This window comes from Streptomyces sp. CA-294286, assembly GCF_050947155.1.
In the GTDB taxonomy this organism is placed as follows: Bacteria; Actinomycetota; Actinomycetes; order Streptomycetales; family Streptomycetaceae; genus Streptomyces.
The window spans coordinates 5,547,672-6,299,662 of sequence record NZ_CP192005.1; the positions used below are offsets into that span (position 1 = coordinate 5,547,672).

General features: G+C 71.5%; 653 protein-coding genes, 1 tRNA gene, 3 rRNA genes, 16 pseudogenes, 2 riboswitches and 1 other annotated feature (1 of these 676 only partly in view). Of the genes and pseudogenes, 326 read left to right on the forward strand and 347 right to left on the reverse strand.

Annotated features, from left to right (window positions below; all coding sequences use genetic code 11):
• The 13 genes from ACQPZG_RS29215 to ACQPZG_RS29275 form a co-directional block, all read left to right on the forward strand.
• Window positions 1–5,159: the end of an amino acid adenylation domain-containing protein gene (locus tag ACQPZG_RS29215; protein ID WP_433548670.1), read on the forward strand. The gene continues 6,853 nt to the left of window position 1, outside the view; the window shows 5,159 of its 12,012 coding nt (coding positions 6,854–12,012); the start codon falls outside the window, past its left edge; its stop codon occupies window positions 5,157–5,159.
• A 6-nt stretch (window positions 5,160–5,165) separates the two neighbouring features.
• Window positions 5,166–6,479 (forward strand): hypothetical protein, encoded by a 1,314-nt coding sequence (locus tag ACQPZG_RS29220; protein WP_433548671.1) that lies wholly within the window; start codon window positions 5,166–5,168, stop codon window positions 6,477–6,479.
• A 49-nt stretch (window positions 6,480–6,528) separates the two neighbouring features.
• On the forward strand, window positions 6,529–7,311 hold the full coding sequence (locus ACQPZG_RS29225) for an alpha/beta fold hydrolase (RefSeq protein ID WP_433548672.1): 783 nt from the start codon (window positions 6,529–6,531) through the stop codon (window positions 7,309–7,311).
• Window positions 7,312–7,430: 119 nt separating this feature from the next.
• Window positions 7,431–8,219: an alpha/beta hydrolase gene (locus ACQPZG_RS29230; RefSeq protein ID WP_433548673.1), complete on the forward strand. Its 789-nt coding sequence runs from the start codon at window positions 7,431–7,433 to the stop codon at window positions 8,217–8,219.
• Complete coding sequence (locus ACQPZG_RS29235; protein ID WP_433548674.1) at window positions 8,216–9,493, forward strand: cation:proton antiporter; 1,278 nt, start codon at window positions 8,216–8,218, stop codon at window positions 9,491–9,493. The genes ACQPZG_RS29230 and ACQPZG_RS29235 overlap by 4 nt, the downstream gene beginning before the upstream one ends.
• A 233-nt stretch (window positions 9,494–9,726) precedes the next feature.
• Window positions 9,727–10,740 carry a quinone oxidoreductase family protein gene (locus tag ACQPZG_RS29240; RefSeq protein ID WP_433548675.1) on the forward strand — a complete coding sequence of 338 codons (1,014 nt, stop codon included), beginning with the start codon at window positions 9,727–9,729 and terminating at the stop codon, window positions 10,738–10,740.
• Between the two features lie 210 nt (window positions 10,741–10,950).
• The gene (locus ACQPZG_RS29245; RefSeq protein WP_433548676.1) at window positions 10,951–11,817 is read left to right on the forward strand and encodes a HipA family kinase; all 867 of its coding nucleotides are present in this window, start codon (window positions 10,951–10,953) and stop codon (window positions 11,815–11,817) included.
• Between the two features lie 89 nt (window positions 11,818–11,906).
• Window positions 11,907–12,260, forward strand: coding sequence for a DUF3037 domain-containing protein (locus ACQPZG_RS29250; RefSeq protein WP_433549595.1), 354 nt, complete (start codon window positions 11,907–11,909; stop codon window positions 12,258–12,260).
• A 143-nt stretch (window positions 12,261–12,403) separates the two neighbouring features.
• Complete coding sequence (fabG, locus tag ACQPZG_RS29255) at window positions 12,404–13,165, forward strand: 3-oxoacyl-ACP reductase FabG (protein ID WP_433548677.1); 762 nt, start codon at window positions 12,404–12,406, stop codon at window positions 13,163–13,165.
• Window positions 13,166–13,215: 50 nt separating this feature from the next.
• Window positions 13,216–13,992, forward strand: a complete 777-nt coding sequence (locus tag ACQPZG_RS29260; protein WP_433548678.1) for an SDR family oxidoreductase — start codon at window positions 13,216–13,218, stop codon at window positions 13,990–13,992.
• 152 nt (window positions 13,993–14,144) lie between these two features.
• Window positions 14,145–15,731 carry an ABC transporter substrate-binding protein gene (locus tag ACQPZG_RS29265; RefSeq protein ID WP_433548679.1) on the forward strand — a complete coding sequence of 529 codons (1,587 nt, stop codon included), beginning with the start codon at window positions 14,145–14,147 and terminating at the stop codon, window positions 15,729–15,731.
• 103 nt (window positions 15,732–15,834) lie between these two features.
• A complete protein-coding gene (locus ACQPZG_RS29270; RefSeq protein ID WP_433548680.1) occupies window positions 15,835–16,518 on the forward strand; it encodes a uracil-DNA glycosylase in 684 nt (227 codons plus the stop codon).
• 90 nt (window positions 16,519–16,608) lie between these two features.
• On the forward strand, window positions 16,609–17,070 hold the full coding sequence (locus tag ACQPZG_RS29275; protein WP_433548681.1) for a hypothetical protein: 462 nt from the start codon (window positions 16,609–16,611) through the stop codon (window positions 17,068–17,070).
• Window positions 17,071–17,317: 247 nt separating this feature from the next.
• On the opposite strand, the gene ACQPZG_RS29280 is transcribed toward ACQPZG_RS29275, so the two are convergent.
• Together ACQPZG_RS29280 and ACQPZG_RS29285 are read right to left on the reverse strand one after the other, a co-directional pair.
• Window positions 17,318–17,926 (reverse strand): hypothetical protein, encoded by a 609-nt coding sequence (locus tag ACQPZG_RS29280; RefSeq protein ID WP_433548682.1) that lies wholly within the window; start codon window positions 17,924–17,926, stop codon window positions 17,318–17,320.
• A gap of 133 nt (window positions 17,927–18,059) precedes the next feature.
• A complete protein-coding gene (locus ACQPZG_RS29285; RefSeq protein ID WP_433548683.1) occupies window positions 18,060–18,698 on the reverse strand; it encodes a TetR/AcrR family transcriptional regulator in 639 nt (212 codons plus the stop codon).
• A 78-nt stretch (window positions 18,699–18,776) separates the two neighbouring features.
• Here ACQPZG_RS29285 and ACQPZG_RS29290 point away from each other — a divergent pair, with 78 nt between their 5' ends.
• Together ACQPZG_RS29290 and ACQPZG_RS29295 are read left to right on the forward strand one after the other, a co-directional pair.
• Window positions 18,777–20,009, forward strand: a complete 1,233-nt coding sequence (locus ACQPZG_RS29290) for an FAD-dependent monooxygenase (protein WP_433548684.1) — start codon at window positions 18,777–18,779, stop codon at window positions 20,007–20,009.
• Entirely contained in the window at window positions 20,006–20,911 is a 906-nt protein-coding gene (locus ACQPZG_RS29295; protein WP_433548685.1) for a Gfo/Idh/MocA family protein, read from the forward strand. The genes ACQPZG_RS29290 and ACQPZG_RS29295 overlap by 4 nt, the downstream gene beginning before the upstream one ends.
• On the opposite strand, the gene lnt (ACQPZG_RS29300) is transcribed toward ACQPZG_RS29295, so the two are convergent.
• The 4 genes from lnt (ACQPZG_RS29300) to ACQPZG_RS29315 form a co-directional block, all read right to left on the reverse strand.
• Window positions 20,835–22,448 (reverse strand): apolipoprotein N-acyltransferase, encoded by a 1,614-nt coding sequence (lnt, locus tag ACQPZG_RS29300; RefSeq protein ID WP_433548686.1) that lies wholly within the window; start codon window positions 22,446–22,448, stop codon window positions 20,835–20,837. The genes ACQPZG_RS29295 and lnt (ACQPZG_RS29300) overlap by 77 nt on opposite strands.
• 167 nt (window positions 22,449–22,615) lie before the next feature.
• The gene (locus ACQPZG_RS29305; protein WP_433548687.1) at window positions 22,616–23,125 is read right to left on the reverse strand and encodes a nuclear transport factor 2 family protein; all 510 of its coding nucleotides are present in this window, start codon (window positions 23,123–23,125) and stop codon (window positions 22,616–22,618) included.
• Window positions 23,126–23,314: 189 nt separating this feature from the next.
• Complete coding sequence (locus tag ACQPZG_RS29310) at window positions 23,315–24,193, reverse strand: undecaprenyl-diphosphate phosphatase (protein ID WP_433548688.1); 879 nt, start codon at window positions 24,191–24,193, stop codon at window positions 23,315–23,317.
• A gap of 260 nt (window positions 24,194–24,453) precedes the next feature.
• Window positions 24,454–25,272, reverse strand: coding sequence for a TVP38/TMEM64 family protein (locus ACQPZG_RS29315; protein ID WP_433548689.1), 819 nt, complete (start codon window positions 25,270–25,272; stop codon window positions 24,454–24,456).
• Window positions 25,273–25,321: 49 nt separating this feature from the next.
• Here ACQPZG_RS29315 and ACQPZG_RS29320 point away from each other — a divergent pair, with 49 nt between their 5' ends.
• The 3 genes from ACQPZG_RS29320 to tuf all read left to right on the forward strand — a co-directional run bounded on the left by ACQPZG_RS29320 (window position 25,322) and on the right by tuf (window position 27,706).
• A complete protein-coding gene (locus ACQPZG_RS29320; protein ID WP_433548690.1) occupies window positions 25,322–26,038 on the forward strand; it encodes a DNA alkylation repair protein in 717 nt (238 codons plus the stop codon).
• Between the two features lie 191 nt (window positions 26,039–26,229).
• Window positions 26,230–26,403, forward strand: a complete 174-nt coding sequence (locus ACQPZG_RS29325) for a hypothetical protein (RefSeq protein WP_433548691.1) — start codon at window positions 26,230–26,232, stop codon at window positions 26,401–26,403.
• Window positions 26,404–26,533: 130 nt separating this feature from the next.
• Complete coding sequence (tuf, locus tag ACQPZG_RS29330; RefSeq protein ID WP_433548692.1) at window positions 26,534–27,706, forward strand: elongation factor Tu; 1,173 nt, start codon at window positions 26,534–26,536, stop codon at window positions 27,704–27,706.
• A gap of 60 nt (window positions 27,707–27,766) precedes the next feature.
• On the opposite strand, the gene ppk2 is transcribed toward tuf, so the two are convergent.
• Window positions 27,767–28,768, reverse strand: a complete 1,002-nt coding sequence (gene ppk2 / locus ACQPZG_RS29335; RefSeq protein ID WP_433548693.1) for a polyphosphate kinase 2 — start codon at window positions 28,766–28,768, stop codon at window positions 27,767–27,769.
• A 599-nt stretch (window positions 28,769–29,367) separates the two neighbouring features.
• Between ppk2 and ACQPZG_RS29340 the strand changes: the two genes are divergently transcribed.
• On the forward strand, window positions 29,368–30,954 hold the full coding sequence (locus tag ACQPZG_RS29340; RefSeq protein ID WP_433548694.1) for a S8 family peptidase: 1,587 nt from the start codon (window positions 29,368–29,370) through the stop codon (window positions 30,952–30,954).
• Window positions 30,955–31,211: 257 nt separating this feature from the next.
• Window positions 31,212–32,045, forward strand: coding sequence for a mechanosensitive ion channel family protein (locus tag ACQPZG_RS29345; RefSeq protein ID WP_433548695.1), 834 nt, complete (start codon window positions 31,212–31,214; stop codon window positions 32,043–32,045).
• 71 nt (window positions 32,046–32,116) lie between these two features.
• Here the strand turns inward: ACQPZG_RS29345 and ACQPZG_RS29350 are convergent, their stop codons facing one another.
• The gene (locus ACQPZG_RS29350) at window positions 32,117–32,431 is read right to left on the reverse strand and encodes a DUF6401 family natural product biosynthesis protein (protein ID WP_433548696.1); all 315 of its coding nucleotides are present in this window, start codon (window positions 32,429–32,431) and stop codon (window positions 32,117–32,119) included.
• Window positions 32,432–32,605: 174 nt separating this feature from the next.
• Here ACQPZG_RS29350 and ACQPZG_RS29355 point away from each other — a divergent pair, with 174 nt between their 5' ends.
• The 3 genes from ACQPZG_RS29355 to ACQPZG_RS29365 all read left to right on the forward strand — a co-directional run bounded on the left by ACQPZG_RS29355 (window position 32,606) and on the right by ACQPZG_RS29365 (window position 35,733).
• The gene (locus tag ACQPZG_RS29355) at window positions 32,606–33,739 is read left to right on the forward strand and encodes an AI-2E family transporter (RefSeq protein ID WP_433548697.1); all 1,134 of its coding nucleotides are present in this window, start codon (window positions 32,606–32,608) and stop codon (window positions 33,737–33,739) included.
• A gap of 217 nt (window positions 33,740–33,956) precedes the next feature.
• Complete coding sequence (locus ACQPZG_RS29360) at window positions 33,957–34,850, forward strand: patatin-like phospholipase family protein (RefSeq protein ID WP_433548698.1); 894 nt, start codon at window positions 33,957–33,959, stop codon at window positions 34,848–34,850.
• 34 nt (window positions 34,851–34,884) lie between these two features.
• The gene (locus ACQPZG_RS29365) at window positions 34,885–35,733 is read left to right on the forward strand and encodes a spermidine synthase (protein ID WP_433548699.1); all 849 of its coding nucleotides are present in this window, start codon (window positions 34,885–34,887) and stop codon (window positions 35,731–35,733) included.
• 96 nt (window positions 35,734–35,829) lie between these two features.
• Here ACQPZG_RS29365 and ACQPZG_RS29370 read toward each other — a convergent pair whose 3' ends face one another.
• A complete protein-coding gene (locus ACQPZG_RS29370) occupies window positions 35,830–36,969 on the reverse strand; it encodes a hypothetical protein (protein WP_433548700.1) in 1,140 nt (379 codons plus the stop codon).
• Window positions 36,970–37,101: 132 nt separating this feature from the next.
• On the opposite strand from ACQPZG_RS29370, the gene ACQPZG_RS29375 reads away from it, so the two are divergent.
• The 5 genes from ACQPZG_RS29375 to ACQPZG_RS29395 all read left to right on the forward strand — a co-directional run bounded on the left by ACQPZG_RS29375 (window position 37,102) and on the right by ACQPZG_RS29395 (window position 41,356).
• The gene (locus ACQPZG_RS29375) at window positions 37,102–37,539 is read left to right on the forward strand and encodes a DUF4442 domain-containing protein (protein WP_433549596.1); all 438 of its coding nucleotides are present in this window, start codon (window positions 37,102–37,104) and stop codon (window positions 37,537–37,539) included.
• A gap of 268 nt (window positions 37,540–37,807) precedes the next feature.
• Window positions 37,808–38,362, forward strand: a complete 555-nt coding sequence (locus tag ACQPZG_RS29380) for a gamma carbonic anhydrase family protein (RefSeq protein ID WP_433548701.1) — start codon at window positions 37,808–37,810, stop codon at window positions 38,360–38,362.
• A gap of 581 nt (window positions 38,363–38,943) precedes the next feature.
• Complete coding sequence (locus ACQPZG_RS29385; RefSeq protein ID WP_433548702.1) at window positions 38,944–39,705, forward strand: acyltransferase; 762 nt, start codon at window positions 38,944–38,946, stop codon at window positions 39,703–39,705.
• A 95-nt stretch (window positions 39,706–39,800) separates the two neighbouring features.
• Window positions 39,801–40,373, forward strand: a complete 573-nt coding sequence (locus ACQPZG_RS29390) for a helix-turn-helix domain-containing protein (RefSeq protein WP_433548703.1) — start codon at window positions 39,801–39,803, stop codon at window positions 40,371–40,373.
• A 239-nt stretch (window positions 40,374–40,612) separates the two neighbouring features.
• Window positions 40,613–41,356 carry a hypothetical protein gene (locus ACQPZG_RS29395; protein WP_433548704.1) on the forward strand — a complete coding sequence of 248 codons (744 nt, stop codon included), beginning with the start codon at window positions 40,613–40,615 and terminating at the stop codon, window positions 41,354–41,356.
• 60 nt (window positions 41,357–41,416) lie between these two features.
• Here the strand turns inward: ACQPZG_RS29395 and ACQPZG_RS29400 are convergent, their stop codons facing one another.
• On the reverse strand, window positions 41,417–41,824 hold the full coding sequence (locus ACQPZG_RS29400; RefSeq protein WP_433548705.1) for a CoA-binding protein: 408 nt from the start codon (window positions 41,822–41,824) through the stop codon (window positions 41,417–41,419).
• 82 nt (window positions 41,825–41,906) lie between these two features.
• Between ACQPZG_RS29400 and ACQPZG_RS29405 the strand changes: the two genes are divergently transcribed.
• The 3 genes from ACQPZG_RS29405 to ACQPZG_RS29415 all read left to right on the forward strand — a co-directional run bounded on the left by ACQPZG_RS29405 (window position 41,907) and on the right by ACQPZG_RS29415 (window position 46,799).
• Entirely contained in the window at window positions 41,907–42,533 is a 627-nt protein-coding gene (locus tag ACQPZG_RS29405) for a YigZ family protein (protein ID WP_433548706.1), read from the forward strand.
• A 97-nt stretch (window positions 42,534–42,630) separates the two neighbouring features.
• Window positions 42,631–43,797: an exonuclease SbcCD subunit D gene (locus ACQPZG_RS29410; RefSeq protein ID WP_433548707.1), complete on the forward strand. Its 1,167-nt coding sequence runs from the start codon at window positions 42,631–42,633 to the stop codon at window positions 43,795–43,797.
• Window positions 43,794–46,799 (forward strand): AAA family ATPase, encoded by a 3,006-nt coding sequence (locus ACQPZG_RS29415; RefSeq protein ID WP_433548708.1) that lies wholly within the window; start codon window positions 43,794–43,796, stop codon window positions 46,797–46,799. Before ACQPZG_RS29410 ends, ACQPZG_RS29415 begins: the two co-directional genes overlap by 4 nt.
• Before the next feature lie 423 nt (window positions 46,800–47,222).
• On the opposite strand, the gene ACQPZG_RS29420 is transcribed toward ACQPZG_RS29415, so the two are convergent.
• Entirely contained in the window at window positions 47,223–47,669 is a 447-nt protein-coding gene (locus ACQPZG_RS29420; RefSeq protein WP_433548709.1) for an Lrp/AsnC family transcriptional regulator, read from the reverse strand.
• A gap of 93 nt (window positions 47,670–47,762) precedes the next feature.
• Between ACQPZG_RS29420 and ACQPZG_RS29425 the strand changes: the two genes are divergently transcribed.
• On the forward strand, window positions 47,763–48,260 hold the full coding sequence (locus tag ACQPZG_RS29425) for a rhodanese-like domain-containing protein (RefSeq protein WP_433548710.1): 498 nt from the start codon (window positions 47,763–47,765) through the stop codon (window positions 48,258–48,260).
• 85 nt (window positions 48,261–48,345) lie between these two features.
• Window positions 48,346–49,203 carry an SDR family oxidoreductase gene (locus ACQPZG_RS29430; RefSeq protein ID WP_433548711.1) on the forward strand — a complete coding sequence of 286 codons (858 nt, stop codon included), beginning with the start codon at window positions 48,346–48,348 and terminating at the stop codon, window positions 49,201–49,203.
• 87 nt (window positions 49,204–49,290) lie between these two features.
• Here the strand turns inward: ACQPZG_RS29430 and ACQPZG_RS29435 are convergent, their stop codons facing one another.
• Both ACQPZG_RS29435 and ACQPZG_RS29440 read right to left on the reverse strand, forming a co-directional pair.
• Window positions 49,291–50,973: a DUF885 domain-containing protein gene (locus tag ACQPZG_RS29435; protein ID WP_433548712.1), complete on the reverse strand. Its 1,683-nt coding sequence runs from the start codon at window positions 50,971–50,973 to the stop codon at window positions 49,291–49,293.
• A gap of 142 nt (window positions 50,974–51,115) precedes the next feature.
• Window positions 51,116–51,598, reverse strand: coding sequence for an Lrp/AsnC family transcriptional regulator (locus ACQPZG_RS29440; RefSeq protein WP_433548713.1), 483 nt, complete (start codon window positions 51,596–51,598; stop codon window positions 51,116–51,118).
• Between the two features lie 60 nt (window positions 51,599–51,658).
• Between ACQPZG_RS29440 and ACQPZG_RS29445 the strand changes: the two genes are divergently transcribed.
• Window positions 51,659–53,071 carry a trans-sulfuration enzyme family protein gene (locus tag ACQPZG_RS29445; protein WP_433548714.1) on the forward strand — a complete coding sequence of 471 codons (1,413 nt, stop codon included), beginning with the start codon at window positions 51,659–51,661 and terminating at the stop codon, window positions 53,069–53,071.
• Here ACQPZG_RS29445 and ACQPZG_RS29450 read toward each other — a convergent pair.
• The 4 genes from ACQPZG_RS29450 to ACQPZG_RS29465 form a co-directional block, all read right to left on the reverse strand.
• Window positions 52,953–54,422 (reverse strand): GNAT family N-acetyltransferase, encoded by a 1,470-nt coding sequence (locus ACQPZG_RS29450; protein ID WP_433548715.1) that lies wholly within the window; start codon window positions 54,420–54,422, stop codon window positions 52,953–52,955. The genes ACQPZG_RS29445 and ACQPZG_RS29450 overlap by 119 nt on opposite strands.
• Window positions 54,423–54,621: 199 nt before the next feature.
• The gene (locus ACQPZG_RS29455; RefSeq protein WP_433548716.1) at window positions 54,622–54,969 is read right to left on the reverse strand and encodes a winged helix-turn-helix domain-containing protein; all 348 of its coding nucleotides are present in this window, start codon (window positions 54,967–54,969) and stop codon (window positions 54,622–54,624) included.
• A complete protein-coding gene (locus ACQPZG_RS29460; protein ID WP_433548717.1) occupies window positions 54,966–55,385 on the reverse strand; it encodes a hypothetical protein in 420 nt (139 codons plus the stop codon). The genes ACQPZG_RS29455 and ACQPZG_RS29460 overlap by 4 nt, the downstream gene beginning before the upstream one ends.
• Before the next feature lie 124 nt (window positions 55,386–55,509).
• Window positions 55,510–56,340 carry an alpha/beta fold hydrolase gene (locus tag ACQPZG_RS29465; RefSeq protein ID WP_433548718.1) on the reverse strand — a complete coding sequence of 277 codons (831 nt, stop codon included), beginning with the start codon at window positions 56,338–56,340 and terminating at the stop codon, window positions 55,510–55,512.
• 137 nt (window positions 56,341–56,477) lie between these two features.
• Between ACQPZG_RS29465 and ACQPZG_RS29470 the strand changes: the two genes are divergently transcribed.
• Window positions 56,478–57,380 (forward strand): RNA polymerase sigma-70 factor, encoded by a 903-nt coding sequence (locus ACQPZG_RS29470; RefSeq protein WP_433548719.1) that lies wholly within the window; start codon window positions 56,478–56,480, stop codon window positions 57,378–57,380.
• Window positions 57,381–57,579: 199 nt separating this feature from the next.
• A complete protein-coding gene (locus ACQPZG_RS29475) occupies window positions 57,580–58,326 on the forward strand; it encodes a GntR family transcriptional regulator (protein ID WP_433548720.1) in 747 nt (248 codons plus the stop codon).
• A gap of 187 nt (window positions 58,327–58,513) precedes the next feature.
• On the opposite strand, the gene ACQPZG_RS29480 is transcribed toward ACQPZG_RS29475, so the two are convergent.
• The 12 genes from ACQPZG_RS29480 to bioB form a co-directional block, all read right to left on the reverse strand.
• Window positions 58,514–59,701, reverse strand: coding sequence for an ROK family protein (locus tag ACQPZG_RS29480; RefSeq protein ID WP_433548721.1), 1,188 nt, complete (start codon window positions 59,699–59,701; stop codon window positions 58,514–58,516).
• A gap of 172 nt (window positions 59,702–59,873) precedes the next feature.
• On the reverse strand, window positions 59,874–60,413 hold the full coding sequence (gene mug, locus ACQPZG_RS29485; protein ID WP_433548722.1) for a G/U mismatch-specific DNA glycosylase: 540 nt from the start codon (window positions 60,411–60,413) through the stop codon (window positions 59,874–59,876).
• A gap of 58 nt (window positions 60,414–60,471) precedes the next feature.
• Complete coding sequence (purB, locus tag ACQPZG_RS29490; RefSeq protein ID WP_433548723.1) at window positions 60,472–61,905, reverse strand: adenylosuccinate lyase; 1,434 nt, start codon at window positions 61,903–61,905, stop codon at window positions 60,472–60,474.
• Between the two features lie 105 nt (window positions 61,906–62,010).
• Complete coding sequence (locus ACQPZG_RS29495) at window positions 62,011–62,814, reverse strand: SGNH/GDSL hydrolase family protein (RefSeq protein WP_433548724.1); 804 nt, start codon at window positions 62,812–62,814, stop codon at window positions 62,011–62,013.
• Window positions 62,815–62,931: 117 nt separating this feature from the next.
• The gene (locus tag ACQPZG_RS29500) at window positions 62,932–63,951 is read right to left on the reverse strand and encodes a hemolysin family protein (protein WP_433548725.1); all 1,020 of its coding nucleotides are present in this window, start codon (window positions 63,949–63,951) and stop codon (window positions 62,932–62,934) included.
• A complete protein-coding gene (locus ACQPZG_RS29505) occupies window positions 63,948–65,309 on the reverse strand; it encodes a hemolysin family protein (protein WP_433548726.1) in 1,362 nt (453 codons plus the stop codon). Before ACQPZG_RS29505 ends, ACQPZG_RS29500 begins: the two co-directional genes overlap by 4 nt.
• A 193-nt stretch (window positions 65,310–65,502) precedes the next feature.
• On the reverse strand, window positions 65,503–65,937 hold the full coding sequence (locus ACQPZG_RS29510) for a GNAT family N-acetyltransferase (protein ID WP_433548727.1): 435 nt from the start codon (window positions 65,935–65,937) through the stop codon (window positions 65,503–65,505).
• 218 nt (window positions 65,938–66,155) lie between these two features.
• The gene (locus ACQPZG_RS29515; protein WP_433548728.1) at window positions 66,156–66,920 is read right to left on the reverse strand and encodes an ABC transporter ATP-binding protein; all 765 of its coding nucleotides are present in this window, start codon (window positions 66,918–66,920) and stop codon (window positions 66,156–66,158) included.
• Between the two features lie 132 nt (window positions 66,921–67,052).
• On the reverse strand, window positions 67,053–67,703 hold the full coding sequence (locus tag ACQPZG_RS29520; protein WP_433548729.1) for a class I SAM-dependent methyltransferase: 651 nt from the start codon (window positions 67,701–67,703) through the stop codon (window positions 67,053–67,055).
• A gap of 224 nt (window positions 67,704–67,927) precedes the next feature.
• A complete protein-coding gene (bioD, locus tag ACQPZG_RS29525; protein WP_433548730.1) occupies window positions 67,928–68,647 on the reverse strand; it encodes a dethiobiotin synthase in 720 nt (239 codons plus the stop codon).
• A 195-nt stretch (window positions 68,648–68,842) separates the two neighbouring features.
• Window positions 68,843–70,141, reverse strand: coding sequence for an adenosylmethionine--8-amino-7-oxononanoate transaminase (locus ACQPZG_RS29530; protein WP_433548731.1), 1,299 nt, complete (start codon window positions 70,139–70,141; stop codon window positions 68,843–68,845).
• Window positions 70,134–71,318 (reverse strand): biotin synthase BioB, encoded by a 1,185-nt coding sequence (bioB, locus tag ACQPZG_RS29535; RefSeq protein ID WP_433548732.1) that lies wholly within the window; start codon window positions 71,316–71,318, stop codon window positions 70,134–70,136. Before bioB ends, ACQPZG_RS29530 begins: the two co-directional genes overlap by 8 nt.
• 168 nt (window positions 71,319–71,486) lie before the next feature.
• Between bioB and ACQPZG_RS29540 the strand changes: the two genes are divergently transcribed.
• On the forward strand, window positions 71,487–72,644 hold the full coding sequence (locus ACQPZG_RS29540; protein WP_433548733.1) for an 8-amino-7-oxononanoate synthase: 1,158 nt from the start codon (window positions 71,487–71,489) through the stop codon (window positions 72,642–72,644).
• A 24-nt stretch (window positions 72,645–72,668) separates the two neighbouring features.
• Here ACQPZG_RS29540 and ACQPZG_RS29545 read toward each other — a convergent pair whose 3' ends face one another.
• Together ACQPZG_RS29545 and ACQPZG_RS29550 are read right to left on the reverse strand one after the other, a co-directional pair.
• Window positions 72,669–72,893: a DUF397 domain-containing protein gene (locus ACQPZG_RS29545; protein WP_433548734.1), complete on the reverse strand. Its 225-nt coding sequence runs from the start codon at window positions 72,891–72,893 to the stop codon at window positions 72,669–72,671.
• 138 nt (window positions 72,894–73,031) lie between these two features.
• A complete protein-coding gene (locus ACQPZG_RS29550) occupies window positions 73,032–73,880 on the reverse strand; it encodes a helix-turn-helix domain-containing protein (protein WP_433548735.1) in 849 nt (282 codons plus the stop codon).
• 257 nt (window positions 73,881–74,137) lie between these two features.
• Between ACQPZG_RS29550 and ACQPZG_RS29555 the strand changes: the two genes are divergently transcribed.
• Window positions 74,138–74,569, forward strand: coding sequence for an ATP-binding protein (locus ACQPZG_RS29555; RefSeq protein WP_433548736.1), 432 nt, complete (start codon window positions 74,138–74,140; stop codon window positions 74,567–74,569).
• Between the two features lie 147 nt (window positions 74,570–74,716).
• On the opposite strand, the gene ACQPZG_RS29560 is transcribed toward ACQPZG_RS29555, so the two are convergent.
• The 3 genes from ACQPZG_RS29560 to ACQPZG_RS29570 form a co-directional block, all read right to left on the reverse strand.
• Window positions 74,717–75,196 (reverse strand): C40 family peptidase, encoded by a 480-nt coding sequence (locus tag ACQPZG_RS29560; RefSeq protein WP_433548737.1) that lies wholly within the window; start codon window positions 75,194–75,196, stop codon window positions 74,717–74,719.
• 347 nt (window positions 75,197–75,543) lie between these two features.
• Window positions 75,544–75,849, reverse strand: coding sequence for a hypothetical protein (locus tag ACQPZG_RS29565; protein ID WP_433548738.1), 306 nt, complete (start codon window positions 75,847–75,849; stop codon window positions 75,544–75,546).
• Window positions 75,850–75,857: 8 nt separating this feature from the next.
• Window positions 75,858–76,490: an ATP-dependent Clp protease proteolytic subunit gene (locus ACQPZG_RS29570; RefSeq protein WP_433548739.1), complete on the reverse strand. Its 633-nt coding sequence runs from the start codon at window positions 76,488–76,490 to the stop codon at window positions 75,858–75,860.
• A 101-nt stretch (window positions 76,491–76,591) separates the two neighbouring features.
• Between ACQPZG_RS29570 and ACQPZG_RS29575 the strand changes: the two genes are divergently transcribed.
• From ACQPZG_RS29575 to ACQPZG_RS29605, 7 genes are all read left to right on the forward strand, one after another.
• Window positions 76,592–76,897 carry a type II toxin-antitoxin system Phd/YefM family antitoxin gene (locus ACQPZG_RS29575; protein ID WP_433548740.1) on the forward strand — a complete coding sequence of 102 codons (306 nt, stop codon included), beginning with the start codon at window positions 76,592–76,594 and terminating at the stop codon, window positions 76,895–76,897.
• Window positions 76,898–77,114: 217 nt separating this feature from the next.
• Window positions 77,115–77,417, forward strand: coding sequence for an urease subunit gamma (locus tag ACQPZG_RS29580; protein WP_433548741.1), 303 nt, complete (start codon window positions 77,115–77,117; stop codon window positions 77,415–77,417).
• A gap of 32 nt (window positions 77,418–77,449) precedes the next feature.
• Window positions 77,450–77,761: an urease subunit beta gene (locus ACQPZG_RS29585; protein ID WP_433549597.1), complete on the forward strand. Its 312-nt coding sequence runs from the start codon at window positions 77,450–77,452 to the stop codon at window positions 77,759–77,761.
• Window positions 77,754–79,508, forward strand: coding sequence for an urease subunit alpha (locus ACQPZG_RS29590; RefSeq protein WP_433548742.1), 1,755 nt, complete (start codon window positions 77,754–77,756; stop codon window positions 79,506–79,508). Before ACQPZG_RS29585 ends, ACQPZG_RS29590 begins: the two co-directional genes overlap by 8 nt.
• Before the next feature lie 703 nt (window positions 79,509–80,211).
• A complete protein-coding gene (locus ACQPZG_RS29595) occupies window positions 80,212–80,853 on the forward strand; it encodes an urease accessory protein UreF (RefSeq protein WP_433548743.1) in 642 nt (213 codons plus the stop codon).
• 92 nt (window positions 80,854–80,945) lie between these two features.
• Complete coding sequence (gene ureG / locus ACQPZG_RS29600; protein WP_433548744.1) at window positions 80,946–81,674, forward strand: urease accessory protein UreG; 729 nt, start codon at window positions 80,946–80,948, stop codon at window positions 81,672–81,674.
• Entirely contained in the window at window positions 81,671–82,453 is a 783-nt protein-coding gene (locus tag ACQPZG_RS29605) for an urease accessory protein UreD (protein WP_433548745.1), read from the forward strand. The genes ureG (ACQPZG_RS29600) and ACQPZG_RS29605 overlap by 4 nt, the downstream gene beginning before the upstream one ends.
• A gap of 8 nt (window positions 82,454–82,461) precedes the next feature.
• Here ACQPZG_RS29605 and ACQPZG_RS29610 read toward each other — a convergent pair whose 3' ends face one another.
• The 4 genes from ACQPZG_RS29610 to ACQPZG_RS29625 form a co-directional block, all read right to left on the reverse strand.
• Window positions 82,462–82,746, reverse strand: a complete 285-nt coding sequence (locus ACQPZG_RS29610; RefSeq protein WP_433548746.1) for a DUF4190 domain-containing protein — start codon at window positions 82,744–82,746, stop codon at window positions 82,462–82,464.
• A 738-nt stretch (window positions 82,747–83,484) separates the two neighbouring features.
• Window positions 83,485–84,195: a lysophospholipid acyltransferase family protein gene (locus tag ACQPZG_RS29615; protein ID WP_433548747.1), complete on the reverse strand. Its 711-nt coding sequence runs from the start codon at window positions 84,193–84,195 to the stop codon at window positions 83,485–83,487.
• A 103-nt stretch (window positions 84,196–84,298) separates the two neighbouring features.
• Complete coding sequence (locus tag ACQPZG_RS29620; protein ID WP_433548748.1) at window positions 84,299–84,532, reverse strand: hypothetical protein; 234 nt, start codon at window positions 84,530–84,532, stop codon at window positions 84,299–84,301.
• Window positions 84,533–84,804: 272 nt separating this feature from the next.
• Window positions 84,805–85,824, reverse strand: coding sequence for a YdcF family protein (locus ACQPZG_RS29625; RefSeq protein ID WP_433548749.1), 1,020 nt, complete (start codon window positions 85,822–85,824; stop codon window positions 84,805–84,807).
• A 201-nt stretch (window positions 85,825–86,025) separates the two neighbouring features.
• On the opposite strand from ACQPZG_RS29625, the gene ACQPZG_RS29630 reads away from it, so the two are divergent.
• Window positions 86,026–86,496: an SSI family serine proteinase inhibitor gene (locus tag ACQPZG_RS29630; RefSeq protein WP_433548750.1), complete on the forward strand. Its 471-nt coding sequence runs from the start codon at window positions 86,026–86,028 to the stop codon at window positions 86,494–86,496.
• Window positions 86,497–86,555: 59 nt separating this feature from the next.
• On the opposite strand, the gene ACQPZG_RS29635 is transcribed toward ACQPZG_RS29630, so the two are convergent.
• The 5 genes from ACQPZG_RS29635 to ACQPZG_RS29655 all read right to left on the reverse strand — a co-directional run bounded on the left by ACQPZG_RS29635 (window position 86,556) and on the right by ACQPZG_RS29655 (window position 91,087).
• Window positions 86,556–86,717, reverse strand: a complete 162-nt coding sequence (locus tag ACQPZG_RS29635; RefSeq protein WP_433548751.1) for a hypothetical protein — start codon at window positions 86,715–86,717, stop codon at window positions 86,556–86,558.
• 113 nt (window positions 86,718–86,830) lie between these two features.
• Window positions 86,831–87,793: a cytochrome c oxidase assembly protein gene (locus ACQPZG_RS29640; protein WP_433548752.1), complete on the reverse strand. Its 963-nt coding sequence runs from the start codon at window positions 87,791–87,793 to the stop codon at window positions 86,831–86,833.
• Between the two features lie 100 nt (window positions 87,794–87,893).
• Entirely contained in the window at window positions 87,894–88,919 is a 1,026-nt protein-coding gene (locus ACQPZG_RS29645) for a 6-phosphofructokinase (protein ID WP_433548753.1), read from the reverse strand.
• Window positions 88,920–89,093: 174 nt separating this feature from the next.
• Window positions 89,094–89,822, reverse strand: a complete 729-nt coding sequence (locus ACQPZG_RS29650; RefSeq protein ID WP_433548754.1) for a type 1 glutamine amidotransferase — start codon at window positions 89,820–89,822, stop codon at window positions 89,094–89,096.
• Window positions 89,823–89,848: 26 nt separating this feature from the next.
• Window positions 89,849–91,087: a MurT ligase domain-containing protein gene (locus tag ACQPZG_RS29655; RefSeq protein ID WP_433548755.1), complete on the reverse strand. Its 1,239-nt coding sequence runs from the start codon at window positions 91,085–91,087 to the stop codon at window positions 89,849–89,851.
• 251 nt (window positions 91,088–91,338) lie between these two features.
• Here ACQPZG_RS29655 and def point away from each other — a divergent pair, with 251 nt between their 5' ends.
• Window positions 91,339–91,884 carry a peptide deformylase gene (gene def / locus ACQPZG_RS29660; RefSeq protein ID WP_433548756.1) on the forward strand — a complete coding sequence of 182 codons (546 nt, stop codon included), beginning with the start codon at window positions 91,339–91,341 and terminating at the stop codon, window positions 91,882–91,884.
• A 135-nt stretch (window positions 91,885–92,019) separates the two neighbouring features.
• Here def and ACQPZG_RS29665 read toward each other — a convergent pair whose 3' ends face one another.
• A complete protein-coding gene (locus ACQPZG_RS29665; protein ID WP_433548757.1) occupies window positions 92,020–92,691 on the reverse strand; it encodes a TetR family transcriptional regulator in 672 nt (223 codons plus the stop codon).
• Window positions 92,692–92,834: 143 nt separating this feature from the next.
• Between ACQPZG_RS29665 and ACQPZG_RS29670 the strand changes: the two genes are divergently transcribed.
• Window positions 92,835–94,064 carry an acyl-CoA dehydrogenase family protein gene (locus tag ACQPZG_RS29670; protein WP_433548758.1) on the forward strand — a complete coding sequence of 410 codons (1,230 nt, stop codon included), beginning with the start codon at window positions 92,835–92,837 and terminating at the stop codon, window positions 94,062–94,064.
• Between the two features lie 225 nt (window positions 94,065–94,289).
• Here the strand turns inward: ACQPZG_RS29670 and ACQPZG_RS29675 are convergent, their stop codons facing one another.
• The 4 genes from ACQPZG_RS29675 to ACQPZG_RS29690 form a co-directional block, all read right to left on the reverse strand.
• Window positions 94,290–94,778, reverse strand: a complete 489-nt coding sequence (locus tag ACQPZG_RS29675) for a glutathione peroxidase (RefSeq protein ID WP_433548759.1) — start codon at window positions 94,776–94,778, stop codon at window positions 94,290–94,292.
• A 552-nt stretch (window positions 94,779–95,330) separates the two neighbouring features.
• The gene (locus ACQPZG_RS29680; protein ID WP_433548760.1) at window positions 95,331–95,780 is read right to left on the reverse strand and encodes a VOC family protein; all 450 of its coding nucleotides are present in this window, start codon (window positions 95,778–95,780) and stop codon (window positions 95,331–95,333) included.
• Window positions 95,781–95,927: 147 nt separating this feature from the next.
• Complete coding sequence (locus tag ACQPZG_RS29685; protein WP_433548761.1) at window positions 95,928–96,335, reverse strand: DUF2809 domain-containing protein; 408 nt, start codon at window positions 96,333–96,335, stop codon at window positions 95,928–95,930.
• Window positions 96,332–96,625, reverse strand: a complete 294-nt coding sequence (locus ACQPZG_RS29690; protein ID WP_185033438.1) for a hypothetical protein — start codon at window positions 96,623–96,625, stop codon at window positions 96,332–96,334. Before ACQPZG_RS29690 ends, ACQPZG_RS29685 begins: the two co-directional genes overlap by 4 nt.
• Window positions 96,626–97,056: 431 nt before the next feature.
• Between ACQPZG_RS29690 and ACQPZG_RS29695 the strand changes: the two genes are divergently transcribed.
• Window positions 97,057–97,440: an MmpS family transport accessory protein gene (locus ACQPZG_RS29695; protein ID WP_433548762.1), complete on the forward strand. Its 384-nt coding sequence runs from the start codon at window positions 97,057–97,059 to the stop codon at window positions 97,438–97,440.
• Window positions 97,441–97,734: 294 nt separating this feature from the next.
• Here ACQPZG_RS29695 and ACQPZG_RS29700 read toward each other — a convergent pair whose 3' ends face one another.
• Both ACQPZG_RS29700 and ACQPZG_RS29705 read right to left on the reverse strand, forming a co-directional pair.
• Window positions 97,735–98,625, reverse strand: coding sequence for an acyl-CoA thioesterase (locus ACQPZG_RS29700; RefSeq protein WP_433548763.1), 891 nt, complete (start codon window positions 98,623–98,625; stop codon window positions 97,735–97,737).
• Window positions 98,626–98,662: 37 nt separating this feature from the next.
• A complete protein-coding gene (locus tag ACQPZG_RS29705; RefSeq protein ID WP_433548764.1) occupies window positions 98,663–101,176 on the reverse strand; it encodes a DEAD/DEAH box helicase in 2,514 nt (837 codons plus the stop codon).
• Between the two features lie 160 nt (window positions 101,177–101,336).
• On the opposite strand from ACQPZG_RS29705, the gene ACQPZG_RS29710 reads away from it, so the two are divergent.
• A complete protein-coding gene (locus ACQPZG_RS29710) occupies window positions 101,337–102,128 on the forward strand; it encodes a metal-dependent hydrolase (protein ID WP_433548765.1) in 792 nt (263 codons plus the stop codon).
• A gap of 156 nt (window positions 102,129–102,284) precedes the next feature.
• The gene (gene pip / locus ACQPZG_RS29715; RefSeq protein ID WP_433548766.1) at window positions 102,285–103,325 is read left to right on the forward strand and encodes a prolyl aminopeptidase; all 1,041 of its coding nucleotides are present in this window, start codon (window positions 102,285–102,287) and stop codon (window positions 103,323–103,325) included.
• A gap of 185 nt (window positions 103,326–103,510) precedes the next feature.
• On the opposite strand, the gene ACQPZG_RS29720 is transcribed toward pip, so the two are convergent.
• The 5 genes from ACQPZG_RS29720 to ACQPZG_RS29740 form a co-directional block, all read right to left on the reverse strand.
• Window positions 103,511–105,331, reverse strand: coding sequence for an ABC transporter ATP-binding protein (locus ACQPZG_RS29720; protein WP_433548767.1), 1,821 nt, complete (start codon window positions 105,329–105,331; stop codon window positions 103,511–103,513).
• Window positions 105,328–107,175 (reverse strand): ABC transporter transmembrane domain-containing protein, encoded by a 1,848-nt coding sequence (locus ACQPZG_RS29725; RefSeq protein WP_433548768.1) that lies wholly within the window; start codon window positions 107,173–107,175, stop codon window positions 105,328–105,330. The genes ACQPZG_RS29720 and ACQPZG_RS29725 overlap by 4 nt, the downstream gene beginning before the upstream one ends.
• Before the next feature lie 772 nt (window positions 107,176–107,947).
• Entirely contained in the window at window positions 107,948–109,378 is a 1,431-nt protein-coding gene (locus ACQPZG_RS29730) for a Gfo/Idh/MocA family protein (RefSeq protein WP_433548769.1), read from the reverse strand.
• Window positions 109,379–109,503: 125 nt separating this feature from the next.
• Window positions 109,504–112,425 (reverse strand): FAD-binding and (Fe-S)-binding domain-containing protein, encoded by a 2,922-nt coding sequence (locus tag ACQPZG_RS29735; RefSeq protein WP_433548770.1) that lies wholly within the window; start codon window positions 112,423–112,425, stop codon window positions 109,504–109,506.
• 31 nt (window positions 112,426–112,456) lie between these two features.
• Window positions 112,457–112,933, reverse strand: a complete 477-nt coding sequence (locus ACQPZG_RS29740; RefSeq protein ID WP_433548771.1) for a MarR family winged helix-turn-helix transcriptional regulator — start codon at window positions 112,931–112,933, stop codon at window positions 112,457–112,459.
• A 96-nt stretch (window positions 112,934–113,029) separates the two neighbouring features.
• Here ACQPZG_RS29740 and ACQPZG_RS29745 point away from each other — a divergent pair, with 96 nt between their 5' ends.
• Together ACQPZG_RS29745 and mltG are read left to right on the forward strand one after the other, a co-directional pair.
• Window positions 113,030–114,895: an ABC transporter ATP-binding protein gene (locus ACQPZG_RS29745; protein WP_433548772.1), complete on the forward strand. Its 1,866-nt coding sequence runs from the start codon at window positions 113,030–113,032 to the stop codon at window positions 114,893–114,895.
• Between the two features lie 418 nt (window positions 114,896–115,313).
• Window positions 115,314–116,117 carry an endolytic transglycosylase MltG gene (mltG, locus tag ACQPZG_RS29750; protein WP_433548773.1) on the forward strand — a complete coding sequence of 268 codons (804 nt, stop codon included), beginning with the start codon at window positions 115,314–115,316 and terminating at the stop codon, window positions 116,115–116,117.
• 325 nt (window positions 116,118–116,442) lie between these two features.
• Here mltG and ACQPZG_RS29755 read toward each other — a convergent pair whose 3' ends face one another.
• Window positions 116,443–117,606 (reverse strand): FAD-dependent oxidoreductase, encoded by a 1,164-nt coding sequence (locus ACQPZG_RS29755; RefSeq protein ID WP_433548774.1) that lies wholly within the window; start codon window positions 117,604–117,606, stop codon window positions 116,443–116,445.
• A gap of 68 nt (window positions 117,607–117,674) precedes the next feature.
• Between ACQPZG_RS29755 and ACQPZG_RS29760 the strand changes: the two genes are divergently transcribed.
• Window positions 117,675–118,097, forward strand: a complete 423-nt coding sequence (locus tag ACQPZG_RS29760) for a secondary thiamine-phosphate synthase enzyme YjbQ (RefSeq protein ID WP_433548775.1) — start codon at window positions 117,675–117,677, stop codon at window positions 118,095–118,097.
• A 59-nt stretch (window positions 118,098–118,156) separates the two neighbouring features.
• On the opposite strand, the gene ACQPZG_RS29765 is transcribed toward ACQPZG_RS29760, so the two are convergent.
• The gene (locus ACQPZG_RS29765) at window positions 118,157–118,570 is read right to left on the reverse strand and encodes a hypothetical protein (protein WP_433548776.1); all 414 of its coding nucleotides are present in this window, start codon (window positions 118,568–118,570) and stop codon (window positions 118,157–118,159) included.
• A gap of 721 nt (window positions 118,571–119,291) precedes the next feature.
• On the opposite strand from ACQPZG_RS29765, the gene ACQPZG_RS29770 reads away from it, so the two are divergent.
• Window positions 119,292–120,656, forward strand: coding sequence for an FAD-dependent oxidoreductase (locus ACQPZG_RS29770; protein ID WP_433548777.1), 1,365 nt, complete (start codon window positions 119,292–119,294; stop codon window positions 120,654–120,656).
• A 326-nt stretch (window positions 120,657–120,982) separates the two neighbouring features.
• Here the strand turns inward: ACQPZG_RS29770 and ACQPZG_RS29775 are convergent, their stop codons facing one another.
• The 4 genes from ACQPZG_RS29775 to ACQPZG_RS29790 form a co-directional block, all read right to left on the reverse strand.
• Window positions 120,983–122,050, reverse strand: coding sequence for a YncE family protein (locus ACQPZG_RS29775; RefSeq protein WP_433548778.1), 1,068 nt, complete (start codon window positions 122,048–122,050; stop codon window positions 120,983–120,985).
• Window positions 122,051–122,192: 142 nt separating this feature from the next.
• A complete protein-coding gene (locus ACQPZG_RS29780; protein WP_433548779.1) occupies window positions 122,193–123,305 on the reverse strand; it encodes an alpha/beta hydrolase family protein in 1,113 nt (370 codons plus the stop codon).
• A 174-nt stretch (window positions 123,306–123,479) separates the two neighbouring features.
• Window positions 123,480–124,163, reverse strand: coding sequence for an HAD family hydrolase (locus ACQPZG_RS29785; protein WP_433548780.1), 684 nt, complete (start codon window positions 124,161–124,163; stop codon window positions 123,480–123,482).
• 18 nt (window positions 124,164–124,181) lie between these two features.
• Window positions 124,182–124,661: an Lrp/AsnC family transcriptional regulator gene (locus ACQPZG_RS29790; protein ID WP_433548781.1), complete on the reverse strand. Its 480-nt coding sequence runs from the start codon at window positions 124,659–124,661 to the stop codon at window positions 124,182–124,184.
• Between the two features lie 282 nt (window positions 124,662–124,943).
• Here ACQPZG_RS29790 and ACQPZG_RS29795 point away from each other — a divergent pair, with 282 nt between their 5' ends.
• Window positions 124,944–126,413 carry an FUSC family protein gene (locus ACQPZG_RS29795; protein ID WP_433549598.1) on the forward strand — a complete coding sequence of 490 codons (1,470 nt, stop codon included), beginning with the start codon at window positions 124,944–124,946 and terminating at the stop codon, window positions 126,411–126,413.
• Window positions 126,414–126,515: 102 nt separating this feature from the next.
• Here ACQPZG_RS29795 and ACQPZG_RS29800 read toward each other — a convergent pair whose 3' ends face one another.
• Window positions 126,516–128,870, reverse strand: a complete 2,355-nt coding sequence (locus ACQPZG_RS29800) for a phosphoketolase family protein (RefSeq protein WP_433548782.1) — start codon at window positions 128,868–128,870, stop codon at window positions 126,516–126,518.
• Window positions 128,871–129,731: 861 nt separating this feature from the next.
• Between ACQPZG_RS29800 and ACQPZG_RS29805 the strand changes: the two genes are divergently transcribed.
• The gene (locus ACQPZG_RS29805) at window positions 129,732–130,826 is read left to right on the forward strand and encodes a lactonase family protein (RefSeq protein ID WP_433548783.1); all 1,095 of its coding nucleotides are present in this window, start codon (window positions 129,732–129,734) and stop codon (window positions 130,824–130,826) included.
• A 95-nt stretch (window positions 130,827–130,921) separates the two neighbouring features.
• On the opposite strand, the gene ACQPZG_RS29810 is transcribed toward ACQPZG_RS29805, so the two are convergent.
• A complete protein-coding gene (locus ACQPZG_RS29810) occupies window positions 130,922–131,848 on the reverse strand; it encodes a sirohydrochlorin chelatase (protein ID WP_433548784.1) in 927 nt (308 codons plus the stop codon).
• A 95-nt stretch (window positions 131,849–131,943) separates the two neighbouring features.
• Entirely contained in the window at window positions 131,944–132,933 is a 990-nt protein-coding gene (locus tag ACQPZG_RS29815; protein WP_433548785.1) for an N-acetylglucosamine kinase, read from the reverse strand.
• Window positions 132,934–133,059: 126 nt separating this feature from the next.
• Here ACQPZG_RS29815 and ACQPZG_RS29820 point away from each other — a divergent pair, with 126 nt between their 5' ends.
• Entirely contained in the window at window positions 133,060–133,737 is a 678-nt protein-coding gene (locus tag ACQPZG_RS29820; RefSeq protein ID WP_433548786.1) for a uracil-DNA glycosylase, read from the forward strand.
• Window positions 133,738–133,929: 192 nt separating this feature from the next.
• On the opposite strand, the gene ACQPZG_RS29825 is transcribed toward ACQPZG_RS29820, so the two are convergent.
• Window positions 133,930–135,021, reverse strand: coding sequence for a WD40/YVTN/BNR-like repeat-containing protein (locus ACQPZG_RS29825; protein ID WP_433548787.1), 1,092 nt, complete (start codon window positions 135,019–135,021; stop codon window positions 133,930–133,932).
• Window positions 135,022–135,380: 359 nt separating this feature from the next.
• Here ACQPZG_RS29825 and ACQPZG_RS29830 point away from each other — a divergent pair, with 359 nt between their 5' ends.
• On the forward strand, window positions 135,381–136,280 hold the full coding sequence (locus ACQPZG_RS29830) for a bile acid:sodium symporter family protein (RefSeq protein WP_433548788.1): 900 nt from the start codon (window positions 135,381–135,383) through the stop codon (window positions 136,278–136,280).
• Window positions 136,277–138,193 carry a neutral/alkaline non-lysosomal ceramidase N-terminal domain-containing protein gene (locus tag ACQPZG_RS29835; protein ID WP_433548789.1) on the forward strand — a complete coding sequence of 639 codons (1,917 nt, stop codon included), beginning with the start codon at window positions 136,277–136,279 and terminating at the stop codon, window positions 138,191–138,193. The genes ACQPZG_RS29830 and ACQPZG_RS29835 overlap by 4 nt, the downstream gene beginning before the upstream one ends.
• 66 nt (window positions 138,194–138,259) lie before the next feature.
• Here ACQPZG_RS29835 and ACQPZG_RS29840 read toward each other — a convergent pair whose 3' ends face one another.
• The 6 genes from ACQPZG_RS29840 to ACQPZG_RS29865 form a co-directional block, all read right to left on the reverse strand.
• On the reverse strand, window positions 138,260–139,609 hold the full coding sequence (locus ACQPZG_RS29840; protein ID WP_433548790.1) for an FAD-dependent oxidoreductase: 1,350 nt from the start codon (window positions 139,607–139,609) through the stop codon (window positions 138,260–138,262).
• 381 nt (window positions 139,610–139,990) lie between these two features.
• Window positions 139,991–140,662 (reverse strand): TetR/AcrR family transcriptional regulator, encoded by a 672-nt coding sequence (locus tag ACQPZG_RS29845; RefSeq protein ID WP_433548791.1) that lies wholly within the window; start codon window positions 140,660–140,662, stop codon window positions 139,991–139,993.
• A 206-nt stretch (window positions 140,663–140,868) separates the two neighbouring features.
• Window positions 140,869–141,564 (reverse strand): HAD family hydrolase, encoded by a 696-nt coding sequence (locus tag ACQPZG_RS29850; protein WP_433548792.1) that lies wholly within the window; start codon window positions 141,562–141,564, stop codon window positions 140,869–140,871.
• Window positions 141,565–141,572: 8 nt separating this feature from the next.
• Window positions 141,573–142,238: a phosphatase PAP2 family protein gene (locus ACQPZG_RS29855; protein WP_433548793.1), complete on the reverse strand. Its 666-nt coding sequence runs from the start codon at window positions 142,236–142,238 to the stop codon at window positions 141,573–141,575.
• A 90-nt stretch (window positions 142,239–142,328) separates the two neighbouring features.
• Complete coding sequence (locus tag ACQPZG_RS29860) at window positions 142,329–143,264, reverse strand: M56 family metallopeptidase (protein WP_433548794.1); 936 nt, start codon at window positions 143,262–143,264, stop codon at window positions 142,329–142,331.
• A gap of 84 nt (window positions 143,265–143,348) precedes the next feature.
• On the reverse strand, window positions 143,349–143,948 hold the full coding sequence (locus ACQPZG_RS29865; protein ID WP_433548795.1) for a DUF5134 domain-containing protein: 600 nt from the start codon (window positions 143,946–143,948) through the stop codon (window positions 143,349–143,351).
• A gap of 199 nt (window positions 143,949–144,147) precedes the next feature.
• Here ACQPZG_RS29865 and ACQPZG_RS29870 point away from each other — a divergent pair, with 199 nt between their 5' ends.
• Window positions 144,148–144,696 carry a GNAT family N-acetyltransferase gene (locus ACQPZG_RS29870; RefSeq protein ID WP_433548796.1) on the forward strand — a complete coding sequence of 183 codons (549 nt, stop codon included), beginning with the start codon at window positions 144,148–144,150 and terminating at the stop codon, window positions 144,694–144,696.
• A gap of 57 nt (window positions 144,697–144,753) precedes the next feature.
• Here ACQPZG_RS29870 and ACQPZG_RS29875 read toward each other — a convergent pair whose 3' ends face one another.
• Window positions 144,754–145,437: a glycerophosphodiester phosphodiesterase gene (locus ACQPZG_RS29875; protein ID WP_433548797.1), complete on the reverse strand. Its 684-nt coding sequence runs from the start codon at window positions 145,435–145,437 to the stop codon at window positions 144,754–144,756.
• Window positions 145,438–145,482: 45 nt separating this feature from the next.
• On the reverse strand, window positions 145,483–145,608 hold the full coding sequence (locus ACQPZG_RS29880; protein ID WP_433548798.1) for a hypothetical protein: 126 nt from the start codon (window positions 145,606–145,608) through the stop codon (window positions 145,483–145,485).
• Between the two features lie 370 nt (window positions 145,609–145,978).
• Between ACQPZG_RS29880 and ACQPZG_RS29885 the strand changes: the two genes are divergently transcribed.
• From ACQPZG_RS29885 to ACQPZG_RS29900, 4 genes are all read left to right on the forward strand, one after another.
• A complete protein-coding gene (locus tag ACQPZG_RS29885) occupies window positions 145,979–147,376 on the forward strand; it encodes a DUF6421 family protein (protein ID WP_433548799.1) in 1,398 nt (465 codons plus the stop codon).
• On the forward strand, window positions 147,373–148,164 hold the full coding sequence (locus ACQPZG_RS29890; protein ID WP_433548800.1) for an SDR family NAD(P)-dependent oxidoreductase: 792 nt from the start codon (window positions 147,373–147,375) through the stop codon (window positions 148,162–148,164). Before ACQPZG_RS29885 ends, ACQPZG_RS29890 begins: the two co-directional genes overlap by 4 nt.
• 65 nt (window positions 148,165–148,229) lie before the next feature.
• The gene (locus ACQPZG_RS29895; protein ID WP_433549599.1) at window positions 148,230–149,318 is read left to right on the forward strand and encodes a threonine aldolase family protein; all 1,089 of its coding nucleotides are present in this window, start codon (window positions 148,230–148,232) and stop codon (window positions 149,316–149,318) included.
• Window positions 149,319–149,403: 85 nt separating this feature from the next.
• Complete coding sequence (locus ACQPZG_RS29900; protein ID WP_433548801.1) at window positions 149,404–149,997, forward strand: transglutaminase domain-containing protein; 594 nt, start codon at window positions 149,404–149,406, stop codon at window positions 149,995–149,997.
• 43 nt (window positions 149,998–150,040) lie between these two features.
• Here the strand turns inward: ACQPZG_RS29900 and ACQPZG_RS29905 are convergent, their stop codons facing one another.
• Window positions 150,041–150,763 carry a lysophospholipid acyltransferase family protein gene (locus tag ACQPZG_RS29905; RefSeq protein WP_433548802.1) on the reverse strand — a complete coding sequence of 241 codons (723 nt, stop codon included), beginning with the start codon at window positions 150,761–150,763 and terminating at the stop codon, window positions 150,041–150,043.
• Between the two features lie 272 nt (window positions 150,764–151,035).
• Here ACQPZG_RS29905 and ACQPZG_RS29910 point away from each other — a divergent pair, with 272 nt between their 5' ends.
• From ACQPZG_RS29910 to ACQPZG_RS29935, 6 genes are all read left to right on the forward strand, one after another.
• Window positions 151,036–151,401 carry a TlpA family protein disulfide reductase gene (locus tag ACQPZG_RS29910; protein ID WP_433548803.1) on the forward strand — a complete coding sequence of 122 codons (366 nt, stop codon included), beginning with the start codon at window positions 151,036–151,038 and terminating at the stop codon, window positions 151,399–151,401.
• A 210-nt stretch (window positions 151,402–151,611) separates the two neighbouring features.
• Window positions 151,612–152,166, forward strand: a complete 555-nt coding sequence (locus tag ACQPZG_RS29915; RefSeq protein WP_433548804.1) for a flavin reductase family protein — start codon at window positions 151,612–151,614, stop codon at window positions 152,164–152,166.
• 211 nt (window positions 152,167–152,377) lie between these two features.
• Entirely contained in the window at window positions 152,378–153,163 is a 786-nt protein-coding gene (locus tag ACQPZG_RS29920) for an electron transfer flavoprotein subunit beta/FixA family protein (protein WP_433548805.1), read from the forward strand.
• A gap of 89 nt (window positions 153,164–153,252) precedes the next feature.
• Window positions 153,253–154,215 (forward strand): electron transfer flavoprotein subunit alpha/FixB family protein, encoded by a 963-nt coding sequence (locus ACQPZG_RS29925; RefSeq protein ID WP_433548806.1) that lies wholly within the window; start codon window positions 153,253–153,255, stop codon window positions 154,213–154,215.
• 163 nt (window positions 154,216–154,378) lie between these two features.
• Entirely contained in the window at window positions 154,379–155,674 is a 1,296-nt protein-coding gene (locus ACQPZG_RS29930) for a DUF6986 family protein (RefSeq protein ID WP_433548807.1), read from the forward strand.
• 80 nt (window positions 155,675–155,754) lie between these two features.
• Window positions 155,755–157,770 carry a serine/threonine-protein kinase gene (locus tag ACQPZG_RS29935; RefSeq protein ID WP_433548808.1) on the forward strand — a complete coding sequence of 672 codons (2,016 nt, stop codon included), beginning with the start codon at window positions 155,755–155,757 and terminating at the stop codon, window positions 157,768–157,770.
• Window positions 157,771–157,793: 23 nt separating this feature from the next.
• On the opposite strand, the gene ACQPZG_RS29940 is transcribed toward ACQPZG_RS29935, so the two are convergent.
• Window positions 157,794–158,795: a LacI family DNA-binding transcriptional regulator gene (locus ACQPZG_RS29940; protein WP_433549600.1), complete on the reverse strand. Its 1,002-nt coding sequence runs from the start codon at window positions 158,793–158,795 to the stop codon at window positions 157,794–157,796.
• A 266-nt stretch (window positions 158,796–159,061) separates the two neighbouring features.
• Between ACQPZG_RS29940 and ACQPZG_RS29945 the strand changes: the two genes are divergently transcribed.
• On the forward strand, window positions 159,062–160,030 hold the full coding sequence (locus ACQPZG_RS29945; RefSeq protein WP_433548809.1) for an ROK family protein: 969 nt from the start codon (window positions 159,062–159,064) through the stop codon (window positions 160,028–160,030).
• Between the two features lie 28 nt (window positions 160,031–160,058).
• Here the strand turns inward: ACQPZG_RS29945 and ACQPZG_RS29950 are convergent.
• Window positions 160,059–161,339: pseudogene (locus ACQPZG_RS29950) on the reverse strand (glycoside hydrolase family 27 protein); the annotation flags it as partial.
• Window positions 161,340–161,491: 152 nt separating this feature from the next.
• Between ACQPZG_RS29950 and ACQPZG_RS29955 the strand changes: the two are divergent.
• Both ACQPZG_RS29955 and ACQPZG_RS29960 read left to right on the forward strand, forming a co-directional pair.
• Window positions 161,492–162,049: a cupin domain-containing protein gene (locus ACQPZG_RS29955; protein WP_433548810.1), complete on the forward strand. Its 558-nt coding sequence runs from the start codon at window positions 161,492–161,494 to the stop codon at window positions 162,047–162,049.
• Complete coding sequence (locus ACQPZG_RS29960; RefSeq protein ID WP_433548811.1) at window positions 162,042–162,815, forward strand: SDR family NAD(P)-dependent oxidoreductase; 774 nt, start codon at window positions 162,042–162,044, stop codon at window positions 162,813–162,815. The genes ACQPZG_RS29955 and ACQPZG_RS29960 overlap by 8 nt, the downstream gene beginning before the upstream one ends.
• An 18-nt stretch (window positions 162,816–162,833) precedes the next feature.
• Here the strand turns inward: ACQPZG_RS29960 and ACQPZG_RS29965 are convergent, their stop codons facing one another.
• Window positions 162,834–163,019 (reverse strand): hypothetical protein, encoded by a 186-nt coding sequence (locus ACQPZG_RS29965; protein WP_433548812.1) that lies wholly within the window; start codon window positions 163,017–163,019, stop codon window positions 162,834–162,836.
• Between the two features lie 262 nt (window positions 163,020–163,281).
• On the opposite strand from ACQPZG_RS29965, the gene ACQPZG_RS29970 reads away from it, so the two are divergent.
• On the forward strand, window positions 163,282–164,322 hold the full coding sequence (locus tag ACQPZG_RS29970; protein ID WP_433548813.1) for an NUDIX hydrolase: 1,041 nt from the start codon (window positions 163,282–163,284) through the stop codon (window positions 164,320–164,322).
• A 29-nt stretch (window positions 164,323–164,351) separates the two neighbouring features.
• Here the strand turns inward: ACQPZG_RS29970 and ACQPZG_RS29975 are convergent, their stop codons facing one another.
• Together ACQPZG_RS29975 and ACQPZG_RS29980 are read right to left on the reverse strand one after the other, a co-directional pair.
• Window positions 164,352–165,062 (reverse strand): MBL fold metallo-hydrolase, encoded by a 711-nt coding sequence (locus ACQPZG_RS29975; RefSeq protein ID WP_433548814.1) that lies wholly within the window; start codon window positions 165,060–165,062, stop codon window positions 164,352–164,354.
• Window positions 165,063–165,151: 89 nt separating this feature from the next.
• Complete coding sequence (locus ACQPZG_RS29980) at window positions 165,152–166,519, reverse strand: dipeptidase (RefSeq protein WP_433548815.1); 1,368 nt, start codon at window positions 166,517–166,519, stop codon at window positions 165,152–165,154.
• Window positions 166,520–166,705: 186 nt separating this feature from the next.
• Between ACQPZG_RS29980 and ACQPZG_RS29985 the strand changes: the two genes are divergently transcribed.
• Complete coding sequence (locus ACQPZG_RS29985; RefSeq protein ID WP_433548816.1) at window positions 166,706–168,004, forward strand: geranylgeranyl reductase family protein; 1,299 nt, start codon at window positions 166,706–166,708, stop codon at window positions 168,002–168,004.
• Window positions 168,005–168,110: 106 nt separating this feature from the next.
• Here the strand turns inward: ACQPZG_RS29985 and ACQPZG_RS29990 are convergent, their stop codons facing one another.
• The 3 genes from ACQPZG_RS29990 to ACQPZG_RS30000 form a co-directional block, all read right to left on the reverse strand.
• Window positions 168,111–168,404: a DUF6332 family protein gene (locus ACQPZG_RS29990; protein ID WP_433548817.1), complete on the reverse strand. Its 294-nt coding sequence runs from the start codon at window positions 168,402–168,404 to the stop codon at window positions 168,111–168,113.
• A 321-nt stretch (window positions 168,405–168,725) separates the two neighbouring features.
• The gene (locus ACQPZG_RS29995) at window positions 168,726–169,475 is read right to left on the reverse strand and encodes a maleylpyruvate isomerase family mycothiol-dependent enzyme (protein ID WP_433548818.1); all 750 of its coding nucleotides are present in this window, start codon (window positions 169,473–169,475) and stop codon (window positions 168,726–168,728) included.
• A 59-nt stretch (window positions 169,476–169,534) separates the two neighbouring features.
• Entirely contained in the window at window positions 169,535–170,887 is a 1,353-nt protein-coding gene (locus ACQPZG_RS30000) for an MFS transporter (protein ID WP_433548819.1), read from the reverse strand.
• 66 nt (window positions 170,888–170,953) lie between these two features.
• Here ACQPZG_RS30000 and ACQPZG_RS30005 point away from each other — a divergent pair, with 66 nt between their 5' ends.
• Both ACQPZG_RS30005 and ACQPZG_RS30010 read left to right on the forward strand, forming a co-directional pair.
• Complete coding sequence (locus ACQPZG_RS30005; protein WP_433548820.1) at window positions 170,954–172,183, forward strand: ROK family protein; 1,230 nt, start codon at window positions 170,954–170,956, stop codon at window positions 172,181–172,183.
• A 167-nt stretch (window positions 172,184–172,350) separates the two neighbouring features.
• The gene (locus ACQPZG_RS30010) at window positions 172,351–172,971 is read left to right on the forward strand and encodes a hypothetical protein (RefSeq protein ID WP_433548821.1); all 621 of its coding nucleotides are present in this window, start codon (window positions 172,351–172,353) and stop codon (window positions 172,969–172,971) included.
• A gap of 63 nt (window positions 172,972–173,034) precedes the next feature.
• On the opposite strand, the gene ACQPZG_RS30015 is transcribed toward ACQPZG_RS30010, so the two are convergent.
• Window positions 173,035–173,511 carry an ATP-binding protein gene (locus ACQPZG_RS30015; RefSeq protein ID WP_433548822.1) on the reverse strand — a complete coding sequence of 159 codons (477 nt, stop codon included), beginning with the start codon at window positions 173,509–173,511 and terminating at the stop codon, window positions 173,035–173,037.
• 159 nt (window positions 173,512–173,670) lie between these two features.
• A complete protein-coding gene (locus tag ACQPZG_RS30020; RefSeq protein ID WP_433548823.1) occupies window positions 173,671–173,952 on the reverse strand; it encodes a hypothetical protein in 282 nt (93 codons plus the stop codon).
• 311 nt (window positions 173,953–174,263) lie between these two features.
• Between ACQPZG_RS30020 and ACQPZG_RS30025 the strand changes: the two genes are divergently transcribed.
• Window positions 174,264–175,469 carry a PLP-dependent cysteine synthase family protein gene (locus tag ACQPZG_RS30025; protein WP_433548824.1) on the forward strand — a complete coding sequence of 402 codons (1,206 nt, stop codon included), beginning with the start codon at window positions 174,264–174,266 and terminating at the stop codon, window positions 175,467–175,469.
• Window positions 175,470–175,659: 190 nt separating this feature from the next.
• Here the strand turns inward: ACQPZG_RS30025 and ACQPZG_RS30030 are convergent, their stop codons facing one another.
• Both ACQPZG_RS30030 and ACQPZG_RS30035 read right to left on the reverse strand, forming a co-directional pair.
• Window positions 175,660–176,136 (reverse strand): SRPBCC family protein, encoded by a 477-nt coding sequence (locus ACQPZG_RS30030; RefSeq protein ID WP_433548825.1) that lies wholly within the window; start codon window positions 176,134–176,136, stop codon window positions 175,660–175,662.
• A 58-nt stretch (window positions 176,137–176,194) separates the two neighbouring features.
• Window positions 176,195–177,025: a DeoR/GlpR family DNA-binding transcription regulator gene (locus ACQPZG_RS30035; RefSeq protein WP_433548826.1), complete on the reverse strand. Its 831-nt coding sequence runs from the start codon at window positions 177,023–177,025 to the stop codon at window positions 176,195–176,197.
• Between the two features lie 512 nt (window positions 177,026–177,537).
• On the opposite strand from ACQPZG_RS30035, the gene ACQPZG_RS30040 reads away from it, so the two are divergent.
• The gene (locus ACQPZG_RS30040; protein ID WP_433549601.1) at window positions 177,538–179,787 is read left to right on the forward strand and encodes a hypothetical protein; all 2,250 of its coding nucleotides are present in this window, start codon (window positions 177,538–177,540) and stop codon (window positions 179,785–179,787) included.
• A 15-nt stretch (window positions 179,788–179,802) separates the two neighbouring features.
• Here ACQPZG_RS30040 and ACQPZG_RS30045 read toward each other — a convergent pair whose 3' ends face one another.
• From ACQPZG_RS30045 to ACQPZG_RS30055, 3 genes are all read right to left on the reverse strand, one after another.
• On the reverse strand, window positions 179,803–182,220 hold the full coding sequence (locus ACQPZG_RS30045) for a right-handed parallel beta-helix repeat-containing protein (protein WP_433548827.1): 2,418 nt from the start codon (window positions 182,218–182,220) through the stop codon (window positions 179,803–179,805).
• 466 nt (window positions 182,221–182,686) lie between these two features.
• Window positions 182,687–183,523 (reverse strand): MOSC domain-containing protein, encoded by an 837-nt coding sequence (locus ACQPZG_RS30050; RefSeq protein WP_433548828.1) that lies wholly within the window; start codon window positions 183,521–183,523, stop codon window positions 182,687–182,689.
• Between the two features lie 102 nt (window positions 183,524–183,625).
• Window positions 183,626–184,153, reverse strand: coding sequence for a DUF6643 family protein (locus ACQPZG_RS30055; protein ID WP_433548829.1), 528 nt, complete (start codon window positions 184,151–184,153; stop codon window positions 183,626–183,628).
• 161 nt (window positions 184,154–184,314) lie between these two features.
• Between ACQPZG_RS30055 and ACQPZG_RS30060 the strand changes: the two genes are divergently transcribed.
• Window positions 184,315–185,667, forward strand: a complete 1,353-nt coding sequence (locus tag ACQPZG_RS30060) for a TerD family protein (RefSeq protein ID WP_433548830.1) — start codon at window positions 184,315–184,317, stop codon at window positions 185,665–185,667.
• 48 nt (window positions 185,668–185,715) lie between these two features.
• Here the strand turns inward: ACQPZG_RS30060 and ACQPZG_RS30065 are convergent, their stop codons facing one another.
• A complete protein-coding gene (locus ACQPZG_RS30065; RefSeq protein WP_433548831.1) occupies window positions 185,716–186,906 on the reverse strand; it encodes a glycosyltransferase in 1,191 nt (396 codons plus the stop codon).
• Between the two features lie 101 nt (window positions 186,907–187,007).
• Here ACQPZG_RS30065 and ACQPZG_RS30070 point away from each other — a divergent pair, with 101 nt between their 5' ends.
• The 4 genes from ACQPZG_RS30070 to ACQPZG_RS30085 all read left to right on the forward strand — a co-directional run bounded on the left by ACQPZG_RS30070 (window position 187,008) and on the right by ACQPZG_RS30085 (window position 190,624).
• The gene (locus ACQPZG_RS30070) at window positions 187,008–187,835 is read left to right on the forward strand and encodes a glutamate racemase (protein WP_433548832.1); all 828 of its coding nucleotides are present in this window, start codon (window positions 187,008–187,010) and stop codon (window positions 187,833–187,835) included.
• Entirely contained in the window at window positions 187,813–188,385 is a 573-nt protein-coding gene (locus ACQPZG_RS30075; RefSeq protein ID WP_433548833.1) for a hypothetical protein, read from the forward strand. The genes ACQPZG_RS30070 and ACQPZG_RS30075 overlap by 23 nt, the downstream gene beginning before the upstream one ends.
• An 85-nt stretch (window positions 188,386–188,470) precedes the next feature.
• Window positions 188,471–190,093, forward strand: a complete 1,623-nt coding sequence (lnt, locus tag ACQPZG_RS30080; protein WP_433548834.1) for an apolipoprotein N-acyltransferase — start codon at window positions 188,471–188,473, stop codon at window positions 190,091–190,093.
• 9 nt (window positions 190,094–190,102) lie between these two features.
• Window positions 190,103–190,624, forward strand: coding sequence for an NUDIX hydrolase (locus ACQPZG_RS30085; RefSeq protein ID WP_433548835.1), 522 nt, complete (start codon window positions 190,103–190,105; stop codon window positions 190,622–190,624).
• 96 nt (window positions 190,625–190,720) lie between these two features.
• Here the strand turns inward: ACQPZG_RS30085 and ACQPZG_RS30090 are convergent, their stop codons facing one another.
• From ACQPZG_RS30090 to dhaK, 3 genes are all read right to left on the reverse strand, one after another.
• A complete protein-coding gene (locus tag ACQPZG_RS30090) occupies window positions 190,721–191,152 on the reverse strand; it encodes a PTS-dependent dihydroxyacetone kinase phosphotransferase subunit DhaM (protein WP_433548836.1) in 432 nt (143 codons plus the stop codon).
• Window positions 191,149–191,742, reverse strand: coding sequence for a dihydroxyacetone kinase subunit DhaL (gene dhaL, locus ACQPZG_RS30095; protein ID WP_433549602.1), 594 nt, complete (start codon window positions 191,740–191,742; stop codon window positions 191,149–191,151). The genes ACQPZG_RS30090 and dhaL overlap by 4 nt, the downstream gene beginning before the upstream one ends.
• 109 nt (window positions 191,743–191,851) lie before the next feature.
• Window positions 191,852–192,844, reverse strand: coding sequence for a dihydroxyacetone kinase subunit DhaK (dhaK, locus tag ACQPZG_RS30100; RefSeq protein ID WP_433548837.1), 993 nt, complete (start codon window positions 192,842–192,844; stop codon window positions 191,852–191,854).
• Between the two features lie 403 nt (window positions 192,845–193,247).
• Between dhaK and kdpF the strand changes: the two genes are divergently transcribed.
• The 4 genes from kdpF to kdpC are packed head-to-tail and all read left to right on the forward strand — an operon-like array spanning window position 193,248 to window position 197,870.
• On the forward strand, window positions 193,248–193,337 hold the full coding sequence (gene kdpF / locus ACQPZG_RS30105; protein WP_433548838.1) for a K(+)-transporting ATPase subunit F: 90 nt from the start codon (window positions 193,248–193,250) through the stop codon (window positions 193,335–193,337).
• Window positions 193,338–193,344: 7 nt separating this feature from the next.
• Window positions 193,345–195,051 carry a potassium-transporting ATPase subunit KdpA gene (kdpA, locus tag ACQPZG_RS30110; protein WP_433548839.1) on the forward strand — a complete coding sequence of 569 codons (1,707 nt, stop codon included), beginning with the start codon at window positions 193,345–193,347 and terminating at the stop codon, window positions 195,049–195,051.
• Window positions 195,048–197,174 (forward strand): potassium-transporting ATPase subunit KdpB, encoded by a 2,127-nt coding sequence (gene kdpB / locus ACQPZG_RS30115; RefSeq protein ID WP_433548840.1) that lies wholly within the window; start codon window positions 195,048–195,050, stop codon window positions 197,172–197,174. The genes kdpA and kdpB overlap by 4 nt, the downstream gene beginning before the upstream one ends.
• A gap of 6 nt (window positions 197,175–197,180) precedes the next feature.
• Window positions 197,181–197,870 carry a K(+)-transporting ATPase subunit C gene (gene kdpC, locus ACQPZG_RS30120; protein ID WP_433548841.1) on the forward strand — a complete coding sequence of 230 codons (690 nt, stop codon included), beginning with the start codon at window positions 197,181–197,183 and terminating at the stop codon, window positions 197,868–197,870.
• Window positions 197,871–197,966: 96 nt separating this feature from the next.
• On the opposite strand, the gene ACQPZG_RS30125 is transcribed toward kdpC, so the two are convergent.
• Window positions 197,967–198,512 (reverse strand): cysteine hydrolase family protein, encoded by a 546-nt coding sequence (locus ACQPZG_RS30125; RefSeq protein ID WP_433548842.1) that lies wholly within the window; start codon window positions 198,510–198,512, stop codon window positions 197,967–197,969.
• 287 nt (window positions 198,513–198,799) lie between these two features.
• Between ACQPZG_RS30125 and ACQPZG_RS30130 the strand changes: the two genes are divergently transcribed.
• Window positions 198,800–200,116: a phytase gene (locus tag ACQPZG_RS30130; protein WP_433549603.1), complete on the forward strand. Its 1,317-nt coding sequence runs from the start codon at window positions 198,800–198,802 to the stop codon at window positions 200,114–200,116.
• An 18-nt stretch (window positions 200,117–200,134) separates the two neighbouring features.
• On the opposite strand, the gene ACQPZG_RS30135 is transcribed toward ACQPZG_RS30130, so the two are convergent.
• The 6 genes from ACQPZG_RS30135 to ACQPZG_RS30160 form a co-directional block, all read right to left on the reverse strand.
• Window positions 200,135–200,926, reverse strand: coding sequence for an SAM-dependent methyltransferase (locus ACQPZG_RS30135; RefSeq protein WP_433548843.1), 792 nt, complete (start codon window positions 200,924–200,926; stop codon window positions 200,135–200,137).
• Window positions 200,927–201,091: 165 nt separating this feature from the next.
• Window positions 201,092–202,075: a methylmalonyl Co-A mutase-associated GTPase MeaB gene (gene meaB, locus ACQPZG_RS30140; protein WP_433548844.1), complete on the reverse strand. Its 984-nt coding sequence runs from the start codon at window positions 202,073–202,075 to the stop codon at window positions 201,092–201,094.
• Window positions 202,076–202,081: 6 nt separating this feature from the next.
• Window positions 202,082–204,316: a methylmalonyl-CoA mutase gene (gene scpA, locus ACQPZG_RS30145; protein ID WP_433548845.1), complete on the reverse strand. Its 2,235-nt coding sequence runs from the start codon at window positions 204,314–204,316 to the stop codon at window positions 202,082–202,084.
• The gene (mutA, locus tag ACQPZG_RS30150) at window positions 204,316–206,205 is read right to left on the reverse strand and encodes a methylmalonyl-CoA mutase small subunit (protein WP_433548846.1); all 1,890 of its coding nucleotides are present in this window, start codon (window positions 206,203–206,205) and stop codon (window positions 204,316–204,318) included. The genes scpA and mutA overlap by 1 nt, the downstream gene beginning before the upstream one ends.
• Before the next feature lie 212 nt (window positions 206,206–206,417).
• The gene (locus ACQPZG_RS30155; protein WP_433548847.1) at window positions 206,418–206,846 is read right to left on the reverse strand and encodes a VOC family protein; all 429 of its coding nucleotides are present in this window, start codon (window positions 206,844–206,846) and stop codon (window positions 206,418–206,420) included.
• Between the two features lie 95 nt (window positions 206,847–206,941).
• Window positions 206,942–207,595, reverse strand: coding sequence for a maleylpyruvate isomerase family mycothiol-dependent enzyme (locus ACQPZG_RS30160; protein WP_433548848.1), 654 nt, complete (start codon window positions 207,593–207,595; stop codon window positions 206,942–206,944).
• Window positions 207,596–207,667: 72 nt separating this feature from the next.
• Between ACQPZG_RS30160 and ACQPZG_RS30165 the strand changes: the two genes are divergently transcribed.
• Window positions 207,668–208,804: a LysR family transcriptional regulator gene (locus ACQPZG_RS30165; RefSeq protein WP_433548849.1), complete on the forward strand. Its 1,137-nt coding sequence runs from the start codon at window positions 207,668–207,670 to the stop codon at window positions 208,802–208,804.
• An 88-nt stretch (window positions 208,805–208,892) separates the two neighbouring features.
• Here the strand turns inward: ACQPZG_RS30165 and ACQPZG_RS30170 are convergent, their stop codons facing one another.
• The 3 genes from ACQPZG_RS30170 to ACQPZG_RS30180 all read right to left on the reverse strand — a co-directional run bounded on the left by ACQPZG_RS30170 (window position 208,893) and on the right by ACQPZG_RS30180 (window position 211,910).
• Entirely contained in the window at window positions 208,893–209,969 is a 1,077-nt protein-coding gene (locus tag ACQPZG_RS30170) for an enoyl-CoA hydratase/isomerase family protein (protein ID WP_433548850.1), read from the reverse strand.
• A gap of 4 nt (window positions 209,970–209,973) precedes the next feature.
• A complete protein-coding gene (locus ACQPZG_RS30175; RefSeq protein ID WP_433548851.1) occupies window positions 209,974–210,114 on the reverse strand; it encodes a hypothetical protein in 141 nt (46 codons plus the stop codon).
• A gap of 200 nt (window positions 210,115–210,314) precedes the next feature.
• Window positions 210,315–211,910, reverse strand: coding sequence for an MFS transporter (locus ACQPZG_RS30180; RefSeq protein WP_433548852.1), 1,596 nt, complete (start codon window positions 211,908–211,910; stop codon window positions 210,315–210,317).
• Between the two features lie 150 nt (window positions 211,911–212,060).
• On the opposite strand from ACQPZG_RS30180, the gene ACQPZG_RS30185 reads away from it, so the two are divergent.
• Window positions 212,061–212,552, forward strand: coding sequence for an N-acetyltransferase family protein (locus ACQPZG_RS30185; RefSeq protein WP_433548853.1), 492 nt, complete (start codon window positions 212,061–212,063; stop codon window positions 212,550–212,552).
• A gap of 91 nt (window positions 212,553–212,643) precedes the next feature.
• Here ACQPZG_RS30185 and ACQPZG_RS30190 read toward each other — a convergent pair whose 3' ends face one another.
• A complete protein-coding gene (locus ACQPZG_RS30190; protein WP_433548854.1) occupies window positions 212,644–212,850 on the reverse strand; it encodes a hypothetical protein in 207 nt (68 codons plus the stop codon).
• Between the two features lie 101 nt (window positions 212,851–212,951).
• A complete protein-coding gene (locus tag ACQPZG_RS30195; protein ID WP_433548855.1) occupies window positions 212,952–213,443 on the reverse strand; it encodes a hypothetical protein in 492 nt (163 codons plus the stop codon).
• Between the two features lie 171 nt (window positions 213,444–213,614).
• A riboswitch (cobalamin riboswitch) is annotated at window positions 213,615–213,843 on the forward strand.
• A 215-nt stretch (window positions 213,844–214,058) separates the two neighbouring features.
• Between ACQPZG_RS30195 and metE the strand changes: the two genes are divergently transcribed.
• On the forward strand, window positions 214,059–216,386 hold the full coding sequence (gene metE / locus ACQPZG_RS30200) for a 5-methyltetrahydropteroyltriglutamate--homocysteine S-methyltransferase (RefSeq protein WP_433549604.1): 2,328 nt from the start codon (window positions 214,059–214,061) through the stop codon (window positions 216,384–216,386).
• Window positions 216,387–216,597: 211 nt separating this feature from the next.
• Here the strand turns inward: metE and ACQPZG_RS30205 are convergent, their stop codons facing one another.
• The 3 genes from ACQPZG_RS30205 to ACQPZG_RS30215 all read right to left on the reverse strand — a co-directional run bounded on the left by ACQPZG_RS30205 (window position 216,598) and on the right by ACQPZG_RS30215 (window position 221,913).
• Window positions 216,598–217,494, reverse strand: coding sequence for a C40 family peptidase (locus tag ACQPZG_RS30205; protein ID WP_433548856.1), 897 nt, complete (start codon window positions 217,492–217,494; stop codon window positions 216,598–216,600).
• A 256-nt stretch (window positions 217,495–217,750) separates the two neighbouring features.
• The gene (locus ACQPZG_RS30210; RefSeq protein WP_433548857.1) at window positions 217,751–221,512 is read right to left on the reverse strand and encodes a helix-turn-helix domain-containing protein; all 3,762 of its coding nucleotides are present in this window, start codon (window positions 221,510–221,512) and stop codon (window positions 217,751–217,753) included.
• A gap of 107 nt (window positions 221,513–221,619) precedes the next feature.
• Window positions 221,620–221,913, reverse strand: a complete 294-nt coding sequence (locus ACQPZG_RS30215; RefSeq protein WP_433548858.1) for a hypothetical protein — start codon at window positions 221,911–221,913, stop codon at window positions 221,620–221,622.
• 123 nt (window positions 221,914–222,036) lie between these two features.
• Between ACQPZG_RS30215 and ACQPZG_RS30220 the strand changes: the two genes are divergently transcribed.
• A complete protein-coding gene (locus ACQPZG_RS30220) occupies window positions 222,037–222,228 on the forward strand; it encodes a hypothetical protein (RefSeq protein WP_433548859.1) in 192 nt (63 codons plus the stop codon).
• Window positions 222,229–222,530: 302 nt separating this feature from the next.
• Here ACQPZG_RS30220 and ACQPZG_RS30225 read toward each other — a convergent pair whose 3' ends face one another.
• A complete protein-coding gene (locus tag ACQPZG_RS30225; protein ID WP_433548860.1) occupies window positions 222,531–222,950 on the reverse strand; it encodes a CBS domain-containing protein in 420 nt (139 codons plus the stop codon).
• 582 nt (window positions 222,951–223,532) lie between these two features.
• On the opposite strand from ACQPZG_RS30225, the gene ACQPZG_RS30230 reads away from it, so the two are divergent.
• Entirely contained in the window at window positions 223,533–224,672 is a 1,140-nt protein-coding gene (locus ACQPZG_RS30230) for a MerR family transcriptional regulator (RefSeq protein WP_433548861.1), read from the forward strand.
• Between the two features lie 187 nt (window positions 224,673–224,859).
• Here the strand turns inward: ACQPZG_RS30230 and ACQPZG_RS30235 are convergent, their stop codons facing one another.
• Together ACQPZG_RS30235 and ACQPZG_RS30240 are read right to left on the reverse strand one after the other, a co-directional pair.
• Window positions 224,860–225,858 (reverse strand): iron-containing redox enzyme family protein, encoded by a 999-nt coding sequence (locus ACQPZG_RS30235; RefSeq protein ID WP_433549605.1) that lies wholly within the window; start codon window positions 225,856–225,858, stop codon window positions 224,860–224,862.
• A gap of 5 nt (window positions 225,859–225,863) precedes the next feature.
• Window positions 225,864–227,504 carry an FAD-dependent oxidoreductase gene (locus tag ACQPZG_RS30240; protein ID WP_433548862.1) on the reverse strand — a complete coding sequence of 547 codons (1,641 nt, stop codon included), beginning with the start codon at window positions 227,502–227,504 and terminating at the stop codon, window positions 225,864–225,866.
• A 113-nt stretch (window positions 227,505–227,617) separates the two neighbouring features.
• Between ACQPZG_RS30240 and ACQPZG_RS30245 the strand changes: the two genes are divergently transcribed.
• From ACQPZG_RS30245 to ACQPZG_RS30260, 4 genes are all read left to right on the forward strand, one after another.
• The gene (locus ACQPZG_RS30245) at window positions 227,618–228,283 is read left to right on the forward strand and encodes a HemK2/MTQ2 family protein methyltransferase (RefSeq protein ID WP_433548863.1); all 666 of its coding nucleotides are present in this window, start codon (window positions 227,618–227,620) and stop codon (window positions 228,281–228,283) included.
• A gap of 103 nt (window positions 228,284–228,386) precedes the next feature.
• On the forward strand, window positions 228,387–228,632 hold the full coding sequence (locus ACQPZG_RS30250) for a CDGSH iron-sulfur domain-containing protein (RefSeq protein ID WP_433549606.1): 246 nt from the start codon (window positions 228,387–228,389) through the stop codon (window positions 228,630–228,632).
• A 95-nt stretch (window positions 228,633–228,727) separates the two neighbouring features.
• Complete coding sequence (locus ACQPZG_RS30255) at window positions 228,728–229,594, forward strand: DUF72 domain-containing protein (RefSeq protein WP_433548864.1); 867 nt, start codon at window positions 228,728–228,730, stop codon at window positions 229,592–229,594.
• Between the two features lie 87 nt (window positions 229,595–229,681).
• A complete protein-coding gene (locus ACQPZG_RS30260; protein ID WP_433548865.1) occupies window positions 229,682–230,857 on the forward strand; it encodes an acyl-CoA dehydrogenase family protein in 1,176 nt (391 codons plus the stop codon).
• Window positions 230,858–230,902: 45 nt separating this feature from the next.
• On the opposite strand, the pseudogene ACQPZG_RS30265 reads toward ACQPZG_RS30260, so the two are convergent.
• Window positions 230,903–231,858, reverse strand: a pseudogene (locus ACQPZG_RS30265) (helix-turn-helix domain-containing protein).
• A 142-nt stretch (window positions 231,859–232,000) separates the two neighbouring features.
• On the opposite strand from ACQPZG_RS30265, the gene ACQPZG_RS30270 reads away from it, so the two are divergent.
• From ACQPZG_RS30270 to ACQPZG_RS30280, 3 genes are all read left to right on the forward strand, one after another.
• Window positions 232,001–232,411: a hypothetical protein gene (locus ACQPZG_RS30270; RefSeq protein WP_433548866.1), complete on the forward strand. Its 411-nt coding sequence runs from the start codon at window positions 232,001–232,003 to the stop codon at window positions 232,409–232,411.
• 734 nt (window positions 232,412–233,145) lie between these two features.
• On the forward strand, window positions 233,146–235,047 hold the full coding sequence (locus tag ACQPZG_RS30275) for a rhamnogalacturonan lyase (RefSeq protein ID WP_433548867.1): 1,902 nt from the start codon (window positions 233,146–233,148) through the stop codon (window positions 235,045–235,047).
• Window positions 235,048–235,574: 527 nt separating this feature from the next.
• Entirely contained in the window at window positions 235,575–237,857 is a 2,283-nt protein-coding gene (locus tag ACQPZG_RS30280; protein ID WP_433548868.1) for a tetratricopeptide repeat protein, read from the forward strand.
• 61 nt (window positions 237,858–237,918) lie between these two features.
• Here ACQPZG_RS30280 and ACQPZG_RS30285 read toward each other — a convergent pair whose 3' ends face one another.
• Window positions 237,919–239,040 carry a CopD family protein gene (locus ACQPZG_RS30285; RefSeq protein ID WP_433548869.1) on the reverse strand — a complete coding sequence of 374 codons (1,122 nt, stop codon included), beginning with the start codon at window positions 239,038–239,040 and terminating at the stop codon, window positions 237,919–237,921.
• A 142-nt stretch (window positions 239,041–239,182) separates the two neighbouring features.
• Between ACQPZG_RS30285 and ACQPZG_RS30290 the strand changes: the two genes are divergently transcribed.
• Window positions 239,183–240,757: a phytoene desaturase family protein gene (locus ACQPZG_RS30290; protein ID WP_433548870.1), complete on the forward strand. Its 1,575-nt coding sequence runs from the start codon at window positions 239,183–239,185 to the stop codon at window positions 240,755–240,757.
• Window positions 240,758–240,904: 147 nt separating this feature from the next.
• Here the strand turns inward: ACQPZG_RS30290 and ACQPZG_RS30295 are convergent, their stop codons facing one another.
• Window positions 240,905–242,758, reverse strand: a complete 1,854-nt coding sequence (locus tag ACQPZG_RS30295) for a serine hydrolase (RefSeq protein WP_433548871.1) — start codon at window positions 242,756–242,758, stop codon at window positions 240,905–240,907.
• 132 nt (window positions 242,759–242,890) lie between these two features.
• Here ACQPZG_RS30295 and ACQPZG_RS30300 point away from each other — a divergent pair, with 132 nt between their 5' ends.
• Window positions 242,891–244,003 carry a nitronate monooxygenase gene (locus ACQPZG_RS30300; RefSeq protein ID WP_433548872.1) on the forward strand — a complete coding sequence of 371 codons (1,113 nt, stop codon included), beginning with the start codon at window positions 242,891–242,893 and terminating at the stop codon, window positions 244,001–244,003.
• The gene (locus tag ACQPZG_RS30305) at window positions 244,000–245,547 is read left to right on the forward strand and encodes an acyl-CoA synthetase (RefSeq protein WP_433548873.1); all 1,548 of its coding nucleotides are present in this window, start codon (window positions 244,000–244,002) and stop codon (window positions 245,545–245,547) included. The genes ACQPZG_RS30300 and ACQPZG_RS30305 overlap by 4 nt, the downstream gene beginning before the upstream one ends.
• Before the next feature lie 258 nt (window positions 245,548–245,805).
• Here ACQPZG_RS30305 and ACQPZG_RS30310 read toward each other — a convergent pair whose 3' ends face one another.
• From ACQPZG_RS30310 to paaK, 4 genes are all read right to left on the reverse strand, one after another.
• On the reverse strand, window positions 245,806–245,979 hold the full coding sequence (locus ACQPZG_RS30310) for a CsbD family protein (protein ID WP_185033632.1): 174 nt from the start codon (window positions 245,977–245,979) through the stop codon (window positions 245,806–245,808).
• Window positions 245,980–246,073: 94 nt separating this feature from the next.
• Window positions 246,074–248,407: a terpene synthase family protein gene (locus ACQPZG_RS30315; protein WP_433548874.1), complete on the reverse strand. Its 2,334-nt coding sequence runs from the start codon at window positions 248,405–248,407 to the stop codon at window positions 246,074–246,076.
• A 177-nt stretch (window positions 248,408–248,584) separates the two neighbouring features.
• Complete coding sequence (locus ACQPZG_RS30320) at window positions 248,585–250,975, reverse strand: penicillin acylase family protein (protein WP_433548875.1); 2,391 nt, start codon at window positions 250,973–250,975, stop codon at window positions 248,585–248,587.
• 120 nt (window positions 250,976–251,095) lie between these two features.
• Window positions 251,096–252,382, reverse strand: coding sequence for a phenylacetate--CoA ligase PaaK (gene paaK, locus ACQPZG_RS30325; protein ID WP_433548876.1), 1,287 nt, complete (start codon window positions 252,380–252,382; stop codon window positions 251,096–251,098).
• Between the two features lie 241 nt (window positions 252,383–252,623).
• Between paaK and ACQPZG_RS30330 the strand changes: the two genes are divergently transcribed.
• The 3 genes from ACQPZG_RS30330 to ACQPZG_RS30340 all read left to right on the forward strand — a co-directional run bounded on the left by ACQPZG_RS30330 (window position 252,624) and on the right by ACQPZG_RS30340 (window position 255,219).
• Window positions 252,624–253,085: a hypothetical protein gene (locus ACQPZG_RS30330; RefSeq protein WP_433548877.1), complete on the forward strand. Its 462-nt coding sequence runs from the start codon at window positions 252,624–252,626 to the stop codon at window positions 253,083–253,085.
• Window positions 253,086–253,319: 234 nt separating this feature from the next.
• Entirely contained in the window at window positions 253,320–254,711 is a 1,392-nt protein-coding gene (locus ACQPZG_RS30335) for an alpha/beta fold hydrolase (RefSeq protein WP_433548878.1), read from the forward strand.
• Window positions 254,712–254,841: 130 nt separating this feature from the next.
• Entirely contained in the window at window positions 254,842–255,219 is a 378-nt protein-coding gene (locus ACQPZG_RS30340) for a DoxX family protein (RefSeq protein WP_433548879.1), read from the forward strand.
• Between the two features lie 42 nt (window positions 255,220–255,261).
• On the opposite strand, the gene ACQPZG_RS30345 is transcribed toward ACQPZG_RS30340, so the two are convergent.
• Window positions 255,262–255,468, reverse strand: coding sequence for a DUF4236 domain-containing protein (locus ACQPZG_RS30345; protein WP_433548880.1), 207 nt, complete (start codon window positions 255,466–255,468; stop codon window positions 255,262–255,264).
• A 101-nt stretch (window positions 255,469–255,569) separates the two neighbouring features.
• On the opposite strand from ACQPZG_RS30345, the gene ACQPZG_RS30350 reads away from it, so the two are divergent.
• Window positions 255,570–256,553: a ketopantoate reductase family protein gene (locus ACQPZG_RS30350; RefSeq protein ID WP_433548881.1), complete on the forward strand. Its 984-nt coding sequence runs from the start codon at window positions 255,570–255,572 to the stop codon at window positions 256,551–256,553.
• Here the strand turns inward: ACQPZG_RS30350 and ACQPZG_RS30355 are convergent.
• Window positions 256,504–257,031 carry a DUF4232 domain-containing protein gene (locus tag ACQPZG_RS30355; protein ID WP_433548882.1) on the reverse strand — a complete coding sequence of 176 codons (528 nt, stop codon included), beginning with the start codon at window positions 257,029–257,031 and terminating at the stop codon, window positions 256,504–256,506. The two genes, ACQPZG_RS30350 and ACQPZG_RS30355, sit on opposite strands and share 50 nt — an antisense overlap.
• A 4-nt stretch (window positions 257,032–257,035) precedes the next feature.
• Window positions 257,036–258,559 carry an ATP-dependent DNA ligase gene (locus tag ACQPZG_RS30360; protein WP_433548883.1) on the reverse strand — a complete coding sequence of 508 codons (1,524 nt, stop codon included), beginning with the start codon at window positions 258,557–258,559 and terminating at the stop codon, window positions 257,036–257,038.
• A gap of 95 nt (window positions 258,560–258,654) precedes the next feature.
• Between ACQPZG_RS30360 and ACQPZG_RS30365 the strand changes: the two genes are divergently transcribed.
• Window positions 258,655–259,080, forward strand: coding sequence for an SRPBCC family protein (locus ACQPZG_RS30365; RefSeq protein ID WP_433548884.1), 426 nt, complete (start codon window positions 258,655–258,657; stop codon window positions 259,078–259,080).
• 100 nt (window positions 259,081–259,180) lie between these two features.
• Here the strand turns inward: ACQPZG_RS30365 and ACQPZG_RS30370 are convergent, their stop codons facing one another.
• Complete coding sequence (locus ACQPZG_RS30370; protein WP_433548885.1) at window positions 259,181–260,797, reverse strand: acyl-CoA synthetase; 1,617 nt, start codon at window positions 260,795–260,797, stop codon at window positions 259,181–259,183.
• 219 nt (window positions 260,798–261,016) lie between these two features.
• Between ACQPZG_RS30370 and ACQPZG_RS30375 the strand changes: the two genes are divergently transcribed.
• The 7 genes from ACQPZG_RS30375 (at window position 261,017) to ACQPZG_RS30405 (ending at window position 266,770) form a co-directional block, all read left to right on the forward strand.
• Window positions 261,017–261,829, forward strand: coding sequence for a crotonase/enoyl-CoA hydratase family protein (locus ACQPZG_RS30375; RefSeq protein ID WP_433548886.1), 813 nt, complete (start codon window positions 261,017–261,019; stop codon window positions 261,827–261,829).
• Between the two features lie 150 nt (window positions 261,830–261,979).
• Window positions 261,980–262,957 carry a Zn-ribbon domain-containing OB-fold protein gene (locus ACQPZG_RS30380; RefSeq protein ID WP_433549607.1) on the forward strand — a complete coding sequence of 326 codons (978 nt, stop codon included), beginning with the start codon at window positions 261,980–261,982 and terminating at the stop codon, window positions 262,955–262,957.
• A gap of 1 nt (window position 262,958) precedes the next feature.
• A complete protein-coding gene (locus ACQPZG_RS30385; protein WP_433548887.1) occupies window positions 262,959–264,041 on the forward strand; it encodes a thiolase domain-containing protein in 1,083 nt (360 codons plus the stop codon).
• Window positions 264,034–265,218, forward strand: a complete 1,185-nt coding sequence (locus ACQPZG_RS30390) for a thiolase domain-containing protein (RefSeq protein ID WP_433548888.1) — start codon at window positions 264,034–264,036, stop codon at window positions 265,216–265,218. The genes ACQPZG_RS30385 and ACQPZG_RS30390 overlap by 8 nt, the downstream gene beginning before the upstream one ends.
• A gap of 93 nt (window positions 265,219–265,311) precedes the next feature.
• Window positions 265,312–265,548, forward strand: coding sequence for a DUF397 domain-containing protein (locus ACQPZG_RS30395; RefSeq protein WP_433548889.1), 237 nt, complete (start codon window positions 265,312–265,314; stop codon window positions 265,546–265,548).
• A 58-nt stretch (window positions 265,549–265,606) separates the two neighbouring features.
• Complete coding sequence (locus ACQPZG_RS30400; protein ID WP_433548890.1) at window positions 265,607–266,125, forward strand: mycothiol transferase; 519 nt, start codon at window positions 265,607–265,609, stop codon at window positions 266,123–266,125.
• 147 nt (window positions 266,126–266,272) lie between these two features.
• Complete coding sequence (locus ACQPZG_RS30405; protein ID WP_433548891.1) at window positions 266,273–266,770, forward strand: hypothetical protein; 498 nt, start codon at window positions 266,273–266,275, stop codon at window positions 266,768–266,770.
• On the opposite strand, the gene ACQPZG_RS30410 is transcribed toward ACQPZG_RS30405, so the two are convergent.
• The 3 genes from ACQPZG_RS30410 to ACQPZG_RS30420 form a co-directional block, all read right to left on the reverse strand.
• Window positions 266,767–268,692: an N-acetylmuramoyl-L-alanine amidase gene (locus ACQPZG_RS30410; RefSeq protein WP_433548892.1), complete on the reverse strand. Its 1,926-nt coding sequence runs from the start codon at window positions 268,690–268,692 to the stop codon at window positions 266,767–266,769. The two genes, ACQPZG_RS30405 and ACQPZG_RS30410, sit on opposite strands and share 4 nt — an antisense overlap.
• A gap of 261 nt (window positions 268,693–268,953) precedes the next feature.
• Entirely contained in the window at window positions 268,954–269,217 is a 264-nt protein-coding gene (locus ACQPZG_RS30415; RefSeq protein WP_433548893.1) for a GlsB/YeaQ/YmgE family stress response membrane protein, read from the reverse strand.
• A 291-nt stretch (window positions 269,218–269,508) separates the two neighbouring features.
• A complete protein-coding gene (locus tag ACQPZG_RS30420) occupies window positions 269,509–270,624 on the reverse strand; it encodes an aminoglycoside phosphotransferase family protein (RefSeq protein WP_433548894.1) in 1,116 nt (371 codons plus the stop codon).
• Between the two features lie 234 nt (window positions 270,625–270,858).
• Between ACQPZG_RS30420 and ACQPZG_RS30425 the strand changes: the two genes are divergently transcribed.
• Window positions 270,859–272,346, forward strand: coding sequence for a DNA-binding protein NsdB (locus ACQPZG_RS30425; RefSeq protein ID WP_433548895.1), 1,488 nt, complete (start codon window positions 270,859–270,861; stop codon window positions 272,344–272,346).
• Between the two features lie 63 nt (window positions 272,347–272,409).
• On the opposite strand, the gene ACQPZG_RS30430 is transcribed toward ACQPZG_RS30425, so the two are convergent.
• Together ACQPZG_RS30430 and ACQPZG_RS30435 are read right to left on the reverse strand one after the other, a co-directional pair.
• Window positions 272,410–273,834 (reverse strand): PP2C family protein-serine/threonine phosphatase, encoded by a 1,425-nt coding sequence (locus ACQPZG_RS30430; protein ID WP_433548896.1) that lies wholly within the window; start codon window positions 273,832–273,834, stop codon window positions 272,410–272,412.
• An 82-nt stretch (window positions 273,835–273,916) separates the two neighbouring features.
• Window positions 273,917–275,248: a glycosyltransferase 87 family protein gene (locus ACQPZG_RS30435; protein ID WP_433548897.1), complete on the reverse strand. Its 1,332-nt coding sequence runs from the start codon at window positions 275,246–275,248 to the stop codon at window positions 273,917–273,919.
• 130 nt (window positions 275,249–275,378) lie between these two features.
• On the opposite strand from ACQPZG_RS30435, the gene ACQPZG_RS30440 reads away from it, so the two are divergent.
• Window positions 275,379–275,543, forward strand: a complete 165-nt coding sequence (locus ACQPZG_RS30440; protein ID WP_433548898.1) for a hypothetical protein — start codon at window positions 275,379–275,381, stop codon at window positions 275,541–275,543.
• Window positions 275,544–275,627: 84 nt separating this feature from the next.
• Here ACQPZG_RS30440 and ACQPZG_RS30445 read toward each other — a convergent pair whose 3' ends face one another.
• Window positions 275,628–276,701: a glutamate--cysteine ligase gene (locus tag ACQPZG_RS30445; protein ID WP_433548899.1), complete on the reverse strand. Its 1,074-nt coding sequence runs from the start codon at window positions 276,699–276,701 to the stop codon at window positions 275,628–275,630.
• A 137-nt stretch (window positions 276,702–276,838) separates the two neighbouring features.
• Between ACQPZG_RS30445 and ACQPZG_RS30450 the strand changes: the two genes are divergently transcribed.
• Both ACQPZG_RS30450 and ACQPZG_RS30455 read left to right on the forward strand, forming a co-directional pair.
• Entirely contained in the window at window positions 276,839–277,702 is an 864-nt protein-coding gene (locus ACQPZG_RS30450) for a PTS sugar transporter subunit IIA (protein WP_433548900.1), read from the forward strand.
• A gap of 30 nt (window positions 277,703–277,732) precedes the next feature.
• The gene (locus ACQPZG_RS30455; protein ID WP_433548901.1) at window positions 277,733–279,298 is read left to right on the forward strand and encodes a PTS ascorbate transporter subunit IIC; all 1,566 of its coding nucleotides are present in this window, start codon (window positions 277,733–277,735) and stop codon (window positions 279,296–279,298) included.
• Window positions 279,299–279,306: 8 nt separating this feature from the next.
• Here the strand turns inward: ACQPZG_RS30455 and ACQPZG_RS30460 are convergent, their stop codons facing one another.
• Both ACQPZG_RS30460 and ACQPZG_RS30465 read right to left on the reverse strand, forming a co-directional pair.
• Complete coding sequence (locus ACQPZG_RS30460) at window positions 279,307–280,173, reverse strand: carbohydrate-binding protein (RefSeq protein WP_433548902.1); 867 nt, start codon at window positions 280,171–280,173, stop codon at window positions 279,307–279,309.
• A 79-nt stretch (window positions 280,174–280,252) separates the two neighbouring features.
• Window positions 280,253–281,137 carry an AraC family transcriptional regulator gene (locus ACQPZG_RS30465; RefSeq protein WP_433549608.1) on the reverse strand — a complete coding sequence of 295 codons (885 nt, stop codon included), beginning with the start codon at window positions 281,135–281,137 and terminating at the stop codon, window positions 280,253–280,255.
• A gap of 235 nt (window positions 281,138–281,372) precedes the next feature.
• On the opposite strand from ACQPZG_RS30465, the gene ACQPZG_RS30470 reads away from it, so the two are divergent.
• From ACQPZG_RS30470 to ACQPZG_RS30480, 3 genes are all read left to right on the forward strand, one after another.
• Window positions 281,373–282,020: a (2Fe-2S)-binding protein gene (locus ACQPZG_RS30470; protein WP_433548903.1), complete on the forward strand. Its 648-nt coding sequence runs from the start codon at window positions 281,373–281,375 to the stop codon at window positions 282,018–282,020.
• The gene (locus ACQPZG_RS30475; RefSeq protein ID WP_433548904.1) at window positions 282,017–283,000 is read left to right on the forward strand and encodes an FAD binding domain-containing protein; all 984 of its coding nucleotides are present in this window, start codon (window positions 282,017–282,019) and stop codon (window positions 282,998–283,000) included. Before ACQPZG_RS30470 ends, ACQPZG_RS30475 begins: the two co-directional genes overlap by 4 nt.
• Window positions 283,001–283,375: 375 nt before the next feature.
• A complete protein-coding gene (locus tag ACQPZG_RS30480) occupies window positions 283,376–285,523 on the forward strand; it encodes a xanthine dehydrogenase family protein molybdopterin-binding subunit (RefSeq protein ID WP_433548905.1) in 2,148 nt (715 codons plus the stop codon).
• Window positions 285,524–285,557: 34 nt separating this feature from the next.
• Here the strand turns inward: ACQPZG_RS30480 and ACQPZG_RS30485 are convergent, their stop codons facing one another.
• On the reverse strand, window positions 285,558–286,520 hold the full coding sequence (locus ACQPZG_RS30485; RefSeq protein WP_433548906.1) for a YihY/virulence factor BrkB family protein: 963 nt from the start codon (window positions 286,518–286,520) through the stop codon (window positions 285,558–285,560).
• 173 nt (window positions 286,521–286,693) lie between these two features.
• Window positions 286,694–287,074, reverse strand: coding sequence for a hypothetical protein (locus tag ACQPZG_RS30490; RefSeq protein ID WP_433549609.1), 381 nt, complete (start codon window positions 287,072–287,074; stop codon window positions 286,694–286,696).
• A gap of 261 nt (window positions 287,075–287,335) precedes the next feature.
• On the opposite strand from ACQPZG_RS30490, the gene ACQPZG_RS30495 reads away from it, so the two are divergent.
• On the forward strand, window positions 287,336–288,124 hold the full coding sequence (locus ACQPZG_RS30495; RefSeq protein ID WP_433548907.1) for a GNAT family N-acetyltransferase: 789 nt from the start codon (window positions 287,336–287,338) through the stop codon (window positions 288,122–288,124).
• A 248-nt stretch (window positions 288,125–288,372) separates the two neighbouring features.
• Window positions 288,373–289,608 carry a cytochrome P450 gene (locus ACQPZG_RS30500; protein WP_433548908.1) on the forward strand — a complete coding sequence of 412 codons (1,236 nt, stop codon included), beginning with the start codon at window positions 288,373–288,375 and terminating at the stop codon, window positions 289,606–289,608.
• A gap of 46 nt (window positions 289,609–289,654) precedes the next feature.
• Here ACQPZG_RS30500 and ACQPZG_RS30505 read toward each other — a convergent pair whose 3' ends face one another.
• On the reverse strand, window positions 289,655–290,221 hold the full coding sequence (locus ACQPZG_RS30505) for a uridine kinase family protein (protein ID WP_433548909.1): 567 nt from the start codon (window positions 290,219–290,221) through the stop codon (window positions 289,655–289,657).
• A 324-nt stretch (window positions 290,222–290,545) separates the two neighbouring features.
• On the opposite strand from ACQPZG_RS30505, the gene ACQPZG_RS30510 reads away from it, so the two are divergent.
• From ACQPZG_RS30510 to ACQPZG_RS30580, 15 genes are all read left to right on the forward strand, one after another.
• On the forward strand, window positions 290,546–291,235 hold the full coding sequence (locus ACQPZG_RS30510; RefSeq protein WP_433549610.1) for a dienelactone hydrolase family protein: 690 nt from the start codon (window positions 290,546–290,548) through the stop codon (window positions 291,233–291,235).
• Window positions 291,236–291,403: 168 nt separating this feature from the next.
• Window positions 291,404–292,372 (forward strand): D-2-hydroxyacid dehydrogenase family protein, encoded by a 969-nt coding sequence (locus ACQPZG_RS30515; protein ID WP_433548910.1) that lies wholly within the window; start codon window positions 291,404–291,406, stop codon window positions 292,370–292,372.
• A gap of 543 nt (window positions 292,373–292,915) precedes the next feature.
• Entirely contained in the window at window positions 292,916–293,404 is a 489-nt protein-coding gene (locus tag ACQPZG_RS30520; protein ID WP_433548911.1) for a hypothetical protein, read from the forward strand.
• Window positions 293,405–294,766: 1,362 nt separating this feature from the next.
• A 16S ribosomal RNA gene (locus ACQPZG_RS30525) occupies window positions 294,767–296,294 on the forward strand.
• Between the two features lie 296 nt (window positions 296,295–296,590).
• Window positions 296,591–299,716, forward strand: a 23S ribosomal RNA gene (locus ACQPZG_RS30530).
• Between the two features lie 81 nt (window positions 299,717–299,797).
• Window positions 299,798–299,914 (forward strand): 5S ribosomal RNA (gene rrf / locus ACQPZG_RS30535).
• Together the 16S, 23S and 5S rRNA genes form the textbook arrangement of a ribosomal RNA operon.
• A 133-nt stretch (window positions 299,915–300,047) precedes the next feature.
• A complete protein-coding gene (gene panD, locus ACQPZG_RS30540) occupies window positions 300,048–300,506 on the forward strand; it encodes an aspartate 1-decarboxylase (RefSeq protein WP_433549611.1) in 459 nt (152 codons plus the stop codon).
• Window positions 300,507–301,230: 724 nt separating this feature from the next.
• Complete coding sequence (locus ACQPZG_RS30545; RefSeq protein WP_433548912.1) at window positions 301,231–302,412, forward strand: Cmx/CmrA family chloramphenicol efflux MFS transporter; 1,182 nt, start codon at window positions 301,231–301,233, stop codon at window positions 302,410–302,412.
• A gap of 85 nt (window positions 302,413–302,497) precedes the next feature.
• On the forward strand, window positions 302,498–303,880 hold the full coding sequence (locus ACQPZG_RS30550; RefSeq protein WP_433548913.1) for a transglycosylase family protein: 1,383 nt from the start codon (window positions 302,498–302,500) through the stop codon (window positions 303,878–303,880).
• 362 nt (window positions 303,881–304,242) lie between these two features.
• Entirely contained in the window at window positions 304,243–304,977 is a 735-nt protein-coding gene (locus tag ACQPZG_RS30555; protein WP_433548914.1) for an IucA/IucC family C-terminal-domain containing protein, read from the forward strand.
• 10 nt (window positions 304,978–304,987) lie between these two features.
• A complete protein-coding gene (gene glgA / locus ACQPZG_RS30560) occupies window positions 304,988–306,172 on the forward strand; it encodes a glycogen synthase (protein WP_433548915.1) in 1,185 nt (394 codons plus the stop codon).
• 28 nt (window positions 306,173–306,200) lie between these two features.
• Window positions 306,201–307,418: a glucose-1-phosphate adenylyltransferase gene (gene glgC, locus ACQPZG_RS30565; RefSeq protein ID WP_433548916.1), complete on the forward strand. Its 1,218-nt coding sequence runs from the start codon at window positions 306,201–306,203 to the stop codon at window positions 307,416–307,418.
• Window positions 307,419–307,547: 129 nt separating this feature from the next.
• Window positions 307,548–309,065, forward strand: coding sequence for an SDR family NAD(P)-dependent oxidoreductase (locus ACQPZG_RS30570; protein ID WP_433548917.1), 1,518 nt, complete (start codon window positions 307,548–307,550; stop codon window positions 309,063–309,065).
• Window positions 309,066–309,407: 342 nt separating this feature from the next.
• Window positions 309,408–309,602: a hypothetical protein gene (locus ACQPZG_RS30575; RefSeq protein ID WP_433548918.1), complete on the forward strand. Its 195-nt coding sequence runs from the start codon at window positions 309,408–309,410 to the stop codon at window positions 309,600–309,602.
• A gap of 217 nt (window positions 309,603–309,819) precedes the next feature.
• The gene (locus ACQPZG_RS30580) at window positions 309,820–311,862 is read left to right on the forward strand and encodes a prolyl oligopeptidase family serine peptidase (RefSeq protein ID WP_433548919.1); all 2,043 of its coding nucleotides are present in this window, start codon (window positions 309,820–309,822) and stop codon (window positions 311,860–311,862) included.
• 111 nt (window positions 311,863–311,973) lie between these two features.
• On the opposite strand, the gene ACQPZG_RS30585 is transcribed toward ACQPZG_RS30580, so the two are convergent.
• Entirely contained in the window at window positions 311,974–313,374 is a 1,401-nt protein-coding gene (locus ACQPZG_RS30585) for an amidase (protein WP_433548920.1), read from the reverse strand.
• A 183-nt stretch (window positions 313,375–313,557) separates the two neighbouring features.
• On the opposite strand from ACQPZG_RS30585, the gene ACQPZG_RS30590 reads away from it, so the two are divergent.
• From ACQPZG_RS30590 to ACQPZG_RS30620, 7 genes are all read left to right on the forward strand, one after another.
• On the forward strand, window positions 313,558–313,737 hold the full coding sequence (locus ACQPZG_RS30590) for a hypothetical protein (RefSeq protein WP_433548921.1): 180 nt from the start codon (window positions 313,558–313,560) through the stop codon (window positions 313,735–313,737).
• A gap of 223 nt (window positions 313,738–313,960) precedes the next feature.
• On the forward strand, window positions 313,961–316,036 hold the full coding sequence (locus tag ACQPZG_RS30595) for a SpoIIE family protein phosphatase (RefSeq protein WP_433549612.1): 2,076 nt from the start codon (window positions 313,961–313,963) through the stop codon (window positions 316,034–316,036).
• Between the two features lie 326 nt (window positions 316,037–316,362).
• On the forward strand, window positions 316,363–317,154 hold the full coding sequence (locus ACQPZG_RS30600) for a LytR/AlgR family response regulator transcription factor (RefSeq protein ID WP_433548922.1): 792 nt from the start codon (window positions 316,363–316,365) through the stop codon (window positions 317,152–317,154).
• A gap of 151 nt (window positions 317,155–317,305) precedes the next feature.
• Window positions 317,306–317,593 carry a hypothetical protein gene (locus tag ACQPZG_RS30605; RefSeq protein WP_433548923.1) on the forward strand — a complete coding sequence of 96 codons (288 nt, stop codon included), beginning with the start codon at window positions 317,306–317,308 and terminating at the stop codon, window positions 317,591–317,593.
• Window positions 317,594–317,700: 107 nt separating this feature from the next.
• Window positions 317,701–318,108 carry a hypothetical protein gene (locus ACQPZG_RS30610; protein ID WP_433548924.1) on the forward strand — a complete coding sequence of 136 codons (408 nt, stop codon included), beginning with the start codon at window positions 317,701–317,703 and terminating at the stop codon, window positions 318,106–318,108.
• 9 nt (window positions 318,109–318,117) lie between these two features.
• Complete coding sequence (locus tag ACQPZG_RS30615) at window positions 318,118–319,866, forward strand: cation acetate symporter (protein WP_433548925.1); 1,749 nt, start codon at window positions 318,118–318,120, stop codon at window positions 319,864–319,866.
• A gap of 5 nt (window positions 319,867–319,871) precedes the next feature.
• Complete coding sequence (locus ACQPZG_RS30620; protein ID WP_433549613.1) at window positions 319,872–321,074, forward strand: sensor histidine kinase; 1,203 nt, start codon at window positions 319,872–319,874, stop codon at window positions 321,072–321,074.
• Between the two features lie 42 nt (window positions 321,075–321,116).
• Here ACQPZG_RS30620 and ACQPZG_RS30625 read toward each other — a convergent pair whose 3' ends face one another.
• Both ACQPZG_RS30625 and ACQPZG_RS30630 read right to left on the reverse strand, forming a co-directional pair.
• Window positions 321,117–321,593 carry a hypothetical protein gene (locus ACQPZG_RS30625; protein ID WP_433549614.1) on the reverse strand — a complete coding sequence of 159 codons (477 nt, stop codon included), beginning with the start codon at window positions 321,591–321,593 and terminating at the stop codon, window positions 321,117–321,119.
• 270 nt (window positions 321,594–321,863) lie between these two features.
• Entirely contained in the window at window positions 321,864–322,427 is a 564-nt protein-coding gene (locus tag ACQPZG_RS30630) for a sigma-70 family RNA polymerase sigma factor (RefSeq protein ID WP_433548926.1), read from the reverse strand.
• A gap of 428 nt (window positions 322,428–322,855) precedes the next feature.
• Between ACQPZG_RS30630 and ACQPZG_RS30635 the strand changes: the two genes are divergently transcribed.
• The gene (locus tag ACQPZG_RS30635) at window positions 322,856–324,082 is read left to right on the forward strand and encodes a CapA family protein (protein WP_433548927.1); all 1,227 of its coding nucleotides are present in this window, start codon (window positions 322,856–322,858) and stop codon (window positions 324,080–324,082) included.
• 88 nt (window positions 324,083–324,170) lie between these two features.
• Here the strand turns inward: ACQPZG_RS30635 and ACQPZG_RS30640 are convergent, their stop codons facing one another.
• Window positions 324,171–324,641 (reverse strand): universal stress protein, encoded by a 471-nt coding sequence (locus ACQPZG_RS30640; protein ID WP_433548928.1) that lies wholly within the window; start codon window positions 324,639–324,641, stop codon window positions 324,171–324,173.
• Window positions 324,642–324,782: 141 nt separating this feature from the next.
• Between ACQPZG_RS30640 and lysX the strand changes: the two genes are divergently transcribed.
• Both lysX and ACQPZG_RS30650 read left to right on the forward strand, forming a co-directional pair.
• Entirely contained in the window at window positions 324,783–328,082 is a 3,300-nt protein-coding gene (gene lysX / locus ACQPZG_RS30645) for a bifunctional lysylphosphatidylglycerol synthetase/lysine--tRNA ligase LysX (RefSeq protein ID WP_433548929.1), read from the forward strand.
• A 101-nt stretch (window positions 328,083–328,183) separates the two neighbouring features.
• Entirely contained in the window at window positions 328,184–329,029 is an 846-nt protein-coding gene (locus ACQPZG_RS30650; protein WP_433548930.1) for a polysaccharide deacetylase family protein, read from the forward strand.
• 15 nt (window positions 329,030–329,044) lie between these two features.
• On the opposite strand, the gene ACQPZG_RS30655 is transcribed toward ACQPZG_RS30650, so the two are convergent.
• Window positions 329,045–329,713, reverse strand: a complete 669-nt coding sequence (locus ACQPZG_RS30655) for a class F sortase (protein WP_433548931.1) — start codon at window positions 329,711–329,713, stop codon at window positions 329,045–329,047.
• A gap of 377 nt (window positions 329,714–330,090) precedes the next feature.
• On the opposite strand from ACQPZG_RS30655, the gene ACQPZG_RS30660 reads away from it, so the two are divergent.
• Entirely contained in the window at window positions 330,091–330,570 is a 480-nt protein-coding gene (locus ACQPZG_RS30660) for a hypothetical protein (protein ID WP_433548932.1), read from the forward strand.
• An 83-nt stretch (window positions 330,571–330,653) separates the two neighbouring features.
• On the opposite strand, the gene ACQPZG_RS30665 is transcribed toward ACQPZG_RS30660, so the two are convergent.
• Entirely contained in the window at window positions 330,654–331,286 is a 633-nt protein-coding gene (locus ACQPZG_RS30665) for a hypothetical protein (RefSeq protein ID WP_433548933.1), read from the reverse strand.
• A gap of 315 nt (window positions 331,287–331,601) precedes the next feature.
• Between ACQPZG_RS30665 and ACQPZG_RS30670 the strand changes: the two genes are divergently transcribed.
• Window positions 331,602–333,143 carry an FAD-dependent monooxygenase gene (locus ACQPZG_RS30670; RefSeq protein WP_433548934.1) on the forward strand — a complete coding sequence of 514 codons (1,542 nt, stop codon included), beginning with the start codon at window positions 331,602–331,604 and terminating at the stop codon, window positions 333,141–333,143.
• Between the two features lie 95 nt (window positions 333,144–333,238).
• Here the strand turns inward: ACQPZG_RS30670 and ACQPZG_RS30675 are convergent, their stop codons facing one another.
• Both ACQPZG_RS30675 and ACQPZG_RS30680 read right to left on the reverse strand, forming a co-directional pair.
• On the reverse strand, window positions 333,239–334,003 hold the full coding sequence (locus tag ACQPZG_RS30675) for a DUF4239 domain-containing protein (RefSeq protein ID WP_433548935.1): 765 nt from the start codon (window positions 334,001–334,003) through the stop codon (window positions 333,239–333,241).
• A 25-nt stretch (window positions 334,004–334,028) separates the two neighbouring features.
• The gene (locus tag ACQPZG_RS30680; protein ID WP_433548936.1) at window positions 334,029–334,274 is read right to left on the reverse strand and encodes a hypothetical protein; all 246 of its coding nucleotides are present in this window, start codon (window positions 334,272–334,274) and stop codon (window positions 334,029–334,031) included.
• A gap of 232 nt (window positions 334,275–334,506) precedes the next feature.
• Here ACQPZG_RS30680 and ACQPZG_RS30685 point away from each other — a divergent pair, with 232 nt between their 5' ends.
• The 4 genes from ACQPZG_RS30685 to ACQPZG_RS30700 all read left to right on the forward strand — a co-directional run bounded on the left by ACQPZG_RS30685 (window position 334,507) and on the right by ACQPZG_RS30700 (window position 339,421).
• Window positions 334,507–334,725 (forward strand): hypothetical protein, encoded by a 219-nt coding sequence (locus ACQPZG_RS30685; RefSeq protein ID WP_433548937.1) that lies wholly within the window; start codon window positions 334,507–334,509, stop codon window positions 334,723–334,725.
• Window positions 334,726–334,925: 200 nt separating this feature from the next.
• Complete coding sequence (locus tag ACQPZG_RS30690; RefSeq protein WP_433548938.1) at window positions 334,926–335,927, forward strand: SCO0930 family lipoprotein; 1,002 nt, start codon at window positions 334,926–334,928, stop codon at window positions 335,925–335,927.
• Between the two features lie 267 nt (window positions 335,928–336,194).
• Complete coding sequence (locus ACQPZG_RS30695; protein ID WP_433548939.1) at window positions 336,195–337,007, forward strand: SAM-dependent methyltransferase; 813 nt, start codon at window positions 336,195–336,197, stop codon at window positions 337,005–337,007.
• 272 nt (window positions 337,008–337,279) lie between these two features.
• A complete protein-coding gene (locus ACQPZG_RS30700; RefSeq protein WP_433548940.1) occupies window positions 337,280–339,421 on the forward strand; it encodes a putative bifunctional diguanylate cyclase/phosphodiesterase in 2,142 nt (713 codons plus the stop codon).
• A gap of 171 nt (window positions 339,422–339,592) precedes the next feature.
• Here ACQPZG_RS30700 and ACQPZG_RS30705 read toward each other — a convergent pair whose 3' ends face one another.
• On the reverse strand, window positions 339,593–340,483 hold the full coding sequence (locus ACQPZG_RS30705) for a LysR family transcriptional regulator (RefSeq protein ID WP_433548941.1): 891 nt from the start codon (window positions 340,481–340,483) through the stop codon (window positions 339,593–339,595).
• A gap of 97 nt (window positions 340,484–340,580) precedes the next feature.
• Here ACQPZG_RS30705 and ACQPZG_RS30710 point away from each other — a divergent pair, with 97 nt between their 5' ends.
• From ACQPZG_RS30710 to ACQPZG_RS30720, 3 genes are read left to right on the forward strand one after another with little or no spacing between them, the layout of a single operon-like run.
• Entirely contained in the window at window positions 340,581–341,312 is a 732-nt protein-coding gene (locus ACQPZG_RS30710) for a succinate dehydrogenase cytochrome b subunit (RefSeq protein ID WP_433548942.1), read from the forward strand.
• A gap of 1 nt (window position 341,313) precedes the next feature.
• Window positions 341,314–343,263 carry a fumarate reductase/succinate dehydrogenase flavoprotein subunit gene (locus tag ACQPZG_RS30715; protein ID WP_433548943.1) on the forward strand — a complete coding sequence of 650 codons (1,950 nt, stop codon included), beginning with the start codon at window positions 341,314–341,316 and terminating at the stop codon, window positions 343,261–343,263.
• On the forward strand, window positions 343,260–344,045 hold the full coding sequence (locus tag ACQPZG_RS30720; protein ID WP_433548944.1) for a succinate dehydrogenase/fumarate reductase iron-sulfur subunit: 786 nt from the start codon (window positions 343,260–343,262) through the stop codon (window positions 344,043–344,045). The genes ACQPZG_RS30715 and ACQPZG_RS30720 overlap by 4 nt, the downstream gene beginning before the upstream one ends.
• A gap of 51 nt (window positions 344,046–344,096) precedes the next feature.
• On the opposite strand, the gene ACQPZG_RS30725 is transcribed toward ACQPZG_RS30720, so the two are convergent.
• Window positions 344,097–346,466 (reverse strand): ATP-binding cassette domain-containing protein, encoded by a 2,370-nt coding sequence (locus ACQPZG_RS30725; protein ID WP_433548945.1) that lies wholly within the window; start codon window positions 346,464–346,466, stop codon window positions 344,097–344,099.
• A 75-nt stretch (window positions 346,467–346,541) separates the two neighbouring features.
• Window positions 346,542–347,633, reverse strand: a complete 1,092-nt coding sequence (locus tag ACQPZG_RS30730; protein ID WP_433548946.1) for an MsnO8 family LLM class oxidoreductase — start codon at window positions 347,631–347,633, stop codon at window positions 346,542–346,544.
• Window positions 347,634–347,740: 107 nt separating this feature from the next.
• On the opposite strand from ACQPZG_RS30730, the gene ACQPZG_RS30735 reads away from it, so the two are divergent.
• Together ACQPZG_RS30735 and ACQPZG_RS30740 are read left to right on the forward strand one after the other, a co-directional pair.
• Window positions 347,741–348,250: an LNS2 domain-containing protein gene (locus ACQPZG_RS30735; RefSeq protein WP_433548947.1), complete on the forward strand. Its 510-nt coding sequence runs from the start codon at window positions 347,741–347,743 to the stop codon at window positions 348,248–348,250.
• A gap of 122 nt (window positions 348,251–348,372) precedes the next feature.
• A complete protein-coding gene (locus ACQPZG_RS30740) occupies window positions 348,373–349,665 on the forward strand; it encodes an extracellular solute-binding protein (RefSeq protein ID WP_433548948.1) in 1,293 nt (430 codons plus the stop codon).
• A 75-nt stretch (window positions 349,666–349,740) separates the two neighbouring features.
• Here the strand turns inward: ACQPZG_RS30740 and egtD are convergent, their stop codons facing one another.
• The 4 genes from egtD to egtA are packed head-to-tail and all read right to left on the reverse strand — an operon-like array spanning window position 349,741 to window position 354,315.
• A complete protein-coding gene (gene egtD, locus ACQPZG_RS30745; RefSeq protein ID WP_433548949.1) occupies window positions 349,741–350,703 on the reverse strand; it encodes an L-histidine N(alpha)-methyltransferase in 963 nt (320 codons plus the stop codon).
• Window positions 350,700–351,455 (reverse strand): ergothioneine biosynthesis protein EgtC, encoded by a 756-nt coding sequence (gene egtC, locus ACQPZG_RS30750; RefSeq protein ID WP_433548950.1) that lies wholly within the window; start codon window positions 351,453–351,455, stop codon window positions 350,700–350,702. Before egtC ends, egtD begins: the two co-directional genes overlap by 4 nt.
• Window positions 351,455–352,801 (reverse strand): ergothioneine biosynthesis protein EgtB, encoded by a 1,347-nt coding sequence (gene egtB / locus ACQPZG_RS30755; RefSeq protein WP_433548951.1) that lies wholly within the window; start codon window positions 352,799–352,801, stop codon window positions 351,455–351,457. The genes egtC and egtB overlap by 1 nt, the downstream gene beginning before the upstream one ends.
• Window positions 352,798–354,315, reverse strand: a complete 1,518-nt coding sequence (egtA, locus tag ACQPZG_RS30760) for an ergothioneine biosynthesis glutamate--cysteine ligase EgtA (protein ID WP_433548952.1) — start codon at window positions 354,313–354,315, stop codon at window positions 352,798–352,800. Before egtA ends, egtB begins: the two co-directional genes overlap by 4 nt.
• A 261-nt stretch (window positions 354,316–354,576) precedes the next feature.
• Between egtA and ACQPZG_RS30765 the strand changes: the two genes are divergently transcribed.
• A complete protein-coding gene (locus ACQPZG_RS30765) occupies window positions 354,577–355,425 on the forward strand; it encodes a TIGR02452 family protein (protein ID WP_433548953.1) in 849 nt (282 codons plus the stop codon).
• Window positions 355,426–355,482: 57 nt separating this feature from the next.
• Here the strand turns inward: ACQPZG_RS30765 and ACQPZG_RS30770 are convergent, their stop codons facing one another.
• On the reverse strand, window positions 355,483–355,812 hold the full coding sequence (locus ACQPZG_RS30770; RefSeq protein WP_433548954.1) for a beta/gamma crystallin domain-containing protein: 330 nt from the start codon (window positions 355,810–355,812) through the stop codon (window positions 355,483–355,485).
• 353 nt (window positions 355,813–356,165) lie between these two features.
• Here ACQPZG_RS30770 and ACQPZG_RS30775 point away from each other — a divergent pair, with 353 nt between their 5' ends.
• The 7 genes from ACQPZG_RS30775 to ACQPZG_RS30805 all read left to right on the forward strand — a co-directional run bounded on the left by ACQPZG_RS30775 (window position 356,166) and on the right by ACQPZG_RS30805 (window position 362,471).
• Window positions 356,166–357,038, forward strand: coding sequence for a helix-turn-helix domain-containing protein (locus tag ACQPZG_RS30775; protein WP_433548955.1), 873 nt, complete (start codon window positions 356,166–356,168; stop codon window positions 357,036–357,038).
• Between the two features lie 128 nt (window positions 357,039–357,166).
• A complete protein-coding gene (locus tag ACQPZG_RS30780; protein ID WP_433548956.1) occupies window positions 357,167–357,712 on the forward strand; it encodes a hypothetical protein in 546 nt (181 codons plus the stop codon).
• Window positions 357,713–358,304: 592 nt separating this feature from the next.
• Entirely contained in the window at window positions 358,305–359,189 is an 885-nt protein-coding gene (locus tag ACQPZG_RS30785) for an alpha/beta fold hydrolase (protein WP_433548957.1), read from the forward strand.
• A 137-nt stretch (window positions 359,190–359,326) separates the two neighbouring features.
• Window positions 359,327–359,530: a hypothetical protein gene (locus ACQPZG_RS30790; RefSeq protein WP_433548958.1), complete on the forward strand. Its 204-nt coding sequence runs from the start codon at window positions 359,327–359,329 to the stop codon at window positions 359,528–359,530.
• Window positions 359,531–359,859: 329 nt separating this feature from the next.
• The gene (locus ACQPZG_RS30795; RefSeq protein ID WP_433548959.1) at window positions 359,860–360,270 is read left to right on the forward strand and encodes a DUF6153 family protein; all 411 of its coding nucleotides are present in this window, start codon (window positions 359,860–359,862) and stop codon (window positions 360,268–360,270) included.
• 116 nt (window positions 360,271–360,386) lie between these two features.
• Window positions 360,387–361,013 carry a DUF305 domain-containing protein gene (locus ACQPZG_RS30800; RefSeq protein ID WP_433548960.1) on the forward strand — a complete coding sequence of 209 codons (627 nt, stop codon included), beginning with the start codon at window positions 360,387–360,389 and terminating at the stop codon, window positions 361,011–361,013.
• Between the two features lie 402 nt (window positions 361,014–361,415).
• Window positions 361,416–362,471 (forward strand): glycosyl hydrolase family 18 protein, encoded by a 1,056-nt coding sequence (locus tag ACQPZG_RS30805; RefSeq protein WP_433548961.1) that lies wholly within the window; start codon window positions 361,416–361,418, stop codon window positions 362,469–362,471.
• Between the two features lie 150 nt (window positions 362,472–362,621).
• On the opposite strand, the gene ACQPZG_RS30810 is transcribed toward ACQPZG_RS30805, so the two are convergent.
• A complete protein-coding gene (locus ACQPZG_RS30810; protein WP_433548962.1) occupies window positions 362,622–363,317 on the reverse strand; it encodes an alpha/beta fold hydrolase in 696 nt (231 codons plus the stop codon).
• Window positions 363,318–363,508: 191 nt separating this feature from the next.
• The gene (locus ACQPZG_RS30815; protein ID WP_433548963.1) at window positions 363,509–364,759 is read right to left on the reverse strand and encodes an MFS transporter; all 1,251 of its coding nucleotides are present in this window, start codon (window positions 364,757–364,759) and stop codon (window positions 363,509–363,511) included.
• A gap of 197 nt (window positions 364,760–364,956) precedes the next feature.
• On the opposite strand from ACQPZG_RS30815, the gene ACQPZG_RS30820 reads away from it, so the two are divergent.
• Both ACQPZG_RS30820 and ACQPZG_RS30825 read left to right on the forward strand, forming a co-directional pair.
• Window positions 364,957–365,979, forward strand: coding sequence for a LacI family DNA-binding transcriptional regulator (locus ACQPZG_RS30820; protein WP_433548964.1), 1,023 nt, complete (start codon window positions 364,957–364,959; stop codon window positions 365,977–365,979).
• Between the two features lie 154 nt (window positions 365,980–366,133).
• Window positions 366,134–367,330, forward strand: coding sequence for a thiolase family protein (locus tag ACQPZG_RS30825; protein ID WP_433548965.1), 1,197 nt, complete (start codon window positions 366,134–366,136; stop codon window positions 367,328–367,330).
• A gap of 272 nt (window positions 367,331–367,602) precedes the next feature.
• Here the strand turns inward: ACQPZG_RS30825 and trxA are convergent, their stop codons facing one another.
• The gene (trxA, locus tag ACQPZG_RS30830; RefSeq protein WP_433548966.1) at window positions 367,603–367,995 is read right to left on the reverse strand and encodes a thioredoxin; all 393 of its coding nucleotides are present in this window, start codon (window positions 367,993–367,995) and stop codon (window positions 367,603–367,605) included.
• Between the two features lie 126 nt (window positions 367,996–368,121).
• Between trxA and ACQPZG_RS30835 the strand changes: the two genes are divergently transcribed.
• The 6 genes from ACQPZG_RS30835 (at window position 368,122) to ACQPZG_RS30860 (ending at window position 376,104) form a co-directional block, all read left to right on the forward strand.
• A complete protein-coding gene (locus ACQPZG_RS30835) occupies window positions 368,122–369,576 on the forward strand; it encodes a dihydrolipoyl dehydrogenase family protein (protein WP_433548967.1) in 1,455 nt (484 codons plus the stop codon).
• Between the two features lie 369 nt (window positions 369,577–369,945).
• On the forward strand, window positions 369,946–370,974 hold the full coding sequence (tdh, locus tag ACQPZG_RS30840) for an L-threonine 3-dehydrogenase (protein ID WP_433548968.1): 1,029 nt from the start codon (window positions 369,946–369,948) through the stop codon (window positions 370,972–370,974).
• A gap of 33 nt (window positions 370,975–371,007) precedes the next feature.
• The gene (locus ACQPZG_RS30845) at window positions 371,008–372,201 is read left to right on the forward strand and encodes a glycine C-acetyltransferase (protein WP_433548969.1); all 1,194 of its coding nucleotides are present in this window, start codon (window positions 371,008–371,010) and stop codon (window positions 372,199–372,201) included.
• Window positions 372,198–373,112, forward strand: a complete 915-nt coding sequence (locus ACQPZG_RS30850) for a LysR family transcriptional regulator (protein ID WP_433548970.1) — start codon at window positions 372,198–372,200, stop codon at window positions 373,110–373,112. The genes ACQPZG_RS30845 and ACQPZG_RS30850 overlap by 4 nt, the downstream gene beginning before the upstream one ends.
• Before the next feature lie 164 nt (window positions 373,113–373,276).
• The gene (locus ACQPZG_RS30855) at window positions 373,277–375,166 is read left to right on the forward strand and encodes an ABC transporter ATP-binding protein (RefSeq protein WP_433548971.1); all 1,890 of its coding nucleotides are present in this window, start codon (window positions 373,277–373,279) and stop codon (window positions 375,164–375,166) included.
• Between the two features lie 71 nt (window positions 375,167–375,237).
• Complete coding sequence (locus ACQPZG_RS30860; protein ID WP_433548972.1) at window positions 375,238–376,104, forward strand: winged helix-turn-helix transcriptional regulator; 867 nt, start codon at window positions 375,238–375,240, stop codon at window positions 376,102–376,104.
• 6 nt (window positions 376,105–376,110) lie between these two features.
• On the opposite strand, the gene ACQPZG_RS30865 is transcribed toward ACQPZG_RS30860, so the two are convergent.
• On the reverse strand, window positions 376,111–376,560 hold the full coding sequence (locus ACQPZG_RS30865; protein WP_433548973.1) for a nucleoside deaminase: 450 nt from the start codon (window positions 376,558–376,560) through the stop codon (window positions 376,111–376,113).
• 159 nt (window positions 376,561–376,719) lie between these two features.
• Here ACQPZG_RS30865 and ACQPZG_RS30870 point away from each other — a divergent pair, with 159 nt between their 5' ends.
• Window positions 376,720–377,898 (forward strand): methyltransferase, encoded by a 1,179-nt coding sequence (locus ACQPZG_RS30870; protein WP_433548974.1) that lies wholly within the window; start codon window positions 376,720–376,722, stop codon window positions 377,896–377,898.
• A gap of 21 nt (window positions 377,899–377,919) precedes the next feature.
• Here the strand turns inward: ACQPZG_RS30870 and ACQPZG_RS30875 are convergent, their stop codons facing one another.
• Window positions 377,920–378,303, reverse strand: coding sequence for a tetratricopeptide repeat protein (locus ACQPZG_RS30875; protein ID WP_433548975.1), 384 nt, complete (start codon window positions 378,301–378,303; stop codon window positions 377,920–377,922).
• 143 nt (window positions 378,304–378,446) lie between these two features.
• Between ACQPZG_RS30875 and ACQPZG_RS30880 the strand changes: the two genes are divergently transcribed.
• The 6 genes from ACQPZG_RS30880 to ACQPZG_RS30905 all read left to right on the forward strand — a co-directional run bounded on the left by ACQPZG_RS30880 (window position 378,447) and on the right by ACQPZG_RS30905 (window position 385,277).
• Entirely contained in the window at window positions 378,447–379,412 is a 966-nt protein-coding gene (locus ACQPZG_RS30880) for a pirin family protein (RefSeq protein ID WP_433548976.1), read from the forward strand.
• A 108-nt stretch (window positions 379,413–379,520) separates the two neighbouring features.
• Window positions 379,521–380,852, forward strand: coding sequence for an ATP-grasp domain-containing protein (locus tag ACQPZG_RS30885; RefSeq protein WP_433548977.1), 1,332 nt, complete (start codon window positions 379,521–379,523; stop codon window positions 380,850–380,852).
• Between the two features lie 47 nt (window positions 380,853–380,899).
• The gene (locus ACQPZG_RS30890) at window positions 380,900–382,933 is read left to right on the forward strand and encodes a CocE/NonD family hydrolase (RefSeq protein WP_433548978.1); all 2,034 of its coding nucleotides are present in this window, start codon (window positions 380,900–380,902) and stop codon (window positions 382,931–382,933) included.
• A gap of 66 nt (window positions 382,934–382,999) precedes the next feature.
• A complete protein-coding gene (locus tag ACQPZG_RS30895; protein ID WP_433548979.1) occupies window positions 383,000–383,671 on the forward strand; it encodes an ABC transporter permease in 672 nt (223 codons plus the stop codon).
• Window positions 383,668–384,342 carry an ABC transporter permease gene (locus ACQPZG_RS30900; protein WP_433548980.1) on the forward strand — a complete coding sequence of 225 codons (675 nt, stop codon included), beginning with the start codon at window positions 383,668–383,670 and terminating at the stop codon, window positions 384,340–384,342. The genes ACQPZG_RS30895 and ACQPZG_RS30900 overlap by 4 nt, the downstream gene beginning before the upstream one ends.
• Window positions 384,339–385,277, forward strand: coding sequence for an ABC transporter substrate-binding protein (locus tag ACQPZG_RS30905; RefSeq protein ID WP_433548981.1), 939 nt, complete (start codon window positions 384,339–384,341; stop codon window positions 385,275–385,277). Before ACQPZG_RS30900 ends, ACQPZG_RS30905 begins: the two co-directional genes overlap by 4 nt.
• On the opposite strand, the gene ACQPZG_RS30910 is transcribed toward ACQPZG_RS30905, so the two are convergent.
• Window positions 385,250–386,167 carry an ion transporter gene (locus tag ACQPZG_RS30910; RefSeq protein ID WP_433548982.1) on the reverse strand — a complete coding sequence of 306 codons (918 nt, stop codon included), beginning with the start codon at window positions 386,165–386,167 and terminating at the stop codon, window positions 385,250–385,252. The two genes, ACQPZG_RS30905 and ACQPZG_RS30910, sit on opposite strands and share 28 nt — an antisense overlap.
• A gap of 157 nt (window positions 386,168–386,324) precedes the next feature.
• Complete coding sequence (locus ACQPZG_RS30915) at window positions 386,325–387,488, reverse strand: ABC transporter ATP-binding protein (RefSeq protein WP_433548983.1); 1,164 nt, start codon at window positions 387,486–387,488, stop codon at window positions 386,325–386,327.
• A 165-nt stretch (window positions 387,489–387,653) separates the two neighbouring features.
• On the opposite strand from ACQPZG_RS30915, the gene ACQPZG_RS30920 reads away from it, so the two are divergent.
• The 10 genes from ACQPZG_RS30920 to ACQPZG_RS30965 all read left to right on the forward strand — a co-directional run bounded on the left by ACQPZG_RS30920 (window position 387,654) and on the right by ACQPZG_RS30965 (window position 398,617).
• Entirely contained in the window at window positions 387,654–388,952 is a 1,299-nt protein-coding gene (locus ACQPZG_RS30920; RefSeq protein WP_433548984.1) for an alpha/beta fold hydrolase, read from the forward strand.
• 78 nt (window positions 388,953–389,030) lie between these two features.
• Window positions 389,031–389,777, forward strand: a complete 747-nt coding sequence (locus tag ACQPZG_RS30925) for a PIG-L deacetylase family protein (RefSeq protein WP_433548985.1) — start codon at window positions 389,031–389,033, stop codon at window positions 389,775–389,777.
• 221 nt (window positions 389,778–389,998) lie between these two features.
• Window positions 389,999–390,967, forward strand: coding sequence for an NADPH:quinone oxidoreductase family protein (locus ACQPZG_RS30930; RefSeq protein WP_433548986.1), 969 nt, complete (start codon window positions 389,999–390,001; stop codon window positions 390,965–390,967).
• A complete protein-coding gene (locus ACQPZG_RS30935) occupies window positions 390,964–392,145 on the forward strand; it encodes an acyl-CoA dehydrogenase family protein (RefSeq protein ID WP_433548987.1) in 1,182 nt (393 codons plus the stop codon). Before ACQPZG_RS30930 ends, ACQPZG_RS30935 begins: the two co-directional genes overlap by 4 nt.
• On the forward strand, window positions 392,142–393,266 hold the full coding sequence (locus ACQPZG_RS30940; RefSeq protein ID WP_433548988.1) for an acyl-CoA dehydrogenase family protein: 1,125 nt from the start codon (window positions 392,142–392,144) through the stop codon (window positions 393,264–393,266). The genes ACQPZG_RS30935 and ACQPZG_RS30940 overlap by 4 nt, the downstream gene beginning before the upstream one ends.
• 134 nt (window positions 393,267–393,400) lie before the next feature.
• Window positions 393,401–395,002, forward strand: a complete 1,602-nt coding sequence (locus tag ACQPZG_RS30945; RefSeq protein ID WP_433548989.1) for an ABC transporter substrate-binding protein — start codon at window positions 393,401–393,403, stop codon at window positions 395,000–395,002.
• A gap of 29 nt (window positions 395,003–395,031) precedes the next feature.
• Window positions 395,032–395,997 carry an ABC transporter permease gene (locus ACQPZG_RS30950; RefSeq protein ID WP_433549615.1) on the forward strand — a complete coding sequence of 322 codons (966 nt, stop codon included), beginning with the start codon at window positions 395,032–395,034 and terminating at the stop codon, window positions 395,995–395,997.
• On the forward strand, window positions 395,990–396,928 hold the full coding sequence (locus tag ACQPZG_RS30955) for an ABC transporter permease (RefSeq protein WP_433548990.1): 939 nt from the start codon (window positions 395,990–395,992) through the stop codon (window positions 396,926–396,928). The genes ACQPZG_RS30950 and ACQPZG_RS30955 overlap by 8 nt, the downstream gene beginning before the upstream one ends.
• Window positions 396,929–396,933: 5 nt before the next feature.
• Window positions 396,934–397,941, forward strand: a complete 1,008-nt coding sequence (locus ACQPZG_RS30960; protein WP_433549616.1) for an ABC transporter ATP-binding protein — start codon at window positions 396,934–396,936, stop codon at window positions 397,939–397,941.
• Complete coding sequence (locus tag ACQPZG_RS30965) at window positions 397,934–398,617, forward strand: ABC transporter ATP-binding protein (protein WP_433548991.1); 684 nt, start codon at window positions 397,934–397,936, stop codon at window positions 398,615–398,617. Before ACQPZG_RS30960 ends, ACQPZG_RS30965 begins: the two co-directional genes overlap by 8 nt.
• 45 nt (window positions 398,618–398,662) lie before the next feature.
• Here the strand turns inward: ACQPZG_RS30965 and ACQPZG_RS30970 are convergent, their stop codons facing one another.
• Window positions 398,663–398,998 carry a hypothetical protein gene (locus ACQPZG_RS30970; protein ID WP_433548992.1) on the reverse strand — a complete coding sequence of 112 codons (336 nt, stop codon included), beginning with the start codon at window positions 398,996–398,998 and terminating at the stop codon, window positions 398,663–398,665.
• 184 nt (window positions 398,999–399,182) lie between these two features.
• Here ACQPZG_RS30970 and ACQPZG_RS30975 point away from each other — a divergent pair, with 184 nt between their 5' ends.
• On the forward strand, window positions 399,183–400,067 hold the full coding sequence (locus tag ACQPZG_RS30975) for a phosphatidylinositol-specific phospholipase C/glycerophosphodiester phosphodiesterase family protein (protein WP_433548993.1): 885 nt from the start codon (window positions 399,183–399,185) through the stop codon (window positions 400,065–400,067).
• 59 nt (window positions 400,068–400,126) lie between these two features.
• Here ACQPZG_RS30975 and ACQPZG_RS30980 read toward each other — a convergent pair whose 3' ends face one another.
• Together ACQPZG_RS30980 and pgm are read right to left on the reverse strand one after the other, a co-directional pair.
• Window positions 400,127–400,531, reverse strand: a complete 405-nt coding sequence (locus ACQPZG_RS30980; RefSeq protein WP_433548994.1) for a DUF779 domain-containing protein — start codon at window positions 400,529–400,531, stop codon at window positions 400,127–400,129.
• 132 nt (window positions 400,532–400,663) lie between these two features.
• Complete coding sequence (gene pgm / locus ACQPZG_RS30985; protein WP_433548995.1) at window positions 400,664–402,313, reverse strand: phosphoglucomutase (alpha-D-glucose-1,6-bisphosphate-dependent); 1,650 nt, start codon at window positions 402,311–402,313, stop codon at window positions 400,664–400,666.
• Between the two features lie 217 nt (window positions 402,314–402,530).
• Here pgm and ACQPZG_RS30990 point away from each other — a divergent pair, with 217 nt between their 5' ends.
• The 3 genes from ACQPZG_RS30990 to cobM all read left to right on the forward strand — a co-directional run bounded on the left by ACQPZG_RS30990 (window position 402,531) and on the right by cobM (window position 404,879).
• Complete coding sequence (locus ACQPZG_RS30990; RefSeq protein ID WP_373312619.1) at window positions 402,531–402,608, forward strand: 50S ribosomal protein bL37; 78 nt, start codon at window positions 402,531–402,533, stop codon at window positions 402,606–402,608.
• Between the two features lie 244 nt (window positions 402,609–402,852).
• Entirely contained in the window at window positions 402,853–404,133 is a 1,281-nt protein-coding gene (gene cbiE / locus ACQPZG_RS30995) for a precorrin-6y C5,15-methyltransferase (decarboxylating) subunit CbiE (RefSeq protein ID WP_433548996.1), read from the forward strand.
• On the forward strand, window positions 404,130–404,879 hold the full coding sequence (gene cobM, locus ACQPZG_RS31000) for a precorrin-4 C(11)-methyltransferase (protein WP_433548997.1): 750 nt from the start codon (window positions 404,130–404,132) through the stop codon (window positions 404,877–404,879). Before cbiE ends, cobM begins: the two co-directional genes overlap by 4 nt.
• Before the next feature lie 28 nt (window positions 404,880–404,907).
• Here cobM and ACQPZG_RS31005 read toward each other — a convergent pair whose 3' ends face one another.
• Window positions 404,908–406,059: a cobalt-precorrin-5B (C(1))-methyltransferase gene (locus ACQPZG_RS31005; protein WP_433548998.1), complete on the reverse strand. Its 1,152-nt coding sequence runs from the start codon at window positions 406,057–406,059 to the stop codon at window positions 404,908–404,910.
• An 11-nt stretch (window positions 406,060–406,070) separates the two neighbouring features.
• On the opposite strand from ACQPZG_RS31005, the gene ACQPZG_RS31010 reads away from it, so the two are divergent.
• Window positions 406,071–406,838, forward strand: a complete 768-nt coding sequence (locus tag ACQPZG_RS31010; RefSeq protein ID WP_433548999.1) for a cobalt-precorrin-6A reductase — start codon at window positions 406,071–406,073, stop codon at window positions 406,836–406,838.
• Here ACQPZG_RS31010 and ACQPZG_RS31015 read toward each other — a convergent pair.
• The 3 genes from ACQPZG_RS31015 to cobG all read right to left on the reverse strand — a co-directional run bounded on the left by ACQPZG_RS31015 (window position 406,835) and on the right by cobG (window position 410,421).
• Window positions 406,835–408,361 carry a precorrin-2 C(20)-methyltransferase gene (locus tag ACQPZG_RS31015; RefSeq protein WP_433549000.1) on the reverse strand — a complete coding sequence of 509 codons (1,527 nt, stop codon included), beginning with the start codon at window positions 408,359–408,361 and terminating at the stop codon, window positions 406,835–406,837. The genes ACQPZG_RS31010 and ACQPZG_RS31015 overlap by 4 nt on opposite strands.
• A complete protein-coding gene (locus ACQPZG_RS31020) occupies window positions 408,358–408,984 on the reverse strand; it encodes a precorrin-8X methylmutase (protein ID WP_433549001.1) in 627 nt (208 codons plus the stop codon). The genes ACQPZG_RS31015 and ACQPZG_RS31020 overlap by 4 nt, the downstream gene beginning before the upstream one ends.
• Before the next feature lie 81 nt (window positions 408,985–409,065).
• Complete coding sequence (gene cobG, locus ACQPZG_RS31025) at window positions 409,066–410,421, reverse strand: precorrin-3B synthase (protein ID WP_433549002.1); 1,356 nt, start codon at window positions 410,419–410,421, stop codon at window positions 409,066–409,068.
• Between the two features lie 114 nt (window positions 410,422–410,535).
• Window positions 410,536–410,610, forward strand: a riboswitch (cobalamin riboswitch).
• Between the two features lie 91 nt (window positions 410,611–410,701).
• Here cobG and cobN point away from each other — a divergent pair.
• A complete protein-coding gene (gene cobN / locus ACQPZG_RS31030) occupies window positions 410,702–414,301 on the forward strand; it encodes a cobaltochelatase subunit CobN (RefSeq protein ID WP_433549003.1) in 3,600 nt (1,199 codons plus the stop codon).
• 107 nt (window positions 414,302–414,408) lie between these two features.
• On the opposite strand, the gene ACQPZG_RS31035 is transcribed toward cobN, so the two are convergent.
• The gene (locus ACQPZG_RS31035) at window positions 414,409–415,647 is read right to left on the reverse strand and encodes a cation:proton antiporter (protein WP_433549004.1); all 1,239 of its coding nucleotides are present in this window, start codon (window positions 415,645–415,647) and stop codon (window positions 414,409–414,411) included.
• Window positions 415,648–415,920: 273 nt separating this feature from the next.
• Here ACQPZG_RS31035 and ACQPZG_RS31040 point away from each other — a divergent pair, with 273 nt between their 5' ends.
• On the forward strand, window positions 415,921–417,912 hold the full coding sequence (locus ACQPZG_RS31040) for an NAD-binding protein (protein ID WP_433549005.1): 1,992 nt from the start codon (window positions 415,921–415,923) through the stop codon (window positions 417,910–417,912).
• Window positions 417,913–418,031: 119 nt separating this feature from the next.
• On the opposite strand, the gene ACQPZG_RS31045 is transcribed toward ACQPZG_RS31040, so the two are convergent.
• From ACQPZG_RS31045 to ACQPZG_RS31060, 4 genes are all read right to left on the reverse strand, one after another.
• Entirely contained in the window at window positions 418,032–418,886 is an 855-nt protein-coding gene (locus tag ACQPZG_RS31045; protein WP_433549006.1) for an alpha/beta fold hydrolase, read from the reverse strand.
• Window positions 418,887–418,894: 8 nt separating this feature from the next.
• On the reverse strand, window positions 418,895–423,934 hold the full coding sequence (locus ACQPZG_RS31050; protein WP_433549007.1) for a DNA repair ATPase: 5,040 nt from the start codon (window positions 423,932–423,934) through the stop codon (window positions 418,895–418,897).
• A gap of 124 nt (window positions 423,935–424,058) precedes the next feature.
• The gene (locus ACQPZG_RS31055) at window positions 424,059–426,170 is read right to left on the reverse strand and encodes a flotillin family protein (protein ID WP_433549008.1); all 2,112 of its coding nucleotides are present in this window, start codon (window positions 426,168–426,170) and stop codon (window positions 424,059–424,061) included.
• A gap of 66 nt (window positions 426,171–426,236) precedes the next feature.
• The gene (locus tag ACQPZG_RS31060; protein ID WP_433549009.1) at window positions 426,237–426,842 is read right to left on the reverse strand and encodes a hypothetical protein; all 606 of its coding nucleotides are present in this window, start codon (window positions 426,840–426,842) and stop codon (window positions 426,237–426,239) included.
• A 181-nt stretch (window positions 426,843–427,023) separates the two neighbouring features.
• Between ACQPZG_RS31060 and ACQPZG_RS31065 the strand changes: the two genes are divergently transcribed.
• From ACQPZG_RS31065 to ACQPZG_RS31080, 4 genes are all read left to right on the forward strand, one after another.
• Entirely contained in the window at window positions 427,024–428,088 is a 1,065-nt protein-coding gene (locus ACQPZG_RS31065; protein ID WP_433549010.1) for a PucR family transcriptional regulator, read from the forward strand.
• A gap of 222 nt (window positions 428,089–428,310) precedes the next feature.
• Window positions 428,311–429,438: an amidinotransferase gene (locus tag ACQPZG_RS31070; RefSeq protein WP_433549011.1), complete on the forward strand. Its 1,128-nt coding sequence runs from the start codon at window positions 428,311–428,313 to the stop codon at window positions 429,436–429,438.
• Between the two features lie 517 nt (window positions 429,439–429,955).
• Complete coding sequence (locus tag ACQPZG_RS31075) at window positions 429,956–430,438, forward strand: nucleoside deaminase (RefSeq protein WP_433549617.1); 483 nt, start codon at window positions 429,956–429,958, stop codon at window positions 430,436–430,438.
• A gap of 278 nt (window positions 430,439–430,716) precedes the next feature.
• The gene (locus ACQPZG_RS31080) at window positions 430,717–431,412 is read left to right on the forward strand and encodes a phosphatase PAP2 family protein (RefSeq protein WP_433549618.1); all 696 of its coding nucleotides are present in this window, start codon (window positions 430,717–430,719) and stop codon (window positions 431,410–431,412) included.
• 2 nt (window positions 431,413–431,414) lie between these two features.
• Here ACQPZG_RS31080 and ACQPZG_RS31085 read toward each other — a convergent pair whose 3' ends face one another.
• The 22 genes from ACQPZG_RS31085 to ACQPZG_RS31190 form a co-directional block, all read right to left on the reverse strand.
• The gene (locus ACQPZG_RS31085) at window positions 431,415–432,779 is read right to left on the reverse strand and encodes a glutamate-1-semialdehyde 2,1-aminomutase (RefSeq protein WP_433549012.1); all 1,365 of its coding nucleotides are present in this window, start codon (window positions 432,777–432,779) and stop codon (window positions 431,415–431,417) included.
• Between the two features lie 6 nt (window positions 432,780–432,785).
• Entirely contained in the window at window positions 432,786–433,349 is a 564-nt protein-coding gene (rfbC, locus tag ACQPZG_RS31090; RefSeq protein WP_433549013.1) for a dTDP-4-dehydrorhamnose 3,5-epimerase, read from the reverse strand.
• A complete protein-coding gene (locus ACQPZG_RS31095) occupies window positions 433,346–434,593 on the reverse strand; it encodes a polysaccharide pyruvyl transferase family protein (protein WP_433549014.1) in 1,248 nt (415 codons plus the stop codon). The genes rfbC and ACQPZG_RS31095 overlap by 4 nt, the downstream gene beginning before the upstream one ends.
• Complete coding sequence (locus tag ACQPZG_RS31100) at window positions 434,590–435,546, reverse strand: glycosyltransferase family 2 protein (RefSeq protein WP_433549015.1); 957 nt, start codon at window positions 435,544–435,546, stop codon at window positions 434,590–434,592. The genes ACQPZG_RS31095 and ACQPZG_RS31100 overlap by 4 nt, the downstream gene beginning before the upstream one ends.
• Window positions 435,543–436,847, reverse strand: coding sequence for a hypothetical protein (locus tag ACQPZG_RS31105; protein WP_433549619.1), 1,305 nt, complete (start codon window positions 436,845–436,847; stop codon window positions 435,543–435,545). The genes ACQPZG_RS31100 and ACQPZG_RS31105 overlap by 4 nt, the downstream gene beginning before the upstream one ends.
• Window positions 436,848–436,852: 5 nt before the next feature.
• Window positions 436,853–438,127 carry a DUF4910 domain-containing protein gene (locus ACQPZG_RS31110; RefSeq protein ID WP_433549016.1) on the reverse strand — a complete coding sequence of 425 codons (1,275 nt, stop codon included), beginning with the start codon at window positions 438,125–438,127 and terminating at the stop codon, window positions 436,853–436,855.
• Window positions 438,124–439,149: an NAD-dependent epimerase/dehydratase family protein gene (locus tag ACQPZG_RS31115; protein ID WP_433549017.1), complete on the reverse strand. Its 1,026-nt coding sequence runs from the start codon at window positions 439,147–439,149 to the stop codon at window positions 438,124–438,126. Before ACQPZG_RS31115 ends, ACQPZG_RS31110 begins: the two co-directional genes overlap by 4 nt.
• Before the next feature lie 3 nt (window positions 439,150–439,152).
• The gene (locus ACQPZG_RS31120; RefSeq protein ID WP_433549018.1) at window positions 439,153–439,800 is read right to left on the reverse strand and encodes a PIG-L deacetylase family protein; all 648 of its coding nucleotides are present in this window, start codon (window positions 439,798–439,800) and stop codon (window positions 439,153–439,155) included.
• Window positions 439,797–440,591: a glucose-1-phosphate cytidylyltransferase gene (locus ACQPZG_RS31125; protein ID WP_433549019.1), complete on the reverse strand. Its 795-nt coding sequence runs from the start codon at window positions 440,589–440,591 to the stop codon at window positions 439,797–439,799. The genes ACQPZG_RS31120 and ACQPZG_RS31125 overlap by 4 nt, the downstream gene beginning before the upstream one ends.
• Window positions 440,592–440,604: 13 nt before the next feature.
• Window positions 440,605–441,837, reverse strand: coding sequence for a class I SAM-dependent methyltransferase (locus tag ACQPZG_RS31130; RefSeq protein ID WP_433549020.1), 1,233 nt, complete (start codon window positions 441,835–441,837; stop codon window positions 440,605–440,607).
• Complete coding sequence (locus ACQPZG_RS31135; protein WP_433549620.1) at window positions 441,834–443,105, reverse strand: glycosyltransferase; 1,272 nt, start codon at window positions 443,103–443,105, stop codon at window positions 441,834–441,836. The genes ACQPZG_RS31130 and ACQPZG_RS31135 overlap by 4 nt, the downstream gene beginning before the upstream one ends.
• 8 nt (window positions 443,106–443,113) lie before the next feature.
• Entirely contained in the window at window positions 443,114–444,409 is a 1,296-nt protein-coding gene (locus tag ACQPZG_RS31140; RefSeq protein WP_433549021.1) for an O-antigen ligase domain-containing protein, read from the reverse strand.
• Between the two features lies 1 nt (window position 444,410).
• Entirely contained in the window at window positions 444,411–445,943 is a 1,533-nt protein-coding gene (locus tag ACQPZG_RS31145) for a right-handed parallel beta-helix repeat-containing protein (protein WP_433549022.1), read from the reverse strand.
• Window positions 445,944–445,952: 9 nt separating this feature from the next.
• On the reverse strand, window positions 445,953–447,941 hold the full coding sequence (locus tag ACQPZG_RS31150; protein WP_433549023.1) for an alginate lyase family protein: 1,989 nt from the start codon (window positions 447,939–447,941) through the stop codon (window positions 445,953–445,955).
• Window positions 447,938–450,121, reverse strand: a complete 2,184-nt coding sequence (locus ACQPZG_RS31155; RefSeq protein WP_433549024.1) for a bi-domain-containing oxidoreductase — start codon at window positions 450,119–450,121, stop codon at window positions 447,938–447,940. Before ACQPZG_RS31155 ends, ACQPZG_RS31150 begins: the two co-directional genes overlap by 4 nt.
• A complete protein-coding gene (asnB, locus tag ACQPZG_RS31160) occupies window positions 450,118–452,073 on the reverse strand; it encodes an asparagine synthase (glutamine-hydrolyzing) (RefSeq protein WP_433549025.1) in 1,956 nt (651 codons plus the stop codon). The genes ACQPZG_RS31155 and asnB overlap by 4 nt, the downstream gene beginning before the upstream one ends.
• Before the next feature lie 2 nt (window positions 452,074–452,075).
• Window positions 452,076–453,578, reverse strand: coding sequence for a Wzz/FepE/Etk N-terminal domain-containing protein (locus tag ACQPZG_RS31165; protein WP_433549026.1), 1,503 nt, complete (start codon window positions 453,576–453,578; stop codon window positions 452,076–452,078).
• Between the two features lie 23 nt (window positions 453,579–453,601).
• Window positions 453,602–454,987, reverse strand: coding sequence for a Wzz/FepE/Etk N-terminal domain-containing protein (locus ACQPZG_RS31170; protein WP_433549027.1), 1,386 nt, complete (start codon window positions 454,985–454,987; stop codon window positions 453,602–453,604).
• Window positions 454,984–456,279, reverse strand: a complete 1,296-nt coding sequence (locus ACQPZG_RS31175) for a glycosyltransferase family 4 protein (RefSeq protein WP_433549028.1) — start codon at window positions 456,277–456,279, stop codon at window positions 454,984–454,986. The genes ACQPZG_RS31170 and ACQPZG_RS31175 overlap by 4 nt, the downstream gene beginning before the upstream one ends.
• Window positions 456,269–457,585, reverse strand: coding sequence for a nucleotide sugar dehydrogenase (locus ACQPZG_RS31180; protein WP_433549029.1), 1,317 nt, complete (start codon window positions 457,583–457,585; stop codon window positions 456,269–456,271). The genes ACQPZG_RS31175 and ACQPZG_RS31180 overlap by 11 nt, the downstream gene beginning before the upstream one ends.
• Before the next feature lie 52 nt (window positions 457,586–457,637).
• Window positions 457,638–459,116, reverse strand: coding sequence for a sugar transferase (locus ACQPZG_RS31185; protein WP_433549030.1), 1,479 nt, complete (start codon window positions 459,114–459,116; stop codon window positions 457,638–457,640).
• A gap of 541 nt (window positions 459,117–459,657) precedes the next feature.
• Complete coding sequence (locus tag ACQPZG_RS31190) at window positions 459,658–460,428, reverse strand: class I SAM-dependent methyltransferase (RefSeq protein ID WP_433549031.1); 771 nt, start codon at window positions 460,426–460,428, stop codon at window positions 459,658–459,660.
• 815 nt (window positions 460,429–461,243) lie between these two features.
• Between ACQPZG_RS31190 and ACQPZG_RS31195 the strand changes: the two genes are divergently transcribed.
• From ACQPZG_RS31195 to ACQPZG_RS31205, 3 genes are all read left to right on the forward strand, one after another.
• Complete coding sequence (locus tag ACQPZG_RS31195) at window positions 461,244–462,653, forward strand: family 2B encapsulin nanocompartment shell protein (RefSeq protein WP_433549032.1); 1,410 nt, start codon at window positions 461,244–461,246, stop codon at window positions 462,651–462,653.
• Between the two features lie 62 nt (window positions 462,654–462,715).
• Window positions 462,716–464,065, forward strand: coding sequence for a family 2 encapsulin nanocompartment cargo protein terpene cyclase (locus tag ACQPZG_RS31200; RefSeq protein ID WP_433549033.1), 1,350 nt, complete (start codon window positions 462,716–462,718; stop codon window positions 464,063–464,065).
• A gap of 61 nt (window positions 464,066–464,126) precedes the next feature.
• Window positions 464,127–464,990, forward strand: a complete 864-nt coding sequence (locus ACQPZG_RS31205; protein WP_433549034.1) for a geranyl diphosphate 2-C-methyltransferase — start codon at window positions 464,127–464,129, stop codon at window positions 464,988–464,990.
• A gap of 219 nt (window positions 464,991–465,209) precedes the next feature.
• Here the strand turns inward: ACQPZG_RS31205 and ACQPZG_RS31210 are convergent, their stop codons facing one another.
• The 3 genes from ACQPZG_RS31210 to ACQPZG_RS31220 form a co-directional block, all read right to left on the reverse strand.
• Entirely contained in the window at window positions 465,210–466,391 is a 1,182-nt protein-coding gene (locus tag ACQPZG_RS31210) for an amidohydrolase (RefSeq protein WP_433549621.1), read from the reverse strand.
• An 87-nt stretch (window positions 466,392–466,478) separates the two neighbouring features.
• A complete protein-coding gene (locus ACQPZG_RS31215; RefSeq protein WP_433549035.1) occupies window positions 466,479–467,957 on the reverse strand; it encodes an aminotransferase class I/II-fold pyridoxal phosphate-dependent enzyme in 1,479 nt (492 codons plus the stop codon).
• Window positions 467,958–468,469: 512 nt separating this feature from the next.
• Complete coding sequence (locus ACQPZG_RS31220) at window positions 468,470–469,801, reverse strand: cytochrome P450 (RefSeq protein ID WP_433549036.1); 1,332 nt, start codon at window positions 469,799–469,801, stop codon at window positions 468,470–468,472.
• 495 nt (window positions 469,802–470,296) lie between these two features.
• Here ACQPZG_RS31220 and ACQPZG_RS31225 point away from each other — a divergent pair, with 495 nt between their 5' ends.
• The 3 genes from ACQPZG_RS31225 to ACQPZG_RS31235 all read left to right on the forward strand — a co-directional run bounded on the left by ACQPZG_RS31225 (window position 470,297) and on the right by ACQPZG_RS31235 (window position 472,779).
• Window positions 470,297–470,923 (forward strand): hypothetical protein, encoded by a 627-nt coding sequence (locus ACQPZG_RS31225; protein WP_433549037.1) that lies wholly within the window; start codon window positions 470,297–470,299, stop codon window positions 470,921–470,923.
• A gap of 91 nt (window positions 470,924–471,014) precedes the next feature.
• The gene (locus ACQPZG_RS31230; protein ID WP_433549038.1) at window positions 471,015–472,466 is read left to right on the forward strand and encodes a PepSY-associated TM helix domain-containing protein; all 1,452 of its coding nucleotides are present in this window, start codon (window positions 471,015–471,017) and stop codon (window positions 472,464–472,466) included.
• Window positions 472,467–472,536: 70 nt separating this feature from the next.
• The gene (locus ACQPZG_RS31235; RefSeq protein ID WP_433549039.1) at window positions 472,537–472,779 is read left to right on the forward strand and encodes a hypothetical protein; all 243 of its coding nucleotides are present in this window, start codon (window positions 472,537–472,539) and stop codon (window positions 472,777–472,779) included.
• 178 nt (window positions 472,780–472,957) lie between these two features.
• Here ACQPZG_RS31235 and ACQPZG_RS31240 read toward each other — a convergent pair.
• The 13 genes and pseudogenes from ACQPZG_RS31240 to ACQPZG_RS31300 form a co-directional block, all read right to left on the reverse strand.
• Window positions 472,958–473,140: pseudogene (locus ACQPZG_RS31240) on the reverse strand (hypothetical protein); the annotation flags it as partial.
• A gap of 778 nt (window positions 473,141–473,918) precedes the next feature.
• Window positions 473,919–474,110, reverse strand: a complete 192-nt coding sequence (locus ACQPZG_RS31245; RefSeq protein WP_433549040.1) for a hypothetical protein — start codon at window positions 474,108–474,110, stop codon at window positions 473,919–473,921.
• Window positions 474,111–474,127: 17 nt separating this feature from the next.
• Window positions 474,128–474,646, reverse strand: coding sequence for a hypothetical protein (locus ACQPZG_RS31250; protein ID WP_433549041.1), 519 nt, complete (start codon window positions 474,644–474,646; stop codon window positions 474,128–474,130).
• 906 nt (window positions 474,647–475,552) lie between these two features.
• Entirely contained in the window at window positions 475,553–476,167 is a 615-nt protein-coding gene (locus ACQPZG_RS31255) for a hypothetical protein (protein ID WP_433549042.1), read from the reverse strand.
• A 74-nt stretch (window positions 476,168–476,241) separates the two neighbouring features.
• Window positions 476,242–478,272, reverse strand: coding sequence for a hypothetical protein (locus tag ACQPZG_RS31260; RefSeq protein WP_433549043.1), 2,031 nt, complete (start codon window positions 478,270–478,272; stop codon window positions 476,242–476,244).
• A gap of 303 nt (window positions 478,273–478,575) precedes the next feature.
• The gene (locus tag ACQPZG_RS31265; RefSeq protein ID WP_433549044.1) at window positions 478,576–479,424 is read right to left on the reverse strand and encodes a hypothetical protein; all 849 of its coding nucleotides are present in this window, start codon (window positions 479,422–479,424) and stop codon (window positions 478,576–478,578) included.
• Window positions 479,425–479,529: 105 nt separating this feature from the next.
• A complete protein-coding gene (locus ACQPZG_RS31270) occupies window positions 479,530–480,141 on the reverse strand; it encodes a Crp/Fnr family transcriptional regulator (protein ID WP_433549622.1) in 612 nt (203 codons plus the stop codon).
• An 88-nt stretch (window positions 480,142–480,229) separates the two neighbouring features.
• Complete coding sequence (locus ACQPZG_RS31275; protein ID WP_433549045.1) at window positions 480,230–480,673, reverse strand: Pycsar system effector family protein; 444 nt, start codon at window positions 480,671–480,673, stop codon at window positions 480,230–480,232.
• Window positions 480,674–480,939: 266 nt separating this feature from the next.
• Window positions 480,940–481,866 (reverse strand): urease accessory protein UreD, encoded by a 927-nt coding sequence (locus tag ACQPZG_RS31280; protein ID WP_433549046.1) that lies wholly within the window; start codon window positions 481,864–481,866, stop codon window positions 480,940–480,942.
• Window positions 481,863–482,564: an urease accessory protein UreG gene (ureG, locus tag ACQPZG_RS31285; protein ID WP_433549047.1), complete on the reverse strand. Its 702-nt coding sequence runs from the start codon at window positions 482,562–482,564 to the stop codon at window positions 481,863–481,865. Before ureG (ACQPZG_RS31285) ends, ACQPZG_RS31280 begins: the two co-directional genes overlap by 4 nt.
• 42 nt (window positions 482,565–482,606) lie before the next feature.
• Window positions 482,607–483,281: an urease accessory protein UreF gene (locus ACQPZG_RS31290; protein ID WP_433549048.1), complete on the reverse strand. Its 675-nt coding sequence runs from the start codon at window positions 483,279–483,281 to the stop codon at window positions 482,607–482,609.
• Between the two features lie 52 nt (window positions 483,282–483,333).
• The gene (locus ACQPZG_RS31295; RefSeq protein ID WP_433549623.1) at window positions 483,334–485,307 is read right to left on the reverse strand and encodes an urease subunit alpha; all 1,974 of its coding nucleotides are present in this window, start codon (window positions 485,305–485,307) and stop codon (window positions 483,334–483,336) included.
• 5 nt (window positions 485,308–485,312) lie between these two features.
• Window positions 485,313–486,026, reverse strand: a complete 714-nt coding sequence (locus tag ACQPZG_RS31300) for an urease subunit gamma (RefSeq protein WP_433549049.1) — start codon at window positions 486,024–486,026, stop codon at window positions 485,313–485,315.
• 1,050 nt (window positions 486,027–487,076) lie between these two features.
• Between ACQPZG_RS31300 and ACQPZG_RS31305 the strand changes: the two genes are divergently transcribed.
• A complete protein-coding gene (locus ACQPZG_RS31305; RefSeq protein ID WP_433549050.1) occupies window positions 487,077–487,223 on the forward strand; it encodes a hypothetical protein in 147 nt (48 codons plus the stop codon).
• A 74-nt stretch (window positions 487,224–487,297) separates the two neighbouring features.
• Here the strand turns inward: ACQPZG_RS31305 and ACQPZG_RS31310 are convergent.
• Window positions 487,298–488,514, reverse strand: a pseudogene (locus tag ACQPZG_RS31310) (IS110 family transposase).
• Window positions 488,515–489,213: 699 nt separating this feature from the next.
• Here ACQPZG_RS31310 and ACQPZG_RS31315 point away from each other — a divergent pair.
• From ACQPZG_RS31315 to ACQPZG_RS31330, 4 genes and pseudogenes are all read left to right on the forward strand, one after another.
• A protein-coding gene (locus ACQPZG_RS31315; protein WP_433549051.1) for an IS3 family transposase occupies window positions 489,214–490,436 on the forward strand; the annotation gives its coding sequence in 2 pieces (ribosomal slippage) (window positions 489,214–489,493 and window positions 489,493–490,436; 1,224 coding nt in all).
• Window positions 489,492–489,620 (forward strand) — a sequence feature (AL1L pseudoknot). (Overlaps the previous gene by 129 nt.)
• Window positions 490,437–490,675: 239 nt before the next feature.
• Window positions 490,676–491,158: an HNH endonuclease gene (locus tag ACQPZG_RS31320; RefSeq protein ID WP_433549052.1), complete on the forward strand. Its 483-nt coding sequence runs from the start codon at window positions 490,676–490,678 to the stop codon at window positions 491,156–491,158.
• 1,289 nt (window positions 491,159–492,447) lie between these two features.
• Window positions 492,448–494,074 (forward strand): annotated as a pseudogene (locus ACQPZG_RS31325) (ISAzo13 family transposase).
• A gap of 143 nt (window positions 494,075–494,217) precedes the next feature.
• Window positions 494,218–495,672, forward strand: a complete 1,455-nt coding sequence (locus ACQPZG_RS31330; protein WP_433549053.1) for an NF041680 family putative transposase — start codon at window positions 494,218–494,220, stop codon at window positions 495,670–495,672.
• Between the two features lie 26 nt (window positions 495,673–495,698).
• Here the strand turns inward: ACQPZG_RS31330 and ACQPZG_RS31335 are convergent.
• Both ACQPZG_RS31335 and ACQPZG_RS31340 read right to left on the reverse strand, forming a co-directional pair.
• A pseudogene (locus tag ACQPZG_RS31335) lies at window positions 495,699–497,384 on the reverse strand (ISAzo13 family transposase).
• Window positions 497,385–497,491: 107 nt separating this feature from the next.
• Complete coding sequence (locus ACQPZG_RS31340) at window positions 497,492–498,847, reverse strand: condensation domain-containing protein (RefSeq protein WP_433549054.1); 1,356 nt, start codon at window positions 498,845–498,847, stop codon at window positions 497,492–497,494.
• A 161-nt stretch (window positions 498,848–499,008) separates the two neighbouring features.
• On the opposite strand from ACQPZG_RS31340, the gene ACQPZG_RS31345 reads away from it, so the two are divergent.
• The 14 genes and pseudogenes from ACQPZG_RS31345 to ACQPZG_RS31410 all read left to right on the forward strand — a co-directional run bounded on the left by ACQPZG_RS31345 (window position 499,009) and on the right by ACQPZG_RS31410 (window position 523,807).
• Window positions 499,009–499,905, forward strand: a complete 897-nt coding sequence (locus ACQPZG_RS31345) for a TIGR03621 family F420-dependent LLM class oxidoreductase (protein ID WP_433549055.1) — start codon at window positions 499,009–499,011, stop codon at window positions 499,903–499,905.
• Between the two features lie 131 nt (window positions 499,906–500,036).
• Window positions 500,037–501,677, forward strand: a complete 1,641-nt coding sequence (locus ACQPZG_RS31350) for a condensation domain-containing protein (RefSeq protein ID WP_433549056.1) — start codon at window positions 500,037–500,039, stop codon at window positions 501,675–501,677.
• A 4-nt stretch (window positions 501,678–501,681) separates the two neighbouring features.
• Entirely contained in the window at window positions 501,682–501,840 is a 159-nt protein-coding gene (locus ACQPZG_RS31355; protein WP_433549057.1) for a hypothetical protein, read from the forward strand.
• Between the two features lie 14 nt (window positions 501,841–501,854).
• Window positions 501,855–502,799, forward strand: coding sequence for a phytanoyl-CoA dioxygenase family protein (locus tag ACQPZG_RS31360; RefSeq protein WP_433549058.1), 945 nt, complete (start codon window positions 501,855–501,857; stop codon window positions 502,797–502,799).
• 86 nt (window positions 502,800–502,885) lie between these two features.
• Complete coding sequence (locus ACQPZG_RS31365; RefSeq protein ID WP_433549059.1) at window positions 502,886–504,520, forward strand: ABC transporter family substrate-binding protein; 1,635 nt, start codon at window positions 502,886–502,888, stop codon at window positions 504,518–504,520.
• Between the two features lie 118 nt (window positions 504,521–504,638).
• Window positions 504,639–506,480 carry an ABC transporter ATP-binding protein gene (locus tag ACQPZG_RS31370; protein ID WP_433549624.1) on the forward strand — a complete coding sequence of 614 codons (1,842 nt, stop codon included), beginning with the start codon at window positions 504,639–504,641 and terminating at the stop codon, window positions 506,478–506,480.
• On the forward strand, window positions 506,477–508,276 hold the full coding sequence (locus tag ACQPZG_RS31375; protein WP_433549060.1) for an ABC transporter ATP-binding protein: 1,800 nt from the start codon (window positions 506,477–506,479) through the stop codon (window positions 508,274–508,276). Before ACQPZG_RS31370 ends, ACQPZG_RS31375 begins: the two co-directional genes overlap by 4 nt.
• Window positions 508,263–509,060, forward strand: coding sequence for a thioesterase II family protein (locus tag ACQPZG_RS31380; RefSeq protein WP_433549061.1), 798 nt, complete (start codon window positions 508,263–508,265; stop codon window positions 509,058–509,060). The genes ACQPZG_RS31375 and ACQPZG_RS31380 overlap by 14 nt, the downstream gene beginning before the upstream one ends.
• A gap of 4 nt (window positions 509,061–509,064) precedes the next feature.
• Entirely contained in the window at window positions 509,065–510,783 is a 1,719-nt protein-coding gene (locus ACQPZG_RS31385) for a condensation domain-containing protein (protein WP_433549062.1), read from the forward strand.
• Complete coding sequence (locus ACQPZG_RS31390; RefSeq protein ID WP_433549063.1) at window positions 510,780–513,008, forward strand: penicillin acylase family protein; 2,229 nt, start codon at window positions 510,780–510,782, stop codon at window positions 513,006–513,008. The genes ACQPZG_RS31385 and ACQPZG_RS31390 overlap by 4 nt, the downstream gene beginning before the upstream one ends.
• Entirely contained in the window at window positions 513,005–514,552 is a 1,548-nt protein-coding gene (locus ACQPZG_RS31395; RefSeq protein ID WP_433549064.1) for an amino acid adenylation domain-containing protein, read from the forward strand. The genes ACQPZG_RS31390 and ACQPZG_RS31395 overlap by 4 nt, the downstream gene beginning before the upstream one ends.
• 2 nt (window positions 514,553–514,554) lie before the next feature.
• Window positions 514,555–518,919 (forward strand): annotated as a pseudogene (locus ACQPZG_RS31400) (amino acid adenylation domain-containing protein); the annotation flags it as partial.
• A 69-nt stretch (window positions 518,920–518,988) separates the two neighbouring features.
• A pseudogene (locus ACQPZG_RS31405) lies at window positions 518,989–523,613 on the forward strand (amino acid adenylation domain-containing protein); the annotation flags it as partial.
• Window positions 523,589–523,807, forward strand: coding sequence for an MbtH family protein (locus ACQPZG_RS31410; protein ID WP_433549065.1), 219 nt, complete (start codon window positions 523,589–523,591; stop codon window positions 523,805–523,807). The pseudogene ACQPZG_RS31405 and the gene ACQPZG_RS31410, both read left to right, overlap by 25 nt.
• Window positions 523,808–523,828: 21 nt before the next feature.
• Here ACQPZG_RS31410 and ACQPZG_RS31415 read toward each other — a convergent pair whose 3' ends face one another.
• Window positions 523,829–524,458: a maleylpyruvate isomerase N-terminal domain-containing protein gene (locus ACQPZG_RS31415; protein WP_433549066.1), complete on the reverse strand. Its 630-nt coding sequence runs from the start codon at window positions 524,456–524,458 to the stop codon at window positions 523,829–523,831.
• A 44-nt stretch (window positions 524,459–524,502) separates the two neighbouring features.
• A complete protein-coding gene (locus ACQPZG_RS31420; protein ID WP_433549067.1) occupies window positions 524,503–525,330 on the reverse strand; it encodes an AfsR/SARP family transcriptional regulator in 828 nt (275 codons plus the stop codon).
• 306 nt (window positions 525,331–525,636) lie between these two features.
• On the opposite strand from ACQPZG_RS31420, the gene ACQPZG_RS31425 reads away from it, so the two are divergent.
• From ACQPZG_RS31425 to ACQPZG_RS31485, 13 genes are all read left to right on the forward strand, one after another.
• Window positions 525,637–527,265: a PhpK family radical SAM P-methyltransferase gene (locus ACQPZG_RS31425; protein ID WP_433549068.1), complete on the forward strand. Its 1,629-nt coding sequence runs from the start codon at window positions 525,637–525,639 to the stop codon at window positions 527,263–527,265.
• A gap of 48 nt (window positions 527,266–527,313) precedes the next feature.
• Entirely contained in the window at window positions 527,314–529,182 is a 1,869-nt protein-coding gene (locus ACQPZG_RS31430; RefSeq protein WP_433549069.1) for a non-ribosomal peptide synthetase, read from the forward strand.
• Window positions 529,183–529,193: 11 nt separating this feature from the next.
• Window positions 529,194–532,625: an AMP-binding protein gene (locus ACQPZG_RS31435; protein ID WP_433549070.1), complete on the forward strand. Its 3,432-nt coding sequence runs from the start codon at window positions 529,194–529,196 to the stop codon at window positions 532,623–532,625.
• 4 nt (window positions 532,626–532,629) lie between these two features.
• Window positions 532,630–534,351, forward strand: a complete 1,722-nt coding sequence (locus ACQPZG_RS31440; RefSeq protein ID WP_433549071.1) for a non-ribosomal peptide synthetase — start codon at window positions 532,630–532,632, stop codon at window positions 534,349–534,351.
• A complete protein-coding gene (locus ACQPZG_RS31445; RefSeq protein ID WP_433549072.1) occupies window positions 534,348–537,464 on the forward strand; it encodes a type I polyketide synthase in 3,117 nt (1,038 codons plus the stop codon). Before ACQPZG_RS31440 ends, ACQPZG_RS31445 begins: the two co-directional genes overlap by 4 nt.
• Window positions 537,461–538,738: a MupA/Atu3671 family FMN-dependent luciferase-like monooxygenase gene (locus ACQPZG_RS31450; RefSeq protein WP_433549073.1), complete on the forward strand. Its 1,278-nt coding sequence runs from the start codon at window positions 537,461–537,463 to the stop codon at window positions 538,736–538,738. The genes ACQPZG_RS31445 and ACQPZG_RS31450 overlap by 4 nt, the downstream gene beginning before the upstream one ends.
• Window positions 538,735–539,463 (forward strand): thioesterase II family protein, encoded by a 729-nt coding sequence (locus tag ACQPZG_RS31455; RefSeq protein WP_433549074.1) that lies wholly within the window; start codon window positions 538,735–538,737, stop codon window positions 539,461–539,463. The genes ACQPZG_RS31450 and ACQPZG_RS31455 overlap by 4 nt, the downstream gene beginning before the upstream one ends.
• Complete coding sequence (locus ACQPZG_RS31460) at window positions 539,457–540,398, forward strand: aminotransferase class IV (RefSeq protein ID WP_433549075.1); 942 nt, start codon at window positions 539,457–539,459, stop codon at window positions 540,396–540,398. The genes ACQPZG_RS31455 and ACQPZG_RS31460 overlap by 7 nt, the downstream gene beginning before the upstream one ends.
• On the forward strand, window positions 540,395–541,129 hold the full coding sequence (locus ACQPZG_RS31465) for a HisA/HisF-related TIM barrel protein (protein WP_433549076.1): 735 nt from the start codon (window positions 540,395–540,397) through the stop codon (window positions 541,127–541,129). Before ACQPZG_RS31460 ends, ACQPZG_RS31465 begins: the two co-directional genes overlap by 4 nt.
• Before the next feature lie 129 nt (window positions 541,130–541,258).
• Entirely contained in the window at window positions 541,259–542,065 is an 807-nt protein-coding gene (locus ACQPZG_RS31470; RefSeq protein ID WP_433549077.1) for a thioesterase II family protein, read from the forward strand.
• A complete protein-coding gene (locus ACQPZG_RS31475) occupies window positions 542,062–543,855 on the forward strand; it encodes a non-ribosomal peptide synthetase (protein ID WP_433549078.1) in 1,794 nt (597 codons plus the stop codon). Before ACQPZG_RS31470 ends, ACQPZG_RS31475 begins: the two co-directional genes overlap by 4 nt.
• Window positions 543,852–545,093 carry a cytochrome P450 gene (locus tag ACQPZG_RS31480; protein ID WP_433549079.1) on the forward strand — a complete coding sequence of 414 codons (1,242 nt, stop codon included), beginning with the start codon at window positions 543,852–543,854 and terminating at the stop codon, window positions 545,091–545,093. The genes ACQPZG_RS31475 and ACQPZG_RS31480 overlap by 4 nt, the downstream gene beginning before the upstream one ends.
• An 80-nt stretch (window positions 545,094–545,173) precedes the next feature.
• Entirely contained in the window at window positions 545,174–545,629 is a 456-nt protein-coding gene (locus ACQPZG_RS31485; protein ID WP_433549080.1) for a flavin reductase family protein, read from the forward strand.
• A 37-nt stretch (window positions 545,630–545,666) separates the two neighbouring features.
• Here the strand turns inward: ACQPZG_RS31485 and ACQPZG_RS31490 are convergent, their stop codons facing one another.
• Complete coding sequence (locus ACQPZG_RS31490; RefSeq protein WP_433549081.1) at window positions 545,667–546,077, reverse strand: helix-turn-helix domain-containing protein; 411 nt, start codon at window positions 546,075–546,077, stop codon at window positions 545,667–545,669.
• 156 nt (window positions 546,078–546,233) lie between these two features.
• On the opposite strand from ACQPZG_RS31490, the gene ACQPZG_RS31495 reads away from it, so the two are divergent.
• From ACQPZG_RS31495 to ACQPZG_RS31505, 3 genes are all read left to right on the forward strand, one after another.
• Entirely contained in the window at window positions 546,234–547,688 is a 1,455-nt protein-coding gene (locus ACQPZG_RS31495) for an NF041680 family putative transposase (protein WP_433549053.1), read from the forward strand.
• 281 nt (window positions 547,689–547,969) lie between these two features.
• On the forward strand, window positions 547,970–548,245 hold the full coding sequence (locus ACQPZG_RS31500; RefSeq protein ID WP_433549082.1) for a transposase: 276 nt from the start codon (window positions 547,970–547,972) through the stop codon (window positions 548,243–548,245).
• The gene (locus ACQPZG_RS31505; RefSeq protein WP_433549083.1) at window positions 548,226–548,765 is read left to right on the forward strand and encodes a transposase; all 540 of its coding nucleotides are present in this window, start codon (window positions 548,226–548,228) and stop codon (window positions 548,763–548,765) included. Before ACQPZG_RS31500 ends, ACQPZG_RS31505 begins: the two co-directional genes overlap by 20 nt.
• Here ACQPZG_RS31505 and ACQPZG_RS31510 read toward each other — a convergent pair.
• Complete coding sequence (locus ACQPZG_RS31510) at window positions 548,713–549,240, reverse strand: hypothetical protein (protein WP_433549084.1); 528 nt, start codon at window positions 549,238–549,240, stop codon at window positions 548,713–548,715. The genes ACQPZG_RS31505 and ACQPZG_RS31510 overlap by 53 nt on opposite strands.
• Before the next feature lie 115 nt (window positions 549,241–549,355).
• Window positions 549,356–549,717: pseudogene (locus tag ACQPZG_RS31515) on the reverse strand (transposase); the annotation flags it as partial.
• 403 nt (window positions 549,718–550,120) lie between these two features.
• Between ACQPZG_RS31515 and ACQPZG_RS31520 the strand changes: the two are divergent.
• The 3 genes from ACQPZG_RS31520 to ACQPZG_RS31530 all read left to right on the forward strand — a co-directional run bounded on the left by ACQPZG_RS31520 (window position 550,121) and on the right by ACQPZG_RS31530 (window position 552,353).
• Complete coding sequence (locus ACQPZG_RS31520) at window positions 550,121–550,378, forward strand: hypothetical protein (RefSeq protein WP_433549085.1); 258 nt, start codon at window positions 550,121–550,123, stop codon at window positions 550,376–550,378.
• Window positions 550,379–551,047: 669 nt separating this feature from the next.
• Complete coding sequence (locus ACQPZG_RS31525) at window positions 551,048–551,344, forward strand: hypothetical protein (RefSeq protein ID WP_433549086.1); 297 nt, start codon at window positions 551,048–551,050, stop codon at window positions 551,342–551,344.
• 220 nt (window positions 551,345–551,564) lie between these two features.
• Window positions 551,565–552,353, forward strand: a complete 789-nt coding sequence (locus tag ACQPZG_RS31530) for an SAM-dependent methyltransferase (RefSeq protein ID WP_433549625.1) — start codon at window positions 551,565–551,567, stop codon at window positions 552,351–552,353.
• Here ACQPZG_RS31530 and ACQPZG_RS31535 read toward each other — a convergent pair.
• The 7 genes from ACQPZG_RS31535 to ACQPZG_RS31565 form a co-directional block, all read right to left on the reverse strand.
• Window positions 552,350–553,303 (reverse strand): helix-turn-helix domain-containing protein, encoded by a 954-nt coding sequence (locus ACQPZG_RS31535; protein ID WP_433549087.1) that lies wholly within the window; start codon window positions 553,301–553,303, stop codon window positions 552,350–552,352. The two genes, ACQPZG_RS31530 and ACQPZG_RS31535, sit on opposite strands and share 4 nt — an antisense overlap.
• An 87-nt stretch (window positions 553,304–553,390) precedes the next feature.
• On the reverse strand, window positions 553,391–553,627 hold the full coding sequence (locus tag ACQPZG_RS31540; protein ID WP_433549088.1) for a DUF397 domain-containing protein: 237 nt from the start codon (window positions 553,625–553,627) through the stop codon (window positions 553,391–553,393).
• A 400-nt stretch (window positions 553,628–554,027) separates the two neighbouring features.
• Window positions 554,028–555,383 (reverse strand): DUF2399 domain-containing protein, encoded by a 1,356-nt coding sequence (locus ACQPZG_RS31545; RefSeq protein WP_433549089.1) that lies wholly within the window; start codon window positions 555,381–555,383, stop codon window positions 554,028–554,030.
• 2 nt (window positions 555,384–555,385) lie between these two features.
• Window positions 555,386–558,496 carry a hypothetical protein gene (locus tag ACQPZG_RS31550; RefSeq protein WP_433549090.1) on the reverse strand — a complete coding sequence of 1,037 codons (3,111 nt, stop codon included), beginning with the start codon at window positions 558,494–558,496 and terminating at the stop codon, window positions 555,386–555,388.
• Window positions 558,493–559,146, reverse strand: a complete 654-nt coding sequence (locus ACQPZG_RS31555; RefSeq protein WP_433549091.1) for a hypothetical protein — start codon at window positions 559,144–559,146, stop codon at window positions 558,493–558,495. The genes ACQPZG_RS31550 and ACQPZG_RS31555 overlap by 4 nt, the downstream gene beginning before the upstream one ends.
• On the reverse strand, window positions 559,139–559,729 hold the full coding sequence (locus ACQPZG_RS31560; RefSeq protein WP_433549092.1) for a hypothetical protein: 591 nt from the start codon (window positions 559,727–559,729) through the stop codon (window positions 559,139–559,141). The genes ACQPZG_RS31555 and ACQPZG_RS31560 overlap by 8 nt, the downstream gene beginning before the upstream one ends.
• Entirely contained in the window at window positions 559,716–561,020 is a 1,305-nt protein-coding gene (locus ACQPZG_RS31565; protein ID WP_433549093.1) for a hypothetical protein, read from the reverse strand. Before ACQPZG_RS31565 ends, ACQPZG_RS31560 begins: the two co-directional genes overlap by 14 nt.
• A 493-nt stretch (window positions 561,021–561,513) precedes the next feature.
• On the opposite strand from ACQPZG_RS31565, the gene ACQPZG_RS31570 reads away from it, so the two are divergent.
• Complete coding sequence (locus ACQPZG_RS31570) at window positions 561,514–562,395, forward strand: DUF5655 domain-containing protein (RefSeq protein ID WP_433549094.1); 882 nt, start codon at window positions 561,514–561,516, stop codon at window positions 562,393–562,395.
• 201 nt (window positions 562,396–562,596) lie between these two features.
• Here the strand turns inward: ACQPZG_RS31570 and ACQPZG_RS31575 are convergent, their stop codons facing one another.
• The 52 genes and pseudogenes from ACQPZG_RS31575 to ACQPZG_RS31830 all read right to left on the reverse strand — a co-directional run bounded on the left by ACQPZG_RS31575 (window position 562,597) and on the right by ACQPZG_RS31830 (window position 605,279).
• Window positions 562,597–563,352: a DUF317 domain-containing protein gene (locus ACQPZG_RS31575; protein WP_433549095.1), complete on the reverse strand. Its 756-nt coding sequence runs from the start codon at window positions 563,350–563,352 to the stop codon at window positions 562,597–562,599.
• A gap of 130 nt (window positions 563,353–563,482) precedes the next feature.
• On the reverse strand, window positions 563,483–564,895 hold the full coding sequence (locus ACQPZG_RS31580) for a DUF317 domain-containing protein (protein ID WP_433549096.1): 1,413 nt from the start codon (window positions 564,893–564,895) through the stop codon (window positions 563,483–563,485).
• 26 nt (window positions 564,896–564,921) lie between these two features.
• The gene (locus ACQPZG_RS31585) at window positions 564,922–566,019 is read right to left on the reverse strand and encodes a DnaB-like helicase N-terminal domain-containing protein (protein WP_433549097.1); all 1,098 of its coding nucleotides are present in this window, start codon (window positions 566,017–566,019) and stop codon (window positions 564,922–564,924) included.
• On the reverse strand, window positions 566,016–567,284 hold the full coding sequence (locus ACQPZG_RS31590; protein ID WP_433549098.1) for a DNA cytosine methyltransferase: 1,269 nt from the start codon (window positions 567,282–567,284) through the stop codon (window positions 566,016–566,018). Before ACQPZG_RS31590 ends, ACQPZG_RS31585 begins: the two co-directional genes overlap by 4 nt.
• A complete protein-coding gene (locus ACQPZG_RS31595; RefSeq protein ID WP_433549099.1) occupies window positions 567,281–568,150 on the reverse strand; it encodes a hypothetical protein in 870 nt (289 codons plus the stop codon). Before ACQPZG_RS31595 ends, ACQPZG_RS31590 begins: the two co-directional genes overlap by 4 nt.
• A 324-nt stretch (window positions 568,151–568,474) precedes the next feature.
• Window positions 568,475–569,113, reverse strand: coding sequence for a hypothetical protein (locus ACQPZG_RS31600; RefSeq protein ID WP_433549100.1), 639 nt, complete (start codon window positions 569,111–569,113; stop codon window positions 568,475–568,477).
• 60 nt (window positions 569,114–569,173) lie between these two features.
• Window positions 569,174–569,908 carry a DUF317 domain-containing protein gene (locus ACQPZG_RS31605; protein WP_433549101.1) on the reverse strand — a complete coding sequence of 245 codons (735 nt, stop codon included), beginning with the start codon at window positions 569,906–569,908 and terminating at the stop codon, window positions 569,174–569,176.
• A gap of 23 nt (window positions 569,909–569,931) precedes the next feature.
• Window positions 569,932–570,312, reverse strand: a complete 381-nt coding sequence (locus tag ACQPZG_RS31610; RefSeq protein WP_433549102.1) for a hypothetical protein — start codon at window positions 570,310–570,312, stop codon at window positions 569,932–569,934.
• 316 nt (window positions 570,313–570,628) lie between these two features.
• Window positions 570,629–571,177 carry a DUF317 domain-containing protein gene (locus ACQPZG_RS31615; protein ID WP_433549103.1) on the reverse strand — a complete coding sequence of 183 codons (549 nt, stop codon included), beginning with the start codon at window positions 571,175–571,177 and terminating at the stop codon, window positions 570,629–570,631.
• A gap of 176 nt (window positions 571,178–571,353) precedes the next feature.
• Entirely contained in the window at window positions 571,354–571,686 is a 333-nt protein-coding gene (locus tag ACQPZG_RS31620; protein WP_433549104.1) for a hypothetical protein, read from the reverse strand.
• Window positions 571,687–571,865: 179 nt separating this feature from the next.
• On the reverse strand, window positions 571,866–572,327 hold the full coding sequence (locus ACQPZG_RS31625) for an XF1762 family protein (protein WP_433549105.1): 462 nt from the start codon (window positions 572,325–572,327) through the stop codon (window positions 571,866–571,868).
• Window positions 572,324–574,111, reverse strand: coding sequence for a type IV secretory system conjugative DNA transfer family protein (locus ACQPZG_RS31630; RefSeq protein WP_433549106.1), 1,788 nt, complete (start codon window positions 574,109–574,111; stop codon window positions 572,324–572,326). Before ACQPZG_RS31630 ends, ACQPZG_RS31625 begins: the two co-directional genes overlap by 4 nt.
• Before the next feature lie 156 nt (window positions 574,112–574,267).
• Window positions 574,268–574,642, reverse strand: coding sequence for a hypothetical protein (locus tag ACQPZG_RS31635; RefSeq protein ID WP_433549107.1), 375 nt, complete (start codon window positions 574,640–574,642; stop codon window positions 574,268–574,270).
• 84 nt (window positions 574,643–574,726) lie between these two features.
• A complete protein-coding gene (locus ACQPZG_RS31640) occupies window positions 574,727–575,326 on the reverse strand; it encodes a DUF317 domain-containing protein (RefSeq protein ID WP_433549626.1) in 600 nt (199 codons plus the stop codon).
• Window positions 575,327–575,332: 6 nt separating this feature from the next.
• Window positions 575,333–575,581: a hypothetical protein gene (locus ACQPZG_RS31645; RefSeq protein WP_433549108.1), complete on the reverse strand. Its 249-nt coding sequence runs from the start codon at window positions 575,579–575,581 to the stop codon at window positions 575,333–575,335.
• Window positions 575,578–576,387, reverse strand: coding sequence for a DUF317 domain-containing protein (locus ACQPZG_RS31650; RefSeq protein ID WP_433549109.1), 810 nt, complete (start codon window positions 576,385–576,387; stop codon window positions 575,578–575,580). The genes ACQPZG_RS31645 and ACQPZG_RS31650 overlap by 4 nt, the downstream gene beginning before the upstream one ends.
• Window positions 576,384–576,605 (reverse strand): hypothetical protein, encoded by a 222-nt coding sequence (locus ACQPZG_RS31655; protein ID WP_433549110.1) that lies wholly within the window; start codon window positions 576,603–576,605, stop codon window positions 576,384–576,386. The genes ACQPZG_RS31650 and ACQPZG_RS31655 overlap by 4 nt, the downstream gene beginning before the upstream one ends.
• Window positions 576,606–576,662: 57 nt before the next feature.
• Window positions 576,663–577,400, reverse strand: coding sequence for a hypothetical protein (locus ACQPZG_RS31660; RefSeq protein WP_433549111.1), 738 nt, complete (start codon window positions 577,398–577,400; stop codon window positions 576,663–576,665).
• A gap of 21 nt (window positions 577,401–577,421) precedes the next feature.
• Complete coding sequence (locus tag ACQPZG_RS31665) at window positions 577,422–578,681, reverse strand: MFS transporter (RefSeq protein WP_433549112.1); 1,260 nt, start codon at window positions 578,679–578,681, stop codon at window positions 577,422–577,424.
• A gap of 158 nt (window positions 578,682–578,839) precedes the next feature.
• Complete coding sequence (locus ACQPZG_RS31670; protein WP_433549113.1) at window positions 578,840–579,340, reverse strand: hypothetical protein; 501 nt, start codon at window positions 579,338–579,340, stop codon at window positions 578,840–578,842.
• Between the two features lie 189 nt (window positions 579,341–579,529).
• The gene (locus ACQPZG_RS31675; RefSeq protein WP_433549114.1) at window positions 579,530–580,414 is read right to left on the reverse strand and encodes a relaxase/mobilization nuclease; all 885 of its coding nucleotides are present in this window, start codon (window positions 580,412–580,414) and stop codon (window positions 579,530–579,532) included.
• The gene (locus ACQPZG_RS31680) at window positions 580,411–580,836 is read right to left on the reverse strand and encodes a hypothetical protein (RefSeq protein ID WP_433549115.1); all 426 of its coding nucleotides are present in this window, start codon (window positions 580,834–580,836) and stop codon (window positions 580,411–580,413) included. The genes ACQPZG_RS31675 and ACQPZG_RS31680 overlap by 4 nt, the downstream gene beginning before the upstream one ends.
• 108 nt (window positions 580,837–580,944) lie before the next feature.
• On the reverse strand, window positions 580,945–581,442 hold the full coding sequence (locus ACQPZG_RS31685; protein ID WP_433549116.1) for a hypothetical protein: 498 nt from the start codon (window positions 581,440–581,442) through the stop codon (window positions 580,945–580,947).
• Window positions 581,443–581,476: 34 nt separating this feature from the next.
• The gene (locus tag ACQPZG_RS31690) at window positions 581,477–583,273 is read right to left on the reverse strand and encodes a hypothetical protein (RefSeq protein WP_433549117.1); all 1,797 of its coding nucleotides are present in this window, start codon (window positions 583,271–583,273) and stop codon (window positions 581,477–581,479) included.
• Entirely contained in the window at window positions 583,270–584,412 is a 1,143-nt protein-coding gene (locus ACQPZG_RS31695) for an AAA family ATPase (RefSeq protein WP_433549627.1), read from the reverse strand. The genes ACQPZG_RS31690 and ACQPZG_RS31695 overlap by 4 nt, the downstream gene beginning before the upstream one ends.
• Before the next feature lie 193 nt (window positions 584,413–584,605).
• Window positions 584,606–584,827, reverse strand: coding sequence for a hypothetical protein (locus ACQPZG_RS31700; protein ID WP_433549118.1), 222 nt, complete (start codon window positions 584,825–584,827; stop codon window positions 584,606–584,608).
• Window positions 584,828–584,933: 106 nt separating this feature from the next.
• Window positions 584,934–586,064: a hypothetical protein gene (locus tag ACQPZG_RS31705; protein WP_433549119.1), complete on the reverse strand. Its 1,131-nt coding sequence runs from the start codon at window positions 586,062–586,064 to the stop codon at window positions 584,934–584,936.
• A 433-nt stretch (window positions 586,065–586,497) separates the two neighbouring features.
• On the reverse strand, window positions 586,498–586,968 hold the full coding sequence (locus ACQPZG_RS31710) for a hypothetical protein (protein ID WP_433549120.1): 471 nt from the start codon (window positions 586,966–586,968) through the stop codon (window positions 586,498–586,500).
• A 51-nt stretch (window positions 586,969–587,019) separates the two neighbouring features.
• Window positions 587,020–587,847, reverse strand: coding sequence for a DUF317 domain-containing protein (locus ACQPZG_RS31715; protein ID WP_433549121.1), 828 nt, complete (start codon window positions 587,845–587,847; stop codon window positions 587,020–587,022).
• Window positions 587,848–587,870: 23 nt separating this feature from the next.
• Window positions 587,871–588,392 carry a hypothetical protein gene (locus ACQPZG_RS31720; RefSeq protein WP_433549122.1) on the reverse strand — a complete coding sequence of 174 codons (522 nt, stop codon included), beginning with the start codon at window positions 588,390–588,392 and terminating at the stop codon, window positions 587,871–587,873.
• Window positions 588,389–589,132, reverse strand: coding sequence for a glycosyltransferase (locus ACQPZG_RS31725; RefSeq protein ID WP_433549123.1), 744 nt, complete (start codon window positions 589,130–589,132; stop codon window positions 588,389–588,391). The genes ACQPZG_RS31720 and ACQPZG_RS31725 overlap by 4 nt, the downstream gene beginning before the upstream one ends.
• A 299-nt stretch (window positions 589,133–589,431) precedes the next feature.
• Window positions 589,432–589,965 (reverse strand): hypothetical protein, encoded by a 534-nt coding sequence (locus tag ACQPZG_RS31730; RefSeq protein WP_433549124.1) that lies wholly within the window; start codon window positions 589,963–589,965, stop codon window positions 589,432–589,434.
• The gene (locus tag ACQPZG_RS31735) at window positions 589,962–590,471 is read right to left on the reverse strand and encodes a hypothetical protein (protein ID WP_433549125.1); all 510 of its coding nucleotides are present in this window, start codon (window positions 590,469–590,471) and stop codon (window positions 589,962–589,964) included. Before ACQPZG_RS31735 ends, ACQPZG_RS31730 begins: the two co-directional genes overlap by 4 nt.
• Complete coding sequence (locus ACQPZG_RS31740; protein WP_433549126.1) at window positions 590,468–591,187, reverse strand: hypothetical protein; 720 nt, start codon at window positions 591,185–591,187, stop codon at window positions 590,468–590,470. Before ACQPZG_RS31740 ends, ACQPZG_RS31735 begins: the two co-directional genes overlap by 4 nt.
• Window positions 591,085–592,095, reverse strand: a complete 1,011-nt coding sequence (locus ACQPZG_RS31745; protein WP_433549127.1) for a hypothetical protein — start codon at window positions 592,093–592,095, stop codon at window positions 591,085–591,087. Before ACQPZG_RS31745 ends, ACQPZG_RS31740 begins: the two co-directional genes overlap by 103 nt.
• 68 nt (window positions 592,096–592,163) lie before the next feature.
• Window positions 592,164–592,613, reverse strand: a complete 450-nt coding sequence (locus ACQPZG_RS31750) for a hypothetical protein (protein WP_433549128.1) — start codon at window positions 592,611–592,613, stop codon at window positions 592,164–592,166.
• Window positions 592,610–593,374, reverse strand: coding sequence for a DUF317 domain-containing protein (locus tag ACQPZG_RS31755; RefSeq protein WP_433549129.1), 765 nt, complete (start codon window positions 593,372–593,374; stop codon window positions 592,610–592,612). The genes ACQPZG_RS31750 and ACQPZG_RS31755 overlap by 4 nt, the downstream gene beginning before the upstream one ends.
• A gap of 53 nt (window positions 593,375–593,427) precedes the next feature.
• A complete protein-coding gene (locus ACQPZG_RS31760) occupies window positions 593,428–593,943 on the reverse strand; it encodes a hypothetical protein (RefSeq protein ID WP_433549130.1) in 516 nt (171 codons plus the stop codon).
• A 67-nt stretch (window positions 593,944–594,010) separates the two neighbouring features.
• Window positions 594,011–594,565, reverse strand: coding sequence for a hypothetical protein (locus ACQPZG_RS31765; protein ID WP_433549131.1), 555 nt, complete (start codon window positions 594,563–594,565; stop codon window positions 594,011–594,013).
• Window positions 594,562–595,026: a hypothetical protein gene (locus ACQPZG_RS31770; protein WP_433549132.1), complete on the reverse strand. Its 465-nt coding sequence runs from the start codon at window positions 595,024–595,026 to the stop codon at window positions 594,562–594,564. Before ACQPZG_RS31770 ends, ACQPZG_RS31765 begins: the two co-directional genes overlap by 4 nt.
• 225 nt (window positions 595,027–595,251) lie before the next feature.
• Window positions 595,252–596,025, reverse strand: coding sequence for a hypothetical protein (locus ACQPZG_RS31775; protein ID WP_433549133.1), 774 nt, complete (start codon window positions 596,023–596,025; stop codon window positions 595,252–595,254).
• 26 nt (window positions 596,026–596,051) lie between these two features.
• A complete protein-coding gene (locus ACQPZG_RS31780; RefSeq protein ID WP_433549134.1) occupies window positions 596,052–596,555 on the reverse strand; it encodes a hypothetical protein in 504 nt (167 codons plus the stop codon).
• A complete protein-coding gene (locus ACQPZG_RS31785; protein ID WP_433549135.1) occupies window positions 596,552–596,953 on the reverse strand; it encodes a hypothetical protein in 402 nt (133 codons plus the stop codon). Before ACQPZG_RS31785 ends, ACQPZG_RS31780 begins: the two co-directional genes overlap by 4 nt.
• 297 nt (window positions 596,954–597,250) lie before the next feature.
• Window positions 597,251–597,421: pseudogene (locus ACQPZG_RS31790) on the reverse strand (ParB N-terminal domain-containing protein); the annotation flags it as partial.
• A gap of 58 nt (window positions 597,422–597,479) precedes the next feature.
• Window positions 597,480–598,985: an ATP-binding protein gene (locus ACQPZG_RS31795; RefSeq protein ID WP_433549136.1), complete on the reverse strand. Its 1,506-nt coding sequence runs from the start codon at window positions 598,983–598,985 to the stop codon at window positions 597,480–597,482.
• The gene (locus ACQPZG_RS31800; protein ID WP_433549137.1) at window positions 598,982–599,449 is read right to left on the reverse strand and encodes a DUF6238 family protein; all 468 of its coding nucleotides are present in this window, start codon (window positions 599,447–599,449) and stop codon (window positions 598,982–598,984) included. Before ACQPZG_RS31800 ends, ACQPZG_RS31795 begins: the two co-directional genes overlap by 4 nt.
• Window positions 599,450–599,507: 58 nt before the next feature.
• The gene (locus ACQPZG_RS31805; protein WP_433549138.1) at window positions 599,508–600,101 is read right to left on the reverse strand and encodes a hypothetical protein; all 594 of its coding nucleotides are present in this window, start codon (window positions 600,099–600,101) and stop codon (window positions 599,508–599,510) included.
• Window positions 600,098–601,564: an SCO6880 family protein gene (locus ACQPZG_RS31810; protein WP_433549139.1), complete on the reverse strand. Its 1,467-nt coding sequence runs from the start codon at window positions 601,562–601,564 to the stop codon at window positions 600,098–600,100. The genes ACQPZG_RS31805 and ACQPZG_RS31810 overlap by 4 nt, the downstream gene beginning before the upstream one ends.
• A gap of 108 nt (window positions 601,565–601,672) precedes the next feature.
• A complete protein-coding gene (locus tag ACQPZG_RS31815; RefSeq protein ID WP_433549140.1) occupies window positions 601,673–602,986 on the reverse strand; it encodes an SCO6881 family protein in 1,314 nt (437 codons plus the stop codon).
• 29 nt (window positions 602,987–603,015) lie between these two features.
• The gene (locus ACQPZG_RS31820; RefSeq protein WP_433549141.1) at window positions 603,016–603,702 is read right to left on the reverse strand and encodes a hypothetical protein; all 687 of its coding nucleotides are present in this window, start codon (window positions 603,700–603,702) and stop codon (window positions 603,016–603,018) included.
• Between the two features lie 2 nt (window positions 603,703–603,704).
• On the reverse strand, window positions 603,705–604,043 hold the full coding sequence (locus ACQPZG_RS31825) for a DUF6112 family protein (RefSeq protein WP_433549142.1): 339 nt from the start codon (window positions 604,041–604,043) through the stop codon (window positions 603,705–603,707).
• A 90-nt stretch (window positions 604,044–604,133) separates the two neighbouring features.
• Window positions 604,134–605,279: pseudogene (locus ACQPZG_RS31830) on the reverse strand (C40 family peptidase).
• A gap of 452 nt (window positions 605,280–605,731) precedes the next feature.
• Between ACQPZG_RS31830 and ACQPZG_RS31835 the strand changes: the two are divergent.
• The 20 genes and pseudogenes from ACQPZG_RS31835 to ACQPZG_RS31930 all read left to right on the forward strand — a co-directional run bounded on the left by ACQPZG_RS31835 (window position 605,732) and on the right by ACQPZG_RS31930 (window position 620,797).
• Window positions 605,732–606,487 carry a DNA-methyltransferase gene (locus tag ACQPZG_RS31835; protein WP_433549143.1) on the forward strand — a complete coding sequence of 252 codons (756 nt, stop codon included), beginning with the start codon at window positions 605,732–605,734 and terminating at the stop codon, window positions 606,485–606,487.
• A 75-nt stretch (window positions 606,488–606,562) separates the two neighbouring features.
• Window positions 606,563–607,195 carry a DUF4913 domain-containing protein gene (locus ACQPZG_RS31840; RefSeq protein ID WP_433549144.1) on the forward strand — a complete coding sequence of 211 codons (633 nt, stop codon included), beginning with the start codon at window positions 606,563–606,565 and terminating at the stop codon, window positions 607,193–607,195.
• Entirely contained in the window at window positions 607,192–607,671 is a 480-nt protein-coding gene (locus ACQPZG_RS31845; RefSeq protein ID WP_433549145.1) for a type II toxin-antitoxin system RelE family toxin, read from the forward strand. The genes ACQPZG_RS31840 and ACQPZG_RS31845 overlap by 4 nt, the downstream gene beginning before the upstream one ends.
• 193 nt (window positions 607,672–607,864) lie before the next feature.
• Window positions 607,865–608,089 (forward strand): annotated as a pseudogene (locus ACQPZG_RS31850) (GNAT family N-acetyltransferase); the annotation flags it as partial.
• A 79-nt stretch (window positions 608,090–608,168) separates the two neighbouring features.
• The gene (locus ACQPZG_RS31855; protein WP_433549642.1) at window positions 608,169–608,951 is read left to right on the forward strand and encodes a hypothetical protein; all 783 of its coding nucleotides are present in this window, start codon (window positions 608,169–608,171) and stop codon (window positions 608,949–608,951) included.
• A gap of 22 nt (window positions 608,952–608,973) precedes the next feature.
• Window positions 608,974–609,690 carry a hypothetical protein gene (locus ACQPZG_RS31860; protein ID WP_433549146.1) on the forward strand — a complete coding sequence of 239 codons (717 nt, stop codon included), beginning with the start codon at window positions 608,974–608,976 and terminating at the stop codon, window positions 609,688–609,690.
• Window positions 609,691–609,890: 200 nt separating this feature from the next.
• Window positions 609,891–610,385, forward strand: coding sequence for a hypothetical protein (locus ACQPZG_RS31865; RefSeq protein ID WP_433549147.1), 495 nt, complete (start codon window positions 609,891–609,893; stop codon window positions 610,383–610,385).
• A gap of 36 nt (window positions 610,386–610,421) precedes the next feature.
• The gene (locus ACQPZG_RS31870; protein ID WP_433549148.1) at window positions 610,422–611,225 is read left to right on the forward strand and encodes a hypothetical protein; all 804 of its coding nucleotides are present in this window, start codon (window positions 610,422–610,424) and stop codon (window positions 611,223–611,225) included.
• A 28-nt stretch (window positions 611,226–611,253) separates the two neighbouring features.
• Window positions 611,254–612,114, forward strand: coding sequence for a winged helix-turn-helix transcriptional regulator (locus ACQPZG_RS31875; RefSeq protein ID WP_433549149.1), 861 nt, complete (start codon window positions 611,254–611,256; stop codon window positions 612,112–612,114).
• Window positions 612,111–612,767, forward strand: coding sequence for a hypothetical protein (locus tag ACQPZG_RS31880; protein WP_433549150.1), 657 nt, complete (start codon window positions 612,111–612,113; stop codon window positions 612,765–612,767). The genes ACQPZG_RS31875 and ACQPZG_RS31880 overlap by 4 nt, the downstream gene beginning before the upstream one ends.
• Window positions 612,767–613,198: a hypothetical protein gene (locus tag ACQPZG_RS31885; protein WP_433549151.1), complete on the forward strand. Its 432-nt coding sequence runs from the start codon at window positions 612,767–612,769 to the stop codon at window positions 613,196–613,198. Before ACQPZG_RS31880 ends, ACQPZG_RS31885 begins: the two co-directional genes overlap by 1 nt.
• A gap of 65 nt (window positions 613,199–613,263) precedes the next feature.
• Window positions 613,264–614,541 carry an MFS transporter gene (locus tag ACQPZG_RS31890; protein ID WP_433549152.1) on the forward strand — a complete coding sequence of 426 codons (1,278 nt, stop codon included), beginning with the start codon at window positions 613,264–613,266 and terminating at the stop codon, window positions 614,539–614,541.
• Window positions 614,538–614,963, forward strand: coding sequence for a hypothetical protein (locus ACQPZG_RS31895; protein ID WP_433549153.1), 426 nt, complete (start codon window positions 614,538–614,540; stop codon window positions 614,961–614,963). The genes ACQPZG_RS31890 and ACQPZG_RS31895 overlap by 4 nt, the downstream gene beginning before the upstream one ends.
• Window positions 614,964–615,039: 76 nt before the next feature.
• On the forward strand, window positions 615,040–616,305 hold the full coding sequence (locus ACQPZG_RS31900) for an ATP-grasp domain-containing protein (protein WP_433549154.1): 1,266 nt from the start codon (window positions 615,040–615,042) through the stop codon (window positions 616,303–616,305).
• Complete coding sequence (locus ACQPZG_RS31905; RefSeq protein ID WP_433549155.1) at window positions 616,295–617,230, forward strand: DUF317 domain-containing protein; 936 nt, start codon at window positions 616,295–616,297, stop codon at window positions 617,228–617,230. Before ACQPZG_RS31900 ends, ACQPZG_RS31905 begins: the two co-directional genes overlap by 11 nt.
• Before the next feature lie 28 nt (window positions 617,231–617,258).
• Window positions 617,259–617,747 (forward strand): hypothetical protein, encoded by a 489-nt coding sequence (locus ACQPZG_RS31910; protein WP_433549156.1) that lies wholly within the window; start codon window positions 617,259–617,261, stop codon window positions 617,745–617,747.
• A gap of 26 nt (window positions 617,748–617,773) precedes the next feature.
• The gene (locus tag ACQPZG_RS31915; protein WP_433549157.1) at window positions 617,774–618,304 is read left to right on the forward strand and encodes a hypothetical protein; all 531 of its coding nucleotides are present in this window, start codon (window positions 617,774–617,776) and stop codon (window positions 618,302–618,304) included.
• 62 nt (window positions 618,305–618,366) lie between these two features.
• Window positions 618,367–619,371 carry a SpaA isopeptide-forming pilin-related protein gene (locus ACQPZG_RS31920; protein WP_433549158.1) on the forward strand — a complete coding sequence of 335 codons (1,005 nt, stop codon included), beginning with the start codon at window positions 618,367–618,369 and terminating at the stop codon, window positions 619,369–619,371.
• Between the two features lie 369 nt (window positions 619,372–619,740).
• Window positions 619,741–620,028 (forward strand): hypothetical protein, encoded by a 288-nt coding sequence (locus ACQPZG_RS31925; RefSeq protein ID WP_433549159.1) that lies wholly within the window; start codon window positions 619,741–619,743, stop codon window positions 620,026–620,028.
• Window positions 620,029–620,116: 88 nt separating this feature from the next.
• Window positions 620,117–620,797 (forward strand): DUF317 domain-containing protein, encoded by a 681-nt coding sequence (locus tag ACQPZG_RS31930; RefSeq protein ID WP_433549160.1) that lies wholly within the window; start codon window positions 620,117–620,119, stop codon window positions 620,795–620,797.
• A gap of 433 nt (window positions 620,798–621,230) precedes the next feature.
• Here the strand turns inward: ACQPZG_RS31930 and ACQPZG_RS31935 are convergent, their stop codons facing one another.
• The 9 genes and pseudogenes from ACQPZG_RS31935 to ACQPZG_RS31975 form a co-directional block, all read right to left on the reverse strand.
• Window positions 621,231–621,548 carry a hypothetical protein gene (locus tag ACQPZG_RS31935; protein ID WP_433549161.1) on the reverse strand — a complete coding sequence of 106 codons (318 nt, stop codon included), beginning with the start codon at window positions 621,546–621,548 and terminating at the stop codon, window positions 621,231–621,233.
• Between the two features lie 243 nt (window positions 621,549–621,791).
• Window positions 621,792–623,513 carry a relaxase/mobilization nuclease domain-containing protein gene (locus ACQPZG_RS31940; protein WP_433549162.1) on the reverse strand — a complete coding sequence of 574 codons (1,722 nt, stop codon included), beginning with the start codon at window positions 623,511–623,513 and terminating at the stop codon, window positions 621,792–621,794.
• 15 nt (window positions 623,514–623,528) lie between these two features.
• A complete protein-coding gene (locus ACQPZG_RS31945) occupies window positions 623,529–624,158 on the reverse strand; it encodes a MobC family plasmid mobilization relaxosome protein (RefSeq protein ID WP_433549163.1) in 630 nt (209 codons plus the stop codon).
• Complete coding sequence (locus ACQPZG_RS31950) at window positions 624,155–624,397, reverse strand: hypothetical protein (protein WP_433549164.1); 243 nt, start codon at window positions 624,395–624,397, stop codon at window positions 624,155–624,157. Before ACQPZG_RS31950 ends, ACQPZG_RS31945 begins: the two co-directional genes overlap by 4 nt.
• Before the next feature lie 1,584 nt (window positions 624,398–625,981).
• Window positions 625,982–626,296: pseudogene (locus ACQPZG_RS31955) on the reverse strand (DUF2637 domain-containing protein); the annotation flags it as partial.
• 110 nt (window positions 626,297–626,406) lie between these two features.
• Window positions 626,407–626,997: a WhiB family transcriptional regulator gene (locus ACQPZG_RS31960; protein WP_433549165.1), complete on the reverse strand. Its 591-nt coding sequence runs from the start codon at window positions 626,995–626,997 to the stop codon at window positions 626,407–626,409.
• 138 nt (window positions 626,998–627,135) lie between these two features.
• Window positions 627,136–627,867, reverse strand: coding sequence for an ATP-binding protein (locus ACQPZG_RS31965; protein WP_433549166.1), 732 nt, complete (start codon window positions 627,865–627,867; stop codon window positions 627,136–627,138).
• On the reverse strand, window positions 627,867–628,904 hold the full coding sequence (locus ACQPZG_RS31970; RefSeq protein WP_433549167.1) for a hypothetical protein: 1,038 nt from the start codon (window positions 628,902–628,904) through the stop codon (window positions 627,867–627,869). The genes ACQPZG_RS31965 and ACQPZG_RS31970 overlap by 1 nt, the downstream gene beginning before the upstream one ends.
• On the reverse strand, window positions 628,904–629,155 hold the full coding sequence (locus ACQPZG_RS31975; protein WP_433549168.1) for a transcriptional regulator: 252 nt from the start codon (window positions 629,153–629,155) through the stop codon (window positions 628,904–628,906). The genes ACQPZG_RS31970 and ACQPZG_RS31975 overlap by 1 nt, the downstream gene beginning before the upstream one ends.
• A gap of 911 nt (window positions 629,156–630,066) precedes the next feature.
• Between ACQPZG_RS31975 and ACQPZG_RS31980 the strand changes: the two genes are divergently transcribed.
• From ACQPZG_RS31980 to ACQPZG_RS32005, 6 genes are all read left to right on the forward strand, one after another.
• Window positions 630,067–630,507 carry a helix-turn-helix domain-containing protein gene (locus tag ACQPZG_RS31980; protein WP_433549169.1) on the forward strand — a complete coding sequence of 147 codons (441 nt, stop codon included), beginning with the start codon at window positions 630,067–630,069 and terminating at the stop codon, window positions 630,505–630,507.
• 234 nt (window positions 630,508–630,741) lie between these two features.
• Window positions 630,742–631,065 carry a secondary metabolite protein gene (locus ACQPZG_RS31985; protein ID WP_433549170.1) on the forward strand — a complete coding sequence of 108 codons (324 nt, stop codon included), beginning with the start codon at window positions 630,742–630,744 and terminating at the stop codon, window positions 631,063–631,065.
• Window positions 631,062–632,255: an MAB_1171c family putative transporter gene (locus ACQPZG_RS31990; protein WP_433549171.1), complete on the forward strand. Its 1,194-nt coding sequence runs from the start codon at window positions 631,062–631,064 to the stop codon at window positions 632,253–632,255. The genes ACQPZG_RS31985 and ACQPZG_RS31990 overlap by 4 nt, the downstream gene beginning before the upstream one ends.
• Window positions 632,256–632,324: 69 nt before the next feature.
• Window positions 632,325–633,263, forward strand: coding sequence for a hypothetical protein (locus ACQPZG_RS31995; protein WP_433549172.1), 939 nt, complete (start codon window positions 632,325–632,327; stop codon window positions 633,261–633,263).
• Between the two features lie 222 nt (window positions 633,264–633,485).
• The gene (locus ACQPZG_RS32000) at window positions 633,486–634,013 is read left to right on the forward strand and encodes a GNAT family N-acetyltransferase (protein WP_433549628.1); all 528 of its coding nucleotides are present in this window, start codon (window positions 633,486–633,488) and stop codon (window positions 634,011–634,013) included.
• A gap of 423 nt (window positions 634,014–634,436) precedes the next feature.
• Entirely contained in the window at window positions 634,437–634,829 is a 393-nt protein-coding gene (locus ACQPZG_RS32005) for a hypothetical protein (protein WP_433549173.1), read from the forward strand.
• Between the two features lie 631 nt (window positions 634,830–635,460).
• On the opposite strand, the gene ACQPZG_RS32010 is transcribed toward ACQPZG_RS32005, so the two are convergent.
• From ACQPZG_RS32010 to ACQPZG_RS32035, 6 genes and pseudogenes are all read right to left on the reverse strand, one after another.
• On the reverse strand, window positions 635,461–636,066 hold the full coding sequence (locus ACQPZG_RS32010) for an NUDIX hydrolase (RefSeq protein WP_433549174.1): 606 nt from the start codon (window positions 636,064–636,066) through the stop codon (window positions 635,461–635,463).
• The gene (locus ACQPZG_RS32015; RefSeq protein ID WP_433549175.1) at window positions 636,063–636,914 is read right to left on the reverse strand and encodes a class I SAM-dependent methyltransferase; all 852 of its coding nucleotides are present in this window, start codon (window positions 636,912–636,914) and stop codon (window positions 636,063–636,065) included. The genes ACQPZG_RS32010 and ACQPZG_RS32015 overlap by 4 nt, the downstream gene beginning before the upstream one ends.
• A gap of 243 nt (window positions 636,915–637,157) precedes the next feature.
• Complete coding sequence (locus tag ACQPZG_RS32020) at window positions 637,158–637,697, reverse strand: NUDIX domain-containing protein (RefSeq protein WP_433549176.1); 540 nt, start codon at window positions 637,695–637,697, stop codon at window positions 637,158–637,160.
• 191 nt (window positions 637,698–637,888) lie between these two features.
• Entirely contained in the window at window positions 637,889–639,709 is a 1,821-nt protein-coding gene (locus ACQPZG_RS32025; protein ID WP_433549629.1) for an ATP-binding cassette domain-containing protein, read from the reverse strand.
• A gap of 266 nt (window positions 639,710–639,975) precedes the next feature.
• Window positions 639,976–640,251 (reverse strand): annotated as a pseudogene (locus ACQPZG_RS32030) (ABC transporter ATP-binding protein); the annotation flags it as partial.
• Between the two features lie 475 nt (window positions 640,252–640,726).
• Complete coding sequence (locus tag ACQPZG_RS32035) at window positions 640,727–641,968, reverse strand: phosphotransferase enzyme family protein (RefSeq protein WP_433549177.1); 1,242 nt, start codon at window positions 641,966–641,968, stop codon at window positions 640,727–640,729.
• A 359-nt stretch (window positions 641,969–642,327) separates the two neighbouring features.
• Between ACQPZG_RS32035 and ACQPZG_RS32040 the strand changes: the two are divergent.
• A pseudogene (locus ACQPZG_RS32040) lies at window positions 642,328–642,716 on the forward strand (hypothetical protein).
• A gap of 77 nt (window positions 642,717–642,793) precedes the next feature.
• Here ACQPZG_RS32040 and ACQPZG_RS32045 read toward each other — a convergent pair.
• The 21 genes from ACQPZG_RS32045 to ACQPZG_RS32145 all read right to left on the reverse strand — a co-directional run bounded on the left by ACQPZG_RS32045 (window position 642,794) and on the right by ACQPZG_RS32145 (window position 658,834).
• On the reverse strand, window positions 642,794–643,798 hold the full coding sequence (locus tag ACQPZG_RS32045; protein ID WP_433549178.1) for an alpha/beta fold hydrolase: 1,005 nt from the start codon (window positions 643,796–643,798) through the stop codon (window positions 642,794–642,796).
• 41 nt (window positions 643,799–643,839) lie between these two features.
• Window positions 643,840–644,784, reverse strand: coding sequence for a beta-ketoacyl synthase N-terminal-like domain-containing protein (locus ACQPZG_RS32050; protein ID WP_433549179.1), 945 nt, complete (start codon window positions 644,782–644,784; stop codon window positions 643,840–643,842).
• A gap of 20 nt (window positions 644,785–644,804) precedes the next feature.
• Entirely contained in the window at window positions 644,805–645,941 is a 1,137-nt protein-coding gene (locus ACQPZG_RS32055) for a beta-ketoacyl synthase N-terminal-like domain-containing protein (RefSeq protein WP_433549180.1), read from the reverse strand.
• A complete protein-coding gene (locus ACQPZG_RS32060; RefSeq protein WP_433549181.1) occupies window positions 645,938–647,710 on the reverse strand; it encodes an AMP-binding protein in 1,773 nt (590 codons plus the stop codon). Before ACQPZG_RS32060 ends, ACQPZG_RS32055 begins: the two co-directional genes overlap by 4 nt.
• Before the next feature lie 162 nt (window positions 647,711–647,872).
• Window positions 647,873–648,649, reverse strand: coding sequence for a nucleoside 2-deoxyribosyltransferase (locus ACQPZG_RS32065; protein ID WP_433549182.1), 777 nt, complete (start codon window positions 648,647–648,649; stop codon window positions 647,873–647,875).
• A gap of 94 nt (window positions 648,650–648,743) precedes the next feature.
• Window positions 648,744–649,448, reverse strand: coding sequence for a uracil-DNA glycosylase family protein (locus ACQPZG_RS32070; protein ID WP_433549183.1), 705 nt, complete (start codon window positions 649,446–649,448; stop codon window positions 648,744–648,746).
• A 97-nt stretch (window positions 649,449–649,545) separates the two neighbouring features.
• The gene (locus tag ACQPZG_RS32075) at window positions 649,546–650,793 is read right to left on the reverse strand and encodes a methyltransferase domain-containing protein (protein WP_433549184.1); all 1,248 of its coding nucleotides are present in this window, start codon (window positions 650,791–650,793) and stop codon (window positions 649,546–649,548) included.
• Between the two features lie 169 nt (window positions 650,794–650,962).
• The gene (locus tag ACQPZG_RS32080; protein ID WP_433549185.1) at window positions 650,963–651,526 is read right to left on the reverse strand and encodes an NUDIX domain-containing protein; all 564 of its coding nucleotides are present in this window, start codon (window positions 651,524–651,526) and stop codon (window positions 650,963–650,965) included.
• Window positions 651,527–651,759: 233 nt separating this feature from the next.
• Window positions 651,760–652,380 carry a hypothetical protein gene (locus ACQPZG_RS32085; RefSeq protein ID WP_433549186.1) on the reverse strand — a complete coding sequence of 207 codons (621 nt, stop codon included), beginning with the start codon at window positions 652,378–652,380 and terminating at the stop codon, window positions 651,760–651,762.
• Window positions 652,381–652,431: 51 nt separating this feature from the next.
• A complete protein-coding gene (locus ACQPZG_RS32090) occupies window positions 652,432–652,893 on the reverse strand; it encodes a DUF6082 family protein (RefSeq protein WP_433549187.1) in 462 nt (153 codons plus the stop codon).
• Complete coding sequence (locus tag ACQPZG_RS32095; protein ID WP_433549630.1) at window positions 652,890–653,777, reverse strand: phosphotransferase family protein; 888 nt, start codon at window positions 653,775–653,777, stop codon at window positions 652,890–652,892. Before ACQPZG_RS32095 ends, ACQPZG_RS32090 begins: the two co-directional genes overlap by 4 nt.
• A gap of 5 nt (window positions 653,778–653,782) precedes the next feature.
• On the reverse strand, window positions 653,783–654,331 hold the full coding sequence (locus ACQPZG_RS32100) for a hypothetical protein (RefSeq protein ID WP_433549188.1): 549 nt from the start codon (window positions 654,329–654,331) through the stop codon (window positions 653,783–653,785).
• Window positions 654,325–654,816 (reverse strand): GntR family transcriptional regulator, encoded by a 492-nt coding sequence (locus tag ACQPZG_RS32105; protein WP_433549189.1) that lies wholly within the window; start codon window positions 654,814–654,816, stop codon window positions 654,325–654,327. Before ACQPZG_RS32105 ends, ACQPZG_RS32100 begins: the two co-directional genes overlap by 7 nt.
• A 110-nt stretch (window positions 654,817–654,926) precedes the next feature.
• Window positions 654,927–655,439, reverse strand: coding sequence for a hypothetical protein (locus ACQPZG_RS32110; protein WP_433549190.1), 513 nt, complete (start codon window positions 655,437–655,439; stop codon window positions 654,927–654,929).
• On the reverse strand, window positions 655,439–655,975 hold the full coding sequence (locus ACQPZG_RS32115; RefSeq protein ID WP_433549191.1) for a GntR family transcriptional regulator: 537 nt from the start codon (window positions 655,973–655,975) through the stop codon (window positions 655,439–655,441). The genes ACQPZG_RS32110 and ACQPZG_RS32115 overlap by 1 nt, the downstream gene beginning before the upstream one ends.
• Window positions 655,972–656,817 carry an SAM-dependent methyltransferase gene (locus ACQPZG_RS32120; protein WP_433549192.1) on the reverse strand — a complete coding sequence of 282 codons (846 nt, stop codon included), beginning with the start codon at window positions 656,815–656,817 and terminating at the stop codon, window positions 655,972–655,974. Before ACQPZG_RS32120 ends, ACQPZG_RS32115 begins: the two co-directional genes overlap by 4 nt.
• Window positions 656,814–657,017 (reverse strand): DUF5999 family protein, encoded by a 204-nt coding sequence (locus ACQPZG_RS32125; protein ID WP_433549193.1) that lies wholly within the window; start codon window positions 657,015–657,017, stop codon window positions 656,814–656,816. The genes ACQPZG_RS32120 and ACQPZG_RS32125 overlap by 4 nt, the downstream gene beginning before the upstream one ends.
• Before the next feature lie 41 nt (window positions 657,018–657,058).
• Window positions 657,059–657,490, reverse strand: a complete 432-nt coding sequence (locus tag ACQPZG_RS32130; protein ID WP_433549194.1) for a hypothetical protein — start codon at window positions 657,488–657,490, stop codon at window positions 657,059–657,061.
• Window positions 657,487–658,071: a GntR family transcriptional regulator gene (locus ACQPZG_RS32135; RefSeq protein ID WP_433549195.1), complete on the reverse strand. Its 585-nt coding sequence runs from the start codon at window positions 658,069–658,071 to the stop codon at window positions 657,487–657,489. Before ACQPZG_RS32135 ends, ACQPZG_RS32130 begins: the two co-directional genes overlap by 4 nt.
• Window positions 658,068–658,235, reverse strand: coding sequence for a hypothetical protein (locus tag ACQPZG_RS32140; protein WP_433549196.1), 168 nt, complete (start codon window positions 658,233–658,235; stop codon window positions 658,068–658,070). The genes ACQPZG_RS32135 and ACQPZG_RS32140 overlap by 4 nt, the downstream gene beginning before the upstream one ends.
• Window positions 658,232–658,834, reverse strand: coding sequence for a hypothetical protein (locus tag ACQPZG_RS32145; RefSeq protein WP_433549197.1), 603 nt, complete (start codon window positions 658,832–658,834; stop codon window positions 658,232–658,234). Before ACQPZG_RS32145 ends, ACQPZG_RS32140 begins: the two co-directional genes overlap by 4 nt.
• A gap of 312 nt (window positions 658,835–659,146) precedes the next feature.
• Between ACQPZG_RS32145 and ACQPZG_RS32150 the strand changes: the two genes are divergently transcribed.
• The 6 genes from ACQPZG_RS32150 (at window position 659,147) to ACQPZG_RS32175 (ending at window position 666,228) form a co-directional block, all read left to right on the forward strand.
• Window positions 659,147–660,487: a hypothetical protein gene (locus ACQPZG_RS32150; RefSeq protein ID WP_433549198.1), complete on the forward strand. Its 1,341-nt coding sequence runs from the start codon at window positions 659,147–659,149 to the stop codon at window positions 660,485–660,487.
• Window positions 660,488–660,520: 33 nt separating this feature from the next.
• The gene (locus ACQPZG_RS32155; protein ID WP_433549199.1) at window positions 660,521–661,072 is read left to right on the forward strand and encodes a GNAT family N-acetyltransferase; all 552 of its coding nucleotides are present in this window, start codon (window positions 660,521–660,523) and stop codon (window positions 661,070–661,072) included.
• Between the two features lie 603 nt (window positions 661,073–661,675).
• Window positions 661,676–662,992: a hypothetical protein gene (locus ACQPZG_RS32160; protein WP_433549200.1), complete on the forward strand. Its 1,317-nt coding sequence runs from the start codon at window positions 661,676–661,678 to the stop codon at window positions 662,990–662,992.
• Window positions 662,993–663,024: 32 nt separating this feature from the next.
• The gene (locus ACQPZG_RS32165; protein WP_433549201.1) at window positions 663,025–663,924 is read left to right on the forward strand and encodes a phosphotransferase family protein; all 900 of its coding nucleotides are present in this window, start codon (window positions 663,025–663,027) and stop codon (window positions 663,922–663,924) included.
• Between the two features lie 733 nt (window positions 663,925–664,657).
• Window positions 664,658–664,855, forward strand: a complete 198-nt coding sequence (locus ACQPZG_RS32170) for a helix-turn-helix transcriptional regulator (RefSeq protein WP_433549202.1) — start codon at window positions 664,658–664,660, stop codon at window positions 664,853–664,855.
• Complete coding sequence (locus ACQPZG_RS32175) at window positions 664,846–666,228, forward strand: tyrosine-type recombinase/integrase (protein WP_433549203.1); 1,383 nt, start codon at window positions 664,846–664,848, stop codon at window positions 666,226–666,228. Before ACQPZG_RS32170 ends, ACQPZG_RS32175 begins: the two co-directional genes overlap by 10 nt.
• Before the next feature lie 169 nt (window positions 666,229–666,397).
• Here ACQPZG_RS32175 and exaC read toward each other — a convergent pair whose 3' ends face one another.
• From exaC to ACQPZG_RS32195, 4 genes are all read right to left on the reverse strand, one after another.
• Window positions 666,398–667,921 (reverse strand): acetaldehyde dehydrogenase ExaC, encoded by a 1,524-nt coding sequence (exaC, locus tag ACQPZG_RS32180; protein ID WP_433549204.1) that lies wholly within the window; start codon window positions 667,919–667,921, stop codon window positions 666,398–666,400.
• Between the two features lie 56 nt (window positions 667,922–667,977).
• On the reverse strand, window positions 667,978–669,276 hold the full coding sequence (locus ACQPZG_RS32185; RefSeq protein ID WP_433549205.1) for a GAF domain-containing protein: 1,299 nt from the start codon (window positions 669,274–669,276) through the stop codon (window positions 667,978–667,980).
• Window positions 669,277–669,410: 134 nt separating this feature from the next.
• On the reverse strand, window positions 669,411–669,668 hold the full coding sequence (locus ACQPZG_RS32190; protein WP_433549206.1) for a hypothetical protein: 258 nt from the start codon (window positions 669,666–669,668) through the stop codon (window positions 669,411–669,413).
• 10 nt (window positions 669,669–669,678) lie between these two features.
• Complete coding sequence (locus ACQPZG_RS32195; protein WP_433549207.1) at window positions 669,679–669,897, reverse strand: hypothetical protein; 219 nt, start codon at window positions 669,895–669,897, stop codon at window positions 669,679–669,681.
• 240 nt (window positions 669,898–670,137) lie between these two features.
• Between ACQPZG_RS32195 and ACQPZG_RS32200 the strand changes: the two genes are divergently transcribed.
• The 4 genes from ACQPZG_RS32200 (at window position 670,138) to ACQPZG_RS32215 (ending at window position 672,760) form a co-directional block, all read left to right on the forward strand.
• Window positions 670,138–670,563: a hypothetical protein gene (locus tag ACQPZG_RS32200; RefSeq protein ID WP_433549208.1), complete on the forward strand. Its 426-nt coding sequence runs from the start codon at window positions 670,138–670,140 to the stop codon at window positions 670,561–670,563.
• A gap of 177 nt (window positions 670,564–670,740) precedes the next feature.
• Window positions 670,741–671,871, forward strand: a complete 1,131-nt coding sequence (locus ACQPZG_RS32205) for a fatty acid desaturase family protein (RefSeq protein WP_433549209.1) — start codon at window positions 670,741–670,743, stop codon at window positions 671,869–671,871.
• Between the two features lie 82 nt (window positions 671,872–671,953).
• Window positions 671,954–672,136, forward strand: a complete 183-nt coding sequence (locus ACQPZG_RS32210; RefSeq protein WP_433549210.1) for a hypothetical protein — start codon at window positions 671,954–671,956, stop codon at window positions 672,134–672,136.
• Between the two features lie 81 nt (window positions 672,137–672,217).
• Window positions 672,218–672,760, forward strand: coding sequence for an MOSC domain-containing protein (locus ACQPZG_RS32215; protein WP_433549211.1), 543 nt, complete (start codon window positions 672,218–672,220; stop codon window positions 672,758–672,760).
• 328 nt (window positions 672,761–673,088) lie between these two features.
• Here ACQPZG_RS32215 and ACQPZG_RS32220 read toward each other — a convergent pair whose 3' ends face one another.
• Window positions 673,089–673,397, reverse strand: a complete 309-nt coding sequence (locus ACQPZG_RS32220) for a hypothetical protein (protein WP_433549631.1) — start codon at window positions 673,395–673,397, stop codon at window positions 673,089–673,091.
• A gap of 139 nt (window positions 673,398–673,536) precedes the next feature.
• On the opposite strand from ACQPZG_RS32220, the gene ACQPZG_RS32225 reads away from it, so the two are divergent.
• Window positions 673,537–674,424, forward strand: a complete 888-nt coding sequence (locus tag ACQPZG_RS32225) for an oxygenase MpaB family protein (RefSeq protein WP_433549212.1) — start codon at window positions 673,537–673,539, stop codon at window positions 674,422–674,424.
• A 35-nt stretch (window positions 674,425–674,459) separates the two neighbouring features.
• Here ACQPZG_RS32225 and ACQPZG_RS32230 read toward each other — a convergent pair whose 3' ends face one another.
• A complete protein-coding gene (locus ACQPZG_RS32230; RefSeq protein ID WP_433549213.1) occupies window positions 674,460–675,059 on the reverse strand; it encodes a class I SAM-dependent methyltransferase in 600 nt (199 codons plus the stop codon).
• Between the two features lie 246 nt (window positions 675,060–675,305).
• On the opposite strand from ACQPZG_RS32230, the gene ACQPZG_RS32235 reads away from it, so the two are divergent.
• From ACQPZG_RS32235 to ACQPZG_RS32245, 3 genes are all read left to right on the forward strand, one after another.
• Window positions 675,306–675,701 (forward strand): roadblock/LC7 domain-containing protein, encoded by a 396-nt coding sequence (locus tag ACQPZG_RS32235; RefSeq protein ID WP_433549214.1) that lies wholly within the window; start codon window positions 675,306–675,308, stop codon window positions 675,699–675,701.
• Between the two features lie 112 nt (window positions 675,702–675,813).
• Entirely contained in the window at window positions 675,814–676,788 is a 975-nt protein-coding gene (locus tag ACQPZG_RS32240; protein ID WP_433549215.1) for a DUF6397 family protein, read from the forward strand.
• A gap of 15 nt (window positions 676,789–676,803) precedes the next feature.
• Complete coding sequence (locus tag ACQPZG_RS32245) at window positions 676,804–677,019, forward strand: hypothetical protein (RefSeq protein ID WP_433549216.1); 216 nt, start codon at window positions 676,804–676,806, stop codon at window positions 677,017–677,019.
• Here ACQPZG_RS32245 and ACQPZG_RS32250 read toward each other — a convergent pair.
• The 4 genes from ACQPZG_RS32250 to ACQPZG_RS32265 form a co-directional block, all read right to left on the reverse strand.
• Window positions 677,001–677,423, reverse strand: coding sequence for a YchJ family protein (locus ACQPZG_RS32250; protein WP_433549217.1), 423 nt, complete (start codon window positions 677,421–677,423; stop codon window positions 677,001–677,003). The two genes, ACQPZG_RS32245 and ACQPZG_RS32250, sit on opposite strands and share 19 nt — an antisense overlap.
• 108 nt (window positions 677,424–677,531) lie before the next feature.
• Window positions 677,532–677,906: an RNA-binding S4 domain-containing protein gene (locus ACQPZG_RS32255; protein ID WP_433549218.1), complete on the reverse strand. Its 375-nt coding sequence runs from the start codon at window positions 677,904–677,906 to the stop codon at window positions 677,532–677,534.
• A gap of 87 nt (window positions 677,907–677,993) precedes the next feature.
• Window positions 677,994–678,707 carry a DUF2470 domain-containing protein gene (locus ACQPZG_RS32260; protein ID WP_433549219.1) on the reverse strand — a complete coding sequence of 238 codons (714 nt, stop codon included), beginning with the start codon at window positions 678,705–678,707 and terminating at the stop codon, window positions 677,994–677,996.
• Window positions 678,708–678,807: 100 nt separating this feature from the next.
• Window positions 678,808–679,428, reverse strand: coding sequence for an L-threonylcarbamoyladenylate synthase (locus ACQPZG_RS32265; protein ID WP_433549220.1), 621 nt, complete (start codon window positions 679,426–679,428; stop codon window positions 678,808–678,810).
• Between the two features lie 390 nt (window positions 679,429–679,818).
• Between ACQPZG_RS32265 and ACQPZG_RS32270 the strand changes: the two genes are divergently transcribed.
• The 3 genes from ACQPZG_RS32270 to ACQPZG_RS32280 all read left to right on the forward strand — a co-directional run bounded on the left by ACQPZG_RS32270 (window position 679,819) and on the right by ACQPZG_RS32280 (window position 681,656).
• Window positions 679,819–680,361 (forward strand): FABP family protein, encoded by a 543-nt coding sequence (locus ACQPZG_RS32270; RefSeq protein ID WP_433549221.1) that lies wholly within the window; start codon window positions 679,819–679,821, stop codon window positions 680,359–680,361.
• A 199-nt stretch (window positions 680,362–680,560) separates the two neighbouring features.
• Window positions 680,561–680,896 carry a hypothetical protein gene (locus ACQPZG_RS32275; RefSeq protein WP_433549222.1) on the forward strand — a complete coding sequence of 112 codons (336 nt, stop codon included), beginning with the start codon at window positions 680,561–680,563 and terminating at the stop codon, window positions 680,894–680,896.
• A 181-nt stretch (window positions 680,897–681,077) separates the two neighbouring features.
• Window positions 681,078–681,656, forward strand: a complete 579-nt coding sequence (locus ACQPZG_RS32280) for a Type-2Aa cytolytic delta-endotoxin (protein WP_433549223.1) — start codon at window positions 681,078–681,080, stop codon at window positions 681,654–681,656.
• A 201-nt stretch (window positions 681,657–681,857) separates the two neighbouring features.
• Here the strand turns inward: ACQPZG_RS32280 and ACQPZG_RS32285 are convergent, their stop codons facing one another.
• The 6 genes from ACQPZG_RS32285 to ACQPZG_RS32310 all read right to left on the reverse strand — a co-directional run bounded on the left by ACQPZG_RS32285 (window position 681,858) and on the right by ACQPZG_RS32310 (window position 691,971).
• Window positions 681,858–682,946 (reverse strand): serine hydrolase domain-containing protein, encoded by a 1,089-nt coding sequence (locus ACQPZG_RS32285; protein WP_433549224.1) that lies wholly within the window; start codon window positions 682,944–682,946, stop codon window positions 681,858–681,860.
• 48 nt (window positions 682,947–682,994) lie between these two features.
• A complete protein-coding gene (locus ACQPZG_RS32290; protein ID WP_433549225.1) occupies window positions 682,995–685,769 on the reverse strand; it encodes an AAA family ATPase in 2,775 nt (924 codons plus the stop codon).
• Window positions 685,770–685,910: 141 nt separating this feature from the next.
• The gene (gene bdeA, locus ACQPZG_RS32295) at window positions 685,911–686,843 is read right to left on the reverse strand and encodes a bis(hydroxyethyl) terephthalate hydrolase (RefSeq protein ID WP_433549226.1); all 933 of its coding nucleotides are present in this window, start codon (window positions 686,841–686,843) and stop codon (window positions 685,911–685,913) included.
• Window positions 686,844–687,124: 281 nt separating this feature from the next.
• Window positions 687,125–688,783, reverse strand: coding sequence for a glycoside hydrolase family 6 protein (locus tag ACQPZG_RS32300; protein ID WP_433549632.1), 1,659 nt, complete (start codon window positions 688,781–688,783; stop codon window positions 687,125–687,127).
• Window positions 688,784–689,189: 406 nt separating this feature from the next.
• Entirely contained in the window at window positions 689,190–690,398 is a 1,209-nt protein-coding gene (locus ACQPZG_RS32305; protein WP_433549227.1) for a cytochrome P450, read from the reverse strand.
• A gap of 379 nt (window positions 690,399–690,777) precedes the next feature.
• A complete protein-coding gene (locus ACQPZG_RS32310) occupies window positions 690,778–691,971 on the reverse strand; it encodes a PucR family transcriptional regulator (protein WP_433549228.1) in 1,194 nt (397 codons plus the stop codon).
• A 174-nt stretch (window positions 691,972–692,145) separates the two neighbouring features.
• Between ACQPZG_RS32310 and ACQPZG_RS32315 the strand changes: the two genes are divergently transcribed.
• From ACQPZG_RS32315 to ACQPZG_RS32325, 3 genes are all read left to right on the forward strand, one after another.
• Window positions 692,146–693,702: a GMC family oxidoreductase gene (locus tag ACQPZG_RS32315; RefSeq protein WP_433549229.1), complete on the forward strand. Its 1,557-nt coding sequence runs from the start codon at window positions 692,146–692,148 to the stop codon at window positions 693,700–693,702.
• Entirely contained in the window at window positions 693,699–695,411 is a 1,713-nt protein-coding gene (locus tag ACQPZG_RS32320) for an aldehyde dehydrogenase family protein (RefSeq protein ID WP_433549230.1), read from the forward strand. Before ACQPZG_RS32315 ends, ACQPZG_RS32320 begins: the two co-directional genes overlap by 4 nt.
• Before the next feature lie 632 nt (window positions 695,412–696,043).
• Complete coding sequence (locus ACQPZG_RS32325; RefSeq protein WP_433549231.1) at window positions 696,044–697,528, forward strand: helix-turn-helix transcriptional regulator; 1,485 nt, start codon at window positions 696,044–696,046, stop codon at window positions 697,526–697,528.
• Window positions 697,529–697,542: 14 nt separating this feature from the next.
• Here the strand turns inward: ACQPZG_RS32325 and ACQPZG_RS32330 are convergent, their stop codons facing one another.
• Genes ACQPZG_RS32330 through ACQPZG_RS32380 form a run of 11 tightly spaced genes read right to left on the reverse strand, consistent with a single transcriptional unit; the run spans window position 697,543 to window position 709,659 of the window.
• Window positions 697,543–699,084 carry an MmgE/PrpD family protein gene (locus ACQPZG_RS32330; RefSeq protein WP_433549232.1) on the reverse strand — a complete coding sequence of 514 codons (1,542 nt, stop codon included), beginning with the start codon at window positions 699,082–699,084 and terminating at the stop codon, window positions 697,543–697,545.
• Window positions 699,081–699,665 (reverse strand): flavin reductase family protein, encoded by a 585-nt coding sequence (locus ACQPZG_RS32335; RefSeq protein WP_433549233.1) that lies wholly within the window; start codon window positions 699,663–699,665, stop codon window positions 699,081–699,083. The genes ACQPZG_RS32330 and ACQPZG_RS32335 overlap by 4 nt, the downstream gene beginning before the upstream one ends.
• 3 nt (window positions 699,666–699,668) lie before the next feature.
• Window positions 699,669–700,613, reverse strand: a complete 945-nt coding sequence (locus ACQPZG_RS32340) for a diacylglycerol/lipid kinase family protein (protein WP_433549234.1) — start codon at window positions 700,611–700,613, stop codon at window positions 699,669–699,671.
• Window positions 700,614–700,666: 53 nt separating this feature from the next.
• On the reverse strand, window positions 700,667–702,040 hold the full coding sequence (locus ACQPZG_RS32345) for a cytochrome P450 (protein WP_433549235.1): 1,374 nt from the start codon (window positions 702,038–702,040) through the stop codon (window positions 700,667–700,669).
• Window positions 702,037–703,401 carry an NAD(P)/FAD-dependent oxidoreductase gene (locus tag ACQPZG_RS32350; RefSeq protein WP_433549236.1) on the reverse strand — a complete coding sequence of 455 codons (1,365 nt, stop codon included), beginning with the start codon at window positions 703,399–703,401 and terminating at the stop codon, window positions 702,037–702,039. Before ACQPZG_RS32350 ends, ACQPZG_RS32345 begins: the two co-directional genes overlap by 4 nt.
• Entirely contained in the window at window positions 703,398–704,561 is a 1,164-nt protein-coding gene (locus ACQPZG_RS32355) for a flavin-containing monooxygenase (RefSeq protein WP_433549237.1), read from the reverse strand. Before ACQPZG_RS32355 ends, ACQPZG_RS32350 begins: the two co-directional genes overlap by 4 nt.
• Window positions 704,562–704,579: 18 nt before the next feature.
• Window positions 704,580–705,056 carry a hypothetical protein gene (locus ACQPZG_RS32360; RefSeq protein ID WP_433549238.1) on the reverse strand — a complete coding sequence of 159 codons (477 nt, stop codon included), beginning with the start codon at window positions 705,054–705,056 and terminating at the stop codon, window positions 704,580–704,582.
• Window positions 705,057–705,575, reverse strand: coding sequence for a type II toxin-antitoxin system RatA family toxin (locus ACQPZG_RS32365; protein ID WP_433549239.1), 519 nt, complete (start codon window positions 705,573–705,575; stop codon window positions 705,057–705,059).
• Window positions 705,568–706,899: an aspartate aminotransferase family protein gene (locus ACQPZG_RS32370; RefSeq protein ID WP_433549240.1), complete on the reverse strand. Its 1,332-nt coding sequence runs from the start codon at window positions 706,897–706,899 to the stop codon at window positions 705,568–705,570. The genes ACQPZG_RS32365 and ACQPZG_RS32370 overlap by 8 nt, the downstream gene beginning before the upstream one ends.
• Before the next feature lie 8 nt (window positions 706,900–706,907).
• Complete coding sequence (locus ACQPZG_RS32375; RefSeq protein ID WP_433549241.1) at window positions 706,908–708,044, reverse strand: acyl-CoA dehydrogenase; 1,137 nt, start codon at window positions 708,042–708,044, stop codon at window positions 706,908–706,910.
• Entirely contained in the window at window positions 708,031–709,659 is a 1,629-nt protein-coding gene (locus tag ACQPZG_RS32380; protein WP_433549242.1) for an aldehyde dehydrogenase family protein, read from the reverse strand. The genes ACQPZG_RS32375 and ACQPZG_RS32380 overlap by 14 nt, the downstream gene beginning before the upstream one ends.
• A 191-nt stretch (window positions 709,660–709,850) precedes the next feature.
• On the opposite strand from ACQPZG_RS32380, the gene ACQPZG_RS32385 reads away from it, so the two are divergent.
• The 4 genes from ACQPZG_RS32385 to ACQPZG_RS32400 all read left to right on the forward strand — a co-directional run bounded on the left by ACQPZG_RS32385 (window position 709,851) and on the right by ACQPZG_RS32400 (window position 713,026).
• On the forward strand, window positions 709,851–710,855 hold the full coding sequence (locus tag ACQPZG_RS32385) for a bifunctional lysylphosphatidylglycerol flippase/synthetase MprF (protein ID WP_433549243.1): 1,005 nt from the start codon (window positions 709,851–709,853) through the stop codon (window positions 710,853–710,855).
• 13 nt (window positions 710,856–710,868) lie between these two features.
• Window positions 710,869–710,953: transfer RNA gene (locus tag ACQPZG_RS32390), tRNA-Phe, on the forward strand.
• Window positions 710,954–710,986: 33 nt separating this feature from the next.
• Window positions 710,987–711,478: an SRPBCC family protein gene (locus ACQPZG_RS32395; RefSeq protein WP_433549244.1), complete on the forward strand. Its 492-nt coding sequence runs from the start codon at window positions 710,987–710,989 to the stop codon at window positions 711,476–711,478.
• Between the two features lie 51 nt (window positions 711,479–711,529).
• Window positions 711,530–713,026, forward strand: a complete 1,497-nt coding sequence (locus tag ACQPZG_RS32400) for a hypothetical protein (protein ID WP_433549245.1) — start codon at window positions 711,530–711,532, stop codon at window positions 713,024–713,026.
• Window positions 713,027–713,084: 58 nt separating this feature from the next.
• Here the strand turns inward: ACQPZG_RS32400 and ACQPZG_RS32405 are convergent, their stop codons facing one another.
• Genes ACQPZG_RS32405 through ACQPZG_RS32415 form a run of 3 tightly spaced genes read right to left on the reverse strand, consistent with a single transcriptional unit; the run spans window position 713,085 to window position 716,418 of the window.
• Entirely contained in the window at window positions 713,085–714,014 is a 930-nt protein-coding gene (locus ACQPZG_RS32405; protein ID WP_433549246.1) for an alpha/beta hydrolase fold domain-containing protein, read from the reverse strand.
• Window positions 714,011–714,874 (reverse strand): SDR family NAD(P)-dependent oxidoreductase, encoded by an 864-nt coding sequence (locus ACQPZG_RS32410; protein ID WP_433549247.1) that lies wholly within the window; start codon window positions 714,872–714,874, stop codon window positions 714,011–714,013. Before ACQPZG_RS32410 ends, ACQPZG_RS32405 begins: the two co-directional genes overlap by 4 nt.
• Window positions 714,871–716,418, reverse strand: a complete 1,548-nt coding sequence (locus ACQPZG_RS32415) for a flavin-containing monooxygenase (protein WP_433549248.1) — start codon at window positions 716,416–716,418, stop codon at window positions 714,871–714,873. Before ACQPZG_RS32415 ends, ACQPZG_RS32410 begins: the two co-directional genes overlap by 4 nt.
• 170 nt (window positions 716,419–716,588) lie before the next feature.
• Here ACQPZG_RS32415 and ACQPZG_RS32420 point away from each other — a divergent pair, with 170 nt between their 5' ends.
• Complete coding sequence (locus ACQPZG_RS32420) at window positions 716,589–718,127, forward strand: flavin-containing monooxygenase (protein ID WP_433549249.1); 1,539 nt, start codon at window positions 716,589–716,591, stop codon at window positions 718,125–718,127.
• A gap of 135 nt (window positions 718,128–718,262) precedes the next feature.
• A complete protein-coding gene (locus ACQPZG_RS32425) occupies window positions 718,263–719,714 on the forward strand; it encodes an MFS transporter (protein WP_433549250.1) in 1,452 nt (483 codons plus the stop codon).
• A 102-nt stretch (window positions 719,715–719,816) separates the two neighbouring features.
• Here the strand turns inward: ACQPZG_RS32425 and ACQPZG_RS32430 are convergent, their stop codons facing one another.
• Window positions 719,817–720,413, reverse strand: a complete 597-nt coding sequence (locus tag ACQPZG_RS32430) for a TetR/AcrR family transcriptional regulator (RefSeq protein WP_433549251.1) — start codon at window positions 720,411–720,413, stop codon at window positions 719,817–719,819.
• 430 nt (window positions 720,414–720,843) lie between these two features.
• Between ACQPZG_RS32430 and ACQPZG_RS32435 the strand changes: the two genes are divergently transcribed.
• Both ACQPZG_RS32435 and ACQPZG_RS32440 read left to right on the forward strand, forming a co-directional pair.
• Window positions 720,844–721,581 (forward strand): AfsR/SARP family transcriptional regulator, encoded by a 738-nt coding sequence (locus ACQPZG_RS32435; RefSeq protein ID WP_433549252.1) that lies wholly within the window; start codon window positions 720,844–720,846, stop codon window positions 721,579–721,581.
• 839 nt (window positions 721,582–722,420) lie between these two features.
• Entirely contained in the window at window positions 722,421–723,095 is a 675-nt protein-coding gene (locus ACQPZG_RS32440) for an SGNH/GDSL hydrolase family protein (protein ID WP_433549253.1), read from the forward strand.
• A gap of 340 nt (window positions 723,096–723,435) precedes the next feature.
• Here the strand turns inward: ACQPZG_RS32440 and ACQPZG_RS32445 are convergent, their stop codons facing one another.
• Window positions 723,436–723,609, reverse strand: a complete 174-nt coding sequence (locus ACQPZG_RS32445; RefSeq protein ID WP_433549254.1) for a hypothetical protein — start codon at window positions 723,607–723,609, stop codon at window positions 723,436–723,438.
• Between the two features lie 947 nt (window positions 723,610–724,556).
• Complete coding sequence (locus ACQPZG_RS32450) at window positions 724,557–725,090, reverse strand: EF-hand domain-containing protein (protein WP_433549255.1); 534 nt, start codon at window positions 725,088–725,090, stop codon at window positions 724,557–724,559.
• Window positions 725,091–725,610: 520 nt separating this feature from the next.
• Here ACQPZG_RS32450 and ACQPZG_RS32455 point away from each other — a divergent pair.
• The 4 genes from ACQPZG_RS32455 to ACQPZG_RS32470 all read left to right on the forward strand — a co-directional run bounded on the left by ACQPZG_RS32455 (window position 725,611) and on the right by ACQPZG_RS32470 (window position 729,907).
• Window positions 725,611–726,366, forward strand: coding sequence for a (5-formylfuran-3-yl)methyl phosphate synthase (locus ACQPZG_RS32455; protein WP_433549256.1), 756 nt, complete (start codon window positions 725,611–725,613; stop codon window positions 726,364–726,366).
• An 8-nt stretch (window positions 726,367–726,374) separates the two neighbouring features.
• On the forward strand, window positions 726,375–727,829 hold the full coding sequence (locus ACQPZG_RS32460; RefSeq protein ID WP_433549257.1) for an aldehyde dehydrogenase family protein: 1,455 nt from the start codon (window positions 726,375–726,377) through the stop codon (window positions 727,827–727,829).
• Window positions 727,826–728,926, forward strand: coding sequence for an NAD(P)-dependent alcohol dehydrogenase (locus ACQPZG_RS32465; RefSeq protein ID WP_433549258.1), 1,101 nt, complete (start codon window positions 727,826–727,828; stop codon window positions 728,924–728,926). The genes ACQPZG_RS32460 and ACQPZG_RS32465 overlap by 4 nt, the downstream gene beginning before the upstream one ends.
• A 72-nt stretch (window positions 728,927–728,998) precedes the next feature.
• Window positions 728,999–729,907 (forward strand): class I SAM-dependent methyltransferase, encoded by a 909-nt coding sequence (locus ACQPZG_RS32470; protein ID WP_433549259.1) that lies wholly within the window; start codon window positions 728,999–729,001, stop codon window positions 729,905–729,907.
• A 506-nt stretch (window positions 729,908–730,413) separates the two neighbouring features.
• On the opposite strand, the gene ACQPZG_RS32475 is transcribed toward ACQPZG_RS32470, so the two are convergent.
• Window positions 730,414–730,824, reverse strand: a complete 411-nt coding sequence (locus ACQPZG_RS32475) for a RidA family protein (RefSeq protein ID WP_433549260.1) — start codon at window positions 730,822–730,824, stop codon at window positions 730,414–730,416.
• 77 nt (window positions 730,825–730,901) lie between these two features.
• Here ACQPZG_RS32475 and ACQPZG_RS32480 point away from each other — a divergent pair, with 77 nt between their 5' ends.
• From ACQPZG_RS32480 to ACQPZG_RS32495, 4 genes are all read left to right on the forward strand, one after another.
• Window positions 730,902–731,276 carry a winged helix-turn-helix transcriptional regulator gene (locus tag ACQPZG_RS32480; protein WP_433549261.1) on the forward strand — a complete coding sequence of 125 codons (375 nt, stop codon included), beginning with the start codon at window positions 730,902–730,904 and terminating at the stop codon, window positions 731,274–731,276.
• 378 nt (window positions 731,277–731,654) lie between these two features.
• A protein-coding gene (locus tag ACQPZG_RS32485; protein ID WP_433546531.1) for an IS3 family transposase occupies window positions 731,655–732,892 on the forward strand; the annotation gives its coding sequence in 2 pieces (ribosomal slippage) (window positions 731,655–731,978 and window positions 731,981–732,892; 1,236 coding nt in all).
• Window positions 732,893–732,957: 65 nt separating this feature from the next.
• On the forward strand, window positions 732,958–733,482 hold the full coding sequence (locus ACQPZG_RS32490; protein WP_433549633.1) for a VOC family protein: 525 nt from the start codon (window positions 732,958–732,960) through the stop codon (window positions 733,480–733,482).
• A 492-nt stretch (window positions 733,483–733,974) separates the two neighbouring features.
• The gene (locus ACQPZG_RS32495) at window positions 733,975–734,178 is read left to right on the forward strand and encodes a hypothetical protein (RefSeq protein ID WP_433549262.1); all 204 of its coding nucleotides are present in this window, start codon (window positions 733,975–733,977) and stop codon (window positions 734,176–734,178) included.
• A gap of 907 nt (window positions 734,179–735,085) precedes the next feature.
• Here ACQPZG_RS32495 and ACQPZG_RS32500 read toward each other — a convergent pair.
• Complete coding sequence (locus ACQPZG_RS32500; protein ID WP_433549263.1) at window positions 735,086–735,925, reverse strand: PRC and DUF2382 domain-containing protein; 840 nt, start codon at window positions 735,923–735,925, stop codon at window positions 735,086–735,088.
• Window positions 735,926–736,388: 463 nt separating this feature from the next.
• On the opposite strand from ACQPZG_RS32500, the gene ACQPZG_RS32505 reads away from it, so the two are divergent.
• The 3 genes from ACQPZG_RS32505 to ACQPZG_RS32515 all read left to right on the forward strand — a co-directional run bounded on the left by ACQPZG_RS32505 (window position 736,389) and on the right by ACQPZG_RS32515 (window position 740,567).
• A complete protein-coding gene (locus ACQPZG_RS32505) occupies window positions 736,389–737,153 on the forward strand; it encodes an SDR family oxidoreductase (protein ID WP_433549264.1) in 765 nt (254 codons plus the stop codon).
• A 920-nt stretch (window positions 737,154–738,073) separates the two neighbouring features.
• Window positions 738,074–739,264: a MobF family relaxase gene (gene mobF, locus ACQPZG_RS32510; protein WP_433549265.1), complete on the forward strand. Its 1,191-nt coding sequence runs from the start codon at window positions 738,074–738,076 to the stop codon at window positions 739,262–739,264.
• A gap of 451 nt (window positions 739,265–739,715) precedes the next feature.
• Window positions 739,716–740,567 carry an NAD(P)H-binding protein gene (locus ACQPZG_RS32515; RefSeq protein ID WP_433549266.1) on the forward strand — a complete coding sequence of 284 codons (852 nt, stop codon included), beginning with the start codon at window positions 739,716–739,718 and terminating at the stop codon, window positions 740,565–740,567.
• Window positions 740,568–740,855: 288 nt separating this feature from the next.
• Here the strand turns inward: ACQPZG_RS32515 and ACQPZG_RS32520 are convergent, their stop codons facing one another.
• Entirely contained in the window at window positions 740,856–741,140 is a 285-nt protein-coding gene (locus ACQPZG_RS32520) for a hypothetical protein (RefSeq protein WP_433549267.1), read from the reverse strand.
• A 395-nt stretch (window positions 741,141–741,535) separates the two neighbouring features.
• Here ACQPZG_RS32520 and ACQPZG_RS32525 point away from each other — a divergent pair, with 395 nt between their 5' ends.
• From ACQPZG_RS32525 to ACQPZG_RS32555, 7 genes and pseudogenes are all read left to right on the forward strand, one after another.
• Entirely contained in the window at window positions 741,536–741,661 is a 126-nt protein-coding gene (locus ACQPZG_RS32525) for a hypothetical protein (protein ID WP_433549268.1), read from the forward strand.
• A gap of 446 nt (window positions 741,662–742,107) precedes the next feature.
• Window positions 742,108–742,872, forward strand: a complete 765-nt coding sequence (locus ACQPZG_RS32530) for a hypothetical protein (RefSeq protein WP_433549269.1) — start codon at window positions 742,108–742,110, stop codon at window positions 742,870–742,872.
• A 7-nt stretch (window positions 742,873–742,879) separates the two neighbouring features.
• On the forward strand, window positions 742,880–743,272 hold the full coding sequence (locus ACQPZG_RS32535) for a hypothetical protein (protein ID WP_433549270.1): 393 nt from the start codon (window positions 742,880–742,882) through the stop codon (window positions 743,270–743,272).
• Between the two features lie 538 nt (window positions 743,273–743,810).
• A complete protein-coding gene (locus tag ACQPZG_RS32540; protein ID WP_433549271.1) occupies window positions 743,811–744,569 on the forward strand; it encodes a DUF1963 domain-containing protein in 759 nt (252 codons plus the stop codon).
• 64 nt (window positions 744,570–744,633) lie between these two features.
• Window positions 744,634–744,818, forward strand: a pseudogene (locus ACQPZG_RS32545) (hypothetical protein); the annotation flags it as partial.
• A gap of 612 nt (window positions 744,819–745,430) precedes the next feature.
• Window positions 745,431–745,778 carry a hypothetical protein gene (locus ACQPZG_RS32550; RefSeq protein WP_433549272.1) on the forward strand — a complete coding sequence of 116 codons (348 nt, stop codon included), beginning with the start codon at window positions 745,431–745,433 and terminating at the stop codon, window positions 745,776–745,778.
• Between the two features lie 88 nt (window positions 745,779–745,866).
• Window positions 745,867–746,253 carry a hypothetical protein gene (locus ACQPZG_RS32555; protein ID WP_433549273.1) on the forward strand — a complete coding sequence of 129 codons (387 nt, stop codon included), beginning with the start codon at window positions 745,867–745,869 and terminating at the stop codon, window positions 746,251–746,253.
• A gap of 855 nt (window positions 746,254–747,108) precedes the next feature.
• On the opposite strand, the gene ACQPZG_RS32560 is transcribed toward ACQPZG_RS32555, so the two are convergent.
• Window positions 747,109–747,798, reverse strand: coding sequence for an excalibur calcium-binding domain-containing protein (locus ACQPZG_RS32560; protein ID WP_433549274.1), 690 nt, complete (start codon window positions 747,796–747,798; stop codon window positions 747,109–747,111).
• Window positions 747,799–748,146: 348 nt separating this feature from the next.
• Window positions 748,147–750,702, reverse strand: a complete 2,556-nt coding sequence (locus ACQPZG_RS32565; RefSeq protein ID WP_433549275.1) for a Helicase associated domain protein — start codon at window positions 750,700–750,702, stop codon at window positions 748,147–748,149.
• A 286-nt stretch (window positions 750,703–750,988) separates the two neighbouring features.
• On the opposite strand from ACQPZG_RS32565, the gene ACQPZG_RS32570 reads away from it, so the two are divergent.
• Both ACQPZG_RS32570 and ACQPZG_RS32575 read left to right on the forward strand, forming a co-directional pair.
• Entirely contained in the window at window positions 750,989–751,183 is a 195-nt protein-coding gene (locus ACQPZG_RS32570) for a double zinc ribbon domain-containing protein (RefSeq protein ID WP_433543654.1), read from the forward strand.
• A gap of 110 nt (window positions 751,184–751,293) precedes the next feature.
• Window positions 751,294–751,587, forward strand: coding sequence for a hypothetical protein (locus tag ACQPZG_RS32575; protein ID WP_433543653.1), 294 nt, complete (start codon window positions 751,294–751,296; stop codon window positions 751,585–751,587).
• The last annotated feature ends 404 nt before the right edge of the window (window positions 751,588–751,991 follow it).

A 751,991-nucleotide genomic window follows, 5' to 3' on the forward strand; every position in this document is an offset into this window, starting at 1 on the left:
GCGGCGCCACCGGCGGGCTCGCCGAACCGGGCGAACTGGAACGGTCCGACTACTGGATCCGCCAGACCCGCCGCGCGGTCCGCTACAGCGACGCCGTCCGCACCCTCCACCAGCAGGGCGCGAACATCTTCCTGGAGCTGGGCCCGCACCCCGTGCTCTCCGGCATGGGCGCCGCCTGCCTGGCCGACGAGGACCGGCTCACCTGGCTGCCGTCGCTCACCGCGGGCAAGGACGGGACCCCAGGCGGGAACGGCGCCCCGGTCATGCTGCACAGCCTCGCCGAACTGCACGTACGGGAAGTGCCGGTCGACTGGCGCGGCTACTTCGCGCCGTTCGGCGGCGAACGCGTCGCCCTGCCGACCTACGCCTTCCAGCGGGAACGCTTCTGGTTCGAGCCGCCCGCGTCCCGGCAGATCGGCGCGGGCCTCAACGACACCCAGCACGTGCTCCTCGGCGGCGGCATGGACGTCGCGGGCACCGACCTCTCGGTGTTCACCACCCTGGTGGCGGCGGACGAACCGGTCTGGGTGCAGGAGCACCGGGTCATGGACGCCGTACTCATGCCCGGCACCGCGTTCTTCGAGGCGATGAGCGCCGCGGGCAACACCGGCGAGGGCGACTGGGACCTCGCCGACGTCGTCATCGCCGCACCCCTGGTGTTCGCCCCGGACCTGCCGGTCCGGATGCAGGTCACCGTGGGCCCGCGCGTCGGCGACGCCCGCCCGGTCCAGGTCTACAGCTCGCCCGAGGGCGAGGACGGCGCCTGGCAGCTGCACGCCGAGGGCCGCCTGGTGCCCGCGCAGGACGAGAAGGGCGACGGCGTCACGCTGCCGCCCCGGAGCGCCGAGCCTCTCGACGCCTCCGCCCTCTACCGCGACCTGGCCGCGCTGGGATACGGCTACGGCCCGACCTTCCAGGGCATCAAGGACGCCTGGCACGTGGATGGCGACGTGTGGGCCAGGACGACCCTGCCGGAGAGCGCGGTGCCGACCGCGGGCCACTACGGCCTGCACCCGGCCCTGCTGGACTCGGCCATGCACGCACTGCTGCTGACCCAGCGGCTGCAGAACGCGACGGGCGAGGACCTGTTCGTCCCGTTCGAGGTCGAGCGGCTGACGCTGCGCGAGAGGGGTCTGTCCGAAATATGGGTCCACGTCGCCGAGTTCGAGCTCGGCGAGGGCGAGTTCTGGGCCTCGCTCGACATCTACGACCCCGCGGGGGAGCACGTCGGCCGACTGCACCGGCTGCACGCGCGGCGGGTGGACCGGGCGGTGCTGCGCCGCCTCGCCGCGGCCGGCGTGGAACGCTTCCAGTTCTCCGTCGACTGGCGGCAGACCGACACCGCCGACGTCGAACTGGGCGGCTCCTGGGGCATGCTCTGCCCGGCGGGCGACGTGCCGTGGGCACGCGAGGTGAAGACCACTTTGGGCCGGGCGGGCATACAGGTGCTCAAGGTCACGGACCTGGAGGACGCCGAGGACCTGGACGGCCTGATCTGCCTGTGGGACTCCGGGGCGGACGTGCCCTCCCAGGCCCACGAGCTCACCGCGAAGGCGCTGGCCCAGCTCCAGGAAGCAATCCGGACCGAGTTCAGGCCGCCCCTGGTGTGGGTCACCCGCAACGCGGTGGGCACCGGTGCCGACGACCCGGTCTCCGGACTCGGCGCCGGGCCCTTGTGGGGACTGATGCGCACCGCCCGCAGCGAACACCCCGAACTGGCGCTGCGCATGATCGACCTGGCCGGGGACGAGGCGGACCGGGGAGCACTCCCTGCGGCGCTGATGCTGGAGGCCGAACCCGAGTGCGCCCTGCGCCACGGCGAGGTGCTCGTACCGCAGTTGCGGCGGGTGGGCTCCGGCGGCGATCTGGAAATACCGGCCGACGGCAACTGGCAGCTGGAGATCGCCGCCAAGGGCCGCCTGGACGAGCCGCTGAAGGTGAGGACCGTGCCGCGCACGGCCGTGGCGGCCGGTGAGATCCGCGCCGAGGTCAGGGCAACCGGGGTGAACTTCCTCGATGTGCTCAACGCCCTCGGCATGGTGGAGATCCCCGCCTTCGGCCTCGAATTCGCCGGTGTCGTCACCGAGACCGGGGCCGACGTCACCCACCTCAGGGCGGGAGACCCCGTGTTCGGTCTGGCCCGCGGCTCCTTCGCGTCCGAAGTCGTCATGGACGCCCGCCAAGTGGTGCGGATGCCGGACAGCCTCGCCTTCGACGAGGCCGCGACCATCCCCATGACGTTCCTCACGGCCTGGTACGGACTGCACGAACTGGGCGCCCTGCAACCGGGCGAACGGGTCCTGGTCCACGCCGCCGCCGGTGGCGTGGGCATGGCCGCCGTACAACTGGCACGCCTCCACGGCGCCGAGGTCTACGGCACCGCCAGCGAGCCCAAGTGGCCCGCGCTGAGGGAATCGGGCCTCGCCGACGAGCGCATCGCCTCCTCCCGCGACCTCGGCTTCGTCGAGAAGTTCGGCCCGGACCTGCCCGACGGTCGCTTCGACGTCGTACTGAACTCACTGGCCACGGAGTTCATCGACGCCGGCCTCGCCATGCTGGGCAGCGGCGGGCGGTTCCTGGAGATGGGCAAGATCGACCTGCGGGAACAGTCCTGGATCGAGGAGAACCACCCCGGTGTGGCCTACACGGTCTACAACCTGCCCGAGGCGGGCCCCGAGCTCATCCACAAGATGCTCACCTCCCTCGCCGCCCTGTTCGCCGACGGCAGCCTCAAGCCGCTGCCGCTGCGCACCTTCCCGATGACGCACACGTCCGAGGCCCTGCGCTTCATGGCCCAGGCACGGCACGTGGGCAAGGTCGTGCTGATCCCCTCGGCGCAGCGGAAGTTCCTCGGCGGGGACGGGGCGGTACTGGTCTCCGGCGGCCTCGGCGACCTGGGCGGACGCGTGGCCAAGTGGCTGGCGCACACCCACGGCGCCCGCGACCTGGTGCTGACCTCGCGCCGCGGCCAGGACGCCCCCGGAGCACAGAACCTCGTGGACGAACTGGCCGAACTCGGCGCTGCGGCCACCGTGGTGGCCTGCGACTCCGCGGACTTCGACAGCGTCAAGTCGGTCATGGCCCTCTTCGGGGACGACCGGCCGCTGCGCGGCGTCGTCCACGCGGCCGGAGCCCTGGACGACGGCGCCCTGACGGCCCTGACGCGGGAGCGGTTCGACGGGGTCCTCCTGCCCAAGCTGGACGGCGCCTGGCACCTGCACCAACTGACCCAGGACACGGAGCTGGACTTCTTCCTGATGTTCTCCTCCATCGCGAGCGTCATGGGCGCACCGGGACAGGGCAACTACGCGGCCGCCAACTCCTTCCTCGACGCGCTCGCCCACCTGCGGCGCGCCAAGGGGCTGCCGGCCACCTCGGTGGCCTTCGGCCCCTGGGAGGGCGAGGGCATGGCGGCCGGCCTCAGCGAGATCGACCGCGTCCGCTTCTCCCAGCTGGGCCTGGACCGGCTCGCACCCGACGAAGGCATGGAACTGCTGGAGCTGGCGGCCGGGAGCGGCCGCGCGCTGACCATGTCCGCCGCACTGGATTTGGGCCGCGTGCAGCGCTACTTCGAGGAGCGGGGCGGCATACCGCCGCTGATGCGTACGTTGCTCAGCAACCACGGGGGCGGATCCTCCCGGGGCGGCGGCGGCAGCGGTACCGACCTGCGCAAGCTGCTGGCCGAGGCCGCGCCCGAGGAGTACGCGGCCGTGGTGCTGGGCGTGGTCAGGGAGCAGGTGGCGAAGACCCTCGGGTTCGCCTCTCCTGACGACGTCGACGTCAACCTGGCACTCCAGGACATCGGCATCGACTCGCTGACCGCGGTCCTCATGCGCAACCAGCTGGCCGACCTGACGGGCCTCGCACTGCCTGCCAAGATCGCCTTCGACCACCCGAACCTGAAGGCGCTCGGCGGGTTCCTGCTGGAGAAACTGCTCGAAGCGGGGCTCGACACCCCGGCCGACCCGGCCCCGGCCCCCGCACCGCGGGCCGGTGATCCGGGCCCGGACCTGACGACGGCCGCGAAGGGCTGCCTCGACCCCGACCTCCGCTTCGACAACGCCGAAGGGCCGCTGTCGAGCCCGGAGTCGGTCTTCCTCACCGGCGCGACCGGCTTCGTCGGCGCCTTCCTCCTGCACGAGCAGCTGAAGCGGGGGGTCGCCTCCTACTGCCTGGTGCGTGCGGAGAACCAGGGAGCGGCGATGCGGCGTCTCGTGGACGCGCTGAACGGCTACGGCCTCTGGCAGGAGGAGTACGCGCCGCTGCTCAACCCCGTGGTGGGCGACCTGTCGCGTCCCCTGTTCGGACTCGAAGAGGAGGCCTTCGACGAACTCGCCGACGAGGTCGACGCCGTCTGCCACGCCGGCGCCATGGTGGACTGGATGCGGCCGCTGGACGACTACGTCGGCCCCAACGTGATCGGCACGCACGAAGCCCTGCGGCTGGCCTCACGGGGGCGCGGCAAGGCGTTCCACTTCGTCTCGACCTTCGCCACGCTGCCCAAGTACCTCGGGTACGAGGTCACCGAGGACGACCGGGAGTACGGCTACCTGACCTCCAAGTGGCAGGCGGAGCAGATGGTGGCCGCGGCGCGCTGGCGCGGAGCCAGGGCCTCGGTGTACCGGCTGCCGTTCGTCGCGGCCTCGGCCCGCACCGGGCATTTCAGGCTCGACCGTGGCGACTTCCTGCACAACCTGATCGTCGGCGGCCTCTCCCTGGGCAGCTTCCCCTCGCTCAAGGCCGACCTCACGGCCGTGCTCCCGGTCGACTACCTGAGCGGGACCATCGCCGCGGCGATGACCGAGGACCTGCGGCGCCTCGGGAAGGACTACGACTTCGTCCACGCGGAGGCACCGGCCTTCGACAGGTTCTTCGAGATGATCGGCAGCGCCGGGGGTGGGGCGGAGATCGTGCCGTTCGACGTGTGGCGGGAGCGGGCCCTGGCCGCCGCGGCCGCGGATCCGACGGGCCCGCTGGCCCGGATCGCGGCCCTGGTGGACGGCCTCACGGAAGAGGGCCTGGCGGGCATGTTCGCCGCGCTCCCCGTCGGCGGAGCCGTCTTCGGCGGCGACGACTACCCCTCCCCGCCGGTCGACGAGACATTCGTAGCGCACTACGTGGACCGCATCAACGCGGCGTTCCGAGGAGAAGGAGAGTAGACGGCCATGACCGACGCGACAGCCGAGACAGAGACCCCGGTAACGGGCACCTACCAGAAGACCGGCACCTTCCTCCACACCTCCGCGGCCGCCCACGCCGGGCAACTGGCCCCCGTCCTCGACAAGTACACGGTGGACAAGGGAGAGGTGGAGTCCCGGCTGCCACCGGCGCGGGCACTCAACCCGAGCTGCTTCCATCCCGAGGTGACCCCCACCGAGGTCGTCCGGATGAACCTGGACGAGGACCTCGCCGACAACCTGGCACGCCAGCTGCGGTGCCAGGCGATCATCCAGGAGAGCTTCGCCGCGGCCTCGATCGGCAGCTACTTCCCCGTCTCCACCATGTTCGAGAACTGCGTCCTGTTCGTGCCTTCGGCCAAACGCTTCTACGACCTCAACCAGGACAAGGTGCGGGAGCACTTCCCCGAGGTCGAGACCGCGGTGGTCAACGCGTTCATCGTGCCCGCCAACAAGAAGCCGTACGGCACCCACGCGGCCAGCAGCATCGGGCTCCAGGTGCCGTCCCTGGTCAAGAAGCGGCTGGGATTCCCCACCGAGTACCGCAGCTTCCACACCGCGCTCACCCCGACGCCGCTCGACCGGCAGCCCTTCGTGATCTTCGAGGAGGCCGAGGTCGAGGCGCCGAACCTGCAGTTCGTGTACGAGAAGATGCTGGAGTACGGCCTGGAGGGCGAGGAGAAGGACGCCGTCGACAAGGCGCTGTTCCTCTTCCTGGAGGGGAGCCTCTCGGAGATCGACCTGCCCTCGGTGCGCGACTTCCTGATGGCGAAGTACTGGGAGAAGCGTTACGCGGACACGCCGTCCCCCGGCTACTACTGCGACAGCAGGGTGGGCGACGCGCTGGTCTTCGACAACTACCGCGTCCACGCGGACGGCACGCTGCCGATGACGCCGAAGGACCGGCTCACCATCGACCTGCGCTGCTTCAACCGGGTGCACTACCCGCGCGGCATGTCCAGCGGGCTCGACTTCATCGTCGACCCGGACGAGCGCGCCTACCAGATCAAGCGCAAATGGGCGTCGATCGAGTTCCTGCTCGCCACTCTCGGCTACGAGAGCACGGACGAGTTCCTGAAGCTCGTGTTCGGCTCCAAGGTCCGCGCGGACTCCATCGATCCGTTCGGCCTCATGACCGACCTCCAGTACGGGATCTACAACAAGTCCGAGTACCACCTCCTGGACCAGAACCTCGACGACCACTACGCGCGCGTGGAGCGCCTGTACGAACGCATCGTGCAGGACGGGGAGTACGTGCTCCCCGACCGGGCCAGAAAGTGCCTCGACGCCCTGTCCCACTAGCCGGACCAGAACCGCACCGCCGCACCGCCGCACCGGAAGGGTTCGCTCCATGCGTCAGGCCGACGCCCTGCCCCCGCTCGTGCGGGAGTTCTGCGAGGTCACCAGACTCCCGCACGATCCGTTCGCCAAGGCATTCCTCAACCGGTGCCGCTCACGCACGATCAAGGTGAACGGGAGGTTCTACAAGTACTTCCAGAGCGGCAGCGGTCCGACCGTGCTCCTGGTGCACGGTCTGCACGCCAATCTGGGAAGCATGGTGGCTCTTGCGGAGGAGCTGCTGGGGCAGGGCTACCGGGTGGTGCTCTTCGACGTGACGGCGCACGGCGAGGCCCTCGGCGCGACGGCCGATCCAGTCGAGATACGCGCGCTGATGCGCGGCATGTACGACCGGATCACCGGTCTCCACGCGGTGGTCGGCCATTCCCTGGGCGCGCTGTGGGCGCTCTCGGCATGGCACGAAGGACTGAGGGCCAAGGCGCTGATCACGATTGCCTCGCCGTCCAGCATGCTGTTCATCGCCGAGAAGTTCGCGGAACTCAACAACCTGACGGCCAGTCAGTCGAACGAGTTGCAAGGTCAGTTGCAGGGCTGCTTCGGCGCGGACCTGTGGACGGCGTTTTCCCCGCTGGAGGCCGTCCGGGCCATCGACGTGCCGGGGCTGGTCATCCACGGGAGCGCCGACGAGTACGTCCCGCCCGGACACGCAGCGGAGCTGCACGCCGGCTGGACGCGGGCGAGGCTCGAACTGATCGAAGGGGCCGAGCACTTCGAGATCATGGAGACGCCGCAGGTACGGAGCATCGTCTCCGCGTTCCTGCGCGAAGTGGGATGAACCAGAAGCAGCCCTGCGCGAGTTCACGTCGTGCAGCCCCCTGCGAGTCAACGAAGCAGTCGGACCCATCCGGCCGCGGCCGACCGGCCGGCCGGCGCACCGAGGAGCGAGAAGGTCACATGGACACGACGGAAAAGCTGCGGCGGATGGCGTTCACGCCGATGCGCACCCCCCTTCCCCGCGGGACCAAGGAGATCCTCGACCGGGCATCGGCAGAGACCGAGGCCGTCGACGGCGACAAGGTGGTCCACTACGTCTGGAGCGGCGGAGAGCGCAAGGCCCTGCTGGTGCACGGCTGGGCGGGCAACGCCGGACACGTCGCCGTACTGGCGGAAGCGCTCGTCGCGCAGGGCTTCACCGTGGTCGCCCTCGACCTGCCGGGGCACGGCGAGTCGGAGGGCAAGGAGTCCTCGGTCATCCACTTCGCCAGGGCGATCGAGGCCGCGAACGTACGGTACGGCCCCTTCCATGCCGTCGCCGCGCACTCGATGGGCGCCCCGGCGGTGACCTACGGGATGTCCCGCGGGCTGGCCCCGCAGAAGGTCGTGTTCTTCAACCCGATCAGCAGCTACACGACTTTGTGGCGGCGCTCCGGGGAGCTGCTTCAGGCGTCGCCCGAGGCGATCGCCCTGGTCCGCGCGCGTGCGGAGGACTGGCTGGGAGTGGTGTTCGACGACATCGAGCCGCTCGTCGCGGCACCGGGCTTCGCGGGCGGTCTGCTGGTCGTCCATGACGCCCACGACCCCGAATCACCGCTGCCGGACAGCCGGGCCCTCGTGGACGCCTGGCCGGAGGCCGAACTCGTCGAGGTCGAGAACCTGGGCCACACCCGGGTCCTGCGCGACGAAGGCATCGTCCGGCGGGTGGTGGCCTTCATGACGGAAGCGGAAGACGCGTCAGGGCGGTGACCGACTCGTTCTCAGCCGGGCCGGCCGGCCATGTGCTCGTCGCACTCGTCGCCATGCTGGTGGTCGCTCACCTGGGGCGGTGGCTCGCCCGCCGCCTCGGGCAGCCGTCCGTCGTCGGAGAGATCGCCGTCGGGATGCTGCTCGGACCCGCCGTGCTCGGCTGGCTCTGGCCGCACGCCCAGCGGGTCCTGCTGCCGGACCCCGTCCTCGAACCGCTGCGGGTCATCGGGCACGCGGGGCTGGTCCTCTTCCTGGTCGGTGTCGCCCACGAACTGAGGCTCGACTCGGCACGGTTGCGGGACCGGGCGGTCGGCCGGACGATCGTGGGCACCCTGGTGCCCTCTCTCGCGGCGGGCGCGGCCTTCGCGGGATGCCTCGTCTGGTACGACAGGCCCGCACTGCGCGGCGACGGGCCCACCCTCGCCTTCGTACTGCTCCTGACGGTCGCGATGGCGGTCACGGCCGTCCCCGTGCTCGCCAGGATCCTCGCCGACCGGGGCCTGACGACCACGCGTGCGGGCGGCCTCGCGCTGACCTCGGCGGTGATCGTCGACGCCTTCGCCTGGCTGGTGCTCGCTGTGGTCGTCGCCCTCTCCAGGGGCGGTACGGGAGGCATCGCGACCGCGGCGGGCGTTCTGGTGCTCGGCCTGGCGGCGACCGTGCTCGTCCGCAGGCTGCTGCGGCTGGGACCCGCCGACCGGTTCTGCGCGCGCCACCCCTGGGTGGCCGCCGTGCTGCTGGGCGGCTGCGCTCTTGGCTCGGCGTCGGCGGCGGAGACCTGGGGGCTCACGGCGCTCTTCGGCGCGTTCGTGGTGGGGCTGGCGGTCCCGACCGGCCCGGTGCACTGGAAGGTGCCGGTCCACCGGGTGACGGCGCTGGGCCTCTGGCTGGTGCCGGTCTTCTTCGTCACCACCGGGCTCCAGATCTGGACCGGATCGGTCGGCATACCGTGGCTCGTGGCGCTCGCGGCGACGGTCCTCGCCACGCTCGCGAAGATCGGCGGAGGCTACGTCTTCTCGCGCCGCGGCGGGGAGGACCGCGCCGAGGCGCTGCGGCTGGGCGTACTGCTCAACACCAGGGGACTCACCGAGATCGTTCTCCTCCAGGTCGGGTACAGCGCGGGGGTGCTCACTCCCGCGCTGTACCTCGCCCTGCTGGTGATGGCGCTGGCTACCACCGCCATGACCGGCCCGTTGCTGACGCTGGTCGACCGCTCCGCGTCCCGGGCCGACGCTCCTCCCGTACGGGCCAAGGAGCCTGCACCGGAGTGCTGAACGGCACCCGCCCGGCCGGGACGGCCCGCATGCCCCCGTGCGACGGCTTGCACGCGAAGGACAGCGGACGCACGGGCGGAACGTGCGTGCCGATGGGGAGGCCCGCCGCGTGCACGATGCCGCCGAGCGCGGAAACGCCGCCCGCTGGGCGGGGCAGGCGGGCTGGTCCGGTTGCCGGGAATCAGATCGCCATCCACGGGGTTGGTGGGGGGACGAGCCGTTGTGGGAGGGGCATGATGCGAGCAATTCAGGTGTACGAAGTGGGCGGTCCCGAGGTGCTGCAGGTGGCCGAGGTGGACCAGCCGCGGCCGGGGCCGGGCGAGGCGCTCGTGGAGGTCGCCGCATCCGGGGTCAACTTCCTCGACGTCTACCACCGCGAAGGCCGGTACAGCCTCCCGCTGCCCTTCACCCCGGGCGCTGAGGGCGCCGGCACGGTCGTCGAAGTGGGACCCGGCGTCGCTGACGTCGCAGTCGGGGACCGGGTCGGGTGGGTGGAGATTCCCGGCACGTATGCCGAGCGGGCCGTCGTGGACACCTCCCGGCTGGTGCCGCTGCCCGACGACATCGACTTCGAGACAGCCGCCGCCGTGCTCCTCCAAGGCATGACCGCGCACTATCTCGTCAAGGACGCCTACCCGGTTCAGGAGGGCGACACGGTGCTCGTGCATGCGGCTGCCGGCGGCATGGGGCTGCTTTTGACCCAGCTCATCACTCATCTCGGCGGCAGGGTGATCGGCACGACGTCGACCACGGCGAAGGCCGAGCTGGCCAAGCGTGCCGGGGCCGCCGAGGTGATTCTTTCCTCCGCAGTCCACGAGCTCGCAGCCGAGGTGCGGCGGCTCAACGGCGGTCAGGGACTGCCGGTTGTCTTCGACGGCGTCGGCGCGCACACCTTCGATGCGAGCCTCGCCAGCCTGCGAACCCGCGGCCATCTCGTGCTCTTCGGCGCGGCAAGTGGTGCCGTGCCGCCGTTTGATCCGATTCGGCTCGCCCACGGTGGTTCTCTGACCCTGATCCGGCCCAGCCTCGGGGACTTCATCGCCGATCGGTCCGAGCTGCTCCGACGGGCCGCCGATGTGTTCGAGTGGGTGCGCTCCAAGGCGCTTGAGGTCACCGTGACGGGCCGCTACGCATTGTCCGAGGCCGCCCAGGCCCACAGCGATCTGGAGGCTCGGCGTACCACCGGCAAGCTGCTCGTCGTACTCGACGCGGCCGCTGTCGCACGCCGCGAGGAGACGCAGAGCTGATCGCGGGTGACGAGGTCGGGGGTCTTGGAGACTGAGATGTCGAGGGCATGGCCGGCCGTCATCATCAAGATCCCCGACGGTGGCCCAGGGCCGTCGACGCACTCCGCAGGATCGGGGGGCACCGCCCGCGGGGAGCGGGGCGATGGGGAACTCGGGCACACTTTCACATCACGTGGAGGGAGGGGGTGCGGGCCCGTATAGCCTGGCGAAATGCTGACCGAAGTCATCGCGACCCGCTACGTCACGCCCCTGCGTGAGGGCGGCTCGCTCCCGGGAATCGTCGAGGCCGACGATCTCGGTACGTACGTCATGAAATTCACCGGCGCCGGGCAGGGGCGCAAGACGCTCGTCGCCGAGGTGATCTGCGGCGAACTGGGCCGGCGGCTCGGGCTGAGGGTGCCGCGGCTGGTGGCGATGGACCTGGACCCGGTCATCGGGCTGGGCGAGCCCGACCAGGAGGTGCAGGAGCTGCTCAAGGCGAGCGGCGGGCTGAATCTCGGGATGGACTTCCTGCCGGGGTCGATCGGCTTCGACCCGCTCGCCTACGAAGTGGGCCCGGCCGAGGCGGGGCAGGTGGTCTGGTTCGACGCGCTGATCAACAACGTCGACCGGTCCTGGCGCAACCCCAACATGATGGTCTGGCACGGCGACCTGTGGCTCATCGACCACGGCGCCACCATGATCTGGCAGCACAACTGGCCCACCGCGCAGGCCGCCGCGGCCAAGCCGTACAACGCCTCCGACCACGTCCTCGCCCGCTTCGGGCCGGACATCGGCGCCGCCGCGCGCGAGCTGGCTCCACGGGTCACCGCGGACCTGCTCACCGAGGTCGCCGCGCAGGTGCCCGACGTCTGGCTGACCGACGAGCCCGGCTTCGACAGCCCCGACGAGCTGCGCCGCGCGTACGTGCAGGCGCTGCTGCCGCGCGCCGCCACCATCCACGAGCGCATCACGCTCGAAGCGCCCACCAAGGACCGCCCCTCGCAGGCGCCGGGCTGGCTCACCGACCACGTCAGGCCGTGGCCGCACCCGACGAAGAAGGACCAGCAGATGCAGCAGGACGGCGGCGCGAAGTGAGCGGGCGGACGCAGGGCGCCGGGACCCAGGGCGCGGGCACGCCGCAGCGGGGCGGGGACAAGCCGCAGCGGCACGTCTTCGAGTACGCGCTGGTGCGCGTGGTGCCCCGGGTCGAACGCGGCGAGATGTTCAACGCGGGCGTGATGGTCTACTGCCGGGCCAAGTCGTTCGCGGCGGCCCTCACGCACCTCGACGAGGGCAAGCTCCTCACCCTCGATCCCGGAGCCGACGTGGCCGGCGTACGGGCCGCGCTGCACGCCGTGGAGGGCCTGTGCGGGGGCGGCGAGGGTGCCGGGCAGGCGGCGGGCGACGATCCGGGGCGGCGGTTCCGTTGGCTCAGCGCGCCTCGTTCCGCCGTCGTGCAGCCCGGCCCCGTGCACACCGGGTTGACGGCCGATCCGCACGCGGAACTGGAGCGGCTGCTCGACGTGCTGGTGCGCTGAGGGGCTCCGTGGGGAGTGTGACCTTCGTCCGGGTGGGGAACGGCCGTTGACACCGGGTGCCGCGGCTTCTAGCGTCACGACTGCTGAGGTACTAAGCGGTTGCTCAGCGATGGAGCAGTTCCCGAGGACGAGGAGAACCCGCAATGTCCACCACTGAGCAGCGCGTAGCGATCGTGACCGGAGGGGCGCGCGGCATCGGTGCCGCCACCGCAGTGCGGCTGGCGGCCGAGGGTCGTGCCGTCGCCGTGCTCGACCTCGACGAGGCGGCCTGCAAGGACGTCGTCGAGAAGATCACCGCGGCGGGCGGCAAGGCGCTCGCCGTCGGCTGCGACGTGTCGAACGAGGCCCAGGTCACCGCCGCCGTGGACCGCGTCGCCACCGAACTGGGCGCGCCCACGATCCTCGTCAACAACGCGGGCGTGCTGCGTGACAACCTGCTGTTCAAGATGAGCGAGTCGGACTGGGACACCGTCATGGGCGTACATCTCAAGGGTGCCTTCCTGATGTCCCGCGCCTGCCAGAAGCACATGGTGGACGCCAAGTTCGGCCGGATCGTCAACCTGTCCTCCTCCTCCGCGCTCGGCAACCGGGGGCAGGCCAACTACGCCGCCGCCAAGGCGGGTCTGCAGGGCTTCACCAAGACCCTCGCCAAGGAACTCGGCAAGTTCGGCGTCACCGCCAACTCCGTCGCCCCCGGCTTCATCGTCACCGAGATGACCGCGCAGACGGCCGCACGGGTCGGCATGGACTTCGAGGACTTCCAGGCGGCCGCGGCCACCCAGATCCCCGTACAGCGCGTCGGCAGGCCCGAGGACATCGCCAACGCCATCGCCTTCTTCACCGGCGAGGACGCGGGCTTCGTCTCCGGCCAGGTCATGTACGTCGCCGGCGGCCCGCTCAACTGACGTCCGCGGCAAAGGAGTACAGGTACCGGCGAACTGGGGAACGGGAACACATGACGGAAGCAGTGCAGGACAGCGGGGTACGGGACAGCGGCAGGGTCGCACTGGTCACCGGCGCGAGCCGGGGCATCGGCTACGGCATCGCGGAGGCGTTCGTCGCGCGCGGCGACCGGGTGTGCATCACCGGCCGCAACGAGGACGCCCTCAAGGAGGCGGTGGACAGGCTCGGCGCGGACCGGGTGATCGGCGTCGCGGGCAAGGCGCACGACGAGAGCCACCAGGGCGCCGCCGTCGAGCGGACGATGGAGGCGTTCGGCAGGGTCGACTTCCTCGTCAACAACGCCGGCACCAACCCGGTGTTCGGGCCCATGGCCGACATGGACCTGAACGTCGCCCGCAAGGTCTTCGAGACGAACGTGATCTCGGCGCTCGGCTTCGCCCAGCGCACCTGGAAGGCGTGGCAGGGCGAGAACGGCGGCGCGATCGTCAACATCGCCTCGGTGGCGGCCGTTTCGGCCTCACCCTTCATCGGCGCCTACGGCATGAGCAAGGCCGCCATGGTCAACCTCACGCTCCAGCTGGCGCACGAGTTCGCGCCCCGGGTGCGGGTGAACGCCATCGCCCCCGCGGTGGTGAAGACCAAGTTCGCCCAGGCGCTGTACGAGGGCCGGGAGGCGGAGGCGGCGGCGGCGTACCCGCTGGGCCGGCTCGGCGTCCCGTCGGACATCGGCGGAGCGGCGGCGTTCCTCACCTCCGCGCAGTCGGACTGGGTCACCGGGCAGACGCTCGTCGTCGACGGAGGCATCTTCCTCAACGCCGGAGTCGCCTGACGGGGCTGCCGTCGGCGGTCGGCGGACCTGCCGCCGACCGCTGACGGAATCGGGCATTCCGATATCCGAACGGCCTGTTGGGGCACTGTAGTTGCGCCGACAGGCCGTTGCGGTATGGTCTGCCGACCCATGGCTGATCGAGGAGCGTGCACGTGTTTGACCGGACCAGGAGCCTGCGGGCGTCCGCAGCCCTCACGTCCATAGCCCTGCTGGCTGGATGCGGGGTACTCACCGAGGACAGTGCGAAGGCGGGGAGCATGATCACCGTCGGCACGACCAGCAAGCCCAGCACGCTCGATCCCGCCGGGGCCTGGGACGGGTCGTGGGAGCTGTACCGCAACGTCTTCCAGACCCTGCTGAGCTACCCGACGGGAAGCTCGGCGCCCGCCCCCGACGCGGCCAGGACGTGCAACTTCGCCGACAAGACCCACCGCGTCTTCGAGTGCGAGCTCAAGCCGGGGCTGGCCTTCTCCGACGGCGCGAAGCTGGACGCCGCCGCGGTCAAGCACTCGATCGAGCGGATCGTCAGGATCAAGGCACAGGGCGGTCCGGGCGAGCTGCTCTCCAGCCTGGGGAAGATCGAGACACAGGGCAGCGACAAGGTCGCCTTCCACCTCAACAAGCCCGACGCGACGTTCCCGTTCGTGCTGGCCACGCCCGGCATGTCGCTGGTCAGCCCGAAGGCGTACCCGGCCGACAGGCTGCGCGACGACAACGCGCTGACCGGGTCGGGCCCGTACACCCTCCAGGCATACCGGCCCAAGGGAGCCGACGCCGCCGCGGAGCTGGTGCGCAACGAGACGTACAACGGCTTCGCCGACCGGCGGAACAACGCCGTCACCATCCGCTACTTCGACGACTCCGCGAAGATGGTCAAGGCGCTGGAGAACAAGGAGATCGACGCGACGTTCCGCGGACTGACCGCCGAGCAGATCGTCGACCTGGAGGAGAAGTCGACCGGGCCGGTGAAGGTGATCGAGACACCCGGCTCGGAGATCCACTACCTGGTCTTCAACCCGAGGGACCCGAACTCCGCCAAGCCGGCCGTCCGCAAGGCGATCGCGCACCTCGTGGACCGGCCCGCCCTCGTCGAGAAGGTCTTCAAGGGCACCGCCGAGCCGCTGTACTCGATGGTGCCGCGAGGCATCGCCGGGCACACCACCGACTTCTTCGACAGGTACGGGGAGCCCGACGCGAAGGCGGCCAGGAAGGTCCTGCGCGAGGCGGGCATCACCGCCCCGGTGAAGATGACCTTCTGGTACACCACCGACCGGTACGGTTCGTCCACCGCGCTGGAGTTCGCCGAGCTGAAGCGCCAGCTGGAGGCGTCCGGGCTGTTCTCCATCACCCTCGAAGGTCTTCCCTGGGAGCAGTTCCAGGTCGGCGTGCAGAAGGGCGCCTACCCGGTCTTCGGGCGAGGCTGGGCGCCGGACTACCCCGACGCGGACAGCTTCGTGGCGCCCTTCGTCGGGGAGCGCAACGCGATCTCCACGCCGTACAAGGTGCCCGAGATCACCAACGACCTGCTCCCCAAGTCGCGTGTCGAGGTCGACCGGAAGCGGTCCACGCCGTTCTTCGTGCGGGCCCAGAAGATCCTCATGGAGGACGTCCGGCTGCTGCCGCTGTGGCAGGGCAAGATGTACGTCGCCGCCTCCCAGGAGATCGGCGGCACGGAGCGCGCGCTGGACCCGCAGACCGTGATGCAGGTGTGGGAGCTCTACCGCAAGACCAGCTGGTAGCCGGGCACGCCGGGGGCCGGGCGGCCGGCGGGGCGGGCGTTGTCAGTGGTGGCCGGTAGGTTCTCGGAACAGAGAAGAGACCGTGACACCGGAGGTTGTTGACGTGACCGATGCCCACATGCTGCCCGAGTCCTGGCGCGGCGTCCTCGGCGAGGAACTCCAGAAGCCCTACTTCGAGGAGCTGGTGGAGTTCGTCGAGGACGAGCGGGCGAAGGGTCCGGTCTACCCGCCGCGCGAGCAGGTCTTCGCCGCGCTCGACGCCACGCCCTACGACAAGGTGAAGGTCCTGGTCCTCGGCCAGGACCCGTACCACGGCGAGGGACAGGGCCACGGACTGTGCTTCTCGGTGCGGCCGGGCGTCAGGACGCCCCCGTCCCTGCGCAACATCTACAAGGAGATGCACGAGGAGCTCGGCACCCCGGTCCCGGACAACGGCTACCTGATGCCCTGGGCCGAGCAGGGCGTGCTGCTGCTCAACGCGGTGCTCACCGTCCGCAAGGGCGAGGCCAACTCGCACAAGGGCAAGGGGTGGGAGAAGTTCACCGACGCGGTGATCCGCGCGGTCGCCGACCGTCCGGACCCGGCGGTCTTCGTGCTGTGGGGCAACTACGCCCAGAAGAAGCTGCCGCTGATCGACACGGACCGGCACGCGGTGGTGAAGGGGGCGCACCCCTCGCCGCTGTCGGCGAAGAAGTGGTTCGGCTCCCGTCCCTTCACCCAGATCAACGAGGCCGTCGCCGCCCAGGGCCACGAGGCGATCGACTGGACCATACCGAACCTGGGCTGAGCCTGAGCCGGATCGCCGCCGCGGGCGGCTAGCTTCTCCGGTACGCCGTGCAGGGCGTACCGGAGAAGCAGCGGGCAGCGGAGGCCGACGATGGAGCAGCAGGAGGCGTCCCAGGACGCCGTGACGACACGGATCGGGCAGACGGCGATCCTGCTCCACGCCGGCGACCGGCAGGAGGCGCGCAGCAGGTTCGGCGCCCTCTGGGAGGAGATCGGCGCCACCGGTGACGCCCGCCACCGCTGCCTGCTCGCCCACTACATGGCGGACGCGCAGGACGACCCGCGGGACGAACTGCTCTGGGACCTGCGGGCCCTGGCAGCCGCCGACGACGCGGCGGGCCCCCTGGGCACCGGTTCGACGCCGCTGCGCGGCTTCTATCCGTCGCTGCACCTCAACCTCGCGACGGCCTACGCGAAGCTCGGCCGCCGGGAGGCGGCCCGCAGCCATCTGCGCCGGGCGAAGGCCCTGTGTGACGCCCTCGTCGACGACGGTTACGGCCAGGGTGTCCGCGGGGCGATCGGACGGCTGGACGCGCGGCTGGCGGGGGACTGACCCGCGCCCCCCGCCGTGGCCCGCGACGTGCCGGGCCCATGAGCTTCCGGTGCCCTCGGCCTTTCGTGCCCCCGCCGTGTGGCCCGCGACGTGTCGGACCCACAAGAGCCTCCGGTGCCCTTGGCCCTTCGTGCCCCCGCCGGCGGCCGTGCGTCGACCCCAGTGTCTCGGCCCCGCGTGCCCCGCACCTCCGTGCCCCGTACCTCCGTGCCCCGTACTTCCGTGCGTTCGCGGCCTCTCCCGCCCGTCACCCCCCGTACGTCTCCCGGCAGATCCGTGCCTCGGGGCTGTTCGTCCTCCAGCCGCCGTAGCCGGTGCCGAGGGCGCAGACGTCGGCACCCGTGACGGGGACCTTCGGCAGCTCCGGTGCCGGGTTCGCCTTCCGCTTGCGCTTCGCCGTGCCGCGGCCGGGCTCGTCGCGGGACGTGGGCGCGGCTTCCCGGCCGGACGTGCGCCCGGACGCGCGCCCTGAGTCGCGCCCGGACTTGTCTCCCGGCCCGGTCCGGTCGGCGGTGGCCCCGCGGGCGGGCGGTTCGGCGCGCTTCGGCCCGGGGCGGCCGACGGGCCCGTGCGCCGCCTCCTGGTCCGCCTGCCGTGCGGCGGGCCGCCGGGGCTCGGGCAGCTGCTCCGTCGGCAGCATGGCCGCCTCCAGTACTTCGCGTACCGGGGCCTCCACGAGCCGCTCGGGCTGCCCGCCCTGGCCTGCGGGCTGCGGCGGGCGTGGCGCCGACGGCTGCGAGGCGGGGGGCTGCGGCGGGGCGGTGGGGGAACCGTCCGGCCCCGCCCCGGCGGCCATGCAGCCCGACGCGGCGGTCACGGCCATCCCCACCAGAAGCGTCGCTGCGGCTCTCGTCACGGTTCTTGTTCGATGCACGCGCGCAACTCTGCTGATCACGGACCCGGTTGGGGAAGCCGGAAGCCCGATATTGGCCCGCACGAGTGACGAATCGGTCGCCGCGCACGTGTGGAGCATCCCGCGCGGCAGCCGTTCACGTGCCGAGCATCCCGCGCAACAGCTCCGCGAACCCCGTGCGGAGTTCTTCCTCGGTGGGCACCGCCGAGTGGTAGGAGCCCGCCGCGCACGAGAACATCAGCCCTTCGACCCACGCGATCAGTGACAGCGCGTGCCGTTGCGGTTCGGCCGATCCGGCCGCCGTCATCATCGCCTCCAGCGGCTCGCGGAACCGGACCTTCCCCGCCGTGTCGTAGAACTCCCGCAACTCCGGCCGCCGGGTGGCTTCCAGGGCCAGTTCGTAGCGGGCCACGAGCAGGTCGCGGTGCCCGCTCAGGTGCCGGTGCAGCACGGCTGCCAGCATCCCGGGCAGGTCCGCGGTGCTCGCGCCGGGGCCGCCGGGCAGGGCGTTGAGGCCGAGCACGCGTGCCTCCAGCACGGCTAGGCGCTGCGTCGCGGTCTCCAGGAGTGCCTGCCGGGTGCGTGCGTGGTTGGACGTGGAGCCCTGGGGCAGCCCGGCGGCCTCGTCGACCGCACGGTGGGTGAGGCCGCGCATCCCCCGCTCGACCAGGAGTCCCAAAGCGGCGTCGGCGATCAGGTCCGCGCGCGGGGAAGCGCCGGCGGAGAGGGCGCCCGGAAGCGAGGAGGGGGCGGTGCGCGAGGTGCGAGCGGTCATGGGGCCAATCTACCGCCCTCACTACGGGTGTAGTAGCGTCTGGATCGTCACTACGGATGTAGTCGCCCAGGAGGAGTCATGTCCCCACAGCCCCACGGCCGCGTGCTGGTCGTCGGCAGCGGAATCGGCGGCCTCACCGCCGCGCTCGCCCTGCATCAACGCGGTCTGCGAGTCACCGTCCTGGAGCGGGCCGCCTCCCTTGAGCCGGTCGGCGCCGGCATCGTCCTGGCCCCCAACGCACTGCGCGCACTCGACGTCGTCGGCCTCGGCGACACCGTCCGCCGCCTCGCCGCCTGGCAGGGCCCCGGCGGCGTACGCACACCGGGCGGTCGGTGGCTCGCCCGTACGGACAGCTCGGCGGCCGTCCGGCGGTTCGGCGACCCACTGGCCCTCGTCCACCGGGCCACCCTCGTCGAGGCCCTCGCCGCCCGGCTGCCCGACCGCACGATCCGTACCGGCGCCCCCGCCCAGCTCGTCGACTGGGGAGCGGTGGACGGCAGGCCCGCGGTCGTCCGCACGCCCGACGGCGACCTGGAGGCAGACCTCGTCGTCGGGGCCGACGGCGTCCGGTCCGGCGTGCGCGGCACCCTCTTCCCCGAACACCCCGGCGTCACCTACGCGGGGTTCACCGCCTGGCGCGTCGTCGTGCCCGCCCCCGCGGAGCCCTTCGCGCCGCACGAGACCTGGGGCCGCGGTCAGATCTGGGGCACCCAGCCGCTCAAGGACGGCCGGATCTACGCGTACGCCGCGGCCACCGCCCCCGCCGGGGAACGCAGCCCCGACGGCGAGAAGGCCGAACTGCTGCGCCGGTACGCCCACTGGCACCGTCCCGTCCCGCAGATCCTCGACGCCGCCACCGACGCGACGCTGCTGCGCGGCGACGTGCACCACATGAGCACCCCCCTCCCCGCCCACCACCGGGGCCGCACCGTCCTGATCGGCGACGCCGCGCACGCGATGTGCCCGGCCCTGGGGCAGGGCGGCAACCAGGCCGTCGAGGACGGCATCGTCCTGGCCCACCACGTGGGGCCGGCCCGCGATCTCGGCGCGGCCCTCGCCGCGTACACCGCCGACCGGTTGCCCCGCACCACGGGCATCGTCCGCACCTCCGCCCGGGTCGCCCGGCTGACGATGCTCAGCGGCACGCCCGCGGCCGGCCTGCGGGACGGCATGACGGCCCTCGCCCGCTTCGCCCCCGGCCTGGCGCTGCGCACCTTCGACGGGATCGCCGACTGGCGTCCGCCGCAGCGCACGTATGCTGCCCCCACACCCGTTCACCAGGCACGACGACAGGAAGAGGGACACCCGTGAAGGTCGGCGTCATCGGGCTCGGAGACATCGCGCAGAAGGCGTACCTGCCGGTCTTCGCCACCCTGCCGGACACGGAACTGCACCTCCAGACCCGCACCGCCGCGACCCTGGCCCGGGTCGCCGAGGCGCACCGGGTCCCCGCCGAGCGCACGCACACCGACCTCGAAGGGCTCCTCGCCCAGAGGCCGGACGCCGCGTTCGTGCACGCGTCGACCAGCGCCCACCCGGAGATCGTCACCCGGCTCCTGGAAGCGGGCGTCCCCACGTACGTCGACAAGCCCCTCGCGTACGAACTCCACGAATCCGTACGCCTGGTGGAGCTCGCCGAGGAGCGCGGCGTCAGCCTCGCCGTCGGCTTCAACCGGCGCCTCGCCCCCGGCTACGCACAGTGCGCCGAGCACCCGCGCGACCTGATCCTCATGCAGAAGAACCGGGTGGGCCTGCCCGAGGACCCGCGCACCTTCGTCCTCGACGACTTCATCCACGTCGTGGACACCCTGCGCTTCCTGGCCCCCGGCGAGATCGACCACGTCGACGTGCGGACCCGGTCGGCCGAGGGCCTCCTGCACCACGTCGTCCTCCAGCTCTCCGGCGAGGGCTTCACCGCCATCGGCACCATGAACCGGATGAGCGGCTCCACCGAGGAGATCCTCGAAGTCTCCGGCCGGGACACCAAGCGGCAGGTCCTCAACCTCGCCGACATCGTCGACCACAAGGGCCAGCCGAGCGTCCGCCGCCGCGGCGACTGGGTGCCGGTCGCCCGCCAGCGCGGCATCGAGCAGGCCGTCACCGGCTTCCTCGACGCCGTGCGCGCCGGGAAGCCGCTCAGCGCCCGGGACGCGCTGGCGACCCACGCACTGTGCGAGCGGATCGTACGGGCGGCCGTGGAGCAGGCTTCCTGAGGCTGCGCACCCCCTCCGCGGCGAGCAGCAGCGCCAGCGCGCACATGGCGAGGGTGACGGCCCAGTTGCCGTACCTCGCGTACGGGGTGAGGCCGTGCGCGAGCGGTACGTCGTACACGGCGGCCGCACTGCGGTCCGTGCCCAGCGGCTCGCCCACTGGGGCGCCGCCCGGCCCGTACACCGTGCTGACCCCGGTCAGCGTGGCGTGCACCATCGGCCGCCCGGTCTCCGCGGCCCGCAGCGCCGCCAGCGAGGCGTGCTGCCGCGGGGCCCAGCTCCCCTGGAACGTGGACGTCGCGGACTGGGCGACCAGCAGCTGTGCGCCGTCCCGCGCCAGCCGCCGGCTCATGTCGGGAAACGCGGACTCGAAACAGACGAGCGGACCCAGCCGCAGCCCGTTCGCCAGCGGCATCACCACCTGGTGCGTGCCGCGCAGCCGGTCCTCGCCCGCCGCCCTGCCCACGGAGGTCGCCCAGCCGAGCACGGCGCGGGCCGGGACGTACTCGCCGAACGGGACGAGCCGCATCTTGTCGTAGCGCGCCTCCGTCGGCCCCCGAGGCCCCACCAGGATCGAGGACTTGTGGATCCCGGGCCGGTCGGAGCGCCGCGCGTCGACGTTGACGAGGACGTCCGCGCCGACCAGCCGGGACAGCGCGGCGAGCCGTTCCGCCACGTCGGGGCGGGCCGTCAGGTCCTCGCCGACGCTGCTCTCGCCCCACACGACCAGGTCGACGCGCTGGCCGGCGAGGGTGCGGGTCAGCTCCTCGCCGCGTGCCAGCCGCCGCCCGGCGGAGCCGGCCCCGTCGAACACCCCCGGCTGCACGACCGCGACCCGGGCCGTGTGGACCTGCGCCGGCCGCGGGGCCCAGAGCCAGCATGCGCCGACGAGCAGCACACAGGCCACCAGTGCGGATACGGCGGCGGTACGGGCGTACGGCAGCGTCAGCAGCACCACGAGAAGGACGTTGACGGCCACCACCAGCAGACTGACCAGCCAGACTCCGCCCAACGAGGCGAGCCGCAACCCGGCGGTGACCTCCCACTGCGACGAGCCGAGCAGCCCCCACGGGCCGCCCAGTCCCTCCCAGGAACGGGCGAGTTCCACCATCAGCCAGCCGGAGGGCAGCAGCACGACCGCGGCGAGGGCGCGGGGCACGGTCGGCCCGCCGCCCAGCATCAGCCGTACCAACCACCCCCACGGCAGCCACAACAGCCCCACCAGAGCCGCCAGCAACAGGGTGAACACATGCAGACTCGGCAGCAGCCAGTGGTGCACGGCGAGGACGAACCCGGCCCCGCCCAGCCAGCCGTCCAGCGCGGCCCGCCGCCCGGTCGGAGCGGACCGGGCCAGCAGCATCCACGGCACCAGGGCGACGTACGCGAACCACCACAGCCCCGGGGCGGGGAAGGCCGGCGCGGGCAGCATCCCGGCCCCGACGGCCGCCGCGCCACGCCCACCGCGCGAGGCGAGGACGCGCTTCACGGCGGCGGACGGACCCTGTCCCGGGCCGCGGCCGGGCGTCCAGCGCTTCGCCATCCCGCGCCTCCTCACCAGCGCCCACGTGATGCCCCCAGTGTGGGGGAGGGGCGCCACCGGGGACAGTGGGCCTCGGACGACGCGCGGGCCGCGCCCGGCGGGCGCCGGACGACGCGCGCCGGGGCCGGGGGGCTGCCGGACGCAGCGAGGACCGGGGCCCGGGGACGTCAGACGATGCCCGCCCCGGTGCGCCGCCACTTCTCGTGGACGGTGACCCGGTGCACGCGCCAGGAGCCGAAGCTGTCGTCGTCGGCGGAACGCAGCAGGCGGAAGGTGTAGCGCCCGCCGGTGACGAAGTTCGGCGCGAACGAGCCGGCGGGCTCTTCGCCCGTACGGTCGTCCGGCGTGCGTTCCAGCCGCATCGGATTGAGGTAGTCCGCCTGGAGTTCCGCGCCGTCCCCGCTGTTCCCGTCGAGTTCCTCCAGGCGGAGGCGGCGGTTGACGATCAGGTGCTGACGCACGGGAAACAGCATCAGCATCTCGGCGAGCCACCCGCAGACCTCGCGGGCCGGTCCCTCGATGCCGCCCGCCGAACGGTAGTCGGCGCGTCCGTCCGGTGTGAACAGGGCTTCGTAGGCGGGCCAGTCGCCGTCGTCGACGGCTACCGCGTAGGCGGTGACCACCGCGTCGACGGCCAGCCGGTCCATTACGGTCGCGAGTTCCACACGCTGTGTCATCGGGTCAGTCTCCGGCAGAGGGGGCGTGGGGCCAAGGGGCCCCGCGCGACGCCCGCACCGCGCGTCCCCGTCCAGGACAGCCGCACCGCGCGCCCCCGTCCAGGACAGCCGCACCGCGCGCCCCCGTCCAGGACAGCCGTACCGCCCGGCGGCGCGACACAAACGTCCGGCCCCCGCCCCCGGGACGCCTCAGCCCGCCGACTCCCCGGCGTGCGGACTCAGCACACCGGTGCCGACCAGTACGAACAACAGGACGCCCAAGGCCACCCGGTAGTAGACGAACGGCATGAAGCTCCGGGTGGAGATGAACCGCATGAACCACGCGATCACCGCGTACCCCACCACGAAAGCGATCACCGTCGCGAAGACCGTCGGGCCCCACGACACGTGTCCACCGACGTCCTTCAGCTCGTACACCCCCGAGGCCAGCACCGCCGGGATCGCCAGCAGGAACGAGTACCGCGCCGCCGACTCCCGCGTGTAGCCCATCAGGAGGCCGCCGCTGATGGTCGCGCCGGAGCGGGACACGCCCGGGATCAGGGCCAGTGCCTGGCAGCAGCCGTAGATCAGACCGTCCTTGATCCCGAGGTCCTTCAGCGTCTTGCGGTGGTTCCCGGCCTGGTGCCGCCCGCTGCCCGCGTTCGCCTCCGCCCGCGCGGCCAGCCGGTCCGCGAAGCCGAGTACCAGGCCCATCACGATCAACGTGGTCGCGATCAGCCGCAGATCGCGGAACGGGCCCTCGATCTGGTCCTTGAGGGTGACGCCGAGGACCCCGATCGGGATCGAGCCGACGATCACCAGCCAGCCCATCTGCGCATCGTGGTCCCCGCGCATCGACTTGTCCCGCAGCGAACGGAACCAGGCTCCGAGGATCGTCGCGATGTCCTTGCGGAAGTAGATGAGGACGGCCGTCTCGGTGCCGATCTGGGTGATGGCGGTGAACGCCGCCCCGGGGTCCTGCCAGCCCGCGAAAGCGGCCGTCAGACGCAGATGGGCGCTCGACGAGATGGGCAGGAATTCGGTCAGGCCCTGGACCAGCCCGAGGATGAATGATTCGAACCAGCTCATGAGGGTGGCGCCGTCCCGGATCGAGGCGCAGCGGTGCGGGAGAGCACTGCGCGGGGGGTGGGGTGAGTGCGCAGCGTACCCAGTGAAGGTGGCCGATCGGTGATCAGCGGGCAACAGGCGTGGCCCGGTGTCGCACCCGCGAGTTCACCCGGCGCGGGGCGTCCCGGTCCGAGCGCCGCGCACGTGCCGGCCCCCGCCCGGCCCCGGCCCGGCGTGCGCCCGCCGGGTGCCGCGGGGTCCGCACGGCGCGGACCGCGCGCTCAGCCCTTCGGGAGCGGGAGTACGGGAACCTTCCCGGCCGCCGCGGTCGGAGCCCCGTTGCCCTGCACGTCCTCGGAACTCGCCACGAGCACTCCCGTCCCCGCCGATCGGCCGATCGAGTGACGCTTGCGCCACGCCACCACCGCACCCGCGATGCTCGACACCACGATGAATCCCGCCGAGATCAAGAACGCGGGCGACCGCGGCGACGCGGCCTCGCTGCCCGCTATGACGTACGCCAGGGTGTTCGGAATCGACCCGAGCCCGGTCGCCGTGAGGAACGAGAAGTACCGCATCCGCGAGACCGCCGCGCAGTAGTTGGCGGCGGCGAACGGCACTCCGGGGAACAGCCGAATCGCCAGCATCGAACGGAAACCGTGCCGGCTGAGCACCCCGTCCGCCGCGAGCAGCACCCTCCCCCGCAGCATCGGGCGCAGCGCGTCCTGCCCGAGCAGGCGGCCCAGACCGAACGAGATCCCCGCCCCCAGCACCGTTCCGCCGATGGACGCGGTGAGGCCCAGGGCGGTGCCGAAGAGAGCGCCCGCCGCCAGGTTGAGGATCGGGCGCGGCACGAACGCGACCGTGCACAGCCCGTACGCCACCCCGAACAGCACCGCCGCCATGGCTCCGCCCAGCTGTGGCGGCCACCCGTCGGCCAGCATCTTCTGCGGCTCGTACAGCAGGACCGCGGTGGCCGCCGACGCCAGCACGACCGCGAGCAGGAAGAGCCGCGCCCAGGGCGACATCAGCGCCTTGGCGAGGCGAACCGAGCGCGGTCGGTCCGTGCGGGCCGGGGCCCGGGGGGCTTGGTCGAACATCCGGGGAGACTAACTGACATACGGGTGTGATCGCCGTAATGTGCACCGCATGAACCGCTTGTCCCGTACGGCTGACAGCGGTCCGCCGAGCGCGCTGGCGGACACCGTCCTGGCACGGCTGACCAGCGTGTACCCGACGGCGGCGGACCCCGTACAGGCCGGTCGGGCAGCCGCGTACATGCGAAACATCACTCCCTTCCTCGGTATCCGCACTCCCGAACGCCGCGCGCTCTCCCGGGTGGTGCTCGCCGGCACTCCGCAACCCCAGGAGGCGGACTGCACGGCGATCGCGTTGCGGTGCTGGCAACTGGAGGGCCGCGAGTACCAGTACTTCGCCGTCGACCACCTGCGACGGCACGTCGGACGGCTGTCCTCCGGCTTCCTGCCCGTGGTCCGTCGGCTGATCGTCACCCTCCCCTGGTGGGACACCGTCGACCTGCTCGCCGTACACGTCGTCGGCCCGCTCGTCGCCGCGGACCCGGAACTCGGCTCCGTCATGGACGAGTGGATCGACGACGAGGACGTGTGGCTCATCAGGGCCGCCCTGCTGCACCAGCTCCGCCGCAAGGACGACACCGACACCGGACGGCTCTTCGCCCACTGCCTGCGCCGGGCCTCCCACCCGGACTTCTTCGTCCGCAAGGCCATCGGCTGGTGCCTGCGCGAGTACGGCAAGACGGACCCGGCGGCGGTACGGGCCTTCGTCGCGGCGCACCGCGAGGAACTGTCGCCGCTGTCCGCGCGGGAGGCCCTGAAGAACCTCTGACCGGCGGTGCGGGGACTGCCGTGGGCGCGGGCGCGTCGGCCGGGGGACGCGTGGGGTGTGCGGGTGTGCCGGCGGGGGCGCGTCGGGGCGGGGGTGCCGACGGGGGCATGTCGGCGGTGCGGGGCGTCGCCGTTTCCCGCCGCCGGGAAAACCGTTCGACCCGAACGACCCGATCGGCGATGATCGGTCCCATGTTCCGGTACGCCTTCCTCGCAGCAACGCCCGCAGTCGCGGGCGCTGTTCGGGCTGCCGGTTCCCCGCTCGCCGCACTCGGCTCCGGCGCAGCAGTCCTCGCCGCACTCGGCTCCGGCGCAGCCGTCCTGGCCGCATCCGGCCCCGACGCCTTCGGCGGCGCCCGAAGCTGACCCTCCCCGGACACTCCGGCGGACCCCGCAGGGGGAGGGTCGGTCGGATCCAGGGGTCCCCGTCTCCCGCCGCACGGCCGCTCGGCCCGGCACCGAGACCTCAGCTTCGTGTCACCCCGAAGGAAGAGTCATGCCCAAGACGGCATACGTCCGCACCAAGCCCCACCTCAACATCGGCACCATGGGTCACGTCGACCACGGCAAGACCACCCTGACCGCCGCCATCACCAAGGTCCTCGCCGAGCGCGGGACCGGCACCTTCGTCCCGTTCGACCGGATCGACCGGGCGCCGGAGGAGGCGCTGCGCGGCATCACCATCAACATCGCGCACGTCGAGTACGAGACGGACACCCGCCACTACGCCCACGTCGACATGCCCGGCCACGCCGACTACATCAAGAACATGGTCACCGGCGCCGCCCAGCTCGACGGCGCGATCCTCGTCGTCTCCGCGCTCGACGGCATCATGCCGCAGACCGCGGAGCACGTCCTGCTCGCCCGTCAGGTCGGCGTCGACCACGTCGTCGTCGCCCTCAACAAGGCGGACGCGGGCGACGACGAGCTCACCGACCTGGTCGAGCTGGAGGTGCGCGAACTCCTCACCTCCCACGGCTACGGCGGCGACTGCGTACCGGTCGTGCGGGTGTCGGGGCTCAAGGCACTGGAGGGCGACCCGCGCTGGGCCGGGTCCATCGAGGCGCTGCTCGACGCCGTCGACACGTACGTGCCGATGCCGGAGCGCTACGTCGACGCACCGTTCCTGCTCCCGGTGGAGAACGTCCTCACCATCACCGGGCGCGGCACCGTCGTGACCGGGGCCGTCGAGCGCGGCACCGTCGCGGTCGGCGACCGGGTGGAGGTGCTCGGCGCCGACGTCGAGACGGTGGTCACCGGGCTGGAGACCTTCGGCAAGCCGATGGACAGTGCGCAGGCGGGCGACAACGTCGCGCTGCTGCTGCGCGGGGTGCCCCGTGACGGGGTACGTCGCGGGCACGTCGTGGCGGCCCCCGGAAGCACCACGCCCGCGCGGCACTTCACCGCCCAGGTGTACGTCCTGTCGGCGAAGGACGGCGGCCGGTCGACGCCGGTGGCCTCCGGCTACCGGCCGCAGTTCTACCTCCGTACCGCGGACGTGGTCGGCGACGTGGACCTCGGCGAGGCCGCCGTCGCGCGGCCCGGCGAGACCGTCACCATGACGGTCACGCTCGGGCGTGAGGTTCCGCTGGAGCCGGGCCTCGGCTTCGCGATCCGCGAGGGCGGGCGGACGGTCGGCGCGGGCACGGTGACCGAGGTCCTCGGCTGAGGGACCGGGCCGACGGTCCGGGATCGGCCCGGTCCAGGCAGCTCGGTCCGGTCCGGGCCGTCACTCCTCCTCGGGGTGCCGGCCCGGCCCGTCGCCCTCGCCCAGCAGCGGGGTGGGGGAGAGGTCGGTGGGTTCCTCGCCGCTCTCCAGCAGGGTGTCGGCGGAGCCGATGACGAGCGGGTCCGCCTTCCCGACCGCGCTCCCGTCCTTGGCCGTGTAGTCGCAGCGCAGCAACAGGTGGCGCATCGCCTCCAGGCGTCCGCGCCGCTTGTCGTTGCTCTTGACCACGGTCCACGGCGCGTGCGGGGTGTCCGTCGCGCGGAACATCTCGACCTTCGCCTCGGTGTACGCGTCCCACAGGTCGAGCGACGCCAGGTCGGTGGGGGAGAGCTTCCACTGCCGTACCGGGTCGACCTGGCGGATGGCGAACCGGGTGCGCTGCTCGCTGCGCGAGACCGAGAACCAGAACTTGACCAGGACGATCCCGTCGTCCGTGAGCATCTGCTCGAACGCCGGGGCCTGTTCGTAGAAGTGCCGGTACTGGGCCGGGGTGCAGAAGCCCATGACCCGCTCCACGCCCGCCCGGTTGTACCAGGACCGGTCGAAGAAGACGATCTCCCCGGCCGAGGGGAGGTGCGTGATGTACCGCTGGAAGTACCACTGGCCGCTCTCGCGCTCGGTGGGTTTGTCGAGCGCCACGACGCGGGCCCCGCGCGGATTGAGGCGTTCGGTGAAGCGCTTGATGGTGCCGCCCTTGCCCGCCGCGTCCCGGCCCTCGCACACCACGACGACGCGCTGACCGGTCTCCTTCACCCACTTCTGGAGCTTGAGCAGCTCGATCTGGAGGATCCGCTTCTGACGTTCGTACGCGGTACGGCCGAGTTTCTTGTCGTACGGGTAGTTCTCGCGCCAGGTGCCCAGGGGGCGGCCGTCGCCGTCCAGGAGGATGGGCTGCTCGGGGCGCTCTTCGTCCACCAGCAGGCCGTCGAGCAGCTCCGCCTCGGCGGCGGTGGTGTCGTTCCGGCTCTGGAGGGGCGTCGCCGGTTTCGGGTCGTGGGCCACGGGGGCTTCCTTGCGTCGTCGGGGCGCGTGGTCGGCGGAGGGGGCCGGGCCGAGCCCGGGGCGGGCCGGGCCGAGCGGGACGGACGTGCGGGGCGGGAAGGGGAGAGGCCGGTGGTCCGAAGGCAGTGCTCGGTTCCATCCTGGCCGGAACCGCTCAGATCGGCATGCGGCCCCGTGGGCGGCCGGGGTCGCCACGGGAGCCGGGCAGCACGAGGGCGGGGGCCGGCAGGGCGACGCAGACGGCGGGCACGGCCACGACACACCTCGGTTCGGTTCGGAGCGGACCCCTCGGGAACGCGGGAACGTCCTCCGCGTGCCCGCCGACCGGCCGTGCATGCCCGCCGCGCCGACGCCGCCGCCGGAGGATGCGCCCGCGCGGGACGGGTGACGGCATATGACGACACGTCATGTCAATTCTGTGGCCGACGTGTTACGGGAGTGCAGGACCTCTTGTGGGGTTCAGGAGGATGGGCCAATCTTTCGGTGTCGGTCGGTCGGCGGCAAGCCGGACTTCACCGCACGTTGGCTTGTCATGCCCCTGCCGCACATTCCCCCACTGATGCACCCCACGGTGCACACCCATGAGGAGGACCCCTCCGATGTCGATGCGTCCTGCATCCGCCCGCAGCACGTCCCGAAGACTCGCCGTGGCCGGCGCCACCGCGGTCGCCGCCCTCGCGCTCGGCGCCGTCTCCGTCCTGCCCGCCGCCGCGGCCCCCACCGCCGCCGAAGGGCTGATCGAGAACGCGGGAGCGGCCGACGCCGTCCCGGGCAGCTACATCGTCACCCTCAAGGAGTCCGCCGTCGACGCGGAGTCCGCGCAGGGCCAGGCGCTGGCCAAACGGTACGGAGCGAAGATCAAGGACACCTACGAGCGGGCCCTCAACGGCTACGCGGTCGAACTGTCCGAGGCGCAGGCCAAGAAGTTCGCCGCCGACCCCTCGGTCGCCTCGGTCGCCCAGAACCGCGTGTTCACGATCGACGCCACCCAGCCCAACCCGCCGTCCTGGGGCCTGGACCGCATCGACCAGCGGGCGCTGCCGCTCGACCGGAGCTACACCTACCCCGACTCCGCGGGCGAGGGCGTGACCGCGTACGTCATCGACACCGGCGTGCGCATCTCCCACAGTGACTTCGGCGGGCGCGCGAGCTACGGCTACGACGCGATCGACAACGACAACACCGCGCAGGACGGCAACGGCCACGGCACGCACGTCGCGGGCACCGTCGGCGGCAACGCCTACGGCGTCGCCAAGAAGGCGAGGATCGTCGGCGTACGCGTACTGAACAACCAGGGCTCCGGCACCACCGCCCAGGTCGTCGCGGGCATCGACTGGGTGACGAAGAACGCCGTCAAGCCGGCCGTCGCCAACATGAGCCTCGGCGGCGGCGTGGACAGCGCGCTGGACACCGCCGTACGCAACTCCATAGCCAGCGGCATCACCTACGCCGTCGCGGCGGGCAACAGCGGTGCCAACGCCCAGAACTACTCCCCGGCGCGCGTCGCCGAAGCGATCACCGTCGGCTCCACCACCAACACCGACGCCCGCTCCAGCTTCTCCAACTACGGCAGCGTCCTGGACCTCTTCGCCCCGGGCTCCTCCATCACCTCGTCGTGGCACACCGGCGACACCGCCACCAACACGATCTCCGGCACGTCGATGGCCGCCCCGCACGCGGCGGGAGCCGCAGCGCTCTACCTGGCGGGCAACAGGTCGGCCACCCCGGCCCAGGTCTCCTCGGCACTCTCGGCCGCGGCCACCCCGAACGTGGTCACCAACCCGGGCACCGGCTCCCCGAACAAGCTCCTGAACGTGGGCAGCTCGACCACGCCGCCCCCCGGCAAGCGCTTCGAGAACGCCACCGACGTGGCCATCCGCGACAACGCCACCGTCGAGTCCCCGATCACCGTCACCGGCGTCGCGGGCAACGCCCCGTCCGCCCTGAGCGTCCCGGTCGACATCAAGCACACCTACATCGGCGACCTCAAGGTCGACCTCGTCGCCCCCGACGGCAGCGTCTACACCCTGAAGGGGTACGGCACGGGAGGCAGCAGCGACAACATCAACCAGACGTACACCGTGAACGCCTCCTCGGAGGTCGCCAATGGCACCTGGAAGCTGCGGGTGAGCGACAACGCGGCCCAGGACGTCGGCAGGATCGACCTCTGGGCGCTCCAGTTCTGACCCCGGGCGCTCCGGCTCCGACGCCGGGGACGGCCGGTACGCACGAGCACGACCGGGCCTGACAGGACACCGGCCCCGCACCGCACAGGGGCCTGTCACCTTCCTGTCACCCACAGAGGGCGGACGCCGCACGGCGTCCGCCCTCACCCCGTTTCCTCACCCGTTCGGCGGGCCCGGGAGCGGTGCCGGAAGGCGCCCGGAGCACGGCGCTGATAGGCACGACGCAGAGACGTGACGCGTCGACGAAAGGTCTGATCGTGCTCTCACCCCAGATCCTGCCCACTCCCCAGATACGACTCCCCGCGGACAGCGTGCTCGCGGTCGAGTTCCAGCAGGGCATCACCGATGCCTGGTCCAAGGTGGCCCAGTTCGTCCCGAAGCTCGCCGCGTTCCTGGTGATCCTCGTGGTCGGCTGGATCATCTCGAAGATGATCGCCAAGGTGCTCGACCGGGTCCTGCGCAAGGTCGGCTTCGAACGGCTCAGCGAACGGGCGGGTTCCGCCCGCGTCTTCAACGACTCCCAGTACGACGCGACCTCACTGGTCTGCAAGGTCGTGTACTACGCCCTGCTGCTGGTCACCCTCCAGCTCGCGTTCGGCGTGTTCGGACCCAACCCGGTCAGCGGCATGATCGACGGCATCGTGGCCTGGCTGCCGCGGGCGCTGGTCGCCCTGGTCCTGGTCGTGGTCGCCATGGCGATCGCCAACGCCGTGCGCGGCGTGGTCTCCGGCGTGCTGTCGGCCGCCTCGTACGGGCCGATGGTGGCCCGGATCGTCTGGGCGGTCATCGTCGCCCTCGGCGTGATCGCGGCACTCGGCCAGGTCGGCATCGCCACCACCGTCACCCAGCCGGTGCTCATCGCCACGCTGGCCGCGGTCGCGGGCATCCTCGTCGTCGGCGTCGGCGGCGCCATGATCCAGCCGATGCGCGGGCGCATCGAACGCTGGATGGACACGGCCGAGGCGGAGACCGGCCGGATGCGGGCCCAGCAGCCCGCCGCCGGCACGCCCGACAACGCCTACCAGTCGGGCCGCGAGGACGCGCTGCGCAACCAGCCCGTCACGGACACCGAACGGGTCGACCCCATGTGACGCCGTCCGAAGCGTGACGTACGCACCCCGCACGACCCCGGCCCGGTCCCGCACTCTCGTGCGCGGCCGGGTCAGGTGCGTGGGGCGACCAGGCGGTGGCGCCGTACGAGATAGCTCAGCGCGGTCAGCCGGCACACGGCGTAGTCGTACGCGACCGGCTCGTGCCACCCGGTCTCCGTCAGCGCGTCCACGAACCCCAGCGCGTAGTCGGCGAGCGCGGCCCGGTCGGGCGCGGGGGGCTCCAGGCCGGCACTGTGCGCGCCGAGCCGCTCGCGGATCTCGGCCACATGCTGGTCGACCGCGGCGGCGAAACCGGGCTCGAAGGCGAATTCGGCGAAGCGCCGCTCGAAGTCGGCGCAGACCTTGGTCAGGACACAGGACGTCACCCCGCGAGCGTACGGGAGGAAAGGGTGGGAAAACGGGCCGCTGGACGTGACGTCGGTCGCGAAAATCCGGAACCCGGGTAGCACGACACCGCCGCCGCGGTGGGCAGGAGAGGCTGTACGCCGGAAAGGGACCCACTCCTGCCGGTGCTCACCGCCCAGGTCCCACCGAGCAGAATGGCCCCCATGTTGAGCTCCGAGAAAACCGCCGCCGTGCTCCGGCGCACGGCACGCGTATCCGTCGATCTGCTTCTGGTGCTCGCGATGACCACCGTCGCCCTGTGGCTGGTGGGGAAGATGTGGTCGGTGGTCTGGCCGCTGGCCGTGGGCCTCCTCCTCACCACGCTCACCTGGCCCGCCACCAGGTTCCTGCGCAGGCACGGATGGCGGCCCGCGCCGGCCGCGTCCCTGGTGACGGTGCTCTTCCTGGTCCTCTTCGCCGGCATCGTGGCACTGATCGCGGTGCCGGTGGCCTCCCAGTCCGGTGAGCTGACCAAGGGGGTGGTCGCGGGCATCCAACAGCTGCGCGAGTGGGCGGCGGGACCTCCGCTCAACATCGACGACGCCCAGATCACCCACGGCCTCGACGCCGCCGTCGACCGCGTGCAGAACAGCGCGGGCAGCGTGGTGACCGCCTTCGGGACGGGCGTGAGCGCGGTGGCCAACGGCGTGGTCACCGCCGTGCTGGCGCTCTTCCTGATGTTCTTCTTCCTCAAGGACGGCACGCGCTTCCTGCCGTGGCTCACCCGCCAGCTCCCCGGCCGCCTCGCCACCGACGTGCCGGCCGTGGCCACGCGCTGCTGGCAGACGCTGGGCACCTTCGTCCGCTCCCAGGCGCTCGTCGGACTCATCGACGCCGTGTTCATCGGCATCGGCCTGTGGATCCTGGGCGTTCCGCTGGTGCTGCCGCTGGCGGTACTCACCTTCGTGTCCGCGTTCGTGCCGATCGTGGGCGCCTTCTTTGCCGGGTTCGTCGCCGTGCTCATCGCCCTGGTGTCGAACGGTCTGACGGACGCGCTGATCGTCCTGGCGATCATCGTGGTGGTGCAGCAACTGGAGGGCAACGTCTTCCAGCCCATGATCCAGAGCCGTGGGCTGGGCCTGCACGCGACGGTGGTGCTGCTGGTGGTGGTGCTGGGCGGAAACCTGGCCGGTGTGGTCGGCAGCCTCCTCGCCGTACCGGTGGCCGCGCTGACCGCGGTGATCTGGAACTACCTGCGCGCCCAGCTCGAAGAACCGGCGGAGCAGGAGGAGCCGGTCGACGGGCCGGCCGCCGACGAACCGTCCGGCGGGGCCACCGCTACGGCGTAGGCCGGGCCCGAGCCGTCCGGCCCCGGGAGCGCGTGCGGAACCGTACCGCTGCACGAAGGGAAGGCCGACCGGAAACCGCTGCCCGGGGAGGGGCGAGCGGAGGAAGAGCTTCCGCACCGTACGGGAAGCCCGGCGGCGGACCCCCCCTCCTGCCGGGCGCGACGCGAGGAGGCCCCCGGGGGCGTGGGGCCTCCTTTCGTGCGCGAGACTTCGGCCCATGGCAGACACGGCAGACACCACGGGCCGGCCGCCGGGCGCGGACACCGCACTGGTCCTCGGAGCGGGCGGGCTCACCGGCGTCGGCTGGGAGATCGGCATGCTGCACGGCCTCGCCGAGTCCGGCGTGGACCTGAGCACGGCGGACCTCGTCGTCGGAAGCTCGGCGGGGGCGATGGTCGGCGCCCAACTGCTGTCCGGGCGCATGTCGCTCGGCGAGCTGTACGCGCGACAGCTCGCGGCCCCACCGGGCGGCGGGGCCGCCGGAGGCATCACCCCCGGGCTCTTCATCCGGTACGCGCGGGCGGTGCTCGGCTCGCACAGCCCCGAGGAGTACGGGCGCAGGCTCGGCCGGATCGCCCTCGACGCCCTGGAGAAGGGCCGGACCCCGACGCCGGAGGAACGGCGCGAGGTGATCGCGGAGAGACTGCTGTCGGACGAGTGGCCCGCGCGGCCCCTGCGCGTCACCGCCGTCGACGCGCTCACCGGGGCGCTGCGCGCCTTCGACCGGGCGAGCGGGGTGCCGGTGGTGGACGCCGTCGCCGCGAGCTGCGCCGTACCCGGCCACTGGCCGCCGGTCACCCTCGCGGGACGGGCCTGGATCGACGGCGGGGTCCACTCGGCCGCCAACGCCCACCTCGCCACCGGATACCACCGCGTCGTCGTCCTCGCGCCCAGCACGCTCGGCAACAAGGTCGTCGTCTCCCCGGCCGCGCAGGCCGCAGAACTGTCCGCGAACGGGGCGAGGACCTGCGTCGTCATGCCGTCAGCCGCGGCGCGGAAGGCGTTCGGCCGCAACTCGCTCGACCCGGCCGCCCGCGCGTCGGCGGCCCGTGCGGGACGGGAGCAGGCCGCCGCCGAGGCCCGGTCGGTGGCGGCGGTGTGGCAGCCGTGAGAGGGGACGGCGCGCCGCGGGGGACACTGGGCGGATGAACGAATCCGTGCCCGTCGTCCGGGACGTCGACGGCGGAACTGCCAGACTCATGCCCGACGTCGACCGGGCACGTGCCTGGCTCCTCACGGTCGACGGCGCGCCCCAGTCGTACGTCGACCTGGACGAGCCCGCGTACCTGGAGTTCGAGTACGCGCGCAGGCTCGCCCACGTCGTCGACTGCGCGGCGGAGGACGGCGCCCCGCTCGACGTGGTGCACCTGGGCGGCGGCGGACTCTCGCTGCCCCGGTACGTCGCCGCCACCCGCCCCGGCTCCCGGCAGGACGTGGTGGAGTCCGACCGGGGGCTGCTCGCGCTGGTGACCGAGCATCTGCCGCTGCCCGCGGGCGGCGCCGGGATCTCCGTGTACGGGCAGGACGGGCGGGCCTGGCTGGAGGAGGCGGGCGACGCCTGCGCCGACGTGCTGATCGCGGACGTCTTCGGCGGATCGAGGGTGCCCGCGGCCTTCACCTCGGTCGGATACGCCCGGGAGGCGGCGCGGGTGGTGCGGCCGGGCGGGATCTACGCGGCGAACCTCGCGGACGGCGCGCCCTTCGATTTCCTGCGCTCCCAACTCGCCACGTTCGGTGGCGAGTTCGCCGAACTCGCGCTGATCGCGGAGCCCGGGGTGCTGCGCGGAAGACGGTTCGGGAACGCGGTCCTGGTCGCCTCGCAGGAACCCATCGACACCGGCGCGCTCGCCCGGCGTACCGCGGCGGACGCCTTCCCCGCCCGTGTCGAACACGGGGCGTCGCTCGGCCGCTTCGTCAACGGCGCGACAGCGGTGTCCGACGCGGACGCGGTGGCGTCACCGGTGCCGCCCGAGGGGGCCTTCGGCGTGGGGTGAGCCCGGGACGCCGACAGGGAACCGACGGAACGGGGGCCCTCCGCGCGATCGCGGCGGACCCCCATCGGTCGGCGGAAGCCCCCCCGGGTGAGGCGGCTATTCGGCGGCCAGACGGACGGTGCTGAGGATCTTCTTGACCGTCGCGTCGGGCACCTCGTCCGGGACGCCCTTGGCGCTGTGCAGGATCCACGTCCGGAAGTCGCCCTTGGCGTTCTTGAAGCTGAAGGCGTACGCCTTGCCGTCAGTGACGCACTTGGAGGTCTTCTTCACGCCGATCGCGGTCGCCAGCGAAAGGCTGCCCTCAAGACCCGAGGCCGTGGTGTAGGGCTCGCCCTTGCCTACCTTGACCTTGTCCCTGGCCTCCTGCGCGTACCCGCCGAACACCCAGTTGCCCGCCTGGCCCTGGGCCACCTCGGCGGTGTTCTTGGCGCCCGTGATGGTGCCGGTGGTGCCCGACTGGGACAGGGTGGTGTCCTCCTGCTTCCCGTCCTTGTCGCCGTCGTCGGTGCACCACTTGTCCTTGAGCTCCGCGACCGAGGACATGATGGCGAGCGTCTTGCCCGCCTTGTCCTCGAAGCCCATCATCGTGCCCGACGAGCCCACCTTCCACTCCGGCGGAACCTCGAACACGGAGCCGTGCTTGGGGTTGACGACGACCTTCCAGCCCGGAACGGTCGGCTTGACGTCGCCGCCCGCGCGCGGGTTGGCCACGCTGCCGCCGGGAGCGGGCGCCGCCGGGTCGGAGGCGCCCGCACCCGGCTGCTGCGAGGCGGCGGCGGTGGGCGACTGCGACGGGCTCCTGCCGTCGGCCCGGTCCTGCGTATCGTCCTTGTCCCCGAGGACGAAGATGCCGGTGGCGGCGAGGGCCGCCACCACCACGACGCCCGCCACCACGGCGGTGATCATGTTCTTCTTCTTGTCGTCCGGCGGGCCTTTGGGCCCGCCCGGACCGACGGGGCCGGGCTGCATGGGGACCGTGTAGTGGTCCGCGTACGGGTTGGACCCGGACGGCGGCGTCGGCACGGAGCCCGGCGCGGGGTATCCGTAACCGGGTGCCGGAGCGGGCTGCTGGTAACTGCCGGGCATCGCCGGCGGCTGACCCGGCGGAGGGGTCGGCTGCGGGCCACCGGCCGGCGGCTGACCGGGCGGTGGCGGTGTCTGGTACCCCGGCTGCTGGTACGGATTCTGGTCCTGCGGGTTCTGCTCGCCCCCGGGCGGCTGCTGTCCTGGCCACATGGCGAGTAACCATAGAGGGGAGGGGGCGGCAGGGCCACCGCCGCCCCCGGCGCAGAGCGGGGGGGACCTCGGGGAGGGATGGCCAAGAACTGCTACTCATGGGTAACATCCCGGTCCATGAGCGCAGATCAGATGTCCGTCGGCGAGATGCTCGCCGCCACGGTTCCCATGGCCGCCACACTGGGCCTGGAGTTCCTGGAGACCACCCCCGAGCGGGCGGTCGTCCGGCTGCCGGACCAGCCCGCCTACCACAACCACGTCGGCGGACCCCACGCCGGAGCGATGTTCACCCTTGCCGAGTCGGCGAGCGGCGCGATCGTGATCGCCGCTTTCGGCGATCAGCTGACGCGCGCCGTGCCGCTCGCCGTCAAGGCCGAGATCGGCTACAAGAAGCTCGCCATGGGCGTCGTCACGGCGACCGCGACCCTCGGCCGCCCGATCGCCGACGTCGTCGCCGAACTCGACGCGGGCGAGCGCCCGGAGTTCCCCGTCGAGATCGCGATCACCCGCGAGGACGGCGCGGTGACCGGCGACATGACCGTCGTCTGGACACTGCGGCCCAACAAGTAGGCGGACAGCGGGACTTCAGGTACGGGGCCGGTGGCCCGCCTCGGCGGAGGCGGGGCACCGGCCCCGTACCGTGTGCGGCCCCGGCCCGCCGGCGTGAGCGGGCCTGCCGCACTCGACCCCGAGGGCGGATCCGACCGCACTGCGCCCCCGGGGACGCCGCCGTCGCGGTCCTGACCAGCGGGATAGGCTGCCCGGCGCGCCGCCGGGCCGGGCGGCCTGCCCGGCGTGCCCCGGGGCGACGGCACGAGTACGTACGAGGGAGTACGCAATGACAGGAACAGCAGACCGGTCGGACCGCCATCTGGTCATGGGTGTCGGCGGCAAGCAGCCCCGCCTCGCGTCCGGGGTCTTCGTCGCCCCCACCTCTGTCGTGGTCGGCGAAGTCACCATGGCCGAGGGGGCAAGCCTCTGGTACCACGCGGTGCTCCGCGCCGACTGCGGCCCGATCGTGCTCGGTGCCGACACCAACATCCAGGACAACTGCACCGTCCACGTCGACCCCGGCTTCCCCGTCACCGTCGGCGAGCGGGTGTCCGTCGGCCACAACGCCGTCCTGCACGGCTGCACCGTCGAGGACGACGTCCTGATCGGCATGGGGGCGACGGTCCTCAACGGGGCCCACATCGGCGCCGGTTCGCTGGTGGCGGCCCAGGCGCTGGTCCCGCAGGGCATGCGGGTCCCGCCGGGCTCGCTGGTGGCCGGGGTGCCGGCGAAGGTGCGGCGGGAACTCACCGAGGAGGAGCGCGAGGGCATCAAGGTCAACGCGCTCATGTACCGCGACCTGGCACAGCAGCACGCACAGGCGGTACGGGAGCACGACTGAGGCGCTGGCCGAGCCCACGCGGAGGAACGGGGCCGGGTGCGCCGCACGGATTCCGTAGGCCCGCCACCGGGACTGCTGCGTCCGGCCGCGCCGCGGGTCCGAAGGGGCGTAAGGGGGACGGCTTCGTCATGGTGCGGATCGTGCACGGTATGCCTACTTGCGTCCTATCACTCCTCGACAGGAGAGCAAATGCGCACCATAGTCGGACGTGCGGTGGCGGCTTCGGCCTTGGCTGTCATCGCGATCGCGCCCCTCGCCGGGACGGCTTCGGCGAGTACGGTGCAGCAGAAGGCCTCATCGACGGCAGTGGCGGGCCATTGCCCGACCGACCACGGCCCCCGGTCCTGCCCGGACCGCCCGTGGCACCACCACGGGCACCTCGACCCCGGCCCGGACCTTCACCTCTGACCCGCGTGCCACCCCAGGTATCCCACCCGGGGTGCGGCACGACCGGAGCCGGCGGAGGGCCGTAGGGCGCACCGTCCCAGTGCGCCGTACGGCCCTCCGCCCGTGCCGTTCCGGTGGGGCAGATCACAGGGCTTCCCCGTGATCCGAACCGTCCCGACGACTACCGTGTGCGCGTGCCGAAGAACAGAAACACGTTCTCCTTCCCTGCCTCGCTCGCCGCCCTCACGGCCTGGCGGCGCCGGGCGACGACCCGCGCCGTGCACGACGGCTGGCGGCTGATCCAGCAGGCCGGAGCGGTGAGCGCGCAACGCCCGGGGAGACTGCGGTTCGGGTCGATCGGGCACGGCACCAAGCTCGCCTTCCCCCAGGGCACCGTCTTCGGCGAACCGTGGATCCACCTCGGCGACTACTGCATCATCGGCGAGAACGTGACCCTCACCGCCGGCATGATGCCCGACCTCGACCTCGGCCCCGACCCGATCCTCACCCTCGGCAACGGCGTCGTCCTCGGCCGCGGCAGTCACGTCATCGCCGACACCGCCGTCACCATCGGCGACGACTGCTACTTCGGTCCCTACGTGTACGTCACGACCACCAACCACAGTTACGACGACCCCGACCAGCCCGTCGGCAAGCAGTGGCCGCGCATGGAGCCCGTGGAGATCGGTCCGGGCTGCTGGGTCGGCACCAACGCGGTGATCCTGCCGGGCGCCCGGCTCGGCCGCAACGTCGTCGTCGCGGCGGGCGCGGTCGTACGGGGCGACGTGCCCGACCACGCGGTGGTCGCGGGCGCCCCGGCCCGGATCGTACGCCGCTGGGAGGGGGAGGACGGCTGGCAGCCACCGCTGCGCACGCCCGCCCCGGTGCCGATACCCGCGGACATCACTCCGGAACAACTCGTCGCGCTGGCGGAGTTGGACAAGGAAGCGTCCTGAGCGAGCCGATCCCGCTCGCACGGCCCCAGTAAACTGAACTCTCCGTTCACCATGCTGGACGGACTGGGCCACCTCGCACAGCGGACGGACGGAACGTGTCGGACCTCGACCAGCTCACCCAGTCGCTCGCCCGCAACCTCAAGAGGTGGCGGTCGGAGCGAGGCTTCACGCTCGACGCCCTGGCCGCCCGCGCGGGCGTCAGCCGGGGCATGATCATCCAGGTCGAGCAGGCCCGCACCAACCCCAGTGTCGGCACCACGGTGAAGCTCGCCGACGCCCTCGGCATCAGCATCGCCACACTCCTGGACCACGAACAGGGCGCCCGCGTACGCCTGGTGACGCCCCCACACAACGTGACGATGTGGTCCACCCCCGCGGGCAGCCGCGCCACGCTCCTCGTCGGCACCCAGAGCCGCGGACCCCTCGAACTGTGGTCCTGGCTGCTCATGCCCAACGACGCCTCCACCTCGGACCCGCACCCCACGGGCACCACGGAACTCCTCCACGTCACGGCGGGCGAGCTCACCCTGGTCGTCGACGGCACCTCCTATCCGATGCCCGCCGGGACCTCGGCGACCTTCGAGGCCGACGTCCCGCACGCCTACCGCAACGACGGCCCGCAACCGATGGAGATGACGGTCGCCACGGCCATCCCTCCCGCGAGGTGACCGGCGCCGACGGCCGACTGCCGTGCCTTCTCCGCGTGGTGACCGTCGCCGCCTGCCGGCTGTCGCCACCTTTCGCGTGGCGACGGCGGCCCCCGCCGACTGTCCCACCGCCCACCGCCCACCGCCGAGACTGTCCCACCGCCGCCCGCGTGGTGACCTCCGCCGCTCCGAAAGGTGACCCGGGCGCTCCCCATCCCTACGATGGCCGTCAGTGGTCGCGAAATGTGAACGGGGGACCCGTGGACGAGAACACCCACCCGGTGCAGCCGGGAGCGCCGGCGCTCCCGGCACAGGTGCAGGGCCGTGCCCTGACACCGGCTCAGGCCCAGGCGCTGGCACAGGCCCAGGGCGGGCCGCCGTGGGGCCCGCTGGACGACCATCTGCTCTACACCTGCGGTGTCGTCCACGACCTCACCCAGGGCCGCCTCCACCACCGGCCGCCGCTGCCCACCACCGCCCGCCTGAACCCCGGCGAGCTGTCCCTCGCTTCCGGCCCGGCCGCCCGCTCCACCTGGCGGGCGCTGGGCGACGGCTCGTACAACCGGTCCAGCACCATGGCCATGGGGTCCACCGGCTTCGTTGTCGGCGCCCTCGCCGTCAACGCCATGGGCAACGCCTCCCGCAGGAACCAGGCGATGGCCGCCGCCCAGCCCCGCTGGGTGGGGGAGGGGCAGGGCGAGGTCACCGTCACCGACCAGCGCGCGATCTTCTCGCACCCGCAGTCCTGGCTCGACCTCCCCTGGAACGGCCTGGCGACGATGGACCTGGCCGGCCCCGACACCATCGAGTGCGCCTTCCACGACATCAACGGCAAGGGCTACACCACGGTCCGCCTGCACAGCCTCTGGGCGTCCCTGATCTTCGTCCTCGCCGCCCACGCGGCCTTCCCCGCCCACCCCCGGCTGCTTACGCACGGCTGGCTGCCGCCGGGCTTCGAGGCACGCGCGGCAGCGTACGGAAGGCCCTGCCCGTCCGTACGCTGACGGCCGGGTCCTCACGCCGACGGCCCGGTCCCGTGTCATGACGGCCGAGGCCGCCGCCGCTCAGCCCAGCCGGGGGATCTCGATCGCCGGGCAGCGGTCCATCACCATCTCCAGGCCCGCCTCCCGCGTTCGTGCGTACGCCGCGGAGTCGATCACTCCGAGCTGGAACCAGACCGCCTTCGCGCCGACGGCGACGGCCTCGTCGGCGACCTGGCCCGCGAGGTCGCTGTTCACGAAGACGTCCACGACGTCCACCGGGAAGGGGATCTCCCCCAGAGAGGCGTACCCCCGCTCGCCGTGGACCGTCTCCGCCTTCGGGTGGACGGGAACGATCCGCTTGCCGAAGCGCTGGAGGACGGCCGCGACGCCGTACGCCGCCCGCGCCTGATTGGCGGAGAGGCCGACCACCGCCCAGGTGTCGCCGCTCTCGGTGAGGATCTTGCGAACGGTCGCGTGGTCGCCGTACATGCGGTGCCTCCCATAGGTGCGTGTCCTGGGGAGAACGTACCGGTGGGGAAAGGGATTCCCCCTTCCGCATAGGGTGGGTGGAATGGCAGAGCAGTACCGGACCGTCGCCCAGGCGGGCGTGCACGAGGCCGAGATCAACAGATCCCGTTTCCTCTGCGCCCTCGCGCCCGCCGCGACCGAGCAGCAGGCGCAGGACTTCGTCGCCCGCGTCCGCAAGGAACACCCGACCGCCTCCCACCACTGCTACGCGTACGTCGTCGGGGCAGACGCCGGAATCCAGAGGGCCAGTGACGACGGCGAACCCGGCGGCACCGCGGGAGCGCCGATGCTCCAGATGCTGATGCGCCGCGAGATGCGCTATGTGGTCGCCGTCGTGACCCGCTACTACGGCGGCGTCAAGCTCGGCGCGGGCGGCCTGATCAGAGCGTACGGAGGTGTGGTCGGCGAGGCCCTCGACGAACTGGGGACGATCACCCGGCAGCGGTTCCGGCTGGCGACCGTCACCGTGGACCACCAGCGGGCGGGAAAGCTGGAGAACGACCTTCGGGCTACGGGGCGGTCGGTGCGCGAGGTGTCGTACGGGGAGGCCGTGACCATCGGGATCGGGCTGCCCGACGCCGACGTGGCCGCGTTCCGCGGCTGGCTCGCGGATGCGACGGCGGGGACGGCCGCGTTCGAGCTCGGCGGAGAAGCGTACGGCGACGCCTGAGGAACCGCGTCGCGCAGGGGTGCGCGGGACCTGCGGGGGGAGCGGATTCCACCGTTGCCGCCCTGGTTGTCGGACCCTGCCTTTACTCTCGTGAACCATGAGGCTTCTGCACACGTCCGACTGGCACCTGGGCCGGTCCTTCCACCGCGTGGGACTGCTCGACGCCCAGGCCGCGTACCTCGACCACCTGGTGGCGACGGTCCGCGCGCACGAGGTGGACGCCGTGCTGGTCGCCGGAGACGTGTACGACCGGGCGGTTCCGCCGCTCGCCGCCGTGGAGCTCTTCGACCGGGCCCTGCACCGGCTCGCCGCGGAGCAGGTGCCCACGGTGATGATCTCGGGCAACCACGACTCGGCCCGTCGGCTGGGCGTCGGCGCGGGCCTCATCGAGCGCGCAGGGATCCACCTGCGCACCGACCCGGCGGGCTGCGCCACCCCCGTCGTGCTGTCCGACGCGCACGGCGAGGTCGCCTTCTACGGCCTGCCCTACCTGGAGCCCGCACTCGTACGGGACCTGCTCGGCGCGACCAGGGCGCGGCACGAACAGGTACTTGCCGCCGCCATGGACCAGGTCCGCGCCGACCTCGCCGCCCGGCCCGACGGCACCCGCTCCGTCGTCCTCGCGCACGCCTTCGTCGCCGGTGGCGAGCCCAGCGACAGCGAGCGCGACATCACGGTGGGAGGCGTCGCCGCCGTCCCCGCCGGGGTCTTCGCCGGCGTCGACTACGTCGCCCTCGGCCATCTGCACGGCGCGCAGACCGTCACCGAACGGGTCCGCTACTCCGGCTCGCCCCTCGCGTACTCCTTCTCCGAGGCCACCCACCGCAAGACGATGTGGCTGATCGACCTCGGTCCGGCCGGGGAGATCGCCGCCGAACGCCTCGACTGCCCCGTTCCCCGCCCGCTCGCCCGGCTCCGCGGCACGCTGGAGGAACTGCTCGACGACCCCGCGCTGGCCAGGCACGAGGATTCCTGGGTGGAGGCGACGCTCACCGACCCGGTGCGGCCCGACGACCCGATGGCGAGGCTCTGCGCGCGCTTCCCGCACACGGTCAGCCTGGTCTTCGCGCCCGAACGCACCCCCGAGAGCGAGCACCTCTCGTACGCCCAGCGACTCAAGGGGCGCGACGACCGGCAGATCGCGGAGGACTTCGTGGCGCACGTACGCGGCGGCAGCGGACCCGACGGCCGGGAACGGGCCGTGCTGCGGGGCGCGTTCGACGACGTGCGCGTCGACCAGGACGTGCGCGAGGTGGCCCGATGAGACTGCACTCCCTGCTCCTCACCGCCTTCGGGCCCTTCGGCGCGACCCAGAAGGTCGACTTCGACGCACTGTCCTCCGGCGGTCTGTTCCTGCTGCACGGGCCGACCGGTGCGGGCAAGACCTCCGTCCTGGACGCCGTCTGCTTCGCCCTGTACGGCTCGGTCCCGGGTGCCCGCGAGGGACGTGGTCTCACCCTGCGCAGCGACCACGCCCCGCCCGGGGTGCTCACGGAGGTCGTCCTCGAACTGACCGTCGGGGGAAGGCGGTTGGCGGTCACCCGGCGTCCCGCGCAGCTCCGTCCCAAGAAGGGCCGCCGCACCGGGTTCGTCACCGAGAAGGCGCAGAGCTGGCTCAGCGAGTACGACGCGCAGACGGGCCAGTGGCAGGCGCTGAGCCGCTCCCACCAGGAGATCGGCGAGGAGATCACCCAGCTCGTCGGGATGAACCGGGAACAGTTCTGCCAGGTCGTGCTGCTTCCGCAGGGGGACTTCGCCCGCTTCCTGCGCGCGGACGCCGAAGCCCGCGGCAAGCTCCTCGGCAAACTCTTCGACACCCGCCGCTTCGCCGCCGTGGAGGAGCGCCTGGCCGACCTGCGGCGCACCGCCGAACAGCAGGTAAAGGCGGGCGACGACAAGCTGCTCGCGCTCGCCGAACGGACCGCGGAGGCGGCCGGACCGGCCGCCTGTGACTGGCCACGCCCCGAGGAGCGGCCCGGCGACCCCGGACTGGCCGCCTCCGTGCTGACCTGGGCGGCCGTCGCCCGCAGCGGCGCGGCCGAGCGCCGCGACATCGCCGCCTGGGCGGTCGCCGCCGCCGAAAGCAGGCAGGCCGCCGCCCGCCGCGCCCTGGAGGAGCAACGCGAACTGGACCGGCTTCAGGAGCGGTACGCCGACACCCGCCGACGCGCCGACGCCCTGGACGCCCGCCGGGAGGAGTACGAACGGTGGCGCGCCCGGCAGGAGCGGGCCCGCGCCGCCGACCGGGTCGCCCCCGCACTGGCCGTGCGGCAGGCCGCCGACCGGGAGCACCGCGCCGCGACACGGGCGTACGAAGACTTCCGCGCCCAGCTGCCGCCCGCCCTCACGGACGCCGGAGCCGACCAGCTGGCCGAGCGGGAACGACGCATCCGGCAGGAACTGGGCGGCCTCGACGCCGCCCGCCGGGCCGAGCGCCGCAGCGCCGACATCGCCGCCGAACGCGCCGCCCTGGACCGCGAGGCCCGCGCCGACGACGAGCTGCGTCAGGACGCCGACGACTGGCTCGCCGAGTGGGACTCCGTACGGCAACAGCACCAGGAGCGCATCGAGGCCGCACAGGAGGCGGCCACCCGTGCCGGTCACCTGGAGTCGCAGCTGGAGCCGGCCCGCGCCCGGCTCGACGCGGCCCGCCGCCGCGACGGCCTCGCCGAGCAGGTCGACCTGGCGGCGCAGGAAGTGCAGAGGGCCAGGACAGCGGCGGGCGACGCCCGCGAACGCTGGCTCGACCTGCGCGAACGCCGGCTGAGCGGAATCGCCGCCGAACTGGCCGCCCAACTGGCCGACGGCGAGGCGTGCAAGGTCTGCGGCGCCACCGAACACCCCGCGCCCGCCCGTGCCGGAACCGGCCACGTCGACCGCACCGCCGAACAGGAGGCCGAGGCAGGGTACGGCCGAGCCGACGAGTCCAGGACCCGGGCGGAGAGCGCCCTGTCCCGGCTGAGGGAGAGCTTCGCCGCCGCACAGGCCGCAGCCGGCGACGCGAGCGTCACCGAACTCGCCGCACACGCCCACGAGGTGCAGCGCGACCATGCGACGGCGCACACACGGGCGGGTGACATGCACGCCGCGCGAGAAGCACTCGACCGGGCGGAGGGGGAGTACACCCGTCGGCTCGAAGCCCGCGAACAGGCAGAACGCCGCGGCGCCGCACGGACCTCGCACCGTGAGGCCCTCGACCGGGAGCTGGCCGCCCTCGCCCAGGAGCTGATGCGGGTGCGCGGCGAGGCGGGCAGCGTGGAGGAGCGCTTCGTACTGCTGCGCCACCGGGCCGAACTGCTCGCCGGGGCCGCGGAGACGGTACGGGCCTACGAGGCGACGGCGCAGCGGCTCAAGGAGGCCGACGGCGCACTCGCGGACGCCGCGTTCAAGGCCGGCTTCGCCACCCCCCAGGACGCCGCGGACGCCCTCCTGGACGACGTACGGCAGCGCGAGCTCCAGCACCGCATCGACGCCTGGCAGTCCGAACGGGCGGCCGTCGCCGAACGACTGAGGGAGACCGACGCCGCCGGAGCCGCCGACCGGCCGGCCGCCGACCCGCAGGAGGCGCGGGCCGCACTCGACGCCGCCGAACGCGCCCAGCGCGACGCCACCTCCGCGTACGACTCGGCCCGCGAACGCTGCGCGGCCCTGGCCCGCTTGGCCCGTCAGGCCGAGGCGGAGGCGCGCCGACTCGGCCCGCTGCGCGAGGAGTACGAACGGGTGGCCCGCCTCGCCGGACTCACCGCCGGTACCTCCGCCGACAACGAACGCAAGATGCGCCTGGAGTCCTACGTCCTCGCGGCCCGCCTCGAACAGGTCGCCGCTGCCGCGACGGCCCGTCTGCACCGCATGTCGGACGGCCGCTACACCCTCGTCCACTCCGACGAACGGACGGCCGGCAGCGGCACCCGCAGGGCCGGCCTCGGACTGCACGTCGTCGACTCCTGGACCGGACGCGAGCGCGACACCGCCACCCTGTCCGGAGGCGAGACCTTCTTCGCCTCGCTGGCGCTCGCGTTGGGCCTCGCGGACGTGGTCACCGACGAGGCGGGCGGGGTGCGCCTGGACACGCTCTTCATCGACGAAGGGTTCGGCAGCCTCGACGAGGCGACCCTGGACGAGGTCATCGACGTCCTGGACGCCCTGCGCGAACGCAACCGCAGCGTCGGCATCGTGAGCCACGTGGCCGACCTGCGGCAACGCATCGGCACCCGGCTGGAGGTCGTCAAGCAGCGCCACGGTTCGGCGGTGCGTCACCACCTTTGACGAAGGGGTGCCACCCTTTCGCCGGAAGCCGGAAGCCGGAAGCCGGAAGCCGGAAGCCGGAAGCCGGAAGCCGGAAGCCGGAAGCCGGAAGCCGTGGGGGCGCTCGGCTCGCTCGGTGCGCCCGGGGCCGCCGGTCGCGCCGGAGCGGGTGCCGCGGCGGTCGCCGGCCGTGCGCCCTCCTCCCGCGGCCCTTGCCGCGGCCGGGCGCGTTCCTGCGGCCCGGCAGCCAACGGCGGCTGCCGGCCTTCGCGCGAGGTGGACTGCTGCTCCCTCACGGGTGGGGCTCCGTCCGTCCGGGGAGCTCGGGCGATGCTGCCCGCGCGCTCATGTGCCCCGGGCCCGGCGCCCCGACCCGCACGCGTCCGTCGAAGCGGCGAACCGACGACCGGACGCGGTTCCCCGGCGATCAGGGATGGCCTGCCGTCAGGGGCTTATCGCGCGGCGCGGCAGCGGCGAGGAGTAGACGACGCTCGTCGTCACCGAACCGAGCGCGCCGATCCGGCCCGACACCTCTTCCAGGTGCTGCATGGAGCGCGCCGCGACCTTCAGCACGAAGCAGTCGTCGCCCGTGACGTGATGTGCCTCCAGCACTTCGGTGGTCGCGTCCAGGAGATCGTGGAACGGCTTGTAGTTGCCGTGCGGATAGCGGAGCCGGACGAACGCCAGGATCGGCATCCCGAGCCGCTCGGGCTCGACCACGGCCGCATACCCGGAGATCACGCCCGCCTCCTCCAGGCGGCGCACCCGCTCGGTCACGGCGCTCGGCGACATCGAGACGGTCCGCGCCAACTCGGCGAAACTGGCACGCCCTTCCCGTTGCAGCGCTTCGAGAATGCGCCAGTCCGTGGCGTCAGGCGAATATCCGGTCATGCGCACAGACAACAGGGGAATCCACGGCAGATCAAGAGATGCCCCGTGGCAATCCACTTCAGCCCTGGGCTCACCGCCCATAGATTCTCAGCCATGACCGACACCACGGCACACCGCACGGCTTCCGCTTCCCACCCCGTTCTCCGTGTCCCACCGGCGTCCCCCGCTGCCGCCGCCGCGTACTTCGGGGCGAGCCTCGCCTTCCACGCCGACGTCTCCGACGTCGCCGCCGCACTCGCCACGGGCGACGACCCCGGCTTCGTGCTCATCGACTCCCGGTCCACGGAGTCCTGGGACCAGGGGCACATCCCCGGCGCCCTCCACCTCCCCACCGCCTTGATCTCCGAGCAGGCCGGACGTCTGCTCGACAAGGACGTCCCCGTCGTCACCTACTGCTGGGGGCCCGGCTGCAACGGCGCCACCCGCGCGGCCCTCGCCCTCGCGCAACGCGGCCACCAGGTGAAGGAGATGCTCGGCGGCATCGAGTACTGGATCCGCGAGGGCTTCGAGGTCGAGACGCGGCGGGGCCGCGAGCAGCGCGCGGCGGACCCGCTGACGGCACCGGTCGGCGCGGACGACTGCGGCTGCTGAGACCCCGCCGGGACCGGTGCACGCCTCGCGCACCGGAGCGAAATTCCCCTGCGCGGGAGCGCCGCGCCTGCCAGGATGGCGCACCATGCCCAGATTTCCGCACCCCGCCCCCGAGAACCTGCGCCGCGATGCGCGGCCCCTCCTCGGCCGTACCGCACTGGTCACCGGCGCGAGCCGCCGCGACGGCATCGGATACGCGGTGGCCCGCCGCCTCGCCGCGTACGGTGCCGGTGTCTACCTCCACCACCACGTCCCGCACGACGCCGCCCAGCCGTGGGGCGCGGACCCGGAGGGCCCCGAAGGAGTGGCCGCGGGCGTCCGGGAAGCACGCACCGACCCGGCAGCCGTCGTCGCGCACGGCCCCGGCGACCTGACCGACCCGACGGCCCCCGCCGAACTCGTCGCCACCGCGATCGCAGCACTGGGGACCGGCCGCCTCGACATCCTCGTCGCCAACCACGCCCTGAGCGGTCACGACGGGGCCCTGGACCGCATCGACGTGGCGATGCTCGACGCCCACTGGGCGACCGACACCCGCTCGGTGATCCTTCTGGTCCAGGCGTACGCACGCCTGCGGGCCGCCCTTCCGGCTCGTCCGCCGGGCGGCCGGGTCCTGATGCTGACCTCGGGTCAGGACCTCGCGGGCGGCATGCCGGGGGAGATGGCGTACGCCCTGGCCAAGGGCGCCCTCGCCTCCGCGACCCGCACCCTGGCCACCTCCCTGGCCGACCTCGCGGTGACCGTCAACACCGTCAACCCGGGGCCGGTGGACACCGGTTACCTCGACGGCGAGGCGCACGACGCCGTCGCCGCGAGGTTCCCGTCCGGACGATGGGGAATGCCCGACGACCCGGCCCGGTTGCTCACCTGGCTCGCCACGGACGAGGCGCGGTGGGTGACGGGACAGGTCATCGACTCGGAAGGCGGCTTCCGCCGGGGCTGACGGCGGCGCGAGCCGCCGAGCAGGAGCAGGAGCCGGGCCCCGGCCGAAGCGCGTTCGGGCCGGGAACCCGGCGTCCCCTCGGTGCGATCAGAGCCGCGACAACTCGTCCACCAGGTCGTCCAGACCCAACGACCCCTGCGACAGCGCCGCCATGTGCCACGCCTTCAGGTCGAAGGACTCGCCGTGCGCCCTGCGCGCGTTGTCCCGGCCCAGCAGCCAGGCGCGTTCACCGAGCTTGTAGCCGATGGCCTGGCCCGGAATGGAGAGATAGCGGGTGATCTCGCTCTCCACGAAGTCCGCCGGACGCCCGCTGTACATGCCGAAGAACTCCTGGGCCAGCTCCACCGTCCACCGCTCGCCCGGATGGAACGGCGAATCCGCCGGGATCTCCAGCCCCAGGTGCATGCCGATGTCGACGATGACGCGCGTGGACCGCATCATCTGCGCGTCCAGGTAGCCGAGCCTGCGCTCGGCGTCCGGGAGGAAGCCCAGCTCGTCCATCAGGCGCTCGGCGTACAGCGCCCAGCCCTCGCAGTTGGCGCTGACCTGGCCCACCGACGCCTGGTAGCGGGAGAGCTGGTCGGCCACGTGCGTCCACTGGGCGAGCTGGAGGTGATGGCCGGGAACGCCCTCGTGGTACCAGGTCGTCACCAGGTCGTACACCGGAAAGCGGGTCTCGCCCATGGTGGGCAGCCAGGTGATGCCGGGACGGGAGAAGTCCTCGGAGGGCGCCGTGTAGTACGGGGCTGCCGCGCCGCCGGGCGGAGCGATGCGGGACTCCACCTTGCGCACCCTCTCGGCGAGTTCGAAGTGGGTGCCGTCCAGGGCGTCGACCGCCTCGTCCATCACGGACTGCAGCCAGTCGCGGACCTCTTCGACGCCCTCGATGTGGGTGCCGTGCTCATCGAGCCAGGCGAGGGCCTCCCACGGGGTGGCGGCGCCCGGCAGCACCTTCTGTGCCTCCTCCTTCATCTCGGCGAGCAGCCGGCGGTACTCGGACCAGCCGTAGGCGTACGCCTCGTCCAGGTCCAGGTCGGTGCCGTTGTAGGCGCGCGACCACAGCGCGTACCGCTCCCGGCCCACGGCGTCCGGCGCTCCCTCGACCGCGGGGGCGTACACGTCGCGCATCCAGTCGCGCAGCGCGGCGACCGCCGCGGTCGCCGCTCGGCCCGCCGCGTCCAGTTCCTCGCGCAGGGCCTCGGGGCCCGGGGCCACCAGCTCCTCGAACCAGCCCACCCCGTCACCCGCCCATTCGGTGAGCTGTTCGACGAAGGTCGCGGTCGGCCGGGGGCTCGCCGACAGGCCCTTCGCGAGGCCGAGTTCGAGCGACGCGCGGTAGCCCTCGAACGCCGAAGGGACGGCGCGCAGCCGCTCCGCCAGATCCGCCCAGTCCGCCTCGGTCTCGGTCGGGGACAGCGCGAAGACCTCGCGGACGCTGTGCGCGGGTCCGCTGAGGTTGCTCACGGTCCGCAGGTCCTCCTGCGCGGCGTGCACCGCGAGTTCCGCGGTCAGCCGCTCGCGCAGCAGCCGCCCGCACCGCCGTTCGGCGTCGCTGTCGGCGCCGGGCCGCTTCTCCGCTTCGGCCAGCGCGTCCAGTGTGCGGCGGGCCAGGTCGGCGACGGCCTGCCGGCCCTCGGGGGAGTAGTCGGGCAGCGCACGGGCGCTCTGCTTCACCCCCAAATAGGTTCCGAGGACGGGATCGAGGGCGATCAGGTCGTCGACGTACGCGTCGGCGACCTGGCGGGGCAAGGGCTTGCTGTTGTCTGACATGCGGACATCCTCGTACGGGAGGGGCCTTCGCGTCACTGGCGTTCTCGGGCGGAACCCTGATCGCGCGGCGCGGGCACGGCGGCACGGCGGCGGAGATCCGGTGCCGGACGGGCGGACGTCCGGGTCTGTTCAGCTTCCCCGTTCAGCTTCCCGGCCCCGGGGGTAGCAGCGGCCCGCAGTCCCACTGCTGGAAGATCAACCGGGTCTCCACCCGGGCGACCTCCCGCTGCGAGGTGAACTCGTCCAGTACGAGGCGCTGGAGGTCGGCGGTGTCCGCCACCGCCACCTGCACCAGGTAGTCGTCCGGGCCGGTGAGGTGGAACAGGGCCCGCGACTCCGGCAGCGCCCGGATCCGCTCCACGAACGGGCCGATCAGCTCACGCCGGTGCGGCCTCACCTGTACGGACAGCAGCGCTTCGAGCCCGCGCCCGAGCTTCGCCGGGTCCAGCCTCAACTGGTGTCCGAGGATCACCCCGGAGCGGCGCAGCCTGCCCACCCGGTCCAGGCAGGTGGAGGGCGCGATGCCGACCTCGGCGGCGAGCTCCCGGTACGTCGTCCGGGCGTCGTTCTGCAACAGCCGCAGAATGTGCAGGTCGACCGTGTCCAGCACGACAGAATCAGCCATCCGTCGAACGTAGCACGGGAGCCCTCCAGCTCACCCCGATGGATGTTCAGACTGCGCACTATGAGAGACGCTTCCGCGCCCACACCCCGGGCCCCCCGCTCGCAGGCCGCACCCCAGGCCCGCGCCCCGCAGTCCTCGCCCCGCACCCAGCACTCCGCGAGTACCGTCCCGCACGCCCTCGCCACCCGGGCCGTGCACGCCGGCCGTGAGGACCTCGCCGCACTGGGCGTGCACGCGGTGCCGCTCGACCTGTCGACCACGTACCCCTCGTACGACAGCCGGGCCGAGGCCGCCCGCATCGACGAGTTCGCCACCACCGGCGCCCGGCCGGACGGCCCGCCGGTGTACGCACGCCTCGACAATCCGACCACCGCCCGCTTCGAGGACGCCCTCGCCCGGCTCGAAGGAACCGAGAGCGCGGTCGCCTTCGCGAGCGGAATGGCGGCGCTGACCGCCGTTCTGCTCGTACGGTCCTCCCAGGGCCTGCGGCACGTGGTGGCGGTCCGGCCGCTGTACGGATGCAGCGACCACCTGCTGACGGGCGGGCTGCTGGGCACCGAGGTGACCTGGGTGGACCGCGGAGACCCGGCCGCCGTCGCCGAGGCGATACGCCCCGACACCGGCCTCGTCATGGTCGAGACGCCGGCCAATCCCACCCTCGCCGAGATCGACATCGCGGCCGTTGCGGAAGCCTGCGGACCTGTGCCGCTGCTCGTCGACAGCACCTTCGCCACGCCTGTGCTCCAGCGGCCCGCGGAGGACGGGGCGCGGCTGGTGCTGCACAGCGCGACCAAGTACCTGGGCGGTCACGGCGACGTGCTCGGCGGCGTCGTGGCCTGCGACGAGGAGTTCGCGGGACAGCTGCGCCAGGTGCGGTTCGCGACCGGTGGCGTACTGCATCCGCTGGCCGGATACCTGCTGCTGCGGGGCCTTTCCACGCTGCCGGTACGGATGCGGGCGGCTTCGGCCACCGCGGCCGAACTCGTCCGCCGCCTCGCGGCCGACCCGCGCGTGTCCCGTGTGCACTACCCCCGACTCGGCGGGGCGATGATCGCCTTCGAGGTGTACGGCGACCCGCACGCGGTGATCGCCGGCGTCCGGCTGATCACCCCGGCGGTCAGTCTCGGCAGCGTGGACACCCTCATCCAGCACCCGGCCTCCATCAGCCATCGGATCGTGGCCGAGGGGGACCGGCGGTCGGCGGGCGTCAGCGACCGGCTGCTGCGCATGTCGGTCGGCCTGGAGGACGTCGAGGACCTGTGGCGGGACCTGTGCGAGGCGCTCGCGGCGGCCGGAGAGGCCGCGGCCGCAGGTGTGGCCGCCGCGAACACGTCCGCAGGTGCGGCGGCCGCCGTCAGTTCCGGCCGGACCGGTGCTGACCGTGCGCCGTCGTCTGCTGTTCGTGCGGAAGCGACGGCCGTTCGTGCGGAAGCGACGGCACCTGCGCCCGTACCGGTGCCGGCTGCGCACTGAGTCGGGCCGTGACGACGAGCGTCCCCTCCTCCACCTGGTAGTCGAGGGGCAGCCCGAGCCCGCGCATCGCGGCGACCATCCCCGTGTTGGACGCCTGGGTGACGGCGTACACGCTGGCGCAGTCCGCCTCGACGGCCAGCGCCATCAGCCGGGACAACAGCTCGGAGCCGATGCCGCGCCGCTGCCAGTCGTCCTCCACGATCAGCGCCACTTCCGTCTCGTCGCCGTCCCACAACAGGTGGCCGAGGGCGACGAGACGGCCGGAGGCGGTCTGCACGGCGAGGGTGCGCCCATAGCGGGGGCTGAGAAGGTGCTTCAGGTAGCGGTCCGCGTCGCCGACCGGGCCGTGGTAGCGGAGGTTGAGGGTCCGCTCGGAGCAGCGCTCGTGCATGGCGAGCGCCGCCTCGATGTCGTCGGGGCCGGCCCGGCGGATCGTGATCGCGTTGCCCTCGGGCAGCGTCAGCACGTCCTGGCTGCGGGGGAGCCGGGGGCCGAGCCGGGCGTCCAGCTCCACGAGAGCCCGCGCCCGCGCGAACTCGGTCGGCGTGAACGGGAGATGGGGGCGGTCCACGGTGATCGCCCCGCCGGACGGGTCGCGCAGCCGCATCACCGTCCCCTCCAGAACGCCTTCCACGGGTGCGTCCTGCCCGGTCGGCCGTCCGGTGAGGGTGGTCGCGGGCAGTGAGTGGATGGTGCAGCGGCCGAGCAACTGCCGGAGCGCGAGCGGGAGTTCCGCCGCGTCGAGGGCGGTGCGGGTGGCCAGTCCGAGCACCCTGGTCGGCGTGTCCACCAGGTCGTGCGCGTCGGCCCGTTCCAGCCAGGTGTCCCGGGCGCCGACGTTCGCGATCTCCCGCGAGAGGTCCCGTGCCTGGAGGGCGGCGGGTGCACGGAGCAGGAACTCGTCCACCGTGCCGTCGCCCAGCGGGTGCGTCTGGAGGGTCAGGATGTCGACACGCAGTCCGGCGAGGACGGTGCACAGCGCGGCCAGCGACCCCGGCTCGTCCTTGACGGTCGTGCGCATCCGCCACAGCGAGGTCTCCCGGAGGTCGTCGTCCGCCAGGTCCGTGGCGGACGCCCCGGTATCCGCAGTGGAAGGCGGCGGGGGAGGCGCGTGGCTGTGCCTGCGTGCCCACCAGGTGTGGAAGCCGGCGGTGGCGGCCAGGGCCACCGCCGACACGACGAGCAGCACAGGTCCCTCCGGGCCGTGCACGATCATGTTCGCTACCGAGTCGGCGACCGCCACCGCCGTGAACAGGGCGGCGAGTTCGACGAGGTCGCGGCGCCAGTGGTGCCGGTGGTGGCGGGGGCGAGACGGCTTCTTCGCGGTGGCGAGGTCATTCGTGTGGGTCATGACCTCACTGTGGCTGACCGGTGTTGCGCGATCACGAACGGTTTGTGACTGACGGGTTAAGCGTGCTTCCGGTCGATTCGCTGCGATTTCCCGTACGCAGCAACTGTTGCCGGCCGTTGCCGACCGTCGTCAGCCGCTGGCGTCCCTTGCTTCCGACTGTTTGCGGGGTGCAGTGCGCGAGGCGGGCAGCGGGCCGGGTTCAGGTGCCCGCGATGGCCCGCAGGGCGTCCAGATGGCGTCGGTAGACGGCCCGGCCCTCCGGGGTGAGGGCCAGCCAGGTCCGGGGCCGGCGCTCGATGCGCCCCTTCTGCACGGAAACCCACCCCGCGTCCTCCAACGCGGCCACCTGTTTGGACAACACCGAGTCGGACACCTCCACCAGGTCCCGCACGAAACTGAACTCGGCCTTCTCCAGAGGAGCGAGTGCCGCCACGACCGACAGCCGCACCGGAGAGTTCAACAGAGGGGCAAGTGCGTGCCGGGGGTGCGAGCCGGGTGAGTCCACGGCCTTGAGGCCCTTGCCCGCCCCGGGTTCCCTGCCGGTCATGCCAGCCTCCGTATCTCGAACCAGGCCGCGACCGCGAAGGGAAGGGCGCAGGCCAGCGTCGCCACCACCGCGAAGGAAGGGCTGCCACGGAAGACCGTAGTGCCCAGGCCGGCGGTGAGGCCGAAGGCGGCTCCCCAGCTCCCGACCACCGCCCCGTGCAGAACCCCGAAACCCCGGCGGAGCGTGCGCTGACGCGCCATGTAGACGCTCAGTGCGGCGATGACCACGGTGTTGACCCCGACGGCCGAGGCCGTACCGACGAGGCCCTGCCCCAGGACGAGTGCCGGGGCCATCACGAGCTGGGCGGCGCCGTACAGCAGCAGAAACCGCACGTACCAGTTGCTGCCGCGCCAGGACGCGCTTTCGAGCTTCTCGGCCCGCCGCAACGCCGTTACGGCGTTGGCGTGTTCACTCATGTCTCCCCCTCGGAGCCTGCGGACAACTTCCCTCATTGCCAGCTTGGCATTTACTTTCCAACTCGGCAAGTAACTCGTCAGGGTGACATCGGCGCCGTCGGCAGCTCCACTCCGGGTGCCCGCGTCAGCGACCGGTGCTCAGAACGACCCGGGCCACCAGTGCCGGATCGTCGTTCATCGGAACGTGCCCGCAGCCCGGCAGCCGGACCAGTCGGGCGCCCGGTATGACGCCCTTCGCCCTGACCCCCTGCCTGCGCGGCAGCAGCCGGTCCCGGGTCCCCCAGGCGACCGTCACGGGAATGTCGGTGATGTCGTCCCGGTACTGGACGGTCAGCCCGGCGCGCAGCGTCGGCTCGAATCCGGCGGCCTCCCGCAGGGCGAGGGTCTCGGCGACGACGGCCTCGGGCGAACGCCGCCCCGGTTTCGCGTAGATCGCGCTGGTCAACGCGGACCGCCCCGCCCCGCTCCGGGCCAGCCGGTCGACCAGCGGAAGCGGCATTCCCTTCGCCACCGCCCGCAGTCCGCGCAAGGTCGCGTAGGCGTAACGGCGTTCGGGCTGCGTCCAGAACCCGGCGGGCGAGAGCGCCGTCACGGACCGCGCCAGCTTCTCGCGCCCCATTCCCAGGGCGAACAGCCCGCCCAGCGAGTTCCCCGCCACGTGCGGCCGCTCGACGTCCAGTGCCTCGCACAGCGCGCCCAGGACGGGCACCATCGCGTCCATGGCGTACGACATGCCGTCGGGGAGGGCGGGCGAGGCCCCGAAACCGGGCAGGTCGACGGCGATCACGTCGCGCTCGGCCGAAAGCGCCGACAGCACGGGCTCCCAGGCCTGCCAGTGGTGGCCTATGCCGTGCAGCAGGAGCAGCGGCTCGCCGCGCCCCGTCCGCTCGTACACGGCGGAGACGGTGCGCGGCCCGCGTGGGGACGGGACGGTGAACTCGACGGTCGCGGTCATGAAGCTGCTCCTTGAGGTCGTCAACGGTCGGTCATGACTACCCGCCGGTAGCGCAGTGTTCAAGGGCGCGGACAGGAGTACGCGCGCGGGGCCCGCCGGGGGTGGACATCGTGCGGGCCGTGGGCTGGGATGGGCCGGTGAACGCCGACACCGCAGAAACCCGCGACGACCGGGCCGCCGTCTTCGAGGAGCATCGTTCCGTGCTCACCGGGGTCGCCTACCGCATGCTGGGCCGGGTCGCCGACGCGGAGGACGTCGTGCAGGAGGCCTGGCTGCGCTGGTCCGCAGAGGGCCGCGAGGACGTCCGGACGCCGCGCGCCTTCCTCGTGACGATCACCACCCGGCTCGCCATCGACCGGCTGCGGCACGTGCAGTCGCGCCGCGAGGCGTACGTCGGGCCCTGGCTGCCCGAACCGTACGGGACGGACTTCGGCGCCGGCGCCCCCGACACCGCCGAGCGCGCGGTGCTCGCGGACTCGGTCTCGCTCGCCGTCCTGGTCGTACTCGAATCGCTGTCGCCGCTGGAGCGCGCGGTGTTCGTCCTGCGGGAGGCGTTCGGCTTCCCGTACGGGGAGATCGCCGCGGTCCTCGACAGGACGGAGCCGGCCGTCCGCCAGCTCGCCGGGCGGGCGCGCAGGCACGTGGAGGAGCGCAAGCCGCGTTACGAGGTGGACCCGGCGCAGCAGCGCGACCTCACCGAACGGTTTCTCGCCGCGGCCGCCGGCGGGGACCTCGCCGAACTGCTCTCCCTGCTGGCCCCCGGAGTCCGTCTGGTCGGCGACGGTGGTGGCAAGGTGCGGCTGGCGCTGCGGGTCGTGGAGGGTGCGGACAAGGTGGCGCGCTTCCTGCTGGGCGTGGCGAAGAAGGCCGTCCCGGGCACGGAACTGCGCCTCACCGAGCTCAACGGCGGGCCGGCCCTGCTGACCCTGGTGGACGGAAAGCCGGACAGTGCCTTCCAGCTGGACGTCGCCGACGGCCGCATTCAGTGCATCTACATCATGCGCAACCCGGACAAACTCACTGGAATCTCCCGCCCGTAACCGCAAAGCGGCCCCGCAACTGCCGCGAACCGCCCCGCATTCGACCCCGAATGCGGGGCGTTCTGCTGTCTCGTGACGGATTGGTCTTGACCAACCAGATGCGCCGTCCTATGGTCGCAGGGTTAGTGAAGGAACCTTTAATAAACAAGGGCGCGGAACACGGGATGCCGCGGGCCACGCGGCGATGCGGAGGATCAGGGTGGGGACCACGCAGCTCGAAACGGTGCCGGAGCCGAAGTACTGGCACCTCAAGACCGTGCTCAGCCAGGCACTCGACTCCGATTTCTCGGTGGGCGAGGTCCTGCCCAACGAGCGCGACCTGGCCGCCCGTTTCGGCGTCGCCCGCGCCACGCTCCGTCAGGCGCTGGAACAGCTGGAGCTGGAAGGCCGCCTCCAGCGCCGCCGCGGCGTGGGCACCACGGTCGCCCCGCCCCGGGTCGACGTCTCCACCGCGCAGTACGCCTGGCCCGGCACGCCCGGCGACACCTGGCAGCCGGTCGACTGCACCAGCGCCGTCGCTCCGGTCGCGGTGGCCCGCATGCTCGGCACCGACCCCCGGGACGAGCCGTACACGGTACGGCGCATCCGCACGACGCACGGCCAGCCGGTCGCCGCCGAGCTGCTGTACGTACCGGCCGCCTCGGTGCCCGAACTCCCGGCCGCGGCGGCCCCGTCCGGCCCCGCACGCGCCCGCGTCGTGCTGCGCGAACTCCAGCGGCTGGGCCTGGAGGGGCAGGACCGCGCCGTCGAGCTGGGCTCCGCGCGCGCGGACGACGCCAGGGAACTCGACCGGCTGCCCGGCGCACCCGTCCTGGTCGTCACCACCCGCTACTTCGCGGCGGGCCGCACCGCCGCGGTCTCCGTGGCCACGTACCGGGCGGACACCTGCCGCCTGACCTTCGGCGACTCCGGCGACCTCGAAATCACCCACCCCACCCCCGCCTGACCCCCGGGCAGCCCCCGCCTCCTCGGGCGGCGGGGCGGCCCTCCGGGGCGCCTCCCGGCACGCGCGAAACCGAGTGCTGCGGGGAGGACGGGCAAGGGCGCGGCCTCCCACCGGACGTGCCCCCCACCGCACCGCCACCGCGGGACGGCTCCTCGCGCCCTCGCCCCACGCCGAGCCACGCCGCCCCTCAGCGCCGCGCCGTCACCGTGGTCTCCACCGCGAACATCTGCTCCTCCACGTGGTCCAGCGCCAGCCTCAGCGCCCCCGTCGCCACCGAAGCCTCGCCCAGCAGCGACAGCGCCACCCGCGGCGGCCGCAGGCAGTACCGCTCCAACTCGCCCCGCAGCGGCTCCAGCACGCCGTCGATCCCGGCCGCCCACCCGCCGATCACCACCAGCTCCGGGTCGAGCGCGAGCACCAGCGCCGCCACGTCGTGCACCAGCCGCTGGAGGAATCTCTCGACCGCGGCCTGCGCCTGTGCGTCGCCCCGCTTGGCCTCCGCGAACACCACGGCCACCGCCTGCTCGTCCAGCGGGTGCAGCGGTTCGCCCGTGGTGGACAGCAGCTTCTCGGGCCTGGCCTCGCGGCCCAGCAGGTGCAGCGCACCGATCTCGCCCGCCGCACCGCCGTACCCCCGGTGCAGTCGCCCGCCGATCAGCGAACCGGCTCCGGGGCTCAGCCCCGCCAGTACGAACACCAGGTCGTCGGTGTCCTGACCCACGCCCTTCCAGTGCTCGGCCACGGCCGCCGCGTTGGCGTCGTTCTCGACCAGTACCGGGCACCGGAACGACCGGCGCAGACGCTCGCCCAGTGGCAGCCCCGTCCAGCCGGGCAGCGCCGTACAGAGCCGTACCGTCCCGCCGGCCTCCACGATGCCGGGCGTGCCGACGCCGACCGCCCGCAGCGAACTGCGCGGCACACCGGTCCTGCGCAGCACGTCGGCGACCACCTGGCGCACCCGCTCCAACCGGTCGTCCGCACCCAGGCTCTCGTCGACCTCCCGTGACCCGGCCCCGACGATGCGGCCGTCGAGCCCGGACAGGAGCGCCGCGATCCGATGCGGACTGATCTCGATGCCGAGCAGGTGCCCCGCCTCGGCCCGGAACCGGAACCGACGCGCGGGCCGCCCCTGCCGCTTGGCGCCGCCTTCTTCGGCCGCGCTCTCGACGACCACCAGACCGGTCTCGATGAGCCCCTCGACCACGCCTTCGACGGTGGGCCGGGACAGCCCCGTGACCCGGGTGAGGTCGGTCAGCGTGGGGGAGTCCTTCGTGTCCGACGAGAAGGAGGGGCCCGCCCCGCGCAGCGCGTGCAGGACCACCGCGGAGTTGATCCGCCGCAACAGAGAGGGGTCCCCGCCGGTCAGTCGCCCCAACGTGTCCTCCCAGCTCGTACGCGTGTCTGCGGATCGTACTCGGTGCCGACACGCCGGAGCGAGCCGCGCCGGAACGCGGCCCGCTTCCGCCCGCTCGGTGCGAGCGACCCGACGAGCGTCCCCGGGCGCCCCGGTCGGTCCACCGCCGTGCGCGCGGTGCGCACCGAAGGCGTCACGGCAGCTCGACGGCGGACCGCAGGCGCCCGTACTCCTCCGCCATCGTCTCCAGCGTCCAGTGCGCGTTGAGGCCGCTCGGGCTCGGCAGCGCCCAGATCCGGGTGTCGCCGATCCGCCGCTCCTGCGGGCCGATCCGTGCCTTCTTCTCGCCGAAGGCCGCGCGGTAGGCCGTCACACCGGCCACCGCGAGCCACTGCGGGCGCAGCCGTTCGACCCTGGCGGTCAACTGCCGCCCGCCCTCCTCGTACTCCGCCGCGGTGAGTTCGTCGGCACGGGCGCTGGCCCGGGTCACCACATTGGTGATGCCGAGCCCGTACGACAGCAGTTCGTCCTGCTCCTCCGGCCGCAACTGCCGGGGGGTGAAGCCCGAGCGGTGCAGCACGGGCCAGAAGCGGTTGCCGGGCCGGGCGAAGTGGAGGCCCTTGGCAGCGGACATCAGACCCGGGTTGATGCCGCAGAACAGGACGCGCAGACCGCCCGCGACCACGTCGGGGACGACGCGGTCACGGGCGGCCAGAAGTTCCTCGGGAGTCATCCGAAAACCGTACCTCCACGGCTGTTCGCACGGCCCGCCGCACTCCTCGTCGCAGGACTCAGAGGATGGAGCCCGGGGTGTAACCCGCCGCTTCGGGGTGCTGCTTGGCGATCTCCTCGACGCGGGCGACGAGCGCGGCCACCTGCCGACCGGCCGCACCTGTGAACGACAGCTTGTCCGCCATCAGCGCGTCGAGCTGCGCGCGGTCCAGCGGCATCCGGTCGTCGGCGGCGAGCCTGTCGAGGAGTTCGTTGCGCTCGGCGCCCTGCTCGCGCATGGCGAGCGCGGAGGCGACGGCGTGCTCCTTGATGACCTCGTGCGCGGCCTCCCGGCCGACGCCCGCCCGTACGGCCGCCATCAGGACCTTCGTCGTGGCGAGGAACGGAAGGTAGCGGTCCAGCTCGCGGGCGACGACGGCCGGGAACGCGCCGAACTCGTCGAGGACGGTCAGGAAGGTCTCCAGCAGGCCGTCGAAGGCGAAGAAGGCGTCCGGGAGGGCCACCCGGCGGACCACGGAGCAGGACACGTCGCCCTCGTTCCACTGGTCGCCCGCCAGCTCGCCGGTCATCGACGCGTAGCCGCGCAGGATGACCATCAGGCCGTTCACGCGCTCGCAGGAACGGGTGTTCATCTTGTGCGGCATCGCCGAGGAGCCGACCTGGCCGGGCTTGAACCCCTCGGTGACCAGCTCGTGGCCCGCCATCAGGCGGATCGTCTTCGCGACGGAGGAGGGAGCGCCCGCGAGCTGCACGAGCGCGGTCACCACCTCGTAGTCGAGGGAGCGGGGATAGACCTGGCCGACCGAGGTGAAGGCGTGCGCGAAGCCCAGGTGGCCCGCGACGCGCTCCTCCAGCTCCGCCAGCTTCCCGGCGTCACCGCCGAGCAGGTCCAGCATGTCCTGCGCGGTGCCGACCGGGCCCTTGACGCCGCGCAGCGGGTAGCGGCCGAGCAGCTCCTCCAGGCGGCCGTACGCGACGAGCAGTTCGTCGGCGGCGGTCGCGAAGCGCTTGCCGAGCGTGGTGGCCTGCGCGGCCACGTTGTGCGACCGGCCCGCCATGACCAGCTCGGCGTACTCGGCCGACAGCTTGCCCAGGCGCGCGAGGACCGAGACGGTGCGGTCCCGCATCAGCTCCAGGGAGAGCCGGATCTGAAGCTGCTCGACGTTCTCGGTGAGGTCGCGGGACGTCATGCCCTTGTGGACCTGCTCGTGCCCGGCGAGGGCGTTGAACTCCTCGATCCGCGCCTTCACGTCGTGGCGGGTGACCTTCTCGCGCTCGGCGATGGAGGCCAGGTCGACCTGGTCGAGGACGCGCTCGTAGTCGGCGAGGGCGGCTTCCGGCACCTCGATCCCGAGGTCCTTCTGCGCACGCAGCACGGCCAGCCACAGCCGGCGCTCCAGCTTGACCTTCTGCTCGGGGGACCACAGGTCGGCGAGCTCCGCGGAGGCGTAGCGGCCGGCCAGGACATTGGGGATGCGGGGCTTGGCAGTCACGTGAACGGATTCTACTGGCGGTTCGTGCAGGCCAGAGCCGCGGGGCGGTTCGTACGTTGCTACGAGGCGGTGGCTCCGGACGCCGCGCGGGAGTGCCCTCCCGTGCTACGTGACCGGGCCGTCCCGCGTGACCTCGCGCATGCTCTCGTACGGAAGCAGCTCGGGCCGCTTCGCCGGGCGGCCGTCGCCGGAGGAACGTCCCGTGAGCCGGCGCCCGATCCACGGCACCAGGTGCTCGCGTGCGAACCGTACGTCGTTCACCCGGCGCGCCACCCACCTCGGCGGCAACGCGGCGGGCAGCGGGGACAGCCAGTCGTCCTCCGCCTCCAGTCCGAGCGCCTGCCAGACGGCCTCGGCCACCCTGCGGTGCCCCTCGGCGGTCAGGTGCAGCCGGTCCACGTCCCACATCCGCCGGTCGCTCAGCGCGGCCGCCCCGTACAGGTCCACGACCACCGCGTCGTGCTTTGCCGCAAGCTCGTCGACGATCGTGAACAGCTCCTCCATGCGGGGCCGGAACCGTTCCATGACGGGACCGCTGCGCCCCGGGCTGCGCATGAGCACCAGCTGCTTGCAGGACGGGGCGATGTGTTCGACCGCCTCGGTGAGCTTCGCGCGTACGTGGCCCATGTCGACCTTGGGACGCAGCGTGTCGTTGAGGCCGCCCACCAGGGTCACCACGTCCGCCCGCATCGCGGCGGCGAGCGGCGCCTGCTCGTCGGCGATCTGAGCGATGAGCTTGCCGCGCACAGCGAGGTTCGCGTACCGGAAGCCGGGTGTGCGCGCGGCCATCCGGGCGGCGAGCAGGTCGGCCCAGCCGCGGTAGGAGCCGTCGGGCAGGAGGTCGGACATTCCCTCGGTGAAGGAGTCGCCGACCGCGACAAGACTGGTGTAGGTGGCATTCATCTCCATGGCGGAGCGATCGTACCCGGTCGCCGCGGGACGTACCCGGCCGGGAAACGACGACTGCCGGGCCGCTCCCCTTCGAGAGCGACCCGGCAGTGCGCGCGCCGGCGGCGGACTGCGGCATCAGACCTGCTGCGGCGGACCCACCAGCTCCCGCAGCACGTCCTCCATGGTCACCAGCCCGGCGGGCCGGCCGGCCGCGTCCGCGACCGCCGCCAGGTGCGTACGGCTGCGGCGCATCGCGGTCAGCACGTCGTCCAGCGGGGTCTCCGCGCGGACCCGGGCGATCGGCCGCATGGCCGACACCGGGAACGGCAGATCCCGCGGCGTCGCGTCCAGGGCGTCCTTCACGTGCAGGTAGCCCAGGATGCGACGGGTGGAGTCCAGGACGGGGAAGCGGGAGAACCCGGACTCGGCGGCGAGCTGTTCCAGCTCCTCCGGAGTGGTGCCGACCGCCGCGTACACGACCCGCTCGACCGGCATCACCACGTCCCCGACCGGGCGGCGGCCCAGCTCCAGGGCGTCCCGGAGCCGCTCGGCCGCCCGGTCGTCGATGAGGCCGGCGTCCCCCGCGTCCTTCACCAGGCGGGCCAGCTCGTCGTCGGAGAAGGTCGCCGACACCTCGTCCTTGGTCTCCACCTTCAGCAGCTTCAGCAGCAGGTTGGCGAAGGAGTTGATCGCGAAGATCACCGGACGCAGCGCCCGCGCCAGGGCCACCAGCGGCGGGCCGAGCAGCAGCGCGGTCCTGGTCGGCTCGGCCAGGGCGATGTTCTTCGGCACCATCTCGCCCAGCAGCATGTGCAGGTACGTCGCCAGCGCCAGCGCGATGACGAAGGAGATCGGGTGCGTCAGCGCGTCCGGCACGCCCACCGCGTGGAACAGCGGCTCCAGCAGGTGCGCGATGGCCGGCTCGGCGACCACGCCGAGCACCAGGGTGCACAGGGTGATGCCCAACTGGGCGGCGGCCAGCAGTGCCGAGACGTGCTCCAGGCCCCAGATGACGCTGCGCGCCCTGCGGTTCCCGGCCTCGGCCTCGGGCTCGATCTGACTGCGCCGCACCGAGATCAGCGCGAATTCCGCACCGACGAAGAAGGCGTTGACGACCAGGGTGAGCAGGCCGATGAGGAGTTGTACGGCGATCATCGTCGGGCCTCCGCATCGTGGGACAGCACCGCTGCGGCGGCCGCGCTCCCGGACCGCGGGGGCGCGTGCATGAGCACCCGCGCCGCCCGTCGTCCGCTCGCGTCCACCACGTCCAGCTTCCAGCCCGACAGCTCCACGCAGTCACCCACCTCGGGGATCCGGCCCAGCTCGGTGGCGATCAGCCCGGCCAGGGTCTCGTACGGGCCGTCGGCGACCCGCAGCCCGATCCGCTCCAGCTGGTCGGTACGGGCGGCGCCGTCCGCCGACCACAGGTCGCGGCCGTCGGTGTCCTCGCCGGACCGGGCGAGGTCGGGGGTCTCGTGCGGGTCGTGCTCGTCGCGCACCTCGCCGACGACCTCCTCGACGATGTCCTCCAGCGTGACGACGCCGGCCGTGCCGCCGTACTCGTCGATGACGACCGCCATGGTGCGCTTGCCGGACAGGCGGTCCAGCAGCCGGTCCACGGTGAGCGTCTCGGGGACGAGCAGCGGTTCGCGGATCAGTTCGGTCACCGGATGCCGGGGCCTGCGAGCGGCCGGCACGGCCAGTACGTCCTTGATGTGCACCAGGCCGACGACCGAGTCCAGGCTGCCCCGGTACACGGGGAAGCGGGACAGGCCGGTCGCCCGGGTGGCGTTCGCGACGTCCTCGGCGGTTGCCTGCACGTCCAGCGCGGTGACCTGCACGCGCGGCGTCATCACGTTCTCCGCGGTCAGCTCGGCCAGGTTGAGGGTGCGGACGAACAGCTCCGCCGTGTCGGCCTCCAGCGCCCCCGCCTTCGCGGAGTGGCGGGCCAGTGCGACCAGCTCCTGCGGGCTGCGGGCGGAGGCCAGTTCCTCGGTCGGCTCCATGCCGAAGCGCCGCAGGATGCGGTTGGCCGTGTTGTTGAGGTGACTGATCAGAGGCTTGAACGCGGCGGTGAAGAGGCGCTGCGGGGTCGCGACGACCTTGGCGACGGCCAGCGGTGAGGAGATCGCCCAGTTCTTGGGGACCAGCTCGCCGACGACCATCAGGACGACGGTCGACAGCGCTGTGCCGAGCACCAGGGCCACCGAGGAGGCCACGGCGGAGGGCAGACCGACCGCCTCGACCGGGCCCTTGAGCAGCTTGGCGATCGACGGCTCGGAGAGCATGCCGACGAGGAGGTTGGTGACGGTGATGCCGAGCTGGGCGCCCGACAACTGGAAGGTGAGGCCGCGGACGGCTTTCAGGGCGCTGTCCGCGCCCCGCTCGCCCCGCTCGACCGCTCGTTCCAGCTCGCCGCGCTCGATGGTCGTGAGCGAGAACTCCGCCGCGACGAAGGCGCCGCACATCAAGGAGAGCAGCAGCGCCACCAGGAGCAGAAGCACTTCGATCATCGGTTCACCTCCGTCCCTCGGTCGGGAAGGGGCAGAAGGATCGCGCGATGTCGGCTACTGGGAGGCTCGCCCATGGGCGGACGCTCACACCTTTCAAGAGAGGGTCGGAAAATCCTGGAAGTACCAGAATGAAGCACTCATGGTAAAGGGTCGGCAAAGCCGTTCGATCCGGGCGGGTCAGGCGCCCGGCGGATCACTGTCCGAGCGGCTTGACCCAGCGACTCCACTGCGGCTCCGGCGCGTACCCCGCCGACCGCCAGGCGGGGTGCGCGAGGCTGTTTCCGTCCAGCACCATGGCGTCCCCGCGCCGCCCGCCCAGCCGGACGAACCGGTCCTCGGCGGCGGCCAGCAGCGCGCCGGAGACGCCCTGCCGCCGGTGGTCGGGGTGCACCGCGAGCCGGTAGAGCGAGCACCGCCAGCCGTCGAACCCGGCGATCACCGTGCCGACCAGCTCTCCGCCGCGCTCCGCCAGGATGAGGGCCCCGGGATCGCGGGCGACCAGCCGCTCGACGCCGTCGCGGTCGTCGCTGATGCTGGTGCCCTCGGCCGCCGTCTTCCAGAAGGCGAGAACGGTGTCGAGGTCGGCGGGGGTCGCGCTTCTGAGCTGCGTGTTCGCAAGATCGTCCATCAGTGCATCCCACCATCGCCCCACGGCGGTGTCGAGAGGCTTCCGCGATGTGGTCGGCTGCCCCGCAGCCCCTTTCTCACCCGGCTGAACTCCTCCGTGCGGGGTCGAGGACGCTGAGGCCGGAGAAGCCGTGTCGAGGACGCGAGGCCGGAGAAGCCGTACCGACCCCGGTGCACCGGGCACTGCGCACGGCTCTCGCCGGAACCGTGAGCGGACCCTCAGTTCCTGCGGAGCCGGGGGACGCCGTCGAAGCGCTTCATCCTCTCCAGCACCGCATCCGCGGTCGGATCCGGCATGTCGTCCACGATCCGTCCGTCGCCCAGGAAGAGCACCAGGTCCGCGTGGGCGGCGGCACCCGGGTCGTGGCTCACCATCACCACCGTCTGGCCGAGGGAGTCGACCGCCTCGCGCAGGAACGACAGCACCTCCGCGCCCGCCCGGGAGTCGAGGTTCCCGGTCGGCTCGTCCGCGAAGATCAGCTCGGGCCGGGAGGCCAACGCCCGCGCGCACGCCACCCGTTGCTGCTGTCCGCCGGACAGCTGGGCGGGCCGGTGCTTCAGCCGGTCACGCAGACCCAGCGTGTCGATGACCCGTTCCAGCCACTCCGGGTCGGGCTTGCGGCCGGCGATGTCCATCGGCAGCGTGATGTTCTCCGCGGCCGACAGCGTCGGCAGCAGATTGAAGGACTGGAACATGAAGCCGATCCGGTCCCGCCGCAACTGCGTCAGCTCGCGCTCCCGCAGCCCGGTGATCTCGGTGTCGCCCAGCCACACCTGTCCCGCGGAGACGGTGTCGAGTCCGGCCAGGCAGTGCATCAGGGTCGACTTCCCCGACCCGGACGGGCCCATCACCGCGGTGAACCGGCCGCGCGCGATGTCGACGTCCACGGCGTCCAGAGCGAGCACGGTGGTCTCACCGCTGCCGTAGGCCTTGGTGAGACCGCGGGCGCGGGCGGCGACGGCTTGGGCGACGGCTGCGGACACGGCGGCCTCCTGGTGGGACGAACCCAACTCCCTTGTGGGACAGGAGATTAGGTCCCACCCGCTACGGCGGACATCCCCCGGAAGGCCGGTCCGACCGGGTCCCTGTAAGGGGCACGGGAACCGCCCTCGCCGTCACGGCCGCCCGGTCACGCTCCCGGGCCGCTGCGCCACTCCCAGCACGCACGCCGATGTCGGCAGCCGCAGCCCCTTCTCGGGTACGGTCACCCGCCGGAACGACCCGATCGTGAATCCGGCCTTCCGTATCTCGTCCACCGGATCCCGCGAGGTGTGACAGTTGCCGAACAGCAGCGGCCACACCGTACGGTCGAGACCCCGCTGGAGGGCCGCCATGGAGCGCCGCTCGTCCCGTCCGTGTTCGAAGAACCGCAGCTCACCGCCGGGACGCAGGACCCGCCTCGCCTCCGCGAGCGCCCGCTCCACGTTCCGCACGCTGCACAGCACCAGCGAGAACACCACCGCGTCGTACGCCTCGCTCTTCACCGGCAGCGCCTCCGCCGCCCCCGGCACCACGTCCACCGGGACCCCGGCCCGGACGGCGGCACGCAGCGCCGACTCCCGCAGCAGACGTTCCGGTTCGATGGCGACGACCTCGGAGACGGCCGACGGATAGTGAGCGAAGTTCAGGCCGTTGCCCGCGCCGACCTCCAGTACCCGGCCGGACAGCCCCGTCAGCAGGTCCTTCCGGTGCGCGGCGACCCCGCCGTGCAGGTCCGCCGACACGCTGAGCCGGGCGTAGGCACGGGCGAACAACGGGTGACTCACGGCGTCGCGCGCCCTGCCACCCCGGCGCGCACGGGGACGCAGACGCTGCAGGGAACGCAGGGGCGGGCGGGAACGCGGGCCGGGGCCCGGAAGCGGACCGGAACGTGATGCCATCGCGAAACTCCTCCGTGAAACGGACGGGTACCGCGATTGTGCCCCCGGAGCGGATGGATCCGCCGCCCCCGAAGAGGGGGAATCGGGCGCGTTCCGCCCGGCTCCGGCGGTCAGCGCCAGGACGCGGCGAACGCCTGTGCGTCCCACGCCCCTCCCAGTTCCGGCGCGAGCCACTCGGCCGCCCGTGCCTGGAACCGCACGGGCGCCAGACGGCCCGCGCCCTCCGGCACGGCGCCCAGCAGTGGAGCCCCGGCCATCTCGGCCAGCTCGTCCACGTTGCACCGCTCGGCCAGGCCGGGTTCGCGCGGCCAGCTGCCGATGACCACGCCGAGCGTGCGCAACTCCCTCGCCCGCAGGGCCTCTCCGGTCAACTGCACGCAGTTGAGGGTGCCGAGGGCGGGAGCGGCCACGACGAGTACGGGAGCGTCGAGCAGGCGGGCGGCGTCCGCGAGGGTGCCGCCCTCGTCGTCCAGCCGTACGAGCAGGCCGCCCGCGCCCTCGACGAGCACGAGGTCGTACTCGGTCGCCAGCTCGGCGGCGGCGTCGGCGACGCCACGGGGGGTGACGGGAGCGAGTCCGGCGCGGCGTGCCGCGGTGGCGGGGGCCAGCGGCTCGGGGAAGCGGGCCAGCTCGACGGCGGCGACGCCGGGCCCGGCGAGGCGGACGGCGACCTGCGCGTCGCCGTCCTCACCCGGGGCGACACCGGTCTGCGCGGGCTTCAGCACACAGACGCGCCGGCCGTGGGCGCGGGCGAGGGAGGCGAGGGCCGCGGTGACGACGGTCTTGCCGATGTCGGTGTTGGTGCCGGTGACGAACAGGGGGGAGTGCATGAATCTCCTGAATGCGGGTGCGGGTGCGGGTGCGGGTGCGCCGGATGTGCGGACGCAGGTGCGCGGGGTGCGAGTGTGCGGGCGGCTGCGGGCGCCGGGGGCGGCGGTCCTGGAGCGGGGCGTGTCGGCGGGAGGGCGGCGCTCCGTGCGGGGCCGCCCCAGCCGCCTCACGGCTTCCCCGGGCCTTGCCGTCCCTCAGCTTCCCGCTGCCCTCGCCGCTGCCCCGACCGCCGTGCAGATCCGGCCCAGGTCCTCGTCACCCGTGACGTACGGCGGCATCGTGTAGATGAGGTCCCTGAACGGCCGCACCCATACGCCCGCCCGCACCGCTGCCTTTGTCGCCGCAGCCATGTCCACCTGCCGGTCCAGCTGGACGACGCCGATGCCACCCAGCACGCGCACCTCCCGGACGCCGGGAAGCTCCGCGACCGGAGCCAGCCCGTCCCGCAGGCCGGCCTCCAGCCGCTTGACCTCGCCCGCCCAGTCCTGGCCGAGGAGCAGGTCGATGGACGCACAGGCGACGGCCGCGGCGAGGGGGTTGCCCATGAAGGTCGGTCCGTGCGCCAGCACGGGGACCTCGCCCCGCGAGATGCCGTCCGCCACCCTCGCCGTGCACAGCGTCGCCGCCATCGACAGATAGCCGCCGGTGAGCGCCTTCCCGAGGCACATCACGTCCGGCGACACCCCAGCCAGGTCCGCCGCGAAGAGCGTTCCCGTACGGCCGAAACCGGTCGCGATCTCGTCGAAGACGAGCAGCACGTCGTGCGCGTCGCACGCCTCGCGCAGCACCCGCAGGTACTCCGGCGAGTGGAACCGCATGCCGCCCGCACCCTGCACCACCGGCTCCACGATCACCGCGGCGAGTTCGTCCGCGTGCCGCGCGACGGCGGCCCGCAGCTGCTCCGCGTACGCCTCCTCGTACTCGGCGGGCGGTGCGCCCACGAAGACCTGCCGCGGCAGGGCGCCCTGCCACAGGCCGTGCATGCCGCCCTCGGGGTCGCACACCGACATCGGCTGCCAGGTGTCCCCGTGGTAGCCGCCCCGCCAGGTCATCATCCGCTGCTTGGCCGGGCGGCCGACCGAGCGCCAGTACTGGAGGCACATCTTCACGGCGACCTCGACGGACACCGACCCGGAGTCGCACAGGAAGACGTGCCGCAGCGGCTCGGGGGTGATCTCCACCAGCTTCGCGGCCAGTCGTACGGCGGGCTCGTGGGTGAGCCCGCCGAACATCACGTGGCTCACCTTCTCCAACTGGCCGCGCGCCGCCTCGTTGAGGACGGGATGGTTGTATCCGTGCACCGCCGACCACCACGACGACATGCCGTCGATCAGCTCGTGCTGCCCGTGGACGGGCTGGGCGAGCCGCAGCCGCACGCCGGACGCGGACTCCACGATCAGCGGCTCGTCGCGCCCCGGCATGGGCCCGTACGGATGCCAGACGTGCTCCCGGTCCAGACGCAGCAGCTCGGCGGGGGAGAGGCCCTCAGGCATTGGGCGCCAGTTCCGTCCCGGCGCCCCGCCGCCGAACGGTCACCAGGTCCTGCCGGGCCCCGGGCACCGCCGGGACCTCGGAGGCTTCGTCGGCCGCCGACGCGTCGTCGTGACACCCGCCCCCGGCCGCGCCCTCGGACCCGCAGCCGCCCCCGGACCCGCACACGCCCGCGCTCCGGTGCTCCGGCAGCGTCGTCGTGTCCGCCCCCTCCACCTCGAAACCGGCGTCCGCGATCATCTCCAGGTCCGCCTGGCCGGCCTGGCCCTCACTGGTCAGGTAGTCGCCCAGGAAGATGGAATTGGCCAGGTGCAGCGCGAGCGGCTGCATCGTCCTCAGGTGCACCTCGCGACCGCCCGCGAGCCGGACCTCCACGTCCGGACAGACGAACCGCACCATCGCCAGGATGCGCAGCGCCTTCTGCGGAGTGAGGTGCCACTCCTTGGCCAGCGGCGTCCCCTCGAACGGGATGAGGAAGTTGACCGGAACCGAGTCCGGATCGAGGGCGCGCAGCGCGAAGACCACGTCCACCAGGTCCTCGTCCGACTCGCCCATGCCCGCGATCAGCCCCGAGCACGCGGACAGACCGGCCGCCTGCGCCTGCTGTACCGTTTCGACCCGGTCCGCGTAGGTGTGGGTGGTCGTGATGCCCCCGTATGTCGCCTCGGACGTGTTGAGGTTGTGGTTGTACGCATCGGCCCCCGCGGCCTTCAGCCGCTCTGCCTGACCATCCGTCAGGAGGCCGAGGCAGGCGCATACTTCGACGCCCTCGTTGCCTTCCTTGATCGCTTCGATGGTTTTCGTGACCCGGTCCACGTCCTTGTCCGTGGGGCCGCGCCCGCTCGCCACCAGACAGACCCGCTTCGCCCCGCCCGCGACGCCCGCCGCCGCGGCCTTCGACGCCTCGTCGGCCTTGAGCCACGTGTACTTGAGGATCCCGGCCTTCGAGCCGAGCCGCTGCGAGCAGTACGAGCAGTCCTCCGGGCACAGTCCGGACTTCAGATTGACGAGATAGTTGAGCTTCACCCGCCGGCCGAACCACTGGCGGCGCACCTTGCCGGCCGCGGCCACCACGTCGAGCAGTTCGTCGTCGGTCGTCGCCAGAACGGCGAGCGCTTCTTCGCGGGTCGGCAGCTCGCGCCGCAGCCCCTTCTCCACCAGTGTGTTCAGCAGGTCCATGCGCATGATCCTGGCGCACGGGACCGCCCTCGGCCAAGGAGGATTCGCACAACGGCGCGGGTTCGAGGTGTGGGTATTGCCACACCGTGACGCGTGTTCCGTCCGGCTAGTGTCTGTGGGCTGCCTACAAAACCCTGCGCTCCCTCCCCACGTCGAAGGGCTCCCGCCATGCTCCAGCGCTCCGCTTCCGCGCACCCCTTCGAGTGGATCGAGGAGGAGGCCGCACGACGGGCCCGCGCCGGTCTCGTACGGACCCTGCGCCCCCGCGCGGCCGACAGCCCGCTGCTCGACCTCGCGAGCAACGACTACCTCGGTCTGACCCGTCGCCCGGAGGTCACCGCCGCGGCCGCCGACGCCGCCCGCAGGTGGGGGGCCGGCGCCACCGGCTCCCGCCTCGTCTCCGGCACCACCGAGCTGCACACCCGGCTGGAGCGTGAACTCGCGGAGTTCACCGGCTTCGAGTCCGCGCTGGTCCTGTCCTCCGGGTACGCGGCGAACCTGGCCGCTCTCACGGCGCTGACCGCCCGCGGCTCCCTGATCGTCTCCGACGCGGGCAACCACGCCTCGATCGTGGACGGTTGCCGTCTCTCCCGCGCCGAGACCGCCGTCACTCCGCACGCCGACCCCGCTGCCGTACGGAAGTCGCTCGACGGGCATCAAGGGCGTGCGCTCGTCGTCTCCGACTCCGTCTTCTCGGTGGACGGCGACGCGGCACCCCTGAAAGAACTGGCAGCAGCAGCACGGGAGTTCGGTGCGGCGCTCGTCGTCGACGACGCCCACGGACTCGGTGTCCTCGGCGCCGGAGGCCGGGGCGCCCTGCATGCGGCCGGACTCGCGGGCGCGCCGGACGTGGTCGCCACCGTCACTCTGTCCAAATCGTTGGGCAGCCAGGGCGGTGCGGTCCTCGGCCCGGCACACGTCATCGACCACCTGGTCAACGCGGCCCGTACGTTCATCTTCGACACCGGTCTCGCCCCGGCCGCCGTCGGCGCCGCCCTCGCGAGCCTGCGGCTGCTGCGCGGCGAACCGGCCCTGGCCGACCGGGTGCGCGAGGTATCGGCCACCCTGCACCGACGGTTGACCGACGCGCACCTTGCCGCGGTGCGACCGGACGCGGCGGTCGTCTCCGTGCAGGCGCCCTCCGCCGAAGCGGCCCTGCGCTGGGCGGCGGACTGCCGTACCGAGGGGCTCGCGGTCGGCTGCTTCCGTCCGCCGTCCGTGCCGGACGGCATCTCCCGGCTGCGGCTGACCGCCCGAGCCGACCTCACCGATGCGCAGATCGAAGGTGCGGTGGACGCCATTGTCCGTACCGCACCTTCGAACTGACGCCTCGTCATTCGACGTGCCGGCTCATACCGCCTGCTCGCGCAGGGCGCCGAGGAAGCGCGACCACGCGTCGGGGGAGAAGAGGAGAGCGGGACGGCTCACGTGCTTCGAGTCGCGGACGGCCAGCAGGCCGCCGCGGGCCGACGCCGTCTCCACGCAGTTGTTCATGCCTGTGCTGCGGCTGCTGCGGCGCCACGCTGCGCCGGGCGGGAGAAGGCCGGAAGGTACGTTCGCGAGGTGTGGGGACATGGTGCCTCCCTGCGCGTCGTCACCGATAGGGGGTGGCGGTCTGCGGCCCACGGTCCGTTGGTCGTGGGCCGGTGGAACTGGTCGTGGGCCGGTGGAACCAGGCATCCCGGGACCGTGCCCGGTGGGCCCGTGCCGGCGTCAGCGGAGGCCGGCGATCAGGACCTGGGATTCCTCGTGCGACATCGCCTGTTCCTGGATCCGCTGGAACGCGACGGTGTATTCCGTGAGGTCTTCCTTCCGTTCCAGATAGAGGCTACTCGCCAAATGGTCGATAACAACCACATCCAGATCAGCGATGTTCGGAAAGGAGAAAATAACGAAAGCGCCGGTCAACCCAGCATGCGCACCCGCCGCAAAAGGCAGCACCTGTAACCGGACATGGGGCAGTTCCGTCATCTCCAACAGATGGCGCAACTGCTCCTTCATGACCCGTTCGCCACACACCGTCCTTCGCAGCACGGCCTCGTCGATCACCGCGCTCAGGGCCAGGGGAGAGTCTTCCCGCAGCACCTTCTGCCGCGCCAGGCGCACCTCCACCAAGGTGTCCAGCTTCTCCTCCGGCATGTCCGACAGCGTCGCCCGGGTCACCGCCCGCGCGTAGTGCGGGGTCTGCAACAGCCCCGGCACCACCGAGGTCTCCAGCGTGCGCGCCGCACACGCCCGGGACTCCAGACTGATGAAGTCCCGGTACTGGGGCGGCAGCAGCCCCCGGTAGGCGTGCCACCACTGCGTGCCCGACTCGCCCGAGTCCTCGGCCAACGCCTCCAGCAGCGAGCGATGTTGCGGATCGCGCACGTCGTAGGCGGCGAGCAGCAGCGCCACGTCGGACGGCTTGACCCCGCTGCGTCCCGTCTCGATCCGGCTCACCTTCGACTGGTGCCAGCCGACGAGGCGCGCCGCCTGCGGGCTGGTGAGACCGGCCCGGTCGCGCAGTCTGCGCAGTTCCTCTCCCAGCTTGCGGCGTCGTACCGCGGGACCGTGCCGCATTCCCGACTCCTTTCGGCGCGGCGTCCGCCCCCGCCGGGGCCAGTGTGCCGGTCGAATCCGGTCTCGCGTAGCAGAGTTCATCACTTTGAGTGACAGATATATGTATGTCTGGGGGTGCGGCCGCGGCGGCTGCACCATGAGTGACACTCTGGCGCGGAATGACGGCGGAACCAGGCGGAATAAGGAGTCCGGGGCCGCCCCGCACGTACCGCGTACGAGTCCGAGTCCAGCCCCGGCGGGAAAGGGACAACGTCGCCATGGCAGACCATCAGGAAGTATCCGTCACCCTGCCGAGCGATCCCGTCTCGGTCTCCACGGCCAGGAAGTTCGTGGCCGAAGCGCTCGTGGGCTGGGGACTTCCGGCCGGGTCCGACACTGCGGACGCCATCCGCCTGATGGTCTCGGAACTCGCGACCAACGCCGTGCAGCACACCTTCGGGCAGTCACCCACCTTCACGGTGGACGTCCACCTGGAGCGGGACGAGCGGCTGCGCATCGGCGTCACCGACAGTCACCCGCGTTGGCCCCAGCGCCTGCCCGCCGCGGTGCAGCAGGACAACGGCCGCGGCATGGTGATCGTCCGTTCGCTGGCCGCGGAGTGCGGCGGCCGACTCTCGGTCACTTCCACGCCGGAGGGCGGCAAGACGGTGTGGGTCGCCCTCCCGTGGAACGCCCCCGTCCAGAGATGACGGACCACCGAGTCGACCGCGCGGAGGACCTTGCGGTGCGCCCGGCGCGGCGGTGGGCCCGGGGCGGCGGCAGGGCGCGGCCGGCGGCGACGCGTCGCAGCCGGAACCCGACGCGCCGCCCGAGCGGTCAGGTTGATCAGCCGGCGTTCATCGCACCCGGCCGTACCACACGCTCTTCGACCAGATCCGCTCCAGTCGCACCACGGCGCCCTGCTTCGGCGAGTGCCAGATCTTGTTCCCGCCCGCGTAGATGCCCACGTGGTAGACGCTGCTGCCACGGTGGAAGAAGACCAGGTCACCGCGCTGCAGTTGGGAGGAGCGGATGTGCCGGGTCTTGTTGTACTGCGCCTGCGCGGAACGCGGCAGGCTCTTGCCGACCTTCTTGTACGAGTAGAGGGTCAGCCCCGAGCAGTCGAAACGGTAGGGGCCGGCGGCCCCACGCTTGTACGGCGCGCCCCGCTTGGACGCCGCGACGTTCAGCGCCTTCGCCGCCTGCGTCGCCGCATCGGCCTCAGAGACGGCACCCGGTACCAGCATGCTGCCGCCCACGACGGCGAGCGTGAGGGCCGATGCCGTACCGGCCCTGGCGATCAGCGACGGAACACGGCGGTTTACGTGCGCAGTCATGCGCAACCCTTCGTCGACCAGACGTCCCGGCAGCGTCTGTGCGGCGCTCGCCGGGACCGCCCCGCCACGACGGCGGGGGCTTGTCGTTCACGGATCCTTGCCCGGACGACGACTGGTTTCCGAGCGGAAAGCGAAGTTTGTGAGGCTCCTCACCTCTGATCCGTTCGGGTGGACAAGGGCCGTTGCGATCTTCCGTGTCGCGCGCTGACGACGCCCGTACCTGCACCGGAGCATGTCATTCCGCATGTGTTCCCGTCGCGGTGCGCAACTCGATCAGTACGGATGACGGAGACCCGAATGGTCCGAACGGGGGAGGCGCTGCCGGGCCGGAGCGCGCCTCCGGGTGATCAACCCGGCTGCTCCGGGGACACGGCGAGACGCCCCGCGCGCCGCTCCCCGTCCAGTACGCGCAACGCCCGCGACAGCGTCGTCGGACACATCCCGGTTTCACCCCGGTCGTACATCAGCGTCAGCGCGTCGCGCAGTGCGGTCGCCCGGCCGACGAGCGCCTGTGCGGCACGCAGAGCCCCGTAGGTGTCCGTCGCGCGGGACGGGTTGATCCGTCCCAGGAGATCGACGGCCGCCAGATAACCGTCCACCAGATCGCACTCGGCGCGGGTCAGGGCGGGCAACGGCGGCAGTTCCGGCAGCATGCGGCCGCTCACCGCGCGGGGGAGGACGGGGTGCCGCGGCGGGTGGCGACGATCCGGTCCACCAGCCCGTATCGCAGTGCTTCCCCGGCGTCGAGCACCTTCGTACGGTCGAAGTCCGCCTCGACCTGCTCGACAGACCGACCGGTGTGCCGGGTCAGCATCCCGGCCGTCATCGAGCGCAACCGTACGAGCTCCCGCGCGTGGATCTCCAGGTCCGAGGGCTGACCCTGGGCCGGCTCGTCCAGGGCGGGCTGGCTGAGCGCGATCCGTGCGCCGGGCAGTGCGAACCGCTTGCCGGGGGTGCCGCAGGCCAGCAGCACGGCAGCGGCGTCGAGGGCCTGTCCGAGGCAGAACGTCTCCACGTCGCAGGTCACGAACTGGAGGGTGTCGTAGATCGCGGCCATCGCCGTGTACGAGCCGCCGGGGGAGTTGATGTAGAGCGAGATGGCGCGGTCCGGGGCGTCGTGTTCGAGGTACATGAACTGCGCCGCGATGTCGTTGGCGGCGGCGTCGTCGACGGGCGTCCCCAGGAAGACGATCCGCTCGCCGAGCATCTTCGAGTACGGATCGAGTGTGCGGGTCCCGGTGCTGGTGCGCTCGTGGAACTGGGGCAGGACGTAACGGGCGGACGGCTGGATCATGGCGCGCTCCCTTGTGTGCGGCACGGCGACGTCGCATGTGCGGCGCGGACCGCTCTCTCCGTAAAAAATGTACAGGACGTACGTTCAGTACGATGGGGAGCATGACCTATGAGATTCCGGTGACGCAAGCCCGCGCTGAGCTCGCCGACCTGATCAACCGCGTCGTGTACGGCGGGGAGCGCGTGGTCGTGACGCGTCACGGGAAGCCGCTCGTCGCCCTGGTCTCCGCCGCTGACCTGGAGCGTCTGGAGGGCGGACCGGAAACGGCCGAGGACGAGGTGATCAGCTCCGTCTCGTCGATCGGGTCCTGGACGTCCGCTCCGGGCGAACGCGGCCGGTACGGATTCGCCGCCGAGTACCGCGGGGAACACGGGGCCGAGCCCGGGGACGACCGGCCCGGAAGCTGAGCGCCCGGGAGGTCCTTCCGGGGCCGCGAGGTGAGTTAACGCAGCCGAAACTCCGCGCAACTAGCCTCGCCATGAGGGCGCCTGACGGAAGGCCCTGGCGTGATCCCTGTCGTGTCTTTGCATCCGCTTTGCTACGTGGGTGATACACCTATGTCCGTCGTGGTGGCCGCGGCAGCCGGGCCGGGTGGCCCGGCGCGAGGACTGTGAGGTGTGACCCGTGCAGCTGACCCCGCACGAGCAGGAACGACTGCTCATCCATGTGGCCGCCGACGTGGCCGAGAAGCGCAGGGCACGCGGGGTGAGGCTCAATCACCCCGAGGCCGTCGCCCTCATCACCGCGCACATCCTCGAAGGCGCCCGGGACGGCAACACCGTCGCCCAGCTCATGTCGTCCGGCCGCAAGGTGCTGCACCGCGACGACGTCCTGGAAGGCATCCCGGAGATGATCCACGACGTGCAGGTCGAGGCCACCTTCCCCGACGGCACCAAGCTCGTCACCGTCCACGAACCCATCCAGTGAGCGCCGCACCGCAGGCCGGGGCCCGCACCGCGGTGGTCCCCGGCGAAATCCTCTACGCCGACGCGCCCGTCCTCCTCAACGAGGGCCGCCCCGTCACCCGCCTCACCGTGCTCAACGCCGCCGACCGGCCCGTCCAGGTCGGCTCCCACTACCACTTCGCCGAGGCCAACCCGGGCCTCGACTTCGACCGCGCCGCCGCCCGCGGCCTGCGGCTGAACATCGCCGCCGGAACCGCCGTGCGCTTCGAGCCCGGTGTCCCCGTCGACGTCGAACTCGTCCCCCTCGCAGGCCGACGCGTGGTCACCGGCCTGCGCGGCGAGACCGGAGGCCCCCTCGATGCCTGAGTCCCCCCGTACGGAAGCCGCGTCGCACCCCGGTATCTCCCGCGCCGTGTACGCCGACCTCTTCGGCCCCACCACCGGCGACCGCATCCGCCTCGCCGACACCGACCTGCTCGTCGAGATCGAGGAGGACCGCTCCGGTGGACCCGGCCGCGCGGGCGACGAGGCGGTGTTCGGCGGCGGCAAGGTCATCCGCGAGTCCATGGGCCAGGCCCGCACCACCCGCGCCGAAGGCGCGCCGGACACCGTCATCACCGGCGTCGTCATCCTCGACCACTGGGGCGTCGTCAAGGCCGACCTCGGCATCCGCGACGGCCGCCTCACCGGCATCGGCAAGGCCGGCAACCCCGACACCATGGACGGCGTCCACCCCGACCTCGTCATCGGCCCCGAAACCGAGATCATCGCGGGCAACGGCCGCATCGTCACGGCGGGCGCCATCGACGCCCACGTCCACTTCATCTCGCCGACCGTCGTCGAGGCGGCCCTCGCCTCCGGCGTCACCACGCTCGTCGGCGGCGGCACCGGCCCCGCCGAGGGATCGAAAGCGACCACGGTCACGCCCGGCGGCTGGCACCTCGCCCGGATGTTCGCCGCTCTGGAGCACTACCCCGTCAACATCGGGCTGCTCGGCAAGGGCAACACCATGTCCCGCGAGGCCATGCACGCCCAACTCCGCGGCGGAGCACTCGGATTCAAGATCCACGAGGACTGGGGCGCCACCCCCGCCGTCATCGACGCCTGTCTCGGCGTGTGCGAGGAGACCGGCGCCCAACTCGCCATCCACACCGACACCTTGAACGAGGCCGGGTTCGTCGGCGACACCCTCGCCGCCATCGCGGGCCGCACCATTCACGCGTACCACACCGAGGGAGCGGGCGGCGGGCACGCACCCGACATCATCACGGTGGTCTCCGAGCCGTACGTGCTGCCCAGCTCCACCAACCCCACCCGCCCGCACACCCTCAACACGCTCGACGAACACCTCGACATGCTGATGGTCTGCCACCACCTCAACCCGGCGGTGCCGGAGGACCTGGCGTTCGCCGAATCGCGCATCAGGCCCTCCACCATCGCGGCCGAGGACATCCTGCACGATCTCGGGGCCATCTCGATCATCTCCTCGGACTCCCAGGCGATGGGACGGGTCGGCGAAGTGATCCTGCGCACCTGGCAGACCGCGCACGTGATGAAGAAGCGCCGCGGCTCCCTGCCGGGCGACGGCCGTGCCGACAACCACCGGGCGCGTCGTTACGTCGCCAAGTACACGATCAACCCGGCCGTCGCGCAGGGCCTGGACCGCGACATCGGTTCGGTCGAGAGCGGCAAGCTCGCCGACCTGGTCCTCTGGGAACCCGCCTTCTTCGGGGTGAAGCCGCTGCTCGTCCTCAAGGGCGGCCAGATCGCGTACGCGCAGATGGGCGACGCGAACGCGTCCATTCCCACGCCCCAGCCCGTGCTGCCCCGCCCGATGTTCGGCGCGATCGGCCGCGCCCCGGCTGCGAATTCCCTCAACTTCGTCGCCGAGGCCGCCATCGAGGACCACCTCGCCGAACGCCTCGCCCTGGGCAAGGAGTTCGTCCCGATCACGAGCACCCGTGGCGTGACCAAGGCCGACATGCGGGAGAACGACGCGATGCCACGGGTCGAGGTGGACGCCGACACCTTCACCGTGACCATCGACGGCGACCCGGTCGACCCGGCCCCGGCGGCGGAACTGCCCATGGCCCAGCGCTACTTCCTCTTCTGAGGGAGTGCGGGGGGCGATGGACGACGTCACTGGGAGCATGCGGAGCGCAGAGGGGAGAACGGGCATGGCGGACACCGTGGCCGCGACGGGGGCGGCAGGGTCGGTGGGCTCTGCGGGGCCGGTGGGCCTTACGGGAGCTGTGGGGGGCACGCACCTCGCGGACTCGTGGGACACCGCAGTCCCCGCAGGGGCGGCCGATCCGGAGGCAGTGCGGCCCGCCGCCGAGGTGGCTCCCGGCCTGCTGCCCGGACCGGAGCCCTCCCGGCCCTCGTCCGGGCGGCCACCGTCCGGACGCCCGGCTCCGGGCCGTCCGGGTGGCACGGCCGTTGCCTTCGCGGAGGCGTCGAGGGGAGTCCGAGGCAGTGTCGAAGGCGATACGCGTGCGGGGCGGACGGCGGACGCACCGGCACCGCGAGCGGAAAGCCCCGATACACCGCGGCGTGACCCCGCCGCTCCCGGGCCGCTGCCCGCCGCCTCGGTGCCGCCCGGCCCCACCGGCCCGTCGGTGGGTTCTTGTTCCGCCTCGGACCCCGGCCCCACCGGCCCGTCGGTCGATTCCTGTTCCGCTTCGGTCCCTGGCCCCACCGGCCCGTCCGTCGGTTCCTGTTCCACCTCAGCCACCGACCTCACCGACCCGCCTGCCGCTCCCGACCGAGCCGTACACCCCTCCCGGGGCCTCCCTGGTGCCCGTGCAGCTCTTCTCGTGCTCGCCGACGGGCGGTTCCCGGCCGGTGGACATGCGCACTCCGGCGGCGCCGAGGCTGCCGTCAAGGCCGGGCGCATCCGCGACCACCACGATCTCGCCGCGTTCTGCCGCGGTCGGCTGCACACGAGCGGCCTCACTGCCGCGGGTCTCGCCGCCGGGGCCGCCCACGGGCTCGACGCGCTGGAGCTGGACGAGGCGGCCGACGCGCGTACCCCCTCGCCCGCGCTGCGCGCCACCGCACGCAAGCTCGGCCGCCAGATGATGCGGGCCACCCGCGCCATCTGGCCGTCGCCCGAGCTGGACGCACTCGCCGCAGCCCGGCCCCGCGGCGCGCACCAGCCCGTCGTGCTCGGGCTCGCCGCACGTTCGGCCGGGCTCGGTGCCGAGGACGCGGCGCACTGTGCCGCGTACGAGAGCGTCAGCGGCCCGGCCACCGCCGTCGTACGGCTGCTCGGTCTCGATCCGTACCTGGCGACGGCCGTCCTGGCGCGGCTCACGCCCGAGCTGGACCAGGTCGCGCGGCGTGCGGCCGAAGCGGCGTGTGGCGGCGTCGACAGCCTGCCTGCCGCCTCCGCGCCGCTGCTCGACATCACGGCGGAAGCGCACGCGACCTGGCCCGTACGCCTCTTTGCCTCGTGACGCCGTCCCGTCCCTTCATGAACTCTTCGTCGTCCCAACCACCTTGTCACTTCGCCTCACCCACGAGTACCAAAGACCCGGGAGCCCTCCGCATGCACCTCGACCACGACCACTCGCACGCCACCGCTGTCAGCGCCGACGCCGCCCGCCCCGACGGCACCCGGCGCGCCCTGCGCATCGGGCTCGGTGGGCCGGTCGGCTCCGGCAAGACCGCGACCGTCGCCGCCCTCTGCCGCGAGCTGCGCGACACTCTCTCCCTCGCCGTCGTCACCAACGACATCTACACCCGCGAGGACGCCGAATTCCTGCTCCGCGAAGCGGTGTTGCCGCCCGAGCGGATCCAGGCCGTCGAGACGGGCGCCTGCCCGCACACCGCCATCCGCGACGACATCTCGGCGAACCTCGAAGCGGTGGAGGAACTGGAGGACACGGTCGGCCCGCTCGACCTGATCCTCGTCGAATCCGGTGGCGACAACCTCACCGCCACCTTCTCCAAGGGCCTCGTCGACGCACAGGTCTTCGTCATCGACGTGGCGGGCGGTGACGACATCCCGCGCAAGGGCGGCCCCGGTGTCACCACCGCCGATCTCCTCGTGGTCAACAAGACGGACCTGGCGTCGTACGTCGGTTCAGATCTCGACCGGATGGCCCGCGACGCGAAGGAGCAGCGGGGTGAACTCCCCGTCCTGTTCACCTCGTTGACCTCGGAGACGGGCGTCGCACCGGTGGCGGACTGGGTGCGCGCACAGCTCGCCGAGTGGGCCGGGGCCGGTACCGGCACGGTCGCCGGTACCGGTCCCGAGCGCACCGCCGCGGCATGAGCGTCCGCGCCACCGCCCGGATCGTCGCGGCCCCCGGTGGCCGACTGCCCGTCCTGGAGAGCGACGGGCCGCTCGCCCTGCGCCGCACCCGCGCCTCCGGCGGTGGACCCGACCACAGTCGGGTCACCGTCGTCGGCGCGATGAGTGCACCGCTGGGCGGCGACCGCCTCGCGATCGAGGCGGAGGTCCAGGACGGCGCCCGGCTGACCGTCGACGCGGCGGCAGCCACCGTCGCCCTGCCAGGACGCACTGCGGAACCCGCGTCGTACGACGTCCGTTTGACGGTGGGTCAGCACGCGGCGCTGCACTGGCTGCCGGAACAGCTCATCTCCGCCCGGGGCAGCGACCTGCGCATGCGGACGCATGTGGAACTCGCCCCGTCCGCGTGTCTGGTGCTCCGCGAGGAGCAGGTGCTCGGCCGTCACCGGGAGCCCACCGGCACCCTCGTCACCCGCCTGACCGTCCGCCGGAGCGGGCGCCTGCTGTTCGACCAGGAGTTGTCGTACGGACCCGGCGCACCCGGCGGCTGGGACGGCGGCGCGGTACTCGGCGGCCACCGCGCTGTGGGTCAGCTCCTCCTCGTGCAGGAGGGGTGGGAAAACGCACCACCGCGGCCCCGCCTGTTCGGCGAGACCGCGGTGCTCACCCCGCTCGCGGGCCCCGGCGTACTCGTCACGGCGGTGGCGCCGGACGCGCGGGAACTGCGCAGAGTGCTGGACGACGCGCTGGCCCTCGTACGGGAAGAGTCGCGGGGCCGCGTCGCCGTACCGGCCGTATGAGGCGCCGGTCAGCCGCCCACGTACCAGGTGAAGCCGCCGGTGGAGGCGACGAGCGTCATCAGGAGAGCGAAGACGATCAGGTCGGCGACGCCCAGGCCGATGGCGGCCTTCGACATGCCGGAGCCCCGCGTCTGCCGGTAGGCGACGATACCGAAGATGATCGCCAGCGGCCCGAGGACGATCTGGAGGAAGAAGAGTCCCAGGATGCCGCAGACGAGGCCGGCGACTGCGAGGCCGTTCGTCCCCGACCGGGCGGGGCTGTGCGTGCGACTGCTCGATCCGAAGCTGGACATCTCTGAACTCCCTGCTCGCTAGCGGCTGTTGAGGATTTCCTGGTATCCCGGAGAGTCGGATTCATGCGCCCCGGTCACGTACTGCACCGCTCATCGGGACTTCGTGCCCGGTTATGGGTTCGGTAAAGAAACATCAGTACGGTCTGGCCCTCGCGCCCCTCCTGACGAAAGGATTCCGTCGAGCCCCCGACGCAGGGGCTCCGGCAACTCACAGGGAGAGGTCCTGCTTGCGACGCACCGCAGTGCTCGGGGCGACCGGCAGCTTGCTCGCGGGCACCCTGACAGCGAGCGCGATGCCGGCGCCCACCGCGGCGGCCGACGACACCGCAGGCAGACGGAGGTGTGCCCCGGCAAGGGCCTGCCGCCGGTCCTGATCACCCAGGCGGCCACCTGGGACGCGGCGACGCCGTGCGCGGGCGCGATGGAACCCCACAAGCGGCTCGGGGCTCGCGCCTGATCACCGAGCGTGTTGCCGACTCGCACGGCAGCCCCCCACCTGGGCGACCCGTGCCACGACGACCCGGGTCCACGCCTACCTGATGAACGCCGATCTGGACGGCGCCACGTGACGTGTGCGCCGCACCGCAACAGGGAACAGCCGACCCGGCGACCGACGCCGGAGCGACTTCCGCAGAAGCCGGGGCCGCCCGGCGCCATGAACGAAGGGCCGACCGGTGCTCTCCCACCGGTCGGCCCTTCCCGCACGCCCCCGCACGCCCCGCGTGCCGATGCGGGGGCTCAGTGTCGCAGTCGCGGAAACTTGCGCCCCTCCGTTGCCTGTTCGGCCTTCACGTCGGCCGCGTACCGGTCGACGTACTCCTGCCCGGACAGCGCGAGGATCGCGGACATGATCTCGTCGGTGACCGCCCGCAGCGCTGCCTTCTCCTGCTCCATCCCCGCGAACCGGGAGAAGTCCAGGGGTTCGCCGAACCGGATGGTGACCCGCTTGATCTTGGGGACCTTCCGTCCGGGCGGCTGGATCTCGAAGGTCCCCACCATCGCGCACGGCACCACCGGCACCCCCGCCGTGATCGCCATCACGGCGACGCCGACCTTCCCCTTGTACAGCCGCCCGTCGTGCGACCGGGTTCCCTCCGGATAGATCCCGAGCAACTCGTCCTTCGCGAGGACTCCGAGCCCCTCACGGACAGCCGCCTTCCCGGCCTCCTTGCCCGACCGGTCCACCGGGATCTGCCCCGCACTGCGGAAGAACGCCGCCGTCAGCCGCCCCTTGAGCCCCGGCCCGGTGAAGTACTCCGCCTTCGCCAGGAACGTGATCCGCCGCTTCAGCACCGCGGGCATCAGGAAGTGGTCGGAGAACGACAGGTGGTTCCCCGCGACGATCGCCGCCCCGTCCTCGGGCACGTACGCCAGCCCTTCGATCCGCGGGCGAAAGAGCAACTTCAGCAACGGCCCGAGAACGACGTACTTGAGCACGTGATAGAACACCCGGTGGCTCCCTAATTTAACCCCGCGCGGCTAGGCCTTTGCTGGTCAGAGGCTGTTTCGGGGGCGATTGGTGTGTGTGCAGGAATCGCCCCGTGCAACTGTCTCAGGTCGTACCCATGTGACTTTCCCCGCAGCCCGCGCGAAAACCCACGAAGGCCGACGACGCGGCACGGGGTCCCGGATGGGCCCGCTCGAAGGCGCTCGCGAAGCGGATGAGCTGCGGCTCGCTCCAGGCCGTGCCCGCGAAGGTGACGCCCGCCGGGAACCCGTGCACACAACCCGTCGGCACGCTGATCGCCGGGTGGCCCGCGCAGCCCACGGCGATCGCGCGGCCCATGACGGCGGGGTCGCTGTTGCGCAGGTCCGCCTTCCAGCCGGGCCCCCAACCGGCATCAGGAGGGTGTTCAGCAGGTCCTTCGCGAGCGCCGCGTCGACACCCTCGTCCTTGGGGGACCCGGCTTACGGTGGCCACCGCCTCCTTGCGTGAGATGCACCAGGCACGCGACTCCGGAGCAGGGCTTGCCCGCGCGGGGAGCGGGATGCCTGACGTCCGGCACCGACGCCACGCTCCGGTGTGTGCGCGCGTGGGCGCGCTGCCCGCCGGGTCCGTCAGGCGAGCCCGGACAGCGAGCCCAGCAGGACGAGCAGCGCGCACACGGAGAAGTTGACCGCCTTGTGCTCCATGAAGATCGCGGCGAACTCGCGGATCACGGCGCTCGGCCAGAAGTAGCGGGCCGTCGGGGAGCCGATCACCTGGCCGTTGACGCCCGTCTTGCGGGCCATCAGCGCGGCTCGGAACGCGTGGTAGTTGTTCGTGACGATCGCGCAGCGGTAGCCCGGCACGCGCTCGCTCATGAGCGCGCCGCTGAAGGTGAGGTTCTCCTCGGTGGTCCGCGACGCGTTCTCGGTCAGGATCCGGTCCGCGGGCACGCCCGTGTCGATCAGGTACTCGGCCATCGCCACGGCCTCCGGGCGGTCCTCGTCGGGGCCCTGGCCCCCGGAGGTGACGATCATCGGCTTCCCGCCGGCGGCGATCTGTGCCTCGTACAGCTCACGGCCCTTGTGCAGCCGGCCGGCCAGCAGCGGCGGCACCTTGTTGCGGATCAGGCCCGCGCCGAGGACCACCACGAAGTCGAGACCGCCGCGCGGCCTGAACCGGCCGTACAGCGCCGCATAGAGGAGGAAGCAGGTGAAGAGGAACGAGACGTAGCCGACGAGCAGGACCGCGACCACGGTGACCGTGCCGAGCGCCCGCGAGCCCGTCTGCAACGTCGTCGCGACCATCACCGCGAGGCCGATGATGCCCAGCCCCGCCAGCAGCGACAGCAGGTTGGCCGGACTTCTGCCCTCCTTGCGGACCATCTGCAGACCGTTGCGGATCAGGAAGAAGGCGAGGGTGAAGGGGGCCAGGGCCGCCGCGACGAAGACGGCGACGGCGAGACCTCCGACGAGGGTGCGGCCCGTCTGGTTCGCCGTCGCCGTCAGCCGGGCCGCGGTCACGAGCAGCCCCAGGACCGTGAAGAACAGGGCAAGGACCAGGAAGACACCGTTCCGCAGGCGTCTTCGGTCCCGCAGCATGCTGACGACGAGGGCCAGAAAGCAGAGACCGGCCGGCACAAAAACGATCATGCGGGTACGTTACGTCACTTCCGGGCGGCGCCGCCGGGCTTCGGACAGGGCCGAACGGACCAGTCGAACCACCCCGGACGGACGAGCGCGCGGATCCGTACGGCGCGGCTGGTTGCCGGACGCGACGGCGCCGGATGCCCTGACCTCACCCCGACCGCGCCGTACGGCCCGTACGCACCTTCCGTCCCGGAGGACCCTCCCATGCGACTCCCGCTCCGCCGTGCCGCCGTCGCGGCGACCGTCCTGCTCGCCCTCGCCCCCGCGGGTGCGGCGACGGCCGAAAGCCACCCCGGCCCCACGGACACGACGCCGGCCGCCGGTCACCCCGCCGCGACGGGCACGACCGCAACCGTCGGCCATCCCGTCCTGCGGCACGGGCTGCTGCTCACCGTCTCCGGCACCGAGGACTCCTCGATCCGGGTCGTGGGTCTCACGTGCCGGCCGAAGCCCGGCGGCGGCCACCCCGGCGCCCCGGACGCCTGCGACGCCCTCGTCCGGGCGCGCGGCGACTTCGACGCGCTGACCGGTAACCGGCACGCCTGCACCAAGCAGTACGACCCGGTGACGGCGACCGCCCACGGCACCTGGCGGGGCCGCACGATCCACTGGAAGAAGACGTACGGCAACGCGTGCATGCTCGACGTGGGAACCGGAGCGGTCTTCCGCTTCTGACCCCGCCCGCAGTCCCCGACGGCGGGGCACGCGATGCGTGACGTGCGGCCCGCGGCCGGTCAGCGGCCGCCCGACGTGCTCGCCGCACCCGCCGTCGCGAGCAACAGCACCACCCAGCCGAACCACAGCCAGCCACTGCTGCCCAACGCCGCCGTGTACGCCGTGACGAGCACCAGCATCCCGACGGTCAGCACCCCCATCGACTTCGGTGAACCGGGCATCCGCGCCACCTCCTTCGCGTGGAGGAACATCGTCACCCGGCGGGCCGCCCCACCGCTACCTGTGTGCGGTCCCGGTCCCCGCGGGCGTGCGGCCCCGTTCCGGCACGCCTGTCCTACGCACCGCTGCGCGCACGCAGCGAGGCCAGGTACGCGTTGTAGTCCTCCAGCTCCTTGTCGCCGTCCCGGTCCGCCGCCCGGTCCGAGCGGCGGGCCACCCGCTGCTCCGACCGGTACCACTGGAAGACGAGTGCGATCAGCACCAGGACGGACGGGATCTCGCTGAACGCCCAGGCGATGCCGCCCGCCGCGTTCTGGTCGGCGAGCGCGTCGATGCCCAGCGAGGCGGGCGGGTTCTTGTACGCCTCGACCATCGGCTGCGACGCCATCATCAGCGCGATGCCGAAGAAGGCGTGGAAGGGCATCCCCGCGAACAGCTCCAGCATCCGCATCACGTAACCCGGACGGTGCGGCCCCGGGTCGACGCCCATGATCGGCCAGAAGAAGACCAGACCGACGGCGAGGAAGTGCACCATCATCGTGATGTGCCCGACCTTGCTGCCCATGAGGAAGTCGAACAGCGGCGTGAAGTAGAAGCCGTACAGGCTCGCGATGAACAGCGGAATCGTGAACGCCGGATGCGTGACGATCTTGATGTACCGGCTGTGCAGCAGGGCGAGGAGCAGCTCGCGCGGCCCCTTGCGGCCCTTGCGGCCGCGTCCCGAGACCGGCAGCGCGCGCAGGGTGAGCGTCACCGGCGCGCCGAGCAGGATCAGGATCGGCGACAGCATGGAGACGATCATGTGCTGCACCATGTGCACGCTGAACATGACCATGCCGTAGTCATTGAGCTTGGTGCACATCACGAGGAGCACCGTCAGCACACCGACGACGAAGAAGACCGTGCGCCCGACCGGCCAGGAGTCGCCGCGCCGCCGCAGCCGCACGACACCCCACCCGTACAGGGCGAGAGCGGCCAGACACGCGATCAGGAAAAAGGGGTCGGGGGAAAGCTCCAGACCCCGTCCCAGCGTGAACGGCGGCAGGTCCATGTTCATGCCGTGCCCGCTGTGATCCATCCAGTGACTCCTGTTTCGTGCCGGTTGTCCGGTCCAGAGTAGAACTGCCCCCGGTCGACGATGCGACCGGGGGCAGTTCGTCAGTTCCGCAGCCGGAACCTCACAGGACGCACTCCGCTTCCTCGTAGCGCTGGGCGGGAACCGTCTTCAGTTCGGCGACCGCGTCGGCGAGGGGCACCATCACGATGTCCGTGCCGCGCAGCGCCGTCAGCATGCCGAACCGGCCGCGGTGCGCCGCTTCCACCGCGTGCCATCCGAAGCGGGTCGCGAGCACGCGGTCGTACGCGGTCGGGGTGCCGCCGCGCTGCACGTGGCCCAGGATCACCGGGCGGGCCTCCTTGCCCAGGCGCTCCTCCAGCTCGATGGCGAGCTGGTTGGCGACGCCCGCGAAGCGCTCGTGCCCGTACTGGTCCTTCTTGCCGACGTTGAACTCCATCGACCCCTCGCGCGGCTTGGCGCCCTCCGCCACGACGACGATGGCGAACTTCTTGCCGGCCGAGAAACGCTTGCCGACCAGCTCGGTGAGTTCACCGATGTCGAAGGGCCGCTCGGGCACCACGATGGCGTGCGCGCCCGCCGCCATCCCCGAGTGGAGCGCGATCCAGCCGGTGTGCCGGCCCATGACCTCGACGATCAGGACGCGCTGGTGCGACTCCGCGGTCGTCTTGAGGCGGTCGAGGGCCTCGGTGGCGACGCCCACCGCGGTGTCGAAACCGAAGGTGACGTCGGTCGACGCGATGTCGTTGTCGATGGTCTTCGGCACGCCGACGATGGGCAGACCCGCCTCGGACAGGAGGTGGGCCGCCTTCAGGGTGCCTTCGCCGCCGATCGGGATGATCGCGTCGAGGCCGAGGTCGGCGACGTGGCCGCGGGCCGTCTCGACGCCGCCGCGCAGGTGCGCGGGCTGGACGCGGGAAGATCCGAGGATGGTGCCGCCGCGGGCCAGGATGCCGCTGACGTCGTCCAGGTCGAGAGGGCGGTAGTCGCACTCCAGGAGGCCCCGCCAGCCGTCGTGGAAGCCGATGACCTCGTCGCCGTGGTCGACGACGGCACGGTGGACGACGGAGCGGATGACGGCGTTCAGGCCGGGGCAGTCGCCGCCGGAGGTGAGGACACCAATACGCATGGCGCGAAGACCTTTGCAACGTGGGCCGGAGGACCGGACCACGTCGTCCGGTGGGATCCCCGTCACCCTACAAGCGCGGAGTGACGGGGCCGAACCGGGCGTCCAACGGGTGGACGTTCCACGTGAAACAGCGCCGGGGCCGCGAAGCCGTGCGACGCGTGGGGTGAGGAGGCGTCAGGCGGGCTGCGTGGCGCTCGCGATGCGCTCGGAACGCAGCGCCTCGTACCACCGGTCGTCGGTCGGCGGCAGCGCGTTCACGTCGAGGGCCAACTTCAGCAGGAGGTCCGCGATCTGCGGGTTGCGGGCCAGGACCGGCCCGTGCATGTACGTACCGAAGACGGTGTCGTTGTACGCGCCCTCCGTGCCGTCGCCGGTGCCGTTGCCCTTGCCGAGGCGGACCCGGGCGAACGGGCGGGCGGTGGGGCCGAGGTGGGTGATGCCCTGGTGGTTCTCGAAGCCGGTGAGCTGCGGGAGGTTCAGCGGGGCGTCGATGTCGCCGAGGACGTCGCCGACGCAGCGCTCGCCCTCGCCGCGGGTGGAGATCACGTCGAGCAGGCCCAGGCCCTGCTCGCGCTGGCCGAGGTCGTTGATGAACTCGTGGCCCAGGATCTGGTACCCGGCGCAGACGGAGAAGACGATCGCACCGTTGGACACGGCCCGGCTCAACCCGCCGTCCTTGCGCAGCCGTTCGGCCGCCAGCCGCTGCGGGCGGTCCTCACCGCCGCCGATCAGGTAGATGTCGCCCGACGTGGGGACGGGCTGGTCGCTGCGTACGTCGACACGCTGCACGTCGAGGCCGCGCTGGCGGGCCCGCCGCTCGACGACGAGGGCGTTGCCCTGGTCGCCGTACGTGCTGAGGAGGTCCGGGTAGATCCAGACCAGCCGCAGACTGCTGTCGTTCATTCGAGTCATGGTCCCTGCGGTTTCTGTCAGTTGCCGACGCGGCGGCGGAGGTCCTGGAACGCGGTGTAGTTGGCGATCGTCTCGATCAGTCCGGGCGGCGCGAGCTGCACGGCCTCGTCGAGGTTCTCGCAGACCCGGAACTCCAGGTTCGCGACTTCGAGCCGTACGGCCAGGTCCAGCTTGCGGTCGCCGAGGACGAAGATCGGGTGACCGGCGAGCCGGGTGTAGTCGACGTCCCACAGCCAGGAGGTGTCGGTGCCGTCGGCGCCACGGGCGTTGACGGCCAGGATCACCGGCGTCGGCGGCGGGTTGATCAGCGAGAACGTCTCCAGCCAGCCGGCCGGGTTCTTCGCCAGTAGCAGTCGCAGCTCACGGTTCTGGAACTGGACGACGTCGTAGCGTCCGGCCACCGCCTGCACCTGGTACATCCGCTCCAGCGCGACCTGCGGCGGCACGCCGAAGGTGGCCGCGACGGCCGCCGAGGTGGCCGCGTTGGCCTTGTTGGCGCGGCCCGGCAGCTGGAGGTGGATGGGCCACGCGGAGCCGTGCGGATCCAGTACGTGGTCCCCGGAGAGCACCCAGCTCGGCGTCGGCCGCCGGAAGCCGCAGTCGCCGCAGAACCAGTCGTCCCCCGGACGCTGCATCACACCGCCGCAGGAGGGGCACGACCAGGCGTCGTCCTTCCACTCCTGACCGGCCGCCACCCAGACCACGTTGGGCGACGAGGACGCCGCCCACACGATCAGCGGGTCGTCGGCGTTCGCGATGACGACGGCCTTCGAACCGGCCAGCCCCTCGCGCCACTTCTCGGCCAGCATCCGTGTCTCGGCGGCCCGGTCGAGCTGGTCGCGGGAGAGGTTGAGGAGCGCGATCGCCTTCGGGGTCACGTCGCGGGCCACGCCCGCCAGGTACTTCTCGTCGACCTCGATCACGCCGTACTTCGCGTCCGAACCGCCCGCCAGCGCGGACGTGATGCCCGCCGGCATGTTGGCGCCGAGCGCGTTGGAGACGACCGGACCGCTGGCCCGCAGGGCCTCCGCGATCAGCCGGGTCGTCGTCGTCTTGCCGTTGGTCGCCGAGACAAGCACCACGTCCAGATGCTGTGCGAGCCGTCCCAGCAGGTCCGGGTCGAGCTTGAGCGCGACCTTTCCGCCGATCACCGAACCGCTTCCGCGTCCCGCGGCACGGGACACCGCCGCCGCGGCCTTGCCTGCCGTCACGGCCAGCTTGGCCCGCGGCGACAACGGCTCCGTGTTGCCTGCCATCGTCACTTGTCCTCCTTGCATCCGGCGCCGCACTTGCCCCAGGTCCACCGGTCAACAGTCCGGGCTCAGCCTATCGAGATCCCGCCGGGTGCCCGAACCGCGGCACCCGTGGGGAAGGGGCGCGGACCAGGGTCGACGGTACGGGACGCGCTGCGAAAAGCGTGCAGGCGTCGGCTTCCGCCGGGATGACGCCGCCGGTCGCGGCCCGGCGGCGGACCGGCTGCGGCGTGCGGGAACGTAGGCTTGCGGCCATGCGACACCGTCCCATTCCCGGCAGCTCCGGCACCGTACGCGCGATGACTCTCCTCGGCGAGACGGTCCTGCACGCCCCGTGCGCGCCCGTCACCGAGTACGGGCCCGAGCTCGCGGGCCTCGTCGAGGACATGTTCGCGACGATGTACGCCGCCGAGGGCGTCGGTCTCGCCGCCAACCAGGTCGGCGAGAGCGTACGGGTCTTCGTCTACGACTGCCCCGACGACGAGGACGTCCGCCACCTCGGGCACGTCGTCAACCCGCGTCTGGTCGAGGCCGACGGCCCGACCGTCCGGGGACCCGAGGGCTGTCTGTCGCTGCCCGGTCTGGAAGCCGGTACGCCGCGCTTCGACCACGCGGTCGTGGAGGGCTTCACGGTGACGGGCGAGCAGGTCACCGTCTCCGGCACCGGCTTCTTCGCCCGCTGCCTCCAGCACGAGTGCGACCACCTCGACGGGCTGGTCTACACCGACCGGCTCACCGGCTGGCGCAAGGCGAAGTCCCGGCGGGACGCGCGCCGCGCGCCCTGGGGGCGCACTTCCTGACGCTGCCCGAGGCGCCGGACGCCAGGCGCCCCGGCGCGCGAAGGCGCGGGCGGGGCGTGTCCGGCGAGCGGGGGCCGCGCGTACGGGGCGGAGTGTGCGTACGGGCTCCGACACCCGCGCGCCGGGCCCGACCCGCTAGAACCCCGGGCCGCCCGGACGGTCGCCCGCTGCGGCGAGCCGGCCCCACAGCAGGTCGGCGAGACTGCCCACCAACTCGGCGCGGGAGCAAGGGCGTTCCCCCAGCCACCAGTCACCGGCCGCGTGCATCATGCCGACGATGCCGTGTCCCCAGACGCGGGCCAACTGCTCGGAGTTCGGGCCGAGATCGACGCGCTCGGCGATCACCTCGGCCAGTTCCTCGCCCATCCTGCGCAGCAGTGGCGCGGAGTGCCGGCCGACATCGAAACCCTGCTCGGACTGCGCGGCGGCGGGAGTGGCGGCTGCCGCGGCGTCGTCCGCCGGGTGCATCAGGAAGCGGTAGACCTGGGGGCGCGCCTCGATCGCCGCGAGATAGGTGTCCAAGGTGCGCTCCACGCGTTCGCGACGTCCGGCGGGGGCGTCCAGAGCCGCGCGCAGGGCGGCCAGGAGGGCGTCGGTGTGACGCTTGGCCAGAGCGCGGTAGAGGCCGCCCTTGTCGCCGAAGTGCCGGTAGAGGATCGGCTTGGTGATGCCCGCCTCGGCCGCGATGGCGTTCATGGACGCCTGCGGGCCGTCCCGCAGGACCACGCGGTCCGCGGCTTCGAGCAGTTCGCGGCGTCGCGCCTCGGCCGACGACCGTTGCGTGGTGGCCTGCTGTGTGGTCTCCATCGTGTGCTCTCCCCGCCCAGACGATTGCGTTCCGTGACCCCCGCGCAACGTAACACTGCCCGTCGGCTCGGACTGTTGACAGGGGCTACTCGTGGGTAACACACTCTGGTTACCGCAAGTAACGTGCAGGCGCTGGAGGGGATATGGCCGAGTTCACACTCGATCTCAACGACGACCAGAAGCAGGTTCGCGACTGGATCCACGGGTTCGCCGCGGATGTGATGCGCCCGGCCGCCGCGGAGTGGGACGAGCGTGAGGAGACGCCCTGGCCGGTGATCCAGGAGGCGGCCAAGATCGGCATCTACTCGCTCGACTTCTACGCCCAGCAGTACTTCGACCCTACGGGGCTGGGCATCCCCATGGCTATGGAAGAGCTGTTCTGGGGCGATGCGGGTATCGGCCTGTCGATCGTGGGAACCGGGCTGGCGGCGGTGGGAGTCCTCGCGAACGGCACCGAGGAACAGATCGGCACCTGGATACCCCAGATGTACGGCGACGCCGACGACGTGAAGGTCGCCGCCTTCTGCTCCTCCGAACCGGACGCCGGATCGGACGTCGCGTCCATGCGCACGCGCGCCGTGTACGACGAGGCCAAGGACGAGTGGGTCCTCGACGGCACGAAGACGTGGGCGACCAACGGCGGCATCGCCAACGTGCACGTGGTCGTCGCCTGCGTGGACCCCGCGCTGGGATCCAAGGGCCACGCCTCCTTCATCGTGCCGCCGAACACCCCCGGTCTGTCCCAGGGCCAGAAGTTCAAGAAGCACGGCATACGCGCCTCGCACACCGCCGAAGTCGTCCTGGAAAACGCACGGATCCCGGGCAGTTGCCTGCTCGGCGGCAAGGAGAAGCTCGACGAGCGCCTCGCCCGCGCCCGGGAACGGGCCGCGAAGAGCGGCGGCGAGCGAGTGAAGAACGCGGCGATGGCCACCTTCGAGGCGTCCCGTCCGGCGGTCGGCGCGATGGCCGTCGGCACCGCACGGGCCGCGTACGAGGTCGCTCTCGACTACGCGAGGACCCGCGAGCAGTTCGGCCGCCCGATCATCGACAACCAGGGCATCGCCTTCCAGCTCGCCGACATGCGCACCCAGATCGACGCGGCCCGGCTGCTGGTGTGGCGCGCGTCCTGGATGGCGGTCTCCGGCAAGCCGTTCACGGCGGCGGAGGGCTCCATGTCGAAGCTGTACGCCAGTGAGGTCTCGAAGAAGGTGACGGCTCAGGCGATCCAGATCCTCGGCGGCAACGGCTACACCCGCGAGTACCCGGTGGAGCGGATGCACAGGGACGCAGCCATCTACACGATCTTCGAGGGGACGAGCGAGATCCAGCGCCTGGTGATCGCCCGGACGCTGTCCGGCATGCCGATCCGCTAGGACCCGCGGCGGACGGCCAGCGAGCGGCGGACGCGCGGCGGCGCTCCCGGCTCGGCAGGCCGGTCGTGGAGGCGTGGATCGGGACTCCGCACCTCCACGACCGCACGGCCCGTCCTGGGGCCGCCCTCCGCGCCGCCCGTGGCGACGACGGCCGCAGCGCTGTCACGGAACGCCACGCTCGCCGACCGGGCGCCCGCGACCGTCGTGGCGGCGACCCGCCTGACCTCAGGCGGGCAGGTGGGCATCCACGGCCGCGACGAGCGCGGAGTCGTTCGGCTCGGTACGCGGGCGGAAGCGGGCCACGACGTCGCCGGTCGGAGAGATGAGGAACTTCTCGAAGTTCCACTGGACGTCCCCGGCCTTGCCGTCGGCGTCCGAGACCTTCGTCAGTTCCGTGTAGAGCGGGTGCCGGTGCTCGCCGTTGACCTCGATCTTTTCGAGCAGCGGAAAGGACACGCCGTAGCTCGCCGAGCAGAAGGTGGCGATCTCCTCCGCGCTTCCCGGCTCCTGGCCCGCGAACTGGTTGCACGGCACACCCAGGACCGTGAAGCCGCGGTCCGCGTACGACTTCTGGAGCTCCTCCAGGCCCGCGTACTGCGGCGTCAGGCCGCACTTCGAGGCGACGTTGACCACCAGGACGGCCTTGCCCTTGTGGGCGGCCAGGCTCGTGGGGGCGCCGTCCAGGGTGTTCAGCGGGATGTCGTACAGGCTCATCTGCCGTCTCCTCGTCAGTAGCTCTGCGCTTGTTCGGTCCGAAGGTCGCAGGCTAACCGCTGGCGCCGACAACCGGGCTGCCGAGCTGCCGGACGATGTGGGTGGCTCCACGCAGGGCGCGACGGTGCGTCCATGCCTGATTCGACCCGCAGGCACGCCCCCGCACGGTGCCGTGGCGCGGCCCCGCGCAGGGCGATCCCGGCCTCGTCCACCGGTTCGGTCCGTACCACTCACGGGCGCTGCTCGGTCTGGCCCAGCTGCTGAGCGCGCTTCCGTCCCCGGACACGGCACGGCCGACGGAGACCGCGCTGAAACCACTGCCGACAGGGCGGAAGGTTGCGGCGGGGGCGGCGGTCGAAGCGTCGACACGATGCGGGGACGGGTCCGCACGGGCCGAACCGGCAGCCAGGCAGTCCGGGTCACCCGCCGGGGGCCGCGCGAGGGTGGGGGAGGCGTGGGAGGCGGTGCGGCAGCGGGCGGGGGAGGGGGACTGCCAGTGCCTGCCGTCGTGTCGACGAGTTGCGTTCCGATGGGCACGGGGCGTCGCGGGTGCTAGCTCGGCTGCGGCACCGGATCCTTGCCGAACACCCACGGCGCCAGGACGACGAGCCAGCCGTCCGGGTCGGCGAACAGCACCGCACCCCGCTCCGGCCAGTACGCGTTGGCCGCCGCCACGGGCCGGTGCCCGCGCTCGCGCAGCCGGGCCGCCGCCGTCTCGACGGCCTCGGGCCCGCGCAGGTACAGCACGAGCAGGTTCTCCGGGTGCGGCTCGGGTATGCGCGGCGGGTTGCCGTGCTGGGTGATCTCCATGTGCACAGGCGTGCCCGGCAGGCCGAACACCACGCCGTCGTACCCCTTGTGTCCGTCCGCCCCGCGCCAGGCGGCCAGCACCGGCAGCGCCAAGTCGTCCCGGTAGAAGGCCAGTACGTCGTCGTAGCGTGCGGTGGGCCGCGCGAAGCGCACGGCGCCCACGTCGAGGTGGGCGGGCCAGGAAGTGATCATGCGGGGCAGTGTAAGCAGGACGCGGGAACCCCGCAGTCGGAAAGCCGGAGGCGAGGACCTCGTCGTGCGGCGGAGTGTGCCGGGACTGCCTCGCCCGCCGCCCGTCGGTCCGCACTGCCCGCCGGGCACGCGCCCCGCAACCAGGCCCTACCGCCCGGTCGGAACGCGCCCGGCCGGAGCGCGCCCGGCGGCCCGGCCGTACGCGCGGTGCACTCCGTACGCGCAGACCGCGCCCACGACGTACCAGAAGAGGTCCGGCGCGTGGAAGGTCGAGCCGAACACCAGCCGCAGCAGGCCGTTCCGAGCGCTCAACTCTTCGGGCAGTGGCGACAGTTGCGCGAACTCCATGGCCCAGCTCAGCCCCAGGGCGACCGCTGCCGCGGCCATGGGGCGCACCCGGGGCCGTGCGGCGACGACGAGTGCGTACAGCAGCACCGTGTACAGCGCGACCCCCGCGTACTTGGCGAACGCCCCTTCCTCCGTGGCCCGGATGCCGAGTGCGGCGGCGATCGTGAGCGTCGCCGCCGCCGACGCGTGGAGCCGTGCCCGCGTCACTCCGCGGTCTCGGACTCGTCGATCAGGTACGACGACTCGTCGAACAGTTCGAGGAGGACGACGACGAAGGCCTCGCGCACCACCACGTACTCCAGCACGATTCCCGGCGCTACGTAGGCCTTGCGGTACGTCTCGTTGGGGCCGATCTGCGCCGTGGCCAGTTTGTGGAACGGGTCCCGGGACAGCACCCGCACCGCATGGTCCACGGTCGCCCGCCGGTCCGCGGTCAGGCTGTCGTGGACGGCCTTCGCCTCGACCGTGTACTTGACCTGGGAACGCCGCCCGGTCATCCCTCGTCGCCCGGCTTCCCGAACAGCCCCGGGTGGCAGAGGGCTTCCGGTTCCGGCGCGGTCGCCACTTGGGTAGTCATCGTCATGGCCCCTTCTTCGTACGGTGTGCCCCAGCGGTGCTCAACGGGTCCGTCCAGTAAACGCGCAGGAACCGGGGCGTGCACGAGCGGTTGTCCGGCGGGTGGAGGTCCTGCGGCGGAGACGGGCCGGTTTTCTGCCGAGTTGCGGGGATGTGATACCGGGCCGGGAGCGGTGGTCGTCCCGAAATGACCATGGTCGGCGGATCGGCGGGTCGGCGGGTCGGCGGGTCGGCGGGTCGGCGGTGCGGGCAGGTCGTGGTGGTGGTCGGGGTTCGACGTGAGGGCGCTGTTAGCATCGGCCGCCGAACGACTGTCGGCCGTGCCGGTCGGCTCGTGCTGGAAGGAAGCCGCGTGAACGAGCTGTGGAAGGACCCCGGCGTGCTGGGGGGTGCGGTGAGTGGAGCCAGGGCCTTCACGGTTCCCGCCGTCGAATCGGTCGCTCCGGTCTTCCTGGTGGAGTACGAGGTCGACGGAACGGGTGTGAGCGAAATCTCGTACGCGCTCGGTGACGCCGACGCGGCTGAGAAGGCAGTGGATCGACCCCGGTTGCCCTGGCGAGTGACGGTACGCATGAGCGGCTTCGAGGCCGTGCCGGCGCTGACCGTGGTGCTCGGCGAGGGCGGGGGTCAGGTCGAGAGCGTCGTCCGTGTGGACGGGAGAGAGGCGATGCGCTGTACGGCAGCGGGCGCCTCGGTGACGTCGGTGTGCATCGTGGAGCCCGGCGCGCTGGACTGAGCCCATCCCGATCGGTTTCCGGAGGGTGGCCAGGCCTTCGTGGCTGGCTCGGGGCCGTCACCACGTTCGAGTACGACGGTCGCGGCCGGCAGATCTCCTCGACCGACCCCGACGGCGGCAAGACCACGCTGACGTACGACAACGCGGACAACGTCGTCGCCTCGACCGACCCGCGTGGCAACACGCTGGCGACGACCTTCGGGCCGTGCCCGAGCGTCCTGACCGGGGCGCCCGCGTGAGTGGCTGTCGACGTGGTATGCCGAGGCAACGGCTCCGCCCGTACATTCCTGACGACTATCCGTGCGCCTCAGGGCGTGTTTCGTACTGACGGAACAGCCCCTCCTGCACCACCGACACCAGCAGTCGTCCCTCACGGTCGTAGATCCGGCCGCGTGCCAGGCCCCGCCCGCCGGTCGCGATCGGAGACTCCTGGTCGTAGAGGAACCACTCGTCCGCCCGGAAGGGCCGGTGGAACCACATCGCGTGGTCCAGCGACGCGATGTCGAAGTTCCAGGAGCCCCACAGCGGCTCCACCGGCAGTCGCACCGCGTCCAGCAGCGTCATGTCACTGGCGTAGGCGAGCGCGCAGGTGTGCACGAGCTGGTCGTCGCCGAGCGGGCCGACCGCGCGCATCCACACCGCGCTGCGCGGCTCCGCGCCCTCGATCTGTTCCCGCGTCCAGCGCAGCCCGTCCACGTACCGGATGTCGAAGGGCTGCCGGCGTGCCATCCGCTCCAGCTCCTCCGGCAGCGTGCCCAGGTGCTCGCGGATCTCCTCGGCGACCGTCGGCAGCGACTCCGGGTGGGGAACCTCCCGGCGCGGCGGCAGCTGGTGCTCGATGCCGCCCTCCTCCGGCTTGTGGAAGGAGGCCGTCAGGTTGAAGATCGTGCGGCCCTGCTGCACGGCGGTGACCCGCCGGGTGGTGAAGGAACGCCCGTCGCGCACCCGTTCCACCTGATAGACGATCGGGACGCCGGGTCGGCCCGGCCGCAGGAAGTAGGCGTGCAGCGAGTGCACGGGACGGTCGCCGTCCGTCGTGCGCCCCGCCGCGACCAGCGCCTGTCCCGCGACCTGACCGCCGAAGACCCGCTGAAGGTGCTCCTGCGGGCTGACGCCGCGGAAGATGTTGACCTCGATCTGCTCCAGGTCGAGCAGATCGACGAGTCTCTCGGCCGGATTCGTCATCGGTTTTCGTCCTCTTCCGTGAGTGTGCGGGGCGGGGCTAGAGCTGACCGACGGACGTGACGCGGACGACCGCCCGCGCCTCCTCGTCCGAGGCCGCGAGGTCGACCTCGGCGCTGATGCCCCAGTCGTGGTCGTCGTTCGGGTCGTCGAAGATCTGCCGCACCCGCCACAGGCCGTGCGGCGCGTCCTCCTCGATGAGGAGCAGCTTGGGGCCGCGCGCGTCCGGTCCGGTGCCGAGGTCGTCGTGCTCGTCCCAGTAGGCGTCCATGGCCTCGCCCCACTTGTCCTCGTCCCAGCCGGCCTCGGCGTCCAGCTCGCCGAGGGCGCGGACGTTGTCCAGGGCGGCCAGCTCGACCCGGCGGAACATGGCGTTGCGCACCAGCACCCGGAAGGCCCTCGCGTTGGCCGTCACCGGCTTGACCTGGTCGGCCTTCTCCTGCGCCTGCTCCGCCGTCTCCACCTCGGGGTTCGCCAGCTGCTCCCACTCGTCGAGGAGCGAGGAGTCCACCTGGCGGACCAGCTCGCCGAGCCAGGCGATCAGGTCTTCGAGGTCCTCCGACTTGAGGTCGTCGGGGATCGTGTGCTCCAGCGCCTTGTACGCGCCCGCCAGGTACCGCAGCACGATGCCCTCGGTGCGCGCCAGCTCGTAGTGCGAGGTGAACTCCGCGAAGGTCATGGCCCGCTCGTACATGTCCCGCACGACCGACTTCGGCGACACCGGGTGGTCGCCGACCCACGGATGGCTCTTGCGGTACACGTTGTACGCGTGCCACAGCAGTTCCTCCAGCGGCTTGGGGTACGACACCTCCTGGAGCCGCTCCATGCGCTCCTCGTACTCCATGCCGTCGGCCTTCATCTGTCCGATGGCCTCGCCGCGCGCCTTGTTCTGCTGCGCGCCCAGGATCTGCCGCGGGTCGTCCAGCGTCGACTCCACGACGGACACCATGTCCAGCGCGTACGACGGCGACTCGGGGTCCAGCAGGTCGAAGGCGGCCAGGGCGAACGTCGACAGCGGCTGGTTCAGCGCGAAGTCCTGCTGCAGGTCGACCGTCAGCCGTACGACCCGGCCCTCGGCGTCGGGGGTGTCCAGTTGCTCGACCACACCGCCGTCGAGCAGCGAACGGTAGATGGCGATGGCGCGGCGGATGTGCCGCAGTTGCGCCTTGCGCGGCTCGTGGTTGTCCTCCAGCAGACGGCGCATCGCCTCGAAGGCGTTTCCGGGACGCGCGATCACGGACAGCAGCATGGTGTGCGTGACCCTGAAACGGCTGGTCAGCGGCTCGGGGTCGGACCCGATCAGCTTGTCGAAGGTGGACTCGGACCAGGCGACGAAGCCCTCCGGGGCCTTCTTCCTGACCACCTTGCGGCGCTTCTTGGGGTCGTCGCCCGCCTTGGCGAGCGCCTTCTCGTTCTCCACGACGTGCTCGGGGGCCTGTGCCACCACGAAACCGGCCGTGTCGAAACCGGCCCGCCCGGCACGGCCCGCGATCTGGTGGAACTCCCGGGCGCGCAGGGTCCGCACCCGCGTCCCGTCGTACTTCGTCAGCGCCGTGAACAGCACCGTGCGGATCGGCACGTTCACGCCGACGCCCAGGGTGTCCGTACCGCAGATGACCTTCAGCAGACCGGCCTGCGCCAGCTTCTCCACCAGCCGCCGGTACTTCGGCAGCATGCCCGCGTGGTGGACGCCGATGCCGTGCCGGACGTACCGGGAGAGGTTCTGGCCGAACTTCGTGGTGAAGCGGAAGTTGCCGATCAGCTCGGCGATCTTCTCCTTCTCCTCCTTGGAGCACATGTTGATGCTCATCAGCGACTGCGCCCGCTCCACGGCCGCCGCCTGCGTGAAGTGCACGATGTAGACCGGCGACTGCTTCGTCTCCAGCAGCTCCGTCAGGGTTTCCGTGATGGGCGTCAGCCGGTACTCGTACGAGAGCGGAACCGGGCGCGTCGCGGACCGCACGACCGCCGTGGGTCGGCCCGTCCTGCGCGTCAGGTCCTTCTCGAACATCGAGACGTCGCCGAGCGTCGCCGACATCAGGACGAACTGTGCCTGCGGCAGCTCCAGGATCGGGATCTGCCACGCCCAGCCGCGGTCCGCCTCCGCGTAGAAGTGGAACTCGTCCATCACGACCTGGCCGATGTCCGCGTGCTTGCCGTCGCGCAGCGCGATCGAGGCGAGGACCTCGGCGGTGCAGGCGATGACCGGGGCGTCGGAGTTCACGGACGCGTCGCCGGTGAGCATGCCGACGTTCTCGTGCCCGAAGAGCTTGGCCAGCTCGAAGAACTTCTCCGACACCAGCGCCTTGATCGGAGCGGTGTAGAAGGTGACCTTGTCCTGGGCCAGCGCCGTGAAATGCGCACCCGCCGCGACCAGGCTCTTTCCGGACCCGGTCGGCGTGGACAAGATCACGTTCGCGCCGGTGACCACCTCCATCAGCGCTTCTTCCTGCGCCGGATACAGGGCGATGCCCCGGTCCTCGGCCCAGGACTGAAAGGCCTCGAAGAGGGCGTCGGGGTCGGCGTTCGGCGGGAGCTGATCAATAAGGGTCACGCCCCCCATCTTGCCTGGCCCACCCCCGGATCGGGGAACCGGAGGGCACAGTGAAGATCATCCTGGATAGGGTGACGGGTCAGCCCATCGGCGGTCCGCTCACCACTCGGCCGCGCCACGGAAGAGATGGGGGCACCACAGCATTGGGGCGGGTACAACCATGATGGGACCGGCGCACTCTCTCTCGGGGGCAGCGGCCTGGCTGGGGGTGGGCGCCGCAGCCGCCGCCTGGGGCTACTCCATGCCCTGGCCGGTGCTCGTCGTCGGCGCGCTGATCTGCGCGGGCGCGGCACTCGCCCCCGATCTCGACCACAAGTCGGCGACCATCTCGCGCGCCTTCGGGCCGGTCTCGCGGCTGCTCTGCGAGATCGTCGACAAACTCTCGTACGCCGTCTACCAGGCGACCCGCTCGGCCGGCGACCCCCGCCGTACGGGCGGCCACCGCACCCTCACGCACACCTGGGTGTGGGCGGTCCTGGTGGGCGCCGGTTGCTCGGCCGCGGCGATATGGGGCGGCCGCTGGGCGGTGCTCGCCATCCTCTTCGTGCACCTGGTGCTGGCGGTGGAGGGGCTGCTGTGGCGGGCGGCCCGCGTCTCCAGCGATGTCCTGGTGTGGCTGCTGGGCGCGACCAGCGCCTGGATTCTCGCCGGGGTGCTCGACCAGCCGGGCAACGGGTCGAACTGGCTCTTCACGGAACCGGGCCAGGAGTACCTGTGGCTCGGGCTGCCGATCGTGCTGGGCGCGCTCGTGCACGACATCGGGGACGCGCTGACCATCTCCGGCTGTCCGATCCTGTGGCCCATCCCGATCGGGCGGAAGCGCTGGTATCCGATCGGGCCGCCGAAGTTCATGCGGTTCCGGGCCGGGAGCTGGGTGGAGATGAAGGTGCTGATGCCGGTGTTCATGCTGGCCGGAGGAGTGGGCGGAGCGGTGGCCCTGGGCTTCATCTGAAGACCGCGCCGAGGCGGGGCCGGGGCCTTGCGCACGGCTCGACGGGGGAGCGGCGCGGGTGTCCGGCCGGGCGAGGCCGGGCGAGGTCTACGGTGGGCCGGTCCCGGTGACCCTTTCCGGCCCGCCGTTCCGCGTGCTCCCAGGAGGTTCAGACCCATGCCCGCTCCGTACCCGACGCTTCCGCCGTACGACGAAGGTCTTCTCGACGTGGGCGACGGCAACCGCATCCACTGGGAGGTCTCCGGACATCCGGACGGCAAGCCCGCGGTCGTCGTGCACGGGGGACCGGGCTCAGGGAGTTCGCCCGGCAGCCGCAAGTTCTTCGACCCCGACCGCTACCGTCTCGTCCTGTTCGACCAGCGCGGTTGCGGTCGCAGCGTCCCGCACGTCGCGGACCCGACGACGCACCTGGAGCACAACACCACCGGTCACCTGGTCGCCGACCTGGAGAAGCTGCGCCGACACCTCGGTGTGGAAAGCTGGTTGATGTTCGGCGGGTCCTGGGGCTCGACGCTGATCCTCGCGTATGCGGAGAAGTACCCGCAGCGGGTGAGCGAGATCGTCCTGGCCGGGGTCACGACGACGCGTCGCTCCGAGACCGACTGGCTGTACGGCGGAGCGGGGCGCTTCTTCCCCGAGGCGTACGAGAGGTTCCGTTCCGGAGTGCCGGAGGAGGAACGGGAGGACCTCGTGGCGGCCTACGCGCGGCGGGCCTCCAGCGCCGACCCGGCGGTACGGGACAAGGCCGTCGCCGACTGGTGCGCGTGGGAGGACGCGGTGCTGTCGCCGGAGACGTACGGGGCGGCGAACCCGTACCGGAGCCGCCCCTCGGCCGGCCGGATTTCGCTCGTGCGGATCGCCTCGCACTTCTTCGCGCACGGGGCGTGGCTGGAGGAGGGCGCGCTGTTGCGGGACGCGCACCGGCTGGCGGGGATTCCCGGGGTCCTGTTGCAGGGGCGCGACGACATGGCGGGACCGCCGCACACCGCCTGGGAGCTGGCGAGGGCGTGGCCGGGTGCGGAACTGCGGATCTTCGAGGGGACGGGGCACCGGGGGAGCGGGGAGATGGGCGAGGCGATCGCCGCGGCGATCGAAGGCTTTGCCGGAGCCGGAGCCGGAGCCGGAGCCGGAGCCGGAGCCGGAGCCGGAGCGGGGCTGGGGCGGGAGGGTGAGGGCGGCCCGGCGGCCGGCGGGTGAGGGACGCCGGGCGGGAGCGGTGCCGGGTGACGGTGGGGCGGGCCGAGGACCGCTCCTGGCCTTCGGGCAGGGCTCGTCCGGCGCCCCGTCCTGCCCGGACATCCGGCCGGGCAGGACGGGCGCGCCGACCGGGACGAGGGGCGCCCTCGGCCCGGCGTGTCTCGGCAGCCCCCGCCCAGCTCCGGCTATCCGTGCCAGGACCGCCACAGCGCCGCATAGGCGCCGTCCGCGGCCACCAGTTCCTCGTGGCTGCCCAGTTCCGCGATGCGTCCCTCCTCCACCACGGCGATGACGTCCGCGTCGTGCGCCGTGTGCAGCCGATGTGCGATGGCGATGACCGTGCGACCGTCCAGGACACGGGCGAGCGAGCGTTCCAGATGCCGGGCCGCCCGCGGGTCGAGCAGGGAGGTCGCCTCGTCGAGGACCAGCGTGTGCGGGTCCGCCAGGACCAGGCGGGCCAGTGCCACCTGCTGTGCCTGGGCCGGGGTCAGGGCGAGCGAGCCGGAACCGACCTCCGTGTCGAGGCCGTCGTCCAGGGCCCGCGCCCAGCCGTCCGCGTCGACCGCGCCCAGCGCCGCCCAGAGCTCGGCGTCGTCGGCTTCCGTGCGGGCGAGTCGCAGGTTGTCCCGGAGCGAACCCACGAAGACGTGGTGCTCCTGATTGACCAGAGCGACATGCGAGCGGACCCGTTCGGCGGGCATACGCGACAACTCGGCTTTTCCCAAAGTGAGTTCGCCCGTGCGCGGAGCGTAGATCCCTGCCATCAGGCGGCCCAGCGTCGACTTCCCCGCGCCGGAGGGACCCACCAGGGCCACCCGGGTACCGGGCGCCACGTCCAGCGACACCTGGTGCAGGACGTCGACGCCCTCCCGGTATCCGAAGTGCACGTCCTTTGACCGGAGTCGGCGTCCGTCGGGGGTGACCGTCCCGTCCCCGGCATCCGGCTCGATCTCCCGTACGCCCACCAGACGGGCCAACGACACCTGCGCGACCTGGAGTTCGTCGTACCAGCGCAGGATCAGGTTCACCGGGTCGACCAGCATCTGGGCGAGCAGAGCGCCGGTCGTCAACTGGCCCACGCTCAGCCAGCCCTGGAGCACGAAGACGCCGCCGATGACGACCGAGGCCCCGAGGATGGTGATGTGGGTGATGCTGACGACGGGGAAGAGCACGGTGCGCAGCCACAGCGTGTAGTTCTCCCACGCCGTCCACTCCTTGACCCGCCGGTCGGACAGCGCCACCCGCCGGGCGCCCAGCCGGTGCGCCTCGATGGTGCGGCCCGCGTCGACCGTCTCGGCGAGCATCGCCGCGACCGCCGCGTACCCGGCCGACTCCGAGCGGTACGCGGACGCCGCCCGCCGGAAGTACCAGCGGCAGCCGATGACGAGCACGGGGAGGGCCACCAGGACCGCGAGGGCGAGCGGGGGTGCGATCGCGGTCAGGCCGGCGAGCAGCAGCGCCGCCCACACCACGCCGATCGCGAGCTGCGGCACCGCCTCGCGCATCGCGTTGGCGAGGCGGTCGATGTCCGTGGTGATGCGAGAGAGCAGGTCGCCGGTGCCGGCCCGCTCCAGCACGCCCGGGGGCAGGCCCACCGAGCGGACCAGGAAGTCCTCGCGGAGGTCGGCGAGCATTTCCTCGCCGAGCATCGCGCCGCGCAGCCGGGTCTGCCCCACGAAGAGGGCCTGGACGAGGAGGGCGGCGGCGAACAGCCCCGCGGTGAGGCCGAGTCGCACGTCCTCCGTGCCCGCCGTCAGGTCCTCGATCACGCCGCCCAGCAGGTACGGCCCGACCATCGAGGCGACCACCGCGAGGGTGTTCAGGGTGATGAGCGCGACGAACGCCCGGCGGTGGCGGCGCAGCAGTCCGCCCACGTACGACCGTACGGTGGCCGTGCTGCCCACGGGCAGGGTGGTGGCCGACTCGGGGGCCGCCGGGTCGTACGCGGGGGGCGGCACCCCGATGCGGGGGGCCCGGGGTGCGCCCTTGGTGGCGGTGCCGCTCATGCCGTTTCCTCGATTTCCTCGCGTACCTGCAACTCACGTACCTCCGCCGCCTGTTCTTCTCCGGCGGTCTCCTCGTCCGTCTCGCGGGTGACGACCGCCCGGTAGCGCGGCTCGGTGTGCAGCAGTTCCCGGTGCGTGCCGACCGCCACCACCTCGCCCTCGTGGACGAGCACGACCCGGTCCGCCTGGTCGAGCAGCAGCGGGGAGGAGGCCAGGACCACGGTCGTACGACCGGACCTGAGCCGTTTGACACCCGCTGCCACCCGGGCTTCGGTGTGCGAGTCGACGGCCGACGTCGGCTCGTCCAGTACCAGTACCTCGGGATCGGTGACCAAGGACCGCGCCAGCGCCAGGCGTTGACGCTGACCGCCGGAGAGCGACCGTCCGCGCTCGGTGATCCTGGTGTGCATCGGGTCGCCGTCCGGGTCGACCGACGCCTGGGCGAGCGCGGCCAGCACGTCGGTGCACTGCGCGGCGGCCAGGGCGTCCTCGGCGGACACCTGCCCGGACGCCGGTACGTCGAGCAGCTCGCTCAGCGTTCCCGACAGCAGTACCGGGTCCTTGTCCTGAACGAGGACCGAGGCGCGGGCGGCCTCCAGGGGGAGATCGTCGAGAGCCACGCCGCCCAGCAGGACGGAGGCGGGCTTCGGCCCGGCGCCGGTTCCCGCGCCCTCCTCGCGGTCCTCCTCCGCCGCGTGCCCGCCGAGACGGTCCGCCAGCCGCCCCGCCACGTCCGGGTCGCCGCACACCACGGCCGTGAACCGGCCCGCGGGGGCCAGCAGTCCCGTCACCGGGTCGTACAGGTCGCCCGTCGGAGCCTGCGACGCGCCGAGTCCGTCGCCCGGCGCGATGCGGCGCAGGCCCAGGACACGGGCGGCGCGCTTCGCGGACGGCTTGGAGAAGGAGTACGCCATGGCGATCTCCTCGAAGTGCCGCAGCGGGTACATCAGCAGGGTCACCGCGCTGTACACGGTGACCAGCTCGCCGACGGACACCGTGCCCGCGCGGGCGAGCGTCGCCCCGTACCAGACCACGCCCACCAGGAGCAGGCCCGGCAGCAGCACCTGGACAGCCGCGATCAGGGCCCACATGCGGGCACTGCGGACGGCCGCCTTCCGCACTTCCTGCGACGCCTCGCGGTAGCGGCTCAGGAAGAGTTCCTCGCCGCCGATGCCGCGCAGCACGCGCAGGCCCGCGACGGTGTCGGACGCCAGCTCCGTCGCCCTGCCCGCCTTCTCGCGCTGGACGTCGGCGCGTCCGGTCGCCTTCGGCAGCAGCGGCAGTACGGCGAGGGCCAGGGCGGGCACGCCGATCGCGACGACGACGCCGAGCTCGGGCTGGTAGACCACCAGGCCGACGCAGACGATCACCAGTGCCGCCACGGCCGCCGCGAACCGCGACAGCGCCTCGACGAACCAGCCGATCTTCTCCACGTCTCCCGTCGACACCGCGACCACCTCGCCGGCCGCCACCCGGCGGGTCAGCGCCGAGCCCAGCTCGGCCGTCCGCCGGGCGAGCAGTTGCTGGACGCGGGCGGCGGCGGTGATCCAGTTGGTGACGGCGGTGCGGTGCAGCATGGTGTCACCGAGGGTGACGGCCACGCCGAACACGGCCAGTACGGCGGCGGCCAGCGCGAGCCGGCCGCCGGAACGGTCCACCACCGCCTGAACGGCCAGGCCCACGCCCAGCGGCAGCCCGGCCACGCCGATCTGGTGCAGCAGCCCCCAGCTCAGGGACTTGAGCTGACCGCCGAGCTGATTGCGGCCCAGCCAGTACAGGAAACGGCCCCCGGAGCGGACATCGGGTTCGCCGGGGTCTTTGTACGGAAGATCGTGGATGTGCATAAGGCCCTACGGCTCGGTGTCGGTTCGGGAGTCGGGGTGAGTCGATGGCGCAAACCGTGCAAGGTTCGCGCCCCGGCCCCCGCCGGGGCAATCGATTTATGCCCCCGAGTGTCCGGATCGCGCCCGTCCCGCCTGCGGCACGTCGCCGCGCCCCGGCGTGGGCCGCGGCCCGCGCTGCGCTTCTCCCGCACGGGCCGACGACGAGTGATGAGCAGGTCGGAGCGCCGGTGCTCGCCGCGGGAGCGCTCCTCGGCGCGGGCCGGGCCGCCGCGGAACGTCAGTCGGTACAGGGGGAGTGGGGGCCGGTTCCGGCGGTCATGGACGCCGAGAGGCTCCGCAGCAACCTTCTCCACGAGGCGTGCACGGACGTCATCGGCGTGAAAGCGACGCTCACCGTCCACGCCGCAGCGGGCCGCGCCAAGCCGCCGATCCTCCGACCGTGCGGCACCTTTCCCGACCGTAGGGGCGGGCGGCTGGTTCCAGACCCTTCTCACAGTACGTGAACGGCGGTCGCGTCGTCACCGGCGGCCGGCCCCGGCCGCGGAGGACCAACCGAGCAACTCCACCGCGTGCACGCCCGGTTCGGGTGAGCGGCTCGGCACGGGCGGCGGCCACCGGCTGTCCGTCACCGCGTACGGGCGGTGCGGGGGCGCCGGTGGGGGGCCGGCGGCGCTGCCGACGCGGCAGCCCTCCTCCGCGGCCGTGCGCCGGGCCGCGGAGGAGGGCGGGGTCGGAGCCGCGCAGGGCCGGTCCGCTCGGCCACGCGCATCCGTCAGGCGGTCGGCTTCTTCGAGTCGACTCCCGGCCGGGCCTTCTTCCACTCGCCCCGGGTGAAATCGGGGATCGGCTGCGGTGCGCCCTTCGCCCGTATCGACAGATGGCTCAGCGGCACCGGGGCCGTCCAGGTCGCGGCGTCGTACACGTCGAAGTCGGGCACCAGGCCCAGTTGCATGCACTGCATCAGCCGGAAGAGCATGAGGTAGTCCATCCCGCCGTGGCCGCCGGGCGGGTTGGCGTGTTCCTTCCACAGCCAGTGGTCCCACTCGGCGTACTTTCCGAAGTCGTCCCACCTGTGGTCGGTGTTGCCGGGCTCCAGGTAGATGCGCGGCGGGTAGTCCTCGAAGACGCCGAGGGTGCCGCCGAGGCTGTTGATCCTGCTGTACGGGTGCGGGGTCGACACGTCGTGTTCGAGACGGATGACGCGGCCCTTGGCGGTCTGCACGAGGCTGATCGTACGGTCGCTCCCGACGTAGGACTCCTTCCAGCTCGCATCGCCCGGCGGCATGTGCTTCGCGCGGTACTCGGCGAGGCCCAGTGCGGGGGAGCCGAGGCTGACGACGCTCACCGCGCGGTCGCCCCGGTTGACGTCCATGTAGTTGCCGACCGGACCGAAGCCGTGGTTGGGGTACAGGTCGCCGCGCAGCCGGGTGTGCCACAGGCGGCGCCACGGCCCCTCGTAGTAGTCGGGGTCGAACATCAGGTCGCGCAGGTCGTGGTTGTACGCGCCCGCGCCGTGCAGCAGGTCGCCGAACAGGCCCGCGTGCGCCATCCGCAGGACGCGCATCTCGTTCTTGCCGTAGCAGCAGTTCTCCAGCTGCATGCAGTGGCGTCTGGTGCGTTCCGAGACGTTGACCAGGTCCCAGATCTCGTCCATCCGCATGGCCAACGGGCACTCCACGCCGACGTGCTTGCCGTTCAGCATGGCGGCCCTGCACATCGCGTGGTGGACGTCCCACGGGGTGGCGACGTACACGAAGTCGATGTCGCCGCGTGCGCACAGCCGGCGGTAGTCGTCCTCGTCCTTGGCGTAGATCGCGGGAGCCGCCTGACCGGCCTTGACGACCTTGGCGGCGGCCTTCTCCGCCTTCGCCCGTACCGGATCGCAGACGGCGACGACCTTGACGCCGGGGAGGGCCAGGAAGAGGTCGATCATGGCGTCGCCCCGGTTGCCCAGGCCGATCATGCCGACGCGGACGGTGGAGCGGCGCTCGAAGGGAACGCCCGCCATGGTCCTGCCCTGGCGGGCGGGCCACGCCTCGGCCTCCGCGGCGGCGTTCCCGGCGGCGGCCGCGGGCCACGCCGCGCCCAGCGCGCCTCCGAGTCCGAGCCCGGCGCCCGCCGCGCCGGCGGCTCGCAGGGCGGAGCGGCGGGAGACGCCGTCGGGGGTTTCCTCCGTGCCGGGTGTCGCCTTGTCGTCGTACATCGAACCTCCGTGAAGGGTGATCGGGGTACCGGAAGATCACCCTTCACGGAGGTACTGCTGTGGCGCAAGAGGGCCTTGGGCACAGCGAGTGGGGCACTGCGGGTGCGGAGTGCGCACGCGAGCGCTCACGGCCTGGTCGCCCGTTCCAGTTCCAGCAGCACCGAGCGGTAGGAGCGGCCCGTGGCGTGGTCCATGCCGACCTCGCACATCCGGTTCGCCGACAGATGCAGGTCGTACTCGCGCCGGGTCACCTCGGCGGCCTCGCGCGCCGTCGCGGACTCCGTCAGCTCCTTGTGCAGCATCCCGCGGTCCCCGGCGAACGCGCAGCACCGCACGTCGTCCGGCACGTCGACCTCCTCCGCGCACGCCTCGGCGACCGTACGCAGGTGGTCGGCATCGCCCAGGTGCTCCATGGAGCAGGTGGGGTGCAGGACGGCGGACCCGGCCCGCCGCAGGACGACCAGGTCCGCCAGCAGTTCGTCCGCCGCCCACACGATCGAGTCGACGACGGTCAGCTCCGCGTGCAGTCGCCGGTTGTCGTCGGTGAGATACGGCACCACCTCGCGCGCGATGCCCAAGGTGCACGACGACGCGTCGACGACCAGCGGCAGGCTGCCACCGGCGGTCCAGGCCCAGGCGGCCTCGACGATGCGGTTCGCCATGACCGTGTTCCCCGCCTCGTACCCCTTGGAGTGCCAGGGAGTGGCGCAACAGGTTCCGGTCACGTCGTCCGGGATCCACACCGGCTTCCCGGCGCGTGCGCCGAGGGTGACGACGGCCTCCGGGAGGGTCGGGCCGCGGTCCTGGTCCGGGCCGCCGAAGATCCGGTTGACGCAGGCCGGGTAGTAGACGGCGGCGGCGCCCGAGCGCGAGGTGGGCGGCAGCCGCCGTGCCGCGCCCGGCATCTCGGGCAGCCACTCCGGTACGAGGTCGGGCCGCACCGCTTTGCGGGCGAGTCCCGTCAGGGAGGCCGTCAACCGGGTCCCGATGCTGTCGGCCGCTGCCACCGCGAGTCGGGCCGACACCTCCACCGCCGCGAAGTTGCGGGCTGCCAGGGCCGCGACGCGTTCCTCCCGGGGGGAGTGCCTGCGATGGCGGAGGTCCCTCATCAGCGCCCCGGTGTCGATGCCGACCGGGCACGCGATCTTGCAGGTGGAGTCGCCCGCGCAGGTGTCGACGGCGTCGTACCCGTACGCGGCGAGGAGGTTCTCACCGACCAGCGAGCCCGCCGGCTGCCGCATCATCTCCCGGCGCAGCACAATGCGTTGGCGGGGCGTCGTGGTCAGGTCGCCGCTGGGGCAGGTCGGTTCGCAGAACCCGCACTCGATGCACGGATCCGCCTCCGCCTCCACGCGCGGAATGGTCTTCAGGCCGTGCAGATGCGCCTCGGGGTCCCGGTTGAGGACCACGCGCGGGGCGAGCACGCCGTCCGGGTCGATCAACTGCTTCGTCCGCCACATCAGGTCGGTCGCCCGCGGGCCCCACTCCAGCTCCAGGAACGGCGTGATGTTGCGGCCGGTCGCGTGCTCGGCCTTGAGCGAGCCGTCGAAGCGGTCGACGGTCATCCGGCAGAAGTCGTCCATGAACGCGGCGTACCGGCGGACGTCGGCCGGCTCGGCAGCGTCGAAGGCCAGCAGGAAGTGCAGATTGCCGTGTGCGGCGTGCCCGGCGACGGCGGCGTCGAACCCGTGCGCCTCCTGGAGTTCGAGCAGCGCCTCGCAGGCCTCGGCCAGCCGGGACGGGGGCACCGCGAAGTCCTCGGTGATCAGCGTCGTGCCGGGCGGGCGGGTTCCGCCGACGGCGGTGACGAACGCCTTGCGGGCCTTCCAGTACCGGCCGATCGTCCTCGCGTCGCGGGTGAACTCGTTCGTGACGGAGGCGACCGGCTGGACCAGTTCCAGTTCTTTGAGGGTCTCGGCCGCCGCGCGCTCGAATGCCTCCTGTTCCGCCTCGTCGAAGGCCCGGAACTCCACCAGCAGCGCCGTCGTCTCCCGGGGCAGCTCCGCCCAGTCCTGCGGCACGCCCTCGACGCTGACCGAGGCGCGCAGGGTGTTGCCGTCCATCAGCTCCACGGCGCGCGCGCCCGCCTCGTTGAACAGCGGCACCGCCGCCGCGGCGGCGGACAGGGACGGGAAGAACAGCAGGGCGCTGGACAGGCGGCGATCGAGCGGGAGGGTGTCGAAGACGACCTCCGAGATGAAGCCGAAGGTGCCCTGGGAGCCGACCATCAGGCCGCGCAGGATCTCCACCGGCGTCGCACCGTCGAGGAAGGCGTCCAGGCGGTAGCCGTTGGTGTTCTTGATCGTGTACTTGTGCCGGATGCGGGCCACGAGGGCGGGATCCGCCTCGATCTCCGCCTTGAGCGCCAGCAGGCCCTCGCAGAGCGCGGGCTCGGCGTGCCGGAGCTCCTCGTCGGCGCGCGGGTCCGCGGTGTCGACGACGGTTCCGGTCGGCAGGACGAAGGTGAGGGAGGCGAGGGTGCGGTAACTGTTGCGGGCGGTGCCCGCCACCATCCCGGAGGCGTTGTTGGCGACGACGCCGCCGACCGTGCAGGCGATGGCGCTCGCCGGGTCGGGGCCCAGCACCCGGGCGTAGGGGGCGAGAGCGGCGTTGGCCCGTACGACGGTGGTGCCGGGCCGGATGCGGGCGCGGGCCCCGCCGTCCAGTACCTGGACGCCGGACCAGTGGCGGCGTACGTCCACCAGGATGTCCTCGCCCTGCGCCTGCCCGTTCAGTGACGTGCCGGCGGCCCGGAACACCACCTCGCGGCCCCTGCCGTGCGCGTACGAGAGGACGGCGGAGACGTCGTCGATGTCCTCGGCCACCACCACGACCTGCGGCACGAACCGGTACGGGCTGGCGTCGGACGCGTACCGCACGAGGTCCGAAATCCTCCACAGCACCTTCTCCGCACCCAGCAGCGCGGACAGCTCGCGGCGCAGCGGCCCCGGCGTGCCCTCGGCCAGGGCGGCGGGAACCCGGTCGGGCGCGGGCTCCTGCGGAGCGAGCGGGGCCAGGGCCCGGGGCCTCGGTTCCAGAAGCGGCATGACGGCGTTCCTCCCACGGGCTCGGTCCCGCTCAGCAGGGGTGGGGGCCCCCGTCGACCAGGGTGGACAGCAGCCCGCCCAGCACCTGGCGGTCCGCGGCGGACAATGGAGCCAGGATGTCCTCTGCGGCGTCGCGGCGCGCGTTGCGCAACGCGCGCAGAGTGGTGCGGCCGTCGTCGGTGAGTTCGATGCGCATGACCCGGCGGTTCGCCGGATCGGGCACCCGGCGGACCCGACCCTGCTCCTCCAGGGCGTCGACCAGGGTGGTGACCGCGCGGGGGACGACCTCCAGGCCGTGCGCCAGGTCGGCCATCCGGGGGGCGGGCCCGGGACGCAGGGACAGGCGGGCGAGGACCCGCAGCAGCCGGGCCTGGCCGGGGGTGATGCCGATCGGCTCCATCTGGCGCTTCTGGCTGCGGTGCAGGCGGCGGGTGAGCCGCAGCAGCTGCTCGGCCAGGACTCCGTCGGCGGTGTCGGCCTCTGCGCGGGAATCCGAAGGGTTGCTCATGCCGGGAACAATAACAGGACCTTGTGCATTGTGAGTAGAGGTAACAATGAACTAAGCTCTGGAAGCCTTGCTTCCCTCACCTCTCCGAAGGAGCCCATGCACCCCGACCGACACACGGATCAATGGACGCCCCCGGCGCTGGAGCCGGGGAAGAAACAGCCGCCCGCGGAGGTCCGCCGCATCCTGCGCCTGTTCCATCCCTACCGGGCCCGCCTCGCCCTGGTCGGACTGCTCGTCGGCGCCTCCTCGCTCGTCGGCGTCGCCTCGCCCTTCCTGCTGCGCGAGATCCTCGACGTGGCCATCCCGCAGGGCCGTACGGGTCTGCTGACGCTGCTCGCGCTCGGCATGATCGCCACCGCGGTCGTCACCAGCGTCTTCGGTGTCCTGCAGACCCTCATCTCCACCACGGTCGGCCAGCGCGTCATGCACGACCTGCGCACCGCCGTCTACACCCAGCTCCAGCGGATGCCGCTCGCCTTCTTCACCCGCACGCGCACCGGGGAGGTCCAGTCGCGGATAGCCAACGACATCGGCGGCATGCAGGCCACCGTCACCTCCACCGCGACGTCCCTGGTCTCCAACCTGACCGCCGTCGTCGCCACGATCGTCGCCATGCTCGCCCTCGACTGGCGGCTCACGGTGGTCTCGCTGCTGCTGCTGCCGGTCTTCGTGTGGATCAGCCGCCGGGTCGGCAACGAGCGCAAGAAGATCACCACACAGAGGCAGCGGCAGATGGCCGCCATGTCCGCCACCGTCACCGAATCCCTCTCGGTCAGCGGCATTCTGCTGGGACGCACCATGGGCCGTTCCGCCTCGCTCACCAAGAACTTCGCCGAGGAGTCCGAGCGCCTCGTCGACCTCGAAGTGCGGTCCAACATGGCGGGCCGCTGGCGGATGTCGACGATCGGCATCGTCATGGCCGCCATGCCCGCCGTGATCTACTGGGCGGCCGGGCTGACCATGAACGCCGGGGCCGCCGCGGTCTCCCTCGGTACGCTCGTCGCCTTCGTCTCCCTCCAGCAGGGCCTGCTGCGCCCCGCCGTGAGCCTGCTGTCCACGGGCGTCCAGATGCAGACCTCGCTCGCCCTCTTCCAGCGGATCTTCGAATACCTCGACCTCACCGTCGACATCGACGAACCCGACGAGCCGGTGCGCCTCACCGCGCCCAAGGGCGAAGTCCGCTTCGAAGGCGTGGACTTCACCTACGAGGGAACGGAAGGCCAGACCGACCGGGGCACCCACGAAGGGGCTGACGAGCCGGGCGCCCCCACCCTCTCCGGCATCGACCTCACCGTCCCCGCGGGCACCAGCCTCGCCGTCGTCGGCGCGACCGGCTCCGGCAAGAGCACGCTGAGCTACCTGGTTCCCCGGCTGTACGACGTCACGGGCGGCCGCGTCACCCTCGACGGCGTCGACGTCCGCGACCTGGACTTCGACTCCCTCGCCCGCACGGTCGGCGTGGTCTCCCAGGAGACGTACCTCTTCCACGCCTCCGTCGCCGACAACCTGCGCTTCGCCAAGCCCGACGCCACCGACGACGAGCTGCGCGCGGCGGCCGGGGCCGCTCAGATCCACGACCACATCGCCTCGCTGCCCGACGGCTACGACACCCTCGTCGGCGAACGCGGATACCGTTTCTCCGGTGGCGAGAAGCAGCGCCTCGCCCTCGCCCGCACCATCCTGCGCGACCCTCCCGTCCTCATCCTGGACGAGGCCACCAGCGCGCTGGACACCCGGACCGAGCACGCCGTGCAGCAGGCCATCGACAGCCTCGCGGCCGGACGTACGACGATCACCATCGCCCACCGCCTCTCCACGGTCCGTGACGCCGACCAGATCGTGGTGCTGGACGCCGGCCGCATAGCCGAACGCGGCACGCACGCCGAACTGCTCGCTCTGAACGGCCGGTACGCCGCGCTCGTACGCCGGGACTCCGAATTGGCGCCGACGGCCGCGTCCTGAGCGTTCCGGGACCTCCGCACGCGGCAGCGCCGCCCCTCCCCTGGGACGGGGGAGGAACGGCGCCGCACAGAGACCTCGGTCAGACCAGCCAGCCCAGGAAGTGGAAGGCGCCGGCGAGAAGGTCGGTGATGAGGTTCATGATCTTGGGTTCTCCTTGTGCCTGGTGCATCAACGTGCACATGGGGGACCACGCGCACGTTCGGGACCGCGCATCCGAGGTCTGCAGCCCGTCGCTTGCGCACCTCAAGTCTCAGGTGTCCCAGGCGAGTTGAGCAACGAAATCCGGTGCGATCACGCGTTCCAGCGAACACCCGATCCCCTGTTCGTCTGTTCGCTGGGCTGGGTCCGCGACTTTTGCGGTACGGGCAACCGCCCCGCGGTCCGGGAAACCGCACGCCCGGACGGTTAGCGTTTCCGCATGGTCGAGCCCTCGCAGTCATCGCCCGCGCGGAAGCGCCGCATCCGTCGCCTGCTCCTGGTGTGCACCCTCCTCGTCCTCACTCTGCTCGGGGCGGCAGTGGCGTTCCTGCTGCTGTGGCAGAAGGAGAAGACCCCCCAGCCCAAGTCCCTCACCATTCCCGAGGGGCGGCGTGCCTCCCAGGTGTACGACGCGATCGACCAGGCCGTCGGCGCGGCCCCCGGCACGGCGATGAAGGCCGCCGCCACGACGGAGCTGGCCCTGCCCGCCGCCTCCGAGGGCAACCCCGAGGGCTTCCTCTTTCCGGCGACGTACCCGGTGAAGGACACCACGACGGCGTCGAGCCTGCTCGCCTACATGGTCAGGACCGCGAACGAGCGTTTCGGCACCGGCCCCGCCGTCCACCGTGACGTGGTCGTCGCGAGCATCGTCCAGGCGGAGGCCGACACCGCGGCCGACATGGGCAAGGTCGCCCGGGTCATCGAGAACCGGCTGGCCCGGGGGATGCCCCTCCAGATGGACTCCACCCTCAACTACGCGCTGAACCGCAGCACCCTGGACACCACGCACGAGGACACCCGTCTGGACAGCCCGTACAACACGTACGCGCGCAAGGGCCTCCCACCCACTCCCATCGGCAACCCGGGCCTGGAGGCGATGCGGGCGGTGCGGAATCCGACGCCGGGCAACTGGCTGTATTTCGTCACGGTGAAGCCGGGGGACACCAGGTTCACGGACGACTACGAGGTCCAGAAGCAGAACGTCAAGGAATTCAACGCGAACCGGCGGAGCGCGGGCGGATAGCCGAAGGGGCCCGCCGGGGCGTGGGGTCCGGTGGATCCGCCGGGTCCGTGGAGCCCGTCGCGCCGCGCGGTCCGGGTCCGTGAACCCTTCGCGCCGCGCGGTCCGGGTCCGTGAACCCTTCGCGCCGCGCGGTCCGGGTTCGTGGAGCCCGCCGCGCCGCCCGGTGCGGGTCCGTTGGTCCGTGGGGCGTGGGTCGTGGGGCGTGAGGGCCTGCTTCCGGCCCGCCACCCGAGGAGAGGGTCGGGCGACGGCAACCGACCGTGCCCAAGGCGGGCGGGCCGTTCCGGAGCCGGCCGTACCGCAGGCGGCGGACCGTTCCGGCGCGTCAGGCAGGGACCGCCGCTGTCGTCTGAGCCCCCGTAGCCCCCGTACCTGCCACCGCGACCTCGGCACCCGTGCCACGTTTCCTCTCCAGCACCCGCAGCACCTCCCGTACCGCGGTTCTCCCCGCCCGGTTGGCGCCGATCGTGCTGGCGGACGGGCCGTACCCCACCAGGTGGACGCGGGCGTCCCGCGTCACCCGCGTCCCGTCCAGCCGGATCCCGCCGCCGGGCTCCCGCAGCCGCAACGGCGCCAGGTGCTCGATCGCCGGCCGGAAGCCGGTCGCCCAGAGGATCACGTCCGCGGGCACCGGGGGCCGCCCGTCGTTCCAGGCCACCCCGTCCGGCGTCACCCGGTCGAACATCGGCAGCCTGTCGAGCACGCCGTTCTCCCGTGCCTCCCGGATCGCGTCGTTCACCGGCAGAGCGGTCACCGACACCACGCTCTCCGGCGGCAGCCCGCGCCGCACCCGCTCCTCCACCCGGGCGACGGCGGCGCGCCCCCACTCCTCGGTGAACTCGCCCTCACGGAAGACCGGCGGACGCCGTGTCACCCAGGTCGTCTCCGCCGCGACCCGGGCGATCTCCATCAGATGCTGGGTGCCCGAGGCCCCACCGCCCACCACCACCACACGCCGACCTGTGAACTCCTCCGGTCCCGGGTAGTTCGCGGTGTGCAGTTGCCGTCCCCGGAAGGTCTCCTGCCCGGAGTAGCGGGGCCAGAACGGCCGGTTCCAGGTGCCGGTCGCGCTGATCAGCGCCCGCGCGTTCCACACCCCCTCCGACGTCTCGATCCGCAGCCGGCCTCCCTCGCCCTCCCGTACGGCGGACACCTCCACCGGCCGGTGCACCCGCAGGCCGAAAGCGTCCTCGTAGGCGGTGAAGTACTCCCCGATGACCTCGGAGGAGGGCCGGTCGGCGTCGGCGCCCGTCAGTTCCATGCCGGGCAGGGCGTGCATGCCGTGCACTTTTCCGTACGTCAGCGAGGGCCACCTGAACTGCCAGGCGCCGCCCGGCCGCGGGGCCTGGTCGAGTACGACGAAGTCCCGGTCCGGTACCAGCCCCGACCTGCGCAGATGGTAGGCGGCGGAGAGCCCGGCCTGTCCTGCGCCGATGACGACGACGTCCACGTCCGTGCCGGGCTGCTTCCCCGCCCCGTTGTTGTTCATGGTTCTACCAACAGGGGGCGGTCCCTGGATCTTCCCGGCGCGGTCCTGCGGTGCGCGAACATGGACATATGGCCGACACCTTCAGCACCCACGTCCTGAACGTCACGACCGGTTCGCGGGAGACCGTCACCGACCTCACCTCAGCCTGCGAGGACTTCCTCGCCGAAGCGGCCCAAGGCCGCGACGGCCTCCTGAACATCTTCGTCCCGCACGCCACCGCGGGCGTCGCCGTCCTCGAAACCGGCGCGGGCAGCGACGACGACCTCCTCGCCGCCCTCCACACCCTGCTGCCCTCCGACGACCGCTGGCAGCACCGCCACGGCACCCCCGGCCACGGCCGCGACCACGTCCTGCCCGCCCTCGTCCCCCCACACGCGACCTTGCCCGTCATCGGCGGCCGTCTGGAACTGGGCACCTGGCAGTCCGTCTGCCTGGTTGACACCAACGTCGACAACCCGGACCGGAAGGTCCGGTTGACCTTCCTCGGCTGAAGCACCGGAGGGGCCGGGCGAGCCGCTCCGGCCGGAGCGGGCGCGCCGGTCCCGGGACCTCACATGCGCAGGAGCTGTTCCGTGGCCTCCTGGTACTGGCGCAGGGCTCGCCGCAGGTCCTCCGTGGGGACGGTGTCCTCGGCGGGGGTTCCGGTCTTCTCGTTCTGCCAGACCGCGCGCAGCGCGCGGCGCTGCTCCGCGAGGATCTCCGTCACCCGGGAGACGGCCTCGTCGTGGACGCGGTCGGCCTCCGACACGGCCTTGCCCGGTTCCGCGATGAAGAGGTTCAGGGCCTGCTGGAGCCGCGCGGTGAGGTCGTCCCGGTCGCCCTGCGGGAGCAGAACGGGAGTCTGGCCGCCTTCTGCGCGGGGAGGGGTGCCGGCTCGGGCGGCGGGGGTCTGCGGGGCGCGCTGCCGCACGGCGCCAGGGGGACCGGACGGGGGCTGCTGGGCGCGCTGCTGGTCGTAATGCATCAGATGTCGCCTTCCGTGGGTGGTGCGTGTCCGTCGGTGCGGGTCCGCGCCGTCCGGTGACGGAAAGGGCGAGCGGCGAGGGGGAAAGCCCGCCTCGCCGTCGGCCCCTCCGTGCGCGGAGGGATCCTTCGCAGGGTCTTCGTTTCCACGGGGCACGGGCGAAGCGGGGAAGCGGAATGTCCGCCCGGTCCCTGGGGCCGTGCTGCTGACGCCGTGCCGCCAGTCAATGCCCGGCGTCTCCCGTTGTCAACGACCCCTGTCGGCGCGAGGGGCTGCCGGTACGGGAACGCATCCCCGGGGGCCGGAAGTTGGCCGGTTCGGCACCTGTCCCCGCCGTGCCCACCGGCCGCACGCCCGCCCGTACCGCACCTGCCGGTCGGCGGCACGCCCGCCAGTGCCGCACCCGTCGTCGACTCCGAGTCGCAGAGGAGTGAAGTGGGCGGGGCGGTCCATGCGGATGTGACCGGGGAACGCGTCGTGGTGGCGATCGTGCGGGCCGGGCCGGCCTGTGGACCGGCCGCCGACCGGACATGGCTACGGGAGACGGCGCGGCGGGAGCCGGTACGGAGTCCGCGGAACGGAACGAGAACCCAAAGCAGTCCTGACGACTCCCATAAGGCAGCCTTATGACGTCATAGAGCGGACCCGGCTACTGACTTAGGTGTGCCTTAGTTTACGCTTCGGGTTGATTCGCTTGCCGCCCCTCGAAGGGAAACTGAACATGCCTCGCCCCCTGCGGGTAGCAATTGTCGGCGCCGGTCCGGCCGGTATCTATGCTGCCGACGCGCTGCTGAAATCCGCGGTGGCGGCCGAGCCCGGCGTCTCCATCGACCTCTTCGAGCGGATGCCCGCCCCCTTCGGCCTGATCCGTTACGGAGTCGCCCCCGACCACCCGCGGATCAAGGGCATCATCACCGCCCTCCACCAGGTGCTCGACAAGCCGCAGGTCCGCCTCTTCGGCAACGTCGACTACCCGACGGACATCAGCCTCGACGACCTCCGCACCTTCTACGACGCCGTCGTCTTCTCCACCGGCGCGACCGCCGACCGGGCGCTCGACATCCCCGGCATCGACCTCGACGGCTCCTACGGTGCGGCCGACTTCGTCTCCTGGTACGACGGCCACCCCGACGTGCCGCGCACCTGGCCGCTGGACGCGGAGAAGGTCGCCGTCCTCGGCGTCGGCAACGTCGCCCTCGACGTGGCCCGCATCCTCGCCAAGACGGCGGAGGAACTGCTGCCGACCGAGATCCCGCCGAACGTCCACGAGGGCCTGAAGGCGAACAAGGCCCTGGAGGTGCACGTCTTCGGGCGTCGCGGCCCCGCGCAGGCCAAGTTCAGCCCGATGGAGCTGCGCGAGCTCGACCACTCGCCCAACATCGAGGTCATCGTCGACCCCGAGGACATCGACTACGACGAGGGCTCGATCGCCACCCGGCGCGGCAACAAGCAGGCCGACATGGTCGCCAAGACCCTGGAGAACTGGGCGATCCGCGACGTCGGCGACCGCCCGCACAAGCTGTTCCTGCACTTCTTCGAGAACCCGACCGAGATCCTCGGCGACGACGGCAAGGTCGTCGGGCTGCGCACCGAGCGCACCGCCCTCGACGGCACCGGCAACGTCAAGGGCACCGGCGAGTTCAAGGACTGGGGCCTCGGCGCCGTTTACCGCGCGGTGGGCTACCTCTCCGACGAGCTGCCCAAGCTTCCCTGGGACGTCGCGTCGGGCACCGTTCCCGACGAGGGCGGCCGGGTCATCGAGGAGACCGGCGAGCACCTCCGGTCGACCTACGTCACGGGCTGGATCCGGCGCGGTCCGGTCGGCCTCATCGGTCACACCAAGGGTGATGCCAACGAGACCGTCGCCAACCTGCTCGACGACTTCCAGAACGGCCGTCTGCACGCGCCCGACTCGCCGGCCCCGGAGAGCGTCGAAGCCTTCCTCGGCGAGCGGAACGTCCGCTTCACCACCTGGGACGGCTGGTACAAGCTGGACGCCGCGGAGAAGGCGCTCGGCGAACCGCAGGGCCGCGCCCGCGTGAAGCTCGTCGAGCGCGAGGACATGCTGCGGGAGAGCGGCGCCTGATCCTGGTCAGGGCCGCCCGGCCCCCGGCGGCATCGCCTGTCCTCGGCCGGGCGGTCCTGGCACGGACGGCGGCCGGACCACGGACGGGCGGCCGATCGCCTTGAGTCCACCCCGTCCGGCCGACGCCCGGCCGGATGCGGTGAGCTGCGAAAGGGGGCCCGACGCGAAAGCGTCGGGCCCCCTTTCGGCTGCCCGCACCCGGTCCCGCAGGCGCGCCGGTGACAGTGCTGACGTGGTGTCATGAAGGCGGCACGAAATGCCGGTTCGGGACCCGGGCGGGGAGGCTGGGGTCCCGAACCGGCCTTTCGTGCCGGGCTGCGCCGCCGTCAGCGGCCGATGCGGATGCGGTGCGCCTGGTCCTGGCGCTCCGGGCCGACGGCCGACTTGTCCATGACGAACGCGGTGCCGCGCACGAACGTGACGTGGTTCGGGTTGGCGCCGGTGGTCAGCGTCTCGACGACAGCACCCTTGCGCGGGTCGACGACCGTGACGTTGCCGGCCGTCCGGTTGGCGACCAGTACCTTGCCCGAGCGCCGGTCGGCGGCAACGGACAGGGCGCCCGCGCCGGTCGGGACGGTCTTCGTGACGGCGCCCTTGCGCAGGTCGACGACGGAGAGCGTGCCCGCCGCCTGGTCCGCGGTGTACGCGGTGCGGCCGTCGGCGGACAGCGCGACCGAGATCGGGCCGTCACCGGTGGGGATGAGGCGCGGCTCCTTCGCGTACGGGGAGACCTCGACGATCCGGTCGCCGCCCAGGTCGGCGGCGTACACGGTGCCGGTGCGCTCGTTGAGTGCGAGCCCGGTGGGCTGGGTGCCCGCGACGGTCACGCGCTTCTTCTCCTTGTAGGTACGGGTGTCGAAGGCGACCACGGAGCCGTCGCCGAAGCCGCTCGCCCAGGCCAGGTTGCGTCGTTCGTCGACAACGATCTCGCGGGCGTGTGCGACGCCCGGCAGGGTCGCCAGGTGCTTGCCGTCGCGCTGGCTGTAGACGGCCACGGTGTCGTTGCGGGTGTTCGTCGTCCAGACCGTGTTGTGCTCGTCGTCCACGGCGATGCCGTAGACCGCCTCGACGGCGCCTGTGACGGCATCGGTCACCGGCGGGGTGTACGCCGCCTTCACCTGGAGCGTGCCCGGGTCGACCTTCAGCAGCGACGACTTGGTGACCGGCGGCCGGCCCACGGCGGCCGTCGCCCACAGGACGCGGTTGCGCTCCGAATACGCGGACTGGTAGAGCCCCGCGGTGAGTTGCGCGGAGGTGACCGTGGAAGGAGAGGCGGCACGTGGGCCGGAGTGCGGCTGCGCCGACGCGGTCCCGGTGAGGGTCAGGGCGCTGCCTGCGGCGACGGCGACGGCGGTGGCCGCCGTGCGGCGGATGCGGCGGGTGAGTGTGGGCATGCCGGTTGGGCCTCCTGGACGGAAGTGCCTCCTGGGAGAGGCGGACAGGAATCAACTTAGCTTAGGCTTGCCTAACCTCGCGACGATGGGGGTGTGTCACCGGTCACACCATGGCCAACGTCGGTGCGCAGGCGTCGACTTGTCACGGCGAGTGGAAACGCACCTCCGGGAAGCGGGCGGAGGGCCCGTCCAGCAGTGCGGTGTGCCGTCCGCGCAGGTGGGCGTCGGCGAACGCCGCGACGTACGCGCGGGTCAGCGCGTCCGCACGGTCGCCGTCGAGGTCCTGGAGGCCGAGGCCGAGCTGCTTGGCGAGCGGCGCGACGTCGGTGAAAGAGAGGTGCTGGACCCCGTCGACGCTCAACCACCGCTTCCAGCCCGTGAGTTCGGGCCACGTCTCGTCCCAGCTGGGATTCGGGGCGCCGGGTGTGCGGTTCGGGCGTCCGAGCATCAGGTACGGCCGGTCCAGCGGGACGTCGTTGGGGTAGTGGAAGTCGCCGTCCATGTTCAGGCCGGCGCGGACGCGGGGGTCGCGCACCATGGCCGGGACCGTACTGAAACCGCCCGCCGAATGCCCGGCCATGGCGATCCGGGAGCCGTCGACGCGTACACCGGTACGCAACTCGCACCGTGTGGCGGTCAGTTCGTCCAGCACGAAGGTGACGTCCGCGGCGCGCACCGCCCCGACCTTCGGGAAGTCCCGGTCCGCCTCGCGGTCCGTGGTCCGCCCGTCCGGGAAGGTGGTGCCGTGGGCCTCGTAGTTGTGTCCCACCGCGGCGACCGCGAACCCGCGGCTCGCCAGCTCCTCGGCCAGGCCCGACAGGGTGGCGCGCGGCATGCCGAAACCGGGCGACAGGACCACGAGGGGGAGCCCCGCACGGGGGCGGACCGGCCTCGCGCCCTCGATGGCGTGGGTGCGCACACCGCTCAGCACGTCCAGTGGCAGGTCGTACCCGCTGGAGGCGAGGTACAAGGTGGACTCGGCGGCCGTCATGTACGGGGCGGTGGGACCCGAGGGGCGGCGTGCCGGATACCACAGCGAGACCATCAACTCGCGTTTCCCGGTGGGCACCCAGGGGTCCGTGCGGCTGGTGTCCCTCAGGTGGAGCACGGTCAGGCCGATCGGATGCCCGCCGGTGGGCCTCGGCAACGCCAGGGGCGGGGAGCCGAGTTGCTGCGCCGTCGCGGTGCCGGCGGTGAGCCCGGAAACGGAGGCCGCGGTGACCGCGGCGCCGGTCAGAAAGGTGCGTCGTCTCATGGCGGGCACGTTACGGGGTACGGACCTCGCGTGCCGTCGGTCCGGGGATGTACATCGAAGGGCCGTCCGCACCCGCGCGACGACGTCCAGGAGTTGAGGCGTGCGCGGACCACATCTGCTACAGGTCGCAGGAGTTGTCCCGTTGCTCGGCGCCCGCGCCCCTCACGCACGTCTTCATGCGGTCAGCCAGGCGTACGTTCCGTCCGCCGTGAACTCGGCCTGCCCGCCCCGGAACAGCAACTCCGCCGTGCCGAACTCCGGGTCGTCCTCGCTGCCCCGTACGTACGGAATCGCCACGCAGCGCATCCCTGCCGCGGAGGCCGCCGCCACCCCCGGTGCCGCGTCCTCGAAGACCACGCAGTGTCCGGGCTCCACCGCGAGAGCCGCAGCGGCGGCGAGGAAGACGTCGGGGGCCGGCTTGCCCCGCGGAACCTCCTCGGCCGAGACGACGACCCGGCCGAGGTGCGCGTCGAGTCCCGTTCCCGACAGCACCGCCTCGATCGCCTCCCGCGACGAGCCGGACGCCACCGCCATCGGTACGCCGTCGGCGTGCAACCTTTCCACCAGCTTGCGCATCTCGGGGAAGACCTCGGTGGAGGCACGTGCCGACTCCAGATACAGCCTGTTGTTCTCGGCGAGCAACTCGTCGACGCCTGCGGCGATCCCGTACTTCCCCCGCAGGACCTCCAACGTCTCGCGGGTCCCGATCCCGATGAAGCGGGTGTGCTCCTCCCAGCCGAAGTCCGGCACACCGTGCCGTGCGAGGAGCCTGCGCCCCGCCGCGTAGTAGTTCGGCTCGCTGTCCACCAGAGTGCCGTCGAGATCGAAGACGACCGCAAGGGGCCGCAGAGTGCTCATGCCTCCAGCATGGGCCACTCACCGGGCGCGCGCGGCCCTTCCCACGGCCTCCACCAACGGCAGCATCCGGTGCGGCACCCGCTCCCGCAGCGCCACCTCCGTCCGCGTCCTGACGACCCCCGGCACCTGGATCAGCCGCTGGATCACGTCCTCCAGATGCATCGCGTCCCGCGCCACCACCCGTGTCAACATGTCTCCGCCACCGGTGATCGAGAACGCCTCCACGATCTCCGGCACCCGCGCCAGCGCTTCGCCGACCTCGTCCAGATGCCCCTGCGTCACCTCCACGTGGACGAATGCCAGCACCGGGTGCCCGAGCGCGGCGGGCGAGAGGGCGGGGCCCGTGCCGGTGATCACGCCGTCCCGCTCCAGCCGGTCCAGCCTGGCCTGGAGCGTGCCGCGTGCCACGCCCAGGAGCCTGGCGTACTCGCGGACGCTGGTACGCGGCTGCTCGATCAGCAGCCGCAGAATGCGGGTGTCGAGCTCATCCACGGGCATGTGCCACCTCCATGGTCCGTTGGCTCTCTTCTGGCCCACCAGTACCGCGTCGCACTGGTCCATTGGCACAGTGTTCACAGGTCGAGTTGAGCCAGTGTCCCACTTGATGCTTACCTCTCTCCACTGAGGGCGCCGCACAGCGGCCGGACCGGCGACGACGCCGCTCCGGACCAGCGGCGCCTTTTCCATGTGCTCTGCACGGGCACACCACGGGCGAAGTCGACACGAGGGGGCGGGGCTGCCGCTGTGAAGAAGATCTTCCACGCACCGGATCCGGGCCTGATGCGCCTGCGCAGCGGGCTCCGGGCCGTTCTGGGCATCGGGCTGGCGGTGACGCTCTCCGGCCTGGTCGGTCACTCACTGGCCGCGGCGATCACGGCCGGGCTGGCCGCACTGCTGGCCCTCTTCACGGTCGCCGACTCCACCGTCCGCAAGCAGGCGGTCACCACCGTGCTGCTGCCCGTCGTCGGATTCCCGGTCCTGGCGCTGGCGACGACGCTGCACGAGTACTCGTGGCTGCGTGACGGGGCGTTCCTCGCCGTGGTGTGCGCGGGGGTCTACGCCAGGCGCTGGGGTCCGCGCGGACACGCCCTGGGAATCTTCGCGTTCATGTCCTTCTTCATGACGCAGTTCCTGCACGCCGTCCCCGCACAACTGCCGGAGCTGTACGCGGCCGTCCTCCTGGCCCTGGCCGCCTCCTCCACGGTGCGGTTCGGCTTCTGGTGCTACGAGAGGCGCGTGCCGCCGCCCGTCGTGCCCGTCGCCGAGCCCACCCGCGGCCTGGCCCGGGTCACCACCCGGCAGGCGATCCAGGCGACCGTGGCCTCCGCCTTAGCCCTCGGAGCGGGGCAGTTCCTGTCCGAGGAGCGCTGGTACTGGGCCGTCGGCACCGTCTGGTGGATCTTCGTGAACACCACCTCGCGCGGGGAGACCCTCGTCCGCGGCTTCCGCCGGGTCGCCGGCACGCTCACCGGCATCGCCGTCGGCCTGGTCGTGGCGGTGGAACTGGACGGGGCGCCGGTGCCCACCGCCGCCCTGGTGGCGGTCTGCGTCTTCGGGATCTTCTACACGGCCGCCGTCTCGTACACCTGGATGATGCTCGCGGTGACCCTGATGGCCGGCCTGCTCTACGGGCTGCTCGGCGTCCTGGACCACGACCTCCTGGTCCTGCGCCTCGCGGAGACGGGGGTCGGCGCCCTCGGGGTGGTGCTGGCGGTGCTGATCGTGCTGCCCGTCTCCACCCATGCGACGACCCACGCCTGGGTCCACCGTGCCGTGCAGTGCGTGCACACCTGCACCGCCGACGCCGCGGCCCGGCTCGCGGGGGACCCCGACGCGGACCCCGCCCGGAGCGTGGCCGAACTCGAACTCCTGCTGGGACGCGTCCGGCTCTCGCTCGCCCCACTCGTCCACCCCCTGAGCCCGCTGCGCGGCAGGAAGGACCGGGCACGCCAGGTGCTGGCCCTGCTGGACGACTGCGTCCGGGACGTACGGGCGCTCGCCAGGATCGCCGCGGACGCGGAGGCGTCCCACGACGCCCGCCTCACCGCCGCCTGCTGGCGGGTGGAACGCGCGGTGGAAGCCCTGACGACGCCGGGACGCGCGTACGAGAAGGACGAGGTGGTCACCGGCGAGGAGCACGCCGCCGAGGTGACGGCCCTCGTCCACGTCCACGCGATCGTGCGCGCACTGGAACAGCTGGCCGCACCCCTGAGCGCGCGCCCGGAATCCTCCTCGGCCGGAAGCTGCTGAGGCGGCGCACGTCGGGCGCCCGCACCCCGGACGCGCCGAGCCCCGCGGGCGTCCGGACCCGGGTGCGCCGGGCCATGTGAAGGGCCCGGCGCCGCCCCGGGGTCAGCCCGTCCAGGTCCAGTCGGCGACCTCCGGCAGGTCCACCCCGTGCGCCCGGACCCAGGAGTGGTGGCGGGTGCGCATGTCCGCCATGGTCTGTCGCAGGGCGGCCGCGCGCACGGAGAGTCCCGGCACGCGGTCGATGACGTCCATGACGAGCCGGTAGCGGTCGAGGTCGTTGCGCACGACCATGTCGAAGGGCGTCGTCGTGCTGCCCGACTCCTTGTACCCGCGGACGTGCAGGTGCGGGTGGCCGGTCCGCCGGTAGGCCAGGCGGTGCACCAGCCACGGGTAGCCGTGGTAGGCGAAGATCACCGGCTTGTCGGTGGTGAACAGGGCGTCGTACTCGGAGTCCGGCATCCCGTGCGGGTGCTCCTCGTGCGGCAGCAGCCGCGTCATGTCGACCACGTTGACGACCCGGACGGTGAGCGGGGGCAGGTGGCGGCGCAGCAGCTGGGCCGCCGCCAGGACCTCCAGGGTGGGCACGTCGCCCGCGCACGCGAGGACGACGTCCGGCTCGTCGGCCGGGCCCTGCGTACCGGCCCACTCCCAGATGCCCGCACCGCGCGCACAGTGGGAGCGGGCCTCGTCGAGCGAGAGCCAGTCGAAGCCGGGCTGCTTGCCCGCGACGACGACGTTGACGTGGTCCCGGCTGCGCAGGACGTGGTCGGCGACGGACAGCAGGGTGTTGGTGTCCGGCGGGAGGTAGACGCGGACCGCCTCGGGGCTCTTGTTGAGGACGTGGTCCACGAAGCCGGGGTCCTGGTGGCTGAAACCGTTGTGGTCCTGCCGCCACACGTGCGACGTGAGGAGGTAGTTGAGGGACGGCACGGGGGCCCGCCAGGGCAGCGCGCGGGAGGTCTTCAGCCATTTGATGTGCTGGTTGACCATGGAGTCGACGATGTGCACGAACGCCTCGTAGCAGGAGAACAGGCCGTGCCTGCCGGTGAGGTGGTAGCCCTCCAGCCAGCCCTGGCAGGTGTGCTCGGAGAGGATCTCCATCACCCGGCCGTTCCTGGAGAGGTACTCGTCGGTCGGCAGGACCCCCGCCTGCCATGCCTTTCCGGTGGCGTCGAAGAGTGCGCCGAGCCGGTTGGAGTCGGTCTCGTCGGGGCCCACCACCCGGAAGTTCCTGGACCCGTCGGTGTCGCGCATGATCCGGGCGAGCAGCCCGCCGAGGACCCGGGTCGGTTCGTGCACGGACGCGCCCGGTTTGTCCACGGGGACGGCGAACTCCTCCAGCGGCGGCATCGGCAGGTCGCGGGTGAGGAGGCCGCCGTTGGCGTGCGGGGTCGCGCCCAGGCGGCGGGCGCCCTCCGGCACACAGGACAGGACCTGGGCGCTGGGACGGCCGTCCGCGTCGAAGAGTTCCTCGGGACGGTACGAGCGCAGCCACGCCTCCAACTGCCGCAGGTGCTCCGGGTTCTCGCGTACGGAGGACAGCGGTACCTGGTGGGAGCGCCAGGTGTTCTCCACGGGTTCGCCGTCGACGGTCGCGGGGCCGGTCCAGCCCTTGGGCGTACGGAGCACGATCATCGGCCACCGGGGGCGGTTCGGCGCGCCCCCGGGCGTACGGGCCGCCCGCTGGACGGCGGTGATGCGCTCCAGCGCCTGGTCCATGGCCGTGGCCATCTCGCGGTGGACGGTGGCCGGGTCGTCGCCCGAGACGTACAGCGGGTCGTGTCCGTAGCCCTTGAGCAGGGCGTCGAGTTCGGCTTCGGGGATGCGGGCGAGGACGGTCGGGTTGGCGATCTTGTAGCCGTTGAGGTGGAGGATCGGGAGGACGGCACCGTCGTGCACGGGGTCGAGGAACTTGTTGGAGTGCCAGGACGCGGCGAGCGGGCCGGTCTCGGCCTCGCCGTCCCCGATCACGCAGGCGACCAGCAGGTCCGGGTTGTCGAGGGCGGCCCCGTAGGCGTGCGAGAGGGAGTAACCGAGCTCACCGCCCTCGTGGATCGAACCGGGCGTCTCGGGTGCCACGTGGCTGGGCACCCCGCCGGGGAAGGAGAACTGCCGGAACAGCTTCGCCATGCCTTCCGCGTCCCGCGTGATGGTGGGGTAGGTCTCGCTGTAGGTGCCCTCCAGCCAGGAGTTGGCGAGGACGGCGGGGCCGCCGTGCCCGGGACCCCAGATGCACAGGGCGTCCTGCCCCCGGGCTTTGATGACGCGGTTGAGGTGCGTGTGGACGAGGTTGAGGCCGGGGGAGGTGCCCCAGTGGCCGAGCAGGCGGGGCTTGATGTGCTCGGGGCGCAGCGGTTCCGTGAGAAGGGGGTTGTCCAGGAGGTAGATCTGACCGACGGCCAGGTAGTTGGCGGCCCGCCAGTGGGCGTTCAGGTCGGCGAATGCGTTGCGTGCCACGTGTGCTTCTCCGTATCGGTGCAGAGGGGTGCGTGGGCGTGCCTGCGTGAGGAGGAAGGGGCGCGGGGCGGCTCAGGGGCGGGGGCGGCGGCTCCGTGGCCGGCGGCGCGGGGCGGGACGCCGCGGTGGACGGGGCAGGGCCGCGGCCCGACCGGTCTCCCGCGGCGGTTGCGCCCGACCAGGAGGCGCGTGGCGCGGGCGGCGTCCGGCGGCGCGGACCGGACCGGACTTCGCGCCACCTCGTCGCGTACGGGCACGGCGGCGGCCTCCGGGCGGACGGACGCCGAGGCCGCCGACTGCCCCGCCCGCTCGCGGCGGCCGTCGGAAGGCGCCCGGGAGCGCCCCGGGGCTCGCTGGGCCGGGCAGCGCGAGTCGTGGACGGCAGTCACTTCTCCACCGTGCACCAGGGTCTCGCGGAGTGCGAGCTTCCGGGATCCGGCGGTTCCTGTGCGCGCGGGAGCCGGCCACGCGTGAAATGAAGGGCCTCTCGTCCGCGTGATTCTCCGCTGCCGGGGGAAGCGAGCAGCATGCGCAAGGATCTTCAGCGAGCCGCCGGACCGGAACCCGGCACCGGCACCCCCGCTGTCGCTGCTCCTGCGGCCACGGCGTCCGGAACAACCGGAGCGGACACGGGATCTTGAACGGACGCGACGCCGCCCGGCGGACCGACGTACGACGACACCCGGCTCACGCCGCTGTGCACGCCGCACGAGGACGCGCCGCCGCACCGCGCACGGGGCGAGGACACGGCGACGGCGGGACGGATCCGGAACTCCCGGACGGTTGGTCTAGACCGCCCTGCTACGGTCGCCGGGCACGGACAGGCAGGACAGGCACGGACAGGTGGAAGGGGACTGCACCATGACCGGTGACACGGCATCGGAGAGCGGTGGCGGGCAGGGGCTGCACGGCGAGCCGCAGCGGGACGGGACGAGGGCCTTCATCGGCTCGTTCACCTCGGCCGGCGGACGCGGCATCACGACCGCGGCCGTCGATCCGGGGACCGGTGCGCTCACCGTGCTCGGCGCGACCGACGCCGTCGCCGACCCCTCGTACCTGGCGCTCGCACCCGGCGGGCAGCTCCTCTACGCAGTCAGCGAGACGGAGGAGGGCGCGGTCGCCGCGTTCGACACGTCGGACGCGGTGCCGCGGCTGCTGGGGGAACCGGTGCAGGTCGGCGGCGCCTCGCCCACCCACCTGGCGCTCGCAGGAGGGCACGCGGTCGCCGCCAACTACGGCTCCGGCAGCGTCTCCGTCCTGCCGCTGCACCCGGGGGACGGCACCCCGCAGACGCTGTCCTGCGTGCTGGAACACCGGGGCAGCGGGCCCGACAAGGACCGGCAAGAGACCCCGCACGCCCATCAGGTGCAGCCCGACCCCTCCGGTCGCTGGGTGGTCAGCGTCGACCTCGGGAGCGACTCGGTCCGGATCTGCACGCTCATCGGCACCGGGGCCCTGAGCGTCCACGAGGAGACGGCCCTGAGGCCCGGCAGCGGCCCCCGCCACCTCGCCTTCCACCCGCGCGGCTCGCACGCGTACGTGGTGAACGAGCTGGCGCCGACCCTCACCGTCTGCGGCTGGGACGCCGTCACAGGGGCCCTCACGCCGCTCGACGAGGTGGCCCTGCTCCCGGACGGCGTCCAGGGCGCCAGCTACGCCTCGGAGGCCGTCGTCGCCCCCGACGGACGCTTCCTGTGGGTCGCCAACCGCGGCCACGACAGCATCTCGGTGTTCGCGCTCTCCCCGGACGGGGCGAGCGCCGTGCTGCGCACCACCGTGCCGTGCGGCGGGCACTGGCCGCGCGACCTCGTGCTGGACCCGGCGGGCCGTCGCCTGTACGCGGCCAATGAGCGCTCCGGCGACGTCAGCTGGCTCGACGTGGACCCGGAGACCGGGGTGCCGCGCCTCGCGGGCTCGGTAGCGGCACCGGCGGCGTCCTGCGTGGTCTTCGGCTGAGCTGTACGTACACGCAGGCGTGCCGTACGCGTGAGGACCCGCACTCCGGTGATCCGGCGGGACGGGCCCTCACGCGCAGACGCGCTCCGCAGCGGTCAGTGGACCGGGGCGCCCTGCGCCTGCGCCGGCGTGAGGCCCAGCGCCGTCGCGTACTGCGACAGAACGAGCTTGCCGATCGCCGGGTACGCGCCGAGCGGCTCGGCGAACGCGCAGCCCGCCTCCTTCGCCGCGGTCTCCAGCAGGTCGGAGGCGACCTCCGGGCCGATCAGATACGGCGCGAGCGCCAGGTTCGCCGAACCCGAACCGCGCAGCTGCTCCGCGATCGAGGCGATCGAACCCTCCTCGTCGAGAGCGGCGGCCATCACCGGGACGGCGAGGCGTGCGGCCAGCAGCATGCCGGTGATCCCGGCCGCCTGGACGGCTTCCTCGCCGCCGACGGTGGCCAGCACGATGCCGTCGGCCGCCGTGGTGACCGTGAACAGCCGGGCACGGTCCGCGCGCGACAGACCGGCCTCCGAGAGACGCACGTGCAGCGCTTCGGCGAGCAGCGGGTGCGGGCCCAGGACGTCGGTCAGTTCGGCGGCGGCGTGGCTGTCCACCAGTGCCTGCCGTATCCGGCGCATCGTGGAGGCCTCGGGCCCGGCCAGCAACGGCACGACGACGGCGACCGGACCCGCCGGGGCCGCCACCTCGCGGCCGGCGGCCACGGCCAGCTCGTAACGTGCGGTGCGCTCGGCGGCGGTGCGCGCGAGCACGGCGTCCAGCGTCAGGTACTCGCCCTCGCTGTCACCGTCGAGGTAGCCGATGCGGGCGTCGAGGCCGGGCAGCTCGGAGCGGGCGATGCTGAGGAGTTCTTCCGCCAGGTTGCGCGTGACGGTGGTCGGCTCGCCGGGAACGGCGAGAACAAGTGCGGGCGCACCCTCGGGAGCGGCCACGGGCTCCGGACGGCGATGGCGTCCGGGCTGGCGGGGTCGTGGCATTCGTACAGGCAGGCCGGAAGCGGGCCCAGTGGGGGAGCTCATGGCGCCGCATGCTACTGGCTTTGCAGGTCCGGCTGTTCGGGGAGGGTGTATTCGAGAGGTATCTGTCCTGTTTTATCCGGTGAATGCCCTTCAAATCAACGGGCTTGACAATCCGATACGTGCAACATGTGTGAATCGTCGGGAAAGGGCAGGGTGTCCGACGCGAGCGCGGCGGCGATCGACAGGGCCCCGGCCAGCGGGTCCCCTGCGGCGGGCACCAGCCGGGCGTGCGGCACCTGCCCGGCCATCTCCGCGCGAAGCGGGCCGAGCAGCGGTTCGCCCAGCTTCAGCAGTCCGCCGGTGAGGGCGACCCGGGCCTCCGGGCCGTCCGGCGGCGGACACGCCGCGCGCGCCGTCCCGGCGATGTGCCGGGCGGCCTCGCGCAGGATGCCGTCCGCCACCGGGTCCCTCTGGGCGCACACGGCCACCTCGGGTGCGAACGAGGCGAGCACCGCAGGGCGGTCGGACCGCGGATAGAGCAGCCCCGGCAGCCCCGCAGCGGGCCCGAACACCGCCTCCAGCCTTTCCAGCAGCGCGGACGAACCCCCGGGCCGGCCGTCGTGGGCGCGCAACGCCGCCTCCAGGCCCGCCCTGCCGATCCACGCACCGCCGCCGCAGTCCCCGAGGAGATGACCCCAGCCGTCCGCCCGCCGCCACACCCGCAGATCCGTGCCCAACGCGATCAGCCCGGTGCCCCCGGCGACCACCGCCCCCGCCCGCGGCCCGAGCGCCCCCGCGTACGCGGTGACCGCGTCGGCGGCCAGCGCCAGGCGCCGTACCCCCAGGCCATCGGCCAGTGCCTGCGGCAACCCGGCCCGCAGGCCGCCGCCCAGTGTGGCCATCCCCGCGGCGCCCACGCACACGGCGACCGGAGCGCCACCCCCGACCCGGCCCGTCAGCTCGGCGGCGGCCGGCAGCAGCTGCTCCAGCAGATGCCCGGCGTCGATGCCCTCGGGACCGGTGCGCACCGGCAAGGCGGAGACCACCGGGGAAGTCACCGGCGTGCCGCTCGCGGCGCGGGCGAGACCGAAGCGGACTCCGGAACCGCCGGAGTCCACGCCCAGTACGTACTGCTCCAACGGCATGAAGGGCTCCGGAGACGAGAAGAACGGAAGGCGAACGGGCCTGTGCCCGGGGACGGCGGCAGATTACCGCCCCCTCCCGGGGGAGGGGGCGGGGCCGACCGGACTACGCCAGTAGAGTGACGCTCCGTGGCAGCGAAACCATTGAACGAAGTCGTAGAGCCCGGCTGGGCGCAAGCACTGGAGCCCGTGGCGGAACGGGTCGCCGCGATGGGCGACTTCCTCCGTGCGGAGGTTGCGGCCGGCCGCACCTATCTCCCCTCCGGGGCGAACGTGCTGCGTGCCTTCCAACAGCCATTCGAGGACGTACGGGTCCTGATCGTGGGTCAGGACCCCTACCCGACACCGGGGATGGCGATCGGGCTCAGCTTCGCGGTGGCTCCCGAGGTGCGCCCGCTGCCGGGCAGTCTGCAGAACATCTTCCGGGAGCTGCGGACCGACCTCGGCCTGCCCGAGCCCTCCAACGGCGACCTCACCCCGTGGACGCGGCAGGGCGTCCTGCTCCTCAACAGGGCGCTCACCACCGCCCCGCGCAAGCCCGCCGCCCACCGGGGAAAGGGCTGGGAGGAAGTGACCGAGCAGGCCATCCGGGCGCTGGTCGCGCGCCGCAAGCCGCTCGTGGCCGTGCTGTGGGGGAGGGACGCGCGCAACCTGCGGCCCGTCCTCGGCGACGTACCGGCGGTCGAATCCGCGCATCCCTCGCCCATGTCGGCAGACCGCGGCTTCTTCGGCTCGCGTCCGTTCAGCCGGACCAACGAGCTGCTGGCCCGGCAGGGCGTCCAGCCCGTGGACTGGCGACTGCCGTAGCGCACACGGGGGCCGGGCCGGGCGTCCGCCCGGCCCGGCCCCCGGTGCGTGGTCCGCTGTGGTTCGTCGGGCATGGGCCCGCTGTGCTTCGTCCGCGCGGCAGGAACCACGAAAACCGCGCGGCAGGAAGACCACGCGGACACGTCCGGCTCCTTCCTCGGCGGACCACCGCGCGTCCGTCCCCCGCCGCCCTCAGCCGATCACTGCCGCCCGCACGCACAGCACGTCCGGCAGGTGCGAGGCGAGCTGCTGCCAGCTGTCGCCGTCGTCGGCGCTGGCGAACACCTCGCCGTTGCGGTTGCCGAAGTACACCCCCGCCGCAGGCCCGGCGTCGTCCGTGCACATCCCGTCGCGCAGCACCGTCCCGTAGTGCTCCTCCTGCGGGAGTCCTGCCGTCAGCGGCTCCCAGCTCTTGCCCGCGTCCGAGGTCCGGTAGACCCGGCACCTGCGGTCGGCGGGCACCCGGTCGGAATCCGCCGTGATGGGGAAGACGTAGGCGGTGTCCCCCCGGTGCGGGTGCGCCGCCACCGCGAATCCGAACGTGGACGGCAACCCCGCGCCGATGTCCGTCCAGTTCGCACCGGCGTCGTCGCTGCGGAAGACCCCCCAGTGGTTCTGCAGGTACAGCCGGTCGGGGTCGGCGGAGTCCTGCGCGATCTTGTGCACGCACTGGCCGAACTCCGGGTTCGGGTCCGGCAGGAAGACCGCGGAGACGCCCTTGTTGGACGGCGCCCAGCTCGCTCCGCCGTCCTTCGTGCGGAACACCCCGGCCGTCGACACCGCCACCGTCACCGCCTCCGCGTCACGCGGATCCGTGACGACGGTGTGCACGGCCTCGCCGCCCCCGCCCGGCTCCCACCGCGAGCGCGTCGGGTGCTCCCACAGCGGCCGTACGAGCGTGAAGGTCTCCCCCCGGTCCTCGGAACGGTACAGCGCGGCGGGCTCCGTCCCCGCGTACACCACGCCCGGCGCGGCCGGTCCCGCCGGATGGAGCTGCCACACCCGTTCCAGTGAAGCCCCGGTGTCCTTGGGGAACTTCACGGACGGTTTCTCCGGCTCGGTCCAGGTCGCGCCCAGATCGTCGGAGTGGAAAACCGACGGACCCCAGTGCGCGCTGTCCCCGCCCACCAGCAGCCGGGGCGAGGGTGCGCTCCGGTCGATCCCCACCGCGTACACGGCCTGCGCGTTGAAGTGCGGGCCGTCGAACTCCCACTCCCCGCCGCCGCGCCTGCGGCCGAGGAAGAGTCCCTTGCGTGTGCCTACAGCGAGCAGTACGTCGGACATGGCCGACACCTCCCAGACCTCGTTGTCTCCAGGTATCGGCCAGTCTGCACCCCGCCACTGACAATGGCCCTGAGATGAGCCGTTCGCCCAGGTCAGGCCGGTAAGCCGGGATCGCTCCGGCGGCCCAGTGCCTCGGTGGGGCGCGGTCCGGCCGAAGCGATCCCGGCCGAATTCCTTGACAGGCCCCACCCCCTTGGAAAGCATCCAGTCGGCACGACGATCACCGGCCGCCCGGCCGGGCCCGCCCGACGAGGAGAGTCACCATGACATTCCCCACCACGGAACAGGCCACCGCCGCATCGCTCCAGCCCGGCTTGTCCGGCTGACGGGCGGGTGGACGGGCCGGACGGACAACCCCCGTGGGAATAGCCGCAGTTCTGCTCCCCTTCGCCCTCGGCGTCATCATGTTCGGCCTCGGACTCGGCCTCGTCCCGGCGGACTTCCGCCGGGTGCTGTCCCATCCGAAGGTCACCGTCGTCGCCCTGTCCTGCCAGGTCGTGCTCCTGCCGGTGATCTGCTTCGGCCTGGTGCTCGCCTTCGGGCTGCCGCCCGTCCTGGCCGTCGGCATGATGCTGCTCGTCGCCTCCCCGGGCGGCACCACGGCCAACCTCTTCAGCCACCTCTACGGCGGGGACGTCGCCCTCAACGTGACGCTCACCGCCGTCAATTCGATGATCTCCGTCGTGACCCTCCCCGTGGTGTTCAACCTCTCCGCGGCCTACTTCTTCACCTCGGGCTCGGAGAACGCGGAGCTCGGCCTCCAGTTCACCAAGACGCTCCAGGTGTTCGCGATCGTGCTGGTCCCGGTGCTCGTCGGCATGTACGTGCGCTCCCGCGCACCGCAGTTCGCGCTGCGCACGGACCGGACGGTGCGGATCTTCTCGGTGGTCGTGCTGGCGCTGATCATCGTCGGGGCCCTCATCCAGGAACGCGAGAACCTCGCCGAGTACCTCGGCGCCACCGGCCCGGTCTCGGTCGCACTCCTCGTCGTCAGCCTCGGCGTCGGTTACTGGGTCCCCCGCCTCCTGAAGGTCGACCGGCGTCAGGCGATCGCCTGCTGCATGGAGGTCGGCCTGCACAACACCACCCTGGCCATCACCATCGCCCTGAGCATCGTCGGCAGCACCGAGATGGCCGTTCCCGGGGCGACGTACGGGGTCCTGATGAACTTCGCCGCCGCAGCTGCGGGCTGGCTGCTGCGCCGCGGCCACGCGCGTACCGCCAGCCCCGCCGCCCCCACCGGGAGCGAGGCCCCGTGACCGAGCTGGCCGGCCGGGGCATCGCCGACATCACCGGGGAGGCCGCCGAGTGCGGCATGCTCGGCTACGGCAAGGCCGAGCAGCAGACCACCGGCATCCACACCCGCCTGCACGCCCGCGCCTTCGCCTTCGCGGAGGGCACCGCGCGGGACGACCGCCGCGTGCTGCTGGTGGTCTGCGACCTGCCGCTGATCTCCGGCGGTCTCGTCGAGGAGGTCCTGCGCCGCCTCCCCGACGGCTGGACCGAGTCCAACGTCATGATCACCGCGACGCACACCCACTGCGGCCCCGGCGGCTACTTCCACCACGCGCTCTACAACAGCAACACCGGCGGCTTCCGTCCCCGGACGTACGCAGCCATCGTCGACGGCATCACCGAGGCCGCCCTCGCCGCCCTCGCCGACCTGGCCCCGGCCGAACTCGACCTCGCCCACGGCGAACTGCACGGCGTCAGCGCCAACCGCTCCCGCCGCGCCTTCGACCGCAACCCCGAACGGGACCGCGCGCACTTCCCCGGGGCGGTCGACCCGCTCACCACCCTGCTGAGCATCCGCCGGGACGGCCGGCTGACCGGCGCCGTGCACTGGTTCCCCGTGCACAACACCAGCATGACCCACACCAACACCCTCATCAGCAGCGACAACAAGGGGTATGCCGCCTACACCTGGGAACGCCTGGAGGGCGGCGCCGACTACCTGGCACCCGAACCCCTCCCCCTCGTCACCGCGTTCGCGCAGACCAACGCCGGTGACATGTCCCCGAACCTCAACCTGCGCCCCGGCAGCGGCCCCACCGAGAACGAGTACGAGAACACCCGCCTCGCCGGGGCCCGCCAGCAGCAGTCGGCCACCGCACTCCTCGCCGCGGCCACGCCGCTCACCGGCCCCCTCGACCACCGCGTCACCCACCTGTGCCTGTCCCGCGCCGAAGTGGGCCCCGAGTTCACCGGCGACGGCCGCGCCCACCGCACCGGCGCGCCCGTCGGCGGCGCCGCCGCCCTCGCCGGAGCCTGGGCCGACGGCAAGGGCTTCCGAGGCTTCCGCGAAGGCCGCAACCCCGTCTGGGACGCCCTCTCCCAGCGCGTGGTCTACGCCCTCTCGCCCGCCCTGCGCGACGCCCACGCCCCCAAGGCGCTCGTCCTTCCCGCAGGCCCGCTCAACGTCCTGCGCCCCATGGTCCAGGAACGCGTGCCCGTCCAGCTCCTGCGCATCGGCCGCCTCCACCTCCTGGGCATCCCCGGCGAGGTCACCGTCGTCGCCGGGCTCCGACTGCGCCGTACCGTCGCGGAAATCGTCGGCGCGGACCTCGACGACGTACTCGTCGCGAGCTACAGCAACGGCTACTTCCACTACGTCACCACGCCCGAGGAGTACGACGCCCAGGAGTACGAGGGCGGCAGCACCCTCTTCGGCCGGTGGCAGCTGGCCGCCCTCCGCCAGACCGCCGCCGAACTCGCCACCGCCCTGCGCGACGGCTGCCCCGTCCGCCGCGGCGTCCCCGAACCACTGCCGGCCGTGCGCCCGCGGCGGCACCCCGCGCCCGCCGACGCCCCGCATCCGGGCCGGGCCTTCGGCGACGTGCTCTCCTTCGCCCGCATCGGCGACACGGTCACCGCCGCCTTCGTCGCCGCCCACCCGAACAACGACCTGAGGCGGGGAGGCACCCATCTCTCCGTCGAGCGTCTCGGGGCCGGCGCCACCGGGACCGGCGGAACCTGGACCCGCGTCGCAGACGACAACGACTGGTCCACCACCTTCCGCTGGACCCGCACCGGCCGCACCACCTCCACCGCCACCGTGACGTGGACCCTCGCGAAGGACACCGCGCCAGGTGTCCACCGGCTCCGCTACCACGGCCGCAGCACGGCCACCGGCCCCTTCACGGGGACGACCGAGCCCTTCGACGTACCGTGAGGAGTGCCGGGCCCCCGCTGCCCCGCCCCGTGCGGCACTCGGCCCGCGCACGCCCGACGGCAGGGCTCAGGCCCGCCCGCCGCCCGCCGCGTCCAGCAGCCCCGCCCAGTCCGCGATCTTCACCGACCGGCGTCCCAGCGAAGCGCCGAGAGCCGTCTCCGCCGCCTCGATCGCCAGCCAGCCCGGCCACTGGACGGGCCGCAGCCCCGACCGCCGCAGCACGTCCAGGGGTTCGCCCGTCACCTCCCGCCGCGCCAGCGCACCGGCGTCCGCCAGCAGCGAGGCCACCGTCTCCTTCGCGCACGGCCGGTTCGTGCCGATCACCCCGGTCGGCCCGCGCTTGATCCACCCGGCGACGTACTCCCCGGACGAGGGGTGTCCGTCCCGCAGCACCCGCCCGCCCGCGTGCGGCACCGTGCCGCGCGCCGGGTCGAACGGCAGTCCGGGTACGGGGGTCCCTCGGTAGCCGACCGAGCGCAGCACCAACTGCGCCTCGATGTCCTCGTACACGCCCGTCCCGCGCACCCCGCCCGCCCCGTCCGGCACCGTCCGTTCGAACCGTACGGCCGCCACCCGCCCCGCCTCGGCGAGCAGCTCCACCGGGCGCAGGTGGAAGCGCAGCCGAATCACCCGGCCCCCTGCGGACGACGGCGCCGAGGCCCAGCCGCGCACCACCTCCACGTTGCGGCGCAGGGCCGTCGGCAGCGCCGACGGGTCCTCGTACGCCGGATCCAGCGCCAGTTCGGCGGGCTCGACCGAGACCCGGGCGTCCGGCAGGGAGCCCAGTTCCCGCAGCTCCTTGGTGGTGAACCTGGCCTGCGAGGGGCCGCGCCGCCCCACCATGTGCACCTCGCGCAGCGTGGACCCCGACAACAGGTCCAGCGCGCCCTGCGGGACGTCCGTGGGCAGCAGCTCGGCGGCCCCGCGCGCCAGGATCCGCGCCACGTCGACCGCCACGTTGCCGACGCCGATCACCACCGCGGAGCGCACCCCCAGCGCGAAGCCGTCGGGCGCCGCGTCGGGGTGGGCGCTGTACCAGGACACGAACTCGGTGGCGGAGAAGCTGCCCGGCAGGTCCTCGCCGGGGATGCCGAGTCTGCGGTCGGCCGCCGCGCCGGTGCAGTAGACCACCGCGTGGTAGAGCTCCAGGAGGCGCCGGGCGGGCAGTTCCGGAGTCCCCGCCTCCACATTGCCCACGAAGGAGACCCGTTCGTGCTCCAGCACCGTGCGCAGCGTGCCCTGGAGGGACTTGATCTTCTCGTGGTCCGGCGCGACGCCGTACCGGACCAGTCCGTACGGACAGGGCAGCCGGTCCAGGACGTCCACGCGGACATCGGGCACGGCGGTCTGCTGGACGAGGGCCTGGGCCGTGTAGACCCCGCTGGGGCCCGACCCGACGACTGCGACGCGGAACACGGCTCAGCTCCCTCCCACGGGGTCCCTCCAGCATGGCACCGGACGGCGGGCAGCGGCAGGGGGCCGTGCGCACACAGGCGCACGAAGGAGCCCGGAGAGCGGAAGCGGACAGCACGCGAGAGCGCCGGGACCGGAGCCGCCCGGTCCCGGGCATCCGCGCCATGCGGCGGATCTCGGCCGACTGCTGGGCGACCCGCCGCGGCCCGCTCCTCGCTCGTCACCTCGTCACCGTCGGCCAGTGCGTCGCCCACCGCGGTCAGCGCCTCTCGTGGCGCCTGATCAGCATCTCCGCGGAGGTGAGGTCGGCGGAGCGGGACCCGACGGCCGGGGCCGCGCTGCGCGCCCCGTCGGGGGAGAGGGCCTCGGCCCTCCTGCCGCCGATCAACACGCGGCCGGGCCGGTGGCCGGCCCTCCGCGCGCTCCCGTGCCGCCGGGCGGACCCTCGTCCGGCGGCACGCCCATGTCCCAGTCCAGGCCGTACCGCTGGAACAGCTCCGCCCGCAGCCGTACGAGCGGCATCGGCGCCCCCGGCAGCAACAGGGCGAAGACCGCGCCCATCAACAGCGCACGCAGCAGGCGGTAATCGGCCTCCGGGTCCTGCGCCGAGTCGCCGGCGCCGTACTGCTCCACCGCCCCCCGCAGCACCTGCGCCAGCAACTGCTGCTCCGGGCACTGCACGAAACCCTCGGCCTGGAGGATGCCCGCCATGTGCGTGCGCATCAGCACCGGCCGCTCGTGCGCCAGCCCGAGCACCGCGTCCACCGCCCTGGCGAGCAACTCCCGCCCCTGCGGCGGGGCGGGCTGCGGCGCCCGCTCCAGCGCTTCGCGGATGGTGCGGTGCATCAGCCGGTGCACGGCGGACTGGAGCAGCTGCCGCTTGCCGGGGAAGTAGTACGAGACCAGCCCGCGTGCCGTCCCGGCCCGGTCCGCGATGTGGCCCAGTGTCGTCGCCTCGTAACCGCGCTCGCCCACCAGGTCCACCGTCGCCTGGAGGATCCGCTCGCGCGAACGCCGACGCAATTCCTCATTGACCGACGGGCTGCGCGGGGACATCCTGTAACTCCTGCGTTGACTGGCTCTGAGCCAATATACTCAGCGCGCGTTCCGCACCCCCCTTTGCGAAGGGGGCGAGGGGACGGCTGTCCGCCTTGGGCGACGCGGGGGATCGTCCAAGGCGGACAGCGGGTGAAGGCCCCCGGAAGGTTTCCTTCCGGGGGCCTTCGTACGTGGCGGGACGGTACCCGGCGGGCGGCCGCACGTCAGCCGAGAAGGCCGAGCACCGGCAGCAGCCCGTCCGGGCGGTCCGCCGCCGCAAGCGCGTCGACGAAGTGGACCGCACACCCCAGCGCCGCCGCCCCGCCGTCGGCGTGCCGGTCGTCGCCCACCATCAGGGTGTGCGCGGGCTCCCGGCCCAGCGCCTCGCACGCCGTGCGGAACAGCCGGGGGTCCGGCTTCTGGACGCCGTGCTCGTACGACAGGACGTAGGCGTCGACGTACGGGTCCAGGCCGTGCTCCCGCAGCACCGGCCGCAGGTCCCAGCCGATGTTGCTGACCACGGCGACCCCGACACCCCGCGCGCGCAGTTCCCGCAGCACCTCCACGGCGTCCGGGTACGGCTGCCAGGCGGCCGGGGACATGTGGCGCTCGTACAGCGCGTCGTGCAGGGCGTCGTCCGGGAGGCCCACCTGCCGCGAGAGGCCCGTGTACGCGGCCCGGTGTCGCTCCGCACTCACGTCGCGGGTCGCCCACAGCCCGGCCAGTGCCGGCGGGACCCGCAGCGGCGGGGCGCCGCCGGGCAGCGCGCCCGCGCTCTCCAGGAGGGTCGCGTACCGGTCCAGCTCCTGCGCGGGGACGGACGGGAGGCGGTCGCCGAGCACCGCACCCACCCAGGCGCGCGTGGACTCGATGCGCAGCAGCGTGCCGGAGAAGTCGAACAGCACCGCTTCGGTCGTCATGGCGTCGATCATGCCCGCGGTGCCGCCCGGTACGCGTGCAGAGCCGCCGCGAACAGCACCAGGGCAGCCCCCAGCAGCCAGCCCGCGAGTACGTCGCTGAACCAGTGCACGCCCAGGAACACCCGGGTGAAGCCGACGCCCGCCACCGACACCACCCCCGCGGCCCGTAGCCAGGCACGGGCCGCACGCCCCGCCCCGTGCAGCCGCAGGAGCCACAGGAGCAGACCGAAAGTGACCGCCGCTGTCATCGCGTGACCGGAGGGGAAGGCGGCGTAATGAGCGGAATCGACCGGATCCGGCCACTGCGGACGCTCGCGCCCGACCACGAACTTGAGGAGCTGCTGGACGCACGCGGCCACCAGGCCCGTCACCGCCAGGCACAGGGCGAGCGCCCGTTCGCCACGCCGCAGCAACCAGACGAAGACCACCGCCAGCACCGCTCGCATCGCCCACGGGTCCCACACCCAGTCGGAGAGGATCCGGTTGACGCGGGTCGCTTCCGGAGAGTCCACCGCGACGCCGTGCAGGCCGTCGGCGATCCGGCCGTCGAGAGCCAGCAGCGGACCCCAGCCGAGGACCACCAGGGCGAGCAGCACGGCGGACAGAGCGGCGAGAAGGGCGCCCGCGAGGAGCACCGGCGAGCGGGCGGGCGGCAGGGGTCCGGGAGAGGGCATGGGGTGATCCTTGCCGACCCGCGGCCGGTCAAGCCCCTCGAACGCGCCCGGCCCGGCCGGCGAGGGCCGGGTCCTGCTGCCCGATGGCCGCTATCCGAGAGCGCTGAGACCCGGCACGAAGGCCACCACCAGCGGAACGGCGGGCACCAGCGCCCAGGCCGCGGTGAGCCGCAGCCGCCGGGCCGGGCTCAGCCTGGGCACGGGGGCCAGCAGCCGGTTCACCCGCTGCGGCAGGCCGTTGTCCGGTGTGGCGCACGGTCCGAACACCCCCCGGTCCTCGTTCAGTTCGACCAGCGCCAGCGCCGTCGTCAACCGGCCGAAACGCTTGGACGCCATGTCGTCGGCGGCCAGTTCGACCAGCCGGTGCATCTCGTCGCGGAAGACGGCGAACACCGGGATCTGCGGGAAACCGCCCGCCAGCGCGCCCGCACAGTGCAGCAGCCAGTCGTGCCGGGCCCGTGCGTGGCCCTGCTCGTGCGCCACCACTGCGTCCAGCTGACGCCCCTTGAGCCTGCGCAGTGCCGCCGTGGTGATGACCAGCCTCGGCTTCGTGCCGGGCAGCCACCGGACGTCGGGCCGCTCGCCCTCCAGGACCACCAGACGGTCCCCGCCCGGACCCTCCCCGGGCAGGGCGGGCGCACGCACCAGGAGTTCCGCACGGTGCTGCCTGCGCCGCACGTGCGCCCGGTGGATCTCACGGGTCAGCATCGCGCCCGTCCACACACCGCAGCCCGCCAGCACGACCGCGAGGACGGCCGACCACGGGCCGTAGGCGCCCAGCGCGTACGCCTCGACGACTCCGTGCGGCGCCGACGCGAAGACGTGCCCCCGTACCAGCTGCCAGGCGGCCGCCGCGCTGAACGTCATCGCGAGCGCGAAGCACAGGAGCACCGCGACCACCACGCACTGCCACATCCACAGCGCGACCACGGGTTCCCGCTCCCGCCAGTCGGTGGACGCGAGCAGGCGTGGAGCCGTGACGGCGGTCACCAGACCGAGCAGCAGCAGCGCCAGGGAGACCATCATGGGCCCAGCCTATGAGGAGCCCGCTGCCCAGGGGTATGTCCCCGGCCCGCTAAGTGACGTACGACTCATCCGGTGCGTCGCCCCTCATAGGGACAGCAGCATGGTGAGCATCGCCAGGGCCATGGACAGTCGGCAGGCGAGCGCCAGTTCGGGGCGGGCGCCCCAGTACAGGACCCCGGCGGACGGGGCCGGTCCGCTGTTCGTCGCGCCCGCCACCGTCGCCACCGGGACGAGCCGTGCGCCCACCCGCAGCACGTACACCGCGTAGTACGTCAGCAGAGCCCCGGTGAGCAGCGGTACCCCGCCCGCCGACACGGCGCCGTGCCCCGCGTGGCCCGCGGAGCCGGCCGGGCCCGGCGCCATGGCCACCGCCATGTAGACCATGGCCACCGAACCGATCAGATGGTGCGCGTGAGGAGCGTTGCGCAGCCCGCCCCGCGTCCACCACAGGGCCCGCAGCGCCGCGCCGCCGAACACCGCGGCGTACACCGCCCAGCTCCAGGCGGGCGGCGCGAACACGGCGGCGGGCACCGCCATCGCCGCCATCCCGAGCCCCATCAGCGCCTCGCCGCGGGCCGTTCCGCGCTCCTGCGCGGGTCCGCTGCGCATCCACAGCAGGCAGTACGCACTCGTCACCCCGCACAGTGCCACCAGCAGCCAGCCGGACATCGCCGGTCCGTGCACGGCGTACCTCCCCGTTCACTTCCACCACGACGTGTCGACAGGTCGAGGAGTCGATGCCCGCGATGGCCGGGGCGCACGCACGCGCAACGGCACACGGGGGGAGCACGGGGCCGCGCTAGGGTCGGACGGACACACCGGCCGCCGCGCGCGGCCGACCGCAGCGCCGCAGCACAGGCACAGTCAGAGGGGCACCTCCGCCATGGACACCACTTCGCGCCCGGCCGCCGGGAAACTCGTCTTCCGTGACGCCGTGGAGGCCGATGTCGCCGCACTCGTCGCGCTCATCGAGTCGGCCTACCGCGGGGACAGCAGCCGTACGGGGTGGACCACTGAGGCCGACCTCCTCGAAGGCCGGCGCACCGACCCCGAGAGCGTCCGCACCGTCGTCGAGGACCCGCGCAGCCGGCTGCTCACCGTCGCGCGCGACGGTGAGCTCATCGCCTGCTGCCAGCTCGAACACCGAGGACAAGCCGCCTACTTCGGGATGTTCGCCGTACGGCCCGGCCTCCAGGGCGGTGGCGTCGGCAAAGCCGTCATCGCGGAGGCCGAACGTCTCGCCGTGCGGAGCTGGGGCGTGCGGGAGATGCACATGACGGTGATCTCGGTGCGCGAGGACCTCATCGCTTGGTACGAGCGCCGCGGTTACCGCCGTACGGGAAGGATGACGCCCTTCCCGTACGGGGACGAGCGTTTCGGCGTTCCGCAGCGCGACGACCTCGCGTTCGAGCTGCTCCTCAAGGAACTCTGAGACGCCCCACGGTTCCGGGGCACCGGCCGGGAGACCCCCGGCCCCGAGGGCGGGGGCTCAGGCCATGAAGCGGCCGGTGCGGCGGATCTCCGGGAAGTCCGTGGTCACTCCGTCCAGCTCCAACGCGTGTGCGAGGCGCAGCTCGTCCGGGGTGTTCACCACCCAGCCGATCACCGCCAGCTTCTCGGTGCGGGCCCGGCGGACGGTCTCCAGGGTGAGCCGCTGAATGTCCAGGACGACGGCGCCCGCCCCTGCCGCCAGCGCCCGGTCGATCACCTCGGGCCCGTAGAACTCGGCGACCAGCCCGGTCCGCACCCCGGGCACCAGTGACGAGATGTGCGTGAGTGCCTCGTCGTGGAACGACAGGACCTCGACGCGCTCCACCAGGGCGCGCCGGTGCATCACCTCGGCCAGGGTCCGGGCGGCGGCCACGTCCTTGATCTCCGCCTGGAGCGGCGCGGAGACGGCGTCCAGGACCTCCTCGAAGAGGGGGACGCGCTGGCCGCCGCCCGCGTCGAGGGCGCGCAGCTCGGCGAGGGTGAGCCCGGCGATCGCACCGTGCCCGTCCGTGGTCCGGTCGACGTCGGCGTCGTGCATGACGACGAGCGCGCCGTCCTTGCTCAGATGCAGATCGAGTTCGATGACGTCCATGCCCGCCTGCTGGGCACGGACGAAGGAGCTGAGGGTGTTCTCGGGCTCGACACCCATGACTCCGCGATGACCGATGGTGAGGAACTGCACGGCGATCTCGCTTCCGTCGACGGCGGCTGGCGGCTCACAGCGAGATTAGCGGCCCGCCTCCGCAACGGAACCCGTGCGGCGGACGGAACCGGAGTCGTGGAACTGGGTGCCCGCGATTCCCAGGATGAGACCGGTGGCGAGGGCGGCGAACAGGACGGCACGCATGCTCAACGGGAACAGCTCCAGGCGAAGGGGGGAGGGGCGGGCGTACGCGCAACAGCGTGCGACCGTCCTACCCCCGGCCGACGCCGGGACAGCTCTCCCTCACTCGTCCGTGGGCGCGGGCCCGACCGGGATTGACGCCTCGCGACCGGAGCCGCGCGGGAGAAGAGGCGAGCGCGCCGTGGGGCGGGAAGCAGCAGGACAGTTGTGTCGCGCGGTGACGGACGCCGCAGTCATCGCCGCGTCCCCGATGTCACGCAGGAAGACTTCCGGTGATCTGGGGGGTGGCGCAGGATAATTTGTCCCAGGCCCTCTTGTGCGGAAGAACCATGCGCGGATACGGTTTCTTGACGCGAGGTTCTCCCGTGAAGGAAGTGACATGACGCAAAATCTGATGCAGGACATTGCTGGTGGAGGCATAGCGGAGGCCTCGCGGGTGATCGACCACCCGGCCTGGAGCGTGCTCAAGGGTGCGGTCGAGGAGATCCGGCCCTGGCAGTCCGCCGACGGATCCATCGACTTCGACGCCGAGGGCGCCCCGGCCCGGCCCGCCGCCGAGGCCGTGCTCGGCCGCGTGACCGACGCCGTCGAGGAGCTGTCGCCGCTGCTGCCGCACGACGCCGCCTACCACCGGGCCCTCGTCGCCGACCTGCGCGCATGGGCGGACGGCGGCTTCGCCGTCCCCGACTTCCTGGACTCGCTGCTCGCCTTCCAGCCCGCCCGGTCGCGTGCCGACGGCCGCCAGCACCTCGTGGTCTTCCCGATGTACACGCAGAACGGCAACCCGGACCGCAACCTCGAAGCCGTCGTGCTGCGCATGGTGTGGCCGGAGTGGCTGGCGGAGCTGGAACGCACCCGCTACGACAACCCGCTCTTCTGCGGCATCACGTTCGAGGACTTCACCGCGGGCTACGACACCAACTCGGCCGTGCTCTTCCCCGAGACGATCGCCGTGCGCGAAGCGCCGGAACGTTTCACCTGGGGCGGCATCTTCTGCGACCGCGAGGCGGCCCGTTTCCGCAGGGTGACCGAGGAGGCCGTGCGCGTCCTGGGTCTCGAACTGCCCGACGACATCCGCGAGATGGTCGCCGACCAGGACCGCTGCCAGCAGGCGTTCGTCCTGTGGGACATGGTGCACGACCGCACGCACAGCCACGGCGACCTGCCCTTCGACCCGTTCATGATCAAGCAGCGGCAGCCGTTCTGGATGTACGGGCTCGAAGAGCTGCGCTGCGACCTCACCGCCTTCAAGGAGGCCGTGAAGCTGGAGGCCGACGGCGTCTCCCAGGGCCGTGACGTGCAGTACGCGGTGCTCTTCGACCGGATGTTCCGCTTCCCGGTCACCGGCGAGCGCGTCCGCAACTACGACGGACTCGGCGGCCAGCTCCTCTTCGCGTACCTGCACAAGCACGACGTGCTGCGCTGGACCGACAACACCCTCAAGATCGACTGGGAGCGGGCCCCGCAGGTCACCAACCAGCTCTGCGGCGAGATCGAGGAGCTGTACCGGGCGGGCATCGACCGCCCGAAGCTGGTGCACTGGTTCGCCGCGTACGACCTGGTCTCCACCTACCTGGCACCGCACCCGGGATCGCGCTGGGCCAAGGGTCCGGACGCGCTGGACCTGTCGCTGCCGCCGCGGAAACTGGTCGACGACGTGCTTCCTGACGAGTTTCCGCTGAGCATGTTCTATGAGGCGCTTTCCAAGAAGCTCAAGTCCGTGATCGCCTCCACCAAGGGGATTCGCGCGGCGAGCGCCGAGCGGGTGGCCGCATGAGCCCCCGCGCCGAGGAGGCGACTGTCATGACCCCGATCGACACCCCCGAGGGCGCCCTGGACGGAGCCGTCATCGCGGTCGCCGGAGCGGCCGGACCGGCCGGGCGCGCCACGCTGCTGCGGCTCGCGGAGGCCGGTGCCACCGTCGTCGGCGCGGACGCCGACGTGGCACGGCTCGCGGAGGCCGTGGACGCCGCGCGGTACGCGCACGGCGGTGCCACGGTCATCGGCGAGACCGTCGACCTGCTCGACCTCGACGCCACCCGCGCATGGGCGGCGAAGACGGAGAAGGAGTTCGGCCGGATCGACGGGATGGTGCACCTCGTCGGCGGCTGGCGCGGTTCCGCCACCTTCGCGGAGACCGACCTCGCCGACTGGGACCTCCTGGAGAAGCTGCTGATCCGCACCGTGCAGCACACCTCGCTCGCCTTCCAGGACGGACTCCAGCGCAGCGACCGCGGCCGCTATCTGCTGATCAGCGCGGCCGGCGCGTCGAAGCCGACTGCGGGCAACGCCGCCTACGCCGCTTCCAAGGCCGCCGCCGAGGCGTGGACGCTCGCCCTGGCCGACGCCTTCCGCAAGGCGGGGGGCGAGGACGGGCCGCACAGTGCGGCTGCCATCCTGGTGATCAAGGCACTGGTGCACGACGCGATGCGCGCCGAGCGCCCGAATGCGAAGTTCGCGGGTTTCACCGACGTCAAGGATCTGGCCGAGGCCGTCGCCGGCGTCTGGATGCGGCCCGCCGCCGAAGTGAATGGACAGCGCCTGTGGCTGACCCCCAAGCCGTGACCGTGACGGACACGGACGCCGTGACCACGACGACCACCACGGTGACGACCACGACCACCACCTCCGTGACCGGCCCGGCGAACCCGCCCAGGACCGACGCCCGCCGCCACCACGACCCCTCGGTACGGGGCTTCGCCAGCGACAACTACGCGGGCGCGCACCCCGAGGTGCTGGCGGCCCTCGCCCTCGCCAACGGCGGCCACCAGGTCGCGTACGGCGAGGACGACTACACCGCGCACCTCCAGCAGGTGGTGCGCGGCCACTTCGGCCCGTCGGCGGAGGCGTTCCCGGTCTTCAACGGCACCGGCGCCAACGTGGTGTGCCTCCAGGCGCTCACCGACCGCTGGGGCGCGGTGATCGCCGCCGAGAGCGCGCACATCAACGTCGACGAGGGCGGCGCCCCGGAGCGGATGGGCGGGCTCAAGCTGCTGACCGTCGCCACCCCGGACGGCAAGCTCACCCCCGAACTCATCGACCGGCAGGCCTGGGGCTTCGACGACGAACACCGTGCCATGCCCCAGGTCGTCTCGATCACCCAGAACACCGAGCTCGGCACCGTCTACACGCCGGACGAGATACGGGCGATCTGTGACCACGCGCACCAGCACGGCATGAAGGTCCACCTCGACGGGGCGCGGATCGCCAACGCCGCCGCCTCCCTGGACGTGCCCATGCGCGCCTTCACCAACGCCGTCGGCGTCGACATGCTGTCGTACGGCGGTACCAAGAACGGCATGCTGTTCGGCGAGGCCGTGATCGTCCTGAACCCGGACGCCGTGCGGCCGACGGCGATGAAGCGGCTGCGCAAGTCCTCGATGCAGCTCGCCTCGAAGATGCGCTTCGTGTCGGTACAGCTGGAGGCGCTGCTCGCCAAGGACCTGTGGCTGCGCAACGCCCGGCACGCCAACGCGATGGCCCAGCGGCTCGCCGCGGGCGTGCGCGGCGTCGACGGCGTGGAGATCCTCCACGAGGTGCAGGCGAACGCGGTCTTCGCCCGGCTGCCGCACGAGGTGAGCGAGCGGCTGCAGAAGCGCTTCCGCTTCTACTTCTGGGACGAGGCCGCCGGCGACGTGCGCTGGATGTGCGCCTACGACACGACGGAGCAGGACGTGGACGCGTTCGTCCAGGCGCTGAAGGAGGAGGCGGGGCGCTGAGCAACCCGCCCCAGGCAATGCATAGGTATGCGACCGACCGAAAACATATTGACTCCGGTCGGTCGCATTCCTATGCTCCTGCGCCATGGAACTGCTCCAGGAAGTCGCCGACCTGTCCGCCTACTTGGCGGCCGACGAGGCCATCGACCACCGCCACCCCCTCGTGCGCGGCACCGCCGCACGCCTCGCCGGGCAGGTCGCGGATTCGCCTGCGTACGCCCATGCGGCCTTCGAGTACGTGCGGGACGAGATCCCGCACTCCGCCGACTCCGGGGACCCGCGCGTCACCTGGCGCGCCTCGGACGTCCTGGCGAAGCGCACCGGGATCTGTCACGCCAAGGCGCACGCGCTCGCCGCGCTGCTGCGTGCCGAGGACATCCCCGCCGCGCTGTGCTACCAGCGGCTGGAGTACGACGGGGCGGGCGGCTGTTGTCTGCACGCCCTGGTCGCCGTGCGGCTCGGCGGCGCCTGGCACCGGCAGGACTGCCGCGGAAACAAGGAGGGCGTCGACGCGCGGTTCTCGCTCGACGGGGAGCGCCTGGCGTTCGTACCGGACGAGGGGCGCGGCGAGCGGGACCATCCGACCCTGTACGCCGCACCCCTTCCCGGTGTGCTCCGCGTCCTGCGAAAGGCCCCGGACCGCTCGCGGCTCTGGGAGGCGCTGCCCGACGCGCTCTGAGGTCCGGCGGCGGGGACCGGAGCTCCTCGACCGGCCCGGGGGATCAGCTCGCCTCGCGCACCTGTGCCGGGGTCGGCGCGCTGCCGCCCAGGTGGGCCGGGACCCACCAGGTGTCCTTCTCGTCCTTCGGGCGCACCGGATAGGCGCGCTGCGCGGCCTCCAGCAGCTCCTGGACGCGCTCGCGCAGCCGCCGGGTGATGGCGCCCGCGTACTCCTCCGGGGGCGCTTCCACGGGCTTGCCCACACGGATGGTGACCGGGATGTGGTTGCGGCCGAAGTTGCGCGGCCTGCCCTTTGTCCAGATGCGCTGGGTGCCCCAGACGGCCATCGGGATCAGCGGCACCCCGGCCTCCTGCGCCAGGCGGGCGGCGCCGGACTTGAAGCTCTTCAGCGTGAAGGACTCGGAGATCGTCGCCTCCGGGAAGACGCCGATGATCTCACCCGAGCGCAGCGAGTCCAGTGCGTGCTTGTACGCGTTCTCACCCTGCTTGCGGTCCACCGGGATGTGCTTCATGCCGCGCATCAGCGGGCCCGAGACCTTGTGCCGGAAGACCGACTCCTTCGCCATGAAGCGCACCAGGCGCTTCTGCGGCAGTGCGGCGAGACCGTTGAACACGAAGTCGAGGTAGCTGATGTGGTTGCTGACCAGCACTGCCCCGCCCGAGCGGGGGATGTTCTCAGAACCCTGGGTGTCGATCTTCAGGTCGAGCGCCTTGAACAGGGTGCGCGCGGCGCCGACGACCGGCCGATAGACGAGTTCTGCCATGACGGGGACCCTTCTCTGACCGGGGAGGGCTCGCCCGGTACGAAAGTTACGCTGCCGTAGGTTTTCGGCGTTGGGCAGATCGTGCCCCATGAGCGGCCCAGTAGCCAGTCCCCTGGTACCCAATCTGCGAGATTCTCATCACGTCCCGCGCGCCCCGGCGCGTGCCCTGACCTGCTGCGAGCTGTTCGAACGCGGGACGGCGACCGGGAATGGCGGCGCGGGGGCCGCACGCTGCACACTGTGACAAGACGTGAGTAAGGGGAGGGTGAAATATGCCGGAACGGGATGCCGTCGAGCGGCTCGGCAGCGCCGAGCTGGGCGTCGAACCGGGGGAGCGGGCGACCCTCGTCCAGTTCTCCAGCGCGTTCTGCCAGCCCTGCCGGGCCACCCGCAGGATCCTCGCCGACGTGGCCGCGATGGTCGACGGCGTCACCCACGTCGAGATCGACGCGGAGGAACGGCTCGCCCTCGTACGGGAACTGGACGTCCGGCAGACCCCCACCGTCCTCGTCCTCGACCGGCACGGCCGGATCGTGCGCCGCGCGGTGGGACAGCCACGCCGGGCGGACGTCATCGCGGCGCTCGGCCGGGCGGTCGACCAGGCACCCCGCACCCCTCCCCCGAAGGCGCACGGGTGACGCGACGTGATCAATCTCCCAGCCTGCGCCGCCTCCCGCACTTGACGGTGCACGCCCCCGATCGTCAGGGTGACGTCATGCCCCCGGATCCCCTTCTGTACGGGCGGGCCCACGTCGACCTGGCCCGCAACGCGAGTGCGCGCTGTCCCGGTGTCTGAGCAGCAACGGACGCGACGACCGCACCCCCCGCACCCGCCGAAGGACAACTCCGTGACGCCCCAGTCCGCCCCCGCGCCCGACGTCGCCGCCCCGCGGCCGGCGAGGCCCGGCCCCCAGGCGGGACCCGAGCTGCTCCGCTCGGTCTTCCGGCAGCACGCCGCGGGGGTCGCCGTGATCACCGCCGCGGGCCGCGATCTGCGCCCCGTCGGATTCACCGCCACCTCTCTCAGTTCCGTCGCCGCACAACCCCCGCTGATCTCCTTCGGGGTGGGCACCGGATCCTCCAGCTGGCCCGTGCTCTCCGAGGCCGAGCACATCGGCGTACACGTGCTCGGAGAGGATCAGGAGGCGCTCGCCGCGACGTTCGCGCGCAGCGGCGCCGATCGGTTCGGCGCGCCCACCCGGTGGCGGACGGGGCCCGAGGGGGTGCCCGTCCTCGACGGGGTGCTCGCGTGGCTGGTGTGCCGGGTGGTGGCCCGGGTGCCCGCGGGAGATCATCGCCTCGTGCTCGCCGAGGCCGTCGCGGGAAACCCCTCGGCGGATCCTTCGGGGCGGGGGCGGCCCCTGCTCTACCACCAGGGGCGCTTCAACGCCCTGCGCGACTGAGAGTTCCCGGAAACAGGCGTGTGTCGGCGATTGCACAGCGTCGGCAAGGTCACAGTTCGAAGCGCTTGCCTACGGGGAACGCTCTGGATGTACTGACGAGTAATATTCGAGTCGGAGCGCAACCCGCCCCGACCGGAAACCGCCCCTTCAGGCGCCTATGCTGCCTGCAACGAGGCAGCCGACAAATAGACGATGCAGTAGGAGAGCCGGCGTGAGCTTGAGGATCGTTGTCTGTGTGAAGTACGTGCCCGACGCCACCGGCGACCGGCACTTCGCCGATGACCTGACGGTCGACCGCGACGATGTCGACGGTCTGCTGTCGGAGCTCGACGAGTACGCGGTCGAGCAGGCGCTCCAGATCGCCGACGAGGCCGACGACGCGGAGATCACCGTGGTGACGGTGGGCCCCGAGGACGCCAAGGACGCGCTGCGCAAGGCGCTGTCCATGGGTGCCGACAAGGCCGTCCACGTCGAGGACGACGACGTCCACGGCAGTGACGTCATGGCGACCTCGCTGGTGCTCGCCAAGGCCGTCGAGAAGACCGGTTACGACCTGGTCATCACCGGCATGGCGTCCACCGACGGCGTCATGGGCGTCCTCCCGGCGATCCTGGCCGAGCGCCTGGGCGTTCCGCAGGTCACCCTGCTCTCCGAGGTCAAGGTCGAGGACGGTGTCGTCAAGGGCCGCCGCGACGGCGACGCCGCGAGCGAGCAGCTGGAGGCCTCCCTGCCGGCGCTGGTCTCGGTGACGGACCAGTCGGGCGAGGCCCGCTACCCGTCGTTCAAGGGCATCATGGCCGCCAAGAAGAAGCCGGTGGAGTCCCTGGACCTCGGCGACCTGGACCTGGACGCCGAAGAGGTCGGCCTCGAAGGCTCCTGGACCGCCGTCGACTCCGCGGACAAGCGTCCCGAGCGCACCGCGGGCACGATCGTCAAGGACGAGGGCGAGGGCGGCAAGCAGCTGGCCGAGTTCCTCGCGGGCCAGAAGTTCATCTAGCGGCCGGGGTCCGGGGCCACGCCCCGGACCGGCACATCTGAGCGCCCGTCCCCTTCCCCGTTTCTTCGCACTCGCAGGAGAGCATTCCCATGGCTGAAGTTCTCGTCTACGTCGACCACGTGGACGGTGCCGTCCGCAAGCCCACCCTGGAGCTGCTGACGCTCGCCCGCCGCATCGGCGAGCCCGTCGCGGTCTTCCTCGGGGCCGGTGGCGCCGCCGCCGCCGCCGTGCTCGGCGAGCACGGCGCGACCCGCGTCCTGACCGCCGAGGCCGCCGAGTTCGGCGACTACCTCGTCGTCCCGAAGGTCGACGCCCTGCAGGCCGCGTACGACGCCGTCTCCCCGGCCGCCGTGCTGGTCCCGTCCTCCGCCGAGGGCAAGGAGATCGCGGCCCGTCTCGCGGTCCGCATCGGCTCGGGCATCATCACCGACGCCGTCGACCTGGAGGCAGGCGACGAGGGTCCGGTGGCCACGCAGGCCGCGTTCGCCGCCTCGTACACCACCAAGTCCCGCGTCTCCAAGGGCGTTCCGGTCATCACCGTGAAGCCGAACTCGGCCCCGGTCGAGGCCGCCCCGGCCGCCGGCGCCGTGGAGGCCCTGTCGGTCACCTTCTCCGACGCCGCCAAGGGCACCAAGGTCGTCTCGCGCACCCCGCGCGAGTCCACCGGCCGTCCCGAGCTGACCGAGGCCGCGATCGTGGTCTCCGGCGGCCGTGGCGTCAACGGCGCCGAGAACTTCGCGGTCATCGAGAAGCTCGCCGACTCGCTCGGTGCCGCGGTCGGCGCCTCCCGCGCCGCCGTCGACGCCGGCTGGTACCCGCACTCCAGCCAGGTCGGCCAGACCGGCAAGTCGGTCTCCCCGCAGCTGTACATCGCCTCGGGCATCTCCGGCGCGATCCAGCACCGGGCCGGCATGCAGACCTCGAAGACGATCGTCGCCGTCAACAAGGACGCCGAGGCTCCGATCTTCGACCTGGTCGACTACGGCGTGGTCGGCGACCTCTTCGAGGTCGTCCCGCAGCTCACCGCGGAGGTCGAGTCGCGCAAGGGCTGACCTGCACTTCTCGTACGACTCGGGGCCGCACGGTGTTCTCACCGGGCGGCCCCGAGCCGTCTCCGCGGCCGGTGAAGGGGAACCATTGACGTGGATCACGGTGGGCCATTAACTTCACTATGCGGATTGTTGATTCCGTGAAGCGGAAAACTGGAGGGTTGAGATGGGTCAGCAGGAGAAGGTGGCGACGAGCCTCACCGGCGCGGTCAGCGAGGGGATCAGCGCCTCCCTCGCACCGGTCGACGCGGAGCTGGCCCGCCGCTACCCCGGAGACCCCGGCACCCGGCAGCCCGTCCACACCGTCTACGTACCCGGCAACCTCTACGAGGCGGGCACCCTCCGCTCCTGGGGCGACCAGGCGCTCGCGATGCTCGACGAGCACGCCCCGGACGCCGCCTCGTTCGCCGCCGTGCTCGGCCTGGACGCCTCCCTCGCGGACGCCGTGTACGACAGGGTGCGGGCCAAGCTGGAGCGCGAGCCGATCGAGGACCTGCGCATCGACTTCGAGGACGGCTACGGCGGCACGCCCGCCGACGAGGACGGCGACGTCGCCCGAACGGCCCGGCTGGTGGCCGAGGCGTACGCGAACGGCACGGCCGCCCCGTACACGGGCATCCGCATGAAGTGCTTCGAGGCCGCCGTGCGCGACCGGGGCATCCGCACCCTCGACGTCTTCCTGAGCGAACTGATGGCGGCCGGCGGACTCCCCGACGGCCTGGTCCTCACCCTCCCCAAGGTGACCTACCCCGAGCAGGTCACCGCCATGGTGCGGCTCGTCGAGGCGTTCGAGAAGGCGCACGGACTGGACGCGGGCCGGATCGGGTTCGAGATCCAGATCGAGACCAGCCAGTCCATCCTGGGCGCCGACGGCACCGCCACCGTCGCCCGCATGATCGACGCAGCCGAGGGCCGCGCCACCGGACTGCACTACGGCACCTTCGACTACAGCGCCTGCGTCGGCGTCAGCGCCGCCTACCAGGCCAGCGACCACCCGGCCGCGGACCACGCCAAGGCGGTCATGCAGGTCGCCGCGGCGGGCACCGGGGTCCGGGTCTCCGACGGCTCCACGAACGTCCTGCCGGTCGGCTCCACCGAGAAGGTCCACGACGCCTGGCGTCTGCACTTCGGCCTCACCCGCCGCGCCCTGGCCCGCGCGTACTACCAGGGCTGGGACATGCACCCCGGTCACCTGCCGACGCGTTACGCGGCCGTCTTCGCCTTCTACCGCGAGGGCTTCGAGCAGGCCGCCGCCCGCCTCGCCGCGTACGCCAACCAGCTCGGCGGCGACATCGCCGACGAGCCCGCCACCGCCAAGGCGCTCGCCGGCTACCTGCTGCGCGGCATCGACTGCGGCGCCCTCGACACCGCCGAGGTCGCCCGCCTCACCGGCCTCACCCGCGCCGACCTGGACTCCTTCGCCTCCCCGCGCCGCGGAGACCTCACGGCAACGGCTTCGTAACCCCGCCCCGCCCCGCGCCCGGCCGTCACCGCTGCCCCGTACTCTGTTCGCAACCACATTGGGCGTAACGGATCGGGGCAGTGGTGGCTACGGGGGAGAACGAGCGGCTGGCCGGCCGCTACCGCGTGATCGAGCAGCTCGGCCGCGGCGGCATGGGCGTCGTCTGGCGGGCCGTCGACGAGGTGCTCGGCCGCGAGGTCGCCGTCAAGGAACTGCGCGCGTACAACGACGCCTCCGCCCCCGAACTGGCCGATCTGCGGGTACGGATGCAGCGCGAGGCCAGGGCCGCCGCCCGGGTCCGCCACCCCGGAGTCGTCGCCGTCCACGACGTCGCCGACCACGAGGGCCGCCCCGTCATCGTGATGGAGCTCGTCGACGGCCCGTCCCTGGACGCCGTGCTGACCGAGAAGGGCCTCCTGGATCCGCACGAGGCCGCAGCCCTGGGAGCCAGGGTGCTGGAGGCGCTCGGCGCCGCCCACCGCGTCGGCGTCCTGCACCGCGACGTGAAGCCGGGCAACATCCTGCTCGACGAGAGCGGCCGGATCGTCCTCACCGACTTCGGCATCGCCGCCATGGACGACCCGGGCGACGGCTCCACCACCCACCTCACCCGCAGCGGCGAACTGGTCGGCTCCCTCGACTACCTGGCACCCGAGCGCGCCCAGGGCCAGGAGCCGGGCCCCGCGTCCGACGTCTGGGCGCTCGGCGCCACGCTGTACACGGCCGTCGAGGGCGGCTCGCCCTTCCGCCGTACCTCGACCTGGTCGACGCTGACCGCCATCGTCGTCGACCCGCTCCCGGAGCCCGTGCGCTCCGGGCCGCTCGGTCCCGTACTGCAACGGCTCATGAGCAAGGACCCCGCCCAGCGGCCCGACGCCGTCGAGGCGGCGCGACTGCTGACCGCGATCGCCGGGGCGGGCCCGGCCGGGCCCGCCCCGCGCTCCGCGCACGAAGCGACCGGCCCGCACGCGCAACAGCCCCCGTCGCAGGGCGCCTTCGGCCCCGCCGTGCCCCCGGCCGCCGCGACCGGAACGCCCGCCCCGGCTCCGTACCTCCCACCGGCACCGGGCTTCGGACCGCCCGCCCCGCCCCCTCCCGGCGACTACGGCCCGGGGCAGGGCCGCCACGGCACGGGAGCGCACCCGGCCGCGCACCCCTCGTTCGCGACCGGGCCGAGGCACCTCACGGAGGACCCGGGCCACCTCACCGGGCCGACGCCCTCCGCCGGACCACAGGACCGGGCGGCCCACGCGACCGCCGCCGTCGCCACATCCGGAGGCGGTGGTCGGCGCGGGCGGGCGGCCCCCGCCGGCAGGGCCTCCGGCGCCCGGCGCAAGGCACTCGTGGCGTCGGGCGTCGCCGCGGTGCTGGTGACCGGTGCGGGAGTGACGTACGCCCTGGGCGACCGGGGCAGCGCACAGCAGACGGCGGGCAGCCCCGCGGCGAAGAGCTCACAGGCGGCCGACACGCCGCACGCGGACGGCCTGCCCGCCATCGAATCGCTGCCGACCGACGCCGCACAGAAGACCGCCGCGCCCACGTCCACCGGGAAGGACAAGGGCAGGGAGGCAGGCCGGAAGACGCCCACGCCCACCCCGGGCGGCACGAAGCCCGGCTCTCCGTCCAGCGGCACCGACGACGCGGGCAGCGGGGGCGGCACGGGCGCCAGGACGGCCGACAACGGCTCAGCGGGCGCCGACCCCGCAGGAGGGGCGGCCGGGTCGCCCGGCAAAGGAACGGCGGCGGGCGGCAGCGCGGGAGGCGCCGCCGCGACCGGGGGCGGCAACCCGCCCCCGCAGCCGCCCCCCGCGGCGCCGGTCTGCCAGGGCATCGGGGCCGGGAAGTACAACTGCGAGGTCTGGCGGACCTCCGACTCGATCCGCGCGAACGGCGAGCGGGCGGGCACCCTCAACGCCGGCACCAACTACTTCTACTGCCAGGCCGACCTCGGCCGCCGCGTCACCTACGGCAACTGGACGAACGTCTGGTGGGCCAGGACCGACGACGACAACGGCAACACGGGGGTGTACGTCAGCGTCGTCTACCTCAAGGGCGGCGACAACGACCGGCCGTTGCCCGGCCTGCCCACCTGCTGAGCCGCCCGGCACGGTCACCACGCTCACCCGTGGCCGGGCCCCGGCGGGATCTCGCCCGAGCCGCGCGGCACCAGGCGCGTCTCCAGCACCTCCTGCACCGGGGCTCCCCCCGCCCCGTCCAGCCGACGGAACAGCAGGTCGGCGGCCGTGCGGCCGAGCAGCGCCGCGTCCTGCGCGACAACCGTGACCCCGGGGTGCAGCAGATCGGCCAGTTCGAAGTCGTCGAACCCGACCAGGGCGACGGGGTGTTCGCGCCCCGCCAGCACCCGCACGACCGTGACCGTCACCCGGTTGTTGCCGGTGAAGATCGCGGTCACCGCCTCGTCCGCCGGGCCCGCCAGCATCGCCTCGGCGGCGGCCCTCACCCGCTCCGGTGCGGTGCTGCCGAGCGCCACCCACTCCTCGGCGACCGGAAGTCCGGCGTCCGCCATCGCGGCGTGGTAGCCGCGCAGCCGCTCGGTGGCGGTGTGGATGCGGGGCTGGTCGCCGATGAAACCGATCCGGCGGTGCCCGTGCGCGAGGAGGTGCGCCACGCCCGCGCGCGCCCCGCCGAAGCTGTCGGACCGTACGACGTCGGCCTCGATGCGTCCCGCCGGACGGTCCACGAACACGGTCGCGACCCCCGCCGCCATCTCGGGCTCCAGGTAGCGGTGGTCGTCGCCGGCCGGGATCACGATCAGCCCGTCCACCCGGCGGGCGCACAGGGCCAGCACCAACTCCTGTTCGCGGTCCGGGTCCTCGGCACTGGAGCCGTTGATGAGGAGGGCGCCGTGGGCACGGGCGACCTCCTCGACGGCCCGGTTCAGCGGCCCGTAGAACGGGTCGGCGAGGTCTTCGAGGACGAGGCCGATACTGGCGGTGCGGCCCTTGCGGAGCACCCGGGCGCTGTCGTTGCGGCGGAAACCCAGCGCGTCGATGGCCTCCCTGACACGCCGTTCGGTGTCCGGGGTGACACCCGACTCGGCGTTGACGACCCGGGAGACCGTCTTGAGGCCCACGCCCGCGCGGGCGGCGACGTCCTTCATGGTGGGCCGGTTCCCGTAGCGGCTCTGCGGTGGCACGGGGCGCCGGGACCCCCCTGCGGCGGAAGGGGGAGGAGCGGTGGTGTCGGCCACGGTGCGCTGTCCTTCGGTCGTCGGCGTGGGGGCGGGCCGCGGGGCGTCGCGGACGTCGCGTCGGCTCACGGCACAGAGCATAGGGCTCCCGCGCCTGGACAACGTTGTCAGGTATAGGGAGACTGGCGTGGCCCCGGATCTTCCCCGTTCCTCTTCTTCCCTGGAGTTGTACGCCGATGCACACCGAGTTCACCGACCTCGTCGCCGCGCTCGACATCGGCGGTACCAAGATCGCGGGTGCGCTGGTGGACGACACCGGCCGGATCCGCCTCAGGGCGCAGCGGCCGACGCCCGCGCAGGAGGACGGAGAGCGCGTGATGGCCGCGGTGGACGCGGTGCTCGCCGAACTGACGGCTTCTCCGCTGTGGTCCGAGGTGTCCGCCGTCGGCATCGGCAGTGCCGGCCCCGTCGACGCCGCCGCGGGTACGGTCAGCCCGGTCAACGTCCCCGGCTGGCGCGGCTTCCCGCTGGTCGCGCGGGTCCGGACGGCCGTCGGCGACCTTCCGGTGCGGCTGGTCGGCGACGGTGTCGCGATGACCGCCGCCGAGCACTGGAAGGGCGCCGCCCAGGGACACGACAACGCGCTCTGCCTGGTCGTCTCCACCGGCGTCGGCGGCGGGCTAATCCTGAACGGCCTTCCCCACCCCGGCCCCACCGGCAACGCGGGCCACATCGGGCACATCAGCGTCGACCTGGAGGGCGACCTCTGCCCGTGCGGCTCACGCGGCTGCGTCGAGCGCATCGCCAGCGGCCCCAACATCGCCCGGCGCGCCGCCGAGCAGGGCTGGCGCCCCGGCCCCGACGGCGACACCTCGGCCGCCGCCGTGGCCGCCGCGGCCCGCGCGGGCGATCCCGTCGCGCTCGCGTCGTTCGCCCGCGCGGCGCAGGCCCTGGCCGCCGGAATCGCCGCCACCGCCACTCTCGTCGAGGTGGACATCGCGGTGGTCGGCGGAGGGGTGGCGGGTGCGGGCGACGTCCTCTTCGAGCCGCTGCGGGCCGCGCTCGCGCAGTACGCCGCCCTGTCCTTCGTACGAGGGCTGAAGGCCGTGCCCGCCCGCATGGGCACCGATGCCGGTCTGGTGGGTGCGGCGGCCGCCGCACTGCTCGAAGGACGCGCGCGCGACGGCGGCAGCGGGCCGCGGTGAGCGCGCCGGGACGCGCTGCCTACCGGCCGTCGGCTCCCACCCGCAGCAGCGTCGTGCCGTGCGCGGGCACCGTCGCGGAGAGCGTGCCGGCGGACCGGACCTCCGTCTTGCGCCACAGGTCGCGCACCCGGTAGCCGGGGGCGTCGGGCAGACCGACGGCGGTGGCGGCGGTCGTGATGCGCTGCGGCTTGTCGCTCTCGTTGAACAGGGCCACGGCACGGCTGCCGTCCGCCAGTTCCTTGGCGACGACCCAGCGACCGCCCTCCGAGGAGACCACCGTGCCCTGCTTGCCGAGCGGGTCCTGGTCGACGGCGACGACCTCCCGGTTGGCGAGGATGTCGAAGGTCGCCCGGCCGGCCTTGCGCAGGTCGGTGCTGATGAACAGCGGGGCCGCCATGATCGACCACATGGAGAAGTGCGTGCGGTACTCCGTGTCGGTCATGCCGCCGTTGCCCACCTCCAGCAGGTCCGGGTCGTTCCAGCCGCCGGGACCCGCGTGCTCCGCCAGCCGCAGGTTCTCCTTCATGATCCCCAGCATGATCGGCCACTTGTCCTTGATGTCCCGGGTGGTGCGCCACATGTGGCCGACGTCCCGGCCCCACTCCCACGGCCGGTAGGAGCCCCATTCGCAGAGGCTGTAGAGGATGGGACGGCCGGTCCGGGCGGACGCGGCCTTCAGCGCGTCGCGCATGGTGGTGTACCGGAGCATGTGGTCGACGCCCTCGTTGTTGCAGTTGTCGTACTTGAGGAAGTCGACGCCCCACTCGGCGAACTGCTGCGCGTCGCTGTACTCGTGGTTCAGCGCGCCGGGCATGCCGACGCTGTCGCAGGTACGGGTGCCCGCGCTGCTGTAGAGGCCGAACTTCAGCCCCTTGGAGTGGACGTAGTCGGCGACCGCCTTGATCCCGTGGGGGAAGCGGACGGGGTCCGGCACCAGCTTGCCCGCGGCGTCGCGCTGCGGCTTCGCCCAGCAGTCGTCGAGATTGACGTACTCGTAGCCGGCCTCCTTGAGCCCCTTCGAGACGAAGAGGTCGGCGATGCCCTTGATCATGGCCTCGTTGAACTCGGCGCGGCAGTGGGTGGAGTTCCAGTTGTTGAAACCCATGGGCGGCGTGAGGGCCAGCGCTCCGGGGTGGGAGCCCGGGGCGGCGGCGGACGGATCCGCCCCCGAGGACGCCTCCGCGGCGGAGGACGGCGCCGGGACGCTCACCGCCCACAGCAGTCCGGCGGCGAGGGCCGCGGCCACCCCCGGGCGGGGCGCACGACGCGAGTGGCGGGGCGGGACCGGGCGACCGGACGAGGGATGCATGGAGAGTTCCTCCGTAGCGGCGGATGAACGCGACCGGCTCAGGAGAACACGGACGCCGCGGCGGTGCCCGCAGGCGGCCGGGCGTGTTCAGCCGCATCGACCGGACGGGCGGTCAGGGGTGGCGGGCGCCGAGCCCGGGTACGTTGAGCCCGGTGACCGTCGACGACGCACCCCTCACCGAAGCCCGTCTCCTCGCCCAGCGCCTCGGGCTGCAACCCCTGCCCGTGGAGGGAGGATTGTTCCGGCAGACCTGGGCGGGGCCGGCCGACGGAGCGGGGCGGCCCTCCGGCACGGCGATACTCGTCCTGCTCACCTCGGCCCCCGGAGACTTCTCGGCGCTGCACCGGCTGCCCGTCGACGAGATGTGGCACTTCTACCGCGGGGATCCGCTGGAGTTGCTGCTCCTGGCCCCCGACGGCACCGACCGGCTCGTACCGCTCGGAGATTTCACCCGGGGCGGCCCCGTGCAGTACCTCGTACGAGCGGGAACGTGGATGGGGGCGCGCGTGGCGCACGGCGGCGCGTGGTCGTTGTTCGGTACGACGATGGCTCCCGGCTTCCTGCCCGCGGACTACGAGGGCGGGGACGCGGAACGACTCGGCGCCCGCTATCCGCAACAGGCCGCCCGCATCCGGGAACTGTGCCGCGACGGAGCACCGCTCAGCATGATCCACGGCAAGAAGGGCAACGAGAGTGACGGAAATGCGTGAGGCGAACCCGCGGGACCTGACCGGGCGCGTCGCCCTGGTGACCGGCGCCAGCGGCCGGGTCGGCCGGGGAATCGCCGAGAGGTTCGCCGCCGCCGGGGCCGACGTCGTCGTCCACTACCGGCAGGACGAGAAGTCGGCCATGGCGCTCGTGGCGCGGATCGTGGACGCCGGCGGGCGCGCCCTGTCCGTACAGGCGGACCTGACGCGCGAGTCCGAGTGCCGACGGCTCGTCGAGACGGCGGCGGACTGGCGGGGCGGTCTGGACGTGCTGGTCAACAACGCGGGTATCCAGCCCACCCGCGACCTGGCGGACATGACCGCCGACCACTGGCGGGAGATGTACGACGCCAACACCACCAGCGCCCTCTGCTGCACCCGCGCCGCCGCGCCGCTCCTGGCCGCGAGGGGCGGCGGCAGCGTCGTCCACGTGGCCTCGATCGAGGCCGGCCAGGCCGCGCCCGGTCATGCGCACTACTGCGCGTCCAAGGCCGCACTGGTGATGTTCGCCCGCTCCGCCGCCCTCGAATACGGCCGGGACGGCATCCGCGTCAACAGCGTCTCGCCGGGCCTGATCGACCACCCCGGGCTCGCCGAACAATGGCCCGAGGGGGTGCGTCGCTGGGGCGAGGCCGCTCCGTTGCAGCGGCTCGGCACCCCCGAGGACGTCGGCAACGCGTGCGTCTTCCTCGCCTCCGACGCCGCCGCCTGGATCTCCGGTACGGACCTCGTGGTGGACGGCGGGATCAGCGCGCGGCCCACCTGGTGACCCGGCGGCGGTGCGCCGTCAGAGGGCGGCGGCCTCCGCGGGCGCCGCCGCCTGCGCCACGACCACCAGGAACGCGTCCGCGTCCAGGTCCATCACCACTTCGGCCGGGCAGCCCTCGGTGCGCCGCGCGTGGGCGTACTCCTCGGCGGGCCAGCTGCCCCGCGGGCCACCGGCCGGAAAACGACGCAAAACCGTGCGGTTCATGCCGCACCCCTCTCATCCGTGCTCCTGCTGTACCTCTGTGCGCCCAACGAGACTCCGTGACGACGGGTCACGGCCGCAGCCGTCCCGGGGCGCCCCCGTTATCTGCATCGACGCCGTGCGACGGGCACGGCGTTGCTCGCGGCGGGACACAGCACTGCCACGGTTGTGTACGCGGGCCGTCGCAGGCACCATGCCGCCGGGCCGGTTGTTCGTGGCAGGGTGTTGCGGGCAGTCCACTGGGGGCAACGGCAGAGGGGGAACCGTGATCGTTTGGGTCAACGGCGCGTTCGGGGCGGGCAAGACGACTACCGCGCGCGAGCTGATCGATCTGATCCCGAACAGCACCTTCTACGACCCGGAGCTGACCGGAGCCGCGCTCGAACACCTGCTGCCGCCCAAACGCCTCGCCGAGGTGGGCGACTTCCAGGACCTCCCCATGTGGCGGCGCATGGTCGTGGACACGGCGGCCGCCCTGCTCGCGGAGGTGGGCGGGGTGCTCGTGGTGCCCATGACGCTGCTCAGGCAGGAGTACCGGGACGAGATCTTCGGCGGGCTCGCGTCGCGCCGCATCCCCGTGCGGCACGTCCTGCTCCACGTGGAGGAAACGATCCTGCGGGAGCGGATCGCGGCCCGTGCGGAGCCCGGATTGAGCGCGGCGGACGCCGAGGTGCGGGTGCGGCAGTGGGCGTACGACCACATCGAGCCCTACCTGGCCGCGCTGGAGTGGATCGTCCCCGACGCGCACGTCGTCGACACCAGCCGGATCACGCCGTACGAAGCCGCCGCGGCCGTCGCCGAGGCGGTACGGTCCGGGGCGGCCGGGCCCTGCGACATCGTGCAGACGCCGCCGCCGACCGCCGAGACCCTCGCCGCGGGCGTGCTGCTCTTCGACGAGGAGGACAGGGTGCTGCTCGTCGACCCGACGTACAAGCCCGGCTGGGAGTTCCCCGGTGGGGTGGTCGAGCGGGGGGAGGCACCCGCGCGCGCGGGGGTGCGGGAGGTCGCCGAGGAGACCGGGATACGTCTGGAACGGGTGCCCCGGCTCCTGGTCGTCGACTGGGAACCGCCCCACCCACCCGGATTCGGCGGGCTGCGGCTGCTGTTCGACGGCGGACGTCTGGACGGGGACTCGGTGGAGCGGGTGCTGCTGCCGGGGCCGGAACTGCGGGAGTGGCGGTTCGTGCGCGAGGAGGAAGCGGCCGGGCTGCTGCCGCCGGAGAGGTACCAGCGGCTCCGGTGGGCGCTGCGCGCCAGGGAACGGGGGACGGTGCTCAACCTGGAGGCGGGAGTGCCGGTCGGCTGAGCGGGCGGGTGGTCCGGTGCACAGGGGCGCTACCCGGCGGACGAGGCCTGCTCCGCCGCCGTGAGCAGCCGTGTCGCGGCGTCCCGCGTGAGCGGGTCGCCGTGCCCGAAGCAGGCGACGGACGGGGCGAGCGAGGCCAGCCGGCGCATGGTGGCCAGCGCCTGCGGGCGGTCCACGTTGAAGACGCCGAGCATCACCTCGCCGACGGCGGCGATGCAGTCCCCGGTGAACAGGACGCCGTGGTGCGGGAGATGGACGCCGATCGAGCCGTCCGTGTGGCCCGGGGCGTGCACGACGCGCGCCCCGCCGCCGAAACCGAGGAGGTCGCCGTCCTCCAGCTCACGGTCCACCCGGGTGGGCGGGGCGGGCGGAACCGTCAGCCCGTGCTGGTACAGCGGCACCTCCCAGTCCAGCAGGTCGGGCTCCGGGGTGGGCGCGTCGCCCCGTACCACCGGCGCGTCCAGGCGGTGCGCGAGCACCTGGGCTCCGTAGCGGGCGGCCAACTCCTCGGCGGCGCCCACGTGGTCGCGATGGCAGTGGGTGAGGACGATGCGGCGCAGGTCCCGAGGATCGTGGCCCAGGCTCCGGACCGCCCGCTCGATGTCAGCGGCGGCATCCCGGTGCCCCGCGTCGATCAGGGTCAACTCCGTTCCCGCTGCGCCCTCTTCCCGCCACAGGTAGGCCTGGCCGATGGGGAAACGCAGCATGTGGAGGTGCGGCAGTATCTCTACGAGGTCCATGCGGCGAACGTACGAGACGCCGTACGCCCGCCGCAGGAATCTACGCTCAGCGCTTAGTTCGCCCAGCGCTGATCAGGGGCCCAGCGGCGTCAGACCGCCTTGGACGCCGCGTAGTTGCGGAGGAACAGGGCCTCGGCGACCGACAGGCGCTGCAACTCCTCGGGCGACACGCTCTCGTTCACCGCGTGGATCTGCGCCTCCGGCTCACTCAGCCCGATGAGGAGGATCTCCGCCCTCGGGTAGAGCGAGGCGAGCGTGTTGCACAGCGGGATGGAGCCGCCCATGCCGGAGACCTGCATCTCCTCCCCGGGGTAGGCGACGCGCATGGCGTCGGCCATCGAGGTGTACGCCGGACTGCTGGTGTCCGCCTTGAACGGCTGGCCCTGGCCGACCTGCTCGACGCTGACCCGGGCACCCCACGGGGCGTGCGCGTGCAGGTGCGCGGTCAGCAGCTTCGTCGCCTCGGCCGCGTCCTGGCCCGGGGGCACCCGCAGGCTGATCTGCGCGCGGGCACGCGCCTGGAGGGACGGCGTGGCGCCGACGACCGGCGGGCAGTCGATGCCGACCACGGTGACGGCCGGGCGCGCCCAGATCCGGTCGGCCACGGTGCCGTCCCCGATCAGACCGACGCCGTCGCGCACCCTCGCGTCGCCGCGGAACTCCTCCTCCGGGTACTGGAGGCCGTCCCAGGTCCCGTCCGCGGTGAGACCGTCGACGGTCGTCGAGCCGTCCGCGTCCCGCAGCGACGCCAGCAGGTGGATCATCGCGGCGAGCGCGTCGGGAGCGGCGCCGCCGAACTGCCCCGAGTGCAGGTTGCCTTCGAGGGTGTCCAGGGTGACCCGCAGCATCGTCATGCCGCGCAGGGTGGCCGTCACGGTCGGCAGGCCGACGCGGAAGTTGCCGGTGTCGCCGATCACGACGGTGTCGGCGGCGAGCAGGTCCGGGTGGGCCTCCGCGTACCGCTCCAGGCCGCCGGTGCCCTGCTCCTCGGACCCCTCGGCGACGACCTTCACGGAGACCGGGACGCCGCCGTTCTCCTTCAGCGCGCGCAGCGCCAGCAGGTGCATGAGGAAGCCGCCCTTGCAGTCGGCGGCCCCGCGCCCGTACCAGCGGCCGTCGCGCTCGGTCAGCTCGAACGGCGGTGAGAGCCACTCGTCCACACCGAGCGGCGGCTGTACGTCGTAGTGCGCATACAGCAGTACGGTCGGCGCGCCCTCGGGTCCGGGCAGGAAGCCGTACACCGACTGCGTCCCGTCGGGGGTGTCGAGCAGGGCGACGTCCTCGAAGCCCTCGGCGCGCAGCGCGTCGGCGCACCAGTTCGCCGCGGCCTCGCACTCGCTCCTGGGAAACTGGGCGGGGTCCGCCACCGACTGGAAGGCGACCAGCTCGGCGAGCTCCGTCCGGGCACGGGGCATCAGCGCGGCGACGGTCGTAGCGATCGGATGGGGGGCGGTCATGGGCGCGGCTCCTCGTGGGTGCGACGGTGAAACGGCTGGGTGACGCGGGGTGCGGTGCGGTGCAGCCGCATCGGTGACGCGGGTTCCGACCGTGCTTCCGGGACGTTTGTGCGTACGGGGAAGACGTGACCGATCCTCCCACAGGGGAGCCCGCGTCCGCCGCGCCGTAGGATGCCGCAGGAAAGCATGGGGCACGGGTCGGATCAGGAGCAGAAGCACATCGTGAGCAGCGAGAACGCAGACGCCACAGCAGACGCCGGACACGAGTGGGGCGAGGACGGCGGGCCCGTGTGGGACGTCGTGGTGGTCGGGGCAGGGCCTGCCGGGGCCTCCGCGGCGTACGCGGCGGCGAGCGCGGGGCGGCGCGTACTCCTGCTGGAGAAGGCGGAACTGCCCCGGTACAAGACGTGCGGCGGAGGCATCATCGGCCCGGCGCGCGACAGTCTGCCGCCCGGGTTCGTCCTGCCGCTGCGGGACCGGATCCACGCGGTGACCTTCTCGCTCGACGGGAAGCTGACGCGTACCAGGAAGTCCCGGAAGATGCTGTTCGGCCTGGTCAACCGGGCCGAGTTCGACCAGGCGCTGGTGGACACCGCGACGAAGGCGGGCGCCGTCCTGCGCACCGGCGCCACGGTCGCCCGCGTCGAACAGCACGGCGCGGCGGTCCCCGACCGGCGGACCGCGGCGGTGGTCCTCTCGGACGGGGAGACCGTGCTCGCGCGGGCCGTCGTCGGCGCCGACGGCAGCGCCAGCCGGATAGGGACGCACGTCGGCGTGGAGCTCGACCAGGTCGACCTCGGCCTGGAGGCCGAGATCCCCGTGCCCGCGACGGTCGCCGAGGACTGGGCCGGCCGGGTGCACCTCGACTGGGGCCCTCTTCCCGGGAGTTACGGCTGGGTCTTTCCCAAGGGCGACACGCTGACCGTCGGCGTGATCGCGAGCAAGGGCGAAGGGGCCGCCACCAAGCAGTACCTGACGGACTACATCGCGCGTCTCGGCCTCTCCGGCTTCGAGCCCTCGATCTCCTCCGGGCACCTGACCCGCTGCCGCGCCGCGGGGTCGCCGCTGTCGCGGGGCCGGGTGCTGGTGTGCGGGGACGCGGCGGGCCTGCTGGAGCCGTGGACCCGCGAGGGGATCTCCTTCGCGCTGCGGTCGGGACGGCTGGCGGGGGAGTGGGCGGTACGGATCGCCGAGGCGCAGGACGCGGTCGACGCCCGGCGGCAGGCCCTCAACTACGCCTTCGCGGTCAAGGCCGGGCTGGGCGTCGAGATGGGCGTCGGCAAGCGCCTGCTCGCCCAGTTCGCACGTCACCCGGCGGTGATGCACACCGCGCTCACCGGGTTCCGGCCGGCCTGGAGGGCGTTCGCCCGGGTGACCAGCGGAGCGACCACCCTGGCCGAGCTGGTGCGGATGCATCCGGTGGCGCACCGGATGCTGAGCGCGACGCACAAGCCGGACGCGGTGCCCGAGCCCGACGCGAAGTAGCACCGCCGCGCACGACGTTCGCCGCGGACGGCCCGTCGGACCGTCCCGGTCCGGCGGGCCGACGCGCGCGGTCGGTCCCGTCCGGGCACGCGGACCCGTTCTCCTCCTACGCGTCGGCGCGGGTGCGGCCCGGGTGGCCCGGCCGGGTGCCGGGCGCACCCCGGTAACGCCGCAGGACGTGCACGAGGCGCATCAGGAAGACCGCGGCGGCCAGCGTGCCCGCCGCGATGTGGAGGATCCTCGCCACGGCGGGGGAGAGGTCGAGGAAGTAGTCGGGGGTCAGCAGCGCGCAGAGCGTGACCACGGCCAGTACGGCGGCACTGACCAGCGCGTATCCGATCTCGATGGTCATGGCGTCGCGCTGTGCCTGTGTCCGGCGTGGCCGGGCTCCCGTCTCCATGAGGGGAAGTGTGACAAGCCGTGCGGCCGGTGGGAAGGGGCCCTGTCCCGGCCGGCCCTACGGCGCGTGGCCCGGCGGGCTTCTGTCGCGGCGGTGTCTGGTGTGCGGTGCGTGGCGTAGCGGCCTCGTGCTGCGGCGGTGCCCGGTCTGCGGTGGTGGCTGGGTGGCTTTCTGCCGCGGCGGTGCCCGGCGTGCGGTGGTGGCTGGGCGGCCCTCCGTCGCGGCGGTGCCCGGTGTGCGGCCCTGTCCGTGTCCGCTTCCGTACGCGAGGACGCCGCCGCGCCCGGTGTCCGGGGTGTGCCGCGCGCGGGACGGCGGACCTCAGATGCCCGACAACTTCCGCCAGACGGCCGCGAGCCGGGGGTCCCCCGACAGCTCGGCCGACTCCGCGGGAAGCCGGTTCCACAGCACCGCGTAGAGCAGCCCCGCGGGCCCGCTCAGCTCGGTGTCGGCCGGACCGTCGTCGCCGCGTACGGTACGCGGCGGCGCGTCCTTCGTCAGGTGCACCGTCCACACGGCATCCGTGCCCGCGGGCGCGTCCGAAGCCCTGATCCGGAGCGTGCGCGGCGAGTCGGTCCTGACCCGGCTCGTGTCGCGCGCGTGGCACCCCGCCAGGAGCTCGTCGATTCCGTCGAGCGCGAACGCGCACTCCACGGGACCGGGCTGACGTCCGGCCGCCGACTCGGCGTCGAGCCGATGCACGGCAGTCTCGTGCGCCTGCCGACGGGCCCAGAAGGCGCGCGGCGACGGAGCGGGCAGGAACGTCCAGCACGCCAGGTCGTCCGGGGCGGCGCGCAGCGCCGCGACCAGAGCCGCGTGCCCCTCCCGGTACCAGTCGAGCAGCGGAGCCCCGTCGAGATCGGGCTCGGCGTCGCCGGGGCGGCGCTCCCGGTGTTCCTCCGTGACGAAGGCCGTCGCCCAGCGGTGCACCGTGCCCAGATGCCGCACCAGGTCGCGCACCCGCCAGCCGGGACAGGTGGGGACGGCGGCGTCGGTGCCCGCGCTCTCGGCGGCCGTGGCCAGCAACTCACCCTCGACGGCAAGGCAGTTGATGTGGGTCTCGATTGCCATGGGGCGATCATGACATGTCCGCGCGGTGATGCCGCTGCCGGTTTACGGGCGTGCGCCGTTCAGTGCGCGCGGGCATGCCCCGGACGGGTGCGACCGGCCGCCAGGCCCAGGACCGCGGCCGTGGCGGCCAGCACCGCCACCGTCGTCAGCGCGAGGCGCAGCGAGAACCACTCCGCCAGGAAACCGATGGCGGGCGGGCCGAGGAGCATGCCGCTGTAGCCGAGGGTCGACGCGGTGGCGACTCCGCCCGGTCCCGCCAGCTCGCCCGCCCGCACGATCGCGACGGGGAAGATGTTCGCCAGGCCGAGACCCGTCACGGCGAAACCGAGCAGAGCGAGCCACAGCGTCGGCGCGAGGGAGCCCAGGAGCATGCCGACGGCGGCGGTCGCCCCGCCCGCGACCAGCGTCCTGGTCTGCCCGAGCCGCTCCAGCAGGGTGGTGCCGGTCAGCCGTCCGACGGTCATGGCGAGCGCGAAGAGCGCGTAGCCGGCCGCCGCCGCGCCCGGGTGTGCGCCGAGGTCCTGCTGGAGGTGCAGCGGGCCCCAGTCGGCGAGCGCGCCCTCCCCGTACGCCGTGCACAGGGCGATCACGCCGAAGAGCACGACGGTGCGCCGCGTGGCGGGTGAGGCACGCGGCCTTTCGCGGCGTGCGGCGGCACCGCTGGGCGAGGCGCCGGCCGCCGAGCCCGCGGAGGTTGCCTCCGTACGGGAGGACGGGCCCGTCTCCGTACGGTCGCGGGGCCGCGACGCCGGGGGGCTGCCCGCCGGCGCGGTGGACCGTACCGGGGTGAGTTGCCGGGACTCCCGCAGCAGCATCGGCCCGGCCACCGCCGTGAGCAGCAGGCCCAGTACGGTCAGGGCCGTCAGGTGGACGAGCGGGGAGAGGCCGCCCGCGACGAGCCCGCCCAGCCCCGCGCCGACCATGCCGCCCAGGCTGAACGCCGCGTGGAAGCTCGGCATGACCGGGCGGCGCAGTGCCGCGACCAGGTCGACGGCCGCGCTGTTCATCGCCACGTTGATGGCGCCGTACGTCGCCCCGAACACCAGCAGGACGAGACCGAGCGCGAGCGGCGAGTGCGTCAGCGGCGGCAGCGCGATGCTCAGCGAGAGCAGCGCGCCGCAGACGACCGTGACCCGGGGGCTGCCGAAGCGCTCGCACAGCCGTGCGGTCAGGGTCATGGTGATCACCGCGCCCGCCGACACACCGAGCAGCGCGAGTCCCAGAGCGGAGGCCGAGGACTCGGTCTGCGCCTTGATGGCCGGGATGCGTACCACCCACCCGGCGAAGACGAAGCCGTCGAGGGCGAAGAAGAGGGTCAGAGCGAGGCGGAGGCGGGACAGGGAGGGCGCTGCGGCGGTGGTTCCGCCCGGTCCCCCCGATGCGGCCGTCCGGACTTTGTTTAGGTTCGGCACAAAGTCAGCGTAGGGGAAGCCCCCGAACGGGGCAAGGCACCCGGACGGCATGGCAGACTCCACGTCATGAACGGCAAGGGGACACGGGTGACCAGCACCAGAACGAAGCTGGAAAGGGGCCGGGGAGCGCTCGGGCCCGCGCTGGAACTCGTGCACACCGGCCGCGCGCCCACGCGCGCCGTGCTCACCGCCGAACTCGGCGTCACCCGCGCCACGGCAGGCGCGGTCGCCGCCGAACTCGAAGCGCTGGGACTCATCAGGGTCGACTCGCGGCCCGTGGCCGTCGGTTCGCAGGGCCGCCCCTCGCACCGGCTCACCGTCGACGACGCGGGCCCCGTGGTGCTCGCCGCCCAGGTGCACTCCGACGGGTTCCGCGCCGCCCTGGTCGGTCTGGGCGGGCGGATCGTCGCCACCGCGCCGGGCTGCGAGGTCGTCGACCCGGACCCCGCACAGGTCATCGGCGCGGTGGTCGACACGGGCGCCGCACTGCTGCGGCAGAGCGGTCGCCGGTGCGCGGGGGCCGGGCTCGCCGTGCCGTCCGCCGTCGCCGAACCCGAGGGCACCGCGCTCAATCCCCTCCACGTCGCCTGGCCCGCCGGCTCCCGGGTACGGGAGATCTTCGCCGAACGGGTCGCCGCTGCCGGGATCGAGGGGCCCGCGTTCACCGGCAACGACGTCAACCTCGCCGCACTGGCCGAACACCGGCACGGCGCGGGGCGGGGTGCCCTGCACCTGCTGTGCGTGGCGACCGGACACCGCGGGGTGGGCGGAGCGCTGGTGCTCGACGGGCGTCTGCACAGCGGGAGTTCGGGCCTGGCGCTGGAGGTGGGACACCTCACGGTCAACCCCGAGGGGCGGCCGTGCTTCTGCGGAAGCAGGGGATGTCTCGACGTGGAGACCGACCCGCTCGCCTTCCTGGCCGAGGCGGGGCGGACGCCCGGCCCCGAGACCTCGCTGCTCCACCAGGCGAAGGAACTGCTCCGGGAGGAGTACGGCGACCCGGCCGTGCGAGGCGCGGCCAGGGCGCTCGTGGACCGGCTGGGACTGGGGCTCGCGGGGCTGGTGAACATCCTCAACCCGGACCGGATCATTCTGGGCGGGCTGCACCAGGCCCTGCTGGCCGCCGAGCCCGACCGGCTGCGCGCGGTGGTGGCGGACCGCAGTCTGTGGGGACGCAGCGGGGGAGTGCCGATCCTGCCGTGCACGCTGGAGTACAACTCGCTGGTGGGGGCGGCGGAGGTGGCGTGGCAACCGGTACTGGACGATCCGCTGCGGGGGCTGGCGGCGGGAGCGTAGCCGGAACGGCCCGGCGTGTGCCGCGGACCGGGCGGGTGCTCGCCGTCATCGGCGACGCCGGCGGCCCGTGGGCGACCGGCTCCCGGACGGGCCGCCGTGCGCGCGGACAGGACGGGGGCGGGGGAGAGGCCACCGGGGCGGGCGGAACGGCTTGCTACCGTCCGGGGATGACCCTTACCCCCGATGACGTACGCCGGTCCGTCGGCCTCGCCTCCGCCGTTCTGCGGGAGGCCGCGGACGCCGACTGGACAGTCAGGGCAGGGGCGCTCGACTGGGACTGCTGGGAGACCGCCGAGCACCTCGTCGACGATCTCTTCTCGTACGCCGCCCAGCTCGCTTCCGGACGCACCGACACCGACGTACCGCTCCGGTACACGCGGCAGTCTCCCGGCTCGCCCTCCAATGCCGTCCGCGTCGAACGGGAGGCGGGTGTGGCGGGCCTGCTCGTGGTGCTCGAATCAGCGGGCGGACTGCTGTACGCGGTGGCCGCCGCCGCGGAACCGCAGGTGCGGGCGCACCACGTCTTCGGAGTGTCCGACCCCGAGGGATTCGTCGCGATGGGCGTCGTCGAAACCCTCGTGCACACACACGACCTGGCGACCGGGCTCGGCATCGGCGAGGCATGGGAGCCGCCCGCCGAGCTGTGCGCCGGTGTGCTCGGACGTCTCTTCCCCGACGTCCCCGACGGCCTGCCGCCCTGGCCCGCTCTGCTGTGGGCCACCGGCCGCGGCGACCTCCCCGGGGTGCCCCGGCGCGACACGTGGCGCTGGTACGGCGAACCTCGCTGAGACTTCGGCCGGGCGGCCCGGCACGGCCGGCCCGCCCGGCGGAGTGCCGGGCGCGGGCCCGGTTCAGCCCACGGGGGCAGACCGGACCTGCGCGGTGCGTTTCTTGCGTTCGTGCCCCGTGAGCGGGGCCGACTTCAGGGTGACCGAGGGGGTGGGCAGGGCGAACCAGACGGTCTTCCCCGCATCCCCCAGTGGGTGCACGCCCCAGCTTTCGCTGACCGCCTCGATCAGGGACAGACCGCGTCCGCCGGTGTCGAAGGGCTCGGCATCGCACACTGTGGGAAGCCGCGGGTCGTGGTCACGGACGGACACCGTGAGCCGGTCGAAGAGCAACTCGATCTCCACGGTGCACGTCTTGTCCGGTTGCGCGTGCTGGTGCACGTTGGTCAGCAGCTCGGTCACGCCGAGTGCCGCCGGGTCGATCAAAGGGTCCAGATGCCAATAGCGCAACTGCGCTGAAACGATTCTGCGGACTTGGCCGATCCGCGACGGCAGGGCTTGGAGCTCCACCGTGCAGTGCCTGCTGGGCTTGCTGATCACGGCTGCGACTCCCCGATTGAGGTCGGAAGGCGGTCGGAGACGATCTGATTCTCCGGGTGCGTGTCGAACGGGGCCGGATCTCAGCGTCACCGTCCGTGCACCCTTGGTGAGGTATCGCAAGGGTGGCCCAGCGGGTACCGCCTCGCAACTCGCGTCGCTTCAGCCATGCGTGCCACGCAGGGTTTCGAGGAGGCCGTCGCCGGGTTCCGGGACGGTCAGCGAATAGCGGGTGCCGTTCAGCCTGGCCACCAGGCGGCCGTCCCCGGCGAACCAGGGCCTGCCCGTCGTGACCGCGTCCAGCGGCGCGCTGTCGATGAGTGCGCCGTCGCTCCTCAGCAGGCTGAGCGTGCCGTCGCGCACGACGACCTGACCTGCCCTGGTGAGCGAGCGCGTCCAGCGCTCTATCCGTACGCCCAGCACGCTGAAATCGGGCTCCGGCATTGCCTGTTCGCCCCCTTCCGGTCGAGTTTCGCTCACTGACCCCCGGTTCGTACCCCCGTGTACTGCTCGGCAGTCTGCCCCCGGCCGGGCGTGTGCACCAGAGGGAGGGCGCGCGGAAAGGCGCACTCCGTTTTTTGCGCCCCCGGCACCCCGGGGCCGGTGGCACAAGGGAGTGCTATGGCTGCCCAAAGTGAACGTTTGTGCAGGTAGGAGGGATAAAATGGCGAATGCGAGAATCGCTGTGCCGGGTGCACGTGCCGCAGGCGCAGTCCCCGGACACCCGCATGCGAGCAGGACGAGGAGTGGCGCGGATGAGCACCAGCGAACCGGCGGGTCCCGCGGACCCCACGGGTCCCGACGACCCCGCAGGTCTCGTACCTCCGGCCGGAGTTGCGGGCCCCGGAGGCCGCCCGGCCGTCGCCGCCCCCACCGGCGACGTCGACCGAAGCGACCCCGTGTACCGGGCCTGGCTCAAAGAGGCCGTGCGCAAGGTGCAGGCCGACGCGAACCGTTCCGCCGACACCCACCTGCTGCGCTTCCCGCTGCCCGAGCAGTGGGGCATCGACCTGTACCTCAAGGACGAGTCGACGCACCCCACGGGCAGCCTCAAGCACCGGCTCGCCCGCTCGCTGTTCCTGTACGGGCTGTGCAACGGATGGATCCGGCCGGGCCGCCCCGTCATCGAGGCGTCCAGCGGTTCCACCGCCGTCTCCGAGGCGTACTTCGCGAAGCTGGTCGGGGTGCCGTTCATCGCGGTGATGCCGCGCACGACGAGCGCGGAGAAGATCCGCCTCATCGAGTTCCACGGCGGCCGGTGCCACTTCGTGGACGACTCGCGCAAGATGTACGAGGAGTCCGCCGCGCTCGCGGCCGAGACCGGCGGACACTACATGGACCAGTTCACCTACGCCGAGCGGGCCACCGACTGGCGCGGCAACAACAACATCGCCGAGTCGATCTACCAGCAGCTCAGGCTGGAGCGCTACCCCGAGCCGAGCTGGATCGTCGCCACCGCGGGCACCGGCGGCACCTCCGCCACCATCGCGCGCTACGTGCACTACATGCAGTACGACACCTACATCTGCGTCCCCGACCCGGAGAACTCCTGCTTCTTCGACGGCTGGACGAACGGCGACCCGCTCGCCGGCAGCGACTGCGGCTCCCGCATCGAGGGCATCGGGCGCCCCCGCATGGAGCCGTCGTTCGTGACGGGCGCGGTCGACCGGATGATGAAGGTTCCCGACGCGGCGAGCGTGGCCGCCGTACGGGCGCTGGAACAGGTGCTCGGCCGCAAGGCGGGCGGCTCCACGGGCACCGGCCTGTGGAGCGCGCTGAAGATCGTCGCGGAGATGGTGGAGCAGGGCCGCACGGGCAGCGTGGTCACTTTGATCTGCGACCCCGGCGACCGCTACCTGGACAAGTACTACTCGGACGACTGGCTGGCGGAACAGGGTCTGGACATCGCCCCGTACGCGGCGGCCCTGGAGAAGTTCCTGGCGACCGGCGTCTGGCCGTAGTCCCCAAGAGTCCGCCCGCGCGGAGCACGCGTACGGGCAGGTCGGCCGGTCGGCGCCTCGGGCGGCCCGGTCGGCCTTCTGCCCCGTACGGGTGAATCCGGTCGGCCTCTTGCCGTGTACGGGGGAGCCCGATCGGCCTTTGCCGTGTACGGCCGGACCAGGCCGGCCTCTTGCCGTGTACGGGGAGGGCTCAGTCCGCCTTCGTCGCCGCCAGCCGTGCGTCCAGGGCACGCATCGCCGCGCGGAACGAACGGCCCACCCCGGGCCGCGCCGCCCGCAGCGCCACCCGCAGGGGCGCGGGTCCGTCCACCGCCATCGTCCAAGCCACCCGGGTGGCCGCGCCCGCGGGCCGGATCCGCCAGTCCTCCACCATGGCCGTGACGCCCGGCGCGTTGGTCAGGTCGATCCGGTACGCGTACCGGATCGACGGTTCGGCGGCCAGCACCGTCTCCATGAACCTGATGCCTCCCCGGAGGTGCACCTCACGGCCGCGCGTCGTGGGCCCGGCGAAGGTCACCGCCGAGAACCAGCGGGGCCACTGGGCGGTCTCCTGGGCCAGCGCCCGGTACACGTCCTGGGGCGGCACGCGGACGTCGGCGGCGAACACCAGGCGAACAGGCGCGGACTCGACGAAGCCGAGTCCCACATCACTCAGTCGGCGAACCATGTGGAGCGAACCTCCCGCGTCGGCAAACGAGCCACGCGCAAAGGTAGTTGACGAACTGTCAGTTGTCTTCGGAGTCCGTGGGTTCCCCGGCCACCACGAACCCCGGCAGGTGTTCCGCCATCTCCTCGCGCGCCGCGTCCGACAACCCCTTGTCCGTGACGAGGACGTCCACCCGGTCCAGGGCCGCGAACGAACTCAGGCCCACCGTGCCCCACTTGGTGTGGTCCGCGACCACCACCACCCGACGGGCCGAGTCGACGAGCCGCCGGTTGGTCTCGGCCTCCGCGAGATTCGGCGTGGACAGCCCCGCCTCCACCGATATGCCGTGCACCCCGAGGAACAGCACGTCGAAGTGGAGCGAGCCGATCGCCCGGTCCGCGACCGGCCCCACCAGGGAGTCCGAGGGGGTGCGCACCCCGCCGGTCAGCACCACCGTCGCCGCCCCCGTGTTGTCGCCGCCCAGCTGGCGGGCCGCGTGAAAGACGTCCGCCACCCGTACCGAGTTGGTCACCACCGTCAGGTCCGGCACGTCCAGCAGGTGCCGGGCCAGGGCGTACGTGGTGGTCCCGCCGGACAGGGCGACGGCGCTGCCCGGTACGGCCATCGCGGCGGCGGTCCGCGCGATGTCCTCCTTCGCGGACAGCTCCAGCGCCGACTTCGCCTCGAAACCGGGCTCGTGGGCGCTCGCCTCGACGACCGGCACCGCCCCGCCGTGCACCTTCTCGACGACGCCCTGACGGGCGAGGGCGTCGAGGTCGCGGCGCACCGTCATGTCGGACACGTTCAGCCGCCGGGTCAGCTCGTTGACCCGCACCCCGCCGCGCCGCCTGACCTCGTCGAGGATGAGGGCGCGCCGTTGTTCCGCGAGCAGGTTCTGATTCTCGGTCACTGCGGGCCCCGGTCCTTTCCACGTCGCCGTAAGGGCTGCTCATCCTCGCACGGGGTGCAACGCCCCTCCACGGTCGGTGCGGTACGTCACGCGAGAGACGGGCGGGACGCGGCGTACGGGAGCGACTTGCGAAGAACGTGCGGCGGGGTGGGCAGGGACGGCCGCGTCCGGGATCCTGGAGTTCCGCACAAGGTCTGCGTGAAAGCAGCAGCTTGCAGTCGGCCTCAGCCCGTCGTACGTCCGCGAGGTCGGCCTCAGCCCGTCGTACGTCCGCGAGAGCGAGCCCCGAAGTGCCCCCTGCACCCGCCGTCCCGGACGACCCCGCTCCGGAAGCCGCCGCTCCGGTAGTCCGTGCCCCGGAAGTTACCGCGCCGGTCCGTGTTCCGGGACTTCCCGCCCCGGAAGCCCGCGCTGCGGAGGTCCTCCTTCCGGACGGTGCCGCCTCCGGCCCCCCGCCTCCGCTCGAACTCGAACTCCTCGTCCACGGCGTGGGCGGCGCCACCCCCGAGGAGATGCTCGGCGACCCCCGCACCGTGCGCGTCAGCGGCGACGGCACGGCCGCGGTGTTCCGCCGCACCGAGGACGCCGACGCCGAGGACCGGCCCGCCGACTACCGGGACAAGCCGATCCCCGAGGCCTATGTCTGGTGCAACCTCACCTCGGGAAACGGCATCCGCGCCCTCTGGCTCCTGCTGCTGCCCTTCATGGTCGTCAACCTCGCGCACTGGATGCGCCCCGCCGCCGAGGGGCGCCCCCGCACCCTCCGCCTCTACGGCGTCCTGGTCCGCCTCGTCGCCCTCAGCCTGACCTTCCTCCTCGTGGGGGCCGCCTGCGAGGTCGCCCTCGACCTGACCGCATGGCAGTGCGGCGGCTCCACCACCTGCTCCGGCAAGAAGTCCTGGCTGGGCTTCCTGTCTGCCGCGCACGGCGGCTGGTGGAGCCAGCCCGGCCGGCGGATCGCTCTGGCCGCCCTGGTCCCCGCCGCCCTCACCGGACTGCTCTGGTACCTCTCGCACCGCACCTGGAGCGCCTACGAGTCCCAGCAGCCGCTGCCCGCCGCCCTCGACGACACCGAGGACGCGGCATCCGGCCCGGCTCTCGGCCGCCCCGGCTTCTGGTACGGACGCAGGCTGGTCGCCCGGCTGCGCGCCGCGCACACCGCGGCCGGCTTCCTCACCGTCGCCGCCGCCCTCGCCGTCACCACCGCCCACTACGACAGGTCGGCCGCCCACACCGTGCTGGACGTACTCGGCTGGACCCTCCAGGGCGTCCTCGCCACCGGCGGGATCGTCGTCGTGTGGGTGGTGTGCCGACGCGGCCGCACGGAGTCGCGCTTCGACACGGCGCTGGACCGCGCACTGGTCACCCTGCTGCCGGCCACCGCGCTCGGCGCCCTGCTGCTGTCCGTGCTGTACGCGGGCTGGTCCCGGCCGGGCTGGACGTCGGCGGGCCGCCTCGGCGGCGCCGACCGGGCCTTCGGGCTGCTCACGCTCGGCCAGCTCGTACTGGTCCTGACGCTCGGCGCGGTGGCGTTCCTCCTGCACCGCGGGGCACCCGTCGCACGCAGTGCCGTGCGCGGACTCGGCGGCCCCGCCGTCGCCATGCTGGCCTGTGCGCTCGGCGGCGTCATGACCGGCGGCGTCGCCCAGCGCGTCGCCGACTGGCTCGACGGCTCCGCCACCCCGGGCATGAGCACACGCCCCGCCGAAGGGGTGGCCGGCCCGCCCGTCCTGCTGACCTGGCAGGCGTCCGTCATCCCGCCGCTGCTGTGCGTCCTGCTCCTGCTGGCGCTGCGCTACGGAGTGCGCACCTGGCGCACCCGCGGCTCCCTCACCGCGCGCGTCGAGGCCGACTACCCCGGCGAGACCCCGGACCCGGTGCGCACCCGGCGCATCGCCCTGGCCCGCGCCGCTGCCTCCCTCACCGACTTCGCCCCGCGCATGCTGGCCGTCCTGTCCGGCGCGACGCTGGCCCTGGGCGGGGTCGCACTGCTCGGCGCGCATCTCTACGACGAGGTGCCGGGCCGCGCCGCCCAGGGCACCCCCACCTCGGTGGAGGCCCTCGCGCACACCTCGCAGGCCCTCGGCTCGTGGCTCGTCGGCTTCGGATTCCTGCTGTTCGTCACCTGGGGCCGACGCGCCTACCGGGACCCCAAGGCCCGCCGCACCATCGGCATCCTGTGGGACGTCGGCACGTTCTGGCCGCGCGCCGCCCACCCCTTCGCCCCGCCGTGCTACGCCGAGCGGGCGGTGCCGGACCTGACCTGGCGGATGGCCACCTGGACCGAACGCACCGGGGGCCGCCTCGTCATCTCCGGCCACTCGCAGGGCAGCGTCCTGTCCGCCGCCGCGCTCTGGCAACTGCCGCGGCGCACCCGCCGACGGGTCGCGCTGCTGACGTACGGCGCACCGCTGGAGCGCCTGTACGGCCGCTGGTTCCCCGCGTACTTCGGCCCCCACTGCCTGCGCCACCTGCACGACGAGGTCGCCTGCTGGCGCAATCTGTGGCGGCACACCGACCCGATAGGAGGCCCCGTCCGCGTCGAACCCGACGCAGGACGACAGCCGGTGGACCATGACGCCCTGCTGGACCCGCTCGCGCACGGCCGCACCCGCGCCCACCCGCTGCCCGCACCGATCCTGGGGCACTCCGACTACCAGGCCGACCCCGTCTTCGCCGTCGAACGCGACAGGCTCCTGGACCGGCTGCCGGAGCCCGCGCTGCCCCGCCAGGACAGGAAGGGAAGAAGCGCGGACGGGTGACGGGTGCGGGGCACCTCAGTGCACGGGGAGTTCCGGCAGATCGTCCGGATAGAGCAGCGTCAGGTCGTCCGTGGACACCTCGGTGAACTGGGCGACCCGGCCCGCGTGCCGCTCCACCATCGACTCGAACGTCTGCCTCGCGGTACGACCGTTGCCGAACGCGGGCCCCTTGGGAAGCGCGGTGAAGTACTTGAGCAGCGCTTCGGGGGTGCCCGTGCCCAGCCGGTACTCGTGGTCGTCCGCCTGCTGCTCCACGATCCGCAGCAGTTCGTCCGGCTCGTAGTCGGAGAAAGTGATGGTCCGTGAGAAGCGGGACGCCACACCGGGGTTGACCGACAGGAAGCGCTCCATCTCCACCGTGTAGCCCGCGACGATCACCACGACCGCCTCCCGGTGGTCCTCCATCAGCTTCACCAGGGTGTCGATGGCCTCCTTGCCGAAGTCCCGGCCGGAGTCCTCGGGGGAGAGCGCGTACGCCTCGTCGATGAACAGCACCCCGCCGCGCGCCCTGTCGAACGCCTCCTGGGTGCGGATCGCCGTCGACCCGATGTGCTCGCCGACCAGATCGACCCGGGACACCTCCACGAGATGGCCGCGTTCCAGCACGCCGAGGGAGGCGAGGATCTCCCCGTACAGCCGGGCGACCGTCGTCTTGCCGGTGCCGGGGGAGCCGGTGAAGACCAGATGGCGGCGGACCGAGGCCGCCTTGAGGCCGGCCTCCTGGCGACGCCGGCCGATCTCGATCATGTCGGTGAGGGCGCGCACCTCCCGCTTGACGCTCTCCAGGCCCACCAGCGCGTCGAGTTCGCCCAGCACGTCCTGCGAGGAGCGCGCCGGATCCGCGACGGCCGCGACCTCAGGGGCGGCACCTGCCGTCGGCCGCTGGACGGGAAGGGACGAGAGCAGGCCGGGGGACCGGGTGGCCGTCAGCACCGCCGGCGGCGGCTCCGCGGCCGAGGCCCTCACCGCGCTCTCGTCGCTGACGCAGTCCTCCACCACCGGGCCGTCCTCGGGGAACTCGTAGCCGCCGCGCGCGCACCGCTCGGTGCGGCAGCGCGTCAGCGTCGTACGGCAGCCGTCCATCACGTGGAAGCCGTAGCCGGTGCTGCCGCTCACCCGGCAGTTGTGGAAGGTGCCGCGGCCCTCGGCGGACACGTAGAAGCCGGACTCGGCGGGGGAGGTGACCGTGCAGCGCTCGATGCGCGGGTCCGCCCCCTTGGTGACGATCACACCGGTCTGCACCTCGTCGATGGTGCAGCCGGACAGGGTGCCGCCGCTGCCGTGGTCGCGGAACCACGCACCGGTGGACGCCTCCTTGATGCGGCAGTCGTCCAGCTGGGCCACCGCCCCGTCGCTCACCGAGACGGCGGTGTTGCGCACCTGCGTGAGATCGCTGTCGACGAGGTCGGCGCGCGAGCCCCGGTCGAGGACGAAGATCGCGTCCGGCACGTCGTGCACCCGGCACGACTCCAGGACGACACTCGCCCCGTCGCTCACCCACACCGCCGGGTAGTCGCCCGTGCTGTCGTGGATCTCGCAGCCGCTCGCGTCCACGCGCGTGCCCGGGTCCCACACCGACAGGCCGTTGCGCCCGAAGCGGCGCACCGTCGAGCGGGACAGCGTGAGCACCGCACGTCCGCGCAGGTCGAGCGCGTTCTCCGGGATGTCGTGGATGTCGCAGTCCGACAGCGTCAGCACCGCGTCCGTGTCGAGGGTCACGCCGTCGCCCGAAGTGCGGTGCACCACACACTCCTTGAGGTGCCCGGCACCGCGGGCGGTGACCTGCACACCGGTCCCCTTCACCTCGTACACCTCGCAGCCGACGGCCTCGACGCCGCTGCCCTCGCCGGTCACCGACAGGCCCGAGCCGGACGTGTGGTGGATCCGGCACCGTTCCAGGCGCGGATGCGCGCCGCCGCTCACCGAGACGCCGCTCTGCCCCGCCGCGAGGACCTCGCAGTCCTCGAAGAGACCGCCCGCCCCGTCCAGCACGCCGATGCCGACGCCCCCCGGATTGTCGATGGTGCACCGCCGCACGGTCGGTCTGGCCGCCCCGCGCACCTCGATGCCGACGGCGGACCTCGTCACGATCCGCAGGCCCGCCAGCTCCGGGGTGCCGTCCTCGATCAGCAGGGCGGGAGCGGCGGAGTCCTGCCCCTCCAGGGACAGTTCCTGCACGACGGCGGAGGCGCGCACGGTCAGCGCCACACCGTCCACCGGCGCGATCCGCACGGAACCCGCGGAGCCCTCCGGCCCGCGCAGCGTCACCGCGCGCCGGACGACGAGGTTCTCCCGGTACGTACCGGGAGCGATGGTGAGGACGTCGCCGTCCCCCGCGGCCTCCAGGGCGGCGGCGAGGGAGTCGTACTCACCCGTGCGGCGCCGCCACCTGGCCGTGCCGGAGTGCGTCACCTGGACCGTGCCCTGTGCCATGGCGTTGCCGTGCCCCCACCTCGTGCGTCCCGCATGTCGCGTCGATCTCGCTGCACCACCGTAGCGCGCGGGGGGAGCGGGAGTTGACCGGTCCCGGCAGCGCCGTCCGGCGGAATCCCGTGCACCGGACGCGGCACGGGACACGACGTCAGCCGGCCGCGCCCGTGCGTCCCACTCGCGCCGGGCCCGCATGCGCCCGCGTCCGGTCCAGGGGCGCCTACCGCTGCGGAGTGAGAGGACGTACGACCGGCCGCCGGGGCGCGTGCGCGAGGGCCGCCACCGGGACGGTCGCGCCGAAGCCGGTCGGCGCAGTCTCGGCACGGGCCGCCGCGGCGTCCACGGGCCGGCTGTCGATCCGCGTGCGCACGGTGGACCGACGACCGCGGCCCCGCGGACCGTCGTCGTGCGCCGGTGTGCGGACAGTTCCCGGGGGATGCGCGCGTTCGGCGGATGCGGGAGCAGGACGCTATGCGCTCTCGACCCGCACCGGGTCACCGATCCGCACCACCCCGGTGCCCTCGGGCAGGAGGTTCTGGCCGAAGACCAACCGGCTGCCGAACCTGCGGTGCCGGGCCAGCGAGCGCAGCGGCTCCTTGCCGCGCTCGGCGGTCCGCTGGTCCGTGGTGGTCACCACACAGCGTCCGCACGGCTTCGCGACCCGGAAGGACACCTCGCCGACGGTGATCCGCCGCCAGCCGTCCTCGGCCCACGGGGCGGTGCCGTCGAGCACCACGTTCGGCCGGAACCGGTTCATCGGGAGAGGGCCCTCTTCGGGCAGGTCGCCCTGCGCGATCAGGGAGTTGAGGGCGTCCAGCGACGCCAGGGTGGTGACCAGGAGGGGATAGCCGTCGGCGAAGGAGACGGTCTCGCCCGCCTTCGCGAAGTCCGGGTCCACGGGGCGGCGGCGTGCCGGATCGTCCATGTGCACCAGCCGGGTCTCGGCGCCCAGGTACGCGCTCCACCACGCGTCGGCGGCCGAACCCGCGGGAACCGCCTCGTACTTGTCCCCGAACAGCGTCACCGGGACGGTCCGTACGGGGTCGGGGACCGCCACCTCCAGCGGGTCGCGGCCCGGAGCGGACACCCGGACGGCCCCGCCGGGCAGCGGCTCGGAGGAGGCCAGTGCCAGGCGTGCGCACTCGCGCTGGGTGAGTGCCTTCCCCGTCTCGTCCGTCAGCAGCCATCTGCGGTCTCCCGCCGGGCCCCAGGGCTCGACCGTCATCTCGCGCGGCGCGCAACCTCCCGTTGCCTTCACCGGATAGACGTGCAGCGCGTGCACCGACGCGGGAACAGAGTGTGTCATGCCTCCATCCTGCCAGTGGGCCCGGACGTCCGTCCGGGCCCACTGCCGTGCCGTGGTGCGGCGCTGTCGCGTGCCCCGGCGCCGCTGCCTCGCCCCGTGGCCCTAGTAGCCGCCACCGCCCTGCTGGTACTGCCGGTTGTACGGGTCCTCGTACTGCTGCGCGGCGGGCCCTGGGCGCGGAGCCACGGGGCGCATCGCCTCGTACCCGGCGGGCTGGGCCTGCCGCTGCGGCTGCGGACGCTGCATCTGCGGGGCCTGAGGTCCCGGGTAGCCGCGCGGCTGGCCGGTCTGCTGCGGGATGTACGGCGCGGGCGCCTGTTGCAGCTGCGGCATCGGGGCCTGCTGGAGGTGCGGCGCCTGCTGGTACTGCTGCACCGGTGCGGGCTGCGGTGCGGCGGCCTGGGGGTAGCCGTACGCCGGCTGCGGGTGGGAAGGTGCGGCCGGCAGCGCGGGAAGCGCGGACGGCAGGGCCGGCAGGTAGCTGTTGCCGGCGTCGTACATGGCGGGTACCCGGATCGGTGCGATCTGAGGGGTGCCCCGCTCTGCGACGAGGGAGTCGTAGATCGGGGTGTCCGCGAAGGACGGGGCGGAATAGTAGCCGCCGCCATAGGTGGAGCGGGGGGAGGTCATGGCACATAAGTTAAGCCCAAGATGTTCTGGTTGGGGAGCCCGGTAAGAGTGTTGTTTTGCGCGTTGTGTGCGGCCCTGGGTCACTAATCAGAGCTAACTTGGGAAAATCGGTCGTCTTGTAACGTTCGGATCGTGTAAGGAACGGTCCATTTCGACTCGTGATGGGGGCGAGCACGTTCATGCTCAAGGGAACCAATGTGCCGGTACCGGCGCAGTCCGTACGTGTCGAAGTCGGCCGCGGGTCCGGCCCCGGAGTGCCGGAGGTCGACGCCTCCGCGCTGCTGCTCACCGGCGGGCGGGTGCGCTCCGACGCCGACTTCGTGTTCTACAACCAGCCCGCACACGCCTCGGGCGCCGTGCGGTACGAGGGAAAGCAGGCCGGCGCGGGCGGGGTGGTCACGGACACCCTCTCGGTGGACCTCGGGCGCGTGGAGCCCGCCGTGGAGACCGTGGTGCTGGCCGCCTCGGCGGACGGCGGCGACTTCGGGCGGGTGCCCGGCCTGTACGTACGCGTGCTGAACGCCGCGAACGGCACGGAGATCGCCCGCTTCGACAGCCAGGACGCCACCGTCGAGACCGCGTTCGTCCTCGGTGAGCTGTACCGGCGGCAGGGCGCCTGGAAGTTCCGTGCGGTGGGCCAGGGGTACAGCAGCGGTCTGGCGGGACTGGCGACGGACTTCGGGATCACCGTCGACGAACCCCAGCAGGCGGCACAGGCCCCCGCGGCCCCACCCGCACCCGCGACCCCACCGGCCCCGGCGTACGTCCGGCCGGCCCCGGCCCCGTCAACTCCCGTCCCTCCGGCGGCGCCCGCGATGCCCTCCGCGCCGTCCCCCTCGCGCGCCACGCCCCCTCCCGCGCCGTCCGCCTCCCCCGTACGGCTCTCCAAGGTCACCCTCACCAAGGCCTCGCCGACCGTCTCCCTGGCCAAGCAGGGCGGCACCGGCGGCGCGATGCGCGTCAACCTCAACTGGGAGTCCCGCAAGCAGTTCAAGGGCTGGGGCAGCAAGCTCGGCCGGGCGATGGCCGTGCACGCCGACCTCGACCTCGACCTGTGCGCGCTGTACGAACTCACCGACGGACGCAAGGGCGTGGTGCAGGCCCTGGGGAATGCCTTCGGCGCGCTCCACCAGCCGCCGTACATCCTGCTGGACGGCGACGACCGCACCGGCGCCGTCTCCACCGGTGAGAACCTCACCATCAACCTGGACCACAAGGACCGGCTGCGGCGCGTCCTGATCTTCGTGACGATCTACGAGGGCGCGCGCTCCTTCGCCGACCTGCACGCCACGGTGACGCTCACCCCGCAGAACGGGGCGCCCATCGACTTCTCCCTCGACGAGTGCACCGTCCCTTCCACGGTCGCCGCGCTCGCGCTGATCAGCTACGAGAACGGAGAGCTGACGGTCCGCCGGGAGGCCCAGTACCTGGTGCCGCAGCGCGGCGTCAGCCCGCAGCGCACCGTCGACCAGACGTACGGCTGGGGCATGGACTGGACGCCCGGCCGCAAGTGACGGTTCCGCCTTCCCGGACGGGCGGCAGAACCTCCGCCCGTCCGGGATTCAGCGGTCCGGTGCGGCCTCCGGGCGGGAGTACGTGCGCCCCTTCCAGGCCGCGCCCCGGCCCCGGTAGTGCTGCACGGCCGAGTCCACCGTCATCAGCGCGTACAGCAGCGCCGTGAAGGGCAGCAGCGGGGCCAGCGCCGCCGTCTGCCGGTAGTAGCCCAGCACGGGCAGGTACGTGCCCGTCATCACCGCCCAGGCGGCCAGCCCCGCCCAGCCCGCCGCCGCGTCCCCGCCGGACACTCCGGCGACCACGGCGTACGGCGGCACCAGGTAGACCAGCACCAGGCCCACGACCGTCCCCAGGAGCAGCAGCGGATTGTGCCGGAGCTGGGCGTACGCGCTGCGCGACACCATCCGCCACAGATCCCCGAGCCCGGGGTACGGGCGCACACTGTCGACCCGTTCCGCGAGGCCCAGCCAGATCCGTCCGCCCGCCCGCCGCACGGCCCGCGCCAGCGCCACGTCGTCGATCACCGCGCCCCGGATCGACTCGGGCACGCGTGCGCGGAGCGCCATCTCCGTACGCAGCAGCACGCACCCGCCGGCCGCCGCCGCGGTCCGCGCCCCCGCGCGGTTCACCCACCGGAACGGATACAGCTGCGCGAAGAAGTACACGAAGGCCGGGACGACGAGCCGCTCCCAGGTGCTCGTGACGCGCAGCCTGGCCATCTGCGACACCATGTCGAACCCGCCGCCGGAGCCGTCGCCCCGCGCGGACGCCACCAGTTCCCGGAGGCTGTCGGGCTCGTGCGCGATGTCGGCGTCGGTGAGCAGCAGGTACGCGGGGCTGCCCGCACGGGCCACCTCCACCCCGTACCGCACCGCCCACAGCTTTCCCGTCCAGCCGGGTGCGGGGTCGCCGGGCGAGACCACCGCGAGCGGCAGCCCGCCGTACTTCACCGACAGCTCCCGCGCCAGCTTCCCCGTGCCGTCGCTGCTCCCGTCGTCCACCAGGATCACCTCGGCCTCGCCGGGGTAGTCCTGGGCCAGCAACGACGGCAGGCTCATGGGCAGCACGGCGGCCTCGTCGCGCGCGGGCACGATCACGGCGACGTACGGCCAGCGCCCCGCGGGCGGCGCGGTGCGCGGCGGCAGGCGCTGATCGGTGCGCCAGAAGAAGCCGTGGCCCACCAGCAGCCACAGCCAGACGGTCAGCGATCCCACAGCGGTCCACGCGACGACGCTCACCCGTCGAAGTCTGCCGCAGGGGCCGTCGCTGCGGGAGGACGCCGGGGCGCACGGCCCGGTCGACGGCCCGGGTGTTCGAGGCCTTCGACTAAGGTGACCGAGTGAAGATCGCGCTCATGGACTCCGGAATCGGCCTGCTCGCGGCGGCGGCCGCCGTGCACCGGCTGCGGCCCGACGCGGACCTGGTCGTCGCCTCCGACCCCGACGGAATGCCCTGGGGTCCGCGTACCCCCGAGGACATCACGGAGCACGCGCTCGCCGTCGCCAGGGCCGCGGCGGCGCACCGCCCCGACGCGCTGATCATCGGCTGCAACACCGCCACCGTGCACGCCCTGGACGCGATCCGCACCGAACTGGAGCCCGGTATTCCGGTCATCGGCACCGTCCCCGCGGTCAAGCCGGCCGCCGCGGCCGGCGGGCCCTTCGCGATCTGGGCGACCCCCGCCACCACGGGCAGCCCCTACCAGCGCGGCCTGATCCGTGACTTCGCCGCCGGCGTCGACGTCACCGAGGTGCCCTGCCCCGGACTCGCGGACGCCCTGGAGAGCGCCGACGAGGCGGCGATCGACGCGGCGGTGGCCGCGGCAGCCGCCCTCACCCCGCCCGGGGCGAGGACCGTCGTCCTGGGGTGCACCCACTACGAACTGGTCGCCGAACGCATCCGCGCCGCCCTCCGGCAGCCCGCCGACCCCCACCCGCCGACCCTCCTGGGCTCGGCGGAGGCAGTCGCCGCACAAGCACTTCGACGGGCCGGCGCCGCTCCCGCCCCGGCCGCCGACCCCGTCGCCCACCTCACGGTTCTGCTGAGCGGGCGCCGCTCGGCGACCCTCACCGCCCCGGCCCTCGCCTATGCCGAGGGCCGGCTGCTCGCTGCCATGCGCCCGGAACCTGAGTACGCTGCTGTGCATGAGGGACTTCCCCGGCGCTGACGACCGTCACGACGAGTCCGCCGCCGCGCCTCCCACCACCCGCTGGACCGGCCGCGCCACAAACCGTGCGCAGTGGCTGCTCTCGGCCGCCGGGGCGGGCGTCCTGGCGCTCGGCATCGAACTCGCCGTCGGCTCCTCCTGGGTCTCCGGCATCGTCCCGCTGGTGATGGCCGTCGTCGGCTGTCTGCTCGTCGGCATGATGGTGATCTTCGGGACGCTCGCCTTCGTGCACGTCCGCGTCACGGTCGACGACCAGGCGCTGGAGGTGCGCTGCGGCCACATGGGGCTGCCGCGCCGCCGCATCCCGCTCTCGCACGTGAGGAGCGTCGAGTTCGCGCCCCGCGTCACCCCGCGCCACTGGGGCGGCTGGGGCTACCGCTGGCGGCCCGAACAGGGCACGGCGGTGGTCGTGCGGCGCGGCGAAGGCGTGGTGCTGCGACTCGGCGACGGACGCACCTTCACCGTCACGGTCGACGACGCCGCCGGAGCGGTACGCGCGATCCGCGACCGGATCCTCCCCGACCCGGCGGCCGGGCGGCCGGAGGGATGAGCCGACGGGCCCTCTCCGGCCGGGCCCCCGGCCCGGGCCGGGCCGCCCTGCTCCGCTGCGGCGGGGCCGCCGTAGACTCCGCCGGGTGAGCGCCACCATCACCCCCACGGACCAGCCGGTACCGGCCCCCGACCCCTCCCGCAAGGGGCTGCCGCGGCTGCTTGCCGTGCTGCTGCGGCCCGCCGCTGCCGCCGCCTCGGGACTGCTGCTCTACGCGAGCTTCCCGCCCCGCCTCCTGTGGTGGCTGGCGCTGCCCGGGTTCGCACTGCTCGGCTGGTGCCTGCGCGGGCGCCGGCTGCGCGCGGGCTTCGGTCTCGGGCTGCTGTCCGGACTCGGCTTCCTGCTGCCGCTGCTGTCGTGGACGGGCGAGGAGGTCGGGCCCGTGCCATGGCTCGCGCTCACCCTCGTCGAGGCGCTCTTCCTCGCCTTCGTCGGCATGGGCATCGCCGCGACGTCCAGGCTCCCCGCCTGGCCGGTGTGGGCGGCGGCCCTGTGGATCGCGGGGGAGGGGCTGCGCGCCCGCGTCCCGTTCGAGGGCTTCTCCTGGGGGAAGATCGCGTTCGGGCAGGCCGACGGCGTCTTCCTGCCGCTCGCCGCACTCGGCGGGACGCCCCTGCTGAGCTTCGCGGTCGCCCTGTGCGGCTTCGGCCTGTACGAGGGCGTGCGGCAGTTCCGCACGTACCGTGCCCACCGCACCGTCCGCCGGGCGGGCGTCGCCGCAGCGGCCCTGGCGGTCCTCGTCCCGCTCGTCGCCTCCCTCGCCGCCCGCCCCCTCCTCGACGACTCCGCCGAGGACGGCACGGCCACCGCCGCCCTCATCCAGGGCAACGTGCCGCGTCTGGGCCTCGACTTCAACGACCAGCGGCGTGCGGTCCTCGACAACCACGCCCGCCGCACCGAGCAGCTCGCCGACGAGGTGAAGTCCGGGAAGAAGCCCGCACCCGACTTCGTCGTGTGGCCGGAGAACTCCTCCGACCTCGACCCGTACCGCAACCACGACGCCCGCGACGTCATCGACCGGGCCGTGCGGAGGATCGGCGTCCCCGTCGCCGTCGGCGCCGTCCTCACCCCCGAGACCGGCCCGCTGCGCAACACCCTCATCCAGTGGGACCCCGAGCGCGGCCCCGTCGACACCTACGACAAGCGGCACATCCAGCCCTTCGGCGAGTACATGCCGATGCGCGACTTCGCCCGCCTCTTCAGCTCCGACGTGGACCGGGTCCGGCGCGACTTCGGCCCCGGGACGAAGGTCGGCGTCTTCGACATGGCGGGCACCAGGGTCGGCCTGGTCACCTGCTACGAGGCCGCCTTCGACGACGCCGTACGGGACACCGTGCTGCACGGCGGTCAGCTCATCGCCGTACCCAGCAACAACGCCACCTTCGGCCGCAGCGAGATGACGTACCAGCAGCTCGCCATGAGCCGGGTGCGTGCCGCCGAGCACGGCCGGGCCGTCCTGGTGCCCGTCACCAGTGGGGTCAGCGCGGTCATCCGGCCCGACGGCGAGGTCGTCCAGCAGACGAAGCTGTTCACCCCCGACGCGCTCGTCGCGGAGGTTCCGCTGAGGTCCTCGCTGACCCCGGCCACCCGCATGGGCATCGCACCGGAGATCGGGCTCGGGCTGCTCGGCGCGGCCTCCCTGGCCTGGGCGGCGGCCCTCGCGCTGCGTGCCCGGCGCGGCGAACAGCGCCGTCCGGCAGTCCCTTAGGCTCTCGTCATGGCAACTCCCGACTTCATCAAGAACCTCCGCCTCACCGCAGGTCACCAACTGCTCTACCTCCCCGGTGTGACGGCCGTCGTCTTCGACGACGAGGGCCGGGTGCTGCTCGGCCGCCGTTCCGACAACGGCGAGTGGTCGGTCGTCGGCGGCATACCCGAGCCCGGCGAGCAGCCCGCACAGGCGGCGGTGCGCGAGGTGTTCGAGGAGACGGCCGTGGAGTGCCAGGTCGAGCGGATCGTCCTGGTCCAGACGCTCCGTCCGGTGCAGTACGAGAACGGCGACATCTGCCAGTTCATGGACGTCACCGTGGCCTGCCGCGCGACCGGCGGCGAAGCCCGCGTGAACGACGAGGAGTCCCTCGAAGTCGGCTGGTTCCCGGTCGACGCACTGCCGGAGATGCGGGAGTTCTCCACCTTCCGGATCATGCAGGCCCTCGCGAACGAACCGGCCTGGTTCGCCCCGGCCGAGGACGCGACGCCCGGCGCGGCAGGCGTGGGAGTCACCCCGCAGGGTCACTGAAGCCGGCGCCGGAGCACCGTGGGTCCGGGCGCGACCGGTCTGTCCGCGGTGCGCCCGGACCGTCGTGCGCCCGGCGTCGTCCGTCTTCCGGGGCGCTCAGACCTTGCGGTAGGCGTACGCCTCGGAGGCCGCCGCGGCGACGTCGGGCAGCGGTGCGCCCGCCGACGCGGTGACGACGGCGGCGACCGCGCCCTCGACGAACGGCGCGTCCAGCAGCCGTGTACCCGGGGGGAGTTGCTCCTCGTCGGCGAGCAGCGCCTTCACGGTCAGCACCGCACTGCCCAGGTCGGCCAGGACGGCCACCCCCGCCCCCCGGTCCACCGACCGGGCGGCCTCGACGACGAGGTCCGCGCTCGTGCCGAGGCCGCCGTCCGAGTCGCCGCCCGCCGCGGCCACCGGGGCGGTCCGGTCGCCGCCCGCGAGCCCCTGGGCGAGCGCTGCCACGGAAGCGGCCACCGCCGCACTGTGCGACACCAGCACGATCCCCACCGGCCCCGCCCCGGGCCGCGCCCCGCCGCCCGCGCTCATGCGGCGACCGCCTCGGCGAGCGTACGGAGCAGGAGCGCCGACGAGGTGGCACCCGGGTCCTGGTGCCCGACGCTGCGCTCGCCGAGATAGCTGGCCCGCCCCTTGCGCGCCTGGAGCGGCACGGTCGCCAGCGCGCCGCTCTCGGCGGCCTCCCGGGCCGCGGCGAAGGCCACCCGCGGTTCCTCCCCGCTCGCGGCGGCGAGCGCGTCCACCCCCGGCAGCAGCGCGTCCAGCATCGTCTTGTCCCCGGCCGCCGCACCGCCGAGCTGCGCCACCGCGTCGACCCCGACCCGCAGCGCCTGCGCGAACTCGGCGACCGACACCCGCGCCGCGTCCCCCAAGGTCTTGCCCGTACGGCGCAGCAGCATCCCGTACAACGGACCCGAGGCGCCGCCGACGGTGGAGATCAACTGCCTGGACGCCAGCGCCAGGACACCCCCCGGAGTGTCAGGCGGCTCCTTCTCCAGCGCGGCGGCGACCGCCGCGAAGCCGCGCCGCAAATTGCTGCCGTGGTCGGCGTCCCCGATGGGGGAGTCCAACTCGGTCAGCCGGTCGGCTTCGGCCTCCACGGCGGCGGCCGTGCCGGCCATCCACCGTCGGAAGAACTCCGCGTCCAATGTCAATCGACTCTCCCCGCACTCGTGTTGTCCGCCTCCTGCACCAACGGCGGAACCGCCACCGGCAGCCGCGCCGGACACCTCAACGCCCCCAGCGCAGCGCCGCGGTCTCCACCGGCGCGTCCCACCACCGCAGCAGCTCCTCGTCGACCTGACAGAGCGTCACCGAGCAGCCCGCCATGTCGAGGGACGTGACGTAGTTGCCGACCAGCGTACGAGCCACCGGCACGCCAACCTCCGAAAGGACGCGCTGTACCTCCGCGTTGAACCCGTACAGCTCCAGCAGCGGCGTCGCGCCCATCCCGTTCACCAGCGCCAGTACGGGCCCGGTCGGCCGCAGGTCCTCCAGCACCACGTCCACCGCGTAGTCGGCGATCTCCCGCGCGGTCATCATCGCCCGCCGCTCCCGGCCCGGCTCGCCGTGGATGCCGACACCCAACTCCAGCTCTCCCGGGGGAAGGTCGAAGGTGGGGCTGCCCTTCGACGGCGTCGCGCACGCACTCAGTGCCACCCCGAAGCTCCGCGTCGCCCCGTTCACCCGCCGTGCCACCTCGGCCACCCGCTCCAGCGGGGCGCCCTCCTCGGCCGCCGCACCCGCGATCTTCTCCACGAACAGGGTCGCCCCGGTGCCGCGCCGGCCGGCCGTGAACAGACTGTCCGTCACCGCGACGTCGTCGTTGACCAGGACCTTGTCGACCCTGATCCCCTCCTCCTCGGCGAGTTCGGCGGCCATGTCGAAGTTGAGGACGTCCCCGGTGTAGTTCTTGACGACGAACAGCACGCCCTGCCCGGAGTCCACGGCAGCGGCGGCACGCACCATCTGATCCGGCACGGGGGAGGTGAACACTTCTCCGGGACACGCCGCCGACAGCATCCCGTGCCCCACGAAGCCCGCGTGCAGGGGTTCGTGCCCACTCCCGCCGCCGGAGACCAGCCCCACCTTCCCGGCAACCGGCGCGTCCCGCCGCACCACCACCCGGTTCTCCACGTCGACGGTCAACTCCGGGTGCGCCGCGGCCATCCCGCGCAGTGCGTCGGCGACGACGGTCTCGGGGACGTTGATGAGCATCCTCATGGGTACCTCCGGCAGGGAATGACGGGCGGGACGTCGGCCTTCGTGCGCTGCGACCGCGCCCCAGTATCCAAGAGGAACCGTTCTGGTGTGCGTGTCCCGGGGTTCCCGTCCCCCGGCCCCCGGGCCGGGGAAGCGCAGCCCGAGGCCGCGGGCGCCCCGTACGAGACCCGTCAAGAGCGCGCCCGCGCACGTCAGAGGGGCGTCAACGGGAGCCGCGGGGCCGCCGGAACGCGCTTACCTCGACCCGGGACGTACGGCAGCCGCCGTTCGTCCGCGGTCGTGAGACCGCCCCCCGTCCGTCACTGCACACACAGGAGTCCACGATGGCCGACCTGGCCTTCGTCGCCACCACGATCGCGGTCTTCGCGCTGGTGGCTCTCATCGCCAAGGGGGTGACGAAGCTGTGAGCGCCGAGAACGTCGTCGGCCTCGTCGTGGCCGTCGCCCTGGTGGGATATCTGATCCTCGCCCTCGTGTACCCGGAGAGGTTCTGAGCCCGACATGTCTCCCGTCCTCGCCGGAGTGCTCCAGTTCCTGGCACTCCTGGCCGCCCTGGCCCTGGCGTACCGCCCCCTCGGCGATCACATGGCCCGCGTCTACTGCTCGTCCCGGCACCTGCGTGTCGAGAAGTGGATCTACCGGCTGGTGGGCGCCGACCCGTCGGCGGAGATGCGCTGGCCCGCCTACCTGCGCGGCGTCCTCGCCTTCTCCCTGGCCGGCGTGGTGTGCCTCTACCTGCTCCAGCGGGTGCAGGGGGTGCTGCCCGGCTCGCCGGGCTTCGCCCCGATCGACCCGGACCAGGCATTCAACACCGCCGCGTCGTTCGTCACGAACACCAACTGGCAGTCGTACGCGGGCGAACAGGCCATGAGCCGGCTCGTGCAGACCTGCGGACTCGCGGTGCAGAACTTCGTGTCCGCAGCCGTGGGCATGGCCGTCGCGGTCGCCCTGGTACGCGGCTTCGCCGCCCGCCCGGGGGCACGCGGTCCCGCCCGTGGCGGCAAGGCCCCCTCGCGCACCGGCCACCTCGGAAACTTCTGGACCGACCTGGTGCGCGGCGTCGTCCGCATCCTGATCCCGGTCTCGGTCCTCGGCGCGCTCGTCCTGGTCGCCTGCGGAGCCCTCCAGAACTTCTCCGGCCTCCACGAGGTCGGCCAGTTCGGCGGCGGCACCCAGCAGTGGAGCGGCGGCGCCGTGGCCTCCCAGGAGGCCATCAAGGAACTGGGCACCAACGGCGGCGGCTACTACAACGCCAACTCCGCCCACCCCTACGAGAACCCCAACGGCCTGTCCAACCTCTTCGAGGTCTTCCTGATCCTCCTCATCCCCTTCGCGCTGACCCGCACCTTCGGCAGGATGACCGGCTCGGCCCGGCAGGGCTACGCGATCCTCGCCGCCATGGCGACGATCTGGATCGTCTTCACCGCCCTGATGATGTGGGCCGAATTCGCCCACCACGGCCCGGCGTTCGAAGCGGCCGGCGGTGCGACGGAGGGGAAGGAGACCCGCTTCGGGATCGCCGGATCGGCGATCTTCTCGGTGGCCACCACGCTCACCTCCACCGGGGCCGTGAACTCCTTCCACTCCTCCTTCACCGGACTCGGCGGCGGCCTCGACCTGCTGGGCATGCAGCTCGGCGAGGTGGCCCCCGGCGGCGTCGGTTCCGGCCTGTACGGCATGCTGGTCATGGCGATGGTGGCGGTGTTCCTCGCCGGGCTGATGGTCGGCCGGACCCCCGAGTACCTGGGCAAGAAGATCGGCAGCCGGCAGATCAAGTTCGCCGCCTGCTACTTCCTGATCACTCCGGCCCTGGTGCTCGGCTTCACGGCCGCGGCCGTGGCGCTGCCGACGCCCGGCGACTCGACGCTGAACCCGGGCCCGCACGGGTTCTCCGAGATCCTCTACGCCTACACCTCGGGCGCCAACAACAACGGCAGCGCGTTCGGCGGGCTGGACGCGGACACCCCATGGTTCAACACCACCCTCGGCATCGCGATGCTGCTGGGCCGCTTCCTGCCGATGGTGTTCGTCCTCGCCCTGGCCGGTTCCCTCGCCGGGCAGGACCCCGTACCGGAGACGGCGGGCACGCTCCGTACGCACAAGCCGCTGTTCACCGGCCTGCTGGTCGGCACCGTCATGATCGTCACCGGTCTCACCTACTTCCCCGCGCTCGCGCTGGGACCGCTCGCCGAAGGGCTCGCCTCATGAGCACTCCCACCGTGACCTCCGCACGCAGTCAGGCCGAGACTCCGCACTCCGACGCATCCGTCGGCCACCGGCCCGGCGGCGGTACGGGCCGGGCCGGCGGGGGCCTGTTCGACCCCCGGCAGCTCCTCGCGTCGTTCCCCGACGCGCTGCGCAAGCTCGACCCCAGAGTGATGGTCAAGTCGCCGGTGATGTTCGTCGTCGAGATCGGGTCCGTGCTGACCACGGTGCTCGCCGTCCTGAACCCCGGTGACGGGTTCGGCTGGGCGATCGCCGCCTGGCTGTGGCTGACGACGCTCTTCGCCAACCTGGCCGAGGCCGTCGCCGAGGGCCGCGGCAAGGCGCAGGCCGCCACCCTGCGCAGGACCAGGACGGACACGGTCGCCCGCCGGATCATCGGCCCGAACGAGGAACGGGTCGCGGGTACGGCACTGCGCGTCGGCGACCTCGTGGTGTGCGAGGCGGGCGACGTGATACCCGGCGACGGCGACGTGGTGGACGGCGTCGCCTCGGTCGACGAATCGGCGATCACGGGCGAATCGGCGCCGGTGATACGGGAGGCGGGCGGCGACCGGAGCGCGGTCACCGGCGGCACGCAGGTGCTCTCCGACCGCATCGTCGTCAAGATCACGGCAGAGCCGGGCGCCACCTTCATCGACCGGATGATCAACCTGGTCGAGGGCGCCGCCCGGCAGCGGACGCCCAACGAGATCGCGCTGAACATCCTCCTGGCCTCCCTCACCGTCGTCTTCCTGCTGGCCGTCGTCACCCTCCAGCCGTTCGCGACGTACGCGGGCGCCCCCCAGTCGATGGTGGTGCTGGTCGCCCTGCTCGTCTGCCTGATCCCCACCACCATCGGCGCGCTGCTCTCCGCGATAGGCATCGCGGGCATGGACCGCCTCGTCCAGCGCAATGTGCTGGCCGTGTCCGGCCGCGCGGTGGAGGCCGCGGGCGACGTGTCGACGCTGCTGCTCGACAAGACCGGCACGATCACGCTGGGCAACCGGCAGGCGGTGGAGCTCCTCCCGGTCCGAGGGGTGACGGAGAGCGAACTGGCCGACGCCGCCCAGCTGTCGTCGCTCGCCGACGAGACCCCCGAAGGCCGCTCCGTCGTCGTGCTCGCGAAGGAGAGGTACGGGCTGCGCGCACGCCACCGGGGCGAGCTGACGCACGCCGAGTGGGTGGCGTTCACCGCGCAGACCCGGATGTCGGGCGTGGACACGGCCGACGGGCACAAGGTGCGCAAGGGCGCGACCGGATCCGTTCTCGCCTGGGTGCACGAGCGGGGCGGCAGTGTTCCCGAGGACGCCCGGACGCTCACCGACCGGATCTCCGCAGCCGGCGGCACCCCGCTGCTGGTCGCCGTGGAGGACCGGGGCACAGCCCGCGTCCTCGGCGTCATCCACCTCAAGGACGTCGTCAAGGAGGGCATGCGCGAGCGGTTCGAGGAACTGCGCAGGATGGGCATCAGAACGGTCATGATCACGGGAGACAACCCGCTGACCGCGAAGGCCATCGCCGACGAGGCGGGCGTGGACGACTTCCTGGCCGAGGCCACGCCCGAGGACAAGATGGCGCTGATCCGAAGGGAACAGGCCGACGGCACACTCGTCGCGATGACCGGCGACGGCACGAACGACGCGCCCGCCCTCGCCCAGGCGGACGTCGGCGTCGCCATGAACACCGGCACCTCCGCCGCCAAGGAGGCCGGGAACATGGTCGACCTCGACTCCGACCCCACCAAGCTGATCGAGATCGTCGGCATCGGCAAGCAACTCCTCATCACCCGAGGGGCGCTGACCACCTTCTCGATCGCCAACGACGTCGCGAAGTACTTCGCGATCATCCCCGCCATGTTCACGGTGGCCCACCCCGGACTCGACACGCTCAACATCATGGGCCTGCACTCCCCGCAGTCGGCGATCCTGGCCGCGGTGATCTTCAACGCGCTGGTCATCGTCGCGCTGGTCCCGCTCGCCCTCAGGGGTGTCCGCTACCGGCCGATGAGCGCGGACCGGATGCTGCGGCGCAACCTCGGGATCTACGGGCTCGGCGGGCTGATCGCCCCCTTCCTCGGCATCAAGGCCATCGACCTCCTGCTGTCCCTCGTCCCCGGAAACGGCTGATACCGAATGACCCACTCCCACCACGTCGCCGCGCGCACCGCCCGGCAGTTCGGCGCCGGACTCCGCGCCCTGATCGCCCTGACCGTCCTGTGCGGCGTGCTCTACCCGCTCACCGTCACCGGCATCGCCCAGCTCGCCTTCCCCGGCCGGGCCAACGGCTCGCAGCTCAAGGACGACAGCGGCAGGGTCGTCGGCTCCGAGCTGATCGGCCAGCGCTTCGACCTGCCCAGGAAGAACCCGGACGACCCCGGGGAGACACCGGTCCCGGACCTGCGGTGGTTCCAGCCCCGCCCCTCGGCGGGCCTCACGGCGCACGGCGCCGGCCCCCGGTCCGCGCTGCTCGTGTCCGGCGCGACCCATCTGTCCGGGGACAACGAGGTCCTGCTGCGGGCCGTCCGGGACGCCAGGGCCGCGGTGATCGAGGACAACACGGCCGCCGGACACCGGCCCGCGCCCGCCGACGTACCCGCCGAAGCCGTCACCTCCTCGGGCTCCGGACTCGATCCGCACATCCCTCCCGGGTACGCCGCCCTCCAGATCCGCCGGGTCGCGGAGCGCAACCACCTCGCCGTCGACGAGGTCCGCGCACTGGTCGAAGCGCACACCGACGGCCGCATCCTCGGCTTCGTGGGCGAGCCCCGGGTGAACGTGCTCCGGCTCAACGTCGCCCTCAAGGCACTCCTCGGCACCCGCTGACGCGCTCCTCGGCACGCCCGGGGGCCGCACCCGGCCGAGGCGGCGCCGGGCGGGACCTCCGCCCGGTGCCGCACGTCCCGCGTGCGGGCCGGCGCCTCAGGAGTCCCCGAAGTCGATCTCCGCCGACGCGACGACCCCGGCGCCCATGTTGCGCTCCATCATCCGCAGCGCCGCGTCCGCGAGGTCCTCGTGGATATGGGCGACGGCGTCACGCGGAACGGTGACCCGCAGATGCCGGATGTGGGCGTCCAGCGCCGAGTACAGGACGCACTGCTCGGTCACCTGTCCGCACAGGACCACGTGGTCGATGCCCTGCTGGGAGAGCAGGTAGCCGAGCGGTGTCTCGTAGAAGATCGAATGCCGGGCCTTGACGACGAACAGGGACGACTTGTCGGGCGCGAGTGGGCGCACGAGCGAGGCATGCGGCCCTTCGAGAGCGGTCTGGAGGATCTCGCCGTGGTGCGAGCGCCACTCGCCGAAGTTGTCGTTGGCGTAGATGACGGGGATCTCGTGACCGCGGGCGCGGTCGATGAGCTCCACGACGCAGGGGAGGGTCTTCTCCACGGAGGGGAGCAGGAGGTGGGCGTCCTCGTGCGTGTAGGTGTTGATCATGTCGATAACGATGAGAGCGGTCTTTCCCATGTATTCCACCTTGCCGTTCCGTCGGACTGCTTGCCTGTTCACGCCCCCTCGGCCTGCCGCCGCTGCGGGCCGCCGCCTGGTTCCGGTGCCCGTTTCCGGCCGGTCGAACACCGGAACGCAATGTTCATGCCGGGTCCATGAGAGGGGCCGTATATCCGGCGGTAACTCTTCACGGCCGGCGCGCAGTGTGCTCCCGTCACAGTTCCCCGCGTCCAGAAGGAGCCCTTACGGTGATCACACCCCGCGCCGAGCAGCCGGCCGCACCGCCCGCCGGACCCCGCCGCCGTGTGCGCACGGGGGCCCTCGCCCTCGCCACCGCACTGGCCGCGCTCGCCACCGCGGCCCCCGCGCAGGCCGGATCTCCGCGACCGTCGTCGCCCGCCCCGCAGACGCTTCCCGCGGTGACACCGCGCGCCGAGACGCCTCCGCTCCACGACGACGAGGCGGGCGGCAACGCCGACGCCGACGACCCGGCCATCTGGCGCAACGCCGCCGATCCGGGCCGCAGCCTGGTCGTGGCCACCGCCAAGGAGGGCGGACTGCGGGTGTACGACCTGGACGCCCGCCAGGTCCAGTCCGTCGCCGCACCGGCGGGCCCGGCCCCCGGCGACGCGCCGGGCCGCTTCAACAACGTCGACCTCGTGCACGGCCTGCGGCTGCCCTCCGGACCCGCCGACCTCGCCGTCACCAGCGACCGCGGCAACGACCGGCTGCGCTTCTACCGCATCGACGGCAGCGCGCAGGCCCGCCGGGCGGGCGCCCCGCTCACGGACGTCACGGACCCCGCCGCGCCGCCCGTCTTCTCCGCCTCGCAGCAGGAGATCAACGACCAGCGCACCGCGTACGGCCTCGCCACCTGGACCGACCGCACCACCAAGCGCTCGTACGCCCTGGTCAGCCGTCGCGAGACGACCCGCGTCGCGCTCCTCGAACTCCTCCCCGCGGCGAACGGCACCGTCGGCTACCGCAAGGTCCGCACCCTGGACCTGCCCTCCGCCTTCCGGCTGCCCAACGGCAGGACCTGGACCCCGTGCGGCGAACCCGGCGAGCTGCCCCAGGTGGAGGGCATGGTCGTCGACCCCGCCGACGGCACCCTGTACGCGGGCCAGGAGGACGTCGGCATCTGGCGGCTGCGCGCCGACCTCACCTCGAAGCCCGAACTCATCGACCGGGTGCGGGAGTACGGGGTGCCCGGCACCTACGACGAGGAGACCGAGGAGTGCGTGCCCGGCGCCGACCCGGGCCACGGCGGCAGCCGCCTCACCGCCGACGTCGAAGGTCTCGCCCTGATCACCGAGGCCGACGGCGACGGCTACCTCCTCGCCTCCAGCCAGGGCGACGACACCTTCGCCGCGTACGACCGCGAGAAGAGCGACGACAACGAGTACGAGGGCGGTTTCCGCGTCACGGCGGCCTCCGCCACCCTCGACGGCTCCGAGGAGTGCGACGGCGCGGCGGCGCTGAACGCCCCGCTGGGCCCGAAGTACCCGCGGGGCCTGCTCGTCGTCCAGGACGGCGACGACACCCCGCAGGCCGGCGGACGTGAGGCCACCGGGTTCAAGTTCGTCGACCTGGGCCGGGTGCTCGACGCGCTGGACGACTGAGCCCGCCGTGTCCGGGGGCTACGGTTTGCGCCCCACGCCCCCGAACATCGCCACCTCGGCGGGCAGTCCGTTCTCCGGCCCGCCCGCCGCGCGCCAGCGCGAGCACGACACCACGCCCGGCGGCAGGAGCTCCAGCCCGTCGAAGTAGCGGGCCACCTGCTGCGGGGTGCGCTGCGTGAGCCTCGGGGTGCCGTTCTCGTTCCAGAAGGCGACGGCGGCGTCCACGTCCGGCATGGCCGGGCTGGTGATGGTGTGCGAGAGGACGAGGTGACTGCCGGAGGGCAGCGCGTCCATGAGGCGCCGGACGATGCCGTAGGACTCCTCCTCGTCCTCGATGAAGATGACCACGCCGAGGAGCATCAGGGCCACGGGCCGGGACAGGTCGAGGGTCTTCGCGGCGTGCCCGAGGACGGCGTCGACGTCGCGCAGGTCCGCGTCCGCGTAGGCGGTGCGGCCCTCGGGGGTGCTGGTGAGCAGGGCCTGGGCGTGGGTCAGCACGATGGGGTCGTTGTCGACGTAGGCGACGCGGACGTCCGGGGCGATGCGCTGGGCGACCTCGTGGGTGTTGCCCGCGCTGGGGAGCCCGGTGCCGACGTCCAGGAACTGGCGTATGCCGCAGTCCGCGGTGAGATGGCGCACCGAACGGCCGAGGAACTCCCGGTCGGCCCGCGCGTAGTCGCCGATGCCGGGGTGCAGCCGCCGGATCTGATCGCCGGCGGCGCGGTCGACGGGATAGTTGTCCTTGCCGCCCAGCCAGTAGTTCCAGATACGCGCCGTGTGCGCGCGGGTGGTGTCGATCCTGGTGTGCACGGGGCTCCTGTCGCGGGTGCGGGCTCACGGCGGACGCGGGGCCCGGGGCGGGGCGTTCCGCGGGGCCGCCGCCCGCTTCCCCGTGCTCGCGGGCAGCGGGGGAGTCCCCGCTGCCCGGGGGGCCGACGCCCGCGGTGAGCGCCCCGGCCCCGCGAGGGGAAAGCGCTACCCCTCGAACGCCCCCAGGATTCGTTCAGCGGCCATCGTCGCCGTCAACCCCCCCTCCCGCAAGGCCCGTTCGACATCCGGGGTGATCCTCCGCACCTCGGGGTGCGAGTACAGCCTCCCCAGCAGCTCGTCGCGGACCATCGCCCACGCCCAGTCCACCTGCTGCCCCGCCCGCTTGGCGGCCAGCCTGCCGGAGGTGTCCAGCAGCGTGCGGTGCTGCTCCAGCCGGTCCCACACCGCGTCCAGTCCCGCGGACTCGCGCGCACTGCAGCTCAGAACGGGAGGGGTCCACGCCGAGTCGACCGGGTGCATCAGCCGCAACGCCCCCGAGAGCTCCCGGGCCGCCGACCGCGCGTCCCGCTCGTGCGGTCCGTCGGCCTTGTTGACGGCGACGACGTCCGCCAGTTCGAGAACCCCCTTCTTGATCCCCTGCAACTGGTCCCCGGTGCGGGCCAGCGTCAGCAGCAGGAAGGAGTCCACCATCGCGGCGACGGCCGTCTCCGACTGCCCCACGCCCACCGTCTCCACCAGCACCACGTCGTACCCGGCGGCCTCCACCACGACCATCGCCTCGCGCGTCGCCCGCGCCACCCCGCCCAGCGTCCCCGCCGACGGCGACGGCCGGACGAAAGCGGCGGGATCGACCGCCAGCCGCTCCATCCGGGTCTTGTCGCCGAGGATGGAGCCTCCCGTCCTGCTCGACGACGGGTCGACCGCGAGCACCGCGACCCGGCGCCCGAGCCCCGTCAGCATCGTCCCGAACGCGTCGATGAACGTCGACTTGCCGACACCGGGAACCCCGCTGATGCCGATCCGGCGCGCGGACCCCGAGTGCGGCAGCAGCTCCGTCAGCAGCTTCTGGGCCAGCGCGCGATGGTCGGCCCGGGACGACTCGACGAGGGTGATCGCGCGGGCCACGAACGCCCGCTTCCCGTCGAGCACGCCCTTGACGTACGCCTCGATGTCGATCCTCGGCGGCATCCGGCCTCAGCCCTCGCCCGTGACGGCCGGCGGTACGGGCAGTTCGTGCCCGAGGTCCGCCGCCAGCCGTTCCACCAGGTCGTACGCCGCGTCCGGGATCACCGTGCCCGGCGGGAAGACGGCCGTCGCGCCCGCCTCGTGCAGCGCCGGAACGTCCTGCGGCGGGATGACGCCGCCGACGACGATCATCACGTCCTCGCGGCCCTCCGCCGCCAGCTCCTCCCGGAGCGCCGGTACGAGCGTGAGGTGCCCCGCGGCCAGCGAGGAGACGCCGACGATGTGCACGTCCGCCTCGACGGCCTGCCGCGCCACCTCCGCCGGGGTCTGGAACAGCGGACCGACGTCCACGTCGAAACCCAGGTCGGCGAAGGCGGTGGCGATCACCTTCTGGCCGCGGTCGTGCCCGTCCTGGCCCATCTTGGCGACCAGGATGCGCGGACGCCGTCCCTCCGCCTCCTCGAACGCGTCGACCAGCGTGCGGGTGCGCTCCACGGAAGGGGACTCTCCTGCCTCGTTGCGGTACACACCGGCGATCGTACGGATCTGGCCCGCGTGCCGCCCGTACACCTTCTCCAGCGCGTCCGAGATCTCGCCGACGGTCGCCTTCGCACGGGCCGCGTGCACGGCGAGCGCCAGCAGGTTGTCGTCGAGGGAACGGGACGAACCGCGCTCGGCGGACGCCGTCAGCGCCCGCAGCGCGTCCTGACAGGCCGCCTCGTCGCGTTCCTCGCGCAGCCGCTTCAGCTTCGCGAGCTGCTGCGTGCGGACCGACGAGTTGTCGACCTTCAGGACGTCGATCTGCTCGTCCGTCTCCACCCGGTACTTGTTGACGCCGACGACGGGCTGGCGGCCGGAGTCGATCCGGGCCTGGGTGCGCGCCGCCGCCTCCTCGATGCGCAGCTTCGGGATGCCCGCGTCGATGGCCTTCGCCATGCCGCCGGCCGCCTCGACCTCCTCGATGTGCTGCCAGGCGCGCCGCGCCAGGTCGTACGTCAGCTTCTCGACGTACGCGCTGCCGCCCCACGGGTCGATGACCCGGCCGGTGCCCGACTCCTGCTGGAGGAGGAGCTGCGTGTTGCGGGCGATGCGCGCGGAGAAGTCGGTGGGCAGCGCGAGTGCCTCGTCGAGGGCGTTGGTGTGCAGCGACTGGGTGTGGCCCTGTGTGGCGGCCATCGCCTCGATGCAGGTGCGCGGCACGTTGTTGAAGACGTCCTGCGCGGTCAGCGACCAGCCCGAGGTCTGCGAATGGGTGCGCAGGGAGAGCGACTTGGGGTTCCGTGGATCGAACTGCTTCACCAGCTTCGCCCACAGCAGACGGGCCGCCCGCAGCTTGGCGACCTCCATGAAGAAGTTCATGCCGATCGCCCAGAAGAACGACAGTCGGGGCGCGAACGCGTCGACGTCCAGGCCGACTTCGAGACCTGCACGCAGGTATTCCACACCGTCGGCGAGGGTGTACGCCAGCTCCAGGTCGGCCGTCGCGCCCGCTTCCTGGATGTGGTAGCCCGAGATCGAGATGGAGTTGTAGCGCGGCATCTTCTGCGAGGTGTACGCGAAGATGTCCGAGATGATCCGCATCGAGGGCTTCGGCGGATAGATGTAGGTGTTGCGGACCATGAACTCCTTGAGGATGTCGTTCTGGATGGTCCCCGCCAGCTTCTCCGGCGGCACCCCCTGCTCCTCGGCCGCCACGATGTAGAGCGCCAGCACCGGGAGCACCGCGCCGTTCATCGTCATCGACACCGACATCCGGTCCAGCGGGATGCCGTCGAAGAGCTGCCGCATGTCGAGGATCGAGTCGATGGCCACACCCGCCATGCCGACGTCGCCCGTCACCCGCGGATGGTCGCTGTCGTACCCCCGGTGGGTGGGCAGGTCGAAGGCGACCGAGAGGCCCTTCTGTCCGGCGGCCAGGTTGCGCCGGTAGAAGGCGTTGGACTCCTCGGCCGTGGAGAAGCCCGCGTACTGGCGGATCGTCCACGGCTGGTTGACGTACATGGTGGGGTACGGGCCGCGCAGATACGGGGCCACACCCGGGTAGGTGTGCAGGAAGTCCAGGCCCTCGGTGTCCTTGCCGGTGTACAGCGGCTTCACCGGGATGCCCTCGGGGGTGTCCCACACCAGGTCCTCGGCGCTGCGTCCGGTCGACTCCTTGACGGCCGCGCGCCACTGCTCCTCGGAGGCGGCCGGGGCGGGGTCCGCCGCGAGGGGGATCTGCGAGAAGTCAGGGATGCTGCCCATTACTTCACTTCCATACGGTCGAGGACGGCGGTGAGCGTGGCCACCGCGTCCGAGCCCGCGAAGACGAACTCGTCGACGCCGGCACTCCGGTACGTCTCTTCGGCTTCCCCCGGGCGACCCGCCAGGAACACCGTCCGCGCCCCCGCGCCCTTGAGCGCGGCGGCGACGTCGGCCGCCTGCTCGGCGTACAGGGCGTCACTGGAACAGATGCAGGCGACCCGCGCACCGCTCGCGGCGAACGCCGCCGCCGCGGACGAGGCGTCGACCGTCACCGGGTCGTGCACCGGTTCGACGCCGCCCGCCTGGAAGAGGTTCGCGGCGAAGGTCGCCCGGCCGGTGTGCGCGGCCGCCGGTCCCAGGGCGGCGAGGAACACGCGGGGCCGGGCCCCGGTCGCCGCCAGGTGCGCGTCCGAGCGGGCGCGCAGGGCCTCGAAGTCCTCGTCCCTGCGGACCCGGGGGAGCCCGCCGGAAGGCGCCGCGGGCGCCGGGTCACGGTCCACGGCGCGTTCGGCGAGCAGCGGGAACTCGCTGACGCCGGTGATGGGCTCGCGGCGTGTGGCGAGCGCCTTCCTGCGCTTCTCCCACGCCGCGGCGATGCGCTCGCCGACCAGTCCGGACGCCAGCGCGTCGGCCTGGCCGCCCGCCTGCTCGATCTCCTGGAACCACGCCCAGGCCGCCGCCGCCAGCTCGTCCGTGAGCTGCTCGACGTACCAGGAGCCGCCCGCCGGGTCGACCACGCGCGACAGGTGCGACTCCTCGACCAGGATGGTGGAGGTGTTGCGGGCGATACGGCGCGCGAACGCGTCCGGCAGCCCGAGGGCCTGGTCGAACGGCAGGACCGTGACGGCGTCCGCGCCGCCCACTCCGGCCGCCATGCAGGCGATCGTCGTGCGCAGCATGTTCACCCACGGATCGCGGCGCGTCATCATCACCGACGACGTCACCGCGTGCTGCCGCTGTCCGGCGGCTCCGGTCGCCCCGCACACCTCGGCGACACGGGCCCACAACCGGCGGGCCGCACGCAGCTTGGCGATGGTGAGGAACTGGTCGGCGGTGGCCGCGTACCGGAATTCGAGCTGCCCGCAGGCCGCGTCGACGTCCAGGCCCGAGGAGGTGAGGTCGCGCAGATACGCGACGCCGGTGGCCACCGAGCAGCCCAGTTCCTGGGCCGCCGAGGCACCCGCCTCGTGGTACGGCAGCGCGTCCACCACCAGAGCACGCACGTGCGGGAATTGACGGGCGGTCAGTTCGGCGAGCGTCACCGCGGACTGTGCGAGCGAGGGGTCGTGCACACCGGTACGGGCGGCATGGCCCAGCGGATCGGCGCCCAGATTGCCGCGCGCTTCCCCGGGTTGCACGCCGCGCGCCTCGTACAGTCGGAGCAACTCCCGTGCGGCGGAATCGAATGAGGGTCCCGCGTCGAGCGCGACGGAGGCGAGGTCGAGGTAGACCCCGTCGAGGGCCTGCTCCAGGCCGGACACGGGCAGTCCGGCGGCGCCCACCGCCAGCCACAGCGAGGAGACGCCGTTCTCCAGGTCGGCCAGCACGGCCTCGTTGGCGCGCGCGGGATCGGGGCGTTCGTGCCGCTGCCGTACGTCCCAGCCGCCCGCGGCCGTCGCACCGGCAGCGGACGATCCCCGGGTGAAGGGGGCGAAACCGGGCAGCCCGGGTCCGCCGTGCGCGGTACGGGCGGGGGTGTCGGCGGTGTAGAGCGGGCGCGTCGTCAGCCCGTCGTCGAGGGAGGTGGAGAGGGCGTCTTCCGCCGCAGCTCCCGTGACGTCTTTACCCGATTTGCGCAGCACGCCTTCCACCAGGCGCTGCCACTGCTCATGGGTCGCATCAGGGAACTCGGCGGCCAGGGAGAGCCCGTCGTCAGGCAGGACCGTCATGCTCAGATGCTAGGGCAGTCCGCCAAAGGTGCAGCAGGGGTAACCGCTGTGACCTTGACCTCTCCTGACCAGGCTTGATCCGTTCACCCGAATGCCCTACTGACGAGTACGGAAGACGGTTGTCCGGCAGGGACGGAAGCGGTCGTCCGCACGGGGCGAGTGCGCCCGCGCGCACGTCGGCGAACCGCCCGCACGCCGTACTCGTGCCGTGTTCACGCCATGCGGAGTTCGCCCTGCGTCTGCTCCTCGCCGCGTCCCGTCGGCGAGGAAACCAGGGTGAAGGGGTGCCCCGCGGGGTCGGAATAGCGGCGCACGTCCCGGCTCAGCCCCGAATAGTTGGGGGTCTCCAGCGGTCGCGCGCCCAGGCCGATGACCTCGCGCTCCGCCTCGTCCATGTCGTCCGGCGCCACCAGGATCCGCAGGTGGGCCTGTTGTGAGTCGTCCGGACGCGGCCAGCTCGGCGGCGCGTAGCCGTGGTCGCGCCGGATCGCCAGATGGACGCCCTCGTGGCCGACGATCTCCACGAAGTCCATGTCCTCGCCCCTGCGGGTCTCCGCGTCGAGGAGTCTGGCGTAGAACTCGGCCAGCTCGTCCGCCTCCGCGCAGTCCAGTACCAGCACCGTTCGCTTCGTCACTGCCATGATTCCGTCCGCCTCCGCCGCATCGCCGTTCCGTACGCGTGTGTACGGCGCGTACCCCGGGCGGGCGCGGAAACGCCGCCTCGCGGCACGGGTGTTCAGCCGATCGCGCCGTCGGCGACGAACCGTCCGCTCGCCGTCCCGCCCAGCCGGCCCGGCGGCACCTTCCGCCCGAACAGCACCACCACCAGGTCCTGGGCCGACCCGGTCACGGTGCTGCCGCTGCCGTACTCCCAGTCCAGGTCGTCCGCCTGCAGCCGTACGCCGTCCAGCTTCGCGCCGAAGAACCTCGTGCCCAGGGGGCTCGCCGTCCCCAGCACGATGCGCAGCCGCTCCTCGGGCACCCGGCGGTCCACCAGGCCGAGCGCGATGCCGATGTCCAGCCCGTGCACCACGTCGTGGCCGAGAGCCGCCGGCCAGCCGCCGACCGGCGGCTTCCACGGGTGGTGGGCGTTGTCCCGCAGCGCCGCCGCGAGGGCCCGCTTCGACATCGAGGCGGCCTCCCTGCGGGCCACCCGGTCGGTCATCCGGTCCATGCTGCCCCGCGCCCGGACCAGCTCCGCCAGCACCTTGGGCAGGGGGTGACGGAACCCGAAGGACATATGCGCCGCGACCTCCCGCACCCGCCACCCCGCGCACAGCGTCGGCTCGTCCCACCGCTCTGCGGGCAAGGCGTCCAGCAGGTCCGCCAGTTCCCGCCGCTCCTCCGCGATCGCTTCCCTGACCTGCACGGTATCTCTCGTGTTCCCCATGGACACAAGGGTGTTGGGATGCGGTCCCGGAAGTCCAGGAAGGGTTTCTGCTGCGCACTAGCATCAGCGGTTATGGAACTGCGTCAGCTGCGGTACTTCGTCACCGTCGCGGAAGAGGAGAACTTCACCCGCGCCGCCGCCCGCCTGCATCTCGCCCAGCCCGGCGTCAGCGCACAAGTGCGCCAGCTGGAAAAGGAGTTGGGACAGCGACTGCTGGACCGTACGGGTCGGCGCATCAGCCTCACCGAAGCGGGCGAGGCGATCCTCCCGCACGCCCGCGCGACGCTCGCCGCGGCGGACGCCGTACGCGATACGGCGGACGGGCTCACCGGGCTCCTGCGCGGCCGGGTCAGGCTCGGGACGCTGCTCGGGGCCCCGGCCGACGAGTTCGGCGTGGCCGGGGTGCTCGCCGACTTCCACGACGCGCACCCAGGAGTCGAGTTCGCCCTCACCGAGGACACCTCCGCCCGGCTGCTGGCCGCCCTGCGGCGGGGCGAGCTCGACATGGCCCTGGTGGGCCCGCCCGAGGAACATCCCCCGCCCGGCCTCAGCTTCCAGACCCTGCTCGACGAACCCCTGGTGGCCGTCGCCCCCGCGGACGACCCGCTGACCGCTTGTGCGGACGGACGGGGACCCGGGACGGAGCCGGGACCGCGCGACGGTGTGGAGGACGGCGCGGGGGCGGGGGAGGGCGACCCGGAGTCCGGGGCGGGCCCGGGTTCCGCAGTGGCGCCCAGCAGCTCCGACGGCTCCGTCGGTCCCGGCATCCCACTCAGCGCGCTCCGGGGGCGCGCCCTGATCAGCCTGCCGGCCGGTACCGGGGCGCGCGGGGCCCTGGAGCGCGGCTGTGCGGCAGCGGGATTCCGGCCGACGGTCGCCTTCGAGGCATCCGTTCCCTCGGTGCTCCTGCAACTCGCCGCACGCGGCCTGGGGGTTGCCGTACTGCCGTACGGAACGGCGACCGGGGCCGGGCCTGGCCTTCGTACGCTCGTGCTCGCCGACCCCTGCCCGCGCGCCCGCATCGTCCTCGCCCAACGGGCGGCGGGACCGGCGGGTTCGGCGGCCCGTGCGTTCCTGCACGTCCTGGCCACCGTGCTGCCCGAGCGACTCGGACAAAGGGCCCCCGGTCAGCCGCCCGCGAGTGCGCGGACGGTCTTCGGCTCGTCCCCGTCGTCCCCGCGCGCCCCAGGAGCCCCCGCCGACGCGTAGCGTGCACCCGCCGCACCCGCCTGATGAGACCGGAAGGGCCGTGCCGTGTGCGGGAGGTGAACACGTGGGGCCAGTCACGCGGGGGCAGTCACACTCGCGGTGCGTCGCCGAACGTCAGCTCCCGCCCCGCCCCGCGCGACGCGAAGTGCCGGGCCACCGTCGTTCTGGACACCTCGCCCAGCGTCGCGGGCGACCAGTGCGGATCGCGGTCCTTGTCGACGATCTGCGCACGCACCCCCTCCACCAGGTCCGGCCCGCGCAGCGCCGTGCACGACACCCGGTACTCCTGCGCCAGCACCTGCTCCAGCGAGCCGAGTCCACGGGCCCGACGGACGGCCTCCAGGGTCACCTTGACCGAGGTCGGCGACTTGGCGAGGAGCGTCTCGGCGGCCTCCTTCGCCGCCCGCACCCCGGTGTCCGTGAGTCGGCCGACGATCTCCTCCGCCGTGTCCGCCGCGAAACAGTGGTCGATCCACTCACGCGCTCCGTCCAGCAGACCGTCCTGCGGGGCGTCGGCGGCCCGCAGGCGCACCGCCTCCCGCGCGGGTGCGACCGCCAGGTCGCCCACCAGGCCCGCCAGGCGGTCCGACGGTACGAAATGGTCGGCGAGGCCGCACAGCAGGGCGTCGGCGGCACCGACGGCCGTGCCGGTCAGCGCCAGGTACGTGCCCAGCTCCCCGGGGGCCCGGGCCAGCAGATGCGTACCGCCGACGTCCGGAACGAAACCGATGCCCGTCTCCGGCATGGCGACGCGGGAACGCTCGGTGACGACGCGCACGCCGCCGTGCGCGCTCACGCCGACGCCGCCGCCCATCACGATCCCGTCCATCAGGGCGACGTACGGCTTGGGGAAGCGTGCGATGCGCGCGTTCAGCCGGTACTCGTCCCACCAGAACGCCTCCGTCGCCCGTCCGTCACCGTCCCGCGCGTCGTCGTGAATGGCCCGGATGTCTCCCCCCGCACAGAGCCCCCGCTCACCCGCGCCCGAGAGCACCACGGTCTCGACGGCGGGGTCCGACTCCCAGGCGGCGAGCGCGGCGTCCAGGGCGCGGACCATGGGGTGGGTGAGTGCGTTGAGGGCACGGGGGCGGTTGAGGACGAGGTGCCCCGCGCGGCCCTCGACGTGTACGAGCACGGGGGCGTCTGCGGGGTGTACGTGCTGCATGCGCTCAGCCTTTCGGAGACGGATCGGTCCGGTGGCCCGGTGCGGACGGCGCAGCGGGGGCGGGCGGGCCGAGCTGGACGTGGCGGGGCAGGGTCGCCTCGGCGGCTGCCTCGCGCAGGCTTTCGCTCGCCTTCTCGATCCACATGATCGAGAAGGCTAGTCGACGCCCGAACCGGTCCCGACGGGACGGCCGAACCGGTCCCGACGGGATGGCCGAACCGGTCCCGACGGGATGGCCGAACCGGTCCGGTGGACCCGCCGGACCGGACCCGGACCGGACCCGGACCGGACCCCGACCCCGACCCGCCGGACCGGCCGACCGTCGTAGGGTCGTGCGTGCGCTGCTCAGTGCGCGTTCTCCGTGGGGCGCAGGTCGCGCGGGATCCACGCCCACGTCACCGCCGTCGCGCCCAGGGTCAGCACCGCACCGGCCAGGAAGGCCGGGGTGATGGCCGTCGTGTAGGCGGCCGAGACCGCGTCCAGCAGGGTCCGGCCGGCCTCGCCGCCGAGGGAGTGTGCGACGTGTGCGGCCTCGCCGACCGAGTCCCGTACCGAGGCCGCCGTGCCGCCGTCCAGGTCGAGGGCCGGGAGCCCGGCGCGGTAGAGCGCGGTGGCCAGGCTGCCCAGGATGGCGACGCCGAGCGCCGCGCCCAGCTCGTAGCAGGTCTCCTCGACGGCCGCCGCACCGCCGACGTCGTCGGCCGGCGTGGCGGCCATGAGCGTCACCGAGGCGACGGTGGTCGCGATGCCGACGCCCATGCCGAGGACGGCCAGGGCGACTGCGACCGCCGGGTAGCCGATGTCCGTGAACCGCTGGACGGTCCACGGCATGGCGAGGCCCGCGGTCATGACGAGCAGGCCGATTCCCAGGACGTGCCGGATCGGGAACCGCTGCATCAGGGCCGGGGTCACCATGGACGTGAGGACCAGGCCGAGCGAGGCGGGCAGCAGGCGCACGCCGGCTTCGAGCGGGGTGTAGTCCTGGCCGTACTGGAGCCACTGGGTGACGAGGAAGAGCACCGCGCCCATGCCGACCATGCCGAGGAAGATCGCGGTGGCGGCGACGGAGAAGGCCCGGTTGGCGAAGAGCCTGACCTGCAACAGGGGATTCTCCAGACGGAGCTGGCGGCGCACGAAGACCGTGAGGGCGAGCGCGGCCAGCGCGAGGAGCGCCCACGGCAGGGGGTCCGCGAAGCCGCTCTTGCCGAGCTGCTTGATGCCGCCCGCGAGGGCGAGCATGCCGACGATCGACTGGCCGACGCCCCACCAGTCCCACCGGCCGCTGCGCGGCGCGTACGACTCGGGCAGGAACCGGGCGCCCAGGGCGATCACCAGGGCGGCCACGGGAATGTTCAGCAGGAACGCCGAGTGCCAGCCGAAGTCCTCCACCAGCAGCCCGCCGACGACCGGGCCGAGCGCCATGCCGCCACCGAAGACGGCCGCCCACACGGCGAACGCGAAGGCCCGCTCGCGGGCGTCGGTGAAGACGTGACGCAGGATCGACAGCGTGGACGGCATGATCGCCGCACCGCCGACTCCGAGCAGCGCACGGGCCGCGATCACGTGCCACGCCTCGGTGGAGAGCACCGCGAGCAGCGAGGCCAGCGCGAAGAGGACGAAACCGGTCAGCAGCATCCTCTTACGGCCCAGCCGGTCGCCCAGCGCTCCCGCCGTGACCAGCAGCCCGGACAGGGCCAGCGCGTACACGTCGATGATCCACAGCTGCTCGACGGAACCAGGTTGGAGGTCGGAGACCAGGGACGGGAACGCGACGTTGAGGATCGTGGTGTCCATCGCGATCAGCAGCAGGCTGCCCGAGAGGATCGCCAGCACGACCCACCGTCGCGGATCGAGACCGGAGCCGAGCCGCCCGGGATCCGGCCGGGATTCCGCGTGCGGGGCGGTGGACCCGGCGTCGGGCCGGGCGGCGGGGGAGGACATGGCGCTTCCATTCGAGACAGAGGTGACGTTGTTGAGACGCTACTGTCTCACAGTGCCTGTCGGTGTCTCAAGGTCGTTTCCCGATGACCGCACGACGGGCGAAGAAAAAACGCCTGGCGGCAGGCGGGTGCCGGACCGCACCATGTCCTGATGCTGATCAGAGAAGCCACCGCCGACGACTGGGCCGCGATCTGGCCCTTCTTCCACAAGATCACCGCGGCCGGGGACACCTTCACCTTCCCCACCGACCTCGACCGGGACGCGGGGCGCGGCTGGTGGATGCTCAACGCGCCGAACCGCACGGTCGTCGCCGTCGACGAAGCGACCGGCACGGTCCTCGGCACCGCCAAGATGAACAACAACCAGCACGGGAACGGCGCCCACGTCGCCAGCGCCAGCTACATGGTCGACCCCCGGCACGGCGGCCGCGGCGTCGGCCGTGCCCTCGTCGAACACACCCTCGACTGGGCGCGCGACAAGAAATTCCGCGCGATGCAGTTCAACGCCGTCGCCGCGACCAACACCCATGCCGTACGCCTCTACGAACGCCTCGGGTTCCGCATCGTCGGCACCGTTCCGGAGGCCTTCCACCACCCGGTACAGGGGTACGTCGCACTGCACGTCATGCACCGACCGCTGTGAGCGGCCCGGCGGCCGTGCCGCGGCTCGCGCGGTGAGGCGAGCGGGAGGGCCGGGCGGGCCGTGACGGCGCGTCCGGCCCTCCCGCCGTGGCTCAGCTCCCGCGGTGACCGTCGTCGGGGCCGGGCCGGTGCGTCTCCCGGTCACCGCCGCGGGAGCGGGTCACGGCGCGCTCCCGCCGGTCGGAGTCCGGGGCGGGGCGGGCGGCCTCGCGCGGCTTCCCGCGCGGGACCGGCTCCGCGGAGCGGGCGGCTTCGGCGCGGATCATCGCGTTCAGGGCGAGGAAGGGGTCGATGGGCATGGTGGGAACATCCTTCGCGGTACGGAAAGGCCCTGCGCGCACCGGGGCGGGCAGGCGGACGCGGTGCACCGGCGGACACGGGCGCGCCGGTACGGGGCCCTTCAGCAGCGCAGGACCGCGCAGCGCACGACGTACGGGGCGGGGCCCCGGGCCGGTGCGGTACCGGCGGGCGCCCCGGTCCGCGGGAGGTGCACCGGGCGGACCCCGACGACGACGGCGGGCGGACGGTGCCGCGGCCAGGACGGAACCACCGTGGGACGACGAGCACTGCCCGCCTGCGGCCGGAGTTCGGTGTCGACGGACCCGTCCGGCACCGCTTCGCCCTCACCGGCCGCACCGGGAAGCCCGGCGGCCCCGTGGAGCCCGGCCGTCCCGGGGAACCCCGCCGCCCCGGAGGAACCCGCGGATCCGAGTGCTCCGACCTGCTCCGACACGCCGGACGAGGACGACCCGCTCACGGCCTCCGCGTCGGCGGAACCGCCCGCGCCGCCCCCCGACGGCAGCGCGAGCACGGCGGCGCACGCCAGCAGCGCGACGAGCGCACGCCACGGGCTCGTCCTTCGACGGAGTCGGGGGCGGAGTGCGGCGGACATGGGGCACAGGTGCCCCGGCCGGGCGGCGGTGCGGCCCGACGGGAGGACAATTCGCCCGGTCGGGGTAGGCCGGATGGCGGAGGGCGGGCCTACCGTCGGTAGCGCGGGGAGGAACTGCCGTACGCCGACGAGCGGTTGTCCACCAAGGGGGTGAACCGCACGCACGAGGGGTTAGGGTGGCGTCGCAGCTGGTTCGCTCCGTCCGCCAGGCGGAAGCGTCGCAAGAGGGAACCCGGTGGAAATCCGGGACTGCCCCGCAGCGGTGAGTGGGAACGAAAGCCGTCATACGCACTGGGCCAGTACGAAGGGGCCCGGGAAGCGGCGGCCGGTAGGTGTCCGGGAGGCAACAGGCCCCGGCGTGCCCGCGAGTCCGAAGACCTGCCACTGCCCGTGCGCCCATCCGTGCGTACGGCGATCTCGGCGGCCTCGTGGGAGGGCCGGTGGGAAGCAGGCGGACGTTCGCGCGCACACCAGTCGTACGCGCTGCTCCGTGGCCTCCGCGCCTGCTCCGGCCTCCTCGCACGCGTCGCCCGGGATCACCCGCGACTCGCGAAGGAGAGTTCCGTGGCAGACCCCGACGCCACCCCCACCCCCACCCCCACCCCCACCCCCACCGTGCCGCAGCCCCTCCGGGCCACCCTGCACGGCTACCCCAGGCAAGGCCCCCGACGTGAACTCAAGAAGGCCACCGAGGCCTACTGGGCGGGCCGCTCCGGCGCCGACGAACTGCGGGCCGTCGCCGCGAACCTGCGCCGGGACGTCTGGCGGGAGCTGGCGGCAGCCGGAATCGACGAAGTCCCGGTCGGCGACTTCTCGTTGTACGACCACGTGCTGGACACCGCCGTCACGCTCGGGGCGATCCCCGGGCGGCACCGCCGCGCCTGCGCCGACGACCCGCTCGACGGGTACTTCGCCATGGCCCGCGGCACCGCGGAGGCCGCCCCGCTCGAAATGACCAAGTGGTTCGACACCAACTACCACTACCTGGTGCCCGAGTTGGGCCCCGGTTCGGTCTTCGCCGCCGACTCGTCCCGGCTGGTCGAAGAGGTGCGCGAAGCCCTCTCGCTCGGCGTCGGCGAGGTCCGGCCCGTGCTCGTCGGGCCGGTCACCTTCCTGCTGCTCGCCAAACCCGCCCCGGGCATCGACAACGGCTTCGATCCGCTGACCCTCGTCGACCGGCTGCTGCCCGTGTACGCCGAGATCCTCGCCGATCTCCGCGCCGCCGGGGCGAGCTGGGTGCAGCTCGACGAGCCCGCCCTCGTACAGGACCAGCCGCCGGCCGTGCTGAACGCCGTCGCCCGCGTCTACCGCGACCTCGGCGCTCTCGCCGACCGGCCGCGGCTGCTCGTCGCCTCGTACTTCGACCGGCTCGGCGACGCGCTGCCCGTCCTCGCGCAGAGCCCCGTCGAAGGGCTGGCGCTGGACTTCACCGGACCCGCGGCGGCCAACCTCGACGCACTGGCCGCCGTCGGCGGACTGCCCGGCAAACGGCTCGTCGCCGGCGTCGTCGACGGACGCAACGTGTGGATCAACGACCTCTCCCGGTCGCTCGCCACCCTGGCCACCCTCCTGGGCCTCGCCGACCGGGTCGACGTCGCCCCTTCGTGCTCGCTGCTGCACGTGCCGCTCGACGCGGGAGACGAGCAGGACCTCGCGCCGGAGGTCTCCGGGTGGCTCGCGTTCGCCCGGCAGAAGACCGACGAGGTCGTCGCCCTGGCCCGCGCCCTGCGCGAGGGGACCGACACCATCGAAGCGCGGCTCGACGCCAACCGGGCGGCGTTGCGCGCCCGCACCGCCTCCGCCCTCGCCCGTGACCCCGCGGTCCGCGCCCGGACCGCCGCCGTGACCGCGGCCGACGCGCACCGTGACCTGCCGTACGCCGCACGCGCGCCTCTCCAGCAGGCCGCGCTGGGACTGCCGAAGCTGCCGACGACCACCATCGGCTCCTTCCCGCAGACCGACGAACTGCGCTCCGCACGCGCCGCGCTGCGGACGGGAAGGATCGACGCCGAGACGTACGACGCCCGGATCGCCGCCGAGATCCGCGAGGTGATCTCCTTCCAGGAGAAGGCGGGCCTCGACGTCCTGGTGCATGGCGAGCCCGAACGCAACGACATGGTCCAGTACTTCGCCGAACGCCTCGACGGCTACCTCGCCACCCGGCACGGCTGGGTCCAGTCGTACGGCACCCGTTACGTCCGGCCCCCGATCCTGGCCGGGGACGTCTCCCGGCCCGCGCCGATGACCGTGCCGTGGACCTCGTACGCCCAGTCCCTCACCGACAGGCCGGTCAAGGGCATGCTGACCGGCCCCGTCACCATGCTGGCCTGGTCCTTCGTACGGGACGACCAGCCGCGGGGAGAGACCGCCCGGCAGGTCGCACTCGCGCTGCGGGACGAGGTGGCGGACCTGGAGGCGGCGGGGAGCTCGGTCATCCAGGTGGACGAGCCCGCACTGCGCGAGACCTTGCCGTTGCGGGCGGTGGACCGTGCGGCCTACCTCGCGTGGGCCACCGACTCGTTCCGGCTGGCCACCAGTGGCGTGCGGGCGTCCACACAGATCCACACGCACATGTGCTACGCGGAGTTCGGCGAGATCATCGCCGCCATCGACGACCTGGACGCCGACGTGATCAGCCTGGAGGCGGCCCGCTCGCACATGCGGATCGCCGAGGAGCTGGCCGAGGTCGGTTATCCGCGCGAAGTGGGACCGGGGGTGTACGACATCCACTCGCCCCGGGTTCCGGCGGAGCGGGAGGTGTCCGACCTGGTGGACCGCGCGCTGCGGGCCGTGCCGGCCCATCGGCTGTGGATCAATCCGGACTGCGGCCTGAAGACCCGCGGCTGGGAGGAGGTGCGTCCGGCGCTGGAGCGCATGACGGCGGCGGCGCGACGGGTGCGTCAGGAGCTGTCCCGGCCCTCATCCGACGGACCCGGCGCGTGAGGTGACGGCTCGTCGCCGGTAATCCGGTGGCCCGGTGCTTCGGACACCCGGTGCTTCGGAGACCCGGTGTCCCGGTGACGTGCCGGTCGAGTGGGCCGGACATGCGCCGGCCCGCTCGGGGCCGCCTCGGCAAGGAGGGCGACCCCGAGCGGGGGCGGGACGGGGGTGGCGTGCGGTGCGGCGGAAGCGCACCGACGGATCCGCGGCGGACCTACGGGCAGGTCGGCACGCCCTCCAGCCAGGCCGGACCCTTGATGTAGATGTTCGTGATCCACGACCTGTGGTCCGGGAGGTAGGACCAGGCGTCGTTGGTGATGCCCTCGGCCGTCACCCGCTGGGCGCGCTTCTGGCACTGGATGCGGACCGCCGTCGGTCCGGCGAACCTGTGCACCCTGGCGCTCGTCGTCGACGCCTCGGAGTGCGTCCACACGCCGGTGCCCCACGTGCTGTGGTCCTTGCCCTGCCCCGGATCCGCGTCGATGCGCACCGCCCCGAAGTAGTCGCCGCCCAGCCGGACGTCGCTGACCATGATCCTGGTGCCCGACTCCTTGGCCTCGACCATCTTCCCGTTGCCGAGGTAGATCGCGATGTGGTGGATCTTGCGCGCGTTGCCCCACACCACCAGGTCCCCGGGAACGAGCGGGGCCAGGCCCTGCGCGGCGGTGAAGCGCGCGCTCACCCGGCTGGAGTGGTACTGGCTGTGCGCGTTGCCGTTGAGGACGTCCCGGCCGGTGGCCTGGGCGTAGGCCCACCGCACGAAGCCCGAGCAGTCGAATCCCTTGCGGTACGGATCCTGGGAGCTGTCGGGGTCGGTCGGGTCGACCTGGCCGTAGGTGGGCCCCGGCTGCGGCCCGTGCCCGCCGCCCCACGTGTACCAGACGCCGAGCTGCGTGCATGCGGCCCGGACCGCCTTCTGAGCCGTGGCGGAGGCGCCGGGCGCCAGGACGTCGCAGGCGGCAGCGGCGGCGCCGGCCACCCGTGCGGCCCGGGTGCCGGTCGCGTCCGCGGTGGCGGATGCCAGCGGTCCGGCGGCGGACAGGGCCAGGATCCCGGCGGTGGCGACGGCGGCGCTCGATGCCCGGCGCCGGAGACGGCTGGTGTGCTGCATGAGTGGGTTCCCCGTTCGATTGCGGAAGAGTGCGGTAGCGGCGTGGACGAGGGCGAGCCGACGGCGTGTGCGCCGGGCGTCGGTGGAGCGTCCTGCCGATCCGAGCCTGGAGCGGGCGTGCGGCGGGTGTCGAGACCCCGGCTGTCTCCCGCGCGACGGGAAACGGGAAACGCCCGGGGGAAACAGCCAGGCGACGCCCGCCGCCGCGTACCGCGGCCGGCCCGTCGTCCGATGGCCGTCCCCGCCGACGCCGCCGTCAGGGCGCCGGACAGCCCACCAGCGCGCACACCGCCGCCTCCCGCCGTCGCTCGTCGGTGTCCCAGAGCCGGACGGTGCCGTCGTTGCTGCTGCTCGCGAGGGTGCCCGTACGCCGGTCGAAGGCGAGGCCCCAGACCGCCCCGCCGTGCCCGCCCAGCGTCGCCGACGGCAACCCCCGCGCGGCGTCCCACAGGCGCACGCTCCCGTCGCTGCCGCTACTGGCGAGGACGCGCCGGCCGCCGGGGGCGAAGACCACCGCGCGCACCGCGCCGTTGTGGCCCGAGAGCGCCGCCGTCAGGGTGCGGGCGGCGGTGTCCCAGAGGCGTACCGTCCCGTCGTTGCCGCCGCTCGCCAGCGTCCGCCCGTCCCCGGCGAACGCGACCGCCCGCACCGAGCCCGTGTGCCCGTGCAGCGCGCCCAGCGGCCGCCACCCGGGGACGCTCCAGAGCCGTACCGTCAGATCGTCGCCGCCGCACGCCACGGTGGACCCGTCCGGACTGAAGGCGAGCGCGTTGGCGAAGTCCCGGTGGCCGGTGAGGGTGGCGGCCGGACGCAACGTGCGGGCGTCCCACACCCGTACCGTGCGGTCGGTGCTCGCCGACGCGATCCACCGGCCGTCGGGCGACCAGGCGACCCCCAGCACCGAACCCCCGTGCCCCGGGAGTTCCCTGACGGCCAGGCGCGTGCGGGTGTCCCACACCCGCACCGTCCGGTCCGCGCCGGCCGAGGCGAGCCGCCGCCCGTCCGGCGACCAGGCGATGCCGAAGACCGATCCGCGGTGGCCCCGGAGCACCCCTGCGGCGCGGTGCGTCCGCGCGTCCCACAGCCGCACCGTGCGGTCCGCGCTCGCGGACGCCAGCCACCGTCCGTCCGGCGAGAAGGCGGGCTGCCACGACTCGGCGAACGGACGCGCCGTCATCGTGGAGCGCCCCAGGTCCCAGCGGACCACCGTCCGGTCGAAGCCCGCCGTCGCCAGCACCGCGCCGTCCGGGCCGCCTCCGACGGCGACGCCCAGCACGTAGTCCGTATGCCCCGCGAGCGTGGTGACGGTGCGGTGGCTCGCCACGTCCCACAGCCGTGCCGTGCCCTCGCCCCCCGTGCTGACGACGGTCGATCCGTCCGGGAGGTAGGCGACGGCGTTGACGTCGTCGCTGTGCCCGGTGAGGAGGGCCGGCTCCGCGCGCTGCCCGCCCCGGCGGGCGTCCCACAGCCGTACGGTCCGGTCCGCGCCGCCGGAGGCCACCTGGCGTCCGTCGGGCGACCAGGCGACGCCGAGGACCCCGTCGGTGTGCCCGCGCAGCACCTCGGCCGTCGCCGCGGCCGACCCCTCCGTCACGTCCCACAGCCGCACCGTCCGGTCCGCTCCGGCCGAGGCGATCCGCTTCCCGTCGGGCGCGTACGCGACCGCCATCACCGCGTCGGCGTGCCCCGTCAGAGCCGTCCGCTCCGCCCGGCCCGCCACGTCCCACACCCGCACCGTGCGGTCCGCGCCGCCCGTCGCCATGCTCCGGCCGTCCGGCGCGAACGCCACCGACCGCACCGGCCCCCCGTGCCCGGTCAGCACCACCGCGTCCTGGTGGTCGCGCACCCGCCACAGGCGTACGGTGCCGTCCGCGCCCGCCGACGCGAGGCGCTGCCCGTCCGGGCTGAACGCCACCCCCAGGACCTGCCCGCCGTGCCCGGTCAGCGTGGCCAGCACCTGCCGGTGCCCCGCGCCGCCCCACAGCCGCACCGCGCCGTCGTTGCCCGCCGAGGCCAGCGTCGTACCGTCCGGACTGAACGCCACGGTGTTCACCGGCCCGGTGTGCTCGGTCAGCCGGCCCGCGAAGTACTGCGCCTGGGTGCTGAGCAGCGCCCCGCGCGCCTCCACGGTGGGGGCCGTGCGGTACGCCGCCAGGGCCAGCCGCATCGACGCCTCCGGCCGTCCCGCGGCGAGCGCCCCCGCCCGTACCGCCATCGCCTGGGACTGTGCCGTGCGGCGCTCCTGGTACGCGCGGCCCCGTTGCTGGAACGCCAGGGCCCCCGCCCCGACAGCCAGCACCAGCAGCCCGGCGAGCGTGGCGAGCAGGCCGCGCCTGGCGCGCACCCGACGCCGCTCGGTGCGCGCCCGGGACCGCTCCTCGGCCCGCGCCGCCTCGATGAACTCCACCTCGACGGGCCCGAGTTCGACTCTGCTGTCCCGCTGGTCCACCCATGCGGCGGCGGTGCGCAGCCGGGAACCGCGGTGCAGCAGCGCCGGGTCGCGGTCCGCCCGTACCCACTCGGCGGCCGACGCGGTGAGCTGTTGGCGGAGCAGCAGCCCGGCCCGGTCGGCGTCGATCCACTCGCGCAGCCGGGGCCAGGCCCGCAGCAGCGCCTCGTGGGTGATCTCCACGGCGTCCCGGTCGACCGTCAGCAGCCGGGCCCGGACGAAGGCGTCCAGCGCCTCCGACGCGCCGCGCCGGTCGGGAAGCCGGCCGAGCAGCTCCTCGCGGGCGGCCCGCCGCCGGGACTCGGTGGCGTCCTCGCCGAGGTGGACCAGGCGGACCAGTATCCGCCGGGCCATGTCGCGCTCGGCCGGGAGCAGCCGGGTGAACACGTCCTCGGCGGTGCGGGCGACCGCTCCGTGGATGCCGCCCGTCGCCCCGTACCCGGCGACCGTGAGGGTGTTGCCGGTGCGCTGCTGCCAGGTGACCAGCAGGGCGTGTGCCAGGAGCGGCAGCGCTCCGGGGGAGCCGGCGGCGGAGGGCCCCGGGCCGAGGTCGCGCAGCAGGATCTCGGCGAGGCCGGGTTCCAGGGACAGCCCGGCCCGTTCGGCGGGACGGACGACCGCCTGACGCACCTCCGCCTCGCCCATCGGGCCCAGGGCGAACAGCCCGTGCGTGAACACGGCTGCCAGCGACGGCAGTTCGAGGCAGCGGCCGGTGAAGTCGGCCCGTACGCCGAGCACCACCACGGCGGGCCCGCCGGGTGCGGCGAGGGCGCACAGGGCGGCGACGTAGGCGCGCCGCTCGGCCGGGTCCGCGCACAGCGTGAAGACCTCCTCGAACTGATCGACGAGGAGCACCAGTCGGCGGTCGCCCGGCGGAGCGCCCGCCGGATCCTCCGGCCGCCGCCCTACCGTCGCCGCCCACAGGCCCGGATCCGCCGCCACGTCCCCGGGGGTGTGCCGGGGCTGGGTGCCGAGCGCCTCGGCCAGACAGCGCAGGAGTTCCTTCAGCGGGCGCGCCGTCGGCGTGCACAGGGCGGCAGGCCAGTCGCGCGAGCCCGCGACGTTCAGTGCCCCGCGCCGCAGCGCGGGCAGCAGTCCGGCCCTGAGCAGGGACGACTTCCCGGCACCGGACGGCGCCACCAGGACGAGCGGCCCCGCGTCCGCGCGTTCCGCGAGGCGGCGCAGGAGGTCCGCGGTGGCACGCTCCCGGCCGAAGAACCACCTTTCGTCCTCGGGCCCGAAACTCGCCAGCCCCCGGTAGGGGCCGCCCCCTTCGGGCGACGGCAGCGGAGGCGGCCGGCGCGACGCGGGCACTTCCGGCACCAGCCGCCGCAGGGCGCCGCCCGCCTCCAGCACCTCGTCGCAGCGGCGCGCCACGTCCGGCGTCGGCGGCTTTCCACCGTTCTCGATCTTGCTCAGGTAGCCCTTGCTGTAGTGGATGGCTCGGGCGAGTGCGGTGAGGGACATGGCGCGCTCGTTCCGCAGCCGCCTCAACTCGGCCCCGAACGCGCAGGATCGGCTTGTTCCGTCGGATTCCCCGAGGGGTCGTGCGTCCGGTGCCCCGTTCATGCCCGGCACCGTACCGCCCGGACAGGGGCATTCCCGGCGGGGCCGGACACGTTCACCTGAACTCGCGAACGGTGTTGAGAGGTCGTCCGTGGAGTCCAGGTCCAGGTTTACAGGTCGTCCGTGGAGTCCAGGTCCAGTTCGTCGGCGTACTCCTCGCCCACCTCGTCCCCGGCGCGCTGTTCCGGCTCCGGCTCCTCCTCGGCGAGCAGCTGGTCCAGGGACTCGCCGCGCCGGGCCTCCTGGGCCGTCGTGCCGAAGTACTCGGCCGGCGACCAGTGGTCGGGCGGGACGATGCCGGAGTCGAGCGGGTCGTAGTCGAGGTGATCGCTGATCAACGTGTCCTGCGCGTCGAGGACGCCGTCGTCCTCGGGCAGGTCGCTGTCCTCGCGCGTGTCGCTCATGACCACACGCTGCCGCATCCGCGCGGGGAACGCATCCCGGGCCGAAGGTGCGGTACCCGGACGCGGGCACAAGAATCGAGACAGGACCAGAACGTGCCCCACGAGGACGAAGCGAGGAGACGCATGAGCGAGCAGGGACCCGACCCGTCCGTAGTGACCCCCGACAGCCGCCTGCACAGCGGCGGCAGCGACGACGCGACCCCCGAGGACCTGGTTCTCGCCTCCGGCCGCGACCTCACACCGGAGAACCTGGAGTGGGCGCGCAAACGGCTGGAGCAGGAAGGGCGGGCGGCGATCGAGTCGCAGCTGCCCTGACCCCGTCGGCCGCCCGCGCTTCCGTGCGGAGCGGCACGCACACGTGCCGCTCCGCACGGCGCGCCACGCACAGGTGCCCCGCCCGGTTGTCGATCCGGGCGGGGCACCTGTGCGGCGGGTACGGGTGCGGACGTGCGCGCCCGACCGGTCGGGCGCAAGGCGGGACGTGGCCGCCGCCTCGCGAGCGGCGGTCACGGCCGGCGCGGCACGGGCGGTGCGGGGCGTCGGTTCCGCCGCGCGAGCGGCGGTGCGCCGTTCCCGTGGCGAGGGGCGCGTTCCCTCGCACGGGGAGGAGCGACGGGTCAGCGACCCGCGTACACCGCGCTGACGAAGGCCACGAGCTGGTCCGAGGGCAGCGCGCGGGCCAGATCCGCCTCGGTCACCATGCCGACCGGCTCGCCGCCGTCCAGCACCAGCAGCCGACGGATGCGGGCGTCGCTCATCACGCGTACGGCCTCGTCGGAATCCGCGGACACGTCGACCGACACCGGGTCGCCCTCCGCCAGTTCCCCCGCCGTCGTCCTCGCCGGGTCGTGCCCCGCGGCGACGCACTTCACGATGATGTCGCGGTCCGTGACGATGCCGGTCAGCGAGCCGTCGTCGCCCCGCACCGGCAGGGCGCCGATGTGGTGCTCACGCATCAGCTGGGCGGCCCGGTCGAGGGTCTCGGACGCGGGGATCGAACGGACGTCGGGGGTCATCAGGTCACGGACGGTGCTCATGCGGTCCTCCGGAGTCGACGGATGCGGGCCGGGGTGCCGGCCGATTGCGACGGGTGCAGCCACCGTCATGCTGTCGGCGGTCCGCTCCGACGGCGACCGCAAGCCGTCGTACGGGTGAGGGCCGGGGGGCCCGCGCGGAAACGTTTGTGCCCGGGGAGGGGCCGGCTCGCGGACGGGCCTGCTCGCGCGAGCCGTCGGCCGACGGCGGCGGGGTCCGGGCCGCTGCGGCACGAGCACCGGCCTTCCCCGGGCCTGCGGGACGGGCAGCGGGGGGAGCGCCCGTCCCGCGGTCGGAGGGAAGCGAGTCCGAGGCGCCCGGCCCGGGGGGAGCCGAGAATGGACCGGGCGTCCGGTTCCGGAACGGCGTCACGGGCGGCCGATCATCCGTCCGTGACGCCACCTGCACCAGGTGAGGTTCCGTGGCCGGGGCCCGGTCCCTCCGTGCGCGCCCGCGTCCCCGCCACACGCCGGTGGTGGAGGAGGGCGGGCTCGTACACCTGTCGCCGTTCCTGCGTGGACCACCTTCGTGGCAGTTGGGCAAACCCGGCAACCCGCGTCGTTCGTGCGTCGTATCGTCGGCGCATGAACGGCAATCCGACGGGCCCCCGGGGCACGGACGAGGACGGACGGCACCGGGGGAGCGGTCTCGCGAGCGGAGTGCGCAACCGGCGGCCGGACGGTGCGCAGCAGCCGCCCGGACGGTACCCGGTCGCCGCCGACGCGGGAACGGCGGGACTCACCACCGGGGCCGTCGCCCGGCGGCTGGGCGTCGCCCCCACCACCCTGCGCTCCTGGGACCGCCGCTACGGCATCGGCCCGGCCGTCCGCGACGACGGCAGACACCGGCGCTGGACCGCCGACGACGTGGCACTCCTGGAACGCATGTGCGCCCTGACCGCCCGCGGGGTCCCCCCGGCCGACGCGGCCCGCCTGGCCAGAAACCCCGGCCGAGACCCGAACCCCGGTGCGCCGACGCCCGTGCGACCCGCGCCGACGGCGCACCCCGCGGTCCGGCAGCCCGGGACGCGGGCACTCCCCGTACCCGGCCCGCGCACCGCCCCGGACGCGGGGATCCCGGCCCGCACGGTGCGGGGGCTCCGCAACGCGGCCGTGCGCCTGGACTCGCCCACCCTCGACCAACTCCTCGCGGACGCGGTGCACACCCACGGCCTCGTCGGCAGCTGGCACGAGGCGATGGCGCCCGCCCTGCGTGCCATCGGCCGTACCTGGGCGAACTCCGGGGACGCGGCCGGCGAACGGTACGTGGAGGCCGAGCACCTGCTCTCCTGGCACATCTCCACCGCCCTGCGCCGGAGCGGCCCCGCCAAGGACCCCGGCGACGACGAGCGGCCCGTCCTGCTGGCCTGCCTGCCGGGCGAGATGCACACCCTCGCCCTGGAGTCGCTGACCGCCGCCCTCTCGGAACGGGGCGTGCCGACCCGGATGTTCGGCGCCGCCGTCCCGCTGGGCGCACTGTCCGAAGCAGTCCGGCGGACCGGACCGCGTGCCGTCGTGCTGTGGTCGCAGACCCGGCCCACGGCCGACCGCTCGGTCATCGGTCTCGTCCGCTCCACCGCACAGGGCATCCGCGGCGCCCGCACCCAGCCGATGGTGCTGGCCGCCGGCCCGGGGTGGGCCCGCACCGCCCCGTCCGAAGGAGTGCACAGGCCGCGCGACCTGGCGGCGGCGATCCGCCTCGTCGAAGCGGCGCCGTACGCCTGAGCCCCGGCACCCGGACACACGCCCCCGCACCTGCCGCCCCGGCGGTGCGCGCCCGCACGCGCCCCGAGTCGACACCCCCTCCGGGGCCCCGCTCACATGTCTGCGCCTTCACGCGCCCCGCTCCCGCGCGGACCCGCTCCCACGCCGCGGTCGACACCCCTCCGGGGCCCCGCTCGCATGCCTTCGCCTACGCGTCCCCGAGCCCCGCCCCTCGCAGGGAACTGCGACCCGCGTCCCAGGCCGCCAGCACCTCGCGTTCCCAGCGGTCCTCCAACAGCCCGATCGCCCGGATACCGAACGCCACGTCCCCCGCAAGCCCCGGCTCCCGCGCCAGGAGGTCACCGATCACGTCGTGGCGCATCACCTGCTCGTGCACGGCGTCCGCCTCGACGTGCTCGGTGTAGAAGCGCGTGCACCGCTCTCCGGCGTCGAACCGCTCCAGTGCCCGCGCCATCCGCCGGGCACCCGGCGGCGAGGTGATCTCCAGGGCGGCGAAGAACCCCACGGCCGCGCCGCGCAGGGCCCGGTGCAGACCGCACAGCGACATCAGGTTCACCGGGGCGAGCGTGGCCGCGGGCACCACGTCGAGGTAGTGGCCGTACCGGGTGTCCAGGCCCGCGCCCGCCATCAGGTCGGCGAACAGCTTGGCGTGCACCCGATCGCCACGGCCGGCCCCGAACTCGTCGTACTCGACCGCCACCAGGGACGCCTTCGCCTGCCCCTGAAGACGGGGGATCACCCACGCCTGCGGGTCCGACTCCTTCAACTGGTAGAGCGAGCGGTGCACCAGCACCTCCCGCAACTGCTCCCACGTCCCGTCGGCCGCCAGCCGGTGCGAGATGCCGTGCCCCTCCACCGGCTCGACCAGCAGTGCGTCCAGCTCGGCCGTCACGTCGTCGGACCCGGTGTCGGCCTCGCGCAGCGCCCCGAGGAACGCCTCCTCCAGCGCGCCGCGCAGGCGCAGCAGCTCCGGGTCCCACTCCAGCGCGTCGGCGACACCGGCGAAGCCCCGGTAGTGGAGTTCGTACGCGGTGTACAGAGCCAGTTGGAGGTCCTCACCGAAGGGGTCCGTCCGGGCGGCTTCCTTGAGCAGCGGCCCGACCGGAACCGGGCCGCCGCGCAGCAGCGACCGTACGCCCTCAGACAACTCGCCCCGCGCCTCGGGCAGTTCGGGCCGGTGGATCATGTCCGTCACTGCGCCGAATCCTCCGCTTCCGTTCCGCATCCTGCCTCGTCGAACTTCTGCACGCACTCCAGCGGATGCACGGCCGGCCCCTGGAGGACCTCCCCGCCCACCCCGAACCGGGAGCCGTGGCACGGGCACTCCCAGGTGCGTTCCGCGTCGTTGAACCCGACCAGGCAGCCCAGGTGCGTGCACCGTGCGGACACCGCGTGCAACGCGCCCGTGTCGTCGCGGTGCACGGCAACGTGCCGCATCCCGTCGCGCACCACCGCGCCGCCGCCGGGCGGAATGTCCCGCACCCCGCTGTGACTCGCCAGCCGGTCGCCGACGAAGTGACCGGCGGCGGCCCCCGCCGTACGCAGCAGGGCGGGAGCCTCGCGCACCGGGGCCAGCCGCACCGGGTCGTACAGCTCCGCCCACTCCAGGGCCTCGTCGCTCTCCCCGTCGTCTGCGTCCCCGGCGGCCTGCGCGGCGATCCGAGCGGCCAGCAGCCGTCCCGCCATCACCCCCGCGCTCATGCCCCAGCCGTTGAAGCCGGCCGCCACCCAGCTGTGCCGGGCCCCCGGCCGCAGCCTGCCGACGAAGGGCACGCCGTCCGTCGGCTCGTTGTCCTGGGCGGCCCAGCGGTGGGTGAACCGCACCTCGGGGAAGCGCTCGGACGTCCACCGCTCCAGCCGCGCGTACCGCTCCTCGACGTCGCCCTCGCCGGGCGTGAACTTCTCCCCGGTGACGATCAGGAGCCTGCGCGCGCCGTCGTACGGGGCCGTGCGCACCGAACGGGTGGAGCCCTCCGGAGTCAGGAACATGCCGCGCGGGTCGTCCTCGGCCGGAATCGTCCCGGCCACCACCAGCTCCCGGTGCGGCTTCAGCCGGGTGAAGAGCAACGACCGGTCGAAGACGGGATAGTGCGTGGCCACCACCACCTCACGCGCCCGCACCTCCCGGTCCGCCTTTCCCGGCCCGCCGCCCGCCACGGTCAGCCGGCACGGCTCGCCCTCGTGCAGCCCGGTCACCCGGGCGCCCTCGGCGATCCGCCCGCCGCGCCGCCGAAGGTCGGCGACCAGCGCCAGCAGGTACTTGCGCGGATGGAACTGCGCCTGGTCCTCCACCCGCACCGCCCCGGTCACCGGGAACGGCAGCCCGGTCTCCGTCACGTACGTCGCGAGCAGCCCCGCGTCCCGGGCGGCCTCCGCCTCGGCGACCACGGCGCGCGCCTGCTCGCCGGTCTCGCTGTAGGTGTACGCCGGGACGCGCTCGAAGTCGCAGTCGATGTCCAGCTCCTGGCACACCGACTCCACCCGGTCCACCGCGTCCTGCTGCGAGCGCGCGTAGAGCCGCGCGGCGTCCGCGCCCCGGGTGCTCCGGATCCGCTGGTAGGCGAGCCCGTGCAGGGCCGAGAGCTTCGCGGTGGTGTGCCCGGTCACCCCGGCGGCGATCCGGTCGGCCTCCAGCAGGAGCACCGAACGTCCGGCCCGTGCCAGCTCCCAGGCCGTGCACACCCCCGCGATGCCGCCGCCGACCACGGCGACGTCCACGACGGTGTCCGCCTCCAGGTCCGCATGCGGGGGGCCGGGATGCTCGGCGGGCTGTACGCCATCCGGGTACTCCATCCAGTACGACCCCCACGGGGCCGTGGAACCACTCGTCATCCGCTGCTCCTTGCCGTGTGCCTGCCGCTTGCCAAGCGTGTGACCGGGACTTTTGAGCGAGATCCCGGTACGGGGGCCGTTTTGCCCCGGGCTCTGCGAGGTACCCGCGTCGCATGCGCCTACACGGATCACGCCTCCTGAGACCACCCGGTGTGTACGCCCCGCAGGAGGACACCCGCCTACTGGCGCGTGCCGTCCGCGACGAGCCTCGCACCCCCGGCGCCGTCGTGCTCGACGTCTGCACCGGCACGGGGGCACTCGCCCTGACCGCAGCCGCACACGGTGCCGCGCACGTCACCGCCGTCGACCTGTCGCGCAGAGCCGTCCTCGCAGCCCGGTGGAACGCCCGGCTGCGAGGACTCCCCGTCCGGGCCGTGCGCGGCTCCCTGCTCTCCGCGGTCCCCGGCCGCACCTTCGACCTGATCCTGTCCAACCCGCCGTACGTGCCGACCCCGGGCCCGCTGCCCTCCGGCGGCGCCGAGCGTGCCTGGCGGGCCGGTGAGGACGGCCGGGCCGTCCTCGACGAACTGTGCGAGGGGGCGCCCGCGGCCCTGCGCCCCGGCGGAGTGCTGCTCGTGGTGCACTCGGCGCTCTGCGGCACCGAGCGCACCGTCGAGATGCTGCGCGGGAGCGGCCTGAGCACCCGTGTCGTCGACCGGGAGATAGTCCCGTACGGACCCGTCATGCGGCGGCACGCCCGCTGGCTGGAGGAACGAGGTCTGGTCGAACCGGGCGTACAGAAGGAAGAACTGGTGGTGATCCGTGCCGAACGCGCATGAACCCGACGCACCCTCCGGCTTCGAACCGGCCGAAACCCCGCCCGGCGCCGCCCGAGCTCCCGCACCCGACGGGCACGCGCCCGACGGGCAGACGCCCGACGCGATCGACGGGCACACGCCCGGATCCGCCCCCACCGGCCGGGACGTCCGGCGCGTGACCATCGACCCGCAGGGGCCCCTGCTCGTGGAGGGCCCCGTCGAAGTCGCCCTGCCCGACGGCGGGACGGCCCGCTCCGACCGCTTCGTGGTCGCCGTGTGCACCTGCCGCCGCAGCCGCAGGTACCCCTGGTGCGACACCAGTCACCGCCGCAGGACCCGGGAGAAGCCGTCCCGGGACACCACGGACTGACGAGACCGGCACACGACGGTCCGACGAGAAGGGAAGGACGAGACATCAACGACGCGAGTACCAGCCGCAGCCACCCGGGCGACCCCCGCATCCGCGTGGGAACCTGCTCCTGGACCGATCCCGCCCTGGTCTCCAGCGGCTGGTACCCGCCCGGCGCGCGAGGGGCCGAAGGACGCCTGCGGCACTACGCCACCCGCTTCCCCGTCGTCGAGGCCGACAGCACCTTCTACGCGCTGCCCTCCGAGCGGGTCACCAAGCTGTGGGCGCAGCGCACCCCCGACGGCTTCCTCTTCGACGTCAAGGCCCACGCCCTGCTGACCGGTCACAGCGCCGCCACCTCCGCACTCCCTCCCCACCTGCGGTACGCGGCCGACGGCAGGAACCGCATACGCCCCCGCGACCTGACGCCCGACCTGCTCGACGAGGTGTGGCGGCTCTTCCACGAGGGGGTGGCCCCGCTGCGCGAGACCGGCCGCCTGGGCAGCGTGCTGTTCCAGTTCTCGCCCTGGTTCCGTCCGGAGGCCCGATCGCTGGCCTACCTGGCGGAGTGCGGGCGGCGCGCCGAGGTGCCGATCAGCGTCGAGTTCCGCCATCCCGGCTGGCTCGCTCCGGGGCGGCTTCCGGAAACCCTCGCCTTCCTGCGCGAACACGGCATGCCGCTGGTCGCCGTCGACACCGCGCAGGACCTCCCCCGGTCGATGCCCCCGGTCGCCGAGGCGACCTCCGAGGACCTGGCGGTCGTACGGTTCCACGGCCGCAGCCCGCAGTGGGGGACCGGCAGCAAGGAGGACAGCTACCGCCACCGGTACACACGCGAGGAGTTGCTGCCCTGGGTGCCGCGCATCCGCGCCCTGGCCGCACGAGCCGCGCGGGTCCACGTCCTGTTCAACAACTGCTGCGCGGAGGCCTCCGTGCTGGCGGCCGGGACGATGGCCGGACTTCTCGACGAGGAGGGGGCCTGACTCCGCGGCCCTTCCCCCTTCCTGCAACACGTTCTACTGTGTGCGCCGCCTCGGCGAAGTGCCGTACGCGAGACGCCAGGAGGGCCCGTGCACCTCGAATACACGCCCGAACAGGAGCAGTTGCGCACCGAACTGCGCGCCTACTTCACCCGCCTCGTCCCCGCCGACGCCGTGCGGCACGCCGTAGCGACCGAACGGAAACGCTTCTACCGCGAGACGATCCGTCGCCTCGGGGCCGACGGCTGGCTCGGCGTCGGCTGGCCGGAGGAGTACGGCGGCCGTGGACTGACGCCCATGGAGCAGTACCTCTTCTTCGACGAGGCGGCCCAGGCCGGGGTACCCCTGCCGCTGATGGCGCTGAACACCGTGGGTCCCACCCTCATGCGGTACGGCACCGAGGAGCAGAAGGCGTACTTCCTGCCGCGGATCCTGTCCGGCGAGATCGACTTCGCCATCGGCTACAGCGAACCCGACGCGGGCACCGACCTCGCCTCCCTGAAGACGCGGGCGGTCCGCGACGGCGACTCCTACGTCGTCAACGGTCAGAAGATCTGGACCACCAACGGCGACACCGCCGACTGGGTCTGGCTCGCCGTCCGCACCGACCCCCAGGCCCCGCCCCACAAGGGCATCACCATGCTTCTCGTCCCCACCACCGACCCGGGCTACTCCTGCACCCTCATCAACACGCTCGCCTCGCACGACACGACCGCGAGTCACTACGAGAACGTCCGCGTCCCCGTCTCCCACCGCGTCGGCGAGGAGAACGGGGGCTGGCGGCTCATCACCAACCAGCTCAACCACGAACGCGTCACCCTCGCCGCCCACGGCACGACCGCGGTCCGCGCCCTGCACGACGTGCAGCGCTGGGCCATGGACACCGAGCTCGCCGACGGCCGCCGTGTCATCGACCTGGGCTGGGTACGAGGCCGCCTCGCCCGCACGCACATCGCGCTCGACGCGATGAAGCTCCTCAACTGGCAGATGGTGCACGCCGTCCACGACGGCACCCTCACCCCGCAGGACGCCTCCGCCGTCAAGGTCTACGGCTCCGAGGCCCGCCGTGACGCCTACGCCTGGCTCATGGAGGTCCTCGGCGCCGCCGGGCCCCTCAAGGAGGGCTCGGCGGGCACCGTCCTGAACGGCGAACTGGAACGCGGCTACCGCTCGGCCGTCATCTTCACCTTCGGCGGCGGCAACAACGAGATCCAGCGCGAGATCATCTCCTGGATCGGCCTGGGGATGCCGCGCGTGCGGCGGTAGCGCGACACCGTGCCGCAGTCCCTCCCGCCGTCCTCGCCCCGCGGACTACGAGGCGTTCCCCCGCGAGGCCGCGCGGAGGACCGAGGCGCCCGTGGGGGTCAGGGTGTGCAGCACCGACGTGGCGTGCCGGCTGCTGGTGATGAGCCCGGCGTCACGCAGCGCCGTGGCGTGCCGACTGGCGGAGGCCGCCGAGACCCCCGCCGCCCGTGCGATCTCTCCCGTCGTCGCCCCGTCGGCTGCCGCCCACAGGGCGGTCGCCCGGGTCCTCCCCAGCAGCGTGGTCAGCGGCGCCATCGGGTCCTCGGCGAGGCGGGGGCCCGTAGGCGGGGCGTCGGCGCCCCGGAGCACCGGGTAGCACAGGACGGGGGGCAGCTGCGGATCGGCCAGGCTGTTGGGGGTGCGCCAGCAGAAGTACGTGGGGACGAGCGTCAGACCGCGCCCGCCCAGCCGCAGGTCACGGTGGGACGCCGGGTAGTCGACGTGCAGGACGGGCCGTTCCCAGCGCATCGGGGGCCCCGCGCCGCCGAGCAGGCCGTCGACGCCGTCGTGGACGAATCCGCGGCAGCGCGCGGCCCGTTCGGCGTCGAAACGGGACCGGATCCCCTCGACGTACGGGGCGATGCCGACGTCGTGGTAGGCCCGCAGCACCCGTACGAGTTCCCTGCGTTCGTCCGGTTCGCTTCCCGCGACACCCGCCGGGGCGAGGTCGCGAGGATCTCGTCGAGGCCCGCGTCGAGGCCCTCGACGCCCGCCCCCGGGGTGAGGAAGTCCGGGAAGTAGGAGGCGCGGGGGAAGAGCGGCAGGAGAACGGTCCGCAGGGCCCGGTCGAGCCCCTTCTCCCGCAGCCGGATGCGGACGCTTCTGTGCCAGTCGGCGTACGCCCAGCGACCGGCCCGGGTCTGGAAGCGGTGCAGGCTGGTGGCGATCTCCCAGAGCGGATTCGGCGCGGCGGCGACCCTGACCGCCCCCAGGTCGGCGTCCTGGAAGTGGATGCGGAGCATCTTGTTCCCCCCTGTGGACTCGGTTTTTACGGTGAGCCGGAACATCATGGCCGAGGGCGCCGGAGACCCGTCATGGTTGGCCGACAGCGCAGTTCGGTGGGCGTGTCCGCGCCATCGGGAACCATGACGCAGGAGGATCGGCATGCGAACTCACAGTGGTCGTAAGGCAGTTGCGGTCGGAGCCGGAGCGATGCTCTTCGTGGGGATGCTGGGCACGGTCGGCGCCGCGCCGGCCGTCGCCTCTCCGCAGCAGACCCACGCCGCACCGGCGGCGGAACAGGCGCAGGCGAAGGCCGTGTACAGCCGTAAGGTGTGGAAGTCGGTGAACCACCGGGTCTCGGCGCACGGAGACTCCACACTGATAGGCAAGCTCTACGCGAACACCTACTACACGGTGAGCTGCTGGAGGATCGGCGAGTCGGTGACGGCCGAGGGCACCACCAACAACGTGTGGATCCACGCGAGGAACAGCAACGGGCGCTGGGGCTACGCCAGCGCCATCTACTTCTCGGGCAACAAGTACGCGGACCTGCCCCTGTCCGCCCGGTGTTAGCCCCGCGCCCCGGCTGCTCGGGGGGATACCGCCGGTGAGGAAGGGGACGAAGTACCGTGCGGCGCACGGTACTTCGTCCCCTTCGCCGTGCGGGTAGTCCTGTGCGAGGCGTCCGTCCACCGCCTGGTTTCTGGGCGTCACCCTGCTGTCGAACAGGGCACCGAACGGGTTTCCCAGGCCACCGGGCACGGCGCGCCGGGATTCGTCGTCGTGAAGTCACCGGCCGGCCAGGCGGTCACCGGCACCGCCGCAGCACGGCGGGCGCACAGGGGTGGTGAGGGGGCCCGGGGCCGCGCCGCGTCTGTCCGCCACGGTCGCGCGAGCGGATCCGAGAAGCCCGGAACGCGTGCATCGTGCGGGCGCTCACGAAGGTCGGGACCGTGCCGCCTCGACCGCTTCTTGCGTACGCGCGCAAGCTGACGGTGGGTCAGAAGCACTGTCTGCCGCGGGGAAAATCCGTATCCGCGTGCCCGTCGGTCCGTCGAACGGAAACGTTCCGAGAGCGTGCGGTGAGCTGCATCGCGCAGTTTCACCGGCTCACGGGTACGTGTCGATCGGTGGACCGGAAAAAGTCACGGATTCGAACACCACCCCACATCAAAGTGCGACAGACTCCTTGACCGGCCGTCGGCGGCTTCCTACGCTCGCAGCCCGTGGGAGCGTTCCCACACCTGCCGCGCCCCTCACGTCCGCGGGCAACCGCGTTCGCGCGCCCCCCTCAACCGGAGGTCATCGTGACCGACGCACACCGGAACCACCGCAGAACTCCCTCCCTCCGCCACGCACAAAGACGGCCGAGGAGCAGACTGACGCTCGGGGTCGCCGCCGCCGCGCTGGCCCTCTCCGTGGTCGCCGTACTGCCGCAGACCGCGCAGGCTGCCACCGCACGGCAGGTGGAGCGCCTCGACCGCGGGCTGACCAGCACCCACACCGGCAGCGGGAACCTGGTGTCCTGGCGCTGGCTCGCCACCGACCCGGACCACGTGGCGTTCAACGTCTACCGGGGCGCCGCCAAGCTCAACTCCTCGCCGCTCACCGCGTCGACGAACTACTTCGACGCGGGCGCCGCGAACTCGGCCGACTACACGGTTCGCGCGGTGGTGGGCGGTGTCGAGCAGCCCGCCTCCGAGCGGGCGTTGCAGTTCCGCTCCGGACACCTGGACGTGCCGCTCTCCCCGCCGGCCGGGGGCACCACCCCGGACGGGGTCGCGTACACCTACGAGGCCAACGACGCGTCCGTGGGCGACCTCGACGGCGACGGCAGGCTCGACCTGGTCCTGAAGTGGCAGCCGACCAACGCCAAGGACAACTCGCAGTCGGGCCACACCGGCAATACGATCGTCGACGGCATACGCCTCGACGGCACCCGGCTCTGGCGCGTCGACCTGGGCCGCAACATCCGCTCGGGCGCGCACTACACCCAGTTCCAGGTCTACGACTACGACGGCGACGGCCGCGCCGAGGTCGCCATGAAGACGGCCGACGGGACCCGGGACGGCACGGGGGCGGTGATCGGCAACCCCTCGGCCGATCACCGGAACGCCGGCGGATACGTCCTGTCCGGGCCCGAGTTCCTGACCATGTTCCACGGACAGACCGGCCGGGCGATGGGCACGGTGGACTATGTGCCCGCCCGCGGCACGGTCTCCTCCTGGGGCGACTCCTACGGCAATCGCGTCGACCGCTTCCTCGCGGGCACCGCCTATCTGGACGGCGCCCGCCCGTCGCTGATCATGGCCCGCGGCTACTACACCCGTACCGTCGTCGCCGCCTGGGACTGGCGCGACGGCCGGTTCACCCGCCGCTGGACCTTCGACACCAACTCCTCCACCAACGCGGGCAAGGGCTACGACGGCCAGGGCAACCACAGCCTGTCGATCGCGGACGTCGACGGCGACGGCCGGGACGAGATCGTCTACGGAGCGATGACCGTCGACGACAACGGCGCCGGGCTGTGGACGAACAGGCTGGGCCACGGCGACGCCGGCCACGTCGGCGACCTCGCCCCCTCCCGGCCGGGCCTGGAGTACTTCAAGGTCTCCGAGGACAAGAGCAAGCCCGGCTCGTGGCTGGCCGACGCGCGCACCGGCCGGCTCCTGTGGCAGACCGCCGCCGGCGCCGACAACGGCCGCGGCGTCGCCGGTGACATCCACGCGGGCAGCCCCGGTGCGGAGGCCTGGTCCGCCTCCGACTCGACCCTCCGCTCGGCCACCGGCACCGCCCTGGGCCGGAAACCCTCCAGCGCCAACTTCCTCTCCTGGTGGGACGGCGACCCCGTCCGCGAACTCCTCGACGGCACCCGCATCGACAAGTACGGCACCTCCGGCGACACCCGCCTCCTCACCGCCTCCGGCGTCTCCTCCCACAACGGCACCAAGGCCACCCCCGCCCTCTCCGGCGACATCCTCGGCGACTGGCGCGAGGAAGTGATCTGGCGTACGGCGGACAACCGCGCCCTGCGCATCTACTCGACGCCCCACCGGACGGACACCCGCATCACCACCCTGCTCCACGACACCCAGTACCGCACCGCACTCGCCTGGCAGAACACCGCCTACAACCAGCCGCCGCACCCCAGCTTCTTCCTGGGCGCCGGCATGCCCACCCCGCCCCGCCCCGCCGTGCGCACCCCCTGACCACCGCGCCCCGAGCCCACCGCACCGAACCGCTGCCCCGCCCCGCCGCACCGGGACACCCCGGCGGCGCGCGGGGCGGCGGCGTGCCGGACGCCGGACGGGCAGGACGCCGGACGCCGGACGGGCAGGACCGTCCGGTCCGCGCCCGCCCCCGGCACGCCACGGGGACGCCGTCGGCGTGATCGGCATGTCCGCGAGTCGTACGTCCGCGAGCCGTATGTCCGCGCGTCGTACGTCCGTGACCTCCGCGCCTGCCGGGAACCCCGCCCCCGGCCTCTTCGGGTCCGCCTCCGTCGCCCGGCAGGTGCACGGCGACCCGCCGACGCGGATCGCCGGCGTCCGGGTGCTCCACCCCTGCGCGGCGTTCCCGCCCGGCTCCGCCGACAGCCCCCAGCCGGTGGCCCCCGGGCGGCGGTTGCCCGCCGCGGGCCTGGCAGCGGCCCCGCCCCGTACACACTCCACCGCATGGCGGCCATACTGGACGGGCCGGGGAGGGCGCAGCGGAGCGACGGGGGCGACAGTACGAGATGGCGGACACCAGGCTGATCCAGGGCCGGTACCGGCTGCTCGATCTGATCGGGCGCGGGGGCATGGGCGAGGTGTGGCGCGCCCAGGACGAGTCGCTGGGACGGCACGTCGCGGTCAAGTGCCTCAAGCCGGTGGGGGCCCAGCCCGACCAGGCGATCTCCGGAGTGCTGCGCGAACGCTTCCGGCGCGAGGCGAGGGTCGCCGCCGCCCTCCAGCACCGCGGCGTCACCGTCGTGCACGACTTCGGCGAGTACGAGGGCGTGCTGTACCTGGTGATGGAACTGCTGGAGGGCCGCAACCTCAGCCAGCTCCTGGAGGACAACAAACAGCACCCGCTGCCCGTCCACGACGTCGTCGACATCGCCGAACAGGTCGCCTGGGCCCTCGCGTACACCCACGAACAGGGCATCGTCCACCGAGACCTGAAGCCCGCGAACATCATGCGGCTCGCCGACGGCACCGTGAAGATCTGCGACTTCGGCATCGCGCGACTGGGCCACGACATCGGCTACACCTCCCGTCTCACCGGCACCGGCATCGCCATGGGCACCCCGCACTACATGTCGCCCGAGCAGATCAGCGGCGTCGGCGTCGACCACCGCAGCGACCTCTACTCGCTGGGCTGCGTACTGTACGAAATCGCCACCGGCGTCCCGCCGTTCGACCTGGACGACGCATGGGCGGTACTCGTCGGCCACCGCGACACCACTCCCGAACCGCCCCGCACCCACCGGGCGGAACTCCCCGAGTTCTTCGACCGGATAGTGCTCGACCTGCTCGCCAAGACCCCCGACGGACGGCCCGCCGACGCCAAGGACCTCGGACGCCGCCTGACCGACGGACGCCTGACCCCGGCCGGGGCCTTCGCCCTGCCCGGTCACTCCTCGACCGCCCTCGCCCCGGCCCCGGGCCCCCGCCGCCCCGGCAGACGGCCCGAGCAGTTGCCGTCCCGGGCGCCCGCGCTCCCGTCCTGGACCCGCGGCATGACCACCGGTCACAAGGCGGGCGGCACCGGCACGCTCGCCCCCGCGCACGGCGACCCCGTCGCAGGGCTCACCGGCGAGTGGACCAGGGGCGGCGGGCTGCGCGCCCCCGCGTCCGGCGTGGTTCCGGTACGGACGCAACGGCCGACGCCGCGGCCCGAGGTCCTCGACGTCCTCGACAGCCGGCACAACGCGGGCCTCAGCCTGGGCCGCCTCGGCCGCTGGGAGGAGGCGGGCGAGGTGCACCGCGCGGTCGCCGTCGAACGCGAGCACGCACTGGGCCCCGACCACCCCGACACCCTCGCCAGCCACTACGAGGTCGGATTCACCCTCAGCCGCACCGGCCGGGCCGCGGACGCGCTGCGCGAGTTCACCCGGGTCGCGGAGGGGCGGGCGCGCACCATGGGCGCCGAACACCCCGAGACGCTCGCCGCCCGGCAGGAGACCGCCTACGTGCTGGGTCAGCTCGGCCGGCACTTCGAGGCCCACCAGGTGTACTCCTCGGTGCTCGCCGCCCGCGAACGCACCATGGGCGCCGAACACGTCGACACCCTGCGCTGCCGGCACAACCTCGCCTTCAACCTCAGCAGACTCGGCCGCCTGGAGGACTCCTACCGGATGGCCCGGGACGTGGCGGCGGCCCGCGCCCGCGTCCTGGGCGCCGCGCACCCCGACACCCTCGTCACCCGCTACGAAGTCGCCTACGCCCTCGGCCAGCTGGGACGCTGGACCGAAGCTCTCCAGACCTACCGGGAGGTCGCGCAGGCCCGCGCCCAGGCGCTCGGCGCGGACCACCCCGACACCCTCTCCGCCCGCTACGAGGTCGGCATCTGCCTCGGCCGGCTCGGGCGCAGCGCCGACGCGCTGGAGCTGTACCGCGACCTGATCGAGGACCGTACGCGGACCGCCGGGCCGACGGACGCGGAAACGCTGCGCGCCCGGCACGGGCTCGGCGTCAACCTCGGACGGCTCGCGCGCTGGGAGGAGGCCCTCGCGGAGGCGCGGGACGTGTGCGCCATCCGGGAGAGGGTCCTGGGCCCCGGCCACCCCGACACTCTCGTCTCGCGCCGCGAGGTCGCCGTCGGGCTCGGCTGGCTGGGCCGCTGGGCGGACGCGCTCGCGGTCTACCGGCAGGTCGCCCAGGAGCGCGAACGGGTGCTCGGCGCCGACCACCCCGACGCCCTCGCGAGCCGCAACGACGAGGCCCAGTGCCTGGAGCAGCTCGGGCGGGGTGCGGAGGCGGCGGAGATCTACGGACGGGTGGCGGCGCTGCGCGGGGAGCGGGGCGCAGGGAGGTGACGGGTGCCCGTGGGGGCGGGCGGGCAGGTGCCACGGGGCGTCCCGGCCCGGCGGACCGCTCCTACCAGGTCGGCGTCGGCACCACCGTCAGCAGCGCAGAGACCGCCACCACCCCCACCAGCATCACCATCTCCGCCCGTGCGGGCCGCTCCACCGCGTCCTCCGCGATCCGCGCCCGACGCCCCCGCCGGCCACCACGCCTGCGGTGCAGCCGGGACCTCGCCACCAGCGCCAGCACGCTCACCACCGCCACCAGCACCAGCTTCACGATCAGGGTCCGCCCGTACGCGGTCGTGAAGACGTCCTCCAGCGGCAGCCTGCGCAGAGTGCTGAACGTCCCGGTCACCGCCAGCGCCACGTACAGGAACACCGCCATCCGCGCGTACCGGGCCAGCAGGACCCGCCCGGCCCCCGGCTCCCCGTCCTGCTGCCCGCGCCACAGGTGCAGCGCCCGCAACGCGTAGACCAGCCCGCCCGTCCACAGGGCCGAGGCGGTCAGGTGAATCGTCGTCAGGACCACCCCGACCTCCGGAGTGTCCAGCTCGGGATGGGCCCGCACCGCCTCGGAGAGGATCACCGCGGCGAGCGGCAGCACCGCCCAGGCCGGCCGCTTGAGCCACGCGCACGCGGCGGCCGCGAGGAACGCGTTGGCCTGGAGCAGGAGCATGCCCCCGGGATCCGTGGCGTACGTCTCGGTGAAACTCAGGCGGTTCAGGTCGGCCATCTGGACGATCTGGCCGAAGGCGGCCGCCGCCCCGGCCAGTGACAGCGCGACCCCCCACCCGGGTGGCCGGGCCCGCGGAGTTCCCGGCACCGTGCGCGCCAGCCGGTGTCCGACGATCTCGCCGAGGTGGAGGAAGAGCGCGGCCAGGAACACCGAACGCAGCAGCGTCGTGATCCCGGCCCCGGGTATGTGCAGCTCGCCCGTGTCGCGGGAGACGATGCCCATGCCGAGCAGGGCCACCACGACGAGCACGGCCACGGCGGCAGCCGGAGTCGTGTACGTCTTCGCCCGCAGCCACCGGCCGGCGCCCCCGCCGGGCCCCCGCCCGCCCGTCTGCTGGCTGCCGGTCCTCCGCTCGCTGGGCTCCCGGACGAAGTGCTGGTCGGGGAGTCCGTCGAACGGTGCGTCGGGACGCCCGTCGACGGGCACGGGGTGCGTGGAAGGCTCCGGATAGGTCACCCGACGATTTTCCCCATGGGGACGAGAGGGCACAAAGCGGCCCCCCTGTTCCTGTCCGTACTCGTCCCGGCTGTCCACGGCCGTCATCCGCCCCTCCCCGTTCCCCCTGTCGCGCCCAGGACCCACAGCGTAGGGTCCCGCCATGCCCGCACCCCGCATGTCCGAAGACGCACCGGCGGCCCCCGCGCGTTCCGCGTACGACGCGGTCGTCGTCGGCGGCGGCCACAACGGACTGGTCGCCGCCGCCTACCTCGCCCGCGCCGGCCGTTCGGTGCTCCTCCTGGAACGGCTCGCCACCACCGGGGGAGCGGCGGTGTCCACCCGCCCCTTCGCCGGGACCGACGCCCGGCTCTCCCGCTACTCGTACCTCGTGTCGCTGCTGCCCCGGAGCATCGTGCGGGACCTGGGGCTCTCCTTCGCCGTACGGAAGCGGACCGTTTCCTCGTACACCCCGCGCAGGAGCGGCGGCGGCCTGCTCGTCGGTGGCCCCGGCACCCGTGCGTCCTTCGCCGAACTCACCGGAGGACAGAAGGAGTTCCGTGCCTGGGAGGACTTCTACGGGCGGTTGCGCACGGTCGCCCAGCGGGTCTTCCCGACCTTCACCGAGCCCCTCCCCGCCCGCGACGACCTCCGTCACCGCATCCAGGACGACACGGCCTGGCGGATGCTCTTCGAAGAGCCGATCGGCACCGCGATCGAGGCGACCTTCGACCACGACCTCGTACGCGGCGTCGTCCTCACCGACGCCCTGATCGGCACCTTCGCCGACGCCCACGACGCGTCGCTGGCCCAGAACCGGTGCTTCCTCTACCACGTCGTCGGCGGCGGCACCGGCGACTGGGACGTGCCCGTCGGCGGCATGGGCGCCCTCACCGACGCCCTCGCGGCCGCCGCCCGCTCGGCGGGCGCGGACATCGTCACCGGCTGCGAGGCGACCCGGATCGAGACGGACGGGGCACGCGCCGAGGTCTCGTACCGTACGGAGGCCGGCGAGGGACGCGCCGCAGCCTCGCACGTCCTGGTCAACGCCTCACCGCGGGACCTCGCCCGCCTGCTCGGCCGGGAGCAGACCGGGCCCGCCCCCGAGGGCTCCCAGTTCAAGGTCAACATGCTGTTGCGCCGCCTGCCGCGCCTGCGCGACACGGCCGTGGACCCGCGCGAGGCGTTCGCCGGGACCTTCCACGTGGCCGAGGGCTACGACGAGCTGGCGGCCGCGTACCGGGAGGCGGCGGCGGGGCGGCTGCCGGGCGCCCCGCCCTCGGAGATCTACTGCCACTCGCTGACCGACCCCTCCGTCCTCGGCCCGGACCTGGTCGCGAGCGGCCACCAGACCCTCACACTCTTCGGCCTGCACACCCCCGCCCGCCTCTTCACCGCCGACAACGAAGCCACCCGGTCCCAGCTGCTGCGCACCACCCTCGAACAGCTCGACGCCCACCTCGCCGAGCCGCTCGCCGACTGCCTGGCCGTCGACGCGGACGGCGCCCCCTGCATCGAGGCGAGAACACCGCTGGACCTGGAAAGGGAACTGCGGCTCCCCGGTGGGCACATCTTCCACGGCGACCTGTCGTTCCCGTACCTGACGGAGAAGAGCGGGCGCTGGGGCGTGGAGACGGAGCACGCCAACGTGCTGCTGTGCGGGGCGGGCGCCGTCCGCGGCGGCGGCGTCAGCGGGATCGCCGGACACAACGCGGCGATGGCGGTCCTGGGGCGCTGAACGACGCGTCCCGGGACGGCGCGACCGACCGATCCGGGGCGGTGCGACCGGCCGGCCCGGGGCCGTGCGACCGGCCGGTCCGGGGCGGTGCGACCGGCCGGCCCGGGGGCGGTGCGACCGGTTCGTCCCGGGCGTGTGCGGGGGCGCTCAGTCCGCCGACGCGGTCCATCCGGTCGCCTCGATCCGGGCCGCGTCACGCGGCCGGGCCTCGTCGAACAAGGTCCGGTCGCCGTCCGTCACGCGCAGTCCGTCGACGTACACCCCGCGCCCCACGTAGCGTGCGTCGGTCGCGTAGCGCCACCGCACGGCGACGTTCTTCCCCTCGTACGGGCCGAGATCGGCGCCCGCCCGGTGCCACCGGCGGCCCGACCATCCGGTGACCGTCCCGTCGGGGTGCGGCTCGGGCCGCCCGCCCCGGCGCACGGTCGTGAACGGCACCGGCCGCCACGTCGCCCCGCCGTCCGCCGACGCCTCCAGGGCGAGGGTGTCGGCGGACGGTTCGACGTCCCACCACAGCTCGCAGCGCAGCAGCCCCCGACCGGAGGTGAACGGCAGCACGGGCAGGGTGAGCGTCGCGGTGGCGGCCGAGGCCGTGCCCGAGAACCACGCGGTACGCCCGTGCGCGGGCCGCACCGCGACCGCCCGCGCCATGGCGTTCGCCGTCGCCACACGCGGCGCGGAGCCGGAGCGCCAACTGCGTACCGGATGGACCGAGTTGCCCAGGACGATCAGGAACGAGTCCGTCGTCGGGTCGATGACCAAGCTGGTGCCGGTGAAACCGGTGTGGCCCGCGGTGCGCGGGGTGGCCATCGCGCCCATGTACCAGTGCTGGTAGAGCTCGAAGCCCAGCCCGTGCTCGTCACCGGGGAATTCGGCGTTGAAGTCGGTGAACATCAGTTCCACCGACTCCTCGCGCAGGATGCGGGCCTGCCCGTACACCCCTCCGTTGAGCAGTGTCCTGGCGAGTACGGCCAGGTCCCAGGCGGTGGAGAAGACGCCCGCGTGCCCGGCCACCCCGTCGAAGCCGTACGCGTTCTCGTCGTGCACCTCGCCCCAGACCAGACCGCGGTCGAGGCCCGACCAGGGCTTGCGGGCGTCCTCGGTGGCCGCGATCTTCGGCTTCCATGCGGCGGGCGGGTTGAAACGGGTGCGGCGCATCCCGAGCGGAGCGGTGATCTCCTCGCGGAGCAGCGTGTCCAGGGTGCGCCCGGTGATCCTCTCCAGTACCAGCTGGAGCGAGATCAGATTCAGGTCGGAGTACAGGTACGCCGTGCCGGGCGGGTTCGCCGGGGTCTCGTTCCACAGCATCTCCAGCTTGCCCGCGCGGGTCGGCTGCGAGTACAGCGGAATCCACGCCCGGAAGCCCGAGGTGTGCGTCAGCAGCTGCCGGACGGTGATGCCGCCCTTTCCCGCCCTGCCGAACTCCGGGAGGTACGAGGCGACGCCGGCCTCCAGGTCCAGTGCGCCCCGCTCGATCTGCTGCACCGCCAGCATCGACGTGAACAGCTTCGAGACCGACGCCAGGTCGAAGACCGTGTCCCGGGCCATCGGAATCTGCTGCTCCGGCGGGAACTCCACCGCCGTGTCGCTCTTCTCGTCGTACGCGGCGTACCGCACGGCGGACCCGATCGGTTCGTGCAGCGCGACCGTGCCGCCGCGCCCGGCCAGCAGCACCGCCCCCGCGTACCAGGGGTGCTTGGGGGAGGGACCCAGGAAACTCCGGGCGTCCTCGACGAGACGGTCCAGGTGGGCCGGCAGGAGTCCGGCGCGCGCAGCCGAGCCGTACCGCAGTGTCGGCCGGCGCCGGGCGCCTCGTACCCCTTCGGCCCCCGTCGCCCCGGCGGCGGGGATCGGACCCAGCATCAGTGCTCCTCCCAGCGCCGCGGCGCCGCCCGCGAAGTGCCGACGGGTGACGCCCCGGCGGCACCCGCCCTCGTTGCCGCCGTCCCGGTCACCGACGGGCCTGTCACCGGTGCCTCTGTGCGCGGAGTCCTCAGTCATGCCCACCAGCAGGCCAAAGCCGGACCCGGGTGTCAACCGTCCCGCCCGCCCCGCCGTGCGGAGCGCGCAGATTCTGACGAGGCATCAGGAATTCCCTTCCCCTCTCCACCGCCCTGCGGCATCCTGCCGCCCATGAAGACGGAGCTGAGCCAGAGACTCGGAGTCGAACACGCCCTCTTCGGCTTCACGCCGTTCCCGGCCGTGGCCGCCGCCCTCACCCGGGCGGGTGGATTCGGCGTCCTCGGCGCGGTGCGCTACACGGCACCCGACGACCTCGCCCGCGATCTCGACTGGATGGACGCCCACACCGACGGCAAACCGTACGGCCTGGACGTGGTCATGCCCGCCAAGAAGGTGGAGGGGGTCACCGAGGCCGAGGTGGAGGCGATGATCCCGGACGGCCACCGGCGGTACGTGCAGGAAATCCTCGGACAATACGGCGTGCCGGAACTCGCCGAGGGCGAGGCGTCCGGGTGGCGCATCACCGGCTGGATGGAACAGGTCGCCCGCGACCAGCTCGACGTCGCCTTCGACCACCCCGTCAAGCTCCTCGCCAACGCCCTCGGCCCGCCGCCCGCCGACGTGGTCGCCCGCGCCCACCGGCACGGCATCCCCGTCGCCGCCCTGGCCGGCAGCGCCACCCACGCACGGCGGCACGCGCAGGCGGGCATCGACATCGTCGTCGCCCAGGGGTACGAGGCGGGTGGCCACACCGGGGAGATCGCCACCATGGTCCTGGTGCCCGAAGTCGTCGACGCGGTGGGGGAGTTGCCGGTGATCGCCGCAGGGGGCATCGGCAGCGGCGAGCAGATCGCCGCCGCGCTCGCCCTCGGCGCCCAGGGAGCCTGGCTCGGCTCGATCTGGCTCACCACCCGGGAGGCCGATCTCCACTCCCGCGCACTCACCGCCAAACTCCTCGCCGCGGGATCCGGCGACACCGTTCGTTCCCGGGCCCTCACCGGCAAGCCCGCACGTCAGCTCCGCACCGAGTGGACCGAGGCATGGGACGACCCCCAGGGCCCCGGCGCCCTCCCGATGCCGCTCCAGGGCCTGTTGGTCGCCGAGGCCAACTCCCGCATCCAGAAGTACGAGGTCGAGCCGCTGCTCGGTACCCCGGTCGGCCAGATCGTCGGCCGCATGACGACCGAACGCAGCGTCCAGAGCGTCTTCGACGACCTCACCTCGGGCTTCGAGCGAGCCGTCACCCGCCTCCAGAGGATCGCCGGAAGGAGCGGGGGAGCATGACCGCGCAGCCACCGCCGAACGGGTTCTGGGCACAAGCCGCCGCCGATCCCCACCGCTCGATCCTGGTCGCTCCCGGGGGCGAGAGCTGGACGGCCGGCCAACTGCACGCAGCCGCCAACCAGTTGGTACACGGACTGCGCGCGGCGGGACTGGCGAGAGGCGACGCCTTCGCCGTCGTTCTCCCCAACGGCGTCGAGTTCCTCACCGCCTACCTCGCCGCCGTACAGGCCGGTCTCTACCTGGTCCCGGTCAACCACCACCTCACGGCCCCCGAGATCGCATGGATCGTCTCCGACTCCGCAGCCAAGGTCCTCATCGCCCACGAACGCTTCGAGGGCCCTTCGGCCGCCGCCGCGGACGAGTCGGGCCTGCCCGTCTCCCGCCGCCATGCCGTCGGTACGATCCCCGGGTTCCGCCCCTACCGCCAACTCCTCGACGGTCAGCCGGATTCGGTGCCCGCCGACCGGACCCTCGGCTGGGTCATGAACTACACCTCCGGAACGACGGGCCGCCCGCGCGGCATCCGCCGCCCGCTCCCCGGAAAGCCCCCCGAGGAGTCCCACCTCGGCGGCTTCCTCGGCATCTTTGGCATCCGGCCCTTCGACGGGAACGTCCACCTGGTCTGCTCACCGCTCTACCACACCGCCGTGCTCCAGTTCGCGGGCGCGGCCCTGCACCTCGGGCATCCGCTCGTCCTCATGGACAAGTGGGAGCCCGAGGAGATGCTCCGCCTGGTCGACACCCATCGCTGCACCCACACCCACATGGTCCCCACCCAGTTCCACCGGCTCCTCGCGCTTCCCGAGGAGGTCAAGCGGGCCTACGACGTGACCTCCCTGCGGCATGCCGTGCACGGGGCCGCTCCCTGCCCCGAACACGTCAAATGGGCCATGATCGACTGGTGGGGGACGTGCGTCGAGGAGTACTACGCGGCGAGCGAGGGCGGTGGCGCGTTCGCCACCGCGGAGGACTGGCTGAAGAAGCCCGGCACCGTCGGCAGGGCCTGGCCCATCAGTGAACTGGCCATATTCGACGACGACGGACAACGTCTCCCACCCGGCACGCTCGGCACCGTCTACCTGAAGATGAGCACGGGCGGCTTCCGTTACCACAAGGACGACGCGAAGACCGAGAAGAACCGCATCGGCGACTTCTTCACCGTCGGCGACCTCGGACACCTCGACGAGGACGGCTACCTGTTCCTCCGCGACCGCAGGATCGACATGATCATCTCGGGCGGAGTGAACATCTACCCCGCCGAGATCGAGGCCGTCCTCCTCACCCACCCCTCCGTCGCCGACGCGGCTGCCTTCGGCATCCCGCACGAGGACTGGGGCGAGGAGGTCAAGGCGGTCGTGGAACCGGCCGAGGGCCACGAGCCGTCACCGGGACTCGCGGCGGACATCTTGGCCGTCTGCGAGGACCGGCTGGCCGCCTACAAACGGCCCAGGACACTCGACTTCGTCGCCGCCATGCCGCGTGACCCCAACGGCAAGCTGTACAAACGGCGACTGCGGGAGCCGTACTGGCAGGAACGCCCCTGAGCCCCGGCACCCGGCAGGGGCTCCGGCACGGAATCCGGCCCCGGCACGGACGGACACCCGGGCGCGGAGGGGCACCCGCAGGCCCCGCGGACGAAGAGGCCCCGTGGACGAAGAGGCCCCGCGCGCGAAGAAGGTACCCGCACACGAAGAAGCCGCGGCCCGACGGGGTAAAGGGGTACCACCCGTCGGGCCACGGCCCTCGTGCTGCCGCGTTGCGCTGGACGCGGCGTTCTTCGGTGAAGGGGGAAAGCCCGGGGGTCAGCGCTTGAAGGCGTCCTTGGCCTTCTCCACCGACTGCCGACCGTCGCCCTTGGCGCGCTGCGCCCGGCCCTCGGCCTCCAGCCGCTCGTTCCCGACGGCACGGCCCGCGGTTTCCTTCGCGGCGCCCTTGACCTGGTCGGACTTGGCCTTCGACTTCTTCTCGGCGGTCATGGTTCGCTCTCCCTTGCTCTGTCGAGGCGTTTCCTTGACAGAAGATCGCCTGCCCCGGCATCCGGAGGGAAAACCGTCCGAACCGAGAATCCTGCTAGCCAACGACCCCCGTCGTGACCGGCCCCGCGGTGGACCACAGCTCCGCGATCCGCGCCGCCGACGTCCCGAACTCCGAGGCGCCGATTCCCCGCGGCCCGTAGCCCGGTTCGTCCGACCGGGGCGCAGGCACCCCTTCCGCTTCCGGCGGCGCGTGGTGCTTCTTCAGATCCGCCTCCTTGTACCGCACGCACCCCTCGTGCCAGACGAGGATGCCCGCCATCCAGTTCTTCAGCTCCTCCGCGTACTGCGTCAGTACCTCCCTGGCCTGGTCGTCCAGTGCGAACTCGTCGGCCAGCTCGGCGAGTTCACCGTCCACCACGTGCCGGAACTCCGCCATCCGCGCCTTCATCAGATCGACGACCACGTCCCGCGCCTGCGCCACGGTGCACTGGAGGAAGTGCTGCACCACCAGCACCCCGTTGTGCATCTCCCCCTCGTACTCGATCTCCTTCTGGTACGAGAAGACGTCGTTGAGCAGGCACGCGTAGTCCATCGCGGAGCGCTCCATGGACAGGAACGGCCGCGACCGGTAGATCTTCTCCGGCAGCGTGTTGCCGTGCGAGAGCCGGGACAGGCTCATCGTCAGGTCCGACCCGAAGGTGAACCTCCGCATCTCGAAGTAGTCGACCGGATCCGGCACCCGGTTCTGTGCCTGGTTCGCCAGCTCCCACAGCCAGCTCGCCGTCATGTCCTCGACCGCCTTGCGGAACGCCTGGCGCGCCGGCACCGCCATCGGCCCCGCGGTCCGCGCCCAGATGTCGGCGAGGCCCCGCTCCAGCGGAGTCACCGGTTCCGGCACCGGCTCGCCGTCGACGGGCATGAACAGGGAGAGCCGGTCGTTGGCCGCCTTCGCCCCGGCCAGGTCCAGGGTCCGCCCGTAGAGCACGGGGAAGAGGTCGTCGCCGTACGTCCCCCAGGCCAGCCAGGCCGAGCTGATGTCCAGTTCCGGAAGGGTGGCGTCCGGGTGGATGCCCGCCGCGCACAGGGGAAGGTCGTAGTCCCGGATCTTCCCCTCGTCCCAGACGTGCGAGCCGGGAACGCCGGGCACCTCCTCCAGGAACCCCATCGCGCGCCCCCACTCCACGACGTTCCGCCGGGAGGCGTCCAGATGCGGGCTGAGCGTCGTCGTGTACGGCATGCCCAGGTCGGGGATCTCCAGCGGCCCGACCTTCTCGAACCGGTGCACCGCCACGTTCTTCGCCCGCGCCGGGACGCCGACCGCCAGGGACGACAGCAGCTGGGAGGCCGCCGTGCCCAGCCCGTTCGGGCCGCCCGGCGTGTACGCCGCGGGGTCGTGCGCGAGCCGACCGGCGACGACCTGTCCCGCCGCGCCGTCGTCCGCCCCGTTCATGTACCGGCTCGACCGCATGTGCCACTCGTGACCGCCCGCCTGCCAGTCCTGGAGACCCTTCACGTACGCCAGTACGTCGAGCCGTTCCTGGGCGCCGATCCCGAACTCGGCGAACAGCGGCTCCAGTTCCGTGAGGACCGTCGTCTCGAACTGCTGGAGGCGCGAGGTCAGCAGGTCGTTGACGGTGTCCGCCGCCTCCTGCGTCGGGCAGCCGAGGAAGGTCTCCATCACCAGGACGCCGTTGGACAGTTCGCCCTCGTCGAGGATCTCTCGTTCGTAACTGAACAGGTCGTTGCGCAGGTGCACGCCGTCGGAGAAGGCGTCCCGCAGCACGCACAGCGGACGTGACGCGGCGACGGCGTCGGGGACCTCGGCGTTCGCCACGTACTCCACGAGACCCGCCGACCAGGGGGCACCACCCACCTTGCGCCGCATCTCGATGTACTCGATGGGGTTGGAGACCCGCCCCTCGCTGATGTTCATCAGCTCCCACATCGACTCTTCGAGCAGATGCTCGGTGGCGACCGCGAACCGCCGCCGCCACGCCTCGGACATGGATGGGCAGGTGCGGCTCCACAGGTCGGCGAGCCCGGCCTCGACCGCGTTCGTCGGCTCGGGCGTCGTCGCGCCCGCCTCCACCGGCATGAACGCCGGCAACCGGTCCAGGTACTCCTTGGCGCCCTTCATGTCGGGGCTGCGCTTGAACAGCTCCACGAAGTGGTCGTCGAAGAAGAACACCCAGACGTACCAGTCGGTGACCAGCGCCAACTGCTCGGCCGTGCAGTCGGGATGGGTGTACGCGCACAGCAGCGCGTAGTCGTGGCTGTCGAAGTCGTGCTCGTCCCAGATGTCCGAGCCCTCGATCATGACCATCTCGCGCGCCCAGGCCTTGGAGTGCGTCCGCGCGTGCTCCAGATGCGGATTCAGCCGGGCCGGGTACGGCATGTAGAACTCGGGCAGCCTGAAAGGTTGGGGCATGGTTCCGGGGTTCGCCTTCCCTGTGCGACAGCGGGTGTGACCGCATGGATCCGCTTCACGCTAGACAGGGCGCGCCCCGATGTGACCCCGGCCCCGGGCGATCACCACCGAAGTGGTGAATTGGCGCCCGGAGCCGCTTAACGATCTTGTTAGTGGTGCAGGGGAGGCGGAATCCGGTCAGCGCCGTTCCCGTGCCCACACCACCTTCAGCTTCGGCGAGGTCAGGATGTCCCCTTCGCAGAACCGCGAGGTCACCCACTTCTCGCCGGAATACAGCTCGGTCTGGTCGCTGAAGTACGGCGAGTTCGGATTCGAGGACTGGCCGTACGTCAGCAGGGTCCTGGCCACCGGACAGCGGGAGCCGTTCCAGCCCACCGCCTGGAGGTAGCTGCTGCCCGTGGTCACGTCGTCGTAGCCGCCGCCCGCCGCGTTCCACACCGGCTCGATCTTGTTCCAGACGCCGAGGGACTCGCTGCCGCCGTGGAGCGGGACGCGCCGGCCGTTGCGTACCACGAACTGGCTCTCGCCCAGCGGCGCGTCCAGGGCGATGCCGGCCGCGGTCAGCTCCGCCACGGCGGCGGCCAGCGACGAGGCGACGCCCGGATCGCCGGTGTCGAGGGCGCGCGGGGTGCGCACCGGATCGGCCGGGTCGAAGGCGACCCTCCACCGCCGGTCCGCCGGAACGGCCACGACCAGTTTCCGCCAGAACCGGTCGAAGAGCAGCGCGCCCCGGCTTCCGGTGTCCATCCTCCGGTCCCAGGTGCGCAACACGGCGCATGCCTCGGCGAGGTGGGGCCCCGAGCAGACCTTCAGCAGGTCCGGGAGCACCAGGTCGGCTGCGGGGACGCGGTTCGCGAACTGCTGCTTCTGCAGGTCGGCCACCGTCAGCCGTCCCCTCTCCGCCATCGCCGCGACGTCCTCGACTCCGCCGCGTGTACGCAGCGAGCGCGGTGTGCCGACGTTGCCGAAGACCCGCTCGTACCCGGTGAGCGGCCGGTCCGCGTTGGCCAGCCAGGCGCTGTCGTTGGAGTTCACCGCGTACGGGGCATCGGTCAGCGTGGGCATCTTCGACGGGCCGAAGATCCCCGCTTCCACCGCGTCCTTGTCACGGCCGGGCGCGCAGTCGCCCCGTGAACCGTCCAGGACCGCCATCCCCGACGCGGGATAGGTGATCCTGCCCAGTGGGGTCGAGCAGCGCTGCGCCAGGTCGTCGGTGATCCGGGGGAGCACCTGCGACTGGGTGAACAGCGAGCCGCCCGAGGAGTCGGAGGCGATCGTGTTCACCCACGGCAGCCCCTGGGTGCGGCGCAACGCGTCCCGTATCCCGGCGACGTCGCGCGCCTTGCTGAAACCGAGCGCGGTGTCGGCCGCCCGCATGTTCGTCGCGTTCGGGTCGTTGAGCGCGTACGCAGCCGTGGCCGTCCAGGGGAGCGGCAGCTGCGCGCCGAGCCCCGTGACGACCGGCCCGTACCGGCTCCACCACTGGGTACGGGTGACCGCCCGGCCGCCCTTGACGGGCACCGTCACCGTCCGCTTCGTCATGCGTTCCCGGGCGCCGTCGACGAGGTAGACCGTGGGGTCCGACGGATCGAGGGTCAGCTGGTGCAGGTTCATGGGGACGCCGGTGGCGACGGTATGACTCCAGGCGACGTGCGGGGTGTGGCCGATGGAGACGGTCGCCGAGCCGAGGAGCGAGCCGCCCGACACGTTGAGTTCGCCGGGGATGGTCTGCTGGGACTGCCAGAAACGGCGGCCGCCGGTCCACGGGTAGTGCGGGTTGCCGAGCAGCAGGCCGCGCCGGTTCGCCGTCGTACTCCCGCTGAAGGCGACGGCGTTGGAACCCATGGTCGCGTCCGAGGTGTCGAAGAGCTCCCTGGCCGCCTCGCCGGGATCGGCCGTGCCCCGGGCGGTGCCCGAGGTCCGCGCCGGTACTTTCGCGGGGGGCCGGGCGCCGGTGATGCCGTCCACGGCGCGCCCCTGTCCGCCGAGGACCGACAGGGCGTAGTTCCGGGTGTGGACGTCGTCGAGGCTCACCGGTCGCACCCACGGGGCGCCCTTGCAGGCCGGGTCGGTCACCTCGTTCTGCTTCAGCCAGGCGTTGTAACCGGCCGTCCAGCCGCGCATCAGCTCCCTGACCTGCCTGCTCGGCCCGGCGGGGGCGGGCCCGGCCACCACCTTCGCGACGGTGCCGCTGTCCCGCACGCCCTGGAAGTAGAGGTCGCTGGCCAGGTTGGTGGAGGCCGACGACAGGGAGCCGTCCGGTGCCCCCTCGGCGCCGAAGTGGCGGGAGCGTTCGGCGCGCACGGTCGCGAAGCCCTCGGCCAGGGTGCACACCTGGTCGTTCGCCTGCGCCCAGCCGGTGCCGAAGCCCAGGTTGGCGTAGTCCTTGGCCAGGATGTGCGGGATGCCGTACTCGGTGTACCGGACGAGCGCGGAGAGGCCGCCGCCGGAGGGGCGGGCGGCCTGCCCGCCGGGAACGGCGGAGGCGGCGGGCGCGAGCGTCCCGGCGGCGGTGAGCAGGACGACGGTGGTGACGGCGAGCGATCTCGTCCGGGGGCGGAGGGACAACGTGCCTCCCAACAGGGCGTCACAACAGCACAGTTGTGAGCGTGGGCCGACGTTAACACCGGCCACTCAGTCATCCCCGTCGGGTACCTGTCAATATCCCCGGGCGGAAGGCGGCCCCGCTCAGCCGGCCCGCCGGTCCACGATCCGTCGGAACTTGCCCACCGACCGCTCCAGCGTCTCCGGATCCACCACCTCCACCCCGACCGACACCCCGATGCCGTCCTTGACCGCCGCCGCGACGTCCCGGGCGGCGGCCCGGCGCTGCTCCGCACCGGTTCCGGCGCGCGCCTCGGCCCGTACCGTCAGCGTGTCCCTCCGGCCCTCGCGGGTCAGCAGCAGCTGGAAGTGCGGGGCCAGCGCCGGTGTGCGCAGCACGATCTCCTCGATCTGCGTGGGGAAGAGGTTCACCCCGCGCAGGATGACCAGGTCGTCGCTGCGTCCGGTCACGCGCTCCATCCTGCGAAAGGCGCGCGCCGTGCCGGGCAGCAGCCGCGTCAGGTCCCGCGTCCGGTAGCGGATCACCGGCATCGCCTCCTTGGTGAGCGAGGTGAGGACCAGCTCGCCCTCCTCGCCCTCCGGCAGCACCTCGCCGGTCAGCGGGTCGACGACCTCCGGGAAGAAGTGGTCCTCCCAGATGTGCAGCCCGTCCTTGGTCTCCACGCATTCCTGCGCCACCCCGGGGCCGATCACCTCCGACAGGCCGTACATGTCGACGGCGTCGATCGCGAAGCGCTCCTCGATCTCGCGTCGCATCTCCTGCGTCCACGGCTCCGCACCGAAGATCCCCACCGTGAGGGAGGTGGAGCGCGGGTCGACGCCCTGCCGCTCGAACTCGTCCAGCAGGGTCAGCATGTACGTCGGGGTGACCATGATGATCTCGGGCCGGAAGTCCTGGATCAACTGGACCTGGCGTACGGTCATCCCGCCGGACGCCGGGACGACCGTGCAGCCGAGCCGCTCCGCGCCGTAGTGCGCGCCGAGCCCGCCGGTGAACAGGCCGTACCCGTAGGCCACATGGACCACGTGGCCCGGACGGCCGCCGGCCGCGCGGATCGAGCGGGCCACCACGTCGGCCCACGTCGACAGGTCGTTCTCCGTATAGCCGACGACGGTCGGGCGGCCCGTGGTGCCGCTGGAGGCGTGGATGCGGCGGATGTCCTCCCGCGGCACCGCGAACATCCCGAACGGGTAGTTCTCCCGCAGGTCGGCCTTGGTGGTGAACGGAAAGCGGGCGAGGTCGGCGAGCGTGCGGCAGTCGTCGGGGGACAGGCCCGCCGTGTCGAAGGCCGCCCGGTAGAACGGCACGTTCGCGTACGCGTGCCGCAGGGTGCTCCGCAGCCGCTCCAGTTGAAGCACCTGGAGTTCCTCGCGGCCGAGCCGTTCCGCCGCGTCGAGCAGGGCCGTCATGGGTCACTCTCCCGTCCGTCACGCACGTCCACAAGTGGCGACCGACCATTCGGTAGCCACCCGACCCGGTCAGTAACGCAGCCCCGAACGGGTCCTGACAAGAGGCCGAGGACCCGCGAGTCGTGGTCTCGCGGGTGTGCCCACCGCCCCACCAAGGCGAAACACCGCAAAATGCGCAGTACCGGTCGATCACGGCAGGGTTGACCGCAGAAGCACCGGAGCGAAAGCGAGGACGTCAGAGATGCAGCGTCGAGTCCGCAGGACAGCCCTGGTCGTGATGCTCGCGGTGACCGCCCCGGCGGCACTGGCCGCCTGCGGCGGGAACGGGAGCCCGGCCCCCGCCGCCACCACGACGGTCACCGCCCCCGCGCCGACCGTCACCGTGACCGCCACCCCCACCGCGCCCGCACCCCCGCCCACCCCGTCCGCGCCCGCCGCCCGGCCCACGACGGCCCCGCAGGGCACCGAAAGGCCCACCGTCGAACTCACGGGGGACCCGACCGCGGCGAGCAAGGAACTCGACCGGCTGAAGAAGACCGGCTGGTGGAACCCGAACAAGATCGAATACGCGGACGACCCGGTGACCGCGCTCCAGCAGTTCGACAGATGGCTGAGCAAGGGGTACATCGCCCCGGGCGGTGCCTGGACTCCGACGGGCGTCGCGGCGGTGCGGGCCGCGAACGAGAGCGGCGAGGAGCTGTAGACCCGCACGACGCGCCGCCGTGCCTCCGCGTGCGGGGCGGCGCTCGGCGGGCCGGGACCGGCTGGCGACGTCGGGTCCCGGGCGTCCTCGGCCCGGCGGCGTGTGCTCGCGGCGTCGCGGGCTCCGCTTTCGGAGGCGGCACGGCGTCGCCGCTCACCCGCGGGCGCCCGCCGGGGAAGCACGGCCCGTCGGATGTGCAACGCACGCGTGCGCACACAGCGTTCACCTGTTTGGATGAACCCCATGCCGATCTTCGCCGCCCCCGACGGAACGCGACGTGCCTACCGTTCGGTGGGGGAGGGGGAACCACTGATCTGCCTCGCCGCCAGTACCAGGGGCGGCGGTGCGGACCTCGGGGAACTGGAGGGCCTCTCCGCCCACCGGCGGCTCGTCCTCCTCGATCCGCGCGGCACCGACGACCCCGAGGCACCCGCCGACCCGGCGGCCTGTGACTGCCGTCGGCGGGTCGCCGACGTCGAGTCGCTCCGCGTCCACCTCGGCCTGGAGCGCGTCGACGTCCTCGCCCGTGCGACGGAAGTCGAACTCGCCCTCCGGTACGCCGCCGTCCACCCGCGGCGGATCCGCAGCCTCACGCTGATCGTCGCCACCGGGGGGAAGGCGGACGTCCGGGACGTGAGTACGCGAACTGACGCGGTGTCGCGTCTCCTCGCAGGCCACACGGCCCCGGGCACCGACTGCGCCGGGACCGCACCGCGCGAGGTGCGCGACGCACTCGCCTCGCTCGACGCCCCCGCCCTCGTCCTCGCCGACGAGCCCGACGAGCCCGACGACGCGTCGGCCGGAGCGGCCGGGATCGCCGCCCTCCTCCCACGCGGCGAGGCAGCCGTCCGGGCGGGCGGCGGCCACCTCCGCCCGCTCGACGACCCCGGCGGCTTCACCCGTACGGTCGCGGTCTTCCTCGACCCCCAGGTGCACGGCGTGCGCCTGCCGGACGGCACCCGGCTCGCCTACCGCACCTGGGGCGACCCCGCCGCCCCACCCGTGGTCCTCCTGCACGGACGCGGAGGCAGCAGCACCGACTGGGCGCACATCGCCGAAAGCCTGGCCGCCTCCCGCCGGGTGTACGCACCGGACCTCCGGGGGCACGGCCTGAGCGACTGGCGCGGGGAATACGGATACGCCCGACTCGCCCGGGACGTCCTTGAGTTCCTCGACGCCATCGGCCTCCAACGGGTCGAGCTGATCGGCCACTCGATGGGCGGAGGAGCCGCCTACCTGGCCGCCCAGGCGCAACCCGGCAGGGTGGCGAGGCTCGTCCTGGAGGACCCGCCGCCGCCCTTTCCGCTACGTCCGCCGCGCCTTCCGCAGGAGCGTCCGGCCCCGGAGGAACTGCGCACCCTCGGCTTCGACTGGGACCTCATCCCGCCGACCGACGAGGACCTCAACCGTCCCGACCCGGCGTGGGCCGCACGGTTGGGCGCGATCACCGCCCCGACCCTGGTCCTGTCGGGCGGCCCGGCGAGTTTCGTGTCGGAGGAGAACCTGCGACTGCTGGCCGAGCTGGTCCCCGCCGGCCGCCTGGTGACGATCCCCGTGGGACACCTCATCCATCAGGACGCCCCCGACAGGTTCCTGGCGGAGCTGAGGGCCTTCGGCATCCCGTGACCCGCAAGCCCGAACACATGACTCCCGCGTGCGCACCACCCACTCCCGCCCCGCAGTACGCGGGCCACGCACGCGCGCGGCTGACCGCAGCCTGCACCGCACGACCCAACCACCGCCCCGGAGGCCCCAGTTGACCCCTGACGACGATCGTTCCGCCCGCCTGCTCGTCGGCCTGCTCGCCGGAGCCGGAGCCGCCCACGTCGCGGTTCCCCGGCTTTTCGACGGCATGGTCCCGGAGTTCCTGCCCGGCCGGCAGCGCACCTGGACGCACGCCAGTGGCGTGGTCGAGCTGTTGCTCGCCGCCGCCGTCGCCGTACCGCAGACCCGGAAGGCGGGCGGGCTCGCCGCCGCCGGGTACTTCGCGGCGATCCTTCCCGCGCACCTCAAGATGGCGCACGACTGGCGGGAGAAGCCCGCCGCTCTGCGTGCCGGCGCCTACGCACGGATCCCGCTCCAGGTCCCGCTGGTGCTGTGGGCGGTGAAGGTGGCACGGAACGCGGCCCGCTGAATCCCGGCCGCGGGCCGGCCCCTCACCGTGGCCGGACCCGGCTCAGTGGCCGCGTCGCCGCTTCGTCGTCGTCCTCCGCCAGCCGAACGGCCCCGGAAGGTCCATCGACGTGGTGCGGCGGCCGGTGCTGCTGCGGGTGTGACGGGGTCCGTTGCCGTTGCCTCCCGTGGTGATCGACCACGACCGTCGATTGATGTTCAGCCGTACGCCCGGCAGGATCCGGAAGCTCTTGCGGAAAGTGAGCGGCATCGTCTGCGTCCTGACTCCGTGAGGCGGATTCCGATGCCGTTCGGGTTTCCGATGCACGGGGGGTGTATGCGCCTCCCGGCCGAGAGAAGGGCTCAACCCGCATGAGAATCCTGGTGGTCGGCGCCGGAGCGACCGGCGGTTACTTCGGCGCGCGTCTCGCCCTGGCCGGGCGGGACGTCACTTTCCTGGTACGGCCGCGGCGGGCCGAGGTGCTGCGGCGCAGGGGCCTGCGGATCACCGGGCTCGGTACGGAGGAGGTGCTGGACCCGCGGTGGGTCACGGCCGACCGGCTCGACGGCGCCTACGACCTCGTGCTGCTGACCGTGAAGGCCACCGCGCTGGGCCCCGCGCTCGACGACCTCGCGCCGGCCGTCGGCCGGGACACCGTGATCGTGCCCGTCCTCAACGGGCTCGCGCACCTCGACGTGCTCACCGGGCGCTTCGGAGCGGGGCGAGTGTTCGGCGGGGTCGCCAAGGTCCTCACGACGCTCGACGACGAGGGCGACATCGTCCGGCTGGCCCCGCCGGCTACGCTGATCCTCGGGGAGACCGACGGGGGTTCCACGCCCCGCGCCGACCGTATCGGCGCCCTGCTCGACGGGGTGCCGGGCATGGAAACCGAGGTGTCGGCGGACGTGCTCGGGGCGATGTGGGCCAAGTGGGCGCTCATCGTGACGGTCAGCTCCGTGAACCTGCTCGGGCACGGCACCGTCGGCGAGGTCGTCGCCGAGCCGGGCGGGGAGCGGCTCGGGCCGGCCGTACTGGCCGAGGCCGCGGCGGTCGCCGACGCGTCCGGTCATCCGCTCCCGGCGGAACAGCGGGCCGCCACCGCGGCGCTCGTCACCGAGGACGGCTCACCGCTCACCACCTCGCTGTACCGGGACGTGCTGGCGGGTGTGCACTCCGAGGCCGAGCACCTCTTCGGGGACCTGACGGCCAGGGCGCGCACGCTGGGTGCGAGCACCCCGCTGCTCGACCTCGCGACCCTGCGACTGCGCGTGGCGGAGGGCCAGGTGAGGCGACGTCAGAACGCGCTCAGCGCGCCGCGGGCTGCCACAGGGAGGTCACCGGGTCGTACACCCTGATGCCGGCGGGCAGGCCGAGCGTCGACGCCGTGATCTGCCGGCCGCGGTGCGCCGGATCCGCGGCCACCACGATGTCACGGACCACCCGCACGTCGGCCGGGCTCGGCGGGGCGAGGACGGTGCGGACCGTGGCGTGCGCGGACGCCTTGGCGCCGACGGTGTACGGCGCGCTGCCGACCGGCGGGAGGGGGCGGGCCGCCCCGTCGAGGTTGCCGAAGGTGACCGTCGGGATGCGGTCCACGGTGCAGGGGCGTGCACCGTTGTTGGTGAAGCGCAGGGCGAGGACGTCGGGGGTCGGCGCGGCAGTGACCTTGAGGGTCAGGTCCTTCTCCTTGCAAGCGGGGGCCGGGCCGGGGCCAGGAACGGGGGCGGCGGCGTGACGGGTCCCGGCGGCGGCGTTCGTGGCCGCCGCGGTCGAGGCGGTGAGCAGGAGGGCGGCGACGGAGGCCGCGGCGCAGAGGCGTCGGTTCGTGTGCATGCCGTCAATCGTCCGCCCGTACCGGACCTGACGCCAGTACGTCGGCGACCGTGTCCGCGTCCGACGCGCGCTTGTCCTCCCGGTAGCGCACCACCCGCGCGAAGCGCAGCGTGACCCCCTCCGGGTAGCGGGTGGAGCGCTGCACGCCGTCGAAGGCGATCTCCACGACCAGCTCCGGCCGCACGTGCACCACGTACCCCTCCTCGGACACCTGCAGCGCACTCAGCCGCTCCGTCTGCCACGCCAGCATCGCGTCGGTGAGCCCCTTGAACGTCTTGCCGAGCATGGCGAAGGAGCCGTCGGGGCGGCGCGCCCCCAGATGCAGGTTCGACAGCTTGCCGGTCCGCCGCCCGTGCCCCCATTCGGCGGCGAGAACCACCAGGTCCAGGGTGTGCACCGGCTTCACCTTCAGCCAGGAGGCGCCGCGCCGCCCGGTCTGGTAGGGGGCGTCCAGCGCCTTCAGTACGACACCCTCGTGGCCACGCTCCAGGGTCCGCGCCAGGAACCCCGCCTCGTCGCCCTCCTCGGCGCGGCGCACGCACAGCGAGCCGGGCGCCAGCCGCTCCAGCCGTGCCCGCCGCTCCCGGTAGGGCAGGTCGAGGGTCACCTCGCCGTCGGCGGCCAGTACGTCGAAGAACACCGGCGACAGCGGCAGTGCCTCCCGGGCCGCCGCCACGTCGAGCCGGGACCCGACCCGGCCCGCCACGTCCTGGAACGGCAGCGGCCGTCCGTCCCCGCCGAAGGCGATCACCTCGCCGTCCAGGACGAACCGGTCGCCGTTCAACTCCTTCGCCGTGTCGACGAGTTCGGGGATGCGGTCGGTGACGTCCTCCAGGGTGCGGGTGAAGACCCGTACCTCGTCCCCATGCCGGTGCACCTGCACGCGGATGCCGTCCAGCTTCTCCTCGACCGCGCACGGGACCAGTTTGGCGAGTGCTTCGTCGAGGGTCTTGCCGGGGCTCGCCAGCATCGGCGGCACCGCCCGCCCCACCTGGAGCGTGAACCCCGCGAGCGCCTCGGGCCCCCCGGCCAGCAGTGCCTGCCCGACCGTGGTCAGCGAACCGCCGAGCATCACCGCCCGCCGCACCTGGGCGGGGTCGGCCCCCGCCGCTGCGGCCAGTCCCTCCGCGGCGAGCGCGTCCAGTGCTCCCTGCCGTACCTCGCCGGTGAGCAGCCCGGTCAGGAAACGCTGCTCCTGCTCGGTCGCGCCGGCCATCAGCTCCCGTACCAGCCGGGCCCGCTCGCTCTGCGCCCCGCGCCCGGCCACCGCCGCGAACGCGGTGAGCGCGGCGTCGACGTCGGCCACGGTGAGGGTCGGCTCCGCGGCCGGAGCGACGGGCTCGCGCAGCAGGTTCCAGCCGATGCCGATCCGGCCCTGCGGGAGGCGTCCGGAGAGGTACGGGACGACGATCGGGACGTCCTCGGGGGCGGCTGCCCGGAAGAGCTCCGCGAGCAGGGCCGTCTTCTTCGAGCGGGCGGAGGTCGCGGCGACGTCCCGCGACACCCGGGCCAGGGTCTCCAGCAGCATGCGTTCCATCCTGCAACGCATGCCCCGTCCCGGCATGTCCTGACAAGGCCGTGTCCCGGTTCCGTACGGCGGCCCGCGCTTCGTACAGTCACCCCGTGGCCCTCTTCCGCATCGCAGCCCGCACGCCCCTCGCCCCCGCCGAGGCCTGGCGCCGACTCACCGACTGGGAGCGGCACGCCGCCCAGGTGCCCCTCACCCGTATCACCGTCACCACCCCGCCGCCGACCGGGCGCGGCACCGTTTTCGTGGCCCGCACCCGGCTGGGACGGTTCGGCTTCGACGACCCGATGGAAGTGGTCGACTGGCAGCCGCCGCACCACTGCCGACTGGAGAAGCACGGGCGGGTGGTCACGGGGTGGGCGGAGATCGACGTCCGGGAGGCGCCCGGCGGCGGTGCGTACGTCGGGTGGACCGAGGACCTGCGGGTCCGGGGACTGCCGCGGTTCTGCGACCCGCTGCTCGGGCGGGCGGGCAGGGCCGTGTTCCGCAGGGCGATGCGGGCCCTGCTGAAGGACCGGTGAGGGCCGGGGCGGGCCGACTGCCCGCCGGGAAGGAGTCTCGGCGGGCCCCGGAGACCTCCGGACGGGTGGTACCGCGGCCCTCCACCACGAGCGCTGCCGGTCAGGGCCGCTCGGCGGCCGCCGCACTCGCCCAGCGGTAGTCCGCCTTGCCGCTCGGCGAACGCCGGATCCGGTCCGTCAGCACCAGCTGCCGGGGAATCTTGTATCCGGCGAGCCGGGCCCGGCAGTGCTCCTGGAGCTCGGCCAGATCCGGTGCGGCGCCGCCCTCGCGGGCCTGCACCACGGCGGCCACCCGGTTGCCCCACCGCGCGTCGGGCACCCCGGTCACCAGCACGTCGTACACCCGCGGATGCGACTTCAGCGCCTGTTCCACCTCCTCCGGGTAGACCTTCTCGCCGCCCGTGTTGATGCACTGCGAGCCGCGTCCCAGGACGGTGACGATGCCCTGTTCGTCGACGGTCGCCATGTCGCCGAGCAGCACCCAGCGCTCGCCGTCCCGCTGGAAGAAGGTCTCCGCGGTCTTCGCCGGGTCGTTGTAGTAGCCGAGGGGTACGTGACCGCGCTGGGCGAGGCGGCCGGTCCGGCCCGCCGCCACCGGTGCGCACGTCGCCGGATCGACGACCTCGGTGCGCTCGTTGACCTCCAGCCGGAAGCCCTTCTCGGCGCCCGAGTCGTCGGTCGCGCGCCCGTTGGAACCCGACTCCGAGGAACCGAAGTTGTTCAGCAGCAGCACGTGCGGCACCAGCTCCTGGAACTGGTCGCGCACCGTCTCCGACAACATCGCTCCGGACGAGGAGACGCTGAGCAGCGAGGACAGGTCGGTGCCCTTCATCGGACCGTGCAGCGCGTCGACCAGGGGCCGCAGCATCGCGTCGCCGACCAGGGACACGCTGGAGACCCGCTCACGCTCGATCGTCCGCAGCACTTCCTCGGGCACGTACTTGCGGTGGATCACCACCCGCTGACCGTAGTGGAAAGCGATGAACGAGGTCAGCGTCGACGTGCCGTGCATCAACGGGGGAGCGGGGAAGAAGGAGAGCCCGGCCCCGCCCGCCGCGACCCGCTCGGCCAGCTCCTCGGGCCGCCCCACCGGAGTGCCCGTCGGATCACCGCCGAACAGGCCCGCGAAGAACAGATCCTCCTGCCGCCACATCACGCCCTTCGGCAAGCCGGTCGTGCCTCCGGTGTAGATGATGAACAGGTCGTCGCCGGAGCGTGCGGGAAAGCCCCGCGCCGCGGACGCGCACGCCTCGGCGTCCACGAACTCCACGCAGCGCAGCGCCGGGGCGTCCGGCGGCGGCGTGCCCACCCGCAGCAGGTGCCGCAGCTTTCCGGCGCGCGGTCGCGCCGTGGCCACCCGCCCGGTGAACTCGGCGTCGAAGACGAGCGCCGCCAGGTCCGCGTCCCGGAAGAGGTAGGCCAACTCCTCTTCCACATAGCGGTAGTTGACGTTGACCGGCACGACGCGCGCCTTCAGGCAGGCCAGTACGGTCTGGAGGTACTCGACGCCGTTGTAGAGGTGCAGGCCCACGTGCTCGCCCGGCTTCAGTCCCGCGTCCGTCAGGTGGTGGGCGATGCGGTTGGCGGCCCCGTCCAGTTCCGCGTAGCCGAGCCGGCGGACGGCGCCCGTGCCGGGGCGGTCGACGTAGGTGAGCGCCTCGCGGTCCGGGACCACGTCGACGACCGACTCGAACAGGTCGGCAAGGTTGAACTCCACCGTTCCTCCTGAACCCCGTATGGCTGAACCCGGTTCGGACGCAGCCGAGTTGGCGCTGCGGTGGTCGATGTGCCGTCATCACAGCAAAGGCCGCGCCAAGTGGGAAGGGTGTTCGCCAGAAAATCTGATGGCCTGTCAGAAAGCCCTTGAAGTGCCCGGAGGACTCCTGCACCCTGTTCCACGTCCGGCGGCAGTTCCGGCGACGGGAGGACGACGGTCATGTCCGGTACGGAACACCTCACCGTGCGGCGCGAGGGCGCCACTGCGGTACTGATCCTGAACAGGCCCGGGGCGAAGAACGCGCTGACGCTGCCGATGCTGGTCGGCCTCTACGACGGCTGGCTGGACGCCGACGCGGACGAAGCGGTCCGCTCGATCGTACTGACCGGCGCGGGCGGCTGCTTCTGCGCGGGCATGGACCTCAAGGCACTGGCCGGTACGCGGAGCATGGGCGGGGATGCGGACGACGAGTACCGCGCGCGCCTGCGGGCCGACCCCGACCTGCACTGGAAGGCCATGCTCCGCCACCACAGGCCCCGCAAACCGGTGATCGCGGCCGTCGAGGGGCACTGTGTGGCGGGCGGCACGGAGATCCTCCAGGGCACCGACATCAGGGTGGCGGGGGCGTCCGCCACGTTCGGTCTCTTCGAGGTGCGGCGCGGACTGTTCCCCATCGGCGGGTCCACCGTGCGCCTGCCGAGGCAGATCGCGCGGACGCACGCCCTGGAGATGCTGCTGACGGGGCGGGAGTACGGGGCCGAGGAGGCGTACGCCATCGGGCTGATCGGACACGTCGTGCCGGACGGCACCGCCCTGGAGGAAGCCCTCTCCCTCGCCGAACGGATCAACTCCTGCGGCCCGTTGGCCGTGGAGGCGGTGAAGGCGTCGGTCTACGAGACGGCGGACATGGGGGAGGAGGAGGGACTGGCGGCGGAGCTGAAACGGGGGTGGCCGGTCTTCGCGACCCAGGACGCGGCGGAGGGGGCGCGGGCGTTCGCGGAGAAGCGCAGGGCGGTGTACCGGCGGAAGTAGGCCGGGCGGGCAGCCGACCGCCCCGCCGCGTCGCCCCGCCGCCCCACCTCATCCGACCGCAACCGAAACGGAGACCCCGTGCCCACCCCGTCCGGCCCCGCGCCCACCGCGTCCACCCCGTCCGACCCCGTGCCGACCCCGTCCGACCCTGTGCCGACCCCGCCCACCGCGTCCGGCCCCGCGCCCACACCCGCCCTCCGTGCCGCCTTCACCCTCGAATTTCCCTTCACCCGCTCCCTCGGACCCGTCCAGTCCGCGTTCCTCTCCGGGCTCGCCCACCGCACCGTCCTCGGCGTCCGGACCACCGCGGGCCGGGTGCTCGTGCCGCCCACCGAGTACGACCCCGTCACCGCCGAGGAGATCGGCGACCTCGTCGAAGTCGCACCCACCGGCACGGTCACCACCTGGGCGTGGAACCCGCAGCCGCGCCCCCACCAGCCCCTCGCCACCCCCTTCGCCTGGGTCCTCGTCCGACTCGACGGCGCCGACACTGCCCTCCTGCACGTCCTCGACGCCCCGGCCCCCGACCGGGTCCGCACCGGGATGCGGGTGCGCGTCCGCTGGGCGCGGGAACGTACCGGCGCCCTCACCGACATCGCCTGCTTCGAACCGTACGAGAGCACGGACACCCACCGCCCCACGCCGCACACCGGACGGTTCGCGGACATGACCACCCTCCTCACCGCCCCCGCCCGCCTCGACTACACCTACGCCCCGGGCCGTGCCCAGACCGACCACCTCGTCGCCCTCGCCGGCCGCCGGACCGTCGCCGAGCGCTGCCCCTCCTGCCGCAAGGTGTACGTCCCGCCCCGCGGCGCCTGCCCCACCTGCGGCGTCGCCACCGCCGAACGGGTCGAGGTCGGCCCCCGCGGCACCGTCACCACCTTCTGCCTCGTCAACATCAAGGCGAAGAACCTCGACATCGAAGTGCCGTACGTCTACGCCCACATCGCGCTGGACGGCGCCGACCTCCCGCTGCACGGCCGGATCGCGGGCATCCCCCACGACCGGGTCCGCATGGGCCTGCGCGTCGAACCCGTATGGACGGAGCACGCCCGCCACCCCGACCACTACCGGCCCACCGGAGAGCCCGACGCCCCCTACGACGCGTACAAGGAGCTGATCTGACATGCCGCCGCCCGGAGCGGCCCGCCCGCGGCCGGCCCGCGACGTAGCGATCGTCGCGTTCGCCCAGACCGCCCACCGCCGCCGCACCGACGACCTCTCCGAGGTCGAGATGCTGATGCCCGTCCTGCACCGGGTTCTGGCCGACACCGGGCTGCGGACCAGCGACATCGGTTTCACGTGCTCAGGCTCCAGCGACTACCTCGCGGGGCGCGCGTTCTCCTTCACCATGGCCCTGGACGGCGTCGGCGCCTGGCCGCCGATCGCGGAGTCCCATGTGGAGACGGACGCGGCCTGGGCGCTGTACGAGGCGTGGGTGAAGATCCTCACCGGGGAGGCGGACACCGCGCTCGTGTACGGCTACGGCAAGTCCTCGCCCGGTGAGCTCCGCGACGTGCTGACCCGTCAGCTCGACCCCTACTACCTCGCCCCGCTTTGGCCGGACTCCGTCGCCCTGGCCGCACTCCAGGCGCAGGCGCTGATCGACGCCGGCGACACGGACGAACGCGCGCTCGCCGAGGTCGCCGTCCGCAGCCGCCGCGACGCCGCGGCCAACCCGTACGCGCAGCTGCGCGGTGACGTCCCGCACGGTGACCCCCTCGTGCACCCCCTCCGCGTCGGCGACTGCCCGCCCGTCGGCGACGGGGCCGCCGCCGTGATCCTCGCGGCGGGGAGCAGGGCCCGCGAGCTGTGCGCCCGCCCCGCCTGGATCCGCGGCATGGACCACCGCATCGAGGCGCACGGCCTGGGCGTACGCGACCTCACCGACGCACCCTCCGCGCGGCTGGCGGCCGAGCGTGCCGGGGCCTACGAACACCCCCTGGACACGGCGGAGTTGCACGCGCCCTTCACCTCCCAGGAGGTCGTGCTGCGCAAGGCGCTGCGGCTGGGCGACGGGGTACGGATCAACCCGTCCGGCGGCCCGCTCGCCGCCAACCCCGTCATGGCCGCCGGGCTGATCCGGCTCGGCGAGGCGGCGGCCCGCATCCACCGGGGCGATTCCGACCGGGCACTCGCCCACGCCACGTCGGGTCCGTGCCTGCAACAGAACCTCGTGGCCGTCCTGGAGGGGGAGACCCGTGCGTGAGCGCCGCAGCACCGGCAAGGAGCCCGTCGCGGTCGTCGGGATCGGGCAGACCCAGCACGTCTCCGCCCGCCACGACGTGTCGATCGCGGGCCTGGTCCGCGAGGCGGCCGTACGCGCTCTCGATGAGGCCCAGCTGACCTGGCAGGACATCGACGCCGTCGTCATCGGCAAGGCCCCCGACTTCTTCGAGGGCGTGATGATGCCGGAGCTCTACCTCGCGGACGCGCTCGGCGCCGTCGGCAAGCCCATGCTCCGCGTCCACACCGCCGGCTCCGTCGGCGGATCGACCGCGCTCGTCGCCGCCGACCTCGTCGCCGCCCGGGTCCACACCACGGTCCTCGCCCTCGCCTTCGAGAAGCAGTCCGAGTCCAACGCCATGTGGGGCCTCTCCCTGCCCGTCCCCTTCCAGCAGCCCCTGCTGGCCGGCGCGGGAGGCTTCTTCGCCCCGCACATCCGCGCGTACATGCGCCGCACCGGCGCCCCCGACACCGTCGGCGCCCTCGTCGCGTACAAGGACCGCCGCAACGCGCTCAGGAACCCCTGCGCACACCTGAGGGACCCCGGCCTCACCCTGGAGAAGGTGCGAGCCGCCCCCATGCTCTGGGACCCGATCCGCTACTCCGAGACCTGCCCCTCCTCCGACGGCGCGTGCGCCATGGTCCTCACCGGCCGCGCCGGCGCCGCCCGCTCCCCGCACCCGCCGGCCTGGGTGCACGGCGGCGCGATGCGCAGCGAGCCCACCCTCTTCGCGGGCAAGGACTTCGTCTCCCCGCAGGCCGGAAAGGACTGTGCGGCCGACGTCTACCACCAGGCCCGGATCACCGACCCGCGCCGTCAGATCGACGTGGCCGAGATCTACGTCCCGTTCTCCTGGTACGAACCCATGTGGCTGGAGAACCTGGGCTTCGCCGCGGAGGGCGAGGGGTGGAAACTCACCGAGTCCGGCGTCACCGAGCTCGACGGCGACCTCCCCGTCAACCCCTCCGGCGGCGTCCTGTCCGCCAACCCCATCGGCGCCTCCGGGATGATCCGCTTCGCCGAGGCGGCCCTCCAGGTGCGCGGCCGGGCAGGAGAACACCAGGTGGACGGGGCACGCACCGCGCTCGGACACGCGTACGGGGGCGGGTCCCAGTTCTTCGCCATGTGGGTCGTGGGCGCGGAGGAACCCGAGGGCTGACGCACCGCGTCGGGCCGACGACAGGGCCTGTCCGTGGACCGGTGCGCTCGCTACTGTGGCCCGGGGACGACGACGAACCGGGAGGAGCGCGACGTGGCGACGAGCACACAGCACGGGCCGGTGGGCGGGACCAAGCCGGAACTCGACCTGAGCGGGGCCGACTGGCAGCCGGGCGGCAGGGGGGCCGACGACGTGCAGATCGCCTTCGTGGAGGGGTTCATCGCGATGCGCAGCGCGTCGAGCCCCGGCACTCCGTCGTTGATCTTCAACCCGGCGGAATGGCGGGCATTTGTGCTCAATGCGCGCAACGGTGCATTCGACCTGACCTGATCGGGTATGCGTGGGAGTCCGAACCGGACGAAGAACCGCATACCGTACGGAGGTCCCCATGCGTACCCGTGACGTGCTCGCCGAAGGATTCGGAAGGGTCCGTGAAGCGGTCCACGAGGCCGTCGACGGGCTGACGGCGGAGGAACTCTCCCGGCAGCCGTGGCCCGGCGCCAACACCGCCGGGTGGCTCGTCTGGCACCTCACCCGCGTGCAGGACGACCACGTGGCGGAGGTCGCCGGACGCACGCAGGTGTGGACGGGGGAGGGCTGGGCCGACCGGTTCGGCCTGCCCCTGGAAACCGATGACATCGGGTACGGGCACACGGCCGAGCAGATGGCCGCCGTACGCGTGAAGGCGGCCGCCGACCTGCTCGGCTACTACGACGCCGTGCACGCCCGCACCCTCGACTTCGTGGCGTCGACCGGCGACGACGACCTCGAACGGGTCGTCGACAAGGCGTGGAACCCGCCGGTGACGCTCGGCGTACGGCTGGTCAGTGTCCTCGCCGACGACCTCCAGCACGCGGGCCAGGCCGCATACGTACGCGGAGTGCTGCGGAGCGGCGCCCCGGACTGAGCCGGCATCCGGCCGTGCCCCGGGCCGGGCGAGGGCGGGCCGTCGTGCACGGGCGGGGACGGCGGCGCGTGGCGGCCGCCTCCGGCCGCCCGCGCCGTCGCGCCCTCCGCTTTCCGGCGGCCCGCCCCGGCCACGTACCATGTCGGCATGTCCTTCCTCCGCCGCCGCCCCTCCGCCACGCCCGCGGGCCCGGAATTCGACGTTCTCGCCATGGACCCGGGCGACTGGCCGGGCAACCTCGGTGCCGGGCTGCTGCCCGCCCCCGACGGCAGCTGCCAGGGCGTCTTCCTCCGGTACGACCTGTTCGGCGGCCGCGGTCCCGCGATGATCATCGGAAACCTCCCCGAGGGCTCCCCGGCCCGCGAACTCACCGAGGGCCAGGTTCCCTTCGAGGTCGCGCAACTGCTCCTGGCGCTGGAGAACGACGAGGAGGTGCAGGTCGTCTCCACCGAGGAGGACCCGGTCATGCAGGGGGACAACCTGCTGATCGTGTGCCGCCTCAAGCTCTCCGAGAGCCGGATCTCCTGCGTGCAGTTCGACCGCAGCGACAACGTCCTGGTCACGATCGCCAGTTGGGACCGCCCGATCACCGGCGACCTGTACACGCTGCTCAAGCCGCTGCCCGCGGAGATGTTCCAGGGCTAGGACGCCGCCCCGCCGGACACGGTGACGTCGGACGCCTTCACGTACCCGATCCGGTGACCGTACTGGATCGCGTAGTAGACGTCCTCGCCGCGGACCACCCGGCCCGGCTTCCCGTACTCCGAGGCGTGGAAGTACTCGCCCGGCGTGCGCTTCCCGACCACGTACCGCTGTCCGGCCCCGATCCGGTACGGCAGCGGCACCACCGGCTGGAGCGGAACGCCGGCCGGGTACGCGGACGCCTCCGGGTAGGCCCTGCCGTACACCGGGACCTCCGCCAGGCCCTCGCGCGGAGTGAGGAACGGGGCCTTCGTGGGAACGGCGGTCGGCCGGCCGGCAGGGTTGCGGAACCAGGCCTTCTGCCCCAGGTACCAGATGGCCGTCCAGTCGCCGTTCCGTTCCGCCACCGCGAAGCTCTGGCCCGTCGAGGCCCGCGCTCCCGTGTCGTTGACCCCGATCGTCGAAGCGCCGCCGCCCGGACGCAGGCCGATGTCCTGGACCAGCGGGGAGGCGGCGTCCGGCGCGGTGTGCAGACGGACCGCGCCCGACCCGTGCCCGGGACACGGTTCGGCCGGCTTCTTCCCGCAGCCCGTGTACGGCGGGCGGTGCGTCCGGTAGTCCGGGTGGACGGTGACGACGGCGCTGCCGGGTCCCGCCGTGGGGACGAAGGGCCTGCCCAGCAGCTCGAAGTAGTGCGCCCAGTCCCAGTACGGGCCGGGGTCGGTGTGCATGCCCCGGACCGCCTGCGGGGTCGCGCCGGGGACGTTGTCGTGGCCGACGACGTGCAGCCGGTCCAGGGGGATGCCGTACTTCGCGGCCAGGTGGCGCACCAGACGGGCCGACGACCGGTACATCGCCTCCGTGTACCAGGCGTCGGGGTCGGTGAGGAAACCCTCGTGCTCCAGCCCGACCGACTTCGCGTTGAGGTACCAGTTGCCCGCGTGCCAGGCCACGTCCTTCAGCGGTACGTGCTGGGCGATGTGCCCGTCGGCGGAGCGCAGCGTGTACTGCCAGGACACGTAGTCCGGCTTCTGGACGAGCCGGACGGCGGTCTTCCAGGACCCCTCCGTGTTGTGCACGACGATGTAGTCGATGCCGCCCTCCCGGTCGCGGTCGCCCAGGTCGTGGTTGCCGTAGTCGCCCTTCTCGGGGTCCCCGAACTGCTCGTACGGGGCGGGGATCCACTCGCAGGACACGGACGCGGGGCACTCGACGGGCCCCGCGCGCTCGCCGGTCCTCGTTCCGGCGAGCGTACCCGCTCGTACGGCGGCAGCGGGACCGCCGGGGCCGGTGGCGACAGCGGGGGCGTGGTGGGCAGGAACGGCGTCCGGTCGCGCCGGGAGCACCACCTGCTCGCCGCTGTCGGTGATGCGGCGCTGACCAGCCCGGATCACCGCGTACACCTCGTCCGCGTACGCCCGCGCCGCCGCCGGGTCGTCGGCGCCGGAGAAGCGGGCCACCGCCCCGTACCAGTGCGCCGGAACCGGGCTCGGCGGACGGCCCAGCTCCCGCTGTGCGGCCGCCAGCAGGGCGGCCCCGCCCCGCACGTTGGCCGCGGGATCGCTGCGCAGCCGTTCCGCGGGCAGACCAGTGAGCGCGGACGCCCGCTCCACCGGCCCCGGCGCTTCGGTGGGCCGGGCCCGGTCACCGCCCGGCGCGCGGCCGTCGGTGAGGTGCATCGGCCCGTAGCCGCCCGTCACGCTCGGCGCCCCGCCGTGCGCGTCCCACCGGGACTGGAGGTACGAGACCCCCAGCAGCACGCTCGGCGGCACGCGGTACCGGGCGGCGGCAGCGTCGAAGTCCTGTTGCAGGGTGGCGGTCGGCGGGCCCTGGGCCGCGGCGGACGCCGGGACGAGCGGCAGGAGGGACAGCAGGAGCACGGCGGACGCCGCGACGCCCCCCGACCTGACAGCGGAAAGATGCAAGGCGTCCTCCGGGAACGGGTCGTACGGCGGAACCGCTCATGATGCCCAGCACGCCGCCCCGAGCCGCGCAGGACCCGCCCGGCGATTCCGGCCGTCCCGCATCGCCAACTCCTCCCCGCAGCACTCGGATTGCCGTCTGCCCGGCCCCCGGAGCGCCCGGTGGCACACCACACGATCGGGCGAACGCGCCCATGCGAAGGCCCCGGCCTCCGCAGCCCTGTCGAGAGGGCTGCGGAGGCCGGGGCCCGGCACTGCGGTCGGTCAGGCCCTGCGGCCCGTGACCAACCGGTAGACGACCAGCACGATGACCGAACCGACGATCGCGGCGATCCACGTGGAGAGCGAGAAGAACCCGTCGATGGACTCGACCCCGAAGATGACCTTGCCCAGCCAGCCGCCCAGCAGGCCGCCGACGATGCCGATCAGCATGGTGATCAGGCAGCCGCCCGGGTCCTTGCCGGGCATCAGGGCCTTGGCGATGGCTCCGGCGAGCAGTCCGATCAGGATCCAAGCGATGATGCCCACTGTGATGCAACCTCCGTAGGAAAAGGAGCCCCGGCGTCGGCCGAGGCTCCTTCCTGCTTTCCCCGCCCCGCTGCAGCAAACACCACAGAGGGCCCGTATGGGTGCACTCGGGACGAAAGAGGGTCCAAGGTCCCGTCGCACGCGGGCCCTAAGTCCCGCCTTACGTGGGGCCGGAGGGTCGGGAGGCGGAGGCGCACCGGGCCGGGAACACGGGGAAGGGCGGAGGGCAGTGCCCGCGCCCAGGCACTGCCCTCCGCCCTTCCCCGCCGCCCGCCGGGACGCCGCCCGCCCTCAGCGGGTGCCCACCGCCGCGCGCACCGCCCGGCGGGCGAGCGCGCAGTCGTCGTGCAGCCGCCGCAGCACCAGCCGCTGCTCCTCACCCGGCGCCAGACCGGTGCCGGACGGCGTCGACGGCGCCTCGCGCATCGTGCGCTGCACCTTCGCCTCGTACGAGCGGACCTCCCGCGTGGTGACGAGCATCAGGTTCACCAGGAAGGCGTCCCGGGCCGCGGTGCCCGCGGCCTGCGCCAGCTGGCTGATCTGGCGACGGGCGACCGGGGAGGCGTCGCCGAGGACCATCCAGAGGGTCGCCAGGTCGTACCCGGGCAGATACCAGCCCGCCTCTTCCCAGTCGACCAGCACTGGACCGGCCGGCGACAGGAGGATGTTGGAGAGCAGCGCGTCACCGTGGCAGAACTGCCAGGGCGTCGAGGACCGGGAGATGCCGTGCAGCAGCTTCTGGAGGTCACCCAGGTCCCGGTCCGTCAGCAGGCCCAGGGCGTGGAAGTCCGTCAGCCGCTTGCCGTAGTTGAGGGGGCGGCCGAACATCTCGCTCGGTGGCCGCCAGTGGTTCAGCCGGTCGATCGCGCCGAGGGCGGCCCGGACGTCGGCACGCGGCGGAGCCTCGGCCGGATGCCGCGTCAGGGCCGCCGCCCGGCCCGGCATCCGCTCGATCACCAGTGTGCAGTTGTCGGGGTCCGCGGCGATGAGCCGGGGAACCCGCACCGGCGGGCGGTGCCGGACGAAGGCGCGGTAGGCGGCTATCTCCTGACGGAAGTGCTCGGTCCACTGGGCGGAGCGGTCGAGCAGGCACTTCGCGACCGCGGTCGTGCGTCCGACCGTACCCACGATCAGTACGGAACGCCCGCTGCGCCGGAGCACCTGCACCGGCTGGAACTCCGGGCAGATCCGGTGCACCGAGGCGAGGGCCGTCCGCAGCTGCGCGCCCTGGGGGCCGGACAAGTCAATTCTCCCGCTGAGGGGTTGGGTTCCGGGGCCCGCCGCCCGCCGCGCCCGCCCGGTGACCGCTGCCGCGGCGTGGTGGGGGTCGAGGTACGGGCCGCTGCCCGCCGTGAGCGGACGGTGCGGCCGGGGCGGGGCGGACACGGAGGACGATGCTGTGTACATGGGCGGTACAGGTCCCTTCGTGCGCCGACGAGTTGCCTTGGCGCTCCCCGTCCCGGCGCCGGTCCGCACCCTGGGGAGTACGAGCCGGCTGCCGGGCCGGGGTGGCGCTTTCCTACCTGACCACCGTTCGCGGGTGGCACACCATCTGGCGCACCCTGGCGAACCCTGGCGAATAGTCGCGACGCATATCGCCGCGGGTTAGTGTCAAGTCAGCCGAGAACCTGGGGGCTTGACGTGACCGGAGAACCCAACACCCGCCTGAACGACCTGTTCGGCCTCACCGGCTGGTCCAAGGGGGAACTCGCGAGAATGGTGAACCGGAAGGCGGCGGCCATGGGCCATCCCCAACTGGCCACCGACACCTCGCGGGTACGACGCTGGATCGACATGGGGGAGTCCCCCCGTGATCCCGTGCCCAGGGTGCTGGAAGCTCTGTTCACCGAGCGGCTCGGCCGTGTCGTGACCATCGAGGACCTCGGGTTCACTCGCACTGGCCGCACGGGACGACGAGGAGCCGCCGCGAAACAGGACGTGCCCCTCGGGAAGCCTCTGACGCCCGAAGAGTTGGCCGAGCTCCTCTCGGAATTTACGGGAATGGACCTCATGCTCAACCGACGCGGCCTGGTGGGCGCGGGCGCCGCGCTCGCCGCCGGCTCCGCCCTCACCAGCGCCATGCAGGACTGGCTCCACACCGAACCGGCCACCGCCGCCACCCCAGTTCACCCCCTGTACGCCGAACCCGCGGGCTTCGACCGCTACGAGTCGGCCCCCATCGGCACCGAAGAGGTCGAGGCCCTGGAAACCTCGGTCGAGGTCTTCCGCAAGTGGGACGCCGCCCGCGGCGGCGGCCTCCAGCGCAAGGCCGTCGTGGGACAGCTCAACGAGGTGGGCGGCATGCTCACCTACCGTCAGCCCGCCGACCTCCAGCGCAGGCTGTGGGGGGTCGCCGCCAACCTCGCCGTGCTGGCGGGCTGGATGTCGCACGACGTGGGCCTGGAACCCACCGCACAGAAGTACTTCCTCATCGCCGCGCACGCCGCCCGGGAGGGTGGAGACCTGCCGCGCGCGGGGGAGGCCATGTCACGGGCCGCCCGGCAGATGGTGCACCTCGGCAGGCCCGACGAGGCGCTGGACCTGATGAAGCTGGCGAGGACGGGCTCCGGTGACCAGACCCTGCCGCGCACCCGGGCCATGCTGCACACCATCGAAGCCTGGGCACAGGCGTCCATGGGGCACGGGCAGGCGATGCGGCGGACCCTCGGCGAGGCCGAGGAACTGTTCGTGTCCGACGACGGGGACGTGCCGGCGCCCAACTGGATGCAGATGTTCGACGAAGCCGACCTGCACGGGATGCAGGCGCTCGCCTACCGCACCCTCGCCGAGCACGACCCGTCGGTCGCCAAGCTCGCCCAGCGCCATGCCAGGCTGGCACTCGAACTGCGCCCCGAGGGGCGCGACCGGTCCAAGCTCTTCGACCACATCTCGATGGCTTCGGCCTGCTTCCTGGGCAACGAACCGGACCGGGCCGACGTGTACGCGCGGCTCGCGCTGCGAACGATGAACGACACGTCCTCGCACCGCACCTGGGACCGGCTGCGCAGCATGTACCGGCTCACCGCGCACTACGCGGACTACCCGGCGATCGGAGAACTGCGGCGCGACCTGGAGCAGGTGATGCCCAAGAAGGAGGGCGGGCGGGCCAAGGGCATCGCCACCGTCTAGTCGCACGAAGACACCCGCGGGACCGTCCTGCGGATCATCCCGGCCCGCGTCGGTCGTCCGTCGTCAGTCGTCGATCCTGACGACCAGTACGCAGGCGTCGTCCTCGCGTTCCGTCTCGCCGAACTCCTCCAGCACCAGCCGTACGCACTCGCGCGCGCTGTGGGCGTCGGCGAAGCGAGGGGCCAGGGACAGCAGCCTGCCCCGGCTCTCGTGGTCCGTGCTGCTGCGCCGGGACAGCCCGTCGGTGTGCAGGACGAGCAGGTCGCCCCTGCGCAGGGACGCTTCGGCCTCCTCGTACACGGCGCCGGGCGTGGCACCCAGCAGTACGCCGCGCGGCGGGTCCAGCGGGCGGCCCCGGCCGTCGCGGAAGAGCAGCGGCGCCGGGTGGCCGGCCTGGGCCCAGGAGAGGAGGCGGGTGCCCGGATCGTACTGGCAGCAGACCGCGCTGCCCAGGGAAGGCTGCGCGGCGGACGTTTCGAGGAGCTGGTTGAGGTGTCCCATCAGAGAACCCGGGCGGACCCCGGCGAGGGCGAGCCCGCGCAGAGCGCCGAGCAGCATCGCCATCGAGGAGGTGGCGGGCACGCCGTGCCCGGTGAGTCCGCCGACGGTCAGCAGTGACCGCCCGCCGGACAGTTCCATCGCGTCGTACCAGTCGCCGCCGACGAGTTCGCCGCTGGCCGAGGGGAGGTAGTAGGCGGCGAGGTCGAGCGCGCCGCCCGCCCGGAGCGGTGCCGCGCCGCGCCACGGCGGCAGGACGGCCTCCTGCAGTTGGACGGCCACCCTGCGTTCGGCCTGGGCGAGCTGGCGTTCGCGCTGGAGCGAGTCCTGGTTCTCCCGTACGGCGCGCTGGGTGCGGCGCAGCGTGCTCACGTCGCGCAGCACGGCCCACATCGAGGCTGTCGAGCCGTCGGCGTCGAGGACCGGTTCGCCCATCAGGTGCAGGGTGCGGACCTGGCCGTCGTCGGCCCGTACGATCCGGAACTCGCCGTCCAGGGGCTTGCCGTCGACCAGGCAGTCCGTGACCATCGCGGTGAGCAGGTGCTGGTCCTCGGCGAGCAGCATGGACGGCAGCTCGTCCAGGGTCAGCGGGCCGCTCTCCGGCGCGCGACCGAAAATCTCGTACAGCTCGTCGGACCAGCTGACCTCGTCGGTGAGCAGGTTCCACTCCGCGCTGCCGACCCGGGTGAGCAGCGAGACCGGCGCCGGACCGGGGAACGAGGCGGCGGACGGCTCCCGTGCCGCCGGTAGGGACGGCAGGCCGTCCTTCAGCTGTCCCAAGTGGGCGCCGAGGTCGTCGAGTTGGTGGACGGCCAGGTCGCACAGGGCGCGCTGCCAGCGCACCTCGGCGTCCTCCTCGTCCACCATGGTGTCCCGGCGGACCGCGTCCACGTCGCCGCGCAGCCGACGGGTCTGCGTGATCAGCGCGTCGACCATGCCCCGCTCGGGAGGCTGCGGCGCGGTGCGATCCGCGAACAGGGACGGCGGCATGGCGTACTCCGATACAGGCGCGGCCGGAAGGGGTCCGTCGGGTCTTCGGGTCGTCGCGTACGTGGGCGTGGGAAGTCGACCGTTAAGACTTTGGCACAGCGGACGGAGGGCCGTAAGGCGTTTGGCAACACTCGATCCGGTGGTGCATCCGGCATATGCCGAAGGCCCCGACGGGTGGCGACTTCTCTCGTCCCGTCCGCCCCACACGCCACAACCGTACGGCGGACACACCGGCTGCGGCGATCAGCAGCAGGTCCCGTACGAAAAGGTTGGTGATGGCCAGCGGATCGGCGTCGTCCCGCAACTCCCGGTACAGCAAAGGGAATCCGAGGGTCGTGAAGACGCAGGCCGCCAGGATCAGCCATGCGACGGGCCGCTGCGAGGTCTCCCGCCACAGCAGGCAGACGGCGGCCAGACCGACCAGCCACACCAGGTACTGCGGGCTGATCACCCGGCTCGTCACCACGAACAGCAGTACGGCGGTCAGGGAGGCGTCCGGGAGGAGCCACGGCGCGCCCTGCGACGGCACAGTGCGACGGGTGCGCCAGTACCACAGCCAGCCCAGCGCCAGCACGGTCAGGCACTGCATCACCAGCGACACCGTCTCCACGTACGGACCGACGAACTCGTGCGACCCGTCCTTCGCCTTCCACGTCCCCGTCCACCCGAAGTGCCGGGCCACGTGGAACGGCAGCGCGCCCACCGACTCGATCTGGATGCCGCGGGACTTCTGGGCGGTGAGGAAGGAGAGGGCGTGCGGCATGGCGAGCGCGAACCCGGCCAGGAGCACGGCCCCGGCGAGCGCGGCCGACAGCCACGAGTGCCGGGTGCGCCGGCCGCGTCCGGTACCCACGAGGAGCAGCGCGGGCCACACCTTGATCAGGGCGCCGAGGGCGACCAGTGCGCCGAACGCCCGGTCGGCCCAGGCGCGTGACGAGGCGGCGACGACGAGCGCCGCCATCGCCACCGCGGTCACCTGGAGGTCGAAGCGGTTCCACGGCATCGTCGACAGCACGGCCAGCGCGACGGTCCACAGCCAGGCCGCCGCCGGCGAACGGCCCTTGCGCACCGCCAGCCACAGCAGCCCCGCCGTCACCAGGGCGTCGGTGAGGGCGGCCGTCAGGACGAACGCGTGGCCGTAGTCGAGGGAGGGCAGCAGCCCCGGCGCGAGGATCGGGAGGGCGGCCCCCGGCGGGTACTGCCAGCTCACGTCGTGGGCGGGGAACGTGCCCGACGCCAGGACGTCGAACCAGCCCCGGTACACCGTGTCGACCGAAGGGTCGAGCGTGCCGTCGCCGTTCAGCGGGGGCACCTTGAGCGCGGCAGACACGAGCCACAGGCGGGTCAGGGCCCAGACGGCGACCAGGGTCCAGGGCGAGGCGGCGAGGCGGGCGAACGGGCCGGTGCGGAGCATCCGTGCACTCTACGAGGGCGAGACGGACCGCAGAACGCCAGGTCATCAGGGGAGGGCATGAGAAGTGGGGGTTCGGGTACGCGCGGCGGACACTGGACATGCACCGCGTCGTCGAGCAGAGGAGCACGCCATGACCGACCGCCGTCAGGACCGTCCGGAGCAAGAGCCCCCCGGGATTCCGCGGGACATGCCGGACCAGCAGGCGCCGTCCACCGGGGACCCGAAGGACTCGGTGGAGGGCAGGGGCCCGGAGGAGCGCAGGGAGGACGGGGCCGCCGAGGAGCCGACGGACTAGGGGCAGCCGTCGGGCCGCCCCCCACCCGGCGACCCGAGCGACGCCCGAGGAGGGGCCGGCGCGGCCGGCCCCTCCGGCGCCGCGTCAGGCGACTGTCCTCCTCGCGCACTCCTCCACCACGGCGCGCAGGTCCCCCGTCCTGCGCAGCAGCTCGCGCTGCACGTGCGCTCCGTTCCCCCTGGCCAGCAGCGCGTCCAGGTGCTCCTTGACCAGGTCCGTGTCCCCGCTGTCGCGCAGCGCCTCCGAGACGTGGTCGAGCAGTGCCCGCACCACCGCCTCCGCCGGGGCGGGAGTCAGCGTCCGCGGGTCGACCAGATCCCCGCACAGGCCCGAGCGCGCGGCCCGCCAGGACGCCAGCCGCAGCAGGCCCACGCCGGTGTCGTCGGGCGGGCCGCCCTCCTTCCAGTCCCGGGCGGCGGTCTCCACCAGGGCCCGGACCAGCGCCGCGATCAGCACCGTGTCGTCCGCCTCCAGGCACACGTCCGGCACCCGGACCTCGACGGTGGGGTAGTGCCGGGACAGCCGGGCGTCGAAGTAGATCATTCCCTCGTCGAGCAGGGTGCCGGTATCGAGCATGCCCTGCACCTGGCGGTGGTAGTTCTCGGCCGTGCCGAACCTCTCGGTCGCGCCGGTGGACGGCCAGCGCCCCCACACCCGGCTCCGGTAGCTGCTGTACCGGGTGTCCTTGCCCTGCCAGAAGGGCGAGTTGGCGCTCAGGGCCAGCAGTGCGGGCAGCCAGGGCTGGATCCGGTCGAGCACCGCGACGCCCTCGTCGTCGGACTCCACGGAGACGTGCACGTGGCAGCCGCAGGTCAGCTGTTCCAGCGCGGTCAGCCCGAACTCCTCCTCCAGCCTGCGGTAGCGGTCACCGGAGTTGATCGAGGGGTCGACCGGCAGGGGGGAGGTGGCCAGTGCGGCGAGTTCGGCGCCCGCCCGGCGGGCGCCGGCCGACGCCTCGCCGCGCCAGCGCCGGAGCTCCTCGGCCAGTCCTTCGATGGTGTGGCGCGGGCGGGTGGCGATCTCCAATTGCTCCCGGTGCAGTTCCTTCTCCAGCGTGGATCCGTCCGGCAACGCGGCCAGGATGACCCCGGACACGGCTCGCGGCGTCCCCTTGCTGTCGACCAACAGGAGTTCCTCTTCCACTCCCACACTTCGCATGCGGTGGCCCTTCTCGGCATTCGGTTCTGGACGGCGGACGACACAGCGATCATGGCGGTGGCGGTACGAGTGCCCTCTTTCTCTACCCACGTGGTCCGGCCGCGCCGCATGTTCACGACTGTGCAAATATCGGTCTCATGTCGGCACTGAGCGATCTCCTTCCGTCGGAAGCGGTACGGCTGGACGTCCATGTGGCGGACTGGAGGGAGGCGGTCCGGGAAGCGGGCGCACTCCTCGTCGCCACCGGGGTCACCGCCGCGGAGTACACCGCGGAAATGATCCGGAACGTGGAGGAGAACGGTCCGTACCTCGTCGTCGCGCCAGGTTTCGCCCTTGCGCATGCCCGCCCATCGCCCGCCGTACGCACCACCGGAATGTCCTGGCTGCGGCTCGCCGAGCCGGTCGAGTTCGGGCACGAGACCAACGACCCGGTGTCTCTGGTGGTGGCCCTCGCGGCGGAGGACTCCGCGGCGCACACCACCGCGATGGGCGCCCTGGCCCGGTTGCTCGCCGACCCCGCGAGCGCGCGCGCCCTGCACGAAGCGGCTACGCCAGAGGCACTGCACGCCGTACTCGCGGGGCCGCAGGACGGACGTACGACCACCGCGGCGAAGCCCGCGCCTTCCGACGGCCCGCCTCCCGCCGACGCGCCGGCCACGGCATCGACGTCCGCCGGATCCGCGCCCGCCGACCCCGTCGCGTCCGCCGGTCCCGCCGTGCACAAGATCCTCACCGTCTGCGGCAACGGCGTCGGCACCAGCCTGTTCCTCAAGAACACCCTGGAGCAGGTCCTCGACCGCTGGAAGTGGTCGACGCACGTGACGGTCGAGGCCACCGACACCATCTCCGCCAAGGGAAAGGCGTCCGAGGCGGTCGCCATCCTCACTTCCCGCGAGATCGCCAGGACACTCGGCGACGTGGGGGTGCCGGTGAAGGTGGTCGAGGACTTCACCAGTACGGCGGAGGTCGACGGAGTGCTGCGGGACACCTACGACGTCTGATCACGGATCCACCGCTCCCGGAGGCCGCACATGGAATGGCTCGTTTCCTTCGCCGAGTTCCTCGTCAACGAGGTCCTCAGCCAACCCGCCTACCTCATCGGCATCATCACCGCCGTCGGGCTGATCGCCCTGCGCAAGTCCGCGGGCCAGATCTTGGGCGGAGCCATCAAGGCGACGCTGGGATTCCTGCTGATCGGCGCGGGGGCCGGGCTCGTGGTCGGCTCGCTCGCCCCGCTCGGAGAGATGATCCAGGGCTCGACCGGAGCGCACGGCGTCATTCCCACCAACGAGGCCATCGTCGGCATCGCACAGGCCGAGTTCGGGGCGCGGGTGGCCTGGCTGATGATCGTGGGGTTCGCGGTCAGCCTGCTGCTCGCACGCTTCACACCCCTGCGGTACGTGTTCCTGACGGGACATCACATGCTGTTCATGGCGACCCTGCTGACCATGGTGCTGGCCACGGCCGGGCAGGGGTCGGTGGCGGTGGTGATCGTCGGAGGCGTTCTCCTGGGCATCCTGCTCGTCGCGATGCCCGCCTTCGCGCACCCGTGGACCAAGCGCATCACCGGCAACAACAGCGTCGCCATCGGACACTTCGGCACCGCCGGCTACATCACGGCCGGTGCGGCGGGACAGCTCGTCGGCAAACGGAGCCGCAGCACCGAGGAGATGAACCTTCCCGAAGGGCTGCGCTTCCTGCGCGACTCGATGGTCGCCACCGCGCTGTCGATGGTCCTCATCTACGTCATCATGTCCGTCGTCCTCCTCGCCAAGGCAGGCCAAACCGTCGCCTTCACGGCTTTCGGGACCGACGGCGCGGCCGCCACCGACATCGGCAACTACCTGATGAAGTCCGTGATGCAGGGCCTCCAGTTCGGCATCGCCGTCGCCGTGATCCTCTTCGGCGTCCGCACCATCCTGGCCGAGCTGGTCCCCGCCTTCCAGGGCATCGCGAACAGGCTCGTCCCCGGGGCGGTGCCCTCGCTGGACGCGCCCATCGTCTTCCCGTACGCCCAGAACGCCGTGCTCATCGGCTTCCTCTCCAGCTTCGCCGGCGGCCTCGTCAGCCTCGGCCTGCTCACCTGGATCCTCCACCCCGCCTTCGGACTGGCCCTCGTCCTGCCGGGGCTGGTCCCGCACTTCTTCACCGGGGGCGCGGCCGGGGTCTACGGCAACGCGACCGGCGGGCGGCGGGGAGCGGTCGTCGGAGCCTTCCTCAACGGTGTGCTGATCACCTTCCTGCCGGCCCTGCTGCTCAAGGTGCTGGGCGCCTTCGGCGAGGAGAACACGACCTTCGGGGACGCGGACTTCGGCTGGTTCGGGGCGATCGTCGGAAACGTGGCGAAGGTCGGCGGCGGGGCAGCGGTCGTGCTGATGCTCGCGGTCGGAGCGGTGCTGCTGGCCGGGGCGATCGTGATGCAGAAGCGGGTGGTGGAGACCGGGTGGGACCCCGGGGCGCGACGGGACGCGGCACTGGGGGTGCCCGTCGCCGCCGCGCCCGTTCCCGCGGACACCGCCGTGCCCGCGGAAGACCGGGTCCGTATCGCCCCGCCGGCGGGGGCTCCGGCGCCGCCCCCGCCCCCGGACGCCGGCTGACGCGGCGGCTACACCGCGCGCCAGAGCGCCGGAACGTTCGGCGGCTCCCACCCCGGGCCGGAGGTGTGCGCCTGGAGGCAGGCGTAGGCGCGGCCGCCGTACGTCACCCGGTCGCCCGCACGGTACGTGGTGCCGGACTTCCAGTCCGTGCCGGACGGCGGCGGAGTGGTCGGCGGATCGGTGGGTCCCGGCTGCTGCGGAACGTTCAGAACGAAGTCGTAACTTCCCTCCCTGGCAGGTCCGTTGGTGCGCATCGTCATCAGCAGACGCGCGTCGAAGATGCTGTCGGTGTTGTTGCGCGGCTCGCCGGGGAAGTACAACTGGGTCGTCAATACGGGTCGGTTGGGCGCCTGCACCTTCACGTGGAGGTGACGGGTGCGGCCCGGGTAGAGGCCCGGCACGATCGTCGTGAGCGTGAACGCCCCCTGCGCGTTTGTGAACTGGTGCCCGCGGAAGCGGTAGCCCCTGTTGTCGTACGCGCCGTTCACGTCCGCCTGCCAGAAGTCCAGCAGCGCGTTGGCGATCGGGCGGCACGCCAGCCCGAACACGTACCCGGTGACGGTCAGCCGGGTGCCCGGCGGGTTCCCGTCGAGGAGCGAGGTGCGCCGGGGCGAGTTCGGCCTGAAGTACGGGCCCTCGGTCTGCGGCGGGGTCGGATCGTCCCCGTCGTCGCACTCCGGCGTCAGTTCCGGCGCGCCGCCCTGCCCGCGGACGGTCCTGGCGAGGGCGGGGACTCCGGCGAACGCGACCGGCAGCGACGCACCGACCGCGAGCGCCGCCCTCAGCACCGTCTTGCGGGACGGCCGCGACGGTCGGGCGACGGCGGGGACGGACTCCGTGGGATCCACGGGCTGGGTGGGGTCGGGCTGATCCATGGGGGGACGCCTCCAGGCGGGGGTGGGCGGAAGGAGGAGCGGGGCCGGGCGCGCTCCGGTCTCCCGCTCCCTTGCGAACCTAGGCCGACGGTTCTCCGTGGGCGAGGGACGGGACGCGGTAGTCGTGGTGCATTGCACCGCTGCCGCGCCGGAACGCGCCCGGACTGATCCCCGTCTCCCGCCGGAAGAAGCGGCAGAAGTACGCCGGGTCGGCGAACCCCACCCCGGCCGCCACCTGACGCACCGTCAAGTCGGTGCGGGCCAGCAGGCGTTTGGCCTCGTGGGTACGGGTCTGGCGCAGCCACTGGCCCGGCGTACGGCCGGTGGTCCGCTTCACCGTCTCGTTGAGGTAACCGACGCTCACCCCGACCCGCGCCGCGCAGGCGCCCACCGACCACGCCTCGGGGCCCGGCTGCGCCAGCAGACGTACGAAATCCCGCGTCACCTGCGCGGGACGCCCCGCCGGGTCGCGACGTTCCGGCGTCGGCCCGGCGAGCCGGAACGCCCGTACCACCAGGACGTGCAGATACGCACGCAGCACCGAGGCGAACCCCTCCTGCCCGGTGCGGTGCTCGTGCTCCATGTCGGCGATCAGCCGCGCGAACGCGGACGCGTCGGCGCCGGCCGGGCTGAACCAGGGCCGCTCGCCCAGGACCCGCAACAGTTCGCGGTCGCCGGGGTGATCGAGCAGGAAGTCCTCGGTGAAGAGGATGACCTGCCCGTGCAGACCGGTGGCGTTCTCCCAGTGGTGCACCTGCCCCGGGTTCACGAAGCACAGGTGCGGCGGACGCAGTTCCCAGCGGGAGAGGTCGATGACGTGCGCACCCCGGCCGCCGGTCACGAAGACGATCTCGTAGAAGGTGTGGCGGTGCGGGAAGGCGGCCCGGGACAGCGGGCCCACGGCGTCGAACGAGCCGATGGCGAAGGGGAGCTTCTGGGGTGCGGGCACCTGGAGCCGGTGCACGGGCACGGCACCCTCGACCGTTTCCAAGCCGTCGCCCCTTCCTCCCCGGCCGCCCGCCCCGGGGTCACGCGAAAAATGGTCCGGACCAATGCACGATGCCATGCCGCGACGCCCCGCGGAACGGGGCCGCAGGAGCGGGCCGCGGACGTTTCCGACATGCCGTAATGAATGTCCTGGCCCAGCCTGGATACGCGAGAGCCGTACCCACCCTCCGGACGAAGGGCGCACCTCAGCCATGGGCACCGATGACCGAGCCACCGGCACCGCCGACCGCCGCACCCCGGCGGGCGGCGGCAGGCCCCCCGAGGCCGACGACGAGGCCGCGGAAGACCGGGACGATGCCGTCGCCATCCGCTCCCGCGTCACCCTGCGCGTCAACGGCACCGCACACTCGCTCACCGTCGACCACCGCGCCACCCTCCTGGACGTCCTGCGCGAGGACCTCGACCTGACCGGCGCGAAGAAGGGCTGCGACCACGGGCAGTGCGGCGCCTGCACCGTCCTCGTCGACGGCCGGCGGGCCAACAGCTGCCTGCTGCCCGCCGTCGCCCAGGACGACCGGGAACTCGTCACCGTCGAGGGACTCGCGGCCAGTGAGGGCGACCCCGACGCGCTGCACCCGCTCCAGCAGGCGTTCCTGGACCGCGACGCCTTCCAGTGCGGCTACTGCACCCCCGGCCAGCTCTGCTCGGCGATCGGCATGCTCGCCGAGGCCGAAGCGGGCCACCCCTCCGCCGCCACCCCGCCCCAGGACCTGTGCGCCCACCCGAACGGCCCCGCCGCCCTCGGCAGGGAGGAGATCCGGGAGCGGCTGAGCGGCAACCTCTGCCGCTGCGGCGCCTACCCCCACATCGTCTCCGCCGTCGAGGACGTGATCGCGTGAAGCCCGTCGGATACGTACGCCCGCACAGCGTGGACGAAGCGGCACGCGCCCACGCCGGGCGGCCAGGAGCCCGCTACCTCGGCGGCGGCACCAACCTGGTCGACCTGATGAAACTCGGCGTCGAAGCACCCGAATTCCTCATCGACGTCAGCCGGCTGCCGCTGGACACCGTCGAGGAACGCCCCGACGGATCCCTGCGCCTCGGGGCGACCGTCCGCAACAGCGACCTCGCCGCCCACCCGCTCGTCCGCACGCGCTACCCGGTGCTCTCCCAGGCCCTGCTCGCCGGCGCCTCGGGACAGCTCCGCAACATGGCCACCACCGGCGGCAACCTGCTCCAGCGCACCCGCTGCCCGTACTTCCAGGACACTTCCAAGCCCTGCAACAAGCGCGAACCCGGCACCGGCTGCGCCGCCCGCGAGGGGGTGCACCGCGACCACGCCGTGCTCGGCCACTCCGCGCAGTGCATCGCCACCCACCCCTCCGACCTGGCGGTCGCCCTCGCCGCCCTGGACGGCCAGGTCGAGCTGCGCGGCCCGGACGGCGAACGGAGCGTGCCGCTCACCGAGTTCCACCGGCTGCCGGGGGAGCGGCCGGACCGGGACACCGTCCTGCGGCACGGCGAACTCATCACCGCCGTCACCCTCCCGGCCGAGCACGCCGGCCTGCCTTCCGCGTACCGCAAGGCCCGCGACCGGGCGTCGTACGCCTTCGCGCTCGCTTCGGTGGCTGCCGTACTGGAGGTGCGCGACGGGGTCGTACGGCAGGTGGCGCTGGCCTTCGGCGGCCTCGCGCACCGGCCCTGGCGTGCCCGCCTGGCCGAGGCCGAGCTGCTCGGTGCCGCACCCACACCGGACCGCCTCACCCACGCGCTGGACACCGAACTCGCCGCCGCCGAGCCCCTGCGCGACAACGCGTACAAGATCCCCCTCGCCCACCGCCTCGCCCACGAAACCCTCACCCGCCTCACCCCGACCTGACCCGCACCGCCAGCCCGTGGGCACCGCACCCGCACGCCGTAGCCCCCGTGGCGGAGGCTGCCACGCCCGCGTCACCCCCTTGGACGCCGGGCCCCCTACGTCAGCCTCTCGGGCGGCAGCGCCCGCCCGACATCAGCGTCCTCGGACGGCGGGGCCCCGTCACCCCGCCTGGGCGACGCGCCCGCCCTGCCTCAGCGTCCTTGGGCGGCGGGGCCGCCCCCAGGGGCGGAACGGGCGGGCAAGGGGGCGACCCCCACCGGAGGTGCACCCCCCCGCCCCGCACACTCCGCCCCAGTACCACCCACCCCCACACCCGCGCCCCGGCCTCCGCTCCCCACCGGCCCCCTCCCCGCAGCCCTCCGAAAGGAGCCCCCGATGCCCACCCCCAGCACCCCCCTCGGCACCCCCGCCCCCCGCCGCGAAGGCCGCGCCAAAGTCACCGGCACCGCCCGCTACGCCTCCGAGCACACCCCCGCCGGCTGTGCCTACGCCCGCGCCGTCCCCGCGACGATCGCCCGCGGCCGGATCACCGCCGTGGACGACAGCGCGGCGCTGGCCGTCCCCGGCGTCCTCGCCGTGCTCACCCCGCGCTCCGCCCCCAAGCTCGGCGACGCCGACGACCCCACCCTGCGGCTCCTCCAGGACGACGAGGTCCCGCACCGCGGCTGGTACGTGGCCCTCGTCGTCGCCGACACCCCCGAAGCCGCCCGCGAGGCCGCCGCCGCCCTGCGCATCGAATACGCCGCCGCACCGCACGACGTCACCGTCCGCGCCGATCATCCGGACGCCTACACCCCGGACAACGCCAACGGCGGCGAGCCCGCCTGCCGCGAGCGTGGCGACGCACCCGCCGCCTGGGCGCAGGCGACCCACCGCGTCGACGCCTCGTACTCCGTACCGCCGTTGCACAACCACCCCATGGAGCCGCACGCCTCGACCGCCCGCTGGGACGGCGACCGGCTGACCGTCCACGACTCCAGTCAGGGCGCGAACGCCGTGCGCGAAGCGCTCGCCGGACTCTTCGGCGTGCCCGAGGAGAACATCACCGTCGTGGCCGAGCACGTCGGCGGCGGATTCGGCTCCAAGGGCACGCCGCGCCCGCAGGTCGTGCTGGCCGCGATGGCCGCCCGGCATGTCGGGCGGCCCGTCAAACTCGCCCTTTCACGCCGGGAGTTGGCGGCCGTCGTCGGTCACAGGGCACCGACCCTGCACCGGATCCGGCTCGGCGCCGAGGCGGACGGCACGCTCGTCTCCCTCGACCACGAGGTCACCACCCACACCTCCCGGATCAAGGAGTTCGTCGAGCAGGCCGCCGTACCGGCCCGCGTCATGTACGGCTCCGCACACAGCCGCACCTCCCACCGGGTGGTCCCGCTGGACGTGCCGAGCCCCTCGTGGATGCGCGCGCCCGGCGAGGCCCCCGGCATGTACGTCCTGGAATCAGCCATGGACGAACTCGCCGAAACGACCGGCCTCGACCCGATCGAGCTGCGCGTCCGCAACGAGCCCGGCCGCGAGCCCGACAGCGGCAAGCCCTTCAGCAGCCGCCACCTGGTGGAGTGCCTGCGCGAAGGCGCCCGCAGGTTCGGCTGGGACGACCGCGACCCGCGGCCCGGCGTCCGCCGCGAAGGCGCGGTGCTGACCGGCACCGGCGTGGCCGCCGCCACCTATCCCGTGCTGGTGTCGCCCTCGACGGCCGCCGTCCGGGCGCTGCCCGACGGCTCCTACCTCGTACGGATCAACGCCACCGACATCGGCACCGGCGCGCGCACCGTCCTGGCCCAGGTCGCCGCCGACGCGCTGGCCGTCCCCCTGGACCGGGTACGCACCGAGATCGGCAGCACGGACCTGCCCGCGGCTCCGCTGGCGGGGGGTTCCTCCGGCACCGCGTCCTGGGGGTGGGCGGTGCACAAGGCGTGCGGCGCGCTGGCGGGACGGCTCGCCGCGCACGAGGGGAACCTGCCCGCGGAGGGGCTGGAGGCGACGGCGGACACCGCCGGAACCGCCGACGAGGAGTCCGCGTACGCCCGGCACGCCTTCGGCGCGCACTTCGCCGAGGTGCGCGTCGACACCGCCACCGGCGAGGTACGGGTGAGCCGTCTCCTCGGCGTGTACGCGGCCGGGCGCATCCTCAACGCCCGTACGGCCCGCTCCCAGTTCATCGGCGGCATGACGATGGGCCTGGGCATGGCCCTCACCGAGGGCAGCACCCTCGACCCCGCCTACGGCGACTTCGCCGAGCGCGACCTGGCGGCGTACCACGTCCCCTGCCACGCCGACGTGCCCGACATCGAGGCGCACTGGATCGACGAGGAGGACGCCCACCTCAACCCGATGGGCAGCAAGGGAATCGGTGAGATCGGCATCGTCGGCACCGCCGCGGCCGTCGGGAACGCCGTGCACCACGCCACCGGCATCCGCTTCCGCGAACTGCCGCTCACCCCGGACCGGCTGCTGGAGGCGGGCGTCCACCGGCTCGGCGGGACCTCGGCGTCCAGCGGTGCGGACACTGCGGGGAGCTGACCGAGGACCGGGAGGAGGGGTGTGCCCGCCGGGGTCAGGACCCCTCGGGCCGCGGCGATTCCGTGACCGGCCTGGTCCGGGCCGCGCGCGGGTGCGGCCGTTCGGGACCCCGGCCGGCCAGTCGCCGCAGTTCGACGTTGAACTGTGCTCCCGCCAGCAGCGACAGGTTCGCGAACCACACCCACACCAGGAAGACCACGACCCCGGCGAGGGAGCCGTACAACCTGCTGTAGCTGGCGATGTTCGTCGCGTAGAAGGCGAACCCCGCCGAGGCCGTCATCCACAGGAACGCCGCGAACACGCCGCCCGGCAACGACCGCCGGACCCCCTTCGCGACGCGGGGACCCGAATGGAACAGGATCATGATGAGCATCGCCACGAGGCACACCAGCAGCGGCCACTTGAGCGCCGACCACACCGCCTCGCCCGCCGGACCCATGCCCAGCCGCCTGCCGAGGCCCCGAGCCATCGGGCCGGTGACGACCAGCGCCACCGCACTCGTCATCAACAGGAGCAGCAGACAGATCGCCGTCATCACGATGATGTGCGCCTTGCGCAACGCCGGTCGGACGTCCCGTACGGCGTGCATGGCGTGCATCGCCCGGCGGAACACCGCCAGATAGCTCGACGCCGACCACAGCGAGCTGACCGTGCCGGTCACCAGCAGGATCCACACCGCCGAGGTGCCCTGCACCGCGTGCTCCAGCGTGTCCCGCAGCGCCGCGCCCGACTCGGCGGGAGCGACCGAGGCGATGTCCCGGATCAGGGACTCCGTCGCGTCCGGGTTGGCGATGCCGATCAGGGTGACCGTGACGAGCAGAGCGGGCACCAGGGCCAGGATGGCGTAGTAGGTCAGCGCTGCCGCCCAGTCGGACACGTCGTCGTTCCACACGGACGCGGGGGTGCGTCGCAGGGCCGTGCGGTAGCGGGCCAGGACGCCGGACGCTTCGGGCGGACCGCTCCGGTCGGCGGGCGGTGCGGTGGGCTCACTCGGCATGGGCGTTCTTCCGTGGATCGGGCGGGCATTCGGCTTCTGCCTCACCTTCTCACCCGCGTGTCGTACTTCATCCCCATGTGGTTCAGTACGTTCCGGGCGCGAGCGGCGGCGGTCCCCGTTCCTCGGCAAGAGCGACAAACCGCTTGGTGCGTTCCGGGCGCGAGCGGCGGTGCTCACCGCCCCCGCCGGGACTCCCGGCGCAGTGCTGCAGCCGTGGCCAGCGCGCCGGCCCCCTCCCAGACGGCCACGCCCAGGAAGCCCGCCGGAGCCCGTCCGGTGAGCACGGCGAGGACGAAGACCGTACAGGTGAGCAACCGGAACGGAACCGTCCACCGAAAGAACGGCTTCCAGTCGGCCAGCGCCGCCAGCACGTAGTACACGCCCATGTTGACCGCCGCCATGGAGGACGCGGTCAGGAACGTGAGCGTGTGATCGCTCTCGCTCCGCGGCGCGCTGCCCGGTTCCGGCGCGAAACCCATCAGCGCGAGCTGGGCGTCGGGTGCGACCAGACCCACCACGCCGAGCGACGTGGCGAGCAGGCCGAAGACCGCCATGGTCCAGCCGGAGGGAGAACGGGGCAGCCGGAGCTTCTTCGACGGCGTCGTGTCGGGGGTCGTCACGGGGTGCTTCACCACTTCGCAGGCGGAACGGGACCGAGCACACCCATAACTACCCTGTGCAGAAGCCCTGTTCACGGGCGGGGCCGCCTTGCGGACTCCCGCCGCTCCACAGCCGCGGAACCGGTCCGGAGACGGGGCGGCCAGAGGCCGCCGAATTCGTTGGCGCGAACACGGCATGCGTGGTGCAGTGACCGGATGAATCTTGAAGCCGTACGGGAACTCTTCGACACCGAGATGCGCCGGGAGGCGACCGCCGACCACCCGGGCGTGACCCTGGAACGGGTGGGAGACGTCGTACGGCGGACCAGCCGCACCGACGACTGGAACGGCGTCCTGTGGACCGGCCTCACCGAGGCGACCGCCGACGCCGCCATCGCCGAACAGGTGCGGCACTTCCGCGCGCACGGCCTGGACTTCGAGTGGAAGCACTACGCCCACGACCGGCCCCAGGACCTGGGCCGACGCTTGCTCGCGGCGGGCTTCGTCGCCGACGAACCGGAGGCCCTGATGGTCGCCGAGACGGCGTCCCTCCCCACGGAACCCGTACTGCCCGAGGGGGTCCGGCTCGTCCGGGTCACCGACCGTTCCGGCGTCGACCTCATGGTCCGCGCCCACGAGTCGGCCTTCGGGGGAGACGCGAGGAAGCTGGGGGAGGAGGTGCTCGCCCAGCTCACCGCCGCCCCGGACACCGTGGAGGTCGTCGTCGCGATGGCGGGCGACGAGCCGGTGAGCGCGGCCCGCGCCGAATTCCCGCCCGGTACGCAGTTCGCGAGCCTGTGGGGCGGCGGCACCGCCCCCGAGTGGCGCGGCAGGGGCGTCTACCGCGCCCTGGTCGCCCACCGCACCCGCCTCGCCGTCGAGCGCGGATACCGCTACCTCCAGGTCGACGCCCTGGACACCAGCAGGCCGATCCTCCAACGCCTCGGCTTCGCCCGGCTGAGCACCACGACGCCGTACAACTTCGTCGTGTCGCAACGTCACTGACGGACGGTCATCGGCAGCGGCGGGACGATCGTCCGAGGGAACGGCCGCAACCGAACCCGGTCAGGAGTCGAGGAACCCTTGCGGTGGGGGACGGGACCCGTGGAGTGTGCCAAGAACACCGAGCACGGGAAAGAGCCGCATGACGCCCGAGGGGCCGCGCCGACGCCGTGCACCCCTGGCGGACGACCACCGCCCGTGCCGTCACCCGCCGCTGCCCCACCACCGGAGTTCCCGAAGGAGCGCCCCCCATGACCACGTCGCCCGAGGTCCCCGCCGCCGTCCCCGACATCCTGTCGCCCGAGTTCGCCGCCGACCCGTACACCGCCTATCGCGCGATGCGCGACACGGCCCCGCTCATCCACCACGAGGCCATCGGCAGCTGGATCGTCTCCCGCTACGAGGACGTGGAGCGGGTCTTCAAGGACAAGGCGTCCGAGTTCACCACCGAGAACTACGACTGGCAGCTCGAACCCGTCCACGGCAGGACGATCCTCCAGCTCGGCGGGCGCGAGCACGCGGTGCGCCGCGCCCTGGTGGCACCCGCCTTCCGCGGCAAGGAGCTCCAGGAGACCTTCGTGCCCGTCATCGAGCGCAACGCCCGTGAACTCATCGACGGTTTCCGGCACGCGGGCGCGGTCGACCTCGTCGAGGCCTTCGCGTCCCGCTTCCCGGTGAACGTCATCGCCGACATGCTCGGCCTCGACAAGGGCGACCACGCCAAGTTCCACGGCTGGTACACCAATGTCGTCGCCTTCCTGAGCAACCTCACGGGGGATCCCGTGACGGCGGCGGCGGGCGAGCGCACCCGCGTCGAGTTCGCCGAGTACATGCTCCCCGTCATCCAGGAACGACGGAGCGCACCCGGCGAGGACCTGCTGTCCTCCCTGTGCACGGCCGAGGTCGACGGGGTGTCGATGAGCGACGAGGACATCAAGGCGTTCTGCAGCCTCCTGCTCGCCGCGGGCGGCGAGACCACCGACAAGGCGATAGCCTCCCTCTTCGCCAACCTCCTCGCCCATCCCGAGCAGTTGGCGGCCGTCCAGGAGGACCGCACGCTGATCGACCGCGCCTTCGCGGAGACCCTCCGCCACACCCCGCCCGTCCACATGATCATGCGCCAGACGGCCGTCGACGTGACGGTCACCGGCGGCACGATCCCGGCCGGCGCCACCGTCACCTGCCTCATCGGCGCGGCCAACCGCGACGAACGGCGCTACACCGATCCGGACACCTTCAACCTCTTCCGCGAGGACCTCACCACCACCAACGCCTTCTCGGCAGCCGCCGACCACCTCGCGTTCGCACTCGGCCGGCACTTCTGCGTCGGCGCGCTGCTCGCCAGGGCCGAGGTGCGGATCGGGGTCGACCAACTGCTGGACGCCATGCCCGACGTACGGCTCGCGGACGGGGCGAGCCCCATTGAACAGGGCCTGTTCACGCGCGGCCCGGTGTCGGTGCCGGTGACCTTCACCCCCGTACGGTAGGACACCGCGTCCCGCACGCAACCGGCCGACGGACGTGCACCGGAAGCTACGCCGGGAGCCCGGTGGTGGCAGCCCGTGCGCGTACCGCCTCCCACACCGACCGGGCCGACTCGGCCGGGTCGGCACCGCCGTCGGCAACCAAGTCGCAGTCCCGGCGCACCGGTTCCACATACCTCTCGTGCGCGTCCCGCCGGTGCAGGACGTAGTTGCGCAGGAGAACGTCGAGAGGGAAACCGTCGTCCAGGCACTTGCGCCGGATCTTGCGCGCCAGCCGCAGGTCGGCGGCCAGTTCCACGAACACGTCGAAACGGGGGTACGAGGACCGCACGCCGACCCGGCGCGCGAACAGGCCCTCCACGACGACGACCGCCGACCCGGCGAGCGCCTCCTCCGCGTCCCGCCCGAGACGGGCGAGGTCCACCGACCAGGGATCACCGACGTCGAGCCGGGGCGTCCCCGACTCGTCGGGCACCCACACCCCGTGTTCCTGGGTACGGAAGTAGTAGTCGTCCCCGTGCAGGACACGCACCGGGGACACCGGCGCGCCCGCCGCGAGAGCGTGGGCGAGCGTGGTCTTTCCCGCCCCGGAACCACCCGTCAAAGTCATGAGCATGCGTGCGGCTTCCCTTTTCCCCGGCCCTCCGTCGTACGGTCCCGAAAACTGCCCCGTACGACCCCGCGGCATCGTACGCCGCACCCGCCCCACCGTTTCCGCCGACAGTGAAGAGAACTGCGCCCGGCGGCGGCGATCACTACGGTTGCGCACATGACGACGGAGACCGCCGTGGTGTCCGGCGCGACGGGAACGGAGAGGCGGATGGCGAAGGCGACGGGGACGACAGGAGCGATCGGGACGGCAGGAGCGATCAGGACGGCAGCGGCGACCGGATCGGCGGTGACGGCACGCACGGTCCACTACCCGGCCGACGGGCGCACGATGATCGGCCACCTCGCCCTGCCCACCGGCAGCGGCCGAGGACCGGCGGTTCTGCTCGGTCCCGAAGGCCCTGGCGTGAACGACTTCCAGCGTCTCCGTGCCGACGCCCTCGCCGAGCTCGGCTACGTCGCGTTCGCCTTCGACATCAACGGCGGGCGCTGGTTCACCGATACCGCCGAGATGCTCGCCCACACGACCCCCCTGCTCGCCGACCCCGCCAGGATGCGCGGCATCGGCCACGCGGCGCTCGACGTCCTGCGCGCCGAGCCGCGGGCCGACCCCGCCCGGATCGCCGCCGTCGGTTACGGCACCGGGGGAGCGATCGCCCTGGAACTCGGCCGCGACGGCGCTGACCTGCGCGCCATCGCGACCGTGAACGCCACCACCACCGGACGGCCGGGCGAAGCCGCGCGCATCCGCTGCCCGGTGTGGGCCGGAGTCGGATCGGAGGACCCCATCATGGCGAGGGCGCAGCGGGAGGACTTCACCGCCGAAATGCAGGCCGCCGGCGTCGACTGGCGTCTCACGGTCTACGGCGGCGCCCTGCACGCCTTCCACCACCCGCCGGTCGACGCGCCCGTGGTCCCGGGCGTCGGCCACCACCCACTGCACGCTCAGCGGGCCTGGCGCGACGTTCTCGACCTCCTCGCCGAGTGCCTGCCCGCCACCGAGTGCCCGCCTGCGACGTAGCGTCCGCCTTCCACCTGCCACGAGAGCCCCGACCCCCGCCCTCGGGCGAGGCCACCGACGTGCTCCCGAACGCGCGATCGCACCCCCCGACCTCGCGCTCTAAGGTGTGCAGACCTCCAACTGCCCCACGCGCGCCTGCCGTACCACCCCGAGGGAGAGACCCGACCGATGAAGCTGCGCTGTGCCGTCCTCGACGACTACCAGTCCGTCGCCACCACCGTCGCCGACTGGTCACCGGTCGCCGAGGAGGTCGAGGTGGTCACCTTCGCCTCCCACTTCGCCACCGAGGACGAACTCGTGGCGGCTCTCGCCGAGTTCGATGTCATCGTCACTCTCCGCGAACGGGTGCGATTCCCTGCGGGCCTCTTCGCCCGGCTGCCCCGACTGCGGCTCCTCGTTGCCTCCGGGATGCGCAACTCCGTCATCGACTTCGCCGCCGCCCAGCAGTGCGGAGTCACCGTGTGCGGCACGGCCAGCGCTTCCACTCCACCGGTGGAACTGACCTGGGCGCTGCTGCTCGGGCTCGCGCGCGGCATCGTCACCGAGGCCAACTCCCTGCGTGCCGATGGCCCTTGGCAACAGACCGTCGGCGCCGACCTGCACGGCCGACGCCTCGGCCTGCTCGGCCTCGGCAAGATCGGGAGCCGGGTCGCGACCGTCGGCCTCGCGTTCGGTATGGACGTGCACGCCTGGAGCCAGAACCTGACCGAGCAACGCTGCGCCGAGGCCGGTGTCACCCTCTCCGGCTCCAAGGAAGAACTCCTGGCCACCAGCGACTTCGTCTCGATCCACCTCGCCCTCTCCGACCGCACGCGCGGCCTGCTGGGCGCTCCCGAGCTCGCCCTGATGCGTCCCACGGCATACCTGATCAACACCTCCAGGGCCGCCATCGTCGACCAGGACGCGCTCGTCGCCGCCCTGCACGCCGGCACCCTCGCCGGAGCCGGCGTCGACGTCTTCGACACGGAGCCCCTGCCCGCGGTCCACCCCCTGCGCACCGCACCGCGCCTGGTCGCCACCCCGCACCTCGGCTACGTCTCGCAGGCCAACTACGCGACGTACTACGGACAGGCGGTGGAGGACATCCGCGCCTACCTCGACGGCCACCCCGTGCGTGTGCTCGGCGGCACGCCCTGACAGAGGTGCCCGGTGCGAGACCGGCGAGACGTCCAGGGTCCGACGTGCCCAAGGGGTACCCGCCATCCGTGCTGTCGCCTTCCCGTGGTGAGGCGCCCCCCGCCACGGGTCGCGGCCGAACATTTCGCGGGCGAACGGACGGCCCGAGTCCCGGGAACCCGCACCGGGCCGTGGCCGCCCTCACCCCACGCGAACGCAACGAGAGATCCTGACCCCAGAGGCCGAAGCGTGACAACCGAGAGCCACACGCGAAGCCACCCCCGGCCGAGACGGCGAGAGAACCCAGGTGCCCCGCATCTTCGCCACACCGACCACTCCGGACCGTGGCCCGGCCAAGCAGTCGTCCTTCTCCACGAACTCCACGGAACCGCCCTGACCAACCCGGAACCACCCCTGACCCGCTTCGCCCCGCGTTCCGTTCCACGGCATACGGCATACGGCATGCGGCATACGGCATACGGGCTACGACATACGGACCGCACCGGACCCCGCCGACCCCTGCCCGCACCCGTCCCACCTCACCGCGCCCCACCCAAGGACCCCATGACCACGCCACCCTCGGCCTCCACTCCGGCCCCGTTCACCCCCGCCTCCGGCGACGGCCCCCTCCCCGCCGAACCCCCGGAACAGCGCGCTGCCACCGTCCGTACCGCTTTCGAAGGCCTGCTCCAGATCCGTCGCCTCACCCAGAATTCGGAGATCGCCCCCGCCCCATGGGAACTCCGGCAGTTCCTCAACGCGATCTCACTCGCCCTGGAGGCCGCGCCCCACGCCCCCTCGGCGACCGATGCCGACGGCCACCGCACGGCAACCGGCTACCGGGTACGCGCTGCCGACGCCCCGCACACCGCCGCCGTCGAGTGGCTCGGCCCGCCCAACAGCGGGGCCGCCGACGAGGAGCGCGAGCAGCTGACGCGCTGCGCGGCGACACTGACCGCCCTCGGCTGGGACGCCCTGCTGTACCGGGGACCGCGCCGCCGCTGGTTCGTCGAGGTCCGCCCGCCGCACGGAAATGCGCCGCCCCGCCCCTGAGACACGCGAACAGCCCCGGCCCATCGCGCAGGGGCGACCGGAGCCGAAACCGTACGAACGTAGGAGCCTCAGCCGACGGCGTCGGCGCAGAACTCGTGCGGCTCCCTTCTGCGGAGACCGCGCTCTCTTCCACGAGCCGCTCCGTCCCACTGGCCGTCTTCAGGGGCCTCGCCCTGATGCAGAGCCGCGTGACCAGTGCCGACGCCGCGAAGGGCGCTGAGCGCAAGAGGAGGTCGGCGGTGGCGAGGCCGTCCGCGTTCTCCACGATCCCGCGGATGGGCGCTGGCAGTGTGCTCATGTCGGGTACGGAGGTATCGCCGTTGCCGCCGGGCGGGAACGGGAATCCTCGCCGCCGCCATGCCGTGGGTCATCTCGGCTGCCACCCGGTATGCCAGTACCGTGCCCAGGACGCTGGTGCCGCTCGTGCCACCCATGCTGCGGGAAGAACGACAGCACGGAAGTGGCGGCATCCGGCGCGGTAGTCGGGACGTCGTTCTGCGCGGCCGGCACCGGGTTCCGCATGAGCATGTCGACGGCCGACGCCGACACCGAGTACGGCCATGTACAGGCTGTGCCGTGCGAAGTGTGTACCGGCGTCGATCGTCGACAGCAGGCGAGGCCCGCGGTCATGAGGAATGCGCCGACGACCAGGCACGCCTTTCGTCCGCCGCTCTTGCTGAGAGAGCCCGACCCGCTCCGAGCACGGGCAGTTCGGTCGACGCCTCGCGCACGGCACGCCGGATGCGCTCGCCGTCCTCCGCGTCGATCATCAAGAACGCGTCGTCGCGGCTCGCGGTTGACGAGGAGCTGGGGTGTCCGTATAGTTCTTCGGGTTGTCCTATGTGAGCACCGGTTGCGACTGGCCCGGGACGACCATTCCGCAAAGCGAAAGTTCGATCAGTGTGTGGCCTCGGTCGCTCCCTTTTCGTACCTCTTTTGTGAATGAGGATGCCGAAACCCCGATTTGGTCGGGTGCTGGGAATCCGCTAATGTCTCACTCGTCGGAACGGCCGAAGAGCCGGAAAGTCAACTCGCTTCGACCGGGATTCACACCGGAAACGGTCTGATAGAGTCGGAAACGCAACAACACAAAAGAAACACCGAACGAAAACGTCCGGAGGAAAGCCCGCAGGGGTGAGTACGAAGGAAGCGTCCGTTCCTTGAGAACTCAACAGCGTGCCAAAAGTCAACGCCAAATATGTTGATACCCCGGCCACTTCGGTGGTTGGTGGTTCCTTTGAAGTCCTACCGGCCCATGCGGCAGGTAGGCAAAAACACTAGCGAGGACGCAGGAACACACCGTCTTATTCCGATGGTGGCTGTTCCGCTCTTCCGATGTGTTCACCCGATGACGGGTAAACATTCACGGAGAGTTTGATCCTGGCTCAGGACGAACGCTGGCGGCGTGCTTAACACATGCAAGTCGAACGATGAAGCCCTTCGGGGTGGATTAGTGGCGAACGGGTGAGTAACACGTGGGCAATCTGCCCTTCACTCTGGGACAAGCCCTGGAAACGGGGTCTAATACCGGATAACACTCCTGCCTGCATGGGCAGGGGTTGAAAGCTCCGGCGGTGAAGGATGAGCCCGCGGCCTATCAGCTTGTTGGTGGGGTAATGGCCTACCAAGGCGACGACGGGTAGCCGGCCTGAGAGGGCGACCGGCCACACTGGGACTGAGACACGGCCCAGACTCCTACGGGAGGCAGCAGTGGGGAATATTGCACAATGGGCGAAAGCCTGATGCAGCGACGCCGCGTGAGGGATGACGGCCTTCGGGTTGTAAACCTCTTTCAGCAGGGAAGAAGCGCAAGTGACGGTACCTGCAGAAGAAGCACCGGCTAACTACGTGCCAGCAGCCGCGGTAATACGTAGGGTGCGAGCGTTGTCCGGAATTATTGGGCGTAAAGAGCTCGTAGGCGGCTTGTCACGTCGGATGTGAAAGCCCGGGGCTTAACCCCGGGTCTGCATTCGATACGGGCAGGCTAGAGTGTGGTAGGGGAGATCGGAATTCCTGGTGTAGCGGTGAAATGCGCAGATATCAGGAGGAACACCGGTGGCGAAGGCGGATCTCTGGGCCATTACTGACGCTGAGGAGCGAAAGCGTGGGGAGCGAACAGGATTAGATACCCTGGTAGTCCACGCCGTAAACGTTGGGAACTAGGTGTTGGCGACATTCCACGTCGTCGGTGCCGCAGCTAACGCATTAAGTTCCCCGCCTGGGGAGTACGGCCGCAAGGCTAAAACTCAAAGGAATTGACGGGGGCCCGCACAAGCAGCGGAGCATGTGGCTTAATTCGACGCAACGCGAAGAACCTTACCAAGGCTTGACATATACCGGAAAGCATCAGAGATGGTGCCCCCCTTGTGGTCGGTATACAGGTGGTGCATGGCTGTCGTCAGCTCGTGTCGTGAGATGTTGGGTTAAGTCCCGCAACGAGCGCAACCCTTGTTCTGTGTTGCCAGCATGCCCTTCGGGGTGATGGGGACTCACAGGAGACTGCCGGGGTCAACTCGGAGGAAGGTGGGGACGACGTCAAGTCATCATGCCCCTTATGTCTTGGGCTGCACACGTGCTACAATGGCCGGTACAATGAGCTGCGATGCCGCGAGGCGGAGCGAATCTCAAAAAGCCGGTCTCAGTTCGGATTGGGGTCTGCAACTCGACCCCATGAAGTCGGAGTTGCTAGTAATCGCAGATCAGCATTGCTGCGGTGAATACGTTCCCGGGCCTTGTACACACCGCCCGTCACGTCACGAAAGTCGGTAACACCCGAAGCCGGTGGCCCAACCCCCTTGTGGGGAGGGAGCTGTCGAAGGTGGGACTGGCGATTGGGACGAAGTCGTAACAAGGTAGCCGTACCGGAAGGTGCGGCTGGATCACCTCCTTTCTAAGGAGCATCTAGACACCACTGGTGTCCAGAGACCATTTCGCCGGCAAACGTCCGGCGGTGGTTGCTCATGGGTGGAACGTTGACTATTCGGCACATTCGGTTCAAGTCTGTGAGTACTGCTTCGGCGTGGAAAACGGAACCTGGGTCGGCTGTGTCGGGCACGCTGTTGGGTGTCTGAAGGTACGGCCGTGAGGTCGTGGTCTTCAGTGCCGGTCCCAGTGCACTCGCCTTCGGGTGGGGTGATGGGTGGCTGGTCGTTGTTTGAGAACTGCACAGTGGACGCGAGCATCTGTGGCCAAGTTTTTAAGGGCGCACGGTGGATGCCTTGGCACCAGGAACCGATGAAGGACGTGGGAGGCCACGATAGGCCCCGGGGAGCTGTCAACCGAGCTTTGATCCGGGGGTGTCCGAATGGGGAAACCCGGCAGTCGTCATGGGCTGTCACCCATACCTGAACACATAGGGTATGTGGAGGGAACGCGGGGAAGTGAAACATCTCAGTACCCGCAGGAAGAGAAAACAACCGTGATTCCGGGAGTAGTGGCGAGCGAAACCGGATGAGGCCAAACCGTATGCGTGTAATACCCGGCAGGGGTTGCGCATGCGGGGTTGAGGGATCTCTTTTCTGTCGTCTGCCGGCGACAGGACGAGTCAGAAACCGTTGGTGTAGGCGAAGGACATGCGAAAGGTCCGGCGTAGAGGGTAAGACCCCCGTAGCTGAAACATCAACGGCTCGTTTAAGAGACACCCAAGTAGCACGGGGCCCGAGAAATCCCGTGTGAATCTGGCGGGACCACCCGTTAAGCCTAAATATTCCCTGGTGACCGATAGCGGATAGTACCGTGAGGGAATGGTGAAAAGTACCGCGGGAGCGGAGTGAAATAGTACCTGAAACCGTGTGCCTACAAGCCGTGGGAGCGTCGCTGTCATTCTTTCGGGAATGGCAGTCGTGACTGCGTGCCTTTTGAAGAATGAGCCTGCGAGTTAGCGGTGTGTAGCGAGGTTAACCCGTGTGGGGAAGCCGTAGCGAAAGCGAGTCCGAACAGGGCGATTGAGTTGCACGCTCTAGACCCGAAGCGGAGTGATCTAGCCATGGGCAGGTTGAAGCGGCTGTAAGAGGTCGTGGAGGACCGAACCCACCAGGGTTGAAAACCTGGGGGATGACCTGTGGTTAGGGGTGAAAGGCCAATCAAACTCCGTGATAGCTGGTTCTCCCCGAAATGCATTTAGGTGCAGCGTCGTGTGTTTCTTGCCGGAGGTAGAGCACTGGATAGGCGATGGGCCCTACCGGGTTACTGACCTTAGCCAAACTCCGAATGCCGGTAAGTGAGAGCACGGCAGTGAGACTGTGGGGGATAAGCTCCATGGTCGAGAGGGAAACAGCCCAGAGCATCGACTAAGGCCCCTAAGCGTACGCTAAGTGGGAAAGGATGTGGAGTCGCAGAGACAACCAGGAGGTTGGCTTAGAAGCAGCCACCCTTGAAAGAGTGCGTAATAGCTCACTGGTCAAGTGATTCCGCGCCGACAATGTAGCGGGGCTCAAGCGTACCGCCGAAGTCGTGTCATTCATACAACAGGGCCAACGCCTGTATGGATGGGTAGGGGAGCGTCGTGTGCCGGGTGAAGCAGCCGCGGAAGCGAGTTGTGGACGGTTCACGAGTGAGAATGCAGGCATGAGTAGCGATACACACGTGAGAAACGTGTGCGCCGATTGACTAAGGGTTCCTGGGTCAAGCTGATCTGCCCAGGGTAAGTCGGGACCTAAGGCGAGGCCGACAGGCGTAGTCGATGGACAACCGGTTGATATTCCGGTACCCGCTTTGAAACGCCCAATACTGAATCAGACGATGCTATGCCCGTGAAGCCGTTCCGGACCCTTCGGGGAAAGGAAAGTGGTGGAGCCGGCGACCCAGATCTGTACTAGGTAAGCGATGGGGTGACGCAGGAAGGTAGTCCAGCCCGGGCGGTGGTAGTCCCGGGGTAAGGGTGTAGGCCGTGTGATAGGCAAATCCGTCACACATTGAGGCTGAGACCTGATGCCGAGCCGATTGTGGTGAAGTGGATGATCCTATGCTGTCGAGAAAAGCCTCTAGCGAGTTTCATGGCGGCCCGTACCCTAAACCGACTCAGGTGGTCAGGTAGAGAATACCGAGGCGTTCGGGTGAACTATGGTTAAGGAACTCGGCAAAATGCCCCCGTAACTTCGGGAGAAGGGGGGCCATCACTGGTGATCCGTTTTACACGGTGAGCTGGGGGTGGCCGCAGAGACCAGCGAGAAGCGACTGTTTACTAAAAACACAGGTCCGTGCGAAGCCGTAAGGCGATGTATACGGACTGACGCCTGCCCGGTGCTGGAACGTTAAGGGGACCGGTTAGTGCACTTTCGGGTGTGCGAAGCTGAGAACTTAAGCGCCAGTAAACGGCGGTGGTAACTATAACCATCCTAAGGTAGCGAAATTCCTTGTCGGGTAAGTTCCGACCTGCACGAATGGCGTAACGACTTCTCGACTGTCTCAACCATAGGCCCGGTGAAATTGCACTACGAGTAAAGATGCTCGTTTCGCGCAGAAGGACGGAAAGACCCCGGGACCTTTACTACAGTTTGATATTGGTGTTCGGTTCGGCTTGTGTAGGATAGGTGGGAGACTGTGAAGCTGTGACGCCAGTCATGGTGGAGTCGCCGTTGAAATACCACTCTGGTCGTGCTGGATGTCTAACCTCGGTCCGTGATCCGGATCAGGGACAGTGTCTGATGGGTAGTTTAACTGGGGCGGTTGCCTCCTAAAGAGTAACGGAGGCGCCCAAAGGTTCCCTCAGCCTGGTTGGCAATCAGGTGTTGAGTGTAAGTGCACAAGGGAGCTTGACTGTGAGACCGACGGGTCGAGCAGGGACGAAAGTCGGGACTAGTGATCCGGCAGTGGCTTGTGGAAGCGCTGTCGCTCAACGGATAAAAGGTACCCCGGGGATAACAGGCTGATCTTCCCCAAGAGTCCATATCGACGGGATGGTTTGGCACCTCGATGTCGGCTCGTCGCATCCTGGGGCTGGAGTCGGTCCCAAGGGTTGGGCTGTTCGCCCATTAAAGCGGTACGCGAGCTGGGTTTAGAACGTCGTGAGACAGTTCGGTCCCTATCCTCTGTGCGCGTAGGAATATTGAGAAGGGCTGTCCCTAGTACGAGAGGACCGGGACGGACGAACCTCTGGTGTGCCAGTTGTCCTGCCAAGGGCATGGCTGGTTGGCTACGTTCGGAAAGGATAACCGCTGAAAGCATCTAAGCGGGAAGCCTGCTTCGAGATGAGTATTCCCACCCCCTTTGAGGGGTTAAGGCTCCCAGTAGACGACTGGGTTGATAGGCCAGATGTGGAAGCCCGGTAACGGGTGGAGCTGACTGGTACTAATAGGCCGAGGGCTTGTCCTCAGTTGCTCGCGTCCACTGTGTTAGTTCTGAAATAACGAACAGTCCTGTGTTTACAGCCAGGTGTTCAGTGTTTCATAGTGTTTCGGTGGTCATAGCGTTAGGGAAACGCCCGGTTACATTCCGAACCCGGAAGCTAAGCCTTTCCGCGCCGATGGTACTGCAGGGGGGACCCTGTGGGAGAGTAGGACGCCGCCGAACAATTATTGCGAAGAGCCCCGTGCCGGGGATACCGGTACGGGGCTTTTCTGCGTTCACGGCGTCCATTACGCTGGTTGCGTCGGCGCGCACCCGTCATGGGGCGCGACCATTTTCTTGCAGGAGTGTGAACGCTGTGCTGCGCACCATGTTCAAGTCGAAGATCCACCGTGCCACGGTGACCCATGCCGACCTCCACTACGTCGGCTCCGTCACTGTCGACGCCGATCTGATGGAAGCCGCCGACCTGCTGCCCGGCGAGCTCGTGCACATCGTGGACATCACGAACGGGGCCCGGCTGGAGACGTACGTCATCGAAGGTGAACGCGGCACCGGAGTCATCGGGATCAACGGTGCTGCCGCCCATCTCGTACACCCCGGCGACCTGGTGATCCTCATCAGTTACGCCCAGGTCGACGACGCGGAGGCACGCAAGCTCACGCCGACCGTCGTCCATGTGGGGGAGGGCAACCGGATCGTCGGTACGGGCACGGACACCGCCGAACCCGTGCCCGGCGGCACCGCCCGGCGCCCCGCCGGAGCCGCGGGTGTGGACTCGGCAGGCGTGGGCAGCCGCATGGGGAGAGAGTGGTGAGGAACCGCCCGACACAAGGCGGCCCCCGACACTCGACCAGACTCCGCAACCTGGAGGTCGATCAGGCATGACCCAGCCCCACCCCGATCCCGTACCGCCTGCGCCGACTCCGCCGCCCGGACCCACGGGCCCGGACCCGGGACCGCTGCCCGGCCCCCTGCCGGGGCCGTCGCCCGTACCGCCAGGCCCGGCACCGGATCCCATTCCGCCGGGGCCGCTGCCCGACCCCGTACCGCCAGGGCCCGGTCCCGACCCGGCTCCCGAACCGGCACCCGGTCCTGCCGGCTGACCAAGGCCCCTGAAGCAGGGCCAAGGCCCATGGGGCCGTAGCAGCGCTCATTGGGCCGCCAGAGGCCGTCCCGGGGCGGGGTACCGACGCTGGACAGCGGCGGTGCCCCGCCCCGCTGCGTGGAAAGGCGTGGTTGCGCGTGGTCCCTCACGAGGAAGGGGCACGAGGCCGCGTGAGCGGGTGGCGGGTGGTCCGCGCCGCACAGCAGACAACGCCGTGCGAGCGCGGGCCCGCTAAATGGCTGGCCCCGTCCCGAGTCGCTCCGTTAGCGTGCGCACGTGTCCAGTCCCGAGGCGTCAAGACTCTAGCCACCGGCCGTCCGGTGGCCTTCCCACGTGAACGTGTGCGGCTGTGCGTACACGTCCGTTGCTGTGCCACCGGGCCGTCGGCGTCGTCGGACAGAGTCGAAACACGACGTCGTTGTGGAGTCTTGCTGTGCCGTTCGCTCTCTACCTGCTCGGTCTCGCCGTCTTCGCTCAGGGCACTTCCGAATTCATGCTGGCCGGTCTCGGCCCCGACATCGCCCGGGACCTGGGCGTCTCTCTGCCCGCGGCCGGAGCGCTGACCTCCGCGTACGCCCTGGGAATGGTGCTCGGGGCGCCACTGACCGCCCTGCTCAGCATGCGTTGGCCACGTCGGTTCGCGCTGCTGCTCTTCCTCGCGGTCTTTCTGCTCGTCCATGTCGTCGGTGCGGTCACCGACAGCTTCACGGTGCTCCTGGTGAGCAGGGTCGTCGGGGCGCTGGCCAACGCGGGCTTCCTGGCGGTCGCCCTCGTGACAGCCGTCGCAATGGTCCCGCCCGACGCCAAGGGGAGGGCGACCTCGGCGCTTCTCGCCGGTGTCACCCTGGCCTGCGTCGTGGGCGTGCCCGCGGGTGCCTGGATCGGTCAACTCTGGGACTGGCGTGCCGCGTTCTGGTCGGTCGCGTTGCTGGCGGTACCCGCGCTGGTGGCGATCCCGTTCTCCGTGCCGGCCGACGCCCCCGGGCACGGGCGGGTCGGCGTACGGCAGGAACTGCGGGCGCTGCGCAGTGCGCGGCTGCTGCTGACGCTCCTCCTCGGCGCCCTCGTCAACGGGGCGACCTTCTGCACCTTCACCTATCTCGCGCCGCTGTCCACCCGCATCGGCGGAGTGACGCAGGCATGGGTGCCCGCCGTGCTGGCGCTCTTCGGCCTCGGGTCTTTCGTGGGCGTCACGGTAAGTGGCCGAATCGCCGACATGCGGCCGGTTTCGGTTCTGGCGGGCGGCGGGGTGGCGCTGTGCGGGGGATGGGCGCTGTTCGCCGTGGTGGCGGGGAACACGGCCGCGTTTCTCGTGCTCGTGTTCGTACAGGGGGTGCTGTCCTTCGGGGTGGGATCCGCGCTGATCTCGCAGGCGCTCTACGCGGGTGAGGACGCGCCGACCCTGGCTGGGGCTTGCGCGACCGCCGCCTTCAACGTGGGCGCAGCCGTCGGGCCGTGGGCCGGAGGCGTGACGATCGGGGCAGGGTGGGGCCTCCGTTCGCCGGTGGCAGTGAGTGCTCTGCTGGTGATGATTGCCCTCGTCAGCGCGGGTGCGGGGCACCGGGTGTGGCCGGTGCGACAGGGTTCCGGTTCAACTCTTGTGGAAGCGAAGTAAGTTGAGGCCCTTGTCATCCCCTGCACCGGGCCCGTACTTTTGCCGATTGCTACGTGTCGGACAGTGCGAGTGGAGGACGCGAGACATGGCCTCAACCGGTCGTCACCGGCGGTACCAGCCAAGTCGTATCAACAACGCCTCGTTGACGGCTGCGGCGGGTGGCGTCGGCATCGCCCTGCCGCTCGTCGTCCCGGGAACGGCCGGTGCGGCTCCCGTGGACGTCTGGGAGAAGGTCGCTGCGTGCGAGTCGACCAACAACTGGAAGATCAACACGGGCAACGGCTACTACGGCGGCCTCCAGTTCCGTCAGTCCACCTGGCAGGCGTACGGCGGCAGGGACTACGCACCGCGTGCCGACCTGGCATCCAAGGACGAGCAAATAGCTGTTGCCGAGAGGGTGTTGAAGGGGCAGGGTCCCACTGCCTGGCCCGTGTGCTCGGTCAAGGCCGGGCTGGTGCGGGGCGGCGCCGCACCCGACATCACCGTGACCACCCAGGGCGCGGGCAACGGCAAGGCCACCCAGCAGGAGGGACGGAAGACCGCCCCGCCTCCCGCCAGGAAGGCCCCTGCCCCTCCCGTCAAGAAGAAGCCCGCGCCGCCGGCCCAGCAGACGCCACCGCCCCGTGCCGACCCGGAGCCGCCGCGTCCCGGGCCCGGACCCGTGGGCAAGAAGGACACGTACACCGTCACTCGCGGCGACACCCTTTCGGGCATTGCGCGGACCGAGCGGGTCAGCGGCGGCTGGCAGCGACTGTACGAGGGAAACCGGCAGGTCATCGGCAGGGACCCGGACGTCATCCAGCCGGGTCAACGTCTGCTGGTACGCCTCGGCGCCCCGGCCGGGCCCGACCGGGCCGGCCAGGACAGCCGCGCGGGCGACGCGGCGGCGAAAGCCGGCGCGGCCGCGGAGCGGGCCAAGGCCGACCGTGCGCGCAAGGCCGAGCAGCAGAAGAAGGTTGAGGCGGAGAGGAAGCGCGAGGCCGACAGGCGGGAGGCGGACAAGCGCGAGGCCGAGAAGAAGAAGTCCCGGACGGAGTCGGTCTCTTCGCGGTCCGCACGCACGTCCTCGCTCAGTTCTCCGGTGGAGGCCGGGCCCAGCACGCCCTACCGGGCCGCCGGTTCCTCCTGGTCGAAGGGGTACCACACGGGCGTCGACTTCCCCGTCCCGACGGGCACCTCCGTGAAGGCCGTCGCCCCGGGGAACGTCGTGTCCGCCGGGTACGCGGGAAGCTACGGCTACCAGGTGGTGATCCGGCACACGGACGGCAGGTACAGCCAGTACGCGCATCTGTCCGCCCTCACCGTCCGCGAGGGGCAGAAGGTCGACTCGGGTCAACGCATCGGACGGTCCGGTTCCACCGGCAACAGCACCGGCCCCCACCTGCACTTCGAAGTGCGCACGGGGCCCGGGTTCGGCTCGGACATCGACCCGGTCGCCTATCTGAGGGCCGGTGGAGTAGCCCTCTGACCGGCGGGGGCCGACGGGAACCGTCCTGCTCGCGCCCGCGGTTCCGTCGTCACGGCGGCACACCGGCGAGGTGCCCCTCGGGGACCGGCCCGGTGTGCCGCCGTCCGCGTCGTCACGGGGCGGGTGCGGACGCGGGGACGACCGTCGCCCACCCGCTCGGAACTCGCACGTCGTCGGCCGCGAGCAGGCGACGGGCGGGCCCTCCGGCGCGGTACGGGCGTGCAGTCGTGCCGGCTCGTTCCGACCGCCGGAGCGACGCCGGCCGCGGCGGTGAGGCAACCGCTTTCGGCGGTCACCCGTCATGCTTACGGTGATCGGGAACGCGGTGCGGACAGCCGTCCCCGCGGCGAAAGGTGACGAACGTGGACTTGACGGAACTGGCCGCGGTGAACGGCTTCTTCGCGCTGCGGTCAGGGGGACCGCCCGCGGCGGCCGACGGGCAGGTACCCCTCTCCCAGGTGTACGCGGGCGACCCCGCCCCCCTCGCGTTCCGCATCGACAAGGTGTCCGCCAGGCTGCGTGCCCCCGAGCGGAGGGTCGCCGCCTCCATCGCCCACCTCGGGATCGCGGCCCGGCTCTGGTCGGTGGCGCTCGGGGCCGCAGCCCTGAACGACGAGGTCCCCGACCTCGCCGCCGACGCGCTGCACTGGGACCCGGACGGCAGCAGCCCCGACGACCTCTGGCTCGTGTCCGAGCGGCCTGCTCTGCCCGCGACCGCCGAGACGCTGCGCGAGACGATCCAGTACGGCCACCTCGTGCCCCTCGCGGCCGCGTTCCGCCGGGACGGGAACATCTCGCCGCAGCTCCTGTGGGGCAACGTCGGCTCGGCGCTGGCCGCGGCCGTCTCGCAGCTCCGTTCGTGGGCCCGGGACGCGGAGCGGCCCGAGGTCGGCAAGCGGGCCGCCGTGATCGCCCACGAACTGTTCGCGCACCCCGACCTCCGCTCCACGGGCGCGCTCAGGGCCGGAGCCTTCCGTCGCCACAGCTGCTGTCTCTACTACCGCTGCCCCGACGGCCGACTGTGCGGTGACTGCGTCTTCGACCGCCCGCCGAAGCCGAGCACGACGCGGTCTTCCCCGAAGCTCCTATCTGAGTGACCATCATGGAGTGAAGGTGGGGCTGCTTACACGCGAGTATCCGCCGGACGTCTACGGAGGCGCCGGTGTCCATGTGGAGTTCCTGGCGCGCGAGTTACGCCACCTCGTCGACGTCGAGGTGCACTGCTGGGGCGACGACGGAGCCAGCGCGGGAGCGGAGCACGGGGTCGTCCGGCACCCGGTGGGCGCCGGACTCGACGGCGCCAACGACGCCCTGCGCACCTTCTCCGTCGACCTGGCCATGACCGCCGCCCTCGAAGGGCGCGAAATCGTCCACTCGCACACCTGGTACGCCAACCTCGCCGGTCACCTCGCCAAACTCCTGTACGACGTCCCGCATGTGATGACCTGTCATTCGCTGGAGCCGTTGCGGCCGTGGAAGGCCGAACAACTCGGCGGCGGCTACGCTCTGTCGTCCTGGGCCGAGCGCAGCGCCGTCGAGTCGGCCGACGCGGTGATCGCGGTCTCCCGTGGCATGCGCACCGACATCCTCGACTGCTACCCGGCGCTCGACCCCTCCAAGGTCCGCGTCGTGCACAACGGCATCGACACCGACCTCTACCGACCCGCGCGCGACACCGCGGTACTGGAGCGCATCGGGATCGACCTCGAACGCCCCTACGTGCTCTTCGTGGGCCGTATCACCCGCCAGAAGGGCGTCCCGCACCTGCTGCGTGCCGCCCGCGCCCTCGATCCCGCCGCACAGCTCGTCCTGTGCGCCGGAGCGCCGGACACCCCGGAGATCGAGCGCGAGTTCCGGGAGCTGGTCGGCGAACTGGAGCGGGCCAGGGACGGTGTGTTCTGGATCCCCGAGATGCTGCCGCGCCCCGAAGTCGTACAACTCCTCACCCATGCGGCGGTGTTCGCATGCCCGTCGGTGTACGAGCCGCTCGGCATCGTCAACCTGGAGGCCATGGCGTGCGGCACCGCCGTCGTCGCCTCCTCGGTCGGCGGAATCCCGGAGGTCGTGGACGACGGAAGGACCGGGCTGCTCGTGCCGTACGACGCCGGGCGCGTCCAGCGGCATCCGGAGGAGTTCGAGGACGGGCTCACCGAGGCGCTGAACCGGGTGCTCGACGAGCCGGAGACGGCACGGAGGATGGGTGCGGCCGGGCGGGAGCGCGCGGTGCGTGAGTTCGGGTGGGACGCCGTGGCACGGCGGACCGCCGACGTGTACGCGGAGTTGGTCAAGTAACCCTGCTGGTTGACCCTTGGGAGCGGCGATGCGCGGTGGACCTTCGGTGCTCGGGATCGTACTGGCGGGCGGGGAGGGCAAACGGCTGATGCCGCTGACCGCCGACCGGGCGAAACCGGCGGTGACCTTCGGCGGCACGTACCGCCTCGTGGACTTCGTCCTGTCCAACCTCGTCAACGGCGACATCCTGCGCAACTGTGTCCTCACGCAGTACAAGTCGCACTCGCTGGACCGGCACGTCACCACGACCTGGCGGATGTCCAGTCTGCTCGGCAACTACGTCACCCCGGTGCCGGCCCAGCAGCGGCTCGGCCCGCGCTGGTACCTGGGCAGTGCGGACGCCATCCTGCAGTCGCTCAACCTCGTGCACGACGAACAGCCGGACTACATCGCGGTGTTCGGCGCCGACCACGTCTACCGGATGGACCCGCGGCAGATGCTCCAGCAGCACATCGACAGCGGTGCGGGCGTCACCGTCGCCGGGATAAGGGTGCCGCGCAAGGAAGCCCCGTCGTTCGGGATCATCACGCCCGGCTCGGACGGCCGCAGGGTCGAACAGTTCCTGGAGAAGCCGACCGATCCGCCGGGGCTGCCCGGCGACCCGCGCCGCGTGTACGCGTCGATGGGCAACTACATCTTCACCACGAAGGTCCTCGTCGACGCGCTCATCAGGGACGCCGAGGACGAGGACTCGGCCCACGACATGGGCGGCAGCATCCTGCCCCAGCTCACCGAGCGCGGCGCCGCCCAGGTCTACGACTTCGACGACAACCACGTCCCCGGCGAGACCGCCCGCGACCACGGCTACTGGCGCGACGTCGGCACCCTTGACACGTACTACGACGCCCACATGGACCTGGTCGCCGAACAGCCCGAGTTCAACCTCTACAACAGGCGGTGGCCGATCTACACCCACTTCGGGCAGCTGCCGCCCGCCCGGTTCTGCGCGGCGGGCATCGCGAGCGAGTCCATCGTCGGGCCGGGCTGCGTGATCAGCGGACAGGTCACCGGATCGGTGCTCTCGCCGGGCGTGGTCGTGGAGCCGGGCGCGGTCGTGCAGGGCTCCGTACTGCACGACAACGTGCGGATCGGCCGGGGCGCGGTCGTACGGGGCGCCATCCTCGACAAGAACGTGGACGTGCCGCCCGGAGCCACCATCGGGGTCAATCCCGAGCGCGACGCCGAGCTGTACACGGTCTCCAGGAACGGTGTGATCGCTCTCGGAAAGGGCCAGCAGGTCTCGTAACGCTGTGTGCCCGGACACCTCGTGGTTTGTCGCAGCCGCCCCTGCCTCCGTACGATTTCGCTTTTGAGGACTCAAGCAGGCGCCGGCAGGCTTGGGCGGGCGACACGTGAACGAGAGACGGCAGCGGCGATGACGGTGACAGAGGACAGCCCCGTGCACGGCGGCGACGAGCCGACCGGCCAGGACACCCCTGTGGAGTACGGCCCCGGGATCGACCCGGAGCGCATGGCCCTGTGCCTGGAGGTGCTCGCCGAGCTCGACACGCTCGACGTCGACCACCCCGATGCCATCGCCGTGCGCCGGGCCACCGCCGGCATCTACCGGACGGTGAAGCAGCGCCGCCGTCAGGAGCGCCGCGCCGCGAAGACCGCCAACGACAAGGCGGTCACCGAGGCCACCGCCACCGGTTCCGCCGTGCGCATCGATGACGAGACCGAGGGCCTCCTGCCGAAATCGGCCACCGAGGAGGGCCGGATCGCCGGGATACTCCAGCGGCCCCGCTCCTGCTACATCTGCAAGACCCGGTACGTCGAGGTCGACTACTTCTACCACCAGCTCTGCCAGCCCTGCGCCGCCCGGAACCGGGCCAAGCGCGACGCCCGCGCCGACCTCACCGGCAAGCGCGCCCTGCTCACCGGCGGGCGCGCAAAAATCGGCATGTACATCGCGCTCAGGCTGCTGCGCGACGGCGCGCACACCACCCTCACCACCCGCTTTCCCAAGGACGCCATCCGCCGCTTCAAGGCGATGGAGGACTCGGCGGACTGGATGCACCGCCTGGAGGTCGTCGGCATCGACCTGCGCGACCCCGCGCAGGCCGTCGAACTCGCGGGACGCGTCACCGAGGCGGGCCCGCTGGACATCCTGATCAACAACGCCACCCAGACCGTACGCCGCCTGCCCTCCGCGTACGCGGCCCTGGTCGACGGCGAGAACGCCCCGCTGCCCCCCGGCGAGCTGCCCGCCCACCAGGTCATCGGCGCGTTCAACTCCGGCGCCGTCGACGGTCTCGCCGCCCTGCCCCTGGGCGTCAGCGGCCTCGACGCGCAGCAGGTCGCGGATCTGGCCCTCGTCGCGGGCAACGCCAGTGTGGAGCGGCACCGCGACGGCAGCGCCATCGACGCGGGCGGTCTGGTGCCCGACGTCGTCGACACCAACACCTGGGTGCAGACCATCGAGCAGATCTCCCCGGTGGAACTGCTGGAAACCCAGCTGTGCAACTACACCTCGCCCTTCATCCTCATCAGCCAACTCCGGCCGGCGATGGCGGAGGCCGCGAAGAAGGCGGACAGCGGGCGCGCCCACATCGTCAACGTCTCCGCGATGGAGGGCGTGTTCGGCCGCGGCTACAAGGGCGCCGGACACCCCAACACCAACGCCGCCAAGGCCGCCATGAACATGGTCACCCGGACCAGCGCCCAGGAGATGTTCCAGACCGACGGCATCCTCATGACCTCCGTCGACACCGGCTGGATCACCGACGAGCGCCCGCACTTCGACAAGCTGCGCCTCGCCGAGGAAGGCTTCCACGCCCCGCTCGACCTGGTCGACGGCGCGGCACGCGTGTACGACCCGGTGGTGCGCGGCGAGGCCGGCGAGGACCTCTACGGGGTCTTCCTCAAGGACTACGCGCCCGCCGGCTGGTAGCGCCCGCGCCCGCGGATCCCGTCGCGCCGGAGGGGGCTCGACGGGTGTCCCGGGACCCCTGGGAAACGAGTGCCGTGCGCAGTCCGGCGCACCTGAGGCCGAAAGTCGACGGAATCCATCGAGCGCGCGGGCGCTCATATGGGTAGTCTGTTCGTCACGGACAGAGCAACACCCTCGGCCCGTACCCGGAAGCGGCCCACCACCACGGCCGCTTCCGATCGAGTAACACCGGCGCCACCGTGACCGAAGATCCGTTTTCTTCCCGCCCTCGGGCGGTCCGGCGGCCCTGCCGAGGGCGGCGCGGAACCGTCCGACGGGTTACGCGACCCCAAGGAGTGCGCGGTGACACCAAAGATGGCCGAACAGGATCAACGACGGTCGGAGCGTTCGACGACGTACAAGGCCGGTGCCGAAGGCCGGGCGGGCACGCCCAAGGAGATCGGCAACCTGGAGGTGTGGGCCAGGTCCGCCCCGATCCGGCTCGCCGGATACGAGGACGACCTGGCGGAGTCGCACATCCTGCCCGGCGTCGACTGATCCGCGCCCCGGTCCGGCCGGCCCACCCCGCCGGCCGGACCCGACCGTACGGGCCGCACCCCCCGGAGCCCCGGGGGGTGCGGCCCGTACGTGTCCCGGCTGGCCGAGCCGTCGTGGAGAGCGGACCCAGCGCCTCCGCACGGGCCCCGTGCGGGAGCGCTGAGCCGAGAGCGAATCCGCTGGCGCCCGGCCGCGGCCCGCGGGCAGGATGATCGACATGCCCACCACCCCCAGCGGTCGCACCGCATTCCACGACCTGTCCACCTTCCTGGCGACCCCGCGGGTGAACTCCCTCGCCCTGTCGCCCGACGGCAGTCGCCTCGTCGCCACCGTGCAGAGCCTCGACGGGGAGGGGACGGCATACGTTTCCGGCCTCTGGGAGATCGACCCGGCGGGGAAGCGCGAGCCGCACCGGCTGACCCGGTCCGTGAAGGGCGAGTCCGCGCCCGCGTTCGCCGCCGACGGCACGCTGTTCTTCCTGTCCGGCCGGGAGAACACCGACCCCGCCGCGGCCCGGGCCGAGAACGAGGACGGTGCCACGCTGTGGGCGTTGCCCGAGCGCGGCGAGGCCGTGCAGGTCGCCCGCCACCACGGTGGGATCTCCGGGTACGCGCTCGCGGCCCGCGGCGCGGCCCTCGCCTGCGCGGCACCGTTGCTGCCGGGGGCGGCCGACGCGGAAGCGCACGCCGAGCGCAGCAAGGAGCGTGAGGAAGCGAAGGTCACGGCCGTGCTGTACGAGGCCGGGCCGACCCGGTTCTGGGACCACGACCTGGGACCCGCCGAACCGCACGTCTTCGTGCGGCGCCTCGCGGACGACGGGGTGACGGCCGAGGGGGCGACGGTCGACGCGGGGAGCATGGGCGCCATCGGCGATACGGCGCCGGCCCTGTCGCCCGACGGCTCCCGGGTCGCCCTCGTCCGTTTCGTCCCCGGGAAGGTGCCCGACGGCAACCGGATGGCCCTGGTCGTCGCCGACGCGGCCACCGGCGAGGAACTGCACGTCCTCGACCACCTCGGGCACGACTACCACCAGGCGGTGTTCAGCGCCGACGGGCGTTCCCTCGTCTGCGCGCGGCAGCTCAAGGAGACGTACGAGACGCCGTACGACATGACCCTCGTGCGCGTCGACGTGACTTCGGGCGAGGCGACCGACCTGTTGCCGGACTTCGACAACTGGCCCTCCTCGATCGCCGTTTCACCGGTCGAGGGCGACGCGACGGTGTGGTTCACCGCCGACGAGCTCGGCCGTGCCCCGATCTTCCGACGTGACCCGGACGGCACCGTCACCCGGCTCACCGCCCACGGTGCGTACGCCTCGGTGCAGGTCGCCCCGGACGCGTCCACCCTGTACGCCCTGCGCACCGACATCGACGCGGCGCCCGCCCCGGTGCGGCTGGCGGCGGCGGGCGCGGACCAGAGTCCGGAGGCGCTCAGGGCGCCGGGGACGATCGACGCGTTCCCCGGGACGCTGACCGAGGTGCACACCGCGGGCGACGACGGCTTCCCGCTCCGCGGATGGCTCGCCGTGCCGGAGGGCGCGTCACCGGACGCGCCGGCACCGCTCCTGGTGTTCGTGCACGGCGGCCCGCAGGGCACCTGGAACGCCTGGACCTGGCGCTGGAACCCCTGGCCGTTCGTCGCCCGGGGCTACGCGGTGCTGATGCCGGACCCGGCGCTGTCCACCGGCTACGGGCAGCAGATGCACGAGCGGGGCTGGGGGCAGTGGGGCGGGCAGCCGTACGAGGACCTGATGCGGCTCACCGACACCACCACGGAGCGGCCCGACATCGACGGGACACGGACGGGGCTGGCGGGCGGCTCCTACGGCGGCTACATGGCCAACCGCGTCGCCACCCGCACCGACCGCTTCAAGGGCATCGTGTCCCACGCCGGGCTGTGGGACCTGCGTTCCTTCCAGGGAGACACCGACGCGTCGTGGTTCTTCCGGCGCATCTTCGGCGATCCGCTCGCCCGGCCGCAGCGGTACGAGGAGAACTCGCCGGCGTTGGCCGTGGAACAGGTGCGCACGCCGATGCTGGTGGTGCACGGGGCGAAGGACTACCGGGTACCGGTGGGACAGGCGATGGCGCTCTTCCAGGACCTGCAGCGGTGCGAGGTGCCGGTGAGGTTCCTGTACTTCCCGGACGAGAACCACTGGGTGCTGAAGCCGAGGCACGCGCAGCTCTGGTACGAGACGGTGCTGAACTTCTTCGACGAGCGGGTGCTGGGAAAGGAATGGGTGCGGCCGGGACTGGTGTAGGAGCCGCCCCGGCGGCGGACCGCCGACCGGGACGGCCGTAGGGACCGCCCCCGGCCGGCGGAGTGTGGCGGGACGCCCCGGCGCCCCGTCGGCGCTTTCGTCCGCCGCCCGCTACAACTGTGCCGTGCGGGCCCAGGGCCTGCGGGTTTCGATGCGGGCGGCGAGCGCGAGCAGGCGGTACTCGCCGCCCGGCCGGGTGACCAGTTGCACCGCGCAGGGCGCGGCCGATCCGGGGAGGGTGCCCAGCGGGAGCGTGAGGGCGGGCCAGCCCGCCAGGTTCCACGGAGGAGTGGTCGGCGCGTACGCCGTGTTGACCGCGACGTTGCGCAGCCAGCCGCGCTCGTGCCACGGCGCGGCGGCCGGGCCCCGCCGGGCCAGCGCGGGCATGACCAGGACGTCGTACCGTTCGAAGAACGGGGTGAGGCGACGGCGCAGCAGTTCCCGGTGGTCGGCCCGCAGGAGGGGCGTGCGGGCGAGGAGGCGGCCGACGGCGGCGTGCCGCCGGGTGCGCGCCGCGAGCAGCTCCGGGTCCAGGCCCGCCGCGTCCTTGGCGGTGCCGGCCGTCCAGCGGGCCAACGCGGTGGAGGAGAGGGACAGCGGGTACGGCGGGTCGTCGTGCCGCACCCGGTGGCCGTCGTCGACCAGGAGGCGGGCCGCCGCACGTACCGCGTCGGCGTACGGGCGGGTGATCGGGATGCCTGTGAGCGGCGAGCGGGCGGAGGCGGCGATGCGCAGACCGGTCGTGTCCGCGGCGCCCTCCGGGGCCTCCTCTCCCGCGAGCACCGCGAAGAGCAGGCGGGCGTCCTCGGAGGTGGTGGCGAGCGGGCCGTTCTCCGCCATGCCGTACCAGTCGCCGTCGCCGATCCCGGCGGGCACCCGGCCGTAACCCGGCTTGAGGCCGATCACCCCGCAGTTCGCGGCCGGTATGCGCAGCGAGCCCATGCCGTCGTTGCCGAGCGCGACGGGCACCATGCCGGCCGCGACGGCCGCCGCGCTGCCCCCGGAGGAGCCGCCCGCCGTGCGGGAGAGATCCCACGGGTTGCGGGCGATGCCGTGCACTCCGTCGGTCGTGCCGAAGACGCACAACTCCGGGACATGGGTCAGGCCGACGACGAGCGCCCCGGCGGCCCGCAGCCGGGCCACGGTCTCGTGGTCGGCCTCGGCGGGCGCGGAGGAAGTGGCAGCGGTTCCGACGCGCGTCGATTCGCCGCGTACCGCAAGGTTGTCCTTGACCGCCAACGGCACTCCGGCGAGCGGGAGCCGGCCCAGGTCGGGACGGTCGGCGAGCGCGTCGGCCTCGGCGAGGGCCCGAGCGGCGCGTACGACGCGGAAGGCGCCGACCCGCGAATCCAGCGCCTCGATGCGGGCGAGCGAGGCCAGCACCGCCTCACGCGGGGCGAGCGTCCCGGCGCGGACGGCGGCGGCGACCGCGCCGGCCGTGTCCGGGGCACGGACGGCGGAGGTGAGGGCAGCGGCGGAAGGGACCCCGGCGGGAGTCGCGGCATCAGTCATGCGGCTCACTGTGCCCGGCGGAAGCGCGGCCGTCGAGGGCCCGCCACCCGGTGCCGACGCGTCCGGGGGGACCGCGTCCGGTTGCGGCGGTCCCGAATGTGCGGCAGACATAGAAGAGCAATGCCGACAAAACGCATGTACCGACGAACCGGTGAGCATCCAGAGCGAGGACGGGAGAGCCGCGTGCACGCGACCACGCGCCGCCACACGGTGGCGGCGGCTGCGCAGGCGCCGTCCCTCGGGCTGCAGGCCGGCGGCTGCGGGCACTCGCGGACCGGACCGGCGGCCATCAACGCGGCGACCGGCCAGGACCTGCCGCCCCAGCCGGATTCCGGCACTCAGCCCGGACCGGACGGTGGCTGAGCCTTCCGACGGCGCACGGCGCCCGGCGGCCGGGGACGCGCGGAGCGAAGCCGCCGGGGCGGCCCCGGACGGTCCCACCGACGGCGCACGGAGCGACGGTCCCACCGAGGGCGCACGGAGCGACGGTCCCACCGAGGGCGCACGGAGCGACGGTCCCACCGAGGGCGCACGGAGCGGAGCTGCCGTGCAGCCCCGGGACGGGGACGGCACGCACGTCCGCGCCGTGGCCGAGGACGTACCGGACGGGCCGGGTGCGGCGGAGTGGCCCGTACGTCCCGAGCTGGGGCTCGCGCTCAACCGGATGGGGATCTTCGACTGGGACCTCGACCAGGCGCACCTGCACCTCGATCCCTCCGCTGCCGAGGTGTTCGGCCTCGCACCCGAGGAGTTCGACGGCAACCCCCTCACCCTGGCGTCCCGGGTCGCGCGCGGCGAGGGCGAACGGATGGACCGCATCGTCGCGCAGGCGCTGAAGAGCGGCGAGTCCTCCTACGGCGCGTACTTCCGGGTACGCCGCCGGGACGGCTCGCTGCGCTGGGCACACACCCAGGGCTCGGTGCGGCGCGACGCCTCCGGCCGCCCGTACCGGATCATCGGCGTCGTCCGGGACGCCACCCAGGAGATGGGCGACTTCGCCGACCGCAGCGCGCACGACACGGGCGCGCGGGGCGGCACCGGCGTCGTCGCGTCCACCACGGCGGCGCTCGCGCACGCCCGCAGCGTCCGCGACGTCATCGACGTGCTCAGGGACACCCACGAACTCGGCGGATTCGAGTCGTCGTCCCTCGTGATGGGGCTCGTCGAAGCGGGACGCATCCACCTGGTGGCCGAGGGCCCCGAGTTCATGCCCGGTTCCCGGCACACCCGCATCGACGACCCCGGGTGGCCGATGAGCGAAGTGGTGCGGACGCTGAGGCCCCGGTTCATCGAGTCCGCCGAGGACTTCGCCGCCCTCTACCCGCGCCTGTGGGACCACGTCCGCAAGTTCGGGGTCACCTCGGCGGCGTATCTGCCGCTGATCGCCCAGGCCAGGCCCGTCGGCGCGCTCGGCCTGCTGTACAGCGGGCGCACCAGCTTCGGTTCGGACGAACGCAACCTCCTCATCGCCCTGAGCAGCAGCATCGCGCAGAGCCTCAAACGGGCGATGCTCTACGAGCAGGAGAAGGACCTCGCCGAGGGCCTCCAGCAGTCGATGCTGCCGAGCCGGGTCCCCGCGGTGCCCGGGGCGCAGATCGCCGTCCGCTACCGCTCGGCCCGCGACGGGCAGGACGTCGGGGGCGACTGGTACGACGTGATCCCGCTGCCGGGCGGCCGGGTCGGCGCCGTCATCGGCGACGTCCAGGGACACGACACGCACGCCGCGGCGGTGATGGGCCAGCTGCGGATCGCGCTGCGCGCCTACGCAGCCGAAGGGCACGCCCCCGCGACCGTGATGGCCCGCGCCTCGCTCTTCCTGTACGAACTCGACACCGACCGCTTCGCCACCTGCACGTACGCCGAGATCGACCTGACGACGGGAGTAGTCCAGCTCGTACGGGCCGGGCACACGCACCCGCTGCTGCGGCTGACGGACGGCTCCTGCTGCCGGATGGACGTGGAGGGCGGACTGCCGCTCGGGCTGTCCGCCCAGTTCGGACAGCTCGAATACCCCGTCACCACCAAGGAGTTGGACCCGGGGCAGACCTTGCTGCTCTACACCGACGGCCTGGTGGAACAGCCCGGCAGCGACCTCGACGAAGGACTGTCCGCACTCGCCGACCTGGTCCACCGGGGCCCCGACGACCTCCAGCGGCTCGCCGACCGCCTGTGCGGAGCCGTCGACGAACGCGGCGGCGAGGACGACGTGGCGCTGCTGCTCCTGCGGCGCCGCACGGCCGCCGACGCGCCCCGCGCGGGCGGCCGGCTGCAGCAGCACGTCGCGCCGAACGACCCCGAGGCGCTGTCGTCGGCGCGGCACATGATCCGGGCCGCCGTCCGGGCCTGGGGCGCGGAGGGCCGCGCCGACGAGATCGAACTCGTCGCCGACGAACTCATGGTGAACGCCCTCATGCACACGGACGGCGGCGCGATCCTGTCGCTGCGCATGCTGACCGCGCCCGAGCGCAGGCTGCGCGTCGAGGTGGCGGACGCCTCCAGCGCCCTGCCGCGCCGCAGGGAGGCGGGCGAGGCGGCGGTCTCCGGGCGCGGGCTGCTCCTGGTGGACCGGCTGGCGGACGTGTGGGGAGTCGACCCGAGAGGCGCGGGCAAGGTGCTGTGGTGCGAGTTCGCGGTACCGCCCCACGAGCCGCAGGACCCCTGAACGTGCTCCGTCGGACTCCGGAAGGTGCGGCGGGGACTCCGGGAGGTGCTTTGCAGGACTTCGGGAGGTGTGGTGGGGGACTCCGGAAGGTGCTCCGCGGGACTCCGGGACGTGCGGAGGGCGTAGGAACGCCAACACAACGGGCCGAGGCGGCGCAGGGGCAGTTGCGGTGCGGTGAGCGGGCCGGGGCGGAGCATTTCCCGCTGGCACCCCGCTGACGCCCCGGTGCGTACCGGCGGCGGGGGTCGGCCCGTGACGGGCCGGTCACCGCCGGGCCGGCCACCGCGGCAGGCACCCACCCGCGGGCCCCGTCGTACCGTATGCCCATGCTCCGCGTACTCGCCGTCGACGACGAAAAGCCCGCCCTGGAGGAACTCCTCTACTTCCTCCGCGCCGACCCCCGCGTCCACAGCGCCGAAGGAGCCACCGACGCCACCGAGGCCCTGCTCCGGATCAACCGGGCCCTCGACGCGGGCCCCGACGGCGAGGACGCCATCGACGTCGTCTTCCTCGACATCCACATGGCCGGTCTCACCGGTCTCGACGTCGCCCGCCTCCTCGCCGGCTTCGCCCGGCCCCCGCTCATCGTCTTCGTCACCGCCCATGAGGGATTCGCGGTCCAGGCCTTCGACCTCAAGGCCGTCGACTACGTCCTCAAGCCCGTCCGGCGCGAGCGGCTCGCGGAAGCGGTCCGGCGCGTGGCCGAGGGCGCCGCGAGCTCCCGCGAGATCCCGCCGGGCAGGGACCGCGGCAGCAGCGCGACGGCCCAGGACCAGATCCCGGTCGAACTCGGCGGCATCACCCGCTTCGTCCCCGTCGCCGACATCGCCTACGCCGAGGCGCACGGTGACTACGCCCGCCTCCACACGGTGCCGCCCGCCAACGCCGGCGCCGGTCACCTGGTGCGCATCCCGCTCTCCACCCTGGAGGAACGCTGGGCCTCCCGCGGCTTCGTCCGCATCCACCGGCGTCACCTCGTCGCCCTCGACCGCATCGAGGAACTCCGCCTCGACGCGGGCACCACCACCGTCCGGGTCGCCGGCACCGAACTCGTCGTGAGCCGCCGGCACGCCCGCGAACTGCGCGACCTGCTGATGCGCCAGGCCGGCCGACGGTAGGGGACGCGGTCCGGGGCGAGGACGTGCGACCGTCCGGCGCGCCGGGCCCGCCGTTCGCCGACGGAGGTCCGCCGCACGGCGACCGGCGACCGTTCCATCCGCCGACCACGCCCGGTGCCCCCTACCCTGACCCTGAACCGGAGGGTGAGACATGGAGAAGGTGAGCCGGCTGACCGAAGTGGAAGCGCTGCTCGTGGAACTGCACGAACTGCGCGCGCTGCCCGGCATCCGCCCCTCCGCCCCGCATGAGCTCGATGCGCTCCTCACCCGCGTCAGGAGCGCCGCGGCCCGGTGGGCCGACCTCCTCTACGAGGTGCAGGAATCCGCGCGACTGTGCGCGACCCCCCGCACCGCCGCCGCCCTGGAAGTCGCGTTCCGGCGGGCCGAGGAGTCGTACGTGGAACTGGAGATCGCCCTCGGCGAAGCGAGCCGCAGCTGAACCCGGACCTACCCCGGACCGGTGTCGCTGCGTAGAATCCAGCCTCCGTACGGGGGCCGGCACGAGAACCGCCCCGCCGCCAGCGAACGACCCCGGAGCGCACCCCCATGCCCACCGCCCCGCGCCCCCGCCGTGAGACCGTGACCGGAGTGCCCCGGGGAATTCACGGCGGTCAGGGGATGCGCGGGTCCCGAGCCCCCGGGCACGCCCCCGCCCGCTCCGAGATCAGCGAGCAGACGACCCTCGGCGCCACCTACGTCCGCTCCCTGATGCGCAGCCAGCTGCGCACCGCACTCCTCGGGCTCGGGGCGCTCGCCCTGCTGATCGGCACCCTGCCCCTGCTCTTCCTGCTGCCGCGCGTCCTCACCGGGGCCTCGCTGCCCGTCTCCGGGCCGTTCGTCTGGGCCGCGCTGGGCGTCGTCGCCTACCCGGTCATGTGGCTGATCGCCCGCTGGTACGTGCACCGGGCCGAACGCAACGAGCGCGACTTCCGCGGTCTCGTCGAAGGCCGCTGACGGAACCCCATGAACCACGCGTACTCCGTCGCGGCGGTCACCGTCGTCGTCCTCGTCACCCTGCTGATCGGCGCGCTCGGCCTGCGGATATCCCGCACCACCTCCGACTTCTACGTCGCCTCGCGCACCGTCGGCCCCCGCCTCAACGCCGCCGCCATCAGCGGGGAGTACCTCTCCGCCGCCTCCTTCCTCGGCGTGGCGGGACTGGTCCTCCTCCAGGGGCCCGAGATGCTCTGGTACCCGGTCGGGTACACCGCCGGATACCTCGTGCTGCTGCTCTTCGTCGCCGCCCCACTGCGCCGCTCCGGCGCGTACACACTCTCCGACTTCGCCGAGGCCAGGCTCGAATCGACCCAGGTCAGACGCCTCGCCAGCCTCTTCGTTGTGGGCATCGGCTGGCTGTACCTGCTGCCCCAGCTCCAGGGCGCGGGGCTGACCCTGGAGATCCTCACCGGAGCGCCCGGCTGGGTCGGCGGGCTGGTGGTGGCCGTGGTCGTCACCGGGGCCGTCGCCGCCGGGGGCATGCGCAGCATCACCTTCGTCCAGGCCTTCCAGTACTGGCTCAAACTGACCGCGCTGCTCGTTCCCGCTCTCTTCCTGCTCGCCGCCTGGTGCGGGGACGACGCACCCCGCGCACGGTTCGACGCCCCCGCCACGTTCCGCGAGCACACCTCCGTGCGGTTCCAGGAGACCGTGCGCATCGACCTCGACCAGCCGCTCACCGTCGCCGTGTCCGGCACGGTCGACGGCCGGGCCTACGAGGGGGTCCACGACGTCGCGCTCGCCCCCGGCCCGCACCGCGTCACCGGCGGCACCGTCCTGCGCTTCCCGGCCGGCGCCGCCGTACCGGAGAAGAGCGCCGAGCAGGGCGACGAACGGGCCACGGGCTCCTCCACGTGGGCCCACCCGCTCGCCGACAGCCGCGAGGAGCACCCGCTCTACGCCACGTACGGACTGGTCCTCGCCACCTTTCTCGGCACCATGGGGCTCCCGCACGTCGCCGTCCGCTTCTACACGAGCCCGAACGGAAGAGCCGCCCGCCGCACCACCCTCGTCGTCCTCGGACTCATCGGCGCCTTCTACCTGCTGCCACCGGTCTACGGAGTGCTCGGGAGGATCTACGCACCGGAACTCGCCCTCACCGGGGATGCGGACGCGGCCGTGCTCGTCCTCCCCGAACGCGTCCTGGGAGGCGTACTGGGCGACCTGTTGGGGGCGCTGCTCGCGGGCGGTGCCTTCGCCGCGTTCCTGTCCACCGCGTCCGGAGTGACCATGGCGGTGGCCGGGGTGCTCACCCAGGACGTCCTCCCGGCGCGTGGCGTACGGCACTTCCGGCTGGCCACCGTGCTCGCGATCGCCGTTCCGCTCGCGGTGAGCACCGTCGTGGCCAACGTGCCGGTCGCGGACGCCGTCGGGCTCGCCTTCGCGGTGTCCGCGTCGTCGTTCTGCCCCCTGCTGGTGCTGGGCATCTGGTGGCGCGGACTCACCCCGCCCGGTGCGGTGGTGGGCCTGGTCGTCGGGGGAGGGGCCGCGCTGACGGCGGTCATGGCGACCAGAGGGGGACTCTCCGCCTCGGGTTGGACGCACACTCTGCTCGCCTGGCCCGCGGTGTGGTCCGTGCCGCTCGGCTTCCTGACGATGGTGGCCGTCTCCCTCGCCACCCGCGACCGGATACCCGGGGGGACCGCCGCCATCCTGGCCCGCCTGCACCTGCCCGAGGAACTGACCGACACCCCCAAGGGAGCGGCCGAGCAGTGACCGTCATGGAGATCGCCGCTCTCGCCGCCGCCGGGGCACTGCTCCTCGCCGCGGGCGCCGCTCTCGGCCGTCTCACCGCGCGCGGCGGCGGGAAGGACCTCGACCTCGGCACTCCGGTCGAGCGCGCCACCTTCCTCACCCTGCACACCGCGTCCCTCGCCGCGCCCCCGCTCCGCGCCGGACTCACCGAGGACACCGCCCGCAAGGCCGCCCGCCGGCTGCGCTCCCTCCTCGGCACCGAGACCCTCTGCCTCACGAGCCGCACCGCCGTCCTCGCCTGGGACGGCCCCGGTGCGGACCACCACCAGGAGAAGGTGATGCTCAAGGTCGCCGAGATGCTCGACGCGGGGCGCAGCCAGAGCGTCCACACCGACTGCGACGACCCGGCGTGCCCCCTGCGCTGGGCGGTCATCGCGCCGCTCACCGGCGAGGACGGCGTGCTCGGGGCCCTCGTCGCCTACGGCTCGCGCGAGTCGGCCGTCCTCGTCCGGGCCGCCACCGAGGTGGCCCGCTGGGTCTCCGTGCAGCTGGAACTCGCCGAGCTGGACCGTTCCCGCACCCGCATCGTCGAGGCGGAGATCCGCGCCCTGCGCGCCCAGATCTCCCCGCACTTCATCTTCAACTCCCTCGCCGCCATCGCCTCGTTCGTCCGAACCGACCCCGAGCGGGCCCGCGAACTCCTGCTGGAGTTCGCGGACTTCACCCGCTACTCGTTCCGCAGGCACGGCGACTTCACTCAGCTCGCCGACGAGCTCCGCTGCATCGAGCAGTACTTGGCGCTCGCCGGGGCGCGCTTCGGCGACCGGCTCAAGGTGACGCTTCGGATCGCCCCCGAGGTGCTGCCCGTCTCCCTGCCCTTCCTGGTGCTGCAACCTCTCGTGGAGAACGCCGTCAAGCACGGCCTGGAGGACTCCCGCGAGGACTGCCGGATCACCCTCGCCGCCCGGGACGCGGGCGCCGAGGCGATCGTCACCATCGAGGACGACGGCGTCGGGATGGAACCCGACAGGCTGCGGCGCATTCTCGCCGGACAGGAACCCGCCACCGCCGGCATCGGCCTGTCCAACGTCGACGAGCGGCTGCGCCAGGTGTACGGCGACGACTACGGCCTGGTCATCGAGACGGGCGTCGGCGCGGGCATGAAGATCACCGTCAGGCTGCCCAAGTACCGCGCGGGCGTGCACAGTTCGCCGCACACGCGGGGCTGAGACGCGGGCATCCGGTCGGAAGGGCAGGGTCGGGCGGTCCGGTCAGAACAGATGGACGGACAGGTGTCCCAGCGGCAGCCCCAGCTGCCACGCCGGAAGCCAGACCTGCGTGCTCTCGTCCACCCGGTCCAGACCGTCGACGCCGTCCAGCAGATCCGGGTCCACCGCCTCCTCGCCCTCGACGCCCGTGCCGCCGAGGTCCGCGGCCAGCAGCTCCGTGGAGGCCAGCCAGCGCCAGGACGCCCGCGCCAGTTCCAGGTCGGGCCCCGCTTCGCCGCGGCGGGCCGCGAAGCGCTCCCGTACCCACCGCTCCCACGGATGGCCGTAGGCCGTCAGCGAGAGCCACTCGTCGAGTTGGGAGATCACTCCCACTCCGGACAGCTCGTCCGTGGAGTCCGACAGGTAGACGGTCAGCGCGAGGGCCTCCCGGCCCGCGCGGAACTCCAGCGTGCCGGGGGGGATCAACTGCCCCGTGCGCAGCAGCTCGTCGGCGATGTACTCGGCGTACAGCCATGCCATGGGTACGGCAAGGCTGCTTCCGCCGGTGCCATTGGCGCTCTCGGGCAGCACAGCATTCCACCTTCTCCGGTCGTGCTTCCGGTGTGCGGGGCTCCGGACTCGGGCCCCCGGCGAAGAGCTTTCACGCTGCGAGGGGTTTGGCGGGGCATCTTTACCGAACTTGACGCCGCGCTTTCGAAATCGTCGCGCCTTCGCCGTGGCGCGGGAGGAGGGGGTGTACGAACGGTGCGGGTGTGACGCACGGGTTGACGCGCGCGGCGGCTCCGGGGCTCATGCGGCGCCGCGTCCGGTGCGCCTTCCCGCGCCGTCCTCGTACCCCGGGAGCACGCCGCGCAGTGCCCGGAGTGCGTAGTACGTACGGGACTTGACGGTTCCTTCCGGAATGCCCAGCTCGTTCGAGGTCTCCGCCACCGAGCGTCCCCGGAAGTACACCTGCACCAGAACCTCGCGGTGCTCGGTGCGCAGTGCCCGTACCGCCTCCCGCACGTCGAGTCCGGTGACCGAGCGCTCCGCGAGGTCCTCCGGGGCCGCGGAGTGGGCCAGCACCTCCGCGCCGACCTCGTTCGGCCGGGACCGGCGGGCGCGGCGGGCGTCGATCGCGAGCCGTCGGGCGACGGTGAACAGCCAGGGCCGCATCGACTCGTGGTCGCCGTCCAGCGCCTCCGGATGCTGCCAGGCCCGTACGAGCGTCTCCTGCACGAGGTCCTCGGCGCGCTGCCGGTCGCCGTGGGTGAGGCCGACGAGGAAGCCGAAGAGCGCGGTGCCGTGCTCCTGCTGGAGAGCGGCCAGGGCGCGTTCGTCGGTGCGCGGGGCGAGGGGGAGGGCGGTGGTCACCGTGGACGCTCCTTCGGGCGGGCGGGGGCTTCGAGGACGTGCGGCCGGGCGCGGGTGCGGCAGCCGCAGGGTGCGGACGGCGGGCCCGGCCGGGCGGTGACGGCGATCACAGCCGGGCCGAGTTCAGGGGAGAAGATAACCGTCCGTTCCGGGCCCCGCTGGCGGGCGGTGTCCGCCGTGCGAACAGGCGGCCGGTGCGTGCGACGAACGGTCGAGCGGTGCGACGAACGGCGCGGCGAGCGGTCGGCCGCCATGAGAGCCGTGCGTGGGTGTGCGCGGGCCGCGCGCGTGACCGCGAAAGGGTCGTTCGGGCGCACTTGTCGGTTAATCACATAAATGTTCTTGACTTCTCCCTCGTTCCCGGATGGATTCTCCGTGCGCGTATCCGGCGCGTGTTCGAGACGTGTCCACCGAGGAAAGCCGGTCCGATGACGAAGCGCACTGCGAACCCGGGGCGGCACACAGCCGGTCGGTACGCGAAGAGCCGATACGGAAAGAGCCGGTACGGCACGGCGGTCGCGGCCGCACTGCTGCTCACCGCCGCGACCGCCTGTACCGCCGGACCGGACGAGGCCGCCCCGAAGCCCGTCGGCTCCGCCGTTCCGAAGGCCGGCGCCCCCGAGACCCCGCGGCGCGGGTTCACCCTCGTCGCCTCCGGCGACGTCCTCCCGCACGACTCGATCATCCGTCAGGCCCGCAGCGACGCGGGCGGCGACGGCTACGACTTCAAGCCGATGCTCGCGGGCGTCAAGCCGGTGATCTCGCGGGCCGACCTGGCGATCTGTCACATGGAGACGGTGTACGGCGACGAGGACGGCCCCTACAGCGGATACCCGGCGTTCGTCTCCCCGCCCCAGGTGGCCGCCGCCCTCAAGGCCACCGGCTACGACTCCTGTTCCACCGCCTCCAACCACACCCTGGACGCGGGCCGTGCCGGAATCCGCCGCACCCTCGACGCCTTCGACCGGGCCGGCCTCGCCCACGCGGGCTCCGCCCGCACCGCCCGGGAGGCCGCCCGTCCCACCCTCCTGACGGCGGGCACAGCCAAGGTCGCCACACTCGCCTACACCTACGGCACGAACGGCTACCCGCTGCCGGACGGTCAGCCGTGGGCCGTCAACCTCATCGACAAGGACAGGATCCTCGCGGACGCCCGCGCCGCCCGCAGGGCCGGAGCCGACGTGGTCGTCGTCTCCCTGCACTGGGGCACCGAGTGGCAGGAAACCCCCGACGCCGACCAGCTCTCCCTCGGCCGCGCGCTCACCGCATCGGCCACCGGTGGACGCAAGGACGTCGATCTCATCCTGGGAACACATGCCCACGTCCCGCAGCCCTACGAGAAGGTGAACGGCACCTACATCGTCTACGGCATGGGCGACCAGATCGCCGGCGCCATGGTCAACCACTCCGGAGCCGTGGACGACCGGGGCAACATGAGCTCCATCGGCCGCTTCACCTTCGCGCCGCCGACCGGCCCCGGCAAGGGATGGGAGGTCGTGAAGGCGGAGTTCGTCCCGCAGTACTTCGACCTCGGATCCCACCGCGCCGTCAACATCGGGGCGCGGGACGGCGGCTACGAAGAGATCCGCGACCGGATCCGCCGCGTCGTGCTCAGTCGCGGCGCCGCCGCGTCCGGACTCACCATGGGGCACTGAACCGTCCCGGTCACGGCAAGGCCGGAGCAGGCCCTCCGGCCGAACCGTTGCCGCACGACCACGACCGGCCGTACCCCCGCCCGAGCGCTCACGGCACGACCGTGACCGGCCACCGGCCCGCCTTCACCAGCCGGACCGCCACCGAGCCCACGAACCTGTGCCCCGCCGACTCCGAGGCGCCCACCACCACCGCGTCCGCCGTCAACTCGTCGGCCGCCGTGACGAGCCCGTTGTACGGGTCGCCGCGGAAGGTGTGGAACTCCCAGCGCACGTCGAACATCCCCTTCACCCGCGCTGCCGCCCGCCGGATCTCGCCGATCAGGTCCTCGGCGATCTCGTCGGTGGTCCCGGCCACCGGGACGCCCAGCGCCGCGCCCGCGGGGATCAGCGGCTGTACGTACACCAGGGCGAGCAGCGCGTTCTGCCGGCGGGCCAGCCCCGCCGCGTACGAGGCCGCGCGCAGGGAGGACGAGGATCCGTCGATACCGGCGACGATCACCTTGGGTCCGTCGGTACCGCGTTCGAAGACGGGGCGCTGCTGTTCGGGCTGTTCGGTCACAGAGCGGAGGCTATCCCCTGGGAGACACGCCCGCCGAAACGCGTCGGGCGGCCGTCCCCAGCGGGGCCACACCGCGCCTGTACGCAGGTGGAGGGCCCGACCCGGGAGGCGTAGGGGCGCGGTGCTCCCTAGAGTTTCCCCATGAGTGTCAGCGTGGAGGAGACTCCCACCAGCCGCAACCGCTTCCTCAGCCGGGTGCCCGACGGATTCGCGACCTTCTTCGGTCTGCTCGGTCTGTACTGTGCCCTGCTCGCGATCAGTCAGCCCCTGCGCAGACTGGTGAGGCCGTTCACCGAACTCCTGGAGTTCCTCACCGTTCCGGTGAGCGCGAACCTGGCGTACGCGGTGTTCTTCTTCCTGCTCGCCGCCGCCGTCGGGGCACGCAAGAAGATCGCCTGGTGGCTGGTGGTCGGATACCTCGGTCTGCTGCTCGTCAGCGACGTGCTCTGGACCATCCTGGAGGACTGGGAGGCGCTGGCCTCCACCGTGGTGTGCGCCGCGGCGCTGGTGGTGCTGATCCTCGCGCGCAAGGAGTTCTACGCCGCCTCCCGTCACGGCGCGGTGCGTCGCGCGGTGGGCGTGCTGGTGGCCTCGCTGGCGGCCGCGGTGCTCGTCGGCTGGGGACTCGTCTCCCTCTTCCCGGGAACGCTGGTGGCCGCCGACCGCCTCCCCTGGGTGATCGGCCGGGTCTTCGGCGGGGTGCTGTACGGGCAGTTCGACGGCCGGGGGCCGCGCTTCCTCTACTTCCTGTGCGGACTGCTCGGCGCGCTCGCCCTGCTGGCCGCCGCCGCGACCCTGTTCCGCTCGCAGCGCATGGAGTCCTCCCTGCACGGCGACGAGGAGCCCCGCATCCGGGCGCTGCTCGCCGCGTACGGGGCACAGGACTCCCTCGGGTACTTCGCCACCCGCCGCGACAAGGCCGTCGTCTTCGCTCCGAACGGGAGGGCCGCCGTCACCTACCGCGTCGAGGCCGGTGTCTCCCTCGCCTCCGGCGACCCCGTCGGCGACAGGTCGGCCTGGCCGGCGGCCATCGAGGCATGGCTGGGCGTGGCCAAGCGGTACGCCTGGGCACCCGCCGTCATGGGCGCGTCCGAGGAGGGCGCCACCGCGTTCGCCCGCGCCGGCCTCAGCGCCATGCAACTCGGCGACGAAGCCATCCTCGACGTCACCTCCTTCGACCTGGACGGCCGCGACATGCGGGTCACCCGGCAGGCCGTCAACCGGGTCCGTCGTACCGGAGCCACCACCCGCATCCGCCGCCACTCCGCCCTCTCCGACGCCGAGATGGAGCAGATCATCGACCGCGCCGACGCCTGGCGCGGCACCGAGACCGAGCGCGGCTTCTCCATGGCGCTCGACCGGCTCGGCGACCCCGAGGACGGCGACTGCCTCCTCGTCGAGGCCTTCGACGCCGACGGCACGCTCATCGCCCTGCTGTCCTTCGTGCCCTGGGGCAGGGACGGCATCTCCCTGGACCTGATGCGCCGCGACCGGCAGGCGCCCAACGGCGTCATGGAGTTCATGGTCGCCGAGATCTGCGCCCAGGTTCCCAAGCTCGGCATCCGCCGCGTCTCCCTCAACTTCGCGGTCTTCCGCTCCGCCTTCGAGGAGGGCGCCCGGATCGGCGCCGGCCCCGTCCTGCGGCTCTGGCGCAAACTGCTGCTCTTCTTCTCCAAGTGGTGGCAGCTCGAAGCGCTCTACCGCTCGAACGTCAAGTACCAGCCCGCCTGGTACCCCCGCTTCCTCTGCTACGGCGACGCGGGCTCCCTCGCCCGCGTCTCCCTCGCCTCCGGCATCGCCGAAGGCTTCGTCGCCGTGCCCAGCCTGCGCAAGAGGTGGGGCCGCGGGCACAGCCCGCGCCGTACCTTCACCAACCCGGCCAGTACCGCGGGCCTGCCCTCCATCGAGGAACTCGGCCTGGCCCGCGCGGCCGACGCCGCAGACACCGACCCCGTCGCGCACCTGCCCGAGCAGATCCGCATCCGGCACCGCAAGCTGACCCGGCTGCGCGCCGAGGGCACCGACCCGTACCCCGTGGGCGTCCCGGCGGCCAGCCACACCCTGGCCGCGGTCCGCGCCGCCCACGCCACGGCCGCACCCGGCGCCCGCACCGGCGAAACCGCCACGGTCTGCGGCCGTGTGATGGTCGTACGGGACTTCGGTGGCGTCGTCTTCGCCGACCTCCGCGACTGGTCCGGGGACCTCCAGATCGCCTTCACCCGTGACGGCTCCGGGACGGACGTGCTCGACCGCTTCACCGCCGACGTCGACTTCGGCGACCTCGTCTCCGCCACCGGCGAGATCGGCACGTCCGAGAAGGGCGAGCTGAGCCTCTTCGTCACCGACTGGCAGCTCACCGGCAAATGCCTGCGCCCGCTGCCCGACAAACGCCTGGGCCTCACCGACCCCGAGGCCAAGGTGCGCCGCCGGTACGTCGATCTGGTGTCCGGCCCGGACGCCCGCGAGGTCGTCCGCGCACGCTCCGCCGTCCTCCAGGGACTGCGCCAGGGCCTGCTGGAACGCGGCTACCTGGAGGTCGAGACGCCGATGCTCCAGCAGGTGCACGGCGGCGCCAACGCCCGCCCCTTCACCACGCACATCAACGCCTACGACCTCGACCTCTACCTGCGCATCGCCCCCGAGCTCTACCTCAAGCGGCTGTGCGTCGGCGGCATGGAGAAGGTCTTCGAGATGGGCCGCACCTTCCGCAACGAGGGCGTCTCCTACAAGCACAACCCCGAGTTCACGATGCTGGAGGCCTACCAGGCGTACGCCGACTACGACGTGATGCTGGACCTCACCCGCGAACTCGTCCAGGGCGCGGCCACCGCCGCCTTCGGCTCCCCGGTCGCCCGCAGGATCGACGCCGACGGCAAGGTCGTCGAGCACGACATCTCCGGTACCTGGCCGGTCAAGACCCTGTACGGGGCCGTCTCCGAAGCCCTCGGCGAAGAGGTCGACGCCGACACCGAGGAGCCGGTGCTGCGCCGTCTCTGCGACCGCTCCGGCGTGCCGCACACTCCGGAGAAGACCCGCGGCGACCTCGTTCTGGAGATGTACGAGCGCCTCGTCGAGGAGCGCACCACACTGCCCGCCTTCTACAAGGACTTCCCCACCGACGTCTCCCCGCTGACCCGCCAGCACCGCAGGGACCCGCGCCTCGCGGAGCGCTGGGACCTGGTCGCCTTCGGCACCGAACTGGGGACCGCCTACTCGGAGTTGACCGACCCCGTCGAACAGCGCCGACGGCTGAGGGCGCAGTCCCTGCTCGCGGCGGGCGGCGATCCCGAGGCCATGGAGGTCGACGAGGACTTCCTCGACGCGCTGGAGTACGCGATGCCTCCCACCGGGGGCCTGGGCATCGGCGTCGACCGGCTCGTCATGTTCCTCACCGGCCGTACGATCCGCGAGACGCTGCCGTTCCCGCTGGTGCGCCGCTGAGACGGGCGGGGAGTGCCGCTCCCTAGTTCCATCGGGTGCAATCGGGGCCCCGGAATGTGTTGATCGATGGCTCGCACGTGACGGCGTGCGAGCCATTAGTCATGAAAGCAGAAGATCAGCCGACTTCGTCCCGCCGGGCCGTGCTGCGGCTCGCCGCCTGCGCAGGAGCCGCCGTCACCGTGCACGTGCTGAGCACCGACACGGCGCAGACCCCCGACGCCCCCGCCGCCGCGAAGTCCGGCCCGGCCGCCGGGCCGCCGCGCGCCGCCGCGCCGCTCAAGCCGTCCGCGTACCGGCTGCGCCCCATGACCGCGTACGGGCCCCCGGAGCTCAGGCCCGCACTCCCGCCCGTCCGCCGCAAGCCGTTCCTGCGGATGGACGCGCCGGGCCGCACCATGGTCCTCACCTTCGACGACGGGCCGGACCCCCGCTACACCCCGGCCATCCTCAAGACGCTGCGGCGCCACGGCGCTCGGGCGATGTTCTTCGTCTGCGGCGAGATGGCGGCCGGTCATCAGGACCTGCTGCGCGAGATGACCGACGACGGCCACGTCATCGGCAACCACTCCTGGTCGCATCCGCTGATCCCCAAGCTGTCCCGCTCCCGCATCCGCTCCCAGCTGGGACGCACCAGCGACGTGGTGGAACGGACGGTGGGCGCGGCGCCGCGCTGGTACCGGGCCCCCTACGGCGCGTGGAACCGGGCCTCCTTCGAGATCGGCGCGGAGCTGGGCATGGAGCCGCTCGGCTGGACGCTGGACACCCTGGACTGGACCGAGCCGGGCAGCTCCGCCATCATCCGCAGGGTCCGCGCCGGTGCCGGGCCGGGCGTGGTCGTCCTCTCGCACGACGCGGGCGGCAACCGCTCGGGCACCGTCCGCGCCCTGCGCACGTACCTGCCCGAACTCATCGACCAGGGCTACCGGATCACCGTCCCGCAGGACTGAGGCGAGGAGGCGGAGCTACCGCGTGGCCACGAGCCGGGCGAACACGACCACGTTGCCCGCGTAGCCGGTGTCCTTCGAGTAGCCCCCGCCGCAGGTGATCACCCGCAGCTCCGGGCGCCCGGTGTCGCCGTACACCCGGGCGCCCGGGAAGCCCTCCTTGTCGTACACCTCCACCCCGTACACCTCGAACACCGCGGTGCGCCCGTCGAAGCGGTCCACTTCCACCCGCTGCCCCTTCTTCATCGAGCCGAGCCCGAAGAAGACCGCGGGACCCGTGGAGTTGTCGACGTGGCCGACGACGATGGAGGTGCCGCGCTGGCCGGGGGCGATGCCGTTCTGGTACCAGCCGGCGAGGTTGGGGTCCTGCGGGGGAGGGGCTTCGATCCATCCCTCCCGGTCGAGGCCGACGTCCACCATGGGGGCGTCGACCTTGATCGCGGGGAGGCGCACCCGGGAGGCCGGCGCGTGGGGGAGCGCGGGCGGTCCGGCCGCGTGTCCCGTCGGGGCGGAGGGGCCGTCCGCGGCGCTGTCCCGGGCCGCTGCCGCGGCCGGCTGCGGCGGGCCGAATCCGACGTCGCTGCCGTTGCGCAGCAGGGCGAGCCCGGTGAGCAGTGCCAGCGTCAGCGGGCCCCACGGCGCTCGCCGCCTCGGGTGCGCGCCACGCCATTCCTGCCGGTGCCCCATAGTGCTGCTCCCTTCGTCGCGCCCACCCGCCGGTCGTGCACGGACGGGCCCGCCCCGCACGGACCCGACCATCTGGTACGGACGCTAAGCGCCCCGCGGTACGGCGGCGAGGTGCGGAGCGCGAACGGGTGGCGCCAGCACCCCTGGCCTCTGATTGGGCATCAGAAGGCGCGCTTCGACAGAGGTCTGAGGTGGCGTCAGGAGACGGGCCGGGCTGCCGTCGGGCCGGCGGCGTCCGTGCCGGTGCCGTCCGTCACCGGTCCGGCCCAGTATGAAATGCGAAGATTGCACCGGTAGCTGAGGGTTCGTCATGGAAGGCGTCCTCGTCGAATTTCCCGGAGCACCGCCCCGGAGCGTCTTCCGATGGAGGTTCTACGATGCGTGCTTCACGCGCCTGTGCGGCGACCGCGCTCGCCTGCGCCGCAGTCGCCATGTCCGCCCCCGTGGCCGCCGCCACCAACGGCCCGAGCAACGTCACTGTCAATCCGTACTCGGTCCACCAGGGCGGCACGATCTCGATCACGGCGAACGGCTGCGGCCACGGCGGCACCGTGACGTCCAACGCCTTCCCGCAGGCCGGCCTGTCGGCGGGCGCCAAGGGGTACGCGTCGGCCCGGATCAACGACCACGCCACTCCCGGCCACTACAACCTGGCCGTGAAGTGCAACGACAACGCGATGGTGGCCACCCACCGGTTCACTGTGCTCGCCGGGCGCGGGGCACACGGCGGCCTCGGCGGCTCGATCGGACCGAGCGACACGGACATGGCGGTCGGCGCGGGCCTGGTCGCCTCGGCGGCACTCGGCGCCGCGGTCTTCGTGGCCCGCCGCCGCAACGCGTCCGGCAGCAGGGCCTGATCCGTTCTGTGACGCCGGTGGGCCCGGGACCCCATACGGGGACCCGGGCCCACCGGCGTGTGTGCGTCGTGCCCGACCTCCCGTCAGTGGCGGCCACGGCCCGACGTCCGGCGGCGCACCGCGTAGAAGGTGCCGCCGACGGCCAGTGCGGTCAGGGCCGCGCCACCGGCGACCTGAGTGGCGTTCATGTCCGAGACGCTGCCGCCGAGCCCACCCCGCACCCCTCGCACGGCAGAGACGGAGGCGGAGGCAGAGGCGGAGGCGGAGGTGACGGGGGATGCCGAGGTCACCGGCGACGGGCGGGAGGTCGAGCTGGTCGTCGGCAGGGCGCTGCCACCGGCGACGGTCAGCGAGGTGGAGCCTTTGGTGCCGTTGCAGGTGAAGGACACGTCGTACACGGCGCCGCGCTTCGCTTCCCGGTCGATCGCGACGCGGGCGGAGCGGCCGGGCTCGACGACGACCGTGTCGAAGATTCCGGAGGAGACGGTCGCGGCCGACGTGCAGCCGGGGACGGCGAGGGTGACCTCGCCGCCGGCGGCGATGGTGGAGGGTGTCACGGTGAGGGCGTTCGCGAGGCCCGCCTCCGCTCCTGCCCCCGCGTCCTCGCTGCCACTGGCGGCGCCGCCCTCCGCCGCCGCGCAACCGACGCCGCCGAGGGCGAGGGTGGCGGCGCACAGCGCGGCAGCCGCGGTGGAAGCGAGTCCTGATGAACGCATGGTGATTCTCCGGGTCCCCGAGGAGCACGGCGGCGGAACTGATTTCCACTCATATCGGAAAAATGCACCTCGATACCCGGAACGCTAGGAGCGCCCGGTGAGCCCCGCGATCACAGTCGCGCGAATGGGGCATGGAAGTCCCCCGGCCGGCCCCGGCGGAGCCGGTGCGGGGTCGGACTCCCGGCACGCACGGCCGAAGCGACTCACATAATGTTACTTGGTTGCCTTTGGGTCATGGTTGCGTTTTCTTCGTGCGGTGAAGAACTCCGCGACGAGGAAGGGCGGCGGTGCCGCGTGCCGGACAAGGACGCAGGGGTGAGCAGTGTGCTGGTCGTGGGAGCCGGGCCGACCGGCCTGACGCTGGCGTGCGACCTCGCCCGGCGGGGAGTGGCCCTCCGGATCGTCGAGAAGTCCCCCTCCTTTCCCCGGAGTTCACGGGCCAAGGGACCCAACGCGCGCAGCCTCGAAGTGCTGGAGGACCTCGGCGTCGTCGGCCGGATCCTGGACGAAGGCTGCGCCCCGCTCGTCATGCGCAAGTACCGCGACGCGGTGTTCGTCGCGGACACCGATCCGCACGCGGGCTGCCGGCCCACCCCCGACGCGCCCTACGACCGGGGCCGGCTGATCCCGCAGTGGAAACTGGAGGAGATCCTGCGGGCCGAGCTGGCCGGACACGGCGTGCACGTCGAACTCGGCGTTGACATCGTCTCGTACGAGCAGGGCGCGGACCGGGTCGTCGCCCGAACCTCCCGCGGCCGTCGCATCGAGGCGCGCTACCTGGTCGGCTGCGACGGCGGACACAGCGGCGTCCGCGCACTCATGGGCGTCGCCTTCGACGGCACGACCCACGCGGAGCAGGTCATGGTCAACGGCGACGTCGAACTGGCCGGAGCCGGGAGTCCCTCCCGTGACCGCTGGCACCAGTGGTTCGACGAGGACGGCGCGGTGATGCTCTGTCCGATCCCGGGTACGGAGCGCGGCTGGTGGTTCCAGGCCTCACCCGAACGCGACGCCGACGGCGAGCCGCTCGCCGCTTCCCGCGAGAGCTTCCAGCGGCTTCTCGACCGGCACGCCCGGCTGCCCGGCGTCCGGCTTCGCGACGCCGCCCTCCTGTCCACGTACCGCGTCAACGTGCGCATGGCCGACCGCTACCGCGCCGGTCGCGTACTGCTGGCGGGCGACGCCGCGCACGTCCACCCGGTCGCGGGCGGCCTCGGCATGAACACCGGCATTCAGGACGCCTACAACCTCGGGTGGAAACTGGCCGCCGTCGTCACCGGGCAGGCGGGCGAAGGACTGCTCGACACGTACGAGGAGGAGCGCCTGCCCGTTGCCGCCTGGGCGCTGAAGACGTCCTCCGCGCGGCTCGACACGGTCATGGAGGCCATCCGGCAGCCCGGCGGCGGACTCGACGCGGGTATCACGGACGACACCTCCGGCCTGGGCCTCGGCTACCGGTGGAGTTCGCTCTCGCCGGGGGCGGCGTCCCGCGACGCCCGGCCGAGTGCGGGCGACCGGGCTCCGGACGCGCCGTGCGCGGATGCGGGGAACGGGGGCCCGGTCCGGCTGTTCGACAGGTTCGCGGGACCGCACTTCACCCTCCTCGGCTTCGGCGGCGGGGCCGTCCCGGCGCTGGAACAGGTGGCGCAGGGGCAGTTTGTCCACCCGTTGCGGACGTGTGCGGTGGACGCAGGGCCGCACGGCGGGCTGCGCGACGACGCGGGACACGCCCGGGCCGCGTACGCAGTCCAGGGCGACGCCCTGGTCCTGGTCCGCCCCGACAATCACGTGGCACTGATCACCGAGGGGCACCGCGGCGACGCCGTTCTCGACTACCTGCGCCTGCTCGGGAGCTGACCGGACCTCTGCTGCGGGCGGGGCCGGCCGGAGGGACGTATCCCTCCGGCCGGCCCCGCTCCCGGCGACCCACCGGGCCGGTGGGCGCCCCGTCCTCAGTCGCCTGTTCCCGGGAGCAGGTCGACGAAGGGCTCGGGGGTGGCGGAGAGGCCGTGGCCGAAGGGGGCGTCGAGATCCCAGATGAGGAAGAGGAGGAAGGCGATCATGACGCTGAAGAGCCCGGCGAGCAGAAGCTCTCTTCCGGTGCGGCGGATCTGCAGGGCGAAGATGAGGCCGATGGTGATGAGGGCGCCGGTGATGAGGCCGAACCAGACGATGGTGGGCATCGTCGCCTCGGTGTTCTGGGCGCGGCTGTTGCGGGCGTCGTCGGCGGCGGCCACCTGATCCACGAGGGGCTGGTAGGCCTGGCCTTCGAGGTCGGTCTTCGGCGTGTAGAGGGTGACGTCGTGGCGGACGCGGTCGAGGAGTTCGCCGCCCCGCTCGGTGACCTCGTTGTGTTCGGTCATGTGCGGCCACTCGATGTCGATGACGTGGTTGACGTACGCGTCGATGTCGGCACGGATGCGGGCACGGACGTCGGCCGGGTAGACCTCGGCGCGTGCGCTGACCTCGTGCAGGGCCTGGGCCTCCTGACGGACGGACTCCTGTGCGGCGCCGCGTCCCTCCCAGACGCCGGCGATGGCGAGGCCGAGGACGATGGCGTAGATCACGCCGATCATCATCGTCATGTATTCGAGGACGTCGGGCGTCTGGGTCGGGTCGTCGTCGTCGCCGACCCGACGGTGGTTGATCACCACGATGGTAAGGACGATCGCGCAGGCCGAAGCCATCGCGATGCTCAGAACGAGCCATTCCGACAAGGGAACCTCCGTCGGTGGGACCGCATCAGCGGGAAGAACGGGGACGCAGTACCGCGACGGCGAAGACCGCGGGCGCTGTGATCATCAGGGCGAGGGTGAGCATGGACGTGCGGTTCTTGGGGGGTCTGCGGGCGGGCTTGCGGTAGGTGGGGATGGCGACCGCCCGGGGCGCGGGCGGTGCGGGGAGGGCCGAGGGGCGGGCGGGGGGCGGCGAGGTCTCGGGGGCGGGGGAGGGAGGCGCGGGCAGCGCGGGCCGAACGGGCACGGGCACGGGCGCAGGAACGGGAACGGCCGGCCGCGGCCGGGGCGGCGGTTCCGGCTCCGGCGCGGGGGGCGGTGCGGGAGGCGGTGCGGGCGGGGGTACCGGAGCCGGGACCGGGGGAGGGGCTGGGGCCGGGGGCTTGGGATCTGGCGGCAGCGGGGGAGGTGGCGGAGGCGGCGGTGGCGGGGGTGGTGGGGGCGGTGGGGGCGGTGGTGGTGGAACGGGCTTCGGCGAGCACGACGTGCCGTCGCCGCCCGCCACCGCGATCGCCGATCCGCCGCCCTCGCCGATCGAGGCGTACGCACAGCTGTCGGCCGAGGCGGGAGCCGAGCCCGCCAGCACCAAGCACAACGTGGCCGCGGACAGCAGTCGCAGCAGGAGCGGAGCGGACTCATGGCGTGATCCGTGGACGAGGGGCCTCATGGATCTGTCCAACGAGCGGCAGGCCCCAGAAGTATGAAATTCCCCTGATGGATGTCACGGATTCGAATTTGCACGTGAGAAGGGCCCGGGTGTGCGAATGGCCGGGTGGGGTGACCGTTGAGTTCTTCTCCCCGCCGTTGAACGCGACGGCGTGCCCCGCACGTACCTAGGGCCAGGTGCGACGCACAGACGCGTCGTACGCAGCCCCACGGGAACCTTCGGGAAACGGGAGAAGACATGAACAGCTGGCGGAGCGTCTCGCTCGCGGTGACGGCGGCGGCGGTACTGGCGATGACGACGGCATGCGGCCAGGACGGTGGCAACGGCAACGCGGCGTCCCGCTCCGTCGGCGATCCGGCCGCCGCCCAGCAGCCCCCCGCTCACGACGGGTACGGCGAGGACGACGCGCCGGCCGCGGCGCCGCGGCCGGCGGGGCAGCTCGCCGCCCGCGACACCGGACGGCTCGGCGAGGTCGTCACCGACAGCGCGGGCATGACCCTCTACCGCTTCGACAAGGACACCGCGAAACCGCCGACGTCGAATTGCGACGGCGACTGTGCGAAAACCTGGCCGCCGGTACCCGCGGGGGGCGTCACCGCTCCCGCTGGAACCGAACCCGCCGTCGTCGGCGAGGTGACCCGCGGCGACGGTGGCAAGCAGCTCACCTTGGGCGGCTGGCCGATGTACAGGTACGCGGGGGACGCCGCGCCGGGGGACGCCAAGGGGCAGGGCGTGGGCGGCACGTGGTTCGCCGCCGCACCCGACGGCAAGAAGGCCGCCCCGGCGCAGCCGGACGCCGGGAAGGAGAAGCCCGACGCCGCCGCCCCCGGGACCGGGGGCGCGGGGGCGGAGGCGTCCCCCGGTGTGCCTGCCGGGCAGCCCGGCATGTCGGTGCGCAAGGACCCCGAGCTCGGCGAGATCGTCGTCGACCGGCGGGGCCGCACCGTCTACCGCTTCAAGAAGGACTCGGCCTGGCCCATGAAGTCCGCCTGCACCGGCGACTGCCTGGCCAAGTGGCCGGCCGTCGCCCCCGTGCCCAAGAACGACACCGAGGGCATCCTGCTGAAGGGCTACGTCGTCTTCGACCGCCCGGACGGGACCGAGCAACAGACGATCGACTGCTGGCCGCTCTACACCTACTCGGGCGACACCGGACCCGGCGACACCAACGGCCAGGGCGTGGGCGGTACTTGGTACGCCGTGTCGCCGCAGGGCAAGCTGGTGGGCGCCCCCAGGTGACAATCCCGGCGGATCCTCGTCACGGAGGGTCCCGAGTGGGAGACGTATCACGCCTGCCCCTACAGTCGGCCCGTCGTCCCCGTTCACGCGGGGGTGACGGGCCGGGCGCGTGCACGGGTGCACTTGCCATCCGGGTGTGACCGAGAACGGACGGGCAATTTCCGTTTTCGCTCGCCCTGCTGGCGGTGGATCAGTAGCCTCAGCTCGAACACCGGGCACGCACGTCAGTCGTGCCCGCATTCGTCGTGGCGACTGTTGGAGACATTGATGGAGCGTCCCGCCTGGGCACCGTCGGGCATCGACATCTCGATGCCGAGCGTGTCCCGCATTTACGACTACTACCTGGGCGGTTCGCACAACTTCGAGGTCGACCGGGAGGCGGCCCGCAAGGCGATGGAGTTCATGCCGGGCCTGCCCAAGATCATGCAGGCGAACCGGGCGGTCATGCGCCGCGCCGTACGGCACGCGCTGTCCGAGGGAGTCACCCAGTTCCTCGACATCGGTTCCGGCATCCCCACCTTCGGCAACGTCCACGAGGTGGCCCAGGCCGCCGACCCCGCCGCACGCGTGGTGTACGTGGACCACGACCCGGTGGCCGTCGCGCACAGCCGGGCCGTCCTCGAAGGGAACGACCTGGCGACCGTCGTCGCCGCGGACCTCCGCAAGCCCGACGAGATCCTCGGAGCCGCCGAGGTGCGCGAACTCCTCGACCTGGACAGGCCGGTGGCGCTCCTGCTGGTCGCCGTCCTGCACTTCATCGAGGACGCGGACGACCCGTACGCCGCCGTCGCCACGCTCCGCGACGCCCTGGCACCGGGCAGCATGCTGATCCTCACCCACGCCTCCTACGAGGGCGTGCCGCTCACCGAGGAACTGACGGGCGGCGTCGTCGACATCTACCAGAAGATCAAGAATCCGCTGATCATGCGTTCGCGCCCCGAGGTCGCGCGGTTCTTCGAAGGCTTCCGGATGGTCGAACCCGGCCTCGTGCCGATGGCCGAATGGCGGCCCGAGACGTCCGTCACGCAGGAAGACCCGTACGCCTTCTCGGGCTTCGCAGGGGTGGGGCGCAAGGCGTGAGCGCGCAGGCGCATGCCCCCGACGGGGAACGGGACGGCGGAGCGGCCGGTGTGCCCGACTCCGGACCGGGCGGCGGCCGTCCGCCCGGGACCCGGCCCCGGAGTCCCGGGACGGCACGGTCCTCGGGTCCCGTCCCGGTCCAGGGGTCCGGCCCGAGCAGGGACGTGGAGCCCGCTCCGGCGTCCGCACCGGGCGCGGCCTTCTTCCCGCCGGGCACGGTTTCCGCTCCTTCCCCCTCCGCTCCCCGGGGCTCTGCCCCCGACCGGGCGCAGGTGGCCGTCCCGGACGGGCCCGAGGACCGGCTGCGACGGTTCGCGACGATCTGGAGCCGGGCCATCTTCCCGGCCACCGCCACCTCCCTCACCCGGCCCGAGTTCGAACAGCTCCTGCTGCCGCTGGCCCGCCTGCTCGGCGAGGCGCTGCACCGGCGGCCCTTCGACGCGACACCCGCGCACGACGTCGGGGCCGCACTCGTCGAGGCGCACTGCACCGACCCGGACGCCCTCGTCCGCACCCTCGGCGTCGTCGAGTCGTACCTCGTCCTGTACTGCGCGGCGGCCGACGGGCCGCCGGCCGCAGCCGAGGAGAACCGGGCCCGCTGTGCCCGGCTCCAGCACGGCATCGCCGCCGGGTTCGCCCGTGCGCTGCGCGAACGCACCCTGCGCGAGCAGGAGGCCATCGCCCGCTCCGCGCTCTGCGCCCGCACCGAGGCCCGCCAGGCGCTGCACGCCACCGAGGAACGCTTCCGCGCGGTCTTCGAAGGAGCGGCCGTCGGTATCGGCATCGCCGCCCTGGACGGCACGATCCTGGAGGTCAACGAGACCCTCACCCGGATGTTCGGCGGCCTCGACACCCAGATCCGCGGCCGGAAGGTCAGCGACTGGGACCACCCCGAGGACACCGCCCAGGTCTGGCGGATGTACGAGGAACTGGTGCGCGGCGAGCGCGACCACTACCGCTGCGAGAAGGCCTTCTACCGGGGCGACGGCACGGTCCTGTGGACCAACCTGACCGTGTCGCTGCTGCGCGACGCCGAAGGCCGCCCGCAGTACCAGCTCGCCCTCATGGAGGACACCACCGAGCGGCGGCTGCTCAATCTGCGACTGCGTTACGAGGCCACCCACGACGCGCTCACCGGCCTGCCCAACCGGACGCTGTTCTTCGAACGCCTGGAGAAGGTCCTGTCCACCGGGGGCGACGCCCGCTTCGGGCTCTGCTACCTCGACCTGGACGGCTTCAAGGCGGTCAACGACAGCCTCGGACACTCCGCGGGCGACCGCCTCCTCGTCGAGGTCGCCGACCGCCTGCAGAGCTGCGCGACCGCGCCGGGCGAGATGGTGGCCCGGCTCGGCGGCGACGAGTTCGTGGCGCTGACCACGGGCCCCGACACGCGCCGCGAGGTCGACGACCTGGCCGCCCGGATACTGAACGCCCTGGCCACCCCCATCCACTTGGAGGGCCGCGAGATCACCGTGCGCGGCTCCATCGGCATCGTCGAGGGCCCGGCTGCCGAACGCGGCCCCGCCGACGTCCTGCGCAGCGCCGACATCACCATGTACCGGGCGAAGGCGGCGGGCGGCAACCGCTTCGAGTTCGCCGACGCGGAGGCCGACGAGCGCGCCATCACCCGGCACGGCCTCACCCACGCCCTGCCGGCCGCCCTGGAGCGCGGCGAGTTCTTCATCGAGTACCAGCCGCTCGTCCACCTCGGCGACGGCAGCGTCCACGGCGCGGAGGCCCTCGTCCGCTGGAGCCACCCGCAGCACGGCGTCCTCGGACCGGACCGGTTCATCCCGCTCGCCGAGCACACCGGGCTGATCGTGCCGCTCGGCCGCTGGGTGCTCCAGGAATCCGTACGCCAGGCCAGGTTCTGGCAGGAGAAGCACGCCGATGGCGGTCCGCTGCGCATCAACGTCAACCTCTCGCCCACTCAGCTCCACCACCCCGGCCTCGTCGCGGACACGGTCGAAGTCCTCGAACGCGCGGGCCTCTCCCCGGGCGCCCTCTGCCTGGAGGTCACCGAGTCCGCACTGATAGGTGCCGACGAGGGCCTGCTCAAGCCGCTGCGCCAACTCTCCGAGATGGGCATCGACATCGCCCTCGACGACTTCGGCACGGGCTACTCCAACCTGGCCAACCTGCGCCGCCTGCCGGTCAGCGTCCTGAAGCTCGACCGCTCCTTCACCCAGAGCATGCAACGTCTGCCCGCCGACCCCGTCGACATCAAGATCGTCGAGGGGATCGTCTCGCTGGCACACAGCCTGGAACTCGCGGTGACGGTCGAGGGCGTCGAAACGGGCGCCCAGGCCGAGCAGTTGCGGGACCTGGGCTGCGACACCGCACAGGGCTGGTACTACGCCAGGCCCGGCGCCCCGGACATGATCCATTCACTGGTGCTGATGGACGCCGTCTGAGCGGACGGTCCGTCCGGCGCGGCCGGTCGGCCGAGGCGGCGGGTCGGACGACGGGGCAGCGCGTCCGGTGTGGCGGCCGGTCATCCGCGGCAGCGCGTTCGACGTGGCGGTCCGTCCCGGGCCGGGTCCCCTCGCGGGCGGACGCTGCCATGCGAGGGCTGGCACGACTTCTCAGGAGGCGGGCTCCCACCGCCCCACCATCATCCGCTGCAACTCCCGTGCCGCCCGCGGCGGCGCCACGTCGCTGCGGTGCGCCAGCGCGATCGTGCGCCGCAGTCCCGGTCTGGCCAGCGGGGTCACCCGCAGGCCGGTGCCGCCGCGTTCCGCCACCATGCGCGGAACCACGGCCAGTCCCAGGCCCGCCCGTACGAAGCCCAGGACCGCGTCCATCTCGCCGCCCTCCACCGTGAACGTCGGCTCGAAACCCTCGGCGCGACAGGCGGCCACGGTCAGTTCCCGCAGGTCGTAGCCGTGGCGGAACATCACCATCGGCGTGTCGCGCAGGTCGGTGATGCGGACCGGACGGCGCGGCGCGCGCGCGGACGGCGCGGACACCACCACCAGGTCCTCGTGCAGCAGTTCCACCGCGGTGAGCGCCGGGGAGGGCGTCGGCAGCGGCAGCACGACGAGGGCCAGGTCGAGAGCGCCGCGCGCCAACTGCCGGACGAGGTCGTGCGAGCCGCCCTCCTCGACGAGGAGCTGAATGCCGGGATGCGCGTCGTGGAAGGCGCGCAGGAGGTCGGGCAGCAGACCCGTGCACAGACTCGGGGTCGCGCCCAGGCGGACCCGGCCGCGCCGCAGCTGCGCCAGCTCCTGCACCTCGCGACGGGCGGTGTCGGTGTCGGCGAGGATCCGCCGGGCCAGCGGCAGCAGGGCCTCCCCCGCGTCGGTGAGCGCGATGTTTCCGCGGGCGCGCGTGAACAGGTCCGCGCCCAGCTCCCGCTCCAGCGAACGGATCTGCTGGGAGAGCGAGGGCTGCGCCACGTGCATCTCCTCGGCGGCCCGGGTGAAGTGCCGCGACTCCGCCACGGCCACGAAATATCGGAGCTGCTGGAACCGCATGACCCCAGCATAAGCGGGGGCGATAGAGCGAGCCTATGGACTTGAGCCACACCATGTCTTGGACCTTTCAGGTCCTTCGGCCCTAGCGTCCTGAACCATGGCTCTGGCAACGCGGCAGGACACCGCCCCCTCCCGAAAACCGCCCGTACGGCGACCCACCGGACTGCGCGGATTCTGGGGCTCGACCGTCGGCAAGAAGACGGTCATGGCCGTCAGCGGGCTGATCATGCTCGGCTACCTCGTCGCCCACATGATCGGCAACCTGAAGATCTTCTTCGGGACGGAGGAGTTCAACGGTTACGCGCACTGGCTGCGCACCATGGGCGAACCGGTCCTGCACTACGAGTGGGCCCTGTGGATCGTCCGCGTGCTGCTGCTCGCGGCCGTCGCCGGGCACGCGGTGGCCGCGTACCAGCTCAGCCGCCGCGACCTCCGGGCCAGGCCCGTCGCGTACGCCCACAAGCGCAGGCGCGCGAGCTACGCGACCCGCACCATGCGGTGGGGCGGCGTCATCCTGCTGCTGTTCATCGTGTGGCACCTGCTCGACCTGACCACCCTCACCGTCAACGAGAACGCGCAGGCGGGGCGCCCGTACGAGAACGTCGTCGCGACCTTCTCCACCTGGTACGGCAACACGATCTACGTCGTCGCCATGCTCGCCGTCGGCCTGCACATCCGGCACGGCTTCTGGAGCGCCGCCCAGACGCTGGGCGTCGGCAACGCGACCCGCGAACGCCTGCTCAAGGCGACGGCCAACCTCCTCGCCCTCGCACTGACGGTGGGCTTCCTCTCCGTGCCGGTCGCCGTGATGACCGGATTGGTGGGCTGACATGACCTCCTCGTACACCGCGTACACCGACGGCGCCCCGATCGCCGACACCAAGGCCCCGGCCGGCCCGGTCGCCGAACGCTGGGACACCCGCCGCTTCGAGGCGAAGCTGGTGAACCCCGCGAACCGCCGCAAGCACACCGTCATCGTCGTCGGCACCGGTCTCGCGGGCGGCGCGGCCGGCGCGACCCTCGCCGAACAGGGCTACCACGTCGTCCAGTTCTGCTACCAGGACTCCCCGCGCCGCGCCCACTCCATCGCCGCGCAGGGCGGCATCAACGCCGCCAAGAACTACCGCAACGACGGCGACTCCGTCCACCGCCTCTTCTACGACACCGTCAAGGGAGGCGACTTCCGGGCCCGCGAGTCGAACGTGCACCGGCTCGCCCAGATCTCCGTGGAGATCATCGACCAGTGCGTCGCCCAGGGCGTCCCCTTCGCGCGGGAGTACGGCGGACTGCTCGACACCCGCTCCTTCGGCGGCGTGCAGGTGTCCCGGACGTTCTACGCGCGCGGCCAGACCGGGCAGCAGCTCCTGCTCGGCGCCTACCAGGCGCTCTCCCGCCAGATCGCCGCGGGAACGGTCGAGCTGCACGCCCGCACCGAGATGCTGGACCTGATCGTCGTCGACGGGAAGGCACGCGGCATCGTCGCCCGTGATCTGGTGACGGGCGAGATCTCCAGCCACTTCGCGGACGCCGTCGTCCTCGCCACCGGCGGATACGGCAACGTCTTCTACCTGTCCACCAACGCGATGAACTCCAACGCCACCGCGGTCTGGCGGGCCCACCGGCGCGGCGCGTACTTCGCCAACCCCTGCTTCACCCAGATCCACCCCACCTGCATCCCGCGCACCGGCGACCACCAGTCCAAGCTGACCCTGATGAGCGAGTCGCTGCGCAACGACGGCCGCATCTGGGTGCCGAAGGCCCACGGCGACGACCGGCCCGCCCGCGAGATCCCCGAGGACGAGCGCGACTACTACCTGGAGCGCATCTACCCCTCCTTCGGCAACCTCGTCCCCCGCGACATCGCCTCCCGCGCCGCCAAGAACGTCTGCGACGAGGGCCGCGGCGTCGGCCCCGGCGGGCAGGGCGTCTACCTCGACTTCGCCGACGCCCTCGCGCGGATGGGGCGCGCGAAGGTCGAGGAGAAGTACGGCAACCTCTTCGACATGTACGCGCGGATCACCGCCGAGGACCCGTACGAGACGCCGATGCGCATCTACCCCGCGGTGCACTACACGATGGGCGGACTCTGGGTCGACTACGACCTCCAGACCACCGTCCCGGGCCTCTTCGCGATCGGCGAGGCCAACTTTTCCGACCACGGCGCGAACCGGCTCGGCGCGTCCGCCCTCATGCAGGGACTGGCCGACGGCTACTTCGTCCTGCCCTCCACCATCAACGACTACCTGGCCCGGCACGCCCGGACGGAACCCGTCGACGCCTCCCACCCGGCCGCCGAGAGTGCCCTGCGGGAGACCCGCCGACGCGTCGAGCGGCTGCTCGCCGTCGACGGCGACCGCACCCCCGACTCCTTCCACCGCGAACTCGGCGAACTCATGTGGGAGTACTGCGGCATGGCCCGAACGGAGGAGGGGCTGCGCAAGGCGCTCGGCCGCATCCCGGAGATACGCGAGGAGTTCTGGCGGCGGATCAAGGTCCCGGGCACCGGCGAGGAGTTCAACCAGTCGCTGGAGAAGGCCAACCGCATCGTCGACTACCTGGAGCTCGCCGAGCTGATGTGCCTCGACGCCCTGCACCGCGAGGAGTCCTGCGGCGGACACTTCCGCCAGGAGTCCCAGACCCCGGACGGAGAGGCCGCCCGCGACGACGAGCGCTTCTCGTACGCCGCCGCCTGGGAGTTCGCCCCGGGCGCCGCCCCCGTCCTGCACAAGGAAGACCTCGTCTTCGAGTACGTCCACCCCACCCAGCGGAGCTACGCATGAGGCTCACCCTGCGCGTCTGGCGCCAGAAGAACCCGAACACCCCCGGGCAGATGGTTAGTTACGACGTCGACGACATCTCGGCCGACATGTCCTTCCTGGAGATGCTCGACACCCTCAACGAGGAGCTGATCCTCAGGGGAGACGACCCCATCGCCTTCGACCACGACTGCCGCGAGGGCATCTGCGGCGCCTGCTCCCTGGTCATCAACGGCGACGCCCACGGACCCAATGGGGCCTCCCCTGCTCGAACGGATTCGAGAGCTGGGGGAAGCACCACCACCTGCCAGCTCCACATGCGGTCCTTCTCCGACGGCGACACCATCGACATCGAACCGTGGCGGGCCTCCGCCTTCCCCGTCGTCAAGGACCTCGTGGTGGACCGTTCGTCCTTCGACCGGATCATCCAGGCGGGCGGCTACGTGAGCGTGCCGACCGGCGCCGCGCCCGACGCCCACGCCACCCCGGTCCCCAAGGCGGACGCCGACTTCGCCTTCGAGCACGCGGAGTGCATCGGCTGCGGGGCCTGCGTCGCCGCCTGCCCCAACGGCTCCGCGATGCTCTTCACCTCGGCGAAGGTCAACCACCTCAACGTGCTGCCGCAGGGTGCGCCCGAGCGGGAGACCCGCGTGCTCGACATGGTGGCGCAGATGGACGACGAGGGCTTCGGCGGCTGCACGCTTGCCGGGGAGTGCGCCACCGCCTGCCCCAAGGGGATTCCGCTGTCGTCCATCGCGGCGATGAACAAGGAGTGGCTGCGGGCGAACCGCAGGGCGAAGCGCTGAGAAGCGATACTGACGGGCCGACAAGAACCGGAGGTGTCTGTCTGGTTGCTACTACGCCCCGCCCGTGAACTCCCGTGCCAGGTACGGGGCGGTCCGGCTCCGCGGGTCCGCCGCCAGGTCGCGCGGCGGTCCCGCCGCGACGACCCGGCCGCCCTCGTCGCCGCCGCCCGGACCCAGGTCGAGGACCCAGTCGGCTTCCGCCACGACGGCCATGTCGTGCTCGACGACGACCACCGAGTTCCCCGCGTCCACCAGGCGTTGCAACTGCCGCATCAGGACCTCCACATCGGCCGGATGCAGCCCGGTCGTCGGCTCGTCGAGCACGTAGAGGGTGTGGCCGCGCCGGGTCGTCGCCCGCTGCAACTCGGTCGCCAGCTTGATGCGCTGGGCCTCGCCGCCCGACAGCTCGGTGGCCGGCTGGCCGAGCCGCAGATAGCCGAGACCCACGTCCAGCAGGGCGCGCAGACTTCGGAGGGCGGCCGGGACGTCCGCGAAGAACTCGGCCGCCGCCTCCACGGTCAGGTCCAGCACCTCGGCGATGTTCAGGCCGCGGTGGGTGACCTGGAGGGTCTCGGGACGGTAGCGGGCCCCCTGGCACTCCGGGCAGGGGGCGTACGTGCTGGGCAGGAAGAGCAGCTCGACCGAGACGAAGCCCTCGCCCTGACAGGTCTCGCACCGCCCGCCGGTCACGTTGAACGAGAACCTGCCCGCCCTGTAGCCGCGCGCCTGCGCCTCGTCCGTCGCCGCGAACAACTTGCGCACGACGTCGAAGAGGCCGGTGTAGGTGGCCAGGTTGGACCGGGGCGTGCGCCCGATCGGCTTCTGATCGACCGTCACCAGCCTTCCGGCACCCGGATCCTCGTCGGTGATCGCGCCGACGAGCGTGGATTTCCCGGATCCCGACACCCCGGTGACCGCCGTGAACACCCCCAGCGGCAACTCCGCCTCCAGTGCCGCCAGGTTGTGCCGGGTGACCGGGCCCAGCTTCAGCCAACCCGACGCCTCGCGCACCGCGCGCACCGGCACGGGCCGCCGTTCGAAGAGGTAGGGGCGCGTCGCCGACTCCGGTACCTCCGCCAGACCGGCGGGCGGTCCGCTGTGCAGCACCCGCCCGCCGTGGACACCCGCCGCGGGTCCCACGTCCACCAGCCAGTCGGCACGGCGTACGACGTCGAGGTGGTGTTCCACCACGAAGACCGAATTGCCCGCCGCCTTCAGCCGGTCCAGCACGACGAGGAGTGCCTCGGCATCCGCGGGGTGCAGACCGGCCGACGGTTCGTCCAGGACGTACACGACGCCGAAGAGGCCGGACCGCAACTGGGTCGCCAGCCGCAGGCGTTGCAGCTCTCCGTTGGAGAGTGTGGGGGTCGTGCGGTCCAGGGAGAGGTAGCCGAGGCCGAGTTCGGTGACGACGGCGATACGGGCGCGCAGGTCGTCGGTGAGGACCCGCGCCGTCTCGTTCGCACCGGCACCGGGCGCCGGCACACCGTCCTCCAGCACCTGCGCCAGCTCCGCGAGGGGGAGCGAGGCCAGTTCCGCGATCGTGCGGCCCGCGAAGGTGACGGCGAGGGCTTCCGGGCGGAGCCTGCTGCCGCCGCAGGCCGGGCACGGCGAACTGGTCAGAAAGCGTTCTGCCCTGGCGCGCAGCGACTGGCTCCGGGTGTCGGCGAAGGTGTGCAGGACGTACCGCCGGGCGCTCGTGTACGTGCCCTGGTACGGGCGCTGGATGCGCCCCGCGTCGCGCACCGGGTGCACGGTGACGACCGGCTGCTCGTCGGTGAACAGGATCCAGTCGCGCTCCGCCTGCGGGAGGTCCCGCCACGGGCGGTCCACGTCGTACCCCAGGGCATCAAGTACGTCCCGGAGGTTCTTGCCCTGCCATGCTCCCGGCCACGCGGCGATCGCGCCCTCGCGGATCGAGAGTGCGGGATCCGGCACCAGCAGCGCCTCGCTGGTGCCGTGCACGCGGCCCAGACCATGACACGCCGGGCAGGCTCCGGCCGCCGTGTTCGGCGAGAACGCGTCCGAATCGAGGCGCTCCGCGCCCGCGGGATAGCTCCCGGCGCGGGAGAGAAGCATCCGCAGCGAATTGGAGAGGGTGGTGACGGTGCCGACCGAGGACCGTGCGGACGGCGCCGACCTGCGCTGTTCCAGGGACACGGCGGGCGGCAGCCCGGTGATCTCTCCGACGCGCGGCGCACCCGCCTGGTGGATCAATCGGCGGGCGTACGGAGCGACCGATTCGAAGTAGCGGCGCTGGGCCTCCGCGTAGATCGTCCCGAAGGCGAGGGAGGACTTGCCGGATCCTGAGACTCCGGTGAAGACGACGAGCGCGTCGCGCGGAACGTCGACGTCGACAGCGCGCAGATTGTGCTCTCGGGCGCCGCGGACGCGGAGGTACGGATCGTGCGGGCTGTGCATGGGGAGACTCCGTACGGCGGGGCGGGACCGGCGATCTGGGGGAACAGAGCGGGAGGGCGGACAGACAGTTCGATTCTAGGCTTCTGTGTGCTTCTGCCCCAGCTCGACCGAGCGGCCCACCGGGCTCGTCCGCCCCGCCAGGGCCGCCGTCGGCCGTCCCACCAATGCCGCCAGGCGCCGGTAGGAGTCCAGCAGGCCCTCCCGGTCGTAGGTGCTGGTGGTGACCAGTACCTCGTCCGCGCCGCTCGCCGCGAGCACCTCCTCCAGCCCGGCGGCCACCTGCTCCTCCGTGCCGTACAGGTGCCCCCGCAGCCCGCTCTCGTAGAGGCCGCGCTCCTTGTCGGTCATGCCACCCGACGCGCGGTCCGTACGGGCCAGCCGTTCCACGTGCTCGGCAGGCAGCAACGGCGGGAAGGTGCCGTGCGTGCGCGAGTAGGCCATGGACCAGGACTCCGGCACCAGGAGCCGGCGGGCCGCCTCCTCGGTGTCCGCGACGGCGACCGTCCCGGCGATCACCACGTACGGCTCGGCCGACCATGCCGACGGCCGGAAGTCCGTCCGGTAGCGTTCCACGGCCGCCAGCAGCTTCGGGCGGCCCCGGAGGTCCCCGACCACGACGGGCAGCCCCGCCGCCGCGGCGATCGCGGCTCCCTCACCGGTGGCCAGCACGAACGGCGGCACCCGCAACCCCTCCGCCGGGTACGCGTGCACGGGAGCGCCGCCGGTGAACCAGCCCAGCAGTTCGTCCAGTTGTTCCGCGAACCGGTCGGCGTCGTCCTTGTCCCGGCCCAGCGCCCTGCGCACACCGTCGGTGAAGCCCACGGACCGGCCGAGACCCATGTCGATCCGCCCCGGGAAGAGTGCCTCCAGGACCCCGAACTGCTCGGCCACGACCAGGGGCTGGTGGTTGGGCAGCATCACCCCGCCCGTGCCGACGCGGATCGTGGAGGTCGCGGCGGCCACCGCGGCGGCCAGCACCGTCGGCGCGGAACCGGCGACGCCGGGCACGCTGTGGTGCTCGGAGACCCAGAAGCGGTGGTAGCCGAGCGCTTCGAGCTGCCGGGCCAGGCGCACCGAGTCGCGCAGCGCCTGCGGCCCGTCGAACCCCTCGCGGGTACGGGAACGGTCGAGGACGGAGAACTTCGTCTGCGCGATCACTGTGCTCACTCACGGTGCAACGCCTCAGCGGCGGCAGCATTCCCGCTGCGCTTCCTTGCGCGGTGGCCCGGTCCGCTCCGCACGCGGCGGCCCGCACCGCTCCTTAGGCTGTGATCATGACCGACCACCGCAGCCCCGCACCCCGGCCGCCCAGGCCCCTCGCCGTCTTCGACCTCGACGGGACCCTCGCCGACAGCGCCCACCGGCAGCACCTCCTGGAACGCCGTCCGCGCGACTGGAACGCCTTCTTCGCCGCGGCGACCGAGGACCCGCCCCTGGCCGAAGGGGTCGCACTCGCCCTGAGCCGGGCCCGGGACTGCGAAGTCGTCTACCTCACCGGGCGCCCCGAAAGGTGCCGCCCCGACACCCTCGCCTGGCTCGCCGCCCAGGGGCTGCCGGAAGGACGCGTGTGGATGCGGCGCGACAACGACCGGCGCCCCGCCCGAGTGACCAAGCTGGAGATCCTGCGAGGTCTGGCGCGCGACCGGGAGGTCCGGGTGCTGGTGGACGACGACCCCCTGGTGTGCGAGGCGGCCGAGCGGGCCGGATTCACCGTCGTACGAGCCGACTGGGCGGTCCCCTCCGAGGCGCTGCGAAACGCCCAGGAAAAGGAGGGGCGCACCTGATGGGCACCGGTTGATCCTGATCCGGGACGGGTTGCCCGGTCCTGGCACCGCACTCGTGGGAGTTCGCGGTTCGAGATGTGTTCGAGTTGTGCAGGCCAAACCCTTGACCCGCCCATTGGTACATGCCAATTTCTAGATCCGTGAACTGTGCGAAGAAGCGCTCCCTGTCCACCTCCGTGGCCCTCGTCGTGTCCGGCGCCCTGCTGGCCGGCTGCGGCCTGCTCCCGTCGTCCCCGGACGAGGGGACGAGGACCGTCACCGTATGGCTGATGAAGGACAGCGCGTCCAGCGACTTCCTCAAGAGGTTCACGGAGGCGTACGAGAAGGAACACGCACACACGAAGCTGGACATCCAGATCAAGTCGTGGGGCGGCATCGGCGCCCAGATCAAGAAGGCGCTGACGGGCGACAACCCGCCGGACGTCATCGAGGTGGGCAATACGCAGGTGGCCCACTACGCCGACCACGGCGGCCTGGAGAACCTCACCCTGGAGTCCCTGCGCGACTTCGGCAGTGAGGACTGGCTGCCGGGACTCGCCGAGCCGGGAAAGATCAACCACGCCCAGTTCGGCATTCCCTGGTACGCCGCGAATCGCGTCGTCGTCTACCGCAAGGACCTCTTCCAGCAGGCCGGGGTACGGGAGCCGCGCGACCGCCAGGAGTGGCTGACCGCCACGGAGAAGCTCAACACCGCCGGCAGGCAGGGCATCTACCTGGCGGGCCAGGACTGGTACACCCTGGCGGGCTTCATCTGGGAGGAGGGCGGCGAACTCGCCGTCGACGCCGGTGGAAGGTGGACGGGTGCCCTGCACTCGGAGGCGGCGCTGCGCGGCATGAGCTTCTACAAGAAACTCCAGGCGCTCGGCGGCGGCCCCCGCGACGCGGACGAGGAGAAACCCCCGCAGGCGGGCGTGTTCGCGCAGGGAAACGTCGCGCAGATCGTCGCCACGCCCGGAGCAGCGAAGATCATCGAGGAGAAGAATCCCGCGCTGCGCGGCAAGCTCGGCTTCTTTCCCGTACCCGGAAAGACCCCGGACAAGCCCGGTGCGGTCTTCACCGGCGGCTCCGACCTGGTGATACCCGAGAGGACGGACCAGCGGCAGGCCGCGGTCCAGGTGGTGCAGGCCCTCACCGGCAAGAAGTGGCAGGTCGACCTGGCCCGCACCATGAGCTACGTGCCCAACAAGGGCAACCTGATCTCCGAGGTGGCGGACGAGGAGGGCGTCGCCGCCATGTCGCGGGGAGCCCTCCAGGGCAGGGCCACACCGGCGTCACCCACGTGGGGGGACGTCGAGGCGAACAACCCGATCAAGACGTACATGTCGCAGGTGTTGGCCGGAGCCGACCCGCAGGACGCCGCGAAGCGGGCGTCGGCCCGCATCACGGCGACCCTGCAACGGTTCGAGGAGGAGTAGGGCTCGCAGGACCCGTCATCCCGGGACACGGCAGGCCCCGCGCGGGGAGGTCCGCGCGGGGCCGCGCCCCGGCGTCTACGCCATGATGGACAGCGACAGCGCGAAACGCCCCGCACGGTCCGTCCACCAGTGGCTCAACTCCATCCCCGCAGCGCCCAGTTCCTCCCGTACCCCTTGCTCGCGGAACTTCGCGGAGACCTCGGTACGCAACTCCTCGTCCTTCTCGAAAGTCACCGCGAGGTCCAGTTCCCGCACCTTCACGGTCAGTGCGGAGCGCGCCCGCAGCCGCATCTCGATCCACTCGTGCTCGCGGTCCCAGCGGGCGACGTGGGCGAAGTCGTCCGGGTCGAAGTCCGCGTCCAGCTCACGGTTGAGGACGTTCAGCACGTTCTTGTTGAAGGTGGCGGTCACCCCCGCCGCGTCGTCGTACGCGGCCACCAGCGTGGCCTCGTCCTTCACCAGGTCGGTGCCCAGCAGCAGACAGTCGTCCGCGCGGAGCAGCGACCGTACGGACTTCAGGAACACGTTCCGCTCGCCGGGCAGCAGATTGCCCAGCGTCCCGCCCAGGAACGCCACCAGCCGCGGACCCGGCGTGTCCGGCAGGGCGAGCCCCCGCGTGAAGTCGGCGATCAGGGCGTGCACGGACAGCGAGGGACGCTCGGCGAGCAGTGCCCCGGCGGCGAGGGTCAGGGCGCTCTCGCTGACGTCCACCGGCAGATAGCTGTGCAGGCCGGGGAGGGCGTCCAGGAGGATGCGGGTCTTCTCCGAGGAACCCGAGCCCAGCTCGACGAGCGTCCGCGCGCCGCAGGCAGCGGCGATCTCCCCGGCACGGTCGTGCAGGATCTCGCGTTCCGCGCGCGTCGGGTAGTACTCGGGCAGGCGGGTGATCTCCTCGAACAGTTCGCTGCCACGGGCGTCGTAGAACCACTTCGGCGGGAGCGACTTGGGGTTGTGCCCCAGTCCCTGGCGGACGTCGGCGCGCAGGTCGGCGCCGGTCGCGTCGACGGGCAGGGTGCGGGTGAGGCGGAAAGAGCTCACGTGGTCGGCTCCTCGAACGGGGTCAGCAGGACATCGGTGCGGGTGGCGACGAGCAGACAGCGGTCGGGTACCTCGGTCCAATGCGGGCCGTCGTCGTACGGTTCGGAGGCGACCACGGTGCGCCGGCCCGGCTCGGCCAGGTACCACAGGGTGTCGCCCCAGGCGGACGCCGCGACCGTGCGGCCGTCGGTGAGCAGCAGGTTCAGCCGGGAGTCGGGTGCGGCGGCAGCGACCTCCCGCACGGTTGCGGTGAGCGCCCGGCCCATCTCCTCACCGTTCCGCAGCCGGTGCAGGAGCAGTGCCCACACCAGTGCCGAGTCGCAGCGCGCCTCCAGGGCCAGCAGCTCGGCGGGAGGCAGTCCGGACGCCAGCTGCGCCACGGACCCCGGCCAGTTGCCGAGTGCGCCGTTGTGACTGAACAGGTAGGGGCCCCAGCCGAACGGGGCCGCCGCCGCTTCGCCGTCCGCACCGGCCTCGGTCGCGTCGCGCACCGCCGCGAGCAGCGCCCCGGTACGGACGACACGCGCGAGGTCGGCGAAGTTCGCGTCCGCCCACATGGGTCCCGTACGCCGGTACCGGGCGGGTGCGGGGTCGCCGTCGGCGTACCAGCCGACGCCGAAACCGTCCGCGTTGACCGTCCCGTACTTCTGCATCCGGGGCGCCCAGGCCTGCCGGTACAGCCCGTGGGCGGGGTCGACCACCACCTCGCGGAGGGCCGACTCGACGCCGAGAAAGGCAAGATGACGGCACATCAGCGCTCCTCTTCCGCCGCGTCACGGGCCGTCCGGAAGCCGGCGAAGATCTGCCTGCGCACCGGCAGGTCCCAGTTGCGGAAGGTGCCCCGGCACGCCACCGCGTCCACCGCGAAGGAACCGCCGCGCAGCACCTTGTGCGCGGGGCCGAAGAAGACTTCCGAGTACTCGCGGTACGGGAACGGGGCGAATCCCGGATACGGCAGGAAGTCGCTCGACGTCCACTCCCACACGTCTCCCAACAACTGACGTACACCCAGAGGCGATTCACCGTCCGGGTATGCTCCCGCAGGAGCCGGACGCAGGTGCCGCTGACCGAGGTTGGCGCGCTCCGGGGTCGGATCGGCATCGCCCCACGGAAAGCGCATCGAGCGCCCCGACACCGGGTCGAAGCGGGCCGCCTTCTCCCACTCGGCCTCCGAAGGAAGCCGCCGTCCCGCCCACCGCGCGTACGCGTCCGCCTCGTACCAACTCACGTGCAGAACGGGCTCGTCGAGGGGCACGGGCTCCGTCACCCCGAAGTGCCGCCGCACCCACTGCCCGCCCTCGCGGCGCCAGAACAACGGTGCGCCCAGATCGTGGGCACGGACCATCTGCCAGCCCGACGGCGCCCACCACCGGGACTCACGGTAGCCGCCGTCCTCGATGAAGCGCAGATAGGCCGCGTTGCTCACCGGCACGGTGTCGAGCAGGAACGCAGGGACGAACGTGGCGTGGGCGGGACGCTCGTTGTCCAGGGCCCAGGGCTCCACGGACGTCCCCATGGTGAAAGGCCCTCCAGGAACCAGGACCTCCGCAGCGGTCGGGGCAGCGTGAGCGGGGACGGGCGGGGGAGGGGGAGCGTGCAGTGCCGCCGGACCGCGCCGCAGCTGATGGGTGATCAGCATGGTCTCGTCGTGCTGCTGCTCGTGCTGCGCGATCATCCCGAAGGCGAAGGCGGCCCCCACGAGCGGTCCGCCGCCGTCCAGTGCGCTGTGCTCCAGGACGTCCAGGGCCCGCCCGCGCACCTCGGCGGCGTAGGCGCGGGCTTCGGCCGGCGCGAGCAGCGGGAGCGTCGGGCGCTCGGCGCGCGGGTGCTCGAAGGCGTCGTACACGGAGTCGATCTCCGGGCGCATCGCCTGCCGCCCGGCGACATTCCGCAGGAGCCACTGCTCCTCCTGGTTGCCGATGTGCGCGAGGTCCCACACCAGTGGGGACATTAACGGCGAGTGCTGCGAGACCAGTTCGCCGTCGTCGACGCAGGAGGTGAGGAGTTCGGTGCGGGCCCGTGCGGTGGTCAGCGCCTCGACGGCGCGCTTGCGAAGCCCCTCGGAGTCGACCTCCGGGGGCTGGAAGGGGTGAGTCATGGACGAGGGTCCTTCACGGGGTCGAGGGCTGTGCCGGGGGAGGACACGGGCTGCGCAGGCCGGCTGGAGCCGAGGTCGAGGCCGGAGGTGGAGTCGGGGTCGTGGCCGGGCCCGGAGCCGGGGTCGGTATCGAGGCCCGAGCCGGAGTCGGAGCCGGGGTCGAGGCTGGAGCTGGAGCTGGAGCTGGAGCTGGAGCTGGAGCCGAAGTCGAGGCCGGTGTGCCGACCGGGGTCGGGGGCGTTGTTCGGCCCGCGGTGAAGGCCGGCGTCGAGCAGGTCGTCAGCAGGGCACCGCCCCCGGGCCACGTACCTCTCCGCGTACGCCGTCACCGCGTCCCGGACCGGTTCCGGCGCCCCGAGCCGCGGAAGGGCTTCGAGAGCCGCGGCGAAGCAGGTGACGGCGGCGGCGTGCAGATCCGGGTCGCTGAGACCGTCACGGGCCGCGGTCTCCCACAGCGGATTGTGCGGAGCCGCACGCGCACCGGCGATCTCCGCAAGGGGTTTGACTGCGCGATAGGCGATCTCCGCGGCCTGCGGGTCGTCGAACAGTGCCGCAGTCACCGCCAGCGGCACCATCCAGCCGTCCTCTCCCGGCTGCGCGTCGATCATCCGCAGCTCCAGGTGCCCCTGTGGTCGCACCGGCGGGAAGAGGGTGGTGAGGTGGTAGGCGAGGTCGGACCGGTTCGGGGCGCGCGGTGTCCGGCGGTGCGTCCACTCCCGGAACGTCAGCCCGTCCGGCACCTCCCACGCCGCACCGCGGTCGCCGCGTACGCACATCACCGGAGCGTCCAGGACCCGCTCGGCCCAAGCGCCGCGAGGCTCGGCACCGGGCCGCGGGGCGAGCGTGCGGGCCCGCTCGATTCCTGCCCAGAGGGTCTGCCGGTGCGAGCGGTGGGTCGTCCGACGTCCCTGCGCGTACGGCGAGTTGGCGAACGCGGCGACAAGGACCGCGCCCAGCAGATGCGCCAGCAGCCAGCGCCGGCCGAGTCCCAGCGGCCCCGGCTCGTCGTGCCCGGCGTCCACGCATACCTGGATCGACGCCGAGGTGCACATCATGGCCCGGCCAGAAGGGCCCGCGCGGTCGAGATAGCGCTCCATGGCGTCGTAACGCGGCTCACGCAGGAATCGCCGCGGGGGCTGCCAGGGGTCCTGGCCGAATCCCGCGAGGACGAGTCCCCGTGGGCGCAGCGCGCCGCGTACGGCGGCCAGATCGGCGGAGACGGAGGCGAGGCACTGGGCCAGGGAGGGGGCGGGCAGCGAGCTGAGCTCCAACTGGCCGCCGGGTTCGACGGTGAGGGCCGACCTCAGCGGCAGGGCGCGGGTGGCGGCGTGGGCGGCGGCGAGGCGGTCGGGGGAGAGGGGCAGGTGCGGCTCGTTCGCGTCGTGGACGAGCCATTCGAGTTCCACACCGATCGTTTTGGGCGGGCCCGTCTTGAAACAGATGCATCGCAGCAGGTCCGCCGCCTCGGTCTCGGTGATCGGTGGACCGCCTTCGGTGAACTCCACACTGGGCATGGCCTGTTCCTCCCGTCGAACGTCGAACTGTCGAAGACCTGGATGGCGACCGCGGACGCTGCCTGCCGTGCGTGTCCGTGGTGCGTGGCGCCCGCTCCTGTCCGTTGCCCGTGCGCTCCGGCGGATCGGACCGGGGCACAGCAGACCACCCAACCGACTGTCCGTGCCTCGCACAAGAGGCCCCTTTCGGTCGGGTCCGCCGCCACGGGCACGTACGAAATCCCTTTGCCCTGCGTGCCCGCCTCGCGGAGGATCAGCCAGGTGAGCGCACGTCTGCGCGGGATCGCGCGAGAAACGGAAGCCGTCGTCGCGGCCGGGCGATACACGGGCCCCGACGGCCGAAACACATCCATCGCCGGGGACCTGGCAGCGGCACTGGCCGGAACCCGGCTGCACGGCCCGGCACCGGTCCCGGTTCCGGGTACCCCGGCAGCCGGCCGTGCCACCGTCTTCGAGGTCACCGGCGAGAGCAGCACGCAGGCGGCCCGGCGACTGACCCATGAGGCCCCGGATCCGGTCGCCGTCCTCGTCTTCGCCTCGGCCCGCAACCCGGGCGGCGGCTATCTCAACGGCGCACAGGCCCAGGAGGAAGCCCTGTGCCGCGCCTCGGCGCTGTACGCCTGCCTGCTGCGCGTCCCGGAGTTCTACGCCCACCACCGGGCGGAACGCGACGTGTTCTACACCGACCGGGTCATTCACGCCCCCGGGGTGCCGGTCTTCCGCGACGACCGGGGGCAGTTGCTCCCCGCCCCCTACCGGGTCGGCTTCCTCACCTCGCCCGCGCCCAACGCGGGCGTGATCCGACGGAACACGCCGCAGGAGGCGCACCGCATTCCGGCCGTGCTCGCCGGTCGGGCGCAGCGGGTGCTGGAGGTGGCGTCGGTCTGCGGCTACCGGCGGCTCGTCCTCGGGGCCTGGGGCTGCGGCGTCTTCCAGAACGAACCTGCCGTGGTGGCGGAGGCGTTCAGGAGCCTGCTGGCCGAGGGCGGACGGTTCGCCGGGCACTTCGACCGGGTGACCTTCGCCGTACTGGACCGCACGGCGGAAGGCCCGACGCTCACGGCCTTTCGCAAGGCCTTCCCCTCCGGCCCGCTGCCCCAGGCGGGCTGACAGTCCGGATCAGCGGATCAGTGGATGTGCGGATCAGTGGATGTGCGGATCGGCGGATCAGCGGATTTGCAGGATGTGCAGCGTCGCGTTCAGCCCCTCCACGTCGCGAATGGCCGACCACTTGGGCAGGACGCGCACGTGATCGCCGAGGAGTATCTCGATGTTGTTGTTGCCCGAGGTGACGCGCGAAACGTGGGGGAGCCCCGGGGCCATGACGCCCGCGTTGGCGAAGCAGGCGGTACGGCCGCCGTCGTACCAGACCTTGACCAGGTCCGTACGGTCGCCGCAGGCCGTCTGGTTGGCCGCGGCAGCCGGGGAGACGGACACGAGAGCCGAGACGGCTCCCACTGCCAGGACGAGACCGAGCCGGGAGAGGGTGCGCTTCATGGGTGGAGTCTTCCTTCCGCGATGTGGCGGTGTTGTTGAGCAACACGGTTCGGTCTGCTGAACGAAGCGGGTGGCTCCCCGGTTCACCTGTGGGCGGCAACGGATGTCCGGGCCCTTCGCCCCGTGGTCGTGCCAGGGGTGGAACCGTCGGCGTCGTTCGGTCAGCGGATTCTTGCCGCACCGCGTCCCGGCGCTCGGCTCCGGAGCCCTCACGGCCCGTCAAGGCGTTCCGGCGCGCATCCCGCAATGCCCGCCAGGCCCCGTCGTTCGGGCAAGCGTGTCATCATGCCCGCCTCCGCAGTAACGGGGACTGCTGCGACGAAGGGCAGTCCCACAGAGGAAAGGGACACGGTGTGACGGGAGTTGGCCACGGAGGCGCGGCCGGTCCGGGAGCGGTGACGACCCGGTTCAGCGACCGGCTGCGGGTGACCCGGCCCTGGCCGCGAGAGCTGCGGCCCTACGTGCACAGCTACGACGGATACCGGGTGGATGCGACGACGTCGTACCGGGTGCGGCTGGTCCCCACGGGACGCGCCGTCGTAGTGATCAATCTCGGGGAGCCGTTCGCCCAGGTGTTCCGGCTGAAGGAGACGGGCCCCGCCGTACGTGTGGTCGGGTCGCTGGTCGCGGGGCTCGAAGACGGGCCGCGGGTGTGCGATCACCCCGGTGGCCAGGAGGCGATACGACTCGAACTGACCCCACTCGGCGCGTACCGGCTCTTCGCCCTGCCCATGCGGGAGTTGACGAACGGCGTGTTCGAACTGCGGGACGTCCTCGGGCCAGGGGCGGACGAGTTGGTGGAGCGGATGTCGGCCACCCGTGACTGGACGCAGCGGTTCGACCTGCTGGACGCCGCGTTGCTGACCCGGCTGGACCGCGGTCCCGATCCTTCGCCCGAGGTCGCGCATGCCTGGCGGCTGCTCACGCGGTCGGCGGGTACGACCCCGGTGGCCCGCGTCGCCGCCGAAGTCGGCTGGAGCCACGCCCACTTGGTCCGTCGCTTCACTCATCAGGTCGGGTTGACGCCCAAGACGACTGCCAGGGTGCTGCGCTTCCACCGGTCGGTGGAACTGTTGTCCCGCGGGGGGACGGACCTCAGACAACTGGCGGCCGCCTGCGGCTTCTACGACCAGGCCCACCTCAACCGGGAGTTCCGCGCGCTGGCCGACATCACTCCTGCCGGACTGGCGAACGCCCGCCGTGTGGAGGGCGCTCACGAACTGTGAGCGGCGGGACTCGCGCGGCCGACGTCGGGCAATGAGATCAAATTTGTCCAAGCAATGCCGCCCGTGTCCTCTCTAAGGTCCCTGGAGAGTACGCAGTCGTTCCGCACAGTCACACCAAGGGGATACGCATGTCGGTGCCGAATCCGAGGTCGGGCAATCAGCCCGCACGCCGAGGCCGGTGGGAGCGGTACAAGGTGACGCGCCCGTTCTCGCCCCAGGACCTGGCCGGTCTGTGGGGCTCGATCCTGGGCGTGGTGGCGCTCGCTCTGCTGCTCGGGTGGGCACTCGACATGAAGGGCGGCGTGGTGATCGTCGCGGCGATCCCGTTCATCTCGTCCTGGTTCGACTCACGTCGCATCCTGTTCCAGTTCGACGCAGTCGGCGTACGGGTCGCCGATGTGCTGCTGCCCTGGAACGACGTCACGCAGTTCGTCGTGGCGACGCCCGAGAGCGATGAGCACGTGCTCATCGGTGTTCGACTGCGCCAGGGGGCGACGGTGCCGGCCGGTACGGGGGTCCGGCCGGCACATCCGGCGATGCCGGCGCCACTGCACGTGGCCGTGCAGCGTGACAAGTTCCAGCTGGACAAGATGCTCACCAAGGCACGCAAGTACGCCCCGTCCCACGTCCAGGTAGTGGTGGCCGAGCCGACGGGAGAGCGGGTGGCCTCCTGATACGGGGCAGCGGTGACGGGGCCCGCCGGTGTTCGCTCCGGCCCCCGCCACCTCTCCGTGGCCCCGCCCCCACCGTCGGCCCCCCGCCCTGCCTGGGCACACCCGGGCAGGCGTCATGTGTGTCTGGGCCGACCACAGCACCATCGGTGTGGTGACTCCCCGCAGGCCCACCGGTGAATACTCCATGGACGAAGCCGCCAGGATCGCCGCGGATCTCCGCAAGGAAGTGCGGGTCGCGGGCGACTGACCCGTGACGCGCTCGAGTGCGGAGCCCGGCCCTGGGGCGCCGCGCTCCCCGCTTCCCGAGGCGTTGAAGCGGTGAGCGGCAGGGCGCCCACTGCCGGGAGGGCTGCCGGTGCACCCGGTCAGGTGGGTGCGGCGGACACTGTTGCTGTCCGGCGGCTGCTTGCCATGGCAGGCCCTGGTCGCGTTGTTGATCACCTGGACGCCCGTGCCGGTGCAGTGCAACGGGAAGTGCTCGACGGGCGCAGGGGCACCCCTGCCTCCTGGTACAAGCTCTTCACCCCTGTCGCTGCCCCTGGCGGGCAGCCGGACCCGGTACTCTCGCCACACATCGGACAAGGGGGCAGTGGTGGCCCAAGCCGGCAAGGGCGTGCGACCCGCCTGGGTCGACGACGACCTCTTCCCGTTCGAGAGCCGCTTCCTGGACATCGACGGCCACAGCGTGCACTACGTCGACGAGGGGGCGGGTCCCACGCTGCTGTTTCTGCACGGCAACCCGACCTGGTCGTTCCTCTGGCGCGACGTGATCCGCGTGTTGCGCGACGACTTCCGGTGCCTCGCGCTCGACTTTCCGGGTTTCGGGCTTTCGACACCGAGGTCCGGCTATCGTTTCCTGCCCGAGGAACACGCGGACATCGTCACCGCTTTCGTCGACTCGCTCGGACTGGCCGAGGTCACTCTGGTCGGACAGGACTGGGGCGGACCGATCGGCCTGGCCGCCGCGCAGCGTCGGCCAGGCGTCTTCGATCGGTTGGTACTCGCCAACGCCTGGGCCTGGCCGGTCAACGGGGACCCCTACTTCGAGGCCTTCGCCCGTATCGTCGGCGGGCCTCCCGTCCGCTTCCTTACGCGGCGGCTCAACCTCGTCGTCAACGCCTTCATCCCCATGGGTCACCGAAGGCGGAAGCCGACAGCAGTCGAGATGACCCACTACCGCCGCGCACTGGACACCCCCGCGCGGCGTCGCGCCTCCGCCGTACTCCCCGGCCGCCTCCTCGCCAGCCGGGGTTTCTTCACCGAGATCGAGGCCGGGCTCGCCGACCTCGACCGCCTGCCGACGCTGATCATCTGGGGAAATGCCCAAATCGGTTTTCGTCCTCGGGAGCGCGAACGCCAAGAAGCGATTTTCTCCGAGCACACCACCGTGATCGTCGAAGGTGCCGGCCTGTACGTGGAGTCCGACGCACCGGAGGAGTTCGTCGCCGCGATCCGAGGTTGGTCGTCGGCCCCGTAAGACCGGGGGCAGCGGTGGTACGGGTGCCCGGGGCCGTGGTGTGGCTGGATCATGCGTGCCGGAATGGCTCTTCTCAGCGGCCCTACTCTCCCTTACGGTCAGCGGAACGCGACAAGGAGCACTGGGAGGTGAGACCGATGGACCTCACTGAAATCGCCGTTGCGGTGATTACGACGGGCCCCGCCTACATCGCCGTCTGCTGGACGGTCTTCAAGAACAAACCCCAGCAGCAGACCCCGTCGTGCACCACGTGTGCCGCGCACGCCCCGGCCTGTGCTGCGTGCGACGGTCGCCCGGCCTCCGACATGGACTATGTCGTGACGTGGGCCCTCGCGGCCTGACCCAGACGTTTCCCGGAGGGGCCCGCCACCGTCACGGTGGCGGGCCCCTCCTGCTTCTCTCCACGACCTGCCCCGGCCCAGGACCGGGCCGTTCACGCCTGTCCGGGCCCACCCCGCAGTCCGCCGTTCCTGCAGGCGGCGGCGAAGAAGCAGCCGTCGGCGAGGCACGGGCACACGGAGGACGCACAGGGTCCGGACAGGCGTGAACGGTGTCCGTGCCGAGGGAGACCGACGCGCCGACCGTGGCGAGGTGCCGCATCCTGCGGCGAGCACGGGGGCCGGCGGGCGGCGAGTGCATCCGTACGGGTGGCAGGACCTACGATGACCGGATGACCAGCACGATGCAGCCGTCGAGCCGCCGCCCCGTCGGGCGCGCTCTTGTGCTGCTGGTGCTGGCAGTGCTGGCCGGTGTGCTGGCGATGCACGGCCTGGGGCCGGGACTCGCCCCCGCGAAGGCGTCGGCCGCTACCGGTGGCCACGTCATGGCGACGGTCCACGAGGAAGCCGCCCAGCAGGCAGCGGGCAGCTGCGCGCACACCGATGGCGGACAGGGGCACGTGGACCACGCGGACGCCGCGTGCGTGGCGGCCGGTATCGGCGCCGCCTACGCGCCCCCCGTCCTGGCTGCCGCCCTCGATACGGCCCCCGCCCCCCTGGCGCAGCCCGCCGGCGCGGTGGGGACGCCCGGCAACGGTCGGGCGCCGCCCGACCTCTCCGAACTGCAGCTCCTGCGGATATAGGACCCGCCCGCACGGCGCCCTCTCGCCCGGCCGGCGAGGGACGCCGTGCCCCGGCACGTCCTCATTCCGTATCGGCGCCCGCCCGCTCGGGCGGCGCATCAAGGAGTCGTTTCACCATGAACAACCACCGTTCCCTCGTCCGTCGCGCCTCCGCTGTCGTGGCCGCGACCACGGCCGCCCTCGTCGTCGCCGCCTGCGGCTCCAACAGCGACAGCCCGGCCGGGCACGACGGTCACGCCTCGAAGTCGCCCACCGCCTCGGCTCCGGCAGCGAAGGGGAGGCACAACACAGCTGACGTCGCGTTCGCCAAAGGGATGATCCCGCACCACCGTCAGGCCGTGGAGATGGCCGACCTCGCTCCGGGCCGCGCGGAGTCCGCCGACGTCAAGAAGCTCGCCGCCGAGATCAAGAAGGCACAGGACCCGGAGATCAGGACGCTGACGGGCTGGCTGACCTCCTGGGGAGAGCGCGTTCCCGCCGACGGAGCGATGGACCACTCCGCGCACGGCATGGCAGGGATGATGACGGCGGAGGACATGGACACGCTGAAGGCAGCCTCGGGCAAGGCGTTCGACACCGCCTTCATGGACATGATGATCAAGCACCATGAGGGTGCCGTGGCGATGGCGAAGACGGAGAAGACCGACGGTGCCTTCCCTGACGCCAAGGCCATGGCCGACGCCATCATCACTGCACAGACCGCCGAGATCACCAGGATGAACAACCTGCTCGGCAGGAACTGACCCGACTGGCAGAGAGGTGTGGGGGGTGCGCCGGCGCTCGACGCCCGGCGCACCCGCCCCTCGGTCGCGTGCGGCTCGACATCGACACCGACAGTCGGGCCGCGGATGCCGGGCAGGGGTCTCGTACGGCCGACGAACCGCCGTCGGGAGGCGATCGCGACGCCTGCGTGCTCCACCGCCGGAGCACCGGGCGCGCGGTCCGCGAAGCACGGTGACGCCGTCAGCGAAGCGCCGGTGCGTTGGCCGGGCGTGCATCGGTGCGCACGACGCGACCCGGACCACGCGCCGCAGCGCGAGCCGGCCGGCGGCCGGGTCGGGCGCGGGAGGCGAGGCGGCACGACCGTGCGGCCGACCGGCCCACTCCACAGCGCGCCCGTCCCGCCGCACGCGGAGGCTCGATCCATGAAAGCCACGCTGCTCGCCCTGCTGACCGCCGGCGGACTCCTCGCCCCAGTGGCTCCCCCCTCACCCGTCGGGGCACCCTCCGCGGCTGCCGGGACCCAGGCGCCGCCGCCCCGTACCGTCTCCGCCTGGCTGCCGTACTGGGACCAGGAGACCGCCTACCGCGACGCGCTCGCGCACGCCGACCAGCTCCACACCGTCAGCCCGTTCTGGTACCAGGCCAAGGCCGCCGACCGGATCGACCCGCACTACAGCGCCGAGAAGAAGAGCATCGTCGACGGCCTCCACCGGGCCGGCGTCAAGGTCGTCCCGACCGTCATGGAAACGCTCCCGGCCGGGGCCCTCGACGCGATCGTCACCGACCCCGACCGTCGCGCCACCCACGTCCGCGCACTGCTGGCCGTCGCCGGACGGGGCGACTACGACGGGCTGGAACTCGACTACGAGACCCTCGCTCCCACCGGCGACACCCGGTACAAGGCGGTACGCGCCGGCTACGCCGCCCTCGTCACCGACCTGTGCACGGCGTTGCACGCCGCCCGCAAGACGTGCGCGGTCGCCGTCACCCCGCAGACCGACGGCAGCGGACGCATCTGGGACTACCCGGCACTCGGCCGGGCCGCCGACCGGGTGCGCATCGTGGCGTACAACCTGCACTGGGAGGGCGGCAGGCCGGGGCCGCTCGCCACCCCGCAGTGGTACGACCGGATCCTCACCCGCGCCACCGCCCTCATCCCGCGCGACAAGATCGAGATGGCGCTCCCCGCGTACGGGTGGGACTGGACGACGGGCGGCGCGACCAAGCACGTCACCTGGAAGGAGGCGGAGGCACTGCGCACACGTACCGGCGCTCCGTACCGCCTGGACGCGGAGTCCGGCTCGCCCCACTTCTCGTACACGGACCCCCAGGGGCGCAAGCGCACCGTCTGGTACCAGGACGCCCGCGGTGTCGCCGCGCACCTGCCCGTGCTGCGCAAGCACGGGATCAGCCAGACCGGCTTGTGGGCACTGGGCTTCGAGGACCCGGCACTCTGGGGGGTGCTGGCACGGGGCTGACCGCATGTCAGGTCAATCTCATGTCAGATCAACCTCATGTCAGGACATGGATGCAGGCGAAGGCGTGCGCGTTGTCCGTATGTCCTGTCAGAGAGGTACTGACAGAGCGGTCGGCCCCCTCCGCGGGGAACCTGCCGCTCGGCGCACGGATCAGATCCAGCCATCCAGCGACGACATGAATCCGTCGAAGTCGTCGCGCTGGATGGTGTGGCCCGCACCTCTGACCGTCCGGACCTCGAAGCCGCGTTCGCGCAGCAGCGCGGCCCGCTCCTCGTTGATGATCAGGCTCGGGTCGGCCAACTGCACCAGGGACGGCACGACCGCCTTCCTGGGGAGCAGGTCGCGGCCCCCGAGCGCGGCCAGGCCGAGCGCGGAAGCCTCGTCCCAGAGCGCCAGCGTCGCCACCTCCACATCGACGTCCTCCGCGTCCCAGCGCGGGTTCATCGCCGCGATGTGCGCCCGGCGGACCGACTTGAACTCGGCGAAGACCTCGGGGCCGAATCCTCCGGGCAGTTCCAGGTGCCAGGCCGGGTCGGAGTACACGGCGCGCTTCGGGCGCAGCCGGTCCACGGCGAGAGAGAGCGTGAGCCCGCCCAACGAGTGCCCGACGGCGAGTTCGGCGTCCGTCGGCAGGGTCTCCACGAGGTCGTCCGCGAAGGCGTCCGGCGTGTACGTGTCGCCGCGCCCGCTGAGACCGTGGCCGCGCAGGTCGACGGCGATGACGCGGTAGCCCTTGTCGGCCAGTGCGGGGCCGACGGTCCGCCAGGCGCGGTGGTCGGACATTATTCCGTGGATCAGGAGGGCGACGCGATCGCCCTCTCCCCAGGTGTGGGTGTTCAGCTGCACGACGGTGCCTTTCTCGACGGTGCGTGAGGACAGCGGAGTCGCCCCGCGGCACAAGTGGTGGCCCGGCCCGTGGATCCCGCGGGAACGGCCCCGATTCTGCCTGCCGGCCCGGTGCCGGGTCCGGCCGGGCGGTGGGCGCGGGAGGCGGGCGGGGCGGTTCAGCGGACTGTCCGGGGGACTGTCCGGGAGGTTCAGCGGACTGTGCGGATGGGACGCACCGCGAGGGCGCCCAGCAGCGAGAGGGCCGCCGCGACCAGGAAGAGCGCGGTGTAGCCGCCGCTGGCCTGGACGACGAGTCCGGCGATGAACGGGGCGGCGATCTGCGGCCCCGCGTTGGCGACGTTGAGGATGCCCATGTCGCGGGCGGCGTCCTCGGACTTCGGCAGCACCATCGTCACCAGGGCGGTGTCCACGGCCATGTAGCAGCCGAAGCCCAGGCCGTTGACGGCGCCGAAGAGCAGCATGGCGGTCCAACTCGTCGAGACCGCCGGGAAGACCATCGCGACGGCGGCCAGCAGTGCCGAGACGCCCACGAACAGCTTGCGGCGGTCGTACTTGTCGGACAGCCAGCCGCCGAGAACCGTGGAGATCACCGAGGCGGCCGCGTTGACCATGGTCAGGATCGCCGCGGCCACCGGCGGCTCCAGGCCCGCAGGCAGGCTCGTATGGTCCTGGAGGATGTACAGCTGGAAGCCGAGGACCGCGAAGTAGCCGAGGACGAGCAGTGCACGGCCGATGAACGCCCAGCGGAAGTCGTGGTGCGCCAGGGCGCTCGCGAAGGAGGCGATCTGCCGCTTCACGGGCAGCGGGCCCTTGCCGGGACGACGCTCCTCACGGGCACAGCCGGTGAACAGGACGGCGGCCGCGGCCACCATCGCCCCGAACACCAGGTATCCGGTGCGGTAGTTGTCGGAGAACGCGGCACCGATCAGTGCGCCGATGGTGGAGCCGAGGGGGATGCCCAGCCCGACGGCGGCGGAGGCCCTGCCGCGCGAGGCGAGCGGAACGCGGTCCGGAACGACCGACGTCAGGGCCGCCTGGTAGAAGTTCATCGCGGCCTGGCCCAGGCACCAGACGATCGTCACCAGCAGCACGGTGTTGACGCTGCCCAGCAGGGCCATCACCCCGAGGGCGCCGATGCCGCCGCCGAGGATCCACGGGTTGCGGCGTCCGGACCGGTCGGACAGGGCGCCCGCGATCGGGTTGAAGAGCGTGGCGAAGATCGCCGAGACGCCGGAGACGACGGTCATGTTGCCGACCTTGTTCGCCGGGTCGATGTGCGCGACCTGAAGGGCCATCACGAAGCCGGGTACGCCGATGTAGAGCGCGTACATGACGGTGTTGCCGACGAGCAGCAGCGGCAACAGCGCTCGGGTCGGGTGGTGCGTCTCGGCGGAGCCGGTGCCGACCGCCGCGCCGGTACCGGGGGAGGAAAGGGCCACGCTGCCCTCCAGGGGTGGAGTGAAGAGGCTGTGGGGATGACGGAGGATTCCCGCCGGGGCTTCCCGAGGGAGGTCGCCGCGCAGGGTGCGAGCGGTGAGGTGACACGTGTCACTGACGCGTGTAATGCTTTGTAGCACCGAATTCCGGCCAACCGCCAGACCCCGTGCGGCACGCGTCTGGAAAGATGCCGAACGCGATGAGCCAGACACCGAAGAAGCCAGCCGACCAGACCGTCCCCACCAGCACCGATGTCGCACGCCTGGCCGGAGTTTCGCGCGCCACCGTGTCCTACGTGCTGAACAACACCTCGGCCGTACGGATCAGCGAGCCGACCCGTCGGCGGGTCCGTGAGGCGGCCGAGGAACTCGGTTACGTGCCGCACGCGGCAGCGCGCAGCCTGCGTGCCGGGCACACCCGCATGGTCCTGCTGCCGACCGCGCACATTCCTGTCGGGCCGCTCTACGGTCAGTTCTTCAACGAACTGCACTGGGCGCTGCGCGACCTCGACTACACGGTCGTGCAGTACGGCAGCCTCGGTCTCACCGCTGACGAGGCGGCCCGCGCCTGGGCCGAACTGCGGCCGGTGGCCGTCGTCTCGCTCGGCGAGATCACCCTCAACCCGCGCGGTGTGCAGCTCCTCAAGAGGTCGGGGGCGAAGGCGGTGGTCACCCTGGGCGCGCAACGCGTCGAGGGCGCGCACTCGTTGGTGATGGACCAGCGCGAGGTCGGCATCGCCGCCGCCGGCCACCTCCTGGAGCGCGGACACCGCAGGATCGGCGCCGTCGTACCGGAGGAACCCGGTCTGGAGATCTTCTCCAAGCCGCGGCTGGCGGGCCTGCGCAGGGCGGTCACCGACGCCGGGGCCACCGTCGAGCCGCTGGCCATGCGGTACGACGAGGAGTCGGCCGCCGCGCTGGCGGCCCGCTGGCGCGATCTCGGGCTGGACGCGGTGTTCGCGTACAACGACGAGTACGCCCAGCTCCTCATGAGGGCGCTCCAGGACGCCGGCGTCGACGTGCCGGGCGACACCGGCGTCATGGGCGCCGACAACCTCCTCATGGGCAAGCTCCTGCGCCCCCGCCTCAGCACGGTGCAACTGGAGCTGCCGCCCGGCCAGTACCTCGCGGACCTCGTCGACCGGCTCGTGCGGCATCCGTCGGACGAGGTGGAGGACAGCGGCCTGATGGGCGCGTACGCGGTGCCGCGCGAGTCCAGCTGACCCGTTGTGCCGCGTCCCAGTGTGGGAGCGCGTGTCCCGTCCGCCGTTGACAGCCGACGGGACGCGCCACAGACTCGGACGCGGGCGATCAAGGGGGGTCGGTGCCGCCGGCGGGAGCCCGGTCCGAACGCCCTTGAACCCCAGGAGAGTGGCGATGCCCGCGAGCATCCGTGACGTCTACGTCGTCGACGCCGTCCGCACGCCGATCGGCAAGTTCGGCGGCGCGCTGTCGGGCGTACGGCCGGACGACCTCGCCGCACACGTGGTGCGGGAGCTGGTCGGGCGATCCCCGGAACTCGACCCCGCGCGCATCGACGACGTGTACTTCGGCGACGCCAACGGGGCCGGGGAGGACAACCGGGACGTGGCCCGCATGGCGGTGCTGCTCGCCGGACTCCCGGTGACCGTGCCGGGCGTGACGGTCAACAGGCTCTGCGGATCGGGTCTGGAGGCCGTGATCCAGGCCGCCCGCGCGATCGCGCTCGGCGACGCGTCCGTGGCGGTCGCCGGCGGCGTCGAGTCGATGTCCCGCGCCCCCTGGGTCCTCCAGAAGCCCGAACGGGCCTTCCCCGCCGGACACCAGCAGCTCCACTCGACGACCCTCGGCTGGCGGATGACCAACCCCGCGATGCCCGCCGAGTGGACCGTCGCGCTGGGCGAGGGCGCCGAACAGGTCGCCGACAAGCACAAGATCGGCCGTGCGGAACAGGACGCCTTCGCCCTCGCCAGCCACCACAAGGCGGCGGCGGCCTGGGCCGCGGGGCACTACGACGCCGAGGTCGTGCCGTACGAGGGCGTGGCCATGCTGCGTGACGAGTGCATCCGGGAAGCCTCGACGATCGAGACCCTGGCGCGGCTCAAGCCGGTCTTCCGCACCGAAGGAACGGGCACGGTCACCGCGGGCAACTCCTCTCCCCTCAACGACGGGGCGGCGGCCCTGCTGCTCGTCGACGACGCCGGACTGCGCGCCACCGGCCGCGAGCCGCTCGCCCGGATCCGCGCCTCCGCCGTCACCGGCGTCGAACCCCAGCTCTTCGGCCTCGGACCGGTCGAGGCGGTCGGCCGGGCACTCGACAAGGCGGGCCGTACCTTCGCCGACCTCACGGTCTTCGAGCTGAACGAGGCGTTCGCCGCGCAGTCCCTCGGCTGCCTCGCCGAATGGCCCGAGCTGGACCCGGCCGTGGTCAACCCGCGCGGAGGCGCACTCGCGCTCGGGCACCCGCTGGGCGCCTCCGGGGCGCGCCTGGCCGGAGCGGTCGCGCACCAGCTCGCGGCGGCGGGCTCGGGCACCGGAATCGCCGCCCTGTGCATCGGTGTCGGACAGGGGCTCGCGCTGGTCCTGGAACGCTGACAGGACCGCGGCACCGGGCGGGCGGACCAGGTTCGTCGAGGCGGCCGAGCGGTCCGGGGTCACGGCGAGGCGTTCGCGCCGGTCCCCGGCAGCACGCCGCACGCCGTAGTCGGGACGACCGGGCCGTGGCGACGCCCGGCGGCCCCGCACACGGACGAGCAGCGCACGTACGGACGCGCGTCACGACGACGTGTGCACGGATGAGCGCGTGCCGGGACGGGCGCAGCTCCGTGGGGCGGCGCCCGTCCCGAGGCCGGGGGAGGAACGCGCGGTCAGCCCGCCTCCTGCTGCCCGCCCGCGCCCTCGGCCTGCGCCTTCTCGATGGACTTGCGCACCTCGTCCATGTCCAGGTTGCGGGCCTGGCCGATGATGTCTTCGAGCGCGGCTTCCGGAAGAGCGCCCGGCTGGGCGAACACCGCGACGTTCTCCCGGACGATCATCAGGGTCGGGATCGACTGGATCTCGAAGGCGGCCGCGAGTTCCTGCTGCGCCTCCGTGTCGACCTTGGCGAAGACCAGGTCCTCGTGACGGTCGGAAGCGCCCTCGTAGACCGGCGCGAACTGACGGCAGGGGCCGCACCACGACGCCCAGAAGTCGATCAGGACGAAGTCGTTCTCGGACACTACGCTGTCGAAGTTCTCTTTGGTCAGCTCGACAGTGGCCATGGTGTGCTCCTCTTCCGTCATTCAGGGCGTCGCCGTATGCCGCACAACGGCGTGCGGCGGCGCCCTATTCCGTCGGTGCCCCTTCCCCTGTGGTCCCGGCGCACACCACCGAGCAGACTGTCTTTCATGACATCCGACACAGACACAGGCACGGACCGCGGAACCCTTGAGTACGACGTGGTGGTGCTGGGCGCCGGTCCGGTGGGGGAGAACGTCGCGGACCGGGCGCGCGCGGCCGGGCTGAGCGTGGCGATCGTGGAGTCCGAACTGATCGGCGGGGAGTGCTCCTACTGGGCGTGCATGCCCAGCAAGGCCCTGCTGCGGCCGGTCACCGCGCGGGCCGATGCCCGCCGCGTCCCCGGACTTGAACAGTCCGTCCAGGGGCCGCTGGACGTCCCCGCGGTCCTCGCCCACCGCGACTCCTACACCTCGAACTGGCAGGACGACGGCCAGGCCGACTGGCTGAAGTCGATCGACGTGGCGATCCATCGCGGACACGGCCGTCTGACGGGTCCCCGACGGATCACCGTGACCGCGCCCGACGGCGTGCGCACGGCGCTCACCGCCCGGCACGCCGTCGCTGTCTGCACCGGCAGCCGCGCGGTCGTCCCGGACCTGCCCGGCGTCGCGGACGCCGCACCGTGGACGAGCCGGGAGGCGACCAGCGCGAAGGAGGCGCCCGGCCGGCTGGTCGTCGTCGGCGGGGGAGTGGTGGGCGTGGAGATGGCCACCGCCTGGCAGGCGCTCGGCTCCCGGGTGACCGTGCTCGTGCGGGGAGAGGGGCTCCTGCCGAAGATGGAGCCCTTCGCGGGCGCGCACGTCGCCGCCGCCCTGGAAGAGGCGGGCGCGACCGTACGCACCGGAGCGTCGGTCGCGGCGGTGGACCGCGACGACACGGGCCTGACGGTCACCCTGGAGGGCGGCGAGCAGCTCCGGGCCGACGAGATCCTCTTCGCGGTGGGCCGCGCCCCCAGGACCGACGACATCGGTCTGGACACGGTGGGACTCACGCCGGGGTCCTGGCTGTCCGTCGACGACAGCTGCCGGGTCACGGACGTGGAGGGCGACTGGCTGTATGCGGTGGGCGACGTCAACCACCGGGCGCTGCTCACCCACCAGGGCAAGTACCAGGCGCGACTCGCGGGCGACGTGATCGGCGCGCGCGCCCTGGGGCGTCCCGTCGACGACACGCCCTGGGGCGCGCACGCGGCGACCGCCGACCACGCCGCCGTCCCCCAGGTGGTCTTCGCCGACCCGGAGGCGGGCTCCGTCGGCCTCACCCTCGCCGAGGCGCAGCGCACCGGCCGCCGGGTGCGGGCCGTCGACTACGACATGGCCTCGGTCGCCGGGGCGGGCCTGTACGCCGACGGCTATCGGGGGCGCGCCCGTATGGTCGTCGACCTCGACACGGAGACGCTCCTCGGCGTCACCTTCGTCGGCCCCGCCGTCAGCGAACTGGTGCACTCCGCGACGGTGGCGGTGGTGGGCGAGGTGCCCCTGTCACGGCTGTGGCACGCGGTTCCCTCGTACCCGACGATCAGCGAGGTGTGGCTGCGGCTGCTGGAGACGTACCGCGGCTGAGTGCGGGCCGTGGCGGGGCGGAGGCGCGGTACGGCGCGAGGCGTGTCCGCCCCGTCGCGGGGCCGCAGCCGTGGGCGGGGCCCGCCGGGACACCGGCCCGGTCCGCGAGCCCGGAGGAGGAACGCCGACGCGGGACCCGGCGGCGCGGTCCGCCGCCGGAGGGGCGGACGTGCCCGAAGGGGCGCGGAATCCGGGCGCGCTGGTGTGCGAATGAAGCTCGGCTTGGGGGCCGGTTAAGAAAACCTCGATGGACGCGGCGCGTCCGGATCGGCAGATTGGTGCACGCAAGCGATCACCACGAACCCCGCCCCGGATCAGCGCTGCCACGAAAGCGCTGCCGTCACCGCCACACCGCCTGGAGCCACAGCCATGAGAGCACTCGTCAAGCACAAGGCCGAGCCGGGGCTGTGGCTCATGGACGTGCCCGAGCCCGAGACCGGCCCGGGCGACGTGCTGATCAAGGTGCTGCGCACCGGCATCTGCGGCACCGACCTGCACATCCGCAACTGGGACGGCTGGGCGCAGCAGGCCGTCACCACGCCCCGGGTGCTGGGCCACGAGTTCGTCGGTGAGGTCGCGCGCATCGGCGCGGACGTCCAGGACATCAAGGTCGGGGACGTCGTCAGCGGCGAGGGCCACCTCGTGTGCGGCAAGTGCCGCAACTGTCTGGCAGGGCGCCGTCACCTGTGCCGCTCCACCGTCGGCCTCGGCGTCGGCGTGGACGGCGCCTTCGCGGAGTACGTCGCCCTGCCCGCCTCCAACGTGTGGGTGCACCGCACCGAGGTCGACCTCGACGTCGCGGCGATCTTCGACCCCTTCGGCAACGCCGTGCACACCGCCCTGTCCTTCCCGCTGGTCGGCGAGGACGTCCTGATCACCGGCGCGGGCCCGATCGGCATCATGGCCGCCGCCGTCGCCAAGCACGCGGGCGCCCGCAGCGTCGTCATCACCGACGTCAGCGAGCCCCGCCTGGAGCTGGCCCGCCAGGTCGGCGCGACCCTCGCCGTCAACGTCGCGGAGAGCAGCATCAAGGAGGCCCAGGCCAAGCTAGGCCTCAAGGAGGGCTTCGACATCGGCCTGGAGATGTCCGGCCGCCCCGAAGCCATGCGCGACATGGTCGACAACATGACGCACGGCGGCCGCATCGCCATGCTCGGCCTGCCCGCCGAGGAATTCGCCGTCGACTGGTCCCGGATCGTCACGTCGATGATCACCGTGAAGGGCATCTACGGCCGCGAGATGTACGAGACCTGGTACGCGATGACCGTCCTGATCGAGGCCGGACTCGACCTGCGTCCCGTCATCACCGGCAGCTACGGCTACCAGGACTTCCAAGCCGCCTTCGACGAGGCCGCCACCGCCCGCAGCGGCAAGATCATCCTCGACTGGACCGTCTGACCTCCCCGTCTCTTCCTCCAAGGAGCACCCTCCATGTACGCGTCCGTCCGTGACGAACTGCGCGCCACCCTCGACGAGATCCGCGAAGCGGGACTCTTCAAGCCCGAGCGCGTCATCAGCAGCCCGCAGAGCGCCACCGTCGGCGTCACCGCCGACGGCGGGCAGGCGGACGTCCTCAACTTCTGCGCCAACAACTACCTCGGCCTCGCCGACCACCCCGAGGTCGTCGCCGCCGCCAAGGACGCCCTGGACCGCTGGGGCTACGGCATGGCCTCCGTACGGTTCATCTGCGGCACCCAGGAGATCCACAAGGAGCTGGAAGGCCGCCTCTCGGCGTTCCTCGGCCAGGAGGACACGATCCTCTACTCCTCCTGCTTCGACGCCAACGGCGGTGTCTTCGAGACCCTGCTGGGCGCCGAGGACGCGGTGATCTCCGACGCCCTCAACCACGCCAGCATCATCGACGGCATCCGCCTGTCCAAGGCCCGCCGCCACCGCTACGCCAACCGCGACCTCGCCGACCTGGAGAAGCAGCTCCAGAACACCCAGGACGCCCGCCGCCGCCTCATCGTCACCGACGGGGTCTTCTCCATGGACGGCTACGTCGCCCCCCTGACGGAGATCTGCGACCTCGCCGACCGTTACGACGCGATGGTCATGGTCGACGACTCGCACGCGGTCGGCTTCGTCGGCGAGGGCGGCGGGGGCACCCCCGAGCTGCACGGCGTGAGGGACCGCGTCGACATCATCACCGGCACCCTCGGCAAGGCGCTCGGCGGCGCGTCGGGCGGCTACGTCGCCGCCCGCGCGGAGATCGTCGCCCTGCTGCGCCAGCGCTCGCGCCCGTACCTGTTCTCCAACTCCCTCGCCCCGGTCATCGCCGCCGCCTCCCTCAAGGTCCTCGACCTGCTGGAATCGGCCGGCGACCTGCGGGAGAAGCTCGCCGCCAACACGAAGCTGTTCCGCACGAAGATGACCGAGGCGGGCTTCGACATCCTGCCCGGCGACCACGCCATCGCCCCCGTCATGATCGGCGACGCCGCCGAGGCGGGCCGGATGGCGGAGCTGCTCCTGGAGCGCGGCGTGTACGTCATCGGCTTCTCCTACCCGGTCGTCCCGATGGGCAAGGCGCGCATCCGCGTCCAGCTCTCCGCCGCCCACTCCACCGAGGACGTCGAGCGGGCGATTGCGGCGTTCGTCGACGCACGGGCGACACTGGCTGGGTGATCGACCCCAGACGGCTCCGCATTCTGAGGGCCGTGGCGGACCACCGTACGGTGACCGCCGCGGCCTCCGCGCTGTACCTGACCCCTTCCGCCGTGTCCCAGCAGCTCAACGCGCTGGAGCAGGAGACCGGGCACGCCCTGCTGATCCGCACCGGCAAGGGGGTGGAGCTGACCGCGGCGGGCGAGATCCTGCTCGCCCACGCCCACTCCGTCCTCGCCCAGCTGGAGCGCGCGGAGGCGGAGCTCGCCGACTACGCGGGCGGCGTCGCGGGCGAGGTCATGGTCGCCTCCTTCGCCACCGGCATCGCCGAGGTCGTCGCCCCCGCCGTCGGCAGGCTGGCCACCGCGCATCCCGGCATCCGCATGCGGGTGTGGGACGCCGAGGGCGACGAGAGCCTCCCGCTCGTCCTGGGCGGCAAGGCGGACGTCGCGGTCGCCGTGGAGTACCGGGGCGCGCCCCGCGAGGACGACCTGCGCCTCGCCCGCGTACCGCTGTACGCCGAGCCCTTCGACGCCGTACTGCCCGCGGAACACCCGCTGGCCGCCGACGACCGCGTCGCGCTCGCGGGACTCGCCGACAGCGACTGGATCGGCCCCTACCCCGGCAACCCGTGCCACGACATGGTCCTGCTCGCCTGCGAACTCGCCGGTTTCCAGCCGCGCCTCAAGCACTCCTCCGACGACTTCCGCGCGGTGGTCGCCCTCGCGGGCGCCGGCACGGGGGTGGCGCTCGTGCCGCGTTCCGCACTGCGCGGGATGGAACTCAAGGACGCGGTGGTGCGTCCCGTGGCGGGGCCCGCGGCGACCCGCAGGGTGTTCGCCGCCGTACGCCGCGGCGCGGAGGAGCACCCGCTGATCCGGCCGGTGCTCGACGCCCTCGTGACCTCGGCGGGCGGGCTCACCACCGGATGACCGGAAGGGAGCGTCAAGGCGGCGTACGGGAGGGCCCGTCGGGGTGCACTCCGGGAATCGATTGACCCCAAGTCCGGTTGAGGTCCTAGCGTGCGCAGTGCTCCCCGGTCCGGCTCCGCCGACGGGTCACCGAGCAGCGGACCTACACCTTCCGGAGGCACTCCGTGGACATGGAAGTCACCGCGTGGACATCGATGCACAGCGTCATGACCGCGCAGGACGACAAACGCCCCTTCTCCCGCACCACCCTGCGCCGCATCCTCGCCTTCGCCGGCCCGCACCGCGCCAAGCTGCTCCAGTTCCTGGCGCTGAGCGTCGTCACCGCCCTCCTCGCCGTCGCCACCCCCGTCCTCGCGGGCCGAGTCGTCGACGCCATCGTCAAGGGGGACGCCGGCGGCACCATCACCCGCCTCGCCCTGCTCATCGCACTGATCGCGGTCGTCGAGGCAGGACTGGCGCTGGTCACCCGATGGCTGTCGTCCAACCTCGGCGAGGGGCTGATCCTCGACCTGCGCACGGCCGTCTTCGACCACGTCCAGCGGATGCCGGTCGCCTTCTTCACCCGCACCCGCACCGGTGCGCTCGTCAGCCGCCTCAACAACGACGTCATCGGCGCCCAGCGCGCCTTCAGCAACACCCTCTCCGGTGTCGTCTCCAACCTCGTCACCCTGCTGCTGACCCTCGCCGTGATGCTGAGCATCTCCTGGCAGATCACCCTGCTCGCCCTCGTGCTGCTGCCGGTGTTCGTCGTCCCGGCCCGCCGGATGGGCTCGCGGATGGCCCGGCTCCAGCGGGAGGCCGCCGCCCACAACGCCACCATGGGCACACAGATGACCGAGCGGTTCTCCGCGCCCGGAGCGACGCTCATCAAGCTCTTCGGCCGGCCCGCCGACGAGTCCGCCGAGTTCGCCGCCAGGGCCGGCCGGGTGCGTGACATCGGCGTGCGCACCGCCATGGTGCAGTCCACCTTCATCACCGCCCTCACCCTCGTCTCCGCCCTCGCGCTCGCGCTGGTCTACGGCCTCGGCGGCTTCTACGCGCTGCGCGGCAGCCTCGAACCCGGGGCCGTCGTCTCCCTCGCCCTGCTGCTCACCCGTCTCTACGCCCCGCTGACCGCCCTCGCCGGCGCGCGCGTCGAGGTGATGAGCGCGCTGGTCAGCTTCGAGCGGGTCTTCGAGATCCTCGACCTCAAGCCCCTGATCGCCGAGAAGCCGGACGCGCGGAAGGTCCCCGAGGGGCCGGTGTCCGTCGAGTTCGACCACGTCACCTTCGCCTACCCGTCCGCAGACAAGGTCTCCCTCGCCTCCCTCGAAGACGTGGCCGTCCTCGACAACAGGGGCGGCACGGACGTCCTGCACGACGTGTCCTTCCGCGCCGAGCCCGGCCGGATGGTCGCCCTCGTCGGCTCCTCCGGCGCGGGCAAGTCGACCATCGCGCAACTGCTGCCCCGGCTGTACGACGCGGACGCGGGCGCGGTGCGGCTCGGCGGCGTCGACGTGCGCGAACTGAGCGCCGACTCGATCCGCGCGACCCTCGGCATGGTCACCCAGGACGGTCACCTGTTCCACGAGTCCGTCCGCGCCAACCTCCTCCTGGCCCGCCCGGAAGCCACCGAGGACGAGGTCTGGGACGCCCTGCGACGGTCCCGCCTGGACGACCTCGTGGCCTCCCTGCCCGACGGCCTGGACACCGTCGTGGGGGAGCGCGGCTACCGGCTCTCCGGCGGCGAACGGCAGCGCCTCACCATCGCCCGGCTGCTCCTCGCCCGTCAGCGCGTCGTCATCCTCGACGAGGCGACCGCCCACCTCGACTCGACGTCCGAGGCAGCGGTGCAGGAGGCACTGGCCGAGGCCCTGGAGGGGCGCACCGCGGTCGTCATCGCGCACCGGCTCTCCACCGTCCGGGCCGCCGACCTGATCCTCGTCGTGGAGGACGGGCGGATCGTCGAGCGGGGCACCCACACCGAACTGCTGGCGGAGGGCGGGCGGTACGAGCAGCTGTACCGCACCCAGTTCGAGCGCCCCGGATCCGAGGAGCCCCAGCCGGTCGCCTGATCCGTTCGGAAAGGGAACCCACCGGCCTACGATGGACGGATGAGCCCCGACAGTCTCCTGGGAGCACACCCGTGACCCGCCGCCACCAGACCGACGACACCTGCGGCATCGCCCACGCCGCAGGTGTCGTCGGTGACTGGTGGACCCTGCTGGTGCTGCGCGAGATCGCCCGCGGGCACGTGCGCTTCGACCGTCTCGCGGCCGAACTGGGGCTGTCCCGCAAGGTGCTCTCCGAGCGGCTGGCCACGCTCACCGGGCACGGGGTGCTGGAGCGACGCCCGTACCAGGACAGGCCGACGCGGTACGAGTACGTCCTCACCGAGCGCGGCCGGGACCTGCTCCCGGTGCTGGTCTCCCTCCAGGACTGGGCCGACCGGTGGCTGCTCGGCGACGGAACCCTGACGGGGAACGCCGCGGGCGGAGGCGGCGACACCGCCCGGGTCCATCAGCTCGTCGGCACCCGGATCCCCGACGGGCTGGAGCTGCCCGGCACGGACGGAGCCGTCCACTCCCCGGTCGCCCCGGGAGCCCGCGCCACCGTCCTGTTCGCCTACCCCGCCACCGGCGTCCCGGGCGGCCCGCCCCGCCCGGACGTCCCGGGGGCCGCCGGCTGCACCCTGGAGAACCGGCTCTTCCGCGAGGCCTGGCCGCGGTGCGACGCCGCGGGGATCGCCGTGCGCGGAGTGAGCACCCAGCTGCCGGGCGAGCAGGCCCGCTTCGCGGCAGCCGAGGACCTCCCTTTCGTCCTGCTCTCCGACGAACGGCTCCGGCTCGCCGCCGCCCTGCGCCTGCCGACGTTCCGGTCGGCCCAGGACCTCCGCCTCAAGAGGCTGATCCTGGTCCTCGACGCGGAGCGCACCGTACGGCACGCCCTGTTCCCGGTGACGGACATCCCTGCGGCGGTCGAGGAGGCACTCGCCCACGGCAGCGCCTTGTGACAGCCGCTACGCGCCGATGTCCTCGCCCCACAGCTCGGGCTCGGCCGCGATGAAGTCCGCCATCATCCGCACGCACCGCGCGTCGTCCAACTGCACGACCTCCACCCCGTGCGCGGCAAGCCAGTCGTGCCCGCCGCAGAAGGTCTCGGACTCGCCCACGACCACCCGCGAGATGCCGAACTGGCGCACCAGACCGCTGCAGTACCAGCACGGCGACAGCGTCGTCACCATGGTGGTGCCCCGGTACGAGCCTTGCCGGCCCGCGTCGCGGAACGCCGACGTCTCCGCGTGCATCGACGGGTCGCCGTCCTGCACCCGCCGGTTGCGGCCGCGTCCCAGCAGGGTGCCGTCCGCCCCGTACAGGGCGGCCCCGATCGGGACGCCGCCCTCGGCCAGGCCCGTCCGGGCCTCCTCGACGGCGGTCGCGAGCCACTGACGGGCCTGTGCCTGGTCCATGGACGTCTCCTGGTCTGCGATGCGGGGCCACGCTCCCGCTCCAGTGTGCGGCACCCGAAGGGACCTGCGCTGACCTGGGACTCCGCGCACGATCGCGGGCCGGGCCGTGAGGGGGCGGCCGTCCCCGGGGCCGCCGCGCCGGGTTAGCCTGAACCCACGATGAACCGTCTTTCGACGCCCTGGGGCGTGTCCGAGCTCGCCCGCTTCCCCGAGGACCCGCGGGACACGCTGCGCGCGTGGGACGCCGCCGACGAGTACTTGCTGCGGCACCTCGCGGGCACCGACGAGGTCCCGCCGGTGGACCTCGGCGGCAGCGTCGTGGTCCTGGGCGACCGGTGGGGCGCGCTCACCACCGCGCTCGCCGGACACCGCCCCGTGCAGATCACCGACTCGTACCTCGGGCAGCGGGCCACCCGCGCCAACCTCGCCCGCAACGGCGCGGCCCCGGACGCCGTCACCCTGCTGTCCACCCGGGACACCCCGCCCGACCGCGTCGATGTCCTGCTGATCCGGGTGCCCAAGAGCCTCGCGCTGCTGGAGGACCAGCTGCACCGGCTCGCTCCGGGCATCCACGAGGACACGGTCGTCGTCGGCACCGGCATGGTGAAGGAGATCCACACCTCCACGCTGCGCCTGTTCGAGAGGATCGTCGGCCCCACCCGTACCTCCCTCGCGGAGAAGAAGGCCCGGCTGATCTTCTGCACCCCCGGCCAGGCACGGGAACCGAGCGCGGGCCCGTGGCCGGTGACGTACACCCTGGACTCCGACGCGGGGGCGGGCTCCGGGGTGACGGTCACCAACCACGCCGGGATCTTCTGCGCCGAACGCCTCGACATCGGCACCCGGTTCTTCCTCCAGCACCTGGCGAAGAGCCGGCACCTGGCGCCGGGAGCGGGCCCCGCCCGGATCCTGGACCTGGGCTGCGGCAACGGAGTCGTCGGCACGGCCGCCGCGCTCGCCCGCCCGGGAGCGGACGTCGTCTTCGCCGACGAATCGTTCCAGGCCGTCGCCTCGGCGGAGGCGACCTGCCGCGCGAACCTCCCCGAAGCGGCGGACAAGGCCGAGTTCCTGGTGGGCGACGGCACCGCGGGCATCCCCCACGAGTCCGTCGACCTCGTGCTGAACAACCCCCCCTTCCACTCCCACCAGGCGACCACCGACGCCACCGCCCGGCGGATGTTCGCCGGGGCGCGCGACGTGCTGCGCCCCGGCGGCGAACTCCTGGTCGTCGGCAACCGGCACCTCGGCTACCACGTACGGCTGCGCAGGCTCTTCGGCAACTGCGAAGTGATCGCCGGCGACCCGAAGTTCGTCGTCCTGCGCGCCGTCAAACGCTGACCGCCGGGCCGGTCGGGGCGCTCAGTGCCCGGCGGTGCCCTCCGGCGACCCGAAGTCGCCGGACAGGGCGGCCGCGGTCCGCAGGTACGGCGCCGCCTCCGCGTGCCGTCCCTGGCGCTCCAGGGTGCGGCCCAGCATCAGCTGCGCGTAGGTCTCGACCGGGCAGGCCTCCAGCACCGTGCGCAGCTCCCGCTCCGCCTTGGAGAGCTGGGCGGAGTGGTAGTACGAGCGGGCCAGCAGCAGCCGCGGCGAGGTCAGCTCGGGGGCCTCCGCCACGAGGGACGTGAGGACGCGGGCCGCCTTGTCGTACTCCTTCGCGTCGAAGAACAGCTGCGCGCGGTCCCAGCGCTCGGCCGGGGCGCCCTGCCGGTAGTACGCGTCGTTGAGGTTGACCTGTACGTTCACCGCTACTCCTTCTGGCCTGTCGGTACGGGATCGGCCGTACCGCGCCGTTCACCCCCTCCAACACACCCCTGTCGTTGAACATTCCACCATTGCGGGCGGCGTCCCGATGCCGGGATCCCGGCCTCCGGCGCTACGTTGACGCCATGAGCAATCTCGATCTCCAGGCGACCCCCTCGGTCTGCGGCGGGCGCGGCTTCGTCGCCGCCGAACCGGTCCGCGAACTCCTCTCGCCCCGCCGGGTGCAGCTCGGCGCCTCCACCGAGGTACGGCGGCTGCTGCCCAACCTGGGCCGCCGCATGGTCGGCGCCTGGGCCTTCGTCGACCACTACGGCCCCGACGACATCGCCGACGAGCCCGGCATGCAGGTCCCCCCGCACCCCCACATGGGCCTCCAGACCGTCAGCTGGCTGCACGACGGCGAGGTCCTGCACCGCGACAGCACCGGCAGCCTCGCCACCATCCGCCCGCGCGAACTCGGTCTGATGACCTCGGGGCGGGCCATCAGTCACTCCGAGGAGAGCCCCCGCCGGCACGCGCGCCTCCTGCACGGCGCGCAGCTCTGGGTGGCCCTCCCCGACGCCCACCGGCACACCGAGCCGCACTTCCAGCACCACACCGACCTGCCGACGGTCACCGCCCCCGGCCTCGCGGCCACCGTGATCCTGGGCGAACTGGACGGCGCGGCGTCGCCGGGGACCTCGTACACCCCGATCGTCGGCGCCGACCTCACCCTGACGCGCGGCGCGCAGGCCTCGCTGCCGCTCGACCCCGACTTCGAGTACGCCGTGCTCTCCATGTCCGGCGAGGCGCACGTCGACGGGGTGCCGGTCCTGCCCGGCTCGATGCTCTACCTCGGCTGCGGACGCACCCGGCTGCCCCTGCGCGCCGAGTCCGACGCGAGCCTGATGCTCCTGGGCGGCGAACCCTTCGAGGAGGAACTCGTCATGTTCTGGAACTGGATCGGCCGCTCCCACGAGGAGATCGCCCAGGCCCGCGCCGACTGGATGGAGGGCACCCGATTCGGTGAGGTGAAGGGGTACGACGGGCCCCCGCTGCCCGCACCCGCGCTGCCCGCCGGCCCTCTCAAGCCGCGCGGACGGGTGCGCTGACGGCGCGCCGACACACGCGCTGAACAACGGATTCCGCTTCCCTGTGTGTGAAACCGGTGGTGCGAGGAAGGCGCACAGCAACAGACCCGCACCACCGGAGGCACATCCTTGAGCGACAGCGAGAACACCCGCGAGAGCACCAAGAACATCTTCGTGCTCGGCCTCGACGAGGCGAACCTGCCCACCCTGAACGCGGTGCCGCATGCCGAGGAGTACCGGTTCCACCCGTTGCTCACCATCGAGGAGCTCCAGGTCGGCGAGGTGTCGGTGCCCGACCTAATCGACAGGGCACAGGCCGTCCTGGACGCCTTCGACGGCCCCATCGACGCGATCGTCGGCTACTGGGACTTCCCCGTCAGCACCCTCGTGCCCATCCTGAGCGAGCGCTACGGCACCCGAAGCACCAGCCTCGAATCCGTCGTCAAGTGCGAGCACAAGTACTGGAGCCGGCTGGAGCAGGAGAAGGTCGTCGAGGAGCACCCCCGGTTCGGCCGGGTCGACCTCGAAGCCGACGACCCCCGGCCGCCCGAGGGCATGAGCTTCCCCATGTGGGTCAAGCCCGCCCTCTCGTACTCCTCGGAGCTGGCGTTCGGGGTCAAGGACCAGCACGAGTTCCGCGAGGCGGTCGGGGAGATAGCCAAGGGCGTCGCCCGGGTGGGCCGCCCCTTCGAGTACGTGCTCGACCAACTCGACCTGCCCGAGGAGATGACCGGCGTCGGAGGCCAGGTCTGCCTCGCCGAGGAGACGCTCACCGGCGTCCAGGTCGCGGTCGAGGGGTACGTGCACGACGGCGAGGTCACGGTCTACGGCGTCCTCGACTCCATCAACTACCCCGGCTCCTCCAGCTTCCTGCGCCACCAGTACCCCTCCGCCCTGCCGGAACCGGTGATCGGGCGGCTGCACGACGTCTCGAAGAAGGTGATGCGCCAGGTCGGCATGGACGCCGCGACCTTCAGCATCGAGTACTTCTACGACCCGCAGCGCGACGCCCTCAACCTGCTGGAGATCAACCCGCGGCACTCGCAGTCCCACGCGGAGCTCTTCGAGTACGTCGACGGCGTCCCCAACCACCACTGCATGCTCAGCCTGGCCCTGGGCCGCGACCCCGCCCTGCCGCACCGCGCCGGCCCGTACCAGGTCGCCGCGAAGTGGTACTACCGCTGGTTCGCGGACGGCACGGTGCGCCAGGCCCCCGGACCCGAGGACATCGCACGGATCGAGAAGGAGATCCCGGGCGTACGCGTCGACATCGTTCCCGACGAGGGCCAGCGGCTCTCCGACACCGAACAGCAGGACAGCTACAGCTACGAGATCGCCCACATCTTCACCGGCGGCGACAGCGAGGCGGACATCCGCGCCAAGTACGACCGCTGCGTCGCGGCCCTGGGCCTCGACTTCGCCGACACCGTGCCCGGCGGCCGGGACCAGAAGAACCTCTGACACCGGCACCGGACACCGAACCAGCAGGAGAGGAGCGAGACCGCCCCATGCGCCATGTGAGCAACCTCCCGTACGACACCAAGGAGGAGGAGCACGTCGTCGTCCCCGCCCGCGACGGCACCCGACTCTCGGCCAGGATCTGGCGGCCCGTCGGCTCCGACGGGGCGCCGGTGCCCGCCGTCCTGGAGTACATCCCGTACCGCAAGCGCGACCTGTCCGCCGTGCGGGACTCCATCCACCACCCGTACCTCGCCGGCCACGGCTACGCCTGCGTGCGTGTCGACCTGCGCGGCACCGGCGAGTCCGAGGGCGTCCTCGCCGACGAGTACCTGGAGCAGGAGCAGACCGACGCCGAGGACATCCTCGCCTGGATCGCCGAACAGCCCTGGTGCGACGGGAACACCGGCATGATGGGCATCTCCTGGGGCGCCTTCGCCGCCCTCCAGACCGCCGCCCGCAGGCCGCCGAGCCTGCGTGCCGTCGTCCTCGCGTCGTTCACCGACGACCGGTACGCCGACGACATGCACTACATGGGCGGCGCCATGCTCTCCGACAACCTCGCCGAGGCGGGCACCATGTTCGCCTACGCCACCTGTCCGCCGGATCCCGCCGTCGTCGGCGAACGCTGGCGCGAGATGTGGCAGGAGCGGATGGAGAACACCCGCCCGTGGATCCTCAACTGGCTGCGCCACCAGCGCCGCGACGACTACTGGCGGCACGCCTCCGTCTGCGAGGACTACACCGCCGTCCAGGTCCCGGTACTGGCGTCCAGCGGCTGGGCCGACGGGTACTCCAACGCCGTCACGCGCGTACTGGAGCACCTCGACGTGCCCCGCAAGGGCCTGATCGGGCCGTGGTCGCACAAGTACCCCCACCTGGGCGAGCCCGGACCCGCCATCGGCTACCTCCAGGAAGTCGTCCGCTGGTGGGACCACTGGCTCAAGGGCATCGACAACGACGTGATGGCCGGGCCGATGCTCCAGGCATGGATGCAGGACAGCGTGCCGCCCTCCACCTCCTACGAGGAACGTCCCGGCCGCTGGGTCGGCGAGCCCTCCTGGCCCTCCCCGCACATCACCCCCGTCACCCATCCCCTGCTGCGCCACCGCATCGCGTCACCCGGCCAGGAACCGCCCGAGGGCGGCGGCGAGGCCATGTCCGTGCGGTCGCCGCTGTCGGTGGGGCAGTTCGCCGGCAAGTGGGCCTCGTACAACGCACCGCCCGACCTGCCCTACGACCAGCGCGAGGAGGACGGCGGCTCGCTCGTCTTCGACACCGCGCCCCTTGAGGAGCGGACGGAGATCCTCGGCACGGCGACGGTCGCACTGGACCTGACGGTGAGCGAGCCGGTCGCCACCGTCGCCGCCCGGCTCTCCGACGTCGCCCCCGACGGCAGCGCCACCCGCGTGACCTACGGCGTGCTCAACCTGACGCACCGGGACGGCACGGGCGAGCCCGAACTCCTGGAGCCCGGCAAGCGCTACCGCGCCACCGTGCAGCTCAACGGAGCCGCCCAGGCATTCCCGCCCGGCCACCGCATCCGGCTCTCCCTGTCCACCTCCTACTGGCCGCTCGCCTGGCCCGCCCCCCGGCCCGCCATGCTGCACGTGTACGAGGGCACCAGCACCCTCACCCTGCCGGTGCGCCCCAACGAGGAGCCCGACGAGGCGCCGCAGCAGCCCTTCGACGAACCGGAGGGATGCCCGCCGCTGTCCGCCACCCGGATCACCCCGCCCGAGGAGCGCTGGGAGGTCAAGCGCGACCTCATCGGCTACGGGTCCACCCTGGAGATCGTCAAGGACCGCGGCACCGTGCGCATCGACGACATCGCCCTCGACACCGGTCTGCGCGCCGAGGAGCGCTACACCGCGACCGCCGACGACTTCACCTCCGTCGCGGGCGAGACGGCCTGGACGATGCGCTTCGCACGCGACGACTGGAACGTCCGCGTGGAGACCCGCACGGAACTGCGCTGCACCGAGACGGACTTCCTCGTGGACGCCACTCTCGACGGCTACGAGGGGGAGCGCAGGGTCTTCTCCCGGACCTGGAACGAAACCGTGCCCAGGGACGGCCTGTAACGGCGGCACCACTCGTACGGACCGTCCGGACGCGCGGTCACCCGCCCCGAAGGCTGCAATGGACGGGTGACCGCGCCCCCGGACGACTGCCTCGCCCGCAACGACTGGATCTGCGGCGCGTATCTGTCCAGCCGCCGCGAGATCCTCCTCGACGCGGTGCTCCAGCACCTCCACCTGACCGTGGTGTCGGTGCTGCTGGGGCTCCTCGTCGCCGTGCCCCTGGCCCTCGCCGCCCGCCGCTGGCGGTGGGCCGCCGGGCCGGTGCTCGGGCTGACGACGGTGCTCTACACCATCCCCTCCCTCGCGATGTTCTCGCTGCTGCTGCCCGTGTACGGGCTCTCCGCGTCCCTCGTGATCGCCGGACTCGTGCTCTACTCGCTGACCCTGCTCGTACGCAACCTCCTCGCCGGGCTGCGCGCCGTGCCGGAAGAGACCCGGCAGGCGGCCCGCGGCATGGGCTACGGGCCGGTGAGACTGCTGCTCGGCGTGGAACTGCCGCTCGCCGTGCCCGCCGCCATGGCCGGACTGCGCATCGCCACCGTCTCGGCCGTCTCCCTGGTCACCGTCGGCGCGATCGTCGGCCACGGCGGCCTCGGCAACCTCATCTACACCGGGATGAACTCCTACTTCAAGGCGCAGGTCCTCACCGCCTCGGTGCTCTGCGTGGTCATCGCCGTCGCCGCCGATCTCCTCCTGCTCGGCCTGCAGCGACTGCTCACCCCCTGGGCGCGCGCGTGAACACCTTCACCGCGGCCTGGGACTGGCTCACCGACGCCACGCACTGGAACGCCGAAGGCGGCATCTGGGACCGTCTCGGCGAGCACCTCTTCCTCACCGTCGTCTGCCTCCTGCTCAGCTGCCTGATCGCGCTGCCCGTCGCCCTCGTGCTCGGCCACCTCGGCAGGGGCGGGGCGCTCGCCGTGAACATCTCCAACGTCGGCCGGGCCGTGCCCACCTTCGCCGTGCTGGTCCTGCTGCTCCTGACCCCGCTCGGGACGAAGGGGGAGTGGCCGACGATCGTCGCACTGGTGCTGTTCGCGGTGCCGCCGCTGCTGACCAACGCGTACGTCGGCATGCGCGGCGTCGACCAGGACACCGTACGGGCCGCCCGGGGGATGGGCATGACGGGGCGCCAGGTGATGTTTCACGTGGAACTTCCCCTCGCCCTGCCGCTCGTCCTGACCGGTGTGCGCATCGCCGCCGTCCAGCTCGTGGCGACCGCGACGCTCGCCGCGCTGGCGGGCGGCGGCGGACTGGGGCGCCTCATCACCGCGGGATTCAATCTGGCCAGCACCCCGCAGGTGGTGGCGGGCGCGGTCCTGGTCGCCGTCTTCGCGCTCCTGGTGGAGGGCCTCTTCGAAGTGGGCCACAAGTGCGTCCCCTCGTGGGCGAGGGGACGGAACGGATGAAGCCACGCCTGTACGCGGCGGTCCTCGCTCTCCTGGCCCTCACGGCCTGTGCCACCGGCCCCGCGTTGGAGGACCGTGGTGAGGTCACCGGCGAGCCCGGAGACGGCCACGACCTGACCATCGGCTCGGCCGGCTTCACCGAGAGCGATCTCCTCGCCCAGATGTACGCGCTCCTCCTGGAGAAGGCCGGACACCGCACCGGCATCCTGTCCGTCGCCAACCGGGAACTGTACGAACCGGCCCTGGAGAGCGGCCAGATCGACGTCGTCCCCGAGTACGCGGCCACCTTCGCCGACTGGCTCAACGCGAAGACGAACGGCGCCGACGCACCGCCCGTCGGCTCACCCGACCTGGACGCCACCATGAGGGCACTGCGCAGGCTCGCCGCGCCGCGCGGGCTCACCGTCCTCGACGCGGGCCGCGCCGTCGACCAGAACGCCTTCGCCGTCACGGAGGCATACGCGCGCGAGCACCGCCTCAGGACGCTCACCGACCTGGGAAGGTCCGGGCTGCCGGTACGGCTCGCGGCGGGCGACGAGTGCGTGCAGCGCCCGTACTGCGCGCCGGGGCTGCAGAAGACGTACGGCATCGACATCACGGCCGTCGACCCCAAGGGCGTGGGCACCACCCCCGCCAAGCAGGCCGTGCAGAACGGCCAGGACCAGATGGTCCTCACCACCACCACCGACGCCACCCTCGACGCGTTCGGCCTGGTCCTGCTGGAGGACGACAAGCACCTCCAGAATGCCGACCACATCGTGCCCGTGGTGAACAGGCGTCAGGCCGGTTCGGCGCGCGTCACCACAGTGCTGGACAAGCTCAACACCGTACTGACCACCGAGGACCTGGCCTCGCTCAACCGGCAGGTGGACAGCTGGCGGCGGCTGCCGCAGGACGTGGCGCGGGCCTATCTGGAGTCCAAGGGGCTGATCTGACGGAGTCGCTCCGCGTCGTCCAGCGCCAGCCGGGCGGCCAGAATGCGGTCCCGGACGTCGAAGCGGTCGAGCGGGTCCGCGCCCCGGGCACACTGCTGCGGCTCCGGCGGCCCGCAGTCGGTCTTCGTCACCGGCAGATCGTCCCGGGCCTGCTCCAGGGAGTTGATGACGACACCGATCAACAGGTTCACCAGGAGGAACGAGCTGAGCAGCACGTACGAGCCGTAGTACGCGAGCGACCAGGGCGAGATCAGCAGCCCGGCGTGCACCGCCTCGCCCAGCCCGTCGAGCGACATGAGGATGAACAGGGTGACCACCGCCCTCCCGAGCGACCCGTAGTGCTCGGGGTCGGAGGCCGCGAAACAGAGCCAGCCCACCATCGCGTACACGTACAGCAGCAGTGCGCCGACCATCACGAAGCTCACGGTCCCCGGCAGGCACTTCCCCAGGGCGGTGACGATCACCCGCAGCTGCGGCAGGAAGCGTGCGGTGCGCAGCACCCGCAGGAGGCGCAACAGACGCAGCAGCGTGCTGTTGTCCCCGGTGACGGGAAGGAACGCGAGGAGTACCACCGCCGCGTCGAAGACGTTCCACGGATTGCGGAAGAAGTCCCCGGGCCGGTCGGCGTGCGCGGCCAGCCGCAGCAGCGACTCGGCCGCGAACAGTGCGAGGAAGAAGCCCTCCAGCAGGGCGAGCGGGCCCTGCCAGCGTTCCGCGAGACCCGAGTACGTCTCCACGCCGAGAAGTACGGCGTTGGCGAGGATCGCGGTCATCACCAGGACCGGGAAACCGCGTGCGTCGACCAGCCGGCCGGCCCCCTCGGCCAGCGCCCGCCGTCGGCCCGGCTGCACTGCGCAGGAGCCGTGATCACCACGATGCATGAGGTTCATGAGGTCGAGTCCACCCGGCGTGAGGTTGCGGATTGCGCACGTCGACCGCAGCCCTGTCCGTGCACCACAGCAATCACACCGGACTCAGCGGTTCTCACCGGGGAAGAGGATCGGGCGTACGCCTGTACGGTCCGGCCCGTCGCGCGGCCGGACGCGTCTACGCGTCCGCGACCGAATCGAATTCCACCTGGTCGCGCTGGACGCCCTGCAGGTCCGCGTCGACCGAACGCCGCAGCGCCTCGTGCAGCTTCCCCGGGGTCAGCACGCCGACCAGGCGCGCCCCGTCGAGCACCGCCACCCACCCGGCGTCCCACTGGAGCATCTCGCTGAACGCGTGCTTCAGGGGCGCCCCCACCGGAACCCACGCGTCCATCCGGCGGGCCAGGTCGCCGACGGTGCCCGTGGGGCCCGCGAGCGCCAGATCCTCGGCGGCCACCCAGCCGTGCAGTTCGCCGTCCTCGTTCAGCACGACCGCCCAGCGGGCGCCCTCCGCACGCAGCCGGGCGGCGGCCGGGGCCACCGGCTCGCCGAGCCGGACCCGCGGCGGGTCCTCCAGGTCGTCCTGCTCGACGGTGGTCACCGACAGCCTCTTCAGGCCCCGGTCCGCGCCGACGAACTGCGCCACGTACGGGGTGGCGGGTGCGCCCAGCACGGCGGCGGGGGAGCCGAACTGTTCGATGCGGCCCTGCCCGTACACCGCGATCCGGTCGCCCATCCGTACCGCCTCCTCGATGTCGTGCGTGACGAGCAGGACGGTCTTGCGGACGGTGGACTGGAGGCTCAGGAACTCGTCCTGGAGCCGTTCGCGGACCACCGGGTCGACGGCGCCGAAGGGTTCGTCCATGAGGAGGACCGGGGGGTCGGCGGCCAGGGCGCGGGCGACGCCGACGCGCTGGCGCTGCCCGCCGGAGAGCTGGCCGGGGTAGCGGGGGCCGTACACGGCGGGGTCGAGGCCGACCAGGTCGAGGAGTTCGGCGGCGCGCGCACGGGCCCTGTCCTTCTTCCAGCCCGTCAGGAGGGGCACGGTGGCGGTGTTGTCGAGGATCGTGCGGTGCGGGAAGAGCCCCACCTGCTGGATGACGTACCCGATGCGCCGGCGCAGCTCGACCGGGTCGGCGCCGGAGATGTCCTCGCCGGCCACCAGGACCCGGCCCGCCGAAGGCTCGATGAGCCGGTTCACCATCATCATGGTGGTCGTCTTGCCGCACCCCGACGGCCCCACCAGCGTGACCAGTTCACCCTCGGCCACCTCGAAGGACAGGTCGTCGACGGCGGTGGTGCCGTCCGGGTACACCTTGCTGACCTGCTCGAACCGGATCATGCACACACGCTAGGAGCGGCCGGGGCGGCACGCACACGGGCCGGGACCGTCCGGGTGGAGCCGCGGCGACCCCGGATCCGCCCCTCCGGGCCGGTCGAGGACCGCCCGCGCGGGTGTGCTGAACTGGGCGACGACGACCGCCGCCGCAGAGAAGCAGGAGCAGGAGTGACCAGCTACCGTCAGCCCGGCACCGTGTGCACCGACCACCGCTTCACGGTGCCCCTCGACCACGCGAGCCCCTCCGGCGAGCGGATCGAGCTGTACGCGCGCGAGGTGGTGGCCGCGGACCGGGCGGGCGACGACCTCCCCTGGCTGCTCTACCTCGAAGGCGGACCCGGCTTCGGCGCCCGCCGCTTCGTCGGACGGCAGGCCTGGCTGGGCAGGGCCCTGAAGGAGTTCCGCGTCCTGCTCCTCGACCAGCGCGGCACCGGGCTGTCCACCCCGGTCAACCGGCAGACCCTGCCGCTGCGCGGCGGACCCCGCGAACAGGCCGCGTACCTCGCGCACTTCCGCGCCGACTCCATCGTCCGCGACTGCGAAACCGTACGCCCGGCGCTGACCGGTGGCGCCCCCTGGACCGTGCTCGGCCAGAGCTTCGGCGGGTTCTGTGCCACGCACTACCTGTCCACCGCGCCCGAGGGCCTGAGCACGGTCCTGATCACCGGCGGCCTGCCCTCCCTCGACGCGCGCGTGGACGACGTGTACCGGGCCGCCTACCCCCGCATGGAACGCAAGGTCGCCGCGCACTACGCGCGCTACCCGCAGGACGTCGCCCGCGCCAGGGACGTCGCCGCCCACCTGGCCGTGAACAGGACCGTCACCCCCAACGGGTACACGCTCACCCCGGAGGCCTTCCAGTCCCTCGGCATCGTGCTGGGCGGCGCGGACGGCACCCACCAGCTGCACCACCTCCTGGAGAACGCCTTCGTGCGCACACCGCGGGGCCCGGAGCTCTCCGACGCCTTCCTGGAGGCAGTCCAGTCCGCCCTGTCCTTCGCCGGGCATCCCCTGTACGCGCTGCTGCACGAGTCCATCTACGGACAGGGACACGAACCCACCGCATGGGGTGCGGAGCGGGTGCGCGCCGAGTTCCCCCGCTTCGACGCGGGCGCCGCCCTCGCCGGGAGCGGACCGCTGCTGTTCACCGGGGAGACGGTCCACCCCTGGCACTTCGACTGCGACCCGGCGCTGCGCCCGCTGCGTGAGAGCGCCGAACTCCTCGCCGCCCGCACCGACTGGCCGTCGCTCTACGACCCGGCCCGGCTCGCCGCCAACGAGGTACCGGTCGCGGCCGCCGTCTACCACGACGACATGTACGTCGACACCGAGCACTCCCTGCGCACCGCGCGCGCCGTCCGGGGCCTGCGGACCTGGGTCACCGACGAGTTCGAGCACGACGGACTGCGGGCCGGCGGGCCGCGCGTACTGGACCGGCTGCTGGCGCTGGCCCGCGGCGAGGTCTGAGACCGCCCGCGGCACGGCGGCCCACGCGTCCCCCGCCATGGCGGCGTCGTTGTCGGTGGCGGCGCCTATCCTGCCCGTATGACGACAGAAACGGCCTTCGCCCAGCTTCAGCCCATGCCGGACGACTGGCAGCGCGCCCTGGCCGTCGTCGCGCATCCGGACGACCTGGAGTACGGGTGTGCGGCGGCCGTCGCCGCGTGGACCGACGCCGGCCGCGAGGTGACGTACGTCCTGGCCACCCGCGGTGAGGCGGGCATCGACACGCTGGATCCCGCCACGTGCGGTCCGCTGCGCGAGCGGGAGCAACGGGCCAGTGCTGCCGTCGTCGGTGTGCGGGAGGTCGAGTTCCTCGACCACCGCGACGGCGTGATCGAGTACGGTCCCGCGCTGCGGCGGGACATCGCCGCCGCCATCCGCACCCACCGGCCCGAACTCGTCATCACCCTCAACCACCGCGACACCTGGGGCACCCACGTCTGGAACACTCCGGACCACCTCGCCGTCGGCCGCGCGACCCTGGACGCGGCGGGCGACGCCGGGAACCGCTGGATCTTCCCCGAGCTGACCGAGCGGGGCCTCGCACCCTGGGACGGTGTGCGCTGGGTGGCCGTCGCGGGCAGCACCACGCCCACCCACGCCGTCGACGCGCGGCCGGGCCTCGAACGCTCCGTGCGCTCCCTGCTCGAACACCGCGCGTACATCGAGGCGTTGACCGACGAGGACCCCGAGCACTACTGCCGCAGTTTCCTGACCGCGAACGTCACGGCCGCCGCCGAACGCTTCGGGGGCGTCCCTGCCGTCCCCTTCGAGGTCTTCGGCCGCTGACCGGCGCTCCGTCACCGGACAGCCGTACCGGCCCGCCGCGTCGCCCCGGCGCGCGGGCCGGCCGCGCCGCCCCGCACGACCGGCGCGGCCCCCCGGCTCGCGAAGGGGATGCCGCGCTTCCGCACGTCCGGACGCTGCGGCGGAGCCCTTCCCCTCGTGACAAGCGACCGCTTAGTATGCGCAGGCACGGTACTGCCGACGACAGCGCGTGGAGGCCCCTGATGCAGGCATGGCGAGTGCACGAGAACGGTGAGCCGGGCGAGGTGATGCGCCTTGAGGAGGTCGACCGGCCGGTACCCGGCGACGGGCAGGTGCTGCTCAAGGTCCGTGCCGCGAACATCAACTTCCCCGACGCGCTGCTGTGCCGCGGCCAGTACCAGGTCCGGCCGCCGCTGCCGTTCACCCCCGGCGTCGAGATCTGCGGCGAGACCGGGGACGGGCGTCGCGTCCTCGCCAACCCGGCGCTCCCGTACGGCGGTTTCGCCGAGTACGTCGTCGCCGACGAGGCCGCCCTGCTGCCCGCCCCCGATTCCCTCGACGACGCGGAGGCCGCCGCCCTGCACATCGGCTACCAGACGGGCTGGTTCGGGCTGCACCGGCGCGCCCGGATCCAGGCGGGGGAGACCCTGCTGGTGCACGCGGCGGCGGGCGGCGTCGGCAGCGCCGCCGTGCAGCTCGGCAGGGCGGCCGGGGCCCGGGTCATCGGCGTCGTCGGCGGCCCCGAGAAGGCCGCCGTGGCACGGGAACTGGGCTGTGACCTGGTCATCGACCGACGCAGCGAGAACGTCGTCGGCGCGGTCAAGGAAGCCACCGCGGGACGCGGCGCGGACGTCGTCTACGACCCGGTCGGCGGCGAGGCGTACACCCAGTCCACCAAGTGCATCGCCTTCGAGGGCCGGATCGTCGTCGTCGGCTTCGCGAGCGGCACCATCCCCGCCCCCGCACTCAACCACGCACTGGTGAAGAACTACGCCGTCCTCGGCCTGCACTGGGGCCTCTACGCCCGCAAGGACCCGGCAGCCGTCGCCGGATGCCACACCGAACTCACCCGGCTCGCCGCCGAAGGCGCCGTCACACCGCTCGTCAGCGAACGCGTCCCCCTCAAGGACGCCGCCGACGCGGTCCAGCGGGTCGCCGACGGGCGCAGCACCGGTCGTATCACCGTCCTGCCCGAGGGAGCCTCCCGATGACCACCGCCGCCGACCTGCGCACCCGCACGAAGGAACTGCTCGCCGCGCACCCGCCGGCCACCACCGACCGCACCGCGTTCCTCAAGGCCCGCTTCGACGCGGGACTGGCCTGGGTGCACTACCCCGTCGGCCTCGGCGGGCTGGACGCGCCGCGCGGCCTCCAGGCGGTCGTCGACGCCGAACTCGAAGCGGCGGGCGCCCCCGACAACGACCCGCGCCGCATCGGCATCGGGCTCGGCATGGCCGCGCCGACCATCCTGCGGTACGGCACCGACGAGCAGAAGCGGCGTCTGCTGCGCCCCCTGTGGGTCGGCGAGGAAGTGTGGTGCCAGCTCTTCAGCGAGCCGGGCGCCGGCTCCGACCTCGCGGCGCTCGGCACCCGCGCCGTCCGCGACGGCGACCACTGGGTCGTCGACGGGCAGAAGGTGTGGACATCCAGCGCACACGTCGCCCGGTGGGCGATCCTCGTCACCCGCACCGATCCCGACCAGCCGAAACACCGCGGGATGACGTACTTCCTGTGCGACATGACCGACCCGGGCGTGGACGTGCGTCCGCTGCGGCAGATCACCGGCGAGGCCGAGTTCAACGAGGTCTTCCTCAGCGGCGTGCGGACCCCCGACAGCATGCGGCTCGGAGAGGTGGGGGAGGGCTGGAAGGTCGCCCAGACCACCCTCATGAACGAGCGCGTCTCCATCGGCGGCTCCCGCATCCCGCGCGAGGGCGGCATGATCGGCACGGTCGCCAGGACCTGGCGGGAACGGCCCGAACTGCGCACCCGCGACACCCACCAGCGTCTGCTGGAACTGTGGGTGGACGCCGAGGTGGCCCGCCTCACCGGGGAGCGGCTGCGCCAGCAACTCGTCGCGGGGCACCCCGGGCCCGAGGGCTCCGGCATGAAGCTCGCCTTCGCCCGCCTCAACCAGGAGATCAGCTCGCTGGAGGTCGAACTCCTGGGCGACGAGGGGCTGCTGTACGACGACTGGACCCTGCGCCGCCCGGACAAGGTCGACTTCACCGGACGCGAGGCCGGGTACCGCTACCTGCGCTCCAAGGGCAACTCCATCGAGGGCGGCACCTCCGAGGTGCTGCTGAACATCGTCGCCGAGCGGGTCCTGGGCCTGCCCTCGGAACCCCGCACCGACAAGGACGTCGCCTGGAAGGACCTCGCCCGATGAATCCGACGACCGCACCGCACCCGGCCGACCTCCTCTACTCCGAGGCGGAGGAGGACCTGCGCGCCGCCGTGCGCGCCCTGCTCGCCGACCGCAACGACCCCGCCCGGGTCGCCGCCCGCGCCGAGGAGGGCACGCCGTACGACGCCGGGCTGTGGAAGGCGCTCGCCGCCGACATGGGCGTCGCCGGCCTGCTCGTACCCGAGGAACTCGGCGGGCAGGGGGCCTCGCACCGCGAAGCGGCGGTCGTACTGGAGGAACTGGGGCGGGCCATCGCCCCCGCGCCGTACCTCACCAGTGCGGTGGTGGCCACCGAGGTGCTCCTCGCCTGCGCGACGGCCGGCCCCGCGGCGTCCTCGCTGCTCGGCGACCTGGCGTCCGGACGGCGCACCGCCGCGCTGGTCGTCCCGTTCGCCACCGGCCCGGACGCCCTCCGGCTGCCCGGCGGCACGGTCTGCACGGTCACCGCGGTGGCGGACGCCGCGACCGCCGACGTGCTGCTCGTACCGAGCACCGTCGGCCTGCACGCCGTCGAACGCGCCGAGGCGGGGGTGGACGTAGCCCCCCTGGTGCCGTTCGACCTCACCCGCCCGCTCGCCACGGTCACCCTCACCGAGGAGGCCGCGACCGCGGCGACGCCGCTGGCCGGTGCCGAAACCGCCCTGGCGGCCGTACGGCGGGGCCTGACCGCCGGAGCCGGGCTGCTGGCGTCGGAGCAACTCGGACTGGCCGAATGGTGCCTGGGGGAGACCGTCCGCTACACGAAGGAACGGCATCAGTTCAACCGGCCCGTCGGCTCCTTCCAGGCGCTCAAGCACCGCATGGCGCAGCTGTGGCTGGAGGTGGTCTCCGCCCGTGCGGCCGCCCGCAACGCCGCCGACTCGCTGGCCGCGGGCAGCCCGGACGCACCGCTGGCCGCGGCGCTCGCCCAGGCGTACTGCGCCAGGGTCGCCGTCCACGCGGCCGAGGAGTGCGTACAGCTGCACGGCGGGGTCGGCATGACCTGGGAGCACCCGGCACACCTGTACCTGAAGCGCGCCAAGGCCGACTCGATCGCGCTCGGGACCCCGGGCGCGCACCGGGAGACAGTGGGCAGGCTGGCGGGGCTTCCCACCCCCGCCTGACCTTGTGACCTGCGGCGCTGTCCCACCCCGCGGAGGGGCGGGGCAGCGCTCACCCCTTTACATGCTGTTTAATGCACGCATTAATGCATGCAGTTTGCAATAACAGTTGATCTTTATTAGGGGTGTGGGGAGTCATGACGGCCCGATCGATACGCACGGCCACCGCCGCGGCGATGGCAGGGGCCCTGGCCCTCGGCGCGGCGGCCTGCTCCAAGCCGGGAACGAGCGCCGCCGGAGCGGGCTCCGGCGCCAAGGACTCGGCCGTCGTGGGCATCGCGTACGAGCCGGAGTCCCTCAGCCCGCTCCTCGGCTACGGCAAGGACGGCAACTCCAAGATCTTCGACGGGCTGCTCTCCCTGGACGGCTCGATGAAGCTCCGGCCCGCGCTCGCCGTCGAGCTGCCCAAGATCAGCGCCGACGGCCTGACGTACACCTACGCGCTGCGCAAGGGCGTGAAGTTCAGCGACGGCAAGCCCTTCGGCGCCAAGGACGTCGTCTTCACGTACGAGACCATCCTCGACGCGAAGACCAACAACGCCGCCAAGACCGAACTCGACGCCGTCAAGAGCGTGCGGGCCGAGGGCGACAGCACGGTCGTCTTCACCCTGAAGTACCCGTACGCGCCGTTCGCCGAGCGCACCGTCCTGCCGATCGCCCCCGAGCACGTCGCGGGCAAGCAGGACGTGAACACGGGCCCCTTCACCACCCAGCCCGTCGGCACGGGCCCCTACGTCCTGACCAAGTGGTCCAAGGGCGAGAAGCTCAGCTTCAAGGCCAACCCCGACTACTGGGGCGGCGCGCCCGCCGTGAAGAAGTTCACGATGGCCGTCGTCAAGGACGACGACGTCCGTGCCACCCGGCTGCGCACCGGCGACCTCGACGGGGCGATCCTGCCGCCCAACCTCGCCAAGTCCTTCAAGTCCGACAGCGGCAGGAAGACCTACGCGGCGAAGTCCTTCGACTACCGCACCGTCACTCTGCCCACCCACCACGAGGTCACCGGCGACACCGCCGTGCGCCGCGCCCTGGACGTGGCCGTCGACCGCCGGACCATGGTCGACAAGATCCTCGAAGGGGCCGGAAAGCCCGCCTACGGGCCGGTACCCACCGACAGTCCCTGGTTCGCCAAGGGCACCGAGCGCGCCCACGACCCGGAGGCGGCGAAGAAGATCCTCGACGAGGCCGGCTGGAAGCCCGGCGACGACGGCGTCCGCACCAAGGACGGCGTGCGCGCCGAGTTCCCGCTCTGGTACCTCTCCGGCGACAAGCTCCGCCAGGACCACGCCCTCGCCTACGCCTCGGACGCCAAGAAGGTCGGCATCGACATCAAGACCCAGGCGGGCACCTGGGAGGTCATCGAGCCGCGCATGAAGACCGACGCCGTCCTCGCCGGCGGCGGCGCGCCCGCCGACCCCGACTTCGACCAGTACACCCTGCTGAAGTCCTCGCTCGCGGGCGACGGCTTCAACAACATGGCCTGGTACGACAACAAGGCCGTCGACAAGGCCCTGGAGGCGGGCCGCAGGAGCGGCGAGGACGCGGAGCGCAAGGCGGCCTACACCACCGTCCAGCAGGAACTCGTCAAGAACCCCGGCTACACCTTCCTCACCCACATCGACCACCTCTACGTCGTCAACGACTCCTGGGACGGCCTGAGCACCCAGACCGAGCCGCACGACCACGGCCTGGCCTCCGGCCCCTGGTGGAACGTCGAGGACTGGAAGCCCAAGAAGTGACCACGCGCCGCACGCTCCCCTGGGGGCCGATGGCGCGGATGACGGGGCGGCGGGCACTGTTCGCCGTCCCCGTCCTCCTCGTGGTGACCTTCGGTGTCTTCGCCGTCGCCGCCGCCTCGCCCTTCGACCCCGTGAAGGCCTACGCGGGCACCGCGGGGCTCACCTCCTCGCAGGCCAACCTCGACCAGCTGCGCGCCAACCTCGGCGCCGACCAGCCGCTGGCGGCGCGCTGGTGGAACTGGCTCACCTCCGCCCTCACCGGCGACCTCGGCGACTCCAGCGTGATGCGCCAGCCCGTCACCGACGTCATCGTCGAACGTCTCGGCTGGTCCACGCTGCTGGCCGCCACCGCCTTCCTCCTCGCCATCCTCCTCGGCACCGCCCTCGGCGTACTGGCCGCCCGCCGCCCCGGCGGCTGGCTCGACCGGTGCGCCAGCTCCGCCGCGTACACCCTGGAGGCCGCGCCCGCCTTCTGGCTCGGGCTGCTCGCCATCTGGTTCTTCGCCCTGAAGCTGGGCGTGCTGCCCGCCGGCGGACTCACCGACACCGACAGCGACGTCATCACCTTCGGGCAGGTCGCCTCCCACCTCGTGCTGCCCGCCGCCGTCCTGGGCGTGAGCCAACTGCCCTGGTTCTTCCTGTACGTACGCCAGGGCGTCGGCGACGCGCTGGAGGAGGACCCGGTGCGCGGGGCACGCGCGCGCGGCACGAGCGAGCGCACGGTGCTGTTCGGGCACGCCCTGCGCTCCGGGATGCTGCCGATGCTCACCCTCGTCGGCTCGCGCGTCCCCGAGCTCATCACCGGCGCCCTCCTCATCGAGACGGTGTTCAGCTGGCCCGGCATCGCCGCCGCCACCGTGCAGGCCGCCCTCGCCGTCGACTTCCCGCTGCTCGCCGCACTGACCGTGCTCGCCACGGCAGCCGTCCTCGCGGGCAACCTGCTCTCCGACCTCCTGTACGGACTCGCCGACCCGAGGGTGGGCTTCGATGGCTGACCTCACCAAGCCCGCCGGCGCGCCGCGCCCGGCCCCCGCGCCCGCCGGCGCGCCGCGCCCGGCCCCACAGGCCGCCGGGTGGCGCGCCCACGGGCGCACCCGCCGCTCCACCCGCACGCTGCGCGTGCGGACCTCCGCGGTGATCGTGGCGGCCGTGGCGCTCGCCGTCCTCGTCGTGCCGCCGCTCGCCAACCTCGACGAACAGGCCGTCGACCTGGCCCTCAAACTCCAGCCGCCGTCCCTCGCCCACCCCTTCGGCACCGACGACGTCGGCCGCGACCTGCTGCTGCGCTGCGTCTACGGGCTGCGCGTCTCCCTGCTCGTCGGCCTCGTCGCCGCCCTCGTCGCCACCGTCATCGGCACGGCCGTGGGTGCGGCCGCCGCCGCCTTCGGCGGCTGGACGGACCGGGTGGTGATGCGCCTGGTCGACACCTTCTCCTCGGTGCCGCACCTGCTGCTCGGCATCTTCATCGTCGCCATGTTCCGGCCCGGGGTGTGGCCGGTGATCGTCTCGGTCGCCCTCACCCACTGGCTGTCCACGGCCCGCATCGTCCGCTCCGAAGTGCTGTCGCTGCGCGCGCGCCCGTACGTCGACGCGGCGATCTCCGGCGGCGCCTCCCGGTGGCGGGTGGCGGTACGGCACCTGCTGCCGGGCGTGCTGCCGCAGGCGGCGCTCGCGGCCGTCCTGATGGTGCCGCACGCGATGTGGCACGAGTCCGCGCTGTCCTTCCTCGGCCTCGGCCTGCCCTCCCACGAGGCGAGCCTGGGCAACCTCATCCAGTCCGCGCGCAGTTCGCTGCTCGCGGGGGACTGGTGGCCCACGCTCTTCCCCGGCCTCTTCCTGATCGTCCCGACCCTCGCCATCGCGGGCCTCGCCGGAGCCTGGCGGGAACGCATCAACCCGCGCCGCCGATCGGAGCTGATGCTGTGACCTCCCTGAGCCGCCCCCTCGCCACGCGCGAGGAACGCGCGGAAACCGTCGTGCGGACCGCCGCCGCCCCGCTGCTCTCCGTACAGGAGCTGTCGGTACGGTTCCGGATGCGCGGCGGACGGCACATCGCCGCCGTCACCGACGCCTCCTTCGCCCTGGCGGCGGGGGAGTGCCTGGCGCTCGTCGGAGAGAGCGGCTGCGGCAAGTCCGTCCTGGCCTCCGCCCTCCTCGGGCTGCTCCCCGGCAACGCGCAGACCTCGGGGCGCGCCCTGCTGGGCGACACCGACCTGCTCACCGCGGACGAGCGGACGCTCGCGCGTACGGTACGGGGCCGCCGGGTCGGGCTCGTACCGCAGAGCCCCGCCGCCCACCTCACCCCCGTACGCACCGTCGGTTCGCAGCTCGGCGAGACGCTCCGCCAGCTGACCGGGACGCGCAAGCAGGACGTCCGCGCCGCGGTGCGGGCGGCGGCAAAGCGGGCGGCGTTCCCCGCCGACCACCTGGACCGCTACCCGCACGAACTGTCCGGCGGGCTCGCCCAGCGCGCCGCCACCGCACTCGCCCTGGTCGGGGACGCCCCGCTGCTGCTGGCCGACGAGCCGACCACCGGACTCGACCGCGACCTGGTCAACCGCACCGTCGACGAACTGCGCCGGCACGTCGACGCCGGCCACGCCCTCCTGATGATCACCCACGACCTCGCGGCCGCCGAGCGCGTCGCCGACCGCGTCGCCGTCATGTACGCGGGACGCATCGTCGAACTCGCCGACGCGGGCGCCTTCTTCGGCGCTCCGGGACCGCGGCACCCCTACGCGCGGGGTCTGCTGAACGCCCTGCCCGAGCGGGACTTCGCGCCGATCCCCGGGATGCCGCCCGAACTGGGGGACCTCCCCGAAGGCTGCGCGTTCGCCCCCCGCTGCCCGAACGCCGCCGAAGCCTGCACCGCGCCGCCGCGGTTCGCGGACCGGATCGCCTGTCACTACCCGCCGGACGAGGAGCCCGCCCGTGCTTGAACTCCAAGGGATCACCGCCGGATACGAGCGCGGCAGCCCGGTCGTGCGGGACGCCCGGCTCACCGTCGCCCCGGGGGAGTCCGTCGGGCTGCTCGGCCCCAGCGGCTGCGGCAAGTCCACCCTGGCCCGGGTCGCCGCCCTGCTGCACCGCCCCGACGCCGGGCACGTCGTCCTCGACGGCACGCGGGTACGCGGCTGGCGGCACCGGGCGCCCCGCGCGCAGCGCACCGCGATCGGCGTCGTCTTCCAGCAGCCGAGGCTCTCCGCCGACCCTCGCCTGCGGCTGCGCGACCTGATCGCGGAACCGCTGCGGGCCAACGGACGCCGCCAGGAAGCCGCCTCGCGGGTGGCCGAGCTGAGTGCGACCGTCGGCCTCGGCGACGAGCTGCTGGACCGCCGCCCGCACGAGGTCAGCGACGGGCAGCTGCAACGCGCCTGCCTGGCGCGGGCGTTGGTGCTGCGGCCGCGCTGGCTGGTCTGCGACGAGATGACGGCGATGCTGGACGCTTCCACCACGGCGGCGCTCGTCGCCGTCGTCGAGGACTACCGCGCCTCCCAGGGGGCGGGACTGCTCACCGTCGGGCACGACAGGGTGCTGCTGGAGCGGTGGTGCGACCGTACGGTGCGCTGGGAGGACGTGGCGGCCCCGCTCTCCGCCCGTACGGCCGACCTGTGAGGTGAGGCAGCGGCAGAGCCCGGCGGGCGCGGGCCGACAGGAGGCTCAGACGTCGTTGGGATTGTCCGGCTTGCCGGTCACGCCGTCCAGGCAGCCCCGCACCCACGAACCCGGATCGAGATCCGCCTTCTTGCCGCCGGAAGCCACCCAGCTCTCGCACCCCCCGGCGACGGCCTCGGCCACCCTCGTGCCGTCGCGGTCCACCTTGCGGACCTGGATGCCCCGGTAGTACCCCGCCTCGTAGGCCACGTTCTGCGGCCACAGCGGGCGTTCGTTGAACTGCGAGATCACCACCCAGCTCGCCGCGGCGAGCACGGCGACGGCGGAGAGGAGCGCGATCAGCAGATTCTTCCGGCGCGGACCCGGGACATGAGTGGTCATATCTCCTGTGAGAACCATGTGAACACCCTGTCAGACGCCGCGCACGCGTGATCCACCGGGCCCCGGTCGTCGGAGTGTGACGAAACACCCCGCGAACTCCCGGACGATTCCCGCCCGTTGGCCGCCTCCACGACAGATACTCGGCGCACCCGATGCGCCGCATCGCCGAACCCGGAGTCCTCACATGTCCCTCACCACGCGACGCGCCGCGGCCGCCACGCTCGCCGGAGCGCTCGTCGCGGCAGCGGGCGCGGCGAGCACGCTGTCCGCGTCCGCCACGACCCCCACCGCCGCCCCCGCGCGCCGCCCCCTGCGGCGCGCGCACGCCCACAACGACTACGCGCACGCGCGGCCCCTGCTGGACGCCCTGTCGCACGGCTTCACCAGCGTCGAGGCCGACGTCCACCTCGTCGACGGACGGCTCCTCGTCGCCCACGACCCGCAGGACCTCGATCCCGCCCGCACCCTGGAAGCCCTCTACCTCGACCCCCTGGCGGCCCTCGTGCGGGCCCACCGCGGCAGCGTGCATCCGGGCCACCGCCGACCCGTGCAGCTGCTGGTGGACCTCAAGACGCAGGGCGCGGCGACCTACCTCGAACTGCACCGGAGACTACGGCCGTTCCGCCGGATGCTCAGCACCTACGACAACGGCCGGGTGCGCCTGGGCGCGGTCACCCCGGTGGTCTCCGGCGACCGCGCGGCACGCGCCCCGATGGAGGCCCAGCGGGCCCGCCACGCCTTCTACGACGGACGCCTCGACGACCTCACCGCGCCCGCGCCGGCCCCCGCCTCCCTCATCCCGCTGATCAGCGGGAACTGGGCGTCGAGCTTCGCCTGGACCGGCGTCGGGCCGTTCCCGCGGGTCGAGCGCGACCGGCTGCACTCCCTCGTGCGCACCGCTCACCGGCGGGGCCAGCGGGTGCGGTTCTGGGCGACGCCCGACCAGCCGGGGCCCGCCCGCGACGCCCTCTGGCACGAACTCCTCGCCGCCCGCGTCGACCACCTGAACACGGACGACCTCGCGGGTCTTGAGGAGTTCCTCAGGCGCTACGACCGGCAGGGCGGGTAGGGCGCCCGGTGGGTCCGGCGCGCGGCCGGACCCACCGGGCCCCTGCCGGGCGGGCGGGTTCAGATCACCCGCGACCGGATGAGGAACCGCACGCCCTCGGGCGCCTCCAGGGAGAACCCGGAACCGCGCCCCTCGACCACGTCGACGATCAGCCGGGTGTGCCGCCACACCTCGTACTGGCTGGTCGACATCCAGAACGGCACGGACTCCTCGACGCCCTCGACGGCGAGGGAGGCGAGGAGCACGTCGGATCCGCCGGTGCGGAACTCGCCGTCCGGATAGCACATGGGCGCGCTGCCGTCGCAGCACCCGCCCGACTGGTGGAACATCAACGGGCCGTGCGTGTGGTGCAGTCGGCGCAGCAGTCCGGCGGCCGCAGGCGTCAGTTCGACGAGCGGTGACCCGGTGTGCGCGGAGCCGACGGGTGTGCCGTCGACGGCGGGGGTCTCGGGGACGGAACTCATCGGTGCAGCCCCTCTCACGTTCGGTCGGTGGTGGCGCTGTACCGCACAGTTTCGTGCCTGGCGCGGCACAGCGCGACACGTTCGCCCGCCAAACCCCGTGACCCCGCTGCGGGTTGCCCGCGCGGAGGCGGGTCAGCCCGCGTCGGCGGCCAGCGCCGCCGAGACGACCGCCTTCGCCTCCTCCTGGACCCGGCCCAGGTGCTCCGCGCCGTGGAAGGACTCGGCGTAGATCTTGTAGACGTCCTCGGTGCCGGAGGGGCGCGCCGCGAACCATGCGTTCTCCGTGGTCACCTTGATGCCGCCGAGCGACGCGCCGTTGCCCGGAGCCGAGGTGAGGACCGCGGTGACCGGTTCGCCGGCCAGGGTGTTCGCGCCGACCTGCTGCGGCGACAGCCTGCCGAGGACCGCCTTCTCCTCGGGGGTGGCCGCCGCGTCGATCCGCGCGTACGCGGGCTCGCCGAACCGGGCCGTGAGGTCCGCGTAACCCTGCGACGGGCTGCGCCCGGTGACCGCCAGCATCTCCGAGGCGAGCAGCGCCAGGATGATGCCGTCCTTGTCGGTGGTCCACACGGAGCCGTCGTGGCGCAGGAACGACGCCCCGGCCGACTCCTCGCCGCCGAAGCCCAGCGAGCCGTCCGCGAGGCCCTCCACGAACCACTTGAAGCCCACCGGCACCTCGACCAGCGTGCGCCCCAGGGACCCGGCGACCCGGTCGATCATCGACGACGAGACGAGGGTCTTGCCGACGCCCGCCGACGCCGCCCACCGCGGGCGGTGCGCGAACAGGTAGGAGATCGCGGCCGCCAGGTAGTGGTTCGGGTTCATCAGCCCGCCGTCGGGGGTGACGATGCCGTGCCGGTCGGCGTCCGCGTCGTTGCCCGTGGCGATCTGGAAGCGGTCGCGCTGCTCGATGAGGGAGGCCATCGCGTACGGCGACGAGCAGTCCATCCGGATCTTCGCGTCCCAGTCCAGCGTCATGAAGCGCCAGGTCGGGTCGGTCAGCGGGTTGACCACGGTGAGGTCGATGCGGTGCTGCTCGGCGATCCGGCCCCAGTACGCGACGGAGGCGCCGCCCAGCGGGTCCGCGCCGATGCGCACGCCGGCCGCGCGCACGGCCTCCAGGTCCAGCACGGACGGCAGGTCGGCGACGTACGTGCCCAGGAAGTCGTACCGGCCGGTGGTGTCGGCGGCGAGGGCGCGGGTGTACGGGACGCGTCGGACGGCCTTGAGGCCGCCCGCGATCAGCTCGTTGGCCCGGTCCTGGATCCACCCGGTGGCGTCCGAGCCGGCCGGACCGCCGTTCGGCGGGTTGTACTTGAAGCCGCCGTCGGCCGGCGGGTTGTGCGACGGGGTGACGACGACGCCGTCCGCGAGGCCGTCCGTACGGCCCTTGTTGTACGTCAGGATCGCGTGCGAGACCGCGGGGGTGGGGGTGTAGCCGTCCGCCTCGTCGATCAGGACCCGTACGCCGTTGGCGGCGAACACCTCGACCGCGGTGACCTTGGCGGGCTCCGACAGCGCGTGGGTGTCCGCGCCCAGGAACAGCGGTCCGTCGATGCCCTGCTGGGCGCGGTACTCGCAGATCGCCTGGCTGGTGGCGGCGATGTGGTCCTCGTTGAACGCGGTGTTCAGCGAGGAACCCCGGTGGCCCGACGTGCCGAAGGCCACCCGCTGGCGGGGCTCGGACGGGTCCGGGTGGAGCGCGTAGTACGCGGTCACCAGCCGGGACACGTCGACGAGATCTTCCGGCCCGGTCTGCTGTCCCGCTCGTTGGTGCGGCATCCGCCCGTTACCTCCATGGTGTGCGTCGTTGAGTGCTTTCGGCCATTCTCCCGGACGGGAAGGGATGAGTGCACGCACGCATGTTCCCCGTGGTGGGGGAGGAGTGAAGTGTGGTGCCGTGGGGTAGCAGGGCCGAAGTCGACAAGTGGAATACCCCGGCGAACGGGTGGAAACTCGTCGAAGTGCCACGGAATCACCGAACGTGAGGAGAAGCGCCATGTCGTCCAAGCGCCGCCGCAAGAAGAGGGCACGTCGCAAGAACGGTGCCAACCACGGCAGCCGTCCCCAGTGCTGAAGCACCGCTGAGGCGGTGCCGAGAGGGCGTCCGGCCCGGGACCACCGGGACGGACGCCCTCTCGCTGCCCGCGCGCAGCCCTTCCGGTGACGACGGCACCCCTGTCACTCCGAGGCGGCGTGCAGGCCCCGCCGCCCCGGGGTGACAAGGGTGCCCCGAGCGCCGTCCGCCCTGGTCGGAGCACGGTGACGACCGGCCAGTAGAGTTCGGCTGCGTCGTCCCCCGAGCCCCGAGGTTTACGTCCGTGACCCCCGCAGCACCCGAGAACTCCGCTCCGCCCGCGGTGTCCGTCATAGGCATCGGCGCCGACGGATGGGCGGGCCTGCCCGACGCGTCCAGGGCCGCGCTGCTGGACGCCCAGGTCCTGATCGGCGGCGGACGCCAGCTCGCACTCCTGCCGCAGCGGTGCACGGGGGAACGCGTCTGCTGGCCCACCCCGCTGCGCCCCGCGGTGCCGGGCCTGCTCACCGCCCACCGGGGGAGCCGCATCGCCGTCCTGGCGAGCGGCGACCCGATGTTCTACGGCATCGGCCGCGCCCTCGCCGAGACCCTCGGACCGGATGCGCTGCACGTCCTGCCGCACCCCTCGTCCGTGTCGTACGCCTGCGCCCGCATCGGCTGGCCGCTGGAGGACACCGAGACCGTCACCCTCGTCGGCCGTCCCGCCGCCCGCCTCGCCGCCGCCCTGCACGACGGACGCCGCCTGCTCGTCCTCAGCGCGGACGCGGCCACCCCGGCCACGGTGGCCGCCCTGCTGCGCGAGCGCGGCTTCGGGCCGAGCCGGATGCGTGTGCTGGGGCAGCTCGGCGGCGAGAACGAGGACTGCACGGACGGCACCGCCGACACCTGGCAGCACCCGCCCGGGGACCCGCTCAACGTCATCGCCGTCGACTGCCGGCGCGCCCCCGGCGCCCTGCGCCTGGGCGCCGCCCCCGGGCTGCCCGACGCCGCGTACGAGCACGACGGCCAGCTCACCAAACGCCACATCCGCGCCGCCACCCTCGCCGCGCTCGCCCCCGCACCCGGCGAACTGCTGTGGGACGTCGGCGGCGGCTCCGGGTCCATCGCCATCGAGTGGATGCGCACCCATCCGTCGCTCCGGGCGATCGGCGTCGAACGCGACGCGGCACGGGCGGCACGCATCGCCCGCAACGCCGACCGGCTCGGCGTGCCGGGACTGCGCGTGGTCGAAGGCAGGGCGCCCGCCGCCCTGGCGGGGCTGCCGAGACCGGACGCCGTGTTCATCGGCGGCGGCCTCACCGTCCCCGGGCTTCTCGACGCCTGCTGGGACGCGCTGCCCACGGGCGGACGGCTCGTCGCCAACACGGTCACCCTGGAGTCCGAGGCCCTCCTCGCCGCCCGGCACCGCCGGCACGGCGGCGACCTCGTACGGCTCGCCGTCGCGCACGCCGTACCGGTGGGCGGCTTCACCGGCTGGCGCCAGGCGATGCCGGTCACCCAGTGGTCCGTCACCAAGAACCCCCGCACCCCCCTCGCAGCGAGAGCCCCAGGAGACAACGCATGACCGTGTACTTCATCGGCGCCGGCCCCGGCGCGGCCGACCTGATCACGGTGCGCGGCGCCCGCACCCTCGCCGCCTGCGGCGTCTGCCTCTACGCGGGCAGCCTGGTGCCCCGCGAACTGCTCGCCGAGTGCCCGCCCGGCGCACGCCTCGTCGACACCGCCCGGCTCGACATCGAACAGATCACCGCCGAACTCACCGCCGCCCACGCCGCCGGGCACGACGTCGCCCGCCTGCACTCCGGCGACCCGTCGGTCTTCAGCGCGGTCAACGAACAGATGCGCCGCCTCGACGAGGCCCGGGTGCCGTACGAGGTGATCCCCGGCGTCCCCGCCTTCGCCGCCGCGGCAGCCGCCCTCAAGCGGGAGCTGACCGTCCCCACCGTCGGCCAGACCGTCATCCTCACCCGCATCGCCCAGCGCGCCACCGCCATGCCCGAGGGCGAGGACCTGGCGACCCTGGGCCGCAGCGGCGCCCTGATCGTGCTGCACCTGGCCGCCCAGTACGCGGAGCGCGTCGTCGAGGAACTGGTGCCGCACTACGGGAGCGACTGTCCGGCGGCCGTCGTCGCCTACGCCTCGCGCCCCGAGGAGATCGTGCTGCGCGGCACCCTCGACGACATCGCCGCCCAGGTGAAGGCCGCCGGAGTGCTCCGTACCGCCGTCATCATGGTCGGCCGCACGCTCGGCGCCGAGCAGTTCCACGACAGCCACCTGTACTCCCCGGCCCGCGACCGGCACACCTGCTGACACGCCCGGGAGCCGGGCGGGGCGGGGGTCAGCGCACGTCGCTGCGCCCCACGACCGTCCCCGCCCGGTCGATGCAGAGCACGTCGACCTCCACCGCGGCGCCCCGCAGCACCGACAGTGCCTGGTCGCGGGCCTCCTGGGCCACCAGATCCCCCAGCGGCACCCCGTGCGCCTGGCACAGCTGGAGCGCCGCCAGGCCGGTGTTGGCGGCGGCGATCTCCTCCGCCAGGGCCTCGCCGGCCCCGCCCCGCCGCGCCAGCTCCGCCAGAAAACCCTTGTCGACCTGCGAACGGCCCGAGTGCAGGTCCAGGTGCCCGGCCGCCAGCTTCGACAGCTTCGCGAAACCGCCGCACAGCGTCAGCCGCTCCACCGGATGACGCCGCACGTACTTCAGGACCGCGCCCGCGAAGTCCCCCATGTCCAGCAGGGCGATCTCCGGCAGTCCGAACTCGGCGACCACCGTCTTCTCCGACGTCGAGCCCGTGCAACCGGCCACGTGCGTCAGCCCGGCCGCCCGCGCCACGTCCACGCCCCGCCGGATCGAGTCGATCCACGCCGAGCAGGAGTACGGCACCACGACGCCGGTCGTGCCCAGGATGGAGAGACCTCCCAGGATGCCCAGACGGGGGTTCCAGGTGGAGCGGGCGATCTCCTCGCCGTGGTCCACCGAGACCGTCACTTCGACGTCCTCCCCGCCGCCGTGCTCCTCCGCCACGCGCGCGAGGTGCTCGCGGATCATCTGCCGGGGCACCGGATTGACGGCCGCCTCCCCCACCTCCAGCGGAAGCCCCGGCAGGGTCACCGTGCCGACGCCCGGGCCGGCCACGAACACCACCCCCGAGCCCGGCGGCAGCCGTCGCACCGTCACCCGCACCAGCGCGCCGTGCGTCACGTCCGGGTCGTCACCGGCGTCCTTGACCACCCCGGCCGTCGCCCGCCCGCCGCCGAGCTCCTCGACCGCGAGGGCGAACGCGGGCGTCTGTCCGCGGGGCAGCGTGATCGTCACCGGGTCGGGGAAGTCGCCGGTCAGCAGCGCCGTGTACGCGGCGGTGGCCGCAGCCGTCGCACAGGCGCCGGTCGTCCACCCGGACCGCAGACCGGTGTGCTTGAGTTGGGCGCTGCGTCCGCCCTCGGCCCCGCCCGGTGCGGCGTGCCCGCTCTTCTCGCTGATGTCACCCATGGAGGGACCCGATGCACATACTCGTCCTCGGCGGTACGACGGAAGCCCGCCGACTGGCGGGGCTGCTGGTGGACACGCTGCCCGCGACCACCCGGGTGACCAGTTCCCTGGCCGGACGGGTCGCGAGCCCCAGGCTGCCCCCGGGCGAGGTGCGCGTCGGCGGGTTCGGCGGGGCCGAGGGACTGGCCGCGTGGCTGCGGACCCATGAGGTGGACGCGCTCATCGACGCCACCCATCCTTTCGCCGGAACGATCAGTTTCAGTGCGGCTGCCGCTGCCGCCCAGGCCCATGTTCCCCTGCTGGCGCTGCGCCGGCCCGGCTGGACTCCGGGCGAGGGCGACCGCTGGCACCCGGTCGGCTCCCTCGACGAGGCCGCCCGCGCGCTGCCCGCGCTGGGGGAGCGGGTCTTCCTCACCACGGGGCGCATGGGCCTGGCCGCCTTCGCCGGCCTGGACGAGCAGTGGTTCCTGATGCGGTCGGTGGACGCCCCGCAGACGCCGCACCCGGCCCGGATGGAAGTCCTCCTCGAACGCGGCCCCTTCACCCTCGACGGCGAGCGCGAACTGCTCCGCCGCCACCGCATCGACGTACTGGTCACCAAGGACAGCGGGGGTGCCGCCACCGCGCCCAAACTGGCCGCCGCCCGCCAGGCCGGCATCCCGGTGGTGGTGGTGCGCCGCCCCCCGGTGCCCGAGGGCGTACCGGTGGCCGACACCCCCGAGGCGGCCGCCGCCTGGCTGCGTCGGCGGCTCGGTGACGGCCGCCCCGCGGACCTCTAGGGGGCCTCCGGATAGCGGCGGGGGGTCCAGACGATCTGTTCCCCGTCGCCCCGCCGCACCCACCGGGTCTGCGACGACCCGACGAGCAGGATCGTCCGCATGTCGACCTCCGCCGGGTCGAGATCCCCCAGCCGTACCGTGCGCACGCTCTCGGCCGGACCTCCGACGTCCCGGCCGAGCACCACCGGGGTGTCCGGCGAGCGGTGCTCCAGGAGCAGGTCCCTGGCCTTGCCGACCTGCCAGGTGCGGCTGCGCGACCCCGGGTTGTACAGGGCCAGCACCAGGTCCGCCGACGCCGCCGCCCGCAGCCGCTCCGCGATCACCTCCCACGGCTTCAGCCGGTCCGACAGCGAGATCGTCGCGTAGTCGTGCCCCAGCGGCGCGCCCGCCTTCGCGGCGGCCGCGTTGGCGGCCGTCACCCCCGGCAGCACCCGTACCGGAACGTCCGCGTACTCCTTCTGCGAGGCCACCTCCAGCACCGCCGTCGCCATCGCGAAGACCCCCGGGTCGCCGCCCGACACCACGGCCACCCGGTGCCCGCGCCGGGCCAGGTCGAGGGCGAACTCGGCGCGCTCGGACTCCACCTTGTTGTCCGAGCCGTGCCGCACCTGCCCCGGCCGCACCGGCACCCGGTCCAGGTACGTCGTGTACCCCACCAGGGCGTCGGCGGCGGCCAGCGCACCGCGCGTCTCGGGCGTCAGCCACAGCGGCCCGGCGGGACCGGTGCCCACCACGACGACCTCGCCGTCGCACTCCCGACGGGGCGCCGCGGGCGCGGTGTGCGCGGAACCGATCCGGCTGGGCAGCACCGCGACCGCGAAGTACGGCACCGCCTCCGCGTCCACGTCGGTCAGTTCACCGGTGCGCTCGCCGGCCATCGTCGCCCGCTCCACGTAGCGGGCCTCCGCCAGCCGCCCCGACGCCTCGAAGGCGCCGCGCACGGCGGGGAAGGTGCGCCCCAGCTTCATCACCACAGCCGTGTCGGTGGCCGCGAGCCGCGCCGTCAGCTCCTCCTCGGGCAGCGTGCCCGGCAGGATCGTCAGCACCTCCTCGCCCTCCACCAGCGGCGTCCCCAGCCGGGCGGCGGCGGCGCTCACCGACGTCACCCCGGGGATCACCTCGGTGGGGAAGCGGTCCGCGAGCCGCTTGTGCATGTGCATGTACGAGCCGTAGAAGAGCGGATCGCCCTCGGCCAGCACGGCGACGGTGCGTCCCGCCTCCAGGTGCGCGGCCAGCCGGGCCGCCGCCTGCTCGTAGAACTCCTCCAGCGCCGCCCGGTACCCGCCCGGGTGGTCGGTCGTCTCCGTCGTGACGGGATAGACCAGCGCCTCCTCCACGTGGTCGGGGCGCAGGTGCTTCGCCGCGATGGACCGCGCTATCGACCGCCCGTGCCGGGCACTGTGGTAGGCGATCACATCGGCCTCGGCGATGACCTCCACCGCGCGCACCGTCATCAGGGACGGGTCGCCGGGACCGAGTCCGACCCCGTACAGCCGTCCCGCCTGCTGCTCGCTCACGCTCACTCTTCCTCGCTGGCGATCGCGTTGAGCGCGGCGGCGGCGATGGCGCTGCCGCCGCGCCTGCCGCGCACGATCAGGTGCTCCAGGCCGGACCCGTGGGCGGCCAGCGCGTCCTTGGACTCCGCGGCGCCGACGAAGCCGACGGGCACGCCGATGACGGCCGCCGGGCGCGGGGCGCCCGCCTCGATCATCTCCAGCAGCCGGAACAGCGAGGTCGGCGCGTTGCCGACGGCCACCACCGAACCCGCTAGACGGTCGCGCCACAGCTCCATGGCGGCCGCGCTGCGGGTCGTGCCGAGTTCCCGGGCGAGGGCGGGCACCGACGGGTCGGACAGTGTGCACACCACGTCGTTGTCGGCGGGCAGCCGCTTGCGGGTGACGCCGCTGGCGACCATCTGCACGTCGCACAGGATCGGCGCGCCGGAGCGCAGCGCCGCACGGGCGTCGACCACCACGTTCGGGCTGAAGCCGATGTCGCGCACCAGGTCGACCATGCCGCAGGCGTGGATCATACGGACCGCGACCTGGCTGACGTCGGCGGGCAGACCCGCCAGATCCGCCTCGGCGCGGATCGTGGCGAAGGACTGGCGGTAGATCGCCGGTCCGTCCTTCTCGTACTGATGCACTGTGCTGTCGCTCTCTTCTGCGGGCGTGATGGACCGGGCTGGAGACGGAATCCGTACGCGGGGCGTACGGGTGAAACGGTGTCAGTCGCGGGCGGCGCGTGCGGCGGCCACCGCGGCGGACAGGGCGGACGGGTCGCAGGCGTCACCGCCGGGAACGGTGACCGGGGCGGCGCGCGTGCCGCCCCGTACGACGGAGACCTCGTGCCCCTGCGCCGTGGCGACGACGTCGACCCGGTCGCCGTGCGGATGCCCGCACCGCCGCGCGCACCCGGACCAGTAGACAGGAAGCGCACCCCGGGGACCCACGGCGGCCCCCGCCAGGGCGCGCACGTCGGACAGCGACTTCGCGCAGCCGGGCCGGCCGATGCAGGCGCCGACGCCGCTCCAGGGGGAGTCGGGGCCGGTGATCAGTCCGGCGGCGGCCAGCGCGTCCAGCGCACCGGCGGCCCGCCGGGGGGCGAGGCCGGGGACGACGACGCCGCGCCACGGGGTGAGCCGGAGCGTGCCGTCGCCCTGCTCGCGCGCGGTCTCCGCGAGCAGACGCCACTGCGCGGCGGTGGCGCGGCCCAGGGGCACCCCGACCGACAGTGCCGCGCGGGAGCGGTCGCGGCCCGTCACCACCCCGGGCCGCGGCGGCGCGGCCCCCGGCACGGAACGCGGTCCGTCGGTGCGGGTGGCGTCGACGCCTGCCGCGCCGCACGCCCGCACCGCCTCCGCGAGGAGCGGGCCGGGGCCGCCCGGCAGTTCGGACACCCGCCACACGCCCGCGTCCCGCGCCCGGTCGAGGAACGTTTCCGCGGCCACCAGCGCCGCCCGCGCCGCCTGCGTACCGGGCACCTGTACCGCGTCCCCGGCCCCGCCGACCCGCAGCAGCGCACCCCCGTCGCCCCGCGCCTCCAGCGTCACGTCCGCGCCCAGCGAGGACACGTCCCCCCGGCCGTCGTCCAGCGCGAACAGGAACCGGCCGGACAGCTCCACGGCCCGCTCACTGGCGCACAGCAGCGCGTCGAGTTCCGTCAGCCACGGGCCGACGTCGGCCCGCCCCAGCCCGTCGAGCCCGGACAGCGGGGACGCCACGACGTTGCGCACCCGCTCGTGGCGTTCGGACGGCAGCAGCCCCGACTCGCCGAGCGAGCGGGCCAGTTCGCCGCCGCAGTCGGCGGCCAGGGCACGCAGTTGCGCGTTGCCGCGGGAAGTGAGGTGAATGTCACCATCGCCCAGCCGCCCGGCCAGCTCCCCGAGGACGTCGGCCTGACCCGCGGTCAGCCGGCCGCCCGGCAGTCGCACCCGGGCCAGCGCCCCGTCGTCCGCGCCGTGCAGCCGCAGGGACCCCGGGCACGCGTCACCACGGGTCCGCAGGGGGCTCCCGCAGGACCGGGGCGGACCCTCTGCGGCAGGCGGCGGCGAAGTGGCTGGTCGGGGCATGGCGGCGAGCATACCGACCACGAAGCGGCCCCCGCGCGACGACCAGGTGGGGACCTCTTGACCCGGGGCTCTAATATGCCTGGTGGCGGGCTGTACGGCCCGCCGTCGCCACCGACGGCGACAGGGGAGGAAGCCCGGTGCGAATCCGGCGCGGTCCCGCCACTGTGAGCCCGGCCCACCGGCCGGGTGAGCCAGGAACTCCCTTCCCCGTGCCACCCGACCCCGGTCGGGCAGGGGAGTCCCTCCGAACACCGCCCGGGGCGTGGACACCCCGAGGAAGGCACGACGCCGCATGATCCTGCTCCTGTCGACGTCCGACACCGACCTGCTCAGCGCCCGCTCCTCCGACGGCCCGGTCGGTTACCGCTACGCCAACCCCTCCCGGCTCGCCCTGGCGGACCTCCCTGAGCTCCTGGAGGGCGTCGACCTCGTCGTCGTACGCCTCCTCGGCGGTGTCCGCGCCTGGCAGGAGGGCCTCGACCAGGTCCTCGCCACCGGCCGCCCCGTCGTCGTGCTCACCGGTGAACAGGCCCCCGACGCCCAGCTGATGGCCGCCTCGACCGTCCCCGTCGGCATCGCCGCCGAGGCGCACGCCTACCTGGCGCACGGCGGCCCCGCCAACCTGGAGCAGCTCGCCCGCTTCCTCTCCGACACCGTGCTCCTCACCGGCCACGGCTTCGATTCGCCCGCCCCCGCCCCCTCCTGGGGCCCGCTGGAGCGCACCGCCCGGCAGGACGTCGACGGCCCGACCGTCGCGGTGCTCTACTACCGCGCCCACCACATGAGCGGCAACACCGCGTTCATCGACGCCCTGTGCGGCGAGATCGAAACCGCGGGGGCCCGCCCGCTGCCGCTGTACGTCGCGTCCCTGCGTGCCCCCGAGCCCGAACTCATCGACGCGCTGCGGGCCGCCGACGCCATCGTCACCACCGTCCTGGCCGCGGGCGGCACCCGCCCCGCCGAGGCCTCGGCCGGCGGCGACGACGAGTCCTGGGACGCGGGCGCCCTCACCCACCTCGACGTGCCGATTCTCCAGGCACTCTGCCTCACCGGTTCGCGGAGCGACTGGGAGGACAACGACGAGGGTGTCTCCCCGCTGGACGCCGCCAGCCAGATCGCCGTGCCGGAGTTCGACGGCCGTCTGATCACCGTCCCGTTCTCCTTCAAGGAGATCGACGAGGACGGCCTGCCCGCGTACGTCGCCGACACCGAGCGCGCCGCCCGCGTCGCCGGCATCGCCGTGCGCCACGCCCGGCTGCGGCACATCCCCAACGCCGACAAGCGCCTCGCGCTCGTCCTCTCCGCCTACCCCACCAAGCACTCCCGCATCGGCAACGCGGTCGGCCTCGACACCCCCGCCAGCGCCGTCGCCCTGCTCCGCCGTCTGAAGGAGGAGGGGTACGACTTCGGCACCGAGGAGATCCCCGGCCTCGTCTCCGGCGACGGCGACGAGCTGATCTACGCCCTCATCGACGCCGGCGGCCACGACCAGGAGTGGCTCACCGAGGAGCAGCTGGCCCGCAACCCGGTCCGCATACCGGCCGCCGACTACCGGCGCTGGTTCGCCACCCTGCCGGCCGAACTGCGCGAGTCCGTCGAGCAGCACTGGGGCCCGGCGCCCGGCGAGATGTTCGTCGACCGCTCCGCCAACCCGGACGGCGACATCGTCCTCGCCGCCCTGCGCTTCGGCAACCTGCTCGTCCTCATCCAGCCGCCGCGCGGCTTCGGCGAGAACCCGATCGCGATCTACCACGACCCCGATCTGCCGCCGTCCCACCACTACCTGGCCGCCTACCGCTGGATCGCCGCCCGCGCCGACGACAACGGCTTCGGCGCCGACGCGATGGTCCACCTCGGCAAGCACGGCAACCTGGAGTGGCTGCCCGGCAAGAACGCGGGCCTGTCCGCGGCCTGCGGCCCCGACGCCGCCCTCGGCGACCTCCCGCTGATCTACCCGTTCCTGGTCAACGACCCCGGCGAGGGCACCCAGGCCAAGCGCCGCGTGCACGCCACCCTCGTCGACCACCTGGTGCCGCCGATGGCCCGCGCCGACAGCTACGGCGACATCGCCCGGCTGGAACAACTCCTCGACGAGCACGCCCAGATCGCCTCCATGGACCCGGCGAAGCTCCCGGCGATCCGTGCCCAGATCTGGACCCTCATCCAGGCCGCGAAGCTCGACCACGACCTCGGCATCGACAACCGCCCCGAGGACGAGGGCTTCGACGACTTCATCATGCATCTCGACGGCTGGCTCTGCGAGATCAAGGACGTCCAGATCCGCGACGGCCTGCACGTCCTCGGTGGCGCGCCGGCCGGAGCCGCCCGGGTCAACCTGGTCCTCGCGATCCTGCGCGCCCGCCAGATCTGGGGCGGCACCGCCTCCCTGCCCGGCCTGCGCGAAGCCCTCGGACTCGACGAGTCGGCGGCGCAGCGCACCGCGGCCGACGAGATCGAGGAGCAGGCCCGCACCCTCGTCCAGGCGATGGAGGACGCGGACTGGGACCCGGCCGCCGTCGCGGACGTCGCCGCCGGCCACCCGCAGTCCGTCGCGGACATCCTCGCCTTCGCCGCCCACGAGGTCGTCCCGCGGCTGGCCGCCACCACCGACGAACTCACCCACGCCGTCCACGCGCTGAACGGCGGATTCGTTCCGGCGGGCCCCTCCGGCTCGCCGCTGCGCGGCCTGGTCAACGTCCTGCCGACCGGCCGCAACTTCTACTCCGTCGACCCCAAGGCCGTCCCCTCCAAGCTCGCCTGGGAGACCGGACAGGCCCTCGCGGACTCCCTCCTGGAGCGCTACCGCAACGACAACGGCGAATGGCCCACCTCCGTCGGCCTCTCCCTGTGGGGCACGAGCGCGATGCGCACGGCCGGCGACGACATCGCCGAAGCCTTCGCCCTGCTCGGCGTGCGCCCGGTCTGGGACGACGCGTCCCGCCGGGTCACCGGGCTCGAAGCGATCCCGACCGCCGAACTCGGCCGTCCCCGCGTCGACGTCACCCTGCGCATCTCGGGCTTCTTCCGCGACGCGTTCCCGCACACCATCGGCCTCCTCGACGACGCGGTGCGCCTCGCCGCCTCCCTGGAGGAGCCCGACGACATCAACTACGTGCGGGCCCACACGCAGGCCGACCTCGCCGAGCACGGCGACGAACGCCGCGCCACCACCCGCATCTTCGGCTCCCGCCCGGGAACCTACGGCGCGGGCCTGCTCCAGCTCATCGACTCCCGCGACTGGCGCACCGACGCCGACCTCGCCGAGGTCTACACGGTCTGGGGCGGCTACGCCTACGGCCGCGAACTCGACGGCCGCCCGGCCCGCGAGGAGATGGAGACGGCGTACAAGCGCATCGAGGTCGCGGCCAAGAACACCGACACCCGCGAGCACGACATCGCCGACTCGGACGACTACTTCCAGTACCACGGCGGCATGGTCGCCACCGTCCGCGCGCTCAAGGGCAAGGCCCCCGAGGCGTACATCGGCGACTCGACCCGGCCCGAGACGGTCCGCACCCGCACCCTCGTCGAGGAGACCTCCCGCGTCTTCCGGGCCCGCGTCGTCAACCCCAAGTGGATCGAGGCGATGCGCCGCCACGGCTACAAGGGCGCCTTCGAACTCGCCGCCACCGTCGACTACCTCTTCGGGTACGACGCGACGACCGGCGTCGTCGCCGACTGGATGTACGACAAGCTCACCGAGACGTACGTCCTGGACCCGGTGAACCGCGAGTTCCTGAAGGAGGCCAACCCCTGGGCGCTGCACGGCATCGCCGAGCGCCTGCTGGAGGCCGAGTCGCGCGGCATGTGGGCCAAGCCCGACCCGGCCGTCCTGGACGCGCTGCGGCAGGCGTACCTGGAGACCGAGGGCGACCTGGAGGGCGAGGACTGAGCGGGGGCGGGGCGGGCCCCTGCGCAGGGGCCCGCCCCGCCCCCGCCGGGTCCCGGACACCGTCTTCGGGGCGGGTCCCGTCCTTCCGCGCGGCAGGCGCGGGGCGGCTACGCGGTCCTGTCCCCGTCGGGCGCGCCGTGCTTCGCCGGAGCGTCGTCCCCGTCGGGGATGCCGGTCAGGTCCTCCACGTCGAAGAGCCGGGCGATCGGCACGTCCGTGCTGCTGTGCGCGATGATCGACACCGCGATGCAGACGGCGATCAGCGTGTACGCCTCCTCGCCCTGCGGGATCCCGGCCTGGAGGACCAGCAGTCCGTACACCACCGAGGCGAAGCCCTTCGGGCCGAACCACGCCGCCACCAGCCTCTCCCGGCGGTCGAAGCGGGTGCCGATCAGCGACAGCAGCATCGAGGCGGGCCGGATGAGCACGATCGCGAGCACGACCGCCACGTAGCCGCCGAAGGACAGGTCGCCGAAGAGCTGCGGGGTGAGCAGCGCGCCGAAGACGAGCAGCGCGGCGAACTTCGCCAGCTCGGCCAGCGACTCGCCGAGCGGCTCGAACGCCGACTTCGCCTCGGGGGAGACGGTGGCGAGGACCGCGCCCGCGGAGAAGGCCGCGAGGTAGGGATTGGCGTGGGTGAGGTGGCACAGGCCGTACAGGATGACGCCGATGGCCAGCGGCAGCAGCGGCTGCAGCTTGGGCTCGGCTCCCAGCAGCGGAAGCCGTACGAGGAGACTCACGAGCAGGGGCAGCACCACGCCGAAGACCAGCCCGAGCAGCAGCTCCAGAGCGATCGCCCCCGGGGACGACTCCGCGCTGCCCGACGTCGCCCCCGCCGCGGCGATGAAGACCAGGACGACGGGCAGGGCCAGTCCGTCGTTGATGCCGCTCTCCACGTTCAGCAACTGGCGTAGTTTCGCGGGGACTTCCTTGCGGCCCACGATCGCGGACGCGAACACCGGGTCCGTGGGCGCCAGCACCGCACCCACCAGGAACGACGTCGTCCAGTCCAGGCCGACCAGGTAGTGCGTCACCAGCGCCATCCCGATGAAGGCGAGCGGCATGCCCAGACCCAGCGCGCGGGCCGGGTTCTTCCAGTTCTCCCGCAGCTTGGGCACGGACACGTGCATGCCGTCGGTGAACAGCACCGCGAACAGCGCCAGGTCGGCGGTGACCGACACGATCGGGCTGTCCGGCGTGATGTGGATCAGGCCGAGGAAGCCGTCACTGACCAGGGCGCCGCCCGCCAGGAAGAGCAGGGAGGTGGACAGCACCGTCCGGGCCGCCAGACCCGACAACAGCACCGCCACGAGGAGCGCGACTCCGAAGACGGCCACGAGCAGCATGTCTGAATTCCCCTGTCGATAAAGAGACTTGTCCCCGTCGCTGACCAGGCTTCCCGGCACACCGCAGGGAACCTTACACGGCCCTTACGCGGACCCGGCGGGCCCCTGGCGACGCACGCTTCCCCGCAGTTCACCGCACGTCGGTGAACGCCGACCGCCGACGCCCCGTGGCCCCGGCTGGACCGCAGAGCCGGGCGGCGGCAGGATCAGTCCGGCCCCGCGCGCCGACAGGGCCGCGAAAACCGTTCGACCAGGGGGAGTTGTCACCGTTCCATGTCCTTGCCCCACCAGCCGCGCGGCCGCACGCCGGACCGGCCGCACACCGGACAGATGATCGTCTGCGGGGACGACGCCCTCGCCGGGCGACTGGCCGCCGAACTGCGCGAGGTGTACGCCGAACACGTCACGCTGGTCGTTCCGGCGGGCCGCGGGACGGCGGCCCCGGGCTCCGGCGGCCCGGGAACGGTCTCCGCACTCGTCGGCCGGATGTCCTCCGCGGTCACCAGGAACGCACGGGCCACCGCCCCGCCGTCCGGCCGCCCGTACGCCGCGGACCTGCGGGTCCTGGAAGCGGCCGAACCGGACGACGGGGCACTGCAAGCCGCCGGGATCGCGGAGTCCACCGCGCTCGCCCTCGTCTACGACGACGACGAACGCAACATCGGGGCCGCGCTCGTCGCCCGCCGCCTCAACCCCCGGCTGCGCCTGGTGATCCGGCTCTACAACCGCAAACTCGGCCAGCACCTGGAGGAACTCCTCGACCAGGCCGCCGCCGTCGCCGCCCCCGATCTGGACCGGGCAGCCCTCGACGCCTCCACGACCGTACTCTCCGACGCCGACACCGCGGCCCCGGCACTGGCCGCGACCGCCGTGGCGGGCACCAGCAAGATCGTCCACGCGGCCGGGCTGCTGCTGCGGGCCGTGGAACGCACCCCGCCGGGGCCCGGCCGCGTCGCCGACCCCGGGCTGTGCACCCTCGCCCTGCTCTCCTCCACCACCCAGGACCCGGCCGGCGCGGAGGGCTCCGACCGCAGCGGCGGCGATGCCCCCCAACTCCTGCCCGACGAACGGGCGGTGGCCGCCGCGACCGGGCGGGGCACCATCGTGCTCGAAGCGATCACCCACGCCTCCCCGGCGCCCGCCTCCCGGCTGCGCCGCCGCGCGACCAGCCGGGGCGTGCCGCTCGGCGAACTCTTCTCACGCCGTTTCCGCTGGTCCCTGTTCGGCGCGGTGGCCGCAGTGCTCGCACTGTCCCTCGCCGCCTGGCGGATCACCGCCGACCACCCCCTGCACGCCGCGTACCTGATCCTGCTCGACGTCTTCTCCATCAACGACCCCGCCGTGGAGGAGTCGGCGGGCCGTCAGATCCTGCAGATCCTCTCCGGCTTCGCCGGTCTGCTGCTGCTCCCGCTGCTGGTGGCGGGCATCCTCGAAGCGTTCGGCACCTTCCGCAGCGCGTCCCAGCTGCGCCGCCCGCCGCGTGGACTGTCCGGCCACGTCGTCCTGCTGGGCCTCGGCAAGGTCGGCACCCGGGTACTGGCCAGGCTCCGCGAACTGGACATCCCCGTGGTGTGCGTGGAGTCCGACCCGCTCGCCCGGGGCCTCGCCCTGGCCCGGCGGCACCGGGTGCCCGTGGTGCTTGGCGACGTCACCGACGAAGGCGTGCTCGAAGCCGCCAAGGTGCACCGCGCCCACGCCTTCCTCGCCCTGACCAGCGTCGACACCACCAACCTGGAAGCCGCCCTGTACGCCCGGTCGGTCAAGCCCGACCTGCGGGTGGCCCTGCGGCTGTACGACGACGACTTCGCCACCGCCGTCTTCCGCACCCTGCGTGCGGCACACCCGGGAGCCCTCACCCGCAGCCGCAGCGTCTCCACCCTCGCCGCCCCCGCGTTCGCCGGGGCGATGATGGGCCGCCAGGTGCTGGGCGCGATTCCGGTCGAGCGCCGGGTACTGCTGTTCGCCGCGCTGGACGTGGCCGGCCATCCCCTCCTCGAAGGCCGTACGGTCGCCGAGGCGTTCCGCGCCGGGGCCTGGCGGGTCCTGGCCCTGGACCCCACCGACGCCCCCGACCGCGCCCCCGACCTCGCCTCCCCGAACGCCCACGAGGACGCCGACGGCGCGCCCCCGCCGCCCGGCCTGGTCTGGGACCTGCACCCCGGTTACGTGCTGCGCCCCGAGGACCGCGTCCTGCTGGCCACCACCCGGGGCGGTCTCGCGGAACTCCTCGTCCGCAGCGCGACCAGGCCGTCGGGGACCGGCTGAGACGCCCCTCCCGTGCCGGGCCGAGCGGCTCCGGCAGTGCCCACGGCCGGGCGGGGCGCCCTCCCCGGGCCGGGACCGGGGCCGTGGCCGGCCGGGCCCGGTCCCGGCCCCGCCGACGCTCAGCGGAGGAACGCCCCGATCCGCTCCGCCAGCTCCTCGCGCCCGGCCCCGCACCACACGAGGTGGCTCCCCGCCGGGCTCTCCCACAGCTGGGCCCCGCGCAGCCGTGCCGCCAGCGTCGTCGCGTGCGCGTACGGCACGGACCCGTCCCGCCGCGAGGCCACGACCAGGGCGGGCTGCGTCACCCGGGACGTCAGGTCGGGGCCCGCCCGCAGATCGTTGCCGAAGCCCCGCCCCGACCGCATCCGGCAGAACAGCGCGACCAGCTCCGACCGCTCCTGTGCCGACAGCTCCGCCAGCGCTTCCCGCACCGGCAGCGTCGTCAGGCTCCGCAGCATCGTCCGCAGCCCCGCGTCGGGCGCACGCCGCAGCAGCCCCCCCACACCGGACCAGCAGTATGCCTCGGTGGCGGGAGCGAAGAGAAGCCGGGCGCCGAGCCGGGTGCCCGGCGACGGCCACGGCAGCGGTCCGACCGCACTGAGCAGCAGCACCTTCCGCACGAGAGCGGGGTGCAGCGCGGCCAGCGCCACAGCGGTGGGCCCGCCCGCCGACACCCCGGCCACGGCGTCGACCCTCCGGATGCCCAGGTGCGCGCAGAGTTCGGACACCGCGCCGGCGAACCCCGCGGGGGAGGTGCCGGTCGACACCGGCGTACGCCCGTAGCCCGGCCGGGAGGGCGCCAGCACGGTGCAGCCGGCCGCGGCGAACACCTCCTCGCCGCACGGGAGACCGGCCCGCAGATGCCCGCCGTGCAACAGGACGACGGCAGCCGGACCGTTCCGCCGGTCCAGCCGGTACTCGACGGGTCCCGACGCCAACTCCGCCACCCGCGTGGCGCATGCGTCCCCGGGCACGGGTCGCGTCACCTCAGGTCCTCCGCCTTGGTCGTCGGTGTGCACCGTACCCCGCAGGAGTCCTGCCGCCCCGTCGGCGGGCCCGCACGGCGGTCCGGGCCGGCCGACCGTACGATGGCCGATTCCACGGCCGCGATCCGGTCGGCCAGCAGGCCCAGGGCGGCCACCGCCCGCCCCGGCCCGTCCTCGTCCGCCCCGCCGAGCGCCTGGCGCCGTACGTACGACGTGGTGATCTGCGACCAGCGGGCCGCCTGTTCGGCGGTGAGGGTGCCGCGCAGGGCGGCGAGCTTGAGCAGGTTGGCCTCGGCGCCGGTGGTGAGGGTCTGGGCCTCGCCCGTGTAGTGGTCGTCCACGACCGCGGCCAGCTCGGCGTCGTTCATGACGGGGCTGATCCGCTGCACGATCTTGTTCAGGTTGCGGTACGAGCCCTGGAGCAGGAACGGCGGCTCGGTACGCGAGGCGTCCGCCTGCGCGGCCGAGGCGATGTACGCCCCGTTCACGGCGAGCACGGTGGCGCGTGCGCTCAGCAGGTGGCGCAGCACGGCGAGGACGCGGCCCAGCTCGGCGGGCGCGTACGGGTGGACCAGCCGGTCGGCGCGCGCGGTCGGATCGCCCTCGGCGAGCCGCACCAGCAGGTCCAGGTCCGCGCGGTCGCGTCCGGCCAGCGGGGCGAGCACCGGATGCGAGGTGAGCGCGTTCTCCACGAAGCTGGCGGCGAACGCGTCCTCCCTGCCCGTCAGCACGTCGCCCAGGTTCCACACGTCCGCCCGGTTGGCGAGCATGTCGGGGATGCGGAAACGCTGCCCCGACTCCGTGTACGGGTTGCCGGCCATGCACACGGCGAAACGCTTGCCGCGCAGGTCGTGGCCGTCGAGGGTGCGGGTCGCGTCGCACAGCGGGATGAACTTCTGGAGCAGCTCGGGCGAGCTGTGCTGAATGTCGTCCAGGTAGAGGAGCGTGTTGTTCCCGGCCGCCAGCGCGAACGCGATCTTCTCGACCTCCTGGCGGGCGGTCGCGTTCGGCGCCTCGGCCGGATCGAGCGAGGTGACGGAGTGCCCCAGCGCGGGCCCGTCGACCTTCACCAGCAGCATGCCGAGCCGCTCCGCCACGTACTCCATCAGTGTCGTCTTGCCGTAGCCGGGCGGCGACAGGAGCAGCAGCAGACCGCTGCTGTCCGTGCGCCGGGCGTCGCCGGCCGCGCCGATCTGCTTGGCGAGGTTGTCCCCGATCAGCGGGAGGTACACCTCGTCGACGAGCCGGTTGCGTACGAACGCCGACATCACCCGGGGCCGGAACTCCGCCAGCCGCAGCCGCTCCCGCTCGGCGGCCACCAGAGCGGCCCGCAGCTTCTGGTACGCCCGGAACCCGGGCACGGTGCACTCGGCGAACTCCGCGGTCCTGCCCAGGAACTCGTCGAGGCGTACGGAGAGCGAGCGGGTCCGGCGGTCGATGCGCGGATGGTCGCCGAGGAGGCCGGTGACGGTGGCGGTGAGCGGGGCGCCGATCTCCTGCCGGGGCAGCCCCGGACACAGCTCGACGGCGACGGCCTCGGCGAGGTCGCCGGGGTCGGCCTCCTCGCCGGAGGCGGCGGCGTAGGACGTCAGCCAGCCCTCCACGAGCCGCTGCGCGGGGGCGAGCTGCCCGGCCTCCAGATGCGCGCGCACGTCCTCCTCGTAAGGACACGAACCGACCGTGCGGCGGAACGCGTCGAGCAGCGTGCGCGCGGACGCACCGACCGCGAAGGAGGGCCCGGTGGCCAGCTCCTCCACGAGGTACGCGGCGGCGCCCGCCTCGTCCCGCCCGGGGCGCGGGGGAGTGCCGGCTGGGGCGTCGCGCAGCGCGAAGTCCCGCATCGCGAGAGCGAGTTCGTCACGCAGCGCGTCCAGGGCGGGCGAGCCGCCGAAGACGTCCCTGGCCCGTACCAGGGAGCGTGCCTGGCGGGCCCAGGTCTCCCGCGCGGCGCTCGGGGCCCCGTGCGCCCAGAACAGCTGGGCCTTCGCGCGCGCGACGGCGCGGTGGCCCAGCAGGCCCGCGCCCTCGCGCAGACGCAGGACCGTACGGAGGATCTCCGTCGCGTCGTGGTCGTGGACGCCCCGCTCGTACCCTTCGTCGTACGCGGCCTCGGCGCTCCGGCGCACCAGTGCGGGCAGGTCCTCCTCCTCGGCGAGTCTCCGCGCGCCGTGCTCGCTCAGCAGACGGGCCGCCAGGTACTCCGACCGGTACACCCGGCCCGACTCCGACACCAGCGACTGGTCCCAGTGGGCGCCGGTGGCCGCGAACGCGGGGTCGGTGACGGGGGAGCGGTAGTCGGTCCCGGTCAGGGCGAAGGCCAGGGCGCCGTCGCCGTGCGGCACCAGGGTGAGTTCCGGGGCGCGGGTGGAGACAGCGAAGCGGTGGCGGCCCAGCCGCAGGGTGTCGCCGCCGTCCGCGTACAGCTCCCTGCGGTCGCGCAGCGCCCGGCCCGCCTCCTGACGGGCCGCCTTGAGCCGCCCCTCCAACTCGTCGGCCCGTACCGGGTCACCGGCTTCGCGCAGCTCCTCGACGGCCCGGCGCACCTTCGCGGCCATTGGGTCGGAGGCGAAGCAGGTGTGCACCGCGTCGACGGAGTCCAGCCCCGCGGCCCGCCGGACCAGCGCCTCCAGCGCCCGCCCGGCGGACGCGGCGAGCTGCGCGGCACGGCGGGCGCGGGCGTCCTGGAGCGTCTGCCTACGGGCGTGGAAGGTGTCGTACACCTCGCCGCGCTGCCGTTCGATCTCGGCGAGGAAGTCCTCGTGATCGGCGAAACGCGCTTCGAGGTTCTCCCACTGGAGCATGAGCGACGCCAACTGGGCGTCGCAGTCCTCCGGTGTGCCGGCCGCGGCGAGCGCCCCGGCCACCGACTGGCCCAGCAGCGCGAACTCGGCCGCGAACTCCGCCCGGCCCTCCCGGTCGCGCAGCGCGCGCCGACGGTTCTCCAGCCCGGCGCGGGCCCGGTTGACCCCGCCCAGCACCTCGGCGATGCGCTCCAGGACGACGGTGCGCACCGTCGCGTCCGCGATGTCGAGACCGGCGACGACCTCGGTCAGCGCCCGCAGCCCCTGCGCCTGCTCGTCCAGCCGCGCGGCGACGTCGCCGGCCTCGGCCACCGTGCCGATCGCCTCGCCGTCGGTGCTCAGCCGTTCCACCTGGGCGTGGTACCCGGCGAACGCCCCGTCCCGGCGGAGGAAGGCCACGGCGCGCTGCCCCGCCGACGCCAGCTCCGCGCCGGCCTCCCCGGCGAGCGTGTCGATGCGGGCGCTGTCCGCGTACCGCATCTCCTTCAGCGTCACCAGGCGCCCCTGCGCCTGCCGCAGCCCGGTGATCCGGGCCACCCACTGCTCGGCGGACGCGGGCGCCTCGCCACGCGACTGCCGTACCAGCCTGGTGAGGTGGGCGGCCGACGTGTCGAGAGCCTCGCGTGCCTGCCGCATCAGTGCGGTGACGGTCCCGAACTCCTCCAGCACCTGTACGGCGGTGGCCCGCACCCCCTCCAGCGGGGTGCGCAGATCCTGGGCCTCCTCGTCGCCGAGCCAGTGGAACCGGTCGGCGGCCCGGCGGCAGGCGGCGACCAGCGCCTCGTACATCTCGCCCGTCGGAGTGGTGCTGCGGGCCTGCTCGGCGACGGACAGACACTCCGACACGCCCCGGACCAGATCGGGGTTGCCGATCCGGGCGAGCGGCCCGGATCCGGTGGGCGCGGTCGCCGCGTACAGGTCCGACACGTACGGGCTGCGCCACCGCTGCACCTGATGGACGCGGCCGGGCTCCCCGGCGCGCAGGGTCAGGAGCGTGCCGTCGGCGAAGCGCGCGTACCCGTCGCAGGTGAGCGGGGTCGAGACCTGCTTGCGGACGAGGTGGTACGGGAGGAGCAGGGTGCGCCCGGCCGCACGGGCGTGGAAGGCGAACAGCACGTCCTCGCCGTTCGGGGAGCGCACCGCCCGCTCGAATTCCAGCTCCGCGGTGTCCGCGTCGAACGCCTTCACCGTGCCGGAGGCCAGGCAGTAGCCGCCGGGGAAGACGATCCCCTGGTCGTCGGGGAGCCGACGGCAGGACTGCCCGATGCCGTCGAGCCGCACGACGGTGCCCAGCAGGGAGTGGAAGACGAGGTAACGGGTGGTCTCCTCCTTGTACGGGCGGACCCGCAGCAGCAGGAGCGCGCCGACCCTGGCGTATGCGACGTCGGCGTCGGCGAGGGCCTGGAGCGGCTCGTCGACGGGCTCGGAGTGGATGCCGTCGGGAGTCTCGGTGTCGTCGTCGGTCTTGACGGTGAGGCAACCGCCGACGGTGGACAGGAACACGCTGCCGCCGTCGAGGGACAGGTGCGGGTGCCGGCCGAGCACCTGGTCCTCACGGGTCGCCGGGACCCAGGTGACGTCGTGCGACGGCGGGAAGACGTGATCGCGTTCGCCGCGCGCGTCCAGGAACCGGACCTCGCCCGCGGGGGAGAGGGACCAGCGCAGCACCCGGATGTCCGCGGCCTTCTCCCCGGTCTGGAAGACCGCCAGCAACGTGCCCTCCACGTGGCGCAGTTGCAGCAGGCGTGCGCCCTGGTAGTAGCGGTGCAGGGCGGCGAACTCCGCGGCGAACGCGGGGTCGTCGAGCAGACCGGGGACGGCATCGTGGGGAAGCGGGGCGAGGGTGCGGTCGTACAGGGCGAAGACGTCGTCGACCGGTACCTGCGGGCCGGGCGGGCCGGACCGGTTGAAGCCGAGGAGGAGCACGTCGCCGACGGCGACGACGTCGCGGGGGGTGCACACCGCCCCGGTGCGCAGCCGGTCGGTGCCGGTGAGGGTGAGGTCGGTGGAGCCGAACTCGGCGATGCGGGCGGCGTTGAGGGCCTCCGCCCGGCGGGCCAGTTCCCGCGCCTGGGCCGCGAGGCGGTCGCGGAGGACTTCGTAGGTGCCACGGTCCATGCCGGGGGAGCCGTCCGCCGGAGGGTTGTCCGTGGCGATGCGGCCCGCTGCGCGGCCGTCCGCGTCCGTGCCGTCCCGCAGGTCGCCCCGGTCTGCCGCCGTCGTGGCCTGGGTCATCGCTGGTGCCTCCGGGGGTGCGTGGTCTGCGTGGTGGGTGCGGTGTGCGGGGGGTGTTGCGCGGGCGGGGGCCGGGGCGGGCGGGCCTTCCGCTGTCGCCCCGCCTCCCGCCGGCCCGCCCCGTCTAGAGCGCCGCTGCCCCGTTGAGGCCGCTCGCGGGGCGCCGGGGCGCGGTGTCCGAAGCCTTCGGCGGCGTCACCGCGCCCAGTTCCGTCACCGGCATGTCCGCCAGGCCCAGCTCCCGTGCCGTGGCCAGGAGTTGTTCGAGCTGTCCGGACGGCAGGGTGCCCCCGCCTGCCGACATCAGCTTCATCAGCAGCGCCGACACCGTCAGGTTCTGCACGTCCCCCGTGCTCACCGACCCCAGCACCCGCGTCAGGTCCTCGGTGAAGGACCCCGTGCCGTCCAGCCAGGGTGCGGCCAGCGCCTGCGCCGTCTGCGAGTTCTGCACGAAGCCGTCCAGACTCCGGCCCATCGAGATCGACGACATCAGCCGGTCGAAGAACACGGACTCACCGCCCACGATGCTGATGTCCGCGCTCTCCAGCCCGGTGGCCAGCACCGTCGCCTGCGCCTCCGCGACCTGACGCTGGACGTCGAGACCCGCCAGCCGGACGGCCTTGTCGGCCTCCAGCCGCAGCCGGAACTCCTCGTGGGTGCGGGACGCCTCGTCCAGGGCGGCCATCGCCGCCGCCTTCTCGGTGAGGCCCTCCGCCTCGGCCTTCAGCCTGCCGCCGATCGCGGCTGCCTCCGCCTCGGCCATCGCGCGCGCCCCGGCGGCTTCCGCCGACAGCCGCGCCTGGGTGGCACCGGCCTCCGCGCGGCCCGCCTTCTCCGTGACGGTCGCCTCCGCGTCCCGTACCCGCACCTCGGCCAGGCCGGCCGCGGCGGCTTCCGCCTCCACGCCCTCGGCGAGCCGCAGCTTGGCCTGCGCGTCGAGGTCTGCGGTCTTCAACCGGGCCTCGGCCAGGGTCAGTTCCTCGGACGCCCGGTGCACCGCGGCCTGCTCGGCGGCCTCCGCCGCCTTGATGTCCTTGACCAGGTTTTCCTGCGCGATGGCCTCGGCCGCGATGACGAGCGTCTGCCGGTCGCGTTCGGCCGCCTCGACGGCCCGCAGCCGCAGGATCGACTCCTCCTGCTCGGCGACCGTGCGGTCCACCGCCACCCGCTCCCGGACGACCTCGGCGATGTCCCGCTTCTCGGCCTCCACCTCCTTGTCGGCGGAGATCCGCGTCAGCTGGGTCTCCCGCTCGCGGGCGATGACCTCCAGCATCCGGTCCTTCTCGATCCGCTCGGTCTCGATGGCGATGACCCGCTCGCGGTTCTTCTGCGCGACGGCCACCTCGCGCGCCTGGTTCTCGCGCTGCACCCCGAGCTGCTCCTCGGTCCTGAGGAACGCGCTCTGCGCCCGCAGCCGCTCCTCCTCCACCACCCGGGCGGTCTCCGCCTCCTCCCGCGCCCGTACGGTCTCCACCTCGCGGCGCTGCTTGCTCTCGGCGTCCGTCTGCCGGCGCTCCAGCTCCAGGATGGCCTCGCGGGCGTCCACGTTCTGGCGGGTCAGTTCCTTCTCCTCGTGCCGCTGGTACTCGTTCGTCCGCACCCGCTCCACCGACGTCAGCTCGGTGATCTTGCGGATGCCCTGCGCGTCGAGGATGTTGTGCGAGTCCAGCTGGTTCAGCGGCGTCTGCTCCAGGTAGTCGATCGCCGCGTCCTCCAGGCTGTAACCGTTCAGGTCCGTGCCGATGACCTGGATGATGCGGTCGCGCAGCTCGTCGCGCTTGGTGTAGAGGTCGGTGAAGTCGAGCTGCTTGCCGACGGTCTTGAGCGCCTCGGAGAACTTCGCGTTGAAGAGTTCCTGGATGGTCTCCTTGTCGCTGGCCCGGTCGGCGCCGATGGCCTGGGCGACCTTGATGACGTCCTCGACCGTCTTGTTGACCCGTACGAAGAAGGAGATCCGGATGTCGGCGCGGATGTTGTCCTTGCAGATCAGCCCGTCCCGGCCGGTGCGGGTGATGTCGATGGTCTTCACCGAGATGTCCATCACCTCGGCCTTGTGCAGCACGGGCAGCACGACCTGTCCGGTGAAGGTCACGTCGACCTTGCGCATCTTCGAGACGATCAGCGCCTTGCCCTGCTCCACCTTGCGGAAGAGCCGGGTCAGGACCAGCAACAGCCCTACGGCCACGAGCAGGACGACGGCGCCGAGCACGACGGCGCCCACAGTGATGGCATCCATGAGGAGGTCCCCCGAAATGTGAGGTGGGTGGGAAGAGCGGGTGGGACACGGGCGGAACGGGCCGTGTCAGCCGCGGGGCGACAGCTCCGCGTCGTACGGCGAGACCCAGAAGTACTCGCCGTCCTCGTCGTAGGCGTAGAGCAGCCCCGTGCTGCCGAGGCCGAGTTCCCCGGCGCCGTACTGCCGTACCTGGACGACGGCGGTCGAGCCGTCCCGGGCGGCCACCTCCGCCTGGCCGAACCGCGCGTCCACCCGACCCGTGCGGATGGTGCAGGTCAGCCCGACGAAGTCCTGCCGGGACGGCCCGGGTTCGTCGGGGAAGAGCCGGCGCAGCTGCCCGAGAAGCAGCCGGGTCAGCAGCCACGAGACGCCGAGGGCGACCAGCAGGACGACGATGTTCAGCAGGTGCAGCCCGGCCCCCGCGATCCCGGACCGGCCGAGCAGGACCGAACCGCTCAGCCCCAGGAACCACGCCGACGCCACCAGCAGCGACATCGCCACCGTCACGGGCACCCCGCCCAACCCGAGCGCCCCGGCGTCCAGTTCGCCGTCGAAGCTGTCGTGGGCGACGGCCCCGCACAGCACCAGCAGCCAGAACCCGACGACCACGACGAGAGCCGCGGTGAACAGCAGCGTGGGAAAGCCGGCGGCCGCAGTCATGAATTCGCCCATCACACGCCCCCGGCTTCCGTTCACCGGCAGGGATTGTCCCCCTGTCGGTCCTTCGCCCACATCGTGACGCGAGGAGCTACCCACGTGCATTGCCGTCCTCCGGCAATCTTTATGATTCCTTGATGCCGGTTGCCCTCGGCCCGCCACTCGCGGCGAGGGCCGAGAAGTGAGGACGAGAACAGTGACGAACCCGCAGAACTCCGAGGAGCAACATCTGGACGGGTACGCCCAGATCCTCACCGACGCCTGTGCCACCGGACGCAAGCTCACCCGGCAGGAACGCGAATCGCTGCGCCAGGGCGGCGAGCAGGCCGCGGAGGCGGGCGTCGGACTGCGCGCCCTGGTCCGCGCCCACCTCCGCACCGCGCGGGACGTCCGCACCCGCATGACGACTGCGGAAGCGGGCCATCTCCTCGCCGCCGTCGAGGAAGCCGTGGACGCCTTCGCCGAAGGGCACGAACGGGCACAGCATCTGGCGGTGCGTCAGGAGGAGGCGGCGCGACGGGAGTTCATCGACGACCTGCTCTACGGCCGGAGCGACCTCGGCCGTCTCGCCGCCCGAGCCGAACGCTTCGGACTGCTGCTCTCGCACGCCCACGCCGTCGCCGTCGCGCAGGGGGACGATCCGTACGAGGACGGCCACCCGGTCACCCGCAGGGTCGAACAGTCCCTCGTCACCCGCTTCGGCGACCGCCGCATCCTCCTCACCACCAAGGACGGCCGCCTCATCTGCATCGCCCCCGGCGACCAGTCCGACGTCCTGACCCACTTCGCCAAGCAGGCGCACGCCGCCACCGACGGCGGCCGGGTCGCGGTCGGCCGCCCCCACCCCGGAGCGGGTGGCGTCGTCCACTCCTACGAAGAGGCCCTCAACGCGCTCGACCTGGCTGCCCGCATGGACCTGGAAGGGCCGGTACTGCACGCCGCCGACCTGCTCGTCTATCCGGTGCTCACCCGGGACAGGCAGGCCATGAGCGATCTCGTGCGCAGCGTGCTCGGCCCCCTCCAACTGGCACGCGGCGGCGCGCAGCCGCTCCTGGACACCCTCACCGCGTACTTCGACACGGGCTGCGTGGCCGCCGAAGCCGCCCGCCGCCTCTCGCTGAGCGTGCGCGCGATGACCTACCGCCTGGAGCGCATCCACAAGCTGACCGGATCCGACCCCGGCGACCCCGTCCACCGCTACACCCTGCAGACCGCGGTGGTGGGAGCTCGCCTGCTCGGCTGGCCCGAACAGCCCCTGTGACCGGCCCGCCGCCGCGCGTGCGCCCCGACGGTCTGCGTCCCGTGCGTCCCGCCGCGGGGCGCCCGCTGTCGTGTTCACGCCTGGTAGTGATCTGGTTACGATGGTGCGACGCGTACTTTCGCATGCGGAAGAGGTGGAGATGACGGCGGTGCAGAGACCTCGCACGCTCACGGACCTGACGGCGGCGACGCGGAACGCACGTACGAAGACGGTGGTGTCCCCGTGACGGCAGCTCCCGCGGAACGCCCGACCGGAGACAGCGTGCCTCTCGACGCGCCGGTCAATTCGCACAACGAGTGGGACCCGCTGGAAGAAATCGTCGTGGGACGTCTCGACGGCGCGACGATGCCCTCCCGCCACCCCGTGGTGTCCTGCAACGTCCCCCCGTGGGCGGCGCGCTTCCAGGGGCTGGCCGCCGGTTTCAAGTACCCGCGCGTCCTGGTGGACCGGGCGCAGGAGGAACTCGACGGGTTCGTCTCCCTCCTGGAATCCCTCGACGTCACCGTCAGGCGCCCGGACGCCGTCGCGCACAAGAAGCACTTCGCCACCCCCGACTGGTCGTCGCGCGGGTTCTGCAACACCTGCCCGCGGGACAGCATGCTCGTCGTCGGCGACGAGATCATCGAGACCCCGATGGCCTGGCCGTGCCGGTACTTCGAGACGCACTCCTACCGCACGATCCTCAAGGACTACTTCCGGCGCGGCGCCCGCTGGACGGCGGCGCCCAAGCCACAGCTCACCGAGGAACTCTTCGACCCGGACTTCCGCATCCCGCATCCGGGCGAGCCCATGCGGTACATCCTGACCGAGTTCGAGCCGGTCTTCGACGCCGCGGACTTCGTCCGCGCGGGACGCGACCTGTTCGTCACGCGCAGCAACGTCACCAACCGCATGGGCATCGAGTGGCTGCGCCGCCACCTCGGCAGCGGCTACCGCATCCACGAGATCGAGAGCCGGTGCCGTACGCCCATGCACATCGACACCACGTTCCTCCTGCTCGCCCCGGGCAAGGTCCTGATCAACCCCGACTACATCGACCCGGACCGGCTGCCCGACGTGCTCGGCTCCTGGGACGTACTGGTCGCCCCCGAGCCCGAACCGATCCGCGACCCCCTGCTCAAGCTCACGTCCATGTGCGGCAAGTGGCTCAACATGAACATCCTCATGGTCGACGAGAAGCGCGTGATCGCCGAACGGCACCACACCGGCATGCTGCGCGCCCTGGAGAAGTGGGGATTCGAACCGATCCCGTGCGACCTGCTGCACTACGCGCCCTTCGGCGGTTCCTTCCACTGCGCCACCCTCGACGTCCGCCGGCGCGGTGCGCTGGAGTCGTACGTCGACCGGTGAGCACGCGCTCCGGCGACCGGCCCGCCCGGCACCGTCGGCGGTTCGTCCGACCGGTGCCGGCGTCCCCGCGGACGGCCGCCACCTCGCCCGGCAGCCGGGCGTCCCGCGGGCCCTTCGCAGGCCGCACCCGGGGCCGCCCCTTGTAGGACTCTACAAAGAGGCGGCCCCGACCTGCGGATGTGTTCATGCCTTCCACCCCTAACCCTCCGTGCCCGGTTGCCTGTGTACTCCTCACAAGAGCCGAAAAGAACGGGGACGACTGCCGTGCACCCACACCGACCCGCCGTCCGGGCGCGAACCCCGGAGGCACGGGTCGGGGGTGTCGGACGTCGGCCGCCGGGCACACAGCCAGTGGAGGCCCCCTGATGACCCGCCGGACTTCCCCCGCGAGCGTCAGCGCCCTCCGCGACGCGACGGGTCCGGACCTCACCCGCACCCCCGTCGCCACCGAGCACATCGCGGGCGTTGCGCCGCGATGACCCCAGAAGGAGCAATTGTGTCCACGCACACCGAGGAAATGAGTGTCCGGGTGACCGAGCAGGCCTGGCTGGACGAAGCGATCGCACGGGCCACCGACAGTGTGCGCAACGGTGGCGGCCCGTTCGGCGCGCTGATCGCCAAGGACGGCGAAGTGGTGGCGATCGGCAACAACCAGGTCACCGCGACCCTGGACCCGACGGCCCACGCCGAAGTGAGCGCCATGCGTGCCGCCTGCAAGGTGCTCAACAGCTTCTCGCTGGAAGGGTGCGTCCTGGTCACCTCGTGCGAGCCCTGCCCGATGTGTCTCTCCTCGGCGCTGTGGGCGCGGGTCGACCGGATCGTCTTCGCCGCCGACCGCGACGACGCAGCGGCGGCCGGATTCGACGACCGCAAGTTCTACGACCTGTTCGAGAAGACCCCGGCCTCGATGTGGCCGATGCCGGTCGAGCAGTTGCAGGTACCGAACCGGACCGCGCCCTTCGACGCGTGGCTCGCGAAGTCCGACCGCATCGACTACTGAACCGGCCGGCACCACCACAGCTTTTCCGGCCGGGTCGCGGGCTCCATGCCCCCGACCCGGCCGCTGTGCGTGGCGCGTGCGCCGAACTCCCGTGCCCGCACGCCGTCCGGGACTAGACTTCCGACGCCCCCGGGTCGTCCCCGGCGGGTGGCAGCGCGAGTCCGCGGAAGCCCCCGCGGTGGCGTGCCGCGGCGTCGACAGCCAGGAGGGAGGGGGAAGGTGCCTCGTACCCTCCGGTGGCGGCGGACCGGCGCGGACCGAGCGGTTCCGGCGAGCCGGTGACCGGCCGGCCGGCGCCCACGGTGCTGCCCCCGCCGCTGCGCACCCCGCTCCTGCTGATCGCCTTCCTCGCCGCTCTGATCGTCGTCGCGCTCGGCCTGCGGTACGCCGGCCACACCCGTCCCGGCAGGGTGGACGAGTGGGTCCGGTCCGCGGTGGACGGCGTGCGGCCCCCGTGGCGTCAGGCCGTCCTGGCGACGGACTTCCTGGGGGAGCCCGTCGGCGCGGCGGCGCTGGTCGTGGCCGCCGTGACGGGCTGCCTGCTGCTGCGGCGGCCCCGTGCCGCGGTGCTCGTCCTGCTCGGCCCCGCTCTGGCCGTGGTGGCGACGCGGTCGCTGAAGCCCCTGGTGGGACGCACCATCCACGACGTGCACCTGTCCTACCCCAGCGGACACACCGCTTTCCTCACCGCTTTCGCCTTCGCGCTGGCGCTGCTCGCGGCCGGGCGCACCGGCATCCGCACGGCCACCGGCACGCTGCTCGTGCTCGCCTCGGCAGTCGTGGCCGGGGCCGCCATGGGCTGGGCCCAGGTCGCCCTGGCGGCCCACTACCCCACCGACGTCCTCGGCGGCTGGGGCACCGCGCTCGCGGTGACTCCCGCGTGTGCGTGGCTGATCGACCGCATCGCCGACCGCATCGCCCACCGGAACGCCGCCCGGACGGCCGACGCGGGACGGCGCGCGCAGCCCCGCTGACGTCACGCCGACCGCCGGAAGACGGGCTTCACCGGCCGCCCGCCCAACCAGGGGCCGGGGTCTTGCGCATCGAGCGCCTTCCGGTACACCGCGCACGCGCGGGCCACCACGTCGACGGTGTGGTCGATGTCGGCGTCACTGAGCGCGCTGCTCACCACGAACGACGGGGCGAGCACCCCGCCCGCGAGGAGTTGGCGCAGGAACAGGGTGCGGTACTCCTGCGACGGCCGGAGGTGCTCGTCCAGGGTGGCGAAGACCAGGTTGCTGGCCCGGCCCCGCACGAGGAGGTGGTCGCCGACGCCCATCGCGGACGCGGCGCTGCGCACGCCCGCGGCCAGCCGTGCGCCGAGGGCGTGCAGGCGCGCGGTGATCCCCTCCTCGACGTACGTGCGCAGGACGGCCGTCGCCGCGGCCAGGGAGTGCGTCTCCGCGCCGTGCGTGGTGGACAGCAGGAACACCCGCTCGCCCCGGTGGCGCAGCCCGCCGCGCTCCATCAGCTCGCGGCGCCCGGCCAGCGCGGAGACGGCGAACCCGTTGCCCAGCGCCTTGCCGAACGTGGAGAGGTCCGGGACGACTCCGTACAGGCCCTGGGCGCCCGCCTCGGACCACCGCAACCCGGTGATCATCTCGTCGAAGACCAGCACACAGCCGTGCCGGTCGGCCAGCTCGCGCAACCCCGTGAGATAGCGCGAGGCGGAGTTCCCGCTGCCCGGGTGCGGGGGAGAGCCGGCGCAGGGCTCGTCGGGGCCGACGGGTTCCAGGACCAGGCAGGCGACCTCGTCCCGGTACCGGTCGAGCAGTTCCTCCGTGGCCGCCAGATCCCCGTGGGGGAAGGACACGGTGAGCCCGGTGGTCGCCGCCGGCACGCCGGCGGACATCGGCGTGGTGGCGATGAACCAGTCGTCGACGGAGAAGAACGGCTGGTCGCCGCAGACCGCCACCCGCGGGCGCCCGGTGACGGCGCGGGCCAGGCGCACCGCCGCGGTGGTGGCGTCGGATCCGTTCTTCGCGAACTTCACCATCTCGGCGGTCGGCACGGTGGCGAGGAAACGCTCCGCCGCCTCGACCTCGACGATCGACGGCCGGACGAAGTTGCTGCCGCGCTCCAGCTCCCGTCTGACCGCCTCCAGCACGCGCGGGTGGGCATGGCCGAGGCTGACCGACCGCAGGCCGGAGCCGTACTCGACGTACCGGTTGCCGTCGACGTCCCACACATGGGCGCCGTGGCCGTGGCTGATGACCGGGGCCAGGTCCTCGGGGTACTGGTCGTCGCCCTTGGCGTAGGTGTGCGCGCCCCCGGGGACCATCGCGTGCAGCCGCTCGTTCGCCAGCCGCGACCGGGGCAGGCGGAACTCCTCCGACTCCATGCCTGCTCAGCTCCCCTTCTGGGTACGGGCCCGCTTCAGGGCTTCGGCCAGGTGCGGCGCCCGCCGGTCCCGCCGGGACACGGAGGTGACCGGCAGCGGCCACGGGACGCCGAGTCCGGGGTCGTCGAAGGCGATCGTCACGTCCTCGGCCGGGTCGTGCGGACGGTCGATCCGGTAGGAGACGTCGGCGGGCTCGGTCAGCGCCTGAAAGCCGTGCGCGCACCCCGCCGGGACGTACAGGGTCACCTGCGTCTCGTCCGACAGTTCGAAGGAGGCCAGGTTGCGGTACGTCGGCGAGCCCACCCGCAGGTCCACGACGACGTCGAAGACCCTGCCGTACGAGCACCGCACCAGCTTGGCCTCACCGGCTCCGGCACGCAGGTGCAGGCCGCGCAGCACGCCCCGGGCCGAGCGGGACACACTGTCCTGCACGAAGGCGTGCGGGTCGAGACCCGCGGCGCGGACCGCGTCGGCGTCGAAGGTCCGGGAGAAGAAGCCGCGTTCGTCGGCGAACGGCGTCGGTTCGAACAGGTACGCGCCGTCGATCTCCGGAACCGGTGTCGCTTTCATGGGGCCTCCCGCAGAGCGTGGTCGTGGGCAGGTGCGGCGTCGTCCGCCGCGGGGAACAGGGCCGCCGACAAGGCGGTGAGATGGTCCCGGAGCTGCCGGGCCGCCTCCAGGTTCCGCTCGCCGAGCAGGCGCCGTACCTCCGCGGAGCGCTTCTCCAGCGCCCGGAACTGCTCCAGCAGCCGGTCGGGGTCCACCTCGCGCGCCGGGTGGCAGAACCCGCCGAGCCCCATCCGGTCCATCAGCGCGTCACTCTTCGCCGCGTAGCTGAGGGCGAGCGTCGGCGTGCCGGCCTTCAGGGCGCACACCAGGTTGTGGTACCGGGTCGCCACCACGGCGTCGGCGGCCGCCGTCTCCTCCAGCAGATCGGCCAGTGAGGCCGCCTCCGCCGCGGTGACCAGCGGCGAGTCCACCGCGCGGAGGATCGCGGCGACCACCGGACGGTCCGCCTCGTCGCCGGTGAGCAGCCGGACCCGCCTGCCGTCCTCGGCCAGCGCGCGGACGAAACGGGTCGTCCCGTCGAGGTAGCGCCGGTGGATCTCCCGCGCCCGCGCACGGTCGTCGTTGCCGCCGCGGAAGTCCATGACGCCCACGCAGACCGTGCCCGGCCGCTCTGCGGGGGTGCCCGGGTGCCGTGCCGGCAGGGCGAACGCGAGGTCCGGATGGACCGCGTCGCGTGCGGTGTCCACCCCCATCGCCCGCATCGCGTCGCGGGACAGCACGTCCCGGTACGACCGGTGGGCGGCCAGCCGCGCCGACCAGCGCACCAGCGCCCGGGTCGGCCGGTCCGTGATCGCGTCGGCGCCGACCCCGACCAGAGCCACCGGGGTGCGCAGCAGCCGACCGCTCGCGCACAGCAGGAACAGCGCGTACGGAAAGCCCCACGGCCGCAGCGGCAGTGTGGCCTCCAGGACGCCCATGCCCGGCACGATCACCACGTCGTGCCGCCGCACCCAGGCGGCGGTGCGGACGACGTCGACGAGCTTGCCCAGGCCCTTTCCGGCGACGGCCCCCGCACGGGACGCGGTCCGGTACTCCCCGCCGTACCAGTGCAGCCGCGTCGCGGGGATCCGGAAGCGGGCCGTGACGGCCTCTGGCCCGCCGCACAGCGCGTCCACGACCGCCTCCGGGTGCGCGGCGCGCAGATGACCCAGCACGGCTTCGAGCGACCCGTCGTTGCCGAGGTTGCCCGAGCCGAGCAGGCCGAACACCCCCACGCGCACCGCAGCGGGCCCCGCGGCCGTCATGCCTCCCCGCCCGCACGGCTCTCCCGGCCCGCCACCAGGGCGTCGACGCTGACGGAGAGCCCGGACGGATCGGCCGGGGCCCGGTCCTCGACGCGTTCGCCGGCGCCCGGCCGGGCCCGGCTCGCCAGCCAGGCGGCCAGGTGGCCGTAACAGGCGCGCCGGTCCGCCGAGGACAACGGCGCCCGCCGGACCGCCGACACGAAACCCGCGACGTACTCGGCGAGCAGCCGGGGCGTCGGATGCAGCGGCCCCGCCCGGCGCGGATCCAGGTTCACGCACCGGGAGCGCTTCGAAGGGTTCGCCCGCTCCGCGCGGGTGGGGTGGTCCCGGCGGAAGTACAGCAGCTCGGGCACCTGGTGGAAGGGGCCGTGCAGGGCGAGTTCGGCGACGAACGTGCGGTCCGCGTGGTGGTAGCTGTCGTGCGGCTTCACCCGGCGCAGCACGTCGGCCCGCATCACCCCGTAGAAGTCGTCGCCGCCGGGCTCGAACAGCAGGCTGCGGAAACGCACCGGCGCACTGGGCGATGCGGTGTCCAGCCCGTACTCGTAGGGGACCACCACCTTTCCGTCCCCGTCGACGACCGCCTGGCCGGCGTGCGCCAGGATCACCTCCGGCCGCGCGTCCAGAGCCTCCACGCACGCCCGCAACAGGTCCCGGGCGTACAGGTCGTCGTGCGACGCCCACTTGAACAGCTCGCCCCGGCACCGGGTGAACACGTGGTGGTGGTTGGGCGCCGCGCCGATGTTCCGGCGCAGCCGGAGGTACCGCACGCGTGGGTCCAGTGCGGCGTACTTGCGGCAGATCTCCTGCGTCCCGTCGGTCGACGCGTTGTCGGACACGACCAGTTCGAAGTCCTCGAAGGTCTGGCCGAGCAGGGCGTCGAGCGACTCGGCGAGGTACTCCTCGCCGTTGTGGACGGGCAGGCCGATGCTCAGCCGGGGAAGTGCGGTCATGAGGTCCTCGCTTCGGAGAGGGGGAGATGGGTGCGCAGGGCGGACCGCAGGTGCAGCCACCACACGGCCGACCCGCAGAGGGTCGCGGCGGCGACGCCCCAGGCCGAACCGGCCGTGCCGCCGACGGCGGCGCCGCCGAGCCCGCCGCCGACGTAGCACGCGGAGGCGAGGAGCTGGGCGCGCAGACTGCTCCGGGCCGCGCCCAGCGCGCGCAGCCCGGCCGCCGCGCCGACGCCCAGGCCGGCGCCCGCCACGCCGAGCGTGGCCGGCACGACGAGCGCCGACGCGGACGCCCAGACGTCGCCGAGCAGGAGTTCCCCCGCCCGGTCCGGGACCAGCAGCAGAGCCGCACCCCACAGCAGTGCGGCGACGGCCAGCCCGCCGCCCAGCAGGAAACAGAACCGGGCCAGCCGGTGCGGGGCCCGCCGCAGCACCCGTGCCGCCTCGGCGACGGTGACCAGCGACAACCCCATCAGCACGGCGAGGAACGGGCCGAGGAGCAGTTCGGCGCCCCGGATCACGCCCACCGCGCCGAGCCCGACGATCGCGCCGAGCCCGTAGGCCCGCAGCTGGGCCGCCCCGCTGACGCCGACGTTCTCGACCAGGAAGCGGTAGCCCAGGTCGCGGTGGTCACGGAGCCACGCGCGCGCCCCGGCCGGCCGCGGCCGGATGCCGGACTGGAGGCAGCCGCAGGCGGCGGCCACCGCGGCGGCAGCACCCCAGGCGAGCACGAAGGCGGCCACGCTGCCCACCCGGGCGGCCACCAGCATCGCCGGGACGAGCGCCACGCCCCACACCACGTCGTTGACGAACGCCTTGCGGCCGGTGCCCGCGGCGAAGAACGCGTACCGCCAGCAGTCCTGGAGCAGCAGCCCCGGCAGCACGACGCCCAGCGCGGCGAAGGCGGCCCCCAGGCTGCCGCCGAGCACGGTCCCGGCGCCGAGGCACACCACGCCGACGGCCCCGCCGACGCCCAGTGCCGTGCCCGACGCACGGGCCACCGCGCCGCGCCACGACGTGTGCGGCACGCCGCTGAAACGCACCACGAGGGGGTCGGTGGCCAGGCCGCGGGAAGCGCTGAGCACCACGCCGTAGGTGAGCCAGGCCAGAGCGAACACGCCGAACGCGGTCAGCCCCAGCGAACGCGCCACCCAGATGCCCACCGCGAAGTTGGTCACGCTGGACACCGCCTGGTCGGCCAGCCCCCAGGAAAGACGGCCGACGACGGCCCGCCGGGCGGTGCGCCGCGCCCGTCCGGCCCGCTCCGCCGACGCCGTCGGCTCCCCCTCCTCGGCGACCACCCGCGTCACGCCTTGATCAGCCCGGCGCCGAGCAGGGCGTCGGCCGCCGCGGCGACGGCGTCGAACGGCAGGGCGGACCGCTCGGCGACGTCCAGCAGGCTGTGCCCGCCGTCGGAGAGGCTGAGCACCCAGAGCATGGCCAGCTGGGCCTCCTTCGCGTCACTGCGGCCGCCGAGCGAGTCGTACAGTCCCCGCCTGCCCAACTGCGGCTCGCCGTACGGGCTGAGGTTGACGTACCGCCGGTTGCGGTCGAGGACGGCGAACGCCTCCCGGCAGACGGCCAGGGTGTCCGCCATCGCCTCGGGGGTCACGAAGTCCGGGTCGTCCGCCGAGGTGTGGTACTCGGGGTAGCCCGCGTACGGGGTGCGGCTGAGGGAGCCGACGCCCAGGTCGAACCCGGGGGAGCAGTACTGCCGCTCGTCGTAGCCGTAGGGAGTGAACCCGGTGACCCGGTGCGGGCGTCCGGAGGTCTCCAGGACGTGCCGCAGCACACGGTCGATCTCCGCGTCGCCGCGCCTGCTCTGCTTGTACGTCAGATCGCCCCGGTCGCCCGCGCACGCCAGGACGAGACCGTGCTTGACCCGCTCGATCCGCGTCGCGTTGCGGGCCAGCCACGTGATCGCCCCGATGGTGCCGGGCGCGAAGACGAACCGGTAGGTGTAGTGGGGCGTCCGCTCCGCCAGCGCCCGCGCCAGGAACGTCGCCACCGCGATGCCGGACAGGTTGTCGTTGGCCAGCGAGGGGTGGCAGACGTGGCAGGAGACGAGCACCTCGTCGGGGACCCGCCCGGGGACCACGTGCTCGGCGTAGGTGAGGTGGCCGTCGGCGAGCGTGGAGTCCACGCACACCTCGTACTCGCCGTCGGGCAGCGCGTCCAGGGTGTCCTGGGCCAGGCAGAAACCCCATTGCGGCCGGTAGTAGCTGGTGCGGTAGGGCACCAGGCCCGGCTGGTCCGGCAGGGTGTGCAGGTGGGCCCGCAGCTCGGACAGCGGCATGGTCGTGGACACCGGCACGCTGTACCCGAGCACGTGCAGGCTGGACGCGGCGAAGTCGACGACCCGGTTGCCCGCGGAGTCGGCGACGTACGCGTCCCGGATGTTCCACTCCTGCGGCACCGTCCAGTCGAGCACCTGCGTCCCGGTCGGCACTTCGTGCACCTGTAGCGGCAGGTACTCGCCGACGACGTCCAGGGTGGCGCGCACCCCGTCCCCGGTGATGCTCCGGCACAACGGGTACAGCCGCTCCACCAGCGCGTGCATCTGCTCGCCGGCACCGGTCATCGGCGCCGCCGCAGGGTGTCGTCGACTCCGCCGGCGTCGGACGCGGCGCGCAGCACCGCGAGACGGGTGAAGCGGCCTTCGAAGTCCTCTCGGGTCAGTCCGAACTCGCGGTAGGCGTCCGCGAGTTCGAGCGCTCCCCGGTGCACCGTCCACTCGCACGCGAAGCCGGGGACCGCGGCGCGGAAGCGGGAGAAGTCCACCCGGTACGACCGGGGGTCGGCGCCGTTCTCCCCGGTGATCACCACCTTCGCACCGGGCACCGCCCCGGCGACCTGCTCGGCGATCTCGGCGACCGTGACGTTGTTGACCTCGCTGCCGATGTTGAACGCCCGGTCGTGCACCGCCTCCCGCGGCGCGCCCAGCGCGGCGGTGAAGGCGCGTGCGATGTCGGCGGCGTGCACCAGCGGCCGCCAGGGGGTGCCGTCGGAGAGCACCAGCACCTCGCCGGACAGCAGCGCGTGCCCCACCAGGTTGTTCAGGACGATGTCGGCGCGCAGCCGCGGCGAGAAGCCGAAGGCGGTGGCGTTGCGCAGGAACACCGGGCTGAAGTCGTCGTCGGCCAGCGCGTGCAGGTCGTCCTCCACCCGCACCTTGGACTCCGCGTACGGCGTCACCGGGCGCAGCGGGGCGTCCTCGGCCACCAGGTCGCCGCCCCCGGCGGCGCCGTACACCGAGCAGGTGGAGGCGTACAGGAAGCGCCGCACCCCGGCGTCGCGGGCCAGCTCGGCGAGCGCGACGGACGCGTGGTGGTTGATGTCGTAGGTGAGGTCCGGGGCGAGCGAGCCCAGCGGGTCGTTGGACAGCGCGGCCAGGTGGATCACGGCGTCCACCCCGGCCACGTGCTCGGCCGTGACGTCGCGCAGGTCCACCCGGTGCCCCGGCGGGTCCGCGGGCGGCGGGCCCAGCACGCAGTCGGCGAACAGGCCGGCGTCGAGACCGACGACTTCGTGCCCGGCGGCCTGGAGCACCGGGGCCATGACGGTGCCCAGGTACCCCTGATGTCCGGTCAGCAGTACGCGCAAGGTTCAGCCCTCCAGGCCGAGAGTGAGTTTGGGGACGGCGAAGGCCTCGGCGTACCGCGCGTGGCATTCGATGCCGCGGATCCGGGCGAGCCCGAGGAAAGCCTCCCGGTCGTACCAGGGGCGGTGCCGCTGCGAGGGATAGTGCTCCAGCAACAGCCGCACCTTGTCCTCGGCGACGTCCGGCGTCAGCGGCTGGTACGCCCCGGTGCGGCCCAGGTCGCCGTCCCACTTGACGATCTCGTAGCCGAGGACGAGGTGGTCGCGGAAGGCGGTGGGCACCAGCCGGGCCAGGCCGCGGTGGTCCTGGTGCGCGTCGTCGGTGCGCGGTGCCAGCACCAGGCCGGGGTCGGTGCGCCCACGCAGTTCCTCGACCGCGGCCTTGGCCTCCTCCCACTGCGCCGGCATCCGCCCGTCCGCCAGCTTGAGCACGGTCAGCCGCACGTCCGCACCCGGGCAGAAGGCGGCGAGCGCGGCCCGCTCCTCCTGCTCCCGCTCGCCGCCCCCGCCGGAGAGCACCAGCGCGTCGACGCGGATGCCCGGCCGTGCCCGGCACAGCGTCAGCAGTGTGCCGCCGGCTCCGATGGCGATGTCGTCGCAGTGCGCGCCCACCGCGGCGATCCCGTCCAGGCGCCCGGCCCCGAGCCGGATCACGCGCCCGCCCCCACGCCGCTCCGCTCCCACACGGCCCACGGGCGGTCGCCGCGGGCGTACGCGTGGTCGAGCGCCGCCCGCTCCTTCACGGTGTCGGTCGGCTTCCAGAAGCCGCGGTGCCGGTGCGCCACCAGCCTGCCCTGCTTGGCCAGCCGGGCGCATCCGTCGGCGACCAGGTCCCCGCCCTCCGGTAGGTGGTCGAAGACCTCCTGCCGCAGCACGAAGTAGCCGCCGTTCTCCCACAGCGGCAGTTCGCTCACCGGGGTGATGCCTCCCACCAGGCCGTTCTCGCCCAGCTCCACGCAGTGGAACGAGGACTGAGGCGGTACCACCATCATCGACGCCCCGGCGTCGCGCCGGGAGAACCGCTCGATCATCTCCGGCAGCGGGGCGTCGGTGAGCACGTCGGCGTAGTTGGCGAGGAACATCTCGTCGCCGTCCAGATGCGGGCGCACCCGGCGCAGCCGCTCCCCGATGGGGGACTCGACGCCCGTCTGCACGAACGTGATGGTCCAGTCGGCGATGTCCGTGGACAGCAGCTCCGTCCGCCCGTCCCGCAGCACGAAGTCGTTGGACGCCGTCTCCTCGTAGCGCAGGAAGAAGTCCTTGATGTGGTGAGCCCCGTACCCGAGGCACAGGATGAACTCCGTGTGCCCGAAGTACGCGTAGTAGCGCATCACGTGCCAGATCAGCGGTCGCGGGCCGACCATCGCCATCGGCTTGGGCACGTCGTCGGAGGTTCCGCTGCGCATGCGCAGCCCGTAACCGCCGCAGAACAGTACGACCTTCATGCTGCGCACTCCTTCACGTGCCCTCGACGATGCTCAGGTGGGGTATGGGGAAGACCAGCCGGCCGCCCCAGTCGTGCACGTAGGACAGCTGCTCGACCAGCTCGTCCCGCAGGTTCCACGGGAGGACGAGCACGTAGTCCGGCCTGTCCGCGGCGATCTGTTCGGGCGGCAGGACCGGAATACGGCTTCCCGGGGTGAACCTGCCGTGCTTGTAGGGGTTGCGGTCGACCGTGTAGGGGAGCAGATCGGGCCGGATGCCGCAGTGGTTGAGCAGGGTGTTGCCCTTGCCCGGGGCGCCGTACCCGACGACGCTCTCGCCGCGCTCGGCCGCCTCGATGAGGAACTTCAGAAGGTCGCGGCGCACCTTCGCCACCCGGGCGGAGAACTCGCCGTACCCGGACAGCTCCTGCAACCCGGCCGCCTTCTCCCGGGCCAGCACGTCCGCCACCGCGCGGGCGGGCTCGCCCGCCGCCTCCGCCGGGCGGGCCCACAGCCGGATCGACCCGCCGTGCGTGGGCAGCAGTTCGACGTCCACGAGCGTGAGCCCGCCACTGGCCAGCGCCCGGGACGCGGACGCGACCGTGTAGTACTGGAAGTGCTCGTGGTAGATCGTGTCGTACTGGTTCCCCTCGATCAGCGTCAGCAGGTGCTGCACCTCGACGGAGACCCAGCCGTCGTCGGCGACCAGGGCGCGCAGCCCCCGGGTGAAACCGACCACGTCGGGGATGTGGGCGTACACGTTGTTGGCCACGACCAGGTCCGCCGGGCCGTGCTCCGCGCGGACGGCCGAGCCGGTGTCCGGATCCAGGAACCGGGTGAGCGTCGGCACGCCCGCCTCACGCGCCGCGGCGCCGACGTTCACCGACGGCTCGATGCCCAGGCAGCGGATCCGGCGGTCCACCAGGTGCCGCAGCAGGTACCCGTCGTTGCTGGCGACCTCGACCACGAAGGAACCGGGCCCCAGGCCGAGCCGTGCCACGGTGCCGGCGACGAAGGTACGCGCGTGCTCCACCCAGGAGGAGGAGTAGGAGGAGAAGTACGCGTACTGGGTGAACGTCTCCTCCGGTGAGATCAGCGGCGGGATCTGCGCCAGCCAGCAGTGCGTGCAGACCCGCAGATGCAGTGGGTACGCGGGCTCCGGCAGGTCCAGTTGGTCCGCGGCGAGGAAACTCTCGCACGGCGGCGTCGCCCCCAGGTCGACGACGCTCACCGGCGCCGCCGCGCCGCAGAGTCGGCATGGTGTCATCTGCTGCCCCCATCCCCGCCCGCGCGGGTGTCCCGCCGCGGGCCGGATCCGTCCCCGGCCGGCGGCGGGACGTCCCCGCCGCCGGAGCGCGCCGCGATCGCGGCGCGGTACCCCTCCACCAGACGCTCCAGCCCGACCGCCGGACAGAAGCCCTGCTCGTAACGGCGCCGGGCCGCCCGGCCCATCTCCCGGTTGCGCACCCGATCGGCGGTGATCCGGCGCAGGCACGACGCGAGCGAGGCGCTCCCGCCCGGCCGGTGCAGCAGCCCGCTCACCCCGTCCTCGACGAGTTCGACGAAGGCCCCGTGACCGGCGGCGACGACCGGGACCCCCGCCGCCATCGCCTCCACGACCACCAGACCGAACGCCTCCAGCCACGTCGAGGGAGCCACCACGGCCACCGACCGCGCGACGGCCCGCCGGCACCGGTCCGTGTCGTACAGCCCCACGTACCGCACGTCGTCCCGGCCCGCCGCCCACGCCGTCACCTCCCCCTCCAGCGGCCCCGCGCCGGCGACGACGAGCGGCACGCCCACGCCGCCGTCCGCCGCGAGCGCGTCCCACGCGGCCATGAGCAGCCGCACGCCCTTGGCCTCCGCGAGCCGCCCCAGATAGAGCAGATGCTCGCCGTCACCGTCCCGGCGGGCGTGCGTGTCGGGTACGAAGTTGTGCTTCACCGCCAGCCGGTCGGCGGGCATCCCGGCCCCCACCAGCACGTCGCGCTGGGCGGCGGAGATGCAGAAGAACCGCTGCACACCGGACCACCACCGCCGCCGGTTGACCAGCAGGCCGGCCGCGAGCGGCACCGTCGCCGCCCGCGAACCCCGGTAGCACCCGTGCCGGACCGCGGGCAGCGGCGTCCCGCCGACGCACTCGGTGCACGGCCGCCCGTCGCGCTGCAACGTGCCCGGCGGGCAGACCTGGCCGTAGTTGTGCAGGGTGGCCACGACGGGCACCCCGACGTCGGCGCAGGCGGCCAGCACCGCGGGGGACAGCAGCGGGAAGACGTTGTGGACGTGCACCACGTCCGGCCGGTCGGCACGGAGCCGGGCGGCCAGAGCGCTGCGGACCGCGGGGTTCCACGGCACGAGCAGCGGCACCGCGGCCTTGCCGAGCAGGGAGCGGGCCGCGATGTCGTCGCTGCGCCGCTCGAACAGCCCGACCCGGTGGCCGGCCGCGCGGAGCAGGGCCACCTCCTGGTCGACGACCTTGTTCTCTCCACTCGGCTGCGCCGAGGAGTAACGGTTGTGCACCACGAGGACGTGCATGAGCGAGGTCACCACCTGTCCCTGGTCCGGTCGAGGACCTGTGCTCGGGGTGCCGCGGCCGGCGGCGGGGACGCTGCCGCGACGGGCGCCGCCAGCAGCGACGCGGCCACGGCCAGATGCAGCAGATACGGCGAGGCGTCGCCCAGCCCGGCCTCGGTGTACGACGCGATCGCGCAGTAGCTGATCAGGAAGAGCGCGCAGGCCCGCGGCAGCGACGGCGGACGCAGCAGCGCGACACCGCCCAGCACGACGACGATCCCCGCCACCAGCACCACGCCGATCAGGCCCTGCTCGTGGTAGACGGCCAGCCAGCTGTTGTCGATCGGCAGCCCGCCGAACGACTTGTCGCCCAGACCCACGCCGAACAGTTCCGTCCCGGCCGTCCGGGGCGCCGCCAGCAGGGCGTCCCAGACCTTGGCCCGGCCGGTGAGGCTGGTCAGGTGCTCCTGGCTCTGACCGCGCAGGAACCACGCCTGCAGCGCGGAGGCGAACCCCACCGCGGCCACCGCCGCGCACAGCACCGCCCAGGCGAAGAACCGGCGGGCGGCGGCGCTGGTCGACAGGAGCGAGCCGATCGCCAGCGCCAGTCCGACGAGCAGACCGACCGTCGCCGTGCGGGTGTGGGTCAACGCCAGCAGCGCCAGGGCGGGCACGACGACCGCGGCCGCCCCGGCCCGGCCCGTCCGGCGGCCCACAGCGAGCAGCACGCCGAGCCCGACGACCACCGCGGCGTACTGGCCGATCTGCGGCGGGGTGAGCGGCCACACCGCGCCGACCAGCCGCCCGCCGTAGACCTCGGGCATGGCCGCGCCCGGTGAGAGGACCGCACCGGCCACCACCGACGCGAGGACCGCCAGGTAGAACCGGATGTGGTGGCGGACGAACGTCAGGCCGCCGTCCCACCAGCGGCTCAGCAGCCACAGCGTGCCGACGAACAGGGTCAGCCGGCCGCACCGGAACAGTGCGCCGAACCCGGACTCCAACTGCACGCTGGAGATCACGCTCGGCACCAGCAGCAGGGTGAGCAGGAACAGGAAGGCGCAGGACCGGATGCGCAGCCGGACGTTGAGGGCCAGCGCCAGCGCGAACGCGGCGACCAGCGCGCCCATGGTGACCGCCTGGATGAGGGAGCGGGGGAGCGGCACGATGGTCTGCGCCCCCGCGGAGCCGAGCGTGTTGAGGATCAGCAGCCCCCAGACGGCCCCGACGCGCTTCGGCGGGCCGGGCGGCCCGGCGCCGCCGGGCCCCGTGTCCGGCGTGACCGGTCCGCCCGCCGGCGCGCCGTGCCGCAGATCGCCGTCCACGTCACCCACCGTCCCGCGGACCGAGACTGCTGCCCGCGTCCTGCCGGTAGGGCGCGCCCCGCCACTGCGCGAAGTCGAGGACGCGGCTCGGGTCGTGGACCACGAACCTCCACGGCCCGACGTAGACGTTGTCGTGCCAGCGGTTGTGCTGCCCGAGAGTGATCGCCTCGGAGATCTGCTCACCCTTGTACGGCGACCACGGGGGATAGGTGCCGTAGTTGGCGAGCACCGCCATGCGGTCGCACTTCTCCGTGCACTTGAGGACGGACTTGTCCAGCACGAAGCGGTTGTGGTGGATCCGCACCCGCTGCGTCTTCCACCGGCAGTCCGAGTGGAGCGGCGCGGTGGCGATGCCCGGTCGCGCACAGCGGGCGATGTCCGCGACCAGCAGGGTGCAGGTGCCGGACGAGGTGTTGGCGGCGCTGTTGCAGAATCGGTCGGCGTTCTCCCACAGGGTGATCCCGGACCAGTTGTCCTCCAGCACGTTGCGGTGGATCTCGATCCTGTCCGTGCGGGCCCGCACGCGCGGTTCGCCGCCGGACTCCGACACGTAGACGGTCCCGAGCGGGAAACCGTCACCGCGCGCGGCGTACTTGCGGCCCTCGACCCAGTTGTTCCGCCGGATCGTGTTCTCGCGGACGACCGCGTTGTAACTCGTCTCGTAGATCAGCGCGGCACCGTCGTTGCCCTCGATCAGGTTGTCCTCGATGAGGAAGTCGTTGTTGTTGGTGTCCGCCCACAACCCGGTCCCGCGGTTGTCGTGCACCCAGTTGCCCCGTACGTCCGCGCCGTCGACGGCCCAGAACTTGACGCCCCCGGTGCAGCCGCAGCCCGGCCGCCGCCGCTCCCAGTCGCCGGTGTTGTTCCCCACGATCTCGTTGCCCTCGACCAGCAGACCGCGGAGGGGGCCGGAGCCCTTGTAGGCGTTCATGCCGTACTGGCCGTTGCCACGCAGGCAGTTGGCGCGGACCCGCTGGCGCGCGCCGGCCATCAGCCCGGCCCCGGAGTTGTACTGGATCGTCGCGTGCTCGACCACCCACCCGTCGGCCGAGTCGTGGTTGACGACGCCCTCGTCGTGCGGTGCGACGAAACCCTGCACGGTCAGATGACGGATGGTGACGTCACGGGCGTCGCCCCCGAACGCGTACTGGTTGGTCCTGCGGCCGTCGAGCACCGCGCCCGGTGCGCCGAGGTAGCGGTTGCCCTTCTTGGGCAGGACCTGGGCGTGGCGTTGCGGTGTCAGCGTGTGCCTGCCCGGCCGGAGCCAGAACGTCGTCCCCGGGGGGCTGCTGCGGGTCTTCTCCGCCAGGTCGCCGACCACCGCCGGGTCGACCGTCACCGCTCCCGCCGACGCCTTCGCGGGCCCGGCCGCCGGATCGGCGCACACGGCCCGGGCCGCCTCCGCCGCGGACGGTGCCGCGGGCGGTGTCGCGGCCGGCTTCGCCGCGGGAGCGTCCGGGGCGCCCACGCAGCCGGTCGCGAGCAGGGCGGGAACCGTCACCGGCAACGCCCAGGTCCGCCACTTGATGCCCACGCCTCCCCCTCAGCCCCGGAATCCGAGCACGGTGGTGAACGCCTCGGCTTCGGACGTGAAACCGGTGCCCACCAGCGTCGTGGCCGGTTCCTTGCGTCCGAAGCCGGCCGAGTACCAGCCCAGCGGGGGATCGCTCTCGCCCCGGTGCGCCCGCCAGCGCAGCTGTCCGGGCAGATCGAGCACCGCGAAACGCTCCTCCCCGTCCCGTTCCCAGCTGAGCCTGGCCCGGCTCCCCGTCAGGTCCGCGGCGACGGCGGGCCCCAGATGGAACGCCAGACGGGCCGCCCGGCGCGGCCCGCGCACCTCGTCGACCACCCGTAACTCCGCTTCGGCGGCGCTGAGTTCCACCCGGCGGCGGTGCACGCTGCGCCGGTAGCCGCGGTGCTCGGCGCCCCAGCGGGCCACGCCGTCGCCCGGGGTGTCCGCGACCAGGACGCGGCTGCGGGCGTGCCGGGTCCACAGGAACGGGCCGCCGGAGACGGACTGGTCGGCGCCGCCCAGTTCCAGCGTGTTGTGCCCCAGCGTCGAGCGGAAGTACCGGCGCCACGCGGGCTGCCCGTGGTAGCAGTACGTCCCCGGGTCGGCGAGCACGTCCACCCCGTCGTGCCGGACCTCCACGGACAGGGCGTCGGCGTGGGCGTGCGCGGCGATGGACAGGAAACCGTGCGGGCCGCCGTCGCAGCGGCACCAGATCTCCCCGGCGCCGCCCGCCGCGGGACCGCTCCGCCCGGTGGCGCGCAGGACGGTGAGCCCGGCGTCGGCGAAGTGGGCGGGCCGCTCGGCCGGACGGCGCACGGACGCTGCCGTGCCGTGTTGCGCGTACGGCCGGATCAGGGCGGCCAGCAGCGGGGTGCGCACATCGGTGCCGGGCGTCTGCGGCCACCAGGACAGCCGACCGAACACGGCATCCCCGGTCGCCAGCAGGGAGCCCCAGCGGTCGGTGCCCGCGCCGTCCACGACCAGACCGTGCCCGTCGTCCGCGTCGCCCTGCCGCGGGGGCCTCAGCCGGGTGTCGACCACGGCCGCGAGCGCGTCCGTCATCCGCAGCAGCACGAGCCGCACCGGCGCCGGAACCTGCACGCCCGCGGCGTCCGCTTCGGCCAGCGCGGCCAGGCCCAGCTCCAGCACGAGCCCGTGGTACTCGGTTGCCAGCTCGCGGTTGAGACCGGAGCGGAAGGTGTTGTGCGTCAAGTGCCGCTCCAGCGACCGCAGCGCATCCGCCCGCCAGCGCTCCGAGGAGGGGAACCACCCGAACGCGCAGGCGGCGGCGAACTGCCCGGCGGCCTCGGCGACGGCGTGGTTGTTCGCCGACGACCCCCGGCTGGGGAAGGCCGCCAGCCACCGCTGGTGGTGCCAGATCTGGTGGCGGGCCACCGGGTTGTCCTCGAACAGGGCGACCGCCCCGGGCCAGCCGTCGAGCAGCCGGCGGATCCACACCCAGGACAGCACCCGGATGCCCAGCTCGATGCCGCTGATCCAGTGCACCCCGCGCAGCGGCGCGTTCGACGCCCACCACGACCGCAGGTGCGCCGCCACCCGCTCGGCGTACCGCTCGTCCCCGGTGAGCGCGTACGCGGCGGCGAGCACCGTCAGGTACTGGTGCCGGGACAGCTCCCAGATCTGCTTGATGTCCCCGCTGACCTCCTCGTCCCGGTACGGCAGACCGAAGGCGTACCCCCACGGGGCGTGCCGCCCGGTCCTGGGGTCGTACCACCAGTCGGGCTCCGTCAGGTCGTCGCGCACCACCCCGAAGAACTCGACGTGCCCGGCCATCAGCCGCTCCGCCTCGGCGACGAGACGCTTCGCGGCGTCCGGCGGCACCGTCCCGAGCGCCCCGGCGGGCAGCACGGAGGTGAACCGGGCGTTGCGTACGGCCGGACAGGACGGCCGCGCCGACCGCCACCGCCGCCTGCGCACCGCGTCGCCCGCCCGGCCGGCGACCTCCCGCGGCCCCATCCGCGACAGCCGCCGCACGTACCACAGCGCGCTCATGGTCATCGCGGCCCCGCCAAGGTCACCGGCACGCCGGCGGCCAGGGAGTCCCGCACGGCGAGGGTCGCCGCGGTGGTGGCCACCAGCGACTCCAGCGGCACCGGCATCGGCCCACCGCTCCGTACGGCCCCGACGAACGCGGCCAGCTCGGCGTTCTGGCCCTTGTCCCGGGCCCTGGGCAGGCGTGAACCGACCCACCGCCGCCCGGACCCGTACACCGAAGCGCGGACGAAGTCGTCCAGCCGCAGCACCTTCCCGTCGGCCATCAGGTCCAGCGTCTCCTTGGGGAAGCCGGACGCCCCCGTGGTGACGTAGCTGAGCGTGGCGGTGGACCCGTCCGGGTAGCGCAGCACGACCTGGAGGTCCTCGTCGCCGGGTGCGGCGATCGCGTACACCGAGACTGGATCGGCCCCGATCAGCGCGCTCGCCGTGTCGATGAAGTGCCCTCCCTCGCCGGCGAACCGCGAGCCCTCGGTGCCCTGCCGGAGGTACCAGCTGCCGTGCGGCAGGCGGCCCGCGTTGACGAGACAGCGCAGGCTCGCCGGACCGGTCCTGACGCCGAACCGGTTCGCGGCCTGCCGCAACAGAGGCGCGAACCGGCGGTTGAAGCCCACCTGCAAGCGGTCGTTGCCGGACTCCTCCACCGCCGCCAGCACCCCGGCCAGCTCGTCCCGGTCGAGGGCCAGGGGCTTCTCCACGAACACCGCCTTGCCCGCCAGCAGGGCCCTGCGCGTCAGCGCGGCGTGCGAGCTGTGGCGGGTGACGACGAACACCGCGTCGACCGACTCGTCACCGAGCACGGAGTCCAGGTCGGTGGTCGCACGGGCGAAGCCGAACTTCCGCTGGGCGTTGGCCGCGGACAGCGCCGTCGTGGTGACGACCGTGGACAACTCGACGCCCTCGCGACCCGCCAGGTGCGGCAGCAGCATCGACGTCGCGTAGTTCCCCGCGCCGACGAACGCCAGTCGCACCGGGGACTTCGCGCCCCGCGCCGGGGCGGGCGCCCGGGGGCCGCGCCGCACCGCGGGCACCGCCACCGCGGGGGGCCGTACGGACTCCTCCCGCTCCGGGTAGCGGAACAGCACGGCCACGGCCTTCTGCTCGCCGCCCTCCAGCCGCCGGTACGTTTCGACCGCGTCCTCGAAGTCCGCCGTGTGCGAGACCAGCGGCGCCACGTCCACCCGGCCGCGCGCGAGCAGGTCCAGGAAGCACGCCAGGTTCCGGCGCTCGGTCCAGCGCACATAGCCGATCGGGTAGTCGTGCCCCTCCAGCTCGTACTGGGGGTCGTAGCGCCCGGGACCGTACGAGCGGGAGAACCGGACGTCGAGCTCCTTCTCGTAGTACGCGTTCCACGGCAGGTCCAGAGGGCACTTGCCGATGTCGACCACCCGGCCGCGGTCCCTGCTCAGCCGGGCGGCCAGCTCGACCGGCTGGTTGCTGCCGCCGCCGGCGGCCAGGTACACCTGGTCCACGCCGTGACCGTCGGTGAGCGCGGCGACCGCGCCCTCCACGGCCGCGGACCCGGGGTCGCCGCAGGCCGCGGCGCCCTGGCGCCGGGCGAGCTCGCAGCGCACCGGGTCCGGGTCGACGCCGACGAGGCGCACCCCCGCCGCCGTCAGCAACTGCGCCACCAACTGCCCGATCAGCCCCAGGCCGATGACCAACGCCACGTCCCCCAGCTGCGGTTCGCCGCGGCGGACGCCCTGCAACGCGATCGACCCGACGGTCCCGAACGACGCGTGCTGAGGCGCCAGACCCTCCGGCACCCGGGCGTAGAGGTTCTTCGGCACCCAGTTCCACTCGGCGTGCAGCGCGTGCTCGTTGCCGGCACAGGCCACCAGGTCGCCCGTCTTCACGTCGTCGACCCCGCTGCCGACCTGTTCGACCACCCCGCACAGCGAATACCCCAGCGGCGTGTACGAGTCCAGCTTGCCCAGCACCTTGCGGTACGTGGCGGGCAGCCCGTTGACGGCCACGCTCTGCGCCACCTTCGCCACCTGGTCCGGACGCGAGCGGGCCTTGCCGAGCATCGACATGCCCGCCTCGGACACCTTCATCAGTTCCGTACCGGTGGAGATGAGCGAATACACGGTGCGCACCAGCACACCGCCCGGCTTGCACTCCGGCACCGGCACGTCGAGCACCGCCAGTTCGCCGCTCCTGTAGTTCTGCACTACCTGCTTCACCCGAACTCCTCCGCATTCCCGATCCGTCGGCCGAGCGGTCCGCCGCATCCGCGCATCGCGTCGCGATACCAGTACTCAAGGGTCAGCACGTGCCACAGATGCTTGGAGAAGTCCCGCTGCCCGCGGGCGTCCTCGGCCACCATCCGCTCCAGCGCGTCACGGCGCAGGAACCCGGAACCGACGAGCACGCCGTCGTGCACCACCTCGCGCACCAGCGGTGCCAGGTCCCGGCTCATCCAGGCCCGCAGCGGGGCACTGAACAGCCCCTTGGGCCGGTACGCGATCTCCCGGGGCAGGACTGGAACGGCCGCCTCCTTCAGGACGGCCTTGCCCTGCCGGCCGACGATCTTGCGGTTTCCCGGCACCGCGAAGGCCGCCCGCACCACCTCGACGTCCACGTACGGCACCCGCACCTCCGTCGACGCGGCCATGCTGGAACGGTCCGTGTACGCGAGGTTCAGGCCCGGCAGGAACATCCGGGCGTCCGCCAGGCACATGCGGTTGACGAAGTCGTCGAGGTCGTTGTCCCCGTACACGTCCGCGTGCTCGGTCAGTACGTCGTCGACCGTCCCCGCCAGGTCCGGATCGATCAGGGCGAGCAGCTCCCCCCGGTCGTACATGGTGTAGCTGCGCCGGAACGCGGCCTCCTCGCTCAGCTCGGCGAACGACAGGAACCGCTTCGCGAACCGCACCGACCGGTACCCCCGGCGGGACGAGGCCACCGGCAGCCGGTCCACCGCCGCCGACAGGCCGCGCCGCAGCGGCCCGGGGACACGCTGGTAGCGCAGGGCCAGGACGTTGGCCAGGTGCTTGCGGTACCCGGCGAACAACTCGTCCGCGCCCATCCCCGAGAGCATCACCTTGACCCCGGCCCGCCGGGCGGCCTCGCAGATCAGGAAGGTGTTGATCGCGGCCGGGTCGCCGATCGGCTCGTCCAGGTGGTAGGTCATCCTCTCCAGCAGGTCCAGGACGTTCGGCGCGATCTCGATCTCGTGCAGATCGACGCCGAACCGGGCCGCGACCTGCCGCGCATGGCGCAGATCGTCCGGCATCGCCTCGAACCTGGCGTCCTCGGGCCGGAATCCGATCGTGTAGGCGGAGATCCCGGGCCGGTCGCGGGCCGCCAGCGCGGTCAGGTAGCTGGAGTCCAGACCGCCGGACAGGAAGGTCGCCACGGGCACGTCGGAGAGCAGATGGCGCCGGGTCGACTCCGCGACGACGGCCGCCAGGTCCGGCACGTCACCGGCAAGTGCCCGCTCCCGGCCCTCGGCGGCGACGTCCTTGAGGTTCCAGTACCGGCCGCGCTCCACCCGCCCGTCGGGCCGGCACCGCAGCCAGGTCCCCGGCGGCAGCTTCTCCGCCCCGCGCAGCGCGCACCGCGAGTCCGGCACCCAGTAGTACAACAGCGAGGCCACCAGGGCCGCGTGGTCCACCTGGAGCGCTCCGCCTGCCGCGGCGGCCAGCGCCTTGAGCTCGGAGGCGAACACCAGGCCCCCGTCGCGCCGCGCCAGGAACAAGGGCTTGACGCCGAGCTGGTCGCGGACGAGCACCAGGTCCTGCGTGCGCTCGTCGAAGATCCCGAACGCGAACATCCCGCGCAGCCGCGGCAGGCAGTCCGTGCCCCAGCGCCGCCACGCCTCCAGGAGCACCTCCGTGTCCGAGGTGCCGCGAAAGCGCACCCCGTGCGACGCCAGTTCGCGGCGCAGCTCCGGCGCGTTGTACAGCTCGCCGTTGTACGTCAGGGCCAGACCGTCCGAGACCATCGGCTGCGCACCGGTCCCGGACAGGTCGACGACGGCCAGCCTGCGGTGCCCGAGGTGCACCTGACCGTCGCCCACGGGATGGTCGTAGCGGCCCGCCCCGTCCGGACCCCGGTGGGCGAGGACGTCGGTGAGCCGGTCGGTCACGGCCTTCCCGTCCGGCCAGCGGAACGCGCCTGCGATGCCACACATCTCTACCGTGCCTCCTGGTCGCTGTCCGGGACCTTCGCCGGCTGCCGCGACGGCCGCTCCGTCCGTGACCGGACCGCCCCGTTCTGCCGGGCGTGCCGCAGTTCGTGGCCGCGTGACGAGGCGGTGGGCGCCCCGTCCCACAGGGTGCCGTCGGTCCGGTCACGCGGATCGGCGCCGACCAGCACCACACCGGCCACCGTGACGCGCTGCTCCGCGAGCTGCCGCGCCACGGTGTGCAGCCACGCGGCGCTGCCGTGCCCGGCGCGTACGAGGAGCACGGTTCTGGCACCGAGGTGGGGAAGGTCCGACCACGCGGTGCCGGGGGAGACCGAGCCGACGCCGAGCCGCCGCACCTCCGCCGGCAGCGCGGCGGCCTCCTCGCCGCCGACCACGTCGGGAGCCCCCGGCGCCCGGCTGCTTCCGGCGAGCCCCGGTCCCGGCAGCCCGTCGACGACGGCCACCGGCCCGTCCGCGGCCAGCACCCCGGCCACGTCGAGGGCGAGCACGCCCGCGCCACGCGCGCAGCCCAGTTCCAGCAGGGACACCGGTTGCGTGGAGCCGCGCACGATGCGGGCCAGGGTCGTGGCGAGCCGTGCCCGTGCCGCCCGGGACCGTCGGCCCTGCCACGCTCCGATCCGGCCACCGGGCGCGCGGCGCAGCTCCGCGACGACCGAGGCGCCCAGGTTCTGCGCGATGTCCCGGCGCAGCACGGGGCGGTCCGCCACCACCGAGCCGACCGCGGCCAGGGCGAGACCGAGCGCCAGCCCCAGCGCCAGCCCGACGGCGCCGTTCGTGGCAGCGGTGCGCGGTACGGAATGCTCCAGCGCGCGCGGGGCGTCCACGATCCGCGTGCCGGTGACGATCCGGGGCGTGCCGGTGCGCGCCTCGACGGCGCGCTGGTCGAAGTCCGCGATGCGCGACGTGAGTTCGGCCCGGCGCGCGAAGAGCGACTCGACGCCCGCCGCCGCCTGCGGATCGCTCTGCGGCGGCCGGTCCCCGATCGTCCTGTTGACCTGGGCGAGTTCCTCGCGCATACGGTCGCGCTGGTCGAGCAGAGCGGCGGCCTCAGCCTGCGCGGTCTCCCGCATCCGCTGCACGTGGTCCGCGACGAACGCGTCCGCCAACGCCCGCGCACGGGCCACCGCCTGCGCGTCGCTGTTCCCCGTCACCTCGATCTGCAACAGGTTGTTGGTGACACCGGTGCCCCGGTAGTCACGCATGAAGTCCTCCGCCTCTTCACGGGACTTGAGGGTCCGCAGGGCCCTGTCGGCGATCCTGGTGGTCGCCAGCAGCGCCACGTCGGTGCGGATCAGCGTCCCGGTGTCGTTCGGCTGGTCCTCCTGGTGGGCGACCAGCACCTTGGTCACGGCGGTCGGGGGAGGCGGCCGCAGCAGCGCCAACGCCACCCCGGCCAGCAGACCCAGCAACGCCACCGAGCACCAGAGGCGGCGACGCCTGCGCACCGCCGCCACCAGCGCCTGGAGGTCCAGCAGGGGAGCGGACATCGGCGCCTCCCACGCCCCGGCCGTCACCGCGTCCCTCCCGCCGTGCTGCCGCGAGCCGCGAGCGACGCGCGGGAGTCTTCGCGCGAAGGGGCGGCGGAGGGGGGCGGAACGTCCCCGCGGCCCCCGACGACGACCGCGCCGACCACCTCGTGCCCGCCGTCCGCACAGGCACCGGCGATCCGGGCCAGCTCCTCCGCCGTCCAACGGCCCGCACCCACCACGACCACCGCGCCGGACTCGGCGCCGCGGTCCGGCACCACCGGGGCCGACACCGATACGCCCACCAGGCGCAGCACCGGGCGCTCACCGTGCGAAGAGGACGAGGCGGGCACGCTCCCGGCCTCGGTGACGAGACGTTCGGCGGCCGGCCGGGCACCCCGGTCGCCGTCGGGTACGACGACCAGCAGCCGATGCGGAGCCGGCCGGCCCTCCAGGAGGCGGGCGCCCACGCGCCGGAGGCGCAGCACGCTGTCCGCCTCGTCCGTGGAAGGCCGCGGGCCCGGTGCGTTCCACGGGGTGTCCACGCCCAGCAGCCGACGGAGCCCGGCCGGCCGGCCACCGCTCTCCGGACCGGGCCCACCCGGTCCACCAGGCACCTCGACCGCACCCAGCAACGTCGTCCCCAACGCCGCCGCGACCTCCTGCCCGCCCCGCAGGCGGCGATCCGCCCGCGCGGCCACGAGGTGGCCCACGACACCGCCGACGAAGAACAACACGCCCCCGGCACCCACGAGTTGGATGCGGGTCGGCGGGGTCTCGCCGGTCGGCCTGGCCGCCGGTCCCATGACGACCAGTCCAGCCCCACGGGTCGCCGGGTCGGTCTCGTCGAGCCGCCGCATGGCCTCCCGGAGCGCGGTGCGCAGCTTCTCCAGCTCGGTGCGGGCCTGCACGCTCTCCACCGTCCGCCCCGGATCGGCCGCGTCGGCCAGCTCGGTGATCCGGCGGTCGGTCTGCACCACCCGCTGCCGCAGCGCGGCGGGTCCCGCGTCCACGTCGCCGTCGGCGCCCGCGATCCGCGCGGCGAAGGCGACGAACTGCTCGGCCACCGCGTCGGAGAGCCGCTGCGCCCCCTCGGGGCTGTCGGCGGTGCCGAAGATCCTGACGATGTTCCCGTCGGAGGTCTCGGCACTCACCCGGTCCCGCAGCTCACCGCCGCCGGAGGGGCCGAGCGCGGCGGCCGCCCGGTCCACCACCGCCGAACTGGCCGCGATCTCCGCCTGGGTCACCAGGGCCCGCTCCTCCCACTGTCCTGCCAGCAGTACCGACGCCGACGCCGTGTACCGCGGCGGGAACAGCAGGGACACGCCGAAACCGACGAGCGCGCCCACCAGTGCGAGGACGGCGAGCAGCCGCAGGCGCCGGCGCACCAATCGGCCGATCGTGGCCAGGCGTATCGTTTCGTCGGTCAACGCCGCGGCCTCCTCCGCGGCCGGAGCGCCCCGCCCGGCGACGCCGGAGTGCGGACGCGGCAGGCAGCGGCGTAGGCGGCGAGCAGCGAGTCCTGCGAGTTCCGCCAGGAGAGCCGGCCGCCGATCCGTTCCTGGCCGATCTTGCCCATCCGGGCCCGCAGCTGCGGATCGTCCAGCAACAAGGCGATGAGCCCGGCGAACGCGGCCTCGTCGTTGGCGGGCGCGTACACGGCGGCGTCGCCGGCCGAGACCCGTGCCTCCCGGAGGTCGAAGGAGACGACGGGCCGGCCCATCGCCATGTACTCCAGGACCTTGTTCATGGTCGACACGTCGTTCAGCGGGTTGCGCGGGTCGGGCGACAGGCACACGTCCGCGGTGGACAGGTAGCGCAGCAGATCGGCGTCCGGGACGCGCCCGGTGAACTGGACCTGCTCGCCGAGCCCGAGCTGCCGGGACAGCTCCACCATCGCGTCGAAGGCGTCGCCCGAACCCACGAACACCGCGTGCCAGTCGGTCCGCCCCTGCTCGTCGCGGAGCTTCGCCAGGGCCCGCAGGGCGTAGTCGACGCCGTCCTGTGGCCCCATGACCCCCAGATAGCACAGCAGATGAGGCTTGCCGCGCTTCAACTCCTCCTCCGCGGGAACCGGCTGGAAACGGTCCGTGCGCGGCGCGCTGCGCACGACGAACACGTCCTCCGGCCGTCGGCCGCCACGGCGGATCGCGACCTCCCGGTAGCTCTCGTTGGTGGCCAGCACGACGTCCGCGGCCCGGTAGGTCAGCCGCTCCAGCGCGCACACGGCGCGGTACAGCAGGTCCTCGCCGCGGTCGAACCGGGAGAGGTACAGCTCGGGCACCAGATCGTGCTGGTCGAAGACGAGGCGCGCGCCGCGCCGCTTCAGCCACAGCGCCGGCAGGAACAGCAGGTCGGGCGGATTGCAGGCGTGCACCACGTGGACCGGGCCGACCCTGCGGGCGAGACGGGCCGTGTGCCACAGCGCCGCACCGTACTCCCGCAGATACCCGGCGGGCCCCCCGGTGGCCGCACGCAACGGGTAGCGGTGGATCCGCACCCCCTCGATCGTCACCTTGCGCTCCGTGTCCCGCTTCTCCCCGCGGGGGCAGATGACGTGCACCTCCCAGCCCGCGTCGCGCAGCGTCGTGCACTCCTGCCACACCCGCCGGTCGAACGGCACCGACAGGTTCTCCACCAGGATCAGCGCGCGCCTGCCCCGCCCGTCGCCGCCTGCCCGCCCCTCCCGTACCGCGTCGTCGGACGCCGCGTCACCAGGCAAGGCCGAGGTACCCCGGTTCGGCCCGGCGCGCCGCGGCGTCGGGAAGGTGGACGAGGTCGACGAGCAGGGGCACGCCGCCCTGGGGCAGCGCCTCCAGCACCGCCGGGTCCCTGGTCCCCACCAGGCACACCTCGGCGTGTTCGAGCACCTCTTCGACAGTGTCCGCGAGCAACTGCGCGAGGTGCGGCAGCCGGCCCTCGATGTACGCGCGGTTCGCGCCGACGAGACGCGACAGGGACACGTTGGCGTCGTGGATCCGCAGGTCGTACCCCTTGCCGAAGAGCCTCTCCGCCAGCTCGACGAGCGGACTCTCCCGGAGGTCGTCGGTGCCGGGCTTGAAGGACAGCCCGAACAGGCCCACCCGGCGTTTGCCGGTGCGCTCCACCAGGTCCACCGCGCGCTGAAGGTGATCGGAGTTGGAGGGCAGGATGTGGGCGAGTATCGGCACCGAGACGTCCGCCCGGTGCGCCGCGTGCACCAGGCTGCGCAGGTCCTTGGGCAGGCAGGAGCCACCGAAGGCGAACCCGGGGCGCAGATAGGCAGGGCTGATGTTCAGTTTGCGGTCGGCCAGGAAGACGTCCATCACCTGGTGCGAGTCCACCCCGAGCGCCTGACAGACAGCACCCAGTTCGTTCGCGAAGCCGATCTTGAGGCCGTGGAACGCGTTGTCCGCGTACTTGATCGCCTCGGCCGTCGCCACCGGCACCCGGAACACCTCGCCGGGCACACCGTCGTACAGGGCCGCCACCACGTCGCCGCTCGCCCGGTCGATCTCGCCGATGACCGTCTTCGGCGGATCGAAGAAGTCCTGCACGCTGGTGCCCTCGCGCAGGAACTCCGGGTTGACCGCCACCCCGAAGTCCACCCCGGCGGTGCCGCCGACGTGCTTCTCCAGGATCGGCACCAGCAGGTTCAGGCAGGTGCCCGGGAGCATCGTGCTGCGGAACACGACGGTCTGCCGCCCTCCCCGCTCGGCCAGTGCCGCGCCGATCTCTTCGGTGACCCGCTCCAGATACGTGGTGCACAGGCTGCCGTTGGGCTCCGACGGCGTACCCACGCACACCAGCGTCACCTCGCCGGCGAGCAGTGCCTCGCGGACGTCGCAGGTGGCGCGCAGGGCTCCGGTCCGCACGACCTCGGCGACGAGCTCGCCGATCCGCTCCTCGACCACCGGGGCCCGACCGGCGTTGATCAGGTCCACCTTCGCCCGGTTGACGTCCACGCCGATGACCTCGTGCCCCATTTCGGCCAGGCACGCGGCCGTCACACAGCCCACGTAACCCAGCCCCAAAACGCTGACCCTCATGACGCGTTCCTCCCCCCGGGCAGGCCCCAGCGGCCTGCGTCGCGCGCGCCCATCAGTACGCTCCCCGGCCCTGCAACACCGCACGCAGCGTCTTCCACAGGATCACCGCGTCCAGGGCGAGCGACCAGTCCTCCACGTACCGCAGGTCGAGGCGGACCGCCTCCCCCCACGGCAGATCACTGCGTCCGCTGATCTGCCACAGACCGGTGAGACCGGGTTTGACCAGCAGCCGCCGTCGGATGTCCGGGCCGTACGCGGCGGACTCCTCCGGCAGCGGAGGCCGCGGGCCGACGAGCGACATCGACCCGGTGAGCACGTTGACGAGCTGCGGAAGCTCGTCCAGCGAATAGCGGCGCAGAACAGCTCCCACCCGGGTCACCCGCGGGTCCCGGCGGACTTTGAACAGCAGCCCGGCGCCCTCGTCGCGGTCGGCCAGCGCGGAGCGTGCCCCGTGGGCCCCGGCGACCATGGTGCGGAACTTGACGATGGTGAACTCGCGGCCGTCCTTGCCGACCCGGCGCTGGCTGTACAGCACCCCGCCCCGGCTGTCCGCCAGTACGAGCAGCGCGACGCCCAGCATCAGCGGCGCGAACAGCAGCAGGAGCAGCGCCGCGCCCAGCCGGTCGACGACCTCCTTGACGGCCCGGCGGCCCCCGGTGAAAGCCGGCATGCTGACGCGCAGCAGCGGGATGCCGAGCACCGCGTCGACGTGCAACCGGGGGCCGGCCACCTCCATCAGGACGGGCGCCACGACCATGTCGGCGTCGCTGCCTTCCAGGTTCCACGCCAGCCGTTGCAGCCCGTCCGGCGACCAGTGCGGGTCCGGAGTGACCGCGACGACCCGGTAGCCGTCGCGGCGCACGTGGCCCGCGACATCGGCCAGCCGACCGACGACCGGCACGCCGTCCAGGTGGCCGCCGTCCGGCCCGATTCCGTCCGGGGTGCAGACCGCCTCCACCCGCCAGCCCAGGTGCGGGGACTTGCGGGTCCGGGCGATCAGGTCGCGCACCGTGGCCGGGCTTCCGGCGGCGAGCACCGGCCGCAGGCACTGCCCCTCCTTGCGCTGCTTGTGCAGCCAGAGCCGGAGCAGGTACCGCACGGTCATGGTGACGAGCGCGATCGCGGGGATCGCCACGAAGATCCAGAGTTTGATGTTCCGCGAGGTGAGGGCGATGCCGCCGAGCGCCAGCACGACCGTCGCCGCGAACAGGGAGCGACCGAGCCTGCGGAACTCCTCGGCGCCCTGGCCGAGCACCGCCGGAGCCCACGACCGGCCCGCCGCCAGTGCGCCCAGCACCAGCAACTCGGTGCCGAAGGCGAGAATCACCCACTTCTCGTGCCAGTCGGCCGCGTCCCGGGCACCGAAGAAGTTGCCGATCGCCCCGGCCACCAGGGCGGTGGCCAGTGTGTCACCGGCGATCACGGTGCGGCGGTAGCGCTGCTCCCAGTCGACCGCGGGTTTGCTGATGGTCCCGTTCACAAGGCGCGTGCGCGCCGACGCAAACGGGCTGACTAAGTCCCCCTGCTGCACGAAATCCCCCAGGTCGCCAGTGGTTCGACGTGTACGTCCCAGACCACTCCCCGCGGTGGGAGCCCGCCTGCTGCTCCTCCCCGTGGGGCCACCCTCGCGCTGCGCTGTTCTTCTCCGAGGAGGCCCGCGCCCCCTCTGTGCCAAATGCCCGGCCGCTGGCGCGCCGGGCCGGTCCATCCGGACGGCAGCGGACTCCTCCGTGCTGCCCGTCCCACGGGGTGCGCCGGACCCGGCCCGCAACCCGGGCTCCCTCCCGGGCTCCGTGAGCCGACCACCCGTCACGCTCGTGCAACAAGGCGCGTGCTGCCCGTCCGTGACGCCGAACGCGTAGATCATTACTGGTCTCTTCGTGCCCGAAGGGCCGAAGCACGGTCAATCTAGACCATCGGAGCCGGGATGGAGAGAGGGCGTGTGGAATTCGTGCCGAAGCCCGGGAGCCCGGCCCTCCGTTCCGCGCCCGCCCACGGTCCCGCGCCTGCCCGCCGCCTCGCGCCCGCGCGTGGCCTCAGGACCGTCCACGGGCCCGCGACTGCCCGCCGCCTCAGGGCCGCTTGCGGAAGACCAGCACCTCCGTGGAGGCGACCCCCAGAGGTGCCAGAAAGCCGTCCTCCAGGTCGCAGTCCAGGGTCGCGAAGAGGTCCACGCAGGTCGTGCGCGGCAGGGCCGCGGGATAGGAGCCGTGCCCCGATCCGCCCTTGGTCGCCCAGGCGCGAACGGCGGCCGGGTCCAGGCAGTTCTCCGTCATGACGTCGAAGACGATGCGGCCTCCGGGACGCGTGACCCGTGCCATCTCGAAGAAGTAGCGGGAGGCGCACAGGAAGGTGACGGTGTTGAAGACCTTGTGGGCCTGCACGAGGTCGACGCTGCCGTCGGGGGTCGGGGCGAGGCTGCTGTCCGCGGTCGGCCGGGCGACCACCCCGAACGTCTCCACCAGGTGGCGGGCCCAGGGCGCCGCCGTCTCGTAGATCTCGTAACGGCGCGGCGAGCACTCCTTGAGCGTCCTCTCCAGGTACCGGCCGGACCCGGGCCCTATCTCCAGCACCGTGTCCGGGCCGTCGGAGTAGACACCCCGGGTGCGCAAGGCGTCGACGGTGGCCCGGGTGGCGCCGGGCGTCCCGTTCATGACGTCGTCGATGTAGTCGCCCACCGACATTCCGGCCGACCTCGCGGCCCGCATGGTCGCTTCGAACGGGATGAAGTCGTCGACGCCTCCTTGGTGTCCGGTACTGCGTACGAGGTCGAATCCCGTACGTCGCAGAAGCCGCCTGGCCCCCGACTTCCACACGGACGTACTCCTGCTCGATGCCGTCATCGGCCGTCCCCCCGGGTCGTCTCCGCAGTCGGCGCCAGGATAGGTCCGGACTCCTGGAAGAAAACGGGGTTCCTGGGACCGGAGGAACAACGGATGCTCTGCGTCTACGGGTGCTACAGCAGTTGCACCGCCCCGGCCGGTGCGAACGGGGGTGCGTGCGGACGCGTGCGGCCGGTCCGCAACGGCCCACGGCCGCACGGCGGGGCGGCGGCGGAGTCCTTCTCCGCACCGGGTCGGGGCGAGCCGCCGAAGGAACGTGACGCCTCGCCCCGGCAGCCACCGGGATTCGGCCCGCCGACGCCCTCGCCGGGGCCGCTCTCGAACGCTCGGCGGCAGGGCTCACCGGGGCGCCGGTCACCGCATGCGGGCTTCTTCGGCCGCCCGGCTCATGGCATCAGCCACACCACCGCACGCGCACCAAGATCCGCCCCCGCTCGGCCGACCGGCACCGCCCGCCCCGGACGGCGACCGACCAGAGCCCCTAGCGTCTCCGAAGGGACCTCACCACGGGCCCTTCGCGAGGCCTGGCCGATTCTCGCCCACCACAGCCATCTCGCGCGCACTCCCTTCCGCGCTCCGACGGCGCGGCAGCCCACCGAATCGGCCGAATCTCGCCGGTACCCGGGCAAACATCCGGCGGGCCCGATCAACGTATCGAGTTAATGTCCTCGGCTTCCACGGGCCGGGACACCGAACCGGTGGCTACTGTTCCACCGCGTCTGGGTCGATACCCGGACCTGTGTCCCCAGCTGTCCCTCTTCGCCCGGTAATTCGGGCACGTCCTGCCGCTGCCCTGTCCAAGGAGAGCCCATCCGATGAGCGTGGAAACAAGCCCCGAACAACGGGCGGAGACCGCCCAGCAGGCACTGAGCACGGTAGCCGCCCGCAATCTCGCCACCACGGCCAAGTCGGCCCCGCAGATGCAGGAGATCACCTCCCGCTGGCTGCTGCGGATGCTCCCCTGGGTGGAGACCAAGGGCGGGGCCTACCGGGTGAACCGACGCCTCACGTACACCGTCGGGGACGGACGCGTCGACTTCGTCCAGGACGGCGCCCACGTCCGCGTCATCCCCCGCGAACTCGGCGAACTCGCCCTGCTGCGCGGCTTCGACGACACGGACGTCCTGACCGCGCTCGCCGACCGGTGCGAACAGCGCGACTTCCGGGCGGGCGAGATCCTCGTCGAACGCGGCGCCCCGGCCGACCGGCTCCACCTCATTGCCCATGGCCGCATCAGCCAGAAGACCGTGGGGAAGTACGGCGACGAACAGGGACTCGCCGTGCTCGCCGACGGCGAACGCTTCGGCGACCACGCTCTCCTGGACGCCGACGCCCATTGGGAGTACACCGCCACCGCCGACACGGCCGGCACTCTGCTCACGCTGACCCGCGACGCCTTCGAGTCCGTACGCGAGTCCGCGCCCGCGCTGCACGCGCACGTCGAAAGTTTCCTGTCGCTGCCCCGCCAGCGGCAGAACCACAAGGGCGAGGCCGAGATCGCCCTGTCCGCCGGACACGTCGGCGAGCACGTACTTCCCGGCGCGTTCGTCGACTACGAGGCACGGCCCCGCGAGTACGAACTCTCCGTCGCGCAGACCATCCTGCGCGTCCACTCCCGCGTCTCCGACCTCTACAACGGCCCCTTCCACCAGACCGCCGAGCAACTGCGGCTCACGGTGGAGGCGTTGCGCGAGCGCCAGGAGTACGAGCTGATCAACAACCGGGAGTTCGGCCTCCTGCACAACGCGGACTTCAAGCAGCGCCTCCAGCCCCGCACCGGTCCGCCCACCCCGGACGACCTCGACGAACTCCTGTGCCGCCGACGCGGCTCGAAGTTCTACCTGGCCCACCCCAGGATGATCGCGGCGATCGGCCGGCAGTGGAGCGCCCACGGCCTCTACCCCGACCAGGTGGACCTCGACGGAGAGCCGGTGCGGGCCTGGCGCGGTGTCCCGATCCTGCCCTGCGACAAGATCCCCATCGCCGCGGACAACACGAGCTCCATCCTGATCGTGCGCACCGGCGAGGACAACCAGGGCGTGATCGGCCTCCGCCAGACCGGCCTGCCCGACGAGCACGAACCGGGGCTCTCCGTCCGCTTCATGGGCATCAACGAGCAGGCCCTCGTCTCCTACCTGGTCACCACCTACTACTCCGCCGCCGTCCTCGTGCCGGACGCGCTCGGCGTGCTGGAGAACGTACAGATCGGCCACTGGCGCGCCTGACCCGGCTCCCGTGTCCGCGCACGCATCACCCACCCATCCGCCCCGTTCGGACAAGGAGCCCCATGCCCGCACCCGATCCCGATCCGGTTCCCACGCCGTGGCGCGCACCCGAGTCGGCCGCACACCTCGGAGTGCACGTGCCCGCCGAAGCGGCGGCCCGCGTCCTCGACCTCGCGGGCGCCACCGGCGGCCCGGCCCCCGCACCGTCCCCCCCGGGACCGCTCGCGGGCCCCGGGGGCTTCCCGGGCCTGACGGACTCCACGGGCCTGACGGACCCCACAAGCCTCGCGTCCCCGACCGCCGGCACCACCGCGACGCCCTCCGGAGCGCCCCGGCTCCCGCGCGGTCCCAGCGGCCTGGGCACCTCCGGCCTGCGCCTGCTCGCCCCCACGCCCCCCGCGTCCCCTCCTGCGGACCTTCCGGCCGGGCCTGCGGGCCGCCCCATCCCCGGTCTCTACTTCCACCCGGTGCCCGATCCCGACCCCGTGCGGGTGGAAGAGGTCAGCCGCCGGATCAAGGCATGGGCGCAGGAGGAGGTCGACCTGTTCCCCGACGACTGGGAGGACGACTTCGACGGCTTCTCCGTCGCCGGATACATGGTCGGCTGCCACCCGGACGCCCCCACTGTCGACCACCTGATGCTCGCCACCCGCCTGATGGTCGCCGAGAACGCCGTCGACGACTGCTACTGCGAGGACCACGGCGGCTCGCCCGTCGGCCTCGGCGAACGCCTGCTCCTCGCCCACACCGCGCTCGACCCCCTGCACACCACCGAGGAGTACGAACCCGAGTGGGCGCGGTCCCTCCACGCGGACGCCCCCCGCCGCGCGTACCGGTCCGCCATGGAGTACTTCGTCCAGGAAGCCAGCGCCTCCCAGGCCGACCGGCTCCGCCACGACATGGCCCGCCTCCATCTGGGCTACCTCGCCGAGGCCGCCTGGGCGCTGGAGGAGCGCGTACCGGAGGTCTGGGAGTACCTGGCGATGCGCCAGTTCAACAACTTCCGTCCCTGCCCGACCATCACCGACACGGTCGGCGGCTACGAACTCCCCGCGGACCTGCACGCCCAGCCCGCCATGCAGCGCGTCATCGCCCTGGCGGGCAACGCCACCACGATCGTCAACGACCTCTACTCGTACATGAAGGAACTCGACGCCCCCGGCGTCCACTTGAACCTCCCCGTGGTGCTCGCCGAACGGGAGAACCTCTCCGAACGCGACGCCTACCTGAAGGCCGTCGAAGTCCACAACGACCTCATGCACACCTTCGAGTCGGAGGCCGCGGCCCTGGCCGCCGGCTGCCCCGTGCCGAGCGTGCAGCGCTTCCTGCGCGGCGTCGCCGCCTGGGTGGACGGCAACCACCGGTGGCACTCCACCAACACCTACCGCTACACGCTGCCCGACTTCTGGTGACCGGTCGGACACCACGCACGGCACCACCCGCACACTGCCAACGAACAGAACGGATCCTTTCGTGACCAGCACCACCTCCGCGTTCGTCCCCACGCCCTCCACCCCCTACCAGGGCGACATCGCCCGCTACTGGGACGGCGAGGCCCGCCCCGTCAACCTGCGTCTGGGCGACGTCGACGGGCTGTACCACCACCACTACGGCATCGGCGACGTCGACCACGCCGCCCTCGGTGACCCCCAGGACGGTGACGCCGAGCAGAAGCTCATCGCCGAACTCCACCGCCTCGAATCGGCCCAGTCCGAAGTTCTCCTGGACCACCTCGGCACGATCGGCCGGGGCGACACCCTGATCGACGCCGGATGCGGTCGGGGCGGCACGAGCGTCATGGCACACCAGCGCTTCGGCTGCACCGTGGAGGGCGTCACCCTCTCCGCCAAACAGGCCGACTTCGCCAACCGGCGCGCTCAGGAACTCGGCATCGACGACCACGTACGCGCCCGCGTCTGCAACATGCTCACCATGCCCTTCGCCTCCGGCTCGGCCGCGGGCTCGTGGAACAACGAGTCGACCATGTACGTCGACCTGCACGACCTCTTCGCCGAGCACTCCCGGGTCCTGGCGGTCGGCGGCCGCTACGTCACCATCACCGGCTGCTGGAACCCGCGCTACGGCCAGCCCTCCAAGTGGGTCTCACAGATCAACGCCCACTTCGAGTGCAACATCCACTCCCGCCGCGAATACCTGCGCGCGATGGCCGACAACCGCCTCGTCCCCCAGGCCGTCGTCGACCTCACCCCGGACACCCTGCCCTACTGGAAGCTCCGTGCCACGTCCTCGCTGGTCACGGGCATCGAGGACGCGTTCATCAACTCGTACGAGGACGGATCCTTCCAGTACGTCCTGATCGCGGCCGACCGGGTCTGACCCCGCCCGCTGTCTGCGACCGCTCCCCGGGCCCGCATCCGGGGAGCGGAGGCCGCTGCACGTCGCCTGCCGGCGGTACGTCGTCGCTCAGCAGAAGTGGTGCGGGCGGACGCGGGTGCTCCGGGGCCGGTTTCGGCGCGAGGGGGGACCTGTGCCGGAGGGCACGCCGGACATCGCCGGCGCGGCTCGCCCGGACAGCTCGTTCCGGGTGCTGTCGTGTCACTGGCCGGCAGCGGCCTTCTCCCGTTGACGTGCCCAGGCGCGTGCGCACAGGCCCGGTTCTCCCAACAGGTCGGCGGCGGTGCAGGCCAGGGCGCGCGCTGCGGCGAGCACGGCCCGCCGCCCGGGTGCGCCCGCCGCCGCGGTGGCGAACTCGGGTGTGTGGTCCGATGCGTCGGAGCTCAGAATCGCCACGAAGGGGTGAATGGCGGGGACGACCGCACTGACGTCGCCGATGTCGGACGACCCGAGGTGGATTCCGGCCGTCGGTTCCTCCAGCGGGATGCCCGCGGCGCGCAGGTGCTGGGCGAACCGGCTGGACAGTACGTCGTTGTCACGGAAGTGCCGGTATCCCGCGTCGGTGCGAGACGCCTCCACCCGGGTGCCGGTGGCCGCCGCGATGCCCTCGGCGCATCGCGACACCTCCGCCACCAGCTCGTCCAGGGCGTGCGTCGTGGCCGCACGGAGGCCGAAGAGCCCTTCCGCCCGCTCCGGGACGATGTTGGTGGCCCGCCCGCCGTCGGTGACGATGCCCTGGACGTGTCCTCCGGGGGCGAGACGCCGCTGCAGCACGTTCAGAGCACCGAACATCTGGAGCAGAGCCGCCAGGGCGTCCACCCCTTCGGTCGGGTTGCCGGTGGGGTGTGCGGCGCGCCCGTGGAAGACCACCCGTACCTGCACCTGCGCGGTGAGGGGAGCCCACGTCCAGTTGTTGACGCCGGGGTGGAACATCAACGCGGCGTCGACCTCGTCGAAGACGCCGGCCGCCACCTCGCGCACCTTCCCGCCGCCTCCTTCCTCGGCAGGGGTGCCGATCGCCGACACCGTGCCGCCGACTCCCGGGGCGGCGGACAGCGCGCTGTTCAGCGCGAGAGCTGCTCCGAGGCCGGCGGCGGCGATCAGGTTGTGGCCGCAGGCGTGTCCCAGGCCGGGCAGCGCGTCGTACTCCAGCAAGAAGGCGACGCGTGGGCGCTCGCCGGTGCCGGCCTCGGCCACGAAGGCGGTGGGCATGTCGGCGACTCCGCGCCGTACGGTGAAGCCGGCGCCCGCCAGTTCGCCCGTGAGCAGCCGCGCCGCAGCGTGTTCCTCGAAGGCGAGTTCCGGCTCGCGGTGCAGGGCGAGCGCCACATCCCACAGACGCGGCGCACGGGCTGTCACCTCCTGCGCGATGCGCTCGTGCACGGCGGAGAGGTCCGGGTGGACCCCGCGGCCGTCGGGAGGGGGCGTGGCAGTGCACTCGGTCGGATCCCGGGGCGTGGCGGCCACTGTCTACTCCTTCGCGCTGTCGGCCGCGACGACGCGCACGGTCCTCACCTCGCTGTCCGCCGCGTCAGGAATGACCATGCCCGCGTCGACCCCGTCCCGCAGGTACTCCAGCACGTCCCGATTGAGGCGCTCGCCGGGCAGTGCGGCGGGGATACCGGGCGGGTAGGGGGTGAGCATCTCGGCGCTGACGCGTCCCACGGCCTGTTGCCACGGGACCTGTTCGACGGGGCCGAAGTAGGCGTCGCGCGGGAGCATGACCTGTTCCAGCCGCAACTCGGTGGGGTCGGGCACGTGGATCTCGGGCGCGGGCCGAAGGTCCTCGGCCCGTCGTACGAGGTCTTCGAGGGCGCCGAGCAGCCGTTTCGCCGACTTCTCGTCGTCGGCATGGGTCAGCTGTGCGCTGATGCGGCGGTGGTCGCTCAGGTGCAGGTTGACGTGGTGGTGCTCGCGAAGCCAGTCGGCGGCGCTGTATCCCGAGACGCGCAGGCCGGTGACATCCACGATGACCTGCAACGGGTCCATGTCCGCGGCGCGCCCGGGGCCGCAGAAGTCCGCGCGCCCGTGCACGTGCATGCCGCTCATCGTGTCGATGCGTCCGCGTACGTCGTCGGCCAGCGCGAGAGCGTCGTCGTAGAGCGCGCGTCCGTGTTCGACCATCTGGCGCCGCCAGCCGTCCAGAGCGGCGTAGACGAGGCTGGACGGGCTCGTCGTGCCGAGCAGGTCCTCGCGCGAACTGAGCACGTGCGGATCGACCAGGTCGCCCTGGAGGTGGAAGACGGAACTCTGTTCCAGCCCCGAGCCCATCTTGTGCACCGACGTGACGCAGACGTCGACTCCCGCGTCCATGCCCCACGTCGGCAGGTCCGGGTGGAAGGGCAGATGCGCGCCCCAGGCCTCGTCGGCGATCATCGGCTTGGCGTGCTCGTGACAGACAGCCGCGATGGCGCCCAGGTCGGAGCAGGTGCCGTACGGAGTCGGGCTGGTGACCAGCGCGCCCTTGGCCTCGGGGTGCGCCCGGAAGGCGGCGCGGAAGGACTCGCTGGAGGGCGGGTGCGCGAGATGCAGTTCGGCGTCCCACTGCGGGTCGACCCAGATGGGCCGCACGCCGGCGAGGATGAGACCCGACACCACGGACTTGTGTGCGTCCCGGCCGACCAGCAGGGCCTCGTGCGGGCCCGCGACCGACAGCATCGCCGCCTTGACCGAGAGGGAGCTCCCGCAGGTGGAGAAGAAGGTGTGCTCGGCGTCCACCGCGTCCGCCATCAACGCCTGCGCCTCCGCGAGGATGCCGTGGGAGGACGTCCGGTCGTCGAGCCCGCTGATCGCGAGCACGTCCGAGCGGAAGACCGCGTCGCCGAGCACGGCACGCACCCGGGGGTCCGCGCCACGCCCCTGCTTGTGTCCGGGCGGCGTGAACGGTGTCTGCTGTTCGGCGTGGTAGGCCGCGAGGGCCTCCAGCACCGGTGCCTTCGAATGGTCCATGACAGGCCCGTGCCCCGCCGGGCAGCCGGAAAACGAAGGTGCGGCGGACTTCGCCCGTACGGCCCGCAGTCCCGCTCCTCAGCAACGTGCCGTCGGGAGCCCTGGAGGCACCCAGGCACTGGACGGGCGAGAACCCGCTGCGTGGTCGCCGTCTGTGTCTTCGTTCCGGTGCCACGGCAGACCCCGCGTGCGGCGGGCCGCCGCCCCGACGAGGCGCCGTGGGCGCGAAACGCTCACGTGCGCGCCGCCTCTTCCCGGCGACGCGGGCGGCGCAGCCCGGCTCCGGCAGCGTCACCTGCCCGGAGGCCGCAAAGGCACCGGCCGACTCGTCGCCCGAACGCGCTGTCGAGGGACCCACCACTGCGGTGCCGCATTGTTCAGCTGCGGGGCACGATCCCGGGCGTCGCTTCGATCCCCGGGATCGTTTCCGGCCTACGTGCGTACGGTGTGCCGCCGCCCGTGGGGCGGCACGGGCCCAGGCGGTGCGGGAGCCGGCGATCCGCAGACGACGTTCAACGGGTGGCCGCCGCGCCCAGTTGCCTCTCGTCCCGCGTCCGCACGTCCGAGAGGACGAATCCACTGTGCGGTCGGGTCGGGATCCGGTGGAGGGAGATGGTCAGGTCCTGGTCGGGAACTTCGTACGACAGGCCGGCGAGCCGCGGTACGAGGGTGGCCAGCAGGGCCACCGTGACGTCCTCGCCGGGGCAACGGTGCCCGGTCGCCGGGTCGCCGCCGCCCTGCGGAACGAGCTCGTCGCGTGCGGGAGGCCGACCGACGAAGCGGTCCGGGTCGAAGGCGTACGGATCGGGCCACAGCTTCTCGTCGTGGTTCAGACCGTAGAGGTCGAGCAGCACCATCGTCCCGGCCGGGACCTGCTCGCCCTGCCACTGTGCTTCCTCGGCGGCCAGGCCCGCGACGAAGGGGGCGAACGGGTAGAACCGGCGCACCTCCTGGGCGAACGCCAGGGCCCTGTCGGCGCCGCCGTCCACGAGGCGCCGCCTCTCCTCGGGCCACCGGTGCAGGGCGTGCGCGGCGAACGCGACGAACCAACTGACGGCCACGGTCGGCCGGACGACGTTGAGGACTTCCACGGCAGCCGTATGCGGGTCGAGCAACGATCCGTCGGCGTCGCGGTGGTGCGCCACGGCGGCGAGCGCGGTGGTGCGGCCACCGGAAGGTTCCCGTCCGGCCTCGGGGGCTTGCGCTTCCGGCGTCCGGGACTGCGGTGCCAGGTGTTCCGGGGCCGGGTTGCGCCCGCGTTCGGCGGTGACGAGGTCGGCGATCCGTGCCTCCTGACGTTTCCGGGCACCGCGGGCCCGGAAGTGACGCGGCCCCGCGGTCGCGAAGCCGTCGACCATCGCCACCAGGTCGCGCGAGGTCTGCCGCGCGCCGTCCGGTTCGTCCGGCAGGGGGACGCCTGCCCAGGCGCACACGGCGCGGGTGAGCACCTCGGCGGTCTCGTCGAAGAGCACCACCTGGTCCTGCTCCGCCCAGCGGGCCGCCGCCCGGTCCCACTCGGTCGCCGCGAGATCCGCCAGCTCCTGCACCGCGCGGGGGTCCTTCAGCGCGGACAGGAACATCGCCTTCCGGGTGCGGTGGGGCCGACCGTCCAAGGTGTGCACGGCTCCGCGCCCGAAAAGGGTGTCCAGGAGGGGGCCCGGGAGGGCGTCCTTCCGTACGACGTGGCGTTCGTCGTAGAACCAGCGCACCGCTTCAGTGCCGTGCAGGGCGACGGCGCGCTGACCCGCCAACCGGGTCCACACGGGCTCACCGTCGGTGCGCCGCCGCCGATCCGGCAACCAGGCGTAACCCTTGACGAGGAGAGGGAGGGTGCTGTCGATCATGATCCTTGTCCTTTCGGCGGACGGGTGCGGGTGTCCGGAGCCTGCTGAGCGGCGGCGACGGCAACAGCCGTACGGCGTCCCGGAGGCCACGACCCCCCGGTGGCCACGGCCACCTCGGACGAATGGGCCGGTCATCCGCTCGTTCGGTCACTGTTGATCGTCGCGCAGAAGTCGAGTGACCGCCTGCGCCCGAATGACACCCGCTGTTCCGTTCTCGGCTCGCAGCCCGGGGCGTGGTGCACCGACTGCGGACGACGGCCTCCGCGCCTCCGTCTCCGAGCCGTCTGCCCTGGCAGAGGCGCTCTCCGCGGTTCGACGCGTTGGTTCCCGCTGTGAGGTGCCTCACTGTCAGTCGGCCGAGGCGCACCACTCCGCGCTCGGGGAGCACAACGCGCCTGCGAGGGGAAGGGCGTTGGCGATCCGTACGCCAGTCGGGGCGGCACGGGGGTGCACGGCGACGTGTCCGGCTCCGTCCGGCTGGGCTACCTTGTGGCCGTGCGCGGACGGGGGAACTGGCTGAAGCGGGCCCGGACGGGTCTGCTCGGGGCCCTCGCATGTCTCCTGCTGGGTGCCGCTGGGCACGTGGCGGCGGGCGGACAGCTGCCCGGCGCGACCGGGCTCGCAGGGCTCCTGGCCGTGCTGGCGGTTGTCTGCGGTGCGGTCTCCACCCTCCGCCGCCATCGCTTTGCGGCCACCGTGGTGGTCCTCGGCCTGACGCAGAGCGTCCTGCACCTTGCCTTCCACGCCATGACCGGCGGGCACGGGGGTGCCTCGACGCCGCACGGCGGGGTGCACGCGGAGCACATGGGCCACGCCGGGCATCACAGCATGCCCCCCGGCACGGGCGCTCCCGGGCACGCCATGGATTCGGGGATGACGCTGGCCCACACACTCGCGGCGCTCGGCGCGTCGGCGTGTCTCATCCACGGTGAGCGCGTGCTGAGCCGACTGCCCCGCCTGCTCCTCCCGCCGCTCCCGCGCGTCCTCCTCCAGGCGACGGCGCCGGTCCTTCCCGAGCCGCCGACCGCGGAACTCGACGGCACTCCTCCCACGCCGCGACACGGTGTTCTGCTCGCCCGCGCCTGCACTCGGCGTGGCCCTCCCTCGGCGACGTACGCCTGAATCACCACCCCGCCCTCTCCGGCGGTCCTCACCGCGCCCACGCCTCACGGGGCGTCCCGCGCGGTCCCGTACGTCTTCCAGGAGTACCCCCATGTCTTCTTCCACCGACACGTCCGGATCGGCGCCTCCCGCCGCTGTGCCCGGGGCGGTGTCTGCTCGCCGGTCCCGGCAGGGTGTGCGCGCCCTGCTCGTCCGGCTTCACTTCTACGCCGGGGTGTTCGTCGCTCCGTTCCTGTTCGTCGCCGCCCTGACCGGCCTCCTGTACACCTTCACCCCGCAGATCGACCAGCTTCTTTACGGCGACAAGCTGCGCGTGGACAAGACCGGCGAGCGTGTCCTGCCGCTGTCCGAACAGATAGCCGCAGCGCGGGCCGCCCACCCCGAGGGCGTCTTGGCGTCCGTGGTCACCCCGCCGGGCCCGGAGGACACCACCCGGGTGGCGCTGTCACTCCCCGAGCTCGGGGAGAAACAGCGAACCGTCTTCGTCGACCCGTACACGGCCGAGGTGAAGGGCGAGCTGACCACCTGGTTCGGCTCGACCCCGGCGACCACCTGGCTGGACGACCTGCACCGCAACCTGCACCTCGGGGAATTCGGACGGCTCTACTCCGAGGTCGCCGCGAGTTGGCTGTGGGTGATCGTCGGCGGGGGCCTGGTGCTGTGGATCGGTCGCAGCCGCGGGCAGCGGACCAGGTCGGTGCGCGGCGTTCTGCTGCCCGACCGGACGGCCCGCGGTGTGCGTCGTACCCGCGGTTTCCACGCCGCGACGGGCGTGTGGCTCGCCCTGGGCCTGTTCTTCCTGAGCGCGACCGGTCTGACCTGGTCCCACTACGCCGGTGAGCGCTTCGGCCAGGTCCTCGACGCCGCCCACAGCCGCACTCCGAAGCTCGACACGAAGCTGCCCGGTGCCGCTGCCTCGGAGCAGGCAGCGGGCGGCGACGAACACGCCGGTCACGCCGGGCACGACACGTCACAAAAGAGCCCGCAGGCCGGCCCGGCGGACTTCGACACGGCCCTGGCGCTGGCGCGGGAGACCGGCCTGGGCGGGACCGTCACCCTGACCCCGCCCGCCGACTCCACCAGCGGCTGGGTGGTGGCCCAGTCCGACAACGAGTGGCCCGTCCACTACGACAGCGTGACGGTGGATACCGCCAAGAACCAGGTCACCGCCCATGTGCGCTGGGCCGATTACCCGGTTCTGGCCAAGTTGAGCAAGCTCGGTGTCCAGGGACACATGGGGGTGCTCTTCGGCGTGGTCAACCAGATTCTGCTCGCTCTGATCGCCCTGGGCCTGATGCTGATGATCCTCTGGGGTTACCGCATGTGGTGGCAGCGCCGCCCGACTCGTGAGGACCGCGCAGCACCTCTCGGCAAAGCACCCGCGCGCGGAACCTGGCGACAGCTGCCGCTGCCGGTCCTGATCCTCGGGATCCCCGCTGTGCTCGCTCTCGGCTGGGCCCTGCCCCTGCTCGGCGTCACCCTGGCCGCGTTCCTCGCCGTCGACGTCGCGGTGGGACTGGTACGTCGCGTCCGCGCGACCTGACGCCGCGGCCCGGGTCCACGTCGAGTGGACCCGGGCCACGGTCGGGGGGCTCCGGCCCGTTCGAATCGCCGTGAGCGATTCCGGGAACGCGCACGCGTTGGACCAGCGCACCACTCCCGCTGCTGTCTCCTCCTTCCCGGTGCCGACATCGGCCGGCGGTGGCGAAGCCGGACTCCGCCACGCGGATCGCGGAGAGGAGGTACGGGACCCGCAGCGCGTTGACGACGAAGCCCGCCCGGTTCCGGGAGCGGACCACGGTCTTGCCGAGCACCCCGAGGGCGCACTCCGCGACGGCCGCGACAGCCTGGGGTGAGTATCGACAGACCGGGGCGCGCACGGAGCGAGGCCACCCCCTCGACCAGCGGCAGAACCGGGCAGGTCACGGGGGCGCGCGGCCCGTCCCACCTCGCGCAGACCACGTCGATCCGCGCCCAGGGAAGCTCGGCGGCCGGCGCGTCGGCCTTGTTCGCCAGGATCCGGCGTACCTCCTCGCGGCTTACGGATTGCTGCCGTACCCACTGCCAGATCTGGGCGCGGGCGATCTCGGCAGTCGAGGCGTCCTCCACCAGGCCGTTCCGGGCAAGGGCACCCCATGCCGCGTAAAAATGAGCGGTCACCGAAGGCGCACCCCAGCCGTGCGCCGGACAAGGCAGCCGACACGCGCTCGATCGCATCGAGCTGGGCCTCCGTCCACAGGTCGTCGCCGACCCCGAGGTTCTTGCACGCCCAGCGTGGAAGTGCGGATTCCCGTCCTTGTCGGCCTTCGACGCACGCGGCAGAGCCTCCTCGGCGATGACTGCCTGAAATACCGCGCCGTCGCCCGCCAACAGGCTCCACACCTTCGCACTGAGCCTACGGAGTCAACGAGACTGCTGGACGTTGCTAGAACAACGACGCACGACTACGGGACAGAGCAAGCCTGTCCCGTATTTGCGCGTCGCCCCCGGAGGGTCAGAAGGTGGCCCCGGATGCTCCCGCCAGGATGCCGAGCGCGGACGCCCGGCTCGCCGTGTGGTCAGCCCGGGACGACATGACCCTCTCTGGTCCAGACCTGCTTTCGCAACTCCTGATGATCGTTTGTGATCCACGACGCGTTCGTATCCAAGAGATAACCTGTTATTGACCATGGAAGAAGCGCATGAAAGTGCCGCCACTCCTTGTTTTGAGAGGGTGGCCGGTTGGCTTGTGTGTGCCGTCCGCGGTGCGCGGCCAGTGACCGTCGATCAACCGTCCTGCGAGAAGCGGCGAGAACGTGCCCGACGGCACGCCCGGGACGGTCCCGCACATGCCGTCCGAGCCGCCCGGAACGTTGACCGACAGCAGGCACTCGGCCCCGCGCACCCCGATGCTGTCCACCCCGGCACGTGCCCCGGCCAGGCCGAAGGTCGGCGCACCCGTGCTGGCGGAAGACCGAGCCCAGGCGGAGTCGGTCTCCGCCGGCTCATCCAGGGTCTACGTGACCTTCGCCAGCGGTGACTGCCCGAAGTGCTCCCCGTCCGCAACGCTGTTGCTCAGATGGACCACGGGGATGAAGTCCAGGCGCGGGTCTAGGCGGTGCAGGACCTCGCCGTCCACCCGGGAACGGAACCGGCCCTTCTCCAGGGGCAGCGCCTCAAGGGGCTGCCCGCGCCGCGGGTCGTCCACATCCCCTTCGTCGCCGGTCAGGTAGCAGGTGACCTCGGGCGTCGCGCTTGGTGCCCAGGGGTTCGTGCGCTCGATGCGCCCAGTGTGCTCGCTGTAGAAGCCCTCGGGGGCTGGATGCCTTCGATTGCCCCGCGCCAGGTCCGGCCCTTCTTGTCCTGGACGACCCGTGCGGCGACGTCGAACGGGCCCAGCTCGTACGTGATCCGCCGCAGCCGGGGCACGCCTCGCTCGGGGTCCTCGGGCATCTCCGAGGCACGATGCAACCGAGTCGGGCAGTCGCCCGGATCGACATCATCGTCCAACACCGGGAAGGAGAAGCCCGGGTCGTACGTCTTCAGCCGCAGTCGACCCTTCACCGGGGCCCCACGCCGGCAGTTGCACCCGTGTCCGAGCAGTACCGCCTTGCGCTCCGCGGCCTGCATCCGCAGCGACAGAAGCTCGACCTCCGCCCAGTCCCGCAGGCGCGACTGCGCCGCCGCGGCCGTCACGGCTTCCGGAGGCGCCTCCTCATCACCGGCGTGCTCGGCACCGGGCACCGTGGGCTGATGCGACTTCCCCAGCAGCCCACGGCGGCCTGCTCACCTTCCCCGAACCCGAGCACCACGCCACCGAAGCCCAGGTCCTGCTCGGCAGCGGTGGCAACGAAACGGTCACCCTCGCCGAACGGGCCGTCGAGGCATGCAACGATCCCCACCCTCCGCACTGGGCCTTCGGCGACCAGGCCGACGCCCGCCGAAATCTGGCTCTCACCCGTTTGCGCGGCAAGAGTTTGACGGTGCCAACGAAGGGCGCCCAGCACGGAAAGCCTTTGGTCAGGTGCCCTTTTTCGATGTCTAGAAAAAGCCCAGCTTCTTCGGCGAGTACGACACGAGAAGGTTCTTCGTCTGCTGGTGGTACACGACGTCCTAGCTACCTGACCTGCGCAAATGAACGAACATCTCCGGTGGGGTGTGGAGTTGGTCCGCTCCTGGTCCGGATCTCAGGTGGGCGGTGTCGCAATGGATGCAGAGCTGGCGGATGGTTCCGTGGCACCACCTGACACAGGTCGAAGTGGCCCTCCAGCGGCGTCCATCCAGTCCAAGGCGGACACGAGGCCCCGCCGGCTTGACCCGGCGGGGCCTCGTCGCGTGGTCGGTGTTGGCTTTGGTCCGTAGTCGCGGCGAAGGCGCGCTCAATTGGAAGAACGCGGATACGAGTCGGTCTTCGCGGCGCTGTGGGCTGCGTGCCTCATCGGCCTTCCTCTGCCGGAACATCAGCGTCAGCGAGAGGTTCCATGGCATGGCCGTGTAACCGATAGGCCATCTCATCGGGTGCCGACAGCATGCGCGAGCTGCGCCAGGCCGCATCGAATGATGCAGTTGGGTGGGCGCGTTGCAGACGGCGTGCCCGCCAGCTGGTTACGGGGTCGAGTATGAGACGCCAGAGGGTCACTTTCACTTTGCTCACCCCGTACTGCGTAGATGGTTGCGCCCGGGTGGGGGAGCAGTTGTTTCAGGCTCCGTTTCCTCCTGGGTAAGGGCGGCGAGGGCGTTGTGCAGGACGATTAGCGCTCGGTTTTGCATTTCGAGGTCGGTGAAGCCGCGGCCCAGGTGTTCCCATTGCTCCAGCAACGGGCGCCACCATTTCTCGGACGCGGCTACAGACCGGGCTACGCGTTGCCAGTCCGCGATTTGTTGGGGATCCAGGGTTCCGGGATGCTGCTCGATGCGGTCCAGGAGCAGGAGCGACGGATGTTCGTACAGGTTGTCCTTGAGGAAGCGCAGTCGTCGAACTCGTTCGTCGTCTTGCCGACGTTGCGTCAAGATCTCGTGGGATGCCGTGGTCAAACGCAGGTCTGTGTGTACCTGTACGAGGCGGTAGTGGGCCGTGCGGCAACGCTGTGGCTCGCCCAGTATGGCGTTCACGGTGTCCTGTGCGGTCTGTACATCGGTGGCCGACAGGTTTCGCAGCGTGCTCGCCGCATCGGCGACGATGCGTGCCCGCACCAGCTCCTCGAGGTTCGGCCGACGTCGCCAGGTCGGCTGCCAGGTGATGATGAACGTGGCCTCGAAGGGCACGCCGTCGGTGGCGCTGGGCAGCTGTCGGGGCGCAGGGCATCGAGTGGTTCGGGCGGCTCGGCGCCAAAACCACCTCACGCCGGCATTCCAGTGCCCTCGATATTGATCAAGGGATGGACCCGCTTGTCCACGAGGTGCTGGTAGAAGTCCGCCGCGGCATTTTCACCGCTGGCCGTACGTACTTCCTTCAACGCCTGCATCAGGTCCATGGCCGCCTGGAACATGCGCTGTCCTCGGAGTACGGGGACGAGTTGTGCGACCACCTCGTCGTAGGCGCTCTCGTCGGAAGCACATGCCGCGATCCATGCTGTGAGGCGAGCGATGACAACTGGCGCGGTGCTCATATCGCCGAGGAGGTCTCTCAGCGCACGGTCCACGTTGAAGTCTGTGACGTTCTTCTGCGTCAGCAGGTAGGGGAGTGGTTCCTGCTGGATCGACATCAATGCCAGGAACGCCAGGCTGCCTGCCCGGCTACCTGCCTTCGAGTCCTGCCAGGCGGCTACCTCCTCGGTCAGCCGGTCGATACCGCTGGGCTGCTTGGCCAGTTCGGTGAACACTGCGAGAACCGCATCCGTGGTGTCCTGCGCATTCGAGGTGTGAACGACACGACGTAGTCGGACCATGGCCATCTTGGCCATGGAGGTACTGGCCCTTGGGTCGCTCAGGACGTGGTCGCAGATGGCGACGACCGAGCCGGCGAACTCCTGAGTACCTGCCCACCGGTACAGAGTGCCCCACGCCCGTCGCCCGATGTGCTCGTCGTGCACAGCCCGAACCATCACGGACGGCAGCAGGTCACTCTTCGCTCCGCGCGTGACCTGGCCGAGTAGGCTGAACTGATCGGTCGCCCCGTGACGGAGGATGAGAGTGGACACCCCATCGACGGTGTGCTGTTCCGCCGTGGCTGAAGATCCTGCGTCCTTGACCAACCACTGCAGCAGTGGTCGGCGCATGGCCTCGTAGTTGTCCCAGACGTAGGTAAGTACTGCCTTCCCGTAACCGGGCCGGTCGAAGACGACGGCGTCGTGGGAGTTGACGGAACCGCCGACATCGATAACGCGGCGACGCAGGCCCCGGCCGGCGAAGGCGGCCTGGGCGCCAGCTCCCAGGGCTGCTCGGCCGTGATCGGTCGGGGTGACAGTCTCGTGCAGCACGCGTGCTGTCTGCGCAACATCGGGGAGGGGCGCGGACTGACGGATGGCTAGGGATAGCAGCAGACAGCGGTCTTCGAAGGTGAGAGAAGCGTCTTTCCCACCGTGAACGGTTGCCGTCTCACCAAAGAGCTTGTCGAGCTTGTCACGCCAGTCGGACAGTGCGTCAGACATGCGGTCCGTGAGATCGCTGTCGGATGCCACTGCGTGTGGATCGGTGACGGCGACGGTAGTGCCGGTGGCGCGCTCATGTTCCTGCCATGCGGTGATCACGGTGCCGGCAGCCCGCACCGCCTCGACCGCGTCGAGTCCTTCGAGTGACACCCTCGAGGGATCCAGGTCGTCCAGGTAGGGAATCAGCCCCACACAGTTACGTCCGCGCAGGTGGGCCTCGACGACCTGACGGGCGGGCGGTGGGGCGTGCAGGTGTACGACCTGCACGTTTGAACCGGGCAGGAGGAATCCATGGTCGTATAGCTCCTCCGTCAAGGTGATGACGAGATAGGAGTCGCAGGTTTCAAGGTCCTGGGCGTGGCTGTCCAGTGCGGAGATGAAGTCGGCCGACGGGCGATCCCGGTCGGGGTCCTTGAGATCGAGCTGGAAGGCACGCCGTTCCACCAGCGGCAGTCTTCCGACCTTAGGGGCCCTCCAGTCCGCATCTAGTTTGACCAAGTCGATCTGGTCACTGGTGTGGCGTGCCAGGAGTTGGAGGGCGAAGGTAGTGGAGCCGTAGGACCCTGGTGCGACAACGAGGAGAACGCGTCGGTGAGGGCGTGAAGTCGCGGGGTCGATCACCTTGTTCCATGCGCTGCCCCATTCGCTGTCGCGTACGAAGGGCTGTTGGCGGATGTCGTCCCGGTCGAGGGCGACACCATCCAGGACGTCGCGCGTACGTTTCTCGATGTGGAGTGTATTGACGTAACCAGCTACGACGTCGGCCTGCTGAATCGCCACTGGCACGGTGGGAGGCGGCAGCACCAGCTCCGGTGGAACTGACGCAGGCTGTCGTGCAGCCGGTGCGGATGGAGGCGGAGGCGCGAAGGAAGGCATGCTGTGGCCCTCGGCGGAAGTGGTCGTAGGCGTGTCTTCTTGACGTGGGAACCAAGAGCGGTTCCCACTGAGAGGCATGGGCGGCAACGGCCTCAGTGCTCGGAGCAGGTCCGGATCGTCGGATGCGGGGTGCGCAGGTTCGTCGGGCATGCGGGTGTGAGTCCCTTTCTCTTCAGGCTTGATTTGGGTGGCGACGAGCGAGCGATCTCAGCGGCCGCGGCGGTCGATGCGCAGGACTCCGATGTCCTGTGCGACCGTCGTGTCTCGCATCTCCCCGTTGAACTGGAACGTCGGGGCGGGACCGTGAGGTGGTGCAACTGGTGCGCTGGCCGAGCTGGATGGCCGGGCAGAGTCGGGGTTCGACACTATGGGTCGCTCTGCGGCCTGCGTTGCATCCGGCGAGGTAGTGGTCGTGAGGTACGGTGCAAGCAGCTGCGGGACGAGGCGCGGCACGTACAGATGGCAGGGTTCGGCGAAGTCGGGCTTGCCCTCGACGCGAGCGGTAGTCACCAAGAAGCGGTTCTCCGCCAGTTCGGGGGTCCGCCCGGCCCGTACTGTCCGCCGATATGCGGGATCCGATACGGCCGCCGCGAGGAAGCCGTTATGGTCACAGGCGGCGGACAGGGCCGCGCGTAGGTGCGTGCTGTTCAGAAGTCGGCATACCTCGTTGATTGCGTCGCCGCGGTGATCGGGCTGGGACAAGGGGCCGACGTGGACGGCAACCCGTAGCCTCAGCCGCGGAGAAGCTGCGAGGCGTTCGTGGTCGTAGCGAGTCAGGGCGGAGTGCAGATGCCCGAGTAGCGGGTCGATCACCCTGGCCACCTCCCTCGCAGGCAGGACAAAGATGGCGCCGTCTCCCGTGTCCTTGAACGCTCGGTCTTCGAGGCAAGGCGGCTCAAGCCCACTCTGGGCGAGGACAGTGGCGAGCACGAGGTCCAGGTCGGAGCGCACTGAGGCCATTCGGGCTTCCGGAATCCGGCTGTAGCCCTGCATGTCCACTGCCAGAAGCGCCTGCTCCGCTGGGACAGCGGGCGGTGGAACTACAAGAGGAGGCATGGTCAGTCCTGCCTTTCGAACGTGGCCGTCGATCGGAAGGACTCATGCTGATGTGTTCACGCTGTCGTCGGTGCCCAGCAGTTGGCACCGGCGCAGTAAGGCCGGTCACGCCTTTTGACGGGCGTCCTGCTCGATGGCCTGAATGTCGTGGATCAGTAGCCCACCGCCGGCTTCTGTGGACAACCATCCCTGCTCCCTCCACGGCTTGATGGCTGAACCCACGGCGTTTCGGGACGCCCCAATCATCTGAGAGAGCTCTGCCTGCGTGAGGCGAACAATTAGTGCACGCGAGTTCCGCGATCCTGCTTGCACGAGTCGGGAGAGGGCCCCGGCGAGACGAAGTGGTACGTCCGCGGTGGCGAACTCCAGTCGTACTGCCTCGGACTCCCTGACGCGGGTGATCGCGTGGCGCAGCAGCGAGGTCAGCAAACCATGCTGCTCTACAAAGAGGAGGAAGTCCGAGGCGGGGATAAGATGAATACGGCAGCTCTCGGCGGCGATTACCGTGGCGGATCGGGGCTTCTCGTCCAGAACGGCAAGTTCGCCGAGCAGCTCCCCTGACCCCCGGACGGCGAGCAACGTGCGCTCACCGCCTGCGCCGGTCAAGGTGATGAGAGTCGACCCCGAGTCCAGCAAGATCACATGGGTCGCTGGATCCCCTTGACGCAGGAGCACGCTGCGGGCGGGGCGGAGATGAGCCCGAGAAAGAGCGAGCATTCCGGACCAGAGTTGCTCACCGATGAGTGCGCGGTGCGGCTGGTACATGACCCCCCATGGCTACGTAGCTCAAAGTAATGCCTAATTGTCAGAGAGTGAACGGGGTGATCAATAGAGCCGATCCAGCCACACCGTGGGCGACCACTATGAGATCCACAGACAGCCTGATGAGTCGGTACTTACGTCGCGCTAAGGTGCGCAGCATGCCCAAACGCTCCGCCTCGGCGAGTAGTTGTTCCTCCTCGTTGGTCGACTGGACCCGTCGGAGGGCGCTCCGGCCGTCGTCGAAACGTCCTTCTCCTTGCTGTGGCTGGTCGCACCGCCAGGCGAGTACCGGGCGTAAGGCCAACAAGGCGGCAATGACCGCGGCCATGAGCGATAGAGAGAGCACTCCGAGTGGGAGGAGCAGCGGCCATCCGGCCCGGTGTGCGTTGTCCGACAGGACAAAGGCGGTTGCAGCTGCAAGGAGACCCCCGGCCACCCCGAAGAGCGCGGCCGCTTTGGTGTCTGCCCGCTGTACTTCGACGAACATCTCTGCGGAACGGAGCCTGAGTGTGCCCAGGCTTATTGCTGGCAGTTGCAGGGTGCTGTTGTGTCCCGAGTGCACAGTGCCTCCAACAACGAGAACGGTGGTGGTGCACTCACTGTGTCTCTGGTGATGAACTGGTGGTGCACAGAACCTGGCTCCTTGTATGAGCGGCGAGCCACATGCACTTCGACCGACGCTATCCGCCATGCGGTTGGCAGGTTCGCAGTCGGCAGCTGACGGAACGCTATCCCGTAGCCCGCCCTGCCCCGTCAACCGTCGCGGCCCACCGTGCGGGTGAGAGAGCCGTCCGGAGACTGTGGCCGTGCGGGTGTTCCAGGACGTGGTTGCGCGGGGGCGGCGCGTACGGCAGGGGTGCGGCCGGTTGTCGCGGTGCGCCGTTGGGCGCCGTGGGCGGTGGTCATGAGGTGGCGCAGGCGGAGGCCGTCGGGGGCGACGGCGGTGACGAGTGCGGCAGGACCTGCCAGCGGGGTGAGGATGGCTTGCCCGTCTCCGTCAACGAGGACCTGGATTTCGGGTGGCTCTTTTTCGAAGGAGGGATCGACGAGGAGGATCTGTCCGGTTGCCCGGTGATGGGCGAGGACTGCGGGACTGTCCCAGCCCGGTGCGCCGGGGCCGTACTCGGCCTGCTGGTCCAGAAGTACGTGCCCTGCGCGCCGGACGGTTAGCCGGGTGATCACGTGACCTGGCTGTTCGCCTGTGCGTCCCAGGACCTGTTCTTCGCGCAGGACCAGCCGTGCGGTGGGGGCGAGGTCGACGGTCCATGTCTGGTGCAGGTTGCTGTCGGCGGCGCAGATCAGTGGTTTGGGCTGCCAGTGGAGTTCCGCGTGGTCCGCCACGGTCAGGTGGATGTCGTAGGTGGCGTGCGCGGTGGTGGGGCCTTTGAGGGCGAGAGATGCGGCGGCGGAGGTGATGTGCAGTCGCGCGTGTGGCTGGGCGGTGGCTTCGATGCGCAGTCGGTCGCCGCCGAGGGGGGCGCTCATCGCGCCGACGATGCACACGCGGGCCTCAGTGCCGCGGGAGCGCAGGCGCCGGAATTCGAAGGGGCCGTCGCCATCGAGGACGGGCAGGGTGGTGGTATGGCCTCGGGCGGTCGCGGTGATGCGGGCCGTGGCCCGTACTCCGGCGGCAGGTGTGCCGTCGTGCGTTGCCCGGGTGTGTTCGGCGGCGAGGGTCATGCGGGGCCCGCAGCCCAGTCGGCAAGGCGCTCACGAATCCAGTCGGCGACCGCTTCGACCCCGTTCTCCTTCTTGAGGCAGGTGAAGGCGACGGGGAGGTCCCCTCGTTGGGCCTTGGCGTCCTGGGCCATGGCGTCGAGATCGGACCCGACGTGAGGTGCGAGGTCGGTTTTGTTGATGACGAGGAGGTCGGCGGTGGTGACGCCGGGGCCTCCCTTGCGGGGAATGTCGTCGCCGCCGGCCACGTCGATCACGAAGATCTGACTGTCCACCAGTCCTTTGGAGAAGGTCGCGGTGAGGTTGTCGCCGCCGGATTCTACCAGGATCAGGTCGAGGGAGCCGACCTCCTCCTCCAGGTCCTCGACTGCTTCGAGATTGGCGGAGATGTCGTCGCGGATGGCGGTGTGCGGGCAGGCGCCGGTTTCGACGGCCTGAATCCGCTCGGGCGGCAGGATCGCCTCCCGGAGCAGGAAATCGGCGTCCTCGCGGGTGTAGATGTCATTGGTGACCACCGCGATGGACACCTCGGTGCGCAGCGCCCGGCACAGGGCGGCGACGGTGGCGGTCTTCCCCGAGCCGACCGGCCCGCCCAGGCCGATGCGCAGGGCGCGCCGGGTGCCCTCGGGGCGCTGGGGTCCGGCAGCACTGTAGGTGTGCCGGTGGGGGAAACGCTCGTCGAGTTCGTGGTCGAGGTGCATACGGACTCCTTGCGTCGTGTCTCGTGGCGTACGGGCTGGAAGTCAGGAGGCGAAGAGGCGCACGGGCCAGGCGGCGTGCTGCTGTGCGGTGATGTCGAGCAGCGCGGCGGAAGCCGCGGGCAGTGCGTCGATGCCCTCTTCGGAAAGGCGTTCGGCTGCCGTGGTGGCGAGTGAGGCGATCCGGTCGAGGTCCGGGGCCAGACGGGCCAGGACCGCGGTGGCGTCGAACGGGTCCAGGCTCAGCAGCCGCACCGTCGCCGTGGTCGGCCCACTGACGCTTTCGTACGCGGCCGCATGGGCGGGGTCCAACGGGGTCAGTCCGGCCGACCGGGCGGCGAGGCCCAGGACCACCGGCTGGTGGGCGCCCCTGGGCCGGGCGGCGGCGAGTGCGTCGAGTTCGGGTGACGGCCAGGTGGCGCGCGCCGCCCGCATCATCTGCCGACCCAGCTTGCGGGCGGTGGTGCGCAGCGCCAGTACGGGGGTGCGGGCGTCGGCGGCCCGGTCCAGGGCCAGCGGGTCGTGTCCTGCGGCAGCCGCGGCGGCCAGCGCCGCCGCGACGAGACCCGCGCTGTGCAGTCGGCCCCGGCAGAAGGATTCCAGCGAGCCGGCGTCCGTGATCCGCCCCGCTGCCACGGCGGCTTCGGCCCCGCCGGAGTGCGCATGACCTCCGGCGGGAAACCGGCCGTCGGCCAGGATGAGCAGCGCAGCACGGTTCATCGTTCGTTCCTCTTCGTCGTCGCTCAGGTCACGCGGGCGGCCGGGGTGGCGGTCAGAAGAGGAAGTAACGCTGCGCCATGGGGAGTTCGGTGACGTAGGCGCGGTCGACGATCTGACCCTCGACGAAGGTCGTAACGTCCGTCACTTTCGCTCCGCCGACGATGACTTCGTAGGTGTCGGGGTCGATCCGGACGTGAGGGGTGGCGTTGTTCTCCTTCATGTCGGCCTTCTTGACCGGACGTGTGTCGGTGATGGCCCTGAACTGTTTGGCCAGCTTGCGGCCCTTGGCGATACCACTCCTGATGGCCCGTTCGGTGACGAAGTTGTAGGAGAGGGAGCCGGGGGCCAGGCCGGTGGCTCCCCACATGGGGCGGGGCAGGACAGGCTGAGGGGTGGGGATGGACGCGTTGGCGTCGCCCACCTGCGCGTAGGCGATCTGCCCGCCCTTGATGACCAGGTGCGGCTTGACTCCGAAGAACTTCGGTTCCCACAGCACCAGGTCGGCGAGCTTTCCGGTCTCCACCGAACCGACCACCGCGTCGATGCCCTGGGCGAGGGCGGGGTTGATGGTGTACTTCGCCACATACCGGCGGGCGCGCCGGTTGTCCGCCACCGGCGTTTCGGCCTCCGGTGTGGTGTCCGCGGACGCTTGGCCCTCTACCTTCTTGTCCTTCGGGTTTGGGGGCGGCGGATCGAGGGGCTGATCTTCCTTAAGAAAGCCGCGCCGGACCTTCATGACGTGCGCGGTCTGCCAGGTCCGCATGATCATCTCGCCGATGCGGCCCATGGCCTGCGCGTCCGAGGACATGATCGAGATGGCGCCGAGGTCGTGGAGGATGTCCTCGGCGGCCATCGTGGAGGGCCTGATCCGGGAGTCCGCGAAGGCCAGGTCCTCCTCCACCTTCGGGTTGAGGTGATGGCAGACCATCACCATGTCGAAGTGCTCCTTGACCGTGTTGACGGTCAGCGGCCGGGTGGGGTTGGTAGAGGCGGGCAGCACGTTGGGCTCGCTCACCATCCGGATCATGTCCGGGGCGTGGCCGCCGCCGGCCCCTTCAACGTGGAAGATGTGGATGGAGCGGCCGTCGATGGCGTCGATGGTGTCCTGGACGAACCCTGCCTCGTTCAGCGAGTCGGCGTGCAGGGCGAGTTGCACCCCGGTCTCCTTGCAGACCTCCAGGCACTTCCTGATGACGGCCGGGGTCGCCCCCCAGTCCTCGTGGATCTTCAGTCCGATGACGCCGGCGTCCACCTGGTCGAGCATGGACTCCTTCGACATGGTGGCACCCTTGCCGAGCAGACCGATGTTCACCGGGAACCCGTCGAGCGCCTCGAACATGCGGTCGATGTGCCAGGAGCCCGGGGTGACGGTGGTGGCGGTGCTGCCCTCGGCGGGACCCGTTCCGCCGCCGATGAGGGTGGTGACACCCGCGGCCAGTGCCTCGTCCACCTGGTCGGGGCAGATGAAGTGGACGTGCGTGTCGATTCCGCCGGCGGTGAGGATCCGGCCCTTGCCCGCGATGACCTCGGTGTCCGGTCCGATGACGAAGTCCGTGGGCCTGGGGCCGATACCGTTGTGAGGGGTGCCCTCCTCGTGCAGGGGGTCCATCGTCTCGGGGTTGTACGCCTTGCCCAGCGCGACGATGCTCCCGCCCCGGATGGCGACGTCCGCCTTGACGACGCCCCAGTGGTCCAGGACCACCACACCGGTGATGACCGTGTCCGGGGGCACCGGGTGTGCGTCGGCGACAGGCTTCCCCGGCTTGGCCCTGCCCGGATCGCGCGGCACGACGGACTGCCCCATCGACTCGCGGATCACCTTGCCGCCCCCGAAAACCATTTCATTGCCGCTGCGCCCGGGGCCCCCGGACCAGTCGTCCTCGATCTTGATCCGCAGCGCGGTGTCGGCCAGCCGGATGCAGTCCCGGGTCGTCGGGCCGAACCGGTCCGCGTAGGCGGCGCGGGTCAACGGGTCGGAAGGTTTCGGATCGTCCTGGCAGCACGAACAATCGGGGCACTGTGCCATGGAATTCACGCCTTCTCCTTGCCGAACGAACCCTTGACGTTGTCGAGCGAGCCCTTGACCTTCTCCGGCAGGCCGTTGACCTTGTCGCGCAGACCGTGGACCACACGCTCACCCTCGATGGGCACCAGCTCGACCTCTTCGGTGATGCCGGGCTCGAAACGCACAGAGCTGCCGGCGGGCACGTTCAGCCGCCGCCCCCACGCCTTTTTACGGGGGAACCGCAGCCCGTCGTTGGCTTCAGCGAAGTGATAGTGGGAACCGACCTGGATCGGGCGGTCGCTCGGGTTGGTGACGGTCAGCTTCGTCACCTGGTTCAGCTGCCTGTGGCGCTCGTTGAAGATGACGACCTCGTCGCCCTTCCGCGGCGAGAAGTCCACCTTGCCCGGGGAGACGATCGGCTCCTCGCCCTCGCCCGCCTCGGGGAACGGGCTGTGAATGGTGACCAGCTTGGTGCCGTCCGGGAACGTCGCTTCCACCTGCACGTTCTCGATCATCTCCGGGACGCCCTCCATGACCTCCTCCCGGGTCAGCACCTTGCGGCCGGAGGACATGAGCTCGGCCACGGTCCTGCCGTCCCTGGCCCCTTCGAGGACGTGGACGATCAACAGGGCCACCACCTCGGGGTAGTTAAGGCGCAGACCGCGGGCCCGACGCTTCTCTGCGACGTCCGCCGCCACGTGCATCATCAGGCGCTCTTGTTCATGAGGGGTCAGGTGCACAAGCCACTTCCCTGCATTCGCTCCCGCCCAGGACTCCTGCCCTGAGCCTTGAGCCGGGGACATGGCCACACGAGGCCACGGCCCGGACGAACCCTGCGCAGCCCCGCTCCTGCTGCCGCTGGACCAGCAAGGACCCCGCCCTGCATGCCCGGTCCGACTCAACGTGGAACCATCATGATCACGCCACCGATGCTGCGGCCATGGTGATGGGCACACGGCACCCAAATGAGTGATCAACGCGCCAATTGGGATTTGTTGCCGCTGTGTTGGGGTAACTCACGCCACGGACCGTCATCGTCCTCGACGAAAAGAATGACACCAGGCCCGCACGCGGCGAAGTCGCAACCCGGCCGCCGAACTCCCAGAAGGGAGCTGCAGGTCCGCCGATTGTCCTGCCGGCAGCCCCGGAGCACCGTGCCGAAGAGAACGACGTGGCAAGTACTTCGGCACGGACGGGATTCCTATTCGATCCGACTGTCGGCACACACGACTCAGGCGCGGCTCGTTCCGATGCCAGCGCCGGGCATCCGGAGGGACCATGCCCGGCCTTGCGCCCCTTCTGTCACCCGCCCCCACCCCATTCGTGGAGACGGCGGCAGACCCTCACCGGCCAGCACGGGCCGTGCGCTCGACCCGACCCCGGTCGCCTGCGAAATCGTCCAGGCCCTGCAAACGATGGTCACACGCACCGTCAGTGTCCTCGACCCGGCCGTGGTCACCGTGGCCCGCATCGCGGCCGGCACCACCACCAACATCATTCCCGAGACCGCGAGATCTCGGGAACCTTCCCCACCCTGTCCTCGGAGACCCGTACAGCGGTCCGCGAGGGCATCGCACGCGTCGCCCAAGGTGTTGCCTCAGCCCACGGAGCCACCGTCGAGACGAAGTTGGTCGGGAGCTACCCGCCTGTGGTCAACGACGCAGACTTCACCAACTTCGTCACCGCTTCGGCCGGCGCCCTGATCGGCCCGAACCGCGTCCACCACATGCCCGAAACCGGTCATGGGAGCGGAGGACTTCTCCTACGTACTCCAGCGGGTACCTGGCGCCATGGCCTCATTCGGCGCCTGCCCCGTGGACCTGAGCCTCACTCAGACTCCGGACAACCCTTCCGGCCAGGTCGTCTACGACGAGCAAGCCATGGCGATTGGCACCGCCCTGCACACCACGGTGGCCCTTGACTTCCTCAGCCGATGACCCCCGGGGGGGTGCCTCTATGTCCTTCGTCAAGGCGACCCTGCCGGGGTTGGGGTGATGTGGTCTTGCTGGGGTCATGCGGCGAGCTCGACGTCCGCGGGCGTGCGGGACTCGTAGAAGGTGCCGTCGCGGAGCATGGCGAACAGGACGCTGATGCGTTGGCGGGCGAGGCGGAGGAGCGCCTGGGTGTGGGTTTTGCCGCGGGCTCGTTGTTTGTCGTAGTAGGCGCGGGAGGCGGGATCGGCGTTTATGCAGGCGAAGGCGGAGAGGAACATGGCGCGTTTGAGCTGCCGGTTTCCGCCGCGGGGTGCGTGTTCGCCGTGGATCGAGGTTCCCGAGGTCTTCGTGGTCGGGGCGAGGCTGGCGTAGGAGGCGAGGTGGGCGGCGGTGGGGAAGCTGGTGCCGTCGCCGACGGTGGTCAGCAGGACTGCGGCGGTCCTGACGCCGACGCCGGGCATCGAGGTCAGGACCTGGGAAAGAGGGTGGGCCTCCAGCAGGGTGTTGATCTGGGCTTCCATCGCCCGGCGCTGGGTGTGGACGGCAGCGAGCGAGGCGGCCAGGGAGGGGACGACGATGTCGAGGGTGCCGGTGCCGGGGACGATGACGGTCTGTTCGTCGAGGGCGTCGAAGACGTCGTCGATCAGCCGCTGGGCCATGCGGGGGGCTTTCGGCCGGATCAGCTCCACGAGCCTGCGGCGGCCGGCCCTGCGCAGGGCGGCGGGGGAGCCGTAGCGTTCCAGGAGCCAGGTGACGGCATGGTGGTCGAGGCGGGGGCCCAGGACGCGTTCCAGGCTGGGGTGGAACTGGGTGAGCAGGCCGCGTATCCGGTTGGACGTGCGGGTGGCCTCGGCCGCGAGGTCCTGGTCGAAGCCGACGAGGACCGTGAGTTCAGCGGTGATCTCGTCGGTCAGCTCCAGGGACCGCAGGGTGTGCGGCATGGTGCGGGCGGCGTCCGCGATCACCGCGGCGTCCTTGGCGTCGGTCTTGGCCTCGCCGGGGTAGAGGTCGGCAATCCGCCGCATCGCCAAGCCGGGCAGGTAGGCGACACGCAGCCCGCGTCGCGGGCGACCGTCAGCGGCAGGGCCCCGATGGAGGCGGGCTGGTCCACGATCACCAGAACGGTGCCGAACTTCGCGGTCAGCTTGTCGAAAACGGCCCGCAGCTTGGGTTCGCTGTTGGGCAGCGGCTTGTCGAAGACCTTCTTGCCCGCGGGGGTCAGTCCGTGGCCGTGGTGGGCGGACTTGCCCACGTCCAGGCCCAGGAACACGCCGACGTTGTCGATCTCGAACATGCTGCCCTTCCAGCGGTGTTGACGGTGCCGGCCTCGGCTCGGGTGTCGTGCTCGCGCATCCACGTTATGCAGACCTGCCGCCCGCGAACTGCCCGCATTGCGCCGGGCCGGACGGTGGCCGGACCTCTGATCAGCGTCTCCGACGAACACCCCCGGACTCGGTGACACCACCCCCCAGGTCATGCCGTCGACAGGGGGACACAGTCATGCCGGGCCCGGAGGCCAGCGGCCCCATTGCAGGACCGCGAAAAAGATAACGGGGGGGCGGCCGATATGGATCCGGAAATCTGACGGGCAAACTGGTATCCAAGTGACCGAATTGGTTGCCATTTCCGCCCGACCCTCTTCGGTTGCGCCGCCCGCCGCAGCCACCGCACAGGACGCTCTGCTGCACGCCATCGGTGCCGAAGCACAGCGTGTTGCGGAGAAGTGACGAGGGACCTCGACGGCGTTGGTTGAGTGGGCCAGCGCGTACGCCTGGGTGGTTGGCGGGGGTTCCGCCACATCCCGTGGAACGCGGGCCGTGGGCGAAGCGCCCGGGCCGTTCCACACCCGTGTAGGCCCGGGGTTGCACGCCAAGCCTGTCTTTCGATGGTGATGAAGAGACGGCGGAGAGTGGGGGGCCACGTCACCCTCCGCCGTGGGTGTGAACCGACCCGGGTTTGATGGAGACATCGAAGACCCGGAAGGATGCCGATCATGGCTGCTCCCCGTAAGTACCCCGACGAATTGCGTGAACGCGCGACGCGTCTGGCCGTCGAGGCCCGCAAGGACCCGGCCGGCCGGGCTGGTGCGATCGAACGCATCGCCGACCAGCTGGACGTGCACCCCGAGGCTCTGCGGGGGTGGGTCAAGCGTGCCGAGACCGACGAGGGACTCGTGGCCGGGACCACCAGCGCCGAAGCCGCCCGAATCGCGGAGCTGGAGCGGGAGGTGAAGGAATTGCGGCGGGCGAACGCGATCCTGAAGTCCGCCTCGGCTTTCTTCGCGGCGGAGCTGGACCGCCCACTGCGATGAAGGTCGCCTACATCGACCAGTACAAGGACCGGTTCGGCGTCCAGCCGATCTGCGACGTCCTCGCCGAGACGGACGCGCCGATCGTGCCGAGCACCTACTACGCCGCCCACACCCGACCGCCGTCGGCCCGCAGCCGGCGCGACGAGCACCTCACCGAGAAGATCCGCCGCGTCCACACCGACAACTACGGCGTCTACGGAGCCCGCAAAGTCCATGCCGCCCTGGTCCGCGAAAACGTCACGGTGGCCCGCTGCACCGTCGAACGCCTCATGCGACAGGCCGGACTGCGCGGGGTGATCCGGGCGAAGAGCCCGCGTACCACCCGCCCCGCCCCCGAGACGGGCCGGCCCGCCGACCTGGTCGAGCGCCAGTTCACCGCCACCGCGCCGAACCAGCTGTGGGTTGCCGACATCACCTACGTCAAGACGTTCTCCGGCTGGGTCTACGCCGCCTTCGTCATCGATGTCTTCTCCCGCATGGTCGTCGGCTGGCAGGCGGCCACTTCCCTCTACACCGAACTCGCCCTGGACGCACTCGAGATGGCCATCTGGAGACGCCGCCGCACGGGTGGCGATCTGGCCGGCCTGATCCATCACTCCGACCGCGGCGTGCAATACCGTGCCATTCGCTACACCGAGCGCCTCGAAGAAGCCGACGCGGTGGCCTCGGTCGGATCTCGGGGCGATTCCTACGACAACGCCCTCGCGGAAGCGTTCAACAGCTTGTTCAAAGCAGAGCTGATCCGCAACCGCGGCCCCTGGACCGGCATCAACAACGTCGAGATCGCCGTCGCCGAGTACATCGACTGGTTCAACCAGCGAAGGCTCCACGGAGAACTCGGCCACGTCCCGCCCGCCGAGTTCGAAGCCCTCTACGCAACGAACGACGCCTCACTGAGCCCCTGAAACCCAACTATCCCACTGTCCACGAAACCCGGGGCTTGACATTTTACCCCACCTGCCCCCGACGCGACAGCTGCGACCGCACTGCAGCGGCTTAACAACGTCTTCGGAGGCACCTGTGTGCTCCTGGGCGGAATGCACGATGCAGCGACACGAGTCCCACCGCCTAGCCAGTTCGGCATCCGCATGCGGAAGGCCCGTAGCTGCGACTGCGGCCGACACCGAGCGGTGGGGGGCGAACGGTGAGTGTTCCCTTTCTGCGGCGTCTGCACGCCCAGCTGGCCGACAGAGCGCAGATCGCTTGGTTCGACCGCTGTTGTCCGGGCTGCAGCGCGCAACTTGATCCCGCCTCCCGAAATGACTATTGCGGTGAGATGTGCCTGCCTTCGAGCGGAAGCGTGATTCCGGTATTCGTCACCCGTACGCCCGCAGCTCGGATCAACGGCTTCCGCACCAGTGCTGCTTCTCGGGCCTTGCCGGGGGCCTACTTCGAAGACGTCGACCCCCTTGACGTCATCGAAGCAGCTGACTGGCTCTGTGCGTTGTGCGGCGGCGAGATCCCGGAAGACGTAGACCGCTTCGACCCACAGGCAGCAACCGTAGATCACCACATGCCCCTTGCCCTCGGTGGACACCATGTACGCGCCAACATGCGCGCAGCGCACCGCCGATGCAACCTCAGCAAGAACGCCTCGCACCCGAACGACTGGAACGCTTCTCCGTAAGAGGCGCGCTTCGAAGGCCGCAGCGCTAGCGACAGTCCCAGAGTTTGGGTACAGCGGGCAGGCCCGGACAGTGGAGAGCTTCACGAGTGGGACCCCTCCGGCTGTGCGGGTGGACGGCCGCGCATTTTGGGCAGCCAGTCGGCTCTGCCGGAACGGGGAGGAACGGGAGCCCTACCATGAGTAGCTGGCCTGGACGGCATGAGAGGCCCGTCCTCGGCGACGGGGGGCAGGCACAGCCCATCGCGTTCGCGGGCCTACTTGCGCGCCTTGCCAGTGGGGGCGCCAGAGCGGGTATTCAGGGGAATAGGTACTTCCGTCCTTAGAGCGCCTGGTGACCGTGCTTGTCCACGCGCAGATTACGTAGTACGGACACGGCCGGATGACCGGACGTGGGGCCGCGCTGCGCACAGCACCCGTGGACCTAGACCTCTGGACTCCGGCTTCCTCTGCGGAGAATGCGGAGCAATGAGGTCGTGACGATGCGTGTCGCGGGGTCGATGAATACACCAGCCTTGGAGGAGTACGACTGCACGGTGTGCGCCCTTGAGGGAGAGAGATGCTGGTGGCTATGACTCACTGCGTGTACCCGCAGGTGTGACGTTCGTATGGCTGCTGACGCTCCGCCGGTGATGTAGCACGGGTCGGCCCCGAGCCGGGTACGGACACCCGCGTGTCGTCGTTCTCGACGCCAGGAGACGCGCAGGATGCCCCCGTACCCCAACGACCTGAGGAGTTCCCCTTGCCCCGTACTCTGAAGCCGCCAGCCCCGACACGCGCGCGCAATCCGAAGAGCGCGGTCGAGGCGGTCCTTGATGCCGCGGCCACGCTGGCGCCTACGTCTGGGTACGTGAACGGCACGCACTACTCGGACTGGCACGTGGAGGCCACACCGGATCTGCTGCGTGCGCTGGCAGACCTGGCCCATCACCACAAGGAAGTCGAACTCGCCGACGTCCTCCGCCGGTTCAGTGGCCCCATGTGTTTGGAGCCGCTGTACGACGATCTGTCCGAGGACTGCTCCCCTCGTGGGTTCTGCGCCGCGATCGTGGAGCGCGAGGGGGAACCCTGTCCGAAGCACAGCCCGGAGAACGCGGATGCTCTGGGCCGCTGCATCTACCCCGACGAGACCAAATTGTGCCGGGACCCTCGTGTGCCCGGCAGGAAGCGGTGCGCACGCCACTTCGAGGTGTGCCTCGTGGTCAAGCGCGACGGCACGGTATGCGGGATGCAGCGTTGGGCTTGCAGATCATCAAGGTGTTGCTTCCCGACCTGTTCCTCGTTGATGTGGTATGCGCATCCCGGACGAGATCTGTGCCCAACTCGCCATGAAGTTCGCGGTGTTGTTTCCGCATCTGGATGAGCGGCAGCGACGGCTGCTGATGGCCGCAGAGGCCCGTGTTCTGGGACACGGCGGTGTTCGGGCCGTCGCGCGGGCGGCCTCGGTAAGTGAGACCACGGTCCGCAAAGGCGTGGTCGAGCTGGAGGCCGGCGAGGAGCCTTTGGGGCGGGTGCGGCGGCCGGGCGGAGGCCGCAAGAGGGTCACAGATCTCGATCCGGGACTGCGGCCGGCCCTCCTTGCGCTGGTCGAGCCGGACGAGCGAGGCGATCCCATGTCGCCCCTGCGGTGGACGGTGAAGTCGACTCGCACGCTGGCGCGGGAACTGGCCCGGACTGGGCACAAAGTCAGTGCGGACACTGTCGCAGACCTGCTGCGGGAGAAAGGCTTCAGTCTGCAGGCCAACGCCAAGACCATCGAGGGAAGCCAACATCCCGACCGAGATGCCCAGTTCCGCCATCTCAACGAGCAGGCTCGTGATCACCGGGACGCCGGTCAGCCGGTGATCAGCGTGGACACCAAGAAGAAGGAACTCGTCGGCGGGTGCAAGAACAACGGCCGCCAGTGGCGGCCTGCGGCTGATCCGATGCCGGTGAACGTCCATGACTTCGCCGACCCTCAGCTGGGCAAGGCCGTCCCGTACGGGATCTATGATCTCGCGACGAACACCGGCTGGGTCAACGTGGGCACCGATCACGACACCGCCGCGTTCGCGGTGGAATCGATCCGCCGCTGGTGGTGCGGCCAGGGCCGGGCCGCCTACCCGCAGGCGACGCGACTGCTCATCACCGCTGACGCGGGCGGCTCGAACGGCTACCGCACCCGGGCCTGGAAGCTCGAACTCGCCCGGCTCGCGACCGAAACAGGACTGAAGATCACCGTGTGCCACCTGCCGCCGGGCACATCGAAGTGGAACAAGATCGAGCACCGGCTCTTCTCGCACATCACCATGAACTGGCGCGGCCGTCCCCTGACCAGCCATGAAGTCATTGTCCAGTCCATCGCCGCGACCACCACCAGCACCGGACTGCGTGTCATGGCCGAGCTCGACACCAACGTCGACCCCACCGGAGTCCAGATCGGCGACGCGGAGATGGCGTCCCTGCCGCTGACCCGACACGCCTTCCACGGCGACTGGAACTATTCCCTGTACCCCCAGCCCTGCCCAGCCATCCCAGCACCCCGGGCTCCGCAGAAGCCGGCCCCGGAGTAGGACCACGCTCTCCTGTCCGACCCCGACCTGACCGGCATGCCCCGGCAGCAACTGAGCGATCTCACCGACACTTTGGCCCTCGATGGCGACGTCAAGCGGCCGCCCGCCCCGGCTCGCCTTCCCCCACCAGGTCCTGGCAGCCGTCCTTCACCTGCGGGTCGCCCTGGCCGCGGAACCCCTCGCCGTGCTGTTCGACAGCAGTCGGACCGCCATGCACCGCACCCTGCTGAAGATCAGGACGCTGCTCAAGGCGCACAGCATCGTCATCCCGCCGGCGGCCACCCCGCCCTCCGCCCTCACAGCCCTCCAGGATCGGGTTCGAGACCTGACCAGCGACGCCAGCAGCATGATCAAGACGACGTGTTAATGATCTGCAAGCCCTTAGCTTTTCGTTTAACCCTGCACGTCACTCGACCTGCTGATCTGCGGTTCTTTCCGGGACGGCGAGGGCGGCCGTTCTCCACGCTTCGAGATGTCGAGTCACGAAGCCCAAGAGAACGGCCGCTGCCCATGAGTCTCCCCTTCGATGTGTCCGCAGGCCAGGCGTTGGGGCTCTTGTCCCGCTTTCGGGTTGAGTTCTACGACTCCCTGTATGCCCGCGCGGACGCGCTCTTCGAGCTCACGGACGCCGTGTTGTGCGCGGACGGGCCGGTGAAGACCCTGGTCGAGTTGTCGCTTACGGCCGAGCACCGCCGTGGGCACGGCGCGATGTACGCGGCGCTCGACCGGGGCTGGGCCGAGCCGACACGGCTGCGCCGCGCGCTGGCCGGCCTGCCGCTGCCCAAGGCGGCCGACGGGCGGATCGTGCTGGCCGTCGATGTGTCCAACTGGCTGCGGCCCGACGCACCGACCAGCGATGAGCGGCTGTTCTGCCACGTATACGGACGCGGCGACCGCAGCTCGGACCAGTTCGTCCCCGGCTGGCCGTACTCCTTCGTGGCCGCCCTGGAAACGGGCCGCACCTCCTGGGTGGCCCTGCTGGACGCGGTGCGGCTTGGACCTGCCGACGACGCGACCGCGGTGACCGCTGCCCAGCTCCGCGAGGTCGTGGACCGGCTGCTCAATGCCGGGCACTGGCGGCCGGGCGACCCCGAGATCCTGATCATGATGGACTCCGGCTACGACGTCGCCTACCTCTCCCACGCCCTGGCCGACCTGCCCGTCATCCTGGTCGGACGCCTGCGCTCGGACCGCGTCATGCTCCGCGACTCCGGCCCCGCCCATTCCGGGCCCAAGGGTGGACGACCTCGCCGGCACGGAAGCGTGCTCACCCTGGCCAAGCCCGACACCTGGCACCAAAGCGAGGTCACCACCGAGACGGACACCACCCGCTACGGCAAGGCCGAGGCCAGGGTATGGGACCGGATGCACCCCCGACTCGGCAGACGCGGCCCCTGGCTGGAATACGCAGAAGCCGAACTGCCTATCCTGCACGGCACGTTGATCCGCCTCGAAGTCGAGTACCTGCCGGGAAACCGCACCCCGAAACCGGTCTGGCTGTGGTGCTCGACGACCGCCGCCACCAGTGCGGATGTGGACCGCTGGTGGCAGGCATTCCTCCGCAGATTCGACCTCGAGCACACCTTCCGGCTGATGAAGCAGACGCTCGGCTGGACCGCGCCGAAGGTCCGCCACGCGGACGCCGCCGATCTGTGGACCTGGCTCATCATCGCCGCCCACACCCAACTCCGCCTCGCCCGGCCCCTCGCCGAGGACCTCCGCCGCCCCTGGGAAAGGCCCGCCGAACCCCGCCGGCTCACCCCGGCTCGGGTCCGGCGAGGGTTTCGCAACGTCCGCGCGACCACCACTGGTCCAGCAGCCGCGCCGAAACCGTCCCGACCAGGACCGGGACGGCCACCCGGCTCGAAGAACAGGCACCGGGCGCGGCACCACGACGTCGGGAAGACCGTGAAGCGCGCAGAAACCCTCGCCGAACATACTCGGCTAAAACAGGAGGAACGTTAAAAATCAAGCTTAGGGCTCGCAGAAAATCAACATGCTGACTTGATCTCGGTGCGGTTGCTATTCGTGAGGAACGCGGTGACGTCGGCGGGTGTGCGGAACCTGGCTGTGGAGGGTCGAACGGTGCAGCCGTGGTTGGCGAGGAGGGGCTGGATTTGGTGGACGGCCCTGGTGGTGGTGCTGCCGTTGACGCCGAGGAGCTGGGCGATCAGGTCTCGTGTTCCGAGTTTGCTCAGGTAGAGAATGGTGGCCAGGACTCGGTCGGCGGTGGTCAGCTTGTCCTTGGCGCCGGCTCCACGAGCCCGGATACGGCCTCCTCCTCGCTGCTGTGACCGCTCGCGTTCACGGAGCTCATCGAGTTTCTGGGACAGCTCGTCGACGAGCTCATCCAGTGCCGTTTCGGTCATGCCGGTCAGTTCGGGGTTGCGCAGACCTCCGGCTCGGGACTGAGGCGGCGGGCCTCCGGCTGGCCGCGGGGCCTCGGCCGCGCCGACCGTGTAGCCCCGTTGTGAGTGGAGGGTGTAGTTCCAGTCGCCGTGGAAGCGGTGGCGGCGCATGGGTAGTGCGTCGATGTCTGTGTCGGTGACCTTGATGCCGGTGTCGTAGGTGCCCGGGTCAAGTTCCGCGTGGACTCTCAACCCAGTGTGGGTAGTGGTTGCCTTGATGCTGTTCACGATGGCGTCGTGGCTGGTCAGGGGCCTGCCACGCCAGTTCATGGAGATGTGGGAGAACAGCCGGTGCTCGATCTTGTTCCACTTTGAGGTGCCCGGCGGCATGTGGCAGACCGTGACTTCCAGGACCGTTTCGGCGGCCAGGGCGGCAAGTTCGGTCTTCCAGGCGCGCGTGCGGTATCCGTTGGAGCCGCCCGCGTCCGCGGTGATCAGCAGCCGGGCGGCCCGAGGGTAGTCGTGCCTGCCACGGGCTTGCCACCAGCGGCGGATCGAGGCAACAGCGAAGGCTGCCGTGTCGTGATCGGTGCCGACGATGACCCAGCCGGTGTTCGCGGCGACGTCGTAGATCCCGTAAGGGATCGCCTTGCCGGGTCCCTGCCGGTCCAGGAAGTCATGAGTTTTGACCTAAGCCGGAGCTCCCTTCGGCTCCCACTCACGGCCCCCGTTCTTGTAGAGGCCGACCAGTTCCTTCTTCTTGGTGTCCACGCTGATCACCGGGTCGCCGGCGCCCATGTGTTCCTTGGCCCGGTCGTTGATGTAGTGGAACTGGGCATCCCGGTTGGGATGCTGGGCGCCCTCGAGGGTCTTGGCGTTGGCCTGGAGGCTGAATCCCTCCTCCCTCAGAAGGTCGGCGACGGTATCCGCCGAGACACGGTGGCCCTGCCTGGCAAGCTCGTCGGCGAGCCTGCGGGTGGACTTCGTCGTCCATCGCAGCGGCGACATCGGATCCCCGCGCATGTCGGGCTCGACCAGCGCCAACAGCGCGGGCCACAGTTCTGGATCCACCTCGGCCGCCCGCTTGCGCCCGCCACCTGGGCTGCGGACCCGGCCCAGCGGTTCCGCCCCCGCCTCCAGCTCGTTCACACCCTTGCGGACTGTGGTCTCGCTGACCTGAGCGGCTCGGGCGACCGCCCGGATCCCGCCGTGGCCCAGGATCCTGGCCTCAGCCCCCATCAGCAGACGGCGCTGCCGCTCGTCCAAGTGTGGGAACAACACTGAGAACTTCAGGCCGAGTTGATCACTGACCTCGCCGGATATGCGCATATCACACCAACGAGCCGAACGGCGGGAAGCAACACCTTGATTCTCTGCGAGCCCTTACTGAGGAGCAGGTCAGAGGTCGCGTCGGTAGTGTCCCGTACGACCTCTCGTCATTCTTCCCGGGCGGCAGCCATTGCCGCCTCGCCGATCACTTCCGCCATGCGCTCTGCGAAGGAGCAGGACTCGCTCGGGCTCCAGCGGTCGGCAGGGTGCAGCAGCTGGGCGCCCGTGGCGTTCCGGGGGACGCTCAGGGCGAGGTCATGCCGTAGCCGTACCTGACCGCGTGGCTGCGGCGAGACCATGAGGTCGCCCAGCCGAACCGGCTCCTCGGGAGCGTTGAACTCCTCCACGCCGACATTGGTGACCGGGTCGTCCGCCGCGGGGAGCGTTCCCAGGGCCCGGGCGACATCGCGGTAAGGGACGTCTGCGTACCGCAGCGCCGCCAGTACGGCGTCGCGGCCCGCTTCGATGGCCTGGGCGGGGCCGGTCGTGGGAAGCGTCCGTACGGCCACGGGCACCACGTTGATCAGGCAGCCCATCAGGCCGGCCGTGCCAGGGGCGTCACGGAGCGCGACCGGGGAGGCGAGGACAGCGGTCTCCCCGCCGGTGGTACGGGCGAGGAGCAGGCCGAACAGTCCGGTCAGGCCCATGTAAGGGGTGGCCCCCGCCCGGCGGCACGCCCGGTCGAAGGCGGTCCACGTGCGCTGCGTGACGGGAAGGCTGACAGCGACTGCCAGCCGGTCGCCCGCCCGGTCGTCACGCCTCGGAAGGGTCGCCTGGTACGGGGCCTGGGACAGGAGGGCGGCGACATGCCGCGCCCGGCCGCTCTCCACCGCTGCGCGCTCCTGAGCCACCCGGTGGAGCAGCCACGCACGGTAGCCGTCTCCGTCCGGCGCGGCGGGCGGGACCGGGTTTCGCGACCGTGCGGAGTAGTGCGACAGTAGGCTGCGCAGCAGTACGCCGTGTGACCAGCCGTCGCTGATCAGGTGATGGACGACGAGGACCAGGACGTGCTCGTCGGCGTTCAGCCGCACCAGCCGGGCCCGCCAGAGGGGGCCCGCCTCCAGGTCGAAGGGTTCGGTGGCGGCCAGCGCGGCGAGGCGTTCCACCCGGGCTGCCACGGTCTTCGCATCGACGGCGCCGAGATCGCTGTACGCCAGCTCGGGGGCGGGGGCGTCGAAACTCTGCCAGGGCTCGCCGTCGATCTCCTTGACGCGGCAGCGCATCGCCTCGTGGGCCGTGCGCGCGTCGCCGAATGCCAGGCGCAACGCCTCCGTGTCAAAGGGGCCGTCGATGCGCAGGACCGCGGTGTCGTGGTAACCCGACACGCCCGGGCTCAACTGCTCGGCGAGCCAGATGCCCTGTTGGGTCGCGGTCAACGGCAGCCGTTCCGGCGCCCGGGTGCGTCGCTGGGCGCGCAGCGCCTCTACCAGCCTGGCCCGTCGGTCATCGAGACGCTGATTCAACGGCGGTTCCGTCCTCTTCGCAGGAAGCCGGGCGACGTCACCGTAGCAACGGGCGGACATCCTGAGGAGAGGGCCTCGCGTCGCCCCCGCCACCAGGGCATCATCGGTGACCGCCGCCCGTGCCCGGTCGGTGACGACCACCACGGACCCGAGGGGGAAGAGTGCCGCAGCCGTACGCATTCGAATTCGCGCTGGTCAGCGATGGTGATATGACGGAGAAGGAGTGGCGCGAACTGGCCCGCCGCGCCGAGAACCTCGGGTACGACGCACTGCTGATCAGCGATCACGTGGACCAGCGACTGGCCCCCGTGCCCGCGCTGGCGGCGGCCGCCGAGGTCACCAGTCGCCTCGTCATCGGGACGTACGTGCTCAACAACGACCTGCGGAACCCGCTCATGCTCGCCAGGGACGCGGCGACCCTGCACGGCCTGTCGGACGGGCGGTTCCAGCTGGGTCTCGGCGCCGGCTGGTACCGCGCCGACTACGAGCGGACGGGTATCGCCTTCGAGCCTGGCCGGGTGCGCTACGAGCGGCTGCGCGAGGCCGTCGCCCTCTGCCGGTCCCACCCGGCGGACGGTACGGCCGGCGAGGGGGAAGCGGCGGGCCGGCACGGGCGGCCGCCGCTGCTGCTCGGGGGGACCCGGCGGGAGATGCTGTCCCTGGCCGCGCGCGAGGCGGACATCGTGAGCGTCGTGCCCGCGCTGGGCCCCGACGGGCCCACGGACCTTGGCGACTCCTCTCCCGCCCGGCTGGACGAGAAGATCGCGTGGATCCGTGCGGCGGCCGCCGCACGGGAGCGGTCTCCCCGCCTCAACCAACTGGTGTGGGAGTGCTTCATCGCCCCGAGGCCCGGACCCGTGGAGGAGGCGCTCGCTCGGGCCGTCGGTCGTACACCGCAGGAGGTGCGCGAGCTTGCCTGCTTCCTCGTGGGCACCGCCGCGCAGGTCCGTGAGACCCTCTGGGCCCGGCGTGAACGATGGGGATTCGGCTATGTCACGGTGCCCGCCGCCAGGGCCGAGACGTTCGCCCCCGTCGTGGCGGGGCTCAAAGGACAGTGAGCCCATGGAGCCGGAGACCCGTCCGCCACGGGCGGACCGCATAACTACGGGCTAACCCGTCGTCCCTACGGTCGCGTCGAGACCTCGCCCGCGAGGGCGGTCCTTCTCGTCGACGACCCACGGGAGGCGCTGTGGCCGGTCATGCAGGCGAACCGGTCGGTGTGCGGATCGAGCCCTCCCCGGGCGAGGCGAAGCCGACGGACGACCGCCCCACGGCGGCGAGCGTCGCCGCCGTCTACCGCGAGGTCCTCGGCCTGGCCCACTGCGCCCACGACGACTCCTTCTTCCGCCTCGGCGGGGACTCCTTCCACGCCTCCCGCGCCCTGGCCGTCCTCGCGCGGCAGCACGGGGCACGCCTGCCGCTGGCCGAGATGTACCGCGACAGCACCCCCGCAGGCGTGGCGCGGAGCCTGCTCGCCCTGATCGCCCGGCCCCAGCCACGCCGCTCCATCACCTCGCTGGCCAGGCGCCGCCGTACCTGGTTCCCCCTCTCCCTGAGCCAGGAGAGCTTCTACGCCATGGACCGGTCCACCCGCGGAGCCGGGCTCTTCACCAACGTGGGCAGGCTCACCCTGCGCGGCGACATCGACCCGCGGGCACTGCGGGGCGCCCTCGCGGACACGGTGCGCAGACAGCCGGCCCTGCGCACCATCTTCGGGGACGACGGAGGCCGGCCCGCCCAGCGGTTCGCCGCACAGGACGCCCCCCTCATCGACGAGTGCGACCTGCGTACGGGGAACGGCGCGACGGCGCTCCGGCGGCGTATCCGGAAACAGCATCTGCGGGGTTTCGACCTGCACGCGGCACCACCGGTGAGGTTCGTCCTTGCCCGTACCGCCGACGACACGTGGACCCTGCTGACCGCCGTGCACCACGTCGTCTTCGACGGCATGTCCCAGTCACTGCTGCTCGACGAGATTTCCCGGGCGTACGCCTGTCGCCTCGGCGCCGCCAGCGAGACACCCGCGCCGGAGTTCACCTACGCCGACTTCGCGTACTGGCAGCGGGACACCCTGCGGGGCGAACGCGCGGAAGACCACCTGCGAGGGCTCGCGGAGGCGGTACGCCACAGCCCGGCGCCCTTGGTGGGCGACGGCTCGCCGGTGAAGGGGTACACCTCGCGCATCCGGCCCTTCATGGTGGACGACACCACGGTGCGACGGCTGCGCGAGCGGGTGGCCCGGCACGACACCACCCTCTTCGTCGGCCTCGTCGCCGCCGTACTGGAGTTCGCCGCCCGTCGCGCCGGGGGGGCGCGCCAACTGGTGGCCGTACAGGCCGCCAACCGGGCGTTGCCGGGGACGGCGGACGTCATCGGCTGTTTCTCCAACACCCTGTACGTGTCCGGTGATGCCCGGCCCATGGCGGACCCCGAGGAGCGACTCGTACAGACCCGCGCGGACGTCGCCCGCGCGCTGCGACACGAGGAGATGCCGCTCGACCACGCCCTCGGCCTGCTGGCCGAGCGGGGCATCGGGCGCGAGTGCCGGCCACAGATCGGCTTCACGCTGCAACCGCCCCGCCACCAGACCAGGGACCTGCCGGGCGGCGTGCTCGAAGCCGAGTACCTGCTGGAGAGCGGGGACACTGTGGACCCGACGAACTTCCCCTTCGTCCTTGAGCTCTTCGCGGAGCCCGGCGGACTGGCCGGGGTGTCCCACCACCGGCTCGCCGTCTGGCCCGAAGGAGCCTTCGAGGCGGCGGAGCGGCAGCTGGCAGCCAGCTTCGCCCACCTGGCCGGACCCGGACGATCATCCGCAGCAGAGAGGTAGACCAGTGCCCACATCGTTCTCCCGCATCCTCAACGAAGAGGACCTCGCCGAAGTGCGCAACCAGTACCTGCAGGCCCTTGAGGCACTGGAGGAGGAAGAGGACGAGGAGAGCCACCGCAACGGCGGCGACGGCCCGGCAACCGAGCAGAAGCGACAGGACTGAGGAGGAAGCGGACGATGGACTTCATCAAGGCCGACGACCCTGGAATCGGCAAGCGGCTGGGCCGGGACGGCGTCGTCCTCATCGACGGTCTGCTCGATCCGGACGAAGTCGCCGAGACACGGGCGCAGATGCTCCGCTACCAGCACGAAGTGCTCCCCGGAGTGCCGCGCGCCCACTACGAGTTCCACGAGGACGGCGTCCTTCGGAACATGACGGAGATGCAGCGCTACGACCCGTGGTTCCGCGAGTTCGGCACCAGCGAGCGGTTCAGCAAGCTGTTCGGCGGCGCCGTCGACTGGGAGCCGATACTCTTCTACCTGGAGACGTTCCCCAAGCGCCCCGGATGCCGTCCGCTCCGCATGCACCAGGAGCTCTTCGCCACGCCGATGGAGCCCGCGCAGTACCTGCACCTGTGGATCGCCCTCGACGACGTGACCAACGACAACTCCGGCATGGTCTTCTACCGGGGCAGCCACAAGCTGGGTCTCGCGCCGCACGTCTACCACTCCGACCAGCTGCCCGCGGTGGAGGACGAGTTGCTTGAGCGGCTGGCGCCGTACCGGATCGAACCGGACTTCCCCGCGGGCTCGGCCGCCCTCTTCGACGGCCGCACCATCCACGGCAGCAAGGCGAACGTCACGGGCCGGATGCGGCTGTCCCTCGTGGTGGCCGTGCGCGGTGTCGACACCGTCATCAGCGGGGACGACGACATCTTCTCCAGCGTCATCTCCCGTTTCGTCCGCGAGGAACTCGGCATCGAGAAGTGCGGAGTGGACGACACCCTGGCCGAACTCGGCGGGGACGAGGCGGTGGTGCGGCGTGTCCTCGCCCGGATCGAACGGGACTACGACATACGCCTCCCGGAGGAGGAGTTCGGGACGGGCACCAGCCCCCGCGTGCTGGCCACCCGGCTCATCGAGCTTACCGGCTGGGACGGGCTCAACAGCGCGACGGCATGACCCCCGCCCGCCGCCCGAGGGCGGCGGGCAACGCCGGCGTACCGCCGCACGACCCGACTCCCCTCGTACCGGCCCGGAGGCCCGTCATGTCCGCAGACCGCCCCGTCCCTCCCGTACCTCCGGGCCCGGAGCCCGTGCGCCGCGGCGGCAGGTACGTCCATGCCATCGAGAAGGAGATCGGGAACTGGAACCTGCTGCACGCGGAAGGGAACGTCATCGAGACCGGCATGGTGGTGCAGATCCTGGCACCCAGCGCCTACGTCGCCTTCCCCGACCTGCGGCACCACTGGAACCGCGACCTGCTCGCGGCAGAGCCAGAGATCGTCTCCACCGAACCGCAGACCATCGTCTACCGGATCAGGGAGGAGGCCGTCTGGAACGACGGCACGCCGCTGACCGCCGACGACTTCCTCTACACGTACCGCGTCCAGAACGGATTCGACAGCCCGGCCTGCAAGGTGTCCACGCACGCCGGGTACGAGCTCCTGGAATCGGTGACCGCCTCACCCGACGGACGGACCGTGACCGCCGTCTTCCGCAAGGGGGAGTACTTCCCCGACTGGCAAGCCATGTTCTCCTACCTCCACCCGGCCCACATTGCCGCACGCCACGGGGACCTGGAGACGCCGGAAGGGCTGGCCGCCGCCTTCGAGGCGTTCGCCGACCGGCCGCCGGCCTGGTCCGCGGGACCGTACATGATCGACGGCGGCGCCACGACGGCCCGGCGGATCGTCCTCGTCCCCAACCCGCACTGGTACGGGCGGGTACTGCCCGTCCTCGACGAGGTCGTCCTCGACGTGATCGACGACCAGGCCGACCTGCTGCCCGCCCTGCGCGGCCGCCGCATCGACGGGATGAACCCCCAGCCGGACGCCGACCTCGTCGCGGCGACGGCCGCACTGCCCGGCATCCGCCACACCGTGGGCAAGGGATTCGTCTGGGACCACCTCGACCTCAACGTCCGCACCCCGCACCTGCGCGACGCCGTGCTGCGCCGCGCCCTGTTCACCGCAGTTGACCGCGCCGCCCTCATCTCCGAGACCATCGGTCGCTTCGTCTCCGACGCGCGACCGCTGGACAGCCACAACTTCGTGCCCGGCATGCCGGACCACCGCGACGTCATCACCGGCACCGGCCAGGGCCAGGGCGACGCGACCCGCGCACGGCGCGAGCTCGTCGACGCTGGCTACACCCTCGCGGCCGACGGGCTGCGGACACCGGACGGTACCCCCGTACCCCCGCTGCGCCTGCGCTGCCTCGCCGGGAACCCGCTGCGGACACGCATCGCCGAACTGATCGCCGAACAGTGGAACCGTATCGGCGTACGCACCGACGTCGTCCCCATGTCGCAACTCGGCAGCGTCCTGGACAGGGGCGACTACGACGCCGTCCTCTTCGGGTGGAACGCCAACCCGGTACGGGTGGGGCCCGCACGCGACATGTGGGGAACGGGCGGCGGGATGAACTACGGCGGCTACTCCGATCCCGAGGTGGACCGGCTGATCGCCGAGGCCGGCAGGACTCTCGACCCGACCGAGGCGCACGCGCTGCTCAACCGCGCCGACGAGACGATGAGCCGGGACGCGTACGTGCTGCCGCTCTACCAGCGGCCCACCTTCCTGGCCGTCGCGTCGGAGTTCGCCAACGTCCGCGACAACCCGACCAACGGGCTGGTGATCCACAACATCGAGGAATGGGGAGTGCGGGCGACCGCACGGTGAGCGGGGCCGGGTGACCGGCCTCGGACCCGGCGTAACCGCAGGAGAACCGGGGCGTTTTAGCCTCGGGCCGCGCCTGGCCGCACCGGTGGGCGCGGGCGGCGGAAAGGAGTCGCAGGTGATGGAGGTCGGGACGGGCGCGGGAGCGCCGGCCGTTCGGCGTGTACGAGGGAAGACGCCCGTCGTCGTCCTGGCCGGGGACCTGCTGCGCACCGACCGCGCGAGCACCTTCGGGCTGGCGGCGCTGATCGCGTTGGGTGCGGTCCTGCCGGCCTCGCTCGCGGTGACGTCCGGCGTGCTCGCCGGCGCGCTGCTGGACTCCGGGCACCGGACCGCCCTGGCCGGGGAAGCCGTGGGCATGGCCGTGCTCCTGGCCGTGGTCTTCCTCCTGCTGCAGGTGGTGACGCCGGCGGCGCAGGCCGTCGCCGAGTCCCTGGGCCGGCGCCTGGACCGGTCGGTGTCCCGGCGCGTGATGACCGCGCTCGGCCGGCCGGCGGACATGGCACGGTTGGAGGCCCCCGAGACCACGGGGCTGGTCTCGGGCATCACCGGAGGATTCGCCGGAAGCTGCGCCCGGGACGCCGTGGTCGGCGTGGCCGGCATCGGCATCGTCCGCGGCGGAGCGGTCTGCGGCGCGCTGGTGCTCCTCGCCTACCGGTGGTGGGTCGCCGTGCTGCTGCTGGTCGCCTACGGGTACGCGATGGTCATCGTCTCCCGCAGCTACCAGGCGGCACTGGAGTCGGCCGAGGGCACTCCGGCGCTGATGCGCCGTGCGATGTACCTCAAGGACACGCTGTGCACGCCCGCCGCCGCCAAGGACGTGCGCACCTTCGGGCTCACGGACTGGCTGCTGGGCCGGTACACCGCCGAGTGGCGTGCGGCCATCGGACAGGCCCGCCGCGACCGTACCGGCGTCGGCCGAGTCAGCCTGCGCAGCGGCCTTGCCGTCCTGGCCGTCCAGGCTCTGACGTTCGTCCTGCTCGCCCGGGACATGATGGGCGGTGACCTGTCGATCGGCCGCTTCACCGCGTTCGCCGTGGCGAGCACCGGCCTCCTCGGGCTGAGCACCGTCACCCCGGACCTGCTGAACGTCGCGGTCGGCGGAACGATGCTCAGGGCCGTGGCCGAACTCGAGGAGGGGACCGGCGGGTGGGCGGGCCGGACCGGGTACGTGCCCGCCAGCTCCCTCGGCACGATCGTCTTCGAGGGGGTCGGCTTCCGCTACCCGGGGGCCGGCTCCTGGGTGCTGCGCGACCTCCACCTGACGATCCCGGCCGGTACGTCCCTGGCCGTCGTCGGTGTCAACGGCGCGGGAAAGACCACCCTCGTCAAGCTGCTCTGCGGCCTGTACCGGCCGACGGAGGGGCGCGTCCTGGTGGACGGGGTCGACCTGCGCGACGTCGACCCCGAGCAGTGGGCGCGGCGGTGCGCCGCCCTCTTCCAGGACTGGATCAGATGGAGCCTGCCGCTGCGCGACAACGTCGTGCTCGGCGCGCCCGAGCAGCCGGTGACCGACGAGGCGTTGGAGCGGACCGCCCACGCGGCCGGGCTGACGGAGGTCGTCGCCGGGCTGCCCGACGGGTGGTCGACCGTCCTCAGCCGGGAGTTCGGCGGCGTGGACCTGTCCGGTGGACAGTGGCAGCGCGTCGGACTCGCCCGCGCCCTGTGGGCACTCTCCGGCGGGGCCGGCGTCCTGCTCCTTGACGAGCCGTCCGCGGCGCTCGACGTACGGGGCGAGACCGAGCTGTACGACCAGCTGCTCTCCGCCGCCGCGGACAAGACGGTGGTCCTGATCTCCCACCGCTTCTCGACCGTCCGGCACGCCGACCGGATCGTCGTGCTCGACGGCGGTGCGGTCGTGGAACACGGGAGCCACTCCGCGCTCATGGCGGCGGACGGCCTCTACTCCCGCATGTTCCGTGTGCAGGCGGAGCGGTTCACGGCCGGAACGGAGATACGGTGATCCCCCTGCCCGGTCGGGCGCGCGGCCCCCTGCGCGCCTCCCTCGCCCTCTCCCTGGAAGCCGACCGCAGGGCGACGCTCCTCACCTTCCTCACCTTCGGAGTGCGGCCGACTGTCCTGATCCTCGTCTTCTACCTGGTCAAGGTCGTCGTCGACGCGGCCGTCGCCCATGACACGGCGACCCTCACCGCCGCCGTCGCCTGCATCGCCCTAGCCTGCGCGCTGGCCGTCGGCAGCGTCACGTACTCCATCGAACAGTCCGTCCGCATGATCGAGGGGACCGCGGCGGTCGCCGACCGGCGGCTGATGGCCCTCGCCGGCCGGCTGCCGGGCGTCTCGCACCTCGAAGACCCCGAGATCCGCGACCAGATCGAAGTCCTGCGCCAGGAACGCGTCCACCTCTCCGAGGGCGGGGACGCCCTCTCGCTGGTGCTCGGCGCGACGGTCCGCGCCCTGGTCACCGGCATCATCCTGGCGATGATCCAGCCGGTGCTGCTGCTGCTGCCGCTGCTCGCGGTGCCGCCCCTGCTGGCGACCCGGCGCGCTCAGCGGCGCCGCGACGAGGCGGTGGGCCGGGCGGCCGGCACGGCCCGACTGGCCCGCCACCTGTTCGCCGTGGGCAGCTCACCCGTGGCCGCCAAGGAACTGCGGCTGTCCGGTGCGGGACCGTGGCTGCGCGCCCGTCACGCGACGGCCGCCGAGGAGGCGGACCGTGCGGTGACGCGTATCGTGTGGAGCAACCTCGTCGCCACGACCGCCGCCTCGGCCTTGTTCGCGGTGGGCTACTGCGCGGCCCTCCTCCTGGTGCTCTACCGATTCCGCCAAGGGCAGGTGACCCTCGGCGACGTGGTGCTCACCTTGGCGCTCGTCACCTCCGTCAGCACCCAACTCAGCCAGGCCGTACAGTTCTTCGGCTTCCTCCTGCAGACCCTCTCCGCCTCACGTCGCCTGCTGTGGCTGGAGGAGTACGCACGCCGCGCGGCGCGGAACGGAGGCGGACCCGCGCCCGCACCCCGACTGACGGACGGCGTCCGGCTCGACGACGTGGGATTCCGCTACGCTGGCAGCGACACCCGGGTCCTTGAGGACGTCGACCTGTTTCTGCCCGCCGGCAGCGTTGTCGCCGTCGTCGGCGCCAACGGCGCCGGCAAGTCCACACTGATCAAGCTCCTCGCCGGGCTCCACCGGCCCACCAGCGGCAGGATCACCGTGGACGGCACCGACCTCGCGGCCGTCGACCCCGACGCCTGGCACCGTCGCACCAGCGCCTGCTTCCAGGACTTCAGCCGCCTGGAGTTCTCCGTGCGCCACAGCGTGGGCGCCGGCTCACTGCCACACACCGACGACGACGCGCGCGTCACCCGGGCAGTGGACCAGGGAGGGGCGGCGGACATCGTCGCTGGCCTGCCCGACGGCCTCGACACCCGGCTGGGGAGATCCTTCGACGACGGCGTAGACCTGTCTGGCGGCGAATGGCAGCGAGTCGCGCTCGCCCGCGCCCGGATGCGCCCCGCCCCGTGTCTGCTCGTCCTCGACGAACCCACCGCGGCCATCGACCCCTTAGCCGAGGAAGCCCTGCTGTCTGCCTACGTCGCGGCCGCCCGGCAGACCGTCGCGGAGGCCGGGGGCATCACGCTGTTCGCCACCCACCGCTTGTCCACCGCACGGCTCGCCGACCTGATCGTCGTCGTCGACCGAGGGAGGATCGCCCAACTCGGGGTCCACGACCAGCTGATGGCCCAGCACGACGGCATCTACCGCGACCTCTACGAGAGGCAGTCCCGTGCCTACACGTGACGACACCGACCACGGCCCCGCCGCCCGCACCGGCCAATGGTTCCCCGCCACGCCCGCCACCAGCGGCCTCGGCGCACGCCTGCTGTGCCTGCCCTACGCGGGAGGATCCCCCGTCATGTACCGGGCCTGGAACGAGGCGTTCGCCGACACGGCCGACGTCCTGCCGCTCTGCCTGCCGGGACGGGCCCACCGGTGGGGCGAGCCCCTGGAGCACGACCTGCGGCGCATCGCCGACGACATCGCCGAGGCCGCCGCCCCGCTCCAGGACGACCGGCCCCTGGCGCTGTTCGGATACAGCCTGGGAGCACTCCTGGCGTTCGAGGTGGCACGCGGCCTGGCCCGGCGCGGCCGCCCCCCACTGCTCCTCGTCGTCGCCGCGTGCGCACCGCCCCGGGAGTGCGAGGACCTGCCCCCCAAGCACACACTGCCGGACGAGGAGTTCATCGACCTGCTGCGGGACATGGGCGCCACACCCCAGGCTGTCCTGGACAGCGAGGAGATGACCGCCCTGCTGCTGCCCATGCTGCGGGCCGACTTCGCGCTCTCCGACCGCTACCGCTACCGGCCGGAGCCCCCGCTCCCCACCCCCATCGTCGCCCTGGCCGGGCGGCACGACCCCGAGGCGGGACCCGCGGTCATGGCGGGCTGGGCCCGCGAGACCCGACTGCCGTTGCGCAGGCTCGACCTGGACGGCGGCCACCTGTTCATCGAAGAGGATCGGCCGACCGTCGTCGCGCTGGTGCGCTCCCTCCTCCGTACCGCCCTGACGCACGAGAACCGTTGAACCCATGAGGGAAGAGGAGGGAGAGGCGCTGATGGATGCTGGCTTCTCGGCACCGGACCGACACGAACCGCGAAGCGCACCGGACCGGCACGACCCGCGAGGCGTGGCCGAGGTGGCCCGCCGGCTCTGGACGAGTCTCCTGCTGGTGCCCGCGGTCGACGACGACGCACACTTCTTCGCCCTCGGTGGCCACTCGATGCTCGCCACCCGGCTGATGTCCCGGCTGCGCAAGGCGTTTGACGCCGATCTGCCCGCCGGACTCGTCTTCGAGCACCCGGTCTTCGCCGACTTCGTGACCCACACCGTCGCCGCGCTGAGCGGCGACTGGCGGTCAGTCCCGGCGGCGCCCCGCCCCTCGGGCCGCGTCACAGGCCCCGTCTCCCCCCAGCAGGAGCGGCTGCTGCGCATCGAGAACGCCCTGGGGCCCAGCCCCGTCCACAACATCGTCGTCCCCCTCGAACTGGCCGCGCCCGTCGACGCGTCCCTCCTGCGGTCTGCGCTCCACACGCTGCTGACCCGCCACGGCGCGCTGCGCCTGGCGTTTCCCCCGGCCGACAAGGGCCGAGGACACCAGCAGGTGATCGTCCCGCCGTGGACGCCCGACGACGTCGAGCTCGTGGAGCACCCGCCCGTGGGAACGTCCGCCCGGACCGAGGACGCCGCCGTCCGCAAGGCAGTACGCCGGGCCCATCTGCTGCCGTTCGACCTCACACGGGGCAACCTTCTGCGCGCCCAGGTGTTCCGCCGCCGCCACGCGCCCGATCTGCTCGTGCTCCACTTGCACCACCTGGCCGTCGACGGCGTGTCCCAGACGGTTCTGCTGGACGACCTCGCCGAGGCGTACACGCACCTGACCGCCGCCGGCCGCGCCCCGCACACCGCCGGCGACGCGCTCACCCACATCGACTACGCCCTGGAGCGCGGCGCCGAGGCCGGATCCGGCGCCCACTGGAGGCGCGTGGTGCACGACCTCGCCGCCGACCTGGCCGTCCAGCCGGAGCCCGCCCCGCGCGGTGTGCGCTACGCACGCCTCAGTGCGGAACTGGACGCCTCCGAGCTGCGGGCGCTGACCGGCTGGGCGGGGGCCGAGGCCGCCACCGACTTCGTCGCTGTCACCGCGGCCGTCGCCGCGGCGCTCGCCGGTTCCTCGGGCCGTCGCCGCATCGGCATCGGCACACTGCTCGACAACCGCGCGCACGCGGCCCACGAGCGCACGGTCGGGCCGTTCGCGAACAGCACGCTGCTCGCCGTGCCCGTGCCCGACGGGGCCACCCCCCGCACCGTCGTCCTCGCGGCCCGGGATCAGCTCGCCGAGGCACGCCGGTGGGCCGACACGCCGCTGGACGCCCTCATCGGCCCGCCCTGCGCCGCGCTGGGCCTCCACCCCGACGACCTGGTCGACGCGGTCGTCGCCCTGGACCGGCCCTACCGTGCCCCCACGGGTTCCACTCTCGGTCTGGCGCCGCTGTACGACCACGGCGGACCACTGGTGCGACCGGCCCTCGGTCCGCGCCTGGCCGTCACCCTTCTCGTCCAGGACACCGGCGCCCTGCGGATCACCGTCGAATGCGCCGAGGACGCCGGGGACACCAGAGGTGACGAAGGCCGCACCCGGCGGCCGGAGGCTGTGCTGCGGGCGGTCAGGGACATGCTCCGGCTGTTCGCCGTGTCGCCCGACGCCGCCCTGCCGCAGCCGGTCGCCTCCTCGGTGGTGCCGCGATGACCGTCACCACCTGGCTGCGCGCGAAGGACGGCACCGTCCGCGTCACGTTCGACGCCCTGGACCGGCCCACCGTCCACGCGCCCACCTGGGAGGCCGCCGCTTTCGGCCTCGGGTGGGCGACCGCCCGCCACCGCCGCTCGCAGATGGACCTGCTGCGCCGCCGCAGCCACGGACGGCTCGCCGAGGTCCTGGGCCCAGGGGCGGTGCCGGACGACGTACGGCAGCGGACCCTGGGGCTGGCGCAGGTGGCCCGAGCCTGCTGGGAAGGGCTTCCCCCGTCGCAGCGGCGCACCCTGGAGGCGTACGCGGACGGTGTCGACGCAGCCCCACGGGGCGCGGACGACGAGCCGTGGGCCCCATCGGACTGCGTCGCGGTCGCCCAGCAGCTGCTGCGGGAACTGTCGTCCGACGGGCAGGACGTCCGCATGGTCGAGGTCATGCGGCGCACGCTCCCGCCGGCTGTCGTCGCGTTCCTGCTCGACGGGCGGGACGAGTTCGCCGTCGGCATCGACGGCACCGTGCCCGACCCCTGCCGGTCCGCGCCGCCCGTCGCCGACCTGATGTCCCTCATGGCCGAACCTCCCGGGCCGCCCGGCCCCCTAGTGGTGGCCGACCGGCGCCCCGTCGGCAGCAACGCGTGGGCGGTCACCCAGGGGGGCACCGCCGTCCTCGCCAACGACATGCACCTGGAACTGACCAGCCCGTCGCTGATGTACGCGGCACGGCTCGTCGTGCGGGACGTCACCGTCGAAGGTGTGACCGTGCCCGGCCTGCCCTCGCTCGTCTCCGGCACCAACGGCAGGGTCGCCTGGGGCTTCACCCGGCTGCCGGCCGACACGTGCGAGCTGCGCGAGCTGACCCCGGGCGACACCCTCGGCACCTACCGGTACGGCGACGCGGAGGAGCCGTACACCGTCCGGCGGGAGCGCATCGCCGTCCGGGGCGCCGACGACGTGGAGGTGGACGTCCACGACACCCCGTGGGGCCCGGTCGTCGACACGCTGTGCGGCAGGCCCCTGGCGCTGAGCGGCAACCTCACCGACCCCGCCGCGCTCGACTTCGCCCTCACCGGACTGTACGAGGTCACCGATGTCACCGAGGCCGCCGACCTGCTCAACGACTGCGGCATGCCGCCCCTGAACGTCCTCCTCGCGGACGAGTCGGGCGACATCGCATGGACGGTAACCGGCCGCTACCCACGGCGCGCGGGCGGCCCGCGCGGCTTCTCCAACCCCGTCCTCGACCCCTGGCCGACGCCCCGCCTGGCACCGCGCGAGCTGCCCCGGCTGCTGACACCGTCGAGCGGATACGTGGTCAGCTGCAACCACGCTGACGCGCTCGGCCGTACCGAGGCACTCGGCTGGAACTTCTTCCCCGGCACCCGCGCCCGCCGGGCTGCCGCGACGCTCGCCACCGCGGGACCGCACGACGAGGCCCGCTCCGCCGCGCTCCAACTCGACCTGGACGCCGACCTGTACACGTACTACCGGGACCTGGCGCTGCGTCACCTGCCCGAGCGCGGCCCCGCCGTACTGGGTGCCCTGCGCGAAGAGGTCCTGGCATGGCGGGGCACCTCGCATCACGACGAGTACGGCTTCGCTCTGCTCGTCGTCTTCAGGGAGCTGTTGCGGGAGGAGCTGTTCGCCGCCCTCACCCGCCCGTGCCGGAGGTACGACGAGACGTTCACCTACTGCTACAACGGACACGAAGGCCCCCTCAGACGTCTGCTTGACGCCCTCGCGCCGGGACTGGTCCCCGCCCCCTGGTCGGGACCCGCCGCGTTCGTCGTCGGCATGCTCGGCAGCGCCAGAGCACTGCTCACCCGCCGCGGCGGCTCCACGGAACCCGTCCGCTGGGGCAGCGTCAACCTCCTCGCGCCGACCCCGCTCGGGGTCCCGCCGGTCACCGCCCGCCCGGCGGCGCACGAGACCGGGCTCTCGGGCTGCCCCGAGAGCCTGCGGGTCACCCAGCCCGACTTCGGAGCGGCGATGCGCCTGGTCGTCGCCCCCGCCCGGCCCGCCGACGGACTGCTGACCCTCCCCGGCAGCCCGTCAGGGACGGGCCCCGAGGACCTGGAGCATGTCATCCGGTGGGTGGGTGGACGGACCCATCCCCTCCGGCCGCCCGGGAACGGGGACGGAGGCGCGGACGGGCACGGGGGCGGGAACGGAGACGCGGGGCACCGCCCTGAGCCGTCGCGCACCCCTGAGGGGAGGACCCTGTGAGCACACCGGCCCGACCGTCGTCCCGCACGCTGAGCGACGTCCTGAGCCGCGCGGCGGAACGGTTCGCCGAACGCCCGGCGCTGATCGCGCCACCCGTCCGTCTCACGTACGACGAACTCGACCGCTGCGTCGACGCGCTCGCCGCCCGGATCCGCGCGGCCGGGGTACGGCCCGGCGACCGGGTCGGCCTGAGCGTGGCACGCGGCCCCCTGGCGCTGGTGGCGTCCGCCGCCCTGATGCGGGCCGGCTGTGCCTATGTGCCGCTCGACGCCCGGCACCCCTCCCGACGGCTGCGCCACATCGTCGGCAACGCCGGCCTCGAAGTGGCTGTCTGCGACGCGACGGGCCGGTCCACCCCCGAGGTCGCGGCGCTGAGCACGCTGTACGTCGACGGCGACGACCTGGCTCGCCGGCCCCGTACCGGCGGGTCCGGCGACGTGGGGCCCGGGCCGGGCTCCGTCGCGTACGTGATGTACACGTCCGGGTCCACCGGAGTGCCCAAGGGCGTGGCGGTGACCCACGCCAACGTCCTCGCGATGCTGGAGGACGCCCTGCCGCTGTTCGACTTCGCCGGACACGAGGTGTGGCCCCTGCAGCACGCCCACGGGTTCGACGTCAGTGTCTGGGAGATGTGGGCAGCCGTGGCGGTGGGTGCCACCCTGGTCGCCGTCCCGGACCCCGCTCAGTCGGATCCCGGGGCCCTGGCCGAACTGCTCCTGCGCCATCGCGCGACGCGGCTGCACATCGTGCCCAGCGTCTTCCACCACCTTGCCGAGGTCGTCGAGGAGGACGCGGTACGACTGCCGCTGCGCAGCGTCACCTTCTGCGGCGAGACGCTCAACTACCAGGCGATCCACACCTGGGAGCGGGCCCAACCAGGACCGGGGCCCGTCTGGTGCAACGTCTACGGCATCACCGAGACCACGGTCTACAACACGTTCAAACGGCTGACCCCCGACGAGGTGGCCCGCGCGGCACCGGCGACCCCCATCGGCGGGGCCTACCTCCACAGCCCCGCCGTGGTCCTGGACGAGGAACTGCGGCCGGTCGCCCCGGGCCGGACCGGTGAGATCCTCATCGGCGGCCGGCAGGTGGCCCTCGGCTACGTTGGCAACCCCGAGCTCACCGCCGAGCGTTTCGTCTCCCTCCCCGGTAGGACCGGCCGCTGGTACCGCACCGGAGACCTCGCCTGCGCCGATGCGGCAGGGCTCCTCCACTACGTCGGCCGCAAGGACGACCAGGTCAAGATCCGCGGCTTCCGCATCGAACTGGGCGAGATCGACCACGCACTGCGGGCGGTGCCCTGGATCGGCGACGCGGCCGCCGTCGTGCAGAGCACGGCCCGCGGCGAGCCCGTCCTCACCGCCTGTGTCGTGACGGAACACACCGACGGGCTCCTGGAGCGGTTGTGCCGGGAACTCGCCCCCGTCCTGCCGGAACACATGCTGCCCCGCCGCGTCGTACGCCGGGACCGGCTGCCGCTGAACACCAACGGCAAGACGGACCGGCGGGCCCTGGCCGAAGACCTTTCCCGAAGGAACTGACGATGCACGAGAACGCCCCACTGTCGTTCGGTCAGGAAGCGCTCTGGCTCGCCGAGGAACTCGTCCCGGGCCTCTCGGCGTACGTGATGCTCGCCGGCTGGGAGCTGACCGGCCCTCTCGACCCGGACACCCTGGAGCACGCCCTGGACGCGGTCGTCGACCGGCACGAGCTGCTGCGTTCCGCTCTGGCCCCGGTGGACGGGCGGCCCGTGCAGGCCGTTCGGAACTCCGCCCCGCTCGCGCTGCGCCGCGTCGACCTCCGGGACCGGACGCGGGAGGACCAGGACGCCGTCGCCGCCGACCTCATCGGCCTGCTGGCGCGGCCGTTCGACCTTGCGACACCGCCCCTGCTGCACGGCGTGCTGTTCCGGCGCGCTGCGGAGCGCTACACCCTGGCCGTGGTGACCCACCACATCGTCTGGGACGGTGGCTCGGACGTCCTGTTCCGGCGGGAGCTGTCCGAACTGTACGCCGCGAAGGTCGAGGGCAGGGAGCCGAAGCTTCCCGAACTGACGGCACAGTACGCGGACTACGCATGGTGGCAGCGCGAGGAGGCGGCGACAGCCCTGGACTCCGCCGTCGACCACTGGGCGCGGCGGCTGCGCGGTCTGCGGGCACCCGAGCTGCCCACCGACCGGCCGAGGCCCGCCCTGCGCCGGTTCACCGCCGAGTTCTTCCGCGTCTCGATCCCGGCAGACCTCTCCCGCGGCGTGGCAGACCTGGCGCGCACGGCCTCGGTCACCCCGTTCGCGGTGTTCCTCGCGGTCTTCGACGTGCTCCTCGCGCGGTGGACCGGTGAGCCGCGGGTCGTGGTGGGCACTCCCGTCTCAGGCCGGGACGAGCCAGAACTGGAGAACCTGCTGGGCTACTTCGTCAACTCCGTCGTCCTCGTGGCTGACTGCGCCCCCGACCAGACGCTCACCGCGCTGCTCGGCAGCGTCCGGGAGGAGCTCGCTGCCGCGTTCGCGCACGGGAACGCGCCCTTCCACCATGTGGTCGACCGCGTCAACCCGCCCCGTGACAGCGGCCGTCATCCGCTCTACCAGGTCGCCTTCCAGCTCGTCCCCGAGAGCGAGCCCCTGAACCTCCAGGGCGTGGAGGTGACGGAGGTGAGCGACCAGCTGCTGCCCCGGGACGGGGTCACCACCGAGTTCGACCTCTTGGCGGAGGTACGGGAAGCGGCGGACGGTGGCCACGTCCTCAGCCTGCGCTACGCCACCGAGCTGTTCGACGGCGACACCGCGGCCGGCGTCGCGCGGGCGTACGTCGAGCTGCTTGCCGCCGCCGTCGCCCACCCCGATGCCCCCCTCGCGCGGCTCGCGGAGGCGATGACGTCCCTTCCGGCCGCGCGGGCGGCGTGGCCCGCCGGGGACACGGCGGCGGGGCCGGCCCGGGAGGCGCGGACCGAGGGCGCACCTGCCGCTTCCCGTACGGAGCTGCACGTGCGCATAGCGGAGGTGTGGGCCCGCGTCCTCGGCCTGCCCGAAGTCGACTGCGCAGCCAACTTCTTCGCGATCGGCGGAAGTTCACTGCTCGGAGCGCAGTTGGTCCGCCGGCTCCGCGTGGAGCTCGGTCTTGACCTCACACTGATCGACCTATTCGAGAGCGAATCGGTGGACGGCCTCGTGGAATTCCTGAGCGACGCCTCCGCATCCCTCCCGCCCGTGTCCGCCGCGCGTCCGGTTCTGGAGCGCAGGATCCGGCCGGATCTCGCTCCGTTGTCTTTCGGTCAGCGGCGTCTGTGGTTTTTGCAGCAGGTGGAGGGGGTGGGGTCGGCTTACAACATTCCGGTGTGTCTGCGGTTGCGGGGTGGGGTGGATGTGGGGGCGTTGCGGGGGGCGTTGGGTGATGTGGCGGGGCGGCATGAGGTGTTGCGGACGGTGGTGGAGGTGGTGGATGGGGAGCCGTGTCAGCGGGTTCTGGGGGTGGGGGTTGTTCCGGTTCTGAGTGTGCGTTCGTGTGGTGTGGGTGAGTTGGCGGGTTTGGTGGGGGAGGCGGCGGGTTGGGTTTTTGATCTGTCGGTGGATGTGCCGGTGCGGGGGTGGTTGTTCGATGTGGGTGGGGGTGAGTGGGTTTTTGTTCTTGTGGTTCATCATATTGCGGCTGATGGGTGGTCGTTGGGGCCGTTGTTGCGGGATGTGGCGTTTGCTTATGGGGTGAGGTGTGCGGGGGGTGTGCCGGTGTGGGAGGAGGAGTTGCCGGTGCAGTATGGGGATTTTGCTTTGTGGCAGGGTGAGTTGTTGGGTGGGGTGGGGGATCCGGGGAGTTTGGTGTCGGGTCAGTTGGGTTATTGGCGGGGGGTTTTGGAGGGGGTTCCTGAGGAGTTGGTGTTGCCGGTCGATCGGGGTCGGCCGGTGGTGGGGAGTTTTTTGGGTGGGTCGGTGGGGGTGGTGGTGGATGCGGGGGTTCATCGGGGTGTTATGGGGTTGGGGCGGGAGGGCGGGGCGAGTGTGTTCATGGTTTTGCAGGCAGGGTTGGGGGTGTTGTTGTCGAGGTTGGGTGCGGGGGTGGATATTCCGTTGGGGTGTCCGGTGGTGGGGCGTTCGGATGAGGGGTTGGAGGATCTTGTCGGTTTCTTTGTCAATACGTTGGTGATGCGGCTTGATGTGTCGGGGGATCCGAGTTTTCGGGAGTTGTTGGGGCGGGTTCGGGAGGTGAATCTGGGGGCGTTAGCGCATCAGGACGTGCCGTTCGATCTGTTGGTGGAGGAGTTGAATCCGCCCCGGTCGGCCTCCCGCAACCCCCTCTTCCAGGTCATGGCCGTCTTTCAGGACATGTCCACGGACCTGCCCTCCTTCGCCGGCCTCGAAGCCGCGCCAGAACCCGTCCCCACCGACCGTTCCAAGGTCGACCTGCTCTTCGACTTCAGCGAGCGCACGGACCCGGACGGCGAGCCCGCCGGAATCACCGGGGTGATCGACTACAGCGCCGACCTGTTCGACGAGACGACCGTCCGCCGCATGGCCGACCGGTTCGCCCGCGTACTGGAGCGGCTCGTCGCGGAACCGGACCTCCCGATCAGCCGGATCGAGCTGCTGGACACCGACGAGCGCGCGACCCTGAGCCGCTGGTCACACGGCTCCGCGGCGGACCAGGATGGGCCGGAGCCCCGGACACTGATCTCCCTCTTCGAGGACCAGGTGGCCCGGACGCCCCGCCGCACCGCTGTCGTGGCCGGCGGCGAGACGCTCGACTACGCGGAGCTGAACCGACGGGCCAACCGCCTGGCGCACCGGCTGATAGCGCGGGGCGCGGGTCCGGAGCGACTGGTGGCGCTCTGCCTGGAGCGGCACGCGGAACTGGTCGTGGCCGTGCTGGCGGTCCTGAAGACGGGCGCCGGCTATCTGCCACTGGACCCGCGGTACCCGTCCGTCCGGCTGGCCCGCATGCTCGACGACGCGCGGCCCGTCCTGACCCTGGCCACCGCTGCCACCGTCGACGCGCTCCCGCGAGGGGGGGCGGCCCCGCCCGTCCTGCTGCTGGACGGCCCAGCCACGGATCCGGCGGATGCCGACGCCGCGGAAGCCGGCCGACCGGACACGGATGCCAACCCCACCGATGCCACCCGGCGGGCCCCGCTGCGTCCCGCTCACCCCGCGTACGTCATCTACACCTCGGGTTCCACCGGTCGTCCCAAGGGCGTCGTAGTGCCCCACTCCTCCGCCGCCGAGCTGGCCGCGTGGGCGGCGCGCACCTTCGGCGAGCGGACGCTGGGCCGTGTGCTGTTCAGCACCTCGCTCAACTTCGACGTCTCCGCCTTCGAGCTCTTCGGCCCCCTCGTGTGCGGCGGCGCCATCGAGGTCCACGCCGACGTTCTCGCCCTCGCCGAGCGGGATCCAGGGGCCGCAGCCGCGACCCTGGTCAGCGGTGTGCCCTCGGCGCTGGAGCAACTGGTGACACACGGCAGGGTGCGGACCGTGGCCGACACCGTGGTGCTCGCGGGAGAGGGACTGTCCCGGTCGGCCGCCCGCAGGATCGCCTCAGGCCTCGGAGCCCGGCGGTTGTGGAACATCTACGGGCCCACCGAGGCGACCGTGTACGCCACCGCGTGGTCGACCACGGAGCCCGTCGACCAGGCGCCGCCCATCGGCGGACCGCTCGCCCACACCTCCGCGTACGTCCTCGACGGGCGACTCCGCATGGTGCCCACCGGCGTCGCGGGCGAGCTCTACATCGGGGGTTCGGGACTCGCCCGGGGCTATCTGGGCGCCCCCGCCCTGACCGCTGAACGCTTCGTGGCCTGCCCGTTCGGTCCCCCGGGCGCACGGATGTACCGCACCGGCGATCTCGTCCGCTGGAACGGCGCCGGACACCTGGAGTACCTCGGCCGCGTCGACCAGCAGGTGAAGGTCCGGGGCTTCCGCATCGAGCCGGCGGAGATCGAGGCCGCGCTCGAACAGCACCCCGAGGTGGCTCACGCCGCCGTCGTGGTGCGCGGGGAACGGGCCGACAACCAGCGGCTCGTCGCCTATGCCGTGCCCGGCCCCGGCCGCGCCGTCGACGGCCGCGAGCTGCGGGACCGGCTGCGCGCGGAACTGCCCGGTCACATGGTGCCCTCCGCGGTGGTGGTCCTGGACGCGCTGCCGCTCTTGCCGAACGGCAAGCTGGACCGGGCGGCCCTGCCCGCCCCCTCGCTGGCACAAGACGGAGGTGTCACCGCGGGCCCGCCGCCCCGCACCCCCCGGGAGACGGAGCTGTGCGGGCTCTTTGCCGAGGTCCTCGACATGCCCTCGGTCGGCAGGGACGGCAACTTCTTCGAGCTCGGCGGCCATTCCGTGCTCGCGATGCGCCTGATCGGCCGGGTCAGGGCCGCCCTCGGCGTCGAACTCAACGTCAGGGACGTGTTCGAGGCACCGACGCCCGCGAGACTGGCAGCACTCTCCGGGCCGTCGCCGGCTTCGCCAGGCCGGCCCAGGCCGCGTCTGCGCCCGATGCGGAACCCCCAGGAGAAGACCGGAACGGAAGGAGCCCAGCGATGATCCCGTTGTCTTTCGGTCAGCGGCGTCTGTGGTTTTTGCAGCAGGTGGAGGGGGTGGGGTCGGCTTACAACATTCCGGTGTGTCTGCGGTTGCGGGGTGGGGTGGATGTGGGGGCGTTGCGGGGGGCGTTGGGTGATGTGGCGGGGCGGCATGAGGTGTTGCGGACGGTGGTGGAGGTGGTGGATGGGGAGCCGTGTCAGCGGGTTCTGGGGGTGGGGGTTGTTCCGGTTCTGAGTGTGCGTTCGTGTGGTGTGGGTGAGTTGGCGGGTTTGGTGGGGGAGGCGGCGGGTTGGGTTTTTGATCTGTCGGTGGATGTGCCGGTGCGGGGGTGGTTGTTCGATGTGGGTGGGGGTGAGTGGGTTTTTGTTCTTGTGGTTCATCATATTGCGGCTGATGGGTGGTCGTTGGGGCCGTTGTTGCGGGATGTGGCGTTTGCTTATGGGGTGAGGTGTGCGGGGGGTGTGCCGGTGTGGGAGGAGGAGTTGCCGGTGCAGTATGGGGATTTTGCTTTGTGGCAGGGTGAGTTGTTGGGTGGGGTGGGGGATCCGGGGAGTTTGGTGTCGGGTCAGTTGGGTTATTGGCGGGGGGTTTTGGAGGGGGTTCCTGAGGAGTTGGTGTTGCCGGTCGATCGGGGTCGGCCGGTGGTGGGGAGTTTTTTGGGTGGGTCGGTGGGGGTGGTGGTGGATGCGGGGGTTCATCGGGGTGTTATGGGGTTGGGGCGGGAGGGCGGGGCGAGTGTGTTCATGGTTTTGCAGGCAGGGTTGGGGGTGTTGTTGTCGAGGTTGGGTGCGGGGGTGGATATTCCGTTGGGGTGTCCGGTGGTGGGGCGTTCGGATGAGGGGTTGGAGGATCTTGTCGGTTTCTTTGTCAATACGTTGGTGATGCGGCTTGATGTGTCGGGGGATCCGAGTTTTCGGGAGTTGTTGGGGCGGGTTCGGGAGGTGAATCTGGGGGCGTTAGCGCATCAGGACGTGCCGTTCGATCTGTTGGTGGAGGAGTTGAATCCGCCCCGGTCGGCCTCCCGCAACCCCCTCTTCCAGGTCATGTTCACCCTGCAGAACGGCATCTCCTCCACCGTCCGCTTCCCCGGCCTTGAGGTCACCGCCGAGGACGTCGCGGTACGCCAGGCCAAGTTCGACCTGACCTTCGCCCTGGAGGAGTCCTTCGGGCCCGACGGCGAACCCGCCGGAATCACCGGGGTGATCGACTACAGCGCCGACCTGTTCGACGAGACGACCGTCCGCCGCATGGCCGGCCAGTTCGCCCGCGTACTGGAGCAGCTCGTCGCCGACCCCGACGCGCCCGTCGGACAGGTGCGCGTGACCGGGCCCGAGGAGGAGCGGCTGCTGGAGCGCTGGTCCGGCGGACCCGCGTACCCCACCACCGCGCCCGTCGACCGCACTCTCCTCGACGTGTTCCAGGAACAGGTCCGCCGGGCGCCCGACGCCGTGGCCGTCAGCTGCGGCGCACACCGCCTCACCTACCGGGAACTGAACGCACGCGCCAACCGGCTAGCCCGTCATCTCATCGCCCTCGGCGCCGGACCTGAACGCATGCTGGTCGTCGCCCTGCCCCGTTCCACCGAACTCGTCGTGACACTGCTCGCCGTCCTCAAGACAGGCGCGGCCTACGTCCCCGTCGACACCGGATACCCCGCACGGCGGATCGCCCACGTGTTGGCGGACGCCGGCGCGCTGGTCCTCGTCACCACCGCGGAGACAGCCCGTGGCCTCCCCGGCGAGGACACCCCGCACCTCCTGCTCGACGCCGACAGGACACGGGCGGCCCTGGCCGGGTATCCGGACGGGGATGTGACCGACGCCGAACGCGTTGCCCCCCTGCGCGCCGACCACCCCGCCTATGCCATCCACACCTCAGGATCCACGGGTACGCCCAAGGGAGTAGTCGTCCCGCACAGCAACGTCCTGCGCCTGTTCACCTCCACCTCGCCCTGGTTCTCCTTCGGCCCGGACGACGTGTGGACCCTCTTCCACTCCTTCGCCTTCGACTTCTCCGTTTGGGAGCTGTGGGGACCCCTGCTCCACGGCGGCAGGCTGGTGGTCGTCCCGTACGAGACCAGCAGGTCCCCCCGAGAACTGCTGCGGCTCCTCGCCGACGAGGGCGTCACCGTGCTAAACCAGACCCCATCGGCCTTCCACCAGCTGATGCGGGCGGACGCGGAACAGCCCGAGGCGAGCCGGAACCTGCGCCTGAGGTACGTCGTCTTCGGCGGAGAGGCGCTGGATCCCGGACGGCTGGCCGACTGGTACACGCGATACGACGCGGACGCCCCCCGGCTGGTCAACATGTACGGCATCACCGAGACGACCGTGCACGTGACCGCCCTCCCTCTGGATGAGGGCCACACCCGCGGCGCGCGGCGCGGCCCGATCGGGCGCGGCATACCGGACCTGCGGGTGCACGTCCTGGACGAGCGCTTGCGGCGCAGCCCGATCGGTGTCGCGGGAGAACTGTACGTCTCCGGAGCGGGCCTGGCGCGCGGCTACCTCGACCGGCCGGGGCTGACGGCCGGACGCTTCGTCGCGGACCCGTACGGCGCACCGGGCACGCGCATGTACCGCACCGGTGACATCGCCCGCTGGCGGCCGGACGGCGGCCTCGAGTACCTGGGGCGCGCCGACGGCCAGATCAAACTCCGCGGGTTCCGGATCGAGCCTGCGGAGGTGGAGGCGGCCCTGCTCGACTGCGAGGGCGTCGAGCAGGCGGCGGTGATCCTGCGCGAGGACCGGCCGGGCGACCGGCGTCTCGTCGGGTACGCCGTCGGCCCCGAGGCGTCCCCCGAGGCGGAGGCGGAGCTGCGCCGGGAGGCGGCGCTGCGACTGCCCGAGCACATGGTGCCCTCCGCGTGCGTGGTGCTGCCCGCGTTGCCGCTCACCGAGAACGGCAAACTCGACAGGGCCGCGTTGCCCGCCCCCCGGAGCGCCGGCGCGACGGGACCGGTCGGCCGCACCGCGCGGACTCCGGCGGAGAAGCTGCTGTGTGAGCTGTTCGCCGAGGTGCTTGGAGTGGACGAAGTCGGCCCTGACCAGGGCTTCTTCGAGCTGGGCGGGCACTCCCTGCTGGCCGTGCGGCTGATCGAGCGGGTGCGCTCGGCACTGGACGCCGAGATCGGGATCGGCACCCTCTTCGCTGCGCCGACACCCGCCGCCCTCGGCCGTCGGCTGGGCCCGCGGCCGGCGGGGGAGGGAGCGCGGGGGGCCGTCTCGGACGCACTCGCCCCGCTCCTGCCGCTGCGTGCCGACGGAAGCAGGCCGCCGCTCTTCTGCGTCCACCCGGCCGCGGGCACCAGCTGGGTGTACGCGGGGCTCCTGGCCCACCTGGACCGCGAGCAACCGGTGTACGGACTTCAGGCGCCCGGGCTGATCCCGTCCGGTCGGACGCCCGGCAGTTTCGACGTACTCGTCACGGATTACCTCCGGCGTATGCGCGAGATCCAGCCACACGGTCCTTACCACCTTCTGGGCTGGTCCTTCGGCGGCATGGCCGCCCACGCCATGGCGGCCCGGCTCCGGGCCGAGGGCGAGGACGTGGCACTTCTGGCGCTCCTCGACGCGTACCCCGAGGGTAGCCGGAGCGGCGAGCCGCTCGCGCGGGACGACGTGATGGCCGCCCTGCTCGAGTCGCTCGGGCACCCCCAAGGCCGGTCGCGGAGCCCGGACCCGGCGCTGGCGGCGGCCTTCGGGCAGCAGTACAGCGCACTCGGGAAGCTCGTCGGCGACCCCATGGCCACGGTGGTGAGGGTCTTCACCGACCACTGCCGACTGGCCGCGGACTCCAGTCCGCCCCGGTTCGACGGCGACGCGCTCGTGTTCGCCGCCGACTGGGACGAAGGAACCGGCGGGGCCGCGCCGCCCGACCCGCTGGACTGGAACCGTCATGTGACCGGCGGGGTGGACGTGCACCGACTGCCCTACCGACACGGCGAGATGACGAGTCCCGGAGCGCTGGCCTCCATCGGGCCGGTCCTGGCGGCCCGCCTGGGGAACACTCCAGGACCCCGTGCCACGGAGAACACGACGACTGACGGAGGACTGCGATGCCCCAACCGTTCGAGGACATGAACGGCACCTACCTCGTGCTGTGCAACGAGGAGGGCCAGCACTCGCTGTGGCCGGCGGAGCTCGACGTACCGGGGGGCTGGGCCACCGTGCACGGCCCCGCGGCGTACGCGGCGTGCGTGGAGTACGTCGAGGAGCACTGGGTCGACATGCGTCCGCGCAGCCTGGCCGCGGCCATGGACCATCCCACGGAGTGAACGCGCGGGCGTCCGGGACGATCAGAAGGCGGAGACCGCCCCGGGCGCCCGCTCGCTCCGGCTGAACGCGCGGATGACGGCGGTCGTGCCGTGCCGCCGTACCGCCAGCCGCGCGAGGAGGGCGATGACGTCCTCGCAGCACTCGGGCGGAAGCACGGGAGAGGGCGCGCCCACACTCACCGCCAGGTCGTCGCTGTGGACCACCACCTCGACCAGACGAGTGAGGAGGAAGTCGTCGAGGGTCAGACTCCACATGCCGGGCAGGTCGACGACCCTGTCCGCGGGCTGCGCCGGGATCGCCTCGCGCAGCCGCTCCACCGCGTCGGCGACGCGCAGAGCGAGGACCTCCGGGCCCTCGGCCGCCGCCTGCTCACCTCTGGAGCGGATGCCAGCGTGCTCCCCGCCCTGCGGATCGGCGCCCCACCAGTCGTCGCGGGTGTAGTGGTCGAGCAGGTGGATGGGGCGGGCGTCGCCGACGGGCCGTACCAGCACCGGATCCACCAGCACGATGTTGCGCGAGAGATGTCCGCACAGGCCACCGACCCGGTATCCGGGTAGGACGCTCGGCTCGTCCCAGGCGGCGGCCACGGACGGTGACCGGATCACATCGGCGGCCGCGGCGGCCCAGCTCAGATACGCTTCTCGGATCATATCGTGGAGTGTAGGGCGGCGGCCGATGACGGCGGACGGGGGCTTTAGCGCGCCGCGGCACCGGAAGCATTGAGCGACTCCCAGCTCTGCCCCCCGAGCCGGCCCTGCATCGCGCGGGAGAAGAGGAGGTGGGTGGCAGGTTCCGGTGGCACCTGCAGATCGTCACGCAACCGTGCCGTGCAGAGGTCGTACCACCGGCGGACCTGATTGAGCTGACCGAGCTGGGCGTGCGTGAACATCAGCATGCGGTAGCTCTCCTCCTGGTACGGCTCGATGTCCAGGATCTGCCGACAGCGGCGCATCACGGAGAGCGGATCGCTGTCGTTGAGGCTTGTCTCCGCCAGTCGCTGGAGCACATAGAGGAATCGGCCACGCAGCCATTCCCTGTGCACATTCGCCCATTCCATCGTGGCCCCGGCCAGATAGTCGCCCCGGTAGAGTTCGGCGGCCTTGCGGTAGTGCTCGCTCGCCTCGGCCTGGGCGCCGACCGACTCTGCGCGATGGCCCCGGTCGACCAGGGAGTCGAAGACCTCGGAATCGACCCAGACACTTGTGGCCAGCAGGGAGTATCCGGCGTCCCGGGTCACCAGGCGCAGCGAGGTCGGGGACTGATCCCCCGCCGTCGTCTGATAGTTGGCCAGGACCCGCCGCAGCATATGGACCGCGACTTTCAGCGAACTCGAGTTCGCCGCGTCCTGGCTGTCCGGCCACAAGGCTTCTTGCAGCGCTTCCCGGGGCACGATGCTCCCCTGGCGCAGCAACAGGAACTGAAACAGATCGCGGGCTTTTCCTGCCTTCCAGCGCTGAACCGACTTGCCCTGGATGGTCAGATCGCAACGTCCGAGTGTGTGGACCGATATCGCGTTTTCCATCGAGCGAGACACTCCTCAGGGGGCATGCGAGACGAACAAGAGGGGCGGGACGCGTGCCGTCTGCATACGTTGGCAAATGGTGGGGTGTGTGGGAGGTGGTGGGTCATTTGAGGTTAGGCATGTGCTGGCGGCGGAGGCAACGGGGCGCGGTGGGAATGGCGAGATCGCTGCGTGACCGGACGCCCACCTCGTACGTAACTCCCGCACAACCGGGTCCACGTACGGTCCACCCGTTCCCGGCGGAGCGACCGGGAAGGCGGCGGAATCCTCCGTGGGCCCCGACCGAACCGCAGGGGTGTGCATCGCATGGCCGGCTTGGACTGCGTGGTCATCGGATACAACGAGGGCGACTTCGACGACTACCGGGTCATGAGCGAACGAGCGGGCCCCCGTTCACCCGAACATCAGATCTACCGCAAGGAACACCTGGTCGTCGACGGGCGGCCGATGCCGTGGATGGACGCCTTCAGCACCCTGCGGAACCGCGCCACCGGGCAGACCGGGCGCTACCACGTCGGCGAGGTCTTCAACCTCGCGGCGCTGTACCTAACCAGCTTTCTGCGCCGGCACGGGCTCAGCGCCGAGCCGGTGTCCCTCTTCAGCGGCGAGCGCGGCCGGCTCGCCGAGCTGCTGGCGGAGCGGCCCACCGTGGTGGCCATCACCACCACCTTCTACGTCAACATCATCCCGGTCGTGCCCATCGTGGACTTCATCCGGCAGCACTCGCCCGAGAGCCACATCGTGATCGGCGGCCCGCTCGTCGACAACCTGTGCCTCAACGGCATCACCGACACGGTCCAGGACCTGTTCGACGCGATGGGCGCGGACTCCTACGTACAGGAGTCGCAGGGCGAGTCCACCCTCGCGAAGATCGCGCTCAGTCTGCGGGCCGGGCAGGACCTTTCCGCCGTCGACAACGTCATTCACTGCCCCGATGCCACCTGGCAGCTGACGCGCCGTCGCCCCGAGAGTAACGACCTGGACGCCTGCTCGATCGACTGGGCGGGGTTCTCCCCGGAACTCATCGGCGCGACGGCCCAGGTGCGCACGGCCCGCAGCTGCGCCTTCAAGTGCAGCTTCTGCGACTACCCCACCCGGGCCGGTGCCCTCGCGTCGGCGTCCGTGGACACCGTGCGCAAGGAGCTGCGCGCCCTCGCCGAACTCGGCGTCGAGCAGGTGGTGTTCGTCGACGACACGTTCAACGTGCCGCCCAAGCGGTTCAAGGACATCTGCCGCATGATGATCGAGGAGGACCTGGGTCTCACGTGGCACTCCTACTTCCGGTGCTCCAACGCGCGGGACGAGGAGGCCTTCGACCTCGCCGCCGAGAGCGGCTGCTCCGGGGTGTTCCTCGGCATCGAGTCCGGCGACACCGACATCCTGGCTAACATGCAGAAACTCGCCCAGGACAGCCAGTACCGGGTGGGACTCGAGCGGCTCAACGAACGCGGCATCACCACCTTCGCGTCGATCATCGTCGGCTTTCCCGGCGAGAACGAGCGCACGGTCGGCAACACCGTCGACTTCCTCAACGAGACGAAGCCGACCTTCTGGCGGGCCCAGGCATGGTGGGCCAACCCGCGTTCGCCCGTCTACCGGAACAAAGAGGTCTTCGGCATCGAGGGCGAGGGGTACAGCTGGAGCCACTCCACGATGACCTCCAGCGAGGCGGCCGACCTCACCGACGTCATGTTCGACCAGGTCACCGGCTCGACCTGGCTCCCCCTGTACGACTTCGACTTCTGGTCCTTGCCCTACCTGGCGGGCAAGGGCGTCGGTGTCTCCGAACTGGTCCCGATTCTCAGGCTCTCCGAGGAGATCATGCGCGCACGCGACCGGGGCGCGCCCGGCGACGTACCGTCCCAGGTGCTGGAGGAACGGTTCGCCGCCTCCGTGGCCGCGCTCGACTGCGCCCCGCCCCGCTTCAGCTACTGACCCCCCCCAACCGACCGGCCCACCACCTTCGGAAAGGAGTGCGCGCACATGGCCGACTCGCCGTCCGTCACCGTGACGGGCGCCCCGCCCCTTCCGGCGTGCTCCCCACCGACCCGGATACCGCAGGCGGGCCGGGGCACGCTCCAGGAACGGTTCGCCCGAGCCGTGGAGCGCTGGCCGGACCGCACGGCCGTCGTCGCGGAGGACGGACACCTCTCCTTCGCCCAGCTCGACCGGCGCTCCGACGCCGTCGCCGCCGCGCTGCGGGCCCGCGACGCCGGTCCGGAGACCGTGGTCGGACTGTGCCTGCGCCGCGGCACAGGACTCCTAATCGGTCTCCTCGGCATCCTGAAGTCGGGCGCGGCCTACCTCCCGCTCGACCCTTCCCACCCCGGCGAACGACTGACCTTCATGCTGCGGGACAGCGGTGCCCTCCTCGTCCTGGTGGACGCGGACACCGCCGGCCGCTGCCCGGCCGTTCCGGGCGTGCGGGCGCTCCGGCTGGAGCGTCTGATCGCGGCGCCCCCGGCGCGCCCGGCCCCCGCTCCGCACCCCGCCCACCTCGCGTACACGCTCTTCACCTCGGGATCGACGGGGCGGCCCAAAGCCGTGGCCGTACAGAACGGTTCGGTGACGGAACTGCTCGACGCGCTGGAGAGCGGCGGCCTCACCGAGAGCGGCCCCGCACGGGTCGGCTGGAACGCCAGCGTCTCCTTCGACGCCTCCGTCCAGCAGTGGGTACGGCTCCTACGCGGTGACACACTGGTCCTGCTGAGCGAAAAGACCCGCCAGGACCCCGCGGAACTCGCCGCAGCCATCGACAACGAGTCCCTCACGGACCTGGACATCACCCCGTCCCACCTGCTGCCGCTGCTCGACCACTACCGTCCCGCACCCGGCGGCCCACCCCTGCGGATGCTCATCGGCGGCGAGGCGATCACCCCAGCCCTGTGGGACAGGCTGCGCCGACTCGCCCGCGAGGCAGGGACGGCTCTGTACAACGTGTACGGCCCCACGGAGTGCACCGTCGACGCCACCGTCGCGCCGGTGGCCGACGCGCCGGCCCCGCACCTTGGCTCCCCGCTCCCCGGAGTGCGCGTGTACGTCCTCGACTCAAGGCTGCGTCCCGTGCCCGACGGGGAGCCCGGCGAGATCTACGTGGCCGGGCCCGGCGTCGCCCGCGGCTACCACGCGCGGCCCGGTCTGACGGCCCAGCGCTTCGTGGCCGATCCGTTCGCCGCCGACGGCTCCCGCATGTACAGGACCGGTGACCGTGCCCAGCCGGGACCGGCAGGCCCCGAGTACCTCGGCAGGTACGACGGACAGGTCAAGCTGCGCGGCTACCGCATCGAACTGGGCGAGATCGAAGAGGTGCTGGCGCGGGAGACTGGCATCCCGCACGTGATCGCCTCCGTACGGGACGACTGCCCGGGCGGACGCGGCATCGCCGTCCACTACGTCGCCGGCCCATCGGCCGCGGCCGAGCTCCACCGCGCCGCCCGCGACCACCTGCCGCCCTTCATGGTCCCCGCCGTCTTCGTCCCGGTGGAGCGCATCCCGACCACGGTGAGCGGCAAGGCGGACCGCGCCGCGCTCCCGCCGCCCGAGGCGCCCGGACACGATGCCACGGTCGGGCGCCCGGGGTACGTGGCACCCGAGGGCGCCACCGAGACCATGCTCGCCGAGGCATGGTCGGAGGTCCTCGGCGTCCGTTCCGTCGGCGCGACGGACGACTTCTTCAGTCTCGGCGGCCAGTCGCTGCTCGCCATCCGCCTCGCCGGACGGCTGCGGCGCGCGCTGGGCCGTGCTGTTCCCCTGGTCGCCGTGTTCGAGAATCCGCGCCTGTGTGATCTCGCGGCGTACCTCGACGGACCCGGCGAGCACCCCCACCCCCAGCCCCGCGCGGGTGAACGATGAGGGAGACCCGGTTGACACGTACATCGCCCCCACCCGACCTCGTCGGAGCGGTACGCGAACGGGCCGAGCGGGAGGGCGACGCCGTCGCCTTGTCCTGGCTCGCCGACCTCGACCGCAGCACCGACTCCCGCACCTGTGCCGAACTCGACGACGGCGCGGCAGCGGTGGCCGCCGCACTGCTCGCCGAAGCCCGCCCGGGCGACCGCGTCCTGCTCGTCCAGCCGCCCGGACTCGACTTCGTCACCGCCTTCCTCGGCTGCCTGTACGCCGGGTGCGTCGCGGTTCCCGTCTACCCCCTCCTCGATACCCCGGAGGACCGCGCAAAGGTACGCCGCATCCAGGAGGACAGCGGCGCCCGGCTGGCATGGACCTCCGACGCGTCCATGGCCGGGTACGTGGGGGACGCACTGGGGATCCCGGTGCTGTGGCGCACGGACGCCGGTCGGCACATTCCGGACCGCTCCCCGGACCCCGACACGCTCGCCTTCCTCCAGTACACCTCCGGCTCCACCGCCGAACCACGCGGCGTCATGGTGACGCACGGCAATCTCACCGCGAACCTGACGGCCATCCGTGACGCGTTCCACCACGACCGCGGCAGTGTCGTGCTCAGCTGGCTGCCCGCCTACCACGACATGGGGCTGATCGGGAACATCCTCCACCCCCTGCACACCGGGTGCCGCGCCTACCTCGCCTCACCGATCGACTTCATCCGCAATCCGCTCGCATGGCCGTCGGCCGTCCACGCTTACGGGGTGACGACGAGCGGTGCCCCCAACTTCGCGTACGACCTCGTGGCCAGGACGATCGCCCGGGACGGGCTGCCGGACGGCCTCGACCTCAGCGGCTGGCGGACCGCGTACAGCGGGGCCGAGCCGATCTCCGCCGCCACCCTCCGCCGCTTCGCCGAGGCGCTCGCCCCGGCCGGATTCCGCGACGACGCCTTCGTGCCCTGTTACGGACTGGCGGAGTCCACGCTGTTGGTGGCCTCCGTTCCCGTCGGTACCGGGGCGAGCACCCGCTCCTCGTCCGACGGCCAGGCGATCGTGACCTGCGGAGTACCCCGGGGCTGCGAGATCGTCGTCGTCGACGAGAACAGCGAGCCGCTGCCCGACGGTCACGTGGGCGAGATCTTGGTGCACGGGCCCGCCGTCACGGCCGGGTACTGGAACCGGCCCGAGAGCGTCCGCGAGGAGTTCGCCGCCACCGTCCAGGGCAGCGAGCTGCCCTGGCTGCGCACCGGCGACCTCGGTTTCCTCGCCGAGGGCGAACTCCACGTCACGGGCCGCATCAAGGACATCATCATCGTCCGGGGCCGCAACCACTACCCCCAGGACATCGAACGGCTCGTCACCGAACAGAGCCCCGCCGTACGCCCCGGCTGTGTCGTCGCGTTCGCCGCACCGGACGAGGACGGGGTCGTGATCGTCGCCGAGGTGCGCCCCAGACAGGACCTGAGCGACGACGAGCGGGCCCGGATCGCCGGGGCCGTCGCCGGCTCCTTCGGCCTCGCCCCGCGCGAGATCGTCGCGGTGCCCCGCGGCACCGTCCCCAAGACCACGAGTGGCAAACTCCGGCGCGGTGAGTGCCGCAGGCAGTATCGAGAGGGCGCCTATGACACGTACCGCCACGGCGACCGTCCCCCCGCCGCGGGGAGCGACACGGGCCCGGCCGTCACCGTACGCCGCGCCGTGGACGAGGTGCTCGGCCCCGGCGTCCCCGACGTACGGCCGCTCACCCTGCACGGCATCGACTCCCTCGGCGCCGTACGGCTGACCGAACTCCTCGCACGGTACGCCGGCATGGACATACCCGTCCGCGCCCTGCTGGGAGGCACCACCGTCGCCGAGCTCACCGCGCGCGCCCAAGCCACCAGACCCGAGGCCACGCCGGCGCGGGACGGCGGCCACGGTGAACTCTCCAAGGCCCAGGAGTCCCTGCTTTTCCTGCACATGCTTGCTCCGGACAGCGACGCCTACACCATCTCCTTCGCCTGGGAACCCGCTCCGGACACCGACCGACGCCTCCTCGAAGAGGCCCTGCGCGCCGCCCTGGAACACCAGCCCGAGCTGCGCGTCCGCTTCACCAGGGCGAGCACCGGCGGACGCAGGGAAGCCGTGTCCGCGCGGCGCATGGCCGACGCGCTGGCCATGACCCCGATCCCCGTGGCCGAGGACCGTCTGGACCGGCAGCTGTCCGACGCCGCCGCGCTGCCCTTCGACCCGGAGGAGGGGCCGCTGCTGCGCCTCTACCGCTGGCAGACCCCGACGCGTCACGTGTATCAGCTCGTGGTCCACCACCTGGTCACCGACCTGTGGTCGCTGTCCCTGGTGCTCCGCGACCTGGGGTCCGCCTACGCCGACCTCGCCGCGGGACGCCCGGTCCGGCTGCCCGAGCCCGGTTCGTACGACGCATACGTCCAGGAACAGCGCGACTACCTGGACTCCGAGCGGGCGGCACAGCGCGACGCGTACCTGCGCGGTCTGCTGCCCGGTCGCGCCGCGCCGCTCGGCCTGCGTACCGACCTCCCACGTGGCACCACGCGTGCCACCCGGGCCGACCGGGTCGAGGCACGGATCCCCTCACCCACCGTCCCCGGAGTCGCGGGTCAGGACCCGGTCTGTCTGCTGGCCGTACTGTGGGCCGCCACCCTCCAGCGGTACGGCACACCTGCCCCCGTCGTCGTCGGCGTCCCCGTCACCGGCCGCACCAGCGGCCGCCACGCGGCCGTCGGAGGCCTGTGCACCAACACGGTGCCGCTCGCCCTCGACACCGGTCCCGACGCGCTTCTGGAACCGCTGGTCGCCGAGGCCCGCGCCCAGCTCGACGCCGGCATGGACGAGGGCCTGTACCCGCTCGCCCGCGCCGTGGAGACGGTCCGGCCCGAACGCGAACCCGGCAGGACACCCCTGGTCGAGACGCTCATCACCTACCAGGAGAACCCCCTCCCCGATGTCCCCGGCCTGCTGGCGGCACTGACCGGCCGCGAGACCGAACTCCGCCTCGGCGAACTCGTCCTGCGCGCCGTCCCGGTGGCGCGGCACACCTGCCGCTACGACCTGGACCTGGTCGTCACACCGGAGGAGGTCGGCTGCCTCGTCACCCTCGACTACGCAGCCGACCTCTTCACGCACGAGACCGCCCAGGGCATCCTCGACACCTTCCGCGCGGCCCTCGCCGCCGCGGCGGACGCGCCGGGAGCCCGGCTCGCCGACCTCACCGTCCTGTCACCCCGCGACAGCGCCCTGCTGGAGCGCGCCGGCCGCTCCTGGACCCCGCCCCTGGAGCCCTCCCTGCTCCGACAGGTCCGGGCGGTCGCCGAGCGGACCCCCGACGCTCCCGCCGTCAGCGGCCCCGGCCAGGTGCTGAGCCACGCCGAGTTCGCCCGGCGGGTCGACCGGGTCGCCGACGCGCTGCGGACCGCCGGCGAAGGAAGGAGCTGACCGCATGACCGTGTCCACGACCCCCGCTCCCGCCGAAAGGACCGCGGACCCCGCCGCCCTCGCCCGGCAGCAGGCGGGTCTGCTGCTCACATCGTCGGCCGACTTCGTCGTCGCCCTGTACGGCGCGTGGCAGGCGGGGTTCGGCGCCCTGCCGTTGCCCTCCGACTTCCCGGACGAGCGGCTGCGGCACATGGTGCGGGACTGCCGGCCGGCCGCGCTCATCGTCTCGGCGGACCAGGCCGACCGAGCCCGCCGCCTCGTCGCGGGCGCCGACCCAGGCGTCGAGGTCGTTGTCCTGGAGGAGACCCGGGCCCGGCCGGACACGCGTCCGCCCGAGGAGCCGGAGCCAGGGGCCGCGGCCTTCACCGTCTACACCAGCGGCTCGACCGGCCGGCCCAAGGGCGTCCTCGTCCGGCACGAGCAGATCGGCCGACTCGTCGCCTGGTGCGCCGCCGCCTGGCAGCTCGGCCCCTGGGCCCGGGTCGCACAGACCCTCTCCCTCGGCTTCGACTTCGGACTGCAGGAACTCTTCACCTTCCTGCCGTTCGGCGGCTGCGTGGTCGTGCCCGGTCGCGAGGACCGGCTCAGCGCCCGCGCCTACGCCCGCTTCCTGCGCCGCGAAGCGGTGTCGGTGCTCTTCACCACCCCGTCGTACGCCGACGAACTCGTCGCCGCCGGCGAGGAAGTGCCCGATCTGCGGCTGGTCCTCTTCGGCGGAGAGGTCCTCAAAGGCGTGACCGCGGAGGGGGTGAGGGCCCTGGTGGCCCCCGACGCCAGGCTGTTCAACGGGTACGGCCCCACCGAGGCGACCGTGAACTGCCTGATGCATGAGATACCCCGCCCACCCGAAGGGGAAGAACCGCCCGCGGTGGTCCCGGTGGGCCGCGCCACAGCGGCCGCCCTGATCGATCTCGTCGACGAACACGGCCGACCGGTTCCCGTCGGCGCCCTGGGGGAGATCCGCATCGGTGGCCCCGGCGTCGCCGACGGCTACCTCGGGTGCCCCGAACTCACCGCCGAACGCTTCGTCAGGGACCCCGCCGGCGGCGAGGTGACCTACCGCACCGGAGACCTGGCATACGTCCGCGCCGACGGTGTCTACGTCGTCGTCGGGCGGGCGGACCGCCAGGTGAAGATCCGGGGCTTCCGGGCCGAACTCGGCGAGATCGAGCAGACCCTGCGCGGCGCGCCGGGCGTCGTGGCCGCGGCGGTGCGCATGACGGGGACCCCGGCCCGGCTGGCCGCCTTCCTGGTCGGCGCAGGCCTCGACGTCCGAGCGGTCCACGACCACGCCGTCACCCGGCTGCCCCCCGCGATGCTCCCCGAACAGACCCTGCTCGTCGACCGGCTGCCCACCACCCCCAACGGCAAGCTCGACGAGGCCGCACTCGACCGGCTCGCCGAGGAGACCTACGCCCCGCGCCTCCCGGACGCCGCGTCGCCGGCCGAGATCGAGTCCGCCGTGTGCGCTGCCTGGGCGGCGGCCCTGGCCGTCCCCGGCGTACCGCCCGACGCCAACGTCTTCGACCTCGGGGCGCACTCCCTGGTCGTGACCCGGGTGCACGGCCAGATCTCCGCCGCCCTCGGGGTCGGCTTCCCCATCCACGACATCTTCGAGCACCCCCGCCCCCGCGACCTCGCCCGGCGGCTGGTCGACCACCGGCGGCAGGGCCCCGGGGACCCCGTCGACAACCTGGCAGCAGCGACAGTGAAGGACGACCAGTGACTCGGACTCCCGCGCACGAGCACACCGACTCCATCGCGATCATCGGCATGGCAGCCCGGCTGCCCGGTGCCCAGAACATCACCGAGTACTGGCGCAACCTGCGCGAGGGCGTGGAGAGTATCGTCCGCCACAGCCGTGAGGAGATGCTCGCCAACGGAGCCCGGCCGGACCTGGTGGACGACCCCTACTACGTCAACGCGTCCGCGCCGCTGCAGGACGCCGACCGGTTCGACGCCGCCTTCTTCGGCTACGCTGCGCGCGAGGCGTCGATCATGGAGCCGCAGCACCGTGTGTTCCTCGAATGCGCCTACCACGCGCTGGAGGACGCCGCCTATGACAGCAGGCGCGACGACGCCCTGGTCGGCGTCTTCGGCGGCTCCACGATGAACACGTACATCCTGCACAACGTCATGCCGCACGCCGAGGACGTCGTCGGCCTGGTCGGCGACCTGCAGACGATGGTCGGCAACGACAAGGACTACCTCACCACCCGCGTGTCCTACAAACTCGACCTGCGCGGACCGAGCCTGGTCGTCCAGACCGCCTGTTCCACCTCGCTCGTGTCCGTCCACATGGCCTGCCGGGCACTCGTGGACGAGGAGTGCGACGTGGCCCTCGCCGGAGGCTCCTCGGTGCGCATGCCGCACGCTGCGGGCTACCTTGCCAACCCCGGCGGCACCTCGTCGCCCGACGGCCACTGCCGAGCATTCGACGCCGACGCGGCCGGCAGCGTCGTGGGGAGCGGAGTCGGTGTCGTGGTGCTCAAGCGGCTCGCCGACGCCCTGCGGGACGGCGACCAGATCCACGCCGTCATCCGCGGCTCGGCCGTCAACAACGACGGCCAGGCGAAGGCCAGTTACACGGCACCCAGCGTCGAAGGACAGAGCCGCGCCGTCATCCGCGCCCTGCGCCGCGCCGGGGTCGACGCCCGTGACATCCGGCTGGTGGAGGCCCACGGCACCGGCACCCCGCTGGGCGACCCCATCGAAGTGGCCGCACTCACCCGCGCGTTCCGCAACTGGACCGATGACACCTCCTACTGCTGGCTGGGATCGGTCAAGCCGAACATCGGCCACCTGGACGCCGCGGCCGGCATCGCCGGACTCATCAAGACCGTCCTGTCCCTGAAGCACCGCAAGGTCCCGCCGGTCGTCAATTTCCGTCGCCCCAACCCGAAGCTTCAGCTGGACTCCTCACCGTTCCGGGTGGCGACCGAACTGACCCCGCTGGACGGGGAAGGCCCTCTTCTCGCGTCGGTGAACTCGCTCGCCATGGGCGGCACCAACGCGCACATCGTCCTGGAGGAAGCCCCGGCGACCCGGCCCGGCGGCCCCTCGCGCCGCCGCCGCCACCCCATCCTGGTCTCCGCCCGGTCCGGCGAGGCGCTGGAACAACTGAGCCAGTCCCTCGGCCAGTGGGCGCGGGAGAACCCCGGCGCCGACGTCGCCGACGTCGCCCACACCCTCGCCACCGGGCGGCGCGAACTTCCGCTGCGCCGCGCCCTGACCGCCCACGACCTTGACGACGTCGCCTATGGGCTCTCCGCACGCGGCGGCCGCGGCCAGCGCGAGGCCGAGGCCCGCGGCTCTGTGCGCACCGCCTTCCTCTTCCCCGGCCAGGGCACCCAGGTCCCGGCGATGGGCGCCCGGCTCGCCCAGGGCGACCCCGTCTTCGCCGGCCATCTCGACTCCGTCGTCCGGCTGTTCCAGGAACGCGCGGACGTCGGCCTGCTCCCCGTGCTGCGCCCGGAGCCGGCCGCCGTGGAGGAGGCCCGCGCCGCCATCACCCGTACCGAACTCACCCAGCCGGCGCTGTTCGCGGTGGAGTGGGCGCTCGGACGCACGCTCATGGACTACGGGATCCGGCCCTACGCCATGCTGGGGCACAGCGTCGGCGAACTGGTGGCCGCGTCCCTCGGCGGCGTCATGGACCTCGCACCGGCCGTCGACCTCGTCGCTCGGCGCGGGCACCTGATGGGCAAGACCCCCGACGGCGCGATGCTGTACGTCAACCTCGCCGAGGACGAGGTGGTCAAACTCCTGGCCGAACTCCCGGACGGCCCCACCGTGGCGGCGGTCAACGCCGACCGGCTCGTGGTGGTGTCCGGGACCCCCGACGACATCGAGCGACTGGCAGCACGCCTGCGCGCCGACGAAGTCTCCTGTGGGCGGCTCGACGTCTCCCGCGCCTTCCACTCGCCGCTCATGGACCCGGCCGCCGACGGATTCCGGCGAGCCGTCGCCGAGCACGAGCTGCGCACCCCCGACGGTCTCGTTGTCTCCAACGTCACCGGCGGGTACCTCACCGCCGAGGATGCCACAGCGTCCGACTACTGGGCCCGCCAGCTGCGGGGCACCGTCCGCTTCGCCGACGGCCTCAAGACCCTAGTCAGGGACGGCGTCTCCGTCTTCCTGGAACTCGGCCCAGGCCGCACGCTCACCCGCCTCGCCGCGGACACCGGGGCGCAAGCCACGTTCCTGACGGCCCTGGCCGACGCGGACGGCGAGGAACCCCAGGACCTGCTCGATCTGCTCACCGGCCACTGGCTGGAGGGCGGTGAGGTCGACTGGAGCGGCTTCTATGCGCAGGAGGACCGTGTCCGCCTGTCGCTGCCCCTCTACCCCTTCGCCAGGACCCGGCACTGGCTCGACCCGCTGCCCATGACCGCCGTACGGAACGGGCGCCCCGAGACCGCTCAGCGAACGGATCCGGCGCCGCAGGCCGACGTCCCCGTCCCGCGCCGTGACATCGGCACCACGCCCGCGCAGCGCTATGTAGCGGAGCTGTGGCGGGAGCTCCTGGGCACGGACGAGTTCGGGCTCGACGACAGCTTCTTCGAGATCGGCGGCCACTCCCTGATGGCCATGCAGATGGTCACCCGCATGCGCAAGGACGGGGCGGAGGAGCTGGAGATGACCACCCTGTTCGAACTGCCCACCGTCACGGGCCTCGCCGGACAGCTGGAACGGCTGGGAGCGACCCTGCCCGACGGCACCACACCGCAGCCCACGGACGACGAGGAGACGGCGGCGCTGCTCGCCGAGGTCGCCGCCCTGTCCGACGAGGAGGTCCAGGTGCGCCTGGCCGAGCTGGAAGGAGACAACGGAGCATGACCACCGACACCCCGCCCTCCTGGCTCGACGGCCTCGGCCCCGCTCACCGCCGCCTCCTGGAACGACTCCTGCGCGACCGCGACCGCCGCGACGGCCCCCCGTCGGACCGGCCCGTCCCGGCGCCGGCGCCCCCCGCGCCGCCCACCCGGACTCCCGTCACCGCGCTGCCCGGTGGGAGCACCGGTGACGCCTCGGGGGACGGAGCGCCGACCCCCAGGATCAGCCTGTTCTTCTTCTCCGCCGACACCGACGACCACCCCTGGGACAAGCACGCCCTCGTGCTGGAGTGCGCCGAACTCGCCGACTCCCTCGGCCTGGATTCCGTCTGGGTGCCCGAACGGCACTTCGACCCGTTCGGCGCCCCCTACCCCAGCCCCGGCCTTCTGCTGGCCGCCGTCGCCGCCCGCACCCGCCGCATCGCGCTGCGGTCAGGAAGCGTCGTGCTGCCCCTGCACGATCCGCTGCTGGTGGCCGAGGAATGGGGCGTCCTGGACTCCCTCAGCCGCGGGCGCACCGGGATGTCACTCGCCTCCGGCTGGCACGCTGACGACTTCGTCCTCAGGCCCGACGCCTACGAGCGCCGCAAGGAAGCCCTGGAGGAGGGACTTGCGGAGCTCTACACCCTATGGAGCGGCGACAGCGTCACCCGTACGGGACCGGGCGGACGCCCCGTCGACGTACGCGCCTACCCGCGCCCCGAACGGCTCCCCGAGGTGTGGCTCACCAGCTCCCGCAACCCCGACACCTGGCGCACCGCCGGACGCCTCGACCTGCACGTGCTGACCGCGCTGCTGGAGCAGACGGTCGAGGAGGTCGCCGAGAAGGTAGGGCTCTACCAGCAGGCGCTCACTGAGGCAGGGCACGCCACCACGGGACACCAGGTCACCTGCATGCTCCACACGCACCTCGCGCGCGACGCGGCGGCCGTCGAGGAACGCGTCAGGGGCCCGCTGACCCGCTACCTCTCCGCCCACATGGACCTGTTCAGCAAGTTCGCCGCGGGCGGCGGAGCCGGCATCGACCCTGACGAGGTGACCGAAGCGGACCGCCAGGCGCTCCTGGAACACGGACTCCGCCGCTACATGGGCGCCTCGGGCCTGTTCGGCAGCGTGGAAAACTGCCTGCCCAGGATCGAGCGGCTCACCGCCGCCGGCATCACCGAACTCGGCTGCCTGGTCGACTTCGGCCTGCCGCGCGAGCAGGTGCTGGAGAGCGTCGAGGAACTGGGCCGGCTGCGCGTCGCACTGCGCGAGAAAGGCAGTGCTGCCCGATGACCGGGGCCTGGTTCGCGCTGTACCCGCCCGTGGGCGGCGGCCGTGGCGCGTACCCCCGCCTCCTGGCGGGGCTGCGGGGACACGGACACTGCCATCTGCCCGCGCTCGCGGGAAGGGATGGCCGGTTCGGGGAGCCCGCCGCCGCCCGGTTCACGGAACTCGCCGACGACCTGTGGACGCAGCTGGAGCGGGAGCTCGGAGACGACCGCGCCCCCGACGACCTGGTGCTGTTCGGTTTCAGCATGGGCGCCCTGCTCGCCACGGAGATGGCGGTACGCCTCCAGCGGCGCGGTGCCGGACCGCGCGCGCTCGTCGTCGCCGGCTGCCCGCCACCGCATCTGCTCACGGGGCGTACCGTCCACACCCTGCCGGACGCGGAGCTGGTGGCGGCGCTGGCCGCCCAGGGAACGATGCCGCAGTTCGTCCTGGACGACCCCGAGCTGCGAGCCATGATGCTGCCGGTGTGGCGGGCCGACCGCGCGGCCGTGGCCACGCATCCGCGCCGCCCGGTGGTCCTTGACTGTCCCGTGCACGCCATGGGCGGCACCGAGGACCCCCTGGCGCACGAGGCGGACATAGCGGCGTGGCCGCGCATGGGTCGGCCCGGATCGTCGCTGCGCGGAGTGCCCGGCGATCACGCGGCCCTGCTGGAACGCCAGGACCTGATGCTGGCGGCCGTGCTCGCGGCCGCCGACCACCCGACGGAGGTGAGAACCCGATGGTGACCAGACGGACCTCCGTCGCGACCGCCACGGACGGCCAGTGGCAGGGACGGGAGCTGCCGTTCGGGAGTAACAGCATGCAGCACGGCACCGCCGTCTTCGAGGGCATCCGGCTGTACGCGGCCGACAGCGGACCGCGGCTCTTCCGGCTCGACGCGCACCTGGAGCGGCTGCTGGCCTCGGCCGAACTCCTCGGCATTCCGCACGACTACGACCTGCCCGCCCTGCGCCATCTCGTCCTCGCGGCGGTCGCCGGCACCGGCCTGGAGAACGCCTACGTACGGCCGACGCTGCACACCAGGGAGCCCCGGCTCGGCGTGGACCTGAGAGCGTTCCGCTTCACCCTCGGCACCGAGACCTGGGACCTCCCGCCGGACACCCAGCCCGCTCCCGTCCGGCTGACGGTGTCGCCGTGGTGCCGGCCGTCACGGTCCACTTTCCCGGTCCGGGCCAAGGCCACCGGCACGTACGTGGTGTCCGCCCTGGCCCGTACGCGCGCGGCGGCGGAAGGCTTCGACGACGCCGTCCAACTGGACCCGCACTCCGGCAGGGTCGCGGAGTCCACCATCGCCAATGTCTTCCTGGTGCGGCACGGCCGCCTCGTGACGCCCTGGCTGGAGGACAGCGTCCTCGCGGGCATCACCCGCGACACCGTGCTGACCCTCGCCCGCGACCTGGGCATCGAGACGGCCGAGGCACCCGTGGAAGCCGGCGAACTGCTCGCCGCCGACGAGGTGTTCCTCACCGGGACGGCGAGCGGCCTGGTTCCCGTGGCGGCCCTCGACACGCGAGACCTCGGCCCCCGCCGTCCCGTGTGGGAGGTGTTGAGCCGCGCCTACCGGGACGCCGTCCTGGACCGCGGTCCGCACCGTCCCTCCTGGCTCACCCCCGTCCCCGACCCCGTTCCATCCCCTTCACGCCTTCGAGGAGCATCGTGATCGACCTCTTCCACTGCTTCGGTGCCAAGCCCGCCCACCGCGTCGACACCGCGCTCGCGGCCGAGATGCTCCGCGCCAGCGGCTGCCGGTACCTGGCGGTGAACACGCACACCATCGACCGGGTCAGCAGGGGCGAGGACCTGCCCATCGGCTACGACTCGGCCACCCTGGGCTCCGTGACGGCCCTCGTCGGCGACGAACTGGGCCTGCACCCGGTGCTCAACATCAACCACCCCACCAGCGCCGCCGAAGCGGTCAAGCGGACCCGCCAGGCCGCCCAGCTCACCGGCATACGCGTCATCAAACTGGAGGTCCTCGACCCCGGCTTCCGGCTCAGCGTCAACGCCGAGGTGGTCGAGGCGGCCCGGGAGCTGACGGCCGAGGGGTTCGAGGTGTGGCCGCTGATCACACCGGACGCCCGCAGCTTCGCCGAATGCGTGGAACTGGGCAGCATGATGGTGCGCGTGATGGGTTCGGCCATCGGCGCCCGCAAGGGCATCGAGCCGCAGCACCTGGAGTCCGTCCGTGAGCTGCTCGCCGACAGCCCGGTCCCGGTGATGCTCGACGGAGGCATCGGCTCCACCGCCGACGTCGAGCAGGCGTTCGCTCTCGGCTTCCAGTCCGTCCTGGTCAACTCCTGCCTCTTCGCGGACGGTACGGACCCGGTCACGGCGCTGGCCGGCTTCCGCGCGACCGTCGACCGCGTCGCGTCCGGCACGCCCACCCACTGACGTACGGCTCCCCGCCCCGGACCGTGTACTGGGCGCCTCGCCGGAGTGGCACGCCGGGGTGGCTCGTACCGCCTGCCCGCTTCCGGTGGGGCGGGCCCGTGTCTCTGCCAGCCCTGTTGGAGGACAGCAATGCGATCGACCGGACGGTGGCTGCTGAGGCCGCCCTCGCCGGAGGCCGAGGCACGGCTCTTCTGCCTGCCCTATTCGGGCACGGGTGCGTCCTCGTACCGCCGTTGGCCGACCAGGATCGGGCCCCTGGAGGTCTGTCCCGTACAACTGCCCGGCCGTGAGAACCGCATCCGGCACGCCCCGTACGACAGCGTGGCGGAATTCGCCGAGGCGGCGGCCGAAGCCCTGGCGCCCAGCCTGGACCGGCCCTACGTGCTGTTCGGGCACTGCATGGGAGCCCTGCTGGCCCATGCGCTGGCCGCCAGAATCGAGGACCTGGGGCTGCCCCCGGCAACCCTGCTCGTGGTGTCCTCCGCCGCCGTGCCGCACCTGCCCGCCGAGCAGCGGTACCGCGCTCCCGAGCACGGTGTCGGCGGCATCTACCACCCCTCCATGACAGACGAGCAGCTCGCCGGCGAACTGCACCACGTGGCGGCGGCCCTGGGGGGCGGGGAGATCTTGCCGGAGCTCCTTCCGCTGGCCGTGCGCGTCCTAAGGGCCGACGTGGAGCTGTGCTACGGCTACCAGCTCCCCGCTCCGCGTCCGGTGCGCAGCCGCCTGACGGCGATCGGCTGGACCGCGGACCCCGAAGTGGAGCCCGAGGAGATGCGCCGGTGGAGCGCGTACGGGAACGCGGTCCACCGTGTCCTGGAGGGCGGCAAGCTCAGCTATCTCGCCGCGCCGACGGCCCTGACCCGTCTGCTGGAGGAAGAGCACGCCGAAGCGCTCTCCGGAGCGGCCACGACGACCATGAGGGGCACGCCATGACGGCGGACCGGCCCAGCACCCTGACTGAGCTGTTCGACCGGACCGCCCGGCGGCACCCGACGGCCCCCGCCGTCAGCGACGCCGTCGGCCGGCTGACCTACCGGGAACTCGACGAGGCGTCCCGGACGGTGGCCCGCGCACTCGCCGCCCGGGGCGTGTCCCCCGGAGACACCGTCGCCGTCCACCTGCCGCGCGGAGTGCCCGTGGTCGTGGCCGTGCTGGCCATCCTGCGGGCGGGCGCCGCGTACCTCCCCATCGACGAGGTGTACCCCGCACTGCGACGCGACCAGATGCTCCGCGACGGCGCGGTCGACCATGTACTGGCCGCCCCCGGCCGGGCGGAACGCCTGGCGGACACGGGCCTGCCGGTACTGGAGTGGCCGCCGGCCACCGACGGGACGCCCACGCCCGCCCTCCCGGGCTCCGGCACGCGGCCCGCTCCGGTGCCACCCGCCGCGGCGGCCTGCGTGCTGTACACGTCCGGCTCCACCGGCACCCCCCGCGGCGTGGTGTTGGAGCACCGGCAGATGGTCGACTTCGCCCTCTCCGACACACTGCCCGCCCTCCGTCCCGGCGACCGTACGGCCCAGGCGTCGAGCATCTCCTTCGACACCTTCACGTTCGAGGTGTGGGGCTCCTTCGCCGGAGGCGCCGAGGTCGTCGTCGTACCGGGCATCCCTGAGCTGCTGGAGACCGACCTGGGTAAGGAGCTGCGCCGTCGCCAGATCACGGCCATGCTCGCGCCCGCGATCGCGCTCAACCACCTCGCCCGGTACGACCGCGAGGCGCTCTCCGGACTGCGGCTGCTGTGCTCCGGTGGTGACGTGCTGCTGCCCGCGACCTGCCGGGCGCTGCGCGAGGGAGGCTTCGCCGGGGAGCTGTTCAACCTGTACGGACCGACCGAGGCCACCGTCGCGTGCGCCGGTTTCCCCGTGACCGACCTGGCGTCCCTGGGAGAGCAGGTGCCCATCGGGCACGCCTTCGGCGGCGCCCGGCTCCATGTGCTGGACGAGCGGCTGCGGCCCGTGCTGGCGGACACGCCGGGTGACCTGTACGTGGGCGGGGCGGGGGTGGGCCGCGGGTACCTCGGGCGCCCCGGGCTGACCGCCCGGAGGTTCGTCGCCGACCCCTTCGCCGGTGACGGGTCGCGGATGTACGCCACCGGTGACCGGGTACGAGCCGGGCAGGACGGGGCCCTCGAGTACCTGGGGCGTACGGACAGCCAGGTGAAGATCCGCGGCCATCGTGTGGAGCCGCAGGAGGTCGAGCGGGTGCTGTGCCGCTTCGACGCGGTCTCGGAGGCGGCGGTCCTCAGCGACGGCGCACCGGGGGAGAGGCGACTGGTGGCCTTCGTCGTCGCGCAGGAGACCTTCGTCCTGCGGGCCTTGCGGGCGTACCTGAAGGCGACGGTGCCCGCCCACCTCGTACCGGCGGAGATCATCGTCCTGGAGGCGATGCCGACGGACGCCCACGGCAAGAGGGACCGGCGCCGGCTCACCGAGGCGCTGGGGGACCACGCGTCCCGGCGCAGCCGGTACGTGGCCCCGCGCACCGCCACCGAACGGTTCCTGGCGAGCGTCTGGGAGGACCTGCTCAACATCGAGTCCGTCGGTGCCCTGGACGACTTCTTCACGCTCGGCGGGCACTCCCTGCTCGCGGTGCGGGTGCGCGTACTGCTGCGGAGGGAGCTCGACGTGGCGGTGTCACCGGAGGCGCTGTTCGAGCACAGCGTGCTGGAGGACCAGGCACGGCTGATCGACGGGCTGCGGAAGGAGGCACTTACGTTATGACCGCCATGGTGATCGACCTCGGCGAGCTCGACCTGTTCACCGACGGAGACCCGCACGAGGCATGGCGCGTCCTGCGGCGCGAACAGCCGGTGTACTGGAATGTCACGGGCGACGCGAGCGGCCCGGGACCGTCGGGATTCTGGGCGCTGACGCGCTATCAGGACGTCCACGACGCCTATGTCGACGCGGGCCTGTTCTCGTCGAAGTGGGGGACGGTCATGGGCGGTTCGCACCGGAGGGACGCGGACTCAGCGTCCGGCCGGATGCTCATCGCCTCGGACGACCCCCAGCACCGGCTGCTGCGCCAGCAGGTGCACAAGGCGTTCCTGCCCGCCCTGCTGGACCGGGGCCGGCGGATGGTGCGCGACTACCTGAACGCGGCGCTCGACCGGATGCTCAAGGACGGCGGCGGTGACTTCGCCACCGACGTCGCCCCCGAACTCCCGGCCGGGCTGCTGGCGGCGATGTTCGGGCTCGGACGGGCGGACGCCCTGCACCTCCTCGCCCTGACCCGCTCCATGATCGGCTTCCAGGACCCCGGGTACCACAGCGGCTCGACGCCTCCCGCGGTCCTCGTCTCCTCCCAGGTCGAGATCTTCGACGTCATGATGGATCTGATGGAGCAACGGCGACGGGCCCCCTCGGACGATCTGGTGAGCATCCTGCTGGGCGCATCGCTCAACGGACGCTCCCTCACCGCGGACGAGATCCTTTACAACTGCCTGAACGTGGCCGTGGGAGGGAACGAGACGACCCCCTTCACTGCGTCCGCAGCCATACAGGCGTTCATGGACTTTCCGGATCAGACACGGCTGCTGCTCGACGACGGCGGACTCCTTCCGACCGCGCTGGAGGAGATCTTCCGCTGGACGTCGACCAACGCGTACGTGCAGCGGGTCGCCACGCGCGATGTCGAGCTGCACGGGCGGCTGATTCGCGCGGGAGACCCGGTGACGCTGTGGAACGCCTCCGCCAACCGCGACGAGGAGAGGTTCCCGGACGCCGATCGCTTCGACGTACGGCGTACTCCCAACCGGCATCTCGCGTTCGGGGTCGGCGTGCACCGGTGCATCGGGATGGGCGCAGCGCAGATGGAGGTCGCACTGCTGCTGGAGGAGATCGTCCGGCGGGGCGTCACCTTCGAGCCCGCGGGCGCCCCGACCCGTCTGCGCTCCAACTTCATGCTGGGCTTCACTCGTCTTCCCGTCCGGGCCAGGGTGACACGGGGCCCGGCGTGACGCCGCTCCGGCGGCCCGCGGACAGCCTTCCGGTGTCCCCGGTACCCGGGATGCCGGCGGCCCCGGTGTTTCGAGAGGCCATGTCACGGCTCGCGACGGGGGTGACGGTCGTCGCCGGCCGCGACGAGGCGGGCCACTGCTGGGGCTTCACCGCGACCTCGGTGACATCGGCGTCCCTGGAACCGCCGCTGCTGCTGGTGGGAATCGCCCGTACGTCGAGCTGCTACCCCATGTTCCGGGAGGCCCGTGAGTTCACCGTCAACATCCTCAAGGAAGGGCACCAGCATATTGCCCGGCGCTTCGCGACGCCCGGGATCGACCGCTTCGCGGAGGGCGGCTTCACCGAATGGCCCGGTGGCGGACCGCCCTGCCTGGACAACGCGCACGTCTGTGTGCACTGTGCGGTGTCGGATTCGATCCCGGTGGGCGACCACGAGGTGATGGTTGGCAGGGTCATCGATGCACGCTTCCCCAGCCCTGAGGACGCACCACTGGTGTGGTATCGCAGGGTATTCGGCTCCGTGACGGCTGACTGAGACCGGAGTCCTGTCCGGGATCGCCCCGAGCTACTCGTCACCGATGGGATCGGCAGCTCGCCCGGCACGTTGCGTCCGAAGCGGAAGCGTTGGCGCTGACGAGGCCCCGCGCCCAACCGTGCGCGGTCGTCGGCGAGGGGACGACGACCAAGACGACCAGGGCCTCGACCTGCTCGTCCGTGATCTTCCGCGGCGGACCCGAACGAGGCCGGTCCACCAAGCCCTCCAGCCGGTCCACGGCGAACCGGGCCCGCCACTTGCGCACGGTCTCCCGCGAGACTCCCAGATCCTGCCCGACCTGCGCGTTCGACCGGCCTTCCGCGCACGCCAGCACAATCCTGGACCGCAGCACCAGCGCCTGCGACGCCGTCTGTTTACGCAACCACCGCCGCAGCACCCTGCGTTCGTGATCGGACAGCTCTACCAGCAACGGCTTCGGACCAGGCATCACCACACCCTACAACCGCAAATAAACTAAGCTTTTCGTTTAACCCTGCACGTCACTCGACCTGCTGATCTGCGGTTCTTTCCGGGACGGCGAGGGCGGCCGTTCTCCACGCTTCGAGATGTCGAGTCACGAAGCCCAAGAGAACGGCCGCTGCCCATGAGTCTCCCCTTCGATGTGTCCGCAGGCCAGGCGTTGGGGCTCTTGTCCCGCTTTCGGGTTGAGTTCTACGACTCCCTGTATGCCCGCGCGGACGCGCTCTTCGAGCTCACGGACGCCGTGTTGTGCGCGGACGGGCCGGTGAAGACCCTGGTCGAGTTGTCGCTTACGGCCGAGCACCGCCGTGGGCACGGCGCGATGTACGCGGCGCTCGACCGGGGCTGGGCCGAGCCGACACGGCTGCGCCGCGCGCTGGCCGGCCTGCCGCTGCCCAAGGCGGCCGACGGGCGGATCGTGCTGGCCGTCGATGTGTCCAACTGGCTGCGGCCCGACGCACCGACCAGCGATGAGCGGCTGTTCTGCCACGTATACGGACGCGGCGACCGCAGCTCGGACCAGTTCGTCCCCGGCTGGCCGTACTCCTTCGTGGCCGCCCTGGAAACGGGCCGCACCTCCTGGGTGGCCCTGCTGGACGCGGTGCGGCTTGGACCTGCCGACGACGCGACCGCGGTGACCGCTGCCCAGCTCCGCGAGGTCGTGGACCGGCTGCTCAATGCCGGGCACTGGCGGCCGGGCGACCCCGAGATCCTGATCATGATGGACTCCGGCTACGACGTCGCCTACCTCTCCCACGCCCTGGCCGACCTGCCCGTCATCCTGGTCGGACGCCTGCGCTCGGACCGCGTCATGCTCCGCGACTCCGGCCCCGCCCATTCCGGGCCCAAGGGTGGACGACCTCGCCGGCACGGAAGCGTGCTCACCCTGGCCAAGCCCGACACCTGGCACCAAAGCGAGGTCACCACCGAGACGGACACCACCCGCTACGGCAAGGCCGAGGCCAGGGTATGGGACCGGATGCACCCCCGACTCGGCAGACGCGGCCCCTGGCTGGAATACGCAGAAGCCGAACTGCCCATCCTGCACGGCACGTTGATCCGCCTCGAAGTCGAGTACCTGCCGGGAAACCGCACCCCGAAACCGGTCTGGCTGTGGTGCTCGACGACCGCCGCCACCAGTGCGGATGTGGACCGCTGGTGGCAGGCATTCCTCCGCAGATTCGACCTCGAGCACACCTTCCGGCTGATGAAGCAGACGCTCGGCTGGACCGCGCCGAAGGTCCGCCACGCGGACGCCGCCGATCTGTGGACCTGGCTCATCATCGCCGCCCACACCCAACTCCGCCTCGCCCGGCCCCTCGCCGAGGACCTCCGCCGCCCCTGGGAAAGGCCCGCCGAACCCCGCCGGCTCACCCCGGCTCGGGTCCGGCGAGGGTTTCGCAACGTCCGCGCGACCACCACTGGTCCAGCAGCCGCGCCGAAACCGTCCCGACCAGGACCGGGACGGCCACCCGGCTCGAAGAACAGGCACCGGGCGCGGCACCACGACGTCGGGAAGACCGTGAAGCGCGCAGAAACCCTCGCCGAACATACTCGGCTAAAACAGGAGGAACGTTAAAAATCAAGCTAAGAAGCCGTATCTCAACCGATCATGGAACGTGCGGGTCGAACATGCTTCCCGCCGGGGTGATCTCCCCGTTGTGCGCGCATGAAGACAGGGCCTCTCGGTAGCTCGGGGATGCGAATCTGACCGAGCAGTGCCGGGAGGCCCTGGTGTCGTTGTTGTACGCGTCCGAGCCCGTCCAGTTCAACTCGGCTGCCCCATCGTGTGATTGCCTCGCGCACGTGTACGGCAACGCGGCCGATCATCCAGACCGGGTGTGCCGGTATCCGTCGGACATGACGGACGCGGAGTGGGCGGCTATCCGGCCGTTGCTGCCGGTGCCGGCCTGGCTCCAGGGCAGGGGCGGGCGCCCGGAGGGCTACTGCCACCGCCAGCTGCTGGATGCGATCCGCTACCTGGTCGCGGGCGGGATCTCGTGGCGGGCGATCCCCGCGGACTTCCCCGACTGGGGCCGCGTCTACGCCTTCTTCCGCCGATGGCGCGAGCACGGGCTGATCACCGAGTTCCACGACCGGCTGCGCGGGAGGGTCCGTGAAACGCGAGGGCCGTGAGGCCGAGCCCACGGCGGGGATCATCGACGCGCAGTCGGTGAAGGCCGCGGCCTCGGTTCCGGCCGCCTCACGCGGCTACGACGGCGGGAAGAAAGTGGGCGGCCGCAAGCGGCACATCGTGACCGACTGCCTCGGCCTGCTGCTGGTCGTCGCGGTCACCGCCACGAACATCGGCGATCGCGACGCCGCGACGGGCCTGCTGCAGCGGCTGCGCCGTCTGCACCGCGACATCACTCTCGTGTGGGCCGACGGCGGCTACACCGGCTCCCTCGTCGACTGGTGCCGTCAGAAACTCGCGCTGACCTTGGAGATCGTCAAGCGCACCGACGACATGACAGGGTTCGTGGTGCTTCCCAGGCGGTGGGTGGCAGAGCGCACGTTCGCGTGGCTGATGCACTCGCGCCGGCTGGCCCGGGACTACGAGACGCTGCCAGCCAGCAGCGAGGCGATGATCCAGTGGTCGATGGTCACGCGGATGAGCCGGCGTCTGGCCCGGCCACGGGCCGCCGACCGACGCTGAAGGCCCCCGACGTCTCCTGCAGGAGCCACCCGCGTTCCGCCAGACGCCGGGCCTTCGAACGCACCCCCTCGACCTTCGCCGACGTGGTCTCCAAGCCCAGCCGAACCGTGATCTCCCTGGCCTTCAGCGGCCCCTGGTCCGCAGGCTGCCGCTCGTTGAGCACACCCAGAATCCGCTGGTAGTCCGGCGCCAGCACCGTCACCTGCATCCCTTCTCGCCACGGTGGCACGATCGAGCCCGGCACCGGCGCGGGCGACGACACGGTTTCCGCCTCCGCCCCGGTCACGGCGGTGGACTCGGCAGCCGAGGCTGCCAGGGCCTCAACCAGCTCCTCCCGTGCGATCACCCGCCGGTCCAGCTCGATCTCCGCGGCCTCCAACGCCCCAGCCAGCCGCGCGACTTCCTCCCGCAATCCCTCCACCCGCACCCGGGACGCTGTCTCCCGCTCCTCCAGCATTCCCAGCACCGATGCCATCACGCACCCCTCGATCACGGAGCCGAAACAAGACACCGCATGCCTCCCTCATTCCGAGCTAGACCATGCCTGACCAGCGAAAATCAAGCGATCACGTTCGGTTGAGATACGGCTTCTAACGACTCAGGACACTAGTGACCTGAGAGATTCGTCGGCAGTAGGCGGCGACTTTGTCGAGAATCTCGTCGGCGGTCTTTATCCAGACGAACGGTCTGGGGTGCTCGTTCCAGTCGGCGAACCACGCTCGGATGTCGCGTTCGAGGGCCTGACGGAGTGGACACCGCGCTTGAGCTTCTTCTGCGTGAGCTCGGCGAACCACCGCTCCACCAGATTCAGCCACGACGAACTCTGCGGCGTGAAGTGCAGATGGAATCGCGGATGCGCCAGCAGCCATTGCTTGACGGCGAGCGTCTTGTGGGTGACGTAGTTGTCGAGAATCAGGTGCACGTCGAGCTCGGCGGGCACTTCCTTGCCCAGCTTGGCCGGCCGGACGTCGGGGTTCCTGCCGGTCTGCAGTGCGTGCGGCCCTCTGCATTTGCGGCGATCTCCGCTAGCGAAGACACGTTCGCCACTCGTCTGAGTGAAGAGCGGGCCTATCTCCATATGAGTACTTGCGGGTTTGGTGGCCAGTACACGGTTGGCGGCGCTTCGGTTATGGCCATTGCGAGTACTCAATGGTTCATATGGCGCCCCTACAGGGCTCCTTCGACGCTGCAAGCGGAGCAGAATCTTCCTCTTTCTGAATTTGCGGGCGCTGGCAGCGGCAGGCGGAGGGCCGTTACGTTGCGATCCCCGGACGCGGAGAAGGGCCTCGAGGGGCTGGACACCTGGTCTCGAAACCCTCCCGCGTCTACACCAACTCACCCTTAGGGAGGAAGAGTTGCTTGAACGCGTCTTCCGGAAGCTCAAGGAGCGCCTTCCGGAATCATCCGTCACGAGCATTCCGTTGCAGGTTGCACTTCAAACGGGAGTGGCGAGCCTCGTTGTGCTCACGCTGCGCTGGAGCTCAGTTCTTGTGACGGCGATGGTCACCGCTGCAACCGTTGCCGCGGTGCCGACAGAGTCGCTCGTCGTACTCGCGCCCCTGCTGTGGGCCGACCGAACCGCACTGTCCTACCTGCGCGTTCGTAGGACCTGACCCGCCACCAGGCGGTAGCCGGTTACTGATCGGCCGTCTACCGCCTGCTGGGCTCCGCAGCAGTGCACCGCCTGCCAACCGGCCCGCGGAGCAACTGAGGTGCAGGGCGCATGCAGAACAAGATCACGCAGCTGCGGCGCATCCAGCGCGACCGCCACAAGTAAGGAGAGTTCGAGCGCGGGTCCTCGCGACTTGAGCGCCCCCTGGCATCCCGGGCTGCAAGGCGAAAGCACTGCGGGTACTGGGGCGGCTCACGGGGCCTGGTGGCAGATGAGGGAGTGGTCCGCTGGCGGACCTGGCATGACACGGCTGGCGGCTGGAGTGGCTGACGCCGTCAGCTGCTCACTGGAGCAGCTTTCCGCAGGAGGGTTGGTGTGGAGTTTCAGCCATTGTGACCAGACCCGTAAAGTGCCAAATCTTCCGCACAGGATTTCTTGAATCTGTCAAGTGTTCTTGATGTGAGGTGAAGGGAGTTCAGTCATCCGTATCTCAGACCCCGCAACCCCTCCCTCTTGCCCCGCCTTCCACGGAAGGGGAACTTCCGCTGCCTCCCCCTGCATGCCAATGGCATATGTGGCCTTTTGTGATGAGCGGAGGGAGATTTACACGCGGTATGCAACGGCCCGTACGGGGCAACGGGTTGGAAATGAGGATCTGGCGGGCAGGGCGTTGGCCGACCTCGGCGACGCGTGGGAGGAGGCGCTGCGTAGTGCGTCTCCGGCGGCGTGGTCGTGGGCGCTTCTCAGGCAGCGAGTGTCCGACCTGCAAGGTTGCAGTGGGCGCGGCATTCACCAATTGCTGTCGGAGGACCAGGCCGATGTCCTCGTCCTGCGCTACCGCATGGGCATCTCGCTCACCGCAATGACGGCCGTGATGGGCCTGGAGGCCCCTGCGCTTGAGGCCCTGCTGCGTGCCGGGCTGCGCGGCTTGGGTGCTCTGCCTTCCGTGCCCACCTGGCATATGTGAAATATGTAGACGCAGGGGGATCCCTTCTTCGCGGTGCGGCCTGCCGCCCGGCACTGAGTGCCTCGTCGGCGGCTGGATTGCTACTGCCGGCCCTCGTGCTTCGCCGGGCTGGGGTGGTCCACGCCTGCTGATTCTCCTAGCATGGGCAGCCAACTCGGTCACGGGACCCGCGCCTTGAGTGCCGGGGCGGGCTTTCAATGCGGGGAGAATTCAGATTCCTATCGATGTCAGCAAGCCCAGCGTTGCGAGAATGTACGACTATCTACTCGGCGGCAGCGACAATTACGATGTCGATCGAGAAGCCTGCACGGAACTTCTGCGCCTCGCGCCGAGCACCAAGGAACTGGCACTGATCAATCGTGCTTTCCTTGTGCGAGCCGTGCGCTACTTGGCTGCCGAATGCGGTATTCGCCGATTCATCGATCACGGCTCCGGGCTCCCCACCCGCCCCAACGTTCACCAGGTCGCGCAGGAGGTTGCTCCGGACTCCCGCGTCGTCTACATCGACAACGATCCAATCGTCCTCGCGCACGGCCGGATGATGCTGGAAGAGGACCTGAGCACTACTGCAGTGGTCCAGGCCGACATGCGTGAAACCGAGAAGATCTTTGCAACTCCTCAGGTCTCCCGGCTTCTTCGTGATGATGAACCGGTAGCCGCGCTGTTCGTGTCCGTCCTCCACTGCATCACGGACGACGACGATCCCTGGGCGCTGGTCAATGAGGTAGCCGGCCGACTTCCCTCGGGCAGCTACCTTGTGGTGTCCCAACTGGCCAGTGATGACGCTGAACTCCGTGACAGCGTCACCCGGTTCATGGCGGACATCACCGAGGAAGGGTGGGGGAGGGTGCGCTCGCTGGGCGAGGTCCAGCGATATTTCGACCGTCTTCGAATGGTGGAGACCAGTGAGGCGGTCGAAGTTTCGAAGTGGCGCCCGGACACGGAAGTGTTCGCCCGTCAGGCCACGCAGGAATGGATCGAGTACGGCGGCGTTGCCCGCATTCCCTAGGGGTCGAGGGGGAGGTCCTTGAGGCTGTCGATGGAGGACTCCAGCAGCTCAAGGGTCTCCTGCTTCCCGCCGGCCAGTCCCAGAAGTTCCCACAAGGACGTCTTGTGGGCCACCACTTCGTCCGGAGCGGTGATGTAGGTACCGCCATGGTTGGTGGCCTCGACGTAGACAAGCTCGTCGCCCTGGCCCGCAGGAAATTTGAACAAGGTCATCGACGAGGTGAGCGCAGTGGCCTGTTCGGCAGCTGCGAACGGCAGTACCCGGATGTGGATGCGCTCCTTGTTCTCGGCAAGGTTGTACAGGTGCCGGAGCTGCCCCCGCATAACCTTCCTGCCACCTGTAGGCTTGGCAAGTACCGCTTGATCGATCACCGCGGAGTATTCGGGGGCATCCGGCTGCTGGAGCAACTGCTGGCGCTGCTGACGCAACAGCCACCGCCGCTCGGCACGCAGCTGCGCCGCCGCGATCTCCTTGGTGCCGGTGATCGTACGAATGGGGCTCTGGAAGACGGCGCGGGCGTAGTCGGGCGTCTGCAGAAGCCCGGGGATGAAGAAGCCCTCGTAGGTCAGGATGTCGGTGGCGGACGCTTCTGTTCCGATCAGGCGGTCCAGTGAGCTGTCGACGACATCGCGGAACGAGTCCCACCACTCCAGTTTCGCTGCCTGCCGGGCCTGCTTGCGGATGTCGGCCAGCTGGTGAGGGTCGGTAACCTCGTAGTGGCGTGCGAGGGCAACCGCCATCTCCTCGGGAACCTTCCACGTTCCCTTCTCGTAGCGGCTCAGCGTGGATTGGGACTTGGCAACCCCTGCCGTCACTACATCGGCAAGCCGCAGTCCCAAGTCATTGCGCATACGCCGCAGCTCGGCCCCCAGGAGCCGAGCTGCGACGGGAAGCGGTTCTCCGGACCCCTCGCCGTCATCGGGGACCAGACCAAGGACTTGCTCGGCCACTGTCGACTCCTCGCATGCAGGCGAACCCTTCGCCGGCGCCTAGCATGCGCATGCATCATGATCACAGCAAACCTTGGCCAATCAATTTCAGACAGTCATGGCGGTGAACTCGCCCTTCTGCGCCCCATCGAGAAAGGCAATCATCTCCGAACGCGTGAACACCAAGGCCGGCCCGTCAGGGAAGCGAGAGTTGCGGAACGCCACGTCTCCCCCCTCCAGGCGTGCGACTTCTACGCAATTGTGCTGCGGGTCGCTGGCGGTCGCCTTTACCCAAGCCGCTTCCTTGATCGAATCCGCCATCACGCCGTTGTCATACTTCGCCATTCCCCTACCACCCTTTCGAACCTGACCTGCATGAACACCCAGGATTCGCCTAATCGGCCCCCCGGGAGCGCACCTCCCGCCGTCGTCCACTTGCGGCTGGCCCGCAATTGCGGGCGAGGGGTGTGCCGGTGATCCTAGCTGTGCAGTACGGCGCTCCGCTGTCCCTCGAAAGAGCGTTCTTGCGCCGGTTTGTGACACGCAATCGTGGAGGCCACCGGGGGCGAATGAATGTTCGCCGGATCTGTGGGGAATGGCCAATCAAGAATGGCCGGACTTGCTGCCGTGGCGACGCCTGGCGAACCCAGGCGCGGTGCCGGAACGGGAAGTGGACCTGCTTGACGCGAAGGCCGACGAAGGGCCCGTCGCGTGGCTGATCCGGATTGTGAGGCGAGCGGTCTCCTCACAGGAGGTACTTCCAGACGCACTCGACGATGGCAGCTTCCTGCTCGACGGGATATCCGCGGTCGAGACAGCCTCGGGCAAGGGAAGCCGCAGGCCCCGTTCGGGCTGCCTTCAGCGCACCCCAGATGGGGCTGTCGGGTGGCCACCGTCGTTGCTGTGCATGTTCAGCGGCTCCGACGTCACAAACCGTGCTCCGGATCTGGCTCTCTGGCGGCAGTGCCTGGTGGATGGCTGTGGCGATTCGGACGCCGCCGAGGTCGGCATCGGGCGCGATGACGATCCTGTCGGCTGAATCGGCGAGTGCGGCAATGTGATCGACGATGGCGCGGCTGGGCATCCCCGCGCAGTACACGGTGCCGGTGTCGTTGTCCGGGGTGATCGCGTCAAGGGTGTCGCACAGAGTCTCGGCGGCCTGGAGGTTCTCGACGACGACGAGACGGGTTCCGTTGAGAGACAGTCGCAGGTCTGGCTGCTCGGCGCGGAGAAGGAGGGGGCCCCGGAGACGCGCGAGCGGCAGGCTGTGCGCGGCGACGTGGAGGGTGAGGGCTCCGCCGGCCCCGAGCCGGCTGTCGCGGTACAGCCCGACAGCGGTGGCGACGGAGCGGGTGACGCCGCAGTTTTCGAGGATGGTGCGGGCGTCGTCCCAGGTCTTCGTGCGGCCTGTGTGGGTTTGGGAGAAGGAGCGGGCATTCGGGTGGACGGTGCCGTCGCAGAGGTCCTGGAGGACAGCGATCAGGATGCGTGACCGCTTCGGTGCGGGCGTTGGGCGCTCCAGTTCTGTCTGGAGCGCGCTCCTCAGGCTGTCGAGGTCCCTTGCCGTGAGGCCCTTGGCCGCGGCCAGTGAACTGTCTGCTGCACGCCACGACTGCAGCAGACCCTGCGCGTTCTGAACGTCGGCACGGAGTTGGTCGCGCTGGAGAGCGCGACCGGCTGTGATCTGCTCAGCGGCCCGGGCAGCCGCGGCGGTGGGAAACCAGCGGACCGGCGAACCGAGGGCCATCGATTCCGTAATGTTGCAGCGGAGGATGACGATGCCAGCACGGACGAGAGTGACCGCGGTGGCCCAAGCGTGGCCCTGGTAGCGCTGCTGTACGGCTCTCCAGTCACGGTGCTGGGCACCGAGGACGAAGGTCCGATCGCCGGCTCGGGACAGAGCGGGAACGGTGTCGGCGTCGAGACGGTCGGGTGGACTGCTCGCGGCGAGGTCGACGTGGGAGTAGTGCGGCAGGCCGGTGGAGCGGGCGTTGACGAGATGTGCCGTGTCGTCAGCCGCGCGACGTGTGCGTACGACGGCGTGGGCGGTGAGCCCCTGGGGGAGGCCCTTGACAGGGATAACGGGGCCGGTGGGCTGCATCTTTACCACCAGGTGCGTCCGGCTTGCAGAACGCCCATGGTCAGCTCGACGCGCTCGCTGTTGGCGTCGTAGCCGAACATCCGGGTGGGTGCGTTGAGGGCTTCGGTGTGGCTGGGGTAGTTGAAGTAGAGGAGCTCACCGCTGTGTTCGGTGGCGTCGTCCAGGAGGGACTCCTGGCAGGTGCCCAGGACGGTGATGCCGTTGCCCTCGGCGCTGGTGGCCAGGGCGCCGAGGACCTCGCGGCGGTGATGGGAGCCGAGCGAGTCGCCGAGTTCGTCGAGGATGAGAAGGCGCCCGCGGGGGTGGGGGGAGGCGAGTAGGGCGGCAAGGACCAGGTGGATGGAGAAGAGCTTCTCCTGGGCCGAGTTGGTGATGTTGTCGTAGGGCAGCATTTGGCCGTGCGGGGTGCGCCGCCAGTGCGGGGTCACTTCGCACCGCCACATGTCCTGCAGGGTGGGTGGTGGTATGAGCGTCCGGCGCAGTTCGGCGCCGTACAGCCCGGCGTTCCGGTTGAGGGTGACCAGTGCGTCTTCGATGCCGCCCAGGGCCTGTTCGAGACGTAGGGCGATACTGCCCTGCATGGTGCGCAGGCTCTCCCGCAGGTCGCCGGCCTTCTGCTCGCCGAAAGCGATCCGGCTGGCCCGTTGGGCGCGTTCCTCGGCGATGCGGTTCGCGGCCGAGATGTCGGACTCGGCGAATCGGTCCAGCCAGTCCTTGAGGGCACGGACGGGTGCTTCGAACGCGGTGGCGTCGGCGAAGCGGCGGCTGCCGGTGTCATCGGCGAGATTGTTGCGGAGCCGGACAGCGTCCTTGAGCGCGGTGCTCGGGGCCCCAGCGCCGGTGTCGACGTCGATGCCGATCGTTTCGAGGGCCCGTTCGAGGTGGCGGCCGGCTCGCTGCCGCAGGGTGTTCTCGCTGCGGCGTTCCGGCAGGGCCTCGGAACGGTCCGGGGCGGTCGGTGGAGCGGTGGCCCAGCGCAGGGCGTGCAGGGCGGCTTCGCGGCTGCCACCGTGCTCTTGCCAGTAGCTGATGTCGAGGTCGTCGATCTGCTGCTTGACGTCGGCGTACTGTTCGGCCGCTCGGGCCTCAGCAACCTGAGCCGTGTCGATGGCAGTTCCTGCCTGGGCATGCTGGAGGGCGAGGGTCTCGTGGGCGACGAGCGCGTCCTGGAAGGCAGTCTGAGCTGCACCCCGCTCCTGCTGGCGTGCGGCGGTTGTCTGGCGGAGTGCGGCGACTTCGTCTTCCAGCGCGGGGCGCTGGGACCGCAGGCGCGCGGCGAGTGCTGCTGCTTCCAGACGGCGGACGAGTTCTTCGCTCTGTGCTTCGGTTTCCAGGGCCTGGTCGCGCTGTCGCTGGGCCTGGTCGAGGTCTTGCTCGGCTTGCTCCAGTGCGGTGCGCAGGCGAGCCAGGAGGGTTGCCCGTCCAGTGAGCGGCTCGGCGTATCCGCCCAGTACGTACAGGCCAAGGGCATCGTCGACCGCAGTGTCCGGGGTGTGTTCCAGCCGCATACGCGTGGCCAGGGTGTCCAGGAATCCCTGGACGGGATCGTGGCCGTGGCGGTCCGTTTCGGGTACAGCGATGAGGACTGCGCCGGGCTGGCTGGCCAGAGCTGCCCGGGCGGCAGAGACGGCGGATTCGGCGATGCACACGGCGTCCTGGTAGAGCGCCAGCCGGGGCTCCCAGGCGGCGCGTTCCTCGGGAGCGAGGGTCAGCCCGTCGAGCAGCCCGGTCGCGTGGATGCTGGCATCGCTCAGGGCGCTGATCGTCTGGCCGGCAGTGCCGTACCGGCCTTCGTTGGCGCGGGCGAGATCGTTGCGGGCGTTCTGGCGCAGCGTGGTGGCCTGGGTCAGGCGGGCTTCGCAGGCGATGGTGTGCTGGCGGGACTGCCTGGCGTCGAGGCGGGCGTCGTCGAGGTCCCCGTGGACTCCCGCCTCGGCGTCCTCGGCGTCCTGGAGGGCCTGATCGTGTGCGACCAGGCGGTGGCGGGCGCCGCTCTCGTCATCCCGGGCCCGGGTGAGGCGCTGCTCGGCGCTCTCCTTGGCATGCGCCGCTTCATCGCGTCGACGGGCCAGGTGCTCGGGGTCGTCGAGAGCGCGTTGAGTGGCTTGGGCTGTTTCCCGGTCACGCCGGGCGCGTGCCAGCGCCTCTTCCTGACCGCCCAGCGCGGCGTGCAGCTGTTCGGTGCGGTCCAGGGCGTCAAGCAGTCCGCGGGCGTAGTGCAAGGCCCACATGTCCTGGGCCCGGGCGAGTTCCTCACGGGCGCTGATGCGCTGGGTGACCGTGTGCAGGGCGCGTTCTTCGGCCGCGCGGCTGGTGATGTCCTTGTCCCTGCTGGTCTGCAGTTCGTGTTCCGCTTCGCTCAGGTCGTGGCGCAAGGACGCGTCGGTGTCCAGGAGGGTGGCGCGGCCGGTGAGATCGATGAGTGCGGTGCCGATGCCGGCCGGGGTGAACAGGCCGGTGTCGAGCTTGAGGAGGGAAGGACCGCCGCGTCGTTTGCCCCGGGAGGTCAGGAAGGCAAGACAGCGGGGCACTGGCCCGTACAGGACGGCCGCGTACTGGGTGGCTCCCAACGCTGACGCGGACGGCAGTCGACGGTAGATCTTGGCGGCCTGGTCGTGACGTTTGACGTCGTCCTGGGCGATGGCCAGATGGATGCCCGGGGCGTGCCGGACCTCGACGTACGTCGGTGTGGCGGAGAGTTTCACCCACACGGTGTGGGCGGTAGCGGGGACGCTGTCCGGGTCGGCGAACAGCCCGGCGATGTAGCCGGTGGTCGCGGCCGCATAGCCCTGGGCGCCGATCCCTGCGGTCTGCGGTTCGAAGAGCAGGTCCGCCACCGACGCCGGACCGCTGCTGTGCATCCGCCATTCCGGATCGCCCAGCAGCAGGGAGACGGCGGCCAGCCAGCTGGTCTTGCCGGACTCGTTCGAGTCCGTGGGCCCCTTGCCGGAGACGGCGACGAAGCAGCCGGGAATGAGACCGACCGCGGTCGAGGGGTGCCGGGCGATATCGAAGGTCTGGACGCACAAGAGCTGCCGGTCCCCGATGATCCCGAGACTGATCGGGACGTCCTCGGATGGCTGTGTCTCCTGAGGTCGGGCAGTCGTGCTCATGGCGCTATCTCCCGCGGGGTGGAAGAGGGTTGGGGTCGTGCCTGCTCCTGGCGGCGCTGACGGATGGCCCGGGCGTACATCGAGTCGGGCTGGGTGACCAGGACCAGGTCCTCCCACAGCTGGGCCGACTGCGCATCCGTCAGCCGTAGCAGCGCCGGACCAGGCAGCAGGGCACGGTGGAAGCCTTCGCGCAGCAGCCGACGGGCCTTGAGACGGCGTACCGCCGGGCGCAGCTGCTCATAGGTGAAGTAGGGGTTGGCGTAGAGCTCTTCGACGCTGGTGCCGGGCCCTTCCGCGAGCCAGGTCGCCGACTCGTGGATGCCACGGGCGCGGGGGGCTGCGACCGTGCGCAACAGGACCATTACCAGCACCGCCCGGTCCAAGGGCGGCAGGATACCGATGCCCTCAGCAGCCAGGCGTTCGGCCACGGTGTCGTCGTAGCCACTCGTGAAACCGGATATTCCATGGTGCTCGCGGATCAGCAGGGCGCGGCCGAGTCCGGCCAGGCGCCGGGTGACAACCGCCCGCAGCGCATCGGTCCGGAGGGCCGGGAACGCCTCACCGGGCACCAGCCCGTCGGCGGTCTCCAGGGCCGCGAGAGCGGACTGAACGTGGGCCTCGTCGAGCTCGGAGAGCGGTGCCTCATTCATCGTCGTTCTCCCGCATCGGCGCGGCCCGGCTCATGTCCGGGAGCTGGTCGTGGAAGCGCCGCATGGCTTCCGTGAACGTGGCGGGCAGCGCGGCCACCGCCGGCCCCAGCCGCAGCCGCGGCCCCTCGCGGACGACCAGCAGCAGCATTTGCAGCTCACCGTCGAGGGCAGCCTTGGCGGACCTCACATCCAGCCCGAGGTCCCCGGCCGTGTCGAGGATGCCGGTGCGCTCGAAAGGACGGCCCGGGTAGGGGGGCCCGTTCAGGTCGGGCCATGCCCGGGCCAGGCACAGAGCGAAGGTAATCATCTGGGTGGGGGCGAGCCGGGCGACGGGGTAGGTACCCAGTTCCTCGGGAACCGGCGCCTGCGACCAGCCCAGCACGAGCGCTCGGCCCAATGGGCCCGGACGGCCGCCCGAGCTGAACGGGGTGGGCCACGGACAGTCGCACTCCACCAGGCTGCGCCCGGCATTCCGGGCCCTCTCGTCGGCGTCCGCCAGCAGCCCAGGCGGCAGGCTTCCGGGGACGAGCGCGCCGCCGGCTCGGGCGGCGGCCAAGATCAAGGGCGCATCAGGGTTCTTCATCGCCGTGCTCGCTCGTCACCAGGTCCTCCGGCGCCGTGGCCGCAGGACGGTCCGTGCGGTGGACCGTGACCGGGTGCAGGTAGGTCACCCACGCCTCACGGTCGACGAGCAGCTCGGTGCCGATCTCCAGGCGATACGGCGCATGGGAGTCGGCGTCCAGCATGATCAGATCCGTCAGGAGCCGGACAGCCCGCGGCCACCGCGACCGCCGCAACTCCTCCGTCACCTCGACGCGGTCGCGCTCCAGGAGCATGCGATCAGCGGCCCGTTCACGACGTGCCCGCTCCTGTGCCCCTCGCTCGACCACTGCGCCGAACGGATCCCGCTCGGGCGACCCCATGGGCATCGGCGGCCGGTAGCGCACCCGGTGGCGCGGTGCGAACGCATCCACGGCGTCCACCACAGCTCCCGCGTCCACCCACACCTGCGGCGCATCCACCACCAGCGTGGCGCCGGCCTCGGCGAGCCGTTCCGGTGGCGCATCGCGGGCAGCCTCCAGGTACTTGTCGGCCGACAGGACATCGAAGTTCAGGGAAATCCCGGCGTGGTCAAGCACCCGCAGCAGCGCCTGCGCGACCCAGTGCCCGTACCGCTGCTCCGCCTCGACCATGGCCACAGCCTTGTGGGCGAGGTCGACGTCCTTCGGGAAGTGCCGGTTCACGTCGCGGTTCAGGCGAAGGACCCGCTGGTCCAGGTCCTGGTGGTTGTACTGCCGCTGGTCCTCGATCAGCTCCTTCAGCGTGCCATCCAGAACCAGTGCTTCCAGCTGTACCGCGAATGTCGCGAACACCCACTGGCAGAAGATGATGTTGCGGGCGACCGCATCCCGGTCGGGATGCTCGCGGTCGAGGAGCTCCTGGGTCCGGTCCAGCAGACCGATCAGCTCGTCGATGCCGCCGTGGCTCTCCAGACGGTCGCAGACCATCAGGAAGACGGTGCCCAGCGGGTGAAAGGAGTGCCGCAGCTGGTGCTTCTTGGACCGGTAGGGACGGATCAGCTGCTCGCTCTCGAAGACTTGCCAGCGTGACTCGAACATCTCCACCGGGTAGGCAGGCCGGGCATGCTGTGTGATCCATCCCCATACCTGGGTCTTCGTCGCCCCGCCCTGGGCGCTGTGAGCGGCGAACCCCTCCGCGATGTCGCGGGTGACCTGTAGATGCAGCCGATCGGTGACCGTCGCTCCCGAGTGTTGTGCCGCTGCCGCGACGAACGTCTGGAGATTGCTCGACTGCTGAGAATCGCTCAGCGACCTATCGACCCCATCATCTGGGCTATCCACTCGGAGGTTCACCGCGACGCCCCCATTTCCTGGAGCAAGGGCTCTGCGAACCATCATCCCCCTGTCAATTACGGCTTGCCAGCTGTGGCCAGACATGCAGAAGCGAACTTGTACATGCGGCGGAAGCGAAGGGCGCCAGGCAACGGCAGACGACATGCAGCCAGAGCGACGGAACGTCCATGGAGCGGGCTCAACGGCAGCGACTGCGTGAGTTGGCCTGAGGCAGGTGTGGAGCGAGCGATTAGAAGGCGCTTGGCCTTCTGCGACTCGGCACCCCTCTGACCTGCGCAAACGTTCGGCCCCGGCACGGGAACACGAGGGCCGTTCCACAAATGTGCCACGGACACCCGGACGGCGGTTGCGTTCGCGGCGCAGTGGCAAGGGCCTACGGCCACCAGTGTTGCCGACAGCGGCCTTCCGCGCACCTGCGCGGGGGCCAGCGCGGAAACAATCTTGGTGTGCCCAGTGTTGTCGTCCATTCAGGCGACGAGAGCACGGGGTGACGATGAGGCTGTTCACGGTGTCCGATGGGGTGACGGCGGAGGTGGCCGCGCGCGTGGCTGAGCGCGAGCGGGATGTGCAGGTCCTGGTGGAGGCGAACATGGAGGCGCTGCTGGGTGTTCGCTTCCTGGCGAGCGAGTACAGCACGGGCCCGGTGCACGGCGGGAGGATCGACTCGCTCGGAATCGACGAGAACGGTTCCCCGGTCGTCGTGGAGTACAAGCGGGGCGTCGACCCCGGAGTCATCAACCAGGGCCTGTACTACCTTGCCTGGCTCGTTGACCACCGTGCCGAGTTCCAGTTCCTCGTCCGCTCCCGGCTCGGGGCGGAGGCTGCAGCTCAGGTGCAGTGGACGACGCCGAGGCTGATCTGCGTGGCCGGTGGTTACACGCGGTACGACCTCCATGCCGTTCGCCAGCACCGGCACGCCATCGACCCCGTCAGCTACCGCCTCCTCGGCGAGAACATGCTCTCGTTGGAGACCGTGGCGTCGGTGGCCGGCCGCACGGCGGTGCCGCAGCGCCGGACGACGGCCGAACGGACGGCCGTCCCCGCGGCTGGCATGGGCGATGCCATGGCGGAGCTGCGCGCGGCCCTGGACGAGGTCCTCGTCGGCCTCGGCGAGGACGTTACACAGGTGGAGCGCAAGCAGTACCGGGCCTACCGGCGCCTGCGCAACTTCGCCTGCGTCGGCAGCACGCAGAAGCGGCAGGTCCTGGTCACGCTGAACGTGGACCCGTCGCAGGTCGAGCTGGTGGAGGGCTTCAGCCGCGATGTCAGCGAGCTGGGGCACCACGGCACCGGAGACCTGGAAGTACGGCTCCGTACCGAGCCCGACCTCGACCGTGCGCACGAGCTGCTGCGGCTCAGCTACGCGACGGCCTGAGACCTGCGGGGAACGTGGGGCTGCCGGGGCGTGTCGGCGGTGAGATGGAGATGAAGGGGCGCGGCAAGCGGGCCTTTCCGGTTGAGCGGCTGGGACGTGGCGGTGTTCTTCAATGATGCGGAGGAGTCCTGATTTTCATAATCAGGACTCCTCCGCTATAAGAGGGTGGCTCGGGCATCAGCCGATTGCGTCGGGGCTATTTCAACTACGGTTCCGCGACAGGTAGTGGGCGGTGTGCGGAAGTGCACGAGGAATGCGGGTGCCCGGTCCCGGGCTCATTGAATTGGCGATGCGGGAGTGTTCGGCCAAAGGCGTATCCACGAGCTGTCTGTCTGGCAGCTCGCTCGCGTCGCGCAGTGCACCTGTAGGCGATGCCAGGGTTTGGATCGCGGTATTCAACACGCTGTCCGGGACGCCTTCGGTGAACATGATGCGCCACAGGGGTTCGGGCTTGAACGGGCGACCACCAGTCAAGAATGCGCAGGCGTCCAGGAGGGCCATGTCCCCGTCGAGATGGACGAACGAGGACTGCCCGTCAGGAGAAACGTGCCGTTCTTCCAGGGCCCACTCGTCGTGGTGCGTTGTTGACGACCATCCGAGGGCGTCCAGTGCATCGCACGGGGGCGCCCACACACGCGGATCCCCTTGAAAGGACTTGGTCGGGAAGACGCTGAGCTGGGTGAGGATCGACACGATGATCTCGCCCGGCGTGTGCGGCGAACTGCGTGCCGTCCACTGGTCTTGCGCCTCGGGCTCGGGGGAGGCCCCGATGCGCCAGCCTCCGCCGTAGTAGTCGCCCTCGTAGCCCGGCGCCTTGGTGGCGCTGTGTACGGCGCGGAAGCGTCGGCAGTCGCTGATGTAGTAGACGGTGCCGTCTTTTCCGTACGTGTGGCTCCAGCCAACTGCGTCCAGGGATGCGGTGACGATCTCGATTCGTCCTGCGCCGGCCAGCGTCATCGGGACCAGGCTCTGTGTGTGGTGCGGTGTGGTCAGGGCGAGTCTCCCGGGTTCAGGCGGATGGGGGGTGCCCTCGGCATTCAGCGAAGCGGTCTGCATCGCGCTTGGGCGTTGGGACGTGGCGACCGAGTCAGGGCCGCCTGGTGCGGCGCGGCGAGGCGACGCGGGGAGTCAAGAGCGGCTGGGGCTGGTTCCTGACGGTGCTGCGTGATGCGCCCGGGGGCCGGGTGACTCGTACCGCAGCAGGTGGTGTCCGGGCGGCTTCCAGGTGGACGAGCTTCTCGACCAGGGTTTCCAGGACCGGGGCAGGGGCGGATTGCGAGAGCTGGATGGACCAACCGGTCTGGTCGCGACCATCCTTGCCGGACACCGACCAGACAAGGTTCTCGCCGTCCGCGTAAAAGGCGGCGATGTGGTCGAACCGCACTTCGGTGGTGCTTCCGCCTGGGGCGTGCCATCGGGCGCCCCGGCCGTCCTGGGCAAGCTGCCACCCGGCCTCGACGAGCAGAGTGCTGGCCTGTGCTGCGGACTCCCTGGGGTCGGCGGAGGCGAATCTGGTCGTCGAGTTGGGCAGGTGGATATCGCAGAGGTGGTCCGCGAGGCCGTCGAGCAGGTCCAGAACGAGGTCTGCCGGGGTGTCGGCGCTGAGGGTGGCGTACCAGGTGCGGGGGCCGACGGGGGACTCGTATCCGGCGATGGTCCAGGCGGTCGTGCCGCTGGTGGCTTCGTGGGTGAACTCGATACGGGCGGTGAGGCTTTCGTGGTTGGCGATGGTGACCTCGTCCGGTCCCGTTCGGTACTTCTCCCAGTCGCGGTGCTCGTCGAAGAAGACGGCCAGAGCGGCTTCGTGTGGCGCCGGCTGTTCAGGGAGCAGGGGTGCATTCGCCGGCAGGGGGCCTGCAGTGCGGATGCTCGTGTGGGCCAGGGCGTCGAGAATCCGCTGTTCACTGGTGGTGGGCATCGCGGGCCCGGGCCGGGCTGCATCTGCGTACTGGAGGCGGAAGTCCAGCAGGGCTTCGTCCTCGCTCTCGAACACTAGGGTCTCGTGGCGTGCTTGGTCCTGGCCGTGGAGGTGGACACCGCTTCCGTCGCTGTAGACGCCGACCGCGACGCGGGTGTGTCCGTCGAGGGCATGTCCGAGGATGACCAGGCGCCGGTCGTAGATGTCCTCCAGGATCATCTGTGCGGCGGTGCCCGTCTCGCGGATCTCGGCTGTACTCAGCCAGGTTTTGTCCAGGTCGATCGGGACCCACCCTGCATTGATTTCCTTCTGGAGAGCGGGCGAGATGAGGACAGAAGCGGACCGGTTGCGGAGCTCGATGGTGGCCTGGTGGGCGTAGTAGGGCTCTTCGTGATCGATGCGCGAGAGGAGCATCGTCTGCCCGGCGGCGTGTCGGAATCCGTGTTTGGCCAGGATGGCAGCCACGGCGGCGTCGGTCATTTCTGGGTTCGGGGTGGTGGCACCTTTGTAGTGGGCGACAACGGTGCCGGGGAGCGTGCTGTGGAGGTCGAGGCGTACCTCGCTGATGGTGGGGCCGAGCATGAGATCCGTTCGGAGAGGTGTGCGCGCTAGCGGAGGGCACGCGGGGATGGAGGGGGCCGACTGGGGCGTGCGGGTTCTGGGACGGTCCTTGCGGACCGTGCGAGCGGTGGACGGCGGGCACGCTGCCAGCGGCCGTGTATCGCCTGCACCTCGGCCAGTGCCCGGCGCGTGCCGGAGATCAACTGTCCTGGTGTGGTGGCGGGGTCGTCCGTGTAGGCGCCGATCCGGTGTGCCGCGGTGCGGGCAGTTGCCAGCAACGCCTGCTGGAGGACGTGCTCGGCCCAGTACTCCGGCGAGCCGACCGGGTTGCGGAGGAGGTCGAGGAGGTCCTTGGAGGACAACTCGTCGCCGAGTAGACCGTTTTGCTGTGCTTCCCACACCGCGGTGATCGGGTCGATTGTGTCGCCGCGACGGCTCAAGGAGACGAGGCGCGCGTACAGCTGGCCGTGCAGGGGGTGGGCGAAGTCGGCCGGGTGCAGCCACCCGAGCCCGCGCAGGGACTGGGGGTGGTGTACCGCCCCGGCCAACAGGGCGCGTTCGTCGTCGAGTGCTTCAGGGCTGATGTCCTTCGGCGGATCAGTGACATTCGTCCCGGGGGGAGATCCTTGTTGCGGTCCGAACTGTGACGTCAGTTCGGTCAGATGGTCGGTGAGCAGGCTGCAGCGTCTGATCACTTGCGTGACGGGTGAGGGGTGCTCGGGGTCGGAGGCGGCGCGGGTGAGCTGTTCAGCGTGCGTGCGCAGACTGCGGCGGACGTGCCCGGCCCGCACGATCTGCGCGTACGCGGGTGCGTGCCGGGGCTCGGGGCACTCCTCGACCATCATGTGCAGGTGGCTGGGAGTGATGCCGCGGATGTGTTCGGAGGCGTCTGCGAGCACCGCGTTGATCCACACCGGTTCCCGGGCGTGCAGGACGGCAGCCGGCGGGATGAGCCTGCGGATCGCGGCGAACAGGGCGCGGTGCGCGTGGTGGGCGAAGTGCTCGGGGGTGAGCGTGTCCGACCGGTCCAGGGCGGCGGGATCGAGGAGCAGGGCGCCGAGCAAGGCCCGCTCGGCATGATGCCCCGCATCTGGTTCCGGCGCTGTGGGGTCGTAGTCCGAGGCGTTCGCGTCCGGCGCCGTCATGCTGCCAGCTCGAAGTCACGCGCAGTGAAGGGCACTTGGAGGTGCGGCGCCAGCAGGTGGCCTGCGAGACGGGGAGGGACAGCGTTTCCTATCTGTCCGAAGACGGCGCCCTTGCCGCCCTGCCACGGGTAGTCGGCGGGGAAGGACTGAAGGATGCCCGCCTCGATGGCCGTGATCTTGATGGGCTCCGGCTGTATCGATTCCGACGCGCCGGCCTTGTCCGGGAGGGGCTCCCACGTGCACTCGTTGGCTCGGTTACCGAAGAACAGGGTGCCCGCGGGCTCTGAGAGGGGCCGGACGGTGGCGTTGGACTGGTTGTTGCTGCGCAACGCCCACTTCCACCGGTGGGATTCGCCCGTGAAGGTCGGCGCGGGGGCACCGCTGGGCCGGTTCTCCCTGGCCCCGTGCCGCCGAGTCCAACCGCTGCCCTCGCGACGGGACGCGAGCACGATGTCCGTGCTGGGAGCGCGCTGTTGCCAAGTCCCTCGGTCGCGGGCATCGGCGAGAGCTTTGCGCGAGCCTGATGGCCAGGGTTCAGGGCCGCCGCCGGGTCCGCCGCCGGCGCAGACGGTCGGCACGGGGCGGTCGGTGGCTCCCCAGCCGAGCGCCTCGGCCATAGAGCGCCACGGTCGGCGGCCCGGCCCGAACAGTGACTCCGGCTGGCCGACGCGGGCGTGGGTCGGCTCGGGCGGCGCGGCCGTACGGACTCGGGAGGCCAGGAAGATCGCACGGCGGCGGGTCTGTGGTACTCCGAAGTCGGCCGCGTTGAGAATTCCGGTCCAGGTCGAGTATCCCCAGCCGCGCAGCACGGCGGCGTACTGGAGCCACAACGGCAACACGTCCGGCACTTCCTCCATCGCCACCCACTCCGGCCCCCCGTGTTCGTGCAGGGCGTGGAGGTAGCGCATCGGCTCGGCGGCCAGCAACGAGCGTTCGTCCCGGCACGCGGCGAGGAGCGCGGCCCGGGTGTCCCGGCCGACGGCCAGGTCCGCGACCGCCTGGTGCACCAACGGCTGGTCCAGCAACCCCAGTTGTTTACCCGCCCTGCTCCATGCCTGACAGGGCGGCGAGGCGATCAGCCCCGTAACCCGGCCTGCGAGCTGTCGCGTGGGGAACTTCGCCACATCGGTGCGGATCGTTGCCTGGCCCGCGGCCGCGCGAGTGCGGCAGGCCCAGGCATCCCATTCAAGTCCGACATCGCGTGCGCCGAGCACGCTCAGTGCGTGCGACCAGCCACCCGGGCCAGCAAACAGATCCAGTATCAAGAGACGAGGCCGAAGTCGTCCTGCGCTGGCCCTTCACCGCGGCAGGCCCAGGGGGAGCAGCCGTCGGTGATGCCGTACTCCAGCTCGTCCGCGTTGGTCTCGTCGGGCAGTTGTGACTGGAGGGCGGCCCGCTCGGCGGCTGTGACGTGATCGATCGGCGCCTCGCTGAGCGGGACCCGAGAGCGGTGCAAGAACGCCTCGCCCAGCAGGGGATTGCCGGTTTTGTTGGCGCGCGCGTTTCCCTTGCGGATGGCGGCATCGAATGCGACCACGTCCTGCCATTCGCTCGGGCTCGCGTCGCGAATGTGTCGCCACTGCGCGTTTCCATGGAATGGGCACCCGAGGCAGCTTGACTTCGGAGTGTCAGCCATTCCGAGGGAGGTCAGATACTTGATGCAGTCGGCCCGTGACCAGTCCATATCTGTAATCAGTGGGTGCCGGTTGCGCATGTACTTGACGTCCGAGTCTTTCGCCCGATGGAATTCATCGGTGGAAATGCCGATCCACTGCTCGACCCAGACGGCCTTCGGGATGCGTGCCGGGTAGGGATATCCGAGAAGATCGCGGATCGCCTTCTTAATGGGCTTAACCTTATATTCACCCGTGCATTGGCGCCTGGTCATCCCCGGTTTGCCGTCCTTGTTGAGGATGTAGAGTGGCATGGAGGCGAAACGGTGTTCAGGGTCGAGTGCATCATCCCTGATATTTCCGGTGGAGACGCGGAGTACGGGAATGCCGGCTGGTGCGGCGATTACTTTTTCCAGGCGGTCCAGGTGGTCATAAACAGCCTGGGGTTCCCAGCCGGTGTCGGCGAAGATGGCGTAATCAACTTTGGGGAGAATGCCTTTTGCGGAGAGAGTGAGCATGGCGCTGGACTGGATACCGGCACCGAGAGAGATGGCGCGGAACTGTGAGGGGATGGGAGGTCCTTGCGGTGTGCGGGAGGATATGAAATGGCGAATTACGGCGGGGAGACCCAGAGCAGGGCGGGTGAAGTCCCTGCCGGGCCCGTGCGCAGATCAGCGGCGGTGGCCGACGGCACGCGTTGGCCTACCGGGTTCGTACCGCCGTAGCCGGTCGAGGACCGGGCGGTGGGGGTGGATGCGTGGGCGCGCGCGAAAGCGTCGAGCTGCTGCTGGGATACGGGCAGGGTTCGTCCTCCGGGCTGTGGTCATGTCGGGCTGCGCTGGTCACCGGGCGCGAGGCGGGCGCTGTGATGCCGTGGGGTACGGGTGCGGGCCGGCCGGTCTCTGCGGCCATGAACCCAGGGGGCCTGAAGGCAAGACCCCCTCGGCGTATCGAGGAGGCTCGGGTGTCGCGCTGGTGAGAGGGTGCAGCACCGTAACGCTCGCCCCCGCGGTGGTGAGTGCTTGGTATGCGTGGAGCACGGTTTCTCCTGGGGCCGGCGAGTCGGCGGCAAGGAGGTAGCCGCGTTCGTTGAGGGCGTGGTTGGTGGAGCTGACGCGAAACCCGCCGTCGGTGAGGATCTTGTCGACGAGCTCCGGGTTGCGGGTCTGGGCGGAGATCCCGGCGCGGGACTGCCAGAGGGTGACGTCGGGTGCGGAGGTGCCTGGGCGCTGAGGGGTGGTGACCAGGTAGGCCACGTTCTCGGTGAAGCTCAGCAGTGCGCGATGAGTCCGGTCGGCGGCCCGCCACTGCTCGGTGAGGGGAAGGCCAGGGAGGATGAACGTGGTGGGTCCTGGGCCGGGGTTCAGCACGAACCCGCCGTCCCTGAGTACGGCCAGGACTGCCGTGTTGTCGGTGTGGAGACTGGCGAAGACGGTGCCGTCGGCGGCTGAGCCGAAGAGCACGTCGTAGTTGTGGAACAAGGAGCTTCCAGAGGTCGAGGGGCGGGGATGCCAGGGGGTCCAGGCGTCGTGTCCGAGCGGCTAGCGCCTGACGGGTGGGCGCGGGTGCTTCTGGACGGCGTGGCGGGACTGCGGGGGCTTGGGCGCCGAACGCGGTGTGGCGGTTGTCCGGCGCACAGGAGTGACGCGTGCGGTGCTCACCTCCCGCAGTGCCAGGGGGACTTCGGGCAGGAAGCGCTCGACCGGGACGGGGCCGGCCAGATTGGTGAAGAACCGTCCGACCAGTGACTCGGGGACGGAGCCGGAGAATGCCGCAGCCCAGCGGGTGTCGGCGTGATCGGGCACCGCGTGCTCGAAGGCCCAGGGAGCTTCGGCTCCTGGGTTGTGCTGAACGGTGCAGTGACCGTCGCGCGAAGCGATGCGGATGCCTTCCTCCCCGGGTGACCTCTGCCAGCCGTACTGCTCGGCGAGGTCCGCGAGGCTGGTATCGGTAAGGCGTCCGTACAGCTCGACACTCCGAAGGTCCCCGTTGAGTTGGGGAAGTGCGCGCAGGACGGCGGCGACGGCCTCGATGGGGGTGTGCCGGGTGAAGGTGGCGCTCCAGCGCGGGTCGTGGTGAGTGACAGCCCAGCAGCGTTCGTCGGCACGGTTCGGGTCGAATCCGATGACCATCGAGCGGTCGGGACTGGACAGGGTGAAGGTGTGCGCGGTGCGGTCCCGTTTGATGGGCCAGCCGAATCGGCGGACGAGGGGCTGGATCACCTCGTCCAGCCGGGCCAGGCCCCCACCGGCCAGGTAGCGTGGCGAGACCCACACACGGTCAGTGGTGGCGGGTGGGTTCACCGGCGCGCACCGCTGCCGAAGACCGACGGCGGAACCCGCGCAACCGCCGGGGCGAGCGGGCTCCGGCCGGGCTGTGCGGCAGGCACCGTGCGGTGCAGGGCCGGGATTCCGAAGCGCGTTTCGACGACGGAACCGGTGCTGTGCAGATGAGCTGCTGCCATGACGGACGCGCTCAGCTTGTCCGCCTCGCTCATGCGGGCGGGCAGCACGTGGGACCACGCCGATGTGCCGAGCGCCGGAGCGAAGCCGTAGAGCTCCAACGTCTCTGCGTCCGCCTCGGTGCGGGCGGTGGCGGTGACGTTTCCCGTCGACAGGTCCAGTCGGACGTCAGGTTCCAGAGGCAGGACGCCGGGGTTGTGGGGCCTGGGGACGTTCATGGCCACGATGTCCGGCGTCCAACGGAGCAGGTCGGCATATGCAGCCTCGAGGCACTCCATCGCGTGGAACTGGCCGAGGGCCGAGTCGTCGGCGGGCAGCTGGTACAGCGTGCGGCCTTCGTGCTCGTACGGAACGAAATTGTGTGCAACGAGGATCGGGTGGGCGGTGCGGGCGAAGCCGGGCGCGCAGGTGGCGAACGAGGCGAGGCCGTCGTCAGTAGTGCCGAGGGTGACGTCGGCGAGGTCGAGCAGGGACAGAAGAGCTCCAACGGATTCAGCAGGCGGCTACCGGGCGCGGCCTGTACTGGGTGGATGGTCAGTGCAGAGGGCGTGACGATCTCTCGATGCCGGGCCCGGCTCCATGCTCGCGGCGGGAGCGATCCAGGGCGGCGAGCGCTGTACGCGACTGCTGCACGGTGCCAGTCAGCCCGGGAGTGCGGCGTCCGGCCGGAGCGATGCTCGTCAGGCTGGTGAAGAAGCGGACGACGAGCGGGGTGGGGGTTCCTGCTGTGAAGCGGGCTTCCCAGTCGGGTGTCCTGCCGGTGTGAGAGTGCTGGAACGCCCACTTGGTGTGGATGCCGATCGCCCGGGGAGAGTGCCGCAGCGAGCAGTGCCCGTCTGGCGAAGTGAACGCGATGCCGTCCTTGGTACGTGAGGTAGCCCACTGAGTGTGGGCGGCGACCTCGGCGAGACCTGCCGTGGGGAGGACGCCGATGGTCTCGGCGAAGCGGCGGTCGTCCACCAGCTGGGGAAGTGAGAAGACGAGGTGACCGATCAGCTCGACGGGGGTGCCCCGGCTGAACTGCACGAACCAGTGCGGGATCTGACGCTCCACCTCCCACTGCATGTGCTGTGGCCGTCGCATGTTCAGGCTGACAGCGAGGGAACTTCCCGGGCTGACGACAGCCAGACGGTCTTCCCTCTGGTACGGCGTCCATCCGAAGTGGGTGACCAGCGGGCTGAGTACCTCACGGGCCCGCGGCACGTGTTCGTCAACGAGGTCGCGGGGCGCGGCCGGTGTGCGGCCTTGCGGTGTGAACGTCATCGGTGGCCTCGCCGTGGCGAGAGGTGCAGCGGAGCCGACGGGGTACTCGGGGACGCGGGGAGCTGCTGTCCGAGGAGAGCTGAGCGGGCTGCTGTGAGCGACTGGCCCGCGTCGGTGAGGTGAACCCGCAGTTTGCTGTCCTGGTCGAGCGCGTCGAGCTGTTGCTGCATCGTGTCCTGGTGACCGGTGGTGAGGGTGATGAGAGGGACGAGGGCTTCGGTGTAGTAGGCGACGGCTCGCCCGAGATGGGCAGCTGTTTCGCCGAGCGTCTCGATGGGCGGGAGGCCGGCGATGTTCGGGGCGAGCTGGTACTCGGCTTCGACAGCCATCCGGGCAGTGAGGTGGCAGAGGAGCCCGATGTGCCGGGTGGCGTGGAAGAGCCCAGTGTTGCTGGCTGTGACGGGGTAATCGCGGATGTCGGCGAGTACGGCGTCGAGGGCCTGGAGCGGGGTGATGACTTCGAGGTCGGTGGGTTCGTAGTGGTGCAGCGGGTGTCCAGATGTGAGGTTCAGGGGCGGGCTTCCCAGAGGAAGCGGGCGGTGTGGTCGTTGCCGTGGCCGGGCCGCGGGCGGGATGCGGCGTGCCAACCCCGCCGGGGCGGCCGGGCGGCGATCAGGCGCCAGCCCGCCCCGCGCAGGGATGCTCCGCTCTCGCCCGCCTGCGTGTAGGTGATCAGGCGCCGGTATCCGAGGGCTTTCGCTGCCCGCCAGGCAGCCCCGTACAGAAGGGAGTTGGCATTGCGCACGCCGTCGGTGGCGGTCCGGGTGACTTCGAGAGTGGTGCCGTCGTCGAGGTGGCGGGCCACCGGGCGGCCGACGACGGCCACGGCCCGCAGGGTGCCGGCGTCGTCCGCGGCGCCGACAGCGAAGATCTGGCCGACGGGCGGCGGGTGGTGGCGGTGCCAGGTACGGACGAATTCCTTTGCCTCGCGGGACCGGACCGGCACCAGGTGCAGGCGGCTGTTGCTCATGCGGCCTTCTTGAAGTCGGCGCGTGTGGGCGTCGACTTGCTGAGGGCCCGCGCGGTGATCGCCTTCGAGGCGCGGGCGGACGCGGCGGACAGTTCGGCGGCGCCGGGCTCCAGGTACCAGGGGCGCAGGTCGAGCATCGCGACGCGCATGCCGGTGGCGTAGAGCAGGGCGGAACCCTTGGGCAGGGCGCGGATCGCGTCGGCGGGCAGGATGCGCTCCTGGCGCATGGAGACGCTGGTCGACTTCCCGGAGTCGGAGTGCGACGTCGAAGTGGTCTCCACATCGTGATCGCCGATGAGGCGGGAGAGTTTGTCCGCGAAGTCGGGGTCGTCGATACCGGAACCGATCACCTTGATGGTGCTCGCGGACCAGAGCGCGTCCATCCCCGCATCGCCCCAGACCTTCTGCCCCTGACGGTAACTCTGCAGGATGGTGATGGGGATGATCCCGCGCGATCCCAGGTGGGAGTACAGATCCGGCAGGTCACTGATCTTGCACACGTTCGCGGCCTCGTCGAGGATCGCCAGCATCGGCGGGTCCAGGCGCCCGCCGGAACGTTCCGCCTCGACGGTCGCGGCGCGCATCACGGCATCGGCGCACGCGGCGATCAGCGCACTGGCTCCGCCTCCGCCGTCCTTCGACAGGAGGTACAAGGTGTCGGTCGAGCAGACGAATTCCTCGGGCTTGAACTCCGGTACGTCGTCCTGCGGGGTGACCCAGCGGGCGATCTCGGTGTTCAGCAGCGCGGCGGCGTACTGCCTCGCGGTCTCGTAGATGCCGTCGCGCGTCTCGGGCGGGCCTTCGACGGTGCCTTTCAGCTGGGCTGCGACTCCGGCGAAACCGTGATCGCGCAGGATGTCCAGCGGTGCACGGTTGGCGGGGTAGGCGAGCCATCCCATGACGTCGGTGATCGGCCGGTTGTCGTTCGCGGCGGCCAGCATCAACTGGCTGAGTACGTTGGAGGCGGCCTTGCTCCAGAAGTCGTTCGCCTGCGAGGCGTCCACCGAGGCGGCGAGGAAGTGGCCGGCGAGGCGGCCTGACCCTTCCAGGGTTTTCGCACTGGCCAGGGGGTCCCACCACATGCGGCGGTCGGCGTGGGCGATCTGCTGCGGGTCCATCGACCAGGTCCGCCCCACCTTCGCCCGTGCTTCGATCGTGCTGGTGTACGCATCGTTCGCGGCCTTGTTGGAGGTGAGCAGGACCGGACCGGGGGCATTGAGGATCGCGGGGATGGCCAAGGTGGTCGTCTTGCCGGATCTCGGGGCCATCACCGCGACGGCTACGTCCTCGTAGCCCATGCGGACCTCGTGCTTTGTCTGTTGAACGTTGCCCAGGAGCACTCCGGTGTCCTGGGGGGCGATGGTCTTGGCGTCCTTGAGGCTCGGTCGCAGGCTGCGTGCCTTCTCGGTGATCTGCCCGGCGAGCAGGGGCTGGATGTCCCTCGGCTTCGCCATGCCGTTAATGCGCTTTTTCTTGCCGCCGCCGGCTTGCTGGTGCCGCGACCAGAGCAGGGCGCCGAGTCCGGCCAGGACGAGGAAGAGGGTGATGGGCACGGTGCGTGCCCCGATCAGGAGGGCGGTGCTTCCGAGGGCGGGCCACAGCCGGTCGGGATGCAGGAGCGCTTCGGTCGGCGCGTACGGGGCGAAGGGGGTTCCGGTGAGCCAGGCGGTGGTGTTGCCTGTGAGCCAGGTGAGGTGAGCCAGCGGAACGGCGACGGCGGCAAGTCCGAGAAGGACTTTGAACGCGAAGTCGTACCCGTCGCTGGAATTGGCGGAGTTGGGCAATCGGGCCGGGTCCAGGGGGTGTGAGGGGGGAGTCGTCAGCGCAAGCGGCGGGGGGCCGGGCGGGAGCGGAGGGGGCTGGCTGCGGGCTGCTGGGTGGTCAGCGACGCGATCCGGCGCTGCAGAGCGGAGGTGGCTTCGGCAGGTCGGATGGTGCGGTCATCGGCGTACCGACGGAGCCCGGGATGCGGGAGCAGGCGGGAGCCCTGGGGCGGCGTACGGAGGCGCTGCGGTGCGGAGTTGGCCGAGGCGTTGGACGGCCTCACCGAGGTCTTCACTGCGGGCGAGGAGGTCCTCGGCGGCGTCGCCGAATGTCCGGTGCACCTCTGGGCGGGCGCCGTGGCGTTGCGTGTAGTGAGCAGTGCTGTCGAGCAGTGCCGAGAGCCGGGAGAGCAGGCCGACGTCCGGGTCGAAGACCTGGGCGAGCAGGACGGTGGCGCGCTCTGGCAGGACGCCGTCCTCCAGTTCACGGATGACGCCACCGACGGTCTCGGTGGCAGCACGGATGGCGTGTGGATCAACAGGGGAGGACAAGGAACTCCAGAGGGGAGGGCGGTGGTGCGTGCGTCGCGGTCAGCGGGCGCGCCGAGCTACAGGCGCAGGAGTTCGGCATCGTGCTCACCTGCCCCGGCCAGCGGCCGGTCCCCCGCGAGGTGGTGTGAGGGGCCGGGCCCCAGCAGTTCGGGCCGCCCGCCCCACAGCGCGCGCTTGCGTCTCGCGCTTTCGGCGAGCGACTAAGAGCTCCTCGCTCTGCGGACCGTTGTGGATCTGGGTGACGAGCGAGCTGGCCGGCACTTCGTACCGGGGCCGTTGCACCGGTTCGGGACTGGCGAGCGCCCCGGCGAACCCGGCGAGGAGGTAGAGCGGGGTGTTCACACTGAAGTAAGCCCGCCACAGGGAGCGATAACCGCCGCCCCCGGTAGGCACCCTCGCTTCGGCATCCCAGATCACGCTGCCGTCGTCGGGGAAGTCGAGGAGATCGAAGTCGTCCACCCGGCAGCACATGTGCATGATGCCGTCCGGATGCACGCCGGTACGTTCATCCCCCTCTCTGTTCTCGGCGAACGTCCAGCCCGCCTCGACGAAGGGCGCCCACACGGAATCGGGCTCCGGAGGTTCGGCTGGTTTCGGGCGGATGAGGGCGTCGGTGTAACCGGCTATGACCTCCACGGGCGTCGCTCCGCTGAAAGAGACGTGCCAGTGGTCGTTGCCGGGCAGCTGCGACTAGATGCGCCACCAGGCGCTGGAATCGTTGGCCTCAGGGTCCAGTACGAGGGCATGGTGCTCGTCCGGACTGGCCAGGACGACGTGGGGGAAGTCGGGTTCGGAGTAGTTGCGCCAGCCCGCGGCCCGCAGTGGTCGGGTGATGTACCGGGGGTCGCCCATGCCAGCGGCGTGACGCGGGCTGGTGGCGTACTGGTACCGCATGTGGTTGGCCTTGCTGACGATGTACGGGACGTGACGCGAGCTCACCGGCGCTGCCCCCCGGCGCCCGCCGAGGCGTACGCCCGCGGGGGCTGGGCGTACGCGGGGTCGCGTCGGACCCAGGGGTTGCGGGCCCAGGCGGCGGCACGGGCGCTTGCGAGGCGTGCCTGCTGGAAGCGGCTGAGTTCGGAGGGGAGTACGGAGACCGACCGGGTGCGGATGCGGTCGGTGGCCGGTACCGCGCCGCGCGGGCGCATCAGGGGGTAGGGGGCGGCGAGCGAGGCCGTGAAGTTCTGGACGAGGTGCATAGGGGTGTGCTGGCTGAAGATCACGTCCCATGCCTGGCCGTGCTCGGTGCGGGCCGCGGCCCACCAGTGAGCGGTGTTCGGGCCGCTCTGGTGGTACTGGACCATGGCGGTCTGGTCGGGGCTGGTGGCGGTGAAGTGCTTGCCCTGGGCGGTCGACCAGTTCTGGGCTTCGAGGGGCTCCCACACGTTGGGGGCGTGGGCGGTCCGCGTCTGCGGCTGGGCGAGCGTGTCGGTGAGGCCGGCGATGATCTCGACGGGGACCTGGGTGGTCAGGGTGGCGTGCCAGGCGGGCTGCGTCTTGGTTGCCCGCGCCGAGACAGTCCACCCGGCCGGGTTGGCGTTCGGATCGAAGCCCAGGCGGATGTTGCGGTCGGGGCTGGTGAGGATAAGGGGGCCGCCGGACTTCGAGCGGTTCTTCCAGCCGAGGATGCGCAGGTATTCGGTGAGGTAGCGCACGTCCCCGGTGCCCGCGAGGTGCCGGGGCTCGATGAGGTAGTGCTGCTGGGGCTGTTCGTTGGCGTCCCAGCCGCGGGCCTTGCGCTTCATTCGGGCCTCCCCGGGGCGGGGGCCGGGTGCGCGGGCAGCAGGCGGCGGTGTTCGTCGAGGGTGCCGAAGGGGCCGGTGGCCAGCGGGTTGGTGCGTGTGGCGCCGCCTGCGGTGCAGGCGCGGAGGTAGCGTCGGAAGAGGGCGACGGCCAGACGCGGAGTGCGCGAGGCGGAGATCTCGGGCAGAGCGGGGTGCTGCGGGTTGCTGATGGTGGTCACCTCAAGGGAGGGCGGGGAGGAAGCTGTCGGATGGTGCGGCTGTGGGTGCGGGCGTAGTCAGCGGCGGCGCGCCGTCGGGATTGCGGTACGGGCGGGAGGCGTGGCCGGCTTGAATTCCGGCAGGGCCGTCTCCGGCGGGTGGCGCATGCTCAAACCGATGCCGTGCTGGTTCAGCTGCGCGCCCAGCTTCTGGACGAGGCGGGCCTGGGAGGCGGGGTCGGTGTCCGACCGGAGGTATGCGCGTTCGTCGGTGTTGTAGTGGAACCCGTTGGCGTTCAGCACGTTCATGGCGCGGGCGCTTGCGGCGCGGGCGGCGAGCGCGCCGTCCGCGTACCACGTCAAGGTCACTTCGTCGGGTGCCTGGCCTGCGTGTGCTCGGCGCACTTGGGCGAGGGCTGCCTGGTAGCGCAGGAGCAGGTCTTGGGCGACGGCGTCCGCGGCCGTGGGCGCGTCGTCGGGCACGGCGATTCCGTCCGGGGCGTCGACGTTGGTGAACGCGTCCACGCCGAACACCTCGGGGGCGTAGGCGCCGATGAGGAACTGGTCCGGGTGCCGGGGGCGGCGGATGAGGTACAGCCGGGTGCCAGCGGCCTCCTGGATGAGGACGGCGCCGTCCTCCAGGACGAGGTCGGCCATGGCGGCACTGAGGTGGTTGGTATCCCACAGCCCGACTGCGTACGGGAACTGGTCCTCGTACTGGGTGTACCGGGTGTATTCGGCTCGCCAAGGCGGTCCAGGAAGGAGCGGGGCGAGTTCCTGCGCGAAGGTCTCTAGGTCACGGCCGGGGGTGGTCATCTGGGTTTCTCCTGGGCGAGGTCAGAGGCACGCGGTTCGGGGGGTGACGCGCCGGTGGCGGCCCCGGCGGGGTGCCCAGCCGGGAACAGCGAGCGAGCGGTGGGCGATGAGGAGGACGGAGACGGTGGCGAGAGCCCCGGCGGCGGGGAGGGTGGCGGCGTAGAAGGGCTGGTCGGCGGCGGCTCCCGCCACTGCGGTGCCGGCGGCTTGTCCGACGCCGACCGCGGCGATCAGCCACGCACATGCCTCGGTGAGCGTTCCGGTGGGCGCGAGCGCGTCCACGAGGAGGAAGGCGGAGGTGATGGTGGCCGTGAGGAACAGGCCCGGCAGCACGGGCAGGAGCATGGCGGGCAGTGGTCCCTCGGCCAGCCCCAGCGGCAGCCATGCCACGGCGAACGCGGTGGCGGCGCAGGTGAGCTGGGCGGCCAGCGAGCCGGGCCAGGCGCGGCGGCCGTAGAGGGCACCGCCGAGGAGGCTGCCGACCGACAAGGCGGCCGGAATGACCCCGGTCAGCATGTTCAGGTCGTAGGCGGCGGCTTGGGAGACGGCCCAGACATTCAGGGCGCCGAGCGCGAACCCGGTGCCGGCCAGGGCGAGAAAGAGACGGCGCAGGCCCCGGTGGCGCAGCGGGCCGAGCATTCCGTTCGTACCGGTACCGGGTGCAGGTCTCCACTGTCGCGAGGGCCGCGCGGTCACGACGAGGGCGGCGCCCAGGAGCCCCAGGCCCGCGCTGACGACGAGCGTCACGGTCGGGCCGACAGTGGCGCACAGGACGGCGGCGAGCGGCGGACCAGCCACGAAAATCGACCCTTGGGAGCCGGTATCCAGGGCGAGTGCGGCACGCTGCTGCACCGGGTCGGGCAGCACTACCGGCCACAGTGCTCTTAGCCCTGCTTCGAGCGGCGGGGTGCTCAGTCCCGCGAGCACCACCAGTCCTGCGGCGTACGCCGGGTGCGCGGCGAAGCCGAGCAGAGGGAGCAGGAGCAGACAGGCCGTCGTTGTGAGGACGGCCAGGGCAGTGACGAGGGTCTGGCCGCGCCGGTCGACGAGGCGTCCCAGCAACGGCTGTCCCAACGCGGAGGCGAGTCCGTAGAGCGCGCACAACAACCCGCCCACGGCGAGCGATCCGCCCTGCCCGGACACCAACAGCATGAGAGCGACGGGCACCATGCCGGTGGGCAGCCGCCCCACCAGAGTGCCGATCAGTAGGCGGGCGACGTGCCGCTGCGCCAGGACGGGACGGGCAGGAGCCGAGCGTGGGACCGGCGGGGTGGTCGACAAGGCGAAGGCGCTTTCGTGATCGAGGCGATAACCCGGTGTCGACTACCGGCCTTCGGATGCGCTCCGGGCGGATGCCGTACGACGGGGGGACCGAGAGAGGGGCTTGCGCTGGGGGCTGGTCGTGACGTTTTTGCAGAGCGGCCGGGCGGTGGCCGTCCTCAACGGCGGCGCGGGGGAGCTGCAACCGGAGGCGGCTTGGCGGGCAGGGGGCAGTAACGGCTCACCGATGCTTCGCGCTCGTCCTCTGCGACGGGAGCGCACGGAGTCCGGAGCGGGTGGGCCATGTGGCGGTCGGCGAAGTCGTTGCGGTAGCCGACGAGCTCCCGCTCCACCCGCTCGATGTACTCGCCGAGATAGCGAAGCCGGTTGGCATGGTGGGGGTCGGCATCCTGGCCGAGGCCGGTGAGGAACTCTGCTGCTTCGGTGAGGACTTTGACGACCGCAGGCAGTACGCCGTCACCCGGAGCGACGAGTTCGGTCAGAGCTGCGGTGACGTCCTCGCTGTGCTCGGCAGTGCGTATGTCCCGCGCGAGAGCAGCAACTTGCGCACCCAGCGGAAGATCGTGCAGCTCCCGGCCCGTGGGGGCGAGGGCTTCCTCGTGTGCGACGTGATAGCCGAGGCCGATCAGCAGCGCCACCGCTTGAGAGGCACGTCGCACCTCCTCCTCCACCTCCAGGCCATGGGGTAGGCGGTGAAACCGCTCGTGGGCCCGGGTGACGAGGATGAAGCCCTTGCGCTGGAGAAGGGCCTCGGCTCCGACGTCGCCGCCCCGGGCCAGTACCTCCTCCGAATGCGGGTCACGGCGGATGTCGATCTGGCGGTCGTACAGGGAAACGGGTCACTCCGTTCATCGGCTGCGCCGCCCGCCGGCGGGAGCCGCCGGGGAGGGGGGCAGGGTGGCGGCCGTCTGTCGCAGCGCAGGGGGGCCAATAGGGGCTGAGGCTGATGGTGCGAGCGTGGAAGCGATCTCGGCGACGTCCTCGGTCAGGCGGTACAGGCGCCGTGCAACCCAGTCCAGCCGCCGGGCGGAATCGTCGGCAAGAGGGCTGAGTTGATCCGTGGCGAGGGAAGCGTGCTCGACGATCCGGCGTACCTGGGGCAGCAGACCGACGTCTTCCTTGGTGAGCTGCGTCAAGAGCGATGTCAGTTGGGCGGATGCCGGGGGAAGGGGCCGGGCGGCGGACCGCAGCAAAGACCCCGTCTGCACAGGGATGAGATGCAGGTCCCGTTCCAGGCGGCGGGCCTCGGCGGACAGGCGTTTCACGACGTTGGCCGGCGGGTCGTGCCAGGTGCCGTCGAGCCGGTTCAGGTTGGCGATCAGGTCGAGACGCTGGGTCTGGCCCTGGACTGCGATCCACGGGCAGCCCCGGTCGTCCCCGGGAACCTCAATGCCCGCGGCGCGGGCGAGACGAAGGGCGGCCTCGGCCCACTCGGGGCGGGTCAGCGCCCGGTCGTCGGGATGGAGCCGGACTTCAACATGGAGGATCGCCCCCCGGTCATCCTTCGGGCTGGCCGCGAACGGATGCTGCAGCTGGGGGTCTACGAGATGCCCGGCCCACTCGGCGGACGTCCAGAGCGTCTGCTCGTCGTCCTCGGTGAAGAGGTCGAGGCCCGGCCAGTGGGCGACGACGGTGTGTTCCGTCAGGCCCTCGTCCGTCGATACCGGGCGGCCCAGGGCCTTGCTGAGCGGGGCGCGCGGGGCGTGGGTGCGTGAGTGAAGGCGCGGTATCACTTGTTGTTCCGGGTGTCGTCGACGTGGACGAGCTGGTCGAGGGCGGTCAAGCTGTACCAGCCGCAGTCGATCTGCTGGTCCCCGGTGAGGGGCGGTAGCAGCAGGTCCTCCAGGGCGCGCAGGTAGATCGTGCAGTCCGCGCATCTGCGGGGGGTGTGCACGAGGTAGCGGGGGTGCGCGGTGATGTAGGTGTGCCGGCCGCCGTCCGGGTTGCGCAACCGCCAGCCGTCCTCGTCGGTGGGGGTGTGCCAGGACGGGGTCACCACCGTCATCTGGTCGCCGTACAGCTCTCCGCCGACGACGCCCTTGATGATGACGACCGTGTCGCGGGGCTTGAAGTGCTCGTGGGTGATGCGGCGGGCGGGGGTGACGGTGTCCGCGGGGATGTACTGCGGACGTGAGCGGGGCGAGATTTCGGGCACGGCGGGACCTTCCACGAACGGGTGCGCGGGACGTTGGGGGGATTACTTCAATCCTCCGGAGAATCCCTGCTTTCCGAAATCAGGAATTCCGCGCTATAAAGCGTTCGCTCAACGGAAGGGGTTCTCGTTCCCGAGGTCGTTGACCGTCGCCGCATCGAGGAGTTCGGGCAGGTCAGTACCTGTTGCCTCCCGCTGGTCGATCCACCATCCGGCCCGCAGGACGGTGCGGATCTTCTCCTCGGTCAGAGCCCAGTCACCGTCGTTCCAGGTCCCCTCGACGACAAGGGAGGTGTACGCCGCGACCACCAAAGCGTGGCGGCACCGCTCACCCCACGGGACCGCCCGTGAGGACCCTTCGAGTGGCGGCATGTCGTACTGGGCAGCCCAGTCGGCAGCGGCCTGCTGCTCTTCGGCTCGTTTGGCGGCCAGCCACTCCTGCGTGGGCACCGTGGTGCGCTCGCGGGAGGCCCGCCAGCAGTCGGTGCAGTCCTGAGTGGCGAGCCAGCGGGCAAAGGAAGCCCGCTTGTCGGCCGGGCGGCTCGAAAGATCACGCTCGTCGGCGTGCCCACATGCATGGTCGATAGACCAGACAGTCTGAATTGCCACGTAATTGTTCCTGCTTTCTGTTTTCTGTGTTGTCTCAGCGTGTCCTGCGGATGGCGTCTGTGGCCGCCGTGGCGATGGCGGCGGGAGCGCTGGAGGGGTGGGGAAGGTGCAGCAAGGTGGTCCCCGGCAAGTGGCGGGACTTTGTGGTGAGGGTGAGCTGGAGTACGGCGCAGCCGGCGATCGTGAGCTGTTTGACGCGGGTGACGGCTTGAGCAGTTTCGTCGCTGCCGTACTGAGCGTCGGTGACGATCACAAGGAGGCGGCCGGCGCCGGGGCGGCTGAGTTCGAGGCCGTGGTCGAGTGCGTCGATGGCGTCGCCGAGGTTGTGATGGCCGCCGTTGGCATTGAACGTTGTCACGCGCTCTGGTGCTCGGTGGGTGGGCCGGACCAATGCGGTCAGGTGCTGGTCGTAGGCGATGGTGGCGGTACGGGAGTCGGGGTCGGTCAGGGCTGCCGCGCGTGCCACGATCCAGGCAGCGGAGGCGACGGGTGCGCAGGCGGCACGCATGGAGCCGGAGACGTCGACGGCGATGCCCACGCGCAGTGGTGGGGTGGGGGAGTTTTGGCGGCGGGTGTGGGTGAACGGTTCTGCGGTGGGGACCGACCCGGCCGCGCGCTGAGCGTCGCGGGCGAGGGCTGCGCGCATGTTGAGGCGGCCGGGCGGGGTGGGGCTGGTGGTCCGTTCCTCGGTCCGCTCGCGGTAGGCGGCGGCCCGCAGGGCGCGGCTCAGACGGGCGGCGGCACTCTGCTCGGCGGCGGTGGGTCGGCGGCTGCCGGTGACCGGGTTTCCTTTGGGCGCCGGTTTGCCGTCGGGGGTGACGGTGGTGCCACGGGTGTTGAAGACCGACTTGGCGGTGGCGGCGGCTTTGCGTCGCTGGCCGGCCCGCTGGGCGCGAGCCTGTGCCTGTGCCGTGGACTGCGCGGCCACGGCGGTGGCGGCTGCGGCCTGCGCGGCGAGGTCGGCGGCGTCGGTGGCTGCCGTGCTGTCCATGACGACTCCCACGGCGCCGGACAGCAGATCGGCGAGGTTCTCCGGCACGGGCCGGGCGGGGGCCGCGGCGTCCAGAGCGTCGCACCACTCTTGACCGTGCGCGAGCATGGTCGTGGCGTCGTGGTCGGCGCACTGGTGGGCTGCGGTCCAGATCCGGGTGAGGGTGGCCAGCAGGTCTGCACCCAGCACCTTTTCGCACAGATCGGCGACGGCCCGGGTCTCGCCGGCGTCCAGGATGCCGGCGTCCCGGCGGCCGAGGATCAGGGCCGCCACGCCGGCGGCGTGTTCGATGCCCTTGAGGGTGGGGTGGGCGATGTCGGGCATGACCAGGGTTCGGGCACTGGTGCGCAGGTACGTGCGGTCCGTGGGCCGCGTGATCAGATGTGCGCCTTCGACACGGCTCTCCTCCAGCAGGAGCGCGGCCTCGACGACACGGGGGTTTGCTCCGGCAGGCTCCGTCCAGACGGAGTGGGCCGCGTGCGCGGCCTCGTGGACGAACACGCCCCAGGCGGCGGGATACCGCTCCTCGTCGCCCAGGATCCGCGGATGGATCTCGTGGGGCCTGAGCGGGGCGAACAGGCCGGTGTCGAACTCGACTTCGCCCAGAGCGGGGTAGTACGCGGCGGGTGCGCCGCTGCGGGTGCCGGGGCGGCAGGTGACCAGGAGGTCCTGGCGGCCGGAGAGGGCGACCAGCCGGTCGCCGAGTTCGGCGCCTACGCGCAGCCAGGCGGCAGGGCAGGAACGGGGTTGCGCGGGCGGGGCGCCGTCGTCGTCCCAGCGCGCGAGGTCGGCGTCGTCTGGTGTGGTGGCGGGGTGCTGGACGTGGTGGTGGGTGCTCATCGCGGGCGGCCCCGGTGCGCGGAGAGGGTGCTGCCCGGGGGCTGCCGGGCGGCTGCGGCGGGGAGCTGCTTGCCGAGGGTGAGGGGCTCGATCTTCTTGACGCCGACAGTCTTGATGACGGCGGCGGCGACGGCGTCGCGATCCTCCACAGGAGCGATGCCGACGAGGTTCGCGAGCGCGGCGTTGGTGCCGAGAACGGCCTCGGTCTTCTGGTAGCTGAGTAGTTCCCGCAGCTGGGGTGCCCAGCCCAGCTCGCCGAGTTCGACTTGACGGGCGAGGTGTCGGGCGGCCCGGACCACCCGGGCATCGATCCTCAGCGCCACGGCGAGGTCATAGTCCGTGCCGACCTGGATCTGCACGCTGAACCGGGACGCAAGCGCCTCCGTCAACACCGCCCCGTGGACGCCGGGATTATGCCCCGCCACCACGTAGAAGCCCGGCCCGGCCTTGATGATCTCGCCCTTGTGGGCCTTGACCTGGATCTGCCTGCGCCCGTCCATCGCGGGATACAGCGCCGCCAGGACCTTCGGCGAGATCAAGGTGGCGTCGTCGATCAGCAAGGCACGGCCCTCAGTCATCGCGGTGACCAGCGGACCGTACTGGAAGACGTAGCCTCCGCTGTCGGCCTGCGTGTACTCGCCGATCAAGTCGCCGACCGTGGTGTCGCCGTCACCGGCGACGGTGATCAGATCCGGGAACGCCGCCTCCACCAGCGACGTCTTGCCGGTGCCCGGAGGGCCGTAGAGCAGCACCGGCACATCGGCGTCGCGCAGGCGGTTCAGCGCCTCGATGTCGGGCAGATCGGCCAATTCCCGGGGGTGGTAGAGCTGGCCCCCCGCGCGGCGGATCGGGCCGGTCTGCTTCGGCGTGGCTGCTGCGGGAATGGTCGTGCGGGCCCTGGCCGCCTGGGCGCGGGGAGAGTAGGTGCCCGGTGGGCTGATCACAGCGGCCTGCGCGGCTGCGGCGGTCTTCGCGTTCGCACGGAACTCAGGTTGCCCGGTCTCGCCCTGGTCGGCCTCGCCGCGTCGCACCAGGGTCAGGGCGGCATTGCGGACGGCACCGTGCGAGTGGCCCAGCTGCCGGGCCATGTCCCCGATGGTGAGCGTGTCCGCCGGCCGGTCGGCCAACAGCCGAGCCACCTTGGCCCGAAGTTCGCCGCCCTTGGTGCGCGCCGGACTGGTAGGCGTTCCGGGGGTGGTCACAACGAGCCCCCTTCAACAGGTGCAGGTGCGGGCGGGGTTGGCGAGACGCTGGAGGGGTCGGCCGCTCTCGGAGCGATCACGGACTGTGCGGGCATCGGCGACCGGGCCAACCGCGGCATACCGTCGGCGCTCACCGGCCGACCGGGGGCTCGCTCCAGGCGCACGGGACGGCCGGCGACGAACAGCTCGCTGGCTGCCGAGCAGGCCCGTGCGTTTGCTCCGTACCGGGTTCCGTCGTTCGGCAGGCGCAGTCTGGCGTCTCTTCGAAGCCGGACTGGAGCAGGATCCGCCGGGCCGCGGCGTTGTAGCCGGTGGTGGTGATCTCGCCGGTGATGGAGTGTCGGATGGTCATGAACGGCTCTGCTGGTGCTTCAGGCAAGGCGGATCTCCTATCGGTGGTGGCGGGAAGTGGTGGGGCGTTAGGCGAAGGCGAGGCGGGCCCGGTATGAGTGGCCTATTCAGCGCCGCCGTGCTGGGGTGGCTGGTGAGAGGGCGGCGTGGGTGCCTGGCAGGTGGGTGCTCAAGGCGGGCTTCGGTGAGGGAAGGTGGCGGGGGAGTGGAGTGCGGTGCGGAGGGAGCATCGCCAAGGAACCCTCCAAGCCCTCCGCCAGGTGCAGGAGTTCATGGACCACGTGGGCGAACTGGGATGACAGGAGGCGGATTCTCTCGGCTGCCTGCACCCCCTCGCGGGTGTCGAGTGCGTCGGCCCATTCACCGCAGGTGGCCAGGAACTGAGAGAACTCGGCTGCGGCACTGGGAGCCGGGTTGCGGGCGGTGGCTGTGTAGATGGCTTCGGCGAACTCTGAACTGTGCTGGGCATTGGCCACGTCGAGGATGAGGTTTCGCAGCCCCGCCTCCGGTGGCGCAAGGCTCCGGAGGACCTCGGGACGGCCGCGCCGAAGGGTGCCCGGCGATATCGGCGGGGGGAGATCTGTCAGGGCCTGGTCGTCGTTCTCATAAGCACCGATCACCCGCATGTGCGGGCTGTCGATGTCGCCCGCCAAGGCCAGGCAGGTGGGGATGTCCTCGGGGTCCTCTTGGTAGGTCAGCGTGATCTGAGTGCCGGAGGCTTCGAACCAGGACCTGTACGGGGACAGGTAGCCGCGCGTCCGGGCGGCGCGGGCCCACTCGGTGAGCTGGTGTTCCTGCTCCGGCGGAAGCTGTGGGAGCGGTTGTGGGGCAGGTTGGTGAATCAGTTCCCGCAGGAGCATGCTCCGGTCGCCCCAGGTCTCCAGGTAGGGCCACAGCGCCCGGGCCCGCTGCTCGGCGCTCTCTCCGTGCCCGGCGACGGAGAGGAGCTTCTGTACCTGGTCGGCGGCGTAGTCGAGGTCCTCCAGGACCAGCCGCCATCCGGTGTGGTGGCGAGCCGTCGGGAGGTCGTATAGGCGGGTGCGGGCCTGCGCAAGCAGTGTGGCGGTGTGCGGCAGCAGGACCTGGGCGCCGTACTCGGCGAGGGCAGCGTTGCGGCGGGCGAGGGAACGCTGGAGCGCGTCGCGGTCGTGGAGTGCTCCTCGGGACGTGTAGAGCCGGTCGGCTTCCTCCGCGTGAGCCGCACGCAGTTGCTCGTACTTCGCCTGAAAGAAGGTCAAAGCCTGGTCCGGATCGTGCGGGGGGTCAATGGGCGGCGTTTCCAAAGGGCGATCCTTGCGGTCAGGGCCGACGTGGTGACTGGCTGGCGGGGTAGGCGGGAGTGAGTGCAGCAGTCCGCGGAGCGGAGTGGTCCGTCGGTGGCGATGAGGCTGGGGCCGAGCGTGACCGGATGGTGAGCCGCAGCGAGGATGCGGGCGGCGTAGCACGCCTGCTGGTTCTCCCAGGTGCGGCCCCGGTCGAAAAGCAGATGCCACCACCAGCCGCGTATCGCAGCGTGTGCTTCGAAGCCGGCCCGGCACAGGACCAACTCAGCGAATGGGCCGATGGGGCCCTCGACTGGGACCGGTCCGCCAAGCCCGCGGACGAGCCGGATCTCCTTCTCGGGGGAGCGTCGCGTGCCCGGTGGATGTACGGATCGTCAGCGATCATGACTTAGCGGCTTCGCCCACTGGGGGAGCGCGATGCCGTCTGGAGGCGGGGTGTGGCGGCAGGGGCCGGGCTGGCGAGGGTGACTGCCGACGGCGCAGGGCGGCGCGCGGTGTGGGCGGTCGCAGCGCGCGCGATGCGCACGAGTCGCTCGTTGTGTGCCATGCCCGGGGCTGCGCCGCTCAGGTCCGGAGTGAGCAGGGGGTCGAGGACATAGTCGGCCTGGACCCGGATGCCGAGGTTGCGGATGTCGCTGACTGCCTGGCGGGCGCGGCGGATGCCGTCCTGGCTGGGCTCGGTCAGACGGTGGAGGTCAGTGCCCGGGACAGGCTCGAACATCACGCGCTCCAGCAGCCAGGTCTTCAGGTGCTCTGTCAGCGGGCGGCCGGATGCGGCGACGAAGCCGTATGTGGGGTGGGTGCCGATGTACAGGTGCGGCAGTTCGGAGGACGTGGAAGCCTCAATTCTGTTTTGCATGCGCCCAGTTGAGCGACAGGAGGGGCGGTCGCGGGGGCCGCGGAACGCGGTTCATCGGCTGGGGCCGCCGGGAGTGGTGCTTGGAGGCGTGGGTCGAAGCGATGCGCTCGCGGTGGGCGCCGAGGGGGTCGGCAGCTGCTGGACGCGCACGTGGGGGTGGAGCGCGGGTGGCAGGGAAGTCGGCATTGCGCGGACCGCAGGGGAGTCGTCGAGGACCTTGTCCAGGGTGGCATTGACGATGGCAGGCGGGGTGTCCTCGGTGAAGGTGATGCGCCACAGGGCCTTCATTCCCAAGCTGCGACCGGATGCCCCGATGTGCCAGGAGACGTCGGGATCGGCGTCCAGCTGCAGGGTGCTGCCGTCCCGACGGTTGGCCACGGTGACGATGCCGTCAGCGGAACCAAGCATGAAGAGGTCCTCGCCGGCCTCCAAGGCCCAGGAGTCCTCGTCGATGTCCAGAAAAATAGGCTCGGGGCCGGGTCCGCCGTCCAGCCCGTAGACGATGTAGTCCGGGTCCACGTCGAGTACGTGGTGCACCTGCAACGTCAGGTGGAGCAGGTACTCGACCGGCACAACACCGCTGAGAACGGCCCGCCAGCGGTCCTTCCCGTCAAGGCCGCTGCGAGCGGAGATCGTGAGGTGCTCACCGGTCTGTTGGGCCTGCTGGTCGTGTCGGATGACCACTCGGTCGCACGGACTGGCCACGGTGAGCATGCGTTCGGATTCGTGGGCCTTCCATCCGGAGACCTCGGCGAAGGCGTGCAGGTACGTGCGGTGGTCAGAGGGTGGAGTTGCCGCCAGGTAGTGGGGACTCAGAGTGACCCACTGCGGGCCGGAGTCGGACGATGGCGTGGTGATGGCGTGCTCCTCTAAGTACACGAGGGAAAGGTCGGGTTGGGGCGTCATCGGACCCGTGGCGAAGGCGGGGCGGTGCGGAAGGGTGTTTCGGCCAGGCGGACGTGCAGTCTGGCAGGCCCGCTCCGGCGCTCAGGGAGTGTCCCGCGGGAGGTCTTGCGCAGTCGGGCAACGGTGGCGCCCAAGACTTCGCGAGCCTGCACGTACAGCAGGGCCGCCTGTTCGGGGGACGGGGCGCGCAGTACGCCCTCGTACAACCGCCCGGCGGAGGGCCGGGTGTCGGGCGCAACCTGAGCTGCGGCTTTCCCCAGGAGGGTCAGGGCGCGGGTGATGCCGTCCGTGGCTTCCAGGAACGGATCGAGCGAGCCGGGCACCGGAGGGAGGGTATCCGCATCGCTGCGGGCGCGGGCCCACTCTGCGGCGTACACGAGGTGGGCGGCGAGCAGTCCGATGTGATCAAGCAGCACACCCGGCAAAACACTTCGGGCGGAAACAGGGAAGTCGCCGGCGAGTTCGTCGAGTCGTCGTACGAGGTACCCTGCTGCTCCTTCTTCGACGAAAGCCGTCACGCTGGAGCCTTCTCGTGGTCTCCGTGAAGCGCCAGCAGGGCGGTGGATAGGCGGCGCCCCTGCTGCCAGGCGAAGGTCCTGCACTGCTCCTCGTACTGGTCGAATGCCGGTCCTCCGGCCGTCATCTGCGCGGGGTGCTTTCGGTAGAAATACACCACGTGCGGGAGCAGTTCCCCGGCGGACAGTGACGTCACCGTGTTCACCATGAGGAAGTCCTCCCCTTGGGGCAGGCCGCCGTGCCCGCCGGCCGCCCGCACCAGGTCCGTGCGGGCCAGCAGCATGGTCTGCCCGAGCGGGATCGGCGAGTGCGGCGACGACCAGTACCGCGTCACGTCGCCGGGACCGTGCGGCCCTGGGGGCGTGGGGCAGTACCAGGTGGTGGCCGTGCCGTCCGGGTAGAGGTCCGCACTCCACCCGGCGACCCAGCCCAGACCAGTTTCCGTGATGCGTTCATAGCGCACGGCGAGGCTGTCGTCGGGGAGGACATCGTCGTCGTCCACATAGGTCACCAGGTCGGTGTCGACGAGGTTGAGTGCCAGGTTGCGCGCCGCACCTGCGCCGACGGGGCGGGGCAGCGCCAGGACCCGGACGCGCGGATCGGCGGCGAGCGGGGCGGGCAGGTGCCCGGGGTCTGCGCCGTCCAGGGCGATTACGGCCTGCCACGGGATGCTCTGCCGGGTGAGGCTGGCGTGCATTTCGACGAGGTAGCCCAGGCGTTCCGGCTTGAGCTGGGTGGCCATGACGACGGTGACCTGCGGGCGGGAGGACGTGGAGGACAGAGTTCTCTCCGGGAGGGTGAGGAAGTGGGAGGTGGGTGCTTCTACCCGCGCGGGCCGCGGGGGATGGTGAGGACGGCCAGCCACGCAGCTCCGCAGGCGACCACGACACCGACGGTCTGCCAGGCCCCTGTCAGGAGGGTGAGCGACAGGGCCACCGTCAGCGTGACGACGCTGGCAAGGACGGCCAGCTTCGTGTCCGGTTTGGAGGGTTCGTTGCCGAGAGGAATGGAGGACGTCCTTTACGAGAAGGGGGCGGTGAGTCAGCGCTGGAGACGCGGCGGCGGGACGCCTTCCTGTGGCGCGGGCTCCGCCGGGGAGGCGTGCTTCGGCTTCTTGCCAGGTGTGCGGGCGAATGCCGGAGAGGCGAGGTGCTCGGCACCCTCTTCGAGGACCTGCTGGGCTCGCCGCAGGCTGCGCAGCGCTGCGGCGTGGCCGAGCTTGTACCCGAGCTGTCCCTCGGGGAATCCGTCCGGGCCCAGCACGGCGTCCTTCGTCAGGCTTTGAAACGCTGTGGCCATGTGGGTGGAGGCTCGGGCACAGTGCGCGTACGCGCCGGTCACACAGAGAGCGAAGTGCTGTCCGGCCGGTGTGGCACCGTACTCGGCGGGCAAGCGCTGCAGTTCGTAGAGGATGCGATCGCCCAGGTCGTGGACCCTGCGGACCTGCTGGAGCAGGGCCTCTCTGTGGGTGGGGCCGACTGGGAGGTCGAGGAGCTGCTTCGCCAGCGCGTGCTGGACGTCGCGGGCGCGCACGCCGAGCAGGGTGCCGAGCGGGGTTTCGAGATGCTGGCTCACCGGGTCCGCCTGTTGGTGGCGTGAGCGGTGAGAGGAACCGAGGCTGGAAGGTGTCGCTGCGGCGTGGTCGTACGAGGAAGGACGGCGCCGTAGGCGGAGCGGAGGTGTGCTTCGTCTGCCCATGCGAGTGTGTCGCCGAGGGCCGTCAGCGTTTGTGCGGCGGACCGTACGCTGGCGGCGAGTACGGGCTCCTGGTGGTGTTCGTACTGGGCCGCGGCTGCTTTCAGGAACTCGTGCAGGGCGCCCAGCGCGCTCGGTCCGTCGCCGAGGACGGCCTCGACCACCGCGTGCAGTTGGGCGCTGGTGCGTGCCTGCGGGAGGGCGTCGGTCCACGCGGTGATGCTGTGTCCGGCTTCCGGCAGCGAGAGCTTCTGCAGGAACGGTGCTGCGTCGTGCTCGGCCCAGCGGTAGAGCTCGTCGATGGACGGGGTTGGGGGTGCGGGGGCGCTGGGGGGGAGATCGGGGGGCAGTGGGGCTCCAAAGGAGGTCGAGGGAAGCGTGGTCAACGATGTGCCGGGCGGGGCGTTCGCACCGACGCGGATTGCGCGGCCACCGTGGTCGACGGCCCACGGTGTGAACGCCGGGCCGGGGCGGACCAGTGGCCGGGGTGGTCGCTGAACCGGGCGAGCGGGTCGTGGTCCCACCGGATGAGAGGCCCGCGTGCAAGATCTTCACCGAGGGCGGGGTTGATCACCTCGATGCCCTCCGGCCGGACGACGAAGACCCAACCGACCTCACTGTCCAGGACGTTCGCCTCGTCGATTTCCATCCGCTTGGCCGGAGCCCCGGCCTGGGTCAGAACGCCGGCCATCTTCGGTCTGTAGTCGAGGTCCGGGTTGGCAAGCGCGTCGCGCAGCCGGTCGGGTGCGCCGAACAGCAGGTCGTCTCCGAGGTACTCCCATCCGACCTCTTCGATGTCGATGAGATACGAGGCGAGGGCGTCGTGGTCGCCCCCGAACCGGTAGGTCTGCGCGGTGAGGAGAAACGGCAGTTGGACGCTGGGAACGCCGTCGTAGTGGACGTAGATCCCGGTGAACCCGGTCTCGGTGGGGCGGGCGATACAGGACGGTGTGGACAGGGGGCTGCTCCTAGCGGCTGGTGGGGTGGTCGGCCTGCGGCTCAGACGCGGGTGCGGGGCCCGGATACGTCGGTACGGGCACAGCTGGTGTCCAGGAGCCGAGCTGGCCCGCTGCCGTGCGGCACGGTGGCCGCGTCGGCGCACAGGAAGGTGAACTGGATGGCGGGGAGCGGCTTGGTGCCGAGCCACGGCTCGTCACGCTTCTTGGGGATGAGCCCCAGTCCCCGCTGGGTGACCGTGTCGGTCTGGGTGTGCGTGTGGGAGAAGAGGACGAGCGTGCCGCCATCAGCGGTGCGCAGCGCGTACGTCGGGTCGGAGGACGCGGCACCCGCGAAGGTGGTGCGGGCCTTGTCCCCGTAGCCCTTGCCCGCAGTGGCGTGGATCTTCACCTGGCGCTCGCTCGCCGAGGTCGGCGTGAGGATCTTCTTCGCGTCCTGCTGCCCGCCCGTGGCGTAGTTGTCGATCACGGCGGCCTTCAAGGCGTCCGGCTTCGTGGGCAGGCCGTTGGCATCCACGGCCGTGGCGAACCCGTTCCCGTCCAGCGCGATCTTCGGCACCGGCTGGTCGACGAGCAGGACGCTGGAGACGGCCTCCCACCGCTGCTGCGCGGGCCGTTCCGCGAAGACCGTGAACCAGACGTCCGGGCCGACGGTGGTTGCGGCGGCGAACCAGCGCGGCTTGCTATTGGTGGCGAACGCCGACTGCGGGGCGATGCGCGGGATGTAGAGCTGGGCGGCGGACGGGCCGGTCGGCAGCGGGTACGGGGCGCGTTCCTTCTCGGGCACGCCCCGGTTGCCCTTGATCCGGGCGAGCGACTGTGTGAGGAGCGGGCCGTCCTCGACGGTGTCGAGCAGAGCGTTGTCGAGCGACGTGTACGCCTTGCGTGAGGTCTCGGCGTGGCGGGCGACGATGTCCCGTGCCTGTTCTGGGCTGAGGGCCGGCGGCTCCTGGATGACCTTTGCCGCGGGCTTGGAAGCAGCCGGGGTCGGGGCTGCGTCGGGGGCGGTGGTGCCGCAGGCGGAAAGAAGTGCGCACAGGCCGGCGGCGGTCACCGAGAGGGCGAGACGGGGAACATTGAGCGGAGGGATGGGGAAGGCTCCTGAAAGGTGGGGTGCGGGGGTCAGCGCGAGCGGTTCGGTCGGCCCGAGGCAGGCGGCGGGGGCGCGGGCACAGAGGCCGGTGGAATCCGGGCGGCGGGCTGCAGTCCGTGGCCGAGGGCGTGCATTCGCTCGACGGCATCGCTGAGGTTGCCCAGGCAGTCTCGGATGTCGAGGGCAGCGTCCTCGAAATCGGCGCAGAGGTCGAAGCCGTCGTCGTGATCGGACTCTTTGGCCTTCTCCCCTGTGGCCTCGAAGAACTCGGCGACACGGGCCAGCAGGCCGTCGGTCGGTTCCAGGACGTGATCGAGGAGCGCGGCGGCCTCACCGGAGGAGTTCGCATTGCCCAGGTGGTCGATCAGGGCCAGGAGCTGACGGCCGAGGAGGTAGTGGCCCGCTGGGTCGCTGGGAGTGGTGGTCCCCAAAAGGGGCGGCAGGACGGCATCGGCGTGCAAGGGGATGCGGCGGGTCATCGTGAGTGGGTCCTTGCTTTGGGCGGTGCCCCGGCGCTCACTCGGGAGGCCAGCGGGGAAGGGCGCGGACTCCCCGCCCTGGGGCGGGGGAGAGGAGGGCTCGACCATGTCGGCGAGGTGGCGAGGTACGGGCGTACCCAAGGAGAGATGCCCCGCTGGTCGCGGACCAGCGGCGTGGGATCCGTGACGACGCGGTGGAATATTTCAACGAGGCAGCGCGGCACGGTGGCGCTGAAACTCGCCGTCCAGCCCTCGCGCCCCGTCGGATCACCCGCGCCGAAGGCCCATCCGGGGGTGTAGGGCCCGGGCCCGCCAGGCGGGGAGGGCTCCGCGTCGTAGGAGGCCATGTTGTCGGGCGAGGCGACGTGGGTGCCGGGTGCATTGGCCAGGGGGCGCCAGCCGAGGGGGAGGGGAAGACTGACATCCCAGTCGGCGTCCGAGGTGAACAGTGCGTCGGGATCCTCGGCAAGGATGCGAGGCAGGGCTTCGACGACCGCGGTCACGAACTCGGTCGGGACGGTGGAGTCCATGGCGATCCGCCACAACGGCGGCCCGAGCGGATACGCGCTCGCCACGATCTGGACGGGATCTTCGTCGGGGATCTCGAGAACCCAGCCGACCTGGATGCGCAGGCAGGGGCTCGAATACACGAAGGAGACGTGGTCGTCGGAACGCACGCTCCAGCCGTGGCCGTCCAGCGGGGCGAAGAAGGCGCCGACGTAGTCGTCGGCCTGATGCCCGGCGAGATAGCGCGGGCTCACCCAGACGTCGGTGTCGGAGGGCGTGGCTATGTGGAACTCCGTTTGTGTCGGGATCAGCGTGTGCGGCCAGGCGGCTGCGGGATCGGCTGGCGGGGGAGGAACTTGGCGGCGAAGCGCGCGATCGCCCGGTGTTCCTCCAGCAGACGGTTAGCTGCCGTGAGGCTCTCGGCGGCTCGGCGCAGCCCAGCTCCGGCATCGGCGCAGTCCAGCAGCAGACGTGCCCCCCGAGTTCGGGCCGCGTGCGATTCCGGGGCTGGCGCGGGAGACAAGCTGGTCTCCACGCTTCGGGTGAACAGGTGGGCGGCGGAGGTCGCCTCCGCCGCGGCTGTGGAGAGGTGGCGGTGCGCCTTGGCCTCTTCGCGGGACTTGGCTTCCGGGGTGTCTGTCAGGGCAACGGCCAGGCGAACCGCGTTCTGTGACAGCTCCAGGGCCGTGGCGGCGTGGTCCAGAAGTTGCGGGACGGGTGGAGCTTTCGGTTCACGGGGTTCTGCCTCGCCGAGCAACTGCAGCGAGAGGCTATCGAAGGCGGCCATGAAGTCGGCGGAGAGCTGCTGCAGTTCGTCGGTCATCTGTGCGGGAGTGGCTGAGGTCATGTCACCTAGGTCATGGGGTAAGTAGCGGCGGACCGGGTGTCGCTCACCGGCCCAGCGAGTGAGCCGGGACGGGATTCGGCGAAGCCGTGGGCAACGTGTTGTTTTGCCGAGGTGGGCTGACGGCCGGCCTGGCGAGCAACCCGAGTCGGGCGAGGTGCTGATCGAGGGCCCGGATCATGCGCCAGGCGCTGCCTCCGTTGCGTGCTTCGGGCCGCTCGGGGGCAGTGGAGTCGGGTGAGGACGTGGAGTCGTAGATCACCTCGTACGGAGCCTGGTCGTCCTGGTGGTGGGTCACGATCCAGCCCTCGGGGTCTCCCGCTGGGCGGTCGGATCCTGTCTCCTGCGGTGGGGCGATGATCAGGAAACTGCCGTCGGGGAGTGCTACGTGCAGGATGTAGGCGCTCAGGCCGTACTGGATGTCGCACTCCAGCCCCCTCGCCCGTAAGGGAGTGGTGATGCGTTCGTGGCGGCGCCAAAGTTCCTGCCATCCCGGGTCTTGTACGTATCGGTGTGTGGGAAGTGGCGCGAGCGGCAATTCGAGACCAGGCGCCGAGCGTTTGGAAGGGTTCTTCGGAATCGGGCCCAGCTTGGTGGTCAACGGATGCCCGTCCTCGGCGAAGGCCCTCTGCGAGGCGGGGTGGTTGGCGTTGTGTGCTGTGGGGCTTCGGCGGAGGCCAGACGCAGTGGCGCAGATGAGCTGACATCGGTGGCGAGGCCGAGTGCCGCTGCCTGTTGATTGAGGAAGGTTTCGAGTTCCGCGACGATGCCGGAGACCCGCAGGTACCGGACGCCGAACCCGTTGTTGTGGTGGATGTAGCCGTTGAAGTTGACTTCCCCGTCGATGTACCAGTGGTGCTCTCCCAGGAGCCGGGACATGTGGCGCACGGTGGGCCGGTGGTCGGACCGGAGGCTGGTTTCGAGGCGGGCGTACAGGCCCTCGCGGAACCCGCCCAGGGGCTCGGGCTCTTGGCGGTACTGCATGTCGTGGACGGACGCGAGGACCGTGAAGGTCACGTCACCGGCGGGGAATTCGATCTCGATGGGTGTGCTGTCGGTCATGGGCCCCGGGAATGGAGAAGGTGGGCTTACGCCTCGTCGAATGCGAGGTCGTCGTGGGTCCCCTGCTGGTAGTGAAAGACGACTTCTTCGAGTTGGGCGAGCCGCTCGCAGGACGGGTGGAGGCGAAGTGCGTGAAGGTCTTGTCTCCTTCGGCTACTTGAATCTGGGTGGATGTGTGGTGAGCCAAGGGTCCTCGGAAGAAGGGGCTGGGCTTGTCGTCAGTGGCTACGGCCGCCCCTGTGTGAGGTGGGCGCGGGAGGGGGGGAGCGGACGTGCGGGGGCAGCCGAATATCGAAGGTTCACCCCGATTCCGATCGCGCCGAGAGCGTGCGCGGCAGCCTGCACGCGGTCCGCGCCCGATCTGCCGTTTGCGTCTACGGCCACGAGCGTCACAAGCTCTCTCTTCCTCACCGAGTCGACGAAGCCGTAGGTGTAGAGAACGTCACGGACCTCAGGAGACAGCGTGTCGGAGCGCGTGCCTATCCAGCCGTCGGGTTGAGCGGTGAAGGTGACGGCGTCGCTGACCCGGGGCGGTTCTGGCGGCAAGGGGCGCTCAGGGTGGAGCTGGGCACCGTGACGGATCGCGGCGAGAGCACCCTGGTAACGCGGGAGCACACGGCGCGCCACCGTGGCTGCGGCGCGGGCCGGATCGGTTGCTGTCGTGATGCCGTTGGGCGCTTCCGCATACCGGAGATGGTGGTGGGTCACCGCCGGGACGATGGGGCTGACGGCGAACTTTGCAGCGTACGGGTGGGCGAAGACCGCAAGGCACTGTTCGCCGGGCCCGTTGAGCTCCACGTGGCCGCCGAGGTCGAAGTTGCCGGTGAGCCAGTGGATGTTGCCGCAGTCCCACACCGCGTTGTCCAGCGGGTAGGAGTCTGGGGCGTGCGGGTGGTATTGGACGGACCAGGCCCCGGGGAGACGGCTGGCGAGCTGGGCGCTGAAATCGATCAGTGAGGTGATGGCCGGGGCGTCAGGGGCGGGTGTGCTGTTAGCCATGGGTCCCTGTCATAGAGGGGGGCGGGCTACGCCTCGTCGAATGCGAGGTCGTCGAGGGACCCCTGCTGGTAGTGGAAGACGACTTCTTCGAGTTGGGCGAGCCGCTCGCAGGACGGGTTCTCGCGGAATGCGTCGGTACGGTCGAGGGCGTACCGCTGCTTCTCTGCCTCGGCGCTGATGACACGGACGGTGTTCCGGGACGAGACGCGGGCCCACTGGGTCGTGTCGGTGGGGGTGGCGTCCTTCATCCAGACCCAGATGCCGTTGCCCAGCCGGAGAATGCTCTCCGGGTGATAGAGCCCGCCGGTCTTGCAGTGACGACGCGGGCTGCGGCTCTCGCCGAAGTCGCGCACCATGGCCTGGGCGGCCTTGTCGTAGACGGCCGCTCCGTGCACCTCCTCGCTCTGGCGCAGGAGTGCGGACAGCGTGACCTGGAAATCCTCCGTACTGATACGCCCGTTGTCGGCGGTGACCTGTGCGGCAGCTTCGAGGATGAGTTTCCGCAGGACCGGGTCAGATTTGCGCTTCACGGAAGGTCACGCTCCTTCCATGCCGATGCCATCTCGGCCAGAGCAGACTGGGCGTGCTGGATGATCTCGCGTGTCACGGCACGTCCGGGCGGAGCGAACTCGGGGTCGTACAGTGCGAAGGTACGGCTGCCGCGGATCTGAGCGAGTGAGGGAAGAATCTCGCACAGCAGTTGCGTGGCGACTCTGCGCTGGCGCAGGCCCTCTTCCACTCGCACCTGCCGCTCGGCCAAGGCGCCCTGCAACGACAGCTCTCCTTCGACCACTCGGTCGGCGAGCGAGGGGTCCTCGGCGCGAAGCCGGGCAAGCTGCGCTTCTGCGGAGTCGCTCTGCGCCTTCTTCTCCCGAGCGGTGCTGTAGGCACTGTCCAGGCCCATGGCGCCGTTGATCACAGCATCCACGAGGTCGGGTGCGTATTGCCAAACGATGCTCGCTCGTCCGATCACGGCTCGGCCTACGCCGAGTTGCCCCCCAAGGTCGCGGACTGTCTGTCCCGTTTCGGGACACGGGGCTTGTCCCGACTCGGGACAAGCTGTCTGTCCCGTTTCGGGACAGAGCTCGTACCCCATGCTCGAACGGGCCTTCACGGTGATCATGGCGGCCTGGCCCTTGGTGAAGCTGCGGCGCTTGAGGTTGACGGACAGGCTGTAGGTGCTGGCGGCTTCGCCGTCGTAGGTAACGAACGCCGGTTCGATGGCGAGGCGTTCGCACGCTGCGAGCCGCCCGCGGCCGTCGAGGATGCGGCCTTGGCGGTCCAGAACGATGGGCTGCAGGAGCCCGTTCTCCTGGATGTCTTGGGTGAGGACGGCGAAGTCGTCCTCGTCGAGTTGCGGGATGAGGGAGTTGGTCGGGTGGGATTCGATAGCGATGTCCTGGGTGAACGCAGTGAGTGATGTGACTGGTGTGCCTGGTGGGGTGGACGGGGTTCTAGTGCATGCGGGCGTCCGTGTCGAAGAGCATCCGTTCCTGCTCGTGGAGGAGGTGTTGGACGATGAAGCTCCGGCCCGCGACCTTCCATAGCCCCCGTCCTCGGTTCAGGTGGGAGATTGCTTGGGTTTCGACGCTGGTGAGGCCGAGAAGGCCGGCGGCGGCGTGGATCTGGTCGGTCTCCTGGCGGTAGACGATGCGGGTGCTGCAGTCGGCGAGCAGTCCTTCGGCGAGTGCGCGCCCCCGGGACCCGGCGTCGCCTGCGGTGAGCAGGTCGGAGAGGCGGTGGATCACCATGAGGTTGGCGATGCCCAGGCCGCGGGAGAGCTTCCACTGCGACTGCATGCGTTCCAGCAGGGCCGGGTGGCTCATCAGCCGCCATGCCTCGTCGTAGACGATCCAGCGGCGCCCGCCTTCGGGGTCGGTGAGCGCGGCCTCCATCCAGGCGGACGCGCACGTCATCGCCAGGACCAGGGCGGTGTCGTCGCCGTTGCTGCCCATGCGGGAGAGGTCGATGGTCAGCATGGGGCTGGTCGGGTCGAAGACGGCGGTGGAGGGGGCGTCGAACATGCCGGCGAGGTCGCCGTGCACGAGCCTGCGCATGGCGTGGGCGAGGTCGCGGGCTGCTTCGCCGAGGTGTCCGGAGACGGTGCCGCCGGCCATGTCGAGCACGGCGGGCTGGTTGAGGGTGTGGGCGATGTCGCCGAGCAGCGGGGTGCGTCCGGTGGCGGCGGCGTACTGGACGACCGCGTCCAGGCTGACGTCGAGCGCGGTGTGCTCCATCGGAAGCAGCGCGCGTCCCAGGACGGTGCGGGCGAGTGAGCCCAGGAGCAGCAAGCGGCGCTTGCGGACTTCGTTCGCCCAGTCCTCCTGGGACACGCTGGGCGGGCAGGGCGCGGCGTCGAGCGGGTTGAGGCGTCCGGCGAGCCCGGGGCCCAAGGCGATGGAGGTGCCGCCCAGCGAACGGGCCACCGGGGTCCACTCGCCCTTGGGGTCGCACGGCACGTAGATGCGGTAGCCGAAGGCGACCGATCGGAGGGCGAATGACTTGGCGAGGGCGGACTTGCCCATGCCGATCACTCCGGCGAGCAGGATGTTCGGGTTGGTGAACCCTTCCAGGCGTCCGTAGAGGGCGAAGGGGTCGTAGGTGAAGGCCGCCTCCGCGTGGACGTCGCGGCCGATGTAGATGCCTGCGGCGCCGAGTCCGCCTTCGGCTAGGAAGGGATACGCCCCGGATGCGGTGGCGGTGGTCATGCGGTGGGCGCGGAGCTTGAGGCGGTTGCCGCGTGCGGAGGCCGGGCCAGGGCGCCCGGCCAGGGGATAGACGGGGGCCGGCATCTGGGCCTCGGTGGCATCCTGCGCTTCGGGGTGGGCGGAGGCGGCCTCCCGGGCCTTGGCCGCTGCTTCGGCGAGCTGCTTGCGGGCGGCCCGGCGCCCGGCGCGGTCGGTGGCGTGCGGGGTGAACAGCGGTGAGGCGCTGGTGCGGCGGGTGGCTCGACGGCTCATCGGCCGCAGTGGGTGGTGTGGCCGTGCAGCGGGGTGTCCAGGTCGCGGGCTGTGGTCTTGCGGCGGATCGCGTGGGCGGAGGAGACGTGGCGCTGGCAGATGGTCAGGAACGGCGGCCCCTCGGGCAGGCGCTCGGGGCGGCACTGTTCGGTGTGGTCCGCCGTTTCGGCGGGGGTGGGCGGCAGGACGTGGAAGGCGTCGTGGACGGCGGTGGCGGCTTGCCAGAGCCGGGTGTGGGCGGTGGCGAGGTGGCTTCCGGCGGCGGGGTGGGGGAGGCGTGTGGGTTCGGCGAGCTGGTCGAGGAGCCGGTGCAGGGCGGTGAGGTGGCTGTGGAGCACGTCGGCGTGGGCGCGGTCTGCCGGGACGTCCTGCGGCGACGCGAGACCGCGTGCGTGGTGGTGCAGGCCGGCGGTCGCGGCGCGGAGATAGGGATGGGCCGCGCTGGCGAGGGAGCGGGAGGTCAAGGGGGTGGGATGTCCTTCCTGCCGAAGCGGCAGTGCGAGAGGAGGCGGCAAGCAGAGATCAGCGCGGGCGGCGTGAACCGGCTGGACGCGGCGGCACGTCCGGAGCGATCGGGGCGGGGATACGGACGGTTGCGGTACGCGCCTGCTCCTGGCGGAGGTCCGTGTACATGCCGGGTGCTGCGATACCCGCGTGACAGCTGTGCGGCAGGAGGGTGGGCTGGTCCAACACGCCGTTGCGGGTGGGGTATTCCAACTCCGCCCACTGCCGGAACACAGGCAGCGCGGAAAGGGACTGCCAGGCGTCCGTGACGTCGGTGCCGTCGACGACGAACAGCCACACGTCGTCGACTTCGTGGTGGGCGGGGCCGGTGACAGCGAGTGTGAAGGCGCGGCGAGGGGGATGGGGGACGAGCTGCTCCAGCCGCGAGACCAGGGCGACGAGCGTGTCGCTGGCTTCGAGGGCCGTGTCCCAGCGGGCGTCCTCGTATGCGCGTTGCTTGTCTTCGATCACGTAGCCCTCGGGGTCGCGGTACTGGTCGAGGACTTCTTGGTGCCGATGCAACATCGCGCGCAGGGGCGGGAGCAGGTCCTGCAGCTCGTCGAAGAGGTGCGGGGGTGCGGACGCCGGGCCGACCGGCGGGTTCGCCGTCACAGGGCCGTCCTGGCGAGCGGCAGGGCGCTCAGGGTGAAGGCGTCGGGCTGTTGGAAGTGCAGGCGCCTCAGGTCGACCTGGGCGGTGACGGCGGCGGTCTCGATCTGGGCGCACGCGGCGTCCAGGAGGGCGTCGGTCTCCGCGCTGACGGTGAGGAGGCCGGTCAGTGCCACGTCGGCATGGCCGGCGATCAGCTGGCGTTCGCGGTGTTTGACGTCGGTGTATTCGACGGTGTCCTCCTCGGAGTCGACCATGCCGCGGCGGCGTCGTTCCGCTGCGTCGGCGAGGATCGTTGCCTTGCGGCGCTGGACGTCGCGCAGTGCCGATTCCAGCTGCTGCGGTGCGTAGATGAGGGAGAGGGTGCGGCGTACGCCGGTGCTGTAGAGCAGGCCGTGCAGGAAGCCGCCGCCGGTCTCGGTCCTCGGCCAGTTCTCCACCCAGAAGGTGGCGTGCCGGGCGGAGTCGGTAGCGATGCGGTCGCTCTCCTCGACCTGCACGACCGGCCCGGCCGCAGCCGGATCGGCCTCGGCGGCCCCGTCCGGAGACCACTGCTGCAGACCGGCGAGCGCTTTCGGGTCGTACGCGGTGCGGATGACCGCGGACACCTCGCGGGCCGACAGCCAGCCGGTCACGGTCAGGCCGCTGGAGCGGGCGGCTTGGGCCACCGAGGCGGTGACCTGGGCCATCACTACGAAGGCGCCGGGGAGCCCGCCGCCCGCCTGGGTGATCAGGCGTTTGGCGGCCTTGAGGTCGAGGGCGATGGCGAGGTACGTCTCGTGCGGCGCGGCGGCCGGGCCTGCGGAGGCGACGAGGTCGGCGTACACCTGACCGGCGACCGGAGCCTGGGGGTGTCCCTGCTGGGCCCAGTGCCGGCTGAGGGCGTCGCCGCTGTCGGGGACGGTGCGCTCCAGGACCTGCACGGTGGCGATGTGACCGGAGCGGGCGATGCTCGCCAATGCCCTTCCCCATCCGGCGATGTGGGAGTTCTGGGTGGCTGGGTCCAGGAGGGCGAAGGCCCGGCTTGTGACGCGGGCGACGGCGGTCAGGGTGTGCTGGTGGGGATCGTGGACGGCGGCGGCTTCGGAGCCTTCCGGCGTGACCACCCGCAGGGCCGCCACCGAGCCGGGCAGGTGGAGCAGGCCGTCCACGCGCGGGCGGGAGACCGGTCGGGCCAGCCACAGGGTCTGGCCGGTGCGCCGCCGGTGCGCGTACCGGGCGACGATGGGCGCCCAGTCGATGAGCGAGCGGCCCTCGCGGCGTACGGCGACCAGGACGCCCACGGCGATCCACAGCGGCAGCAGGGCGACGGAGCCCAGGAGACCGAAGACCATCATGGTGGCCAGACAGACCGCCAACGAAATGCCGACGAGGGTGAGTTGGGGGAGGGACAGGCCGAGGAGGATGCCGCGCCGACTGCGGTGCGGGAACTTCACCGTGAGCGGGACAGCGAGATCAGCAGACAACAACGGGACCGTTCGACGGGCGGCAGCGGACGCCGGAGGCGCCCAGAGCGTGGGGTACGCCGCGAAGCGGGCGCACCCCACGGGACTGCCGTGCAGGAGGGGCGGGGGTCAGGTGCCGGTGGGAGACGGCGGCGGGGCGGCAGGGCCTACGGCCGAGCTGGTGTCCGAGGAAGCGGGCGTGCTCGGCGGCGGGGAGGCCGACGCACGATCCCCCCACTGGGGACCGTTGGGTCCTGCGCCCGAGGACGGCGGCCCACCGGTCTGCCCAGAGGCGTCTTCCTGCGGGCTGGTCGGCGGCGGTGTGAACGCCTTCTTCAGCGGGTCCGCGCCCGAGGCGTCGTCGTCCCCGCTGTTCCCGGTGGGGTGGGCGGCGATGTCGCCGGGGAACTGTCCTGGAACCTCCGGGCCGACGGCGTCGGCACCGGCTGCCGCTCCTGCTCCGCCGGAGCCTGCGGTCGCGGAGGCGGAGGCGGCCTTCTTGGCGGCGCGCTCGGCGTACTGGCGGGCCACCTGGCTACCAGCGCCACCTGCACGGTGGATCTCTTCGCCGTTCGCGCCCTCGGTGGCCCAGTGCACGAACTTGAAGGTGGCGTAGGGGCACAGGCACACCAGCAGCATGATTACGATGCCGGCGAGTACGTCGGACAGGGCCTGGGCGCCGTCCTGGGCCCGGGTGTTGCCCAGGGCGCTGATGCCCAGCAGGAAGACGATCGTCATGAGCAGTTTGGAGAAGACCAGGACGGCAGTGGCTTCGATCCAGCCCTTGCGCCAACGTCGGGCGACTTCCCACCCGCCGCCGGCCCCCGCGAACACTGCCAAGGTCACCAAGATCAGAATTCCGACCTTGCGGACGAGCATGACGCACCAGAACATGAAGACACCGACGGCCGCGATGATCGCGCAGAAGGCCGTGAGCAGCCAGCCGGAGGTCGACAAGGAGGCGATTCCGCCGAGCATCACGACGCGTCCGACCGCCTCCTTCATGGTGGTGTCGGCTGCGGCGAACAGCCCTGCGCTCAGGGCGTCGGTCAGCTCGATCGCCACGGTGGTCAGGGCGATGACGCTGAAGCTGAAGAGGACGCCGCTGGCGGTGCCGGTGAACGCCTGGGCCAGGGCCCGGCCGTCGCGCTTCATGGCCGCGCGGACGAGCTGGGCAATGAACGTGCCGACCAGGACGGTCAGCCCGATGGGCAAGATCAACTCGTAGTTCTCGCGGAACCAAGCGGCATTCAGGTCGATCGCCGTCGTCTTGTCGATCGTCTCGGCAACCATCTCAACTGCGGACGAAGCCATTTCACCGGCCGACTTGGCGATCCAGCTGCCGATGCCCTCCGTGATGGACCCGCCGGGGTCGGATACGAAGTCGATGGCGTCCGCGGCGCTGCACACCGAGTTCACGACGGGTATGTCGCAGAAACCCATGGGGATACCTCCTTTCTAGAGGCGGTGCGTCAGGGTGCGACGTGGGGGGCGACCGCGACGAGCGCACAGTCGTGGGACGGGCGGCACTGGACGGCGAGCGTGATCGAGCGGGTCTCGGCGCCGCCTCCGCCGCCCTTCCAGGCGAGCTGCTGCTTGCCGGTGACGGTCACCGCGTAGACGGACGAGGTGGTCAGCGCGGCGGGGTCCTTGGCGAGGGCGGCCTTGAATACGGCGGGGAAGTGCGACTCGGCTGCCTGTGCTGTGGCGTACTGGGCGTTGTCGCGCATCCGTGTCCACAGCACCGGATCCGGGATCTGGGAGGCCAGGGAGGGCCAGTCGGCGTACTTCGTGTCCCGGGTCATCCACCGGGCCATGCCGGCGAGGTGCTGGTCGCGGGTGGTGGAGCGGGCGTCATAGGACCAGAGCATCTGGGCAGCCGCCTTGGCGTACGCCAGCGGGTCGCTGATCTGCGGCGGTGGGGGGACCGATCCGGTATCGGCGGGCTTTGGGGCGGAGGGGGCCGGTGACGTGCTGGGGGACGCGGATGGTGGGGCGGCCTCCTGGTCGCCGCCGGTGCGGGAGGTGAGCCATGCGAGGCCGGTGGCAAGCCCCAGGAGGACGAGCAGGGCGAGTGCTCCGGCGAGGAGGCGCCGGCTGGTCGGCCACGACGCGGGGGAACGGTAGGCGGGGATACGAGCGCGGGAACGTTTCGCCACCGCTACTGGACCAGCTCGCCGAGGGCGGTGAGGCCGACGACGAGTCCGTTGGCGGCGCCCAGGCCGATAGCCACTCCGCAGGAGACCATCGCGCCCTTCTTGCCGTTGGCTTCCGTTTGGTGACCGCCTGAGTGATGGCCCCAGGCCCAGACGATCAGGCTCACGCACAGGCTGCCGACCACGGCGATGATCGCGTACATGTTGATGGACGAGACGATGTCCTTCAGAACCTGCAGCCCCGGAAGGCCCCCGTCTCTCGGTGAGATGCCGGGGTCGTAGGCGAGGTAGGAGTGGACGAGGCGTTCGGCGAGGGGGACGGCTATGACGGGGGCTCCTTGCATACGCAGGCCGAAGGGCCGTACGGAGATCTGAAGAGAGAGGGGGGAACGCACTCGAACGCCCGGTCACGACAGGTGAGATGGGCGGGCGGTTCAGTCGCCGACCACCCGGCGGACCGCCAGGACAGTCCAGTCCTTGACTGCCTCGATCCGTACCGGCTTCGTGGTGCGCGGCGCGTTGATGACCAGGCCCTGGCCCAGATAGAGACCCACATGTTCGGGCACTGCGGCGGTGCCGCGGCTGAACAGCAGGTCCCCGGGCTTGAGCGCGTTCGCGTTCACGGGCTTGCCCTCGTTGACCTGGGTGTACGTGGTGCGGGTCAGCTTGATACCGGCCGCGGCGTACGCCTGCTGCATCAGCGAGCTGCAGTCGCACCGGCCCATCGGATCGGGGCCGCGCGGGGCCGTGCAGGTGCCGCCCCATTGGTAGAGCGTGCCGAGCTACCCGAAGGTCCACCGGATGGCCTGCTGCACCTGCGGGGGAGCGTCCTTGGGGATCTTGTATCCCTTCGGCACCGTCCCCTCGGGAATGGGGCCGAAGGTACTTCCGACCCGACGGGCGACGCGTCCGCACCCCTGCTCCGAAGAAGGCGGGTCGGACACTTCGGTGGCGTCGGTCGTGCTGGTGGTGTTGGGGCGGAGGGGCTTGGCGAGGGTGCGCTGCAGGGCGCGGGCGAGCGGCTCCCACGTGGCGTACGCGTCCGGGAACCCGCTCTTCTGCACGCGCTGAGCGGCCTGGGTGACGGTCAGCTGCTGCCACCCGGGAACCGCGAGCAATGCCTTGTAGAACGCCTTCGCCGCATGGACGGGGTCGCGGACTTCCTCCGCGGAGCCCCACCCCTGGCTGGGGCGCTGCTGGAACAGGCCGAGCGAGTCACGGTCGCCGTGCGCCAGGTTGCGCAGCCCGGATTCCTGCAGCGCTGTGGCCAGCGCCACGACCTGCCCCCGCTCGGGGACTTGCATGGCGATGCCGGTCGCGACGATCTTCTGCGCGAATGGTATCTGCACGGTGGGGTCGGACAATCCGGGGACGGGAGTGCCCGTGCCGGTGCCCTTGCCCTTGAGGAGGGCCTTCACCTGCTGAGCGACCTGGTCGGAATCCGAGGTGTCGGCTGCGGCGCACGTGGTGGTGGAGGAGGCGGTGGAGGGGCCGCTGCCGGCGGCGGCCGTAGCGGCGGCACCGGCGAGGAGAAGAGGGGACAGGCAGAGCACGCCGAGGGCGGCGACTAGCCCTTTCAACCGGGGGCGTCAGCCGTCCGGCGGGAACCCGGGGAGGAGTGCGGGCATGGATGTCTTATGGGCGTCCTTCGAGGGGAGCGCGGCGGAGGCGCGAAAGGGAGGCGAGCACCCGAGGGCTGGGCGTAAACGCCTGTATGAGGTGAGTTGTCGTGCAAACCGCATCAGGGCGCGGTCAAGTCACAAGAGACACGTATGACTCCGGAAGACGAAGAAGGTCAGGGGAAATGGCGGAGGCGGGTCACCGCCGGGCCTGGAAAAACACTAAGCGCCGATTCCTGATTGACGAAAAAGTGAGCTACGGCCAGGCCCATTCCGGGCCCGGCACCTACCCTTTGAAGATTCCCGGCACCTTGCCCCGGGCCCGCAGGACCTCTGTGTCCGCGTGCGGCCGGGCAACACCTCTACGGTGACCGCGAAATTCCCCCTCAGCCCCTCTCAGACGAGGCTCCTTCTTGACGTACTCCCTCCACCAGGGCGACGCGCTGAGCGTGCTCGCCACCCTCCCCGACGGCTGCGTCGACAGCGTGATCACCGACCCGCCGTACAACAGCGGCGGCAGGACAGCGAAGGAACGCACCTCCCGCAGCGCGCGGCAGAAGTACGTCTCCGCCGACGCGAAGCACACGCTGCCGGACTTCACCGGCGAGAACATGGACCAGCGCTCCTACACCCGCTGGCTCACCCAGATCATGACTGAAGCCCACCGCACCACGAAGGTCGGCGGCACCGCCTTGCTCTTCACTGACTGGCGCCAACTTCCCGCGACGACCGACGCGTTCCAGGCCGCCGGCTGGCTGTGGCTGGGCATCCTGACCTGGCACAAGCCCCAGGCCAGGCCCCAGAAGGGCAAGTTCCGCCAGGACTGCGAGTACATCGTGTGGGGCGCCAAGGGCAAGATCGACGCGAACCGCAATCCCGTCTATCTGCCCGGCCTCTACAGCGCCTCCCAGCCCTCCGGCAAGGCCCGCCGCCACATCACGCAGAAGCCCGTCTCGGTGATGCGCGAGCTGGTCAAGATCTGCCCGGAGAACGGCACCGTCCTCGACTTCACCGCCGGATCGGGCTCCACCGGCGTCGCCGCCCTGCTGGAAGGCCGCTCCTTCATCGGCATCGAGCGCACCCGCGAGTACGCCGAGATCGCAGCCGACCGTCTCGCCGAAACGGTGTCCCAGACCCTCGCCCAGGACGACTGCACCCTGGCCGCATAACACCGCGACGGGGCGCGCTTCCCGTCGCGCCCCGTCGCACCCACCTCATTCCCTACGAGACCCAGGAGTTCCTTGGTGCCCGAACCCGTCGACCCTCGCGACGAGGACGAACTCGAACCCGTCCGCTTCCCCGACAGCGAGCTGGAAACCCTCGAAGCGTCCGTACGCCGCCTTCTCGACCAGCCCACCACGCCTGCCACAGCGCGGGAGAACGGGCCCGTGGGCCCGCCGCCGAGCCTCTCGCCGTTCGCCGGATTTCCCATGACGATGCCGCCGCCGGCCCCTCCCGCAGCGGAGCCCCGGTTCATCCTCACCCTGGACGGCGAGGAGTTCGAGACCGAGCTGGACGCCCTCGCGGACTGGGTGCACGACTTCCTCCTCGACACCTACGGCGCGGAGATCAGCACCGCCGCCCCCTGGTGCCAGCAGTGGCAGGAACACCTTGACGTCGTCGGGTGGCTGCACTCGCTGTGGATGGCCTACCAGCAGCACATTGACCCGGAGGCCGGTCTCGCGGGACCGGCCGTGTGGCACAGGGACTTCCTCACCCACACCATGGCCGCCGTCCGGGCCCCCAACGGCCCGCTGTCGGCCTGCATGACCGACGCCGACCGCCCCTCCCACCGGCTCCTGGCCACCCCTACGGCCGCCACTGTTAAGCCCGCCGCCACGGAGGCCAACGCGACGGAAATGGATCTCGCGGCGTGATCGACGGTACTCCTCGCTATGCGCTCTCCATGGACCCGCGGGCTCTGGAGGACCTCCTCGAAGCCCCGCGCGACGTATGCGATTTGGCCCTCGCCCAGCTGCAGGACGTCATCAACGGAGAGCTGCGCGGAGGCAAGCTGCTCGGCGACCTGTCGGGCTACCGCAAGCTCTACGTCGGCTACCAGGCGGCATGGCGAATCGTTTACGGCCTGCGCCCGGCAGACAGCCGCTCCACCCATGCCACCGAGGTGCACGTCGTGGCAATCCGCCCCCGCGACCAGGGCGAGGTGTACGACCGGGCCGCCGCCCGGATCGGCCGCCCGCGACGGCCCACGAGTGCTCTGGCGCACGCTGCGCGCGCCCGCTCCCCGCAGACAGCCGTCGCCCGACCGTCCCCGCTGTCCCTGCCCGCCGTACGGCCCGGTCTCCCCACACCCGCGCCTGCCTCGGTCCCCGCACGGGGGCCTGCCCGTTGACCTCATCTCGTCCATCGGCGGACCTCGTTAGGGCGCCCGGCGGTGCTCAGCTACCGCGGTGCGGCGCCTCGTGCCGCTGACCCGCCGCTCTGTCTCGATACGGCGGGCAAAGCGCACGGACTGGGACGCGGTCGACGGCCTCCACCGACGTTGCACGGAGGAGTCCTTGCACCAGCGCTGGGGAAAAGCGCACGTGCGCCGCCGCGACTGGCAGCGGCTCCTCGCGCACGCGGACTGCTGGATCACCAGCACGCCGAACGGCCAGGCCGTCGCCCTGTCGTCCCTGGGCCGGATCCAGTGCCATCCGGGTGTCGTCGACCTGGGCATCCAGGTAGCCGACGCCCACCAGCGACAGGGGCTCGGCAGCCGCCTCCTTCGGCATGCCGCCGAACAGGCCCAGGCCGGCGGCGCGCACACGCTCAGCACCTACACCCACCTCACCAACACGGCCATGCTCCGCCTGCTACGTCGCCACGGCCCTGTCACCGAACGACGTGATGGCCCGCACCTGGAAGTTCACCTGCGTCTGGCCGGACACGCCCCGGCTCCCGCACGACCCAATCGCCGACCCATGGGAGCTGAATCCGATCCCCACCAGCCCACCCCCGCCCGCAGCCAAGCCCCGCACGGACCTCGATCACCACATCGAAACGGTCACTGGGCACCCCGTCGCCACCCTGTGGACGCAGCACGATCACAAGCTGCTCACCCCGCTTGTTGACCGCCTCGTCGACGCCCACCGCTTGCTCGCCTCGGCTGAAGTCGACGTCGCCTTCCACCGGGGCCGACTCGCCCGGTTGCTCAGTGGTGAAAACCCTCTCGATGAAGCTGCCTTCGTCCTGATTGAGCGCACCCTGCGCCACCTGAAGCAAGCTGCATCCCTCCATGATCGCCGCCGAGCAGAGACCGTGGCACGGCTGGAGGAGGTGAAGCAGTCCACTCCCCGCCCGGAGCGAGCCGAACTGCCCGAGCTGGCACCGCCGGACTTCGCCGCCCTGCTGGCCATTTCCCAAGGCGCGACCCTTCGGCAGAACCTGCTCACCCAACGGACCTACGCCCGAACCGGGTTCGGCACGATCGGCCAGCTCGTCGTCGAGTTCCTCGAAGGCGAGGGCCTGGTGGAGCGGGACACCTCCCACCCGCTGCAGGCCGGCCAGCCTCTGACCGTCACCCCCACCGGACGCGAAATCCTCAGCGGTACACGCCGCCCCGCACCCCCTGCTGCCCGACCGCCCGTACCGGGCTTCACCCGCCCGCCTGCCAGCCGGGCCACTCGCTGACCGCCGCCGAGCAGAGAGCTGCATGCCGAATCCCCTTGAACCCCCCTTTCACCTCGACAACTACACGCCGGCTGACGAGGCAACGGAGGAGTCCTTCTCGTCGCACTTCGAAATATCCCAGGACATGCTCGGGACCCTGGCCGAGCACCACACCGCAGACGGAAGGCACAGCTATCTCGTCCTGCACGACGGCACGGTGACCTGGGGACACCCCGGCCTTCCCCAGCTCGTTGCACTGCATCTCGAACGCGACACCGAGACCGAGACGTTCACGTTCGAGCACAAGGCGTTTCCCCTCCCCGCCATGGCGCAGTCCTGGCTGATCTCACGCGGCTGCCCCCGCGAAGCCACCGTGCTCCCCGAGGGCATTGGGACAGACCAGGCCGACGCCACCACCACGGAACTGCACGAACGCCTCATGGGCGACGGCGACCACTTCGCCTACCTCGACAGCTACACCCACGACATGTCCAACCCGTGCGTGACCACGGTGCTGCTGCGCCACGACGACGAGAACGACCCGCAACCCTTCCGGGTGGTGGTCGAGACCGCAGACACCGACACCTGGACCCACACGCTGCGCGAAGGCGCCTTCGACACCTACGAAGCAGCCCTGACCTGGCTGCGCTCCGGGGACACCCCCCTCCCACCACCCCCCTTGGCTCCGCGCACAACGACCTCTCAGGCGCTGCCGCCTCGCGCCCCGAGCACTGTGCCGCCGCGCGGTCAACGCCGTTGACCTCCCCGGTGGGGCAGAAGCGTCAAGTGGGGAAATTTCGTCTCGCAGCTCTCGCTCGCTCCGCTGGTATAGCAGGTGATTCCTGATTTCGGAAAGCAGGGAATTTCCAGATCCTTAAAGGAGCCCGGACGGTCCTCTCACCGGTTGGCCGGGCGGCTTCCCTTCCCCTGCCGTACTCCTGACACGGAGGCTATTTCGTCATGCCCTCTTCTCTCCCGGACACCACCCAACGCGCCGAGCTGGAACGCGAGCCGGGGGTGCTGGAGGTCCTCGGCCAGAACATCGAGGACGTGTACGGCCAGAGCCTTTCCGAATTGCAGAAAGCAGCCGCCGACGGCTCTTTGCACCGTGTCGCCTCCGAGGTTGTGCTCTGGCACAGCAAGCTTGTCCTGGCCGAGCGGAACCTAGAGAGGGCGACACGGAACCTGACCGATTCTCTGGGCCCCGAGGCCGGGGAACTGACGGATGTGCAAATGGTGTTGGCCTCGGCGGTCGACGACGCGGTGACCATTCGCGACGTACGGGCCACCGTCGTCAGCACACTTCTGAAGCTGTACCCGAACGGTCAGGCGCCAACTCCCGTTCCGCGAACGGCCGGAGCCCGAACCGTTGCTGTCGCTACGGAGCCGACGGCCTCCGTCCTGTCTCCCTCGCCGGCCTCGGTGGTGAGCGTGACGCGTGGGGTGCGCCGGTGAGCGAGTCCGTCCGGCCCAGTAGCCACGATCCGGCGATTGAAGGTGTCTTCGGGAGGCCGGTCGCCGAACTCCACCGGCAGGCAACCACCGGGGGACGCCACCCAGCAGCAGGCCCGGGTAATGGAACTGCGCGGTCTTCTCGCCGTCGCCGAGATGCACGTCGAGCGGATCCGCAGCCGCGTACACCAGGCGACCAGCCCCGAGCGAACCGTCGAAGATGAGGACGCCGACGCCCTGCGCTGGGACGCCCAGTGGCTGGATGCTGCGCTCAACGCCCGCAACGGCTGCCGCACCGTTCTGGAGAACGCCCTTCGTACGGCCTCCGGCCAGCACACCGCTACGGCCACAGCGGCACGCGACTCCCTCCAACAGATCTCCGCGGACCCCAAGCTCGGCGGGAGCGACGGTGCCCCCGGCAAGCAGGACCACGCCATGGCGGCGCACGACACCGCGGACGACTTTCGGCGGCGCATCGAAGCCCTGTACGCGAAGCCGCTGAAGGAGCTGAAGCGCCAGGTCGAGGGGACCCCCACGCAGACCCTGCTCGGCGGGCTCCTCACCATCCACACCGCGCTGCACTTTGCCGAGGTCGGTGTGGATAGCCAGCTCGGTCGGCTGCGCGAACACCTCGACGCCGCCATCCCAGCACCGGACTTGCCCCGCATCGGCCACCTGCGCGACAGCGCGGACCGCCTGGCCCAGGCCATTGCCACCCGCGATGCCCACCGCACCGCACTGACCGGCGTGCTCGCCGGGCTGCGCCGTGCCGATACTCCCGCCCTGAAGACCACGACCGCCCCGCCGCTGGCGCTGCCGCCCGTACCGGCCCGCAGCCGCTGAGCCCCGCCCGACCAGGAGAGTCCCTACTTTGGACGCCACCGAGTTCCCCCGCCCTCTGCGCACCGATCTCCAGCGCGTCACCGAGACCCTGGAGATGCTCGCACCCCGCTGGAGCGTGTGGACGCTGACCACCCTCACTGACCAGCCACAGCGCTACACCGAGATCAAGCCCCAGCTCGCCATGCTCGACGACGGCCAGCTCGCCCCGCGCCTTGCCCGGCTCACAGCCGATGGCCTCGCGGAGCGCCAGGAACACCACACCCGGTACGTCGCCTACCGGCTCACCCGGCGCGGTCAGGAGCTGCGCTCCGTCTGCACTGCCCTCGCCGCGTACGGCGAGACCCACCTCGACGACGCCAAGACCGAGAACGCCGGCGGACGCATACCTCCTGCCCAGAACGCCGAGGACGTCCTCGCGCTGCTCACCCCCAAGCACGCAACCCCCCTGCTGTGGGCCCTGCGCGTCGAAGGGCATTGCACCGGGAGGGAGTTGGCGGCCCTGCTGGGGAAGGCCCCGGAGCTGCTGTACCACCCGCTGCGGCGGCTGGTGGAGGACGGCCTCGTCGAGCGTGGCGGTCGCAGCACCTACCAGTTGAGCGCGACCGGCGCGGCCTTGAGCACGCCGTTCCGCACGTTGTCCGCCTGGGCCGCCGGACGGCCCGCTGCCACTGCGCATCCGCTGTGGACAGAGACCGCCCCGCACAGTCGTCCCGAGGCCGACGGACGGTGGGCCGCGATGCGCTCCACCTCAGAGCCACCGGTCCACGCCCCGCGCGCCGACGCCGTACTGCGCCCCCGTACAACCGCGTGGGTCCCGTCCGACCTGTTCTCCGAAGTCCCTCCTGCCCGGCCCGTCGGCCGGGTGGCAGCGGGAGGACGCGGCCGATGAGCACACCCGCTGTGTCCGAGACGCAGGTATCCCGGGCCGCGACCCTGATGGGACGCAACCACACTGTGCGCATCATTTCGGAACTCGACGACAACGGGCCCATCCCGCAAGGCGCCATGAGTGCGGTCTTCTCCCCGTTCATCCTCTACCCCGTACACAACGTGCTCCGAGCCCTTTGCACCCGCGGCCTGGTGACGTTCGACAAGCAGAACGAGCACCGGCTCACCCTGACCGAGGCGGGAAGGGCCCTGGGGGATGTCTTCGACTCCTTGGCGCGCTGGGCCCGCGCGCACCAGTACCCCGCCGAGCATGCGGACTTCGCGACCCGAGTGAGGTCCGCGCTTGCGCTGCTGCGCGATCCACGCACCGTGTCCCTCGTGGCCGCGCCGGGATCAGACTTGGGCCCGCGTAGCGCTGACGAGCTGGACCTTGCCGTTCGGGCCGGACTCGTTGCTCCCACCGCCGATGGGCGGGGCTGGTCGCTCACCGACGCCGGACGCGGACTGCGCGAACCGCTCGCCCTGGTCGCCCAGTGGGCCCACGCCAATGCGGAGTTGGTGAGACGCAGCGGTCCGGGGCGCCCGGCCATGCGCACCCTCCCCGTCCCGGCCGTCACCCGGGCCACCACGGCTGGCCCTGTGAAGCGCAGCTGATGGCGGTCCGCCCCACCGCGCTCGGTACCCAGCTTGTGGTGCACGCCCTGGGCCAGCGTCCCGACCTTGACGCGCATGAGCCCGGAAGCCCAGCCGCCAACCTCGTCCACCTCCTCGGCGAGGCCGAAGAACGTGTGAACGGCCTTCAGGAGCAGCTCGTCTCCGCCGCCCGGTTTGCCGCCGAGAGACTCCTGCGCGTTGCCGAGGGCCAGGACCATGTCCATCACGGGTCCCCGGACGGCATCCTGCAGTACGGCGGCGTTCAGATCGACATGCTGAGCGCCCGACGCGGCGACGCAGTCCGCAATCTCCGTGCGCTCCTGGCCGTCTACCAGGCCATCACCAGTGAAGAGCCCCAGCGAATCGCCCCGCCGACGGTGGCGAAGCCGGCCGCAAAGAGCGGCCGGACCACGGGGGCCCGCCGCCGCTGAGCGCGGCCCGCCCCGCACGCGCGCTCCCCCTCTGCCCGTTCCTCTTGCCGAAGGCGAACAAGACCGTGCCCAACCGAGTTGGTGGCCGCCACGCCCGCACACCCGTGTACGGCATGGTGCGCCGCATCTATCTGCCGCGCACCATGGACGCCGCCGCCTTCAGCATGAGCACTTACGGCATTCCGCTTCTCGTGCTGGCGACCACCAGCTCCGCCATGCTCACCGGCGTCGCGTTCGCACTGGAGTGGATCCCGCGTCTGCTCGCGTTCGCCGGCGCCGGAGCTGCCGTCGACAAGCACGGGGCGACCCGTGTCTTCCGCGTCGCCGCGACGTCCCGCGCACTGGTCGTCGTTCTGGCTGCTGTGGCCCTCACCCTGGTCACCGACACGACTGTCGCGACGATCGCGGTGATGGCGCTAGCCGCCATCACCGGCGTCCTCACGGAATACTCCTTCATCGCGGCCGAGACGGCAGGCGGCGTCGCCAGCAAGGAAGCGGGAAAACACGAACACCGCGTGCAGTCCGTGCTCCTGGGTATCGACCAGAGCGCCACCCTCGCAGGCCCCGCCGCCGGTGCCCTGCTCCTGCAGTACGCCGGGCGCGAGGGCATGCTGGCCACGATCGGGGCCCTCTCCCTGCTGGCCGCCCTCTTCGCGCCGCGCACGAGGAGAACTCCCGTCACCCAGTCCCTGCCGACTGCCACGGCCCACCAAGGGCTGCGCACCGGGTGGAAGACTCTTCGCGCGTTGCCCGCTCTGGGCTGGCTCGTCACCGGCCTGACGCTCAGCAACCTTGCGACCGGCATGATCCAGGCCGCCGCACCCGTGATCGTGGTCCAGCAGCTGGGCCACTCCACTGCCTCCGCCGGTCTGATCTGGTCGGTCGCCGCCGTCGCCTCCCTCGTCGCCGTCACCTTGTGCCGGTTCACCCTCGACCGCGTCGGCCTGTGGCCGGTCGGCGTGGTGTGGGCCGTCATCGCCTCGGTCGCCGGCCTCACCGTGCCCCAGGCGAACACCTACACCACCTTCATGCTTGTGATCGCCGTCCTCATGGCTGGCGAGGGCGGCATGACCGTGGTCCTGCGCACCCTGCGGGCCCGCCTCATCCCGTCCGAGGTCTACGGCGCCACCCTCAGCATGACCATCCTGATCATGCTGCTGCCCTTCCCCCTCGCGGGCGTCCTGGTGGCCGTCACCCCGCCCGCGTACCTCGGCCACGTCCTCACCGCATGCGCCGTCCTGCAGACGCTGGGCCTGGCCCTCGCCTTCGCCCGGCTCCGCACCGCACCCGCTCTGCGCCCCCGCCCTGACCGCCTGCTGAGCACATCCCCCAAGGACCCATGACCCTCCTCGCCTCTCCCGACATCCTGTACGGCCACACGCCCGGCCACGAGCACCCCTCGTGGGTCGCCCTGCTCACCGACCTTCCGGACGCCGCCGATGTGCTGGAGCAGCACACCTTCCGCCTGACAGAGATCGACGGACTCCCGCTGTTCGTCCTCTCGGCCGAAACCGACGAGCGCCTGGCAACGGCCCTGCACCTGGCCTCGTACGTCGAGCTGTCCCAGCGCGGGCACCACGTCATGCGCACAGCCGACCACCCGGTACTCCCCGACGACCGACTCCGTGCGCTACTCGACCTCGCCCCCGCCCAGGCCACCACCCCTCCCGCGCCCACCACCCGGACACAGCCGAACACGCGGTCGGCCCATCCCGGCCCCGCTGTGGCCGACACGTTCCGCAACCCGCCGGGCCGCAGTGTCTGACGTGCTGATCGCCCGGCGAACCATGTCCCGCACCGAGGACCCCGCGTTCTCACTCCCTGATTCCTCTGGAGCCTTTTTGTCCTTTCGCCCTGTTCTCCTGGTCGTCGAGCCGACCGACGCCTTGTACAGGGGCCACTGCCTCGAATCGGTGGCCGCCGCCTACGACGTCGTCGTGGTCACCCCCGGCCCGCTCAGCTGGGAGACGCCGCACGTTATCGACCACGAAGCAGCCGACCCGTACGACAAGCAGGCCCTGCTTAAGGCCGGCGACGCCCTCGCCCGCCGCCACACCATCGCGGGCGTACTCACCTGGAACGAGATGCTCCTGGTGAACACCGCACACCTCGCCCAACACCTGGGCGTGCGCACCGACCCGCCCGAGGTCCTGCGCGCCTGCCGCGACAAGGCCACCAGCCGCAACCACTTCGCCCGCCACCAGGTGCCGTCCGCACGATCGACGAAGGCCACCAGCCTGCTGGAAGCGGCGCTCCTCGCCGAGCGCACCGGCTACCCGATCGTCCTCAAACCCGCCGGACAAGCGGGCAGCATCGGCGTCATCCGCGTCGACCAGGCCGAACAGCTCCCGCACGCCTACCAGTTCGCCACCGCCGGAGCGCAGACGTGGTCGGGCGAGAACACTGACGTCCTGGTCGAGGAGTATCTGGACGGGCCGGAGATCTCGGTGGAGTGCGTCACCCACCAGGGCCTCACCACCCCCGTCGCCGTCACCCGCAAGACCGTAGGGTTTGCCCCGTACTTCGAGGAAGTCGGCCACAGCGTCGACGCCGTCGACCCGCTGCTCCCGGCGGTCGGCCCAGTCGCCGTCGCCGCCGTCCGAGCCCTAGGCATCACCACCGGAATCCAGCACGTCGAGATGCGCCTCACCGCGACCGGCCCCCGCCTGATCGAGGTCAACGCGAGAATCGCCGGCGACCTGATCGGACGACTCGTCGAGCTGAGCCTCGGCATCGACCTCCCGCGCGCCGCCGCCGACCTCGCCCTCGGCATCCGCCCGCGCCTGACGCCGACCCGACAGGGCGCCGCCGCAATCCGCCTCCTCTACCCGGAGACCACCGGCACCGTCCTACAGCGGGACATCGACCCCGACTTCGCCCAGAACACCGAGTGGCTGGACCAGGTCAGCTGGATCACCGCCGTCGGCGACCAGGTCACCCTGCCTCCGACCGGTGACGTCGACGCCGCCCGCGTCGGCCTCCTGATAGTCACCGGCCCGGACGCCGAGACGGTAGCCCAGCGGCTCCGCCTCGCAGAGGACCACATCACCGTCGTTGTGCAGCCCGGCCACACCCCGGCGGGAGAGGCGGAACAGCGTGCAGCCTGACCACCCGGCCGCGGGCGTCCTCTCGTCCCCGCACCCGCGCCTGGAACCACCGGCCCGCCCGTCGCCCGTTGAGGGCGACTTCTACGTCAGCCCCCGCTACCTCGCTGGCAGCACCGGCATAGGCGACCCGGGTCTCCAGCCCGCCTTCGATGCCGGCTGGAAGCCGGTCCACGACGAGGACGGCAACTGCTACGTCACCGCCGACGACCAGCGGATCCGCATCGGATACCTGCCCGAGGGTGAAGACAACGCACTCTGGAAGATCACCGCTCACGAGCAGCCCTTCGGGGAACCCCTCTGGGCCGCTGCTTTCAGCGACACCGCCCCAACCGAGTTCGTCACCGCCTTCACCACCAGCCTCCTGGCGGCCTACCAGCAACCCGCGGACCGGTTCCTCCACGACGGCAGCGGGAAGCCCGGTCAGGCGTACGCGCCGCTATTCGACGCGGGTTGGGAGGTGAAAGATCCACTAGGACGAGGGCGCAAGCTGGACTTCCTCGCCCCCGACGGCATGGCCGGCGCCTGGTTCGACGGCAGGCTCGGTACTTCGTACAGCCGCGCCGTCAGTGATCAGGAGATGGACAGCAACAACGCCCGCTGGGGCCTATGGGGCGGTAAGCGAGGCGGGGAGTGGTACGCCGTCTTCTCCAGCGCTACCCCGACCACCCTGATCGCCGCGACCGCCGCCGCAGTCGTGGACCCCGAGCCCGTGCTGCGATGGGAAGGGGAGCTGTCGCTCATGACCAAGCGGTACGCACTGGTCACGCCGGTCAAGCCTCCGTCTCCGACGCCGCTGGAGGTCGCTCGCCGTCGGCCTCGCAGCCTTCCCACCGGCCAGGTGGTCAGCGTGCCGCGCTGGTCCACCTCCACCTCCAGTGCCCGCCTCCCCACGGCCCCCCTCTCCCGCCCGACGGCTCGGCGTTGACGCAGCCCGCACCCCGGAGGAATCCACCATGTCGCTCTTCGCCGAGCAGTTCTTCCAGCAGGAGCTCCGCCTGCCTTACGTCGGCACCGTCGTCGCCGACACCTACTACGCCCTGCCCAGCACAGAGACTCCCGCTCGACTGCGGCTCGATTTCCATCGCACCATTGTTGAGAACGAATACGGCGGGCTGCGTCTGACCACGGTGCACCCGACGGTTGGCCAGATCGACACCGTGACGCTGTCCTTCGCCGAGCACGGCGTCTTCCGCGAACGAGATGCCAGCCGGACCGAGCGATGGGGTGACTCACAGACCGGCTGCTTCACGGACCGGGGAAGTAGTGAACCACCCTGGAAATCAGGCGACTTCGCAGCGGTGCGGGACGCCGTGAACAAGTACGTACAGATGTGGTTCCCCGGCGCCACCCCCGTCCCAACCGGCACCCGGGCTTCCCGCGTACGAGGAGTTCGGCAACTACCGGACCTCCCCACCAGAACACCCTCGTCTCCCTCTCGATGAACTCCATACCCGAACCGAGGAGCACTTTGGAAAGGCCCCGCTGGTTTCAGCCGACGAAGCCCACGTCCCCACGAGCTGAGCCGGACACAGAACCCCCGCCCGACTCCTACCTGCCCGAGGGGATCTGGCTCACCGACGCCGACGTCCGCGGCCGACTGCACACAGCCGTATTGATGTGGCTGGAGGACGCCGAGCGCGCCATGGACGAGGGAGCCACCCTCGCTGATGCCCTCACCGAAGTCCGCAGCCATGCCGTGGAAGGGCTCGGCATCCCAGCGCCGTACGTTCTGCTCGTCGAGGCCGAAGCCGTAGCGCACGTCGTCGAACAGGCGGACGGCCGAGTCGGCAGCGTCTTCGGCCCCTACCTCGCAGCCAGCCTTGAGCGCCTACTGACCGAAGGCACCAGCGAGCACCAGCGTCTGGCCCTACGCCGGGCTACCTCGCTCTCCTCGGTCCTGCGGGAAGCCGAGAGCCAACACACCAAGACCGCGCGCGGAACCACGAGGAGCCTCCCGTCCCCCGGGACCATACCCCGCCCGCCAGGCCGCTCCCGGTAATGCGGCTTCCCCTCGCCACTGCCCTCTTCCACAGGCCCTTGCACCTCGTACTAAGGACACCTTTGCCCCCTCGCGTCTACCTTCGCCGCATCCTTCTCCTCACCGCACTCACCACCACCAGCCTCCTCGGCGCGGGAGCCTGGGCACCGACCGCCACCGCCCAGGCTCCCGAACCGACGCCAGCGACCCCCGCCCCGCGCAGCATGCCCGAGACGGGCGGAGTGCAGCTCTCCAAGAAGGACCCGGAAGGGACCGTCATGGCCGGGGCGAAGTTCACCCTGCTCACCACCGCAGGCAAGGAGGTCGCCACCGGCACGACGGATGCGAACGGACGGCTCACCTTCGACGCCCTCGCGCCCGGCATCTACCGGCTCAAGGAGACGGCGAGCGGCAGCCCCCTGCACGACGTCGTCGCGGACCAAGACGTCATCGTCACCCCGGCCCTGACACCCCTGACGATCGTCGACCCCTTCAAGCCCGCCGAGCTGACGATAAAGAAGACGGACAAAGCCACCGGGAAACCGCTCGCAGGCGCCACCATCAACGTCACCCCCAAGGGTGGCGGCGACACCGTCACCCTCACCACCAGCGCGAACGGAACCGCGCACGTAAAGCTCCCCGCCACCTCCCGCGCGGGTACCGCCTACACAGCCACCGAGACCAAGGCACCCACGGGCTTCAAGCTGGACAACACGACCGTTGCGTTCACTGCCGTGCCCGGAAAGCCGGTCACCGTGACGCTGACGAACACTCGGACGCCGACCGCACCGCCGACGGTTCCGCCGACTTCCCCCGAGCCCACTACCCCCTCCGACAAGCCCACCCCGACGACCCCGTCCTCCACGAAGACGCCCGCTTCCCTGCCGCCCACCGCCCCCTCCACGAAGGAACCGACAGCGACGACGGCACCGTCGCCGAACGGAGCCCTCGCTCAGACCGGCGCCGGAATCTCCCCCTGGCTGGTCGGAGGGGCAGGACTGCTGCTCTCCGCTGGAGGAGGCGCCCTGATCGCAGCACGCCGACGCCAGCGCAGCCACAACCAGGCGAACGAGTCCTCCCAGGACTGAACGCCCCGATAGCACCACCGCCCCAGGGCCCCAGGAATCCTCCCCGATTCCTGGGGCTCTTCGCATGGGCGAGCGGCAGGAGCGGCATCGCTCACGGCAGATCAGAAAGGGGCACCCGACGCTGGAGAACATGCGCAGGTGCATGTCAAGGTTGTTCCAGTCGGAACGCGCAGGTCAGATCGGAGGTTCCGGGCCTCGGCCTCAGCCGATTGGCACCTGCGACGCCGTCCCGAGTCCTTCTCCGTCGTGGTCGGAGGCCCGCTACGGGAGGCCCGATATGGCCTGCTCAAACTTTTGCCCTGCCTCCCTCGGTCCGCATTTCGCCCGCCGGCTCCGGCCGAGCTCGATACACCCTTCTTAAGGAGCTGCATGGCCTCGCCACTCATCACCGTCGGCGACGTTCTCGATCGCCTCGCACGTTTCGACCGAGCCAGCCTTCTCAGGCTCGCCGTCAATCCCGACTTCCCCTTCGCGCACCTGATCGGCGATCTCGTTGAGGCACGCGATCCGCTCGGCAACCGCGTCGTCTACATCGGCGAGGCCGGCCAGGACGGGTTCCTGCCCTCCGAAGCGGCACGGCTGCTGGGGTGGCACCCCCCACTTCCCTTTCCGCTCCGCGTCCGCCGAAGGACCACACGACCCGCGGCAGACTGCTGACCCGACAGCCACCACCAATACCCTGGAGGCGCACCTGCACCCGTACGACCCCTTCGACCCGCCCGTCTTCGGTTCAGACCCTGTCTGGGTGACCCCTCGGCACCTGGCCGGCGACGATACTGCGCTCGCCGAGCGTGTCGGCTCAGCTCTTACGGGCCTCGGGTGGTCCCAGTGGCTCACCGCTCGCCGGACGCTGTTTCTCAGCAGCCCTGACCAGCTGCGCAGCGCGGAATGGCTTGCTGCGGACCCCTCCACCATCCACATCGGAGAACTCCCCGTCGCCTGGGAGATTTCTGCTCGCGCGGCACCCGACCGTGCCCTCGGCTCGTGGACCGCCTACTTCACCGTGGGTGTTCCCCACGAAGCCCTCACCGACTTCGTACGCGCCCTGGACCTTCGCGCCGATCCCGCCTTCGGCTTCGACGGGCCGGACGCGGTGATGGTCGAGCTGCGAGCTGGCGGCTGGGCACCCGAGATAGGGCAGTTCGGCATGACCATGTGGGACCCCTCGATGGCAGCGTGCATGGTCTGGGCAACCCAACCGGACGGCGTCGTCGACCAGGACCCGCGTCCCGACCTGCCAGGGTGGCAAGCCTGGGCCCAACCCGGATTCGACGAGCGGCACCAGTGGTGCGCCGCCTTCTCCCACTCCACCCCGCACGACCTCGTGGGCGCATTCGCAGCGGGGCTCGTCATACCTACCCCCGTACAGCGGCTGGTGCTACCGCCCATGCCCGAGGGTTACCTCACCGTGGTCCCTCCACGGTGACTCCACCCCGTACTGTCACAGCCCCGCCAGGCGCATCTCGCGCGCCCGGCGGGGCTTTCGTCGTACGAATGCGTCTGTATCAACGGCCTTGGCGACTGGCCATATGACATCCGCCGCATGCAGCGCTCTGTGTTCCCACCGGATCTGGGCGGGATGCTCGGCGGCGTCGTGGGCGGGGATGTTCTGGTTCCCGGCCACAGCCCCACAGCCGAGCGCCTGGTACGAGCTGAGCGCCGCTGCCGCTCGGAGTGCACGGATCGCCGTCGGGTCAGGGCCGGAGTACGTGTGGCGACTCGAAGTCGAACAACAACTACTTTTGGCCCGGCCCGAAAACACGGTGCACGACCCTCTGGCTGCAACCGTGCACGCCAGCCTGGCCCTGTACCTCACACCACACGATCATCCTGTCGGTCGAGGCACGCGCGAGGCCAGGTCAGAGGATGGTGCCCTTGAGGAACCCGTCGTAGCCGTACGACTTGAGGCCCTCGTCACGGTTCTGGAAGAGCCCTGTGATCGGACCGGAGTTCTCTGCGAACCATGCCCCATCCAGGCCGGGAACGTACGTCTCGTGCCCGCTGCGACAGTGCACCCACACATGGTCCTCGCGGTTGAGCACCAGCCAGTCCCGGTACACACCGCACTCAGAGCAGGTCACCACGGTGCCGTCCACGGAAAGCGGCGCCCAGTACCGCATCATCGACCCGGCAAGCTCGTCGGCCGGCGGCACCCGCAGATCGTCGGGCAACACCATGTCCTCCTCGGCGCCAGCCTCCGGAGCCGAGGAAGCCTTCGGGACCGTGGCCTCCGGCAGCGGCGCCGCAAACCCCGTCCCCTCGGACATCAACTCCGCTGCCTGACTACGGAACTGAGTGAGCTGTTCCTCGGCGTGACGGTCACTTCGTGTACGGCGAAACATCGAGCGCCCCCGTTGGTAGCTGTGCGGCTTGAACCAACTCTCTCGCGCTGAGGCGATCTTGGTCTACTCAACAACTGCTCAGCGTCCCGCACGGCCTCCGCCGCCCGGCCGCGGTCGCTCGGCGGACACTGGAGTCGGGCGACGACGAGCGGCGGACGAGGTGCTGGGGCGGGTTGCAGGATTGGCAGGCAGGCCCGCGAGACGGCGCAATCGCCAGACCAGCACGTCGCTGATCGATTCGGCGGTATCCAGCTCCCGCCGGGCGGCAGCCTCGGCCAGAAGCGGGGCGGGGTCGTGACCCGCGTCTGCGACCTCGGCGAGGGTGGCGGCCAGGGCATACCACCCGGGCTCCCTGAGAAGCCGCTCAGCGAGGTCCGGCACCGCGCGGCGCAGGTCCTCGGTGTGCTTGCGCAGCAGCGGCTGGGCGAGACGCCGCCCTCGCTGGCGGAGCACGGACAGAGGCTGCCCGGCAACAGCTTCGTACGCCGCGCGCAGATGCTCGGCCGCCTGCTGCGCGGCGGCGGCCTGCTGCGCGTGGAGACGCTTGCCATGCCAGGCGGCAGCCGCAGCGACGAAGAAGAACAACATGTCGATCAACATGGCGCTGCTCGCCCCGTGCTCACCGTGGTCCAGGACCGGACCGCTGTAAACGAGGTCACGGGCCGCTGCCCGCAGGGCCCGGTCATGCTCACGCTCCGCGCGGATGTGAGAGCGGGAAGCACGCTCGTAGGCGAAGGCCGCCTCCCTGAGCGCCTGACGGGAACTGACCGAGGCGGTCTGGGCCAGCGCGTCGAGGACCTCACCGCCCGCCGCGATCTGTGCCGCGCCGACTCCATCAGAACCGTCCCCGATGAGAAGTACAGCGCGCCAGGTGGCTTCGGTCGCCCGGCGCCGCGCTCCCGACGGGCCGCTCGCTGCCCGTGGGCCGGTGCGAACGGCTTCTTCCGGCCCCGTCGGCATCGTTGTGGAGGAGGCACTCCAGCGCTGGCGTATGCGAGGGAGGGAGAGGTCGGGAGCGAGTTTCGAGCCGGAGTAGAAGACCGGTTCGCCGTCCTTGTTGAGGTCGTCCGGCAGGGCGACGGTGTACCCGAGCAGGTCCCCGGACGGCGCGAGCCTGCGACGGATCAGCAGGCCGCTCGCCGAGAGACGGCGGAAGAACTCGTCATCGCTGGTGACACCGGCCGCCGCGTGACGGACCTTCTCGCGCAGTTCCTCACGTGCCGTACGATCCTGGCCCCGGCGGGCGGCCTTGTGCCGTTCCGCACTGGTGGGACGCTGGGCTGCGGTGCCGTCCCCACGGTTGAGGTGTCGCAACCCCAACTCCACCTCCAAGAGGCGGGCCTCCGCCTGAGAGCGGGCAGCGTCTTTGTCGAGATTCGGCTTGTAGCCGTCCTCGCGGACCAAGGTGGCGACGATGTGGATGTGGTCCTCCGCGTGACGTACAGCTGCCCACCGGCACGCCCCGTCGTCGGGGTCGATGCCGGTGGCGGCGACCATGCGGCGGGCCACGTCGGCCCACTCCTCATCGGAGAGGATGCGGTCCGTGGGGGCGTTGCGTACGGACAAGTGCCACACGTGCCGGTCAGGCCGGGCGTCGGGGTCCACGTTCTCGACGGGCTGGTCGAGGAGCCGCTGGAGCTGCTGGAGGGTTGCTTCCGGATCACGGCCCGGGTCGGGAGCATTGTCGTCCCAAGAGGCCACGAGGTGCGGGTCGACGTGCTCCTCGTGCGTACCGGGCCCGTACAGGTAGTACAGCAGTCCGATGGTCCGCTTCCCGCGTTTGTGGATCTTGGGGATCATGCTGGGATCGTGTTCCTAGGGCTGGTGAAGGACCTTGTCGGTGGCCTCCTGGACGCGTTGCACGGCACGCTGGACGGCGGCGATGACCACGTCGACTTCCTCGGGCTGTCCGCCCGAGTTGATGGCTCGTGCGATCTGGTTCAGATTGTTGCCGACCTTGCCGAGATGTCGGCGGGCGGAGAAGAGCTCCGCGACCACGTCGCGTCGGGCGGCAACCGCGGCTTCAGTGGTCTCGGGGTCGTGTGCGGCGGCCAGGCCGGCACGCACGAGGTACGCGGGGAGGCTCGTGCGCACGGTCTTTGCGGCAGCTGTGAGTTGGCCGCGCTCTTCGTCGTTGAGACGCACGCTGCACATGTGGACGCGCTTGCGAGCGCGCGGCATCGGCGAGCGCTTGCGCGTCACTGGAGGAGCAGTGCGGTGCGTGGAAGCGGTTGCTTCTCCTGGCTGCGGTCCGCCCTCGGCCGCTGCCTCCCGGACCGGCGCCCCCTGGCGCTGAGCCGCTCCCGCCACCCCCGGGGCGGGAGATCGCCAAGCAGCCTTCCCCGACGGGGAAGAGTAGCTTGGCAGATAACTTGCTCGTGTCGAGGTCCGGTTGGCGCTCTCCTCAGACGGCTCGTCGACCGAGCTCGCGTCCCGGACCGTCATCGGGCACGGACCGCTTCCGTGCGGACCAGGCGCTGGATTTTCGCAGCCAGGTCGACCAGGGCCGTCGGTCCGGACAGGACGCGGACCGGACCGCCGGACCGATGCTGGACCAGCCACTGGCCGGACGGCGTGGGCAGCGCGGCGTGCAGTAGCCCGTGCCGGACCAACGTCTCGGCCCAGGCCATCGCCTCGGCGGCCTCCACCTTGTGAATATTGGAACGGCGGGAGGGGTGGACCATGTGAACTCCGAGGTGTTGAGCGGGCGGTGGCCGGTCCGGGAGCCGGCCACCGCCCGCAGGGACAGGACTGGGGGCATGTCGGTGCCTGCATCGCGAAGGATCAGCCACACACGGGGCACTTCTGGACGTGAGCGGACAAGGCTCGGGCCATGCTGTACTTCGCCCCCTCGACGCTGCTCGCGCTGACGCGTCCGGATGGTTTATCGCCGTGCCGTTCCGCGTGTTCGCGGAGGTAGGCGATGTCCCGCTCGCGGTCAGCCTTCAGGCGGGCGAATTGGCGGCAGGTCCTCATCGGTGGGCGCTCCTTCGGGATCGAGGAATGTGGGCCAGCTCGGGGTCGTCGTGCAGGGCGGCCTGGAGCTCAGGGAATCGCTCGTTGCTGATCGACAGCCCCTGCTGTTTGAGGTGTTGGCGCAGGACCTTCCGCGTCGTGCGGCCGTTCTCCAGCGCACCCTCGCGGGCCACTGCGACGAGCACTTCCAGCGGGACGACGTCAGCCGTGGGTCCGGTGGGGTGGTCCGTGGTGGTCCGGTCCGTGGGTCCGGTGGGGTGGTCCGTGGTGGTCCGGTCCGTGGGTCCGGTGGGGTGGTCCGTGGTGGTCCGGTCCGTGGGTCCGGTGGGGTGGTCCGTGGTGGTCCGGTCCGTGGGTCCGGTGGGGTGGTCCGTGGTGGTCCGGTCCGTGGGTCCGGTGGGGTGGTCCGTGGTGGTCCGGTCCGTGGGTCCGGTGGGGTGGTCCGTGGTGGTCCGGTCCGTGGGTCCGGTGGGGTGGTCCGTGGTGGTCCGGTCCGTGGGTCCGGTGGGGTGGTCCGTGGTGGTCCGGTCCGTGGGTCCGGTGGGGTGGTCCGTGGTGGTCCGGTCCGTGGGTCCGGTGGGGTGGTCCGTGGTGGTCCGGTCCGTGGGTCCGGTGGGGTGGTCCGTGGTGGTCCGGTCCGTGGGTCCGGTGGGGTGGTCCGTGGTGGTCCGGTCCGTGGGTCCGGTGGGGTGGTCCGTGGTGGTCCGGTCCGTGGGTCCGGTGGGGTGGTCCGTGGTGGTCCGGTCCGTGGGTCCGGTGGGGTGGTCCGTGGTGGTCCGGTCCGTCGGTCCGGTGGGGTGGTCCGTGGTGGTCCGGTCCGTCGGTCCGGTGGGGTGGTCCGTGGTGGTCCGGTCCGTCGGTCCGGTGGGGTGGTCCGTGGTGGTCCGGTCCGTCGGTCCGGTGGGGTGGTCCGTGGTGGTCCGGTCCGTCGGTCCGGAGGGGTGGTCGGTGGCCGATGCGGTCGGTTGGCCCGACGCCGTCGGCACCGGGAGGGCCAGGATCAGATCGCTCTGGCGATTCGCCTCGCGACCGGCGTGGCGGTCCGCCTCCGGAGAAGGGCCATCCGGTCCGTCCGTCCGAGCCTCGATCGGGTGGCTTGACTTCCGGCTGCCCGCACCTGCGGCTGTGACGTCCGGGGCCGGACCAGACCGTTCTTGGTCCGCGGTCTGCGAGTTCGGACCACTGCCCGTCGGCACATCGCGTGTGGCATCGGCAGCGGACCGGTCCGCCAGGAGAACGCCAGCCTCTTGGTCCGCCGACGGTCCGGTCCGAGGTTGGTCCGCAGGGTGGTGCCGGGTGATGAGGATGTACAGGTGGACCGCGCCCGCCAGAGCGAGCGGGGCCAGCGTCGAGAGGATGGCGACCACGGTGTCGCCCAGCTGCAGACCGCGGTGGGTGGTCTGCTGGTTGAGGCGGACCGCGTGCAGGGCGTTCGCCCAGATGGATGCCGAGGTCGCAGTCCCGAAGAGCATCCACACGTACAGCCGAGCCCGGAGGGGAGCTTCGGCCAGGACGAGGAGCGCGCGCACGCCGTAGGCGATGAAGCCGTCGATGACCAGCGGGAAGAGGTAGGTGAGGAACCCGCGGACGTGGATGGCGACGGCCATCTGCTGGAGGGCGTCGTACGAGAGCGCGCAGCCGGCGGCACCGAGGGCGACGATGGCCAGCCGGTCCCACGCGCCGATCGGCGCGACAGCGAGCGCGCTGCGGGAGTCGGTCACGCGGCCGTCCCGAAGTTGCCGAGCTCGGCTGGCCGTTCGTGGTCGAGGGGCGTGGCGTTGAAGTTGGCGGCAGCCTCCGGGGTGGTGTTGGTTGCGTTCTTGGCGCGGGCGATCTCACGCTCGGCCTCACGCATCAGCTTCTGGGCGTATTCCAGGTTGTGGCCCAGGAGGTAGCCGATGCGTTCGGCGTCCCAGCCGCGCTGGCAGGCGATGCGTACGACGGCTTTGCGTTCGCCGTGGGAGAGGGCGACCGCACGGCCGTCGAGGAACGCGTGGATTCGGTTGTAATCGATTCGCGCACGGGTCTTCGCGTGCCAGGAAGCACGCTCGTACTCCGTCAGCCCCGCCCAGATTCCGTGATCGCTTCCGCTGTCCATCGCGGCGTCGAAGCAAGCCTGCCGGACCGGGCACGGTCCGCAGATCGCCTTGGCCTGGTCGATCGAGCGGGTATCGCGCGGAGTGGGGAAGAACAGGGCGTCGGCGAGCTTGGCATCCATGCCGTAGCAGGCGGCTCGCTTGCGCCAGTGGTGCTCGTTGGCACCTCGCAACCCGGTCGTCGGGTTGGCGTGGGTGGTGATCGTACGCATGGGAATCTCCGATGTGCCTCGGCCGGCGCGCTCACCACTCGCGCTCCGGGGCAGGGGAGGGCGATGGTGGGGCCTGGCGTAGGCGGGCAGGGGCAGCGGGCTCGGGTGCCGTGCCGGGGGGAGCGAAGCGGGGGAAGGTCAGGCGCGCAGGTATCGGCGGTCGGGGCCGTTGAGCTGGGCCTGGACGCACATGCCGGAGAGCCGGGACAGTGCGCGGTCGCCGATGCGGTCGCGAAGGACCTCCTGCCGGGGGTCCAGCTCCGGGGTGCGGACCGGCGGCAGGTTGGTCGTCACGATCGTCGGCAGCCGATTCTCGGCGCGGTGGTTGAGCAGTCGCACCGTCAGCTCCTCGTTCCACTCCGAGGGCTTCGGGGCACCGAGGTCGTCCAGGAGCAGGAGCGGGGCGCGCATGTAGTGGCGCAGCATCCACTCCGGATCGATGCCCGGCCGGGGCCGCATCTCGGCGAAGAGGTCCGACATGAAGGCCGATCGCCAGTGCACTCCGCACCCGGCGGCGGTCAGGGCCCTGATTGCCCCGTACGCCTGGTGCGTCTTGCCGGTGCCGGTCGGACCCCACAGCAGCAGGGAGGGCCCGTGGGTGATCTCACGGCGTCCGCGACGACCGCGGTCGGCGGCGACAGCAGCCTCGGCGATCTTGGCTACCCACGCGGCGACGACCGGGTGGTCGGCCCTGGCCTGCTGGTAGTCGTACGGGATCCGGGCCTGCGCGGCATCGAGGGCCGGCGTCAGGTCCAGCGGGTCCGGCATCGCGGGGCCGTCGAAGGCGACTCCCCGTGCGCTCAGCCGGGCCCGCCACGTCGTTACGACCGTGTGCTCTCCCGCTTGCTGCGGGTCGGTGTGCGTACGCATCAGAGGGTCACCCCGAAGGTCGTCGGGGCCGGTGCGGTGGTGTTGCGGTAGGGCGTGTGGGCAGGGCGAGTGCTGGCCCAGGGCCCCGCGCCGGAGGCGGAGGACGGCGTGGCGTTGACCAGCTCGTTCACCAGGCTCGCGAGGGTGCTGGGGTGCAGGCCCTTGGCCCGCAGCTGGTCCATCGCGGCCCGCACCGTGGCCGGGGCGAAGCCCTCACCGAGGAGCTGCTTGGCCTCCCGCCCCAGGTGATCGAGAACCCGCTTGGGCGGTCGCTCGGCGCACGCCTTCACGTACTCCCGCAGCAGCTCGTTGGCCGAGACCTCCGAGAGCGAGGCATCCGGCGGGGGCGTCTCGCCCCCCGTAAGGGAAGATCCAAGATCCAAGCTCCAAGATCCAGGCGACGAGGGCTCTGGGAGGTCCTCGCGAGGTTGCGACGAGCCCTCGTCGATCGGCATCTGACCTGCAGGTTTAACCGCCACCAGGTGAGGCCGCGAGACGGGTCGTCCCGACTCGTCCGCACTTGCGGCCGGGGAGCTGGAGTCCGCGACGTCCTCCGAGGCCGCCGCCGACGTGCTCGCCGAAACCGGGCGATCGAGCCCTCCGGGAAGGCTCGACGAATCCTGCGGACGGGCGTACTTCGAGGGCTGAGGGCACTGCTCGGACGAGCACCCGCCGCAGGCCGCCGCTGCCTGGTGGCGCGGGCATCGAGGGAACCGCGAGGCCGACGGCCGGTCGATCCGCTGATGCCGTGCCCAGGTCACGATGTGCAGGTACAGGCGCCCGTCGCATCCCGTGTATCGGCAGATCAGCCCCGCGTCGTCGAGCTGCTCCAGGTCCATGGCGACGTGGGTCGCCGTGTGCTCGGGGCGCAGGGACCAGAGCTGTCCGGCGATGATCGCGGGGTGCGCGCGGTAGCGCCCGGAGTCGTCCGCCTGCGTCAGCAGCCCCACGAAGGTCCGCTCGGCGGTCAGGCTCACCGAGGCCAGGTCCTCCGAGAGGACGATCTCCGGCTTGATGGTGCGGATGCGGGGTGCCATCAGCGTGCACCCCCGTCCAGCGTCGCGGTGCGGAGGTCGAAGGTACGAGGGCGCTGCCACCCGGCGTCCTGGTGCGCCCGGATGATCCAGCGGGCAGCCGTCTGCGCCTGGGTCCGGTTGATGCGGACATCGGCGCCTGCAGCGTCGGACGCTGTGACGTGCAGGTGCGGCCAGGCGGTCCGGCCGTCCTGCAGCGCGATACACAGCCTCACGGTCTGGGGCATCATCACGCTCAGACGTGTGGCCAGCATGCGGGCCCGCAGCGTAGGGGCTTCAGCTTCGCCCCTTTTGCGTAGGGGTGTGGACATGCAACACTCTCCCGTGAAGTAGCGCACCGGTATGCCCCGTGCAAAGGGCCGGTGCGGAGTGATAGGTGGTTCTCCAGCCTTGCGAGGGCCAGGAGTGTCACCGGGCGTCGGCGTCTGAGAGGTGCGAACTCTCAGTCGTCGGCGCCTTTTTGTCCCAGCCGGTCGAAGGGCGAGCCCTCATCTGCGTTTCCTCGCTTGCTCATTCAGGCGGGCTGCTGCCCTCCGGCCGAGACGAAACATATGCAGAGGCCGGGCAGAGAGCTAGGCATAGCTAAAGAACTGCCCCACAAGGACCTGGACTTCGAGGCACGGCGAGGCGGGCGCGACCGACGCAGGTGCGAACTACGTCGAGCAGCGACTAAGCCGACATGGAGCCAGTGGCGCGAGCGCCAGCCTTCTCAGGCTCGTAAGCCCGCGAAGTTGGGACCCTGCCGCCTACTCCGTGAGATCGCCTTGCGCGGGCGCGAGAAACACAAATGGCTCGGGCACGCAGATCGCTGGTTGCTGGGCGGCACGCTACAGACTGTGAGGGCCGCGGAGGGGTGCGCAGATTTCTGTGTCCGCACTGCAAGGCGAACGCTGTGCTCCACTGCCATCCCGCGCTTCCCAGTCGAATTAAATGAGCCCGCATGTCAACGTGACGTAAATCGCTGAGCGAGAGTGATTGGCGTCACGCCGCTTCACGTGGCTACCCCTGTAGATACAGGGGTAGCGCAAGCGATTGCCCGATGACACGTGTCGTTTCGGGTGACAGGGAGAACTTTCCACACCGGGGCCAAGGCGTCAACCATTGTTTCCAAGGCCGACTCATGAGGTAACTTTGGTTTCCAGCCCCCACCTACTGGAAAGTGATCATGAGTGATTCGGAAGGGGAGGCGGTGCGCCCTATGCCAACTACGTTCGTAGAGCGGCTCAATCGCCTCATCGACGTCTACCACCCGCCCCACCGTGGCCCGTACAGCGACAAGGAGCTCTCCGCTCTCGTCTCTGAGCGCGGGCTGGGGACCCTGAGCCACACGCATTTGAAGAATCTGCGGACTGGTAAGACCCGCAGCCCGGGGATGGACGTCCTGGAGATTCTGTCCAAGCTCTTCGGTGTGAGTCCGGAGTACTGGTTTGACGCGAACGTGGCCGCTGCGTCCGTGGCGGAACTGGAGCGCCTGTGTTTGATGCGGGATGCGGGCATCGAGAAAGTGCTACTCCGGATGGCCGGACTTTCTGACGGTGGCGTAGAGATGGTGCTTGGGGTCGTCGAAGAAGTGCGGAAGTTCGAGGGCCTCTCGTCTTCCAAGTAGCCCATTTCTGGGCACAGTTCAGGTTAATGATCAAGGACGTTAAGAAGAATGTGGTCTGCCCGTCGTCGGCGCCGAAGCGGCTTTTTGTCCGAGTTGAATCTTCCCGCCGTAATCAGCATCCGCGACCTGTGCGACGAGGTGGCCCGGCGCGTAGGTCGAAAAGTGGTTCTGCGGCCTAGCGGGCGGAGCTTCTCGGGGTGCGGGGCCTCCGCGGTCACCAAGGACACGATTTACGTGTTCTACAATCCGCGGACAAGCCTGCTGCACCAAGATCACATTATTGCCCACGAGCTTTCGCATCTTCTGCTGGGGCACCACGAATCGGAGCGGGCCTCCGCGGTGGACTCGTCGCTGTTCCCCTCACTGGATCCCGCGGCGGTACGGTTCATGCTCGGGCGGACAACGTACGAGGAGGCCGAGGAGCGCGACACCGAGCGCCTCGCTTCGCTGCTCCAGCGCCGGATCATCGACCACCGGCGCTACAGCGACGAGCCCTCCGGCGACGAGGTCCAGGACCGGGTCACGCACACGCTGCTGCGCCGGCGGGAAACCCGGTGAAGAACAACGCCCACCTGCTCTGCCTTGCCGTGGCAGCCGCGGGATTCCTGTGCCTGCTGCGCGACCTCCCCGTGCGGCGCCGGGACACCGCCTCCGCGTTCTTGTCCCTCGTTTTCATGCTGTCCATGCTGTCGTTCTTCTTCGCGCTCACCTCGACGGGACGACTGCTCGACCAGCTTCTGGGGACCGCGAATCTCACCGTTCCGTTGTCCCAGAGCTGTGTGCTCGCGCTGCTGGCCTGCCAGCAGGTCGTTCTCACCCACTGGGGATCACCCCCGGACGTAGCCCAGGCGGCATCGAAGCGCTGGCTCGCCGTCGGCCTCGCGGCGATCACTAGCCTGTGGCTCCTGTTCGCACTCTTCTCGCCCACCGTGCAACGGCTAGCGGACTTCACCCTCTACTACGCACCCGATAACGGGTACGCCGCCTACTTGACCTTGTACTGCACGGCCTACACCGTCGGCGAGCTGCTCCTCGCCCGTGCCTGCTGGAACCTCGCGAACCGAAGCTCTCGTGCATCGGTCCGCGTCGGGCTGCGCGTCATCGTAGTCGGGGCCGTCGTCACCCTCGGCTCCAGCGCCGTACGTCTGGGCCACGTCATCGCCTCCAACTTCGACATCTCCTTCGAGCGCTGGGAAACGATCGCGTGGATGTGCGGCGACGGCGGAGCGCTCCTCACCCTGCTGGGCTGGCTGATCCCCACGCTCTCCGACCAGGGCGACCGCCTGCGCTACTGGATCCGCCAGCACCGCAGCTACCACGGCCTGCGCCCGCTGTGGCTCACCTACTACAGCCAGGCCCCCGAGATCGCACTGCCCCTCGACGCCGCCGACCGCCGGCACTTCAGCGGCATCACCATCAAGCTCTACCGCCGCACCATCGAGATCCACGACGGCCACCTCATGATCAGTCCGTACCTCGACGCCGAGGTCCGTGAGGCCAGCGAAGCCCGACACCGGGTGAACGGGCTGGTCGATGACGAGCTGGCCGCTGCTGTCACCGCCGACCAGATCAAGGCGGCGATCATTGCCCGCGCTCAGGACACGCGCCCTGAGCAGACGGTCGAACTCGCCGACGCGTCTCGCCAGACAGGCCGGATCGAGGACGACTTCGACGCACTGCTCGCGGTCGCCCGCCGTCTGCACCCCACAGCGACCCGTACGAACCGACTCGCCCCCGTCAGCACCTGACGGAGCGCCCTGACCGAGCAACTCCCCACACAGCCGACGCCTCGGCACCGAGCACGAAAGACCTATGCCATGCACCATCGTCACGAGCAGATACCCATCGCGCTCGGCCCCTCGGACCGAATGAGTGTCCACGGGCAGCAGCAGCTCGGCGTGGTCCTGGGGGCGGTCGGCGCCGGCTGCACGGGATGCGCAGAGTCGGCCCTCGACGCCGTGGCCGCCGACCCTGCGGCGGTAGGGCGCCTCGTGGAGATCACACGGCGTACCGCTGCGCTGCTGCACGACGGCGGCCTGCCCGACCACATGACCAGCAGAGCCACCGTCGGAGAGCTGTCGGGCGAGTTCCGGTTCCTGGTTTGCGCCATCACCGAAGCGGCGGACCCAGCGGCCACCGCTGCTCAGATGGCCGTGGCGCAACGGCGCACGGCTGCCCGCACGGCGGCTCTGGTCCTCGCCGAGTACAACGGCGACGCCTACGCGAACGCACGTGACAGCGTCCTTTCCGGTGGTCAGACCCTGTCCGAGGCATGCCTGGCCCATGCTGAGCAGATGACCACCTGGTGGCAGCGCAAGAATTCCCGGCAGGCCGCCGCGGCGCGGGCCGGGTGGCAGCAAGCATGCGAGGCCGAGGGACTGCAGGGACACGAGCTGCTGGGGGAGCGAGGCACCGTGTTCGTCCTCGGCGCTGTGCTCCACCGGCTGGCTCGGGAGGCTGGAACCACGACCGACACGATCCATACCCTCCCGTACACCCGCATTCTGCCCCTACTGCGCGACCCCAGGACGGTGGTCCGCACCGTGCGCGAATTCGTCACGCCCCCCGCTCTGGAAATCACGGGCATGTCGGTGAAGCGGCTCGCGTGCGACTCGCCCACCTTCGCTGTGCTGGGCCTCTGGACGGAGATCATCTGCAGGGCGCACGCAGAGGACTGCACGCGCCACGGGCCCGGACACGAATGCACGCTGGCGGATCGCGCGGCACTGCTCACGCCCCGCACCGACGCTGCCTGACCACGAGCAGCAGGGAGCCCTCTGGCTGGCCGGGCGAGCGTGCTGCGGGGACCAGGCGCTAGGTGAGGCAGCAGGTGGGCGCCGCGCACGCTGAGCAGACCCCTGTTCCACAGGCCGGGGCCCGTGGGAAGGGCCCTGGGACGCGATTGACCAGCAGCGGGAGGCGTGACGGTCATCTGCCCCGGCCGGGAGCTGGGTGATGGCGGCACCGCGGCGGGACGGATCACCCGGGCACAAGCCACCGAAACGTTCTGGCGTTGGGAACAGGACCCCACCCTCCTCGTCGGCTACGGCCGCCAGAGCCCCGAGTCCCTCGAAGCCCGCACCGACGGGATGGCCCACCAACTCCGCGGCGAGAACATCCGCTTCACCATCTACGACCTGAGGAACGAGACCCCGACACCCGCCGGCGTCGCCACGCTCCTGCCGGACCACTCCGTACGCACCGCCGAGTACGTGATCATGCTCGCGCCTGAAGCCCGAGGTCGGGGCCTCGGCACCGCAGCGACCCAGCTCACCCTCGAATATGCCTTCCACATCACCAACCTGCGGATGGTCTGGCTCAAAGTCCTCGCCCCGAACACCGCCGGCATCCGCGCGTACGAGAAGGCCGGATTCCGCACCGTCGGGACCCTGCGTGAGGCCGGGTACTGGCTCGGCGAGGTCTGCGATGAGGCCATCATTGACGCCCTCGCCAAGGACTTCACCGGTCCGTCCGCCATCCGGGCCGCGTTGGGCAATGGCCGCTGACGGTCAGGCGGGACGCGCGCGGCGCCGAACTGCCGGGTGCCTAGATCATCGGGCGCCGTCGAGGCATCAACTCTCTGTTCACCACCAGACTTGGAGGTCGCCTCGGTACGTTGACTCGCCATGAAGCCATTCACATTCAGCAGGGCAAAGGCTTCTGGGAAGCCGGACGTACGCCGTCCTGCTCCACGCCTACATCCCCGTTCCGCTTCAGCGTCACCCGGAGCTCGCCGAGCTTGTGCGTGGTGTCCGTGCCGCGACCAAGGACGACCCCCTCACCCACGTCGGCGACTACGAACACCGGCTCGCCTCCTCCCGCTCCCGCGTTTTCTGGGCGATGACCTCCGTCATGAGCCGCCGCCTCGCCGGCAACACCATCGCCTCCTGGAGGACCGCAGGAGCGAGAACCTGCAGGTCGCGGTCATCTTGGATCACATCAAGGCGCGCGAGCGTGAACTGGTCGAGCAGGCCGGTCAGTTGCGGGATTGGATCGAGGAACTCACCCGGCAGCTCGGCGAGATCGATACGGAGAGCGAGAACCTGCGGATCACCCGCAAGACCCTCCTCACGCTCACCCCGCCCGCACCCGCCAACGAGCCGGACCGACCCGACATCCCGGACCACCCCGCCTACCAACAGATCCTCACCGCTCTGGCCGACGCGGGCCGGCCGATGCGTGCCCGCGACCTGTGTCAGGCCCTCGACCTGCCGATCCTCCCGAAGAACACCGAAGGCATCCGCTCGAAACTGAAGCGCCTGGTCAGCCGCGGCATCCTCACCGAGACCGAACCCGGCTTGTTCGCCCGCCCCGACGCCTGAGGACCACCCCACGCCCGTGACCAGCGACCCTTGTCCAACCTCAACTACGAAACGGACAAGAGCTCACGTTCCGCACTCTAAGGGCGAGCGGCTCCCGGCGGATGAACGCCGGGAGCCGCCTCTTGGTGTTGCTCTCGGGGATCTCCTCGCCGGGACGGCGATGAGCGTTGCCGCCTACCGCCGTCCCGGGGTGTCACCAGCCGATGGTCAGGCGGGTCTCGCGTCTGGATGAAGAGCAGCTGCGACACCTGCCGCACTTTTCCCGTCCGGAACGCCCCGCCGCCGGGCAGCACCGAGTCCATCCGCTCGGATGCTTTCCGCCCGTAGCGCTACCCACAGCCGCAGAGTTCGGTGAGACGTGATGTCCGCCACAGGCTGCGGCGTAGAATGGGACACGGCAGGCCGTCGTCGCGCGACACACGCCCAAGACCTGGCCCTGATGGAAAGCGACACGACCTGCGGGGGACACGAACTCTGCTGACACAACCCGTTCCGCAACCTACGTCCAGAGCCCGGCCGCCGTCGGTAGCCGGGGTGTGCTCGGCAAGGAGTTCCTGCTCGCGTTCACCGAGCGGCCGCCACCCCTTCCCGTCGCTGTAGTGCTGCTGCCACTGGTCGCGATCGGTGGATGTCAACGTGCTGCTCCTTGTGGTGGACGGGGCAGGGTCGGGGGCGCTGCATGGAGCGGAGCCGGGCCAGAGTGCGCAGCCGCACTCCACCCGCCCGGGACCAGGGCCAGCCGGTCGGCGGACTGGTCGTAGGCGATCGGGTCGCCGGGCTCCTGGAAGTGCACGGCCATCCGCGCGCCGGCCCGGTAGGCGTCCAGTCCGGCCCGGCAGTACGCCACCATCGGCTCCGGAAGGGCGTCGAATGAGAACCACCCCATGGCGTCGCAAACCTGGTGCTCCATGACCTTCGGGGTGCCGTCCCAGCGAGTCACCTCGAAGAACATCCCGATGCGGGCGGTGCCGGAGGGAGAGCGGTGGTGCACCGTGACGGCCGCGCGGACATCGGCCGGATCGACGACGACACCGGCCTCCTCCTGGGCCTCGCGCACCAGTGCTGTGACCACGTGTTCCCACGGGCCGTTCAGGTGTCCGCTGATCAGATGCCAGTATCCGGTCGCGTACACGTTCCCGGCACGCCGGGACAACAGCACCTCGGGGCCGGCCTCACCGTCGCGCACAGCGATCAGATGAACGTCAAGCGGCTCCGTGTGCCGCTGGGTGGCGCTCACGCGGCACCGCGGGGGCGGCGTGCGAGCAGCACGTTGAAGACCGCGTCCTCCTTCAGGACGCCGAGGCGGGCATGGTCCTGGAGCAGCCGGAGAGCGGAGGTCTCGAACTCGTGGTGGCGGTCTGCGAACAGGGCGGGGCGGGCAAAGCTGGTGGTGCGCAGGTAGCCGAGGACGTCCTCGGGCCTCCACGTGCGGGAGATGGGGAAACTGTGTTCGTTCACCTCGCTGAACGCCGAGTCGGCGAGATCGTCCTCGTAGGAGCTGCCTGGGCCGGAGTACGTGCCGCGGGTGCCCGCGCGTCGGCCTTCCCCGAGGTAGGTCTGGACCAGCTCCCGCAGGGCGGCCGTCCACTCGGCCTGATGGGTCCACAGGCTCCCGTCGCCCATGATCGCCACGACGGCGTGCGGCGCGGACACCCGGTCCGCCATGGACAGAACCTCCGGGCGGGCCATCCAGTGGAAGGAGCGGCTGCAGGTGATCAAGGTGGGTGCCCAGCCGGAACTTGCGCGCGCGAAGGAGTGGGCGGCGCCGGTATAGACGCCAACCGTGCACGCGCCGCGGACCGGTTCGAGTGCGGCGCGGGCCGCTTCGAGCATGCGCTGGTTCACGTCGACCAGCTCGATATGCACAAGCCGGTGCAGGACCGGCAGCAGCGCGCGAGGCACTTGGCCGGTGCCGGTCCCCAGGTCCAAAAGGACGGGGTCGGGAAGGCCGTGTTGGGTGGCGGCCAGGAGAGCGACCGCGGCGTCCGGAAGGCCGGGGCGATAGCGGGCGTAGTCGGCGGCCTCGGGCCCGAACAGGGCTTCGTCCGAGACGGCTGCTGAGGCCGGTTGGGCGGGGCGGATCATCGTGCATCTCCAGTCTCGTCAGCAACGGGGAAAAGTTGACAGGTCAGGGCGCTAGCCGGGCGCGGGACCCGTGGGATGGCGTCGGTGTTGAAGTGGAGCTGGTAGACGTCTGGGGCACAGGCAGCAGACGCAGTTCAGCGACATCTTGGACCTCCGTCCAGATGTCCCGGGGGTCGCGCCGACGTTCCGTGACGGCCCTGGTTCGGGTCACCACAGCCCCAGCGAGTTCCCAGGGAGCGTGGGCTACGTAGCGGTTCGCTGCGCGGTGAGCAAGACGGCCGCGAGGGTCCCGGCTTCGGTGATCCGTCCGTCGCCACACATGGCTACCGCCTCCTTCAAGGCGACCCGGCGCAGCTGCATATCGGCCTCGCTCGGGTCCCGTTGGTGCTCGCCGATGCTCAGCTGCCGGGCCAGGTACAGATGCTCACGGGTTCGCGCGCCGGCAGGCATCCTCCACATCTTCGTCAGCAGCTCGAACTCGACAGCGCGGATGCCGGCCTCCTCGGCCAGTTCCCGGTGTGCAGCCGTCAGCGGGTCCTCGCCAGGCTCACACCCGCCACCGGGACACATCAGCAGCCGCTGACCGCACACGTAGACGCTCTCCTCCACCAGAGCGATCCGACCCCGGTCGTCGAGGGCCACGACGCGTACGCCGTCGACCGACTCGGTGTACTCGTAGGTCCCCAGGCTTTGGTCGGTGCGCCGGACCGAATCGCGGCGCACCACCACTCGGACCCCTGTGTACTGGACGGTCGACGAGACCGTACTCCAACCGTCGATCATGGTGACTCCTCGAAGAAGTGGCCCAAGGTGATTGCCGCGATCAGCAGGGCGAGGGGGCTGAGAATGGTGAGGGCGCACAGCAGGGCGCAGCTGACGACGATCGGCTGATCGTGGTAGCGGCCGGCGACCGGTACGGCCTGTGCGCCCCGGATCCGTATGCCGCCTCAGGCTGTCAGCAGATGCGGAGGTCGTCACTGCGGCCCGCCCTGCACCGCTCCCGGCGGCGACTGCGCCACAGCCTCTTCGCCGGTCTCGGCCTGCCGGTAGGCGGCGGCCTGGAGAGTGAACATGCGCCTGTACGCCGTGTCGCGGGCCATCAGCGAGGCGTGGTCGCCTTGTTCGGTGATGCGGCCGTCCTGGAAGACGTAGATCATGTCGCACTCGACGACGTTGGCGAGACGGTGTGAGACCAGGACGGTGATCCGGTCGCCGCGGCGGTGGCCGCGCAGGACCGCCTCGTACACGTCGTGTTCGGCGAAGGGGTCCATGTGGGAGGTCGGTTCGTCCAGGAGCAGTACAGAGGCGTCCTTGTACAGTCCGCGGGCGACGGCGATCTTGGCCCAGTTCCCGCCGGAGAGTTCCTGGCCGCCCTTGAAGCGTTTGGACAGCGGCGTGGCCCACAGCTGGGGCAGCTTGGCGATGATCCGGTCGGCGCCGGAGGCGGTTACCGCACGGTGGGCGCGTTCAGGGTCGGCTTCGGTGATCGTTCCTGCGGAGATCGTGGTGTTCGCCAGCGCCGACAGCGGCCATTCGACCGGCGATTGGAGCACCATGGCCACCTGTGACTGGATGCTTTCGGCGTCCACCTGAAGGACATCGACGCCGTCCCACTCGATCCTTCCGGACGACGGCTCGTACAGCCCGGCGAGGAGTTTCGACATGGTGGACTTCCCGCTTCCGTTGGGGCCCACGAAGGCGACGGTGGTACCGGCGCGCAGCTCCATGGAGACCCCGTCGAGAGCGGGCTGGGGCGCTTCGGGGTACGTGAAGGTGACGTGGTCGACGCGGATCGTCTTGACCCCCGCCGGTGCGGTGCGCCCGGTGACGCGCGGCATGCGTGCCTTGCAGCGGTCGAGGAAGTCCAGGAGGTCGTCCACCCACAGGGCGTGTTCGTAGACGAGGTGCGTGGCCAGCACGATACGGGTGAGAGTGGACTGGCTGGCCCGGATCGCGAGGAAGGCGCCGCCACCGGCGGCCAGCGGCAGCCAGCCGACGATCAGCATCCAGGCCAGCGCGGTGTAGGTGAAGGCGGTGCCCAGTCCGCCGACCGCCCGTCCGAGCAGGCCGGTTTTCGCCTCCTGGCGGCCGAGGCGGATGTTCTCGGCCTCGATGTGCTGGGCGAGGCGCGCGTACTCGCCCAGCAGGGCCGACTGGGCGGTTGAGGAACGCAGTTCGGCGGCGGCATCGGGATCGCGCAGCAGCCAGGTCAGCAGCCAAACCCGGCGCTGGAGCGTGCTCTGGCGGACCCGGCTCAGGAAGCGGGCGCGCGCGGAGCGCACCGACGCCAGCCCCTGGGGGATCACCGAAGCGAGCAGCAACGGCAGAAGGAGGGGGTGGAGATAGGTGAGGACGGTGGCGGCGCCGAGCAGGCCCAGCAGCGCGGACGTGAGCTCCAGGATCTGGTTGATGGACTCCTTCGCGTAGTACAGGCCGCGGTCGTTGGCCCGGTTGGAGTCGTCGGCCCAGGTGGAGTCGTCGACCGCTTCCAGCCGGACATGGGCGGTCGCGGAGAAGAACTCCGTTTCGACCTTCCGGTTGATCTTGGGGGACAGCCGGGCCTGGAACAGGGAGATCCCGGTGTCGAGCACGGCGCGGAGGATCAGGAGGACCGCGACCAGGAGGAGGGAGGGGATCGCGGCGCGGACGCGGTCGGGGGTGGCGCCCTGCGCGAACAGGGCCTGCAGGACCCCGATCGAGGCGAGGAGCCCACCGGCGGCCATGACCGCGGAGGACAGGTGGAGCACGCTGACGGCGAGAGTGGCGCGGGCATCGGCCTGCCAGGACAGCAGCATCACCCGCCGCATGATCCGGGGAAGACGCCGCAGGATGCGCCACATGCTCGTGCGCGCCGCCGCCCCGTCCCACGTCGACCAGTACGCGCTCGTGAGTTCCCCGCCCGGTTCCGTGCTCTCCGGCGCCGCCCGGGCGGTTGAAGGGGGAAGGGGCAGGGCACTTCCGCGGGGGGCGGGAACACACCCGGCGGGAGGAGGAGTGTCCGTCACGGCTGCCTCCTTAAAGCAGTGGAGAGAGAGGGCAGGCGGCGGGGTGCGGGGGACGGAACACGTGCCATGGCTCGGGCCGTGGCAGCCAGCAGTACGGCGGCAGAGACGCCCGTGACTACCTGGCAGCCGAACAGGAGCTGCACGGCCCGCCGGTCGATTCGCCACGACAGCCGCGCGATCCGGTCCAGGACGGCCGCAATCTGGACGCACTTCCGCCGGAAAGAGACCTCGGCGAGCGGATTGACGGAGTAGTGCCCGCTGCACGTGATCTCCGCTGGCGGGGGCGGCGGAGGCACGATTTTCTGCTGTTCGTTCGTTGCGGCCGAGGCCAAGGCGGGTCCCCCTAAACGATCGTCCAGCGTTGTCGTGAGGCTCAACGACCACGCCGAGATATCGAACTGGTGTATTTGAGTCGCTTCGGATTTGCCGAGATAGAGCGGCCGGAGCCGTATGGGCAATGCACGGACCCAATCCCCGCAACAGGTTTGCGCAACAAAGCGGTTGGCCGAAACGCCGACAGTGGCGCCCGCGCGTGCCCGTGGGCCATGTCCACGACGAGCGCGGCGACGCTGTGGTCGACGAGCACCGCGGCCCACTCCTTCCTGCCGCCACGGTGGCCCCGACCGCGGCGTCTCGCATCCGGCAGTCACCGTCGATGGTCGCCAGCCGCGCGGTATCCGGAACGGCGGTGTTCTTGACCGTGTAAGACTGGGCAGCCTGCTGGGCGGGGCGCAGGCCCGGTGCGGGACGCCGAGGCCGTCGGCCAGGGCCGGGCGTGCGGCTTGCGTGACCATGAGGGTCATGAACTCAGTGAAGGGCGTCGCGCAGGGCCTCCTCAAATACGGGTAGCTGGTTTAGCAGCATCAGATCGGCCTCGTGCCGCGCCCTGCCGTAGGACTCAAGTGCGGCGTCGACGATGTGCGGACGCTTCACTGGTGCCGAGAACGGAAACGTCGAGCAGAGCACGGCTGCGCAGCCCACACGGAGCGAGGACACGAGGTCGTCCGCGGACGCCTCGGGGTTGGCGTCCCGATAGGCCAGGCTGAGATCGGTGTATCCGTTGAGCCAGCCCTCCACGCCGTTGGCCAGCACGCTGCTGGGGTCACAGCCCAGACGCGCGATTTCCCAGGCGAGGTACCCGGGTGTGGGCGGTCGGAAGTCCACGAACGCGGCGGCGTCGTCGTCCTTCAACAAGACGTTGGGGCCGGACAGGTCGCCGTGCAGGATCTGGACCGTCAGCGGGGGAAGCGAAGCAAGGATGCGCTCGACGCCACCGAAGAGCGCTTGCCGTTCACGCGTCGCCTGCAGCGACCATGCCTCGAACTCCCCAAGCCCGGGCCTGCTTTGGAACGCGAGAATCAGGCCCTCATAACTGTCTCGTGCGGTAGCCACGTCACACACCGCGGTGCCAGGTTTCAGGGCGGGTGCGGCGGCGGGGTGAGCGGCGAGCCGACGGTGGAGGCGGCCCACCGCGGTGCCGACAGCTGCCCACCGTGCACCCCTCAGGCCGCCCTCGGCGGTCGCGGTGTGCGGCACGTACGACCACAGGGACATCGGCTGGGGGCCGTGGGTCACGATGAGGTCGTGCTCGCGCGTGCGGGTCGCCCGCGCGGTCGCGACACCGCCGTCGGCGCAGTACTCCGACAGTTGGACCGACTCCCGCTCCAGGTCCAAGTGCTCTCGGGTGCGGTAGACCTTGGCAAAATGCCGCCGGCCCGCCTGGTCCACCACGGCGTAGTTGTCCGTCGCGGTGCCCTCCGGGATACGCGTGATGTCTGCCGGGCGCAGCCCGTACGCGAGCACCAGCGTGTCGGCGACCGCCTTGATCTGCTTTCCCTCCGCGGTGCGGCCGGGTGTGGAAGGCGCGGCGACAGGCTTGGTGGCGGGCTGGTGAGATGCGGTGTACATGGTCTCCTCGTCGATGCGCAGCGAAGTGCTCAGATGCTGAGCGGGTGGCAGACGGTCGGTTCGATCAGGCTGCGGTGGGCCGCGCCAAGTGCAGCGGGGTCGCAAGGTCGCCGGCAGACACCGCTCCGTCAACGCGGTCATCTGATGACGCCACCCTCGTTCGGGTTGTGGCAGTGCCCGAGCCCGCCCCGCACTACCACCAGCTGTCAGCGGAGGACCGGCCGACCGAGCCGACATCGTGGCGCCCTGCTACGTGAAACGGCTGACCGAGAAGTTGAACGCGGTAACCGACAGCGGTCTCTCGTTGCGAGGGTGACCGGTTCGGCATCGCATAGGCGGGGCGTAGGGCTGGCCGGCGGGCGGCGCGGCACCACGTAGGGGTGCTCGTCACATAGAGTGCGGGCGCGCGGGTGTTCACGTCGTTCACCCAAAGCTGATCTTGGATGCGTTCGCTTTCGTCTCCGCAGGCACCCCTCGGGCCGCACCACTAGGAGGAACCAGTGTCGTCCCCGCAAGTGATCACCTCCGAGGACAAGCTCGCCGAGGCGAAGAGGCAGCTGGGCTTTCCGCGTATCGTCGCGATCTGCGGCTCCACTCGCTTATGGCCGAAATGGCCGAGGCTGATCTGCGGGAGACCAAGGCCGGGAGGATTGTCGTCAAGCCGGGTTGCGACCTGAAGTCGCCGCACGAGTTCTGGTCCGATCCTGTCGAGGCTGAGGCGCTGAAAGTTCGACTCGACGAACTGCACCGGTCGAAGATCCTGCTCGCCGACGAGGTGCTCGTGGTCGGCGACTACATCGGAGACAGCACCCGGGCCGAAATCGTTTACGCCCGGTCGCTGGGCAGGCCCGTGCGGTTCACGCACCCCGAAGTCGACCCCGACGCCTGAAAGCGCTCCCCTGCACCCTCCGCGGGCATCCTCTTGGACTTGATCCTCCAGCGGGTAGCGTGGTCGTGAGGGCCAGCTCATGCGGTGGCGGAACGCATCGCGGCCGTGATGGCGGCAGCGAGAGGCTGCCGGTGGTTCATCACGTAGAAGTGATCGCCGTCGTACATCTCGTGTCCGCGGAAGTGCGTGGTGAATGCTCGCCAGGACAGCAGGCGGTCCTCGCCGATCAGCTTGTCGCGGCGGCCCCCGAACACCGAGAGCGAAACGGGCAGCGGCTCGGGCTCGTGGGGAGGCGGCGCCCAGGTGGCCAGAAGTCTGAAGTCGCTGCGGAACACCGGGGCGAACGTGGGCCAGACGGCGTCGTTGTCGAGGAGCTGCGGTGTGCTGCCGCCGACGTTCCGCAGCCAGCTGCGCAGTTCATCGTCGGACATCAGGTGAGGGCGGTCGTCGGTGCTGGCCTCGATCCGCGGGGCGCCATAGGCGGACACGCCCAGCCAGGCGGGCAGCGGGCCCCCCTCGTGATGGAGTCGGCAGGTGAGCTGGTAGGCGGTGAGGGCGCCCAGGCTGTGACCGAAGAACCCGAAGGGCCGGTCGAGCAGCGGAGCGATGGCGTTGTAGAAGTAGTCGACCAACCGGTCGCAGTCGTCGATCAGCGGAAGTGTCTGCAGGTGGCCTCGGCCGGGGGCCTCCAAGAGACAGAGCTCCCAGTCCTGGGGGAAGTGCTTCGCCCAGCCCCGATAGAGCAGGTGTGAGCCTCCGGCGTGGTGGAACAGGAACAGGCGCGCCGCTGGGTCGCTCAGCGGCCTCGGGCGGATGACCGGGTCGGTCGGCGTCTCGCCGACCAGCTTCGAGACGAGATGGGCGTGCAGCTCGGCGAGGGTCCTGGCACCGCTGATAACCACGGTGTTCTCCGGGACGTCGTACGCGTTCTCCACGCGGGTGGAGATTTCGAGCATCAGCAGCGAGTCGATGTCGAGCTCGTTAGCGAAGTGCGCCTCGGTGGCGACCACTTCGGCTTCGACTTCCAGTACGCCGGCTATCAGGGCGCGGAGTTCCTCGATGTTCACCGTCGTACTGGTCATGGGTTCTCCTCGGCTTCCTACGTGGACGGATGGGTGGTCGGTCAAGGGGTCAGCAGCAGGGCGGCTACCGCGTCGTGGTGAGGGCCTCCGGCCGCGGCGAGCACGTTCCCGATAGCGCCGCCCTCGAAGTGGGCGACCCCGGCGGCGCACTGCAGAACGCCCAGTGCCCCGGACAGCGGGCCCAACTGGGCTTCCAGGTCGATCCGGCGTGTGGCTGCGGGCAACTGACCCGCCCACGTACCCACTTCGTCCCCGAGCCACAGTCCGACGGACTTCTCCTCCGTCGCACCGGCGCAGGTGAGGGCCGCAGCGAGATCCCTGGCTCGCGCGTACCCGGCGATCGTGGCGCGCGGCCGTGCGCCACGGCAAGCGGCTGAGTCTGCCGGTTCGAGGACGACGGCGACCGCCGCGTCGGTGGACTGCTCGCCGAGCAACTTCGCCGTCACGTCGTTGGCTGGTTCGACGCCGACGACGACGGCTGCTTCGGCGCGCCCGGTCACGATGAGGGTTCGGGCCCAGGCGAGGGCGTCCAGACCGCTCGTGACCCCGTTGCAGACGGTGAGGTTGGGGCCGCGCAGCCCGTATCGGATGGCCGCCCAGCCGGCGATGACGTTGCTTGAGGTTTGGGGCAGGCCCAGTGGGCTGAGGCCCCTGACCCCTTCTCTGGCGATCGTGTCGGTGGCTGCGCAGACGCTGTCCGCATTGCCCAGGTTGGTGCTGACCACGACGGCGGTCGAGTCGGCGGCGCCCGTAAACCTGGCGTCGTCGTCGGTCAGGCCCGCGTCGTGGAGGGCGAACTCGGCGGCCCGCAGGGCGAGCCGGGACGCGCGGTCCTTGTGGCGCATCTCGCGCCCGCTGAGTCCGGTAGCCGGGTCGAAGCCGCCCTCGCCGGGCAGGGGCCCGAGGAGGTCGCCGTACGTCGCGACACCGGGGAGCGCCAGTCCGATGCCGGTGACGACGACCTTCCGGGCGCTCGGGATACTCATCCGTGCGGTACTTGTCCCGCTCATCGGGCTGCCTCAACAATCGCGACGGCGTTGATGCCTCCGAAGCCGAACGCGTCGATCTGCGCGATGGCCAGATCGCCGGAGACGGGGGAGCCCTGCACCAGGTACAGCCCCGTGGCCTCGGGGATCGGATCGGCGAGTCCCAGGACCGGGGGTACCGTCCCTTCCTTCATGGCGAGCACCGCCATCACGAGGCTGAGGAGTCCCGAGCCGCCCAGGGTGTGGCCGGTCATCGACTTGATGGCGGTCATCTGCGGACCGGGTCCGGCGCCGTCGAAGATGCGGCGCAGGACGCTCGACTCCGTTGCGTCGTTGCGGGGGGTGCCGCTGCCGTGCAGCATCACCAGGTCGATGTCCTGCGCCCGCACCCCTGCTCTGCGGTAGGCGTCCTGGACTGCGCGGGTGATGCCGTCGGCGTCGGGCGCGGTGGCGTGGTGGGCGTCGCAGTTCATGGACACACCGCGCACCCGGGCGTGCACGGGGCCGTTCCCGGTGCCGGCGCGCTGGACGACGACGGCCGCCGCGCCCTCACCCATCAGCATGCCCTTGTGCGTGGCGTTGAAGGGGCGCAGCGCGTCGGGGATGTCGTTCTGCACCCGGTCGAGCGTGCCGAAGCCGCTCTCGGTGGCTGCGTCGGTGCCCGCGACGACGACCGTGTCGGCCATGCCGAGTTCGATCATGTCGGTGGCCATGCCGAGCGCGTACAGCGTGGCGGAGCAGGCGTTGGCGAAGGTGTACGTGGTGGACGCCCCGAAGGCCGCCTTCAGGGCGGTGCCGAAGTGCAGGTCCTCGAGGGCGACGTCCGCGTCGTCGCGCCACCACAGTTCGAGGCTGCGCTGCTCGCGCATGGTGGTCCCCACCAGCACCGGTACCTGGGACAGGTCCTCGTCCAGGCCCGCGTCAGCGACTGCCTGACGGACCACGGTGGTAAGCCAGCCGGTGGCGCGCCGCGGGATGTCACCACCGCCGTCGGGCCGGTCGTCGATCTCGTAGGCGTAGGCCGCCCTGTACCGGTCGGGGTCGAACGCTCGCAGGGGCCTGCGGCTCTCCTGGCCCGCGCACAGCGCGGCGAAGATCTCCTCGGGGCTGGCACCGATGTTGGCGACGGCGGCCATGCCCGTAATGTCCGAGGTCACTGCTGTGCCGCCGCCTTCCGCAGCTTGAAGGCGGCCAGCTTGCCGGTCGACGTGGTCGGGAGCTCGTCGCGAAACTCCAGACGGGCGGGCCGCTTGTAGGCGGCAAGGCCGCCACGGATCGCGGCTACCACCGCGCGCCGAACCGTGGCCTCGTCGCATCCCGGCCGGGCCACCAGGTAAGCCACGGCCTGCTCCAGGCCGTCAGCGTCTCGGCCGCCGACCACCGCGCAGTCCTGGACCCCGTCAGTGCTGCGGATGACGCTCTCGATCTCACCCGGCGCGACCTTGTAGCCGCCCAGGTTGAGCAGGTCATCGACGCGGCAGAGATGGGTGAACGTGCCGTCCGGCGCCCGGCGCACCACGTCGCCGGTGTAGGCGCCGCCATCGGCGAAGGTGGCCGCTGCGGCCACCGGGCGGCCGATGTAGCCGAGGGCGACGGTCGGCCCGGCGATGTGCAGCCGGCCCTCTTGGCCGTCGGCGACGGGCGCGCCGTCTGCGGCGCGGACGGTCGCGGTGATCCCGGGTATCACCACCCCGAAGGTGCCCGGACGCTCGTTCCCCGGTGGTGTGCCGACGACGATGTGGAGCACCTCGGTTGCGCCGAGGCCGTTGCGCAGTTCGGCCTGGAAGGCGGTGCGGATCCGCTCGCTGAGCGGGCCCGGCAGATTCTCGCCCGCCGACACGCACAGCCGCACGGAGTCGACCGCTGCCGTCTCGGATGTGTTCAGCACCGCGGCGTACAGCCGTGGGACGGAGAACAGCACGGTGGGGCGGTGGTGTTGCAGAGCGGCGGTGAGTGAGTGGACGTCGACCGCGCCGCGGATCAGTGCAACGCGGGCGCCGGCCGCCAGAGGGCACAGGACGGAGTTGCCGAAGCCGTAGCCGAAGGACATCCGGGCGCTGGACAGCACGGTGTCCTCGGGAGTCAGTGCCAGGACCAAGCCGACGCCGTCGGCCATGGCCGCGATCGCCCCCGCCGAGTGCCGCACCCCCTTGGGCATGCCGGTGCTTCCGGAGGTGTACTGCACCAGCGCCTCACGCCCCGCACTCCAGGCGGCCGGCGGCCCAGCCTCCTCCGGGCGCCGTGCGGGGCCGGGCTCGGCCGTCGTCAGAGCGGCTCGGACCTCGGCGCCGGTGAACCGGGGCGTCGTGACGAGCAACTCCTCCAGGGCGCGTTGCCGCTCGGGGGCTGCGTCCAGGTGCACCATCGCGGCGGCGCAGTCCTCGGCGATGTAGCCGACCTCGTCGTCCGTGAGCTCCGGGCTGATCACCACGGGGACGCAGCCGTGCCACCACAGGCCGAGGACGGCGACTACGGTCGCCACGGAGTCGTCGGCGACCAGGAGGCCGCGAGCCCTCTCGGGCACGCCCGCTGCCCTGAGCGCGCCCGCGTACCCGCGGGTTGCCTCCAGGAGGCCCGCGTAGGTGATCTCCCCGGCCTGGGGGTCGAGGTAGCTGGCCCGGTCACCCCGGCCAGCGCAGACATGGCCCGCCACCATGAGGTCGATCAGGTCGACATCCCGGAGGGTTTTTGCCCGCTCGCCGAGCACGGCCGCCGCGGCGTCCAGGCTGGTGAAGGCTGCTGCTTCCTGCGCCGACAGGGCCCCGAACTCGCGCTCGACCGCGACCACGACCACGACCTTCTCCAAGGAGCTCATGCCGAGTTCCTCATAGAACAGGGCACCAGGCGCGATGGCTTCCTTGTCCACCTCAAGGACAGACGCCACGATCTCTCGCAGTCTGTCGCGCGCTATGTCGATGTGTTCCACCGGCGGGAGTCCTTTCCGAATCTTCGTAGCCGAGAAGCGGGATCAGGGTGGGTAGAGAGAACAAGCAGGCGGCCTGCGTGCGGGGACTGCGCCGTTCACCAAGACCCGAGCCAGGCGAAGACGCGGGAACGGGGTGAGGTGCGGCAGTCCTCCGCGGGTTGCTCAGGCGCCCAGGCCTACCTCGCAGGGGAAGGACACAGACACGCCCAGGGGCTCCTCCGTGAAGATGACCCTCTTACCGAGCGCGGACATGAAGCCGAGCTCGAAGACGGTCCCCCTTCCGACACGACCGCCCGGGTTGCACACGACGACAGCGTCGGCCTGCCTGAAGGCGTCCATGTGCACGTACTTGTGCCGCCACGTGTCGCGTTTGTTCTTCAACGCGGGCTGGTAGTCGAAGAGGATGAAGTCGGTGCCCTCGGTCTCCGGCTTGATTCTGGTGCTGCGGGGGCTGAGCACCTGGGTGCCGGTTTCCCGCAGCTGGGTGATGGTGCCCTCGATGTGCCCCAGGGACTGCTGGAAGCTGCCGCAGACGACTGCCGTCCGAAGCTCCCGCCGGATCAAGCCTTCCACCATGTCGCTCGAGCCGCAGGCGGACATGCCCGTGTCCAGGTAGAACCGTTCCAGCTCGGGCCCCACGATGTTGAAGTAGAGGCCCGTGTCGACGTAGAAGCTGTTGACCAGCGTGGCCGCTTCCGGCTGCGGGAGCTGCTGGAAGACCCCGGTGGCGTGCACCCGCGTGCTCTTGTTGTCAACGGTCTCGGTGAACTCCTTGAGCCCGGCGCAGAACTCGCCAACGCTGTCCCCGTGCGCCACGCCGGTGAGGCCGGCTCCGAATGGAAGCCGCTCCCTCGCGAGTAGCTGCAGCTCGCCGCTTTGGAGGCGGTAGACGCTGACGCGTTCCGAACCGAAGTGGACCAGGACCCTGCCTTCTGTCACCACTGTGCTGTTCTCCTTCTTTTCGATCCGTCGCGTTGGGAGCCGTCAGCCTGCGGGGAATCAGCCGCGAGAGATGCTGCGGAGGGCGGCGCAGCTAGTCGTCTTCTCCACGGAAAGTACTGAGGTACTTCTCGGCAAATTCTTCTGTTCTCGCCCCGTTGTATTGCGTGATGAAGCGCGGGTGTTCCAGGGGGACGATCTTTTTGAAGAAGCGCTGACCCTCGTTCACCTTCGAGAGGAACTTGAAGTTCTCGCCGCTGCCGATGCAGTAGCACACCGAGGTGTCGGTTCCAAATGTGACCTGACGCTCTAGAGCGTTGACAAGGAATGTGTGCAGAAGCTCCAGCAACTTCTTGTTTTCGTAGAAGTTGCAGTTGACCTCCCTTCCCTGGCCGTTTGTTTTCACCAGTCCGAGAGGGCACACAAAGCTCATGACGAAGTCGGCGTAGAACCTTGCCCGGCCCCCGTAGCGCCTGATGACGTCGTGCAGGAACCCGGCGGAGGGCCGGCTCACCGCATAGCCGTCGACATCGACTCCCGTTTCGCTTTCGAGGAGCTTGGCGTCTTCGAACGGGACCCCGGTCACGGCCGTGCCCCGTCGGGCGGGCGAGCTCCCCAGCACCAGACGGCGCGGCCTGTCGTCGTCGTAGTACTTGCGGTAGAACGCGGTAGTCACCTCGTGGACGCGCTCCTTCTGGGGGCCGCTGAACGGGTTGAGGACCGCGAATCCGGGCGGCAGTTCAAGCGTCGTCTCCGCAAGCTCCTGGTTGAACTGCAAGATCCGATCGGCAACGGTCATTTGCCCGTTCATTGCAGAAGTCCTTCCTTCTCACTGGTCGCTCTGGACAGTCCGGTCGCTCCCGGCCGTCGCCGGACGTGGCCGACTGGGGGAAGCGTCAGGCGGCGACAGCCGACAGATAGATCTCGGTGCTTGTCGGGCGCATTCGAATGTCTTTGAACCCAGCACTTTCGAACTCCGCGCCAATCAGATTGGCCGTTTCCATTCCGCGGTAGAGGTCGACGAACTCAGTACCGGGGATGATCAATCCTGGCACGACGCAGCCCCGCTGAGTATATAAGAATCCGTTGGCTACGGAGACGACAATCACCGCACCGGGCTTCAATACTCTGTGAGCTTCTGAGGCTGCCGCGGACGTGTCGAAGAACGAGGAGTTGTAAGTCCTCAACGAGACGTAAAGATCGTAGCTCATTTCCGGTAGTGCGGACAGGTCTTCGGCGCTGGAGACAACCGTTCTGGACGCGGGAATATGTCGGCTTATGTTCGCAAGGCCGCTTTCTGCGATGTCAACAAACGTGGTTTGCGGGCAATCAGAAAACAGGGCGACCGCTTCGTGGCCGGCCCCGACACCGACGTTGAGGATGTTGACGCTAGGCAGCGAATGTGTGGACGACTGCCTGTAAACCGACATGAAGTCGTCCATCCACCTCGCGTTGGCGGCACGAGCGTCGTACGCGTGGTCATAGGCGCCGTACTTCGCATCGAACGCTTCGGACAGTGCGGTGCCTACGGCGCGATCAGCTTCAGCAGACTCGATCCCGTACCTCTGGCGAATCAGGGAAGCGAGGGCAGACCTTCCCCTGTTCGCGTTGACGTCACTCCTGGTGAGGGCGAACCCCCTCGACGTCAGCCGGGAGGAGACGGCTTCACTGATGCGGTGTGTGGAGTAGTGGGGATTGCAGTCGATTCTTTGCTCGCTCGCTGCGTAAAGGTCGTGGTTCTGCTTGAGGATCTGACGCTGCAGATCGTCGGAGAAGCGGTGGACGTGGCCTCGTTCAGTGACGGGGTCGTCGTCGAGGTACGTCGTCAGCGCAGGGTCTGGCAGACCAACGTAGACCCTGTCAATGCGCACCGCCTTCAAGAGCTCGCCGAGCTCGAACGAGCCGTCTGCTGCCAGGGTGTTGATTGTCAGATAAGCGCGATGAGCGCTGGGCGTTCCGAGTTCCTGAATCTTGCTCCGCAGAGTGCGGTACCACGATCCGCCGACTGCTTCGCCCTCGAAGGCGGAGCAGATCAACTCATTGTGTTCGGAAACGAGGGCGACGCCGACTCGCTGACCTTGGTTTGGAGCCCTTTCCGCGACGCTGATGGCGTAGTTCATCCAGTAGGTACTGTTCGGGCTCATGCGGGCCTCTGTTCCTCGGAGCAACGGCTCGTCGTGTTGGCTGGCAGCACTAAGCGGGTGATCACCATCACTGGCACCCTTCGCGGTGACACGGAACGTGAACTTCGGATGAGGTCTCCGTGGCAGTGGCTGGAGGAGAAGGACGGCGCCGCCCTGACCTGAGGCGTGTCTAGCTCGCGTTCACGGGCATGCCTTCGGTGCGCAGACCGCGGCGGGACGGGTGGGCGAGTGCGGCCAGGGCCTGAGTGATCCGTCGGGCCTGGGAGGGCTCGCAGTAGGTGTCCAGCTGGTCCGGCGAGCAGAACACCCAGCTCGTGAACTCAGGCTGCTGGCCGGGGAGGCCGGCGGGCAGGGTGATGGCGGCGTCGTCGGTGACCACCCCCGCGTCGAAGACCAGGTGGTATCCCTCGACGGATCCGGTCTTCGGGTTGGCGGGACTGTAGTCGACGAGCAGCAGGTCGCCGATGGTGAGCTGGGTGAGGCCGGTCTCCTCGACCGCCGCGCGGTACGCGGCGTGCTGCGCTTCCTCGTCCGGTCGGGCGCCGCCGCCTACGAGAACGTGCCCCTCCTCGTAGGAAGGGTTGACGAGGAGCACCTCGCCACCGGTGTTCCGAATCAGGGCCAGGCAGCCGATGTGGCGTCGTCCGGGGTGGCTGTAGTCCGCGTCCGACGGTCGGGGGCCGGTGCCGACGAGGACGTGTCCCTCTTCGTTGGAAGGGTTGACGCGGAACACTTCGCCACCCGTGTTTTGGAACAGGGCCAGGCCGTCCGTGCGGCGTTGTCCGGGGCGACTGTAGTTGCTGTCCGAGTGGGTGATGGAGTGCTCCTTGAGACAGGGAGGGACTGAGAGCGGGAGTTGACGGCGGGGATGCCCCGGGAAGCGCCAGCTGCTGAGCTGACGACGGTGCGGCCCAGGTCCGCGTTGGCGCTAGCGGCCGAAATGCGGTCGGAACGTTGCCAGCTACCTCATCCGGCGGGTTCCTCGCGTACGCCGTACTGCAGCACCTTCACCAGGCGTCGTGCGGTGGCCACGTCGAGGGGGCCCAGGACGACGAGGGCCTCGCCGCATCCGCGGGCGCAGTAGGGCTCGAAGTCCAATTCCATGCGCCGGCCACCGGTCGCCGCTCGGAAGGCAGCCTGGAGACGGTCGAGGAGCGGCTCGGCCTCGTGCCATTCCGCGATGTCTTCGGCTGCCATGCCGCTGCTCCAGGGCGGGGCGCCCAAGAGGGTGGCGAGGCGGTCCCCGGTGGGAACGGGGACGGAGCCGAGGTGGATCTGTCCGCCGAGGACCGTTGGGGTGGGGAACCGCCGGAGCCGGTGTGCCTCGGCGGCGAGGCGCAGGGCCTTGGCAGCCTTGTACGCGGGGCGCTGGGCTCGGTGCAGGAGACGCGTCAGTTCTGCGGCGTCCTGGAGGCTGATCCTGTCCAGGCGCAGCGGTTCGGCTGGATCTGAGCTGGTGGGCATGGGGTCGGGGCCGAGGGATGCCAGGCCGGCGGCGGCCAGCTCGCGGCGGAGCGCGAGGACGACGTCGGAGCGGTCCTGCCGGGTGATCTGAGGGGTCGGCGGAGTGAGAGTGGGAGCGGTCATCGGTGCTGGGTTCCTTCCGTGAGGTGGGCCGGGGCGGGAAATGAGGCGGCCTCAAAGGTCGTGTGCGGCGTCGTCCCCGGATTCGATGCCGTAGACCTCGTCGAGGGTTTCGTACACGCGTAGTTCGGTGGCGCTGTGCGGGAGGTCGGTGTTCCAGGTGCGCGCCCAGCGCCAGAAGTCGGCGCCGGTTGCCGTGGCGAACAGGAGGGTTGCGGCGGCCCGGATCTCCTGCAGTGACAGAACGTTCGCGCGGTAGCCCGCAGCCCACAGCGACACCCACGCCTGGTGATGCAGCAGCTCGGGTGTGCTCGTGGCGGGCTCCGTTCCCTGCAGCGGCGCCCACGCGCTGTGCAGCTCAGGGTGCTCGGACATCCCAGCGAGGAGACGCTGGCGTTGCGCCTCGAAAGCGAGAACGTTGCGGGCGCGCTGCTGGGCTGCGAGGAGGAGGGCGCCGCCCAGGACCGAGGTACCGAGCACGACGGCGAACAGTCGACTTCCGCCGCGCCTGGTCATGCTGCGCTCCGAGTGGCTGTGTTCCACGGCTGGTACTGGTCCGCGTGCAGGTGGTCGAGCATGGTGTGGGCTTCGGTGAGGGTCGACTCGTCGCCGTGGATGCGGCCCCAGCGCAGGGCGCGCAGCGCGTCCAGAGCCGCTGAGAGGCGCATCGCTTTGTGCTCGGCCGGGGTGAAAGCGCGGCCGAAGCCCTGACGGAAGGCTGCGTCGAGGTCGGGGTGGCCGCGCAGGACGCGGTACCCGAGGCGGGCGAGGTCGGTGCGGTCGGCGGGCGAGCTGCCGGTGTCCTCGAAGTCGATGATCCGCAGACGGTGGTCGTCCCAGAGCCAGTTGCGGGGCATCCAGTCGCCGTGCGCGGTGATCAGCGACAGCCGGGGCGGGGGTCCGGAGTGGAGCAGGTCTTTCAGCATGGTCGCTGTTTCGTCCGGCAGCGCGGTCAGTTCCTCCGTCACCTGCGCAAGCTCGTCCTGCCAGGTAACGCGCCCGGCCGCTGGCGCGGGGGCCGGGTGGGCGTGCAGCGCTGCCAGCAAGGTGCCCGCCTGCCGGTAGACCTCCGTCATTGCATCGGCGTCGAGCCGCAGGCAGGAAACGGGTGTGCCGGGGATGCGGGTGAGGACGAGAGCCCGGGCGGTTTCATCGACAGCGACAAGGTCTGCCGTACGGTCGTTCCCCAGCGCCGGGGTAATGCTCTGGTAGGCAGCGGCCTCTCGCTGAAACGCGCCTGTCGTCGCGTGCTGTTTGACGATCAGTCGAACCCCGTACCCGGCGGTGCCCGCCTCCACTTCCCATACGCGGTTGCGGCGCGGGCCGGGCCAGGAGCGCTCGGCGACGATCCGGCACACACCGGCCGCACCCGTCACCAGGGCCATCACGTTGGCGGGCATGTCGATCACGAGGAACTCCCTGCGGGGATGGCCTGGGGAGCCCAGACGAATGGAGTGCCGCCGGCGGGTGGCACCGGCGGGAGCAGCACGGTGCGGCCACTGGCCATGCGGACGAGCGAGTCGTGGAGGACGCCGTGGCTCCAGCCCCGGGAGACCAGTTGCGGTCGGCTGGTGCACAGGGTGCGCTGGCGCAGGTCCTTGGTCCGGAGGGTGATGGTGGAGACGCTGAGGTCGAGGGCGTGGGAGAGGTGTGCGGTGGTGGCGCCCGTCGCCAGCAGTCGCCACAGCTCCAGGTCCTCCCAGCCGAGGTCCAGGGTGAACTCGGCCAGGTCGGGGCGGGGGAGGAGCTGGGCGAGGTAGCAGACGTGGACGGCAGCTTCCACGGTGGGCACCCCCAGGCGCCGGTTGCACTCGGAGGCGTGGTTGTACAGCGTGGCGGGGGTCCGCCGCAGTGTCGCGGCGCTACGGGCCATGCTGTGTCCGTCGGCGCGCAGCGCGAGCAGCTGCAGGTGCCGTGGTTCCAGCGGCAGAGGGGTGAGGGTGTGGTTCAGCACGGCTGCCTCAGGGGGTGGGCGACGTAGAGTCCCGGCCCGTGCGGTCCGTCCTGGTCGTGCAGGAGGCCGGCGGCGATCAGGGGGCGGCAGGCTCGGCGGACCTGGGCTCTGGTGAGGGCGAAGTCGGCGCCGAGGGTGCCGGTGGGCAGTGCGTGTCCGGGCTGGTAGTAGCCGGAGCGGATGCGGTCGCGGACACAGGCGGACAGGGCGATGTCGTCGGGGTGCGTGTCACCGGAGCCGAGGACGGTGCGATTGCGGCCGGAGAGGAGCCCGTGGGTTTCGAGGTGGCGTCTTGCCCGATAGATCGTGTGCTGGGAGTGGCCCAGTTGGGCGGCGAGCGTGCGGTCCGTGGGCAGCCGGGAGCCGGACGGACACCGTGCGCGGATGTGCTGGTGCAGGGCCCTGGCGGCCTGTGCGGTCACCGGATCCTCTATGGCGTCGAGCCAGGGCGGGCATCGGTCCGGCGTGTGCACGGTGGCAGTCACGTGCGAGAACTCCTTGGATTGGATCAGGTCAGCAAGTCGAGGGCGGGGCGGGGTGGTGAGGGCCGCCTCGCGGTGCGGGCCAGGTGCCGCCGCACGGCGAGGCGGCCGGACTAGGGAAGGCCGGCCCGCTCTGTGCGGGCGGCCTGGCGCATTGCGGTCATCTCCTCGGCGGATATGGCCAGGAGGTCGGAGGCGTGCAGATAGACGGCGTGGGCCTGGCTGCGGGCGCCTGCCTCGGAGAGGGCTCTTCTGCTGAGCGCGTCGTACCAACGCTCCCCGCGGGTGCCGTCCCGCGCGGCCATGACCCTGGTATCGCGTCCCAGGGCGAGGTCGGCGAGGAAGACGAACGTGCTCGCGCAGAGCACCGTCGGCACACCGGGCGGGGGGTCGATCAGCCCGTGGGCAACGGCGAGGAAGACGGTTTCCTCAGGTCGGCCCGTGGCGGCGCCGAGTAGGGGGCGCAGGGCACTGAGCCGTTCTCGCACCTGCCGACGGGGGAAGCCGTGGCGGGCCAGCCCGGCCAGACTCGTGCCGTTGGCCAGCAGAAGCAGCAGTCCGAGGTCCTGGTCGGTCAGCGTTCTCGAAGTCACCGGGTCCGCCGGGAGGACCGTTGCGGCGCTCATCAAGTTCCCCGTCCGCTCAGCACGGGTTCGAGCTGGTCACTCGGAAGGACTGCAGGGCCCGGGGGCTCGGGGAGGCAGTAGTCGGCGGGTTCACCGGCGATCAGTACGTGACCGGAGCGGCAAGGGTGGTTTCGGAGGTACCCCTCGTGCCTGGCCCACGTGCAGCCCAGTTCGGCGACCGGCCAGCTCACGCCCATCGTTTCGACGAGTGCGAACACGGAGATCTCCTGCCCGGGGGCGTAGACGCCGTCAGCGACACCGGACCGCAGGTGGTGGGCGACACGGGCCACCGGGGACGGGGTGGCGGGCTCGGTGAGTACGTACGGGCGTCGGCGGATTCCCCGCGCGATCAGTCCTTCGGCCGCGAGACGGCCGAGTGCCTCGTGCAGGGACTGCATGCCGACGTCCAGGCTCGCGGCGAGGGACTGCAGGAGCGGCAGGGGAGCCTCGGGCGGGTAACTGCCGGAGACGATCCGCGCGCGCAGGATCGCGGTGGCCCGTCCCACAGTGGTCTGCGGGCTGGTGGAGGAAGTCACGCCAGTACCCCCGACGGACGCGGGGCGGGCTTGACCGCGATCCCGGCGAAGGCCGCCGAGTGCTCTTCGCGGTGGCGCACCCAGCGCCCGGTCCCATGCCACTTGCCGGTGGCGACCAGCCCCTTCGACTGCACGAAGTCTCCGAACAGCTCCGCGATCTCCTCACGGGAACGGGGGCGCACCTCCATACCGTGCTGCGCGTAGGTGGCCACCACGGCGGGCATCGTGGCAGGGTGCCAGTGATCGGTGAGGTGCGAGATGGAGAGAGTGCTGCCGCTCGGCAGCCAGGCGCGGAGGATCGCCATGGCCCGCTTCACGGCCTCGTCGTCCGTGCACCAGGAGAGTACGTCGTGCAGAAGCACCGCAACGGGCTCGTTCAAGTCCACCGCCGCGCGCATGACGTCACAGGTCAGAAGCCGGTCCATGGCAAGGATGTCGGCGTGAATGACGCTCACTCCGGGGCGCGCGTCCAAGTGGGATCGCGCGTGCGCGTACACCAATGGGTCGCGGTCCACGTAGACAACCGGTTGCCGGGGCTGGAGCTTGTCAGCGATCTCGTGCACGTTGACGAAGCCCGGGAGGCCGCATCCGAGGTCGACGAACTGACGCACTCCCAGGCCGAGGGAGAATTCGACCGATCGAAGGCTGAAGTCACGGTTGATGAGGGCAGCCGTTTTGACCCACTCGGCGGTTGCGTACACCGCGAAGGCGGCCTCGCGGTCGGCTTCGTAGCATTCAGTGCCACCGAGCAGGAATTCGTACAGGCGCGCTGAAGAGGCGGTGTCGTAGAGGGCCTGGTCGAGGGCGCTGCCGCGGGGGGCGAGAAGGCTTACGGTATTCATGCGGACGCCTCCATGTGCTCGGGCAGGGGCCGGTGCGGGGCGATAATCTGCCCGTCCGGCAGCAGCAGCCCGGTGTCCTCGAAGAAGTAGAGGCCGTTGCATCCGCGCGCCCAGCCCTGTTCCCGGCAGGTGACGGTGATCGCGGTGGCTTCGCGGTCGTCGGACTCGGCGGACGGGCACGGCGGGTGGTGCTTGCACACGGCGGGGGTCCTTGGGGGAGTCGAAGGGAACGGGGGGACGATCACGCGGCGGCAAGGTGGCCTCCGGGCGAGTACTCCTGCGCGCTCGGGAGCGGATTACGGCACCCGTCGCGGCGATGCGTGAGGCGCTGCAGCTCTGTACTGATGAGCCGGATACAGCCGGTGCAGGAGTAGATGGCTGCGGTAGCGGTCGGGAGCCCGCGGGGCCCTGCGGTGATCTCCACGCTTCCTACGGCCACCAACCGGCCGGGCGCGGAAGCCTCTTGACCCCCGCACCACAGCCAGCACCGGCTGCTCGGCCCGTAGAGACGTACGTAGTCGACCGTGCGGTGCAGGCGCTCCAGGCAGCGAGCGCAGGCGTAGAGCGAGGCGGCCCAGCCGTGGTCCTTCACCACCCCGACGTACGTCACCTCCACCAGCTGCCGCGGGCACCACAGCGCGCAGACCGCCCGCACCCGTACCCCCGCGCTCACCGGACACTTCCCTGGCGCAGACGTCCCGTCGCCGTGAGGCGAGCCGGCGCGGTCAGGGCCACCCACGTACCCGAACCCTGGACGGCGACCAGCAGTTCCTGGGCCTTCAGCTGCCGCACAGCCTCCGCCACGGTGCTCGCGGACGCCTTCTCGTTTGCCATCAGCAGGGTCCGGGCGGGGATCTTCGCACCGGGCGGATACCGGCCGGTGGCGATGCGACGTCTCAAGAGCCGAGCCAGCCGGTCGGCAGGTAGGACGGGCTGAGGCGGGACCGGCCGCCTGGTGACGGCCCGCAGGAGCTTCGCGGTGGCCGCCGCGAGCCGCTCCACCGACTCCTGCTCGCCGTCTTGATCGGGCAGGGCCATCGCCGAGACCGCGGTGCGCACGCCAGCGCGCAGAAGCCTGCGGACCGCCTCAGAGGTGGCCGCATCCTGCCGCAGCGCCGTCGCCGCTGCCACCAGGACCCTCAAGTCCTGACGTAACGCTGCGGCGTCCTGCCGGCAGCGGAGCCTACTCGGCTCCCGGCGGGCGCGGACCCTGTGCAGCCGCGCCACGATCGCGCGCGCGTCGACGGCGCTCACCGGACGGCCTCCTGCCCCTCACCAGAGGCACCCGCCTCGGGCGCAGCAGGATCCGCAGCGGCGAGGGACGACTGCGGAAGCGTCAGCAGCACCGCCATCACCACCAGGAGCACGATGCCGATCACCAGCACCCACCCCGACCCTCCCGACAGCGCCTCCCTCATCGCCGGGCCTCCTGCACACTCGTTCCCCGGGAGGGGACACCGGCAGAACTCCCCGCCAACCTCTGCGCGCTGCGTGGAGGATTCCCGTGGTAGCCAACGCACTGGCCATAGAGCCGCAACCCGTCCACGAGCGCCGCACGCACCAGCATCCCGTCGGGCAGATCGAGCGGAGCCGGGGAAGCGATCGACCACGGCATGGTGTCCCACCGGACTCCCACCGTCGGAGGAAGCGCCAGCAGAGCACGGCTCCCAGAGGCGACTTCCACACCGGGCAGATCGCCCAGCCGGGCCCCCGTGCCGGCTGTCACCAGAAGCGTCACCCACTCGGCCGTGATGAGGCTGGGCACCAACATGTCGCGCCGGTCAAGGCGGAGCAACGCATCGGTACCGGCCGGGCGAGGAACGGAAAGGGCATCGAAAGCCGAACACACCGTGTGCAGAGAAAGGGCTTCGTCACGCACAATCTCCTGAGCGGCGTGGGCAACGGAGTCGACGCGCTGCCCACCCACCATGAGCGGCCAGCCCAGCACCACCCCGTACCCGCGCACCAGACTCGCGCGGTCATGGGCTGCGGGCGGCCAGACGGCAGTCGTCCTCATCGTGTCCTCCGGAGGAAGCGTTCGTGCGGAGCGGATGGGTGCGATCAGAGGCGGGGAAACCGGGGCGCGACGCCAGCGGCGCACTCTGCGTAATGAGTGCTTCGATCCTGACGAGCCGTCGGCTGCAACTCCAGCCCCATCCCGCCCCCGGAAACCGAGGGAGGTCCGAGGGGAATCACCGGACCTTCCTCGGGTATTCCTCGGAGTGCCTTCGGAGTGGGCAAGTACCGTCTGTGCGGGGCACATTGAAGTGGCAGGCGTTCTACCGTCGGAGGTACGGACGCACTGGCCACAGGGCACACGGGAGGCACGATGCGCACGCTGTTCCGGCGATTGCTCGATACCAGCGGGCGCTCGGACTACGCCGCGTTCCTGCCCGATTTCAAAACGGCGGCCCGGGAGCGGGCGGCAATCGAAGAGAACCCGTCGCTGTGCAACTTGGAACCTGCCCTGTCCACGTACGAGGGCTGGTACTACGGGCAGCGCCAACCGCAGAAGGATGCCCGCCGGGTGCTCACGCACATGCTCGGCCACAGCATCGAAGAGCTGTGGAGCCCAGTCCCCGAAGGAGTCGTACCCCCCGCCCAGGCCGGCGCGTCCGCCGACCTCCGCGCCGACAGCGGCGCGGTGCACCACGAGATGAGAAGGACGGCAGCCATGGCCGCACGACGAGCAGCAGACTTCGCCCTGGGGGCAGAACGCGGACAGATCGGGCCCGAGACCCTCGGGCTCCTGACCGACACGGTCTCCGACATCGTCGAGCAGTACCCCAAAGTGCCCCTCGCGGAGATCTGGGACAACATCGCCGAAGCCCAGGACGACACATTCCGCCTCATCGAAGGCGGCCGGGCACGCCCCTCCCAGACTCGCGACCTCCACTTCCTCGCCACGATCCTGTCCGTCCACATGGCCAAAGCCAGCCACGACATGGGCGACGAGAAGTCGGCCATGGTCCAGGCCCGCGCCGCCGGCGTCTGCGCCCAGCAGGCCGAACACGGCGGGCTGATCGCTCTCACCTACGGCCTCAAGTCGCTCATCACCTACTGGTCGGGCAAGGGAACCCAGGCTCTGCACTACGCACGGCAGGGAGCCACCGAACAGCCGGGCCTCCAGGGCACCGTCGGCGTCTGGCTGGCCAGCCTCGAAGCACGGGCCGCAGCTCTCCTCGGCGACGAGGCAGCCGCCACTACCGCCCTGCACCGGGCACACACCCTGCGGGAGCGGGTTACGCCCGATGACCTCGACTCCTACGGCGGACTGCTGACCTTCCCCGAACCCAAACACCTGTACTACGCCACCGAAGCCCAGGTCCTGCTCGGCCGCGGTGACAACGAAACGGTCACCCTCGCCGAACGGGCCGTCGAGGCATTCGACGACCCCCACGCTCCGCACTGGGCCTTCGGCGACCAGGCCGGCGCCCGCTGCAACCTCGCGCTCACCCGTTTGCGAGGCAACGAGGTTGACGGCGCCGCGGAAGCAATCCGACCCGTCCTGGACCTCCAGACCGGACTGCGCAACCGCGGCATTGTCGTCTCCACCGAACGTGTCGGGCAAGCCCTGCTCCGCAGCCACGCACGCGAGGTGACGTTGGCACGCGACTTGTGCGAGGAGATCGAGGCATACGGCCCCGCACGCCCGGCTCTCCCGCGCTGAACCACCCCGGCGGCCCGGGTAAAGTCCGCTGACATGTACCCGGTCAGTCGCCGCAGCCACCGCCTGGAGCTCCGCGAGCTCACCCTCGACGACGTGGAGGCGATCCACGCGATTTACGGGAGCGAAGTGGCCACCGAGCACCTGTCGTTCACGCCCCGCGCCCACGAGCAGGTCCACAACATCGTGACCCGTTCCATTGCCTCCGCCGCTGCGGACCCGCGCACTGAGTACGCCCTCGCGCTGGTCGAACGTGACAGGGGGGAGGTGCTCGGGTATGGCCGACTGGCCATGGACCCTCACCAGCAGAGGGCCGCCACCATGGGCTTCGCCCTGCACCCCGGCGCCTGGGGCAACGGCTACGGCTTGGAATGCGTCCAGCTCCTCCTCGGCCTCGCCTTCGAGGAGCTGGATCTCCACCGAGTCTGGGGCGCACGCTCCCCGCACAACCCTGCCTCGGCCCAGACCATGCACAAGGCAGGCATGGTCGAAGAAGGCCGCATCCGCGAGCACATCTGCAAGGGCGGCCAGTGGAGGGACTCCATCGTCCACTCCATGCTGGAGACGGAGTGGTACCGCGGGGGATAAAGAGGAGAGGCCCCAATGCGCGCCCATTCGCCTGCATTTCCACCCGCGGGAGATCTCTGCCAGCGCGACCACACGGGGGCGGACGGGCGGCTGCTGGCACACTGCGGCCTCCCGCTTCGAACTGAGTAGGCGGACACATGCGCCTGCGTCATGAAGGCCGCTCCTCCGCTGAGCACGGTGAACTCGACCTGGCGATCGTGCTGCCCACTCCGCGAGGTTTGCCGGCTCGGCGCTTCTTCGGGGGTGCGCTGTGCCGAAGCGCAGACCTGGGGCCGAGGACGTTGAGGGTTGGGTGGGTTCTGCGGCGCTGTTGCCGGACATATCGGCCCTCCCCTGGTTGCGGTGTGAGGGGAAGACTTCGTCGCGATGGACCGGAGCTTCAACACCGGTACCGCACCGGTCAGAGCAAACCAGTGATCTCGGTACCGGTTTCGGGCGCAAGCAGTGATTTTCTCGCGGCTTTCGAGCGTTAGAGCGCTCCCAGTTCCCTACGCTCAACTGGTCCGCTAACAGCGACTGTCCACAGGGAGTGCAATGTCCACCAGGCACGGTTCACGATGCGCCGCCAGTTGGCGGGCGCGTGCCCAGGGCACGGGATGGAGCGTGAACCGGCTCGTCGACGAGATCACCACGTGCTGCGGCGTCAGCCGGCTCCGTGGGTATCGTCTAGCCCAGGGTTGGACGCTGGTCCGCGCCGTAGAGGAACTTCGGTCGATGTGCGCGGTGCATGGGCTGGCAGGGCCCAAACTGGACCAGGACCAGTTGCGGGTCTGGGAGACGAAAACCGACCACCGCCCCAAGCCCGCCACCATCGACCTCCTGTGCAGGCTCTACCAGGCCAACGCCCGAGAACTCGACCTGGAGACCGCAGGCGACTACCGAGCCGACAAGGCCCGCCCGCGAGGTGCCGCCTTGGATCTGCTAGTACCGGCAACGGAAGCGAGCCCAGTCACCGCGCCGAGCTGGGTGGACGAAGTGCGCCGCAGCATCGACCGGACTCTCGCCGCCGGCAGCGTCAGCGTCGCGCAACTCGACCTGCTCGACGAGCGCCTGCTGCTCCACCGACAGCAGTACATAAGCAGCCCACCGCAGCAGATTCTCCCCGAACTCATTGAAGACCTGCGCGAGGTGCAGATCCTCGCGACGGTGCGCCAGCCGGCCGCCGTTCAAGTGCGCTTATCTGAGATGACAGCGGTTCTGGCAACTCTCGTAGCCGACGCCCTGATGAAACTCGGCAGTCTCCGCCAAGCCAGCGGCTGGTATGCCACCGCCCAGGCCGCCGCCGACGACAGCGGCCCAGCTGACCTCCGCGCCCGCGTGCGCGTCCAGGCCGCGATGCTCCCGTACTACTACGGTCCGCTAGACCGTGCAGTGCAACTCGCCCACGACGCACGCCTTCTCTTGACTCGCCGCCGCCCCACCATCACCCTGGCTTTCGCCGCCGCAGCCGAAGCCCGCGCCCGAGCCCGTAGCGGTGACGCCGCAGGCGCAGAACAGACAATGCGCCGTGCCCAAGAAGCGTTCGGGGCCGCGAACCAGCCAAGCGTGCAGGACGCTTGGGCCTTTCCCGAACGCAGGCTTCTGCTCTATCTCAGTGGTGCTCTCACCTATCTGGGCCAGACCCACCGGGCCCGCCAGATGCAAAGCCGTGCGCACGAGTTGTACGCCCCGACACACGGGAGCGTCGACCCCGCACTCCTGCGGATCGAAGGCGCGATTTGCCTGGCTCGTGAGCGGAACCTCAGCGAAGCCTGCGCACTCGCCGGCCATGCCTTCCTGGAGGTCCCCGAAGGCCACCGCACCCGCATCCTCGAAGCACGGGCCCGCGACGTCATCGAAGCCGTCCCCCGCCAGATGCGCAACTCCCGATCGACACGCGAACTCGGCGAAATTCTCGCCCTGCCCTCCGGAGCGATGTGACAGCACTCGCTGCCATCGGTCAGCCTGACCCCATGACTGCACCGATCCACGGCGGTTTCACTGAAGCCGAGATGGGCCACATCCTTGAGCACGGCTGCGCGCAAGCTGGACTGGACGCGACAGGAGCCGTACTCCTTCGCGGTCAAACGAATGCCGTGCTACGTCTCGTTGCGCACCCGGTCATCGTCAAGATCGCGCGTAAGGGCACCCCCGCCGCCGAGGTCTCCCGCACCACCATCTTTGTCCGCTGGCTCATGGACATGGGATTCCCTACCGTCCCGCTCTACCAGCCGCACCTCCAGCCGCTTCAGGTCGATGGTCACGCCCTCACCCTCTGGGAATACCTCCCCCAACCTGCTCACCCGGTCCCCGCCCATGCGCTGGCGAAGCCCCTGAACATCCTGCACAGCCTGAGCGAGCCTCCCCTGGACTTGCCCTCGGCCGACGTATGCGGTGCCATACGCAGCTCTCTACGCCGCACGGAAATACTGAGCGAGCAGGACCGGCACTACCTCACCCGGCGCGTCGACATACTCGAACGACAACTCACAGCCGTCAGGTATGACCTACCTGGCGGCGTACTCCAGGGTGACCCCCAACACGGCAACGCCCTACACGAGGGCAACCGCGCAGTCCTGTGCGACTGGGACAGCATCGCCTACGGCCACCCCGAATGGGACCTTGTCACCGTCGAGGTTCATTGCCGACGGTTCGGCCACGGCGCAGCCCATTATGACGCCTTCGCCGAGGCCTATGGTTGGGACGTCACCCGATGGAGCGGATACCCCGTCCTGCGGGACCTGCGGGAACTCCGCATGATCACTACCAACGCGCGTAAGGCCACTCACGAACCGGCGAAGGCGGCTGAGGTGCGACGACGCATCAGTGTACTGAGAGAACAGCGCCTGACCGCCCGGTGGCACATCCTCTGACCGCATGAGATCGCTGGACTGCGCGAGTTGATCTCGGCGAGCGTTTCCCGCATGACCGAGTGCTATGGCGTGCCACAGCTGTCTTTTGCCGGGCCATGCTGCCGCGCAGCAGGGAAGTCACAGGATTCAAGGCTTTCACGCGCCATCATGCTCTGCCTTGGCCGTCGAGTGCGGATCACCGGGGGGACCGCACCAGACTCCATGTATGCAGAGGCGGGCTCATCGTTGCACTTTTGGCGATGGTGCGCCGCGAGCGCGTCCTGGAAGAAGGCCGGAAACCCCAGTTCCCATTTCTTTGGCACAGGAAGCCTGGTATCTGAAGTTTCCCCTTCTTTGTTTGTTGTGCGTGGTTTTCGCTGACGGCAGACATCGATAGAGGCCGCCGAGACTGGATACCTGCTCCGGTGCCATGCCAATGTACGGACTGACGGAAAGCGTGTCGTACGAACAGGGAGGCGGACCTGTGGGTATCTCAACGAGTCTGCTCGTGGTATCCGTACCGGATATCTTCAAATTTTCACTACATGAGCCACATGGATAGGGCGAGCCCTTCTATAGCAGTGGTTCCCTGATTTCCGAAATCAGGGGATCGGCGGATCATTAGTTCTGTCCTCATCGGCTGTGCATCATGGTGGAGCCGTGCGGATGCAGTGTCCTTCGTGTCAACGACCAGCTGGGTTGGGTACTTCGCGACCCCGGTCTCTGACGCCGCATTCGACCTACTGGGGAAAACATGGCTCGCCCTCCTGCGCTCAAACTTTCCGAGGTATTGGGTGAAATCCGAATGAGTCCATCCGCGTTCTACCGTTTGCGTGCTCGTGGTCTGGCCCCACGAATGGTCAAACTTCCGAATGGTGAACTGCGCTGCCGTCGCGGAGATCTCGATGCGTGGTGGGCGGCGTGTGAAAGGGATACGCCTGAATGGCGATGAGTTACAAAGTTCGGTTCTGGGAAATCCGTGAGCGGGCCGATCGCCGCAAGGGCTTCGAAGTTCGATGGACAGTCAGTGGCAGGGAGAAGTCCGAGTCCTTTCTCACGAAGGGACTTGCGGAAAGCCGACGAGCCAAGCTGATGACCGCCGCGCGCGACGGCGAGCCGTTTGATGTCCGTACTGGTCTGCCTTCCTCCGAGCTCCGGACCCTGAAGCAGCGCACGACTTGGTATGTTCTGGCGAGGGAGTACATCGAGCAGCGGTGGGATCGCACGCCGGGAACCACACGTCGAACTCTCGCTGACGCCCTCGCGACCATCACCCCAGCCTTTGTTGAGCCTGAGCAGATGTCTCGCGCACCTCGCGCACTACGGCGCGCGCTCTACTCATGGGCGTTCAACAAGAACGCCTGGAAGTCGGAACCTCCCGAGGAGTGGCAGGCCGCACTCGACTGGCTGCAGCGTCACTCGCTGCCGGTCAGCGAGTTGGAGGAGCCCGACGTGCTGCGCCGGGGTCTCGACGCTTTGTGCCGCAGGGTCGATGGAACAGCAGCTGCTGCGAAGACCGTCAAGCGCAAGAAGGCTGCGGTCAACGAGGTGTTCGGTACTGCGGTGGAACGTGGGTACTTCAACGCCAATCCATTGACCGGACTTCGGTGGTCGGCGCCAGCGGTCGCCGACGAGGTCGATCCAGACTGCGTGCCCAACCCGGCGCAGGTGGCTCGCCTGCTGTCCGCGGTCAAGGCGCTGCCCGGTCGCGGCCCGCACCTCTACGCATTCTTTGGCTGCATGTACTACGCCGCCATGCGTCCCGCTGAGGTCATCCACCTGCAGAAGTCCCAGTGCCGCCTGCCGACGAGCGGGTGGGGTCTTCTCAACCTCAAGGGCGGGGTCGTGGCGGCCGGCAAGGCGTGGACGAACGACGGCGCCGTCCACGAAATTCACCCGCTGAAGCGACGGGCCGCCAAGGCCACGCGTCCGGTGCCCATCCCGCCCGTACTCGTCCGCATGCTGCGCGAGCACATAGAGCGCTTCGGTGTCGCGCCTGACGGACGCCTGTTTCGCAACGCGGCGGGAAACTACATCGAGGCCGCGGCGTACGGCATCACATGGGGACGGGCACGTGAGGTCACACTCACCCTCGACGAGCACGCCCTCGTACTGGCGAAGCGCCCCTACGACCTGCGCCACGCGGGAATCTCGTTCTGGCTCGCCTCCGGTGTCGACCCCGCGGAGTGTGCGCGCAGAGCCGGGCAGAGCATCCAAGTCCTCTTCCGTTACTACGCCAAGTTCCTGGCCGAGGCGCGCAACCATGCCAACACGTTGATAGAGGAGTCCATGCGGCGGTGGGACGAGCCGGAGAGCGGTGCGTAGGGTGCCTGAGGCGGAGCTTGGCCCGGAAATGCCCCGGAACAGCTGGTCAGAGGTGGGACGGTGGTGGGAGATATCGGGAGTACCGTCGTAATTTGACCTGCGGCTCCGATGTGCGCAACGAAGGGCGCCTGCCAGGGCAACCCCCTGGTCAGGTGCCCTTTCGCTGTGTCTAGAAGAAGCCCAACTTGTTCGGCGAGTACGACACGAGAAGGTTCTTCGTCTGCTGATAGTGGTCCAGCATCATTTTGTGTGTCTCGCGGCCGATGCCCGACTGCTTGTAACCGCCGAACGCCGCGTGCGCCGGGTACGCGTGGTAGCAGTTCGTCCACACGCGTCCGGCACGGATCGCGCGGCCCGCCCGGTACGCCGTGTTCAGGTCGCGGGTCCACACGCCCGCGCCCAGGCCGTACAGGGTGTCGTTGGCCGTGCCCATCGCGTCGTCGAAGTCGCTGAAGGAGGTGACGGCGACGACCGGGCCGAAGATCTCCTCCTGGAAGACGCGCATCCGGTTGTCGCCTTCGAAGATCGTCGGCTGGACGTAGAAGCCGCCCGCCAACTCGCCGTCGTATTCGATGCGTTGGCCGCCGGTCAGGATCTTCGCGCCCTCCTGCTGGCCGATGTCCAGGTACGAGAGGATCTTCTGCAGCTGGTCGTGGGATGCCTGTGCGCCGATCATCGTGTCCGTGTCGAGCGGGTGGCCCGGTTGGATGCGTTCGGTGCGGGCGATCGCTGCCTCCAGGAACTCGCTGTAGTGGCCCCGCTGGATCAGCGCACGCGACGGGCAGGTGCACACCTCGCCCTGATTGAGCGCGAACATGGTGAAGCCTTCGAGTGCCTTGTCGCGGAAGTCGTCGTCCGCGGCCGACACGTCGTCGAAGAAGATGTTGGGGCTCTTGCCGCCGAGCTCCAGGGTGACGGGCTTGATGTTCTCCGAGGCGTACTGCATGATCAGCCGCCCCGTGGTGGTCTCCCCGGTGAACGCGATCTTCGCGACGCGCGGACTGGACGCGAGAGGCTTGCCCGCTTCCGTCCCGAAACCGTTGACGATGTTGACGACGCCCGGCGGCAGCAGGTCGGCGATCAGGCCCATCCACACGTGGATCGACGCCGGGGTCTGCTCGGCGGGCTTGAGGACGACCGTGTTTCCCGCGGCCAGCGCGGGCGCCAGTTTCCACGTCGCCATCAGGATCGGGAAGTTCCAGGGGATGATCTGCGCCACGACCCCGAGCGGCTCGTGGAAGTGGTAGGCGATCGTGTCCTCGTCGATCTCGCTGAGCGATCCCTCCTGGGCGCGCAGGGCCCCCGCGAAGTAGCGGAAATGGTCGATGGCGAGGGGGATGTCGGCGGCCAGGGTCTCCCGGACCGGTTTGCCGTTCTCCCAGCTCTCCGCGACCGCCAGCTCCTCCAGGTGCGCCTCCATCCTGTCGGCGATCTTCAGCAGGATGTTCGCTCGGTCCCCGGGTGCGGTGCGTCCCCAGGCGGGGGCGGCCGAGTGCGCTGCGTCCAACGCGAGTTCGACGTCCTCCGCGGTGCCCCGCGCGACCTCGCAGAACGGACGGCCGTTGAGGGGGCTCGGGTTCTCGAAGTACCCGCCGCGCACCGGGGCGACGTATGCGCCGCCGATCCAGTGGTCGTAGCGCGCCTGGTAGGAGACGAGTGCGCCGTCGCTGCCTGGCGCGGAGTATCGGGTCATCGCGGGGCCTCCCTCGGACGGTGCCGCCCGCCGTTGGACGGCATCCGTGGGGGACGCTAACGCCGCCGACGTTGCGGCCCCGTTGCGGGCGTCGCGCCGTTCCCCAGCTCCGCGTCGAGTTCCCGTACGCGCGCGTGGACAACCGGTCGTTGCCGTACGGGCGCGACCGAGGCGAGCGCCTGCCACGCCACCAGGTCGTCCTCGCCCCACGGGCTGTACGCCCAGTCCGTGAGCAGCCCGGGGTCCGCGCGCGCCACGACCGCCGCCCGCAGCTCGTCCTCCAGGCGGCGCCGCAAACGTACGACGGCCGGAGCCCGCGACCCCGGCAACAGGGGCCCCGCGTACGCCCCCATCGCGGCGGCCACGGCACCGGACCCCAGCCGTCGCGCGACCGCCGCGAAGTCCGCGTCGACCGGGGCGGTCAGCCGGTACGGCCGCGAGTGCAGCAGATCCGGGCCCAACAGGCGGCGCAGCCGCGACAGTTCCGCCCGCAGCGTCACCGGCGTCACCGACGCGTCCTCGTACAGCTCGTACAGCAACTTCTCGCCGGTGAGCCCCTCGGGACGACGGGCCAGCAGCACCAGGATCTCGCTGTGCCGCCTGCTGAGCCGGACCCTGGCCCCGCGGAGAACCAGAAGCGCCTCGTCCCGGCCCAGGGCGTGCAGCGACGCCACCGGGGCGTCCGCCGACGGCGGGGGAGCGCACAGTGCCAGGTGCGACTCCGCGGCACGGGCGACGGCCTGGACGAAGGCCAGGCTGTGCGGATGGGCGAGGCCGTCCCCGCCGGTGATGTCGACCGCGCCCAGCAGCCGCCCGGTCCGCGGGTCGTGCAGGGGCGCCGCGGCGCAGGTCCACGGGTGCGCCGGCCGCAGGAAGTGCTCGGCGGCGAAGACCTGGACCGGGCGGTCGAGGGCGAGCGCGGTGCCCGGCGCGTTGGTCCCCACCGAGGACTCGGCCCAACGGGCCCCCGGAACGAAGTTCATCCGCTCCGCACGCCTCCGGGAAGCGGCGTCCCCCTCCACCCACAACAGTCTTCCCCGCACGTCGCACACCGCGACCAGATGCTCCCCGTCCCGCGCGTACGCCCCCGTCAGCTCCCGTACGACGGGCATCGCACGGGCCAGCGGGTGGCTGTCGCGGTATGTGCCGAGGTCGTCGTCCGCGAGCTCCACGCGCGCGTGCCCTTCCGGGCTGACCCGGGCCCGCGCGGAGCGCCGCCAGGAATCGGCCACCACGGGCCGCACCGGACGTTCGATACGGCCCGCCGACGCGAACGTGTCGTACGCCCGGCGCAGCGCTCCCAGCCGCTCACCCGGATCGCACCCCGGCTCCAGGGCCACCCACGCGTCGGTCAACTCCGCCTCCCCGGCGAGGACGTCGGACGATCGAGGACCTCAGGGCCCGCCACCCCATCGTCGTCCCGCCGGGGGAGGGCCACAAGCGTCATGGCCCCTGCGGATACGGCCGCACCGGCCGGCCGGTCGCGCCGCTATGCCGGCCGGTCCTCCGACTGCGCGGCGATGATCAGCTCCTTCATCAGTTCCCTGCTCAGTTCCGGGTCGTCCTCGAAGGGCAGCCAGTCACGCCCGCACTTGCACCGCATCCGCACCAGGTCGCCCCACCTGCCCCCGGCGGAGAACCCGGTGACCGCCGCGCAGCCGGGGCAGGCCATCGGGCCCTCGCCCGCCACCACGATCGGGGCGAGCATCTCGATCGACCACGGGTCCAGCAGCTCGAACTCGTCCACGACCGTCCGCCTACCGGGGCAGGTTCTCGCCGAAATCCGCGCCCAGCTGCCGCAGGTCGGCCTCGGAGATCCCACAGACCGCGGCCACCTCCCGGGCGTCCGCTCCTGCACGGACAGCCGCCACGGCTTCGGTCTCGACGTCCGCGCGGGCCGCGTTCAACGCGACCTCGGTCTCCTGCAGGCGCTGCACGGCGAGCTCCAGCGAGGCCAGGTTCTTCTCGGTTTCCATGCTGCGGATAGTGGCACGGGACCCGAGCGCACGGCCAACCGGCGCGTGCCCGGTCGCTCCTGCTCAACGTGCTCGCCCAGCGCGGCTGCGCTGCCCGTCGTCCGGCCCGGCCGATCGCGGGCGGACGACGGGCCCGGCGGCGCGTGCCTCCGAGGCAATGCCCCGAGCGGCCGGGCGCGGGGCGCCGAAGTGTCCCGCAGGGGGGTGCGGTACGGCGTCGTACGGTCGACTCTGGACGGTATGGCCACGCCTCCCGTACCGCCGCAGCAGCCGCCGGGACCGCCGAACGGAGGCGGCTTCGGCCCGTCCCCCGGACCTCCGGGCGGTGGCGAGCCGCCCATGGCGGGCGGAGGCCCCGGCGGGCAGCCACCCGGCGGATACGGCGGCAGGCGTCCCCTCGTGGCCGGGCTCGCCGTGGTCCTGGTGGCCGCGGTCGTCGTGGCGGTCGTCCTCCTCGTGGCCAGGGGCGGCGGGCCCGGGGAGCCGGCGTCGCCCGCCACCGGCCCGTCGAAACCGGCTCCGCCGTTCGGCCTCCCGAGCGAGTTCCCCACCGCCCTGCCGTCCGGCTTCCCCACACTCCCTTCCGGCTTTCCCCCGCTGCCCTCCTCCTTCCCCACCGGGCTCCCCAGCGACTTCCCCTCCGACTGGGAGACCTTCCTGCCCTGACCCTGACCCCGCACGGGGCACGGGCCCAGGGGTGTACCCAGCACCCCTCTCGGAAGGGGTGCCCGCCCCCTCGCGGCCCGGGTGGTGCCGTCATGGCTGCGACCGGACCCGCACCGTAGGTTTCTGAGCGTCGGCTGCTCCGATGGCCAAAACCCCTCCAGATACCGGAGTTCCTCCATGCCCTCAGCCACCTCCGCTGCGGAGCGGTCCTCTCCCGGTGCGTCCGTCGGAAGCGACTTCGCACCACTCCTGCGGACGGTCAGGGAACAGGGTCTGCTGGAACGCAGGCACGGCTGGTACGCCGCACGCGTGGCCGTGAACCTGGCAGGCCACGCCGCCGTCCTCACCGGCATCGCCTTCCTCGGCCACACCTGGTGGGTCCTGCTGCTCACCGTCCCGTTCGCCCTGGTGTGGACCCGCACCGCCTATCTCAGCCACGACGCCGGGCACGCGCAGATATCGAGCAGCCGCCGCACCGGCACATGGATCTCCCTCACCCACGCCAATCTCCTGCTGGGCATGAGCCAGGCCTGGTGGAACGAGAAGCACAACCGGCACCACGCCAACCCCAACCACGTGGAGAAGGACCCGGACGTAGGCGTCGGCGCCCTCGTCTGGACCCAGCAACAGGCCGCGGGACGCGAGGGCTTCGCCCGCTGGCTCGCCCGCCACCAGTCCCGGCTGTTCTTCCCCATGCTGCTGCTCGAAGGCTTCGCCCTGAAGTTGTACGGCTTCCAGGACCTGCGTCGGCAGAAGGGCCGCGAGCGCTGGACCGAGGCCGCCCTCCTGGTCGCCCACCTCGCTCTCTACGCGGTGCTGCTGCTGACCGCCATGTCCCCTCTCAAGGCACTCGCTTTCGCACTCCTGCACCACGCCCTCTTCGGCCTCCAGCTCGGCATGGCGTTCGCCCCCAACCACAAGGGCATGGAAATGCCGGACGCCGACGGCGAACGGTGGGGACACCTGCGCCGCCAGGTCGTCACGTCGCGCAACGTACGCGGCGGCCCCCTCACCGACTGGTTCCTGGGCGGACTGAACTACCAGATCGAGCACCACCTGTTCCCGAACATGCCGCGCCCGCACCTGCGGCTCGCCCAGCCACTGGTCCGCGCACACTGCCGCGAGGTCGGACTGCCGTACGCGGAGACCGGGCTGATCGACTCCTACCGGCAGGCCCTGGGCCACCTGAACGAGGTCGGCGAACCCCTCCGGGGTGCGAACGCGCCCCGCGCGGCTCCGTCCCGCGCAGCCGCACCGAGCACGGCGCACTCCCGCGGGAACAGGCCCCCGCAGGACTCGTCGAGCTGAATCGTCACCGCGGGGAACCGTTGCGGCCCCCGGAGCGTTGTCAGAAGCAGGAGCGGCAGCCGCCGCGAAGGAGGCGTCGAAGATGTCGAGAAGTTCCAAGGTCGCAGCCGGTGGTGTCGTCGTCGGCATCGCCCTCATCTGGATCATCGGATTCTGGCCCGCGCTGCTGGTCATGGTGGGCGTGCCCGTCGCCGCCTACCTGATGCTGGACAAGACCCAGCGACGCAGGCTCCAGCGCATCACCCGCAAGGAGATCGGCCACTGATCCCCGCCCCTGCTCCGCGCCGCCCCGGCGGCCGCCCCGTATAGGCTCGGCGAAGATCACCGCTACGGGAGAGGGGCCCACATGGGCGCAACGGTCATCGCGGTCAGCAGCAACGACACCTACACGTTCACCAAGCCGAACCGGGACAGCATCACCCTGCTGGCGGGCCTCGGCGTCGAGGGGGACGTCCACGCCGGAGTGACGGTCAAGCACCGTTCGCGGGTCGCCCAGGACCCCACGCAGCCCAACCTCCGCCAGGTCCACCTCATCCACCAGGAACTCTTCGACGAGGTACGGGAGGAGGGCTTCGAGGTCGCCCCGGGCCAGCTCGGTGAGAACGTGACCACCAGAGGCATCGACCTCCTCGCCCTCCCCGTCGGGACGCTGCTGCGCCTGGGGGCCGACGCGGTCGTCGAGGTGACCGGACTGCGCAACCCCTGCCTCCAGATCGACCGCTTCCAGGAGGGCCTGCTCAAGCAGGTCGTCGGCCGGGACACCGAGGGCAACATCGTCCGCAGGACCGGGATCATGGGCGTGGTGCGTGCGGGCGGAGTGATCCGTCCCGGCGACGCGATAGACGTGGAGCTCCCCGCGGCACCGCACCGCCCGCTCGAAAAGGTCTGAACCCAGGCGCGGCCCGTCGGCGCCTGCCCCCTGCCCGGCGCAGCGGCTACGGCGCCGGGCGGGCCGTAGCGCCGACTCGTCCCACTCCGTGCCCACGAACGTCCCGCTGCGGCGCTGCTCCGGCCCGCCCGCGCCACGTCGCCCACAGACGGGCGATCCCGTCGGCACCCAGCCGGCGCGGGCCCCCACCCGCTGGTGTCCGGCGACATGAGCACGAACAGTCGTGCGACTGCGTCAGAGCATCCGTTCCAGCTGAACGGCCGTCGGCGCACCCCAGCCGACTGGTGACCGGGCATCGAGACCGGGGCGATGGGGTGATGGGGGATGATCAGGCCGTCGGCAGCCCGAGCAGACTCCGCGCCACGCTCTGCGGGGTCTCGTCCCGCTCCCGCGCGAGCGCGATGACCGCACGGCACGCCAACTCCGTCACCCCGAACGACAACGCCTCCGGCGACACCCAGCCGGCCGCCTCGTCACCGCGCTGCTCGTCGTCCTCCGCGCAGGCGGCCACGTACACGGCGGCCGCCTCGAAGAGGTTGTGCCGGGGCTCCCGCTCCCGCGGTGTCCGCGCCCCCGGCCGACCCGGCTCCTGGACCGAGCGGAAGAACTGCCTGACCCTGTTGCGCACCCGGACCACATCCCCACAGCAGTAGATCGGCGGACTCTTCAAGTGTGCCCCGCACCCGTAGAGTTGAGCCTCCGCCAAGCAGGACGGCAGTACGCCCGGAAGCAACCGCGACGCGGTGCGACGGCAACGGAAGAAGGGACGCCCCGGAGTGAGGCGCTACGACCGGCTCAAGGAGATCCGCCAGCTCGATCCGGAGCAGGACTTCCTGAAGATCTACCGGATGACCGTCACCTACGAGTTCCCGTGGGATTACACCCGTGCCCTGGAACTGGCCCTCTACCGCACCTACGCCGTGCCCAGCATCGGCAGCCTCCTCGCCCAGACCGCCGAACTCACCGACCGCTCGCAGAAGCGCTACGACGACACCGCCCTCCTCCTGGACGCCGTCGTCGAGCACGGTTTCGCCAGCGAGCAGGGGCGTGCCGCCGTGCGCCGCATCAACCGGATGCACCGCAGCTACGACATCAGCAACGACGACATGCGCTACGTCCTGTGCACCTTCGTCGTCGTCCCCAAGCGCTGGATCGACGCCTACGGCTGGCGCCGCCTCTGCGACCACGAGCGGCGCGCCGCCGCTGCCTACTACCGCACACTCGGCGCGCATCTGGGCATCGAAGACATCCCGCGGTCCTACGAGGAGTTCGAGCGCTGCCTCGACCGCTACGAGGCGGAGCACTTCGGCTGGGACGAGGGCGCCCGCGAGGTCTCCGACGCCACACTGGACCTGATGGGATCCTGGTACGGACCCCTCGCGCCCCTCGCGAGGGGCGCCAGCCTCGCCCTCCTCGACGAGCCCCTGCTACGGGCCTTCCGGTACGAGCGCCCGCATCCGGCGGCCCGCACGGCAGTCCGCGCCGCGCTGCGCCTGCGAGGACGCGCCGTCCGTCTGCTGCCTCCCCGGCGCGTCCCCCACTACGCCCGCCAGAACCCCGAGATCAAGAGTTATCCGAAGGGCTACGAGGTCGCCGCGCTGGGCACCTTTCCCGTGCCGGGAGCACGGGGCTGCCCCGTGCCGCACTCCCGGCGCACCCCGTAGCCCGCGCACCCCGCGCCCACCGAAGGCCCGGCCCCCTACCCCGCGCGGGTGGCCAGGGCCAGGAAGCGGTCGTCCTCGTCCACGTACGAGCGCAGCCGCCAGCCCGAACCCGCCAGCAGCGGGCGCAGCTGGGGCTCGGCCCGCAGGTCGTCCGGGGTGAGTGCGCGTCCGTGCCGTGCCGCGAGGGCGGCGCGGCCCACCGGGTGGAACAGTGCGAGCAGTCCGCCCGGACGGACGACCCGGGCCAGCTCGCGCACATTCTCGTCGGGCCGCGGGAGGTGCGAGATCAACCCCGCGCCGAACACCGCGTCCAGCACTTCCGTCCCGAGCGGGAGCCGGGCCACGTCGGCCTGTACGAGCAGCGCGTGCCGCGCCCTGTCCTCCCGGACCGCCGCGTCCAGCATCTCCCGCGTCAGATCCGCCCCGAGCACCCTTCCCGACGCGCCGACCGCCGCGCGGAGGTACGGAAGCGCCCGCCCCGTGCCGCAGCCGGCGTCGAGCACCGTATGGCCGGCACGCAACCCCATGGCGGCGACGGCCCCCTCGTACGCGGGGCCGTCGTCCGGAAAGCGCGCGTCCCACTGGGCGGCGCGGACGCCGAAGAACTCCTGAACCTGCCTGTGGTCATCGGTCATGCCTTCATGATCCCCCGGGCGCCCTCCTGCGTGCCCGACGCACGCGGTCGTCCACGGCGCGCGCGTGCGAGTCCGCTCCGGTCGCACCGGAGCCTCCCTGCCAAGCTCCGCCGGTCTCCCGCCCCTCGTCCCGCACCAACCCGGGCCGCCCCGGGGCCCCTTACTGCTTGCCGCCGCGCCGACAGTGGGTAAGGCTTGCGGAAGACCAAGGGGCACGGGGAACGAAAGAGCGGGGAGAGCCGAAGCATGGCGCTGAACAAGGGACTTGACTGGCTGCTCGACGACCTGACCAACCGGATCCACGAGGTCCGGCACGCCCTCGTCCTTTCCAACGACGGGCTGGTCACCGGGGCGAGCTCCGGCCTGGAGCGGGCGGACGCCGAGCATCTCGCCGCGGTGTCGTCGGGCCTGCACAGCCTGGCCAAGGGGTCCGGACGGCACTTCGGGGCGGGCCGGGTGCGCCAGACCATGATCGAGTTCGACGACGGGGTCCTCTTCGTCACCGCTGCTGGAGACGGTAGCTGTCTGTGCGTACTGAGCGCCGCCGAGGCGGACTTCGGGCAGGTCGCCTACGAGATGACCCTGCTGGTCAATCGGGTCGGGGAGCACCTCGGGGTGGCGGCCCGCACTCCAGGAATGTGACTGACCTGCACCCACGCGTCCGGCGCGGGAGTTTTCCACAGGCCGGGCGCGGACCGCCCCCTCAAGCTACGGTCGTTACCGAGAGTGTTCGTACCTCACGGGGAGGACCGTCATGGTCGTACAGGAAGTACAGCAGGGCCGGGGTGGACGGACGACCGTGCGCGCCGCCGACGCACCCGGGACGGTCGCCGCCGTCCGGGCCGCCCAGGAACTCGGCCTGCAACGGCGCGAGTTCGACCTCGCGGTGCAACTCGGCCGCATCCGGACCGTCGCGGGCGGCGACGGCGGACGGCGCCGGGTCGCCCGCGAAGAGCTCGACCGGTTGCGGGAGTCGAACCAGCGGGCCACCCCGCTCAAGGAGCGGCTGCGGACGGTCGGCACCGCCGAGGGTGCCGCGCTCCTGGGCATCAGCCGCTTCCGTTTCGCCGCGCTCGCCCGTGTCGGGTACCTCGGCCCGGTCGGGTTCCACCTCAACCGCTACCGCGCCGTCGTCTGGGTCTACCTCGTCGAGGAACTGACCGACCTCGTCGCCCGCCATCCCGAACTGCTCGTCGGCAACTACCCGAAGGCCCTGCGCGCCGCCCTCGATGCGGGCGAGGACCGTCGCCCCCGCAACTGGCGCAGCCGACGCCTCGGCCAGTTGCTCAACCGCACCGAGGACCCCTGGGAGCAGGCGGCGCTCTTCAGCTCCCTCCTGCCTCCGGACGAGACCGCCGCGTTGGTGCACGGTCCGCAGGAGGCGGAGCGTCTCGCCGGCCTCGGTGCGGGCCTCGTCGCGGCCGAACCCTCGTCGCCGGCGGCCCACGAAGCCACGCGGCGGCTCCTGGTCGCCGACGACCCGGACGAGATCGCGTGGATCAGGACGAACCTGGCCCTGACCCTGCGGGAAGCACGCGCCCGCTGCCCCCTGCCCCGTCCCGACCGGACACCCGTCGGGCCCGCACGGGCGGTCGGCCCTCTGCGCAGGCTCCCGCGCCGCGCCGACTGGCCGGTCGGGCGGGCGAGGATCCGCCACTGGATGGTCCGGGTGCTACGGGGAAACCCGCAGAACCGGGGGAGGGGCGAGGCAGCGGGGCCCATCCGATGAGGCAGACTGGCGTACGTGTCGTCTCCTCGCCGTGCCTGCCCGGTGTGCCGCCGTGACATCGCGGTCGTCGCCGCCCGCTTCGCCCGCCACGACCCGCCCGGTGCGCGGGGCTCGACCGAGCTGATCTCCTGCCCCGGGTCGCAGACCACCGCGCCCCTCGACCCGGCGGTGCAGCCGTCGCTCGACGGTTACGCCCCACCCGTGTTCCCTGGTCAGCTGCCGCTGTTCTGACCGTCCAGGTAGCTCCAGCGCCCGTCGTCCCGTACGAACCGGCTCAGCTCGTGCTGGCTGTCGCCCTGCCCGTCGTGGACGTAGTGCGCGCGGAACTCCACCGTCCCCGACTGGTGGAAGGCACTGCCGTCCGCGGTGGCGAGGATGTCCAGCCCCGTCCACCGCTGGCTGGGGTCCAGGTCGAGAGTGCTGGGCCGGGTGGTCGGATGCCATGTCCGGAGCAGGTAGTCGGCATCGAGGACCACGAACGCGCTGTAGCGCGATCTCATCAACCGCTCGGCGGTCGGCGCCGCGGCCTCCCCGCGGTGGAAACGGCCACAGCAGTCCCCGTAGGGCTGCGTGCGCCCGCAGGGGCAGGGCGCGGCGGAATCGAACTTCGCACGTGAACGAGGCGTCTTGGACATGCCCCCATCCTCCCCGACGCCCGCACTGGGCCCCGGCCGCACCCCTTCGGGCGCGTCCTGTGCACCGGGAGCCGCGGAACTCCCCGGGCCGGCCCGGCCGCGGTGCTCTCAGAGGCCGCCCCGCAGCTGTTCCCACTCCCGGCGTTCCCGCTTGGTCGGCCGTCCCGCGCCCCGCTCCCGTACACCGACGCCGAGCGCCTCCGGGCGCGGGCGCGGCGCGCTCCTGTCCACGTAGCATTCGGCGGCGGGCACGGCCCCGACCCGCTTGCGGACCAGTTGGGACACGACCACCACGCGCTCCCACCCCTCCTGCCGCACCCGCACCTCGTCACCGACGCGCACGGACTGCGCGGGCTTGGCCCGCTCCCCGTTGATCCGCACATGACCGGCTCTGCAGGCCGCAGCGGCCGTGGACCGTGTCTTCATCAGCCGCACGGACCAGATCCAGCTGTCGACCCGTACCGCTCCCGCATCCGAACCCATGCAGCCACCCTAATGCGCCCCGCGGACCGGGCGGCCTCGCCACCGGACGCCGTCCGCTCCGAACGAACGACGCGGGCCCGCACGTCCTCAGGCGGGGAGCCGGTTGGGGTGGGACATCCTGCGGGCCGCGCGGAGCAGCGCCTGGATCTGCGGACCCGCCTGGTCCATGCCGGTGACGGGGGTGGGAAACGCCAGCCGCACGTCGGTGTGCGTGCGCGGGTACTCCAGTCGCAGCGTGATGCCCAGCCGGTCCATCGCCAGCGGCATCGCCCGGGTCAGGTCCGCCGTCCGGGGGGTGCGGACCAGCCGCAGCAGCAGAGGGATCAACTCGGCGTGCGAGTCGAGGAGATGGGTCAGCATTCCCGCCTCGGACGCGGCCAGCGGATCCGGGGCGACCGCTTCCAGTTCGTCGAGGGTGACGTAGGCACGGCCGTCCGCGTCCTCGATGACCGCCTGCCCGAACTCCATGCAGGTGCTTTCGTCGGACTCCTCCGTCGCCCGGTAGGGGGCCGCGAGCAGTCCGGTGACGGTGACCCGTGCACGTACGCGGTCCCGCACCGGCGTGGGGGCGACGTCGGTGAACTCCAGCCGCACGGGGATGCGTTCGCTGCCCGGGGGCGGCGGGACGTCCGGGGTGGGGGCGTGGACGTGGATGCGGCTCATGACTCCCGCGCCGTCGAGCCGGCGCACCTCGGTGTGCAGGCCGTCGCTGACGACCGTCATCGAGTGCGCGGCGGCCAGGACGGTCCGGACGCGCTCGGCGACGGTCGGCTGCGGGGCGCGTGAGCGGGGCAGACGCATGCTGAATCTCCATGGGGGCGGGGCGGGCGTACCGGGTTCGGCGACTTAGGTAAGCCTAACCTAATGCACCGTCTCCCGGTAGGACCCGCCCGTCCCGTGTCTAGGCGAAGCGCGCGGTGTCGCCCGCCCCCTCGCGTACGATCTCCGCCTCACCGCTGGAGAAGTCGACGACCGTGGTCGGCACCGTCCCGCAGTCGCCCGAGTCGATCACCGCGTCCACCACGTGGTCCAGACGCTCCTTGATCTCCCAGCCCTGCGTCATCGGCTCCTCCTGATCGGGCAGGAGGAGCGTGCTGGACAGCAGTGGCTCACCCAGGTCGGCGAGCAGGGCCTGCGCGACGACGTGGTCCGGGATCCGCACGCCGACCGTCTTCTTCTTCGGGTGCAGCAACTGGCGGGGAACCTCCTTCGTCGCGGGAAGGATGAAGGTGTAACTGCCGGGCGTGGCGGCCTTGATGGCGCGGAACACCCTGTTGTCCAGCTGGACGAACTGACCCAGCTGCGCGAAGTCGTGGCACACCAGGGTGAAGTGGTGCCGGTCGTCGAGATTGCGGATGGAACGGATCCGGTTGATGCCGTCACGGTTGCCCAGCTGACAGCCCAGCGCGTAGCACGAGTCCGTCGGATACGCGACGAGCGCACCCGACCGGATGCTGTCGGCCACGCTCTTGAGGGTGCGCAGTTGGGGGTTTTCGGGGTGTACGTCAAAGTACTTGGCCATTTGCCGAGTCTAAGTGATCAGTGCCTCCGGACCCGGCCCCCGCACAAGCCCCGCTCGGCCACCACCAGCCTTCTGCCTGACCGCCAGTGAGCCGCAAGGGGCCGGCATCGGAATGCCTGTTCACCGGTTGCCGCACGTCCTGTCCGACGACCTGCATCCGGCGTGCGCCGCACCGCCCCCGCCCCACCCCCCGGTGCCGACAGTCGTCCGCACGGCGGGGACCGCGGTCCCCGCGCGTCACCATCCCCGGCGGACACACCGCCGAACGCCGCCGGGCACCGCCCCCGCCCTGCCTGCCGCCGCGGCACCCCCTAGGCTTCCCCGGCACGCGCACGCCTGCCGCCCCGACCGGGCCGTCCCGCCCGTTCTCCCCCTTCAGGAGCCCTCACCGTGTTCGACCGCGCACCGAGCCTTCCGTACCCCGACGGCCTCGACCCGGACGCATCTCCGGCCCCGCACGCCCTGCTCGCCCCCGTGCTCGGACTTCTGGGTACCTGGTCCGGGCGGGGGAGCGGTGAATACCCCACCCTCGCCGAGGACTTCACGTACGCCCAGGAGGTCGCCTTCAGCCACGACGGCCGCCCCTTCCTCCGGTACGAGGCCAGGGCCTGGCTCGTCGACGCCGACGGGGCCCCGCTGCGCCCCTCCGCCAGGGAGAGCGGCTGGTGGCGGCTTCAGCCCGACGGGCGGATCGAGGCCCTGATCACCCAGCCCACCGGCATCGCCGAGATCGCTGTCGGCCACGCCGCCGGGGGCACCGTCGACCTGGCCACTCGCGAGGTGGCCCTCGCGCCCACGGCCAAGCAGGTCGACGCCACCCGCCGCCGCTACACCCTCACCGACGACGGCAGCCTCGCCTTCCTCCACGATCTCGCCGCCGTAGGTCAGCCCTTGCAGCACCATCTCTCGGCGCAGCTGCACCGCCGGGACTGAGACGCCCTGCGTCCCCGGGCCAGTCCCCCCGGGCCGGGCGACACGCGGGACGGTGCAGGAGACATGGCCGACCGGTCATCACTTCGAGTGTCTTTGCGCCTGCTTCGGGCCCCGGGAGGGGAGCCTGGTCTGCGGAGCGGACGACGCCCCGGCGGAAGCCGCTCCCTTGCGCATCCGTACGAGTGAAGGACTCCGCACCATGCCCCACACCCCCAGCAAGCGCCTCGCCGTAGCCGTCGCGGCACTTGCCCTCGGTGGCAGCCTCACGGTCCCGGCCGCCACCGCCACCGCCACCGCCTCCACCGCCTCCACCGTCACCAGCGTGCGCCTCCAGGGCACCGCTCCCGCATGTGTGTCCCGCGATGTCATCAAGCAGAAGAAGCAAGTGGTCGTCACCAACCGCTGCGGCAAGACCATGCATCTGAAGGTGGTCATCAACAACGGGCCCGATCTCAAGTGCTGGACGTACCAGAACGGCGAGGGGTTCCTGTGGAAGTGGAAGCTCGGCTCGTACGGCAAGATCGTCACCTGCTGACCCCGGCCACCGAGTGACGACGGCGCCCGCCGACACGGAGACCCCGGTCGGCGGCCGCCGCTTTCCCCGTACGTCCCCGCCGGGCGTCGAGAGGGCGGGGAGGGCCGATCATGGATCCTGTTCGATCAGGCCCAGCGGAAGCACGGGCCCGGATCCCCGGGCCCCAGGAGGAACCACAGCAATGACAGCAACCTTCAAGACCGTCATGGACGTAAGCCCCGAGCACCTCGACCAGGCGAGCGCCGTCGACCGCGTGTTCCAGCAGGCGATCGCCCCGGCCACCGTCAACTTCGACTTCGGCCACATACGGGAGGCCGCCGCCGCGATCCCCGACAGCTCCCTCGTGAAACTGGTACGGGGTTGGGGACTCCAGGAGACCGCCCCGGTCGCGGTCATGGCGCTCTCCGTCAAGGAGGCGGTGCGCCAGGCACTGCCCGGCGAGTTCGCCGAGGCATCCTTCTGGGGCGCCGTCGAGCGGGAACTCGTCGGCGCGTTCACCGGGCTCGCCGCCCAGGAGGGGGCGCCGGGACTCTCGTACTACGAGGAGAGTCCCGAGCGCACCAGCTACTACCGCGATCTGTTCTTCGCCCTCCAGAGCGAGGAAACCGGAGACCACCTGTACGCGATCGCCCTCTGTGCCGACGTGAGCGTGGACCTGGACCGGACCGGCGTGGACGCGCTGCAACTCACCGACGTCGCCCCGTTCCGCATCCGGCTCAATGCCGTCGTCGTACGCCAGAAGCTCCGCCTCGCCGCCTGACGGTTCCCTGGCGCCCCGCGCACTTCGGCCGCCGTAACGCCCGGGGGCCGCCCGCAGTCACCGTGAGCCCCCTGGAGAGCCACACCGTCCCGCCGTCCCGGGCCGGTTCGGCCCACGGGTGCCGCCCGTTCCACCGCCTTCGCAGCCCGCGGACCGTCCGAGCCGTTCCCCACGGCCGCCGCCCGCCAGGGGGGCTACGCGTCACGCCGTGCGGGGGCCCGGCTTCACCGCCTCCGACACCTCGGCCAGCAGGGTCTCCACCTCCGCACCCCAATGGGAACTGATCACCAGGTCGCGGGCCGGGTCCACCCACAGCAGGTGGCTTCCGCCGTTGCCGCGCGCACAGCGACCGGTCACCGGCGCGGCCGGCCACACCGTCCCCCGGTCGTTCAGCCACCAGGACAGCCCGTAGTCGGACTTCACCCGGCACGGAGTCCACATCTCCTCGATCCACCGGACGGAGACGACCTGCCGGTCGCCCCAGCACCCGCCGCGCAGGCACAGCCATCCGATCCTGGCCAGGTCGAGCGCGCCGATCCACAGCCCGCCACCCCAGTGCGCCCCGCCCGACACCACCGGCAGCCGCACACCGTCGAGATCGACGAACGAGTCGCGGTAGCCGTGCCAGGACCAGTCGTCGGACGCCCCGATCGGAGCCATGATCCGCTCGCCCAGCAGCTCGGGCAGCGGACGGCGCACGAGCGCGGTCAACGCCAGGGCCGCGAGGTTGACCCGGACGTCGTGGTACGCCCACCCCTCACCCGGCGGACCGCCCACCGTCTCCGTGCCCTCCCGGCGGCTCTGCGCGTCGACGCCGACGGGCTTTCCCCACAGCTCGCCCTCCCACTGGCTCGTCTGGTCCAGCAGATGCCGCCACGTGATCTCCCGCCCGTGCCCGTCCGCGAGCTCCGGCAGGTCCACGGCGGCGGACACCGGTTCGTCCAGACGCAACAGCCCGTCGTCGTACGCGACCCCCGCCACCAGCGACAACACGCTCTTCGTCGCGCTGTACGCCATCTCCGCCCGCCCGGGGTCACCCCACGAGGCGATGACGCTGCCCCGCCGCACGACCACGCCGCTCGCCCCCTGTCCGTCCCGCAACGGCCCCAGCACCTCGCGGTGCGAGACGTCCGACACCTGGGCGGTGAGATACGCGGCCATGTCCCCGATCCCGGGCACCGGCCGCCCCGCCTGTTCGCGGACCGCACGCGCCAGGGCCTCCCCGTCCACGCCCTCCCAGGGATCGGCCGGCTCGGCCCCGTTCTCCAAAAACTCCGCCGCCTCGTGCACGACAAGCCCCCTCTGCGATCCTCCGACGAACACTGCGACGAACAGAGCTCAACTGCCGAGCAGCCTCGCGAGTTCGGTCCTCGACCGTACCCCCAGCGCGGCGAACACATTGCGCAGGTGGTGGTCCACCGTCCGCGGGCTCAGCGACAGCCGGACCGCCACCTCGCGATTGGTGGCGCCCTCGGCCACGTAGCGGGCGATGCGGTGCTGCTGCGGGGTCAGCCCGGCGAGCGTCGACCGCTCCGCGGCCGGCCGGGCGTCGACCGCTTCCCCCGCCGCCCGCAGCTCCCCGGCCGCACGCTCCGCCCAGCTCCGCGCCGAGCAGCGTTCGAAGCCGACCAGCGCGTCCCGCAGCGGGCCGCGGGCCTCCCGGGTACGACGCCGCCGACGCAGCCACTGCCCGTACAGCAACTGCGTGCGCGCCCGTTCGAAGTCACCGCCCGCACGGTCGTGGTGCACCAGCGCCTCCTCGTAGCGGGCGGCAGCCTCCTCCGGCGACGCCAGCAGAGCACGGCAGCGCGCCAGCAGGGCGGGGGCCTGCGGGTCGGCGGTGCGCCCGGTCCACAGGGCGAACTCCGCGACGGCAGCCGCCGCGCCGTCCGCCGCCGCGTTCGGCACGCCGTCGGGCCCGGCGCCCGCGCGTCCGGCGACCACGGTGGCCTCCACGTAGCACGGCACAGCCAGCATCCGGGTCGCGAAATGACCGCGCCGCGGCCCCGGCAGCACCAGCGGGGCGAGCCGGGCAGCCGCCTCGGCGGGCCGGCCACGGGCCAGCTCCGCCCTGGCGACCGCCCAGGTGGCGAGGGTCGCCGCCTGCTGGAGACCGTGCGGACCCGCCCCCTCCAGGGCCGCGTCGAAGTGCGCGGCGCACGCCGCACCGTCCCCCTCCACCGATGCGACCAGCGCCAGCACGGCGTGCAGGTGGGTGGCGGTGTTGGGCTGCCCGGTACGACGGGCCGCCTGCAGCCCCTCCTGCGCGTGGGCCCGCGCTCTGGCGTGCCGCCCGGCCCGCAGCTCCGCGTGCGCCAGGTGCTCCAGAACCTTCGGCAGCAGCACGTCCGGGCCCGCGGCACGCACGGCGGCGAGCGTCCTGGCACCCGTGCGGCACGCCGTGTCGATCTCACCGAGGACCAGCGCCGACACGACGGCGCGCAACAGCTCCGCAGGGTCCCCCGCGTCCTCGGCCGCCGCCAGATTCCGACGCAGCAGCGCATGCCCCTCGGCGGTGCGACCGGTGAGGACCGCACACATGCCGGAGCGGTACCGCAGGACGGCCGGATCATCGGCGGACGCCGGAATGCGCCGCAGCGCTTCCAGGTACGCAGGGACGTCCCCGCTGGCCCAGGCGGCCTCGGCCGCGCCGAGCAGAGCCTCTTGGGCGCGGCGCGGATCGTACGGGGCGAGCAGCGCGGCCGCACCGAGCAGAGCCTCACGGGCGTCCGCGGCGGGACCGTCGCGCAGCAGGAGCAGTCCGCGTACGCACAGTGCCCCGCCCTGCCCGGCGCGAGGCCCCGGGCGGGCCAGCAGGGCGCGGGCCCGGCCCGCGTCGCCCGCGAGCCGGGACTGCTCGGCGGCCTCGGCGAAGCGGGCGGCGCGCAGTGTGTCGTCGGCGGTGAGGCCCGCGGCACGGGCGAGCGCGGCAGACCGCTCGGCGTGCGGGCGCGGCGCGACCGCGCCCGCCGCCAACTGCCCGGCGAGCGCCGCGTCGTGGCCGGAGGCCGCGCAGGCCAGCTGGACCAGCCGCGGCAGGGACGCCGTGCCGGGCCCCGGCAACAGCGCGGCCAGCAGCTCGTGCACCGCCCGGCGCCGGGCCGGGGAGGCCCGGTGCAGCACCGCGCGGCGCAGCAGCGGATGACGGAAGTGCACCCGGTCCCCGGCGAGCTGGAGGGCCCCGGCGCTCGCCCCGGGGTCGAGCAGGACGCGCTCCGGCAGTGCGGGGCCGAGCCCGGCACGCGCCGCCGCCCCGAGCACCAGCGCCACGTCCGCTCCCGCGCCGTCCGGCTCGTGCGCCGCGGCGGCCGCGGCCAGCAGGAGCAACGTCCACACGTGCGGCGACAGGCCGTCCAGGAGCGCCGCATGGGCCCGCAGCACGCCTTCGCCCCCCGGCAGCGGATGCGGGAGGGCGGTGCGTCCGGCCAACTGGCCGGGGGAGAGACGGGCGGTGAGCCCGGCCAACAGAAGCGGATTGCCCGCGGCCGCCCGCAGCAACTCGCCCCGCACCACCGGATCCACACCGTGCGCCGCCTCGGTGAGCCGGTCCAGCAGCGCGGACGCCGCACCGTCGTCGAGGGGGCCGGGGCGCACGACGGGCAGCCCGCCGAAGTCCGTCTCGTCCACGGTGCTGAGCAGCACGGCGACCGGGCTGCCCGCTCCCAGCCGCCGGGCCGCGAAGCCCAGAGCCGCACGCGAGTCGCGGTCCCAGTGGTGGGCGTCGTCGACACACACCAGCAGGGGCCGCTCGGAGCCGAGTGCACGCAGGAATTCGAGCAGTGCGCCCGGCGGGACGCCCGAGCGCAGCACCCGGTCGGCCGGCACCGGAAGCGGCCTCGGCGCGGCACAGAGCAGGGCGTGCAGTCCGCTGTGCGGGAGCCGCCGCTCGGAGGGTGCGGCGGTGACGTGCAGGGCCGCGCCCCCCGGGAGCTCCGCGTGGTCGGCGAGGGCCCGACCCAGGAGCGCCGTGCGGCCCTGCCCCGGCGGGGCGGACACGACGAGCGCGCCGCCGTGGCCGTCCCGCAGCCGCCCCAGCAGGCCGTCCAGGACGGCGAGTTCGCCACTGCGCCCGTACAGCCGCAGTGGGTGGCGCACGGTCGTGGAAGAGATCACACGGTCACGTTACTTCCGCGTAAACAACCGCGGAAGACTCGCGTCCGGCTGCCGGGCAGGGTGTGGGCCACGGTCCCAACGCACGCCGGTCCCGGCTGTGCAGCGGCACAGCCGGGACCGGTGAGGCCGGCCTTCAGGGCGTCACGAGGTGTGCGGGCAGTTGCCCCGGTACTCGGCGATCGTCAGACTCGGCTGCGGCAGCGGGCACAGGAACTGCTCGTAGCGGGTGTCGTTGTCGATGAACCGCTTCAGCCACGAAAGGCTGTACTTGGCGATGGTGGTGTTGGACGTGTTCGGCGTGAAGTGCGAGGCGTTGCGCAACTCCAGGTACGCCTTGTCCAGCGAACCGGGCAGCGAACGGTAGAAGGGCTCCGAGTGCGAGGACACCGGCGCGATCGAGTCGCCGTCCGCACCGACGATCAGCGTGGGCGTACGCAGCTCGGGCCACGTCTTGTCGGTGTTCCACCCGGTCAGCGGGATCGCCGCCTTGAGCGACGTACGGCTCTTCGCGGCCTCCAGCGAGCCGCCGCCGCCCATGGAGTGACCCATCACGCCCAGCCGGGAGGCGTCGACCCGGCCGCGCACCGAGCTTCGGGTGGTCAGGTAGTCGAGCGCGGCGAGGAGTTGACGGCCGCGGCTGGTGGGCTGGTCGGACGTGGTGTTGGTGTCGATGGTGAAGACGACGAAACCCTGCGAGGCGAGGCGCGGACCGAGCCAGGCGATGGACGACTGGGTCGCGGTGAAACCCGGTGAGACGGCGACCGCGCCGAAGGTGCCCGCCGTGGTGGACGTCGGGTAGTAGATGGTCCCGCCGCCGAACCCGCTGACGCTCAGCGAGGACACCGACGTCTGCGAGGTGGCGAAGGAGCCGCGGCTCGCCTCGATGCTGGACTGCGTCGGGGCCGGGCCCCGCTCGTACGGATTTTCCGCGGCCTGCGCGCCGGGGACCGTCGCCGCCACCAGGCCGGCGGTGGCCAGGGCGGCGGCACACATGCCCTTGAGGGTGTGGGAACGGCTCAGGGTCCTGCGGTGGCGGCGCGGGGAGGTGCCGTCGGCGAGGAGGAGCTGCTGCACGAGGGGGGTCCTCTCATCGTGGCGGCCCCACGACCGGATGGGGATCGGAGCACGTCGTCGCCGAGGCTCCGGGTGTCCGGGGGAGGCCGCCGTTCTTCACTGGCAGTCGCCACTGTGGCGGCGCCGCCGCACCGCGCACATCGGCGATATCACCGGTCCGACCGCACGGCAGTCCACGGGGTTCCCGCGGACGGGGGCGGACCGACGGCAGAGGCCCCCGCCCCGGCAGCACTCCGGGACGGGGGCCTCCGGCCCGTACTGCACCTGGGTGCCGCTCGTCCTCAGAGCGCCGGGTGCGCGTTCTTCAGCAGCTCCTGGAACTGGGCGGAGAACCAGTGCCCGGAGATCGGCGCGTCGGGCAGGGCGCCGGACATGCTGTTCCCGTTGCGGGGGTTGCCCGTGTAGGTCGGGTCGCACATCCGGTCGAAGCCCTTGCCCTCGGGGTTCGGGATCGCCTTGCTCGAACCGTCGGACTCGCCCGGCGGCTTGACCCAGACGTAGGCGTCGATGCCCGCGGCGGGCGCCGTCCTCGGGCGTTCACCGAGACCCGCCCCGGACTGGTTGCACCAGTTGCCGAGGTGGATGCGGCGGTCGTAGCGCCCGCCGTTCACGAACGCGTCGACACTCGTCCGCGGCCCGGGTCCGGCCGGCCTCGCCGCACCGCCCCAGCCGTTGCGGGAGGTGTCGATGAGCATGCCGAGGCCGGAGTCGAAGCCGAGCGAGACGAGCTTGGCGCGCATGGCCTGGGCGTAGCTCAGCTCGTCGGTGTAGCGGTTCCAGTCCACCCACTTCGACTGCCGTACGGAGGTCCCGTTGACGTTGTCGTCGATGGTGAAGTGATCCTCCTTCAAGGCGCTGTAGTTGGCGGTGTTGACGATGAAACCGTGCACGTCGGCGAGGGTCGCGCCCTCGGTGGTGGCAGCTTCCTTGAACATCTCGGCGGAAGCGGAGAAGTTGTCGTCCCAGCCCAGCCAGCCGTGGTGGCCGGCGTCGACGTAGTTGTAGACGTTGGGGGCGTCGCCCAGTTTGTTCAGGGCGTAACCGACGCCCTTCTGGTAGTTGCCGTTGGCCTTCATCACGTCACAGGCGGGAGTCGCCGTGGGGCGCGGAGTGACGTTGGTGACGAGGTTGGGCAGGGAGTCGATCTCCACCGTGGTGACGATCCGCAGTCCGGCGTACTTGGGGTCCGCGAGGATCGCGGCGATGGGGTCGATGTACTCGCTCTTGTACCGGCCGATCTCGGTGGGACCCAGCTCGCCGTTGGAGGCGAGCGCCGCGCAGTCGCGGCCCGGCAGGTTGTAGATGACCAGCTGGACGGCGAGCTCTCCGCTGCCCTTCTGCCGCAGCGCCTCGTCCAGGTGGGCGCGCAGGCCCATGGAGGTGCTGCTGCCCTCGATGGCGGCGGTCCGGTCCAGCCAGACGGCGGTCGGCTGCCGGGAAACCGCCGCGCCCCCCGGTTCGGCCGCCGCCTTGGCGGACCACTCCGGGTTCACGTACACCTTGGCTCCGGCGTACGGGTTGTCGACCCGGTCACCGGGCGGATCCGTGGGGTCAGGTCCGGGTCCGGGATCCGTACCGCCGTTGCACGTCACACCGTTGAGTGTGAAGGCGGTGGGTACGGCGTTCTCCCCGGTGACACTGGCGTTGAAGCCGAACGACGCCGAACCGCCGGTGCCCAGGCTTCCGTTGTACGACACGTTCTTCGCGGTGACCGCGGCACCGGTCTGCGTGAGGGCCGCGTTCCAGCCCTGCGTGACCCTCTGATTCCCGGCGTAGACCCACTCCAGGGTCCAACTGCTCACCGGATCACCGGTGTTGGTGACGGTCACATTGGCGCCGAAGCCACCGTTCCACTGACCTTGCACCGCGTAGTCGACGGTGCAGCCGGGTGCCGCGGCGCCCGCGGAGCCGGTCGCCGCAGCGGTGATGCCTGCGGCCATGAACAGAGCGCAGGCCGCCGCAAGGCCCGTACGGGTGCGGGAGGCGAGGGGCGAAGGCCGTAACGGCTTCGGGGAGGAGGAGACGGTGGGGGTGGCGCTGGAATGCACGGGGTGATGCATGAGCGACTCCAGACAACTGAGGTGCTCCTGACAGAGCACCTAGCGAAGGGGGACCGCTCCCACTGGTGAGGCAGACCGTAGCGCCAACCGGCGACAAGTAACAGACGTGTCGCGAACTTTCACTGTCGAATATCTTCGACTCTTCACCCTCCTTGACCCGTCAACGCGGACCACTTCACAGTGGGAGCGCTCCCACTGGTGCAAGGCTTGAACGTACGAACCGACACGGTTCAGGACGCCCGGCCCCCGGGCGTCCTGAACCGGTGGAACTCCGCACGCCGGATCCCTACAGCTCCACCTTCAGCTCCCGCAGTCCCCGCATGACGAAATCGGGTTTGCGCTCCGGTTCCTGCGCCAGCCGCAGACCCGGTGCCTGCACGAGCAACGCACGCATCGACGAGGCCAGTTCGAGACGGGCCAGAGGTGCGCCGATGCAGTAGTGGATGCCGGCGCTGAAGGAAAGGTGAGGATTCTCCGACCTGCTCAGGTCCAGCCGCTCCGGCCGCGCGAAGACCGCGGGATCGTGGTTGGCGGAGCCGAAGAGCAGCGCGACCTCCGCGCCCCGCCCGATCGTCACCCCGTCGATCTCGATGTCGTCGAGCACCCAGCGTTCGAACAGCTGGAGCGGGGTGTCGTACCGCATCAGCTCCTCCACCGCGGTGGGCAGCAACCCTTCCGGATCGGCCCGCAGCGCTGCCAGTTGGCCCGGATGGCGAAAGAGCGCGTACCAGCCGTTGGTGGTCGCGTTCACCGTCGCTTCGTGACCGGCGTTCAACAGCAGTACGCAGGTGGAGATCACCTCCTGCTCACTGAGCCGCTCGCCGTCCTCGTGCGCGGCGATCAGCCCGGACAGCAGATCGCCACCCGGATCGCCGCGCCGCACGGCGATCAACTCCCGCAGGTAAGCGGAGAACTCGACCGACGCGCGGACTGCCCGCCGTGCTGTCTCCGGCGACGGATTCAGTTCGTACATGCCGCAGATGTCCGCGGACCACGGCCGCAGCAACGCCCGGTCGGACTCCGGAATGCCCAGCATGTGCGCGATCACGGCCACCGGCAGAGGCTCCGCGACAGCGGCGAGCAGATCACCACCCCCCTCCGTCACCAGCCCGCGTACCAGCTCGGAAGCCAATTCATGGACGAAAGGCTCCAGTTGGGAAACCGTCCGCGGGGTGAAGGCCTTCGAGACCAGGCGGCGGATCCGCGTGTGGTCCGGCGGCTCCAGGTCGAGCATCCCGTGGTCGTTGAGCACGTGGAACGGCTCGTGCTCGGCGGGCGGCGCCGCCCGCCCGAACTCCTCGTGCGTGAAACGGTGCCGGTACGAGCGCCCGAGACGTCGATCGCGCAGCAACGCCGACACGTCGGCATGGTGGGGCACCAACCACTGCCGCGTCGGCTCGAACCAGTGCACCCGGCCCCGGTCGCGCAACTCGGCATAGGCAGGGCAGGGATCGGCCAGGAACTCCGCAGACCACGGGTCGAAAACATCATCCATGAGCGGACGCTAACCCTCGGACCTCTGCCCGGACCAGACCTGGCCGAACGCGGGCCTGTCACCCACCGCCGCCATGGCACCGTCACCACGAACACTGCGCAGACCACCGACCAGCAACACTCACCGTCACGAGGTTGCTGCTCCTCGGAGCCGGTACGGGCAGGGCTCGTTCCCCCGACGCGCACCGGGCGGCCGTGCAAGAGGAGGGGCGGGCACTGCGGGTCCCGGCCGGCGCCACCGGGGCGCTGAGACCGTCTGCATGCCCGGGACCCGCTGATGACCGTCCGCACACCCGGGATCCCGGTGCTGACCGTTCGCACGCCCTGATCCTGCTGATGACCGTCCGCACGCCCGGGACCCGGGCGCCGGGAGCGCCACCTCAGGCGATGCGGAGACCGGACCCCAAGCGGACGGCCTGGAGGGCGACATAGAGTTCCGCCGAGGACTCGGCGTCGGCGGTGCGCCGCCCGGTCAGTTCTGCGATCCGGTTGAGGCGGTACAGGACTGTGTTGCGATGGCAGTGCAGACGCTCCGCCGCCCTCGCGGTGGAACCGCCGCTGGCGAACCAGGTGTGCAGGGTCTCCAGTAGCGTGGTCTGCTCCGTCTCGGGCAACGCGCGCAGCGGACCCAGAACGGTCTGGGCCACCTCCGCCGCGGTGTCCGGCGAGGCCGCGGCGAGGATCGCGACCGGCGAACTGCCGTACAGATGAGCCCCGTTGGCATCGAGCGGCAGGCACTGGACCGCCAGTTGCGCCTCGCGCCACGCCGTCGGGGCGTTGATGGGGGCGCTGAAGGGGCGGCTGACACCCAGTCGGCAGCGCGCGGGGCGCGTGAGCTGGTCGATGGCGGTCTCCACCATCCGCGCGTGGGGGAGCGCCATCAGCCCCACCAGGGCGCCGATCTGCGCGATCCACTCGGAGCCGATGCCGACGGCCCGGAGCCCGTCCCGCACGGGAAGCAGCGAGTCCTCGCTGTCCTGGGTCTCGGCGCACACCACGAGGAAAGGTCCCTTGCGGTCGAGTTTGAGGACCCGTGCGATGTCCCATGCGCCGGCGCTCGTTCCGGCCCGGCCGTCGAGCAGCGTTGCCAGCATCACCCGCCGCGCGCCGGTGTCGCGTCGGGCTCTGATCTCCACCGCGGTCCTGTACGCCTCCGCGGCCGCACTCGAGTACTCGTCGATCGCCATCCAGAGGTCGGACACCTTGGGCAGCAACTCGCTCGCGCACTCCTCTTCCGAGGTCAGCACGAGCAGTCGGTCCCAGATGAACCGTCCGGCCATCCGGTAGGCGTGCAGCAGCGCGGCCAGCGGGATGCCCTGCTCGGCCTTCAGCCGACCGGCCGCACGCGGGGCGTCGAGCGTGCTGGGTCCGCCCTTCAGCGCCGTGAGCAGAGTCTGGAGATTGTCCCGGACCACCGTGTGCAGCCGCTCCCGGTCCAGCACCGCGCCCTCGGCGTAGGAGTTCTCGCTGTCCACGATCTCACCGGTCAGCTCGTCCGCGAGCGAATCCACATCGACCAGCAATCGGCCGACCAGTGACGCGACACGCTCGCCGAATCCCCACTCTGCTGTCACGCGCCGATTCTAGATCCCGTCGCGTGTGCGTGGGCACAAAGGAAGAGGGCTTTTTCCGGTCTCCTGCCCATGGCCGGAACAGCCGTGGAGGGATGAAATCGCAAACGGCCGAGGGGGCACCGCCGTTCCTCGAATGCGGCGGTCGCACGGCCGGGGCGGACTGAAGGAGAGCGGATGAACACCTATGACTACGTCATCGTCGGAGCCGGGTCGGCAGGGTGCGTGCTGGCGGCGCGGCTCTCCGAGAACCCGGACGTCCGTGTGGCACTGATCGAGGCGGGCGGCCCGGACACCGCCCAGGAGATCCATGTTCCCGCCGCCTTCGGCACGCTGTTCAAGAGCGAGGTCGACTGGGATCTCGACACCGAACCCGAGCCGGGACTCGGCGGCCGCCGCGCCTACCTGCCCCGGGGCAGGGTCTTCGGCGGGTCCAGCTCGATGAACGCGATGATCTACATACGCGGCAATCCTGCCGACTACGACGGCTGGGCCGCGGCCGGTGCCACCGGCTGGTCCTACGACGAGGTACTGCCGTACTTCCGGCGTTCCGAGGACAACGAGCGCGGGGAAGACGCCTACCACGGAGTGGGAGGGCCCCTTCGCGTGAGCGAGGGCCGGTCCCGTCATCCGTTGGCCGCCGCCTTCGTCGAAGCCGCGGTGCGGGTCGGGCACAAGCGCAACGAAGACTTCAACGGTGAGTCCCAACTGGGTGTCGGCACGTATCAGTTGACCCAGCGTGAGGGGATGCGCTGCAGCACGGCCGTGGCCTACCTCCACCCCGCGCTGCATCGGGAGAACCTCACGGTGCTGCCGACGACCCGGGCTCATCGGGTGCGGGTCGAGCACGGCCGGGCCACCGCGGTCGAGGTGGAGCGCGCCGGCGCCGTCGAGCTGGTCCGCGCCGAGCGGGAGGTGATCCTCTCCGCAGGCGTCTACGAGTCGCCGAAACTGCTGATGCTGTCCGGTATCGGACCGGCCGCCGCGCTGGCACGCTTCGGCATCGACGTGGTGGCGGACCTCCCCGTCGGCCGGGGACTGCAGGACCACTACATGGCGCTGCTGAACTTCCGGACACACGTCGAGTCGTTGCTGACCGCGGCGGCACCGGAGAACGCAGCCCTCCTCCACAGCGCGGGCCGCGGACCTCTGACTTCCAACATCGGCGAGGCGGGCGGGTTCTTCCGCAGCCGTGAGGACGTCGCGCTGCCTGACGGACAACTCCACATGGCCCCGGTGCTGTTCCACCAGGAAGGGCTCGGCCCCGTCGCCGAGCACGGGTTCGCGGTCGGCCCCTGCGTGCTCGCTCCGACCAGCCGCGGCCAGGTGACGCTGCGCTCGCCGCGGCCGGACGCCGCACCACGGATCCTGCACAACTACCTGACGACGGCCGAGGACCGCGACTGCATGGTCGAGGGGATCCGGATCGCCCTGGACATCACCGCGCAGGCCCCGCTGGCCGACATGATCACCGGACAGTTCGACGTTCCCGAGTCGGACTCCGGGCCCGACGTGCTCGCCTGGGCGCAGCGGTCCGGGATGACGCTGTTCCACCCGACCTCGACCTGCGCCATCGGGCCCGTGGTCGATCCGGATCTGCGAGTCCTGGGAGTGGAGGGGTTGCGCGTCGTCGACGCTTCGGTGTTCCCCTCGGTCCCCCGGGGCAACAGCAACGCCCCCACGGTCATGGTCGCGGAGAAGGCCGCCGACCTCGTCAAGGAGGCCGTGCGATGACCACGTCGGCGCCGTCCGCGAGTCAGGAGGCGCAGGTCGATCAAGCCCTCGCCGAACTCGTGCGGGGCGAAGCCGCCTGGGCGGCGTGCGACCTTCCGCGACGCGGGCGGCTGCTGGAGCAGGTGCGTGCCGCCACCGCCGCACAGGGCGAGGCATGGGTGCGCGCGGCGGCAGCGTACAAGCGCCTGCCCGACCGAAGCCCCTTGCTCGGCGAGGAGTGGATCTCCGGCCCGTACCCCGTGCTGACGGGTACGACCGCGCTCGCGGCGAGCGTGCGGGCGCTGGCTGCGGGGCGCAGTCCGGTCGAGGGTTTCCCCCTCGCGCGGGCGCCGGGCGGACGCGTCGCGGTGCGGGTGCTGCCGCACGGGGTCCACGACCGGCTGCTGCTGAGTGGGTTCGGCGCCGAGGTGTGGATGCCACCGGGGGTGACTGCCCGGCGGGTGCGCGAGCAGGCCGGGCTCTCCCTGCGCCGGCCCGAGCGCACGGCGGGGGTGGGCGTGGTCCTCGGCGCCGGCAACATCACCTCCATCCCGGTGCTGGACGTGCTGTACGAGCTGTATGCCCACAACCGCGTGGTCGCCCTCAAGCTCAACCCGCTCATCGACGGCCTGTTCGACGTGTTCAGCGCGGTGCTGGCCCCGCTGATCGACGTGGGAGCGGTGCGGATCCTGACCGGCGGTGCGGATGTCGGGACCCTGCTGGTCCACCACCCGGCCGTCGGGCACGTGCACATGACCGGCAGCGCGGCCACGCACGACACGATCGTCTTCGGTACCGGCGCCGAGGCCGCCCGCCGCAGGAGGAACGGGACGCCGCTGCTGACGAAGCCCGTCACGAGCGAACTGGGAGGCGTCTCGCCGACCCTCGTGCTCCCCGGCGCCTGGTCCGAGGCGGACCTGCGCTTCCAGGCCATGCACGTGGCCACTCAGCGGCTCCACAACGGCGGATACAACTGCGTGGCGGCCCAGCTCGTGGTCATCGGCTCCGACTGGCCCCAGAAGGAACGCTTCCTCACCCACCTGCGTGCGGCCCTGGCCCACGCCCCGGCCCGGCCCGCCTACTACCCGGGCAGCGACGACCGGGTGAAGCAGGTCCTCGACGCCTGTCCGAACGCCCGGGTTCTCAACGAACGCGTCCTGGTCGAGGGTGTCGACCCGCGCGATCCGGGACCGCTCTTGACCACCGAGTCCTTCGCACCCGTGCTCGGCGTCGTCGAACTGCCGGGTGACGCGCGGGAGTTCCTCGACACCGCCGTGCGTGCGGCCAACGAGAGGTTCGCCGGCACGCTCGGCGTGAACCTCATCGCTCACCCGCGCACCCTCGCCGGCCTCGGTCCCGCGCTGGATGCGGCGATCGCCGAGCTGCGGTACGGCACGGTCGCGGTGAACGCCTGGACCGGCGTCGGCTACCTGACGGCGAACGCCTCGTGGGGCGCCTTCCCCGGGCACTCGGTGTACGACGTGCAGAGCGGGATCGGGGTCGTGCACAACGCGCTCCTGCTCGACGGCCCCGAACGGACCGTCGTGCGCGGACCGTTCCGGCCGGCTCCCCGCTCCCTCCTGCACGGGGAGTTCTCCTTGTCCCCGAAGCCCCCGTGGTTCGTCGACAACCGGACCGCCGCGAGCACCGGACGTCTGCTCGCCGACTTCGCCGCCGGCCCCCGCTGGTCGGCGCTGCCCAGAATCTTCGCCTCCGCGCTGCGCGGCTGAGCCCGCGCTGCGGGTCGCGCCAGGGAACACCCGGCCCGTCCTCGGCCCGGACCGTGACCCTAAGGTCCGGGCCGGTTTCGTTCGGTAGTCGTGTGGCGCGCGTCACCTCTGCGACCCTCGTTCGCCACGGTTGTCACGCGCATATGCGCGTCGCCGCCCGCCGGGGACAGAACGAAACCTCTTCAATCACGCAATTAAAGACAAGAAGCGTAAAAAGCATCTTGTATATTATACCGGAATCCAGAATTGGCCATTCTTATTCATGGGGAATTCCTCTGAAGATTTGGAGACTTGCGGGTAGGTCTAGCAATTGAACACCCGAGCGATTTAGGATCGCCCGGGCGGTCCGGCGAAGGGGTCATGTCGGTGGGAGGAGTGTCGGTCGCGCGGAAAGGGCCGTCACCCCCCGCGTCGGCCTGGCGATGTTGCCTCGATCGCCGCCCATGACGGCAGCTCGCGCCCGGTGCTTCCTGCGGGTGCGGACGGTTCGGAGTCGATGTCGGAGACAGGCGATGGACCGCCGGGGGCCCGGCCCGAGTAGCTCGACGGGGGAGAAGATGGAAGGGCGACAGGGCGGCGTGTCGCGGGAGGCTCCGAGTTCCACCGGTTCGGAATCCGTCGTTCCGATGTCCATGAGCGACATTCTGTACCTCATCAATTCCTCGGGATCCGACGTGTTGCCTTTCGAGATCCTCCAGACACTCGACGACGCACGGATCGCGTTCTTACGAGGCAACATTCACGACGCGCTGGCCGCGGTCGACCAGACGCTCGACACACTGGACAGATCCAGGCCCGGATACCGGGACGTGATCGCGTTCCGGCTGTTCATGGGCTCGGTGATCGGCGCGGACTGGAAGCGATGGATGGCCGAAGCGGCCGAGGCGACGCACACCGAGGCGGACGCGCTCACAGTTGCCGCTCTCTGCGTCGAGTCGAACGAGCACTGGCATTCCGGCCGCCTGCTTCAGGGACTTTCACTGAACCGGATCGCCGTCAAGCACTCCCGCGACCTGACCCCCCTGTGGCGCGTCTACGCCTACATGCTTTTCGCCAAGAAGCTCAGCGACATCCACATCCCCCTCCACGCGCACCGTGTGGTGCGCGACCTGGACACTCTCATCGACAGCACCGGACTCCACGTGTTCGGGTCCCTGCCCCAGGCGCTGCGCTCGGTGCTGCACCTCCAGGCAGGACGGTTCGACCAGGCGATCGAGGCGGCCTCCCAGGCCGTGCGCGTCAGCGACGAGTACAACTCGGCCATCAGCGTGAAGCTCGCCCTCTCGGTCGCGGCCACCGCCCACCTGGCACGCGGCGACCGGGGCCGGGCCGTCGAGGCCCTGGAGACATTCCACGCGAAGGTCGGTCACTACGCCCTGCCCGACTCCCTCGCGCGCGCCGCCTTCGCGGAGACGGCCCTCGCCGCCGAGCAGGAGGGGCCGCAGGCGGCCGCCGAGCAGATACGCGCCAAGTGGCACCTGCTCAACACCGGCTCGGCGAGCTTCATCGAGGACCCTGGACGGCCGGCATGGCTGGTCGACATCGCGCGCCGGGCCAAGGACACCGCCCTTGCCGAACGCTGTCTGCGGGCCATAGAACGGCTGGCGGACAACAACCGCGGGTTCACCCTGCTGGAGAGCGCCGCGCAGAGCGCGCGGGCCGCATCGGTGGGCGAGAAGCCCGAACTGACGTCGATCCTGGGATTGCGAGGTGGCCGCCCGTCCGGTGCCGCGGCGCCGCACCGCCCCTCCCCCCTGGAAGCCCTCGATCCGGACCTGCTCGACGCGTCCCCGCCGCGCGCCCTGCGGCCCACCGAACCCGAAGTCCCCGCGCGGCCACCGGCCGCGGCGGACGACAGCTGCCGCACCGCAGCGGCGGGAACCGCCGCCCCCGCGTCCCTTCAGCCGAAGCCCATCGCCCCTTTGAGTCTCAGGGAGAGCGAGATCGCCCGGCTCGTGGGCCAGGGCATGACGAACCAGCAGGTCGCACGGCAGCTCGCCCTCTCCCCGCACACCGTGAACTTCCACCTCCGCAACATCTTCCGCAAGCTCTCGATCTCCACGCGCGTCAAACTCGGACCGATCGTCGCGCAGTTCGACCGACCACCGGACTCCTGACCGCCGGTGTGCCGTCAGCTCCGCTCGACGCCCACCGCACGGCGCAGCACCCGCGCCGTCCCGGCCGGGTCGAGGAGGTCGATGCCCTCCAGGTCGCACAGCACGTCGTCCGCACCACCGACTGCCCGGAACTTCTCGCGCACGAGGGACCGGTGATCCCGGCGCGTCGCCGGACCCGCAGAACCGATGAACGCCTCGCACTCCTCGGTCACGACCGTGCCGTCGGCCAGTTCGACGGCAACCCTGGCGCCGATGGCCATCGTGGCGTTCTCCAGCGTCTCCTCCCGCGCGCCCAGCCCGGCCAGGATGCGCGGGACGTCCTCACCGCCCCAGGTGTGCAGTTCGGGCCAGTCCAGAGCGCGGTCGCCGGCCTGTCGCAGGGCCTCGCCGAGCGGGGACGTCGCCCGCACCATCCGTTCCGACAGCAGCATGTCGTGCTCGACCGTGACCTTGTCCGCCAGAGACCAGCGGGCCGCCTCGCCGATCGCGCGGGGGGTGAGGTCCCGCACTCCGAAGGTCCCCGTCGAGAGCAGCGTGGCGACGCCGTAACCGATCGACAGGGTCGCGGCGGACACGCCGGTGTCGGGGCCGTGCAGGTCCCGGGCGACTTTCCGTTCCATCTGCCAGGTGAGCAGCGAACCGTGGACGACAACGCGCCGGACGTGGGACGCGTCGACTGCGCCGAGGCGCCGGTGGAGGCGTTCGGCGCAGTCGAACGCGGCGTGCAGGTAGGCGCTCCCCGGGAAACGCTTGTACGTCAGGGTGTCCGTGTGCCAGCGGCGCCCCAGACCGTCGGTCACCGCGTCCGGCAGGGGCACGGCCGACAACTGTGCCAACAGCCCCTCGGGGTCTTCGAGAATCGTGTCCGGCCCCGCCAGCCCGTGCGCCGCGGCGTCGCACGCGTCGAGCGCCAGGCGGATCGGCGCCGCCGCGCCGAGGGCCTTGACGTCGCTGGTGACGACAGCGTGGTGAAGGGGGACGGCCAGGATTCCGAACGCCATGCCCAGTCCCGCCGTCCACTCCCGCTCGGATGCGCGGCGGGCGTGCAGCCGGGCGACCGCCGCGCTCGCCAGGTGGCAGTGCGTGTTCGTCTGGCCGCGGAAGAAGGGGCTGAGGATCGTGGCGGCCGAAACGCGTGCCGCGCACTCGTTCGCGACGACGATCGTGGTAAGCAACGACCCGCCGTCGAGGCCGCCCCGTACCGCCTCCGCGATCGCGACGTTCACCGCGCCGGCGGACACGTGCCCCGAGTAGGCCACCTCGTCGAAGTCGAGGGCCGTCGCCAAGGCCGCCAGGACGTAGGCGGACCGCCCGGCGTCGGACTGGAGCGGAGGGCCGAAAGCGTTGACGATCTTCGCGCCGACCGGGTGGTCCAGCGAACCGCGCACGGCCGCGAGGTTCGAGACGAGCTGACTGCGCGCCAGCGCCCGGGTGTGCGGGGGGATGTCCTCGTACGTCACTGTCCGGGCCCAGGCGGCCAGTCGGGTGGTCAGGCTCGCCCCCGGATCGTCTTCGGGCGCAGCCGGCGCGGCGGTGCCCGTTCTCGTGGACGTCATGTGTGCGTTCCCCCCTCCGGCGGCGGCACGGAGAGCGCCCGCGCCGTGCCGCTCGCGAAACCGGTCCGTTCCTCCAGCGCGCGGTAGTCGCGCTCGTGCCACAGCAGCGGTCGCCCGTCGCCGACGTGCACGGCGGTCAGCCGTCCGTACACGACGACGTGATCGCCGACCTCGTCGAGGGAGTACACGTCGCACCAGCCGATCGTCAGCGTCCCCGCGATGACCGGGGCGCCGCGGACCAGCCGGACCTCGTGGCCCAGGTCCTCGAACCGTGAACCGTCGCTGGGCGGGCGGGCGAACCGGTCCGACAGGTACGGCTGGTCCTCGGCCAGAAGATGGACGGCGAAGCGCCCGGCGTGCCGGATCGCGGCCACCGTGCGCGACCCGGCGGAGACGCAGCACAGCACGATCGGCGGGTCCAGCGACACACTCGTCAGGGTGCTCACGGTCGTCCCCGACCACCCGGAGTCGCCGCACGCCGTCACGACGGCCACGCCGGCCGTGAGCTTGCGGAAGTACGCGCGGCACGACGCATCGCTCGGCGCCGCCTCCGCCGTCCGCAGGGAACCGACACCCCGCACGGGTCAGCCCTCCCTGAACCACGGCGACGCGTCCGCCGCCGCCAGCACGGTCAGCGCCGAGGGGACGACGCGGATGTCGTAGGAGGAGGTACGCCGCGGCATGACCTCGCCGTCGTGCTCGAACAGCAGCGCCTGCCCGCTGGTGTCCGCGATGCCGATCCGCTCCCCGCGCCCCCACAGGATGCCGGGGACGTCGTGCACGTCGCCCTCGACGGCGGCCTGCGCGAAGGCGTGCATGTCCACGGCCGAGGTCACCACGGTGACGTCGAGCAGCCCGTCGTCGACGAGCGACGAGGGGACCAGGTTCAACAGTCCGCCGCGGTAACGGAAGCCGCCGACGATCGTCTCGACGACGCCGCCCTCGTGGAGGACCCTCCCGTCCACGGTCACCCGCCCCGGGTAGGGCTCGTGGTCCTCCATGGCGGCCAGCGCGGCCGCCATCAACAGGTCCCGGCCCTTCTCCGGCCGGTTCCGCGCGGCCAGCAAGGTCGCGGCGAACAGCCCGCTGCCGGAGCCGAGCACCACGACGTGGTCGTTCTGCTCGATCCGGGCCAGGTCGATCGTCCGGCTGCTCGCCCCGCCGCGCAGTGCGCGCGCGGCCACCGTCTCCCACGGTTCGTCGTTCCACAGCCCGCGGTACACCGAGTTCCCGGTGCCGCCCGGCGCGACCAGGAGCGGCGGAGCCTCACCGGCGCCCGCCTCACCGGCGCGGAAGAGGCCGGTGGCCACCTCGCAGACCGTGCCGTCACCCCCCACGCTGACGATCAGGTCGGGCGGCTCCGCCGCGCCGGCCAGCTTGTACGCGATGTCGCGGGCGTCGCCAGGGGCGGTCGTCCGTACCGCGCGCACCTCGGCGGTGCCGACCGCCTCCAGAGCGGACACCATCCGATCCTCGTCGCCACCTGCCGCCGGGTTGACCACCACGGCGACGCGCAGACCTCGTGTCATGTTCCGACCTCTCCTGCTGCTTCTCGGCATGCTCGTGCGGACCGACGACGTCGCTACGAAGGGAGCCTGCGCACGACGCTGACGCGTGCTCCCCGTTTGGGGATCATGGTGATGTGCTTCATGGCGCTGCCCTCGTCGCCGGGGTCGACGGCCCTCAGATCCACCGACCGCAGTACCCCCGCCAGCACGGTCTCGACCTCGACCTGGGCGAACATGGCACCGATGCACCGGCGTACGCCGCCCCCGAACGGGATCCAGGCGTTCTGCGGCGGCGAGCCCTCCAGCCAACGCTCCGGGCGGAAACGCCGTGCGTCGGCGCCCCACAACCGCGGATCGCACTGCACGGCCCCGACGGAGGGCAGCACCGCGACGCCGGCCGGGAGACGGTAACCTCCCAGCTCGATCGGCTCGGTGAGCCGCCGGGCAACGTTGTGGATCACCGGACGGATCCGCAGCGCCTCCTTGAAGACGGCGGTCCGGTACGCGTCCTTGGGATCGTCGAGCCCCTCGCGGACCCGCGCCAGCACGTCGGGATGGCGCAGCAGCCGCTCGAAGAGCCAGGCGAGCGCGACCGCCGTCGTCTCGTGCCCTGCCACGAGCAGCGTCATCACCTCGTCGCGCACGACCTCGTCGTCGGGTTCGCTCTCCACCAGCATCGACAGGACGTCGGTGCGCTGCGCCCGCAGGGGGTCGCGGCGGCGCCGGGCGATCTCCGCGTGGATCAGCGCGTCGGCGTGCTCAAGATTGCGCACCACGTGGCGCCACGGCCAGATCCTGCCGAGCTCGGGGCGGATCCACACCAGGATGTCCGACAGGCCGATGTCCGACACCTGGCGCAGGGCCGCGCTCAGTTCGGCCGCCCGCCGCAGGTCGTCGACGCCGAACACCACCCGGACCATGATCTCCAGGGTGAGCGCGTACGCCCGGTCCAGGAGCCGGACCGGTTCGCCGATCGGCCAACTGCGCGCCTCCTGCTCGGCCATCTCCCGCATCGTCGCCGTCAGCGCGGCGATCCGGTCGTGGTGGAACGGCGGCATCATCCGTTTGCGCGCCGGCTTGTGGTCGGGGGCGTCCAGCGTCAGCAGCGAGTGACGCCCGACGATGGGTACGAGGAGCGAGTTCCCCTCGCCCGCGTGGAAGAGCTCCGGCGCGCCCCGGAACACCTCCTTGATGTGCTCCGGATCGCGCAGGATGACGAACGGGCCCCCCGGCGCGACCCGCAGGGTCACGATGTCCCCGTACCGGTCGTGCATCATCGGCAGGTAGTGCTGGCGCCCCCGGCGGAACCTGATGGTCTGCCGCAGCACCGACTCCGAGGGCCCCGGAGGCATCCGGTCCATCGACTCGGTGATCGACACGTTGCTGATCGACGCCGACGTCATCAACCGCTCGTTGGCGCTCCCGTTGTCACGCCCGATCCCGCTCATGAGCCTTCTCCGTCCGTCGCGCGTGGCCGCTCCGGCCGTCCGGCCGGCGCGGCGACCGGACCGGAGCCCGGTGCAGGCGGCCGTTCGGCCGCGGCTGTCAGATGGGCCAGGTAGCGGTCGAGCACCCGGTTCACGAGGCGCCCACGGGGCACCCACGGCCCCTTCGACCGCACCCAGGGCAGGGCGAACGACATGTCGTCCCCCGCGCCCAGGACGATCCAGCGCGCCAGATGGGCGCCGTTGTACGCCGAAACCGCGAGCCCGTGCCCGTTGCACCCCCCGGCGTGGAACAGGCCGGGGTCCTCGCGGTGCCGGCCGACGATCGGAAGCCCGTCGCGCGTCATGGCGACCGGTCCCGCCCACGAGGACTCGATCTCCATGTCGGCGAGCGCCGGGGACAGGGCCCGCACCGCGGCCCGCAGCCGTCCGGGAGCAGGCGCGACCGAGCCGAAGGAGCCCCGCCGCACCGCACCGCCGCCGACCACCAGCCGCCCGTCGGGCGTGAGCCGGAAGTACGGCGACAACTCCCCGTGCTCGATGAGGGGCTCGGAGCGCAACCCGTCCAAGGCCGCGAGCGCCTCCTGCGGGAGCTTGCGGGTCGCCCCGGCCTGCACCCGTACACCGATCACCCCCGCCGGTGCGGCGGGCACCGTGCCGAACGCGTTGACCGCCATGACGACGTGATCGGCGACGATCTCGCCGCCGTCGGTCGACAGCGTGGTCAGCAGCCCCCGCCGGACGGCGCGCACCGGACTGCGTTCGAAGACGGTCAGGCCGCGCTGCTCGCCGATCCTGGCGAGCTGAGCGGTGAGCGCGGACGGGTCCAGGGTCGCGGCCTCGCCGTAGCGCAGTCCGCAGAGATGGCGGGCCGCGACGGCGGGCAGCGCGTCCCGCTCGACCAGCGCCACGGGCAGCCCCAGGGCGCCGGCGGCATCGGCCTCCCGCCGCTGTTCCTCGGCGGCCTCCTCGTCGGTGGCGACGACGAGCTGGCTCCCCGGGGTCAGGTCGCACGCGATCTCGTGACGCCGCACCAGCTCCAGGACGTACTGGACCGCCGCGAGCGACCACAGGTGCGCGGCGCGCGCCACGTCGTCGCCGTACCGTCGGCGGGCCACGCGCAGCGGCGGCCCCACCCGCGGGCCCAGCAGCCCGGTGCCCCGGCCGCTCGCCCCGGCCGCCACATGGTCCGCCTCCACCACCACGACCCGCAGACCGGGATCGAGCGCGAGGAGCTCGACCGCGGTGGACAACCCGGTCAGCCCCGCGCCCACGACGGCGACGTCGCAGCGCAGGCGGCCGTGCAGGCGGGGGCGCGGAGCGGTGTCCTCGCCGCTCGCCCAAGGGGTCCGCGAGCCGTTCACCGGAGCCTCCCGCGCACCTTGGCGAGGGAGAACCGCGGGCCCCCGGTGATGGCACGGGCGATCGCCCTGGCGTCGACCGCCATGTCGGGCAGCTGACCGGGAGGCAGCCGGTAGCCCTGGAAGTACAGGCCCGGCGCGTGCGGTGCGGTCCTGCCGCCGTGGACGAGGGGACGGCCGCCCGGCTGTGCCAGGACGCCGAGGTGCCCCAGGAAGCGTTCCATGTCGGGCCGTTGACCGGTGGAGGCGATGACGACGTCGGGCTTGATGCTCGCGCCGTCTTCGAGGAGCACGGCCTTCTTGTCGAACCCGGTGACACCCTTGACGACCTCGATCGACCCGTCCCGCACGGCGGGTATCAGCCCCCGGTCGATGGCCCCGTACGAGTGGCCGATCCGGGCCACGCCCGCCATCGTGCCCTCTTTGGGCGCGGCCAGACCGTACGCCGACAGGTCGCCCCACTGCATCCTGTGCATCAGCAGGCTGGCCCGGTCGACCAGGGCGTGCGGCAGCGGGCCGTGCTTGATGGCCTGGCAGAGCAACGACGTGGTCGGGCTGAGTTTGAACAGCACCGGCATGTTGCGGATGGACATCCGCACACGGGACGCTCCGGCGTTCGCCACGGCCACGGCTATGTCGATGCCCGTCGGGCCGCAGCCGACCACCAGGACGTCCTTGCCGACGAAGGGGTCGGGCACGGTGTAGGACCGGGCGTGCAGGAAATCGCCTTCGAACTCGTCCAGTCCGGGCCAGTCCGGCACGAAGGGTTTACGGTGCAGACCGGTCGCGACGACGACGTCACGCGCGTGCAGATCGCCGCCCGACGTCCGGACCGCCCAGCGGCCCGCCTCCCGGTCGACGCGGTGCACCTCGGTCCCGTAACGCACGTCCGGGTCGAGGACCTCGACGTACTTCTTCATGTAGGCGAGGAAGTCGTTGCGCATCGGCCAGGGGCCGAACTCCGCGGAGAGCCGCATCCCGGGCAGCGAACTGAGCCGGCGCCACGAATTCATCCGCAGCGACGGGTAGTAGGCGTGCCAACTGGAGCAGGCGATCTTCTCCCGGTCGATGAGCAGGGGATCGAGACCGGCCTCCTTGAGCGTCCAGGCCACCGCGAGGCCACCCGGCCCCGCGCCGATGATGAGCGGGCGTTCACTGCTCACGGACATGTGTTCCTCACCTCAGACCCGTTCGGGCGTCGAATGTTCCGCGGTGTGCTGCGCGACGACACGCTCCTCGAACTCCACGAACGCGGGGACCGCCACCGGCTCGAACCGCACCCTGAAGGACTTCAGGAAATTGCCGAAGAGCGCGCGGTCGCCGCACAGGTGGATCGGCACGGCGAGGAAGGCCCATTCGAAGCCCGCGGCCGCCGCCCAGACGCCCAGGACGACGGCGTGCGTGACGAAGCTGTGCATGGTGTTGTAGAGGACGTAGTAGACCTTCGGGATCCGTCCGTCCCTGGCGCGCCGGAAGGCGATCGCCCCGGGGAGGTAGCCGATCAGGTCGATGTAGACGAACAGCAGCACCGCGACCCACCAGCGCACCTCCGACAGGTGCAGCAGGAAGAGCACCACGCACGCGACGAGCGCGACGGCGTACTCCGCCCGCAGGAGCTGGAAGGTCACCCGGCTCTCGAACCGGTTCACGTGGTCCATCTACGCCGACAGGGCGGTGTCGGGCTCGCGGCGGGCGCCCAGCCGCGCGGTCACTGCCATGGCCGTCGCCGGATCGCCCACGACGTGCGCCTCGCCGAGCAGCCGGTGGACGATGGTGGCGATGGCCTCCTTGAGCACCTTCGTCGCGATGGGCTCCAGCACACCGGCCAGGCTGGGGATGCCGAAGTCGAAGGTGGCCTCGAACGTCACCTCGCAGCCGCCCACGAGGGGCTCCACCCGCCAGGAACCCCGGAAGACGTCGAAGTCCCCGGAGGTCTGCTCGAAGACGATCCGGCGCAGCTCGGGCTGGAGGTAGTCCACCTCGGACCAGCGCAGCGGACCGTTGCGGAAGAGGATGTCCCACTCGCTGACGAGCGGTTCGTCGCCCTTGTCCCCGTGGACGACGACGGAACGCACCTCGTCCACGAACTCCGGGTACTTCTCGAAGTCGGTGATGCGCCGGTACGCGAGATCCGCGTCCGCGGTGAAGGACTGCAAGGTCAGTTCCAGGCTACGCATGTGCCGCCACCTCGTACTCGGGGTTCCGCTCGGCGACCGACTTGGCCGCCCGCTCGAACCGGTCGAAAAGAAAGGCCACATCGGAGTCGGTCATCGTCGCGGGCGGCGTCAGCCGCACCACGTGGTCGGAGTTGAGCGAGAGGTTCGCGATGACGTCGTGGGTGACGAGCGCCATGAAGAGGTCCGCCGCCATGGCCGGGTCCGCGAACTCGACCCCGATCAGCAGGCCCGCGCCACGCACCTCGTACGGGTGGTGCGGCAGGTAGGTGGTCATGATCCGCTCCAGCTCCGGCGTGAGCCGGGCGCCGAGCGCGGCGGCCCGCTCCACCAGGGCGTCCTGCCGGATCGCCAGGATCGCGCCGCACACGGCGGCCATGGCGATCGGCGCGGCTGAGAACGTCGAGGTGTGCAGGATCGGGTCGCGGTCCAGGACGGAGAAGGTCTCCTCCGTCGCGATGGTCGCGGCGACCGGGATCACCGCACCGCCCAGCGCCTTCCCCGAGAGCAGGATGTCCGGACTGACGCCCTCGGCGTCGCACCCCCACCACGCCCCGAGCCGGCCGAGACCCGACTGCACCTCGTCGACGACGAGCAGCGCACCGTACTGGGTGGACGCCTCGCGCACCGCCCGGAGGTAGCCGGGGGCCGGGATCACCACTCCGGCCTCGCCCTGCACCGGTTCGACGATCACGCAGGCCTCGCCCGGATACCGGCTCAGGGTCCGCGTCAGTGCCTCGGCGTCGCCGAACGGCACCTGCTCGACATCCGGCAGCAACGGCCGGAACGGCTCCTGGAACGTCGCCCTCGCGGTCACCGACAGGGCGCCCATGGTCTTGCCGTGGTAACCGCCCGTCATCGACACCAGGCGCCGACGCCCATTGAGCCGGGCGAGTTTGATGGCCGCCTCGACGGCCTCCGTACCTGATCCGGAGAAGTGCACGCGGTTCAGTCCTGGCGGGGTCACCGACGTCAGGAGGTCGGCTGCCCGCGCGGCCGTCGGGTCGAGGAAGATCCGGGTGCCGATCGGATGCGTGCGCAGCTGCCGCTCGACCTCGCGCACCACGGTGGGGTGGCGGGCACCGGTGATGAAGACCCCGTACCCCCCGACGTTCAGGATCCGCTGTCCCCGGCTCGTGGTGATCCACGCGCCGGACGACTCCACCTCCACCTGACCGCCCAGCACGTCGGCCAGGCGGGCGCGGCCCGAACTCATCGTGCGTCGGTACGCCGACCCCACCCATGCGTCGTCCGCCGCCCACGCGGGGGCGGGCGCCGACGTGTCGCCGGTGACCGGCGCGTTGTCCGTGCCTGCTGTGTCGGCCATCTGCTACCTCACTGGAACCTGAGAACGTCGCCGGCGAAATTCGCTGCCAGCGCCCGGCTGGTGCCGGCCTTGGACGGCGGGTGGAAGCTCACGCAGTGGCAGGCCGCGGCGAGGTACGCCACGTCGGGCGACGAGATGAACGCCATGCCGCCCAGGGCCTCGACCGCCCGCTTCGCGGTGTCGACGATCGCCTCCTGGGCGCCGTAGCGGGCGATCATGGCTTTGGTGAGGGCGGCGTTGTCGCCCTCCTTGGCGGTCAGTTGCCGGGCGATCCCCTCCAGCAGTTGCGCCGCGCTCTCGATGCGCACGCCCAGCTCCGCCGTCTGCTCCGCGCTCAGCTTCCGGCTCGCGAAGGCCCGTTCGACCAGAGCGCTGGCCATTCCCAGGTAGCAGGAGGTGATCAGCATCTCGAACCACATGAAACCGACGGTCTGCAACTCGTCGAGCTCGCCCTGTTCACCGACGTCGGTGGGCACCAGCAGCCGGTCGTCGACGAAGACGTCGGTCAGCCGGACCTCGTCGCTCTCCGCCCCGGCCAGCACGTTGCTGCCCCAGAACGGGTGAACGGACACGCCGGGCGTCTCCGCCGGCACGAGCATCAGCACCGTCTCGGAGCCGCCGTCCTCGGAGGGCACCGAGACGCTGGCGGACAGCAGGTTCATGGAACGCGAGATGCTGCACGGGCGCTTCGACCCGTTGACGACGATGCCGCCGTCCTTGCGCACCCCGCCGACGGTGGGCGACAGGATCCCCTGTCCGGGGTTCCCCTCGGCGAACCCCGAGGACACCAGGAGGTTCTGCGTGGCGATGCCTTCCAGCAGCGCCCATTCGACACCGCTGGACCGCAGGCTCTCGGCGAGGGTGAAGATGGTCGCCACGGAGAAGTGGTGCATCGTCGAGGCCACGGCCAGGGACGGCGCGGCCGCCCCGATCGCGCGGGTGACCTGGATCGCCTCCAGAGGGGAGGCGCCCGCTCCCGAGTAGCTCTTCGGGATGACCAGGGCCGGGCCGCCGCTCTCCCGGAACAGCTCCAGGCCGCGGTTGCCGGGCTTCTCCAACTCGGCGAGCGGGATCTCCGACAGCTTGCCCAGGAGACCCGGGAGGTACCTCTCACAGACCTCGCGGGCCTCGTCAAGCGTGCGCATCGCGTTCCTCCCTGGACGGTCGCGCGGAACCGTTCGCGACGATGGACACCCCTTGGAGGTGCGTGGTCCGCAGCACGGGGTAGTTGGCCTCGCCGAAGGCCCCACCGGTCAGCCCGGTGCCGCCGTGCGAGGGCAGCGGAGCGGTGAAGGCGATGTGCGAGTCGTTGATCTTGAGGAGCCCGCCCTTGACCGTCTCGGACACGAACCGGTCGATCACCGACTCGTCCCGCGCCCACAGTGAGTTCCGCAGCCCGTACAGGTTCGTGTTCACGAACTCCACGAGGCCGTCGAGCAGGGTGTCGTCGTCGGCGTGCTCGGGGACGACGATCGGCAGCAGGGGGAAGAACGTCTCGTGCCTGACCACGTCCGCCTCGCGTGCGCCGCGCAGTCCGTCGACCCTGAGCACCGTCGGTTCGAGGAAGAAGCCGGAGCTGTCCCGTTGTCCGTCGATCTGCATGCCGTGGCCGCCGGTGACGACCGTCGCGCCGTGCTCGACGGCATCGGCCAGGAACTGGTGGAACTTGTCGTGCCGCAGGACGGGGGAGAGCAGCACGCCCTCCTCGTCCGGGTAACCGGGGCGCAGGGCCTTCGCCCGCTCCACGACGCGGGCGATCAAGTCGTCCGCCACGTCCGGGTGGACGACCGCCTGATTGGGGATCATGCAGAGCTGGCCGGAGCCGTAGAAGCTCTCCACGAGCGCGTCGGCGGCCCCGTCGAGGTCCGCGTCCTTCCAGACCAGGACCACGTCGTTGCCGGCCAGTTCGAGGATCGGCTTCTTGCCGGCCTCGATGCACCTGCCCTCCAGTTTGAGGCCGCTGGGAACGTCACCGAAGTACATGATGTCGTCCACCAGCGGACTGTTGATCCAGGAGTCCAGCATCGGCCCGGGGTGCCCGCACACGATGTTGAGGAGCCCCGGCGGGGCACCGATCTCGTCCAGGATCGGCGCGATCAGGTGGCGCAGTGCGTACGTCACGCCGAACGGCGCCGTGCGCGGGGCGCGTACGACGGCCGCGTTGCCCCCGGGGATGCACATGGTGCCCAGGAGCGCGCTGACCAGTGGCGCGTTGGCGGGCGGCGTGATGCACACGACACCGTCGGCCTGCCGCCGGACGATGTTGCGACGCCCGTCGACGGCGAACTCCTGCCACAGTTGCCCGCGCAGGTACCCCGTCGTCTCCTCGCGGGTCAGCTCGCGCATCCCGGAGATCTCCCACTTGGCGAGCTCCAGAGGATGACCCTCCAGGGTCAGCAGCCGGACGAGCTCGTCGCCGTGCTCACGAATGGTGGCGCGCAGCAGCTCCATCCAGCCGTCGAAACGTGTCGTGAGCGGTACCGAACGCCAGACCCTGGTCGCCTCCGCCGCAGCGGTCAGGGCGTCCAGGGACGTCTCCTTGTCGGCGACCGCGACCCGGCCGGCGATCACGCCCTCCGGTACCTCGGCGGGCGAGATCCTGCCCGACTCCAGTTTCCTCTTCAGGCTCAGGCTGGCGAACGAATCGTCCAGGACGGCTCGCGCGGAGAGCACGTACACCCACTGGCCGCTCTCCACGTCCTTTCCGCGTACGTAACTGCTCAGAGAAGGTATGAGTTGGGAATCGACGTTCGCTGTCAAAGTGGCCTCTGCAATCTGGATTCCGATGACAACTCGGTGGCGGTGGAGCCTCCTGCGTCAGTGGTGCATCACCGCAGTGTCGACGGCGGCTCTGAAACGCCCCTGACGTCCCGCAGGACGTGACGTCGGACGGACGTCAGAGAGGGTCGCTAACGTCTTCTCCAACGCATCGCCGACCGTGGGGACAGCGCATGAAGGTGCCCGATTCGCTCCGACCGCAGGGGCACGCCTCGCTGGTGTCCGCCCTTGAGCGGTACGCCGACAATCCGAGCGCGTTCCTCGCCCTCAACCAGGGAAACGAGTACTTCACCTGCACCGGCGTGGAGGGATACATCTGTTACCGCACGCACGGTCGGCGGTGGATCCAGTTCGGCGGGCCGTTCACCGGCACATCGGACCGAAAGGAATTGCAGACCCGGTTCCTCCAGCACGCGCATCGCGAAGGCCGCCGGGTCGTCGGTGTGCAACTCCAGCGCGAGGACGCCGAACTGTTCGCGGAACTGGGACTCACCGTGAACCAGGTCGGGGCCTCCTATGCCGTGGAACTCACGGACTTCAGCCTGCGCGGCAAGCGCTTCGTACGGCTGCGGAACAAGATCTCACGTGCCAGGCGCGCCGGACTGGAAGTCTCCGTGGTCGACGCCGCCGCGGTCGCCGACGAGATCGCGGACATCGACGCGAGGTGGCTGCGGGAGAAGGGCAAGCACACCAAGGAACTGACGTTCCTGACCGGCGAGATCGGCGGACCGTGGCAGCCCCTGCGGAAGCTGTTCCTCGGGAGGATCGACGGCGCCGCGGTCGGCTACGTCTCCTACAGCCCGGTGTACGGATCACGTCCGGGCTGGCTGCACGACCTCAGCCGGCGGCTGCCGGAATGCCCACCTGGCGTCATGGAGGCGATCAATTCCCACGCCATCGACCACGTCCGGGCCCTGGGAGCGCCCTGGCTGCACTTCGGCTTCACCCCCTTCACGGGCCTGGAAGAAGCCCACCGGCTGCCGACCGCGAGCCGTGCCGCCACCCGGATGATCCGTCTGATCGCCGAGTACGGCGACCGCGTCTATCCCGCGAAGAGCCAACTCGAATACAAGTCGAAGTGGTATCCGAACGTCGTGCTGCCCGAATACTTCGCCTTCGACGGAGGAATATCGCCGCGTTCTCTGTGGAGCGTGGTGCGGGCGACGAACATCCTGTGAGAGAACCACTGTGGGAAGGGTACTCGAAGCGGCCTAACGAGGTCCGGGGAAACCCGGTCGGGCTCACGCCCTCGCAGGTTCGAATCCTGCTCCTTCCGCTCCGCACCACCGAGCACAGAACGGATCCCGCTGTGACCGAAGTCCGTTTCGTCGCGACCTGCAACGCCCCACTCGACGTCACCTTCGCCTATCTGGACGACTACCGGAACGTGACCGAGTACTGGCACGGAATGACGAGTTACCGACCGGTCGGCGCTCTCGACCACGGCCCCGGATCGATCTACGAAGCCGTGGCGAAAATCGGCCCGTCCACCGTGAAGTCGACCATCGAGACCGTCGAATGGCACAAGGACGTCCGCATCGCCTACACCTCGGTGTCCGGCATGGATTCGTCCACGACATTCGATTTCGCCGCCGTCGACGCGACGCACAGCACCGTGGAATTCCGCATCGAGTTCACGCTGCCCGGCGGAATCGCCGGCAGGGCGATCGCGAAGACGCTGGAGCCGTTCGTGGCCACCACCGCCCGCAACACCGCGGCGAACATCTCCGCCCGCGTCGCCGAGTACTGGGCGACGGTGCGTGCCGGCACCCGACGCGGAGCCGCCGACCTCCCGAAGTAGGGGCGACGGCCGCACGGCACCGCCCAGGCGTCAGGCAGGAGGGAGTGTCACATGGCCGAAGCCGTCCCGGTCTCCGCGGACCGCGCACGCCGCCCGGCGGCGCAGCCGGTACCGCGCCACACCTTCGACGTGCTCGCCCGCGCCTGGCGGTTCGACCGGGCGCTGGACATCGGCGCACTGGAGCGGGCTCTCGGCGCGCTCACCGACCGGGGCGGCGCGGAGCCGTCCGCGCCCCCGGTCGTCGCCGACGTGCCGGACCTGTCCGCGATCCGCGAGCTGCTGGCCGCGCGTGCGGCCACCCCGCCCCACCCGGGCGCCCCGCCGCGGCCGGGCGTTGAACTGTTCCGCCTCGGCACCCGTGAGCACGTGCTCGTCGTCTCCGCCGGGCGCAGCCCGTGGGACGGCAGGGCCGAGGGCGTCTTCCGCCGCGAACTCGGCGCTCTGTACGCGCGCGAGGCGTACACGGCGCCTCCGTTCCTGCCGCCACGCAGGGACGGCCGCGCCGCGGGTCGGCTCCGCGGCCATCCGCCCCTACCCCCGCTGCCGCGCCCCGCGGCGGATCGCTTCACCGCCGCCGTGGTGCGCCACCGGTGGGACCCAGCGGTACGCGCGGGTGTCGAGGCCCTGGCGGACCGGTGCCGGGTGCCCCGCTGCGTCGTCCTGCTCGCCGGACTGGAGGTGCTGCTCGCGCGGTGGTCAGGAATGCGGGAGGTCACCGTCCTGATGGCGCACCGCGCCACCCCCGATCCGACGCCGGCCCCACACGCGGGCCATGGCCCGGCCGAGCCGGTCGCGTTGCTGCGTCGCGCGTACCGCTCCGACGAGCCCTTCGACGCGCTCCTCGTGCGCGAGGCCGCCCAGCAGGGCCTCGCCCGGGACAGTGCACCGACGTGCCCGACCCGGTTCTCCTTCCGGGTGGTCGGCGAATCCGTGCCGCTGACGTTGCCCGGTGTCGGGGTCACCGACGTCACGCCGCTGCTGGCGCACGGAGGCCCGAGGCCGGCCTCGGGCGACCTGTCCCTCGACGTGACCGCGACGGACCTCGTCCTGCGCTACGCGGAGGAACTTCTGGACGAGGCCACGGTGCGGCTGCTCGCCCGCCACTACGGTGAGCTGCTCGCGGCGGCCGTCGCCGACCCGTCCGCCCCGGTCGGCTCGATCAGCTTCGCCCCGCCCGCGCGGGTGGTGCGCGCACCCGGCGCGCTCGCCGCACTGTGGGAGACGCTGCCCGATGTGCCGAACGGCACCGCCACCGGAGCCCGGATCATCGACCACAAGGACAGGACGCGGCTGCCGGTCGGCCTGCCGGGCCGACTGCAACTGGAGATTCGCGACGCCTGCGGCGTGCGCCGATGGGTGGACACCACCGCGTTCGGCCGCTGCACCACGCGCGGCGGCATCCTGACCGACCGGCTCCCGCCGCCCCCGCCGCCGGCGTCCGGGCCCCCCGCGCGCCGCCGCTTCCGCGGCGACGCGGCAGCCGGCATGGCTTCGCAACTCGCCGTGCTGTGGGCGCAGAAGCTCGGCCTGGCCCCGGCAGGACCCTGAACGTGCGCGGGCGCCCCGCATCCAGGCCGCTACCGGCCGGGATGCGGGGCGCCCGCGTTCAGGAGGAGCGTGCCACGTCGCGGTCGGCGGACCCGGCCCGCCCGCGCGCCCAGTTCGCCGTCAGGAAGGCGCCGATCTCCCGCACCGACGCGGCTGCCTCCTTCACCAGTCCCGCCTGTGCCTGTGCCGCGTGCCACAGGACGGCGCTCTCCGCGTAGCGGAGAGGGACACCCGCGCGCCGCAGGGCCACGGCCAGGTCGAGGCACTGCGTGTACAGAAGCTCGCGGGTGTTCGCGTGGAGGTAGGTCGGCGGCAGTCCCGCCAGCGGACCGAGCGAGGGGGCGTACCGGGCGTCGGAGGCGTCGCCCCCGCCCAGGTAGGCGCCGGCGCAGGCCCGCGCCCACCGGCGGTTGATCACGAGGTCTCTGCTCCGGTCGGCCACCAGGTTCGGGTTCGTCCAGGGGGAGACCAGCACGAGGGCCGCCGGCCGGCGGCCCTCGGCGGCGAGGAGTTGCGCGGTGGCCAGGGCGAGGGCGCCGCCCGCCGAGTCACCGGCCAGGACGAGGGTGTCGGGGGAGTGGCCCTCCAGGGTCGTCAGCGCTTCGAACGCGGCGAACGCGTCCTGCGTGGACGCCGGGCAGGGGTGCTCGGGGGCGAGGCGGTAGTCCGGCAGGTAGACGGGCCGGCGGATCTCGCGGGCCAGGTGCGCGGCCAGCGACCGGTGGGTGGCGGGCGATCCCACGGTGTGTCCGCCACCGTGCAGGTAGAGCACGGCGCCGGGCCCGGACGCCGGCCCGACGCTGACCCGTTCGGCGGGCCGGTCGCCGAGGTGGAGGGCCTGTACGGCGGTGCCCGGCGGCAGCGGTTGCAGCCGGGCGAAAGCGTTCAGCAGCGCCCGCTGCGCCGAAAACGGCAGGCGGGGGTGGAAGACGAGGCGGAATCCCGGGTGCAGCAGCACGCGGGCGAGCGGCAGCGGCAGGGCGGTCACGAGGTGGTCCCGGGGCGCGGGGCGATCCGTAGGAGGCGGGACATCCAGGTACCGAACCGCTGGGAGCCCGTCGGGCTGACGCGGCCCAGCAGATCGAGGGCCTTGGCCTCCGCGCCCACCAGGACGCGGGCCCGCCCCCGTGCGACACCCTCGACGATGGTGTCGGCCGCCATCTCCGGGCTGTGCAGTGCCAGTCGACGGTCGAAGGCGCGCGCGATGCCGGCCGCGTCCAGTCCTGTCGCGGCCGTGGCGTTGCGTGCCACCGCGGTCCTGATGCCGCCCGGGTGCACACAGGTCACCCGGACCGGATGCCTGGCCAGGAGCATCTCCTGGCGCAGGCACTCGGTGAACCCGCGCACCGCGAACTTGGAGGCGTTGTAGGCGCTCTGGCCCGGGTAGGTGATCAGCCCGAAGAGGCTGGAGACATTGACGACATGGCCGTCACCCGACTCGATCAGGTGGGGCAGGAATGCCTTGGTCATGTTCACCACCCCCCAGAAGTTCACGTCCAGAACGCGTTCGATGTCCTTGAAGGACTCCTGTGTCACCTCGCCGTAGTAGGCGATGCCGGCGTTGTTGTACATCTGGTGGACCCGGCCGAAGTGCGCGCGGACCTCGTCCGCGTACGCCAGGACGGCCTGCCGCTCGCTCACGTCGAGCCGGTCGACCTTGACCCGGGCGCCCTTGCCCTCGCACCGCACCGCGGTCGCCTCGACACCGTCGGCGTCGATGTCGCACAGCGCGAGCTCGGCGCCGAGGCCGGCGAGGCGCAGCGCGAGCGCGCGACCGATCCCCGACCCCGCACCAGTGATGACGACGACTTTCCCTGCGAAGCCGGCGGCTTCCGCTTTCCTGGTCATTGTGATCCTCTGGTCGTGACGTGGTAGGCCTCGATGTCGAACTTCCGCGTGATCCGCCGGAATTCGAAGGAGAAGCCGGGCCACATCGTGGTGTTGTCGCCGTGCTTGTCCACGTACCAACTGGCGCAGCCACCGACGTTCCAGACCGTCCGGGACAGTCGGTGGCGCAGCATCCGGAAGAAGTCCTCCTGCGCCTTGGCGCGCACCTCCAGCGAGCGGACGCGCCGTCGCTTCATGGTGGCGAGAGCATCGACCAGGTAGTTCACCTGGGATTCGATCATGAAGATCATCGAATTGTGGCCGAGGCCGGTGTTGGGGCCCACCAGCAGGAACATGTTGGGGAAGTTCGCGATCGCCGTGCCCTTGTAGCACTGCCGTCCCACGGTGTCGAAGACCTCGCCGAGGCTCCGGCCGTCCTTGCCGTGGATCCTGCGGTAGGTGGGGGAGTCGGTCACCTGGAAGCCGGTGGCCAGGATCAGGGCGTCCACCTCGCGGACCGTCCCGTCCGTGGTGACCACGGACTTCTCCTTGATCTCCGCGATGCCCTCGGTGACGAGCGTGACGTGGTCCTGCCGGAAGGCCGGGTAGTACGTGTTGGAGAGCAGGATGCGCTTGCACCCGGCGCGGTAGTCGGGCGTGAGCCGGCGGCGCAGAGCGGGGTCCGGCACCTCGCGCCGCAGCTTGGCCCGCGCGAACGCCCCGACGGGCCGCATCAGTGCCGGCCGCTTCGCCAGGGCGACGGCCTGCGCCTCGTGTGCCCAGTAGATGCCGCCGCGCACGAGGCGCTGATAGAAGGGAACGTACCGGCACGCCAGCCGTTCGAGCGCCAGGTAGGGGCGGTCCAGGCGGGGCAGCACCCAGGGAGCGGTGCGCTGGTACACCTGGAGTTCGGCGACCCGGGAGGCGATGGCCGGAACGATCTGCACGGCCGACGCACCGGTGCCGACGACCGCCACCTTCCTGCCGTCCAGGTCGCTGTCGTGGTCCCACCGCGCGGAGTGGAAGATCTTCCCCGCGAAGGTGTCGATCCCCGGTATGTCCGGCAGAGACGGCTCGCACAGGGCCCCGAAAGCCCCCACCAGGACATCGGCGACGAAGAGCCCCCGCGAAGTGTCGACCTCCCACCGCGCGGCGTCCTCCACCCAGCGGGCGCTCAGCACCTCGCACCCGAAGACGTGCCTGTCCCGGACGCGGTACTGCCGCGACACACGGGCGATGTACTCCTGGATCTCCGGTTGAGTGGAGAACGACCGGCTCCAGCCCGGGTTCAGGGCGAAGGAGTACGAGTAGAGGTGCGACGGCACATCGCACGCCGCACCGGGATAGGTGTTGTCGCGCCACGTGCCGCCGACGTCGGCGCCCCGCTCCAGGACCAGGAAGTCGTGCCACCCCTCGCGACGGAAGCGGATCGCCGCCGCGAGCCCGGCGAGCCCCCCGCCGATCACGAGGACCTGCGTGCGCCGGCCCGGTTCGGCCGACGGGCCGGACCGCCGGGATGCCGTGGGCGCGACGTCTGTCGTCTTGTGCTGATGTGTAGGACTCAAGGGGGGATCAGATCTCCCGTCACAACCGTCCCGGACGATGAATCCCTGGATGGTCCCAGACAGCACCTGACGGGCCTCTGAACCGACGTCGTGCGCAGGGCAGAACGGCGTCAGAGCCGTTGTGGAGGATGGAGCGTCCGCTCTTTGCAACCGAGCAGGTAAGGAGACGCATGATGGCTTCCCCACCGGCGACACCAGAGGCAGCCGAAACGCCGGACGTGCTCATCGTGGGAACCGGGTTCGCCGGCCTCGGCATGGCGATGAAACTGCTCGCCGCGGGGCACTCCGACTTCGTCGTGCTGGAGAAGGCCGACGACGTGGGCGGCACGTGGCGGGAGAACACCTACCCGGGCTGCGCCTGCGACGTCGCGAGCGTCATGTACTCGTACTCCTTCGCCCCCCACCGCACGTGGAGCCGGATGTACGCCTCGCAGCCGGAGATCCTCGACTACATCAAACGCGTCGTCAAAGAGCACGCCCTCGAAGCGCACATCAGGTTCAACACCGAGGCGGTCTCCTACGAGTTCGACGAGACGAGCGACCGATGGACCGTACGGACCCGGTCCGGCCGCGAGTACCGGCCGCGCGTCGTCGTCCTGGCCCACGGGTCGTTGCACCAGCCCCACATCCCCGACCTCCCGGGCATGGGCCGCTTCAAGGGGACGATGTTCCACTCGGCGCAATGGGACCACTCCGTCGACCTGTTGGGCAAGCGCGTCGCGGTCGTCGGCACCGGGTCGAGCGCGGCACAGTTCATCCCGGAGATCGCCGGCACCGCCGCACACACCGTCGTCTTCCAGCGCAGCGCGCACTGGGTGCTGCCGAAGGCCGACCGACCGCTGAAGGCACTTGAGCACAGACTCTTCAAGTCGCTGCCGTTCGTGCAGAGGTTGTACCGCCTCGCGGCCTACTGGACGCACGAGGTCCCGGTGCTCGCGTTCCTCCACCCGAGGTTCCTCAAGGTGCTGGAGGCGGCGTCGCTGCGCATGCTCAGGAAGCAGGTGCCCGACCCGGAACTGCGGGCGAAGCTGACACCGGACTACACCATCGGGTGCAAGCGCATCCTGCTCACGAACGACTACTACCCGGCGCTGCAGCGCCCCGACGTGGACCTGGTCACCTCTCCCATAGCGGAGTTCACCGAGGCCGGGATCAGGTCGGCGGACGGGCAGTTGCACGAGGCCGACGTGGTGATCCTGGGTACCGGTTTCGCCACGGACAACCGCTGCGCCACGGAGCACATCGTCGGCCGCGACGGCGTCACCATCCAGGAGGCGTGGCGCGACGGCATGACCGCGCACCTGGGTACGACGGTGTCGGGATTTCCGAACATGTTCATGCTGATGGGACCGAACTCGGGCGGTGGCGCCCAGTCGATCCTGTTCGTCATCGAGGCGCAGCTCCACTATGTCGTCGAGTGCCTGCGCCTGATGAGGACGAGGCGGGCCACCCGGATGGAGGTGCGTGCGGACGTGCAGCGTGCGTTCAACGCACGGCTGCACGGCAAGCTCGCCGGCTCCGTGTGGAACACCGGCGGCTGTCACAGCTGGTTCCTGGATCACACGGGGCTCAACCGGCAGTCCTGGCCCGGAACCGGCACGTCCTACTGGCGCGCCACCCGTAAACCGGACCCGCGGGCATTCCTGCTGACGCGCCGCCCCGGCCGACGCAGGCTCGTCTCCGTTCCCGCGCCCACCGACGCAAGGTGACCTGCACCACGGATTGAAGTAAGCATACGGTCGTGCGTACACTCATGCCTCAGATGCCGACCCGTTGAACTCGATCGCGTTCCGAAGGGTCGGCATGTCCAGTGCGCGGTGGGAAGGCGAGAAGGGGATGCATTCGTGACGAATGCCAAAGCAGATGCCGTAGCGGTGGAACCGGAGGCCGCCCCGGCGGTGCCGTGGCCCGCCGTGTCCGTGGTCATGGTCGGCATGTTCATGGCCATCCTCGACTCGTTCATCGTGGTGGTGGCGGGTCCCGCGATCCAGGCCGACCTGGGCGCCTCCGTCGGCCAGCTCCAGTGGATCCTTGCCGGCTACCAGCTCTCCTACGCGGTACTGATGATCACGGGAGGCCGGCTCGCCGACCTGTACGGACGCAAGCGGATCTTCATCGCGGGCACCGCGGTCTTCACCCTGGCGTCGCTGGCCTGCGCCATGGCGCAGGACCCCGGCACGCTCATCGGGGCGCGCATCGTCCAAGGTCTGGGCGCGGCCCTGATGGTGCCCCAGGTCTTCGCGGTCATCACGCTCGTCGTGGCCGAGAGGGCGCGGCACCGCGTCTTCGGCACCCTGGGCATCGTGATCGGCCTGGCGACCATGGGCGGGCAGCTCGTCGGCGGCCTGCTGATCGGCGTCGACCTGTTCGGGACCGGCTGGCGGTCGGTGTTCTGGGTCAACGTGCCGATCGGCATCATCACGATCGTCTGCGCGATGAGGTACGTACCGGAGTCCCGTGCGGGAGGCACCCGAAGGCTGGACATCCCCGGCGTTCTCGCCCTGAGCGCTGCCCTGCTGCTGCTCACGTTCCCGCTCATCCAGGGCCGTGAGGCGGGTTGGCCCTGGTGGACCTGGGCCTGCTTCGTCGCCAGTGTCGTGGCGTTCGGCGTGTTCGTCACGCTGGAACGCGCCATCGACAAGCGCGGCGGGGATCCGCTGATGCGACTGAGCCTGTTCTCGCAGCGCTCGTTCTCACTCGGGATCGTCCTGGTGCTGGCTGTGTACGCCCTGTTGACGTCCTACTATCTCGCACTCTCCGTCGCGATGCAGGAAGGGCTCGGCATGTCCGCGCTCGGCGCAGGCCTCGTCTACACCCCGGCCGCGGTGACCTTCTTCGTCTTCAGCAAGGTCGCGGGTCGGCTCGTGCCGAAGTACGGCCGGCGCGTCCTGGAGGTCGGAGCGGTCGTGCTCGCGTCCGGGTACCTGGCGACCGCGATCGTTCTTCTCTCCGGACCCAGGCTCACTCCGGGGATCGTCATCCCCACCCTGATGCTGCAGAGCGTCGGCGGCGGACTGCTGATCACGCCGTTGCTGAACACGGTCCTGAGCCGGATCGCCCCGGAGACCGTGGGGACGGCGTCCGGCGTCCTCTCGACCGCCCAGCAGGTCGGTGGGGCGTTGGGCGTCGCGGTGATCGGGGCCGTCTTCTTCAACTCGTTCCGTCCCGAGTCCGACGGGCGGACGGAGGCCGCGGGGCACGCGTTCGCCATGTCCTCCCTGACCACGTTCGCCATCGCGGTGCTCGCCGCCGTACTGGTCTTCCTGCTGCCGAACAAGAAGGCGCAGCCGAGTTGACGGATGCCCGGCGGAACACCGATGCGGCGGGCCTGCGGTCCGCCGCATCGGTCTGTGCAGGGCAGGACACGCGCACCGAAGAGCGGTGCGGCGAGGCCGGCGTCAGCGCGCAGGAACGAGCAGACCCTCGATGATGCGTCGGGCCTTGCCGACCGCTTCGACGTCACCGGCCTGAAAGGCCGTGTTCGCGGCACACAGGAGAGCATCGATCTGGAAGACGGCCAGCTCGACATCGAGTTCCGCGATCTGGCCGTTCTCCACGGCATGGCGCAATTCGACGGCGATGACTTCGCGCCATTCTCGCTGATCATGGAACAGCGCATCGCGCACCGGCCCGGGGCGGCTGTCGAACTCCGCGAGGTTCGCGACCCGGAAGCACCCGCCGACGAAAAGAGGGGTTTCCGCATAGACGGCCCAGGAATCGAGCAGTGCGCGCAGCCGGGCCACCCCGTGGGGCGCCGATCTGGCGGGGCGGATGACGGCGTCGATGAAAAGCTTGCGCGCGGACTCGACTGCCGAGAGCTGCAAGATTTCCTTTGTCTTGAACAGGCTCTGGATGCCCGCTTTACTGAGTCCCGTGTCCAGCGCGAGGCGGCCGAAACTCACACTGCCCAGACCCTCCAGCGAGGCGACATCCACAGCCTGACGGAGCACGATCTGCCGCGTACGAGCACCTCGCAGGAGACGCTTGTCCGTCACCTCGGTCTGCTCCTGGGGGAGGAGTGTAGACGCTCCGGGGTCACTCGAAGGCGAAGCGACCGGCCCTCTCATACTACCCATACGGCCGATCGTACAGCATTTGCCGGGCGATGTACCGGTTCGGGCGTCGTGCACCGGTCGAACCGCCCCGAGTTGATCGGCGCAGGAGGACTGAGCGTTCCTACCCGAACGAGGGGGCGCACGCCGAAGTACGCCTGCTCGAACGTGCGGCTGCATATGCAACTTGATCACCCATAGGCTCACCCTCGGTCGTCTTCTGGCGATTCCGGAAAAACGTCCAGCATTCGGGCGGCCTCGACGGTGCCCACGTGTGTTCCTGATCTCTTACAACAAGGGGAGAAGAACAGTGACCGTCGCTGGAATACACATACTTGGGCCGCAGCGGATCGAGCTCAAGAACACTCACATCATGTTGAGCGGGGCGAAGCTGAGAAGCATTCTCGCAGTTCTCGCACTCCGCGCCGAAAGCGAAGTCCGCCGCGACGAACTGATCGAGGAACTGGACCTGCTGCGGACGGCGGGTGACGCGATCAACGCAGTGCATGCCCACGTCGCCCGACTGCGCCGCTGGCTGCAACGGCATGGCGGGAACGCAGACCTGCTGGAGACCGTCAATTCCGGCTACCGGCTCAACCTGGACCGGGACGCGGTGGACGCCCACCGGTTCGTGCGGCTGGTGGAGCACGCGCTGAACCTCGCGCCGGGCACTCCCTCGGTCGTGGCGACCATCCTGGAGGATGCGCTGTCGCTGTGGCAGGGAGAAGCCCTGATCGACTCCCTCGAAGGCCCCTTGGTCACCACGGCGGCTGACGAACTGCACCGCTGGCGCGCGGCGGCACGGGAAACCCTCATCGACGCGTGGCTGTCCCTCGACCGTCACCAGAAGGTGGTGCTGAACGCCAGGAAGTTCATCGCCGAGGACCCGCTGAACGAGTCGATGCGCGCACGGCACATCATCGCGCTACGACGCATGGGACGGCACGCCGAGGCGGCCGAGGCCTACAACAACGCCGAGACCGTACTGCGTCGGGAACTGGGCATCAGGCCCGGCATCGAACTCCGCGCCACCTCCGACCCCGCCACGCGCTTCACGCCGATCCCGGGCGGACGGCAGCGGGAACACATCATGATCGGCGCGCCGTCATAACGGACCACAAACCGGGGCCCGGCGCGGCCCGCACAACCACGGCCGCCCCGCCGCCTCCGAACGGGCGGCCGCCTGCGCCGAGTACCGCGCGGAGGGCCGGCCGGAAAGGCGGGGAGCGCCGTACGCACCCTGCGCTGCTACCGCTGGCGCAAGCGGCTTCTGCCGCCCCGTCGGCCCGCCCTCCTGTCGGCCCGCCGCCCCGACACCTCGTCGGCCCGCTGCCCCGTCACCTGGGCCGGATTCGCTGGTTCGACGAGGACCGCCACCTGGCCCGACTGAGCACCCGGATCGGCCTGCCGGAAGCCCGAGGGAAGCCTGACGGAACGAGGGTGCAGCCTGAGCGTCCTCGCTGCTCTGGACGAGGCCTGCACGTCGGGACGTGGCATCGGGAAACTCCTCGGACCGGACAGCCCGGTCGCGTTGCTGCCGGTCCACGTGGCGCCGGAGGAGCTGACCGACCATGTCGAGGGCCAGGTCACGCCGGCGGACCTCGCCGCCGCCCTCGACCCCGGGTACATCCGCACCGACGGCGACACCCTCGCGCACATCAGCCACCGACTGCTCGACACCTCGGCCTCGCCGGTCAGCGACGGCATTCCGCCGCCGACGCTCCTGTGGTCCGCGAGTCCGCGAGTCCGCGAGTCCGCCGTCACACCGAAGCGGTGGCCTACATCTGTGCGACGACCGTCCGCCCCCGTGCCGCGCGTGCGGGTCGGTTGCGTCCTTCGGTGGAGCGCGTGGTCGAAGCCGAGTGCTCCACGGCCCTGGATCGCAGCTCCGCAAGAAAGACAGGGACGACCGACCTTGTGTCTACATACGATCGACCGTATTCTTTTGGCATGACTTCAACCCGCACCGAGGAGACCGACCCCTTCTGCCTGCAGCCGCTCGACGCCGCAGCGATGCTCTTCGATGCCCCGTGGCATCGGTTCGCGGTGATCGGAGACAGCTTGTCAGCCGGCACGGGCGACGCCAGCCCGGGCTACGTGGACAAGGGCTGGTCCGACCGGCTCGCTGACGTCCTCCGTCACATCCGACCGGACCTGGCATACCTGAACACGGCCGAAGACGGAACGACGACCACGCAGACCCTGGAGAAGCAGATCGGCCGCGCGGTGGAGTTCGAGCCGGACCTGCTGCACCTGCCGTGCGGTGCGAACGACCTCGTGCGGCGCACGCCGGACTTCGCGGAGATCGAGCGCAACTTGCGCCGCATGTACGAGCTGGCGTCGGAGACCGGTGCCCAGTTGACGACGTTCACCCTGGGCAGGGCGTACATGATTCCCCTCTTCCAGGACTGGAGCGAGCGGGTGGCCAGGATCAACGACATCACCCGTGGCCTGGCCGGCGAGTACGAAGCCGTTGTCGTCGACATGTGGCACCACCCCGTGAACGACAGGGAAGACCTGCTGAGCGAGGACCGCATCCACTTCTCGACCTCGGGACAGGCGGTGATGGCGACGGAGATGGTCAAGAGCCTGAGCAACGTGCTCAGCCGGACCACACGGGCCTGAGAGAACGCGTGCTCCAGGACTCCGCGGAGAGGCGGTGCGGAGGGGCAGTACGGAGGGGCCTGTCGCGGCGGCCTCCGTGGTCCGTCCCGATGGCGGACGCCTCGACCTGACCGGCACTTCGCCTCGGTCGGAGCCGCTGCGCGGACCGGATACCCCCGCAGCCGTGGACGCGCATGGCCACACGGATCACGCCTGCGCGGATTTTGGGACTGCCCGCCCTCTTCACCGCACCGACCGCTGTCGAGGAGGAGGAAGCCTCAGCGCCGAGCGCGGCAACCAACGCGGTTGTGTCCATGCCGGATTGTCGTCTGCGCGGGCGAGGCCGCAGGGACGTAGCGGGTCAGCATCGCAGTCCGATCACGCCCCAGCCGCGGTGGGTGGCTTGGGCAAGGACGTCGCCCCATTCGGAGACGAACGTGGCGAACGAGTCGAAGTCGTGTATCCAGCCGACGGGTACCGCCGCGTGCCGCTCGGGTACGTAGGGGAACGAGGAGGCCCGGACCGTGGAGGTCACCGGCCTGATCGACCTCGACCGGAATGTACGCGTGGTCGGCGGCGTCCGGTCAGCAGGCCGTCGCCCTCTTTGCGCGCTGACCCGGGCTGCGCCGCTTGCACAGCCGGGCCGTGAGGAGCGCGACAGCGACCAGCACCTCGATGAGCGGGACGACGAGCGCGGGCATTGTGGCGGCGTGGAGTTGACTGGCAAGAGCGGTCGGCGACCTGGGTGAGCCAGGAGGAGGGTGAGGCCGTTCCCGGAGGGCGTTGTGGCCGTTCCCGGATCTTTCGGCGTCGATCAGTCCGACCGCGGTGGCTCCTTGTGGGGCGTGGCCTTCACGGCCGGGACCGTGCGCGCGGACGAGCGGGCGCACCGGACCGTGGGATGGGCGTGTTCTCAGGTAGCGGTACGGGAGTCCACGCCGACCGCACAGCCGCAGCCGTCCTGCATAGGGGTCGCCGTTCCAGGTGGCGTACCGCCGTGGCGAGGTGAGTCCAGCCCGGGGTCACCAGTGGCCGAAGCCCGCCCGGGGCAGTGGTGGCTCCGGCAGCGGGAGGCGTGCTGCGTATAGCCCCGTGGTTGTGGCCAGCAGACCGCCGGGACGCAGCGCGGAAACCGACTGTCGGACGACAGTCGGTTCGGTGCCGGTACTGATGCGAGGCGGCACCGTTGTCACTGCTCGTCATCGAGACGTCCGGCACTGCTGCGTAAGGCGGGCGGGCCGAGGAGGACGGCGGTGTGCCTGGTCGCGTGGTCGCCCAGTCGTCACCGAGTTGCCGGACTGCCATCCCACCGCCGTGGCTTCGGCTGTCTCCGCGTACCAGGACTCCGCGTACCCCGACATGGAATCTCGCCTGACCTGGCCCGTCTGCTCCCGCAGAATCCGGGCGCCCCGTGCTCCTCGGCCCATGCTCCGACGGCCCCAGCGATGCGTGCGCCAGGGCCGGCACGCCGCCCCGCCCGGGTCAGCTTGCCGCGGAACCCGCCAGCAGGTCCGCGGGGATGCCGCCCTTGTCGGGGGCGTAGAAGTTCCTGATCTCGGCCTCCCAAGCCTCTACGGCGATCCGGTCGGCGTCATCGGGCCCGAGGGCCTCGAAGAGGGCGTCGATGTTCGGCAACTCGAAGCCGACGCCGCGCAGCATGCCGGTGAAGTCCGGACGGGCGACCCTGCCGCTGCCGTCGGTGTCTCCCATGCGCGCGAAGGAAGCCGCGAACTCGCCGATCGCCCCGTCGAACCGCTCCGGCGACAAGACGCACGCCCGGTACTCGTCGTAGGTGATCCGTCCGTCACGGTCGGCGTCGAGTTCACCGGCCAGGGTGTTCCAGTAGCGGGTGAAACCGGCGCGCATGGCGTTCTTGCGGGCCTCGTCGGCATCGGGCACAGCCGCAGCGACCCTACTGCTCATCAGGTCGAAGTCGTCTCGTTCCAGGACCCCGTTGCCGTCGGCGTCGAACAGGGTGAAAACGACCTTCACACGGTTCACTGCTTCGTCACGCATGAATTCATACCTTTCGTCAGGTCGGTCAGAGGTCGGAACGGCGTGTGCCGTGCCACCCGAGCCGGGCCGAGGACATGCCGGTGAGCCACTGGCAGGCGGCGGCCGTCGTGCGGGGCGGAATTCCCGTCTACGGGGATCCACCGCCGGGCCGCCGCGCTGTCACTATGCGTGTTGGTGTCGTCGAAGTCCCAGAATGCGACCGGCTGATCAGCAGAAAGAGTGAACACGGGCCGCTTTGGCGGACCGGGCCGTGGGCGGCACCCTCGGTGCCCTGTCACGGGCCGTGAGGTGCGGCCGTGCACAGGTCGTGGGGCGCGGGGGCGGGGACGGGGACGGGGCGTGGGGAGGACCGGAGTGCACGGCGCACTGGGAAGGCGCGCAGCACTCCGTTCGGTCTTTGCGCGCCCTACCGGTGCTCACGGACGGCCCGCACGATGAGCACATCGCAAGATGCCCAAGTGACTCCGCACACCGCACTCGACCTCTCCGGCGAGTGGCTGTGCGGAGGAAGGAGTGCGCGTTGTTGCTTCTCATCTCCCCGGACGGCGTCGAGGAAGCGCTCGACTGCGTGAAGGCGGCGCAGCATCTCGACATCGTGGACGTCAAGAAACCCGACGAGGGCTCGCTCGGTGCGAACTTCCCCTGGGTCATCCGGGAGATCCGCGAGGCCGTTCCCGCGGACAAACCGGTGTCGGCCACGGTGGGAGACGTGCCGTACAAGCCCGGCACCGTGGCCCAGGCGGCACTCGGCGCGGTGGTCTCCGGAGCCACGTACATCAAGGTCGGCCTGTACGGATGCGCGACCCCCGACCAGGCCGTCGACGTCATGCGCGGGGTCGTGCGAGCGGTGAAGGACCACCGGCCGGACGCCTTCGTCGTCGCCTCCGGTTACGCCGACGCGCACCGCATCGGCTGCGTCAACCCGCTCGCCCTGCCCGACATCGCCCGGCGCTCCGGCTCGGACGCGGCCATGCTCGACACCGCGGTCAAGGACGGGACACGGCTGTTCGACCACCTGTCGCCGGAAACCTGTGAGGAGTTCGTGCGGCGCGCTCACGACGCCGGCCTGCTCGCCGCTCTCGCGGGCAGCGTGCGGGTGGAGGACCTCGGTGCGCTGACCAGGATCGGCACGGACATCGTGGGGGTGCGTGGGGCCGTCTGCGAGGGCGGCGACCGTAACGCGGGAAGGATCCGACCGCAGTTGGTGGCCGCCTTCCGGGCCGAGATGGACCGGCACGCCGCAGAACACACCGCCGCCGTCACCGCTGCCGGGTGAACGCCCGGATGGCCGCACGGCAACCCGGGCACATCCCGGGCCTCCCGGCCGCGCCGTGTTCCCCGGAGGGACGTCTCCCCGGGTCGGCGCTCGCCGTTCTCGACCCGGCGACCGGGGAGGCCTTCGACGAGGTCGCCGACCAGCAACCGCACGAACTGGACGCCGTCGTCGCCAGGGCCCGCACGGCATGGCGCCACTGGCGTACCGACCCCGACGCCCGTACCACCGCACTGCGCGCGGCAGCCGACGCCGTGGAGGCCGCCGCAGCCGACCTCGCCCCCCTGCTCACGCGTGAACAGGGCAAACCCCTGGCCGAGTCGCAACACGAGGTCGCCCGAACCGCGGCCCGCCTGCGGTACTTCGCCGAGCCGCCCCCGCCCCCGCAGCCCATCGAGGACGGCCGACCGGTACGCAGCGAGATCCGCTGGCGCTCCCTGGGGCCCGTCGCGGCGATCGTTCCGTGGAACTTCCCCCTCCAGCTCGCGTCCGCGAAGTTCGCGCCCGCGCTCGCCGCCGGCAACACGGTGGTGCTCAAGCCCTCGCCCCACACACCCCTGGCCACCGGGTTGCTGGGTTCCGTCCTGGCCGCCGCCCTGCCCGAGGGCGTCCTGACGATCGTCACCGGAGGGGAACCCCTCGGCGCCCGTCTCGCCGCGCACCCGGGCATCCGCCACGTGACCTTCACCGGTTCGATACCCACCGGCCGGGCCGTCGCGCGCAGCGCAGCCGACTCACTCGCCCGCGTCACCCTGGAACTGGGAGGCAATGACGCCGCCGTCCTGCTGGACGACGTGGAAGTGGAGGAGATCGCGGACCGGTTGTTCTGGTCGGCCTTCCGCAACTGCGGGCAGGTCTGCATGGCTGTCAAACGCGTCTACGCCCCGGCCCGGCTCTACTCCGACGTGGTCGAGGCGCTCGCCCAGCGCGCGAAGGCCACGGTCGTCGGAGCGGGCCTCGACGCGGGCACGCAGCTCGGGCCGGTCAACAACGCCTCCCAACTGGCCCGGGTCGAGGGCTTCACGTCACGCGCCCTGGCGGACGGCGCCCGCGCCGCGGCAGGGGGCCGCCGTCTGGACCGGCCGGGCTACTTCTACGCCCCGACGATCCTCGCGGACGTTCCCGCCCACAGCCCGGTGGTGACGGAGGAGCAGTTCGGCCCCGTGCTGCCCGTGCTGCCCTACCGCGCACTCGACGAAGCCCTGGACGCGGCCAACGACACCGGCTTCGGGCTGGGCGGTTCGGTCTGGGGAACCGACCTGGATCGGGCGGAGGAGGCGGCCGGGCGACTGGAGTGCGGAACGGCCTGGATCAATCACCACGCCGAACTGTCGCTCGCCCAGCCCTTCGCCGGAACCAAGGACAGCGGAGTGGGGATCGCCGGCGGCCCCTGGGGCCTCTACGGCAACCTCCGGCCCTTCGTCGTGCACCGCCCGCCGGAGGAACGACAGGAGGGACGGCGGTGAGATTCGGCGCGGCCGTACTGCGGTCGTACGACGGCCCGTTCACCGTCGAGGACGTGCTGCACACGGGACCGGCCGAAGGCGAGGTCCTGGTCAGGATCGCGGGCTGCGGAATGTGCCGCACCGACCTCGCGGTGCGGCACTCGGCCGGGCGCTCACCCCTGCCGGCGGTGCTGGGCCACGAGGGCGCAGGAACCGTGGTGCAGACGGGCGGTCCGCGCACCGGCCTCAGCAACGGCGACCACGTCGTACTGAGCTTCGACTCCTGCGGCCGCTGCCGCAGTTGCCTGCGAGCAGCGCCCGCCTACTGCGACTCCTTCGCCCCGCTCAACCTCTTCGGCGGTCGTACCGAGAACCCGGTACGGTTCACCGACCCGGCCGGCGCCGCCCTGGCTCCCCGCTGGTTCGGCCAGTCCTCGTTCGCCGCCTACGCCGTGGTCCTGGCCCGCAACGCGGTACGGGTCGACCCCTCCCTCCCCGTCGCCCTGCTCGGCCCGCTCGGCTGCGGATTCCTCACCGGCGCGGGAGCGGTTCTCCACACCTTCGGCGCCGGACCCGGCGACACCCTCGCGGTGTTCGGCGCGGGAGCGGTGGGCCTGGCCGCGGTGATGGCGGCCACCGCCTCCGGAGCGGTCACGGTGGCTGTCGACCGGCACCCCGAGCGCCTGGCCCTGGCCGAGCGCTTCGGCGCGACCGCGCTGCACGCCGCGGCATCCGACCTGCCGGGCCGTGTCCGGCGATTGACCGACGGCGGTGCCTGCTACGCACTGGACACCACGGCCTCCGCCCCGCTGATCAACGACGCGCTCCAGTCCCTGCGTCCGACCGGCCACCTGGGGCTCGTGGCACGGCTGCACACCGCCCTGCCCCTTGAACCGGGAGCGCTGGACCGGGGCAGGACTCTTTCCCACCTCTGTGAGGGAGACGCGGTGCCAGGACTGCTGATCCCGCGCCTCACCGCACTGTGGCAGGCCGGACGCTTCCCGTTCGACCAGTTGATCCGCACGTATCCGCTCGCCGACATCAACGAGGCCGAAAGGGACTGCGAAGCAGGCCGCGTGGTCAAACCGGTCCTCATCCCGCCGCACGGAGACGGGTGACGAGGCGGCTGCGGTCCAGCCCCCCGGCCCCACGACTGCCCGAGCTCGGCCCTACTCGCCAACGGAGGAAACGTGGTCGGCACAACCCCCCGCGACATCGGTGTGGAAGGCGTGGAAGACGGCGTGGGAGCGACCGCCCTCCTGGTGGCCGCGGCGCGGGCCATTGAGACCCACCGGCCCGACTCCCTGGCCAGGGACCCCTACGCGGAGCACTTCGTACGCGCCGCCCCGGCTTCCGCCGGATGGCCGGTGCGTCCGCACCAGGTACGGGACGGGGACGCGAACCCGTTGTGGGGCCGATTCGCCCGCTACTTCGGCCTGCGGACCAGGGTTCTCGACGACTTCCTCCTGCACGCGGTGCACACCGACGGCAGCCGTCAAGTGGTACTGCTCGGGGCGGGACTGGACTCCCGGGCCTTCCGGCTCGACTGGCCCGGGGCAAGCGTGATCTTCGAGGTCGACCGGGCGGGGGTGCTGGCTTTCAAGCACCAGGTGCTCGACGGGCTTTCGGCCGTCCCCAGGGCGACACGGGTACCCGTCGCGACCGATCTCCGTGACGACTGGGCCGCAGCTCTCACCGACGCCGGATTCGACCCGGCCGCACCGAGCGTCTGGCTGGCCGAGGGGTTGCTGTTCTACCTGCCGCCCGCCGCGGAGACGTCCCTCATCGGCACGGTGGACCGGCTGACGCCCGAAGGCAGCGCCCTGGCGTTCGAGGTCAAACTGGAGAAGGACCTGCTGGCATACCGCGACAGCCCCCTCTACACCGCTACGGCTCAGCAGATCGGCATCGACCTGCTCACCCTGTTCGACCTCGCAACGCGCCCCGACTCCGTGGGCCACCTCACCAGCCGGGGCTGGTCCGCGTCGGTCCACCTCCCCTACGACTTCACCCGGCGGCACGGCCGCGGCCCCCTGCCCGAAAAGAACGACGCCCTGGAGGGCAACCGATGGGTGTTCGCACACAAACGCCGACCATGACGATGCCACCGGACGCCGCGCCGCCGACGCTGTTGCCGAATGACTCCTGCCGGCCTGCCCTCCCGGTCCTCACCGGGAGGGACACACTTTCGACGCAGCGAGTGCACGTCGGCCGGTCGTCCCGCCGCGCTCACCCCAGGATCTGACGGTGGGCTGCGACCCATCGCGCGCGTTCCGCCCGAGTCAGCGCTGACGAGCGCGAAGTCGGGCTCCGGCAAGAGCTCTGTCAGCAATCTGCACCTGCGCGTCGGAAGAGCCGACCGCGAGCCCGACCACCGCACGACTGCCACGGAATCGCCTCTCCGGCGGCGAAAAGCGAAGCGTCGGCGCGACCTCGCGCCGACCTCCCTCTCGCGGTCCGGACCGAACGTCCTCGAAGGGTCCCCACCGGCGTGGTCCAGGAGGGGCGTGGCGACACCTGGGAGAACACGGGAGGGCTGAACCAGCAAGCCGTCACAGTGCTGGTCGTCACGCACTGCCTCGAAGGTGCGAGGGGCAGTGGAACATCAGTCGAGCAGTGCGGTTGCTTCGACCTCGACGAGCACGTCCGGCTCGAAGAGGTGGTCGACCCCGATCAAGGACGCCGGCGGCATGGGAGACGGAAGCCCGATCTCCTCGGCAACGGTTTCCACACCGGCCATGAACCCACCGATCTTGTCCGGGCTCCACGCCGTCACATAGAACGTCAGGCGCAGCACGTCCGCGAAGGACGCGCCCGCGCCCGTCAACCCGACGTAAGTGTTATGCAGGGCCTGGGCGACCTGCCCGCCCAGATCGCCGGGTGCCACGGCAGTTCCGTCGGCCCGGCGCGCGAACTGCCCACTGACGTGGATGTGCTTGCTGCCTGTACCGACGGCCACGTGGTGGTAGGGGACCGGCTGGAGCATGCCTTCGGGCGTGAAGTGCTGAACAGTCATGGGTGTTTCTCCTCTGGACTCGGTATCCGTAAGCTACCTAGTAGTGAAAAGGCACTTCAACGAGACCAGGTTTCGCCATGGATACCAACGACGAGTTCCGCATCGATGCTCCGCACCGTGAACTGCTCGACCAGGTCCTCGACAAGTGGTCACTCAGCGTCCTCAACGAGCTCTGCGAGCGTCCGTGCCGCTTCAACCAACTACGTCGAGCCATCCCCGAAGTCACCCAGAAGTCGCTGACCGCGACACTCCGGCGCCTGGAGCGAAACGGCGTGATCGCGCGCGAGGTCGTCTCCACCCGCCCCGTGGCGGTCAGATATCGCATCACGCCACTCGGCAAGACTCTCCGGCCCCCCATCGACGTGCTGCTGGCCTGGGCCTCCGAGAACCTCTCCGCCATCACCCGCGCGCGCGAAGCCTTCGACGCAGCCGACGAAGGAACGGCCCTCTGACCCCTCTCCCACGTCGGCAACCGTGTCCGCGCTCACGCTCCTCCATGGGAAGCAGACCGGCCGCCCGCGACCCGTCGGCCATTGCGCCGGACCGGGCGGGCGGTGGCCGGGTCCCTCGTCAGCGTCTGCGACTGCACCCCGCAAGCCCGGCGACATCCCCCGGGGCATGCCGTTGACAGAAGGGACACTGTCATTCCGGCGCCGAAGGCCACCACCCCCGCGTGCAGGACCACGAAGAACCCAACACGAAGGGGATATAGGTCCGATCTTGACCTAACCGGGATTTAGGGTCGTGACATCGCGCAGGGGGCCTCCCCCTGAGTGGTGGACACGCTGATACTGGATCTGCTTGATCCGGAGGAAGCGAGAAGACCGCCGATGGCGATGAAGGACTACTCGGACGAGTTCAAGGCCGATGCCGTGGCCCTGTACGGGTCCACACCCGGGGCGACCTACAAGAGCATCGCCGCTGACCTGGGAGTTAACCGGGCGACCCTGCGTGAGTGGGTGCTGCGGGACCGCGAACGCCGTAGCGTCAGCGCCGCGGCTGCGAAGCCGGCCGCCCCACGTCGCGAGGCGGTACCGTCCGCTGATCCGGACGAGCGGGTCCGTCAACTGGAGGCCCGGGTGGCAGAACTCGAGGCGAGTGAGCGCAAGCTCGCCACCGAGCGGGACATCCTCCGCAAGGCGGCCAAGTATTTCGCCGGAGAGACGAACTGGTGAGGAGCCGCTTCCAGTTCGTTGACGACCACCGGGACACCTACGAGGTGAAGCGGCTCTGCCACGTCCTGGAGGTGAACCGGTCCAGCTACTACAAGTGGCTCGCCGGCGCCGAGGCCAGGGCCGCCCGGCAGCACAAGGACCGGGTCCTGGCCGAGGAGATCCGCGAGGTCCACGGCGAGTCCGGCGGCGCCTACGGCTCTCCGCGAGTGACCGCCGAGCTCCGCGAGAAAGGGCGGCGGGTCAACGAAAAGCGGGTCGCCCGGATCATGCGGAGGTTCTCCATCACCGGAATCCGCCTGCGCAGACGCGTCCGCACCACCGTCGCGGACCCAGCAGCCTCACCGGTTCCGGACCTGTTCCAGCGGGACTTCACCGCCGCCGAGCCGGGGCGCAAGTACATGGGCGACATCACGTATCTCCCGCTGGCCGGCGGGGAGTTCCTCTACCTCGCTACGGTGCTGGACTGCTTCAGCCGCAAGGTCGTCGGCTGGTCCATCGCCGACCACATGCGCACCGACCTGGTCGCCGACGCACTGCGGATGGCGGCCTCGACCCGTGGCAGCCTGGACGGCGCCGTGTTCCACTCCGACCACGGGGCCCAATACGGATCCCGGGCCTTCGTCGGCCTCTGCGACCAGCTCGGAGTCACCCGGTCGATGGGCGCGGTCGGCACCAGCGCCGACAACGCGGCCTGCGAAAGCTTCCACGCGTCCCTGAAGCGCGAGACCCTCCAGGGCGCCCACGACTACGGTGACGCCGGCACCTGCAGAAGAACGGTATTTGCCTGGCTGACCCGCTACAACACCCGCCGTCGGCACTCCGCCAACGACCACCTCAGCCCCAACGAATACGAACGCCGACACCACACCGCTAAACTCACGCTCGCCGCGTGATCAATAACCGCGTGCCCACCTTCATGGGGGAAGGCCCCAGGACCGCACGAGGGGATGGGAAACCGATGAAGCACACTGCACCCGAGGGTTACACCAGCGTTGCGCCGTGGGTGGTCACCGACGACACCGGTGCGTTGCTCGACTTCGTTACGGCCGTGTTCGACGGGGAGGAAATCGCGCGCGTTCCGGTCGAGGACGGCACCATCGGCCACGGTGAGATCCGTGTCGGCGACACGGTGGTGCTGGCCTTCGACCGTCGGCCCGACTGGCCGGTGATGCCCTCGCTGCTGCGGATCTACGTGCCGGACGCGGATGCCGCGATGTCCGCAGCCGTCGCGCACGGGGCGCAGGTCGTCACCGAGACCTCGGACAGCGCGTGGGGGGATCGCGGTGGGCGGGTGCGGGATCCGTTCGGCAACATCTGGTGGGTGGTGAGCCGGGTCGAGGACGTCGCACCGGACCGGGCCGAGGAGCGTATGTTCGAGCCGGAGTACGCCAAGGCGATGCGTACGGCGCAGGAAACGCTGGATGCCGCGCTGAGTGGCCGGGAATCAGGGGTGGCGAGCGCCCCGCAGCGCCCGGCCGTCTGAGCCTTGCCGGTCGGGTGGTGCTGCGGGCTCGGGTATGTCTGCGCAACGACGACGCTCTTGTGCACGGTTCCCCGGCGAACTCAGCCGTGTCTGCCAGGAGCTTCGTGGTTGCCCACCCCCCGGCCGGGGGAGGGGCGGAAGTGCATGAGTCAGTTCGGGGGGTCGGGGCGCAGCGGTTGCTTGCGGGCGGCGGCACGGGGTCTGCCCCGCCTTACGAAGCAGACTGGACGACACGACCTGCGCCGTCCCCTTCCCACGGATTCTCCCGCATCTGGTGACGACCCTCGCGGGAAGTGCCGAGGCGCGCTCCCTGGGTGACCTTGTGGGGCGTGCTGGCCCCGTTCCGGCAGGACGGACTGGGCGGCGATGCGGTGACCCGGTGGGGAGTCGCCTCGGGGCTGGAGCGGTGTGGCTTGATCCACGTTGACGGACATCCGAAATCAGGGCTTCAGCCCCGGGAAGATGTCCACATGGAGGCGGGAGGATGTCCACATGGAGGGCATGGGGAAGAAGATGCCCCGCCCCCGTCCATCGTTCACGCCGGAGATCGTCGAGCTGTGCCGATGGGGTGACCGCTCGGTCGGTCGGATCGCCAAGAACTTCGGTCTGTCCGATACCGCGGTGCGTGACACCAGCCAGCAATTCGACGCACTGGTAGACCAGTTGGAGTTGTGCCTATCGGTCGGCCGCACCTGACTGTGCTGGGACAACGCACTCGCCGAGTCGCTCTTCGCCACCACCACCAAGCGGGAGTTGCTCGACACCATCTCCTGGCCCGGCCGGGCTGCCGCCCGCACGGCGGTCTTCGATGTCATCGAGGGTCGGTCCAACGTGCACCGTCTGCACAGCAACCTCAGCCATCGCAGTCCCGCCGCATACGAGACCGCACTCGCAGCCTTTGGCACAGTCGTGCACGTTCAGCACCGAGCGCTCCGTCTCCTCCGGAGCCGCGGGTCCCCGCCTGCCAGGCACTTCCGCCCCAAGGCGTGCGGCGGACCGCGGGACGCCCATCGACAACGCCCTTGTGCGGGCTTGGCGACAACACAGGCGCGACCTTCTCCAGGCTGCCGCAACCGACCGCCGCGCCTCCGGCCAGAGCGATCCAGCCTCGGCCGGGTTCGACGCCACGTAGATCCGTCGGCCGGCAGGGTCTGTTGCCCCCATTGTCCTGCGTGGGGAGGGGCTGCAGGAGCCCGTCACGGGCAACTCACGGGCAGCGAACCGTTCCCCGTAACCGGGGGCTCGTGAGTCCTGCTGACGGTTGCGTGACACGGGTGCCTGCCCAGGGGTGAGCCAGAACTGATGTCCGGCGGGGTGCGCGGGCTACCTCCTACGAGGGTGCACTGTCAGGCGGCCGAGTAAACAGCCGAACGAGGGTTCCGCTCGTGTGGCCATCGACGTGGTGGCTCGACTGCTATCCGTTCGTGTGCTTCTGATCCGAAGGCCGTCGTTGGCGACCTGCCCGCCCCTCGGCCGGGCTTCCCCGGGCCGTGAAAGGCCGAGGCGCGAGCCCTCGGGCAGCAGGCGCAGCACCGAGGGCTCGCGGAAGCGGGTCTCTGACATGTGTCAGGTCCTGCTCGCGTGCAGGAGTTGAGGTCTGCTCTCAGTGGCTGGGCCCGCGACGCCCGCGTCCGTCCCGTCTGGCGTCCTTGGCGTGCCGGTCCGTGGTGCCGTCGTCGTACTGGATCTGCTCCTTGCGGACGGTGCCGGTGACCTCTTGCTGCTCGGTCACCTTGTCCGTCTCCAGCCGTACCCGCTCGACGGGTACCTTCGCCTTCGACGTCACCGGCCGTTCGGCGTGCAGGAGGACTTCCGTCTCCTCCTCGCCGATGTCGGCGCGCACTGTGTCCCCGGGCTTGATCGGCTCGCGTACGACCCGTACTTCCTCGTGGCTGACCGGCACGGTGGTGGCGACCTCCTCGGTGACCACGATCTTCTTCAGCCGCGCCGTACCGGTGAGGACCTCCTCGGTGCCCACCCGCAACTGCTCCTCGGAGCGCACCAGTCCGTGGTCCTGGTCCCTGTCGGCTGTCCGGCCGGACTCCGAGGCGGCGGTGCCGCGCTCAGCCGACCGGTCGTGAGGGGCGGTCCCGGCCCTGCCGAGTCCGCCGGCCGGGCCGGCGGACCGGGTGTCCGTCAGGCCGTAGTGCCGGAACAGGGTTGTTTCCTCTTCCACGTCCAGGTGGCCGTCCACGTCCACGCGGGGAGCGTCCTTGACGGTGTCCTTGGCGTACGGGATCCGCAGGTCGTCGCCCTCGACGCGGGCACCTTCCAGAGGGACGAAGGTCTCCTTGGTGCCGAAGAGACCGGTCTTGACGGTGACCCATTCAGGCCGGCCGGTGGTGTCGTCGCGATAGAGCTGGCCGATCCGGCCGATCTTCTCGCCTGCCTTGTCGTGCACCGTCAGCTCGAAAAGCCGGTCGGCGTTGAGGAAATCGCTCACCAGAACCTCCGGAACCGGCAGCACGGCCGGGGACCTCGATGCCCCGCACGGACCGACTGCCACTCCCCACAACGCCCCCTCTGTCCCCTGCAGGCAATCGGAACCGCCCCCGGCCACCACGGATCACGGGGCGCTGAACCGGTAACGGCAACGAACGGGGCGTCCCTAGCGAGACCGAACGATCTTCCTCCAGCCGGGTGATCCTGACGCCACGCGGCGGAAGAGTTCGTCTGACGGCACCGTCCGATTCCTGGCACCGGGCATCAGGGGGACGGCTCGACCGGCGTACGCCCCTGAGGGACCTCGGCGCGGGGAAACCGCTGGAGACGCGGCTCCCACGTGATCGATGGCCCGCCCGCCTGGACATGCGCATGCTCCGGTGCGGTGGTCCCGTAGACGTGACACCGCAAGGCGGGGCGCACCGTCGTGCGGTCCCCGTTCCCGCTTCCCGAAAGAGGCATTCATGGTGAGTACCACGGACAAGACGCTCAGCGGCAAGGTCGCTTTCGTCGGTGGCGCGTCCCGCAATCTCGGAGGGCTTATCAGCAGCACCCTCGGAACTGAAGGCGCCCTGGTCGCCGTGCACTACAACAGCGACTCCTCCCGGGCCAAGGCCGAGCACGTCGTCACACAGATCAACCAGGGGGCGGGAGAGGCGTTCGCCATTCAAGGCGACCTGACGAAGGTGGCCGAGGTGGAGCGGGTCCTCGATGAAGTCGTCAAGCGGTTCGGGAAGCTCGACTACAGCATCAACACCGCAGGCATGGTGCTGAAGAAGCCGCTGACCGAGATTTCGGAGGAGGAGTACGACCGCATGTTCGCGGTCAATTCCAAGGCTGCTTTCTTCGTCATGCGTGAGGCCGCGCGTCGGATGGAGGACGGTGGCAAGATCATCACGATCGTCACCTCACTGCTCGCGGCATACACCGGCCTGTACTCCACGTATGCGGGCAGCAAAGCACCGGTCGAGCACTTCACCCGCGCCCTGTCGAAGGAACTGTTCGGCCGCAACATCTCGGTCAACGCCCTTGCTCCGGGTCCGATGGACACCTCGTTCTTCTACCCGGCCGAGGACGAGGACTCCATCGCTTACCACAAGTCCTCCGCGATGAACGGCGACCTCACCAAGATCGAGGACATCGTGCCATGGGTACGGCATCTGCTGACCGAGGGCTGGTGGGCCAACGGCCAGACGATCTTCCTCAACGGCGGCTACACCACCCGCTGACCCGCCCGGAGCGGACGGAACGGCATCCGGTTCGGCGACCCCGTCAACCTGCGGCTTGCTGTCCGCTCCACGACGGCTTCCACGGCACTGCGGTGTCCTGGGCCTCGATGTCGTCCTCGCCCCTCTCCTCCTGCCACCGCATCCGCGGAGGTAGACCGCATCCACACGGTCGAGCGGCACGAGGTTCCAGCCCCCGGCATGAGCCCCGAACCGTCGACGCCGTCCGGTGACGGACAGCCGCCACAGTGCCTGCAACCCCGCCGAAAGCTCACGCCAAGAGCTTCTGCCAGAGCTACGATCTCGTCGGCACAAGCGCCGCGTACGACGGCGGGACGTACGCGTACGGATTGCAGCGGCCGTCCACAGCCATGGCGAACCGCACCAGCCATTGCACGATCCACTCCACGCCCAGGCGACTCGCACATCTGCTGGTGTGTCAGTGGTCTGAGTACCACGCTCGCACGGTGCCCCAACCCAGCACGCAACGGGGTCCGGACGCAAGTCACCCCGCAACCCCGCGCCGCGCTTCTCCTCAGTCTCGGGCTGCCGCGGCGGCTCGTCCGGCGGGCCCCACGGTGAAGACCGGGCGATGGCCTCCCGCCCGGAGGGAACCCCAGATCGCTCTTTTCCGCAGGTCAAAGCCGGCGTTCCATGTGGCCGGTGATCAGCCAAACGAGGATCCGTCCCGGAGGTGGGCGCCATCTCTTCCGCGGCGTGATGGTCGGCGACGGCCACCGCGGGGCGGGCACGTCGCTGCGCGACGCCCAGGACGAGGCCGGTGTCCCGCCCGGGATCTGGAAGGGCCAGCGCCTGGCCGCGATCGGCCTCAAGGCCGGGGACGTGGTGACCGAGCGGGGAGCCGAACTACTCCTGGGGAAGGTCGGCACCCGGATGCCGACCGAATCGAGTCCGAGCGCCTGGTGGCGGGCAATGATCCGGCGACAGCCCGGCGGGCGACCGTGCCGGGCAGGCCCATCGAGCACAACCGCTCACCCAAGACCGACAAGGCCAAGGAGCGGATCCCCTGGCTCGGCATGCACCTGGTGTTCCGGCCCCCGCCGACGGCCCACATCGCGTGGGCACTGATGGACGACGAGCACCGTCGGGTACTGGAGCTGTGCCAGGACGTCTCCGTGGATATGACGCTGGAGTGGGTGGCGGAGTCGGTCGCCCAGATCCGCTGGAAAGGCGGCGGCAAACACCGGGCCGGTGTCCGGGAGGGCTTGATCATCGCGGCTTTCCGGCACTACGAGTCCAGAGCCGCGGAGTCCAAGCCCTTGCTCCATGATCATGCGCTGGTGTCGGTCCGTGTCCGGCGGCCGGACGACAAAGGGACGTGGGGGAACCTGTCGGCGGATTCGATACTGGCGAACTTCGTTGCGGCCGACACGCTCTCCCTCCTGTTCTTCATAGAGGAGGTGGCCGCCCGACTCGGGTGGGCGTGGGAGCCTCGCGAGGTGACGCCCGGCCGTCGGCCCGTCATGGAGATCGCGGGCAGCGGCCAGCGGCTCATCGGCTGGCAGTCGCCCCGACGCCAGCAGATCGAGGACGCCACATCCGTCCTCATGGCCAAGTACGAGAAGAAGCACGGGCACGCGCCGGGGGAGCGGGCCGGCTACGCGCTGGCCTGCCAGGCCGCTGACCGCACGCGCCCGCCCCAGCGCACCGAGCTGCGGTCGCTGTCTGAACTGCGGATGCGATGGCGGGAGTCGGCCATCGCCGCGTTCGGCGCCGACGTCGTCTCCCGGCTGGCACAGCGGGCGCGCGGCGGCCGCGGCGGTGTGGGCGAGGGTACGGCCGGTGGTCGACGTCGTCCTGGCGGCCGTCGATGTCGTGGCGGTGGTGTACGTGATGCGCGGTGCGTTCAAGCGCCACCACCTGCTCGCCGAAGCGCGCCGCTACCTCTCCTGCGTTCTGCGCGGCCGACCCCACGAGCCTTGCAGAGGGTTCGACGACTACACCCGGCCCGTCGGGCGGGGCCGGGTGATGACCGCCGACCTGCGAGCCCCGCACCCGCGCGACACCGACGACGAGGCCGTGCTGTGCCTACTAACCCGCAAGCGGACCGCTCCTCTCTACGAGCGGGCCCCGCCTTGCCGCCGGAGCGCTGAGTGCCCGGGTCTACCCGCGAGTGCCAAACCCCAGGCGCCGTGTAGGCACCTCTGTTACCCCACCCGCACCGCCCGTACTGCCCTCACCGCAGCCCGCGGGCGTGCCTCGGGCTGACCGCCCGCGGGCACCCGAGGCGCACCGGCCACCAGCGAGCGGGGCGCTGCGCAGGTGCTGGGGTCGTCCACGTGTAACGCTCGATGGAGCGATCGGCCCCGACCGCGCCGCACAGTCGTGGCCCCCGCGGACTTTCGGGTCCGCGAGGCCGCCCATGTGACGTTGCCCCGTAGTTGGCCTCTTCGATCGCCGGTTGGCCGGTGCCGCCCGGTGATCGATCTCGCTTCGGAGGTTGGGGCACAGCACCTGACGGCTGCTCCAGCCGGCCGATGCTTGACCTGAACCTTGGTTGATGTACGAGAGTCGTGTCATCGAACCCGAGACGAGGAGATTCCGATGACACAGCCCAGGATCCTGGTGACCGGCGCGACTGGAACGGTCGGCGGCGCGGTCGTGACCCAACTGCACGCGTTGGGCGTGCCCGTACGGGCGCTGGTGAGAGGGGAGGCGGACTTCCCGGAGGGTGTGCAGGCGGTACGCGGCGATCTCAGTGATCCCGTGTCGCTGGACACGGCTCTGGAGGGCGTCGATTCGGTCTTCCTGGTGTGGCCGTTCCTGAGCGCCGAGGGCGCGTCGGACGTGATCGACGCGATCGGGAAGCGCGCTCGACGGGTGGTGTACCTGTCATCCGAGGGGGTCGGGAGCGAGGAGGAGGAGCCGGGCGAGGCGATCACCATGTTCCACACGGAGTTGGAGAGACTGATCGAGGCATCGGGCCTGGAGTGGACGGCGCTGCGGCCCACCGGGTTCGCGAGCAACACGCTGGGCTGGGCGGAGGAGGTCCGCACTACCGGTGTGGTACGGGCGCCACTGGCAAGGCTGGCCCGCCCGCTGATCCACGAGGCGGACATCGCTGCGGTCGCCGTTCAGGCGCTGACGACCGACGCCCTGCTCGGCGCCCGTCCCGTGCTCACCGGCCTGGACTTGGTCACCCAGGACCGGCAGGTGACGCTGATCAGCGAGGCGATCGGGCGGCCGGTGCGGTTCGAGGAGGTCACCCTGGACCAGGCCATCGAGCAGATGAAGGCCGCGGGCTACCCGCCAGAACTGGTAGAGGCCGTATTGCCGGCCCAGGCTGAGATGCTCGACAATCCGGAGCCGGTCAACGACGAGGTGGAGCGCATCACGGGCACCCCGGCCCGATCCTTCCGGGAGTGGGCGGTGGACCACGCAGCGGACTTCCGCTGAAGGGACGTCAATACTCGTCGACATGGCAACCCGAAGCACCGGATCTCGGCTCCGTCGCCCACACGCCTGACGCCGAGGTCGGGCCCCTGCTCAGGGAAGCCCCGAGCGGTTGAACCGCACAGGTGGGGAGGCCGTCTCGCGGCTAAGAGAGCGATGGTGAAGCAGCAGCGGTCCGAATCAGTGGACGGCGGGACCCGTTCGGCACGATCCTCGGCATCAACGGCCCCTGACCCCGGCAACGCGGATGCCCGGTACCCCTCGACAGGGGCACCGGGCATCCGCGCGTCCTCACACCAGGCCGTGCAGGCTCTCCAGCCCTGTCGCCGCGGCGAACGCTCGCAACGCAGCGGCCGGGGTCGGCGGAGTGAGGCTCCAGGCGTCGGCAGGGACGTCCCGGTCGGCGGCCGGGTCGGCGGCGGCGGGCGGGGCCTCGGGGGCACCGGTGTTGCAGGCGTCGGTGAGGAAGCCGGCGACAGGGGCGGGCGTCATGATCAGGGCGGTGCCGGTCTTGCCCGTGGCGTGGACGCCGGGCATCGCCGACTCGCGGGCCTCCGCGTTGGACAGGTTCAGCACTGCGTCTCCTGGGCGCGGCCGCGGGTGACGACTTGGACGCGGCCTGGGTGCTCGCTCGCCATCGGGATGGGGCTGACTTCGGGAACGAGCATGCGCCAGGGGGGCCGGAGAACAGAGCTGCGCACGGGACGGCGTTGCTTCGTAGTTGGCCATTTTGACGGGTAGTTGGCCAGCGCGTAGACAGTGTGGTCACTCAGGGTGCATTCGGAGCTGTGTGCGGATCCTTCTGAGTGACGGCACGCCTTACAGACCGCCCGCGACCAGGTCGTCCAGGCCGCCGCCGTCATCACCGACCCCGCGGATGCCGGTCACGTCGGGCTGACCGGGCACCGGATCCTGACTCGTCTCCTCCCGCCCGCCGGCAGCGTGTCAGCACCCGCAAGGTCAAGTCACCGATGTCCCGCTGCAGCATCCGCCACGACGACATCAGACCCGACACCAGCCGCACCATCACCACCCTCGGCATCAACGTCCTCGAACCTCGCGAACCGCACCCTCAACTCCGCCATCTCCCGCGATGACCGGAACACCGCCCTCGCCGACCGCCGCCACCGGATTCTCGGCCTGCTCGAAGAAGCCCCCACCCGCCTCTGGCGCCCCCGTGACATCGCCTCCCACTTCGGCGACATCACCATGGAGGCCATGTCCCGGCAGCTCTCCAGGTAGGCCGAGACCGGCTTCATCCACAAACTCGGCCCTGCCGTTACGCCGCCACGGCATGGACCCCAACACCCTCTGCGCGCCCTGCGAAAACGCTAACTACCCGGCCTTGGGGGAGTGTCCCATCGGCGGGCAGCGCATGAGCGCAGCCCGCCCACCTCAGTTTTCTCTCAGATCCCTTGCCCTCCGGATGCGCCGATACGCATGATCGTTTCCAAGTCCGGAGCCACAGGCTTCCCTGACCAGGAGGGCTCTCACCGGCGCGGGCCTCATCACTGTGCGATGAACCAGGGGGGAACAGAATTTCATGTCGATATCGAGTAACACCCTGCGTGTCGCGGCCAACGGCACTACCACCGCCGCTCGCGGTGGGCTCGCCCGCAGCAGCGCCATGATCGTCGCGGCGAGCACCGCCGGGGCGATCTTCGCCACCGCCACGGGGGCCCATGCGGCGGACTCGGCCACGGAACCGCGCGGTGACACCAGCGTCACGCTGACCACGGACGACGGTTTCACGCCCGAAGAGCTTGAGCAGGCCGAGGCGCTCAAGGGGGGAATCGCGGAACTGGGAGTGACCGAGAAGCAGTTCGCCGCCGCACTCGACGTCGCCTTCACCCGGCTGGCCCCCGACGCCCTGCACGACCGTTTGGCGGCCCTGCCCGCCGACGCGACTGCTGAGCAACTGGTACAAGCCGCGTACCCGGGCGACGAGGCGGCTCAGGCCGCGCTCCTTGCCGTGTTCGCGAACGAGGGCGTCCGGAAGTCGGTCCTTCCCTCCGCGGTCGAGGACGCGGAAGAGAAGCCGATGATGGCCCCGATGGGGTGGTGGGATGAGACCGAGTTCGTCGCCAAGTGCGGTGCCGCCATCGCCTGCGTCCTTCTCACCCTCGCACCGGCCGGGTCGAGCATCAAGGTTGTCCGGGCCGTGGCGTTGTACAAGAAGTACGGGGCCGAGAAGACCGCCAACATCATCTGGCGCTTCGTGAACGGCAAGCGGGTCGGCTCCGCGGAGCGCGAGGCGGTCAAGGCGTTCATCGGTATCACCGCCATCTCCAGCGCCTGCTCAAGGTGAGGCCGCTGTGACCGTTGAGCATGTGGCGGTGATCGCGCTGGTAGTCGAGGTAGCGGTCATGGTGCTGGCCCGGTTCGGCACCGAGCGGCGCCACTGGAACCACTACAAGCAGCGTGGTCCAGCCCCTCAGACGGGAAACGACCTCACGCAGGCATCCGGTGTGCTGTACGCGGTCGCCGCTGCCGCTGTGGCAGGTGCCGCCGTGGTGACGCGAGCGGAGATGTCCTTGTCCGCCATCGGCACGTTCACGTTGTTCGGGATTCTGCTTCCTGCTTGCGCCGCCCACTCCGTCATGGTGTTGGCGACGCGAGGCCGCGCGGACCGGATCACTCGATGGCACCGGGGAAGCGCCTGCATAGTTGCCGCGGGCGGCGGCATCGTCTCGATCGGCCTTCTCTGACCGAGGCGCGATCAGCGGCGCCCGCGACGGCCGCCGGACTACCCCGATGGGCCGTCTCCCCGGCTTGTGAGCTGAGGGAGACGGCCCATCGCTGCGCGGGGTCGTGCCTGTTGAGTCGGCCGAGTGCTGCCACTGCCAACCGGGATCCAAGCGGCTCGGGGGCACCGATGCCGGACCAGATTCGCCGACCGAAACCCACAGATACCCCCGGTTCGGCGTGACGTCGGGTCGGCTCCGTGCGCGGAGCGTGGTACCTGCGTACCTGCATGATCCGGACCTCCCGGGAGGCCGAGCCCCCGGGCTCGCGCGGGGCGGACAGGGGCTGGTCGGCGTACCAGAAGGAGATGCCGCCGTTGACGGTGCCGTGCGCGGCCGGGGGTGCTCGATGACGCGTCCATGGCGGGGAAGGCAGCCCACGGGGCGGACGGCGGCAGGGCATGATCGGCATCCTTCCGCATCTTGACGATCTCCATCGAACGCGGGGCGGTTCACTGGCCGGCACCCGCTCGTGTCAGTGCGGTGCTGTTGACTGTGCGGCATGGAAATCCTGCGTACGTTGCCACCGGAGCACGGGATGCTCACCCGTGTGGCGACGCTGTTGAACGCGGAGCCAGGTGAGCCCGGGAGCCGTGCGAGTTCGCTCGGCGGTCCTCTGCTGTGGCCCGCCGATGAGCCCTGGCCCCACTGTGCACAGGAGGACCACTGGACCTACCCGGTCGGTGGTTCCCTCGATCCGATCGTCCCGGGATCGGTGCCCATGGTTCCGATCCTTCAGCTGTTTGCCCGGGACGTGCCAGAAGTCCCCTTCCCTCCTGACAAGGACCTTCTCCAGCTGGTGTGGTGCGCGCTGAACCACGACGAAGGGCCGCATCTGGTCGTGCCGCGGCTGTACTGGCGGCGGGAGGCGGACGTCGAGGAGCGCGGGCTGCTGGCAGAGGCGCCGGTGGCGGGCGGCGGGGAGTACGACGAGTACAACGTTCCGCAGGAGGGTCGCTGCACGCTGTCGCCTTCCACCGCACAGGACTTCCCCAGCCGCCATGACCTGCCCGACGGCCTGCGCGACACCGCGGACACGCAGGAGCGCCTGTCCGAGTCCCATCTGGTGGCCACGAAGCTCGGTGGCTGGCCTTGCTGGACACAGCCGGGCGACTGGCCCGAGTGCCCCGCCGGCCATCGCATGGAACACCTGCTGACGGTCACAGGCGACATCCAGCTCGGTGACTGCGGGGGCATCTACTTCTTCCTCTGCCGACAGTGCCCCGATCATCCCTGGGACGCGCGCTCCGACTGCCACTAGGTTTGCTTCGCTCGGACCATCGCGCGACTCACAAGGCCATGGCTGCCACGAGCGGGACAGGGCGTCCTTCGGCGCCTGGGCCAAGACCTTCGCCGTCCCCGCCTCTGCGCGACCATGGTGGACCGCCTCACCGTCGGCGGCAACATCATCGAGACCGGCACCAGCCGCGCCCGCGCCGAGCAGCAACAGGCTCCCAGTTGGCCATCGCAAGGCACCCCACCAGGCGATCAGTTCTCTGCCAGGCGCTGACGCCACCACCCGCAGGCACCCAGTCCGAGGTGGGGGCTGAGGAGAACACTGCCGCGGTCGAATGCGGCATCCAGAGCGGCGACTACCCGACCGAGGCCTGAGACTCAGATCCGACGGCCCCCTGGGTTCGATGACTGAGAGGGAAACCGGTGTTGCTGCTGCTCCCGTTATGGCCTGGGCTGTGCACGGGACACGAATGTGACCCAAGCCGGGCCCCTCCCTCAAGCCAGGAAGGGTGTCCGTGCGGTCAGTTTTGCCCGCCGGGGATGGGGATCGGCGGCCCCGGCGGAAAGCCCGGTCTCGCTGGGGCAGGCACCATCCAAGGTCCCCACCAGGACGGTAGGTCGCCTCCGAGCGGTGGGCCCATAGCCCCCGCGGGCAACACGAGTACCGGCAGGTGAACCGAGCCCCCTGGCTGAGCAGCCTCGCCCGCACTGAAGCCGCGGTCGCGCGCATGTAAGGCCTCGCCAGGGGAACGGTGGTCATGGTGCCCAGCCCAGGTGGCAGGCGCGCGCTGGCTCCGCGCTTTGGCCTGCCGGCGAAAAGAGCGGAGCTGAGACCGGCCAGACAGAATCGCCGAGCGCTGGCGTGGACAGGAAGGTGCAGAGACCGATGAGCTACGTGTACGAGAACGAGGGCGGGGGAAAGTACGACCTCGACGACCCCTTGAGCTTCGCCGACGACATCCTGCGGCTCAAGGGGGGATGGGACAGAAGGAGCGGGTACGCCGAGTACGAGCTGACGGCCACGTACGGCGAGCCCGAGCAGAAGACGGTGGCCCTGGGCACAGCGAAGGGCAAAGTCGACGATGACGATCTGAAGGTCGAGTACCGGGACCGCGACGGCTACGCGCAGGCGCGGGTGAGGACGAACGATGTCGGCCACCTGGTGCTGGAATACGACTGCGCATTCCTCGGCAAGTCTTCTCGTGGCGACGACGTCCGCATCGACGCTGACTGACCTGAGGCGATAAGCACCTGATAACCGGCTTGGCGTTGACCGCCGTGCCTCGCTGTCCTCTACGGCTGCCCGGTGGCGGTGCGCTCCAATGTCTCCTCCACGGCGGTGGCGGCCGTCATCAGATCCTTGGCCGGTCTCGCGAGACGGTGCGCGTGTCTGCCTCCTGGAGTACGAGGAGGAGAACGGCAAGCCGGTCCCACCGCACTTCGAGTATTTCCACGACGGCCGCCTGGTGAGCGCCTGCAACCTGTACCTGGACGCCTCATGGGACTACCAGGGGGTCGACGGCGACCCTGCGACGGCCCTCCGCCTTCAGGAACTGCTCACCGCTGCCGGCCTCCCGGACCGGGAGCGGGGCGAAAGGGAGGTACACCGCACCGCGCTGGGCATCGTGGAGGGGTTCTTCGGGCTCTCACCGCCGCAGGACTCCATCGTGAGCGGCACTCTGCCGCCAGTCCTGTGGGAACCGGCGTAGTCCAGGGCCAGGTAGGTCAGCAGTAGCCAAGGAGTGTTCTCACTTCTCGGTTCTGGCACAAATTTTGGGGAGTGGTCGCGGAGGGTGACGGTAGCGTTCGATTGCATCGGATACTGATGAGCCCTTCTCATCCGCAACACCCCCGCCGATACCCATATCCAGGCACAGCCGGCCGCCGACATCTGGAGCCTGGGCGCCTCGCTGTTCTGGTGCTGGGCCGGCCAGCGACCCGTCATGGACGACGACGACCTCGACCGGCGGGAAAAGCCGGCCGCCATCGTCTGAGGTGCTACCACCGCGCTGCGCGACGTCCGGCCCTGGCCCTTCCCTGAATTCCAGGACGCCCTCACCGCGTGCCTGGCCCCTGACCCCGCCGACCGGCCCACCGCCCACCGCGAAGGAGCTGAGCATTGCATGGTGACGCTGCGCGCCCTGGCCCTCGACGACGCCTCCGCCCTCAACCGCATCTACAGCGGCGCCTCCATCCGGCACACCACCGGCACGCCCCTCACCCCCGACCAGGCCCCCGCCAAGACCAGCACCGCTCTCGCCCGATCCGCCGAGATCGGTGAGGCTGCGGACAGTGCCCGCCCCGGTCTGCGCACATGCCAGCTTGGACGTGCGTCCGGGAAGCTGCCTGTTCATCGATGGCGTCGCGGTCGACATCGAGGCGGCTCAGGTGGCGGGAATGCTGGCCATCCGTTCAGGGACAACGCTCAAGCCGTCAGGCGTATCGGCGCTCATCTGGAGGGCAGGCACTCGGGCCGCGGCGGGCCCCGCCAGGATGACGTCGGCCTGGCCGGTCGTCATCGGCTGCCGGCCAGGCCTCGAAGCGATCGATCAGCCTGCTTCAGGTCAGGAGTCGGGCTCGCAGCCGGTGCCGTCGCCGTCGCTGTCGAGGTTGTGTGGGTCGGACGGGCCGACCCAGACGGGACCGGGAAGGTCCGGACAGTCCACGTCGGGTTCCCCTGCAGAGGGCCCGGGCGGGTAGGAGCTCTCCGGTTCGTACGGCACCGGCGGTGCAACGAGGCGTATGGCGGCGTCAACGATAATTCCGCCCCTGACTGTGTAAGTGCCCTTGTAGACCTGCTGGGTGCCGTCTGGCCGCAGGACATCGATCGTGACCGTCACAGTCCCGCCGCTGACATCAAGGATGTGAACGGTGTCGCGTTCAACATCTGCAAAGCCTGCCGCGAAGGACGAGTAGGAAGGGTCGCCAAGGTTCTTGCCTCCGAGGTCCCATGCCCGCCGGTAGTCGCGTGCATTGACGGCATCGAAGTATGCCTCGACGGTGGAAGCTGCATCAGCGGGGGCGGACGACGGCTCAGGCGTGGTCGGGGCTGAGGGCGGGGGCACGGTAGTGGTTTCCGGCGGTGGCGGTGAGGGCGTTGGGGAAACAGGGGCGACGGTCCGGGTCTCGGTCTGCGTCCGGGTGACTGTTGGACTGACCCCCGGTTTCTCGTCGGAACCACAGCCAATGAGCCCCGCCCCAGCAACGGCCGCCGACAGCAGGAAGGCGAAGCCTGACGACAGGACGCGGCGCATAGGTACCACCCCACGGAGAGGATCCCGCACTCACTCCAGTGTGCGCCCACCCCTTGGGACGCGCCTGTGGATCACCTGGCCCCCCCGGTCGTCGGTAACCTGCACGTCGTAGGGCAGAAGCCGGACCGCCCCCTCCCGCAAGAAGCGTCAGCGCGCCGCCTGGCTGAGTTCCATCACGCGGAGGCGATGAACACGATCGCAGCCGGCACCTCCCGGTCCTGTACGGGCATAGGCCACCGCTCCGAGGCGGCGTCGGCCCCTGCGGGGTGCGAGCGAAAACAGCATCCACAACTTGTCCCGGCGCCAACCGCTCAACGATCCCCACGTGCACCCGCCCGGCACAAATGGTTACGTCCAGCGCATTCCGATGTTGGAGAGCTGCTCCACTCGTTCCGGTGTCAGCCGGGCGGCTCTGTTGCGTTGGTTGTTGATCCATGCTCCGAGGTGGTACTGGTCTGCCCGGCCGTTCTCGGTGAGCACGGTCTCGGTGTGTTTGCGGGGGACGTTGAGGTGTCCTTCGCGTGCGTAGTACTGTCGGGCGGCAGTCAGGTGGGCGGCCCATTTGTCGTCTTGTGTACGGGGCCGTGGCGGCTTTTCGTTCTCGGGTGCGGGTGTGATGCCGAGGATGTGTTCGCTCATCCATTGCTGCACGGTGGTGAGTTGGTCCCACCCATACCGCACCGTCTGTACCCACCGTCCGAGGTCTTCGCCCTGGCGCAGGATTTTGCCCGGCGTGGTGGGCAGCGCCTCACCCGCGTCCAGGTGCATCCGTACGAGGTGGAAGCGGCGTTGCCAGCTCACCGGCCAGGCGGGGCACCACGAGGGGTCGATGTCCTCCAGCTGCTCACGCCGTTCGTCCGGCATTGCCCCGGCCGACGACCCCACCGGCAGCCCTTCCGCGCGCCGCTGCTCGATCTCCTGCGCTTTCCTTGCTGCGGCCCGCGCGTTCTTCAGCCAGATGCCTACCTTCGCGCCTTGGAAGGTGGCGTCCGCGGGCGCCAGGAGGTGCCCGTGTTCGGCGGCCCACCCGCGTGCGGCGGACAGGCTCTTCTCCCACGCGATGTCGTAGTGGGACCAGATCATGCCGAGCTTCTCCAGCTGTGCGATGCGGTCCTCGTGCATGTCGTCGCGGGCGTAGAGGCGGCGGGCGTCGGCGGTCCACTGCCCGAGCGGGAACCCGGCGAGCGAGGCCGGCCATCCCGTACTTTCTGTTTCCTGGCCGCTGGTGGCGAGGGAGGCCGGCCACCCCGTGTCTTCCGCTTCCTGGTCGTCGACGCCCGGGACGCGGTATGTGAACGGCACGCGGAGGTTGCCGTGTTCGCGGGCGTAGAGGGCGGCTGCTTCCACGCCGCGCCGCCAGTGCTCGTGTTCGGGGTGGAGGACGCGCAGGTTGATGAACGCGGCGAGGGCGGCCGGGTCGCGCGGCGTGGAGAACTTCAGCAGTTCCCGGGCGGGCGCCGAGGGCCCCGACCCATCCCTCTCGCCTGGGCCCTCCTCACCCCCACTGCGGCTCTGAACGCCTCTCACGCGGCTCTGCGCCTGCTGTTCGGCCAGCTGCTCGACGACCCGCGCGTCGTGCGCCCGCAGCGCTTCCAGGAGTTTGGCGAGGCCGTTGTAGGCCCGTGAGGTGAGCATGTTGTCGGGTGTCTCGCCGGGCCCGAGCAGTACCGGTACGACCAGGCTTGCCATCTTGCCCTCGCCCGGCTGCATCCGCAGCGCCCGGCCCACGGCCTGGACCAGGTCCGGCATCGAGCCGCGCACGTCCGCCCAGTACACGGAGTCACAGTCCTTCGTGTCGACACCCTCGCCCAACACCTTCACCGAGCACAGATAGCACTTCTCCACCACGGTGCCGTCCGTGGCGATCCCGGCCGCGAACTCGCCCAGCAGACGCCGACGGTGGAGCGGCTTGTGATCCCCGCACAGCCAGTTGGCCCAGATCGTCGTGGGGTACAGCTCGGGATCATCCGCGTGCAGTTTCGCGGCGACGTCGGTGAGGCCGGCCGCGAAGGCTTCGGCTTCCTTGACCGTGTGGTGGAAGACGAGTGTGCGCCGGAAGCCCTCCTCCGCGGAGGCTTTCACCAAAGCCGCCTGCAGGGCGGCGAGCCGGGCCCCACGCACCTCTGCAGAGCGGCCTTCGGCGCCCAGGAGCTGCGCGGCCTGGAGGGCGGTGTCGGTGACGTCGACGCAGACGACTTGGTAGGGGGCGCAGATTCCTCGGTCGATGGCCTCCGAGAGGGTCAGGGTGAATGCCCTGCTGCCGAAGGGGCCCTGGGGGTCGTTGTCCATGCTTGCGACCAGCTCACCGGGTGCGCCGGCCTCGTCCTCGTCTCCGAGCTGCCAGAGCCGGGGGGTGGCGGTCATGTAGAGGCGGCGCAGGGAGGGGATCTTCTGGTTGTCGTGGACGACCGCCCACGGCTTGCCGATCCGGCCGGAAACCCGGTGGGCTTCGTCCACGACGATCAGGTCCCAAGCCGCCAAACCCGCAGCGTGCGCCCGCTCCAGCGTGCCGAGTCCGAGGCTGGCGTACGTGGCGTACACGGTGACCTTGTCCAGGCCCCGCGTCCACTCCACCAGCTCGTGCACGTCCGTGGTGTGGGGGAAGGACGCCTCTTCACCCCGCAGCGAGGACACCCCGATCATCGGCCCCCGGCGGCCTCCCTCACGCCACGCGGACTCGGTCTGCGCCAGGAGATCCAGCGAGGGCACGAGCACCAGCACACGGCCGGCGTGGAGCTCTTCGGCGCTGCGGACGGCGACGAGGCTTTTCCCGGACCCGGTTGCCATGATCACCTGGGTCCGGAGACCTCGCTCGGGCACGAGCGAGCCAGCAGGAAGTTCGAGAGCACGCAGCACGGCATCCACAGCTTCCCGCTGGTGGGCCCGTAGTTGCCTGACTGCCATGTCCGATCCGCCTTCTCCTACGACTGCGAGAGCTCCCGCACTCGGCCAGGAAGCGCGAATGCGTACGCAGACGTCACCTCGACGACTACAGGGATGCCCGGATCCCGCATTTCTGCCCCTGGACAGACCACCGGTCCGATCCGAGATGCCTGTCGCTCGAACCCTTGGGGCCGCCTCGCTCCAGAGTCTATCTGAATTAAAAAATGAAGCAGAGAGTTCATGACTCGACACGCACACCACGGGTACGCGGGTTACCGATACTGCTCCCCACCGTGTCGGAGACGCCATGAACGAGAAGACTGAAAACCCCCGGGGAAACCGGTTCTGCAAGGCGTGCGGGACACCCGCACAGGACGGGAAACTGTGCGAGCACTGCGGCAGTGTCCTGGGCCTGCCGGACAACGCGGGGCTGGTCGAGGACCAGGGTGTGGCAGCACGGAGGGTCTTCGAAGGAGACAGTGGGATGCGGCAGCACCCCTGACCGGAACGAAACCGGGCCGTGAGGCGCTTTCCCGGTCCCAGCAGCCGGGACCGGCAGACCCGCCCCTACGCGCCCGGTAGGCACAGCAGATCGCGGGTACACGGGCGGGCATGGCACCGAAGACCGAACACTCTCTGTCCCCGCGGGCCGTACGGCAGCTGCACCGGACCCGTGGTTTCTACCTGGCAGGAGCCCTGCTGTGGGCGGCCATCACGCTCTGGACGGGATGGTCCCACCCCGGGAGCCGCCAGATGTGGATCTCGCTGTTCCTGGTGGTGGTCTTCACCGGTCTGCTCACCGCTACCTCCTGGTGGCTGCACCGCCTCCAGACAGCCCCGTCACGCAGGCCGGCACACCATGGCGCACCCCGGCGGGCCATTACCTCCGGCCGCGTACACGCCTAACTCCACCCCCTGGGCCCGCTAGCCCAAGGGGATGGAGGCACAGCCGGAAGACCGCGTGCTGGGGGAGCGCAGCGGACCCGGCACAACCACCCCCCGCGCACCCGCTCGTTGCACCCTCGCACAACCCCCCTACCGCTGCTGCGCGTGCGTGGGTGTGCCACGCTCCGCGCGGCACACCCACGCACGCGCAGCGTGCCCAGTGGCTGGAGCGCAGCGCAAGCCACCGGGGCAGCCGAAGGCTGCCCCAAGCCCGCAACGCGGGCCACCCCACTCCAGTTGTCGGTACGCGCGCAGCGCGTACCGCAGGGCGAGGAGCGAAGCGAACCGCCTCCCGCTCACGCGAAGCGTGAGCAACCCGGGCGCGCAGCGCCCGGGTTCGCTGCTACGGGCACCAGCGTAAGCCA

Coding starts and splice junctions, on each gene's coding strand:
- ACQPZG_RS29220 (WP_433548671.1), top strand. CDS start 5,166: ATGACCGACGCGACAGCCGAGACAGAGACCCCGGTAACGGGCACCTAC.
- ACQPZG_RS29225 (WP_433548672.1), top strand. CDS start 6,529: ATGCGTCAGGCCGACGCCCTGCCCCCGCTCGTGCGGGAGTTCTGCGAG.
- ACQPZG_RS29230 (WP_433548673.1), top strand. CDS start 7,431: ATGGACACGACGGAAAAGCTGCGGCGGATGGCGTTCACGCCGATGCGC.
- ACQPZG_RS29240 (WP_433548675.1), top strand. CDS start 9,727: ATGATGCGAGCAATTCAGGTGTACGAAGTGGGCGGTCCCGAGGTGCTG.
- ACQPZG_RS29245 (WP_433548676.1), top strand. CDS start 10,951: ATGCTGACCGAAGTCATCGCGACCCGCTACGTCACGCCCCTGCGTGAG.
- fabG (WP_433548677.1), top strand. CDS start 12,404: ATGTCCACCACTGAGCAGCGCGTAGCGATCGTGACCGGAGGGGCGCGC.
- ACQPZG_RS29260 (WP_433548678.1), top strand. CDS start 13,216: ATGACGGAAGCAGTGCAGGACAGCGGGGTACGGGACAGCGGCAGGGTC.
- ACQPZG_RS29275 (WP_433548681.1), top strand. CDS start 16,609: ATGGAGCAGCAGGAGGCGTCCCAGGACGCCGTGACGACACGGATCGGG.
- ACQPZG_RS29285 (WP_433548683.1), bottom strand. CDS start 18,698: ATGACCGCTCGCACCTCGCGCACCGCCCCCTCCTCGCTTCCGGGCGCC.
- ACQPZG_RS29290 (WP_433548684.1), top strand. CDS start 18,777: ATGTCCCCACAGCCCCACGGCCGCGTGCTGGTCGTCGGCAGCGGAATC.
- lnt (WP_433548686.1), bottom strand. CDS start 22,448: ATGGCGAAGCGCTGGACGCCCGGCCGCGGCCCGGGACAGGGTCCGTCC.
- ACQPZG_RS29305 (WP_433548687.1), bottom strand. CDS start 23,125: ATGACACAGCGTGTGGAACTCGCGACCGTAATGGACCGGCTGGCCGTC.
- ACQPZG_RS29310 (WP_433548688.1), bottom strand. CDS start 24,193: ATGAGCTGGTTCGAATCATTCATCCTCGGGCTGGTCCAGGGCCTGACC.
- ACQPZG_RS29315 (WP_433548689.1), bottom strand. CDS start 25,272: ATGTTCGACCAAGCCCCCCGGGCCCCGGCCCGCACGGACCGACCGCGC.
- ACQPZG_RS29320 (WP_433548690.1), top strand. CDS start 25,322: ATGAACCGCTTGTCCCGTACGGCTGACAGCGGTCCGCCGAGCGCGCTG.
- ACQPZG_RS29325 (WP_433548691.1), top strand. CDS start 26,230: ATGTTCCGGTACGCCTTCCTCGCAGCAACGCCCGCAGTCGCGGGCGCT.
- tuf (WP_433548692.1), top strand. CDS start 26,534: ATGCCCAAGACGGCATACGTCCGCACCAAGCCCCACCTCAACATCGGC.
- ACQPZG_RS29340 (WP_433548694.1), top strand. CDS start 29,368: ATGTCGATGCGTCCTGCATCCGCCCGCAGCACGTCCCGAAGACTCGCC.
- ACQPZG_RS29355 (WP_433548697.1), top strand. CDS start 32,606: ATGGCCCCCATGTTGAGCTCCGAGAAAACCGCCGCCGTGCTCCGGCGC.
- ACQPZG_RS29360 (WP_433548698.1), top strand. CDS start 33,957: ATGGCAGACACGGCAGACACCACGGGCCGGCCGCCGGGCGCGGACACC.
- ACQPZG_RS29365 (WP_433548699.1), top strand. CDS start 34,885: ATGAACGAATCCGTGCCCGTCGTCCGGGACGTCGACGGCGGAACTGCC.
- ACQPZG_RS29370 (WP_433548700.1), bottom strand. CDS start 36,969: ATGTGGCCAGGACAGCAGCCGCCCGGGGGCGAGCAGAACCCGCAGGAC.
- ACQPZG_RS29375 (WP_433549596.1), top strand. CDS start 37,102: ATGTCCGTCGGCGAGATGCTCGCCGCCACGGTTCCCATGGCCGCCACA.
- ACQPZG_RS29380 (WP_433548701.1), top strand. CDS start 37,808: ATGACAGGAACAGCAGACCGGTCGGACCGCCATCTGGTCATGGGTGTC.
- ACQPZG_RS29400 (WP_433548705.1), bottom strand. CDS start 41,824: ATGTACGGCGACCACGCGACCGTTCGCAAGATCCTCACCGAGAGCGGC.
- ACQPZG_RS29405 (WP_433548706.1), top strand. CDS start 41,907: ATGGCAGAGCAGTACCGGACCGTCGCCCAGGCGGGCGTGCACGAGGCC.
- ACQPZG_RS29410 (WP_433548707.1), top strand. CDS start 42,631: ATGAGGCTTCTGCACACGTCCGACTGGCACCTGGGCCGGTCCTTCCAC.
- ACQPZG_RS29415 (WP_433548708.1), top strand. CDS start 43,794: ATGAGACTGCACTCCCTGCTCCTCACCGCCTTCGGGCCCTTCGGCGCG.
- ACQPZG_RS29420 (WP_433548709.1), bottom strand. CDS start 47,669: ATGACCGGATATTCGCCTGACGCCACGGACTGGCGCATTCTCGAAGCG.
- ACQPZG_RS29425 (WP_433548710.1), top strand. CDS start 47,763: ATGACCGACACCACGGCACACCGCACGGCTTCCGCTTCCCACCCCGTT.
- ACQPZG_RS29430 (WP_433548711.1), top strand. CDS start 48,346: ATGCCCAGATTTCCGCACCCCGCCCCCGAGAACCTGCGCCGCGATGCG.
- ACQPZG_RS29435 (WP_433548712.1), bottom strand. CDS start 50,973: ATGTCAGACAACAGCAAGCCCTTGCCCCGCCAGGTCGCCGACGCGTAC.
- ACQPZG_RS29440 (WP_433548713.1), bottom strand. CDS start 51,598: ATGGCTGATTCTGTCGTGCTGGACACGGTCGACCTGCACATTCTGCGG.
- ACQPZG_RS29445 (WP_433548714.1), top strand. CDS start 51,659: ATGAGAGACGCTTCCGCGCCCACACCCCGGGCCCCCCGCTCGCAGGCC.
- ACQPZG_RS29450 (WP_433548715.1), bottom strand. CDS start 54,422: ATGACCCACACGAATGACCTCGCCACCGCGAAGAAGCCGTCTCGCCCC.
- ACQPZG_RS29455 (WP_433548716.1), bottom strand. CDS start 54,969: ATGACCGGCAGGGAACCCGGGGCGGGCAAGGGCCTCAAGGCCGTGGAC.
- ACQPZG_RS29460 (WP_433548717.1), bottom strand. CDS start 55,385: ATGAGTGAACACGCCAACGCCGTAACGGCGTTGCGGCGGGCCGAGAAG.
- ACQPZG_RS29465 (WP_433548718.1), bottom strand. CDS start 56,340: ATGACCGCGACCGTCGAGTTCACCGTCCCGTCCCCACGCGGGCCGCGC.
- mug (WP_433548722.1), bottom strand. CDS start 60,413: ATGACTCCCGAGGAACTTCTGGCCGCCCGTGACCGCGTCGTCCCCGAC.
- ACQPZG_RS29495 (WP_433548724.1), bottom strand. CDS start 62,814: ATGGAGATGAATGCCACCTACACCAGTCTTGTCGCGGTCGGCGACTCC.
- ACQPZG_RS29500 (WP_433548725.1), bottom strand. CDS start 63,951: ATGATCGCCGTACAACTCCTCATCGGCCTGCTCACCCTGGTCGTCAAC.
- ACQPZG_RS29505 (WP_433548726.1), bottom strand. CDS start 65,309: ATGATCGAAGTGCTTCTGCTCCTGGTGGCGCTGCTGCTCTCCTTGATG.
- ACQPZG_RS29510 (WP_433548727.1), bottom strand. CDS start 65,937: ATGGACGATCTTGCGAACACGCAGCTCAGAAGCGCGACCCCCGCCGAC.
- bioD (WP_433548730.1), bottom strand. CDS start 68,647: ATGCACTCCCCCCTGTTCGTCACCGGCACCAACACCGACATCGGCAAG.
- ACQPZG_RS29530 (WP_433548731.1), bottom strand. CDS start 70,141: ATGCCTGAGGGCCTCTCCCCCGCCGAGCTGCTGCGTCTGGACCGGGAG.
- bioB (WP_433548732.1), bottom strand. CDS start 71,318: ATGGACCTGCTGAACACACTGGTGGAGAAGGGGCTGCGGCGCGAGCTG.
- ACQPZG_RS29540 (WP_433548733.1), top strand. CDS start 71,487: ATGCTCCAGCGCTCCGCTTCCGCGCACCCCTTCGAGTGGATCGAGGAG.
- ACQPZG_RS29545 (WP_433548734.1), bottom strand. CDS start 72,893: ATGTCCCCACACCTCGCGAACGTACCTTCCGGCCTTCTCCCGCCCGGC.
- ACQPZG_RS29550 (WP_433548735.1), bottom strand. CDS start 73,880: ATGCGGCACGGTCCCGCGGTACGACGCCGCAAGCTGGGAGAGGAACTG.
- ACQPZG_RS29555 (WP_433548736.1), top strand. CDS start 74,138: ATGGCAGACCATCAGGAAGTATCCGTCACCCTGCCGAGCGATCCCGTC.
- ACQPZG_RS29560 (WP_433548737.1), bottom strand. CDS start 75,196: ATGACTGCGCACGTAAACCGCCGTGTTCCGTCGCTGATCGCCAGGGCC.
- ACQPZG_RS29565 (WP_433548738.1), bottom strand. CDS start 75,849: ATGCTGCCGGAACTGCCGCCGTTGCCCGCCCTGACCCGCGCCGAGTGC.
- ACQPZG_RS29570 (WP_433548739.1), bottom strand. CDS start 76,490: ATGATCCAGCCGTCCGCCCGTTACGTCCTGCCCCAGTTCCACGAGCGC.
- ACQPZG_RS29575 (WP_433548740.1), top strand. CDS start 76,592: ATGACCTATGAGATTCCGGTGACGCAAGCCCGCGCTGAGCTCGCCGAC.
- ACQPZG_RS29590 (WP_433548742.1), top strand. CDS start 77,754: ATGCCTGAGTCCCCCCGTACGGAAGCCGCGTCGCACCCCGGTATCTCC.
- ureG (WP_433548744.1), top strand. CDS start 80,946: ATGCACCTCGACCACGACCACTCGCACGCCACCGCTGTCAGCGCCGAC.
- ACQPZG_RS29605 (WP_433548745.1), top strand. CDS start 81,671: ATGAGCGTCCGCGCCACCGCCCGGATCGTCGCGGCCCCCGGTGGCCGA.
- ACQPZG_RS29610 (WP_433548746.1), bottom strand. CDS start 82,746: ATGTCCAGCTTCGGATCGAGCAGTCGCACGCACAGCCCCGCCCGGTCG.
- ACQPZG_RS29620 (WP_433548748.1), bottom strand. CDS start 84,532: ATGGGCCGCGCGATCGCCGTGGGCTGCGCGGGCCACCCGGCGATCAGC.
- ACQPZG_RS29625 (WP_433548749.1), bottom strand. CDS start 85,824: ATGATCGTTTTTGTGCCGGCCGGTCTCTGCTTTCTGGCCCTCGTCGTC.
- ACQPZG_RS29630 (WP_433548750.1), top strand. CDS start 86,026: ATGCGACTCCCGCTCCGCCGTGCCGCCGTCGCGGCGACCGTCCTGCTC.
- ACQPZG_RS29635 (WP_433548751.1), bottom strand. CDS start 86,717: ATGCCCGGTTCACCGAAGTCGATGGGGGTGCTGACCGTCGGGATGCTG.
- ACQPZG_RS29640 (WP_433548752.1), bottom strand. CDS start 87,793: ATGGATCACAGCGGGCACGGCATGAACATGGACCTGCCGCCGTTCACG.
- ACQPZG_RS29645 (WP_433548753.1), bottom strand. CDS start 88,919: ATGCGTATTGGTGTCCTCACCTCCGGCGGCGACTGCCCCGGCCTGAAC.
- ACQPZG_RS29650 (WP_433548754.1), bottom strand. CDS start 89,822: ATGAACGACAGCAGTCTGCGGCTGGTCTGGATCTACCCGGACCTCCTC.
- ACQPZG_RS29655 (WP_433548755.1), bottom strand. CDS start 91,087: ATGGCAGGCAACACGGAGCCGTTGTCGCCGCGGGCCAAGCTGGCCGTG.
- def (WP_433548756.1), top strand. CDS start 91,339: ATGCGACACCGTCCCATTCCCGGCAGCTCCGGCACCGTACGCGCGATG.
- ACQPZG_RS29665 (WP_433548757.1), bottom strand. CDS start 92,691: ATGGAGACCACACAGCAGGCCACCACGCAACGGTCGTCGGCCGAGGCG.
- ACQPZG_RS29670 (WP_433548758.1), top strand. CDS start 92,835: ATGGCCGAGTTCACACTCGATCTCAACGACGACCAGAAGCAGGTTCGC.
- ACQPZG_RS29675 (WP_433548759.1), bottom strand. CDS start 94,778: ATGAGCCTGTACGACATCCCGCTGAACACCCTGGACGGCGCCCCCACG.
- ACQPZG_RS29680 (WP_433548760.1), bottom strand. CDS start 95,780: ATGATCACTTCCTGGCCCGCCCACCTCGACGTGGGCGCCGTGCGCTTC.
- ACQPZG_RS29690 (WP_185033438.1), bottom strand. CDS start 96,625: ATGACCGGGCGGCGTTCCCAGGTCAAGTACACGGTCGAGGCGAAGGCC.
- ACQPZG_RS29700 (WP_433548763.1), bottom strand. CDS start 98,625: ATGACGAATCCGGCCGAGAGACTCGTCGATCTGCTCGACCTGGAGCAG.
- ACQPZG_RS29710 (WP_433548765.1), top strand. CDS start 101,337: ATGATGGGACCGGCGCACTCTCTCTCGGGGGCAGCGGCCTGGCTGGGG.
- pip (WP_433548766.1), top strand. CDS start 102,285: ATGCCCGCTCCGTACCCGACGCTTCCGCCGTACGACGAAGGTCTTCTC.
- ACQPZG_RS29720 (WP_433548767.1), bottom strand. CDS start 105,331: ATGAGCGGCACCGCCACCAAGGGCGCACCCCGGGCCCCCCGCATCGGG.
- ACQPZG_RS29725 (WP_433548768.1), bottom strand. CDS start 107,175: ATGCACATCCACGATCTTCCGTACAAAGACCCCGGCGAACCCGATGTC.
- ACQPZG_RS29730 (WP_433548769.1), bottom strand. CDS start 109,378: ATGTACGACGACAAGGCGACACCCGGCACGGAGGAAACCCCCGACGGC.
- ACQPZG_RS29735 (WP_433548770.1), bottom strand. CDS start 112,425: ATGCCGCTTCTGGAACCGAGGCCCCGGGCCCTGGCCCCGCTCGCTCCG.
- ACQPZG_RS29740 (WP_433548771.1), bottom strand. CDS start 112,933: ATGAGCAACCCTTCGGATTCCCGCGCAGAGGCCGACACCGCCGACGGA.
- ACQPZG_RS29745 (WP_433548772.1), top strand. CDS start 113,030: ATGCACCCCGACCGACACACGGATCAATGGACGCCCCCGGCGCTGGAG.
- mltG (WP_433548773.1), top strand. CDS start 115,314: ATGGTCGAGCCCTCGCAGTCATCGCCCGCGCGGAAGCGCCGCATCCGT.
- ACQPZG_RS29755 (WP_433548774.1), bottom strand. CDS start 117,606: ATGAACAACAACGGGGCGGGGAAGCAGCCCGGCACGGACGTGGACGTC.
- ACQPZG_RS29760 (WP_433548775.1), top strand. CDS start 117,675: ATGGCCGACACCTTCAGCACCCACGTCCTGAACGTCACGACCGGTTCG.
- ACQPZG_RS29765 (WP_433548776.1), bottom strand. CDS start 118,570: ATGCATTACGACCAGCAGCGCGCCCAGCAGCCCCCGTCCGGTCCCCCT.
- ACQPZG_RS29770 (WP_433548777.1), top strand. CDS start 119,292: ATGCCTCGCCCCCTGCGGGTAGCAATTGTCGGCGCCGGTCCGGCCGGT.
- ACQPZG_RS29775 (WP_433548778.1), bottom strand. CDS start 122,050: ATGCCCACACTCACCCGCCGCATCCGCCGCACGGCGGCCACCGCCGTC.
- ACQPZG_RS29780 (WP_433548779.1), bottom strand. CDS start 123,305: ATGAGACGACGCACCTTTCTGACCGGCGCCGCGGTCACCGCGGCCTCC.
- ACQPZG_RS29785 (WP_433548780.1), bottom strand. CDS start 124,163: ATGAGCACTCTGCGGCCCCTTGCGGTCGTCTTCGATCTCGACGGCACT.
- ACQPZG_RS29790 (WP_433548781.1), bottom strand. CDS start 124,661: ATGCCCGTGGATGAGCTCGACACCCGCATTCTGCGGCTGCTGATCGAG.
- ACQPZG_RS29795 (WP_433549598.1), top strand. CDS start 124,944: ATGCGCCTGCGCAGCGGGCTCCGGGCCGTTCTGGGCATCGGGCTGGCG.
- ACQPZG_RS29805 (WP_433548783.1), top strand. CDS start 129,732: ATGACCGGTGACACGGCATCGGAGAGCGGTGGCGGGCAGGGGCTGCAC.
- ACQPZG_RS29810 (WP_433548784.1), bottom strand. CDS start 131,848: ATGAGCTCCCCCACTGGGCCCGCTTCCGGCCTGCCTGTACGAATGCCA.
- ACQPZG_RS29815 (WP_433548785.1), bottom strand. CDS start 132,933: ATGCCGTTGGAGCAGTACGTACTGGGCGTGGACTCCGGCGGTTCCGGA.
- ACQPZG_RS29825 (WP_433548787.1), bottom strand. CDS start 135,021: ATGTCCGACGTACTGCTCGCTGTAGGCACACGCAAGGGACTCTTCCTC.
- ACQPZG_RS29845 (WP_433548791.1), bottom strand. CDS start 140,662: ATGTCCCCGCGCAGCCCGTCGGTCAATGAGGAATTGCGTCGGCGTTCG.
- ACQPZG_RS29850 (WP_433548792.1), bottom strand. CDS start 141,564: ATGACGACCGAAGCGGTGCTGTTCGACTTCTCCGGCACGCTGCTGCGC.
- ACQPZG_RS29855 (WP_433548793.1), bottom strand. CDS start 142,238: ATGCCCTCTCCCGGACCCCTGCCGCCCGCCCGCTCGCCGGTGCTCCTC.
- ACQPZG_RS29860 (WP_433548794.1), bottom strand. CDS start 143,264: ATGATGGTCTCCCTGGCGCTGCTGCTGCTCGGTCTGGTGACCGCCGTC.
- ACQPZG_RS29870 (WP_433548796.1), top strand. CDS start 144,148: ATGGACACCACTTCGCGCCCGGCCGCCGGGAAACTCGTCTTCCGTGAC.
- ACQPZG_RS29885 (WP_433548799.1), top strand. CDS start 145,979: ATGACGCAAAATCTGATGCAGGACATTGCTGGTGGAGGCATAGCGGAG.
- ACQPZG_RS29890 (WP_433548800.1), top strand. CDS start 147,373: ATGAGCCCCCGCGCCGAGGAGGCGACTGTCATGACCCCGATCGACACC.
- ACQPZG_RS29900 (WP_433548801.1), top strand. CDS start 149,404: ATGGAACTGCTCCAGGAAGTCGCCGACCTGTCCGCCTACTTGGCGGCC.
- ACQPZG_RS29905 (WP_433548802.1), bottom strand. CDS start 150,763: ATGGCAGAACTCGTCTATCGGCCGGTCGTCGGCGCCGCGCGCACCCTG.
- ACQPZG_RS29910 (WP_433548803.1), top strand. CDS start 151,036: ATGCCGGAACGGGATGCCGTCGAGCGGCTCGGCAGCGCCGAGCTGGGC.
- ACQPZG_RS29925 (WP_433548806.1), top strand. CDS start 153,253: ATGGCTGAAGTTCTCGTCTACGTCGACCACGTGGACGGTGCCGTCCGC.
- ACQPZG_RS29930 (WP_433548807.1), top strand. CDS start 154,379: ATGGGTCAGCAGGAGAAGGTGGCGACGAGCCTCACCGGCGCGGTCAGC.
- ACQPZG_RS29940 (WP_433549600.1), bottom strand. CDS start 158,795: ATGAAGGACGTCGCCGCCCGCGCGGGCGTGGGCCTCAAGACGGTCTCC.
- ACQPZG_RS29945 (WP_433548809.1), top strand. CDS start 159,062: ATGCACACCGAGTTCACCGACCTCGTCGCCGCGCTCGACATCGGCGGT.
- ACQPZG_RS29960 (WP_433548811.1), top strand. CDS start 162,042: ATGCGTGAGGCGAACCCGCGGGACCTGACCGGGCGCGTCGCCCTGGTG.
- ACQPZG_RS29965 (WP_433548812.1), bottom strand. CDS start 163,019: ATGAACCGCACGGTTTTGCGTCGTTTTCCGGCCGGTGGCCCGCGGGGC.
- ACQPZG_RS29975 (WP_433548814.1), bottom strand. CDS start 165,062: ATGGACCTCGTAGAGATACTGCCGCACCTCCACATGCTGCGTTTCCCC.
- ACQPZG_RS29980 (WP_433548815.1), bottom strand. CDS start 166,519: ATGACCGCCCCCCATCCGATCGCTACGACCGTCGCCGCGCTGATGCCC.
- ACQPZG_RS29985 (WP_433548816.1), top strand. CDS start 166,706: ATGGGGCACGGGTCGGATCAGGAGCAGAAGCACATCGTGAGCAGCGAG.
- ACQPZG_RS29990 (WP_433548817.1), bottom strand. CDS start 168,404: ATGGAGACGGGAGCCCGGCCACGCCGGACACAGGCACAGCGCGACGCC.
- ACQPZG_RS29995 (WP_433548818.1), bottom strand. CDS start 169,475: ATGGCAATCGAGACCCACATCAACTGCCTTGCCGTCGAGGGTGAGTTG.
- ACQPZG_RS30005 (WP_433548820.1), top strand. CDS start 170,954: ATGAACGGCAAGGGGACACGGGTGACCAGCACCAGAACGAAGCTGGAA.
- ACQPZG_RS30010 (WP_433548821.1), top strand. CDS start 172,351: ATGACCCTTACCCCCGATGACGTACGCCGGTCCGTCGGCCTCGCCTCC.
- ACQPZG_RS30020 (WP_433548823.1), bottom strand. CDS start 173,952: ATGCCGGAGCCCGATTTCAGCGTGCTGGGCGTACGGATAGAGCGCTGG.
- ACQPZG_RS30025 (WP_433548824.1), top strand. CDS start 174,264: ATGAGCACCAGCGAACCGGCGGGTCCCGCGGACCCCACGGGTCCCGAC.
- ACQPZG_RS30030 (WP_433548825.1), bottom strand. CDS start 176,136: ATGGTTCGCCGACTGAGTGATGTGGGACTCGGCTTCGTCGAGTCCGCG.
- ACQPZG_RS30040 (WP_433549601.1), top strand. CDS start 177,538: ATGCTCGGCGACCCCCGCACCGTGCGCGTCAGCGGCGACGGCACGGCC.
- ACQPZG_RS30045 (WP_433548827.1), bottom strand. CDS start 182,220: ATGGCACAGGGCACGGTCCAGGTGACGCACTCCGGCACGGCCAGGTGG.
- ACQPZG_RS30050 (WP_433548828.1), bottom strand. CDS start 183,523: ATGACACACTCTGTTCCCGCGTCGGTGCACGCGCTGCACGTCTATCCG.
- ACQPZG_RS30055 (WP_433548829.1), bottom strand. CDS start 184,153: ATGACCTCCCCCCGCTCCACCTATGGCGGCGGCTACTATTCCGCCCCG.
- ACQPZG_RS30060 (WP_433548830.1), top strand. CDS start 184,315: ATGGGGGCGAGCACGTTCATGCTCAAGGGAACCAATGTGCCGGTACCG.
- ACQPZG_RS30075 (WP_433548833.1), top strand. CDS start 187,813: ATGAGGGACTTCCCCGGCGCTGACGACCGTCACGACGAGTCCGCCGCC.
- ACQPZG_RS30085 (WP_433548835.1), top strand. CDS start 190,103: ATGGCAACTCCCGACTTCATCAAGAACCTCCGCCTCACCGCAGGTCAC.
- ACQPZG_RS30090 (WP_433548836.1), bottom strand. CDS start 191,152: ATGAGCGCGGGCGGCGGGGCGCGGCCCGGGGCGGGGCCGGTGGGGATC.
- dhaL (WP_433549602.1), bottom strand. CDS start 191,742: ATGGCCGGCACGGCCGCCGCCGTGGAGGCCGAAGCCGACCGGCTGACC.
- dhaK (WP_433548837.1), bottom strand. CDS start 192,844: ATGAGGATGCTCATCAACGTCCCCGAGACCGTCGTCGCCGACGCACTG.
- kdpA (WP_433548839.1), top strand. CDS start 193,345: ATGTCTCCCGTCCTCGCCGGAGTGCTCCAGTTCCTGGCACTCCTGGCC.
- kdpB (WP_433548840.1), top strand. CDS start 195,048: ATGAGCACTCCCACCGTGACCTCCGCACGCAGTCAGGCCGAGACTCCG.
- kdpC (WP_433548841.1), top strand. CDS start 197,181: ATGACCCACTCCCACCACGTCGCCGCGCGCACCGCCCGGCAGTTCGGC.
- ACQPZG_RS30125 (WP_433548842.1), bottom strand. CDS start 198,512: ATGGGAAAGACCGCTCTCATCGTTATCGACATGATCAACACCTACACG.
- meaB (WP_433548844.1), bottom strand. CDS start 202,075: ATGCCGCCGAGGATCGACATCGAGGCGTACGTCAAGGGCGTGCTCGAC.
- scpA (WP_433548845.1), bottom strand. CDS start 204,316: ATGGGCAGCATCCCTGACTTCTCGCAGATCCCCCTCGCGGCGGACCCC.
- mutA (WP_433548846.1), bottom strand. CDS start 206,205: ATGACGGTCCTGCCTGACGACGGGCTCTCCCTGGCCGCCGAGTTCCCT.
- ACQPZG_RS30155 (WP_433548847.1), bottom strand. CDS start 206,846: ATGGCAGTGACGAAGCGAACGGTGCTGGTACTGGACTGCGCGGAGGCG.
- ACQPZG_RS30160 (WP_433548848.1), bottom strand. CDS start 207,595: ATGGGGAACACGAGAGATACCGTGCAGGTCAGGGAAGCGATCGCGGAG.
- ACQPZG_RS30165 (WP_433548849.1), top strand. CDS start 207,668: ATGGAACTGCGTCAGCTGCGGTACTTCGTCACCGTCGCGGAAGAGGAG.
- ACQPZG_RS30170 (WP_433548850.1), bottom strand. CDS start 209,969: ATGCAGCACGTACACCCCGCAGACGCCCCCGTGCTCGTACACGTCGAG.
- ACQPZG_RS30175 (WP_433548851.1), bottom strand. CDS start 210,114: ATGTGGATCGAGAAGGCGAGCGAAAGCCTGCGCGAGGCAGCCGCCGAG.
- ACQPZG_RS30180 (WP_433548852.1), bottom strand. CDS start 211,910: ATGTCCTCCCCCGCCGCCCGGCCCGACGCCGGGTCCACCGCCCCGCAC.
- ACQPZG_RS30185 (WP_433548853.1), top strand. CDS start 212,061: ATGCTGATCAGAGAAGCCACCGCCGACGACTGGGCCGCGATCTGGCCC.
- ACQPZG_RS30190 (WP_433548854.1), bottom strand. CDS start 212,850: ATGCCCATCGACCCCTTCCTCGCCCTGAACGCGATGATCCGCGCCGAA.
- ACQPZG_RS30195 (WP_433548855.1), bottom strand. CDS start 213,443: ATGTCCGCCGCACTCCGCCCCCGACTCCGTCGAAGGACGAGCCCGTGG.
- ACQPZG_RS30205 (WP_433548856.1), bottom strand. CDS start 217,494: ATGCAGCACACCAGCCGTCTCCGGCGCCGGGCATCGAGCGCCGCCGTC.
- ACQPZG_RS30210 (WP_433548857.1), bottom strand. CDS start 221,512: ATGAACGGGGCACCGGACGCACGACCCCTCGGGGAATCCGACGGAACA.
- ACQPZG_RS30215 (WP_433548858.1), bottom strand. CDS start 221,913: ATGAGCGACACGCGCGAGGACAGCGACCTGCCCGAGGACGACGGCGTC.
- ACQPZG_RS30220 (WP_433548859.1), top strand. CDS start 222,037: ATGAGCGAGCAGGGACCCGACCCGTCCGTAGTGACCCCCGACAGCCGC.
- ACQPZG_RS30225 (WP_433548860.1), bottom strand. CDS start 222,950: ATGAGCACCGTCCGTGACCTGATGACCCCCGACGTCCGTTCGATCCCC.
- ACQPZG_RS30230 (WP_433548861.1), top strand. CDS start 223,533: ATGAACGGCAATCCGACGGGCCCCCGGGGCACGGACGAGGACGGACGG.
- ACQPZG_RS30235 (WP_433549605.1), bottom strand. CDS start 225,858: ATGATCCACCGGCCCGAACTGCCCGAGGCGCGGGGCGAGTTGTCTGAG.
- ACQPZG_RS30240 (WP_433548862.1), bottom strand. CDS start 227,504: ATGACGAGTGGTTCCACGGCCCCGTGGGGGTCGTACTGGATGGAGTAC.
- ACQPZG_RS30245 (WP_433548863.1), top strand. CDS start 227,618: ATGCGCCTACACGGATCACGCCTCCTGAGACCACCCGGTGTGTACGCC.
- ACQPZG_RS30270 (WP_433548866.1), top strand. CDS start 232,001: ATGCGAACTCACAGTGGTCGTAAGGCAGTTGCGGTCGGAGCCGGAGCG.
- ACQPZG_RS30280 (WP_433548868.1), top strand. CDS start 235,575: ATGGCGGACACCAGGCTGATCCAGGGCCGGTACCGGCTGCTCGATCTG.
- ACQPZG_RS30290 (WP_433548870.1), top strand. CDS start 239,183: ATGCCCGCACCCCGCATGTCCGAAGACGCACCGGCGGCCCCCGCGCGT.
- ACQPZG_RS30295 (WP_433548871.1), bottom strand. CDS start 242,758: ATGACTGAGGACTCCGCGCACAGAGGCACCGGTGACAGGCCCGTCGGT.
- ACQPZG_RS30300 (WP_433548872.1), top strand. CDS start 242,891: ATGAAGACGGAGCTGAGCCAGAGACTCGGAGTCGAACACGCCCTCTTC.
- ACQPZG_RS30305 (WP_433548873.1), top strand. CDS start 244,000: ATGACCGCGCAGCCACCGCCGAACGGGTTCTGGGCACAAGCCGCCGCC.
- ACQPZG_RS30310 (WP_185033632.1), bottom strand. CDS start 245,979: ATGACCGCCGAGAAGAAGTCGAAGGCCAAGTCCGACCAGGTCAAGGGC.
- ACQPZG_RS30315 (WP_433548874.1), bottom strand. CDS start 248,407: ATGCCCCAACCTTTCAGGCTGCCCGAGTTCTACATGCCGTACCCGGCC.
- paaK (WP_433548876.1), bottom strand. CDS start 252,382: ATGACGGCCCTGCTCGACGCGGCGGAACGGCTCGGCCGCGAGGAACTC.
- ACQPZG_RS30330 (WP_433548877.1), top strand. CDS start 252,624: ATGCAGCGTCGAGTCCGCAGGACAGCCCTGGTCGTGATGCTCGCGGTG.
- ACQPZG_RS30335 (WP_433548878.1), top strand. CDS start 253,320: ATGAACCCCATGCCGATCTTCGCCGCCCCCGACGGAACGCGACGTGCC.
- ACQPZG_RS30345 (WP_433548880.1), bottom strand. CDS start 255,468: ATGCCGCTCACTTTCCGCAAGAGCTTCCGGATCCTGCCGGGCGTACGG.
- ACQPZG_RS30350 (WP_433548881.1), top strand. CDS start 255,570: ATGAGAATCCTGGTGGTCGGCGCCGGAGCGACCGGCGGTTACTTCGGC.
- ACQPZG_RS30355 (WP_433548882.1), bottom strand. CDS start 257,031: ATGCACACGAACCGACGCCTCTGCGCCGCGGCCTCCGTCGCCGCCCTC.
- ACQPZG_RS30360 (WP_433548883.1), bottom strand. CDS start 258,559: ATGCTGCTGGAGACCCTGGCCCGGGTGTCGCGGGACGTCGCCGCGACC.
- ACQPZG_RS30375 (WP_433548886.1), top strand. CDS start 261,017: ATGTCCGGTACGGAACACCTCACCGTGCGGCGCGAGGGCGCCACTGCG.
- ACQPZG_RS30385 (WP_433548887.1), top strand. CDS start 262,959: ATGCCGCCGCCCGGAGCGGCCCGCCCGCGGCCGGCCCGCGACGTAGCG.
- ACQPZG_RS30400 (WP_433548890.1), top strand. CDS start 265,607: ATGCGTACCCGTGACGTGCTCGCCGAAGGATTCGGAAGGGTCCGTGAA.
- ACQPZG_RS30405 (WP_433548891.1), top strand. CDS start 266,273: ATGTCCTTCCTCCGCCGCCGCCCCTCCGCCACGCCCGCGGGCCCGGAA.
- ACQPZG_RS30420 (WP_433548894.1), bottom strand. CDS start 270,624: ATGTACACAGCATCGTCCTCCGTGTCCGCCCCGCCCCGGCCGCACCGT.
- ACQPZG_RS30430 (WP_433548896.1), bottom strand. CDS start 273,834: ATGCCGCCGTCCCTGTTCGCGGATCGCACCGCGCCGCAGCCTCCCGAG.
- ACQPZG_RS30435 (WP_433548897.1), bottom strand. CDS start 275,248: ATGCTCCGCACCGGCCCGTTCGCCCGCCTCGCCGCCTCGCCCTGGACC.
- ACQPZG_RS30440 (WP_433548898.1), top strand. CDS start 275,379: ATGACCGACCGCCGTCAGGACCGTCCGGAGCAAGAGCCCCCCGGGATT.
- ACQPZG_RS30445 (WP_433548899.1), bottom strand. CDS start 276,701: ATGCGAAGTGTGGGAGTGGAAGAGGAACTCCTGTTGGTCGACAGCAAG.
- ACQPZG_RS30450 (WP_433548900.1), top strand. CDS start 276,839: ATGTCGGCACTGAGCGATCTCCTTCCGTCGGAAGCGGTACGGCTGGAC.
- ACQPZG_RS30455 (WP_433548901.1), top strand. CDS start 277,733: ATGGAATGGCTCGTTTCCTTCGCCGAGTTCCTCGTCAACGAGGTCCTC.
- ACQPZG_RS30460 (WP_433548902.1), bottom strand. CDS start 280,173: ATGGATCAGCCCGACCCCACCCAGCCCGTGGATCCCACGGAGTCCGTC.
- ACQPZG_RS30470 (WP_433548903.1), top strand. CDS start 281,373: ATGGGCACCGATGACCGAGCCACCGGCACCGCCGACCGCCGCACCCCG.
- ACQPZG_RS30480 (WP_433548905.1), top strand. CDS start 283,376: ATGCCCACCCCCAGCACCCCCCTCGGCACCCCCGCCCCCCGCCGCGAA.
- ACQPZG_RS30485 (WP_433548906.1), bottom strand. CDS start 286,520: ATGCCGAGTGAGCCCACCGCACCGCCCGCCGACCGGAGCGGTCCGCCC.
- ACQPZG_RS30490 (WP_433549609.1), bottom strand. CDS start 287,074: ATGGCGGTCTTCGGCCTGCTCGCCACGTCGCTCGGCGTGGTGGGTCTG.
- ACQPZG_RS30495 (WP_433548907.1), top strand. CDS start 287,336: ATGAATCTTGAAGCCGTACGGGAACTCTTCGACACCGAGATGCGCCGG.
- ACQPZG_RS30500 (WP_433548908.1), top strand. CDS start 288,373: ATGACCACGTCGCCCGAGGTCCCCGCCGCCGTCCCCGACATCCTGTCG.
- ACQPZG_RS30505 (WP_433548909.1), bottom strand. CDS start 290,221: ATGCTCATGACTTTGACGGGTGGTTCCGGGGCGGGAAAGACCACGCTC.
- ACQPZG_RS30510 (WP_433549610.1), top strand. CDS start 290,546: ATGATCGGCCACCTCGCCCTGCCCACCGGCAGCGGCCGAGGACCGGCG.
- ACQPZG_RS30515 (WP_433548910.1), top strand. CDS start 291,404: ATGAAGCTGCGCTGTGCCGTCCTCGACGACTACCAGTCCGTCGCCACC.
- ACQPZG_RS30520 (WP_433548911.1), top strand. CDS start 292,916: ATGACCACGCCACCCTCGGCCTCCACTCCGGCCCCGTTCACCCCCGCC.
- ACQPZG_RS30550 (WP_433548913.1), top strand. CDS start 302,498: ATGGCCTCAACCGGTCGTCACCGGCGGTACCAGCCAAGTCGTATCAAC.
- glgC (WP_433548916.1), top strand. CDS start 306,201: ATGCGCGGTGGACCTTCGGTGCTCGGGATCGTACTGGCGGGCGGGGAG.
- ACQPZG_RS30570 (WP_433548917.1), top strand. CDS start 307,548: ATGACGGTGACAGAGGACAGCCCCGTGCACGGCGGCGACGAGCCGACC.
- ACQPZG_RS30580 (WP_433548919.1), top strand. CDS start 309,820: ATGCCCACCACCCCCAGCGGTCGCACCGCATTCCACGACCTGTCCACC.
- ACQPZG_RS30585 (WP_433548920.1), bottom strand. CDS start 313,374: ATGACTGATGCCGCGACTCCCGCCGGGGTCCCTTCCGCCGCTGCCCTC.
- ACQPZG_RS30600 (WP_433548922.1), top strand. CDS start 316,363: ATGCTCCGCGTACTCGCCGTCGACGACGAAAAGCCCGCCCTGGAGGAA.
- ACQPZG_RS30605 (WP_433548923.1), top strand. CDS start 317,306: ATGGAGAAGGTGAGCCGGCTGACCGAAGTGGAAGCGCTGCTCGTGGAA.
- ACQPZG_RS30610 (WP_433548924.1), top strand. CDS start 317,701: ATGCCCACCGCCCCGCGCCCCCGCCGTGAGACCGTGACCGGAGTGCCC.
- ACQPZG_RS30615 (WP_433548925.1), top strand. CDS start 318,118: ATGAACCACGCGTACTCCGTCGCGGCGGTCACCGTCGTCGTCCTCGTC.
- ACQPZG_RS30620 (WP_433549613.1), top strand. CDS start 319,872: ATGGAGATCGCCGCTCTCGCCGCCGCCGGGGCACTGCTCCTCGCCGCG.
- ACQPZG_RS30625 (WP_433549614.1), bottom strand. CDS start 321,593: ATGGCATGGCTGTACGCCGAGTACATCGCCGACGAGCTGCTGCGCACG.
- ACQPZG_RS30635 (WP_433548927.1), top strand. CDS start 322,856: ATGACGAAGCGCACTGCGAACCCGGGGCGGCACACAGCCGGTCGGTAC.
- lysX (WP_433548929.1), top strand. CDS start 324,783: ATGAGTGTCAGCGTGGAGGAGACTCCCACCAGCCGCAACCGCTTCCTC.
- ACQPZG_RS30650 (WP_433548930.1), top strand. CDS start 328,184: ATGAAAGCAGAAGATCAGCCGACTTCGTCCCGCCGGGCCGTGCTGCGG.
- ACQPZG_RS30655 (WP_433548931.1), bottom strand. CDS start 329,713: ATGGGGCACCGGCAGGAATGGCGTGGCGCGCACCCGAGGCGGCGAGCG.
- ACQPZG_RS30660 (WP_433548932.1), top strand. CDS start 330,091: ATGCGTGCTTCACGCGCCTGTGCGGCGACCGCGCTCGCCTGCGCCGCA.
- ACQPZG_RS30665 (WP_433548933.1), bottom strand. CDS start 331,286: ATGCGTTCATCAGGACTCGCTTCCACCGCGGCTGCCGCGCTGTGCGCC.
- ACQPZG_RS30690 (WP_433548938.1), top strand. CDS start 334,926: ATGAACAGCTGGCGGAGCGTCTCGCTCGCGGTGACGGCGGCGGCGGTA.
- ACQPZG_RS30695 (WP_433548939.1), top strand. CDS start 336,195: ATGGAGCGTCCCGCCTGGGCACCGTCGGGCATCGACATCTCGATGCCG.
- ACQPZG_RS30705 (WP_433548941.1), bottom strand. CDS start 340,483: ATGCGGTTCCAGCAGCTCCGATATTTCGTGGCCGTGGCGGAGTCGCGG.
- ACQPZG_RS30710 (WP_433548942.1), top strand. CDS start 340,581: ATGGCTCTGGCAACGCGGCAGGACACCGCCCCCTCCCGAAAACCGCCC.
- ACQPZG_RS30715 (WP_433548943.1), top strand. CDS start 341,314: ATGACCTCCTCGTACACCGCGTACACCGACGGCGCCCCGATCGCCGAC.
- ACQPZG_RS30720 (WP_433548944.1), top strand. CDS start 343,260: ATGAGGCTCACCCTGCGCGTCTGGCGCCAGAAGAACCCGAACACCCCC.
- ACQPZG_RS30725 (WP_433548945.1), bottom strand. CDS start 346,466: ATGCACAGCCCGCACGATCCGTACCTCCGCGTCCGCGGCGCCCGAGAG.
- ACQPZG_RS30735 (WP_433548947.1), top strand. CDS start 347,741: ATGACCGACCACCGCAGCCCCGCACCCCGGCCGCCCAGGCCCCTCGCC.
- ACQPZG_RS30740 (WP_433548948.1), top strand. CDS start 348,373: ATGCCAATTTCTAGATCCGTGAACTGTGCGAAGAAGCGCTCCCTGTCC.
- egtC (WP_433548950.1), bottom strand. CDS start 351,455: ATGTGCCGTCATCTTGCCTTTCTCGGCGTCGAGTCGGCCCTCCGCGAG.
- egtB (WP_433548951.1), bottom strand. CDS start 352,801: ATGACTCACCCCTTCCAGCCCCCGGAGGTCGACTCCGAGGGGCTTCGC.
- egtA (WP_433548952.1), bottom strand. CDS start 354,315: ATGCCCAGTGTGGAGTTCACCGAAGGCGGTCCACCGATCACCGAGACC.
- ACQPZG_RS30770 (WP_433548954.1), bottom strand. CDS start 355,812: ATGAAGCGCACCCTCTCCCGGCTCGGTCTCGTCCTGGCAGTGGGAGCC.
- ACQPZG_RS30780 (WP_433548956.1), top strand. CDS start 357,167: ATGTCGGTGCCGAATCCGAGGTCGGGCAATCAGCCCGCACGCCGAGGC.
- ACQPZG_RS30790 (WP_433548958.1), top strand. CDS start 359,327: ATGGACCTCACTGAAATCGCCGTTGCGGTGATTACGACGGGCCCCGCC.
- ACQPZG_RS30795 (WP_433548959.1), top strand. CDS start 359,860: ATGACCAGCACGATGCAGCCGTCGAGCCGCCGCCCCGTCGGGCGCGCT.
- ACQPZG_RS30800 (WP_433548960.1), top strand. CDS start 360,387: ATGAACAACCACCGTTCCCTCGTCCGTCGCGCCTCCGCTGTCGTGGCC.
- ACQPZG_RS30805 (WP_433548961.1), top strand. CDS start 361,416: ATGAAAGCCACGCTGCTCGCCCTGCTGACCGCCGGCGGACTCCTCGCC.
- ACQPZG_RS30820 (WP_433548964.1), top strand. CDS start 364,957: ATGAGCCAGACACCGAAGAAGCCAGCCGACCAGACCGTCCCCACCAGC.
- ACQPZG_RS30825 (WP_433548965.1), top strand. CDS start 366,134: ATGCCCGCGAGCATCCGTGACGTCTACGTCGTCGACGCCGTCCGCACG.
- trxA (WP_433548966.1), bottom strand. CDS start 367,995: ATGGCCACTGTCGAGCTGACCAAAGAGAACTTCGACAGCGTAGTGTCC.
- ACQPZG_RS30835 (WP_433548967.1), top strand. CDS start 368,122: ATGACATCCGACACAGACACAGGCACGGACCGCGGAACCCTTGAGTAC.
- tdh (WP_433548968.1), top strand. CDS start 369,946: ATGAGAGCACTCGTCAAGCACAAGGCCGAGCCGGGGCTGTGGCTCATG.
- ACQPZG_RS30845 (WP_433548969.1), top strand. CDS start 371,008: ATGTACGCGTCCGTCCGTGACGAACTGCGCGCCACCCTCGACGAGATC.
- ACQPZG_RS30865 (WP_433548973.1), bottom strand. CDS start 376,560: ATGGACCAGGCACAGGCCCGTCAGTGGCTCGCGACCGCCGTCGAGGAG.
- ACQPZG_RS30870 (WP_433548974.1), top strand. CDS start 376,720: ATGAACCGTCTTTCGACGCCCTGGGGCGTGTCCGAGCTCGCCCGCTTC.
- ACQPZG_RS30880 (WP_433548976.1), top strand. CDS start 378,447: ATGAGCAATCTCGATCTCCAGGCGACCCCCTCGGTCTGCGGCGGGCGC.
- ACQPZG_RS30890 (WP_433548978.1), top strand. CDS start 380,900: ATGCGCCATGTGAGCAACCTCCCGTACGACACCAAGGAGGAGGAGCAC.
- ACQPZG_RS30905 (WP_433548981.1), top strand. CDS start 384,339: ATGAAGCCACGCCTGTACGCGGCGGTCCTCGCTCTCCTGGCCCTCACG.
- ACQPZG_RS30910 (WP_433548982.1), bottom strand. CDS start 386,167: ATGAACCTCATGCATCGTGGTGATCACGGCTCCTGCGCAGTGCAGCCG.
- ACQPZG_RS30915 (WP_433548983.1), bottom strand. CDS start 387,488: ATGATCCGGTTCGAGCAGGTCAGCAAGGTGTACCCGGACGGCACCACC.
- ACQPZG_RS30925 (WP_433548985.1), top strand. CDS start 389,031: ATGACGACAGAAACGGCCTTCGCCCAGCTTCAGCCCATGCCGGACGAC.
- ACQPZG_RS30930 (WP_433548986.1), top strand. CDS start 389,999: ATGCAGGCATGGCGAGTGCACGAGAACGGTGAGCCGGGCGAGGTGATG.
- ACQPZG_RS30935 (WP_433548987.1), top strand. CDS start 390,964: ATGACCACCGCCGCCGACCTGCGCACCCGCACGAAGGAACTGCTCGCC.
- ACQPZG_RS30940 (WP_433548988.1), top strand. CDS start 392,142: ATGAATCCGACGACCGCACCGCACCCGGCCGACCTCCTCTACTCCGAG.
- ACQPZG_RS30945 (WP_433548989.1), top strand. CDS start 393,401: ATGACGGCCCGATCGATACGCACGGCCACCGCCGCGGCGATGGCAGGG.
- ACQPZG_RS30950 (WP_433549615.1), top strand. CDS start 395,032: ATGGCGCGGATGACGGGGCGGCGGGCACTGTTCGCCGTCCCCGTCCTC.
- ACQPZG_RS30955 (WP_433548990.1), top strand. CDS start 395,990: ATGGCTGACCTCACCAAGCCCGCCGGCGCGCCGCGCCCGGCCCCCGCG.
- ACQPZG_RS30970 (WP_433548992.1), bottom strand. CDS start 398,998: ATGACCACTCATGTCCCGGGTCCGCGCCGGAAGAATCTGCTGATCGCG.
- ACQPZG_RS30975 (WP_433548993.1), top strand. CDS start 399,183: ATGTCCCTCACCACGCGACGCGCCGCGGCCGCCACGCTCGCCGGAGCG.
- ACQPZG_RS30980 (WP_433548994.1), bottom strand. CDS start 400,531: ATGAGTTCCGTCCCCGAGACCCCCGCCGTCGACGGCACACCCGTCGGC.
- pgm (WP_433548995.1), bottom strand. CDS start 402,313: ATGCCGCACCAACGAGCGGGACAGCAGACCGGGCCGGAAGATCTCGTC.
- ACQPZG_RS30990 (WP_373312619.1), top strand. CDS start 402,531: ATGTCGTCCAAGCGCCGCCGCAAGAAGAGGGCACGTCGCAAGAACGGT.
- cobM (WP_433548997.1), top strand. CDS start 404,130: ATGACCGTGTACTTCATCGGCGCCGGCCCCGGCGCGGCCGACCTGATC.
- ACQPZG_RS31005 (WP_433548998.1), bottom strand. CDS start 406,059: ATGGGTGACATCAGCGAGAAGAGCGGGCACGCCGCACCGGGCGGGGCC.
- ACQPZG_RS31010 (WP_433548999.1), top strand. CDS start 406,071: ATGCACATACTCGTCCTCGGCGGTACGACGGAAGCCCGCCGACTGGCG.
- cobG (WP_433549002.1), bottom strand. CDS start 410,421: ATGCTCGCCGCCATGCCCCGACCAGCCACTTCGCCGCCGCCTGCCGCA.
- cobN (WP_433549003.1), top strand. CDS start 410,702: ATGATCCTGCTCCTGTCGACGTCCGACACCGACCTGCTCAGCGCCCGC.
- ACQPZG_RS31035 (WP_433549004.1), bottom strand. CDS start 415,647: ATGCTGCTCGTGGCCGTCTTCGGAGTCGCGCTCCTCGTGGCGGTGCTG.
- ACQPZG_RS31040 (WP_433549005.1), top strand. CDS start 415,921: ATGTCCTTGCCCCACCAGCCGCGCGGCCGCACGCCGGACCGGCCGCAC.
- ACQPZG_RS31050 (WP_433549007.1), bottom strand. CDS start 423,934: ATGACCCAGGCCACGACGGCGGCAGACCGGGGCGACCTGCGGGACGGC.
- ACQPZG_RS31055 (WP_433549008.1), bottom strand. CDS start 426,170: ATGGATGCCATCACTGTGGGCGCCGTCGTGCTCGGCGCCGTCGTCCTG.
- ACQPZG_RS31060 (WP_433549009.1), bottom strand. CDS start 426,842: ATGGGCGAATTCATGACTGCGGCCGCCGGCTTTCCCACGCTGCTGTTC.
- ACQPZG_RS31075 (WP_433549617.1), top strand. CDS start 429,956: ATGAGTGTCCGGGTGACCGAGCAGGCCTGGCTGGACGAAGCGATCGCA.
- ACQPZG_RS31085 (WP_433549012.1), bottom strand. CDS start 432,779: ATGGAGTCGGAGGAGTTCCGCCTGCCCCGGTCGCGGCTGGCGAACGAG.
- rfbC (WP_433549013.1), bottom strand. CDS start 433,349: ATGAAAGCGACACCGGTTCCGGAGATCGACGGCGCGTACCTGTTCGAA.
- ACQPZG_RS31095 (WP_433549014.1), bottom strand. CDS start 434,593: ATGACGGCCGCGGGGCCCGCTGCGGTGCGCGTGGGGGTGTTCGGCCTG.
- ACQPZG_RS31100 (WP_433549015.1), bottom strand. CDS start 435,546: ATGACCGCACTTCCCCGGCTGAGCATCGGCCTGCCCGTCCACAACGGC.
- ACQPZG_RS31110 (WP_433549016.1), bottom strand. CDS start 438,127: ATGACCGGTGCCGGCGAGCAGATGCACGCGCTGGTGGAGCGGCTGTAC.
- ACQPZG_RS31125 (WP_433549019.1), bottom strand. CDS start 440,591: ATGAAGGTCGTACTGTTCTGCGGCGGTTACGGGCTGCGCATGCGCAGC.
- ACQPZG_RS31130 (WP_433549020.1), bottom strand. CDS start 441,837: ATGACACCATGCCGACTCTGCGGCGCGGCGGCGCCGGTGAGCGTCGTC.
- ACQPZG_RS31135 (WP_433549620.1), bottom strand. CDS start 443,105: ATGCACGTCCTCGTGGTGCACAACCGTTACTCCTCGGCGCAGCCGAGT.
- ACQPZG_RS31150 (WP_433549023.1), bottom strand. CDS start 447,941: ATGACCATGAGCGCGCTGTGGTACGTGCGGCGGCTGTCGCGGATGGGG.
- asnB (WP_433549025.1), bottom strand. CDS start 452,073: ATGTGTGGCATCGCAGGCGCGTTCCGCTGGCCGGACGGGAAGGCCGTG.
- ACQPZG_RS31165 (WP_433549026.1), bottom strand. CDS start 453,578: ATGTCCGCTCCCCTGCTGGACCTCCAGGCGCTGGTGGCGGCGGTGCGC.
- ACQPZG_RS31180 (WP_433549029.1), bottom strand. CDS start 457,585: ATGAGGGTCAGCGTTTTGGGGCTGGGTTACGTGGGCTGTGTGACGGCC.
- ACQPZG_RS31190 (WP_433549031.1), bottom strand. CDS start 460,428: ATGACGGCATCGAGCAGGAGTACGTCCGTGTGGAAGTCGGGGGCCAGG.
- ACQPZG_RS31195 (WP_433549032.1), top strand. CDS start 461,244: ATGAGCGTGGAAACAAGCCCCGAACAACGGGCGGAGACCGCCCAGCAG.
- ACQPZG_RS31200 (WP_433549033.1), top strand. CDS start 462,716: ATGCCCGCACCCGATCCCGATCCGGTTCCCACGCCGTGGCGCGCACCC.
- ACQPZG_RS31215 (WP_433549035.1), bottom strand. CDS start 467,957: ATGGACCATTCGAAGGCACCGGTGCTGGAGGCCCTCGCGGCCTACCAC.
- ACQPZG_RS31220 (WP_433549036.1), bottom strand. CDS start 469,801: ATGATCGACAGCACCCTCCCTCTCCTCGTCAAGGGTTACGCCTGGTTG.
- ACQPZG_RS31230 (WP_433549038.1), top strand. CDS start 471,015: ATGTCTTCTTCCACCGACACGTCCGGATCGGCGCCTCCCGCCGCTGTG.
- ACQPZG_RS31265 (WP_433549044.1), bottom strand. CDS start 479,424: ATGCCTCCTCTTGTAGTTCCACCGCCCGCTGTCCCAGCGGAGCAGGCG.
- ACQPZG_RS31270 (WP_433549622.1), bottom strand. CDS start 480,141: ATGCTCGCTCTTTCTCGGGCTCATCTCCGCCCCGCCCGCAGCGTGCTC.
- ACQPZG_RS31275 (WP_433549045.1), bottom strand. CDS start 480,673: ATGTTCGTCGAAGTACAGCGGGCAGACACCAAAGCGGCCGCGCTCTTC.
- ACQPZG_RS31280 (WP_433549046.1), bottom strand. CDS start 481,866: ATGACCCTCGCCGCCGAACACACCCGGGCAACGCACGACGGCACACCT.
- ureG (WP_433549047.1), bottom strand. CDS start 482,564: ATGCACCTCGACCACGAACTCGACGAGCGTTTCCCCCACCGGCACACC.
- ACQPZG_RS31290 (WP_433549048.1), bottom strand. CDS start 483,281: ATGAACCGTGCTGCGCTGCTCATCCTGGCCGACGGCCGGTTTCCCGCC.
- ACQPZG_RS31295 (WP_433549623.1), bottom strand. CDS start 485,307: ATGGCACAGTGCCCCGATTGTTCGTGCTGCCAGGACGATCCGAAACCT.
- ACQPZG_RS31305 (WP_433549050.1), top strand. CDS start 487,077: ATGGCCTCATTCGGCGCCTGCCCCGTGGACCTGAGCCTCACTCAGACT.
- ACQPZG_RS31330 (WP_433549053.1), top strand. CDS start 494,218: ATGAGTCTCCCCTTCGATGTGTCCGCAGGCCAGGCGTTGGGGCTCTTG.
- ACQPZG_RS31360 (WP_433549058.1), top strand. CDS start 501,855: ATGGACTTCATCAAGGCCGACGACCCTGGAATCGGCAAGCGGCTGGGC.
- ACQPZG_RS31365 (WP_433549059.1), top strand. CDS start 502,886: ATGTCCGCAGACCGCCCCGTCCCTCCCGTACCTCCGGGCCCGGAGCCC.
- ACQPZG_RS31370 (WP_433549624.1), top strand. CDS start 504,639: ATGGAGGTCGGGACGGGCGCGGGAGCGCCGGCCGTTCGGCGTGTACGA.
- ACQPZG_RS31385 (WP_433549062.1), top strand. CDS start 509,065: ATGAGGGAAGAGGAGGGAGAGGCGCTGATGGATGCTGGCTTCTCGGCA.
- ACQPZG_RS31390 (WP_433549063.1), top strand. CDS start 510,780: ATGACCGTCACCACCTGGCTGCGCGCGAAGGACGGCACCGTCCGCGTC.
- ACQPZG_RS31410 (WP_433549065.1), top strand. CDS start 523,589: ATGCCCCAACCGTTCGAGGACATGAACGGCACCTACCTCGTGCTGTGC.
- ACQPZG_RS31415 (WP_433549066.1), bottom strand. CDS start 524,458: ATGATCCGAGAAGCGTATCTGAGCTGGGCCGCCGCGGCCGCCGATGTG.
- ACQPZG_RS31420 (WP_433549067.1), bottom strand. CDS start 525,330: ATGGAAAACGCGATATCGGTCCACACACTCGGACGTTGCGATCTGACC.
- ACQPZG_RS31425 (WP_433549068.1), top strand. CDS start 525,637: ATGGCCGGCTTGGACTGCGTGGTCATCGGATACAACGAGGGCGACTTC.
- ACQPZG_RS31430 (WP_433549069.1), top strand. CDS start 527,314: ATGGCCGACTCGCCGTCCGTCACCGTGACGGGCGCCCCGCCCCTTCCG.
- ACQPZG_RS31440 (WP_433549071.1), top strand. CDS start 532,630: ATGACCGTGTCCACGACCCCCGCTCCCGCCGAAAGGACCGCGGACCCC.
- ACQPZG_RS31450 (WP_433549073.1), top strand. CDS start 537,461: ATGACCACCGACACCCCGCCCTCCTGGCTCGACGGCCTCGGCCCCGCT.
- ACQPZG_RS31455 (WP_433549074.1), top strand. CDS start 538,735: ATGACCGGGGCCTGGTTCGCGCTGTACCCGCCCGTGGGCGGCGGCCGT.
- ACQPZG_RS31460 (WP_433549075.1), top strand. CDS start 539,457: ATGGTGACCAGACGGACCTCCGTCGCGACCGCCACGGACGGCCAGTGG.
- ACQPZG_RS31470 (WP_433549077.1), top strand. CDS start 541,259: ATGCGATCGACCGGACGGTGGCTGCTGAGGCCGCCCTCGCCGGAGGCC.
- ACQPZG_RS31475 (WP_433549078.1), top strand. CDS start 542,062: ATGACGGCGGACCGGCCCAGCACCCTGACTGAGCTGTTCGACCGGACC.
- ACQPZG_RS31480 (WP_433549079.1), top strand. CDS start 543,852: ATGACCGCCATGGTGATCGACCTCGGCGAGCTCGACCTGTTCACCGAC.
- ACQPZG_RS31485 (WP_433549080.1), top strand. CDS start 545,174: ATGTCACGGCTCGCGACGGGGGTGACGGTCGTCGCCGGCCGCGACGAG.
- ACQPZG_RS31490 (WP_433549081.1), bottom strand. CDS start 546,077: ATGCCTGGTCCGAAGCCGTTGCTGGTAGAGCTGTCCGATCACGAACGC.
- ACQPZG_RS31495 (WP_433549053.1), top strand. CDS start 546,234: ATGAGTCTCCCCTTCGATGTGTCCGCAGGCCAGGCGTTGGGGCTCTTG.
- ACQPZG_RS31500 (WP_433549082.1), top strand. CDS start 547,970: ATGACGGACGCGGAGTGGGCGGCTATCCGGCCGTTGCTGCCGGTGCCG.
- ACQPZG_RS31510 (WP_433549084.1), bottom strand. CDS start 549,240: ATGGCATCGGTGCTGGGAATGCTGGAGGAGCGGGAGACAGCGTCCCGG.
- ACQPZG_RS31540 (WP_433549088.1), bottom strand. CDS start 553,627: ATGGCGAAGTATGACAACGGCGTGATGGCGGATTCGATCAAGGAAGCG.
- ACQPZG_RS31545 (WP_433549089.1), bottom strand. CDS start 555,383: ATGCAGCCCACCGGCCCCGTTATCCCTGTCAAGGGCCTCCCCCAGGGG.
- ACQPZG_RS31550 (WP_433549090.1), bottom strand. CDS start 558,496: ATGAGCACGACTGCCCGACCTCAGGAGACACAGCCATCCGAGGACGTC.
- ACQPZG_RS31555 (WP_433549091.1), bottom strand. CDS start 559,146: ATGAATGAGGCACCGCTCTCCGAGCTCGACGAGGCCCACGTTCAGTCC.
- ACQPZG_RS31560 (WP_433549092.1), bottom strand. CDS start 559,729: ATGAAGAACCCTGATGCGCCCTTGATCTTGGCCGCCGCCCGAGCCGGC.
- ACQPZG_RS31570 (WP_433549094.1), top strand. CDS start 561,514: ATGAGGCTGTTCACGGTGTCCGATGGGGTGACGGCGGAGGTGGCCGCG.
- ACQPZG_RS31575 (WP_433549095.1), bottom strand. CDS start 563,352: ATGACGCTGGCCGGCGCAGGACGAATCGAGATCGTCACCGCATCCCTG.
- ACQPZG_RS31580 (WP_433549096.1), bottom strand. CDS start 564,895: ATGCTCGGCCCCACCATCAGCGAGGTACGCCTCGACCTCCACAGCACG.
- ACQPZG_RS31585 (WP_433549097.1), bottom strand. CDS start 566,019: ATGACGGCGCCGGACGCGAACGCCTCGGACTACGACCCCACAGCGCCG.
- ACQPZG_RS31595 (WP_433549099.1), bottom strand. CDS start 568,150: ATGCTCACTCTCTCCGCAAAAGGCATTCTCCCCAAAGTTGATTACGCC.
- ACQPZG_RS31610 (WP_433549102.1), bottom strand. CDS start 570,312: ATGAACGTCCCCAGGCCCCACAACCCCGGCGTCCTGCCTCTGGAACCT.
- ACQPZG_RS31615 (WP_433549103.1), bottom strand. CDS start 571,177: ATGCGACGGCCACAGCACATGCAGTGGGAGGTGGAGCGTCAGATCCCG.
- ACQPZG_RS31620 (WP_433549104.1), bottom strand. CDS start 571,686: ATGGCTGTCGAAGCCGAGTACCAGCTCGCCCCGAACATCGCCGGCCTC.
- ACQPZG_RS31625 (WP_433549105.1), bottom strand. CDS start 572,327: ATGAGCAACAGCCGCCTGCACCTGGTGCCGGTCCGGTCCCGCGAGGCA.
- ACQPZG_RS31650 (WP_433549109.1), bottom strand. CDS start 576,387: ATGAAGCGCAAGGCCCGCGGCTGGGACGCCAACGAACAGCCCCAGCAG.
- ACQPZG_RS31660 (WP_433549111.1), bottom strand. CDS start 577,400: ATGACCACCCCCGGCCGTGACCTAGAGACCTTCGCGCAGGAACTCGCC.
- ACQPZG_RS31690 (WP_433549117.1), bottom strand. CDS start 583,273: ATGAGCACCCACCACCACGTCCAGCACCCCGCCACCACACCAGACGAC.
- ACQPZG_RS31700 (WP_433549118.1), bottom strand. CDS start 584,827: ATGACCATCCGACACTCCATCACCGGCGAGATCACCACCACCGGCTAC.
- ACQPZG_RS31710 (WP_433549120.1), bottom strand. CDS start 586,968: ATGCAAAACAGAATTGAGGCTTCCACGTCCTCCGAACTGCCGCACCTG.
- ACQPZG_RS31725 (WP_433549123.1), bottom strand. CDS start 589,132: ATGGCCACCCAGCTCAAGCCGGAACGCCTGGGCTACCTCGTCGAAATG.
- ACQPZG_RS31750 (WP_433549128.1), bottom strand. CDS start 592,613: ATGACCCGCCGCATCCCCTTGCACGCCGATGCCGTCCTGCCGCCCCTT.
- ACQPZG_RS31760 (WP_433549130.1), bottom strand. CDS start 593,943: ATGACCGACGAACTGCAGCAGCTCTCCGCCGACTTCATGGCCGCCTTC.
- ACQPZG_RS31770 (WP_433549132.1), bottom strand. CDS start 595,026: ATGACCGACAGCACACCCATCGAGATCGAATTCCCCGCCGGTGACGTG.
- ACQPZG_RS31775 (WP_433549133.1), bottom strand. CDS start 596,025: ATGGCTAACAGCACACCCGCCCCTGACGCCCCGGCCATCACCTCACTG.
- ACQPZG_RS31795 (WP_433549136.1), bottom strand. CDS start 598,985: ATGAGCCGTCGAGCCACCCGCCGCACCAGCGCCTCACCGCTGTTCACC.
- ACQPZG_RS31815 (WP_433549140.1), bottom strand. CDS start 602,986: ATGGGTTTCTGCGACATACCCGTCGTGAACTCGGTGTGCAGCGCCGCG.
- ACQPZG_RS31825 (WP_433549142.1), bottom strand. CDS start 604,043: ATGCAAGGAGCCCCCGTCATAGCCGTCCCCCTCGCCGAACGCCTCGTC.
- ACQPZG_RS31855 (WP_433549642.1), top strand. CDS start 608,169: ATGGCCCGCACCTGGAAGTTCACCTGCGTCTGGCCGGACACGCCCCGG.
- ACQPZG_RS31860 (WP_433549146.1), top strand. CDS start 608,974: ATGCCGAATCCCCTTGAACCCCCCTTTCACCTCGACAACTACACGCCG.
- ACQPZG_RS31865 (WP_433549147.1), top strand. CDS start 609,891: ATGCCCTCTTCTCTCCCGGACACCACCCAACGCGCCGAGCTGGAACGC.
- ACQPZG_RS31880 (WP_433549150.1), top strand. CDS start 612,111: ATGAGCACACCCGCTGTGTCCGAGACGCAGGTATCCCGGGCCGCGACC.
- ACQPZG_RS31885 (WP_433549151.1), top strand. CDS start 612,767: ATGGCGGTCCGCCCCACCGCGCTCGGTACCCAGCTTGTGGTGCACGCC.
- ACQPZG_RS31895 (WP_433549153.1), top strand. CDS start 614,538: ATGACCCTCCTCGCCTCTCCCGACATCCTGTACGGCCACACGCCCGGC.
- ACQPZG_RS31910 (WP_433549156.1), top strand. CDS start 617,259: ATGTCGCTCTTCGCCGAGCAGTTCTTCCAGCAGGAGCTCCGCCTGCCT.
- ACQPZG_RS31925 (WP_433549159.1), top strand. CDS start 619,741: ATGGCCTCGCCACTCATCACCGTCGGCGACGTTCTCGATCGCCTCGCA.
- ACQPZG_RS31935 (WP_433549161.1), bottom strand. CDS start 621,548: ATGGTGTTGCCCGACGATCTGCGGGTGCCGCCGGCCGACGAGCTTGCC.
- ACQPZG_RS31940 (WP_433549162.1), bottom strand. CDS start 623,513: ATGATCCCCAAGATCCACAAACGCGGGAAGCGGACCATCGGACTGCTG.
- ACQPZG_RS31945 (WP_433549163.1), bottom strand. CDS start 624,158: ATGACGGTCCGGGACGCGAGCTCGGTCGACGAGCCGTCTGAGGAGAGC.
- ACQPZG_RS31950 (WP_433549164.1), bottom strand. CDS start 624,397: ATGGTCCACCCCTCCCGCCGTTCCAATATTCACAAGGTGGAGGCCGCC.
- ACQPZG_RS31960 (WP_433549165.1), bottom strand. CDS start 626,997: ATGCGTACGATCACCACCCACGCCAACCCGACGACCGGGTTGCGAGGT.
- ACQPZG_RS31965 (WP_433549166.1), bottom strand. CDS start 627,867: ATGCGTACGCACACCGACCCGCAGCAAGCGGGAGAGCACACGGTCGTA.
- ACQPZG_RS31970 (WP_433549167.1), bottom strand. CDS start 628,904: ATGGCACCCCGCATCCGCACCATCAAGCCGGAGATCGTCCTCTCGGAG.
- ACQPZG_RS31975 (WP_433549168.1), bottom strand. CDS start 629,155: ATGCTGGCCACACGTCTGAGCGTGATGATGCCCCAGACCGTGAGGCTG.
- ACQPZG_RS31980 (WP_433549169.1), top strand. CDS start 630,067: ATGAGTGATTCGGAAGGGGAGGCGGTGCGCCCTATGCCAACTACGTTC.
- ACQPZG_RS31995 (WP_433549172.1), top strand. CDS start 632,325: ATGCACCATCGTCACGAGCAGATACCCATCGCGCTCGGCCCCTCGGAC.
- ACQPZG_RS32015 (WP_433549175.1), bottom strand. CDS start 636,914: ATGATCCGCCCCGCCCAACCGGCCTCAGCAGCCGTCTCGGACGAAGCC.
- ACQPZG_RS32020 (WP_433549176.1), bottom strand. CDS start 637,697: ATGATCGACGGTTGGAGTACGGTCTCGTCGACCGTCCAGTACACAGGG.
- ACQPZG_RS32025 (WP_433549629.1), bottom strand. CDS start 639,709: ATGCTGCTGTCCTGGCAGGCCGATGCCCGCGCCACTCTCGCCGTCAGC.
- ACQPZG_RS32035 (WP_433549177.1), bottom strand. CDS start 641,968: ATGACCGCGTTGACGGAGCGGTGTCTGCCGGCGACCTTGCGACCCCGC.
- ACQPZG_RS32045 (WP_433549178.1), bottom strand. CDS start 643,798: ATGACCAGTACGACGGTGAACATCGAGGAACTCCGCGCCCTGATAGCC.
- ACQPZG_RS32050 (WP_433549179.1), bottom strand. CDS start 644,784: ATGAGTATCCCGAGCGCCCGGAAGGTCGTCGTCACCGGCATCGGACTG.
- ACQPZG_RS32070 (WP_433549183.1), bottom strand. CDS start 649,448: ATGACCGTTGCCGATCGGATCTTGCAGTTCAACCAGGAGCTTGCGGAG.
- ACQPZG_RS32075 (WP_433549184.1), bottom strand. CDS start 650,793: ATGAGCCCGAACAGTACCTACTGGATGAACTACGCCATCAGCGTCGCG.
- ACQPZG_RS32085 (WP_433549186.1), bottom strand. CDS start 652,380: ATGACCGCTCCCACTCTCACTCCGCCGACCCCTCAGATCACCCGGCAG.
- ACQPZG_RS32090 (WP_433549187.1), bottom strand. CDS start 652,893: ATGACCAGGCGCGGCGGAAGTCGACTGTTCGCCGTCGTGCTCGGTACC.
- ACQPZG_RS32095 (WP_433549630.1), bottom strand. CDS start 653,777: ATGCCCGCCAACGTGATGGCCCTGGTGACGGGTGCGGCCGGTGTGTGC.
- ACQPZG_RS32110 (WP_433549190.1), bottom strand. CDS start 655,439: ATGAGCGCCGCAACGGTCCTCCCGGCGGACCCGGTGACTTCGAGAACG.
- ACQPZG_RS32120 (WP_433549192.1), bottom strand. CDS start 656,817: ATGAATACCGTAAGCCTTCTCGCCCCCCGCGGCAGCGCCCTCGACCAG.
- ACQPZG_RS32140 (WP_433549196.1), bottom strand. CDS start 658,235: ATGAGGGAGGCGCTGTCGGGAGGGTCGGGGTGGGTGCTGGTGATCGGC.
- ACQPZG_RS32145 (WP_433549197.1), bottom strand. CDS start 658,834: ATGAGGACGACTGCCGTCTGGCCGCCCGCAGCCCATGACCGCGCGAGT.
- ACQPZG_RS32150 (WP_433549198.1), top strand. CDS start 659,147: ATGCGCACGCTGTTCCGGCGATTGCTCGATACCAGCGGGCGCTCGGAC.
- ACQPZG_RS32155 (WP_433549199.1), top strand. CDS start 660,521: ATGTACCCGGTCAGTCGCCGCAGCCACCGCCTGGAGCTCCGCGAGCTC.
- ACQPZG_RS32165 (WP_433549201.1), top strand. CDS start 663,025: ATGACTGCACCGATCCACGGCGGTTTCACTGAAGCCGAGATGGGCCAC.
- ACQPZG_RS32170 (WP_433549202.1), top strand. CDS start 664,658: ATGGCTCGCCCTCCTGCGCTCAAACTTTCCGAGGTATTGGGTGAAATC.
- ACQPZG_RS32175 (WP_433549203.1), top strand. CDS start 664,846: ATGGCGATGAGTTACAAAGTTCGGTTCTGGGAAATCCGTGAGCGGGCC.
- exaC (WP_433549204.1), bottom strand. CDS start 667,921: ATGACCCGATACTCCGCGCCAGGCAGCGACGGCGCACTCGTCTCCTAC.
- ACQPZG_RS32195 (WP_433549207.1), bottom strand. CDS start 669,897: ATGGAAACCGAGAAGAACCTGGCCTCGCTGGAGCTCGCCGTGCAGCGC.
- ACQPZG_RS32200 (WP_433549208.1), top strand. CDS start 670,138: ATGGCCACGCCTCCCGTACCGCCGCAGCAGCCGCCGGGACCGCCGAAC.
- ACQPZG_RS32205 (WP_433549209.1), top strand. CDS start 670,741: ATGCCCTCAGCCACCTCCGCTGCGGAGCGGTCCTCTCCCGGTGCGTCC.
- ACQPZG_RS32210 (WP_433549210.1), top strand. CDS start 671,954: ATGTCGAGAAGTTCCAAGGTCGCAGCCGGTGGTGTCGTCGTCGGCATC.
- ACQPZG_RS32215 (WP_433549211.1), top strand. CDS start 672,218: ATGGGCGCAACGGTCATCGCGGTCAGCAGCAACGACACCTACACGTTC.
- ACQPZG_RS32230 (WP_433549213.1), bottom strand. CDS start 675,059: ATGACCGATGACCACAGGCAGGTTCAGGAGTTCTTCGGCGTCCGCGCC.
- ACQPZG_RS32235 (WP_433549214.1), top strand. CDS start 675,306: ATGGCGCTGAACAAGGGACTTGACTGGCTGCTCGACGACCTGACCAAC.
- ACQPZG_RS32240 (WP_433549215.1), top strand. CDS start 675,814: ATGGTCGTACAGGAAGTACAGCAGGGCCGGGGTGGACGGACGACCGTG.
- ACQPZG_RS32250 (WP_433549217.1), bottom strand. CDS start 677,423: ATGTCCAAGACGCCTCGTTCACGTGCGAAGTTCGATTCCGCCGCGCCC.
- ACQPZG_RS32255 (WP_433549218.1), bottom strand. CDS start 677,906: ATGGGTTCGGATGCGGGAGCGGTACGGGTCGACAGCTGGATCTGGTCC.
- ACQPZG_RS32260 (WP_433549219.1), bottom strand. CDS start 678,707: ATGCGTCTGCCCCGCTCACGCGCCCCGCAGCCGACCGTCGCCGAGCGC.
- ACQPZG_RS32265 (WP_433549220.1), bottom strand. CDS start 679,428: ATGGCCAAGTACTTTGACGTACACCCCGAAAACCCCCAACTGCGCACC.
- ACQPZG_RS32275 (WP_433549222.1), top strand. CDS start 680,561: ATGCCCCACACCCCCAGCAAGCGCCTCGCCGTAGCCGTCGCGGCACTT.
- ACQPZG_RS32280 (WP_433549223.1), top strand. CDS start 681,078: ATGACAGCAACCTTCAAGACCGTCATGGACGTAAGCCCCGAGCACCTC.
- ACQPZG_RS32300 (WP_433549632.1), bottom strand. CDS start 688,783: ATGGCCGCAGGCATCACCGCTGCGGCGACCGGCTCCGCGGGCGCCGCG.
- ACQPZG_RS32305 (WP_433549227.1), bottom strand. CDS start 690,398: ATGGATGATGTTTTCGACCCGTGGTCTGCGGAGTTCCTGGCCGATCCC.
- ACQPZG_RS32315 (WP_433549229.1), top strand. CDS start 692,146: ATGAACACCTATGACTACGTCATCGTCGGAGCCGGGTCGGCAGGGTGC.
- ACQPZG_RS32320 (WP_433549230.1), top strand. CDS start 693,699: ATGACCACGTCGGCGCCGTCCGCGAGTCAGGAGGCGCAGGTCGATCAA.
- ACQPZG_RS32325 (WP_433549231.1), top strand. CDS start 696,044: ATGAGCGACATTCTGTACCTCATCAATTCCTCGGGATCCGACGTGTTG.
- ACQPZG_RS32330 (WP_433549232.1), bottom strand. CDS start 699,084: ATGACGTCCACGAGAACGGGCACCGCCGCGCCGGCTGCGCCCGAAGAC.
- ACQPZG_RS32340 (WP_433549234.1), bottom strand. CDS start 700,613: ATGACACGAGGTCTGCGCGTCGCCGTGGTGGTCAACCCGGCGGCAGGT.
- ACQPZG_RS32345 (WP_433549235.1), bottom strand. CDS start 702,040: ATGAGCGGGATCGGGCGTGACAACGGGAGCGCCAACGAGCGGTTGATG.
- ACQPZG_RS32360 (WP_433549238.1), bottom strand. CDS start 705,056: ATGGACCACGTGAACCGGTTCGAGAGCCGGGTGACCTTCCAGCTCCTG.
- ACQPZG_RS32365 (WP_433549239.1), bottom strand. CDS start 705,575: ATGCGTAGCCTGGAACTGACCTTGCAGTCCTTCACCGCGGACGCGGAT.
- ACQPZG_RS32370 (WP_433549240.1), bottom strand. CDS start 706,899: ATGGCCGACACAGCAGGCACGGACAACGCGCCGGTCACCGGCGACACG.
- ACQPZG_RS32375 (WP_433549241.1), bottom strand. CDS start 708,044: ATGCGCACGCTTGACGAGGCCCGCGAGGTCTGTGAGAGGTACCTCCCG.
- ACQPZG_RS32385 (WP_433549243.1), top strand. CDS start 709,851: ATGAAGGTGCCCGATTCGCTCCGACCGCAGGGGCACGCCTCGCTGGTG.
- ACQPZG_RS32400 (WP_433549245.1), top strand. CDS start 711,530: ATGGCCGAAGCCGTCCCGGTCTCCGCGGACCGCGCACGCCGCCCGGCG.
- ACQPZG_RS32410 (WP_433549247.1), bottom strand. CDS start 714,874: ATGACCAGGAAAGCGGAAGCCGCCGGCTTCGCAGGGAAAGTCGTCGTC.
- ACQPZG_RS32420 (WP_433549249.1), top strand. CDS start 716,589: ATGATGGCTTCCCCACCGGCGACACCAGAGGCAGCCGAAACGCCGGAC.
- ACQPZG_RS32435 (WP_433549252.1), top strand. CDS start 720,844: ATGTTGAGCGGGGCGAAGCTGAGAAGCATTCTCGCAGTTCTCGCACTC.
- ACQPZG_RS32440 (WP_433549253.1), top strand. CDS start 722,421: ATGACTTCAACCCGCACCGAGGAGACCGACCCCTTCTGCCTGCAGCCG.
- ACQPZG_RS32450 (WP_433549255.1), bottom strand. CDS start 725,090: ATGCGTGACGAAGCAGTGAACCGTGTGAAGGTCGTTTTCACCCTGTTC.
- ACQPZG_RS32460 (WP_433549257.1), top strand. CDS start 726,375: ATGGCCGCACGGCAACCCGGGCACATCCCGGGCCTCCCGGCCGCGCCG.
- ACQPZG_RS32475 (WP_433549260.1), bottom strand. CDS start 730,824: ATGACTGTTCAGCACTTCACGCCCGAAGGCATGCTCCAGCCGGTCCCC.
- ACQPZG_RS32480 (WP_433549261.1), top strand. CDS start 730,902: ATGGATACCAACGACGAGTTCCGCATCGATGCTCCGCACCGTGAACTG.
- ACQPZG_RS32490 (WP_433549633.1), top strand. CDS start 732,958: ATGAAGCACACTGCACCCGAGGGTTACACCAGCGTTGCGCCGTGGGTG.
- ACQPZG_RS32495 (WP_433549262.1), top strand. CDS start 733,975: ATGGAGGGCATGGGGAAGAAGATGCCCCGCCCCCGTCCATCGTTCACG.
- ACQPZG_RS32505 (WP_433549264.1), top strand. CDS start 736,389: ATGGTGAGTACCACGGACAAGACGCTCAGCGGCAAGGTCGCTTTCGTC.
- ACQPZG_RS32515 (WP_433549266.1), top strand. CDS start 739,716: ATGACACAGCCCAGGATCCTGGTGACCGGCGCGACTGGAACGGTCGGC.
- ACQPZG_RS32525 (WP_433549268.1), top strand. CDS start 741,536: ATGTCCCGCTGCAGCATCCGCCACGACGACATCAGACCCGACACCAGC.
- ACQPZG_RS32530 (WP_433549269.1), top strand. CDS start 742,108: ATGTCGATATCGAGTAACACCCTGCGTGTCGCGGCCAACGGCACTACC.
- ACQPZG_RS32540 (WP_433549271.1), top strand. CDS start 743,811: ATGGAAATCCTGCGTACGTTGCCACCGGAGCACGGGATGCTCACCCGT.
- ACQPZG_RS32550 (WP_433549272.1), top strand. CDS start 745,431: ATGAGCTACGTGTACGAGAACGAGGGCGGGGGAAAGTACGACCTCGAC.
- ACQPZG_RS32555 (WP_433549273.1), top strand. CDS start 745,867: ATGTCTCCTCCACGGCGGTGGCGGCCGTCATCAGATCCTTGGCCGGTC.
- ACQPZG_RS32560 (WP_433549274.1), bottom strand. CDS start 747,798: ATGCGCCGCGTCCTGTCGTCAGGCTTCGCCTTCCTGCTGTCGGCGGCC.
- ACQPZG_RS32565 (WP_433549275.1), bottom strand. CDS start 750,702: ATGGCAGTCAGGCAACTACGGGCCCACCAGCGGGAAGCTGTGGATGCC.
- ACQPZG_RS32570 (WP_433543654.1), top strand. CDS start 750,989: ATGAACGAGAAGACTGAAAACCCCCGGGGAAACCGGTTCTGCAAGGCG.
- ACQPZG_RS32575 (WP_433543653.1), top strand. CDS start 751,294: ATGGCACCGAAGACCGAACACTCTCTGTCCCCGCGGGCCGTACGGCAG.